The organism is Streptomyces sp. NBC_00557 (assembly GCF_036345995.1).
GTDB lineage: Bacteria > Actinomycetota > Actinomycetes > Streptomycetales > Streptomycetaceae > Streptomyces.
In genome coordinates this window covers 4,001,232-4,910,721 of sequence record NZ_CP107796.1, presented here as the reverse complement: position 1 = coordinate 4,910,721, position 909,490 = coordinate 4,001,232, and the positions used below count along the sequence as shown (strand labels likewise).

At 71.6% G+C, this 909,490-nt stretch carries 821 protein-coding genes, 22 tRNA genes, 3 rRNA genes, 1 other RNA gene, 14 pseudogenes and 3 riboswitches (1 of these 864 running past the window's edge); of the genes and pseudogenes, 379 read left to right on the top strand and 482 right to left on the bottom strand.

Annotated features, from left to right (window positions below; all coding sequences use genetic code 11):
* The first annotated feature begins 427 nt into the window (after positions 1–427).
* The 4 genes from OG956_RS21420 (at position 428) to OG956_RS21405 (ending at position 4,539) form a co-directional block, all read left to right on the top strand.
* Entirely contained in the window at positions 428–922 is a 495-nt protein-coding gene (locus OG956_RS21420) for a cysteine dioxygenase (protein WP_330339602.1), read from the top strand.
* 34 nt (positions 923–956) lie between these two features.
* A complete protein-coding gene (cofD, locus tag OG956_RS21415; protein WP_330339601.1) occupies positions 957–1,916 on the top strand; it encodes a 2-phospho-L-lactate transferase in 960 nt (319 codons plus the stop codon).
* A gap of 185 nt (positions 1,917–2,101) precedes the next feature.
* Complete coding sequence (locus OG956_RS21410) at positions 2,102–3,427, top strand: coenzyme F420-0:L-glutamate ligase (RefSeq protein WP_330342905.1); 1,326 nt, start codon at positions 2,102–2,104, stop codon at positions 3,425–3,427.
* 89 nt (positions 3,428–3,516) lie between these two features.
* Complete coding sequence (locus tag OG956_RS21405) at positions 3,517–4,539, top strand: DNA-3-methyladenine glycosylase family protein (RefSeq protein WP_330339600.1); 1,023 nt, start codon at positions 3,517–3,519, stop codon at positions 4,537–4,539.
* A 311-nt stretch (positions 4,540–4,850) separates the two neighbouring features.
* Here OG956_RS21405 and OG956_RS21400 read toward each other — a convergent pair whose 3' ends face one another.
* Together OG956_RS21400 and OG956_RS21395 are read right to left on the bottom strand one after the other, a co-directional pair.
* The gene (locus OG956_RS21400) at positions 4,851–5,933 is read right to left on the bottom strand and encodes an NDP-sugar synthase (RefSeq protein ID WP_330339599.1); all 1,083 of its coding nucleotides are present in this window, start codon (positions 5,931–5,933) and stop codon (positions 4,851–4,853) included.
* 186 nt (positions 5,934–6,119) lie between these two features.
* A pseudogene (locus OG956_RS21395) lies at positions 6,120–6,808 on the bottom strand (peptidoglycan recognition protein family protein); the annotation flags it as partial.
* Positions 6,809–7,013: 205 nt separating this feature from the next.
* Between OG956_RS21395 and OG956_RS21390 the strand changes: the two are divergent.
* From OG956_RS21390 to OG956_RS21380, 3 genes are all read left to right on the top strand, one after another.
* Positions 7,014–7,769 (top strand): TIGR03089 family protein, encoded by a 756-nt coding sequence (locus OG956_RS21390; RefSeq protein WP_330339598.1) that lies wholly within the window; start codon positions 7,014–7,016, stop codon positions 7,767–7,769.
* Between the two features lie 139 nt (positions 7,770–7,908).
* Positions 7,909–9,096, top strand: coding sequence for an LCP family protein (locus tag OG956_RS21385; protein WP_330339597.1), 1,188 nt, complete (start codon positions 7,909–7,911; stop codon positions 9,094–9,096).
* Positions 9,097–9,326: 230 nt separating this feature from the next.
* Complete coding sequence (locus tag OG956_RS21380) at positions 9,327–11,078, top strand: LCP family protein (RefSeq protein ID WP_330339596.1); 1,752 nt, start codon at positions 9,327–9,329, stop codon at positions 11,076–11,078.
* Between the two features lie 148 nt (positions 11,079–11,226).
* Here OG956_RS21380 and OG956_RS21375 read toward each other — a convergent pair whose 3' ends face one another.
* Positions 11,227–12,855, bottom strand: coding sequence for an LCP family protein (locus tag OG956_RS21375; protein ID WP_330339595.1), 1,629 nt, complete (start codon positions 12,853–12,855; stop codon positions 11,227–11,229).
* A gap of 660 nt (positions 12,856–13,515) precedes the next feature.
* Positions 13,516–14,844, bottom strand: coding sequence for an LCP family protein (locus OG956_RS21370; protein WP_330339594.1), 1,329 nt, complete (start codon positions 14,842–14,844; stop codon positions 13,516–13,518).
* A gap of 119 nt (positions 14,845–14,963) precedes the next feature.
* Between OG956_RS21370 and OG956_RS21365 the strand changes: the two genes are divergently transcribed.
* On the top strand, positions 14,964–15,524 hold the full coding sequence (locus OG956_RS21365; RefSeq protein WP_330339593.1) for an acyl-CoA thioesterase: 561 nt from the start codon (positions 14,964–14,966) through the stop codon (positions 15,522–15,524).
* A gap of 37 nt (positions 15,525–15,561) precedes the next feature.
* Here OG956_RS21365 and OG956_RS21360 read toward each other — a convergent pair whose 3' ends face one another.
* The gene (locus tag OG956_RS21360; protein ID WP_443065586.1) at positions 15,562–17,067 is read right to left on the bottom strand and encodes an LCP family protein; all 1,506 of its coding nucleotides are present in this window, start codon (positions 17,065–17,067) and stop codon (positions 15,562–15,564) included.
* A 128-nt stretch (positions 17,068–17,195) separates the two neighbouring features.
* Here OG956_RS21360 and OG956_RS21355 point away from each other — a divergent pair, with 128 nt between their 5' ends.
* On the top strand, positions 17,196–18,227 hold the full coding sequence (locus OG956_RS21355) for a glycosyltransferase family 2 protein (protein ID WP_330339591.1): 1,032 nt from the start codon (positions 17,196–17,198) through the stop codon (positions 18,225–18,227).
* 177 nt (positions 18,228–18,404) lie between these two features.
* Here OG956_RS21355 and OG956_RS21350 read toward each other — a convergent pair whose 3' ends face one another.
* The gene (locus tag OG956_RS21350) at positions 18,405–18,767 is read right to left on the bottom strand and encodes a four-helix bundle copper-binding protein (protein WP_330339590.1); all 363 of its coding nucleotides are present in this window, start codon (positions 18,765–18,767) and stop codon (positions 18,405–18,407) included.
* A 160-nt stretch (positions 18,768–18,927) separates the two neighbouring features.
* Entirely contained in the window at positions 18,928–20,085 is a 1,158-nt protein-coding gene (locus OG956_RS21345; protein WP_330339589.1) for an acyl-CoA dehydrogenase, read from the bottom strand.
* A gap of 179 nt (positions 20,086–20,264) precedes the next feature.
* Here OG956_RS21345 and OG956_RS21340 point away from each other — a divergent pair, with 179 nt between their 5' ends.
* The gene (locus OG956_RS21340) at positions 20,265–21,608 is read left to right on the top strand and encodes a UDP-glucose dehydrogenase family protein (RefSeq protein WP_330339588.1); all 1,344 of its coding nucleotides are present in this window, start codon (positions 20,265–20,267) and stop codon (positions 21,606–21,608) included.
* A 152-nt stretch (positions 21,609–21,760) separates the two neighbouring features.
* Here the strand turns inward: OG956_RS21340 and OG956_RS21335 are convergent, their stop codons facing one another.
* Positions 21,761–22,267, bottom strand: a complete 507-nt coding sequence (locus OG956_RS21335) for a CGNR zinc finger domain-containing protein (RefSeq protein ID WP_330339587.1) — start codon at positions 22,265–22,267, stop codon at positions 21,761–21,763.
* Positions 22,268–22,350: 83 nt separating this feature from the next.
* Here OG956_RS21335 and OG956_RS21330 point away from each other — a divergent pair, with 83 nt between their 5' ends.
* Together OG956_RS21330 and OG956_RS21325 are read left to right on the top strand one after the other, a co-directional pair.
* Positions 22,351–22,722, top strand: coding sequence for a VOC family protein (locus OG956_RS21330; protein WP_330339586.1), 372 nt, complete (start codon positions 22,351–22,353; stop codon positions 22,720–22,722).
* Between the two features lie 20 nt (positions 22,723–22,742).
* Positions 22,743–23,135 carry a VOC family protein gene (locus OG956_RS21325; RefSeq protein WP_330339585.1) on the top strand — a complete coding sequence of 131 codons (393 nt, stop codon included), beginning with the start codon at positions 22,743–22,745 and terminating at the stop codon, positions 23,133–23,135.
* Positions 23,136–23,144: 9 nt separating this feature from the next.
* On the opposite strand, the gene OG956_RS21320 is transcribed toward OG956_RS21325, so the two are convergent.
* Both OG956_RS21320 and OG956_RS21315 read right to left on the bottom strand, forming a co-directional pair.
* On the bottom strand, positions 23,145–24,257 hold the full coding sequence (locus OG956_RS21320) for a dipeptidase (RefSeq protein WP_330339584.1): 1,113 nt from the start codon (positions 24,255–24,257) through the stop codon (positions 23,145–23,147).
* 126 nt (positions 24,258–24,383) lie between these two features.
* Positions 24,384–24,743: a MerR family transcriptional regulator gene (locus OG956_RS21315; protein WP_330339583.1), complete on the bottom strand. Its 360-nt coding sequence runs from the start codon at positions 24,741–24,743 to the stop codon at positions 24,384–24,386.
* Between the two features lie 60 nt (positions 24,744–24,803).
* Here OG956_RS21315 and OG956_RS21310 point away from each other — a divergent pair, with 60 nt between their 5' ends.
* Complete coding sequence (locus OG956_RS21310) at positions 24,804–25,952, top strand: alkene reductase (RefSeq protein WP_330339582.1); 1,149 nt, start codon at positions 24,804–24,806, stop codon at positions 25,950–25,952.
* Here OG956_RS21310 and OG956_RS21305 read toward each other — a convergent pair.
* From OG956_RS21305 to OG956_RS21295, 3 genes are read right to left on the bottom strand one after another with little or no spacing between them, the layout of a single operon-like run.
* Positions 25,892–27,079: a dipeptidase gene (locus OG956_RS21305; RefSeq protein WP_330339581.1), complete on the bottom strand. Its 1,188-nt coding sequence runs from the start codon at positions 27,077–27,079 to the stop codon at positions 25,892–25,894. The genes OG956_RS21310 and OG956_RS21305 overlap by 61 nt on opposite strands.
* Before the next feature lie 5 nt (positions 27,080–27,084).
* On the bottom strand, positions 27,085–27,606 hold the full coding sequence (gene purE / locus OG956_RS21300) for a 5-(carboxyamino)imidazole ribonucleotide mutase (protein WP_330339580.1): 522 nt from the start codon (positions 27,604–27,606) through the stop codon (positions 27,085–27,087).
* Positions 27,603–28,742: a 5-(carboxyamino)imidazole ribonucleotide synthase gene (locus tag OG956_RS21295; protein WP_330339579.1), complete on the bottom strand. Its 1,140-nt coding sequence runs from the start codon at positions 28,740–28,742 to the stop codon at positions 27,603–27,605. Before OG956_RS21295 ends, purE begins: the two co-directional genes overlap by 4 nt.
* A 182-nt stretch (positions 28,743–28,924) precedes the next feature.
* Between OG956_RS21295 and OG956_RS21290 the strand changes: the two genes are divergently transcribed.
* Complete coding sequence (locus OG956_RS21290) at positions 28,925–29,425, top strand: GtrA family protein (RefSeq protein WP_330339578.1); 501 nt, start codon at positions 28,925–28,927, stop codon at positions 29,423–29,425.
* A gap of 42 nt (positions 29,426–29,467) precedes the next feature.
* Here OG956_RS21290 and OG956_RS21285 read toward each other — a convergent pair whose 3' ends face one another.
* Positions 29,468–30,739, bottom strand: a complete 1,272-nt coding sequence (locus OG956_RS21285) for an ATP-binding protein (protein WP_330339577.1) — start codon at positions 30,737–30,739, stop codon at positions 29,468–29,470.
* 51 nt (positions 30,740–30,790) lie between these two features.
* Positions 30,791–31,468, bottom strand: a complete 678-nt coding sequence (locus OG956_RS21280; RefSeq protein WP_020940464.1) for a response regulator transcription factor — start codon at positions 31,466–31,468, stop codon at positions 30,791–30,793.
* Between the two features lie 537 nt (positions 31,469–32,005).
* Between OG956_RS21280 and OG956_RS21275 the strand changes: the two genes are divergently transcribed.
* Positions 32,006–33,511, top strand: a complete 1,506-nt coding sequence (locus tag OG956_RS21275) for a peptide MFS transporter (protein WP_330339576.1) — start codon at positions 32,006–32,008, stop codon at positions 33,509–33,511.
* Positions 33,512–34,065: 554 nt separating this feature from the next.
* Here OG956_RS21275 and OG956_RS21270 read toward each other — a convergent pair.
* Positions 34,066–34,635, bottom strand: a complete 570-nt coding sequence (locus OG956_RS21270; protein ID WP_330339575.1) for an ATP-binding protein — start codon at positions 34,633–34,635, stop codon at positions 34,066–34,068.
* Positions 34,636–35,206: 571 nt separating this feature from the next.
* Positions 35,207–35,584, bottom strand: a complete 378-nt coding sequence (locus OG956_RS21265) for an STAS domain-containing protein (RefSeq protein ID WP_330339574.1) — start codon at positions 35,582–35,584, stop codon at positions 35,207–35,209.
* A gap of 245 nt (positions 35,585–35,829) precedes the next feature.
* Here OG956_RS21265 and OG956_RS21260 point away from each other — a divergent pair, with 245 nt between their 5' ends.
* Positions 35,830–36,726: an RNA polymerase sigma factor SigF gene (locus tag OG956_RS21260; RefSeq protein WP_330342904.1), complete on the top strand. Its 897-nt coding sequence runs from the start codon at positions 35,830–35,832 to the stop codon at positions 36,724–36,726.
* A gap of 305 nt (positions 36,727–37,031) precedes the next feature.
* Positions 37,032–38,597 carry an RICIN domain-containing protein gene (locus OG956_RS21255; RefSeq protein WP_330339573.1) on the top strand — a complete coding sequence of 522 codons (1,566 nt, stop codon included), beginning with the start codon at positions 37,032–37,034 and terminating at the stop codon, positions 38,595–38,597.
* Between the two features lie 49 nt (positions 38,598–38,646).
* Here OG956_RS21255 and hutI read toward each other — a convergent pair whose 3' ends face one another.
* The 4 genes from hutI to hutU form a co-directional block, all read right to left on the bottom strand.
* Positions 38,647–39,822: an imidazolonepropionase gene (gene hutI / locus OG956_RS21250; protein ID WP_330339572.1), complete on the bottom strand. Its 1,176-nt coding sequence runs from the start codon at positions 39,820–39,822 to the stop codon at positions 38,647–38,649.
* 20 nt (positions 39,823–39,842) lie between these two features.
* Positions 39,843–41,186, bottom strand: a complete 1,344-nt coding sequence (locus OG956_RS21245) for a formimidoylglutamate deiminase (RefSeq protein WP_330342903.1) — start codon at positions 41,184–41,186, stop codon at positions 39,843–39,845.
* Complete coding sequence (locus OG956_RS21240; protein WP_330342902.1) at positions 41,177–42,379, bottom strand: allantoate amidohydrolase; 1,203 nt, start codon at positions 42,377–42,379, stop codon at positions 41,177–41,179. The genes OG956_RS21245 and OG956_RS21240 overlap by 10 nt, the downstream gene beginning before the upstream one ends.
* An 83-nt stretch (positions 42,380–42,462) precedes the next feature.
* The gene (gene hutU, locus OG956_RS21235; RefSeq protein ID WP_330339571.1) at positions 42,463–44,127 is read right to left on the bottom strand and encodes a urocanate hydratase; all 1,665 of its coding nucleotides are present in this window, start codon (positions 44,125–44,127) and stop codon (positions 42,463–42,465) included.
* 106 nt (positions 44,128–44,233) lie between these two features.
* On the opposite strand from hutU, the gene OG956_RS21230 reads away from it, so the two are divergent.
* The 5 genes from OG956_RS21230 to OG956_RS21210 all read left to right on the top strand — a co-directional run bounded on the left by OG956_RS21230 (position 44,234) and on the right by OG956_RS21210 (position 47,922).
* Positions 44,234–45,661, top strand: coding sequence for a diaminopimelate decarboxylase (locus OG956_RS21230; RefSeq protein WP_443065585.1), 1,428 nt, complete (start codon positions 44,234–44,236; stop codon positions 45,659–45,661).
* A 178-nt stretch (positions 45,662–45,839) separates the two neighbouring features.
* On the top strand, positions 45,840–46,223 hold the full coding sequence (locus OG956_RS21225) for a hypothetical protein (RefSeq protein WP_330339569.1): 384 nt from the start codon (positions 45,840–45,842) through the stop codon (positions 46,221–46,223).
* Positions 46,220–47,011 carry a transcriptional regulator gene (locus OG956_RS21220; RefSeq protein ID WP_330339568.1) on the top strand — a complete coding sequence of 264 codons (792 nt, stop codon included), beginning with the start codon at positions 46,220–46,222 and terminating at the stop codon, positions 47,009–47,011. Before OG956_RS21225 ends, OG956_RS21220 begins: the two co-directional genes overlap by 4 nt.
* A 31-nt stretch (positions 47,012–47,042) precedes the next feature.
* Entirely contained in the window at positions 47,043–47,537 is a 495-nt protein-coding gene (locus OG956_RS21215; RefSeq protein ID WP_330339567.1) for a roadblock/LC7 domain-containing protein, read from the top strand.
* 10 nt (positions 47,538–47,547) lie between these two features.
* The gene (locus OG956_RS21210) at positions 47,548–47,922 is read left to right on the top strand and encodes a hypothetical protein (protein WP_330339566.1); all 375 of its coding nucleotides are present in this window, start codon (positions 47,548–47,550) and stop codon (positions 47,920–47,922) included.
* Here OG956_RS21210 and OG956_RS21205 read toward each other — a convergent pair whose 3' ends face one another.
* The 3 genes from OG956_RS21205 to OG956_RS21195 all read right to left on the bottom strand — a co-directional run bounded on the left by OG956_RS21205 (position 47,923) and on the right by OG956_RS21195 (position 50,979).
* Positions 47,923–48,507, bottom strand: a complete 585-nt coding sequence (locus OG956_RS21205; RefSeq protein WP_330339565.1) for a hypothetical protein — start codon at positions 48,505–48,507, stop codon at positions 47,923–47,925.
* A 97-nt stretch (positions 48,508–48,604) separates the two neighbouring features.
* Complete coding sequence (locus tag OG956_RS21200) at positions 48,605–49,474, bottom strand: MurR/RpiR family transcriptional regulator (RefSeq protein WP_330339564.1); 870 nt, start codon at positions 49,472–49,474, stop codon at positions 48,605–48,607.
* Positions 49,471–50,979, bottom strand: coding sequence for an aromatic amino acid ammonia-lyase (locus OG956_RS21195; RefSeq protein WP_330339563.1), 1,509 nt, complete (start codon positions 50,977–50,979; stop codon positions 49,471–49,473). Before OG956_RS21195 ends, OG956_RS21200 begins: the two co-directional genes overlap by 4 nt.
* 141 nt (positions 50,980–51,120) lie before the next feature.
* Between OG956_RS21195 and OG956_RS21190 the strand changes: the two genes are divergently transcribed.
* The 6 genes and pseudogenes from OG956_RS21190 to OG956_RS21165 all read left to right on the top strand — a co-directional run bounded on the left by OG956_RS21190 (position 51,121) and on the right by OG956_RS21165 (position 55,463).
* On the top strand, positions 51,121–52,155 hold the full coding sequence (locus tag OG956_RS21190; protein ID WP_330339562.1) for an ABC transporter ATP-binding protein: 1,035 nt from the start codon (positions 51,121–51,123) through the stop codon (positions 52,153–52,155).
* Entirely contained in the window at positions 52,152–52,793 is a 642-nt protein-coding gene (locus OG956_RS21185) for an ABC transporter permease (protein WP_330339561.1), read from the top strand. The genes OG956_RS21190 and OG956_RS21185 overlap by 4 nt, the downstream gene beginning before the upstream one ends.
* 1 nt (position 52,794) lies before the next feature.
* Positions 52,795–53,457, top strand: coding sequence for an ABC transporter permease (locus tag OG956_RS21180; protein WP_330339560.1), 663 nt, complete (start codon positions 52,795–52,797; stop codon positions 53,455–53,457).
* 16 nt (positions 53,458–53,473) lie between these two features.
* A complete protein-coding gene (locus OG956_RS21175; RefSeq protein WP_330339559.1) occupies positions 53,474–54,406 on the top strand; it encodes an ABC transporter substrate-binding protein in 933 nt (310 codons plus the stop codon).
* Positions 54,407–54,850 (top strand): annotated as a pseudogene (locus OG956_RS21170) (cytosine permease); the annotation flags it as partial.
* A gap of 186 nt (positions 54,851–55,036) precedes the next feature.
* Positions 55,037–55,463: pseudogene (locus OG956_RS21165) on the top strand (hypothetical protein).
* 741 nt (positions 55,464–56,204) lie between these two features.
* Here the strand turns inward: OG956_RS21165 and OG956_RS21155 are convergent.
* A complete protein-coding gene (locus tag OG956_RS21155; protein ID WP_330339558.1) occupies positions 56,205–57,596 on the bottom strand; it encodes a cystathionine beta-synthase in 1,392 nt (463 codons plus the stop codon).
* 161 nt (positions 57,597–57,757) lie between these two features.
* Here OG956_RS21155 and OG956_RS21150 point away from each other — a divergent pair, with 161 nt between their 5' ends.
* From OG956_RS21150 to OG956_RS21140, 3 genes are all read left to right on the top strand, one after another.
* Positions 57,758–58,774 (top strand): SGNH/GDSL hydrolase family protein, encoded by a 1,017-nt coding sequence (locus tag OG956_RS21150; protein ID WP_330339557.1) that lies wholly within the window; start codon positions 57,758–57,760, stop codon positions 58,772–58,774.
* Between the two features lie 136 nt (positions 58,775–58,910).
* The gene (locus OG956_RS21145; RefSeq protein WP_330339556.1) at positions 58,911–60,131 is read left to right on the top strand and encodes an acetyl-CoA C-acetyltransferase; all 1,221 of its coding nucleotides are present in this window, start codon (positions 58,911–58,913) and stop codon (positions 60,129–60,131) included.
* Positions 60,132–60,415: 284 nt separating this feature from the next.
* Positions 60,416–61,198, top strand: a complete 783-nt coding sequence (locus tag OG956_RS21140) for a hypothetical protein (RefSeq protein ID WP_330339555.1) — start codon at positions 60,416–60,418, stop codon at positions 61,196–61,198.
* A gap of 24 nt (positions 61,199–61,222) precedes the next feature.
* Here the strand turns inward: OG956_RS21140 and OG956_RS21135 are convergent, their stop codons facing one another.
* Positions 61,223–61,534, bottom strand: coding sequence for a hypothetical protein (locus OG956_RS21135; RefSeq protein ID WP_330339554.1), 312 nt, complete (start codon positions 61,532–61,534; stop codon positions 61,223–61,225).
* Between the two features lie 99 nt (positions 61,535–61,633).
* Here OG956_RS21135 and OG956_RS21130 point away from each other — a divergent pair, with 99 nt between their 5' ends.
* Positions 61,634–61,864, top strand: a complete 231-nt coding sequence (locus tag OG956_RS21130) for a DUF4287 domain-containing protein (protein ID WP_020940491.1) — start codon at positions 61,634–61,636, stop codon at positions 61,862–61,864.
* Between the two features lie 69 nt (positions 61,865–61,933).
* Here OG956_RS21130 and OG956_RS21125 read toward each other — a convergent pair whose 3' ends face one another.
* From OG956_RS21125 to OG956_RS21100, 6 genes are all read right to left on the bottom strand, one after another.
* Complete coding sequence (locus OG956_RS21125; RefSeq protein ID WP_330339553.1) at positions 61,934–62,794, bottom strand: Bax inhibitor-1/YccA family protein; 861 nt, start codon at positions 62,792–62,794, stop codon at positions 61,934–61,936.
* Between the two features lie 169 nt (positions 62,795–62,963).
* Positions 62,964–64,142: a 4-hydroxybenzoate 3-monooxygenase gene (locus OG956_RS21120; RefSeq protein ID WP_330339552.1), complete on the bottom strand. Its 1,179-nt coding sequence runs from the start codon at positions 64,140–64,142 to the stop codon at positions 62,964–62,966.
* Between the two features lie 200 nt (positions 64,143–64,342).
* Positions 64,343–65,026, bottom strand: a complete 684-nt coding sequence (locus tag OG956_RS21115) for a hypothetical protein (protein WP_330339551.1) — start codon at positions 65,024–65,026, stop codon at positions 64,343–64,345.
* Between the two features lie 61 nt (positions 65,027–65,087).
* Positions 65,088–67,013, bottom strand: coding sequence for a hypothetical protein (locus tag OG956_RS21110; protein ID WP_330339550.1), 1,926 nt, complete (start codon positions 67,011–67,013; stop codon positions 65,088–65,090).
* Positions 67,014–67,147: 134 nt separating this feature from the next.
* Entirely contained in the window at positions 67,148–67,366 is a 219-nt protein-coding gene (locus tag OG956_RS21105) for a hypothetical protein (protein ID WP_330339549.1), read from the bottom strand.
* Positions 67,367–67,409: 43 nt separating this feature from the next.
* A complete protein-coding gene (locus OG956_RS21100; RefSeq protein ID WP_330339548.1) occupies positions 67,410–67,625 on the bottom strand; it encodes a hypothetical protein in 216 nt (71 codons plus the stop codon).
* 232 nt (positions 67,626–67,857) lie between these two features.
* On the opposite strand from OG956_RS21100, the gene OG956_RS21095 reads away from it, so the two are divergent.
* Together OG956_RS21095 and OG956_RS21090 are read left to right on the top strand one after the other, a co-directional pair.
* The gene (locus tag OG956_RS21095; protein WP_330339547.1) at positions 67,858–68,265 is read left to right on the top strand and encodes a helix-turn-helix transcriptional regulator; all 408 of its coding nucleotides are present in this window, start codon (positions 67,858–67,860) and stop codon (positions 68,263–68,265) included.
* Between the two features lie 142 nt (positions 68,266–68,407).
* On the top strand, positions 68,408–68,659 hold the full coding sequence (locus tag OG956_RS21090; protein ID WP_330339546.1) for a hypothetical protein: 252 nt from the start codon (positions 68,408–68,410) through the stop codon (positions 68,657–68,659).
* 1,356 nt (positions 68,660–70,015) lie between these two features.
* Here OG956_RS21090 and OG956_RS21085 read toward each other — a convergent pair.
* Together OG956_RS21085 and OG956_RS21080 are read right to left on the bottom strand one after the other, a co-directional pair.
* A complete protein-coding gene (locus OG956_RS21085) occupies positions 70,016–70,696 on the bottom strand; it encodes a hypothetical protein (protein WP_330339545.1) in 681 nt (226 codons plus the stop codon).
* A 199-nt stretch (positions 70,697–70,895) separates the two neighbouring features.
* A tRNA-Leu gene (locus OG956_RS21080) sits at positions 70,896–70,979 on the bottom strand.
* Between the two features lie 471 nt (positions 70,980–71,450).
* Between OG956_RS21080 and OG956_RS21075 the strand changes: the two genes are divergently transcribed.
* Together OG956_RS21075 and OG956_RS21070 are read left to right on the top strand one after the other, a co-directional pair.
* Entirely contained in the window at positions 71,451–72,251 is an 801-nt protein-coding gene (locus tag OG956_RS21075) for an ABC transporter ATP-binding protein (protein WP_330339544.1), read from the top strand.
* Entirely contained in the window at positions 72,251–74,779 is a 2,529-nt protein-coding gene (locus tag OG956_RS21070) for an ABC transporter permease (RefSeq protein ID WP_330339543.1), read from the top strand. Before OG956_RS21075 ends, OG956_RS21070 begins: the two co-directional genes overlap by 1 nt.
* A gap of 64 nt (positions 74,780–74,843) precedes the next feature.
* Here the strand turns inward: OG956_RS21070 and OG956_RS21065 are convergent, their stop codons facing one another.
* The 15 genes and pseudogenes from OG956_RS21065 to OG956_RS20995 form a co-directional block, all read right to left on the bottom strand.
* Positions 74,844–76,136 carry a cyclopropane-fatty-acyl-phospholipid synthase family protein gene (locus OG956_RS21065; RefSeq protein WP_330339542.1) on the bottom strand — a complete coding sequence of 431 codons (1,293 nt, stop codon included), beginning with the start codon at positions 76,134–76,136 and terminating at the stop codon, positions 74,844–74,846.
* A 200-nt stretch (positions 76,137–76,336) separates the two neighbouring features.
* A complete protein-coding gene (locus OG956_RS21060; protein WP_330339541.1) occupies positions 76,337–77,716 on the bottom strand; it encodes an NAD(P)/FAD-dependent oxidoreductase in 1,380 nt (459 codons plus the stop codon).
* Between the two features lie 444 nt (positions 77,717–78,160).
* A complete protein-coding gene (locus tag OG956_RS21055) occupies positions 78,161–79,117 on the bottom strand; it encodes a Ppx/GppA phosphatase family protein (protein WP_330342901.1) in 957 nt (318 codons plus the stop codon).
* 201 nt (positions 79,118–79,318) lie between these two features.
* Positions 79,319–79,723: pseudogene (locus OG956_RS21050) on the bottom strand (DUF501 domain-containing protein); the annotation flags it as partial.
* Between the two features lie 29 nt (positions 79,724–79,752).
* The gene (locus OG956_RS21045) at positions 79,753–80,229 is read right to left on the bottom strand and encodes an FtsB family cell division protein (protein WP_330339540.1); all 477 of its coding nucleotides are present in this window, start codon (positions 80,227–80,229) and stop codon (positions 79,753–79,755) included.
* Between the two features lie 147 nt (positions 80,230–80,376).
* Positions 80,377–81,666, bottom strand: a complete 1,290-nt coding sequence (gene eno / locus OG956_RS21040) for a phosphopyruvate hydratase (RefSeq protein ID WP_330339539.1) — start codon at positions 81,664–81,666, stop codon at positions 80,377–80,379.
* Between the two features lie 355 nt (positions 81,667–82,021).
* Entirely contained in the window at positions 82,022–82,711 is a 690-nt protein-coding gene (locus OG956_RS21035; protein ID WP_330339538.1) for a transglycosylase family protein, read from the bottom strand.
* Between the two features lie 4 nt (positions 82,712–82,715).
* A riboswitch (cyclic di-AMP (ydaO/yuaA leader) is annotated at positions 82,716–82,888 on the bottom strand.
* 198 nt (positions 82,889–83,086) lie between these two features.
* Positions 83,087–84,130: a transglycosylase family protein gene (locus OG956_RS21030; protein ID WP_330339537.1), complete on the bottom strand. Its 1,044-nt coding sequence runs from the start codon at positions 84,128–84,130 to the stop codon at positions 83,087–83,089.
* 168 nt (positions 84,131–84,298) lie between these two features.
* Positions 84,299–85,591 (bottom strand): cytochrome P450 family protein, encoded by a 1,293-nt coding sequence (locus OG956_RS21025; RefSeq protein ID WP_330339536.1) that lies wholly within the window; start codon positions 85,589–85,591, stop codon positions 84,299–84,301.
* Complete coding sequence (locus OG956_RS21020; protein ID WP_443065584.1) at positions 85,588–86,667, bottom strand: nucleoside triphosphate pyrophosphohydrolase; 1,080 nt, start codon at positions 86,665–86,667, stop codon at positions 85,588–85,590. The genes OG956_RS21025 and OG956_RS21020 overlap by 4 nt, the downstream gene beginning before the upstream one ends.
* 67 nt (positions 86,668–86,734) lie before the next feature.
* Positions 86,735–87,388: a SurA N-terminal domain-containing protein gene (locus OG956_RS21015; RefSeq protein ID WP_330339534.1), complete on the bottom strand. Its 654-nt coding sequence runs from the start codon at positions 87,386–87,388 to the stop codon at positions 86,735–86,737.
* Between the two features lie 136 nt (positions 87,389–87,524).
* Positions 87,525–88,352, bottom strand: a complete 828-nt coding sequence (locus OG956_RS21010; RefSeq protein WP_330339533.1) for a glycoside hydrolase domain-containing protein — start codon at positions 88,350–88,352, stop codon at positions 87,525–87,527.
* Between the two features lie 62 nt (positions 88,353–88,414).
* Positions 88,415–89,908, bottom strand: coding sequence for a serine/threonine-protein kinase (locus OG956_RS21005; RefSeq protein ID WP_330342900.1), 1,494 nt, complete (start codon positions 89,906–89,908; stop codon positions 88,415–88,417).
* 38 nt (positions 89,909–89,946) lie between these two features.
* Complete coding sequence (locus tag OG956_RS21000; protein WP_330339532.1) at positions 89,947–90,591, bottom strand: hypothetical protein; 645 nt, start codon at positions 90,589–90,591, stop codon at positions 89,947–89,949.
* Positions 90,592–90,757: 166 nt separating this feature from the next.
* Entirely contained in the window at positions 90,758–92,908 is a 2,151-nt protein-coding gene (locus tag OG956_RS20995; protein ID WP_330339531.1) for an N-6 DNA methylase, read from the bottom strand.
* 186 nt (positions 92,909–93,094) lie between these two features.
* Between OG956_RS20995 and OG956_RS20990 the strand changes: the two genes are divergently transcribed.
* Both OG956_RS20990 and OG956_RS20985 read left to right on the top strand, forming a co-directional pair.
* Positions 93,095–93,238, top strand: coding sequence for a hypothetical protein (locus tag OG956_RS20990; RefSeq protein ID WP_330339530.1), 144 nt, complete (start codon positions 93,095–93,097; stop codon positions 93,236–93,238).
* 231 nt (positions 93,239–93,469) lie between these two features.
* Positions 93,470–94,189, top strand: a complete 720-nt coding sequence (locus OG956_RS20985) for a hypothetical protein (RefSeq protein ID WP_330339529.1) — start codon at positions 93,470–93,472, stop codon at positions 94,187–94,189.
* 87 nt (positions 94,190–94,276) lie between these two features.
* On the opposite strand, the gene OG956_RS20980 is transcribed toward OG956_RS20985, so the two are convergent.
* The 4 genes from OG956_RS20980 to OG956_RS20965 all read right to left on the bottom strand — a co-directional run bounded on the left by OG956_RS20980 (position 94,277) and on the right by OG956_RS20965 (position 102,487).
* On the bottom strand, positions 94,277–94,993 hold the full coding sequence (locus OG956_RS20980; protein WP_330339528.1) for an HNH endonuclease family protein: 717 nt from the start codon (positions 94,991–94,993) through the stop codon (positions 94,277–94,279).
* Between the two features lie 240 nt (positions 94,994–95,233).
* Positions 95,234–98,779 (bottom strand): transcription-repair coupling factor, encoded by a 3,546-nt coding sequence (gene mfd, locus OG956_RS20975; protein ID WP_330339527.1) that lies wholly within the window; start codon positions 98,777–98,779, stop codon positions 95,234–95,236.
* 289 nt (positions 98,780–99,068) lie between these two features.
* The gene (locus OG956_RS20970) at positions 99,069–101,651 is read right to left on the bottom strand and encodes an ABC transporter permease (protein ID WP_330339526.1); all 2,583 of its coding nucleotides are present in this window, start codon (positions 101,649–101,651) and stop codon (positions 99,069–99,071) included.
* Entirely contained in the window at positions 101,648–102,487 is an 840-nt protein-coding gene (locus tag OG956_RS20965) for an ABC transporter ATP-binding protein (protein ID WP_443065583.1), read from the bottom strand. The genes OG956_RS20970 and OG956_RS20965 overlap by 4 nt, the downstream gene beginning before the upstream one ends.
* 411 nt (positions 102,488–102,898) lie before the next feature.
* Between OG956_RS20965 and OG956_RS20960 the strand changes: the two genes are divergently transcribed.
* From OG956_RS20960 to OG956_RS20950, 3 genes are all read left to right on the top strand, one after another.
* Positions 102,899–104,404, top strand: a complete 1,506-nt coding sequence (locus OG956_RS20960; RefSeq protein ID WP_330339524.1) for an MFS transporter — start codon at positions 102,899–102,901, stop codon at positions 104,402–104,404.
* Between the two features lie 199 nt (positions 104,405–104,603).
* Entirely contained in the window at positions 104,604–105,083 is a 480-nt protein-coding gene (locus OG956_RS20955) for a DUF485 domain-containing protein (protein ID WP_330339523.1), read from the top strand.
* Positions 105,080–106,723, top strand: coding sequence for a sodium/solute symporter (locus OG956_RS20950; protein WP_330339522.1), 1,644 nt, complete (start codon positions 105,080–105,082; stop codon positions 106,721–106,723). Before OG956_RS20955 ends, OG956_RS20950 begins: the two co-directional genes overlap by 4 nt.
* A gap of 13 nt (positions 106,724–106,736) precedes the next feature.
* Here the strand turns inward: OG956_RS20950 and OG956_RS20945 are convergent, their stop codons facing one another.
* From OG956_RS20945 to OG956_RS20935, 3 genes are all read right to left on the bottom strand, one after another.
* Entirely contained in the window at positions 106,737–107,624 is an 888-nt protein-coding gene (locus OG956_RS20945; RefSeq protein ID WP_443065582.1) for a DivIVA domain-containing protein, read from the bottom strand.
* A 333-nt stretch (positions 107,625–107,957) separates the two neighbouring features.
* Complete coding sequence (locus tag OG956_RS20940) at positions 107,958–111,074, bottom strand: SUKH-4 family immunity protein (protein ID WP_330339521.1); 3,117 nt, start codon at positions 111,072–111,074, stop codon at positions 107,958–107,960.
* A gap of 10 nt (positions 111,075–111,084) precedes the next feature.
* Positions 111,085–112,080: an SMI1/KNR4 family protein gene (locus OG956_RS20935; protein ID WP_330339520.1), complete on the bottom strand. Its 996-nt coding sequence runs from the start codon at positions 112,078–112,080 to the stop codon at positions 111,085–111,087.
* A gap of 264 nt (positions 112,081–112,344) precedes the next feature.
* On the opposite strand from OG956_RS20935, the gene OG956_RS20930 reads away from it, so the two are divergent.
* Together OG956_RS20930 and OG956_RS20925 are read left to right on the top strand one after the other, a co-directional pair.
* Entirely contained in the window at positions 112,345–112,860 is a 516-nt protein-coding gene (locus OG956_RS20930; RefSeq protein ID WP_330339519.1) for a YwqJ-related putative deaminase, read from the top strand.
* Positions 112,861–112,930: 70 nt separating this feature from the next.
* Entirely contained in the window at positions 112,931–113,470 is a 540-nt protein-coding gene (locus tag OG956_RS20925) for an SUKH-3 domain-containing protein (protein ID WP_330339518.1), read from the top strand.
* Positions 113,471–113,479: 9 nt separating this feature from the next.
* Here OG956_RS20925 and OG956_RS20920 read toward each other — a convergent pair whose 3' ends face one another.
* Complete coding sequence (locus OG956_RS20920; protein WP_330339517.1) at positions 113,480–114,781, bottom strand: sensor histidine kinase; 1,302 nt, start codon at positions 114,779–114,781, stop codon at positions 113,480–113,482.
* Between the two features lie 166 nt (positions 114,782–114,947).
* Between OG956_RS20920 and OG956_RS20915 the strand changes: the two genes are divergently transcribed.
* The 8 genes from OG956_RS20915 (at position 114,948) to OG956_RS20880 (ending at position 121,493) form a co-directional block, all read left to right on the top strand.
* The gene (locus tag OG956_RS20915) at positions 114,948–115,808 is read left to right on the top strand and encodes a helix-turn-helix domain-containing protein (RefSeq protein WP_330339516.1); all 861 of its coding nucleotides are present in this window, start codon (positions 114,948–114,950) and stop codon (positions 115,806–115,808) included.
* A gap of 15 nt (positions 115,809–115,823) precedes the next feature.
* Positions 115,824–115,896, top strand: a tRNA-Gln gene (locus tag OG956_RS20910).
* A 135-nt stretch (positions 115,897–116,031) separates the two neighbouring features.
* Positions 116,032–117,480, top strand: coding sequence for a bifunctional UDP-N-acetylglucosamine diphosphorylase/glucosamine-1-phosphate N-acetyltransferase GlmU (gene glmU / locus OG956_RS20905; RefSeq protein WP_330339515.1), 1,449 nt, complete (start codon positions 116,032–116,034; stop codon positions 117,478–117,480).
* A 155-nt stretch (positions 117,481–117,635) separates the two neighbouring features.
* On the top strand, positions 117,636–118,616 hold the full coding sequence (locus OG956_RS20900; protein ID WP_330339514.1) for a ribose-phosphate diphosphokinase: 981 nt from the start codon (positions 117,636–117,638) through the stop codon (positions 118,614–118,616).
* Between the two features lie 198 nt (positions 118,617–118,814).
* Positions 118,815–119,411 carry a 50S ribosomal protein L25/general stress protein Ctc gene (locus OG956_RS20895; RefSeq protein ID WP_330339513.1) on the top strand — a complete coding sequence of 199 codons (597 nt, stop codon included), beginning with the start codon at positions 118,815–118,817 and terminating at the stop codon, positions 119,409–119,411.
* A gap of 77 nt (positions 119,412–119,488) precedes the next feature.
* On the top strand, positions 119,489–120,094 hold the full coding sequence (pth, locus tag OG956_RS20890) for an aminoacyl-tRNA hydrolase (RefSeq protein ID WP_330339512.1): 606 nt from the start codon (positions 119,489–119,491) through the stop codon (positions 120,092–120,094).
* A gap of 52 nt (positions 120,095–120,146) precedes the next feature.
* Complete coding sequence (locus tag OG956_RS20885) at positions 120,147–120,662, top strand: hypothetical protein (protein WP_330342898.1); 516 nt, start codon at positions 120,147–120,149, stop codon at positions 120,660–120,662.
* Between the two features lie 126 nt (positions 120,663–120,788).
* Positions 120,789–121,493 carry an LPXTG cell wall anchor domain-containing protein gene (locus tag OG956_RS20880; protein WP_330339511.1) on the top strand — a complete coding sequence of 235 codons (705 nt, stop codon included), beginning with the start codon at positions 120,789–120,791 and terminating at the stop codon, positions 121,491–121,493.
* A 91-nt stretch (positions 121,494–121,584) separates the two neighbouring features.
* Here OG956_RS20880 and ppc read toward each other — a convergent pair whose 3' ends face one another.
* Complete coding sequence (gene ppc / locus OG956_RS20875) at positions 121,585–124,317, bottom strand: phosphoenolpyruvate carboxylase (RefSeq protein WP_330339510.1); 2,733 nt, start codon at positions 124,315–124,317, stop codon at positions 121,585–121,587.
* A gap of 302 nt (positions 124,318–124,619) precedes the next feature.
* On the opposite strand from ppc, the gene OG956_RS20870 reads away from it, so the two are divergent.
* Entirely contained in the window at positions 124,620–125,627 is a 1,008-nt protein-coding gene (locus OG956_RS20870) for an acyl-CoA desaturase (RefSeq protein ID WP_330339509.1), read from the top strand.
* A complete protein-coding gene (locus OG956_RS20865) occupies positions 125,624–126,301 on the top strand; it encodes a TetR/AcrR family transcriptional regulator (RefSeq protein ID WP_330339508.1) in 678 nt (225 codons plus the stop codon). Before OG956_RS20870 ends, OG956_RS20865 begins: the two co-directional genes overlap by 4 nt.
* A gap of 9 nt (positions 126,302–126,310) precedes the next feature.
* Here OG956_RS20865 and OG956_RS20860 read toward each other — a convergent pair whose 3' ends face one another.
* Both OG956_RS20860 and OG956_RS20855 read right to left on the bottom strand, forming a co-directional pair.
* Complete coding sequence (locus tag OG956_RS20860) at positions 126,311–126,673, bottom strand: VOC family protein (RefSeq protein ID WP_330339507.1); 363 nt, start codon at positions 126,671–126,673, stop codon at positions 126,311–126,313.
* The gene (locus OG956_RS20855; RefSeq protein WP_330339506.1) at positions 126,670–127,488 is read right to left on the bottom strand and encodes a trans-aconitate 2-methyltransferase; all 819 of its coding nucleotides are present in this window, start codon (positions 127,486–127,488) and stop codon (positions 126,670–126,672) included. The genes OG956_RS20860 and OG956_RS20855 overlap by 4 nt, the downstream gene beginning before the upstream one ends.
* Positions 127,489–127,577: 89 nt before the next feature.
* Here OG956_RS20855 and tamR point away from each other — a divergent pair, with 89 nt between their 5' ends.
* Positions 127,578–128,075 (top strand): MarR family transcriptional regulator TamR, encoded by a 498-nt coding sequence (gene tamR, locus OG956_RS20850; protein WP_330339505.1) that lies wholly within the window; start codon positions 127,578–127,580, stop codon positions 128,073–128,075.
* On the opposite strand, the gene OG956_RS20845 is transcribed toward tamR, so the two are convergent.
* The 4 genes from OG956_RS20845 to galT form a co-directional block, all read right to left on the bottom strand.
* Entirely contained in the window at positions 128,034–128,801 is a 768-nt protein-coding gene (locus tag OG956_RS20845) for a response regulator transcription factor (RefSeq protein ID WP_330339504.1), read from the bottom strand. The genes tamR and OG956_RS20845 overlap by 42 nt on opposite strands.
* 345 nt (positions 128,802–129,146) lie before the next feature.
* Entirely contained in the window at positions 129,147–130,301 is a 1,155-nt protein-coding gene (gene galK / locus OG956_RS20840; RefSeq protein WP_330339503.1) for a galactokinase, read from the bottom strand.
* Positions 130,301–131,263, bottom strand: a complete 963-nt coding sequence (galE, locus tag OG956_RS20835; RefSeq protein ID WP_330339502.1) for a UDP-glucose 4-epimerase GalE — start codon at positions 131,261–131,263, stop codon at positions 130,301–130,303. The genes galK and galE overlap by 1 nt, the downstream gene beginning before the upstream one ends.
* Positions 131,260–132,321 (bottom strand): galactose-1-phosphate uridylyltransferase, encoded by a 1,062-nt coding sequence (gene galT / locus OG956_RS20830; RefSeq protein ID WP_330339501.1) that lies wholly within the window; start codon positions 132,319–132,321, stop codon positions 131,260–131,262. Before galT ends, galE begins: the two co-directional genes overlap by 4 nt.
* Before the next feature lie 179 nt (positions 132,322–132,500).
* On the opposite strand from galT, the gene OG956_RS20825 reads away from it, so the two are divergent.
* Positions 132,501–134,192: a sodium:solute symporter family protein gene (locus tag OG956_RS20825; RefSeq protein WP_330339500.1), complete on the top strand. Its 1,692-nt coding sequence runs from the start codon at positions 132,501–132,503 to the stop codon at positions 134,190–134,192.
* Between the two features lie 21 nt (positions 134,193–134,213).
* Positions 134,214–134,564: a hypothetical protein gene (locus OG956_RS20820; RefSeq protein ID WP_330339499.1), complete on the top strand. Its 351-nt coding sequence runs from the start codon at positions 134,214–134,216 to the stop codon at positions 134,562–134,564.
* 114 nt (positions 134,565–134,678) lie between these two features.
* Here OG956_RS20820 and OG956_RS20815 read toward each other — a convergent pair whose 3' ends face one another.
* The 4 genes from OG956_RS20815 to OG956_RS20800 all read right to left on the bottom strand — a co-directional run bounded on the left by OG956_RS20815 (position 134,679) and on the right by OG956_RS20800 (position 141,347).
* Positions 134,679–135,362: a helix-turn-helix transcriptional regulator gene (locus OG956_RS20815; RefSeq protein ID WP_330339498.1), complete on the bottom strand. Its 684-nt coding sequence runs from the start codon at positions 135,360–135,362 to the stop codon at positions 134,679–134,681.
* A gap of 232 nt (positions 135,363–135,594) precedes the next feature.
* Positions 135,595–137,391, bottom strand: coding sequence for an outer membrane protein assembly factor BamB family protein (locus OG956_RS20810; protein WP_330339497.1), 1,797 nt, complete (start codon positions 137,389–137,391; stop codon positions 135,595–135,597).
* 81 nt (positions 137,392–137,472) lie between these two features.
* The gene (locus tag OG956_RS20805) at positions 137,473–139,257 is read right to left on the bottom strand and encodes an outer membrane protein assembly factor BamB family protein (RefSeq protein WP_330339496.1); all 1,785 of its coding nucleotides are present in this window, start codon (positions 139,255–139,257) and stop codon (positions 137,473–137,475) included.
* Positions 139,258–139,538: 281 nt separating this feature from the next.
* A complete protein-coding gene (locus tag OG956_RS20800) occupies positions 139,539–141,347 on the bottom strand; it encodes an ABC-F family ATP-binding cassette domain-containing protein (RefSeq protein WP_330339495.1) in 1,809 nt (602 codons plus the stop codon).
* A gap of 181 nt (positions 141,348–141,528) precedes the next feature.
* On the opposite strand from OG956_RS20800, the gene OG956_RS20795 reads away from it, so the two are divergent.
* Entirely contained in the window at positions 141,529–142,122 is a 594-nt protein-coding gene (locus tag OG956_RS20795) for a Uma2 family endonuclease (RefSeq protein ID WP_443065686.1), read from the top strand.
* A 5-nt stretch (positions 142,123–142,127) separates the two neighbouring features.
* Here the strand turns inward: OG956_RS20795 and OG956_RS20790 are convergent, their stop codons facing one another.
* The 6 genes from OG956_RS20790 to rsmI form a co-directional block, all read right to left on the bottom strand.
* Positions 142,128–143,021: a 4-(cytidine 5'-diphospho)-2-C-methyl-D-erythritol kinase gene (locus OG956_RS20790; RefSeq protein ID WP_330339493.1), complete on the bottom strand. Its 894-nt coding sequence runs from the start codon at positions 143,019–143,021 to the stop codon at positions 142,128–142,130.
* The gene (gene rsmA / locus OG956_RS20785; protein ID WP_330339492.1) at positions 143,018–143,887 is read right to left on the bottom strand and encodes a 16S rRNA (adenine(1518)-N(6)/adenine(1519)-N(6))-dimethyltransferase RsmA; all 870 of its coding nucleotides are present in this window, start codon (positions 143,885–143,887) and stop codon (positions 143,018–143,020) included. Before rsmA ends, OG956_RS20790 begins: the two co-directional genes overlap by 4 nt.
* Before the next feature lie 213 nt (positions 143,888–144,100).
* A complete protein-coding gene (locus OG956_RS20780) occupies positions 144,101–145,546 on the bottom strand; it encodes a ubiquitin-like domain-containing protein (protein ID WP_330339491.1) in 1,446 nt (481 codons plus the stop codon).
* 158 nt (positions 145,547–145,704) lie between these two features.
* Positions 145,705–146,601, bottom strand: coding sequence for a TatD family hydrolase (locus OG956_RS20775; RefSeq protein ID WP_330339490.1), 897 nt, complete (start codon positions 146,599–146,601; stop codon positions 145,705–145,707).
* A 47-nt stretch (positions 146,602–146,648) separates the two neighbouring features.
* Positions 146,649–147,050, bottom strand: a complete 402-nt coding sequence (locus tag OG956_RS20770; protein WP_330339489.1) for a hypothetical protein — start codon at positions 147,048–147,050, stop codon at positions 146,649–146,651.
* A 335-nt stretch (positions 147,051–147,385) separates the two neighbouring features.
* Entirely contained in the window at positions 147,386–148,234 is an 849-nt protein-coding gene (rsmI, locus tag OG956_RS20765; protein ID WP_330339488.1) for a 16S rRNA (cytidine(1402)-2'-O)-methyltransferase, read from the bottom strand.
* A 138-nt stretch (positions 148,235–148,372) separates the two neighbouring features.
* Between rsmI and OG956_RS20760 the strand changes: the two genes are divergently transcribed.
* Together OG956_RS20760 and OG956_RS20755 are read left to right on the top strand one after the other, a co-directional pair.
* On the top strand, positions 148,373–150,121 hold the full coding sequence (locus tag OG956_RS20760; RefSeq protein ID WP_330339487.1) for a dolichyl-phosphate-mannose--protein mannosyltransferase: 1,749 nt from the start codon (positions 148,373–148,375) through the stop codon (positions 150,119–150,121).
* Positions 150,122–150,294: 173 nt separating this feature from the next.
* Entirely contained in the window at positions 150,295–151,965 is a 1,671-nt protein-coding gene (locus OG956_RS20755; protein ID WP_330339486.1) for a penicillin-binding transpeptidase domain-containing protein, read from the top strand.
* On the opposite strand, the gene OG956_RS20750 is transcribed toward OG956_RS20755, so the two are convergent.
* Positions 151,966–152,304 (bottom strand): SsgA family sporulation/cell division regulator, encoded by a 339-nt coding sequence (locus OG956_RS20750; protein WP_330339485.1) that lies wholly within the window; start codon positions 152,302–152,304, stop codon positions 151,966–151,968.
* Between the two features lie 249 nt (positions 152,305–152,553).
* Between OG956_RS20750 and OG956_RS20745 the strand changes: the two genes are divergently transcribed.
* The 3 genes from OG956_RS20745 (at position 152,554) to OG956_RS20735 (ending at position 154,850) form a co-directional block, all read left to right on the top strand.
* Positions 152,554–153,018 carry a MarR family winged helix-turn-helix transcriptional regulator gene (locus tag OG956_RS20745; RefSeq protein ID WP_330339484.1) on the top strand — a complete coding sequence of 155 codons (465 nt, stop codon included), beginning with the start codon at positions 152,554–152,556 and terminating at the stop codon, positions 153,016–153,018.
* 134 nt (positions 153,019–153,152) lie between these two features.
* Positions 153,153–153,614: an organic hydroperoxide resistance protein gene (locus OG956_RS20740; RefSeq protein WP_330339483.1), complete on the top strand. Its 462-nt coding sequence runs from the start codon at positions 153,153–153,155 to the stop codon at positions 153,612–153,614.
* 75 nt (positions 153,615–153,689) lie between these two features.
* On the top strand, positions 153,690–154,850 hold the full coding sequence (locus OG956_RS20735; RefSeq protein WP_330339482.1) for a serine hydrolase domain-containing protein: 1,161 nt from the start codon (positions 153,690–153,692) through the stop codon (positions 154,848–154,850).
* A 30-nt stretch (positions 154,851–154,880) separates the two neighbouring features.
* Here the strand turns inward: OG956_RS20735 and OG956_RS20730 are convergent, their stop codons facing one another.
* The 6 genes from OG956_RS20730 to OG956_RS20705 form a co-directional block, all read right to left on the bottom strand.
* Entirely contained in the window at positions 154,881–155,156 is a 276-nt protein-coding gene (locus tag OG956_RS20730; RefSeq protein WP_330339481.1) for a DUF1876 domain-containing protein, read from the bottom strand.
* Between the two features lie 83 nt (positions 155,157–155,239).
* Positions 155,240–156,208: an NAD(P)-dependent oxidoreductase gene (locus OG956_RS20725; RefSeq protein ID WP_330342897.1), complete on the bottom strand. Its 969-nt coding sequence runs from the start codon at positions 156,206–156,208 to the stop codon at positions 155,240–155,242.
* Positions 156,187–157,032 (bottom strand): EamA family transporter, encoded by an 846-nt coding sequence (locus OG956_RS20720; protein ID WP_330339480.1) that lies wholly within the window; start codon positions 157,030–157,032, stop codon positions 156,187–156,189. Before OG956_RS20720 ends, OG956_RS20725 begins: the two co-directional genes overlap by 22 nt.
* Positions 157,029–157,544, bottom strand: coding sequence for a YbaK/EbsC family protein (locus OG956_RS20715; protein ID WP_330339479.1), 516 nt, complete (start codon positions 157,542–157,544; stop codon positions 157,029–157,031). The genes OG956_RS20720 and OG956_RS20715 overlap by 4 nt, the downstream gene beginning before the upstream one ends.
* A gap of 150 nt (positions 157,545–157,694) precedes the next feature.
* Positions 157,695–159,920, bottom strand: a complete 2,226-nt coding sequence (locus tag OG956_RS20710; RefSeq protein ID WP_330339478.1) for an MMPL family transporter — start codon at positions 159,918–159,920, stop codon at positions 157,695–157,697.
* A 134-nt stretch (positions 159,921–160,054) separates the two neighbouring features.
* A complete protein-coding gene (locus OG956_RS20705; RefSeq protein WP_330339477.1) occupies positions 160,055–160,660 on the bottom strand; it encodes a TetR/AcrR family transcriptional regulator in 606 nt (201 codons plus the stop codon).
* A 203-nt stretch (positions 160,661–160,863) separates the two neighbouring features.
* Between OG956_RS20705 and OG956_RS20700 the strand changes: the two genes are divergently transcribed.
* Entirely contained in the window at positions 160,864–164,526 is a 3,663-nt protein-coding gene (locus OG956_RS20700; RefSeq protein WP_330339476.1) for a S41 family peptidase, read from the top strand.
* A gap of 124 nt (positions 164,527–164,650) precedes the next feature.
* Here the strand turns inward: OG956_RS20700 and OG956_RS20695 are convergent, their stop codons facing one another.
* The 4 genes from OG956_RS20695 to OG956_RS20680 all read right to left on the bottom strand — a co-directional run bounded on the left by OG956_RS20695 (position 164,651) and on the right by OG956_RS20680 (position 168,401).
* Entirely contained in the window at positions 164,651–164,866 is a 216-nt protein-coding gene (locus OG956_RS20695) for a hypothetical protein (protein WP_330339475.1), read from the bottom strand.
* Positions 164,867–164,959: 93 nt separating this feature from the next.
* Complete coding sequence (locus OG956_RS20690; protein WP_330339474.1) at positions 164,960–165,844, bottom strand: SDR family oxidoreductase; 885 nt, start codon at positions 165,842–165,844, stop codon at positions 164,960–164,962.
* Entirely contained in the window at positions 165,841–166,809 is a 969-nt protein-coding gene (locus OG956_RS20685) for an alpha/beta fold hydrolase (protein ID WP_330339473.1), read from the bottom strand. Before OG956_RS20685 ends, OG956_RS20690 begins: the two co-directional genes overlap by 4 nt.
* On the bottom strand, positions 166,806–168,401 hold the full coding sequence (locus OG956_RS20680; RefSeq protein WP_330339472.1) for a flavin-containing monooxygenase: 1,596 nt from the start codon (positions 168,399–168,401) through the stop codon (positions 166,806–166,808). The genes OG956_RS20685 and OG956_RS20680 overlap by 4 nt, the downstream gene beginning before the upstream one ends.
* A gap of 188 nt (positions 168,402–168,589) precedes the next feature.
* Here OG956_RS20680 and OG956_RS20675 point away from each other — a divergent pair, with 188 nt between their 5' ends.
* Positions 168,590–169,210, top strand: coding sequence for a MerR family transcriptional regulator (locus tag OG956_RS20675; protein WP_330342896.1), 621 nt, complete (start codon positions 168,590–168,592; stop codon positions 169,208–169,210).
* Between the two features lie 63 nt (positions 169,211–169,273).
* Here the strand turns inward: OG956_RS20675 and OG956_RS20670 are convergent, their stop codons facing one another.
* A complete protein-coding gene (locus OG956_RS20670) occupies positions 169,274–170,077 on the bottom strand; it encodes an exodeoxyribonuclease III (protein WP_330339471.1) in 804 nt (267 codons plus the stop codon).
* A 79-nt stretch (positions 170,078–170,156) separates the two neighbouring features.
* Here OG956_RS20670 and OG956_RS20665 point away from each other — a divergent pair, with 79 nt between their 5' ends.
* Positions 170,157–170,633, top strand: coding sequence for a GNAT family N-acetyltransferase (locus OG956_RS20665; protein ID WP_330339470.1), 477 nt, complete (start codon positions 170,157–170,159; stop codon positions 170,631–170,633).
* Between the two features lie 49 nt (positions 170,634–170,682).
* On the opposite strand, the gene OG956_RS20660 is transcribed toward OG956_RS20665, so the two are convergent.
* From OG956_RS20660 to galU, 7 genes are all read right to left on the bottom strand, one after another.
* Positions 170,683–170,756, bottom strand: a tRNA-Ala gene (locus OG956_RS20660).
* 91 nt (positions 170,757–170,847) lie between these two features.
* Positions 170,848–172,068, bottom strand: coding sequence for a divisome protein SepX/GlpR (gene sepX, locus OG956_RS20655; RefSeq protein WP_330339469.1), 1,221 nt, complete (start codon positions 172,066–172,068; stop codon positions 170,848–170,850).
* A gap of 196 nt (positions 172,069–172,264) precedes the next feature.
* The gene (locus OG956_RS20650; RefSeq protein WP_330339468.1) at positions 172,265–172,897 is read right to left on the bottom strand and encodes a GNAT family N-acetyltransferase; all 633 of its coding nucleotides are present in this window, start codon (positions 172,895–172,897) and stop codon (positions 172,265–172,267) included.
* A 20-nt stretch (positions 172,898–172,917) separates the two neighbouring features.
* Positions 172,918–173,418 (bottom strand): MogA/MoaB family molybdenum cofactor biosynthesis protein, encoded by a 501-nt coding sequence (locus OG956_RS20645; RefSeq protein WP_330339467.1) that lies wholly within the window; start codon positions 173,416–173,418, stop codon positions 172,918–172,920.
* Positions 173,415–173,927 (bottom strand): cyclic pyranopterin monophosphate synthase MoaC, encoded by a 513-nt coding sequence (gene moaC / locus OG956_RS20640; protein WP_330339466.1) that lies wholly within the window; start codon positions 173,925–173,927, stop codon positions 173,415–173,417. Before moaC ends, OG956_RS20645 begins: the two co-directional genes overlap by 4 nt.
* Before the next feature lie 131 nt (positions 173,928–174,058).
* On the bottom strand, positions 174,059–175,381 hold the full coding sequence (gene glp / locus OG956_RS20635; protein WP_330339465.1) for a molybdotransferase-like divisome protein Glp: 1,323 nt from the start codon (positions 175,379–175,381) through the stop codon (positions 174,059–174,061).
* Positions 175,378–176,289, bottom strand: coding sequence for a UTP--glucose-1-phosphate uridylyltransferase GalU (galU, locus tag OG956_RS20630; protein WP_330339464.1), 912 nt, complete (start codon positions 176,287–176,289; stop codon positions 175,378–175,380). The genes glp and galU overlap by 4 nt, the downstream gene beginning before the upstream one ends.
* 94 nt (positions 176,290–176,383) lie before the next feature.
* Between galU and OG956_RS20625 the strand changes: the two genes are divergently transcribed.
* The gene (locus OG956_RS20625; protein WP_330339463.1) at positions 176,384–177,004 is read left to right on the top strand and encodes a 5-formyltetrahydrofolate cyclo-ligase; all 621 of its coding nucleotides are present in this window, start codon (positions 176,384–176,386) and stop codon (positions 177,002–177,004) included.
* A gap of 66 nt (positions 177,005–177,070) precedes the next feature.
* Here OG956_RS20625 and OG956_RS20620 read toward each other — a convergent pair whose 3' ends face one another.
* Complete coding sequence (locus OG956_RS20620) at positions 177,071–179,905, bottom strand: penicillin acylase family protein (protein ID WP_330339462.1); 2,835 nt, start codon at positions 179,903–179,905, stop codon at positions 177,071–177,073.
* Between the two features lie 223 nt (positions 179,906–180,128).
* Between OG956_RS20620 and OG956_RS20615 the strand changes: the two genes are divergently transcribed.
* The 6 genes from OG956_RS20615 (at position 180,129) to mscL (ending at position 186,149) form a co-directional block, all read left to right on the top strand.
* Entirely contained in the window at positions 180,129–181,679 is a 1,551-nt protein-coding gene (locus OG956_RS20615; protein ID WP_330339461.1) for a potassium/proton antiporter, read from the top strand.
* Between the two features lie 288 nt (positions 181,680–181,967).
* Complete coding sequence (locus OG956_RS20610; protein WP_330339460.1) at positions 181,968–183,266, top strand: MFS transporter; 1,299 nt, start codon at positions 181,968–181,970, stop codon at positions 183,264–183,266.
* A gap of 67 nt (positions 183,267–183,333) precedes the next feature.
* A complete protein-coding gene (locus OG956_RS20605) occupies positions 183,334–183,636 on the top strand; it encodes an FmdB family zinc ribbon protein (protein WP_330339459.1) in 303 nt (100 codons plus the stop codon).
* 99 nt (positions 183,637–183,735) lie between these two features.
* Positions 183,736–184,569 (top strand): S-methyl-5'-thioadenosine phosphorylase, encoded by an 834-nt coding sequence (locus OG956_RS20600; RefSeq protein ID WP_330339458.1) that lies wholly within the window; start codon positions 183,736–183,738, stop codon positions 184,567–184,569.
* Between the two features lie 371 nt (positions 184,570–184,940).
* Positions 184,941–185,555 (top strand): hypothetical protein, encoded by a 615-nt coding sequence (locus tag OG956_RS20595; protein WP_443065581.1) that lies wholly within the window; start codon positions 184,941–184,943, stop codon positions 185,553–185,555.
* 138 nt (positions 185,556–185,693) lie between these two features.
* The gene (mscL, locus tag OG956_RS20590) at positions 185,694–186,149 is read left to right on the top strand and encodes a large conductance mechanosensitive channel protein MscL (protein WP_330339457.1); all 456 of its coding nucleotides are present in this window, start codon (positions 185,694–185,696) and stop codon (positions 186,147–186,149) included.
* Positions 186,150–186,168: 19 nt separating this feature from the next.
* On the opposite strand, the gene OG956_RS20585 is transcribed toward mscL, so the two are convergent.
* Positions 186,169–186,345, bottom strand: a complete 177-nt coding sequence (locus tag OG956_RS20585; protein ID WP_330339456.1) for a hypothetical protein — start codon at positions 186,343–186,345, stop codon at positions 186,169–186,171.
* 142 nt (positions 186,346–186,487) lie between these two features.
* Between OG956_RS20585 and OG956_RS20580 the strand changes: the two genes are divergently transcribed.
* The 4 genes from OG956_RS20580 to OG956_RS20565 all read left to right on the top strand — a co-directional run bounded on the left by OG956_RS20580 (position 186,488) and on the right by OG956_RS20565 (position 191,058).
* Positions 186,488–187,726 (top strand): low temperature requirement protein A, encoded by a 1,239-nt coding sequence (locus tag OG956_RS20580; RefSeq protein WP_330339455.1) that lies wholly within the window; start codon positions 186,488–186,490, stop codon positions 187,724–187,726.
* 37 nt (positions 187,727–187,763) lie between these two features.
* Positions 187,764–188,789 carry a P1 family peptidase gene (locus tag OG956_RS20575; protein ID WP_330339454.1) on the top strand — a complete coding sequence of 342 codons (1,026 nt, stop codon included), beginning with the start codon at positions 187,764–187,766 and terminating at the stop codon, positions 188,787–188,789.
* 147 nt (positions 188,790–188,936) lie between these two features.
* Positions 188,937–190,154: a L,D-transpeptidase gene (locus OG956_RS20570; RefSeq protein ID WP_330339453.1), complete on the top strand. Its 1,218-nt coding sequence runs from the start codon at positions 188,937–188,939 to the stop codon at positions 190,152–190,154.
* A 157-nt stretch (positions 190,155–190,311) separates the two neighbouring features.
* Positions 190,312–191,058, top strand: coding sequence for a DUF6227 family protein (locus OG956_RS20565; RefSeq protein ID WP_330339452.1), 747 nt, complete (start codon positions 190,312–190,314; stop codon positions 191,056–191,058).
* 118 nt (positions 191,059–191,176) lie between these two features.
* Here OG956_RS20565 and OG956_RS20560 read toward each other — a convergent pair whose 3' ends face one another.
* The 5 genes from OG956_RS20560 to OG956_RS20540 all read right to left on the bottom strand — a co-directional run bounded on the left by OG956_RS20560 (position 191,177) and on the right by OG956_RS20540 (position 197,470).
* Complete coding sequence (locus tag OG956_RS20560) at positions 191,177–191,431, bottom strand: hypothetical protein (protein WP_330339451.1); 255 nt, start codon at positions 191,429–191,431, stop codon at positions 191,177–191,179.
* A gap of 113 nt (positions 191,432–191,544) precedes the next feature.
* Positions 191,545–193,758, bottom strand: coding sequence for a PTS fructose transporter subunit IIABC (locus tag OG956_RS20555; protein WP_330339450.1), 2,214 nt, complete (start codon positions 193,756–193,758; stop codon positions 191,545–191,547).
* Positions 193,759–194,056: 298 nt separating this feature from the next.
* The gene (gene pfkB / locus OG956_RS20550) at positions 194,057–195,004 is read right to left on the bottom strand and encodes a 1-phosphofructokinase (protein WP_330339449.1); all 948 of its coding nucleotides are present in this window, start codon (positions 195,002–195,004) and stop codon (positions 194,057–194,059) included.
* Entirely contained in the window at positions 195,001–195,762 is a 762-nt protein-coding gene (locus OG956_RS20545; protein ID WP_330339448.1) for a DeoR/GlpR family DNA-binding transcription regulator, read from the bottom strand. The genes pfkB and OG956_RS20545 overlap by 4 nt, the downstream gene beginning before the upstream one ends.
* A 199-nt stretch (positions 195,763–195,961) precedes the next feature.
* Positions 195,962–197,470, bottom strand: coding sequence for an MFS transporter (locus OG956_RS20540; RefSeq protein WP_330339447.1), 1,509 nt, complete (start codon positions 197,468–197,470; stop codon positions 195,962–195,964).
* 62 nt (positions 197,471–197,532) lie between these two features.
* Between OG956_RS20540 and OG956_RS20535 the strand changes: the two genes are divergently transcribed.
* On the top strand, positions 197,533–198,498 hold the full coding sequence (locus tag OG956_RS20535; RefSeq protein WP_330339446.1) for a helix-turn-helix transcriptional regulator: 966 nt from the start codon (positions 197,533–197,535) through the stop codon (positions 198,496–198,498).
* Positions 198,499–198,662: 164 nt separating this feature from the next.
* Here OG956_RS20535 and OG956_RS20530 read toward each other — a convergent pair whose 3' ends face one another.
* The 3 genes from OG956_RS20530 to OG956_RS20520 form a co-directional block, all read right to left on the bottom strand.
* Positions 198,663–199,616, bottom strand: a complete 954-nt coding sequence (locus OG956_RS20530) for an IS481 family transposase (RefSeq protein ID WP_330339445.1) — start codon at positions 199,614–199,616, stop codon at positions 198,663–198,665.
* 117 nt (positions 199,617–199,733) lie between these two features.
* A complete protein-coding gene (locus OG956_RS20525) occupies positions 199,734–200,345 on the bottom strand; it encodes a TetR/AcrR family transcriptional regulator (RefSeq protein ID WP_330342894.1) in 612 nt (203 codons plus the stop codon).
* Between the two features lie 939 nt (positions 200,346–201,284).
* Positions 201,285–202,283, bottom strand: coding sequence for a sigma-70 family RNA polymerase sigma factor (locus tag OG956_RS20520; RefSeq protein WP_330339444.1), 999 nt, complete (start codon positions 202,281–202,283; stop codon positions 201,285–201,287).
* Positions 202,284–202,474: 191 nt separating this feature from the next.
* Between OG956_RS20520 and OG956_RS20515 the strand changes: the two genes are divergently transcribed.
* Positions 202,475–202,993 carry a GNAT family N-acetyltransferase gene (locus OG956_RS20515; protein ID WP_330339443.1) on the top strand — a complete coding sequence of 173 codons (519 nt, stop codon included), beginning with the start codon at positions 202,475–202,477 and terminating at the stop codon, positions 202,991–202,993.
* 141 nt (positions 202,994–203,134) lie between these two features.
* Here the strand turns inward: OG956_RS20515 and OG956_RS20510 are convergent, their stop codons facing one another.
* Positions 203,135–203,923 carry a dioxygenase family protein gene (locus OG956_RS20510; protein ID WP_443065580.1) on the bottom strand — a complete coding sequence of 263 codons (789 nt, stop codon included), beginning with the start codon at positions 203,921–203,923 and terminating at the stop codon, positions 203,135–203,137.
* Positions 203,924–204,031: 108 nt separating this feature from the next.
* On the opposite strand from OG956_RS20510, the gene OG956_RS20505 reads away from it, so the two are divergent.
* On the top strand, positions 204,032–204,541 hold the full coding sequence (locus tag OG956_RS20505; protein WP_330339442.1) for a MarR family winged helix-turn-helix transcriptional regulator: 510 nt from the start codon (positions 204,032–204,034) through the stop codon (positions 204,539–204,541).
* Positions 204,542–204,606: 65 nt separating this feature from the next.
* Here the strand turns inward: OG956_RS20505 and OG956_RS20500 are convergent, their stop codons facing one another.
* Together OG956_RS20500 and OG956_RS20495 are read right to left on the bottom strand one after the other, a co-directional pair.
* Positions 204,607–206,151 carry an MFS transporter gene (locus tag OG956_RS20500; RefSeq protein ID WP_330339441.1) on the bottom strand — a complete coding sequence of 515 codons (1,545 nt, stop codon included), beginning with the start codon at positions 206,149–206,151 and terminating at the stop codon, positions 204,607–204,609.
* A gap of 249 nt (positions 206,152–206,400) precedes the next feature.
* Positions 206,401–207,048 (bottom strand): TetR/AcrR family transcriptional regulator, encoded by a 648-nt coding sequence (locus OG956_RS20495; RefSeq protein ID WP_330339440.1) that lies wholly within the window; start codon positions 207,046–207,048, stop codon positions 206,401–206,403.
* A 313-nt stretch (positions 207,049–207,361) separates the two neighbouring features.
* Between OG956_RS20495 and OG956_RS20490 the strand changes: the two genes are divergently transcribed.
* The 4 genes from OG956_RS20490 (at position 207,362) to OG956_RS20475 (ending at position 211,645) form a co-directional block, all read left to right on the top strand.
* On the top strand, positions 207,362–208,780 hold the full coding sequence (locus OG956_RS20490) for a M6 family metalloprotease domain-containing protein (protein WP_443065579.1): 1,419 nt from the start codon (positions 207,362–207,364) through the stop codon (positions 208,778–208,780).
* A gap of 285 nt (positions 208,781–209,065) precedes the next feature.
* Positions 209,066–210,700: an IclR family transcriptional regulator domain-containing protein gene (locus OG956_RS20485; protein WP_330339439.1), complete on the top strand. Its 1,635-nt coding sequence runs from the start codon at positions 209,066–209,068 to the stop codon at positions 210,698–210,700.
* Positions 210,701–210,780: 80 nt separating this feature from the next.
* Positions 210,781–210,853, top strand: a tRNA-Arg gene (locus OG956_RS20480).
* A 552-nt stretch (positions 210,854–211,405) separates the two neighbouring features.
* On the top strand, positions 211,406–211,645 hold the full coding sequence (locus OG956_RS20475; protein WP_330339438.1) for a helix-turn-helix transcriptional regulator: 240 nt from the start codon (positions 211,406–211,408) through the stop codon (positions 211,643–211,645).
* A 112-nt stretch (positions 211,646–211,757) separates the two neighbouring features.
* Here OG956_RS20475 and OG956_RS20470 read toward each other — a convergent pair whose 3' ends face one another.
* The 3 genes from OG956_RS20470 to OG956_RS20460 form a co-directional block, all read right to left on the bottom strand.
* Positions 211,758–212,441 carry a hypothetical protein gene (locus OG956_RS20470; RefSeq protein WP_330339437.1) on the bottom strand — a complete coding sequence of 228 codons (684 nt, stop codon included), beginning with the start codon at positions 212,439–212,441 and terminating at the stop codon, positions 211,758–211,760.
* Positions 212,429–212,776 (bottom strand): hypothetical protein, encoded by a 348-nt coding sequence (locus OG956_RS20465; RefSeq protein WP_330339436.1) that lies wholly within the window; start codon positions 212,774–212,776, stop codon positions 212,429–212,431. The genes OG956_RS20470 and OG956_RS20465 overlap by 13 nt, the downstream gene beginning before the upstream one ends.
* Positions 212,777–213,011: 235 nt before the next feature.
* Entirely contained in the window at positions 213,012–213,215 is a 204-nt protein-coding gene (locus OG956_RS20460) for a hypothetical protein (RefSeq protein WP_330339435.1), read from the bottom strand.
* A gap of 229 nt (positions 213,216–213,444) precedes the next feature.
* On the opposite strand from OG956_RS20460, the gene OG956_RS20455 reads away from it, so the two are divergent.
* The 4 genes from OG956_RS20455 (at position 213,445) to OG956_RS20440 (ending at position 215,356) form a co-directional block, all read left to right on the top strand.
* Complete coding sequence (locus OG956_RS20455; RefSeq protein ID WP_330339434.1) at positions 213,445–213,699, top strand: hypothetical protein; 255 nt, start codon at positions 213,445–213,447, stop codon at positions 213,697–213,699.
* Positions 213,677–214,207, top strand: coding sequence for a DUF6879 family protein (locus tag OG956_RS20450; RefSeq protein ID WP_330339433.1), 531 nt, complete (start codon positions 213,677–213,679; stop codon positions 214,205–214,207). The genes OG956_RS20455 and OG956_RS20450 overlap by 23 nt, the downstream gene beginning before the upstream one ends.
* A gap of 22 nt (positions 214,208–214,229) precedes the next feature.
* Positions 214,230–215,084, top strand: a complete 855-nt coding sequence (locus OG956_RS20445; protein WP_330339432.1) for a helix-turn-helix domain-containing protein — start codon at positions 214,230–214,232, stop codon at positions 215,082–215,084.
* A 65-nt stretch (positions 215,085–215,149) separates the two neighbouring features.
* Positions 215,150–215,356, top strand: a complete 207-nt coding sequence (locus OG956_RS20440) for a hypothetical protein (protein ID WP_330339431.1) — start codon at positions 215,150–215,152, stop codon at positions 215,354–215,356.
* Between the two features lie 18 nt (positions 215,357–215,374).
* On the opposite strand, the gene OG956_RS20435 is transcribed toward OG956_RS20440, so the two are convergent.
* From OG956_RS20435 to OG956_RS20310, 26 genes are all read right to left on the bottom strand, one after another.
* A complete protein-coding gene (locus tag OG956_RS20435; RefSeq protein WP_330339430.1) occupies positions 215,375–216,067 on the bottom strand; it encodes a collagen-like protein in 693 nt (230 codons plus the stop codon).
* Positions 216,064–216,396 carry a hypothetical protein gene (locus tag OG956_RS20430; protein WP_330339429.1) on the bottom strand — a complete coding sequence of 111 codons (333 nt, stop codon included), beginning with the start codon at positions 216,394–216,396 and terminating at the stop codon, positions 216,064–216,066. The genes OG956_RS20435 and OG956_RS20430 overlap by 4 nt, the downstream gene beginning before the upstream one ends.
* 78 nt (positions 216,397–216,474) lie before the next feature.
* A complete protein-coding gene (locus tag OG956_RS20425) occupies positions 216,475–216,678 on the bottom strand; it encodes a hypothetical protein (protein WP_330339428.1) in 204 nt (67 codons plus the stop codon).
* A 58-nt stretch (positions 216,679–216,736) separates the two neighbouring features.
* Positions 216,737–217,045: a hypothetical protein gene (locus OG956_RS20420; protein ID WP_330339427.1), complete on the bottom strand. Its 309-nt coding sequence runs from the start codon at positions 217,043–217,045 to the stop codon at positions 216,737–216,739.
* Complete coding sequence (locus OG956_RS20415; protein ID WP_330339426.1) at positions 217,042–217,995, bottom strand: glycoside hydrolase family 25 protein; 954 nt, start codon at positions 217,993–217,995, stop codon at positions 217,042–217,044. The genes OG956_RS20420 and OG956_RS20415 overlap by 4 nt, the downstream gene beginning before the upstream one ends.
* Before the next feature lie 68 nt (positions 217,996–218,063).
* On the bottom strand, positions 218,064–218,891 hold the full coding sequence (locus OG956_RS20410) for a hypothetical protein (protein WP_330339425.1): 828 nt from the start codon (positions 218,889–218,891) through the stop codon (positions 218,064–218,066).
* Positions 218,892–218,952: 61 nt separating this feature from the next.
* Positions 218,953–221,508, bottom strand: a complete 2,556-nt coding sequence (locus tag OG956_RS20405; RefSeq protein WP_330339424.1) for a right-handed parallel beta-helix repeat-containing protein — start codon at positions 221,506–221,508, stop codon at positions 218,953–218,955.
* Positions 221,509–221,524: 16 nt separating this feature from the next.
* A complete protein-coding gene (locus OG956_RS20400; protein WP_330339423.1) occupies positions 221,525–222,160 on the bottom strand; it encodes a hypothetical protein in 636 nt (211 codons plus the stop codon).
* Between the two features lie 14 nt (positions 222,161–222,174).
* Entirely contained in the window at positions 222,175–223,110 is a 936-nt protein-coding gene (locus OG956_RS20395) for a hypothetical protein (RefSeq protein ID WP_330339422.1), read from the bottom strand.
* On the bottom strand, positions 223,110–224,264 hold the full coding sequence (locus OG956_RS20390; RefSeq protein WP_330339421.1) for a phage tail protein: 1,155 nt from the start codon (positions 224,262–224,264) through the stop codon (positions 223,110–223,112). Before OG956_RS20390 ends, OG956_RS20395 begins: the two co-directional genes overlap by 1 nt.
* The gene (locus tag OG956_RS20385; RefSeq protein WP_330339420.1) at positions 224,261–225,139 is read right to left on the bottom strand and encodes a hypothetical protein; all 879 of its coding nucleotides are present in this window, start codon (positions 225,137–225,139) and stop codon (positions 224,261–224,263) included. Before OG956_RS20385 ends, OG956_RS20390 begins: the two co-directional genes overlap by 4 nt.
* 20 nt (positions 225,140–225,159) lie before the next feature.
* A complete protein-coding gene (locus OG956_RS20380; RefSeq protein WP_330339419.1) occupies positions 225,160–229,632 on the bottom strand; it encodes a phage tail tape measure protein in 4,473 nt (1,490 codons plus the stop codon).
* 26 nt (positions 229,633–229,658) lie between these two features.
* Positions 229,659–229,919 (bottom strand): hypothetical protein, encoded by a 261-nt coding sequence (locus tag OG956_RS20375; RefSeq protein WP_330339418.1) that lies wholly within the window; start codon positions 229,917–229,919, stop codon positions 229,659–229,661.
* 161 nt (positions 229,920–230,080) lie between these two features.
* Positions 230,081–230,449: a hypothetical protein gene (locus OG956_RS20370; RefSeq protein WP_330339417.1), complete on the bottom strand. Its 369-nt coding sequence runs from the start codon at positions 230,447–230,449 to the stop codon at positions 230,081–230,083.
* A 4-nt stretch (positions 230,450–230,453) separates the two neighbouring features.
* Positions 230,454–230,810, bottom strand: a complete 357-nt coding sequence (locus tag OG956_RS20365; RefSeq protein ID WP_330339416.1) for a hypothetical protein — start codon at positions 230,808–230,810, stop codon at positions 230,454–230,456.
* A 93-nt stretch (positions 230,811–230,903) separates the two neighbouring features.
* Positions 230,904–231,671 (bottom strand): Ig-like domain-containing protein, encoded by a 768-nt coding sequence (locus tag OG956_RS20360; RefSeq protein WP_330339415.1) that lies wholly within the window; start codon positions 231,669–231,671, stop codon positions 230,904–230,906.
* Positions 231,672–231,727: 56 nt separating this feature from the next.
* On the bottom strand, positions 231,728–232,153 hold the full coding sequence (locus OG956_RS20355; protein ID WP_330339414.1) for a hypothetical protein: 426 nt from the start codon (positions 232,151–232,153) through the stop codon (positions 231,728–231,730).
* Entirely contained in the window at positions 232,141–232,422 is a 282-nt protein-coding gene (locus OG956_RS20350; RefSeq protein WP_330339413.1) for a hypothetical protein, read from the bottom strand. Before OG956_RS20350 ends, OG956_RS20355 begins: the two co-directional genes overlap by 13 nt.
* 12 nt (positions 232,423–232,434) lie before the next feature.
* The gene (locus OG956_RS20345) at positions 232,435–232,782 is read right to left on the bottom strand and encodes a hypothetical protein (RefSeq protein WP_330339412.1); all 348 of its coding nucleotides are present in this window, start codon (positions 232,780–232,782) and stop codon (positions 232,435–232,437) included.
* Positions 232,782–233,348 carry a mobile element protein gene (locus tag OG956_RS20340; RefSeq protein WP_330339411.1) on the bottom strand — a complete coding sequence of 189 codons (567 nt, stop codon included), beginning with the start codon at positions 233,346–233,348 and terminating at the stop codon, positions 232,782–232,784. Before OG956_RS20340 ends, OG956_RS20345 begins: the two co-directional genes overlap by 1 nt.
* Positions 233,335–233,760: a hypothetical protein gene (locus tag OG956_RS20335; protein ID WP_330339410.1), complete on the bottom strand. Its 426-nt coding sequence runs from the start codon at positions 233,758–233,760 to the stop codon at positions 233,335–233,337. Before OG956_RS20335 ends, OG956_RS20340 begins: the two co-directional genes overlap by 14 nt.
* A gap of 86 nt (positions 233,761–233,846) precedes the next feature.
* Positions 233,847–234,059, bottom strand: coding sequence for a hypothetical protein (locus OG956_RS20330; protein ID WP_330339409.1), 213 nt, complete (start codon positions 234,057–234,059; stop codon positions 233,847–233,849).
* A gap of 15 nt (positions 234,060–234,074) precedes the next feature.
* Positions 234,075–235,403, bottom strand: coding sequence for a phage major capsid protein (locus tag OG956_RS20325; protein ID WP_330339408.1), 1,329 nt, complete (start codon positions 235,401–235,403; stop codon positions 234,075–234,077).
* Positions 235,404–235,409: 6 nt separating this feature from the next.
* A complete protein-coding gene (locus OG956_RS20320; RefSeq protein ID WP_330339407.1) occupies positions 235,410–236,318 on the bottom strand; it encodes an HK97 family phage prohead protease in 909 nt (302 codons plus the stop codon).
* Between the two features lie 4 nt (positions 236,319–236,322).
* On the bottom strand, positions 236,323–238,281 hold the full coding sequence (locus OG956_RS20315; protein ID WP_330339406.1) for a phage portal protein: 1,959 nt from the start codon (positions 238,279–238,281) through the stop codon (positions 236,323–236,325).
* Positions 238,281–238,502, bottom strand: a complete 222-nt coding sequence (locus OG956_RS20310; RefSeq protein WP_330339405.1) for a hypothetical protein — start codon at positions 238,500–238,502, stop codon at positions 238,281–238,283. The genes OG956_RS20315 and OG956_RS20310 overlap by 1 nt, the downstream gene beginning before the upstream one ends.
* Before the next feature lie 37 nt (positions 238,503–238,539).
* Here OG956_RS20310 and OG956_RS20305 point away from each other — a divergent pair, with 37 nt between their 5' ends.
* Positions 238,540–238,767, top strand: a complete 228-nt coding sequence (locus OG956_RS20305) for a hypothetical protein (RefSeq protein ID WP_330339404.1) — start codon at positions 238,540–238,542, stop codon at positions 238,765–238,767.
* On the opposite strand, the gene OG956_RS20300 is transcribed toward OG956_RS20305, so the two are convergent.
* The 8 genes from OG956_RS20300 to OG956_RS20265 form a co-directional block, all read right to left on the bottom strand.
* Positions 238,764–240,548: a terminase large subunit gene (locus OG956_RS20300; RefSeq protein ID WP_330339403.1), complete on the bottom strand. Its 1,785-nt coding sequence runs from the start codon at positions 240,546–240,548 to the stop codon at positions 238,764–238,766. The two genes, OG956_RS20305 and OG956_RS20300, sit on opposite strands and share 4 nt — an antisense overlap.
* Complete coding sequence (locus OG956_RS20295) at positions 240,517–240,999, bottom strand: phage terminase small subunit P27 family (protein WP_330339402.1); 483 nt, start codon at positions 240,997–240,999, stop codon at positions 240,517–240,519. Before OG956_RS20295 ends, OG956_RS20300 begins: the two co-directional genes overlap by 32 nt.
* Positions 241,000–241,115: 116 nt before the next feature.
* Entirely contained in the window at positions 241,116–241,340 is a 225-nt protein-coding gene (locus tag OG956_RS20290; RefSeq protein WP_330339401.1) for a hypothetical protein, read from the bottom strand.
* Positions 241,341–241,368: 28 nt separating this feature from the next.
* Positions 241,369–241,773: an HNH endonuclease gene (locus OG956_RS20285; protein ID WP_330339400.1), complete on the bottom strand. Its 405-nt coding sequence runs from the start codon at positions 241,771–241,773 to the stop codon at positions 241,369–241,371.
* A 51-nt stretch (positions 241,774–241,824) separates the two neighbouring features.
* Positions 241,825–242,031, bottom strand: a complete 207-nt coding sequence (locus tag OG956_RS20280) for a hypothetical protein (protein WP_330339399.1) — start codon at positions 242,029–242,031, stop codon at positions 241,825–241,827.
* Between the two features lie 13 nt (positions 242,032–242,044).
* Positions 242,045–242,260, bottom strand: a complete 216-nt coding sequence (locus OG956_RS20275) for a hypothetical protein (protein WP_330339398.1) — start codon at positions 242,258–242,260, stop codon at positions 242,045–242,047.
* A 70-nt stretch (positions 242,261–242,330) separates the two neighbouring features.
* The gene (locus OG956_RS20270) at positions 242,331–242,759 is read right to left on the bottom strand and encodes a hypothetical protein (RefSeq protein ID WP_330339397.1); all 429 of its coding nucleotides are present in this window, start codon (positions 242,757–242,759) and stop codon (positions 242,331–242,333) included.
* A 240-nt stretch (positions 242,760–242,999) separates the two neighbouring features.
* A complete protein-coding gene (locus OG956_RS20265) occupies positions 243,000–243,227 on the bottom strand; it encodes a MerR family transcriptional regulator (protein WP_330339396.1) in 228 nt (75 codons plus the stop codon).
* Positions 243,228–243,340: 113 nt separating this feature from the next.
* On the opposite strand from OG956_RS20265, the gene OG956_RS20260 reads away from it, so the two are divergent.
* Complete coding sequence (locus OG956_RS20260) at positions 243,341–243,937, top strand: hypothetical protein (protein ID WP_330339395.1); 597 nt, start codon at positions 243,341–243,343, stop codon at positions 243,935–243,937.
* Between the two features lie 4 nt (positions 243,938–243,941).
* Here the strand turns inward: OG956_RS20260 and OG956_RS20255 are convergent, their stop codons facing one another.
* The 14 genes from OG956_RS20255 to OG956_RS20190 all read right to left on the bottom strand — a co-directional run bounded on the left by OG956_RS20255 (position 243,942) and on the right by OG956_RS20190 (position 250,800).
* Positions 243,942–244,292 carry a hypothetical protein gene (locus OG956_RS20255; protein WP_330339394.1) on the bottom strand — a complete coding sequence of 117 codons (351 nt, stop codon included), beginning with the start codon at positions 244,290–244,292 and terminating at the stop codon, positions 243,942–243,944.
* Positions 244,293–244,391: 99 nt separating this feature from the next.
* Positions 244,392–244,823, bottom strand: coding sequence for a hypothetical protein (locus OG956_RS20250; RefSeq protein ID WP_330339393.1), 432 nt, complete (start codon positions 244,821–244,823; stop codon positions 244,392–244,394).
* Between the two features lie 149 nt (positions 244,824–244,972).
* A complete protein-coding gene (locus OG956_RS20245; protein ID WP_330339392.1) occupies positions 244,973–245,350 on the bottom strand; it encodes a hypothetical protein in 378 nt (125 codons plus the stop codon).
* A gap of 160 nt (positions 245,351–245,510) precedes the next feature.
* Complete coding sequence (locus OG956_RS20240) at positions 245,511–245,726, bottom strand: hypothetical protein (RefSeq protein ID WP_330339391.1); 216 nt, start codon at positions 245,724–245,726, stop codon at positions 245,511–245,513.
* Between the two features lie 12 nt (positions 245,727–245,738).
* Entirely contained in the window at positions 245,739–245,903 is a 165-nt protein-coding gene (locus OG956_RS20235; protein WP_330339390.1) for a hypothetical protein, read from the bottom strand.
* 79 nt (positions 245,904–245,982) lie between these two features.
* Complete coding sequence (locus tag OG956_RS20230) at positions 245,983–246,783, bottom strand: hypothetical protein (protein ID WP_330339389.1); 801 nt, start codon at positions 246,781–246,783, stop codon at positions 245,983–245,985.
* Complete coding sequence (locus OG956_RS20225; RefSeq protein ID WP_330339388.1) at positions 246,780–247,373, bottom strand: hypothetical protein; 594 nt, start codon at positions 247,371–247,373, stop codon at positions 246,780–246,782. Before OG956_RS20225 ends, OG956_RS20230 begins: the two co-directional genes overlap by 4 nt.
* Positions 247,370–247,909 (bottom strand): hypothetical protein, encoded by a 540-nt coding sequence (locus OG956_RS20220; RefSeq protein ID WP_330339387.1) that lies wholly within the window; start codon positions 247,907–247,909, stop codon positions 247,370–247,372. Before OG956_RS20220 ends, OG956_RS20225 begins: the two co-directional genes overlap by 4 nt.
* A complete protein-coding gene (locus OG956_RS20215) occupies positions 247,906–248,202 on the bottom strand; it encodes a hypothetical protein (protein WP_330339386.1) in 297 nt (98 codons plus the stop codon). Before OG956_RS20215 ends, OG956_RS20220 begins: the two co-directional genes overlap by 4 nt.
* 12 nt (positions 248,203–248,214) lie before the next feature.
* The gene (locus OG956_RS20210) at positions 248,215–248,415 is read right to left on the bottom strand and encodes a hypothetical protein (RefSeq protein ID WP_330339385.1); all 201 of its coding nucleotides are present in this window, start codon (positions 248,413–248,415) and stop codon (positions 248,215–248,217) included.
* A complete protein-coding gene (locus OG956_RS20205; RefSeq protein WP_330339384.1) occupies positions 248,412–249,998 on the bottom strand; it encodes a hypothetical protein in 1,587 nt (528 codons plus the stop codon). The genes OG956_RS20210 and OG956_RS20205 overlap by 4 nt, the downstream gene beginning before the upstream one ends.
* A 66-nt stretch (positions 249,999–250,064) precedes the next feature.
* A complete protein-coding gene (locus tag OG956_RS20200) occupies positions 250,065–250,244 on the bottom strand; it encodes a hypothetical protein (protein ID WP_330339383.1) in 180 nt (59 codons plus the stop codon).
* On the bottom strand, positions 250,241–250,498 hold the full coding sequence (locus tag OG956_RS20195; RefSeq protein ID WP_330339382.1) for a hypothetical protein: 258 nt from the start codon (positions 250,496–250,498) through the stop codon (positions 250,241–250,243). The genes OG956_RS20200 and OG956_RS20195 overlap by 4 nt, the downstream gene beginning before the upstream one ends.
* Entirely contained in the window at positions 250,498–250,800 is a 303-nt protein-coding gene (locus OG956_RS20190) for a hypothetical protein (RefSeq protein ID WP_330339381.1), read from the bottom strand. Before OG956_RS20190 ends, OG956_RS20195 begins: the two co-directional genes overlap by 1 nt.
* 123 nt (positions 250,801–250,923) lie before the next feature.
* On the opposite strand from OG956_RS20190, the gene OG956_RS20185 reads away from it, so the two are divergent.
* On the top strand, positions 250,924–251,223 hold the full coding sequence (locus OG956_RS20185) for a hypothetical protein (protein WP_330339380.1): 300 nt from the start codon (positions 250,924–250,926) through the stop codon (positions 251,221–251,223).
* Positions 251,224–251,286: 63 nt separating this feature from the next.
* On the opposite strand, the gene OG956_RS20180 is transcribed toward OG956_RS20185, so the two are convergent.
* The 23 genes from OG956_RS20180 to OG956_RS20070 all read right to left on the bottom strand — a co-directional run bounded on the left by OG956_RS20180 (position 251,287) and on the right by OG956_RS20070 (position 264,286).
* Entirely contained in the window at positions 251,287–251,964 is a 678-nt protein-coding gene (locus OG956_RS20180) for a hypothetical protein (protein ID WP_330339379.1), read from the bottom strand.
* Positions 251,961–252,179: a hypothetical protein gene (locus tag OG956_RS20175; RefSeq protein WP_330339378.1), complete on the bottom strand. Its 219-nt coding sequence runs from the start codon at positions 252,177–252,179 to the stop codon at positions 251,961–251,963. The genes OG956_RS20180 and OG956_RS20175 overlap by 4 nt, the downstream gene beginning before the upstream one ends.
* Positions 252,176–252,394 carry a hypothetical protein gene (locus OG956_RS20170; RefSeq protein ID WP_330339377.1) on the bottom strand — a complete coding sequence of 73 codons (219 nt, stop codon included), beginning with the start codon at positions 252,392–252,394 and terminating at the stop codon, positions 252,176–252,178. The genes OG956_RS20175 and OG956_RS20170 overlap by 4 nt, the downstream gene beginning before the upstream one ends.
* The gene (locus tag OG956_RS20165) at positions 252,391–252,786 is read right to left on the bottom strand and encodes a hypothetical protein (RefSeq protein ID WP_330339376.1); all 396 of its coding nucleotides are present in this window, start codon (positions 252,784–252,786) and stop codon (positions 252,391–252,393) included. Before OG956_RS20165 ends, OG956_RS20170 begins: the two co-directional genes overlap by 4 nt.
* A 3-nt stretch (positions 252,787–252,789) precedes the next feature.
* Positions 252,790–253,422 (bottom strand): hypothetical protein, encoded by a 633-nt coding sequence (locus OG956_RS20160; protein ID WP_330339375.1) that lies wholly within the window; start codon positions 253,420–253,422, stop codon positions 252,790–252,792.
* Between the two features lie 2 nt (positions 253,423–253,424).
* Positions 253,425–254,189 carry a hypothetical protein gene (locus tag OG956_RS20155; RefSeq protein WP_330339374.1) on the bottom strand — a complete coding sequence of 255 codons (765 nt, stop codon included), beginning with the start codon at positions 254,187–254,189 and terminating at the stop codon, positions 253,425–253,427.
* 3 nt (positions 254,190–254,192) lie between these two features.
* Positions 254,193–254,633 (bottom strand): hypothetical protein, encoded by a 441-nt coding sequence (locus tag OG956_RS20150; protein WP_330339373.1) that lies wholly within the window; start codon positions 254,631–254,633, stop codon positions 254,193–254,195.
* Complete coding sequence (locus tag OG956_RS20145) at positions 254,626–255,135, bottom strand: hypothetical protein (RefSeq protein ID WP_330339372.1); 510 nt, start codon at positions 255,133–255,135, stop codon at positions 254,626–254,628. Before OG956_RS20145 ends, OG956_RS20150 begins: the two co-directional genes overlap by 8 nt.
* 373 nt (positions 255,136–255,508) lie before the next feature.
* Positions 255,509–255,934, bottom strand: coding sequence for a hypothetical protein (locus tag OG956_RS20140; protein ID WP_330339371.1), 426 nt, complete (start codon positions 255,932–255,934; stop codon positions 255,509–255,511).
* Positions 255,931–256,521 (bottom strand): hypothetical protein, encoded by a 591-nt coding sequence (locus OG956_RS20135; protein WP_330339370.1) that lies wholly within the window; start codon positions 256,519–256,521, stop codon positions 255,931–255,933. The genes OG956_RS20140 and OG956_RS20135 overlap by 4 nt, the downstream gene beginning before the upstream one ends.
* Positions 256,518–256,835: a hypothetical protein gene (locus tag OG956_RS20130; protein ID WP_330339369.1), complete on the bottom strand. Its 318-nt coding sequence runs from the start codon at positions 256,833–256,835 to the stop codon at positions 256,518–256,520. The genes OG956_RS20135 and OG956_RS20130 overlap by 4 nt, the downstream gene beginning before the upstream one ends.
* The gene (locus OG956_RS20125) at positions 256,825–258,510 is read right to left on the bottom strand and encodes a hypothetical protein (RefSeq protein WP_330339368.1); all 1,686 of its coding nucleotides are present in this window, start codon (positions 258,508–258,510) and stop codon (positions 256,825–256,827) included. The genes OG956_RS20130 and OG956_RS20125 overlap by 11 nt, the downstream gene beginning before the upstream one ends.
* A gap of 26 nt (positions 258,511–258,536) precedes the next feature.
* Complete coding sequence (locus OG956_RS20120; RefSeq protein WP_330339367.1) at positions 258,537–258,926, bottom strand: hypothetical protein; 390 nt, start codon at positions 258,924–258,926, stop codon at positions 258,537–258,539.
* A 73-nt stretch (positions 258,927–258,999) separates the two neighbouring features.
* Positions 259,000–259,518, bottom strand: coding sequence for a hypothetical protein (locus OG956_RS20115; RefSeq protein WP_330339366.1), 519 nt, complete (start codon positions 259,516–259,518; stop codon positions 259,000–259,002).
* Positions 259,519–259,739: 221 nt separating this feature from the next.
* Positions 259,740–260,381: a hypothetical protein gene (locus OG956_RS20110; RefSeq protein WP_330339365.1), complete on the bottom strand. Its 642-nt coding sequence runs from the start codon at positions 260,379–260,381 to the stop codon at positions 259,740–259,742.
* Positions 260,378–260,905, bottom strand: coding sequence for a hypothetical protein (locus OG956_RS20105; RefSeq protein ID WP_330339364.1), 528 nt, complete (start codon positions 260,903–260,905; stop codon positions 260,378–260,380). The genes OG956_RS20110 and OG956_RS20105 overlap by 4 nt, the downstream gene beginning before the upstream one ends.
* Positions 260,905–261,225, bottom strand: coding sequence for a hypothetical protein (locus OG956_RS20100; protein WP_330339363.1), 321 nt, complete (start codon positions 261,223–261,225; stop codon positions 260,905–260,907). The genes OG956_RS20105 and OG956_RS20100 overlap by 1 nt, the downstream gene beginning before the upstream one ends.
* Positions 261,225–261,836 carry a hypothetical protein gene (locus tag OG956_RS20095; RefSeq protein WP_330339362.1) on the bottom strand — a complete coding sequence of 204 codons (612 nt, stop codon included), beginning with the start codon at positions 261,834–261,836 and terminating at the stop codon, positions 261,225–261,227. The genes OG956_RS20100 and OG956_RS20095 overlap by 1 nt, the downstream gene beginning before the upstream one ends.
* Complete coding sequence (locus OG956_RS20090) at positions 261,833–262,111, bottom strand: hypothetical protein (RefSeq protein WP_330339361.1); 279 nt, start codon at positions 262,109–262,111, stop codon at positions 261,833–261,835. Before OG956_RS20090 ends, OG956_RS20095 begins: the two co-directional genes overlap by 4 nt.
* On the bottom strand, positions 262,108–262,971 hold the full coding sequence (locus OG956_RS20085) for a hypothetical protein (protein ID WP_330339360.1): 864 nt from the start codon (positions 262,969–262,971) through the stop codon (positions 262,108–262,110). The genes OG956_RS20090 and OG956_RS20085 overlap by 4 nt, the downstream gene beginning before the upstream one ends.
* Positions 262,968–263,624 carry a hypothetical protein gene (locus tag OG956_RS20080; protein WP_330339359.1) on the bottom strand — a complete coding sequence of 219 codons (657 nt, stop codon included), beginning with the start codon at positions 263,622–263,624 and terminating at the stop codon, positions 262,968–262,970. Before OG956_RS20080 ends, OG956_RS20085 begins: the two co-directional genes overlap by 4 nt.
* Positions 263,625–263,711: 87 nt before the next feature.
* Positions 263,712–264,002 carry a hypothetical protein gene (locus OG956_RS20075; RefSeq protein ID WP_330339358.1) on the bottom strand — a complete coding sequence of 97 codons (291 nt, stop codon included), beginning with the start codon at positions 264,000–264,002 and terminating at the stop codon, positions 263,712–263,714.
* Positions 264,003–264,007: 5 nt separating this feature from the next.
* The gene (locus OG956_RS20070) at positions 264,008–264,286 is read right to left on the bottom strand and encodes a helix-turn-helix domain-containing protein (protein WP_330339357.1); all 279 of its coding nucleotides are present in this window, start codon (positions 264,284–264,286) and stop codon (positions 264,008–264,010) included.
* Between the two features lie 288 nt (positions 264,287–264,574).
* Here OG956_RS20070 and OG956_RS20065 point away from each other — a divergent pair, with 288 nt between their 5' ends.
* Together OG956_RS20065 and OG956_RS20060 are read left to right on the top strand one after the other, a co-directional pair.
* Positions 264,575–264,946 (top strand): helix-turn-helix domain-containing protein, encoded by a 372-nt coding sequence (locus tag OG956_RS20065; RefSeq protein ID WP_330339356.1) that lies wholly within the window; start codon positions 264,575–264,577, stop codon positions 264,944–264,946.
* A gap of 491 nt (positions 264,947–265,437) precedes the next feature.
* Positions 265,438–266,655 carry a tyrosine-type recombinase/integrase gene (locus OG956_RS20060; protein WP_330339355.1) on the top strand — a complete coding sequence of 406 codons (1,218 nt, stop codon included), beginning with the start codon at positions 265,438–265,440 and terminating at the stop codon, positions 266,653–266,655.
* Between the two features lie 1,222 nt (positions 266,656–267,877).
* On the opposite strand, the gene OG956_RS20055 is transcribed toward OG956_RS20060, so the two are convergent.
* On the bottom strand, positions 267,878–269,398 hold the full coding sequence (locus OG956_RS20055; RefSeq protein WP_330339354.1) for a helix-turn-helix domain-containing protein: 1,521 nt from the start codon (positions 269,396–269,398) through the stop codon (positions 267,878–267,880).
* Positions 269,399–270,405: 1,007 nt separating this feature from the next.
* On the opposite strand from OG956_RS20055, the gene OG956_RS20050 reads away from it, so the two are divergent.
* Positions 270,406–270,930 (top strand): hypothetical protein, encoded by a 525-nt coding sequence (locus tag OG956_RS20050; RefSeq protein ID WP_330339353.1) that lies wholly within the window; start codon positions 270,406–270,408, stop codon positions 270,928–270,930.
* A 363-nt stretch (positions 270,931–271,293) separates the two neighbouring features.
* Here the strand turns inward: OG956_RS20050 and OG956_RS20045 are convergent, their stop codons facing one another.
* The 5 genes and pseudogenes from OG956_RS20045 to OG956_RS20025 form a co-directional block, all read right to left on the bottom strand.
* On the bottom strand, positions 271,294–272,553 hold the full coding sequence (locus OG956_RS20045; protein ID WP_330339352.1) for a hypothetical protein: 1,260 nt from the start codon (positions 272,551–272,553) through the stop codon (positions 271,294–271,296).
* A gap of 302 nt (positions 272,554–272,855) precedes the next feature.
* Positions 272,856–273,860, bottom strand: a pseudogene (locus OG956_RS20040) (site-specific integrase); the annotation flags it as partial.
* Positions 273,861–273,966: 106 nt separating this feature from the next.
* On the bottom strand, positions 273,967–276,354 hold the full coding sequence (locus tag OG956_RS20035; RefSeq protein WP_330339351.1) for a bifunctional polysaccharide deacetylase/glycosyltransferase family 2 protein: 2,388 nt from the start codon (positions 276,352–276,354) through the stop codon (positions 273,967–273,969).
* 14 nt (positions 276,355–276,368) lie between these two features.
* Entirely contained in the window at positions 276,369–277,169 is an 801-nt protein-coding gene (locus tag OG956_RS20030; protein ID WP_330339350.1) for a hypothetical protein, read from the bottom strand.
* A gap of 70 nt (positions 277,170–277,239) precedes the next feature.
* Positions 277,240–277,719 (bottom strand): DUF1877 family protein, encoded by a 480-nt coding sequence (locus tag OG956_RS20025; RefSeq protein WP_330339349.1) that lies wholly within the window; start codon positions 277,717–277,719, stop codon positions 277,240–277,242.
* Positions 277,720–278,180: 461 nt separating this feature from the next.
* Here OG956_RS20025 and OG956_RS20020 point away from each other — a divergent pair, with 461 nt between their 5' ends.
* The 10 genes from OG956_RS20020 (at position 278,181) to OG956_RS19975 (ending at position 287,707) form a co-directional block, all read left to right on the top strand.
* Positions 278,181–278,822, top strand: a complete 642-nt coding sequence (locus OG956_RS20020; protein WP_330339348.1) for an RNA polymerase sigma factor — start codon at positions 278,181–278,183, stop codon at positions 278,820–278,822.
* A gap of 84 nt (positions 278,823–278,906) precedes the next feature.
* Positions 278,907–279,719 carry a hypothetical protein gene (locus tag OG956_RS20015; protein WP_330339347.1) on the top strand — a complete coding sequence of 271 codons (813 nt, stop codon included), beginning with the start codon at positions 278,907–278,909 and terminating at the stop codon, positions 279,717–279,719.
* 420 nt (positions 279,720–280,139) lie between these two features.
* The gene (locus OG956_RS20010; protein WP_330339346.1) at positions 280,140–280,691 is read left to right on the top strand and encodes a hypothetical protein; all 552 of its coding nucleotides are present in this window, start codon (positions 280,140–280,142) and stop codon (positions 280,689–280,691) included.
* A gap of 209 nt (positions 280,692–280,900) precedes the next feature.
* The gene (locus OG956_RS20005; RefSeq protein WP_330339345.1) at positions 280,901–281,170 is read left to right on the top strand and encodes a hypothetical protein; all 270 of its coding nucleotides are present in this window, start codon (positions 280,901–280,903) and stop codon (positions 281,168–281,170) included.
* Entirely contained in the window at positions 281,167–281,652 is a 486-nt protein-coding gene (locus tag OG956_RS20000) for a hypothetical protein (protein WP_330339344.1), read from the top strand. The genes OG956_RS20005 and OG956_RS20000 overlap by 4 nt, the downstream gene beginning before the upstream one ends.
* A gap of 1 nt (position 281,653) precedes the next feature.
* Positions 281,654–282,043, top strand: coding sequence for a GntR family transcriptional regulator (locus OG956_RS19995; RefSeq protein ID WP_330339343.1), 390 nt, complete (start codon positions 281,654–281,656; stop codon positions 282,041–282,043).
* Between the two features lie 277 nt (positions 282,044–282,320).
* The gene (locus OG956_RS19990; protein ID WP_330339342.1) at positions 282,321–282,776 is read left to right on the top strand and encodes a hypothetical protein; all 456 of its coding nucleotides are present in this window, start codon (positions 282,321–282,323) and stop codon (positions 282,774–282,776) included.
* Between the two features lie 55 nt (positions 282,777–282,831).
* The gene (locus tag OG956_RS19985; protein ID WP_330339341.1) at positions 282,832–283,197 is read left to right on the top strand and encodes a hypothetical protein; all 366 of its coding nucleotides are present in this window, start codon (positions 282,832–282,834) and stop codon (positions 283,195–283,197) included.
* Entirely contained in the window at positions 283,187–287,458 is a 4,272-nt protein-coding gene (locus OG956_RS19980) for a polymorphic toxin type 17 domain-containing protein (RefSeq protein WP_330339340.1), read from the top strand. Before OG956_RS19985 ends, OG956_RS19980 begins: the two co-directional genes overlap by 11 nt.
* Positions 287,459–287,479: 21 nt before the next feature.
* Complete coding sequence (locus tag OG956_RS19975; RefSeq protein WP_330339339.1) at positions 287,480–287,707, top strand: hypothetical protein; 228 nt, start codon at positions 287,480–287,482, stop codon at positions 287,705–287,707.
* Positions 287,708–287,932: 225 nt separating this feature from the next.
* Here the strand turns inward: OG956_RS19975 and OG956_RS19970 are convergent, their stop codons facing one another.
* Together OG956_RS19970 and OG956_RS19965 are read right to left on the bottom strand one after the other, a co-directional pair.
* Positions 287,933–288,184, bottom strand: coding sequence for a hypothetical protein (locus tag OG956_RS19970; RefSeq protein WP_330339338.1), 252 nt, complete (start codon positions 288,182–288,184; stop codon positions 287,933–287,935).
* Positions 288,185–288,255: 71 nt separating this feature from the next.
* Entirely contained in the window at positions 288,256–288,852 is a 597-nt protein-coding gene (locus tag OG956_RS19965) for a hypothetical protein (protein ID WP_330339337.1), read from the bottom strand.
* A 733-nt stretch (positions 288,853–289,585) separates the two neighbouring features.
* Between OG956_RS19965 and OG956_RS19960 the strand changes: the two genes are divergently transcribed.
* Together OG956_RS19960 and OG956_RS19955 are read left to right on the top strand one after the other, a co-directional pair.
* A complete protein-coding gene (locus OG956_RS19960; RefSeq protein ID WP_330339336.1) occupies positions 289,586–289,810 on the top strand; it encodes a cold-shock protein in 225 nt (74 codons plus the stop codon).
* A gap of 18 nt (positions 289,811–289,828) precedes the next feature.
* Positions 289,829–290,029 (top strand): hypothetical protein, encoded by a 201-nt coding sequence (locus OG956_RS19955; protein ID WP_330339335.1) that lies wholly within the window; start codon positions 289,829–289,831, stop codon positions 290,027–290,029.
* Positions 290,030–290,406: 377 nt separating this feature from the next.
* Here the strand turns inward: OG956_RS19955 and OG956_RS19950 are convergent, their stop codons facing one another.
* Positions 290,407–291,588: an MFS transporter gene (locus OG956_RS19950; protein ID WP_330342891.1), complete on the bottom strand. Its 1,182-nt coding sequence runs from the start codon at positions 291,586–291,588 to the stop codon at positions 290,407–290,409.
* A 400-nt stretch (positions 291,589–291,988) separates the two neighbouring features.
* Positions 291,989–293,962, bottom strand: coding sequence for a heavy metal translocating P-type ATPase (locus OG956_RS19945; protein ID WP_330339334.1), 1,974 nt, complete (start codon positions 293,960–293,962; stop codon positions 291,989–291,991).
* Between the two features lie 114 nt (positions 293,963–294,076).
* Between OG956_RS19945 and OG956_RS19940 the strand changes: the two genes are divergently transcribed.
* Positions 294,077–294,481, top strand: coding sequence for an ArsR/SmtB family transcription factor (locus OG956_RS19940; RefSeq protein ID WP_330339333.1), 405 nt, complete (start codon positions 294,077–294,079; stop codon positions 294,479–294,481).
* A gap of 60 nt (positions 294,482–294,541) precedes the next feature.
* On the opposite strand, the gene OG956_RS19935 is transcribed toward OG956_RS19940, so the two are convergent.
* Positions 294,542–295,054 carry a DUF1877 family protein gene (locus OG956_RS19935; protein ID WP_330339332.1) on the bottom strand — a complete coding sequence of 171 codons (513 nt, stop codon included), beginning with the start codon at positions 295,052–295,054 and terminating at the stop codon, positions 294,542–294,544.
* Between the two features lie 691 nt (positions 295,055–295,745).
* Here OG956_RS19935 and OG956_RS19930 point away from each other — a divergent pair.
* The 3 genes from OG956_RS19930 (at position 295,746) to OG956_RS19920 (ending at position 298,271) form a co-directional block, all read left to right on the top strand.
* A complete protein-coding gene (locus OG956_RS19930; RefSeq protein WP_330339331.1) occupies positions 295,746–296,378 on the top strand; it encodes an RNA polymerase sigma factor in 633 nt (210 codons plus the stop codon).
* A gap of 194 nt (positions 296,379–296,572) precedes the next feature.
* Positions 296,573–297,442: a hypothetical protein gene (locus OG956_RS19925; protein WP_330339330.1), complete on the top strand. Its 870-nt coding sequence runs from the start codon at positions 296,573–296,575 to the stop codon at positions 297,440–297,442.
* A 208-nt stretch (positions 297,443–297,650) separates the two neighbouring features.
* Positions 297,651–298,271 carry a hypothetical protein gene (locus tag OG956_RS19920; protein WP_330339329.1) on the top strand — a complete coding sequence of 207 codons (621 nt, stop codon included), beginning with the start codon at positions 297,651–297,653 and terminating at the stop codon, positions 298,269–298,271.
* Positions 298,272–298,317: 46 nt separating this feature from the next.
* Here OG956_RS19920 and OG956_RS19915 read toward each other — a convergent pair whose 3' ends face one another.
* Together OG956_RS19915 and OG956_RS19910 are read right to left on the bottom strand one after the other, a co-directional pair.
* On the bottom strand, positions 298,318–298,611 hold the full coding sequence (locus OG956_RS19915; protein WP_330339328.1) for a hypothetical protein: 294 nt from the start codon (positions 298,609–298,611) through the stop codon (positions 298,318–298,320).
* A gap of 81 nt (positions 298,612–298,692) precedes the next feature.
* Positions 298,693–299,859, bottom strand: coding sequence for a PP2C family protein-serine/threonine phosphatase (locus tag OG956_RS19910; protein ID WP_330339327.1), 1,167 nt, complete (start codon positions 299,857–299,859; stop codon positions 298,693–298,695).
* Positions 299,860–299,997: 138 nt separating this feature from the next.
* Between OG956_RS19910 and OG956_RS19905 the strand changes: the two are divergent.
* A pseudogene (locus tag OG956_RS19905) lies at positions 299,998–300,522 on the top strand (SPFH domain-containing protein); the annotation flags it as partial.
* 247 nt (positions 300,523–300,769) lie between these two features.
* On the opposite strand, the gene OG956_RS19900 reads toward OG956_RS19905, so the two are convergent.
* Positions 300,770–302,101, bottom strand: a complete 1,332-nt coding sequence (locus OG956_RS19900; RefSeq protein ID WP_330339326.1) for an MFS transporter — start codon at positions 302,099–302,101, stop codon at positions 300,770–300,772.
* A gap of 86 nt (positions 302,102–302,187) precedes the next feature.
* On the opposite strand from OG956_RS19900, the gene OG956_RS19895 reads away from it, so the two are divergent.
* The gene (locus tag OG956_RS19895) at positions 302,188–303,201 is read left to right on the top strand and encodes an ArsR/SmtB family transcription factor (RefSeq protein WP_330339325.1); all 1,014 of its coding nucleotides are present in this window, start codon (positions 302,188–302,190) and stop codon (positions 303,199–303,201) included.
* The gene (locus tag OG956_RS19890; RefSeq protein WP_330339324.1) at positions 303,198–303,686 is read left to right on the top strand and encodes a glutathione peroxidase; all 489 of its coding nucleotides are present in this window, start codon (positions 303,198–303,200) and stop codon (positions 303,684–303,686) included. The genes OG956_RS19895 and OG956_RS19890 overlap by 4 nt, the downstream gene beginning before the upstream one ends.
* Positions 303,687–303,826: 140 nt before the next feature.
* On the opposite strand, the gene OG956_RS19885 is transcribed toward OG956_RS19890, so the two are convergent.
* The 3 genes from OG956_RS19885 to OG956_RS19875 form a co-directional block, all read right to left on the bottom strand.
* On the bottom strand, positions 303,827–304,018 hold the full coding sequence (locus OG956_RS19885; RefSeq protein ID WP_330339323.1) for a DUF397 domain-containing protein: 192 nt from the start codon (positions 304,016–304,018) through the stop codon (positions 303,827–303,829).
* A gap of 189 nt (positions 304,019–304,207) precedes the next feature.
* Positions 304,208–305,065 (bottom strand): helix-turn-helix domain-containing protein, encoded by an 858-nt coding sequence (locus tag OG956_RS19880; protein WP_330339322.1) that lies wholly within the window; start codon positions 305,063–305,065, stop codon positions 304,208–304,210.
* A gap of 262 nt (positions 305,066–305,327) precedes the next feature.
* Positions 305,328–306,083 carry a GOLPH3/VPS74 family protein gene (locus OG956_RS19875; protein WP_330339321.1) on the bottom strand — a complete coding sequence of 252 codons (756 nt, stop codon included), beginning with the start codon at positions 306,081–306,083 and terminating at the stop codon, positions 305,328–305,330.
* 181 nt (positions 306,084–306,264) lie between these two features.
* On the opposite strand from OG956_RS19875, the gene OG956_RS19870 reads away from it, so the two are divergent.
* From OG956_RS19870 to OG956_RS19860, 3 genes are all read left to right on the top strand, one after another.
* On the top strand, positions 306,265–309,201 hold the full coding sequence (locus tag OG956_RS19870) for a D-alanyl-D-alanine carboxypeptidase (protein WP_330339320.1): 2,937 nt from the start codon (positions 306,265–306,267) through the stop codon (positions 309,199–309,201).
* 242 nt (positions 309,202–309,443) lie between these two features.
* Entirely contained in the window at positions 309,444–311,318 is a 1,875-nt protein-coding gene (locus tag OG956_RS19865; RefSeq protein ID WP_330339319.1) for an MFS transporter, read from the top strand.
* Positions 311,319–311,488: 170 nt separating this feature from the next.
* The gene (locus OG956_RS19860) at positions 311,489–313,069 is read left to right on the top strand and encodes a sodium:solute symporter family protein (RefSeq protein WP_330339318.1); all 1,581 of its coding nucleotides are present in this window, start codon (positions 311,489–311,491) and stop codon (positions 313,067–313,069) included.
* Between the two features lie 37 nt (positions 313,070–313,106).
* On the opposite strand, the gene OG956_RS19855 is transcribed toward OG956_RS19860, so the two are convergent.
* On the bottom strand, positions 313,107–314,219 hold the full coding sequence (locus OG956_RS19855; protein ID WP_330339317.1) for an ADP-ribosylglycohydrolase family protein: 1,113 nt from the start codon (positions 314,217–314,219) through the stop codon (positions 313,107–313,109).
* Positions 314,220–314,409: 190 nt separating this feature from the next.
* Positions 314,410–315,690, bottom strand: coding sequence for a tetratricopeptide repeat protein (locus tag OG956_RS19850; protein WP_330339316.1), 1,281 nt, complete (start codon positions 315,688–315,690; stop codon positions 314,410–314,412).
* An 85-nt stretch (positions 315,691–315,775) separates the two neighbouring features.
* Between OG956_RS19850 and OG956_RS19845 the strand changes: the two genes are divergently transcribed.
* Complete coding sequence (locus OG956_RS19845; RefSeq protein ID WP_330339315.1) at positions 315,776–316,282, top strand: DUF2165 domain-containing protein; 507 nt, start codon at positions 315,776–315,778, stop codon at positions 316,280–316,282.
* Here the strand turns inward: OG956_RS19845 and OG956_RS19840 are convergent.
* Together OG956_RS19840 and OG956_RS19835 are read right to left on the bottom strand one after the other, a co-directional pair.
* Positions 316,275–316,838, bottom strand: a complete 564-nt coding sequence (locus tag OG956_RS19840; protein WP_330339314.1) for a hypothetical protein — start codon at positions 316,836–316,838, stop codon at positions 316,275–316,277. The two genes, OG956_RS19845 and OG956_RS19840, sit on opposite strands and share 8 nt — an antisense overlap.
* Positions 316,839–316,903: 65 nt before the next feature.
* Positions 316,904–319,489 (bottom strand): bifunctional FO biosynthesis protein CofGH, encoded by a 2,586-nt coding sequence (locus OG956_RS19835; RefSeq protein ID WP_330339313.1) that lies wholly within the window; start codon positions 319,487–319,489, stop codon positions 316,904–316,906.
* Positions 319,490–319,853: 364 nt separating this feature from the next.
* Here OG956_RS19835 and OG956_RS19825 point away from each other — a divergent pair, with 364 nt between their 5' ends.
* On the top strand, positions 319,854–321,251 hold the full coding sequence (locus tag OG956_RS19825) for a CehA/McbA family metallohydrolase (protein WP_330339312.1): 1,398 nt from the start codon (positions 319,854–319,856) through the stop codon (positions 321,249–321,251).
* Positions 321,252–321,264: 13 nt separating this feature from the next.
* Here the strand turns inward: OG956_RS19825 and OG956_RS19820 are convergent, their stop codons facing one another.
* From OG956_RS19820 to OG956_RS19805, 4 genes are read right to left on the bottom strand one after another with little or no spacing between them, the layout of a single operon-like run.
* Positions 321,265–321,672, bottom strand: coding sequence for a hypothetical protein (locus OG956_RS19820; RefSeq protein WP_330339311.1), 408 nt, complete (start codon positions 321,670–321,672; stop codon positions 321,265–321,267).
* Between the two features lie 35 nt (positions 321,673–321,707).
* Entirely contained in the window at positions 321,708–322,232 is a 525-nt protein-coding gene (locus tag OG956_RS19815) for a protease inhibitor I42 family protein (protein ID WP_330339310.1), read from the bottom strand.
* Positions 322,186–323,751, bottom strand: coding sequence for a peptidoglycan-binding protein (locus tag OG956_RS19810; protein ID WP_330339309.1), 1,566 nt, complete (start codon positions 323,749–323,751; stop codon positions 322,186–322,188). The genes OG956_RS19815 and OG956_RS19810 overlap by 47 nt, the downstream gene beginning before the upstream one ends.
* Before the next feature lie 11 nt (positions 323,752–323,762).
* Positions 323,763–324,140, bottom strand: a complete 378-nt coding sequence (locus OG956_RS19805) for a hypothetical protein (RefSeq protein ID WP_330339308.1) — start codon at positions 324,138–324,140, stop codon at positions 323,763–323,765.
* Positions 324,141–324,281: 141 nt separating this feature from the next.
* Here OG956_RS19805 and OG956_RS19800 point away from each other — a divergent pair, with 141 nt between their 5' ends.
* The 3 genes from OG956_RS19800 to OG956_RS19790 all read left to right on the top strand — a co-directional run bounded on the left by OG956_RS19800 (position 324,282) and on the right by OG956_RS19790 (position 328,239).
* On the top strand, positions 324,282–324,677 hold the full coding sequence (locus tag OG956_RS19800) for a nitroreductase/quinone reductase family protein (protein ID WP_330339307.1): 396 nt from the start codon (positions 324,282–324,284) through the stop codon (positions 324,675–324,677).
* A 207-nt stretch (positions 324,678–324,884) separates the two neighbouring features.
* The gene (locus OG956_RS19795; protein WP_330339306.1) at positions 324,885–327,860 is read left to right on the top strand and encodes an AfsR/SARP family transcriptional regulator; all 2,976 of its coding nucleotides are present in this window, start codon (positions 324,885–324,887) and stop codon (positions 327,858–327,860) included.
* Positions 327,861–328,059: 199 nt separating this feature from the next.
* On the top strand, positions 328,060–328,239 hold the full coding sequence (locus tag OG956_RS19790; protein WP_330339305.1) for a hypothetical protein: 180 nt from the start codon (positions 328,060–328,062) through the stop codon (positions 328,237–328,239).
* A 66-nt stretch (positions 328,240–328,305) separates the two neighbouring features.
* Here OG956_RS19790 and OG956_RS19785 read toward each other — a convergent pair whose 3' ends face one another.
* On the bottom strand, positions 328,306–328,902 hold the full coding sequence (locus tag OG956_RS19785; protein ID WP_330339304.1) for an ATP-binding protein: 597 nt from the start codon (positions 328,900–328,902) through the stop codon (positions 328,306–328,308).
* Between the two features lie 119 nt (positions 328,903–329,021).
* Here OG956_RS19785 and OG956_RS19780 point away from each other — a divergent pair, with 119 nt between their 5' ends.
* Entirely contained in the window at positions 329,022–329,873 is an 852-nt protein-coding gene (locus tag OG956_RS19780) for a helix-turn-helix domain-containing protein (protein WP_330339303.1), read from the top strand.
* Positions 329,854–330,060 carry a DUF397 domain-containing protein gene (locus tag OG956_RS19775; protein ID WP_330339302.1) on the top strand — a complete coding sequence of 69 codons (207 nt, stop codon included), beginning with the start codon at positions 329,854–329,856 and terminating at the stop codon, positions 330,058–330,060. The genes OG956_RS19780 and OG956_RS19775 overlap by 20 nt, the downstream gene beginning before the upstream one ends.
* 142 nt (positions 330,061–330,202) lie before the next feature.
* On the opposite strand, the gene OG956_RS19770 is transcribed toward OG956_RS19775, so the two are convergent.
* Positions 330,203–332,548, bottom strand: coding sequence for a serine/threonine-protein kinase (locus tag OG956_RS19770; RefSeq protein ID WP_330339301.1), 2,346 nt, complete (start codon positions 332,546–332,548; stop codon positions 330,203–330,205).
* 180 nt (positions 332,549–332,728) lie between these two features.
* Positions 332,729–333,481: a VOC family protein gene (locus OG956_RS19765; protein ID WP_330339300.1), complete on the bottom strand. Its 753-nt coding sequence runs from the start codon at positions 333,479–333,481 to the stop codon at positions 332,729–332,731.
* A 134-nt stretch (positions 333,482–333,615) separates the two neighbouring features.
* On the opposite strand from OG956_RS19765, the gene OG956_RS19760 reads away from it, so the two are divergent.
* The gene (locus OG956_RS19760) at positions 333,616–334,251 is read left to right on the top strand and encodes a TetR family transcriptional regulator (RefSeq protein ID WP_330342890.1); all 636 of its coding nucleotides are present in this window, start codon (positions 333,616–333,618) and stop codon (positions 334,249–334,251) included.
* Positions 334,252–334,336: 85 nt separating this feature from the next.
* Here OG956_RS19760 and OG956_RS19755 read toward each other — a convergent pair whose 3' ends face one another.
* Complete coding sequence (locus OG956_RS19755; RefSeq protein WP_330339299.1) at positions 334,337–334,789, bottom strand: Lrp/AsnC family transcriptional regulator; 453 nt, start codon at positions 334,787–334,789, stop codon at positions 334,337–334,339.
* A gap of 82 nt (positions 334,790–334,871) precedes the next feature.
* Between OG956_RS19755 and OG956_RS19750 the strand changes: the two genes are divergently transcribed.
* From OG956_RS19750 to OG956_RS19740, 3 genes are all read left to right on the top strand, one after another.
* Positions 334,872–335,489, top strand: a complete 618-nt coding sequence (locus tag OG956_RS19750) for a LysE family translocator (protein WP_330339298.1) — start codon at positions 334,872–334,874, stop codon at positions 335,487–335,489.
* Positions 335,490–335,695: 206 nt separating this feature from the next.
* The gene (locus OG956_RS19745; RefSeq protein ID WP_330339297.1) at positions 335,696–336,121 is read left to right on the top strand and encodes a pyridoxamine 5'-phosphate oxidase family protein; all 426 of its coding nucleotides are present in this window, start codon (positions 335,696–335,698) and stop codon (positions 336,119–336,121) included.
* Between the two features lie 10 nt (positions 336,122–336,131).
* Positions 336,132–336,797, top strand: coding sequence for a pyridoxine/pyridoxamine 5'-phosphate oxidase (locus tag OG956_RS19740; RefSeq protein WP_330339296.1), 666 nt, complete (start codon positions 336,132–336,134; stop codon positions 336,795–336,797).
* A 40-nt stretch (positions 336,798–336,837) separates the two neighbouring features.
* Here the strand turns inward: OG956_RS19740 and OG956_RS19735 are convergent, their stop codons facing one another.
* On the bottom strand, positions 336,838–337,710 hold the full coding sequence (locus tag OG956_RS19735) for a GNAT family N-acetyltransferase (protein WP_330339295.1): 873 nt from the start codon (positions 337,708–337,710) through the stop codon (positions 336,838–336,840).
* Positions 337,711–337,984: 274 nt separating this feature from the next.
* Here OG956_RS19735 and OG956_RS19730 point away from each other — a divergent pair, with 274 nt between their 5' ends.
* The gene (locus OG956_RS19730; protein ID WP_330339294.1) at positions 337,985–339,172 is read left to right on the top strand and encodes a flavin-containing monooxygenase; all 1,188 of its coding nucleotides are present in this window, start codon (positions 337,985–337,987) and stop codon (positions 339,170–339,172) included.
* A 67-nt stretch (positions 339,173–339,239) separates the two neighbouring features.
* On the opposite strand, the gene OG956_RS19725 is transcribed toward OG956_RS19730, so the two are convergent.
* Positions 339,240–340,547 carry an MFS transporter gene (locus tag OG956_RS19725; protein WP_330339293.1) on the bottom strand — a complete coding sequence of 436 codons (1,308 nt, stop codon included), beginning with the start codon at positions 340,545–340,547 and terminating at the stop codon, positions 339,240–339,242.
* Between the two features lie 71 nt (positions 340,548–340,618).
* Here OG956_RS19725 and OG956_RS19720 point away from each other — a divergent pair, with 71 nt between their 5' ends.
* Complete coding sequence (locus OG956_RS19720) at positions 340,619–341,617, top strand: GlxA family transcriptional regulator (RefSeq protein ID WP_330339292.1); 999 nt, start codon at positions 340,619–340,621, stop codon at positions 341,615–341,617.
* 340 nt (positions 341,618–341,957) lie between these two features.
* Here OG956_RS19720 and OG956_RS19715 read toward each other — a convergent pair whose 3' ends face one another.
* The 3 genes from OG956_RS19715 to OG956_RS19705 form a co-directional block, all read right to left on the bottom strand.
* Positions 341,958–342,476, bottom strand: a complete 519-nt coding sequence (locus tag OG956_RS19715; RefSeq protein WP_330339291.1) for an ATP-binding protein — start codon at positions 342,474–342,476, stop codon at positions 341,958–341,960.
* Positions 342,477–343,146: 670 nt separating this feature from the next.
* Positions 343,147–343,659 carry an EF-hand domain-containing protein gene (locus tag OG956_RS19710; RefSeq protein WP_330339290.1) on the bottom strand — a complete coding sequence of 171 codons (513 nt, stop codon included), beginning with the start codon at positions 343,657–343,659 and terminating at the stop codon, positions 343,147–343,149.
* 261 nt (positions 343,660–343,920) lie between these two features.
* Entirely contained in the window at positions 343,921–344,295 is a 375-nt protein-coding gene (locus OG956_RS19705) for an STAS domain-containing protein (protein ID WP_330339289.1), read from the bottom strand.
* Positions 344,296–344,637: 342 nt separating this feature from the next.
* Between OG956_RS19705 and OG956_RS19700 the strand changes: the two genes are divergently transcribed.
* A complete protein-coding gene (locus OG956_RS19700) occupies positions 344,638–345,207 on the top strand; it encodes a sigma-70 family RNA polymerase sigma factor (RefSeq protein WP_330339288.1) in 570 nt (189 codons plus the stop codon).
* Entirely contained in the window at positions 345,204–346,625 is a 1,422-nt protein-coding gene (locus OG956_RS19695) for a zf-HC2 domain-containing protein (protein ID WP_330339287.1), read from the top strand. Before OG956_RS19700 ends, OG956_RS19695 begins: the two co-directional genes overlap by 4 nt.
* 60 nt (positions 346,626–346,685) lie before the next feature.
* On the opposite strand, the gene purU is transcribed toward OG956_RS19695, so the two are convergent.
* Together purU and OG956_RS19685 are read right to left on the bottom strand one after the other, a co-directional pair.
* Entirely contained in the window at positions 346,686–347,567 is an 882-nt protein-coding gene (gene purU / locus OG956_RS19690; protein WP_330339286.1) for a formyltetrahydrofolate deformylase, read from the bottom strand.
* Between the two features lie 79 nt (positions 347,568–347,646).
* Complete coding sequence (locus tag OG956_RS19685) at positions 347,647–348,147, bottom strand: SCO4402 family protein (RefSeq protein ID WP_330339285.1); 501 nt, start codon at positions 348,145–348,147, stop codon at positions 347,647–347,649.
* A gap of 117 nt (positions 348,148–348,264) precedes the next feature.
* On the opposite strand from OG956_RS19685, the gene OG956_RS19680 reads away from it, so the two are divergent.
* The gene (locus OG956_RS19680; protein WP_330339284.1) at positions 348,265–349,590 is read left to right on the top strand and encodes an ABC transporter substrate-binding protein; all 1,326 of its coding nucleotides are present in this window, start codon (positions 348,265–348,267) and stop codon (positions 349,588–349,590) included.
* Positions 349,591–349,617: 27 nt separating this feature from the next.
* Here OG956_RS19680 and OG956_RS19675 read toward each other — a convergent pair whose 3' ends face one another.
* Together OG956_RS19675 and OG956_RS19670 are read right to left on the bottom strand one after the other, a co-directional pair.
* Complete coding sequence (locus tag OG956_RS19675) at positions 349,618–351,183, bottom strand: hypothetical protein (RefSeq protein ID WP_330339283.1); 1,566 nt, start codon at positions 351,181–351,183, stop codon at positions 349,618–349,620.
* A gap of 281 nt (positions 351,184–351,464) precedes the next feature.
* On the bottom strand, positions 351,465–352,850 hold the full coding sequence (locus OG956_RS19670) for a transcriptional regulator (protein WP_330339282.1): 1,386 nt from the start codon (positions 352,848–352,850) through the stop codon (positions 351,465–351,467).
* A 264-nt stretch (positions 352,851–353,114) separates the two neighbouring features.
* Here OG956_RS19670 and OG956_RS19665 point away from each other — a divergent pair, with 264 nt between their 5' ends.
* Genes OG956_RS19665 through OG956_RS19655 form a run of 3 tightly spaced genes read left to right on the top strand, consistent with a single transcriptional unit; the run spans position 353,115 to position 356,189 of the window.
* A complete protein-coding gene (locus OG956_RS19665; RefSeq protein WP_330339281.1) occupies positions 353,115–353,780 on the top strand; it encodes a bifunctional DNA primase/polymerase in 666 nt (221 codons plus the stop codon).
* Positions 353,781–353,829: 49 nt separating this feature from the next.
* Positions 353,830–354,606 (top strand): ABC transporter ATP-binding protein, encoded by a 777-nt coding sequence (locus tag OG956_RS19660; protein WP_330339280.1) that lies wholly within the window; start codon positions 353,830–353,832, stop codon positions 354,604–354,606.
* On the top strand, positions 354,603–356,189 hold the full coding sequence (locus tag OG956_RS19655) for a transporter (RefSeq protein WP_330339279.1): 1,587 nt from the start codon (positions 354,603–354,605) through the stop codon (positions 356,187–356,189). The genes OG956_RS19660 and OG956_RS19655 overlap by 4 nt, the downstream gene beginning before the upstream one ends.
* Before the next feature lie 23 nt (positions 356,190–356,212).
* Here the strand turns inward: OG956_RS19655 and OG956_RS19650 are convergent, their stop codons facing one another.
* Positions 356,213–357,091 (bottom strand): alpha/beta fold hydrolase, encoded by an 879-nt coding sequence (locus OG956_RS19650; RefSeq protein ID WP_330339278.1) that lies wholly within the window; start codon positions 357,089–357,091, stop codon positions 356,213–356,215.
* A gap of 284 nt (positions 357,092–357,375) precedes the next feature.
* The gene (locus OG956_RS19645; protein WP_330339277.1) at positions 357,376–358,068 is read right to left on the bottom strand and encodes a metal-dependent transcriptional regulator; all 693 of its coding nucleotides are present in this window, start codon (positions 358,066–358,068) and stop codon (positions 357,376–357,378) included.
* A 265-nt stretch (positions 358,069–358,333) separates the two neighbouring features.
* Between OG956_RS19645 and OG956_RS19640 the strand changes: the two genes are divergently transcribed.
* Positions 358,334–359,722 carry a PAS domain-containing protein gene (locus OG956_RS19640; RefSeq protein WP_330339276.1) on the top strand — a complete coding sequence of 463 codons (1,389 nt, stop codon included), beginning with the start codon at positions 358,334–358,336 and terminating at the stop codon, positions 359,720–359,722.
* Positions 359,723–359,747: 25 nt separating this feature from the next.
* Here the strand turns inward: OG956_RS19640 and OG956_RS19635 are convergent, their stop codons facing one another.
* Positions 359,748–360,503, bottom strand: coding sequence for an SIS domain-containing protein (locus tag OG956_RS19635; protein ID WP_330339275.1), 756 nt, complete (start codon positions 360,501–360,503; stop codon positions 359,748–359,750).
* Positions 360,504–360,794: 291 nt separating this feature from the next.
* Between OG956_RS19635 and OG956_RS19630 the strand changes: the two genes are divergently transcribed.
* The gene (locus OG956_RS19630; protein ID WP_330339274.1) at positions 360,795–361,325 is read left to right on the top strand and encodes an RRXRR domain-containing protein; all 531 of its coding nucleotides are present in this window, start codon (positions 360,795–360,797) and stop codon (positions 361,323–361,325) included.
* A 247-nt stretch (positions 361,326–361,572) separates the two neighbouring features.
* Here OG956_RS19630 and pdxH read toward each other — a convergent pair whose 3' ends face one another.
* Positions 361,573–362,259, bottom strand: a complete 687-nt coding sequence (gene pdxH / locus OG956_RS19625; RefSeq protein ID WP_330339273.1) for a pyridoxamine 5'-phosphate oxidase — start codon at positions 362,257–362,259, stop codon at positions 361,573–361,575.
* A gap of 165 nt (positions 362,260–362,424) precedes the next feature.
* Between pdxH and OG956_RS19620 the strand changes: the two genes are divergently transcribed.
* Positions 362,425–363,525 (top strand): citrate synthase 2, encoded by a 1,101-nt coding sequence (locus OG956_RS19620; RefSeq protein ID WP_330339272.1) that lies wholly within the window; start codon positions 362,425–362,427, stop codon positions 363,523–363,525.
* 76 nt (positions 363,526–363,601) lie between these two features.
* On the opposite strand, the gene OG956_RS19615 is transcribed toward OG956_RS19620, so the two are convergent.
* The 15 genes and pseudogenes from OG956_RS19615 to OG956_RS19545 form a co-directional block, all read right to left on the bottom strand.
* Complete coding sequence (locus OG956_RS19615; RefSeq protein WP_330339271.1) at positions 363,602–364,639, bottom strand: isopenicillin N synthase family dioxygenase; 1,038 nt, start codon at positions 364,637–364,639, stop codon at positions 363,602–363,604.
* Positions 364,640–364,885: 246 nt separating this feature from the next.
* The gene (locus OG956_RS19610; RefSeq protein WP_330339270.1) at positions 364,886–365,491 is read right to left on the bottom strand and encodes a TetR/AcrR family transcriptional regulator; all 606 of its coding nucleotides are present in this window, start codon (positions 365,489–365,491) and stop codon (positions 364,886–364,888) included.
* On the bottom strand, positions 365,479–366,213 hold the full coding sequence (locus OG956_RS19605) for an enoyl-CoA hydratase family protein (protein ID WP_330339269.1): 735 nt from the start codon (positions 366,211–366,213) through the stop codon (positions 365,479–365,481). The genes OG956_RS19610 and OG956_RS19605 overlap by 13 nt, the downstream gene beginning before the upstream one ends.
* On the bottom strand, positions 366,210–367,772 hold the full coding sequence (locus OG956_RS19600; protein WP_330339268.1) for a 4-coumarate--CoA ligase family protein: 1,563 nt from the start codon (positions 367,770–367,772) through the stop codon (positions 366,210–366,212). Before OG956_RS19600 ends, OG956_RS19605 begins: the two co-directional genes overlap by 4 nt.
* 21 nt (positions 367,773–367,793) lie before the next feature.
* Complete coding sequence (locus OG956_RS19595; protein WP_330339267.1) at positions 367,794–368,984, bottom strand: acyl-CoA dehydrogenase family protein; 1,191 nt, start codon at positions 368,982–368,984, stop codon at positions 367,794–367,796.
* 7 nt (positions 368,985–368,991) lie between these two features.
* Positions 368,992–370,839 carry an acetyl/propionyl/methylcrotonyl-CoA carboxylase subunit alpha gene (locus tag OG956_RS19590; RefSeq protein ID WP_330339266.1) on the bottom strand — a complete coding sequence of 616 codons (1,848 nt, stop codon included), beginning with the start codon at positions 370,837–370,839 and terminating at the stop codon, positions 368,992–368,994.
* Positions 370,840–370,844: 5 nt separating this feature from the next.
* Positions 370,845–372,443: an acyl-CoA carboxylase subunit beta gene (locus tag OG956_RS19585; protein WP_330339265.1), complete on the bottom strand. Its 1,599-nt coding sequence runs from the start codon at positions 372,441–372,443 to the stop codon at positions 370,845–370,847.
* Positions 372,440–374,116 (bottom strand): acyclic terpene utilization AtuA family protein, encoded by a 1,677-nt coding sequence (locus OG956_RS19580; RefSeq protein WP_330339264.1) that lies wholly within the window; start codon positions 374,114–374,116, stop codon positions 372,440–372,442. The genes OG956_RS19585 and OG956_RS19580 overlap by 4 nt, the downstream gene beginning before the upstream one ends.
* Positions 374,113–374,907 carry a TIGR03084 family metal-binding protein gene (locus OG956_RS19575; RefSeq protein WP_330339263.1) on the bottom strand — a complete coding sequence of 265 codons (795 nt, stop codon included), beginning with the start codon at positions 374,905–374,907 and terminating at the stop codon, positions 374,113–374,115. Before OG956_RS19575 ends, OG956_RS19580 begins: the two co-directional genes overlap by 4 nt.
* Positions 374,908–375,404: 497 nt before the next feature.
* Positions 375,405–376,415, bottom strand: a complete 1,011-nt coding sequence (locus OG956_RS19570) for a hypothetical protein (RefSeq protein ID WP_330339262.1) — start codon at positions 376,413–376,415, stop codon at positions 375,405–375,407.
* A 23-nt stretch (positions 376,416–376,438) separates the two neighbouring features.
* Positions 376,439–381,223 (bottom strand): RHS repeat-associated core domain-containing protein, encoded by a 4,785-nt coding sequence (locus OG956_RS19565; protein WP_330339261.1) that lies wholly within the window; start codon positions 381,221–381,223, stop codon positions 376,439–376,441.
* A 119-nt stretch (positions 381,224–381,342) separates the two neighbouring features.
* A complete protein-coding gene (locus OG956_RS19560; RefSeq protein WP_330339260.1) occupies positions 381,343–382,275 on the bottom strand; it encodes an EamA family transporter in 933 nt (310 codons plus the stop codon).
* Between the two features lie 131 nt (positions 382,276–382,406).
* Positions 382,407–382,735, bottom strand: a pseudogene (locus tag OG956_RS19555) (ABC transporter ATP-binding protein); the annotation flags it as partial.
* Entirely contained in the window at positions 382,736–383,857 is a 1,122-nt protein-coding gene (locus tag OG956_RS19550) for a lipid II:glycine glycyltransferase FemX (protein WP_330339259.1), read from the bottom strand.
* A 268-nt stretch (positions 383,858–384,125) separates the two neighbouring features.
* Positions 384,126–387,047: an FAD-binding and (Fe-S)-binding domain-containing protein gene (locus tag OG956_RS19545; protein ID WP_330339258.1), complete on the bottom strand. Its 2,922-nt coding sequence runs from the start codon at positions 387,045–387,047 to the stop codon at positions 384,126–384,128.
* A gap of 157 nt (positions 387,048–387,204) precedes the next feature.
* On the opposite strand from OG956_RS19545, the gene serC reads away from it, so the two are divergent.
* Complete coding sequence (serC, locus tag OG956_RS19540) at positions 387,205–388,323, top strand: phosphoserine transaminase (protein WP_330339257.1); 1,119 nt, start codon at positions 387,205–387,207, stop codon at positions 388,321–388,323.
* 195 nt (positions 388,324–388,518) lie between these two features.
* Here the strand turns inward: serC and OG956_RS19535 are convergent, their stop codons facing one another.
* Together OG956_RS19535 and OG956_RS19530 are read right to left on the bottom strand one after the other, a co-directional pair.
* Positions 388,519–390,063, bottom strand: a complete 1,545-nt coding sequence (locus tag OG956_RS19535) for a cellulase family glycosylhydrolase (RefSeq protein ID WP_330339256.1) — start codon at positions 390,061–390,063, stop codon at positions 388,519–388,521.
* A 225-nt stretch (positions 390,064–390,288) separates the two neighbouring features.
* Entirely contained in the window at positions 390,289–391,266 is a 978-nt protein-coding gene (locus tag OG956_RS19530) for a WD40 repeat domain-containing protein (RefSeq protein WP_330339255.1), read from the bottom strand.
* Between the two features lie 113 nt (positions 391,267–391,379).
* On the opposite strand from OG956_RS19530, the gene OG956_RS19525 reads away from it, so the two are divergent.
* The gene (locus OG956_RS19525) at positions 391,380–392,063 is read left to right on the top strand and encodes an SGNH/GDSL hydrolase family protein (protein ID WP_330339254.1); all 684 of its coding nucleotides are present in this window, start codon (positions 391,380–391,382) and stop codon (positions 392,061–392,063) included.
* An 89-nt stretch (positions 392,064–392,152) separates the two neighbouring features.
* A complete protein-coding gene (locus tag OG956_RS19520) occupies positions 392,153–392,737 on the top strand; it encodes a Uma2 family endonuclease (RefSeq protein ID WP_330339253.1) in 585 nt (194 codons plus the stop codon).
* A 30-nt stretch (positions 392,738–392,767) separates the two neighbouring features.
* On the opposite strand, the gene OG956_RS19515 is transcribed toward OG956_RS19520, so the two are convergent.
* Entirely contained in the window at positions 392,768–392,947 is a 180-nt protein-coding gene (locus tag OG956_RS19515) for a hypothetical protein (protein ID WP_330339252.1), read from the bottom strand.
* Positions 392,948–393,124: 177 nt separating this feature from the next.
* Between OG956_RS19515 and OG956_RS19510 the strand changes: the two genes are divergently transcribed.
* Positions 393,125–394,120 carry an aldo/keto reductase gene (locus OG956_RS19510; protein ID WP_330339251.1) on the top strand — a complete coding sequence of 332 codons (996 nt, stop codon included), beginning with the start codon at positions 393,125–393,127 and terminating at the stop codon, positions 394,118–394,120.
* 203 nt (positions 394,121–394,323) lie between these two features.
* On the opposite strand, the gene thpR is transcribed toward OG956_RS19510, so the two are convergent.
* Positions 394,324–394,896, bottom strand: a complete 573-nt coding sequence (gene thpR, locus OG956_RS19505) for an RNA 2',3'-cyclic phosphodiesterase (RefSeq protein WP_330339250.1) — start codon at positions 394,894–394,896, stop codon at positions 394,324–394,326.
* A 39-nt stretch (positions 394,897–394,935) separates the two neighbouring features.
* Between thpR and OG956_RS19500 the strand changes: the two genes are divergently transcribed.
* Positions 394,936–395,463, top strand: a complete 528-nt coding sequence (locus OG956_RS19500) for a GNAT family N-acetyltransferase (RefSeq protein ID WP_330339249.1) — start codon at positions 394,936–394,938, stop codon at positions 395,461–395,463.
* Between the two features lie 144 nt (positions 395,464–395,607).
* Here the strand turns inward: OG956_RS19500 and OG956_RS19495 are convergent, their stop codons facing one another.
* Both OG956_RS19495 and OG956_RS19490 read right to left on the bottom strand, forming a co-directional pair.
* Positions 395,608–396,954: an MFS transporter gene (locus OG956_RS19495; protein WP_330339248.1), complete on the bottom strand. Its 1,347-nt coding sequence runs from the start codon at positions 396,952–396,954 to the stop codon at positions 395,608–395,610.
* 150 nt (positions 396,955–397,104) lie between these two features.
* Positions 397,105–397,542 (bottom strand): MarR family winged helix-turn-helix transcriptional regulator, encoded by a 438-nt coding sequence (locus tag OG956_RS19490; protein ID WP_330339247.1) that lies wholly within the window; start codon positions 397,540–397,542, stop codon positions 397,105–397,107.
* Positions 397,543–397,696: 154 nt separating this feature from the next.
* On the opposite strand from OG956_RS19490, the gene OG956_RS19485 reads away from it, so the two are divergent.
* Positions 397,697–397,879 (top strand): ribbon-helix-helix protein, CopG family, encoded by a 183-nt coding sequence (locus OG956_RS19485; protein ID WP_330339246.1) that lies wholly within the window; start codon positions 397,697–397,699, stop codon positions 397,877–397,879.
* A 10-nt stretch (positions 397,880–397,889) separates the two neighbouring features.
* On the opposite strand, the gene OG956_RS19480 is transcribed toward OG956_RS19485, so the two are convergent.
* Positions 397,890–399,341, bottom strand: coding sequence for an NCS2 family permease (locus tag OG956_RS19480; RefSeq protein ID WP_330339245.1), 1,452 nt, complete (start codon positions 399,339–399,341; stop codon positions 397,890–397,892).
* Positions 399,342–399,492: 151 nt separating this feature from the next.
* On the opposite strand from OG956_RS19480, the gene OG956_RS19475 reads away from it, so the two are divergent.
* Positions 399,493–399,759: a DUF2530 domain-containing protein gene (locus OG956_RS19475; protein ID WP_330339244.1), complete on the top strand. Its 267-nt coding sequence runs from the start codon at positions 399,493–399,495 to the stop codon at positions 399,757–399,759.
* Between the two features lie 54 nt (positions 399,760–399,813).
* Positions 399,814–402,210 carry an HAD-IC family P-type ATPase gene (locus OG956_RS19470; RefSeq protein ID WP_330339243.1) on the top strand — a complete coding sequence of 799 codons (2,397 nt, stop codon included), beginning with the start codon at positions 399,814–399,816 and terminating at the stop codon, positions 402,208–402,210.
* A 7-nt stretch (positions 402,211–402,217) separates the two neighbouring features.
* Here OG956_RS19470 and OG956_RS19465 read toward each other — a convergent pair whose 3' ends face one another.
* The 5 genes from OG956_RS19465 to OG956_RS19445 form a co-directional block, all read right to left on the bottom strand.
* Positions 402,218–403,048: a hypothetical protein gene (locus tag OG956_RS19465; RefSeq protein ID WP_330339242.1), complete on the bottom strand. Its 831-nt coding sequence runs from the start codon at positions 403,046–403,048 to the stop codon at positions 402,218–402,220.
* A 129-nt stretch (positions 403,049–403,177) separates the two neighbouring features.
* A complete protein-coding gene (locus OG956_RS19460) occupies positions 403,178–404,107 on the bottom strand; it encodes a hypothetical protein (protein WP_330339241.1) in 930 nt (309 codons plus the stop codon).
* Positions 404,108–404,261: 154 nt separating this feature from the next.
* The gene (locus OG956_RS19455; RefSeq protein WP_330339240.1) at positions 404,262–404,390 is read right to left on the bottom strand and encodes a hypothetical protein; all 129 of its coding nucleotides are present in this window, start codon (positions 404,388–404,390) and stop codon (positions 404,262–404,264) included.
* A gap of 132 nt (positions 404,391–404,522) precedes the next feature.
* Complete coding sequence (locus tag OG956_RS19450) at positions 404,523–407,672, bottom strand: sacsin N-terminal ATP-binding-like domain-containing protein (protein WP_330339239.1); 3,150 nt, start codon at positions 407,670–407,672, stop codon at positions 404,523–404,525.
* A 292-nt stretch (positions 407,673–407,964) separates the two neighbouring features.
* Positions 407,965–408,891 carry a DUF3027 domain-containing protein gene (locus tag OG956_RS19445; protein WP_330339238.1) on the bottom strand — a complete coding sequence of 309 codons (927 nt, stop codon included), beginning with the start codon at positions 408,889–408,891 and terminating at the stop codon, positions 407,965–407,967.
* 275 nt (positions 408,892–409,166) lie between these two features.
* Here OG956_RS19445 and OG956_RS19440 point away from each other — a divergent pair, with 275 nt between their 5' ends.
* From OG956_RS19440 to OG956_RS19425, 4 genes are all read left to right on the top strand, one after another.
* A complete protein-coding gene (locus OG956_RS19440) occupies positions 409,167–410,579 on the top strand; it encodes an MFS transporter (protein ID WP_443065578.1) in 1,413 nt (470 codons plus the stop codon).
* 117 nt (positions 410,580–410,696) lie between these two features.
* The gene (locus OG956_RS19435) at positions 410,697–411,194 is read left to right on the top strand and encodes a DUF2771 domain-containing protein (protein ID WP_330339236.1); all 498 of its coding nucleotides are present in this window, start codon (positions 410,697–410,699) and stop codon (positions 411,192–411,194) included.
* 23 nt (positions 411,195–411,217) lie between these two features.
* A complete protein-coding gene (locus OG956_RS19430; protein ID WP_330342889.1) occupies positions 411,218–411,913 on the top strand; it encodes a futalosine hydrolase in 696 nt (231 codons plus the stop codon).
* Positions 411,903–412,751 carry a 1,4-dihydroxy-6-naphthoate synthase gene (locus OG956_RS19425; protein WP_330339235.1) on the top strand — a complete coding sequence of 283 codons (849 nt, stop codon included), beginning with the start codon at positions 411,903–411,905 and terminating at the stop codon, positions 412,749–412,751. Before OG956_RS19430 ends, OG956_RS19425 begins: the two co-directional genes overlap by 11 nt.
* A gap of 40 nt (positions 412,752–412,791) precedes the next feature.
* Here OG956_RS19425 and OG956_RS19420 read toward each other — a convergent pair whose 3' ends face one another.
* A complete protein-coding gene (locus tag OG956_RS19420; RefSeq protein WP_330339234.1) occupies positions 412,792–413,175 on the bottom strand; it encodes a cold-shock protein in 384 nt (127 codons plus the stop codon).
* A gap of 165 nt (positions 413,176–413,340) precedes the next feature.
* Here OG956_RS19420 and OG956_RS19415 point away from each other — a divergent pair, with 165 nt between their 5' ends.
* A complete protein-coding gene (locus OG956_RS19415) occupies positions 413,341–413,598 on the top strand; it encodes a hypothetical protein (protein ID WP_330339233.1) in 258 nt (85 codons plus the stop codon).
* On the opposite strand, the gene OG956_RS19410 is transcribed toward OG956_RS19415, so the two are convergent.
* Both OG956_RS19410 and OG956_RS19405 read right to left on the bottom strand, forming a co-directional pair.
* Positions 413,568–414,200, bottom strand: a complete 633-nt coding sequence (locus OG956_RS19410; protein WP_330339232.1) for an HAD family hydrolase — start codon at positions 414,198–414,200, stop codon at positions 413,568–413,570. The two genes, OG956_RS19415 and OG956_RS19410, sit on opposite strands and share 31 nt — an antisense overlap.
* 59 nt (positions 414,201–414,259) lie before the next feature.
* Complete coding sequence (locus OG956_RS19405; RefSeq protein ID WP_330339231.1) at positions 414,260–415,321, bottom strand: hypothetical protein; 1,062 nt, start codon at positions 415,319–415,321, stop codon at positions 414,260–414,262.
* Positions 415,322–415,446: 125 nt separating this feature from the next.
* Here OG956_RS19405 and OG956_RS19400 point away from each other — a divergent pair, with 125 nt between their 5' ends.
* Complete coding sequence (locus OG956_RS19400) at positions 415,447–418,098, top strand: helicase-associated domain-containing protein (protein WP_330339230.1); 2,652 nt, start codon at positions 415,447–415,449, stop codon at positions 418,096–418,098.
* A 69-nt stretch (positions 418,099–418,167) separates the two neighbouring features.
* Positions 418,168–419,820 carry a DNA repair helicase XPB gene (locus OG956_RS19395; protein WP_330339229.1) on the top strand — a complete coding sequence of 551 codons (1,653 nt, stop codon included), beginning with the start codon at positions 418,168–418,170 and terminating at the stop codon, positions 419,818–419,820.
* Positions 419,821–419,844: 24 nt separating this feature from the next.
* On the opposite strand, the gene OG956_RS19390 is transcribed toward OG956_RS19395, so the two are convergent.
* Complete coding sequence (locus OG956_RS19390; RefSeq protein ID WP_330339228.1) at positions 419,845–420,027, bottom strand: hypothetical protein; 183 nt, start codon at positions 420,025–420,027, stop codon at positions 419,845–419,847.
* Positions 420,028–420,411: 384 nt separating this feature from the next.
* Between OG956_RS19390 and OG956_RS19385 the strand changes: the two genes are divergently transcribed.
* Together OG956_RS19385 and OG956_RS19380 are read left to right on the top strand one after the other, a co-directional pair.
* A complete protein-coding gene (locus OG956_RS19385; RefSeq protein ID WP_330342888.1) occupies positions 420,412–422,376 on the top strand; it encodes a HelD family protein in 1,965 nt (654 codons plus the stop codon).
* A 233-nt stretch (positions 422,377–422,609) separates the two neighbouring features.
* Entirely contained in the window at positions 422,610–423,281 is a 672-nt protein-coding gene (locus tag OG956_RS19380) for an LppU/SCO3897 family protein (protein ID WP_330339227.1), read from the top strand.
* A 50-nt stretch (positions 423,282–423,331) separates the two neighbouring features.
* Here OG956_RS19380 and OG956_RS19375 read toward each other — a convergent pair whose 3' ends face one another.
* The gene (locus tag OG956_RS19375; RefSeq protein WP_330339226.1) at positions 423,332–424,045 is read right to left on the bottom strand and encodes a copper homeostasis protein CutC; all 714 of its coding nucleotides are present in this window, start codon (positions 424,043–424,045) and stop codon (positions 423,332–423,334) included.
* Between the two features lie 173 nt (positions 424,046–424,218).
* Entirely contained in the window at positions 424,219–424,887 is a 669-nt protein-coding gene (locus OG956_RS19370; protein ID WP_330339225.1) for a maleylpyruvate isomerase family mycothiol-dependent enzyme, read from the bottom strand.
* 49 nt (positions 424,888–424,936) lie between these two features.
* Here OG956_RS19370 and OG956_RS19365 point away from each other — a divergent pair, with 49 nt between their 5' ends.
* Positions 424,937–425,581: an HD domain-containing protein gene (locus tag OG956_RS19365; protein WP_330339224.1), complete on the top strand. Its 645-nt coding sequence runs from the start codon at positions 424,937–424,939 to the stop codon at positions 425,579–425,581.
* A 29-nt stretch (positions 425,582–425,610) separates the two neighbouring features.
* Here the strand turns inward: OG956_RS19365 and OG956_RS19360 are convergent, their stop codons facing one another.
* From OG956_RS19360 to OG956_RS19340, 5 genes are all read right to left on the bottom strand, one after another.
* The gene (locus OG956_RS19360) at positions 425,611–426,786 is read right to left on the bottom strand and encodes a DUF1266 domain-containing protein (protein ID WP_330339223.1); all 1,176 of its coding nucleotides are present in this window, start codon (positions 426,784–426,786) and stop codon (positions 425,611–425,613) included.
* Between the two features lie 492 nt (positions 426,787–427,278).
* Complete coding sequence (locus tag OG956_RS19355; protein WP_330339222.1) at positions 427,279–427,677, bottom strand: hypothetical protein; 399 nt, start codon at positions 427,675–427,677, stop codon at positions 427,279–427,281.
* A gap of 41 nt (positions 427,678–427,718) precedes the next feature.
* Positions 427,719–432,443 (bottom strand): putative T7SS-secreted protein, encoded by a 4,725-nt coding sequence (locus OG956_RS19350; protein ID WP_330339221.1) that lies wholly within the window; start codon positions 432,441–432,443, stop codon positions 427,719–427,721.
* Entirely contained in the window at positions 432,443–433,012 is a 570-nt protein-coding gene (locus tag OG956_RS19345; RefSeq protein ID WP_330339220.1) for a hypothetical protein, read from the bottom strand. The genes OG956_RS19350 and OG956_RS19345 overlap by 1 nt, the downstream gene beginning before the upstream one ends.
* A complete protein-coding gene (locus OG956_RS19340; protein WP_330339219.1) occupies positions 433,009–433,623 on the bottom strand; it encodes a hypothetical protein in 615 nt (204 codons plus the stop codon). The genes OG956_RS19345 and OG956_RS19340 overlap by 4 nt, the downstream gene beginning before the upstream one ends.
* Positions 433,624–433,778: 155 nt before the next feature.
* Between OG956_RS19340 and OG956_RS19335 the strand changes: the two genes are divergently transcribed.
* Positions 433,779–434,846, top strand: a complete 1,068-nt coding sequence (locus tag OG956_RS19335) for a GNAT family N-acetyltransferase (RefSeq protein WP_330339218.1) — start codon at positions 433,779–433,781, stop codon at positions 434,844–434,846.
* Here the strand turns inward: OG956_RS19335 and OG956_RS19330 are convergent.
* Positions 434,828–435,106, bottom strand: a complete 279-nt coding sequence (locus tag OG956_RS19330; RefSeq protein ID WP_330339217.1) for a DUF4031 domain-containing protein — start codon at positions 435,104–435,106, stop codon at positions 434,828–434,830. The two genes, OG956_RS19335 and OG956_RS19330, sit on opposite strands and share 19 nt — an antisense overlap.
* Before the next feature lie 15 nt (positions 435,107–435,121).
* Positions 435,122–435,505: a hypothetical protein gene (locus OG956_RS19325; RefSeq protein WP_330342887.1), complete on the bottom strand. Its 384-nt coding sequence runs from the start codon at positions 435,503–435,505 to the stop codon at positions 435,122–435,124.
* Between the two features lie 65 nt (positions 435,506–435,570).
* Between OG956_RS19325 and OG956_RS19320 the strand changes: the two genes are divergently transcribed.
* The 4 genes from OG956_RS19320 (at position 435,571) to OG956_RS19305 (ending at position 438,870) form a co-directional block, all read left to right on the top strand.
* A complete protein-coding gene (locus tag OG956_RS19320) occupies positions 435,571–436,476 on the top strand; it encodes a MurR/RpiR family transcriptional regulator (RefSeq protein ID WP_330339216.1) in 906 nt (301 codons plus the stop codon).
* Positions 436,477–436,657: 181 nt separating this feature from the next.
* Positions 436,658–437,581: an N-acetylmuramic acid 6-phosphate etherase gene (gene murQ / locus OG956_RS19315; protein ID WP_330339215.1), complete on the top strand. Its 924-nt coding sequence runs from the start codon at positions 436,658–436,660 to the stop codon at positions 437,579–437,581.
* Between the two features lie 274 nt (positions 437,582–437,855).
* Complete coding sequence (locus tag OG956_RS19310; protein WP_330339214.1) at positions 437,856–438,134, top strand: hypothetical protein; 279 nt, start codon at positions 437,856–437,858, stop codon at positions 438,132–438,134.
* Positions 438,135–438,300: 166 nt separating this feature from the next.
* Positions 438,301–438,870 carry a hypothetical protein gene (locus tag OG956_RS19305; RefSeq protein WP_330339213.1) on the top strand — a complete coding sequence of 190 codons (570 nt, stop codon included), beginning with the start codon at positions 438,301–438,303 and terminating at the stop codon, positions 438,868–438,870.
* A 27-nt stretch (positions 438,871–438,897) separates the two neighbouring features.
* Here OG956_RS19305 and OG956_RS19300 read toward each other — a convergent pair whose 3' ends face one another.
* From OG956_RS19300 to OG956_RS19290, 3 genes are all read right to left on the bottom strand, one after another.
* Positions 438,898–440,481: a carboxylesterase/lipase family protein gene (locus OG956_RS19300; protein WP_330339212.1), complete on the bottom strand. Its 1,584-nt coding sequence runs from the start codon at positions 440,479–440,481 to the stop codon at positions 438,898–438,900.
* 87 nt (positions 440,482–440,568) lie between these two features.
* Positions 440,569–441,693: an NADH:flavin oxidoreductase gene (locus tag OG956_RS19295; RefSeq protein ID WP_330339211.1), complete on the bottom strand. Its 1,125-nt coding sequence runs from the start codon at positions 441,691–441,693 to the stop codon at positions 440,569–440,571.
* A gap of 114 nt (positions 441,694–441,807) precedes the next feature.
* Entirely contained in the window at positions 441,808–442,227 is a 420-nt protein-coding gene (locus OG956_RS19290; RefSeq protein ID WP_330339210.1) for a hypothetical protein, read from the bottom strand.
* Between the two features lie 115 nt (positions 442,228–442,342).
* Between OG956_RS19290 and OG956_RS19285 the strand changes: the two genes are divergently transcribed.
* Both OG956_RS19285 and OG956_RS19280 read left to right on the top strand, forming a co-directional pair.
* Positions 442,343–443,182, top strand: a complete 840-nt coding sequence (locus OG956_RS19285; RefSeq protein WP_330339209.1) for a helix-turn-helix domain-containing protein — start codon at positions 442,343–442,345, stop codon at positions 443,180–443,182.
* A complete protein-coding gene (locus OG956_RS19280) occupies positions 443,166–443,378 on the top strand; it encodes a DUF397 domain-containing protein (RefSeq protein WP_330339208.1) in 213 nt (70 codons plus the stop codon). Before OG956_RS19285 ends, OG956_RS19280 begins: the two co-directional genes overlap by 17 nt.
* Here OG956_RS19280 and OG956_RS19275 read toward each other — a convergent pair.
* Both OG956_RS19275 and OG956_RS19270 read right to left on the bottom strand, forming a co-directional pair.
* Positions 443,354–445,057 carry a transglycosylase domain-containing protein gene (locus OG956_RS19275; protein WP_330339207.1) on the bottom strand — a complete coding sequence of 568 codons (1,704 nt, stop codon included), beginning with the start codon at positions 445,055–445,057 and terminating at the stop codon, positions 443,354–443,356. The genes OG956_RS19280 and OG956_RS19275 overlap by 25 nt on opposite strands.
* Entirely contained in the window at positions 445,054–446,136 is a 1,083-nt protein-coding gene (locus OG956_RS19270; protein WP_330339206.1) for a sigma factor-like helix-turn-helix DNA-binding protein, read from the bottom strand. Before OG956_RS19270 ends, OG956_RS19275 begins: the two co-directional genes overlap by 4 nt.
* A 166-nt stretch (positions 446,137–446,302) precedes the next feature.
* Here OG956_RS19270 and OG956_RS19265 point away from each other — a divergent pair, with 166 nt between their 5' ends.
* Both OG956_RS19265 and OG956_RS19260 read left to right on the top strand, forming a co-directional pair.
* Positions 446,303–446,833, top strand: a complete 531-nt coding sequence (locus tag OG956_RS19265) for a SigE family RNA polymerase sigma factor (RefSeq protein WP_330339205.1) — start codon at positions 446,303–446,305, stop codon at positions 446,831–446,833.
* Complete coding sequence (locus OG956_RS19260) at positions 446,808–447,440, top strand: hypothetical protein (protein ID WP_330339204.1); 633 nt, start codon at positions 446,808–446,810, stop codon at positions 447,438–447,440. The genes OG956_RS19265 and OG956_RS19260 overlap by 26 nt, the downstream gene beginning before the upstream one ends.
* Before the next feature lie 89 nt (positions 447,441–447,529).
* Here OG956_RS19260 and groL read toward each other — a convergent pair whose 3' ends face one another.
* From groL to thrC, 4 genes are all read right to left on the bottom strand, one after another.
* Positions 447,530–449,152 carry a chaperonin GroEL gene (gene groL, locus OG956_RS19255; protein ID WP_014673417.1) on the bottom strand — a complete coding sequence of 541 codons (1,623 nt, stop codon included), beginning with the start codon at positions 449,150–449,152 and terminating at the stop codon, positions 447,530–447,532.
* A gap of 322 nt (positions 449,153–449,474) precedes the next feature.
* A complete protein-coding gene (locus OG956_RS19250) occupies positions 449,475–449,678 on the bottom strand; it encodes a cold-shock protein (RefSeq protein WP_004986573.1) in 204 nt (67 codons plus the stop codon).
* 432 nt (positions 449,679–450,110) lie between these two features.
* Positions 450,111–450,386 (bottom strand): ubiquitin-like small modifier protein 1, encoded by a 276-nt coding sequence (locus OG956_RS19245; protein ID WP_330339203.1) that lies wholly within the window; start codon positions 450,384–450,386, stop codon positions 450,111–450,113.
* Between the two features lie 114 nt (positions 450,387–450,500).
* Complete coding sequence (gene thrC, locus OG956_RS19240) at positions 450,501–451,784, bottom strand: threonine synthase (protein ID WP_330339202.1); 1,284 nt, start codon at positions 451,782–451,784, stop codon at positions 450,501–450,503.
* 18 nt (positions 451,785–451,802) lie between these two features.
* Positions 451,803–451,958: riboswitch (SAM riboswitch) on the bottom strand.
* 161 nt (positions 451,959–452,119) lie between these two features.
* Here thrC and OG956_RS19235 point away from each other — a divergent pair.
* The gene (locus OG956_RS19235; RefSeq protein ID WP_330339201.1) at positions 452,120–453,064 is read left to right on the top strand and encodes a glucosyl-3-phosphoglycerate synthase; all 945 of its coding nucleotides are present in this window, start codon (positions 452,120–452,122) and stop codon (positions 453,062–453,064) included.
* 74 nt (positions 453,065–453,138) lie between these two features.
* A complete protein-coding gene (locus OG956_RS19230; RefSeq protein WP_330339200.1) occupies positions 453,139–454,581 on the top strand; it encodes an alpha,alpha-trehalose-phosphate synthase (UDP-forming) in 1,443 nt (480 codons plus the stop codon).
* On the opposite strand, the gene otsB is transcribed toward OG956_RS19230, so the two are convergent.
* The 3 genes from otsB to OG956_RS19215 all read right to left on the bottom strand — a co-directional run bounded on the left by otsB (position 454,569) and on the right by OG956_RS19215 (position 457,070).
* Positions 454,569–455,402, bottom strand: coding sequence for a trehalose-phosphatase (gene otsB / locus OG956_RS19225; RefSeq protein WP_330339199.1), 834 nt, complete (start codon positions 455,400–455,402; stop codon positions 454,569–454,571). The genes OG956_RS19230 and otsB overlap by 13 nt on opposite strands.
* 75 nt (positions 455,403–455,477) lie before the next feature.
* Entirely contained in the window at positions 455,478–455,702 is a 225-nt protein-coding gene (locus OG956_RS19220) for a DUF3263 domain-containing protein (protein WP_330339198.1), read from the bottom strand.
* 36 nt (positions 455,703–455,738) lie between these two features.
* Positions 455,739–457,070 (bottom strand): ABC transporter substrate-binding protein, encoded by a 1,332-nt coding sequence (locus tag OG956_RS19215; protein WP_443065577.1) that lies wholly within the window; start codon positions 457,068–457,070, stop codon positions 455,739–455,741.
* Positions 457,071–457,144: 74 nt separating this feature from the next.
* Here OG956_RS19215 and OG956_RS19210 point away from each other — a divergent pair, with 74 nt between their 5' ends.
* The 3 genes from OG956_RS19210 to OG956_RS19200 all read left to right on the top strand — a co-directional run bounded on the left by OG956_RS19210 (position 457,145) and on the right by OG956_RS19200 (position 460,297).
* Positions 457,145–458,086: an ROK family protein gene (locus OG956_RS19210; protein WP_330342886.1), complete on the top strand. Its 942-nt coding sequence runs from the start codon at positions 457,145–457,147 to the stop codon at positions 458,084–458,086.
* The gene (gene nagA / locus OG956_RS19205) at positions 458,086–459,231 is read left to right on the top strand and encodes an N-acetylglucosamine-6-phosphate deacetylase (protein WP_330339196.1); all 1,146 of its coding nucleotides are present in this window, start codon (positions 458,086–458,088) and stop codon (positions 459,229–459,231) included. The genes OG956_RS19210 and nagA overlap by 1 nt, the downstream gene beginning before the upstream one ends.
* A 136-nt stretch (positions 459,232–459,367) precedes the next feature.
* A complete protein-coding gene (locus tag OG956_RS19200; protein ID WP_330339195.1) occupies positions 459,368–460,297 on the top strand; it encodes a 1-phosphofructokinase family hexose kinase in 930 nt (309 codons plus the stop codon).
* Here the strand turns inward: OG956_RS19200 and OG956_RS19195 are convergent.
* A complete protein-coding gene (locus OG956_RS19195; protein WP_330339194.1) occupies positions 460,294–461,235 on the bottom strand; it encodes a carbohydrate-binding protein in 942 nt (313 codons plus the stop codon). The two genes, OG956_RS19200 and OG956_RS19195, sit on opposite strands and share 4 nt — an antisense overlap.
* Positions 461,236–461,352: 117 nt before the next feature.
* Positions 461,353–463,005, bottom strand: coding sequence for a diguanylate cyclase CdgB (gene cdgB / locus OG956_RS19190; RefSeq protein WP_330339193.1), 1,653 nt, complete (start codon positions 463,003–463,005; stop codon positions 461,353–461,355).
* A gap of 417 nt (positions 463,006–463,422) precedes the next feature.
* Here cdgB and OG956_RS19185 point away from each other — a divergent pair, with 417 nt between their 5' ends.
* The gene (locus OG956_RS19185; protein ID WP_443065685.1) at positions 463,423–463,914 is read left to right on the top strand and encodes a flavin reductase family protein; all 492 of its coding nucleotides are present in this window, start codon (positions 463,423–463,425) and stop codon (positions 463,912–463,914) included.
* Between the two features lie 32 nt (positions 463,915–463,946).
* Here OG956_RS19185 and OG956_RS19180 read toward each other — a convergent pair whose 3' ends face one another.
* Together OG956_RS19180 and arfB are read right to left on the bottom strand one after the other, a co-directional pair.
* Positions 463,947–464,807 carry a sigma-70 family RNA polymerase sigma factor gene (locus OG956_RS19180; RefSeq protein ID WP_330339191.1) on the bottom strand — a complete coding sequence of 287 codons (861 nt, stop codon included), beginning with the start codon at positions 464,805–464,807 and terminating at the stop codon, positions 463,947–463,949.
* Between the two features lie 132 nt (positions 464,808–464,939).
* Positions 464,940–465,368, bottom strand: a complete 429-nt coding sequence (gene arfB, locus OG956_RS19175; protein WP_330339190.1) for an alternative ribosome rescue aminoacyl-tRNA hydrolase ArfB — start codon at positions 465,366–465,368, stop codon at positions 464,940–464,942.
* A gap of 195 nt (positions 465,369–465,563) precedes the next feature.
* On the opposite strand from arfB, the gene OG956_RS19170 reads away from it, so the two are divergent.
* The 3 genes from OG956_RS19170 (at position 465,564) to OG956_RS19160 (ending at position 467,888) form a co-directional block, all read left to right on the top strand.
* On the top strand, positions 465,564–466,139 hold the full coding sequence (locus OG956_RS19170) for a TerD family protein (protein ID WP_180330508.1): 576 nt from the start codon (positions 465,564–465,566) through the stop codon (positions 466,137–466,139).
* 311 nt (positions 466,140–466,450) lie between these two features.
* Positions 466,451–467,407 carry a bifunctional GNAT family N-acetyltransferase/NUDIX hydrolase gene (locus OG956_RS19165; protein WP_330339189.1) on the top strand — a complete coding sequence of 319 codons (957 nt, stop codon included), beginning with the start codon at positions 466,451–466,453 and terminating at the stop codon, positions 467,405–467,407.
* Between the two features lie 7 nt (positions 467,408–467,414).
* Complete coding sequence (locus OG956_RS19160; RefSeq protein ID WP_330339188.1) at positions 467,415–467,888, top strand: hypothetical protein; 474 nt, start codon at positions 467,415–467,417, stop codon at positions 467,886–467,888.
* A 15-nt stretch (positions 467,889–467,903) separates the two neighbouring features.
* Here the strand turns inward: OG956_RS19160 and OG956_RS19155 are convergent, their stop codons facing one another.
* Positions 467,904–469,289: a M1 family metallopeptidase gene (locus tag OG956_RS19155; protein WP_330339187.1), complete on the bottom strand. Its 1,386-nt coding sequence runs from the start codon at positions 469,287–469,289 to the stop codon at positions 467,904–467,906.
* 91 nt (positions 469,290–469,380) lie between these two features.
* Between OG956_RS19155 and OG956_RS19150 the strand changes: the two genes are divergently transcribed.
* On the top strand, positions 469,381–469,881 hold the full coding sequence (locus OG956_RS19150) for a hypothetical protein (RefSeq protein WP_330339186.1): 501 nt from the start codon (positions 469,381–469,383) through the stop codon (positions 469,879–469,881).
* A gap of 6 nt (positions 469,882–469,887) precedes the next feature.
* On the opposite strand, the gene OG956_RS19145 is transcribed toward OG956_RS19150, so the two are convergent.
* The gene (locus OG956_RS19145) at positions 469,888–470,577 is read right to left on the bottom strand and encodes a pentapeptide repeat-containing protein (RefSeq protein WP_330339185.1); all 690 of its coding nucleotides are present in this window, start codon (positions 470,575–470,577) and stop codon (positions 469,888–469,890) included.
* Positions 470,578–470,798: 221 nt separating this feature from the next.
* Here OG956_RS19145 and OG956_RS19140 point away from each other — a divergent pair, with 221 nt between their 5' ends.
* A complete protein-coding gene (locus OG956_RS19140; protein WP_330342885.1) occupies positions 470,799–471,770 on the top strand; it encodes a zinc-binding dehydrogenase in 972 nt (323 codons plus the stop codon).
* Between the two features lie 110 nt (positions 471,771–471,880).
* Positions 471,881–473,407 carry an MFS transporter gene (locus tag OG956_RS19135; RefSeq protein WP_330339184.1) on the top strand — a complete coding sequence of 509 codons (1,527 nt, stop codon included), beginning with the start codon at positions 471,881–471,883 and terminating at the stop codon, positions 473,405–473,407.
* On the opposite strand, the gene OG956_RS19130 is transcribed toward OG956_RS19135, so the two are convergent.
* The 3 genes from OG956_RS19130 to OG956_RS19120 are packed head-to-tail and all read right to left on the bottom strand — an operon-like array spanning position 473,396 to position 475,978.
* A complete protein-coding gene (locus OG956_RS19130) occupies positions 473,396–473,875 on the bottom strand; it encodes a GNAT family N-acetyltransferase (protein ID WP_330339183.1) in 480 nt (159 codons plus the stop codon). The genes OG956_RS19135 and OG956_RS19130 overlap by 12 nt on opposite strands.
* Positions 473,876–473,907: 32 nt before the next feature.
* Positions 473,908–475,314, bottom strand: coding sequence for an NAD(P)/FAD-dependent oxidoreductase (locus OG956_RS19125; RefSeq protein WP_330339182.1), 1,407 nt, complete (start codon positions 475,312–475,314; stop codon positions 473,908–473,910).
* A 10-nt stretch (positions 475,315–475,324) separates the two neighbouring features.
* Entirely contained in the window at positions 475,325–475,978 is a 654-nt protein-coding gene (locus tag OG956_RS19120; protein WP_330342884.1) for a rhomboid-like protein, read from the bottom strand.
* Here OG956_RS19120 and OG956_RS19115 point away from each other — a divergent pair.
* A complete protein-coding gene (locus OG956_RS19115; RefSeq protein WP_330339181.1) occupies positions 475,977–476,897 on the top strand; it encodes an aminoglycoside phosphotransferase family protein in 921 nt (306 codons plus the stop codon). The two genes, OG956_RS19120 and OG956_RS19115, sit on opposite strands and share 2 nt — an antisense overlap.
* A 51-nt stretch (positions 476,898–476,948) precedes the next feature.
* Here the strand turns inward: OG956_RS19115 and OG956_RS19110 are convergent, their stop codons facing one another.
* Positions 476,949–478,190 (bottom strand): SpoIIE family protein phosphatase, encoded by a 1,242-nt coding sequence (locus tag OG956_RS19110; RefSeq protein ID WP_330339180.1) that lies wholly within the window; start codon positions 478,188–478,190, stop codon positions 476,949–476,951.
* Between the two features lie 172 nt (positions 478,191–478,362).
* Positions 478,363–478,436 (bottom strand) — tRNA-Thr (locus OG956_RS19105).
* Between the two features lie 175 nt (positions 478,437–478,611).
* Between OG956_RS19105 and OG956_RS19100 the strand changes: the two genes are divergently transcribed.
* The 4 genes from OG956_RS19100 to OG956_RS19085 all read left to right on the top strand — a co-directional run bounded on the left by OG956_RS19100 (position 478,612) and on the right by OG956_RS19085 (position 482,893).
* Positions 478,612–479,940, top strand: coding sequence for an RNA-guided endonuclease InsQ/TnpB family protein (locus OG956_RS19100; protein ID WP_330339179.1), 1,329 nt, complete (start codon positions 478,612–478,614; stop codon positions 479,938–479,940).
* A 304-nt stretch (positions 479,941–480,244) separates the two neighbouring features.
* Positions 480,245–481,381 (top strand): ABC transporter ATP-binding protein, encoded by a 1,137-nt coding sequence (locus tag OG956_RS19095; RefSeq protein WP_330339178.1) that lies wholly within the window; start codon positions 480,245–480,247, stop codon positions 481,379–481,381.
* Between the two features lie 227 nt (positions 481,382–481,608).
* Positions 481,609–482,070 (top strand): hypothetical protein, encoded by a 462-nt coding sequence (locus OG956_RS19090; protein WP_330339177.1) that lies wholly within the window; start codon positions 481,609–481,611, stop codon positions 482,068–482,070.
* Between the two features lie 91 nt (positions 482,071–482,161).
* Entirely contained in the window at positions 482,162–482,893 is a 732-nt protein-coding gene (locus tag OG956_RS19085) for a nucleotidyltransferase family protein (RefSeq protein ID WP_330339176.1), read from the top strand.
* Positions 482,894–483,024: 131 nt separating this feature from the next.
* Here the strand turns inward: OG956_RS19085 and OG956_RS19080 are convergent, their stop codons facing one another.
* The 7 genes from OG956_RS19080 to OG956_RS19050 all read right to left on the bottom strand — a co-directional run bounded on the left by OG956_RS19080 (position 483,025) and on the right by OG956_RS19050 (position 489,861).
* Positions 483,025–484,692 carry a DoxX family protein gene (locus OG956_RS19080; protein ID WP_330339175.1) on the bottom strand — a complete coding sequence of 556 codons (1,668 nt, stop codon included), beginning with the start codon at positions 484,690–484,692 and terminating at the stop codon, positions 483,025–483,027.
* Between the two features lie 128 nt (positions 484,693–484,820).
* Complete coding sequence (gene rlmB, locus OG956_RS19075; RefSeq protein ID WP_330339174.1) at positions 484,821–485,762, bottom strand: 23S rRNA (guanosine(2251)-2'-O)-methyltransferase RlmB; 942 nt, start codon at positions 485,760–485,762, stop codon at positions 484,821–484,823.
* Between the two features lie 112 nt (positions 485,763–485,874).
* Positions 485,875–487,275: a cysteine--tRNA ligase gene (cysS, locus tag OG956_RS19070; RefSeq protein WP_330339173.1), complete on the bottom strand. Its 1,401-nt coding sequence runs from the start codon at positions 487,273–487,275 to the stop codon at positions 485,875–485,877.
* Between the two features lie 58 nt (positions 487,276–487,333).
* Positions 487,334–487,738: a PPOX class F420-dependent oxidoreductase gene (locus OG956_RS19065; protein ID WP_330339172.1), complete on the bottom strand. Its 405-nt coding sequence runs from the start codon at positions 487,736–487,738 to the stop codon at positions 487,334–487,336.
* An 86-nt stretch (positions 487,739–487,824) separates the two neighbouring features.
* Entirely contained in the window at positions 487,825–488,316 is a 492-nt protein-coding gene (gene ispF / locus OG956_RS19060; RefSeq protein WP_330339171.1) for a 2-C-methyl-D-erythritol 2,4-cyclodiphosphate synthase, read from the bottom strand.
* On the bottom strand, positions 488,306–489,082 hold the full coding sequence (gene ispD, locus OG956_RS19055) for a 2-C-methyl-D-erythritol 4-phosphate cytidylyltransferase (protein WP_330339170.1): 777 nt from the start codon (positions 489,080–489,082) through the stop codon (positions 488,306–488,308). The genes ispF and ispD overlap by 11 nt, the downstream gene beginning before the upstream one ends.
* Before the next feature lie 296 nt (positions 489,083–489,378).
* Positions 489,379–489,861 carry a CarD family transcriptional regulator gene (locus OG956_RS19050; protein ID WP_003953493.1) on the bottom strand — a complete coding sequence of 161 codons (483 nt, stop codon included), beginning with the start codon at positions 489,859–489,861 and terminating at the stop codon, positions 489,379–489,381.
* Between the two features lie 614 nt (positions 489,862–490,475).
* On the opposite strand from OG956_RS19050, the gene OG956_RS19045 reads away from it, so the two are divergent.
* Entirely contained in the window at positions 490,476–491,165 is a 690-nt protein-coding gene (locus tag OG956_RS19045) for a DUF461 domain-containing protein (RefSeq protein WP_330339169.1), read from the top strand.
* Between the two features lie 93 nt (positions 491,166–491,258).
* Here the strand turns inward: OG956_RS19045 and OG956_RS19040 are convergent, their stop codons facing one another.
* Both OG956_RS19040 and OG956_RS19035 read right to left on the bottom strand, forming a co-directional pair.
* Complete coding sequence (locus OG956_RS19040; protein ID WP_030734890.1) at positions 491,259–491,939, bottom strand: response regulator transcription factor; 681 nt, start codon at positions 491,937–491,939, stop codon at positions 491,259–491,261.
* Positions 491,936–493,195: a sensor histidine kinase gene (locus OG956_RS19035; protein ID WP_330339168.1), complete on the bottom strand. Its 1,260-nt coding sequence runs from the start codon at positions 493,193–493,195 to the stop codon at positions 491,936–491,938. Before OG956_RS19035 ends, OG956_RS19040 begins: the two co-directional genes overlap by 4 nt.
* 180 nt (positions 493,196–493,375) lie before the next feature.
* Here OG956_RS19035 and phoU point away from each other — a divergent pair, with 180 nt between their 5' ends.
* A complete protein-coding gene (gene phoU / locus OG956_RS19030; RefSeq protein WP_330339167.1) occupies positions 493,376–494,065 on the top strand; it encodes a phosphate signaling complex protein PhoU in 690 nt (229 codons plus the stop codon).
* A 428-nt stretch (positions 494,066–494,493) separates the two neighbouring features.
* Positions 494,494–494,649 (top strand): hypothetical protein, encoded by a 156-nt coding sequence (locus tag OG956_RS19025; protein ID WP_330339166.1) that lies wholly within the window; start codon positions 494,494–494,496, stop codon positions 494,647–494,649.
* 79 nt (positions 494,650–494,728) lie between these two features.
* Here OG956_RS19025 and OG956_RS19020 read toward each other — a convergent pair whose 3' ends face one another.
* A complete protein-coding gene (locus OG956_RS19020) occupies positions 494,729–496,255 on the bottom strand; it encodes a hypothetical protein (protein ID WP_330339165.1) in 1,527 nt (508 codons plus the stop codon).
* Positions 496,256–496,448: 193 nt separating this feature from the next.
* On the opposite strand from OG956_RS19020, the gene OG956_RS19015 reads away from it, so the two are divergent.
* Positions 496,449–496,790 (top strand): ribosomal protein L7/L12, encoded by a 342-nt coding sequence (locus tag OG956_RS19015; RefSeq protein ID WP_330339164.1) that lies wholly within the window; start codon positions 496,449–496,451, stop codon positions 496,788–496,790.
* Positions 496,791–496,824: 34 nt separating this feature from the next.
* On the opposite strand, the gene OG956_RS19010 is transcribed toward OG956_RS19015, so the two are convergent.
* Complete coding sequence (locus OG956_RS19010; RefSeq protein WP_330339163.1) at positions 496,825–496,998, bottom strand: hypothetical protein; 174 nt, start codon at positions 496,996–496,998, stop codon at positions 496,825–496,827.
* Between the two features lie 676 nt (positions 496,999–497,674).
* Between OG956_RS19010 and OG956_RS19005 the strand changes: the two genes are divergently transcribed.
* Both OG956_RS19005 and OG956_RS19000 read left to right on the top strand, forming a co-directional pair.
* On the top strand, positions 497,675–498,196 hold the full coding sequence (locus tag OG956_RS19005) for a hypothetical protein (protein WP_330339162.1): 522 nt from the start codon (positions 497,675–497,677) through the stop codon (positions 498,194–498,196).
* A gap of 91 nt (positions 498,197–498,287) precedes the next feature.
* Complete coding sequence (locus tag OG956_RS19000; protein ID WP_330339161.1) at positions 498,288–498,680, top strand: hypothetical protein; 393 nt, start codon at positions 498,288–498,290, stop codon at positions 498,678–498,680.
* A gap of 370 nt (positions 498,681–499,050) precedes the next feature.
* Here the strand turns inward: OG956_RS19000 and OG956_RS18995 are convergent, their stop codons facing one another.
* Positions 499,051–499,812: a phosphoglyceromutase gene (locus tag OG956_RS18995; RefSeq protein ID WP_330339160.1), complete on the bottom strand. Its 762-nt coding sequence runs from the start codon at positions 499,810–499,812 to the stop codon at positions 499,051–499,053.
* A gap of 193 nt (positions 499,813–500,005) precedes the next feature.
* Between OG956_RS18995 and OG956_RS18990 the strand changes: the two genes are divergently transcribed.
* Positions 500,006–501,271, top strand: a complete 1,266-nt coding sequence (locus OG956_RS18990; protein WP_330339159.1) for an MDR family MFS transporter — start codon at positions 500,006–500,008, stop codon at positions 501,269–501,271.
* A 310-nt stretch (positions 501,272–501,581) separates the two neighbouring features.
* On the opposite strand, the gene OG956_RS18985 is transcribed toward OG956_RS18990, so the two are convergent.
* Complete coding sequence (locus tag OG956_RS18985) at positions 501,582–501,824, bottom strand: hypothetical protein (RefSeq protein ID WP_330339158.1); 243 nt, start codon at positions 501,822–501,824, stop codon at positions 501,582–501,584.
* 476 nt (positions 501,825–502,300) lie between these two features.
* On the opposite strand from OG956_RS18985, the gene OG956_RS18980 reads away from it, so the two are divergent.
* Positions 502,301–502,774 (top strand): carboxymuconolactone decarboxylase family protein, encoded by a 474-nt coding sequence (locus OG956_RS18980; RefSeq protein ID WP_330339157.1) that lies wholly within the window; start codon positions 502,301–502,303, stop codon positions 502,772–502,774.
* Positions 502,775–502,794: 20 nt separating this feature from the next.
* On the opposite strand, the gene OG956_RS18975 is transcribed toward OG956_RS18980, so the two are convergent.
* Entirely contained in the window at positions 502,795–503,220 is a 426-nt protein-coding gene (locus tag OG956_RS18975) for a DUF2000 domain-containing protein (protein ID WP_330339156.1), read from the bottom strand.
* 49 nt (positions 503,221–503,269) lie between these two features.
* Between OG956_RS18975 and OG956_RS18970 the strand changes: the two genes are divergently transcribed.
* On the top strand, positions 503,270–504,067 hold the full coding sequence (locus tag OG956_RS18970) for an AraC family transcriptional regulator (protein WP_330339155.1): 798 nt from the start codon (positions 503,270–503,272) through the stop codon (positions 504,065–504,067).
* On the opposite strand, the gene OG956_RS18965 is transcribed toward OG956_RS18970, so the two are convergent.
* From OG956_RS18965 to mshA, 3 genes are all read right to left on the bottom strand, one after another.
* Entirely contained in the window at positions 504,046–505,707 is a 1,662-nt protein-coding gene (locus OG956_RS18965; protein WP_330339154.1) for a glycosyl hydrolase family 28-related protein, read from the bottom strand. The genes OG956_RS18970 and OG956_RS18965 overlap by 22 nt on opposite strands.
* A gap of 104 nt (positions 505,708–505,811) precedes the next feature.
* On the bottom strand, positions 505,812–506,312 hold the full coding sequence (locus OG956_RS18960; protein WP_330339153.1) for a YbjN domain-containing protein: 501 nt from the start codon (positions 506,310–506,312) through the stop codon (positions 505,812–505,814).
* Positions 506,305–507,642, bottom strand: a complete 1,338-nt coding sequence (gene mshA / locus OG956_RS18955; protein ID WP_330339152.1) for a D-inositol-3-phosphate glycosyltransferase — start codon at positions 507,640–507,642, stop codon at positions 506,305–506,307. Before mshA ends, OG956_RS18960 begins: the two co-directional genes overlap by 8 nt.
* A 171-nt stretch (positions 507,643–507,813) precedes the next feature.
* Between mshA and OG956_RS18950 the strand changes: the two genes are divergently transcribed.
* The 3 genes from OG956_RS18950 (at position 507,814) to OG956_RS18940 (ending at position 511,508) form a co-directional block, all read left to right on the top strand.
* Positions 507,814–508,626, top strand: coding sequence for a class I SAM-dependent methyltransferase (locus tag OG956_RS18950; protein ID WP_330339151.1), 813 nt, complete (start codon positions 507,814–507,816; stop codon positions 508,624–508,626).
* A 193-nt stretch (positions 508,627–508,819) separates the two neighbouring features.
* Entirely contained in the window at positions 508,820–509,887 is a 1,068-nt protein-coding gene (locus tag OG956_RS18945) for an NlpC/P60 family protein (protein WP_330342883.1), read from the top strand.
* A gap of 319 nt (positions 509,888–510,206) precedes the next feature.
* A complete protein-coding gene (locus OG956_RS18940) occupies positions 510,207–511,508 on the top strand; it encodes a PP2C family protein-serine/threonine phosphatase (RefSeq protein WP_330339150.1) in 1,302 nt (433 codons plus the stop codon).
* 90 nt (positions 511,509–511,598) lie between these two features.
* On the opposite strand, the gene OG956_RS18935 is transcribed toward OG956_RS18940, so the two are convergent.
* The 3 genes from OG956_RS18935 to OG956_RS18925 all read right to left on the bottom strand — a co-directional run bounded on the left by OG956_RS18935 (position 511,599) and on the right by OG956_RS18925 (position 513,176).
* A complete protein-coding gene (locus OG956_RS18935; protein WP_443065576.1) occupies positions 511,599–511,937 on the bottom strand; it encodes a DUF2516 family protein in 339 nt (112 codons plus the stop codon).
* Between the two features lie 106 nt (positions 511,938–512,043).
* Complete coding sequence (locus tag OG956_RS18930) at positions 512,044–512,631, bottom strand: hypothetical protein (RefSeq protein WP_330339149.1); 588 nt, start codon at positions 512,629–512,631, stop codon at positions 512,044–512,046.
* A gap of 77 nt (positions 512,632–512,708) precedes the next feature.
* On the bottom strand, positions 512,709–513,176 hold the full coding sequence (locus OG956_RS18925; RefSeq protein ID WP_330339148.1) for a helix-turn-helix domain-containing protein: 468 nt from the start codon (positions 513,174–513,176) through the stop codon (positions 512,709–512,711).
* A 156-nt stretch (positions 513,177–513,332) separates the two neighbouring features.
* Here OG956_RS18925 and OG956_RS18920 point away from each other — a divergent pair, with 156 nt between their 5' ends.
* A complete protein-coding gene (locus OG956_RS18920; RefSeq protein WP_330339147.1) occupies positions 513,333–514,205 on the top strand; it encodes a GNAT family N-acetyltransferase in 873 nt (290 codons plus the stop codon).
* A gap of 106 nt (positions 514,206–514,311) precedes the next feature.
* Positions 514,312–516,681: an excinuclease ABC subunit UvrA gene (locus OG956_RS18915; protein WP_330339146.1), complete on the top strand. Its 2,370-nt coding sequence runs from the start codon at positions 514,312–514,314 to the stop codon at positions 516,679–516,681.
* 67 nt (positions 516,682–516,748) lie between these two features.
* On the opposite strand, the gene OG956_RS18910 is transcribed toward OG956_RS18915, so the two are convergent.
* The 4 genes from OG956_RS18910 to OG956_RS18895 form a co-directional block, all read right to left on the bottom strand.
* Positions 516,749–518,905: an aminoglycoside phosphotransferase family protein gene (locus OG956_RS18910; RefSeq protein ID WP_330339145.1), complete on the bottom strand. Its 2,157-nt coding sequence runs from the start codon at positions 518,903–518,905 to the stop codon at positions 516,749–516,751.
* A 295-nt stretch (positions 518,906–519,200) separates the two neighbouring features.
* Positions 519,201–520,097 carry a winged helix-turn-helix domain-containing protein gene (locus OG956_RS18905; RefSeq protein WP_330339144.1) on the bottom strand — a complete coding sequence of 299 codons (897 nt, stop codon included), beginning with the start codon at positions 520,095–520,097 and terminating at the stop codon, positions 519,201–519,203.
* Between the two features lie 339 nt (positions 520,098–520,436).
* Positions 520,437–521,237: an HAD family hydrolase gene (locus OG956_RS18900; protein ID WP_330339143.1), complete on the bottom strand. Its 801-nt coding sequence runs from the start codon at positions 521,235–521,237 to the stop codon at positions 520,437–520,439.
* On the bottom strand, positions 521,186–522,070 hold the full coding sequence (locus OG956_RS18895; protein ID WP_330339142.1) for a winged helix-turn-helix domain-containing protein: 885 nt from the start codon (positions 522,068–522,070) through the stop codon (positions 521,186–521,188). Before OG956_RS18895 ends, OG956_RS18900 begins: the two co-directional genes overlap by 52 nt.
* Positions 522,071–522,204: 134 nt before the next feature.
* Between OG956_RS18895 and OG956_RS18890 the strand changes: the two genes are divergently transcribed.
* Positions 522,205–522,372 carry a hypothetical protein gene (locus tag OG956_RS18890; RefSeq protein ID WP_330339141.1) on the top strand — a complete coding sequence of 56 codons (168 nt, stop codon included), beginning with the start codon at positions 522,205–522,207 and terminating at the stop codon, positions 522,370–522,372.
* A gap of 17 nt (positions 522,373–522,389) precedes the next feature.
* Here OG956_RS18890 and OG956_RS18885 read toward each other — a convergent pair whose 3' ends face one another.
* The 3 genes from OG956_RS18885 to OG956_RS18875 all read right to left on the bottom strand — a co-directional run bounded on the left by OG956_RS18885 (position 522,390) and on the right by OG956_RS18875 (position 525,547).
* Positions 522,390–523,304 (bottom strand): winged helix-turn-helix domain-containing protein, encoded by a 915-nt coding sequence (locus tag OG956_RS18885; RefSeq protein WP_330339140.1) that lies wholly within the window; start codon positions 523,302–523,304, stop codon positions 522,390–522,392.
* A gap of 302 nt (positions 523,305–523,606) precedes the next feature.
* Complete coding sequence (locus tag OG956_RS18880; RefSeq protein ID WP_330339139.1) at positions 523,607–524,842, bottom strand: GNAT family N-acetyltransferase; 1,236 nt, start codon at positions 524,840–524,842, stop codon at positions 523,607–523,609.
* A 51-nt stretch (positions 524,843–524,893) separates the two neighbouring features.
* Positions 524,894–525,547 carry an RsiG family protein gene (locus tag OG956_RS18875; RefSeq protein ID WP_330339138.1) on the bottom strand — a complete coding sequence of 218 codons (654 nt, stop codon included), beginning with the start codon at positions 525,545–525,547 and terminating at the stop codon, positions 524,894–524,896.
* Between the two features lie 160 nt (positions 525,548–525,707).
* Here OG956_RS18875 and dtd point away from each other — a divergent pair, with 160 nt between their 5' ends.
* On the top strand, positions 525,708–526,133 hold the full coding sequence (gene dtd / locus OG956_RS18870) for a D-aminoacyl-tRNA deacylase (RefSeq protein WP_330339137.1): 426 nt from the start codon (positions 525,708–525,710) through the stop codon (positions 526,131–526,133).
* 52 nt (positions 526,134–526,185) lie between these two features.
* On the opposite strand, the gene ygfZ is transcribed toward dtd, so the two are convergent.
* From ygfZ to OG956_RS18855, 3 genes are read right to left on the bottom strand one after another with little or no spacing between them, the layout of a single operon-like run.
* The gene (gene ygfZ / locus OG956_RS18865) at positions 526,186–527,151 is read right to left on the bottom strand and encodes a CAF17-like 4Fe-4S cluster assembly/insertion protein YgfZ (RefSeq protein ID WP_330339136.1); all 966 of its coding nucleotides are present in this window, start codon (positions 527,149–527,151) and stop codon (positions 526,186–526,188) included.
* 9 nt (positions 527,152–527,160) lie between these two features.
* Positions 527,161–527,598 carry a Fur family transcriptional regulator gene (locus tag OG956_RS18860; RefSeq protein ID WP_330339135.1) on the bottom strand — a complete coding sequence of 146 codons (438 nt, stop codon included), beginning with the start codon at positions 527,596–527,598 and terminating at the stop codon, positions 527,161–527,163.
* Positions 527,599–527,631: 33 nt separating this feature from the next.
* Positions 527,632–528,207, bottom strand: coding sequence for an FABP family protein (locus OG956_RS18855; protein WP_330339134.1), 576 nt, complete (start codon positions 528,205–528,207; stop codon positions 527,632–527,634).
* 149 nt (positions 528,208–528,356) lie between these two features.
* Between OG956_RS18855 and OG956_RS18850 the strand changes: the two are divergent.
* Positions 528,357–529,487 (top strand): annotated as a pseudogene (locus OG956_RS18850) (helix-turn-helix domain-containing protein); the annotation flags it as partial.
* On the opposite strand, the gene OG956_RS18845 reads toward OG956_RS18850, so the two are convergent.
* Complete coding sequence (locus OG956_RS18845) at positions 529,413–530,720, bottom strand: benzoate/H(+) symporter BenE family transporter (RefSeq protein WP_330339133.1); 1,308 nt, start codon at positions 530,718–530,720, stop codon at positions 529,413–529,415. The pseudogene OG956_RS18850 and the gene OG956_RS18845 overlap by 75 nt on opposite strands.
* A gap of 253 nt (positions 530,721–530,973) precedes the next feature.
* Between OG956_RS18845 and OG956_RS18840 the strand changes: the two genes are divergently transcribed.
* The 4 genes from OG956_RS18840 to OG956_RS18825 all read left to right on the top strand — a co-directional run bounded on the left by OG956_RS18840 (position 530,974) and on the right by OG956_RS18825 (position 534,082).
* Positions 530,974–531,996, top strand: coding sequence for a TauD/TfdA family dioxygenase (locus tag OG956_RS18840; RefSeq protein ID WP_330339132.1), 1,023 nt, complete (start codon positions 530,974–530,976; stop codon positions 531,994–531,996).
* On the top strand, positions 531,989–532,765 hold the full coding sequence (locus tag OG956_RS18835) for a sulfite exporter TauE/SafE family protein (RefSeq protein ID WP_443065575.1): 777 nt from the start codon (positions 531,989–531,991) through the stop codon (positions 532,763–532,765). Before OG956_RS18840 ends, OG956_RS18835 begins: the two co-directional genes overlap by 8 nt.
* A gap of 1 nt (position 532,766) precedes the next feature.
* Positions 532,767–533,465 carry an aspartate/glutamate racemase family protein gene (locus OG956_RS18830; protein ID WP_330339130.1) on the top strand — a complete coding sequence of 233 codons (699 nt, stop codon included), beginning with the start codon at positions 532,767–532,769 and terminating at the stop codon, positions 533,463–533,465.
* Positions 533,466–533,719: 254 nt separating this feature from the next.
* Entirely contained in the window at positions 533,720–534,082 is a 363-nt protein-coding gene (locus OG956_RS18825) for a DsrE family protein (RefSeq protein WP_330339129.1), read from the top strand.
* A gap of 4 nt (positions 534,083–534,086) precedes the next feature.
* Here the strand turns inward: OG956_RS18825 and OG956_RS18820 are convergent, their stop codons facing one another.
* A complete protein-coding gene (locus OG956_RS18820) occupies positions 534,087–534,350 on the bottom strand; it encodes a DUF3099 domain-containing protein (protein ID WP_330339128.1) in 264 nt (87 codons plus the stop codon).
* 119 nt (positions 534,351–534,469) lie between these two features.
* On the opposite strand from OG956_RS18820, the gene OG956_RS18815 reads away from it, so the two are divergent.
* The 6 genes from OG956_RS18815 (at position 534,470) to OG956_RS18795 (ending at position 539,200) form a co-directional block, all read left to right on the top strand.
* Complete coding sequence (locus OG956_RS18815) at positions 534,470–535,213, top strand: LmeA family phospholipid-binding protein (protein ID WP_330339127.1); 744 nt, start codon at positions 534,470–534,472, stop codon at positions 535,211–535,213.
* Positions 535,214–535,410: 197 nt separating this feature from the next.
* On the top strand, positions 535,411–535,491 hold the full coding sequence (locus OG956_RS40245) for an Ms5788A family Cys-rich leader peptide (RefSeq protein WP_350751515.1): 81 nt from the start codon (positions 535,411–535,413) through the stop codon (positions 535,489–535,491).
* 130 nt (positions 535,492–535,621) lie between these two features.
* A complete protein-coding gene (locus OG956_RS18810) occupies positions 535,622–536,467 on the top strand; it encodes a sulfurtransferase (protein ID WP_330339126.1) in 846 nt (281 codons plus the stop codon).
* A gap of 57 nt (positions 536,468–536,524) precedes the next feature.
* Positions 536,525–536,815: a DUF1416 domain-containing protein gene (locus OG956_RS18805; RefSeq protein WP_004000115.1), complete on the top strand. Its 291-nt coding sequence runs from the start codon at positions 536,525–536,527 to the stop codon at positions 536,813–536,815.
* Positions 536,816–537,213: 398 nt separating this feature from the next.
* Positions 537,214–537,843, top strand: a complete 630-nt coding sequence (locus OG956_RS18800) for a hypothetical protein (protein ID WP_330339125.1) — start codon at positions 537,214–537,216, stop codon at positions 537,841–537,843.
* 709 nt (positions 537,844–538,552) lie between these two features.
* Positions 538,553–539,200, top strand: coding sequence for a hypothetical protein (locus tag OG956_RS18795; RefSeq protein ID WP_330339124.1), 648 nt, complete (start codon positions 538,553–538,555; stop codon positions 539,198–539,200).
* 185 nt (positions 539,201–539,385) lie between these two features.
* Here the strand turns inward: OG956_RS18795 and OG956_RS18790 are convergent, their stop codons facing one another.
* The 3 genes from OG956_RS18790 to OG956_RS18780 are packed head-to-tail and all read right to left on the bottom strand — an operon-like array spanning position 539,386 to position 541,682.
* Complete coding sequence (locus OG956_RS18790) at positions 539,386–540,516, bottom strand: hypothetical protein (protein WP_330339123.1); 1,131 nt, start codon at positions 540,514–540,516, stop codon at positions 539,386–539,388.
* A gap of 4 nt (positions 540,517–540,520) precedes the next feature.
* Positions 540,521–540,775, bottom strand: coding sequence for a MoaD/ThiS family protein (locus tag OG956_RS18785; RefSeq protein WP_330339122.1), 255 nt, complete (start codon positions 540,773–540,775; stop codon positions 540,521–540,523).
* A 46-nt stretch (positions 540,776–540,821) separates the two neighbouring features.
* The gene (locus OG956_RS18780) at positions 540,822–541,682 is read right to left on the bottom strand and encodes an alpha/beta hydrolase family protein (protein WP_330339121.1); all 861 of its coding nucleotides are present in this window, start codon (positions 541,680–541,682) and stop codon (positions 540,822–540,824) included.
* Between the two features lie 179 nt (positions 541,683–541,861).
* Here OG956_RS18780 and OG956_RS18775 point away from each other — a divergent pair, with 179 nt between their 5' ends.
* A complete protein-coding gene (locus tag OG956_RS18775) occupies positions 541,862–542,641 on the top strand; it encodes a response regulator transcription factor (RefSeq protein WP_330339120.1) in 780 nt (259 codons plus the stop codon).
* Between the two features lie 22 nt (positions 542,642–542,663).
* Here the strand turns inward: OG956_RS18775 and OG956_RS18770 are convergent, their stop codons facing one another.
* A complete protein-coding gene (locus OG956_RS18770; protein WP_330335877.1) occupies positions 542,664–543,557 on the bottom strand; it encodes an IS982 family transposase in 894 nt (297 codons plus the stop codon).
* 184 nt (positions 543,558–543,741) lie between these two features.
* Between OG956_RS18770 and OG956_RS18765 the strand changes: the two genes are divergently transcribed.
* The 9 genes from OG956_RS18765 (at position 543,742) to OG956_RS18725 (ending at position 553,910) form a co-directional block, all read left to right on the top strand.
* Positions 543,742–544,782: a LacI family DNA-binding transcriptional regulator gene (locus tag OG956_RS18765; protein ID WP_330339119.1), complete on the top strand. Its 1,041-nt coding sequence runs from the start codon at positions 543,742–543,744 to the stop codon at positions 544,780–544,782.
* Between the two features lie 158 nt (positions 544,783–544,940).
* The gene (locus tag OG956_RS18760; RefSeq protein WP_330339118.1) at positions 544,941–545,924 is read left to right on the top strand and encodes a S1C family serine protease; all 984 of its coding nucleotides are present in this window, start codon (positions 544,941–544,943) and stop codon (positions 545,922–545,924) included.
* A gap of 28 nt (positions 545,925–545,952) precedes the next feature.
* Entirely contained in the window at positions 545,953–546,198 is a 246-nt protein-coding gene (locus OG956_RS18755) for a hypothetical protein (protein ID WP_330339117.1), read from the top strand.
* Positions 546,199–546,315: 117 nt separating this feature from the next.
* Positions 546,316–547,050 (top strand): response regulator transcription factor, encoded by a 735-nt coding sequence (locus OG956_RS18750; RefSeq protein WP_330339116.1) that lies wholly within the window; start codon positions 546,316–546,318, stop codon positions 547,048–547,050.
* Positions 547,047–548,528 carry a sensor histidine kinase gene (locus OG956_RS18745; protein WP_330339115.1) on the top strand — a complete coding sequence of 494 codons (1,482 nt, stop codon included), beginning with the start codon at positions 547,047–547,049 and terminating at the stop codon, positions 548,526–548,528. Before OG956_RS18750 ends, OG956_RS18745 begins: the two co-directional genes overlap by 4 nt.
* A gap of 360 nt (positions 548,529–548,888) precedes the next feature.
* On the top strand, positions 548,889–549,815 hold the full coding sequence (gene mshD / locus OG956_RS18740; protein ID WP_330339114.1) for a mycothiol synthase: 927 nt from the start codon (positions 548,889–548,891) through the stop codon (positions 549,813–549,815).
* Positions 549,816–550,013: 198 nt separating this feature from the next.
* Positions 550,014–552,368 carry an RNA degradosome polyphosphate kinase gene (locus tag OG956_RS18735; protein WP_330339113.1) on the top strand — a complete coding sequence of 785 codons (2,355 nt, stop codon included), beginning with the start codon at positions 550,014–550,016 and terminating at the stop codon, positions 552,366–552,368.
* Positions 552,349–553,482: a CHAD domain-containing protein gene (locus OG956_RS18730; RefSeq protein ID WP_330339112.1), complete on the top strand. Its 1,134-nt coding sequence runs from the start codon at positions 552,349–552,351 to the stop codon at positions 553,480–553,482. The genes OG956_RS18735 and OG956_RS18730 overlap by 20 nt, the downstream gene beginning before the upstream one ends.
* 20 nt (positions 553,483–553,502) lie before the next feature.
* The gene (locus OG956_RS18725) at positions 553,503–553,910 is read left to right on the top strand and encodes an NUDIX hydrolase (RefSeq protein WP_330339111.1); all 408 of its coding nucleotides are present in this window, start codon (positions 553,503–553,505) and stop codon (positions 553,908–553,910) included.
* Here the strand turns inward: OG956_RS18725 and OG956_RS18720 are convergent.
* Entirely contained in the window at positions 553,892–554,065 is a 174-nt protein-coding gene (locus OG956_RS18720; protein ID WP_330339110.1) for a hypothetical protein, read from the bottom strand. The genes OG956_RS18725 and OG956_RS18720 overlap by 19 nt on opposite strands.
* 143 nt (positions 554,066–554,208) lie before the next feature.
* On the opposite strand from OG956_RS18720, the gene OG956_RS18715 reads away from it, so the two are divergent.
* Positions 554,209–555,057, top strand: a complete 849-nt coding sequence (locus OG956_RS18715; protein ID WP_330339109.1) for a hypothetical protein — start codon at positions 554,209–554,211, stop codon at positions 555,055–555,057.
* A 92-nt stretch (positions 555,058–555,149) separates the two neighbouring features.
* Complete coding sequence (locus tag OG956_RS18710; protein WP_330339108.1) at positions 555,150–555,338, top strand: hypothetical protein; 189 nt, start codon at positions 555,150–555,152, stop codon at positions 555,336–555,338.
* A 32-nt stretch (positions 555,339–555,370) separates the two neighbouring features.
* Here OG956_RS18710 and OG956_RS18705 read toward each other — a convergent pair whose 3' ends face one another.
* Complete coding sequence (locus OG956_RS18705) at positions 555,371–555,763, bottom strand: metal-sensitive transcriptional regulator (RefSeq protein ID WP_330339107.1); 393 nt, start codon at positions 555,761–555,763, stop codon at positions 555,371–555,373.
* A 218-nt stretch (positions 555,764–555,981) separates the two neighbouring features.
* Here OG956_RS18705 and OG956_RS18700 point away from each other — a divergent pair, with 218 nt between their 5' ends.
* From OG956_RS18700 to OG956_RS18690, 3 genes are all read left to right on the top strand, one after another.
* Complete coding sequence (locus OG956_RS18700) at positions 555,982–556,602, top strand: DUF47 domain-containing protein (RefSeq protein WP_330339106.1); 621 nt, start codon at positions 555,982–555,984, stop codon at positions 556,600–556,602.
* Between the two features lie 7 nt (positions 556,603–556,609).
* Positions 556,610–557,608: an inorganic phosphate transporter gene (locus tag OG956_RS18695; RefSeq protein WP_330339105.1), complete on the top strand. Its 999-nt coding sequence runs from the start codon at positions 556,610–556,612 to the stop codon at positions 557,606–557,608.
* A gap of 185 nt (positions 557,609–557,793) precedes the next feature.
* Positions 557,794–558,162: a hypothetical protein gene (locus tag OG956_RS18690; RefSeq protein WP_443065684.1), complete on the top strand. Its 369-nt coding sequence runs from the start codon at positions 557,794–557,796 to the stop codon at positions 558,160–558,162.
* Between the two features lie 100 nt (positions 558,163–558,262).
* Here the strand turns inward: OG956_RS18690 and pstB are convergent, their stop codons facing one another.
* From pstB to pstS, 4 genes are all read right to left on the bottom strand, one after another.
* Positions 558,263–559,039, bottom strand: coding sequence for a phosphate ABC transporter ATP-binding protein PstB (gene pstB, locus OG956_RS18685; protein ID WP_330339103.1), 777 nt, complete (start codon positions 559,037–559,039; stop codon positions 558,263–558,265).
* 52 nt (positions 559,040–559,091) lie between these two features.
* A complete protein-coding gene (gene pstA, locus OG956_RS18680) occupies positions 559,092–560,153 on the bottom strand; it encodes a phosphate ABC transporter permease PstA (protein WP_330339102.1) in 1,062 nt (353 codons plus the stop codon).
* Positions 560,150–561,157 (bottom strand): phosphate ABC transporter permease subunit PstC, encoded by a 1,008-nt coding sequence (gene pstC, locus OG956_RS18675; protein WP_330339101.1) that lies wholly within the window; start codon positions 561,155–561,157, stop codon positions 560,150–560,152. The genes pstA and pstC overlap by 4 nt, the downstream gene beginning before the upstream one ends.
* Before the next feature lie 114 nt (positions 561,158–561,271).
* Positions 561,272–562,405, bottom strand: a complete 1,134-nt coding sequence (gene pstS / locus OG956_RS18670) for a phosphate ABC transporter substrate-binding protein PstS (RefSeq protein ID WP_330339100.1) — start codon at positions 562,403–562,405, stop codon at positions 561,272–561,274.
* A gap of 350 nt (positions 562,406–562,755) precedes the next feature.
* Between pstS and OG956_RS18665 the strand changes: the two genes are divergently transcribed.
* Positions 562,756–564,312 carry an FAD-binding oxidoreductase gene (locus OG956_RS18665; RefSeq protein WP_330339099.1) on the top strand — a complete coding sequence of 519 codons (1,557 nt, stop codon included), beginning with the start codon at positions 562,756–562,758 and terminating at the stop codon, positions 564,310–564,312.
* Between the two features lie 31 nt (positions 564,313–564,343).
* On the opposite strand, the gene OG956_RS18660 is transcribed toward OG956_RS18665, so the two are convergent.
* The 5 genes from OG956_RS18660 to OG956_RS18640 all read right to left on the bottom strand — a co-directional run bounded on the left by OG956_RS18660 (position 564,344) and on the right by OG956_RS18640 (position 568,639).
* Positions 564,344–565,048: a phosphatase PAP2 family protein gene (locus tag OG956_RS18660; protein ID WP_330339098.1), complete on the bottom strand. Its 705-nt coding sequence runs from the start codon at positions 565,046–565,048 to the stop codon at positions 564,344–564,346.
* Between the two features lie 237 nt (positions 565,049–565,285).
* Complete coding sequence (locus OG956_RS18655) at positions 565,286–566,293, bottom strand: bifunctional lytic transglycosylase/C40 family peptidase (protein WP_330339097.1); 1,008 nt, start codon at positions 566,291–566,293, stop codon at positions 565,286–565,288.
* A gap of 203 nt (positions 566,294–566,496) precedes the next feature.
* Complete coding sequence (locus OG956_RS18650; RefSeq protein ID WP_330339096.1) at positions 566,497–566,700, bottom strand: hypothetical protein; 204 nt, start codon at positions 566,698–566,700, stop codon at positions 566,497–566,499.
* Positions 566,701–566,805: 105 nt separating this feature from the next.
* Complete coding sequence (locus OG956_RS18645; protein WP_330339095.1) at positions 566,806–567,576, bottom strand: trypsin-like peptidase domain-containing protein; 771 nt, start codon at positions 567,574–567,576, stop codon at positions 566,806–566,808.
* A gap of 163 nt (positions 567,577–567,739) precedes the next feature.
* Entirely contained in the window at positions 567,740–568,639 is a 900-nt protein-coding gene (locus OG956_RS18640) for an oxidoreductase (protein WP_330339094.1), read from the bottom strand.
* 63 nt (positions 568,640–568,702) lie between these two features.
* Between OG956_RS18640 and OG956_RS18635 the strand changes: the two genes are divergently transcribed.
* The 7 genes from OG956_RS18635 to OG956_RS18605 all read left to right on the top strand — a co-directional run bounded on the left by OG956_RS18635 (position 568,703) and on the right by OG956_RS18605 (position 577,230).
* A complete protein-coding gene (locus tag OG956_RS18635) occupies positions 568,703–569,308 on the top strand; it encodes a TetR/AcrR family transcriptional regulator (protein ID WP_330339093.1) in 606 nt (201 codons plus the stop codon).
* A gap of 749 nt (positions 569,309–570,057) precedes the next feature.
* On the top strand, positions 570,058–570,366 hold the full coding sequence (locus OG956_RS18630) for a hypothetical protein (protein ID WP_014673544.1): 309 nt from the start codon (positions 570,058–570,060) through the stop codon (positions 570,364–570,366).
* A 107-nt stretch (positions 570,367–570,473) separates the two neighbouring features.
* Positions 570,474–571,304, top strand: coding sequence for a hypothetical protein (locus OG956_RS18625; protein ID WP_330339092.1), 831 nt, complete (start codon positions 570,474–570,476; stop codon positions 571,302–571,304).
* Entirely contained in the window at positions 571,294–572,625 is a 1,332-nt protein-coding gene (locus tag OG956_RS18620) for a hypothetical protein (RefSeq protein WP_330339091.1), read from the top strand. The genes OG956_RS18625 and OG956_RS18620 overlap by 11 nt, the downstream gene beginning before the upstream one ends.
* A complete protein-coding gene (locus OG956_RS18615) occupies positions 572,622–574,181 on the top strand; it encodes an SCO6880 family protein (RefSeq protein ID WP_330339090.1) in 1,560 nt (519 codons plus the stop codon). The genes OG956_RS18620 and OG956_RS18615 overlap by 4 nt, the downstream gene beginning before the upstream one ends.
* A gap of 14 nt (positions 574,182–574,195) precedes the next feature.
* Positions 574,196–575,608 carry an ATP-binding protein gene (locus OG956_RS18610; protein ID WP_330339089.1) on the top strand — a complete coding sequence of 471 codons (1,413 nt, stop codon included), beginning with the start codon at positions 574,196–574,198 and terminating at the stop codon, positions 575,606–575,608.
* A gap of 38 nt (positions 575,609–575,646) precedes the next feature.
* On the top strand, positions 575,647–577,230 hold the full coding sequence (locus OG956_RS18605) for a type VI secretion protein (protein WP_330339088.1): 1,584 nt from the start codon (positions 575,647–575,649) through the stop codon (positions 577,228–577,230).
* Here the strand turns inward: OG956_RS18605 and OG956_RS18600 are convergent.
* A complete protein-coding gene (locus OG956_RS18600) occupies positions 577,227–577,793 on the bottom strand; it encodes a GNAT family N-acetyltransferase (protein WP_330339087.1) in 567 nt (188 codons plus the stop codon). The two genes, OG956_RS18605 and OG956_RS18600, sit on opposite strands and share 4 nt — an antisense overlap.
* 53 nt (positions 577,794–577,846) lie before the next feature.
* On the opposite strand from OG956_RS18600, the gene OG956_RS18595 reads away from it, so the two are divergent.
* On the top strand, positions 577,847–578,398 hold the full coding sequence (locus OG956_RS18595) for a cysteine hydrolase family protein (protein ID WP_330339086.1): 552 nt from the start codon (positions 577,847–577,849) through the stop codon (positions 578,396–578,398).
* A gap of 61 nt (positions 578,399–578,459) precedes the next feature.
* Here the strand turns inward: OG956_RS18595 and rrf are convergent.
* The 4 genes from rrf to OG956_RS18575 all read right to left on the bottom strand — a co-directional run bounded on the left by rrf (position 578,460) and on the right by OG956_RS18575 (position 584,803).
* Positions 578,460–578,576: ribosomal RNA gene (rrf, locus tag OG956_RS18590) — 5S ribosomal RNA — on the bottom strand.
* 86 nt (positions 578,577–578,662) lie between these two features.
* Positions 578,663–581,784 (bottom strand): 23S ribosomal RNA (locus tag OG956_RS18585).
* A gap of 300 nt (positions 581,785–582,084) precedes the next feature.
* A 16S ribosomal RNA gene (locus tag OG956_RS18580) occupies positions 582,085–583,611 on the bottom strand.
* The 16S, 23S and 5S rRNA genes sit together here, the layout of an rRNA operon.
* 643 nt (positions 583,612–584,254) lie before the next feature.
* Positions 584,255–584,803, bottom strand: coding sequence for a MarR family winged helix-turn-helix transcriptional regulator (locus OG956_RS18575; protein WP_330339085.1), 549 nt, complete (start codon positions 584,801–584,803; stop codon positions 584,255–584,257).
* Between the two features lie 134 nt (positions 584,804–584,937).
* On the opposite strand from OG956_RS18575, the gene OG956_RS18570 reads away from it, so the two are divergent.
* Positions 584,938–586,194, top strand: a complete 1,257-nt coding sequence (locus OG956_RS18570; RefSeq protein ID WP_330342881.1) for an MFS transporter — start codon at positions 584,938–584,940, stop codon at positions 586,192–586,194.
* 73 nt (positions 586,195–586,267) lie between these two features.
* Here OG956_RS18570 and OG956_RS18565 read toward each other — a convergent pair whose 3' ends face one another.
* Positions 586,268–587,914, bottom strand: a complete 1,647-nt coding sequence (locus OG956_RS18565) for an ATP-binding SpoIIE family protein phosphatase (protein ID WP_330339084.1) — start codon at positions 587,912–587,914, stop codon at positions 586,268–586,270.
* 131 nt (positions 587,915–588,045) lie between these two features.
* Entirely contained in the window at positions 588,046–589,425 is a 1,380-nt protein-coding gene (locus tag OG956_RS18560) for an NAD(P)/FAD-dependent oxidoreductase (RefSeq protein WP_330339083.1), read from the bottom strand.
* A 376-nt stretch (positions 589,426–589,801) separates the two neighbouring features.
* Between OG956_RS18560 and OG956_RS18555 the strand changes: the two genes are divergently transcribed.
* The gene (locus tag OG956_RS18555) at positions 589,802–590,584 is read left to right on the top strand and encodes a TetR/AcrR family transcriptional regulator (protein ID WP_330339082.1); all 783 of its coding nucleotides are present in this window, start codon (positions 589,802–589,804) and stop codon (positions 590,582–590,584) included.
* A gap of 353 nt (positions 590,585–590,937) precedes the next feature.
* Entirely contained in the window at positions 590,938–593,088 is a 2,151-nt protein-coding gene (locus tag OG956_RS18550) for a sigma-70 family RNA polymerase sigma factor (RefSeq protein ID WP_330339081.1), read from the top strand.
* 1,842 nt (positions 593,089–594,930) lie between these two features.
* Here the strand turns inward: OG956_RS18550 and OG956_RS18545 are convergent.
* A pseudogene (locus tag OG956_RS18545) lies at positions 594,931–596,211 on the bottom strand (BTAD domain-containing putative transcriptional regulator); the annotation flags it as partial.
* Positions 596,212–596,464: 253 nt separating this feature from the next.
* Positions 596,465–598,540, bottom strand: coding sequence for an asparagine synthase-related protein (locus tag OG956_RS18540; protein WP_330339080.1), 2,076 nt, complete (start codon positions 598,538–598,540; stop codon positions 596,465–596,467).
* A gap of 667 nt (positions 598,541–599,207) precedes the next feature.
* On the opposite strand from OG956_RS18540, the gene OG956_RS18535 reads away from it, so the two are divergent.
* The 4 genes from OG956_RS18535 (at position 599,208) to OG956_RS18520 (ending at position 604,173) form a co-directional block, all read left to right on the top strand.
* Positions 599,208–600,632 carry an MFS transporter gene (locus OG956_RS18535; protein ID WP_330339079.1) on the top strand — a complete coding sequence of 475 codons (1,425 nt, stop codon included), beginning with the start codon at positions 599,208–599,210 and terminating at the stop codon, positions 600,630–600,632.
* Positions 600,633–600,694: 62 nt separating this feature from the next.
* Entirely contained in the window at positions 600,695–601,918 is a 1,224-nt protein-coding gene (lhgO, locus tag OG956_RS18530) for an L-2-hydroxyglutarate oxidase (RefSeq protein WP_330339078.1), read from the top strand.
* Between the two features lie 23 nt (positions 601,919–601,941).
* Positions 601,942–602,814 (top strand): tRNA (guanosine(46)-N7)-methyltransferase TrmB, encoded by an 873-nt coding sequence (trmB, locus tag OG956_RS18525; protein ID WP_330339077.1) that lies wholly within the window; start codon positions 601,942–601,944, stop codon positions 602,812–602,814.
* Between the two features lie 42 nt (positions 602,815–602,856).
* Entirely contained in the window at positions 602,857–604,173 is a 1,317-nt protein-coding gene (locus OG956_RS18520) for a PrsW family intramembrane metalloprotease (protein ID WP_330339076.1), read from the top strand.
* 84 nt (positions 604,174–604,257) lie between these two features.
* Here the strand turns inward: OG956_RS18520 and OG956_RS18515 are convergent, their stop codons facing one another.
* Positions 604,258–605,202 (bottom strand): aldo/keto reductase, encoded by a 945-nt coding sequence (locus OG956_RS18515; RefSeq protein ID WP_330339075.1) that lies wholly within the window; start codon positions 605,200–605,202, stop codon positions 604,258–604,260.
* Positions 605,203–605,278: 76 nt separating this feature from the next.
* The gene (locus OG956_RS18510) at positions 605,279–606,304 is read right to left on the bottom strand and encodes a M23 family metallopeptidase (protein WP_330339074.1); all 1,026 of its coding nucleotides are present in this window, start codon (positions 606,302–606,304) and stop codon (positions 605,279–605,281) included.
* A 9-nt stretch (positions 606,305–606,313) separates the two neighbouring features.
* Positions 606,314–606,480: riboswitch (cyclic di-AMP (ydaO/yuaA leader) on the bottom strand.
* Positions 606,481–606,768: 288 nt separating this feature from the next.
* On the opposite strand from OG956_RS18510, the gene OG956_RS18505 reads away from it, so the two are divergent.
* A tRNA-Met gene (locus OG956_RS18505) sits at positions 606,769–606,842 on the top strand.
* An 82-nt stretch (positions 606,843–606,924) separates the two neighbouring features.
* On the opposite strand, the gene OG956_RS18500 is transcribed toward OG956_RS18505, so the two are convergent.
* Complete coding sequence (locus OG956_RS18500) at positions 606,925–608,058, bottom strand: dihydrofolate reductase family protein (protein WP_330339073.1); 1,134 nt, start codon at positions 608,056–608,058, stop codon at positions 606,925–606,927.
* Positions 608,059–608,123: 65 nt separating this feature from the next.
* Here OG956_RS18500 and OG956_RS18495 point away from each other — a divergent pair, with 65 nt between their 5' ends.
* Positions 608,124–608,660, top strand: coding sequence for a MarR family winged helix-turn-helix transcriptional regulator (locus tag OG956_RS18495; protein WP_330339072.1), 537 nt, complete (start codon positions 608,124–608,126; stop codon positions 608,658–608,660).
* Positions 608,661–608,742: 82 nt separating this feature from the next.
* Positions 608,743–609,375, top strand: a complete 633-nt coding sequence (locus tag OG956_RS18490) for a GTP cyclohydrolase II (RefSeq protein WP_330339071.1) — start codon at positions 608,743–608,745, stop codon at positions 609,373–609,375.
* A gap of 354 nt (positions 609,376–609,729) precedes the next feature.
* On the opposite strand, the gene OG956_RS18485 is transcribed toward OG956_RS18490, so the two are convergent.
* The 3 genes from OG956_RS18485 to OG956_RS18475 are packed head-to-tail and all read right to left on the bottom strand — an operon-like array spanning position 609,730 to position 611,332.
* Positions 609,730–610,155: an arsenate reductase ArsC gene (locus OG956_RS18485; RefSeq protein ID WP_330339070.1), complete on the bottom strand. Its 426-nt coding sequence runs from the start codon at positions 610,153–610,155 to the stop codon at positions 609,730–609,732.
* Between the two features lie 29 nt (positions 610,156–610,184).
* Positions 610,185–610,958 (bottom strand): aquaporin, encoded by a 774-nt coding sequence (locus OG956_RS18480; RefSeq protein WP_330339069.1) that lies wholly within the window; start codon positions 610,956–610,958, stop codon positions 610,185–610,187.
* A complete protein-coding gene (locus OG956_RS18475) occupies positions 610,955–611,332 on the bottom strand; it encodes an ArsR/SmtB family transcription factor (RefSeq protein WP_330339068.1) in 378 nt (125 codons plus the stop codon). The genes OG956_RS18480 and OG956_RS18475 overlap by 4 nt, the downstream gene beginning before the upstream one ends.
* A gap of 78 nt (positions 611,333–611,410) precedes the next feature.
* On the opposite strand from OG956_RS18475, the gene arsM reads away from it, so the two are divergent.
* On the top strand, positions 611,411–612,175 hold the full coding sequence (arsM, locus tag OG956_RS18470; RefSeq protein WP_330339067.1) for an arsenite methyltransferase: 765 nt from the start codon (positions 611,411–611,413) through the stop codon (positions 612,173–612,175).
* Positions 612,176–612,236: 61 nt separating this feature from the next.
* Here arsM and OG956_RS18465 read toward each other — a convergent pair whose 3' ends face one another.
* From OG956_RS18465 to OG956_RS18440, 6 genes are all read right to left on the bottom strand, one after another.
* Positions 612,237–613,178, bottom strand: a complete 942-nt coding sequence (locus tag OG956_RS18465) for an LppY/LpqO family protein (RefSeq protein ID WP_330339066.1) — start codon at positions 613,176–613,178, stop codon at positions 612,237–612,239.
* A gap of 218 nt (positions 613,179–613,396) precedes the next feature.
* A tRNA-Lys gene (locus OG956_RS18460) sits at positions 613,397–613,469 on the bottom strand.
* Positions 613,470–613,568: 99 nt separating this feature from the next.
* Positions 613,569–615,077: an amino acid permease gene (locus OG956_RS18455; protein WP_330339065.1), complete on the bottom strand. Its 1,509-nt coding sequence runs from the start codon at positions 615,075–615,077 to the stop codon at positions 613,569–613,571.
* 114 nt (positions 615,078–615,191) lie between these two features.
* Positions 615,192–617,414 carry a DEAD/DEAH box helicase gene (locus OG956_RS18450; RefSeq protein WP_330339064.1) on the bottom strand — a complete coding sequence of 741 codons (2,223 nt, stop codon included), beginning with the start codon at positions 617,412–617,414 and terminating at the stop codon, positions 615,192–615,194.
* Positions 617,415–617,653: 239 nt separating this feature from the next.
* Complete coding sequence (locus OG956_RS18445; RefSeq protein ID WP_330339063.1) at positions 617,654–618,175, bottom strand: hypothetical protein; 522 nt, start codon at positions 618,173–618,175, stop codon at positions 617,654–617,656.
* Between the two features lie 86 nt (positions 618,176–618,261).
* Positions 618,262–618,612 carry a metallopeptidase family protein gene (locus tag OG956_RS18440; protein WP_330339062.1) on the bottom strand — a complete coding sequence of 117 codons (351 nt, stop codon included), beginning with the start codon at positions 618,610–618,612 and terminating at the stop codon, positions 618,262–618,264.
* A gap of 115 nt (positions 618,613–618,727) precedes the next feature.
* Here OG956_RS18440 and OG956_RS18435 point away from each other — a divergent pair, with 115 nt between their 5' ends.
* From OG956_RS18435 to OG956_RS18410, 6 genes are all read left to right on the top strand, one after another.
* Positions 618,728–620,293 carry a metallophosphoesterase family protein gene (locus tag OG956_RS18435; protein WP_330339061.1) on the top strand — a complete coding sequence of 522 codons (1,566 nt, stop codon included), beginning with the start codon at positions 618,728–618,730 and terminating at the stop codon, positions 620,291–620,293.
* An 81-nt stretch (positions 620,294–620,374) separates the two neighbouring features.
* Positions 620,375–620,447: transfer RNA gene (locus OG956_RS18430), tRNA-Glu, on the top strand.
* Between the two features lie 36 nt (positions 620,448–620,483).
* Positions 620,484–620,558 (top strand) — tRNA-Asp (locus OG956_RS18425).
* 24 nt (positions 620,559–620,582) lie between these two features.
* Positions 620,583–620,656: transfer RNA gene (locus OG956_RS18420), tRNA-Phe, on the top strand.
* Positions 620,657–620,859: 203 nt separating this feature from the next.
* Positions 620,860–621,684, top strand: coding sequence for a glycosyltransferase family 2 protein (locus OG956_RS18415; RefSeq protein WP_330339060.1), 825 nt, complete (start codon positions 620,860–620,862; stop codon positions 621,682–621,684).
* Positions 621,685–621,893: 209 nt separating this feature from the next.
* Positions 621,894–622,232 carry a hypothetical protein gene (locus tag OG956_RS18410; RefSeq protein ID WP_330339059.1) on the top strand — a complete coding sequence of 113 codons (339 nt, stop codon included), beginning with the start codon at positions 621,894–621,896 and terminating at the stop codon, positions 622,230–622,232.
* Here OG956_RS18410 and OG956_RS18405 read toward each other — a convergent pair.
* The gene (locus OG956_RS18405; protein WP_330339058.1) at positions 622,229–623,248 is read right to left on the bottom strand and encodes an ABC transporter permease; all 1,020 of its coding nucleotides are present in this window, start codon (positions 623,246–623,248) and stop codon (positions 622,229–622,231) included. The genes OG956_RS18410 and OG956_RS18405 overlap by 4 nt on opposite strands.
* A 90-nt stretch (positions 623,249–623,338) precedes the next feature.
* Between OG956_RS18405 and hrpA the strand changes: the two genes are divergently transcribed.
* The 3 genes from hrpA to OG956_RS18390 all read left to right on the top strand — a co-directional run bounded on the left by hrpA (position 623,339) and on the right by OG956_RS18390 (position 627,991).
* Positions 623,339–627,295: an ATP-dependent RNA helicase HrpA gene (gene hrpA / locus OG956_RS18400; RefSeq protein ID WP_330339057.1), complete on the top strand. Its 3,957-nt coding sequence runs from the start codon at positions 623,339–623,341 to the stop codon at positions 627,293–627,295.
* A 96-nt stretch (positions 627,296–627,391) separates the two neighbouring features.
* Positions 627,392–627,466, top strand: a tRNA-Asp gene (locus OG956_RS18395).
* Between the two features lie 333 nt (positions 627,467–627,799).
* Positions 627,800–627,991 (top strand): DUF6274 family protein, encoded by a 192-nt coding sequence (locus OG956_RS18390; protein WP_330339056.1) that lies wholly within the window; start codon positions 627,800–627,802, stop codon positions 627,989–627,991.
* A 462-nt stretch (positions 627,992–628,453) separates the two neighbouring features.
* Here OG956_RS18390 and bldC read toward each other — a convergent pair whose 3' ends face one another.
* Entirely contained in the window at positions 628,454–628,660 is a 207-nt protein-coding gene (gene bldC, locus OG956_RS18385) for a developmental transcriptional regulator BldC (RefSeq protein ID WP_003949541.1), read from the bottom strand.
* A 539-nt stretch (positions 628,661–629,199) separates the two neighbouring features.
* Positions 629,200–630,042: a hypothetical protein gene (locus tag OG956_RS18380; protein ID WP_330339055.1), complete on the bottom strand. Its 843-nt coding sequence runs from the start codon at positions 630,040–630,042 to the stop codon at positions 629,200–629,202.
* 243 nt (positions 630,043–630,285) lie between these two features.
* Here OG956_RS18380 and OG956_RS18375 point away from each other — a divergent pair, with 243 nt between their 5' ends.
* Both OG956_RS18375 and OG956_RS18370 read left to right on the top strand, forming a co-directional pair.
* On the top strand, positions 630,286–631,392 hold the full coding sequence (locus OG956_RS18375) for a Leu/Phe/Val dehydrogenase (RefSeq protein WP_330339054.1): 1,107 nt from the start codon (positions 630,286–630,288) through the stop codon (positions 631,390–631,392).
* Positions 631,393–631,682: 290 nt separating this feature from the next.
* Complete coding sequence (locus OG956_RS18370) at positions 631,683–631,943, top strand: DUF3073 domain-containing protein (protein WP_330339053.1); 261 nt, start codon at positions 631,683–631,685, stop codon at positions 631,941–631,943.
* A gap of 78 nt (positions 631,944–632,021) precedes the next feature.
* On the opposite strand, the gene purM is transcribed toward OG956_RS18370, so the two are convergent.
* The 4 genes from purM to OG956_RS18350 all read right to left on the bottom strand — a co-directional run bounded on the left by purM (position 632,022) and on the right by OG956_RS18350 (position 636,181).
* Positions 632,022–633,089 carry a phosphoribosylformylglycinamidine cyclo-ligase gene (gene purM / locus OG956_RS18365; RefSeq protein ID WP_330339052.1) on the bottom strand — a complete coding sequence of 356 codons (1,068 nt, stop codon included), beginning with the start codon at positions 633,087–633,089 and terminating at the stop codon, positions 632,022–632,024.
* A gap of 35 nt (positions 633,090–633,124) precedes the next feature.
* Complete coding sequence (gene purF, locus OG956_RS18360; RefSeq protein ID WP_330339051.1) at positions 633,125–634,654, bottom strand: amidophosphoribosyltransferase; 1,530 nt, start codon at positions 634,652–634,654, stop codon at positions 633,125–633,127.
* A gap of 191 nt (positions 634,655–634,845) precedes the next feature.
* Positions 634,846–635,283 (bottom strand): META domain-containing protein, encoded by a 438-nt coding sequence (locus tag OG956_RS18355; protein ID WP_330339050.1) that lies wholly within the window; start codon positions 635,281–635,283, stop codon positions 634,846–634,848.
* Positions 635,284–635,383: 100 nt separating this feature from the next.
* A complete protein-coding gene (locus OG956_RS18350) occupies positions 635,384–636,181 on the bottom strand; it encodes a maleylpyruvate isomerase family mycothiol-dependent enzyme (RefSeq protein WP_330339049.1) in 798 nt (265 codons plus the stop codon).
* 12 nt (positions 636,182–636,193) lie between these two features.
* Between OG956_RS18350 and OG956_RS18345 the strand changes: the two genes are divergently transcribed.
* The gene (locus OG956_RS18345; RefSeq protein WP_443065574.1) at positions 636,194–639,019 is read left to right on the top strand and encodes a SpoIIE family protein phosphatase; all 2,826 of its coding nucleotides are present in this window, start codon (positions 636,194–636,196) and stop codon (positions 639,017–639,019) included.
* Positions 639,020–639,095: 76 nt separating this feature from the next.
* Here the strand turns inward: OG956_RS18345 and purL are convergent, their stop codons facing one another.
* Genes purL through purS form a run of 3 tightly spaced genes read right to left on the bottom strand, consistent with a single transcriptional unit; the run spans position 639,096 to position 642,291 of the window.
* Complete coding sequence (gene purL, locus OG956_RS18340; protein WP_330339047.1) at positions 639,096–641,354, bottom strand: phosphoribosylformylglycinamidine synthase subunit PurL; 2,259 nt, start codon at positions 641,352–641,354, stop codon at positions 639,096–639,098.
* A complete protein-coding gene (gene purQ, locus OG956_RS18335; RefSeq protein ID WP_330339046.1) occupies positions 641,351–642,031 on the bottom strand; it encodes a phosphoribosylformylglycinamidine synthase subunit PurQ in 681 nt (226 codons plus the stop codon). Before purQ ends, purL begins: the two co-directional genes overlap by 4 nt.
* Positions 642,028–642,291 (bottom strand): phosphoribosylformylglycinamidine synthase subunit PurS, encoded by a 264-nt coding sequence (gene purS, locus OG956_RS18330; protein ID WP_015659417.1) that lies wholly within the window; start codon positions 642,289–642,291, stop codon positions 642,028–642,030. The genes purQ and purS overlap by 4 nt, the downstream gene beginning before the upstream one ends.
* Positions 642,292–642,601: 310 nt before the next feature.
* On the opposite strand from purS, the gene OG956_RS18325 reads away from it, so the two are divergent.
* The 8 genes from OG956_RS18325 (at position 642,602) to OG956_RS18290 (ending at position 647,341) form a co-directional block, all read left to right on the top strand.
* A complete protein-coding gene (locus OG956_RS18325; protein ID WP_031164632.1) occupies positions 642,602–642,919 on the top strand; it encodes a histone-like nucleoid-structuring protein Lsr2 in 318 nt (105 codons plus the stop codon).
* Positions 642,920–643,106: 187 nt separating this feature from the next.
* Positions 643,107–643,178, top strand: a tRNA-Gly gene (locus tag OG956_RS18320).
* 82 nt (positions 643,179–643,260) lie between these two features.
* A tRNA-Gly gene (locus OG956_RS18315) sits at positions 643,261–643,333 on the top strand.
* Positions 643,334–643,524: 191 nt separating this feature from the next.
* On the top strand, positions 643,525–644,463 hold the full coding sequence (locus tag OG956_RS18310; protein WP_330339045.1) for an ABC transporter ATP-binding protein: 939 nt from the start codon (positions 643,525–643,527) through the stop codon (positions 644,461–644,463).
* Between the two features lie 152 nt (positions 644,464–644,615).
* A complete protein-coding gene (locus tag OG956_RS18305) occupies positions 644,616–645,359 on the top strand; it encodes an ABC transporter permease (protein WP_330342880.1) in 744 nt (247 codons plus the stop codon).
* A gap of 18 nt (positions 645,360–645,377) precedes the next feature.
* Positions 645,378–646,634 carry a sensor histidine kinase gene (locus OG956_RS18300; RefSeq protein WP_330339044.1) on the top strand — a complete coding sequence of 419 codons (1,257 nt, stop codon included), beginning with the start codon at positions 645,378–645,380 and terminating at the stop codon, positions 646,632–646,634.
* Positions 646,631–647,245 carry a response regulator transcription factor gene (locus OG956_RS18295; RefSeq protein ID WP_330339043.1) on the top strand — a complete coding sequence of 205 codons (615 nt, stop codon included), beginning with the start codon at positions 646,631–646,633 and terminating at the stop codon, positions 647,243–647,245. The genes OG956_RS18300 and OG956_RS18295 overlap by 4 nt, the downstream gene beginning before the upstream one ends.
* Before the next feature lie 23 nt (positions 647,246–647,268).
* A tRNA-Gly gene (locus tag OG956_RS18290) sits at positions 647,269–647,341 on the top strand.
* Between the two features lie 46 nt (positions 647,342–647,387).
* Here OG956_RS18290 and OG956_RS18285 read toward each other — a convergent pair.
* From OG956_RS18285 to ffs, 6 genes are all read right to left on the bottom strand, one after another.
* Entirely contained in the window at positions 647,388–648,287 is a 900-nt protein-coding gene (locus OG956_RS18285) for a phosphoribosylaminoimidazolesuccinocarboxamide synthase (RefSeq protein ID WP_330339042.1), read from the bottom strand.
* 166 nt (positions 648,288–648,453) lie between these two features.
* Positions 648,454–649,944, bottom strand: coding sequence for a N,N-dimethylformamidase beta subunit family domain-containing protein (locus OG956_RS18280; protein ID WP_330339041.1), 1,491 nt, complete (start codon positions 649,942–649,944; stop codon positions 648,454–648,456).
* Positions 649,945–650,349: 405 nt separating this feature from the next.
* Positions 650,350–652,380 (bottom strand): hypothetical protein, encoded by a 2,031-nt coding sequence (locus OG956_RS18275; protein WP_330339040.1) that lies wholly within the window; start codon positions 652,378–652,380, stop codon positions 650,350–650,352.
* A 358-nt stretch (positions 652,381–652,738) separates the two neighbouring features.
* A complete protein-coding gene (gene purD, locus OG956_RS18270) occupies positions 652,739–654,016 on the bottom strand; it encodes a phosphoribosylamine--glycine ligase (RefSeq protein ID WP_330339039.1) in 1,278 nt (425 codons plus the stop codon).
* A 270-nt stretch (positions 654,017–654,286) separates the two neighbouring features.
* Positions 654,287–656,770, bottom strand: coding sequence for a DNA polymerase III subunit gamma and tau (locus tag OG956_RS18265; RefSeq protein WP_330339038.1), 2,484 nt, complete (start codon positions 656,768–656,770; stop codon positions 654,287–654,289).
* Between the two features lie 54 nt (positions 656,771–656,824).
* An RNA gene (gene ffs / locus OG956_RS18260) (signal recognition particle sRNA small type) lies at positions 656,825–656,923 on the bottom strand.
* Positions 656,924–657,019: 96 nt separating this feature from the next.
* Between ffs and OG956_RS18255 the strand changes: the two genes are divergently transcribed.
* Positions 657,020–657,104 (top strand) — tRNA-Ser (locus OG956_RS18255).
* A gap of 65 nt (positions 657,105–657,169) precedes the next feature.
* Here the strand turns inward: OG956_RS18255 and OG956_RS18250 are convergent.
* From OG956_RS18250 to OG956_RS18175, 16 genes are all read right to left on the bottom strand, one after another.
* On the bottom strand, positions 657,170–658,450 hold the full coding sequence (locus OG956_RS18250; protein WP_330339037.1) for a tyrosine-type recombinase/integrase: 1,281 nt from the start codon (positions 658,448–658,450) through the stop codon (positions 657,170–657,172).
* 84 nt (positions 658,451–658,534) lie between these two features.
* Positions 658,535–658,753 carry a helix-turn-helix domain-containing protein gene (locus OG956_RS18245; protein WP_030180517.1) on the bottom strand — a complete coding sequence of 73 codons (219 nt, stop codon included), beginning with the start codon at positions 658,751–658,753 and terminating at the stop codon, positions 658,535–658,537.
* A gap of 176 nt (positions 658,754–658,929) precedes the next feature.
* Positions 658,930–660,186 (bottom strand): DUF3631 domain-containing protein, encoded by a 1,257-nt coding sequence (locus OG956_RS18240; protein ID WP_330339036.1) that lies wholly within the window; start codon positions 660,184–660,186, stop codon positions 658,930–658,932.
* Entirely contained in the window at positions 660,183–660,599 is a 417-nt protein-coding gene (locus OG956_RS18235; RefSeq protein WP_330339035.1) for a hypothetical protein, read from the bottom strand. Before OG956_RS18235 ends, OG956_RS18240 begins: the two co-directional genes overlap by 4 nt.
* The gene (locus OG956_RS18230; RefSeq protein ID WP_330339034.1) at positions 660,596–661,519 is read right to left on the bottom strand and encodes a bifunctional DNA primase/polymerase; all 924 of its coding nucleotides are present in this window, start codon (positions 661,517–661,519) and stop codon (positions 660,596–660,598) included. The genes OG956_RS18235 and OG956_RS18230 overlap by 4 nt, the downstream gene beginning before the upstream one ends.
* Before the next feature lie 90 nt (positions 661,520–661,609).
* Complete coding sequence (locus OG956_RS18225) at positions 661,610–662,869, bottom strand: DNA cytosine methyltransferase (RefSeq protein ID WP_330339033.1); 1,260 nt, start codon at positions 662,867–662,869, stop codon at positions 661,610–661,612.
* Positions 662,870–662,960: 91 nt separating this feature from the next.
* Complete coding sequence (gene ssb / locus OG956_RS18220) at positions 662,961–663,428, bottom strand: single-stranded DNA-binding protein (protein ID WP_330339032.1); 468 nt, start codon at positions 663,426–663,428, stop codon at positions 662,961–662,963.
* A gap of 4 nt (positions 663,429–663,432) precedes the next feature.
* Entirely contained in the window at positions 663,433–663,603 is a 171-nt protein-coding gene (locus OG956_RS18215; protein WP_330339031.1) for a hypothetical protein, read from the bottom strand.
* 19 nt (positions 663,604–663,622) lie between these two features.
* Positions 663,623–664,123, bottom strand: coding sequence for a hypothetical protein (locus OG956_RS18210; protein WP_330339030.1), 501 nt, complete (start codon positions 664,121–664,123; stop codon positions 663,623–663,625).
* Positions 664,124–664,141: 18 nt separating this feature from the next.
* Entirely contained in the window at positions 664,142–664,333 is a 192-nt protein-coding gene (locus OG956_RS18205; RefSeq protein ID WP_330339029.1) for a hypothetical protein, read from the bottom strand.
* Positions 664,334–664,556: 223 nt separating this feature from the next.
* Positions 664,557–666,671 carry a hypothetical protein gene (locus OG956_RS18200; RefSeq protein WP_330339028.1) on the bottom strand — a complete coding sequence of 705 codons (2,115 nt, stop codon included), beginning with the start codon at positions 666,669–666,671 and terminating at the stop codon, positions 664,557–664,559.
* Between the two features lie 2 nt (positions 666,672–666,673).
* A complete protein-coding gene (locus tag OG956_RS18195) occupies positions 666,674–668,269 on the bottom strand; it encodes a hypothetical protein (protein WP_330339027.1) in 1,596 nt (531 codons plus the stop codon).
* A 281-nt stretch (positions 668,270–668,550) separates the two neighbouring features.
* On the bottom strand, positions 668,551–669,615 hold the full coding sequence (locus OG956_RS18190; RefSeq protein WP_330339026.1) for a hypothetical protein: 1,065 nt from the start codon (positions 669,613–669,615) through the stop codon (positions 668,551–668,553).
* Between the two features lie 43 nt (positions 669,616–669,658).
* Positions 669,659–670,036, bottom strand: coding sequence for an RRQRL motif-containing zinc-binding protein (locus tag OG956_RS18185; RefSeq protein ID WP_330339025.1), 378 nt, complete (start codon positions 670,034–670,036; stop codon positions 669,659–669,661).
* Complete coding sequence (locus tag OG956_RS18180; RefSeq protein ID WP_330339024.1) at positions 670,036–670,365, bottom strand: hypothetical protein; 330 nt, start codon at positions 670,363–670,365, stop codon at positions 670,036–670,038. The genes OG956_RS18185 and OG956_RS18180 overlap by 1 nt, the downstream gene beginning before the upstream one ends.
* Entirely contained in the window at positions 670,362–670,655 is a 294-nt protein-coding gene (locus tag OG956_RS18175) for a hypothetical protein (protein ID WP_330339023.1), read from the bottom strand. The genes OG956_RS18180 and OG956_RS18175 overlap by 4 nt, the downstream gene beginning before the upstream one ends.
* 956 nt (positions 670,656–671,611) lie before the next feature.
* Here OG956_RS18175 and OG956_RS18170 point away from each other — a divergent pair.
* Complete coding sequence (locus OG956_RS18170) at positions 671,612–672,994, top strand: hypothetical protein (RefSeq protein WP_330339022.1); 1,383 nt, start codon at positions 671,612–671,614, stop codon at positions 672,992–672,994.
* Here OG956_RS18170 and OG956_RS18165 read toward each other — a convergent pair.
* The 10 genes and pseudogenes from OG956_RS18165 to OG956_RS18120 form a co-directional block, all read right to left on the bottom strand.
* Positions 672,991–673,893, bottom strand: a complete 903-nt coding sequence (locus OG956_RS18165; RefSeq protein WP_330339021.1) for a phosphotransferase enzyme family protein — start codon at positions 673,891–673,893, stop codon at positions 672,991–672,993. The two genes, OG956_RS18170 and OG956_RS18165, sit on opposite strands and share 4 nt — an antisense overlap.
* Positions 673,890–674,342: a GntR family transcriptional regulator gene (locus OG956_RS18160; protein WP_330339020.1), complete on the bottom strand. Its 453-nt coding sequence runs from the start codon at positions 674,340–674,342 to the stop codon at positions 673,890–673,892. Before OG956_RS18160 ends, OG956_RS18165 begins: the two co-directional genes overlap by 4 nt.
* Positions 674,343–674,522: 180 nt before the next feature.
* Positions 674,523–675,044, bottom strand: coding sequence for a hypothetical protein (locus OG956_RS18155; RefSeq protein ID WP_330343059.1), 522 nt, complete (start codon positions 675,042–675,044; stop codon positions 674,523–674,525).
* A 27-nt stretch (positions 675,045–675,071) separates the two neighbouring features.
* A pseudogene (locus OG956_RS18150) lies at positions 675,072–675,386 on the bottom strand (HIT family protein); the annotation flags it as partial.
* Positions 675,380–675,868 carry a TIR domain-containing protein gene (locus OG956_RS18145; protein WP_330339019.1) on the bottom strand — a complete coding sequence of 163 codons (489 nt, stop codon included), beginning with the start codon at positions 675,866–675,868 and terminating at the stop codon, positions 675,380–675,382. The gene OG956_RS18145 and the pseudogene OG956_RS18150, both read right to left, overlap by 7 nt.
* Before the next feature lie 473 nt (positions 675,869–676,341).
* Positions 676,342–677,115, bottom strand: coding sequence for a hypothetical protein (locus OG956_RS18140; protein ID WP_330339018.1), 774 nt, complete (start codon positions 677,113–677,115; stop codon positions 676,342–676,344).
* A 224-nt stretch (positions 677,116–677,339) separates the two neighbouring features.
* Entirely contained in the window at positions 677,340–678,521 is a 1,182-nt protein-coding gene (locus tag OG956_RS18135) for a DNA cytosine methyltransferase (RefSeq protein ID WP_330339017.1), read from the bottom strand.
* 512 nt (positions 678,522–679,033) lie between these two features.
* The gene (locus OG956_RS18130; RefSeq protein ID WP_330339016.1) at positions 679,034–680,902 is read right to left on the bottom strand and encodes a copper resistance CopC/CopD family protein; all 1,869 of its coding nucleotides are present in this window, start codon (positions 680,900–680,902) and stop codon (positions 679,034–679,036) included.
* A 57-nt stretch (positions 680,903–680,959) separates the two neighbouring features.
* Positions 680,960–681,538, bottom strand: a complete 579-nt coding sequence (locus OG956_RS18125) for a GNAT family N-acetyltransferase (RefSeq protein WP_330339015.1) — start codon at positions 681,536–681,538, stop codon at positions 680,960–680,962.
* A complete protein-coding gene (locus OG956_RS18120; RefSeq protein ID WP_330339014.1) occupies positions 681,535–682,830 on the bottom strand; it encodes a penicillin acylase family protein in 1,296 nt (431 codons plus the stop codon). Before OG956_RS18120 ends, OG956_RS18125 begins: the two co-directional genes overlap by 4 nt.
* Positions 682,831–682,943: 113 nt before the next feature.
* On the opposite strand from OG956_RS18120, the gene OG956_RS18115 reads away from it, so the two are divergent.
* The 4 genes from OG956_RS18115 (at position 682,944) to OG956_RS18100 (ending at position 685,714) form a co-directional block, all read left to right on the top strand.
* Positions 682,944–683,546, top strand: a complete 603-nt coding sequence (locus tag OG956_RS18115) for an HhH-GPD-type base excision DNA repair protein (protein ID WP_330339013.1) — start codon at positions 682,944–682,946, stop codon at positions 683,544–683,546.
* A 242-nt stretch (positions 683,547–683,788) separates the two neighbouring features.
* Positions 683,789–684,460 (top strand): HdeD family acid-resistance protein, encoded by a 672-nt coding sequence (locus tag OG956_RS18110; protein ID WP_330339012.1) that lies wholly within the window; start codon positions 683,789–683,791, stop codon positions 684,458–684,460.
* Between the two features lie 212 nt (positions 684,461–684,672).
* Positions 684,673–684,969, top strand: a complete 297-nt coding sequence (locus tag OG956_RS18105; RefSeq protein WP_004943146.1) for a type II toxin-antitoxin system VapB family antitoxin — start codon at positions 684,673–684,675, stop codon at positions 684,967–684,969.
* 112 nt (positions 684,970–685,081) lie between these two features.
* Entirely contained in the window at positions 685,082–685,714 is a 633-nt protein-coding gene (locus OG956_RS18100) for a LytR C-terminal domain-containing protein (protein WP_330339011.1), read from the top strand.
* Between the two features lie 187 nt (positions 685,715–685,901).
* Here OG956_RS18100 and upp read toward each other — a convergent pair whose 3' ends face one another.
* On the bottom strand, positions 685,902–686,537 hold the full coding sequence (upp, locus tag OG956_RS18095) for a uracil phosphoribosyltransferase (protein ID WP_330339010.1): 636 nt from the start codon (positions 686,535–686,537) through the stop codon (positions 685,902–685,904).
* A 104-nt stretch (positions 686,538–686,641) separates the two neighbouring features.
* Here upp and OG956_RS18090 point away from each other — a divergent pair, with 104 nt between their 5' ends.
* The 8 genes from OG956_RS18090 to OG956_RS18055 all read left to right on the top strand — a co-directional run bounded on the left by OG956_RS18090 (position 686,642) and on the right by OG956_RS18055 (position 691,341).
* A complete protein-coding gene (locus tag OG956_RS18090) occupies positions 686,642–686,857 on the top strand; it encodes a hypothetical protein (protein ID WP_443065683.1) in 216 nt (71 codons plus the stop codon).
* A gap of 304 nt (positions 686,858–687,161) precedes the next feature.
* A complete protein-coding gene (locus OG956_RS18085; protein ID WP_330342879.1) occupies positions 687,162–687,701 on the top strand; it encodes a tRNA adenosine deaminase-associated protein in 540 nt (179 codons plus the stop codon).
* A 56-nt stretch (positions 687,702–687,757) separates the two neighbouring features.
* A complete protein-coding gene (gene tadA / locus OG956_RS18080) occupies positions 687,758–688,189 on the top strand; it encodes a tRNA adenosine(34) deaminase TadA (protein ID WP_330342878.1) in 432 nt (143 codons plus the stop codon).
* A 69-nt stretch (positions 688,190–688,258) separates the two neighbouring features.
* Positions 688,259–688,343: transfer RNA gene (locus tag OG956_RS18075), tRNA-Ser, on the top strand.
* Positions 688,344–688,534: 191 nt separating this feature from the next.
* On the top strand, positions 688,535–688,714 hold the full coding sequence (locus OG956_RS18070; protein WP_330339008.1) for a hypothetical protein: 180 nt from the start codon (positions 688,535–688,537) through the stop codon (positions 688,712–688,714).
* A gap of 10 nt (positions 688,715–688,724) precedes the next feature.
* Positions 688,725–689,018 (top strand): Dabb family protein, encoded by a 294-nt coding sequence (locus OG956_RS18065; protein WP_330339007.1) that lies wholly within the window; start codon positions 688,725–688,727, stop codon positions 689,016–689,018.
* Positions 689,019–689,205: 187 nt separating this feature from the next.
* Complete coding sequence (locus OG956_RS18060; RefSeq protein WP_330339006.1) at positions 689,206–690,048, top strand: RNA polymerase sigma factor SigF; 843 nt, start codon at positions 689,206–689,208, stop codon at positions 690,046–690,048.
* Positions 690,049–690,402: 354 nt separating this feature from the next.
* On the top strand, positions 690,403–691,341 hold the full coding sequence (locus tag OG956_RS18055) for an RNA polymerase sigma factor SigF (protein ID WP_330339005.1): 939 nt from the start codon (positions 690,403–690,405) through the stop codon (positions 691,339–691,341).
* On the opposite strand, the gene OG956_RS18050 is transcribed toward OG956_RS18055, so the two are convergent.
* Together OG956_RS18050 and OG956_RS18045 are read right to left on the bottom strand one after the other, a co-directional pair.
* Positions 691,338–691,538, bottom strand: coding sequence for a hypothetical protein (locus OG956_RS18050; protein WP_330339004.1), 201 nt, complete (start codon positions 691,536–691,538; stop codon positions 691,338–691,340). The two genes, OG956_RS18055 and OG956_RS18050, sit on opposite strands and share 4 nt — an antisense overlap.
* Positions 691,539–691,889: 351 nt before the next feature.
* Positions 691,890–692,087 (bottom strand): hypothetical protein, encoded by a 198-nt coding sequence (locus tag OG956_RS18045; protein WP_330339003.1) that lies wholly within the window; start codon positions 692,085–692,087, stop codon positions 691,890–691,892.
* A gap of 203 nt (positions 692,088–692,290) precedes the next feature.
* Between OG956_RS18045 and OG956_RS18040 the strand changes: the two genes are divergently transcribed.
* The 4 genes from OG956_RS18040 (at position 692,291) to OG956_RS18025 (ending at position 696,818) form a co-directional block, all read left to right on the top strand.
* On the top strand, positions 692,291–692,785 hold the full coding sequence (locus OG956_RS18040; RefSeq protein ID WP_330339002.1) for a MarR family winged helix-turn-helix transcriptional regulator: 495 nt from the start codon (positions 692,291–692,293) through the stop codon (positions 692,783–692,785).
* A gap of 13 nt (positions 692,786–692,798) precedes the next feature.
* Entirely contained in the window at positions 692,799–695,348 is a 2,550-nt protein-coding gene (locus OG956_RS18035) for an MFS transporter (RefSeq protein ID WP_330339001.1), read from the top strand.
* 123 nt (positions 695,349–695,471) lie between these two features.
* Positions 695,472–696,293: a YceI family protein gene (locus OG956_RS18030; protein ID WP_330339000.1), complete on the top strand. Its 822-nt coding sequence runs from the start codon at positions 695,472–695,474 to the stop codon at positions 696,291–696,293.
* A 51-nt stretch (positions 696,294–696,344) separates the two neighbouring features.
* Positions 696,345–696,818 (top strand): PPOX class F420-dependent oxidoreductase, encoded by a 474-nt coding sequence (locus OG956_RS18025; protein WP_330338999.1) that lies wholly within the window; start codon positions 696,345–696,347, stop codon positions 696,816–696,818.
* Positions 696,819–696,874: 56 nt separating this feature from the next.
* Here OG956_RS18025 and OG956_RS18020 read toward each other — a convergent pair whose 3' ends face one another.
* The 6 genes from OG956_RS18020 to OG956_RS17995 form a co-directional block, all read right to left on the bottom strand.
* On the bottom strand, positions 696,875–699,067 hold the full coding sequence (locus OG956_RS18020; RefSeq protein WP_330338998.1) for an ArnT family glycosyltransferase: 2,193 nt from the start codon (positions 699,065–699,067) through the stop codon (positions 696,875–696,877).
* Positions 699,064–700,611: a bifunctional glycosyltransferase family 2/GtrA family protein gene (locus OG956_RS18015; RefSeq protein ID WP_330338997.1), complete on the bottom strand. Its 1,548-nt coding sequence runs from the start codon at positions 700,609–700,611 to the stop codon at positions 699,064–699,066. Before OG956_RS18015 ends, OG956_RS18020 begins: the two co-directional genes overlap by 4 nt.
* A 14-nt stretch (positions 700,612–700,625) precedes the next feature.
* Positions 700,626–702,296 (bottom strand): sensor histidine kinase, encoded by a 1,671-nt coding sequence (locus tag OG956_RS18010; RefSeq protein ID WP_330338996.1) that lies wholly within the window; start codon positions 702,294–702,296, stop codon positions 700,626–700,628.
* Positions 702,293–703,033 carry a response regulator transcription factor gene (locus OG956_RS18005; RefSeq protein ID WP_330338995.1) on the bottom strand — a complete coding sequence of 247 codons (741 nt, stop codon included), beginning with the start codon at positions 703,031–703,033 and terminating at the stop codon, positions 702,293–702,295. The genes OG956_RS18010 and OG956_RS18005 overlap by 4 nt, the downstream gene beginning before the upstream one ends.
* A 115-nt stretch (positions 703,034–703,148) precedes the next feature.
* Positions 703,149–704,024, bottom strand: coding sequence for a DUF2797 domain-containing protein (locus tag OG956_RS18000; RefSeq protein WP_330338994.1), 876 nt, complete (start codon positions 704,022–704,024; stop codon positions 703,149–703,151).
* 132 nt (positions 704,025–704,156) lie between these two features.
* Positions 704,157–704,525, bottom strand: a complete 369-nt coding sequence (locus OG956_RS17995; RefSeq protein WP_330338993.1) for an HGxxPAAW family protein — start codon at positions 704,523–704,525, stop codon at positions 704,157–704,159.
* Positions 704,526–704,615: 90 nt separating this feature from the next.
* Between OG956_RS17995 and OG956_RS17990 the strand changes: the two genes are divergently transcribed.
* Positions 704,616–705,107, top strand: a complete 492-nt coding sequence (locus OG956_RS17990; RefSeq protein WP_330338992.1) for a MarR family winged helix-turn-helix transcriptional regulator — start codon at positions 704,616–704,618, stop codon at positions 705,105–705,107.
* A gap of 103 nt (positions 705,108–705,210) precedes the next feature.
* Here the strand turns inward: OG956_RS17990 and OG956_RS17985 are convergent.
* Both OG956_RS17985 and OG956_RS17980 read right to left on the bottom strand, forming a co-directional pair.
* Positions 705,211–705,283 (bottom strand) — tRNA-Arg (locus OG956_RS17985).
* 203 nt (positions 705,284–705,486) lie between these two features.
* Positions 705,487–705,577: transfer RNA gene (locus OG956_RS17980), tRNA-Ser, on the bottom strand.
* A gap of 253 nt (positions 705,578–705,830) precedes the next feature.
* Here OG956_RS17980 and OG956_RS17975 point away from each other — a divergent pair.
* Together OG956_RS17975 and OG956_RS17970 are read left to right on the top strand one after the other, a co-directional pair.
* Positions 705,831–706,409: an SSI family serine proteinase inhibitor gene (locus OG956_RS17975; RefSeq protein ID WP_330338991.1), complete on the top strand. Its 579-nt coding sequence runs from the start codon at positions 705,831–705,833 to the stop codon at positions 706,407–706,409.
* Positions 706,410–706,647: 238 nt separating this feature from the next.
* Positions 706,648–711,531: a hybrid sensor histidine kinase/response regulator gene (locus OG956_RS17970; RefSeq protein ID WP_330338990.1), complete on the top strand. Its 4,884-nt coding sequence runs from the start codon at positions 706,648–706,650 to the stop codon at positions 711,529–711,531.
* A gap of 118 nt (positions 711,532–711,649) precedes the next feature.
* Here the strand turns inward: OG956_RS17970 and OG956_RS17965 are convergent, their stop codons facing one another.
* The 3 genes from OG956_RS17965 to OG956_RS17955 all read right to left on the bottom strand — a co-directional run bounded on the left by OG956_RS17965 (position 711,650) and on the right by OG956_RS17955 (position 714,905).
* Positions 711,650–713,305 carry a long-chain fatty acid--CoA ligase gene (locus OG956_RS17965; RefSeq protein WP_330338989.1) on the bottom strand — a complete coding sequence of 552 codons (1,656 nt, stop codon included), beginning with the start codon at positions 713,303–713,305 and terminating at the stop codon, positions 711,650–711,652.
* 275 nt (positions 713,306–713,580) lie between these two features.
* Positions 713,581–714,174 (bottom strand): SigE family RNA polymerase sigma factor, encoded by a 594-nt coding sequence (locus OG956_RS17960; protein WP_330338988.1) that lies wholly within the window; start codon positions 714,172–714,174, stop codon positions 713,581–713,583.
* A gap of 413 nt (positions 714,175–714,587) precedes the next feature.
* Positions 714,588–714,905 carry a hypothetical protein gene (locus OG956_RS17955; RefSeq protein WP_330338987.1) on the bottom strand — a complete coding sequence of 106 codons (318 nt, stop codon included), beginning with the start codon at positions 714,903–714,905 and terminating at the stop codon, positions 714,588–714,590.
* A 366-nt stretch (positions 714,906–715,271) separates the two neighbouring features.
* On the opposite strand from OG956_RS17955, the gene OG956_RS17950 reads away from it, so the two are divergent.
* Positions 715,272–716,144, top strand: a complete 873-nt coding sequence (locus OG956_RS17950; RefSeq protein WP_330338986.1) for a bifunctional DNA primase/polymerase — start codon at positions 715,272–715,274, stop codon at positions 716,142–716,144.
* Between the two features lie 240 nt (positions 716,145–716,384).
* Here OG956_RS17950 and OG956_RS17945 read toward each other — a convergent pair whose 3' ends face one another.
* The 4 genes from OG956_RS17945 to OG956_RS17930 all read right to left on the bottom strand — a co-directional run bounded on the left by OG956_RS17945 (position 716,385) and on the right by OG956_RS17930 (position 722,416).
* A complete protein-coding gene (locus OG956_RS17945; protein ID WP_330338985.1) occupies positions 716,385–717,551 on the bottom strand; it encodes a hypothetical protein in 1,167 nt (388 codons plus the stop codon).
* A gap of 656 nt (positions 717,552–718,207) precedes the next feature.
* Complete coding sequence (locus tag OG956_RS17940) at positions 718,208–719,008, bottom strand: DUF4389 domain-containing protein (RefSeq protein WP_330338984.1); 801 nt, start codon at positions 719,006–719,008, stop codon at positions 718,208–718,210.
* Between the two features lie 1,577 nt (positions 719,009–720,585).
* Positions 720,586–720,670 (bottom strand) — tRNA-Ser (locus OG956_RS17935).
* 243 nt (positions 720,671–720,913) lie between these two features.
* Complete coding sequence (locus tag OG956_RS17930) at positions 720,914–722,416, bottom strand: S1C family serine protease (protein ID WP_330338983.1); 1,503 nt, start codon at positions 722,414–722,416, stop codon at positions 720,914–720,916.
* Between the two features lie 260 nt (positions 722,417–722,676).
* Here OG956_RS17930 and OG956_RS17925 point away from each other — a divergent pair, with 260 nt between their 5' ends.
* The 3 genes from OG956_RS17925 to OG956_RS17915 all read left to right on the top strand — a co-directional run bounded on the left by OG956_RS17925 (position 722,677) and on the right by OG956_RS17915 (position 725,670).
* Entirely contained in the window at positions 722,677–723,507 is an 831-nt protein-coding gene (locus tag OG956_RS17925) for a glycerophosphodiester phosphodiesterase (RefSeq protein ID WP_330338982.1), read from the top strand.
* Positions 723,508–723,687: 180 nt separating this feature from the next.
* Positions 723,688–724,338, top strand: coding sequence for an ATP-binding protein (locus OG956_RS17920; RefSeq protein WP_330338981.1), 651 nt, complete (start codon positions 723,688–723,690; stop codon positions 724,336–724,338).
* A gap of 366 nt (positions 724,339–724,704) precedes the next feature.
* Positions 724,705–725,670 carry a DUF5926 family protein gene (locus OG956_RS17915; RefSeq protein WP_330338980.1) on the top strand — a complete coding sequence of 322 codons (966 nt, stop codon included), beginning with the start codon at positions 724,705–724,707 and terminating at the stop codon, positions 725,668–725,670.
* Between the two features lie 248 nt (positions 725,671–725,918).
* Here the strand turns inward: OG956_RS17915 and OG956_RS17910 are convergent, their stop codons facing one another.
* Positions 725,919–726,746 carry a hypothetical protein gene (locus tag OG956_RS17910; protein ID WP_330338979.1) on the bottom strand — a complete coding sequence of 276 codons (828 nt, stop codon included), beginning with the start codon at positions 726,744–726,746 and terminating at the stop codon, positions 725,919–725,921.
* A 276-nt stretch (positions 726,747–727,022) separates the two neighbouring features.
* Complete coding sequence (locus OG956_RS17905; protein ID WP_330338978.1) at positions 727,023–727,709, bottom strand: bifunctional DNA primase/polymerase; 687 nt, start codon at positions 727,707–727,709, stop codon at positions 727,023–727,025.
* Positions 727,710–728,319: 610 nt separating this feature from the next.
* Between OG956_RS17905 and OG956_RS17900 the strand changes: the two genes are divergently transcribed.
* The 3 genes from OG956_RS17900 to pdxR all read left to right on the top strand — a co-directional run bounded on the left by OG956_RS17900 (position 728,320) and on the right by pdxR (position 732,827).
* Positions 728,320–729,720: a PP2C family protein-serine/threonine phosphatase gene (locus OG956_RS17900; RefSeq protein ID WP_330338977.1), complete on the top strand. Its 1,401-nt coding sequence runs from the start codon at positions 728,320–728,322 to the stop codon at positions 729,718–729,720.
* Between the two features lie 148 nt (positions 729,721–729,868).
* A complete protein-coding gene (locus OG956_RS17895; protein ID WP_330338976.1) occupies positions 729,869–731,353 on the top strand; it encodes an aminopeptidase P family protein in 1,485 nt (494 codons plus the stop codon).
* A gap of 109 nt (positions 731,354–731,462) precedes the next feature.
* Complete coding sequence (pdxR, locus tag OG956_RS17890) at positions 731,463–732,827, top strand: MocR-like pyridoxine biosynthesis transcription factor PdxR (protein WP_330338975.1); 1,365 nt, start codon at positions 731,463–731,465, stop codon at positions 732,825–732,827.
* 10 nt (positions 732,828–732,837) lie between these two features.
* On the opposite strand, the gene OG956_RS17885 is transcribed toward pdxR, so the two are convergent.
* Positions 732,838–733,287, bottom strand: a complete 450-nt coding sequence (locus OG956_RS17885) for an ATP-binding protein (RefSeq protein WP_330338974.1) — start codon at positions 733,285–733,287, stop codon at positions 732,838–732,840.
* 212 nt (positions 733,288–733,499) lie between these two features.
* Here OG956_RS17885 and OG956_RS17880 point away from each other — a divergent pair, with 212 nt between their 5' ends.
* From OG956_RS17880 to OG956_RS17840, 9 genes are all read left to right on the top strand, one after another.
* Positions 733,500–734,369: a hypothetical protein gene (locus tag OG956_RS17880; protein ID WP_330338973.1), complete on the top strand. Its 870-nt coding sequence runs from the start codon at positions 733,500–733,502 to the stop codon at positions 734,367–734,369.
* A gap of 193 nt (positions 734,370–734,562) precedes the next feature.
* Positions 734,563–735,324 carry a YcnI family copper-binding membrane protein gene (locus OG956_RS17875; RefSeq protein WP_330338972.1) on the top strand — a complete coding sequence of 254 codons (762 nt, stop codon included), beginning with the start codon at positions 734,563–734,565 and terminating at the stop codon, positions 735,322–735,324.
* Positions 735,325–735,431: 107 nt separating this feature from the next.
* The gene (locus OG956_RS17870) at positions 735,432–736,085 is read left to right on the top strand and encodes an SCO family protein (protein ID WP_330338971.1); all 654 of its coding nucleotides are present in this window, start codon (positions 735,432–735,434) and stop codon (positions 736,083–736,085) included.
* On the top strand, positions 736,082–736,576 hold the full coding sequence (locus OG956_RS17865; RefSeq protein WP_330338970.1) for a copper chaperone PCu(A)C: 495 nt from the start codon (positions 736,082–736,084) through the stop codon (positions 736,574–736,576). The genes OG956_RS17870 and OG956_RS17865 overlap by 4 nt, the downstream gene beginning before the upstream one ends.
* A gap of 13 nt (positions 736,577–736,589) precedes the next feature.
* Positions 736,590–738,563: a copper resistance CopC/CopD family protein gene (locus OG956_RS17860; RefSeq protein ID WP_330338969.1), complete on the top strand. Its 1,974-nt coding sequence runs from the start codon at positions 736,590–736,592 to the stop codon at positions 738,561–738,563.
* Positions 738,564–738,572: 9 nt separating this feature from the next.
* Positions 738,573–739,847, top strand: coding sequence for an iron uptake transporter deferrochelatase/peroxidase subunit (gene efeB, locus OG956_RS17855; protein WP_330338968.1), 1,275 nt, complete (start codon positions 738,573–738,575; stop codon positions 739,845–739,847).
* Positions 739,848–739,961: 114 nt separating this feature from the next.
* Entirely contained in the window at positions 739,962–740,897 is a 936-nt protein-coding gene (gene pheA, locus OG956_RS17850; protein ID WP_330338967.1) for a prephenate dehydratase, read from the top strand.
* A 582-nt stretch (positions 740,898–741,479) separates the two neighbouring features.
* A complete protein-coding gene (gene serS, locus OG956_RS17845; protein WP_330338966.1) occupies positions 741,480–742,757 on the top strand; it encodes a serine--tRNA ligase in 1,278 nt (425 codons plus the stop codon).
* Positions 742,754–743,557, top strand: a complete 804-nt coding sequence (locus OG956_RS17840) for an HAD family hydrolase (RefSeq protein WP_330338965.1) — start codon at positions 742,754–742,756, stop codon at positions 743,555–743,557. Before serS ends, OG956_RS17840 begins: the two co-directional genes overlap by 4 nt.
* Before the next feature lie 404 nt (positions 743,558–743,961).
* Here the strand turns inward: OG956_RS17840 and OG956_RS17835 are convergent, their stop codons facing one another.
* The 5 genes from OG956_RS17835 to OG956_RS17815 all read right to left on the bottom strand — a co-directional run bounded on the left by OG956_RS17835 (position 743,962) and on the right by OG956_RS17815 (position 747,793).
* A complete protein-coding gene (locus OG956_RS17835) occupies positions 743,962–744,204 on the bottom strand; it encodes an SGM_3592 family protein (protein ID WP_330338964.1) in 243 nt (80 codons plus the stop codon).
* 78 nt (positions 744,205–744,282) lie between these two features.
* Complete coding sequence (locus tag OG956_RS17830; protein WP_330338963.1) at positions 744,283–745,002, bottom strand: ABC transporter permease; 720 nt, start codon at positions 745,000–745,002, stop codon at positions 744,283–744,285.
* A gap of 10 nt (positions 745,003–745,012) precedes the next feature.
* Positions 745,013–745,924, bottom strand: a complete 912-nt coding sequence (locus OG956_RS17825) for an ABC transporter ATP-binding protein (RefSeq protein WP_330338962.1) — start codon at positions 745,922–745,924, stop codon at positions 745,013–745,015.
* Positions 745,921–746,838 (bottom strand): ABC transporter permease, encoded by a 918-nt coding sequence (locus OG956_RS17820; protein WP_330338961.1) that lies wholly within the window; start codon positions 746,836–746,838, stop codon positions 745,921–745,923. Before OG956_RS17820 ends, OG956_RS17825 begins: the two co-directional genes overlap by 4 nt.
* A complete protein-coding gene (locus tag OG956_RS17815) occupies positions 746,828–747,793 on the bottom strand; it encodes an ABC transporter ATP-binding protein (RefSeq protein ID WP_330342877.1) in 966 nt (321 codons plus the stop codon). Before OG956_RS17815 ends, OG956_RS17820 begins: the two co-directional genes overlap by 11 nt.
* Before the next feature lie 267 nt (positions 747,794–748,060).
* Between OG956_RS17815 and OG956_RS17810 the strand changes: the two are divergent.
* From OG956_RS17810 to OG956_RS17785, 6 genes and pseudogenes are all read left to right on the top strand, one after another.
* Positions 748,061–748,439: pseudogene (locus tag OG956_RS17810) on the top strand (hypothetical protein).
* Positions 748,440–748,471: 32 nt separating this feature from the next.
* On the top strand, positions 748,472–750,226 hold the full coding sequence (locus OG956_RS17805) for an SDR family oxidoreductase (protein WP_330338960.1): 1,755 nt from the start codon (positions 748,472–748,474) through the stop codon (positions 750,224–750,226).
* 265 nt (positions 750,227–750,491) lie between these two features.
* Positions 750,492–751,067, top strand: a complete 576-nt coding sequence (locus tag OG956_RS17800; protein WP_330338959.1) for an RNA 2'-phosphotransferase — start codon at positions 750,492–750,494, stop codon at positions 751,065–751,067.
* 53 nt (positions 751,068–751,120) lie between these two features.
* The gene (locus tag OG956_RS17795) at positions 751,121–751,591 is read left to right on the top strand and encodes a hypothetical protein (RefSeq protein ID WP_330338958.1); all 471 of its coding nucleotides are present in this window, start codon (positions 751,121–751,123) and stop codon (positions 751,589–751,591) included.
* A 42-nt stretch (positions 751,592–751,633) separates the two neighbouring features.
* The gene (locus tag OG956_RS17790) at positions 751,634–752,536 is read left to right on the top strand and encodes an LLM class flavin-dependent oxidoreductase (RefSeq protein ID WP_330338957.1); all 903 of its coding nucleotides are present in this window, start codon (positions 751,634–751,636) and stop codon (positions 752,534–752,536) included.
* A 126-nt stretch (positions 752,537–752,662) separates the two neighbouring features.
* On the top strand, positions 752,663–753,550 hold the full coding sequence (locus tag OG956_RS17785; RefSeq protein WP_330338956.1) for an HAD hydrolase family protein: 888 nt from the start codon (positions 752,663–752,665) through the stop codon (positions 753,548–753,550).
* A gap of 131 nt (positions 753,551–753,681) precedes the next feature.
* Here OG956_RS17785 and cydD read toward each other — a convergent pair whose 3' ends face one another.
* From cydD to OG956_RS17770, 3 genes are read right to left on the bottom strand one after another with little or no spacing between them, the layout of a single operon-like run.
* Complete coding sequence (gene cydD / locus OG956_RS17780; RefSeq protein ID WP_330338955.1) at positions 753,682–757,302, bottom strand: thiol reductant ABC exporter subunit CydD; 3,621 nt, start codon at positions 757,300–757,302, stop codon at positions 753,682–753,684.
* A 60-nt stretch (positions 757,303–757,362) separates the two neighbouring features.
* The gene (gene cydB, locus OG956_RS17775; protein WP_330338954.1) at positions 757,363–758,382 is read right to left on the bottom strand and encodes a cytochrome d ubiquinol oxidase subunit II; all 1,020 of its coding nucleotides are present in this window, start codon (positions 758,380–758,382) and stop codon (positions 757,363–757,365) included.
* 15 nt (positions 758,383–758,397) lie between these two features.
* On the bottom strand, positions 758,398–759,906 hold the full coding sequence (locus OG956_RS17770; protein WP_330338953.1) for a cytochrome ubiquinol oxidase subunit I: 1,509 nt from the start codon (positions 759,904–759,906) through the stop codon (positions 758,398–758,400).
* 207 nt (positions 759,907–760,113) lie between these two features.
* Here OG956_RS17770 and OG956_RS17765 point away from each other — a divergent pair, with 207 nt between their 5' ends.
* Positions 760,114–760,518: a cyclophilin-like fold protein gene (locus tag OG956_RS17765; protein ID WP_330338952.1), complete on the top strand. Its 405-nt coding sequence runs from the start codon at positions 760,114–760,116 to the stop codon at positions 760,516–760,518.
* A 13-nt stretch (positions 760,519–760,531) separates the two neighbouring features.
* On the opposite strand, the gene hisC is transcribed toward OG956_RS17765, so the two are convergent.
* Complete coding sequence (hisC, locus tag OG956_RS17760; protein ID WP_330338951.1) at positions 760,532–761,611, bottom strand: histidinol-phosphate transaminase; 1,080 nt, start codon at positions 761,609–761,611, stop codon at positions 760,532–760,534.
* Between the two features lie 430 nt (positions 761,612–762,041).
* Here hisC and OG956_RS17755 point away from each other — a divergent pair, with 430 nt between their 5' ends.
* The 3 genes from OG956_RS17755 to OG956_RS17745 all read left to right on the top strand — a co-directional run bounded on the left by OG956_RS17755 (position 762,042) and on the right by OG956_RS17745 (position 765,556).
* Positions 762,042–763,154, top strand: a complete 1,113-nt coding sequence (locus OG956_RS17755) for a LacI family DNA-binding transcriptional regulator (protein WP_330338950.1) — start codon at positions 762,042–762,044, stop codon at positions 763,152–763,154.
* 280 nt (positions 763,155–763,434) lie between these two features.
* Complete coding sequence (locus tag OG956_RS17750) at positions 763,435–764,517, top strand: metallophosphoesterase (protein ID WP_330338949.1); 1,083 nt, start codon at positions 763,435–763,437, stop codon at positions 764,515–764,517.
* Between the two features lie 181 nt (positions 764,518–764,698).
* Positions 764,699–765,556 carry a hypothetical protein gene (locus OG956_RS17745; protein ID WP_330338948.1) on the top strand — a complete coding sequence of 286 codons (858 nt, stop codon included), beginning with the start codon at positions 764,699–764,701 and terminating at the stop codon, positions 765,554–765,556.
* Between the two features lie 200 nt (positions 765,557–765,756).
* Here the strand turns inward: OG956_RS17745 and thiC are convergent, their stop codons facing one another.
* Positions 765,757–767,541 (bottom strand): phosphomethylpyrimidine synthase ThiC, encoded by a 1,785-nt coding sequence (thiC, locus tag OG956_RS17740; protein WP_330338947.1) that lies wholly within the window; start codon positions 767,539–767,541, stop codon positions 765,757–765,759.
* 251 nt (positions 767,542–767,792) lie between these two features.
* On the opposite strand from thiC, the gene OG956_RS17735 reads away from it, so the two are divergent.
* The gene (locus OG956_RS17735; RefSeq protein ID WP_443065682.1) at positions 767,793–769,334 is read left to right on the top strand and encodes a YibE/F family protein; all 1,542 of its coding nucleotides are present in this window, start codon (positions 767,793–767,795) and stop codon (positions 769,332–769,334) included.
* A gap of 122 nt (positions 769,335–769,456) precedes the next feature.
* On the opposite strand, the gene OG956_RS17730 is transcribed toward OG956_RS17735, so the two are convergent.
* The 4 genes from OG956_RS17730 to OG956_RS17715 all read right to left on the bottom strand — a co-directional run bounded on the left by OG956_RS17730 (position 769,457) and on the right by OG956_RS17715 (position 771,825).
* Positions 769,457–769,894 (bottom strand): SsgA family sporulation/cell division regulator, encoded by a 438-nt coding sequence (locus OG956_RS17730; protein ID WP_330338945.1) that lies wholly within the window; start codon positions 769,892–769,894, stop codon positions 769,457–769,459.
* Positions 769,895–769,994: 100 nt separating this feature from the next.
* Positions 769,995–770,909 (bottom strand): IclR family transcriptional regulator, encoded by a 915-nt coding sequence (locus tag OG956_RS17725; protein WP_443065573.1) that lies wholly within the window; start codon positions 770,907–770,909, stop codon positions 769,995–769,997.
* A 220-nt stretch (positions 770,910–771,129) separates the two neighbouring features.
* Positions 771,130–771,342 carry a DUF5326 family protein gene (locus OG956_RS17720; RefSeq protein ID WP_330338944.1) on the bottom strand — a complete coding sequence of 71 codons (213 nt, stop codon included), beginning with the start codon at positions 771,340–771,342 and terminating at the stop codon, positions 771,130–771,132.
* 165 nt (positions 771,343–771,507) lie between these two features.
* Positions 771,508–771,825 carry a cupin domain-containing protein gene (locus tag OG956_RS17715; RefSeq protein WP_330338943.1) on the bottom strand — a complete coding sequence of 106 codons (318 nt, stop codon included), beginning with the start codon at positions 771,823–771,825 and terminating at the stop codon, positions 771,508–771,510.
* A 59-nt stretch (positions 771,826–771,884) separates the two neighbouring features.
* Here OG956_RS17715 and OG956_RS17710 point away from each other — a divergent pair, with 59 nt between their 5' ends.
* The 5 genes from OG956_RS17710 (at position 771,885) to OG956_RS17690 (ending at position 775,598) form a co-directional block, all read left to right on the top strand.
* Positions 771,885–772,262, top strand: a complete 378-nt coding sequence (locus tag OG956_RS17710) for a phage holin family protein (protein ID WP_330338942.1) — start codon at positions 771,885–771,887, stop codon at positions 772,260–772,262.
* A gap of 7 nt (positions 772,263–772,269) precedes the next feature.
* Positions 772,270–772,761: a low molecular weight protein-tyrosine-phosphatase gene (locus OG956_RS17705; RefSeq protein ID WP_330338941.1), complete on the top strand. Its 492-nt coding sequence runs from the start codon at positions 772,270–772,272 to the stop codon at positions 772,759–772,761.
* On the top strand, positions 772,758–773,906 hold the full coding sequence (locus OG956_RS17700; protein ID WP_330338940.1) for a cystathionine gamma-lyase: 1,149 nt from the start codon (positions 772,758–772,760) through the stop codon (positions 773,904–773,906). Before OG956_RS17705 ends, OG956_RS17700 begins: the two co-directional genes overlap by 4 nt.
* Before the next feature lie 216 nt (positions 773,907–774,122).
* Positions 774,123–775,028, top strand: a complete 906-nt coding sequence (locus OG956_RS17695; RefSeq protein WP_330338939.1) for a LysR family transcriptional regulator — start codon at positions 774,123–774,125, stop codon at positions 775,026–775,028.
* Between the two features lie 87 nt (positions 775,029–775,115).
* Complete coding sequence (locus tag OG956_RS17690; protein WP_330338938.1) at positions 775,116–775,598, top strand: NUDIX hydrolase; 483 nt, start codon at positions 775,116–775,118, stop codon at positions 775,596–775,598.
* Positions 775,599–775,603: 5 nt separating this feature from the next.
* On the opposite strand, the pseudogene OG956_RS17685 reads toward OG956_RS17690, so the two are convergent.
* Positions 775,604–776,677: pseudogene (locus OG956_RS17685) on the bottom strand (globin domain-containing protein).
* Between the two features lie 296 nt (positions 776,678–776,973).
* Between OG956_RS17685 and OG956_RS17680 the strand changes: the two are divergent.
* Positions 776,974–777,840 (top strand): GNAT family N-acetyltransferase, encoded by an 867-nt coding sequence (locus tag OG956_RS17680; RefSeq protein ID WP_330338937.1) that lies wholly within the window; start codon positions 776,974–776,976, stop codon positions 777,838–777,840.
* A 72-nt stretch (positions 777,841–777,912) separates the two neighbouring features.
* Here the strand turns inward: OG956_RS17680 and OG956_RS17675 are convergent, their stop codons facing one another.
* A complete protein-coding gene (locus tag OG956_RS17675) occupies positions 777,913–778,332 on the bottom strand; it encodes a GlcG/HbpS family heme-binding protein (protein WP_330338936.1) in 420 nt (139 codons plus the stop codon).
* Between the two features lie 113 nt (positions 778,333–778,445).
* Entirely contained in the window at positions 778,446–779,654 is a 1,209-nt protein-coding gene (locus OG956_RS17670) for an MFS transporter (RefSeq protein WP_330338935.1), read from the bottom strand.
* A 143-nt stretch (positions 779,655–779,797) separates the two neighbouring features.
* On the opposite strand from OG956_RS17670, the gene OG956_RS17665 reads away from it, so the two are divergent.
* Together OG956_RS17665 and OG956_RS17660 are read left to right on the top strand one after the other, a co-directional pair.
* On the top strand, positions 779,798–780,256 hold the full coding sequence (locus tag OG956_RS17665; RefSeq protein ID WP_330338934.1) for a MarR family winged helix-turn-helix transcriptional regulator: 459 nt from the start codon (positions 779,798–779,800) through the stop codon (positions 780,254–780,256).
* Between the two features lie 9 nt (positions 780,257–780,265).
* Positions 780,266–780,718 carry a GNAT family N-acetyltransferase gene (locus OG956_RS17660; RefSeq protein WP_330338933.1) on the top strand — a complete coding sequence of 151 codons (453 nt, stop codon included), beginning with the start codon at positions 780,266–780,268 and terminating at the stop codon, positions 780,716–780,718.
* Positions 780,719–780,783: 65 nt separating this feature from the next.
* Here the strand turns inward: OG956_RS17660 and OG956_RS17655 are convergent, their stop codons facing one another.
* The 7 genes from OG956_RS17655 to dnaB form a co-directional block, all read right to left on the bottom strand.
* A complete protein-coding gene (locus tag OG956_RS17655) occupies positions 780,784–782,169 on the bottom strand; it encodes a serine hydrolase domain-containing protein (RefSeq protein ID WP_330338932.1) in 1,386 nt (461 codons plus the stop codon).
* Positions 782,170–782,681: 512 nt separating this feature from the next.
* Positions 782,682–784,610: an ATP-dependent nuclease gene (locus OG956_RS17650; protein ID WP_330338931.1), complete on the bottom strand. Its 1,929-nt coding sequence runs from the start codon at positions 784,608–784,610 to the stop codon at positions 782,682–782,684.
* A 273-nt stretch (positions 784,611–784,883) separates the two neighbouring features.
* Entirely contained in the window at positions 784,884–787,583 is a 2,700-nt protein-coding gene (locus tag OG956_RS17645) for a TniQ family protein (RefSeq protein WP_330342875.1), read from the bottom strand.
* Positions 787,580–788,728, bottom strand: coding sequence for an AAA family ATPase (locus OG956_RS17640; protein ID WP_330338930.1), 1,149 nt, complete (start codon positions 788,726–788,728; stop codon positions 787,580–787,582). The genes OG956_RS17645 and OG956_RS17640 overlap by 4 nt, the downstream gene beginning before the upstream one ends.
* Complete coding sequence (locus tag OG956_RS17635; protein WP_330338929.1) at positions 788,718–790,799, bottom strand: helix-turn-helix domain-containing protein; 2,082 nt, start codon at positions 790,797–790,799, stop codon at positions 788,718–788,720. Before OG956_RS17635 ends, OG956_RS17640 begins: the two co-directional genes overlap by 11 nt.
* Before the next feature lie 65 nt (positions 790,800–790,864).
* Positions 790,865–791,536, bottom strand: a complete 672-nt coding sequence (locus OG956_RS17630) for a TnsA-like heteromeric transposase endonuclease subunit (protein WP_330338928.1) — start codon at positions 791,534–791,536, stop codon at positions 790,865–790,867.
* A gap of 282 nt (positions 791,537–791,818) precedes the next feature.
* Complete coding sequence (dnaB, locus tag OG956_RS17625) at positions 791,819–793,297, bottom strand: replicative DNA helicase (RefSeq protein ID WP_330338927.1); 1,479 nt, start codon at positions 793,295–793,297, stop codon at positions 791,819–791,821.
* A 494-nt stretch (positions 793,298–793,791) separates the two neighbouring features.
* Here dnaB and OG956_RS17620 point away from each other — a divergent pair, with 494 nt between their 5' ends.
* Positions 793,792–795,129 carry an MATE family efflux transporter gene (locus tag OG956_RS17620; RefSeq protein WP_330338926.1) on the top strand — a complete coding sequence of 446 codons (1,338 nt, stop codon included), beginning with the start codon at positions 793,792–793,794 and terminating at the stop codon, positions 795,127–795,129.
* 269 nt (positions 795,130–795,398) lie between these two features.
* Here the strand turns inward: OG956_RS17620 and rplI are convergent, their stop codons facing one another.
* From rplI to rpsF, 4 genes are all read right to left on the bottom strand, one after another.
* Positions 795,399–795,845, bottom strand: coding sequence for a 50S ribosomal protein L9 (gene rplI, locus OG956_RS17615; protein WP_330338925.1), 447 nt, complete (start codon positions 795,843–795,845; stop codon positions 795,399–795,401).
* Between the two features lie 18 nt (positions 795,846–795,863).
* Positions 795,864–796,100, bottom strand: a complete 237-nt coding sequence (rpsR, locus tag OG956_RS17610; protein ID WP_003949403.1) for a 30S ribosomal protein S18 — start codon at positions 796,098–796,100, stop codon at positions 795,864–795,866.
* Between the two features lie 72 nt (positions 796,101–796,172).
* Entirely contained in the window at positions 796,173–796,751 is a 579-nt protein-coding gene (locus tag OG956_RS17605; RefSeq protein ID WP_030640108.1) for a single-stranded DNA-binding protein, read from the bottom strand.
* A 77-nt stretch (positions 796,752–796,828) separates the two neighbouring features.
* Complete coding sequence (rpsF, locus tag OG956_RS17600; RefSeq protein WP_330338924.1) at positions 796,829–797,119, bottom strand: 30S ribosomal protein S6; 291 nt, start codon at positions 797,117–797,119, stop codon at positions 796,829–796,831.
* Positions 797,120–797,392: 273 nt separating this feature from the next.
* Here rpsF and OG956_RS17595 point away from each other — a divergent pair, with 273 nt between their 5' ends.
* From OG956_RS17595 to OG956_RS17585, 3 genes are all read left to right on the top strand, one after another.
* On the top strand, positions 797,393–797,710 hold the full coding sequence (locus OG956_RS17595; RefSeq protein ID WP_330338923.1) for a hypothetical protein: 318 nt from the start codon (positions 797,393–797,395) through the stop codon (positions 797,708–797,710).
* 179 nt (positions 797,711–797,889) lie between these two features.
* Complete coding sequence (gene femX, locus OG956_RS17590) at positions 797,890–799,011, top strand: peptidoglycan bridge formation glycyltransferase FemX (protein WP_330338922.1); 1,122 nt, start codon at positions 797,890–797,892, stop codon at positions 799,009–799,011.
* An 81-nt stretch (positions 799,012–799,092) separates the two neighbouring features.
* Positions 799,093–800,124, top strand: a complete 1,032-nt coding sequence (locus OG956_RS17585; protein WP_330338921.1) for an alanine racemase — start codon at positions 799,093–799,095, stop codon at positions 800,122–800,124.
* Between the two features lie 128 nt (positions 800,125–800,252).
* Here the strand turns inward: OG956_RS17585 and OG956_RS17580 are convergent, their stop codons facing one another.
* Positions 800,253–801,797 (bottom strand): glycosyltransferase family 87 protein, encoded by a 1,545-nt coding sequence (locus OG956_RS17580; RefSeq protein ID WP_330338920.1) that lies wholly within the window; start codon positions 801,795–801,797, stop codon positions 800,253–800,255.
* 130 nt (positions 801,798–801,927) lie between these two features.
* The gene (locus OG956_RS17575; RefSeq protein ID WP_330338919.1) at positions 801,928–804,654 is read right to left on the bottom strand and encodes a transglycosylase domain-containing protein; all 2,727 of its coding nucleotides are present in this window, start codon (positions 804,652–804,654) and stop codon (positions 801,928–801,930) included.
* 396 nt (positions 804,655–805,050) lie between these two features.
* Between OG956_RS17575 and OG956_RS17570 the strand changes: the two genes are divergently transcribed.
* The 3 genes from OG956_RS17570 to OG956_RS17560 all read left to right on the top strand — a co-directional run bounded on the left by OG956_RS17570 (position 805,051) and on the right by OG956_RS17560 (position 808,271).
* Entirely contained in the window at positions 805,051–805,728 is a 678-nt protein-coding gene (locus OG956_RS17570; RefSeq protein ID WP_330338918.1) for a PadR family transcriptional regulator, read from the top strand.
* 43 nt (positions 805,729–805,771) lie between these two features.
* Positions 805,772–806,854, top strand: a complete 1,083-nt coding sequence (locus OG956_RS17565; RefSeq protein WP_330338917.1) for an inositol-3-phosphate synthase — start codon at positions 805,772–805,774, stop codon at positions 806,852–806,854.
* A 127-nt stretch (positions 806,855–806,981) separates the two neighbouring features.
* On the top strand, positions 806,982–808,271 hold the full coding sequence (locus OG956_RS17560) for an MFS transporter (protein WP_330338916.1): 1,290 nt from the start codon (positions 806,982–806,984) through the stop codon (positions 808,269–808,271).
* 113 nt (positions 808,272–808,384) lie between these two features.
* On the opposite strand, the gene OG956_RS17555 is transcribed toward OG956_RS17560, so the two are convergent.
* On the bottom strand, positions 808,385–809,851 hold the full coding sequence (locus OG956_RS17555; protein WP_330338915.1) for a CCA tRNA nucleotidyltransferase: 1,467 nt from the start codon (positions 809,849–809,851) through the stop codon (positions 808,385–808,387).
* Positions 809,852–810,152: 301 nt separating this feature from the next.
* On the opposite strand from OG956_RS17555, the gene OG956_RS17550 reads away from it, so the two are divergent.
* The 7 genes from OG956_RS17550 (at position 810,153) to trxA (ending at position 819,927) form a co-directional block, all read left to right on the top strand.
* Positions 810,153–812,534 carry a DUF6049 family protein gene (locus OG956_RS17550; RefSeq protein ID WP_330338914.1) on the top strand — a complete coding sequence of 794 codons (2,382 nt, stop codon included), beginning with the start codon at positions 810,153–810,155 and terminating at the stop codon, positions 812,532–812,534.
* A 45-nt stretch (positions 812,535–812,579) separates the two neighbouring features.
* Positions 812,580–814,943 (top strand): murein biosynthesis integral membrane protein MurJ, encoded by a 2,364-nt coding sequence (murJ, locus tag OG956_RS17545; RefSeq protein ID WP_330338913.1) that lies wholly within the window; start codon positions 812,580–812,582, stop codon positions 814,941–814,943.
* A gap of 118 nt (positions 814,944–815,061) precedes the next feature.
* Positions 815,062–816,783 (top strand): protein kinase family protein, encoded by a 1,722-nt coding sequence (locus tag OG956_RS17540; RefSeq protein ID WP_330338912.1) that lies wholly within the window; start codon positions 815,062–815,064, stop codon positions 816,781–816,783.
* A 26-nt stretch (positions 816,784–816,809) separates the two neighbouring features.
* Positions 816,810–817,535, top strand: a complete 726-nt coding sequence (sigM, locus tag OG956_RS17535; protein ID WP_330338911.1) for an RNA polymerase sigma factor SigM — start codon at positions 816,810–816,812, stop codon at positions 817,533–817,535.
* Positions 817,532–818,425, top strand: coding sequence for an anti-sigma factor family protein (locus OG956_RS17530; RefSeq protein ID WP_330338910.1), 894 nt, complete (start codon positions 817,532–817,534; stop codon positions 818,423–818,425). Before sigM ends, OG956_RS17530 begins: the two co-directional genes overlap by 4 nt.
* Before the next feature lie 154 nt (positions 818,426–818,579).
* Positions 818,580–819,551, top strand: coding sequence for a thioredoxin-disulfide reductase (trxB, locus tag OG956_RS17525; protein ID WP_330338909.1), 972 nt, complete (start codon positions 818,580–818,582; stop codon positions 819,549–819,551).
* Between the two features lie 46 nt (positions 819,552–819,597).
* A complete protein-coding gene (trxA, locus tag OG956_RS17520) occupies positions 819,598–819,927 on the top strand; it encodes a thioredoxin (protein ID WP_330338908.1) in 330 nt (109 codons plus the stop codon).
* 69 nt (positions 819,928–819,996) lie between these two features.
* Here trxA and OG956_RS17515 read toward each other — a convergent pair whose 3' ends face one another.
* The 9 genes from OG956_RS17515 to rpmH form a co-directional block, all read right to left on the bottom strand.
* Positions 819,997–820,614, bottom strand: a complete 618-nt coding sequence (locus OG956_RS17515) for a GNAT family N-acetyltransferase (protein ID WP_330338907.1) — start codon at positions 820,612–820,614, stop codon at positions 819,997–819,999.
* Positions 820,615–820,934: 320 nt separating this feature from the next.
* Positions 820,935–822,032 carry a ParB/RepB/Spo0J family partition protein gene (locus OG956_RS17510; RefSeq protein WP_330338906.1) on the bottom strand — a complete coding sequence of 366 codons (1,098 nt, stop codon included), beginning with the start codon at positions 822,030–822,032 and terminating at the stop codon, positions 820,935–820,937.
* Entirely contained in the window at positions 822,029–823,102 is a 1,074-nt protein-coding gene (locus OG956_RS17505) for a ParA family protein (protein WP_330342874.1), read from the bottom strand. Before OG956_RS17505 ends, OG956_RS17510 begins: the two co-directional genes overlap by 4 nt.
* 397 nt (positions 823,103–823,499) lie before the next feature.
* On the bottom strand, positions 823,500–824,216 hold the full coding sequence (rsmG, locus tag OG956_RS17500) for a 16S rRNA (guanine(527)-N(7))-methyltransferase RsmG (protein ID WP_330338905.1): 717 nt from the start codon (positions 824,214–824,216) through the stop codon (positions 823,500–823,502).
* A gap of 117 nt (positions 824,217–824,333) precedes the next feature.
* On the bottom strand, positions 824,334–824,846 hold the full coding sequence (locus OG956_RS17495; protein WP_330338904.1) for a Jag family protein: 513 nt from the start codon (positions 824,844–824,846) through the stop codon (positions 824,334–824,336).
* Between the two features lie 15 nt (positions 824,847–824,861).
* Complete coding sequence (gene yidC / locus OG956_RS17490) at positions 824,862–826,160, bottom strand: membrane protein insertase YidC (RefSeq protein ID WP_330338903.1); 1,299 nt, start codon at positions 826,158–826,160, stop codon at positions 824,862–824,864.
* Between the two features lie 3 nt (positions 826,161–826,163).
* Positions 826,164–826,538 (bottom strand): membrane protein insertion efficiency factor YidD, encoded by a 375-nt coding sequence (yidD, locus tag OG956_RS17485; protein WP_330338902.1) that lies wholly within the window; start codon positions 826,536–826,538, stop codon positions 826,164–826,166.
* Complete coding sequence (rnpA, locus tag OG956_RS17480; RefSeq protein ID WP_330338901.1) at positions 826,535–826,906, bottom strand: ribonuclease P protein component; 372 nt, start codon at positions 826,904–826,906, stop codon at positions 826,535–826,537. Before rnpA ends, yidD begins: the two co-directional genes overlap by 4 nt.
* A gap of 21 nt (positions 826,907–826,927) precedes the next feature.
* Entirely contained in the window at positions 826,928–827,065 is a 138-nt protein-coding gene (gene rpmH, locus OG956_RS17475) for a 50S ribosomal protein L34 (RefSeq protein ID WP_003956500.1), read from the bottom strand.
* A 398-nt stretch (positions 827,066–827,463) separates the two neighbouring features.
* Here rpmH and dnaA point away from each other — a divergent pair, with 398 nt between their 5' ends.
* The 9 genes from dnaA to OG956_RS17430 all read left to right on the top strand — a co-directional run bounded on the left by dnaA (position 827,464) and on the right by OG956_RS17430 (position 840,664).
* The gene (dnaA, locus tag OG956_RS17470; RefSeq protein WP_330338900.1) at positions 827,464–829,422 is read left to right on the top strand and encodes a chromosomal replication initiator protein DnaA; all 1,959 of its coding nucleotides are present in this window, start codon (positions 827,464–827,466) and stop codon (positions 829,420–829,422) included.
* Positions 829,423–830,556: 1,134 nt separating this feature from the next.
* The gene (gene dnaN / locus OG956_RS17465; protein WP_330338899.1) at positions 830,557–831,687 is read left to right on the top strand and encodes a DNA polymerase III subunit beta; all 1,131 of its coding nucleotides are present in this window, start codon (positions 830,557–830,559) and stop codon (positions 831,685–831,687) included.
* Between the two features lie 184 nt (positions 831,688–831,871).
* Positions 831,872–832,747: a phosphogluconate dehydrogenase (NAD(+)-dependent, decarboxylating) gene (gene gnd, locus OG956_RS17460; RefSeq protein ID WP_330338898.1), complete on the top strand. Its 876-nt coding sequence runs from the start codon at positions 831,872–831,874 to the stop codon at positions 832,745–832,747.
* 154 nt (positions 832,748–832,901) lie between these two features.
* Entirely contained in the window at positions 832,902–834,023 is a 1,122-nt protein-coding gene (recF, locus tag OG956_RS17455; RefSeq protein ID WP_330338897.1) for a DNA replication/repair protein RecF, read from the top strand.
* Positions 834,020–834,592, top strand: coding sequence for a DUF721 domain-containing protein (locus tag OG956_RS17450; RefSeq protein ID WP_443065572.1), 573 nt, complete (start codon positions 834,020–834,022; stop codon positions 834,590–834,592). Before recF ends, OG956_RS17450 begins: the two co-directional genes overlap by 4 nt.
* A 396-nt stretch (positions 834,593–834,988) precedes the next feature.
* Entirely contained in the window at positions 834,989–837,088 is a 2,100-nt protein-coding gene (gene gyrB, locus OG956_RS17445) for a DNA topoisomerase (ATP-hydrolyzing) subunit B (protein WP_330338896.1), read from the top strand.
* Positions 837,089–837,130: 42 nt separating this feature from the next.
* A complete protein-coding gene (gyrA, locus tag OG956_RS17440; RefSeq protein WP_330338895.1) occupies positions 837,131–839,725 on the top strand; it encodes a DNA gyrase subunit A in 2,595 nt (864 codons plus the stop codon).
* Between the two features lie 18 nt (positions 839,726–839,743).
* Positions 839,744–840,478, top strand: coding sequence for a DUF3566 domain-containing protein (locus OG956_RS17435; RefSeq protein ID WP_330338894.1), 735 nt, complete (start codon positions 839,744–839,746; stop codon positions 840,476–840,478).
* Between the two features lie 112 nt (positions 840,479–840,590).
* Positions 840,591–840,664 (top strand) — tRNA-Ile (locus OG956_RS17430).
* Between the two features lie 267 nt (positions 840,665–840,931).
* Here OG956_RS17430 and OG956_RS17425 read toward each other — a convergent pair.
* The 3 genes from OG956_RS17425 to OG956_RS17415 form a co-directional block, all read right to left on the bottom strand.
* Positions 840,932–844,996 carry a WD40 repeat domain-containing protein gene (locus OG956_RS17425; RefSeq protein WP_330338893.1) on the bottom strand — a complete coding sequence of 1,355 codons (4,065 nt, stop codon included), beginning with the start codon at positions 844,994–844,996 and terminating at the stop codon, positions 840,932–840,934.
* A 696-nt stretch (positions 844,997–845,692) separates the two neighbouring features.
* A complete protein-coding gene (locus OG956_RS17420; RefSeq protein WP_330338892.1) occupies positions 845,693–846,472 on the bottom strand; it encodes a glycosyltransferase family 2 protein in 780 nt (259 codons plus the stop codon).
* 227 nt (positions 846,473–846,699) lie between these two features.
* The gene (locus tag OG956_RS17415) at positions 846,700–847,044 is read right to left on the bottom strand and encodes a DUF6344 domain-containing protein (RefSeq protein ID WP_330338891.1); all 345 of its coding nucleotides are present in this window, start codon (positions 847,042–847,044) and stop codon (positions 846,700–846,702) included.
* A gap of 348 nt (positions 847,045–847,392) precedes the next feature.
* Between OG956_RS17415 and OG956_RS17410 the strand changes: the two genes are divergently transcribed.
* Both OG956_RS17410 and OG956_RS17405 read left to right on the top strand, forming a co-directional pair.
* Positions 847,393–847,521 carry a DLW-39 family protein gene (locus tag OG956_RS17410; RefSeq protein ID WP_003999697.1) on the top strand — a complete coding sequence of 43 codons (129 nt, stop codon included), beginning with the start codon at positions 847,393–847,395 and terminating at the stop codon, positions 847,519–847,521.
* Between the two features lie 215 nt (positions 847,522–847,736).
* A complete protein-coding gene (locus tag OG956_RS17405) occupies positions 847,737–849,098 on the top strand; it encodes a hypothetical protein (protein ID WP_330338890.1) in 1,362 nt (453 codons plus the stop codon).
* Here the strand turns inward: OG956_RS17405 and OG956_RS17400 are convergent.
* Positions 849,062–850,684 carry a serine/threonine-protein kinase gene (locus OG956_RS17400; protein ID WP_330338889.1) on the bottom strand — a complete coding sequence of 541 codons (1,623 nt, stop codon included), beginning with the start codon at positions 850,682–850,684 and terminating at the stop codon, positions 849,062–849,064. The two genes, OG956_RS17405 and OG956_RS17400, sit on opposite strands and share 37 nt — an antisense overlap.
* Before the next feature lie 247 nt (positions 850,685–850,931).
* Positions 850,932–851,480 carry a helix-turn-helix domain-containing protein gene (locus tag OG956_RS17395; RefSeq protein ID WP_142218689.1) on the bottom strand — a complete coding sequence of 183 codons (549 nt, stop codon included), beginning with the start codon at positions 851,478–851,480 and terminating at the stop codon, positions 850,932–850,934.
* A 182-nt stretch (positions 851,481–851,662) separates the two neighbouring features.
* On the opposite strand from OG956_RS17395, the gene OG956_RS17390 reads away from it, so the two are divergent.
* Positions 851,663–851,735 (top strand) — tRNA-Ala (locus OG956_RS17390).
* A gap of 200 nt (positions 851,736–851,935) precedes the next feature.
* Here OG956_RS17390 and OG956_RS17385 read toward each other — a convergent pair.
* Positions 851,936–852,661: a DUF5324 family protein gene (locus OG956_RS17385; protein WP_330338888.1), complete on the bottom strand. Its 726-nt coding sequence runs from the start codon at positions 852,659–852,661 to the stop codon at positions 851,936–851,938.
* Between OG956_RS17385 and OG956_RS40240 the strand changes: the two are divergent.
* The 3 genes and pseudogenes from OG956_RS40240 to OG956_RS17375 form a co-directional block, all read left to right on the top strand.
* Positions 852,602–852,757 (top strand): annotated as a pseudogene (locus tag OG956_RS40240) (hypothetical protein); the annotation flags it as partial. The gene OG956_RS17385 and the pseudogene OG956_RS40240 sit on opposite strands and share 60 nt — an antisense overlap.
* Before the next feature lie 184 nt (positions 852,758–852,941).
* Positions 852,942–853,472: a peptidylprolyl isomerase gene (locus OG956_RS17380; RefSeq protein ID WP_330338887.1), complete on the top strand. Its 531-nt coding sequence runs from the start codon at positions 852,942–852,944 to the stop codon at positions 853,470–853,472.
* A 114-nt stretch (positions 853,473–853,586) separates the two neighbouring features.
* On the top strand, positions 853,587–854,483 hold the full coding sequence (locus OG956_RS17375; RefSeq protein WP_330338886.1) for a rhomboid family intramembrane serine protease: 897 nt from the start codon (positions 853,587–853,589) through the stop codon (positions 854,481–854,483).
* Positions 854,484–854,717: 234 nt separating this feature from the next.
* On the opposite strand, the gene crgA is transcribed toward OG956_RS17375, so the two are convergent.
* Entirely contained in the window at positions 854,718–854,972 is a 255-nt protein-coding gene (crgA, locus tag OG956_RS17370; protein WP_330338885.1) for a cell division protein CrgA, read from the bottom strand.
* 153 nt (positions 854,973–855,125) lie between these two features.
* Between crgA and OG956_RS17365 the strand changes: the two genes are divergently transcribed.
* From OG956_RS17365 to OG956_RS17340, 6 genes and pseudogenes are all read left to right on the top strand, one after another.
* Positions 855,126–855,914, top strand: a complete 789-nt coding sequence (locus tag OG956_RS17365) for a DUF881 domain-containing protein (protein ID WP_330338884.1) — start codon at positions 855,126–855,128, stop codon at positions 855,912–855,914.
* A 55-nt stretch (positions 855,915–855,969) separates the two neighbouring features.
* Positions 855,970–856,116, top strand: a pseudogene (locus OG956_RS17360) (class E sortase); the annotation flags it as partial.
* 62 nt (positions 856,117–856,178) lie between these two features.
* A complete protein-coding gene (locus tag OG956_RS17355; RefSeq protein ID WP_330338883.1) occupies positions 856,179–856,340 on the top strand; it encodes a hypothetical protein in 162 nt (53 codons plus the stop codon).
* Complete coding sequence (locus OG956_RS17350; protein ID WP_330338882.1) at positions 856,337–856,975, top strand: aminodeoxychorismate/anthranilate synthase component II; 639 nt, start codon at positions 856,337–856,339, stop codon at positions 856,973–856,975. The genes OG956_RS17355 and OG956_RS17350 overlap by 4 nt, the downstream gene beginning before the upstream one ends.
* Positions 856,972–858,144, top strand: coding sequence for a class E sortase (locus OG956_RS17345; RefSeq protein ID WP_330338881.1), 1,173 nt, complete (start codon positions 856,972–856,974; stop codon positions 858,142–858,144). Before OG956_RS17350 ends, OG956_RS17345 begins: the two co-directional genes overlap by 4 nt.
* 14 nt (positions 858,145–858,158) lie before the next feature.
* Positions 858,159–858,914: a class E sortase gene (locus OG956_RS17340; protein WP_330338880.1), complete on the top strand. Its 756-nt coding sequence runs from the start codon at positions 858,159–858,161 to the stop codon at positions 858,912–858,914.
* 90 nt (positions 858,915–859,004) lie between these two features.
* Here OG956_RS17340 and pknB read toward each other — a convergent pair whose 3' ends face one another.
* The 6 genes from pknB to OG956_RS17310 form a co-directional block, all read right to left on the bottom strand.
* Positions 859,005–860,996, bottom strand: coding sequence for a Stk1 family PASTA domain-containing Ser/Thr kinase (gene pknB, locus OG956_RS17335; protein ID WP_330338879.1), 1,992 nt, complete (start codon positions 860,994–860,996; stop codon positions 859,005–859,007).
* 190 nt (positions 860,997–861,186) lie between these two features.
* Positions 861,187–862,662 carry a peptidoglycan D,D-transpeptidase FtsI family protein gene (locus tag OG956_RS17330; protein WP_330338878.1) on the bottom strand — a complete coding sequence of 492 codons (1,476 nt, stop codon included), beginning with the start codon at positions 862,660–862,662 and terminating at the stop codon, positions 861,187–861,189.
* Entirely contained in the window at positions 862,659–864,110 is a 1,452-nt protein-coding gene (locus OG956_RS17325) for an FtsW/RodA/SpoVE family cell cycle protein (protein ID WP_330338877.1), read from the bottom strand. Before OG956_RS17325 ends, OG956_RS17330 begins: the two co-directional genes overlap by 4 nt.
* 27 nt (positions 864,111–864,137) lie before the next feature.
* Positions 864,138–865,679, bottom strand: a complete 1,542-nt coding sequence (locus tag OG956_RS17320) for a Stp1/IreP family PP2C-type Ser/Thr phosphatase (RefSeq protein ID WP_330342872.1) — start codon at positions 865,677–865,679, stop codon at positions 864,138–864,140.
* Positions 865,680–865,811: 132 nt separating this feature from the next.
* A complete protein-coding gene (locus OG956_RS17315; RefSeq protein WP_330338876.1) occupies positions 865,812–866,330 on the bottom strand; it encodes an FHA domain-containing protein FhaB/FipA in 519 nt (172 codons plus the stop codon).
* 10 nt (positions 866,331–866,340) lie between these two features.
* On the bottom strand, positions 866,341–867,195 hold the full coding sequence (locus tag OG956_RS17310) for a DUF3662 and FHA domain-containing protein (protein ID WP_330338875.1): 855 nt from the start codon (positions 867,193–867,195) through the stop codon (positions 866,341–866,343).
* Between the two features lie 602 nt (positions 867,196–867,797).
* Between OG956_RS17310 and OG956_RS17305 the strand changes: the two genes are divergently transcribed.
* Positions 867,798–867,881: transfer RNA gene (locus tag OG956_RS17305), tRNA-Leu, on the top strand.
* Between the two features lie 190 nt (positions 867,882–868,071).
* Here OG956_RS17305 and OG956_RS17300 read toward each other — a convergent pair.
* Positions 868,072–868,860, bottom strand: a complete 789-nt coding sequence (locus OG956_RS17300; protein ID WP_330338874.1) for an Fpg/Nei family DNA glycosylase — start codon at positions 868,858–868,860, stop codon at positions 868,072–868,074.
* Positions 868,861–869,178: 318 nt separating this feature from the next.
* Between OG956_RS17300 and OG956_RS17295 the strand changes: the two genes are divergently transcribed.
* From OG956_RS17295 to OG956_RS17285, 3 genes are all read left to right on the top strand, one after another.
* Positions 869,179–870,660 (top strand): DUF2252 domain-containing protein, encoded by a 1,482-nt coding sequence (locus OG956_RS17295; RefSeq protein WP_330338873.1) that lies wholly within the window; start codon positions 869,179–869,181, stop codon positions 870,658–870,660.
* A 315-nt stretch (positions 870,661–870,975) separates the two neighbouring features.
* Positions 870,976–871,782, top strand: coding sequence for a hypothetical protein (locus OG956_RS17290; protein ID WP_330338872.1), 807 nt, complete (start codon positions 870,976–870,978; stop codon positions 871,780–871,782).
* 69 nt (positions 871,783–871,851) lie between these two features.
* Positions 871,852–872,181 (top strand): rhodanese-like domain-containing protein, encoded by a 330-nt coding sequence (locus tag OG956_RS17285; protein ID WP_330342871.1) that lies wholly within the window; start codon positions 871,852–871,854, stop codon positions 872,179–872,181.
* Between the two features lie 175 nt (positions 872,182–872,356).
* On the opposite strand, the gene OG956_RS17280 is transcribed toward OG956_RS17285, so the two are convergent.
* The 5 genes from OG956_RS17280 to paaA are packed head-to-tail and all read right to left on the bottom strand — an operon-like array spanning position 872,357 to position 876,036.
* Positions 872,357–873,421, bottom strand: a complete 1,065-nt coding sequence (locus OG956_RS17280) for a 2Fe-2S iron-sulfur cluster-binding protein (protein WP_330338871.1) — start codon at positions 873,419–873,421, stop codon at positions 872,357–872,359.
* Complete coding sequence (paaD, locus tag OG956_RS17275; protein WP_330338870.1) at positions 873,421–873,993, bottom strand: 1,2-phenylacetyl-CoA epoxidase subunit PaaD; 573 nt, start codon at positions 873,991–873,993, stop codon at positions 873,421–873,423. Before paaD ends, OG956_RS17280 begins: the two co-directional genes overlap by 1 nt.
* Entirely contained in the window at positions 873,987–874,718 is a 732-nt protein-coding gene (gene paaC / locus OG956_RS17270) for a 1,2-phenylacetyl-CoA epoxidase subunit PaaC (RefSeq protein WP_330338869.1), read from the bottom strand. The genes paaD and paaC overlap by 7 nt, the downstream gene beginning before the upstream one ends.
* Complete coding sequence (gene paaB / locus OG956_RS17265) at positions 874,715–875,002, bottom strand: 1,2-phenylacetyl-CoA epoxidase subunit PaaB (protein ID WP_014673816.1); 288 nt, start codon at positions 875,000–875,002, stop codon at positions 874,715–874,717. The genes paaC and paaB overlap by 4 nt, the downstream gene beginning before the upstream one ends.
* Positions 874,999–876,036 carry a 1,2-phenylacetyl-CoA epoxidase subunit PaaA gene (gene paaA, locus OG956_RS17260; RefSeq protein WP_330338868.1) on the bottom strand — a complete coding sequence of 346 codons (1,038 nt, stop codon included), beginning with the start codon at positions 876,034–876,036 and terminating at the stop codon, positions 874,999–875,001. The genes paaB and paaA overlap by 4 nt, the downstream gene beginning before the upstream one ends.
* 363 nt (positions 876,037–876,399) lie before the next feature.
* Between paaA and OG956_RS17255 the strand changes: the two genes are divergently transcribed.
* From OG956_RS17255 to OG956_RS17245, 3 genes are read left to right on the top strand one after another with little or no spacing between them, the layout of a single operon-like run.
* Entirely contained in the window at positions 876,400–877,521 is a 1,122-nt protein-coding gene (locus OG956_RS17255) for a DUF5819 family protein (protein WP_330338867.1), read from the top strand.
* Positions 877,518–878,795 carry an HTTM domain-containing protein gene (locus OG956_RS17250; protein WP_330338866.1) on the top strand — a complete coding sequence of 426 codons (1,278 nt, stop codon included), beginning with the start codon at positions 877,518–877,520 and terminating at the stop codon, positions 878,793–878,795. The genes OG956_RS17255 and OG956_RS17250 overlap by 4 nt, the downstream gene beginning before the upstream one ends.
* A complete protein-coding gene (locus OG956_RS17245) occupies positions 878,792–879,544 on the top strand; it encodes a TrmH family RNA methyltransferase (RefSeq protein WP_330338865.1) in 753 nt (250 codons plus the stop codon). The genes OG956_RS17250 and OG956_RS17245 overlap by 4 nt, the downstream gene beginning before the upstream one ends.
* Here the strand turns inward: OG956_RS17245 and paaN are convergent.
* Positions 879,541–881,235: a phenylacetic acid degradation protein PaaN gene (paaN, locus tag OG956_RS17240; RefSeq protein ID WP_330338864.1), complete on the bottom strand. Its 1,695-nt coding sequence runs from the start codon at positions 881,233–881,235 to the stop codon at positions 879,541–879,543. The genes OG956_RS17245 and paaN overlap by 4 nt on opposite strands.
* Before the next feature lie 211 nt (positions 881,236–881,446).
* On the opposite strand from paaN, the gene OG956_RS17235 reads away from it, so the two are divergent.
* Positions 881,447–882,964: a 3-hydroxyacyl-CoA dehydrogenase gene (locus OG956_RS17235; protein WP_330338863.1), complete on the top strand. Its 1,518-nt coding sequence runs from the start codon at positions 881,447–881,449 to the stop codon at positions 882,962–882,964.
* Positions 882,961–883,548, top strand: coding sequence for a TetR/AcrR family transcriptional regulator (locus OG956_RS17230; protein ID WP_330338862.1), 588 nt, complete (start codon positions 882,961–882,963; stop codon positions 883,546–883,548). Before OG956_RS17235 ends, OG956_RS17230 begins: the two co-directional genes overlap by 4 nt.
* Positions 883,549–883,611: 63 nt before the next feature.
* On the opposite strand, the gene OG956_RS17225 is transcribed toward OG956_RS17230, so the two are convergent.
* Positions 883,612–884,097, bottom strand: a complete 486-nt coding sequence (locus tag OG956_RS17225) for an Lrp/AsnC family transcriptional regulator (protein WP_330342870.1) — start codon at positions 884,095–884,097, stop codon at positions 883,612–883,614.
* Between the two features lie 189 nt (positions 884,098–884,286).
* On the opposite strand from OG956_RS17225, the gene pdhA (OG956_RS17220) reads away from it, so the two are divergent.
* The 6 genes from pdhA (OG956_RS17220) to OG956_RS17195 all read left to right on the top strand — a co-directional run bounded on the left by pdhA (OG956_RS17220) (position 884,287) and on the right by OG956_RS17195 (position 891,281).
* Complete coding sequence (pdhA, locus tag OG956_RS17220; RefSeq protein WP_330338861.1) at positions 884,287–885,441, top strand: pyruvate dehydrogenase (acetyl-transferring) E1 component subunit alpha; 1,155 nt, start codon at positions 884,287–884,289, stop codon at positions 885,439–885,441.
* A complete protein-coding gene (locus tag OG956_RS17215) occupies positions 885,438–886,442 on the top strand; it encodes an alpha-ketoacid dehydrogenase subunit beta (RefSeq protein ID WP_330338860.1) in 1,005 nt (334 codons plus the stop codon). The genes pdhA (OG956_RS17220) and OG956_RS17215 overlap by 4 nt, the downstream gene beginning before the upstream one ends.
* Positions 886,442–887,890, top strand: coding sequence for a dihydrolipoamide acetyltransferase family protein (locus tag OG956_RS17210; protein ID WP_330338859.1), 1,449 nt, complete (start codon positions 886,442–886,444; stop codon positions 887,888–887,890). The genes OG956_RS17215 and OG956_RS17210 overlap by 1 nt, the downstream gene beginning before the upstream one ends.
* A 70-nt stretch (positions 887,891–887,960) precedes the next feature.
* On the top strand, positions 887,961–888,872 hold the full coding sequence (locus OG956_RS17205; RefSeq protein WP_443065571.1) for an NTP transferase domain-containing protein: 912 nt from the start codon (positions 887,961–887,963) through the stop codon (positions 888,870–888,872).
* Positions 888,869–890,221 (top strand): molybdopterin molybdotransferase MoeA, encoded by a 1,353-nt coding sequence (locus OG956_RS17200; RefSeq protein ID WP_330338858.1) that lies wholly within the window; start codon positions 888,869–888,871, stop codon positions 890,219–890,221. The genes OG956_RS17205 and OG956_RS17200 overlap by 4 nt, the downstream gene beginning before the upstream one ends.
* Positions 890,222–890,300: 79 nt before the next feature.
* Entirely contained in the window at positions 890,301–891,281 is a 981-nt protein-coding gene (locus OG956_RS17195) for an NAD(P)H-quinone oxidoreductase (RefSeq protein WP_330338857.1), read from the top strand.
* 59 nt (positions 891,282–891,340) lie between these two features.
* On the opposite strand, the gene OG956_RS17190 is transcribed toward OG956_RS17195, so the two are convergent.
* Complete coding sequence (locus OG956_RS17190; RefSeq protein ID WP_330338856.1) at positions 891,341–892,063, bottom strand: hypothetical protein; 723 nt, start codon at positions 892,061–892,063, stop codon at positions 891,341–891,343.
* Between the two features lie 253 nt (positions 892,064–892,316).
* On the opposite strand from OG956_RS17190, the gene OG956_RS17185 reads away from it, so the two are divergent.
* The gene (locus OG956_RS17185) at positions 892,317–892,862 is read left to right on the top strand and encodes a bacterial proteasome activator family protein (protein ID WP_330338855.1); all 546 of its coding nucleotides are present in this window, start codon (positions 892,317–892,319) and stop codon (positions 892,860–892,862) included.
* Between the two features lie 184 nt (positions 892,863–893,046).
* Here OG956_RS17185 and OG956_RS17180 read toward each other — a convergent pair whose 3' ends face one another.
* Positions 893,047–894,684, bottom strand: coding sequence for a Stk1 family PASTA domain-containing Ser/Thr kinase (locus OG956_RS17180; protein WP_330338854.1), 1,638 nt, complete (start codon positions 894,682–894,684; stop codon positions 893,047–893,049).
* A gap of 344 nt (positions 894,685–895,028) precedes the next feature.
* Between OG956_RS17180 and OG956_RS17175 the strand changes: the two genes are divergently transcribed.
* A complete protein-coding gene (locus OG956_RS17175) occupies positions 895,029–896,687 on the top strand; it encodes a protein kinase domain-containing protein (RefSeq protein ID WP_330338853.1) in 1,659 nt (552 codons plus the stop codon).
* Between the two features lie 52 nt (positions 896,688–896,739).
* Here the strand turns inward: OG956_RS17175 and OG956_RS17170 are convergent, their stop codons facing one another.
* The gene (locus OG956_RS17170) at positions 896,740–897,738 is read right to left on the bottom strand and encodes a phosphotransferase (protein ID WP_330338852.1); all 999 of its coding nucleotides are present in this window, start codon (positions 897,736–897,738) and stop codon (positions 896,740–896,742) included.
* 690 nt (positions 897,739–898,428) lie between these two features.
* Here OG956_RS17170 and pdhA (OG956_RS17165) point away from each other — a divergent pair.
* From pdhA (OG956_RS17165) to OG956_RS17145, 5 genes are all read left to right on the top strand, one after another.
* Positions 898,429–899,661, top strand: coding sequence for a pyruvate dehydrogenase (acetyl-transferring) E1 component subunit alpha (gene pdhA / locus OG956_RS17165; protein ID WP_330338851.1), 1,233 nt, complete (start codon positions 898,429–898,431; stop codon positions 899,659–899,661).
* Position 899,662: 1 nt separating this feature from the next.
* Entirely contained in the window at positions 899,663–900,640 is a 978-nt protein-coding gene (locus OG956_RS17160) for an alpha-ketoacid dehydrogenase subunit beta (protein WP_330338850.1), read from the top strand.
* Positions 900,641–900,651: 11 nt separating this feature from the next.
* Positions 900,652–902,037 (top strand): dihydrolipoamide acetyltransferase family protein, encoded by a 1,386-nt coding sequence (locus OG956_RS17155; RefSeq protein WP_330338849.1) that lies wholly within the window; start codon positions 900,652–900,654, stop codon positions 902,035–902,037.
* A gap of 291 nt (positions 902,038–902,328) precedes the next feature.
* Positions 902,329–903,975, top strand: a complete 1,647-nt coding sequence (gene murJ / locus OG956_RS17150) for a murein biosynthesis integral membrane protein MurJ (protein WP_443065570.1) — start codon at positions 902,329–902,331, stop codon at positions 903,973–903,975.
* Positions 903,976–904,094: 119 nt separating this feature from the next.
* Positions 904,095–904,871, top strand: coding sequence for a hypothetical protein (locus tag OG956_RS17145; RefSeq protein ID WP_330338848.1), 777 nt, complete (start codon positions 904,095–904,097; stop codon positions 904,869–904,871).
* A 173-nt stretch (positions 904,872–905,044) separates the two neighbouring features.
* On the opposite strand, the gene OG956_RS17140 is transcribed toward OG956_RS17145, so the two are convergent.
* A complete protein-coding gene (locus tag OG956_RS17140) occupies positions 905,045–905,956 on the bottom strand; it encodes a D-alanyl-D-alanine carboxypeptidase family protein (protein ID WP_330338847.1) in 912 nt (303 codons plus the stop codon).
* Between the two features lie 213 nt (positions 905,957–906,169).
* On the opposite strand from OG956_RS17140, the gene OG956_RS17135 reads away from it, so the two are divergent.
* Positions 906,170–906,844 (top strand): GntR family transcriptional regulator, encoded by a 675-nt coding sequence (locus OG956_RS17135; protein ID WP_330338846.1) that lies wholly within the window; start codon positions 906,170–906,172, stop codon positions 906,842–906,844.
* Positions 906,841–908,151, top strand: a complete 1,311-nt coding sequence (locus OG956_RS17130) for an MFS transporter (RefSeq protein WP_330338845.1) — start codon at positions 906,841–906,843, stop codon at positions 908,149–908,151. The genes OG956_RS17135 and OG956_RS17130 overlap by 4 nt, the downstream gene beginning before the upstream one ends.
* A gap of 169 nt (positions 908,152–908,320) precedes the next feature.
* Here the strand turns inward: OG956_RS17130 and OG956_RS17125 are convergent, their stop codons facing one another.
* Complete coding sequence (locus OG956_RS17125) at positions 908,321–909,145, bottom strand: maleylpyruvate isomerase family mycothiol-dependent enzyme (protein ID WP_330338844.1); 825 nt, start codon at positions 909,143–909,145, stop codon at positions 908,321–908,323.
* Positions 909,146–909,327: 182 nt separating this feature from the next.
* Here OG956_RS17125 and OG956_RS17120 point away from each other — a divergent pair, with 182 nt between their 5' ends.
* Positions 909,328–909,490, top strand: partial view of a carbon-nitrogen family hydrolase gene (locus OG956_RS17120; protein WP_330338843.1) — the beginning only. It continues 632 nt past the right edge of the window; 163 of the gene's 795 nt are visible here — the first part of the coding sequence; the start codon lies at positions 909,328–909,330; its stop codon lies off the right edge, out of view.

Genomic DNA, 909,490 nt, shown 5'->3' with positions numbered 1-909,490 from the left:
TTGACACGCAGGCGAGGCCCGGGAGGGCGGCCGAACCTCGTACAGACCTCTGTACGAAGAAAGACGTCCCCGCGTTCGATCGCGTTGCAACGAGGCTTGAACGCTCGGTTGTGCGCCATGTGTCCCGGGTTCCCGATGAACAAACCTTTCACCTCCCAGATGAACCGGATGAGGTGAAACCTGTCCCACATGGCGGGCCCGAAGTTGACAGCTCAGGTGTGAACCGATGTCCTAGTGGGCATGCTCGCGCACTCGGCACTCACCTCGACCCGCACCGCCGGGTTCTTCGGTGCTGCCTCGTGCCGCTGTAGCTGTTGTCGCTGTTCCAGCTGTTGAGCCGTACCCGCTCCAGCTGTACGCCGAGCCGTCGCAGGCCCGGCGCCCGTTCCCTCCGACCTTCCTGCCACCGAGGAACCAGGCACCCCCCATGAACAGCGACAACGACCTCCAGATCGCCGGCGACATCCTCGAGGTCCCGCACCTGCTCCAGCCGCCGCGCGAGCACCCGGTGACCGTGGCCGAGTTCGTCGGGCTCGCCCGCTCGATCGCCGCCGACCGCTCCCAGTGGGCCCATCTCGTCCGCTACGACGCGACCACCCGCTGGTACCACCGGCTGCGCACCGGACCCGGATACGAGGTGTGGCTGCTGTCCTGGGTGCCGGGGCAGGGCAGCGGGCTGCACGACCACGGCCGGTCCTCCGGCGTCCTCACCGTCCTGGAGGGCACCCTCACCGAGCGCACCGAACGCGCCACGCGCGCGTTGGCGGCAGGCGCGCAGCGCGTGTTCGCGCCGGGGTACGTCCACGAGGTCGTCAACGACGCCCTGGAACCCGCGGTCAGCCTGCACGTGTACCACCCGGGCCTGACCGCGATGCCGATGCACACCGCCCCGCACTGCGAGGCTCGTCCGGTGACTGCCTGACGCGTTGTCGTACCCGCCTGCAAGACTTGGGGTCATGCGCATTGTGGTTCTGGCAGGCGGCATCGGTGGTGCCCGGTTCCTGCGCGGCCTGAAGCGGGCCGTGCCGGACGCGGACGTCACGGTGATCGGCAACACCGGCGACGACATCCACCTCTTCGGGCTCAAGGTCTGCCCGGACCTGGACACGGTGATGTACACGCTGGGCGGCGGCATCAACGAGGAACAGGGCTGGGGGCGACAGGACGAGACCTTCCATCTGAAGGAGGAGCTGGCGGCCTACGGGGTCGGGCCGGACTGGTTCGGCCTCGGCGACCGGGACTTCGCCACGCACATCGTGCGCACGCAGATGCTCGGCGCGGGCTATCCCCTCAGCGCCGTCACCGAGGCGCTGTGCGACCGCTGGAAGCCGGGCGTGAAGCTGATCCCGATGACCGACGACCGCGTGGAGACGCACGTGGCCGTCGAGATCGACGGCGAGCGCAAGGCGGTCCATTTCCAGGAGTACTGGGTACGGCTGCGGGCCTCCGTCCCCGCCGAGGCCGTGGTCCCGGTGGGCGCCGAGCAGGCCAAGCCGGCGCCCGGCGTGCTGGAGGCCATCGCCGAGGCGGACGTCATCCTCTTCCCGCCGTCCAACCCGGTGGTGTCCATCGGCACCATCCTCGCCGTGCCCGGCATCCGGGAGGCCATCGCGGACGCGGGCGTGCCCGTGATAGGGCTGTCCCCCATCGTCGGGGACGCGCCGGTGCGCGGCATGGCCGACAAGGTGCTCGCCGCGATCGGCGTGGAGTCCACGGCCGCCGCGGTCGCCGAGCACTACGGCTCCGGGCTGCTGGACGGCTGGCTGGTCGACACCGTGGACGCGGCCGCGGTCGAGCGGGTCGAGGCGGACGGCATCCGCTGCCGGGCCGTACCGCTGATGATGACCGACGTCGACGCGGCCGCGCAGATGGCGCGGGAGGCGCTGGCCCTGGCCGAGGAGGTGCGGGGAGCGTGAGCACGGCGGCTTCCGGCACGGACACCGAAGTGGCGGGGTCCGGCGGAACGGGCGCCGGGGGGGTCGACGACGCGTCCGGGCCGGGCGCGGTTCCCGGCGCGGGGACGGCCGGCTCGGGGACGGCCACGGCGGCGGCCGGCCGGGCGGCGCCGGATGTCGCGGGGCCCGGCGCGGGGACGGCCGCCGTGGCGGCGTCCGGGACGGGGCCCGGTGAGGGTGCCGGGTTCCTGGTCTGGGCGGTGGAGGGGATTCCCGAGGTCCGGGCCGGGGACGATCTCGCCAAGCTGATCGCCGCCGCCGAGCCGGGGCTGGCCGACGGGGACGTGCTGCTCGTCACCTCCAAGATCGTCTCCAAGGCGGAGGGGCGGATCGTACGGGCGGCCGACCGGGAGGCGGCGATCGACGCCGAGACCGTCCGGGTCGTGGCCCGGCGCGGTGCGCTGCGCATCGTGGAGAACCGGCAGGGCCTGGTCATGGCCGCCGCCGGGGTCGACGCCTCCAACACCCCCGCCGGGACGGTGCTGTTGCTGCCGGAGGACCCGGACGCGTCCGCGCGCGCGATCCGCGACGGCCTGCGCGCGGCCCTCGGCGTCGACGTGGGCGTGCTCGTCACCGACACCTTCGGACGGCCCTGGCGCGCGGGGCTCACGGACGTGGCGATCGGCGCGGCCGGGGTGCGCGTGCTGGACGACCTGCGCGGCGGCACGGACTCGTACGGCAATCCGCTGAGCGCGACCGTCGTCGCCACGGCGGACGAACTGGCAGCCGCGGGCGACCTGGTGAAGGGCAAGGCGGCCGGGCGGCCCGTCGCCGTGGTGCGCGGTCTTGCGCACGTACTGGCCTCCGAGGACGAAGAGGGCGCGCGGGCGCTGCTGCGGACCGCGCGGGACGACATGTTCCGCCTCGGCACGTCGGAGGCGGTCCGGGAGGCGGTGACCCAGCGGCGCACGGTGCGGGCGTTCACCGACGAGCCCGTGGACCCCGGGGCGATACGGCGCGCGGTGGCCGCGGCGGTCACCGCGCCGGCCCCGCATCACACGACCCCCTGGCGGTTCGTGCTGCTGGAGTCGGCGGAGTCCCGGACACGGCTGCTGGACGCCATGCGGGAGGCGTGGATCGCCGACCTGCGCCGGGACGGCAAGAGCGAGGAGTCCATCGCGAAGCGGGTGCGGCGCGGTGAGGTGCTGCGGCGCGCGCCGTATCTGATCGTGCCGTGCCTGGTCATGGACGGCTCGCACCACTATGGGGACGCGCGGCGGGACGGCGCCGAGCGGGAGATGTTCGTCGTCGCGATGGGCGCCGGCGTGCAGAACCTGCTGGTCGCGCTGGCCGGGGAGCGGCTGGGCTCGGCGTGGGTGTCGTCCACGATGTTCTGCCGGGACGTGGTGCGCGAGGTGCTGGCGCTGCCCGCGGACTGGGATCCCATGGGCGCGGTGGCGGTCGGGCATCCGGCCGAGGAGCCGAGACCGCGGCCGGAGCGGGACGCGGCGGCGTTCGTCGAGGTGCGGTGAGTTCGGCCACCCGCTCCTCCCCGAGCGCCTAGTCTCATAGGGACGGCACCGGCGGCGCCGGCTCCCCCAGGACCCCACAGGACCCTTTCGTGGCAGGACGTTTCGCTCAGCGCCCCACGCGTACGACCGTGCGCGGAGGCCATGTCGGCGTGCCCGCGGGCGCCGCCGCCGGGATACCGCGGCAGGCTTCGGCGCCGGCGCGGGTACGGCGGTGGGTGCCGGACGGGCCGCTCGACCTCGGGCTGGTGCTCGGACCACTGCGGCGCGGGCCCGCCGACCCCACCTTCCGGGCGACCGCCGACGGATCCGTGTGGCGGGCCTGCCGCACGCCCGCCGGGCCGGGCACGCTGCGGGTGCGGGCGTACGGCGGTGAGGTGCTCGGCGAGGCGTGGGGGCCGGGGGCGGAGTGGCTGCTGGACCGGTTGCCCGAGTGGCTCGGCGCGGCCGACGAGCCGGAGGCGTTCGTGCCCCGGCACCGGGTGGTGGCGCTGGCGCGGCATCGGCGGCCGGGGCTGCGGCTGACGCGGACCGGGCTGGTGCTGGAGTCCTTGATCCCGTCGGTGCTGGAGCAGAAGGTCACGACCGACGAGGCGTATCGGGCGTGGCGGTTGCTGGTGCGGCGGTTCGGGGAGCCGGCGCCGGGGCCCGCGGGGGCGTCCGAGCGGCCGATGTTCGTGATGCCGGCGCCGCGGACCTGGGCGCTGATCCCGTCCTGGGAGTGGCATCGGGCCGGGGTCGACGACAAGCGGGCGTCGACGGTTCTGAGGGCCGTACGGGTCGCCGCGCGGCTGGAGCAGGCGGTGGGGATGCCGGCGGCCGAGGCGCGGGCGCGGCTGGAGGCCGTGCCGGGAGTGGGGCCGTGGACGTCGGCGGAGGTCGTGCAGCGCAGTCATGGGGCGGCGGATGCGGTGACGACCGGGGACCTGCATCTGCCGGGGATCGTGGGATGGGCTCTCGCGAGGGACCGGCATGCCGACGACGAGGTGATGCTGCGGTTGCTGGAGCCGTATGCCGGGCAGCGGCACCGGGCGGTCCGGTTGATCCTGTTGAGCGGGCTGGTCCCGGCCCGGCGAGCGCCGAAGATGCCCCGGGTGGACATCGGGTTGCTGTGAACGCGCGGGTGCCGGCCGGCGCTTCGGCTGCGGGTGTTGTCGCTCGCCGGGTGCTGTGCTTACCCCGCACCGTGTTCCGCCGGCCCACGCTCACGGGATGCGCGGTGGTGCCGTGCCCAGGGTGTCTCGCTCACCTCGCTCGCCGGGTGCCTCCCCCACTCTCGGCTTCGCTCGAGCGGGGGGACCTCCATCGCCCCCCGTGCCTTAGGGGCCTGGGGGTCCCCCAGGCCCCTAAGGCACGGGGGGAGGCACGACTGCCCGCAGCGGCGGGCCGCGGCCTCAACGGGGCGGCGTCCCCCCGGCCCCTGCGGCTACTGGTCCGATGAGAAGCGGACGGCGCCGGGTGGGATGCGGGCGTCGCACCAGACGCGGACGCCCTCGCGGAGTTCGTTGTCGGCGCCGACGACCGCGCCGTCGCCGATGACCGTGCCGGTGAGGACGGTGCGTTCGCCGACGCGGGCCCTGGTGCCGATGAGGGAGTCGGTGATGACGGCGCCCGGCTCGATGACCGCGCCCGGCAGGATCGTGGAACCGAAGACCCGCGCGCCCTCGGCCACGAACGCGCCCTCGCCGACCACCGTGCCACCCGTCAGCTTGGCGTCCGGCGCCACCGTCGCCGTGGGCAGGATCAGGCGGTCGCCGCAGCGGCCGGGGACGGCCGGGGACGGGGCGCGGCCCAGCACCAGGTCCGCCGAGCCCCGGACGAAGGCCGCGGGGGTGCCCAGGTCCAGCCAGTACGTGGAGTCGACCATGCCCTGCAGGTGGGCGCCCGCCGAGAGCAGGCCGGGGAACGTCTCGCGTTCCACCGACACCGGCCGGCCCAGCGGGATCGTGTCGATCACGGAGCGGCGGAAGACGTAAGCCCCCGCGTTGATCTGGTCGGTGACGATCTCCTCCGGCGTCTGCGGCTTCTCCAGGAAGGCGAGGACGCGGCCGGTCTCGTCCGTGGGGACCAGTCCGTAGGCACGCGGGTCCGTGACCTTGGTGAGGTGCAGCGACACGTCCGCGCCCACGCGTTCGTGCGTGTCCACCAGCGCCCTGATGTCCAGGCCCGTCAGGATGTCGCCGTTGAAGATCAGCACCGGCTCGTCGGGCCCGGAGTGCAGACGCGAGGCGACGTTGCGGATGGCGCCGCCGGTGCCGAGGGGCTCCTCCTCCGTCACGTACTCGATGTGCAGCCCCAGGGAGGAGCCGTCGCCGAAGTACGGCTCGAACACCTCGGCCAGATAGCTGGTGGCGAGGACGATGTGGTCCACGCCGGCGGCTTTGGCGCGCGCCAGCTGGTGCGTGAGGAACGGCACCCCGGCGGCCGGGACCATGGGCTTGGGCGTGTGCACCGTGAGGGGACGCAGCCGGGTGCCTTTGCCGCCGACCAGGAGGATCGCTTCTGTCACCTGTCGTCTCTGCTTCCTGCCGGGACCGGCCGAACTACTCGTTTCACTCGTTTCGGCCGGTCAGTGTATGCAGACCGTAGCGGCGGCATCCGTGACAGCCACGCGGTTTCCCACGAGATCGGTGAGAGAACGGTGTGAGTGCGGCGAGCCCCCGACGACGGCACCGGACGAGCATCCCCGGCCGGCTCAGCGCACCTGGTAGCGCGCCGCGCCGGAACGGGCCGCACCGAGCCTGGCGTAAAGCGACGCGCCGGGGCAGTCGGTGGCGAACCCGTCCCGATGGCCGGAGATCACGTTCAGTCGCACCTTCTTACCTTTCGGGTAGAGGTTGCCACCGCCCGACGTGAGATATGTCTTGCCGCGCCGGTCGGCGCCGTAGAGCCCGAACTTCCACCCTATGAGCCGGGCGAGGGCCGTCACCGCGGCGCCGGGCGCCTTCACCGCGCCGCAACCGCCGATCACGGCGATACCCATGCTGCTGCTGTTGAAGCCGGCGGTGTGCGCGCCGAGGACCGCCTTCGGCACACCACCGGCCCGGCCCTCGTAGACGGTTCAGCACTTGTCGACGAGGAAGTCGTAGCCGATGTCCCGCCGGCCCATGCTCTTGACGTGGTAGCGCCGGATACTGCGGATGACGGAGGGGGCCTCGGCGCGGGTGCAGTTGTCGCCCGAGGAGGTGTGGTGCACGAAGGCCGCCTCGACCTTCTTCGTGTAGACGAACCCGGGTTCGCGCAGTGACTCGTCGGGCCCCAGCCGAGACGCGTCACGATCGCCGGGCGCGGCCCGATGTACGGCTTCCCCCGCGACGGCCCCTGGAGGCGGGCGAGTTCACGCTCGGTCGCCGCCCTGCCCGGCTCCGGGATCCTGTCCGGGCCCCGGCCGTGGCCGTGAGGGCCGTGGCGCAGGCGGCCCCGATCGAGGACACGGCGAACGCCGGGGCGCCGGAGGTCGACCTCAGGAATCCACGCATGGCGACGATCTTGGACATAACCGCGGCGAACTGACGGAGCGTCGGGAGCCGCTGCGCCGTACCGGTGGTCCCGCCGCGCCCCGCGTCTGTCAGCGCGTACCCTGTCCCGGGTGAACGCCACCGATCGCACCCCCGCCGACCTGCTGGCTTCCGCGCTCGCCGCGGACCCCGGCCGCCCGCTGGTGACCTTCTACGACGACGCCACGGGTGAACGCGTCGAACTGTCCGTGGCCACCTTCGCCAACTGGGTGGCCAAGACCGCGAACCTCCTCCAGGGCGACCTGTCCGCCGGGCCCGGTGACCGGGTGGCGCTGCTGCTGCCCGCGCACTGGCAGACGGCCGTGTGGCTGCTGGCCTGTTCCTCGGTGGGCGCGGTGGCGGACCTCGGCGGGGACCCGGCGGCCGCGGACGTCGTCGTCAGCGGGCCGGACGCGCTGGACGCGGCGCGGGCCTGCCGGGGGGAGCGGGTGGCGCTGGCGCTGCGGCCGCTGGGCGGGCGGTTCCCGCAGCCTCCCGAAGGCTTCGTGGACTACGCCGTGGAGGTGCCGGGGCAGGGGGACCGGTTCGTGCCGTTCGCCCCGGTGGACCCCGAGGAGCCCGCGCTGATCGTCGCCGGCGCCGAGTTCAGCGGGACCGAGGTCGTCGAGCGGGCGCTCGCGGACGCGCCGTCGCTGGATCTGACGGGGCCCGGATCGAGGCTGCTGTCGGGGCTGCCGTACGACACCTGGGAGGGGGTCAGCGCCGGACTGCTGTCGCCGCTGGCCGTCGGGGGGTCCGTGGTGCTCTGCCGGCATCTGGACCGGCTGGGCGAGGAGGCCCTCGCCCAGCGGATCGAGAGCGAGCGGGTCACGTCGGTGCGCCGCTGAAGGGACCTGTTCCCCGGTGTGCCCCGGGCAGGCACGGTTCCCCCGGACGGAGTAGCTGAAGGCGCTGTCGGCCGACTCCCCCGCCATGGTCGTAAGAGCAGGACGCGACGCTCGTACGCCTCAAGGGGGTGCCCCGGCCGTGGCCGACAGCGCAGGCAAGGCCCTCGGCCCCGGTGTGGGGGCCTCGGCCACCGGCGACGGGCTGGTGCGGCGCCGCCGCCGGCGGTGGGCGCACAGGGCGGCGCTCGGGCTGGCCGCGCTGGCCGTGACGGGCGTCGCGGGCGGCTGGGCGGTGTACGCCAGGCTCAGCGACAACATCACCGCCGATGACGCCGCCGCCCGCGAACTGGAGCGGTACGAACGGGAGCGGCCCACCGAGCTGGTGCGGGGCGCGCAGAACATCCTGCTGATCGGGTCGGACACCCGGGCCGGAAGCGGCAACGGCGCGTACGGGCGGGATCTGGGCAGCGAGCGGTCGGACACGACGATCCTGCTGCATCTGGCCGCCAACCGGCGCAGCGCCACCGCCGTGTCCCTGCCGAGGGACCTGATGGTGGACATACCCGGCTGCCTGCAGAAGGACGGCAGCCGCAGCCGGCCGGTGTTCGCCATGTTCAACCACGCCTTCCAGGTGGGCGGTTCGGCGTGCACGATCCGGACCGTCGAGAAGCTGACGGGCATTCGGATCGACCATCACGTGGTCGTGGACTTCAGCGGGTTCAAGGAGATGGTCGACGCCGTCGACGGCGTGCAGGTGTGCCTGAAGGAGCCCATGGACGACAAGGCGGCCCTGCTGAAACTGCCCGCGGGCAAGGTCACGCTCGACGGGGAGCAGGCACTGGGGTACGTGCGGGCCCGCAAGTCGGTCGGCGACGGCAGCGACACCGAGCGGATGGAACGCCAGCAGCGGTTCCTCGCGGCGCTGGTGAACAAGATGCAGAGCAACGACGTGCTGCTGAACCCGGCGAAGCTGTATCCGGTGCTGGACGCGGCGACCTCCTCGCTGACCACCGATCCGGCGCTGGCGAGTCTGCGCGGCATGTACCAACTGGTGCGCGGGCTGCGCGACATCCCCATCGAACGGGTGCAGTTCCTGACCGTGCCGAGGGAGTCGTACGTCTACGACGCCAACCGTGACCAACTGGTGGAGCCGGAGGCCCAGAAGCTGTTCGGCCGGCTGCGCGCGGACCAGCCCGTGGCGGTGGCCCCGCGGGCGCCGAAGCCGGCCGCGGAGACGAACGGGAAGGGCGGCAGCCCGGCCGCCCTCGCCCCCTCCCCCACACCGACGTTCCGCGGGTACACGGCCGCCGAGCACACCTGCACATGATCCGCACGGCGGAACACCGGACGCGCGTCCACGAAAATGAACCGGATTGCCCGGGTGTAGGCATGCGGAATTTGTCACCGGCGTCGCTGGACGCTGAACTGGGCGGATAGTGTGAGCGATCCGGTGCACCTGGCCGCGAGGTCCGTCCTGGGGTCGTGCACTGTTTCACCGAGACCCGAGCGCCTTTGAGGGGGAAGGCGCCGCGTTCCCGACGGAGGATTCGGACAACCGTGGACGCGCAAGGCCGTGGGCGGGCGGACGACATCGACCCCGCAGACCAGTGGGTGCTCAATCCGAACACCGGCGAATACGAACTGCGACTGAGTCCTTCCGCAACGCAGTCACCGGTTCCCGGTCCCCGCAGACCGGCCCCCCGGGCGGGAGCCGGCGCACCGCCCCGCCGTACCGGCACGGCACCCGACGGGGCGCGCCCGGCGCAGGGCGGTGACGTACCCGCGCCGCGGTCGGCCCGGCGCCGGGGCGGCGAGCCGGAGACCCCGCAGGGCAGGCGGGCGGCCCGGCGTCCGGTGAAGAAGAAGTCGAAGGTGAAGAAGGCGCTGGTGTGGACGGCCGGCGGCACGGCGTTCGTGCTGGTCGCCATCGGCGCCGCCGGCTACCTGTACATCAAGCACCTGAACGACAACATCACGTCCGTGTCCGACGACGGCGCGGGCACGGGTGGCTTCCGCAAGGACGAGGCGATCAACATCCTGCTGATCGGCACCGACAAGCGCACCGGCAAGGGCAACGAGGGCTACGGCGACGCGGGCAGCGTCGGGCACGCCGACACCACCATCCTGCTGCACGTCTCCAAGGACCGGTCCAACGCCACCGCGCTGAGCATTCCGCGCGACCTGATCACGAACGTCCCGGACTGCCCGACCAAGCAGGCCGACGGCACCGAGAAGGTCATCTCGGGCACCCAGAACGTGCGCTTCAACACGAGCCTGGGACAGGACGGCCGTACCCCGAGCTGCACCATGCGGACCGTGACCGAACTGACCGGGATCAAACCCGACGACTTCATGGTCGCCGACTTCAACGCGGTCAAGACGCTGACGGACGCGGTGGGGGGCGTCGAGGTCTGCCTCGGCAAGGACATCGACGACCCGGACTCGCATCTGAAACTGTCCAAAGGCGTGCACAAGATCCAGGGCGAGCAGGCGCTGGCGTTCGTGCGGACCCGGCACTCCGTGGGCTTCGGCGGCGATCTGAGCCGGATCGGGCTGCAACAGCAGTTCCTGAGCGCGCTGATGCGCAAACTGAAGGGCAACTCCACCCTCAGCAGCCCGACGAAGATGCTGAACCTCGCGGAGGCGGGCACCAAGGCCCTGACCGTGGACGACAAGCTGGACAGCATCGGGAAGCTGAAGGACCTGGGGCTCGAACTGGGCAAGCTCAACCTCAAGAACCTGACCTTCACGACCGTGCCGGTCAGGGACAACCCGGCGGACGGTGCCGTCCACAAGACGGTGATCCTCGATCCGACGCTGGCCCCGCAGGTCTTCGAGGCGATCAGGAACGACGTCTCCTTCACCGAGGTGAAGAAGAAGCGGAAGGCGGAGAAGGACGCGCAGGCCGCGCGCCTGAAGGGCAGCAGGTCCGCGCCCTCCGACGTGCGGGTGCGGATCCTCAACGGCGGCGCCCAGCCGGGCAGCGCGCAGGAGACCCTCGACTGGCTGCAGAACCAGGAGGGCGTGCTGAAGTCGGAGAACGCGGGCAACGCGCCGGCGCAGCTGAGCAAGACCACGCTGGAGTACGCCCCCGACCAGGCGGCGCAGGCACGGGAGCTGGCCCATCTCATGGGCCTGCCCGGCTCGGCGCTGAAGCCCGGCAAGAGCGTGACCAACTCCCAGGGGCTGCCCGCGATGACGCTGACCCTGGGCAAGGACTTCAAGGGCGCCGGGGTCTCGCTCACTCCGCCGTCGAAGGCGCCGGACGTCGCGAAATCCACGGCGGACAAGGTGAAGTGCGCCTCGTAGGCAACCCGTCTGACGCGCCGGGGCCTCCGTTCGGCGGCCGGCCTGGATCCCGGCGGCCGAGCGGCGCCGCGTAGCACACCATGAGGGCCGCGGCTCCCGGCGGAGTCGCGGCCCTCATGGTGTGCACGGCCCGGTCACCGCGCTCCGCTCACCAGGTGAAGCCCTTCTGGACCTCCATGCACGCGTCCTTCTTGTCGCCGTTGAGCGCGGCCGACGAGGAGGGCGCCTTCGTCGGCTCGGCGGGCGGCTTGTACGCGGTGCCGGTGCGCCAGTCGGAGCCCACGATCAGCGTGACACCGGAGACGTCGGTCGACTTGCGCACCTGCTTCAGCGGGATCCCGAGCGCCTTGGCCACCGCCTGGGCGTCGCCTTCCAGGTCCGCGCTGGGAAACAGGACGGTGGTCCTGGTCTCCGACGCCGCCGTGGTGTCCGCCGCTGCCTCGGTGAACCCCTTGCCCCGGAGCACCTGGACGACCCCGCTCGCCCGCTGCTGCGCCGGAGGCTGTCCGTCCCCGGCGGTGCCGTTGCGCACCTGCACCGCGATCCTGTCGTCCGGGTCCGCGGGGGTCTTCGCCTTCTCCTCGGTCTTGTGCTTCGCGCCGCGTCCGTCCAGCGGCGTGTCGTCGCGGACCATGGAGACGAGCTGGTCGGCGTCCCCGGGCGCGGGCACGAGCCGGTTGTGGTCCTGCGTCCACTGCACGGTCGGCAGCGTCGTCAGCGTGATCCGCTTGGTGGGGACCTTCTTGAACTCCTCGGACAGGTCGTAGAGCTTCGCGATCGTCCCCAGGCCCTCGTCGACCTTCAGGGCCTTCGTCGCCGTCTCCGCCAGGCTGCGCATCGCACCGGGGTTGGTCAGCGTCGCGTTCTTCCGCAACTGGCGCACCATCGCGCTCATGTACATGTGCTGGGCGTGGGTACGGCCGAGGTCGGTGCCGTCCTCGAAGCCGTAGCGGGTACGCAGCCACTGCAGGGCCTGCTGGCCCTTGACGTACGTCGTCCCCGCCTTCAGTTTCAGGCCCGAGCCGTGCCCGTCGGGGGTGTGCGACCAGACGTTCTGCCTGACGCAGACGGGGACGCCGCCGATGGCGTCCGCCATGTCCACCACGCCGGAGAAGTCGACCATCATGAAGTGGTCGATGTGGATCTTGGTGAGCTTCTGCCAGGTGGCGACCGTGCAGCCGGGGCCGCCGCGGGCCAGCGACTCGTTCGCCATGGCCAGGGAGAGTGCCGGGTAGACCTGGCCGCTGTGCGGGTCGGTGCACTTGGGGATCGGGATCATCGTGTCGCGGGGCAGGCTGACGACGGACATGTTGCTGCGGTCGGCCGACACGTGCACCAGCATCTGCACGTCCGCGAGCCCGGCGCGGCCCACCTCCTGCTTGGCTCCGCCGAGGGCGAGGTCCTTCGCGCTGTTCCGGCTGTCCGAGCCGATCAGCAGCACGTTCAGCGGTGTCTGGCCGGCGGCGTTCGGAGTCGCCTTCGGTACGTCCGAGTCGCCGAGGTTCAGCTTGTCCTTCTGGATGTTGGCATTGAGGTGCTCGTAGTACAGGTAACCCGCCCCGGCGGTGCCGAGTATGACGACCGCCAGGGTCAGCGCCGACCAGCGCAGTATCCGGCGCTTGGGCTTCGGCGGCTCCGGCTCCGTGCGGCGTCTGCGACCGCCGCCGCCCCGCCCGCGGTCGTCCCGCCCGCCCCGGGGCTCGCTCTCCGCAACGAGTCCGCCGGCGCGCCGAGCACGCGGCACCGCCCCCTCCTGGTCCACGCTGCTGCGTGCCATCTCCTGCCTTCCCGCCCTCGGCACCCTTACACCGCGGCTTTGTTGCGCACCCCGCCGCCGGTGAGGAGGCGTACGCGCCTTGTCGTTGTCTGCAGGCCGTGCCGCGGTGACCGGGCGCCGGCCGGAGCGCGGGGCCGGCCCCGGTCCGCGCCGGGGCCCGCCGTGCTTCCGCGTTCAGTTAGACGCAGAAGGAAGCCCGTACGTCACAGGGCCCGTATGACGTCGTCGGCCGCCGGCTTCCGGCGTGCCGGTTCGGCGCGTTCGCCGAGGGGGTGAGCGACATGCCTGAGTCCGCTCCGTGCTGACGGCGCCTCACTGATCGGTCCGAGGGGCCGACGCCGTTCCCCCGCCCACGGCCTTGCGTGTTCATGTCGCCTCGTCCTCCGTCGGGGCCGCGCGACGAGTCGCCCCCCAGGCCCTCGGTGCAGTGGGTCGAACGGTGCAGACGCCTCGGCAGTTCCGCACCGGACCGCACACACTATCCGCACAGTTCAGCGCCTGTTCACGGCGATGACAAACCCCACGTTCGCACAACCGGCCGACTGGTGCCGGTATGCGCGGAATGGGCGTCGCGCCTTGATCCGTGCTTTACTCCGCGCTTTACCCTGCCGAGGGGGAGCGGACCCCGGGGACCGGGCCGTGGACGGGACGTCCGGCGGCCTAGGAGCCGGAGACGGTGACCTTCTGGTCGTTGTTCAGCTCGTTCACCAGGGTCTTGACCTTCGTCTTGTCCCAGACCAGGTTGCCGCCGACGGAGCCGGAGATCGGCATGTTCATGGACGTGCCGTCGCCGCCCTGGACGCCCTTCATCGCCCAGAACATCGAGGCCAGGTCCCACAGGGACATGTCCTTGTCGACGATCAGGGAGTCCAGGCCCGCGCCCATGGTCGGGTAGAGCCTGAACGGGTTGAGGACCGTGGACGGGGTGGCCACCTGGTGGGCGAGGGCCGACAGGAACTTCTGCTGGTTCTTGGTGCGCTGCAGGTCGGAGGCGGCGAACGCGTGCCGGGTGCGGACGAAGGCGAGGGCCTGCGCCCCGTTCAGCTTCTGCTTGCCGGCCTTGAAGTCGGCGCCCGAGTAGGAGTCCTTGAAGCCCTTGTCGATGTCGATGGTGACACCGCCGACGGCGTCCACGATGTTGGCGAAGCCCTGGAAGCCGATCTCCACGTAGTGGTCGATGTGCAGCCCGGTGTTGGCCTCGATCGTGCGGACCAGCAGCGTCGGGCCGTCCTCGGCGTAGGTCGCGTTGAGCTTCGTGTGCCGGCCCTGCGCCGGGTAGACCTTCCCGGAGGTCGAGCCCTTGTACGACGGGACGACGACGTCGGAGTCGCGCGGCAGCGATATCAGCGTGTCGCCGTTGTCGCCGACGTGCAGGATCATCATCGAGTCCGTGCGCTTGCCCTCGGCGCCGCCGGTGTGCAGCTTCTTCTCGTCCGCCTTGGACATGCCCTCCCGGCTGTCCGAGCCGACGATCAGGTAGTTCGTGCCGGAGCCGGACGCCGGCCGGTCGATGACCTTGGAGAGGTCGACCTCGCGGCGCAGCTTGGAGTCGGCCCAGAAGTAGGTGGCGACGGAGGTGACGGCCAGCACGGTCGCCAGCGTGATCGCGGTCCACTTGATCCGGCGCCGCCAGTTCGGACGCGGCCGGTACCGGTCCACCTCCGGGTCCGGGTCGTTGTCGTTCGGCACGAAGCCGCCGCCGCGCCGCCCGCCGCCGTACACCTGCCCGGTGTTGTAGCCGCTGTCGTAACCGGCGCCGTCGCCGTAGCCCTGGCCGTCGACGTACGACGGCTGCTGCGGGACGCCGGCGGCCCCGTACGGCGGCGCCGCCGGACCGGGGTCGCCGTAGGAGCGCTGGCCGGGCGGCACCGCCGGGCCGCGCCGCACCTGACGCATGACGCGGGCGCCCTCCGGCTGTGCGCCGGCACTGCCGCGTCCGTAGCGCGGGCCGCGGTTGTCGTCGGACCATCCCTCGGGCCAGTCATTCATGCGCCCCAGTGTGCAGGGCACCGGTGTGAGGCGTACAAGGGCTGTCGGAAAATCACAGCGGCGCTGTTGCGAAGCCGACACAAATTCCGCGATTGCCGCTTCGGCATAAGGTGGAGGGCATGACAGACCAGGCCACGGACGTGGAACGGGACACGGAACCGGACATCCCGGGCAAGCCGACGTCCGCCTCGCGCACCACCCTCAGCCACATCATGACCCACAACGACACCAACCTGCTGGGCACGGTGCACGGCGGCGTGATCATGAAGCTGGTCGACGACGCGGCCGGCGCCGTGGCCGGCCGGCACTCCGGCGGTCCGGCCGTCACCGCGTCCATGGACGAGATGGTCTTTCTCGAGCCGGTGCGCGTCGGTGACCTGGTCCATGTGAAGGCGCAGGTGAACTGGACCGGCCGGACCTCCATGGAGGTCGGCGTGCGGGTCCTGGCCGAGCGCTGGAACGAGTCGACCCCGCCCACCCAGGTCGGCACCGCCTACCTGGTCTTCGCCGCCGTCGACGCGGACGGCAAGCCGCGCCGGGTGCCGCCGGTGATCCCGGAGACCGACCGCGACCGCCGCCGCTACCAGGAGGCCCAGATCCGCCGCACCCACCGCCTGGCCCGCCGCCGCGCCATCCGCGAGCTGCGCGAGAAGCGGGCCGCGGAGGGCTTCGACGACTAGCCGGGTGCGCCTCGACCAGCCGGGTGCGCCTCGTGGACTAGACGCCGGCGCAGGTCACCTCGTTGCCCCGTACGGCCGTCTGCGGGGGCTGGGCGGGATCCTCGAAGCGCACCTTGCGCACGTCCTTGAAGTCGGCGCCGGCGGTCACCTTCAGCAGCGGCCCCTGGCCCGGCACGGCGCGCAGCCGGGCGCCCGGGAGGGCGGTGGCCAGGGCGCGGGCGAAGCGGTCCCAGCGGGGGTCGTAGGAGATCACCGTGTGCGGCACACGGGCGGGGGCGGTCACCGGCCGGCGGGTGGTGGCGAAGCCGGCCGCCGCGAGGGCGGCGTCGACGCGTTTGGCGAGCCCCATCGTGCCGGTGCCGTTCGCCACCTGGACCTGGATCTGCCGCGGGTCCGCCTCGACCGGCGCCGGAGGCTGCGTGCGCCCCTGCGGGGCGTGCGCGGGCGGCGGCGCGGTGAGCGGCTTGTCGTCGCGCAGGGCCGCGAACAGCTGGACCGCCTTGCCCTGGTCCCACTTCACGGTCGAGCCGATGCCCTTGACGGCGTAGTTCATCTGCCCGATGGGCACGGTGGTGAACTCCGAGGAAGACGGCGAGAAGTCCCGCATGGCGCGGCCGAGGTCGAGCAGCTCGTCGGTGCCGAAGCCCTCGTCGGCGCGGACCGAGCCGAGCACCGCCCGGGTCACGTCCCGGAACCGCATCGGGTTCAGCAGCACCCCGGAGGAGGTGGCCCGCTCGATCAGCGCGGCCAGGAACCGCTGCTGCCGCCGCATCCGGCCCAGGTCGCTGGTGGCGTCGACGTGCCGGGCCCGCACGTACTGCAGGGCCTGCCCGCCGTTGAGGGTGTGCCTGCCCGGGGAGAGGTTCAGCCCGCTGTAGGCGTCCTTCAGCGGCGTCGTCGTACAGACGCTCACCCCGCCGAGGACGTCCACGGTCTTCATGAAGCTGGTGAAGTCGACCTCCAGATAGTGGTCGATCTTCAGATGGGTCATGTTCTCGACCGTGCGGACGGTCAGCTGGGGGCCGCCCTCGGAGTAGGCGGCGTTCAGCCTGATGGGGTGCGCCGGGTGCTGCCTGCGGGTGACCGGGTCGGTGCTCGCGGGCACCTCGGCGTAGGAGTCGCGCGGCAGGCTCACCACGGTGGCCCGGTCCCGGTTCTCCGAGACGTGCACGATCATCATCGTGTCGGTGCAGTGGCAGGGCGCCCCGCCCAGCCGGTACCGCCGCCGCTCCTGCTCGGTGATCTTGTCCCGGCCGTCGGTGCCGACCAGCAGGATGTTCATGCCGTGGCCCGCCTGCGGCCGGTTCTTCATCTCCTTGAAGGCGTCGACCCGGGCGATCCCCGCGTCCAGGCTGCTGATCACCGCGTGCCCGATCCCGGCCGAGGCGAGCACCACGACCGACATCGTGCTCGCCGCCCGCATGGCCCACCGTGGCCGCCGGGGCGGCCGTACGGACCGGACCGGCCGCTGGGGCGAACGCGGCACACGGTGGGGCGGCTGCGGTCGGCGCGGACGCGCGGGGGACCGGGGCGGGCTGGCCAAGGGGGACACCTCCGGACGACGCCGTACGTGGGATCCGTGAGCACGGTAGGCCGATACGATCTCCAGCCCGGCCCTTGGCCCCGGCGGCGCGCACCGGTGTCCCCCGTTCGCGGTAACGTGAGCCCCCTATGAACGCCAAGCCCGACGTGCGACACCCCGCAGTTTCCGTGATCATGCCCGTCCTCAACGAGGAGCGGCATCTGCGCGGGGCCGTCCAAGCGATCCTCGCGCAGGAGTACGCCGGCGAGATGGAGGTCGTGATCGCTCTCGGTCCGTCCACGGACCGCACGGACGAGATCGCGGCTCAGCTCGTGGCGGAAGACGCGCGCGTGCACACCGTCCCCAACCCGACCGGCCGGACGCCCGCGGCGCTGAACGCGGCGATCAAGGCCTCCCGGCACCCGATCGTGGTCCGCGTCGACGGCCACGGCATGCTCTCGCCGAACTACATCGCGACCGCCGTGCGGCTGCTGGAGGAGACCGGCGCGCAGAACGTCGGCGGCATCATGCACGCCGAGGGCGAGAACGACTGGGAGCGCGCGGTCGCCGCCGCGATGACCTCGAAGATCGGCGTCGGCAACGCGGCCTTCCACACCGGCGGCGAGGCCGGACCCGCCGAGACGGTCTACCTGGGCGTCTTCCGCCGCGAGGCCCTGGAGCAGCAGGGCGGCTACAACGAGGAGTTCATCCGCGCCCAGGACTGGGAGCTGAACTTCCGGATCAGGGAGGCGGGCGGGCTGATCTGGTTCTCGCCGGAGCTGAAGGTGTCGTACCGGCCCCGGCCGAGCGTGCGGGCGCTCGCCAAGCAGTACAAGGACTACGGCCGCTGGCGGCACGTCGTGGCCCGCTACCACTCGGGCTCCATCAACCTGCGCTACCTCGCCCCGCCGACGGCGGTGTGCGCGATAGCCGCCGGGATCGTGGCCGGCGCGGCGCTCACCCCGTGGGCCTTCCTCGTCCCCGGCGGCTATCTGGCGGCGATCGTCGCGGGCTCGCTCCCGGCGGGCCGGGGCCTGCCGCTGAAGGCCCGGCTGCAGATCCCGGTGGCCCTGGCCACCATGCACATGTCGTGGGGCTGGGGCTTTCTGACCAGCCCGCGGTCGCTGGCGAAGAAGGTCATCGCCTCGCGGCGGCCGGCCGTCGTCACCGCCGGCCGATGACCGGCGGTGGCGTGTCACCCCGCCGGTGACACGCCAGGCTCTTCTTCGGTGTTCCGGCCTCGGACTGCTCAGGCGTGCCCATGAAGCCGGGGGGCACCGGTGCACGGCCGGAGGCGCTGCGGCGGTGACCGCCCGGGGGCACTCGGGCAGCGGGCGTCCCCGGGCGGCTGCCGTGGCTCACATACCGGCCCCCGCCGTCGCCCGGCAGGCCTCCGCGCAGCGGCGACACGCCTCCGCGCAGCGCATCATCTGCTGGTCGTCGGGCATGGTCATACACGCCTCGGCGCACATCTCGCACACCTTGGCGCACATCGTGCACATCTCGGCGGACATGGGCGAGCGCCGCATCATCATGTCGGCGCACATGCGGGTCATCTCGGAGCAGTCCATCAGCGCCCGCATGACCTGCATCTGCTGCTGGCCGCCCTTCTGCATGCAGGAGCTCATGGACTCCTCGCACATGCTGTGGCAGTTCATGCAGGCCTCGATGCAGTCCTGCATCTGCTGGGTCAGGGCCGGCATCATCTGGGACTGGGTCATGGCTCCTCCTGGGAACCCGGGGGCCCGGGGCGGACCCCGTGTGCTTCCGTCCTACGACGACCGGGCCCCGCGCGCATGTGACCGACCGGTCGTAAGGTGCCCCGGAAGAGCGAGAGGGCGCCCGGAGGACGCCCTTTCCCAGCGGTGAACTGCCGTGCCGTTACGGCAGGTTGCGGGCCATGACGATCCGCTGGACCTGGTTGGTGCCTTCGTAGATCTGGGTGATCTTCGCGTCGCGCATCATGCGCTCCACGGGGTAGTCGCGGGTGTAGCCGTAGCCGCCGAGGAGCTGGACGGCGTCCGTGGTGACCTCCATCGCCACGTCGGAGGCGAAGCACTTGGCGGCGGCGCCCAGGTAGGTGAGGTCGGCGTCGCCGCGCTCGGAGGCGGCGGCCGCCTGGTAGGTGAGCGCGCGGGCCGCGGAGATCTTCATCGACATGTCGGCGAGCATGAACTGGATGCCCTGGAAGTCGGCGATCGGCTTGCCGAACTGCTTGCGCTCCCGGACGTAGCCCTTGGCGTAGTCGAAGGCGCCCTGCGCGCAGCCCAGCGCCTGGGCGGCGATGGTGATCCGGGTGTGGTCCAGGGTCTTCATCGCGGTCGCGAAGCCGGTGCCCTCCTCGCCGATCATGCGGTCGGCGGGTATGCGCACGTTGTCGAAGTAGACCTCGCGGGTCGGGGAGCCCTTGATACCGAGCTTCTTCTCCGGGGCGCCGAAGGAGACGCCCTCGTCGGACTTCTCGACCACGAAGGCGGAGATGCCCTTGGTGCGCTTGGCCGGGTCGGTCACCGCCATGACCGTGTAGTACTCGGAGACGCCCGCGTTGGTGATCCAGCGCTTGACGCCGTTGAGGACCCAGTGGTCGCCGTCGCGGACCGCCTTGGTCTTCATGCCGCCCGCGTCGGAGCCCGCCTCCGGCTCGGAGAGGCAGTACGAGAACATCGCGTCGCCCTTGGCCAGCGGGGCCAGGTACTTCTTCTTCAGCTCCTCGGAGCCGGAGAGGATCACCGGGAGCGAGCCGAGCTTGTTCACCGCGGGGATGAGGGAGGAGGAGACGCAGGCGCGGGCCACCTCCTCGATCACGATGACCGTGGCGAGCGCGTCGGCGCCGGCGCCGCCGTACTCCTCGGGGACGTGCACGGCGTGCAGGTCGTTGGCGACGAGGGCGTCGAGGGCCTCCTGCGGGAAGCGGGCCTCCTCGTCCACCGCCGCCGCGTACGGCGCGATCTTCGCCTCGACCAGGGAGCGGACGGCGTCCCGGAGCATGTCGTGCTCCTCGGACGGGCGGTACAGGTCGAAGTCAGCCGATCCGGCCACGGACTCACGCTCCAAAGACGCAGTGATACTGACGCTAATTACCGTTAAGTAATCAAAATTTTAGAGGTCGGCCCGCGGCACGCCTACGTGACCTACACGACAGCGGAGAAATTGCCCGCTGAGCGGCCCGACTATGCTCAGGGGCCGCAGCCCCGACATACCCGAGCTGGAGCACATCCATGAGCCTGAAGATCACTGTGATCGGCACCGGCTACCTCGGCGCCACGCACGCCGCGGCCATGGCCGAGCTCGGCTTCGAGGTGCTGGGACTCGACGTCGTACCCGAGAAGATCGCCATGTTGGAGCGCGGCGAGACCCCGATGTACGAGCCGGGGCTCGAGGAGCTGCTGCGCAGGCATGTGGCGGGCTTCGGGGGGTCGACCGGGCGGCTGCGGTTCACCACCGACTGGGCCGAGGTCGGCGCCTTCGGCGACGTGCACTTCATGTGCGTCAACACCCCGCAGCGGCACGGGGACTACGCGGCCGACATGTCGTACGTCGACTCCGCGATCTCCTTGCTCGCCCCGCATCTGCACGGCCCGGCCCTGGTCGTCGGCAAGTCGACGGTGCCGGTGGGCACGGCGGACCGGCTGGCGGACTACCTCGCCGCGCACGCCCCGGCGGGCGGCGACGCCGAGCTGGCCTGGAACCCGGAGTTCCTGCGCGAGGGCTTCGCCGTGCACGACACCCTGCACCCGGACCGGATCGTGGTGGGCGTGCGCAGCAAGCGCGCCGAGAAGCTGCTGCGGGAGGTGTACGCGACCCCGCTCGGCGAGGGCACCCCGTTCGTCGTCACCGACTTCCCGACCGCCGAGCTGGTGAAGACGGCCGCGAACTCCTTCCTCGCCACGAAGATCTCCTTCATCAACGCGATGGCGGAGGTGTGCGAGGCCGCGGGCGGTGACGTGGCGAAGCTGGCGGAAGCCATCGGGTACGACGACCGGATCGGGAAGAAGTTCCTGCGCGCCGGGATCGGCTTCGGCGGCGGCTGCCTGCCGAAGGACATCCGGGCGTTCATGGCGCGGGCCGGTGAGCTGGGCGCGGACCAGGCGCTGACCTTCCTGCGCGAGATCGACTCCATCAACATGCGCCGGCGCGGCCAGATGGTGGAGATGACCCGCGAGGCGCTCGGCGGGGGCTCCTTCCTCGGCAAGCGGGTCGCGGTGCTCGGCGCCACGTTCAAGCCCGACTCCGACGACGTCCGCGACTCGCCGGCGCTGAACGTGGCCGGGCAGATCCATCTGCAGGGCGGCCAGGTCACGGTGTACGACCCGAAGGGCATGGACAACGCCCGCAGGGTCTTCCCGACGCTCGGGTACGCCGGCTCCGCGCTGGAGGCGGTGCGCTCGGCGGACGTCGTCCTGCACCTGACCGAGTGGCGGGAGTTCCGCGAGCTGGACCCGGCGGCGCTCGGCGAGGTCGCGGCCGCCCGGGTGATCCTGGACGGCCGTAACGCGCTCGACCCGGAGCTGTGGCGCCGGGCGGGCTGGACGTACCGGGCGATGGGCCGTCCGACGGCGTGACGCACGTGCGGGGGCGCGGACGCAGGGCGTAACGGACGTACAGCCGGGGGACTTACGGCATACGGACTCACGGCATTAGGCGACGCCGGTTCGGCCGAGGCTCAGTCGGCCGAACCGGCGTCTGTCCGCATTCTGCACCAAGACCCTGTGGGTCAGGGCCCCTTCGCCCGGTAGCGCCGCATCTTCGCGCGCGCCCCGCACACCTGCATCGAGCACCAGCGGCCCCGCCCGGCGGGGCTGCGGTCGTAGTAGGCCCAGTGGCAGTCGGCGGCCTCGCAGGCCTTCAGCCGCATCCAGGTGCCCTGGGCGACCCCCTCGGCCACGGCGGCGGCGACCCGGTCGAGCAGCGGCGCGTCCGGGGCGGAGGCGAGCGCCGCCGAGCCGTCCTCGGGGTCGACGGTGACGTACAGCGGGGCGCGTGCCAGCAGCTCGCCGAGCGGGGTCACCGCGCGGTGCGGCCGGTGCCCGGCGTGCGCCAGCAGCGCGGCCCGCAGCGACTCGCGCAGGTCCCGCGCCGCGGCCAGCCCGTCCTCGGGGATGCCGAAGTGGGCGCGCCCGCCGGCCGTGTCGAGCATGTCGGCACCGGTCTCCAGGTTCAGGGTGTTGACCAGGGACTCCACCAGCCCGAGCGCTCCGGGGGCGGCCGATCTGTCACTCATGCTTGCGACGTTACCGCCTATACGGGAGCATGCAGTAACCGTTACCGGTTACCCGTCTCTAGCGGTAACCCGAGGAGGTAGTCATGGCTCTCGCCAAGCTCGGTGTCGTGGTGCTGGACTGTCCCGACCCCCGTGCGCTGGCCGGCTTCTACGCCGCGGTGCTGGGCGGCACGGTGGAGGCGAACTCCGACGACAGCGGCGAGTGGGTGGACCTGAAGGTGCCCGGCGGACCGGCGCTGGCCTTCCAGGAGGCGCCGGGGTACGTGCCGCCGCGCTGGCCCGCCGCCGACCACTCGCAGCACTTCCACCTGGACCTGGTGGTGGAGGACCTGGACACGGCCGAGAAGGGGGTGCTGGAGCTGGGCGCGAAGCCGCTGGACGCCGACGACCGCGCGCGCACGTTCCGTGTGTACGCCGACCCTGCCGGGCACCCGTTCTGTCTGTGCGCCTGCTGAGCGTTCCGAAGGAGGATCCCATGGCGTCCGTCGCCCGTATCCGTTCCGTCGTCCTCGACTGCCCCGATCCGCACGCCCTGGCCGGCTTCTACGCCGCGGTGGCCGGGGGCACCCCCCGGTCGGAGGACGACGACTGGGTCGTGCTGGAGGTGCCGGGCGGCCCGCGGCTGGCCTTCCAGCGGGCCGAGGGGCACACCCCGCCGGAGTGGCCGCGCGCCGACCGCAACGGCCAGCAGTTCCACCTGGACTTCGACGCGGGCCCCACCTGGGCCGACGTCGACGCGGCCCATGAGCGGGTGCTCGCCCTCGGCGCCCGGCCGCTGGACCTCGAAGACCGCGAGAAGAAGGACTTCCAGGTGTACGCCGACCCGGCCGGGCATCCGTTCTGCCTGTGCCGGATCGAACACCCCTGACCCGAGGCGTCAGGGGGCGGCGTCCAGTTCCGTGATCCTCGCGGTGGACGTCTCCCGGCGCTGCTGTGCGGCGCGGGCCGCGGAGTCCGCGCTGCGCAGCACCCGCTGGACGTTGCCCCAGGCCAGCAGGGCCAGCTCCGGCTCGGACCAGCCGCGCCGCAGGAGCTCGGCGATCAGGTGGGGGTAGCGGGAGGCGTCGGCGAGGTCGCGGGGGTGGGCGGCGCCGGAGTCGTAGGTGCCGGACAGGCCCACGCACTCGCGGCCGGCCACCTCGCGGACGTGGTCGAGGTGGTCGGCGACGTCGTGGACGGCCGGCCCGGTCTGCCCGGCGGTCAGCGGCACCATGCACAGCCCCCTGGCCGCGCCCAGGGCGGCGAGCAGCTCGTCGGGGAGGTTGGCGGGGTGCGGGCGCAGGGCGTGGGCTGCGGAGCGGGTGCACAGCACCGGGGACTTCGACAGCGCGACGACCCGCTCGGCGGTGGCGGCCGAGGCCCCGGAGACGTCGGCGAGGACGCCGAGCCGGTTCATCTCGCGGACCACCTCCTCGCCGAACCGGGTGAGCCCCTGCTCCCCCGCCCAGGCCGTGCCCGCGAGCGTGAGCACGCGCAGGCCGAGCGCGTGCAGGATGCGCAGGACGCCGAGGGAGTCGTCGAGCGCGGTGGCGTGGGCGGGGCCGAGCAGCACGGCGACCCTGCCGCGGTTGCGGGCGTCGATGATCTGTCCCGCCGTGCGCACCAGGCGCAGCCCCTCCGGGTGGGCCCCGACCACCGAGCGCGCCTGGTCCACCTGCTCCAGGGTCGCGGCCGTCGCCCGGGCGCCGCCGGGGCCCTCGGGCAGGTGCAGCGACCAGAACAGCGCGCCGACGTGTCCCTCGCGCAGCCGGGGAACGTCGGTGTCGACGGCCGCCTCGCCGAGTTCGAGGTCGTACCGGGGCAGATGGCGCAGCGCCCAGGGCAGCCCGCTGTAGCCGTCGGCGACCGGGTGGGCGGCGAGCACGGCATGGGCCCGCTCCAGGCAGGCGCGCCCCTCGTGGTCCCGGTCCCCGGCGAACGGGTCGTCCGGCAGGTCCTCGTCCTCACCGGCCTCGGGCGTGGCGGGGATGTCGTCCTGGCGGTCGGCCATGGCGGGCTCCGTACGTCGTCGTCGCTCACGTCGGTCGTGAGCTGCGTCGTGGTGGGGCGTATCGCCACGGTCGCACGCGGAAGACGCGAACCTCCCGGTGAGTGGGGCGTTCGGGGGTACGGCCGGTCAGGCGTCCCGGGCCGTGCGGATGACCTCGTCCAGGGTCTCCCGGGAGCGGCGCAGATCGGCGATCATGCGGTCGATCCGGTCGCGTTCGGCGGTCAGGTCCTGCACCAGACGCGGGGTGGCGATCGCGGAGGGCCCGCCGTCCCGGTCGCGCATGCAGGGCAGCAGCTGCCGGATCTTCTCGCTGTGCAGTCCGGCGGCGTACAGCTCCTGGATCCGGATGACCCGGTCGACGGCCGTCTCCGGGTAGTCGCGGTGGCCGCCGGGGGTGCGGTCCGCGACGAGCAGCCCCTGGGTCTCGTAGTAGCGCAGCGACCGCTCGCTCACGCCGGTGCGCCGGGCCAGTTCGCCGATCCGCATGTGCGACCTCCCTGAAGAGGGCTTGAACCTCACATCAGTGTCAAGTTCTACCGTGCCCGCATGACGCAGACAACGGACACCACGGACTTTCTGGCCCCCTCCCGGCTGGGCCGGCTCGCCCTTCCGCACCGTCTCGTGATGGCCCCGCTCACGCGCAACCGCGCGGAGACCGACGGCACCCCCACGGACCTCATGGTCACGCACTACGGCCAGCGCGCCTCGGCCGGACTGATCATCGCCGAGGGCACGACACCCAACGCGGTCGGGCAGACGTACCCGAACATCACCGCGATCCACAGCGACCGGCACGTGGCCGGCTGGCGGCGGGTCACCGGCGCGGTCCGGGCGGCCGGCGGACGCATGTTCCTCCAGCTCCAGCACGGCGGCCGGGTCGGCCACCCGGAGACCACCGGCCTCACCCCGGTCGCGCCCTCCCCCGTGCCGCTGCCGGAGACGATCTTCACGCCGCGAGGCCACCTGCGGGCCGCCGTCCCGCGCGAGATGACCGCGGACGACATCCGCGCCACGATCGCCGACTTCGCCGCCGCCGCACGCCGCGCCGTGGACGCGGGCTTCGAGGGCGTGGAGGTGCACTCGGCCAACGGGATGCTGCTGCACCAGTTCCTGGCGGACAACACCAACCTCCGGGACGACGGCTACGGCGGCTCCGTGCGGCGGCGGGTGCGGTTCGCGGCGGAGGTGACCGAGGCGGTGGCCGACGCGATCGGCGCCGACCGGGTGGGCATCCGCATCTCCCCCGCCTCCACCGTCAACGGCGTCCGGGAGGAGGACACCGAGGGCCTCTACGCCGCGCTGCTGGACCGCCTCAGGGGGCTGGACCTCGCCTATCTGCACCTGGTGCGCTCCGGCCCGCGGACCGGCTGGTACCGGAGGATCCGCGCCGGCTGGCCCGGCGTCCTGATCGGCAACCCGGACCTCACCGACCTGACCACCGAGGCCGTCACCCGGGCCGCCCGGGAGATGCTGGCGGCCGGCGCCGACCTGGTGGCGCTCGGCCGGCCGTTCCTCGCCAACCCGGACCTGGTCGCCCGGCTGCGCCTGGGCGCACCGCTGAACCCGGTCCGGGAGCGGTACTTCATGTACGTGGGCGGGGCCGCCGGGTACAACGACTACCCCGCCCTGGACGGTCAGCCGTCCGTGCCGTCCAGCGACTCGATCGTGGCGACGGACGGCGCGCGCGTGGCCTGAAGACCGCGGGCCACGTCCTCGGCCGCGCCCAGCACCCGGACCGCGTTCTGCCAGGTCAGCTTGGCCAGGTCGGCGCGGGACCAGCCGCGGTCGAGGAGCTCGGCGAGCAGGTTGGGGTAGCCGGAGACGTCGCCGAGGCCGTCGGGGGTGAACGCGGTGCCGTCGTAGTCGCCGCCGATGCCCAGGTGGTCGACGCCGGCGACCTCGCGCATGTGGTCCAGGTGGTCGGCGACCGTGGACACCGTGGCGACCGGCCGCGGGTTGCGCTCCTCGAAGGCGCGGTGCAGCTTCATCGCCTCGGGGCTGGTGTCCAGGTGGTGCAGGCCGTGGGCGCGCAGGTTCTCGTCGGCCGCGGCGGTCCAGTCGACGGCCGCCTGCAGCACGAACTTGGGCACGAACGTCACCATCGCGACGCCGCCGTTGGCCGGCAGCCGCTCCAGGACGTCGTCGGGGATGTTGCGCGGATGATCGCAGACCGCGCGGGCGGAGGAGTGGGAGAAGACCACCGGCGCCTCGGACGTGCCGAGCGCGTCGCGCATCGTCGTCGGCGCCACGTGCGAGAGGTCCACCAGCATGCCGAGCCGGTTCATCTCGCGGACGACCTCGCGGCCGAACGCGGTCAGGCCGCCGGCCCTCGGCTCGTCGGTCGCGGAGTCCGCCCAGTCCACGTTGGAGTTGTGGGTGAGCGTCATGTAGCGCACACCGAGGGCGTACAGGCCGCGCAGGATGCCCAGCGAGTTGGCGATGGAGTGGCCGCCCTCGGCGCCCATCAGGGAGGCGATACGGCCGTCGCCGCGGGCCGTCTCCATGTCGGCGGCGGTCAGTGCCGGGGCCAGGTCGGCCGGGTAACGGGCCAGCATCCGCCGGACGCAGTCGATCTGCTCCAGCGTCGCCGCGACAGGCTCCGGCTGCTCGGCCGGCACGTACACCGACCAGTACTGCGCGCCGACCCCGCCCTCGCGCAGCCGCGGGATGTCGGTGTGCAGGTGCGCGTCCTGGTGGCCGGCGATGTCCAGCTTGTCCAGGTCGTAGCCGGCCGCCTTGCGCAGCGCCCAGGGCAGGTCGTTGTGGCCGTCGACGACGGGGAACTCCCGCAGCAGCTCCCGGGCCGCCTCGACGGACGTCATCGCCGTCACTTCCCGAAGCCGAAGCGGCCCTGGCCCTCGACCTTGGAACGCAGCCGCTTGCCCTTCTCGGCGGCCTGGTCGTTCAGCTCCTGCTGGAAGTCGCGCATCCGGTGCAGCAGGTCCTCGTCGTGCGCGGCGAGGATGCGGGCCGCGAGGAGCCCGGCGTTGCGGGCGCCGGCGACGGAGACGGTGGCCACGGGCACACCGGCCGGCATCTGCACGATGGACAGCAGCGAGTCCATGCCGTCGAGGTACTTCAGCGGGACCGGCACGCCGATGACCGGCAGCGGGGTGACGGAGGCCAGCATGCCGGGCAGGTGGGCGGCGCCCCCGGCCCCGGCGATGATCACCTTCAGGCCGCGGTCGGCGGCCTGCTCGCCGTACGTGATCATCTCGCGCGGCATGCGGTGCGCGGAGACGACGTCGACCTCGTAGGCGATCTCGAACTCGTCCAGGGCCTTGGCGGCGGCCTCCATGACGGGCCAGTCGGAGTCCGACCCCATGACGATGCCAACAACAGGGCTCATTCGGTGATGGTGCCTCTCAGGTAGCCGGCTGCGTGGCGGGCGCGCTCCAGCACGTCGTCCAGGTCGTCGCCGTAAGTGTTGACGTGTCCGACCTTGCGGCCGGGCTTCACGTCCTTGCCGTACATATGGATCTTGAGCTTGGGGTCGCGGGCCATGCAGTGCAAGTAGGCGGAGTACATGTCCGGGAAGTCGCCGCCCAGCACGTTCACCATGACGGTCCACTTGGCGCGCGGGCGCGGGTCGCCGAGCGGGAGGTCGAGGACCGCGCGGATGTGGTTGGCGAACTGCGAGGTGATCGCGCCGTCCATGCTCCAGTGCCCGGAGTTGTGCGGGCGCATCGCCAGCTCGTTGACGAGGATGCGGCCGTCCCGGGTCTGGAACAGCTCCACCGCGAGGTGCCCGACGACGCCCAGCTCCTTGGCGATGGTCAGGGCCGTCTGCTCGGCCTCGAGCGCCAGGGACTCCTCCAGGCCGGGGGCCGGGGCTATGACCGTGTCGCACACGCCGTTGACCTGCTGCGACTCCACCACCGGGTAGGCGACGGCCTGGCCGTGCGGGGAGCGCACGACGTTGGCGGCGAGCTCGCGGACGTAGTCGACCTTCTCCTCGGCGAGGACGGGCACGCCGGCCTTGAACGGCTCGGCCGCCTCCTCGGCGCTGTCCACGACCCACACGCCCTTGCCGTCGTAGCCGCCGCGGACGGTCTTCAGGACGACCGGGAAGCCGTCACCTTCCGCCGCGAACCGGGCCACGTCCTCCGGGTCGCTCACGATGCGGTGCCTGGGGCACGGGATGCCGATCGCGTCGAGCTTGGCGCGCATCACGCCCTTGTCCTGGGCGTGCACCAGCGCGTCGGGGCCCGGGCGCACGGGGATGCCGTCCGCCTCCAGGGCCCTGAGGTGCTCGGTGGGCACATGCTCGTGATCGAAGGTGATCACGTCGCAGCCGCGCGCGAACTCGCGCAACGTGTCCAGATCGCGATAGTCGCCGACGACGACATCGTTCACGACCTGCGCCGCAGAGTCCTGAGGGGTGTCACTGAGAAGCTTGAACCTGATGCCCAGCGGGATGCCCGCCTCGTGCGTCATACGCGCGAGCTGGCCCCCGCCGACCATGCCGACTACCGGGAACGTCACACCCCTAGCGTATCGGCCACGCCGACAGCTCCGGACAACGTCCCCCACACGGCCTCTTACCAGTCGCTTTCCCCACTCTTTCCGATCTGTTTCCTGGTATTGGCCTTGTGCGCGGGCGGCGGAGGGTTCGCGTGGATAGCATGGCGGGGCTGACGAAACCTACCGACGGGAGCTGCACAGCCATGGAACCTCGTTCCTCGGGGCTGCAACGGCTCGTACGCGAGGTGGCCAAGTTCGGCACCGTCGGCGTTGCGGGCATCTTCGTCAACCTCGGCGTGTTCAACCTGGTCCGCCACGTCTCCGACCTCCCGGTGGTGCGCGCCAGCATCATCGCGACGGTGGTCGCGATCGCCTTCAACTACGTCGGCTTCCGCTACTGGACGTACCGGGACCGCGACAAGAGCGGGCGCACCAAGGAACTCTCGCTCTTCCTCTTCTTCAGCGCGATCGGCCTGGTCATCGAGAACGGCGTGCTCTACCTGGCGACCTACGGCTTCGGCTGGGACAGCCCGCTGCAGAGCAACGTCTTCAAGTTCGTGGGCATCGGCGTCGCGACCCTGTTCCGCTTCTGGTCGTACCGCACCTGGGTGTTCCGGGTGCAGCCGAGCCACGAGGCGGAGTCGATCCTGGTCGCCGAATCGAAGCGGCCCCACTCCGAGCACAAGTCCCAGCGGGTCCCGTAAACGCCGCGGCCCTCCGGGGCGCCGCCGCCGGACCGGCCCGCCTCAGCGGACCGTGGGCTGCTCCTCCCCGGGCTTGCGGGCCGGCGGAGTGCGCGACAGGAACAGGCCGAACACCGGCGGCTGCGCCTGCAGCAGCTCGAGGCGCCCCCCGTCGGCCTCCGCCAGGTCGCGGGCGACGGCGAGGCCGATCCCCGTGGAGTTGCGGCCGCTGATGGTCCGCTCGAAGATCCGCGCGCCGAGGTCGGCCGGGACGCCGGGGCCCTCGTCGGTGACCTCGACCACGGCCTGGTTGCCGGTGACGCGGGTGCGCAGCGCGACCGTGCCGCCGCCGTGCATGAGCGAGTTCTCGATCAGCGCCGCCAGCACCTGGGCCACCGCCCCGGGCGTGCCGACGGCCTGCAGATGCCGCTTGCCGGAGCTGACGATGGCCCGGCCGGCGCTGCGGTAGGCCGGGCGCCACTCGGCGAGCTGCTGCTGGATGACCTCGTCCAGGTCGAAGGTGACGGCGGAGCCGGTGCGCGGGTCGCGGGAGTTCGTCAGCAGCCGCTCGACCACGTCGGTGAGCCGCTCGACCTGGGTGAGCGCGACGTTCGCCTCTTCCTTCACGATGTCCGGGTCGTCCGTGAGGGTGATCTCCTCCAGGCGCATCGACAGGGCCGTCAGCGGGGTGCGCAGCTGGTGGGAGGCGTCGGCGGCCAGGCGCCGCTCGGCGGTCAGCATGCGGCCGATCCGCTCGGCGGAGGAGTCCAGCACATCGGCGACCCGGTCCAGCTCGGGGACGCCGTAGCGCTTGTGCCGGGGGCGGGGGTCGCCGGAGCCGAGCCGTTCGGCGGTCTCGGCGAGGTCGGTCAGCGGGGAGGCGAGCCGGTTGGCCTGCCGTACGGCGAGCAGGACGGCCGCGACCACCGCGAGCAGCGCCACCAGGCCGATGATCAGCAGGGTGCGGCCGACCTCGCGGGTCACCGCGGAGCGCGGCTCCTGCACGGTGACGGTCTCGCCCTCCTCGCCGCGCTGGGTGGCGTGGATCACGTCGCCGTGCGGCCGGGTGCCGATCTCGATCGGCGGCCTGCCGGGCATGCGGATGACCGCGAACTGGTCCCGGCTGACCGGATTGCGCAGCACGTCCGCGTTGACGTTCTCCGAGGCGAGGATCCTGCTGTCCACGATGCTGGCCAGCCGGATCGCCTCGGAGTCCACCCGCTCCTGGGCGCTGTTGCTGATCGTCCGCGATTCGACGATCACCAGGGAGATGCCGAAGACAGCGATCACCACGAGGACGACGGCGAGGGTGGACTGGATGAGACGTCGGCGCATGTTCCGTTACCTGAGGTGGTCGCTGGGTCCCGGGAGGGTCCCGGGCGGGGCTCAGCTCTTCTCGAAGCGGAAGCCGACCCCGCGCACCGTGGCGATGTAACGGGGGTTCGCCGCGTCGTCGCCGAGCTTCTTGCGCAGCCAGGAGATGTGCATGTCCAGGGTCTTGGTGGACGACCACCACGTGGTGTCCCAGACCTCCCGCATCAGCTGGTCGCGCGTGACGACCCGGCCGGCGTCCCGCACCAGCACCCGCAGCAGGTCGAACTCCTTGGCGGTGAGCTGGAGTTCCTCGTCACCCATCCACGCCCGGTGCGACTCGACGTCGATCCGCACGCCGTGCGTCGCGGGCGGCTGCTGGGGCTCGGCGGCGCCGCGCCTGAGCAGCGCCCGCACCCGGGCGAGCAGTTCGGCGAGCCGGAAGGGCTTGGTGACGTAGTCGTCGGCTCCCGCGTCCAGGCCGACGACGGTGTCCACCTCGTCGGCCCGCGCGGTCAGGATGAGGATCGGCACGGTGTGGCCGTCGGCCCGCAGGCGGCGGGCGACCTCCAGGCCGTCCATGCCCGGCAGGCCCAGGTCCAGTACGACCAGATCGACGCCGCCCTGCATTCCGGCGTCGAGCGCGGTGGGTCCGTCCTCGCGCACCTCGACCTCGTAACCTTCCCGGCGCAGGGCGCGGGCCAGCGGCTCCGAGATGGACGCGTCGTCCTCGGCGAGCAGTACACGGGTCATGAGGTGATGGTAGACCGCCTGCGTACGGTGCTGGGGTGTGATCGGTTTCAGGTTCTCTTACCTTCGCGCGCCGGTGGTGCGCCGCTGGTACGAACCATCGCTCTGGGGATGCGATCGTAGGAAGGACCTTCGATTGCGGTCCTGTGGTTCCTGCGACACCTGTGATCCGTGTCTCAAGTCCTTCCATATCCGGCAGTGTCCTGCCTTACAGTGACCTGAACGCCTGTAGTACACCAGGGGACCTTCGGCGGGCACGTGGGCTGAAGGTCTCTTTTGTGTGCGGGCTGATCACGATCAGTCTTGATAGGAACGACCTCTGGCCGGGCTCCGCAGCGCATCGCCGCGCGACGGGGCGTGGATCCCGGTGGTCGCCGTCCACCGTCTCCGCGATCCGGAGGCGGCCCCCCTCGGGCGTGGGGGCGGGCGGCCGACCCCGCCGGTGCCGGCCGCCCCCCACGGGCACGCACCTCCCCCGACTCTCGGCTCCGCTCGAGCCGGGGGACCCCCACCGCGCGCCCCGACCAGCAAGGAACGACCATGGCGTCCAGCCTGACGAAGGACTCGGTCCGCCCGGGCACCCCCGGAGCCGAGAAGACCTTCTTCGGCCACCCCCGCGGCCTGGCCACTCTCTTCATGACCGAGATGTGGGAGCGCTTCTCCTACTACGGCATGAGGGCTCTGCTCCCGCTGTACCTGGTGGCCCCGGGCGGCCTCCACCTGAGCGCGGGCACCGCGACCGCGATCTACTCGGTGTACGTGTCGCTCGTGTACCTGCTCGCCCTGCCGGGCGGCTGGGTCGCCGACCGCTTCCTCGGCCCCCGCAGGACGGTCGCCGTCTCGGGCCTGATCATCATGCTCGGCCACCTGTGCCTGGCCCTGCCCGTGGCCGCGAGCTTCTTCGTCGGCCTGGGTCTGGTCGCCATCGGTTCGGGCCTGCTGAAGGCCAACATCTCCACGATGGTCGGCCACCTCTACAAGGGTCCGGACGACCCGCGCCGCGACGGTGGCTTCACCCTCTTCTACATCGGCATCAACCTGGGCGCCTTCGCCGCGCCGCTGGTCATCGGCACCGTCGGTGAGAACGTCAACTGGCACCTGGGCTTCGCGCTGGCCGCGCTCGGCATGGCGCTGGGTCTGGCCCAGTACCTGCTCGGCGGCCGCCACCTGAGCCCCGAGAGCAGCGAGGTCCCGACCCCGCTGAGCCCCCGGGAGAAGGCCGCCACCCTGCGCAAGGGCCTGATCTGGCTGGCCGTCGCGGCCGTCTTCTACGGCCTGGTGGGCGGCACCGGTCACTTCACCCTGAACTGGGCGCTGATCCCGCTGACGCTCATCGGCCTCATCGTGCCGATCGTGGTCATCGCGCGGATGCTGCGCGACAAGGACCTGGACGCGACCGAGAAGTCGAAGGTGCGGGCGTACGTCTGGTTCTTCGCCGCCGCCGCCGTGTTCTGGATGATCTACGACCAGGGCGGTTCGACCCTGTCGCTGTTCGCGGACAGCTCGGCCAAGAACTCGATCGCGGGCTGGACGTTCCCGGTCTCCTGGTACCAGTCGGTCAACCCGGTCATGATCATGGCGCTGGCGCCGGTGTTCGCCTGGCTGTGGCTGTGGCTGAACCGCAGGGGCAAGGAGCCGAGCACGATCGTGAAGTTCGCCTCCGGCCTGGTGCTGATCGGTGCGTCCTTCTTCCTCTTCCTCGCCCCGCTGTCGATCGCCGAGGGCGGTCACAAGGCCGCGGCGCTGTGGCTGGTCGCGATCTACTTCGTGCAGACCGTCGGCGAGCTGACGCTGTCGCCGGTGGGTCTGTCCGTGACGACGAAGATGGCGCCGAAGAAGTACGCCTCGCAGATGATGGGCGTCTGGTTCCTCGCGGTCACCGCGGGCGACTCCATCACCGCGCTCATGTCGAACCCGGCCATCGGCGGGGTCAACCTCGACAAGATGGGCTACGTGGCCCTGGAGGCCGTGCTCGCCGTCCTCGCCGGCGCGGCGGTGTGGATGTACCGCAAGAAGGTCAACAAGCTGATGGGCGACGTGCGCTAGCCGCCCGCCCCGGCCTGCGGTCGGCGGCGCGCCCTGCCGGAGTGCGGGGCGGGTGTCCCAGGGTGCGCCTGCCGATCGCCACGGCGGCTGCGTCATGGCGAGTCCTGGCAACAGGACCCACTCCCGCTCAGTTTCCAGGAACGGTGCTCGCGGTGCCACCACGCCTTCGCCGCCGTACGACGGCCTCGTCCGGCCCGATGACGGGGCCAGCGGGGCGTTTCCTCCCCCGCACTCGGGAGTATCAGCACGTCGAGAACCGTCTGTCAGCGCGTCAGACGGGTTTCGGCACGTCAAACGGGCGGCTGCGTGTCAGGGGGGTCGGATGGGTCGGAGCGCGGGCGGCCGCGGCACGGCCGTCGGAGCCGAGCGCAGGCGACCGACTCCGCCGTCGGCGCGGGGTGACCGACTCCGCCGTCGGCGCGGAGTGACCGGCACCGCCACCACCGTGCGGGCGGTCGGCGCCGTGGTCGGCGTACCGCGCCCGGTCGGTGCCTCGTGTGCGAGCCTGCGGGCCGCGTTCCGTGTGTCCGGCGGGGTCGGGGGACCCGATCGGCCTAAGCCGGGGCGCCCAGTTCGGCCCACACCGTCTTTCCCGGCCGGTCGGCGGTGCGGACGACGCCCCAGTCCAGGCAGAGCCGCTGGACGATGAACATGCCGTGGCCGCCGGGACGGCCGGCGCGGTGCGGGGTGCGGGGGGCCGGCTGGCCGGTGCCGCGGTCGGAGACCTCCACCCGGATCACCTTGTTGTCGCAGGCCAGGCGGAGTTCGTCGGGGCCCTCGGCGTGCAGGCAGGCGTTGGTGACGAGTTCGGAGACGACGAGCAGCACGTCCTCGGCGGCGGCCCGCTGGTCGGCGCCGGAGGCGGGCAGCCAGCCCCACGCGTACAGCGCCTGGCGGGTGAAGTCGCGGGCCAGCGGGACGACACCGCTCTCGCCCCGCAGGCTGATTCTGCGGAGTTGTGGGCCCCGGGTCTCGCGCGTACCGCCGGCGGACCCGGACGGCACGGACGGCGCGGCTGCCCCCGTGGGCCCGCCTGCCGTCGGCGCACCCCCCTCGGACCCACCGGAAGCGCCGCTGGGCTCCGGGCCGCGGTCGCCCGGCGAGTAAGGCCGGGTGGTGCTCATCAGCGCTTCACCTCACCGATTCACCAGTTAATGATGGAAAGTCCGGCGCCGGTCCGCGCCGAGCGGCCCGTACGTCGTCGGTCTGTCCGTCTTCTTCCGTCTTCCGTCTGTCCGTCGCCACGTGTCCGTGCCGCACCCGCCGTCCGTGTGTCCCTCGTGCCGCCGCCCGCCGGCGGTCCGTGCTGCCGCGCGCCGTCCGGCCGGTCCCGCCGGTCCGGACGCGGTCCCGCTCGCCGTCCGGCGCGCCGGTTCTGCCGGTCCGGCCGGTCCTGTCCGCCGGGGCCGGTCCTGGCGTCCGGTCCTGCCTGTCCCGTCCGCCCAGGCCGGCCGGCGTACGGTCCGGCCCGTCCGCCGATCGTCCCTGCGGGGTGTCCCGCTCGACGGTCCGTCGCACGCGCCCCGTCCCGTGGTATGGCCGGTCCCGGGGTCCTCCGGGCCGGCGGTCGTCAGGGGGTGTCCCGCCTTCTCCTGCCCTCTCCTGCCCGGACGATCCGGCACGACACCCCTGATTTCGGCGTTACGGGTGCGGTCGCTCACGGCATGCCGGGCGCGGGAGGGCGGGGCCGGGGACTCAGTCGCCGCCTTCGGCCAAGGCCGCCTCCACGGAGTCGTGCACGGTGAAGACCGCTTCCGCCCCGGTGATCTCGAACACGCGGGCGACCACCGGCTGCATCCCGGCCAGGTGGACCCCGCCGCCGGCGGCCTCCGCCTTCAGCCGGGCTCCGAGCAGGACGTTCAGCCCCGTGGAGTCACAGAACTCCAGGCGGGAGCAGTCCACGACAAGGCGCGCGAAGCCCTTGTCCAAGAGGTCGTCGAGGGGCTCACGCAAAAGATCGGCGGTGTGGTGATCGAGCTCACCCGCCGGTGTCACAACGGCGCTGGAGCCCTCTTCCCGCACCTCCACCAGAAGCCGGCCCGACTGTGCGCTGCCGACCGTCCCGTGGTCCATGCCGTCTCTCTCCCGAGGTCGTGGACGCTGACTGCTCTCGAACACTACGCCCTCCAAGCGAACTCCGGCACCCGAAGAACCTCACAGAAACGGACATAACTAGACAGAACGCACTTGCGATCGGTTCGGTCGACCGGGTAGGGCTAGTAAGGACACGTATCCCTACACGCCGGCTTCGGAGGCGCCGCACACCGCACGCAAGCACCGGCTTCGGCAGCCATATGCCGAGAACGATGGAGGACACCATGTCACCCCGGCTCGACGCATCGCATACCCCGATCGCGACGTCGACACCCCCACCGGAACAACTGGATCATCCCATCGACGCCCTCGACCCCGTCGAGGGACTCCCGGAGATCCCCCCGTACGACGAGATCGGCCCGGTCGACGCGCGGGCCCTGTCCAAGACCCTCTTCGAGCGCCTCGAGTCGCTGGAGGAAGGGACGCACGAGTACTCGTACGTCCGCAACACCCTCGTCGAACTCAACCTCGCACTCGTCAAGTTCGCCGCCTCCCGGTTCCGCTCCCGCAGCGAGCCGATGGAGGACATCATCCAGGTCGGCACCATCGGCCTGATCAAGGCGATCGACCGTTTCGAACTCGCCCGCGGAGTGGAGTTCCCCACTTTCGCGATGCCGACCATCATCGGTGAGATCAAGCGGTTCTTCCGTGACACCTCGTGGTCCGTGCGGGTGCCGCGCCGGCTGCAGGAGCTGCGCCTGGACCTGGCCAAGGCCGGGGACGAGCTGGCCCAGCGGCTGGACCGGGCCCCGACCGTCCCGGAGCTGGCCGAGAAGCTCGGCATCTCCAACGACGAGGTCATCGAGGGCATGGCAGCCTCGAACGCCTACACCGCCTCGTCGCTGGACGCCCAGCCCGAGGAGGACGAGACCGAGGGCGCCCTCGCGGACCGCATCGGGTACGAGGACCACGGCCTCGAGGGCATCGAGTACGTCGAGTCGCTCAAGCCGCTCATCGCCGAACTCCCGCCGCGGGACCGGAAGATCCTCTCCCTGCGGTTCGTGGCGAACATGACCCAGTCGGAGATCGGCGAGGAACTCGGCATCTCCCAGATGCACGTCTCCCGTCTGCTGTCGCGCACGCTGGCACGGCTGCGCAAGGGTCTGACGATCGAGGAGTGACCTCCGCGTCCCCGTCGCGGTGACATCCTGCGCAGCGGCCCGGCCCACCATGCCGGGCCGCTGCGCTGTGCCGTGGCCGCCCACCTCTCCGAGTAGCGCGGGTATCCCCGAATCCGCCTGCCATTCCCGGCTCTTGCGCACGGTTCCGGCCAACTCGGCCCGTGATCCCAACCGTTATCTGGTTACCCGCGGAAACCTCTTTTCCCGGCCACGCCCCTCGACCACTATGGCCCCCCGAACCGGCTGGTATGCCGGGCCGGGAACCGCAACGGCGCGGTCACCCGGTGGTGCGAGGAGGCTGAACGATGGCTCAGGGGGACGGAGCCGGCCCGGACGGCGCCGACGCGGGCAGGGAGCAGGCGGGCGCGGAGCTTCAGGACGCGCCGGACGCCCGGCTGACGGAACTGCTGCGCTCCCCCACGGCCACCGCCTACCCCGCCCTGCAGGAGCTGCGCCGCCGGCACCTCCCGGCGGTCCTCGCCTACGCCCGGCTGTGCGCGGCGAGCGAATCCGCCGCCCGCCGGCTGGCGGTCGAGACCGTGACCACGGTGGCCCGCGAGACGGCCCGGGGCGTCGATCCGGCCGTCCCGCTGCGCCACCGGCTCCTGCTGCTGGCCGGACGGACGGCGGCGGCCTGGGCACGCGACGAGCGCTCCGCCGGCCTCGACCCCGCACTGCTGCTCGTCCTGAACACCTCCGGCCTGCCCGAGGGCCCCACCCCGCCGCTCCTGCCCGCCTTCCGCTCGCTGGCCTCCCGCGCGCAGGGCCTGCTCTGGTACGGCGTGCTGGAGCGGGAGCCGGAGGACCGCACCGCCGCCTTCCTCGGCGTGCGCCGCACCGATGTCTCGTTCGGCGTCCCGCAGGCCCTCAAGGCCCTGGCGCAGGCCTGCCTCCGCGAGCGCCTCGCCGCCTCCGACGACGCGCGCTGCGCCGACTTCCGCCGGCTGATCGAGGAGGCGGTACGGCCGGACGGCCCGCGCCGCAGCGCCGACCTGGACGCGCACATGGCCCGCTGTCCGCACTGCACGGCCGCGTTCGAGGATCTGCGGGCCCTGCGGGACGCGCCCCGGCAGACCCTGGCGGAGGGCCTGCTGCCGTGGCGCGGAACGGCGTACGTCCACGCCGAGGAACCCCGGCCCGCCGCCCCCGAACCCCCGGCGGTACGGCAGGTCTGGCCGCCCCGGCGCCGCGTCCTGCTGGCCTCGGCGGCCCTCGGCGTGGCCCTGGCTCCGCTGCTGGTGTTCGTGCTCATCCCGGCGCAGTCCCACGACCAGCAGCCGGCAGCGGCGACGCCGACGCCCCCCTCGGTGACGGTGACGGCGACGATCTCCGTGACCCCGTCCCCGTCGCCCACGAAATCCCCGTCCCCCACGCCCACTTCCGCGTCCCCGTCCCCGTCGCCCACCACGCGGTCGCCGCGGCCCACCCCGAAACCCACTCCGCCGCCGTCGCCTTCCTTCACCCCGCCCGGCTCGTCCTTCGCCGAGGTGGTGAACGTCGCCACGGGCCGCTGCCTGGACATCCGCGACGGCGATCTGGAACAGGGCAACGACGTGGTCACGGCGCGCTGCGACGGCTCCTCGTCCCAGCGCTGGCGCGTGGACAGCGGCCTGGGCGTGCTCCGGTCGGCGGCCGACGAGGACTTCTGCCTGGACAGCCGGGGCGCGACCGACCGGGGCGTGGGCATCTGGACCTGCGGCTCGGTCTACAGCGACAACGGCGACAACCTCCGCTTCACCGTCGACCCCGACGGCACCATCCGCCCGGCCATCGCCACCGGGACGGCGGTGACCCCGGACGGCAGGTACGGGGTGTCCCTGCACTCCCTGGACGGCGGCGACGACCAGCGGTGGCGGGCGGGGGCGCGGTGAGCCGGGGGTGCGGCCGGCTCGGGCGCCGCGCGGTCGCCCGCCGGGGCGCTCAGACCACCCGTACGCCCCTGCGCCACACCCCGCTCACCAGGGGCACGCCCGGACGGTAGGCCAGGTGGACGTGGCTGGGCGCGTCCAGGAGGGTCAGGTCGGCGTAGGCGCCGGGCGTCAGGCGGCCGATGTCGGTGCGGCGCAGGGCCGCGGCGCCGCCCGCGGTGGCCGACCAGACCGCTTCGTCCGGGGTCATCCGCATGTCGCGGACGGCCAGGGCGATGCAGAACGGGACGGACGAGGTGAAGGACGAGCCGGGGTTGCAGTCGGTGGACAGGGCCACCGTGACGCCCGCGTCCAGCAGGCGGCGGGCGTCCGGCCACTCGGCGCGCGTGGAGAACTCCGCGCCGGGCAGCAGCGTGGCCACCGTGCGGCTGTGGGCGAGGGCGTCGACGTCGGCGTCCGTGAGGTGGGTGCAGTGGTCGGCGCTGGCCGCGTCCAGTTCGACGGCGAGCTGGACGCCGGGGCCGTGGGAGAGCTGGTTGGCGTGGATGCGGGGGTGCAGTCCCCTCGCCTTGCCCGCCGTGAGGATCGCGCGGGCCTGGTCGCCGTCGAAGGCGCCCTTCTCGCAGAACACGTCGATCCAGCGGGCGTGCGGCGCGCAGGCGTCCAGCATCTCGCCGGTGACCAGGGCGACATAGGCGGCCGGGTCGCCCGCGTAGTCGGGGGAGACGATGTGCGCGCCGAGGTACGTCACCTCGTCGGTGTGCCGCGCGGCGATGCGCAGGGCGCGGGACTCGTCCTCGACGGTCAGGCCGTAGCCCGACTTCGTCTCGAAGGTGGTGGTGCCCTGGCGCAGGGCCTCCGCCAGGTAGCGGGTCAGGTTGGCCTCCAGCTCCGCGTCGCTCGCGGCGCGGGTGGCGGCGACCGTGGTGCGGATGCCGCCGGCCGTGTAGGAGCGGCCGGACATGCGGGCGTTGAACTCCTGCGTGCGGTCGCCGGCGAAGACCAGGTGCGAGTGGGAGTCCACGAAGCCCGGCAGCACCGCCCGGCCGCCCGCGTCGACCCGGTTGTCAGTGGCGGGTGCTTTGCTGGATTCACCGGTCCACGCGATGCGGTCGCCGTCGATGACGACGGCCGCGTCCTGGATCAGACCGAGGGGGGAGTTGTCGCCGAGGGAGGGGTCGTTGGTGACGAGCGTGGCGATGTTGGTGATGACGGTGCTGCTGCTCATGGTGTCCTCGTGGGTGGTCGTCAGGAGCGGAGGGCTTCGACGGCCCGCGCGAGAGCCTCGGGCACGTCGGGCACGAGGGTGTGCGCCCCGTCGCGTACGACGTGCCGCCCGCCCACGACCGTGTGCCGTACGTCCGCTGCCGTCGCGGCGAATACGGCGGTCTCGGCGCCCAGTCGCGGCAGCGGGCCCGCTGTTCTGACCGAGTCGAGCGCGATCGTCGTGAGGTCGGCGAGCGCTCCGGTCTCGATGGCGCCCGCGTCGTGCCAGCCGAGTGCGGCGTGGCCGTCGGCGGTGGCCGCCCGCAGCAGGGCGGCGGCCGTCCAGTGGCCCCGGGTGCGGGTGCGCAGCCGCTCGTTCAGCTCCATGGCGCGCGCCTCTTCGAGCAGGTCGATGACGGCGTGGCTGTCGGAGCCGAGGGACAGCGGGGAGCCGGCTCGCTGCAGGGCGACGGCGGGGCCGATGCCGTCGGCCAGGTCCCGTTCGGTCGTCGGGCACATGCAGGTGCCGGTGCGCGAGCCGCCCAGCAGGGCGATGTCCTCGTCGGTGAGGTGGGTGTTGTGCACACCGGTGGTGCGCGGGCCGAGGACGCCGTGGTCGGCGAGCAGCCGGGTGGGGGTGCGGCCGTGCGCGGCGAGGCAGGCGTCGTTCTCGGCGGTCTGCTCCGACAGGTGCACGTGCAGCGAGGCCCGCCGCTCCTCGGCCCACCCGGCCACGGTCGCCAACTGCCCGGCGGGCACGGCCCGTACGGAGTGGATCGCCGCTCCGATCCGTGCGTGATCCCGTTCCTTGAGAACTGCACAGCGTTCGGCCCAGGCCTCCGCGCTGCCGTCGGAGAAGCGCAGCTGGTGGGTGTTCGGGGCCTGGCCGAAGCCGGAGGACAGGTAACAGGTGTCGAGGAGGGTGATCCGGATGCCGGCTTCGGCGGCGGCCGCGATCAGCGCCTCCCCCATCGCGTTGGGGTCGGCGTAGGGGGTGCCGCCGGGCGCGTGGTGCACGTAGTGGAACTCCCCGACGCAGGTGATGCCGGCGAGGGCCATCTCCGCGTACACCGCGCGCGCCAGGGCGTGGTAGCTGTCGGGGGTGAGCCGGTCGGCGACGGAGTACATCACCTCGCGCCAGGTCCAGAAGGTTCCGGAGCCGATCTGGACGGTGCCGCGCAGCGCCCGGTGGAAGGCGTGGCTGTGGGCGTTGGCGAGCCCCGGCAGGGTGAGCCCGCGCAGCACCTCGGCGCCGGGCGGCGGGGTGGGCGCCCCGGTGCGCACGGCGCCGATCCGCCCGGCCTCCGTCTCCACGACGACCCCCGGCTCGACACGGTCGCCGAGCCAGGCGTGTTCCAACCAGTAGGTCCGCTTGGTCACCTGCAGGCCAGCCCTTCCAGTACGTCGGCGAGCGCGCGCACCCCGGTCACGCAGTCGTCCTCGGCGGCGAACTCGGCCGGGGAGTGCGAGACACCGGTGGGGTTGCGCACGAACAGCATGGCGGTCGGAACGCTGCCGGAGAGGATTCCGGCGTCGTGTCCGGCGCCGGTGCCGAGGACGGGCACCGTGAGGCCGGTGTCCTTGCCCAGGATGCGGCCGAGTTCGTCGCGCAGGGCGTGGTCGAACTCGACGACCGGGGTGAAGGACTCCCGGACGACGTCCAGGTCGACGCCGTGGGCGTCGGCGTACTCCCGGGCGGCCTTCTGGATGCCCTCGACCACCGTGTCCAGGGTCTCCTGGTCGGCGGCGCGGGAGTCGAGCCAGCCGCGCACCAGCGAGGGGATCGCGTTGACCCCGTTGGGCTCCACCGCGATCTTCCCGAAGGTGGCGACGGCACCGGCGAGTTCGGCCTCGCGGCGGGCGGCGAGCACGGTCTCGGCGTAGGACAGCATCGGATCACGGCGGTCCACCAGCCGGGTGGTGCCGGCGTGGTTGGCCTCGCCCCGGAAGTCGAACCGCCAGCGTCCGTGCGGCCAGATGGCGCTGGCGACGCCCACCGGGTCGCCGGACAGGTCCAGGGCCCGCCCCTGCTCGACGTGCAGTTCGACGAACGCGCCGATCCGGGCGAGCCGTTCCGGGTCGGCCCCGATGCCCTCGGGGTCGTAGCCGGCGGCCTCCATGGCCTGCGGCAGGGTGATCCCGTCCGCGTCGGTGAGCCGGTGCGCCTGCTCGGCGGTCAGCTGCCCGGCGGTGAGCCGCGACCCGACGCAGGCGAGCCCGAACCGGGCCCCTTCCTCGTCGCCGAAGTTGACGACGGCCAGCGGCCTGGTGAACCGCGCTCCCCTCCCGCGCAGTTCATCCAGGGCCGCGAAGGAGGACACGACCCCGAGGGGCCCGTCGAAGGCCCCTCCGTCGGGCACCGAGTCCAGGTGCGACCCGGTGACCACCGCGTCCCCGGCCTCCGGGTCCCCCGCCCACGCCCACTGATTCCCGTTGCGGTCGACCTCGTACGCCAGCCCCCGCGCCTCCGCCTGCTCCTTGAACCAGGCCCGGCAGTCGGCGTCGGCGCCCGTCCAGGCAAAACGCCGGTACCCACCGGAGTCGGGATGCCGCCCGACCGGAAGCAGTTCGCGCCACATCTCGTGGAAAGAGGAGGCACTTCGCACGGTGGAACCACCAGGCTGCGGGCAGTCGTTCCGCACGGCGGAACGGGTTTCCTGGGTCACGCCCCGTCACCCTCACGCATGGGCACCCGCACGCCGCGCTCCTGGGCGACCGACTCCGCGATGTCGTACCCGGCGTCCACATGCCGGATGACGCCCATACCGGGGTCGTTGGTGAGCACGCGACGGATCTTCTCGCCACCGAGCTTGGTGCCGTCGGCCACGGTGACCTGCCCCGCGTGGATGGAACGCCCCATGCCCACGCCGCCGCCGTGGTGGATGGAGACCCAGGACGCACCCGAGGCCACGTTGACCATCGCGTTCAGCAGCGGCCAGTCGGCGATCGCGTTGGATCCGTCGAGCATGGCCTCGGTCTCGCGGTACGGAGAGGCCACGGAGCCGCAGTCCAGGTGGTCGCGGCCGATGGCGAGCGGCGCGGCCAGCTCACCGGAGGCCACCATGTCGTTGAACCGCTCACCGGCCTTGTCGCGCTCGCCGTAGCCGAGCCAGCAGATGCGCGCGGGCAGGCCCTGGAAGTGGACGCGTTCGCCGGCCATCTTGATCCAGCGGGCCAGCGACTCGTTCTCCGGGAACAGCTCCAGGATCGCCTTGTCGGTCTTGGCGATGTCGGCGGGGTCGCCGGACAGGGCCGCCCAGCGGAAGGGGCCCTTGCCCTCGCAGAACAGCGGGCGGATGTAGGCGGGGACGAAGCCGGGGAAGGCGAACGCGCGGTCGTACCCGGCGAGTTGGGCCTCGCCGCGGATGGAGTTGCCGTAGTCGAAGACCTCGGCGCCGGCGTCCATGAAGCCGACCATGGCCTCGACGTGCCGGGCCATGGACTCGCGCGCCCGCGTGGTGAAGCCGGCCGGGTCCTTGGCGGCGGCGTCGGCCATGTCCTCGAAGGCGACGCCCACCGGCAGGTAGGACAGCGGGTCGTGGGCGGAGGTCTGGTCGGTGACGATGTCGATGGGGGCGTTCATCGCGAGGAGCTGCGGGACCAGTTCGGCCGCGTTGCCGAGGACGCCGATGGACAGCGGGCGGCGGGCGTCGCGGGCCTCGACGGCGAGCTGGAGCGCGTGGTCGAGGGAGTCGGCCTTCACGTCGAGGTACCGGTGCTCGATGCGGCGCTCGATGGCACGCGGGTCGCAGTCGATGCAGATCGCGACGCCGTCGTTCATGGTCACGGCGAGCGGCTGGGCGCCGCCCATGCCGCCGAGGCCGGCGGTGAGGGTGATGGTCCCCGCAAGGGTGCCGTCGAACTTCTTCGCGGCGACGGCGGCGAAGGTCTCGTAGGTGCCCTGGAGGATGCCCTGGGTGCCGATGTAGATCCAGGAGCCCGCGGTCATCTGGCCGTACATGGTCAGGCCGAGGGCCTCCAGGCGGCGGAACTCCTCCCAGTTGGCCCAGTCGCCGACGAGGTTGGAGTTGGCGATGAGGACGCGCGGGGCCCACTCGTGGGTCTGCATGACGCCGACCGGGCGGCCGGACTGGACCAGCATGGTCTCGTCCTGCCTGAGGGTCTTCAGGGTGCGGACCATCGCGTCGAAGGAGCGCCAGTCACGGGCGGCCTTGCCGGTGCCGCCGTAGACGACGAGCTTGTCGGGGTGCTCCGCGACCTCCGGGTCGAGGTTGTTCTGCAGCATGCGCAGGGCGGCTTCCTGCTGCCATCCCAGGGCGCTCAGTTCCGTGCCGCGCGGTGCTCGTACGGGGCGGGGTCCCGACATCGTCTGCCTCCTCCTGTTGCTCTGTCTATTCACATCCTGTCTTCCTGAATAGAACTAGTCAATACATCGGGGCGCCCCCGTCCGCGCGCCGCGGGTGTTTGGCTGGATGTGCGCGAGACGGAGACGACCGGGCACGAGGGGAAACACGAGGGGAGAGGCCGTGGAGCGGGACCTCGAAGCAGAGGCGCGGGAGCGCGCCGCGCGGCGGGACGAGGCGGTGCGGGCGGCCGTCGAGCAGGGGCTGCTGGGGCCGGACGCGGCGGTGGTCGGGCTGCTGGACGTGACCGGGATCCGGGAGTCGGCGGCGGCGCTGCGGGCGGCGTTCGACGCGGTCGTGCGGCCGGGCACGCCGGTGCTGCACGCCTTCGCGGTGAAGGCGACCCCGCTGGTGCCGGTGCTGCGGCTGCTGCACGAGGCGGGCATCGGCGCCGAGGTGGCGAGTCCGGGCGAGCTGGCGCTGGCCCGCGCGGCAGGGGTGCCGGCCGGCCGGACCGTGCTGGACTCGCCCGCCAAGACCCCGGCGGAGCTGCGGGAGGCGCTGGCGCTGGGCATCGCGGTGAACGCCGACAACCCGCAGGAGCTGGACCGCCTGGACGCCCTGGTCCGCGCGCAGGCCACCGCCCCGCCGCTCGGGATCCGGGTCAACCCGCAGGTCGGCGGCGGCTCGATCGGGGCCACCTCGACGGCGACGGAGACCTCGAAGTTCGGGGTGGCGTTGCGCGACGAGGGCGCGCGCGAGTGGGTCGTACGGGCGTATCTGGACCGGCCCTGGCTGACCCGGCTGCACGCGCACACCGGCTCGCAGGGCATCCCGCCGGCGCTGCTGGCGCGTGGGGTGGCGGAGACGTACGCGCTCGCGGAGGAGATCAACGAGCGGGCGGGGCGGCGGCAGATCGACACGCTCGACATCGGCGGCGGGCTGCCGGTGAACTTCGCCGCCGAGGCGACGGAGCCCTCATACGCGCAGTACGCCCGGCTGCTGGCGGACCAGGTGCCGGGGCTGTTCGACGGGCGGTACGGGCTGGTGACCGAGTTCGGGCGGTCGCTGCTGGCCAAGCAGGGCACGGTGGTGGCCCGGGTGGAGTACGCCAAGAGCGCGGGCGGGCGGCGGATCGCGGTGACCCACGCGGGCGTGCAGGTCGCGACGCGGACCGTGTACGCGCCGGGGGCGTGGCCGCTCAGGATCGCCGCCTACGACGCCAAGGGACGGCCGAAGCCCGGCCCGGAGGTCGTGCAGGACGTGGCCGGGCCGGCCTGCTTCTCCGGCGACCTGCTGGCCGAGGGCCGTGCGCTGCCCCTGCTGGAACAGGGCGACTACGCGGCGGCGCTGGACACGGGCGCGTACTGCTTCGCGCACCACTACGCCTACAACTCGCTTGCCCGGCCGGGCATCCACGGCTTCGTGCCGGACGGTGCGGGAGGCGTGGAGTTCGCGGTCGTACGGGAGCCGCAGACCATCGCCGAGGTGGTGGCGGAGTCCGGCGGGGCGCACGCGGACGCGCTCACCACCCTCGGGGCGCCCGGAAGCCGTTGACGCGCCCCGGCACCCCTCGCACAAATGGATCAACTCGAGCGCTCCAGGGGTTAGTTGACCCACACTAGTACGCCGGACGCATGTTCCACCGGAAATTGCCAAAGGCCTCACATCCCGCGCGCACCGTGCGTAGTGTCACTGTCACTCAGCCGGAGTCCCAGGCGGGAGGGGAGCCACGGTGCCCGGAATCGACGAGTGCCTGTTGGAAGCGATGCGCCTGCCCGGCGCCCGGGGCGCGGCGCTGGTGGACTGGACCAGCGGCCTCGCCCTCGGCACGGTCGGGGAGGCGCCCGGCGGCGATCACGAGACGACCGCCGCCGAGGCCGCCGAGCTGGCCCGGATGGCCGCCGAGCACGGCGCCTTCGCCGCCCACGGCGACGGGCACCCGCCCATCGAGGACGTGATCGTCAGCAACCGCGACAGCTATCACCTGCTGCGGTTCGTGGACACGTCGTTCGACAGCAGCGTCTTCCTGCATCTGTGGCTCGGCCGCGAGGAGGGCAATCTCGCGCTCGCCCGGATCCGGCTGGGCGAGATGGCGGACCGGCTGGTCCTGGGATGACCGCGGTGCAGACGCCTCCGCCGCCGCTGCCGGTGCGGGACACCTCGCAGCCCCGGGCGCTGTCGCCGATGCTGACCCGGCTCGCCGAGGAGCGGGCCACCGGCGTCCTGGTCCGCGAACACGGCACCCTGTACCTCGCCGAGGGCCGCGTGGTGCATGCCGACAGCCCGCTCGCCCCCGGTCTCGACGTGCTCCTCACAGCCCACGGCACCCTCGCGGCCACCGCCTGGCAGCGGGCCGCCGCCGAGGCCTCCGGCCCGCTGCAGGCCGCCGAACTGCTGCTGGAGTCCGGGCTGCTGCCCACCGGCGCGCTGGAGCTGTGCCACCTGGACGCGCTGTACGACGCCGGGTACTTCGCGCTGGCCCCGAGCAGCGCCCCGGGCCGGTTCCGCTACGACCGCGCGCCCCGGCTCGGCCCGTTGCCCTCGGTGCCGGTCGTCGCCCTGGAACGCGAGACGCTGCGCCGCCGGCTGCTGCTGCACCGGCTGTGGCCCGACCCGGCCGCCGACACCGCCCCGCTGATCCGCGCCGACCCGGTGGCCGCCGCGCCGCTCACGCCCCGGCAGCGAGCGGTCCTGGACCGCGTGGACGGCGTCCGCACGGCCACCGCCATCGCCCGGAACCTGGGTCGGCAGGCCTTCCACACCCTGGTCGACGTGCGCCGGCTCGCGGCGGCCGGCCAGGTCGTCCCGCTGCCGACGGCACCCGCCCCGCCGCCCCCGTTCCCGGTCACCGACCCCGACATCGCGCTGCTGAAGAGGCTCAGGGATGCGCTGGAGGCGCTTTGAACGGCACCGCCCCGCCGAGAGGAGAGAGCTGATGGTGTCCGAGGAAGATCTCCAGGCCGTCCTGGACGAGCTGCACCGGCTGCGCAACCGGGTCCCGCAGCTCACCGGGGCCCTGGCGGCCGGCGTCGACGGGCTCGTCGTCGCCCATGACACCCCGGGGGTCGACCCGGAGGGCCTCTCGGCACTCACCGCCGCCGCGCTCGGCGTCGCCGTCCGGATCACCGACGCCACCGGCAACGGCGGCTTCCGGGAACTGCTGGTGCGCGGCGAGCGCGGCTACGTCGCCACCTACGCGGCCGGCCGCACCGCCGTGCTGACCCTGCTCGCCGAGGGCCGGGTCAACGTGGGCCGGCTGCACCTGGAGGGCCGCCGCTCCGGCGCCCGCATCGGGGAGCTGCTCGACGCCGCCGAGGCCGCCGCCCGCACCGCACGCCAGACCGCCCGCACCACACCACCCGCACGCACCCGCACCACCCGCGCGCCTCGCACCACGGCCGCCGAGGCGCGCACCGCAACCGACAGCTGAGAGGACCACCATGGCCAACACCGAAACCGCGCTGAAGGAAGCCCTCACCTCCATCGAGGGCGCCACCGGCGTCGCACTCGTCGACTACACCAGCGGGATGGCGCTGGGCACGATGGGCGGCAGCAAGAGCTTCGACCTGAACGTGGCCGCAGCGGGCAACACCGACGTGATCCGCGCCAAGATGCGCACGATGGAGATGCTCGGCCTCAAGGGCGAGATCGAGGACATCCTGATCACGCTGTCCGACCAGTACCACCTGATCCGCCTGCTCAGGACCCGCGGCGGCAACGGCCTGTTCCTCTACCTGGTCCTGGACTCCTCGCGGGCCAACCTGGCGATGGCCCGGCACCAGCTGAAGAAGATCGAGGCCGAACTGGAGGTGTAGTCACACCAGTTGAGCGGTACGGCGGCGGGCCCCGCCCGGGGCCGCGTCGCCGGCCGCGATGCCCGTGCCGCGCAGGCCCTTGACGGCCTTGCCCGCCGGGTTCCCGCCGCGCCGGTCGAGCCAGTCGACGCGCACCCACAGCAGCGTCTCCGCGGCGCGCTCGCGCCGCCCGATCCAGGCGGCCTTCAGCCGCAGCCCGGTGCCGAGCCCGGCCAGCAGCATGCCGCCGGCCGCGGGCACCGCGAAGGAGGAGCCGAGCGCCGCGGCGAAGGCCAGCAGCAGCCACCAGCGGTGGCCCCGGCGCCAGTTGCGCACGGTCACCGCCCGGTCCTGCAGCACGTCGTACTTGCCCGCGCGGGCCGCGCCGCGGGCGAGGGCGCCGTACCGGCTCCGCCGCGCCAGCACCACCGCCGCCGCGCCCACGAGGAACAGCACGGCCCCGGCGAGCACCCCGGCCCGGCGCCCGGTGACGCCGGACGGCACCGCGCCGATCCCCGCCGCGAACACTCCGAACCACCACAGCGGTGCGGCTCCCGCCCGTACGACGACGGCCACCCGGGCCAGCCCCTGTCCTCCGCGCGCCACGTCAGCCTCCCGTGTCACGTGTCCACCAAGCGCCTGTGTGCGACAGGCACGGTAGCGGCCGAAGGTGAGACGAATCTGAGAGCGGGGCGCCGGAGCGTCACTCCACGAACAGGCCCCGCGCCGCCGCCTTGGCGTCGAACTCCTCCAGCCGGGCCTGCGCGTCGGGCAGGTCGTCGCAGACCGCCTCCAGCAGCACCCGCCCGAGCAGCATCGGCGCGCACGCGGTGTCGAAGGCGAGCCCGGTGCCGACGGCGGCGGGCAGCAGCAGATCGGAGTGCTTGGCGACCGGCGCGAACGCGGAGTCGGCGACCGTGACGGTCGTCAGGCCGACGTCCTTGGCGTAGGCGAGGGTGTCGACGACCTCGCGCGGATGCCGGGGCAGGGCGAAGCACAGCAGCGCGGAGGCGCCCGCGCGGACGGCGCCGTCGATCCGGTCCTGGATCATCGTGCCGCCCTCGTTGAGCAGCCGGACGTCCGGGTGGACCTTGGCGGCGAAGTAGCAGAAGCCGTACGCCTGGGAGGCGGCGGCGCGCAGGCCGAGCACCGGCAGCGGACGGGAGGCGGCCAGGATCCGGCCGGCCTTCTGCACCGGGCGCGGGTCGGCGAGCAGGTCGGCGAGGTGCCTGAGGTTCTCGATCTCGGCCTCGACGGCCTGCTGGTACTCGTTGAAGGCGCCCGCCTCGGCGGCCGGTTCGGCGGGGACGACCTCGCGCAGGTGCCTGCGCAGCGCCGGGTAGCCGTCGAAGCCCAGCGCCACCGCGAACCGGGTCACCGACGGCTGGCTGACCCCGGCCAGCTCGGCCAGCTCCACGCTGGACAGGAACGGCACGTCGGCGGCCCGCCGGACCATGCTGTGCGCGATCCGGCGCTGGGTCGGGGTGAGCCGGTGCCCCTCGAAGAGGGCCTGCAGCCGGTTCGCGGGGCTGTCGGTCGCACCCGTCGCCTCGGTATCCCTGTCCACGCTCATGACGCGCTCCCCCTCCAGATCTCCGTGAACCGGTCGAGCAGTGCGGCCGCCTGTGTCACGTCGTCCGTGAGCGGCCGGTCGGCCGGGTCGGCGTCCAGGACCGACTCGGCGAGCGCGAACGCCCGGCCGGCCGGCAGCCCCGGGTCGGGCCGCAGATCGCGCTGGCGCAGCGCGCGGACGGCGGCGACCAGTTCGCAGCCGACCACCAGACGATACGCACCGCACGCGCGCAGGGTCTGCCGCGCGGCGAGCGAGGCGAAGCTCGCCTGTTCCTCGACGCCCCGGGAGAGTACAGCGTGGCCCAGCGAGGCGGGCGCGGAAAAGGCGCGCAGTTCGCCGAGGGCCGCCCCGGCCGCGTACTCCAGGATCATCACGCCGGAGGAGGCCGGCTGGTGGTCGGCGAGGAAGGGGCGCAGCCGGGTGTAGGCGGGCTCGTTGAGGGTGGACAGGCGGGAGGTGGACAGCCGGGCGACCTGGGTCAGCGCGAGCCTGAAGTGGTCGAGGGCGAGGGCGAGCTGGGCCTGGTAGAAGCCGCCGTGGTGGTAGGCGGTCAGGTCCTCGGGGGAGATCAGCGGGTTCTCGGCGGCCGCGTTGATCTCCACGGTGAGGACCTGCTCCAGGGCGTCGGCGGCGTCGTGCGCGGGGCCGTGGATCTGGGGCAGGCAGCGGAAGCCGTAGGAGTCCTGGATCCGGCCGAGGGGCGGGGCCGGCCGGTCGGCGGCGCCGATCAGCTCCCGCATCCGCCGGGCCACCTCGGTGCTGCCCCGGTGCGGGCGGGCGGCGTGCACGGGCGCCGCGTACGCCTCGTGGGAGCCGTCGACGGCGAGCAGCGACAGGGCCGCGACGACCTGGGTGGCGCCGATGAGCCCGCGCAGTTCGTGCAGGGCGAGCGCGGACTGGCCGAGGGTGAGGGCGTTGCTGCTGATCAGGGCCAGGGCGTCGTTGTTGTCGAGGGGCTGCGGCGCGGGCGCGCCCGCGCCGCGCCAGGGGTGTTCGCCGACGAGCGCGAGGCCGACCTGGGCCAGGGCCGCGATGTCGCCGGTGCCGACGGAGCCGAACTCGTTGACCACCGGATACGCGCCGCTCTTCAGGGCCTCGCACAGGGCGGTGATCACGCCGGGCCTCAGGCCCGCGCCCCCGGCCAGCAGCTGGTTGGCGCGGACGGCGAGCATGGCGCGCACCTGGCGGGCCGGGAGCTGTTCGCCGATGGCGCCGGCGTGGCTGCGCAGCAGGCGCAGGCCGTGGCCGGCGGCGGCCTCGGTGGGCACGTCCTCGTTCCGGTTGGCGCCCACGCCGGTGGAGCGGCCGTAGACGCGCCCGGTGGCGGCGATCTGCCGGGCGGCGTTCCAGGAGTGCTCCACGCGCCGCATCGCGTCGGCCTCCGGCACCGGGTGCGCGCTGCCGTCGGCGAGCCGTACGACGTCGTCGACGCCGAGCCCGGTGCCGTCGAGGATCACCGCGGCCGACTGCACCGGTGCCGGTGCGTCCACGATGCGAGACACCATCACGCCCAAACTCCCCTCAAGTCGGACATCCCGTCTTGCCACTTGGTCATCCGTTACGGCGGATTAACACCAACCCGTTGACAACCTATTCACACACCAAGAACTCTGCATGACGTTATACAGCCGGGCAAGGGACATCTCATGATCCAGTTCGATGCGGTCCACAAGCGCTTCCCCAACGGCACCACAGCAGTCCACGACCTCACCCTGGAGATGCCGGAGGGCGGTGTCACCGTCCTGGTCGGATCCTCCGGTTGCGGCAAGACGACCACCCTGCGGATGATCAACCGGATGGTCGAGCCGACCTCCGGCACCATCCGCGTCGGCGGCAAGGACGTCACCCGGCAGGACGCGGCCGAGCTGCGCCGCTCCATCGGCTACGTCATCCAGCAGGCCGGCCTCTTCCCGCACCGCACGGTGCTCGACAACATCGCCACCGTCCCGCTCCTGCTCGGCTGGAACCGCAGGAAGGCCCGGGCCCGCGCCGCCGAACTCCTGGAAACCGTGGGCCTGGCCCCCGAGGCCGGCCGGCGTTACCCGCACCAGCTCTCCGGCGGCCAGCAGCAGCGGGTCGGCGTCGCCCGCGCGCTCGCCGCCGACCCGCCGGTGCTGCTCATGGACGAGCCGTTCGGCGCGGTCGACCCGGTCGTCCGCACTCAACTCCAGGGCGAACTGCTCAGGCTCCAGAAGGAGTTGAGCAAGACCATCGTCTTCGTCACGCACGACATCGACGAGGCCGTGCGCCTCGGCGACCGGATCGCCGTGTTCCGCACCGGCGGCCACCTGGTCCAGTGCGCCGCACCCGCCGAACTCCTGGCCCGCCCCGCGGACGAGTTCGTGGCCGGCTTCCTCGGCGCCGAGCGCGGTCTGAAGCTGCTCTCGCTGAAGACGCTCGCCGACGTCCCCCAGGGCCCGGCACCGCAAGGCACCGCCTGGAGCCTGGTCCTCGACGCGCGGAACAAGCCCCTCCACTGGGCCTCGCAGGACGCCCGGATCCCCGTACGCCCCCTGAAGGACACCGACTCCCTGCTCTCCGCGCTGAACGAGTCGGTCGCCTCCCCCACCGGGCTGGTCGCCCGCGTCGACGCCGACGGCGTCCTCACCGGCGTCTCCTCCCGCGACGACATCCACGAGCACGCCGGCCGCGCCCACGCCGAAGTGAGGGTGGCCGCATGACGATCGACTGGTCGTGGATATCGGCCCACACCGACGACCTCACCACCCTCACGCTCTCCCACCTCCAGGCCGCGCTCACGGCCGTCGCCCTCGGCCTGCTGATCTCGCTCCCGCTGGCGGTGGTCGCCCACCGCATCCCCCGGCTGCGCGGCTTCCTGCTCGGCGCGTCCAACGTGCTGTTCACGATCCCGTCGATCGCGATCTTCGTCCTGCTGCTCCCGGTCAGCGGCCTGACCCGCACCACCACCGTCACCGGCCTGACGATCTACACCCTGGTCGTCCTGCTGCGGAACACCGTCGAGGGCCTGGACTCGGTCCCCGTGAAGGTGAAGGAGGCCGCGAAGGCGATGGGCACGCGCCCGCTGCGCACGCTCCTCACCGTCGAGTTCCCGCTCGCCCTCCCCGTGATCATGGCGGGCGTCCGGATCTCCACGGTCATGTCGATCTCCCTCGTCTCCGTCGCGACCTACATCGGCGACGGCGGCCTCGGCCAGCTCTTCACCGACGGCTTCCAGCGCGACTTCCCCACCCCGGTGATCGCCGGAGTGGTCCTCACCCTGCTCCTCGCGGTCGTCGCCGACGCGGCCCTGGTCGCCGTCCAGTACGCCCTCACCCCCTGGACCAGGAGGCGAGCCTGAGATGTACGAACTGTTCAAGAACCTCGGGAGGTGGCTGGTCAGCGGCTCCCAGTGGACCGGCCCCGACGGCATCGCGCACCGCCTCGCCGAGCACCTCCAGTACTCCCTGCTGGCCACGCTCATCGCCGCCGCCATCGGCCTGCCGCTCGGCCTGCTGATCGGGCACACCGGCAAGGGCGCCTTCCTGGCGATCAACCTCGCCTCCTTCGGCCGGGCCCTGCCCACGGTCGGCCTCGTCGTGCTGGTCTTCCTGGCCGGCGGCCTGTCGATGCTGCCGGTGTACGTCGCCCTGGTCGCCCTCGCGGTCCCCGCGATCGTCACCAACACCTACGCCGGCATGACCGCCGTCGACCCGGACGTGAAGGACGCCGCACGCGGCCAGGGCATGCGCGGCCACCAGGTCCTGTTCCAGGTCGAGCTGCCGCTCGCGCTGCCACTGATCATGACGGGCCTGCGCCTGGCCCTGATCCAGGTCGTCGCCACGGCCACCATCGCCGCGTACGTCTCCTTCGGCGGGCTGGGCCGCTACGTCTTCGACGGCCTCGCCCAGCGCGACCTGGTCCAGGTGCTCGGCGGGGCGGTGCTGGTCGCCGTGGTCGCCGTCGTCCTGGACGTGGCCCTCGCCGCCCTCCAGCGCATCCTGTTCCGCCACCGCACCGCCTAACCCCCGGGAATCCCCGATGAACCGACGTACTGTCCTCGGCGGCCTGTTCGCGGTCGCCTCCGTCCCCGCCCTCTCCGCCTGCGCCGGCGGCATCACCTCCCTCAACGGCCAGGGCTCCGCCGCCGGCGGCGCCGGCTCCAGCAAGGGCGGAGTCACCATCGGCACGGCCAACTTCACCGAGAACCAGGTCCTCGGCTACCTCTACGCGGTCGCCCTGCAGGGCGCCGGCGTGAAGACGACCGTCCGCCCCAACCTCGGCACCCGCGAGATCGTCATCCCCGCGCTCAGGGGCGGCGACATCGACCTGCTGCCCGAGTACCAGGGCGCCCTGCTCAACTACCTCGCGCCGAAGGTCACCGCCACCGAGTCGGGCGAGATGCAGAACGCCCTCACCCAGGCCCTCCCGGCGGGCCTCCAGGTGCTGCCGTACGGCATGGCGGAGGACTCCGACGCCTTCGTCGTCACCCGCGAGACGGCGCGGAAGTACGGGCTGGCCTCCCTCGCCGACCTGAAGAAGCAGAACGGCAGGCTGGTCATCGGCGCCGCCCCCGAGGTGAAGAAGCGCCAGGTCGGCGCGGTCGGCCTGAAGGACGTCTACGGCGTGGAGTTCAAGGAGTTCAAGTCGCTCGACTCCGACGGGCCGCTGGTCAAGGGCGCGTTGAAGAAGGGCGACGTGGACGTGGCGAACCTGTTCACCACCGACACCGACATCAAGGCCAACGACTGGGTGGTGCTCACCGACCCCGCGCACCTCATACCCAGCCAGCACATCGTCCCGCTGATCGCCGACCGCAAGGCCGACGACACCGTCCGCAAGGCCCTCGCCCGGCTCGGCAACCTGCTGACCACGGCCCAGCTCACCGAGCTCAACCGGCAGGTGGACAAGGACAAGAAGGACCCCGAGGACGTCGCGAACGCCTACGCCCGGCAGCACGGGCTGGTGAAGTAGATGAGCGGCCTGGTGGAACTGCGCTCCATCGACGTCGTCCCCGACGAGGAGCGGCACGGCACGGCCTTCAGCCAGTTCACGCTCTGGCTGGGCGCCAACCTGCAGATCACGGCGGTCGTCACCGGCGCCCTCGCGGTCGTCTTCGGCGGGGACGTCGTCTGGTCGCTCGCGGGCCTGCTGCTGGGCAACCTGCTCGGCGGCGCGGTGATGGCCCTGCACTCGGCGCAGGGCCCGAGGCGCGGTCTGCCGCAGATGATCCAGTCACGGGCGCAGTTCGGGGTGCGCGGGGCGGTCGTACCGCTGCTGCTGGTGATCGTGATGTACGTCGGCTTCTTCGCGTCCGGCAGCGTGCTCGCCGGGCAGGCGGTGGGCGAGTTGACGCACACGAACGACACCACCGGGATCGTGGTCTTCGCCGCCGTCACGGCGGTCACGGCGGCCGTCTACACCGGCCCGCTGGTGGACCGGCTCGGCGGCGCGGACGTCTCCTGGATCGTGGGCCTCGCCGTACCGGCGCTGCTGTACTGGCTGACCGGGCGGCGGAACGCGGCGTACCCGCCCGGGAACCCCGAGGGGAAGAGGGGGGTTGTCCCCAGTGCGCGGGGCGTGAGCGCTCCCTAACGTGGGGGCATGACCGGAGTGGACGGGCGGAACACGGACCTGAGAAAAGAACTCGACGCCACCCTGCAGACCCGCCGGGAGCTGGGCGAGGAGTACGAGACGGCGCTGGTCGACTCCTTCCTGGAGAAGGTCGAGCAGCGGATCGACGACGCGGTGGACCGCCGGGTGCGCCGTCATCTGGCCGAACAGCAGCTGGCGACCGCGCGCGACGCCCGGCGCCCGAAGAACGCCGACACGTGGTCGGAGCGCTTCGGGCTCGCGATCATCTCGCTGGTCCTGGCGATCCCGCTGACCGCCGTGGCCGGCGGGGTCGCGGGGACGGGGGGGGACGGTGGCCGCGTGGGTCGGCATCGTCGGCGTCAACTTCGCCCAGGCGGTGCGGCTCAACCCGGAGCTGCTCACCGGCCGCCGCAACCGCTCCGGCCGCGAGGACTGAGCCCGGCCCGCGCCGGCCGGACCGGGCGGCAGGCCGGACCGGCCTCGAAGCCGCCGGCCCACCGGCCGCGCCGAGCGCCGCTCCGGGCCTGCCGCGTCGAGCGCCGGTCCCGAACAATGTCGCGCCGAGCGCCGGTTCACACCTGCCGGACGGCCGGGCGGGAAGACCGGCGGTTGACGCCTGCCGGGTCGGCAGGACCATGGTCTGGCGGAGGTTGACGGGCCGGGGCCGGCTGGTGGCGTAGGCGACGACGTCCGCGATCTCCGCAGCGGAGAGCCCGCCGATCGTGCCGAACATCGCCTCCAGCTGCCCGGACAGCCCCTGGCGATCGTGGTGTACACGCCGGAACCGGGTTCGCAGACGGTGGAGCGCCTTGCTCTGCCGGGGAGTTGGGCGTCCAGCACCGCTCGCTGACCCCCTCTGGGAAAGAGTTGCGCGGGGACCGCCGCACCCCCGTCTCCGGGGGGCGGGACGACGGCGGTCCCCGCGAGGGACGCGGGCCGGGTCAGGGCCGGGCTGCGCGTCCATGGCGTCCATGGAGGTCCGGGAGCCGCTCCGGAGGTCCTTGGCGCCGTTCGGCGCCGGCCGGGGCGGGGAGCCGCTCCCGCCCTGCCGACACCCACTAATCTGCCGGACCCGTGTTAAGCGGGTGCTGCGCGCACGTGACACGCTCGTACCACTTCCGCGAACCCCGTCTCCCCGCAAGCCGGCGGGATGAACCCGCAGTTCACCGGGGGTTCCCTACTGCTTTCCGCCCTTCGCGAGGAACGCCAGCAGGTCCTGCCGGCTGACCACGCCGGTGGGCTTGCCCTCGACGAGGACGATCGCCGCGTCCGCCGAGCCGAGCACCGACATCAGGTCGCCGACCGGCTCGCCGGAGCCGACCTGGGGCAGCGGGGCGGACATGTGCTTCTCCAGCGGGTCGTCGAGGGAGGCCCGCTTGTTGAACAGGGCGTCGAGCAGCTCGCGCTCCACCACGGAGCCGACGACCTCGGCGGCCATCACGTCGGGGTGCCCGGCGCCCGGCTTGACGACCGGCATCTGCGAGACGCCGTACTCGCGCAGCACCTCGATGGCCTGGCCGACGGTCTCCTCGGGGTGCATGTGCACCAGGGAGGGGATGGTGCCGCCCGCCTTGTCGCTGAGCACGTCGCCGACGCGGGCGCTCGGGCCCTCGTCCTCCAGGAAGCCGTAGTCGGCCATCCACTCGTCGTTGAAGATCTTGCTGAGGTAGCCGCGGCCGCTGTCCGGCAGGAGCACCACCACGACGTCGTCCGGGCCCAGCCGCTCGGCCACCCGCAGCGCCGCCACGACCGCCATGCCACAGGAGCCGCCGACCAGCAGGCCCTCCTCCTTGGCGAGCCGGCGGGTCATCTGGAAGGAGTCCTTGTCGGAGACGGCGACGATCTCGTCGGCGACGGTCCGGTCGTAGGCGGTCGGCCAGAAGTCCTCGCCGACGCCCTCCACCAGGTACGGCCGCCCGGAGCCGCCGGAGTACACCGAGCCCTCCGGGTCGGCGCCGATGACCTTGACCCGGCCGTCACTCACGTCCTTCAGATAGCGGCCGGTGCCCGAGATGGTGCCGCCGGTGCCCACGCCCGCCACGAAGTGGGTGATCCTGCCCTCGGTCTGCTCCCACAGCTCGGGGCCGGTGGAGTGATAGTGCGAGAGCGGGTTGTTGGGGTTGGAGTACTGGTCGGGCTTCCACGCGCCCGGGGTCTCGCGGACGAGCCGGTCGGAGACGTTGTAGTAGGAGTCCGGGTGCTCGGGCGCGACCGCGGTCGGGCACACGACGACCTCGGCGCCGTAGGCGCGCAGCACGTTGATCTTGTCGGTGGACACCTTGTCGGGGCACACGAAGATGCACTTGTACCCCTTCTGCTGCGCCACGATGGCCAGGCCCACCCCGGTGTTGCCGCTGGTCGGCTCGACGATCGTCCCGCCCGGCTTCAGCTCCCCGCTCTGCTCGGCGGCCTCGATCATGCGCAGGGCGATGCGGTCCTTCACGGAACCGCCCGGGTTGAAGTACTCCACCTTGGCCAGGACGGTCGCCTGGATGCCCTTGGTCACGCTGTTGAGCCTCACCAGCGGGGTGTTGCCGACGAGACTGATCATCGAGTCGTGGAATCGCACCGTTGTCTCCGGTTGCTTGCAAAAAGAAATGGTCGTGGTGGTGCAGCCAGCCTAAGGCCAGGTGCGCGGCCGGCGCGGTCGTTCACTCACCGTTGAGATTGGCGCACGGTCGGTACGGGGCAAGGAGTGGGTGTACGGCTACGAGGAGGTGGCGGCGACGCATGACGCGCATGTCGAGGGCGAGAGTGGCCCGGCGCATCGCGGCCGGGGCGGCGTACGGCGGCGGCGGGGTCGGGCTGGTCGGCGCGGCGGCGGTCGGCCTGCTGCTGGCGGAGGTGCGACTGGCCAGACGCCATGTGGGCAACGGCAGCGGCGGCCGGGTTCCGGTCGCCGACGGTGTGTACGGCCACGGGTACGACATCCCGGGTGAGCCCCCGCTGCGTCTGACGATGCTGGGCGACTCCACGGCGGCCGGGCAGGGCGTGCACCGGGCGGGCCAGACGCCGGGCGCGCTGCTGGCGTCGGGCTTAGCGGCGGTGGCGGAACGCCCGGTGGAACTGCGCAACGTCGCTCTGCCCGGGGCCCAGTCGGACGACCTGGACCGCCAGGTCAGCCTGGTGCTGTCCGCCGGGACTCCCGTCCCGGACATCTGCGTGATCATGATCGGCGCGAACGACGTCACCCACCGGATGCACCCGACCCGCTCGGTGCGCCACCTGTCGGCGGCGGTACGGCGGCTGCGTACGGCCGGCGCGGAGGTGGTGGTCGGCACCTGTCCCGACCTCGGCACGATCGAGCCGGTGCAGCAGCCGCTGCGCTGGCTGGCGCGGCGGGCCTCGCGGCAGCTGGCGGCGGCGCAGACGATCGGGGTCGTGGAGCAGGGGGGACGGACCGTGTCCCTCGGGGACCTGCTGGGCCCGGAGTTCGAGGCGAATCCGCGGGAGCTGTTCGGCCCCGACAACTACCACCCCTCGGCGGAGGGTTATGCGACGGCGGCGATGGCGGTGCTGCCGACGGTGTGCGCGGCGCTGGGCCTGTGGCCGGAGGAGGAGCGGCCGGACGTGACGCGCCGCGAGGGCTTCCTGCCGGTGGCGCGGGCGGCCGCCGAGGCGGCGTCGGAGGCGGGCACCGAGGTCACGGCGGCCATGCCGACGGGGCCGCGCGGCCCGTGGGCGCTGCTGAAACGGCGCCGGCGGCGCCGCGTGCCGGAGGCCGAGCCCGCCCGGCCGGCCCCGTGAACCACGGCCAGGCGCCAAGCAAGCGCTTAGTAAATTGCGGTCAGTGTCACACCGCCACACCGGTGACCTGGCCCATACGTAGCGGTAACTTCCCAACCGGCCCTGCCCGAAAAGCAAACCGTCCACTGGAGCCGTGATGCCCGAAGCCGTCATCGTCTCGACCGCCCGCTCCCCCATCGGCCGCGCCTTCAAGGGCTCCCTCAAGGACCTGCGCCCCGACGACCTGACCGCCACGATCATCCAGGCGGCACTCGCCAAGATCCCCGAGCTGGACCCGAGGGACATCGACGACCTGATGCTCGGCTGCGGCCTGCCCGGCGGCGAGCAGGGCAACAACCTCGGCCGGATCGTCGCCGTGCAGATGGGGATGGACCACCTGCCCGGCTGCACGATCACCCGCTACTGCTCCTCCTCCCTGCAGACCTCCCGTATGGCCCTGCACGCGATCAAGGCCGGCGAGGGCGACGTCTTCATCTCGGCCGGCGTCGAGACGGTCTCCCGGTTCGTGAAGGGCAACTCCGACAGCCTGCCGGACACCCACAACCCCTTCTTCGCCGAGGCCGAGGCCCGCACCGCCGCCGTCGCCGAGCAGGAGGGCACCACCTGGCACGACCCGCGCGAGGACGGCCTGGTGCCGGACGCGTACATCGCGATGGGGCAGACGGCGGAGAACCTGGCCCGCTGGAAGGGCATCACCCGCCAGGAGATGGACGAGTTCGGCGTGCGCTCGCAGAACCTCGCCGAGGAAGCCATCAAGAACGGCTTCTGGGAGCGCGAGATCACCCCGGTGACCCTGCCCGACGGCACCGTCGTGTCCAAGGACGACGGCCCGCGCGCCGGCGTCACCCTGGAGGGCGTCGCCGGCCTCAAGCCGGTCTTCCGCCCGGACGGCCTGGTCACCGCCGGCAACTGCTGCCCGCTCAACGACGGCGCCGCCGCCGTCGTCATCATGAGCGACACCAAGGCCCGCGAGCTGGGCCTGACCCCGCTCGCCCGGATCGTGTCCACCGGCGTCTCCGGTCTGTCCCCCGAGATCATGGGCCTCGGCCCGGTCGAGGCGAGCAAGCAGGCCCTGGCCCGCGCCGGCCTCACCATCGACGACATCGACCTGGTCGAGATCAACGAGGCCTTCGCCGCCCAGGTGATCCCCTCCTACCGCGAACTCGGCATCGACATCGACAAGCTGAACGTCAACGGCGGCGCCATCGCCGTCGGCCACCCCTTCGGCATGACCGGCGCCCGCATCACCGGCACGCTCATCAACTCGCTGCAGTGGCACGACAAGCAGTTCGGCCTGGAGACGATGTGCGTGGGCGGCGGCCAGGGCATGGCGATGGTCATCGAGCGCCTCAGCTGACGCACGGTCGGTAGCGAACCGGACACGTTACGTCGGGGAACGGCCCAGAACCGAGGAGACTCCGGAGTTCTGGGCCTTTCCGTGATCCAATCTCCCCCAGGATGTGACCTATCTGACTCACCGCCCGCATCGGTGCAGGTCAGGGCAGGTCAGCGCAGCACACGACACACCCGGGAAGCCAAAGCCCTGTCCGGTTCGTGACGTTACGCACTGACAGTTGCATAGTCCGCCCTTCAAGCTGAGGTAGGAAGTCGGGGGTCGACTTTGAACCTGGGAGTACGTCAGTGAGCGCCATGCCGATCGCCCTGCTGCTCACCACGGCCGCCACGGGCGCCGTGGGCGTCGCCGTCCTGCGCACCGTTCTGAAGCTGCGCCGCCAGCTGGCGGAGCTCCAGGCCCAGCTCGCCGAGAACCAGGCGGCCGCCCTGGGCGCGCTGCTGCCGAACGCCCGCGGCAGCGCCGACACCGACCGCATACGGGCCGCGGTGGCCGAGGCGCTCGCCGAGGAGCGGGAGCGCGAGCTGGCCGAGGCGCGTGCCTTCTGGGCGGCGCAGGAAGCCCGTGACGCCTCCGACACGCCGACCCTGCTCGGCCTGCCCGAGCACGACGTGTTCCTGCCCCGGCAGGCCGACTTCGCCGGTCTGGAGCCGGTGTCCGAGCCGACCGCCGAGGCCGACGAGTTCGCCGGGGAGTCCCCGGAGCTGGCCGCGGCCCGCCGCCGCCACCCCTCGCACCCCGACTTCGTCCCGGTGCAGTCGCCGGCGGTGAACGACCACGAGCGCACCGTCACCATGCTGGAGCAGCTGTCCGCGCAGCGCGTCGAACTCGCCGACGTCCGTCCGGGCCCGCTCGGCACCCTCGACGTGTACGTCTTCGCCGACGGCACCACCCTGTGCATGACCCCGGGCCACCGCGAGACCGCCGAACGCCTGGCGGCGGCGGTCGAAGCGGGCGAGGCCCCCTATCTCCTGGGCGGCTCCGGCATCTCCGGCGCCTACACCCTGACCTTCGCCTGCGGCGAGGACATGGTCTTCATCCTGGCGGACCGGGTCATCGCGTCGCTGTAAGGGTTCTTCACCGCGGGGCCGGCCTCAGACCCCCGCCCGCTCCCGCGCCTCCTCCACCATGCGCACCGCTTCGGCGACCTCGTCGTCGCTCTGCAGCACCAGCGCCAAGTCGTGGGCGGCCACGAGGATTTGGTCCGCCACGGCGAACATTCCCGCGTCCGGCATCTGACGGGCCTCCGTCCCGGGCTCCTCGACGGCCTGCGCCCACCGTGCCAGTTGCCTGGCCAGCGCCAGCGCCTCGGCGGCGGCGCCGCGCTGGAGCCGGCTCTGCGGCGCCGCGCGCAATCGGTCGGCGAAGTGATCCACGGCTCGGTTCAAGGGCGTCGTATCAACCACGCGCCGAGCGTAACGCGCCGCACTGTTGCCAATACGCGAACGCTCAGGCACCGTGACGTGAAGGACCGGCTTACATCCCCTTTGCGTTCGGAGGCGCCGATGTCCCAGCTCTTCTCGGAGGAGACCCACCGCAATCTGCTCGCCCGCATCCCCCACTGCACCGGTCGCGAAGTCTCCGACTGGCTGCGCACCGTCGAAGAAGGCCCCGCCCTGTTCCGCTTCGAGGAGAAGGTCAGCTGGCTCCGGCACGAGTACGACCTCGCGTACGGCCACGCGAAGGCGATCGTCCACGAGTACGACCTGAGGAGGGCAGCGCGCAAGCTGCTCTAGACGCGGAAAGGGCCCCGGAGCGGAACTCCGGGGCCCTTTTCGCGAGCTGCCTGACGACCGGCGTGTGCGCTAGTCGTTGTTGGTGAAGATCGCCACCAGGCGCAGCATCTCCAGGTAGATCCAGACCAGCGTCACGGTGAGGCCGAACGCGGCCAGCCAGGACTCGTTGCGCGGGGCGCCGTAGGCGATGCCGTCCTCGATCTGCTTGAAGTCGAGGGTCAGGAAGAACGCGCCGAGCACGATGGCGACGATGCCGACGAGCGCGCCCAGCGGGCCGAAGCTGCGCAGGCCGCCGTCCTCGGCGACGCCGAAGGCGACCAGCAGCAGGTTCACCGCCATGACCGCCAGGAAGGCCAGCGCGATGGCCATGCCGACACGGGCGTAGCGGGCGGTGACGCGGATCCAGCCGGCCTTGTAGACCAGCAGGGTCGCGGCCGAGACCGCCATGGTGCCGAGCACCGCCTGGAAGGGGGCGCCGCTCCAGCGGCTGTTGTACATCTCGCTGATGACGCCGAGGAAGACGCCCTCGAAGGCCGCGTACCCGAGGATCAGGGCGGGCGACGGCGTGCGCTTGAAGCTCTGGACCATCGCCAGGACGAACGCGACGATCGCCGAGCCGATGGCCAGGCCGTAGCTGGTGGCCGTGACCGGCAGCAGCGCCCAGGCGAGGACGGCGCCGACGGCGACGGTGCCGAGCGTGATGGCCGAGCGGACGACGACGTCGTCCATCGTCATCCGGTCGGTGGTGACCGGGGCCTGCGGCGGGGCGCCGTGCTGAAGGTCCTGCTGCGCGTACGGGTTCTGGGCGTAGGGGTTCTGCGCGTACGGGTTGCCCTGTGCGTACCCGGCCTGCGGTGCGGTGTGGAAACCGGCGTAGCCGCCGGCGCGGCTGAACCCCCGTCGCGAGAAGACCGGGTTGCTGCTCCTCATTTCACTCCTCCATGGCTGCCGTGCGCAGCCTTGGCTCAAGAGTAATGGATTGGTAAAGGACCGATCGTCGTCCTTCAGGAGGATCTTTCCTTCACCGTGCTGCGCAACACGCTACGTGAGCCGGTGATTCCCGGCCACGGTTGATCGCATTCCCTGACGAACCTGCGACCTAACCGTCGAGGGGGAATCCCGTGTACGCCTCCGCCAGGTCGGTCGCGGCGGCGCGGGAGGTGGCGATCCGGTCCAGCCGGGCCAGTTGGAGGCGGGCGTCGAAGGGGGTGGCGTCCGGGGCCGGATGGAGCATCGTCGTCATGTCGCAGGAGAACCGCTCGGCCTGCCAGACGCGGCGTAGGCAGGTCGCCGAGTAGGCGTCGAGCAGCTCCGCCGAGCCGGTCTCCTTCTCGTGGGCGAGGGCGCGGGCGAGGGTGACGACGTCGCCGACGGCGAGGTTCAGCCCCTTGGCGCCGGTCGGCGGCACGATGTGGGCGGCGTCGCCGGCGAGGAGGAGCCGGCCGTGCCGCATCGGCTCGTGCACGAAGGAGCGCATCGGCGTGACCGACTTCTGGGTGATCGGGCCGCGTTCCAGCCGCCAGTCGTCGTCCGTCTCGAACCGGCGCTCCAGCTCGTCCCAGATCTCCTCCTCGCTCCAGTCGTCCGCCTTCGTGTCGGCGGGCACTTGGAGGTAGAGGCGGGACACGGAGGGCGAGCGCATGGAGAGGAGGGCGAAGCCGCGGTCGTGGCGGGCGTAGACGAGTTCGTCGTGCGAGGGGGCGACGTCGGCGAGGATGCCGAGCCAGGCATAGGGGTACGTCCGTTCGAACGTGCGGGACAGGGCGGCGGGGAAGGCCTTGCGGGTCACGCCCCAGAAGCCGTCGCAGCCGACGGCGTAGTCGCACTCCAGCACGTCCTCGCGGCCCTGGTGGCGGAACCGGACGCGCGGCCGGTCGCCCTCGGCGCCCTCCACGGCCAGCGCCTCGGCCTCGAACAGCAGCGGTCCGCCCTCCTTGAGCTGAAGGGCGATCAGGTCCTTGCAGACCTCGGTCTGGGCGTACACCATCACCGACCGGCCGCCGGTCAGGCCGGGGAAGTCGACGCGGTGCCGGCGCCGGTCGAAGCGCAGCTCGATGCCGTCGTGCCGCAGCCCCTCCCGGTCCATCCGCTCCCCGGCGCCGGCCGCGCGCAGCACATCGACCGTGCCCTGCTCCAGGATTCCGGCGCGCTGCCGATGTTCCACATAGGCACGGTCGCGGCTCTCCAGGACGACCGAGTCGATGCCGGCACGGTGCAGCAGCCGCGCGAGCAGCAGTCCGGCCGGCCCGGCTCCGATGATGCCGACGGTGGTGCGCATCGGTACGTCCCTTCGGGGTCGACTCTACGGCGTTCGTCAGGTGAACTTTTGTTCATTGAGTTCTGCGCGCCGAGTCTGCGCCGGAGGGCATCCGATGTCAATGGGTCCGAGGCGCCTGCGCGGGCGCGCAAACGGCCGCCCGCCGGCTCCTCGAGGGGCGTCTCGGAACCGGCGGACGGCCGTGCGCGGCGGCGGGGCGGTCAGTGCCCGGGCCAGCCGTCCAGGTGGCGGTGGAGGGTGACCGTGGGCTGGGCCTTGGCCTTCGGCGCGTGGGCCACCGCGTCCCGCAGGACCGCGCTCACCTCGCCCGCCAGGCCGTCGACGCGCTGCTTCAGCTCGGCCGCCGGCAGCGTGGAGCGGGTCAGCGCGTCCAGCCGGCGGTGGATGTCGGCGAGCTTCTGCCGGGCGCCGGCGTCCAGGGTGAGCGGGGCCGGGGTGGAGACGACGAACTGGTAGGCGCCGGCGAGGGTCTGGCAGCCGGTGCACTCCTTGTTGGCCGCGTCGCTGAGGTTCACGGCGTTCAGGTGGGTGCGCTCACCGGCGAAGGTGACGATCTGGAAGGACAGCGCGACGGACCGGCAGTGGTCGTCGGCCGAGCAGCCGGTGGAGACGGCGTTGGCCTGGTTGCGCACCCCGGCCGCGTTCACGGTGCCGAACTGGCGGATCGTGAAGGAGTCCTCGGCCCGCGTGTGGTGGGCCCGGTCGGCGTGGCTGAAGACGTGGTCGGACGCGAACGCCGCGTGCGCCGTGCCGGTCAGGGCCTGCGCCGGTACGGCGGTGGCGGCGCCGGCGACTCCGGCGGCTCCGGCCGCGAACAGGCCCATGCGCAGGGCGTGCCGGGCGAAAGGATGGTTGCTGGAGCGTGCCTTGCGGTGGCTGCTCATGGGGTCTCCGTACATGGTTCGGGCGGCCCGCGCGGGCCGGAGAAGTGTGGCTGATGCGGTGTCAGGAGGACGCCGGTGCGGGCGAGGCGTCGCTCGGCGCCGCCGTGGGGCTCCCGGTCGTCGACGCGGGGACGCTCTCCGACGGGGTCGGGGAGGCCGGGGGCCCGGGGTCCTGGCTGGTGGGCGGGGTGGGATCCGCGGTGGCGCCGCCGGAGGACGACTCCGGCCGGTGGGATCCGGATCCGGTCGGCGCGCCCGGCGTCGCCGGCCGCGACGCCGACGACGGGAGCTCCGCCCCGGACGCGCTCGCCGAGGCGCCGGGCGACACCGCGGCCCCCGGCACGGAGGCGGAGGCTCCCGGCACCGCCGACGGCGACACGGAGGCGCCGCCGGTGCCGGGTCCGCCGTGCCCGTCGTGGCCCGGGGTCGAGGCGTCCCTCGGCGAGGGCGCCTCGGTCGGCACCCCGGGCTGCAGGATGGGCGCGATCGGGGGCTTCTTCGGCAGCGGCCTCGGGGTCATGCCGGACACCCAGGCGTAGGAGAGCCCGGTCAGTCCGGCGAGGGCGAGCACGCACAGCGCGAGGCGCAGCCGGGGCCGTCCCGCGGTGGAGCGCTTCGCGGCCCGCAGCAGCCGGCCGCCGATCTTCACGGAGAGATAGACGACACCGGCCATCGGGCACAGCAGCATCACGCTGCCGATCACCCCGACCAGCCCGGCGACGATCTGCCCGTGCGCGAACGCCGCGCCGGTGCCGAGGAGTTGCTCGGTGAGCGAGCGCACCATGGTGGTGAGGATCCGGGGCAGGTTCCACAGCGCGTAGCCCATCTCGCCGGCGATCAGCGGCACCATGGTCAGCACCCAGCCGGCCACGATGGTGCGCGCGGACCGCTTGAGCCCGGCGACCTCCGTGCGCGCCGCCCGGCCCTTGGCGCCGGGCACGAGCGAGAGCAGGATCGGCTTGATCTTGCCGTAGAGATCCGGCACTCCGGCGAGGTCGCCGAGGATGTAGTAGCCGTCCAGGCGGACGGCCGGCATCAGCTGTTCCAGGATCTCGAAGTGCCCGAGGTAGACGGCGGCCAGGAAGAACTGCGCCCCGGTCGCGAAGTAGGCCCCGGCCATGGCGAGCATGAAGACGACGTTGAAGTACACCCCGCCGAGGTCCGTGCGCAGCCGGCCCCCGCGCGAGATCCGGTAGACGTCGGTGACGTCGGTGTACATCGACGGCCAGATGAGGAACAGCCCGCAGCCGATGCAGCCGGGCCGGGCGCCGCCGTACCGGCAGGCGGAGGCGTGGCCGAACTCGTGGAAGACGAGCGAGGCCACGGTGAGCCCGAAGACGATGAGGATCAGCACCGGCTGGTCCAGGACCTCCAGCACCGGCTCGATCGCCCCGAAGAAGCCGAACAGCCAGACGTCCATCGCGAGCGCCGCGAGCAGGACCGCGGCGACCACGGCCGGGCGGTGCAGCCAGGCCAGGGCCCGCGCGATCCGCCCGGTACGGCGCTCGTCGAAGATCACCCGGTGGCCCTTGAGGGCGAGCAGCAGGTCGGAGCGCGGGGCGTCGACCTCGTCGTCCTCCTGGCCCTCGGGCACGGTCACGCCGAGCGGCTGGAGCTTGTTCTCCAGCAGGTAGCGGACGTTCTCGGCGCTGACCTCGCGGCCGTAGCGGGCGCTGACCCGGTGGGCGATCGTCTCGGCGTCGCGGATCCCGTCGACGGACGACGCCACCAGGTACAGCAGCCGCGACAGCTGCACGACCTGCCCGTCCCCCCGACGGGCGATGTACTTCGGCTCGGTGAAGCCGGAGCCCTGGTACTCGCCGTGCAGCCGCAGTCCCGCGCTGAGCCGCGGCGCCGGCCGGACCGGCGCCGCGACGGCCGGCAGACTGCCGGTCGTCACCTGCTCGTACGTCACCGGCCAGCCGCCGGGCCCGGGCACCGGACCGGTGTCGTACAGGGCGTCGGCGCCTTCGTCGAGCACCGTCATCCGTGGTCTCCCCCCACGCTGTTCCCCCCAAGCCCCACGCTGTTCCCCAAGCCCGCGCATGTCCCCCCAAGGCCGCGGGGCGGACGCCCCGCACGCGTGCGATTCGCCCCGCGGCCGTTGGCGCGGTGGTGCCGTTACTGCTTGACGCTGATCGTCTGCTGGGCCGACGACCCGGTGTCCGACCACGAGGAGTGGTCGTTCAGGGCGGCGGACTCGTTGTGCGCGTCGATGTTCGCGACGTGCTTGGTGACGGTGACCGTCTTGCCGAAGCTGAACTTCAGCCGGCCCAGGGCCTCACGGCCCGGCAGCAGCTCCGCGGACTCGCCGTCCAGCTCGCGCATGTCCATGCTCATGGTGGTGTGGTTCCTTTCGTGGTGGTCGGTCGGTGCGCGCGGGCTACTGGCTGACGCTGATGGTCTGGGAGGCGCCGGATTCGGCCACCGAGCACGAGGAGTGGTCGTTCAGGGCGGCGGACTCGTTGTGGGCGTTGATGTTCGCGACGTGCTTGGTGACGGTGACCGTCTTGCCGAAGCTGAACTTCAGCCGGCCCAGGGCCTCACGGCCCGGCAGCAGCTCCGCGGACTCGGCGTCGAGCTCATGGGCGTTCAACATGGTCGATTCCCCCTCGGGAAACAGGCGGTTCCGGTCGGAGAGAGTCAGGTTCCCCCCGGACTCTGTCCAACTTGGTCGGACGGGCTGTCCAACGAGATTGGACACTAGGGCCTCGCGGCACCGTCGCGCAACCCGTTCGGTGAATCACCCTTTCGGCGGCACCGCTACCCGACCGTAGAATCGGCGCGGACAGGGACGGTCAGGTCGAGCGGCGAGCAGGAAGTGGACTTCGGTGGCCAACGCACTGCAGCAGTTGATCCGTGAGCGTCTCGACCGCCAGGGCTGGTCCTACGGCGACGTGGCACGGCGCGGCGGCGTGCCCCGCTCCACCGTCCACCACCTGGCCACCGCCGACCGGGTCGTCCGCATGCCGCAGGCCACCACCCTGGAAGGCCTGGCCAGGGGCCTCGAGCTGCCGCTGGACACCGTGCGCCGGGCCGCGGCCGAGGCCTGCGGCATCCACGTCTACGGCGGACCGTCCGACGAGGACCAAGCCGCCGCGGCCGCCCGCAGCAACGACCCCGAGGTCGAGCTGCTCATCGCCAGCGTGCAGCAGCTGTCGGCCGAGGACCGCCGGCATGTCGCCGCCCTGGTCGAGTCCCTGCTCGGCCGCTCGGCGCGGCCCGCACCGGAGAAGTGACCGGAAGGTCCGCTTCTCGGTCGTGCCCGGAAAAATCATGCAACTACGCCCGAAGGGTGCCACATCCCCCGCTAGTCTCTCGTCTGCCCGAGGAGCGAGAGCCGTACGACCACCCGGGCTCTTTGGGGGGAACGTGTTGTTCGTGCATGGCGGGCCGGCCACCGCGGTGGTCCGGGGCCCCGCCGGTGAATCGGTCGTCCTGCTCTCCGGTGAGCTGCCCCAGGTGCTCACCGAGGACGCGGTGACCGAACTGCTGGATCTGGCCGCCGCGATCCTGGACGCGGACGAGCTGGCGCTGTTCCACGCCTGCCTGCGCACCCTGCGCACGGACGGGCTGCGGGCGGGCCGGCGCATCGAGGTGGACGGCGCGGTGCTGACGGTCTACGAGGGGTGAGGCGCCGCACGATCGAGGCGAGACTCTTCGGGTGAAAAAACCGGCGCAAGGCCGCCTGACTGGCGGTTCGCTGGCGGTCGGGGGTGTCTGCAAACCATACGTTCAGCTGCAGCGCTCACAGCGGCGGCGCTCTCGTGCACAGAGTTCGTTCGCACCTTCCGACAGACCGCAAAGCCGAGAGGAACAGTTATGCGTCTGACCCGCTGCGCCCTCGCTGCTGCAACGGTGGCGGCCTCCGCCTCAGCCGTCGCCCTGCCCTTCTTCTACCCGCACTTCACCTCCCGGAGCTCCGACGTCGCGCAGGTCCGCATGGTCAGCGCCCTGGGCGCCGAGCGCAGCAGAGCCGAGCCGCCCGCCGCAGATCCGTCCCCGCAGACGCCGCCGCCGCCTCCCTGCCGCAGTTACGGCGGCCCCTACTGCGGCTGGGTCCGGGCGTACCGGGGCGGCTGCGACTGGGTGTGGGGTCTGAGCTACGGGATCAAGAACCCCGACTTCCTCTGCCCCCACGACCCCCGCCCGACCCCCTCGGCGGCAGCCAGCTCGTCGGCCGCACCCAGCCCCTCGGGGTCGGCCACCCCCGGAGGCGGGGGTTCCGTCACCGGCGGTACCACCTCGGGCTCGACCGGCACCGGCGGGACCACGAGCGGCGGGACCACGAGCGGCGGGACTACGAGCGGCGGTGGGACCACCAGTGGCGGGACCACAGGCGGCGGCGGTACGTCGGCCGGGATCGGCGGCTTAGCCGGCCCGAAGCACAAGAGCCCGGCCGAGCCCCACCACTCGGTCACCCCCCGCCCCACAGCCACTCCCAGCCCGACAGCCAGTCTCGGCCCCACAGGCACTCCCAGCCCGACAGCCAGTCTCGGCCCCACAGGCACTCCCAGCCCGACGGCCAGTCTTGGCCCGACGGCCAGTCTTGGCCCGACGGCCACTCCCAGCCCCACAGCCAGTCTCGGCCCCACAGCCGGTCTGGGCGCCACAGCCAGCCTCGGCCCGACGGCCACTCCCAGCCCCACAGCCAGTCTTGGCCCGACGGCCAGTCTCGGCCCCACGGTTACCCCCGCCGCCACCGCGGCCCCCGACGCAACGGCCGCACCCACGCCCTCGGCGACCGGCGGCACCGGCAGCAGCGGCAGCAGCGGCAGTGCGTACGCGCCGGCCTCGGCCGAAGCGCAACCGCGGCCGGAAGAAGTCCCCTTCACGGCGCGCCTTCTGCAGGCCGTGCACACCGTTCTGCACGGCTACCTCTTCCCGTTCGCGCAGTGATTCCCCCCGGTGAAAGCCTCTGGCCCCCTGACGCGACCGACGTCAGGGGGCCAGAGGCCTTGAAGGGCTGGTTCCTCGTCCGGCCGGCCGCTACTCCGCGGAACGGCGCCGACGAAGCCAGGCCGCGGCGAGCAGTCCCAGAACCACCAGCAGACCGCCGGCCGCGATCGCGATGTTCCTCACGCTCAGCAGGCTGCCGCTCCAGCCGGCGGCCTCGCTGCCGGGCGCGGAGCTCTTCTCGGGGCCCTTCTGGGGCGCCGTGCCGTTGCCGTCGACGACCGCGCCGTCCTTCGGGAACCCGTCACCCCCGCGGTCGCCGTCGTCCCGGCCGTTGCGGCAGTGGGTGGCCGGGAAGGGGAAGAACCGCTTGTGGACGCCGAAAGCCCGCACCTCCAGGAGCGGATGCAGCCGGAAGAACTCACGGATTGCGAACTGGTACTGGCCGGAGGTCTGGGTGGGATATTCCGCGTTCATGTAGGTCGAGACGGTGAAGGTGTCCCACGGTGCCGCCGGCGACGAGGACGTTGTCGAGCTGCCCTCGATGACGAGAGCCTCCGGCCCACGCGGGCCATTGGTCAGAATCGCCCTCAGGCCCTGGTCGATGAGCACGACGCCGCGGCGGCTGCGGCAGTCGCGGTAGGGATTGTGGTGACGATGGGGCCCGTCCCCTTCGTACGGTACGGCCGCCTGCGCGGTGACGCCGGCCGCCGGAGACACGAGGGCGAGGGCCACACCCGCCAGCGGCGCTGCAACCCAGGGGCGAAAATTCATCGAGGACCTCCATGGGTGGAGGACGCAGGCGGCCACCTGCCGCCGACACATCCGAATCTGTGACGAAACTAAGAGAAATCGGCTCGTCACAGCGTGAACGTCCACGGGGAGCCGTACTACTTGTCACCACTTGTCACTCAACCGCAGCAGCCGCGTGCGGGAGGAGCAGGTCGTGGGCCACGCACGATGCAGGAGCGAGTGCCCGGAGCCGGACTTGAACCGGCACGCCCGCGAAGGGGCAGCGAGGTTTAAGCTCGCCGTGTCTGCATTCCACCATCCGGGCAGGGCATGGGCTCCGCTTCGAGGTCCGAGCCTATCGGGACGCATCCCCCGAACAGCGGAAGGGCGGACCGATGTTGTCTTATTTTATTGACGTCTGAGGGTGCATCAGCCCGCGGAACGGGCCATCCGCACTTGCCAACAGCGTGCCGTGACGGGCGTTCGCGCGTACGTGGAATGACGGAATTTCACCGTCCGAACGAGGGTGTTCCACCCGTTCTCGACGCCGTTCGACCACGGTTCGACGGCGGTCCCTCAGGCCGCTCCCGGGCTGGCCGGGAGGCCGTTCCCGGGCGGTCCCGGTGATGCCGCCTCTCAGGGTCCCCCGTCCTCCCCAGGTATGACACGGCGCCCTCCCGTCCGACCCGAGTCGCCCTCCGGAACCGGAACAGCGACTGACTCCACGCGCCCCTGGCGCCGGGACGATGGAGCGGTCCCCATGGAACACACGTCGTCCCGACAGGAGCACCGTCCCGTGACCACCACACCCACCGCAGGCCGGACCACCGCAGTGGCCGCGCGCGCCACGGAGCTGTCGAAGATCTACGGGCAGGGTGAGACCCGGGTGGTCGCCCTGGACCGGGTCTCCGTCGACTTCCGGCAGGCCGAGTTCACCGCGATCATGGGCCCGTCGGGCTCCGGCAAGTCCACGCTGATGCACTGCGTTGCGGGCCTCGACACGTTCTCCTCCGGGTCCGTGCGGATCGGCGACACCGAGCTGGGCTCGCTGAAGGACCGGCAGCTCACCAAGCTCCGCCGCGACAAGATCGGCTTCATCTTCCAGGCGTTCAACCTGCTGCCGACGCTGACCGCCCTGGAGAACATCACCCTGCCCATGGACATCGCCGGGCGGAAGCCGGACAAGGCCTGGCTCGACCAGGTGATCTCGATGGTCGGCCTGTCGGACCGGCTCGGCCACCGGCCGTCGCAGCTCTCCGGCGGCCAGCAGCAGCGCGTGGCCGTCGCCCGCGCCCTCGCCTCCCGGCCGGAGATCATCTTCGGTGACGAGCCGACCGGAAACCTCGACTCGCGCTCCGGCGCCGAGGTCCTCGGCTTCCTGCGCAACTCCGTGCGCGAACTGGGCCAGACCGTCGTCATGGTGACCCACGACCCGGTGGCCGCCGCCTACGCGGACCGCGTGATCTTCCTCGCCGACGGCCGGATCGTCGACGAGATGTACGGCCCCACCGCCGAGTCCGTTCTCGACACCATGCGCCGATTTCCTGGGGGAAACCCCCAGACCCCCGAGTTCGATGCGAAGGGCCGTACCTCCTGATGTTCCGCACCGCCCTGCGCAACGTCCTCGCGCACAAGGCCCGGCTGCTGATGACCGTCCTCGCCGTGATGCTCGGCGTGGCCTTCGTCTCCGGGACGCTCGTCTTCACCAACACCATCTCCGACGCCTACCAGAAGAGTTCGGCCAAGGGCTTCGACCAGGTCGACGTCGCCGTACAGCCCGAGTACCAGGACTCCAAGGGCAACAGCGTCGGCAGGCTGCCCGACCTGACGCAGGCCACGCTGGACAAGGCCGCCAAGGTCCCCGGCGCCGCCTCCGCGACCGGTGTCGTCAGCGGCTTCACCGCCGTCGCCGACCGGCACGGCAAGCTCGTCGGCGGCGACTGGCAGTCCAACGGCGGCAATTACTGGGGTGCCAGGGACGCCCGCTACCCGCTGGTCGGCGGCCACGCCCCGCACGGCCGCGGCGAGGTGCTGCTCGACTCCAAGACCGCGAAGCGGGCCGGTTACCGGGTCGGCGACACCGTGCGCCTGTCCGTGAACGGCCCGGTCCTCACCCCGAGGCTCGCCGGCGTCTTCACCACCGACGACGGCAACGTCTCCGCCGGCGGCAGCCTCGCCCTGTTCGACACGCCCACCGCGCAGGCGCTGTTCGGCAAGAAGGGCGGCTACGACGAGATCGACGTCAAGGCCGCGCCCGGCACCAGCCAGACCGCGCTGAAGGCCGCGCTCGACAAGGCGCTGCCCGCGCATCTGGTGAAGACCACCACCGGCAAGCAGCTCGCCGACGACCAGGCGAAGCAGATCGCCGACTCGATGAGCAGCCTGAGGCAGGCGCTGCTGGTGTTCGCGGGCATCGCGCTGTTCGTCGGCACGTTCATCATCGCCAACACCTTCACCATGCTGGTGGCCCAGCGCACCCGGGAACTGGCCCTGCTGCGCGCGGTCGGCGCCTCCCGCCGCCAGGTCACCCGCTCGGTGCTCGTCGAGGCGTTCGCGGTCGGCACGGTCGCCGGTGCGGCCGGACTCGCCGCCGGCATCGGCATCGGCGCGGGGCTGCGCTCGCTGCTGGGCTCCTTCGGCGCGAGCGTGCCCGACGGACCGCTGGTGATCACCCCGGGCACGGTGGCGGCCGCGCTCGCGGTCGGCATCCTCGTCACCATGCTGGCCGCCTGGCTGCCCGGCCGGCGCGCCGCGAAGATCCCGCCGGTGGCGGCGATGAGCAGCGTCCACGCCAAGGCCACCACCAAGTCGCTGGTGCTGCGCAACACGCTCGGCGCGCTGTTCGCGGGGGCCGGTGTCGCGGTGGTCCTCGCGGCCACGACGATGGACGCCGACTCCGCCCAGGCCCCGATGGGTCTCGGCGCGGTCCTGCTGATCATCGGCGTGTTCGTCCTGACCCCGCTGCTGTCCCGCCCGCTGATCGCGGCCGCCGCCCCGGTGCTGCGCACCTTCGGGGTGTCGGGCAAGCTGGCCCGGCAGAACTCGGTGCGCAACCCGCGCCATACGGCGGCCACCGCCTCCGCGCTGATGATCGGCCTGACCCTGATCACCGGCATGACGGTGATGGCGGGCAGCCTGCAGACCGCGATCGACAAGATGGCGTCCTCGGCGATCCGCGCGGACTACGTGGTCTCGATGGCCAACCGCTCCCCGCTCTCCCCGGACGTGGCGCAGAAGCTCGCCACCGCCAAGGGCGTCACCGCCAGCAGCCCGCTGCGCAACGCCGAGTCCCGCATCGACGGCAAGACCGAGTTCCTGACCGGGGTCGACGGCTCGTCCATCGGGAAGCTGACGGACCTGAAGGTGGACCAGGGCGCGTTCACGGTGCGCGGCACGCAGGTCGTCGTGGACAAGGACCGGGCGAAGGAGTACGGCTGGACGCCCGGCTCGCGCTTCACCGCGCACTTCGAGGACGGCAGGGCGCGCACCCTGACCGTCGCCGGTGTCTACGAGGGCAACGACCTGATCAACGGCATCATGCTCGACGACGCGGTCCTCACCCCGCACCTGAAGGACCCGGCCGACATGCAGGTCATGGTCAGGACGGCGGGCGGCGCCTCCGGCGCGGCCAAGGACCGGCTGGCCGAGGTCCTCGGCAGGAACCCGGCGATCAAGATCCAGGACAAGCAGGACATCTCCAACAGCATCGCGCAGATGTTCACGACGATGCTGAACATGCTCTACGGCCTGCTCGGCATGGCGGTGATCGTCGCGATCCTCGGTGTCGTCAACACCCTGGCCATGTCGGTGTTCGAACGCGCCCAGGAGATCGGCATGCTCCGCGCGATCGGCCTGGACCGCAAGGCGGTCAAGCGGATGGTGCGCCTGGAGTCCCTGGTGATCTCCCTGTTCGGCGGGGTGCTCGGCATCGGGCTCGGCGTGTTCTTCGGCTGGGCGGCCGGTCAGCTGCTGGGCACGAAGATGCCGACGTACGAACTGGTGCTGCCCTGGGGCCGGATGGCGGTCTTCCTGCTGCTGGCGGGCACGGTCGGCGTCCTGGCCGCCCTGTGGCCGGCCCGGCGCGCGGCCCGGCTGAACATGCTGACGGCGATCAAGGCCGAGTAGCGGTCGGTACGGAGGGGTAAGGGGGGCCCGTGGAGAACGGGCCCCCCTTCTGCCGTGTCCGGGTTCAGGTGTTCCAGGTCCGGGTGCGCAGCGGCAGCCCTGAGGCGCCGGACTCCGGGGTGCGGACGGCAAGGACCTGGTTGACGCCGATCCGGTTGTGCTCGAAGGCGAGCGCGGAGGCGGCCATGTACAGCCGCCACACCCGGGCCCGGCCGGGGCCGGTGAGGCGGACCGCGCGGTCCCAGTCCCCCTCGAGGTTGGTCACCCAGCGGCGCAGGGTGCGGACGTAGTGCTCGCGCAGGGCCTCCACGTCCCGCACCTCGAACCCGGCGCGCTCCAGCAGGGTCACGGTGGTGCCGATGGGGGCGAGTTCACCGTCGGGGAAGACGTAGGCGTCGATGAACCGGTCGACCTCGTACGCCGATTCGTCGCGCTGCGGGCGGCGGCCGATCTGGTGGTTGAGCAGCCGTCCGCCGGGCTTGAGCAGGCCGTACAGCCGCGTGGCGTACTCCAGATAGCGTTCGGCGCCGACGTGTTCGGCCATGCCGATGGAGGAGATGGCGTCGAACGGCCCGTCGGTGACGTCCCGGTAGTCCTGGACGCGGATCTCCACCCGGTCGGTCAGCCCCTCGTCGGCGACGCGCTTGCGGGCGTACGCCGCCTGCTCCTGCGACAGCGTGACCCCGACGACGCTCGCGCCGTGCTCACGGGCGGCGTGGATCGCCATCGAGCCCCAGCCGCAGCCGACGTCCAGCAGCCGCTGCCCCTCCCTCAGGCCCAGCTTGGCGCAGACGAGTTCGAGCTTGTCCCGCTGGGCGGTCTCCAGGGTGCCGCCGTCCTCCCAGTACGCGCAGGAGTACACCATGGACGGCCCGAGGACGATCTCGTAGAAGTCGTTGCCGACGTCGTAGTGGTGGCTGATGGCCCGCCGGTCGGTGCGCCGCGTGTGCAGACGCCGGCGCGGTCTGCGGACCTCCTCGCGCGGCGGCGCGGGCGGGATCGGCGGCCCGGCCAGCTTCAGCAGGTCCCGTACGGCGGCCCGTACGGCGGGGTCGCGCAGGGACTCCACGAGGCCGCGGGCGTCCTCGCCGCGCTCCCAGACCAGCCCTGCCAGGGCGTCCAGCGTGGCGTACAGGTCGCCCTCGATGTCCAGGTCCCCGGAGACCCAGGCGCGGACGAGGCCCAGCTCGCCCGGTTTGAACAGGATGCGGCGCAGGGCCCGGCGGTTGCGCACGACCAGCGCGGGCGCGTCCGGCGGCCCGGCCTGCGAGCCGTCCCAGGCCCGGATCCGCACCGGGAGCGGGGCTCCCAGCACCTGCTCGGCAAGACTCCTGAGCCGCGACGCGGCGTCGGCCATGGCGCACACCTCCAAGACGACGATCCCGGATGCCGGTAACCACGTAAACACCGTCCGCTGTTCCGCGCAGTCCCGCAAAGGAGTTACAACTGAGCAAAACAGTTGCAGTGGCCATGCAGTTGCGGCCGGAACACGCCGAAGGGGCCGCCCGCACCACGGATGGCAGGCGGCCCCTTCGGGGGTGTTTCAGGTGACCGGGGTCAGGAGGCCTTGGCCTTCTCCTCGGTCTTCGCGGCGGCGACCGGGGCCGGCTTGGCGGCCTCGTAGAACTCCTCGCGCGGGTTCTCCATGGCGCCCAGGGAGACGACCTCGCGCTTGAGGAACATGCCGAGCGTCCAGTCGGCGAAGACGCGGATCTTGCGGTTCCAGGTCGGCATCGCCAGACCGTGGTAGCCACGGTGCATGTACCAGGCGAGACGGCCCTTGAGCTTGATCTTCATCTTGCCCATGACGATCATCGCCACGCCCTTGTGCAGGCCGAGACCGGCGACCGCACCCTTGTTGGCGTGCTCGTACTCCTTCTGCGGGAAGCCCCGCATGCCGGAGACCACGTTGTCGCCGAGCACCTTGGCCTGGCGCAGCGCGTGCTGGGCGTTCGGCGGGCACCAGGCGTTCTCGTTGCCCGCCTTGCGGCCGACGAGGTCCGGGACCTGGGCGTTGTCGCCGGCGGCCCAGATGTAGTCCGTGCCCTTGACCTGGAGCGTGGGCTCGCAGTCGACGTGGCCGCGCGGGCCGAGCGGCAGACCGAAGCGGGCGAGGGCCGGGTTCGGCTTGACGCCGGCGGTCCACACGATCGTGTCGGCGTCGACCTCGAGGCCGTTCTTCAGCACCACATGGCCGTCGACGCAGGACTCCATGGAGGTGGAGAGGTAGATCTCCACGCCCCGGCTCTCCAGGTGCTCCTTGCCGTACTGGCCGAGCTTGGGGCCCACCTCGGGGAGGATCTTGTCGGCCGCGTCGACGAGGATGAAGCGCATGTCCTCGCGGGACACGTTCTTGTAGTACTTGGCCGCGTCCCGGGCCATGTCCTCGACCTCGCCGATGGTCTCCGCACCCGCGAAGCCGCCGCCGATGAAGACGAAGGTGAGCGCCTTGCGGCGGATCTCCTCGTCGTTCGTGGAGTCGGCCTTGTCCAGCTGCTCCAGCACGTGGTTGCGCAGGCCGATGGACTCCTCGATGCCCTTCATGCCGATGCCCTGCTCGGCGAGGCCGGGGATCGGGAAGGTGCGGGAGACGGCGCCGAGCGCGATGACGAGGTAGTCGAAGGGCAGCTCGTACGCCTCGCCCACCAGCGGGGCGATCGTGGCGACCTTGCGGTCCTGGTCGATGGTGGTGACCCGGCCGGTGAGGACCTCCGCCTTCGGCAGCACGCGCCGCAGCGGGACGACGACGTGGCGAGGGGAGATGTTGCCGGCGGCGGCTTCGGGGAGGAAGGGCTGGTAGGTCATGTACGACCGGGGGTCGACGACCGTGACGGTCGCCTCGCCGTAGCGCATCTTCTTGAGAATGCGCCGAGCTGCGTACAGGCCTACGTACCCACCGCCTACTACGAGGATCCTGGGACGCTCCGTGGTGCTCATGGCATCGAGTATCCACCCGCTCCGAGGGGGGTGCTCGTGCGCCCCTACACAAGGTATGACAGGCCCTGTGCTACACTCCGCGGCCCGCGTGACGCGGATCATGGCCGGCCAACGGAACCGCAGCCCCCTTTGCACCGTTGTCAATGCCGCGTGAGCTGCCTCTCCGGGCCGGTGGGCCGGCGGTGAGGGTCCCGAGACACGCCCGGAACAACCCCTTCCGCAGTACTCCTGCGCCCTTCATCTGAACATGTTCAAACGGCCTTTGACCCCCCGGAAGGGCCAATCGGCCCCCGTTGGCGGCGCGACCGGGCCGAATTCCTTGTGAAGAACTTCACGAACTTTCCCGGGTGATCGCACCGGAGGGGCCCCGCAGGACCCCCCCATGCCGCTCAAACGTTATCCGGCCTGCTCAGCAGACCGCTACCACTCAGTAACAAAAGAGAGCTACGCCACCGACCACGCGATGCCGTCGAGGATGTCGTGCTCGCTCACCACGACCTCCTCGGCACCGGTCCGCTCCATGATCGCGAGCAGCACCAGGGCGCCCGCGCCGATGACGTCGACCCGGCCCGGGTGCATGGACGGGACCGCCGCGCGCTCGGCGTGGGTGGAGCGCAGCAGCCACTCGGTGATCTCGCGGACGCGGTCGCGGGAGATCCGGGAGTGGTGGATGCGCGCGGAGTCGTACTCGGGCAGGTCCTGGGCGATGGCGGAGACGGTGGTGACGGACCCGGCGAGCCCCACCAGGGTGCGCGCCTCGCGCAGCGGGACCGTCTCCTCGGCGAGGTCCAGGGCGGCCTCGATGTCGGCCCGCATCGCGGCGATCCGCTCCGCGGTCGGCGGGTCGCAGACCGTGCCGTCCTGCACCAGGTGGCGTTCCGTCATCCGCACGCAGCCGACGTCCACCGAGCGCGCGGCGCGCACCCGGTCGTCGCCGACGACGAACTCGGTGGAGCCGCCGCCGATGTCCACCACCAGGTACGGCCTGGCCAGGTCGTCCCGCCCGGTCAGCTCCTTGGTCGCGCCGGTGAAGGAGAACTCGGCCTCCTGGTCGCCGCTGATCACCTCCGGCTCGACCCCGAGAATGTCCAGCACCCCGCGCACGAAGTCGTCCCGGTTCTCGGCGTCGCGGGAGGCGGAGGTGGCGACGAACCGCACCTTGGCGGCGCCGAGTTCGCGGATCACCCCGGCGTACTCCCGGCACGCGGCGAAGGTCCGCTGAAGCGCCTCGGGCGCCAGCCGGCCGGTGCGGTCCACGTCCTGGCCGAGCCGCACGATCGTCATGCGCCGGTCCAGCTCCAGCAGCTCGCCGGTGGCCGGGTTGACGTCGGCGACCAGCAGCCGGATGGAGTTCGTGCCGCAGTCGACGGCGGCGACCCGGGAGAAGCCCTCCGGTACCAGGGGCTTCTCGGCGAAGAAGCCGCTGCGGACCTCGGCGGGGTCGAAGACCGCCCCCTCCTCGCCGGGGTGCTCGTCCGCGGGGTCGGGCGCTTCCAGCGGCTGCACGCACGGCCCCTTGCGCCACCACTCCGGCAGCATCGCGAGCGCCTCGTCGCCGAGCGGGTTCACCCCCGGTCCCGCGGCCAGCGAGTGGGCGACCAGGACGTGCAGGCACTTCACGCGGTCGGGCATACCGCCGGCGCTGGGGAAGCCCTCCAGGACCTCGATGGCGTCCCGGCGCGCGATGTAGTCCTCGTGCGCGGCCCGGTAGGCCGCGGCCAGCTCGGGGTCGCGCTGCAGGCGCTGCGTCATCTCCTTCATGACGCCGTTCGCCTCCAGCGTCCCGATCGCCGAGGCGGCGCGCGGGCACGTCAGGTAGTACGTCGTCGGGAAGGGCGTGCCGTCGGGCAGCCGCGGCGCGGTCTCCACGACGTCCGGCCGGCCGCACGGGCAGCGGTGCGCGATGGCCCGCAGGCCCCGCGGCGGGCGGCCGAGCTGCTGCTTGAAGGCCTCGACGTCCGCGTCGGTGGGCTCGGTGCGCGGGGTGGGCGGCGGGGGCTGTTCCATGACTGGTCTTCGAAAGGCTTTCTGTGGGTTCACTGGTCGGAGGCGTCGGACTTGTCGACTCCGTCCCAGACGTTCGCATACCAGGGGCGCCGGGCTCCCCTGAGGTCGGCGCGGGACTGCTTGGCCAGGCCCGGGTCGATCACCGTGTACCCGGTCTCGCCGGGCATCACATAGTGCAGCCGGAGCCGGATCTGCTGCTCGGCGTAGGAGTCGTCCTGCCAGCGCGCCTTGAGGTCGCGCAGCTGCTCCACCCGCTTGCGGGCCTGCTGCTGCTGGCGCTGGAGGTCGGAGATCTGCGCGCGCTGGGAGACGTACTGCCGCATCGGGTAGGCGAGCGCGACGACCAGCGAGCACAGCACCAGAGCGAGCAGCGCGGCGCGGCCGGTGAGCCGGGAACGGCGGGCCTGCCGCCTGCTCTGCGAGCGGTAGACCCGGGCCGCCGTCTGCTCGCCGAGCAGCCGCAGCCTGGTCGCGGTGGAGAAACGGTCCCGGTCCTTCACGGCCATCTGGCTCCTCCGCTCCCCTTCGCCGGTGTGGCCTCACACGTGCGTACGTCCCCGGACACGGTACGGGACCGGGTCCGGGGACGTACGGACGACTGGCTAAGCCTTACTCCGCGTTGGCTCAGCTCTGGGGCTCAGCCCTTGCTGTGCTTACTGGTTCGCAGAGCGAAACCGCGGGAACGCGCTGCGGCCGGCGTACACCGCGGCGTCGTCGAGGATCTCCTCGATGCGCAGCAGCTGGTTGTACTTGGCGACGCGCTCGGAGCGGGCCGGGGCGCCGGTCTTGATCTGGCCGCAGTTGGTGGCGACGGCGAGGTCGGCGATGGTGACGTCCTCGGTCTCGCCGGAGCGGTGGGACATCATGCACTTGTAGCCGTTGCGCTGGGCCAGCTCGACTGCGTCCAGGGTCTCGGTCAGCGAGCCGATCTGGTTGACCTTGACGAGCAGGGCGTTGGCGGCGCCCTCCTCGATGCCGCGGGCGAGGCGCTCGGGGTTGGTGACGAACAGGTCGTCGCCGACGAGCTGGACCTTGTCGCCGAGCTGGGCGGTGATGGTCTTCCAGCCCTCCCAGTCGTCCTCGAACAGCGGATCCTCGATGGAGACCAGCGGGTAGGCCTCGACCAGCTCGGCGTAGTACTCGGTCATCTCGGCGGCCGAGCGGTTCTTGCCCTCGAAGACGTAGGAGCCGTCCTTGTAGAACTCGGACGCGGCCACGTCCAGGGCGAGGGCGATCTGCTCGCCGGGGGTGTAGCCGGCCTCCTTGATGGCCTCCAGGATGAGGTCCAGGGCCTCGCGGTTGGAGCCGAGGTTCGGGGCGAAGCCGCCCTCGTCGCCGAGGCCGGTGGCCAGGCCCTTGCCCTTCAGGACCTTCTTCAGCGTGTGGTAGACCTCGGCGCCCCAGCGCAGGGCCTCGGAGAAGGACTCCGCGCCGATCGGGGCGATCATGAACTCCTGGATGTCCACGTTGGAGTCCGCGTGCGAGCCGCCGTTGAGGATGTTCATCATCGGCACCGGCAGCAGGTGCGCGTTGGGGCCGCCCAGGTAGCGGAAGAGGGGGAGGTCGGACGCCTCGGAGGCGGCGTGGGCGACGGCGAGGGAGACGCCGAGGATGGCGTTGGCGCCGAGGGAGCCCTTGTTGTCGGTGGCGTCCAGGTCGAACATGGCCTGGTCGATCAGGCGCTGCTCGGTGGCGTCGTAGCCGACCAGCTCCGGGCCGATCTGCTCGATGACGGCGAGGACGGCCTTCTCGACGCCCTTGCCCTGGTAGCGGTTGGGGTCACCGTCGCGCAGCTCGATGGCCTCGAAGGCGCCCGTCGAGGCGCCGGACGGGACGGCGGCACGACCCGTGCTGCCGTCGTCGAGGCCGACCTCGACCTCGACCGTGGGGTTGCCTCGGGAGTCCAGGATTTCCCGGGCTACGACGACGTCGATGGACGGCACGAGCATCTCCTTCTTGGGATGTGACGCTGGAAGTGCGGGGCGTGTGCCTTGCGGCCGCGCCGTGCGACTAGAGCCTAACCGTCCCCGGGGCGCCGGCCACCGACCGACCGTCCCGTGGACGGGAGGGACACGCAGACGGTACCTATTGTTCACCGCCGGAACAAAGGGGGGTGCGAGGGAACACCAGAAGACGGCCGGGCAAAGAAAAGCCCCGCCCCGGCGCGTACGGGGGAACACGCGCCGGGGCGGGGAGCCCGTGGGGACGGGGGGTGGCCCTCACGAGGCCTCCCGTTGGGGGGCGGCGGCTGTGAGGGCGCTGTGGGCCGGATCGGAGCCGGGCGTCAGGCGCCGGCCGTCACTTGAGGTGCAGCTGCTGGCCCGGGTAGATCAGGTCGGCGTTCTTGACGATGTCCTTGTTCAGCTGGAACAGCTTCTGCCAGCCGCCCTGCACGCCGTGCTTCGCGGCGATGGAGCTGAGGGTGTCGCCCTTGACCACCTTGTACTCGCCGTCACCCTTCTTGACCTTGGCGCCGGTCGGGGTGGTGACGGTCTTGCTCGCCGACGGGGCCGTGCGCGTGGTGGAGCGGGTGGCGGCCTGCTTGCCGGTGGAGCGGGTGACGGTGCCGCTCGACGACGACTTCGTGGAGGCGGCGGGGGCGGAGCCGTTGTACGGCGTGCTGCTCAGGCCGGTGCCGCAGACCGGCCAGGCGCCCTTGCCCTGGCCCGCGAGGACCTTCTCGGCGACGGCGATCTGCTGGGCCTTGGTGGCCAGGTCGGCGCGCGGGGCGTAGGCGGTGCCGCCGTAAGCGGCCCAGGTGGAGTTGGTGAACTGCAGGCCGCCGTAGAAGCCGTTGCCCGTGTTGATGGACCAGTTCCCACCGGACTCGCACTGGGCGACGGCGTCCCACTGGGAGGCGGTGGCGGCGGAGGCGTTGCCCGCGGCCATCAGCGGGGCGGCGACGGCGGCGCCGGTGACACCGGCGAGCGCGACGGCACGGACGGCCTTGGACGGGCGGCGGTGCTTGCCCTTGGCGGAAAACAGCATGGATCGATCCCCTCACCGACGCCTGCGAGGTGAGCTGTCGGGTTCGGGCCGGTTGAGTTGCCCGGCCGCACTCCCGCTTGCGCGAGGTGCGGCTTCACCCCTAGCCGGCCGGGCAGCAACTGCTCGGCGCGGCACTTACCTTGGGTCCCCCGCTCCTGCCTACGGCGCTTGACGCGACGACTGTTCCCGGGCAACCGCTGGCAGGATTCGGCGTTGCGACTGCCGGGGCTCGTGGTGACGAGCGGTCCTGACCGTAGACACGCCGTCGGCCGAATTTCAAAGACGATCAGGGCTTCTGAGACTCATCCCACACTTTCTCCAAATCGGACATTGCGTGATCAAGTGGGGCGTCAACTAGCCCTGGCCAGCGCCGTTTTATCCGTCGGTTTTCAGGGTCTGACCGGCGGCGATGTCGTCGGGGTCGGCGCCGATGACCTTCTTGTTGCTCTCATAGAGCGCGCGCCAGCCGCCGTCGACGCCGAGCGAGTCGGCGATGGAGGCGAGGGTGTCGCCCTCGCGGACGGTGTACGTGTCCGGCCCGCGGCCGGCGTGACGGCCGGACGACGAGGACTTCTGACCGTTTGTCACACTTTCGTCCGCACTTGCGCCACGGTGACGTCCGCCACTGCTGAGCGCTCCGGTGTCGACCAGGCTCCAAGAACCGGCACTCTGCTGGTAATTGTCCGGCATGTCGGCACCCGGCGTGTCGCTGGAGGGACCGGCACTCCCCCGCGAACTTCCGGTGTCCTGTGCGCCGGACTCATGAGATTTGTCCGACTTGGGGGTGCCGGCTCCGGTGGAGTCGGCCGTGCCCGGGGTGCCGGTGGCGTCGCCCGGGGCGGGCGTGCTGCTCGCGTCCGGGGAGGGGCTGGAGGTGCCGGAGCCGGAGGAGTCGGAGCCGGACGCCCGGCCCGAACCGGAGCCATTGGAGGACGAATCAGGCAGACCGGACGAACTGGAGCCGTCCGCCGAGCCGGAGGCGCCGTCCGAACCGCCGCTGCCACCGGAGCCGCCGACGCCCGTGTCGACGTCGAGCGAACCGGAGTGGGAGGTCAGCCCGGCGGTCAGCGCGCACATGGCCCACGGCGCGGTGCCCTGGTCGGCGAGGATCTTCTCGGCGACGGCGATCTGCTGGTTGCGGCTGGCCTGGTCGGCGCTCTCCGCGAACTGCGTGCCGCCGTACTTGTCCCAGTCCTCCTGCGAGATCTGCAGACCGCCGTAGTAGCCGTTCCCGGTGTCCGCGCTCCAGGATCCGCCGCTCTCGCACTCGGCGACCCTGTCCCAGGTGGTGCCGTCGGCGGCGTTGGCGCTCGCGGCGCCGAGCAGCGGGATGGCGATGGCCGAGCCGGTCACTCCGGCCGCGACGAGGAGGGCCGGAGCCTGACGGGGGCGACGGTGACGACCGTTCCCGGAGAGCATACGGAAGCCTTTCGTGCGACTGCAGAACCGGCGCGGCGGACGGTGCCGTCGCCACGCTGATGGGTGAACGTATCGTCAGACGATCACTTGTCACAAGTTCATGCCGCGCAGATCACGTGAAGATCACATAGTTGAACGCCGGTCACTTTTTGTCCGTACGGCGCGTGGTCAGGCGGTGGGTGTGAACTCCACGGGCAGCGTGCGCAGTCCCCGCATGATGAGCCCGCCGCGCCAGCGCAGATCGGCGGGATCGGCGGCGAGCCGCAGGTCGGGCAGCCGGGTGAGCAGGGTGGCGAGCGCGGTCTGGCCCTCCAGCCGGGCGAGCGGCGCGCCGAGGCAGTAGTGGATGCCGTGGCCGTAGCCGAGGTGCTGGTTGTCACGGCGGGCGAGGTCCAGCACGTCCGGGTCGGCGAACCGCTCCGGGTCCCGGTCCGCCGCCGCGAGCACCACGAGCACCGGGTCGCCCGGCGCGATGCGCTGTCCGCCGATGGTGAGCGGCTCGGTGGCGAACCGCCAGGTGGCCAGCTCCACCGGCCCGTCGTAGCGCAGCAGTTCCTCCACGCCGGTCTCCAGCAGGTCCCTCTCCCCGCGGGCCAGGGACGCCTGGAGCCGCTCGCGCTGCCCGGGGTGGGTGAGCAGGGCGTAGGTGCCGTTGCCGATCAGGTTCACGGTGGTCTCGAAGCCGGCGAACAGCAGGATGAAGGCCATCGCCGCGGCCTCGTTCTCGGTGAGGTGCTCGCCGTGGTCGGAGGCGCGGATGAGGCCGGAGATGAGGTCCTCGCCGGGCGCGGGCTCGGCGGGCAGCGCCTCGCGCTTCTTGTGGATGAGCTCGGCGAGGTAGCCGCGCATCTTCTTCACGGACCGCGCGACCCCGCCCCGGGGCCCGCCGCCGTGCCGGATCATCATCCCCGCCCAGTCCCGGAAGTCGTCCTGGTCCTCGCGCGGGACGCCGAGCAGGTCGCAGATGGCGTAGATGGGCAGCGGGAAGGCGAACTCGTGGATGAGGTCGGCGGAGCCCCTCCCGGCGAACCGGTCGATGAGACGGTCGGTCAACTCCTGCACGCGCGGCGCGAACTCGGCGACGCGGCGCGGGGTGAACGCCTTGCTGACCAGCCGGCGCAGCCGGGTGTGGTCCGGCGGGTCGATGTTCAGCAGATGCGTCATCAGCTCCGCCTTGCGCTCGCCCGGGATGCCGGTCTTGCCCTTGGCGTGCGCGGGCTCGTCGTGATGCGCCGGGTTCTTGCTCAGCCGCTGGTCGGCGAGGGCCTGCTTCGCGTCGCCGTAGCGCGTGACCAGCCAGGCCTCCACCCCACTGGGCAACCGTGTCCGCCGCACCGGCGCGTGCTCGCGCAGCCAGGCGTAGGCGGGGTAGGGGTCGGTGGCGAACTCCCAGCTGAACAGCGCGGGCACGGGGCCCGGGCCGGCGCCGGGGGCGGGGGTCGGGTGGTGCTGGTCGGTCACGGGTCGACCGTATCCGGGGCCTCGTGGGTCTCCGCGTCGCGGTGACCGGCGGTGGCCCGGCGTATCGCCTCGGGGGCGACTCCCTCCGCCTGACGGATCGCGTCCCGGTACGCGCGTGCCGCCGCGCGCAGGGCCGCCTCCGGGTCCACGCCCTCCGCCTCGGCGCGGGCCGCCAGGGCCAGCAGCTCGTAGCCGATGCCCTCGCCCTGCGGCAGCGGCACGTCCAGGCCCGCCGTCCGCGCGCGGGAGACGAGCTTGGCGGCGAGGGCCAGGCCGGGCTGGCCGAGCGGGACGCCCTCGGTCACCGACGAGCGCCGCTTCTCCTCGGCCTTGGTGCGCAGCCAGTGCTCCTTGACGTCCTCCGGCGTCTCGGCCTTCTCGTCCCCGAAGACATGCGGGTGCCGGTGCACGAGCTTGGCGACGATGCCGCCGGCCACGTCGTCGACGGAGAACGGCGCGTCCGGGTGCTCCTCGGCGATCCGGGAGTGGAAGACGACCTGGAGGAGCACGTCGCCGAGCTCCTCGCGCAGCTCCTCGCGGTCGCCGGCCTCGATCGCCTCGACCAGCTCGTACGCCTCCTCGATGCCGTACTTGGCGAGGCCCTCGTGGGTCTGCCGGGAGGACCAGGGGCACTCGGCGCGGATGCGGTCCATGACCTGCACGAGGTCCAGCAGGCGGGCGCCGGGCAGGTCGTAGGAGGCGGGCAGCAGCTCCAGCTCGGGCATGGCGACCCGGCCGGAGCCGGCCAGCCGGGCCAGGCCGTCGGTGAGCGCGGGCTCCCCCTCGCCGGTGGCCACGACCACGACCGTGCGCCCGCCGGCGCAGGCGTCGACCAGCTCCTGCGCGGTGGGGGACGCCTCCCGGACCGCTATCCCGGCCTCGCGCAGATACGGCAGCTGCGGATGCGCGCCGTCCGCGCACAGCACGGCGTCGGCGGTGCGCAGGGCCTGCCAGGCCGGCCAGGACAGCAGGCCGGGGGCGACGCGGTGGCTGGTGGTGAGCAGGACGACGCGGCCGGGGCCGGCGGCGGGGGCGAGGTCGGAGCTGGATGCGTTCACGGTCCGAACGTAACCCACCCCGACCAGGAGCGGATCCGGTCATCCACAGGGCGGGGACGCTCGTGTGATCGTATGACCGGCCGCGCTATGCGGTCAGCGGCTGCCCGCCGGACGCCGTCGTGACCTCCCGCACCCAGGGCGTCCTCGCGTCCACGCGGCTGCTCTTTCGCACGTCCCAGGTGCCGTAGCGCGGGTTGAGGTCGATGTGCAGCTCCTGGGACGCCTTGGACAGGGCCTTCCAGAAGGCGGGCTGGGTGGTGTCGGTGCCGAGGTGCTGGGCCAGCTTCTGCGCCTCCAGCTGGAGCCGGAGGTTGTCGTCGAGGCGGGCGGGCGCGATGCCGTACTTCTGCAGCCAGGCCGTCTGCAGGCCCTTGGCGCCGCCGGCCTGCTGCTCCAGGCCCGTGCGCATCTGCTGGACCTCCTCGCGGGTCACCGTGATGCCCGCGTCCTCGGCGGCGCGGTGCAGCACCCGGTCGAGGACCATGTTGTGCAGGGTGTCCCGGGTCAGGCTGCTGGTGGAGGCGAGCACCTGCTGGTACTGCGTCTCGTCCGGCACCGCGGCCCGCTGCGCCGCGCGGACCTCGCTGACCCGGCTCTGCAGCTGCGCGACGGTGATCCGCTGCCCGCCGACGACGGCCGCGGCGCCGGGGTGCGCATCCTTTCCGCAGGCGGTCAGCAAGGGTGCCGCGGCGGCGATCGCGGCGGTGAGGACGAGCGCGGTGCGACGGCGGCGGTGCAAGGAGACCTCCTGGGGGAGATTGTGCGACGGTGCACAAAGTCTTGCGGTGATCGATGGTAGGCAGCGCCTCAGCTCAGGCCAACCCATTCGACCAACGATTCACCACGACTTCCGGCACCGCCGCACCCTGGCGCGCTCAGCCCGTGATGGCCACCGGGCCGTCCCAGGCGTCACGGTCCACGGTGATCGTGTAGCCGCCCCGCGTCTCCTTGCTGTTCACGATGTACTGGTGGCCGCGGCTGTGGCCGGTGAACTGCGTGGAGCCCCACGGCCAGTCCGTGGTCGTGGTGTACTGCTTGTCCCACAGCGCGTACCAGAGGTTGCCCGGCAGGTCCGTCTTGTCGGCGGCGGTGGCGATCGCCTTGGCGCTGGAGCTGGTGAAGCCGTAGAAGCCGCTGCGGTACGTCTTGGCGCGCAGCTCCTTGTCGAAGGCCCGGACGTAGGTCAGCACGGCGTTGTTGCACGACGTGTTCGTGATGTCGTACGGCTCCATGTCGAGGAAGACGGGGCTGCCGGCCTTCATGCCGAGCGCCGACGCCTTGGCCACCGCGTCGTCCGCGTCCGTCCTGCCGAGGGAGGCGGCCGTGGTGGCGGTGAGCTTCTCCGGGCTGGAGCCGGACTGGCAGGGCGGCTGGGCGCCGACGTAGATCGGGATGAGCTTCCAGCCGACGGCGCTGACCGACTTCACCCAGGACGCGGTGAGGTTCGGCTGGGAGCAGCCGCGGTTCCTGCCGCCCACGTAGACGGCGGCGGCCCCGTAGAAGCCGGTGTGCCAGGCCTTCATCGCCGGCAGCGAGGGCGCGGCGCAGGTGTCGAAGGCGTGGCCGGTGAAGGTCCTCTGCGCCGGCCACGTCGTGGCGGCCATGGAGGTCTGCGCCGCGATCCCGGCGCCGGCGACGACGGCCGCGCCGGCCACCGCCCACGTGAGGTGTCTGCGCTTCTTCGACTGCCGATGGCCGGCCATGAGTCCCACCCCTGTTGACACGTCACCTGGTTGATCGACGCGCAACGTATCAACCCGTTCCGCTAGCCCCGCACCTGCCCCAGCCACTGCAGGGTGCGCCGGATCTCCAGGGCCATCGGATACCCGGGACCGTGCAGCCGCTCCACGTCCATCAGCAGCCGGGCGAGGGTGTCATGGGCGGAGGGGCGGTCGCCGAGGGCGAGCAGCAGATGGCCGATGCGCCGGCGCACCTCGTGAGCGAGCTGCGGGTCTCCGGAGACGTACTGGTTCTCGTAGTACGGCAGCAGCGCCCGGTACTCGGCGAGCGCCGCCGCCGGCTGGCCCAGCTGCTCCAGGCACTGCGCGGCCTCGTAGCGGTAGCGCAGGGACTGCGGGTCGGCCTGGCCGGCCTCGGCGGCGCGTTCGTCGGCGAGCCGGCGCAGTTCGGGCAGCGCGCGCCGGTACTGGCCGTCGTCCATGAGCGTGGCCGCGTACTGCTTGCGCAGGGTGCGCACGACCGGGGAGTGCTCGCCGTGCTGCTCGGCGGCGGCCGGCAGGATCGCGCCGAGGATGTCCACGGCCTGGGTGATGCGCCCCTCCCCCAGCAGCCGCTTGACCTCCTCGACGGCGGCGGCGACATCGGGCTTCTCGGCCACCGGCGGCGCCGGCGCGACGGGGGCCGGCTGGGGCGCGGGGGTCCGCGCGCGGTCCGGCCAAGGGGCGTGCGGGCGCAGGAAGGGGCGCGTGGGGTCCAAGGGGGCCCCGCTGGGCGTCCCGCGCGCGGGCAGCAGCGCCGCCAGGTCCTCGTACACCTCCTGCGCGGACGCCGGCCGGTGCTGCGGGTCCTTCGCGAGCAGGCGCAGCACCAGCGCCTCGAGCGCCTCGGGGACCTCCGGGCGGATACGGCGCACCGGCAGCGGCGGCTCGTACAGGTGCCGGTGCAGCACGCCGAGCGCCGTGGAACCCGCGAACGGCACGTCTCCGCTGAGCAGTTCGTGCATCAGCACGCCCAGCGCGTACAGGTCCGTGTACGGCCCGACCGCGCCGCCCATCGCCTGCTCCGGCGCCATGTAGGCGGGCGAGCCGATCGGGGAGCCGGTGTGGGTGAGCCGGGTGGTGTCGGTGTCCATGACCGAGGCCACGCCCAGGTCGAGCACCGTGACCGTGCCGTCCTGCTTCACCATCACGTTGCGCGGCTTGAGGTCGCGGTGCACGATCGGCACGGCGTGCACGGCGCTCAGCACGGCGCACAGCTGCGCGGCCACCGCGACCGCCCACGGCCACGGGTACGGGTCGTGCTCGGCGAGATGGTCGGACAGGTCGGCGCCGTCGACGTACTGCATGACGAGGAACAGCTCCTCGCCCTCGCTGCCCGCGTCGTGCACGGTCACCAGGCCGGGGTGGTCCACCTGCGCGGTCACCCGGCACTCGCGCATGAACCGGCGGCGCAGCTCGTCCGCCTCCTGGCCGGCCACCTTGTCGGGGCGCAGCAGCTTCACCGCCACGCGCCGGTCCAGCCGCCGGTCGTACGCCGTCCACACCTGGCCCATGCCGCCCTGCCCGATGAGGGTGGACAGTTCGTACCGGCCGGCGACGACACGTCCTGCCGCCACGCTCACCTTCCGCTCTCGGAGCCGTCGTTGCGGCCGTCGTGCTTGCGCAGGTAGTCGCTCAGCTCGTCCAGTTCGGCGCGCACCTGCTCGATGTGGCTGGGCGCCGGGCGCTGGGGCGGCTGGGGCACGGGCGCGTGCGTCATCGGCGGCGGGGTGTGCGGGGCGAGGGGGGCCTGCGGGAACGGGGTGTCGTGGCCCGCCCGGCCGATCGGCACGGTCGGGACGGGCGTCGCCGGGTACGCGGTCGCCGGGCCCGGATAGGCGTAGCCGCCCTGCGCCGGCCGCTGGGCCGCGTACGCCTGCCGCCGGCGGGCGTAGTGGCGGATCTCCGCGACGAGGTAGTACACGATCGCGCCCGCCAGGGTGCCCAGCAGCAGGAACATGCCGAAATAGCCGACCGGGGTGTGGATGTCGTCGCCGGGTTCGCTGCCTATGAGCACCAGGCTGAGCAGGTCGGCGACCAGGGCGGCGACGAACAGGCACCAGTCCAGCGCCCGCCGCGTGACGGCCGCCAGCCGCAGCAGCATCACCCAGGCCAGCATGCCGATGCTGAAGAACCCGGTCGCCACGAACAGCACACGCAGCAGAACCAGCCACCCGGTGTGCGGCGGCTGCTTCACCGGCTGTCCGTGGCCGAGGCCTTGCATGGCTGCTCCTGATGCCTGAAGTGGGCGTACACATCCGACCGGCGTGCTCCGTCGGGCGGAGAACGCCGGTCGTGCGATTGTCGCTTCGAGCATATGGCCCGGGACCGACAAGGACACGGGCAAGCCTCCCGGATGTACCGAACCGTTGTCCTGCCCGCCCCCGTGGTCAGTCCGGCGCCACCGTGCCGTCGGTCAGGCCGTCGTACATCCCGCGCACGAGCTGCTCCCCGAGCCGGCTCGCGCGGCGCAGCGCCCGCTCGAACTCGTCGAGAGCGCGGAAGCGCGCGCCGTAGCGCCGCTGTTCGTCCAGCGGGAGCCGGGGCAGCTGCAGGCGGCGCACGTCCAGCCGGGTCGCGGTGGAGGCGTAGCTGCTGGCCTGCCGGTTGTTCGCGGTACCGCGCAGGAACCCGGCCAGGAACCACGGGTCGAGCGCCGCGCGGTCCGGGCGCAGCAGCACGAGGTTGCGTCCCAGGGCGGCGCCCGCCGTGGCGTCGTCGATCACGCGCGCCACCGAACCGCCGCCCAGCACCGGTACGACGACATCGCCCGGCTCGGTCAGCACGGGCTCCTCCTCGCTCTCCGGGAGCGTGCCGGAGGGCGCGGTGCCGGCGAGGACGTCGTGGTCGGTGAGCACGGGCACGCGCGCGTGCCCGCCGTTTCCGCCGGTGCGCATCATCAGCGCGCCTCCGCGCGCGAGTTCGCCGATGGTGGTGAGCGGCCAGCGCGCGCCGGGCGCGGGCGCGGCGGGCGGCGGAGCGAGGTCGGCGGTCAGGCGCAGGGTCTCCCCGAGGCGCTCGCGCACCGCCGCGAGCTGCTCCGCGCCGTCGGCCACGACCGGCGGCAGATGGCGGGCGGGAGCGAGGTCCACGTCGTCGCCGAGGAGCTCGATGACCGGCACGGAACGGGCGAGCCCGGGCCGCTCCGCCAGCCGCCCCGCCCGTTCGAAGTCGCGCCAGGCGTCCAGGACGGCCTCGCGCACGGCCGGCCAGTCCGGGCCGCCGCGCCCCTCCCCGGCGAACCTCCCGGTGTCCACGAGCAGCAGCTCGGGCGACGCCGGCGTCCGCTCCGGCCGGCGCAGCACCCACACGTGCAGCGGGATGTTGTACGGCGGCGCCGCCCCGACCGGCAGCGCGACCACGGCCCGCAGCGCGCCCCGGCGCAGCAGATCGGCGCGGATCCGGCGCCCGGAACGGCGGGAGGCGGCGGCCGGCGGCATCAGCAGGACGGCGGCGCCGCCGTCGGCCAGCCGGGCCAGCGCGTGCTGCACCCACGCCAGTTCGGACTCGGTGCGGGCCGGAAAGCCGTACTCCCAGCGGGGGTCGTAGGCGAGTTCGTCGTGGCCCCAGTTGCGCTCGTTGAACGGCGGATGGCACAGCACCGCGTCGGCCCGCAGGCCGGGGAAGGCGTCGGCGCGCAGGGTGTCGCCGGCCGCGCCGCGCACACCGGCCCGGGAGTGCAGCGCGAGCCGCAGTGCGGTGAGCGCGGCCAGCTCGGGGGCGCTGTCCTGGGCGTACAGCTCCTGGTCGGGGCGGGACTCGACGGCCCGCAGCAGCGCGCCGGTGCCGCAGGCGGGGTCCAGGACCCGGCGGGCGGGGCCGGCGAGGTCGGCCATGAGCCCGGCGAGTTCGGCCGGGGTGAGCGTGTACTGGCGGGGGTTGGCGTCCAGATGCCGGCCCAGCAGGAACTCGAACGCCTGCCGCGCTCCGGTCTCGGCGGCCAGCTCGGCCGCACCGCGCAGCAGGGGGACGGAGGGGAGGAGCTGGGGGCCGGTGGGGATGCGGAGGGCGGGGGCGGGGGCGGGGGCCGGGGCGCCGGCGGCCGGGGTGGTGGGGGTGCCCGCGGGGGCGCCTGCGGGGGCGCCTGCGGGGGCGCGGTGAGCGGTGTGAACAGGGCGAGGGGCGGACGGGCTGTGAACGCCGGCTTCGGCGTTCACAGGCGACAGCACCTGTTCCAGCACTCCCGGCAGGATCGCGGCGAGGCGGGCGTCCGAGCCGGCGCTCGCGTCGAGCCAGACCGTGGGCCGCTCGTGGATCAGCAGCAGGGCGCAGCCCGCGTGCACCAGGGCGGTCAGCGGACCCTCGGGGTGGCCGACGAGCTGCTGCCAGACGCGTTCGCGCAGCGGGACCTCGGCGAGTTTGCCCTGCTTGCGCAGCCAGGCCTCGACCTCGGCGAGCGCGAAGGAGGGGCTGGTCTCGGTGCCGCCGACCGGCTTGGGGAAATCGGCGTGCCTGCGGCGCCAGTTGCTGACGGCGGCCCGGCCCACTCCGGCGAGCCGGGCGATGCCCGCTGCGGTCACCTCTGTCGCGTTGTCCTGCACCGGCTTTGTCCCCTCGTCCCGTGTGTGCGCCGAGCATACCGACGTACACAAGACCCACGCATTCACGGCGTGCATTGCTCCAGCACTGTGAACCGTGTTGACTCGGTTCACAAGCTGTGGTCTTATTGACCCAGCGAACAGGCGGCCGCCGGAGGGGGAGGCCGCCGCATTGGGGAGGGATTCGCCATGGACCTGAAAGCCAAGGCGGCTCTGACGGCCGTCGTGAGGGCCGCCGTCATCGGCGCCGCGCCCGCGCATGCCAAGGGCACCGGCCCGGGCGTCTCCTGCCTCACCGCCACCGGCCGCGGCGCCTGGAGGAAGACGGCCTGAGCCGGTCCGCCCGCCTCACGGCCGCTCAGCCGGCGCTCGGCGACACCCGCCTCCCCTCACACACCGCTCACTGCGCCCTGCGCACTGCACACCGCGCACTTCGCACCGCTCAACGAAACGTCCCACCGGCCCCCGCCATCCGGGCTCGATCCCGCGCGGCCAAGCCGGCTGCCGGACGCCGTACGGAACGCCGTACACGCATCCCCGTAACTCAGCACTCGAAGGACTGTCATGCGTCTCGCCCCCCGTGTCGCCACGCTGCTCGCCGTCGCGGCACTTCCGCTGGCCCTCACCGCCTGTTCCTCCGGTTCGTCCTCCGACACCGGCGGGGCGAGCGCCGCGCCGAGCAAGGCGAAGGACCCCAACGCCGGGCTCGCCACCGGTACGCAGCTGAAGAAGGCGCTGGCGCCGGCGTCGGCCTTCCCCGCCGGGTTCGCCCCCGAGGCCGACGGCGCCTCGGACTCCGGCGGCACCTTCCTCGACCCGTCCGGCCCCAGCAAGGCGAAGCCGGACTGCACCCGGCTGGAGGCCACGTCCTGGATCCAGGTGACCGGTTACAAGGGGGGCGTGTCGTTCGCGCAGAACGACTACGTGAACCACGGCAAGACCGAGGAGATCGCCCAGGAGATCGACGCGTTCCAGGGCACCACCGCCACCGCGGTGATGAAGCAGATGCAGGCCGTGGCCGATGAGTGCGCCACCTTCACCGACACCGACGCGCACGCCAAGGTGAAGCTCACCGGGACGTCCACGGCCGGGCTCGGGGACGAGGCCTACACGATGACGCTGACGAGCGGCGCCTGGGAGAACGGCACCACCCTGCTGGCGGTGCGCTCCGGAAACTCGGTGATCACCGTGCTGTCCACGGCGGGCTCCGACAACGGCGCCGCCAGCGCGAAGAAGGTGACGACCCGGATCCTGGACTCCCTGAAGGCCCTCAAGACCGCCTGACGGAAGCGGTCGACGAACGCGGCACCCGCTCACCTCGCAGCGAGTGCCGCGCACTTGTCCCGGCCTCGGCCTGCACGGCGTATCCGCTCAGTGCGCGCGGAAGCGGGCCGGGGCCTTGGTGGGGTTGCCGCCCGTGGGGAGTTTCTGGCCGGGGCAGCCGCTGAGGACCTTCTTCATGGCGGCCTTCTCGGCGGCGGTGACCCACAGGCCGTACTTCTTCTTCACCGCGACCTGCTCGGCGACGTAGGTGCAGCGGTAGACCTTGTTCGGCGGGAGCCAGGTGGCCGCGTCGCCGTCGCCCTTGCCGCGGTTGGTGCTCGCGTCGACGGCGATGAGGTTGAGGGGGTCGTTGGCCAGGGCTATGCGCTTGCTGGCGTCCCAGTACTTGGCGCCCTTCTGCCAGGCGTCGGAGAGGGGGACGACGTGGTCGATGTCGACCTGGCTGCTGCCGCGCCGGTAGGTGATCTCCTTGCCGGAGTACGGGTCGGGCTCGAGCAGTCCGTAGGAGACCTTGCAGGTGCCGCCGGTGAACTTCACGTCCTTCAGGTCCCGTTTGAGGATGTCGTCGCGGGTGTCGCAGGAGTTGGAGTCGGTGTCCGCCCAGGCGGTGCCGAATCGTTCCCGCGCGTAACCGGTCTTGGGCGCTCGGCCTTTGACGGTCAGTGAGTCGACGGCGGCCAGGGCGGCTCCGGTGCCCCCGGTCGGCTCGGACCCGGAGGACCCGCCGGCCTTGTCCGTCCTACAGCCGGCCACGGCGACCAGCACGACCACGGCAGCGACCGCCCCACCCCTCAGACGCGTCACGGTACGTCCCCCTTGCCTGTCCTGGTCCGCCCGTCGGACTCAGGCGGAATCGTTCCGTCCCTTACGGTAACCGCCGTACGGCCGACAGCAGATGGGCACGAAAGCGGCGCTTCGGGGCGGCGGGCGGGGAACGGGGGCACGGCGGTGCCGTGCCGGGGGGCGCGCGGGCCGGTGTGCGCCCGCCCGCGCCCCTCGCACCGTGCCGCCCCGCCTTCTGCGGGCCCGCACCCGTGACGTCTTCTACGACCCCAGGACCGAGGCGAGGAACTCGCCGACCCAGCCCAGCAGTTCGCGGCCGACCAGGGGCTTGCCGCCGACCTTCGCGGTCTTCGGGCGCGGGACCAGCACCTGGTGTGCGGCCGGCTTGATGACCGTGCCCGGGTAGAGCCGCTTGACCCGCAGTTCCTGCGACTCGCGCAGCTCCACGGGCGCGAAGCGGATGTTGGCGCCCTGGAGCACGATCTCGCCGACGCCGCAGGCCCGCGCGAGCATCCTGAGGCCGGCCACCAGCAGCAGGTTCTCCACCGGTTCGGGCAGCTTGCCGTAGCGGTCGGTGAGTTCCTCGCGGACGGCCTTGATGTCCTCTTCGGAGTTGGCGGAGGCGATGGAGCGGTAGGCCTGCAGGCGCAGGCGCTCGCCGGGGGCGTAGTCGTGCGGGACGTGCGCGTCGACGGGCAGCTCGATCTTGACCTCGAGCGGTGCCTCCTCCACACCTCCCGCCGAAGGCCCCCCTGTCTCCAGCTGGCGCCGGTAGTCGGCGACGGCCTCGCCGACCATGCGGACGTACAGGTCGAAGCCGACGCCCGCGATGTGGCCGGACTGCTCGCCGCCGAGGAGGTTGCCGGCGCCGCGGATCTCCAGGTCCTTCATCGCCACGTACATGCCGGCGCCCATCTCGGTGTGCTGGGCGATGGTGGCGAGCCGTTCGTGCGCGGTCTCCGTCAGGGGCTTCTCCGGCGGATACAGGAAGTAGGCGTATCCGCGCTCGCGGCCCCGGCCGACGCGGCCGCGCAGCTGGTGCAGCTGGGACAGGCCGAAGGTGTCGCCGCGCTCCACGATCAGGGTGTTGGCGTTGGAGATGTCGATGCCGGACTCGACGATCGTGGTCGAGACGAGGACGTCGAACTTCTTCTCCCAGAAGTCGACGACGACCTGCTCCAGCGCGGACTCCGACATCTGGCCGTGGGCCGTGGCGATGCGCGCCTCGGGAACGATCTCGCGGAGCCGGGCGGCCGCGCGGTCGATGGACTCGACGCGGTTGTGGATGTAGAAGACCTGGCCCTCGCGCAGCAGTTCGCGGCGGATGGCGGCGCCGATCTGCTTCTCCTCGTACGGCCCGACGAAGGTGAGGACCGGGTGGCGCTCCTCCGGCGGGGTGGTGATGGTCGACATCTCGCGGATGCCGGTCACGGCCATCTCGAGGGTCCGGGGGATCGGCGTCGCGGACATCGTGAGCACGTCGACGTTGGCACGGAGCTTCTTCAGCTGCTCCTTGTGCTCGACGCCGAAGCGCTGCTCCTCGTCGACGATGACCAGGCCCAGGTCCTTGAACTTCGTCTCGGAGGAGAACAGGCGGTGGGTGCCGATGACGACGTCCACCGAGCCGTCTCTGAGGCCCTCGAGGACGGCCTTGGCCTCGGTGTCGGTCTGGAAGCGGGAGAGCGCCTTCACGTTGACCGGGAACTGCGCGTACCGCTCGGAGAACGTCCCGAAGTGCTGCTGCACCAGCAGGGTCGTCGGCACGAGGACGGCGACCTGCTTGCCGTCCTGTACGGCCTTGAAGGCGGCCCGCACCGCGATCTCGGTCTTGCCGTAGCCGACGTCGCCGCAGATCAGGCGGTCCATGGGGACCGACTTCTCCATGTCCTCCTTGACCTCGGCGATGGTGGTGAGCTGGTCGGGGGTCTCGGCGTAGGGGAAGGCGTCCTCCAGTTCGCGCTGCCAGGGCGTGTCGGCGCCGAAGGCGTGGCCGGGGGCGGCCATGCGCGCGCTGTAGAGCTTGATCAGGTCGGCGGCGATCTCCTTGACGGCCTTCTTCGCGCGTGCCTTGGTCTTCGTCCAGTCGGCGCCGCCGAGCCGGTGCAGGGTGGGGGCCTCGCCGCCGACGTACTTGGTGATCTGCTCCAGCTGGTCGGTGGGGATGTAGAGGCGGTCGCCGGGCTGGCCGCGCTTGGCGGGCGCGTACTCGACGACCAGGTACTCGCGGGTGGCGCCCTGGACGGTGCGCTGCACCATCTCGATGTAGCGGCCGACGCCGTGCTGTTCGTGGACGATGTAGTCGCCCGTCTCCAGGGTGAGCGGGTCGATGGTCTTGCGGCGGCGGGCCGGCATGCGGGCGCCGTCGCGGGTGGCGGCGCGCTGGCCGGACAGGTCGGTCTCGGTGAGCACGGCGAGTTTCAGGGCCGGGTCCACCAGGCCGTACTCGATCGAGCCGCAGGAGACGTGCACCACCGAGGGGCTCAGTTCGCCGAGGTCGGCGTCCAGGCGGGCGGCGATGCCCTCGTTGCCGAGCACCTCGACGGTGCGGGCGGCCGGGCCGTGGCCCTCGGTGACGAACACGGTGCGCCAGCCGTCGGCGAGCCAGCCCTTGGTGTCGGCGAGGGCCCGGGCGGTGTCGCCCCGGTAGCTCTCGGGCGCGCGCATGCCGAGCTTGAGGGTGTCCGCGTCCAGCTCCTCGTCGGCGGCGAACGGGGAGACGGACCACCACATCATGCCCAGCTCGCGCGCCCGGTCGCGGACGTCGGCGATGGACCACAGGGAGGCGGCGCCGACGTCGATGGGGGCCTCGCCGCCGCCGGCGGTGGCCGCCCAGGAAGCCTGCAGGAACTCCTGGCTGGTCGCGACGAGGTCGGCGGCCCGCGTGCGGACCCGCTCGGGGTCGCAGACCACCGTCATGGCGCCCGCGGGCAGGACGTCGAGGAGCAGCTCCATGTCGTCGACCAGGACGGGGGCGAGGGACTCCATGCCCTCGACGGCGATGCCCTCGGCGATCTTGCCGAGCAGCTCGCCCAGCTCGGGGTGTTCCTCGGCGAGGGCACGCGCGCGTGCCCGGACGTCGTCGGTGAGCAGCAGCTCGCGGCACGGCGGCGCCCACAGGCCGTGCTCGGCGACTTCGAGGGAGCGCTGGTCGGCGACCTTGAAGTAGCGGATCTCCTCGACGTCGTCGCCCCAGAACTCGATGCGCAGGGGGTGTTCCTCGGTGGGCGGGAAGACGTCCAGGATGCCGCCGCGCACGGCGAACTCGCCCCGCTTCTCCACGAGCTCCACGCGCGCGTAGGCGGCGGCCGCGAGGGCTTCGACGACATCGTCCAGGTCGGCGCTCTGCCCGGTCCTCAGGGACACCGGTTCCAGGTCGCCGAGGCCCTTGACCTGCGGCTGCAGCACGGAGCGCACGGGGGCCACGACGACGGAGACCGGGCCGGTCCCGGGGTCGTGGGGGTTGGGGTGGGCCAGGCGGCGCAGGACGGCGAGGCGGCGGCCGACGGTGTCGCTGCGCGGGCTGAGCCGCTCGTGCGGGAGGGTCTCCCAGGAGGGGTACTCCACGACGCCGGCCTCGGGCAGCAGGGAGCGCAGGGCCGCCGCCAGGTCCTCGGCCTCGCGGCCGGTCGCCGTGACCGCGAGGACCGTACGGCCGGCCTCGCGGGCCAGGGCGGCGACCGTGAAGGGGCGGGCCGCCGGGGGGCCGACGAGGTCGACGTGCATGCGGTTGCCGTCCGCGGCCGCCGAGATCGCTTCCGCGAGGGCGGGGTCCTTGACGACGGCGTCGAGCAGACCGTGCAGGCTCATGGGGGCAGTTTCCGTCCGGGGGTGGGCAACGCAAGCAGCCCGGTGCGGTGGGCATCCGGGGGGTGTCCAGCGTACGACGTCGACAAGGTTGCCGTCGGGCCTGTGGACAACCAGGGGACTCCGCCCCCTGGGCCCCGGCCCAGGCCCACCCGCCACCCGATTCGGCCGGCCGGGAACGGCCGGGAAGCGGACCGGCGAAAACCCGGCGCCGGGAAGTCGTGGTGACTTCCCGGCACCGGGTCTCCCCCGCAACCCCCGTATGCGGTGGTCGTCGGGCCGGCCTGTGCGGCTAGTCCGTCGCGATCGCGTTCAGGACGTTCATCCGGCCGGCCCGGAACGCCGGGATCAGGGCGGCGAAGAGGCCCACGAAGGCCGAGGCGACGAAGACCGTGGTGATCGTCGGCCAGGGGATCTCCAGGATCTTCAGGCCCTGCAGGGCGAGGAGCTTCTGGGCGGTGGCGCCCCAGCCGATGCCCAGGCCGAGGCCGATCATGGCGCCGAAGAGGGCGATCACCACGGACTCCAGGCGGATCATGCGGCGCAGCTGGCGGCGGGAGAGACCGATCGCCCGCATCAGGCCGATCTCCCGGGTCCGCTCGACCACCGACAGTGCCAGGGTGTTCACGACGCCGAGGACGGCGACGATGATCGCGAGGGCGAGCAGGCCGTAGATCATGTTCAGGAGCTGGCCGATCTGGTCCTTCAGCGCCTTCTTGTAGTCGGTCTGGTCGCGCACGGTGAGCTGCGGGTAGTCGTCGTGCAGGGCCGACTTCAGGGACTTGTAGGCCGCGGCCTGCCGTCCGTGCTCGGCGGTGGCGAAGACCAGCTGGTCGAGCGGCATCTTCGCGGCGGGCACGTACCTCGCCAGCGTGCTGATCGACGTGTACATCGCGCCCTGGTCGATCACGTCGTCGCTGCTGGTGATGGCCCGGACCGTCAGGTGGGCGGTGGAGCCCTCCCTGAACGCGACGGTGATCTTCGAGCCGAGGTGGATGCCGTGGGCCTTGGCGAACTTCTCGTGGACGGACATCGAGTCGGGCAGGTAGGCGTCCGTGAGGTTCCCGGCGACGGTCTTCTTGCGCAGGTCGGTCGCGTAGGTCCGGTCGGCCGCGGTGATGTCGGTGTTCTTCAGGGTCCGGCCGTCGGGGGTGGTGAAGTCGGCCAGGGTCGGCTTGTACTCGGTGACCCGGGCGAGGCCGGGGGTGTCCTTGATGAGCCTGACCGCCTGCGGGACGACGCGCTGGCCGTTGTCGCCCTGGATGATGAAGTCGGTGCCGACGGTCTTGTCGAGCTGGTCGGTGGCCGAGGCGACCATGGAGGAGCCGACCACGGACAGGCAGGCCACCAGGGCCAGGCCGATCATCAGGGCCGCGCCGGTGGCGCCGGTGCGGCGCGGGTTGCGCAGCGCGTTGCGCTCGGCCATGCGGCCGACGGGCCCGAACACGCGCAGGACGACCGCGCCGAGGACCCGGACCAGTCCGGCGGCGAGCAGCGGGCCGATGACGACGAAGCCGATCAGCGTGGTCACCACGCCCAGGCCCAGCCAGCCGGAGCCCGTCCTGGCCTTGTCGGCGGTCGCGGCGACGTACAGGCTCCAGCCGCCGGCGGCGGTGAGCAGCAGGCCGATCACGGCGCGGACGGCGCCGGCCTTGGCGTCGGCGGGGGCGCCGGCGTCGCGCAGGGCGGCCATCGGGGAGACCTTGCCGGCGCGGCGGGCGGGCAGGTAGGCGGCGAGGACGGTGACGACGACGCCGAGGAGCAGGCCGACGGCCGGGGTGGTCCAGGCGATGGTCAGGTCGTCGGTGGACAGGTGCATGCCCATCTTGCCCATGAGGTGCATCAGGCCGACGGCGATGCCGACGCCCGCGCCGACCCCGAGCACCGAGCCGATCACGCCGAGCAGCAGCGCCTCGATCAGCACGGAGCGGTTGACCTGCTTGCGGGAGGAGCCGATGGCGCGCATCAGGCCGATCTCGCGGGTGCGCTGGGCGACCAGCATGGAGAAGGTGTTGATGATCAGGAAGATGCCGACGAGGAAGGCGATCCCGGCGAAGCCGAGCATCGCGTACTTCATCACGTTCAGGAAGCTCTCGACGCTCTTCTGGTTGGCGTCGGCGACCTCCTTGGCGGTCTGCACCTTGTAGCCGTGGCCGAGGGCGGCGGTCACGTTCTGCTTCAGCCGCGCGTCGCTGACGCCCTTGGCGGCGGTGACGTTGACGTTGGTGTAGACGCCGGTGCGGCCGACCAGGGTCTGCTGGGCGGTCCTGGTGTCCAGGTAGAAGATGGCCGCGCCGGGGTTGGTCACCTGGAAGGCGGCGATGCCGGACACGCGCGCGTGGTGGGTGCCGACGACCGAGATCATCCCGATGTCGTCGCCCAGCTTCAGGTGGTGCTTGTCGGCGGTGTCCTCGTCGACCATGACCTGGCCGGGGCCCTTGGGCGCCGCACCGGAGACGATCTTCATGGTGCGGGCGTCGTTGCCGTTCCAGCTGCCGACGATGGTCGGCGCGCCGCTGGTGGGCGAGAGCTTGTCCTTCTTGGCGTCGATGACGGTGACCGTGGTGGAGAACACGGTGCCCTCGGCCTTCGCCACGCCCCGGGCGCCGCGGACGGCGCCGACGACGGAGGCCGGCATGACCGGCGGCTTGCCGGTGCGGGAGGTGGTCTCGCCGGTGTCGGAGGAGCCCTTCGCGCTGACCGTCACGTCCGCGGACGTGGCCTGGAAGAGCTTGTCGAAGGTGGTGTTCATGGTGTCGGTGAACACCAGGGTGCCGCACACGAACGCCACCGACAGCAGGACCGCGATCGCCGAGAGCGCCATCCGGCCCTTGTGGGCGAAGAAGTTGCGCAGCGAGGTCTTCAGGACGGTCATGACGTGCGCCCCCGGGCGTCGAAGTCCTTCATGCGGTCCAGGACCTGATCGGCCGTCGGCTGGTACATCTCGTCGACGATCCGGCCGTCGGCGAGGTAGAGCACGCGGTCGGCGTAGGAGGCGGCGACGGGGTCGTGGGTGACCATCACGATCGTCTGGCCGAGTTCGTCCACCGAGCGGCGCAGGAAGCCGAGGACTTCGGCGCCGGCGCGCGAGTCGAGGTTTCCGGTGGGCTCGTCGCCGAAGATGATCTCCGGGCGGGCGGCGAGCGCGCGGGCCACGGCGACGCGCTGCTGCTGGCCGCCGGAGAGCTGGGCCGGCCGGTGCTTGAGGCGTCCGGCGAGTCCGACGGTCTCCACCACGCGGTCCAGCCAGGCCTTGTCCGGCTTGCGGCCCGCGATGTCCATGGGCAGCGTGATGTTCTCGATGGCGTTCAGCGTGGGCAGCAGGTTGAACGCCTGGAAGATGAAGCCGATCCGGTCCCGGCGCAGCCGGGTGAGCTTCTTGTCCTTCAGGCCGGTGATCTCGGTCTCGTCCAGGTAGATCCGGCCGCTCGTCACCGTGTCGAGGCCGGCGAGGCAGTGCATCAGCGTGGACTTGCCGGACCCCGAGGGGCCCATGATGGCGGTGAACTGGCCCCGTGCGATGTCCACGTCGACGTGGTCGAGGGCGACGACACGGGTCTCGCCGGACCCGTACGCCTTCACGACCTGCCGCGCCCGCGCGGCAACGGCCGTACTCCCTCCCGCGACCCGGCCAGCGCCCCTCATCGAGGCGCTTCGCGCCGCACCTTCCGAATCGCCCCCGTGCCCGGGAATGGTCACAGCCGATGTCACGGTATGTCTCCTATGTCGGTCGACAAGTCGGTCAGGTGCGCGCCGGTGTGCCGGAGCGCCGTTCTTGGGTACGCGTCGAGTCTCGCGGCCGGCGGGGTCCTCGCGCGCTGGTGCGAAGCCCCCTCTCTCGCGGGGGAAAACCCCACCCCGCCGGTGCGGTCAGCCGCCCCCCAGCGGCGTAAAGCCAGGTTAAGGACCGCGCTCGCCCCCGCACGTCCTCCGCCGGGACGACCCCTCCCCGAGCCGTGGTACGGAGGGACCCCTAGGGGTCCTCCACCCCCGGGCGGAGATTCGTCTCGGGGTCGCCTCCACCCCTCGGTGCGCAGAGCCTCCACCCTGCCGCCGCGTGAGAGTCAATGGGAAGCTGTCGTACCGGAGATAGGTGCAAGGGGCACGGGGAGGGGTTCCACGGTGGGGAGTACGACACCCGCGATACGCGGCGGCGCCGTCGACGGGCAGGGCACCCGGCGCCGGGGCGCCGTCGTCGCCGCGCTGATGCTGGCGATGGCACTGGCCGCGCTGGACGCCACCGTCGTCTCCACGGCCGTACCGCAGATCGTCGGCGACCTCGGCGGTTTCTCGGTGTTCTCCTGGCTCTTCTCCGGCTATCTGCTCGCCGTGACCGTCACGCTCCCCGTCTACGGCAAGCTGTCGGACACCTTCGGCCGCAAGCCGGTGCTGGTGACGGGCGCGGCCGTGTTCCTGGCCGGCTCGCTGCTGTGCGCGGGCGCCTGGAACATGGCGGCGCTGATCGCGTTCCGGATCGTGCAGGGCCTGGGCGGCGGGGCGTTGCAGGGCACCGTGCAGACGCTGGCCGCCGATCTGTACCCGCTGGCGCAGCGCCCGAAGATCCAGTCCAAGCTGTCCACGGTGTGGGCGGTGTCGGCGGTGGCCGGGCCGGGGCTCGGCGGGCTGCTCGCCGCGTACGCGGGCTGGCGCTGGATCTTCCTGGTCAACCTGCCGATCGGCGCCGCCGCGCTGTGGCTGATCGTCCGTCATCTGCACGAACCGGCGCGGGAGAAGCCGGAGAACGGCCGCCACGCGCGCGTGGACTGGGCCGGCGCGCTCGCGGTGTTCGCCTGCGGCGGGGTGCTGCTGACCGCGCTGGTGCAGGGCGGGGTCGCCTGGCCGTGGCTGTCGGCGCCGTCGCTGACGCTGTTCGGCACGGGACTCGCGCTGGCGGTCGTGGTGGTCGCGGTGGAGCGGTGGGCGGCGCAGCCGATCATCCCCGGCTGGGTGTGGCGGCGGCGTACGATCGCGGCCGTCAACCTGGCGCTGGGCGCGCTGGGGCTGCTGATGGTGGCGCCGAGCGTGTTCCTGCCGACGTACGCGCAGTCGGTGCTCGGACTCGCGCCCGTGGCCGCCGGTTTCGTGCTGTCGGTGTGGACGCTGTCCTGGCCGGTGTCGGCGGCGCTCAGCCAGCACGTCTACCGCCGCATCGGCTTCCGCGACACCGCGCTGCTCGGCATCGGCCTGGCCGCGCTGATCCTGGGCGCGTTCCCGCTCCTGCCGTATCCCGGCTCCTGGTGGCAGCCGACGCTGCTGATGCTGCTGCTGGGCGGCGCGCTCGGGCTGTTCCAGCTGCCGCTGATCGTCGGGGTGCAGTCGACGGTGGGCTGGTCGGAGCGGGGCACCACGACCGCGTCGGTGCTGTTCTGCCGGCAGACCGGACAGACCCTGGGCGCCTCGCTGTTCGGCGCCGTCGCCAACGGCGTGCTGGCCGCGCGGCTGGGCGGGGCGGGCGATCTGGACTCCGTCACGCGCGCGCTGGACGCCGGTACGGCACCGGAGGCGACCCGGCGCGCGATCGCCGACGCCGTGCACGCGGTGTACCTCGGCGCGGCCGCCGCGGCGGCGCTCGCCTTCGTGGTGCTGCTGGCGGTGGCGCCGCGCCGGTTTCCGGTGCGCGACGAGTGAACGGCCCACCGAAAACGGCGGGTTAACGCGGGTAACACCCCAGGTGGGGGCCGCCCTGCGCGTAGTAAGCGCATACCGACCGGCCAGTTCGGTGAAAACGCCGCGCGGCACCCCACCCGCGAGTAGCGTGCGTGGCTCCGCACCCCCCACCTCCCTGCGGTCCGCCGCCACGGACCCGAGCCGCGCAAGGAGCCCCGGGATGTCACAGGACCCGCCGCACCCGTCGTACGACCCGCTCCAGCCGTATCCCGCCCCCTTCCCGCCTGCCCACGACCGGCCCCCCGCCCCCTACGGCCCGCCCCACCTCACCTACCCCTGGCAGCCCGCTCCCCCGCCGCCGCCCCGCCCGGAGCGGCGGGCCGACCGCGAACCCGTCGGCCACCACAGCGACCTGAGGGTGCTGCGCAGCGCCTACCGCTGGCAGCGGCGCACCGCCACCCTCACCGCGCTCGGCTACTTCACCCTGTTCCTGGTCCTGTCCGCCTGCGCGCCCGGCGTGATGACCCGCACGGTCGCCGACGGCATCCCCGCCGGCCTGCTGCTCGCCGTGGCCCAACTGCCGGTCACCTGGCTGGCGATCGCCCTGTACGAGCACACCGCCCGCCGGCACGTCGATCCGCTCGCGGACCGCATCCGCAAGGAAGCCGAACTGAACGCACGCCGAGGAGCGCTCCGATGACCGCCGCAGCCACACCCGCCCCGGGAGGCTTCACCGGGTTCAGCGGCTCCGCCCAGTCGATGTCGCTGGTCGCCTTCTCCACCGTCGCCACCGTCACGCTGCTGCTGTGCGTGATGGCCGGCCCCGACCGCGACGACCTCGACGAGTTCTACACCGGCTACAGCTCCCTGTCCCCGCTGCGCAACGGCCTGGCGATCGCCGGCGACTACATCTCCGCGGCCACCGTCCTCGGCACCGGCGGAGTGATCGCCCTGTGCGGCTACGACGGCGTCGTCCTCGCGCTGAGCACGGCGCTGTCGCTGATGCTGCTGATGTTCCTGCTGGCCGAACCGCTGCGCAACGCGGGCCGGTTCACCATGGGCGACGCGCTCGCCCGCCGGCTGCCCGGCCGCTGCGTGCGCATCACGGCCTGCGCGGTGACCATCGCCGCGCTGCTGCCGCTGATGCTGGTCCAGCTCGCCGGGACCGGGCAGCTGATGGCGTTCATCCTGGGCTTCACCGACGCGTCCCTGAAGACCGCGTGCGTCGTCGGCCTCGGCGCCCTGATGATCGCCTACGCGGCGATCGGCGGCATGAAGGGCACCGCGCTCATCCAGATCCTGAAGATCGTGATGCTGGTCGGCTCGGGCTCCGTGATCGCCCTGCTGGTCCTGCACCGCTTCGACTGGGACCCGGGCGCCCTGTTCACCGCGGCCGCCGGCAACAGCGGCGCCGGGCCGGCCTTCCTGCACTCCGGCCTGGAGTTCGGCACCTCCGGCACGTCCCGTCTCGACATGGTCGCCTCCGAGCTGACCGTGGTCCTCGGCGGCGCCTGCCTGCCGCACATCACCATGCGCATGTACACCGCCTCCAGCGCCCCCCAGGTGCGCCGCTCGATGTCCTGGGCGGTGTCCATCGTCGCCCTGTTCGTGCTCGTCATCACGGTGGTCGGGTTCGGCGCCACGGCGCTGGTCGGCCGCACCGTGATCGCCGGCGCCGACCCGCAGGGCAACACCGCCTACCTGCTCGGCTCGCGGGCGGTGTTCGGCGCCGACGTGTCCACGGCCGAGACGTTCCTGTTCACCATGGTGACGACGGCGCTCTTCCTGACCCTGCTCGCCTCGGTCGCCGGGATGATCCTGGCCTGCGCCAACTCCCTCGCCCACGACGTGTTCGCGGCCCGCGTCGAGGAGATGCCGGCCCGGCGGGAGATGGCCCTCGCCCGCGTCTCGGCGCTCGCCATAGGGGTGCCGACGATCCTGCTCGCCACTCTGGTGCAGCACCACAGCCTGCAGCCCCTGGTGACGCTCTCCTTCTGCCTGGGCGCCTCCGCCATCGCGCCCGCCCTGGTGTACGGGCTCTTCTGGCGCCGCTACACCCGCAGCGGCCTGCTGGCCACGCTGATCGGCGGCAGCCTGACCGTGCTGCTGCTCATGCCGGGCACCAAGCTGGTGTCCGGCTCCCCCGTCTCGGCCTTCCCGCACGCCGACTTCAACTGGTTCCCGTTCACCACCACCGGCATCGTCTCCATCCCGGCCGGCTTCCTCTTCGGCTGGCTCGGCACGGTCGTCTCCGGCCGCGCCAAGGCGGAACAGCAGCGGCGCCAGTACGAGGCGGTGGAGGGCTGGATCCTGGCGGGCGCGGTGCGCAGGGGCGGCTGACCGGCGCGGCGGATCACTCCGGGGCCGCCCGGCTCGTCAGGGCGTGCAGCCTGCTGCGCGCGTGATCCATGTGCGCGCGTACGACGTCCCAGGCCTCGCCGTGCGCGCGCAGCACCTGCTCCGTCTCCAGGGCGATGCGTTCCTCGCGCACGCGCGCCTCGGCGATGATCGCGGCGGCACGCACGGGCGCCTCCTCCTGGCTGCGTCGCGCGTACTCCTCGGCCTCCGCCAGGGCCCGCTCGGCGTCGGACAGTCCGGCCTCGGCGCGGCTGATGCGCTCGTCGAGCCGGGCCTGGAGCGCGGCGGCCCGCCCGGCCGCCTCGCGCTCGGCCCCGGCCCACCGCTCGGCCAGCTCCCGGGACTGCGCGGCGAGCATCCCGGCGGCGCGCTGCCGCGCCCCGCGCACCTCGGCGAGCACCGCCGAGCGACCCTCCCGCACCGCGCGCCGGGTGCCGGTGCGCAGGCCGTCGGCCTCGGCGCGCGCGGCCTCGAGCCGACGGCGGGCGTGTTCGTCGGCCTCCGCGCGGAGCGCGTCCGCCGCCTCCTGCGCCTCCCGCCGTACCCGGTCGGCGTACGCCCGCGCGTCCTCGACGTGCTGGTGCGCTTCCCGCCGCGCGCGCTCGCGCAGGTCCGCCGCCTCCTCCAGCACCCGCTGGAACAGCCGGTGCGCGCCTTCCCCGAGCGACTCGTACGTCTGCGGCGGGAGCCGGTCGACGGTCTCCCGCAGCCGCGCCGCCTCCGCCTCCATGTTCTTGGCGAGCACGGTCAGCCGCGCGGCCCGCTCCCAGGCGGCGTCGCGGTCGTCCGACAGCCGTGCCAGGAAGGCGTCGACCTGCTCGGGGCGGTAGCCGCGTCCCCGGACCGTCACGAAGCCGTGCGGCGACATCGATGCGCTGCCCACCCTGGGAACCCCTCTCCACCGGACGTACACGACAGGATGATTCCGCGCACATCTTGATGGATCGGACATAAGTGTTCATAACGCGACACTCCGCAGTCACGTCACGCTGGGAACACCAGGAATCCCACACACCGGGATCGGCCCGCGCCGGGCACACCGGCGCCCAGCACGCCCGCCTCCGCGGCGGCGACCGGGCAACGGTTCGTCACCGGACCGCTCCCGCACGGCGGACGAGGAGCGGCGACGCCCACCCGTTCGGCCCCACCGACTCCCCGATCGTGCCCTCCACGCGCGCGTGAAGGGCACGATCCGCTCAGCCGCGGCCGGCCCCGGCTACAGCAGCCCGTCCCACATCTGCTCCAGCAGCACCGACCACCAGTTCTCCGGCGAACCCAGCGCCGCCGGGTCCAGCGCGGCCAGCTGCGCCTGGAAGTCGACGGTCCAGCGGCCCGCCTGCTCCTGGTTCAGCCCGAACCTCAGCCGCCACATCCGGCCCAGCAGGGCCAGGCAGCGCGCGAACTCCGGCAGCCCGGTGTTCACGAACTGCGGCGGCACCGGAGCACCGCCCGGCCCCGCCTCCACCGGCACGGCCACGATGCTCGCCGTGCCGTACTGCACACAGATCGCCTTGCCGAAGTCGGTGCCCATCACCAGGTACGAACCCGCGTCAGCCGCCGGCTGCACCCCGCGCTCGGCCGCCAGCTCCGCCAGCGTCGGCACCGGCCGGCCCGGCTGGGCCTGCGCCCAGAAGAACGGGCCCATGTCCACCGGCAGACCGGCCACCACCAGCGTGTGCGCCACGATCGGCGGCACACCCTGCCGCGACACCGCCTGCTGCTCGAACCGGAAGATCCCCGGCCCGAACGCCGCCGCCAGCTCCTGCGCGATGCCCTCCGGCGGCACCGGCGGCGCGGCCTGCACCGGCGGCAGCGGCGCCCGCACCGGCGCGGGCCGCGCAGGCCCGTCCGCCACCTGGTGCAACTCGCCCTGGTGTGCGAGCAGTTGCTGCATGCCCTGCTGCCGGCTCGCGTGATCCGTGCCGTACGGCGCGATGCTCGTGATCCGCGCCTGCGGCCACTGCTCGCGGATCATCCGCGCACAGTACGCGCCCGGCAGCTCGCACGACTCCAGCTCGGTGTGCAGCTCCAGCACCTGGTCCGGCGGCACGTTCATCGCCCGCAGCTCGTGGAAGATCTGCCACTCCGGGTGCGGCGTGCCCGGCGCCGAACGCCGGATCAGCTGCTGCTCCGAACCGTCCTGCGCCCGGTAGCGCAGCACCGCCTGATAGCCGGGGCCCACCGTCGGCTGCCCCTGCTGCGGATACCCGTACGCCGGCGCCTGCCCCGGCGCGGGCGCGCCAGGCGGCGGCATCGCACCCGGCGGCATCGGCTGCGGCCCGCCCGGAACGCCCGGCGGCATGCCGGGGGCGCCCGGCACACCGAGCACGCCGGGGGCGGGCGGCGGCGGGGGCGCGCCGGGGACGGACGGCGGCGGAGGCGCGCCCGGACCGGTCACCGGGGGCCCGGCCAGCACGGTCTCCGCGTGATGCACGGCACCGGCCGGAGCGCCGGGGGCGCCGGGAGCCGCGGGTGCGCCCGGGGGCTGCGGGCCGCGAGGGGCGCCCGGAAGCTGGGGCGCGCCGGGAGTGCCGGGACCGGCGGGGACGCCCGGATGCTGCGGGGCGCCGGGAACCGGAGGAGCACCCGGAGGCTGCGGGGCGCCCGGCGCAGGAGGCATGCCCGGGGCGCCCGGGGCCGCAGGAGCGCCGGGCGGTTGCGGCATGCCCGGGGCGCCCGGAGCACTCTGCGCGCCAGGGCCACTCTGCGCACCCGGCGCACCGGGAACACCCGGCGCACCCACGGCGCCAGGGGCCTGCGGGCCACCACCAAGCCGGCCGGGGTCGGCGAACACCGTCTCGGCATGGTGCACATCACCCGGAGCGGCGGCCGGCGGATGGGGGGCGCCCGCAGCGTTCGGCGCGCCCGGTGCCTGCGAGCCGTCCGCGCCCGGCACGCCCTGCCCCCCGGGGCCCTCCGGCCCGAGCGACGACACGAGCTGCGTCGGCACATACCCGCCGCCAGGCGCACCCGGCGCGGGCGGCGGCGCGCTGCCCGGGCGCACGCCCGGCGTACCAGGGGCCCCCGGCGGCGGAGGCGGCGCACCCACACCACCGCGCGACTTCTTCGGCGGCGGCGCGGCCTTGCTCGTCGCGGCATCCGCGATGTCCCCCGCGTTCGGCGCGAGCCGCCGCCCCGGCCCACCGGCGTCCGCCGGAGGCTGCGGCGCACCGCCCGGCGCCTGCGGATCGCCGTAACCCGGAGCACCCTGCGCGGCACCGGGACCCGGCGGATAGCCGTACGTCGGCACACCCGGGGGCGTGCTGCCCTGCGGCGCACCGGGAGCCACGGGCGGCGGCGTTCCGGGCGCCGACGGGTACGCGGGTACACCCGGCGCAGGCGTACCGGGCACCGCCGGCTGCTGCGGATAGCCGTACGGCGCCGCACCGGGCGGAGGAGTACCGCCCTGCACGGCCCCCGGCGCGCCCGGCGCCTGCGGGGAATCAAGGGCTGGAGCGACCGCCGTCGGCGGCAACTGGCTGCCCCCCGACATCAGCGCCGTCTTGGCGTCCGGCGCACCGGCCGGCGGCCGCGGAGCCTCGTCCGCATCGCTCAGCGGCGGCGCGAACACCGTCGCCGGCAACGGCACCGAACGGTCGTCCTCACCCGCATCCGCGTTGGTGTCCGTACCGGCCCAGGGCGTCGCCCCCACCGGCGTGTCCGCCACCGGAGGCGCGTCCGCGGCAGGAGGCGCATCCGCAGGAACCGGCGCACCCGGCCCACCCTGCGCCCCACCGGAGGCCTGCGGACCGGAAGCGCCGGAAGCACCGGCCCCTGCGGAGGCCCCCACCGGCGCCCCCGCCTGCGTCTGCGCGAGCCCCGCCCCACCGGACGAAGCCCCACCGGCGACACCCGAACCGGCCCCGGACGACCCCGCACCAGCCGAAGACGACCCCGCACCGGACGAATCCGCACCGGCACCGGGATCACCCCCGCCCTGCGCCCCCCGCTCCCCGATGCCCAGCTTGTCCGCCGCCTCCTGCAACCACTCCGGAGGCGTCAGCAGGAACGACGTCTGATTCAGGTCCACCCGGGCCGCCGCCGGCGCCGGAACCGCGTCCTGCGGCTCACCGGCACCGCCGTACTCCTCCTCGTACCGGCGGATCACCTCACCCACCGGCAGAGCGGGCCACAGCGTGGCCTCCCCGCTGTCCCGGGCGATCACCAGCCGCTGCGCACCCGCGTCCGAACGCGGGCCCTCCGCCCGGTCCTCGCCCCACACCACGAAACCCAGCTCGAACTCCCGCACCCGCACCTCACGATGCTGGTACGCCGGCACATCGCCGTTGATCCACTCCTCGGCGCGCTCCTGCGCCTGCGCGTAGGTCACCATCGCCTGAAGCTCACTCCCCCACCGCGCCGGACGACACCGGAACGACCCGCGCGAAACCACCGTCGACCATCAGATGCGCCACCGTCTCCAACTCCGGCGGATTCCCCGCCAGCCGCGACAGAAAGGCGTCGAAATCGTCACCGCACGGCAGCAGCAGACGCTCCACCCGCTCCGCCGGCGACCACGACGGATCCACGTCCCGCACATCGTCGTACGCGCAGAACCACACCGAACCCGGCCGCTCGCCCTTCACCTTCACCGCGAGCAACCCGCCCTGCACGAACGCCACCCCGAGGTAATCCTTCGTCAGATGGTCGCGCAGACACTTGTTCACATACACCAGGTCGTTGACCGCCGCCTCGTCCCGCACCGTGAAGAACGGCTGGTCCAGCAGCAGACCCAGCTCCGCGTCCAGCGCCGTGCCCACCGGCGCACACCCGCCCGCCGCCTTCAGGAACGAGCGATACGCCCCCGGAAGCCGGTAACCCAAGTCCTCCTCGACGCCCTGCACCTGCGCCTCCGACACCGCCACACCCGACTTCGGCAGCCCGAAATGCGCCGGCCGCGTCTCCTGCAACGGCCGCGTGCCCCGCTTGCCGTGGTCCACCGGCGCCGTCGCCACCCCACCGTGATGCCGCAGCAACGCCTTCACCTCGACCGGAACCAGCTCCAGCCGCCGCGTCCCCGCCACGTGATGCCACGTCCAGCCGTGCGGCGTCGCCACATCCGGCACCGTGTCCCACAACTCGTGCCCCGCCGCCGCCAACGCCGCGTTCGCCGACACATAGTCCGTCAGCCGCAACTCGTCGACACCGAAACCCTCCGGCGGCTCGGCGATCTCCACCGCCACACGCGCGTACGGAGAGAAATCCGGGTAACCACGCTCATCGACCCGTACCCCTCTCGGGTGACGCGCCGCCCGCACCGGATCCGGAAAGTGCACGACCTGCCCGGCATAAGCCGCGTTCGGCGGCGCGGCTTGCTGCCCGAGCCGACCTGTCGTCATGGCGGTAGCCCCCTGCGGCGTCATCTCTGGCCTGAACGGCGGTGTCGATCGCGAACGCCGACAGCCTATGCGGTACGCCCACCCCGGTCACCGGCCCACCGCACCCCCGCCGGAACCACCCCTCCGCACACCGTGACCAGCCGTCACCCCACCGTGACCACCACCCCCGACCCGGGCGTGTCGCACCGCCCCAGCTTCCGCACCAGCCACGGCATTTGGCACCCTGTGTCCTTCGGGGGGATGCCCGGGGAGGGAACAACGATCATGAACACCTTGCGAACCGGAGGTACGGACGTGCGGGCCGGCGACCCACGCATCGGCTGGAGCAGCACCGACACACCCCCCGCCCCCACCCTCCGCCACCGCCGCGACGGCATCCTGCCCACCGTCGCCGCCGCCCTCTCCGTCCGCGGCGCCACCCTCACCGGCACCGCCGCCCGCGGCGACCAGCCCCCGGCCCTCCACCCCCTCGTCCAGGATTTCCTCGACACCCTCACCAGCGCCCAACGCGACCGCTTCACCGGCCGCTGCGCCGAAACCATCCTCATCTCCCGCCACCTCACCGCCGCCGACGCCGCCCGCAGCAAACGCGCCGCCCGCAAACCCATGACCAACGGCGAAGCCCGCAAAGCCCTCAAACACGCCAAACTCACCGCCCGCCGCATACGCGAGGACGGCGACCCCCTCCACGGCAGCTTCGCCACCCCCTGCCGCGCCTGCACCGCCCTCAGCGCCCACTTCGGCGTCCGCATCGTCGACCCCACGGCAACCGACGGCTGAAACCCACCGTCACCCGAAAGACCACCCCGCCGACACGGCGTACGACACGGACGAGACGGACGAACGGCAGATGCACCCCGACCGCACCACCACCGCCACACCCCACCCCCAACACGCCGCCGGAACCGGGTCCACCCCACCCCGCTTCCCCGTCCCCGTCGACGCCGCCCTGCGCACCGCCGGCTGGCAACCCGGACGCTGGGACATCAAACAAGCAGAAATCTGGGCCGACACCCTCCGCGACCACACCTCACCCGCCGGACACCGGCACACCGTCTTCCCCGCGGCCGTCGAAGCCTGGGCCGAGTTCGGCGGCCTCACCATCACCCCCCACGGCCCCGGCCGCCAGATCGCCCCCGCCGCCCTCCACCTCGACCCCCTCCACGGCCTCCACCACGCCCGCACCCTCGGCGACCTCGGCCGCGCCCTCGGCACCGAACTCTGCCCCCTCGGCGAAGAGACCGACACCGCCGCCGTCCTCGCCATCGACACCCAAGGCCGCGTCTACACCCTCGACCACACCGGCGACTGGTACGTCGGCCCCGACATCGACCACGCCCTGACCACCCTCATCACCGGCATCCAGCCCGTACGCCTCACCGCCGGCTGACCCCGGCCCCTACGCCGCCGGAATCACCGCCGACACCCGGAAACCCCCCGCATCCGTCGGCCCCGACACGAACACACCGCCCAGCGCCACGACCCGCTCACGCATCCCCACCAGGCCGTTCCCACCCGACGGCAACCCCGCCGCCGACGCCGACGCCGGCTCCGGCGGCGGCTCGTTCTCCACCTGCATCGCGATCTCCGACACCCGGTGCGCCAACCGCACATGCGTCTTCGCACCCGCCGCATGCTTGTGGACGTTCGTCAACGCCTCCTGCACCACCCGGTACGCCGTCTGCTCCACCGCCGCCGCATACGACCGCGCCTCCCCCTCCACCGACAGATCCACGACCATCCCCGCCGCAGCCGACTGCCCGATCAGCTCCTCCAGCTCCGACAACGACGGCCCCTCCTCCTCCCCCGCCCGCGACGCCGCGACCGCAGCCGCCTCCCGCACCGCCGCCAACGGCACCCCCGACCCACGCCGCACCGGATCCTCCCCCGCCCGCAGCACCCCCAGCATCTGCCGCAGCTCCGTCAACGCCTGCCGGCCCATGTCCCCCACCAGCGCGGCATTGCGCACCGCCTTCTCCGGATCCTTCCGCGCCACCGCCTGCAACGCCGCCGCATGCACCACCATCAGACTCACCCGGTGCGCGACCACGTCATGCATCTCCCGAGCGATCCGCGTCCGCTCCTCGTTCCGCGCCCACTCGGCCCGCTCCTCCGCCCGCTCGGCCAGCAACTGAAGCTCCCGCTCCAGACTGTCCGCCCGCTCCCTCAGGCTCTCCATCAACCGCCGCCGCGCCCCCACATACAGCCCCAGCAGCACCGGCGGCGCCGTCAGACCCAGCGCCGTCGTCACCGCCGCGAACGGCACGAACCAGTCCCCCAGCGTCAGATCGCCCCGCGCCATCCCCTGGCGCACCCGCACGAACGTCACCACCGCCGTGCCCACCAGCGACATCCCCGCCAGCGCACCGATGATCCGGCGCGGCACCTCACACGCCGCCAGCGTGTACAGGCCCACGATCCCCAGCAGGAACCCCATCTGCGCCGGCGTGATCGCGATGGCGACCAGCACCACCGCGATCGGCCACTTCCGCCGCACCAGCAGCACGGACCCCGCGACCACCCCGAAGACGATCCCCACCGCCACCGGAATGCCCGCGTCCCGCGCGAACGGCACACCCTCCGCACCGCACTCCACGGCCGACACCAGCGCCAGACACCCGTCCAGCACCGCGCTGCGCCACCTGGTCCACCACCACGGCCCGGTCCCGGCCCTGGCGTGCTCTTCCCCCGTCGTGGTCATACCTCCAGCCTACGGGCGACGCCTGCGCCTTTTCCGGTGACTTTCGCCGACCTCCACACACCGCGACCGGTAACCGAACACCCTCGAAACCCACCAGAATCACTCGAACTGGTGAACCCTTCCCGTTCGACCCCGGAATCGCTCATTCCGGCCGGACGGTATGCCCATGGCACATTCATCCAGCAAATACGCCGACTTCGAGAACCTGCGGGAGCGGGCGGTCGCACTGCGCCGGGCCGGCTACAGCCTCCGGCGGATCCGGGACGAGCTGAAGATCTTCAACAACGACATCCTCAACCAGCTCGTGAAGGGGGAACCGCCGCCGGAGTGGACCAAGCGCCCTAACGCGAAGGACGACCTGCGGGCGAAGGCCCGGGATCTACGGCTCCAAGGCTGGACGTACGACCAGATCGAAGCGGAGCTGGGCTGCTCGAGGAGCTCGGTTTCACTGTGGGTCCGGGACCTTCCGAAGCCCGAGCCCCGGTACACCCCAGAAGAGCAACGCGCGCTCATGCGAGAGGGCCTGGCAAGGCGCCGAGCCGCGGAGAGGGACAAGCGCGAGGAGACGAAGATGGCTGCGCTCCGAGAGATCAGCGAACTCACCGATCGCGAACTCTTCATGGTGGGCATCGCGCTCTACTGGGCAGAAGGCTCGAAGAGCAAGCCATACGACCGCCGCGAACGCGCGATCTTCGTCAACAGCGACCCCGGCGTGATCAAGACCTACCTGGCTTGGCTGGACCTGCTGGGGGTGGATCGCGAGCGCCTGACCTTCCGGCTGCTCATCCACGAGTCGGCGGACGTCGACAGGGCCCACAGCTTCTGGGCGGCTGTAGCCGACATCGACACATCGGTCTTCGCCAAGCCGACCCTGAAGAGGCACAACCCGAAAACAGTCCGCAAGAACACCGGGGACGACTACCACGGGTGCATGGTCATCGGGGTTGCCCGAAGCGCCCACTTGTACAACCGCATCGATGGCTGGTGGAACGGAATCGTGGCCCAGGCTGAGGCACGTCTCGGGTAAGGTCTGAAGCGCTGTTCCCCCGTGGTGTAACTGGCAGCACACTGGTTTTTGGTACCAGCAGGACAAGGTTCGAATCCTTGCGGGGGAGCCCACAGCACCCAAGACCCAGGTTCGGGCCCTGACCGGTGAAACCCCCGTCAGGGCCCGCTCTCATGCCCCCCGAAACTCCCCCCGGTATCCTGCGGCTGTCATCCCCACTCACCCACAGCCGAAGGGCAACCCCGTGAGCGCCATCCGCCCGGCAGCCGTCGTCGTTCTCGCAGCGGGTGAGGGCACCCGTATGAAGTCGGCCACACCGAAGGTCCTGCACGAGATCTGCGGTCGTTCCCTCGTGGGCCACGTGCTGGCCGCAGCCCGTGAGTTGGATCCCCAGAACCTGGTCGTCGTCGTGGGGCACGCCCGTGAGCAGGTCACCGCCCACCTCGCCGAGATCGATCCCGCCACCCGTACCGCCGTGCAGGCGGAGCAGAACGGCACCGGGCACGCCGTGCGCATGGGCCTGGAGGAGCTGGGCGGGTCCGTGGACGGGACCGTGGTGGTGGTGTGCGGGGACACGCCCCTGCTGACCGGCGGGACGCTGAAACAGCTCGCGCAGACCCACGCCGCCGACGGCAACGCGGTGACCGTGCTGACCGCCGAGGTGCCGGACGCCACCGGGTACGGGCGGATCATCCGCGACGAGGCGACGGGTGCCGTGACGGAGATCGTGGAGCACAAGGACGCCTCCGACGCCCAGCGGTCGATCCGGGAGATCAACAGCGGGGTGTTCGCGTTCGACGGGCAGCTGCTGGCGGACGCGCTGAAGAAGGTGCGGACGGACAACAGCCAGGGTGAGGAGTACCTCACCGATGTGCTCGGGATCCTGCGGGAGGCCGGTCACCGGGTGGGGGCCTCGGTGGCGGGCGATCACCGGGAGATCGCGGGGATCAACAACCGGGTGCAGCTGGCGGAGGCGCGCCGGATTCTGAACGAGCGGCTGCTGACGGCTGCGATGCTCGAGGGGGTCACCGTGGTGGATCCCGCGTCCACGTGGGTGGATGTGACGGTCACGTTCGAGCGGGATGTCGTGGTGCATCCGAACACGCTGCTGACGGGGTCGACTCACCTGGGTGAGGGTGCCGAGGTGGGGCCGAACAGCCGGCTGAAGGACACCCGGGTGGGTGCGGGGGCGCGGGTGGACAACACCGTGTCGGACGGGGCGGTGGTGGGCGCCGAGGCGTCCGTGGGGCCGTACGCGTATCTGCGTCCCGGTACGCGTCTGGGTGTGAAGGGCAAGATCGGTACGTACGTCGAGACGAAGAACGCCAGCATCGGCGAGGGCACGAAGGTGCCGCATCTGTCCTATGTGGGTGATGCGACGATCGGTGAGTACACGAACATCGGAGCGGCGAGTGTGTTCGTGAACTATGACGGGGAGCACAAGCATCACACGACGGTGGGCTCGCACTGCAAGACGGGTTCGGACAACATGTTTGTGGCTCCTGTCACGGTCGGGGACGGTGCGTACACCGCCGCCGGGTCTGTGATCACGAAGGATGTGCCGCCCGGTTCGCTGGCCGTGGCCCGTGGTCAGCAGCGGAATATCGAGGGTTGGGTGGCGCGGAAGCGTCCGGGGAGCGCGGCTGCGAAGGCGGCCGAGGCGGCGTCCCGGAGGGGCGGGAACGAGGACTGACCGGAAACGGGTGCGTCAAAGTCGGCGTACCGTGATAAGTGCACATCCGCACGCGTGCATCCGCACCCCCTACCAGCTGATATGGCCTCTCTTGTGCTGTGGCGAGGCTGTGTGAGCAGTCGGCTGGCTGAGACAACCTCTGAGGAGACTGTGCTGTGACCGGGATCAAGACGACCGGCGTGAAGAAGTTGATGTTCTTCTCCGGCCGCGCCCACCCCGAGCTTGCCGAGGAGGTCGCCCAGCAGCTGGGTGTCGGGGTCGTCCCGACGAAGGCCTTCGACTTCGCGAACGGTGAGATCTATGTCCGCTACCAGGAGTCGGCTCGTGGTGCGGACTGTTTCCTGATCCAGAGCCACACGGCTCCGATCAACAAGTGGATCATGGAGCAGTTGATCATGATCGACGCGCTGAAGCGTGCTTCGGCTCGTTCGATCACGGTGATCGTGCCGTTCTACGGTTACGCGCGGCAGGACAAGAAGCACCGGGGGCGTGAACCGATTTCGGCGCGTCTGATCGCGGATCTGATGAAGACGGCGGGTGCGGACCGGATCCTGACGGTGGATCTGCACACGGATCAGATCCAGGGCTTCTTCGACGGGCCGGTGGACCATCTGTTCGCGCTGCCGCTGCTGGCGGACTATGTGGGCGACAAGGTGGACCGGGACAAGCTGACGGTGGTGTCGCCGGACGCGGGCCGGGTGCGGGTGGCGGACCGGTGGTGCGACCGGCTGGGTGCGCCGCTGGCAATCGTGCACAAGCGGCGTGACAAGGACGTGGCGAACCAGGTGACGGTCCACGAGGTCGTGGGTGAGGTCAAGGGCCGGGTGTGTGTCCTGGTCGACGACATGATCGACACCGGTGGCACGATCTGTGCGGCGGCGGACGCGCTGTTCGCGCATGGTGCGGAGGACGTGATCGTCACGGCGACGCACGGTGTGCTGTCGGGTCCGGCGGCGGACCGGCTGAAGAACTCGCGGGTGAGTGAGTTCGTGTTCACGAACACGCTGCCGACGCCGGCGGAGCTGGGCCGGGATCTGGACAAGATCACGGTGTTGTCGATCGCTCCGACGATCGCGAGTGCGGTGCGTGAGGTGTTCGAGGATGGTTCGGTGACGAGCCTGTTCGACGAGCAGTGAGGTTTCTGCACGGGCTGCGCTGACCGCGGCTGAAGATCGTTTTGGGTGCGGCCTCCCCCGCCGGGTAAACTGCTGCAGTTGCTCGGCGAGGGAGGCCGTACTCGTGTACGGCGGTCCGTTATCGACGCGCTCTTCGTAGCAGGCCGTTCGTGGCCGGGTGACCACGTCCGTTCCGAGTTCCTACGAGGAGTGATCATCATGTCCGAGGTGAAGCTCGCCGCCGAGACCCGTACCGAGTTCGGCAAGGGTGCGGCCCGTCGCATCCGCCGTGACAACAAGGTTCCGGTTGTTCTCTACGGCCACGGCACCGACCCGGTGCACCTGACCCTGCCGGGTCACGACCTGCTGCTGGCGCTGCGTACGCCGAACGTCCTGATCTCCCTGGACATCGACGGCAAGACCAGCGAGCTGGCGATCCCGAAGGCCGTGCAGCGCGACCCGCTGAAGGGCTTCCTGGAGCACGTGGACCTGCTGCTGGTCAAGCGTGGCGAGAAGGTCACGGTCGAGGTTCCGGTGCACACCGAGGGCGAGCTAGCCCCGGGCGGCAACCTGCTGGAGCACGTCCTGGACGCGCTGCCGGTCGAGGCCGAGGCGACCCACATCCCCGAGGCCGTGACGGTCTCCATCGAGGGCCTGGAGGCCGGCGCCTCCATCCACGCCAAGGACATCACCCTGCCGCAGGGCGTCACCCTGGCCGTGGACGAGGACGCGGTCGTCCTGCAGGTGCTGCAGGCCCAGGTCGAGGAGACCGAGGGCGAGGCCGCCGAGGAGGGCGAGGAGGCGGCCGAGGCCTGATCCTCGACCGTCGTCGTCATCGGTTCAGCCGCCGCTGCCCCTCGCGGGCAGCGGCGGCTGGCGCGTATCAAGGAGAGATGGACGTGACCACCCCCGCCAGCACTGATCCCTGGCTGATCGTCGGGCTCGGCAATCCCGGGCCGGAGTACGCCATGAACCGGCACAACGTCGGTTTCATGGTGGTGGACCTGCTCGCGGAGCGGATCGGGGGGAAGTTCAAGCGGGCGGGCAAGGCGCAGGCGCAGGTGCTGGAGGGGCGGATCGGTCCGGCGGGGCCGGGGAGCCGGCGGGTGGTCCTGGCGAAGCCGATGTCGTACATGAACCTGTCCGGTGGTCCGGTGAACGCGCTGCGGGACTTCTACAAGGTGCCGGTGGCGCACATCGTGGCGGTGCACGACGAGCTGGACATCGACTACGGGACGCTGCGGCTGAAGCTGGGCGGCGGCGACAACGGGCACAACGGCCTGAAGTCGATGACGAAGGCGATGGGTCCGGGCTACCACCGGGTGCGGTTCGGGATCGGGCGGCCTCCGGGGCGTATGCAGGTGGCGGACTTCGTGCTGAAGGACTTCTCGTCGGCGGAGCGCAAGGAGCTGGACTACTTCGTGGACCGGGCGGCGGATTCGGTGGAGTGCCTGGTGACGGAGGGTCTGGAGCGGGCGCAGAGCGCGTACAACTCCTGACATGTGCGGGTTCGGCGGGCGGGTGAGTTGACCGGTCGTGGCCCTATGGCCAATGATCCCGGCCATGCCTGCCTCAGCCACCACTGCTCGCCAGGCGTCCGTGACCGCGCTGCGGTTCGGGCGGGTCGCGGCGATGGGCGCGGTCGCCGCGCTGATTCTGTTCGCCGGGGTGTGGGGTTCCTGGGGGACCGCGCAGCACGTGATGCTGCCGAAGGGCCGGGAGCAGGGCACGGTGCGGGTGGCCTCGTGTGCGGGGGACACGTGCACGGGTGCGTTCCGGCCGGTGTCGGCGGGGGCGCGGGCACGCGCGCGTGTGGAGCTGGCGAAGTCGGTGGCGGTGCGCAAGGGGCGGACGTACGACGTGGTGCTGAAGCCGGGTACGGCGGTGGCGGTGCGTTCGGGTCCGGCGGGGATTCTGTACGCGTGGGTGCCGTTGGGCGGTGCGCTGCTGCTGGCGTCGGTGGTGGTGGCCGGCGGGTTGCGGCTGACGCGGGTGGCGTGGGTGCTGGCGGGGTGTGGTGTGGCGTTGCTGACGGGCGCGTTCGTGGCGGTGTCCGCCGGTTCGTGAGGCGGCGCGCCGGTGACGGCGTGCAGGTGTTGTCTGTTCGTGATTGACGTTGGGTCAGCGCGGGATGGATGCTGAGCCGCCACCCCCACTTCTTCCCCATCAGCAACACGAAGAGTGGACCGCCTCATGCGTACCCCCACCCGCGTCGGCGCCGTGTGCGCCGTCGCTGCGGCCGCCGTGTTCACGGCGCCTTCCGCTCATGCGACCGCGCCCGGCGACAACGGCACGGTCAAGATCCACGATGCCTCGACCGGCGAGGAGCTGCGCCGGAACGAGCCGCATGTGTGCACGTTCTACCTGGACGCCTTCGGTTTCGACGGTGGCCAGCAGGTGTCCTGGCACATCGATTCCTGGGCGCCGACGGCCGGCGTGAAGGGCGAGACGGTGAAGTCCGGTTCGATCGCTCTGGACGGCGCGGGTCATGGCCGTACGGAGGATCTGTCGCTGCCGGACGGGCACTACAAGCTGTTCTGGAACTTCGCCGGTGAGAAGAGCAAGGCGGCGAAGCACAAGGTGTTCTGGACGGACTGCTCGTCCTCCGAGGGCGGTACGGGGCCGTCGGCGTCCGCGTCCTCGTCGGCCCCGGCGTCCGCGTCGGCGTCGGCCGGGTCGTCCTCGTCGGCCGCTGCGTCGGCTTCGGCGTCGGCCTCCGCCTCCGCCGGTGGCGTCGCGCCGTCGGCGTCCCCCTCGCCGCAGGGCGGTGCGGGCGGGGGCGACCTGGCCGAGACCGGCAACGGTGTCCCGGTGGGTGTGCTGTCGGGTGCCGCGGCGGCGCTGGTCGCGGGCGGCGGTTTCCTGGTGCTGCGGCGCCGGAAGGCGGCCCGGGGCTGAGCCCGGGTCCGACCGGAGCCCCGTGAGACGGGCGGTGCCCCCCGCGCAGCGTGGCTCGGGGGGCACCGTCGTATGGGCCGTTGCCGGCGGGTCAGCCGGTGTTGCGCAGGCCGGCGGCGACGCCGTTGACGGTGAGCAGCAGGGCGCGGGAGAGCAGCGGGTCGGGCTGCTCGCCGGCCGCGACGGCGTCGCGCTGCCGCTTGAGGAGGGCGACCTGGAGGTAGCTGATCGGGTCGAGGTAGGCGTCGCGGATGGCGAAGGTCTGCTTCAGGACGGGCTGGTGGTCCAGGAGCTCCTTCTCACCGGTGACGCGGAGGACCTCGGCGACGGTCAGGTCGTGTTCGGCCTTGATGGTGTCGAAGACGTGCTTGAGGTTGTCGGGGACGAGGGTGTCGACGTAGTGCTGGGCGATGCGCAGGTCGGTCTTCGCGAGGGTCATCTCGACGTTGGAGATGAAGTTGCGGAAGAAGTGCCACTGCTGGTGCATCTCGTCGAGGACGGTGTCGAGTCCGGCCTCGCGCAGGGCCTTCAGGCCGGAGCCGACGCCGAACCAGCCGGGGACGATCTGGCGGGACTGGGTCCAGCCGAACACCCAGGGGATGGCGCGCAGGCCGTCGAGCGAGACGCCGGAGCCGGGGCGGCGGGAGGGCCGGGAGCCCAGGTGCAGCTCGGCGAGCTGGTCCACCGGCGTCGACGCGAGGAAGTACGTCGGCAGGTCGGGGTCCTCGACGAGGCGGCGGTAGGCGGCGTGGGCGGCGTCGGAGACGACGTCCATGGCGGCGTCCCAGCGGGCGAGGGCCTCGGTGGACTGGCGGGGGGCGGTGTGCAGGGCGGAGGCCTGCAGGGTGGCCGCGACGGTCAGTTCCAGGTTCTCCCGGGCGAGGGAGGGGATGAGGTACTTGTCGGAGATGACCTCGCCCTGCTCGGTGACCTTGATCTCGCCTTCGAGGGTGCCCCAGGGCTGGGCGAGGATGGCGTCGTGGGAGGGGCCGCCGCCGCGGCCGACGGTGCCGCCGCGGCCGTGGAAGAGGCGCAGCCGGACGCCGTAGCGGTGCGCCACGTCGCGCAGGCGGCGCTGGGCGCGGTGGATCTCCCACTGGCTGGTGGTGATGCCGCCGAACTTGGAGGAGTCGGAGTAGCCGAGCATGACCTCCTGGACGTCGCCGCGCAGTGCGACCAGGCGCCGGTAGGACGGGTCGGAGAGCATGTCCTCGAGGATGGTGTCGGCGGCGCGCAGCTCGTCGGTGGTCTCCAGCAGCGGCACGATGCCGATCTTGGCCCAGCCGGCGTGCAGGTCGATGAGGCCGGCCTCGCGGGCGAGGACGGCGGCGGCGAAGACGTCGTCGGCGCCCTGGCACATGGAGATGATGTAGGACTCGATGACCTCGGGTCCGAAGACCTCGAGGGCGCGCTTGACGGTCTGGAAGACGCCGAGGGTCTTGGCGCCGGCGGCGTCCACGGGGGCGGGGGTGGGGGCCAGCGGCCTTCTGGAGCGCAGTTCCTTGGCGAGGAGCTTGGCGCGGTACTCGCGGGGCATGTCGGCGTAGCGCCAGGACTCCTCGCCGAGGCGGTCGAAGAGCTGGCCGAGGGCGTGGTGGTGGGCGTCGGCGTGTTCGCGGACGTCCATGGTGGCGAGTTGGAGGCCGAAGGCGGCGAGGGTGCGGATGGTGCGGGCGAGGCGGCCGTCGGCGAGGAGGGCGCCGCGGTGCTCGCGCAGGGAGGTCTGGATGATCCGCAGGTCGGCGAGGAGTTCGCTGGTGCCGAGGTAGTCGCGGCCCGGCTCGTGCGGGGTGCCCTTGGCGAGGCGCTGCTTGGTGTTCTCCAGCTTCTGCCGGATGCAGGTGGCCTTGAGCCGGTAGGGCTCCTCGGCGTTGAGGCGCTTGTAGCGGGGGCTGATCTCGGGCAGCCGCTCCAGGTCGGTCTTGAGGGACTCCAGGAGTTCCTCGGTGGCGCCGGTGTAGCGGATGGAGTTGGAGAGCAGGCCGCGCAGTTCGTCGATCGTCTCCAGGGCGTCGTTGATGCCGTGTTCGTGCTGGAGGATCAGGACGTCCCAGGTGACCTGGGGGGTGACGTTGGGGTTGCCGTCGCGGTCGCCGCCGATCCAGGTGCCGAAGGTGAGGGGGCGGGTGTCGTCGGGGAGCTTGACGCCGACGCGTTCCAGTTCGGCGGTGAGGTCCTCCAGGACGTCGCCGACGGCGTTGGCGTGGAGCTCGTCGAGGTAGTAGATGGCGTTGCGGGCCTCGTCGGCGGGCTCGGGGCGTACGACGCGCAGTTCGTCGGTCTGCCAGACGAGGTCGATGTTCTCGGCGAGGCGGACGTCGTGGCGGCGGCGGTCGGAGCCGTGGACGGGGGCCTCCAGGAGTGCGGCGATGCGCCGGAGCTTGTTGAGGACCGAGCGGCGCGCGGCCTCGGTGGGGTGCGCCGTGAACACCGGGCGGACGTTCAGGTTCTGGACGGTCTGCTTGACGTGCTCGGGGTCGGCGTCCTTGAGCCGGTCCGCCGTACGGGCGAGGAGGCCGCCCTCGGCGGCGCGCCGGGCGCGCAGTTCGCGGCCGCGGTGCACCTGCTCGGTGACGTTGGCGAGGTGGAAGTAGATGGAGAAGGCGCGGACCAGCTTGGCCGCGGTCTCCAGTTCGGTGCCGCGCAGCAGCTCGGCGGCGGCCTCGCCGTCCTCGCGGGTGAGACGGCGGACCTTCTCGACCAGGTCGAGGAGCTCGGGTCCTTCCTGCCGTACGAGGGTCTCGCCGAGGAGATCACCCAGCCGGCGGATGTCGGCGCGCAGCTCGCTGCTGGTCGTGGTGGTCTGGTCGTCGGCACTGCTCACAGGTGCGGCTCCTTGCAGTGTGGAAGCTCGTCTGGAGGGAACCCGGCCGGCTGCCGCGGCGGCGGGTGCCGCATACGGGCCGGAGCGTCCGGGAAGGAAACTTCAGCGGACCGCGCTGTCCGACCGAGTTCAAGGATAGGTGTCGATGGGGACGCGCAGGCTCCGGGGCTCTTGCCGCCGCACGACACGCTGCCATACTTACGACGCCGTAGGTTACGGAACCGTAGGGAAGGGCCGTCCGCTCCTGTGCGGTTCCGGTGACCCGGCGCCTGCCTCGACCCTCGACCCCACAGGGGACGCGCATGACCTCAAGTTCCGACGTGATCGAAGAAGCCCGTAAGGCCACCGACACCTCTCCCCCCTCCGCCACGCTGGGTGGCGAACAGAAGCGTTCGATCGAGCAGATCACGCTGCTTTTGTTCATCACCGTGCCGTTCCTGGCACTCGTGGCGGCCGTGCCGCTGGCCTGGGGCTGGGGGGTGAGCTGGCTCGATCTGGGCCTGCTGGTGTTCTTCTACTTCCTGGGGTGCCACGGCATCACGATCGGTTTCCACCGGTACTTCACCCACGGTTCGTTCAAGGCGAAGCGGCCGCTGCGGATCGCGCTGGCGATCATGGGGTCGCTGGCCGTGGAGGGGCCCCTGGTGCGCTGGGTGGCCGATCACCGCAAGCACCACAAGTTCTCCGACGCGGAGGGCGATCCGCACTCGCCGTGGCGGTTCGGGGAGACGGTTCCGGCGCTGATCAAGGGCCTGTGGTGGGCTCACATCGGCTGGATGTTCGACGAGGAGCAGACTCCGCAGGACAAGTACGCGCCGGATCTGATCAAGGACCCGGCGATCCGGGCGATCTCCCGCCAGTTCGTGCTGTGGACGGCGACGTCCCTGCTGCTGCCGCCGCTGATCGGCGGTCTGGTGACGATGTCCTGGTGGGGCGCGTTCACCGCGTTCTTCTGGGGTTCACTCGTGCGGGTGGCGTTGCTGCACCACGTGACGTGGTCGATCAACTCGATCTGCCACGCGGTGGGCAAGCGGCCGTTCAAGTCGCGGGACCGTTCGGGCAACGTGTGGTGGCTCGCGGTGCTGTCGTGCGGCGAGTCCTGGCACAACCTGCACCACGCCGACCCGACGTCGGCGCGGCACGGTGTGATGCGCGGCCAGATCGACTCCTCCGCACGGTTCATCCGGATCTTCGAGCTGCTCGGCTGGGCGTACGACGTGCGCTGGCCGTCACGCTCGCGTATCGATTCGCGCCGCAACACCGGTGATGACGGTTCCCGGCGCCGGAAGGAGACCGCGAAGGCGGCATGATTGACGCCGTGGCGACCGACTCCAGCAGCACCTCCAGCAACGAAAAGCCGCGGCGGACACGCCGGACCCGTATGACCGGTGCCGAGCGCCGCCAGCAGCTGCTGGAGATCGGTCGCACCCTCTTCGCGGCGAAAGGTTTCGAAGGCACCTCGGTGGAGGAGATCGCGGCGAAGGCCGGGGTGTCCAAGCCGGTGGTGTACGAGCACTTCGGCGGCAAGGAGGGCCTGTACGCGGTGGTCGTGGACCGCGAGATGCGCCGCCTGCTGGACATGGTGACCGGCTCGTTGACGGCCGGGCACCCGCGTGAGCTGTGCGAGCAGGCGGCGTTCGCGCTGCTGGACTACATCGAGGAGTACACGGACGGCTTCCGCATCCTGGTCCGCGACTCCCCCATCCCGCAGTCCACGGGTTCCTTCGCCTCGCTGATCTCGGACATCGCGACGCAGGTGGAGGACATCCTGGGCCGCGAGTTCAAGTCCCGCGGCTTCGACCCGAAGCTGGCCCCGCTGTACGCGCAGGCGCTGGTCGGCATGGTGGCGCTGACCGGCCAGTGGTGGCTGGACGTACGCCGCCCGAAGAAGGCGGAGGTCGCCGCGCACCTGGTGAACCTGGCGTGGCACGGCCTGGACGGGCTGGAACAGAAGCCCCGGCTGATCGGGCACCGCAGGAGCTGACCGGCGGGACTACCCGGCGGGCTCCAGGAACTCCAGCCGGTTGCCCACTGGGTCCTCGGAGTAGAAGCGCAGGTGGCCCGGGAGGTTGTCGTCCCAGGTCACCTTGGCGCCCTTGGCGGCGAGCCGGGCGGCGTACGCCTCGATCCCGGTGACCCGCAGGCCGGGGTGGGCCTTCTTCGCGGGCCGGAAGTCGTCCTCGACGCCCAGGTGGAGCCGGGCGGCGCCCGCCTGGAACCAGCAGCCGCCGCGTGCCGCCAGTGCCGGTGGTTTCGGGATCTCGGTCATGCCCAGGACGCCGGCGTAGTACGCCCGCAGCGCGTCCTCCGATCCGGGCGGGGCCGCCAGTTGCACATGGTCGAGCGCGGTGATCATGTCCGGGCTTCCTTCACGGCGACGGCGAACAGGCGGCGGAAGGGCAGGACGGTGCCGTACGGCGCGCTCGGGTAGGCCTGCCGCAGCAGGTCCCGGTACTCGGCGAGGAACCGCTCCCGGGCCTCGGGGTCGTCGGCGAGGGCGGTCAGCGCGGGCCTGAGTCCGGTGCCCTTCACCCAGTCCAGGACGGGATCCTCGCCCTGGAGGACGTGGAAGTACGTCGTCTGCCACACGTCGGCCGCGCAGCCCAGGCGGGCGAGGCGGTCCAGGTAGGCGCCGGGGGTGTGCACGGAGTCGGTGCGCCGCAGCACGCCGGCGAGGCGCGTCTTCCAGCGGGGGGTGGCGGCGAGCTCCCGCATCAGGGCGTGCAGCGGGGCGTCGATGTTGTCCGGTACCTGGAAGGCGAGGGTGCCGCCGGGTTTCAGGCCGGCGATCCAGTCGGCGAAGCGGTCGGCGTGCCCCGGCACCCACTGCAGCGTCGCGTTGGAGACGATCAGGTCGTGCGGCTCCTCGGGCGCCCAGGTGCGGATGTCGGCGTGGGCGAAGTCGAGCCGTCCGCCGCCGGCCGTGGGGCCCTCGTGCTCGGTGTGGGCCGCGTCGAGCATGGCGGGCGAGTTGTCGTAGCCGGTGACGTGGGCGGCGGGCCAGCGCTCGGTGAGCTGCGCGGTGACGTTGCCCGGGCCGCAGCCGAGGTCGGCGATGCGGGGCGCCGGGGTGGGCGGGTCGGGGACGCGGGCGAGCAGGTCGGCGAAGGGACGGGCCCGGTGACCGGCGTGCCGCAGATACTGCCCGGGGTCCCAGAGGGGGGTCGTCATGGCATCCACTCTCCTCCGCCATTTCTCTCGATGTCAAGAGACTTGAGGTCAAGAGACTTCATGTCGACACAACCACTACACTGATCTCCATGGAGGACGAGGTCGATCGGCTGGTCGCAGCGTGGCGCCGGGAACGTCCGGACCTCGACGTGGAGCCGCTGGAAGTGCTCAGCCGGGTGAGCCGGCTCGCCCGGCATCTGGACCGTGCCCGGCGGCTCGCCTTCGCCGAGCATCAGCTGGAGCCGTGGGAGTTCGACGTGCTGACCGCACTGCGGCGCGCCGGCACGCCGTACCAGCTCTCCCCCGGCCAGCTGCTGACGCAGACCCTGGTCACCTCGGGCACGATGACCAACCGGATCGACCGGCTGGCCAAGAAGGGCCTGGTGGAGCGGCTGCCGGACCCGAGCGACCGGCGCGGCGTGCTGGTCCGGCTGACCGACACCGGCCGGGACCGCGCGGACCAGGCACTGGCCGGCCTGCTGGAGCAGGAGCGGGCGATCCTCGGCGAGCTGTCCAGTGCCCAGCGGGCGGAACTGGCCGGGCTGCTACGCCAGCTGACCGCCCCGTTCGACAACATCCCCGGTTAGGTCGGCCGGTCCGACCCCCGCGCGGCGGGCGAGGGCGACGGCCGCCAGCGTGGAGTGGACGCCCAGCTTGCCGAGGACGTTCTGCATATGGGTGCGCACGGTGTGCGGGGAGAGGAACAGCCGCTCGGCGACGGCCTTGCGGCCCAGCCCCGCGACCATGCAGCGCAGCACCTCCCGCTCGCGCGGGGTGAGGGACTCCACCAGCCGCTCGCTCTCGGTGCGGTGCCGGCGGGCGGCCGTCAGCTCCCTGAGGACGCCGGTGAGCAGCGCGGGCGGCAGATGCGTCTCGTCGCGCAGCACGCCCCGGATCACCGTCAGCAGCCGGGACAGCGAGCAGTCCTTCGCGACCCATCCGGAGGCGCCGGCCTGCAGCGCGAGCGCCGCGCGCCGGGAGTCGTCCTTCTCGGCGAGCACGACGATCCGCACCCCGGGCTGTGCGGCGCGCACGCCCGCGACCAGGGAGATCCCGTCGACGAGGCCCTCCTCGTCGCCGTCCTGCACGGGCACGGCCGGGCGGCCGCCGGGCACGGTGCCGCCGAGGTCGGCGTCGACCAGCAGCACGTCGAAGCGGCGGCCCTCCCCGGCCGCCCGCTCCAGGCAGCGCAGCGCGGCGGGGCCGCTGCCGGCCGCGGACACCTCGACGTCCGGCTCGGCGGCCAGGGCGGCGGCGAGCGACTCGGCGAAGATGCGGTGGTCGTCGACGACCAGGACTCGGATACGAACCACGAAACCCCTCCCGGACCGGGCCTGGTCCTGTGGAGAACGAGACGCCGCGCGGGCACGGCACCCGCGGAACGGACACGGCATCCACGGAAAGAGGCCACGCGCCGCACGGCCGCCGCCGTCGCGGAAACAGATACCCCACCGCGGGCGCCGTACCCGCCCGTCTCGCCCCCTGAACAGCACCGGCCCCCACCGGCGCTGCTCCTCAGAGTACGGATGGCGGCACGCGACGGAAGCGGATTTGCAGAACTGGCAGCCTTCAGGCGTGTGCCGTGAGCCGGGAGTTTCGTAGCGGGACGAAAGTCGACAGAGCCCGACGTGATCTGCCCGGGACAGATCACGCCGGTGTCACACCAGCCGGACCGCCCCCGCCGACGGCACCGCCTCGAACACGCGCGGGGTCCTGAAGCCCGCGGCGGCGAACGCCTCCTCGACGGCCTTGGTGAGGGTGTCCACCTCGGCCGCCTCCGTCAGGACGATCGCCGAGCCGCCGAAGCCGCCGCCGGTCATGCGGGCGCCGAGCGCGCCGTTCGCCAGAGCGGTGTCGACGACCAGGTCCAGCTCCGGGCAGGAGATGCGGAAGTCGTCGCGCAGGGAGGCGTGTCCCTCGGTGAGGACGGGGCCGATGGCGCGGGTGTCGCCGGCGTGGAGCAGGCCGACGACCCGTTCGACCCGCTGGTCCTCGGTCACCACGTGCCGGACCAGGCGGCGCACCTCCTCCTCGTCGCCCAGCCGCCGAAGCGCCGCGTCGAGGCCGTCGTAGGGGATGTCCCGCAGGGCGTCGACGCCGAGCAGGGCCGCGCCCTTCTCGCAGCCGGCCCGGCGCTTGCCGTACTCGCCGCCGCTGTGCGCGTGCTTGACCCGGGTGTCGACGACCAGCAGGCGCAGGCCCTCGGCGGCGAGGTCGAAGGGGATCTGCCGCTGGGACAGGTCGCGGGTGTCGAGGAACAGGGCGTGGCCGGCCTCGCAGCAGGCGGACGCCGTCTGGTCCATGATGCCGGTCGGGGCGCCGACGTAGACGTTCTCGGCGCGCTGGCACAGGCGCGCCAGCCTCCAGCCCGGCAGGCCGAGCTCGTACAGGTCGTTCAGGGCGAGGGCGGTCACCACCTCCAGCGCCGCCGAGGAGGACAGCCCCGCGCCGGTCGGGACGGTCGAGGACAGGTGGACGTCCGCGCCGGTCACCGCGTGGCCCGCCTCGCGCAGCGCCCAGACGACCCCCGCCGGGTACGCCGTCCAGTCGCCGTCGCTCTGCGGGTCCAGGGTGTCCAGCCGCAGCTCCTTCACGCCGCCCTCGATGTCCGCCGAGTGCAGGCGCAGGACGCCGTCGGCGCGCCGGGAGACCGCGGCGACGGTCCGGTGCGGCAGGGCGAACGGCATCACGAAGCCGTCGTTGTAGTCGGTGTGCTCACCGATCAGGTTGACCCGGCCCGGGGCCGCCCAGACGCCGTCCGGCGCGGCCCCGTACAGCTCGGTGAAGCGCTGCGCGACCTGCTGTGCCCCCACTACTGCCCCCTTGCGATGTGCTGAGCGAACCGCCAGGCGTCCGCGACGATGCCCGCGAGATCCGCGCGGGACGGGTTCCAGCCGAGTTTCTCGCGGGCGGCCTCGGCGGAGGCGACCAGGACCGCGGGGTCGCCGCCCCGGCGCGGGGCGACCACCTCGGGGATCGGGTGGCCGGTGACCTGCCGGACCGTCTCGATGACCTGGCGCACGGAGAAGCCCTCGCCGTTGCCGAGGTTACAGATCAGGTGCTCGCCCGGGCGGGCCGCCTCCAGGGCCAGCAGGTGGGCCTCGGCCAGGTCGGCGACGTGGATGTAGTCGCGCACGCAGGTGCCGTCCGGGGTCGGGTAGTCGTCGCCGTAGACGGAGATCGCCTCGCGGCGGCCCTGGGCGACCTGGAGGACCAGCGGGATGAGGTGCGACTCGGGGTCGTGGCGCTCGCCGTAGGCGCCGTAGGCGCCGGCCACGTTGAAGTAGCGCAGGGAGACCGCGGCCAGGCCGTGGGCGTCCGCCTCGCTGGTGATCATGTGGTCGACGGCCAGCTTGGTGGCGCCGTAGGGGTTGGTCGGCCGCGTGGGGGCGCTCTCCACGATCGGGACCTGCTCCGGCTCGCCGTAGGTGGCCGCCGTGGAGGAGAACACCAGCCTGCGCACGCCGGCCTCGCGCATGGCGCCGAGCAGCGCCAGCGAGCCGGCGACGTTGTTGTCCCAGTACTTCTCCGGCTTCACCACCGACTCGCCGACCTGCGAGGACGCGGCGAAGTGCAGCACGCCGTCGTAGGAGGGGTCGAGCCACTTGGCGGCGTCGCGGATGTCGCCCTCGACGAAGGCCGCGCCGGCCGGGACGCCCTCGCGGAAACCGGTGGAGAGGTTGTCCAGGACGGTGACCTCGTGGCCGGCCTCCAGCAGGTGCTGGGCCACGACACTGCCGACGTAACCGGCGCCACCGGTCACCAGGTACTTCATGAACTCGCTACCTCTCGCAGTCGCTCGGCCGCGCGCTCCGGCGGCACGTCGTTGATGAACACGTTCATGCCGGACTCGGAACCCGCGAGGAACTTCAGCTTGCCGGAAGTGCGGCGGATGGTGAAAAGCTCGAGGTGGAGCGCGAAGTCGTCGCGCGTGACGCCGTCGAACTCCTCCAGCGCGCCGAACGGGGCCTGGTGCCAGGCCGCGATGTACGGCGTCGGAGGCTCACCCTCGCCGAAGATCCGGTCGAAGCGCTTCAAGAGTTCCAGATACACCTGGGGGAACTCTGTGCGCGCCGCCTCGTCGAGGGCGAGCAGGTCGGGCACGCGGCGCTTCGGGTACAGGTGGACCTCGTACGGCCAGTGCGCCGCGTACGGCACGAACGCCGTCCAGTGTTCACCCTCGAGGACGACCCGCTCCCCGGCGCGTTCCTGTTCCAGGACGGCGTCGAAGAGGTTCCCGCCGCCGGTCGCCTCCTTGTGCGCGGCGAGCGAGCGGAGCATCAGCGCGGTGCGCGGAGTGGTGAACGGGTAGGCGTAGATCTGTCCGTGCGGGTGACCCAGGGTCACACCGATCTCGGCACCGCGGTTCTCGAAACAGAACACCTGCTCGACGGAGGGCAGATGCGACAGCTCCGACGTCCGGTCCGTCCAGGCGTCCAGCACCAGGCGCGCCTGCTCGACGCTCAGGTCGGCGAAGGAGGCATCGTGGTCGGAGGTGAAGCAGACGACCTCGCAGCGGCCGGAGTCCCCGGTGAGGGAGGGGAAGCGGTTCTCGAAGACGACGACGTCGTACGACGAGTCCGGGATCTCGCTCAGCCGGCCGTCCCGCGTCGGGCACAGGGGGCATTCGTCGGCCGGCGGGTGGTAGGTGCGGCCCTGGCGGTGGGAGGCGACGGCGACCGAGTCGCCGAGCAGCACGTCACGGCGGATCTCGGACGTTGTATGGGTCCGCTCCAGCGGGCGGCGGTCGACGGCGTCCCGCACGGTGTCGTCGCGCAGGTCGTAGTAGATGAGCTCACGACCGTCGGCCAGCCGTGTCGAGGTCTTCTTCAACGCCGGACTCCTCTACGTCCCGCACCCAACCACTCAACACAATCAAACATAACAGACCACACTCGACCACCCCCCGGTTCATCACAATCAAACAAAGAACACCACCAGAAGTGTTCAAATACTGAAGGCGGCGGCGTAGGTTCCGCTCTGGATCAGTTCGCGCAACGAAGCGAGTACCCATGCAAACCCCCACAGACAGCCCCGTGTACCTGGCGGCGCAGCTACGGCTCCCCACCAACTGGCTGGACTACACGATCCTGGCGATCTACTTCGTCGTCGTGCTCGGCATCGGCTTCGCGGCCCGCCGCTCGGTGAAGACCAGCCTCGACTTCTTCCTGTCCGGACGCTCGCTGCCCGCCTGGATCACCGGCCTCGCCTTCATCTCGGCGAACCTGGCGGCCACCGAGATCCTGGGCATGGCGGCGAACAGCGCCCAGTACGGCGCGTACACCGTGCACTGGTACTGGATCGGCGCCATCCCGGCCATGGTCTTCCTGGGCCTGGTGATGATGCCGTTCTACTACGGCAGCAAGGTCCGCTCGGTCCCCGAGTTCCTGCTGCTGCGCTTCGACCGGGCGGCCCATCTGCTCAGTTCGATCCTGTTCGCGTTCGCCGCCATCCTCATCGCGGGCGTCAACCTCTACGCCCTCGCGATCGTCGTGGAGGCCCTGCTGGGCTGGCCGCAGTGGGTGGCCATCGTGGTCGCCGGCGCCTTCGTCCTCGCGTACATCACCCTCGGCGGTCTGTCCTCGGCGATCTACAACGAGGTCCTGCAGTTCTTCGTGATCCTGGCCGCCCTCATCCCGATCACCGCGCTCGGCCTGAAGAAGGCCGGCGGCTGGGACGGCCTGACCCACAAGCTCACCGCGAGCCACGGGGCGAACTTCACCACCGCCTGGGGCGGCACCGGCATCGGCCACGTCAACCCGCTCGGCGCCAACTGGCTGACCATCGTCCTCGGCCTCGGCTTCGTCCTCTCCTTCGGATACTGGACCACCAACTTCGCCGAGGTGCAGCGCGCCCTGTCCGCCAAGAACCTCTCCGCCGGTCAGCGCACCCCGCTGATCGCCGCCTACCCGAAGATCTTCATCGTCTTCCTGGTGATGATCCCGGGCCTGGTCGCCGCCGCGCTCATCCCGAAGTTCGGCACCGCCGGCTCCGGCTACCAGTACAACGACGCCATCCCGTTCCTGATGCAGGAGCTGCTGCCCAACGGCGTGCTCGGCATCGCGGTCACCGGTCTGCTCGCCGCCTTCATGGCCGGCATGGCGGCCAACGTGTCGTCCTTCAACACCGTGTTCACCAACGACATCTGGGCGAAGTACGTGGTGCGGGGCCGCGAGGACGCGTACTACGTCGGGTTCGGCCGCATGATCACCGTCATCGGCGTCCTCGCCTCCATCGGCACGGCGTTCCTGGCGTCCTCGTTCTCCAACATCATGGCCTACCTGCAGACGCTGTTCTCCTTCTTCAACGTGCCGATGTTCGTGGTGTTCATCGTCGGCATGTTCTGGAAGCGGGCGTCCGCCAAGTCCGGCTTCTGGGGCCTGCTCGCCGGCACCGTGACCGCGATGGTCAACTACTTCGTCTTCTACAAGAAGGGGATCATCGCTATCCCCTCCGACCAGGGCGCCAACTTCGTCTCCGCCATCGCGGGCTTCGTCGCTGGCGCGGTCGTGATGGTCGCGGTGTCCCTGTTCACCAGGCCCAAGCCGGCCGAGGAGCTGCAGGGCCTGGTCTACGGCACCCGCTCCCCCGGCATGTCCGAACCGCCCGCGCCCGGGGACGAGGCCTGGTACCGCAGGCCGGCCCTGCTGGGCTGGGGCGCGGTCGTGCTGGCCGCCGTCTGCTACATCCCGTTCTCGTTCTGACGCGGGAGGATCGAGGAAACCATGAGCGACAACGCGCACTCCGACCGCCCGGGCGAGGGCTTCCACTACAGCGAGAAGGACGTCCTGCGGGAGGTCACCGAGCTGCAGGGCAAGTCCGCGACGGCGGCCCGCATCTTCGACCTGCGCCGCATCATCGGCGGCCTGTTCGTGCTGTACGGCGTCATCGTCACCATCACCGGCATCACCGACTCCAAGGCCGCCATCGACAAGGCCCAGGGCGTCAACATCAACCTCTGGACCGGGATCGGCATGCTCCTGCTGGGCATCTTCTTCCTGGTCTGGCTGAGGCTGCGGCCGACGCCTCCGCCGGTTCCCCCGGAGGGGCTGCCGGACCAGGAGCGGGGCGAGTAGCACCGCTTCCGTCTGCGGGTGCGTAGGGGCTGGTCGCGCAGTTCCCCGCGCCCCTTACGGGGCGCTGCCCGCCGCGGTAGCTGCGCCCAACGGGACCGCACCGACGCCGGGCGCCTACTCGGTGCCGGAAGCCAACGGCCCCGCCCGGTCCAGCAGTCCCGTCCGGGCGGCCAGCGCCGCCGCCTCCAGCCGCGACCCCACGCCCAGCTTCATCAGCACCCGCTGGACGTGGGTGCGGGCGGTGCTGGGCGCGATGCCCATGCCGGCGGCGATCACCCGGGTGTCCTCGCCGTCGGCCACCCGGACCAGCACCTCCACCTCCCGGGGCGTCAGCATCGACAGCAGGCGCTGGGCCTCGTCGTCGGGCTGCGCCGCGGGGTTGAGTAGCTCCCCGAACGCCCCCTGCAGCAGCTGCGGGGCGACCGCCGCCTCCCCGGCCCGCGCCTTCATGATCGCCCGCTCGACGCCCTCGATGCGCTCGTCGTGCCGCACGTATCCCGACGCGCCGGCCGCGAACGCCGCCGCGATGCCGCGCGGCGACGGCACCGGCCCGAGCACCAGCACCGCGACCTGCGGCCGCTCCCGCTTGATCTTCGTCACCGGGTCGAAGACGCCCGGTTCGGCCGGCGCCGCCGTACCCAGCAGGCACACCTCCGGCGCCCGCGCGATCACCAGGTCCGCCGCACCCGCGGCCGGCGCCGCCGCGGCGAGCACCCGGTGCCCGCGGAGCTTGAGCGCCGACGCGAGCGCCTCCGCGAGCAGGCGATGGTCGTCGACGACCATGAGCCGCACTCCCATAGAGCAACCCCCCAGTCCCCCCCATGGATGCCCCACTATGGACGCCCACCGGTCCGCAAGGACAGAGGGCCCCCCGGCACCTCCGCCCTCCATATGCCCCCGGAAGCTACACGCTTGTTCGACGTCGCGCTGCCCCTCTTGATGAGAAGTGCCCCGGATCGATGAAATCCGGGGCACTTCTCGGCAAGTCACCCATTCGGGCGAGATCCGCGACGGCGGGCCGATGGGACGGTCAGCCGCTCGTGCCGAACACCAGCACCAGGTCCTGTTCGCCGATCGACGACGTGCCCTTGCGGCGGGCGAAGATCTGCGCCATGTACAGGCGGCCGTCGCGGTAGAGGTACTCATGGCTGTCGGGCAGGAAGTTGCTCTCGGCCTCTCGCGCCTTCTGCTCGGCCGGGTTCACCAGCAGCTTGGTCTCCTTGAAGCTGCCGCCGTCGATGCTGACGACCTGACCGCCGTCCTTGTACGTCGGCGGCTTGTAGGCGAGCAGGTTGCTCCCGTCCATGCGCAGCGGCACGAGCGTGGTGCCGTCGCCCGCGTCGGCGCGCTGGCCCGTCGGCTTCCCGGTGGTGAGGTCGAAGGCGACGATCGAGTTGGTCCGGCCGAGGCCGGAGGAGGAGTCGTGCTCCGCGGTCGGCAGGTACAGCCTGCCGTTGCCGACGACGATCCCGTGGCAGTCCTCGAAGCGGGTGATGCCCTCGCACTTGCCGCCGTAGGCGTCGGCCGGCGCCGAGATGTGCGCGAGCAGCTTCCCCGTCCTGTCGTCGATGGAGAAGTAGTCCATGTTCCGGCTGCCGTCACCCACGACGGCGGCCACCACCAGCGGGTCGGTGGAGACGACGGAGGCCCTGTCGATGCCCTGGTCCATGCGGTACTCGGAGATCACCTTCCCCGTCTTCGGGTCCAGGGTCTGGATGAGCAGCCGCGCGTTGTCGACGTCTCCGCAGCTGCGCACCGCGACCAGCTTGGCGCCGCCGCCGTACCCGGCGTCGTAGCAGTCGTCGCCCGGTTTCGGCAGCCACAGCGGCTTGCCGGAGTCGATGTCGAAGGCGGCCCCGCCCTCGGTGTCGCCGACCGCGACGGTGCGCCGGCCGACCGTCACGTTCTGGTAACTGACCGGGTAGTCACCGGACTTGACCGTCTTCGTCCATAGCTTCTGGCCGGCGTTCAGATCGATCGCGGCGATCTGCGTGCATCCGGCGAAGTGGTCCTTCGTGTCCCACCTCGGCTGGTAGGTGATCGCGGTCCGGCCGTCGGAGGTGACCTGCTTGCTGGCCGCGCAGACCGGGCCGGGCAGTTTGATCGTCCACAGCCTGGTGCCCTTGGCCGGGTCGTAGCCGACGATCTCGGCGACGCCGCTCTTGGCGTACACCTTGCCGGTCAGCCACGAGCCCGCGGTGGTCACCACGTCGTCCGTGGTGGGAAGCGGCACCTTGAACAGCACCTTCGCCGCCGGGTCGGCCGGCACCTTCTCCTTGCCGCCGCCGGTGCCGCCGCTGCCGTTCTTGCCGCCGGTGCCGCCGCTGGAGGAGGCGGTGTCGTGCTTCTTGCCGCCGTCCCCGGAGGAGTTGGCGTACCAGATGCCGCCGGTGATGATCAGGGCGATGGCGACGACCGCCGCGACGACGATGACGAGCGCGGTGGTGTTCCGTCCGCCGCCCTGCCCCGGCTGCGGCGGCATCGGCGCCTGCGGTGACTGGCCCGGATAGCCGTAACCGGGCTGTACGGGCTGGGCGTACGGGTTCTGCGGCCCGGCCCCGTAACCGGCGGGGGGCTGCTGGCCGTAGACGGGAGCCTGCTGACCGTAGGCCGGGGCCTGCTGGCCGTACGGGTTCTGCTGCGGGCCGGGGTAGCCGTAGCCGGGCTGGGGCGGCTGCGGGGGCGGCGCCGGGTGCGGGTATCCGTAGCCGGGCGGCGGCTGAGGGGGCTGCTGCGGGGGCTGGTTCGGGTTCGTGGGGCCGAAGCCGGGCGGCTGCGGGGGCTGGTTCGGCGGTTGGCTCGGCGGCGGAGGGGGCGGCTGGGTCATGACGAGGGTACCTCGGTGAGGCTCGAAGAGCCTGTCGGGGACGGGGAGTTGAGACGATGGGAAGGGATGCCGGGCGGCGGCTCAGTTGCCGAAGGCCATGATCAGCTTCTCCTTCGCCTGGTCGCTGCCGGACAGCCGGCCGGAGGAGATGAAGAACCGCCCGTCGGCCCAGTCCACGACGCTGTCGTAGAAGGTGTCCTCGATCTCGGCGGTGCCCTGCGGGTTCTGCAGCAGCTTGGTGACGCCGTGGGAGGAGCCGGCGGCCGGGATCGACACCACCTGGCCGCCCGCGTCGAACGACGGCTGCACATAGGCGACGAGCTTGCCGCCCTCGGCCTTCACCGGGTACATCGGCTCGTTCGCCGGGGACTTCACCCGCCACTTCGCCTTCCCGTCGGCCAGGCCGATGGCGACGATCTCGTTGGCGCTCGCGGTGGCGTTCGTCGGCAGGTACAGCGTGTCGGCGTCCGCGGCCACGCCCTGGCAGCCCTGCAGATCGCGTTCGAGGATCGCCCAGCCGCAGCGCGGGCCGAACTTCTCGTCGACCTTCACCTCGGAGCGGAACGTGCCGTTCTTGGTGAAGGTGGAGATGTTCCAGGCCTTCTTGTCCTGGTTGGTCAGATAGACCACCAGCGGGTCAACGGAGAAGGCACGGGTGACCTGCCAGCCCTTCTTCACCGGCTGGGACCAGCGCACCTTGCCGGTGGCCGGGTCCAGTTCCTGGATCTCGTCGTGCGCGTTGCTGCCGCCGGCGCCGCAGGAGGACACCTGGATCAGCCGGTCGCTGCCGCCCGCGTAGGCGGCCGGGAAGCAGGCGGCGCCGTACTTCTCCTTGTCGTACAGCTTCTTGCCGCTGTCGATGTCGTACGCCGTGCCCGACTCCGAACGCCCCACCATCAGCGTCCTGCCGCTCACGGTCAGTTCGACGTTGAGCGCGCTGTCGAACAGCCCGCCGTCGGCGACCTTGGCGCTCCAGCCCTTCTCGCCGGTGCCCAGGTCGATCTGCTGCAGCTGGTTGCACTTCGCGTTGTCGCCCGCGCCGCTCATGTAGGCGACGACGACCTTGTCGTCCGCCGACTTCTGCGGGGTGACCGCGCATATCTTCTGCGGGAAGGAGAGCGGGCCCCAGGCGGGCCGGCCGTCGCCGACGCCGTAGGCGAAGACCTGCTTGTACGCCGCCTTCACCACCGCCTTGCCGGTGACCCACATGCCGGGCGCGTCGGCGCCGCCGCCGGGGGCGTCCGGGGCCGGCTTGTACCAGAGCACCTTCGCCTCACCGGCCTTGCGGCCCGCGTTGAGGTCCTCCGGGTCGTCACCGCCGCCGCTCGACGGGCTCGGCGAACCGGAGGAGGAGTGCTGGGAGCCGTCGCTCCGCTGCGCGACCGGCTTCTTCTTGCCGCCGTCGCCACCGCCGCTCGTGACCGCGTACACCGTGCCGCCGATGACGAGCAGGGCGGCCACCGCGGCGCCGATGACCAGCGCGGTCTTCCTCCCGCCGGACGCGGGGGCGGGCGCACCCGGATACGGCGGCTGCTGCGGGTGGCCGAAACCGGGCTGGGGCGCCGCCCCGTAGGGTCCCGGCTGCTGCGGATAGCCGTAGGGGGCGGGGGCGCCGTACGGGCCCGGCTGCTGCGGGTGGCCGTAACCGGGCTGCGGCGGGCCGGCCGGCGGCGGGGGCGCGGCGGGTGCGCCCGGGGCGCCGGGGGCGGACTGGGGCGCGCCCGGAGGGTTCTGCGGGACGCTCGGGGGGCCGAAGCCGCCCTGGGCCGGAGGCGGCTGGGGCGCGCCGAATCCGCCACCCTGCGGTGGCTGGTCCTGTGGCGCTCCGAACCCGCCCTGCGGCGGCTGACTGGGCGGCTGGGTCATCAGCGCTCTTCCCCCTCGTTCACTGATTCTTAGCCACGCCCTGAGGTTCTCGACGGACCCTGGGTCGTTACTCAGACGGTTCTCAGACGGCTCTTTCTATCACCCGGTACCGACAGCGCACGGGCCCGGATCCGCCGCTGTTCCCAAGGGACGACCGCCCTGTGATGCCGCCGTTACGCGCCTTCACGCCCCCTGCACGCGGCGCACGCAACAGCGGCGCGCGCGGCTTGATTCGAGCCGTGCGCGCCGGTTGCCGTCGCGTCCGTCCGCTGGTGGGCCGGCTACGCGTCCTCCGCCAACTCCAGCCAGCGCATCTCCAGTTCCTCGCGCTCGCCCGCGAGGTCGCGCAGCTGGGCGTCCAGGTCGGCGACCTTCGCGAAGTCGGTGGCGTTCTCGGCGATCTGGGCGTGCAGCCTGGACTCCTTCTCGGAGATCTTGTCCAACTGGCGCTCGATCCTCTGGAGTTCCTTCTTCGCGGCGCGCTGGTCGGCGGCGCTCTTCTCCGTGGTGGCCGGCTTGGGCGCCGCGGCGGCGGTCTGCGCGGCGACCGCCTCCTCCATGCGCCGGCGCCGCTCCAGGTACTCGTCGATGCCGCGCGGCAGCATCCGCAGGGTGCCGTCGCCGAGGAGGGCGAAGACGCGGTCCGTGGTGCGCTCGACGAAGAACCGGTCGTGGGAGATGACGATCATCGAGCCGGGCCAGCCGTCGAGGAGGTCCTCGAGCTGGGTGAGGGTCTCGATGTCGAGGTCGTTGGTGGGCTCGTCCAGGAAGAGGACGTTGGGCTCGTCCATCAGCAGGCGCAGCAGCTGCAGCCGCCGCCGCTCACCGCCCGACAGGTCGCCGACCGGCGTCCACTGCTTCTCCTTGTTGAAGCCGAACGTCTCGCACAGCTGCCCGGCGGTCATCTCGCGCCCCTTGCCGAGGTCGACGCGCTCGCGGACCCGCTGCACGGCCTCCAGCACCCGCCAGGTGGGGTCGAGTTCGGCGACCTCCTGGGAGAGGTAGGCGAGCTTGACCGTCCTGCCGACGGCGATACGGCCGCCGGCCGGCTGCTCCTCGCCGTCGGAGTACGCGGCGGCGGCCATGGCCCGCAGCAGCGAGGTCTTCCCCGCGCCGTTCACGCCGACGAGACCGATCCGGTCGCCGGGGCCGAGCTGCCAGGTGACGTGCTTGAGCAGCACCTTGGGTCCGGCCTGCACGGTGACGTCCTCGAGGTCGAAGACGGTCTTGCCGAGCCGCGAGGAGGCGAACTTCATCAGCTCGCCGCTGTCGCGGGGCGGCGGCACGTCCGCGATCAGCTCGTTGGCGGCCTCGACGCGGAACCGCGGCTTGGAGGTGCGCGCGGGCGCGCCGCGCCGCAGCCAGGCCAGCTCCTTGCGGATCAGGTTCTGCCGCTTGGCTTCCTCGGTGGCGGCGATCCGCTCACGCTCGGCGCGCGCGAAGACGTAGTCGGAGTAGCCGCCCTCGTACTCGTACACGTCACCGCGCTGCACGTCCCACATGCGGGTGCAGACCTGGTCGAGGAACCAGCGGTCGTGGGTGACGCACACCAGCGCCGAGCGCCGGTTCTGCAGGTGCTGCGCGAGCCAGGCGATGCCCTCGACGTCGAGGTGGTTGGTGGGCTCGTCGAGGACGATCAGGTCCTGTTCCTCGATGAGGAGCTTGGCGAGCGCGATACGGCGCCGCTCGCCGCCGGAGAGCGGACCGATGACGGTGTCCAGGCCCTTGGGGAACCCGGGCAGGTCCAGCCCGCCGAACAGCCCGGTCAGCACGTCCCTGACCTTCGCGTTGCCGGCCCACTCGTGGTCGGCCATGTCGCCGATCACCTCGTGCCGGACGGTGGCGGCCGGGTCGAGGGAGTCGTGCTGCGTGAGCACGCCGAGCCGCAGCCCGCCGGAGTGCGTGACCCGCCCGGTGTCCGCCTCCTCCAGCTTGGCCAGCATCCGGATGAGGGTGGTCTTGCCGTCGCCGTTGCGTCCGACGACCCCGATGCGGTCCCCTTCGGACACGCCGAGCGAGACGCCGTCCAGCAGGGCACGGGTGCCGTACACCTTGCTGACGTTCTCGACATTGACCAGGTTGACGGCCATTTCACTCCTGTGCGCGGGGCTGTGTCGACGTGCGGCTCCGCCGCGGGGTCAGCCTTCTAGCGTAGGGCCTCGGGGGTGAGGGGCGGGGCGCGAGGGGCTTGTCACTCTTTGTGATGACGTGATCCACAACGGGCCGCTACCGTGGAGGGCAGGCAGCAGGATCCCGTCCATGGGAGGAACCATGGCCGCCGAGTCCGTAAAGCACCGCGTCCAGTGGCCGGTGCCCCCGCAGGACGGCTACACCGTGGACGACCTGTTCACGCTGCCGGATCTCCCGCCGCACACCGAGCTGATCGACGGGAGCCTGGTTTTCGCGAGTCCGCAGCGCTACTTCCACTTCGCCGCGATCGACCTTCTGGTGAACGGGCTGCGCAGCACCGTACCGTCCGGCTTCAAGGTCGCACGCGAGATGACAGTGGTGCTGGACCGACGCAACGGCCCCGAACCGGACATCTCCGTGGTCCGGAAAGAAGCCGTCACCGACCGGCGTCAAACCCACTTCAAGGCCGCCGACGTCCTGCTCGCCGTCGAGGTGGTGTCGCCGGACTCCGAGGCCCGCGACCACAACAGCAAGCCGCTCAAGTACGCGGCAGCAGGCATCCCCCACTTCTGGCTCGTCGAGATGGCGGGCCAGGACGACCACCCCGCGGTCCAGGTGTACGAACTCGCCGAGGCCACCGGCACCTACGCACTGACCGGCATCTATCACGAGCACGTCAAGCTCAGCGTGCCCTACGACATCGCCATCGACCTGACCGCCATCGACAACCTCTGACCCCCTCAGACCACCGTCGCCCCCGGCACCGGCCCCGCCGCCGTCCGCACCGACCTGCACGTCCCGGACGTCCGCAGGGCCTCGGCCACCTTCTCCGCCGCCTCGGCATCCCGGGCGAGGAACGCCGTCGTGGGCCCGGAACCGGAGACCAGCGCGGCGAGCGCGCCCGCCCCGCGCCCCGCGTCCAGCGTGTCCGCCAGCTCGGGGAAGAGCGACAGCGCCGCAGGCTGGAGGTCATTGGCCGCGGCGGCGGCCAGCGCCTCCGCGTCCCCCTTCGCCAGCGCCTGCAGCAGCTCCGGCGAGGCCACCGGCTCCGGGATCTCCCGGCCCTCGGCCAGCCGGTCGAACTCGCGGAACACCGCCGGTGTCGACAGCCCCCGCCCGGCCATCGCGAACACCCAGTGGAAGGTGCCGCCGACCTCCAGGGCGGTCAGCCGCTCGCCCCGGCCGGTGCCCAGAGCGGCCCCGCCGACCAGGCTGAACGGCACGTCGCTGCCCAGGTCGGCGCAGATCGCCAGCAGCTCGGCCCGCGAAGCCGCCGTGCCCCACAGCCGGTCGCAGGCGAGCAGCGCGCCCGCGCCGTCCGCGCTGCCGCCCGCCATGCCGCCGGCGACCGGGATGTCCTTGGCGATGTGGATGTGGACGTCCGGCTCGATCCCGCGCCGCCCGGCGAGGGCGATCGCGGCGCGCGCGGCGAGGTTGGTGCGGTCCAGCGGCACCTGGGCGGCGTCCGGGCCCTCGCAGGTGATCCGGAGTTCCTCCGCGGGGGTCACCGTCACCTCGTCGTAGAGGCCGACGGCGAGGAAGACGTTGGCGAGGTCGTGGAACCCGTCGGGGCGGGCGGCGCCGACCGCGAGCTGGACGTTGACCTTGGCCGGTACCCGTACCGTGACGCTCACGCGCCCGCCTCCCTGTTCTCCGCGATCCGCGCGAACTCCTCCACCGTCAGCGACTCGCCGCGTGCCTGGGGCGAGACGCCGGCCGCGACCAGGGCGGCCTCCGCCGCGGCGGCGGATCCGGCCCAGCCGGCGAGCGCCGCCCGCAGGGTCTTGCGGCGCTGCGCGAACGCCGCGTCGATCACCGCGAAGACCTCCTCCTTGGCGGCCGTGGTCTTCACCGGCTCCGCCCGCCGCACCAGGGACACCAGCCCGCTGTCGACGTTCGGCGCGGGCCAGAAGACGTTGCGGCCGATGGCCCCGGCCCGCTTCACCTCGGCGTACCAGTTGGCCTTCACCGACGGCACGCCGTACACCTTCGAGCCGGGCGGGGCCGAGAGCCGGTCGGCGACCTCGGACTGCACCATGACGAGGGTCCGCTCGATGCTCGGGAAGGTGTCGAGCATGTGCAGCAGCACGGGGACGGCGACGTTGTAGGGGAGGTTCGCCACCAGGGCGGTCGGCGGGGGGCCGGGCAGTTCGGTGACGTGCATCGCGTCGGAGTGGACCAGCGCGAACCGGTCTGCGCGCGCCGGCATGCGCGCCCCGATGGTGGCGGGCAGGGCCGCGGCGAGCACGTCGTCGATCTCGACGGCGGTCACCCGGTCGGCGACCTCCAGCAGCGCGAGCGTGAGGGAGCCGAGCCCCGGCCCGACCTCGACGACCACGTCCTCGGGGCGGACCTCGGCGGTGCGCACGATACGGCGGACCGTGTTGGCGTCGATCACGAAGTTCTGGCCGCGCTGCTTGGTGGGACGGACACCGAGCGCTGCCGCGAGTTCGCGGATGTCGGCCGGTCCGAGAAGGGCGTCGGGGGTGGGGCTGCTCACGGGGACAAGAGTACGGGGACCCGGCCGCCCGGCTCGCCGGCACCGGGCGCGCCCGGCCGCCACCGCCCGCGCCCCGCCACGGACAGCGAGCCCGAGACGCCAGGCCCCCGCACCCTCGAACCCACACCCGGCCACGGACCGGAAGCCCGGCGGCGCCCGGATCCCGCGCCATCGAACCGGCACCCGGCCGCTGACAGCGAGCCCTACAGCGCCTCATCCGTGCAACCGCACCCCGCAGTGCGGCCAGGGCGACGTCCCCCGGCGCTTGTACAGCTTCTTCGCGCGGAAGGTCTGTTCCGCCGCCGGGGCGTCCTGGGGGCGGCCGCTGCCGCCGAGGCTGTGCCAGGTGCGGGTGTCGAACTGGTAGAGCCCGCCGTACGTCCCGGACGAGTCGACCGCGTGCGACCGGCCGCCGGACTCGCAGACGGCCAGACCGCGCCAGTTCAGGCCGTCCGCGCCGCTCACGGTCCTCGGCAGCGCCTTGGTGCCCACCTTCACGATCTGCGTGCGCGGCCCGCGGACCACCTCGGAGGTCACCCGGCGCGCCTTGTCCCGGACGCCGTTGACGGTCCGCAGGAGGTAGGTGTCGCGCCGCAGCCCGGGCCGTCCGGACTGCACGACGACCTCGGCGCCCCGGAACAGGGTGGGGTCCTTGACCCGCTCGACCCTGAACGGGATCACTTCCTCGCGGACCTCCCGGGTGCCGCTGATCCGCAGCACGGTCACCGTCTGCCCGTCGCGCGGGAAGCTGTCGGGCGGGACGGAGGTGGTGTCCTGGCCGTGCAGGGTGATGCCGGCCTCCTCGACGGCCTCGCGGACGGTGGCGGCGTTGGTGCGGATGGCGTGGGAGCGGCCGTCGGCCATGACCGTGACGGTCCGCTCGGTGCGTACGTCGAGGTCGAGTCCGGCGCGTCCGATGGGCCGGCTGCGGGAGGCGGACAGGTAGGCGCCCTCCGCGCGCACCCCCAGCTCGTTCAGCGCGCCTTCCACGGTGTGCGCCGTCGTCCACACCTCGCGCCGCCTGCCGTCGAGGGTGAGCCGGACGGGGCGTCCGTAGCGCACGGCGACCTCGTCGCCGCCGGCGAGGGCCGTGTCGGGGGCGGGCACCACCATGTCGTGCGCCCCGACGCGCACGCCCTCCTCCGCGAGGAGCCCGCGCACGTCGTCGGCGAAGGTGTGCAGGGTGCGCTGATGGCCGTCGACGGTCAGCTCGACCGCCTTGTCCTGGGCGACGAAGGCGGTGGTGCCGCCGGCGAGGAAGGCCACGACCAGCGCCTGCGGCAGCAGACGGCGCACGGCGGACTCCGGGCGTTCCATGCCGCGCGCCCTGCGCCGGCGTGCGGCCCGCCCGCTCACCTCGGCGGCCGGAGCGTCGTCGTGCGCCTCCTCGTCCGGGCCGCCCGGGGCGCGGGTCACGCCCACGCCCCGCCGGGGCCGCTCCGGCTCCTGGACGAGGTGGGCCTGCGCCTCGTAGGCCGGCCGGTAGGTGTCCCGGTACAGCCCGGACGGCAGGGTCTCAGCGGTGTGCAGGCAGGTGCCAGGGCCGTACGGCTCGTACGGCGGCTGGGGCCCGGGCGGCTGGTGGGACGACGCACCGGGCTGCTCGTGCCGCTCCTGCGGCCCATCGGTCCCGAACGTCTCGTACTGCGACTTGCTCACGCCGACACGCTCCAGAGGTGCCAGAGGGGTCCGGAGAGGTCCGGATCGGGCCCACAGAACCTAGCGGAGCGTTCGTCACTCTCCAAAGCGACTCGACTACGCACAGTTGCACGTCGAGCCGTTCGGCCTATTTACGTACTAGCAGACGAGCGGGGGGTTCAGTACCCGAAGGCGCGGGCCGTGTTGGCGGCCAGGGCCGTGGCCAGCGCGTCCTCGTCGATGCCGCGCACGGCGGCCATCGCCCGGACCGTGACCGGGACGAGGTAGGGCGCGTTGGGCCGGCCACGGTACGGCGCCGGGGTGAGGAAGGGCGCGTCGGTCTCCACGAGGACCAGCTCCAGCGGGGCGACGGCGAGGGCGTCCCGCAGGTTCTGGGCGTTCTTGAAGGTGACGTTCCCCGCGAAGGACATGTAGTAGCCCTCGCGGGCGCAGATCCGTGCCATCTCCGCATCGCCCGAGTAGCAGTGGAAGACGGTGCGCTCGGGGGCGCCCTCCTCCTTCAGCACGCGCAGGACGTCCGCGTGCGCCTCCCGGTCGTGGATGACGAGCGCCTTGTCGTGCCGCTTGGCGATCTCGATGTGCGCGCGGAACGACCGCTCCTGGGCCGCCTTGCCCCCGGGGCCCGTGCGGAAGTAGTCGAGCCCGGTCTCGCCGACGCCCTTGACCTGGGGCAGCGCGGCCAGCCGGTCGATCTCGGCGAGGGCCTCGTCCAGCGCGGCGTCCCCGCCGGGCTCGCGGGCGCCCTGCCGGGACCATCCGTCGGGATCGCCGTGCACGATGCGCGGGGCCTCGTTCGGGTGCAGGGCGACGGCGGCGTGGACGCTGTCGTGGGCGGCGGCGGTCTCGGCGGCCCACCGAGAGCCCTTGATGTCGCAGCCGACCTGGACGACGGTCGTCACCCCCACCGACGCGGCCTTCGCGAGGCCCTCCTCGACCGTGCCGGACTGCATGTCGAGATGGGTGTGCGAGTCGGCGACCGGGATCCGCAGCGGCGCCGGGAGCGGCGGTGCGGCGTTCTTGTCGCCCTTGGCGGTCTGGCCGGCGTTCGAAGGCATGCCCCGATCCTACGAAAGGGGCATGCCCGCACCGGCCGGCGATCCGCTCAGCCGGCCTTGCGGTGGAAGGAGTGGAGGAGATCCGACAGATGCCAGTGGTGCCGCTCCTCGGGCCGGTCGGGCACCTGCGGCGCCTCGACCGGGCCCGCCTGCGGCACGACGTGGTGCGGGTCGGCGGCGCCGCGCACCGAGGAGACCTGCCCCGCCCGCATGATCCGTACGACATGACCGTCGCAGTTGTGGCAGCGCGGCCGGCTCAGCGGCGACGGCACGACCCGGCCGTCGGCCACGTACAGCACGAACTCCTGCCCGTCGCCGTCCCTGTGGTGCTCTATCTCGTACGACTGCTCCCAGCCGTGCCCGCATCGCATGCAGGCGAAGGCGTACGACTCGTGGACGACGGCGGTGGGCGTGCCACGGAGGCCGGTCTGCCCTGCGATCTCGCTCATGCCAGCTCCTCTTGTCCGCTGGACAAACGCCCCGGAACGGGGCGTCTCTTCAACCAGTGGACGCCTTCGCCGGCGCGAACGCAGCCGGGCTGTCGAGTGTTGGAGGCGATTTGGGCCTTCCTTGCAGAAAGGGCCCCGATCGGCGGCGTTTCGCTTTGCCATCGGCGACAGCCCTTTGCCGTCTCATGGCCCGCCCGCTCACCCGAGAACAGCCCTGCTCAGAGCGGGTGTGCGCAGCGTCACCCGCGGCGCGCGGGAGCCGCGCGAAACGGGCGCCCGCACACCCGCGGCCGTCGCCGGCGCACGCCCCGGGCCGTCGGCCGACCGAACCGCTGTCACTCACCCGAACGCTTCGCAGCAACCACCGCGTCGAAGACGACCCTCTTGGGCACCCCCGCCTCGACCGCCACCGCGGCGATCGCCTCCTTGCGCCGCTCCCCCGCCTCCTCGCGCGCGCGTACCCGCCGCACCAGCTCCTCCGCGTCCAGGTCCCCGGGGCCGCTCTCCGGCGCGCCCTCGACCACGACGGTGATCTCCCCGCGGACCCCCTCCGCGGCCCACCGCGCCAGCTCGGCCAGCGGACCGCGCCGCACCTCCTCGTACGTCTTGGTCAGCTCGCGGCACACGGCGGCCCGCCGGTCGGCGCCGAAGACCTCGGCCATCGCGGCGAGGGTGTCGTCGAGCCGGTGCGGGGCTTCGAAGTAGACGAGGGTGCGCCGCTCGGCCGCGGCCTCCCGCAGCCGGGACAGCCGCTCACCGGCCTTGCGCGGCAGGAAGCCCTCGAAGCAGAACCGGTCGACGGGCAGCCCCGACAGGGCGAGCGCGGTGAGCACGGCGGACGGCCCCGGCACGGCGGTGACCCGGATGTCCTGCTCCACCGCCGCCGCGACCAGCCGGTAGCCCGGATCGGACACGGACGGCATCCCGGCGTCGGTCACGAGCAGCACGCGCGCGCCGCCGAGCAGCTCATGGACCAGCTCCGGGGTGCGGGCGGACTCGTTGCCCTCGAAGTACGACACCACGCGGCCCTTGGGGGTGACGCCGAGGGCCTGGGTGAGCCGGCGCAGCCGCCGGGTGTCCTCGGCGGCGACCACGTCGGCGCCGGCCAGCTCCTCGGCCAGCCGGGGCGGCGCGTCCGCGATGTCGCCGATGGGGGTTCCTGCCAGGACAAGGGTTCCAGTCACACCCCCATCCTCCCAGGAGCCGCCGACAGCCCGGCCCGCACCGGCGGGCGGCCCGCGGCGGACCGGAAACCGACCCGATTCCGACCACTGCCCCACATGCACGGGACTCGCACAGAACGGTTCCCTACCATGGCGCGGGTGACCAGTACCGCGTCCTCCACGGACCTCCGGCAGGGCCAGGCGCCGCACGACCAGCGGCCGCCGTGGCAGCAGCGGCTGCGCCGATTCGGGTACGTACCGGCCGAGGACGCGCCCTCGGGCGACGTACGCGACCGGCTGGTACCGCCGTACACGCGGCCCGGCCCCCGGCTGTGGCAGGTGCTCGGCGTGCCGCCGGTCCTGGCCGAGCGGATCACGCGCTGGTCGGGCTGGGGCGGTCCGCTGCTGGTGACGCTGATGGCGGGCCTGATGCGGTTCTGGAACCTGGGCAGCCCGCGCGCGGTGATATTCGACGAGACGTACTACGCCAAGGACGCGTGGGCACTCGTCCACCGGGGCTTCGAGGTCAACTGGGACAAGAACGCCAACGACCTGGTGCTGCGGACGCACGGCCACCTCCCGATCCCCACGGACGCGGCGTACGTGGTGCACCCGCCCGTCGGCAAGTACGTCATCGGGCTGGGCGAGCTGATGTTCGGGTTCGACCCGTTCGGCTGGCGGTTCATGACGGCGCTGCTGGGCACGCTGAGCGTGCTGCTGCTGTGCCGGATCGGGCGCCGGATGTTCCGTTCGACGTTCCTCGGCTGCCTGGCGGGCGCGCTGATGGCGGTGGACGGCCTGCACTTCGTGATGAGCCGCACCTCGCTGCTCGACGGCGTGCTGATGTTCTTCGTGCTGGCCGCGTTCGGCTGCCTGGTCATCGACCGGGACCGGTCGCGGGAGCGGCTGGCCGCCGCGCTGCCGGCCGGCCGCGACGGCCGGGTCCGCCCGGACGCGCGCGTGGCCGACACGTTCCGGTTCGGCCTGCGGCCCTGGCGCTGGGCGGCGGGGCTGATGCTGGGCCTGGCCATCGGCACCAAGTGGAACGGCCTGTACATCCTGATCGCGTTCTGCGTGATGGCGGTGCTGTGGGACGTGGGCACCCGCAGGACGGCCGGCGCCCTGCACCCGTACGCGGCGGCCCTGAAGTACGACACGGGCCTCGCCTTCGTGACGACGGTCCCGGTGGCGATCGCCGTCTATCTGCTGTCCTGGCTCGGCTGGATCCTCTCCCCGGCCGACGGCACCGGCGGCTACTTCCGCAACTGGGCGGCCACCGACGGCAAGGGCGGCAGCTGGACGTTCCTGCCGGACTGGCTGCGCAGCCTGTGGCACTACGAGCACGAGGTGTACAAGTTCCACGTCGGCCTGACGTCCCCGCACACCTACCAGTCCAACCCGTGGAGCTGGATCGTGCTGGGCCGCCCGGTGTCGTACTTCTACGAGTCCCCGAACCCCGGCGCCGACGGCTGCCCGGCCGACGCGGGCCAGAAGTGCGCCCGCGAGGTCCTGGCGATCGGCACGCCGCTGCTGTGGTGGGCCGCCTGCTTCGCGATCCTGTACGTGCTGTGGCGGTGGGCGTTCCGCCGCGACTGGCGCGCCGGCGCCATCGCCTGCGGCATCGCGGCGGGCTATCTGCCCTGGTTCCTGTACCAGGAGCGGACGATCTTCCTCTTCTACGCCGTCGTCTTCCTGCCGTTCCTGTGCCTGGCGGTGGCGATGATGATCGGCGCGATCGTCGGCCCACCGGGCTCCTCCGACACCCGCCGCGTGATCGGCGCGACGGCGTCGGGCGTCCTGGTGCTGCTCATCGCCTGGAACTTCATCTACTTCTGGCCCCTGTACACCGGCACCGCGATCCCGATCGACTCGTGGCGGTCGCGGATGTGGCTGGACACCTGGGTCTGATCCGGCTGTTCACGGCGGGCCGGCGGCCTGCCACGCGCGCGTGGATTGTCGCAACCGTGCTACGGATCGGCCGTCGGCGTCACCCTCCGGCGCGGGCACCTTAAGGTGAGTGCCGTCGTTGGGGAGTGTGAGGGCTGCGGGGACCCTGGGGAAGGCACGGAGGAACTGAGGCTGTGGGCAAGAGAAGGCGCGTCGCCGAGCGACGGAGGACGACCGGGCCCGTGCTGGTCGGCGGGGTGATCGCCCTGGTCGTCGTCGGCGCCGGGTTCGCCGGCTACGCGCTGACCGGCGGCGGTGCCGCAGCCGGCGTGCGGAACCCCGCCGCAGCCGGCCACAAGACCGTCAAGACCGGCCCGCTCAGCGCCGCCGAGGTCCGCACGGCCTCCACCCGTTTCCTGACCGCGTGGCAGCAGGGCAGGCTCGCCGAGGCGGCCGCCGCCACCGACGACGCCTCCGCCGCCACCCGGATGCTCAACGGGGTCGCGAAGGACGCCCACTTGAAGGACGTCACGCTCACCCCGGGCGCGGCCAAGGGCGACACGGTGCCGTTCTCCGTCAAGGCGACCGTGTCGTACCAGAAGCTCAGCAAGCCTCTGGCGTACGCCGGTTCGCTGACCGTGGTGCGGCGGGCGAGCGACGGCAAGCCGCTGGTCGACTGGCGCCCCTCGGTCGTCCACCCGGATCTGAAGGACGGCGACACGCTCGTCACCGGCGAGTCGGGCACTCCGCCGATCAAGGCGCTGGACCGTGACGGCGGCGAGCTGACGGCCGCCAAGTACCCGTCGCTGGGCACGGTGCTGGACGGGCTGCGGGACAAGTACGGCAAGACGGCGGGCGGCAGGGCCGGCATCGAGCTGCGCGTGGTGCGCGGCAAGGCGTCGCGGAAGGCCGGGCTGTCCGACAAGACGCTGGTGGAGCTGAGCAAGGGCACGCCGGGCACGGTGAAGACGACGCTGAGCCCCGCCGTCCAGGCGGCGGCCGAGAAGCAGGTGGCCCGGCAGAAGCGGGCGTCCGTGGTGGTGCTGCGGCCCTCGACCGGCGAGATCCTGGCGGTCGCCAACACCGACCACGGCTTCAACGTCGCCTTCCAGGGCTCGCTCGCGCCCGGCTCCACGATGAAGATCGTGACCTCGACCATGCTGTTCGAGAAGAAGCTCATCACCCCGGACGCGTCGCACCCGTGCCCCAAGACGTACAAGCTGGCCGGCTGGACGTTCCACAACGACGACGACTCCGAGATCAAGAAGGGCACGTTCAAGCAGAGCTTCGGGGCCTCCTGCAACAACGCCTTCATCGACTTCGCGCCGAAGCTGTCGAACAGCGACCTGACGAAGGAGGCCCAGCAGGTCTACGGCCTCGGCCTGGACAACTGGGCCATCGGCGTGCCGTCCTTCGACGGTTCGGTGCCGGTGCAGAGCGGCGCGCAGATGGGCGCCTCGCTGATCGGGCAGGGCGGGGTGCGCATGAACCCGCTGAACATGGCGTCGGTGGCGGCCACGGTGGAGGCGGGCTCCTTCCACCAGCCGTACCTGGTCTCCCCCGACGTCGACCACCGCACGCTGGCGAAGGCCGCGCGCACGATGTCGGCGAAGACGCAGTCCCAGCTGAAGGACGTCATGCGGTTCACCGCGGACTACGGCACGGCGGCCAAGGCGATGGCGGGCATGAGCGGGGACTACGGCGCCAAGACGGGCTCCGCCGAGGTCGACGGGCAGAAGAAGCCCAACGGCTGGTTCACCGCCTACAAGGGCGACCTCGCGGCCGCGGGCGTGGTGCAGGCGGGCGGCCACGGCGGCGACACGGCCGGACCGATCGTGGCGGCCCTGCTCAAGATGGGCGGCTGATCAGCTGTGTACGGGTTCGGCGGTGTAGGTGCGGCGCAGGAACCGCAGCAGCGCCTTCGAGTCGAACTGGACCACCTCGACACCGTTGTCGGTGTGGAACTCGACGACGGCCTGCACCCGGCCGCAGGGCCACACCCGTACCTTGCCGCTCTCGGCCGGCGCCCGCAGGCCCCGTTCCAGCAGTGCGCGGGAGAAGGTCCACTCGTGCGGACCGGGCAGGCCGACCCGGACCGACCGTGGATCGGATTCGGGGTCGTACCGCAGCACCACGGCCACGGCCCCCGGGTCCTCCTCGTCCGTGACGATGTGGGCGCGTGCGTACTGCTCGACCACAGGCATCGGACCGCCCTTTCACCTTGAGTGACCTATGCGAAAGCTGTGAACCGCTTTCCGCTTTCTCCCTAATGTCCCATATTTCCCGATTTACGACTCGCGGAGCGGCCGCCGGCGCCTCGCGGTGAGCCTGCGGTCCTCTTCGCCGTACAGGTGTTCACCTTCCCCGGCGTCGCCCGCGCCAAGCGGCTGCGCGCCCCGATGAGGCCCACGTCACCGTGCCGGCGGCGGGGGCGCGTCCGTGACAATGGGCGCGTGACGAACGAGGACCGCGCCGCCGAGGGGTCGCTGCTGCTGGACGACCAGCTGTGCTTCGCGCTGTACGCGGCACAGCGCGCGGTCACCGCCGCCTACCGTCCGCTCCTGGACGACCTCGGGCTCACCTACCCCCAGTACCTCGTGCTGCTGGTCCTCTGGGAGCGCGGCGAGACCAGCGTCAAGGAGCTCGCCCGCGCCCTGCGGCTGGACTACGGCACCGTCTCCCCGCTGCTGAAGCGGCTGGAGGGCGCGGGGCTGGTGCGCCGGGAGCGCTCGGCCGGCGACGAGCGCTCGGTGCTCGTCGCGTGCACGGGGCGCGGGGAGGAACTCCGGGAGCGCGCGGCGCGCATACCCGGCGCACTCCTCACCACGACGGGCCTCGGCGCCGACCAGGTCGCGTCGCTGCGCGAGGCGCTGTGGGACCTGACCCGGCGCGCCGGCGCGGCGGCCGACCGGCGCTGATCCGGCGGACACCGGTCCGGCGTTACCCATGGTCGCCGCCCCCTGGCGCCGCCCACCCACCTACCGGCCGGTACCTTGTGCACGATGCACTTGTGCGCAACCTGTTCGCCGTCCGTTCCCGTGAGAGGCCGGTCATGACCGAGGGCACCGCCGTCGAGGAGACCCCCGTGGACACCCGTCCGACGAAGATCATGTACGTCGCCGAGGCCACCGCCCACGGCGGCCGCGACGGCTATGTCACCAGCCAGGACGGCCAGATCCAGCTGAAGGTCGCGATGCCCCCCGAGCTGGGCGGCGACGGCAGCGGCACCAACCCGGAACAGCTCTTCGCGGCCGGCTACAGCTCGTGCTTCCACAACGCGCTGATCCTCGTCGGCAACCGCGCGGGCTACGACCTGACCGGCTCCACGGTCGCCGCCAAGGTCGGCATCGGCCCGAACCGGCACCGCGGCTACGGCCTCGCAGTCGCCCTCAGCGTCTCCCTGCCGGTGCTCGACCCCGAGGTCGCGGCCCGGCTGGTGGACGCCGCGCACGAGGTGTGCCCGTACTCCAACGCCACCCGCGGCAACATCGACGTAACGATTCTCCTCGGGTAGCGCCACCAAGGAATCCCAGGCCGACAGTGGCTGTTGGACCCACTGTCGAAGGCGAGCCGAAGGGAACGAGCGGACGTGGACGTGAACGGCACAGTGGCCGAGGGCTTCGAGCCGGTCAGGGAGGCGTTCGCGGCGAACTTCGCGCAGCGCGGGGAACGCGGCGCGGCCGTCGCCGTCTACCGCGACGGGCACAAGGTCGCCGACCTGTGGGCCGGCTCCCGGGACGTGGACGGCACGGCCCCCTGGGAGCCCGGCACCGCGCAGATCGTACGCTCCGCGACCAAGGGCGTCGCCGCCGCCGCGCTGCTGCTCCTGCACCAGCGTGGCGAGCTGGACCTCGACGCCCCGGTCGGCGCGTACTGGCCCGAGTACAAGGCGGCGGGCAAGGAGCACACCCTCGTCCGGCACCTGCTCGCCCACCGCGCGGGCGTGCCCGTGCTGGACCGCCCGCTGACCCCCGCCGAGGCCGCCGACCCGGACCTGGGCGCCGCGGCCGTCGCCGCGCAGGCGCCGGTGTGGGAGCCGGGCACGGACCACGGCTACCACGCCCAGACCTACAGCTGGCTCACCGGCGAGCTGATCCGGCGGATCACCGGCCGCCCGGCTGGCGCGTGGATCGCGGACGAGATCGCCCGCCCCGTCGGCGCGGACCTGTGGCTCGGCCTGCCGGAGTCCGAGCACGCGCGCGTGGGCCGCGTCGGGCCCGTCGAGGCGCCGGAGGCCGCGGGCGCCCTGAAGACCCGCCCCAAGCGCGCGGTGGCCGAGGCGTACGCCGACCCCGGCTCGCTCACCCGGCGGGCCTTCGCGGCGATCACCCCGCTGCCCGACGAGAACGACCCCGCCTACCGCGCGGCCGTCCTGCCCGCGTCCAACGGCATCGCCACCGCCGACGGACTGGCCCGCTTCTACGCCTCGCTCATCGGCGAGGTGGACGGCGGCACGCGGCTGTTCACCCCGGAGACGGTCCGGCTCGCCCGCGCCGAGCAGTCCGCCGGCCCCGACCGGGTCCTGGTGGTCGGCACCCGGTTCGGCCTCGGTTACATGCTGCACGGCGCGGCGTCGCCGCTGCTCACCCCCGGCTCGTTCGGCCACCCCGGCCGGGGCGGCGCCCTCGCGTTCGCCGACCCGGACACGGGCATCGCGTTCGGTTATGTCACCAACGGCTTCCGCACGAGCGTGACGGCGGACCCGAGGGCGCAGGCGCTGGTCCGGGCGGTCCGCACGGCGCTCGCGTAGGCCGTCGCACGCACGGCGGGTGCGGCGGCGTCACACGTTGATCGTGTGCGAGGTCCGTCCGGATGCCGCGTCGATCTCGTCGTGTGCCTTGGCCAGCAGTTCCATGGCCAGTTCGTTGAGGGCACGGGCGCCGGCGATCTCCTCGCCGACCCTTGGCTGATTGGCGTCGACGCGGTGCCGGGTGGCGTGGCCGTGCGCCCGCACCTCGCTTCCGTCGGGCAAGCGCACCAGCGCCGCCGCTTTGGTGTGCTGATCGTCCTCCATGAACTCCAGCTCGACATGCCATCCGACAGCGGTGTGCATCATGACGATCTCCTCCGGAAAACAGCTGATTTCCAGCTGTTTCCAGGGTGCTCCCGCGCGCGGGGAACGTCACCTCGGCGGCACGCTCAGCCCTTGTCGCCGGCGGTCTCCTCGAAGCTGGCGAAGTACGCGGCGGCCATGTCCTCGTCCGCGTGCCCCTGGGCGGCGGCGCGGGCCAGCCGCTCCGCGGTCGCGGCGGCCACGTCCAGCCGTACGCCGCCGCGCTCGCCGGCCCGCACGATGAGCCGGGCGTCCTTCTCGGCGGTGGCGACGGCGAACGACGGCGGGGTCAGCTTGCCGTCGAGGACCAGCGCGGCCTTGGCCCGCAGGTATCCCATGTCGAGCGGGCCGCCCTCGATCAGCCCGAAGAACGCCTGCGGATCCACGTCCAGGGCCCGGGCCAGCGCGAGCACCTCACCGGCGGCCGCGGTGGCCGCGAGCACCCAGCTGTTGGCGACCAGCTTCAGCCGGCTGGCGCTGCCCGCGGCGCCGTCGGACCCGGTCCACAGGGTCTTCGCGCCGATCGCCTCGAAGACGGGCGCGACCGTCTCCCGGCCCTCCTCGGGCCCGGCGGCCAGCACGGTCAGCTGCCCGGCCTCGGCGGGCTGCCTGGTGCCGAGGACGGGGGCGTCGTAGAAGACGAGCCCGTGCTCGCGGGCGAACGCCGCGAGGTCGCCGATCAGTTCGGTCCCCGCGGTGGTGCACTGCGCCCACACCGGACCGGGCCGCAGGGCCGGCGCGGCCTCGCGCATGACGTCCAGGACGGTGGCACCGTCGTACAGCATCGTCAGGACCACGTCGGCGCCCTCGACGGCCTCCGCGGGCGTGCCGGCGATCCGCGCGCCGTCGGCGGCGAGCGGCTCGGCCTTCTCCCGTGTCCGGTTCCACGCGCGCACCGGAAGTCCGGCGCGGCACAGGTTCCGGGCCATCGCGGCCCCCATGATCCCCGTGCCCAGAACGCTGACGGTCGGCTTGTCGGTCATTGACGGCTCCCTGTCGTCCGGTTGCTGCCCGGCGGCTCTGCCCTGCCGGGCTACCCGGCGTGCAGCATCAATCCGATGCCGACCACCAGCAACCCGGCCGCCGCGATCCTGGGTGCCCCGAAACGCTCTTTGAAGAACACGGCGCCGATCGCGGCCCCGACGAGGATCGAGGTCTCGCGCAGCGCGGCGACCGGGGCGAGTTCCGCGCGGGTCTGGGCCCACAGCACCAGGGCGTACGCGGTCACGGACAGGGCGGCGCCGAGCAGGCCGAGGGCGGCGTGGGGCCGCAGCAGCCGGACGGTGCCGGCACGCGCGCGTGCGTACGTGTACGCCGGGATGACGACGCCCTGGATCGCCATGAGCCAGGCGATGTACCCGAGCGGCGAGTGCGCGGCGCGCACGCCGAGTCCGTCGATCACCGTGTACGCGGCGATCGTCAGCCCGGTCGCGAGGGCCGCGCCGATCGCCGCCCAGTCGGGCCGGCTGCCGCGCAGCCCCCACAGGCCGACGCCGGTGAGCCCCACGCAGGACACGGCGATCCCGGCCAGCGCCCAGTCGCCGGGCACCTCGTGTGCGAACACGGCGGCCAGCACGGTGACCACGAGCGGGGCGCTGCCGCGTGCGATGGGGTAGGCCTGCCCGAAGTCGCCGAGCCGGAAGGAGGTCATCAGCAGGGCGTAGTAGGCGATGTGGACGACCGCCGACGTCAGCAGGTACGGCCACGCGGCCCTCGCCGGGAGCGCCACGAACGGTGTGATGGCGAGCCCGATCAGCACCCCGCCACCGGAGATCAGGGTGAAGCCGACGAGCTTGTCGGTGATGCGGTGCGCGATGGCGTTCCAGCCGGCGTGGGTCACGGCGGCGAGCAGGACGGCGGCCGTGACGAGCGGGGTCACGCGGTCTGCTCGCGCACGTCCACCAGGTCGGCGCCGGCGTGGGCGACCAGTGCCTTCGGCTCGATCGGGAAGACGGTGTGCGGGGTTCCGGCGGCCGCCCACACCACGTCGTGGGCGAGCAGCGCGCGGTCGGCGAGGACGCGGGTGCGGGTGCGGTGCCCGAAGGGCGGCACGCCCCCGATGGCGTACCCGGTGGTCTCGCGGACGACGCCGGCGTCGGCGCGGCCGACCTCGCCGGCGCCCAGTTCCTCCCGCACCCGCTCGGTGTCCACCCGCGAGGCGCCGTCCATGAGGACCAGCACCGGCGTTCCGTCGGCGGCGAAGACCAGCGACTTGCAGATCTGGCTCAGCTCGCACCCGATGGCCGCGGCGGCCTCGGCGGCGGTGCGGGTGCCCTCCGGGAACCTCCTGGCCCGTGCGAGCACGTCCTGCAACCCGAGCGCGCGCAGCGCCTCCGCGAACCGGGGGTGGGCTCCGAAGTCGTCGGCGTCAGTGGCGGCTGTCGTCGTCATGCAGGGCACGCTACGACATCGCCGTGGCCGCGCTCACCCGGGTTTCACCGGCGTGCACGGATCAACGGCGGGCACGGAGAAGGCCGGTGAGGGTGCAGCCCCGTCCCCACGGGCACCCTCACCGGCCGGTCCACAGCCGGAAGCGGTACGTCAGACCCGTACCAGCTCCCGCTCCTCGTCCGGGTCGGCGTCCCTGCCGTCGGCCGCGGACTGTGTGCGCAGGCCGTCGCCCTCCACGTCCACGTTGGGCAGCGCCCGGTCGAGCCACGTCGGCAGCCACCAGGCACGCCTGCCGAGCAGGGCGAGGACCGCCGGGACGATGGCCATGCGGACGATGAACGCGTCGAAGAAGACGGCGACGGCGAGACCGAAGCCGATCATCTTGACCATCGCCTCGCTGGAGCCGATGAAGCCGGAGAAGACCGCGATCATGATGACGGCGGCGGCGGTGACGACCCGCGCGCCGTACTTGAAGCCGGTGACCACGGCCTGGCCCGGCGTCTCGCCGTGCACGAACGCCTCCCGCATCCGGGTGACCAGGAAGACCTCGTAGTCCATGGCGAGGCCGAAGACGACGCCCACCATGAAGATCGGCATCATCGACATCACCGGGCCGGTCTGCTCGACGTTCATCAGGCCGGACAGCCAGCCCCACTGGAAGACCGCGACGACCGCGCCGAGCGCCGCGAGCACGCTGAGCAGGAAGCCGAGCGCCGCCTTCAGCGGGACGAGGACCGAGCGGAAGACCACGATCAGCAGCAGGAAGGCCAGGCCCACCACCAGCGCCAGGTAGGGCAGGAGGGCGTCGTTCAGCTTCTGCGAGACGTCGATGTTCATCGCCGTCGTGCCGGTGACCAGCACCTTGGAGCCGGTCTGCGCGGTGATGTCCGGGCCCTTGCCGCGGATGGCGTGCACCAGGTCCTCGGTGGTCTGCGACGACGGCTTGGACTTCGGTACGACGGTGATGGTCGCGGTGTCGCCGGCCTTGTTGGCCACGGGCGGGGTGACCGTGACGACGTCCTTCAGGCCCTTGATCTCGTCGCCGACCTCGGTGAACGCCGTCGTGGGGTGCGCGCTGTCCTTGGCGTCGACCACGACCATCAGCGGGCCGTTGAAGCCGGGCCCGAAGCCCTCGGAGAGCAGGTCGTAGGCGCGGCGCTGGGTGGTGGAGACGGGCTGGGAGCCGTCGTCGGGCAGGCCCAGCTGCAGGGAGGCGGCCGGGACCGCGGCCGCGCCGAGGCCGAGCACGCCGAGGAGGAGGACGGCGACCGGGCGGCGTACGACGAAGCTCGCCCAGCGGGTGCCCATGTTCGGGCGGCCCGGCCTGCGGGGCGTACGGCCGCCGCCCAGCAGCCTGCTCTTCTCGCCCGCCGGCTTGACCCTGCGGCCCGCGAAGCCGAGCAGCGCCGGGATCAGCGTCAGCGCGATGAGGACGGCGATGGCGACCGTGCCCGCCGCCGCGATGCCCATCTTGGTCAGCATCGGGATGTTGACGACCGACAGGCCGACCAGGGCGATGACCACGGTGAGACCGGCGAAGACCACCGCCGAGCCCGCCGTGCCGACGGCCCGTCCGGCCGCGTCCTCGCGCTCGCGTCCCTCGGCCAGTTCCGCGCGGTAGCGGGAGACGATGAAGAGGGCGTAGTCGATGCCGACGGCCAGGCCGATCATCGACGCCAGCGTGGAGGTCGTGGAGCCCAGATCCAGGGCGCTCGCGAGCGCGGTGATCGTGGAGACGCCGATGCCGACCCCGATGATCGCGGTGAGCAGCGGGAATCCGGCCGCGAGCAGCGAGCCGAAGGTGATGACGAGGACGACGGCGGCGATCCCGATGCCGATGACCTCGCTGGAACCGGTCTCCGGGGTGGCGTTCAGCGCGTCACCGCCGACCTCGACGGTCAGCCCGGCGTCCCGCGCGTGCTGCGCGGCCTCCTTCAGGGCGTCGCGGGAGGAGTCCTTCAGCTCCATGCCGGAGACCTTGTACTTCACGGAGGCGTACGCGATCGTGCCGCTCCGGCTGACCGCGTGCCCGGTGTAGGGGTCGGTGACGGAGGCGACCTCGGAGCCGCTCTGCAGCTCCTTCACCGTCTTCTCGACGGCCGCCTTGTTGTCGTGGCCGGTCATCTTCTCGCCGGCCGGCGCCTTGAAGACGACCCGCGCGGTGGCGCCGTCGGCGCTCATGCCGGGGAAGCGCTGCTGCAGCAGGTCGAAGGCCTTCTGCGCCTCGGTGCCGGGGACGGAGAAGGACGTGTTGCCGGCGGCCGGTGCGGAGGCGGCGCCCACCCCGGCGAGGGTGAGCAGCGCGACCCACATCAGGGCGACGACGTGCCGTCGCCGGAAGGCGAGTCGGCCGAGTTTGTACAGAAACGTGGCCATTTCTGGCGTACTCCCGGTCAGGTCGTGGGGTTCATCAGGGCAGGGGTGATCAGCCCGACGACGTGAGCGGTGACGTCAGACGGTGGGCTTGCTCGGGGATGGGGAGGGGATCGGGGAAGGCGATCGGGTGGTGATCAGCCGGTGGTGACGCCGAGGGCGGGGAGGACCACGGCGTCGATGTACGACAGCAGGAAGGCCTGCGTCGGCGGCTTCTCGTCGATGAGCGAGCGGGCGGCGAACCCGCCGATCATCATGTGCATCACATAGTCGATCGCCGGGTTGTCCGCGCGGACCTCACCGCGGTCGATCGCCCGTTGCAGCACGCGGCGGAACGCCGCCAGCTCCGGCTCGATGAGATGCTCCTTGAACGCCCGCAGCAGGTCCGGGTTGCCGTGGACGGCCATCGCCAGACCCCGCATCAGCGCGGAGTTCTGTTCCATCTCGCAGTCGTCGGAGCGCAGGGTGAGGGCGTGCAGGTCGCCCCTGAGCGACCCGGTGTCGACCTCGTCGGCGAAACCGCCCGGCTTGTTGTGCCGCACCGCCCTGGCGACCAGCTCGGCCTTGCCGCCCCACTGGCGGTAGAGCGTGGCCTTGCTGGAGCGGGTGCGGGCTGCTACGGCGTCCATGGTCAGGGCGTCGTAGCCGACCTCCCGGAGCAGGTCGAGCACGGCCTCGTACAGCTCGGCCTCGCGCTCGGGCGTGATCCGACTGCGACGTGCCGCCGCGACGGCGTCGGTCATGCCGTCCACCTTCCCACTCCGGAGCCTCCTGCTGGTGTACACCATGAACATACCCTGAGAGCGTGCGAAACGAAACCGTTTCGTACGTGTGTTGGGTCACGGACGTGAGGACCGTATAAACGGCCGGTGCCGGCCCTGCGCAGGTCGCGGGCGCCGGTCGCGCACGAGTTGCTGTGCTCCTTCCGGGGGAAAAGCATGGGAAGGTGAGCTATCTGCGCCATCCCCACCTCAGCGGCGACCTGCTGTGCTTCGTGGCCGAGGACGACCTCTGGCTGGCCCCGCTCGACGCCCCGCGCCGGGCCTGGCGGCTCACGGCGGACCGCACCAAGGCCGGGCACCCCCGCTTCTCGCCGGACGGCAGCCGCATCGCCTACACCAACTGGCACACCCTCGAACCCGAGATCCACCTCGTCGGGGTCGACGGCGGACCGGAGCGGCAGCTGACGTACTGGGGCAGTTCCGACACGCAGGTCTGCGGCTGGACCCCGGAGGGCGACATCCTCGCCGTCGCCTCCCACGGCCAGCCCTTCTCCTACTTCACCTGGGCCTACAAGGTGTCCACCGACGGCGACCCCGGCCGCAAGCTGCCCTGGGGGCCGGTCGCCGACATCCAGGTCGCCGACATCGACGGCGTGCACAAGACGCTGCTGCTCACCGGCACCCCGCCGCACGAACCGGCCTCCTGGAAGCGCTACCGGGGCGGCGCCATGGGCCGCCTCTGGCTGCACGGGCAGCAGCTCGTGCCCGACATCGGCGGCCATCTGGCCTGCCCCATGTTCGTCGCCGGCCGGATCGCCTTCCTCTCCGACCACGAGGGCGTGGGCAATCTCTACTCCTGCGCCCACGACGGCACCGACCTGCGCCGCCACACCGACCACGACGCCTTCTACGCCCGGCACGCCTCCAGCGACGGCACCCGGGTCGTCTACCAGTGCGCGGGCGACCTGTGGCTCGTCGACGACTTCTCCCCCGGCGCCGTACCGCGCAAGCTGGACGTCCGCCTCGCCGGGCCGGCCAACGGGCGCCGCCGCTACCAGGTGCCCGCCGCGCAGAACGTCGACGGCATCTCCGTGGACGAGACCGGCCGGGCCAGCGCCGTCGTCGTCCGCGGCAGCCTGTACTGGCTCACCCACCGCGACGGGCCCGCCCGTACGATCAGCGACACGCCCGGCGTACGGGTACGGCTCCCGGAGATGCTGGGCACGACCGGGCAGGTCGCGTACATCACCGACGCGGAGGGCGAGGACGCCGTCGAGATCGCCCACCTGCCCCGCGCGACCGGCGACCGCGCCCCCCGCCGCCTGGCCTCCGGCCGCCTCGGCCGTGTCCTGGAGATGGTCTCCGACCCCCTGGGCGAACGGCTCGCGGTCGCCTCGCACGACGGCCGGCTGCTGCTGATCGACGTGACGGAGGAGGGAGGCGGGGAGGCGCTGGAGGCGGGGGAGATCGCGGAGGCCGGGGACGTTCCGGGGGAGGCCGGGGAAGCTCTGGGGGAGGCCGTCGAAGTTCCGGTGGCGGCCGGGGAGGGCGGCGCGGGCGGGGGATCCGGAGCCGATACCGGGGAGCAGGGAACCGGTCCGGCGGAGAGCGCCGAACAGCAGGCCGGCGAGCCCACCGGGGCCACCGGAGACGAGGCGGGCGAACAGACGGGGGCCACCGGAGACGAGCCCGGCGAGCAGACGGGGGCCACGGGCGACGAGCCCGGCGAACCCACAGGAACCGCCGAAGCCCAGACCACGGAGCCCGCCGATACCACCACAGCCCAGTCCAGCGCCCCGACCGAAGCCCCCGACGACCAGCCCGCCGCCCCCGCCGGAGCCGCCGCCCCCGCCGGACCCGGTGGAGGCCAGGTCACCGAGTTGATCCGGTCCATCAACGGTCCCGTCCGCGACCTCGCCTTCTCCCCGGACGGGGCCTGGCTCGCCTGGTCCCACCCGGGCATCGGCCGCTCGCTGCGCCAGATCAAACTGGCCCGGATCAAGGACCGGCTGATCGTGGACGTGACCAACGGCCGCTTCGAGGACGAGAACCCGGTCTTCACCCGCGACGGCCGCTATCTCGCCTTCCTCTCCTGGCGCGGCTTCGACCCGGTGTACGACGTCCACACCGGCGACCTGTCGTTCCCGCTCGGCTGCCGCCCGTACCTCGTGCCGCTGAACTCCGCGACCCCCTCCCCCTTCGCGCTGAACCCCGAGGGCCGTCCGGCGGCCGGCGGGCTGGACCCGGTCGAGGACGAGGAGACGGGCGAGGCCGGCACGGTGACCGTGGAGGTGGAGGGCCTGGCCAACCGGGTCACGCCGTTCCCGGTGATCGCCTCCAAGTACTCCGCGCTGCGCCCGGTGGCGGGCGGCGGACTGGTCTGGCTGCGCTGGCCGATCTCCGGCGCGCTCGGCGAGACCTTCGCCAACCCCTCCGACATCAGCGGCCGCCCCACCCTGGAGTACTTCAACATCAGCAAGGCGAAGAAGTCCGAACTGGTCGACCACCTGGACTGGTTCGCGGTCAGCGGCGACGGCACCCGGCTGGTCGTCGTGGACGAGGGCGATCTGCGCGCGGTGCCCGCCACGGAGCTGGGCGACAGCGACACGACCGTCTGGATCGACCTGCGCCGCATCCTGCACGTGGTCGACCCGCCCGCCGAGTGGCGCCAGGCCTTCGACGAGGCCGGCCGGATCATCCGCGCCTACTTCTGGGACCCCGGGATGTGCGGCATCGACTGGGACGGGGTGCTCGACCAGTACCGGCCCCTCGTCGAACGGGTCGCCTCCCCGGACGAGTTCGCGGACCTGCTCCGCGAGGTCCTCGGTGAACTGGGCACCTCGCACGCCTACGTCACCGCCGCCCGCCGCAACGAGGGCCCGCCCCACTACCAGCGCTGGCAGGGCCTGCTCGGCGCCAACTTCGTCCACCGGGACGGCGGTTGGACGATCAAGCGCATTCTGCCGGGCGACTCGTCCGACTCCAGGGCCCGCTCACCGCTGGCCGGCACGGGCATCCGCGAGGGCGCGGTCCTCACCCATGTCGACGGCCGCCCGGTCGACCCGGTGACCGGGCCGTTCCCGCTGCTCGCCGGCTCCGGCGGGACGACCGTGGAGCTGACGTTCGTCCCGCCGGAAGGCGAGCCGGGCCGGGCCCGCCGGGTCGCCGTCGTCCCGCTCGTCGACGAACGCCCGCTGCGCTACCAGGACTGGGTCGCCAAACGCCGGGAGGTCGTACGCGAGCTGAGCGGCGGCAAGTGCGGCTATCTGCACATCCCCGACATGGGCGGCTCCGGCTGGGCCCAGTTCAACCGCGACCTGCGCATGGAGGTGTCCCGGCCCGCCCTGATCGTGGACGTGCGCGGCAACGCGGGCGGCCACATCAGCGAACTCGTCATCGAGAAGCTGACCCGGACGATCCTCGGCTGGGACCTGACCAGGGACGCGCAGCCGGTGTCGTACACCTCGAACGCGCCGCGGGGACCGATCGTCGCCCTCGCCGACGAGGCGACCTCCTCGGACGGCGACATGATCACCGCCGCGTTCAAACTGCTGAAGCTCGGCCCGGTGGTCGGCACGCGCACCTGGGGCGGTGTGGTCGGCATGACCGGCCGGCACCGGCTGGGCGACGGCACGGTCATCACGGTCCCGATGAACGCGGCCTGGTTCGACGCCTACGGCTGGTCCGTGGAGAACCACGGCGTCACCCCCGACTTCGAGATCATGCGCACCCCCCTGGACTGGGCCGAGGGCCGGCACGCCCAGATGGACGACGCGATCCAACTCGCCCTGGAACTCCTGGAGTCCAATCCCGCGGCCATCCCCCCCGACTACAGCGAGGTCCCCGACCGAACCCGCCCCAAGCTCCCGCCCCGGTCGAGCGGATGAGGGGCGCGGGGAACCGCGCGGGCAACAAAAGACGCAGGGCACCCTCCGAGGGCAACAAAAGACGCAGGGCACCCTCCGAGAAGAAGGGCGCCCCACGCCAACCGGCCAAAGCCGAGCGCAGCGACTAGGCGTCGTAGTCCCGGTCGAAGCGGTCTTCCATCTCCGACTCGGTGTCCTCGATGTCGCGCAGGTTCTCGCGGCCGCGCTGCGGCTGCTGACCGCCGCGCTGGGGCTGCTGCTGGCCGCCGCGCTGGGACTGCTGGCCGGCCCGCTCGCGCGCCTCACCGAGCTTCTGCTTGCCCTGTTCCTGCCACTCGTTGGCCTTGTCCTTCATACCCATGTGGGTTCACTCCCGTGGTGGGTGAGGTGGGGAATCGGCCCCTCCGTGGGGCCTCACCCAGATTCACACGGGCGACCACGGAGCGCATGTGGATCAGTCACGGTGCGTAGCGCGGGCTGCCTCGTCGGCCGCCCCACCTGCACCGACGAGCCCCGAGCGCATCCCCTGCAGCCGCGGTGCGAACCGCTTCATCTCACGCTGCCCGACCGTCCCGATGAGCCCCGGAAGACAGCCCCGCACGCCCTGCATGCCGCGCAGCCACCACTGCCCGTACACATGCGCCGAGCGCCGCTCGATCCCGGCGACCAGCCGGTCCACCGCCGGGCCCAGCGGGTAGGTCTTGTTGGACGGCCACGGCAGCCGCTGCCGCAGCTCCCGCATCACGTCGTCCTGGTCGGCGCCGCGCACCATGTCGGTGTCGGTCCAGGACAGGTACGCGACACCCACCCGCACGCCCTGGTGGCCGACCTCGGGGCGCAGGCTGTGGGCGTACGCCTCCACGCCCGACTTGGAGGCGCAGTACGCCGACATCATCGGCGCCGGCGTGATCGCGGCGAGCGAGGCGATCTGCAGCAGGTAGCCCCGGCTCTCCACCAGCACCGGCAGGAAGGCCCGCGCGGTCACCGCCGAACCGATCAGGTTGACCTCGATCACCCGCCGCCAGGCCTGCGGATCGGAGTCGACGAACGGACCGCCCGTCGCCACACCGGCGTTGGCGACCACGATGTCGACCTTCCCGAACCGCGCCTTGACCTCCTGCGCGACCCGGCTCATCGTCTCGTGGTCGGTGACGTCGGCGTACCAGTGGGCGCTCTCGCTGTGCAGCCGCGAGGAGACGTCCTTGAGGGCGTCCTCCTCGAGACCGACCAGCGCGACCTTCGCGCCGCGCGCGGAGAGCTTGCGGGCCAGCAGCTCTCCGACGCCGCGCGCCGCCCCGGTGACGACCGCGACCTGCCCTTCGAGGCTCACCCTGCTCATGCGCCCTCCTTGATCTGTGCGGGACCGGCCCCCGTGGCTTCGGACGTGGTGTGTGCGGTGACGTACGTGGTGACGAGTTCCCGGATCCGGCCGGTCACCAGGCCGGGGGCCTCGATCGGGGTCATGTGGCCGACGCCGGCCAGCTCGGTCAGGCCGACGCAGTGCGGCAGCGCGGCGACCAGCGCGTGGGCGTGCACGGGAGGCGTGAGCCGGTCGGACGCGCCGTGCACGATCGCGGTGGGCGTGTGCAACTCCCGTACGCCGTGGTCGAGATCGAGCGACTCAAGGACGGCGGCCCAGGCGTGGCGTACGGCGCGCGGGCAGGCGTGCACGATCCGGGCGCACGCCTCCACCATGTGCGGGGCCGAACCGGCGCCCATCGTGGCGTACTTGAGGATGCGTTTGGCGACCGGCGTGACCGGCCCGAGGGGGGCGCGCGAGCCGAGGACGCGCCCGGTGATCCAGGTGCGCACCCGCCCGGCGCCCAGCGGCAGCACCCGCGACTCCGCGACCAGCCGCGAGCTGCCGGTGCTGCACAGCAGGACGGCGGCGGCGTGTTCCCGGAAGCGGGGGCGCGCGGCGGCGGCCATGACGGTCATCCCGCCCATGGAGTGGCCGACGATCACCGCCTTCTCGCCGAGCGCGAGCGTCTGCGCGAGCACCGCTTCGAGGTCGTCCGCCAGCGCCTGGGCGGTGCACGCGGGGCTCGCGGGGCTGCGCCCGTGCCCCCGCTGGTCGTACGCGATCACCCGGTGGTCGGTGGCGAGGTCCCGTATCTGCGCGGCCCAGAAGGCGGTCGAGCAGGTCCAGCCGTGGGAGAGGACGACGGGCGGCGCGTCCTCGGGGCCGTGCACCTCGACGTGCAGCGGGGCGCCGTCGGCGGAGACGACGGTGAGTTCGCGGGCGGGAGCGGGCGGGGCGTACGGCCCGGAGGTGACACGGGCGTCGGGGGCGGGCCGGCTCATGCGGCGCCCTCGCTCTGCCCGGCGGCGGCCATCTTCGGCGCGGCCGCGCCGGATCGCTCGGCACTCGGTGCGGCCCCCGGCGACTCGGTGGGGCGCGCCCGGATGACCTCGTACTCGGCCAGGTCCACCCGCCGGGTCGCGCGCCGGAACTCCGACGTCGTACCGGGCCAGATGGTGGTGTTGCGGCCGCTGTCGTCGAGGTACCAGCTGGTGCAGCCGCCGGTGTTCCACACCGTGCGCTTCATCCGCTCCTGGACCTTGCGGTTCCAGTCCTCGACGGCCGCCGGCCGGGCATCGAGGGCCGTACGGCCTCCCCCAGTGCCTTGAGGGCCTGGGGGGACCCCCAGGACGTCCAGTTGCCGCAGATAGTCGGCCATGTAGTTCAGCTGGGACTCGATCATGAGGATCATCGAGGAGTTCCCGAGCCCGGTGTTGGGCCCGATGATCGTCATCCAGTTGGGGAACCCGGCGGCCGCGGCGCCGCGCAGCGCCTGCATGCCGTTCTTCCAGGACTCGGCGAGGGTGATGCCCTCGGCGCCGACCACGCGCTCGGCGATCGGCATGTCCGTGACGTGGAAGCCCGTACCGAAGATGATCGCGTCGACCTCGGCCTCGGTGCCGTCGGCGGCGACGACGGTGGAGCCGCGGATCTCGCCGAGCCCGCTGGCCACGACGTCCACGTTCGGCCGGGCCAGCGCCGGGTAGTACTCGCTGGACAGCAGGATCCGCTTGCAGCCGATCCGGTAGTCGGGGGTCAGCTTGGCGCGCAGGGCCGGGTCCTTGATGGCCCGGGCCATGTTGCGCCTGGCGAGCTGCTCGACCAGGCCTAGTTCCTCGGGGTGCTTGGTGAACGCCTGCACCTGCAGCTCCCGGATGCCCCACAGCAGCCCGCGCCGCAGCTGGGTGGTGAAGGGCAGGGACCGGTGCAGCCAGCGCTCGGCGCCGCTGATGGCGCGGTCCATGCGGGGCATCACCCACGGCGGGGTCCGCTGGAAGAGGGTGAGCCGGCCGACCTTCGGCTGGATGGCGGGCACGATCTGGATGGCGGAGGCACCGGTGCCGACCATGGCGACGCGCTTGCCGCGCAGGTCGTAGTCGTGGTCCCAGCGGGCGGAGTGGAAGACCTTGCCGGGGAAGGTCTCCAGGCCCGGGATCTCGGGGATCTTCGGGTCGGACAGCGGCCCGGTGGCGGAGACGACGACGTCGGCGGTGAGCGTGCCCCGTACGGTCTCGATCTCCCACCACAGCCTCTCGGTGTCCCACCGCATCAGCTTGACCTCGGAGTCGAAGCGGATGTGCGGGCGCAGCCCGAACAGGTCGGTGACGTGCTCCAGATAGGCGCGGATGTGCTGCTGCCCGGAGAAGGTGCGCGGCCAGTCGGGGTTGGGCGCGAAGGAGAAGGAGTACAGGTGGGAGGGCACGTCGCAGGCGCACCCGGGGTAGCTGTTGTCCCGCCAGGTGCCGCCCACGCTGTCCGCCCGCTCCAGGACGACGAAGTCGGTGATCCCTTCGCGGCGCAGCCGCACGGCGGCTCCCAGACCGCCGAACCCGGACCCGATCACCGCCACCCGTACATGCTCGTGCTGGGCCATCCCGAAGCCTCCACGCATCGCATCGGACTCTGCCAGTGAACACTGGCGCAATGGGACTGTAGAGCAGCTCCGTACTCGGCGGTAGGGGTCGGGAAAGGAAAGTTACCGGCGGTACAACATAGGCTTCGGGCGTGGCAGAGGACACGGAGCACCCGGAGGCACGGCCGCCAGGACGGCGCGAGTACCGCATGGAGGAACTGGCGCGGCTCGCCGGCATCACCGTGCGCACGCTGCGCTTCTACCGTGAGCGCAAGCTGATCCCGCCGCCCCGCCGCGAGGGCCGCATCGCCTGGTACGACGACCACCACCTGGCCCGCCTGCGCACCATCGCCGCCCTGCTGGAGCGCGGCCACACCCTCAGCGGCATCGCCGAACTCGCCGAGGCCCTCGACCAGGGCCGCGACGTCGCCGACCTGATCGGCGTCGGCACGCCCACGGAGGAGGAACCGGTCCGCCTCACCCCGGAGGAACTCGCCGCCCGCTTCGAGGGCGAGGTCACCCCGGAGAACCTCGCCGCCGCCATGGAGCTGGGCTACCTCGGCACCGACGGCGACCAGATCGTCCACATCAGCCGCCGCCTGCTGGACGTCTCCTCCGCCCTGGTCCGCGAGGGCATCCCGCTCGCCGAGGTCCTCACGGCCGCCGCCCGCGTCCGCGAACACGCCGACGCCCTGGCCGAACTCTTCACCGACCTGATCCTCCGCCACGCCCCCGAGGAAGACCTCCACCGCCTGCGCCCCCTGGCCCGCAACGTGGTGGAGGCGGAACTGTCCCTGGCCCTGGACCGGCGGATCAGCAAGCGGGACTGAGGATCGGGGGCGACGGCACCACGGGGACCGGGACTACAGGGACCGGGATCACAGGGACCGGGATTACAGGTCGTAGACGACCGTCACCGGCGCATGGTCCGACCAGCGCTCGGCGTGCGTGGCCGCGCGCTCGACGAAGCCCTTGACGGCCTTCCCGGCGATGCCGGGCGTGGCGGCGTGGTAGTCGATGCGCCACCCTGAATCGTTGTCGAACGCCCGCCCCCGGTACGACCACCAGGTGTACGGGCCCTCCGTCCCGGGATGCAGGCTGCGTACGACGTCCACGTAGCCGCCGTCCTCAGCGGCGAACACGCGGCCGAGCCAGGCGCGTTCCTCGGGCAGGAAGCCGGAGTTCCTGGTGTTGCCGCGCCAGTTCTTCAGGTCGGCCTGCTGGTGGGCGATGTTCCAGTCGCCGCAGACGACGACCTCGCGGCCCTCGGCGGCGGCCCGCTCGCGCAGCGCCTTGAGGTGGGCGAGGAACTCGTCCATGAACCGGATCTTCTCGTCCTGCCGTTCGGTGCCGACCTCGCCGGAGGGCAGATAGAGGGAGGCGACCGTGACGCCCGGCAGATCGGCCTCGGCGTAGCGCCCACTGCCGTCGAACTCGGCCGAGCCGAAGCCGATGCGGACGGCGTCGGGTTCGCGCCGGGTGTAGAGGGAGACGCCCGCGCGGCCCTTGGCGGCGGCCGGGGCGTGCAGGACGTGCCAGCCGTCGGGCCGGCGCACCTCCTCGGGCAGCTGGTGCGGCTCGGCACGCACCTCCTGCAGGCAGACGACATCCGCGTCCGTCTGCGCGAGCCACTCCACGAAGCCCTTCCTGGCGGCGGCTCGCAGCCCGTTCACGTTCACCGAGGTCACAGTCAGCACCCGGGCACGATACCGGCACACTGGTCGGAGCCCGCACCAGCCCGGGGCCCACCGACTGCATAGAAGTACGATACCTAGCATGATTATTCGCCGCGCTCGTTTCGATCACCCCGACGCCGTGAAGCTCAACGACGAGGTCCAGGCCGAGTACGCCGAGCGTTACGGCGACGAGGGGGACGCCACCGTCCTCGCCGCGACGGACTTCGACCCGCCGAACGGCGTCTACCTGATCGCGTACGACGAGTTCGACCGCCCCGTGGCCACCGGCGGCTGGCGCAGCCGGGACCGCAACGAGGAGGGCAACGAGGACGGCGACGCCGAGCTGAAGCGCCTGTTCGTCGTCGCCGAGATGCGCGGCCGGGGTCTCGCCCGCCGCATCCTCGCGGCCCTGGAGGAGGACGCCCGCGCGGCCGGGCGTGTCCGGATGGTGCTGGAGACGGGCACCAAGCAGCCGGAGGCCGTCGCGCTGTACACCTCCAGCGGCTACGAACCGTGCGCCAAGTTCGGCTACTACCGCCACCACGCGGACAGCCTCTGCTTCGCCAAGCGGCTGTAGAGACGATGAAGCCCCGGTCGGCTTCCGCCGACCGGGGCTTCATGCTGCGTGGACCTGAGGGGATTTGAACCCCTGGCCCCCTCGATGCGAACGAGGTGCGCTACCGGACTGCGCCACAGGCCCTTGCAACGAGTGAAACTTTAGCATCCCGATCGGGGTGCTTGGAAATCCGTTCCCGGACTGGTCAGCGCGCCTTCCCGACGTGTGGCGGGCGTCACTCGTTGGCCGCGCGCGGGCGGTCGCGGTCCTCGTACTGGTCGAACAGGGGCGTGCGGCCGCGCTCGCGCGACCGGCGCGCGGAGGCGCCGGGGCCTCCGCCGCGGGAGCGGTTGCGGGCCTGGGGCAGCGTGTCTTTGCGGCCGCCGGCCGGCGCGTCCTGGGACGCGGGCGCCTGCTCGCCGGCCTCGGCCCGCGGCGCGTGGTCCGGCTCCTGCTCCGGCGCGACCGAGCTGGAACGCGCCGAGCTCCAGGTGTCCGGCGCCCCCAGATCCACGTCGGAGGTGGCGCGCGGCGCGACCGGCGCGGTCACGTACGTCGGCAGGGGCACCGGCACCGGGTCCCAGCTGTCCCCGCCGGGCCGCCGCTGCCGCTCCCGCTGCTGGTCGACCCACTCGGCGTGGTCCGTCTGCTCGACCAGGGCGCGCCGGTCGGCGGCGAGCGCGGCGAGTCCGGGGTCCGCCGCGGTCTCCGGGACCTCCTCCGTCTCGTCGGTGCCGGGGCCCGCGTCCAGAGGTGCACGGCGGCGCGGCTGGCGCTCCCGCTCGCGCAGCCGCTGGGCGGCGACCTCCGCGCGGCGGCGGTCCATCTGGTAGGCGAAGCGGCGGCGTTCCTGGGAGCGCAGGTAGGCGATGTAGGCGCTGAGCAGCACGGCCGGCACGGCGGGCGCCCACAGGAAGGCGAGTCCGCCGACGGCGGCGACGATCGCGCCCAGGGTGAAGGCGAGGAAGAGCACCACGGTGGTACGTCTGCGGCGCGCGAGAACCTTCGAGCGCCGGGCGCGTGCCGCGGCCGCCTGCGCGGAGGGCGCCGACCGCGCGGACGGGGTCCGTTCCCGCGCGGGCGTGGAAGGGGACTTGGGCGAGGGCGCGGCGGCCTGATCGTGCGCCGGTTCCACCCTCGCGGGTGACTCGGGCTCGATGCCGGCGTCCGTCTGGCGGCGGGCGGGAGGCACGGCGAAGGCCCGGACGTCCACCGAGTCGGTGACGGCGTCCGGTTCGCCGGTGTCCGGCTCCCCCTCCTGGGCGGAGCGTGCCCGCAGGTCCCTGGCGTACCGGCGCTCCATTCCCGCCCGTCCGGACAGCAGCCGGATGGCGGTGCTGAAGCGCTCCGTCGGACGGGCCTCGTTCAGCTCGTCCTGCCTACGGAGCCACATCGGCACCAAGTAGGCGGCCCAGGCCCCGACAATGACTGCGTAGATGAGGCCGCTGCTGCTCACGTCTCACACCGTAGAGGGGTTTACGCGAGGCCATCCGCCAATTGGGCCGGTGTGTCGCACGATCTGGCTGATATTTCCAGCTTTTTTTGCGACCGATGCGATCAGGGGACCACCGCAGACGGGAATTCAATGCCCCGAGACGGTCAACAACCGATCAATTTCGAACACACATTCAATTACGTCCGCCGGTGCGCGGCTAGGCGCGATTCTCCGGCGTGTTCTGCGCATTGCGGCGCTCCGCCTGAGAGCGTGCCCGCTTCCACCGCGCGAGCAAACCGTCGGGCACCTCTTCGGCGGTGAGCGCGAACACCAGGTGGTCGCGCCAGGCGCCGTCGATGTGCAGATAGCGCGGCCGGAGCCCCTCCTCGCGGAATCCGAGTTTCTCCACGACCCGGCGGCTCGGCCGGTTCTCGGGGCGAATGCAGACCTCGACGCGGTGCAGTCCGACCGTGCGGAAGCAGTGGTCCACCACCAGCGCGACCGCCGTCGGCATCACCCCGCGCCCGGCCACCGCCTCGTCCACCCAGTAGCCCACGTGCCCCGAGCACATCGATCCCCAGGTGATCCCGGCGACCGTCAGCTGCCCGACGAGCCGGCCCTGGTACTCGATGACGAACGGCAGCATCCGGCCGGCGCCCGCCTCGGAACGCAGGTGCCGGACCATCTGCCGGTAGGTCGGCCGGTGCGCTATCGGTCCGCTCGGCGTGGGCGGCGGGATGGTCGCCTCCCAGGGGCGCAGCCAGTCGCGGTTGCGCCGGTTCACCTCGCGCCAGGCCCGCTGGTCGCGCAGCCGTATCGGCCGGAGGACGACATCGCCGTCCGCCAGCACGACGGGCCAGGATGGGCTGTTCAGCTCGCACCCCCGCTTCTGGGTCCGGCGTGGTCGCCGCCGCGGATCTGGTCGACGGCGTGCACCAGCAGGGTCTCCAGCACGGCGAGGCCGTCCTTCACGCCGCCCGTGGAACCCGGCAGATTGACGATCAGCGTCCGGCCCGCCACCCCGGCCAGTCCCCGGGAGAGCGCAGCGGTCGGCACCTTCTGCAGTCCGAACGCCCGGATGGCCTCCGCTATGCCCGGCACCTCGCGGTCGATCACCGCGCGGGTCGCCTCCGGCGTGCGGTCGGTCGGCGAGATGCCGGTGCCGCCGGTGGTGACGATCGCGTCGTAGCCGGCGTCGACCCCCGCGCGCAGGGCGGCCTGGACGGGCTCCCCGTCCGGGACGACCCGGGGGCCGTCGACGGCGAACCCGAAGCGCTTCAGGCCTTCGGCGACCAAGGGGCCGCCCCTGTCCTCGTAGACGCCCGCGGCAGCCCTGTTGGACGCGGTGACCACCAGAGCCCGGTAGCTCATGCGCGGCTCCAGTCGCCCGACTTGCCGCCCGTCTTCTCCTCCACGCGCACGTCCGTGATGACCGCCTTCTTGTCGACCGCCTTGACCATGTCGATCACGGTGAGCGCGGCGACCGTCACGGCGGTGAGGGCCTCCATCTCGACGCCCGTACGGTCCGTGGTCTTCACGGTGGCCTGGATCTCCACGGCGTCGTCCGCGACCGACAGGTCCAGTTTCACACCGGACACCGACAACGGGTGGCACAGCGGGATCAGGTCCGGGGTGCGCTTGGCGCCCATGATGCCGGCGATGCGGGCGGTGGCGAGGGCGTCGCCCTTGGGCATCCCCTCCCCGCGCAGCAGCTCGACCACGCGCGGGGAGACGAGGACGCGGCCGCTGGCGCGGGCGGTGCGCGCGGTCACGTCCTTGCCGGACACGTCGACCATGCGGGCCGCGCCCGCCTCGTCGATGTGCGTCAGGCCGTCCTGCACAGGGGGCCCGGGGGTCTCCCCCCGGAAAGACTCAGTCATGCTGTGTGCCGCTCCCGGTCCGGGCCCGGCGCACTGAACTGCGCGGGCCTGTTGTGCGCGACACGCTACCGCCCTGTCCACGCGCGCACCGGCCCAGGACCCCGGCCCGGCGGCACCTGCGCGCGCGTGCCTCAGCCGAGCAGCACGACCTCCACCTCGGCGCCGGGCTCGACGGACTCCACGTCCTCGGGGACGACGATCAGCGCGTCGGCGTGCGCCAGCGCCGCGATCAGGTGCGAGCCGGCGCCGCCGACGGGGGTCACCTCGCCGTCGCGGTACGCGCCGCGCAGGAACTGCCGGCGCCCCTTGGGGGAGCGCAGCGCCTCGCCGGCTCTCAGGGTGGCCCGGGTGCGGGGCCGGTGCACGTCCGGCAGGCCCATCAGGGTGCGGATGGCGGGGCGGACGAACAGCTCGAAGGAGACGTACGAAGACACGGGGTTGCCCGGCAGGGCCAGCAGCGGCGTGTGGTCGGGGCCGATGGTGCCGAAGCCCTGGGGCCTTCCGGGCTGCATGGCGAGCTTGCGGAACTCCACTCCGCCGCCCGCCTCGTCCTCGTCGCCGGCGTGCGACAGCGCCTCCTTGACGACGTCGTACGCCCCGACGCTGACTCCTCCGGTGGTCACCAGCAGGTCGGCGCGGACGAGCTGGTCCTCGATGGTGGAGCGGAGGGTCTCGGCGTCGTCGGCGACGGCGCCGACCCGGTAGGCGATGGCGCCCGCGTCCCGCGCGGCGGCGGTGAGGGCGAAGCTGTTGGAGTCGTAGATCTGGCCGCGGCCCAGTTCCTCGCCGGGCTGGACGAGTTCGCTGCCGGTGGACAGGACGACCACGCGCGGGCGCGGGCGCACGCGTACCGTGCCGCGGCCGATCGCGGCGAGCAGTGCGATCTGCGAGGGGCCGAGGATCGTCCCGGCCTCCAGGGCGCGGTCGCCGGCCTGCACGTCGCTGCCCGCGGCCCGCACGTGCGCGCGCGGGTCGACGGGGCGGTGCACGTGCACCTGCCCCTGGGCGCCCTCGGGCGCCAGGCTGCGCGCCCGCATGCCGCTCACCGGGCCCCCGCCGAGTCCGCCGTCGGTCCACTCCACCGGGACGACGGCCTCGGCACCGGGCGGCAGCGGGGCGCCGGTCATGATGCGGGCGGCCTGGCCGGGACCGACCCGGACCGGGTCGGCCGCGCCCGCCGCGACGTCGCCGACGACCTCCAGGGCGGCCGGGAACTCCTCACTGGAGCCCGCCACGTCCGCGACCCGCACCGCGTACCCGTCCATGGAGCTGTTGTCGAACGGCGGCAGGGACACCGGCACCGTGACGTCGTCGACCAGGACGCAGCCCTGGGCGTCGAGCAGGTGCAGCTCGATGGGTTCCAGGGGGCGGACGGTGGAGAGGACGTCCTCCAGGTGCTCGTCCACCGACCACAGGTGGTCCGGGCCGGCGGGGCGGATCGCGGCGGTGCTCAACGTTGCTGCATCTCCTCGGCTACGTAACGGCGAAGCCAGGTCCGGAAGTCCGGGCCCAGGTCTTCACGTTCGCACGCGAGTCTGACAATGGCACGCAGATAGTCGCCGCGGTCGCCGGTGTCGTAGCGGCGGCCCTTGAAGACGACGCCGTGCACCGGCCCGCCGACCTTCTCGTCCGACGCGAGCTGCTGCAGGGCGTCGGTGAGCTGGATCTCCCCGCCGCGGCCGGGTTCGGTCTTGCGGAGTATGCCGAAGATGTGCGGGTCGAGGACGTACCGGCCGATGATCGCGTAGTTCGACGGGGCGTCCGCCGGGTCCGGCTTCTCGACCAGCCCGGTCACCCGCACCACGTCGCCGTCGGCGGTCGCCTCCACGGCCGCGCAGCCGTAGAGGTGGATCTGCTCGGGCGCGACCTCCATGAGGGCGATCACGCTGCCGCCGTGGTTCTCCTGGACCTCGATCATGCGCTGGAGCAGCGGGTCGCGCGGGTCGATCAGGTCGTCGCCCAGGAGCACCGCGAAGGGCTCGTGGCCGACGTGCGGGGCGGCGCACAGCACCGCGTGGCCGAGGCCCTTGGGGTCGCCCTGGCGGACGTAGTGCATGGTCGCCAGGTCGCTGGACTCCTGCACCTTCGCGAGCCGTTCGGCGTCGCCCTTCTTCTCCAGGGCCGACTCCAGCTCGTAGTTGCGGTCGAAGTGGTCCTCGAGGGGACGCTTGTTGCGTCCGGTGACCATGAGAACATCGTCGAGCCCCGCCGAAACGGCCTCCTCGACCACGTACTGGATCGCGGGCTTGTCGACGACCGGCAGCATCTCCTTGGGAGTGGCCTTGGTGGCCGGCAGGAACCGGGTGCCGAGGCCGGCCGCGGGAATGACAGCCTTGCTGATCCTGGGGTGCGACTGAGTCATGCCCGCAACCTTATCGGGTGCCTTTGTGCGGAATCTGTGGCTCCCCTTGGTTGACCCTTTATGACGGCATTCAAGAAGGGTGCGAGAACGACACGTGGCACACGACGGACGCACGAGCGAGCCTGACAAGCGAACGTTGCGGCGCGCGTTCCTCTCGGTGAGGAACAGGTTGACGGACGATGACGTCGCCGCGACGGCCCGCGCCCTGGCCGAACGCGCCCTGGAGCTGCCCGAGCTGGCGCGGGCGCGAACCGTGGCGGCGTACGTCTCCGTGGGGACCGAGCCCGGCACCCCCGCCCTGCTGGACGCGCTGCGCGCGCGGGGCGCACGGGTGCTGCTGCCCGCGCTCCTGCCCGACAACGACCTCGACTGGGGCGAGTACACCGGCCCGGACTCCCTCGCCCGGATCCGGCACGGCGGGAAGATGGCGCTCCTGGAACCCTCCGGCGCGCGGCTCGGCCCGGACGCCGTGACGGCCGCGGACGTCGTCCTGCTGCCCGGACTCGCGGTCGACGCGCGCGGGATGCGGCTGGGGCGGGGCGGAGGGTCGTACGACCGCGTGCTCGCCCGGCTGGAGCGCGCGGGCGCCCGTCCCCGGCTCGTGGTCCTGCTGTACGACACGGAAGTCGTCGCGCACGTCCCGGCGGAGGCGCACGACAAGCCCGTGCACGCCGTGGTGACCCCTTCCGGTGTGCGCCGCTTCCCGGACGCCTGACGGCCCCTGCGACGAAAACGGCCCTCCACGCGCGCGTGGAGGGCCGTTGTGCGTTCCGTCAGCCGGTCACGGCTTGAGGACGAGGGTGTCGCTGGTGCTGCCGTCGACCGCCTTGGCCGTGAACGACCAGGGCAGCAGCTCGCCCTTGGCCCACAGGCTGGTCTGGTCCGTGTAGTGCGCGCTGAACGCGTGCCCGGAGGCGCCGGTCAGGTTGATCCACTTGGACTTGTCGAGGTCGGCGAGGTTGACGACCATCCGCATGGACGGCACCCACACGACGTTGTAGCCGCCGGCGGCGTTCCAGCCGGTCGCGTTGACCGTGGCCTCGCCGCCGCTGAGCTTCCAGGGGCCGCGGTTGAGGATGTACTGCAGCGCCTTGGGGCCGTCGGTGCCGAGCGTCTGGTTCTTCAGGAACAGGCGGTGCAGCCGGCCCCAGCTCCAGGTGTCGATGTCCTTGCCGAGCTTGGCGGTCAGCTCCCAGCGGGCGTCGATCATGGCGCGCTCGAAGAGCTGGTCCATGTTGTTCGCCGCGGGGCGGGTGCCCGACCGGGGAGTCTTCCACCAGTCGCTGTCCGGCTTGTCCATGAGGTTGCGCACGACCTCGAACCAGCGGTCGCCGCCGTCCGGCTGCGCCTGGTCGGCGTCGCGCCGGCCGCACTCGCGCACCTTGGCGTCGTCGTCGACCGGGCCGGTGCTGTCGATCTTGTCGACCCACAGGCACTGTCCCTTGACGCGCAGCTCCTTGGGGAGCTTGTTGCCGAACGCGAGCTTGAGGATGTTGCGCCAGACCGCGTTGAAGTAGGCGGCCGCCGCGGAGTCGGACTCCTGGGTGTAGTCCCAGCCCTCCAGCAGCTTCTGCGCGTCGCGCACGTCCTTGTCGTCAAGGTTGATCTTCAGCAGCTTCGGCACCAGGAGCCTGGCGATCTCGCTGCTGTTGTCCAGCTGCATCTGCCGCATGTCGTCGGTCGAGATCTTGCCGCCGTCCTTGATCTTGGACTCGATCAGGTCGGTGATGCGCTGGCTGCGGGTGCCGTACCCCCAGTCGGTGGTGAGGGTGTACGGGTACGTGTTTTTGTCGACCACGGCCTGGTTGGCGGTGACGATGTAGCCGCGCTTGGGGTTGTACTCGTAGGGCAGCTCGTCCTGCTTGACGAAGCCGGTCCAGCGGTACTTGGAGTCCCAGCCCGGCGCCGGGATGGAGCCGTCGTCCGCCGAGGAGCGGGTCGGGATCTTCCCGGGCAGGGTGTAGCCGATGTGGTTCTCGGTGTCGGCGTAGACCAGGTTCTGCGAGGGCACGTCGAACAGGGCGGCCGCCTGGCGGAAGTCGTGCCAGTCCGCCGCCTTGTCGAGGGCGAAGACGGCGTCCATGGAGGTGCCCGGGTCGAGCGCGGTCCACCGCAGCGCGATGCCGTAGCCGTCGCCGCGGTCGGGGGCCGCGGCGTTGACGGTGGCCCGCTTGCCGACCTGGACGAGTTCGTCGTCACGGTCGGACAGCAGGGGCATCCCGTCCTGGGTCTGCCGCACGACGATCTTCTTGGCGGAGCCGCCGGCGACCTTGATGGTCTCCTCGCGGGTCCTGAAGGGCCGGACCTTGCCGTCGTACAGGTAGCCGTTCGCGGTCACCTTCTCCAGGTAGAGGTCGGTGACGTCGACGCCGGAGTTCGTCATGCCCCAGGCGATGTTCGCGTTGTGGCCGATGATCACGCCGGGCATGCCGGCGAAGGTGTAGCCGCTCACGTCGTACTGGCAGGTGCTGGAGACGGTGCGGCAGTGCAGGCCCATCTGGTACCAGACGCCCGGCAGGGACGCCTCCAGGTGCGGGTCGTTGGCGAGCAGCGGCTTGCCGGTGATGGTGTACTTCCCGGCCACCACCCAGGAGTTGGAGCCGATGCCCTGGCCGTTCACGCCGACGGCGGTGGGGAGGCCGTCCAGGACGTCGTGGAGGCCCGCCAGCTGGCTCGTGAGCGACGATCCGGTCGTGCCGGAGGCGGAGGAGCCGGTCGTGCCCGTCGCGGTCCCGGAGGCGCCCGTGGCGCCGCCGGCCGTGCCCGTCGTCCCCGCCGTGCCCGTCGTGCTGGCGGTGCCGGTGGCGCCGCCCTGCTCGAAGGACCTGGTCAGCGCGTTGTACTGGCCTTCCTGCACGATCGGCTTGTGGCGGCTGTACGGGTACTCCGGGTACAGGTCGGCGATCTGCTGCGGGCCGAGGCGGCTGGTCATCAGGGCGCGGTCGATCTCGTCCTGCATGTTGCCGCGCAGGTCCCAGGCCATCGCCTTCAGCCAGGCCAGGGAGTCGACCGGGGTCCACGGCTGCGGCTTGTAGTCGTTGGTGAAGCCCAGGGCGGCGTACTCCAGGGAGATGTCCTTGCCGTCCTTGCCCTTCAGGTAGGCGTTGACACCCTTGGCGTACGCCTGGAGGTACTTCTTGGCGGAGGCCGACAGCTTGGTGTCGTACTCCTGCTTCGCGATCCGGTCCCAGCCGAGGGTGCGCAGGAACTCGTCGTTCTTGACCTGGCCCTTGCCGAACATCTCCGACAGGCGCCCGGAGGTCATGTGCCGGCGCACGTCCATCTCCCAGAACCGGTCCTGCGCCTGGACGTAGCCCTGCGCCATGAACAGGTCCGCGTCGGAGGACGCGTAGATCTGCGGGATGCCGTTGCCGTCCCGCTTGACGTCGACCGGCCCCGACAGGCCGGGGAGCGTGATCATCCCCTTGGTCTGCGGGAAGGAGGCACGGACGGTGCTGACCGACCAGTAACCGCCGAAGGCGATGCCGGCGACGACGGCCAGGACCAGCACCAGCACGATCAGTCGGGCTTTGCGCCCCTTCTTCCTGCCGGACTTGGCGGGCGCGGCACCGGCGGTGGCGGTGTCTCCCGTTGTGGCGGTGGTGTTGGGGGGCATCGCTGTCCTTGCTGTCCTAACGCGAGCGGCAGGTCGGGCTGTGACTTTGAATGAGCGCTGGAGCAACCATAGGCGCAGGGCCCTGTGCCGCTTGACGCGGAGTCGGGAACCGGCGCGCACGGGCGTTCGATCTTGCCTCGCCGAGCGTCAAGAAAGCGTCAAGAGTTAGGTAAGGTAACGAAGTACTTGGGTGCGGTGCGCCGCAGCCTCGGGTCTTGTGCACATGAGCTCGCGCCCCCGGTGCGCGAGCCGAGGAAGGGAGTCGCCGCTGACCGTCCACCACCTCAACCAGCTCCTGCTCGTCTGCTCCGTGGTCCTGCTCGTCGCCGTCGCGGCCGTGCGCATCTCCTCCCGCAGCGGGCTCCCCAGCCTGCTCGTCTACCTGGCCATCGGCATCGTCATGGGCCAGGACGGCGTCGGCCACATCCACTTCAACAGCGCCGCGCTGACCCAGGTCATGGGGTACGCGGCCCTGGTCGTGATCCTCGCCGAGGGTGGTCTCGGCACGAAGTGGAAGGAGATCAGGCCGGTCCTGTCGTCCGCCTCCGTCCTCGCGACCCTCGGAGTCGCCGTCAGCGTGGGCGTCACCGCAGCGGGCGCGCACTACCTGGTCGGGCTGGGGTGGCGGCAGGCGCTCATCATCGGCGCGGTGGTGTCGTCGACGGACGCGGCGGCGGTGTTCTCCGTCCTGCGGCGCATTCCGCTCCCCGCGCGCGTGACGGGCACGCTGGAGGCGGAGTCCGGCTTCAACGACGCCCCGGTGGTCATCCTGGTCGTCGCGTTCTCCACGGCCGGGCCGGTCGAGCACTGGTACGTCCTGCTCGGCGAGATCGTCCTGGAACTCGCCATCGGCGCCGCCGTGGGGCTCGCGGTGGGCTGGTTCGGCTCCTGGGGCCTCAAGCACGTGGCCCTGCCCGCGTCCGGCCTGTATCCCATCGCCGTGATGGCGATCGCCGTCACCGCGTACGCCGCCGGCGCGCTGGGGCACGGCAGCGGCTTCCTGGCCGTCTACCTGGCCTCGATGATGCTCGGCAACGCCAGGCTCCCGCACTGGCCGGCCACCCGCGGTTTCGCCGAGGGGCTCGGCTGGATCGCCCAGATCGGCATGTTCGTCCTGCTCGGCCTGCTGGTCACCCCGCACGATCTCGGCGACGACGTCTGGCCCGCCCTGGTCATCGGCCTGGTCCTGACCATGGTGGCCCGCCCGCTGAGCGTGGTCCTCAGCCTGGCGCCGTTCCGGGTGCCGTGGCCGGAGCAGACGCTGATGTCCTGGGCGGGGCTGCGCGGCGCGGTGCCCATCATCCTGGCCACCATCCCGATGGTGAACGGCGTTCCCGGCAGCCGCCGCATCTTCAACATCGTCTTCGTACTGGTCGTCGTCTACACCCTCGTGCAGGGACCGACCCTGCCCTGGCTGGCGCGCACCCTGCGGCTGGGCGAGACGGGCGAGGCAGCCGACCTCGGCATCGAGTCGGCGCCCCTGGAGCGGCTGCGCGGCCACCTGCTGTCCGTGGCGATCCCCGAGGGCTCCCGGATGCACGGCGTGGAGGTGAGCGAGCTGCGCCTGCCGTCCGGGGCCGCCGTCACCCTCGTCGTACGCGAAGGGAAATCGTTCGTTCCGCTGCCCTCGACCGTGCTGCGCCGGGGCGACGAACTGCTCGTCGTCGCCACCGACCCGGTCCGCGACGCGGCGGAACGGCGCCTGCGCGCGGTCGCCCACGGCGGCAAGCTGGCGGGCTGGCTCGGCACGAACGGCACGGGAAGCGGGCGCTGACGGCACCGGTGCGGACGGCACCGGTGCGCTCGCCCGTGGATTGCCAGGCGGCCACGCGCGCGATGCTCGTTTTCACAGCCGTGACAGCAGTTGATCCCTGTACGATGAAGCCGCACCCTGATCGAACCAACTCTGCCTGACGCAGAGCTGGCGCGACCGTATGGCGGCCGGGTCGCCCCCACCCGCAGTGGGCGCCGGTATCTACCGCAGTCCGCGCAAGAGGACAGCTCTCGGCGCCCGGCCCCACACACGGCCCGCGCGCTACCAGGCGGCAGAAAGGCACGGGCCGTGGGATCCACGGTCACCACCACCGCACCGGAGAAGACCTCGCCGGCTCCGTCCCGCCCGGGATACGGGCCGCTGCTGCGCACCCGCGGCGCCTGGACCTTCCTGCTCCCCGGCTTCGCGGCACGCCAGCCGTTCGCGATGCTCACCCTCTCCATCGTGCTGCTCGTCCAGCACACCACCGGCTCGTACGGCGCCGCGGGCGCCACCGCCGCCGTCACCGGTGTCTCCATGGCGCTGTTCGCGCCGTACAGCGGCCGCCTCGCCGACCGCCACGGCCAGCGCGCCGTGCTGATCCCCGGCGTGCTCGTGCACACCCTGGCGGGCCTGTCGCTGACGGCGCTCGCGCTGGCCCACGCCCCTCTGTGGGCGCTGTTCGTGGCGGCCGTGCCCACCGGCGCCTCGGTCCCCCAGGTCGGCCCCATGGTCCGCGCCCGCTGGGGCGTGAAGCTGCAGGGATCGCCGCTGATGGCCACGGCGGCGGCGTTCGAGTCGGTCACCGACGAGCTGACCTTCGTGGTCGGACCGCTGCTCGCGACCGCGCTGTGCACCGCCGTGACACCGGCGGCCGGCCTGGTCACGGAGGGCGCGCTGACCCTCGTCGGCGGGCTGCTGTTCGCCGCCCAGAAGGGCACGCAGCCGCCGGTGCGGCGGGACGGCGGGCACGCGCGCGTGCAGCACGCCTCCGCCCTGCGCGTGCCGGGCGTGCGCGTGCTGATCGTGACCTTCCTCGGCATCGGGTCCGTCTTCGGCGGGATGCAGGTCTCCCTGGCGGCGTTCACCGAGTCGATCGGCGAGCCCGGCCTGAACGGCGTCCTGTACGGCGTCTTCGCCGCCGGCAACATGCTCTCCGGCATCGCCTGCGGCGCCATCGCCTGGAAGGCCGCTCCGCAGCGCCGCCTGGCCGTCGGCTACACGGCGCTCGCCGTCGTCGCGTCCGCCCTGTGGACGGCGCACTCGGTGCTGCTGCTCGCCGGGCTCGGCCTGCTCGTCGGCATGTGCATCGCGCCGGCGCTGATCACCGGCTACACCCTGGTCGAGGCCCTGGTCCCGGCCGGTGCCCGCACGGAGGCCTTCACCTGGCTGACCGGCGCGGTCGCCCTCGGCCAGGCGGCCGCCGTCACCGTCGCCGGTCAGCTGGAGGACCGGCTGTGGGGCGGCGCGGGCTTCCTGGTGCCGATGGCCGGCACGCTGCTCGCCCTGGCGACCCTGCTGGCGCTGCGGTCGCGGCTGGCCCCGAGGCCGCAGAACCGCACCGTCGCACGTGGCGTCCATCACCGCGTGCCGATGACGGTGGACTGATCCGGGGGAATACGTCACTATGGATGGTCGTTAGCACTCATCGAGTGAGAGTGCCAGGAGGAAGACAGTGCCGACCTACCAGTACCAGTGCACCGAGTGCGGCGAGGGCCTCGAGGCGGTGCAGAAGTTCACCGACGACGCCCTGACCGACTGCCCGAGCTGCGGTGGCCGCCTGAAGAAGGTGTTCTCCGCGGTCGGCATCGTCTTCAAGGGCTCCGGCTTCTACCGCAACGACTCCCGCGGCTCCACGTCGAGCAGCAGCCCGGCGTCGAAGTCGTCGAGCACGTCGTCGTCCGACTCGAAGTCGTCGAGCTCCTCGTCCGACTCGGGCTCGTCCGCGGCGAGCTCCGCCAGCAGCTCCGCGGCCTGACCGCTTTCCCACCGGACCCTGCCGTCGTACGACGGCGGGGTCCCCGGCGCCTCCCGGCGCCGCTCCCCCGCGGTCTCGCCGCCCGCTAGTGTGCTGGTCATGGCGAACGCAGAGATCGGCGTAATCGGCGGCTCGGGCTTCTACTCGTTCCTCGACGAGGTGACCGAGGTCCAGGTGGAGACCCCCTACGGTCCGCCCAGCGACTCCCTGTTCCTCGGCGAGGTCGCCGGCCGGCGGGTCGCCTTCCTGCCCCGGCACGGCCGCGGCCACCACCTGCCGCCGCATCGCATCAACTACCGCGCCAACCTGTGGGCGCTGCGCTCCGTCGGCGTCCGCCAGGTGCTCGCCCCCTGCGCGGTGGGCGGTCTGCAGCCCGAGTACGGCCCCGGCACCCTGCTCGTGCCGGACCAGTTCGTGGACCGCACGAAGTCCCGGATGCAGACGTACTTCGACGGGCTGCCGCTGCCGGACGGCACCGTGCCGAACGTCGTGCACGTGTCCATGGCCGACCCCTACTGCCCCACCGGACGTGCCGTCGCCCTGAAGGCGGCCCGGGGCCGGGACTGGGAGGCGGTGGACGGCGGCACGCTGGTCGTGGTCGAGGGACCGCGCTTCTCGACCCGTGCCGAATCGTTGTGGCACCGGGCGCAGGGCTGGTCCGTCGTGGGCATGACCGGTCACCCGGAAGCGGCGCTCGCCCGGGAACTGGAGCTCTGTTACACCTCGCTGACCCTCGTCACCGACCTGGACGCCGGCGCGGAGACCGGCGAGGGCGTCTCGCACGAGGAGGTGCTGCGGGTGTTCGCGGCCAACGTGGACCGACTGCGCGGCGTGCTGTTCGACGCGGTGACGGCACTGCCGGAGACCGCCGACCGCGACTGCCTGTGCGTGAACGCGCTCGGCGGGATGGACCCGGGGTTCGCGCTGCCGTAGGGCCGGGCCGGCTCGGATTGCGGTGCGCCGCCGCGGTTCTTGCGGTGGCGCCGGCTCCGAGGGGGAGCGGGCGGTGGGCGGTGCGATCGGCCTCGGCCGCTGTGGACGACACCGAGGGCGAGCCGGGGGCAGGCCGTGCGGAACTCCCCGTTCGGGTGGCCGGGTTGTCCACAGTCCGCCCGTGATCCACCGGCTCCGGCGGAATCCGGCGCGAGGCCTCATCGTGGCATGGCAAGCCGAACTCCTCGTCGCAGGCGGTGATCTCCGTGCCGTGGCCCTCGTCGTCCCCGAACCCGTCTCCCCGTCCGTCCCCGTCACCCCCGGACGCGTCCCCTCAAGCGTCCTCGTCGTTCACGTCCTCGTCGTTCCCGTTGTCGCCGTTCGCGTCCCCGCCGCTCCCGGACGCGTCCGCCCACCCGTCCTCGCCCGCACCCTCGCCCCCTCTCCCGCCTCCCCTCCGGCTCCCGCGTCCGCTGGGCACGGACGCCCCGGCGACCTGTGAGGTCCCGCAGTTCCCGCCCGTGCGGGTGCGCGGCGGGCGGTACCGGCTGCAGCGGCTCGTACGGCACCGGGGGCGGGCCATCGCGGCAAGCCTCGCGGTGACCGCGGCCGCGCTGGTCGCCGCGGGCCCGCGCACCGGGTCCGCCCCGCACCGCGTGGACCAGGCCCGAGGTCACCCGGTGACGGCGCCCGTACGCCGGCACGCGCGCGTGGACGTGGTGACGGCGCCGGTGCGGATCTCCGACGCGGCCACGGTCCGGCTGCTCCGGCCCGGCGACCGCGTTGATGTCATCGCCGCCGAGGATCCGTCGGCCGGAGGGGGTGCCCGCGTGCTCGCGCGGGGTGTGCGGGTGACCGGGGTGCCCGAGCCGCCGGAGGGCGGCGCCGAGACCGGGGCGCTGGTCGTGCTGTCGGCGCCGCGCGCCACGGCGGCCCGTCTCGTCGGCGCGAGCGCCACGGCGCGCCTGGCGGTGACGCTGTGCTGAACGCCCTGGCACACGTTCCCGGCGGCTCGCCGTCCAGTCCCTCGATCCATGGACGGAATTGGACAGGATGGCCTCACCGTGCCGTAGGTTGCGGAGCGTCCTGTTCCACAGCCTGTGTATGCGAGGAGAGCCACCGAGGTGAGCGAGAAGAGGGAACCGAGCGTCTGGCAGGGCTTCAAGGCCTTCCTGATGCGCGGCAACGTCGTCGATCTGGCAGTCGCGGTGGTCATCGGCGCGGCCTTCACGAACATCGTCAACTCAGTGGTGAAGGGGATCATCAACCCGCTGGTCGGCGCGATCGGGACGCAGAACCTGGACAACTACAGCTCGTGCCTGAGCAGCTCCTGCAAGGGGACGCACGGCATCCGGCTGATGTGGGGCTCCGTCCTCGGGGCCACGCTGACCTTCCTGATCACCGCGACGGTCGTCTACTTCCTGATGGTCCTGCCGATGTCGAAGTACCTGGCACGCCAGGCGGCCCGCAAGGCGGCGCGGGAGGGCGCCAAGGAGGTCGTCGAGGTGAGCGAGCTGGAGGTGCTCAAGGAGATCCGCGACGCGCTGGTCGCGCAGCGCGGCTCGGGGCACGACCGCTAGGGGCGGCCCCGCGGGCGGCTCAGAGATGGTGGGGCGGCTTCTCGTCGAGGAAGCGCCTGAGGTCGGAGGCGCTGTCGCCGTCCGGGCGCTCGCCCCACCCGCGGTCGGTGTCGTCCGAGGTCTGCTGGTCCAGCGGGTCCTCGAAGACCAGCGCGGGCTTCGGGTCGCGGGGCTCGGATGCGGGGGCGGTGCTCATGCCTCAAGGGTACGGCCCGGGTGAACCGCGCTCGACGACGCCGCCGGCGCCGGCGGAGGGCCCCGGCGGGGACCGCACCCCCTCCACAGCTTGTGAACGCATTCACAAGATTTCGGGGCGGTTTTCTGCTGTGCTGGGAGGCATGACGCCGAGTTCCGCTCCGGCGCCCGCCTCTCCGGGCGCGCCCCAGTCCTCGGGACCGCTGCGGCGGCTCACCGCGCGCGGGCGCGACGAGGCGCACCGGGTCTCCTCGCCGCTGGAGCTCTTCTTCGATCTGTGCTTCGTCGTGGCGATCGCGCAGGCCGGCGTCCAACTGGTGCACGCCGTCTCCCAGGGGCATGCGGGCGACGGAATCCTCAACTACGCCATGCAGTTCTTCGCGATCTGGTGGGCGTGGATGAACTTCACCTGGTTCGCCTCGGCGTACGACAACGACGACGTGCTCTACCGGGTCGTCACCCTCGTGCAGATCGCGGGCGTCCTGGTGCTGGCCGCCGGTGTGTCCCGGGCGTTCCGGCATCACGACTACCTGGTGGTCTGGCTCGGCTATCTGATCATGCGGCTGGCGATGGCCGCGCAGTGGCTGAGAGCCGCGAGATCGGCCCCGGCCCCCGAGAGGACCATGGCGGTGCGGTACGCGTGCGGCGTGCTGATGTGCCAGGTCGGCTGGCTCGGACTGCTGCTGCTGCCCGTACCCGCCCGGCCCTGGGTGTTCCTGGTGATGGCCGTGGCGGAGATGTGCGTGCCGCTCTTCGCCGAGAAGGACTGCGAGACCTCCTGGCACCCGCATCACATCGCCGAACGCTATGGCCTGTTCACCATCATCGTGCTCGGCGAGACGATCGCCTCGGCCACGGCCGCCGTGAAGGGAGGCTTCGACGAGCACGACACGCTGGGTGAGCTGCTGCCGATCGCGGCGGGCGGGCTGCTGATCGTCTTCTCCGCGTGGTGGATCTACTTCGTGGTGCCCATCCACGGCCGTCTGCGCGCCAACGGGCAGGCGTTCCTGTGGGGTTACGGCCACTACCTGATCTTCGCCTCCGCCGCCGCGATCGGCGCGGGCCTGGAAGTGGCCCTGGAACAGGCGGTCGGCAGGGCCCACATCTCCACGCTGTCCGCGTCCGCGGCCGTGACGCTGCCCACGGCGCTGTATCTGCTCACCGCCTGGGCGCTGCACTCGCGGCACTTCAAGGTCGGCATCGCCCAGCAGCTGGTGCTTCCGGTCACGGCGCTGCTGGTGATCTGCTGCACCTTCCTCGGCGACCGGGCGGTGCTCGCGGCGGGACTGGTGTGCGCGGCGGCGGTCGCGACCGGGGTGACCCTGACGGCGCGCATGGCCCGCCGGAGACGCACGGCGAGTGCGACCGCGCCGGCCGGCTGACTCCTCGCGGGCGCGGGTCCGGGCCAGACTGGCCCCCATGACAGTTGACGCGATCACGGACGTCGCCGGGCTGCGCGTGGGCCACGCCACCCTCAGCGGGGGCGGCCGGCTCACCGGCACCACGGTCGTCCTCGCTCCGGAGGGCGGCATGGTCGCCGCCGTGGACGTGCGAGGCGGCGGGCCCGGCACCAAGGAGACCGACGCGCTCGATCCGCGCAACGTGGTGCAGCGGGTCGACGCGGTCGTGCTGACCGGTGGCAGCGCCTACGGACTCGACGCGGCGTCCGGGGTGATGGCCTGGCTGGAGGAGCAGCGGCGCGGGGTGCGGGTGGGGCCGGACCCGGCGCATGTCGTGCCGGTCGTGCCCGCCGCGTGCGTCTTCGACCTGGGGCGCGGAGGCGACTTCAGCGCCCGGCCCGACGCGGCGACGGGCCGGGCCGCGGTGGAGGCGGCCGCGGCGAGTCCGCCGGGCGCCCCGGTGCCGCAGGGGTGCGTCGGGGCGGGTACGGGCGCCGTGGCGGGGCGGCTCAAGGGCGGGGTGGGCACGGCGAGCACGGTGCTCGAGTCAGGGATCACCGTGGCCGCGCTGGCGGTCGTGAACGCCGCGGGGTCGGTGATCGAGCCCGGGACCGGCGCGCTGTACGGGGAGTTGTGCCAGGGGCGGGTGACGTACCCGGAGACGCGCGTGCACGAGGCCGCGCGCCGGCGCCTGGACGAGACCGCCGCCAGGAACGCGCCGCCCCCGCTCAACACGACGCTGGCGGTGGTCGCGACCGACGCGGACCTCTCCAGGGCGCAGGCGCAGAAGCTGGCGGGCACGGCGCACGACGGCATCGCACGCGCCGTACGGCCGGTGCACCTCATGAACGACGGGGACACGGTGTTCGCGCTGGCGACCGGCGAGCGGGCCCTTGCCGGGCACCCGATGGAGATGAACGGCGTTCTCGCGGCCGGCGCGGATGTGGTGACCCGCGCGATCGTCCGCGGTGTGCGCGCCGCCGAGTCGGTCGAAGGGGCGGGCGGAGTGTGGCCGTCGTACGGGGAGTTGTACGGGCGGGTGTGAGGCGGGCCGGCCCGTCCGGCCCCGATTGTCGCGGTTCTGTCACGTGACGGTGCCAACGGGAGTCGCCGGGAACCTTCGAGGTCGCCCGGGCACTCCTTCTTCACGCACGGAACGGATCACGCACATCACACGAACTGGGAGCAGCCCGTGACAACGCCGGACATTGCAGCGCGGCGCGTACTGGGGGCCTGTGCCGCCCTGATGGTCGGCAGCCTCACCCTGACCGCTTGCGGTGGCAGCGCGAACGCCACCGACGACGGCAAGGGCGGCAAGGACTCCCCCAAGGCGTCGGCGGCACGGATCGTGATCTCGGCCAAGGACGGTTCGACCGGCGCGTCCATCAACGCGACCGGGGTGAAGGTCAGCGGCGGCAGGCTGACCGACGTGAAGATGACCGTCGCGGGGACCGGGCAGGACGTGGCCGGGGCGATATCGGCGGACGGCCACAGCTGGAAGCCGAAGCAGCAGCTGGAGCGGGGGACCAAGTACGAGATCGACGCGACCGCGAAGGACGCGGACGGACGCGCCACCGTGACCAGGTCGGTCTTCACCACGGTCACGCCGTCGGACAGTTTCATCGGCACATACACCCCGGACAACGGCACCACGGTCGGGGTGGGCATGCCGGTGTCGTTCACCTTCGACAAGTCGATCACCGACAAGAAGGCCGTGCAGTCGCACATCTCGGTCGACTCCAGCAGCGGTCAGCAGGTGGCCGGGCACTGGTTCGGGGACCGGCGGCTGGACTTCCGGCCGCAGCAGTACTGGAAGTCCGGCTCCAGGGTCACCGTGAAGATCGACCTGGACGGCGTCCAGGGCGCGCGGGGCGTCTACGGGGTGCAGAAGAAGACCGTCTCCTTCACCATCGGACGCTCGCAGGTCTCCACGGTCGACGCCGGCACCCAGACCATGACCGTGGTGCGGGACGGCACGACGATCAAGACGGTCCCGATCTCCACCGGCGACCCGCAGCACACCACGTACAACGGGCAGATGGTGATCTCGGAGAAGTTCACGCAGACGCCCATGGACAGCCGGACGGTCGACCTCGGCAACGCCTACAACATCCCGGACGTGCCGCATGCGATGCGCCTGACCAGCTCGGGCACCTTCATCCACGGCAACTACTGGTACAACAAGGGCAATCCGCCCTTCGGCCGCGAGGGCACCAGCCACGGCTGCGTCGGGCTGGCGGACGTACAGGGCGGGCAGGGCGCCACGCCGGCCAAGTGGTTCTTCGACAACTCCCTCATCGGCGACGTGGTGATCGTGAAGAACTCGCCGGACTCGACGGTCGCGCCGGACAACGGGCTCAACGGCTGGAACATGTCGTGGAGCGCCTGGACCGCCGGAAGCGCCCTCTGAGCGGCAGGTTTTGACGTCACGTGGGGCCGCGCGGGAACTTTTCGCGCGGCCCGCGCGTTTTCCCGGCGTACGTTTTCTCGGTTCCCGGACATGATGTCCGACCGAGGGGCTACGGTATGCACCCACAAGGTGACATGCAGCAACGCCGGGAGAAACCTTGAGCGTTCCGTACGAGACGGCAGCGTACGAACCAGCCGAGTCGCCCGAGTCTCCTGAGGAGCATCTCGCGCGGCTCCTCGGCCGTGCCCTGAACTCCTTCGAGCTCCCCGACGAGGTGATACGGCGGCTCGACTGCGCGCTGGCGCACGACAGTTCGCTGCACTCGGCGTACCACAGCGCGGGGCTGCACCGGGAGACGTACCGGCACACCTGGCTGCTCGCCGACGGCTCCGCGCTCACGCTGTGGGAGCTGGTGCACAATCCCACGCCGGGCGCCGCCCCGGAGAGCGAGGTGTACGTCGACGAGGAGGAGCTGCAGGCGGCCGCCGCGCGGCTCGGGGTGCCGCCGCAGACGCCGGAGTTCGAGCTGCCCGCGCTGATGCGCCTGTGGGCGATTCCGGAGCCGAGGCACGTGTTCGCCTCCGAGGACTCGGCGGACCACGCGCGCCGGCTTCTGCGCCGTGCGGAGAACCCGGACCGGCCCGGCGCCGAGACGGCGGCGCTGCTGGCCACGGCCACGGCGCACGAGATCACGCAGGCGTTCGGCCGCCCGGGACGCGCCGGACGCGTGGGACTGAGCTACGCGCTGTACGAGCACGCGTTCCTGCTGCCGGACGGCGGCCAGGTCTCCCTGTGGGAGGTCGAGCACACGGCGACACCCGACGGGCGGCACATGTGCGAGGTGTACATGTCGGAGGACGCGGCCCGCGACGCCATGGAACGGCGCGCGGCACGGCAGGGATAGCACCCGCGAGGACGTCCGCGCGACTCGCGGAACGGCGTGCGCGGCTCGCGGGACGGCGCCGCGCGGCCGGGGGATCGCGGCGCGTGGGACGCCCGAGCGGCCCCGGCGCCCCGCTCCGTCAGCCGCCCGTGAATCGCCGGACCAGGCGCGCGAAGGCGTCCTGTTCGGCGGGCGTCAGCTCGACGGACTCCAGCTCCGGACCCGTGCTCCGCTGCCGCGGCAGGGCCGTGAGGAGCGGCGCGGTGGTGCGGCGGGGCGGGGCCGGGGGGCCCATGCGGCGCAGCAGGCGGATCAGGACGACGGCCCACGCGACGGCTGCCACAGCGAGGACGGCCACGCCGGCCAACTGGAGAGTCGGGACGTGCTCAGGCATGCGTCCCAGTACACACCACGGTCCGGGACTTAAGTCCCGGACCGTGACGTATCTCGCAGGTGCCGTGAACAACTCACAGCACACCAAAGGGACAAGAGGCAGCGGTACGGCGGTCAGGCCGCGACCGGCTGCTTGGACTCCTTCGCCGTGGCGGCCGCGTTCGCGGCGGGGTCGGCGGGGTCGGCGGGCGCGGACTCCGGGGCCTGCTTGCGCATGCCCTTGAGCAGGACGACCAAGGCCGTGGTGGCGCAGACGCCGGCGGCGATGGCGATGAGGTACAGCAGCGGGTTGCCGATCAGCGGGACCACGAAGATGCCGCCGTGCGGGGCGCGCAGTGTGGCGCCGAAGGCCATCGACAGGGCGCCGGTGAGCGCGCCGCCGACCATGGACGACGGGATCACCCGCAGCGGGTCGGCCGCCGCGAACGGGATCGCGCCCTCGGAGATGAAGGAGGCGCCCAGGACCCAGGCGGCCTTGCCGTTCTCGCGCTCGGCCCGGGTGAAGAGCGTGCCGCGCACGGTGGTGGCCAACGCCATCGCCAGCGGCGGGACCATGCCGGCCGCCATCACCGCGGCCATGATCTTCATCGCGGAGTCGCTGGGGTTCGAGACCGCGATGCCGGCGGTGGCGAAGGTGTAGGCGACCTTGTTGACGGGGCCGCCCAGGTCGAAGCACATCATCAGGCCGAGCAGGGCGCCGAGCAGGATCGCGTTGGAGCCGGTGAGGCCGTTCAGCCAGTCGGTGAGGGCGTGTTGGGCGGTGGCGATGGGCTTGCCGATGACGACGAACATCAGGAAACCGACGATCGCCGAGGAGATCAGCGGGATCACCACCACCGGCATGATGCCGCGCAGGGCCGGCGGGATGGTGACCTTCTGGATGGCCATCACCACGCCACCGGCGATCAGGCCGGCCGCCAGGCCGCCGAGGAAGCCGGCGTTGATGGTCAGGGAGATCGCGCCGCCCACGAAGCCGGGGACGAGGCCGGGCCGGTCCGCCATGCCGTAGGCGATGTAGCCGGCCAGGACCGGGACGAGGAAGCCGAAGGCGACGCCGCCGATCTGGAACAGCAGGGCGCCCCAGCTGTCGGCCTGGGTCCATATGAAGTGGTCCATCACCGACGGCGCCTTGTTGATCTTGTAGCCGCCGATCGCGAAGCCCAGGGCGATGAGGAGGCCGCCGGCGGCGACGAACGGGACCATGTAGCTCACGCCGCTCATCAGCCACTTGCGGAGCTTGGTGCCGTACCCCTCGGTGGAGTCGCCGGCCCGCTCGACCGGTGTGCCGGCCGACGCGGACGCCGGCGCGCCGGCCTCGCCGCGCGCCGCCTTCTCGCGCACCTCCGCGATGAGCTGGGCGGGGCGGTTGATGCCCGCCTTCACGCCCACGTCGACGGTGGGCTTGCCCGCGAAGCGGTCCTTGTCGCGGACCGGGACGTCGTGCGCGAAGATCACGGCGTCCGCCGCCGCGATCACCGCCGGGTCCAGCCGGTCGAAGCCGGCCGAGCCCTGCGTCTCGACGACCAGTTCGACGCCCGCCTCGCGGCCCGCGTTCTCCAGGGACTCGGCCGCCATGTAGGTGTGGGCGATGCCGGTAGGGCAGGAGGTGACGGCGACGATACGGAAGGGCCGCTCGGCGGAGTCCCCGCCGGAGCCGGCGCCGACGGGGGCGGCCTGCGCGGGGGCGGCCTGCGCAGGGGCGGATGCGCCCGGCTCCTGCGCGGTGGTGCCCGCCGCGGCGCCGGCGGAGGCCGCCACCGACGCCGCAGCGGTGTCTTCGGAGCCGGTCTTGGCGTCCGCGGCGTCCGCAGCGCCCACGGCAGCCTGCCCGGAGGCGCCCTGAGCAGCGTCCTCCTTGGACGAAGCCGCCTGCGCCGTGCTCGGCGTCTCCTCCCCGCGGATCAGCGCCGCCGCCGTCTCCGCGTCGGTCGCCGCGCGCAGCGCCGAGGTGAACTCGGTGTTCATCAGCTGGCGGGCGAGCGAGGAGAGGATCGTCAGGTGGGCGTCGTCGGCGCCGGCCGGGGCCGCGATCAGGAAGATCAGGTCGGCCGGGCCGTCCGGGGCGCCGAAGTCGATGCCGGCCGTGCTGCGGCCGAAGGCGAGGGTCGGCTCGGTGGCGTGGGCGCTGCGGCAGTGCGGGATGCCGATGCCGCCGTCGAGGCCGGTCGGCATCTGGGCCTCGCGGGCCGCCACGTCGGCGAGGAAGCCCTCCAGGTCGGTCACCCGGCCCTGGGCCGCCATGCGCTCGGCGAGGGCACGCGCCGCCGCTTCCTTGGTGTCGGCGGACAGGTCGAGATCGACCAGGTCCGCGGTGATCATGTCGCTCATCGCGGGCTCCTCTGCACGCGTATCGCCCGGGGAGAGGGGTGGGCGAAGGTGGGGACGGGGGTGCGGTGGGGGGAGACGGTGGGAGTCGGGGCGGTGACCGTGGCGGAGGACGGGGAGTCCCGCCACGGCCGGTGGGGACAGGCGGTGGAAGCCGGAGCGGCGGCCACGGCGAAGGACGGGGAACGCCGCCACGGCCGGTGAGGGGAGGCGGTGGAAGCCGGGGCGGTGACCGTGGCGGAGGACGGGGAGTCCCGCCACGGCCGGTGGGGAGCGGTCGTACGGGGGCGGGCCGGGGCGCTCACGGCACCGGCTCCGTCAGTTCGCGGTCGAGGGGGATCTCGGCCGTGACGGTCACCGCCGACGGGTCCAGGTCGGCGGGAGTCGGCATGACGCTGCCGGGCAGCTGGACGGCGGCGGCGCCGTGGGCGACGGCGGACGCGAGGGCCTCGGGGCCGCTGCCGCCGGCGATCAGGAAACCGGCGAGGGAGGAGTCGCCGGCGCCGACGTTGCTGCGGACGGCGTCCACGCGCGCGGTGGCGTACCAGGCGCCCGTGTCCTCGACGAGGAGCTGCCCGTCGGCGCCCAGGCTCGCGAGCACGGCGCGCGCGCCCATGGCGCGCACCTCCTCGGCCGCCTTCAGCGCGTCGCCCACGGTCGCCAGGGGGCGCCCGACGGCTTCGGCGAGTTCCTCGGCGTTGGGCTTCACCACGTCGGGCCGGGCGCGCAGCGCCTCCAGCAGCGCGCGCCCCGAGGTGTCCAAGGCGATGCGCGCGCCCCCGGCGTGCGCCTCCGTGACGACATCGGCGTACCAGGAGGGCGCGAGCCCCCGGGGCAGGCTGCCGCAGCACGCGATCCAGTCGGCGTCGCGTGAGTGCTCGCGGATGGCGGCCAGCAGCAGGGCCTGCTCGGGCGCCGACAGCTCCGGCCCCGGCGCGTTGATCTTGGTGAGGATCCCGTCGGACTCGGCGAGCGCGATGTTGGAGCGGGTGTCTCCGGCGACCGGGACCGGCGCGACCTCGATGCCCTGCGCGTCGAGCAGGTCGGCGACGAGCGCGCCCGGCGCACCACCCAGGGGCAGCACGGCGACCGTGCGCCGCCCGGCGGCCGCGACGGCGCGCGAGACGTTCACGCCCTTGCCGCCGGGGTCCATGCGCTCGGTCTCGGCACGGACGACCTCGCCGCGCTTGAGGGCCAGGACCTCGTAGGTGCGGTCCAGGGAGGGGTTGGGGGTGACGGTGAGGATCATGCGCGCACTACTTCCGTGCCGCCGCGCTCGATGACGGCGGCGTCTTCAGGGCTCAGTCCGGTGTCGGTGATCAGCAGGTCCACGTCGCCCAGGTCGCCGAACCGGGCGAAGTGCTCCTGGCCGTGCTTGGAGGAGTCGGCCAGCAGGACCACGCGGCGGGCGGCGGCGACCGCGGCCCGCTTGACCGCGGCCTCGGCGAGGTCCGGGGTGGTCAGCCCGTGCTCGGCGGAGAAGCCGTTCGCGGCCACGAACAGCACGTCGGCGCGGATCTCGCCGTACGCGCGCAGCGCCCAGGCGTCCACGGCGGCGCGCGTACGGTGCCGTACGCGCCCCCCGACCAGGTGGAGCTGGATGCCCGGGTGGTCGGCGAGGCGGGCGGCGATCGGCAGGCTGTGCGTGACGACGGTCAGGGCGGCCTCCAGCGGGATCGCGGCGGCGACCCTGGCGACCGTCGTGCCGGCGTCGAGGATCATCGTGCCCTCGGCCGGCAGTTCGGCGAGGGCCGCCTTGGCGATGCGGTCCTTCTCGTCGGCCGCGGTGGACTCGCGCTCGGCGAGGTCCGGTTCGAAGTCGAGCCGGCCGACCGGGATGGCACCGCCGTGCACCCGGCGGACGAGGCCGGCGCGGTCGAGGGCCTTCAGATCGCGGCGAATCGTCTCCGCGGTGACCTGGAACTCCTCCGCGAGCGACAGGACATCCACCCGGCCCCCGTCACGCGCGAGCCGGAGGATCTCCTGCTGCCGTTCCGGTGCGTACATCTCGCTGGCCTCCGACTCGATGTCCGTTCGCTTCTGAGTGATGCCCGAACGTGTGGTTTCAGTCGGGAGGCTACGCCGGGATTTCCGGAAAGTAAACAGGTTCGGGCTTGGATCGGGCATGACCGGGCGTCCGGCCGGACGGAGGGGCACGCGAAGGGCCCGGCACCCCGCGGGTGCCGGGCCCTGGTGGGCGCGGTTCTCAGTGCACCAGTTCCGGCTCCCGCGCCGGCGTCGGGGCGTCCGCTCCCTCCACGTGCTGCGCCGGCCGCTTCGGCAGCGCGGACATCAGCAGGAAGATCGCGGCCATGACGCCGGCGACCCACCACAGCGCGTGCTGGAAGGCGTGCACGAACGCCGGGCCGACCTGGCCCGGGGCGAGCCGGTCGCCGATCTCGCCGAAGAACACCACCGACACCAGGCCCAGGCCGAGCGCGTTGCCCATCTGCTGCACCGTGTTGATCAGCCCGGACGCGGAACCGGCGTGCTCACGCGGCACCTCCGAGAGCACCGCGTCCGTCAGCGGGGCGACGATCAGCCCCATCCCCGCGCCCATCACGACCAGCGGCAGGGCCATCTGCCAGGACGCGATGGCGAGGCCGTACCGGTGCGCCTCCCACAGATAGACCAGGACACCCACGGCCATGGTCAGCGCCCCCGCCTGGAGCACCTTCCGCCCGAACCTGGGGACCAGCTTCTGCACCGACATCCCGGCCGCCGTGGACACCGCCAGCGAGAACGGCACGCCGGTCAGCCCCGCGCGCAGCGGGCTCCAGCCCAGACCGATCTGCATGTACAGCGTCCAGACCAGGAAGAAGATGCCGAGCGCGACACCGAAGACGGTCTGTACGGCGATGCCCGCGGCGAAGCTCTTCACCCGGAAGAGGGACAACTCGACGAGCGGGGAACCGTCCTTGGCCGCCTTCCGTTTTTCGTACGACACCAGCGCGGCGAAGACCACGAGCGCACCGGCCATGCAGAGGTGGCCCCACAGCGGCCAGCCCAGCTCGCGTCCGCGGGTGAGGGGGAACAGCAGCATCAGCAGGCCCAGCGAGACCAGGGCGACACCGACCAGGTCCAGCTTCAGCGCCTTGGGGGCCTTCGATTCGGTGATGAAACGGCGTCCGAGCAGCCAGGCCAGGACGCCCACGGGGAGGTTGATGAGGAAGATGGGCCGCCACTCGAGGCCGAACAGGTTCCACTCCGTCAGCAGCGCGCCCAGCAGCGGCCCGGACACCGCGCCGAGGCCCACGATCGCGCCGAACAGGCCGAAGACCTTGCCGCGTTCGTGCGCCGGGAAGGTGGCGTGCACGATCGACAGCACCTGCGGCACCATCATCGCCGCCATGCCGCCCTGCAGCACGCGCGAGGCGACCAGCATCTCCGGGTTCACGGCGAAGCCGCACAGGGCGGAGGCGAGGGTGAAGCCGCCGACACCGATCAGGAACAGCCGTTTGCGGCCGTGGATGTCGCCGAGACGGCCGCCGGTGATGAGACCCGCGGCGAAGGCCAGCGCATAACCGGCGGTGATCCACTGGATCTGGCTGACCGAGGCGTGGGCGGTCCGCTCGATGGACGGGATGGCGATGTTGACGATCGTGACGTCGACGAGGTCCATGAAGGCGGCGGCCATGACGATCGCCAGCGCGAACCAGCGGCGGCGGTCACCAGGCTCCTGGCGAGCACTGAGGGTCTGTTCCGTGGAGGTCATGCCGTCACGCTAGGACCGCATTAGGTCAGATGATGTCCTAGTGGTACGGCATCCTCGACGGCATGACGACGGACACACCGGCACGGCTGCTGCAGCTCCTCTCACTCCTCCAGACGCCCCGCGAGTGGCCCGGCGGCGAGCTGGCCGAGCGGCTCGGGGTGTCGCGCCGGACCGTGCGGCGGGACATCGACCGGCTGCGGGAGCTGGGCTATCCGGTGCAGGCCACGAAGGGCTCCGACGGCGGGTACCGGCTGGTGGCGGGCAAGGCGCTGCCGCCACTGGTGCTGGACGACGAGGAGGCGGTCGCGATCGCGGTGGGGCTGCGGGCCGGCGCCGGGCATGCCGTGGAGGGGGTGGACGAGGCCTCGGTGCGGGCCCTGGCCAAGCTGGAGCAGGTGCTGCCGTCCCGGCTGCGCCACCGGGTGTCCACACTGCAGGCGGCGACCACGGCGCTGACCAGCGGCGACGGGCCGAGCATCGCGCCGGAGACGCTGACCGTGATGGCCTCGACGGTGGCGGGGCACGAGCGGCTGCGGTTCGCCTACCGCGACAAGGACGGCGGCGAGTCGCGGCGGCTGACCGAGCCGCACCGGCTGGTGTCGACCGGGCGGCGCTGGTATCTCGTCGCCTACGACCTCGACCGCGCCGACTGGCGGACCTTCCGGGTGGACCGGGTGAGCGAGCCGTTCGCGACCGGAGTCCGGTTCACCCCACGGGAGTTGCCGACCGGAAGCGCCGCGGAGTATCTGCGGCAGTCCATCCAGGGCCGGCACGACACCTACGACTTCGCGGTGCGGTTCGCCGCGCCGGCGGAGCAGGTCTCCGCCCGGGTGCCGGCATGGCTCGGAGCGCCGGAGGACGACGGAAAGGGAGGCTGCGTCCTGCGGGGCGCCTTCGGCGGCCCCTTGGAGTGGCTGGCGGTGCGGCTGGCGATGACAGGGTACGAGTTCGCGGTGCAGGGGCCGGACGAACTGGTGGCGTGTGTAAGGGAGTTGGGAGGACGGCTGAGCCGGGCGGTGGCTGGATGACTGGTGCGGCGCTGCGGGAGCTTGACGGAGGGCCGAGCCGGGCGGGGGCCGGATGAACTGGCGCCGCGCTGCGGGAACTTGGCGGAGGGCCGAGCCGGGCGGGGGCTGGATGAACTGGCGCCGCGCTGCGGGAACTTGGCGGAGAGCTGAGTGATGGGTGACGGCTAGTTGTATTGCCCTGAGAGGTTGGGGACGCGGCTGGCGGGTGGGTGGCCCTTGAGTGCGGTGTGTCCGCGGTGGTGATTGTAGGTGTGCAGCCATTGTGGGAAGGCGTCGCGTCGTTCCTGCTCGGAGCGGTAGGGGCGGGCGTAGGCCCATTCGTCGAGCAGGGTGCGGTTGAAGCGTTCGACCTTGCCGTTGGTCTGGGGCCGGTAGGGCCGGGTTCGCTTGTGGGTGATCCCTGCCGCCGTCAGCAGGTCTCGCCAGTCGCGTGAGCGGTAGCAGGCGCCGTTGTCCGTCAGGACTCGTTCGACGGTGACCCCACAGCCGGTGAAGAACGCCTGCGCCCGAGTCCAGAAGCCGGTGGCAGTCTCCTTCTTCTCGTCCGGGTGGATCTCGCTGTAGGCCAGGCGGGAGTGGTCGTCGACGGCGGTGTGCAGGTAGCTGTAGCCGGCGTTGGCGCGGGTCTTGCGGCCCGTTTGTCGGCCGAGGACCTTGTGGCCGCCGCCATCGGGGATGTTGCCGAGCTTCTTGATGTCGACGTGCACCAGTTCACCGGGGCGGTCGCGTTCGTAGCGGCGTATGACACGGCCCGTGGCCCGGTCCAGGTGCGTGAGGCGGGCCAGGCCGTAGCGGGTCAGCACGCGGTGCACCGTCGAGGGAACCAGGCGGAGCAGGTGTGCGATGCGGGCCGGTCCCCACCGGCGCAGCACGCGGACCTTGATGATCCGGCGCTCGGTGCGGGTCGGAGTACGGCGCGGGCTTGTGCGCGGTCGGGAGGAGCGGTCGCTCATACCCGCCTCGCCGAGCTGGCGGTAGCGGTCGGCCCATCGCTGGGCCGTGGTCGGTGAGACCTGGAAACGTTCGGCAGCCCGGCGCAGGGGCCAGCCGTCCTCGACCACACAGCGGGCCAGGCGAAGACGGCCGGTCTCGGTCAGCGGTGCATTACGGTGGGGCAAGAGGGCCTTCTCGGTGCTCGGTGGAGATGTCGCAATCCACACCGAAGCCGGAAGGCCCTCACCCGTTCAAGACCACCCAGCCGTGCCGTCCGTCACCAACCTCCCTGGACAGAACAGCTAGTGCTGTTCGTCAGCCGGCTCGCCGACCCAGCGGAAGCTCCGCAGAGAGGCGAGGTTGCGCAGCGCGAGGGCCGCAGGGCCGTCCGGCCCCGTGGGCGGGGCGGTGGTGGCGGCCCAGGACTCCACGGCCACGCGGACGGCGGCCCCGGCGACGGCGGCGGCGAAGCGGAGGTCGGGGCCGGCCGGCGTCGGGGCATCGCCGTCGGTCGACGCCATGCGGCTCGCGAGGATCTCGGCCAGGGTGCGCTCCGAGGCCTGGCACACCTCGGCCCAGACCTTGCGCAGGGCGGGGCCGGCTTCGGCGAGGCGGATAAGGGTGCGGACCCATTCCCAGGACGCCGTCGAGACGCCGGCGCCGGGGGTGAGGGTGTACCGGACGGCGTGCTCCAGGGCTTCAAGGACGCCGAGGCCGGCCGGGGCCGAGCGGACCGCTTCCGCCCAGCGCTGGGCGCCCGCCGCGTAGAGGGGGGCGACCGCTTCCTCCTTGGTGGCGAAGTAGCGGTAGAACGTGCGCGGTGCGATGCCCGCGGCCTGCGCGATGTCCTCGGCGCGGGTCGCGCGCAGGCCCTGGCGGACGAACAGGGCCGCCGCCGCCCGTGCGATCTCCATCCGGGTCTCGGCCTTCCGGCGTTCGGTCAGCGAGACCGGTGCGGGAGCGGACAGCGGCTGATCGGAGGTGCCTGAGGTGAGGCCGGAGGTGGGGCCGGGGGCGGAACCAGGGGTGGTGCTCATCCCGGCAGGCTATGCCTATGTGGCAGAATCTGCCATCCGGCGGTCCACCCCGGGGTTCAGGTACGGGGTGGGCCGTCGTTCCAGGATGCGGCCGCCTCCGCGCTGCCTCCACATGCGCTGGCCTGATGTGAACGCTCGGGCAGCACCGGGCGGTTGGACTACGGCATGCGGCACGCGATCAGTTTGGCTCAAGTACCGGCCAATGAACGGCAGTTGACGGCGGACACACGATGAAGCCGGGCCTCGGCACCCGGGGGGGGATAGGTGCCGAGGCCCGGCTGGGAAGGTCCCGGCGCCGGGGGGGTGTGCGTCGGGACCTGGCTCTGTGGCCTGGGTGGTGCGGTGCCGGGCGCGTGGGGTCGGCCCAGTCGGCGTGGTGCATGGTGCGTGGGGAGTGCGGTTCCCGGGCCTGGCTGCTGTGGGGCCCGGAAGGGTTGTTCCCGTGGGCCCGGGAGTTGAAGCGAGGGGACAGCGCCATGTTTGCGCCGTCTTCCGCCACCGGCGTGCGCTCCCCCCAGGCACCTTACGCCCAAGAGCAACACCCGCCCCGGGCGGCCGTATCCCAGAGGCACCATGCACCCCGGGCGGCGTACCTCACAGGCACCACCGGCCCCGAGTGCGGTACCCACAGGCGCCCCCGCCCCGGGCGGCGTGCTCCACAGGCGCCACGCACCCCGAGCGGCGTGCCCACAGAGGCACCGCACCCCGAGCGGTGTCCCCCCAGGCATCACGCACCCCAGGTGCCGTACGCCCGCAGGCGTCGGTGCCGGGTCCGCCGGACCGGATGCACCGTGCCGGTGACCGCCCCCTCCCCCGCTACGCCGCCGCGTCGAAGCCGGTCTGGCGGGCCAGCTTCTTCAGTTCCAGGAGGGCGTGCTTCTCGATCTGGCGGATGCGTTCGCGGGTCAGGCCGTGCTCCTTGCCGACCTCGGTCAGAGTGCGCTCGCGCCCGTCCTCGATGCCGTACCGCATCTTGATGATGGAGGCCGTGCGCTGGTCGAGGCGGCCGATCAGGTCGTCCAGCTCCTCGCTGCGCAGGAGCGTGAGGACGGACTGCTCGGGGCTGACCGCGGACGTGTCCTCCAGCAGGTCGCCGAACTGGGTCTCGCCCTCGTCGTCCACCGACATGTTCAGCGAGACGGGGTCGCGGGCCCAGTCCAGGACGTCGATGACGCGCTCCGCCGTCGTGCCCAGCTCCTCGGCGATCTCCGCGGGCTCCGGGTCGCGGCCGTGCTCGCGGTTGAACTCGCGCTGAACGCGGCGGATGCGGCCCAGCTCCTCCACCAGGTGGACGGGGAGCCGGATGGTGCGGGACTGGTCGGCGATGGAGCGGGTGATGGCCTGGCGGATCCACCAGGTGGCGTACGTGGAGAACTTGAAGCCCTTGCGGTAGTCGAACTTCTCCACCGCGCGCACCAGGCCGGCGTTGCCCTCCTGGATCAGGTCGAGCAGGGGCAGGCCGCTGCGCGGATAGCGCCGGGCCACGGCCACGACCAGCCGGAGGTTGGAGCGGATGAAGATGTCCTTGGCCCGCTCACCGGCGGCCACCAGCGCCTCCAGCTCCTCGCGGGAGGCGTCCGTGGCGGACTCCTCCTCGCCGTCGAGGATCTGCTGCGCGAACACACCCGCCTCGATGGTCTGGGACAGCTCGACCTCCTTTGCGGCGTCGAGCAGCGGCGTACGCGCGATCTCGTCGAGGTACATGCCGACCAGGTCGCGGTCCGCGATCTCGCCGCCATGAGCGCGAACACTGCTTGCCGAGTCGACCGTCTCGCCGGTGGCGGACTGACGACGGGCGACGGCACGGGTTGCCATGCGTGCTCCCTTGCGATGGTGGGCTGGCGGGTGGTCCTGATGAACGCTCGGCACCGAGGGGAGGGTCTATGGAACTCTCTCCGAGTGCCCTGCATCCGTGGGAAACAACGACTGGAATCCGGACAGAATTCCCAACCCGCCCCCCAATTTTTCTGATCATGCAGTACCCTGTCCGCCACACGGGAGACGTGATGCCGATGCTTCGTACAGAAGTGCAGGTCAGGCCGGGAGTCGAGGGGGATCTCGACGCCCTCACGGCGATCTACAACCACTATGTACGTGAGACGGCCATCACCTTCGATACCGCGATCTTCACTCCGGAAGAGCGCCGCCCTTGGCTGCTCTCCCACCCGGAAGACGGCCCGCACCGCCTGATGGTTGCCACGGACGCGGAGTCACAGGAGATTCTGGGGTACGCCACATCCAGCCCTTACCGGCCGAAGCCCGCGTACGTCACCTCCGTGGAGACATCGGTGTACGTCGCCCCGGACGCGGGCCGGCGCGGCGTCGGCACGCTGCTCTACGACGCCCTCTTCAAGGCGCTCGCGGACGAGGACGTGCACCGCGCCTACGCCGGGATCGCCCAGCCGAACGAGGCCTCCGAGCGGCTGCACGCCCGCTTCGGCTTCCGGCACGTGGGCACGTACCACGAGGTGGGCCGCAAGTTCGGCCGCTACTGGGACGTGGCCTGGTACGAGAAGGAGCTGTGAGGCCACTCACACCGGGACCGCGAAGGGCCACCGAAACGGCCACCGTCAAGGGCCGGCATGAAGGGCCGGCATGAAGGCCACCGAAACGGCCACCGTGAAGGGCCGGCGGAAGGACCGCCGTGAAACCCCCACGGCCCCGCCTCACCCGAACTGCACGGACCGCTTCGCCATGCCCATCCAGAACCCGTCGATCACGGACTTCTGCGCGTCCAGTCCGCCGCCCGCGTCCGCCGCGCCCATGGTCACGAAGAGCGGGGCGAAGTGCTCGGTGCGCGGGTGGGCGTAACGGCCGGCCGGCGCCTTGTCCAGGAAGTCCAGCAGGGCGTCCCAGTCGCGGGCCTCCAGGGCGCTCCGACCCCAGTCGTCGAACTCGGAGGACCAGCTGGGCACGCCGCCGCCCGTGTGGCGCAGGGCGGCCAGGTTGTGGGTGAAGAAGCCGGAGCCGATGATCAGCACGCCCTCGTCGCGGAGCGGGGCGAGCCTGCGGCCGATCTCCATCAGGCGCACCGGGTCGAGGGTGGGCATGGAGATCTGCAGCACCGGGATGTCGGCGTCGGGGAACATCTCGACGAGGGGGACGTAGGCGCCGTGGTCGAGGCCGCGGTCGGGGATGTCCTGGACGGGGGTGCCGGGGGCGCGCAGCAGCTTGCGCACGGACTCGGCGAGCTCGGGGGCGCCGGGGGCGGGGTACCGGACCCGGTAGTAGTGCTCGGGGAAGCCCCAGAAGTCGTAGACGAGCGGGACGGTCTCCACCGCGCCCAGCGCGAGCGGCGCCTCCTCCCAGTGGGCGGAGACCATGAGGATGGCCTTCGGCCGGGGCAGCCGTGCCGACCAGGCGGCGAGCTGGCCGGGCCAGACGGGGTCGTCCGCGAGCGGCGGGGCGCCGTGGCTGAGGTACAGGGCGGGCATGCGCTCCTTGGCGGTGGTCATGACGGCTCCCCTGCCTCCCGTTCCGTTGCTTTAACTCTCAAGCTCTTACTGTGAGAGTACGCCCCACTTGGTTCAAATTTCAAGGAGCTGCCTCGTACAGTGGAACACATGAACACGGCACCGGACCCCGCCGCACAGCACCGCTGGCTCACCGACGAGGAACAGCGCGTCTGGCGCGCCTATCTGCACGCCACCACGCTGCTGGAGGACCACCTCGACCGGCAGTTGCAGCGGGACGCGGGCATGCCGCACATCTACTACGGCCTGCTCGTCGGCCTCGCCGAGGCGCCCCGGCGCCGGCTGCGGATGACCGAGCTGGCGATGCAGGCGAAGATCACCCGCTCCCGGCTGTCGCACGCCATCGCCCGGCTGGAGAAGAACGGCTGGGTGCGCCGTGAGGACTGCCCGTCCGACAAGCGCGGCCAGTTCGCGGTGCTCACCGACGAGGGCGCCGAGGTGCTGCGGCGCACCGCGCCCGGCCATGTCACCGCCGTGCGCCAGGCGCTGTTCGAGCGGCTGTCCCCGGAACAGCAGAAGGCCCTCGGCGAGATCATGGAGATCATCGCCGAGGGCCTCCAGCCCGATGAAGCGGGTGCGGACCTGCCCTGGCTCCGCTAGGTCCTGTCTGACAGGCCCTGGGCCACCGTACGGCCGGCTACGGCCGCTGGTTCACGTGCGGCCGCTCAGTGGGCCACCACCGGCACCGGAACCTCGTCCTCGACGCCCTCGCCCTGGCCGGAGGCGACCGTGGCGGAGCCCGGACGGCCGGCGTTGACGAAGGTGAAGGCGATCAGGGAGGCGAGGGCGAGGATGCCCACGGCGAACCAGATCGCGGTGCTGTAGCCGTGCACCATGCCCTGGAGCCCGACCAGCTGCTGCTGCGGCTTGGAGGCGGCCTGGGCGATGTGGTCCTTGACGTACGAGGTGGTCGCCGAGGCGGCGATGGTATTCAGCAGGGCGGTGCCGATCGCGCCGCCCACCTGCTGCGAGGTGTTGACCATCGCGGAGGCGACACCGGCGTCCCGGGGCTGGACACCCGCGGTGGCCAGGGACATCGCCGGCATGAAGGCCGTACCCATGCCGAGGCCGAGCAGCACCATCGCGGGCAGCAGCTGGGTGCCGTACGAGGAGTCGATCTTCAGCTGGGTCAGGATCAGCATGCCGAGCGCGGCGACCAGGAAGCCGGGGCCCATCAGGAAGCGGGCCGGGATCCGGGTCATCAGCCGGGTGCCGATCTGGGTGGAACCGGTGATCATGCCGGCCACCATCGGCAGGAACGCGAAGCCGGTCTTGACCGGCGAGTAGCCCTTCACGACCTGCAGGTAGTAGGTCAGGAAGAGGAACAGGCCGAACATGCCGATGATCGCGAGACCGAGGGAGAGGTAGATCCCGCCGCGGTTGCGGTCGGTCACCACGCGCAGCGGCAGCAGCGGGGCCTTGACCCGGGACTCGACGAACGCGAAGGCGCTCAGCAGCACCGCCGACGCCACGAACATCGCGATGGTGACGCCGTCGCCCCAGCCGTCGGACTCGGCGCGGGTGAAGCCGTAGACCAGGGCGATCAGGCCGAGGGAGGACAGGACCACGCCGGGGACGTCGAGCGGGGAGCGGTTGCGGCCGCCCTCGGGCTCACGGATGACGAAGTAGGCGCCGGCCGCGGCGACGACGGCGAACGGGACGTTGACGAAGAAGGTCCAGCGCCAGTTCAGGTACTCGGTGAGGAAACCGCCCAGGATCAGGCCGACGGCGCCGCCGCCGCCGGCGATCGCGCCGTAGATGCCGAACGCCTTGGCGCGCTCCTTGGCGTCGGTGAACATCACCGCCAGCAGCGACAGGGCGGCCGGGGCGAGCAGCGCGCCGAAGACGCCCTGCAGCGCGCGGGCGCCGAACATCATCGGGCCGGTGGTGGCGGCGCCGCCCAGCGCGGAGGCGAGGGCGAAGCCGGCCAGGCCGGTGACGAAGGCGCGCTTGCGGCCCCACTTGTCGGCGATGCGGCCGCCGAAGAGCAGCAGACCGCCGAAGGCGAGGGCGTAGGCGGTGACGACCCACTGCCGGTTGCCGTCGGATATCCCGAGGTCGGTCTGGGCAGAGGGCAGGGCGATGTTCACGATGGTGGCGTCCAGGACGACCATCAGCTGGGCGAGCGCGATGAAGACGAGCGCCTTCCAGCGGTTGGCGTCGCCGCGCGGGGCGACGGCGCCGGGAGCCTTGAGGGCTGTTTCGGACATGGAGGTACCCACTTCGGGACTTCGTGACGGAAAGGTCGGATCGGGATGTGGTGACGGATGGATCGGAGTTGCCGGATAAAACGCAGTAGGCAGACAAAACGGCGGACGAACCGCCGGCGGACGACGGCGGACGAACCGCCTGCGAACGGCGGCAAAGGAGCAGCAGGGCACCGGCTCGGCGGCTCGTCGACGCTGACGGCCGGCGGTCGGGTGCAGTGGTGGACTCGGGTCGGGGGCCGAACTAATCGGTCAGCACGCGCGCAGCTCCTGGACGGTGACGGCCCTGCCCGGCAGGGCGGAGCGGGCGGAGGCCCGCAGGCCGTCGAGGAAGATCTGGAGGTGGCGGTGGACGAAGCGGTCGCCGCGCAGGCAGTCCGTGCCGGCCGGGGGCCGGCTCAGCTGGGCCACGGCGATCAGCAGGTCACCGACGCCCACGTCGGTCCGCAGCTGACCGGCCGCCACGGCCCGGCGCATGACCTCCTCGACGAGCTGCTCCACGCGCCGGCGCGCGGCCTCCAGGTCGGGGTGGTGCTGGTCGAAGGTGCTGGAGATCATCGGGCACAGCGCGCTGATCCGCTCGTCGGCGGCGGTGTGCACGAAGTGCTCCAGCGCGGAGAAGGCGTCCCCGGTCTCCGCGAGGGCGACCTCGGCCGCCTCGGCCGTACGGTCCATCACGGAGCAGACGACCTCGCGGACGAGGGCGTCGCGGTCGGGGAAGTTGCGGTACACCGTGGCGTTGCCGACCCCGGCCCGGCGGGCGATCTCGTCCAGCGGCACGTCCGGGCCGTGCTCGACGAACATCTCCCGGGCGGCGGTGACGATCCGCTCCCGGTTGCGCACGGCGTCGGCACGGGGCCGGGACACCTTGCGCGGTGCGGGGGTGGTCGCGGTCGGCACGTCGTACTCCTCGAGGTGTGGAACCGGGTGTCGGACTGGTCCTGCTGCTTCGACGCCCGGAGGGATCCGGGGAAGCAGTCCCCGTTTCGCTCGGACACAGGTCTAAACGGGGAGAGGGTCCCCGGTTATTTCCCGCCCGGAAAAGAATGCCTGTGACCTGAGACACACTCACCTCCGGCCGATTTCACCCCCCTGCAGGCCCGCATTCCCACGATCGGTCTCCTCCAGCGCGCGACGCGCACACCGCCGACACAGGGTGAGCGCAAGGGTGCAGCCGGAGACCTGCGGCTGCCGTGGAGCGAAGGGTCCATGCATGCCGCCGCAGCCGCCCCGCCGCATATCCCTTCCCGCCGGAGCCCTCAGGGGCGGTTTCCAGCACGCCGCGCGGGACGTGCACGCCGACGGCATGACCGAGGTGGACGGCCCCGCCGAGCGGGACGGCCGGAGCGGAAGGGGCGAGGTGCGCCGGCGCGCACGCCGTCGCATACGCCCGCGCCGGGTGGCCGCCCTGGTCGTGGTGACCGCACTGACCCTCGCGGTCAGCACCTCGGCCGGCACCGGACACCTGATGGCGCCCACCACCGCGGGCCCCGTCGGCTCGGCCCGCTCCGCCCTCGTCCCCTGCGCCGTCCACGGCGCTATCGACGTGCAGATGACCGAGGGCATGCCCACCCCGCACGGCTACGCCCGCTCCACGGGCACGCTCCGCGCCCTGACCCTGATGATCGACTTCTCCGACGCGCCCGGTGAGGGCAGCGCCATGGACCGCTTCCACGAGTTCTTCCCGCAGACCCAGCAGTGGTTCCGGACCGCGTCGTACGGCCGCCTGGACTACCGGCCGCAGACGCCGATCCCCACCTGGCTGCGGATGCCGAGATCCTTCGAGGAGTACGGCATAGAGCGGGGCGCGCCCTTCGACCCCGGTTACCGGCAGCTGGTGCAGGACATCGTGGCCGCCGCCGACCCGATGGTGAACTTCCGCGACTACGACATCCTCAACGTCCTGGTCACCCCGAACGCCGGCCCCTCCGCCCTGGACACGGTCCTGTCCGTCACCTTCGCGGGCAACGGCGACGCCCCGGTCGCCGACGGGGTGCCCGTCGCCAACGCGTCCTTCGTCTACTCCCGGCAGGACGACGGCTCCGGCTCCTACTCCCGCACCGGCTACCGGGTGCTGCCGCACGAGAACGGCCACACCTTCGGCCTGCCCGACCTGTACACCCAGGACGGCGGGGGCGCGGTCGGGCACTGGGACATCATGAGCGAGGACTGGGGGGCCGGCAACGATCTCCTCGGCTGGCACAAGTGGAAGCTGGGCTGGCTGGACGGCTCCCAGGTGGGCTGCGTGGCGGGCCGGGGCACCGTGGAGTACCAGCTGACACCGCTGTACAAGCGGGGCGGCGGCAAGCTGGTCCTCGTACCCCTCGGCTCCCGGAGCACCTACGCCCTCGAGGTACGGGAGCAGGGCGGCAACGACGAAGTGGTCTGCCGGCCGGGCCTGCTCGTCTACAAGGTGGACGGCGGCATCGACACCGGCCGCGGCCCGATCACGGTCTACGACAGCCACCCGCACAGCGCCGGCTGCACCCGCAGCCCCAACGTCCAGACCGAACTCTCCGACGCCACCCTCACCCCGGGCGAGACCTTCAGGGACCCCGCCCACGGGATCACCGTCCAGGTGGTCAGCCGGGAGGAGGCGGGGGGGTATCGGGTGCGGGTTTCTCGGGGATAGGGGCCTGGGCAGGGGTAGGGGTTTGCCGACGGGCCTCCCCGGGACGCTCTCCGGCCCCTGTGCCCTCTCGACGTGGCAGACCTCCCTGCACCCTTTCCGCGAGGCAGGCCCCCCGGGACGTCCTCCGTGAGGCGGGCCCCTCGAGACGCTCTCCAGCGCGGTCGGCCTCCCCGTGTTGGGCCTCCCCGGACGGCTTCGTGATGGGCCTCCCCGGACGGCTTCCGGGGAGGGGGACGCCGGGCGGGGTTTACCGTAGGCGTGCCTGATTGCCGTACCGGAGAGCCGATGCCCGCGAAGAGCGCAGTGGAGACCGACACCCGTGTCGAGGCGGGGGACACGGTCGGGCCGTTGCTGCGCGGGGTCGGGGTGCTGCGGCGGCTGACCGAGGCGGGCGGCACGCTGAGCCCGAGCGCGTTGGAGAGGGCCACCGGACTCGCCCGCTCGACGGTCGACCGGATCACCGCGACCCTGGCCCGCATGGACTACGTCCGCCTCGACGGCCGTGACGTCGTCCTCGCGCCACGGGTGATGGAGCTGGGAAACGCCTACCTGGCCGCACTCCGCCTGCCCGAGCTGCTCGGCGCCCACGCCGACGCCCTCGCCGACGAGCTGGACGAATCGGTCTCGCTCGCGGTCGCCGATCTCGACGGCATCCGCTTCATCCACCAGGCCACCCGCCGCCGCGCGATGTCCGTCAGCTTCCGCATCGGCGACCTGCTCCCGGCCGAACGCACCGCGCCGGGCGCGCTGTTCGCGACCGAGTGGAAGCAGCCGGACTGGGCCCGCTGGCGCACCCGCCGCGCGACGGACCCCACGGACGCGGCCTTCCCCGCCGTACCGCCCCGCCGGCCTCAGGCCGAAGGACCGGCGGACGCCCCACTCCCCGACTCCGCCTTCGTCCAGCGCGTGGAACGGGCGCGCCGGGACGGCTGGGCCGTGGACGACCAGCTGATCGAACCGGGCCTGGTCGCCGTGTCCGTACCGGTACGGGATCCGCACACCGGCCGTCTGGCCTGCGTGGCGAGCGTGGTCAGCCACACCAGCCGGCACTCCGCCGCCGACCTGCGCGGCGGCCTGCTGCCCCGCCTTCGTACGGCGGTGACGGCGATGGAGACCGAGCTGCGCACCGCGCCACCGCCGCGGCCCGGCCCGCCGCCCTCGGGCCTGGCGACCTGGACGACGGCGTCCAAGCACCAGCTGGGCCGGGACTTCGTGGAATCCCTGGCCCGGGGACTGACCGTGCCGACCGCGTTCGGCGAGGGCCGCGCGGCGCTGTCCCTGAGCGACGTGGCACGGGCGACCGGCCTGGCCCGGGCCACGGCCCGCCGCGCCCTGCTCACCCACGAGCACCTCGGCCTGGTACAGGCCCTCCCCGACCGCACCTTCACCCTGACCCCGCGCGTCCTGGACCTCGGCTTCCCGCCGCTGTCCCGCACCACGCTCCCCCGCCTCGCCGAGCCCCACCTGCGGGCGCTGGCCACCCGGTTGCACGAGCCGACGGCACTGGCGGTCCTCACCGCCGACGGCAAGGAGATCCAGTACACGGCCGGGGCGGGCGCGAGCCGCGTCCTGACCGTGCACATCACGGTCGGCGCACGCCTGCCCGCCGCGCAGACCTCTCTTGGCCGAGTCCTCCTGGCGGACGCCGGCGCTCCCCTCCCCCCGGCTCTCGCCGAGGTACGCGCCCAGGGATACGCCCTGGTCGACGAGGAACTGGAGTCGGGCCTGCGATCCATCGCCGTACCGGTACGGGACCGGGCAAGCCGCGCCGTCGCCGCGCTGAACGTCGCCACCCACGCGGCCCGCCGCACCCTCGAGGACTGCCTCCACGACGTCCTCCCCGCCCTGCGCGAAACCGCCGCCCACATCGAGTCCGACCTCCACACGGCCTCCCGCTTCACCCCCATCCCCACCTCCTGACCCATCCCCGCGCCCCACCACCGGACGCGCCCCACCCGCTACACTGTCGACCGGTGACTCCGTCACCACTGCTCAGCACTGCCTTCGTAGCTCAGGGGATAGAGCACCGCTCTCCTAAAGCGGGTGTCGCAGGTTCGAATCCTGCCGGGGGCACCGACCTGGACCGCAGGTCAGAGGCGGTTTCGGCCCCTCGTTCAATTCGAACGGGGGGCCGCTTTCATGATCGAATGCCACATGGATGCCACATCCCCACGCGGCATCGTTCTTATCTCACCCTTACGAGTGACTGGACTAAGTGCTACCAGCACGTAAGGTGACTCTCACGGGACGAGCAGGCGCGTCTCCCCGCGCGCGCTTGAGACGCGCGTCCCGTGGACTGTGCGGTGTCTGGCGGGGAGGCCGGCCCGCACAGGCGAGGGCCCCCGTCGCTGTTGTCGGCGGGGGCCCTTCTGCGTTCCAACGTAAACCGCCCCGGAGCCATCGGCACCCGGGGCGGGACGCCTTGACCGAAGTCCGGCGTCTAACGGCCGGTCAGGCGGAGACGCGCACGCCCTTCCGGCCGCTCCGATCCCGCCCGCACGCCTGATCACAGACATGTGGGCGGCGTCTACTTACCATCATCTTGCCAAGATCATTAAATTTGCCCGACCAGGCAAAGACAACAGGCGATGATCATTACAGCGTGGGCGCGTGCCACTCGACCCGATGCCCGACTGGGTACACGCCCGCTGCCGGGAGATCGGGGAACGCATTCGCGAGGCCCGTCTCGAGGCCGGCCTCTCCCAGGTCCGGTTGGGCGAGCGCATCGGCCGCGACCACCGCACGATCCATCGCTGGGAATACGCCCAGCGCGTGCCCGACCTGCGTGACCTCCTGCTCCTGGCCGACGTCCTGGAGACGTCGCTTCCCGAGCTACTCGGCGAACGGCCGCCCCGACAGGGGTGACGGGGCGGCCGCCCTCTCCAGCGCCGCTCACTCCCCGATTCGCCGTCTGGGGGACGCTGGAGCTCTGGCCCGCTCCTGCCGTCACGGCGTGCGCCAGGAGCGGAAGTCGGTGTCACGGCGCCGGCGCGAGCGCGAGTTCCTCGAGGTCGGTTACACGCTCCACGCCTTCGAGTGTCACGACCAGGCGGCTGGCAAGGATCCAGCGCATGCGCTCGGCATCGAGGAACGAGACGCGGTGCACCCCGCTTCTGCCCGGTGCGGGTACAGCCTCGAGCGTGTCCGGGTCGTACAGCTTGCCGGCCACGCCCCATGACGGTGTGTGCGAGACGAGGGCGGCCGCCCAGCCCTTGCGGAGGAACGGGCAGTGGTCCACCGCCAGCAGTGCACAGGCGGCATGGAGGGGCGGGGACGTGGTCTGCTCTCCGTCCGCGATCGGCTCACCGTCTGCTGAGCCGAGGAGGAAGAGCGTCCGCTCGTCACGCCGTGTCCCGATCGTCGGGCCACCGCACATCTGGCACAGCAGGCGGGTCATCGCCTGCCGTTGCCGAAGCGCGTGGACCATCTCGAACTGGGGGCGGCCCGATCGCGTCGCGGGCATGCGCATCCATAGGGCACCGAGCTGGCGGTCGACGTGACTGTCCTCGTCCTGGAATCCGAGGCCAACACCACCGCGGCCTACGCGCAGGGCGAGGGGCTGGGGTGGGATCCGTTCTCCGGACCAGGCGGCGATGAAGGGGACGGGGATGCCTTCCCAGTACCGCATGGGGCGGACGGCGGCGGCCTCTACGGTCGGCACGTGCGTAGCTCCAGAGCGAGAGAGTGCAGGGCGTGGCGGGTCTCGCAGCGGCTGGCGTCTTCCGCGCACTGCTCGCACGAGCCGGGGTGATTGTTGCGCGCAGCCAGGACGGCGCGCCGCGTACAGGGCCTGCAGGCGCGCGGGAACCAGTGGACGCCGTCGTCCTTGCGCTCGCCGAGGTCGACGGCCGTGGCGGTGGACAGCGGTTCGCCGCCCCACACGCACTCGGCGCCGCGCGCTCGGGCGTCTGGGAGGACCTCGAGCGGTGGCAGCTGGATGAGCGGCAGCAGCGCGGCCGGGATGTCGACCAGCGCTCTGGTCTCGGTGGTCGTCATGCGGAGGCCTCCGTGTCGGGGTGGTGACTGCCGGGGTCGGCGGCAGCGGCGCGCCTCGAGGGGCTGCAGCCGTAGCCGGGCGGGCACTCATAGAGGTCGACGTCCAGGACGTGAGCGCCGACACTGCCGTGCGCTCGCCCGGCCGGGGCACCGCCTCGGTGCAGCGACCGTGCGCACCAGCAGCAGGCCCAGCCGGAGTACTGGGCGTGGGTGAGATCTAGAGGCGAGGGGAGCGTCACATCCGGTCGGCCAGCGGCACGAGGTCGTAGGCCTGGCGGCACGGCAGGCAGGCGAAATGGTTGCCGGCGGAACCGGGGCCGCTGCCCTGCTCGGTGGCCTGGATGAGGCGTACGCCCCGTGCTTGCCCCTGGTGCCAGGAGCAGTAGCCGTAGCTGGTGGGGCTGGTCTCTTGGCTGGCTGACTGCGTAGTCTGCGGCATGTCGACGCTCCTCAGGCGTTGACCGTGCCCCGGGAGGCCCGCCGCCTCGCCGGGGTTTCCTCGTGCCGCTGACGCTACGAGTGTGATGTGCGACACCCCTAGGGGTGTGCAGATTTGTGCAACATCTAGGGCTGTACTCGGCCAAGGGCCGGATCCCTGCCCTTGACGGTGTCCGTCGCCGGCATGACGGTGGTGCACAGTCCTGCACATGCCGTCATAGGAGGCCTCCGTGTCGCTACGGTTCATCGGCATCGACCCGAACACAGGTGACCATGAGTCGCCGACCGTCTGGGTCGACCAGGAGAAGCAAGAACTCGTGCTTCAAGGGTGGAAGCCGAGCCCGGAGTTGGAAGCCGAGTGCGCCGCCTTCGAGGTTCCGGGACACGCCGTCGGCATCCCCGACCACGAGGCCGTGATCCGTGTCCCTGCCCGCATGGTGCCGATGCTCAGGAAGGCCTGCGATGCCCTCGACAACCCCGCCTGACTTCGCTGACCTCCTGGCCGGCGCGGCCCGCTCCGCCGTCCATCTGGAGATGCGGGACGCCTACGCCGTCGACTACGAAAAGGGGCCGTTCGCCGACTGGCGGGCCGGCATCCGGCCCGATCCGGCGGACAGGGCGTCCTGGTGGCGGCCCTGGCTCGACCTGGTACAGCAGGCCGTCGCGCGCGGCGTGGTGATCCGCCGCGCGCGGATCGTCTCGGAGCCGGTCAGCGAGTACACCCGCTTCCTCTACGACGGCACCTTCACCAACGTCGCAGCGGGCGAGCAGGTCCGCTGGCTCCCCCGGCGGCAGGCATCCACCATCGCTCTGCCCGGCAACGACTTCTGGCTGTTCGATGACCAGGTGGTGAGGTGGAACCACTTCACCGGTGAGGGCCAGTCCGCCGGCGGCGAGGTCACAGAGGATCCGGCCGCTGCCAAGCTGTGCAGCGAGGCCTTCGAAGCCGTCTGGGCGCGAGCAGTTCCGCACGACCAGTACAAGATCCGCTAGCACGCACCGGACAGGCCAGCTCATGCCCCTCTCCCCGTCCTCGTCCGCCCAGGCCGCGCGCGAGGTCGTCGCTCACCAGCTGCGTGATCTACGCAAGAGCGCCGGGCTGACGGTCGTTGAGCTGGCCAAGCGGTGCGGCTGGCACCACGCCAAGACGTCCCGGATCGAGAACGCCAAGACCGCGCCGACCGCCACCGACATCCGCCTGTGGTGCGCAGCATGCGGCGTCGGGGACCAGGCCCAGGACCTCATCGCCCGGTCCCTGCACGCCGAGTCGATGTATACCGAGTGGCGCACGCAGGTCCGCGACGGTCTCAAGGCCCTGCAGGGACGCGAACCGCGGCTCTTCCAGGACACCGAGCGTTTCCGGGTCTACTCCTCGTCCCTCGTCCCCGGCCTGCTGCAGACCGAGGGTTACGCCGCGGGCGTCCTCGGCATCAGCGCCCGGTTCCGCGACGTACCGGTAGATGACAGCGCGGACGCTGCCCGGGCCCGGGTCGACCGTAGCCGCATCATCCACGAGCCGGGCCGGCGCTTCGTGTTCGTCATCGAGGAGGCCGTCCTGCGGTACCAGGTGGGCGATGCCGACACCATGGCCGCCCAGCTCGGCTATCTGCTGACGGCCGGCGCTCTGCCTCAGGTCTCCCTCGGCATCATTCCGGAATCCACCGACTCACGGACCCAGTGGCCCCGCGAGACGTTCCACGTCTACGACGACCGCCTGGTCAGCGTCGAACTGGTCTCCGCGCGCGTGCGCATCACCCAGCCGTCCGAACTCGCCTTGTACCTGCGCGCGTTCGAGCAGCTGCGCAGCATGGCCGTGTACGGCAGCGAGGCGCGTGCGCTCATCCTGCGGGCCATCGAGGTCCTGCGCTGAGGCCAAAGCGCCCAACTGCCTCGAGGGCTCGGCTCGTTGTCAGTGCTGTTCCGTACGCTGGCCGCATGCCCTCCGACGCCTGCCCTGGTTCCGTGCGGTCCGCGCACGCCTTGAACAGCGAAATCCGGCAGCTGTGGCGGCGGTCCGGCGGCCGACTCAGCGCGCAGGACCGGTCCCGGTACGAGCAGCTGGTCACCGAGTGGGCCGCAGCTCTGCGCAGGGAGTCAGCCGGCGAGCCCGGGCAGCACGAAACGGCCCTCGCCCTCCCGTAGGAGAGCGAGGGCCGGAGTTCATGCCATGCGGCGTCGTTCCGCTGGCAGGCCGAGCGCCATGGGCGAGGGCGTCGGTGAGGGTGAAGGGCTGCCAGGCTGTCCAGCACCATCCCGCCGGCAGACCAGGGCGTCAGGGTCCCAGTCCGGTGCCTGCAGGGAGTAGCCCGAGGGGCAGTTCTGGCCGTCTTTCCCGTCCTTGCCGTCTTTTCCGTCCACGCCGTCCTTGCCTGGCGGGCCTGCCGGCCCGGACGGGCCAGGTGGCCCCGAGGGCCCGGCCGGCCCGGGCGGTCCGGTCACCGTCGCGCCCGGGGCTCCGGAAGGTCCTGGCGGCCCGCTCGGTCCGGGCGACGGCGTCAGCGTCGGAGCAGCCTTGCCCGGCTCGCCCTTGGGGCCTTGAGGCCCTGCAGGACCGGGCACCGGAACGGGCACCTCGGCGCGCGCCGGCAGGTTACTCACCGCGGCGGTGGGATCGGGTGCTGCTGGCGTGCCGCCCTTGGCTTTGATCTGGGCGCGCAGCACGCGCACGTCACCGGCGAGGGTGGCCACAGCGTCGCCGCGCAAGTTGGCCTCTTGGGCGAGGGCGTCTGCGCGGCGGGACTCGGCATCGATCCGCAGCCAGACGAGGACGACCGCGCCGCACAACACGAGGAGGACAGCCGCGGTGGCTAGGGTTCGCCATCGCTGTGCGAGGGCGGCCTGGGTCGTCGTCACGTGGGTTGCCCTCCTAGCTCAGCGATGCGTTGCCGGAGCCGCTCGTTCTCGGCAGTGAGCACGGTGATCTGGCCCTGCAGGGCGGCCTTGTCTGCGCGCTCGCTGGCGAGTTCGGCGTACGCGGCCGCGAGGAGCCTTTCGTTCTCGGCGAGTTTCACCTGCAGGCCGTTGCGCTCCTCCTGCAGGTTGTCCACGAGCGTCGAATACCCCCCGAGGACGGCGCCTGACTGGCTGGCCGCGTTGGCGCCGCGGTGCCCGATCACTGCGGCGCCGGCGGCTGCGAGCCCGACGACGATGGATCCGACAGCGCCAAGCGTCGCAGCGTCCACGCGGTCCTCCGTTGTGCTGTGGGGGGTGTGAGCGCAGCCCCTGGGCCTGCGTCACCCGTTGCCGGTCTGCCCTGCGATTCAGGCTCCGGTGACGTCCTTGCCGCCGCCAGTGGCGGGCGCGTTCGGCACCACCCAGGTGATGCCGTACGCGCCGAGGACGGACAGGACGATGGTGACGATCTCGGCGGTCGTGATCCGGCCGTCCTGGACGGCGGTGACGGTAGCAGTGGCGCCGGCGGCGAGGCCGGAGACGACTGCCTTGGCAACCTTGGATATCTTCACGGTGATCTCTTCTCAGGCGGGCTGCGCCGGGCGGCGGCAGCCGATGACGATGGCGGGGTCAGGCCGGGATCCAGACGCCGTTGCGTACGAATCCGTGCAGGCCGCAGCACTTCCACAACAGGCTCGGTTCGAGGTGCAGGGGCTCGCGCGAGACCAGAGTGTGCGCGCTCGTGCCAGCTCCCACCCAGCAGCCCTTGTGCACCTTGCGGTCCTCGGGCACGTCCTCGAGGGCCTTGCACCAGTGCCAGAAGAACGGGGTGGACTCGTGCTCCAGCCAGCCGAAGTAGATGTCGTCGGTCAGCCGGGTCATGCCGGCCGTTTCGAAGCCGGGCCAGTTGGCGGGTGGCGTTCTGGGGGCGTGGGTCACGACTGCAGGGCCTCGCCGAGTTTGGCGAGGGCGGCCTGGGCGCCGGCCTCGGCGGCGGCCTTGATCTCCTCGGCGGTCAGGCCTCCGCCGGCGCCGAGGGCGGTGACGAGCTTGTCGATCGTCGCGGCCTGGGCGCCGAGCTGGGCGAGGATCGCGGTGGTCTGCTCGGCGGCCTTACGCGAGTGCGCGTAGCCGGAGGCGAGCGCGGTCTGTACCTGGATCTTGCCGTCCGCCAGGCCCGTGTCCTTGGGCCAGGTGGTCTTGGCCCAGGCGGGGACGGCGATCTCGTCGGTGGGCTGCATGTCGGTCTCCTCGGGGTGCGTGCCGCCGCCGGCCCAGGCGCGGAAGTCGGCCTCGGACAGGTAGGCGATGGAGCGGTCCACGGGCTTGCTGGTGAACTGCCAGATGAGCGGGGCCCGGCCGGAGGGGCGCGGCTGGCTGGCGGCCTCGGCGCGGCTGTAGGCGGCCTCGCCCCACGGGTACGCCGGGTACCACAGCGGAACGTCGGCGGGGGCGCGGCCGGCGGCGATGTCGTCCGCGCTGGTGTAGATGCCGACGCGCTGATTGGGGAAGGCGGCCTGGACCGTGTGAATCCAGGTGGTGGCCCACGCGCGGATCTCGGCGTTGTTGCGGCCGCGGTAGTTCCGGCCGTCGGAGTACCGCTCGAGGTCCAGCCAGTGGGTGTAGCCGGCCTTCGCGTACGGCTTGACCGTGGCGATGTAGTGGGCGGCCTCGGCCTTGGGGTCCTGGGTGGGCCAGCCGAAGTGGTAGCTGCCAGCGACCAGTCCGGCGGCGAGGATGCCCTTGATGTGGGTGGCGAACTTCGGGTCCACGGTGTGCAGGCCCTCGGTCGCCTTGGCGAAGGCGAACGTGAGGCCGCTCCGGCGCAGTGCCGCCCAGTCCTGGGTGCCCTGGTAGGCGGAGACGTCCATGCCGCGGCAGGTGGCCATCGGCACCTCCTGAAATGACGAAGGCCCCGGCCTGGTGGGCGCGGGGCGTGCGGGGGTTGGTGGGGCTGTCAGGCCGCGAGCCGGAACTGGTAGACGTCGACCTCACGGCGCAGCGTCTGATAGGTGGACAGGCGCATCCGGAACCAGCCGTCGATGCCCCACGAGGTGTTCCACGAGTTCGGCAGAGCCACGACGGTGCGGTCCAGGTCCAGGTCGCCGCCGGAGGTCAGCCGGACCGACTCCAGGACAGCCGCGTACACCTCGTGCCCGCCGTCGACCGGGCTGCGCTCCCAGCCTGCGACGTCGATGAACCCGTTGTGGTCGGGCTCGAAGAATGCGCGGTGCCAGGGCAGTCCGAAGAGGAGGCCGCCGCTCTGCAGCGCGGATGCCACGCCGAGCGCCGTGGTGGCGGTGCGGTAGCCGTCGAACCAGCCGCGGGCCTTGCCGTAGCGGGCGACGCCGAGGCCGGAGGAGCCGCAGTCGGTGGCGGGGTATGCGACGTCGCGCCACTGGTCCTCGTGGGTGCCGCCGGAGTACCAGCGGATCGCGAACTGCTCGCCGGCCTTGCTGTCGCTCGTGCTGAGGCCGATCTCCTCGAGCCGGGGCGCGTCCAGCAGGGCCGACAGGGCGTAGGTGGCGCCGTTGCCGGTGCAGGATCCGAGTTCCTTGGCGGGTGGCGCGCCGGGCAGCAGCTGGGTGACGTCGATGCCCTGTGCGTCCAGGTTGGACTGGTCGAGGATCGGCACCTTGGGCAGCCACTCGGCCGGCTTGAGCTTGGCCGGGTCGATCTCCGTCACCGTGTGGTTCAGGGACCGACGGTCCAGGACGAGGTGCCGGCCGCACAGCGGGTGCAGCGGGTACTCGCGGACGCGGGTGATGTACGAGGACTGGGGCATGCGGGACCTTCCGGTGAGCATGAAAAACGCCCCGGTCGGGGCGAGGGTGGAGCGGGGCCGGTCAGCTGACGTAGGCGTAGGCGAGGATCCCGGAGCCTGCGCCGAAGGCTCCCGCGGTGAAGCCGGCCCCGCTGACGGTGGGCGGAGTGCTCAGGCCGGTGTCGGTGCCGCCGAACCCGGGCGATGCGGACGCGATACCGGCGTCGGCGGAGCCCTCGCCGGCCAGGCTGGGCTGTGTCGTGGCCTTGACCATGACGCCCAGGTAGTGCAGGCCGGCGTAGGTCGTCGTGTAGGACGAGGCGGTGCCCGCGGTGGTCTGCGCGATGGCCAAGGTCTTGACCGTGTTCGAGGCCCAGGACGCCGTCAGCTGGTCGGCGGTGCGCGCGAGCATTTTCCGGCCCGAGTCGTGCAGGCTGAACCACCAGTTGGTGGGGCTCGCGGCACCGGTGCCGCCCGACACGAACGTGATGTTCGAGATGGTCAGGCCCTTGGGCAGCCAGATCGGCACCAGGTACAGCGTGCCGCTGGTCGGCGTGGACGCGGTGCCGCACCGCAGCCGCGACGTCGTCTCGTACCGCCCGGCCGGCCGCATGGCCGCCTCGAGGGCGTTCTGCGGGACGAGGTCCTGGTCCACGAGGTTGGAGCCGGGAAGAGCGGTCATGCCGCCGGGGCCGGTGACGGGTCCGGCCGTGGACACGCTCATGGCCGTGGCCGCGGTCCAGCCGTTGCCGGTGAAGTCGTTGTTCAGCACGGTGCAGCCGGTGGCGCTGGCGGCCATGGACAGCGCCGAGGAGGCACCGCCGGCCAGCTTGCGGACGCTGTTGCCGACAACCAGACAGCCGGTGGCGTTGGTGGACAGCCGGATCCCGGACGAGGCCGGCGAGCGGATGACGTTGCCGGAGATCACGGCGTCCGTGGAGTTGGTCGCGCCGTCCGCGCCCTGGCCGACGAAGATGCCGAAGTTGGACCCGGTGCCGTCGACGGTGTTCCCGGCGACGGTCACACCGACGGACCCCGAGGCATTGAGGGCGTTCGAGCCGGCAGCCCGGACGCTGTTGCCGGTGAGGGTGGCGGCGTCGGAGTAGTGGGCGTAGATGCCGGTGGACGTCGTGGTGTCGACCTGGTTGCCGGAGATGTTCGGCGCCGAGCAGTTCTCGCAGTGGATCGCGTTGCCGGTGATGGAGCGGATCACGTTGCCGGTGACGGACACCCCGGCAATCTTCGATGTGGCGTAGCCGAGGACGCGGATGCCGCTGTCGGTGCCGGCCCCTTCGATCGTGTTGCCGCGCACGGTGACCGTGTGCTGGGTGATCGCGGTGGTGGCCGGGTCGGGCTGGGTGACGAAGACACCGGAGTAGCCGGTACCGGTGATGACGTTGTCGGCGATGACCGCGCGGCGCCACCCGTAGCCGTAGATGCCCTCGCGCAGGGTGCCGTCGATCCGGTTGCCGATGACCTGGATGTTGTCGAAGGTCACGCCGGCGGCCACGGTGTGGGAGCCGACCGCGCGGCCGAACACGCCGAGGCGGCTCGAGGGACCGAAGTAGCAGCCCGTCACGAGCACGTTCCGGCTGGGCGTGTTGTCGAAGGCGCCGATGCTGCTGCTGCCGCTCTTGGCGATGTCGATCTGGATGGCCTCACTGAACTGGCGGCTGCTGTTCCCGGAGTTGTCGCGGTAGCCCTCGAAGCGGCAGTTGATCGCCCTCGCGCCGTCGGTGGAGTTGAACTCGAGGGCGTGCGCGCTGCTCACGTTGCGGACGATGACGTCCTTGACCGTGATGTCCGAGCAGTGCAAAAAGTTGATCACATCGGTCTCGGCGGTGACCGTGCCGGTGGTGCCGTCGGAGGCGTTGCCGTCCCAGATGCCGCCGAGGACCTGGATGTGGGAGTGGCCGGAGTAGCCGGAGAACGTCTCGGTGCCCAGGAAGTTCCTCAGGAGGCCGGCGCCGGTGCCGATGGCCTTGAGGGTGGCTCCGTACGCCCAGATCGTCGTGTTGTCGTACACCACGAGGAAGGTGGAGATCCCGTAGGTCCGGCCCGGCGGGATGTAGACGATGCCGCCGCCCGCACTGTGCGCGGCATCCAGCTGTGCCTGGATCTTGGCCCGGTCGTCGGTGGTTCCGTTGCCGACCGCTCCAGTGACGGCAAACCACCTGACGGCGCTCTGGTCGTTCAGATTGGGCGCGGTGATCGGCTGGTCGAACGTGACCGCATCCTCGAAGACAACCGGGCCGGCCACCTCCTGCGGGTCGGTGGTCGCCAGGTCCAGCTTGGTGCCGACAGCGTCCAGCGCCTGCGTGGCCTGTTGCATGGCGCCGGAGGCGACCTCGCGGCCTGCCTGGTACCAGCGCACGGGCTGGCCGCTGGCGTCCAGGTACTCGTACTCGATCTCGGAGACATCCTGCGCCTTGAAGGTGCGGATGGCGCCGGGCGAGCTGCTGCTGGCGGGGTTGGACTTGAGGGTGGCGATCGGGGTGGTGCCGTCCTCTTCGAACAGGGCGGTGACGATCGCGCCGGTGCCGGCGACCCTGACCAGGACGGGGTAGTCGGGGACGACGTTGCCGGCGTCGTCGGTGAGGACGTCGGAGGGCGTCCCGCCGAAGGTGTAGAGCGGCATGCGTGAGGCGCTCCTTTCAGTCGAGCCAGTACGAGCCGGAGATGTCCACCCAGGACACGCCGGGGGCGCCACCGGAGACTTGGGAGCCGTCCTGGCTGTACCAGATGAGCGAGCCGCGGCCGCCGAGTGAGTTGGCGTCCTGGTCGGGGCTGAAAATCTCCACGCGGCCGACGCCGGTCATGGCGTCGCCGGTGAGGCTGGCGCCGCCGGCGAAGGAGGAGATCTGCTTCGGTATGAACGCGTCCGGAACGGTGCCGAGCTTGACGCCGGAGACAGCGATCAGGCCGCCGTCACTGCGCTCGATGCGTCCCCGCAGGTGGACCTGCCCGCGGTCGATGCGGCCCTCGGGCGTGGTCTGCCCGGCCTCGTAGCCGGAGGCGAGGCTGAGGGGCACCCAGTCGGCGACCGGCTCCCACACGGTGACCCAGGTGTTGGTGTCGTTGCTGACCTTGATCCAGGTGGTGCCGTCCAGGGCGACGACGACCGTTTGGGCGGGCGCGGTGGAGTACTTGGTGTCGCGGTCTGCCTGGTCGTTGGCGTGCTGCCACAGGTGCGGGTCGATGGCCTCGGCTAGGTCGGCGAGGTGGCCCGGCATCGTGGGGCCGTCACCGCCGCCTGGTACGGGGAGGTTGGCGTATCCGAAGGTCGCCAAGAGGTGGCCTCCTCTCAGGAGAACGTGATGGTGATCTGTCCGCCGGTGACGGCCATGTAGTCGGATGAGCCGCTGGCGTAGATGGCCAGGCCCTTGGCGGAGCCGGAGGCGAGCGCGGTGACCCAGTTCTTGGGGAGCGTCGCAGTGCCTTTCGCGCCGGCGGACAGCCGCAGCAAGTCCTCGGGGCCGTCACCGAGGTTGAGCTGTCCGGACGGCGGCGAGCCGTAGTTGTGGAGGTACAGGTGCAGCGGCCGCTTGGCGTTCACGCCGGCTCCGGCCTTGCGGGTGAACTGGACCTTCATCCCGGACACGGTCTTGCCCGCGCAGGCGCTTTGGATCGCCGAGCCGTAGAACCAGGCACCCCTGCGATTGCCGCGGCCGGTCCAGTCGCCCTGGACGGGCGTACTCGCGTAGTCGTCCGGGCGGCCGGCGCGCCAGCTCCCGGACGCGGTCGGCGAGACGGTGACCGGTTTGGGCGTGGGGACGCCGGGCGTGGACGGGGAGGGATCGGAGGCGTCGGGGACCTGGAAATAGATCTCGATCTTGTCGTCCACCTTGCGCACGTAGACGGCGGTGGCGGCCTGCCAGCCGGTGCCGCTCGGCGCGCCGGTGCCGTACGTGGCTGCTCGCACGACCTGGACGTCCTGGGCGGCCTGCGTGGCTGCCTTCTGCAGGTCCTCGGCGTCGGTGATGGCGGGGTCGTCGCCGAGCCGCCACAGGACCACAGGGACGCTGGAGAGGCGTACGGCCACCCAGTCGCCGGCAGCCCGGTTGCGGTAGCTGTCGGGGCAGGCGACTTCCATCAGCAGGGAGCCGTCGCCGAGCTGCAGGTTCACGCGGCCGGACTCGGTGACGTCGGCGACCTGCAGGGAGACGACGTCACCGCTCTGCCCGCCGGCGGTGAGAGCGGCGGCGAGCCGCTCGGCCTCGCCGCCCAAGGGGTCGGCCATCACAGCCTCCTGGCGGTCGTGCGGGTCTTGCAGGACATGGAGGCCGCGCCGAGCGTGTAGCTGATCGAGTCGATGAGGTGCCGCTCCCACACCCCGGCGTCCACCTCCACGGCCGTGACGTCGCCCGGTTCGAGGGCCGGGTTGCACACGGCGGTGAGCGACAGAGCGGCCTGAACGCCGAGGGAGTCGGCGAGCTTCGCCCGGGCTACCTGCGCGGCCTGCCCGTAGCTGGTGATCAGCGAGGACGAGTACCGCTGGGTACGCACCCGGACCCCGAACAGGCCCAGTCGCTGCGGCGCGCCCGGGTCGTTGATCGGGTCCGGGCCGGCGTAGGTGATCGAGTTGGGGTCGTCGTCCCATGCGAAGGCGGGGCCGACCGCGGGCGAGCCGTCGCCGCCGTCGCCGCTGACGGCCCACACGTTGGCCAGGCCGTCGCGGGTGGTCTCGGGCTGCGGCTGGACCAGGGCGCCACCCACGCCGCGGGCGATCTCCCAGACGACCGGGTCGTTCAGGGTGGGCACCGGGCCGACGACGATGACGCCCCGGGCGTCCGCCCAGATCTCACCGGCGAGCGCGGCCGCGATCCCGGTGGACGTGCCGGTGGAATCCGAGCCCGAGGAGAGCACCGACCACCGGTCGTCCGCGGCCACAATCTGCGGGACCTGCGTGTCGGGGTCCACGCCGGGCCGCCACGCGACCGGCACCCCGGGCAAGGCCTCGCTCACGAGCTGGGGCACGAGCGTGCGCGCGGGCCCGGGCCCGACCGTGCGCGGCACCGGGAAGGGGTCGCGCAGATCGTCCTCGAGGCCCTCCAGCTCGACGCTGATCCCGTGCAGCGTCCGGCTGGTGTGGCTCACCGAGTACCGGCCAGCCGGAAACCACACCGGGTCGCGGCGCGGCAGCTGCACGCCCTGCCACAGCCGCACGTTGGTCGTGATGGAGTTGATGCCGGTGCGGCCCTCGCCGACGCCGAGGAGCTCGGCCTGCCCGCTGTAGCGGTTCTCCGCGGTACGGTCCGCGGTCACCTGCGCCGAGCCAGCCACCAGGCCGCACCTGGTCCAGGTGGTGCCGCCGTCGTTGGACCACTCGGCGTAGTACGGCCGGCCGATCGCCTGCGGCAGCGCCGCGAGGACCTCCGGGGCGATCGGCATCATCCCAGGACGCCGTTCGTCGCCAGCTGCTGGTACGTGGCGAACGTCGCCGCCACGGCGTCGTACGAGCCGTAGTTGGCGGCGAGGTTGTCCCAGGACCAGCCGGGCATGCGCATGGGCTGGCCGGCGGTGTCCGGGCGGGCGACCTGCCGCACCGAGGCGGTGAACGTCCGTGGCCCGTCCGGAGTGGTGTCCACGGCCTCGGCCGGGTCGCCGAAGAGCACGAACTGGTCCGGGCGTTGGTTGGCCCCGCGGGTCTGGATCAGCCGGACTCCGGGCGTCGTGAGCAGGGTACGCAGCAGCTCGATCTGCTCGCCCTCGGCGTCGATCGTGATGTCCGAGGTGGCGGCCGCGTAGACGTCCTGGCTGGTGGCCGGGAACGGTGACCCTGCGACGTCGGCGGAGTCGATCCGCGCGGACCACTGCAGCTGGGGCCAGGCCGTGACGGTGACCCGGGCGGACAGGCCTGGCTCGTCCAGCGACTTGATCCACACGTCGGCGGGCGGGGTGGGCTCGTCCACCGTGACGGCCAGCGAGGAGGACGGGCCTGTGCTGCCGTCGGCGAGGATCGGGGTGGCGGTGTAGACGACCGCCACCCCGAGCGGCGCCTCGTGGTCGTACGCCGCGCCCACGCCCTCGATGGCCCACGCGGGGTCAGCCGACCGTACTGGCACGGCCTGCTGGCCCGGGTCGGTGCGCAGGATGCGCACCTTGCGGACATCGGTGGCACGCGCGTACGGCGTGGCCGCGCGGTAGTCGACGCCGAGCACCACGCCCGCATATGTGGCATCCACGCTGGCCGTCAACCACCCGTCGGGGCTGACGGCCGGTGTGGGCGGGGTGATGTGCGGCGCGGACGGGTCCACGATCATCGGCATCGCGGGCGCCTCCCTTCCTTCTACTTGGTGCCGGCGCGGACCTTGCGTCGCACCTGGCGCATACCGGCCGCCACACGTCCGTCCGCCCGCTGGTCCACGTAGGCGGGGAACGCCGTACCGTCTTCGAGGACCAGATAGAGCCGCTGCCCGGAGGCGAGCGCACCGCCGTGGGCCTGCGCGGTGGTGGTGTAGGAGGCGGGTGAGACGCTCGGCGCCTCGGGCACGGCGGCGTCCGCGAGGCGCGCGGCGGCCGCCGTGACCTTGGCCGTGGTGTCGTCCATGCCGGCGACCACGCCCAGAGCCGTGTTCGCGCCGACGGGCATGAGGGCCTTGGCCGGGCTGTGGATGCCGAGCTTGTGCTTGATGCTCTTGACCAGGGTGTCGCCCAGCTTGTTCATCTCCGCCTGCAGTTCCTTTTCCTGGGACTGCAGGCCGGTGAGAAATCCCTTGGACGCGTTCTTGCCGGCGTCGAACATGGCGTCGGCCATGGTGTTGCCGTACGACGTCGACAGCTTGGCGCCGGACTTGGCCAGCTGGTTGAGCTGGGCGATCTGGGCCTTGCTCGCGCCGGCCACGACTCCGGCGAGCGCGCTGTCCGGGCCCATCGCCACGAGCTGGCTGATGAGGTCCTGCGATAGGCCCCGCTTGGACAGGCCGGTGATGGTCGACTGGAAGGCTTTCACGGTGGCCTGCCGGTCCTGCAGGCCGGTGATGAGCTGGGCCGCCGAGGTGGCGTCGGTCAGATTGGACAGGCCGAGGAAGTCCGACGCTGTCTTCTTCTGGTCCGTGGCCGCCTGCTTGGCTGCTGCCAGTTTCGACTGCACCGAGTCCCGCTGCTTGGCCAGGCTCTGGAGCTTGGCCGAGGCCTGCGAGGAGGACGTAGCCAGCGCCTTGCCGGCGCCGCCGGCCGCCTTGAGGTCCTTGGTCAGCTCATCGAACGCCTTCTTGATGTCCGCCGCGCTGGCCGTGAGGACCTTGCTCACCGAGGACAGGTCACCGGGCACCTGCTTGCGGGCCGCCGCCGAGGTGCCCTTGGCGTACCCGCCGACATCGCCCATGGAGAGCGCGGCGCGCAGGGAGTCCTGGTGGTCGAGGACGGTCTCCCCGCCGCCGAACAGGACCAGCTCGGGCCCGCGTTCGCCGACCCATGCCCAGCCGCGGCGGGCGCCCTTGGTGCCGGTCGCGTAGCCGTGGCCCTGGCCGAGGGCGGACAGGGACGGGCCGTACCGGTGCTTGGCGTAGTTCAGCGCGGCCAGGAGGTTGTCGTAGCCGTTGAAGATGTCGTCGTGACCAGGGAACTTGTACGCGTTGAACGTCGCCGAGATGGTCTGCATGAGGCCCTTGGCGAGGTCCCCGGTCTTCGTGTTGATGTCGGTGTAGCCGTGCTGCACGGCCTTGGGGTTGCCGCCGGACTCCGTGGCGATCTGCCGGAGCACCTTGGCGACCATGGCCGCCGACGTCGACAGCCCGTTCGCCGCGAGCGCCTTGATCACGTACGGCCGCCACCGGGACACCCCGGAACCGCCGATGTTGGGCAGGCTCTTGGAGACCTGCTTGTCCGCCTCCTTGCTGTAGCCGAAGATCGCGTTGATCGCCCTGTCGGGCAGGCCCTTGACGGCCTTGCCCCAGCCCGTGTTGAGCCCGGGGATGCGGGAGAGCAGCGGGTCCACGACCGCCTTCACGCCCGCGCGCGCGGACGCCTCGAGGCCGTCCTTGATCCACCCGGCGACGTGCTTGACCGCCGACCAGGCCTTGGAGCCGAAGCCCTTGACCGCGGATGCTGCGGACCCTACCCAGCCGAACAGGCCGCCGCCGTCCTTGAAGCCGGGCAGCGGCCCGGACCCGCCGGCCGCCGCCCACTTCCGCAGGGCCATGACCGCGCCGTGCCCGCCGGCACCGCGGACCTCCTTGGCCGTCCAGACGTGCTCGTTCTTGCTGAGCCAGGCCGGGATGTCGTCGGAGGTCTCGGTGCCGGCACCGAACACCGGGCCGCCGCGGGCGAACTTGTAGGTGGACAACTTCGGGGCGCCAAAGGCGGAGGCGACCTTGTTCCAGACCGCGACGATGCCGTGGTTGTAGACGGTGTCGATGATGAACGACACCGGCTTCTTGGCGATCGCAGAGACCTTCGACCAGGCGGTGCCGATGGCGTCCTTCGCTGCGCCGAACGCGTCTCCGGTCTTGCCGATCGCCGAACGCAGGGCGGACAGCACGGGTGCGATCCCGTTGTGGTAGACGCCGGAGATCACCGAGCGGACGCCGTTGATCGCTGGCGTCACGGCGTTCGTCCAGAGCCACTTGGCCCAGCCGCCGACCGTGCGCAGCCCGGTGGTGAACCACCCGAAGATGACCTTGACACCAGTCCACATGAGGCCGAAGCCAGCGACCACCCAGCCGACGACGGGCGAGATGGCGTTCGTCCAGAGCCACGTCGCCCAGCCGCCGACGGTGCGCAGCCCGGTAGTGAACCACCCGAAGATGACGCTGACTCCGGCCCAGAGCAGCAGGAAGCCGGCGGTGATCCACCCGACGACGGGGGAGATCGCGTTCGTCCAGAGCCACGTCGCCCAGCCGCCGACGGTGCGCAGCCCGGTCATGAGCCAGCCGAAGACGATGCTCACCCCGGCCCACAGCAGCAGGGCCCCGGCGGTGATCAAGCCGATCACCGGGGAGATCGCGTTCGTCCAGAGCCAGGAGAAGATCGCTCCGAGTGCTTTGACCGCGAGGACGATCGGCGCGATCACGACGACGACCAGGAACGTCAGGAGGATGCGCGCTGCCGTGCTGATGAACGAGAACACGGGCGAGATCACGGAGGACCAGAGCCACTGGAAGGCGGATCCGATGGCGGACAGCGCCGTCATCAGCCCGGCGAACGTGGGCTTGAGGACCGAGTTCCAGACGTACAGGGCTGCGGTCTGGATGCCGGCCCAGGCGGCCTGGACGATCGCCCGGAACGTTTCGCTGCGCTGGTAGGCGACAACGAGGGCAGCAGCCAGGGCGACGATTGCCGTGATCACGAGGATCACGGGGTTGGCTTCCATTACCGCGTTGAAGGCGGCCTGCGCGATCGTCGCGCCGCGCTGGACGACGGTCCAGGCGAGGATGGCCCCGCGGTAGATGGAGAACACCGCGGTGACGGCTGCGGTGGCGATCTGCTGCGCGAGGATGGCCGCGGTGAAGCCGGCCACGGCGATGCCGATGGGGATGAGCCAGGTGCCCATGTCTCGCAGCCAGTTGACCACCGCGGTGCCGGCGGACCACAGGTCCTTGAGGACGACGATGACCGTGCCGCCGACGACGGTGGCCACGCTCACCAGAGGTGGCAGGACGGTGCGGTTCAGGAGGCTTCCGGCCTTGCCGAGGACGGGCAGGACCTGGCCGCCCAGGATGTTGACGAAGGCCTGCCGCACCGACCGTGTGAAGGTGGTGATCTCGTAGGCGGGGCCGGACCGGATGTCCCGGCCGAGTTGCTTCGCGGAGCCGTCCACCTTGCCCATGGCCGAGACGGCCTTGGACGGATCCAAGCTGAAGAGGGCCTTCCCCAGGTCCTCTGCTTGGGTTCCGAACAGGTCGACCGCAAGCTGGGATTGCTTGACCGGGTCCTTGACCTTGCGGAGGCGGTCCAGGACCGTATCGAGGCCCTTGCGGGCGGAGTCGCCGCCCTTGCCGATCTGCTCGGCCATGCCCTTGGCGGACAGACCCAGGCCCTTGAAACCGGCGATCGTTGTGGCGCTGCCGTCGACGGCCCGGATCGAGAACTCCTTGAGGGCGTCGGCGAGGATGTCCGTGTCTCGGGCGCCGCCCTGGATGCCCTGCCGGAACAGGCCGAGCGTGGTCTTGCTGTCGAGGCCCAGCTTGCGCAGCTGGACCGGGTACTCCTGGAACGTCTCGAGGAGGTCCTCGGCGTTCGGGCCGAGCGTCTGGAAGCCCTTGGCGATGACGTCCAGGGCGGTCTTGGCGTCCGGCGCGAGGTGGTTCTTCAGCTGGGCTGCCACCGCCTGCGACTGCAGGCCCAGGTCCGTGCCGAACGTCTTAGAGACGTCGGCCATCTCGGTGGCGATCTCGCGCAGCTGCGCCTTGGTCGCGTCCGGTGGGACGAGGCCGCCCTGCAGCGTGGCCTTGACCGCCTCTGCGGCGGTCTCCAGGTCATCGGTGACGCCCTTGGCATACAGGGAGCCTGCGACCTGACCGTACCGTGCTGCCTGCTTGGCGGTGGCGCCGAGCTGGGCCTTGAGCTGTCCGGCGATGTTGGACTGCTCCATCGCCTGGTTGAAGGCCTCGGTGAACTGCTCGCCCAACTTCTCGGCGACGGCTTCCACACCGAGCGCGGCGAGGACGCCCTCGAACGCGTCGCGGAAGCCTCCGCCGCTCTGCTCGCCGGCGCGCTGGCCAGCGTCGGCGGCGGGGCCGATGAGCTGGCGGCGCAGCTCATCGGAGATGCCCCGCACCGAGGGGATGACCTGCAGCGTGGCGTAGCCGACATTGGGCACGGGACACCCCCTGTTCAGTTGTTGAGCTAGGTGAGCTCCCCGCGGGCCAGGGCCCGGCGCCGTTCGGCGGCCCGGCCGAGCGCGGCCTTGCGCTTGGCGATCCGCTCGGGGCTGTTCTTGTCGCGGCCGCGGCCCACGCCGGGGCGGACCATCGGTTTGGGCGGCTTGGACTGCTTGCCGGGCTTCACGCCCTCGTTGGCGCGCTGCCAGTTGGCGATGCGCAGTTCGTCAACGGTGAGGGCCTGCAGGTGCTCCTGCAGGCCCCACAGGCCATCCGAGTTGCCCATCGCGATGCGCGTGCGGGCGGTCGGCGGGAACTGGCGGACCAGGACGCCCAGTTCCCGCCACGTCAGCCGGGGCCGGCCGTCCGGCCCCCGGGCGAACAGGTCGCTGAGGCGGACACCGTAGTGCTCGCGCAGGTCGGCCTCTACGGCCTCGCCGTGCTCCCTCAGGAGTCGGACGAGGCCTGCGATTCCCCCTCAGCTGCACCGCAGTGCTCGCGGTAGGCCTTGAACAGCGCCTTGAGCTTGTACTGGGGAAGCCGGGTGGCGCGAAAGGCCTTCCAGTCGTCCTCGCTCATCGCGGCCTGGAACACCCCGGTCATGGCAGAGATGTCGCCGCCCTCGGCGGCCTCCATCAGTTCCCAGACGTCCAGGTCCTGCATGTGCGTCATGGAGAAGCGACGGTTGGGGTCGTCCTTGGTCCTCCACAGGAAGCGGAACGGGGACAGATCGACCTCGGCCTGGACGGCGTTGAGGTTGAAGTCGAACGGCTGGTCGTCCGGCGCGGTGCTCTTGGTCGCGGTTCGGGTGGTCATGGGGTTACTCGCTTTCGCTGTTGCTGGTTGGCGGCTTGAGGACCTGGACGCTGTCGGCGAGGAGCGTGAGCCGGACAGTGCCGGAGCCGTCCACGGCCAGGCCGATCTCCATCGGTGCTCTGGCTACGAGCCACGGGAACGGCTTGCCGTCCACGGTGATCTCGGTGCCGCGTACGGTGATCTCCCTGGCCCGGACGGGCTCGGCCGGCTGCGCTGGCGCCTTGGCGGCGCGGCGCTCCTCGAGGAGTGCCGCGGCCACGCGCGAGCGCTGCTCGCGTGGGAGTTCCTCGCCCTCGGTGATGACGCCGAGCTGCACGGCCTTGGCGTGCAGCTCGCTGTCGCTGAACTGCTGCAGAGGCATGGGCCTCCTTGAGGGTGCGCGGTTCGGTGGGTGGGTGGAGCACCGGGGCGCGGTCCGAACCGCGACGAACGCCCGCGCCCCGGTGGCCTGGGGTCAGCTGACGGTGACCGCGCAGGTGTCCGTCTGGCCCTGATAGGTGGCCGTGACGGTCGCGGTGCCGGCGGCGATGCCGGTAACGAACCCCGCGCTGACGGTGGCCTTGGTGGCGTCCGAGGACGTCCAGGTCGCCTCGGCGGTGACGTCGGCCGTGGACGAGTCGGAGTAGGTGGCGGTCGCGGCCAGGGCCTCGATGTTCCCGGCGGTGACGGCCAGAGTGGCCGGCGTGACAGAGATGGACTGCAGGACCGGAGTCTCCTGCAGATCGAACAGGTCGCCGTCCGAGGTCGGGAAGATCGTGCAGGCGATCGTCGCCGACTCGAGGTCGGTCTCGTTCTCGCCGTGGTCGCCGTCCAGCGCACACTCGGCGTACAGGCTCGTGGCGAGCCGACGCTTCTTGATGCCTTCGCGGGTCTCGAACGCCACCTTGACCCGGGCCGGGCGCGGCACCTTGATCTTGGTGGCGGTGGAGCCGGGCCAGACCAGCTGGCGCGTCACGTCGTTGTCCTCGAGGGCCGTGAAGGACTTGGTGAGCTTGAAGTGCTGGCGGCTGGTCCGCACGAGGATGCCGCCCCAGGCGAACTTGTCGTCGGTGTCCTCGTCGCGGGACTCCGGGAAGCCGTCGTCGCCGTCCAGCAGACCGACCAGCTCCCAGTCGGGCCCGAACGGCTCGTCGGCGTTGGCGGGCAGGGTCGCGTTGAGGTTGAAGGACACGTACACGTCAGCGTCGGTCCACAGGTTTGCCTTTGTCGGGTCGCCGGCCACGGCGCCCTCCTTCCAGGTAGCAGATGCAGGGAGCCGCGGTTCGGGAGGTCCGCGCGTCAGGCCAGCCGGGGCCGGACGTTGGCGAGCACGGTGAACGTGGACAGCGGCCAGCCGGAGACGTCGTCCACGGCAGGGAGCGGCCCGGTGCCCGGGCGTACGCCGCGGATGACGTCGCCGGAGTGGACGATGAGCAGGCCCTGGCAGAGCATCGCCAGGTCGTGCGCCTGGTCGTCGTCCTCGTGCCAGCACGTCACCCGAAGCGTGACGCGCGCGTTGGCCATGGACGGGTGCGGCAGGTCGGCGTCCTTGCGGACCATGACGTACCGCAGCGGCGTCTCGGGGGCGCGGCTGCCGGGCACTCGGGTGCCCACGGTGACGCCGGCCGCGAAGTCTTCCGGCCGCCCGGCCAGCGCGGTGCGCAGGACGTCGGCGGCCGCCGCCTGGGCGTCATCGAAGACAGTCAGCGGCTTCACTGCTGCCACGCCTTGACCTCGAGGCCGACCTCGCCGGCGGCTCGGGTGAGGATGCCGTCGCGGGCCTGCCAGGACATGGCCCGGACGTCTTCGACGGTGACCGAGGCGGCGCCTCGGTCGGTGGTGTAGGCGTGCACGGAGACGACCGTGCCCTGGGGGACGTGCGGCCGGACGTGCGCGGCGATGGCCCCCGCCAGGCCGTTGACGGTGCGGCTGAGTTCCTCGCTCTTGAGGACCTGGCGGACGCCACGGCTGTCCAGTCGGAAGGATTGCAGCATCGGGCTCCCCTCCTATCCGGTGGCGCGGGTCATGGTGAACTCGATGTGGTGCGGCTTGCCGGTGATCGGGTCGGACCACTCGGCTACCTCGCCCTGCACCTCGAGCGTCATGCCGCGCCACTCGAGGCGGTCCGCGGCCGTGATGTCCGGGCGGGTCCCCTCGGCGGACTGCACACGCCAGCCGGTGACGACCGCCGTGCGGGTGGCATCCTGGTTCTCGGTCTGGCTGGCCGGCTGAATGTTCAGCTGGTCGACGGTCAGCCGGTCGACGGCCCCGGCAGACCAGTCCGGTACCGGGTTGCCGCCGCGGTCCGTGCGCGTGCCCGCGCGCACGCGCACGAGGGAGTCGAAGAAGAACATCAGGCCTCTCCGCCCGTGCGGACCTTGTACCGGTTGACGGCGGACACCCAGGCCTCGGTCGCGCCGGACGCGGCCTGCGCGCCGAACGTGACGGACTGCCCGCCGACGGCCTTGGACTGCACGCCCACCGGGATCGTCAGGACAGCCTCAGCGCGCTCGAGGACGGCCTCCTGAATGTCCTCGGGCACGTTGGTCAGTCCGTCCCAGCCGTGGGTGTAGACGACCTGCAGGCAGCGCAGCCGGTCGGGCCAGCGCAGGCAGCCGAGGCGGCGCAGCATGCCCGCCTCTGACCAGCTGTAGTCGCTGCCCTCGGTCAGTGCGGTGCCATCGAGGACCACCTGTGTCACGGCGACGGTGGGCCAGACGGGCAGCAACAGCGACTGCCTGCCGTTGCCGTCCAGCGTGACCGTGTCGTCGGTGACGAGGGTGACCCGGTGCCCGACCTGACCGCGGAAGCGGCGTGTTGCCTGGCGCAGGGCGAACAGCAGCTGCGGGTCGTCCGGAGCGCGGCCGACCTTGGCGGCCAGCTCGGTCGGGTCCGCGAGGTAGTCGTCAGCTGCCACCATCGGCCTTGGTAGCCGCGCTCGTGCGGGCCTTGTTCGCCGACGCCGGGCGCCGCTTGGCCGGCGTCTTCTTGGCCGCGGCCGTGGTGTCGGTCTTCGCGTCCTGTGGGTTCTCGGAGCCTGCGTCGGTCTCCTGGCCGTCGTCCGGGCCCGCGCCCTCCTCGTCCGCGCCCTCCTCGTCCGCGCCCTCCTCGTCCGCGCCCTCCTCGCCCGGGCCGTCCTCGGCGGCCGCCGACTCGGCGGCCTGCACCGGCTCGATGGTCGACGCTCCGTCGACCAGATCGTCCGCGCCGACGCCGAGCCGCTTGGCGTCGTCGTCGGACAGCTTCATCACGGTCTCTACGCCACCGCGCACGACCTTGTACTTCTTCAGCGGACCGCTCACCGCGGCCACCTCCTCGATGAGTTGGTCCACCGGCACGACGTCGGAGGGCCCGCCGCACGCGGCGTTTGCCGCGCCGCATGGGCAGCGCCCTCCGACGTGGCGGTGGATGAACAGGGTCACGGGGCGATCAGGCCGGCCGCGCGGAGCTTGGCCAGGAGACCGTTGATCGTGTTCCGGGCGTTGGTCAGGTCGGTGACGACCTTGTCGAACTCGGCCTTGGTCGGGGTGGCCCCGGCCGCGGCCGTCGTGGTGACCGCGGCCATGTCGGCCTGTGCCGCGGCCTGCTTGCCCTCGCGGGCCGCGCCGGCGGCCGGGTTGAGGTACGCCATGGGTGATGCCTCCGATCAGGCCGCGGTGAGGTCGATCTCGACGAACGCGGACGGCTGCAGGACACCGAAGGCCGCGCGCATCTCGGCGAGGATCGCCACGAGGTTGCGGACGAAGAAGTCCAGGTGAGAGTCCGTGATCTGGATGGTGGCCTGCTCGCGGTCCCACAGGACGGCCTTACGGAAGTCGCCGCAGTAGCCGGTACCCGCGGGGACGGCCTCGGTCTCGATGACCGGGATGCCCCACAGGACCTGGGCGGTGCCGGCTCCGGCAGGGCCGCCGAAATAGAACCTCGCCTCGTTGTCCTGCAGCAGGTCCAGCGCCTCGGTGTCGGCCGGGTTGAGCAGGTAGGCGTTCGGGATGGACCGGCCGACGGTGCGCACCAGGGTCTTGGCCTTGCGGGTCGTCTTGAGGAGGTTGGAGTCCCAGGCCTGCGCCTGGATCCCGCTCACGTTCGACAGTCCCTCGAAATTCTCGCCCGTGCCGTCGCCCTGGACCATCTGGTCTTCCAGCTCCTCCTCCAGGCCGTAGAGGAGGAAGGCATCGATCAGCGTCCTGATCTGCGCGGCGTCGGACAGAGACCGCTTGGTCGCCGGCATCCAGTGGGCGATCGTCTTGACCGCCGTGGTGATCTTCGCGAGGGCCAGGCCCGACTCGGGCTTGTAGCCGCCGCCCGCGTTGTTCACCAGCGGACCGGCACCGCCCGGAGCGGTCGGCGCTGCGGAGGATGTGGCCTCCGGCACAGGGGTGGCGTTGTTGGTCACCGAGGTGACGCGGACGTACTCCACCGTGTCGGAGGTGGTCTGGCCGGGGGTGACGACGTCCCGCAGGCGCAGCGGCCGCTGGAAAACATCCAGGCCGACGGCCAGGCCGCGGTAGTCGGGCTGGACCAGGGCACCGCCGGAGGTGTCGTCGCCTCCGGTGACCAGCGACTTGACGCCGAACATCTCGGACTGAACGCGCTGCTTCGCGCCGAACTGGCCGTTCGGGGCCTGCGCGAGGAGGGCCTTGTACTCGGGGGACTCGGTGAACTGCTCGCCGAGGCTCTTGGCCTTGTCGGGGAGCAGGAACCCGGACGCGGTCTGCCGGCGGCCCTCGTTGTCGGTCTTGGCGTTGAGGGCGATGTCGTCGCCGAGCTCGGCGAGCGTCTTACGCAGCTCCTCGTTGCCCTTGAGCTTCTCGATCTCGGCCTTCGCTGCGGTGGCCTTGGCCATGTGCTCACGCAGCTGGGTCGTCTCCTCCTCGGTGAAGTCCCGGTCCGCTTCCTCGGCGGCCTTGGCGATCGCCTGGGCCTTGAGGAGGTGGTCCTTCATCTCCTCCGAGAGTTCCTTGATGGTCTTGGGCATGTCTCCTCATTCCGTGAGCGATACCTCGAGCTCCAGGAGCGCGAGGTCGGTGCGCAGGCGGTTGGAGACGGCGCCGGCCTTGGCGGCATCCGCGTCGGATGCTTCGCGGGGGTCCGGGGTGGCCTCGTTCTCGGTGCTGCTGGTGGTCGCGGTGTCGGCGGCGTCCTGGGCGGGCGCGGGCTCTGAGGGCTGGGCGGGCGGCTCGGTGCCGCTGGCCGCCGCAGAGCCGGGCTGGCCGGACTCTTCCGACGGGGTGTCGTTCTTGGGGGCCGCGGGCTGCCGTGCCTTCTCCGGCTCGGCGGCGGCCAGGACCTCACCGATCGACTGGTAGGCCGCGGTGAGACGGTCGTAGTTGGCCTGGGACAGCACGCGGCCGGCCTTGGCGCCGGCGGCGATGCTGGCGGCCTTCGCGGCGAGCAACTCGGTCTCGCGGTTCACGCCGAGCAGGCAGGGACCGACCTCGTGCAGGTCGACCTGGCGCAGCTCGTAGTAGCCGCCCCAGGGGTGGGTGTCGTCCTTCACCCAGGCGCCGCCGCCGTTGGGCACGTCGTAGGCGAAGGAGAACTGTGTGACCCTTCTCCCCTTGAGGAGGCGGTAGACCTGGTCGGCGGTGTCGTTCTCGCCGAGGTCATCGATCTGGCCGAGGACCTCCAAGCCCTGGTCGGTCTCCTGGGCTTCCAGGACGTGCCCGATGTGGGCGAACGGGTCGGACCACTGGTGGGACCAGATGACGGGGATGCTGTCGCCCTTGGCCGCCCAGTCCTGCAGGGTCTGGGTGAAGGCGCCCGGGCGGACGACGTCGCCCATGCTGTCCTCGTTGTTGAACACCGAGACGAGGGCGACAAACTGTCCCTCGGCCAGGCCGTCGGCGACGCCCGCCGCCTTGACCTTGGCGGTCACCTCCATGGTGCGCATGGCGTCATTCCTCCTTCGCGTAGTCGAGGGTGCAGTGGCAGTTGACGAGTTCCTCGGTGCGGCCCTTGCCGTCGCCGGGCCAGCGCAGGCCGTTGGAGAACACGTCGTCCAGGGAGACGGTTTCGCCGTCCTGGGCCTTGTGGCTGGGCCTCGGGTTCTTCCCGCCGGTCCGCCAGATCTTCTTGGTCAGGCCGCTCGCGCCGGCGGCGTCGTGGCTGCCGAAGGAGCGCAGCTCGGTGGAGGCGGTGCGGGCCCGTGCAGCGGCCGCGGACCCCCACGATGCCGCGGCCGACTGCAGGGCCTCCCGCCAGCCGTCGCCGCCCTCTTCCTGCACCTTGGCGACGGCCTCCCGCCCGGCGTCCTCGTGCTGCTGCGCATGCGTTTCAGCGGCAGCGAGGATCCAGGCGAGCATCACCTCGGCCGACCAGCCCTCGGCCTCGGGGTTGTAGACGTCCAGCACGTCCCAGGCGCCAACCTGGGCGAGCCGGTAGCCGTGGGTGGACAGAAGCGCCTGCAGCTGCGCGAGGCGGTCCTTGGATCCCTTCGCCCACAGGGCGAGCAGGTCCGGCATCGGCGGACTGTCCCCGCCGCTGTCGTCGGCCTTCGCGCCGGCGGCCGCCAGGAGCGCGTTGGCCTGCCGCTCTGTGAACGCTGTCAACGTGCTCTCGAGGGCGTCCCGTTCGGAGGCGAAGGTGCCGAGCGACGATGGCCTGCCGGAGGCTTTCCTACGCGGCAGGCCGCCAGCTTTTGGGGCGCCGCCCGCGGAGTCAGGGGCGGTGTCCCGCGGGCTGGCGAGGCCGCCCTCGGTGACGTTCATGGGCACGATCAGCTCGTCCCCGCCCTCGATGCGCGGCAGGTTGTTCCGGGCCCGGATCTCGTTGCGGGTCATCCACGGCCCGCCGGCGGCGGTGGAGGCCGCGGCCGCCTGCGACTCGAAGTCGCCGCGGAGCTTGGACTCGATGTTGAACTCGCAGTACACGTCCTGGTTGTCCGGCAGATCCGGCAGCACCTGGGCCACGAGTTCCTGCTGGAACATCACCGTCCACGGGCCGAGCGTGTCTTGGTACAGGTGCTTGTGCTGCTCCTGGATGTTGGAGTAGGTGGCGTGGTCGAGGATCCCGATGAGCGGCGGCGGGATGAAATACGCGGCCGCGCACTCCTCCCGCGTCAGCTTGCGGGCCTCGATGTACTGGGCAGCCTCGGGCGTGAAACCGATGGACTTGTACTCCATGCCGTCCTCGAGGATCGGCGTGCCTCCCTCGGCGCCGCCGCCCTCCGAGAACGTCCGCCACATCTCCCGGAACCGGGCCTTCTCCTTGCTGTTCCACTCGGGCGCATCGGCCGGCCGCACCAGCACGCCGGTCAAACGGGCCCCGTTGCGCCACATCTGGGCCCGCTGCTTGGCGGCCTCGGAGGACTCCAGGATCAGATCGCGTAGCGCCTCGATCGGGCTCTCGCCGTAGGTGAGGTCGGTCGGCGAGTAGCCGTGGATGTGGATCACCTCGTCCGGGCCGAACTGCCGCCCGCCGGGGGTGTCGTAGTACTCCGGGGCGATCCAGTTCCCGCCGTACGGGCGGATCAGGGTGGGCGGCACCGGCAGGATCCGCAGGCGCCCGTCCAGCTTCAGCTTGATCCCGTAGGCGTTGTCGTACAGCGCGGCATCGGAGATCAGCCGTTCCACCCACCGGTACGGGGTCATGCGCGGCAGCGGATCGGCGAGCAGCTGCGCCAGCGGGTGATCCGTCAGCCGCTGCCGGTCGGTGTCGCTGACCCTGCGGAAGACGTGGATGCCGAGCTGGGCGATGTTCCGCGCGATGAACCCGATCACCGTGCGGACCTGCGGCTGGGTACGCCAGATCGCCTCGTACTCCCACGGCTGCGCCCGGAACGTCACGGGCGCGTACGCCGGCAGCACGCCGGCCCCGGTGGTGGCGAGTTCACCGGAGCTGACCACGAACGCCATCAGCTCTCACCGCCCGCCAGGACCTGGATGAACTCCACGCGAGCGCGCTCGATGACGACCTCGCCGTCCACCGGCTGCGGCGCGCGGCCGGCTTCGAGGAGTTCGGCGTCGCGCAGGACCAGGAGCGGGCCGCGCTTGGCCCACAGGATCGCCCGGAATGCCTTGTCGGCCAGGTTGACGACGACTCGCTTACGTACGGCCGTACGGCGCCACGCGAACACGGCTGACCTCCTTCGGTCGGGCCGCTACGGTGGCGGCATGGAGATGAAGTGCAACCAGCCCACCCCCGCCGGTGCGACCTTCGCGGCAAACGCCTTCGACGGACAGATCGGGAAAGAGGTACCGGTGAACATCCCGGGCAAGGACCAGACGACGGGGCGCATCCTGGCGGCCCGTGTCGCAGACGACGGTCAGTCCGTTGAGCTGACGCTGGACGTGGACGTCCAACTCCCGTCGTACGGCGCCGCATCCTTCGGCCTGAGCTAGACGACCATGATTTCGTCCTCGTCCGCGTACCGGGACTTGCGCCGCGGCGGCCGGGCGAGGACCTCGGACATGGCGGTCAACAGGGCGGACACGCCGTCGATCTTGTCGCCGGAGTTGGCCTTGTCCGGCTTGACGTTGCCGGCCGGGTCCATGACGACGGCGAGGTTGTCGACGCACCAGCGGACGATGGGATGGCCTCCGTGCCGCAGCACGGGCGTCTCCGGCGTGCCCCGCTTGATCAGCCGCTGGACCTCTTTGAGGCAGGGCGACATGGTCTGGAAGCCCTGCCGCACCTTCACCATGGGCGCGCGCTCGGACATCAGGTCGTTGGTCAACTGGCTCGCGTTCCAAGGGTCGTAGCCGATGGACCGGACCCGGAACGTGTCGCGGTCCTTTCGGATCTGCTCCTTGATCCAGTCGTAGTCGGCGACGTTGCCCGGGGTGGTGGTGAGCCAGCCCTCGCGTACCCACCGCGATGCGGCCCGCGCCGTCCGCTTGTCGAGCGACGGGAGGTTCTCCTCCGGCGTCCAGAACCGCCACAGTGCGTCCAGGGTGCCGTCGTCGTCGTTCGGGAACAGCCAGCACAGCGCCAGCAGGTCGGACGTCGCGGCGAGGTCCAGACCGCCCCAGGCGTCCCGGCCGCGGAGCGTGGCCTCGAGCACCATGCCCGCGTTGCGGTCCCAGTCCTCGATCCGCAGGAACTTGCTGTCCTGCCGCGTACGGATGCCGAGGTGCAGCCGCTTGAAACAGGCGAGGTCGGTGTCCGATCCCTGCGCCCTGCGTGAGGCCTTGGCCAGGTACGCCCGTGTCGGCGAGACGCCGAAGCCTGGGTTAGCCAGGCGCCAGGTCTCCTCGGCGTGCGGGTCGGCGTCGTCTGGTGCGGCGAAGATGACGCCGTACACGCTCGGGTCGTGCAGCACGCCGCGGGCCAGCTGCTCGATGCGCCGGCGCTTGTTGTCGTACGGCGTCTCACGGCGGCCGGTGTCCGCCGTGGTGATGACGACGTTGAGCGGCTGCCGACGGGAGCCCGTGCCGGTCTCCAGGGCCTCGAGCATGTCCGGGCTCTTGTGGACGTGCAGCTCGTCCAGGATCGAGGCGTGCAGGTTCGCGCCGTGCTGGGCGTCTGCCACGTTGGAGATGACCTGGAAGTAGCTGCCGCTCTTGGGGTGGAGGATCTTGTCCTTGAGCGGCTTGACGTGTCCCTTGAGCGCGGGCGCGGACTCGGCCAGGCGCCGGATCGGGTCGAAGACGAAACGGGCCTGGTCCTTGGTCGTCGCCGCGGCGATGACCTCGGCGCCGGGCTCGCCGTCGGCGGCCGTCATGTAGATCGCGATGCCGCCACACAATGTGCTTTTGCCGTTTTTGCGGGGGACGTCGACGTACAGCTCGGAGATGATCCGCACGTAGTCGTCGGCGGCATCGTCCCAGTGCACCCAGCCGTATACCGGCGCCAGGACGTAGGCGACCTGCCACGGGTCGGGCTTGAGCGGCTGGCCGGCCCACTGCCCCTTGGTGTGCCTCAGCTTGGAGAAAGCGTTGATCACCCGGTCCACGCGCGCAGGATCGAAGATCGCGCCCGGCTCCTGCCGCGGCTCCGGTGTCTTGAACTTCGGCGGGCAGTCCGGCAGCGGGATCCCACGGGCGACCAGGTACCAGGCCACCTCCGGGCTCAGCTTGAGCCGGTCCAGCTCCTCCTGGTCCGGCAGCTGCAGCTGGTCGGTGCGCTTGGCGGCCTTCGGCTTGCCGGGCTTACGCGAACGGGTTGTCGTCCTCGCTGCCATCGTCGGCCCCTCTCGCCAGGGCCTGCTCGGAGCTGGGCGTCAGGCCGAACTGCGCGGCGAACGCCCGCAGCTCGCGGCCGGCGGACCGGGCGATCGTCACGGCAGGGTGCGGCACGGTGCGCGTGGTCTCGCTGCCGGAGGCGCTGACCGTGACGACCTGCGTGGTGATGCCTTCCTTCGTGACCGTGCGGGTGGCCTCCACGAACTGGGACCAGGTCTCGCAGTAGGCGGCGAGCACAGCGCGGTCCTCCTCCTTGAGGAGGTCCAGGCGCTGCAGGCCGGGGGCAACACGGCGCCACTCGGCGGCGGCCTCGCGGCTGAGCCAGGTGGGCGGCTTGGGTGGGATGCGGCGGAAGGCCGGCCCCGGGTTGACGACGCGGCCGCCGGAGTCGCGGCCATTGCCGCGGCCGTGCAGCAGCTTGAGGGCAGCGGGCTGGGCGGTACGCCCCATGGTCATCACCCCTCTGACCTGCACATTTACTCAGCGTGATCGGCCCGGGGGCCCATCGCGCGAAATTTTTTCTGAGACGACGTGCGTCGAGTTGACCGCGCCGGGCCCCGAGACGATCAAGCTGGTGATTTCGACACCCCTACCCCCCGGTCAGCCTCGCTGGCCGGGGCGGCCGACGCGGTCACGGCGCTGGGGAGCGGCCTGGTCTCCAGGCCGGTCGCCCTGATGATCTCGGCCGCGGCGTCGCGCACCAGGGCGTCCGCCACGTCGGGGGCGATGCCTCCGGCGAGCAGCTCGGCGCGGTACTCCAGGAGCTGCTGGGCGGTCGTGGGCGTCGGCATGGTGTCCTCCGTGAGGTCGTGGGGAAGGTCAGCGGGCTTTGCGGCGGCGTGCGTTGGCGCGTGCGGCCTCTGCGCGGCTCTTCTCGTCGTGGCATGCGGTGCAGGCCAGGCCGAGGTTGTCGAGGGAGCGGCGTGCTCCGCCTTCGCTGATGGGGACGATGTGGTCCAGCTCGTGTGGCCAGGTCGACCGGTCGTCGGGGTCGTAGGCCTCGGGGTCGATGGGCTCGGCGCCGCAGATGTAGCAGCAGCCGTTGTCGCGCGCGGTGACCTTGCGCTTGAGGGTGCGCCACTCGCCTGAGCTGATGCCGTAGCGCTCGGCCTTGTCGTCGCGGCCGGCCCATGGTGTGGGCTGGTGGTCGTCGCAGCGGCCGCGCTTGGTGGCCAGCTGGTGGCACTCGGGGTCGGTGCAGCGGGAGGGCGGGGCGTAGGGCACGGCGTACCTCCCCGGGTGGGCGCCCCCGGGTGGGCTGCCCCAGGGGGTGGGTCAGCGGTTCCGGCAGGTTCTGCGGCCGCAGTCGATGAGCCGGGGGTCGGCGTAGGCGTCCACGATGTCGCGGGCGTTGGCCTGGTGTGTGGCCATGGCCTGTGGGTCGATGCCGAGTTCGGTCTCGAGCTGGGCGATGGTGTAGGCCGAGGCGCGATCGTGCACGGGGCAGCGGCCCGCGAGGGCGTAGAGCAGGTCTCGGAGCATCGGGCCCTGTCTCTCAGCCGACGTCCACGGTGTACTCGAAGACGCCGATGGCTCGGGCGCCGCACGCCCTGGCGAAGGCGTTGAGGTCACCGCGCGTCGCCATGCTCCTGAGTGTCTGGGCGTCCTCCTCGGCGACCTGGTCGAGGATGAGGGCGAACGGTGTCCGGTACGCGCCTTCGGCGTCGCTGTCAGGCTCTGAGGGCAGCTCGAGTATCTGCAGGCGCGCCATGGGGGTGTCCTCTCGGCAACGGCTCAGGCCCCGGACGGGCGGGGCCTGAGCCGTCGGGTGATGGTGGTGGCTACTCGGCGTCTGAGTCGTCCGGGGCGGGGTGCTGGCTGTGGACGAGGGCTGCCAGCTTGCGGGCGGCCAGCTCCTTCTTGGCGGGACAGCCGAGGATGATCACGGAGCCGTCGGTGCCCTCGATGGTGATGAAGAGCTGCGTGGTGTCCTTCTTCATCAGCAGGGCGAACGGGCCGGCGAGTGCGACGCGTGTGGCGGTGACGCGTTTGGCGGCTTCGCCTCGGTCCACGGTGATGGTTGCGCCGGCGACGGGGACGTCCATCTGGCCGGGTGCGGTGAAGCGGAGCGGGTCCTTGCGGACCATCATGCCGCCGATGGCGGAGGCCGCCAGGCGTAGGTCGGTTATCGCCTTCGCTGCGGCTTTCTCCTCGGGTGTCTTCTTGCTGCCGAACATCTCGACCCCCTCCTGTGTCGCGGTTGCTCCCATGGTTCCACGGGAGTTGGCGAGGAAACGGAGGGAAGGTGGCACCCGCCCGGGCGCGGCCGGCGGCTGGCCCCAAGCTCAACCGCGTGGACCTCCCCAGGTCTTGGCGGGCGTGCGGGCGGGTGCCGGGCAATGACGAAGGCCCTGGTGTTCAGATCACCAGGGCCTTGATCAATGCCAGTATGTGAGTCCGTTTTCGGACATGGGTGTGCGCCAAGATCGTGGCCCAGGAATCGGCGCACGTCAAGCTGGGTGGACGTTGGCGCGTCGGGTGCGGGCCGAGTTGGGCTTGGCTGCCATCTTGGCGGCGGTGACGTCCTGGACGGTGTAGTAGGGGCGGCGGGGGCTGCCGCCGGCGCGCTGGAGTATGCCGCGGCGTACCCAGTCGCGGATGGTCGCTGGCTCCACGCCAGCGGCCTTGGCGGCGAGACGGGTGGTGAGCAGGCCTGGGGGCAGGGACGCGTACTCCATGCGTCCCATGGTGCGGCAGAGGCCGGTGGCGCGTGAGAAGTGACGTGCGTGGCAGCGTCACGAACTCGTCACTGGGGCGCGGTCCGTGCGGTGAGCGGGTCAGAATCGCGCGTATGAGCGTGATCAACTGGGGTGACGTGCCTACGTGGCTCGGCACGGTTTTCGCCGCGGCGGCGGCCGGCGCGGCGGTGTGGACGTTGAAGAGTCAGCGGGACCAGATCCGCGAACAGCGGGTGTTCATCGCCGAGCAGTCGGCCACGATGGCGCTCGAGCGCGCCGAGTTGCGTGCTGCGGCCGAGGACCGGCGGTGGGCGCAGGCTCGGCGGATCCGCATGACGCAGCGGAAGGCCGGCGCGACGACGGACCAGGGTGAGGCCGTTCCCGACAACCACTGGGTGGTCCTGGTGACGAACGACAGTGACGCACCGGTGAAGGACGTGGAGGTGCGCTTCGGGACGGCGTACACCGCCGCGCAGGCACAGCTGATACGCGCTGCCACCCTGCGGCCGGATCAGCCGGGGGAGTTGCTGACGGTGCCGGTGCATCTGCTGGGCGCCGGGCGTACGGTGCAGTTCCTGTCGCAGCGGTACTCGCCAGCCACCGTGCACAACAACCCGCCGACGCTGTACTTCACAGATGACAGTGGTGTGCGCTGGTCGTTGGACTCACACGGTGACCTGAAGGAGACGGACCAGCAGCCCGGCTCCTAGGGCACTACCCCGTCGTCCGCCACGTTCCGTTCGGGCCCATGCGCATGGGCGCTCCGCAGCGGGCGCAGCGGCCCGTCGGCTCCGGGGTGGCGGAGTGCATCGGCTGGTGCTCGAAGCAGGAGCCGGCGCGGCGCAGGAGCAGGATGGCGGCGGCCGCGGTGCCGGGCTCAGGGCTGATGCCGAGGAGATCGTGTTCCAGAACGGCGATGTGGGTCGGGTTCGGGCGTGGGCGGTACAGCTGCGTCGGCAGGGTGCGCGGGTAGGCGGTGCCGTGCATGAGGACGTCCAGGCCGGCGCGAAACCCGTCAACCGTGGCCTGCCACCAGCTACGCGCGCAGCTGACGATGGTGTGCATGGGCGGTTCCTCCTGTGCGAAGGCCCCGCCGCCTCGGGGGTTGCGTCGGGGCCTTCCTCAGCAGTGTGGCAGGGCAGGGCTGTGCTCGGCAGCTGACGCTCAGGAGTCGCCCGTGTTGGTGCGGCGGTAGCCGCGGCGGCCCTCGAGGGCCTGGGCGACTGTGCGGCCCGTCCAGCGGTTGACGCCTCCCGTGGTGTCGTCGGGCTCGGGCCAGCGGCGGGGGCCGCCGGAGCGGCTGCGGGAGAGGTCGGCGCGGATGGTGGACGCCTTGAGGCCGATGCCGGCGGCCTCGAGCTCGGTGGCGGTGTAGAGGCGCTCGGGCTCGAGGACGGCGGCGGTGCGGTCGATGTGGGCGCGTAGGAAGGCGTCGACCGCGTCTGGGTCGAACTGGCGCCAGCGGCCTCGGCGCTCCTCGAGGGGGGCGGGCCAGGCCGGGTGGCGGGACCAGGTGTTGCGTACGGTGCTGAGCGGTCGTCCGGTGCGGGCGGCGATCTCCTCGAAGGTCTCCGGGGTGCGGTCGGTGTTTACCATGGGGGCCTGTCCTCCTGTTGGGGGATGGATCCGACCGGTGAGGGTTTCGCAACAGCGCTCTGGTGCTGAGGGCTTCGGCCTGGCCCTTGCCGGTCTTTCGCTTTCAGTGGGCAGCCGCCCCCGGCTGGGTGCCGGGGGCGGCTGTCGGATCAGTCTCCGGGCTCGTTGATGATCAGCCAGAGCGCGAGGTTCTTGAGGGCTTCCTCGGCGTAGACGAGGTTGGCGCCCACGGCCTCGGCTCGGGTCTCCACGAACCGTGTGGCACACAGTGCGTAGAGGTCGATGGCGGCCAGGAGGTGGATGCAGCCGGTGAACAGCTGCGCTTCCTGGGTCTCGCCCATCGGCTGGTCCTTGGCGAGTTCGGCCACCCGCTGGATTGCGGGGACTGCGTCTCCTGCCGGGATGTGCTGGTCGGTCGGGAGACCGATCGGCACGGGCAGGTTGGCGCAGACGTCGACCAGGATCGTGTAGACGGTCGAGATCGCGTGGGCCAGGCCCCGCATGATCTCGTCTTCACGGTCAGCCATGTGACTGTCCTTCCACTGTTGAGTTGAGATGGATCCGAGGCTTCGGGGTTCGCAGCCCCTCACCTCTTGATTAGTAGTTTACAGCACTTGATTAGTGGATTGCAACACCTGTCGGCATGGAAAAGCCCCGGCCTCCGCAGGCCGGGGCCTTCCCCTGGGATCAGGCCAGCTGCCAGCCCGACAGCCGCTCATCCGGGCCCACCGCGGCGGTCAGCCGCAGCCCGGGCAGCTGCTCGACACTGACGCCGGCGGCATCGGCGATCTCGGCGGCCGGGTAGCGCTCCGGCTCGCCGCGCTCCTCCGGCGGGACGTCGGCGACGACCTCCGCGTGGTCGCCGAACAGCAGCAGGACCTGGACGTTCACACGCTCGCTCATGGGTGGATCCTCTCAGGACGCGTCCGGCTGGACACCGGCCTGCTCGCGCATCGCTCGGTCGGACTGGTCGGTGTACTGCTGACGCTGCGCGGGGGTCCAGTCGGCTGCCCGCTTGGGCAGCCTGTCCACGGTCTCCTGCAGCTTGGCGGTCTCGCTCTTGCCCTTGCCCAGGCGCATGATGGGGCTCCTGTCTCGTGTTCGGGATGGGTGAACCGGGGCGGCCGGTTAGCTGCCAGGCGGACGGCCGCCCCGGGGCTTATCGGCTGACGGTGCCGCGGCGGCGGTGAGTGTCAGCGAGGTCGTAGATGATCAGTCCGCCGTCGGTGCGCATCACGCGGACCTCCTCTTCGGGCCCCTCTCCAAAGGTGTCGTCGTCGTTGTCGTCGGCGCGCTGACCTGCACCGACGACACTCGGAGAGGGGCCGCCCGGCGGAAGGGAAGGGGCCTCGTCCCAGCGCAGCCCAGCCGACGCGGAGCGGCCCTGCATCCGTACGTCCTTCACCTGCCACCCCATGGCGGCCGCCGCGGCGCGCACCGCATCGGTGCTCACGCCGAGGTGCTCGGCGAGGGGCTTGAGCTGGGCGTGCGGGGTGCCGATGTCACGGACCGCGGCGATGAGGGCGACGGGGGAGACGGGCGGCGGCCCGGCGGGGGCCTGCTCGAGGGCGGGCTCGTCCTGGTCCTCCTCGTCCGCGGCGTCGGCCGGCTCCTCCTCGGTCGGCTCGGCCTTGGCGGTGCGCTGCGAGGGTTCCCAGCCGTCCCGGCCGGCGCGGTAGGCGGCCACGATCCACAGCCCGGCGAGCGTGAACAGCAGGCCGCCCCATGCCCCGGACGCCACGCGTTCGTGGATGCGGTCCCCCAGGCGCGCCAGGACCTGCGGGCCGCGGTAGAGCACGAGCAGTGCGAGGCCGAGCTGTACCCACCAGGGCCAGCTGGTGACGCGGCTGGTGATCGCCCGGACGGTCCAGCCGGCGTAGTGGGCGGTGAGGCGGCCGCTGCCGGTGGAGATGCGGCCGGCAGCTGCTCGGAGCCACTGCCGAGTGGTCGGCGCGCTCACAGCAGGGTCCCGTGGACGAGGCCGTGCAGGGCCCAGTCGCCGAGGTTGTTCGCGCCGGGTACGACGATGTTGCCGATCAGGGCGAAGGTTCCCGTGCCGATGGTGATGAGGGTGCCGGTGAACACGCCCTTCCACCACTTGCCCTTGGTGGCCTTGGGGAAGGCCTTCCGCAGCAGCCACAGGCCGACCACCATGGCGGTCACGACCAGGGCGCCGCCGTCGCCGAGGCCAGGCGCGGAGGCCTGGGCTATAGCGTTGGCGTGGTGGCCGGTCATGGTCGACATGACCATGCCTCCGATGCCGTTGCCGCCCCACCGGAACAGGCCCGCCATGGAGCCCAGGAGGCCTGCGGGGCAGGCGACCATGAGGGTGCCGACGGCGAGGCCGAACCAGTACGGGATGAGGACCTTCGGGTCCCGGGCGGGGCCGGCGGCCGCGCCGGGTGCGCCCTTCGCCGCGCCTCCTCCCCCGCCGCCGCGCCACCAGCGGACGTGTTCCACGGCGAGCAGTCCGACGCCGACGGCGAGGCCGGCGGAGGTGATGGTGCTGGACTGAGCGGCCGAGGGCACAGCTGCAGCCAAGGCGATCATGAGTGAACTCCGGTGATTGCGTAGACGAGGGTGACGATCGGCAGGGCGCGTGCGGTGGCGATGACGGCCGCGTACAGCAGCAGCCGGGCGACGAACGCGCGGATCTGCGGCGCCCACAGGTCGGGGTCGGTGTATCGGGCGCGGATCCGGCAGACGTTGTCCCAGAACGCGACCAGGGCCAGCGGGATCACGGCGATCACCCAGGCGCCGGACAGGCCTGCGCCGTCGCGGGCGTCGGCCAGGACGCGCGCCCAGGGCGTGCTGAGCGGGAACGCGAGGGCGAGCAGCAGCAGCTGGCGGCCCCACCGGATCCGTGCCCACCAGGGCGGGGTGTGGTCCTGCTCGGGCGGCTCGGGCGGGGTGCTGGCGGGCAGGGTGACGTGGACGTGAACGGGCGGCGGAGCCTGCGGCGGCACGGACGGGCCGGTGCCGAGCGGCGGCCACGGAGTGGCTGGCGGTGGCGGGGTCGCAGGCGTGGGAGGCTGCTGGCCGCCCGGGATGACCTTGGTCGGGATGATCGGTCGGCGCTCGATCACCGGAACCACCTCGTGCAGCTGACCGCGAGGACCGTCAGGCCCGCCCAGGCGGTGGCAGACCAGATCCGGCCGCGGTCGTAGGAGCGGAGCGCTGCCAGCGCGGCGGCGAGGCCGACCGCGATGCCGAGCGGCGGGAACAGGACCAGCGAGGCGAGCAGCAGGAACGGCAGAGCCGCCGTGACGCCGACGCCGGCCAGGACAGCGAGCAGCCAGCCGGTATGCCGACGGACCAGCCAGACCGTGGCCAGGCCGGGGGCGAGCCCGGCGAGGCACAGCACGGTGATGAGCAACATGGGGAGAGGTCCTCAGGTCAGTAGGTGGGCGAGCCAGTGCAGCGCGCCGAGGAGGAAGCAGAGGGCGCCGACGGCGAGGCCGGCGGTGACGGCGAGCGCAAATGCCGGGCCGTCGCCGGGCCGCGGCCGCCAGGCCGCGACGGCGAGCGCCAGGCCGGCGCTGACGATGGCGAAGCAGGCGAGCGCGAGGAGGAACCCGGCAGCGCCGATCACCGCTTGGCCTCCTCGGCGAGCGCGTCCCGCACGAGCTGGGCCCGGGCCTGCCCTACCCGCAGCTCGCGCTTGAGGGTCTTGATGGGCGCGGGCCGGCCGTGGGTACGACGGTGAGCGGCGTCTACCTCCCGGGCCTGGGCGAGTAGGCGCTCCCAGTCGCCGGTACCTGCCGCCCCCAGGTCCGCGGGTACGGCCTCGGGTACGGGTAGCGGCGCGGGTACGTCGGCTACCTGGGTAGGGGTCGCGGGCTCCTCGTCTGCGGGGTAGGTGAGGGTGCCGTCGTCGGCGGCCGCGGTGTCCTCGATGCCGCTGGGCGGGTCGGGTACGCGGGCGTGTACCTCGGTGCGGGTAGGTCGGCGGCGGATCGTCTCGGCGGGTACGGCGCACGCTACTTCGGGGCGTACCTGGGGTTCGGTGGCGAGGTAGAGCTGCAGGCCGGTGCCGGAGTAGGAGTGGTCGGCCGGGGCGTGCTCGGTCGGGCTGTCCTGCCGGGTAGGGCCGTCCAGTTGGCGGGGCTCGGGCGAGGCGAACAGCAGCGGTGCAGGCTGCTCGAGCGCGGCCGGGGTGGGCGAGGTACGGCGGTCGGGTACGGCGTGGAGTGCTACCCGTACCTGGGCCTCGGAGACGGGTACGCCGTACTCGGTGCACAGGCTGGCGAGTTCGGCCGGGGATGCCTCCGGGTGCGCGGCGTGGACCCGCAGGACTGCGTCCACGGGGTCCATGCGGCGCAGCTCGGCCCCGGTGACACCCAGCGGCGTACTCGGGTAGGGCTCAGGTAGGGGCTGCTCTACCCATGGCGAGGTGACGGGTACGGTGCGCAGCTCGGCGGCGTTGCGGCGGGCGGCGAGCAGCTGCAGCAGCTGGTGGCGCTGGTCGCCGTCGATGGCAGCGCCAGATCGGGCGACGGAGGCCTTGAGCGCTGCTCTCCCCCACGGCCCCAGGTGCTTGCGCGAGGCCAGGCGCACGGCACGCTGGGTGGCCCGGTCGCGGGAGAGCTGCTCGGCGGAGCGGCCGCGGACGGCCAGGCCGAGGCGGGACAGCAGCCGCTCGCGCAGTTCGTGGCCGATCTGGGCGGGCAGGCCGCTGCTGAGGGCCTCGGGGCGGCTGACGCGGATCTCCAGGCCCATGGCGAGGTGCCAGAGCATGCTGGCCATGACCGGGCCGATGACGGCGCGGACGGTGCCGCCCCAGAAGCCAGACTCGCTGAACGCGGGGATGATCTGGATGCCGGTGATGCCCCAGACGAGGACGCCCGCCACGCCCGGGGTGCCGGCGGCCGTGTCGGTGGCGGTGGCGCGCTTGTTGGCACGGGCCATGATGGCGCAGGCGAGCAGGGCGCCCTCCCCCGCGGCGAACATGACGGCACGTTCGTCCACGTCGGCCATGCCGAGACGGTGCTCGGCGAACCGCCAGCTGGTGTCGGCGGAGTACGCGGTGCAGATGAGGGCGCCGATGCCGGCGGCGAGCACGGCGCCGCTCGTACGGCGCACGATGAGGCCGCAGATGGCCACGAGGACGCCCGCGAGCAGGGCGACGGGCCACAGGTGGCCCGCCGCCCAGGCGATGGGCTGGTCCAGGGACACAGGGAACTCCAGAGGAGGCGTGGAAGGGGCGGGCCCGCGCGTGGTGAGGCGCGGGCCCGCGGTCCGTCAGGGGCGGTGGCTGCCGGGGGCGTCGGCGGACTCGGCGGCGTGCTGGCGGGCGTCGGCGAGCTGGCCGCGGGCGGCCCCCTCGGCGGCGGCCTGCTCGCTGGCGGTACGCCGGTCGGCCTGGCAGGCCTGGACGGTGGCGGGCTCAGCCACGATGCGGTTCTCGGTCCAGCGGCTCATGCGACACCCGCGATCTCGCGCAGCTGCGCGGCGTACTCGCGGCGGACGACCGACCCGGTGATCTCCGGTACCTGCCTGCGCAGCGCGGCGGACAGGATCGGGTCCATCGTGGTCGCCTGGATCAGCGCGATCCGGCCGATCGCGGTGATCGGCTGGTCGGGCCGGTTCTTCTCCAAGCGGTCGGCCATCTCGCCAAGCATCTGCCGTACGACAGCCTCCCGGGTGGACGCGGAGCGTCCGGTGCGGCCGCTCATCACAGGACCTCGGCGGCCGCGCGGAGCCGGAGGGCAGCCTCGCCTCGGGTGACGCCGGCCAGGTCGGGCAGGTGGCTCTCGGCGCGCTCGAGGGCGGTCTCGCGCACGGCCTCGGGCAGGTTGGCCAGGACGGCGTCAATGGCGATGTTCATGGCTCGGCGCAGCGTGGCGTCGTCCATGGCCGCGCTGGCGTCCATCTGCAGCAGGCGCGCGGCGATGGTGAGGAGCTGGGCCGCGTAGCTGGGCTGTTCGATGAGGCGGCGTAGGGCTTCGTCGGTGAGATCGAGCTGGGTACGCTCCATGGCGGACCTCTCCTTGTGATCGCTTCAGGACGGGGTCCACCCCTCGGTCCGGAGTAGCCGCTCCATATGGGCCGAGGGGTTTTCCCGTTGTGCCGAGAACGACCGTAGCGAGAAGTGTGGACAATGTCCACACTTCTCGGAGAGGATGCCCTCATGCCCGATGCCCCCGAGCGGCAGCAGCCGGAGAGGGAGACGATGACCATCCCGAAACTCGCCGAGCGAGCGGGCGTGAGCCGGACATACATCCACCGGTTGGCGACCGATCCAGCGGAGGGATGGCCGGCACCGGTCTTTAGGCCGGGTAGCTCGCGCCCTGAGTACGACGTCGCCTGGTTCGATGAGTACTGGGCCGCACGGCAGGGGCGGATCCGTCAGGGCAAACGGACCGATCTCGAGAAGCCTGAGGAAGACTCCGAAGGCTAAGCAGCTCGCACGTAAGAAGGGCCCGCCGCGTCCGCAGCGCGGCGGGCTCTCTCATGCCGCAGGTCAGGCGGCAACAGGCTCCAGGTGGTGCTCCTCGTCGTCAGCCGTACGGGGCTGCCTGCGCTCGGCCTGGAAGTGACGCAGGGCCAGCCAACTGTCCGGCGGGTACTGGCACAGACACCACTCACACTGGACGGCCTTGCCCATGTCGGCGTACAGGCGCGCCCCACACACGGCGCCGGCGCGGTCGACGGCGATGCAGTAGCCGAGAAACGTGGGTTCGTCGGGGTCCTGGCCGGGGCGCACGACATGGCGGACGCGGTCGACCAGGCGCCGGATGTCCCAGCCGAAGGCCTCGCCGGCGTACCAGCGGGAAATCCAGTCGAGTTGCTCGGCGAGGTCGGCGGCCGCGATAGCGACACGGTGAGCGAGAGATGCCGCGCGGGGCGGCAGCGTCCAGCCGCGGGCCTCGTAGACGGCTTCGCGCCAGTCCTCGAGGACGCCGACGATTCCGCCGGCGGCGCACAGGTCCAGGACCTCGCTGTCGACGGGGAGCGGGGCCTCGGCGCGGCGGACGCGGCCGCCGTACTGGGCGCTGCCGGTGCGGCCCGGGATGAGCCAGGCGTCCAGGGATGCCCACATGCGCGGCAGCCGCTGCAGGCGGTCGCGGGTGGCGGTGATACAGCGGGGGCAGAGGGAGCCGTAGGGGAGTTCGTGGGTTTCACACAGGGTGCAGATCATGTGTGCAGCCCTCCTTGATACGTGGGGTCGTGCTCGGGCCACTCCAGGCGGCCGCCGCCGTATCCGCGGATCAGGTCCGGGAGGCTGGGGGCGGCCGAGGTGAGGCCGTATTCGAGGTCGTCTATGGCGACGGCCCATCCGTCCGGCAGCAGGAAGCCGGGCAGCACCTGGTGGGGCAGGTGCAGCCGGAACGTCACTGCCGGGACGCTGGTCATCGGTGCGAGTCGGGGAAGGGGCACAGGAAGACGTAGCCGGGCTTCTGCTCGGGGTCGGGTACGAGCGGCAGGCCCAGCAGCGGGGCCAGGTCTGCGTTGCCCGGTACGCCCGGCCGTGGTTCGGCCTTGGGCAGGACAGTCGCGAACTGGGCGAGGGTGTCCGGGTGGGCAGTGATCATCTGCACCGGGTCCAAGCGGGCCAGGATCAGCTTCATCGCCGCCGTCCCTTCCGGGGAGGCGGGCCATAGGGCGACTGCCACGCAGGTCGGCCAGCACAGCGGGGCCGGGTGTCCCGGTCAGTGAGGCCTGCACGATTCAGGTGCTCGGCGAGCTGCCGCAGGGTCTCCGCCCATGCCTGGGCGATAGGGCGGGCGGCCTCACGCAGGCGCTGAAACGCGTCAACGAGCGGGGCCAGGGCCTCCTGGGTGAACGCGCGGGCCTCGGCGCGGGCGAGGTCAGCCTGCGGTGAGCGGGTGCCACGTTCGGCGTCCAGGACGGCCTGCAGCGCTGCCTCGGTGGTCATCTCGTGCCGCTCGGTGAGGCGGCGGATGAGCAGGGCCCGGGCGGCGAGACGTGCCCGTTGCTCCTGCAGCGTGGGATCGGCCATCAGTCACTCCTCCCAGGGGAGTTCGCGGTGGCCAGCGGGGAGGGTGGCGAGTCGGCGGGCGCGTTCGAGGCGCTGGGGTGTGGTGCCGTAGGCGCGGTACTTGGTGCAGCGGGCGCAGCGGCCGTAGGTGCCCTGGTCCAGGAGCGCGTCGTGGCACACACAGGTGGAGTGGGCGGTCTGGATGAGAGAACAGTCCTGGTGGAACAGACCGGTTTCGCCCCGCCACCAGTGGCCGCGGGGCCGGTTCCACTGGTGGGAGATGTTGACCGGGTCGGTCTTGGTGTGGCGGCCGCGGCACCAGGTGCAGCGCGTCAACAGACGTCGGCGCAGGTCCTGCAGCGGGCGGATCTGTATGCGCCAGTGGTGGACGTGCCAGCGCCAGCCGCGAGTACGCCTCCACGTCCCGTCGCGGTGCTGGACGCGCTTGCTGCACACGGACAGGCTGTCGCGTCCGCCCGGTTCGCGGTGCCACACGGTGATCAGGCTGGGGAAGTACAGGCCTCTGCCGGCGAGGACCCAGAACGCTCCGCCGGGGCGCCAGCGCGTACCGGTGCGGGCGGCCTGGTCGGTTAGCCATACAGCGGGCTTGGGCCAGGGGGAGCGGATCTCGAATGCGACGGTCATGGGGTCATGCATGGTCAGTTCCTCCCGGCCTGTGCGGAGCCGGTGAGTGCCTCCTCGACGGCGTCCCAGGTCGGGCCGGCTGAGTCGGGGCTCACGGTGCGGGCTTCCTCGCGGAGGGCGCGGACGCGGGTGAGAGCCGATTCGGCTTCACGTAGCTGGGTGGCGAGGGTCGTGCCGTGCGGGCGGATGACGGCGAGGGCAGCCTCCGCCAGCTGGCGGTACCGGTCCTTAATGTCCGGATCCACGGTGCGCCAGGCACCGATGTTGTTGTGGGCGGTGAAGAGTGCCTCGGCGACGTGATCACGCAGCGGTGACTTGTCGTCGGTGAGTGCTTCCTCGGCGAACCTCCGCTTGGCTACCCGCACGACCGCAGCGAGTGCGGTACGTGCTTCCTCTGGGAGGTCACCCGTGCCGCGGACGGTGACCGTTTCGCCATCGATATCGACCGAGCAGCAGACATCAGTAGGAGGTGCAGGCGGCAGGTGCAGGCGGTACGCATTGGGCGGCAGAGTCGCTGCGCGGGGAAGCACGCTGTCGGGTTCGACGGTGAGGCTGCTGTGTGCCCAGTGCGGTGAACCGCCGTGGGTGACCTTGTTCCAGCCGGAGCCGTCCTCGTCATCGAGGTAGAAGGTCTCGGCGCCGTACGTCACTTCGACCGCTTTGCGGCGGGTGCCGACCAGGTGGCGGGCCCAGTAGAGGGGGAAGCTGTCGTTGTCGGCGACGATGGCGGTGATGCGGCGGGCCTGGCAGGGCTCGCCGTTCCATTGGGTTTCGGTCATGGGTCAGTCCTTCGGGGTGTCGATGTCGCGGAAGGGTTCGGTGGGCAGGGGGCGTCCGGTCTGCTTGGCCCACCAGCCGGCGCAGATGAGTTCGCCGAGCGGGACGTCCCGGGTGTGGCCGGGCGGCCGCCAGGAGCCGTAGGGCACGTACGAGCCGCCGTAGCCGCGGGCGGTGCCGTGGTGGCACCAGAACGGGCCGTCGTCCGGGATGCACTGGCCGGCGTCCTCGAGCTCGGGCGAGCCGGGCCGGAACGCGCAGTCGGGGCAGGGCTTGCGCATGACGCCGGGCGGGATCGGTGCCTCGCGGATCATGTGGGCGGGGAAGTGGGCGACGTCGTTGGTGAGGCCACTGCCGCCGCAGTGCAGGCAGCGGCCGGTGGACGGGCCCATGTCGCCCTGGTCGCACAGAGGGCAGAGGTAGCGGTAGACGACCAGGTCAGTCACGTCCCCACTCCAGACGCATGTCGGCGGGCACGCCCTGCTCGTGCATCTGCCGGGTGAGCTCGGCGGCCGCGGCGTCCATGCGATGGGGCAGCAGGGCCGCGAACGCCTCGTCTGCGGCGCGGCGTTCGGCGTCGGCCTGGTCCATCGCGGCGAAGGCCTGCGCTGCAGCCCGGCGGGGCCGCCGCCGGCGCTCGCGCAGTGCGGCCTCGGTGAGGACCAGGACGCCGAGCCCGAACGCGGCGGCGGGCGCGTACAGGTGGTGCAGGCCTGCGGTGGTGCCGGCGGCGGCGAGCAGCAGCGCGCCGAGGACGGCGGCGTGTTGATACCTGCGGGGTCTGCGCATGGTGGTCCTCCGGGTGCGGTGGTGGATGGCTTCGCAGGTGGCGGTGATCAGGAAGGCGAGGAAGCAGAGGGCGCCCGCGGCCGTGCAGGCGAGGCCAGCGATGAGGCACTGGCCGGGCTCGGCCGGCAGGGGGATGGCGGTGGTGGCGGGGGCGGTCACAGGTACTCCCCGGTGATGCGTACGGTCGTCAGGTCGCGGGGTCGGATGCGGCGTCCCTGGCCCCACAGGTCCGCGGTGACGTCCTGCCGAGGACGCTGCCTGCCATCGATGCAGCGGCAGACTCCGGTCGCCGGGAGGAAGTGGCCGCGTGGGCAGCGTGCTCGGCCGTTCACGGGCTGACCCTGATGTCGGCGAGCTGCACGCCTGCGGCCAGCTGCCGGTGTAGCTGCTGCAGGCGGGCCGTGGCCTGCTGGTCGCGGCGTGACAACGCCCGGCGGGCAGGGCCGGGAAGGGTTCCCCAGCAGGTCCAACACAGGTATTTGCCTGGCCCCTTGGGCTGGCGGCAGGACGGGCAGGGTGTCGTAGCCATGCGTCATGCACCCGCCGCCCGCTCAGCGAGGGTGTCAGTACCGCAGCCGGGCTCGGTGCACGTGCTCGCGTCGCCTTCCACCTCGAGGGCGGACAGGGCGAACCAGTCCAGGCCGAGCAGGTTCTGGTCGGGGGCGTGAGCCAGGCAGCGAAGTTGTCGGCCGTCACGCGACCGGTACGCCACCACCTCGGTGCTGCTGTTCTCACTGCTCACGGCTGTCTCCAATTCTGGGAGCGGGAGTTGGGTAGGGGCTGCGGGCCCGGACCGGGCGAGCACGGCGCGGATCCGGGCGACGTCGCGGCGGATCGCGGAGCGCTGGTCGGGGCGGAGCTTGCGCCAGCAGCCGGATCCGATCCGCCGGGCGAGAGCGGCAGCGGACCGGATCGGTCTGTGGCGCAGCAGGCACTCCGCCGGCTCGGGCTCGGTCACGATGGCTTCCTGACTCGGGCATGCCGTAGTGCGGCGTCGGCGAGGTGGGGCCCCGCGATGCAGCGGGCCTCGCCGCAGGTCGGGGTGACGTAGCCGCGCGGCGGGCGCCCGTGGTGCCGCTCGAAGACGACGCGGCGGGCGTTGTAACGGTGGCCCTCGGCGCACAGCTGCAGACAGCGGCCGTGGACCGGGCCGCGCCACAGGACGTGTCCGCCCGGTACGCCCAGCTCGGAGTACAGGGCGAGGACCTCGTCCACGGTCCGCGACGGCGCGACGTAGTCCTGCCCTGGCGTGGGCAGCCCGGACTGCCGGCGGATGGCCACGATGGTTGGCTGGCTCGCGCCGGTCTGCTCGCGGATCGTCCGGTAACTCGCGCCCTGCAGCAGCAGTGTGAGGACCTGCTGCTCCAGCGCGGCCCGCTCCTCCGGGGTACGGCGGCGGCCGTTGCTGGTGATGGGAATCCGGTAGGCCTTGCGGGTGGCCGCGATGACGCCCGGGCAGCAGCCGATCTCGTCCTGCACCTGGCGGTACGAGGCTCCCTGGCGCAGGAGGTCAGCGACGTCCTGGCGCGGCCGGTAGCGGCTCACCGTGCCCACCGCCAGCTGCCGTACGGGACGGCGGCGCGGCGGCCCGGGCGGCTCGAGGTGCGCGCCGGCCGCGGCCGGGGTCTGGTGCAGGTCGCGGCGTGGGGCATGGCCTGCCACTCGCCGCCCTCCAGACGGTCCCGCTCGGCGGTCAGAACGCGGACCTTGAGAGTGCCGGTGTGGTCGGTGCGCGCGGCGAGGTTGCCTTTGGGGTCGGGATCGGCATTGACGGCCTGCCGCCGGCCGTTCACGGTGATCGCCCACCGGATCCGGGCAAGGCAGCCGTCGCACAGGACGACGTCGTGCTCACTGGGCATGGGGTGTCCTCCGGTCAGTACCGGTCTCGTCGGTGACGTTCGGCCTGTCCAGGAGCGGGAGCGTCCTGAGGTGGCCGTAGATGTGCAGGGCCACAGCCGGGCCCAGGTCGGTGATCGCGGCGCGGATCTCCTCGTCGGAGGCGGCCTGACGCTGGCGGTAGGTGGCCTTCGGCGGGAGCGCGGCCGTCCCGGCAGGCGGCCCGGGCCGCGGTTCCTCGCCGGACTGCTGCCGGCGGGCGGCGGCCGCGGTGGCCGGCTCGCGCTGCGCCTGGTCCTCGAGGGCGCGCAGCCTGCGCCGGCGCTCGGCCATGCGCTCCTCGGCGGCGGCCAGCTCGGCATCCCGGCGGGCGCGTGCGGCGGCCGTCTGCCGGTTGACCGCGCACAGTTCGCAGTCCTCGCCGCTGGGCCAGATGACGCCGGTCTCGCACTCGGGCCGTCCGCAGCCGTGCCGGACGAGGCCCGCGCCGAGTAGCCAGCGGCCGATGTCCCGGATCTCCTCGGTGGTGGCGTAGCGGCGGCTGAGCCGGTCGATCAGCCGGTCTTCGCTGCCGCCCGGGGCGTCCAGCTGCTCGCCGATGGTGCGGGCGATGCGCCGCAGCACGAACGGGCGGATCTCGCCGAGGTGGTGCCGTACGGGCTCGAGGACGCGCCAGACACGGGGGGACAGCTGCAGGACGGGGCCGGTGTACGCGGGACGGCCAGCGGCCGGGCCCGGGCCATCGGTTCCGGCATCCGTGCGCAGCACGAGATCGCCCGAGCCGAAGGCGGCCAGAACACGGTTATCCACAGGATCCGCAGCGCACTTACGGTCACCTCGCCTACGGCGGATACCCCCACCCAGCTGCGTCTTCTCAGGTCGGTCAGTTCCCAGGTCTTCCTTAGACGCGAGGGATCCGTCACCAAGATCCGAACCCGATCCGTCTTCAATGACCGGTGCCGCCTCGTCCCACAGGGCGAGCTGCTCGATGGCGGGCGGCTCCTCGGCCGGGGCGGCCGGGACGGTGCGCAGCGGGTGTCGGCGGGTCTCGTACGCGTGGCGGCCCTGCTCGCCCTCGCGGCGGTGCACGGTGAGCCAGCCGGTGGCCTCCAGTTCGTCCACCAGGCGGCGGGCCTGCCGCTCGCCGAGGTGCTCGCCGGCGCGCTTGCCGGTGTGGTGGTGCAGCATCTCGCCCAGCTCGGCGGCCGTGACGGGGATACGGCGGGCGGTGGCGTAGGCGAGGAGCGCGTACAGACGCAGCAGGCGGGGGGTGAGGGCCTCGGCGGCGCGGACGGGTATGCGCACCCACAGCTCATCTTCGGTGAGCTGGCGGGTGACGCGGTGGGCGGAGTCGCCGGTGCCGCCGCGCTTGGTGCGGCGGACGGTGGGGACTTCCGTGATGCCGTCGATGGGGTCCGGCTGGGTGAGCGGGCGCAAGCCGCGCTCCACCGCGCTCTTGGACATGCCCAGGTACTCGGCGAGGGTGGCGACACGGGCAGTGCAGCCCTCCGGGCGGAGGGCGAGGGCTGCCACCTTGACGTAGACGCTCAGGGCCGCATCGGGGTACTGAGCGCCTACGACCAGGCGCAGGGGCACGCGGATGGTGAGTCCGCCGTCGCGCGTGCGCACGCCGGCGGCCGCGGGATGCGGCTGGGCGTGCGGTGCAGCCTCGGGGGCTGCGAGCGCGGCGGCGGACATGAGGATCCTCGGGCGACGGTGGTGGGTCAGGAAGGGGAGTCGGTGGCGGTGCGGCAGGTGTGCTCGCGTCCGCCGCTGCGGGCGCCGGCCTCGCAGCACTGGTCCGGCGGGGCCGACTGGGAGGCAGCCAGCGCCTCAAGGGCCCGCTCCTTGGCCGCGAGCATCTGGTCCACGAACGTCTCGGCGGCCGCGGTGCCGCCGGAGATCTCGATGTGCGCCAGCACCGCACCGAAGAGGTCGGGGGCGAGGCAGGACGGCAGGAGGATCCCGATGTCGTCCGGCGGGAAGTTCTGCTCGTTGAACAGGTGCAGGGACAGCAGCGGACTGCCGTGCGAGCAGGACGCGTTGGATACCAGGCCGGCACCGCCGTTCGTAGCGAGGAAGCGGCGGCTGGGCGTCGATCGGTGAAGGTGCATGGGACCTCGTCTGCTGGGAGGGATGGGGCACTGGGCGGGCGAGTGCGGTCATCGCCCGCCCAGGCGTCGTGGGTCAGGCCGGCCGGGCCTTGCGGGCGCGCAGCTGCTCGAGGACGGCCTGCGGCACGCACAGCTGGTAGACCAGCTCCTTCTTCTGGGCGCCGACGGCCGGCGTGTAGGTGGTGAGCCAGCCGCGCTGGAAGAGGATCTCCAGATGCACCTGGACGCGGGCCTCGTTCAGGCCCGAGGCAGAGGACAGCTCGGCCACCGTGGGCGTGTGCCGCCAGGTGCGACCGGTGCGGTAGTCCGCGTAGCCGAGCAGGACCAGGCCGAGGAGGCGTGACTCGGGGAGCATCTGGCTGAGCCGCATGCCCTGCTGGAACACCTGGCGGAGGATCTCGTTCTTGCGCAGGCGTCCCCGGGCGGTCGGATCGGTGGCCTTCGGCTCCGCGGCCGTGGGCATCGGCTCGGGCGCGGCCTGCTGGACGGGCGGCGCGGTCGGGACGGGGCGCGGCGCGGGCGCCGCCGGCCGCAGGACGGCGGGGGTGCGGCCGGCGAGGTCGCGCGGGGTCGGGATGGCGGGTGCGGTCATGGCGTCGATTCCTCGTGCTCGGTGCTGCCGGTGGGGTCGGCATCGGTGTCCGGTGGGGGCTGACGGTGGATCGGCCAGCCCGGGCCCGGCGGGGCTTCGGGCTGGCCCTTCTCAGCGGCGGGCGTGTGGTTGGCACACCCGCCAGCCGGTCAGGTACTGGCGCGCGTAGGTGAGGGCGTGGGGAAAGGCGAGGGACTCGCACGCCCGCCGGGGGCGGCTTCTCACACCAGCGCGCGGTTGTTCAGCGTGAAGGTGAGCGCCGACTCGGCCTGGACGCCGTAGGCGTAAGCGGCGTCAGGCAGCCCGGCCGCAATGTCCAGGGCGGCGTGCATCGCGCTCGCCTCGTGATCCGCCACGTACTGCTGACGCCCGATGCTCTCGGCCTCGGTGCCGGCGGCGAGGCACCGCTCGTACGCGCGGCGGGCGTCCTCGAGGGCCGCCGCGCCGGCGTACCGGTCCAGCTGCAGCGCGGGCATCCCGCCGAAGTCGCAGCCGCCGTCGACGTCGACCTCGAACAGCACGCGGGCGGGCTGCTCGCCGACCTGCACCTGCCGCACCGCCCAGTTGGCGCCGTGCGCATAGGCCATGGCCGCATCGGTGTAGAGCCGCTCCAGCCGGTGCTTGGTCTCCAGCTGGATGGTGCCGATCCGGCTGAGCGCCGCCAGGTGCGGCTCCTGGTCGATGGTGCGGCCGGGGTAGCGCCGGTCGACCTTGCCGTCCAACAGCTTGATCCGGTCCAGGTCGACGTGACCGCATGCGAGGACGGCGGCCTGGTAGGCGCGCTGGCACTCGCGGGCGGCCGCGCCGAGGGCGTAGACGCTGTCGATGAGGCTGATGTCCCAGGAGGGGTTGCGCAGGGTCATGAGGCTCCGATCGGGCTTGCAGTGGCGGGCAGTTCGGTGCAGGTGTGGCGCTCCCAAAGCGCGGCGAGGCTGTCAGCGGTGCCGTTCGCGGTGGTGCGGCCGAGGACACGGCCGCACTGGCAGGTGCCGACCAGTTCGCAGTCGCCGAACTCGAGGACCAGGGCATGGCCACCGGCGAGGGTCTTCGGGAAGCCGGTGGCCGGCGGGCTCGCGTGGGGCTGGCGGAACGCGCGGGCGAGCAGGTTGGTGGCCTCCTCGGCCTGGTAGCCGACGGCCTGCAGGACGGCGACGATCTCGGCGCGTGCAGTGGACCCGCCCGCCGCGGCCGGTATGCGGCGGCGGGTGTCCTTCTCCAATGCGCTGTCGATCGCCTCGGCGAGTACCTCGGGCGTGGCCGTCCAGGTCGGGTCGGTGGTGCTGGGGCCGAGCAGCTGCACGACCGAGCCGCGCAGCTCGTACGCCAGGGGCTCGCGCACCGGGCGTAGGTGGCGCAGGACAGCGGCGATGACGTCCGCGCGGGACATCAGCGGTCACCGCCCTGGCGCATGGGAACGGCGCGGAGTTCGGCCCGGGCGCGTGCGATCGCCGCGCAGCGGCCGGGGCAGTACCAGTGCGCGGCCGCGCCGTCGGCGGAACCGCGGACCTGGACCATGCCGGCGGCGGGCGGCCGGCCGTGGGCAGCGGCCGGGGAGCCGCAGCCGTCGGCCGTGCACACCTCGAACGGTGTGGACGCGGCGGGCGGGCGGCCCTTCCCGGTCAGGCCCTTGTTCCAGGCGAGCCGGGCCCTGCGCTGGGCCTCGCTGGTCTCCGGCAGACGCGGGCGTGTCCGGTGTGGTGCGGGCATCAGACGGCCACCACCAGCGGGCGCGCGGCGCGCAGTTCGGCGTCGGCGATCCAGGCCGCGGCCCCCTCGAGCGTGGTGAGCCCGTTGGAGGCGTAGCGCCAGCGCAGGGTGGAGACGTGGTGGGCGCCGTTCGGGTCCGGTACGGCTCCGGCGATCCAGAGCGGGGTGCCGGAGGCGTCGCGGTATCGGGTGATGAGTCCGTACAGGGTGGCCTCGGTGACGGTGGCCGGCTGCCGGGTCACCAGGTACTGGTGCGGCTCGCCGCCGGGGATCGCCGGGCGCCCGGGCCACAGCCACACCTCGCCGATCTGGCGCGGGGGCTGGCCCCAACCGGTGGCGGAGGTGTGGGAGATGACCTGGGCGAGGCTCTCGCCGGAGATGGTGTGCACGGTGCCGCAGGTCTTGCACACCAGCCGGAGCTGGACGCGGGTGAAGGTGTCGCCGTGGCTGCAGATGTCGTTGCCGCAGCGGTGGTGCTCGGCTCCGGTGGCGACGGGGCGGCCGCCCTCGGTGTGCAGCACCTGGGCGTCGTCCCAGACGGGGTGGGCGCAGCCGGGCGCGTGGTCCAGGGGGTTCCATCCGAAGTAGACGTGTTCGATCAGCTCGGTCATGCGGCTTCCTTGGTGTGGCGTGCGAGCTGCGGGCGGACCTGCCGGAGGGGCTGTGTCTCGGCGAGTGCCGGCGGGGCGGCGTGCCGGGGCCTGCGCTGGGGAGCGCGGGTGGGCATCGGCGGGACCTGCGGCCGGGGCGGCTTGCGGGTGGCGTGGTAGTCGGGCAGCTCGCCCTGGTCCAGGGCGGCCTTGAGGAGGCCGAGCAGGACGGCGGAGGTGCCGGCGCCGATGCCGCCCGCGGCCAGCCACTGAGCGGCGGTCGCGGGCCCGTTCACGTCGTGGCCGGTGCGATCAGGCCCGCGAGGCGGGCAGCGGCGCGGTCGGTGAGCAGGTCGGGGACGCCCTCGCCGCGCAGCTTGACGACCGCGCCGTCCTTGCTGCCGGTCGCGGTGGCGATGTCACCGGTGATCTCGACCCTGGCCGGGTCGATATTGAGCTGGTGCAGCCACCAGCCCCACTCCATGAGCGAGGTGGCGCGGACGGTGACCTCGAGGGTGAGCGCGTCCACGATCACGGCCGAGGTGACGTCGGGCTGCCGCAGGACCAGGGCGCGGGCGTTGCCGGCCGGGGTGTCGAAGTCCACGTCCAGGCCCGGCCGCATGGCACCGTCCGGGAACAGGGCTGCGGTGTCCTCGCCGCAGAGGTGGACCGCGACGCCGTCCAGTGCGCCGACGGCGTACGCGTGGGTGCCCTGCACAGTGACCGCGTCGTCCGAGATGCCCAGCTTGGCCAGCCACCACTGCCAGGCAGCGAGGGTGCGCGGCCGAATCGTCAGCCCGAGGTAACTCCCTGTGGGGATGTCGGTGGCACGGACGTCGTGATGGCGGCGGAGCTGGGCGGCGAGGGCGGCGGCTGGCGAGTCGTAGTCAACGTCGTCGGCGATGCGCGTGGTGCAGCCGGCGTACTCGGTCGTCGTCACCCCGGTCTGCTCGTCCACCGCGACGGTCGGGGCCGGCATGTAGGCGACCGGGGCGTCCTCGCCGGCCGCTGCGACCGCCTCGGCGATCAGCGCCCGGACGGGGCCGGTGAGTTCGAGGGCGAGGGCCTCAATCTGGCGGGCATCCAGCGGCAGAGCCAGCAGGGCAGCGGCGTCCTGGACACGGCCGTGGAGACGGTGCGGGAGAGTCTCGTTCACCGCGCACCGTCCGCGGCCTCGGCACCGGCCGGGACGTAGGCCATCGCCTGCAGCTCCTCGGTGGTGGCGCAGGCGCTGCACAGGGCGACCATCTGCCGGTTTCGGACCCAGTAGCAGCCGCCCTCACACGCGGCATTCTCGGTGCAGCCGCAGCGCACACAGCGGGGCTCGTCCTCCTCGTCCAGGCGCTCGGTGTTGATCGCCGGTACGGGCGTCACAGCGGGTACCTGAGCGGCGTCGGTGGTGGCGCGAGCAAGCGGCACGATGGTGGCGGCCTCGGCCGGTGCGGTCGTCGTGGTTTCGGGCACCGTGGTGGTGGGCGCGGGCTGGCCCTCGAACTCGGCGGCCTGTTCGGTGGAGACGAGGGCGCTGCCGCGGACCTCGATGCCCTGGACGCGGGCGATTGCGTCCAGGAAGACGCCGAAGGCCGTGTCGGCGCGGGTGATCGGCACGTCCAGGGCTGCGGCCAGCTCGTACAGGCCGACGCCGTTCTCGGCGCGGTACTTGCAGTGCACGCGCCAGCCGGACGGGAAGTCCTGCTCGGTTTCGACGGCGAACGGCCGGACGGCGAGGCCGGTGATGAGGGAGCCGATGACCGCGTGGGCGTGTTCGAAGGAGTCGGCGGCGGGCGTGGTGCCGGTAGCCTGGTCCATGTGGACCTCATTTCAGGTTGGTTGAGGTGAGGTGACGTCTCGAGCGGGGCCGGACGGACCGGGCAGGGTCCGGGCGGCCCCGTTTGTTCATGCGCGGGGCTTGCGACGGCTCGGGATGAACTCGGGGGCCGGCGGGGCCGAGTCGCGGTCGGCGGCCGCGACGCCGGCCTCCTTCGCCATCCAGCTGCGGACGGCGTCGGGGTCGAATCGCCTGCCGCGGAACACGGTGGGCTCCACGGGGCATCCGCGCTGCACCCACTTGTTCACCGTCCAGTTGGAGACGCCGTACCGCGCCATCAGCTCGGCGGTGGTGAGGAGAGGCGAGAGCCCGGTAGGGCGGAGCGTCTCGGAGCGCTCAGCGAGGGTCTGAGTCGCCATGGGATTTACCTTTCCACTGTGTCAGTAGAAACTGAGGGCATGTCGAAGTGCTGCTGCAAGGGTTCGTCCAGCGCCGTGGTGATCAGCCACGCCGTACGCAGCCGGCACACTTTCGCCGCCGTCTTGCCGCGTCCGGTCACCTTGCTGACGGTCGCGACGCTGACCCCTTGTCCGCGGACGTCAACCTCCCGCGTTCGTGCGGCAAGTTCGGCCTGCGTCACCCCGCGGCGCGCCATTGCGTCTCGAAGTGGCTGGCCTTCGCCCTTGCGGATCAGGTCGGTCATGTGGGGCCTCGCGCCTATCGGGGACTGCGTGACGGACTGACCCGTCGTTGACACAGTTCTACTGTGTCAGTGTCAATGAGGTCAAGTGAGCGTCGGTGAGTTTCAGTGAGTGTCAGTGAGTGTTGATGACCGCACGCCGCCTGTGGCATATTTCGAAAGCGTGTTCTAGAGGTGTGGCATATGCCGAGCGCAACGGCGTGTGACGGGGAGGTCGCACGCCGCGGCCGTTATGCGCCACGCTTCTACTTTCGCTTGCAAAAGTAGAAGATCAACAGGCAGTCTTAGTGCGTGGACAAGCCGGAGCGCACAGAGGATCTGGCGCAGCTTCTCGCTCGACTCAAGGACACGTACAGGGTCAGTGACAGCGAGATCGCGCGCCGCATTGGCGTCGCTCCCGCCACGGTGAACAGCTGGGTGCACCGCAAGCGCGGCGGCGGCCGCGGACCGAAGCGGGAGGCACTCCAAGCGCTCGCGCGCGAGTTCCCCAAGTTCACCGAAGAGGAGATCTTCCGCGCCGCCGGCCGTCAGTCCCCAGGCCCTCTCAGCGCTGAGGCCGAGGCCCGCATCCTCGAGTTGTGGCGCGGTCTCACCGAGGACCAGCAGCGCGCGAAGGAAGTTGAGCTGCGCGCCCTGAATGAGATGAACCGCACGGGGCAGTAGGTACAACCCTGCACGTCCTCCGCGAGTCTCCGTATGAACGGAAGCGTTCACTCACTGTGAGTCGTCGTTAACAACATGCTCAACAGTGGTCGATAATTCCACCATCCGGAGGTACGGTCGGACGTGCTGCCGATGTCCTCCCCCGTCGGCGACAGGTCCCTTCTACCTGCGCATTCCGGGGGTACGCATGTGTGTCCGCGTCCACTTCGCTCGGCCTGAGAGCCAGCCGGGTTTCGATGCCGACAAGCGTGTGATCAGGGTCCCGAGCGGGCTTCCCCACGTACACACCGTGACGCTCGTACGCGCCATTCTCCGCGAACTCATCGTGGACCAGCCGGCGTTCGGTGCAGTCTGCTGGTGCGGGGAGCCTGTCGACTTGATCCCCCGCATACCTCACCAGCGAATGACTGAACAGGTGGTGAACCATGGGGCGTAGGGGCTCGAACAACCCCCGCCAGCTGCGCCAGAAGACCTGCGGCTGCCCTCTCTGCATGGAGAAGTACCCGCCCGAGAAGTACGGCCAGCGCAACCGCCGGCGCGACTGCACCGGGTCCTGGCAAGCCCGCTACCGGGACCCGGACGGGAGGCAGAAGCAGAAATGCTTCCCGATCAGCGAGGGCGGCAAGAAGGCCGCCGAGGCGTTCCTCGATGAGGTCCGCACCCGGGTGCGCAAGCGGACGTACGCCGACCCTAAGCGCGGCGAGATCACGCTCTCGCAGTGGTGGGAGCTGTGGTGGCCAGCGCAGCCGAAGAAGGCCGTGACGACGACGAACAGGAAGCTGAGCAACTGGCGGGCCCACATCGAGCCGAAGTGGGGCGGCTGGCGGCTGTGCGATCTGGAGTACATCGAGCTCCAGAAGTGGATCACCAATGAGGTGAAGGGCTACCACACCCGCAAGAAGGTGATGGAGTTGCTCAACCAGATGCTGCGCGCGGCGATCAAGGACGGCAAGCGGATCCCGTTCAACCCGGCCGCCGAGGTCGAGATCGGAGCGGCGCCGAAGAAGGACGCCGAGGACACCCGGCCGCCGACCCGGGAACAGTGCGCGCTCATCCGCCAGCACGTCGCGGTCTGGTACCGGCCCCTCGTCGTGTTCCTCGAGGAGACGGGCATGCGCTGGGGCGAGGCGACCGGTCTGCGGTGGGCTCACGTCGACCTGGAAGCTAAGCACCTCAAGGTGAAGGAAGTGCTCACCGAGGACAAGGGCACCCTCATCCGCAAGGCCGCGCCCAAGTCGGTGGCCGGCTTCCGCACGGTGCCGCTCACCCCCGAGGCCGTTGAGGCCGTCGAGACGATGGCGGCTCGCTTCAAGCCGGTCACCACTGTCTCCCCCATCGGTGACGGGCGGGACCTGCATCCGGAAGAGCTGGTGTTCCGCGGGCCCAACGGCGGCTGCCTGACTCGTCACAACTTCCGCCGGACGTGGATCCCTGCGATCCAGGCCGCTGGCCTGGCACGGAAGGTGAGGAACGAGGAGACGGGCCGGGACGAGTGGTGGCCGCGGGTGCACGACCTGCGCCATGTGTTCGCCACCCGGCTCAAGGACCTCGGCGTCCCCGAGAAGGACGTGCAGACGGTCATGGGCCACGACCGCGGGTCGAAGGTGACGTGGCTGTACCAGCACTCGGCGGAGGACGTGGCGGCCCAGGTCCTCGCCGCGATGGTCCCGGACAAGCCCGAGCCCGAGCGGCTGCTGAAGGCGGTGTGAGGCCGGATGCCACGCGGATGCCACATGGATGCCACAACACCCCCTCACTGATCCTCACCGAGGCTCACTGAAACCTGCTTTTCCAGGTCAGCCCCCTGCATTGCGAGACTCACTGAGGCTCACTCAGCCTCACCGAGACTCATGGACGATGAACGTTTTCTCCTAAAGCGGGTGTCGCAGGTTCGAATCCTGCCGGGGGCACAAGGGAAAACGGCCCGGACCGATTATGGTCCGGGCCGTTTTGACGGCATGATTTGACGGCAGCAGGCATCGTCGCTACTCGTCGGCGCTGTCACGCTGAGGTGGCGCTAGCTCGATGCTCCGTACGCGGCGGAGCCAGCGCGCCAGAGCAAACAGCGATGCACCAGCGACGCCGCAAGGTTCCCAGACCTGGGCCACAAGTGCACTAAGACCACCGTCCCAACGATGTAGATGGCCTGGGTGCCAACGACCGAAGTAAGGAAGGCGTTGGTGCGCGACGAGGTGCCGAGGAGCCAGTCCACCGGCCGCCATGCAGGACGCGCAACATCACTGGCTCGCATTCGGACAGCAGCGAAGAAGAATCCCAGGGCTAGAAGAAGCTGCCGGCGCGTTGTGAAGACGACACCGTCCTCGGGAAACCCGGCGAGTACAGTCGACCACTCCTCGTACAAGTGAGGTCTGCGAGGCCCAGATAGCCAGGCAGCCAGATGCGTCGCCCGTCGCGCCACTGGGGCTGGTGCCGTCTCCACTTGGGCTGCCGTCTGAAACATAGGGTCTTCCATGAATCGAACAGCCGCATGGATACCCTCACGAACGACCGCCTCCCGGTCACCCCTCACGATGCGTACGACGAGGCGCCGGTTGGCATCGGCGTTGACGGCCAGGAACCACAGATCAGGTCCGAGTTTCACCTCGTCCACACGTACTGCCCTACGTCCGGAAGAAATGACGTGCTTCGATGGGCGCAGCCGTCCAGACGCATAACCGACGACACCCGCCCCCAGAAGATCTTGAGCATCGCGGTCGGAGAAGTACCGTACGGACGTCGATCCGCGGTCCCCAGTGCTCTGCATCCGGTATTGCATATGACAGGTGTCATGCCGGAGCCGACACCGAACCTGAGTGGAACCAGGCAGGCGTTCCTGGCCGAAGCGGCAGCAACCGGCCCCTCCAGCGGCATGGGCCTGGGTGACGGGGAACGGTCACATCGCGAAATGGCCCGAGCAGCTCCCACGTTCCCTCAAGAGTCGGTGGGTACCCACTGACGCACACCGTGGTCGTTCGTGCCGTACCAGTAGTGGGGCAGGCCCTTGATGCTGCTGGTGCGGAACGGGTGGCCGTGGTCGTCGATGCGGACCGTGCCGGTGCGGCCCTGGGATGACCAGTCGAGTTCCAGGTACCAGTTGCAGTCGTAGGCCTCGGTCGTCGCGGTGACCTGCAGCACCTCCGGGTCCTCGACGGAGACGCGGTAGGGGAACTGCACCGCGGGGACGGGCCTTCCGCTGTCGTTGCCGGGGCGGGCGTGGGCGATCGGGCGGTCGACGTCCAGGTTCACGGAGAAGTTGCGGGGCGGCAGATCACTGCCGCAGCCCTGGCCCATGGCGTACGCGTTGCCGGTGACCGGGGTGCCGCGGCTGACGATACGGACCCGGAGGGCCGCGAGGACCACGGCCGTGGACGACTTCCCCTGCACCGAGATCTGCACCATCGTCTGCCGCCCAGGTACCGCCTGCTGCGTCGCTGCCCACACTCCGGCGTCCTGCTGTACCGGCGGCGGGGGCACCTGGGCCGGCTCCTTCCCGATGACGTAGTCGTGCCCGCAACCGCCGTCCCAGATCTGCGAGTCGGCGGTCCACGTGAGTGGCACACCGGTTGGCACGGGGGCGTCGCTCTTCGTCTCCGCCGACGATCCGCCCTTCGACTCGGGGCTCCCTGAAGCCCGTACTCCTGTGGAGGGCGAGGCCGAGGAACGGCTGCGGGAGGGGCTGGCCGCAGGGGCCGAGGGGTGGTGTGACGTACCGGTTCCTGTCGTACGGGACTGACCGGGGGCCTTGGCGGAGTTGTCGTGAGACCGGTCGGCCGACAGTGCCGACATACTGCCCAGCGTCACCAGCAGTACGGTCGCCGTGGCTGCGCCGACGACGGTGCGGCGACGGCGGTACCAGGGCCGTCCAGTTGAGCGGACCGCATCTCCCTGGGCCGTCGACTCGCGACTGCCCGGTCCGGGAGCGTCGGGAGCAGCCAGTGCGGCGTCGGGTGCGCCCGCATCGAGTCGCGGTGGTGATCCGCTCGTGCCGCCCCCGTCACCACCGATGCCGTCGGCGCCGCCACCCATACTGCGCGTGCTGCCATCCGCACGCCCCGCCGTCCGGCTGCCCGGACCCGAAGTCCGCTCGTCCCCTGTCGGCTTCAGTGCCCCTTCGGTCTTTGTCGGCTCCGCTGCCTCCTCACCCGCCCTCGGCCGCTGTCGTGCCGTCACCGCGAGCAGCCACAGGCGGTGCAGATCGAGGCGTTCCTCCGGTGTTGCTCCGCAGAAGGCGGCCAACCGCTCCACCGGGGCGTAGTCCTGCGGGACCGTCTCGCCCGCGCAGTAGCGGTGCAGCGTGGAGGTGTTCATGCCGAGACGGCGGGCCAGGGAGCCGTAGCTCCGGTCCGTGCGGTCCTTCAGCCGGCGCAGCAGCGCCGCGAACTGCTCGACGTCGTCCTCGGTCGACACCGCTCCCCCAACCTCCCACGTGTCCCCGCATCTCAGGCGGTCCATATACCTGCACGTCAGATGGGCTGGGATGGTTCCACCCTCGCCGGGCGGGCGTCCGGCGTTGCGCCGAGCCGTCGTGACGGCTGATGCTCTTGGTGTCGCACCGACCAGGACCGGACCGGCCAGTCGGCGGCGGGCGACAAACGACACTCATGCACTCATCCACGGGAGACACCCATGCCCCAGCGCACCCGAGCAGGGCCGCCCCTCGCACTCGCCGTCACGGGCTCGCCCTCGGCCGACGCTCGCCACACTGGCAAAGGTCGCGGCCAGGGCGTCGGCTTCCTCACGGCGGTCCAACTCCCGTCGTATCCAGGCTCGTCCTGAACGGTCGGCAAGGTCACCGCCTGCGTACCGGAGGTGGTGGAACGGACCGCTGTCTATGCATGGCGCTGAGCGGCGACGGCCCGGACCTGGTACCGGGAGCTGCGCACCGAACTCGACAGGAGCGACCGTCCGTCAGGTCAGCGTGCAGTTGTCCAGGACGGCTGTGGTGAAGGGGCGCTTCTCACGGCCGAGCAACGACATCAAGTCCTGTGCGCACGCATCGAGAAGGCGGGCCCGGAGACCGAGGCCACGCTGAAGGACTACGGCACGCTGCCTGCCGAAGAGGGCAGGCACGGATACGGCCTGCACCGGTGACCTCCTGGGGCGTCTTCGACACCCGTCTCGCGACTTCCGGCATGCGCCGGTGAAGGCCTCCAAGAAGACGGCCGTCACGGGCCGTGGACAAGCTCCGCTGACCGCGTGACCGGGGCTGCCCTCCGCCACGGGGGTGGGGAGGGCGGCCAATCGACCACTGACAGGGTCATTCGGCGCGATTCAGCAGGACTTGGTGTCGTCGATCGCGCCCCGAGCCGCGGCAGGGGGGAATGGGTCCGCGAAGCAGCAGATGTTCATGACTCCGGGGCAGCGCCCGCCGGCCCGAAAAGGCGATAGCCACACGACGGCCGCGGCACGAAGACACCGGGCCGTAGCAACCACATATGGACCAGAAAAGGAAGATGCACATGAACAGGAAGTCCCCCGCACACCGCCGTCCGGGCCGCCGCGCGGCCGTCGCCGCCGGCCTCGTCCTGGCTGTCGGACTCGGTGTGTCGACACAGGTGTCGGCACAGGCATCCGTCCATGCCCCCGCAAAGTCGTCCGCCGCCGCACCGCAGTCCGTCAGCGGCACGAGCGGCCAAGTGGTGACCCGGGTCGCCGACTTCTACGGCGCGTACATCGACGCGATCGGCGACTACTCGGACCCGGACGCCACCCTGGAAACGGCGCTCCGCAAGCACTACCTGACGCCCGACTTCGCCAAGCGACTGGCGGACTGGGAGAAGAAGCACGGGGCGGACGGTGTTCTGCGTGCTCAAAACGTCCCGCGGAAGTGGACGGTGACCGACAACGGCGCCGTGGGTAACGGCCATGAGGTCATCGTCACCCTGACCTTCGGCAGCGGGGAGACGACGCAGAAGATCAAGCTTTTCGTGCTGGTGGAGCGGTACAACCACATCATCGACATCGGCACCACGAGCAACCGCTGACAGCGGAGCCGCTCCGCCCGGTCTGTGGCCCCGCGTGGTCCCAACTGAAATCTTTGGGCTGCAGGCGCAGCAGGCCGTCGACGACCTGTTCTCCTCTGCGGTGACGGGCAGTTATTACCGGCCCCTGCCCCGACTGCTCGCAGGCACCTCACACCGTCTGGCCGGGGCAGAACGCCTGACCAGAGTTGCTGATGGCACGGATGGGCGTCGGGGTCTGTCGGCTAAAAAGCGCGAGGCGCTGCTCCAGGGGAGAGCGTCAGCACGCTTCGGCCGATGGAGTACGCACCGGGCTTTCCGGCCGGAATGCGACCGGCTACGGAGTCCCCCACAGGAATCCGTAGCCGGTCTTGTGCGATCAGCCGGTTACAACTGCGGTTGCGGCATCCGCTGCCAGCTGAACGGACCGTAGGTGGTGTCGGTTACGGAGTAGCTGGCGTTCGGGTCGGCTGTCAGTTTCAGCCATTCCAGCGGGGTGGTGCTGCCGTGCACGACGATCCGGTGGAAGTTCGAGACGTTGTAGTAGGGGTGCTCGTTCCACGCGTTGTTGCCCGGGTCGTGGGCGCACACGCTAGCGCCGGTGGCCGGGTCCGTCTCGCCGGTGCACGTCGCCGTCGGCGACAGCGGGTTGTCCGAGCGGTACAGGTGCGAGTCACCGTTGAGCATCAGCACGGGGCGGCCGAACTCGGTCGTTTTCGCTGCGACCTCGCTGATGATCGGCTCGTAGTTCGTGAGGTGGTCCTTGGTCTTGCCGTCGAGGTCCCACATGTCGGCCTGGACCGAGATCACCACGGCCTTGGCGTGACTGGCCCGCGCGTCGGCGAAGGCGGCATCGAGCCAGCGGACGTCGGCCGCGGTCCGGTTGGTCCGCTCGTCGGTCTGCGCCTGAGTCGCGGTCGGCACCTTGTACCAGGGGTCGGCGTCGTTGTTCGAGCCGCCCGGCGCGTTGATGGTCACGAAGGTGATGTCGTTCTGCGTCCACCTCACGTTCTCGACGTACTGCGCGTCGGCCTGGTGGCTCGGGTCGTAGGCGGTGGCCTGGGAGACCACCCTCAGTGTCCCGCTGCCGAGGGTGTGGCCAGGCTGTGCAAAGAAGTCCTGCCGGACTTCGGCGAGGTTGTCGAGTGGGTTGCCACAGTGGTAGCTGACGCAGTCCGCCGGGTTGGTCGACAGGCCGGTTGTGCCGATGTAGTTGATTGCGCCGGAGGTGGAGTCGTAGAAGCCGCCACCCTGGCCGGGCGAGGTGAGGCTTGACGCCTTGTGGCAGTCGGCCCACTCGTTGTCCCCCGGCGTGTACACGAGCGGTTTCGTGAAGCTCTGCCACGCGGACGCGATCGAGGCGTCGTAGTTCTCGGTGCAGAACTCCTTACCAGAGTGAATGTCGCCCACGTGGACGACGTCGCTGACCGTCGGGTCACTGTTGATGGTGCCGATGAACGCCGGAGTCTTCTGGAACTGCGAGGTGTCGGCCGCCTGGCCCGCGGGTGCGTACGCCGACTTGCCGTACGGCGAGTCTCCGAACACGGCGAGCGTCAATGGACCGGTGGCCGCCGATGCCGTGGCGACCGGCACTACGGAAGAGGCAAGGCCAACGGCGACGAGCGTGATGAGCCCGCGCTTCAGCATGCGTCCCAACTTGCGTCCTCTCTCAGGTCCGGTTGCGGGGGGCGCTCCACTGAACTGGATCGCAGCGAGCGCGTCACGGCATCAACGGCGGCCGAGAGATGACGAGCAAGCGAAATTCCGGAGGGGCCCGCATGCCGGTTCCGGCACTCCATGGCGTTTGTAAGTTCGGGACGGCCGTATTCATGAGGGCGCGCAGCAGTGGGTACGCCTTGACCACCGTCGGCTCTTCAACTCCGGACGGATCAGCACCCGTCCGGCATGTTCGCCTCCGCCTCCTCGGCCTCGCCCTGGGCTTCCGGAATGTCGGTCCACTTCTGCCCGCATGCCTCGCCTCGCCGCAGCCCTCGGAGCGCGATCAGGTGGAACAGCACGTACAGGCGGTCCTCCGCGACGTGGTCGAGGAAGAGGCCGGTGTGTTCCGGCGTCCGGACCATCACGGGCGAGGGCTTCTCGCCAGTGCGCTTCCAGTGGAGGATGCGCTCCTCGGTCCACACCAGTGCCTTGGGCCGCTTGCCCGCCTCCAATTCGACGTGAGCCGCTGGGTTGAAGGTGATGAGCTGCTGAGCGATCGCGGCGTTCAGCGCGGCCCGCAGCGTGGAGCGGACCCGCCGGCGGGTAGCCGGGCCCACGATGCGACGGTAGGGCTCCAGTCCCTCGAAGGCGGCTTTCATCACCTTGCGGCGGGCGCGGTGGTCGCGCCCTTTCCACGGGATCTGAGCGAGGTCTTCGAACGCCTTGCGCCGTGCGGCGTTGCCTTCGGCGATCTCGACATTGGCCTCAGCGATGGCCTCGAACATCTCCGACAGGTGGGTGACCCGGAGCCGGTCGAGCCGGTAATGACCGATCCTCGGTTTGAGGTGCACCCGGATATTGCTCTCATCGCGGCTGATGGCACTCTGCCTGCCCTTCTTGCCGGACAGCCATATGTCCAGCCACTCGCCGACGGTGAGGCGGCCCGTCAGGTCCAAGCCGTGGCTGAGGCGCCTGCGCGTCGCCTCCATGTCCGGCAGCGGCGCCTTCTCCTCGGCCACCTTCTCCAGCAGCTCGGCGATCTGGGCCAGGCCCTCGGCGTCGTCGGAGCCGGCGAGGCCGAGCAGGGCGCGGCCGTGGTCGAGGTCGGTCTGGGCGGCCTTGCGGCTGTCGTAGCCGGCGCGGCTGAAGGAGCGGCGGGTGCCGTCTTCGCGGGGCGGTAGCTCCTGGCGTATGGAGTACGAGCCGTGCCTGCGGCTGGAGAGCTCGGGGCACTTCTTGCCGAGCGGCTTGCCGGTGTGGGGGTCACGGCAGTCGATCCAGCGTCTGCGCGACACGGTGCCGCTCGCGCCACGACGACCCGCCGCACGACTGCCGGAGATGGGGCGCTGCGGCGGCCTGCGCCGGGTACCGCTCATGGGCTCGGATCACTCTCCTTTCAGTTCAGTGCCAGTGGGTGGTGTCGTGAGGCGTGGGCTGTGGAGGGCCCTCGTACGGCCATGGCCGCGGTTGAGCCTCGTACGGCCAAGGCTGCGGTTGAGCCTCGTACCGCCGGGGTTCCGGGCGAGACGCGTACGGTCCAGGCTCCGGGACGGCCGCGTACGGTCCGGGGGCGAGGACGGCCTCGTACGGTTCCGGCTGCGCGGGGGCCGCGGTGCGGTGCTCCCCGGAGGACTCCGCCCCCGCCGGCGCCCGCAGACTGCCGTAGCGCTCCATGCGCTGCCAGCGCAGCCGTGAACCGGACACGGCGGTGAAGACGGACTGGATCACCACCAGGTACATGAGCTGGCGGTAGACGAACTGCTGCAGCGGCAGGCTCCACAGCGGGCCGGGGCGTTCTCCGTCCAGGCGGAACGCGTACAGGCCCATGCCGAGTTGCAGCAGCAGGAAGGCCAGCCACAGGGCTGTGATCCGGAGCGGGTCCAGGAAGACCAGGCCGTACACGGCGAAGATGTCGACGACCGGGGCGAGCAGGGGCAGCAGGACCTGGAAGAGGAGGAGGTAGACCAGGCCGCGGCGGCCGAGCTTCCCGGCGGCGCCGCGCTGGACCAGTGCGCCGCGGTGCTTCCACATGGCCTGGAGGGTTCCGTAGCACCAGCGGTACCGCTGGCGCCACAGGGCGTTCAGGGACGCGGGTGCCTCGGTCCAGGCCACCGCGCCCTCCTCGTACACCACGCGCCAGCCGGCCCGGCACAGCGCCATGGTGAGGTCGGTGTCCTCGGCGAGGGTGACGTCGCTGACGCCGCCGAGGTCCAGCAGGGCCCCGCGGCGGAACGCGCCGACGGCGCCGGGCACGGTCGGCATGCACTCGGCGAGGTCGAACAGACGGCGGTCGAGGTTGAAGCCGACGACGTACTCGATGTGCTGCCAACGGCCCAGCAGGCCACCTCGGTTGACGACCTTGGCGTTGCCCGAGACGGCGCCCACGCGGGGGTCGGCGAAGGGCTGCACGATGGTGCGGACGGTGTCCGGTTCGAAGACGGTGTCGCCGTCGACCATGACCACGAGGTCGCAGGAGGCGGCGGCGAGGCCGGTGTTGAGGGCGGCGGGTTTGCCCGCGTTCTCCTGCCGGATCACCCGCGCACCCGGCAGGTGGAGCGACTCCACCAGGTCGGCGGTGCCGTCGGTGGAGCCGTCGTCCACCACGATGATCTCGACCGGATGGTCCGAGGCGAACAGGGAGCGCACGGCCGCCTCGATTCCGGCGCTCTCGTTGTACGCGGGGACGATGACGCTGACCGGTTCGGTCACCGGCGGCCCCCAGGACCCGCCCTGGCCGGCCGCCCCGCGCAGCCGCCGGTGCCGGCGGGCCGCGATCAGTACGGCCACCGCGCGCAGCACGCTGATCGCTCCGGCCGCGTACAACAGCACGCCCAGCAGCCACACGACCCAGTCGCCGGCCTGCAACACGTCGACGAAAGCCATCCCCTGGAGATGATCGCCGAGGCCGGCGGGCTGGATGGGCCCGGCCATGCCGACGGCAGCGCCGACCGTCGCGAACCGGAAGTGCTGTGCCTTGAGCCGGGGGATGAGCAGGTTCAGTGCGGTGACGGTCTGGGAGCGGTCACCGCCGGCGTCGTGCATCAGCAGGATCTGCCCGGTGTGCCCGTGCGGAGTCGCGTTGGCGAGGATGCGGTCCACGCCGGGACGCTGCCAGTCCTCGGCGTCCTGGGTGGAGAGCACCGTGACGTAGCCCGCCGTGTCGGCCTGTTTGAGGACGGACCAGTCGGCGTCGGTCAGCGCGTCGTTCTGCGAGGAGTACGGCGGTCTCAGCAGCGCGGTGGTGACCCCGGCCACGCCGGCCACCGCCAGCTGTGTCTCGTGCAGTTCCAGGGATCGCTGCCACGGGGCGAGGCGGGACAGGTCGGGGTGGGTGAAGGTGTGGATGCCGATCTGATGGCCCTCGGCGACGATCCGGCGGACCAGTTCCGGGTGGGCCACCACCTGGGTTCCGACGACGAAGAAGGTTGCGTGCACGTGGTTGCGGCGCAGCACGTCGAGGATGCGCGGTGTCCAGACGGGGTCAGGGCCGTCGTCGAAGGTGAGGGCGATGGTGCGGTCCCGGGGCCGGGCGGTGCGCACGGCGCCCGCGGCGTTCGCGATCACCGGACCGCCGGCGGTCACCCGGGCGGGCACCGCGTCGCTGCGTCCGCGGGCACCGGTCACGTCGTCCGAGGTGATCCCGAACATGTGGTGGGTGTACCCCTGGAGCAGGAGGGCTGTCGACAGGGTCACCGCGAGCACGCTCAGCAGCAGCCAGTGGGTGCGGGGGGTGATCTGGCGGGTACGGCCGTGGCGGCGGGCGGGAGCGGTACGGCGGCGATCGGTCACGTCAGGGCCTGGGGTCACTTCATGGGCTTGTGGGACGTTCCGAGGGCACGCCCCCGGGGGGAGGAGGTCGGTGTGGGAGTGACGGTGGCCGTCGAGGAAGTGGCCCTGGTGGACGCAGTGGTCGCGGGGGCGGTCGAGGCTGTCGGCCGGACGGGCGGGGAGGTCTGCTGCGCCGTGGGGCGGGAGTCGGCGGCCCCTGCCACGGAGCCGGCACGCCCCGCTGAGTGGCTGGGGCCGGACGGGGAGTCGGAAGCGGTCACGCGGGGCGTCGCCCGGTGCGTGGCGTCCGGCTGCGGGATGAGGGGGGCGCTGACGCCAGGGCCACCCAGCACGGTGCTGATCAGCAGGGCGACATAGCCGCCGGCGGGGATCACCAGCAGCCGGGCGGCGCGCATCACGCGGCGCTGGCGCCGACCCGAGGCATCCACGAAGACCGGCCGCGCCGACTCGCCCTCCGGCGTGTCCGGGGCCGGCTCGGATTCCGATGCCGGCACCGGAACGAAGGGGATGGGCTGTGTGTCGGTCTCCGAGGCGGTCGCGGTGAGGACGTCGCCGTGGCCGGCGTCCCACGCCGGAGCGCCTGCGCCGTCCCACGCCGTCGGGTGAGGCTGCACCCACTGCGCCGGCTGCGCCGGGTCCCAGGTCAGCGTGGCTGTGTCGGCGCCGTACGCCTCCTGGCCGTACCTCTCGTAGCCGTAGCCCCCGCCGCCGTACCCGTTGTGGCCGTACCCCTCGTGGCCGTAGGCATACGTGTACCCGGCGCCGGCGTACGGATCCTCGCCGTACGCTCCGCCGTTTCCGTTCGTCCACTGCACGAGTCGTGTCCCCTGTCCTGGTCGGCCGGCGCGGCCGTCCGCTTGGACAGAGCACGGCGGCCCGAAACTGTTACACCTCGCGCACAACTCGCGCCTCTGACATCCACTTCACCACCGCATCCCCGCACCCGGCCGTGTGCCCGTAGAAGGCCTTCAGTTCCTCGTGCGCCGCCGCGAAGGCGCGCCACGTCTCGGGCTCCGCGAGCACGCCACCGTAGTGCGGCAGCAGTTCGTCCCGGGCGGCATCCCACAGCACCTCGAAGTCGGCCGTCTCAAGGAACCCGGACACCTGGCGGGCCTGGGCCGCCGTCAGCACCAGGAGCGGCGTCTTGCGCCGGTCGGCACGCACCACCGGCCAGCCGCCGAGCACCACCTGGGTCCGGGGCCGGCTCCGGACAGGGGGACGAGGTGAAGCGCCGGTGTAGACGCGCTCCTGGTCCCGGCAGCACCGGACGGTCTCCGCGTCGCCCTCGAAAAGCCGTTCCAGCCATGTCGCGCTGTTGCGCAGTGCCGGGGGCGGCACCGCGCGCAGACGGAGGTACGCACTCATGCCGGAAGGAGCGCACGGAGGCGCCCGGGCGTCACACGGGGCGGACGGAATCGGGGTACGGATCGGACACCGCCGGTCCGATGAGTGGGGTGCAGGGGGCCGGGACCCCGGTACGGGGGTGCGCGGGTCCGGGACCCCGTTCAGTGGTCGGGGCCCCGGCCCCACGCCCCTCCCCGTGCCGCCCACGGGGGGAGACACGAACGGCACGAAGAGGGGTCCGGGGCGGGCTGCGGCACCGGCGGGCAGTCGGCCTCGGCCGACCCGGCACCGCCGCACCCGGCATTCCCCCAGCGCACGGGCCGTACGAAACGTCACCGGAGACACCTGCGGAACCATGAGGGACGCCTGATGCGTGGTGACACTTCCGTGGCGGCGGACGCTGAACACGAGGGGCCGTCGATGCGACCGGAGCGCGGCGGACGAGAGGCACTCGCTATGAACCGGCGTGAACGAGGACGATCTTGGGCCAGGTACGGCAGCCCCGGCGCACGCAGACGCGCGACGGGGAACTGGGCGCGGCGGTCGCACGGGCCCAGGACGGTGACGAGACCGCCTTCGCGATCGCCTACCGGATCGTCCAGCCGGGCCTGCTCGGCTACCTGCGCGGCATCGTCGGCGACGACGCGGAGGACGTGGCGTCCGACGCCTGGCTGGAGATAGCCCGCACCCTCGGGCGCTTCAAGGGCGACGGCGCGGGCTTTCGCGGCTGGACCGCGACCATCGCCCGGCACCGGGCGCTGGACCATCTGCGCCGCCAGCGCGTACGGCCCCGGGCAGGAGGGACCGAACAGGACGTACTGGACCTGGCCGGCCCGCACAGCACCCATGAGCAGGCGCTGGAGTCCCTCTCCACCGAGCGGGCCCTGGAGCTGGTCCGCGGCCTGCCCCGGGACCAGGCCGAGGCCGTGCTCCTGCGGGTCGTCGTCGGCCTGGACGGTCCCGCCGCCGCACGCGTCCTCGGCAAGCGCCCGGGAGCGGTGCGCACCGCCGCCCACAGGGGTCTGAAACGCCTGGCCCGACAGCTCGGGATCGGCGGCGAGGCGGACGAGAGAGTGACGGATGTGACGGATGCGGATTCCCGCACGCTGGGGAAATCGAGATGAACGACGACAGCGGTCCAGCGGACGGGGCATCGGCACATGCCGCGCCGGACGAATCGAACCTGTCGGACAGGAACGGAAGCGGACATGGGTGAACGGCTGAGCGAGGGCGGAGCACCGGGCCGCCACCATGCGCAGCCCGGCAGCGCCGCATCCGGCCCTTGGGATGGGCGTGACGTCGGCGCTCTGGAAACGGTCCTGGCCGCCGCCATACGCCAAGGCGATCCCGATCCCCTGGCCGAACAGCGGGCGGTGGCCGCCTTCCGCGCCGCGGGCCCGCACCGAGCACGCACACGGCGCCGGGACGACTGGCGACCGCCCGAGGAGCGACGTGCCAGGCGCCCGCTGAAGATGACGTTCGGCGTGGCGTTCGCCAGCCTCACCCTGGGCGGTGTCGCGGTCGCGGCCATCGGTTCCGTCGGCTCATCATCAAACGGCTCCGGTGGCGGCCGGGAGACGCCGCACCCGTCGGCGGTCGCTCCGGACCGGCCGGGCGAAACCGCCTCGTCGAAGTCCTCCGACGCGCGGCCGACGGACAGGCCGGCCTCCGCCCAGGACACCGAGGCACACTGCCGCGCCTACGAGCAGGTCCAGGGCCGCGGCAAGGCGCTCGACGCGAAGGTCTGGCAGCAACTCGTCGCGGCGGCCGGCGGCGAGGCCGGGGTGGCCGACTACTGCTCCGTGCAGCTGAGGCGGGCGACGGCGAGCAGCTCTGCCGACACCGGCAAGTCCGGCAAGGATTCGGCAGGCTCCGGCAACGGCGCGACGGGCAGGACCGGCACCTCCTCCGGCAAGGGCACGTCCAACAGCAGCCGTACCTCCGGCAACGGCGCCGGCGGCACGGGTAAGACGGGCGGGGACGGCTGGACAAGCGGCCAGGGCGGCGGGAAGCACAAGTAGCGGCTGCCGTGTGCACAGGGCAGCCGAGCAGCGATCGTCGAAAGCACACACCACGGTGGACGCGGCGACGGGGGTGCTCTGAACTGTCGGTCGCACCACCTGCAACGCCCTCCCAGACAAGGGCTCCATGCGTGCGCGATGCGTGCGCGGACTGCCCGGCACGGGGCAGCATGAGCCGGATCGTGCACGAAGCCGCGTGGTGCTGATCAGGCAGAACAGCACCACGTGGCAGCGTCGGGCACCCCCCGGCAAGGATCCAATCCCACTCCTAAAGCGGGTGTCGCAGGTTCGAATCCTGCCGGAGGCACAGAGAAACACCAGGTCAGGAGCCCTTCCGTCCAGTGGACGGGAGGGCTCCTGCGCTTGCAGCACACATATGGCCCACGTGCCGTGCGCGCGGATGCTGGGGAGCTGTGCAGGATGGCCGTCACGGATGAGCTGGCTCGGCGTCGGTACGAGAAGCTGATCGGCCGGCTCGCATGGATGATGCGGGCGGCTCTTGAGCCGCAGTTCCAGGGCTACCACGGTCAGCTGATCCTGAGCGGCGACGATCTTGCGGGTTGGGCGACCTCAAGGACGTCCGGCATGCAGCTCGGGAAGCGGGACGTCGTCTCGGCTGGAAGACCACCACCCGTCTCGTCGGTGGCCGGATCTTCGTGCTGGACGAGTGGGAGGTACCTGAGGAGATCGAGCGGCTGGCCGGCGACGAGACCGCTGCTGCGATCGACCGAGCCCGGCAGGAGAACCACCGACCGCGAAGTCCGGGTGCTGCTTCTCGATCCTGTCCAGCACCGCCGTCACAGCCTTCCTCTGCTCCGCGGTGCTGTTCTTCTTCCGAAGGGTCGCGACATCGACGAACTTGCCCGAGCGGGCGAACTTGTCTGCCACGGGGCCCTGGGCGAAGGCCAAGCCTTCGAAGAGGAGCCGACCGTCCTTGGTCGCCTCCGCCTTCGAGCGCGGTGCCGAGGTTGAGGATGAAGTGGCGTGGGTCGTGGCCGAGGATGCGGCGGCCAAAAGGGGCCAACGACTTGACGGACCACCCGGCAGAGATCAAGCCAAGCTCGTCAGGGTCCGCATGAGTGCCGTCAGGCTGGGGCAAAGGAAGCATCAGAGCGCGACTATCGTTCTATTTCAATGTGAACAAGCTTCGGTGGCGCGCTTCACAGAAAGGACCTGACGTTGTGTTAGAGAACCGTGCCCCCGCCCTGAGCCGCACCCGTCTGGCGATGGTTTTCTCCATCAAAGCGGCACCCAGGGCGGCCAGGCGGCTGAGGGCATTCTGCTGCGGCCTCGCCGCCGGGACCGCCTACGACCTCATAGCCACGCTGTGGGTCGTCAGCGACTCCAACGGACGCAATGTTCATCTGCCGCCCTACCAGTGGGCCGTCGACGTCCTCGTAGGCGCAGCCGTGGCCTGCGCCGTATGGTTCGCCTCCCGGAGCCGAGCATGAACCACGAGCACGCGCCCCAGCAGGTCACTGTCTGGCACCGCACCTTGATCGCCGGATGGATGCTCGCCACTGGCATCGTCGCAGCGATCGGCTTGATCGTCCTCACCGTTGTAGACGCTCATCACCGATCCTTGACGCTGTGGCTTCTGGTGCTTCCCGCCGCCTTCCTCGTCGTCGGCGCCATCCGCGTCACGGTCTCCCCTCGCGGAGTCACAGCCGGCTCGCTGCTTGTGCCGTTTCTACGGCGGCGCTTCCCTCTCGAACGCATCGAGAGCGCCTCTGCCCGATGGACCAAGCCCACCGAGATCGGAGGCTGGGGCTACCGCTGGAACCCGGGACTCAGCGCCATCTCACTGCGCGAAGGCGATGCCATCTGGCTCACCCTCACAAGCGGCGGCCGGTTCGTCATCACCATCGACGACGCAGGTACAGCCGCCGAGCTGACCAACCACCTGCTCGCACGCGGACACGAAGGTCCCTGACATGTTGGTCACCATCGACCACGCCTCGCCCATGGGCCTCGCCGAGCAGATCGCCGCCTCGGTACGCCGCAGCATGGCGGAGGGGAAGCTCAGAAAAGGCGACCGCCTGCCCTCGGCACGCGCTCTCGCCCGCACTCTGGGCATCAACATGCACACGGTCCTGCGCGGTTACCAGATCCTCAAGGAGGACCGGCTCATCGATCTCCGACCTGGACGCGGAGCGGTCGTTACCGCGGAAGCCGCCAGCCATGCCATGGTCATCGAAGCCTGCCTCCACTTCCTCCAAACCGCTCGCAGATCAGGCATGAGCAGTCAGGAGATCCTGAGTCTCGTCGCCGACCATGTCGAGCCTCCCCCTGGGGCTCCACATAGCCCGGACGACGCTATGTGAGTCGGCCCGCCGTGCCCTTGGGGACCGCGCGGTACTCGTCCGGGCGGGTGCGTCCAGGTCACAGTGCAGCAATAAGCGCTGCGGACCAGTGAGAACTCCCGAGAGCAGTTTTCAGGATCAGCATGCGTTGGGATCCGCGGGGACAGGTGCGAACGGTCGAAGAGCCGGCGCACGAGACTTGGCGGACCCGCACGTACGTGCCGGGTGATCCAGGGCGAGACCGGGCTCGCCGCTGAGGCGGGTCATGAGTCACTGGGCGCCCGCCGAGTCCGGGCCCATGCTGACGACGCCGGTCCTGGCACCTGGCCAGGTCGTAGCGGAGGCCCCCGGACACGTCGCACTCGTGTGGTCGATCTCGTCGTTCGACGGCGCCACCATCAAGACCGGCACCGACTCCTACCGTCTCATGGACGCCTGCGCACGGTGCCGCTGGTCGAAGCCGTTCGTCTTGATCAAAGCGATCCGCGTCGTCGCGTTGTCGCACCCGGAGCGGACGCTGGTTCAGGCTGCGGGCCGGCCTTTGCAGAAGCCGGCTTGCGAGGGCGCGGCTGAGCACGCTCGCGATGGTGGAGCACATTGCATCGCTGACCTGCTGAGCGGTGCCGTCGAACATGACCACCGCGAGGCGAATGCTGGTGCCCGGTCCGCCGATGGCTACGAATTTGATTGCCCGATAGGCGGCGCCACCGCCGACACATTACCTACGCACGCCTTGAATATGACCTTTCCTTGACCCGCCTCCCCTAGGGTCGGAAGCCGCAGTTGCGAACCGGGGGGAGACGACAGCGATGGGTGACGGCAAGGTCCCCGGCAAGGTGCTGGACATCAAGACCGCCGACATCAAGGCGGCGGCACCGGCCTTCCAGAAGGGCGCCACCGATCTGAGCAAGGCGCTGACCACTCTCATCAAGACGCTGGACGGCCTCGGCGAGCCCTGGGGGCATGACGAGCAGGGCAATCAGTTCGGCGGCGTCTACAAGCCGCACCAGAAGTCGATCGAGAGCGCGGCGGGCATCCTGGTGCTCGGGCTGACGAGCATTCACGAGGCCATGGTCGACATGGCCGACGGACACGTGGACAACGACAAGCTCGTCGCGGGCATGTTCAAGGAAGTGAAGACCGACAAGCAGAGCGACGGTGCCGGTGAGCGTTGAGGACAAGGCCCGCCACATCCTTCTCAAGATGGGCCTGTGGTGGCCGGAGGCTGACCCGGACAAGCTGCGGGATGCGGCGAAAGCGTGGCGCGCGTTCGCCGATTCGGTGGATGACGTCCGTTCCCCGGTGCACCGCAGCGCGTCCGGGATCATCCACAACAACACGGGTGAGTCGATCGAGGCGTTCCACAAGTTCTGGGACCGCTATGCCCAGGGCAAGGACGGCGGCTGGCTGAGCGACCTCGCGAAGTCCTCGCGGGACATGGCCAACGGCTTGGACAAGTTCGCCGACGGCATCGATGACGCGATCAACAAGCTCTGGGCGCGGATAGCCATCGACGCGGTTGTGATCGCGGGCGGCATCACGCTGGCCATCATGACCGCGGGCATCGCCTCCGGTGCGGCGGCGGCCGCGGCAGAAGCGGTCATCGAGTTCGGCGCCACGATAGGCGTCGGGGTCTCCGCCGTGGTGGCCGACATCATCGGAGGTGCCTTCGCCGGCGTCGCGTTCGGCGGGGTCGAGTCGGTCACCATCGACGCTGCCGTGGCCCAGCCGCTGCAGATGATGGCCGGTCTGCAGCACGGCTTCAGCCTGGACGAGGTCAACCAGGCCGCCAAGGACGGCATGATCTTCGGCGGCGTGCTCGGAGCGGGCGACGGCCTGCTGACGTCGAGCATGGAAGGCGGCCTTGCCGATACTCCGACGCTGCTGCGCCCACCGTCGCTCCGCCCGGACCTGGTCGATCTGGGTCCGGCGGCCCGCAAAGCCGACGACATGCCGTGTGTGGGCGAGCCGATCGACGTGGCGACCGGCGCGATGCTGATGACGCAGACGGACCTGTCGCTGCCGGGGAGTCTGCCTCTTCAGTTCACCCGCACTCACCTCTCTTCCTACCGGGGCGGCGTCTGCTTCGGCCCGACCTGGATATCCACCCTCGACGAGTGCCTCCAGATCGACGGCGAGGGCGTCGTCTTCGCCGCGGCTGACGGCATGCGCCTGGTGTACCCGGTGCCGGAGCCGGGCGTGCCGACGATGCCGGTGAAGGGCGCCCGCTGGCCGCTGGAGTGGGACGGCAAGCCGGACGGCGCGATGACGGTCACGGACCCGTCGACGGGTGTGATCCGCACCTTCGCCGCACCCGTTCCCTCGCCCACCTTCGGCGTCTTCCACTTGGCCCTCGATTCCTGGAGCGACCGCAACGGCAACCGCATCGACGTCGAACGCGACGACGACGGCATCCCGTTCGGCATCCGCCACTCCGGCGGTTACTACGTCGCCGTCGACACCCAGGGCCCCCGTATCACCGCCTTGCGCCTCCTGGACGAAGCCCCGTCCCGTTACCGCCCAGGCACCGCGCCCGACGAGGGCACGGTCGTCATGCGCTACGGCTACGACCCGTCCGGCAACCTCACGGAGGTCATCAACTCCAGCGGCGAGCCCCTCCGCTTCACGTACGACGCCGAGGGCCGTGTCACCCGCTGGACCGACCGCAACGGCACCTGGTTCTCGTACATCTATGACGAGCGCGGCCGGGTGGTCCGCACTGAGGGCGTCGACGGCATCCTGTCCGGCTCCCTGGAATACGACGACGCCAACCGCACAACCAGGTACAGGGACTCCCAGGGGCATGTCTCGGTCCACCGGTACAACGCTGAGGGCTTGGTGGTAGCGGAGACGGATCCGCTGGGGAATGTCACCCGTACGGAGTGGGATGAGTACGGGGCCCGGCCGCTCGCGGTGACGGACCCGTTGGGACACACGACGCGGTACACGTACGACGACGCCGGAAACCTCACCAGCGTAGTCCTCCCGGACGGCACGCTGGCCCGGGCGGAGTACAACGCCCTTGGCCTGCCGACCGAGGTGGTTGAGCCGGGCGGGGCGGTCTGGCGCCACACCTACGACGACCGTGGCAATGTGAGGGTCACGGTGGACCCAACCGGTGCCGAGACCCGCTATGAGTACAACGGCGGTGGGCAGTTGGCCGCCGTCACAGACGCGCTCGGTCACACACGGAGGATCGTGTCGAACGCGGCTGGCTTGCCGATCAGGCTCAGCGATGAGCTGGGGCACGAGACGACCGTGGGCCGCGACTCATTCGGCCGGATCATCGCAGTGACCGACCCACTCGGTCACACCACACGCATGGGATGGAGCATCGAGGGCAAGCCCAAGTGGCGGGAGTACCCCGACGGCACGCGTGAATCCTGGACGTGGGACGCCGAAGGCAACCTGATCGCGCACACGGATATCGCCGGAAACACAACCGAGCAGACCGCCGCGCCCTTCGACGTCCCGGCAACCCGCACCGACCCGGACGGCACCCGGTACGGGTTCACATACGACACCGAGCTGCGTCTGACTGGCGTCACCAACCCCGAGGGGCGAACCTGGTCGTACCTCTATGACGAGGCTGGCCGGCTGATCGCGGAGACGGATTTCAACGGGCGCACGCTGACGTACGCGTTTGACGCCGCGGGCAGACTGATCGCTCGGACCAACGGCGCCGGCGAGATCCTGCGCTTTACCCGTGATGCGCGCGGCAGGGTCGTGGCCCAGGAAGCCGACAGCGGTGAGATCACGACGTACGCGTACACGCCGGACGGAGACCTCTGCCACGCGGCTAACGCGGACGCCGAGGTGGTCCTGGAACGGGACGCGCTGGGGCGGATCCTCTCGGAGAAGGTCAACGATCGCACGTCGGTCTTCCAGTACGACGCTCTCGGACGTCGCACGCGTCGTGTGGCACCGTCCGGGCTGGCTTCGGACTGGACGTATGACGCGGCCGGTCGACCGGTGAGACTGCGCTCAGCGGCGGGCTCGCTGGACTTTTCGCACGACGCCGCGGGTCGCGAGATCGAGCGCCGGTTCGGGGCGAGAGTGACGCTCACGCAGAGCTGGAGCCCGAACGGGCAGATGACCGCGCAGTCTCTGACCTCTGCTATTGCCGGGACCGTCCCGGACCGCCTCCTTCAGCACCGCACGTACGCATATCGGGTCGACGGCCATCTCGCCGAGATCCGAGAGCTGACTTCGGGCACGCGCCGCTTCGTCCTGGACGACACGGGGCGAGTCACGAAGGTACGGGCGCACGGCTGGACCGAGACGTACGCCTACGACACCACCGGTAAAGTGCAGGAGGTGTCGGCACCCGGCCACGGTTCCCCCGGTGAGCGTGCGTTCGAGGGCACGATCGTTCGCCGGGCGGGACGGACGACGTACGAACACGACGCCCAAGGCCGGCTCATCCGCCGAACGCGCAAACTCCTCAGCGGTAAAACGCATACATGGTCCTACAGCTGGAATGCAGAGGACCGCCTGACCGAGGTGGTAACACCGGATGGCGATCGCTGGAGGTACGCCTACGACCCCCTGGGGCGGCGCATCGCCAAGTACCGCGTGACCGATGACGGATCACCCGCCGACCGTGTCGAATTCTCCTGGGACGACACTCGCCTGGCCGAACAGACACTCTCGGACGGCAAGGTGACCACCTGGGACTACGAACCGGACACGCACCGCCCGGTCACCCAGATCCTTCACACGCCGTCGCATCTCCCCGAGGGAGCCTCCTTCCTCGCGCGACTCGCCGAGGAGACGGGCCCCGAGAACGTCACGCGTTTTCTCGCCGTCATCACCGACAATGCCGGTTCCCCCATGGAACTCGTCGCCGCAGAGGGCGAGGTGGTGTGGCAGCGTCGTAGCACTCTGTGGGGAACCCACGTCCCGGCCGGGACAGACGAGGCCGAATCCGCCACCTGTCCGCTGCGCTTTCCGGGCCAGTACGCCGACGCCGAGTCCGGCCTGAACTACAACTACTTCCGCTACTACGACCCAGAAGTCGCCCGGTACGTCAGCCCCGATCCGCTTGGGCTCGACGCCGCTCCCGATCACCATGCCTACGTCGACGCGCCACTGCTGCTTGTCGACCCGCTGGGTCTGAAGTGCGAAGAGGTAGTTCCCACACCTCGGACCGGGGTCAAGGGGCTGATCAAGGACGCTCAACTCCCCCACAAGGGACGCATCCGTTTCGTCCCGGACAAGAGAGTCTCGGTCAGTACGGGCCTTCCTCGCGGCTCTCGGAAGGGCTATATCGACCGATTCGGTAACGAGTGGATCAAGGGGCCTTCCAGGACCGCCGGGCAGCCGTTCGAGTGGGATGTCCAGCTAAGTAAGCTGGGCAAGGCCAAGCTGGGGTGGCTGAGCAGAGACGGCAGCCACCTCAATGTGTCACTCGACGGCGAGATCACCCACAAGTGACGGCAAAGGACTGACTCCACCATGGCGGACACCCTCCCGTTCTACGCAGAAGTGCGTGTGCTCCGGGCCTCCGACAGACCCCAACTCGAGGGCAGGCTCGGAGGCATCCTCGGCATCACAGAGCCGCCCGACGAAGCGACTCCGCCCGCCTACGCCGTGTTGCTCGACGGAGAAGAGGAGGTATACACATTCCTCCGCGACGAGATTGAGCCCACAGGGAATATGCGAAAGCACGAGGATTACTACTGACGGCCGTCGCGTGTGGATTGGGCTCGCTGTCTGCGTCAAGATGGGTCCGAGATCATCTGTGAGACTCGTCAGAGCGGACTGGGACCAAAATCCTCTTGGGCTGGGTCCCTGCAACATTGCGTCGGTCACGGTCCCGTCACCTCGCTGTCGGCCGACATCGCCATCACCCAGTACGCAAGAAGCCCCTGGGCTCCATCATGGAGCCCAGCCGCACTTCGGAGGACGTCAGGCCGCCACCGACTCCTCCCGCTCCTGCTCGGCCGCCGCTGTCAGCTTGGCCAACTCCGCTTCCGCCTCGGCCAGCTCCGCCTCCGTGGGCTCCAGCTCCGCATCGCCGTCCACGGCCTCCAGCGTCCCCTCGGGAGCCTTGGCCGGCTCGTCCGCCCCGGTCTCCGGCTCCTGCGACGCAACCTCCAGCTCGGGACGCACCTCCATCTGCTTCGCCTCGGACATCGCCTTCGCCTCGGACATCGCCACGGCCCGACTCAAGCGCACCCCAAGCGCTTCTTCATTGATCGACAGATCCGGAAGGTGCCGACCGGGGCGGCCTACGGCGTAGGCTCTGCCTGCCCGTTGGTATCCGGTTGCCGGTTTTGTTGCTGAGTTCTCGAATTGATCGCAGTCACGATATCGTTCGGTGACTGGACAGTAGCGAAAGAAGCCTCGTGCTCTTGGTTGAGGATGGCGAACAAGGCAGCTACAGTCTCTCTTGTCTTGTTCAGTGCATCCATTTTCTTTTCGGTCGCATTGCTGTTGATAATCTCTAGAAGGTTCAGCTCCCAGTCGCTGAGCGTCTCGGCCAGCAGGAGATTTTGGACCCGGAAAATTCCCCAGCTATCCCGCCATCCCCAGAATGAACTCAATGCAGCCGCCATGGAAATCAAGACGCTGACGGTGGCTTGAAGGGCGGTGTTGTTCTGGGTCTGCGGATACAAGAAAAGGAGTGGCAAGACCACTCCCAGGGTGACTTCTACGGCGCCGAATAGTCGAAACCAGAATATGGAGGCTCGCGACAAGAATCGAGATCGCTTCTGATGTGAGACGATGAGCCTTCTGATGATGTCGTCGCAATCAGGGAACTCTTGCTTGATTTGAGGATTCCATTCGAAGCTTCCCCTGTGCCCCGGCCGTGTTCTTCCTGGCATGCGCCCCCCTAGATCGGGGGGATTTTATGGTGAATTGAGATGACGAGGCATCAACTTCCGTCGCTTCGTTGTCACTTCGTGACGATCTGTGCGGTTCGGGATGGGTGATGGCGACGGATCCATCTCGCTGTAACATTGCTGCACTGGTGCATCACCGGTGTGGTCCGGCAGTGGAGATCAAAATAGGCGCCAAGCCCTCGCCCCGGTCCTACAGGCGGCCCGCAGTGTCGCGGGCACAGCAGTAGACCACAGCAACCACCGCGACCGCCGTCGATCACCAATGGTCTTCGATGGCCCTATGACCAGCGTCCTGGATCGTCGTGACCTTGTAGCCGGTAGTTCAGGCTGAAGAGGTCGCGTGCCACAGCCGTGCCAGATGCAGAGGTCAGCCACGGTCAAGACGGGTGGCTAGAGATCTTTAACGGCTGAGGTTACGGCGGTTGGAAGTCGAGCCCGGTCTTGGCGATGAGACCGTCGAGGTCGTCTGGGTCGAACAAGACCTGCCCTCTACACCCTCGCAGGCTCATGCCCTGCCTACCGCAGGCTAGTTCGTGAGAAACAGCGCGAGCGTGACCGCCGGCCATGCATGAGGGGTGGGGTGACATCAGTACCGCTGTCACCCCACCCCTTCCCCGTGCCTGCTGGGCGAGGCCCCGTACGGCAGCAAATGACTGCAGCGTCCCAAGCTGAGGTACCAGGCGCGTCGGCGAAGAGGAAGCCGTAGGGTGCGTCCATGGTGACTGCGACTGTCCGCGAGTGGAACGACGAGGAAGGGTGGGGCGTTCTCGACTCTCCGGATACCCCCGGCGGCTGCTTCGGCCATTACTCCGACATCCAGGCGCCCGGCTTCCGCACGCTGTCGCCCGGACAACAGGTCGACCTCACATGGGAAGCCCCTGGCTTCAAGCAGGACGGGTACGACTACCGCGCGGTAAGCATCGTGCCTCGGTCTGCCTGACTCAAGGAAGGAGCTGACATGAGTGACGTGTATGTGCCTGAGCGAGGAGACCGCTACCACCTCTACAAGGACTGCGCGGACCTGGGCTTCGGGCAACTGGGGAACACCGCCCAGGGACTCGGCACGCACAACGTCGCGCCGATGCCTCTCGACCAGGCGGAAGCGCTGAAAAAGACCCTCTGCCGAACCTGCCGCAAGACCGCTGCGCTACGCCCGTAGCTGCGCGCCACCCGGCTGGCGGCCGCAACTACGAGCTCACAAGCGGTGTTGCGTGGCTCCTGTCGGCCGGACGGCTTGGCTTGGTGTGCAGGGGGCTTGATGTCCAGCTCCTCGGCCTGACCGACCGGATGGTCCTTCGGTCCGTTCTGGTCGTGCCGCGTGCGTGCCACTACTTGGAGGAGTCCTGGGGCGGTTCGGGAACGGTCGTCGGGCCGAAGTGGCCCAGGCGAAAGGTGGTGGGGTGGGTCTGGCGGCGGCAGAGCCTGTCCGTGCGCAGTGCCGTCCAGTTACGGGCGCGCCGCGGAGTGCGGCGCGCCCAGGCCGCCGTTGAGGGGACCGCCGCGCCGCGCCCGTGTCAGCGCCGCGCCGCCCCCGTGTCAGCGCCGCGCCGCGTCCGCGCGTGTGCTCGTCACTGCCAGCAGCAGCACCGCCAGGATCTGGATGGCGACGACCACCTCGATCAGTACGGGGATCGAGTAGCCGTACAGGCCGCCGGTGAGTGCGCCGCCGGCCAGGCTCGCCGCGCCGATGACGCCGGCGAACAGGCCGTACGCGGTGGCCCGGCGGCCGCTGGGCACCAGGTCGGCGACCGTGGCGCGCAGGGTGGACTCCTGGATGCCCATGGCCGCGCCCCACACGAGCGAACCGGCGACCGCGACGGCGAGCGTGCCGGTGAACGCCAGGGCCGCGACGGCCGCCGTCAGCACCGGCAGCGCCACCAGCACGCGCGGGCCGTACCGGTCGTAGAGCCATCCCGTGGCCAGGGCCGCCACGGCGTCCACGGCCATCGCCGCCGCGTACAGCACCGGCACCCACGCGGCGCTGAGCAGGTGCCGTTGGACCAGGTGGTAGGAGAGCACGCCGAAGGTGGCGAAGCCGGTCGTGGTGGCCGCGGTGAAACCGGCGTAGGTCCAGAAGGCCCGCGGCAGCCGCACGTTCCGCGCGGCGGGCGGCGTGCTCGCGGCGGCTTCCGCCTCGCGTTCGTAGGCTTCCGGGTCCGGGACGCGGGCCCGCAGCCAGAACAGCAGGGCGAGTACGGCGATGCCGGGGACGGCGAGCACGCCGAGCGCGGGGCCGTAGTCGTTCCCGGTCAGCGCGAGAACGCCGGCCACGAGCAGGGGGCCGACCAGGGCGCCGATCTGGTCCAGCGCCTCGTGCACGGCGAAGCCGCGGCCCCGGCCGGTGACGGCGGTGGCGTGCGACAGCATCGCGTCCTTGGCCGGGGAGCGCACCGCCTTGCCGACCCGCTCGGCGACCACGAGCGCGCACGCCGCCCACAGCACGCCCACCACGCCCAGCAGCGGCACCGACGCGACCGTCAGCGCGTATCCGGCGATCGCCAGGCCCCAGAAGCGGCGGGTACGGTCCGCCAGCGGGCCGGACACCAGCCGCAGGCCGAACGCCGCCGCCTCCCCGGCGCCGGTGACGACACCGACCACCAGCGCGGACGCGCCCAGCGACGCCAGCAGCGGACCGGTGATCGAGCGGGCGCCCTCGTACACGAAGTCGGCGAGCAGGCTGACGGTCCCGAACCACACCACGAAACGCCACGGGCCCATCCGCACCGGCCGGTCCTCCCCCTGCGGTTCCGACTCCGGCTCCGGCTCGCGGCAAAGAGCCTGCTCCGGCTCCGGCTCGCGGGAAGGCTCCGGCTCCGGCGCCCGCTCTCCCGAAGACTCCGGCTCCCCGCAACGCTCCGGCTCCCCGGGCGAGCCCCGCCTCACGGCCGCACCGGCCCGCGGTGACGGTCGCGACCGTTCTCACCGGCGGAGACCGTCACCCGCAGGGCGCTGCCCGCCAGCCTCGTCACCGCTGCCTCCTGATTCCGGGGATACGCGTGTCGTGAACAACGTCCGCCCGCCCACCAGCTTCCGCGCCGCCTCACAGGTTCACCAGCTTCCGCGCGACCTCACGTGTTGACCAGCCTCCCCGCATCCGCCGCCCACGTCGAGAACGCCGTCAGTCCCGCTCCGGAGCCGACCGCCGCCACGCCGCGTCGGCCAGCAGGCGCAGGCCGTTGAGGCCGACGATGACGGTGGAGCCCTCGTGGCCGGCGACGCCGAGTGGCAGGGGCAGGGTGCCGGTGAGGTCCCAGAGGACGAGGCCGGTGATGAACACCGCGGCGATGACCAGGTTCTGCACGACCAGGCGGCGCGCGCGGCGGGAGAGGCGTACGAGCGTGGGGATGGCGGCCAGTTCGTCGCGGACCACGACCGCGTCGGCGGTCTCCAGGGCGAGGTCGGAGCCGGCGCGGCCCATCGCGACGCCGGTGTGGGCGGCGGCGAGCGCGGGGGCGTCGTTGACGCCGTCGCCGACCACCAGCACCTTGCGTCCGGCGCGCTCCAGCTCCCGTACGGCGGCCACCTTGTCCTGGGGCAGCAGTCCGGCGCGGACGTCGGTGATGCCGGCCTCGGCGGCGAGCCGGGCCGCGGCGCGGGCGTTGTCGCCGGTGACCAGCACCGGGGCCGTGCCGGTCAGCTCGCCGAGGGCGGAGACGGTGGTGACGGCCTCCTCGCGGAGCCGGTCGGCCAGGCCGAGGACTCCGGCCGGTGCGCCGTCGAGGACGACCAGTACGGCCGTACGGCCCTCCCGCTCGAGAGCGGCGGCCACGGCTCCCGCCGGGTGGCCGGTGCGGTCGTGCGGGACGCGGGCGGGGCTGCCGACCGCGACGGTACGGCCCTGCACCGTGGCGCGTACGCCGGCGCCCGGGGTGGCGGCGAAGTCGTCCGCCGGCGGGACGTCCAGGCGCCGGCGGCGGGCGGCGTCCACGATCGCGCGGGCCAGCGGGTGCTCGCTGGGGTGCTCGGCCGCGGCCGCCAACCGCAGCACGTCCTCCTCCGTGAGGCCGGAGCCGGGCAGCGGACGGATGTCGGTCACCCGCGGGGTGCCTTCGGTGAGCGTGCCGGTCTTGTCCAGGGCGACGGCGTCCACCTCCCCCAGGCGCTCCATGACCACCGCCGATTTGACCAGCACGCCGTGGCGGCCGGCGTTGGCGATGGCGGACAGCAGCGGCGGCATGGTGGCCAGCACGACGGCACAGGGCGAGGCGACGATCATGAAGGTCATCGCGCGGAGCAGGGTGGACCGCAGGTCGGCGCCGAGCAGCAGGGGCACGGTGAACAGGAGGACGGTGGCGGCGACCATGCCGAGGCTGTAGCGCTGTTCGACCTTCTCGATGAACAGCTGGGTGGGGGCCTTGGTCTCGGATGCCTCCTCCACGAGGGCCACGATCCGGGCGATCACCGAGTCGGACGGGTCGCGGTCGACCCGCACGCGCAGCGCGCCGGTTCCGTTCAGGGTGCCGGCGAACACCTCGTCGCCGGCCTGCTTGGCCGCGGGCAGCGGTTCGCCGGTGATCGTGGCCTGGTCGACGTCGCTGGTCCCGTCCAGCACCCGGCCGTCGGCGCCGATGCGCTCACCGGGCCGGACCAGGATGACGTCGCCCACCGCGAGTTGCCGGCCGGGGATCGTCTCCTCGGTGCCGTCGTCCGCGATGCGGGTCGCCGTGGCGGGGGCGAGGTCGAGCAGGCCGCGCACGGAGTCGGCGGTGCGGGCGGTGGCGACCGCCTCCAGGGCGCCGGAGGTGGCGAAGATGACGATCAGCAGCGCACCGTCCAGGACCTGCCCGATCGCCGCCGCCCCGAGCGCGGCGACCACCATCAGCAGGTCCACGTCCAGGGTCTTCTCGCGCAGCGCCCGAAGGCCCGCCCAGCCCGGCTCCCAGCCGCCGGTGGCGTAGACGGCCGCGAGGAGCGGACCCCACGTCCAGGCCGGCGCCCCGGCCGACCGCAGCGGCAGCGCGATCAGGAACAGCACCAGTGCCGCGGCGGCCCACCGCGCCTCGGGCAGCGCGAAGACGCGGGTACGGCGCCGGGGCGCCACGGTCTCGCGGGCGGCACGGGGCGGCGCCGGGCGGGTGAGTGTGGATGACATCGGCAGGGGGTCCTTCACCGTGGGCGGACGCGATCAGGTCGGAACCCCACCACCGTAACAGGAACGCTTGAAGAGGCATTCATGTGTTCATACGTGGTGCCGTACGATGGGCGCATGGGTCATGGAGCCGCACCGCCCGCCGGAAGCGTCCCGCGCAGGCGACTGGACGCCGACAGCGCCGCCAAGGTCGCCACGACGCTCCAGGCGCTGGCCACCCCCTCGCGGCTGCTCATCCTCGCCCGCCTGCGCGAAGGGCCCCTGCCCGCGACCGAACTGGCCGCCGAGGTCGGCATGGAACAGTCCGCGTGCTCCCACCAGTTGCGCCTGCTGCGCAACCTCGGACTGGTCGTCGGCACCCGGAAGGGCCGCTCGGTCGTGTACTCGCTGTACGACAACCACGTCGCCGAACTCATCGACCAGGCCATCTACCACGTCGAGCATCTCCGCCTCGGCCTGACCGACGCGACCGCCGTCACCGCCGACACCGAGCCGGAAGAGGCCGCCGTCCCGAGCGCGTGAGCGTGCCGGACGACGATCACCCGCGCCCGCGCACCCGCAGGCGCACCCGCAACTACGACGTCAGCCGGTCCGCCTCGCGTCGGCTGGCAGGCGCTTGACCACCGCGTCACCGCATGCGGCCGCCTGCACGTAGAACGCCCTCAGCTCCTGGTGCGCCGCGGCGAACGCGGCCCAGGTCTCGGGCTCCGCGGGGGCGCCGCCGTAGCGCGGGAGCAGGTCCTCGCGGGCGACGTCCCACAGCGTCTCGAAGTCGGCGGCGCTCAGGAACCCGGCGACCCGGCGGGTCTGGGCGGCCGTCAGCACCAGCAGGCGCGGCTGGTGCCGGTCGCGGGGGAACACGGGCCGGCCGCCGAGCACCACCTGGGTGTGGGGCCGGTCCTCGGTGCGCCGCGGGTGGGTTCCGGCGTAGAGGAGCTCCTGGTCCAGGTAGCGCTCGTCCAGCACCTCCTCGCGGTGCCGGCCGTCCGGGTGCCGGACGGTCCCGCCGCCCTCCTCGAACTGCCGTTCCAGCCAGGTCGCGCTGTTGCGCAGGGCCGGGGGCGGCACCGCGCGCAGACGGAGATAGGCACTCATGCCCAAGGCAGCGCACGGCGGCGGTGAGGCGTCACGCGGTCGTGATCGCCGGAGCGGCCGGAACCCGTGCAGTGGGCGGGTTCCCGGCCGCCCCGTCCCTCGCCGGGCCGCCCACGGGGGAGTCGGCGGCGCGGAGGGGGCCTGTGCAACCGGCGTAGGGCGGGCGCCCGGCTTCGAGCCCGCGCGCCACCCCGTACCGGCACTGGGTCAGCGCACGGCCGTCGGGAAACGTCACCTGGCGGGGTGCGCCGAACCGCACCGGGTCGCGGCGTCGCCGGCCGCGCGGCGGGGCTCGGGTGGTGCCGTGCGCCGGTAACGGACCGCAGAGCCACGCCGGTTCGCTTCGCGTTCGCGACCGGACTGGTCCGGCACACGACACAACCCGAGCGGAGCGTGCGCCGACAAGAGGCCGCCGGACCACGTCAGTTCGCTCGCACGACACGACCCGGGCGGTGCCATGCGCCCGTAACGGACCGCCGGGCCGGGCCGGTTGGCTCGGGCGGCGCCATGAAGGGAGGCCAGTATGGGGCGACGGGCGGGGCGGTTGGCCGGCGTGATGCCGTAAAGGGCGGGCGGGACGTTGTGACACTTCTGTGACGGCAGACGCTGTGCAGCATGGGGGCCGTCGATGCGACCGGAGCGCGGCGGACGGCACGGATCCGCTTTGAACCCGGTGCGAACGAGGACAGTCTTGGGCCAGGTACGACAACCCGGGCGCGTACGTGCGCACGACGGGGAGTTGGGCGCTGCGGTCGCGCGGGCCCAGGACGGGGACGAGGCCGCCTTCGCGGTGGCGTACCGGATCGTGCAGCCCGGCCTGCTCGGCTATCTGCACGGGCTGGTCGGCGACGACGCCGAGGACGTGGCCTCCGACGCCTGGCTGGAGATAGCCCGCGACCTCGGACGCTTCAAGGGGGACGGCGCCGGCTTCCGGGGCTGGACCGCGACCATCGCCCGGCACCGGGCCCTGGACCACCTGCGCCGCCGGCGCGCCCGCCCCCGGCCCGGCGGCACCGAACAGGACGTGCTGCATCTGCCCGCCCCGCAGAACACGTACGACCAGGCCCTGGAGTCCCTCTCCACCGAGCAGGCCCTGGCCCTGGTCCGCGCGCTGCCCCGGGAGCAGGCGGAGGCGGTGCTCCTGCGCGTCGTCGTGGGCCTGGACGGACCCGCCGCCGCACGCGTCCTCGGCAAGCGCCCGGGAGCCGTGCGCACGGCCGCCCACCGGGGCCTCAAACGCCTCGCCCGCCAGCTGGGCGTCGGCGGCGAGGCGGACGCGGGTGTGACGGATGGGACTCCCCGAACGCTGGGGGAGTGGACGTGAACGACGCGGACGGCGGAAGACGGCCGGAAGCCGCCGGGCACGCCGCATCGACGCGTACGAACGCACCGACGCATACGAACGCACCGGAACGCGCGGAAAGCATCGGAACGCATCCGGGCGCATCCGAGCGGATCGGAACGCCTCGAAGCAGATCAGAACGCATGGGAACGGTCGGACAGGGACGGGAAACGGGCATGGGTGAACGACTGAGCGGCGACGGAGCACCGGTCCGTCACCGGCAGGTGCACCCCGGCGGCACCAGGTCCGGCCCGTCGGGCGCGCAGGACGCCGCCGCGCTGGAAACGGTGCTGGGCGCCGCGCTGCGCACGGACCGCCTCGACCCCGAGGCCGAGCAGCGGGCCCTGACCGCGTTCCGTGCCGCCGGCCATCGGGCGGGCGCGCGCCGGGCACGCACCCGGCGCCGGGACGACTGGCGGCCGCGCGAGGAACGGCGGCTGCGGCGCCCGGTCCGGATGACGTTCGGCGTGGTGTTCGCCAGCCTCGCCCTGGGCGGAGTCGCGGTCGCGGCCATCGAGCACGCGGGATCGCCCGGCCACGGCGCGGGTACCGCCACCAAGGCCGCGCACCGTCCGGCGGTGGCCGCCGGCCGGCCGGACGGTACCGCCTCGCCGTCGTCCTCCGGCGGCCCGGGACCGACCGGCCGCCCCTCCCCCGCCCAGGACACCGAAGCCCACTGCCGTGCCTACGAGCAGGTCGCCGGGCGGGGCAAGGCGCTCGCTTCCACGGCCTGGCAGCAGCTCGTCACCGCCGCCGGCGGAGAGGACAAGGTCGCCGCGTACTGCTCCCGGCAGTTGGCGCGCGCGACGGCCAAGCCGGAGAAACCGGCCGGCACGGGCGCCCCCGGCAGGCGCGCCGCGAACTCCACCAGCGGCAACACGGCCAGGAAGCCCGGCGACCCGGGCGGCGGAACCTCCGGCGGCGGAACGGGCGCCGACCCCGGCGGCACCCACGCCACGACCGGAAGCGGGAGCGGCCGAACCAGCGAGGGAGCCGCCCCCAACAGCACCGGCACCGGCGGAAAGAGCAGCGGCAGGCACCGTTAGGCCCGCCGCCGTACCGGCAAACCGCACCCACCCCCGCGGCGCCCGGCGCCACGCGCCCGGTGGCCGACCGCAGACGCCGTGCGGGCAACCTGTTCGGCGCAGGGCGTCACACCTGGGCTGCGTCTGGAATGCCGGTTATAGGGGCTGTCGGTACGTTCGTTGCAGATCGGTCGTCCGGCCGACGTCCGCCGAGACAGAGGTAACTGACATGCCCTCGCGTACTTTCGCCGTGGTCGGCGCCGGAGCCGGCGCGACCGTCCTCGCAGCCGCCGGCCTCACCTACGCCCTGACCGCCGGATCGGCTCCGGCATCCGCGTCCGTCCACCAGGCGGCCGCACCCGCCCACCGTGCGGCGGCCCCGCACGTGCGCCCCGCGGCCAAGCCCGCGCAACCGGTGGCCAAGCCCGTGCAACGGCCCGCTCCCGCCACGGCCCCCCAGGACGGCATGGGTTCCGGCGGGCGGAACGAGGGGCACGACGGCGGCGGACGCGGCCACGGGCACCGTGAATACGGGCGGATCTACTTCAACGAACGCGTCTACCCCGCCGTCGTCGACGGCTGCATCACCGCGGCGAGCGGCTTCGGCGCGAACAGCTTCAGCGTCTTCAACGACAGCCGGCGCACCGTCGAGGTCTTCCGGGGCTTCTCCTGCGACAACGGCGCCCCGGTGGCCGTCGTCGGCCCCCACGGCCGCACCTATGGCGTGGTGCCCCGCACGGACCACGGGGGCGAGTTCGGCGAGGACGGCGGCGTGTTGGCCCGCGCGGGCCTGTTCGACGACGGCGTCGCGGGCAGCTTCCGCGTGGTCGGCGGCCCTTACGACTGGTGACGGCGCCACGCCCGGCCTCGAACAGCGCCGGCCGCGCCCCGCGCCGTCAGTCCCGGTCGAGGCCGGGCTGGATCTCGACCGTGAAGACCGCGTCCTCCGGGCCGGTGCCCTCCTCGTCCTCCCAGACGATGACCCGTACGTGCTTCTGGCCGGCCCCGCGGCGGTCCCACTCGGACACCAGGTCGGTGACGACGAGGGCGGCGACGTACTCGGCGTCCTCGCCCGGGCCGTCGGTGGTGACGGTCCCCCGCCACCGCTGCGGATCGTCGCCGTAGGGCCGCCAGCCCTCGGAGCCGTGCGGCTCCTCCACCCGGTACGCCCAGTCCGTCTCGGTGCTCATGACCCGATCCTGTCACTCCCGGCGAGGGCCCGGTGACCGGCCGGCACCCGCTCGGTGTCCGGACGCACGTCCGGACCGGTGTCAGGAGGCATGGCCGAACCCGCCCGCGTGGACGACGCGCCCGTGCCGGTGGCGCCGGTGGCTGTCGGGCTCGCGGTGGAGGGCGACGAGCGCCGCGTCGTCGTCGAGGCGCCCACGGGTGTGGGCGAGCAGGTCGCGCCTGATGTGGTGCAGCAGCGACTCCGGGCCGGCACTGTCCCAGTGGGCGGCCCGCGCCTCGAAGGGATAGAAGCCGCCCTCGGGATCGCGGGCCTCGATCACGCCGTCCGTGTAGAGCAGCAGGGTGTCGCCGGGCTCGAAGGGCGTCACGTCGATGGTGTACGCCTCCGGTCCCTTCTCCGTGATGCCCAGGGGCGGCGCCGGGGTCAGGCCGGGGACGGTCAGGCCGCTGCCGGGGCTGAGCAGCAGCGGGGGCGGATGGCCGCAGCTGATCATGCGGACGGTGTTGTCGTCGTCGGGGATCTCCAGCAGCAGGGTGGTGGCGAAGCGTTCGCCGGCCTCGGCGGGCGGCTCGAAGTCGGCCAGGTAGCGGATCACGCTCTGCTCCAGAGTGGCGGCCAGATCGGGGAGCGTGGCGTGCCGGTGGGCCGCTTCCCGGAAGGCCCCGAGCAGCAGGGCGGACTCCCCGATGGCGGACAGGCCCTTGCCCCGTACGTCCCCGATCATGATGCGCACGCCCCCGGGGACGCGGGTGGCGGCGTACAGGTCGCCGCCGATCTGCGCCTCGTCCTCGGCGGCCAGGTACAGGCAGGCGATCCGCAGGGTGCCCATCCGCTCCGGCAGCGGCCACAGCAGCCCGTGCTGCGCGGCCTCGGCGACCGAGCGGACCTGGGCCAGCTCGCGCCTGTGCCGCTCGCGGACCAGGCAGAAGAACACGACGAGGGCGGACAGCACCGCGAGGGCGAGGATCTGGACCAGCACGTTGCGCGAGAACAGCACGCCGAAGTGCCAGCCGATGTACGCCTGCGCCGCCACTGTCAGGACGCCGATCAGCGTGGTGAGCCGGGGACCGGCGAAGGAGGCGGTGATCGCGGGGGCGATCACCAGGAGCGGGCCGAGATGGATGTCCGCCGGGACCAGTTGGTCCACCGCCGTGATGACCACGATGAGCACGATCGGGATCAGCAGCAGCGCGTGGCTGGACTGCCGCAGCTGCCGTACATCAGCCAAGCCGTGTCCGGCCTTCACGCCTTCCACAGTGCCACCGCCCGCGACAGCTGACGACCCGGTCGGTTTTTGACGCAACCATGACGCTCGGAGCCGCATCCGTTCGGTCCCCTCCGGTGTCCTTCCCCGTGTCCGTGCCGTTGCGAGGAATGGAGTGCCATGGAAGGCACCGTGGTGGCGGTCGTCGTGCTGGCGCTGTTGGCGCTGCTCGTGCTGAAGAGCGGTATGCGCGTGGTCAACCAGGTGGAGCGCGGTGTCGTGTTCCGGTGGGGCAAGGCCCTGCCGGAGTACCGGCAGCCGGGCATCACCTTCCTGATCCCCTTCGCCGACCGCATGCGCAAGGTGAACGTGCAGGTCGTGACCATGCCGGTGCCCACCCAGGAGGGCATCACCAGGGACAACGTCTCGGTCAAGGTCGACGCGGTGGTCTACTTCCGGGTGACCGATCCGGTGCGCGCGGCCATCGAGGTCCAGGACTACGTCTTCGCCGTCGGGCAGGTCGCCCAGTCCTCGCTGCGGTCGATCATCGGCAAGAGCGATCTGGACGACCTGCTCAGCGACCGGGAGCGGTTGCACGAAGGGCTGGCGCTGATGATCGACAGCCCGGCCGCCGGATGGGGCATCCACATCGACCGGGTCGAGATCAAGGACGTCCAGCTGCCCGAGTCGCTGAAGCGGTCCATGTCCCGGCAGGCCGAGGCCGAGCGGGAGCGCCGGGCCCGGGTCATCACCGCCGACGGCGAGTTCCAGGCCGCGCAGCAGCTCGCCAACGCCTCCAGGATCATGGCCGACACCCCCGAGGCCATGCAGCTCAGGCTCCTGCAGACCGTCGTCGAGGTCGCCGCCGAGAAGAACTCGACCCTCGTGATGCCCTTCCCCGTCGAGCTGCTGCGCTACTTCGACCGTGCCGTGCAGAAGATCGACGCCGGCCTCAGCGCGCCCCGGCCGACTCAGCCGGCCCAGCCGGCCCAGCCGGCCCAGCCGACTCCGGCCCCGGCCCCGGCCCCGGACGCGGCCCAGCCGACTCCGGCCCCGGCTCCGGACGCGGCTCAGCCGGTTCCGGCCCCGGCCGAGCAGGCGCAGCCCCAGCCGCCGCTTCCGGTGCAGGAGAGCGCCGGCCCGCGATAGCCAGCGACAGGGTCACGCAGACCGAGCCCGCCGCCATCACGGTCATCCCGGCGGCGGGCGAGGTGAGCTGGGCCACCGTGCCGGCCAGCGCGGCGCTCACGCCCTGCATGGTCAGCATGCCGGACGAGTGCAGCCCCAGCGCCTGCCCGGCCAGTTCGTCCGGGGTCAGGTCCATCAGGCGCTCCTGCTGGACCAGGCTCGCGCCGAAGCCCGCCGAGGCGACCGTCACGCACACCGCCGCCACCGGCAGCGGCGGGTGCGCGCCGAACGCCAGGTACGGCGTCGCCAGCAGAAGCAGCAGCGGGGTGGCCAGCCGGCGCCGTACCGCGCGCGGCAGCAGCCGGCCCACCGTCACGTCCCCGGCGAACATGCCGAACGCCCCGCAGGCGAACAGGGTGCCGGCCGCGTGCGGAGCGTACGGCACGTACAGCGACTCGCAGCCGACGACCAGGCCGTTGGGCAGCCACAGGCCCAGGTAGGTGAGGCGGCGCGGGCGGGAGGACCACAGCAGGGCGTTGGTGCGCCAGGTCGCCGCGGGGGACGTACGGCCCGCCGTCCTCGGGGGCCGGGCGGACAGGCCGAACCGCAGCGTCAGGGCGGCCAGCAGATACAGCACTGCCGACAGCAGCAGGCAGACGCGCGGGGAGAGCACGCCGAGCAGCGCGCCGCCGGTGGCGGACCCGGCGATCTGCATCAGCCCGCTCATCATGTTGAACAGCGAACGCCCCGGCAGATAGCCGCCCCCGGCGAGGATCTCGTTCAGCAGGCCCCAGCGGACCCCGCCGCCGAGGGAGGCCACGAGCCCGAGGACCAGCAGGACGCCGAAGACCGCGCCGACCGGCAGGCCGGGCAGCGCCTGCACCGCCGTACCGGCCGCGAAGGTCAGCGCGATCGCGGACAGCGCCGTACGCGGGGGCAGCCGGTCGGCGCCCGAGAGCAGGACGGTCGCGCCCAGCACCTGGGCGAGGGAGGGGCCGAACATGCTCACCGCCGACAGCAGCGGCGAGCCGGTCGCCCGGTACACGAGCGTGCCCAGGGCCAGCCCGCCGACGGTCTGCGCGGCGGTCTGCGCGGCCGCGCCGAGGAAGAGCGGGGTGAACTCCGGTGTGCGGAACAGGGATCGGTAGCCGGTCATGCCGGGGAGTCTCGGCCGGGGCCGCCGGGCCCGGTTATTGTTTCGCGGCAGCGCGAAAGGCCGTACGGCCGGGAGGGGGTGCCGGAATGGGCCTGTGGCAGCTCGACGCCGACACGCTCGCCCGCAGCCGGTTCGTCGTCTCGCCGCTCTCCGAGGCGTTCGCCTGCCTGAAGCTGCTGTACGCGCGGGACGCCGCGCACCCCGGCGAGCAGGAGTGGCTGCGCACCCATCTGCCCGCCTACCGCGCCCGGCTGGCTGCGGACCCGGTGACGGCCCGGCTGGTACGGGCCGGGATCGGCCGGAACTGGATCGCCGACTTCCTCACCCCGGCGCCGCGCGACGACGAGACGTTCGCGGACGAGGTCGCCCGGATCCGCTCGACGGCGCCGGACGCGGCCCGCGCCCATCTGCGCACCGCGCTCGCCGGACCGCTCCCCGCCGAGCTGGACCGGGACGACCTGCCCGAGCGGGCGGCCGTCCTGCTGGAGTGGGTGTGGGAGGAGGCGGTACGGCCGTCCTGGGAGCGGCGCCGGCGGGTGCTGGAGGCGGACGTGGTCGCACGGACCGCGCAGGTGAGCCGGGGCGGGTGGGTGAGCGTCCTCGACGCGATCCGCCCCGGACGCACCCGCTGGCTCGGCGAGAACCGGCTCCAGATCAACCTGCATGAGTACCCGCCCCGGGAGATCTCCGGCGCCGAGTTGCTCTTCGTACCGGTGACCGTGCAACGGGCGGGCTGGGTCGCCTGGGACGACGGGGTGCGGTACGCGGCGGTCTACCCCTGCGCGGGCGCCCTCGCCGACGCCGGTGTCCGGACCGCCCCCTCCGCCCTCGGCGCGCTCCTCGGCCAAGCCCGCGCCCACGTCCTGGTGCTGCTCGCCTCCCCCATGAGCACGACCCAGCTGACGGCGGTGACGGGGCAGGGGCTGGGGTCGGTGGGGCGCCATCTGAGGGTGCTGCGGGAGGCGGGGCTGGTGGAGCGGCGGAGGGCGGGGCGGTCGGTGCTGTACGCGAGGACGGCGGCGGGGGACGTGCTGGCGGAGGCACCGGGGCGGGTGCGGGCCGGGGGCGGGGACGCGCGGGCGTCTAGGCTCACCCCATGACCAACGTGCTGAATGTCGAGATCGGTGCCCTCACCGGTGGATCCGCCAACCTGGAGCAGTACGCCGGGAAGGCGGTCCTCGTCGTCAACGTCGCCTCCAAGTGCGGCCTCACCCCCCAGTACACGGGCCTGGAGAAACTTCAGGAGCGGTACGCCGACCGTGGTTTCACCGTGCTGGGCGTGCCCTGCAACCAGTTCCTCGGGCAGGAGCCCGGCACCGCGGAGGAGATCGCGGAGTTCTGCTCGGCGACGTACGGCGTGACCTTCCCGCTCACCGAGAAGGTGGAGGTGAACGGCGCGGGCCGGCACCCGCTGTACCAGCGCCTGGTGGAGTTCCCCGACGCCGAGGGCCACAGCGGCGACATCCGCTGGAACTTCGAGAAGTTCCTCATCGGCCGGGACGGCACGGTCGTCGCCCGCTTCTCCCCGCAGACCGAGCCGGAGTCGGAGGCGATCGTGACGGCCATCGAGGCCCAGCTGGCCTAGCCGGCCGGCTCCGGGGCGCCGCGGGGAACGGCCGAGCCCCCTCGGCAAGGACGGCGACTGGTCGAGAGGGCTCTTCTGGTGGTGCGTGTGAAGTTGTGTTCGTCGGGAGGTCTCTACGGACGAAGGTCAGCGAGGACCTCCTAGGCCTTGACCGAGGCCACGAAGGCGTTCCACGCGTCGGCGGGGAAGGCCAGGACCGGCCCCTCGGCGACCTTGGAGTCACGGACGGCGAGTTCGGCGTCGGCGGGCGACTTGACCTCGACGCAGGCGCCGTTGCCCGCGGAATAGGAGGACTTCGTCCACGTCTCCGTAGCGCCCTGAATCAGTGCCATGTCCACTCCTGTTGCGAGTTGCGATAGTGCGGTTCACGCCAACCTTGTCGTCCTGTTGGCGTGATCGACGCTACCGGGCAACCGCCCCTGCCGGAGGAGTCGTTCACTCAACTGGATGGCATATTCCAGGGGAGCCTTCCACTGGAGCGGATCGACGGTGTACGATCCGGCGCCCTCGGTGCCAGCCGCTCATTCGGCGTAGTCTTTGGCCACCTTTGCAATGAACTGCCGGGATTGCTCCACATTGAGGGACTGTGCCCGCAGATGCTCGTACATCACGGCGTACTTCTGCACGTCCTGGGCCTTCTCCAGGTACAGGTCGCTGGTGACGCCCTCCAGGTACACCACGCTGGAGTCGGCCGCGTCGGCGAACTCCAGGATCGCGTACTGGCCGTTCAGCCCCGGATGCGCGCCCACCTCGAACGGCAGCACCTGCACCGTGACGTGCGGCAGCTGGGACATCTCGATCAGGTGGTCCAGCTGTTCGCGCATCACCAGCTTGCTGCCCACGACCCGGCGCAGCGCGGCCTCGTCGAGCACCACCCACAGCCGGAGCGGGTTGGTCTCGGCGGTGATACGTTCCTGTCGGCGCATGCGCACCTGCACGCGCTTCTCGATCTCGGCCGTCGACGTCTCCGGCAACGCGCCCTGCACCAGGGCCTCCGCGTAGGCGCGGGTCTGCAACAGCCCGGTCACGAGCTGGGGTTCGTACACGCGCAGCGACTCGGCGTCGGTCTCCAGACCGATGTAGACGCTGTACGGGATGTCCCCGAAGGTGTGCCACCACCCCTGCTGCCGGGAGTCCCGGGCCATCTCCATCAGCGAGTCCACGATCCGCTGGTCCTCGACCTCGTACACCCCGCACAGGTCGCGCACATCGCGCTGGCTGATGCTTCTGCGGCCGTTCTCCAGCCGGCTGATCTTCGACTGCGACACGAGCAGTCGCTCGGCCACTTCCTCGGCCGTCATGCCCTTGAGCTCGCGGAGCCTGCGCAGCTCCTGGCCCAGCCGGCGCCTCCTGACGGTGGGATTGACATTGGACGCCACGGGACGTGCACCTCCGGCTGCCTGCCTGTTCCTTGACACTTTCCGTATCTGCTGCTGAGCAGACTGCCACCAAGGTGCTTTCTACCGCTGGGAAATGGTGGATATGCGGCGCGTACGCGTCAGTTCGGCACGGCTCGCCGCCCGACGGGGTGCCGGCCGCCGGGCCCGGAAGCGGCCGAGCGGGGCGGCGAGACACACAGGTCTCACCGTCCCGCTCGGCCAGCGGCTCCCGAACCGGTTCCGTGGGGACCGGGGTTACGGCTCAGTGGGCCACGGCGCGTGCCATGGTGCCGCGGCGCGGCTGCATCGGAACCCCCCGAGCGGGCTCCGCCGCCGACCGGGCGCCGGGCGCGCCCTGCCGCGCGGTGGCGGCCGTACCCCGGCGCGGTTGCGCGACCGCGCCGTTCTGCACGTCCATCACGGCGTGCGCGACGAGGCCGCCCATGGGGTCGTGCCGGATCAGGTCCCGCAGCCGGGACCTGGAGGACCGGCCCTCGTTCCCCGGGTACAGGTGCTTGCCGAGTCCGACGGCGTGCGCCAGGGCGGCGAGCGCCGCGGTCCGCGGGTCCGGCGGCACGCCGGTGCGGATCGCGGAGTCCAGCCGGGCCCTGATCTCCCGGCTGATCTCGTTGTCCGTCGCCTGGTAGCGCGTCGTCGGCAGCACCCCGCACATCTGGCCGGCCACGGCGTGCACCATGCCGCACCGCTCCAGATGCGAGAGGTAGGTCTGACGGAGCCCCAGACGGGGCCCGCCGATCCAGTGAACAGCCCGCACGGGAGCGCCACGCCGTCGCAGCAACTCCAACGCGCAGTCCAAAGTCGGATCTCCAGTCGGCCGTGGCACCACCACGGCGATACGATCCCCGTCTGGGGCTATCCGTCCGGCCAGCGCCAGCTCCACTAGCTGTGCACCGGCCAGACCGAGGTCGAGCGACTGCGGCTGCGCAGTGGTACCCGTGGCCGGGTCCAGTGCCAGCAGCAGAAGCTCCTCCGGAAGTGTTCTGCGGCTCCTGCCCATCCATGCCTCCCCGCGTGGATGAATGACAGGGTGACCCCTCTCACATTGGTCTGTCGAGGGTGCGTGACCGGTTCGTAAGGGAACCGGTAGGTATGTCGTTCTCGTCTAGCGCAGGGGTTAAGCCCTCACACAGGACACTGGTACATGGTTCGGACAGGGCGCGCGTGTGGGCGTGCGGCGCATGGAGGAGGCATCGGTGGCGGGCGAGTCCCCCGACAGGTCGAAGCAGCGCGAGTCGTCGGCGGAACCGACGCCGGGGAGCGCGGCTCCGGTTCCCGAGACACGGGATCCGCGTCTCGCGGTCGCCCGGGAAAAGGATTCCGCGCCGAGCGGTGTGGACACCGCGACGAAGATCCTGTCCATCCCCGACACCACCCCCTCCCCCGAGGACACCGCGCTCCGCAAGGCGGTCTCCTCCTGGGTCCGCAAGGCCAACGCCAAGCCGACGACGGGGGATGAGCCGGAGGGGGGATCGGCCCCGGACACCGGAGCGAGGGCCGCCGGCACGGACGCGGATGCCGGGGCGAGGGCCGCCGGCACGGACGCCGGGGCAGAAGCGGGCGCGGAGGCGGACGCGGGCACGAAGGCCGAGGCGGACGCGGGCACGAAGGCAGAAGCAGGCGCGGGCACGGAGGCCGAGGCGGACGCGGCGACGGGCGCTGACGGGGGCTCGGGTACGGGCGCGGAAGCGGACGGTGGGCGGAAGGCCGGCAACGGCGGGACGCGGACCGACGCCGGCGCGGACAGCGGCGCGGACTCGAAGGCAGTTGCGGGCGTGAAGGAAGAGGCGGACGCCGAGTCTGACGCCGGGGTTGCGTCCCCGGCGCAGGACGGCGCTGACTCCGACACCCATGCCGTGGGTGATGGTCGCGCCGAGGCCGATGTCTCGGCCGACGCCGACCGTGACGGCGCTGAGGCCGACACCGAGACCGACTCGGACGGCGACGCCGTTGCCGACGCGAAGTCCGAGCCGGAGGAGAAGGCTGCATCCGAGGGGGCGGCCGATGCGAAGGCCGAGCCGGAGGGGCAGGACGAGCCTGCGTCGAAGAGGCAGCCGAAGGGGGAGGCGAAGGCCGCCCACAAGACCCAGGCGAACGGCGAGGCGGACGCCGAGTCCACGGCGAAGGCCGACTCCGAAGCGGACGCCGCCCCCAAGGCCCAGGCGAACGCCAATCCCAAGACCCAGGCGGACGCCGCCCCCAAGACCCAGGCGGACCCTGACACTAAGGGCCAGGCGGACGCCGAGCCCAAGACCCAGGAGAAGGCTGACCCCGAGGCCCGGGCGAAGGCTGATTCCGCGACCCCGGCCACGGCCGGCCCCAAGCCCCCCGCCAAGGCTGAGGCCCCTGCCAAGGTCGAGCCGCAGGACGCGGCTGCCGCTGCGGCCGAGGCGCGGCCGGAGCTGGGCGACGGCGAAGCCGAGGACTCGCAGAGCCGTGGCGGAGCCGAAGGCTCGAAGGGCGCTGCCGGAGCCGAGGACGCCCCGCAGGGGGGACCCGCAGCCGACGACGAGAGCCGCACGGGTGGTGACGACGCCGACGGCGAAGCCGAGGCGGAGGCGGACACGGACGCGGGCGACGCCCCCGTCGATCAGCCCACCGCCGTCTTCAAGGCCGTACGGCCCAAGCAGCCGCAGGTCGACCAGCCCACCACCATGCTCAAGCTCGGGGGGAAGCCCAAGGCCCCCGAGTCCGACTCCGAGCGCACCAGCAAGTTCGTCGCGCTCAAGAACGACATGGCTCCGGCCAAGCCGAAGGCCGAGCCGGACGCGAAGCCGGACGCCACCACTCCCGTCCCGCAGGTCGGGCCCGAGCGCACCACTCAGCAGCCGCTTCCCCCGAAGCCCCCGCTGGACCTGCTGGCGGAGCTGACGAACACGCCGCCGCCCCCGGAGACGGCGTTCCGCACGTTCGTGCGCCGGGTCAAGATCTGGACCCCCCTGGTTCTGCTCCTGGCGGTCGTCTTCGCGATCGTGCAGACCCTGCGCCCGCTCCCGGACCCCACCCTCGGCCTCACCGCGAAGGACACGTACACCTTCGCCGGCGGCAAGGTCGGCATCCCGTGGCCGGCCGGCGGCGAGGCCGCGCTGGATGTGCAGGGCATCGGCACGTTCGGTTCCTCCGGCGCCCAGAAGCCCGTGCCCATCGCGAGCGTCGCCAAGGTGATGACCGCGTACATCGTCCTGCGCGACCATCCGCTCAAGAGCGGCGCCGACGGCCCCAAGATCAGGATCGACAAGGCGGCCGAGCAGCAGTCGAACGCGGGCCAGGAGTCCACCGTGCACGTGACCGCCGGTGACTCGATCTCCCAGCGGGAGGCCCTGGAGAGCATCCTCATCGCGTCGGCGAACAACATCGCCCGCCTGCTCGCCCGCTGGGACGCCGGTTCGGAGAAGGCGTTCGTGGCGAGGATGAACGCCACCGCCAAGAGCCTCGGCATGACGAACACGACGTACACCGACCCCTCGGGCCTGACCGACTCCACGGTCAGCACGGCCGTGGACCAGGTGAAGCTGGCGAAGGCCGCGATGACCGAGCCCGCCTTCCGCGAGGTCGCGGCGATGATGTCGTACACCGACTACAAGGGCGTGAACCACTCCAACTGGAACCACCTGGTCGGCAGCAACAACGTCGTCGGCATCAAGACCGGCACCACCACCTCCGCCCTCGGCAACCTGGTCTTCGCGGCGAAGCAGCAGGTCGGCGGCGGCACCCGCACGATCATCGGCGCGGTGCTGCGCCAGCCGGCCGGCGGCCCGGAGAACACGATCCTCAGCGCCGCCCTCGACCACAGCGACCAGCTGATCCGGGCCGCGCAGGGCGCCCTGAAGTCGGTGACGATCCTGAAGAAGGGCGATGTCGTCGGGTACGTCGACGACGGCCTCGGCGGCCGTACCCCGGTCGTGGCGACGAAGGACGTCACGGCGGCCGGCTGGGCGGGGCTGAAGGTGAAGCTGTCCCTCACCTCCGGCACGGTGCCGCACACGGCGAAGGCCGGCACCGAGGTCGGGTCGCTCACCGTGGGCGACGGTTCGGCCGGTGCCGTCAAGGTGCCGGTGGCCCTGGAGAAGGATCTGGCGGAGCCCGGCTTCGGCGCCAAGCTGACCCGGCTGGGCTGAGCCCGCACCCCGGGTCCGCCCGGACGTCACCGGCGCGCCCCCGCTCCTGTGAGCCGAGGGGGCGCGCCGGTGGCGGTCGCGCCCCGGAGGCGAGCCGCGCCCTGACCGCGCGCGCGTGCTAGCGTCACGAAACGGGGCAGGTCGCCGGTCGCGGGACACGGCCGCGAACTGGACGGCAAGCGGCCGGAAACACCGGGGAACACGGCCGAGAACAGAAGACGGGACACGGGGAGTGCCTTCAGGTGGCCACAGCGGAGCCGACACGCGCCGACGACGCCGATCCGGGCCCGGGACCGGGCCCGCGAATACGCCTGTCCGCGGCTGACCGGGAGGGTCCGGCCGACCACCCGGACAGCGCTGCCGGCAGTGAGCGCGCCGCGGTGCGCCCAAGCGGCCTCGCGCGTGTCCTCACCGCGGCCGAGCCCCTCAGGCAGCGGATGCTGAAGCACCCGGTGCTGTCCGTGACGGCCCTCGCCGGGGTCCTGCACATCGTCTGGTTCTTCACGTTCGCGAACAGCGGTGGCGATCTCGCGGCGCAGGACGCCTGGGCGGAGTTCGTCGGCCGGCACCCGGACTCGGCGTACAACCTCGCCTGGTACGGCGGCATGCATCCGGTGTCGTACAGCGTGGTGTCGCCGTATCTGATGGCGGTTCTCGGCGTCCGTACGACGATGATGATCGCCGGGACGGTGTCGGCGGGCCTGCTGACCCTGGTCCTGATCCGCAGCCGGGCGGTCAGGAACCCGCTGTGGGCCTCGCTCGCCGGGGTCGTCGCGCTGCTGTGCAACGCGATCTCGGGCCGGGTGACCTTCGGTCTCGGCACGATGTTCGCGCTCGGCGCGGTGGCGGCCGTCTTCTGCTGGCCGCACAAGTGGCGGTACAAGCGCTGGGCGAAGGCCGCGGTGGCGGCCCCGCTCGCCGGCCTGTCCACCATGGCCTCGCCCGTCTCGGGGCTGTTCGTCGGCCTGGTCGCGGCCGCGCTGTTCCTGCAGAAGCGGCGGCCGGGCGCCTGGGCGCTGGGGATCGCGCCCACGGTGGTGGTCGCGGCCTCCTACTTCCTCTTCCCCTTCTCCGGCACCCAGCCGATGACGATCGGCTCGGTGATCATGCCGCTGCTGTACGGGCTGCTGTGCCTGTTCCTGGTGCCGCGGGAGTGGGTGACGGTCCGGCTGACGGCCGCGGTGTACAGCCTGGGCGTGGTCCTGGTGTGGCTGATCAGCTCGCAGATCGGGTCGAACATCTCCCGGCTGCCGATGCTGTTCGCGGGTGCGACGCTGGTGGCCGCGCTGCCGTTCACCGTGCCGAAGTCGCGGAAGTGGTACACGGCCGTGCTGGCGCTGCTCGGCTTCGCCGGGTGGATCGGCTACAAGTCGGTGGACGACATCATCCACACGACCCCGGCCGCGTCCTGGGCCCGGGAGCTGGCCCCGCTGGTGCACCAGCTGCAGAAGGCCGGCGCCGAGAAGGGCCGCGTCGAGGTGGTCCCGGCGCGCTCGCACCGGGAGGCGTCCGCGCTCGCGCCGTACGTCAACCTGGCGCGCGGCTGGAACCGGCAGGCCGACATGGAGCGCAACCCGCTCTTCTACGACGACACCCTCAACTCGGCGAACTACCACGAGTGGCTGCGGCGCTGGGCCGTGCACTTCGTGGTGCTGCCGAAGGACAACCCGGACGGCGACGGCGGCCAGCGGGAGCGGGAACTGCTGCAGCGGGGGATGCCGTACCTGAGGCAGGTCTGGGGCGACGCCAACTGGCAGCTGTTCCGGGTGACCGATCCGACCCCGCTCGCCGAGCCGGACGCGGTGGTGGACCGCGCCGAGCAGGGCGAGATGACGCTCCAGGTGCGCAGGGCCGGGCGGATCCTGATCCGGATCCCGTACTCGCCGTGGCTGAGCATCGTCGACGAGCACGGCAAGAGCCTGAAGCCGCCGCAGGTGATCTCGCCCTCCGGCACGCCGAAGAAGTACCGGAACGTCAACGGGTGCCTGATGGAGACCCCGCAGGACGCGAACGGCGACAAGTGGACGATGCTGCTCGCTCCGCGGGCCGGCACGTACCGGCTGGCCGCGCCGTACCAGCTGCCCCGCGGCACACCGTGCCCGGACGAGCTCAAGTAGAACCGCGGGGAGAGCCGCGCGAGTTCGGGCGGAGCCGCGCGGTCCGCCCGGGGCCGATCTGAGAACTCGTTCATGTAGATGAACTCAGGTCATCAAGTCGAACTTTTTTACCTCGACTTGACCTTACGCTTGCTTGTCGCGTTCATATCACCGCACCCACGATCGAGTACATGAACAGTCTCGACTGGGCCGTACTCATCGGCTACTTCGGTGTGATGGTCGCGATCGGCGTCTGGTCGCACAAGCGCGTGGACAACGTCTCGGACTTCTTCACGGCCGGCGGCAAGATGCCCTGGTGGCTCTCCGGCATCTCGCACCACATGTCGGGCTACAGCGCGGTCATGTTCACCGGGTACGCGGGCATCGCCTACACCTACGGCGTCACCTCCTTCGTCACCTGGTCCTTCCCCATCGCGCTCGGCATCGCCATCGGGTCGAAGCTGTTCGCGCCCCGCATCAACCGGCTGCGGTCCCGGCTCCATGTGGCCTCCCCGCTGGAGTACCTGAAGAACCGTTACAACCTGTCCACCCAGCAGGCGCTCGCCTGGTCCGGGATGCTGCTGAAGATCGTGGACGTGGGCGCCAAGTGGGCGGCGATCGCCACCCTTCTGTCGGTGTTCACCGGGGTCACCCTGAACCAGGGCATCCTCATCACCGGTGCGATCACGGCCGTGTACTGCACGATCGGCGGCCTGTGGGCGGACGCCCTGACCGAACTCGGCCAGTTCGTCATCCAGTTGCTGGCCGGCATCTCGATGTTCGTGGCGGTCCTGCTGAAGCTGAACGACAAGCACATCGGCTTCCTCGACGCCTGGAACCAGCCGGCGCTGCACGGCCACGGCAAGCCGCTGGTCGGCCCCTACGGCACGGTGTTCCTCCTCGCCTTCCTGTTCATCAAGCTCTTCGAGTACAACGGCGGCATGCTCAACCAGGCCCAGCGGTACATGGCGACGGGCAGCGCGCACCAGGCCGAGCGGTCGGCCCGGCTGTCGTCCGTGCTGTGGCTGGTCTGGCCGGTGGTCCTGTTCTTCCCGATGTGGATGTCCCCCCTGCTGGTCCACGCGCAGAAGCCGGACGGCTCCGACTCCTACGGCCTGATGACCGAACAGCTGCTGCCGCACGGCCTGTTGGGCCTGGTGATCGTCGGCTTCTTCTCCCACACGATGGCCATGTGCTCCTCCGACGCGAACGCCATCGCGGCGGTGTTCACCCGGGACGTGGCGCCGGTGCTGTCCTCCCGGGCGCGGGCGTGGGGCGAGCGGTCGGGACTGATCGCGGCCCGCGTGACGACGCTCGTCTTCCTCGGCCTGTCCATGGCGGTGGCGACGCAGGTCAACTCCCCCACGTTCAAGGACATCATCACCGTCGTCATCAAGTGGGTGGCCGGCCTCATGGGTCCGATCGCGATCCCGATGATGCTGGGCCTGCTGCGCCCCTTCCGCCGCTCCGGCCCCACGGCGGCGCTGACCAGCTGGGCGGCGGGTCTGCTGGCGTTCTGGCTGGTGAACTACCCCATCAACTGGCAGGTCTCGGGCGGGGTTCCGCTCCAGTACCAGGTGTCCGTGCCGCTGGCGGTGTCCCTGGTCCTGTACATCGCCCTCGGCTACCTGAAGCCGGAGGAGACGCCGGAGCGGCTCGCCGTCATCGAGAAGGTGAACACGGACGGGGACGCGGTGGCGGCGGTACCGGTGCCCGCGAGCGCCGGGGACGACGTGCTCGGGGCGCCGGCGGTGGACCAGCCGGGAGGGTGATCGATGACGCGGCAGGCCCGGCCTGGCGCGCAACCCCCTAGCGGGGATACCTCGCCAGCCACCCCGGCGACGATCCCGCCGGGCCGTGCAGTGCCGGGCCCTGGGTCATCTCCATCGCGAAGTCGTCGGCCAGTTCCAGCACCGTCGGACGGCCCTCCAGCTCGGCCACCCAGGCCGGGGGCAGGGCCGTCTCGCCGTGCAGGGCGCCGAGGAGGCCGCCGGTGAGGGCGCCCGCCGCCGCCGACGGGCCGCTCTGGTTCACCGCGAGGCACAGCCCGTGCCGTACGTCCTCGCCGACCAGCGCGCAGTACACCGCCGCGGCCAGCAGCCCGTCCGCCGTGCCGTCGCCGGCCAGTTCCTCCACCCGCGTCGGGCTCGGGATCCCCTGCCGTACCGCGCCGAGGGCATGCTGCAGGGCGTCCGAGACGGGCTGGTGGCCGGGGCGGGCGGCGAGCAGGGCGAGGGCCCGCTGCACGGCGCCGTCCAGGCTCTCGCCCCGGGCCAGCGCATGCACGATCACGGCGTACGCGCCCGCCGACAGATAGGCGAGGGGGTGCCCGTGGCTCTGCGCCGCGCACTCCACCGCGAGCTGCGCGACGAGCTGCGGCTCCCAGCCGACGAGCAGCCCGAAGGGGGCGGACCGGGCCATCGCCTCCGGGCCCAGCTCGCCGGGGTTCTTCGGCGACTCCAGCGTGCCCATGGTGTCGTCGCCGAAGCCGATGAGCAGGGCCCGGGTCGGGTCGCGGCGGGCGTACAGCCACTCCTCGCGCGCGAGCCAGCCGTCGTCCTTGCGACGCTCGTCCGGCCCCCAGTCCCGCTGGGTGGCCGCCCAGCGCCGGTAAGCCCGGTGCAGGTCGGTCGGCGGGTGCCAGGCGCCGGTGTCCCGCCGTACCTGGGCCCTGATCAGCCCGTCCACGCTGAACAGGGTGAGCTGGGTGTGATGGGTGACCGTGCCCCGGCGTCCGTGCCCGAAGGCCAGGTCGAGCAGGCCCTCGGGGCCGTACGCGGCCCGGATCTCCTCCAGGGACAGCGGGTCGGCGGGCCCGCCGAGCGCGTCGCCCACGGCGACCCCCAGCAGGGTGCCGCGCACCCTGCTGCGGAAGTCCTGCTGCTCGGCTCTGCCCCAGACGGCGCCGGACGTCGCACTCATCCAGACCTCCCCACGGCACCGTCCGTCCGTACGACGCTAGGCACTGTAATCGACGGGGAACGATCCGTTCACGGGGGCAAATCGGCCTCCACTGGTCATTCCCGGCCGGCTACGAGCGCTTCGCCCCCGTCGGCGATCCGGTCAGCCGAGGCTGTGGGATCACTGGGCGCCGGCGCTCACCCTTCGCCGCTCACTCCGCGTAGCGTGCCTGGACGGCGTCCCGGGCCGTTACGACCGCCGACAGCCGGGGCGCGACGCGGGCTCGGTCCGCTCCGGGCGCGGACAGCAGCTCGATGAGTACGGCAGCCAGCAGGGCCAGGTCGTCCCAGGCCTGTTCCTCGGCCAGGACGCCGGCGAGTGCCACATCCGCGCCGCCCCACTCACCGAGGGCGCAGCCCAGGACGCACCGGACGAAGGGGTAGCCGTCGTCGGCGGTGTCCGCCAGACGTCCGACCTCCTGCCACAGGGGTACGGCCGGCCGCAGGCCGCGGGATCCGCTCACGGCCAGGGCGAGGTCGAAGGTGCCGGTGAACGGGTCCTCGGAGCGCATCCGCTCGGCCACCCGCTCGGCCGCCGCCCACTGCCGGTCGTGCCGGTAGACCTCTGCCCGCAGCTCGTCCAGGAGCGTGTCGGGGGCTCCCGAGAGGTCCGCTTCCGCCAGCCGTTCGAGGGCTTCCGGCCAGCGACCGCACCGTATGAGCAGCCGTACGGCCTGTGCGCGAGCCCAGGGGGCGTCCGCGTCCAGGGCGATGCACCGGTCCAGGTCGGCCAGGGCGCGCTCCGTGCGGCCGACGTCCAGAGCGGCCAGGCCGCGTCGGCCCAGCGCCCAGCCGTAATCCGGTTCCCGGGACAGCGCTCGGTCCAGGTACCGCGGGGTCAGCGCGCGCTCGGGAGAGAGCACCAGCTGCACATCGTCCTGGCTGCTGAACCGTGCGCTGAGTCCCCGGCGCAACCGGTCGGCGTACTGGGCGACCTGGGCCGGGTCGACCGCTCCCACGAACGGGCCGGCGCCGGGGATCAGCCCCAGTCCCGCCAGCCCCGCCCGGACCGCCGTGGCCGTCACCGGTGACGGGCCGTCCTGCGCCGACGCCAGGCCGGCGGCCACCGCCTCCGCCTCGTGCCGGCGTTCCCGGTACGAGGCCAGCGCGCGCTCGAGTTTCCTGAACTCGCGTCCCTGACCGGTGAACTCGCGGCAGATCGCCGCCATCGCCTCCGGCACGCTCCCGGTGCTCTCGTCGACGTACGCCGTCAGCGCTCCGCGTTCTCGGGCGATCTGCTCCAACTCCCGGGCGAGGAAGGTCTTTCCGACGCCCGCGTGGCCGTGGATGTGGAAGAGGAAGCGGTGGCGTTCGTCCTCGGGCGGAAGGTCCAAGTTGGCCCGGAACGCGGCCCGTTCGTCGCCGCGGCCGATGAATCCCGCCCGTCTGCGCCGTCCGATCAGCTCCTGCATCGACGGCCGTGCCTGCGCCATCCGTCAGCCCCTCCCGCAGCCCGCGCTCTCATTCTGGCGCAATGCCCACGCGCTCACCCGGCCCGTGGCGGTGGAGAATTCAGCCATGACCACCACCCCCACACGCAACTCCGGCCTCACGCTTGCCGCCGGTGTGCTCACCGGCATACTCGCCCTCTACATCGCCCTGGTCGCGCTCGGGAACATCACCGACTTCGGAACGAACCAGCAGTTCGTGCGGCATGTGCTGGCGATGGACACCACCTTCAGGGACCCGGACCTGATGGGGCGGGCCATCACCAGTACCGGGCTGCAGGACACCGCTTATGTCGCGATCATCGTGTGGGAGACCGTGGCGGCCCTCGTGCTGATCGGGGGGACCGTGCTGTGGGCGTGGCGCAAGGACGACCTCGCCCGGCGCATATCCACCTACGGGCTGCTGATGCTGCTGCTCCTCTTCGGCGCCGGGTTCATCGCGATCGGCGGTGAGTGGTTCGCGATGTGGCAGTCGAAGACCTGGAACGGGCTGGACGCCGCGACCCGGGTGTTCCTGCTCAGCGGCGTGGCGTTGATCGTGAATCTGCTGCCCGCGCGGCGGGCGGACGCTATCTGACGACCGTGACGCCGGTGCCCTGATCGCCGAAGGACCACAGGGCGGCGCCGTCTTCCTTGTGGAGGCGGATGCCGCCCAGTTTCTTGCCGTCCGCCGGGGGCGGCGAGGAGCCGTCCAGGGCGTTGGAGAAGGCGATGTTCACGCCCTGCGCCTTGGTGAAGTACATGATGTGCTCGACCTGTACGCCGTCGGAGCCGCGCAGGGACTGGGTGCGCAGGGTGATCGAGTACCGGCCGGGCTGCGGGTTCACCGTGCCCGGCCACACCGTGAACGTGCGGGTCGGCTTGCCCGTGGCGTCGACCAGCCAGACCCGCTTCTCGGAGAGGGAGTACACGATCCGGCGGCCCGTGCCGGAATCGTCCGGCAGGGCGGGCGCGGCCGGTGTCTTCGGCGTCGCGGGCCCGTGGGCGCCGGCCGACGCCGAGGGGCTCGGCTTGGCGACGGCGGCGATCGGACGCGGCCCGTGGTCCGCCTGTACGGCGAGCGCGACCACCACCGCGGTCGCTCCCGCCGTCAGGCCGGTGACCCAGGCCCACGAGGGCAGTCGGGCAGCCACGGGACGCTTCTCCTGACGCTAGGCGTATGGGGCCCCTTCCGGGGTCGGGGGTCGGATCATCGTACTCAGTCCAGGACCGGCAGAAGTTCCGGCAGGTGTCCGTCGGAGGCCTCCGCCGCCCGTCGCCGCTCCTCGGGCACCTCGCCGTAGAGCGTGGTGCGCGGTTTCGCCGGGCGGCCGGCCGTCTCGGCCACGGCGATCAGGTCGCGGACCGACTTGTAGGAGCCGTAGGAGGAGCCGGCCATCCGGGAGATCGTCTCCTCCATCAGCGTGCCGCCCAGGTCGTTCGCGCCGGAGCGGAGCATCTCCGCCGCACCCTCCGTACCCAGTTTGACCCAGCTTGTCTGGATATTGGGGATCCAGGGGTGGAGGAGGAGCCGGGCCATCGCGGTGACCGCCCTGTTGTCCCTGGCCGTCGGGCCCGGCCGGGCGATGCCGGCCAGGTAGACCGGGGCGTTGGTGTGGATGAAGGGCAGGGTGACGAACTCCGTGAAGCCGCCCGTCTCGCGCTGGATCCGGGCCAGCGTGCGCAGATGGCCCAGCCAGTGGCGGGGCTGGTCGACATGGCCGTACATCATCGTCGAGGACGAGCGGATGCCCAGCTCATGGGCCGTGGTGATCACCTCGATCCAGGTGGCCGTCGGCAGCTTGCCCTTGGTCAGCACCCAGCGGACCTCGTCGTCGAGGATCTCCGCCGCCGTCCCCGGGATGGAGTCCAGGCCCGCCTCCTTGGCCGCCGTCAGCCACTCCCGGACGGACATGCCGGTGCGGGTCGCGCCGTTCACCACCTCCATCGGGGAGAAGGCGTGCACGTGCATGCCGGGGACGCGGGACTTCACCGCCTTCGCGATGTCGAAGTACGCCGTGCCGGGCAGGTCCGGGTGGATGCCGCCCTGCATGCACACCTCGACCGCGCCCACGTCCCAGGCCTGCTGGGCGCGGTCGGCGACCTGCTCCAGGGAGAGCGTGTAGGCGTCGGCGTCCGTGCGGCGCTGCGCGAACGCGCAGAAACGGCAGCCGGTGTAGCAGACGTTGGTGAAGTTGATGTTGCGGGTGACGATGTACGTCACGTCGTCGCCGACCGCCGACCTGCGCACGTCGTCGGCCACCCGGCACAACGCGTCCAGCGCCGGGCCGTCCGCGTGCAGCAGGGCCAGCGCCTCGGCGTCGGTGAGCCTCGTCGGGTCGTCGGCCGCCGTCGCCAGCGCCTGCCGTACGTCCGTGTCGATGCGCTCCGGCGCCATGCCGGGGGCGGCCGCCTCGCGCAGCGCCTCCCAGTCGCCGTACACCTCGTCGAAGTCGTCGCGCCGGTCCTTCGTACGGCCCTCGGTGTCGATCGAGGCGTGCAGGTCCGTGCGGCCGGTGGCCGTGAACGCCTCCTCCGGCTCCTGCCAGGGCAGGCCCCGGGGAAGGGCGCCGGGGCGGGCCAGGCCCGTCTCCGGGTCGGCCAGCGCGCTCACGTGCGGGCGCAGCCGCGGGTCCAGCCAGGGCTCGCCGCGGCGCACGAACTCGGGGTAGACGCAGAGGCGTTCGCGCAGTTCGAAGCCGGCGGCGGCCGACCGCGCGGCCAGCTCCTCGATCTGCGGCCAGGGGCGCTCGGGGTTGACGTGGTCGATGGTCAGGGGCGACACCCCGCCCCAGTCGTCGATGCCGGCGCCGATCAGCCGCTCGTACTCGGCGTCGACCAGGTTGGGCGGGGCCTGGAGGCAGGCGGCCGGGCCCATGATGTGCCGGGCGACGGCCACCGTCGCGACCAGCTCGTCCAGTTCGGCGTCCGGCATGCCGCGCATCGCCGTGTCCGGCTTGGCGCGGAAGTTCTGGATGATCAGCTCCTGGATGCCGTGGTAGGCCCGGGAGACCTTGCGCAGGGCGAAGAGGGACTCCGCCCGCTCCTCGTACGTCTCGCCGATGCCGATCAGCAGCCCCGAGGTGAAGGGGACGGAGGAGCGGCCCGCGTCCTCCAGCACCCGCAGCCGCACGGCGGGTTCCTTGTCCGGGGAGCCGTAGTGGGGGCCGCCGGGCTCGGACCACAGGCGGGTCGCGGTCGTCTCCAGCATCATGCCCATGGAGGGGGCCACCGGCTTCAGCCGCTGGAAGTCCGTCCAGGTCATGACGCCCGGGTTGAGGTGGGGCAGCAGGCCCGTCTCCTCCAGGATGCGGATGGAGACGGCGCGGACGTAGGCGATGGTGTCGTCGTAGCCGTGCGCGTCGAGCCATTCGCGCGCTTCCGGCCAGCGGTCCTCCGGCTTGTCGCCGAGGGTGATCAGGGCTTCCTTGCAGCCGAGCGCCGCGCCCTTGCGGGCGATGTCCAGCACCTCGTCCGGGGACATGAACATCCCGTGCCCGGCGCGGCGCAGCTTGCCGGGGACGGTGACGAAGGTGCAGTAGTGGCACTTGTCCCGGCACAGCCGGGTGAGGGGGATGAAGACGCTCTTCGAGTACGTGATGACACCGGGACGGCCCGCCTGTTCGAGACCCGCGTCGCGCACCCGGGCGGCGGACGCGGCGAGGTCGGTCAGATCCTCGCCCCGCGCCTGGAGCAGCACCGCCGCCTCGGCGACGTCGAGGGCGACGCCGTCCCGGGCGCGTTTGAGGGCGCGACGCATGGAGTTCTCGGTCGGTCCGGTTCCGGAGGTCGCGGAAGTCGTCATCCCTCGAGCATACGAGCGTGATCAGGGAACGTACCGCGCGCACTCGTCCGGCGCCCCGCGGCACCAGCGCGGCGGTGTCGCGGCCCACGGCCGCCCCGCCGACGAGCGTGCGCGGGCCCGTGATCCGGCCGCGCGGCCCGCGCACCGGCCCGGGGTACGCGTGCCCGGCCCGGACGCTCGCGAACTCGCCGTCGCAGGACGCCGGTTCCCCGGACCACAGGGCCTGAGTGAGCCGTATCCGGTCCCGGACCTGTTCCCGGCGGGGCACTCGGCCCGGCACCGGCACCACCGTCCTCGCCCAGCACTCCCCCTCGCCTCGGCCACCCACTGTCCGCGCCCCCGAACCGCGCCTACCGTGGAAGCCGTGACGACGTTGCGCGGCACCCTCGCCCCCGGCTCACCGGACTACGTGTACCTGCCCTTCGACGTTCCGCCCGGCACACGGGAAGTACACGTCTCCTACACCTACGACCGGCCCGCCACGCCCGCCGGCACCCCCGGCAACGCCCTCGACATCGGCCTGTTCGACGAGCGCGGCACCGAGGTCGGCGGGCCGGGGTTCCGGGGCTGGTCCGGAGGCGCCCGCACGGAGTTCTTCGTCCGGGCCGACGACGCCACCCCCGGCTACCTCCCCGGCCCGCTGCACCCCGGTACCTGGCACATCGCGCTCGGGCCGTACACCGTGGCCCCGCAGGGGCTGTCGTACGAGGTGACCGTGACGCTGACGCCGGGGGAGCCCGGCGCCGCCCCGCAGCCGGTGTACCCGCCGGAGCGCGCCCGGGGCCGGGGCCGGGACTGGTACCGGGGCGACTGCCATCTGCACTCCTGGCACTCCGACGGGCGCCGCACCCCGGCCGAGATCGCGGCGCTGGCCCGCGCGGCGGGGCTGGACTTCGTGGGCAGCTCCGACCACAACACCCACGCCTCGCACGCCCACTGGGCCGACGCGGCCGGCGACGACCTGCTGGTGCTGCTCGGCGAGGAGGTCACGACCAGGAACGGCCATGTGCTGGCCCTCGGCACCGGCCCCGGCACCTTCGTCGACTGGCGCTACCGGGCCCGGGACCGGCGCTGGCCGCACTTCGCGCGGGTGATCCGCGACGCCGGCGGCCTGGTCGTGCCGGCCCACCCGTACGCGGACTGCGTCGGCTGCGCCTGGAAGTCCGGGTTCGCCGAGGCGGACGCGGTGGAGGTGTGGAACGGGATGTGGACGCCCGACGACGAGGTGGCGCTGGCCGCCTGGGACGGGCTGCTCGTCGCCTCCGTGCGCGAGGAGGGGGCCTGGCTGCCGGCCATGGGCAACAGCGACGCGCACCGGGACCCGGACGTCGTCGGGCACCCGCAGACGGTCGTCCTCGCCGAGGAGCTGAGCCGTCGGGCGATCCTCGCCGGGCTGCGGGCGGGACGGTCGTACGTGGCCGAGTCGCGGACCGTCTCGCTGGACTTCACCGTCAGCGCCGCGAGCGGTGAACGGGCCGGGCTCGGCGAGCGGTTGGCGGTCGGCGCCGATACCCCGGTGACGGCCAGGCTGACGGTCTCGGGCGCCCCGCGCTGCTCGGTCCGCTTCGTCACCGACCAGGGCGTGCTGTTCCGCAGCGGCCCGCTGCCCGTGTCCGGGGCGGAGGTGGTGGAGTGGCGTACGACTCCGGCGTACGCCGCGTACGTGCGCGCCGAACTGCGGCACGAGACGGCGCTCGGGCCGGTCCCCGGGATGATGGCCGCGTTCACCAACCCGGTGTTCCTCGGGACGGCCGGCGCGTGAGGCCCGCGGCAGGTCAGCTCCGTGCGGCCCTCGTCCGCTGCCGCAGCTCGACGACCGTCGCGACGGCACGCAGCCAGCGGGCGGCGGTGTCGTCGGCGTCGACGCCGGCCGCGAGTCCGGCGCCCGCGGTCAGCCAGTCGCAGACGACGGCCGTCGCCTCCGGGCGCGGCAGCGGCTCGGGGAGCCCGGCGGCGTAGGCGAGGCCGCCGGCCCGGACGGTGTCGGCGAGGAAGGCCACCGAGCGCGGCCGGGTGCCGAGGCGGTCGAGCAGCACGGCCGCGCCCACGGCGCCGTCGCCGAACAGGGCGGTGCGCCGGGGGCCGGGCGGTGCGGTGAGGCCGTAGCGGACCAGGGTGGTGATGTCGAGCCGGGCCAGCTCGTCGTCGGTGCGGTCCGGGAGGCGCGGGGCGGGGTTCGGCACGGGGTTCATGTTCCGGTCTCGGGGGGTGGGCCGGCTCAGCGGACGGTGACGGTGTAGGTGACGCGCTGCGGCGCGGACTGCCGGTACGGCGCGGTCGACGCCGGTGCCGGGGTGCCGCCGCCGTCCTCGTCGCAGGTGGTGGCGAACGTGCAGTGGGTCAGCACGATCCGGGTGCTGCCCCTGCCGGTGGCCTCGAAGGTGAAGGTGAGGCTGCTGCCCCCGCCGACCAGGTGTTTGCCGCCGGAGTCCGGGGAGCTGTGCTGCCCGCGCTCGCGGACCACGCCGGTGTCGGGCCGGGGGCCGGACAGGTACCAGTGCTCACGGGTGGAGGCGTTCTGGCGGACGGTGAGCGTGAAGCGCTCCCCGACCTTCGCGGTGATGCGGGATTCGCCGGTGGGGTGCGCGACGGGGGCCTGCTCGCCCGTGCCCGACCCGCAGCCCGTGACGAGCGTCAGCAGCGCGAGGCCCGCGACCGCGCCGCCCGCGGCCCCGCCCCGGCGCCGAGGGCGTCGGCTACTTGGCCGTCGGGAGGTACACGCTGTACGCGTCGTTGAGTCCACTGTCCGCTGCCTTGCCCATGTGTCCGTTGATGAAGTCGTTCTCGCTGACCCAGGTGGTCGTGCCCCAGGGGTTGTAGACCTGCAGCCGGTCGCCGTCCTGGGCGATGATGGTCATCGCGTGGGCGCCGTCCTTGCCCTGGACGTCGACCGGCACCGGGCGGCCGTCCGCGACCGCCTTCTCGACGTCGCTCAGCACCGCCCTGCGGTCGTCGGCGCTCCCGAGGTCGTGGCGCTGGTAGTCGTCGCCGGTGGCGGCGCCGAGGGTGGTGTCGGCGATGTGCTCCTGCCCGTCGGGACCCATGCCCTCCCAGTGGTCGCCGCCGTGCCCCTCCGTGTGCAGCCGGTGCTGCTCGGCCACCAGGCGCCGCTTGAAGGCCTCGGGGTCGTCCTCCTGCCCGCTGGGCCCGCCGGTGATGCCGAGCGCGTAGAGGGGGTCGACCATGGCGCGGGCGGTGACGGTGGACGAGGCCACGCAGGTGCCCTCCGAGCCGTCGCCGCCCTGGATCCAGCGCTGCCCGTCGAACGTGACGTAGTCCTTGTTGTTGTTGGAGCCGTCGGGGGCCAGGCCCTCGTCGTCCATGCTGTCCACGGCGGTGACGACCGGCGTGAGATGCCTGCGCAGCCACTCGGGGTCGTGCCCGTGGATCTTGCCCTGGAACTGCCCGATCTCCGCCACGCTGTGCCCGGCGGCCAGGGCCTTCATCAGATAGGCCCGCTCCTGCGGGCTGTCCGACCCGGCCAGCATCCGGTCCATCGCGGCCCGGTCGGCGGCGCTGAGCCGGTCCATGCGCAGGCCGGCGCGCTCCAGGTCGTGCGCGGTGAGGATCTCGTTGAGCACGGGGTCGCCGTCGACGGCGCTGGTCTCGGCCAGCATCAGCTTGTCGACGGCCGTGAGGTCGCCCGTGCCGAGCTTGCTCATGCGCGCCTCGGAGACCCACTTGTTCAGGTCCCTGGCGACGGCGTGGGCGGCGTCGTCGGCGGCGATCGCGGCCTGGTGCAGGTCCTCGGCGCCCAGGGAGGCGACGGAACGGGCGTTCAGCCGGACGGCCTCCTCGTCGTCGTCCTCGTAGAGGTCGTCGAACCAGCCGTCCTTGCCGCCGAGCATCCGCAGTGCCTCGCGCAGCGTCTCCCGGCCGCCGCTGTCCTGGCTCCGGGCGTCCTTGAGGGCGTCGGCGAAGGTGAGCAGCGCCAGTCCGCCGCCGTACAGGGCCCGGCCCACCGCTCCGGCGGCCACCCCGGCGGCGGCCACCGCGTCCGAGGCCAGCACACTCGTGTTGCCGGCCCAGACGTCCGGCAGGCCCTTCCTGGCCACCCGGTCGATGCGCTTGTGGAGGTCCTCGAGGTCCTGCTTCTGGTACAGCTTGCCGAGGGACTCCAGCGTCGCGGTGTCGCCGACCGGGGCGGAGACGGCGAGCGCGTCGTTGATGGCGTCGATCAGGTCGTTCTTGCTGCCGGCGGAGGCAATGGTCCGGCACAGCCCGGCCAGCCGCTTGCGCCTGTCGCCCGTGGACTCCGTCATCGCCCGCGCCCTCAGTAACCGGCCAGCGCCGACGGCCGGCCGGCCCGGGCGGGCATGGTGCCGACGAGGCGGCCGTCCCCGACGGCCACGCTGTCCGCGCTCGTGCCGACGAGGCTGTCACTGCCGTGGTACGCGCCCTTCGACAGCCGTACCTTGTCGGCCAGTTCGTGCAGCGCCGACTCCAGGGCCTTGGCCTCCGCCTCCCAGGCGGCGGCGTACGCGTTGAACGCGGCGGCGGCATCCGGGCCGCCGAGCGCGTCGTCCATGTAGCACATGCCGGGCTCGATCGCCTGCGCGATCCTGCCCGCGTCGTCACCCGCGGCGTCCAGGTCCTTCGCCTGTCCGGACATCCCGGACCTGACCGTGTAGCCGTCCGAAGACGCGCCCATCAGGCTCCCCCGTTGCATCGATCTCGACCGCGGGGGAGGCTAACACGCGGCAGCCGGCGGGATGTCGGGAGACCACACGCCCCGCACCGAGCCGCCACACCATCCCCGTCCCCTCACCGTCAGACCAGGAGAGCGACCGGCATGCCAGCCCCCGCAGACCGCAAGCACCGCGTGGTGACCGCCTTCCAGCGGCACCTCGCCAACCCCCTGGTCCGGCGGCTGCCGTTCCAGACCCTCCTGGAGACGACCGGCCGCGCCTCCGGCCTGCCCCGGCGGACGCCGGTCGGCGGGCGAAGGATCGGCGACTCCTTCTGGCTGGTCTCCGAGTTCGGCCACAAGTCCCAGTACGTCCGCAACATCCAGGCCGACCCCAGGGTCCGCGTCCGCGTCGCGGGCCGCTGGCACCACGGCACCGCCCATCTCCTCCCGGACGACGACCCGGTGGCCCGCCTGCGCTCCCTGCCCCGCCTCAACAGCACGGCGGTACGGGCCCTGGGCACGGACCTGCTGACGGTCCGGGTGGACCTGACGGACTGACGGCCGGCCCCCGGCATCCGGCGTCGTTCTTCACGCAGTGAGACCGTAGTTGACCGCCCGTCAGCTCTTGTCGGTGTGCGAAGAGGGTGTGAGGGCTTTGTGGACCGAAGCGCGGCGCCCTGTGATCGGCGTCTCCGACGGCTGACGGAACCGGCCCGAACAAGGCAAACTGACGGGGTTGTTCGTGATGCCGAGGGGGACCAACGCATGGACGGTGGGCCGCGAGTGCCTGAGCAGCGGCGTTCCGGCTCCGTGGCCGTCACGGAGCCGGAGGCGCTGCGGTTCGGTGTGCTCGGTCCGGTGCGGGCCTGGCGCGGCGGGGAGCAGATCGGCACGGGTTCGCCCCAGCAGCGCGCCCTGCTGGCCGCCCTGCTGCTGCGCGAGGGCCGTACGGCGACCGCGGCGGAGCTCATCGACGCCCTCTGGGGCGACGAGCCGCCGTCGCAGGCGCTGGCGGCGGTGCGCACGTACGCCTCGCGGCTGCGCAAGGTCCTGCCCCCCGGCGTCCTGGTCAGCGAGTCCGGCGGTTACGCGGTGCGCGGGCTCGGCGAGGGCGCGCTGGACCTGGCGGTCGCCCAGAACCTCGCGGCCCAGGCGGACAAGGCACGGGCCGCCGGCGACCTGTGCCGCGCCCGCGCGCTGCTGAACGAGGCCCTGGCCCTGTGGGACGGCGAGGTGCTGGCCGGCGTTCCCGGCCCCTACGCCGAGACCCAGCGGGTCCGCCTGGAGGAATGGCGCCTCGGCCTGCTCGAATCCCGCCTGGACATGGACCTGGAGCAGGGCTGCCACGCGGAGGCGGTCTCGGAACTCACGGCGCTCACGGCCGCGCACCCCCTGCGGGAGCGGCTGCGCGAACTGCTGATGCTCGCCCTGTACCGCAGCGGCCGCCAGGCGGAGGCCCTGGCCGTCTACGCCGACACCCGCCGCCTGCTGGCCGAGGAGCTGGGCGTCGACCCCCGCCCCGGCCTGCGCGAGCTCCAGCAGCGGATCCTCCAGGCGGACCCGGCCCTGGCCGAACCGTCGTCCCCGGCGGCGGAACCGGCGGCGGTCCCGGTCCGGCCCGCGCAACTCCCCGCCTCCGTGCCCGACTTCACCGGCCGGGCGTCCTTCGTCGCCGAACTGAGCGACGTGCTGGCGTCGGCGTCCGAGGCGCCCGACGCCGGGGGCCGGGTGATGGCGGTGTCGGCGCTTGCCGGCATCGGCGGGGTGGGCAAGACGACCCTGGCGGTCCATGTGGCCCACCGGGCCAGGAGCGCCTTCCCCGACGGCCAGCTCTACGTCGACCTCCAGGGCGCGGGCCCCCGCCCGGCCGAACCGGAGACGGTCCTCGGCTCCTTCCTGCGCGCCCTCGGCACGGCCGACTCGGCGATCCCCGACTCCCTGGACGAACGGGCGGCCCTGTACCGCTCCGTCCTGGACGGCCGCCGGGTCCTGGTCCTGCTGGACAACGCCAAGGACGCGGCCCAGGTACGCCCCCTGCTGCCCGGCACCGAGGGCTGCGCGGCCCTGGTCACCTCCCGCGTCCGCATGGTCGACCTGGCCGGCGCCCACCTGGTCGACCTCGACGTGATGTCCCCGGACGAGGCGCTGGCGCTGTTCACGAAGATCGTGGGCGAGGAACGGGTCGCCGCGGAACGGGAGGCGGCGCTGGACGTGGTGGCGGCCTGCGGGTTCCTGCCGCTGGCGATCCGCATCGCGGCGTCCCGCCTCGCCGCGCGCCGCACCTGGACCGTGTCCGTCCTGGCGGCGAAGCTGGCCGACGAACGCCGCCGCCTGGACGAACTCCAGGCGGGCGACCTGGCGGTGAAGGCCACCTTCGAGCTCGGCTACGGCCAGCTGGAGCCGGCCCAGGCGAGGGCGTTCCGGCTGCTGGGCCTGGCGGACGGCCCGGACATCTCCCTCGCGGCCGCGGCGGCGGTCCTGGACCTGCCGGCGGAGGAGACCGAGGACCTCCTGGAGTCCCTGGTGGACACGTCCCTGCTGGAGTCCGCGGCGCCCGGCCGCTACCGGTTCCACGACCTGGTCCGGCTCTACGCGCGTGCCTGCGCGGAGCGCGACGAGCAGCCGCCCGGGGAACGGGACGCCGCGATGTCGCGCCTGCTGGACTTCTACCTGGCCACGGCGGCCCAGGTCTATGCGATGGAGCGGCCGGGGGACCGGGTCGTGGACCATCTGCAGCCCACCGACTATCCGGGGCTCGGCTTCGCGTCCCGCCGCCAGGCCCAGGACTGGCTGTACGCGGAGGCCGTGTCCCTGCTCGCCTGCGTGCGCCAGTTCACGGGTCCGAGCACGCTGCTGCGCGCCATCGACCTGCTGTGGGCCGCCGTCGACCTGACCGAGTCCGGGGCCAACTCACGGGAGTACGACGCCGCGGCGATCGCACTGCGCGACGCGGCGCGCACCTGCGGGGACCGGCGCGCTCAGGTGCGGGCGGCGGTGGTCCTGGCCAACGCCCACCAGCTGTCGGGGCGGTTCACGGAGGCGGACGAGTCCGCCGAGGACTCCCTGCGCCTGGGCGACTCCTTCAGTGATCCGCTGGCCCGCTGCTGGGCGGCCAACATCCGCGGGGCCATCGCCTTCTACCAGCGCCGCTACGCCGACGCCGAAGCGCACCTCAAGCGGGCGCTCGCGGACTTCCGGGACTGCGAGGACCGGGCCGGCGAGGCCAGCGTGCTGTGCAACCTGTCGCGTATCCACCTGGTGACGGGGCGGCCCCACAGCGCCGTCGAACTGGCCCAGCAGGGCGTCGACATGTACGAGACCCTCGGCCACGCCGTGAAGAGCGCCAACGGGCGGTACGCCTTGGGCATGGCGCTCACGGAGAACGGCCGGCACGTCGAGGCGACCGAGCGGCTGCAGGAGGCGCTCGGCGTCTTCCGCGAGAGCCGCCACCGGCTGTGGGAGGGCATGACGCTGTTCCGGCTCGCGGAACTCGACCTGGCGGCCGGGCGGCCCACACAGGCCTCGACGAACGCGGAGGCCGCGCTGACCGTGCTCCGCGGGATCGGCGGCGAGTGGCGGCGGGGGAACGTGCTCACCGTCCTCGGCCGGGCACTCGACGACATCGGGCAGTCCGGGCGGGCCCGGGTGTGCTGGCAGGAGGCCCTCTCCATCTACCAGTCGCTGCGCTCCCCGGAGGCCGAGACGGTCCGGGCGCTGATGGCGCAGACCGCGGCGGCCTGAGCCGGCCGGCACGTTCATCGTTCGTTTATCGCCCCACGGCACTCTCGTCGTGTCGGGCCGTCGCGTCGGGGGGCACACGGCGGTGAGGTCGCCCGTCCTGACGATCTAAGGTTGGGCGATCCGTTGCTCGTCCGGCCGTCCATCGGGGGAACGGCCGGACGAGCACCCCACGTTCAGCACCAAACGGGAGGGAAGCGCCATGAGCGACGCCAAGAAGGACGGGCAGGCCGTCCAGCCGGACAACGTCCACATCACCGACGCCAAGGACAGCGGCACCGGCACGGTCACGCCGGACAACGTGCACATCACCGACGCCAAGGACAGCGGCACCGGCACGGTCACGCCGGACAACGTCCACATCACGTCCGACCCCAGCTGAGCCACCTCCCACGCGGGGGACCGGCCGCGGCGGCGCCGAGGGGGAGCCGCCGCGGCCGTCGTGTTGTCAGGGCGCGGCGTCCGCCCCCAGCTCGCACCACACCGTCTTGCCCTCCGCCCCCTGCTCCACGCTCCAGCGCAGCGCCACCGCCGCCACCAGGGCGAGACCGCGCCCTTCTTCGGCGTCGGGTGGGGCGGGCAGGGACACGGGCAGCGCCTGCCCGGCCGGGTCCGTGACCTCGACGCGGATGCGCCCGCCGTACGTCCGGGCCACCCGGACACGGACCGGAACCCCCTCCCCCACATGCCGGATCACGTTGGTGACGAGTTCGGTGACGCAGAGCTGGACGTCGGAGCAGGGCGCGCCCAGATAGCGCCGCACGGTGCGGCGAAGGCCCTTGAGCGCCTCCGGCAGGGCGGGCAGCTCCACGTCCAGCGGGGGCCGGCCCGGCACCGTGCCGGCGTCCCGCAGCACCGCCGCCAGCCTGCGCGCCGTAGCCGCGTTGCAGTTGCCCAGCGCGACCAGGCCGGCCGGAGGCCGGTACGCGCCCGCGAAACTCGGCAGGTCCACCCGGAGCGACGGCAGGGTGATGCCGTGGACGGAGAGGGCGTCGCGCAGGTCGTCCACGCAGAGGGTGATGTCGAAGACGGAGTCGGGCGGCACGGTGTCACACGCCTTTCTGTGCTCTCTGTGATGAATCAGTCACACAGTGACGCCTGTCCCGGTACCGTTTGAAGGGCTTTCGGCTACGCAGAGCAACTGGCAAACGGCGGTGATCAGTTGTGCCCCCACGCAAGGACCCCGACGCATCGGCCAACGTCCCCTCCTTCTACGGCGCCGAGTTGCGCTATCGACGGGAACTGGCCGGACTCACCCTGGAGCAGTTGGCCGAGGGGAGCTTCCGGGGCGTGCCCTTTCTGAGCCAGATCGAGCGCGGTGAGCGGCGCATGCCGATGGATCTGGCCCGGCACGTCGACAAGGTGCTGAAGACGGACGGGTTTTTCGAGCGGCGTTGTGAAGACGCCCGCAGGGCACGGCAGTCGGGGCATGCGGAGTACTTCGCGGACGTGGCGGAGATGGAGCGGCACGCGGAGACGATCGATGACTGGGCGCCGATGCTGGTGCCGGGTCTGCTGCAGACGTCGTCCTATGCCCGCGCGATCGTTCGTGCCGCCATGCCTCGGGCCTCTGACAAGGAGGTCGAGGAGAAGGTCAACGCCCGCAGGGAACGGGCCAAGCTGTTCGACTCGGAGAACCCGCCGAAGTTCTGGGCAATCCTGGACGAGTCCCTGATCCGGCGACCCGCCCTTCCCGATGCACTGATGGCCGAACTGCTGGAGCACATCGCGCAGGTGGTCCGGAACACTCACTCCATTCTGCAGATCGTCCCGCAAACCACCGGAGCCCATCCGTTCATGATGGGCACGACCAGGTTCATGACCTTCGCGGACGCACCGCCGGTCGTGTACACCGAGTCCCTGCACAGCGGCCAACTCATCGACTATCCACTGCTCGTGAAGCAGTACCGTGAGTCGTACGATCTGCTCAGGGCCGCCGCACTGCCGCCTGAGGCGTCCCTTGCGATCATCGAGGCTGCGGCAGAGGACTACCGAGATGGCAAGCACCGGGATTGACCTGAACACGGCCGTGTGGCGCAAGAGCAGCTACAGCAACGGCACCGGCGGCGAGTGCGTCGAAGTGGCCGACGCTCACCCCGGCACCGTGATCCCCGTCCGCGACTCGAAGAAGGCCCAGGACGGCCCCGTACTCCTCTTCCGCCCCCTCGCGTGGAGCGTCTTCCTCGACTCCCTCAAGGGCTGACCCCGATACGCTGAGTGACCGTATGGCGCGTCTCGCGTACAGCCGGTAGCGTCAGTCCTGGGACGGCCGCCGTCCGGAACCCTTCCGTGACCCCCGGCACGACGGCCGTCACGCGCCCCTTCCTCGGCATACCGGCCCGCGCTCACGCCGTGCGGGCCGTTCCCGTGCCCTTCTCCGCGTCCAGGGCGTACACGCAGCGGTCCTTGCTGCAGGCGTACACCACGCCGTCTCTGACGACCGGGGAGCCGGTGATCTCGCCGCCGGTGGCCAGTTTCCAGCGGAGGCGGCCGTCGTCCGCCTTCAGCGTGTAGAGCAGGTGATCGGTGGAGCCGAAGTGGATACGGCCCTCCGCCACCGCGGGTGCGCCCACGACGTCGCCGCCTGCCTGGAAGCGCCACTTGGGCGTGCCGGTGACCGCGTCCAGCGTGTACAGGCCCTTGCCGCTGCCCACGTGGACATGGCCGGCCGCGACGAGCACCGGCTCGATGGAGGAGCGGGCCTCCGTGGCGATGCGCCAGCGGTCGCGGCCGTCGGTGGCGTCGAGGGCGTAGACGGTGCCCAGGTAGTCGGCGAGGTAGACGCCGCCGCCGGTGACCGCGGGGCCGGGGGCGAAGGCCGGCGGGCTGAGGAAGACCGCGGGGGCCTCGAAGTGCCAGCGGACCATGCCGCTCGCCGCCTCGACGGCGAGGACGCGGGTGCCGGCGGAGACGTAGACGTAACCGTCGGGAGCCGGGGCGAGGCGGACCGGTACGCCGCCGCAGGAGGCCGCGTCGCCGACCGGGTACGACCAGCGCTCCTCGCCGGTGCGGGCCTCCAGGGCGCGCAGCCGGGCGTCCTGCCAGACGTACACCGTGCCCTCGTGGACGAGGGGCCCGGACTCGGGTGACTCGAAGTCGGTCTGGCAGCCGGCGATCTCCCACAGCTTCTGCCCGTTCGACGCCTCCCAGGCCTGGACGCCGCCGCCCCGGGTCCCGGTGACGACGGTGCCGCGGTCGGCGTTGAGGGAGTACACCCAGGCGTCCGTGGACAGCCGCCACAGGTCGGTGCCCTCGCGGGCGTCCAGGGCGAACAGGGTCGGGCCGTCGGAGGCGTGGATACGGCCGTCCGCCACCGCCATGGACCAGGCGACGTCCCTGGTCTTGAAGCGGCGCCGGCCGGTGGCCACGTCCAGGGCGTGCACCTCGAAGGAGGTGACGTACACCAGGTCGCCGTCGACCGAGGGGGTGCCCCAGACCTCGTTGGACATGCGGAACCGCCAGGGCCGCCAGCCGCTCGCCGTCTCCGGGGGCTGGGGCGGCGCCGCCGGTACGGCAGGATCGGCGCCGGCGACTCCGGGGCGCGGCCGGGACCAGTGGGCGACCAGGCCGGCCTCCGGCGGGGGCGCCTTGACGGCGGCGGCGCGGGCGTCGGCGACGCGCGGGCCGGGGCCGATGGGCACGGCGGCGCCGGCGAGGCGGACCGGGCCGGTGTCGGGGGCGACGGCCGGGGCGGGGACCGGCGGCGGGTCGTAGGGGGGCGGCGGGGGCACGGCCGCGCGGCCGCCGCTGCGGGGGCCGCCGGTGGGGGCCGGGGCGGGCTTGGCGGCGGGGCGGCTGCCGCGGCTGCGGGCCTCGATGAGGGCGACCGCCTTCTCGGGCAGCCAGGCGGAGGCGGTGCCGCTGTCGTCGGAGCCGGAGCCGAAGAGGTGGGGCGCCAGCTGGGCCTGGAGGTCGGCCGGGGTGGGCCGGGCGGAGGCCTCCATCTGCATGCAGGCCTCGATCAGCGGGCGCAGCTCGTCGGGCAGGCCGGTGAGGTCCGGGCCCTCGCGCAGCAGCATGAAGACGGTCTCGACCGGGTTGGCGCCGTGGAAGGGCGGGTGGCCGGTGGCCGCGAAGACGAGGGTGGAGCCGAGGGAGAAGACGTCGCTGGCGCCGGTGACGCTGCGGGAGTCCTTGGCCTGCTCCGGCGACATGTAGGCGGGGGTGCCGACGGCGACGTTCGTCATGGTCAGCCGGGTGTTGGAGACGCCGGAGGCGATGCCGAAGTCGATCACCCGGGGGCCGTCCTCGACCACGAGCACGTTGGACGGCTTCAGGTCGCGGTGGACCAGCCCGGCGCCGTGGATGGACTGGAGGGCTTCCGCGACGCCCGCGGCAAGCCAGCGCACAGCCTGGGCCGGGAGCGGCCCGCAGTCGTTCACTATCTCCTCGAGGGAGGGCGCGGGGACGTACGCGGTCGCGAGCCAGGGCACGGCGGCGCGCGGGTCGGCGTCCACGACGGCCGCCGTGTAGAAGCCGGAGACCGCGCGGGCCGCCTCCACCTCGCGGGTGAAGCGCACCCGGAACAGCTGGTCCTCGGCCAGCTCGGTGCGCACCGTCTTGATCGCCACGCGCCGGCCGGACGCCGAGCGCGCGAGATAGACCAGCCCCATGCCGCCGGCACCCAGCCGGCCCAGCACCTCGAACGGCCCGATCCGCCGCGGATCGTGCTGCGTCAGCTGATCCACCACTTGCCTGCCACCTCCCCGTACGAGCCGCGTCACCCACATATGTACGCGACCGAAGTGCAGCGTCTCACCACCGCACCGCCGTGGCGGCACGCACCCCAGATTCTTCCTGGCCGGGCGGCTGGTTGCGAACCCGGCGACAAGAGGGATGTCTCGCTCTCAATCACCCCAAAGCGGGCGAAATCAGCGCTGCAGCAGTGCGAACGACGCCCCCTGATTGTCGGTGACGACGGCCACTCGTCCGTACGACGTCTCAAAGGGTGGCGCCTGCACCCGGCCGCCGAGCCGCTGGACGGCCCCGAGCGCGTCCTCCAGGTCCGCGGCGCGGAAGTGGGTGAGGAAGTGCGGCGGATACTCGGCCGGGAAGACCTCGGTGACGTCGGCGCGGCCGAAGTCGGGCTCGGCGCCCTCGCCGAAGAGGGCGTCGTGGAAGAGGCCGCCGTAGAAGGCGTTGGCGGCGGCGATGTCCCGGGTGTACAGCTCGGCCCAGACGAAGGTGCCCGGTTCGTGCCGGCGCTCGAAGCCCCGGTGCCGGCCCGGCTGCCACAGCGCGAACACCGCGCCGCCGGGGTCGGTGGCGAGGGCGGCGACGCCGAGGTCGCCGACCGGGAACGGGGCCATGACCACCTGCCCGCCGGCCGCGGTGATCCGCCGGCCGAGGGCCTCGGCGTCCGGGGTGGCGAACGACACCGTCCAGACGGTGGGCATCCGGCCGTCGATCTTGGGCGCGAGGGAGGCGACCCGGTCCCCCTCCAGCAGGGCCCACACCGAGGAGCCGTACGCGTCCTGGAAGGTCCACCCGAAGAGCTCACCGTAGAACCGCTTGCCCGCCTCGACGTCGGCGAGCTGGGCGTCCACCCAGCAGGGCACACCCTCCGCGTACACCTCGGCGGCCTCCTCGGCCTCTTCGTTCCCGGACGCCCTGTTTTCGGCCATGCCGTCAAAGTAACCGGGACGCCCGCACCCCGCAGACCAGGCACACCACTCCCAGAGCACCCGTGCACCCCATTTGCAGTCGGCCGAATCGCGCTCAGATCACCCCTCGGTAAGCTGACGGCATGACAGGACAAGTGCGTACCGTCGACGGCCGCGTGGCCGGCCGGCGTGGGCAGGCGACCCGGCAGAAGCTGCTCGACTGCCTCAGCGAGATGCTCAGCTCCTCCCCCTACCGGGACGTCAAGGTCATCGATGTCGCCCGGAAGGCGGGAACTTCGCCCGCGACCTTCTACCAGTACTTTCCCGACGTCGAAGGCGCCGTCCTGGAGATCGCCGAGCAAATGGCGGCCGAGGGCGCCGGATTGTCCGAGCTGCTCGAGGGACGGTCCTGGGCCGGGAAGTCGGGGTGGCAGACCGCGCAGGAACTCGTGGACGGGTTCCTGGAGTTCTGGCGGAAGAACGACGCCATCCTGCGGGTGGTCGACCTCGGCGCGGCCGAAGGGGATAAACGGTTCTACAAGATCCGCATGAAGATCCTCAATTCGGTGAACGGCCCCCTGTCCGACTCGATCGCCGAGCTGCAGTCCAAGGGCAGGGTCGACAAGGACGTGAACCCGGCCGCGGTGGCCGGCTCCCTGGTCGCCATGCTCGCGGCGGTGGCGGCGCACCAGAAGGGCTTCTCGTCCTGGGGTGTGAAGCCGGCCGAACTCAAGCCGAACCTCGCGCTGTTGGTCCACCTGGGGGTGACCGGAAGGAAGCCGAGCAAGTAGCCCACGCCCGCCGCGCCCTCTGCCTTTGAGCCGAAGTCCTGTCTGGCAGGCGGCAGTTCACCCTGGTGAGCTGCCGCCTGCCGTGTTATGCGGGCAGCGGCCGGTCCCGCACCACGTGTTTCATCACCAGCGTCGAGGTCAGCCGCTGCACACCCGGCAGGGTGGCCAGCCGCTCGTCGTACAGCCGCTGGAAGGCCGCGAGGTCGGCGGTGGCGACCCGGAGCAGGTAGTCGGGCTCGCCGAACAGCCGCTGGGCGTCGAGGACGTGCTCCAGCTCGCCGACCGCCCGCTCGAACTCGGCGACCGTGTCCCGGTCCTCCTGCCGCATCGACACGAAGACCAGCGCCTCGAAGTTCAGCCCGAGCGCCGCCGGGTCCACCACCGCCCGGTATCCCGCGATGGCGCCGGACCGCTCCAGCTCGCGCAGCCGGCGGTGGCAGGGCGAGACGCTCAGGCGCACCCGTGCCGCCAGCTCGGTCACGGTCAGCCGCCCGTCCTGCTGCAGCTCGGCAAGGATTTTCCGGTCCACGTCGTCCATGAGGAAGATTCTCCCCCACATGCGCCAGAGCCCGGCAAACTTCGGGAACACTTTCGGGCCATTCACGCCTAATGTCGCCGGCATGGACTCGGGACTGCTCTTCTCCTTCCTCGCCGTGGACCTGCTGCTGGTGTGCGTACCGGGCGCCGACTGGGCGTACGTCATCACGACCGCCCTGCGCCGTGGCCCGGTACCGCGCGCGGTGGCCGGCCTGGTCTGCGGGTACGCCCTGCACACGGCGCTGGCGGCGGCCGGCCTCGCGGTCCTGGTGGCGGGCTCCCCGAAACTGCTGACGGCCCTGACGGTGGCGGGCGCCGGGTACCTGCTGTGGCTGGGCTGGGGCGTGCTGCGCCGCCCGGCCGTGCCGGGCGCGGCGGAGGACACCGCGGACGCCAAGGGGCTCTTCCTGCGCGGGGCCACGATCAGCGGGCTGAACCCCAAGGGGCTGCTGCTCTACCTCTCCGTGCTCCCCCAGTTCCTCACCCTGCGCGGCGCCCACCTGCCGGTCCCGGTCCAGACGGCGGCGCTCGGGCTGCTCCACATGGGGTGCTGTGCGGTGGTGTACGTCGTGGTCGGCGCGGTGTCGCGTGCGCTGCTGTCGGCGAGGCCGGCCGCGGCCCGGGCGGTCGCGCGGACGTCGGGGGCGGCGATGGTGGGGATCGGCGCGGTGCTGCTGGCGGAGCGGCTCACCACGGTGTAGCTCCGCCGGGCGGGCCCGGGGCGGGCCGCCTGCCCAACACGTGAGGGAACGGGACCTGTTCCCGCCGCCCGGGGTGAGAGGCTGGTTCTGTTCGTCCGGGACGGTGGTGCTCGGCCGGAACCGGTCGGCCGGCCGCCCGCGCGGGAAGACGCCTGCTGTCGGCCGGTGTTGCCCGGCCACGGACGAGCCGCAGGAGGATGAGGGACATGGCGTTGACCCGCGAGGAGCGAGAGGCGTTCCTGGCCGAGGCCCATGTGGCCGCGCTGGCGGTGGACGCGGGGCCGGGGCGGGCGCCGCTGACGGTGCCGATCTGGTACTGGTACGAGCCGGGCGGCGAGGCGTGGATCATGACGGGACTGGAGTCCCGCAAGAACCGCCTGATCGGCGAGGCGGGCCGGTTCTCACTGATGGTCGACCGGCTGGAGCCGACCATCAGGTACGTGTCGGTGGAGGGGCCCGTGGTCAGGACGGCTCCGGCGACGATCGAGGAGCTGCGGCGGATGTCGGCGCGCTATCTGCCGGCCGAGAAGGTGGACGGCTATGTGGACTTCGCCTGGAAGAACCACGGCGAGCAGGTGGTGATCCACATGCGTCCGGAGCGGTGGGTGTCGTCGGATCTCGGCCAGGTGTGACCATGGGGGCATGGGCACTGATCTCCCCGCACTGCTGAGGTCGCTGCGGGTATGGGACCCGGGGACGACCGAGCTGCGCCCCTTCGACCCGGACACCGCCCCGCCGACGCCGCTGGCGCTGTTCACGCACTGGTTCGCGGACGCGGTGGCGGCCGGGCAGCCGGAGCCGCACACGATGTCGCTGGCCACGGTGGACCGGGAGGGGACGCCGGACGTACGGATCGTGATGCTGCACGGCGCCGACGCGGACGGCTGGTCCTTCGCCACGCACGTCTCCAGCCGCAAGGGCCGGGCCCTGAGCGCCCACCCGTACGCGGCCCTGGCCTTCTACTGGCCGGTGCTGGGCCGCCAGGTGCGGCTGCGGGGACCGGTGACGGCGGCGCCGGCAGAGGAGAGCCAGGCCGATCTGCACGCCCGCTCGACGGGCGCGCTGGCCGCGGCGCTCACCGGCCGGCAGAGCGAGGAGCTGGCCTCGCTCGACGAGCTGCGGCGGGCGTCCGACGCGGCCTGGGAACGGGCCCGCGCCCACCCCGACGAACCGTCCCCCACCTGGACGCTGTACCGGCTGCGCCCGAAGACGGTGGAGTTCTTCCAGGGGGACGCGGACAGGCGGCACGTACGGCTGGAGTACCGGAGCACGGAGTTCGGTTGGAGCAGGGCGCTGCTGTGGCCGTGACCGGGCGCACCCGGCGACGGCCTGCGCTCTCCCGCCCGGTTCAGCCGTCCGTCGCGCGCCCGGAGAACCCCCACACCGCGAAGTCCGCCACCGGCCGGTAGCCGATGCGCTGGTACAGCCCGTTGCTCGTCGGGTTGGCGAGGTCGGTGAAGAGGAGGATCTCCCGCACGCCCGCCGCCCGCGCGGCCCGGCTCACCTCGGCCGTGACCGCGCCCGCGTATCCGCGTCCGCGCAGGCCGGCCGGGGTGTAGACCGGGGCGACGCGGACCTGCCCCGCGGTCTCGGGGGTGACTCCGGCCAGGGAGACCGGGGTGCCGTCCGGGGTCTCCCAGAGGGTGGTGCCGCCCTCGGCGATCCGCGCGTCGGCCCACGCGGCCGGGTCCGTGCCGACGCCGTGCCCGGTGTCCGCGTCGAAGGCGTCCTTCCAGCGGATCAGCAGCTCGCGGTCCGCGGTCCCGGCGATCCGCGCCCGACCGGCGGGCGCCGGCTGCGGCACGGTCAACCCGGCCAGCCGGTACAGCCGTTGACGCTGCCGGACGGCGGCCGCCGTACCGGTGCGGCGCTGCCAGGCGGCCGCGAAGGCCTCCGCCGACTCCCGCGGGCCGGACACGCCGGACACCGGCCGGTCCAGCTCCGCGAGCCGGACTGCCAGGGCGTCGGCCTCCGGCGGGGTGAGCGCGGTGACGTGCGGCGGGTGGGGCGGCGTGTGGAGCAGGGCCGCGCGGACCGTGCCGTCGTCCAGGACACCGAAGAGCGGGGGCTCGGCGCCGTAGAAGTCCAGCCCGCGGCGCGCGAGCGCGTCCGTCACCGTCAGCGGCACCGTGTGCAGGGCAGGCCGTGAGCACAGGAAGTCACCCGCGCGGGAGAGGAACTCGTCGAGGTCGTGGGTGAGTTGCCAGTTCTCGGGGCGCATACGGCCATGATCGGCCCCCTGTTCCGGGACGGCACCCGGTTTTCTCCGGCCGCGGGCCCGGTCCGCCGGGCCGCCTCCACCGGCAAGGCCGTCGAGCCGGCAAGCTTCGAGCGGCGCCCGTCTGCGGCCGGGGCGGGGACGATCGCCGTACCGTCACAACCGGCCGCCCTGCGACACCGGTCCCGCCCACTCCTCCCCCACCCGTGATCAATCCGCAACCAATTCCGGTCTTGACCGAGACCCATCAACCGGGTGCGTGATTACGCTCCCGAGCATGGCCGACTCCCGTTCCGCTTCCGCGCAGCTCTCCGCCACCCCCGCAGACCGCCCGGTGTACGTCATCGGCGCCGGTCCGGGCGGCCTGGCCGCCGCCTGTGCACTGCGCGCACGGGGCATACGGGCGGTGGTGCTGGAGAAGGCCGACCGGGTGGGCAACTCCTGGCGCGGCCACTACGACCGGCTCCGTCTGCACACCACCCGGCGGCTGTCCGCCCTGCCCGGCCTGAAGATCCCCCGCAGGTTCGGGCGCTGGGTCTCCCGTGACGATGTCGTGCGCTACCTGGAGAAGTACGCCGAGCACCACCAGCTGGAGATCGTCACCGGCGTGGAGGTCTTCCGCGTCGACCGGGCCGAGGACGGCGCCGGCTGGCTGCTGCACGCCTCCGGCGGGCGCGAGCTGACGGGCAGCGCGGTGGTCGTCGCCACCGGCTACAACCACACCCCGCGCATCCCCGACTGGCCCGGACTGGAGAGTTACGGCGGCGAGTTCCTGCACGCGGGCGCCTACCGCAACGCCGCGCCCTACGCGGGCCGGGACGTCCTGGTCGTCGGCGTCGGCAACACCGGCGCCGAGATCGCCGTGGACCTGGTGGAGGGCGGCGCCGCGCGGGTGCGGCTGGCCGTGCGGACCGTGCCGCACATCGTGCGCCGTTCGACGCTGGGCTGGCCCGCGCAGTACTCGGGCGTGCTGGTACGGCGGCTGCCGGTGCGGTTCGTGGACCGGCTGTCCCGGCTCCAGGCCAGGGCCGCCCTGCCCGACCTGTCCGCCCACGGCCTGCCCCGCCCGGACACCGGGCTGTACAGCAGGGTCAAGGAGGGCGCCATCCCGGTGCAGGACGTCGGCCTGATCGACGCCGTGCGCGGCGGCAGGGTGGAGATCGTGGCCGCCGTCGACTCCTTCGAGGACGGCAAGGTGGTCCTGGCCGACGGCAGCCGGATCGAACCGGACGCGGTGATCGCGGCGACCGGATACACCCGGGCACTGGAGGGCCTGGTCGGGCATCTCGGCGTACTGGACGAGCGCGGCAGGCCGCTCGCCCACGGCGGCCGCACGCCCGCCGGGGCGCCCGGGCTCTACTTCACCGGCTACACCAACCCCATCAGCGGCATGCTCCGCGAACTGGCGCGAGACGCCGGGAAGATCGCGAAGGCGGTGGCGAAGCACCTGCGCACGGCCCGGTGACGTGCCGGGCCACCGCGCTCTGCGTCCTGACGGACCGTCAGCTCCGGGTGGCGCCTGACGGGCACGCTCAGGACACGGCCAAAGCCGGGGGCGCGGGCGCCCGGCGGATCACCAGGGCCATCAGGGCCGCTGCCGCACAGAGGGTGCCGGAGGCGTACCAGACCAGGTCGTAGGAGCCGGACACGTCGCGGGCGAGGCCGCCGAGGTAGGCGACGAGGGCCGCGCCGACCTGGTGGGAGGCGAGGACCCAGCCGAAGACGATGGCGCTGTCGTCACCGTAGTTCTCGCGGCACAGGGCGAGGGTCGGCGGGACGGTGGCGACCCAGTCGAGGCCGTAGAAGACGATGAAGAAGAGCATCGGAGGGTGGACGGCGGGACCCAGCAGCATGGGGAGGAAGACCAGGGAGACGCCGCGCAGGGCGTAGTACACGGCGAGCAGGCGGCGGGGTTCGAAGCGGTCGGTGAACCAGCCGGAGGCGATCGTGCCGGCCACGTCGAACACGCCGATGACCGCCAGCAGCGAGGCCGCCGTGGTGACCGGCATGCCGTGGTCGTGCTCGGCGGGCACGAAGTGGGTCTGGACCAGGCCGTTGGTGGAGGCGCCGCAGATCGCGAAGGTCCCGGCGAGCAGCCAGAACGTGCCCGTGCGGACGGAGGTGGCGAGAACCTTCAGGGTGCGGCGGGCGGCGCCGGTGACCGGGGCCGGCTTGGGCACGAACTCCATCGCGCCGTACGGCCGTTGCCCGATGTCGGCGGGGTGGTCGCGGAGCAGGATCCAGACGAAGGGGACCACGGCGAGCGCGGCCAGGGCCACCGTGACGGCGGCCGGGCGCCAGCCGTGGTGCTCGGTCAGCCAGGACAGCACCGGCAGGAAGATCAGCTGGCCGGAGGCGGACGCGGCGGTCAGGATGCCGCTGACCAGGCCGCGCCGCTCGGTGAACCAGCGGTTGGTGACCGTCGCGGCGAACGCGAGCGCCATCGAGCCGGAGCCGAGGCCGACCAGCAGACCCCAGCACAGCCACAGCTGCCAGGCGGCCGTCATCCACACGGTCAGACCCGAACCGGCCGCGATGACGGTCAGCGCGACGGCGACCACCCGGCGGATGCCGAAGCGGTCCATCAGGGCGGCGGCGAAGGGCGCGGTGAGGCCGTACAGCGCGAGGTTGATGGAGACGGCCGCGCCGATCGTGCCGCGCGACCAGCCGAACTCCTGGTGCAGCGGGTCGATGAGCAGGCCGGGCAGGGAGCGGAAGGCGGCCGCGCCGATGATGGTGACGAAGGTGACGGCGGCGACGGACCAGGCGCGGTGCACGCGGCGGCGCCGGGCGGGCGGGGCGGCCTGGACGGGGGCTGCGGCTGGGCTTGTCTGAGTCACGTCATACAGCGTCCTTTTTCCATGCGCGCACAACGAGTGGCCCGAGGGTCAGTATTCGCTAGGATCGGGCCATGACCGCTGCCGCCGACGGCTTCCGTCCGCACCGGGTCGCCGTCCTCGCCCTCGACGGCCTGCTCCCCTTCGAACTGGGCATCCCGCACCGCATCTTCGGCCGCCCCAAGGACGAGCAGGGGCGGCACCTGTACGAGGTCGTGACCTGCTCGGTGCGGCCGCCCGGCCCGGTGGAGACCGACGCCGACTTCGCCGTGCACGTCCCCAACGGCCCCGAGGCCCTGGCCGGCGCCGACACGGTGATCGTCCCGGCGTCGTACGAACTCGGCCCGGTCTTCGAGGAGGGCCGGCTCACCGACGAGCTGGCCGCCGCCCTCGCCCGCATCCGCCCCGGCACCCGGCTCGCCTCCATCTGCACCGGCGGGTACGTCCTCGCCGCCGCCGGATACCTCGACGGCCGCCCGGCGACCACGCACTGGGCCGACGCCGACCGCTTCCAGCGGCTCTTCCCGCGGGTCAAGGTGGACGCGGACGTGCTGTTCGTCGACGACGGCGACGTGCTCACCTCGGCCGGGGTGGCCGCGGGGATCGACCTGTGCCTGCACATGGTGCGCCGCGACTTCGGCACCGCGGTCGCCAACGACGTCGCCCGGCGCACGGTCGTACCGCCGCACCGCGACGGCGGACAGGCCCAGTACATCGAACGGCCGGTGCCCGACCCGCAGTTGTCGACCACCACCGCCGCCCGCGCCTGGGCGCTGGGCCGCCTGCACGAGCCGATCCAACTGCGGGACATGGCCGAGCAGGAGGCCATGTCGGTGCGCACCTTCACCCGCCGGTTCCGCGAGGAGGTCGGAATCAGCCCCGGCCAGTGGCTCACCCAGCAGCGCGTCGAACGCGCCCGCCATCTGCTGGAGACCACCGACCTGTCCATCGAGCAGGTGGCCCACGCGGCGGGCTTCGGCACGGCCCAGTCGATGCGCCAGCATCTGCAGCAGGCGCTCGGGGTGACGCCGACCGCTTACCGCCGGACGTTCCGGACGGGCGCCCGGGCCTGAGCACGGCCGCGCCACCCGGGCCGGTCTCCGGCGAACCGCGCGGCCGGCTCCGGCAGTCCGAAGAGTTGTCCACAGTCTGTGGAAAGACGGTGCGCGCACCGAAGGGCGGGCGGCGCGCCTCCCCCCACTGCCGTGCGCACGCGCCGCCCACCAGGTGCCGACCCACACTCGGCGAGAGCCGCCGTCGCCAGGCCCTCGCCGTCCCCTCGCGGCGAATCGTCGCCCACAAGCGTGTTCGGCCGGTCACGGGACGTCAACGCCGGTACGGGGATTTGTTACGTACGCCCTGTTCGCGGCGCCCGCGCACGGATGCACCTCCGGCGCACCGCCGCGCCGGGTGCTACACCGCCTCGAAGGCGAAGCCCTCGTATGCGGACAGCCCGCTCCCGTACTCCACCGCTGCGCTCTGTCCGGGCCGCGCGCAGCGGTCCAGTTCGCACCAGATGCTCTTGCCGGCACCCTCCGGGCTCCAGCCCCAGCGATCGGCCAGGCAGTCCACGAGGGCCAGGCCCCGGCCGCCGGTCGCGTCACTGCCGGCGCACCGCGGCACGGGGGCGCGGGAGCTGCCGTCGGCCACCTCCACGCGCACGGTGCCCGCCGCGGGCGCCGCCGGCGGCACGGCGGCCTCGGCCGGCGGCACGGCCGTCGCGCCCGGCAGGGAGAGCCGGAGCACGGCCGCGTGGCCGGTGTGCACCACGGCGTTGGTCACCAGTTCGGAGACGAGCAGGATCAGGGTCTCGGCGAGCGGCTCGTCGGCCGCTATGCCGAGTCCGGCGAGCCGCGAGCGGGCCCACCTCCTCGCCCGTCCCACCTCCGTGGGGTCGGGCCGGATCTCCAGCTGCACTTGAAGCACCTGCACCGCTCACACCATCCGAACCGGCGGACTCGCGACCCCACGCCACCGTGCCGCCGCGAAGCTCCGGGCCGCGGCGGCGATCACGAGGGCCACGATCGTAGCCATTTTCTGCATGGCCAGAACAACGGCCAGAGCAAGGGTCACGGAACGTGACTCCCTTGGACGACAGCATGGTTGACGTACAGTCACCCCAACAAGCGCTTCGGGCATATTCCAGCGCGAAGGAGTACGCGTGCGGCATACTGTGCGACGCTCGTGCGGGGGAGTCGAACGGGCGTCGGCCGAAGCCGTCATCGCCCCGCGAACAGCGCCGCGCACCGCGCGATCCGGCACCGCCCCAGGGGCACCGCCGGACCGGCTCGCGCTCGCCGCCACTCGCATCCCACACAAGGTACCGGAGGGGACGGCCGACTCCGGGATGTGACGAGCCCCGCGAAGGACACAACCCGGTATCGACGCTCCGTGAAACCGGCGTGCCACGATCCGCGACATCTTGGCCAACGGTTTTGGGCGGCGCGGCGCGGTGCGGGCGATCGCGGCACCGGCTTCGCGCCGGTGACGGCACCTCGCGAACTGCGCGCACGTCCGGGCGTCATGGCACGGCCGGCTCCCCCGCACGCACAGGGCGGTGCCCCGTGCTGTCCGGCGCCGGGCGCGGGAAACGGCGGGACCGCTATTCCGCGACCGTGAAGTAGCGCGAGAACGCCGGGATGATGTCCGGCTCGGTGATGGCGCCGTCGCCGTCGGCGTCGAGGGCCGCGGCCACGGTGCCGGCGAGGCCGGCGGGGACGTGCAGGCAGCGCAGGACGCGGGCGGTGTCGGCGACCGTGACGCGGCCGTCGGCGTCCGTGTCCGCCACGGCGAGGGCCGCGTGCAGGAACGGGCGGGCGATCTCGGCGAAGCGCTCGGGGCTGTCGCGCAGCCGCTTGACCGCGCCGGTGACGAACTCCTCGCGGGTGATGCGCTGGTCGCCGTCCCGGTCCGCGATCCCGGCCATGCCCTGCCAGAACGCCTCCGCTCCCGCGTACAGCGCCTGCCCCTTGTCGGAGCGCGCGGTGACGGAGAACTCGGCGAGGAGCGCCTTGGCCGCCGCGTTGAAGTCCTCGCGGTCGATCCAGCCGTTGCCGTCCTGGTCGAACGTGGCGAACCGGGCGGCGATCCTGCGCTCGTACTCGGTGCTGACCATGTCTGTCGGGCCGCCTTACGTGTGCGTCTCGGGCGTGGGGCGGGTGGACGGGCCACCTCGCAGGGAGCGTATGACGCGCATGGCCCCGGGATGGCCGTGACCCGGCGGTTGTGCCAAGACCGGGAGAATTCCGCGACAACAGTGTGGCCATGTCGCAACGGCACCGACGGCGTCGCGGCAGGCCGGGAAAGGCCCAGCGGGAACGCGGACGCCGCGATCAGCGGCGTGGGAACGCGGACGCCGCGATCAGCGGCGCGGGGGTCAGGCCGACAGCGGACCCGCCTCGTCGGTCGTCGCGGACTCGAGGTCGGGGCGGACGTCGAAGAGGCGGCGGACGCCGAGCGCTCCGAGGACCCGGTTGACGTGCGAGCCGTCCTCGGCGCCCCGGTCGGGCAGGATGAGCCGGAGCCGGCCCTGGCAGGAGCGGATCAGCCGGCGGGCCGCGACGAGGACGCCGACGCCGCTGGAGTCGCAGAAGAACACGTCGGAGAGGTCCACGACGAGGCTGTGGTGGCCGTCGGCCACGACGTCGTGCACATGTTGCCGCAGTACCGGCGAGGTCATCAGGTCCAGTTCCCCGGTCACCCGGAGCACGGCCCACTCGCCGCGTTCGACGCCGGTCACCTTGAATGCCACGTCCCTGCCCCTCCGCTCGCCGGAACTTCCGGAACCGCCCGGAAACGGAAGCAGTTCCTACGCTTGCTTCCGCGCGGCTGCCCAGCGGCCGTTCCCTGAAACGTCTGACGGCAAACCAGACGTGATCGACAAGTGGCTTGTTTCGGTCACTATCGATCCCGTTCGATCATAGATACACAGGGGCCGTGTGAAGCTTATGTGAAGAGGGCACTATCACCTGCGGCGCTTCGAGGGGCGCGCATTGACACAAAGGGGCGTGCGCTGTCAGGCGTGCCGACTACATTCGACAGGACAGCGCGGACAGGCTGGACGGGTCGGACACGGGTGAGGGGAGGGGACCGCATGGCCGAGAAGGACGTACCGCCCCGCTGGGACCGCAAGATGCAGCAGCGGCTGGCCCGAGGCGAGGCGGCCGCCCTGGGCGAGCTGTACGACCGCTTCGCCTCGCTGGTGCACGGCCTCGCCCACCGCGTCCTCGCCGACGACAAGGCCGCCGACGCCCTCACCCGCGAGGTCTTCGCCCACCTCTGGGAGCACCCCGAGACCTACGACCCCAGGAAGGGCCCCCTGCGCAGCTGGGTCGCCGCGGTGACCCGGCGGCTCGCCGTGGAGCGGCTGCGCGCCAGCGAGACCGCCGCGCTGCCGGAGGGCGGCGGCTCCCTGGCGGAACTGGAACGCAAGGTGCGCCGCGCCTCGGTCGCCGCCCGCGCCGACTACATCGTCCACTCCATGCCCGCCCCGCTGCGCGCCGCCCTCGACCTGGCCTACTTCCAGCGCCGCGACTACCGCCAGACCGCCACCGACCTCGGTGTCACCGAGGACGAGGCCCGCCGCCGGCTCCGCCTCGGCCTGCAACTCCTGTCCACCGCCCACGACGCAGGCACCCCGCCGGAACACGGGGGCGCGCTGTGAGCGGAGCGGGACGGTTCGAGGCAAGGGACGAGCACGATGAGCACGCCGGACAGGGGCAAGGGCAGGAGCACGGCGAGGAGAAGCGGCGCGAGGGGTACGGCGGAGCCGGCGGGCGGAGTGACACCGGTCACCGCGACGCGGGTGGCGACGGCGGCTCGGGCCACGAGCCGCACGGCGCCGGCGGCTCTGAGCCGGACCGGCCGGCGCGCATACCGACGCCCCGCGCCTCCGTCGAGGACGACGGGCGTCCGCTGCCCGGTCCCGCCGGCGTCGACGACCTCGTGCCCGTGCCGCTCGACCTGCCGCACGACGTCCTGAAATCGCTCCTCGGCGCCTGGGCGCTGGCCGCCTGCTCGGCGGCGGAGACGGCGGCCGTCGAGGAGCATCTGGGCTCCTGCGGAAGCTGCGCCGACGAGGCCCGCCGGCTGCGCGAGGCGGTCGGCCTGCTGCACCAGCCCGAGAGCCTCGACCTGGACCCGGCGCTGCGCAGCCGCGTCCTGGAGAGCTGCCTGGAGCGCCGTCCGCCGCGCATCCCGGTCCCGGGGTGGGCGGTGCCGTACGACGCCGAGACCGCGCGCCTGGACGCGCTGCTGCAGGACTTCGGGCGCGCCGAGTGGCACGCGCCGGTGCGGCTGCGGTGGTTCGAGTCCGACACGGCGCGCAGCCGTCGTACGACCGTGGCCGGGGTGATCGCGCACCTGCTGTCGGTGGACGGGCTGATCGCGGTCGGGCTGGGCCTTCCGGACCCGCTGGCCGAGGTCGGCGAGGTGGCCGAGGGGCGCGCGGTGGGCCCGCAGGAGCGCACCGAGGCGTTCTGGCGGACCTCCCGCTTCCCGCCGAGCCGCTCGGTGCGCGGGCCCTGGCGGGAGCAGAGCCACAGCCTGGTGCGGACGGTGTCGTTCACCGGCGGCCACTCCGGCGGGCTCACGGTGTCGTACGGCGACTTCGAACTGCCGCTGCACGACGCGATGCTGGACCGGGCCTTCGCGTGCTGGGTGCACGCCGAGGACATCGCGGAGGCGGTGGACTACCCCTACGGGCCGCCCGCGCCGCGCCACCTGCACACGATGATCGACCTCGCGGCCCGGATGCTGCCCGCGGCGCTGGCGGAACGCCGGCAGGCGGGGCTGGCCTCGCCCGGCCGCGGGCGCCACCTCAACGTCGCCGGCGAGCCCGGCCGCAGCCTGAGGCTGGAGATCGAGGGCCACGCCGGCGGGGAGTGGCTGATCCCGCTGGACTCACCGGCGGCGGTGGGCTCCGCGGAGCACGAGGTGGCCCATGTGGCGCTGGACGGCGTGGAGTTCTGCCGGCTGGCCGCCGGCCGGATCTCCCCGGAGGACGCGGCGGCCGGCCAGCTGGGCGACCGGGAGGCGATCAGAGACGTCCTGTTCGCCACGGCCGGACTGAGCCGGATGTAGACCACCCCGGAGACACACCGCGCCCGAGGCGCGCCGTGGGCGCGGGAGGGGGCCGAGCTGCTAGGCGAAGACCACGGTCCGGCGGCCGTTGAGGAGGATCCGGCGCTCCGCGTGCCACTTCACCGCCCGCGCCAGCGCCTGGCACTCCACGTCCCGGCCCACGGCGACCAGCTGGTCCGGCGTCACGCCGTGGCCGACGCGCTCGACCTCCTGCTCGATGATCGGCCCCTCGTCCAGGTCGGCGGTCACGTAGTGCGCCGTCGCCCCGATGAGCTTGACCCCCCTGGCGTGCGCCTGGTGGTACGGCTTCGCGCCCTTGAAGCTCGGCAGGAAGGAGTGGTGGATGTTGATGATCCGGCCGCTGAGCTGCTTGCACAGGTCGTCCGAGAGGACCTGCATGTAGCGGGCGAGGACGACCAGTTCGACGTCCTCCTCGCGGACGATCTCCAGCAGCTTCGCCTCGGCGTCCGCCTTCGTGTCCTTCGTCACCGGAATGTGGTGGAAGGGAACGTTGTAGGAGCCCACCAGCTCCTCGAAGTCGGTGTGGTTCGAGACCACGCCCACGATCTCCACCGGCAGCGCCCCGATCCGCGCCCGGAACAGCAGGTCGTTCAGGCAGTGCCCGAACTTGCTGACCATCAGCAGGATCCGCATCTTCTCGTCGGCCCGGTTGATCTGCCAGTCCATGTGGAAGGAGTCGCCGACCGCCGCGAAGCTCGCCCGCAGTTTGTCCACCGTCACCGGCGCCTCGGCCGAGAAGTGGACGCGCATGAAGAACAGGCCCGTGTCGTGGTCGCCGAACTGCTGGCTGTCCTCGATGTTGCAGCCGGTCATGAAGAGGTAGCTCGACACGGCGTGCACGATGCCCTTTTTGTCCGGGCAGGACAGGGTGAGGACGTACTGGTCGGCCGGGGCGGCGGCAGGCGCGGACTGCTCGTTCATGCCCTACAGGTTCTCACGTCGGACGCCCGCCAGGGACGATCGTCCCGCAGGGCGGGACGGCGCGGCGGTACGGCGGCGCCTACGCGGTCCGGGTCAGGATCCGCAGGACTTCCAGGGTCTTCGGCGGCGCGTCCGGGTCCTCGCCGTCGCTCACGGTCATCCGGACATGCGCGTCCCGCGCCGCGCGGACCGCCTCCGGCCAGCCCGGGTGGTCGAGGTAGGCGGAGACCGGCGCGTCCGGGCCGACCTGGTGCATGATCCGCAGCACCCGCAGCACGGCGGTGTCCACCAGGGCCGCCTCCTGCGAGTCCCGGAAGATCGTGCCGACGTACTTCTCGGCGGACCAGTTGTCCAGCCAGGTGTCCTCCACCAGCCGGTAGACGGCGTCGGTGACGTCGCCGTACCCGTCCACGCCGGCCAGCCAGACGTCCCGCTGGAACACCGGGTCGGAGAGCATGTGCAGCGCCGAGCGCACGTTGCTGCGCCAGCGCCACCACGGCATGTCGCTTAGGGGCATGCCGCCCATGGTGGAGGAGCGACGGCCACGACGGGAAGAGTTCTCCGAACCTTGCACGGTCATCGATCGTACGTTCCCTGTCACACCAGCCTCACCGGCCCCTGTAATTCACCTCCCTGTCACCTTCGGTTGACTCTGGGTCACTCACGGGTTCGTCATGTGAGGGAATCGTGCGTGCACATGACCGGCAGGCGACGCGCGATCCGTACTTTCCTCCAGACCTCTCTCCGCCCCGGCAGAGCCACCGCCCTGACGGCGGGAGCACTGGCTCTGTGTGCGTCGCTCACCGCCGGATGCGGGGTCATCCCCGGTGCCACGGGGGGCTCCGGGGATGACCCGATCAAGGTCATGACCTGGGCCCCACAGGACACCGACGCCACCAACAAGCCCGGCATGCCCGCGATGGCCCTCGCCTACGCCAAGTGGATCAACGCGAACGGCGGCATCGACGGCCGCAGGCTGCAGGTCCTCACCTGCAACGACCACAACGACAGCGTGGGCGCCGCCAGGTGCGCCCGGTACGCGGCCGACGAGAACGTGGTCGCGGTCGTCGGCTCCTACAGCCAGTTCACCGACTCCTACTCCGCCCCGCTGGAAGGCGCCGGCATCCCCTACATCGGCGGCTACGGCGTCACCAACGACGAGTTCACCGGGCAGATGTCGTACCCGGTCAACGGCGGCCAGCCCGCCCTGCTCGCCGGTCTCGGCAAGGCCCTCGCGGCGGCCTGCGGCACCATCTCCCTGGTCCGGCCCGACAGCATCGCCGGCGACGAGCTGCCCGTGCTGCTCGACGCCGGGCTGCGGGCCGGCGGACACGCCAAGGCCGGCGACCAGCTCGCCCAGGAGGACGCCACCGAGTACGGCGACAAGGCCGACCAGGCGCTGCGCTTCGCCACCCGGGACCTGGCGAAGAAGGGCTGCGTGGTCCCCGCGCTCGGCGACCGCACCGACACCTTCATGGACTCCTTCCGCCGCGAGCGCGACAACTTCCCCCCGGTGCGGCTCGCGACCGTGCTCGGCAGCGTCGACCAGACCGTGATCAACGCCACCGGCGGGGCGTCGGGGCCGTACGAGGGGGCGTACATCACCGGCTGGTACCCGCCGGCGTCGGACTCGCGCTGGGCCCCGATGAAGAAGGTGATCGACCAGGAGGCGTTCGGCGACAACCGCATCGACCCCGCGGACGCCGGGGTGCAGACGACGTGGATCGCGTACACCGTGCTGAAGGCCGTCCTGGACAAGATCGGCGGCGGCGAGGTGACCGCCGACTCCGTGCGGCGCACCCTCGACGGCGGCCTGCGGGTCTCCACCGGCGGTCTCACCCCGCCCCTGCACTGGTCCTACTCCAGCAAGCTGGCCGCGGTCGGCTTCCCGCGCATGGTCAACGCCGACGTCACCCTTCAGGTGGTGCAGGACGGCCGGCTGGTCGCGGCCCGCAAGGGCATCGGCGGGTTCGACGGCAGCACCGACATGACCTCGGTCCTGGAGAACGCCGACGTGCAGTGACGCCCGCCGACGCGTCCCCTCACGGCGTCACAGCTGGGTCGGCTGGCGCTGGGTCAGGCCGTACTTCCGCGCGATCGCGTTCCACAGCGCCGCCGCCTTCACCTTCTGCGCGCTGGCGGTGCCGCTCGCCCGGTTGCCGGCCTGGGTCTCGCCCGTGACGCGGGCGTGGCCCTTGCGGCAGACCTTGCGGTTCTTGGCCTGGTCGGCCCAGGCGGCGTAGTGGCTGTCTGCGGCGGCGGAGGCCTGCCAGGCCCTGGTCAGCGCCGCGGTGAGGGCCGCGTTGTCCGGGAGCTTGTCCACGGACAGCTTGCCGAGCCGGGTCACCAGGTCGCCGCGCTGCCTGGCCGCGTCGCGCAGGCTGGAGGCGGCCGTGTCGAGGTCGGTGCAGTTCTTGACGTCGGCCACCGACTTGATCACCGTGGCGCGGCTGCTGCCGCTGTCGGCGAGCAGCTTGTCCAGTTCGACCGCCTGCTGCCGGGCCGGGTCGGCGGCGGGCCCGGAACTGTCGCCGGGCGCCGCCGAGGTGGCCGCGACCGTCTTGCCGTCGGTGCCCTGGTCCGTGCCGCCGCCGCTGAGCAGCGCGCCCGCGCCCACCCCGATGACGACGATGCCGACGCCGATCGCGGCGATCAGCGGCACCCGCGAGCGGGTCCGGGGCGGGTCGTCGTCGTGCGCGGAGGCGTACGACGGCTGCGGCGCGCCGTAGGAGGGCTGCTGCGCACCGTACGGCGGGCGGGCCGGGCCGCCGGGGTACGCGTCCGGCTGCTGGACGCGCGGCATCTGCTGGGTGGCCCCGGCCGGGCCGTCACCGCCCGCGGGGCCGCCCCGGAAGAGGTGGTCGAACCCGTCCGGCGACGGCCGGTCCGCGCCCTGCGCCTGGTGCTGCGCCTGCGCGGCGTACGGCGGGATGTACTGGGTGGCCTCGGCGTCGGACGGCGCGGGCGGCTGCTGGGTGGCGCGGCCGAGGTAGCGGGTCTCCTCGCCCTGCGACTCGGGCGGCAGCGCACCGGGGGCCACGGGCGGGAGGTACTGGGTCGCGCCCTCGTCGGCGGGGGCGCCCGGGACCGGTGGCAGGTACTGCGTGGCGCCCTCGTCGGGAGCCGCCTGCACCGGCGGTATGTACTGCGTCGCGCCCTCGTCCGCCGGGGGCAGCGGGGCGGGCGGCTGCGCGTACGACGGCTGCGGCTGATGCTGGTGCTGCTGCTGGTACGGCTCGGGCGCCGCGCCGTATCCGGGCTGCTGCCCGGTGCCGTAGCCGCCGCCCTGACCGTAGCCCGGCTGCCCGTACGACGGGGCCGGAGCGCCCTCGGGCGGCAGCGGGCCGGGGTTCGCGGCCGGCGGCTGCTGGTGCGGGGATTCCGGGGAGTGCCACTGCTGGGCCGCCGCCGGGGGGAGGCCCTGGTCCGGCCGGCGCGGCTGCTGCTCGGGCCCCCAGGATCCGCCCCAGGCCTGTCCGCCTGCCGGGGCGGCCGTGGCGGGGGCGGGCGCGCCGGTCATGCCGGGCAGCAGGGGCTCGCCTCCGTCGGAGGGCAGCACGATGCCTTCGCGCGCGGGCCGCGCCGAGGGCTCCTCGCCCTGTCCACTCTGCGTCACCGGGACTCCTACTAATGGGGGACCTTGTGAATCGGGCTCACGCTACCGGGTCCCCCGAGCCGGGTGCCATGCAGCTCAGGGCGCGATCTTCTTCCCTGTGACGGCGATTACAGAACCGCTCCCGCGGTGTGCTGGTATAGGCCGCTTTGCGCGCCCTTCACGCTCCGGACGCCGTTCGCCGCGCGTTCACGCGGCCACGGCCCCCCGTTCACGCACACCGCGGGGCCGGGTTCACGCGCACCGCGGGGCCGGGTTCATGCGCACCGCGGGGCCGGTGACGCTCACGCGGCCTGCTGGAGGTCGAGGCGCGCCCCGAACTCCCGTACCACCGCCTCCTCCCGGAACGGCTCGAGGCGCTGCTGGAGGTCCTCCAGGTACTCGGCGCCCCGGTTGGAGCGCAGCGTCTCCAGCAGCTCCACCGCCTTCAGGCCGGTGCCGCAGGCCTGTTCGATCTCCCGCTGCTGCACCTGGGCCGTGGCGAGCAGGCACAGACCGATGGCGCGCCGGCGGGCCCGGGACTCCGGGTGCCCGGCCAGCGACTGCTCGGCGTACCGGGCCGCCTGCTCGGGTTCGCCGAGGTCGCGGTGGCAGTGCGCCAACTCGTCGGCGAGGTACGCCTCGTCGAAGTGCCGGATCCACACCGGGTCGTCGCCCGAGGAGCCGTCCGCCCGCTCCATCGCCGTCATCGCGCGCCCGATGGAGGCCTGCGCCGCGCGCGCGTCGCCGAGCAGGGCGTGCCCGCGCGCCTCGGCCGCGTGGAACATCGCCTCCGCGCGCGGGGTCACATGCCCGCGCGCCCCCTCCTGCGCCGCCCGCGCCAACTGGGCGATCTCACGCGGGTTTCCGAGCTGCGCGGCGAGGTGGCTCATGGACGCGGCGAGCACATAGCCGCCGTAGCCGCGGTCCCCGGCGGCCTGCGCGAGGCGCAGCGACTGGATGTAGTACCGCTGGGCCAGGCCCGGTTGTCCGGTGTCGACGGCCATGTATCCCGCGAGCTCCGTCAACCGGGCGACGGCGGCGAACAGTTCGCGTCCGACCGTCTCCCGGTAGGAGCCGGCGAGCAGCCCGGAGACCACGCTGTTCAGGTAGTGCACCACCACCGGGCGCACATGCCCGCTGCCGAACTGGTGGTCCAGGTCGGTCAGCGCCTGCGTCATGGACCGTACGGCCGCCACGTCGGCCTGGCCCACGCGCGGGCCCGCCTGCCGGGCCACCTGGGCGTCCGGCGCCGAGATCAGCCAGTCACGGCTGGGCTCGACCAGCGCGGAGGCGGCGACGGAGGAACCGGACAGGAAGTCCCGGCGCCCCACGTCGCTGCGCCACAGCTCGCAGACCTGCTCGATGGCCCCCAGTACCGTCGGCGAGAACTGGAGACCCACGCCCGAGGCGAGGTTCTTGCCGTTGGCCATGCCGATCTCGTCGATCGTGACCGTACGGCCGAGCTTGCGTCCGAGCGCCTCCGCGATGATCGCCGGCGCCCGGCCCCGCGGCTGCTGCCCGCGCAGCCAGCGGGCCACGGACGTCTTGTCGTAGCGCAGGTCGAGACCGTGCTCGGCGCCGCACATGTTGACCCGCCGGGCCAGCCCGGCGTTCGAACACCCCGCTTCCTGGATGAGAGCCTGCAGCCGTTCGTTCGGCTGCCTCGCCACGAGAGGCCTTGCGGCCATGTGCTACCCCCTGCGTTGCGATCCCCTGGGCCGTGACCGTTTCGGAAAGATCACTGCCCAGTTGACATACCGTCAATGCGTGACATGTGCGGTTTGCCGGGGTAACTACGGTTGCCAACCCCACCCCTGGCTACCCCGCCCACGCCCCGGTTCCTCCCGCGCGCCCCCGCCCGTGCACCCATGCGCCCCGACTGCGGAATCGATGCTCCACCCCCGCGCGCGCTACGGCCGTAACTCCAGGTGGGCGCGGGAGTTGAGAGGAGCGTGGAAGAGACGATCGCGGGCGCCCCGAACACTCAGATGGCCGGTCAGATTCCGCAGCAGCGCGGGGAATCACTGCTGGAGACCGCCGTACGGTACGCAGAGGAGCGGCACTGGGACGTGGTCCCGGGCACCTGGCTGGAAGCGGTCGCCGGCATCCAGCGCTGCTCGTGCGGCGACGCCTCCTGCCCTGCGCCGGGTGCGCACCCCGCGCGCCCCGACTGGCCGGCCCAGGCGACCGGCAGCGCGACCGTGGCGCGCCGGATGTGGCAGAGGCAGCCGACGGCCTCGATCCTGCTGCCGGCGGGGCGGACCTTCGACGCGCTGTCCGTCCCGGAGAGCGCGGGGTTCCTCGCGCTGGCCCGCATGGAGCGGATGGAGCTGACGCTGGGCCCGGTGACGCTCTCCCCGGACCGGCGGATGCACTTCTTCGTGCTGCCCGGGGGCGCCGTGAAGGTGCCGGAGCTGGTGCGGGGGCTCGGCTGGTCGCCCGCGTCGCTGGACCTGGTCGCGCTGGGCGAGGGGGCCTACGTGGCCGCTCCCCCGACGCGGTTCGGGTCCCGGGGGGCCGTGCAGTGGGCTCGCCGGCCCACCCCGGCGAACCGCTGGCTGCCGGACGCCGAGGAGTTGATCTCGCCGCTCGCCTACGCCTGCGGGCGGGACCGGTGAGCACGCTCCCGCGCTCCTGAGGCCGGCAGCGCCGCCGTAACCTTCATGCATGACCGAAGTTGCGGTGCGCGTGCGGGGGCTCTGGAAGCGGTTCGGGCAGCAGGTCGCCGTCGGGGGGATCGATCTGGAGCTGCCTGCCGGGAAGTTCATCGGGCTGGTCGGGCCGAACGGGGCCGGGAAGACCACCACGCTCTCCATGGTGACCGGGCTGCTGCGGCCCGACGACGGCACGGTGGAGGTCGTCGGGCACGACGTGTGGCGCGACCCCGTGGCCGTCAAGTCGCGCATCGGCGTCCTGCCCGAAGGGCTGCGCCTGTTCGAGCGGCTGTCGGGGCGTGAGCTGCTCGGGTACTCCGGACGGCTGCGCGGGCTGCCGGGACCCGAGGTCGACAAGCGGGCAACGCAGCTGCTGGACGTCCTCGACCTGGCCGGCGCCCAGCACAAGCTGGTCGTCGACTACTCGACCGGCATGCGCAAGAAGATCGGGCTCGCCGCCGCGCTCCTGCACAACCCCGAGGTGCTCTTCCTCGACGAGCCGTTCGAGGGCGTCGACCCGGTGTCCGCGCAGACCATCCGGGGCGTCCTGGAGCGGTACACCGCCTCCGGCGCCACCGTCGTCTTCTCCTCCCACGTGATGGAGCTGGTGGAGTCGCTGTGCGACTGGGTCGCCGTCATGGCGGCGGGCCGCATCCGGGCCACGGGCCCGCTGGGCGAGGTGCGCGGGGAACACCCGACGCTGCAGACGGCCTTCCTGGAACTGGTCGGGGCGAGCGGCCGGGACACCGGCTCCGATCTGGACTGGCTGGGCGGCGGGGCCGCCCGATGACAAGCCTCACCTCCACCGTCGTACGACTCAAACTGTCGCTGCTGCGCAACGGGCTGCGGCAGTCCGGCGGCCGGCGGGCCGCGTTCGTCGCCTCGGCGGTCGTCGCCGTCCTGTTCGCGCTGTCCCAGCTGCTCGGGCTGCTCCTGCTGCGCGGGCACGCGCACGCCGACGTGATCGCCGTCCCCGGCACGGCCGTGCTGGCCCTGGGCTGGGCCGTGCTGCCGCTGTTCTTCCCGTCCGGCGACGAGACCCTGGACCCCACCCGGCTGGTGATGCTCCCGCTGCGGCCCCGCCCGCTGGTCCGGGCGCTGCTCGTGGCCTCCCTGGTGGGCACCGGCCCGCTGTTCACGCTGCTGGTGCTGACCGGCTGCGCGCTGTCCGTCGCGCACGGCGGCGCCGCCTACGCCGTCGCGGTGGTCGCCGTCGTCCTCGCGCTGCTGTGCTGTGTGGCGCTGGCGCGGGCCGTCGCCACGGCCAACGTACGGCTGCTGACCAGCCGGAAGGGCCGCGATCTCGCCGTGCTGAGCGGACTGGTGATCGCGATCGGCGCGCAGCTGGTCAACTTCGGGGCGCGCGAGCTGGGCTCGGCCGGGCTCGGGCGGCTGCAGCCGGTCGCGGACGTGCTGTCCTGGGTGCCGCCGGCGTCGGCGGTGGCGGCGGTCCGCTCGGCCGGCGACGGCTCGTACGGCATCGCGGCCGCCCGACTCGCCGTCGCCGCCGCGGGGCTGGCGGTCCTGATCGCGGTGTGGGCGCGGAGCCTGACCCGGCTGATGACCGTGCCCGACGCCTCCACGCTGCAGCCCGCCGACACCGGCGACCGCGGCCGCTCCGGCACCGGACTCGGCCGGCTGCTGCCGCACGGCCGCACGGGCCCGGTCATGGAGCGCAGCCTGCGCTACATCTGGCGGGACCCGAAGACCAAGGCCGCATGGGTGACCTCGCTGGCGATCGGGCTGATCGTGCCCGTGTTCAACGCGATCCAGGGCACCGGGTCCGTGTACTTCGCGTGCTTCGCCGCCGGGATGCTCGGCATCCAGATGTACAACCAGTTCGGGCAGGACACCTCCGCCTTCTGGATGGTGGCCATGACCATCTCCACACCCCGGGACGCCTACGCCGAACTGCGCGGCCGCGCGCTGGCCCTGCTGCTGATCACCCTGCCGTACGCGACCCTCGTCACCACGGTGACCACCGCCCTGCTCGGCTCCTGGTCCCGGCTGCCGGAAGTGCTGGGCCTGTCCTTCGCCCTGCTCGGCGCGATGCTGGCCACCGGCGCCTGGACCTCGGCCCGCTTCCCCTACTCCATCCCCCAGGAAGGCCACAAGAACGTCGCCCCCGGCCAGGCCGGCCTCGCCTGGATCGCCATCTTCGGCGGCATGGTCTCGGCGGCCCTGCTGTGCTCCCCGGTCATCGCCGGGACGATCTGGCTGCACGTCAGCGCGGACGGGGCCGACTGGAGGTGGCTGCTGCTGCCGGTGGGGGCGGCGTACGGCGCCGGGCTGACCCTGCTGGGGCTGCGCCTGGCGGCACCGAGGACGGCGGCACGGCTGCCGGAGATCCTGACGGCTGTCAGCAAGGGGTAGGCCGGCAGGGGGGAGCGGCCTGCTCAGTGCCCGAGCACCCGGTCGATGAACGGCGCCACGGCGGCCCGCCAGGCCGACGGCATGTCGTAGTGCGCGAGATGACCGGCGTCGGCGACCTCGGCGTACTCCCCCGCGGGCAGCACCCGCACCATCTCCTGTGCCTCCGCCCGCCCCAGCTCGCCGTCCACGCCGCGCACCACGAGCGCCGGGCAGCGCACCTGGGCCAGCTCCTCCCAGTGCGCGTCGTACACCCACGTCTCCCGGGACCTGAGCATCTGCTCCGGCTCGAAGACCGGACGCCAGCCGTCGGCGCTCTCGTGCATCACCTCGGCGTAGAACTCCCCGCGCGCCGGGTTCGGCCGCTCCACCCAGGGATCGTCCTCGCCGAACCACTTGCGCACGTCCGCCAGCGTGGCGAAGGGGACGGGCCAGGCCCGGAACCAGTCGGCCCACTCCCGCTGCGAGGCGGCGCCCAGCGCGGAGGCCCGCATGTCGCAGATGACCAGGCCCCGGACCAGGTCGGGGCGTTTCGCGGCGAGCTGCCAGGCGGTCAGCGCGCCCATGGCGTGGCCGACGAGGAGCGCGGGGGCGAGACCGAGCTGTTCGAGCGCGGCCGCGGCGTCCTCGACGTAGGCCTCGCGGGTGTAGGCGGCCTGTGGGGGCTTCTCACTCTGACCGTGCCCGCGCTGGTCGAGGGCCACGGCGCGGTGCCGTGCGGCGAGCCAGCGGGCCGTGGAGGCCCAGTGGGAGGCGCGGCCCATCAGGCCGTGCAGTAACAGCACGCCCGGCGCCGCGCGTGTCCCCCCGTCGCCCGCCTCCGGTCCCGGCTTCGGGGGGTCCGCGAACTCCCAGGCGGCCAGGCGCACGCCGCCCGCTCCCGTCACGTCGATACGTCGTGCCATGGGCCCTGGTACCCCCCAGCTCCGCCTGCCTCGTACCGGTGTACTGCCGTACTCACGAATCTATCGAATACTTATTCGAAAAATCCGTCTCCGCGGACAACACCCCTCATTCGAGTGACACCCCTCAAGGAATGATCGCCGCCACCGAGGGGATCTCTACTGGCGGGAGGGCGGACCGCTCGGGGAAACCGGTCCGAGGGGAATGACCCTGAGAGCTCGGGGCTCCGGGTCAGCACAGGGGAGGACAGGCCCCGGCGCCGCACGGCGCCGGGGCTCGCCTCCGCTCAGCGCTTGGCGACGAACACATGCGAGGCGACGTCCGCCTCCAGCTCGGCCGCCTCACCGCCGCTGCCCACCAGCACACCGCCCGCCGACGCGGTCACGCTCACCACGGAACCGGGCTGCACACCCGCGCGCCGCAGCGTGTACATCAGCTGCGCGTCCGTCTGGATGGGCTCACCGATCCGCCGGACCACGACCGTCTTGCCGTCCGCGCCCGGATCCAGATCGGCCAGCGAGACCATGCCCTCGTCCAGGAACGGGTCGGCGCCGTCCTTCTCGCCCAGCTCCTCCAGGCCCGGAATGGGATTGCCGTACGGCGACTCGGTCGGGTGCCGCAGCAGCTCCAGCACCCGCCGCTCCACGGCCTCGCTCATCACGTGCTCCCAGCGGCACGCCTCCGCGTGCACCTGCTCCCACTCCAGGCCGATCACGTCGACGAGCAGACACTCGGCCAGCCGGTGCTTGCGCATCACGCGCGTGGCGAGCCTGCGGCCCTCGTCGGTCAGCTCCAGATGACGGTCGCTGGCCACGGACACCAGTCCGTCGCGCTCCATGCGCGCCACCGTCTGGCTCACCGTCGGCCCACTCTGGTCCAGCCGCTCCGCGATGCGGGCGCGCATGGGGACGACGCCTTCCTCTTCGAGCTCGAGGATGGTGCGGAGATACATCTCCGTGGTGTCGATCAGTCCGGACATACGTGCCCCTCGATTACCTCTGCCGGCAGCCCGGCGCGTGCGCTGGCCCTGACACCAATTCTGCCGGATCCCACTGACAAGCGGGGGCCACCGGGAAAACGGGGGCCGGCGCGCGCGGCGGACGGGTCGACCCGCCGTCGAGCGGGAACAGATTCCCGGGAAGTTGCGGGAACAGCGTGTGGGCTGTGTCACGTTCCAGTTGAATGAAGGCCAGTGAGCGAACCGAGCGCCGTACCGGCGCCGATGCAGCCTCCAGGGGGTCCAGGTGAGTGCTTCCCGGCGGAGTGGGACCACCGACGAGCTGGGGCCGGACGACCCCGGCGAGTCCGGCGGATCCGATCTGCTCGCCGCACTGCTCGACGGCATGGACGCGGCCCTGTGCGCCTTCGACGCCGACGGGGTCGTCACCCACTGGAACAGAGAGGCCGAGCGGATCCTCGGCTGGACGGCCGCCGAGGCCGTCGGCCGGCAGGGGTTCGCCGGCTGGGCGGTGCGCAGCGCCGACGCCGAAGAGGTGCAGGCCCGGCTGATGTCGGCGATGCACGCACCCGGACGGCAGGTGCACGAGTTCGCCCTGGTCACCAAGGACGGCGGCCGCGTGCTGGTGCGCACCCAGTCCGCCGCCGTACGCGGACCCGACGGCAAGCCCGCCGGCGTCTACTGCGCCTTCAGCGAGGTGCACGCCCAGATCGACCTGGAACGCTCCATCGCACTGAGCGAGGCGCTCTTCGAGGACGCGGCCTGGGGCGTCGTCCTCATCGACGCCGACCTGCGGCCCGCCGTCGTCAACGCGCACGCGGCCCGCGCCCTCGGCATCGGACGCACCTCCGCGCTGGGCCGGCCGCTCGGCGAACTGCTCGCCCAGGGCGTCGAGGAACTGGAGGCCGCGCTCACCCACGTACTGGCCGAGGGCGCGCCGCCCGCGCCCGCCGAGATGTGGGTGACCGTACGCACCCGGGAGGGCGGGAAGCGGCGCTGCTGGCGCAACGGGTTCGTACGGCTTTCCTCGCCGCTCGCGGAGGAACCGGTGCCGCTCGGCGTCGGCTGGCTCTTCCAGGACGTCACCGAGGCCAAGCAGAGCGAACAGGAAGCGTCCCTGCTGCGGTTCCGCACCAACCAGCTGCACCGGGCCGCGCGCGCCGCCGCCGAGTGCGAGGACCCCGCCGAGGCGGCCGTCGTCCACCTCGACTTCGCCCTCGCCGGCTTCGCCGACCACGCGCTGATCGACCGCGTGACCCGGCCCGCGCGCACGGACGGCGAGGAGGGCGCCGTACGGCTGGTACGGCTGGCCGCGACACCCGCCGGAGCGCCGGGACCGAGCCTCCTCACCGGCGCCGCCGGACTGCCCGTGCGCTACGAACCCGGGCACCCGGCGCTGCAGTGCGTCGAGCGGGCCGGCACCGTCCGCGCCGACGCCGGGCCGGTCGACGCGGAAGCGGCCCGGCAGTGGGCGCTGGCCCGGCAGTGGCCCGACGACGCGGTGCACGCCCTGTGCGCGGCGCTGCGCAGCCGCGGGCGGACGCTGGGCGTGGTGACCTTCCTGCGCGGAGCCGGCCGCGCCCGCTTCGAGCGGACCGACACCGGCTACGCGGAGGACGTGGCGGCCCGCATCGCCACGGCGCTGGACCTCGCGAACGCGCTGCGGGAGGCGTGAGAGGGCTACGACCGGCTACGGCCGCTCAGTGCCGGTAGAAGATCCGGTCGCCGTACTCCCGCATCACACGGCCGTTCCACTCGTGCCCGCCGTCGACGTTGCCGGAGCGCAGCAGCGGCGGCTCGATGCCCCGGTCGGCGAGGGCGGCGGCGGCCGTCGCCATCACGGCCTGCATCAGGGCGGTGGTGACGACCGTGGAGGCCGGGGCGAAGGGCGCCGGGATCGTGTCGAGCGTCAGCTCCGCGTCCCCGACGGCGATCTTCGAGTCCAGGACGATGTCGCAGTGGTCCTTCAGGAAGGTGCCGGTGGAGTGCCGCGAGGTGGTCTGCGACGCGTACGCCACCGAGGTGACGCCGATGACCTTCACCCCGAGGGCGCGGGCGTTCAGCGCCATCTCCACGGGCAGCGCGTTGCGCCCCGACAGCGAGATGATCACCAGGGCGTCTCCGGCCCGCACCGGCGAGGTGTCCAGAACGGCGCTCGCCAGCCCGTCGACCCGCTCGAGAGCGGAACCGAGAGTGGCCGGGACGACGTCGACCCCGACGACACCGGGGACGGCGAGCAGGTTCATCAGCGCGAGCCCGCCGGCCCGGTAGACGACGTCCTGCGCGGCCAGCGACGAGTGCCCCGCCCCGAACGCGAACAGCCGCCCACCCTCGGCGACGGTGTCGGCGAGCAGGTTCCCCGCCGCGCCGATCGCCTCGGCCTCCTCCTCCCGCACCCGCCGCAGCAGGCCGATCGCGGCGTCGAAGAACAGGTCGGCAGGCGTGCCGTCGCTCATGCGGTGCCCCTTCGCAACGTCCGTGTCGCGTCCGTGTCGCGGATCACGGTGCGGTCTGGACCAGTGCGGTGTCAATACGAGCGGCTAGCACCGGTACCGGTCGCGCGTTCGGACAATCCGAGAGATTCGCAAGTTCGAGCGACCTACGGCCGAATCTCGAAGCAGCGCGCCCTCGGTTCACTAACGTCACCTCCCACATGAGAAGGGAGGCCACTCGCTCCCCGGGCACAACGCTGCCTGTCGGGTGGCCAGCCCCAGTCATCACGATCGGAAGATCAGGGAGGTGCCCCGATGACTACGTTCCCCGCAGGCGAGCAGACCCACCAGGCTGTGCTTCCTCAGCAGCCTGCTCTGGAACCCGTGAGCGCAGACACCCCCGGGAGCAGGGACGAAACGGCTTACGGACACCCCGCCACCGCGCGGGGCACCGGCGGGAAACATGGGCGAGGGGAGACCGACGGGCACGGCACCGGAACCCGTCGGCGTCACGCCAAGAGCGCCGCCCAGGCGGCGAAGGCGGCAGAGAACGGGAACGGTGACGTTCCCGCCGGAAACGAGCTGTACACGGGCGGGACAGGCGCCGGCAGGGTCTTCGTCCTCTCCAGGGACGGGCACCCGCTCGTGCCCTGCCACCCCGCCCGCGCCCGTGAGCTGCTTGGCAGGAGCAGGGCCGTGGTCGCTCGGCAGGTGCCCTTCACCATCCGGCTGAAAGACCGCACGCGCGCCGACTCCGAAGTCGACGGCGTGCAGTTACGCATCGACCGAGGTCCGGCCGGAATTTCCTCCGCAGGGATCACAGAAAAACAGTTGAACCCTCCCTAAGCGCTTCTTAGGCTGTCCAGCACGACGGGAAGGAGGTGATCCGGTACATGAGTGAAACCCGGACGCGCGAGGTGGCTGCGGGCTAGCGGCTCGCCACCACACCCAGTGCGGTGCCGGACCAGCGTGTGTGAGAAACACGCAGCCGGCCTAATCCAACGCAGTCACCCGACCCGCGGGCTGCCGGTACGTCCGGCCGGCTCCTCCTTGAGGAACCCAGCCCGCGGGTCGTCCGCGTTTTCGGGGCCCGTCACGGAGCCAGGCGTTCGACCTGCCAGGTGCCGTCGGGCCGGGCGGTGTAGCGCAGGCGGTCGTGGAGGCGGTTCACCCGGCCCTGCCAGAACTCGATCGTCTCCGGGGTGACGCGGAAGCCGCCCCAGTGCGGGGGGACCGGGACCTGTTCGTCCTCGGGGTAGCGGGCCTCGAGCTCGGCGTACGCGGTGTCCAGTTCGGCGCGGGAGGCGATCACGGAGGACTGGGCGCTGGCCCAGGCGCCCAGCTGGGAGCCGTGCGGGCGGGTGCGGAAGTAGGCGGCGGTCTCGTCGCGGCCGGTGCGGCGGGCGGTGCCGGTGACGATGACCTGGCGGGCGAGCGGGTGCCAGGGGAAGAGCAGGGCGATGTGCGGGTTCTCGGCGAGGTCGCGGGCCTTGCGGGAGCCGTAGTTGGTGTAGAAGACGAAGCCCTCGGTGTCGAAGTGCTTCATCAGGACCGTGCGCGAACTGGGGCGGCCGGCCGCGTCCGCCGTGGAGACGATCATCGCGTTGGGCTCGTAGATCGTGCCGTGCAGCGCGGCCCGTGCGGCGTCCTCGAACCAGCGGGCGAACTGGTCCATGGGCTGGGTGGCCAGGTCCTGTTCGGCGAGGCCCTCCGCGCGGTACTGCTTGCGCATGGCGGCGGGGTCGAGGGCGGGGTCCAGGAGGGGTTCGCGGTCGGTCACGCGGTCATCTTGCCGTATCGAACGCCACTGGCACTCAGTGTCGTACGGGCTCCCCAAGTCTGGCACGGGGGGTTATCGTGCTGGTCCCTTGCGGTTTGGGTGACCACCGGTCGAACGGGGCATCACCGGGGTGACCGCCGCCGAACCATCTCAAGGAGCCGCCTGATGTCCGATTTCGTACCCGGACTCGAGGGAGTCGTCGCGTTCGAGACGGAGATCGCCGAGCCGGACAAGGAGGGCGGCGCCCTGCGCTACCGGGGCGTCGACATCGAGGACCTGGTCGGTCACGTCTCGTTCGGGAACGTGTGGGGACTGCTGGTCGACGGTGCCTTCAATCCGGGCCTGCCGCCCGCCGAGCCGTTCCCGATCCCGGTCCACTCCGGTGACATCCGGGTGGATGTGCAGTCGGCGCTGGCCATGCTGGCGCCGGTGTGGGGGCTGAAACCGCTGCTCGACATCGACGAGCGGCAGGCGCGGGAGGATCTGGCGCGGGCCGCCGTCATGGCGCTGTCGTACGTCGCCCAGTCCGCGCGCGGGCAGGGTCTGCCGATGGTGCCGCAGCGGGAGATCGACAAGGCGAGGTCGGTGGTGGAGCGGTTCATGATCCGGTGGCGGGGTGAGCCGGATCCGAAGCATGTCGCCGCCGTGGACGCGTACTGGACGTCCGCCGCGGAGCACGGGATGAACGCCTCGACGTTCACCGCGCGGGTCATCGCCTCCACCGGCGCCGATGTCGCGGCCGCGCTGTCGGGGGCCGTGGGCGCCATGTCCGGGCCGCTGCACGGGGGCGCGCCGTCGCGGGTGCTGGGGATGATCGAGGAGATCGAGCGGACGGGGGACGCGGAGGCGTACGTCAAGGGCGCCCTGGACCGGGGCGAGCGGCTGATGGGGTTCGGGCACCGGGTGTACCGGGCGGAGGATCCGCGGGCGCGGGTGCTGCGGCGTACGGCGCGGGAGCTGGGGGCGCCGCGGTTCGAGGTGGCGGAGGCGCTGGAGAAGGCCGCGCTGGAGGAGCTGCACAACCGTCGGCCGGATCGGGTGCTGGCCACCAACGTGGAGTTCTGGGCCGCCATCGTGCTGGACTTCGCCGAGGTGCCGGCGCACATGTTCACGTCGATGTTCACGTGCGCGCGTACGGCCGGGTGGTCGGCGCACATTCTGGAGCAGAAGCGGACGGGGCGGCTGGTGCGGCCTTCGGCCCGGTATGTGGGGCCGGGGCCGCGGCGGCCGGAGGACATCGCCGGGTACGCGGACATCGCCCACTGAGAGGGGTGGCTCGGGGGCGCGGGCGACTGCGGGCCGGTGGTGTCCGGCCGCGCGGTTCGCCGCGCCCCCGGACGGTTCATGCCGCCGGTGCGAGCAGGTTGCCGTGGTGCCGCTGCGCCACCAGCGGGTGCGCCCTGAGCTTGCCCTTGAGTTCGTTGTAGCCGTACTCGGCGTACAGCGGGTTCGCCGGGTCCGTCGTGATGCCCGGGGCCTTGGCGGCGTGGGGGAAGGGCAGGGGTTCGATCCTGGCGTCCAGGCGGGGGTTGTAGAAGAAGGGCACGGAGAAGCGTTCCGTGGCTCCGGGCGGGCTGACCACGCGGTGGTTGGTGGCCAGCAGGTAGCCGTTGGTGGCGACCTCGAGGAGTTCGCCGAGGTTCACGACGAAGGCGCCGTCGATGGGCGGGACGTCGTGGAAGAGGCCGTCCTCGCGCTGCACCTGGAGGCCGCCGACGCTGTCCTGGAGGAGCAGGGTGAGGAAGCCGTAGTCCTTGTGGGCGCCGACGCCCTGGTCGGTGCCGTCGCCCGCGCTGCCGGGGTAGCGGACGAGTTTGAGGTGCGGGTGGGCGTGCTCGCCGAAGACCGGGTCGTAGAAGTCGGCGGGGGCGCCGATGGCGGTGAGGAGTTCGCGCAGGAGGCGGGCGGCGACGGCGCTGAGCCGGTCGATCCAGGCCAGGGCGGCCGTGCGCAGCTCTGGGAGGGCGGCGGGCCACTGGTTGGGGCCCTGCAGCCACCAGTACGCCGGTTCGCCGGGGGCGGGGATCCGGGCGGGGCGTTCGGCGCCGATGTCGAGCTGGTCGCGCCAGTCGCGGGCGCCGGCGGTGCGTTCGTCGCCGGTGCGGGTGTAGCCGCGGAAGTGGGGGGAGTTGATGTTGCCGAGGGCGAGCCGGTCGGCTTCGGGGAGGGCGAAGAAGGCGCGCATGGCGGTGAGGAGCGCGTCGGTCTCGGCCGGGGTGACGCCGTGTCCGACGAGCTGGAAGAAGCCGACGTCGTGGGCGGCGCTGTGCAGCTGGGCGTGGAGCCGGGCGCGGGCCTGGGGGCCGCGGTCGGCTGCCGAGAGGTCGATGACGGGGAGCTGGTGGTACGACGGGGTGGCCGCCTGTGTGTGCGTGGTCATGGGTGCGTCCGTGGGTGTACGGGGCACGGGTGGCCGCCGAGGGGTGTGACGGCCCCCGGGTGCCGGAAGTGACCGGAAAGAGAGAGGGTGCGGGGGCTGGTTCAGGCGGGCAGGCGCCGACAGCCCATGCTCGTGACGCGCACGTAGTCCACGTGGCGGCGGCGGACGAGCATCGGAAACATGGGGCAAGGGTACTTCTCGGTGCCGGATACGGGTGTGGCGCGCCCCACTCGGTCGGCGGCGGTCTCAGCGCAGGGCCTGTTCGAGGAGGGCGGCCCACTGGGCGACGACGCGTTCGCGGCGGGCGGTGTCGTCGGTGAGGAGGTTGGCGAGGCCCAGGCCGCGGGCCATGTCGAGGAGGCCCTGGACGGTTTCGCGGACGCCGGGGCGGGTCTCGTCGGCGCCGAGGAGTTCGACGGCGATGCGGTGGGTGTCGCGGCCGACGCGGGCCTCGAGTTCGGTGACGCGGGTGCGCAGCTGGTCCTCGTTGGAGGCGGCGACCCACAGGTGCAGGGCGGCGCGGAAGAGGGGGCCGGTGAAGAGGTCGACCAGGGCGCTGACGACGGCGTGGCGGTCGGCGGGGCCCTGCGGGAACAGCTCCCTGAGCGCGGTGGAGCGCTGCTCGGCGACGTACTCGACGGCGGCGGTGAACAGGTCCTCGCGGGTGGGGAAGTGGTGCTGGGCGGCGCCGCGGGAGACGCCGGCGCGTTCGGCGACGACGGCGACGGTGGAGCCCGCCCAGCCGTGTTCGGCCAGGCAGGCCACGGCGGCCTCCAGGAGCCGCTGCCGGGTGGCCCGGCTGCGGTCCTGCTTGGGCGCCCGGTCGCGTTCCGCCGTACTCACACCACCCATGCCGCGTCCCGTCTCTCCAGGAAGGCCGTCATCCCCTCCCGGGCCTGGTCGGAGGAGAAGAGCCGGGCCGTCAGGGCGGTGAGGTCCGCCGCGTCCCGGTCGAATGTCTCCAGCACCCTAGCCGTGAGCAGCCGTTTCGTCTCGGCCAGGGCCTGTGGGGAGGAGCGGCGCAGCCCGTCGAGGATGGGGGCGAGGGCTTCGTCCACGTCGTCTGCGGTGGTGGTGAGCAGGCCGAGGCGTACGGCCTCGGCGGGGTCGAAGCGTTCGCCGGTGAGGTAGTAGCGGGCGAGGGCGCGGGGGTCGGTGCGCGGGATGACCGGCAGGGAGATCACGGCGGGCGCGACGCCGATGCGGACCTCGGTGAAGGCGAAGGTGGCCGTGGTGGAGGCGGCGGCGATGTCGCAGGCGGCCAGCAGGCCGAGGCCGCCGGCGCGGACGTGTCCGGTGATCCGGGCGACGACGGGTTTGGGCAGTTCGGTGATCTGCCGGAGCAGGGCGACCAGGGCGGCGGGGTCGGGTGGGTCGCGCAGGTCGGCGCCGGCGCAGAAGGTGGTGCCGGTGTGGGTGAGGACGACGGCGCGTACGTCGGGGTCCTTGCCGCAGTCGGTGAGGGCGTCGGCGAGGCCGGTGACGAGGGCGGCGGAGAGGGCGTTGCGGGTGCCGGCGGCGTCGAGGCTGATGGTCTCGACGGCACGCGCACGGGTGCGGCTGATCGGGGTCACGGGTGCTCCCTCAGTTCCCGGCGGAGGATCTTGCCGGAGGCGGCGCGGGGGACGGTGTCGATGAAGGTGACCTTGCGGATGCGTTTGTAGGGGGCGACGCGTTCGGCGACGTGGAGCATGATCTCGTTCTCGGTGAGCGTGCCGGCGCGGCGGACGACGAAGGCGTGCGGGATCTCGTTGCCGTCGGCGTTGCGGGAGCCGATGACGGCGGCGTCGGCGATGCCGGGGTGGGTGAGCAGCAGGGCCTCGAGTTCGGCGGGGGCCACCTGGAAGCCCTTGTACTTGATGAGTTCCTTGACCCGGTCGACGACGTACAGCCAGCCGTCGGCATCGACGTGCCCGACGTCGCCGGTGTGCAGCCAGCCGTCGGGGTCGATCATGGCGGCGGTGGCGTCGGGGCGGCCGAGGTAGCCCTTCATGACCTGGGGGCCGCGGATGAGGATCTCGCCGGATTCGCCGGTGCCGAGGTCCTTGCCGGGGTCGTCGAGGGAGACGATCCGCATCTCGGTGCCGGCGATGAGCCTGCCGACGGTGCCGGCGGGGGCGTCGTGGAGGCGGTCGAGCGGGACGACGTGGGTGCCCGGGGAGAGTTCCGTCATGCCGTAGGCCTGGCCGATCGGGGGCAGGCCGAGCCGCTCGGAGCAGGCGCGGGCGAGGTGGGCGTCGAGGGGGGCGGCGGCGCTGATGACGTACTTCAGGGAGGACAGGTCGTAGTGGGCGACCGCGGGGTGCTTGGCGAGGGCGAGGACGATCGGCGGGGCGACGTACAGACCGGTGATGCGGTGGCCCTCGATGGCGGCGAGGAAGGTCTCGAGGTCGAAGCGGGGCAGGACGACCACGGTGGCGCCCTTGCGCAGGGGGGCGTTCATGAGGGCGGTGAGGCCGTAGATGTGGAAGAACGGCAGGACGGCGAGGATGCGGTCGCCGGGTCCGGCCGGGACGGCGGGCTCGAGCTGGGCCAGGTTGGTGGCGATCTGCCGGTGGGTGAGCATCACGCCCTTGGGGATGCCGGTGGTGCCGGAGGAGTACGGCAGTGCGGCGATGTCCTCGGCGGGGTCGATGCCGGGCCGCGGTTCGGGGGCGGTGGCGGCGAGCATGTCGGTGAGGGAGCGGTGTCCGGGTGCGCTGTCGCACACGAAGATCTCCCTGATGCCGCCGGCGAGTCCGGCGGCGCGGCGGGCCGTCTCCAGCAGCGGGGAGACGGTGACGATCCAGCGGGCGCCGCTGTCGCCGAGTTGTGTGGCGAACTCCCCGGCGGTGGCGAGGGGGTGGGCCGTGGTGACGGAGGCGCCCGCGCGTGTGGCGGCGTAGAAGGCGGTGGGGAAGGTGATCGTGTTGGGGCTGTGCAGGGCGAGGACGTCGCCCTTGCGGACGCCCGCGTCGGCGAGTCCGGCGGCGATGCGCCGGTGGAACCGGTCCAGCTGCTCGTACGTGAGGGTGGTGCCGTCCGTGCCGTCGACGAGGGCGGGGTGGTCGCCGAAGTCGGCGGCGTGGCCCAGGACGGCTTCGTGGATGGGGAGTTCTACGGGCGGGACGTCTGCGTACTCGCTGCGGAACACGGTTCCTCCAGGCGGCTGGGCTCAGTACGACTTGGGCAGACCGAGGGTCTGGTGGGAGACGTAGTTGAGAATCATCTCCCGGCTCACCGGTGCGATACGAGCCACGCGCGCGGCCGTTATCAGCGAGGCGAGCCCGAACTCGCGGGTGAGCCCGTTGCCGCCGAGGGTGTGCACGGCCTGGTCGACGGCCTTCACGCAGGCTTCCCCGGCCGCGTACTTGGCCATGTTGGCGGCCTCGCCGGCGCCGATGTCGTCGCCGGTGTCGTAGAGGTGGGCCGCCTTCTGCATCATCAGCCGGGCCAGTTCGAGGTCGATGTGGGCCTGCGCCAGCGGGTGGGCGATGGCCTGGTGGGCGCCGATGGGGGTTTTCCAGACGGTGCGGTCGCGGGCGTACTCGATCGCCTTGGCCAGCGCGTAGCGGCCCATGCCGATGGCGAAGGCTGCGGTCATGACGCGCTCGGGGTTGAGTCCGGCGAACAGGTGCAGCAGGCCGGCGTCCTCTCCCCCACTGCCGAAAGCGTGGGAGGGGCCCCCACCGACGAGTGCGTCGGCGGGGAGCCGTACGTCGTCAAGGACCAGCTCGAACTGCTTCTCGGCGGCGCTGAGTTCCATGTCGATGGGCCGCTTCTGGAAGCCGGGCGCGTCGGTGGGGACGATGAACAGGCAGGGCTTGAGCCGGCCGGTCCTGGCGTCCTCGGTGCGGCCGACGATCAGGACGGCGTCGGCGATGTCGACGCCGGAGACGAAGACCTTGCGGCCGGTGAGCAGCCAGTCGGCGCCGTCGCGGCGGGCGGTGGTGGTGATGCGGTGGCTGTTGGAGCCGGCGTCGGGTTCGGTGATGCCGAAGGCCATGAGGCGGGTGCCGTCGGCTATGCCGGGCAGCCAGGCGCGTTTCTGTTCCTCCGTGCCGAAGCGGGAGATCACGGTGCCGCAGATGGCCGGGGAGACGATCAGCATGAGGAGGGGGGAGCCGGTGGCGCCCAGCTCCTCCAGGACGATGGCCAGTTCGGTGATGCCGCCGCCCCCGCCGCCGTGCTCCTCGGGGAGGTTGACGCCGAGGTAGCCGAGTTTGCCCGCTTCGGACCAGAGTTCGGCCGGCGGCTTTCCCTCGGCGACGGCCTGGAGCAGGTAGTCGCGGCCGTAGCGTGTGCCGAGGGCCGCCACGGCGGAGCGGAGGGCTTTGTGCTCTTCGGTTTCGATGACGGGAGACATGGGGCTCCTAGGAAGAGGGTTCCTGCACGACGGCGAGCAGCGTTCCCGGCTCCACCTGCTGACCGGTCTTCGCCTGCAGACTGCTGAGCACACCGGTGACCGGCGCCGAGATCTGGTGCTGCATCTTCATCGCCTCCAGCCAGATCAGGGGCTGGCCCGCCCGGACGGCCGCCCCTTCCTGGAGGCCCTCGGCGACGCGGACGACCGTGCCCGGCATCGGGGCCACCAGGGACCCTGGTGCGAGCTGGGCGGCGGGGTCGGGGAAGCGGGGCAGGGCGGTGAGGCGGGCGGCGCCCACGTGGATCTCGTCGCCGTACGCAGCCACCGTGAACCTGCGCTCCACGCCGTCCACGTCGAGGACGACCAGGCGCGCGTCGGCGTGCACGACCCGCACCCCGTCGGCCGTGAGGCCCTGCCGGGTGTGCCGGTAGCGGACCTCGTGCTCCTGTCCCGCCATCGCGTACCGCTTGACCTGCGGCCCGGAGGGCAGGTTGCGCCAGCCGCCGAAGCGGGAGCGGCCGTGGGCGTCGGCGAGGGCGGCGGCGAGCGGTGCGTGCGGGTCGGGGGCGGGCTCGGTGAGTGCGGTGAGGTGGCGGTCGTAGAAGCCGGTGTCCATGCGGGCCGCGGTGAACTCCTCGTGCCGCAGGGAGCGGACGAGCAGGTCGCGGTTGGTGGCCGGGCCGTGGATCTCCGCGCTCTCGAGTGCTCCGGCGAGCCGGCGGACGGCCTCCGCGCGCGTGGGCGCGTGGGCGATCACCTTGGCGAGCATGGGGTCGTAGTGGACGCCGATGGTGTCGCCGTCGGTGTAGCCGGTGTCCAGGCGGACGCCGGCCGGTACGGCGAGGCGGTGCAGGGTGCCGGTCTGCGGGGCCCAGTCGTGGGCGGGGTCCTCGGCGTACAGGCGGGCCTCGACGGCGTGGCCGCGTGGGCGTGGGGGTTCCTCGTCGAGGGCGTGGCCCTCCGCGACGCGGATCTGCTCGGCGACCAGGTCGAGGCCGAACACCTCTTCCGTGACGGGGTGTTCGACCTGGAGGCGGGTGTTCATCTCCAGGAAGTGGGCGCGGCCGTCGGCGACGAGGAACTCGACGGTGCCGGCGCCCGTGTAGTCGACGGCGCGGGCGGCGCGTACGGCCAGTGTGCGGAGTTCCTCGGTGAGCGCGTCGGAGAGGCCGGGCGCCGGGGCCTCCTCGATCACCTTCTGGTGGCGGCGCTGGAGGGAGCAGTCGCGGGTGCCGAGGGCCCAGACGGTGCCGTGGGTGTCGGCGAGGATCTGCACCTCGACGTGGCGGCCGTGCTCCAGGTAGGGCTCGACGAAGACCTCGCCGTCGCCGAAGGCGCTCGCGGCCTCGGCGCGCGCGGCCTGGAGCGCGGCGCTCAGCTCGTCCAGGCGGCGTACGATCCGCATGCCGCGCCCTCCGCCGCCGGCGGCCGCCTTCACCAGCACCGGCAGGTCGGCCTCGGTGACGTCGGTGAGGGGCTCGAGCCCCATCAGGCGTTTGGCCCGGGTCTTGGACGCCATCGCCTCGATGGCCTCGGGGGACGGGCCGATCCAGGTGAGTCCGGCGTCGAGGACGGCGCGGGCGAAGTCGGCGTTCTCGGAGAGGAAGCCGTAGCCGGGGTGCACGGCGTCCGCGCCGGCGGCGAGGGCGGCCTTCACGATCAGGTCGCCGCGCAGGTAGGTCTCCGCCGGGGCCGCGCCCGGCAGCCGTACCGCCGTGTCGGCCACGCGCGTGTGGAGTGCGTTCTCGTCGGCGTCCGAGTGCACGGCGACCGTGCGGATCCCCGCCGCGCGGCAGGTGCGCACGATCCGGCAGGCGATCTCGCCCCGGTTGGCGACCAGCAGTGTCTGGATCATGTTCCTCACATCCGGAAGACGCCGAAGCCGCCGCGCGCGCCCTCGTAGGGGGCGGTGTGGATCGCGGACAGGCACAGGCCGAGGACGGTGCGGGTGTCGCGGGGGTCGATGACGCCGTCGTCGTACAGCCGCCCGGACAGGAACATCGGCAGCGATTCGGACTCGATCTGCTGCTCCACCATGGCGCGCAGGGCGGCGTCCGCGTCCTCGTCGTACGGCTGCCCCTTGGCCGCCGCCGACTGCCGGGCGACGATGGAGAGCACGCCGGCGAGCTGCTGCGGGCCCATGACGGCGGACTTGGCGCTGGGCCAGGCGAACAGGAAGCGGGGGTCGTAGGCGCGCCCGCACATGCCGTAGTGCCCGGCGCCGTAGGAGGCGCCCATGAGCACGGACAGGTGCGGGACGCGGCTGTTGCTGACCGCGTTGATCATCATCGCGCCGTGCTTGATGATCCCGCCCTGCTCGTAGTCCTTGCCGACCATGTAGCCGGTGGTGTTGTGCAGGAACAGCAGCGGGATGTCGCGCTGGTTGGCGAGCTGGATGAACTGGGCGGCCTTCTGCGACTCCGCGCTGAACAGCACGCCCTGCGCGTTGGCGAGGATGCCGACCGGGTAGCCGTGCAGGGCGGCCCAGCCGGTGACCAGGCTGGTGCCGTACAGCGGCTTGAACTCGTCGAAGTCGGAGGCGTCGACGATCCGGGCGATGACCTCGCGCGGGTCGAAGGGGATCTTGAGGTCGCCGGGGACGATGCCGAGCAGTTCCTCGGGGTCGTACTTGGGTGGCTCGGCCGGGCCCGGATCGGGGTACGCCTTGCGGTGGTTGAGGCGGGCCACGACCCGCCGCGCCTGCCGCAGCGCGTCCGGCTCGTCGACGGCGAAGTAGTCGGCGAGGCCCGACACGCGCGCGTGCATCCCGGCGCCGCCCAGGGACTCGTCGTCGCTCTCCTCGCCGGTGGCCATCTTCACCAGCGGCGGCCCGCCGAGGAAGACCTTCGCCCGCTCCTTGACCATGAGCACGTGGTCGGACATGCCGGGGATGTAGGCGCCGCCGGCGGTGGAGTTGCCGAAGACGACCGCGATCGTCGGGACCCCGGCGGCGGAGAGCCGGGTCAGGTCCCGGAAGATCGCACCCCCGGGGATGAAGATCTCCTTCTGCGACGGCAGGTCGGCGCCGCCCGACTCCACCAGGGAGATGCAGGGCAGCCGGTTGGCGAGCGCGATGTCGTTCGCCCGCAGGGCCTTCTTCAGGCTCCACGGGTTGCTGGCGCCGCCGCGCACGGTCGGGTCGTTGGCGGTGATCAGGCACTCCACGCCCTCGACCACGCCGATGCCGGTGACGAGGGAGGCGCCGACCGTGTAGTCGCTCCCCCAGGCCGCCAGCGGCGACAGCTCCAGGAAGGGGGTGTCCAGGTCGAGCAGCAGCTCGATCCGCTCCCGGGCGAGCAGCTTGCCCCGCTTCCGGTGCCGCTCGACGTACTTCTCCCCGCCGCCCGCGAGGGCCTTGGCGTGCTCGGCGTCGAGTGCGGCGAGCTTGTCGAGCATGGCGTCGCGGTTGGCGCGGTAGTCGGGGCTCGCGGTGTCCAGGGAGGTGTGCAGGACCGTCACAGCAGAACCTCCGGGATGTCCAGGTGGCGCGAGCGCAGCCATTCGCCGAGGGCCTTGGCCTGCGGGTCGAAGCGGGCCTGCGCGGCGACGCCCGCGCCGAGGATGCCCTCGACGACGAAGTTGACCGCGCGCAGGTTCGGCAGCAGATGCCGGGTGACGGGCAGGTCCCGGCTCTCCGGGATCAGCTGCCGGAACCGTTCGGCGGTCAGCTCGTGCGCGAGCCACCGCCACGCCTCGTCGGTGCGGACCCACACGCCGACGTTCGCGTTCCCGCCCTTGTCCCCGCTGCGGGCTCCGGCGACCAGGCCGAGGGGCGCCCGGCGGGCCGGCCCCGGCGGAAGGGGATCCGGGAGGGCGGGTTCCGGTACGGCGTCCAGGGGCCGGGTCTCCTGGGGCGGTGCCACCGGGACACGGCGTCCGTCGTGGAGGACCGCCACATGGTCCACGGCGCCATGGGGGACGTACACATCCTCGAAGACCCCATAAGGGGAGCCCTTTCCCGGTGGGGAGAGCACATGGAAGCCGGGGTAGCTGGCCAGTGCCAGTTCCACGGCGGCCCCACTCAGCGCCCGCCCGACGACCCGTTCGTCGGGGTCCCGTACGACGAGCCGCAGCAGGGCGCTGGCGGTCTCCTCGGTGCCGGCGTCGGCCCGGTCGGTGCGCACCAGTTCCCAGCGCACCTCGGCGGGCGGCGACTTGGCGAGCGCGTCGGACAGCTGCTCCCGCACCAGGCCGGCCTTGGCCTCGATGTCGAGGCCGGTGAGGACGAAGACGACCTCGTTGCGGAAGCCGCCGAGCCGGTTGAGCCCGACCTTCAGCGTCGGCGGCGGCGCCTCGCCCCGCACGCCGCCGATCCGCACCCGGTCCGGCCCGTCCTGGCTGAGCCGTACGGTGTCCAGCCGGGCGGTGACATCGGGCCCGGCGTACCGGCCGCCCGACGTCTCGTACAGCAGCTGCGCGGTGACCGTGCCGGTGTCGACGAACCCGCCGCTGCCGGGGTGCTTGGTGATGACGCTGCCGCCGTCGGCGTGGATCTCGGCGAGCGGGAACCCGGGCCGGCGCACGTCGCCCTCCCGGAAGAACGCGTAGTTGCCGCCGGTGGCCTGGGTCCCGCACTCCAGCACATGTCCGGCGACGACGGCCCCCGCGAGCCGGTCGTACTCCCTGGGCCCCCAGCCGAAGTGGGCGGCGGCGGGCCCGGTGACGAGGGCGGCGTCGGTCACGCGCCCGGTGACGACGATGTCCGCGCCGGCCCGCAGGCACTCCGCGATGCCGAAGCCTCCGAGGTAGGCGTGGGCGGCGAGGGCGCCGGGGTGGGAGGCGGTGAGGTCGTCGCCCTCGACGTGCGCGACCCTGGCCGGAATCCTGAGCCGGCCGGCCAACGCCCTTATGTCCGACGCCAGTCCGGCGGGGTTGAGCCCGCCCGCATTGGTGACGATCCGCACCCCGCGGTCGTGGGCGAGGCCGAGGCAGTCCTCCAGCTGGCGCGGGAAGGTGCGGGCGTAACCGGCGCCGGGGTCCTTCAGCCGGTCGCGGGCGAGGATCAGCATGGTGAGCTCGGCGAGGTAGTCGCCGGTGAGGACGTCGACCTCGCCGCCGGTGAGCATCTCGCGCAGGGCGCCCGCGCGGTCGCCGTAGAAGCCGGAGAAGTTGCCTATGCGCAGGGGGTTCACCGCTCCGCCCCCTTCGGCGGCCGGCCGCCGCCGGGCGGGCCCGCGAAGGCCTGTGCGATGTCCAGCCAGCGGCCGGCGTCCGGGCCGACGGCGGTCAGGGCGAGGTCGGCGCGGTGGGCGCGCTGAGTGACGAGGAGACAGAAGTCGAGGGCGGGTCCGGTGACGCGCTGGTGGGCGCTCTCGGGACCGTAGGCCCACAACTCGCCGGTGGGAGACGTCAGTTCCACCCGGAACTCCTCGGCGGGCGGGGTGAGGCCGTGCACCGTGTACGCGAAGTCGCGTGTCCGCACCCCCAGTCGGGCCACATGCCTGAGCCGGTCGGTGGGTGGGCGGACCACACCGAGGGCCTCGGCGACGTCCAGGCCGTGGGCCCAGGTCTCCATCAGGCGGGCGGTGGCCATGGAGGCGGCCGACATGGGCGGGCCGTACCAGGGGAAACGGGCGCCGGGCGGGGCGCCGCGCAGGGCCCGGTCGAGGGCGGCGCGCCCCTCGCGCCAGGCCCGCAGCAGCTCGGCGGGCGGGCGCCGGGCGCCCTCCTCGGCGCCCTCGTCCACGAACGAGTCGGGGGCGGCGAGAGCCTTTTCGACCAGCGTCTGAAAGGCGTCCGGGTCGGTGACGGCGACCAGGGCCGAGCGGTCGGTCCAGTGCAGATGGGCGATCTGGTGGGCGACGGTCCAGCCGGGAGCGGGGGTGGCGAGGGACCACTGCTCCGGCCTCAACTCCGCTACCAGTCGGTCGAGTTCATCGGTCTCGGCGCACAGGTCGTCGATGACGGGCGTCGGGTCGGCCATGGGGGGAGCATGGCAGGGGCGCGAGAAACAATCAAGCGTGCTTGCATGAATTCCTGTGACGGTTCCGGCGCCCCCTCGTACCGCTTCCCGGCGGACACACGGGCCCCCGGCTCGCCGCGCGCCCTGCCGCCCCGACGACGCCGTCCGGGCCGGCACCGGCGACACCGTCCGCCATCGCGGCGCGGACCACGGCCACGGCGACCGCCTCCGAGGTGCCGCGCAGGGCGCGGACCGGCGGGAGGACCGGCGCGGCCAGCCGGGCCACGTCCGCGTCACCGGCCCGGCAGGCCACCGCTTCCACCACCACACAGGGCCGACCGAACCGCCACTCGCCACGGAAGCGCCGCACCACGCGCGGACCGGTGGGGTGTCGTGGGCGCGGTGCGGCTGGTACGCGGCACCGTGGCGGTTCTCGTCAGCGCGGCGGGCCGGGGCTCACCCGTCCCCGGTTGCTGCGCTCTCGCGACCCAGCTCGGCGAGGCGGGCAGCCGGCGGGTTCACTCCGCGCCGGCCACCCGCCACCGGCGTACCACGTCCCCCTCCGTCGTCAGCCATGTCCCGTCGCCGAGGGCCAGCGGGTCGTAACACGTCGTGCCGGGGTAGTCGACCTCGGCGACTGGCTGGAGGGTGTGGCCGTCCAGAATCAGATGGCGGTTGTCCTCCGAGTCCTCCTCCTCGGCGACGGCGGCCAGGACGCGGTCCTTGTCGAGGAAGCCCGTGCGGTACCCGACGAAGCGGAGGTCGTCCGGGAGCACCTCCTCCGCCTCCGCGAGGACGTCCGGTTGCCCCGGCTCGTATCGGCTCAGCCACTCACCGCCGACGTCCAGCTGAAGGAAAGCGCCTCCCAGACTCAGACCGGCGATCACTTCCGTCGGCAGGCCGACCGGCTCTGCTCGCAGGTGTTCGTCCTGCAGGGTTACGGCGAAGGTGAAGAACGTGTCTCCCTGGAGGGCGTCCAGGAAGACCTGCGAGGGATGAGAGATCGACTGCTTGAACGCATAACCGGCCGAGGCGGACGGCAGCTGTGCCTGCGCGACACGGCGGCCGTCGGCCAGATCGAGGGCGACGCACAGGTCGCCCGGGTAGATGCCACCCGCGCCTTCCGGCCCCGGCACGGTCACGAGCAGCCGCGTCCCTGCCGGATCAGCGATGCAGGAAGGGGAGGCGCTGGTACCGCCCCACGCCTCGGACTCGTGCGTCCAGCGCACCCGGCCATCGGCTCCGTACACGGTCACGAGACCGCCGCCGCATACGGCGAGGCCCCCGTCCGGCAGGGGAGAGGCGTAACACTGCTGCCCGGCAGACGGTGGAAACGGCCACCGGCGGACATCTCCCAGTACAAGGGAGGGGTCGTCGGCGACGCGTCCCACGGCCAGCTCCCCCTCGGCCTCGGTGATCAGCCAGTTGGCGCCGGCGCGGGTCTGAAAGGCGTCGTACCACATGAACCGCTCACCGAACCCGGGAAAGCTCTCCTCGGCCAGGAGCTCAGCGGCAAGGCGAGTGGGCATATCTGCGTACCTCTGTCTCTCGTTCAGCTGGGTGAATGGCGCCCGGGCCAGTAGAACTGCGTCTGCTGTGTGCCGTGGGTCTTCGGATGCATCGGCCCAAACATAGCCCCGCCGCTGCCGCGGATGATCGGCGCGCAGAATTCCTTGCACACGCTCTTCGACGCCGCCCCGTGGGTGGGCAACCAACCGTCCTTCACATCTGTGATGCCCTGTTGTGCGGCTTTCTGCCTGTCTGCCATGTTCCTCCTGTGGAGGAAATGCAGGATGTTTTGTTCGGCATGGCCGCCCTCCTCACCCTTGGGGATCTTCAGATACTGGTCGTTGGGAAGCGGGATCAGCCCCAGTTGCTTGGCCAGTTTCACCTGAGCCGGGTTGAGCTTCTTCTTGCTTGTGCCCGCCACGAAGGTCACGGGACCGTTCGGAGTATGCGCGTGGATGACGGAGACGGTCTGCCTCTCTCGCGCTATGCCCGGCGGCAGGACGTTGTTGATCTGCTGCGCCATGTTCTCCAGTGATTGGAGGCACGGCGCGAGCCCCATCGGGTCGGACATGGTCGCCGGGTTGTCCACGTACCCGGCGGGGTTGGGTGCGGGGTCCAGTCCGAGCGGGTCAGGGGAGAGGTAGCGGCCCGGCTCGGGGTCGTAGTGGCGGAAGTGGTTGTAGTGGAGACCGGTCTCCTGGTCCACGTACTGGCCGGGGAACCGCAGGGGCGTATACGCGGTCGCATCACGGTTCCAGGCGGTGGCGCCCCACAGCTCGGACCGGCTGTGCCAGGCGATCTCGCCGTCCTCGCCGACGAGTTCGGTAGGGGTGCCGATCAGGTCGGTGACGATCGCGAAGAAGCGGGAGTCGATGGCTGCCTGATCGTCGCCCGCCGGCCGTGTCTCGGCCTGCGCCACGGGGTGAACCCCGTCGTACTCCCAGGTCAGTGTCGTCCGCGTGGCGCCGTCGTACTGTTCCGACAGACGGCCGCCGTCCCAGGAGAAGACAGTCTCCTCGACGACCGTCCCGTCCGGTGCGTGGCGCCGCTTGGCCGTGCGGCGTGCGAAGACGTCGTAGGTGTACGTCCACAGCACGCCGTCGGGTGTGGTGCACGAGGTGAGCCGGTCCTCGGCGTCCCAGGTGTAGCGCCAGACCTCCGGCTTGCGGGACAGACGCTTGCGCCGGCGCTCGACGACACGACCGGCGGCGTCGTAGGTGTAGTGGAGGGAGCCGGCCGCGCGCAACCGTGTTCCGTCATAGGTTCGTGGGCCCCGTGCGTCGGGGTACGGCGCCCGGTCCGGCCAGGAGGCCTCGACCTGGTTGCCCTCGCTGTCGTAGAGGTAGCGCTCGGTCCAGTCCCGTGCCTCGACGCCCAGCGGGCGACCGTCGGGGTCGAGCGTGAACCGCCTGTACTCCCCCGTCCGTTGCTCGGTGACCGTGAGGAGCTGGTGGTCGGGGCGGTAGGTGTAGGCCCGGGCACGCAGCGTTCGCCCCTGGCTGTGCACGGTCTGTTCGCTGACTCGGCCGACGACGTCCCAGGAGGTGGCCAGGATGACGGCATTGTCGGGCAGGCCGAAGGTGCGCGTGAGTTCTTGCCCCACGGCGTCGTGTGTGAAGCTCAGCGCTCGGCCGGCGAGTTCCATGCGCGTACGGTTGCCGGCCGCGTCGTAGGCCTGGTGGGTGACCGTGCCGCTGGGGGTGGTACGGCCGATGCGACGGCCCACAGCGTCATAGGCGTAACGGTGGGTACGGCCGTCCACCGTCTCGGCGACGAGCCTGCCCTGCACATCCCATTGCAGTTCCATGACGGAGTGGGGGGACACCGCACGCAGCAGGCGACCCGTCGGGTCGTACTCGAAGGAGGTGACGGTACCGTCGACGTCCTTCGAGACGAGGCGGCCGAGAGCGTCGTAGTGCTGGGTGACCGTCTGCCCCAGCGGATTGGTACGGGCGACTGTGCGGTCGGTCGTATCGTGGGCGTACGTGAGGGTCCGCCCGTCGAAGTCGGTTTCGCGGACCACCCGCCCGGTCGGATCGTAGGCGTAGGACCAGGTCTGCCCGGCCGAATTGCGGACCTCGGTGAGGCGCATCTCGGTGTCGTAGGCGAACTCGTAACGCGCGCCGCCCGCCCGGATGCGGGCTGCGAGCAGACCGAAGTGGGTGTACTCGAAACGGGTCGTGCCGCCGTTTCCATCCGTCTCGGTCAGGCGGTTGCCTTCGCCGTCGTACGTCCACGTCTGCTCGGTGCCGTCGGGTTCGACACGACGCAGCAGGTGACCTTCGGTATCCCATTCCAGACGGGTGACGGCGCCCAGCGGGTCGGTGATCGAGGTGGGCCTGCGGAACGCGTCGCGGGTGAAGGTCCAGGTATGACCGAGGGCGTCGGTACGGGCCATCGGCAGACCGGCCGGGTCGGGCTGGAACGTCTCTGTGGCGCCAAGGGCGTCGGTGATCGCTGTGATGGCACCGCGCTCGTCGTGCGTGTACCGGGTGACCGTGCCGTCGGGGGCGATCATCTCGGTGTGGTTGCCGGCTCGGTCGTATGCGCACCGCCACACGGCCCCGTCGGGCCCGGTCATGACGACTGGCATGCCTCGCTCGTCGTATTCGGCGGTGGTGACCGTGCCATCGGCCTCCCGGACGGCGATGAGATTGCCGTCCTCGTCCCACGTCCATTCAGTGGTGTCGCCCGCCGCGTCCGTACGGCTCAGCAGACGGTCGTAGCGGTCCCAGCGCTGGGTGACGGTGTTCCCGAGCGGGTCCGTGACCGCGACGACCTGCCCGCGCCAGTTGGCGTGGTACACGGTGAGGTGACCGAGAGAGTCCGTGTAGGTGACGGTCGTCGTGCCGTCGGCGTTCGGCTCGCCGTACGCGATCCGGGAGTTGAGGATGCCGTCGCTACCCCGGGTGGCGACGACGCGACCCCGGTCGTCGTACTCGTACGAGAACGTGGTGCCGTGCGAGTCATGCCAGCCGGTGATGCGGTGTGCGACGTCGTATGTGAAACGCACCGGAGTATCCAGGCCGTTGCGCACCTCGCCGAGGTTGACCGCGTCGTCGTAGTCGTAAGCGCGCAGACGAACCGGGCCGTCCTCAGTGAGCAGGTGCAGGGCGGTGACGCGCCGGAGCCCAGGGTCGGCATCGACCCGGATGCGATATCCGCAGGTGTGGGTAACGGCAGTCGGGGTGCCGTCCTCGTCGCGCTCGATGGTGATGGTGTTGTGGTTCCGGTCCTCGATCCCGGTGAGCCACCACACGTCATCGTGTGCGGAGGACCGTTCGAAGGAGCGGCGGAGGCCGGAGTGCGGGTCGTCGACGGTCAGGACATACGTCGCGCCCTCACTGACAAAGGTCAGGGGCAGACGCTCTCCCTCGGCCGGTGGCACCTTGTCGCCGACGAGGTCGGGGAACCGGGGGTAGACGAGGATCGAGCCGTCCTCGCGGTACCACCACACACCGCCCGCCGAACCGCTGTTGTCCTCGAGACGTTCGTCCAGCGTCGAGCACCAGGACGGGCCGAAGAAGCGCCCGGAGAGGTATCCGGTCAGATGGGTGCGGCGCACAGTCAGCGGCAGGACACCAGCCAGGTCGACATCGGTCTGAGCGAGCACCATCTGCCCGCTGGCCATATCGACCGGGTCGCCGCACAACTGCCTGTTGTTCATCGCGCGGGCCTGCTTGGACAGATCCCCCGGGTGGAGTCCCGGACCACCGTCCAGTCCAGGGCGCCCGTGCTTCCCTCCGCCCGTTCCACCGCCCTTGCCGAGGGCGATACCGTCCAGCTTGCTGCCGATATCCAGGTCGTTGTGCTTGTGCAGGCGCGACGCGGCCTTCACCCGGTCCGGGACGGTCTCGGCTATGTGCTTGGCGATCTTGCCGAGGGCTTTTTCGGAGCCGTGCAGGGCGCCTTCCAGGACCGAGTCGAAGGCCTGGGTGAAGGGGTCCCTGCCCTTGGTGCGGCCGAAGGCACCCTTGGCGCGGCCCAGCGGGGAGGAGCCGGCCAGGTGCAGCTCGCTGCCGTGGAAGGAGACCTTGCCGGCGCCGCTCTCGAACGCCTCGTGGTCGATGAACAGGTCACCGCCCCCTGAGCCGCCACCGCCTGCGGAGGCGAGCACGAAGCCGCCGCCCGCGCCGTCCGCCGAGGCCAGTTGCATGCCTCCGTGACCGTGACCGTGGCCGTGCCCGCCGGCGCCGTTTCCACCGCCTCCGTTTCCGCCGCCGCCCCCGACGCCGGTCGGGTCGGGTGGCAGGGAGAAGGCGTCGTTCGCGAGGTTCAGGACCGCGTCCTCGACCATCGCCTCCAGCTTGGCGTTGACCGGCGCGGTGACCCGGGCGAGCAACTCGTCCACGCACCGGTCGGCCGCCTCGTCGATGATGCGCTTCACCAGCTGCCGCATGGCCGTGACCTCCGCCGCGCCGAGCACGGCGGACAGGCCTCCGGTGACGAACGCCATACCGAGCGAAAGGCCCACCGAGCCCGCCATGACGGCGAGTTCGGCCTCGGCCTTCGTCTTCATCCCGAAGATGATGTCCGCCACCACATCACAGGCGTCGGCGAACAGACGGGCCAGCTCCGGGATCTTGTCCAGGTGGCCGGCCTTGACCTGGTTCCAGTGGGTCCGCATCGAGTGGACGGCCCAGCCCCGCGAGGAGGCGAGGATCTGCTCGACCGCCTTGTGCGCGTCGGCCCCGTGCCCCTCGAACTTGTCGGCGAACTCCCGCATGGCGTCCGCCATCTCGCGGTAGTCGTCCTCGTCGACGTTCGGAAAGTTGATGCCTATGTAATCCAGGATCTCGTCGAGCCATCCAGGCAGGACGTAGCCCATCCCCCGTCAACCGCCTTCCCCGTACCAGCCAGGCACGCATCACACGTGCGAATGAATGGTAACGAGATTGCTTGACGAGGCATCAAGTTCGCGCCGCAGCCTGTGACAAGGCTGCGACGTCAGGCCTCCGGGGCCGGTTCCACCCTGGGCTTGCCCCGGCCGACCTGGGTGCGGACCGCGCCGATGCTTGCCGCGATGACCAGGGTGATGGCGGCGGCCTCGGCCAGGGAGAGGGACTGGCCGAGGATCAGGAAGCCGGCGGTGGCCGCTATGGCCGGCTCCAGGCTCATCAGGATGGCGAACGTGGAGGCGGGCAGGCGGCGCAGGGCGAGGAGTTCGAGGGTGTAGGGCAGGACCGAGGAGAGCAGGGCCACCGCCGAGCCGAGGGCGAGGGTGGTGGGGTTCAGGAGGCGGGCGCCCGCCGAGGTGATGCCCAGGGGGAGGAAGAGGAGGGCGGCCACCGCCATGGCCAAGGCCAGGCCGTCCGCCTGGGGGAAGCGGCGGCCCGTACGGGCGCTGAAGAGAATGTAGAGCGCCCACATGGCTCCGGCGCCCAGGGCGAATCCGACACCTGTGGGGTCGAGGTCGCTGAAGCCTCCGCCGCTCAGCAGAAAGACCCCGAACAGGGCCAGGGCCGCCCACAGCGCGTTGATCGCGCGGCGGGAGGTGAGGACCGAGAGGGCCAGCGGGCCCAGGACCTCCAGGGTGACCGCAGGGCCCAGCGGGATGCGGGCGACCGCCTCGTAGAAGAGGCCGTTCATCGCGCCCATGGCGACGCCGAACGCGATCACCGTGCCCCAGTCGGTGCGCGAGTGGCCGCGCAGCCGGGGGCGGCACACCACCAGGAGGACCGCCGCCGCCGCGAGCAGGCGCAGGGTGACGACGCCCGGGGCGCCGGCCCTCGGCATCAGGGTCACCGCGAGCGCGCCGCCGAACTGGACCGAGACGCCGCCGGCCAGGACGAGCCCGACGGGGCCGAACGAGCCGAAGCGGCGCGGCCCTTGGACGGGGGTGACCGGAGTCGGCGTGGCGGTGCTGGGGGTGGCGGTCACGGGCGGTCCTGTGCTTGATCGGGTTCGTTCATCTCGATGTACTACCGAGTCCAGGGTAATGGACTTCGACAGGTGCGTGAACCCTTTGGGGACTGTCCCGGATGCTGGGATTACGGCACGCCGGCTCCCGGTCAGATACCGGAGGAGGGGTGAGGGGGGTAGCCGTAGGGCTGGTGATACGCGGGGGCGTACCCGTACCCCGGCGTCTGCTCGTGCACCGGTGTTTGCTCGTACCCCTGTGTCCGTCCGTGTACCGGCGCCTCCCACAGCGGCATGCGCAGTTCGCCCGTGTCCGTCACCGCGTTGTTCTGTGAGCGGTGCAGCCGGGCGTAGGCGCCGCCCCGGGCGAGGAGTTCGTCGTGGCGGCCGGCCTCCACGATGCGGCCCGGTCGACGACGAGGATGCGGTCGGCGTCGGGGGCGAGGTTGAGGTCGTGGGTGATCATGATCGTCGTACCGCCTCAGCGGCGGGCCATGTAGAGGTCAAGCGCCTTGTGCAGGAGGCGGTTCAGCGGGAAGTCCCACTCCCCCACGTACTCCACGGCCTCGCCGCCCGCGCCCACCTTGAAGCGGAGCAGGCCGAGGAGGTGGTCGGACTCCTCCAGGGTGTCGGTGATGCCGCGGAAGTCGTAGACGTGCGCGCCGAGTTCGTGGGCGTCGCACATCATCCGCCACTGCATCGCGTTGTTGGGCTGCACCTCGCGCCTGCGTGCGGTGGAGGCGCCGTAGGAGTACCAGACGTGCCCGCCGACGACCAGCATGGTGGCCGCGGCGAGGAGGTCGCCGTCGTGGTGGGCGAGGTACAGCCGCATCCGGTCGGGGTCCTCGGCGGTGAGCGCGGTCCACATGCGCTGGAAGTACGGCAGCGGGCGCGCGATGAACCGGTCCCGGCGGGCGGTCTCGGTGTACAGCTCGTAGAAGGCCGGCAGGTCCTCGTAGCCGCCCCGGACGACCTTCACGCCCGCCTTCTCGGCCTTCTTGATGTTGCGCCGCCACTGCTGGTTGAGCCCGCGGTGGATGTCGTCCAACGAACGTCCGGCGAACGGCACCTGGCACACGTACCGGGGCTGTCCCACGGCGAAGCCCTCCTCGCCGCCCGGCTCGGACCGCCGCCAGCCCATCCGGCGCAGCCGGCCGGCCAGGTCCGCGGCGCGCTGCTCGGAGGAGGTCGGCGGCACGTCCCGCAGCCGGTGCGCGCCGGGGTCGGCGATCGCCGCCTTGACCGCCTCGGGACTCCAGCGCCGGGCCACCACGGGCGGGCCCATCTTCACCGAGAACGCCCCCAGGTGCTTGAGGTGCGCGAGCATCGGCTCCAGCCAGCGCTCCAGGTCGGGCGCGTCCCAGTCGATGACCGGCCCCTCCGGGAGATAGGCCAGGTACCGCCTGAGCTTCGGCAGCGGCCGCAGCAGCACCAGTCCGGCCCCGACGAGCCGTCCGTCGCCCTCGAACCAGCCGAGGCTCTCCGCCCGCCAGTCCTGCTTCACCTCCCCCCACGACGGCATCTGCATATGGCTGACGGAGGGACGGCCCGCCACGAAGGCGAGGTGCTCGGCGCGGGTGAGGGTCCGCAGGGTGAGGGTCATGCGCGCTCCTCGGAGATCGCAAGATCGCAGTTCCACTCACCCTACGAAGCAACCCGCCCGTCCCCCGGTTCCCGGACCGCCGGCACCCTCGGCCGGTGCGCACAGCTCAGCCCTACGGCCCTGTGCGAAGCACGGCGATCAGCCCGGCTGACCCGCGCGTTTCCCGGCACCCCGCCGCTCGCTCACCGCTCACCCGGCTGCCCCGCCTCCCGGTGTCTCCTCCTTGCGGCTCCTCGGCAGGCAGCCGCGAGGCGCCGCCGCGGCACCGTCACTCCGCACCCCCGCTCTCCCTGTCCAGGGCCTCCGCCAGCACCTCCGCCAGATGGCGGCCCCGCACTCCGGCCAGTTGCTCCAGCTGGGTGCGGCAGGAGTAGCCGTCGGCCAGGATCACCGTCTGCGCGGGCGCCTCGCGTACCGAGGGCAGGAGCTGTTCCTCCGCGCAGGCCTTCGACACCTCGAAGTGGCCCTTCTCGAAGCCGAAGTTGCCCGCCAGGCCGCAGCAGCCCCCGCTCAGCTCGCCGGTGAGGCCGGCGGCCTCGCGCAGCCGTCGGTCGGGGGTGTCGCCGAGCACCGCGTGCTGGTGGCAGTGGGTCTGGCCGGCGACCGGGCGGTCCACGGCGGGCGGGGTCCAGTGCGGGGCGTGCCGCTCCAGGGCCTCGGCGAAGGTGACGACGGCCGCGGAGAGGCGGGCGGCGCGCGGGTCGTCGTGGAGCAGTTCCGGCAGGTCGGTGCGGAGGGCGGCCGCGCAGCTCGGTTCCAGGACGACGACCGGGGCCCCGGCCCGCAGCACCGGTTCCATCAGGTCGAGGGTGCGTCGCAGGACCGCGCGGGCGCGGTCGAGCTGGCCGGTGGAGACATAGGTGAGGCCGCAGCAGACCCGGGCCCGGCGGGCGGTGAGCAGCGCGAGGGCGGGCCTTCTGCGGCCGGCGCCGATCCCGCCCCCGCGCACCAGCAGCGTCGGCGGCAGGGCCACGCGCAATCCGGCGTCCTCCAGCACCCGCACGGCGGCCCGCCCGACGGACGGCGACAGATGCTCGGTGAAGGTGTCCGGCCACAGCACCACCAGCGTGCGGCTGCCGTCCCCGGCGGGCTTCCGGCGGCGCCACCACCCGGTGAACGTCCGTGTCGCCAGCCGGGGAATCTGCCGTTCCGCCGCGATTCCGCCCAGGCGTTTGCCGGCGGCGGCCAACGGGGCGATGGATGCGAGGGCGTTGAGCAGCGGGGCCGTGCGGGTGGCGGCGGCCCAGCGCAGCCACTGCGGCAGGCGGCCCATGCTGAGGTGGGCGGCGGGGCGGCGGCGGCCGGCGTAGTGGTGGTGCAGGAACTCCGCCTTGTAGGTGGCCATGTCGACGCCGACCGGGCAGTCGGTGCGGCAGCCCTTGCAGGACAGGCACAGGTCGAGGGCGTCGCGCACCTCGGTCGAGCGCCAGCCGCCGGTGATGGGGTCGCCGGCCAGCATCTCGTGCAGCAGCCGGGCCCGGCCGCGCGTGGAGTGCTCCTCCGCTCCGGTGGCCCGGAAGGAGGGGCACATCACGGCCGGGCCGGACACGGTCGTCGTACGGCACTTGGCGACGCCGACGCAGCGGCGGACGGCGGCGCGGAAGTCGCCGCCGTCGGCGGGGTAGCCGAAGGCCACGTCCACCGGCTCGCGGGGCAGCACCGAGAAGCGGAGGTTCTCGTCCAGCCGGGCCGGGCGGACCAGCATGCCGGGGTTCAGGAGGTCGTCCGGGTCCCAGAGCGACTTGGCCCGCTCGAAGAGGGACACCAGGTCCGTGCCGTACATCCGCGGCAGCAGTTCCGCGCGGGCCTGTCCGTCGCCGTGCTCCCCGGACAGGGAGCCGCCGTGCGCCACCACCAGGTCGGCCACTTCCTCGGAGAAGCGGCGGAAGCGGCCGATGCCCGCCTCGGTGAGCAGGTCGAAGTCGATCCGGACGTGGATGCAGCCGTCGCCGAAGTGGCCGTAGGGCGTGCCGCGCAGGCCGTGCGCCGACAGCAGGGCGCGGAACTCCCGCAGATAGGCGCCGAGCCGGGCGGGCGGCACCGCGCAGTCCTCCCAGCCGGGCCAGGCCTCTCCCCCGCTCCCGGCCCCGCCCGAGCGGGAGGTGCCCCCTCCGTCCGGCAACCGCGTGGCCGTGCCGCTCGCGTCCTCGCGGATGCGCCACAGGGCGCGCTGGGCGGCCGGGTCCGTCACCACCAGGGAGTCGACCACGTCGGCCGCGCGGACGATCGCCTCCGCACGCGCGCGTGCCTCGGCCGCCGACTCGCCGCCGGTCTCCACGAACAGCCAGGCGCCGCCCCTGGGCAGCCCGGCCGGCGAGCGCACCAGGTCGGCGGCCATGCCCTCGACGGTCAGCGGCCCGTGGGCGAGCAGGCCGGCCGCGGCCTCGGCGGCGGCGCTCTCGTCGCCGTACCCCAGCACGGCCAGGGCACGCGCGCGGGGGGCCCGGACCAGCCGTACGACCGCCTCGGTGAGGATGCCGAGGGTGCCCTCGGAGCCGCAGAAGGAGCGGGCGACGTCGGCGCCCTTCTCGGGCAGCAGCGCGTCCAGTGCGTACCCGGAGATGCGGCGGGGCAGGTCCGGGAAGCCGGTGCGCAGCCGGGCCAACTCCCCCTCGACCAGGCCGCGCAGCCCCTCCGGCGCCCCGGCCCAGTCCCGCCCGAGCCGCAGCCGGGCGCCCCGGGCGGTCACCACCGACAGCTCGCGCACGCTGTCGGCCGTGGTGCCCCAGGCCACCGAGTGGGCGCCGCAGGCGTTGTTGCCGATCATCCCGCCGAGTGTGCACCTGCTGTGCGTGGACGGGTCGGGGCCGAAGCGCAGGCCGTGCGGGGCGGCGGCCTCCTGGAGCCGGTCGAGGACCAGACCCGGCTGGACGACGGCCGTACGGGTGGCGGGGTCCAGCTCCAGCAGGCCGCTCATGTGCCGGGTGAAGTCGAGCACCACGCCCGTGCCGGTGGCCTGTCCGGCGATCGACGTGCCCCCGCCGCGCGCCACCACCGGCACCCCGCGCGCCCGGCAGACCTCCAGCACCGCGGCCACGTCGTCGGCGTCTCTCGGCGCGACCACACCCAGCGGGACGCGCCGGTAGTTGGACGCGTCCATGGTGACCAGCGCCCGGGAGGCGGCGTCGAAACCGACCTCGCCCCGGACGGCGCCGCGCAGCTCCGCTTCGAGACCCGAGTGATCCGTCATGCGTCCCAGGATGCATCCGCTCACGGACAGTCACCGAAAGTTTTCCACAGCCCCGCACATATCGTCGTACGAATTCACGAGTCCGGCGCCCGGTGATCTCGTCTCATCGGACGGACACGGTTCCGCCCGGTTTCGCCCACCGGATACCCTCCGAGTCGTGGCCGACATCCAGATTCCCGCTGACATCAAGCCCGCCGACGGACGTTTCGGCGCGGGCCCCTCCAAGGTGCGCACCGAGGCGCTCGACGCCCTCGCCGCGACCGGAAGCTCCCTGCTCGGCACCTCCCACCGCCAGGCGCCCGTCAAGAACCTGGTCGGCAAGGTCCGCGAGGGGATCTCCGAACTGTTCTCCCTGCCCGAGGGCTACGAGGTGATCCTCGGCAACGGCGGCTCGACCGCCTTCTGGGACATCGCCACCCACGGCCTGATCGAGAACAAGTCCCAGCACCTGAGCTTCGGCGAGTTCTCCTCCAAGTTCGCCAAGGCCGCCAAGCTCGCCCCGTGGCTGGCCGAGCCCACCGTGATCTCCGCCGACCCCGGCACCCACCCCGAGGCGCGGGCCGAGGCGGGCGTCGACGTCTACGCCTTCACCCACAACGAGACCTCCACCGGTGTCGCCATGCCGATCAAGCGTGTGGCCGGCGCCGACGAGGGCGCGCTCGTCCTCGTGGACGCCACCTCCGGCGCGGGCGGCCTCCCGGTCGACATCGCCGAGACCGACGTCTACTACTTCGCGCCCCAGAAGTCGTTCGCCTCCGACGGCGGCCTGTGGATCGGCGTCTTCTCCCCGGCCGCGATCGAGCGCGCCGAGCGGATCCACGCCTCCGGCCGGCACGTCCCGGAGTTCTTCAGCCTGCCCACGGCGATCGACAACTCCCGCAAGAACCAGACGTACAACACCCCGGCCCTCGCCACCCTCTTCCTGCTGAACCAGCAGCTGGAGTGGCTCAACGGCCAAGGGGGTCTCGCCTGGTCGACGGCCCGCACCAAGGACTCCTCGACCCGGCTGTACTCCTGGGCGGAGGAGTCCAAGTACGCCACCCCGTTCGTCGCCGACCCGGCCAAGCGCTCGCAGGTCATCGGCACGATCGACTTCTCCGACGAGATCGACGCGGCCGCCGTCGCCAAGGTGCTGCGCGCCAACGGCATCGTGGACACCGAGCCGTACCGCAAGCTCGGCCGCAACCAGCTGCGCATCGCGATGTTCCCGGCGGTCGACCCGGCGGACGTCGAGGCGCTGACGAAGTGCGTCGACTACGTGATCGAGCGGCTCTGACCTCCCGGCACGTACGACGCTGAAGGGCGCCCGGTGACCACCACCGGGCGCCCTTCCCTTCGCGGTGCACAGCGCCGTGCGCGTACAGAGGCCCTTTGGGTACGGGGCAACGAAGCGCTTTTTCGCGGTCGCCTGCCCAGTCGCCTGCGGGGGACCCGGGCCCGCGCCCTGGTCACGGCAGGCGGGCGGCGGTCCTCACGCGGGCGTGCACGTCAGCGTCGGCGTCGCCGCGCCGCCCGGCGCCGCTGAGAAGCCGAAGCTCGTCGACGCGCCCGCGGCCAGGCTGCCGTTGTACGCGGCGTTCGTCGCGCTCACGGTCGAACCGCTCTGCGTGTACGCGGCGTTCCACATGGAGGTGACCTTCTGCCCGCCGCTCCACGTCCAGGTGACCTTCCAGGACGACAGCGCGGTGGTCCCGGTGTTCTTCACGGTGACGTCCGCGTTGACCCCGCTGCCCCAGTCGCTGCTGACGGAGTAGGCCGCGGCGCAGGCCGCCGAGGTGCCCCCGCCGCCGCCTCCACCGCCCCCGCCGGACCCGCCGCTGCTCGCGAAGAGCGGCGCCTTGATGCCGGTCAGATAGCCGTCCTTCACGGTGTCCACGGTCTGCCAGTCGTCCTTCAGGATCCCGCCCGTGTCACCGGAGTCGGGGTTCCACGACCAGAACGTCCACTGGAAGGAGTCGGCGCCGTACGTCGACGTGGGCCGCAGGTAACCCACCAGCGCCGCCAGCCACTTCTGGTCCACCGTCGACTGCAGGGTCGTGCCGAACTCGCCGACCCACACCGGGGCGATGTTCTGCTTGAAGAGGTAGCCCCAGTACTTGTCCCAGACGCCGGGCATGTTGTCCGGGAAGGACGGGTCGCTGAACCAGCTCTGCTGGGCCACGCTGGTGGCGTAGTCGTGGGCGGAGTAGACGACCCGGTTCGCCACGTCGAGCCGCACCGGGTACTGCCCGGCCCCCATCAGGTTGCCGCCCCACCAGCCCGACACGCCGTTGTACGTCTGCACGCCCTCGACGAAGATCAGCAGGTTCGGGTTGACGGACAGGACCGCGTCGCCGGCCCGTTCGGCGGCCAGACGCCAGTCGGTGGCCTGGTCGCCGCAGCCCCAGCAGGCCGGGTCGTGCGGCTCGTTGTGCAGGTCGATGCCGACGACCGTGTCCTGGCCCTTGTAGCGGGACGCGAGCGCCTTCAAGTCGGCGATCCAGGTGGACTCGGGGACCGAGGAGGTGTACCAGAGCGCGGACTGGCCGCCGGCGTCCGGGCGGTGCCGGTCCAGGATCACCTTCAGCCCGTCCTGTCCGGCGTACGCCACGATCCTGTCCATGACCTGCAGCGAGGTCAGGCCCTGGAGGTCGGCGTTCTTGCCGCTGGAGAAGTCGATGCTGTTCGGCATGGCGCCGGGCTTGAGGATGTCGTCGCTGTAGGGCAGCCGGATGGTGTTGTAACCGAGCGACCTCATCTGGTCGATCATGCTCTTGTAGTCGCGCGTCCAGAGGCCGTGGACGACCTGGTTGCCGGTCTCGAAGCCGAACCAGTTGACCCCGGCGATGCGCACCGGCTGCCCGGCGGCGTCCAGGATCTGCCGGCCGCTGGTGTGCCAGTAACCGGCGCCGGGCGCGTCGGCCGTGGCCTTCACGTGCGTCCCGGCGGTGGCCGCGTGGACGGTCTGTGCCCCGGCAAGGGGCAGGAGGAGCGCGGCGGCGGCTGCACACAGCGCTCTTCGCAGGCTGCGGAACATGTGCCTTGTCCTCTCGGGAGGCGCGGCTCGTACTGATGGAATGGGAGCGCTCCCATGCGCCGCGCACCCCTTAGAAAACGCGAGCGCCATGCCCACGTCAAGACACTCGGCACGCATCCCTTGCGAGCACACGGAGACGACGCAGACGCCCGGCCTCGGCGGCCAAGGGGCGTTCAGCCACGTCGGCGAGGTGGCGCCGAGCCCGGCACCAGGGGGCGTCGACGCTCAGCCGCGCCGCCGCAGCCGGCTGAACCCGAGGAGGGCGGCGATGCCGGCCACGACCACGACGGCCCCGACCTTCAGGCTCCCGCCGCCGGCACCGGCGTCCCCGCCGCTGTGCGCGGAACTCCCGGCGGCGGACGGCGACTTGGCCGCACCGGTGCCCGGCGCGTCCTTCGCCACCACCTCGCTGCCCGCGCCCTCGCTGCTGTACAGCAGCCGGGTCCCGTCGGCGGAGTAGGTGACGCCCTCGCCCTGCCCCTGCAGGGGCACGTCCAGCCGGCCCTCGCGCTTGATCCGGCCGCCGTTCCAGTCGTAGCGGATCCCGCCGAAGTAACCGCGCACCGCCAACTGCCGTCCGTCCGGGGAGAACGCCGCGTCGGTGGCCCACAGGTCGACGGGGGCGACCGGCCGGAACACGTTCGTGCCGGACGGGGAGAGGGTGGCCGGACCCTCGTACAGGTGCCCGCCGTTCTCCTTCTTGTCGATGATGTAGACCCGCCCGGTCTTCGGATGGACCACCAGCGACTCGGCGTCGCGCGGCCCGTCGGCGTACTTCACGACGTACTGCGTGGCGGTGACCGTCTGGTCCCGCAGCTGCTTCGGCTCGGGCAGCCGGTAGATCCACACGTACGGCCAGGTGCCGCCGAGGTTGTCGCCGATGTCGCCGAGATAGATCTCGTTGTGCGGCCCGATGGAGATGGCCTCGACGTCGCGCGGGGCGCCGATGCCGCGCAGGGTGACGCGGGCGACGGTCTTCCCGGTCCGGCTGTCCACGGCGTAGAGGTACGGCCCGTGGCCGCTGTCGTTGTGCGTCCAGTAGACGCCGGGGTGGAGGCGGGAGGCGGCGAGCCCGCTGGACTCGCTGATGCGCGGGTCCTTGAAGGTGAACCCCTGGTCGCCGTCCCCGCCGGCGGCGGAGGCGGGCAGCGCGCAGGCGCCGGCGAGCAGCAACCCGGCGAGGACGGCGGACGATCGGCGCATGTCCCAAGCCTGCCATCGTCCGCGGTCGTTCACCCTGCGGGGCCCTTCCGGGGGCCGTCGGACGTGGTGGGCCTCACACCCCGCCGGCGCGGAAGATCGTCCATCATGAGCGGATGCTCAGGTTCATGCCCGTAGGTGACTCCATGACGATCGGGAGCGCGGGCGAACACACATGGCGTTACCGTCTGTGGCGGCACCTGCGCGAGACGTACGGCGGCCCGTTCACCTTCGTCGGGCCGCGCGAGGAGCTGTACGACAAGGCCGCCGAGGCTCCGGTGTCGTACGACTACGCCGACCCCGGGTTCCCCCGCCGTCACCTGGCCGGCTGGGGCGAGGGCTGGGTGCACATGGCCCCGCTGATCGGCGAGGCCGTACGGCGGCACCGGGCGGACGTGCTGCTGGTCTCCCTCGGCCTCATCGACCTGGGCTTCTACACCAACGCCGAGCAGACGGCCGAGAACGTACGGGCCTTCATAGCGAGCGCACGCGAGGCCGACCCGCGCGTCCGCATGGTGCTGCTGCCGGTGATCCCGAACATCCGGGCCCAGGTGGACGAGCCGTTCGCCGCGCAGGTGGACCAGTTCAACGACCTGCTGGCGAAGTGCGCGGCCGACCTGGACGAGCACCAGTCCCCGATCCTGCTCGCCCCGCGCCCCGAGGGCTACGACATCCACGCCGACACGTACGACGGCACGCACCCCAACGCGAGCGGCGAGCACCGGATCGCGGCGGCGTTCGCCGGGGCGATGTGGGAGGCGTGGGGAATCGGACAGGCGTACGCGGCCGGAACAAGCTGACCGAATTCCGCCGCTTCCCCGTCACCGTGCGTATCGTTGAACCGCGCGGCTGCACTCGTCCGTTGGGGCAGCCGGGGAGGAGCGCCACGATGACCGTCCTTGAAGACAGGATCGAGATGGCCGAGGAGAGCGGCGAGCTGACTCTGGACGACCTGTTCGAGTCGCTCGAGCGGACCACCCCCGAGGGATACAAGGTCGACATCGTCGAGGGGGCCATCTTCATGTCGCCGCAGCGGGACACCCACTGGGAGATCATCGCCGACATCTACGAGCAGTTGCGCACCAAGTACCCGCGCAGGCGCGTCAAGTCGGACGTCCGGATCGACTACCCCGGCCACCTCAACGGCTTCTGCTCCGACGTCACGCTCGTGGCCGAAGGCGCCGAGAAGACACCCGGGGGCCTGTGGCGCTGTGACGACGTCGAGTTCGTGGCGGAGGTCATCTCCAAGGGCACGGGACACAACGACTACGGCCCCAAGAAGACGGCCTACGCCACCGCCGAGGTCCCGGTCTACCTCATCGCCGACCCCTACCAGGGCAAGTGCCACCTCTACACCCAGCCGAAGGACGGCGACTACGTCAGCGAACTGACGGTCCTCTTCGGAGCGGACGTCGACATGACCACCACCGACCTGGGCCTCACGCTCAAGACCGAGGAGTTCCCTCGCGACTGACGCGCCGGATGCCAGGATGCGGCTCATGACCTACGGCTGCATCGCCTCCATGGAGACCACTCCGGCTCCCGCGACGAGGTCGTCGCCATCCCCCTCGGCGCCGCCGACGGCCTCCGCGCGGCCGGCTGCGACGCGTAGGTCGTGGGCCTCGCCGACGATGACGACGTGACGATCCGGGTGACCGAGGTCTGGCGGAGCAAGGAGCACCACGACGCCTCCCTGGAACTGCCGCAGGCGCGGGAGGCGACCGGGAAGGCCAGCCCCTGCTCACGGGCCAGTTCGCCAAGCGGGAACCGGCGGTCGCGGGCGGCCTCGGCCTCGGAGCCGGTACACCTCCGGTCGAAAGCCCTTGCTTAGAGCGCACTTCAAGCCGTTGGCTAGAGGACCATGAAGTACACGCAGCTTGGACGCACGGGACTCAAGGTCAGTCGGCTCGTCCTCGGGACGATGAACTTCGGACCGCAGACGGACGAGGCCGACAGCCACGCGATCATGGACGCCGCCCTCGACGCGGGCATCAACTTCTTCGACACCGCCAACGTGTACGGCTGGGGTGAGAACAAGGGGCGGACCGAGAGCATCATCGGCAACTGGTTCGCCAAGGGCGGCGAGCGCCGCGACAAGGTCGTCCTCGCCACCAAGGTCTACGGCAACATGGGCACCGACGGGCAGCCGGCCTGGCCCAACCACGACAAGCTCTCCGCGCTGAACATCCGGCGCGCGGTGGACGCCAGCCTCAAGCGGCTGCAGACCGACTACATCGACCTCTACCAGTTCCACCACATCGACCGGGACACCCCGTTCGAGGAGATCTGGCAGGCCATCGACACCCTGGTCCAGCAGGGGAAGGTTCTCTACGTCGGCTCCTCCAACTTCCCCGGCTACAAGATCGCCCAGGCCAACGAGGTCGCCGCGCGCCGCGGCGGCACCATCGGCCTGGTCAGCGAGCAGTGCCTGTACAACCTCGCCGAGCGGCGCGCCGAGATGGAGGTCATCCCGGCCGCGCAGGACTACGGCCTCGGGGTCATCCCGTGGTCGCCGCTGCACGGCGGTCTGCTCGGCGGCGTGATCAAGAAGGAGGTCCAGGGCGGCCGCCGCGCCTCCGGCCGGGCCGCGGACACCCTCAAGGACCCGGCCGCCCGCGCCCAGATCCAGGCGTACGAGGACCTGGTCGACAAGCACGGCCTGGAGCCCGGCGAGGTGGCCCTGGCCTGGCTGCTGACCCGGCCGGGGGTGACCGGTCCCATCGTCGGCCCGCGCACGGCCGAGCAGCTGCAGTCGGCGATCAGGGCGACGGAGCTGGAGCTGAGCGAGGAACTCCTGACCCAGCTCGACGAGGTCTTCCCGGGTCCGGGCCCGTCCCCGGAGGCCTTCGCCTGGTAGTACCGGGTGGGGCGTGCACCCCGTAAGGGGCGCGGGGAACTGCGCGACGGGCCACGACGGCGCCGCAGCCGAGGAACCAGCCGCAGTTCCCCAGCCCAGCCCAGGCCTACCTGACCGCCGCAGCCACGGCGACCACGACGAACATCAAAACAAGCACACCGGCCATGATCCGGTTCCGTGTCTTCGGGTCCACGTCATCGAGCCTAACCGGCCCCGCCCAGGGACCAGCGGGCGACCACCTCGTAGCGCGGCTGCTCGCCCGCCACCCCCGAGCGCGGCAGAAAGCTCCGCACCAGCGCCAGCTCGTTCACCGTCCAGGTCCTGCCGGTGAACTCGCGGAGCAGCTCGACATACGGCCGTACGTCCACCGAGTCCCGGCCCCGCGCCACCGTCAGGTGGGCCTTGTACCGGCGGTGCTCCCCCATCGGCACGCCCGCCCTCCGCGCGGCCGACTCCGCCCGGTCGGCCAGCAGCCGCAGCGCCTCCACCTCGCCGAGGGCGCCGGTCCACAGGGCCTTGCCGCCCCCGAACTGGCCGCCGCCGGAGAGGGCCAGGGCGAAGGGCGCCGTACGGTGGGCCGCCCGGGCCAGGCGGTCCGACAGGTCCGGCACGAGGTCGTCGGCGACCTCGCCGTAGAAGGCGAGGGTGAAGTGCCAGCCCGGCCGGTTGGTCCAGCGCAGCCGCTCCGCGCCGGGCAGCGTCTTCAACCTGGCGACCTCGGCGGCGAGTTCATGGACGACGGGCTCCGGAGGAAGCACCGCGGCGAAGAGTCTCATGCCTTCACCATCGCAGACGGCGGTGGGCATGATGAGTCAATGACGATCACCATCCGCGACGGCGGCCCCGACGACATCCCCGTGATACTCGCCATGCTCGACAGCAGTGTGGAGTGGCTGGTCTCACAGGGCCGCACCGGCCAGTGGGGAAGCAAGCCGCTGTCGGAGAACCCGAGGGTCGCGGAATCGGTCGCCGGGTACATGGACAAGGGCAGCACGTACATCGCCGAGGTCGACGGCGTACCGGCCGCGACGCTCACCCTCAGCGACGCGCCCGGTGCCTGTCTGTCCCACCTCCCGCCGCCCGGCGAGCCCGAGCGGTACATCCACTGGCTCGCCTCCGACCGCCGCTTCAAGGGCCACGGCGCCGGGGCGGCCCTGCTCTCCCATGCGGCCGAGGTGACCCGGCGGGCCGGAATCTCCCTGCTGCGCGTGGACTGCTACGCCGGCGACGACCGCAAGCTGGTCGCCTTCTACGAATCCAACGGCTTCACCCCGACGGAGACCTACACCTCTGGCGAACACAACGACTGGCCGGGCCAGGTACTGGCGAGGCGGGTGCTGTAGGGGCTCGCCCGCCGGCGCAGGCAGGCGAGCCCTCTGGGGGCGCGGGAGCTGTGCCGATATGCGGCTCCGCCGCGCGGGCGCGACCCGCCACGACGCGCCCGCACCCGGCAACGGCCGGCACCCCGCGGCGCCCCCGCCGGAGGCCTACGCCGCCGTCGCCAGTTCCTCCCGCTCCCGCGGGACGAAGCGGACCCGCGGATGCCCGTGGTGCCAGCCCACCGTCAGGCGCAGGCCGCCGACGCGGGCCAGGACCAGGCCGACGACCGCGGCGGCCGCGGCCGAGACGACGCCGCCGAGGGCGAAGCCGATCCGGGCGCCGTAGGTGTCGGTGATCCAGCCGACGACGGGCGCGCCCAGCGGCGTACCGCCCATGAACACCATCATGAACAGGGCCATCACCCGGCCCCGCATGGCCGGGTCGGTGGCCATCTGCACGGCGGTGTTCGCGGTGACGTTGACCGTCAGGCCGCAGACCCCGATCGGCACCATGAGCAGCGCGAACAGCCAGTACGACGGGGCCAGCGCGGCCACAACCTCCAGCGTGCCGAAGGCCAGCGCGGCGGCGGTCAGGACGCGCAGCCGGGCCGTGCCGCGCCGGGCGGCGAGCAGGGCGCCGCACAGGGAGCCGACGGCCATCAGGGTGTTGAAGAGGCTGTAGGAGCCGGCGCCGGAGTGGAAGACGCCGTTCGCGTAGGCCGACAGCCACACCGGGAAGTTGAAGCCGAAGGTGCCGATGAACCCGACGAGGACGATCGGCCAGATCAGCTCGGGCCGCCCGGCCACGTACTGCAGCCCCTCGCGCAGCTGGCCCTTGCCGCGCGGTGCGCGCTCGGCGACGTGCAGCTCGCGGGCGCGCATCAGCAGCAGGCCGGCGATGGGCGCGACGAAGGACAGGCCGTTGGCGAGGAACGCCCAGCCGGTGCCCACACCGGTGATCATCACACCGGCGACGGCCGGGCCGACCAGGCGGGCGGACTGGAAGTTCGCGGAGTTCAGGCTGACCGCGTTCTGCAGCTGCTCGGGGCCCACCATCTCGGAGACGAAGGACTGCCGGGCCGGGTTGTCGACCACCGTGGCGAGGCCCACGGCGAAGGCGGCGACGTAGACGTGCCAGACCTGGACATGGCCGGAGAGCGTGAGGAAGGCGAGCACCAGGCCCGCCACGGCCATGGCGGACTGGGTGACCAGCAGCGCGGGGCGCTTGGGGAGCCGGTCGACCAGGACACCGCCGTACAGGCCGAACAGCAGCATCGGCAGGAACTGCAGGGCCGTGGTGATGCCCACCGCGGCGGAGGAGCCGGTGAGGCTGAGGACGAGCCAGTCCTGGGCGATGCGCTGCATCCAGGTGCCGGTGTTGGAGACGACCTGGCCGAGGAAGAAGAGGCGGTAGTTCCGGATCTTCAGCGAGCTGAACATCGAGGACGTGCGGGCGGTGCGGGTCGTGGGGGTGGTCGGTGCGGGGGCGGAAGGTGTTCCGGATCCCGTACTCAAAAGCGTTCGCCTCCTTGTTTCTGGTCGTTCACCTCCGGGCGCCTTGAGCCGGTGCCGAGAGGCCGATCGCGCTCACCCCCTCGGGCCTCCGCGCGTTCGGCCTCTCGGCACCGGCGCGCCCTGCGGTTCACTCCTCCGACAACAGCGGGCTTACAGGTGTGCGAGCTTCTCCAGCACAGGGGCGGCGGCGCGCAGGGTGGCCCACTCGTCCTCGTCGAGGCCCTCGACCAGGCCGGCCAGGAACGCGTTGCGCTTGCGGCGGCTCTCCTCGAGCATCGCCTCGGCCTGCTCGGTCTGGGTGACGACCTTCTGGCGCCGGTCCTCGGGGTGCGGCTCCAGCCGGACCAGCCCCTTGGCCTCGAGCAGCGCGACGATGCGGGTCATCGACGGCGGCTGCACGTGCTCCTTGCGGGCGAGCTCGCCCGGGGTGGCCGAGCCGCAGCGGGCGAGGGTGCCGAGCACCGACATCTCCGTCGGGCTCAGCGACTCGTCGACCCGCTGGTGCTTGAGCCGACGGGACAGCCGCATCACGGCGGAGCGGAGTGAGTTCACGGCGGCAGCGTCGTCGCCATGGGTGAGGTCCGGCATGTTCTTTAGGGTATCTCATTACCCTGCCTAAGGACTACCGTGACACGCCGGGAGGCCCGTGATACCCGCCACTGAACCCATCGATCACCCGTATGAGTGAGTCGGTTCCGGAAAGTGACGCATCGGGGCCCCGGATGTGGCGACCCTCGTACGCATGGGGACCAGTGTGCTCAGCCTGCGGATAGACGGGGAGCTGCTCGAGAGGCTCCGGCACCATGCGGCGAAAAGAGGAATGAGCGTGCAGGACTATGTGGTCCGCACGCTCATCCGGGACGACTTCGACGAGCGGTTCCAGGCCGCCGTCGAGGAGACGGAGAAGTTCTACGGCGTCGGGTGACGCCCGCCGGTCAGGTGAGCCCCAGGGCCGGCATCAGGTAGTAGAAGGCGAAGACCGCCGACACCACGTACATGGGCACCGGGATCTCGCGGGCCCGGCCGGCCGCCAGGCGCAGCACGGTGAAGGTGATGAAGCCCATGCCGATGCCGTTTGTGATCGAGTAGGTGAACGGCATCATCAGCATCGTCACGAACGCCGGGATCGCGATCGTGTAGTCGGCCCAGTCGATCTCCTTGACCGAGTTCGACAGGATCAGGAAGCCGACCGCGATCAGCGCCGGGGTCGCCGCCTGGGACGGCACCATCGTGGCGACCGGGGTGAGGAAGAGGGCGACGGCGAAGAGGCCGCCCGTGACGACGTTCGCCAGGCCCGTGCGGGCGCCCTCGCCGACACCGGCGGTGGACTCCACGAACGCGGTGGTGGCCGAGGAGGAGCTGGCGCCGCCCGCCGCGACCGCGAGACCGTCGATGAACAGGACCTTGTTGATGCCCGGCATATAGCCCTCGGCGTCCGTCAGCTTCGCCTCGTCGCCGACGCCCATGATCGTGCCCATCGCGTCGAAGAAGCACGACAGCAGGACCGTGAAGACGAACAGGACGCCGGTCAGCACGCCGACCTTGGAGAAACCGCCGAACAGGCTGACGTGACCGACCAGGCCGAAGTCGGGGGTGGCGACCGGGTTGCCCGGCCACTTCGGCACGGTCAGGCCCCAGGACGGGATCGTGGTGACCGCGTTGAGGATCACCGCGAGGACGGTCATGCCGACGATCGAGATGAGGATCGCGCCCGGCGTCCTGCGGACGATCAGCGCGAAGGTGAGCAGCACGCCGAGGATGAAGACCAGCACCGGCCAGCCGTGCAGATGGCCGCCCACGCCCAGCTGGACCGGGACGGTGGTCTGCGCCGCGTCCGGCATGCGCGTGATGAAGCCGGAGTCGACCAGGCCGATCAGCATGATGAACAGGCCGATGCCGATCGAGATCGCCTTGCGCAGCCCGAACGGCACGGCGTTCATCACCCGCTCGCGCAGGCCCGTGGCGACCAGCAGCATCACCACGAAGCCCGCGAGGACGACCATGCCCATGGCGTCCGGCCAGGACATCCGGGGCGCCAGCTGCAGCGCGACGACCGAGTTGACGCCGAGGCCGGCGGCGAGCGCGATCGGCACGTTGCCGATGACACCCATGAGGAGGGTGGTGAACGCGGCTGTCAGCGCGGTCGCCGTCACCAGCTGGCCGTTGTCCAGGTGATGCCCGTACATGTCCTTCGCGCTGCCGAGGATGATCGGGTTCAGCACGATGATGTACGCCATCGCGAAGAAGGTGGCGAAACCGCCGCGGATCTCACGGGCGACGGAGCTGCCGCGCTCGGAGATCCGGAAGTAGCGGTCGAGCGGGCCCTGGGCGGGCGCACCGCCCGGGATTTCGGGGGTGGGGACCTTGGCGGGTGCCGAGGTGGACATGCGTTACCTCATCACCAACGGGGTTCCCCCGAGCCCTGTTGGAGTTTCGTACGAACAGAAGTGGACACAGACAAACGGTTTCAGTATGAACGTATGAGTCGTAGATCGCTATCTCCGCGCGTAGACCTGATCGCCTCGTAAGCTGTGCGGTATGGCCAAGTGGACCCCCAAGCACGAGGCGCCGGAGCCCCTGGAGGGCCCTGTGGTCGCCACCATCACCGGCGGGACGATCGTCTGGTTCGCGCTCTTCCTCGTGCAGCTCCCGTTCTACGGCTGGTTCGAGGACCACGGGCACCTGTGGTGGCTGTGGACCTGCCTGGCCGGGGGCGGGCTGGGGCTGATCGGCATCTGGTACGTCAGGAGGCGGGACGCCGCCATCAGGAAGGCGGCGTCGCTGCGGTCGACGTCGGCTCACTAGCCCGGCCGGCCGGAAGGCGGGCAAAGGGATAAATCGCCACGTACCGTCGATGGCATGAGCCATACCGACGCGGGCGCCGAACTCGACCCCGTGCACCCCGTGGCCCTGCCCGTGAGCCGGCCGGCCGGGCTGACCGCCGCCGAAGTGGCCGAGCGGCGTGCGCGCGGTCAGGTCAACGACGTACCGGTGCGCAGCAGCAGGTCGCTGGGCGAGATCGTCCGGGCCAACGTCTTCACCCGGTTCAACGCGATCATCGGCGTGCTGTGGCTGGTCATGCTCTTCGTCGCGCCCATCCAGGACAGCCTCTTCGGCTTCGTGATCCTCGCCAACACCGGCATCGGCATCGTCCAGGAGTGGCGGGCCAAGCAGACCCTCGACGCGCTCGCGGTGATCGGCGAGGCCCGGCCGACGGTGCGCCGCGACGGCACCGCCCTCCCGGTGGCCGTCCACGAGATCGTGCTCGGCGACCTGATAGAGGTCGGGCCCGGCGACAAGGTCGTCGTCGACGGCGTCTGCGCGGAGGCCGACGGGCTGGAGATCGACGAGTCGCTGCTCACCGGCGAGGCGGACCCCGTGGTCAAACGGGCCGGCGATCCGGTGCTGTCCGGCAGTTTCGTCGTCGCGGGCGGCGGCGCCTTCCAGGCGACCAGGGTCGGCCGCGAGGCCTACGCGGCCCGGCTCGCCGAGGAGGCCTCCCGCTTCACCCTGGTCCACTCCGAACTGCGCACCGGCATCTCCACGATCCTCAAGTACGTCACCTGGATGATGGTCCCGGCCGCGACCGGGCTCGTCGTCACCCAGCTCGTCGTCAAGAACCACGATCCCAGGGACGCGGTGGCCCGCACGGTCGGCGGCATCGTCCCGATGGTCCCCGAGGGACTGGTGCTGCTCACCTCCGTGGCCTTCGCGATCGGCGTCATCCGGCTCGGCCGGAAACAGTGCCTGGTGCAGGAGCTGCCGGCGATCGAAGGGCTGGCCCGCGTCGACACCGTCTGCCTGGACAAGACCGGCACCCTCACCGAGGGCGGCATGGACGTCACCGAGCTGCGGCCGCTGGACGGCGCCGACGAGGCGTACATACGCAAGGTGCTCGGCGCGCTCGGCGAGTCCGACCCGCGGCCCAACGCCTCGCTCCAGGCGATCATCGACGCCTGTCCGGACAGCGAGGACTGGCGCTGCGTGGAGTCGCTGCCGTTCTCCTCGGCCCGCAAGTACAGCGGGGCCGCGTTCAGCGAGTCCGACGGCGAGTCCAGCACCTGGCTGCTGGGCGCCCCCGACGTCCTCCTCCCGCCCGGCGACCCGGCCCTGGCCGAGACCGAGCGCCTCAACGAGCAGGGGCAGCGGGTGCTGCTGCTGACCCGTACGAGCCGCGACCTGGACGACCCCGACCCGGCCCGCGGCGGCCGCCCCACCGCCCTCGTCGTCCTGGCGCAGCGGCTGCGGCCCGACGCCGCCGGCACCCTGCGCTACTTCGCGGAGCAGGACGTCAGCGCCAAGGTCGTCTCCGGCGACAACGCGGTGTCGGTCGGCGCGGTCGCCGGCAAGCTCGGCCTCGCGGGGACGGCCGTGGACGCCCGGCACCTGCCCGCCGACCGGGCCGGGATGGCCGCGGCGCTGGACCGGGCAACGGTGTTCGGGCGGGTCACCCCGCGGCAGAAACGGGACATGGTCGGGGCGCTGCAGTCGCGCGGGCACACGGTCGCGATGACCGGCGACGGCGTGAACGACGTGCTCGCGCTGAAGGACGCCGACATCGGGGTCGCCATGGGCTCCGGCTCCGAGGCGACCCGGGCGGTGGCGCAGATCGTGCTGCTGGACAACAGCTTCGCGACCCTGCCGTCGGTGGTCGCGGAGGGCCGCCGGGTGATCGGCAACATCACCCGGGTGGCGACGCTGTTCCTGGTGAAGACCGTCTACTCGGTGCTGCTGGCGGTCCTGGTGGTCTGCGCACAGGTCGAATACCCCTTCCTGCCCCGGCACCTGACCCTGCTGTCCACGCTCACCATCGGCGTCCCGGCGTTCTTCCTGGCCCTGGCGCCCAACAAGGAGCGGGCGAGACCGCACTTCGTGCGCCGGGTGATGCGGTACGCGCTGCCGGGCGGGGTGGTGGCGGGGGCGGCGACCTTCGTGACGTATCTGATCGCCCGGGGGCTGTACACCGGAGGCGGCCGGCTCGACGCGCAGACCAGCGCGGCGACGCTGACCCTCTTCCTGGTCTCCCTGTGGATCCTGGCGATCATCGCCCGCCCCTACACCTGGTGGCGGCTGACCCTGGTCGCCGCCATGGGAGCGGCGTTCCTGCTGGTGCTGGCCGTGCCCGCGCTGCAGGCCTTCTTCGCGCTGCGGCTGGTGGGGCTCACGATGCCGTGGACCGCCGTCGGCGTCGCGGTGGTGGCGGCGGCCGCCCTGGAGTGGCTCTGGACCTGGGCCGGCCGCCGCTTCGCCGAGTAGGCCGGGGCTACTTCACGCCGACGTACACGCCCGTGGCGCTGACCGCCGGGGTGGTCGTGGTGCCGGCGAAGGAGTAGCGCCAGTAGCCGCTGTAGTTGGCGGTGGCGCTGGTCTTCAGGTTGCCGTAGGAGTCGGTGTACACCGTCTTGACCGTGGTGTACGTGGTGGTGCCGGACTTGCGGAACTGGAGCTTGACCGGCTGGTTGGCGTAGCCGTGGTACAGGTTGTCGTCCCAGTTCGCGCGGGAGAGCTTGCCCGACACGGTGAAGGTCTTGCCCTTGTAGACGGACGTCGAGCTCACGGTGGTCGTCAGCTTGGAGTAGCGCTGCACCAGGGTGGTGCCCAGGCCGCTCTGGTCCTTGTAGCCGACCTTGCTCATGTCGGGGTTCTGCTGGTCCTGGCCGTTGAAGGCGACGGCCTCGACGGCCACGTTCCAGGTGCCCGCGTCCGCGCTCTTCGGGTCGGCGTCGGACGGGTAGATGTCGATGGAGCCCGTGCAGGTGGCGGTGGTCGACGTGACGTCCGTGCAGTCGGCCGGGTTGTCGCCGTACAGCTCGGGGGCCGTGTCGCCGTAGGCGCCGTGGTAGAGGAAGGCGTCGGTGTAGAAGTCGCTCGCGTGGATGTCCACGTCCGAGCCGTGCGTCAGCGTGTACGTGTAGGTGACGCTGACCTTGTTGGTGGTGCCCACCTTGATCGCCTTGGCGACGGACACGCCGGAGAAGCTCACGTTCAGCGTGTAGGGGGAGCCCGAGTCGGTGACGGCCTGCGCGGCCGGGACTGCGAGGGCGGTGAGGGCCAGGGCGCCGGAAGCGGCGGCCGCGATGGCACGTATGCGCATGTGCGTTCCCTTGGAGGGAGAAGTGATCGTGGAGTCGGTCGACTCACGCGATCAGATCCGCGGGGGCTGCCGGCGGTTGTACGACTGGAGCCCCCGCGAACCGGATTTTGTGCCAGGCTTACCGATCCATTACTGCACGTCGACGAAGTCGCCCGTGGCGTTGACCGCCGGGGTGGTCGAGGTGCCCGCGAAGGAGAAGCGCCAGTAGCCGTCGACCGAGGCGGTGGCCGTCGTCTTCAGGTTGCCGTACGAGTCCGACTTGATCGTCTTCAGCGTGGTGTAGGTGCTGGAGCCCTTCTTGCGGAACTGCAGCTTCACGGGCTGGTTGGTGTAGCCGTGGTAGTTGTTGTCCTCCCAGTTGGCCCGGGAGAGCTTGCCGGTGACCGTGATGGTCTTGCCCTTCCGCACCGGCTCGGGGGAGGCGTTGACCGTCAGCTTGGAGTAGCGCTGGACCAGCGTGGTGCCGAGGTCGCCCTGGTCGGCGTAACCGACCTTGGTGATGTCGAAGTCGGGGCTGCTCGGGTCCTGGCCGTTGTACGCGATGGCGAGGGCCCCGCCGTGCCACGTGCCGGCGTCGGAGTTCATCAGCTCGCCCTCGGCCGGGTAGACGTCGATGTCGCCCTTGCAGCTGGCGGTGGTCGACGTGGTGGGCGTGCAGGTGGCCGGGGCGTCGCCGAAGAGCATGTTGTCCGGCGTGTCGAACGCGCCCTTGTAGATGTAGGGGCCGGTGAAGAAGTCGTCGGCGGTGATGTCGACGTCCGCGCCGTGGGTCATCGTGTAGGTGACCGTGGTGGCGACGTGGTTGGTCGTGCCGACCTTGACCGCACTGGCGATCTTGAAGTCGGAGAAGGTGACGTCCATCGCGTACGGCTCGTCGGTGTCGCTCGAGGCGGCGAACGCGGTCTTGCCGGAGGAGGCCTTCTGGGCGGCCTCGCGGATCTTGAGGATGTCGGCCTTGGAGGGCGTCGCGGAGCCGCCGGCGGCCTGCGCGGCAGGCACGACGAGGGCGGAGAGGGCCAGGGCGCCGGAGACGGCGGCCACAGTGGCGCGAATACGCATGGGTTCCCCTGTGTGGAGAAAGTGGACCCGGGGTCCAAAGTGATCAAGGAGTCAGTCGACTCACGGCATCAGACCCGCGAGGGAATCGACTGGTTGTACGACGGAAGCCGGGAGTTTCCGGCGGCTTCACCGAACGGCTGCCGTGCCTTCGGCCTCACGGGCGGCGCTCACCGCCGCGATGGCGGAGGCGCCCGCGCGGGAGAGGCGTGCCGGGGCCGCCGGCCGGCGCGGCCGGGACGGCGAAGGTGCCGTCGGCGACGGCGGCGGTGGCGCGTGGACGCATGTGTTCCCCTGCGTGCGTGGCGATGGCTGAGTCCGGTGACTGCGCTGGGTCAGACTCGGCACGCAGGGGAACGGTTGTACGGAAGTTGAAGAAGTTGTAAGAGATTTCCGGAGGCGGTCCGCCGGGCAGCCGTCAGTCGAACCAGCGGTCCCGGGCCAGCTCCTCCGTCCGGGACGGGTCCTCCAGCAGGGCCGCCACCTCGAAGCGCCGGGGCCACTGTCCCGCCGCCCACGCCAACCCGGCCGCGACCCCCTCCAGGGTGGCCGCGTGCAGCACGCCGTCGTCGGTGAGCCGCCAGTCGATCTCCACGCCGTCCACGACGAGCTCGTCGTGCTCCACGTACGTCTCGGGCGTGCGCGGGCCGAGGAGCACCCGCACCGGCTCCGGCACCTCGTGCTCGGTCCCCTCGGAGTGCACCTCGCCGGTGACGGACTCGCTCAGCCGCCGCACCTGGAACAGCTCCGCCAGCTCGGCCGCGCGGGACGGCCGTACCGGCAGCAGCGGGACGCCCGCCGTGAACGGCAGCAGGTCGGGCGAGTCGACCACGACCGCCTCCGCCGCGTCCACGACCTCCACCCGGCCGTCGACCACGGCCCGCAGCTCCTCCGGCAGGGTCACCTGCTCGGGGTCCATCTCGGCCAGCGCCCCGTACAGGCCGTGCAGTTGGGCGGGCGTCACGGTGCGCGCGGGGTCCGCGAGCCGGTCCAGCAGCTCGGCGGCGCCGCCGGGCTCGTCCAGCAGGGCCGCGACCGAGGTGCGCACGCCCAGGGCGCGCAGCACCTGCTCGTCCTCGAACCCGGTGGCGTCGGCCTCGTCGTACAGCCCGCGCAGCAGCGGGTCCCCGCCGGCGGCGAGCAGCCCGGCCGGGCGGCGCCCGTCGAGGACCGGGTGCCCGCGCAACCACCAGGCGGTGTACGGCCGTACGGTCTCGTGGGTGCCGTCGTGCAGCAGGATGCGGACCGGCTGGGTGAGCGCGTCCCGCAGCGGGGGCTGCGCGAGCAGTGCCAGGGCCTCCGGCCAGCGGTCGTCGTCCACCAGGTCCAGGTCGCGCACGGCGACCAGCTCGGTGGCGACCGGCGGCACCGGGCTGTCCGGGAAGCGGTCGAGGACGTCCTCGCACCACACGTCGACGGCGTCCAGCAGCCCGGCGTCGTCGGGCTCGGCGAAGTCGCCCTCCCTGGGTTCCAGTTCGTCCGGGTCGAGGACCACGTCGGTGGCGCGGACCAGCGCGAAGTTCGCGAGCACACCGCAGGCGGCCAGCGGCTGCTCACCCCACTTGTCGGCCAGCTCCTGGTCCACGGCGGCCAGTTCCCCCTCGCGGATCACCCGGGCGAAAGGGCTGCCGGGGAAGACGAGTTCACCCGCAGGGGCCAGTTCCCCGTCCTCGTCGGGCAGGGCGAGCGCACCCAGCCAGGGCTCGTCGCCGGGCTCGAGGCCCGCGTCCCGGACCAACGCGAGCACGGTGTCGGCCAGTTCCTCCGCGTCCGGGGCGTCCTCCTCCCAGCCCCCGATGCCGCCCTCCTCGTCCAGCGAGGCGGCGACGGCGGCGCGCACCTGCGGAGTGGTGAGCACCGCGCGCGGGGTGGCGGGCAGCGCGCCCAGCTTCTCCAGCAGCGGGTGCGCGGCGTCCTCGTGGGCCACCTTCAGGCCGAGCCGCCCGAGGACGTCCGCGTCGATCCGGGCGGCGTCCGGGGCGGGCAGCAGGACCTGCCGGGGGCCGATGGTGGTCCGCCCGTCGGCAAGGGGCACCGGAAGTCCGGACAGCCGGTCGGGGTCGACCCCGGCGAGGCTGTCGTAGAGCCGCCACCACCAGCCGGGGTCCTTCTCCAGGCCCGCGAGCCGGTCGACGGCGTCGGCGAGCCGCAGCCGGGCCACCCCGAGGGTGCGCAGCTCGACGCGCCGCTCGAGTCCGGCGGGCAGCAGGGTGGGCAGCACCTCGGCGAGGACCCGCACGGTGTCCGCCCCGGCACCCTCCACGACCTCGGCGTCCCGGGGCCGCAGCGCCTGCGGCAGCTCCTGGTCGTCGCCCTGCGCGGAGACGGCCGGGGGCAGGAAGGCGGTGCGCGGCAGCCGCTCCAGCACGGCCTGCCGCAGCGCGCCGTCCAGCTCGCCCTTGCCGAGCGGTCCCGGCACCAGGTCGATGATGCCGTCGGTCACCGGCCGCCAGTCGGCGAGCAGTTCGGTGTAGGCGTCGGCGGCGCGCTGCACCAGGAAGTCGGTGAGCGGGCCGGGAGCGGTGTGCCGGCGGGTGGTGTCGAGCGGGAAGGAGGCGATGAGCAGGGCGGGGACGCCGAGCGGCTCGTCGCTGGGGGTCGGCGCGTGCACGACGGGCGTGGTCCGGGGCCGCACCGGCCGTCCGTCCGCGTCCTCGGGTACGGCCCAGGTCACCGACCAGTGGGGGCGCAGCCGCTCCTCCACGGGCCGGTCGGCCAGCAGGTCGGGGGTGAGCGGGCCGTGCGCGGAGGCGGTGCGCCACCGGGTGGTGCCGGCGCGGGAGTCCTCCACCACGACGACGGCGCCCTCGTCGCGGCGGCGCAGGGTGCGCTCGGCGCCGCCGGCCTCGATGACGACCTCCGTCAGGCCCGGCAGGGCGAGGAGCAGGGCGTCGTCGACGGCGTTCAGCAGCCGTTCGGCGAGATCGGCGGCGGCCGCGTCCCGCAGGGGCAGGATGACGGCGGTGTCGTACGGGTCCGGGGCGGTGCCCTCGGCGGCGAACGGCAGCCGGAGCAGCGGCACATGGCCGTCCCGGCGCCGCACCTCGTCGCCGAGCCCCGGGCTGTGCCGGGCGGTCTCGGCGGCCAGCTCCCGCGCCTCGCCGAGCGACCAGCGGACACCGCCGTGCCGCCCCACGATCGCGGGTTCGTCGGTCACCGCGAGCACGGCCGCGAACCCGACCCCGAACCGCCCGACGGCGCCCTGGGTGACCTCCTCGTCCCGCTTCGCGGAGGCGCGCAGGGTGGACAGCGACTCGACACCGGCCGCGTCCAGCGGGGCGCCGGTGTTGGCGGCGACGAGAACGCCGCCGTGGAGGGTGAGCCGCAGCCGGCCGGGCACCCGCGCCCGGGCGGCGGCGTCGGCGGCGTTCTGGGCCAGCTCGACGACGAGCCGGTCCCGGTAGCCGCCGAGGACCAGGTCCTCCTCGGCGTTGGCGTCCTCCCGGAACCGGGCGGGGCTGGTGGCCCAGGCGTCGAGGACACCACGGCGCAGCCGGGCCGTCCCGAACGGATCGGCACCCTCGGCCGCCGGCCGCACGTACTTGCTGCTCACGTTCACACTCCTCATCACGCGTGAGGACGAAGGTACAGCGCGGCGCGGGCGGACCCGCGGGGGAGCGGGCGGCCCCGGCCCCCGTCGTCGCACTCCCTCCCCCGGCCTTCGGCCAGGAACCTCCGGCGCGCACGCCCACGGCCTGCGTCAGCCGCCCCGCAGCGGGCGGGAGGCCCGCCCGCCGGGCGGACGGCGGGAGTCCGGCGACAGGACCCGGAGCAGCTCCGCCGGTCGGCGGGCGGTCGCCGCCGCGGCCCGGACTGTCACCCGGCCACGCCCACCGGCTTCCGGACGGTGAGAACCCGGGTCAGGAATGCCCCAGTTCCGCCGTGTCCTCGTCGCCCGTCTCCGGGACCGAGCCGGAGTCGCGGGCGGGGCGGAGCGGGAAGGGGTCGACGCGGGTCTCGTCGATGACCGGCGGGGCCGGCTGGGGCGGCTTCGGCATGACGGCCGCCTCGGAGTGGCCGCCGCAGCCGTAGGCCAGGGAGACCACATGGCCGTCGGCGGGCGAGAACTCGTTGGCGCACACGCCGAAGGCCTGGCCCAGGGAGCCGCCGATGGGGGCCAGGAAGCCGCACGTCATGCAGGTCGCGGGGGCCGCCTGGGCCATCGCGGTCTTGGGGCCGTACGACTCCTCCCAGCGGTCGGCGGCGACGTGCAGGCCGTAGCGGGACAGCACCCGGGCCCGGCGCATGCCCAGTTCCTCGGCGACGGCGGCGATCGAGCCCCGGGAGGGGGCCGTGGGCTGGACCGCGGGGGCGCCGGGGGTGACGTCGGCGTCCTCGGCCTCCGCCAGCTCCGCCATCTCCTGGGAGACGGCCGAGTTCGGCGGCGGCTCGTCCTCACCCGTGTAACCGGGCTCCAGACGCAGGTCGTCCTGGTCGGTGGGGAGCAGATCGCCGGGACCGAGGTCGCCGGGCCGCAGCCGCTCGCTCCACGGCACCCACTCGGGGGCGAGCAGGGCGTCCGGGCCGGGCAGGAGCACCACCTCGTCGAGCGTGACGATCTTGGCGCGGGAGGCGCGGGCCACGGTGGCCGCCCAGCGCCAGCCGCGGTAGCCCGGTTCCTTGCACTCGAAGAAGTGCGTGACAACGCGGTCGCCCTCGGAGACGAGGCCCACGTGCTCCCCGACCACGCCGGGAGCGGCGGCCTCCTCGGCGGCGGAGCGGGCGAGATCGACCGCCTCGGCGCACAGACGGTCGGGGGTGCGGCTTCGCGTTGTCGCTGCGCTCACAGGTATCGCTTCTCTCCTACGCCGTCTCGTCGAGGGCGGCTGCCTGAAGGCGGGCCTGCCGACGGAGCGGACCTGGGGACCGCATCGACGTCATGCATCCGCGCGCTCGGGCGCACCTCTGCCATCCATTCTGCGTTATGGCTGAGATACGCACGCTACACCGAACAAGATTCCTCGCCGCCACGCGGGATTCCTTCCCGCCCGCCGCTCGGCCCCGGCCGCCCCTCGGCCTCTTCCGCGCGGTACCGCACTATCCCACCGCTTCTCAGGGCACTATGAACCACGTGGCGACCGCGGACAGGCGTGGTGTTCGAGGTGGCGGTGCGAGCCGGGCCGGTGGCGCCGTCCGCTCCGTCGGGCGTGCCCTGCACGTCCCGGTGACCGGGGCGGCGCGCGGGATCCGCAGAGCCACGCACGCGCACGGGGCGGGTGAGTCCGGCCTCGCCAAGCTGATCGAGCTGCACGCCGTGAACGGCGCGGGCGACGTGATGGTCACCGTGGCGCTCGCGTCCACGGTGTTCTTCTCCGTGCCGACCGACGAGGCGCGCGGCCGGGTCGCCCTGTATCTCGCCATCACCATGGCGCCCTTCACCGTTCTCGCCCCGGTCATCGGCCCGCTCCTCGACCGGCTGCCGCACGGCCGGCGCGCGGCCATGGCCGGGGCGATGCTCGCCCGCGCCCTGCTGGCGCTGGTCGTCTCGGGCGCCGTGGCGAGCGGCAGCCTGGAGCTGTATCCGGCCGCGCTCGGGGTGCTGGTCGCGTCGAAGGCGTACGGCGTGGTGCGCAGCGCGGTCGTGCCGCGGCTGCTGCCGCCCCGGTTCTCGCTGGTCAGGGCCAACTCGCGGGTGACCCTGGCGGGGCTGCTGGCCACCGGTGTGGCCGCGCCGGTCGCGGCCGGGCTGCACCGGGTCGGCGATCCCTGGCCGCTGTACGGCGCCTTCCTGATCTTCGTCGGCGGGACGTTCCTGTCGTTCTCCCTGCCGCCCAAGGTGGACTCCGCCAAGGGCGAGGACGTGGCGCTGCTCGCTGCCGACGAGCAGCATCTGCACGGCACGCAGCGCCGGAAGGACAAGGAGGGCATCAAGCGGCCGGGGCTGCGGACCGTGGGCCCCGCCGTCACGCACGCGCTCGGCGCCAACGCGGCCCTGCGCTGCCTGTCCGGCTTCCTGATCTTCTTCCTCGCCTTCCTGCTGCGCGAGCACCCGCTGACCGGGGAGAGCGCGGCGGTCTCGCTCGGGGTCGTGGGGGTCGCCGCCGGCGCGGGCAACGCGCTGGGCACGGCCGTCGGCTCCTGGCTCAAGTCACGCGCCCCGGAGATCATCATCGTGGCCGTCGGCGCGGTGGTGCTCGGCACGGCGATCGTGGCCGCCCTGTTCTTCGGCGCGTTCCTGGTGGCCTGTCTCGCGGCCGTCGCCGGGTTCGGGCAGGCGCTGGCCAAGCTGGCCCTGGACGCCCTGATCCAGCGGGACGTGCCGGAGCTGGTGCGCACCTCGGCGTTCGCCCGCTCGGAGACGCTGCTGCAGATGGCGTGGGTGTTCGGCGGCGCCGTCGGCATCGTGCTGCCGCTGGACGGCACCGTCGGCCTGCTGATCGGCGCGGTGTTCGTCGCCGCCGGCTGGCTGACCACCCTCAAGGGCCTGCTCGCCTCGGCCCGGCACGGCGGCCGGCCGCACTCCCGGGTCGCCTGACCTGCCGGTGGACGACGAACCGGCGTCCCGCCGGCCAGGGGCACGGCCGGCGTAACGAACCGGGCACGCCGCACCCCACGTGGGCGGACGGATCGGGGCGCCCGATAGCCTTCGGCCATGACCATGCTGCCCCGCGGCGAAGCCGCTGATGTACACCGGGCTGTGCGCCGCCGCCGCGTCGTCGTCGCCGCCGGCCTCGTCTCCGCCGGACTGCTCGCCCTGTCGGCCTGCGAGAAGCCGGCGCCCGTCGCGACGGTCACCGTCGGCGACAGCTCGGTCAATTCCGAGGCCACCTGCTACAACGACGGCAACGCACTGGACGCCAAGTCGCTGGCGAAGTGCGTCAAGAACGTCGGGAACGCCAAGTCGATCAAGGTCGACCAGGACGAGACGGTCCGCATCGGCGTCGACCCGAAGATCGCGGACACCGGCTGGGTGCTCCTGGTCAACGGCCAGCAGTTCACCGACGTCAGCAACAAGACGTACCGCACCATCCCGGGCAGCGCGTTCTTCAACCAGCAGTACGGCACCCAGGGCGACACCAACACCCTCACGGTCCGGATGGGCTCGAAGTCCAACCAGGGCATGTGGTCGTTCAAGCTGAAGAAGGCCTGATCACGGCCTTGGCGCGCATCCTCGTGGCCACCGCGGTTCCCGCCGAGCGGGACGCGGTGGCACGGGCGCTTGCCGGGGAAGCGGCCGAGGTACGGCTCCCCGGCGCGCTGCTGTGCCGCACCGCCGGCGGCTGGGACCTGCTCGCCGCCGGTGTCGGACCGGCCCTCGCCGCCGCCTCCACCGCCGGCGCCCTGACCGCCGCCGCCCTCGACGGCGCCCCGTACGACCTGGTCGTCTGCGCCGGGATCGGCGGCGGCTTCCCGCCCGAGGCGCCCGTCGGCTCGCTCGTCGTCGCCGACGCGATCACCGTGGCCGACCTGGGCGCCGAGACCGCCGAAGGCTTCCTCCCGGTCACCGAGCTGGGCTTCGGCACCGTCACCCACCGGCCGCCACAGGCCGCCGTGCGCCTGGTGTCCGAGGCGACCGGCGCCCGCACCGGCACGGTCCTCACCGTCTCCACCGTCACCGGGACCGCCGCCCGCGCCGCCGCCCTGCGCGCCCGGCACCCGGGCGCGCTCGCCGAGGGCATGGAGGGCTTCGGGGTCGCCGAGGCCGCCGCCGCGCACGGGGTGCCGGTGCTGGAGATCCGCGCCGTGTCCAACCCGGTCGGCCCGCGCGACCGGGCCGCCTGGCGGATCGGCGACGCCCTCACCGCCCTCACCGAGGCGTTCGGGAAGCTCGCCCCCGCACTGGAGAGTTGGAAACCGTATGACCGCTGAGCGCTTGCAGATCGCGTACTCCCCCTGCCCGAACGACACCTTCGTCTTCGACGCCCTCGCCCACGGCCGGGTCCCCGGCGGCCCCGCGCTGGACGTGACCTTCGCCGACATCGACATCACCAACGGCATGGCCGAGCGCGGCGAGTTCGACGTGCTGAAGGTGTCGTACGCCGTCCTGCCGTACGTCCTCGGCGACTACGCCCTGCTGCCGTGCGGCGGGGCGCTGGGCCGGGGCTGCGGGCCGCTGGTGCTCACCCGGGAGGCGGGTGTGGACCTGACGGGCCGTACGGTGGCGGTGCCCAGCGAGAAGTCGACGGCGTACCTGCTCTTCCGCCTCTGGGCGGCGGACACCCTGCCCGGCGGCGTCGGCGAGATCGTCGTCATGCCGTTCCACGAGATCATGCCGGCCGTCCGGGACGGCAAGGTGGACGCCGGGCTCGTCATCCACGAGGCCCGGTTCACCTACCGGAACTACGGTCTGCACAAGCTCGCCGACATGGGCGAGCACTGGGAGCGGACCACCGGGCTGCCGATCCCGCTCGGCGCGATCATCGCCAGGCGCTCGCTGGGCGCGGAGCGGCTCAACCGGCTCGCCGACGCGGTGCGCGCCTCCGTGCGGGCCGCCTGGGACGACCCCGAGGCGTCCCGCCCGTACGTCATGGCGCACGCCCAGGAGATGGACCCGGCCGTGGCCGACCAGCACATCGGGCTGTACGTGAACGAGTTCACCGCCGACCTCGGCGAGGACGGCTACGCGGCCGTGCGCGGGCTGCTCACACGCGCGGCGGCCGAGGGGCTGGTGCCGCCCCTCGGCCCGGATGCGCTCGCTTTTCCGTAGTACGGCCCTGCAGGACGGCCGGCTGTCTCCCGTACGGCGGCTAGACGTCCAGCTGGTCGGCGACCGCGCGGAGCAGGCCGGCGATCTTCTTGCCGGAGGCCTTGTCCGGGTAGCGGCCCTTCTCGAGCATCGGGGTGATGTTCTCGAGGAGGGTCGTCAGGTCCTGCACGATCGAGGCCAGCTCGTCCGGCTTCTTGCGGGTGGCGGCGGCCACCGACGGGGTCGGCTCCAGGACGGTCACCGACAGCGCCTGGTCACCGCGCTGACCGGCCACGACGCCGAACTCCACGCGCTGTCCCGGCTTGAGCGCGTCGACTCCGGCGGGGAGAACAGAGGAATGGACGAAGACGTCACCGCCGTCGTCGCGGGAGAGAAAGCCGAAGCCCTTCTCGCTGTTGAACCATTTGACACGCCCGGTCGGCACCGTCTGTCCTCGTCCTCGTACTAGTTGGGGAAAATGCTTCGAAAGTGCTCTTGATAGCACTAGAGCGGGTCGTCCATGACCCGCCGCTACCAAGGCTAATGGTCTCGGGGCGGGTGACAAGACGTCCCCCGGTTGTTCCCTCGCGCTGGGAACTACCCTGGTCCGGTGCGTGACAAAACCCAAACGAATTCCGCCGCACCCGGTGACGGGCTGATCCGCGCCGGTGCGATCGTCTTCTTCGCCGGGGCGCTGGCCACCGTGGTCACGGTGGTCCCGCTGTTCCTCGGCACGAAGCCTTTTCCCACCTACATGTACGGCCTGAGCATGCTCATGGCCGTCGGTTTCCTCCTCGCGGGCGCGGGCGTCCTGCGGACGGTCGCCGCGGGCCGCCGTCAGGCGCGCGAGGCCTCGGCCTCCCGGTAACCGGCCAGCCACGCGGGGAAGGCGGACAGATCGTCGAGGACGACGTCCGCCCCGGCGGCGCGCAGTTCCCCGGCGGGGCAGGGTCCGGTCGCCACGCCGACCGACAGGGCTCCCGCCGTACGGGCGCCGCGCACGTCCCCGACGTGATCGCCGACGTACACCCCGGCGGCGTACTCCCGCAGCGCCTCCGCCTTCCGCTCGGCCCACAGGTCGCCCACGACGACGTCCGGCTCGATGCCCAGGTGGCTCAGGTGCAGCTTGGCGTTGGGCTCGTACTTCGCCGTGACCACCATCGTGCGGCCGCCGGCCGCCCGCACCGCGGCTATCGCCTCGCGGGCGCCGGCCATCGCGGGGGTCGCGGCGATGGCGTACAGCGGGTACATCTCCCGGTACAGGTCGGCCATCTCCGGCACCCGCTCCGCGGGGAACCAGTTGATCAGCTCCTCGGCGAGCGGCGGCCCCAGCCGCGTCACCGCCAGATCGGCATCGATGAACGTCCCGGTCCGCTCGGCCAGCGCCGTGTAACAGGCGTGGATGCCGGGCCGGGAGTCGATCAGGGTCATGTCGAGGTCGAAACCGACGGTGAATGTCATATGGGTCATTGTGTCAGCGGGGTGCCCGGGCGGACGCCGCCGGTCAGCGGCCCTCTTCGGCCGGTGTCTCAGCGGGTGCGCTGGGAGCGCCAGACCAGGAACAGCGCCGAGGCGATCGCCGCTCCCCGCACCACCCACGGCCACGTCCCGGCGACCGCGTCGTTCATGTGGCCCTGCGCGATCGGGGCGCCCCAGCGGCCGTTGACCCTCCCCCACAGCCAGACCAGCCCGGCGGCGACGGCCGTGCCGGGCAGGACCATCACGGCCACCTTGGTCTCCGCGGGGGTCAGCCGCCGGGAGCCGTAGGCGATCACCCAGCCGAGGAGCAGGGCGAACCAGTTGCCGAGCACCGCCCCGGCGACCAGCGCGGCGGCGGCCAGCAGCAGAAGGGGGTTGGTCCAGCCGGCGGCCGGGCGGGGCGCCGGGCGCCGGCGCCCGGCGGGCCCGGCCTCCGCTTCGGGCTCGGGCTCGGCGGCCTCTTCCGGCTCGGCACGCTCCGCCGGCGCCTTCTCCTTCGGCGGGCGCCGGAGCAGCTCCGGGATCTCCACCCCGCCCACGAACCCCGGCACCGAGTCCGTCTCCGCGGAGACGCCGAACGGATTCCCGCCGAGACGCCACCAGTCGGGCCGTACGGCGCTGTCCCCCAGTTCGTGCGCGGGGGCCAGGTGCGGCGGGGACGGGGCGTCGCGCGGGACGGAGGGCGCGGACGCCGCCTCGGTCGTGGAGGGGCGCGGGCGAGGTACGACCCGGCGCAGCCCCTTGCGGCGCTCCCCGGCTCCGCCCTTGTCACCGTCACCGCCGGCCGGCTCCTGCGGCTGCTTCCGCCGGCGCTCCGGCTCGGCCGGCGCGGGCTGTACGGGCACGGCGGCGGACGTCGGCTGCGGAACCCGGCCGGCGCCGGACCCGCCGCCCGCGGCCGCCACCACCTCGTCCGGGGTGCCCAGCCGGTCCAGGATGCGGCGGACCGCCGCGGGGCTGTCGACCGTCGCCTTGGCCCGGTGCCGTTCGATCTCGCCCCGCAGCTCGGAGACGAGCCGCATCCGCGTGGCCGACGGCAGCTGCCGTTGCTGAGCGATGTCTCCGACACGGCTCAGGTACTCGTAGACGACCTGGTCGCTCTCGATCCCCAACGCAAGCCCCTCCGGGGTGGCGGCGATGAAACCCCCTGAGGACGGTAGCGCAGAGAGGTGTCCGCCGGCCCGTACCGGGTCCCGGGGCGCTCCCCTCGGGGGCGGCAGCCGCTACCGTGGGTCAGATGAGCCAAGCGGCCCACCCAGCACCCCGTTCCCTCGCGGAAGCGCTGCGCGCGCGGGACGACGCCTCCCTGGCCGCGCTGCTGCGCAGCCGCCCCGACCTCATCACGCCCGTCCCCACCGACCTCACCCAGCTGGCCACCCGGGCCGGCACCCGGGCCTCGGTGCTGCGGGCGCTGGAGCGGCTCGACCGGTTCGCGCTGCAGACGGCGGAGGCGCTGGCCGTGGCCCCGGACCCGGCGTCGTACGACACGCTGCTCGGCCTGATGGCCGGGGACGCCGGGGACGAGACGGTCGCCGCCGCGCTGCCGCACGCCCTCGGCACCCTGCGCGAGCAGGCGCTGGTGTGGGGCGACGACGACCGGCTGCGGCTGGTCCGCACCGCCCGCGAACTCCTCGCGCCGTCCCCGCAGCACCCCTCCCCGACCGGGCTCGGGCCCACCGTGCAGGAGGCCACCTCGGGCATGTCGCCGGGCCGGATCCAGGAGATCGTCACGGCGGCCGGGCTGCCCTCGACCCATGACTCGGTGTCCGCCGTGGCCGCGCTCACCGCGCTGTTCTCGGACCGGAAGAAGATGGCGAAGCTGCTCGCCGGCGCTCCCGAGCCCGCCATGGAGGTGCTGTCGCGGCTGGTGTGGGGGCCGCCGTACGGGCAGGTCACCCCGGAGCCGGCCGCGCATCTGCGCTGGCTGCTGGATCGCGGCCTGCTGCTGCCGACCGCGCCCGGCACGGTCGTGCTGCCCCGTGAGGTGGCCCTGCACCTGCGTCAGGGCCGGGCCCACCGCGCCCCCGAGCCGCTGCCGCCCGCCGTCGAACCGGCCGCCACCCACAGCCCGCAGGTGGTGGACACGACGGCGGCCGGGCAGGCGTACACCGCGCTCGCCACGGTCGAGGAACTGCTGAAGGACTGGGACGAGGGCGGCCCGGCGGTCCTGCGGGCCGGTGGCCTCAGCGTCCGCGACCTGAAGCGCACCGCCGTGGCCCTGGACGTGTCCGAGCCGGTCGCCGCGTTCTGGGTGGAACTCGCCTACGCCGCCGGTCTGATCGCCTCCGACGGCGAGGCCGACGAGCGGTACGCGGCCACGCCCGCCTACGACGAGTGGCTGGAGCGGCCCGCCGCCGAACGCTGGGCCCGTCTCGCCGAGGCCTGGCTGGCGGCCACCCGGACGCCGGGCCTGGTCGGCGGCCGGGACGCGAAGGACCGTACCCTCGCCGCGCTCGGCCCGGGTCTGGACCGCTCGGCCGCGCCCGAGGTACGGCACCGGGTGCTGACCCTGCTGGCCGGGCTGCCGGCCGGCGCGGCACCCGACGCCGACGCGGTACTGGCCCGCCTGCGCTGGGAACGCCCCCTGCGCGGACAGCAGCGGGGCGCCGAGGAGGACCTGCGCTCCCGGCTCGCCCGCTGGACCCTGTCCGAGGCGGAACTGCTGGGCATCACCGGCCGCGGCGCCCTGTCGACGCACGGCCGGGCCCTGCTGGGCGCCCCGGCCCCCGGCACGGGCCGACGCACCGGCTCGACCGCCCCGGGCACGCCCCGGTCTGCCGCCGGCACCGCGCCGGACACCACCGGCGCCGCCCGGTCCACCACCGCTGGTTCCTCGGCCGTCGCCGGCACCGGGCCCGCCGAGTCCTCCGGCCCCGGTGACAAACTGCCCGTGCACCATCACCACCGGCCCGCGCCCGTCCTCGCCCCGCTCCCTCCCGCCGAGCAGGCCGTGGCGACGGCCGCCGCCGCCCGGTTGCTCGCGCCGCTGCTCCCCGAGCCGCTGGACCACGTCCTGCTCCAGGCCGACCTGACGGCGGTGGCGCCGGGGCCGCTCCAGCGCCCCCTCGCCGATGTGCTGGACGTGCTCGCGGACGTGGAGTCCAAGGGCGGCGCGACCGTGTACCGCTTCACCCCGGCCTCGGTGCGCCGCGCGCTGGACGCCGGTCACACCGCCGCCGACCTGCACGCCTTCCTCGCCCAGCACTCCCGCACCCCGGTGCCGCAGCCGCTCGCCTATCTGATCGACGACGTGGTCCGCAAACACGGCCACCTCCGGGTCGGCGCGGCCTCGGCGTACGTGCGCTGCGACGACGACAGCCTGCTGAACGAGATCCTGGCCGACAAGCGCGCCGCCGCCCTGCGCCTGCGCCGCCTCGCCCCGACCGTGCTGGCCACCCAGTCCGACCCGGCCGCGCTGCTGGAGGGCCTGCGCGCGATGGGCTACGCACCGGCCGCCGAGTCCGCCGAGGGCGACGTGCTGATCGCCCGCGCCCACGCCCACCGCACCCCGCCGCGCACCGCGCCCGAGCCGGTCCCGGACGGACCGCCGCCGCCCGACGCCACGCTGCTGTCGGCGGCGATCCGCGCGATCCGGGCCGGCGACCTGGCCGCCACCGCCCCGCGCAAGCCGGTCGGCGAGCCCCCGCCGGGCGGTGAACCGCCCCGCTCCTCCTCCGCCGAGACCCTGGCCACCGTGCAGGCCGCCGTGCTGACCGGCGCGTCCCTGTGGATCGGCTACGTCAACGCCGACGGCGCCGCCAGCCAGCGCGTCATCGCCCCGGTCAAGGTGGAGGGCGGCTTCGTCACGGCGTACGACCACACCGCGGACGAGGTCCGCGCCTACCCCCTGCACCGGATCACCGGAGTGGCGGAGCTGGCGGAGGACTGAGGGTGATCGCCGCCGGGTGCGGCACACTGGATGTTTGGCCCCGTCCAGCCGTTCGGAAAGGCAGCCCGCGTGAACGGTCCCCTCATCGTCCAGTCCGACAAGACCCTGCTCCTGGAAGTCGATCACGAGCGGGCCGACGACTGCCGTCGGGCCATCGCGCCGTTCGCCGAGCTGGAGCGGGCCCCCGAGCACATCCACACCTACCGGGTCACCCCGCTCGGGCTGTGGAACGCGCGCGCCGCCGGGCACGACGCCGAGCAGGTCGTGGACGCGCTGGTGCAGTACAGCAGGTACCCGGTGCCGCACGCGCTGCTCGTGGACATCGCCGAGACGATGGACCGCTACGGGCGGCTCACGCTCTCCAAGCACCCCGCGCACGGACTCGTGCTGACCACCACCGACCGGCCGGTGCTGGAGGAGGTGCTGAAGTCCAAGCGGATCATCCCGCTGGTCGGGGCGCGGATCGACCCGGACACGGTCGTCGTGCACCCCTCCGAGCGCGGGCAGATCAAGCAGACGCTGCTGAAGCTGGGCTGGCCGGCCGAGGACCTCGCCGGGTACGTCGACGGCGAGGCGCACCCGATCGAGCTGCTGGAGGACGGCTGGGCGCTCAGGCCGTACCAGAAGCAGGCCGTGGAGAACTTCTGGCACGGCGGCAGCGGTGTCGTCGTGCTGCCCTGCGGCGCCGGCAAGACACTGGTCGGGGCCGGGTCGATGGCGCAGGCCAAGTCCACCACCCTGATCCTGGTCACCAACACCGTCTCCGCCCGGCAGTGGAAGCACGAGCTGGTGAAGCGGACCTCGCTGACCGAGGACGAGATCGGCGAGTACAGCGGCACGAAGAAGGAGATCCGCCCGGTCACCATCGCCACCTACCAGGTGCTGACCACCAAGCGGAAGGGTGTCTACCCCCACCTGGAGCTCTTCGACTCCCGGGACTGGGGTCTGATCGTCTACGACGAGGTGCATCTGCTGCCCGCTCCTGTCTTCAAGTTCACCGCCGATCTGCAGGCACGCCGCCGGCTGGGCCTCACCGCGACGCTGGTGCGGGAGGACGGCCGGGAGTCGGACGTGTTCTCGCTCATCGGGCCGAAGCGGTTCGACGCGCCCTGGAAGGAGATCGAGGCGCAGGGCTACATCGCGCCCGCCGACTGTGTCGAGGTCCGGGTGAACCTCACGGAGTCCGAGCGGCTGGCGTACGCCACGGCCGAGACCGAGGAGAAGTACCGCTTCTGTGCGACGACGGACACCAAGCGGAAGGTGACCGAGGCGATCGTGCGCCGGTTCGCCGGGCAGCAGATCCTGGTCATCGGCCAGTACATCGACCAACTCGACGAGCTGGGCGAGCACTTGAACGCCCCGGTGATCAAGGGCGAGACGTCCAACGCCCAGCGCGAGAAGCTCTTCGACGCCTTCCGTGAGGGCGAGATCAGCGTGCTGGTGGTGTCGAAGGTCGCCAACTTCTCCATCGACCTGCCCGAGGCGACGGTCGCCATCCAGGTGTCCGGCACCTTCGGCTCCCGCCAGGAGGAGGCCCAGCGCCTCGGCCGGGTCCTGCGCCCCAAGGCCGACGGGCACCAGGCGCACTTCTACTCGGTCGTCGCCCGCGACACCATCGACCAGGACTTCGCCGCCCACCGGCAGCGCTTCCTGGCCGAACAGGGCTACGCCTACCGGATCGTGGACGCCGACGAGATCCTGGCGGAGGACAGCACGAGCTGAGCCGGCGGGGAGCCTGTGCCGCCGTCACTGGCGGCGTATGCCCGCTTCCTCGCCGTACTCGCCGAGGATGATCACGCCGAAGGCGGCCTTGGCGAACACCTTGACGGCGCGCAGGGCGTTGCCGAGCCAGTGGTGGTGGGGGCCGTCCACGGCCGTGGCCCCGGACGGCGGCCGGGCGGGGCCTGGAGAGATGGTTGCTGCGCTCATGACTCCATGGTGGATCGCCGGACATATCAGCCGCATCGGTCTCCGGGTCCAATTCCGGACGGCTCCGCGTAGATCTTCGGGTGGAGCCAGGCCCCTACTTCCGGGGCGCGCGTCCCCTAGGCCCGGCGGCCGCAACCGACGCACGCACGCAGCGGACCCGGCCGGAAATTCATTGGCCCCGCCCCCGCGCGCTCCCCTAAAATCTCCGCTCTTGCCCGCCTCCCCTCCGCGGAGTGCCGTCGCCCGGTCGGAAACCGGGCGGCATCGTCGTAGCCACCCAGCAGGTCCACCGGAGGCATCCCCGTGCTCACGTCCACGCCCGACGACGACCCCCTGGCCCGAGAGCGCTCCCACCTCGCCGCCTCCCGCGCCGCGCTGCGCGCCATGCGCGAGGACGTGGAGGCGCTGGACATCCGGGACGTCACCGCTAACTGGGTCAACGCCGAGGTGCTGTCCCGCCAGATCGACGAGCGGATCAAGGCGCTGGCCGACCTCAGCGACACCCCGCTGTTCTTCGGCCGGCTGGACTATCTGCACGCACCGGGCGCCGACCAGGCGGAAGGGGCGTACGGGGAGAGGTTCTACATCGGGCGGCGGCACGTCCACGACGCCGACGGCGACCCCATGGTCATCGACTGGCGCGCCCCGGTCTCGCAGCCGTTCTACCGGGCGTCCAAGAAGGACCCGATGGACATCGCGCTGCGCCGCCGCTTCGGCTACACCGGCGGCGAGCTGACCGCGTACGAGGACGAGCACCTCTCCGACCCGGCCGAGGCGGCCACCGCCAGCAAACTGCTCCAGCAGGAGATCGAGCGGCCGCGCGTCGGCCCCATGCGGGACATCGTCGCCACCATCCAGCCCGAGCAGGACGAGATCGTCCGCGCCGGCCTGTCCGGCACGGTCTGCGTCCAGGGCGGCCCCGGCACCGGAAAGACCGCCGTCGGCCTGCACCGGGTCGCGTATCTGCTGTACGCCCACCGGGAGCGGCTGGCCCGCACCGGCACCCTCGTCATCGGGCCGAACAAGTCCTTCCTGCACTACATCGAGCAGGTCCTGCCCGCACTGGGCGAGCTGACGGTGCAGCAGGCCACCGTGGACGACCTGGTCGCCCACGTCGAGGTGCGCGGCACGGACGACGCCGCGGCGGCCGTGATCAAGGGCGACGCCCGGATGGCCGAGGTGCTGCGCCGGGCCCTGTACTCCCACGTGACGATGCCGACGGAACCGGTCGTGGTGGTGCGCGGCTCGCGGCGCTGGCGGGTTCCGGCGTACGAACTGGAGGAGATCGTCCGGGAGTTGCTGCAGCGGGACATCCGCTACGGCGCCGCCCGCGAGGCCCTGCCGCAGCGGATCGCGCACGCGGTGCTGGTGCAGATGGAGCGGTCCGGGGAGGCGCCGGACGACCGGGTGCAGGACGCGGTGGCCCGCAACAGCGCCGTGAAGGCGGCGGTGAAGACGGTCTGGCCGCAGGTCGATCCCGCGAAACTCGTCCTGCGGCTGCTGACGGACGCGGACTTCCTCGCCGAGCACGCGGCCGGGATCCTGGACGAGGACGAGCAGAAGACGATCCTGTGGGCCAGGCCGGTGCGCAGCGTGAAGTCGGCCAAGTGGTCGCCGGCGGACGCGGTGCTGGTCGACGAGGCGGCCGACCTGATCCAGCGCACGCACTCGCTGGGCCATGTCGTCCTGGACGAGGCGCAGGACCTGTCCCCCATGCAGTACCGGGCCGTCGGCCGCCGCTGCACCACGGGCAGCGCGACCGTCCTCGGCGACCTCGCGCAGGGCACGACCCCGTGGGCGACCCGCAGCTGGGAGGAGGCGCTGGCCCACCTCGGCAAGCCCGCGGGGGTCATCGAGGAGCTGACCGCCGGTTTCCGCGTCCCGACCGACGTCATCGCCTACGCCTCCCGCCTGCTGCCGCACATCGCCCCGGGCCTCACCCCGGTCGCCTCCGTCCGTGAGAACCCCGGCTTCTTCGAGATCCGTGACGCCGGCGGGACGTCCGACGTCGTCGCCGCCTGCGAGGAGTTGCTGCGCAACGAGGGCTCGACCGGCCTGATCGCCGCGGACGCCCGCGTCCCGGCGCTGGCCGAGGCGCTGACGGCCGCGGGGATCACCTGCCTCGCGCCCGGCGAGGAGACCACCCGGGAGACCCGGCTCACCCTGGTTCCGGCCTCCCTCGCCAAGGGCCTGGAGTACGACTACGTGGTCCTGGACGAGCCGCAGGCGGTGGTGGACGGCGAACCGGACGAGCGGACGGGGCTGCGGCGGCTGTACGTGGCGCTCACCCGAGCGGTGTCGGGTCTGATCGTGGCCCACTCGGCGCCGCTGCCGCCGCAGTTGGCCTGACGGCAGACGGCTAGGGTGTCGTGCCGTTCCGGCATGTCCCCACGGAAAGGCCTCCGTTGAGCACTCCACCGCCTCCGCACCCGGCGTACCAGCAGACCCCCGGGCCGTACCAGCCCGGTCCTGGGCCGTACCAGGCGGGTCCCGGGCCCTATCAGGCCGTTCCTGGACCGCACCGGCCGGCTCCGGGGCCGTACGTCCAGGGTCCTGGCGCGTACCCGCCAGCCCTCGCCGCGGTGCCGCAGTACGGTGGCGCGCCGCTGCCGCCGGGTGGGCCGGCCGCCGTGTGCGAGGTCTGCGGGGCGGCGCCCGCCGCGCCGGTGACGGTCCGTGGCCACCAGGGCATGCTGGTCATCATGCGGTTCCTGCGGCGGCGGGGCGTCCTGTGCCACACCTGCGGACTGGCCGTCTTCCGGCAGATGCAGGCCGACACCCTGCTGCTGGGCTGGTGGGGTCCGATGTCGGTGTTCATCACGCCCGTCACCCTGCTGATCAATCTCGGCGCCCGGTCCGCGATACGACGCATCCCCGCCACGGTCACGCCCGGATGGCGGCCGCCACTGGATCCGGGCAAGCCGGTGTTCCAGCGGCCGGCCGGGGTGCTGGCCCTGATCCCGCTGTGCCTGCTCGGCCTGGTGATGCTGGCCGTTCCTGCGCTCATGGTCATCGGACTGGTGGCCGGCCCCAGCGGCAGTGACCACCCGACTCTGACGGTCGGCTCCTGTGCCCGGAACGACGGCGACTGGTCCGACCAGGATCTGCGGCCCGTCGACTGCGGCTCATCGCAGGCCGAGTTCCGGGTCCTCTCCCCCGACAGCGGCTCCTGTCCGGCCGGGGACTATCTCGCCGATCCGGAATACAGCAAGGACGGCGACCTGTCGCTGTGCCTGCAACCGCTGAACGGCTAGCCGGACACCCGAGGCCCCAGGGCCCCACCCGCCGGCGCCCACCCGAGGCGCTAGGGGGCCACCTGCCGGGCGACTCCCCCGTCCAGCACCCTGCGCCACTCGGCCACGGCCTGCTCGGAGACCGCCCCGTCCCACCCCGCGGAGCGCGCCGCGCCGCCGATGTGGAAGGCGTCGATGCCGGCGGCCCGCAGCCGGGGGACGTGCTCCAGGCGCAGGCCGCCGCCGACCAGGAGTTCCTGTCCGTACCCCGGCTCACCGCGCCGCCCCGCCTCCTCGACCAGTGTGGGCAGCCCCTCGTCGACCCCGGCGGGGGACCCGGCGGTGAGGTAGGTGTCGAGGCCGGGAAGGCCGGCGAGCTGCTTGCGCAGGGCGTCGCGGTCGGCGGCGCGGTCGATCGCCCGGTGGAACGTCCACGCGCAGCCGTCCAGCACGTCGGCCAGCCGTTCCACCGCGGCGAGGTCCACCCCGCCGTCCCCGTCGAGAAAGCCGAGCACGAACTGGTCGGCGCCGGCCTCCCGCAGCTCCCCGGCCACGCCCACCAGCCGTGAGACGTCGCCGGCCGCGAACCCGTCCGTGAGGCGGAGCATCACGCGCAGGTCGATGTCGACGGCGGCCCGGATCCCGGCGAAGACGGACGCCGACGGGGTGAGCCCGTCGGCCGCCATGTCGGTGACGAGTTCCAGGCGGTCCGCGCCTCCGGCCTGGGCGGCGACCGCGTCCTCGACGTCGAGGGCGATCACCTCCAGGACTGCACGCTTGCTCATGGCACCCCATTCATCTTCATCGGCGTTCATCGGCTCCGCGGCGGGTACGGCCGACACGACCGACGGCTCTACAGGTCTAGTCCAATTCCAAGACTACGCCTGTGCCCGGCGGGTTCCCGCGCCACCCGAGGGAACCCGTCACCGAGCGAACCCCGTCAGCCGAGGGAACCCGGTCACCCGAAGATGTTGAGGTCCCCCTCCCGGGCGCCGGCCAGCTCGTACCCGTCCCCGTCCACCCGCCGCCCGGCGTACAGCCGTACCAGCGTGGCCGCGTCGCCGATGTACCGGGCGGGCGGCGCCGCGGCCACCGGCGCGCCGAACCGCAGCGGCTCGTCCACGTCGTCCAGGTCGGCGTGGAGCGGCAGGTGATCCCTCTCCCGGGTGATCCGGACGAGCAGCGTCAGGGCGTCCGGCAGCCCGGCCCCCGCGTACGCCCCCGGCGCGCCGAGGACGTCGCGCACGTCACCGGCGTGCACCCACTCCCCCAGCGCGATCATGTCGAGCGCCCCGCCCGCGTCGGCGATCACCGGCCCGGCCTCGGTCATCCCGCGCTCCAGCTCGTCCACGACCTGCGCGTTCGACCACTCGGCCCGTTCGGCGATGTCCCGGTCGTTGGACTCGGGCGAGAACACGCCCCGCTCGAACCGGCCCTCCACCACCCTGATCAACGCGGCCGAGCAGTGCGCCAGCACATCCCGCACCGACCACCCCGGACACGCGGTGGTCGGCAGCGCGAAGTCCGCGTCCGGGCGCGAGCGCAGCAGCGGTATCAGGGCGTCCCGCTCGAGGCTGAGCAGCCGCCCGGGCAGTTCGGGGTCCCGTACTTCCTGTACGTCAGTCATGGGGCCACGCTAGGGGCGCCGACGGCGTGCGTCACGGAACAATGGGCACATGGCCGACCTCGAAGCCCTGCGCCTCCGCTTCGCCCGCGCGCTGGAAGCAGCCCGCGCGCCCGGTGGCGGCCCCGACCCGGCGCCGTACGCCGACAACCTGCTCACCCGCTGGCGGGAGCCGCAGCGTCGCTACCACACCGTGGAACACCTGACGGCGGTCCTGGACCACGTCGACGTCCTGGAGAAGTACGCCGCCGACCCGGACGTCGTACGCCTGGCCGCCTGGTTCCACGACGCCGTCTACCTTCCCGAGCGCTCCGAGAACGAGGAACGCTCGGCCCGGCTGGCCGAGCGCGCCCTGCCGGAAGCGGGTGTTCCCGAGGCGAAGACCGCGGAGGTGGCCCGCCTGGTCCGCCTCACCGTCACCCACGACCCGGCCGACGACGACCGTGACGGCCAGGTCCTGTGCGACGCCGACCTCGCCATCCTGGCCGCGCCCCCGTCGGCGTACGCCGTCTACACCGCCGAGGTCCGCGAGGAGTACCACTTCGTCCCGAACGACGCCTTCCGCGAGGGCCGCGCGGCGATCCTCCGCCAACTCCTCGCCCTCCCCCGCCTTTTCCACACCCCGTACGGCCGGGAGCACTGGGAGGCGACGGCGCGGTACAACCTCACCTCGGAGCTGGAGATGCTGTCGGCCTGAGAAACCCCGGCCCCCAGCCGGCTGTCAGCTCACCGGAACGGAATGGTGAGCCACGGGCTGCCGGGCGCGGACATCAGGAGCCGGTGCACTTCCAGCACGCCCGTGTACCACCCGCCGAACTCCTCCTCGTCGAAGTGCAGGCACCGCCCCAGGATGTAGGCGGCGGAGAAGTCCTGCCAGGACCGGTAGGAGCGTGCAGCGGCCCGGCCGGCCTCCAGGACGGCCGCCTCCGCCTCCGCGAGGTCGCAGTAACGGGAACCCAGACCCCACCGCGCCATGCCGGAGGCCCGTCCCAGGTTCCAGGCATACACGGAGGAGACGAACCCGTTCTCGTCCAGCAGCCCATCGGCCCGGAACCGCGCCTCGTAACGCGCGATCCTGCCGATGAGTTGCTGCACCCCGTTGACCCGCGCCTCGGTCTCGGGACCCGGGGTGGCAGGGGCGGTGGTGACTCCGTCCGGAGTGATGACCACCTCCCCCTCCGCCCGCCGGCGCAGCACACGGGCGGCGGCGTCGCGCCAGTACGCGGTGTCGACGTACCCGCCGAAGTCACGCGCGATGGTGCGACGCAGTTCGAGGGCGAACTCCCACACGGGGTTGACGCCGTCGGGGTCGAGGAGGGTGCGCTGCTGTTCCTGCCAGTCGGCGCGGCTGGTGACACCCCACGACTCCTTCAGCCGCTCGCGTTCCTGGAGGTAACCGTGACCGTGGAACGCCAAGGCGTTCCACGGACGCCCGCAACGTGCCAGCAGCAGAGCCCCGCAGGCCAGCCCGTGGGCGACGGCGCCCTGCAACGGTCCCCCGACCTGGAGCGTGCGCAGCCGCAGACCGCATCCCGGAACGCCGAGCCGCTCACCGTGCCGGCCCCAGACCCCGGAGTGCGGCGGTGCGGAGGGGAGGAAGGCCTCGCAGGGGCTGCCGGGGTTGACCACGATCCACGGCGGATCGGCGGGCGCCCACCCCCGCGCGAACCATCTGAGCGACCTCCGCTCGAACACGCGGTGCGGCTCGGGAACGGGCAGCATGCCCTCGGTGTAGACGGCCCAGATCCGCCCGCCGGCCACCCGGGGATCGTGCCCGAACACGGTATGAAGCTTGGTGGAATCGGCATCCGCCTTGTCGCGCCGTATCTCGAAGTAGAGATGGTGCCGAGCGAGCGTGTCGAAGTACGCAGCCCAGTCCTCACGCGCCTTGGCTTCCCACAACGCCTGCTCGATGTCCGTCGGAGGCGTCCAGGCAGGCGGGGCAGCAGGCCCGAATCCCACAGGCGGCGGACCGAACGACATGCCTTCCCCCGGTTCAATTGTCTGCAACTTGAAGCACGAGTCAGCGACCATGCTACGGCCACGACACCGCTCCCCCGACGCTGGATCCGGCAGCACCGGAGCGTCTGTCTCCGGAAGTGCCGCCGAGATATGCGATGCCCCAATCGACGTGTTCCGCCTTCGCTTCCCCGTTCTCGCAGGAAACGTCGGGTGCGGCGAGACAGTCGTGCGTGTTATCCGACGCGGTGCAGGCCTCTTGAGTGAACGCATCGAGCGGTGCCAGCTGGCGTGCAGCTGCGCTGAAAGGGTCGACCTCGGTCGGATGGGACCACGCCCGGTGTGTCGGCTCGAAGCTCTCTCTTCAGCACCACCACATTCAATCCAGAGCAAGCATCTTGTCGTTCATTCTCATCGCTGACCCCGACTTAACACTCAGGTGGCGAGTGAGGCGGAGAAGAGTCTCTCTTCGTGATCGAGAATGATGATCCTTCCCATTTCTTCTCGGGTATCAATGACCACCAAGTCATCCATGCTTGGGTACCAGAGGTCGTCGATCCGCTCAAGTGCATCCCGATAGGCGGTCCGCGCCGCTACATGGTCAGCGGGCCACGCGATAATCACTTCTTGTCCCACGTCTTCGATCGAGTCGCGAAAAGCGCCCTTCAGTTCATTCGCATCAAAGTCTGTCACATCGACTGAGCGATCTGCGTTTCGAGTGAGATCGGCAAGCCTTTCAAGCGAACCACCGAGCTCATGCAGAAACTGTTCGAAGGTTGCCGCATTCGCTTCGGTCCCTATTGAGCTCAAGATTTCACTTAGACGGGGAGGCATTTCCGGTTCCTTTCGCCCTCAGGATTCCTTATTTCCTTGGTTTAGTTACCTTCGATTATGTTGCCATTGTTGTCCTGCCATGGCGCCCATCCGATGTGCCGAGATCCAGGCGTTGACGGGTCCGCCGGGAACCAGTCGTGGCCGTACGTACCGCCCTTGCCCTTCTTGCCGGTGGACCAATCCCAATAATTTACGTGGCCATCGAGATTATCTATTCGCCACCCACGCTGCTTGTCGGGAGTTTGCTCACCGATCAAGGTTCCAGTGCCCTCTCCCGTCCTGGGGTTGTAGTCGTACATCTTAATTGAATCTGGACCCAAATCGCCGAGGCGTTCCCGTACGGCTGAGAGTGCCTTGTCGTACGTGGACCATGAGTAGTCGTAGCGTCCGATATCCGGTCTGCTGTATCCCCGAGAATCCCCCGGAACATCTCCGCCGGTCGGTAGTTTCTGTTTCCCGTCATCCGGATAGTCCGGCGCCAACCCAAGCGAATCGACCCATATATGAGGGTTGTCGACGTATGCCGCTGGGTTGGCTGCTGGTGCGAGGCCGAGCGGGTCTGGTGTGAGGTATCGGGCCGTTTCCGGGTCGTAATGGCGGAAGTAGTTGTAGTGGAGACCGGTTTCGGGGTCGTAGTACTGGCCTGGGAAGCGTAGGGGGGTGTACGTGGTGCTGTTCGCCGCCCATGCCGTTGTTCCCCAGAGGGTGCTTCGGGTGTGCCAGGCTATCTCGCCCTGTTCGTCTATGAGTTCGTTCGGGGTGCCGACCAGGTCGGTGACGATGACAAAGAAGCGGGAGTCGATCTCTTCTTGGGGTGCGTCGGCCGCGGTGATGCGTTCCGTTTGGGTCAGGGGGCGCAGGCCCTGGTGGTCCCAGGTGAGGGTGACCGGGTTGGGGAGGTCGGCAGAGGTGGTGGTCTGTTCGCAGAGGGTGGTGCCGTCCCAGGTGAAGTCGACCCGTTCCACGACCGTCTCGCCGTCGGCCGCCATGCGGAGTTTTGCGGTGCGGCGGCCGAGGGGGTCGTAGGTGTAGCGCCAGCGGGTGCCGTCCGGGGTCACGACCGAGGTCAGGCGGTCTTCTGCGTCCCATTCGTAGCGCCAGGTGTCCGGCTTGCGGGAGAGGCGGGTTTTCTGGCGGAGGGTGATGCGGCCGAGTGCGTCGTGTTCGTAGCGGACGTTGCCGGCTCGGGTGATGCGGGTGCCCACGTAGGAGCGGGGGCCCGTAGCCTCCTGGCCCGGGTGGTCCGACGGCCAGGACGCCTGGGTCTGGTTGCCTGCCTCGTCGTACGCGTAGCGCTCGGTCCAGTTCGCCGCGTGGACTGCCGTCACCCGGCCCGTTGCGTCGAGGTCGAAGCGGCGGGTGCCGGACAGGTGGTCGTTGATGCCGATCACGTTGCCGTCGGCCCGGTAGGTGTACGACCGGTGCTGGATCAGACCGCCCTCGGCCCCCGTCACCGACTGAGTCGTCAGGCGGCCCAGTGGGTCGAAGCTGTTCTCCAGGGTGATCGTTTCGGCTATGTGGCGGGTCAGTTCGCGGCCCGCCTCGTCGTAGGTGAAGTCGATCGGGCGGCCCGATGCCACCATGCCGGTACGGCGACCTGCCGCGTCGTAGGACCAGGTGGAGACCGCGCCGGTCGGGGTCGTGCGGCCCGTGCGGCGGCCCAGAGTGTCGTAGGTGTACGTCACCGTGCGGCCGCCCACCGTCTCCGAGACGAGACGGCCGTGGCGGTCGCGCAGCAGGGTCAGGGTCGTGCCGTCCGGGCCGACAGCCTGAGCCAGTTGGTCCGTGAAGTCGTACGCGTACGTCGTCACCTGGCCTGCCGAGTCCTTGCGGAGCACCTGGCCCAGTTCGTTGCGCTCGAAGGACGTGACCTGGCCGAGGGCGTTGCGGCGGGAGAGCAGGCGACCTGCGGCGTCGTACTCGTACCTCAGTGCGCGGTCGTCGAAGTCTGTCTCCGCCACCAGGCGGCCTGCAGCGTCGTACTCGTACCTCCAGGTCAGGCCCTGCGGGTTGGTGACCTTCGTCAGGCGGAGTTCCGCGTCGTGGGCGAACTCGTAGCGGACGCCGTCCGGGCCCGTGCGGGCGGTCAGCAGGTCGAAGTGGGTGTACTCGAAGCGGGTGACGCCGCCCAGAGCATCCGTGTGGGTGGTGCAGTTGCCCTCGCCGTCGTAGGTCCACGTCTCCGTCGTGCCGTCGGGAGCCGTGCGGCGGGTCAGGTGGCCCTCGAGCGTCCATTCCAGGCGGGTTGTCGCGCCGGTGGGGTCGGTGATCGTGGTCGGGCGGCCGAGGGCGTCTCGTTCGTAGCGGGTCACCGCGCCCAGGGGGTCGGTCACCTGCACGGGCAGGCCCGCGCGGTCGCAGAGCACCGTGGTCGTGTGGCCCAGCGGGTCCGTGATCGATGTCAGGTGTCCGGCCTCGTCGTACGTGAACCGGGTCGTCTGGCCGGCCAGGTCCGTCACCGAGGTGCGGTTGCCCCGCTCGTCGTACGTCTGGCGGATCACCGTGCCGTCGGGGTTGATCACCTTCACGGGCAGGCCGAGGTCGTTGTACTCCGCTCTCGCTTCGCGGCCGTCCGGGCGGACCAGGCGGGTGAGGTTGCCCGCCTCGTCGTACTCGAAGGTGGTCGTGTGGCCCAGCGGGTTCGTCGTGGAGGTCAGGCGGTGGTGGCGGTCGCGGACGTAGCGGGTCGTCGCCCCGAGGGCGTCCGTCTCCGCGACCACCTGCCAGGTGTCGTTGACCAGGTAGCGGCGGGTGTGGCCCTCGCCGGTCGTGGCCGTCGTGGTGCGCAGGCCTGTCGTGGGGTCCGGGCCCTCGTAGGTCAGGCGCAGGGTCATGTGGCCGGCCGAGCCGCCCTCGGCGATACAGCGGTCCTGCTCGTCGTACTCGTAGCTGTAGCTGCGGTCGTTCGTGTCCGTCCAGGACGTGACGCGGCCACGGTCGTCGTAGGTGAAACGCAGGGGCAGGCCGGAGGAGTTGAAGACCTCGGTGAGGTTGCCGTCCGTGTAGGCGAAGCGTTTCAGTTCCTCGCCCGTTTCGGCCAGGTGGTACGCCGTGATGCGGCCCGCGTCCGTGGTGATGCGGACGCCCTGACCGGAGCCGGCGAACACGCCCACCGGGGTGCCCTCGGCGTCGTACTCGAACGAGATCCAGTTGCCGTTGCGGTCGTCTATCTGTTCCAGGACGGCCAGGCTGTCGCCTCGGTCGGCGAAGTGCCGAACCCGGCCGGTGTGCGGGTCGGTGATGGTGTAGCCGCCGTCCACCCGGTCCAGGGGCAGGCGCGGGCCGTGGCTCGCCACCGTGGGCACGCCAGGCGCCGGGTGCGGGTACGACAGCAGGAGGCCGTCCTCCGTGACGTAGACGACTCCCTCAGCATCGATCTCCAGACGCTGGTCCAGGGTGGAGGACCAGGACGGGCCGAACCAGCGGCCCAGACGGTAGCCGGACTCCACGCGGCGGGTGAGGAGCAGGGGCAGGGCGCCGGGCAGGGTGACGTCCGTCTGCGGCAGGTACATCTTGCCCGTGGCGAGGTTGATCGGATCGGTGCCGCCGTTCTCCGTGCTGTTCTCGTCGTGCGAATGCTGCGGTGGGTCCTCGTTCACCGTCTCCCGGGGGGCCTTCCCGGCCGCGCTCTCCGCGCCTTCCGCGCCTTTCACCCCGTCTTCGGCGACGCGGGCCCCGTCGACCGCGACCTCTTCCGCGCCGGCTTCCGGGATGAGGAACTGGGGGGCGAGTTCGCCGCCGACTCCGCCGGGGTCCTTGAGGAAGGAGTTCCACAGTTTGTCGCCGGTCTCGGTCGGGTGGGTGAGCAGGTGGACCGCGCCGCCCAGCAACTCGACCTTCGACTGGAGGGCTTCGTAGGGGTGGGTGAGGGCGTAGGGGTCGAGGGGGTTGGCGTTGCGCAGCAGGTTGTTCAGGTCGCCGACCCCGCGGACGAAGCCGCCGAAGAACCGCATGTCCTCCGTCTTGGCGGCATCCAGCACATCAGCGCCGTCCAGCTTCAGCTGGTTCAGCGCCGACGGCTCGTGCGGGGCGTGTTCCAGAGCGGCCTTGACCCGCTCGGCGGCCTCCGCGGCGAGCTGGTTGCGCTGGCGCCGGGCGGCGGCCAGGATCTGCTCGGCCGCGTGCCTGGCCGCATCCCCCGGATCCTGCTCCGGCGGCTTGGGGCCAGGGTTCTTGCTGCCTTGGTCCACCGCGTCGGTGTAGGCCTGCACCTGCTTGTGGTGGGCCTCGGAGGCGGCAGTACCCTCGCGGTACTTCGCCACCGCCTCGCGTGCCTGGCCCTGCGCCCACTCCACCGTGTGCGCGAAGTTCTCCAGCGCCGAGGCGGCCTGACCGCACGCATCGGCGGCCTGACGCCACTTGACCTGATGGGCGGCGAACTTCCTGCGGAAGGTATCGGCCGCCTCACCCCGGAAACCGGAGGAGTCCAGCTTCTGCATGCCTGCGGCCACGGCGCCGAAGGCCGCGGCGAAGTTCTTCAGATGCCCCGCCGTCTCGCGCAGCTTCGACGCATCACCGTGGATGAGCTCCTTCGGGTCATCGGTCTCGCCGAGCTGCTGCTCGTCCACGTGCGCGCCCAGCCTGGAGGCGACGTTGTCGCCCCAGTCATCGACCTTGTCCGCCGTCCCGTGCGCACCGACGAAGTCCAGCGCGTCACCCAGGCCGTGAGCGCCTTCGTCGAGGAGGTGGCCGGTCTCCCGCTTCGCATCGTCGTAGCCCGACTTGAGGGAACCCACCACGTGGTTGAACTTGCTGGTGAACGACATCACTGACCACCAGCCACATCACGCACCACCGACGAGAGCGGGTCGCCCGGCACGCCCTCGCTCGTCTCCACGTCGTGCAGCATGCCCGAGCCGGTCTTCTTCACCGACCGCACCAGGTTCTCGCGGTCCTTCTCGCCGTACCCCGTCGTCTGGCCCGCGTGGTTGATCTGGTCCCAGCTCTCCTTGGCCACCTGGTCGTTGGAGGCGAAGGGGTCACCGACGACGGAGTTGTAGGCGACCTTCATCGAACCCTTCACGTACTCGTCCGTCTGATGGAAGGTACCGGCCGCCAGCCCCATCCCCTCCGCCAGCGCGTTGCCCTCCTCCACCAGCGAACGCACCCCCCACTGCCAGCGCTCACAGAATTCGTGCAGCACCGCACCGAGATGGTCGTCCCCGGCGTCCTTGCCGTCCATCTCCAACCCGGTGAAGCCCCGCCCCGCGCCGGCCCAGCCCTTCATCGCACCCAGAGCATCCAGCTCACTCAGAGCCTTGTTGATGCCCTGGGCCATCAAGGCCAGCCCCTGCACCCGCAGGTCCGGCTGCGCGCCCCCGCCCGGCGTCGTCACGACCCTCCCCCTTCCGTCCCCAACTCAGCATCCCTGTGCGGCCAGTCCACGGCGACCGCCTCCGGCACGATCCCCGCCACCGGCGGCAGCACCAGCCCCCGCTGACCGTCACCCGCGTCCACCAGCACCCCGCACGGCAACCCGGTCGCACCGGCCACCGCGGGCACACCGGCGTCCAGCACCGCCGCACCCCACACCATCCGGTACCGCCAGGACCGGTCACCCTCCCCCCGCGCCCTCGCATACCGAGCCAGCGCGGCCTCGTGGGTGAACGCCAGCAGCCACCGCACGCCGTGCATCTCCACCGTCAGGGCCGCGCCGTTGTCCCCGTACGGGACGAGAACGCGACGACGCCGGAACGCGCCCAGCACGGCGGCGAACTCACGCCGCCGCCTGCGAGCGACCTCGTCCGTTTCCGAAAGGGCACCCGAGGCGGCGGCCGGGGCATCGGCGGGAGCAAAGGAAAGTGAATGCTCCGGCAAAGACTGGGTGTTCGGGTCGCTCGGTGCGGGCGCCTGCGTGTCCTCGTGCCCCGCCATGTCCGCGTACTCCGCCAGCCGTGACCTGCGTATATCACCGGCCCGGCCGGCATCACCCCCGTGTTCTGCCATGCGTCGGATCATCACATTCGGGTGTTGTCGAGAGCAACGCGGCAGGGCTTCCGGCCCACGGGTTGGCGGGAACCCGACCCTCGCCCACCGACCGCGTCAGGCCTCGGACGTAATGCTGTCGACCCCACACACCCCCGCCCCCTAGGGTTCGCCCCATGCGACCGATAAACGGGGACGATGTGACCGAGGCCGTGGCGGGTGCCACGGCGGTGCTGCGGGCGGCGGTGGGCCGGGACTGGAAGGCCGTACCGGCGGGGACGCTGGAGTGGGACTGCCACACCACCGCGGTGCATGTCGCCGACGACCTCATCGCCTACGCCGCCAACCTGGCCGGACGCGCGCAGGACGCCTACGTGCCCTTCGAGCTGACCCTCGACGAGGACACCGACAACGCCGGCCTGCTGCACGTCATCGAGACCACCGGCGCGCTGCTCGCCGCCGCCGTCCGCACCGCGCCGCCCGGCGCCCGCGGCTTCCACCCCTACCCGTTCCGCAGCGCCGACGCCGAGGGCTTCGCGGCGATGGGCATCGCCGAGGTGCTGCTGCACACACACGACATGGCGCTGGGCCTGGGTCTGTCCTACGAACCGCCCGCCGAACTCGTCCAATCCCTCCTTGCCTGCCTCTTCCCCCACGTCCAGCCGGGTCCGGCCCCCTGGCCGACCCTGCTGTGGGCCACCGGCCGCGGCGAGCTGCCCGGCCGCGCCCGGGTCACAGAGTGGCGCTGGAACAACAACCTCGTCATCCCCGCCGAGCGCGTCACCCTGACCGGCGTCCGCCCGGCCGCCGCGCGGGACCTGCGCCTCGGCGGCGACGGCGGCTTCGGCTGGCTCGACGGCGGCCCGTACGAGGGCACCCGGGAGGCCGCCGGGATGCTGGTGAAGGCGTACGAAGCGGGCGTGCACCGGCCCGAGTTCGGGGTCTTCGTGCTCGTCCGGCACGAGGACGGGCGCGCGATCGGCGGCATCGGCTTCCACGGCGTCCCGGATGAGGAGGGTCGCGTGGAGATCGGGTACGACCTGGTCGAGGGCGCCCGCGGCCAGGGCTACGCCACCGAGGCCCTGCGCGCGCTCGCGGACTGGGCGCTGGCCCGCGACGACGTCAGCTCCCTGTTCGCGACCGTCGACCGGGACAACACCGCCTCCCAGGCGGTGGTCGGCCGGGCCGGGTTCACACGGGTCAGCGACGAGGGCGAGCAGTTCGCCTACGAACTCCGCCGCTGAGCCGCCCCCTTGCGCCTGCGCAGTCCCGACTCCCGCAGCAGCCGCACCACTTCGCGGCTGCTGACCTCCACGGCGCCGGCCGCGACCGCGTCGGCGTACCGGTGGGACGGCAGGTCGTAGTGGTCGCGTTCGAAGGCGCGCCTCGGCACGCCCAGCGTCTCGGCGAAGGTGTGCAGTTCGTCGTAGGACGTGTCGCTGACCAGGTGCGACCACATACGGCCGTGACCGGGCCAGGCGGGCGGGTCGATGTAGAGGGTCACGGGCGCCTCACCGCGTCACGAGGACGCCGTGCCGCCCGTGGCGGAGCCCAGCGAGCCGACGGCCGCGACCTTCACGCCCGCCTTGTGGCACACCCAGTGCGGGTCGGGGCCCAGTTCGGGCTCCACGTCCAGCGCGTGCGGGTCGCCGGAGACGCACACCGGGCACAGCGGCCAGCGGCCGTACCGCTCCAGCAGCGCGTCCTGGACGTCCTGGGCGACCAGTCCGGCGACGTAGCCCATGCCGTCCGGCCACTGCTCGAGCCACCAGCGGCGCTGGGCCACGGAGTCCTCCACCAGGGAGACCACGTCCGCCTCCGCCACCTCGCGCGCGACCAGGTCCGCGAGGACGAGGGCGCGGGCCGCGTGCAACGCCTGCTCCAGAGGACTCAAGGGACTGATGGGCTCCATACAAGCCATTGTGCGCGCTCTTGACCGGGACGCCGAACCGAAAATATCTTTCATACGTGACCCAGGACCTGAAGGAAATTTTCGGCAGTCCGGGCGGCTCCCTCGCCGCGAAGGTGCGCACCCTGGCCCCGTCCATGACCCGGTCCATGCAGCGCGTCGCCGAGGCGGTCGCGAGCGACCCGGCCGGCTGCGCGGCCCTCACGGTCACCGGCCTCGCCGAGCTCACCGGCACCAGCGAGGCCACGGTCGTCCGCACCGCCCGGCTGCTCGGCTACCCCGGTTACCGCGACCTGCGCCTGGCGCTCGCGGGCCTCGCCGCACAGCAGCAGTCCGGCCGGGCGCCGGCGATCACTACCGACATCGCGGTGGACGACCCCATCGCCGACGTCGTCACCAAACTCGCCTACGAGGAGCAGCAGACCCTCGCCGACACGGCCGCCGGACTGGACACCGTCCAGCTCGGCGCGGCCGTCGCCGCGCTGGCCGCCGCCCGGCGCACCGACGTGTACGGCATAGGAGCCTCCGGGCTCGTCGCCCAGGACCTCACCCAGAAACTGCTCCGCATAGGCCTCATAGCCCACGCCCACAGCGATCCGCATCTCGCCGTGACCAACGCGGTGCAGCTCCGTTCGGGTGACGTGGCGATCGCCATCACCCACTCCGGCTCGACGGGGGACGTCATCGAGCCGCTGCGGGTCGCCTTCGAGCACGGGGCCACCACCGTGGCCATCACCGGCCGGCCGGACTCGCCGGTCACCCAGTACGCCGACCACGTACTGACCACGTCCACCTCACGGGAGAGCGAGCTGCGACCGGCCGCGATGTCCTCGCGGACCAGTCAACTGCTCGTGGTGGACTGCCTGTTCGTGGGAGTGGCGCAGCGCACGTACGAATCGGCCGCGCCTGCTCTGGCCGCGTCGTACGAGGCGCTGGCCCATCGGCACCGTACTTCTTCGCGATAGACCGCAGGGCCGACTGCCTGTGGGCGTCTGCGGGTCGTGTACGGCTGGTTCCCCGAGCCGCGGTTTCCGCCCGGCCCGGGGACACGCCCGGCGCGGCGGTGCCGCGCATGGACACAGCCCCGCGCCCCCAGGGAGGCCACCCGCCCGAACCTGATTGCCACCGGAGAAAGCCGCCCCCCTCATGAACTCGCCCGACCTGCACACCGAACTGGCCTCCCTGACCACCGAGGCCTTCCGTCCCGAGCTGGCCGACATCGACCGTCTGCCCACCCTCGACATCGCCCGCCTGATGAACGGCGAGGACGCCGCCGTGCCCGCCGCCGTCGCGGCGCAGCTTCCCCGGATCGCCGCCGCCATCGACGCCGTGGCCGAACGCATGGAGCGCGGCGGGCGGCTGATCTACGCCGGCGCGGGCACCGCGGGCCGGCTCGGCGTGCTGGACGCCTCGGAGTGCCCGCCCACCTTCAACACCGATCCCGCGCAGGTCGTCGGCCTGATCGCGGGCGGGCCCGAGGCGATGGTCACCTCCGTGGAGGGCGCCGAGGACTCGGAGGAGCTGGCCCGGCGGGACCTGGACGCGCTGCGGCTCACCCCGGACGACACCGTCGTCGGCATCTCCGCCTCCGGCCGCACCCCCTACGCGGTCGGCGCCGTCCGGCACGCCCGTGCGCTGGGCGCGCTGACCATCGGCCTGGCCTGCAACGAGCACAGCGCGCTCGCGGCCGCCGCCGAGCACGGCATCGAGGTGGTGGTCGGTCCCGAGCTGATCACCGGCTCCACCCGGCTGAAGGCGGGCACGGCGCAGAAGCTGGTGCTCAACATGCTGTCGACGATCACGATGATCCGGCTGGGCAAGACCTACGGGAACCTGATGGTCGACGTCCGCGCCTCGAACGACAAACTCCGGGCCCGCTCCCGGCGCATCGTGTCCCTCGCCACGGGTGCGTCCGACGACGAGATCGAGAAGGCCCTCACCGAGTCGGGCGGCGAGGTCAAGAACGCGATCCTCTCCCTCCTCACCGGCGTCGACGCCCCGACAGCCGCGCGCCTCCTTCAGGAGTCCAACGGCCACCTGCGCGCGGCCCTGGAAGAGGCGAGCGGCTGAGCCGGACGCCGGGACACGGGGAGACCGCCGCGACGGCCGTGGTGGGGACGGCGGTGCGGCGCGCCACCGCCGCACGGCTCGATGACACGGCACCGCCCGGCCGACCGCACCGAACGACCACCCCGGCGACTGCCCCCGGCCCACCGCACCGAACGGCCGCCCCCGGTGGCTGCCCCGGCTGCCCGTGGCGCGTGGCCGTCCCCGCGGCCCGTGGCGCGTGGCCGTACCGGCGTGACGCGGGGCGGTGACCGGTCGTTCCCCCGGCATGACGAAGATGAAGAAGCTCCTGGCGACCGCTGCCCTGACGGCCGGTTCCGCCGCCGCCCTCGCCGCGCCCGCACACGCCGGCGGCCTCACCGCTCCCGTGCACCCCGGCACCCTCGCTGCCCGGGGGCACAACGGCGCCCAGGGTCACTGGACCGCCGCCGGCACCGCCGTCTGCGCCGGCGATCTGCTCGTGGTGCCGGTGGTCAAGTCCGTCGCCCCGCTGCCCCTCGGCAAGCCCGCGCCCGCCTGCCCCGCGGACAGCCTGATCCACGGCCGCCACCGCTGAGCCCTCACGGCCGCCGCCGGTGACAGAGCGTCGTAGTCCCCTGCACGCCCGCCAGGGCGGTCCCCGGCTGGCCTACCCTTGAGACTCCCGGTCAGGCCCGGCCCGTCGTCACCGGGCGTCGGGGGGTTACCGGACGTCGAGGAACTCGAGGACTGCGCGGACTGATATGAATCACGGCCAGCTCGCCGCTCTGGGAAGGGCGCTTCGGGTGCTCGGGGAGCACGGGGAGGCGTTGGGTGCCGACACCCCGGATGCGCGGCTGCATGAGATCAAGGCGGATCTGCGGCGGGCGCTCGATCTGCTGGACGAGAGTGTCGCCGGCGGCGCGCCCGCCACCCGGTGCCCGGAGCATCCGCAGGGCCCCGTGGACGAGAGCGCGCCCGACCTGTGTCTGCTGTGCGAGACGCGGCGGCGGGCCGCCCGGCGGTCGGAGTTCCAGGGCCGGCCGGGCGCCGCCGGGCCCGCCCCCGCCGCGCCCTCGCGGTACGGCGTGCGCGGCGACCGGCCGCAGCCGCAGCAGCGCTGGCTGCCGGAGGCGTGGAACGGGCGCGAGTGGCAGCTGTGCGGGACGCCGAGGAGGGACCGGCGGGAGGCCGAGGCCTATCTCGCCGCGCAGCGGCGTTCGTCGCGGCCCGCCATGGCGTACCGGCTCGTGCACGAGTTCACCGACTACGAGGTGCTGCGGGTGTGGGGCACGCCCGTGCACGTCGACATCGAGCCCATGGGCAACCTGTAGGACCCGTCAAGGCCGAGCCAGGTCCCGTCACGCCGGCAGCGGCAGGGGCGGGAAGCCGTGCCCCTCCCAGATGCGTCTGCTGCGCTCCTCCGGGTACGGCGCCACGGACGGCTCGGCGTCGAGGATCTGCACCAGGCGGGTGTGCGGGTCGTGGGCCGGCCAGCCGGGGGCGCCCGTACGGGCGAAGGCCGTCCACGCGTCGCGCATGAAGACGGACAGTCGCTCCGCCTCCGGTGTGGGCCTGCCGCCGGGAAAGAGCAGGCCGCCCAGGTCCGCGCCGTACGTGCCGAAGAGCAGCGGGATGTCCAGGCCGTGGCAGGCGCCCATCAGGCCGCCGCTCTCGGGGGCCCGCCAGGTCAGTTCGCAGACGTGGGCCCGGCCGCCGCCGGTGTGCTGGGCCTCGGCGAGCCGCAGGCTCGGTATCGCGAACAGCCAGTCGGTCTGGACGCGTTCGAAGAGCTGCTCGGCGGAGGCTTCGGGGTAGGCCGCGCGGTAGGCCTTCTCACCGGCCTCGCCGCCCGGGGCGTACAGCCGCAGGGTCGCCGCCGCCAGGTCGTCCGTGATCCTGCCGTAGCGGCCCGACATGATGTGGAACAGGCGGTACTCGTCGCGGTTGTGGCCGACGAGGAGGTCCACCTCGCGTGCCGCGCCCGCCGCCAGCGCCTCCCAGGGGGTGGTGGGGAGGATCTCGCCGTCGACGACCGGGGCGAACGGCACGGTGGTCGGGGCGACCTGGCCCCAGCGGTCGGTGTACTGGGCCATCTTGGCGCCGAGCGCCGCGCCCGCCTCGGTGAGGCGCTGGGGCTCGACCGCCGCCAGATCGGCGGCCGTGGGGCCGCGGCCCGCCTCGGTGGCCAGTGCCGCGGCCAGGTCGCGGGCCAGCTCGGCGGAGAAGAACGTGCCGGGCACGGACTGGGCCACCGCGCGCCGGAACAGGCCCCGCGCTCTCGGCATCGCCAGCAGGGAGGCGATGGAGCCCGCGCCCGCCGACTCGCCGAAGACCGTGACCTGGGCCGGGTCGCCGCCGAAGGCCGTGATGTTCTCCTGGACCCACTCCAGGGCCGCCATCTGGTCCAGCAGGCCGCGGTTGGCCGGGGCGCCGTCCCAGTGGGCGAAACCCTCCATCCCCACCCGGTAGTTGAAGGTGACGACCACCACGTCGCCCTCGTGGACGAGGTGCCGCGGGTCGTAGCCGGGCTGGCCGCCGTGGCCCAGTTTGAAGGCGCCGCCGTAGATCCACACCATCACCGGGCGGGCGGCGGACGGGTCGGGGTCGGGCGTCCACACGTTGACCGTGAGCCAGTCGTCCGCCTGCGGGGCGGGGAGCTGGGCCGTGCGCCCCAGGAAGCCGGTCTCCTGCGGGGGCGGCGGGCCGAACGCGTACGCCTCGCGCACGCCGTCCCAGGGGCGGGGCGGGCGCGGGGCCTGGAAGCGGGCCGCGCCGACCGGCGGAGCGGCGAACGGGATGCCCCGGAACACCGACAACCCCCGCTCCCGCAGGCCGCGCACCGCGCCGGAGGCGGTGCGCACCACGGGGCCGGGGCCGTCGGCGTCCGGGACGCCGCTTCGGGGGGCGCCGCTCTCCGGGGACGGGGACTCGCTCGTCGTCATGCTCGCTCCTCGGTCCTCACTGGTCGTCAGAAGAACGCCCGGCGGCGATCACGAGTGCCCGTCGGAGAGCACCGGAAAGAAGGAGTTTCAGCTGAGCGTCTTCACGGAAGCCGCGTCGTACGGCTTCAGCTCCTCGAAGCGGTCGGCGAGCACCTTGGCCGCCCACTCGGGGTCCTGGAGCAGCGCGCGGCCGACGGCGACCATGTCGAACTCCTCGGCCTCCAGGCGGTCCAGGAGGTTGTCGATGCCCTTGACCGGGGAGCCCTCGCCCTGGAAGGCGTTGATGAAGTCGCCGTCGAGGCCGACCGAGCCGACGGTGATGGTCTGCTTGCCGGTGAGCTTCTTCGTCCAGCCGGCCAGGTTCAGGTCCGAGCCGTCGAACTCCGGCAGCCAGTAACGGCGCGTGGAGGCGTGGAAGACGTCGACGCCGGCCGCGGCCAGCGGGGTGAGGATCGCCTCCAGCTCCTCCGGGGTCTCGGCGAGCCGGGCGGTGTAGTCCTGCTGCTTCCACTGCGAGTAGCGGAAGATGACCGGGAACTCCGGGGAGACCCGCTCGCGGACCGCCGCGACGATCTCCGCGGCGAACCTGGTGCGGGCCACCGGGTCGCCGCCGTAGGCGTCGGCGCGGCGGTTGGTGCCCTCCCACAGGAACTGGTCGACCAGGTAGCCGTGGGCGCCGTGGATCTCCACGCCGTCGAAGCCGATGCGCTCGGCGTCGGCGGCCGCCTGGGCGAACGCGGCGACGACGTCGTCGATGTCCTTCTGCGTCATGGCCTTGCCGGTGGGCTCGGCGCCCGCGGTCACGAGACCGGACGGGCCCATCGCGGGCGCCTCGGGGAACGGCGGCTTGCCCTCCCTGCGGACCATGCCGATGTGCCACAGCTGGGGCACGATCGTGCCGCCCGCCTCGTGCACGGCCTCGGCCACCTTCGCCCAGCCCGCCAGCTGCTCCTCGCCGTGGAACCGCGGCACCCGGTCACTCTCGCCGGCCGAGGGGTGCCCCACGTACGTGCCCTCGGTGACGATCAGGCCGACACCGGCGGCGGCACGGCGGGCGTAGTACGACAGCACGTCCTCGCCCGGGACGCCGCCCGGGGAGAACATACGGGTCATCGGCGCCATCGCGATGCGGTTCGGCACGGTCAGGCCGTTCAGCGTGATCGGACGGGACAGGATCTGGGCCGCGCGTGAGGCGGACGTGGTGACGGTCACGTGGGGGCTCCTGGTGAATGACTCGACTGACCGAATGGTATGTGTGCGCGCATTGTTGCAGCTTCTGAAGTAACCGCCTATGCGCCGGGCCACATTCCCGCCCCCGCCGAGCCCTCAGGTGACGCCGCTCACACTGGCCCGGTTCAACTGCCGCACCCGCTCCCGCAGCACCGCCTCCGGCGGCGCGGGCTCCACCGACTCCGGCGGACAGTCCCACTCCCGCCCGCCGCCGAGGGGCCGCAACTGCACCCGGCCGCCCACGCGCCCCATCACCTCACCGACCCGCCCGCTGCGCGCGTCGACGGCATACTCGCACGCACGGTTCAGAGCGGCCGCCAGCCGGGAGGCCACACCGATGTTGCAGCGCCCCAGGTCGACCAGGGCGTACGGATCCTCTCCCGGGACGCTCAACGGGTCGACCCGGAGGGAGGGCAGGACGACGCCGACCCGGCACAGGGCCGCGCGCAGCCGCTCGACGGCTTCCTCGGCCGTGCGGGCGGGCCTGTCGTCGGCGTTCGTTTCCTTCACTTCCATTGCGCCATTTCCTCCACGCTGAGTGTTCCCTTTCGCCACACAGCGTGGCCGTCGACGCCCTAACCTGGCCAGATACAGCGTCCCAACAACGTTGTCCGTAGGACGAGGAGTTGCCATGCCGGGACCGAAGGACCTCGACCCGTCCTCATCACCACGCGCCCTGCTGGGCGCGGAGTTACGGCACGCCCGCGAGCGGAACGGCCTGAGCCAGGAGCAGCTGGGGCAACGGCTGTTCGTCAGCGGGTCGTTCATCGGGCAACTGGAGGCGGGGACGCGGCGGATCCAGCCGGACCTCGCGCGGATGCTGGATGACGTCCTGGGTACGGACGGGTTCTTCAGGCGGAACTGCAAGGCGGCGGCCAAGTCCAAGTTCCACGAGGACTTCGTGGAGGCGGCGGAGGCCGAGGCTCAAGCCACGGCGATCAGGCAGTACACCCCGCTTCTGATCCCCGGACTGCTCCAGACACGCGGGTACGCACGGGCCGTGAACCGCGCCTACGACCCGATGACGCCCGAGGAGACCGTCGAGGAGTGGGTGCAGGGCCGAATGGAGCGGACCCGTCTGCTCGACCACCCAACAAAGCCGGTGTTGTGGACGGTGCTTGACGAGGCCGCGTTGCGTCGGGCGGTCGGGGACCGGGCGGTGATGACGGAGGCCCTGCGGCACGTCTCCGCACTGATGCGCCGACGCCGGGCCATCGTGCAGGTGCTGCCCTTCAGCGCGGGAGCGCACCCGGCGATGGAGGGCGCCCTGAAGCTCATGGAGTTCGAGGACGCCCCTCCCCTGGTCTACTTCGAGGGAGTGCGCACCGGTCGGCTGGAGGACGACCCGGCCACGGTCGCCCGGCTGAGGTTGGTGTTCGACCTCCTCGTGGCCTCCGCGCTGTCACCAGAGAAGTCCCTGGCTCTGGTCGAGGCGTTGGCGGAGGATTACGCCCATGAGGAACATCCCTGAGTACGACCTGAGCACGGCCGAATGGCACAAGTCGAGCTACAGCGGGGGCGGCGGCAACGACTGCCTGGAAGTCACCCACGACCTTCCCGCCCTCGTCCCCGTCCGCGACTCCAAGAACCCCCACGGCCCGAAGCTCGTGTTCCGGCCCTCGGCCTGGTCCGCGTTCGTCGATCACCTCAAGCGTCCCCAGAGTTGAGTCGCCGTCTGTTCCGTGAACTCCGTCGGTGACGGAGACGTCGGCAGCTGGGCAGGCACCGTCGTGTCCTTCTTCTCGCCCGGCTTGTCGGCGAAGAGGGCGACGGTCAGGGTGAGCCGGTCGTCGTAGGCGACGGTCCACACCGTGCGGCGGGTGATGCCGCCGCCCGCTCCCGCCGTGAACAGGTTCGCCGGAGGGCCGCCGGACGGGGTGGTCCGGACGCCGCCCGGGACCGGCGCGGCCGCAGCGCGGGCCGCCTTCTCGGGCAGGACCCGGTGGCGGTCGGGGTGCGCGGAGTAGACGGTACGGCCGTCGCGGGTGATGCGGGCGACGGTGTACGGCTCGGCGTACATGCCGTCGGCCGCGACCGCCGCGTACGCCGACGTGAGCTTCAGCGGTGTGGGCGCGGCCGTCTTCTGGAACCCGGCGAGCGGCGCCCCGAACGGCCGATCCGCCAGCGGCGTCATGGCCTCACCCGCCTCCACCGCCCCGCTCACCGCGTCGTTGAAGGGTTGCCGGGCGTAGTCCGACCCGCCGTACAGCACCCGCACCGCACCGTCGCCGGGCTCGATGCCGACGACCGCGGTGTGCAGCCGCACACCGCCCTTGGCGGACTTCAGGCCCTTGACCTGTTCCGCGGTGGAGTCCTGCAGGGGGAGGTCGAAGGTGGTGCGCACGGTGTAGCCGCCGCGCGCCAGCTGGTCCTCGCTGATGCCGAGCCGGTGGGCGGCCTCTTTCGCCGCGACGTCGATCAGGTACTGCCGCTGTCCGTCGGTCGCTCCGGGCGGATAGAACCGGAACGCCGGGAAGCGGGCCTCGGCCCGCTGTTTCGCCGTGATGCTCCCGCTCCCCGCCATCGCGTCCAGCACCCACTCCCAGCGGCGTTGGAGCGTCGCCGTGACCTTCGGGTCCGAGCCGGCCTTCTCGTAGTAGGAAGGCAGGTTGATGATGGCGGCCAGGGCGGCGCCCTGGGAGACCGTGAGATCCTTGGTGTCGACGTCGAAGTAGTTGCGCGCGGCCGACTGGATGCCGGCGGCGCCCCGGCCGAAGTACACGGTGTTGAGGTAGCCCTCCAGGATCTCGTCCTTGGAGCGCGTACGGTCCAGCTTGAGCGCGATCAGCGCCTCGCGCGCCTTGCGTGACAGGGTCTGCTCGGGGCTGAGCAGCGCGTTCTTGACGTACTGCTGGGTGATGGTGGAGCCGCCCTGCCGCTCGCCGCCGGTCAGCGCCGCCCCGACGGCACGGACGAGGGCCTTCGGGGAGACGCCGGAGTCGGTCCGGAAGGAACGGTTCTCCGCGGCGATCACCGCGTCCTGGACGTACCGGGGAACCTGCGACAGCGGCACTTCCTGACGGTCCACCGGGCCCCGGCGGCCCAGGTAGGCGCCCTTCCCGTCGAGGAAGACGGTGCTCTGGACGACCGTGTCCGGGTGCGGCTCGGGAATGACGGTGAGCTTGTACGCGACGACGACCGCGCCGACCAGCAGGGCGAGCAGGAGCAGGAAGGCGGCCAGCAGCCGGCGGGCGATACGGCCCCGGTTGCGGCGCAGCCGGACGCGGAGCGGGACGCGTCGCGAACTCGCGGACCTGCGCGCCGCTTTGAACGCCCGCTCGGGCCCCGCCTTCTGGCCCTCCTCCCCGGGCTTCTCCCTGGGCTCCTCCTTGAGCTCCGGGGTCATGCCCACCACCCCCCGCTCCGCAGCCGTGCCACGACGGTGCCCGCGGCGTCGTACACCCTGACGCCCTCGCCGCCCTCACCGCCCCCGGCGCTCCGGGCCTTCTCCATGCCCTCGACGACGAGCGTCTTGGTGTCCTGGGCGGACAGTGCCGTGGTCGCGTACCAGACGCCCCAGCCGGGGCTGCCGGCCAGGGTGAGCACCTTGGCCGGGACCTCGCCGTGGGCGGTGCTCAGCTCGACACGTCCCGGGTCACCGGAGACGCCGTAGTACAGGCCGGACAGGAAGTACCCGCCCTTCACCGGCGCCGCCTGCAGGGACACCCCCGGCTCGTGGCGCGGGTAGGCGTCCAACGCGCGGAACTGGTCGGCCTGTTCCGGCGTCGAGCAGTGGCTGCCGTCCGCGGTCAGCCACATCTCCACGCCGGGCGCCGCCTGCACCCGCTCCCCGGGCGCCACGATCCGTATGGAACCCACCGCCCGGACGGCCACCGCGCCGGAGGAGCCGTCCGGGCCGCTCCCGGCTACCCGGACGGCGGCGAGGAAGCCCCCGGCCGCCAGCACCGCCGCACAGGTTCCGGCGACCACCGCGGCCCGGCGCCGCCGCCACGCCCGTCCGCGCGCGGTCACCTCGTCCAGCGGGAGCGGGCCGGGAGTCACGTCACCGGCCACGGTGGCGTAGGCCTCGCGCAGCCGCCGTTCGTCGCCTCCGGCCGCCTTCGTCCCACGCTTGGCGAGGTGGCGCACGGCGCCCTTGGAGACGCCGAGCAACTGACCGATCTGCGCGTCCGGCAGCCCCTCCCCGTACCGCAGCACCAGCACGGCCCGTTGCCGTGCGGAGCGCCGCACGAGCGGCCACGGACGCCGCAGCCAGCTGCGCACGAGGTGACGCCGTACGTGGAAGTCGATGTCGTTGCGCGGAACGCGGCGCCAGCGCGCGTACGTCCGTATGAGCGTCCTTCTGGCCAGTTCGTCCGCCTCGGGCAGGTTCTCGGTGAGCAACATCGCGGTGACGAGAAGCCGGGGCCAGCAGGTGCGCGCGTAGGCGGCGAAGTCGTCATGGATCCGGGCACCCGTCCGCATCGTCTTCTCCTTGGGTCACGTGTGTTTCGATGTACGCCGCTCACGCGGCCCACGCGACCTGTACGCACGGGCGGGACGGGCGGGTTGCACGGGAGACGGAAACCCAGGAAGACGCGGCACGGCTCAGCAAGACGCGGCATGACGCGGCAAGACTCCGGCGGAGGGCATGACCGAGGACGAGTTCGACGCTTTCTACGCGGCGGCCTTTCCCCGCCTGACCGGGCAGTTGTATGCCTTCACCGGGGACCACGGCGAGGCCCAGGACGTGGTGCAGGAGGCGTTCGTACGCGCCTGGGACCGGCGCAAGTCGTTCCTGGCCGACAGCGCCCCCGAGGCCTGGATCCGCACGGTCGCGGTACGGCTGGCGGTCAGCCGCTGGCGGCGCGCCAGGCGCTGGCTGGAGCTGATGCGCCGGCACACGCCGCCCGAGTCGGTTCCCGGCCCGGGGCCCGAACACACCGCACTGGTGGCCGCGTTGCGCCAATTGCCCCAGGCGCAGCGGTTGGCGATCGTCCTGCACCATCTGTGCGACCTGAGCGTCGAGCAGGTAGCCTCCGAGACCGGCGCGCCCGTGGGCACGGTCAAGGCCCGGCTGTCGCGGGGCCGGGCGGCACTGGCGAAGCAGCTGGGCACGGACGAGGCCGATGAGCCGGTACGGAAGGAGGGCGGCCGTGTCGGACGAGCTCACCACGGATGAACTGACCGCCGTGCTCCGCGGGCTGGCGACGGCGCACGAGACGCACCCGTCCGTCGCCGCCCCCGAGATCCGGCGCCGGGCCGTTCGCCGGGGACGCCGCCGTCGCACGGCCCTCGCCCTCGGCGCGGGCGCCGCGGCCCTCGCCCTGGCGGCGTTCGCGCTGACGCTGGGCTCGGGCGACGCCCCGGCCCGTCGTCAGGCCCCGGCGGCCACCGCTCCCCGGCCACCGGCGTCCCCCACCCCTCTCACGACCCCGGTCACCGGCGTCGTCGACTTCGAGAAGCGGGCCCTGACCGTCGACGGCCGGGTCATGCCCATCACCTCGGGCTTCCCGACCCGCGCCTCCGCCCGCCTGCTGACCGTCGCCGCGAAACTCGACCTCACGCGGGACACCGTCGACGCACTCGCCAGGTCCGCCTGCAAGGTGGCCGAACCGTACGTGGTCGAACTCCGCGGCACCGACGGGTCCAGCCTCTACGCCGGCTCACTGAGCTGCGCCCCCCGGACCGGCACCTGGATCGGCCTCGACGCGAAGAACGCCGTATGGCTCTACAACAGGCTGAAGCCGGGCGACACGCTGTCGGTGGCGGTCACGCCGAGCGCCTAGCCCCGGCACACGCCCGAGGGCGGCACCCCCGGCCGGAAGCCGTGGGTGCCGCCCTCGGTTCATAGGACAGGCGATCAACCAGAGGTCGATCAGAAGTCCATGTCACCGCCCGGCATGCCGCCGCCGGCCGGCGCGGCGGCCTTCTCCGGCTTGTCGGCGATGACGGCCTCGGTGGTGAGGAACAGCGCGGCGATGGAGGCGGCGTTCTGCAGCGCGGAACGGGTCACCTTCGCCGGGTCGATGATGCCCTCGGCGACCAGGTCGACGTACTCGCCGGTCGCGGCGTTCAGGCCGTGGCCCGGGGTCAGGTTGCGGACCTTCTCCACCACGACGCCGCCCTCGAGGCCGGCGTTGACGGCGATCTGCTTCAGCGGGGCCTCGAGCGCGATGCGGACGGCGTTGGCGCCGGTCGCCTCGTCACCCTCGAGCTCCAGCTTCTCGAAGACCTGGGAGGCCTGCAGCAGGGCCACGCCACCACCGGCGACGATGCCCTCCTCGACGGCGGCCTTCGCGTTGCGGACGGCGTCCTCGATGCGGTGCTTGCGCTCCTTGAGCTCCACCTCGGTGGCGGCGCCGGCCTTGATGACCGCGACACCGCCGGCGAGCTTCGCCAGGCGCTCCTGCAGCTTCTCGCGGTCGTAGTCGGAGTCGCTGTTCTCGATCTCGGCGCGGATCTGGTTGACGCGGCCGTTGACCTGCTCGGAGGAGCCGGCGCCGTCGACGATGGTGGTCTCGTCCTTGGTGATGACGACCTTGCGGGCGCGGCCCAGGAGGTCCAGGGTCGCGTTCTCCAGCTTGAGGCCGACCTCCTCGGAGATGACCTCGCCGCCGGTGAGGATGGCGATGTCGCCGAGCATGGCCTTGCGGCGGTCGCCGAAGCCCGGGGCCTTGACGGCGACGGACTTGAAGGTGCCGCGGATCTTGTTGACGACCAGGGTCGACAGGGCCTCGCCCTCGACGTCCTCGGCGATGATCAGCAGCGGCTTGCCCGACTGCATGACCTTCTCCAGCAGCGGGAGCAGGTCCTTGACCGAGGAGATCTTGGAGTTGGCGATGAGGATGTACGGGTCCTCGAGCACCGCCTCCATGCGCTCCATGTCGGTCGCGAAGTAGGCGGAGATGTAGCCCTTGTCGAAGCGCATGCCCTCGGTGAGCTCGAGCTCCAGGCCGAAGGTGTTGCTCTCCTCGACGGTGATGACGCCTTCCTTGCCGACCTTGTCCATGGCCTCGGCGATCAGCTCGCCGATCTGGGTGTCGGCGGCGGAGATGGACGCGGTGGAGGCGATCTGCTCCTTGGTCTCGACGTCCTTCGCCTGCTCCAGCAGGGCGGCGGAGACGGCCTCCACGGCCTTCTCGATACCGCGCTTCAGAGCCATCGGGTTGGCGCCGGCGGCGACGTTGCGCAGGCCCTCCTTGACCAGGGCCTGGGCGAGAACGGTCGCCGTGGTCGTACCGTCACCGGCGACGTCGTCCGTCTTCTTGGCGACTTCCTTGACCAGCTCGGCGCCGATCTTCTCGTACGGGTCCTCGAGCTCGATCTCCTTGGCGATGGAGACACCGTCGTTGGTGATCGTGGGGGCGCCCCACTTCTTCTCGAGGACGACGTTGCGGCCCTTGGGGCCGAGCGTCACCTTCACGGCGTCCGCGAGCTGGTTCATGCCGCGCTCGAGGCCGCGCCGCGCCTCCTCGTCGAACGCGATGATCTTGGCCATGTGAAGTGGTCCCTCCAGGACTGGGGGTGATTCCTTCGGACCGCGCCCGCGCCCGCGACGGACGGCTCGCCGGCCTCGTGGTTCCTTGCCCCACCCAGCCTGCGGGCCTCACCGACCCGGTCCTTCACTGTCACTCTCACCTTCAGAGTGCTAACGCCAATGATTAGCACTCGGGCATGCCGAGTGCAAGCGCCTACAGGGGTACGGCGGCCCTCGTCAGCCGCGCGCGAACACGGGTGACCGCCCCGGCCGGCCCGGCCGGCTCCGGGCACGGCGAAGGGCCCGCACCCTGTGCGAGGTGCGGGCCCTTCGGCGGAAACATTCAGGCGGTGACGCGAACCATGTCGGCCTGCGGGCCCTTCTGGCCCTGCGAGATCTCGAACTCGACCCGCTGGCCCTCTTCCAGGGTGCGGTAGCCGTCCATCTGAATCGCGCTGTAGTGGACGAAGACGTCCGCACCACCGTCGACCGCGATGAAGCCGTACCCCTTCTCCGCGTTGAACCACTTGACGGTGCCCTGAGCCATGCCTAACTCCCCTATTACTGGCCCTTGCACAGATCCACACTTCGCGGACCCGGGTCAGACCTCACCCCCCAACGGTCGGGGGCGTGCGCCGGAACGCGTCGACCGCGGCTGAATGTATCTGTCCAACTGCCGTCTGCAACAGGTCAATCGGACGAGAATTCTGGACGGCGACGGTCCGGAATGTGGTGAGAATTCGCCCGACTTCAGGGCAAGTCGGGCTCCACAAAGCACTACAAAAGCCGCATAAAGCCCGCATAGTTTGGCTACTTCTTGTCGGGCGTGCGGCATGAATGCGGGGTTCCCGACCTGTCCGACCGGGAGCGCGTTCCCCAACTCTACCGCGCTCAATCACACAGAATGGCCCCCTCCGCTTCTCTCACGGAGGGGGCCATTCAACGAACAACGAGTAACAGCCATTACCCAAGGTAATGATCAGCCGCCGGCGACCGCCGGAATGATGGAGACACCGGCGCCGTCCGGCGTGGCCGTCTCGAGGCCCTGCTCGAAGCGGACGTCGTCGTCGTTGACGTAGACGTTGACGAACCGGCGCAGCTTGCCCTGGTCGTCCAGGACGCGCGCGGCGATGCCGGTGTGGTTCTTCTCCAGGTCCTCGATGACCTCGGCGAGGGTGGCGCCCTCGGCGGTCACCTCGGCCTGGCCGCCGGTGTAGGTGCGCAGGATGGTGGGGATGCGAACGGTCACGCTCATGCGGTGGGACCTCCGGTCGGGTTCACAGGTACGGCGGGGCGGCGCCCCAGGGGCGCGAGAGCTTGGGGGCGACCAGCCCCACCGGCCCGCGGACGAAACGATAGGACGAGGCCGCTAGACGAGCCCCGCCTCGCGGAACGAGTCGAGGGTGGGACGAATCGTCGCGGTCAGCCCGGTGCCGGCCACCGCGTCCAGCGTCTTCAGGCCGTCGCCGGTGTTGAGGACCACCGTGGTCTTCGTCGGGTCCAGGACGCCGTCCTTGAGCAGCTTGCGGGTGACGCCGACGGTCACGCCGCCCGCCGTCTCCGCGAAGATGCCCTCGGTGCGGGCCAGCAGCTTGATGGCGTCGACGACTTCCTCGTCCGTGACGTCCTCCACGGCGCCACCGGTGCGGCGCGCGATGTCCAGGACGTACGGCCCGTCGGCCGGGTTGCCGATGGCGAGCGACTTGGCGATGGTGTTCGGCTTCTGGGGCCGTACGACGTCGTGCCCGGCCTTGAAGGCGGTCGACACCGGCGAGCAGCCCTCGGCCTGGGCGCCGAAGATCCGGTACGGCTTGTCCTCGACGAGACCGAGCTTGATCAGCTCCTGCAGCCCCTTGTCGATCTTGGTGAGCTGGGAGCCGGAGGCGATCGGGACGACGATCTGGTCGGGCAGCCGCCAGCCGAGCTGCTCGCAGATCTCGTACGCCAGCGTCTTGGAGCCCTCCGCGTAGTACGGCCGCAGGTTGACGTTGACGAAGCCCCAGCCCTCGCCGGCCGGGTCGCCGATCAGCTCGGAGCAGAAGCGGTTCACGTCGTCGTAGTTGCCCTCGATGCCGACGAGGTCGCCGCCGTAGACCGCGGCCATGACGACCTTGCCCTGCTCCAGGTCGTGCGGGATGAACACGCAGGAGCGGAAGCCGGCGCGGGCGGCGGCGGCGCCGACGGCGCCGGCCAGGTTGCCGGTGGAGGAGCAGGACAGGGTGGTGAAGCTGAAGGCGCGCGCGGCCTCCAGGGCTTGCGCGACCACGCGGTCCTTGAAGGAGTGGGTCGGGTTGCCGGAGTCGTCCTTGACGAACAGGCCGCCGGTGACGCCGAGTTCGGCCGCGAGGTTGTCGGCCTTGACCAGCTTGGTCCAGCCCGGGTTCAGGTTCGGCTTGTCGGCCACGTCCGCCGGGACGGGCAGCAGCGGGGCGTAGCGCCAGATGTTCGCCGGGCCGGACTCGATGCGGCGGCGCAGTTCCTCGGTGTCGTAGGCGGAGAAGTCGTAGGCGATCTCCAGCGGGCCGAAACACTCCTCGCAGGCGAAGACCGGGCCGAGCGGGACGCGGTGACCGCACTCGCGACAGCTCAGGGCCGCGGCGGGGCCGAGATCGACGGTGGAACTGCTGGAGCTTGCAACTGTCTGCACAGCCATGTGAGGCGAGGCCCTTTCTCCTCATCTTCCTCACGACGCATCTCGCCGTGAGACGGATTTGGCACCTTCCCTAGCCGGGAGCCTCGCGGAGCGATCAGCAGTGATCTACGAGAACCGACTGGAGGGTTGCCGGGGCTTCATCGGGCCGTGTCCCTCTGCCCCTCTGGATGAGCGGTATGCGGTTGTCGACGCACGCTGACCCCCGACATGCGATGGTCACCGGCGTTGTTCAAGACTGTAACCGAAGGCCAGGACAGTTGAGATAGTCGTCCGAACCGCGAGATGGATCACACGGTGCAGCCCGTGCGATCACGAACAGTGAGGAGCCGCAGACCGTGCTGGAAGAAGTCGAGCGCTGGCTGGCCACCCGCTCCTGGTCCGTGGCCGATCGCCCGCTCCACCGGATCCTCGCCGCCAAGCAGCGCACGGGCCAGACGATCAGCGTCGTGCTGCCCGCGCTCAACGAGGAGGAGACGGTCGGCGACATCGTCGCGGTCATCCGCCGCGACCTCGTGGAACGGGTCCCGCTCGTCGACGAGATCGTCGTGGTCGACTCCGGCTCCACCGACCGCACCTCCCAGGTCGCCGCCGCCGCGGGCGCCCGGGTCGTTCACCGGGACGAGATCCTGCCGCGCGTTCCGGCCGTCCCCGGCAAGGGTGAGGTGCTGTGGCGCTCCCTGCTGGTGACCAGCGGCGACATCGTCTGCTTCATCGACGCGGATCTCAGGGACTTCTCCGCCGACTTCGTCTCCGGGATCGTCGGCCCGCTGCTCACCGACCCCGGCGTGGACCTGGTCAAGGGCATGTACGACCGCCCGCTCGCCGGAACCGCGGGGCAGGGCGGCCGGGTCACCGAGCTGATGGCCCGCCCGCTGCTGAACATGCACTGGCCGCAGCTCGCCGGTTTCGTGCAGCCGCTGGGCGGCGAGTACGCGGCCCGGCGCAGCCTGCTGGAGCAGCTGCCGTTCCCCGTCGGCTACGGCGTGGAACTGGGCATGCTGGTGGACGCCCTGCACCTGGTCGGCCTCGACGCGCTGGCCCAGGTGGACGTGGGCGTGCGCAAGCACCGCCACCAGGACGGGCAGGCGCTCGGCCGGATGGCAGCCGCGATCTACCGCACCGCCCAGCTCAGGCTGGCGCGCGGCCACCTGGTGCGGCCCTGCCTCACCCAGTTCGAGCGGGGCGAGGACGGCTTCGAACCGCGCACCTACTCCGTGGACACCGAGGAGCGGCCGCCGATGCTGGAGATCGCGGAGTACGCGGAACGCAAGGTGGCGTGAACCGTTCGTATACGGCGGCGCGCCGGGCGCGACCGTACGTTTGAGCGTTTCCGGGCGGGGCTAGGTTGAGGACCATGGCTTCCACGGATGCTGCGGTCAAGAGAGCTCAGGTGCTGGTCGCGTCCAACCGCGGCCCGGTTTCGTACACGGTGGACGAGGGCGGTGCGCTGCGCGCCAGGCGGGGCGGCGGCGGGCTGGTCTCGGGACTGTCGGCCATCGGCTCGGACGCGGACTCGCTGTGGGTGTGCGCGGCGCTCGGCGACGGCGACCGCGAGGCCGTACGGCGGGCCGGCGGCGGGCTGCTGCCGGCCGAGGACAGCGGCGGGCAGCGGGTGCGGATGCTGGACATCGACGCGCGCGTGCACGCGGACGCCTACAACGGCATCGCCAACTCGGTGCTGTGGTTCGTGCATCACATGCTGTACCAGACCCCGCTGGAGCCGGTCTTCGACGCGGAGTTCCGCCGGCAGTGGGCGTCGTACGAGACCTACAACCGCGCGTTCGCCGAGGCGCTGGCCGAGGCGGCGGCCGACGGCGCGGCCGTCCTCGTCCAGGACTACCACCTGTGCCTGGTCCCCGGCATGCTGCGCGAGCTGCGCCCGGACCTGCGGATCGGTCACTTCTCGCACACGCCGTGGGCGCCGCCCGAGTACTTCCGGCTGCTCCCGGACGACATCCGCGAGCAGCTGATGGCGGGCATGCTCGGCGCCGACCGGGTGGCGTTCCTGACACAGCGCTGGGCGGACGCGTTCCGGGACTGCGCGCAGGCGGTCCTGGAGTCCGGGATGCCCGCGGACACGCGGATCGGCGTGCACGGTCTGGGCGCGGACGGGGACTTCCTGCGCAAGCGGGCGCACGAGCCGGACGTCGAGGAGCGGATGGCCGCGCTGCGCGAGGAGATCGGCGAGGGCCGCCGGACCATCGTCCGCGTCGACCGCACCGAGCTGTCCAAGAACATCGTGCGCGGCCTGTTGGCCTACCGGCAGCTGCTGGAGGACCACCCCGAGTGGCGGGAGCGGGTGGTGCACGTCGCGTTCGCCTATCCGTCCCGGCAGGACCTCGCCGTGTACCGGGACTACACAGACGCGGTGCAGCGAGTGGCCGAGGAGATCAACTCCGCGTACGGCACGGTCGGCTGGACCCCGGTGGTGCTGCACGTCAAGGACGACTTCGCGCGCTCGCTGGCCGCCTACCGGCTCGCCGACGTGGCCCTCGTCAACCCCATCCGGGACGGCATGAACCTGGTCGCCAAGGAGGTGCCGGTCGTCTCCGACGAGGGCTGCGCGCTGGTGCTGTCCCGGGAGGCGGGCGCGTACGAGGAGCTGGGCCCGCACGCGTTCGCGGTCAACCCCTACGACGTGCTGGAGACCGCGCGGGCGCTGCACGAGGCGCTGAGCCTGCCGGACGCGGAGCGGGCGGAGCGGTCGAAACGGCTGGCCGACGCGGCCACCGCGCTGCCGCCCGCCCGCTGGTTCCTGGACCAGCTGCGGGCACTCCAGGAACTTCAGCCGAGCTGAGCCGCGAGCGACCGCAGCAGGTGCACGACGCCGGCCGGGCCGTCGACCACCACGTCCGCGCGTTCCGCCAGTTCCGTGACCTCCGTGCTGCCGCTGCACACCAGCAGGCCGGGGACGCCGTCGGAGCGGAGCTTGTCGACGGCGGCGAAGGCGGGCAGGTCGCCGAGGTCGTCGCCGGCGTAGACGACGCACTCGGCGCCGGTCCTGCGGACGTGGTCGGCGAGCGCCACGCCCTTGTCCATGCCCGGCGGGCGCAGCTCCAGGACCATGCGGCCGGGCTCGACGATCAGTCCGTGCCGGGCGGCGAGGTCGGTGAGGGGGCCGCGCAGCGCCTCGAACGCGGCCTGCGGGTCGGCGGCGCGGCGGGTGTGCACCGCGACCGCCCGGCCCTTCTCCTCGATCCAGGTGCCGGGCCAGGCGCCGGCGCGGTCCAGCACGCCCGGCAGCTCGGCGCGGGCCGCCGCGACGCCGGGATGCGGGGCCGGGGCGGTGACCGTGCCGGTGACCGCGTCCCAGCGTTCGGCGCCGTAGTGGCCGAGGACGGTCAGGTGCTCCAGGCCGGGGACGCCGGCGAAGCCGCCGTAGCGGACGGCGACGCCGGCGGGGCGGCCGGTGATCACCGTGACGGAGGCGACCTTCGGGGCGAGGGCCGCGAGTGCGGGTACGGCTTCGGGGTGGGCGCGGGCCTGTTCGGGGTCGGCGACGATGGGGGCCAGCGTGCCGTCGAAGTCCAGGCCGACGAGCGCTGCGCGGGGCCTCGCCAGGAGTGCGGCGAGTCCGTCCCGGCCGGGCTGCGTGGCTGGGGTCGGCATAGGGTCCATACCGCGACAGTATCCAGCGCGGGCCGTCCTCACGCCTGGGGGCTCCGCCCGGCTGTGAAGGCGCCCTGCCAGACCTCAGCGCTCCGCTCTGCGGGACTCCCTCACCCTCCGCAGGCGGTTCACCGTCACCGGGTCCGCCGCCAGGGCTCGCTCGTCGTCCAGCAGGGCGTTGAGGAGCTGGTAGTAGCGGACCGGGGACAGGCCCAGTTGCTCGCGTATCGCGCGCTCCTTCGCGCCGGGGCCGGGGAAGCCGCGGCGCTCCAGGGCGAGGATGGCGTGTTCGCGCGGGCCGAGTTCCATGGCAGCCACCGTAGCGCCGGGCACTGACAGCGGCGGTCAGTTCCCGGCGCCGCTGTCCGCCGCCGTCGCCGTGGCCTGGAGGCGGCTGAGGACGCCGGCGGGATCGCCGCCGGGGGCGACGGCCTGGCCGATGTTCTGCTTCACGGCGGCGCTGACCGTCGCCCAGGAGGTCTTGCCGACGGGGTACAGCTCGGAGGTGGGCAGCTGGTCGAGGAAGGGGCGCAGGGCCTTGTCGGAGGCGGCGTCCGACTCGCTCATCGCCGTCGAGGCGGAGCCGGTGACCGGCAGCAGGCCGTACTCGCGGGAGAAGGCGAGGACGTTCTTGTCGCTGTAGACGAAGTCGAGGAAGTCGCCGATCTGGTCGCGGTGGCCGTTCTGCCGGAAGGCCATCATCCAGTCGGCGACGCCCATGGAGGACCGGGCCGGGCCGGTGCGCCCCGGCGTGGGCACCATGCCGAACTTCACGCCCTTCTTCTCGGCCTGCTGGATCAGCGTGGGGTGTCCGTTGAGCATGCCGACCTGGCCGTCGGCGAACGCGGCGAAGGCGTCCGCGCGGTTCAGCCTGCCGGGTGCGACCGGCCCGGTCAGGCCCTTGCCGACCAGGTCGTCCTTGAGCCAGGTGAAGGTCTGGACGTTCGGCGCGGAGTCGATGGTGTAGGTGCCGATGTCGTCGGTGTAGCCGTTGCCGTCGTTGTCGGAGCCGGCGCCGCTGAGCATCCACTGCATGGTCTCGGCCTGGGCCTCCTCGGGGCCGAGAGGGAGCGCGAAGGGGTACTTCACGCCCTTGTCCTTGAGGGCCCTGGCGTCGGCGGCCAGTTCGTCCCAGGTGGTGGGCGGGGTGATGCCGGCCTTGGCGAACAGGGTCTTGTTGTAGAAGAGCACGCGCGTGGAGGCGGCGAACGGGATGCCGTACTGCGTGTGGTTCCACTGCCCGGCCTCGGAGAGCTGGGAGAGGAAGTCGGCCTGGGTTCGTATGGAGAGCAGGTCGGAGGCCGGGTAGAGCTTGCCGGCGGCGGCGTAGTCGGCGTAGGCGCCGATCTGGGCCAGGTCGGGGGCGTGGCCGGCGGCGACCATGTCCTTCACCTTGGCGTCGACCTCGTTCCAGGAGTAGACGCTGACGTCGATCTTCACGCCGGGGTGCTTGGACTCGTACTCCTTGGCCAGGGCGTCCCAGTACTTCTTGGAGCTGTCGGCCGGGGAGTCGCCGTAGTCGGCGGCGACGAGTCTGAGGGTGACGTCGGAGGAGCCCGTGCTCCCGCAGCCGCCGAGGACCGCCGTCATGCCCAGTGCGGACACCACTGCGATCGTTCCTGCCGTACGCCGACGCACCCTCAAAACCTCAACCTTGCTGTCTGAACCGTTCAACATGTGGACACGTAAGGTCTACACCACGTGAGTGGACTAGACCTCTCCCGGGTGGGAGGGCCACACTAGGGACCGTGGTGAGACATGTCATCGCCCTCGACGTGGGCGGTACCGGGATGAAGGCCGCCCTCGTCGGCGACGACGGCGGGCTGCTCCACCGCGCCCGCCGCGCCACGGGCCGTGAGCGCGGACCGGACGCGGTGGTCGCGGCGATCCTCGACTTCGCCGCCGAGCTGCACGCGTACGGCCTCGCGCACTACGGCGAGGGCGCCGCCGCTGCCGGCATCGCGGTCCCCGGCATCGTGGACGAGGAGCGGGGCGTCGCCTCCTACGCGGCCAACCTCGGCTGGCGGGACGTACCGCTGCGCGCCCTGCTCGGCGAACGGCTCGGCATCCCGGTCGCCCTCGGCCACGACGTGCGCACCGGCGGGCTCGCCGAGGGCCGGATCGGCGCGGGCCGGGGCGCCGACCGGTTCCTGTTCGTGCCGCTCGGCACCGGGATCGCCGGCGCCATCGGCATCGACGGACGGGTGGAGGCGGGCGCGCACGGCTTCGCGGGCGAGATCGGCCACGTCGTCGTACGGCCCGGCGGGCTGCCGTGCCCCTGCGGGCAGCGCGGCTGCCTGGAGCGGTACGCCTCCGCGTCGGCCGTGAGCGAGGCGTGGGCCGCGGCCTGCGGGGACCCGGAGGCGGACGCCGCCGACTGCGCCAAGGCCGTCACGTCCGGCGATCCGAACGCCGTCCGGGTGTGGCAGGAGGCGGTCGACGCGCTCGCCGACGGCCTGGTCACCGCGCTCACCCTGCTGGACCCGCGCACCCTGATCATCGGCGGCGGGCTCGCCGAGGCCGGGGACGTGCTGTTCCGGCCCCTGCGGGACGCCGTACAGCGGCGGGTCACGTTCCAGAGACTCCCGGGCATCGTCCCGGCGGCGCTGGGGGACACGGCCGGCTGCCTCGGCGCGGGTCTGCTGGCCCGCGATCTCCTCGACCCCACCGACCCCTCGGAGGTAACCGCCTGATGGCTCCCAGCTTGGTTCTCGCAGGTGCTCGGGTGGTGCTGCCCAGCGGAGTGGTGGAGGACGGGCGCGTGTCCGTCGAGGGGACGCGGATCGTGGCCCGGGCCGCCGACAGCGCCCCGGTGATCGACGTGTCCGGCCACTGGCTGATCCCCGGTTTCGTCGACATCCACAACCACGGCGGCGGCGGAGCCTCCTTCTCCGGCACCGCCGACGACGTCCTCACGGCCGTCCGCACGCACCGCGCGCACGGCACCACCACGCTGGTCGCCTCCACCGTCACCGACGAGACGGACCTGCTGGCGCGGCAGGCCGGGATGCTGAGCGAACTGGCCGAGCAGGGCGAGATCGCCGGCATCCACTTCGAGGGACCGTTCATCTCGCCGTGCCGCAAGGGTGCGCACTCCGAGGCGCTCCTGCGCGACCCGGACCCGGCGGAGGTCCGCAAGCTGATCGACGCGGCGCGCGGCCGGGCGGTGATGGTCACGCTCGCCACGGAGCTGCCGGGCGGCGTCGACTCGGTACGGCTGCTCGCCGAGCACGGTGTCATCGCGGCGATCGGGCACACGGACGCCACGTACGAGCAGACGGTGCAGGCCATCGACGCGGGCGCGACGGTCGCCACCCACCTGTTCAACGCGATGCCCGCGCTGGGCCACCGCGCCCCCGGGCCCATCGCCGCGCTGCTGGAGGACGAGCGGGTCACGGTCGAGCTGATCAACGACGGCACGCACCTGCACCCGGCCGCGCTCCAGCTGGCCTTCCACCACGCGGGCGCGGACCGGGTCGCGTTCATCACCGACGCCATGGACGCGGCCGGCACCGGCGACGGCCGCTACATGCTCGGCCCGCTCGAGGTCGAGGTCAGCGAGGGCGTGGCCCGGCTGGTTCAGGGCGGCTCGATCGCGGGCTCCACGCTCACCCTGGACCGCGCGTTCAAGCGGGCGGTGACCGTGGACGGGCTGCCGGTGCAGGACGCCGTCACGGCCCTGTCCGTCAACCCGGCCCGCCTGCTGGGCCTGTTCGACCGCATCGGCTCCCTGGAGCCCGGCAAGGACGCCGACCTGCTCCTGGTGGACGCGGACTTCGACCTCAAGGGCGTGATGCGGCGGGGCGAGTGGGTGGTCACCCCGCCCCAACTGGCCTGATCCGCCCGCATTCTCCCCCGGCGGCGGCCTGCTCACGACTGGGCGGGCCGCCGTCTGTTTGGCATGATCGTGGACCCGGAAACCGACGGCAGGCGCGGGTGACGTGCCGCAGGGACTTCGAGGGAGGCCGGCCCGGGTGATCCTCACGGTCACGCTGAACACCGCTCTCGACCTCACCTATCGCGTGCGGTCGCTGCGGCCGCACGCCTCGCACCGGGTGTCGGAGGTCGTCGAGCGGGCCGGCGGCAAGGGAGTGAACGTGGCCCGGGTGCTGGCGGCGCTCGGGCACGAGGTGACGGTCACGGGGTTCGCGGGCGGCGGGACCGGGCGGGAGATACGCGACCGGCTGGCCGGGGTCCCCGGCCTGACCGACGCCCTCGTCCCCGTCTCGGGCCCGACCCGGCGCACGATCGCGATCGTCGACGAACTCTCCGGTGACACCACCCAGTTGAACGAGCCGGGCCCGCAGATAGCGCCCGCCGAGTGGGGCGCCTTCCTCGACCGCTACGACGAACTCCTGCCGTCCGCCTCGGCGGTGGCCCTGTGCGGCAGCCTGCCCCCGGGCGTGCCGGTGGGGGCGTACGCGAACCTGGTCCGGGTCGCCCGCGCCCACCGGGTCCCCGTGCTGCTGGACACCAGCGGCGAACCGCTGCGCCGCGGCGTGGCCGCCCGTCCCGACCTGGTCAAACCCAACGCCGAGGAACTGGCCGAACTCACCGGCTCCCACGAGCCGCTGCGCGCCACCCAGGACGCCCGCCGGCGCGGCGCCCACGCGGTCGTGGCCTCCCTCGGCCCGCAGGGCCTGCTGGCGGTCACCCCGGAGGGCCGCTGGCGCGCCGCCCCGCCGGCCGCGGTGCACGGCAACCCGACCGGCGCGGGCGACTCGGCGGTGGCGGGCCTGCTGTCCGGGCTCGTCCAGCAACTCCCCTGGCCGGACCGCCTGACCCGCGCGGCCGCCCTCTCGGCGGCGACCGTACGAGCACCGGCGGCGGGCGAGTTCGACCGGGCGGCGTACGAGGAACTGCTGGGACGGGTAGCGGTGACCGGGGTGGCCGGCGCGGCCTAGCCGTGCAGCGTGTGCTCGCCCTGCTGGAGCCAGAGCTGGTCGATCAGGGCGTTGCACTGGTCGCCGGGCTGGCAGGAGATGGAGATGGTGTTGGAGCCCTTGTTGAGGGTGGGGTACACGTAGGTCGTCGTCCAGCCGTGGGCGTAGTCGCCGTCCTTGGCGTGGGTGTAGTTCTTCAGCGGCAGTCCGGTGGCGAACGGCTTGCCGTTGATGCTGACCGTCATCTTCTGGTCCGGTCCGGCCACGCTGAAGTGCGTGAACAGGGTGTACTCGCCCTGCGCGGGGACGTCGTCGACGCTCCAGGTGATCGAGGCGCCGACCTGGTTCAGACCGCCCACGTAGGAGCCGTCGGAACTCTGCGCGCCCTTGACGTCCGAGGCCTTCGCCGCGCCGCCCGCCAGCTGGATGCCGTCGGCGGCCGCGTCGGTCTTCAGCTCGTTGTTCGCCGGTGAGTCGTTGTTCGACGGGCTCGGGCTGTGGTTCTGGGACCGGGTGGGGGACGTGCTGGGCCCGGCCTCGTTCTTCTTGTCGTCCGGGTTGCCGTTGAGCATGGCGATGCCGATGCCGATGACGACCGCGGCGACCACCGCGACCGCGCCGATCAGCAGGCCCTTGGTGTTCGGGCCGCGGCGGCCCGGTGCGGGGGGCGCGGAGCGGTGGGTGCTCGGCGGGGCGCCGCCGGGGAGGGTCTCGGGGGCCTGGTAGTAGGCGTTCGGCTGGCCGTAGCCGGCCTGCTGCTGCGGCATCGTCGGCTGGCCGTACGCCGGCTGCTGCTGGCCGTACTGACGCTCGCCCACCGTGCGCACTCTGCTGACCGAGTTCGGGTAGCCGTAACCGCCGGACGGCGGCTGAGCCCCTCTGGCCTGACCGTCGGCGTACAGGTAGCCGAACGGGTCGTCGTCCTCGGGCGTGCTCGGGCCGTTTTCGCCGGGCGTCATCCCTAGGTCTCCTCAGCGGGTGCGGGTGGATGCGGTACAGGTCTGGAAGTGCGAGCCTACCCGCTCTCGCTGCCCCAAACGGGTGACTCGGACCGCATCAGCGCGCTGACCTGGGGCTCACCCGGCGCGTCGGTGCTGTTTGGGACGAGATCGTTTCTCTACGTACATCCGCTCGTCGGCGGACTTCAACACTTCGTCCGCCGTCATGCCGCAGTGCGCCCACCCGATGCCGAAGCTGGCGCCCACCCGGACGGCCCGGCCCTCGGCCCGGATGGGCTGGATGATCTCGTTGCGCAGCCGTACGGCGAGGTCCTGGGCGTCGGCCCGGCCGAGACCGTCGGCGAGGATCACGAACTCGTCGCCGCCGAGCCGGGCGACCGTGTCGCCGTCCCGGACCCCGCGCGACAGCCTGCGCGCGACCTCGATGAGGACCGCGTCACCCGCGTTGTGCCCGAACCGGTCGTTGATCGACTTGAAGCCGTCGAGGTCGCAGAAGAGCACCGCGAGCCCCTTGGTGCCGTCGTCGCGGCCGTCCTCCGGGGCGACGGTGTGCACATGGTGGTCGTACGCGTCGTAGCCGTCCGTGCCCGGCCGGAAGTCGAAGCCGTGCCCCGCGGGCATGTCGAAGGCGGGGTGGCTGTAGGCCGCGTCCAGGGACTCCAACTCGGCGTGGGCCGGGCGCCGGCACAGCCGGGCCGCGAGGCGCGAGCGCAGCTCGGCGGAGTTCGGCAGGCCGGTGAGGGAGTCGTGCGAGGCGCGGTGGGCGAGCTGCAGCTCGCGGCGCTTGCGCTCCTCTATGTCCTCGACGTGGGTCAGCAGGAAGCGGGGGCCGTCGGCGGCGTCCGCGACGACGGAGTTGCGCAGCGACACCCAGACGTACGTGCCGTCCCGGCGGCCCAGGCGCAGCTCGGCGCGGCCGCCCTCCGCCGAGGTCCGCAGCAGGGTGCCGATGTCCTCGGGGTGGACCAGGTCGGAGAAGGAGTAGCGGCGCATCGCGGAGGCGGGGCGGCCCAGCAGGCGGCACAGGGCGTCGTTGGTGCGCAGGATGCGGCCGTGCTGCTCGCCGCCCATCTCGGCGATCGCCATGCCGGAGGGCGCGTACTCGAAGGCCTGCCTGAAGCTTTCCTCACTCGCCCGCAGGGCCTGCTGCTCGCGTTCCAGGCGGACGAGGGCGCGCTGCATGTTGGCGCGCAGCCGCGCGTTGCTGATCGCGATGGCGGCCTGGAAGGCGTACATCTGCAGGGCCTCGCGGCCCCAGGCGCCGGGCCGCCGGCCGTTGCGCGGCCGGTCGACGGATATGACGCCGAGCAGCTCACCGGAGCCGCCGCCCTGCACGCCCGGCGCGTACATGGGGGCGAAGAGGCGGTCGGAGGGGTGCCACTCGTCCTCGAAGCGCGGTGCGGGCCCGTCGGTGAACCACTGCGGTACGTCGTCGTCGTCCAGCACCCATCCCTCGGTGTGCGGGATGAAGACCAGGTCCCCCCAGCGCTCGCCCATGTTCAGCCGCCGCTCCCAGGACTCGCGGGAGCCGACCCGGCCGGTGATCAGGGCCTCGGCGGCGGAGTTCCCGGCGAACGCGGCGACGACGAGGTCGCCGTCGGGACGGACCAGGTTCACGCACGCCATCTCGTACCCGAGGGCGTGTACGGCGCCGTCGGCGACGGTCTGCAGTGTGTCGGCCAGGCTGCGTGCCGTGTTCATGTCGGCCATGACCTGGTGCAGCTGTCGCAGGGACGCAAGACGGACATACGGCTCCGACTCGGTCTCCATGCTCGCCCTCCCCCCGAGACCTCGCAGCGAATCAAGGGTTGTCTTCGGCGCTACTTAAGGGTTGCCTCTTACGGTGCTTTTCAGTTCCCCGCCACTGAATCACAGCGCGCTGCCCACTCGGTACACAGGGTCAACAATTCCTGCTTCTTGTGACTCAAGTCACAGGTGAACGTGAACAATTGAGTGGAGTTTCCGCGTTTTACCCGTGCGTTTTCTGATCGCATGCTTTGGGTGTACGTACACATCATGCACACACGCGTCCGCCGCTGGACCTAGGACCAGCCTCGGGCGGAGGCCCGATGCGGCCCGCGAACGGCGCAGACTAGCGTTTCCGGTGTGCTGAACAGTCCTTCCCCCACCGCCCTCGCCGCTTCCGGGCATGCTGAGGGGGTGAGCAACGACGAGTTCCGGGCCGCGATGTCCCGACTGGCCGCCGGAGTGGTCCTGGTGACCGCCCAGGAGCCGCCGCTGGACCCGGACGACCCGGACGCGCCGGGCACGGAGGACGTCGGCATGACCGCCACCGCCTTCCTGTCCGTCTCCCTGGACCCGCCGCTGGTCCTCGTGAGCCTGCGCACGGGCGCCCGCATGGACGACCTGCTCGACGAGCAGCCCCTGTGGGCGGTGTCGGTCCTCGCCGAGAGCCAGCGGCACATCGCCGGCCGCTTCGCCATGAAGGGCCGCATCAGCGACCGCCTGCTCTTCGAGGACATCCCCTACGTCCGCGGCGAGGTCACCGGCGCCCCGCTGGTGGGCGGGGCGCTGGCCACGCTCGAGTGCCGCACCGAGCAGCGGGTGACGGCCGGCGACCATACCCTCGTCATCGGCCGCGTCCTGACCGCGCGGGTACCGAGCGCGGAGGGCGGCCCGCTGCTGTACTTCCGGGGCCGCTACCGGCAGTTGGGCTGAGCCCCGCGCCCGGCCGGCGCGGGGCGGCCGGGCTACACCGGCTCGACGGTCAGCTCGGCCAGCTCCTCGGGGTCCGTCACCGCGTCGATGGACGTGATGCGGTCGGCGACGAAGGTGAACGTCAGCGCCCGCTCCAGGCGGCCCTGCACGTACACCACGAGCCCCGTCGCGCCGTCGACCAGCGCCGGCTGCGCCACCCGCGTCACGGCGGCGTAGCGCTTGGCGCCGGCGGCGACCTGCGCGGCACCGACGGTCACACCCGCCTCGCCGCGCGCCACCACGTCGGGGTCGAGCACCTCCAGCAGCCCGTCGAAGTCGCCCTCGCGCGCGGCCGCCAGGAAGGCCTCGACCACCTCCCGCTGCCGTACGAGATCGGTTTCGGGCGCGCCCGCGCCCCGCACCCGCCGCCGCGCCCGGCTGGCCAGCTGCCGCGCCGCGGCCGGGCTGCGCCCGAGCTGGTCGGCGATCTCCTCGAACGGCACCCCGAACAGGTCGTGCAGCACGAACGCCAGCCGCTCGGCCGGCGAGAGCGTGTCCAGGACGACCAGGAGGGCCAGCCCGACCGAGTCCGCGAGCACGGCGTCCTGCGCCGGGTCCGGCTCGGCGGAGGGACCCGGCCGCCAGGTGTCCAACGGCTCCTCGCCCCGTGACCGGCGGGAGCGGAGCATGTCGAGGCAGACCCGCCCGACGACCGTCGTCAGCCAGCCGCCGAGGTTGCCGACCTCGCTGGTGTCGGTCCTGCTCAGCCGGAACCACGCCTCCTGCACCGCGTCCTCGGCCTCCGCGGCCGAGCCCAGCATCCGGTAGGCGACGCCCCGCAGATGCGTCCGGTACGCCTCGAACCGCTCGGCGAGAAACGCGTCGTCACGGTGGTGCTGCTCATGCTCACTCATCGGGCTGCCCGGCCTCTTCCGTCCGTCGTCGCGGGTCTTCCACCTCACTGACGAACCGCGGAGCACGGATGTGACGCCGGAGGTGCCTTCCGTGGTGGCGGCCACACCCTGAAGGGCACACCCGGCCGGGGATCACCCCCAGTCGCGGCCCGAGCGGCCGCGCTTGGTCTCCGAGCGCTGCTTCTTCTCCCGCAGCCTGCGTTCGTTGATGCCGCGCGGGATCCGGGTGGGTCTGCGCGGCTTCGGCGGGGGCGCGCTCGCCTCCGCGAGGAGGGCCGCGAGGCGTACGGCGGCGGCCTCGCGGTTGCGCCACTGCGAGCGGTGCTCGGAGGCCCGCACGGACACCACGCCGTCGACGAGCCGGCCCGCCAGCCGCTTCAGCGCCCGCTCCTTCCACACCGGCGGCAGCGCCTCGGTGCGGGCGAGGTCGAAGCGCAGCTCCACGGCCGAGTCGCTGGTGTTGACGTGCTGTCCGCCGGGCCCGGACGACCTGGAGAAACGCCACACCAGCTCGGCCTCGGGGAGCGAGACGGAGCCGCGGATGACGTAAGGACCGGACATGCGTCCCATGTTCCCGGTCCCGGCCTGTCCCCGTCACCTGGATTTCCCGGCCGCGTCCTTCCGCCCGGCGGGAAGGACGCTCGGTAAAAAAGGTAAAGGGATCCGGAACCGCGGGGACCCCCCTCGACGTTCTTCGTGGTGACGGTAGCTTCAACGGCACTGCACCACCCATATCCAAGGGAAGGGACTCCCAACATGGCTGTAAGCCTGTCCAAGGGCGGCAACGTCTCGCTCACCAAGGAGGCTCCGGGCCTGACCGCCGTCACCGTGGGCCTCGGCTGGGACGTCCGCACCACCACCGGCACGGACTTCGACCTGGACGCCTCCGCCATCGCGGTGAACGCCCAGGGCAAGGTCTACTCGGACGCGCACTTCGTGTTCTTCAACAACAAGCAGACCCCGGACAACACCATCGTCCACACCGGCGACAACCGCACGGGCGAGGGCGCGGGCGACGACGAGGCGATCAACGTCAACCTGGCCGCGCTCCCGGCCGACATCGACAAGGTCGTCTTCCCGGTCTCCATCTACGACGCCGAGAACCGCGGCCAGAACTTCGGCCAGGTCCGCAACGCCTACATCCGCATCGTCAACCAGGCCGGCGGCGCCGAGATCGCCCGTTACGACCTCTCCGAGGACGCCGCCACCGAGACGGCCATGGTCTTCGGCGAGCTGTACCGCAACGGCGCGGAGTGGAAGTTCCGCGCGGTGGGCCAGGGTTACGCCTCGGGCCTGGTCGGCATCGCCCAGGACTTCGGCGTCAACGTCTGACGGACGCCGGACCCTGCACCGGGCTCCGGCCGCTTGTGTGAGGGCGCCCGGGCACCGGACGCGGGGCCGAACCCCCTGCCGCGGCGCCTCTGTCGGGGAGCCTCTGTCGCGGCGCCTCTGTATGCGGCCCTTCTCCACCGGGTCTGCGGTGTGGTGCCTCTGGTCGCGGGGAGCGGCGGTCTCCGGCCGCCGTCGGCCGCGGCCGGAGGCCCGGCGCCGCTGTGCGTCCGCCTGCGGGCCGGGACACGCGCGGGTTCCCGGCGGCGGAAAACCGGGAGTGGGCGGCGCCTCGGCGGGGTTAGCGTGCCCGGGTGATCCTGGAACCCCTTCCCGCCGACCGGGAGTTGCCGCCCGCGCTGCTGGCCGAGCTGACCGCGCTCTACGCGTCCAACCGCGAGTTCCACCGGCTCAGCGGCGACTTTCCCGACCCGGACGACATTCGCCCCGAGCAGGTCGCGACCGCGCTGGCCGGGGACCTGGCCGTGCCGGGCGCCGAGGTGCTGCTCGCCCGCACGGAGGACGGACGCCTCGTCGGCCTCGCCTGCACGCTCGCCCACCACCCCGACCCCGCCGACCCGGATCCGTGGATCGGGCTGCTGATGGTGGACGCGGCCGAGCACGGCAAGGGCCACGGCCGGGCCATCGCCGGGCTCGTCGAGGACCGCTTCCGCGCCCAGGGCCGGCGCAGCGCGGTACGGCTCGCCGTGCTCGAGAACAACCCCAAGGCCCTCGCCTTCTGGACCGCCCTCGGTTACGAGGTCGTCGGCCACCGCCCCGACCGCGCCCTCGGCCGCCCCTGCGCCGTGCTGCGCAAGGTGCTGGGCGACCCGCAGCGCACGCCGAGGCAGGCCGCCCGGACCGCCGTGGTGGCCCCGGACGGCACGGTGCTTCTGCTCCGGTACGACAACGTGGAGGTCGGCGTCCACTGGGCGCTGCCCGGCGGTGGCCTGGAGCCCGGCGAGTCCCCGCGCGAGGCCGCCCTGCGGGAGCTGGCCGAGGAGACCGGCTGGACGGACCTGGAGCCGGGCCCGCTGCTGTGCACGTGGGAACACGACTTCACCCACTCGGGCACGCGCGTCCGCCAGCACGAGCACGTCTACGTCGCCCGCGGTCCGCGCCGGGACCCGGCCGGCCCCCACCTCGCCGCCGCGCACACCGCCGACGGCATCCTCACCTGGCGCTGGTGGACCCGGCGCGAACTGGCCGAGCAGCCCGAACCGGTGTGGCCGCCGGGTCTCGCCGGGCTGCTGGACGCGTGGCAGGGCTGAGCGGGCGGTGGACTGGACGACACTGGCCGGCACGGGCCTCGGCGCCGTCGTCGGTGTCGGCGCGACGCTGCTCGCCGACCGGGTGCGGTGGCGGCGCGAGACCGGCGAGCGGGACCGGCGCGAGCGGCGGGACCTCTACGTCACCTGCCTGACCCGGTACCGGCTGGCGTACGAGGACAGGCACACGGCCGCCCTGGCCCACCGGGACGGCCACGCCGGCCGCCCGGACGCCGCCGTACGGGACGCCTTCCGCGCCTCCGGCTGCGACGAGGTCCGCGAGACCGTGCTGCTGTGCGCCCCGCAGGAGACGACGGCCGTCATGGAGGACGTGTACACCACCCTGCGCGAGCTGCTGGAGGTGTTCGCGGCGGGCGATCCGGCGCCGGACACACCGCGGTTCCAGGAGCACCGGCTCCGGCACGCGCAGGCCGTCCGGGCGGCCCGCGCCGCGATGCGGGACGCCCTGGAGCGCGGCGCCTAGAAGACACCGCTCCGGTCACGGACGGGCCGGCCTGCCGTCTCCGTACAGCCAGTCCTTCCAGATCTCGGTGAAGTCCTGGTGCGGGGCCTTCTTCTGCACGTACGCCGTGAAGTCCGCGGTGCTCGCGCTGCCGTGGCGGTGGGCGGCGGCCCAGCCCTGGATGATGTCGTAGAAGGTGTCGTCGCCGACCTTCTGCCGGATCTTCTGCAGGACCATCGCGCCGCGCTGGTAGACGGGGCCGTCGGAGATGTGCGCGGCGCTCGACGGCTTCGCGGGCGGGAAGGCCCAGATGGCCTTGTCCTTCCCGTTGTAGTAGTCCATGAAGGTCTGCTGGCAGCTCTCGCCGCCGTGGTCCTCCCACCACAGCCACTCCGCGTAGGTGGCGAAGCCCTCGTTGAGCCACATGTCCTGCCAGGACTTCGGGGTGACCGAGTCGCCGTACCACTGGTGGGCGAGTTCGTGCACGAGGGTGCCGGTGTCCGGGGCGCCGGGGAAGACGGGCCGGTTCTGGGTCTCCAGGGCGTAGCCGGAGTCGTCGGGTCGGTCGACGATCGCGCCGGTGGAGGAGAAGGGGTACGGGCCGAAGTTGGTCTCCTCCCACTTGACGACCTCGGGGAGCTGCGCGAGCACCTTCTCGCTCGCCTTCGCCTGGGTGGGGTCGACGGCGGTGAGGATCGGCAGCCCGTGCGGGCCGGTGCCGCGGGTGAGGCGGAAGCGGCCGACGGCGACGGTGGCGAGGTAGGTCGCCATGGGCTGGGCGACGTGCCAGTGGAACGCCGTACGGCCGTCCCGGGTGGACTGGTCCGCCAACTCGCCGTTGGACACGGCCTGCAGGCCTTCGGGGACGGTCACCGTGATGTCGTAGGACGCCTTGTCCCCGGGGTGGTCGTCGCTCGGGAACCAGGCCATGGAGCCGACGGGTTCGCCGAGGCCGAGGGCGCCGTCGGCGGTGGGCAGCCAGCCCTCCTGCGAGCCGTCGGGGTCGGTGAGGGTGTGCGGGACGCCCGAGTAGCGCACGGTGGTGCGGAAGGTCTCGCCCTTGCGGAGGTCGTCGTGCGGGCGGACGGTGAGTTCCTGGCCGGCCCGGTTGAAGCGGGCCTTCCGGCCTTCCACGGTGACCGAGTCGACGTGCAGCCCGGCGAGGTCCAGGTCGAAGGCGGACAGGTCCTGGGTGGCGCGGGCGGTGATGACGGCCGTGCCGGTGAGCCGGCGGGTGACGGGGGCGTAGTCGAGAGCGAGGTCGTAGTGCCCGACGTCGTAGCCGCCGTTGCCGGCCTTCGGGAAGTACGGGTCGTGTACGCCGGATCCGCCGGGGGTGCCGCGGACACCGCCGTCGCACGCGGCGGCGGTGAGGGCGAGGAGCGCCGCGACGGCCGGGACAAGGCGTACGGATCTGGACATGTCAGTGATCTTAAGTGCCGTGGTTCCGGGTGATCACCGGGTCTGGTCCTCGGGTCCGGGGCCGCCCCTTGGGCGTGACACCATCTCTTCCGTGCTCGACATCGGCTACGCCCTCTCCAACCGGTTCCCGGACCCCCCGCAGACCGACTACCGCCGCGCGGACGTCCACGCGCTGCGGCACGACCTGTTCTGCGGTGACGTGTACCTCGCGGACACCGAGGCGGACCGGGAGCTGTCCACGGCCTGGGGATGGGTGCCGGTGCTGGACTTCGCGTGGGCGCTGTGCGACATCGTGGAGCGGCTGGACCGGGATCCGATGGGTTCCCGCGCCGCCCGGCCGCAGCGGGCGGAGCTGGACTTCACCGAGTCCACCGACCGGATGCTGTTCGAGCGCCGCTTCGGCTGGGTGGACATCAGCGCCGACTGGGTGCCGGCCGAGGAGTCCCCGCTGAGCTTCTCCCACGCCGAACTGCGCCGCGAGGCCCGCGACTTCCTGCACGACCTGATCGCCGACCTGACCGACCTCCACGAGGACCTCGCGGAGAACCCGGCGATCTGGACCCTCCAGGCCCGCTTCCCCAGGATTCCCTGAGCCCTCCTACTCCACCCGGATCCCCATCTCCGCCGCCAGCACCGGTGCCAGGTCCAGCAGTTGCGCGGTGCTGATCACCGACCCCGACAGCCGGTCCAGGCCCCGGACGATCTCCAGCGGCGCGGCCCCGCGCAGGTCCACGTCCTTCAGCGTCGCGCTGCCGAAGTCGGCCTCTCTCAGCGCGCAGTCGACGAACTCCACCCGCTCCAGGGTGGCGCCCGCGAAGTCCGGCTCCACCAGCACGCACGACTCGAAGACGACGTCCTTCAGGCGGGCCTCGCGCAGATTGGGATAGTCGATCTTGCCGCCGCGGACCACGACCCGCTCCAGGACCGCGCCGTGCAACTGGGCGCCGCCCAGCCGGGCGTCGATCAGCTCGACGTCCCGGAGGGTGGACTCGGCGAGATGCGTGCCCACCCCGCGCAGCCCGCTGAGCACCGAGTCGAGCACTCTGGCCCGGCCCAGCGCCGTACCGTCCACCAGGCAGCCGGTCAGCGCGCAGTCCATGAAGCGGGCGCCCCCGCCGTCCTGCCCCGTCAGGTCGGCGCCCTGGAACTCCAGCCCGTCATAGTCCCCGTCCGGCGCCAGTCCGCCGCCGGACCAGGGCTCCAGCGGCGGCAGCCGCAGCTCCGGCCGGCGCGCGCCCTTCACCCCTGCCCGGCCCGCCGCACGGCCGTCCGTCGCTCTCCTCGCCATGCCCTCATGCTGCACCCCGCCACTGACAATGCCCCTGGCCTGGGCAGGCCCGGGTGATGTCACATTCCGGCCGGGCGAACCGTCGTATGCGTGGAACGAGGTGACGACCCGAGGGGGAGAGTCCGTCCCATGCACCGCAGTACCGGTCCGTGCTTGACCTCAAGCGGACTTGAGGTCGGAGGGTGGGCGCGATGAGCCGGTCGTCCGCCAGGGGGTTCGCCATGCACGCCGTCCGTCTGTACGCCTTCGGGCCCGCCGAGAACCTGACGTACGAGCAGGTCGAGGACCCGGTCCCCGGCCCGGGCCAGGTGCGGATCGCGGTCGCCGCGGCCGGGGTGCACCTGCTCGACGCCGCGCTGCGCGCCGGCCACCGGGGCCCGCTGCCCGAGTTGCCCGCCCTGCCGACCGTGCCCGGCCGGGAGGTCGCCGGAGTGGTGGACGCGCTCGGTGACGGCGCCGACGAGCTGTGGTTCGGCAAGCGGGTCGTCGCCCACCTCGGCTTCGCGCCCGGAGGGTACGCCGAACGGGCCGTCGCCTCCGTCGACCGGGTCCACGAGATCCCGGCGAACCTGGACTTCGCCGCGGCCGTCGCCATGATCGGCACGGGCCGCACGGCGCTCGGGATCGTGGGGTTCGCCGAGCCGGGACCGGACGACGTGGTGGTCGTGCCGGCCGCCGCCGGAGGCATCGGCACCCTGCTCGTCCAGTACGCCCGGAACGCCGGCGCCACCGTGATCGGGCTCGCGGGCGGCCCCGCCAAGACCGCCCGCGTCCGGGCGAACGGCGCCGACCTCGCCGTCGACTACACCGACGGCTCCTGGCCCGCGAAGGTCCGCGCCCACCTCGGGGGCAGGCCGGCCACGCTCGTCTACGACGGCGTCGGCGGCGAGGCGGCCCGGCAGGCCGTCGCCCTGCTCGGACCCGGCGGGCGGCACCTGGTCTTCGGCTGGTCCGCCGAAGGGATCAGTGAGGGCCGGGGGTACGCCGTCGAGGGCCTGTCGGAGTCCGTCCTCGGCCCGGAGATGCTCCGCAGGGCCGGCGGCCTGCGCGCACTCGAACTGCGCGCGCTCGCCGAGGCCGCCCACGGCCGGCTGCGTCCGGCCGTCACCCGCTTCCCGCTCGCGGAGGCGGCCGCCGCGCACCGCGCGCTCGAGAACCGCGGCACGATCGGAAAGGTGGTACTGGAACCATGACGAACAGGCCGATAACCGGCCAATATCCGACAGATAACACTGGACCTGATCAGCACGACAAAACCGCCGACGGGGGTGCACTACGCCCCGATTCGTGGTCTTCTGGCCAGATGAGTACCGGCCGAACGGGCGACGCCGGCGCCCCCGCACACGACGCCGGACACACCCCCGAGGGAACGGATCCGCACCGCTGGTGGGCCCTGGTCGTCATCGCGCTCGCCCAGCTGATGGTCGTCCTCGACGCGACCATCGTGAACATCGCGCTCCCCTCCGCCCAGCACGCCCTGCACATGTCCGACGGCAACCGGCAGTGGGTGATCACCGCCTACACCCTCGCCTTCGGCGGCCTGCTGCTGCTCGGCGGCCGCATCGCCGACCTCGTCGGTCGCAAACGCACCTTCGTCTTCGGGCTCGTCGGCTTCGCCGTCGCCTCCGCCCTCGGCGGCGCCGCCACCAGCTCCGGCATGCTCTTCGGCGCCCGCGCCCTCCAGGGCGTCTTCGCCGCCGTCCTCGCGCCGTCCGCGCTCTCCCTGCTGACCACGACCTTCACCGACCCGCGCGAACGCGGCAAGGCCTTCGGCATCTACGGCGCCCTCGCCGGCAGCGGCTCGGCGATCGGCTTCATCGTCGGCGGACTGCTCACCGAGTACCTGAACTGGCGCTGGTGCCTCTACGTCAACGTGCCCATCGCCGTCCTCGCCGTCGTCGGCGCCTTCGCCCTGCTCCACGACCGCCCGGGCCACCGCGAGGCCCGCCTCGACGTCCCCGGCGCCGCACTCGGCTGCGGCGGCCTGGTCTCCCTCGTCTACGGCTTCAGCGAGGCCCAGCCGCGCGGCTGGAGCGACCCCCTGGTGCTCGCCCTCTTCGCCGCCGGCGTCGCCCTGCTCGCCGCGTTCGTGTGGTGGCAGAACCGCGCCCCGAGCCCCCTGCTGCCGCTGCACATCCTCGAGGACCGCAACCGCGCCGGCTGCTTCCTGACGATGATGCTCGCGACGATCGGCATGTTCGGCCTGTTCCTGTTCATGACCTACTACCTGCAGGTCATCCTCGGCTACTCCCCGGTCAAAACCGGTCTCGCCTATCTGCCGCTGACCGCCGCGATCATCACCGGCTCCACCCAGATCTCCGCCCGGCTGCTGCACCACGTGGCCCCGCGCACGCTCATGGCCCCCGGCATGGCCCTCGCCGCCGGCGGCATGCTGCTCCTCACCCGCATGACGGTCCACTCCTCCTACCCCACCGAGATCCTGCCCGCCCTGCTCCTGATGGGGCTCGGCATGGGCCTGACCTTCATGCCCGTGTTCGCCACCGCCACCGCGGGCGTCGCCCCGCGCGACTCCGGCGTGACCTCCGCGACCGTCAACACCTCGCAGCAGGTGGGCGGTTCCATCGGCACGGCGCTGCTCAACACCATCGCCACCACCAGCAGCACCGCCTACATCACCGCCCATCTGCGCAGCCCCGCCCAGAAGGCCACGGTGATCCCGGCGGGCGTCGTGCACGGCTACACGGTCGCCATCGGCTGGGCGGCCGCCGTCATGCTGCTGGCCGGCCTGGTCGCCGCCGTCATGGTGACGGCCAGGGCGCCGAAGCACGGAACGGCCGCGAAACCGCCGGTCGTGGAGTCAGTGGGCTGAGCCCAGCGCCGCGAGCGCCCCGTCCGTCAGCCGGTACACCGTCCACTCGTCCTGCGGACGGGCGCCCAGCGCCTCGTAGAAGCCGATCGCGGGCCGGTTCCAGTCCAGCACCGACCACTCCAGCCGGCCGTACCCGCGCTCCACGCAGATCCGCGCCAGCTCGGTCAGCAGCGCCCGCCCGTGCCCGCCGCCGCGCGCGGCCGGGCGGACGTACAGATCCTCCAGGTAAATACCGTGCACCCCGCGCCAGGTCGAGAAGTTCAGGAACCACAGCGCGAACCCGACCGGCTCACCGCTCGCGTCGTCCACCGCCACGTGCGCGAACGCCGCCGGCCGCTCGCCGAACAGCGCCTCGGCGAGCTGCTCCTCGCTCGCCCTCGCCTTCTCCGGGGCCTTCTCGTACGCGGCCAGCTCACGGATCATGGCGTGGATGGCGGGGATGTCGTCTGCAGTCGCGGCACGGATCATGCCGGGAGGCTAACCCGGCCCGGCGCGGCCCGTCAGTGCCGTCCCGCCACCCGGTCCGCCGCCCGCGCCAGCCGCGACGACTCCGTGCCCGGCCGCAGCCGTTCCCGCTGGTCGGCCGCGCGATAGGTGGCGTACATGCCGTGCACGCCCAGCCAGCGGAAGGGCTCCGGCTCCCACTTGCGGACCTTGTGGTTCACCCAGGGCAGGTCGGTCAGCTCGGTCCGGCCGCCCTGGCCGGAGTCCCGCTGGACCAGGTCGCGCAGGGTGCGGGCGGCCAGGTTGGCGGTGGCGACACCCGAACCGACATAGCCGCCGGCCCAGCCGAGCCCGGTGGAGCGGTCGAGGGTCACCGTGGCACACCAGTCGCGCGGCACGCCCAGCACTCCCGACCAGGCGTGCGCCACCCGCACACCGGCCAGCGAGGGGAAGAAGCGGGTCAGGATCTCGTGCAGGGCCTCGATCGTCGCCGGCTGCGTGCGGCCGTCGTTGTCGGTGCGGGACCCGAAGCGGTACGGCACACCCCGGCCGCCGAGCGCGATCCGGCCGTCGGCGGTGCGCTGGGCGTACATGTAGGCGTGGGCCATGTCACCGAGGGTCTCGCGGCCCTCCCAGCCGATGGACGCCCACTGCTCCTCGGTCAGCGGCTCGGTGGCGATCATGGAGGAGTTCATGGGCAGCCAGGTCCGCCGCTGCCCCTTCAGGGAAGCGGTGAAGCCCTCCGTGCAGCGCAGGACGTAGGGGGCGCGGACGGTGCCGTACGGGGTGACGGCGTGCTTGGGGCGGATCTCGGTCACCGGAGTCGCTTCGTGGATGGTGACGCCGAGGGCCTCCACGGCCGCCGCCAGGCCCTTGACCAGCTTGGCGGGGTGCAGGCGGGCACCGTGCGGGGTCCAGGTGGAGCCGACCGCGTCCGCGACCCGGATCCGCTCGGCGGTCTCCCGCGCCCCGTACAGCTCCCGGTCCTTCTCGCCGTACGACAGCTCGTGCTCGTGGAAGGCCTTCAGCCGGGCCAACTGGGCCGGAGTGGTGGCCACTTCGAGCACGCCGCCCCGGTGCACGCCGGCGTCGATGCCCTCGGCCTCGGTGACCGCGACGACCTCGGCGACGGTGTCGTTCATCGCCTTCTGCAGCCGTACGGCCGCCTCGCGGCCGTGCAGCCGGGCATAGCGGTCGCGGCCCGCGATGCCGTTGTAGAGCCAGCCGCCGTTGCGGCCGGAGGCGCCGTAGCCGCAGAACTTCTGCTCCAGGACGGTGATGCGCAGGAAGGGGGCGGCCTTCTTCAGGTAGTACGCCGTCCACAGACCGGTGTAGCCGCCGCCGACGATCACGACGTCGGCGGTCGCGTCCCCGGGCAGCGGCTCCCGCACCGCCGGAAGGCCGTCGTCCGCGTACCAGAAGGAGATCCCGCCGTTGACGGCGCCGCTTGCCGAGCTGCTCATGGCCGGGACGTTAACCCCTCAAAGCCTCCAGTGTCTCCTTCGGATTCCATGCTTTTCCGCGGCCTCTCGTCAGCGGATAACAGGCGAGGCCGATCAGCACGGAGACGAAATGACCGAGTTCGGTGAAGGTGCGGCCCTCGGCCAGAGGCAGCGCGAAGACGACCAGGACCACCAGCAGATACACATAGCGCCAGGGCGCCGCGATCCGGTAGGTGAGGACGCCGACGACACCGGCCAGCGCGTAACTCACCCCGATGTCCAGGGTGTTGACCGCCGAGTGCGGGGCCATGCCGTCCCGGATCGCCTTCAGCAGGGCGCCCTCGCTGATCAGCGTGGCGAGCACGTGCGCGCAGGCGCACACACCGAGCCAGCGGGCGGTGCCGAGCCAGCGTTCGGCGGGCGCGTGGAACACCGTGTACAGCAGGACGTACGGCAGCCAGTGCCCGCTGTCGATCCACATCGCGCTGGAGATGAGCACCCGCACCGGGTTGTGGGACAACTCGTGGATGTTGGTGGACCGCTGCCGCAGGAAGTGCTGCTCGAACTCCGGTGACATCTGGTGCAGCGCGACGGTCGTGACGAACAGCACCAGGAGCCACACATAGGTGCCCGGGGCACTGCGGATGTACGCCCATACGCCGCCGAAGTCCCGGTTGATTCCCATGAGCCGATTCACGCATGCCAGTATCGTCCGGCCCGTGATCGACATTCCCGGCGAGCTGGCCCAGGCCCAGGAGAGGTACAACGGCGCGGCGGGGCGGGCGTTCGTCGCGGCCCTGCCGGGTCTCGCGGCCGCCTTCCTGGACCACTGGCGGCTGCGGCTCGACGGGCCGTCGATGAACGGCGTGAGCGCGCTGGTCCTGCCGGTCGTCCGCGCCGACGGCACACCCGCCGTCCTCAAGCTGCAGCTGCCGGACGAGGAGAGCGAGGGCGAACCGGTCGCGCTGCGGGCGTGGGACGGCGACGGCGCCGTACGCCTCCTCGACCACGATCCGGCGACCGGCACCATGTTGCTGGAGCGCCTGGACGCCTCGCGGATGCTGTCCGCCGTGGCCGACACCCGTGCGGCGGTGGTCGTCATCGCACGGCTGCTGGCCCACCTGACGTCCTTCCCGGCGCCGCCCGGGATGCGCCGGCTCGGTGACATCGCCGCGGCCATGCTGGAGCGGACACCGTGGGCGCTCAAGCGCATACCCGACCCGGCGACCCGCCGCACGGTCGCCGACTGCGCGGCCGCCGTGCGCGAGGTCGCAGGCGAGCCCGGCGACCGGCTGCTCCACTGGGATCTGCACTTCGAGAACGTGCTGGCCGCCGACCGCGCCGACTGGCTGGCCATCGACCCCAAGCCGCTCGCGGGCGACCCCGGATTCGAGCTGTGGCCGGCACTGGACAACCGGTTCGAGGCGGCCGAGGTCCGCCGGCGCTTCGACGCGATGACGGAGATCCTCGGCCTGGACCGGGACCGTGCCCTGGCGTGGACGCTGGGCCGGCTGCTGCAGAACGTCCTGTGGGACGTGAAGGACGGCCGGCCCGTCGGGGAACGCGGGCTGGAACTGGCACGCCGCCTCCGCACCGGATGCTGACCAAGCCCTGACCTGCGCAGACTCCCGGATCAGCGGCACTTTTCCCGGGCACTACAGGCGGACGACGATCAGCGCGATGTCGTCGTGCCCGCCGCTGCTGACGCCGAGACGCGAGAGCAGCACGTCGGCCAGGTGGTCGGGGCCGAGCCGCGCGTTGCCGGCGAGGGTGGCGGTGAGCCGGTGCAGGCCGGCGTCGATGTCCTCGTCACGGCGCTCGACGAGCCCGTCGGTGTAGAGGACGAGGGTGTCGCCGGGCGCGTAGGCGACGGCGGCCTGGGGGCGCGGGACGTGGTGCGGGCGGGCGCCCAGCGGCGGGTCGGTGGCCTGGTCGAGCAGGATGAAGGTGCCGTCGGGGCGGACCAGGACGGGCGGCAGGTGACCGGCGCTGCTGTAGGTGATGTGCCGGCCGCGCGGGGAGACGACCGCCTTGACCGCGGTGGTGGCCAGGGCCCCTTGGACCGACCGGGCGTACAGACCCAGCACCTCCATCGCCCTGGCCGGCTCGCACAGGGCGCGCACGGCGGCGGACAGGGCGCTGCGCAGCATGCCCATGGCGGCGGCCGCCTCCAGGCCGTGGCCGACCACGTCACCCACCGCGACCGCGTAGGCGCCGTCGGGCAGGTCCACCACGTCGTACCAGTCACCGCACACGTTCAGCCCCTTGGCCGCGGGCAGGTAGCGGACCGCGATGTTCGGATGCTGCGCCAGGTCCGGCGCCTGCATCATCGCCTCCTGGAGGGTCACGGCCACCTTCCGCTCCCGGGCGTGGGCCTGCCGCAGCTGCTCGTTCACGATCTGCAGCTCCCGCGCCCGCGCGTACAGCTCGGCCTCCATGGCCTCCCGCTCGCTCAGCGCCCGGCCCTCCCGGGAGCGGGCGGTGTGGGACAGCACGAAGTCGGTGACGTCCTCGACCCGGTGGATGATCCAGGCCACCTCGCCGCCGGGCCCGAGCACCGGGGTGTTGGCCGGGGACCACCAGCGCTCCTCGAACTCCCCGGGACGGCCGGGCACCGGGATGTCGTACTTCTGCACCGCCATGGTGTCCGGCTCCTTCGAGCGCAGCACCCGGTGCAGGGAGGTGCTCAGGTTCCGCACCCCGTCGGCGTGCGGATCGGCCGGATTGTCCGGGAACGCATCGAAGAGGTAGCGCCCGATCAGCTCCTCCGCCGTGCGGCCGGTCGCCCGGCAGTAGGCGCCGTTCACGTCGAGGATCACGAGATCGGGGCCCAGGACCAGGTACGGGCTGGGAGTGGCGGCGAACAGCGCGCGGTAGTCGATCGGCGGCGTGGTCACAGGCGCTCTCCCGTCCCTCCGGCGGTGCCCTCTCTCCGGTGTCCCACCATGCGGGAGTGATCACCACACGAGACACGCCGAGAAACCCGCCCACGAAGACGGCCCCGGACGAGAATCCGGGGCCGGGAGAACGTCCCACCGAGAAGAACCCCAGGTGGGAGCGGTTTTTCAGAGCCCCCTGTCGGAGTCGAACCGACGACCTCGAGATTACAAGTCACGCGCTCTAGCCAACTGAGCTAAGGGGGCGCCACGCACTACCACGCCGTACGCGAAGGCGGCACCACTGTACACAGCCCCCTTCCCCCTAGCCACGAACTTCCGGGCTCCGTGCGTCCGAAAAACTGTGCGTAACCAGCCGTGCACCCGTTCGTTGATCGGTCTGACGTGCTGTTCCGAAGGTCGGATCGTCGGGGGAGGGTCCATGGAGAAGGTTGCGGTGAAGCCGGAGCCGATGGCGGAGCGGGGCGGCGATGCCGAGCACATCAAGCGCGAGGTGCTCGGCATCGCCGGCCGCCGCAAGCACCACACGCGCAGGGCGAGCCGGCTGCAGTCGCACGCCAAGGACCCCGAAGCCCATCACCGCCTGTACCGGTTCCGCTTCTATCCGACCGAGGAGCAGGCCGAGCAGTTGGAGCGGACGTTCGGTGCGTGTCGGTGGGTCTACAACGAGGGGTTGGCGCTGCGTTCCGATGCGTGGGAGCGGTATCGGGTGCATGTGGGGTTCGCGGAGACGTGTCGGGCTCTGACGGGGTGGAAGCGGGCGGAAGGGAAGGAGTGGCTCAACGACGTTTCCTCCGTCACGCTTCAACAGTCTCTGCGCCACCTCGACCAGGCCTACCAGCGGTTCTTCAAGGGACGAGCCAAGTATCCGAAACGAGAGAAGAAGGGTCGGGCGCGGGATTCGGCAACATATAGCCGTAGGGGCTTCAGGTGGGTCGAGGATCCGCAGCAGCCCGGCACTGGGTCGATCACGCTGGCCAAGCAGTCGCAGCCATTGGACATTCGCTGGTCGCGGGCGTTGCCTGGAGGTGTGGTTCCGGTGCGGTTGTCGGTGACGCGTGACCGCGCGGGCCGGTATTTCGTGTCGACGCTGGTCGAGGAGCGCATAGCGCCGCTTCCTGCGGTTTTCGCGCCGGGGACGCGGGAGCCGAAGGCGGTGGGGCTGGATGTGGGGCTGGCGTCTTTGGTCACCCTGGACGACGGTACGAAGTTCGATCATCCGCGATTGTTGAGGCGGTATGCGGAGAAGCTGGCGCGGTTGCAGCGGGAGCTGCACCGGAAGGTGAGGGGCTCGAGGAACCGGAACAAGGTCAGGCAGAAGATCGCGCGTCTGTACGTGCTGATCGGTGACGTGCGCAGGGACATGCTCGACCAGCTGACGACCCGCCTCGTGCGCGAGAACCAAGTGCTCGTGGTGGAGGATCTTTCGGTCGCGAACCTGACGCGTGCGGCTCGTGGCAAGGGACGGCGGAGGAAGGCGAGGCTGAACGAGACGATCTTCGATGCCGGCTGGGGTGAGCTGGTACGGCAGCTGCGGTACAAGTGCGAGTGGTACGGGCGGCAGCTGGTGTTCGTGGACAGGTTCTTCCCTTCGACTCGGCGTTGCTCGGCGTGTCGTGCCTTGGGGCCGAAGATGGACGTATCGGTCAGAGAGTGGACGTGCGCCGCATGCGGTGCGCTGCATGACCGGGATGTGAATGCGGCCGTGAACCTCCGGCAGGAGGGGTTGCGGTTGCTGGCCGCCGCGTAGCCGGCTGCGCGTACGGACCGACGGACCGTCGGCCGCAAAGCCTGCGGAGCCCGTGTAAGACCGGTCAGCGCAGCTCAGTAGAGCTGTATGGGCTGGCAGTGGGTGATGAAACAGGAACCGTCACCTGTGAGGGTGACGCGCTCAGAGCAAAGATCGGGCGTAGGTCAAAGTCGCCTAGGTACTGACAGCTCAGGTGTTCGCAAGGTACCGTCCTGACCCAGTTCACCCGTGTGGACTACACCAACCACCTTCCTACAACGGATCGTCCGGCACGTTCCTGCCGGTAGAAGGGGGCCCATTCACCATGGCCACAGTCACGTTCGACAAGGCGACCCGGATCTACCCGGGTTCCACGAAGCCCGCCGTCGACTCGCTCGACATCGCGATCGAGGACGGTGAGTTCCTCGTCCTGGTCGGCCCGTCGGGTTGCGGAAAGTCCACCTCGCTGCGGATGCTCGCGGGCCTGGAGGACGTCAACGCCGGCGCGATCCGCATCGGTGACCGCGACGTCACGCACCTGCCGCCCAAGGACCGGGACATCGCCATGGTGTTCCAGAACTACGCCCTCTACCCGCACATGACGGTCGCCGACAACATGGGCTTCGCGCTCAAGATCGCCGGCGTCAACAAGGCGGAGATCCGGCAGAAGGTCGAGGAGGCCGCGAAGATCCTCGACCTGACCGAGTACCTGGACCGCAAGCCGAAGGCGCTCTCCGGTGGTCAGCGGCAGCGTGTCGCGATGGGCCGCGCGATCGTGCGTGAGCCGCAGGTGTTCCTCATGGACGAGCCGCTGTCCAACCTGGACGCCAAGCTCCGCGTCTCCACCCGTACGCAGATCGCCTCGCTGCAGCGCCGTCTCGGCATCACCACCGTCTACGTCACCCACGACCAGGTCGAGGCCATGACGATGGGCGACCGGGTGGCCGTGCTCAAGGACGGCATCCTGCAGCAGGTGGACTCGCCGCGGAACATGTACGACAGGCCCGCGAACCTCTTCGTCGCCGGCTTCATCGGCTCCCCGGCGATGAACCTGGTCGAGGTCCCGATCACCGACGGCGGTGTGAAGTTCGGCAACAGCGTGGTGCCGGTCAACCGGGACGCGCTGAAGGCCGCCTCCGACAAGGGCGACCGCACGGTCACGGTCGGTGTCCGGCCCGAGCACTTCGACGTGGTCGAGCACAACGGCGGTGCGGCCGCGTCCCTGACGAAGGACAGCGCGGACGCGCCGGCCGGTCTCGCCGTGTCCGTGAACGTCGTCGAGGAGCTGGGCGCCGACGGCTACGTCTACGGCACCGCGGAGGTCGGCGGCGAGGTCAAGGACCTGGTGGTCCGTGTGAACGGCCGCCAGGTCCCGGAGAAGGGCTCCACGCTGCACGTCGTGCCGCGGCCGGGCGAGATCCACGTGTTCTCCACCTCCTCCGGTGAGCGGCTGTCCGACTGACCGCGTTCACGCCACCGAGCTGCCGTTTCGCGGCGAGGTTGACGAAAAGGGGCCCCGCGGAGTGCCGCGGGGCCCCTTTCGCGTCGTACACGCGCGGGAAATACCCCGGCACAGCGATCATTCCGGGCGGAGCGCGTCAACCCCTTACCCAGAAATCAGCGCCTCTTCATCCCCCGAAGGGGTGACTGAATGTCGCCAAATCATTACCGCGCGCTACCCTCACACGCGTGAAGCACTCCACCACCCCTCAGACGCGACGCGGCCACCGGGGCGGCCCTGCCCGCCGGATCGGCCGCACTCTCGCCCTCGTCCTGCCCGTCGTCCTGGTGCTCTCCGGGACCCTCGCGGTCACCCGGGTCAACTGGACGGGCAGCCCCTCCAGCTCGGTGCTGGCCGCCTCCGACGTCTCCTCGGCGGAGGTCGCCACCAAGACGGTCTCCCAGGCCCCGCAGGACGTGCTCCGCGACCGCCTGATGAGCGAGCTGCAGGACCAGAACCCGGGCGTCGTCCTGACCCACCTCCAGCAGGCGGTCAACGGACACCCCTCGCTGGCCCGGCACTGCTCCGCCATCGCCCGCGCCCTGGGCCAGGCCGCCGTGCGCATCTACGGCGCCTCCCGCGCCCAGTCCTACGCCCGCCCGGTGTGCGACACGGCGTTCGCCTCGGGCGTGCTCGCGGCGCACAGCTGACGGCCGCCGACGGCGCTCCTTCGGGTAACGGCACCCCAAGGAGCGCGCCGTTGCCGGCCGGGCCCGGCGGGGCGCCGCGTACAGTGCGGTCATGACCCATCCCAACGCCGCGTCGCGCCCCACCCAGGCCGTGATCCTGGCCGGGGGCCAGGGCTCCCGGCTGCGTCCCTACACCGACGACCGGCCCAAGCCGATGGTCGAGATCCCCGGCACGGGCACCCCGATCATCGGCCACCAGCTGGCCTGGCTCGCCGAGGAAGGCGTGACCGACGTGGTGGTCTCCTGCGGCCACCTCGCCGAGGTCCTGCAGAAGTGGCTGGACTCCGCCGACCTGCCCGTCTCCGTCACCACCGTCGTGGAGACCGAGCCCCTCGGCCGCGGCGGCGGCCTCAAGTACGCCGCCGCGCATCTCCCCCGCCCCGACCGGCCCTGGTACGCCACCAACGGCGACATCTGGACCCGCTTCTCCCTGCGGGACATGGCCGACTTCCACACCGAGCGGGACGCCACGGCGACCCTGGCGCTCGCCCGGCCGCGCATCCCCTGGGGCGCGGTGAAGACCGACGGGTTCGGGCACATCACCGACTTCATCGAGGCCCCGCCGTCCACGTTCGAGATCAACGCGGGCGTGTACGTCTTCGCGCCGGAGTTCGCCTCGCTGCTGCCGGAGCGGGGGGACCACGAACGGACCACGTTCCCCGGGCTGGCCCGGGAGCGGAGGCTGTTCGGCTTCCCCATTCCGCAGGGGGCGTACTGGCGGGCCATCGACACCGCGAAGGACCTGACGGAGGCGGCGAAGGAGCTGGCCGCGCTGGGGCGGTAGCGGGGCGCGGGTGCGCGTTCGCTGCTCGTGCCGTCCTGCGGGCCCCCCGGTTCCCCGCACACCGGACACGGACACACGAAAGGGCCCCGTACTCGAGGAAGTACGGGGCCCCTTTCGTGTGGAGCCGCCGGCTAGCCGAGCAAGCCGCCCACCAGGCCGGGCTGGCCCGAGGACGAGGAGCCGCCGGAGCCGCTCGTGCCGCCCGAGGACGAGGCGCCGCCGGCCGTGCCGCCGGTGCTGGTCGGGCCGGCCGTCGTGCTGGGGACGCCGCCCGTCGGGGAGGACTGGCGCGGCGGGACCTGGCCCGTGGTGCCCTGGGTCTGGGTGGGCGTCGTGGTCGTGCCGCCGGCGCTGCGCGTGGCGCCCGGGGTCGTCGCCGCGCCGGACGGGCTGGCGCCGGCCGTGGCACCGCCCGTGGGCGACGTGGAGGCCGCCGGGCTCTTGCTGTGCCGCTTGCCGGGGTCCTGCGGGAGCGGGGAGCCCGGCAGGTTGTTGCGGGGGGCCTCGCCGGGTCCGGGGACGACGACGCGGCTGGAGTCGCGTACGGCGCCGCCGAGCAGCGAGCCGACGAGCAGGGTGACGCCGACGGTGAGGGCGGTGAGGAGCGCGCCGCGGCGCAGGACGTAGCGGCGCAGGTCCCAGATGTCGGCGCGGGGGCCGAGGCGGCGCCAGGCCCCGGCGGCGAGACGGCCGTCCACGGAGTAGACGGGGGCGCCCGCGATGATCAGCGGCGACCAGGCGGCCAGGTAGATGATGTCGGGGGCGTCGTACGCGGGGACCGTCTTCCAGCTGACGGTGACGATCAGCGCCGCGGACAGGAGCGCGCCGACGACCGCGGCCACGCGCTGCCAGCAGCCGAGGATGGTCAGCACGCCCACCACCACCTGGAGGAAGGCGATGACGAGGCCGGAGCCGACCGGGTGGTGCAGGGCGAACTGGCGCAGCGGCTCGGCGACGTCCCAGGGGTGCAGGGTGTTGAGCCACTTGACCATGGAGCCGCGCTTGCCGCCGTCGAAGTAGACGGGGTCGCACAGCTTGCCCATGCCGGCGTAGATGGAGATGAAGCCGAGGAAGATGCGGAGCGGGAGGAGGACGACGCCGAGGTTCATCCGGCGGCCGGGGTAGTAGGCGTGCCGGGCCGGGTCGTCCGCGTGGCGGCGGGCGGGGCGCGGGGCGCCGGGGTCGGCGGCGTCCGCGTACGGGTCGTAGCCCTCGTATCCGTCGTCCGTGTAGGGGGGTTGGTCGTAGGCGCCGCCGACCGGGTGCGTGGAAGGCAGCAGCCGGGTGCCGTCGGGGGCGGTGCGCTGGTGGCCGACGAGCGGGGTCCCGACGGTCTGTTCCAGTTCGTCGTAGGTGCGGTCGTAGGTGTCGGCGTAGCCGGTCTCCACGCGCGGGATGACCTGGGTGGCGCCGGCCTCGGGCTCCTCGGTGTGGCGGACGCTGCTGCCCCGCACGGCCTGGAGGAGCCGGTGGGCGCCGGTGTCGTCGGGGGCGGACCTGCCGCTCCACACGACGGGGCGGCGGCGGCCGGCGGCGCCCGCCCGGCCCGCCGTGCCCACGACGGGCATCCGGGCGGAGTCCTGGACGGCGCTCGGATACCGGGCGATCCGCGGGGATCGGGTGCGCGTGGCCGACGACGCGCCCAGCTGCACGCGGAAGCTGGCGTGATTGACGATGACCTGCGCCGGATCGCTCGGCACCTTCACCATGCTCAGCGCGGGAGCGTCGTCGGGTCCGGACTGGAATCCCGACGAGCGGTCCCCCGTGGGTGTGCGGGGTGTTCTGGTGTCCACACTCATCTAACCGAGTGACGTGGAGTTAGGACACTGTTCTGACCGGGCGGATGTGTCCGGACCCCGTCAAACTCGGCCCTAGCGCCATATGGACGCCGAAATTACCCCGCACGGGTGAGGTGTCGGACGGGTGTTCAGCTCCGGCGGCGTGCCGCTTCGTAGAGGACGACGCCCGCCGCGACACCGGCGTTGAGGGACTCCGCGCCGCCCGGCATCGGGATGCGCACCCGGAAGTCGCAGGTCTCGCCGACCAGGCGGGACAGGCCCTTGCCCTCGCTGCCGACCACGATGACGACCGGGCCGTCGAGGGCTTCCAGATCGCCGAGTTCGACCTCGCCGTCGGCGGCGAGCCCGACGACCGTGAGTCCGGCCTTCTTGTACGACTCCAGGGCGCGCGTGAGGTTGGTGGCGCGGGCCACCGGGGTGCGGGCGGCGGTGCCGGCGGAGGTCTTCCAGGCGCCGGCGGTCATGCCGGCCGAGCGGCGCTCGGGCACCACGACGCCGTGGCCCCCGAAGGCGGAGACGGAGCGGACGACCGCGCCGAGGTTGCGCGGGTCGGTGACGCCGTCGAGGGCGACGATCAGCGGGTCCTCGCCCTCGTCGGCCGCCGCGTCGAGCAGGTCCTCGGGGTGCGCGTACTCGTACGGCGGGACCTGCAGGACCAGGCCCTGGTGGTTGAGGCCGTTGGTCATGCGGTCCAGCTCGGGGCGCGGGGCCTCCATCAGGTTGATGTTGCCGCGCTCGGCGGCGAGCTGGAGGGCCTCGCGGACCCGCTCGTCGTTGTCGATGAACTGCTGGACGTAGAGCGTGGAGGCGGGGACGCCCTCGCGCAGCGCCTCGACCACCGGGTTGCGGCCGACGACCAGCTCGGAGGCCGACTTGCCGCCGCCCCGGCGCTGCGGCGCGCGGCCCTGGGCGCGGCGGGCCTTGGCCGCGGCGGCGCGCTGCTTGGCGTGGCCCTTGCGCATCTCGGCGGGCGGGGTCGGGCCCTTCCCCTCGAGGCCCCGGCGCCGCTTGCCGCCGCTGCCGACCTGCGCGCCCTTCTTGCCGGACATGCGGCGGTTGTTCGCGGCCATGACCTACCTGTTCTCTACGGAAATCTCTGCGGAAACGAGTGTGCGTACGTCTGTGACGTCTGTGCAGTGTGCCGCCCGGGGGGCCGGGCAGCACAATCGATCAAGGCTCGGGCTACCGGGCCCCGAGGGTCCAGCGGGGGCCCTGCGGGCTGTCCTCGATGACCAGGCCCGACTGGTTGAGCTGGTCGCGGATGGCGTCGGCGGTGGCCCAGTCCTTGCGGGCGCGGGCGGACTCGCGCTGCTCCAGGACGAGCCGGACCAGGCTGTCGACCACGCCGTGCAGGTCCTCGCCCTGCTCCGACTCGCCCGCCCAGTGCTCGTCGAGCGGGTCGAGACCGAGGACGCCGAGCATGGCCCGCACCTCGGCCAGGCGGGCCACGGCGGCCTCCTTGTCGTCGGCGGCCAGCGCGCTGTTGCCCTGCCGGACGGTGGTGTGCACGACCGCGAGGGCCTGCGGCACGCCCAGGTCGTCGTCCATCGCCTCGGCGAACGCGGGCGGCACCTCGGCGGCCGGCTCCACGGTCTTCCCGGCGAGTTCGGTCACGCGCTGCACGAAGCCCTCGATCCGCGCGAACGCCGCCTCGGCCTCGCGCAGCGACTCCTCGCTGTACTCGATCATCGAGCGGTAGTGCGGGGTGCCCAGGTAGTAGCGCAGCACGATGGGCCGCCACTGCTTGACCATCTCGGACACGAGGACGCTGTTGCCGAGCGACTTGGACATCTTGTCGCCGGCCATGGTGACCCAGGCGTTGTGCACCCAGTACCGGGCGAAGTCGTCGCCGTAGGCCTTGGCCTGGGCGATCTCGTTCTCGTGGTGCGGGAAGATCAGGTCCAGGCCGCCGCCGTGGATGTCGAACGCGGAGCCCAGGTACTTGTGCGCCATCGCCGAGCACTCCAGGTGCCAGCCCGGGCGGCCCTCGCCCCACGGCGTCGGCCAGGTCGGCTCACCGGGCTTGGCCGCCTTCCACAGCGCGAAGTCCCGCGGGTCCCGCTTGCCCGTCTCGCCCTCGCCGGAGGGCTGGAGCAGGTTGTCCAGCTCCTGCCGGGAGAGCTGGAGGTACTGCGGGAAGGACCGCACGTCGAAGTACACGTTGCCGTCGGCCGCGTAGGCGTGCCCGCGCTCGATCAGGCGCTGCATCATCTCGACCATCTCGGTGATGTGGCCGGTGGCCCGCGGCTCGTAGGTCGGCGGCAGGCAGCCCAGAGCGGTGTAGCCCTCGTCGAAGGCGCGCTCGTTCGCGTACCCGATGGACCACCACGGGCGGCCCTGCTCGTGGGCCTTCGCGATGATCTTGTCGTCGATGTCGGTGACGTTCCTGATGAACGTCACCTCATAGCCGCGGTACTCGAACCACCGGCGCATGATGTCGAAGTTCAGCCCCGACCGGATGTGCCCGATGTGCGGTGCCGCCTGCACGGTGGCGCCACAGAGGTAGATCGAGACACAGCCCGGCTTGAGCGGGGTGAAGTCACGGATCTGCCGGGCGCTGGTGTCGTACAGGCGAATAGTCACCACTCCAGGGTAGTGGGCGCGACAGGGTGCCTCACGCCTCTTCCCCGCGATGTCGGGCTCAGAGCCGCCCGACGACCTTCCGCGGCTTGATGCGGACGACCACCCGCTGGGCGTCCTTGGCCGCCTCGGGGTTGAACTCCGCGTACTTCTTGCCGGTGTACTTCATGCTCAGTTCGTCGATGAGCTGCGGCCCGCCGTCGGTCGTCAGCTCGGCGGTGCCGCGGATCTCGGCGTACTCGTACGGCTGCTCGGGGTTGAGGACGGCGACGGTGACGCGGGGGTCGCGGTCCAGGTTGAGGTACTTGCGGCGGTCGACCGTGGTGGAGAACAGGAGGTCGTCGCCGTCGCGCTTCACCCAGACCGGGGACAGCTGGGGGCTGCCGTCGGGCTGGACGGTGCCGACGACGATGAACACCTTGCCGTCGAGCACGGACTTGAGCTGGTCGGACAGTACGGCGGACATGGGCACCCTCCGGAGTCCAGGGATCACTGATGGTCGTGAGGGTACCCTCGCACGCCCCCGGCTCACCCGCACCACGGCGGCCGTCCTCAGCCCGTGCGCACCACCAGTGCCGTCGCGATGGCCATCAGCCCCTCCTCGCGGCCCGGGAAGCCGAGGCCGTCCGTGGTGGCGCCGGAGACGGAGACGGGCGCGCCGGCGGCCTCGGAGAGGATCTTCTGGGCCTCCTCCCGGCGCTTGCCGATCCTGGGGCGGGGGCCGACCACCTGGACGGCGATGTTGCCGACGGTGAAGCCGGCCTCGCGGACGATCCGGGCGGCCTCGGTCAGCAGGGTCACCCCGGAGGCGCCGGACCACTCGGGGCGCCCGGTGCCGAAGTGCTGCCCCAGGTCACCGAGCCCGGCGGCGGAGAAGAGGGCGTTGCAGGCGGCGTGGGCGACGACGTCCGCGTCGGAGTGCCCGGCCAGGCCGGGACCCTCGCCCTCCCACTTCAGGCCCGCGCACCACAGCTCGCGGCCCTCTTCGAAGGCGTGGATGTCGGTGCCGATGCCCACCTGCGGCAACAGCGGCTCAGAAGCCATCGTTGAGCCTCCTGCGGGCCAGGACCGCCTCGGCGAGGACCAGGTCGAGGGGGCGGGTGACCTTGAAGGCCTCCTCGTGCCCGGGTACGGCCACGACGGTCAGCCCCAGCTGTTCGACCATGCTCGCGTCGTCCGTGACGTTGCCGGTGACCGTCTCGTGGGCGCGGACCAGGGTGGCCCGGTCGAAGCCCTGCGGTGTCTGGACGGCGCGCAGGCGGGCGCGCTCCGGGGTGGCGACGACCGGTTCGGGGGCGCCGGCCTCGGTGGCGGGCTCCACCTCCTTGACGGTGTCGGCGAGGGGCAGCGCGGGGACGACCGCGGGGGCGCCGTCGCGCACGGCCTCGATGACCGCGTCGACCGTGTCGACCGGGACCAGCGGGCGGGCCGCGTCATGGACGAGGACGACGCCGTACTCGGGGGGCAGGGCGTCGAGGCCGAGCTTCACCGATTCCTGGCGGCTGTCCCCGCCGGGCACGACCAGGAAGTCGGTCCTGCCCAGGCTGCCGCTCGGGCCGCCGCCGGGCAGGGCGTGCGCGTCGAGCAGGGACTTGACCTCGGCGGCGCCGTCCGGCGGGGCCACGACGATCACCAGGGAGACGTGCCGGGACGCGGCGAGCGCGCGGGCGGCGTGGATGAGCATGGGCGTGCCGTTCAGCGCGCGCAGCGCCTTGGGGGCGCCCGGACCGAGGCGGACGCCCCGGCCGGCGGCGGGAATCACGGCGGCGACGGGGGTCTGCGCGGGCGAAGGGCGCGATTCGTCAGACATCGGTTCCTGTCAGGTTTGTGTGCTCGACCTAGGTGGGTATGGCCTTCAGGAGTGCCGGGCGCGACGCCTTGACCGGACCCTTTCCGTGACCCTGGTCGAGCCATCCGCCCGGGCCCGGCACATCAAGTATCGGGGGGCCGGTCCACTGGTTTCACGAGGAACATCACGGGAACACCCGTGTGCGGGCACGGACATGCCGCAGCGCCCGGCGACAGGGTCAGTGTCAGCGGGCACCGCGGCATCTCACTGTGTTCGTACTGAGCTTGACGGAGGCGAAGAGTCGCCGCCGTGACGCGTCAGGAGGCGAGCACCTCGTCGAGCAGGGCCTCGGCCTTGTCCTCGTTCGTGTTCTCCGCGAGAGCGAGCTCGCTCACCAGGATCTGGCGGGCCTTGGCGAGCATGCGCTTCTCACCGGCGGAGAGCCCTCGCTCACGCTCGCGGCGCCACAGGTCACGCACGACCTCCGCGACCTTGATGACATCGCCGGAGGCGAGCTTCTCCAGGTTTGCCTTGTAGCGACGGGACCAGTTCGTGGGCTCCTCGGCGTACGGCGCGCGCAGCACCTCGAAGACCCGGTCCAGCCCGTCCTGACCGACCACATCACGCACGCCCACGAACTCAGCATTGTCCGCTGGCACACGTACCGTCAGGTCACCCTGGGCGACCTTCAGCACCAAGTAGGTCTTGTCCACGCCTTTGATCTGGCGAGTTTCGATGGCCTCGATCAGCGCGGCCCCGTGATGGGGATAGACCACGGTGTCGCCAACCTTGAACGTCATGTGACAGGTACCCCTTCCGTGGCTATCCAGGGTAACACGGATACGCCGTCTTCTGAATGGCGTTTTCGCAGGTCAGGGCATATCTCGGGGCTTGACAACTGCGACAGGAACGTGCTGCGAGGTACCTGGCGAACCGGGAATTCGCAGGTCGGAGGGGCTCTGCGGGCGAGGTGAAACGCGTACGTTACACACTCCGGGAGCCGTCTCCAAGTGGATGAACGTCCCGTTTTGTCCGCTTCCAAGCGTACGACTTCCGCTACTCCGTTCGGGGGCGGGAGGCGGATCCGGGCCGTTTCCGGAATTGATCAACGCCCGCCCGGAACGTGGAGCGTGATCAATATCGGCGGTGACCAGCGAGGGCTCACGCATTCCTTCACGGAAATTTTGCGCCCGGTTATGTGAATGCCGGACAGACGCCCGGCAAAGTGACTGGAGGGTCACTTGTGACCGCAGTGACGCAGGGTTCGCGCTACCCCAGCCGGAGGGTCGGGGGGCGCTCGGGGAGGGTCGGGTGCGGCGGGCCGGGAACGGCTCGGTAACCTAAGGCCGCTGACAGATCCTTAGGGCGGCTTTATAAGGGGAGCCGCCCGCGCGTTCAAGGAGTTGCCGCCGCCGTGAGCAGCAGCCTTCGACGCGGCGCCCTCGCCGCCTCCGCCATCGTCTTCTCGATCGCCTCGCTCGCCGCCTGTGGCGCCGGCACCAACTCGCAGACCCTGGAGATCAAGCCGGACAACGCCGCGACCACGGTCGGCAACATCAAGGTGCAGAACGCCCTGGTCATCACCCAGCCCGACCTGAAGTCGACGGGTCCCGCCGTGATCTCCGCGACCCTCTTCAACACGGGCAGCACGAACGAGACCCTGCAGTCCGTCTCCATCGCCGGCGGCACCGGCACCGTGAAGCTGACCCCGGCCAAGGGCGGCAGCCTGACCGTCCCGGCGCACGGCTCGCTGATCCTCGGCGGCAAGGGGAACGCCTCCGCCGAGCTGCCGGGCGGACGCGAGTCGGTCCAGGACGGCAACGCCCAGAAGATCACCTTCACGTTCAGCAAGACCGGCGCCGTGAGCCTGCGCGCCTTCGTGGTGCCGGCCACCAGCTACTTCGACAAGTGGGGCCCGAGCCAGATCCCGTCCACCCCGGCGACGGCCTCCCCCGCCCCGGGCGCCACCGCCTCCGGCAGCACCAAGCCGGCCAGGCACGGCAAGGGCAAGGCCACCCCGTCGGCGACCGCGAGCGACACCGCGACGGCGGGCGCCGGCGCGACCCCGAGCGACTCCGCGTCCCAGTCGGCCGCCGGCCAGTGAGCGGCGGTACGGCCCGCTGAGCACGCCGTACGCACGAGGGCGGCACCCCACCAGGGGGTGCCGCCCTTCGTCGTACCGCTGTGTCCGGTCGGTTTACGGCTCGAACTTGTATCCCAGCCCCCGGACCGTCACCAGGTAACGCGGCGCGCCCGGGTCGGGCTCGATCTTGGCGCGGAGGCGCTTGACGTGGACGTCCAGGGTCTTGGTGTCGCCCACGTAGTCGGCGCCCCAGACACGGTCGATGAGCTGCATGCGGGTCAGGACGCGGCCGGCGTTGCGCAGGAGCATCTCCAGCAGGTCGAACTCCTTCAGCGGCAGGTCGACCTTGGAGCCGCCGACCGTGACCACGTGGCGGTCGACGTCCATGCGGACCGGACCGGCCTCCAGCGCGGCCGGGGCGACCTCCTCCGGCTCGCCGCGGCGGCGCAGCACGGCGCGGATGCGGGCGACCAGCTCACGCGAGGAGAAGGGCTTGGTGACGTAGTCGTCGGCCCCTATCTCGAGGCCGACGACCTTGTCGATCTCGCTGTCCTTGGCCGTCACCATGATCACGGGGACGTTGGAGCGGCCGCGCAGCTGGCGGCACACCTCCGTGCCGGGCAGGCCCGGCAGCATCAGGTCGAGGAGGACGAGGTCGGCGCCGTTGCGCTCGAACTCGTCGAGTCCGTCGGGGCCCGTGGCCGCCACGGCGACCTCGAAGCCCTCCTTGCGGAGCATGTACGACAGGGCGTCGGAGAAGGACTCCTCGTCCTCGACGACGAGCACTCGGGTCACGGAAGGACCTCCGGGGCGGGAAGCGGTTCGTACGGGGATGGGTCGGGGGCGCCGCCGGCCTCGTCATCGTCGTCGAGGTCGGGGTGCTGCTGTGCGCGGTCGCGGGCCGCACCCGCCTCCGGCAGCCTGAGGGTGAACGTGGAGCCCTGGCCTTCGGCGCTCCAGACCGTGACCTCCCCGCCGTGCGAGGCGACCACGTGCTTGACGATCGCGAGCCCCAGCCCGGTGCCTCCGGTCTGCCGGGAGCGGGCGGGGTCGACGCGGTAGAAGCGCTCGAAGATGCGCTCCTTGTCCTTGTCGGAGATGCCGATGCCCTGGTCCGTCACGGCGAGCTCGATCATGTCGCCGCCGGGTGCACTGACCCTGCGGGCGGCGATGCCGACGCGGGTGCGGGCCGGGGAGTAGTTCACGGCGTTCTCGACCAGGTTGCCGAGGGCGGCGGCGAGCTGGCCGCGGTTGCCCCAGACGTGCAGATCGGCCGTCCCCCCTGCGGCGATGGTGATCTGCTTGGTGCCGGCCTGGTGCCGGCAGCGGTCGATGGCCTCGGCGACCAGCTCGTCCACGCGGACGGGCTCGGCGTCCTCCAGCGGGTCGTCGTTCTGCACCCGGGAGAGGTCGATCAGCTCCTGGACCAGGTTGGTCAGGCGGGTCGCCTCGATCTGCATCCGGCCCGCGAAGCGCTGTACGGCCTCGGGGTCGTCGGAGGCGTCCATGACGGCCTCGGAGAGGAGGGAGAGCGCGCCGACCGGCGTCTTCAGCTCATGGCTGACGTTCGCCACGAAGTCGCGTCGTACGGCCTCGATCCTCCTGGCCTCGGTCAGGTCCTCGACCAGCAGCAGGACCAGGCGGGAGCCGAGCGGGGCCACGCGCGCGGAGACGGCGAGGGCCTCTCCGCGTCCGGTGCCGCGCCGGGGCAGGTCCAGCTCGACCTGCCGTATCTCGCCGTCGCGTCTGGTGTCCCTGGCCATCTGGAGCATGGGCTCGACGGCGAGCTTGCCGCCGCGGACCAGCCCGAGGGCGTAGGCGGCGGAGCTGGCCTTGACGACGGCGTCGGCCTCGTCGAGGACGACGGCCGAGGAACGGAGCACGGACAGCACGGTGTCCACGCCCGGCGGGAGTACGGGGTCGGTGTGCAAGGAAGTCCTGGTCGGTCGCTTCTGGTCGCGTTCGCTCCAACGGAACGCCAGCATGGCGATGACGCCGGTGAGCACCCCGGCGATCGCTGCCGCTGCGGCGACCGCCGCGTTCACGTCCATGCCTCCAGGTTAAGCAGGCCCTGTGACATCCCCCCAGCCTCCGATGCGGGACCTCGGACACTCGTCGCCCAGAGTTCACCTTGGGGCCAGTAATGGTTCATTTGGGGTGGCGGAAACGGACGCGTGCGGGGCAGAACGTGGGAGCGTGGGGACCAAGCACACCTATGAGAGGGAACCCTGATGCGGGACGCGTACCACGAGGAACTGGACTCGATCGGCGACGGTCTGGTGGAGATGGCCCGGCTGGTCGGGTCGGCGATCGGGCGCGCCACCACCGCCATCCTGGACGCCGACCTGAAGCTGGCCGAGAGCGTGATCGAGGCGGACCAGAAGGTCGACGAACTCCAGCACGACCTGGAGGCACGGGCCATAGCCCTGCTCGCCCGGCAGCAGCCGGTGGCGACCGACCTGCGGATCGTCGTCACCTCGCTGCGCATGTCCGCCGACCTGGAGCGGTCCGGCGACCTCGCCCAGCACGTGGCGAAGCTGGCCCGGCTGCGCTTCCCCGAGCGCGCGGTGCCGAACGACCTGCACGCCACGATCCTGGAGATGGGCCAGCTCGCGCAGCGCCTGATGGCCAAGGCCGCCGAGGTGATCATCACCAAGGACGTCGACCTCGCGCTGCAGCTGGAGCAGGACGACGACGAGATGGACCTGCTGCACCGCACGCTGTTCCAGCACCTGATCGACGAGCGCTGGAGGCACGGCATCGAGACGGCGGTGGACGTCACCCTGCTGGGCCGCTACTACGAGCGGTACGCCGACCACGCCGTGGCCGTCGCCAAGCGGGTCGTCTACCTGGTCACGGGCGAGCACGCGGACGATCTCCAGCCGGACATCCAGCCGGTGACGGGCGTCGAGGGCGCGTAAGCCCCTGGGGGCGTGAGCCGGGGGGCGGGGTTCTTGCTGACCCGGGGGCCCTCGGCCGAGGGCGGGCGCCTGCGGCCGAGGGGCCTCTGCCGACGGCGGGGCGTCTGCGGCCGACGGCGCGGCGCCCGTGGCCGGAGCGTCTCCGGCCGAGGGCGCGGCGCCTGCGGCCGGGGGGCTTGTGGCCGAGGCGCCGACGGCCGAGAGCCGACGGCGCGGTGCCCGTGGCTGGGGCGTCTCCGGCCGACGGCAGGGGGCCTGGGCCGGAGCGTCTGCGGCCGAGGGGGGCCGCGGCCGACGGCGGGGGCGGCTCCGTGGTGCGGTGCGTGGGGTGCGGGGCGCGGGGGCGCCTCCGTGCGCCGTTGATGCGCCCAGGGAAACGGGCATGCAATGGGCGAGGGCATCCCTGCCCCAGTGTTTAGGAGGGACCCATGGCCGAATCCCCCGGCACCACGCCCGACCCCACGCGGGAGCGCGAGACCGACCAGCCCGCCGAGACCAGGAGCCTTCCGCTGATAGCCGCCTGCGGCTGCGGCTCGGGCTGCGGGTGCGGGTGCCAGTCGGGCGGCCCCTGCAGGTGCGGCTGAGGGGCGGTACGACCTCGTAGGGCCGGTATGACCTCGTTCACACCGGCCCTGCGTGGATACGCCTACGCCTCACCGCCCGTCAGCTCACGGCGTAGGCGTTGTACACCGTGGTCGTCGAGCTGTCGCCGTGGGTGTCCGTGACCGTGGAGCGCAGACCGACGCGACCCGAGGCCGGGTTGTGGACGGCCATGGTCCACTTGCCGCCGGACAGCTTCACGGCGGCGGCATGCCAGGTCGCGCCGTTGTCGGTGGTGTACCAGGCCTGCACCGACTTCACCGCGTCGGGCAGCTGCTGCACCGTGCTGTCGTCCGTGCCGTTGCGCTGCATGCCGAGGACGACGGTCGTGGTGGAACCGGGGGCCGCCTGGTTCCTGCTGTCGAGCGCGCCGGGCGAGAAGCGGGTGATGTAGTCCCGGATCTGCTGGTTCTTGGCGGGGTCCGCGTAGAAGTGCAGGCTGAGGCTGGACGTGGTCGACAGCGAGCCGGACGGCAGGCTGCGGTGGCCGGTCTGGGTGAGCGTGTACCAGCCGGCACCGGGGATCACGGGGTGCGCGTCGATCTCCTGCGAGGGGCTGTAGGTGTGCGAGTACAGCGTCCTGCCCGCGTGGGTCAGCTTGACGGAACCGCCGGCCAGGATCCCGCCCGCGGGGAGGGTCGGGTCGGCGAACGGGTTGATGGACCCGAAGTACAGCTGCTTGTACCAGGTGTTGGGCAGCCGCCCGCCGGGTCCCCAGACCGCGCGGCCAAGGGGCAGCGAGGTCGTCTTGCCGGCCGCGTAGGTGTGGGCCCCGTCGTAGGCGAAGTCGTGGCCGTGCTGGCCGACGCTCCACTGTCCGGGCGGGAGGTGGGCGCTGAAGGAGTTGGGCAGGTCACGCTGGAACTGCAGCGTGTTCGGGCCCCACGAGCAGCTGTCGCCGTCCGACGAGTAGTCGAACGAGAACATCGCCTGTCCGCTGTCGGGGCCCGAACGGGCGGACACCTTCAGGGTGGTGAGCCCGGACTGCTTGAGCGTCGCGGACACCCCGGACGGCACACCGCCCTTGTGGGTGGCGGACGCCAGCCAGAAGTCGCCCCCGGTGGTCGAGCGGGGCTGGTAGGCGGTGCCGTACGACAGCTCGTACGCCTTGCTGCTGGACGGGATGACGTACAGGTCGCCGGCTTCCGCCGAAATCCCCATGCTGGCGGGTCCGTTGTCGGCGGCGCAGACGTACGCGCTGACCGTGTGGTCGTACCCGCTGCCCGGACCGGGGCTGAGCGAGACGTTGACCGGGCGGCCCTGGCGGGCGTCGAACGTGGTCTTCGTGGCCCCGGAGACCGTCACGCTGTGCCCGCCGACGGTGGCATGCCCGCCCGCGGCGTCGGTGAAGGAGGTGACGAGTTCGTAGCTGCCGTTGGGCAGCGAGGCCGCCTTGTTGCTCTCGATGTAGCGGAAGTCGTTCGTCTTCGTGTTGTAGACGGCCACTTGGGCGTACACCGGCTTGCCGCCGCGGTCCAGCGTCGTGACGGTGAGCGAGCCCTTGCCCGCGGCGGACGCGGCCGGGGCTCCGGCCAGCAGAAGCGGTACGAGTACGGTGACGGCACTCGCCACTGTCGTGGTTCGTCGCATCAAACCCCCCTAGGTGCGCGACACAAGCGAGCCACGGTAGCGCACGGGCGACAGCTTGTTCTGGGCGCTGCCACTGGGCATGCACGAGGTCCGGCACACTGGGTGAGCGCGGGCGGGTCATTCCTGCGGCACACGGCGCCTGCGGCGGCTGGGGCGCGTACGCCCCTGAGCGGACGCGGGGAGGGCAACGGGGATGACGGTCATGGACGTCGCGTTCGTCTGTGCCGAGGTGCCCCGCGACGTGGTGCTCGTCCATCCCGGTGGCCGTCCGCTCGACGTGGTCCGGGTCGTACGCCGGCTGACCGGGCTGAGCCTCTGGCGCAGCAAGGCTCTGGTGGATCAAGCCCCGGTCGTGATCCTGGATCGCCTACCGGAGGAGGCCGCCGAGAGCGCGGTCGCGGCTCTCCGCGAGGCGGGAGGACAGGCGGAGCTGGGGCAGCGGACGCAACCGCACCTGTCCGGTCCTGCCGAGGGACGGCACGACCAAGCAGCTCGCGGAGTCGAACCCAGCCGCAGCACGAAGCCCGGCACCTGACACTGCCGCACGGGGTCGTGTGGGGTGACGTATTTCAGCGCTTGAAGGACCCCTTGGCCTCTTCCTTCGCTCCCCGCATCCTGCCCCGCGCTTCGAGGGCGGCACCCTTGGCCGCGAGATCATCCTTGTGCACCGCGTGAGCAAGCGTTCGCACGGCCTTTCCTACAACCTGCTCGGCTGTCGCTTTGGCCTTTTCTCCGGCACTCATCTCAACACCTCCACGCTCACCGTCCGAGTGCCCTGGAGGAGCAGAATCATGGCGGGCCTTCGAGGAGTGGCAGTGCTGCGCCGGTGCGGCCCTCGCCCGTGAGGCTCAGTCCCCGGAAGAACCGAAGAAGCCGACCTGGGTGGGCCGCCTGTCGGTGCACAGGCCCCCGCCGACGGAGAAACCGATCGCATCGACCTCTCCGATGCGCTTGACGACTCAACCGACGCGGGCGATGTCGTGGGCCGAGACAGCGGTCTTCCTTACTGCAGGTCACAAGAACCGACAGGGTCGACGCTCGAGCAGGGGCCGCTGCGGCGGCCGCTTGACATAGGAGCAAGCGGACGTGACCGAGATGACCGATTACCCGCCTCCCGGCGTTCCCTGCGGTTCCCCGCACGATCTGGCACGGACATGGCACCGGATATCCATGTCGGAAGTGACCACAAGAGCCTGAAGGTGCCGCAACCGGGATCCCCCAAGCGGGACGGAGATGCTGCGCCAGGTAACCCGTGCTCTCGACCGGCGCGAGTGTCGCGAATCCTGCGGCCACATGGAGCATGATCGAAATGCGGTCGGCGTCGCGCACCTCGACGATGGCGCTGAAGGGCGGAGCGCGAGGCCTGTCTTGTGTCAGCTGAGCACTCCGCCGAGTCATGCGTGAAGGAAAGAGGAAACCATGACGGCAGCGACGGAGACTCCCACTCGTGAAAAGGCCGAGGTAGGCCAGGAAGAGATCGGCGAGGAATCCGCCTTCGGCCCGCTTCTGCTGGCAGCCTTGCTGTCCCGGCGTGAGGAGCGCGGTGAGGAGTCGATCATCGAGCACCCGCTTCTCCTCGCCGCACTCGCGCGCCGTCGGCGTGAGGAGCGCGGTGAGGAGTCGATCATCGAGCACCCGCTCCTGCTCGCCGCACTCATGCGCCGTCGCCGCGAGGAGGGTGGCGAGGAGTCGATCATCGAGCACCCGCTTCTCCTCGCCGCACTCATGCGCCGTCGGCGTGAGGAGCGCGGTGAGGAGTCGATCATCGAGCACCCGCTCCTGCTCGCCGCACTCATGCGCCGTCGGCGTGAGGAGCGCGGTGAGGAGTCGATCATCGAGCACCCGCTTCTCCTCGCCGCACTCATGCGCCGTCGCCGCGAGGAGCGCGGTGAGTCTCTGATCCAGCATCCTCTCCTCCTTGCGGCGCTCATGCGTCGCTGACAGGAAAAGCGACACTCTGCCCCCCGATCCCGGCAGTCGTCGGCATCGGGGGGCAGGTCCCGTACGGCAACCGAAGACCTGAGGAAACACAATGGCAGCTGAGTCCGGCGACAAATCCGAACGGGATCCCTTGGGGGCCTTCGTCGACGAAATCTTCGAGGAAATGGTGCGCGATGCCGGAATCCCCCACACCGGCACCGGTGTCAAGCACGGAAAGGACCCACTGGCGGGAGCCCTGATGGAAGCGGCTACGGCGTTGCTTTCCCGGCCGCCTTCCCGTTCCTCGGAACTGGAACGGGTGCTGCTCGCGCAGATGCTCGCGACCGCGTTGGCGGAATCTCTCGCGCCTGCTTTGGCGGATGTGCTGGCCTCGGAGATCATGAAGGTGCTGAACCACCACGCGGCCCCCCAGAGAGGCGGCAGTCACGAATCCGTCGGCGGATCCGGCCGCAGTCCCCGTTCCTCCGGCGGGGGTGAGCGGTAACGGCCTCGTGACGCTCAGGTCGGCGTAGCGGCTTTGGGGTGGCGCTGCCTTGGCGCGAGTGATATGGCCCCGTAAGCTTGCAGCGCGTCGGGCAGGTAGTGGACCTGCCCGGTAAAGCACGACGTTGGGGCCATGATCTTCGAGGCTCGCGCCAAAGCGGCTCCGTAAAGCCGCGGAGCCGACCGCCCCAGCCACGACGCACCCCAGCCTGTGGGCCAACGCGCCCGCCAGGATCGCCATCCCGACGGCCTTGCTGATCATCTTCAACGTCCGCATTCGCCGCTGGCGCCGACGCGCCTGACGGCCCCAGGATGCCGACAAGCCCCTCATCTGCCATGAAACAGCAGGTGGGGGGCTTGTTCGTGTGAGCTTACTTCTTCTTGCCCTGGTTCTTGACCGCCTCGATGGCCGCCGCGGCCGCCTCGGGGTCGAGGTACTTGCCGCCGGGGGTGGTCGGCTTGAAGTCGGCGTCGAGTTCGTAGTAGAGCGGGATGCCGGTCGGGATGTTCAGGCCCGCGATGTCGGCGTCGGAGATGCCGTCCAGGTGCTTGACCAGGGCGCGCAGCGAGTTGCCGTGGGCGGCGATCAGGACGGTGCGGCCGGTCAGGAGGTCCGGGATGATCGCGTCGAACCAGTACGGCAGCATCCGGTGGACGACGTCCTTCAGGCACTCCGTCCTCGGGCGCAGCTCCGGCGGGAGCGTGGCGTAGCGCGGGTCGTCGAACTGGGAGAACTCCGAGTCCTCGGCGAGCGGCGGCGGCGGGGTGTCGTAGGAGCGGCGCCAGAGCATGAACTGCTCCTCGCCGAACTCGGCCAGCGTGGCCGCCTTGTCCTTGCCCTGGAGGGCGCCGTAGTGGCGCTCGTTCAGGCGCCAGCTGCGGTGGACCGGGATCCAGTGGCGGTCCGCGGCCTCGAGGGCCAGCTGGGCCGTGCGGATCGCGCGCTTCTGGAGGGACGTGTGGACCACGTCCGGGAGAAGGTCGGCGTCCTTCAGGAGCTCGCCACCGCGGACCGCCTCCTTCTCGCCCTTCTCGTTCAGGTTGACGTCCACCCAGCCGGTGAACAGGTTCTTCGCGTTCCACTCGCTCTCGCCGTGGCGGAGGAGGATCAGCTTGTACGGTGCGTCGGCCATGGGTCAGAGCGTAATCCACGCGTTCGGGGCGTCGTCCCGGACGACCGGTGGGTGGACCGCCGGCGGCGTCTGTTAATCGGGTGGCCGGCGAACGGCCGCGTATGTAAGGTGTGCTTACCGCTTGAGCCACTTACTGTCCGGCCTGCTTACGGCGCCCGGACCGGGTGTCCGCCGATCCATGGGGGGTCTTGTCATGTCCGCCGTCGCCCGTCTGAGACGTGCCGCCCGGGAGACCGTCTCCGGACTCCCCCGCGAGTTCTGGTGGCTGTGGACCAGCACCCTGATCAACCGGCTCGGCGCCTTCGTGGCCACCTTCATGGCCCTCTACCTCACGCTCGACCGCGGCTACTCGGCGTCGTACGCCGGTCTCGTCGCCTCGCTGCACGGGCTCGGCGGCGTCGTCTCCTCCCTCGCCGGCGGCGTGATGGCCGACCGGCTGGGACGGCGGCCCACGCTGCTCGTCGCCCAGTCGGCCACCGCCGCGTCCGTCGCGCTCCTCGGGTTCATGACCGACCCGGTCGCCATCGCCGCCGTCGCCTTCCTGGTCGGCATGGCCTCCAACGCCTCCCGGCCCGCCGTGCAGGCGATGATGGCCGACATCGTCCGGCCCGAGGACCGCGTCCGCGCCTTCTCCCTCAACTACTGGGCCATCAACCTCGGCTTCGCCGTCTCCTCCATGGCCGCCGGGTTCATCGCCGAGTACAGCTATCTCGCCGGGTTCCTGATCGAGGCCGGGATGACCGCCGTCTGCGCGGTCGTCGTCTTCCTCAGGCTGCCCGAGTCCCGGCCCACCGCCACGGCCCGGCAGGCGGAGGCCGGCATCGGGCTCGGCACCGTGCTGCGCGACGGGCGGTACATGGCCGTCGTCGGGCTGTCGTTCCTGGCCGCGCTGGTCTTCCAGCAAGGCTCCGTGGGGCTGCCGGTGGCCATGGGCCGGGCCGGGTTCTCGCCCGCCGACTACGGCCTCGCCGTCGCCGTCAACGGCATCCTGATCGTCGCCCTGCAGATCCCGGTCACCCGGGTCATCGAGCACCGCGACCCGTGCACCCTGCTGGTCGTCTCCTCGCTGCTCGCCGGGTACGGCTTCGGGCTCACCGCGTTCGCCGGCTCGGTCGGCGTCTTCATGGTCACCGTGTGCGTGTGGACCCTCGCCGAGATCGTCAACGCCCCGACCCAGACCGGCCTCGTCGTCCGGCTCTCCCCGGTCCACGGGCGCGGCCGCTACCAGGGCGTGTACACGCTGTCCTGGTCCGTCGCCGCGCTGGTCGCCCCGCTGATGTCCGGCGCGGTCATCGACCGCTGGGGCGCGCCGTGGCTGTGGGGCATGTGTGCGGCGATCGGGACCATCGCCGGGCTGGGGTACGCGCTGCTCATGCGCGGGCCGGCGAAGGAGACTGCGGCCGCGGCGAGCCCGCGGACGGACACCGAGGGCGCCGAGACCGAGACCAGCACGGCGTGAGGGGCCAGGGCGGGGGCCTGCGGCGCTTAAGCGGGAAGGAGCTCAGGCGGGGGGCTTCCGCCAGGGGGCCGGGGCGGCTCGAGCAGGTCAGGGATGGGGCCTGCGGGCCCGGGTGCGCGAGGGGTCGGAGTACGAGTCCGGGTGCGCGAGGGGTTGGAGCCTGCGGGCTCGGGGCCCGGGAGCTGGGGCTTGCGAGCCTGGGCGCCCGAAAGGCTGGGATGCGGGGGGGGGGAGGGGGCGGGCACCCATCACCCCGTCCACGCACCACCGCCCCCCGCCGGAATCCCGGCGGGGGGCGGTGGTGTCCGGATCAGAACGCGAGGTTGACGCCGATCTGGTGGGGCTGGCTGAGGGCGCCCAGGACCTCGCCCTGGACGGCGCCGAGCTGGGACAGGGCGTCGGCGGTGCTCAGGGTCGTGGAGTCGGCGGTGATGCTGGCCTGGGGGGCCAGGCCGCCGGAGACGGCGTCGAGGTCGGCGTCGGCGATCTCGGCGGTCTGGATCTGGTGAGCGGCGTTCATGAGGAAACTGCCCTTCGCATGGATGGTCCACATGGTCCAAGGGGAAGCGGCCCGCCGGGGACTGACGTTGGGGCCGCGACCGTGGGCACGCGCCGTCCTTTCCGGACACCTGGCGCGATCCCGTCGGTGCGAGCGATCAAACCACGGAGCGTGCCGGGCATCCACCCAACCACCGCTTCCACCGGCCCAGTTGCGGCGCCGGACGACGCATCCGTGCACGTACGGTCACGTGTTGGGGCCAAATCCTCCACACCCCGCGCCGCACAGGCGGCCCACAACTCTTGCCACCGCCGCGCCGACCGGGACAACTCCCCACCAACCGAACCCGCTCACCCCGGGGTTGCGTACGCCCTGTGCAGATTCCGTTCACAGGGCAGTGCGAGGGGCGGTCGCCGCCGGCAGCACAGTGGTCCAGGTCACACACCCGCCCCGTCACATCCGTCCGGAGCGATCCGTCAAGGAGGTGCAGCCATCGGAAAGCACAAGGGAAACCACAAAAGGAGCACACCATGGACGCTCGGCTGAACCTCTTCGGCAACCCGGTCGCCGGCAAGTTCCTCAGGTACGTCAACTCGGCGGGCAAGGTCGTCTCGGACTCCTCCCTGCCGGCCGCGACGCAGGAGCTGGTGAAGATCCGGGCCAGCCAGATCAACGGCTGCGGGTTCTGCACCGACATGCACACCAAGGACGCGGCCGCCGCCGGGGAGACGGCCCAGCGGCTGCACCTGGTCGCCGCCTGGCGGGAGGCCAAGGTGTTCAGCGACGCCGAGCGGGCCGCGCTGGAGCTGACGGAGCAGGGCACCCGGATCGCCGACGCGGCCGGCGGCGTCCCGGACGAGGTGTGGGCGAACGCCGCCAAGCACTACGACGAGGAGCAGCTCGCCGCGCTGGTCGCGCTGATCGCCCTGATCAACGCCTACAACCGCCTCAACGTCATCGTCCAGCAGCCCGCCGGCGACTACCAGCCCGGCATGTTCGACTGAGGCAGAAAGAAACCAGGGCCTCAGGGATGCATCCGCGCCCCCTTCAGCGCCTTGTCCACCCCGCCCCGCGGGCCGTACACCGCGAGACCCACCAGGTCCAGGTCCGCGGTCGGTACGGCCCGCACGGCCGCGCGGTTGGCGCCGTCGTGGCCCGTGGCGAACAGGTCGGCCGTGAACACCGCCCGGGGCAGGGCGCGGCGCAGCACCCGCTCGTGGGCCGCCCTCAGGGTCTCCTTGGAGCCCTCCAGGACCAGCACCGGCTGGCGGAACATGGGCAGGTAGCCGACGCCGTCCGCGTCCTCGTACGGCTCGCCGATCACCTCGGGGACCCGGGTGCCGAGGCCGCTGACCAGGAACGCGGTGACGTTGAGCCGCTGCCAGGGCTCCAGGTCCTCGCGCAGCAGCACGGCGATCTTCGTGTCGAAACGGATGGGTTCAGCGCTCATGGAATGAGACTGCCGGGCGTCGTACGGCCCGGTCTTGTACGTTCTTTGCGTGGCCGCCCGGCAGGAAGTCAGCGCGTGGCGCCCCCGCGTTCCGGGCGTCACGGAGGTCTTCCACGCCCGCTTCACCGAGTACGCCTATCCGATGCACGTCCACGACGCCTGGACGCTGCTGATCGTGGACGACGGCGCCGTACGGTACGACCTGGACCGGCACGAGCACGGCACTCCGCACGACACCGTCACGCTGCTGCCGCCGCATGTGCCGCACAACGGCTCCCCGGCCACCCCGGACGGCTTCCGCAAGCGGGTCGTGTACCTGGACGGCAGCCGGCTCGGCGACGATCTGATCGGGCCCGCCGTCGACACGCCGGATCTGCGGGATCCGGTGCTGCGGCGGCGCGTGGGGCAGCTGCACGCGGCGCTGGCCCGGTCCGGCGACGAGCTGGAGGCGGAGAGCCGGCTGACGCTCGTCGGGGAGCGGCTGCGGGACCATCTGCGGCGCCGCACGGACCCGCCCCGGCACCGTCCGGACCCGGTTCTCGGCCGGCGGCTGCGGGAGCTGCTGGACGCCCGGGTGGTCGAGGGCCTGTCGCTGCAGGAGGCGGCGCGTGTGCTGCACGCCCACCCCGCCCACCTGGTGCGGGCGTTCAGCGGCGCCTACGGCATCGCCCCGCACCAGTACCTGATGTCCCTCAGGGTGGGGCGCGCCCGGCGTCTGCTGCTGGACGGGCTGGCGCCGGGCGAGGTGGCCGCGGCCGCCGGTTTCTACGACCAGGCCCATCTCACCCGGCACTTCAGGAAGCTGGTCGGGGTGACGCCGGGCCGCTATCGGGTCAGTTCCCGCTGAGCCTCGTACAGGTTGCGCGGGCGTACGGCGTCCGTGGTGCCGTACAGCTCCAGCCGGGAGTGCAGGTCCCCGCTGAAGTCGGGGACGTCGGTCTGGTCGAACTCGGTGACCGTGTTGAGGCCGACGGTGGCGGAGCAGGGCGCCAGGGCGTCGATCTTCATCAGGCCGGCGCGGCCGTTGGTGACCCTGATGTTCCAGTGGGTGAAGCGGGCGCCGAAGAGGGGCCCCGCGCTGGCGTCCCCGCCGTGCCGGCCGTTGTTGTTCACGGTGATGTCGGTGCGGATGTTCGCGAAGGGCAGGCCGCGGTGGCTGTCGAAGGTGCCCATCTCCATCCGGCCGCGTGACCACACGTTGTGCGAGGACAGTCCCTCGACGTTGATGCCGTGCAGCTGGGTGCCGGGCGGGGCCGGGACGGTGCGCTGCTCGAGGGTGAAGTCCTCGATCAGGTTGTCGTGGGAGCCCTCGCGGCAGAAGTACGGGTGGTGCGAGCCCCGGCCGGCCACCCGGGTGCGGCGCAGGGTGCAGGCGGAGGCGGCGACCAGGCCGAAGCCGTTGTCCACGTCGGTCACCGTGACGTCGTCCACCCAGCAGTCGTAGGCGCACTGCAGGACGACCCCGTTGTAGCCCTTGTCGAGCAGGTGCGGGGACTGCGGGGTGAGCACCGCCCGCAGGGTGAGGCCCTCGACGCCCGATCCGGTCAGTTCGGGGACGTGGGTGGTGAACCGGGGCTGCCACTCGGGGCGGAGGTCGAGCGGGAGGGGGCGTTCGAGGGTGATCCTGCGGCCCCGGACGCGGGTGATGCGGACCGGCCATTCGTAGGGGACGTACGACAGCAGCTTGGTCTTGTCGTCCCAGGAGTACGACGCCGGGCCCGGGCCGCCGCCCGCCATGTGCTGCAGCAGGGTGTGCGCCTCGTCGTCGGCGAGCCGGAGGAGGACGAGCCGGCCGGGGTGCAGCCCCCCGGGATCGGCGACGGTGACCGTCCACGCTCCCCGGGTGGCGGGTTCCACCGCCGTCAGCGCCGTCCACTCGTCCCGCTTGTTGCCGGTCCAGCCCTCGAAGGGCCAGGCCCGGGACCGGATCGCGGCCACGAGCGCGTCCCAGCGAGCCTTCGGGGCGAGCCATATGAGCCCGCCCGCCCAGGACCAGGACGACTTGTCGCCGCCGTAGCGGGAGCCGTACACGCCGATCAGCTCGGTGAGGTTCCTGGTCGCGTACAGGGTGGTACGGCCGCTGCCGGCGCCGCGCAGGACGACGCCCGAGTCGCCGATGCGGATCAGGTCGTCGATGCGGAAGGTGCCGGGCGGGAGGGTGACCGTGCCCCCGCCGGCCCTTCCGGCGGCGGCGAGGGCACGGTTGATCGCGGGCGCCGAGTCGGTGGTGCCGTCGGGGACGGCGCCGTACTCGGTGGCGTCGGCGAAGTGGCGGGGGCGGGGCAGGCCGGGTGCTCCGCCGCGGCAGCCGGCGCGTCCGACGTAGGGGATCTGCGGGTGGGTGAAGGGCGAGCGGATGAACTCGCCCCAGATCTGCGGTACTTGGGGCCGATCGGCGGCCGCCGCCCTGGCCGTGGTGGTCGCGCCGAGCGCCACGGCCGTGGCCGCGGTCAGCAGGGTCCGTCTCGTGAGGTGTGTGCCGCTCATGTCCACCCGCCTCTTCGTATTCACGAATATGAACGACGTTCAGGAATGCGTTGGCCGTGAGCATGCCACTCCCTACGGGTGGTGGGAAGGGGTCGTGCGATACGTCAGTCGGTCGGGCGCTCGATCAGGTGCTTGAACGCGTCCAGGTTGCGCGTGGACTCCCCCCTGGACACCCGCCAGGCGTACTCCTTGCGGATGGAGGAGGCGAAGCCCAGTTCCAGGAGCGTGTTGAAGGCGCCGTCGGCCGCTTCGAGGACCTGTCCGAGGAGGCGGTCGATCTCGTCGGGGGTGACAGCGGCGAGCGGCAGGCGCGCGGTGACGTAGATGTCGCCGAGGCGGTCGACGGCGTAACTGACGCCGTACAGCTTGAGGTTGCGCTCCAGGAGCCAGCGGTGGACGCCCGCCTCGTTCTCGTCGGGGTGCCGGATGACGAACGCGTTCAGCGACAGGGAGTGGCGGCCGACGAGGAAGGAGACCGTCGTGGACAGCTTGCGGGTGCCGGGCAGCTTGACCACGTAGTTTCCGGGCTCGGGGCTCTCCCACTCCAGCTCGGCGTCCTTCAGGACGCCTTCCAGGACCTGTCCGGCCTTCTCGACATCACCCATGGTGGGAGCGTACGCGACGGCGGTGGGCCTGGGTCGCGGCCGTGTAGACGTCCGCGGTCTCGACGGCGGCCCGGTCCCAGCCGAAGCACTGCGCGTGCCGGGCGGCGGCGCGGCCCATCCGGGCGGCCAGGTCCGGCTCGTCGGCGAAACGGCGCAGCACGCGCGCGTAGTCGGCGGGATCGTGGCCGCGGACGAGGAACCCGGTGTCGCCGTCGCGCACCGCCACCGGCAGGCCGCCGACCGAGGCCGCGAGCACCGGCGTGCCGGTCGCCTGCGCCTCTATCGCCACCAGCCCGAAGGACTCGCTGTAGGACGGCATGACCAGCACGGAAGCGGCCCGGAACCAGTCCGCGAGCTGCTCCTGGCCGACCGGCGGGCGGAACCGTACGACGTCCGCGATGCCCAGCCGTGCGGCGAGCTTCTGCAGTCCCTCGGGTTTGGCGAGCCCGCTGCCGCTCGGGCCGCCGACGACCGGGACGAGGATGCGGGAGCGTAGTTCCGGGCGCTCGTCCAGCAGCACCGCCACCGCCCGCAGCAACACGTCCGGGGCCTTCAGGGGCTGTATGCGGCCCGCGAAGAGCGGGATCAGGGCGTCCTGGGGCAGGCCGAGGCGGGCGCGGGCCGCGGCGCGGCCGTCGGCGGGGCGGAAGCGGTCGAGGTTGACGCCCGGGTGCACGACGGCGACCTTCGCGGGGTCGGCGGCGTAGTGCCGTACCAGCTCGCCGGCCTCCTCGTCCGTGTTGGCGATGAGCCGGTCGGCGGCGGCCACGATCTGGGTCTCGCCGATGACGCGGGCGGCGGGCTCGGGGGTGTCGCCGTCGGCCAGGTTGGCGTTCTTGACCTTGGCCATGGTGTGCATGGCGTGCACCAGGGGGACGCCCCAGCGCTGGGCGGCGAGCCAGCCGACGTGGCCGGAGAGCCAGTAGTGGGAGTGGACGAGGTCGTAGTAGCCGGGGCGGTGGCCGGCCCAGACCTGCATCACGCCGTGCGTGAAGGCGCACAGCTGGGCCGGCAGGTCCTCCTTGGCCAGGCCCTCGTAGGGGCCGGCGTCGACGTGCCGGACCAGCACACCGGGGGCCAGGTCGACGGCGGGGGGCAGTCCGCCGGCCGTGGCACGGGTGAAGATCTCCACCTCGATGCCGTGCGCCGCCAGCCGCTGGGCCAGCTCCACGATGTAGACGTTCATGCCGCCGGCGTCACCGGTGCCGGGCTGGTGGAGCGGGGAGGTGTGCACGGAGAGCATGGCGACTCTGCGGGGCCTGCGGTGCAGCCGGAGCCGTGGCGCGGCCGACGGGGAGCGTCGCCCGAGCCTGCTGACGTACTGGCTCACGTGGCGGTCCTCTCCTTGCTGCGGGCATGCCGGACGGAGGACCGACCTCGCCCTCCGAACAGGTCCAACAGTGCCGGGACCCCGGGCCATTTCCCGATCACGGCGCTTTACCCAATCATTACCGTCGGTCGAGCAACCGTTCGATGCGCCGGGCCGCCTACTCTCGTACGTATGACAGCCCGCGCCTCCCGCCGGCCCGTGGGAACCATCACGCGCGGGACGACCAACCCCAACCGGCTCCGCCGCATGGACCGCTGGATCGCGGCCACCCACGGCGCCGAACTGCGCCGCGCCGCGGCCCCCCTGGCCGTCGACCTCGGCTACGGCGCCGCCCCCTGGACCGCCGTGGAACTGCTCGGCCGGCTGCGGACGGCCGCGCCCCGCACCCGCGTGACCGGCATCGAGATCGAACCGGCGCGGGTCGCGGCGGCGAAGGCGTACGAACGGGAGGGGCTGACCTTCCGGCACGGCGGCTTCGAGGTGCCCGTACCCGGGCGGCCGGTGCTCATCCGGGCCGCCAACGTGCTGCGCCAGTACGACGAGGCCGAGGTCGCCGCCGTGTGGGCGCGGCTGTGCGCGCGGCTCGCCCCGGCCGGCGACGGCTCGCGCGGCGGGCTGCTGGTCGAGGGCACGTGCGACGAGATCGGGCGGCGGCACGTGTGGGTGGCGCTCGGCCCGGAGGGGCCGCGGACCGTCACCTTCGCCACCCGGCTCGGCTCGCTTCAGCGGCCCTCGGACCTCGCCGAGCGGCTGCCGAAGGCGCTGATCCACCGCAACGTCCCCGGCGAGCCGGTGCACGCCTTCCTGCGGGACTTCGACCGCGCCTGGGCCGCCGCCGCGCCCTTCGCCGCCTACGGCGCCCGCCAGCGCTGGATGCGCGCGGTACGGGACCTGACGGCCGACTGGCCGGTGACGGACTCCCCCGCCCGCTGGCGGCAGGGCGAAGTGACCGTGGCGTGGCAGGCGTTGGCGCCCCGGAACTGAATCACCCGTCCGGGGCCGGCGGGAGGGAACGAACCTCGTGCGCCGTTCGTCACATCGGCGGGGAGATCGTCGGACCGGGGCGGCCATCAGGGGGAAGAGCACATCCGACCTCCTGTCGTTTTGCGGCGCGACGTGACACCATCCCCCCGGAGTCGTGAAGTTACTGACGGTAAATCAGTTGGGGGCATGTGCGATGGGCTGGGGCAAGCGCAGCGTTCTCTCGGCCGCCGTGACGGTGGTCTGCGCCGTGACCGTGCTGGGAGCGCCCGGCACGGCCTTCGCCGCCCCGGCGCCCCGCCCCAGCACCTCGCCGACTCCCCCGCCGGGCAAGGACCTCGAGAAGGTCCGCGAGGAGCTCGACCGGCTCTACCACGACGCGGCCGTCGCCACCGACGCCTACAACGCGGCCGAGGAGAAGGCCAAGCAGCAGTCCGCCCGGATCGACGCGCTGGCCGGGAAGATCGAGGAGGGGCAGCGGCGGCTCGCCGGGCTCAAGGACCGGGCGGGCGCGGCCGCCCGCGAGCAGTACCGCACCGGGGGCATCCCGCCCACCGCCCAGTTCCTGCTCAGCGACGACCCCGGGCAGGTCCTGGACGGCGCCGGACTGGTCCTGCAGGGCCAGCGGGCGACGAGGACGCTGATGAGCGAACTGGCCGGCACTCAGAAGCAGTTGCGGTCGTACGCCGCAGACGCCGCCGACCGGTGGAAGAAGCTGGACGCCGAGCGCCGGGCCAAGGCCGCCGCGAAGAAGCGGATCGAGCGGCAGATCTCCGCCGCCGAGAAGCTCGAGTCGCAGCTGGAGAAGAAGGACCGGGAGCGGCTCGCCGAGTTGGAGAAGCAGGCCGCGCTGAAGGCGCAGACGCGCTGGCTGGACACCGGCATCCTCAAGCGGATCCACGGCAGGGCGTCCGCGCAGGGCGAGAAGGCCGTCGCGTTCGCCGCCGCCCAGCTCGGCAAGCCGTACGTCTGGGGCGCCGAGGGCCCGAAGGCCTACGACTGCTCCGGCCTGACCTCCCAGGCCTGGGCGGCGGCCGGCCATCCCATCCCGCGCACCTCGCAGGAGCAGTGGAAGCAGCTCAAGCACATCGGCATCACGGACATGCGCCCCGGCGACCTCATCATCTACTTCGACGACGCCAGCCATGTCGCCCTCTACATCGGCGACGGCACGATCATCCAGGCCCCGCGCCCCGGACGGGACGTGACGATCGCGGGCGCCGGCTCGATGCCGATCCTGGGCGTCGTACGGCCGGACGCGTAGGCCTCGCGGCCGCGCGGCGGAGCCGCATGGCGAACACAGTCCCGCGTCCCTCGGTGCGCCCACGTGACGTACGCCATGTGACCCACCCCACCGCCAAACCCCGCCCAAACCCCGGCCGGACGTGAGCTTCGTCATTCCCGCACCTCCGGCAGCCTGTCCAACTGCGGTACGGAACGCGGCATATGACAACGGCCTGCGCGGGAGCGACGCGGCTCACACCATTCCATCGGGGCGCGACCACCCGCTATGGTCCCCGTCGGCGGCATCGAGACCCTCGGCGCCGCCCGTGCCCTCGGGGGGAGGGAAGGAACCCAAGACGATGCCCGTACCCGTACCGCGGCAGAGAGCGATCCCGGCCGTGGAGAGTGGTCAGGCTGAGGCCGCCTCCGCAGTCGGCGGCCCCCTCAAGGAAGAGGCTCACCGCGACGCCGCGCCCACGAGTGGCGGCGGCGCCACTCTCACCCTGCTGCTGATCGAGGACGATCCGGCCGGCTCGCCGATCGTTCCCGACCTGCTGGACTCGGCCGGCAAGCCGATCCGCGTGCGCACCGCCCGCAACCTCACCGAGGCCGAGCGGCTGCTGACCGACGACGTGCACTGCATCCTGCTCGACCTGGCGCTCCCGGCGCCGGGCCGCGGCGACAGCGACGACGAGCTGGCCGTGCTCAAGCACGTGCTCCGGCTCGCGCCCCGGCACGCCGTGCTCGCCCTGACCGCCTCCGGCGACGCCGAGCGCGGCGCCGAGGCCGTACGCGTCGGCGCGCAGGACTACCTCTTCTGGGACGAGCTGGACGGCCGGCTGCTCAGCCGCGCCATCCGGTACGCGGTGGAGCGGAAGCGTTCCGAGACGGCCGAGCGGCGGCTGGCGGAGGGCCGGCTGCGCGCGCAGGAGAACCGCCGGCTGGAGCGCGGCCTGCTGCCCACGCCCCTGCTGGAGGGCTCCTCGCTGCGCTTCGCCGCCCGCTACCGCCCCGGCCGCTCCCGGGCGCTGCTCGGCGGCGACTTCTACGACGCCGTGCGCACCCCCGACGGCACCGTGCACGCCATGATCGGCGACGTCTGCGGCCACGGCCCGGACGAGGCCGCACTCGGCGTGGAGCTGCGCATCGCCTGGCGGGCGCTGACCCTGGCCGGCCTGTGCGGCGACGAACTGCTCGGCACGCTGCAGCAGGTGCTGGAGCACGAGCGGGCCGACGAGGAGATCTTCGCGACCCTGTGCACGGTGGACATCGCACCCGACGGCCGCCACGCGGGCCTGTGCCTGGCCGGACACCCGGCCCCGCTGCTCGCCCGTCCCGGCCGGCAGGCCCGCCTGCTGCCGTACGACAACAACGGCCCCGCCCTCGGACTGCTGCCCGGCGCCCGCTGGCCGCGGATGCAGGTGGAGCTGGGTTCCGAGTGGAGCCTGATGCTCTACACCGACGGCCTGATCGAGGGCCGGGTCGGCGAGGGCGGGGAGCGGCTGGGCCAGGACGGCATGGTCGCGATGATCCGCCGGCAGCTGGCCGAGGGACTGCGGGGGGAGGAACTGCTGCGGGCCGCGGTGAGCGAGGTGCGCGAGCTCAACGGGGGCGAGCTGACCGACGACGTGGCCGTGGTGCTGCTGGACCGGGCGCCGTGAGCGCAGTCTCGCCGTAGGGGGTGGCTCGTCGTCGCCGGGCGGCCCCGGGGCGGAGGTCTCCGCCCTCGGGCGGCCCAGGCGGGGAAGTCTCTAGCGGCCGCCGTTGTACGGCCCGTACGGACCGTCGCTGCTGCTGCCGCGCCCGCGGCGGCGGAACCCCCTGCCGCCGGACACCTGCTGGAGCGCCGGGCGGACGTCCACGAAGAAGACGATCGTGGCGACCAGGCCCGCGAGCTGCAGGAACAGCATCGGGACGAAGAGGTTCACGGCGACCGCGATGCCCAGGATGATCAGCCAGAAGCCCTTGTTCTGCTTGTCCGCGGCGCGGTACGCGTCCTCGCGGAAGATGGCCGCCATCACGAACGCCACGATGGCGAGCGCCAGCATGGCGGTGAAGATCAGCCACATCACTCCGCCGACTGCCGTCATCAGCACAATGCCCACCACCCGAGTCGAGTCCGTACAGCCACCGTACCCGTACAACGGGCCGGACACCCCCAAGGTGCCCGGCCCGTTGTGACCTCGCCGCCGCCGGTCACTTGTCCGACGGCGTCGTCTTCTTCGGGGTGGTCGTCTTGCGCGGGGCCGGAGCCTTCTTCGCCGCCGGCTTCCTGTCGGCGGAGTCGGCCTCGGCCGGCTTCGGCTCGTGCTTGACCTCGCCCGGCTCGGGCTTGCCCTCGACGGCGACCGCGATGTCCTCGATCTCCTCGGCGGCCTCGCCGCGCCAGTGCTTCACGGCCTGCTCGCCCTGCTCGGCGACCTTCTCGTAGGCCTCACGCGCCTTGACGGCGTACTCGGCCGCGACGCCGACGCCGCGCAGCGCGAGGTCCTGGGCCTGCTCGCCGAGCTTCTTCAGGTCGACGTCGAGGGTGCCGAGGAACTCGTTGACCTTGTTCTGCAGGGTCTCCTGCGCCTCCTTGGCCCGGGCGGCGGCCTTCTCCTGCACGGCCTTGGGGTCGGTGTTGCGCACGGCCTCGATGCGGGCCGGCGCCTCGGCGCGCAGCTGCTCGACCAGGGCGGGCACCTTCCTGGCCTGCTTCAGGGCGAGGTCGGCGGTGCCGGCGGCGAAGTAGAGCGGAGTCGGGTCGCTGAGGGTCTTGCGCAGGTCGTCGGTGATGGCCATGGTGATCAGGTCCTCCCGGATTCGCGTTCGGCTGAGGTGGTGTGGTCCGCGGTGGTACGGCCGGCGCCCTGGTCCGGTTATCCGGCCGTACGCCGCGGGTCCGCGTCGGCATCCGGTCCGTCGGCCGCGCCGGAGTCCACGTCCGTGTCCTGGGCCGGGTCCCCGGCCTCCTCGCCCGCGGCGGGCTCGCCGACCCCGAATCCGTTCTCTTTCCGGAAGGACTCGTAGATCTGGAGCAGCACCTGCTTCTGCCGCTCGTTCAGCGAGGGATCGGCGAGGATGACGGCACGCGTCTCCACCTCGTCCCGGTCCCGCTCGGCGTCGAGGATCCCGGCGCGGACGTACAGCGTCTCGGCGGAGATGCGCAGGGCCTTGGCGACCTGCTGCAGCACCTCCGCGCTCGGCTTGCGCAGCCCGCGCTCGATCTGGCTCAGGTAGGGATTGGACACCCCGGCGGCGTCGGCGAGCTGCCGCAGCGACAGCTGGGCGTTACGCCGCTGCTCGCGCAGGTACTCGCCGAGATTGCCGACGTTCAGTGATGCCATGCCTCCACCTTGCCCCACCGTCGCTAACTTTTGCAAGCACCTGCTTGCAAAAGTCTGCCGCGCACTACGCGACCAGAAAGGCCATGGCTCGGCGCGGGCGGGCTGTCACGGCCCCGACACGGTTCGCCTTCCCGGAGACGGGGCAATCCCTCACCCATGCGCCCCGACGACTGGCACCTCACCGAAGACGTCGACGACTTCCTCGCCCGCGCCGGGGACTTCCTGCGCTCACGGCCCGGTGCGCACGTCATGGCGCTGACCTGGGCAGAGAGGGTGCGCAGGCGGGGGGCGGGGGCGTTCTGCGCCGGGGACCCCGTCTTCGGTGTGCTGGAGCCTGCGGGCGAGGTGTGCGCCGCCTTCTACCGGCTCCCGCCCCGAGGGCTGGGGCTGACGCCGCTCACGTCCGAGCAGGCCGACGCCCTCGCCGCCCGGCTGGCCGGCCTCGGGCACCGGCTGCCCTCCGTCGGCGCGGACCACGACAGCGCCGCCGCGTTCGCCGAGGCCTGGCGGCGGCACACCGGCGCGACGGCGAGCCCGCGCGGCCCGCGGCTGCGGCTGTACCGGCTCGGCACGCTCACCCCGCCGGAGCCGATGCCCGCCGGACGGCCCCGGGTCCTGGGCGAGCAGGACCTCGAAGAAGCCATGTTCTGGTGCGGCGAGTTCGCCAGGGCCGTCGGGGAGGACGTGTCCATCGACGCGGGCACGTGGGCCGGCACCCGCTTCGCGGACAAGCGGTACACCCTCTGGGAGACCCCGGACGGCGTCCCCGTCTCGGTAGCGGGCATGAACCCGCTGATCGGCGGCCAGATCCAGGTCGACGTCGTCTACACCCCGGCCCACCTGCGCGGCCGCGGCTACGCGGGCGCCGTGACGGCGGAGGTGAGCCGCGCCGCGCTGGCCGCGGGCGCGCGGGACGTCGTACTGTTCGCCGACCTGTCCAACCCCGCCAGCAACGCCCTCTACCGGCGCCTCGGCTATCGCACGCTCGCCGACTGGGCGGTGTACGACTTCACCGGCCCGCAGGGCTGACCGGCCGGGCGCGCTCACACCGCCGGCTGCGCGCGGGTGGGACCGCCCGCGAAAACGTCAGAATCGGAGAAGCGCCGGCCGGGCCGCCCCGGTTACCGTGACCGCCATGGACGACGCCATCGCACCGCACGCCGCCGACCGACACGACCTGATCCGGGTGCACGGCGCCCGGGAGAACAACCTCAAGGACGTCAGCGTCGAGATCCCCAAGCGCCGGCTGACCGTGTTCACCGGTGTGTCCGGCTCGGGCAAGAGCTCCCTGGTGTTCGACACCATCGCCGCGGAGTCGCAGCGGCTGATCAACGAGACGTACAGCGCGTTCGTGCAGGGGTTCATGCCGACGCTGAACCGGCCCGAGGTCGACGTGCTCGAGGGGCTGACGACGGCGATCATCGTGGACCAGCAGCGGATGGGCGCCGATCCCCGCTCCACCGTCGGCACCGCCACCGACGCCAACGCGATGCTGCGCATCCTGTTCAGCCGGCTCGGCAGGCCGCACATCGGATCGCCCAAGGCGTTCTCCTTCAACGTGGCCTCGATCAGCGGCGCCGGCGCGGTCACCGTGGAGCGCGGCGGGCAGCAGGTGAAGGAGCGGCGCAGCTTCAGCATCACCGGCGGCATGTGCCCGCGCTGCGAGGGCCGGGGCACGGTCACTGACCTCGACCTCACCCAGCTCTACGACGACTCCCTCTCCCTCAACGAGGGGGCGCTGATGATCCCCGGCTACAAGACGGGCGGCTGGAACTACCGGCTCTACACGGAGTCCGGCCTGTACGACCCGGACAAGCCGATCCGGAAGTTCACCAAGCGGGAGCTGCAGGACTTCCTGTACAAGGAACCGACCCGGATGAAGATCGCGGGCATCAACATGACCTACGAGGGTCTGGTCCCGCGGATCCAGAAGTCGATGCTCGCCAAGGACAGGGAGGGCATGCAGCCGCACATCCGGGCGTTCGTGGACCGTGCGGTCACCTTCACCGTCTGCCCCGACTGCGAGGGCACCCGGCTCACCGCGGCGGCCCGGTCCTCGAAGATCGAGGGCGTGAGCATCGCGGACGCGTGCGCGATGCAGATCAGCGACCTGGCCGAGTGGGTGCGGTCGCTGTCGGAGCCGACGGTCGCGCCGCTCCTGGCGTCCCTGCGGCACACCCTCGACTCGTTCGTGGAGATCGGCCTCGGCTACCTCTCCCTGGACCGCCCGGCGGGCACGCTGTCGGGCGGCGAGGCGCAGCGCGTGAAGATGATCCGGCACCTCGGCTCGTCCCTCACCGACGTCACGTACGTCTTCGACGAGCCGACGATCGGCCTGCACCCGCACGACATCCAGCGGATGAACGAACTCCTGCTGCGGCTGCGCGACAAGGGCAACACCGTGCTGGTCGTGGAGCACAAGCCGGAGGCGATCGCGATCGCCGACCACGTCGTCGACCTCGGTCCGGGCGCCGGTACGGCGGGCGGCACCGTCTGCTTCGAGGGCACCGTCGAGGGCCTGCGGGCGAGCGGCACCCTGACCGGCCGGCACCTCGACGACCGGGCGACGGTGAAGGACACGGTGCGCAAGCCGACGGGCGCCCTGGAGATCCGCGGCGCGACCACGCACAACCTGCGGAACGTCGACGTCGACATCCCGCTGGGCGTGCTCTGCGTGGTCACCGGTGTGGCCGGCTCCGGCAAGAGCTCGCTGGTGCACGGCTCGATGCCGGCGGACGCGGACGTCGTGTCGATCGACCAGACCCCGATCCGCGGCTCGCGGCGCAGCAACCCGGCGACGTACACGGGCCTGCTGGAGCCGATCCGCAAGGCGTTCGCCAAGGCCAACGAGGTCAAGCCGGCGCTGTTCAGCGCGAACTCCGAGGGGGCCTGCCCGAACTGCAACGGCGCCGGGGTCGTCTACACCGACCTGGCGATGATGGCGGGGGTCGCGACGACCTGCGAGGAGTGCGAGGGCAAGCGGTTCCAGGCCTCGGTGCTGGAGTACACCCTGGGCGGTCGGGACATCGCCGAGGTGCTGGGGATGTCGGTGACCGAGGCGGAGGAGTTCTTCGCCACCGGCGAGGCACGGGTCCCGGCGGCCCACAAGATCCTCGAGCGGATGTCCGACGTCGGCCTCGGCTACCTCACCCTGGGCCAGCCGCTCACCACGCTCTCCGGCGGCGAGCGGCAGCGGCTGAAGCTGGCCACGCACATGGCCGACAAGGGCGGTGTCTACGTCCTCGACGAGCCGACGACCGGCCTCCACCTGGCCGACGTCGAACAACTGCTCGCCCTCCTCGACCGCCTGGTCGACTCCGGCAAGTCGGTCATCGTGGTCGAACACCACCAGGCCGTCATGGCCCACGCCGACTGGATCATCGACCTCGGCCCCGGCGCCGGCCACGACGGCGGCCGCGTCGTCTTCGAGGGCACTCCGGCAGACCTGATCGCCGCCCGGTCGACCCTGACGGGGCAGCACCTGGCGGCGTACGTGGGGGCGTGAGGGGGCGGGGCCGAGCGGTCCGGGCGGGGAGCGCACCCCGCCCGGGCCGAACGGCACCCGGCAGGGCCTAGGCCAGGGCGCGGGCCAGATACGGGTTCGCCGTGGGGCGCACGGGCAGGCCCAGGGAGCCCTTGGCCGCGGCCAGGGTCATGGCGTAGGAGTCGACGGCCCGGCGGACGTTGGGGGCGTCCAGGCTGGCGCCGGTGACCAGGCGGTCGAGGTCGACGTAGGCCGAGCGGACGATCTCGATCCACCGGTAGACCCGCCAGTCCTGCTGCCAGTCGCGGGTGTACTCGGGGGGCATCAGGGCCTCCCAGCGGCGGAACATCCGGTCCCGGATCTCCGGCCGGGTCGGCGTCAGATGCATGTGCCGGACCAGGTCGTACAGGGGGTCGCCGACGGTCGCCAGCTCCCAGTCGATGAGGGTGAGCGCGAGTGCGTCGTCGCGGCGTACCAGGTTCCAGGGATTCAGGTCGCCGTGCAGCAGCGTCGGCTTCCGCGGGCTCACGCCGTGCCGGGCCAGCATCTGCCGCAGCCGGTCCGCCTCGGGCAGGCCGAGGAGGCGGGCCAGCTGCTGTGACTCCTTGGGCAGTTTCCGGACCAGCGCGACGAGCTGGTCCGCCAGCCAGCCGTAGAAACCGAAGTCCCGCTCGGCGGCCGCCGGGTCGAGCTTGGTGTAGTCCACGTGCCTCAGTGCGCACAGCTGCTCGACCAGCCGGTCCGCCTCGTGCGGGAGCAGGCCGTGCACCGGGTGCTCGGGCGGCCGGTTCGTGTCGAGCGGGCCCTCGTAGGTGTGGATGGCGAAGCTGTCCTTCCGGAATTTCCCGGGATAACTCTCGCCCAGGGCGAGAACCCGCGGCGCCGCCACCGGAACCCTCGAGTCCTCGATGGCCCGCAGCACCGCGTGCTCGCTGAGAAAGCTCCGCTCGCGCCGGCAGACGTTCGCCACTTTACGGCGCACCACCACGGGAAATTCGATTCCGGGGACCCGGACCACGGAATTGAGGTGAGCGGTTCCCTTGAACACGCGTCCGGCCGGTGCGGCGCCCTCCGCGTGCAGTGCCGCGTGGACCGCCGGGTAGGGAAAGTCCTCGCGTTCGGGCACGCGCTTGTCCGGGTTCCAGGACGGGGCGACGAAGGCGGAGAAGAGACCGTCGCGCGTATTCTCCCGGGAGATGCGCCAGCGGAACAGGATCCGCTCGATCTCCGTCTCGCTGGGCAGACTGCGCAGGTTCAGCGGCTCCTGGGCCGCCTCCAGGGCACGGCGCACCTCCCCCGTGGCATGGTCCAGCCCCTTCTGGTCGAACGCCTCGTCCAGGGAGATCGCGGCGCGCATGACGTCCGGGTACACCGACTGGGCCTGCTCGAAGGCGATGTAGTGCCGCAGGTCCTTGGCCAGACCGTTGACCGCCCCCGGGCGGATCCGCTGCATGGCCTCGGCCCAGGCGTCGATCACCTCCGGCCACTGGTGTCTCGGATACCGCATCCGCACCAGATGGGTCGCCAGGTCGTGCAGGGGATCGCCGTAGGTCGCCAGCTCCCAGTCGACGCAGATCAGGGGAGGGTCCCCGGCGTACGTCATGATCAGGTTGTCGCGGTGCAGGTCGGCGTGGAGCAGGCTGTACGGCCTCCGCGCCATCGGCGGTACCCGCTCGGCCAGGCGGAGCAGCGCGTCCTCCGGGATGCCCAGCGCCGCGAACAGGCCACCGAACGCCTGCCAGTTGGGCCGGCGGATCTGCCGGTCGGCGAGGTGCGCCAGCGTCTGCAGAAAGCCCTGGCTGTCCTGGTCGTTGCTGGGCCAGCCGGCCGGCAGTGGCGGCAGCGCGCCCCGGCGCACCTGGGCCATCTGGGCGAGCAGCCCGGCGAGTGCCTTGATCAGCAGCGTGTCGACGGGCTTGCCGTCGGCGCAGACGCGGGAGAGCGGTACGCCCTCCACATAGCTGTGGATCGCGAACCCGTCGCCCTCGGCCAGGCACTCCGGTACATGCGGCAGGGCGCTCTTGACCGCCCGCAGGATCTCTGCCTCGTTCTGCCAGGTCCTGATCACCACCGGCAGCGCCTTCGCCCGCCGGATCCGTACCGTCACCCAGGTATCGGGGTCCCGCCCGAGGAGGTGCGCCAGGGGGACGGTGAGCGCCGTCCGGTAGTTCTCGTTGTGGTGACCGCTGGTCCGCTCGCCCTGCCGGGTGGCGAGATCGACGAAACTCTCGTACAGCGCCTGCACTGTGCCGGGTCCGGCGCGTTCCCCGCGAATGAGGCGGGGAACGTCAGGTGCGCCCACTGGCCGCTCCGAATTGCTCGCGCTGGTGGAAAGTATGGCAAACGATAAAACGCGGTGTCTTTCCGCACGACCGGAACCGTGGTCGAGTAGCCACAACGGGTGTGTCTGGCGCTCGGTTACGCATCAGGCCGCCTCGGGTCGGCACGATTGCCGTCCCGTACGTACGAACGGGAGCAGTTGCTCATGCGGTGCGCGCATGCTACAGCACAGCGCTCGACGCTCTCTCGAACGGCGTGGCCTACTGCGGCGCGGACTTCGCGGCCTCGTCCGTCAGCAGGTGCCAGGTGGCCTCGAACCACGTCGTCATGCTGTCGACGAAGGTCGTTCCCGGCGAGTCCTTCCGGCCGTCGCGGACGTGGTGCGTGAGGGTCGCGCCGAGTCCGAGGACGTCCACCGCGGCGACCTCCTCGTCGGTGTCGAGCATCACCGGACGGACGATCGGGATGTACAGGCCGTGCAGCACCTCGGAGCGGTTGATGACGTACAGCTTGAACATGGGCGCGATGGGCGCGTGGCGGAACGCGTACTCCACCTCGGGGACGAGCCCCTCGCGCCGCAGTTCGCCGAGGACCTTGCCGAGCGAGGCGACGTGGGTCTCGGCGATGCCCCGCAGCCGTGCTCGCAACCGTGCGTCGTCCGTGCCGTCCACCGCCCGCGGGTAGGGCAGGGCGTCGATCGCGGACGGGAGGATCAGGCGCAGCGCGATCCGCCGGGGGGCGATGATGCCGGCGCGGATGCGTTCGGCCTGCAGATGGATGTGGGTGTCCAGGCTCTCCGACGTCAGGGTGTAGATGTCCATCGTGACTTCGGGCTGCTCGAACGCCTCGGCGATCAGCGGACCGAGGGTCAGCTGGCGCCGGGACCGGCTCGCCCGGGGCGTCGGGGAGTGGACGCGCTGGTTCCTGACCACCCGTGAGCCTTTGCCCTGCCGGGACTCGATCCAGCCCTCGCTGCGCAGCACCCGCAGGGCCCGCTGCACGGTGTCCCGGGAGACCTGGAACTCCTTGGCCAGCATGGACTGGGTGGGCAGATAGCCGTCCACCGGATAGAAGCCGTCGGCCAGCCGCGCCCGCAGTTCCTCCGTGATCTGGAGGAATCTGCGGCCGTCGGTCTCGTCGTGCCGCTCCGCCGCCACAGGGGGTACGTACCTCCGGCGAGTCGGCGGCAAACCCGGCCGGGCAGTCAACCAGACAAGTCAACTGCCCTTGTTACTGGATCTACTTGGCCGGGCATGCTGCCACAAGCAGTCAAGTCAGGCAGTCAACCGCGCAAGGCCGGGCGGTTGACCGGTTGCCGGGACCCGCGGGGGAGGAAGCCGTGACGATACATGTGCTCGGGTTCGACGTGCAGATCGACGACCTGGCTCAGCTCCTCCTCTGGGCCGCGGGAGGGGTGGCGTCGCTTACGGCGTGGATCCGCGGGCGGGCGCGCCGCAGCAGGGCGGCCGAGGCGCCGGACGCCGGGCGCCCGGCGGTCACCGGCTCCACAGCACGCGCAGCAACGGCTCCAGCGAACGGACCACGTGCGCGGCTCCGGCCTCCCGCAAAAGCTTCCCCTTCTCTGCGTTACGCGCGTAGCCGAGAAAGCGCACGCCGGCGCCGCGCGCGGCGGCGAGGTCGGACGGCGAGTCGCCGATCATCAGGGCCGCCGAGGGGGCGGCGCCCATCGCGACGAGCGCGCGGTTGAGGCAGTGCGGGTCGGGCTTGAGCAGCTGCAGATCGGCGGTGCGGCCGTAGATGTGGGGGGCGAAGCAGCCGGTGAGGCCGCGGTCGTCCAGGTAGGCGGTGACCACCTTCGGGGAGTTGTTGGTGGTGATGGCCAGCCGGGCGCCCACCGCGGACCAGGTGCGTATCAGGGGGTCGGCGTAGGCGGTGGGGTGCGCGGAGCCGGCGGCCCGCAGCTCCTCCTGGGTGAGACGTTCCTCCAGCTCGGTCACCAGGTCGCTGCCCGGGTGCCGCAGGTCCACGGCGCGCAGCACCTCGTGCGGGTCCAGCGAGCCGCGTTCGGAGTCGCTGAGCAGATTGTGCAGCCCGCGCCCGGCCAGCCACTCCACCAGCCCGGTCGCCACCCGTTCGGCCTTGTGCCGCGCGAAGAGCCGGCAGATCGGTCCGTCGAAGTCCCACAGCACCACGCGGGCGTTCTCGATCAGATCCCGGAGCATCTCGATCTCGCTCGCGCTCTGTCCGGTCTGCGTCGTCTCAGTCTGCGTCGCATCAGAAGTCACTAGGAGAGTGTCAGGTCCGTCGTGATGGTTTCCCAGAGGGCGTCGAACCACTTCTGCGATTGCTCCACGAACGCCGCGTCCCGCTCGCCGGCCCGCTGCTCGAAGGAGAACAGCAGCGACTCCGAGCCCAGCGTGTCGTACATCTCCAGCGTCTCCCCGCTGTCGGTGGACTCCTCGCGGCGCGTGATCATGTAGTGCGCGAACAGCGCCTCCACCCCGTTGAGCAGGTACAGCTTGACCGGCGGGGTGAACGGCAGCGCGCGGAAGGTGACCTGGACGTCGATGTCATGGGTGGCGCGCAGCGCCTGGAGGTTGTACTGCAGCACCTGGCCCTGGGCGTTGCGCATGGCCAGCCAGCGCTGGTGCACGGCGTCGTCCTCCTCGCTCCCGGCGTCGACCGAGACCGGGAAGGCGAGGTTGATGTCGCGGGACGGCAGCAGGATGCGGGCGTCGATCCGCTCCGGGCGCAGCCGGCCCTCGTGGATCAGGCGCAGCGGCTCGCCGAGGGCGGGGATCAGGCTCTGCGCGGTCAGGCAGACGGCGTCGATGCGCACGTGCGGCGCCGAGAACGCCTCGGTGAGCCGGGGCGCGAGCGCCACCATGGTGGGCTGCGGCTCGCCGCGCGGCGCGGACGACTCGGCGACCCGGGGCGGGCTGCCCTTGCTGACGTCCGCGAGCAGCCCCTCCTCCTGAAGGGCGCGCAGCGCCTGGCGTACGGCGCCCCGCTCGACGCCGAACTCCCCGGCCAGCTCGGCCTGGGTGGGCAGGCGCTCGCCGGGACGCAGTTCCCCGGTGCGGATGCGCCGGCGCAGGGCGTCGGCGATCTCCTGGGGGGTGAGCCTCCTGCTGCCGTTCACTGCCACATGCTCCTGAGTCACGACCAAACGCTACAACTCTGACCCATCTTTGGGGAGTTGCCGGGAAGTTGTTTATGAACCATGACCAAGTGGGGACAACTTAGATGGAGTTGGTTGCCAACTTTTGCAAGTTGGCCAATCTTCGGAATGGGGGAACCGCCGTGCCTGCCCTCGCTCTCCTCGTCGAGCAACTCGTCCAGTGGAAGTTCGGTCTCGCCGGTGCCGCCGGACTGCTCCTGATCTCCGTCGGCCTCGAGACCAGGAGTCACAAGGCCGTCTCGGCCGGCGCCGTCCTGCTCGCCGTGCTCCTGGCGGGCCCGGCGCTGTAACTCCCGCGCACCGCGCCCTAGGTACTGAGCAGCAGCTCCGAACTGATCGTCTCCCACAGCGCCTCGAACCACCGTCGCGACTGCTCCACGAACGCGTCGTCCCGGAGCCCGGCACGCCGCTCGAAGGCGAACAGCATCGAGCGCGTGCCGTCGGCGTCGTACAGCTCCAGATGCTCGTGCTCGATCTCCCGCTCGCGGCGCCGCAGCGTGTAGTACGCGAACAGCGCCTCCGACCCGTTGAGCAGATACAGCTTGACCGGCGGGGTGAACGGCAGCGCGCGGAAGGACACGTGCACGTCGATGCCGTGCGTGGCGGACAGGGCCAGCAGGTTCTGCCGCAGCACCAGGCCCTGCGCGTTGCGCTGCACCAGCCAGCGCCGGTGCAGCAGGCCGTGGTCGTCGGCGGCCACCGGCGCCGGAAAGGCGAGATCGATGTCCCGGCTGGGCAGCAGCACCCGCACATCGATCTTGGCCGGTTTCAGCCGCCCCGCGTGGATCTGCCGCAGTGGCTCGCCGATGGCCAGCGTGAGCGAGACCGAGGTCAGACAGAGCGCGTCGATCCGCACGTGAGGGGCGGCGAAGGCCTCCGCGATCCGGGGAGCGAGACCGACCATGGTGGGCTGCGGCGGCGCCGCGGGGCCGGCCGGCATACGGGCCGGTGCCGGCACGCCCGCCACCGTGGCCGGGCTGCCCTTGGAAACGTTGGTGAGCAGGTGCTCCGACTGCAGGATGCGCAGGGCCTGGCGCACCGCACCGCGCTCGACGCCGAACTCGTCGGCCAGCTCGGCCTGCGTGGGCATGCGCTGGCCCGCCCGCAGCACACCGGTCCTGATCCGGCTGCGCAGTTCGTCGGCGATGTCGCGGTGGGACGGGTGAGGCCGCTGCGACCTCGTCCGTCCACTGGCGGAGGCGTGCTCCGGGTCCACGGACAAACACTACAACTTCCCGCCAAGTTGCGGCAGTTCTGTGATAGCTGGTTATGAGCCGCTTCCCAACGGACATAAGTCAGGTGAAGTTGGCTGCCAACTTGCACAACATGGTCAAGCTTCCCAGTGGTTGGCCGACCGGGCTCCCTTCCGGAGGGGAGCCGGGAGCCCGGACAGGGGACGGCCACCGAAGCGCACAGTCACAACTGAACACGACATCGCACAGCCACAACCGAACAACGCAGCACAGCCACAACTGAACAGCTCGCTACGGATGCACAGTCAGCGCCCCCGGGAGAAGGGAGCTGTCAGAACAGGTCCGGGCACCAGGGTCGCCCGGGCGAGCGGAACAGGGCGTCGGCCTTCCGGGCGGCGCCCTCTCGTTCTTCCCGCACGCGGCCGAGCGCCGTGAGCCGCAGCGCCGACTCGCCGCCGAGCCACAGCGAGGCCAACTCACCGGCGCCCAGCGTGAGATCGGCGCTCTCACCGGTGGGCGCGCAGGAGGCGCCCTCCGGCGCGGCGTCCAGCCGGAACCGCCCCGCGGCCAGGCCGTCGCTGTCCACGACCTCCAGCACCAGCGTCTCCGCCACGTCGTACGTCCGCGCCTCGAGGGCGCGCACGACGTCCAGGACGCGCACCCACAACCAGTCCGCGTGGTCGGTGATCCGGGCCGCGCGCCGGTCGGGGAGGTAGTACGGCAGCAGGTCGTCGGGGCCGCGGGAGCCGCTCTTGACCTTCGTGATCCAGTCGATGGAGCACACGTAGAGCCACAGGGCGCGCTCGGCGGCCGGGGTGGTCGCGATCAGCTCCTGCACGGTGGCGGTCTGCTCCGGCTGCATGCCGTTCCACGTCTCGTCGGACCGGTACGTCACCAGGCCCTGGACCTCGCCGCCGGCCGCGCGGTGGACGGCGTGGAACGGCTCGGTCCAGTCGGCGTGCAGCCGGACGGCCCCGGTGTGGGCCTGCCACCACAGCTCGGTCCGGCTGACCGCGCCCGGCTGCGCCCTGCGGAACCGCTCGTGCAGTTCGGGGCCCAGCTTGCGCACCTCCTCGCCGTCCACGAGGTCGATACGGCCGCCGTCGCCGGGCCCGGACCAGCGCGGGTCGAGACCGGCCCGGGGCACCTCGACGGTCCACTCGCTCGTCCAGGTCGCCGGGCCGAAGCCGTACCGGCCGTAGATCGGGTACTCGGCGGCGATCAGCGTGGCGACCACGTCACCGCGCTCCTTCGCCGCCGCCAGGTCCCGGCTCATCATGCGGGTGAGCAGGCCGCGGCGGCGGTGGGTGGGGCTGACGGTGACACCGGAGATCGCGTCCGCGGGGACGGCCGCGCCGCCGACGGCGGTCACCTCCTGCGCGAAGGAGCGGAAGGTGGCCACGCACCGGCCGCCGTCGAACGCGCCGAGCAGCCGGCCTGGCACGAACTGGGCCCGCCGCGCCTCGAGTTGCTCGGCGGGCATCACGGGCGGCCGCAGGAAACCGGTGCTCAGGGCGCGCTGCCAGTCGTCGAACTCGGCCTCGGTGACGGTGCGGACGTCGGTCATGGGGCCACCGTAGGCGCGCCGCGCGCGCGTGTCGCTTCCTTTTCGCCCCGCTCACATCAGCAGGTCGTCCACCTGCGCCTCACCGTCCCGGTAGCGGCGGGCGATCTCCGCGCTGCACTCGTCGGTAGTGCGCTGCAGGCGGTGCCGGCGGCCGGAGACCTCCTGCTCGTAGCGGATCAGGCGCCCCATGGCCGCGGTCAGCTCCAGATCCGTGCGCGCCTGCAGATCGCTCAGCTCGACCTCGGCGAGCATCTCGGCGGCCAGCTGCCGGTACTCCTCGTTGTGCGGGGTGCCGAGCGTGACATGGCGGGCCGAGGAGCGGTGCCGGGCGGGGGCGTCCTTGAGGATCTCCGGGAGCCGGTCGACCATCGAACCGTCCGCGGGCGCCGGCACGGACGCCCGTCCGCGCCGGCACAGCTCCGCGCGCAGGATGTCGATCCGGCCCTGCAGCAGCCGCCGCACATAGCTCAGGTCGGCCTCGTCGCGCTGGGCGTCGCGGCGCAGGGTTCGCAGCTCGGGCAGGCTCAGCCGGGCCAGCTCCGGCTCGGGCCGCGCGGACGGCGCGAGGCCCGCCGGACGCACGGGGGCTGCCGGGTGCACGGGGTCCGCCGGATGCACGGGGCCCTCCGGCTCGTCGGCGCGCTGGACGGGCGGCCGGTACGTCCCCTGCGCCCCCAGCTGCCCGCTGGTACTCGGTGTGCTCATCGTGCGTGTGACCGTCCCCTCGACCGGCGTGTGACAGCATCGTGCCACCCCAACCGGCCCCTATGTGACCGAGTGCCCCCGAACAGCCCCAGATGGGGGGTAAGGGATCGATATTGGACCCCCTGTGACCGCCCACCGGGCACCCGGCATGATGGTCCGCATGCGTGCGGTGGTGCAGAGAGTGGACGGCGCGAGCGTCGTCGTGGACGGGGAGACGGTCGGCGCGATCGAGGGCGAGGGGCTGTGCGTCCTGGTCGGGGTGACCCACGAGGACACCAAGGAGAAGGCGGCGCAGCTCGCCCGCAAGCTCTGGTCGATCCGGATGCTGCACGACGAGCGGTCGTGCAGCGACGTCGACGCCCCGCTGCTGGTCGTCAGCCAGTTCACCCTGTACGGGGACGCCAGGAAGGGCCGCCGGCCCACGTGGAACGCGGCGGCCCCCGGAGACGTCGCCGAGCCCCTGGTCGACGAGGTGGTGTCCCAGCTCAGGGCGCTGGGCGCGACGGTGGCGACGGGCCGGTTCGGCGCGCAGATGAGGGTGTCCTTGACGAACGACGGGCCGTTCACGGTGCTGCTGGAGATCTAGCCGTGCTGCTGGAGATCCAGCCCGCCGGCCGCGCGCGTCCGCGGCCGTACGGCTACGGCTCGACCACGACCTCCTGCGCGGCCGCGGTCTCTCCGGCCAGGAGCCGCGCGTCGACCGGTACGTTGCGCTTGACCAGGGCCAACGCCACCGGCCCCAGCTCGTGGTGCCGTACCGACGTCGTCACGAAACCGATCTTGCGGCCGTCCGGGCCCTCGTCCGCGAGCCGGATCTCGGTGCCCGGCACCGGCAGGTGCACCTCGCTGCCGTCGAGGTGGAGGAAGACCAGCCGGCGCGGCGGCTTGCCCAGGTTCTGGACGCGGGCGACCGTCTCCTGGCCCCGGTAGCAGCCCTTGTGGAGGTGCACGGCGGTGCCGATCCAGCCCAGCTCGTGCGGGATCGTCCGGTGGTCGGTCTCGAAGCCGAGCCGGGGCCGGTGCTGCTCGACGCGCAGCGCCTCGTAGGCGAGCAGACCGGCGGCCGGCCCGTGCGCGGCGGCGAAGGACTCCAGGTCCTCGCGCGGCAGGAACAGATCACGGCCGTACGGCGTCTCGCGGACGACCACGCCCCGGGGCGCCTCGGCGATGGACCCGGCGGGCAGGTGGACGACCGCGAAGTCGGCCGTGCGGTCGGCGACCTCGACCCGGTAGAAGAACTTCATCGACTCCAGGTACGCGAGCAGCGCGTCCTGGGTGCCGGGCTCGACGTGCGCCCAGACGGTGCTGCCGTCGTCCACCAGGTACAGCGCGTGCTCGATGTGCCCGTGCGCGGAGAGGATCAGCGCCTCGGTGGCCTCACCGGCCGGCAGCTCGCTGACGTGCTGGGTGAGCAGGAGGTGCAGCCAGCTCAGCCGGTCCTCACCGCTGACGGTGACGACACCGCGGTGGGACAGGTCGACGAAACCGGCGCCGTCGGCGAGTGCGCGCTGCTCGCGGAACAGGTCGCCGTAGTGCGCGGCGACGCCTTCGTCCACGCCCTCGGCGGGGACGGCGCCGGGCAGGGACAGCAGGGGGCTCTTCATACCGCCAGCCTACGACGTGGTAGTTGAACTCTTCAGGGAACAGTCCTTGCAGCGGCCGAAGATCGCGAAGTGCTTCATGTCGGTGTCGAACCCGAACTGCTGCCGCAGCTTCGCGGTGAACTCGGCGGCCACGTCCACATCGGCCTCGATCACGTTCTCGCAGTCGCGGCACACCAGGTGCAGATGGTGGTGCCGGTCGGCGAGGTGATAGGTGGGCGCACCGTGCCCGAGGTGGGCGTGGCTGACCAGGCCCAGTTCCTCCAGCAGCTCCAGCGTCCGGTAGACGGTGGAGATGTTGACCCCCGACGCCGTCTTCTTCACTTCCGTGAGGATGTCGTCGGGGGTCGCGTGCTCGAGGGTGTCCACGGCTTCGAGGACAAGCTGCCGCTGCGGCGTCAGCCGATAGCCGCGCTGCCGGAGGTCGCTCTTCCAGTCGGTGCTCACCACACCGGAAAGTCTAGAGCTACGGGGCCGGAAGGCTCACTTGAAGAAGGCGATGCCGTCGTCCGGAAGGTCGTCCGGCAGGGCCTTGGCCCAGCGCTCGACGTCCTCGGGGGTGACGACCTTCTTCAGGTGGGCCGACATGTAGGGGCGGAGCTGGACCTCGGGGGTCTGCTTCTCGCCGACCCACATCAGGTCGCTCTTGACGTAGCCGTACAGGCGCTTGCCGCCGCTGTAGGCGCGCGAGCCGGGCGTGCGGGCCACGGCGTCCGTGACCAGGTCGATCTGCGGCTTCTTGTCGGCCATCTCGCCGTACCAGATCTCGATGACGCCGTCGTCGCGGGTCATCGTCACCTCGACCTTGCGGTCGGCGTCGATCCGCCAGAAGCCGGACTCCGACTCCAGCGGGCGCACCTTGTTGCCGTCCTTGTCCAGCACCCAGGTGTGCGAGTGGTACTCCAGGAAGTCACGGCCGTCGTGGGTGAAGCTGACCTCCTGACCGAAGTTGCACTTCTCGGAGCCGGGGAAGTCGTGCACGCCCGCGCCCGCCCAGTTGCCGAGCAGGAAGGCGAGCGGGACCAGGCTCTTGTGCAGGTCGGACGGGATCTCGATCATGAGTGGCGGGTTTCCTGGATCTTTGCCGGGTACGGGGTCAGCGCTGGCCCTGGTACAGCTTCTTCACGGTCAGGTACGCGAAGGCGAGCACGCCGACGCAGACCAGGACCAGCAGGGTTTCGAAGAAAGTCTCCACGGGTGCTCCTCGGATGAGCGGGCAGTACGCGATACGACAGGGCCGCCCCCAGCTTACGCGTCCCGGACCGGGCGCTCTCGGCCAGGTCAGCCGTCATCGGCCCCGGCGCGTGTCTCCCGTTTCGCGTAGGGTCTCGTGCCGTGTGACAAGGGCCGTCACTCCCCGGCGCGGGAGGGACGGCCCTTTCGCTGCCCCGGGGGGCAGTGCCGACGAGGGGGAACTTTTGACCAGCAGTACGGGGCTGGAGCACAAACTCGCGCAGCGTCTCTACGAGATCGCCGTCCAGGACGCCGCCTGGACACCGGCGGCCGTCTGCCGGCGGCTCGCCTGGAGCAGCGAGGAGTACACGGCGGCCATCCAGGTGCTGTCCGAACTCGGCCTGCTGGTGCGGACCACCGCCACGCCCAGCGGCTGGGCCTGCGTGTCGTCCGAATCGGCGCTTCATCACCTTCTCGCCGCCGACGCCCGCCGCGTCGCCGAGCTGATCGACCAGACCACCCGTACCCGCGAGGCGATGGTGCGGATGCTCACCGACTTCCACCCCATCCACGCCATGCGTCTGTCCGGCACCCAGGCCCAGCTGGTGGAGGGCACGACCAATATCGCGGCCGCCCTGGAGGACGCCGCGCAGCAGGCGTACGAAGAGGTGGTCTCGCTGCACCCGCGCGGGGTGCCCGAGCACATGGTGGAGGAGGGCCTCACGCGCGACCGGCGGGCACTGCGGCGCGGGGTCGCCATGCGCACCGTCCATCTCGCCTCGTCCGCCGCACTGCCCCATATGACCGGCTATCTGCGGGAGGTGCAGAAGGCGGGCGGTCAGGTGCGCACCGCCGTGACGCTGCCGCACCGGCTCATCGTCGTCGACCGGCACCTGGCGATCGTGCCCGCCACGGGCAGCGACGGGCAGCAGGCGGCCGTCGTCGTCTACGACCCCTCGCTGGTGGAGGTGTTCCGCAGCCAGTTCGAGCACGCGTGGGCGCAGGCCGCCGCGTTCGGCACGGGGGTGCGTGCCGTCAGGGACGAGCTTGCGGAGGGCCGGCCCGACCGGCGGCAGCAGGCGGTCCTGCGGTTACTCGCGGAGGGGCTGACCGACGAGGCGGTCGCCCGGCGGCTCGGCGTCTCCGCCCGCACCGTCCGCCGGATGGTCGGCGAGCTGACCTCGGCGCTCGGCGCCGCCAGCCGCTTCCAGGTCGCGGTCCTCGCCGAGCGCGCCGGCTGGCTGGTCCCGGCGGCTCCGGAGCAGGAGGTGCGCGACGACCCCGGCGAGGAGCCCCCAGAAGGGTGAGCCGATGCCGGCGACCGTCACTCCCGAGGCGGTCGCGAGGAAGGTGATCACCGAGGCGTCGCGGTGGCGTTCGTCGGCGACCGTACGGGCCAGACTTCCGCTGAGCGCACCGAGCAGCGCCACCCCGGCCAGCGTCGCCACGAGCGGCTTCGGCAATCCGGTGAACAGGGCGACCAGCGTCGAGCCGAAGCAGCCCACGACCAGGTAGCCGATGCCGCAGCTCACCCCGGCGACCCACCGCCTGCCCGGATCGCGGTGCGCCTCGGGTCCGGTGCAGATGGCGGCGGTGATGGCCGCCGGGTTGATGGCGTGCGAGCCGAAGGGCGCGAGCAGCGTCGACACCGCGCCGGTCGTCGCGCACACCAGGCGCTCGTCGGGCCGGTAGCCGTCCGCGCGCAGCACGGCCATCCCCGGCGCGTACTGGCCGGCGAGCGTGGCCACGAGCAGCGGCACGCCGATGCCGAGCAGGGCCCCGGCCGAGAAGTGCGGCGCCGTCAGGTGCGGCACGGCCAGGCCGGGCCCCGTCAGGTGCAGGGTGAGGCCGCCGTCGGCCGCGGCGACGGCGAGCCCGACCGCGAGCGCGCACATCACCGCGTAGGTCGGCCACAGGCGCTTGGCGAGCAGATAGCCGGCCACCATGCTGCCGGCCAGCAGCGGGGCCGAGCGCAGCGATGTGAAGATCGCCGTGCCGAACGAGAAGAGGATCCCGGCGAGCATCGCCGAGACGACGCCCTCCGGAATCCGGGCGAGAACCCGGGCGAACACCCCTGTCGCGGTCAGCGCCGTGGCCGCCACGCCCGCGCACAGGAAGGCGCCGACGGCCTCGGCGTAGGCGTGCTGTGCGAGGGCCGTGACCAGGATGGCGGCGCCCGGCGTCGAGAACGCCGTGATCACCGGGGTCCGGGTCCACCAGCTGAGTCCCACGCAGGTCAGGCCTGCGCCGATGGAGATCGCCCACACCCACGACGAACGCTGCGCCGCGCTCAGGCCGGCCTTGTCCGCGGCAGCCAGGACGAGGGCGAGCGGCCCCGCGTAGGACACCGCCATCGCCACCACGCCCGCGTTGACCGCCGAGAAGGACACCGACCGCATCGCTCGCACCGGCTCAGCCCCAGATGAAGGAGAACAAAGAGACTTCAGACATCGCGACACCTCCCCCGAAGCGTTTGCCGCGCCGCCCCACATGCTGCCGCACCGCACGCGCCGGGCGGCACGCCCGGGGGCGTCCGGTTCCGGCCGCGTCCCCTACCGGACAGGTCCTGGGTGTGACCGGTGCGGGTCATGGACGTTTCCGGACGGTCAACTTCCCTGGTCGCGACGGTTGTCGGGCCACAGGATCTCCGGCATGACGACTTACGCGGAACCCCGTGCCGAGCTCGCCGCGCTCACCCTGGAGCCGGCCGAGGCCGCCCTTCTCGACGAACTGCTGCGTGAGGTGACCCAGCTGCCGGGCCCCCTGGAACAGATGATCCAGACCGAGGTGTTCGCCTCGTTCGCCGAGCGTCTGCCGGGCCGGCTGCGCGCGGGCATCGAGTCCTTCCGTGACACGCCTCCGGACCACGGCCTGCTCGTGGTGCGCGGACTGCCCGTCGGCGACATCCCGGCGACCCCGGCGGCGTACGGCGCCAACGTCCTCGGCGAGCGGCACGCCTCGAGCCTGCTCGTCGCCCTGGTCGCGCACCCGCTGGGCGGACTGATCGGCTACGAGGACGAGAAGTCCGGGGCACTCGTGCACGACGTCTACCCGGTCGCCGGCGACGCGGCGAAGCCCCTGAACTCGGGCTCCACGCTCTTCGACTTCCACACCGAGAACGTCCACCACCCGGTACGCCCCTCCCACCTGGGCCTGCTGTGCCTGCGGCCCGACCACGACCGGCAGGCGGCCACCATGGTCGCCTCGGTCCGCGAGGCGGAGCCGCTGCTCACCGCCGCCGACCGGGAGCTGCTGCGCACCGACCGCTACCGCAGCCGCTTCCCGCTCTCCTTCACGCGGGGTCTCGCCGAGGACCAGCGGCCGGTGACCGAGCCGCACCCGGTCCTCATGGACGGCCCGGCCGACGCCCCCGGCACCCGGGTCCGGTTCAACATGCACAACACCTTCGGCACGGACCCCGAGGCGCAGGCCGCCCTGGAGCGGCTCAACCACGCCATGCACACGGTGCACCGCGCGGTGCGGGCCGAGCGGGGCGACCTGCTCCTGGTCGACAACCGGATCGTGGTGCACGGCCGCAGCGACTTCACACCGCGCTACGACGGCGACGACCGCTGGCTGCGCCGGTTCTACCCCTACCCCGGCGAGCTGCGCGCCGACGTCCTGGTACGGGCCGGCGGCCGGGTGCTCGGCAAGGACAGCTATGCCCGTGCATGACCTGACCCTGACCGCGGCGGCGCTGCTCTGCATCGCCGCCGCGTTCGCGGGCTGGGTGGACGCGGTGGTCGGCGGCGGCGGGCTCCTGCAGGTGCCCGCCCTGCTGATCGCCTTCCCGCACCTGGCCCCGGCGTACGCCCTGGGCACCAACAAGGCGGTCGGTGTCGTCGGCACCTCGGCGGCCGCGGTGACCTACGCCCGCAGGGCCCCCGTCGACGTCCGGCTCGCGGCCCGCCTCGGTTCCGTGGCGGCCCTCGCGGCGGTGGGCGGGGCGTTCTTCGCCGCCGACGTGAAGAGCGAGGTCCTGCGCCCCGTGATCATGGTGCTGCTGGTCGCCGTCGCCGCCTTCGTCGTCCTCAGACCGCAGTTCGGACAGCGGCCCGGCGCCGCGGTGACCCGGCAGCGGGTCCTGGCCGCCGTGGGACTCGTCGGCGCGGGCATCGGCTTCTACGACGGCCTGCTGGGCCCGGGCACCGGCACCTTCCTGGTGATCGGCCTGGTCGCGGTCCTGTCCATGGACATGGTCACGGCGTCGGCGACCGCCAAGGCCGTCAACGTGGGGACGAACCTGGGCGCCCTCGCGATGTTCGCGTACCAGGGCACGGTGCTGTGGGCCCTCGCTCCCTTCCTGGCGCTGTTCAACCTGGCGGGCGCCTCGGTGGGCGCCCGCATGGCGCTCAAACGCGGCAGCGGCTTCGTACGGGCCGTGCTGCTCGTCGTCGTGTTCGTGCTGGTCGGCAAACTCGCACTCGACCAATGGGGGACCTGAGATGACCATCGGAATCCTGGGCGGAATGGGCCCCTTGGCCACGGTCGACTTCTACCGGAAGGTGATCGACGCGACCCCGGCCGGTGCCGACCAGGATCACCTGCCGGTCGTGGTGTGGGCCGACCCCTCGGTCCCGGACCGCTCCGCGGCGCTCATCGGGGGCGGGCCCGACCCGACACCCTGGCTGGTCCGCGGTGCGCACCGGCTGGAGGCGATGGGGGCACGGGTCATCGCGACCCCCTGCAACACCGCGCACGCCTTCCTCGACCAGGTGCGGGCCAGTGTGCGCGCACCGATGCTCGACATGATCGCGGAGACGGCCGGTGAGATCCGTGCCCACCACCCGGAGGTGAGGTCGGTCGGGCTCCTGGCCACGACCGGCACGGTCCGCGCCGGGCTGTACCAACGCGTCCTGGAGGCGGCGGGGCTGCGGGTCGTGGTGCCGGGCGAACTCTCCCAGGGCGAGGCCGTGACGGGCGCCATCCGCCGGGTCAAGGCGGGCGACACCGGTCCCGCCGCGGTGTGCCTGGTCGAGCGCGCGGCCGAGGAGCTGGCGGCGCGGGGTGCGAACCTGCTGGTGGCGGGCTGCACGGAACTGCCTCTGCTCCTCGGTGAGCTGAGCGCCGGCCTCCCGGTCGTCGACCCCACGGCCGCACTGGCACGCGCGGCGGTACGGGAGGCCCTGGCGCCGGCCGCCTGACCCGGAGCCGGGCGCCCCTGACCGGCGCACACGACCGCACCCCGGGCGCCCGCGCCGATCAGCAGGGGCGCGGGCGGTTCCCTCGCTGTTCGGGCCGGCGGCGAAGGACGGGATGTCCGTCGGCGGTCCCGGCGCAGTGGCCCCCGTCCGCGTCGCCGTGGCCGCCGGCCGGCCGGCCCCCGTCAGCGGCCTGCTCGGCGCCGTCTGCGTGGCATGCTCATCGCGGCGGCCGGGCGCACGGCTACGCTGCCGGTATGACCAAGAAGCTCGTGATCAAGGTGACGGCCGGGGCAGACGCGCCCGAGCGCTGCTCGCAGGCGTTCACCGTGGCGGCGGTGGCCGTGGCCAGCGGGGTGGATGTCTCGCTCTGGCTGACCGGGGAGTCGTCCTGGTTCGCGCTGCCGGGGCGGGCCGCCGAGTTCGAGCTGCCGCACGCCGCCCCGCTGCCGGATCTGATCGAGTCCGTCCTGGCGGCCGGCCGCATCACGCTGTGCACCCAGTGCGCGGCCCGCCGGGAGATCACCGAGAAGGACGTCATCGAGGGCGTACGGATCGCGGGCGCGCAGGTCTTCGTGCAGGAGGCGCTGGCCGACGACACCCAGGCGCTCGTCTACTGACCGCTCAGGCACGCGGGGGCTTCTTGCCGTCCAGCTCGTCCCACCACTCGTCGGACTGGGGATCGCCGGAGGGGTCGTCCCACCAGCGGTCCTCCGGGCCCCGCCGGTTGGCGATCATCGCGGCGACCGGCGGGATGACCATGGCCACGACGCACATGCCGACGGCCGCCGGAACCGACCAGATCCGCACGACTCCCCAGGCCAGGACGAAGAGCCCGATGCAGATCCCCATCATGGCGAAGTAGATGTGACGCCGCCGCGCGTACATGAGTACAGGGTAGGCCGGGTCGTGCCTGTCACAACTGATCGACAATGGCCGCCCGGTCGGCGCCCGCAGGGTTACCGTGACGTAGCCGTAGACCGCTCTCGTCCCCGGGGGAACCCCACATGCGCGCCCTGCGAATCTTCCTGATCCTCGTCGTGATCCTGGGCGGGCTGTTCGTGATCGCGGACCGGGTGGCCGTGCACTTCGCGGAGGGTGAGGCCGCGGACAAGCTGAAGTCGTCGGAGAACCTGGCCTCGACGCCGGATGTGGACATCAAGGGGTTCCCGTTCCTCACCCAGGTCGCGGGCGGGTCGCTCGACGACGTCGAGGTCGGGATCAAGGACTACGAGGCCGCCACCGGCACCGCCGGCAAGACGATCCGGATCGACGATCTGCAGGCCGACATGAAGGGCGTCTCCTTCTCCGGCGACTACAGCTCCGCCACCGCGGCGAGCGCCACCGGCACCGCGACGATCTCCTACGCCGAGCTGCTGAGGACCGCGAAGTCCCAGCCGACCGAGGTGGCCCCGGGGCTCACGGCCAAGGTCGTGGGCCTCTCCGACGGCGGCAACGGCAAGATCAAGGTAGCGGTCCACGTGACGGGCAAGCTCCTGACCGTCCCGGTCGACCGGACGGTGTCCGTGCTCAGCTCCGTGACCGTGGCGAACAACAAGGTCGAGGTGCACGCCGACTCCCTGCCCAAGCTGGCCGCCCTCTCCCTCGCCGAGAGCCGCGTACGCAACATCACCGACTTCCAGCAGGTCATCGACCACCTCCCCGGCGGGATCAAGCTGGACTCGGTGCGGGCGGCCAAGGACGGCGTACAGGTCACCGTGAAGGGTTCCGACGTCCGGCTGGCGGGGTAGGACCAGAGCCGGTGGACGCACAGCGTCCGACTGGCGAGACGATCGGGTCCGTAGCGTAGATGCGCGGGCCTCCCGAGCACCCGGCGGCCGTACGACGGCTGTCGAGGCGCTCCTTGCATCCCGCCATTCGGACGATCGCGTCTCGGCATACGACACACCGGTGACACGCCCGCCCGGACGTCCCTACGATCGTCGGCATGAAGCGACAGGCGGATCTCACGAAGCGGCGGGCAGTGGACCTGTGCCGCGTTGCCGCCATGCTCTGTCGCCCCTTCTGAGCGAAAGTCCCCGACTTCCGCATCTCGGCCCTGCCCTGCTGGAAGGGCACCCGTGCGCCGCCCGGCCTTCTCGGGCGCGCCCCCTGTCTACTCGCACGCCCCGCCGCAACTGCCCCGGAGGAGAAAGAGCATGAGCCGCACCGACGTCCTGGTCGACGCCGACTGGCTGCAGGAGCACCTGGACGACCCGGCCATCGCCATCGTCGAGGTGGACGAGGACACGTCCGCCTACGACAAGAACCACATCAAGAACGCGATCCGCATCGACTGGACCAAGGACCTCCAGGACCCGGTCCGCCGCGACTTCATCGACCAGGAGGGCTTCGAGAAGCTCCTGTCGGAGAAGGGCATCGCCAACGACCACACGGTGGTCCTCTACGGCGGCAACAACAACTGGTTCGCCTCGTACGCCTACTGGTACTTCAAGCTCTACGGCCACGAGAACGTCAAGCTCCTCGACGGCGGCCGCAAGAAGTGGGAGCTGGACGCCCGCGAGCTGGTCCCCGGCGACGAGGTCCCGGAGCGCCCGAAGACCGAGTACAAGGCCAAGCCGCAGGACACCTCGATCCGCGCCTTCCGTGACGACGTGGTCAAGGCCATCGGCTCGCAGAACCTGGTCGACGTGCGCTCGCCCGACGAGTTCTCCGGCAAGCTGCTGGCCCCGGCCCACCTGCCGCAGGAGCAGTCGCAGCGCCCGGGCCACGTCCCGACCGCGAAGAACATCCCGTGGTCGAAGAACGCCAACGACGACGGCACCTTCAAGTCGGACGAGGAGCTCAAGGCCCTCTACGCCGAGGAGAACGTGGACCTCGCCAAGGACACGATCGCCTACTGCCGCATCGGCGAGCGCTCGGCCCTGACCTGGTTCGTGCTGCACGAGCTGCTCGGCGTCGAGAACGTCAAGAACTACGACGGCTCCTGGACCGAGTACGGCTCCCTCGTCGGCGTGCCGATCGAGCTCGGCTCCGGCAAGTAAGGCAACAGGTACCCCATCCCGACCGACCTCCCGGTCCAACCCCTTTCGGAGAACAGCATGTGCGGAGCGAAGGCCGGCGGCCCGGACGCCTCGACGATCAAGCCCGGTGAGACCACGATCCAGGGTCAGGTGACCCGCGACGGCGAGCCGGTGACGGGCTACGTCCGGCTGCTCGACTCGACCGGCGAGTTCACGGCCGAGGTGCCGACCTCGGCGACCGGCCAGTTCCGGTTCTACGCGGCCGAGGGCACGTGGACCGTGCGTGCCCTGGTGCCGGGCGCGACGGCGGACCGTACGGTCGTCGTGGCGGAGAAGGGCGCGCTGGCCGAGGTCGCCATCGCGGTCTGATTGGTCCCGCGCGCAGCAGCGGCACAGTGACGGTCGAAGGGCCGCACCCCTGGGTTGGACGCCGGTGGGGTGCGGCCCTTCGGCATGCCGGCCCATGCCTCGCCGGCCGCCCTTAGCGCGTCTTGGCTCCGTGCGCCAGCATCGACACACTCTCTCGCGGAGTAGCAATTTGTCATAAGATCATCCAAAGGGTCTAGTGATGCGTCAATTGCCCTTTGTGGTTGCCGAGTTGACGGCCCCCCGGTGATCGAGATGTGGGGCGCATAAGCAACAAATCCCTCAATCGGCCTACGAAAACCCAGTCTCACGACTTTCCCGACATGACAGCCGTGGAGATCGCCGAATACGTTCCAAACGACCGGCCAACGTGTCGGTGTCTCAGAGACTGGAGAAGCACCATGAAGATCTCTCGTTCCACCGCCCTGACGGCCGCCGCGGCGGCAGCCGCGGCTCTGGCCGCGACGGGCGTCACCTACGCGTCGGCCGCCTCGGCGCCGGAGGCGGCCCCCGCCGCTCCGGCCGCCGTGGCTCCCGCGCCCGAGGCGGCTCCTGCCGCGCCGATGGGCGGTGCCGGCACGGGCAACAACAACGACAACTACAACAACGGCAAGGGCAACGAGGGCCACGAGGGCCGCGGCGGCGGCCACGAGGGATGGCGCCCCCACTTCGAGGGCCGGATCCAGATCAACGAGCGGTCCTACTCGGCCCACCCGGGCGACTGCATCACCGTGGTCAGCGGGCTCGGCGCCCGGACGCTGAACATCCGCAACGACAGCCACCGGGTCGTCGAGGTGTTCCGCGGGGCGGTCTGCGACAACGGCGCTCCCGTCGCGGTCGTCGGTCCCCACAGCCAGAGCGACGGCGTGCGCGTCCGCTGCACGCCGGGCGTCCGCGTCAGGAACGGCGTCATCGGCAGCTTCCGCGTGGTCGGTGGCCACGGCGGCTGGGGTGGCGGCGGCTGGGGCGGCGGCGACGGCGGCTGGGGCGGCGGCGACGGCGGCTGGGGTGGCGGCGACGACGGGAAGTAACCCTCAGCCCCTTGCGACAACAGTGGAGCCCCGGCCCGCCGGAATAGGGCCGGGGCTCCGGCATGTCCACCGCCGGGCGCAAGGAGCGTCGCCGGACAGGAGGGTGACGCCATGACAGTTCGCCGGCGGCGGGTCCGCGGCCGAGGGCGCGTGAACCGCGCCCTCGGCCCCTTTCGCGTGCCGGTACGGGACTGCCGGGCCGGGGCGGCGGTTCGCGGCGGAGAAGAGCGCACAGGCCCGGCTCAGGCCTTCCTCGCGGCCGACTCGAAGAGCCGCCCAGGAGCCTGCCCAGCAGCCGCCGAGCAGTCGTCCGTCAGCCGCCCAGGACCGTCCAGGACCGTCGAAGGGCCGTACCCCCGGGGCCGGAAGCCCACGGAATACGGCCCTTCGACATTGCCGGATCCACGCCTCGCCGGCCGTTCCTAGCGCGACTCGCCCCGTTGCGGCGGCAACGACACGCTTGCCGCGAGAGTGGCCATTAGTCATAAGATCATCCAAAAGGGCTAGTGCTCCCCAACTCCCTTGTTTCTTGGGTGATTTGACACGACGCCAGCGGGCGATGAACGGCGACCAATCGCAGAATAACGCCCGATTGGCGCACAAAAAACAGATCTCATGACATTTCACGCGTGACAGCGGCGGCGTTCGGTCAATACGTTCCTCACGACCGGCCGACGAGTCGGCGAGTCTCAGAGACTGGAGAAGCACCATGAAGATCTCTCGTTCCACCGCTGTCACCGCCGCTGCGGCGGCTGCCGCGGCTCTGGCCGCGACCGGTGTCACCTACGCTGCGGCCGCGTCCGCGCCCGAGGCGGCCCCGGCCGCTGCTCCGGCCGCTGTCGCCTCCGCGCCTCTCGACGGCGGTGCCAGCAACAACGGGAACAACAACAACGGCAACAACAACGGCAAGGGCAACGAGGGCCACGGGGGCCGGGGCGGCGGCCACGAGGGATGGCGCCCCCACTTCGAGGGCCGGATCGAGATCAACGAGCGGTCCTACTCGGCCCGTCCCGGTGACTGCATCACCGTGGTCAGCGGCCTCGGCGCCCGGACGCTGAACATCCGCAACGACAGCCACCAGACCGTCGAGGTGTTCCGCGGGGCGGTCTGCGACAACGGCGCTCCCGTGGCGACCGTCGGCCCGCACAGCCAGAGCGACGGCGTGCGCATCCGGCAGATCCGCGACCTGAAGGTCAAGGACGGCGTGGTCGGCAGCTTCCGCGTGGTCTGCGACCACGGCTGGGGCGGCTGGGGCGGCTGGGGCGGCGGCCGTGACGGCGGCTGGGGCGGCGACGGCGGCTGGGGCGGCGACGGCGGCTGGGGCGGCGACGGCGGCCGGGGCGGCGACTGGGACTGATCACAGCCCGCTGTATGACAAGGATCCCCGGCCCGCCGGAATCGGGCCGGGGATCCGGCTTGTTTCATTGTCGGGTAAAGACACGCCCGGCGCGCGTCCGGCGGACCCGGGCGCACCGGGGCCACCGTACTCGCCCGGCCTTCCGCCACCCGCCGACCGGGTGAACCCGGCCGCGGACGGCGGCGCTAACCGAGCGCCCGTCCCAGCACCCATACCACCGGGGCCGCCGCCGACAGCGGCAGCGCCACGCCGGCCGTGAAGTGCACGAAGCGGGACGGGTAGTCGTAGCTCGCCACCCGGTGGCCGATCAGGGCGCAGACGCCGGCCGCCGCACCCAGCAGCGCACCCTTCGCGCCCAGCCCTGTCATCCCCCCGGCCGCGATCCCCGCGCCGGCCGCCGCGAGCAGCGACACCCCGACGGACGCGGAGGTCGGCAGGGGCAGGGCCCGGGCCAGGACCGCCACCGCCACCGCCGCCGCGCCCACGGACACCGCGTGCGCGCCGGCGCCCAGATACCCGGTGGCCAGGACCGACAGCGCCGCCGAGACGACCGTCGCCATCAGGCCGTACATCCGCTCGTCCGGCGAGGCGTGCGAGCGCAGTTGCAGGACCAGGGACAGCAGGACCCAGATGCCGAGCGGCCCGAGGATGGCCGCGGGGGCGTGGTCGCGGCCGGCGGCCAGGACCGCGGCGTCGGCGGTCAGCCCGCCGAGGAACGCCAGCGCGATGCCCTGCCGGGCCGGCCACATGCCGTTCAGCCGGAACCAGCCCGCCGCGGTCACGCCCTGGAGCACGACGAGCGGCACGAGGAGCGCGTACGACGCGACGGGCGCCGTCACGGCGAGCAGCAGGCCCAGCGCCGCGGTCAGCAGCGCCGGCTGCATGCCGGGCTCGATGATCGGCGACCGGCCCTCCAGCCGGGCCCGCTGGGCATCGGTGATCCGGGAGTTCCCGGCGAGCGTGGCGGGGCCGTAGGCAGGTTCGGGCTCCGCCACGGCCTGCGGTGCGGGTGCGGGCTGCCCCTCCGGTCCGGCCGGCGTCGCGTACTGCTGCTGGTGCTGCCCCTCGTACGGCTGCTGCTGCACCGCCGACAGGTACGCCGTCTCCGCCGGCACCGGCGTCTGCACCGGCGCGTGCGTCTGCGTCTCCCAGGTCCGGCCCTGCCACTGCTGGGTGTGCTGGGGGTCGTAGGACTGCTGCTGGTGCTCGTACCCGGGCCACTGCGGCTGCTGCGGGTACTGCTGCCGGTGCGGGTCGTAGCCCTCGTACGGGCCGCCCTGGTACGGCTGGCCGCCCTGATACGGCTGGTCGCTCATCGCCTCATCCTCCTGCGAACGGCGGGAGCACCTCGACCGTGCCGCCCTCGGCCAGCCGTACCGTCTCATGCGCGCGGGTCCCGACGGGGTCTGAGTCGACGAGGAAGGAGCAGCGCTGCAGCACGCGCGTGAGTTCACCGGGGTGTCGCGCGCGCACGGCGGCCAGCACGTCGGCGAGCGTGTCCGCCTCGTACGGCTCCTCGGCGACCTCGGCCGCGGCCTTCGCGGCGGCCCAGTAGCGCACCGTGACCTTGGGCATCTCGTTCCTCGATCGACAGCAAGAATGAAATAAGAGTGCTGTCAGGCTAGCCCGCCTTGACCGCCGCCCATTCCCCGATCCGGCTCAGCAGGCCGTCGTCCGCCGCGTTCTCGGCGTGTCCCATGCCCGCCTCCACCCAGAGTTCGCCGTGGTCACCGGCCGCCTCGGCGAGCATCCGGGGGTGGTCGAGGGGGAAGTAGCCGTCCCGGTCGCCGTGCACGATCAGCAGCGGGGTGGGGGCGATCCGCGGCACCGCCTCGGCCGGGGACAGCGGCACCGGGTCCCAGTCCCGGTGGTGGATGCGGGTGCGCAGGCCGTAGCGGCCGACCAGGCGGCCCGCGGGGCGGGTGACCAGCCAGTGCAGCCGTCGCATGGGGGCCGTGCCCCGGTAGTACCAGCGGGCCGGGGCGCTGACCGAGACCACCGCGTCCACCGTGCCGGGGTGCAGGGCCGCGTGCCTGAGGACCACCGAGCCGCCCAAGGAGAAGCCGACGGTCGCCACGCGCGCGTGCCCGAGGCCGCGCGCCCACTCCACCGCTGCGGCGAGGTCCAGGACCTCCTTGTCGCCGACCGTGGACCGGCCGCCGGAGCGCCCGTGTCCGCGGAAGGAGAAGGTGACGACGGCGCCGTGGGCGCGCAGCACGCCCGCCACCCGTCGCACATGCGGCCGGTCCACGTCCCCGGTGAACCCGTGGGCGACGACGAACACCAGGTCACGGGCGGGGGAACGGCCGGCGTCCGGAGGGTTTTCGGCGCTTTCGTACACGACGGCGCCCGGATCGTATACGGAATCGATCGAAACCCCGTCGGCGCTGCACAGGAACGTCCGGATAGGGCCCTGTCTGCCTGTCTCGTCATGCGGACGAACGGTGGAACGTGCCACATGACCTGCCGGACCGTTGCTCATGTGGGCTATTCTGCTGGGCAGAGGACTCGGGCAGCGCAGCCCCCGGGTCCTTTTGTGCTTTCGGAAGCGTTGTATACGAAGCGGGAAACCTCGGGTGACCGCGGGTGTACGGGGCCTTCGGGATCGCAGAGCAGTACCCGTCCGCACTGCCTCGCAGGGACCGAGGAGGAACCAGACGTATGAGTTCTCTGCTGCTCCTGACCAACGCCCTCCAGCCGTCGACGGAGGTGCTGCCCGCCCTCGGCCTGCTCCTGCACAACGTGCGGGTGGCCCCGGCGGAGGGCCCCGCCCTCGTCGACACCCCGGGCGCCGACGTGATCCTCGTCGACGGCCGCCGCGATCTGCCCCAGGTGCGCAGCCTGTGCCAGCTGCTGCGGTCCACCGGCCCCGGCTGTCCGCTGATCCTGGTCGTCACCGAGGGCGGCCTCGCAGCCGTGACCGCCGACTGGGGCATCGACGACGTGCTCCTCGACACCGCCGGACCGGCGGAGGTGGAGGCCCGGCTGCGGCTGGCCATGGGCCGCCAGCAGCTCGTCAGCGACGACTCGCCGATGGAGATCCGCAACGGCGACCTCTCCGTGGACGAGGCGACCTACAGCGCCAAGCTCAAGGGCCGGGTCCTGGACCTGACCTTCAAGGAGTTCGAGCTGCTCAAGTACCTCGCCCAGCACCCGGGCCGGGTCTTCACCCGCGCCCAGCTGCTGCAGGAGGTGTGGGGCTACGACTACTTCGGCGGCACCCGGACGGTCGACGTGCACGTACGGCGGCTGCGCGCCAAACTCGGCCCGGAGCACGAGTCGCTGATCGGCACGGTCCGGAACGTCGGTTATCGATTCGTTACGCCGGAGAAGCCGGACCGGTCCGGCGAGGACGCCAAGGCCAGGGCGGACCGTGCGAAGCAGGAGAACCCGGACACTTCCGTCGCCCGTGACGACGCCGAGGTCCACGCGGAGGCCTAGACGAGTAAGTCCGAAGGGTTGGTCAGTGGTCGTAGGCGATCAGTGAGCGTGTGATGGCTCGGCCTGTGTTGCGGTTGTGCCAGATCGCGGTCGTCATGGCGAGGATCCGTTGTCCGACACGGGCGAGAACGCCGGCGGGGGTTCTCGCGCCGTGACGCTCGAGGTCGAGCTGGCCCTTGAGGGTGTCGTTCACCGACTCGATGAGCTGTCGGATGGGCTTGAGAAGGTGTTCGCCGGGCCGGGGGGTGATGTTGCGGTAGGTCGGCCGCAGCAGGGTCAGGCCGTGCTCGGCCATGAAGGCGTCGAGGTGCCTGGATACGTAGCCCTTGTCGCCGACGATGGTCTGTCCGGGGTGGGTGGCCAGTAGGTCCTGGTCGCCGGTGAGCATGTCGGCCAGCACCTCGCGTTCGTCAACTTTGGGGTTGGCCAGGGCCCAGGCGATCGGGAGGCCGCCGGGGGTGCACACAAGGTGAAGACGCAGGCCCCAGAAGAACCGGGAGTGCGAGGGGCAGTAGCCGTAGCCGGCCCAGCCGGCCAGGTCGGAGCGCTTCGCGGTGGGCCGTGAGCGGGCGCACTCCACGGGGGTGGAGTCCACGATCCACACGTCGTCGTGCCAAAGGTCGCTGTCCCGGGCCAGGGTGCGGATGAACCTGCTGATCAGCGTGTTCGCGGCCCGCAGGCGTTTGTTGTACCCGGACTGCCCGGGCAGGTAGGGGAACTCGGCCGCCAGATGGACGCGGGCGAACCGCAGCCAGCGGGCTTCGGAGACGAACCCGAGCAGGGCCTGCATCACCGCCAGCGTCAACAACTCGGCATCGCTCAGGCTCGGCGGGCGGCCCCATCGACGCGATCCTGCCAGAGAGTCATCGATCTTCACGTACAGTGCAGTCGCGAGGGTTTCGAGGTCTGTCGTCACAAACGGACCAACGAGACCCTCGCTTCATGCACTCGGCCCCTTCGGACTTACTCGTCTAGTTCCCCGGGATTTCCGCGGATTTCCCGGACCAGGCATGGACATCCCCCGGGCGGGGCATTGCTCACGCACATCCAAGCAGTGATACGCCCTGCCCGGACCGGGTCAATCCGCGTAGACTCCGCGCGTGGCCAAGGTGACTCGCGATGACGTGGCACGGCTGGCTGGAACCTCCACCGCCGTCGTCAGTTATGTCATCAACAACGGACCCCGGCCGGTCGCCCCGGCCACGCGCGAGCGTGTCCTCGCCGCGATCAAGGAACTGGGGTACCGCCCCGACCGGGTCGCCCAGGCGATGGCCTCCCGGCGCACCGACCTGATAGGCCTGATCATCCCGGACGCCCGCCAGCCCTTCTTCGGGGAGATGGCGCACGCGGTCGAGCAGGCCGCCTCCGAGCGCGGCAAGATGGTCCTGGTCGGCAACACCGACTACATCGGCGAACGCGAGGTCCACTACCTGCGCGCCTTCCTCGGCATGCGCGTCTCCGGGCTGATCCTCGTCTCCCACGCGCTGAACGACCTCGCCGCCGCCGAGATCGACGCCTGGGACGCCCGGGTGGTGCTGCTGCACGAGCGCCCCGAGGCCATCGACGACGTCGCCGTGGTCACGGACGACCTCGGCGGCGCCCAGCTCGCCGTACGCCACCTGCTGGAGCACGGCTACGACTACGTCGCCTGCATGGGCGGCACCGCCGAGACCCCGGCCGTCGGCGACCCGGTCTCCGACCACGTCGAGGGCTGGAAGCGGGCCATGGCGGAGGCGGGCCTGCCCACCGAGGGCCGGCTGTTCGAGGCGCCGTACAACCGCTACGACGCCTACCGGGTCGCCCTGGACATCCTCTCCGGCCCCAAGCGGCCGCCGGCGATCTTCTGCTCCACCGACGACCAGGCGATCGGCCTGCTGCGGGCCGCCCGCGAGCTGCGCATCGACGTGCCCGGCGAGCTGGCGGTGGCCGGCTTCGACGACATCAAGGAGGCGGCGCTGGCCGACCCGCCGCTGACCACGGTCGCCTCCGACCGCTCGGCGATGGCCCGGGCCGCGGTCGACCTGGTGCTGGACGACGGGCTGCGGGTGGCCGGCTCGCGGCGGGAGCGGCTGAAGACCTTCCCGTCCCGGCTCGTGGTGCGCACGAGCTGCGGCTGCGCGCACGGGCCGGCCGCGCCCTGAGCAGGCTGTGACCGGGCTGTGACCAGGCGTTATGAACGCCGGGTGAGAGCCCGGCCCAGGACGCCGGGCAGCGCCTTCATATCGGGCGAACGAGCTTCTGCCGGGCTTCTCAGCGGGCACTCAGGAAGCTCTCATGGTCGCGGGGGACTCTTATGGGCATGACCGAGAGCCAGGGTGGATACCCCCAGCAGCCCAGCTACTCCGCTCCCGTGAACCCGGAGTGGCCGCCCCCGCCGCCGTACGAGCCGGCCGCGGAGCCCGCCCCGCACGAGAAGCGGCGGAACCGGGGCCCCGTCGCCCTCCTCGCCGCCGTCGCGATCGTCGCGGCCGCGGTCGGCGGCGCCACGGCGTACGGCTTCCAGGAGCTGACCGGCAAGGACACGGTCGCCTCCGCGGGCACGGCCGCCAACGCGGTGCCGTCGAGCAAGCGCGGGAACGTCGCCGCGATCGCCGCGGCCGTCAGCCCCAGCGTGGTCGAGATCAACGCGGCCCTCGGCAACGGCTCCTCCACCGGCTCCGGCGTGATCATCACGTCGAACGGCGAGATCGTCACCAACAACCACGTCGTCTCCGGCGCGCAGTCGATCAAGGTGCGCACCAGCGACGGCAAGAGCTACACCGCCGACGTCGTCGGCACCGACAGCTCCAAGGACCTGGCGCTGATCAAGCTGCGCGGCGCCTCGGGCCTGAAGCCCGCGTCGCTGGGCGACTCCTCGAGCGTGCAGGTCGGTGACTCGGTCGTCGCGATCGGCTCCCCCGAGGGCCTGACCGGCACCGTCACCAGCGGCATCGTCTCCGCCCTCGACCGGGACGTGACCGTCTCCACGGACGAGAACCAGGACCAGGGCGGCGACGGCCAGTGGCCGTTCCAGTTCGGCGGCCGCCAGTTCAACGGCGACACCGGCTCCTCCACGACGACCTACAAGGCCATACAGACCGACGCCTCGCTGAACCCCGGCAACTCCGGCGGCGCGCTGATCGACGCGAGCGGCAACGTCATCGGGATCAACTCCGCGATGTACTCCTCCAGCCGGCAGTCCTCGTCGTCCTCGGACGCCGGCAGCATCGGCCTCGGCTTCGCCATCCCCGTCAACACCGTCAAGTCCGACCTGGCCAAGCTGCGGGCCGGCAACAGCAGCTAACCCACGCACGGTCAGCAGGGAGAACGTCATGATCACCAAGGTTTCGCACCAGATCGCCGACCACGGTCCCGCCGACGTCGTCCTCGCCCTCGCGGTCGCCCTCCACCTGAACGCCACCGTCCCGGCGCCGCGCAAGCCCGAGCCGGTGCGGCGCGCGCCCGAGGTGACCGCCACGCCGGTGCCCGAGCTGATGGGCCTGCGCACCGCCCCCGTGCGCACCCACCGCCGCAAGGTGCCGCTGCTCCGCCTGACCGCGGTCCCGGCCTTCGCCTGACCCTCGGTGGCGCGCCTCGCGGGTCTGTGCCCTCCGGTCCCCCGGCGTGGCACGCTGAGAGGCAGCGGCAAGCCCCCGTACCCCCCCCACCCACCGCATCCCGAGGAACCGCGAGCGATGAGCCCCGCCGAAGGCGACCGTGACCCCCAGCGCATCCTGATCGTCGACGACGAGCCGGCCGTACGCGAGGCGCTCCAGCGCAGTCTCGCCTTCGACGGGTACGACACGGAGGTCGCCGTCGACGGCGCGGACGCGCTGGAGAAGGCCACCGCCTACAAGCCCGACCTGGTCGTCCTGGACATCCAGATGCCGCGCATGGACGGCCTGACGGCGGCCCGCCGCATCCGCGGCGCCGGCGACACGACGCCGATCCTGATGCTGACGGCCCGGGACACGGTCGGCGACCGGGTCACCGGGCTGGACGCCGGAGCGGACGACTACCTGGTCAAGCCCTTCGAGCTGGACGAGCTGTTCGCCCGTATCCGCGCGCTGCTGCGGCGCAGCTCGTACGCGGCCGCGGTGTCGGCCCAGGCCCAGCAGGACGAGGCGCTCACCTTCGCCGACCTGCGCATGGACCTCGCGACCAGGGAGGTCACCCGGGGCGGCCGGCCGGTGGAGCTGACCCGCACGGAGTTCACCCTCCTGGAGATGTTCATGGCGCACCCGCGCCAGGTCCTCACCCGCGAGCAGATCCTCAAGGCCGTCTGGGGCTTCGACTTCGAGCCCTCCTCCAACTCCCTCGACGTCTACGTCATGTACCTGCGGCGCAAGACGGAGGCCGGCGGCGAGCCGCGGCTCGTGCACACCGTGCGGGGCGTGGGGTACGTCCTGCGACAGGGCGGCGCCGAGTGAAGAGGCTGGTACGGCGGTACCGCTCCCTGCCGATCAGGACCCGCCTGGCGATGCTGGTCGCGGCGGCCGTGGCGTTCGCGGTGGCGGCGGTGTCGGTGACGGCCTGGTTCATCGTGCAGGGGAAGCTGTACGACCTGATCGACAAGGACCTGCAGACCTCCTCGCAGCGTCCCGTGCGGGCCGGGCAGGTGGTCGACCTGCTGACGGCGTGCCCGCACAGCCCGACGGACTCCTCCAGCGGGCTGCCGGCCCACAACAACATCTACTCGCAGCTGGTCAAGCCGGACGGCACGGCCTGTGTATCGGCGGACTCGCCGGGCGTGGTGCGGACCACCTCGGCAGACCGGGCGATCGTCGGGCACGACACCAGCCAGGGCGGCATCCTGCGCAACGGCACGGACACCGACGGCAACCCCGTCCGGGTGCTCACCATGCCGCTGGTGATCCTCACGGACACCGGGCCGCAGGTGTATTCGGGCGCCGCCTGGATGACCGCCGTACCGCTGGAGAACACCGAGAAGACCCTCAACGACCTGGCTCTGATCCTGCTCCTGGTGTCCGGCATAGGAGTCGTCGGCGCCGGCGCCGCGGGCCTCGCCGTCGCCCGTGCGGGCCTGCGGCCCGTCGACAAGCTCACCGAGGCCGTGGAGCACGTGGCCCGCACGGAGGACCTGACGATCCGCATCCCCGTGGAGGACGACAGCGAGGACGAGGTGGCCCGGCTGTCCCGCTCCTTCAACTCCATGACCGCCTCGCTGGCCAGCTCCCGCGACCTGCAGCAGCAGCTGATCGCCGACGCCGGGCACGAGCTGCGCACCCCGCTGACCTCCCTGCGCACGAACATCGAGCTCCTCACCCGCAGCGAGGAGACGGGCCGGCCGCTCCCGCCGGAGGACCGCAAGGCGCTGCTCGCCTCGGTGAAGGCGCAGGTGACCGAGCTGGCGGCGCTGATCGGCGACCTGCAGGAGCTGTCCCGCTCGGAGGGCCAGCGCGGTGAGCGCGTCCAGGTGGTCTCCTTCGAGGACACGGTCGAGGCGGCCCTGCGCCGGGCCCGGCTGCGCGGCCCGGAGCTGACGATCACGGCGGACCTGGAGCCCTGGTACGTCCGCGGGGAGCCCTCCGCGCTGGAGCGGGCGGTCGTCAACATCCTGGACAACGCGGTGAAGTTCAGCCCTGAGGGCGGCACGGTCGAGGTGCGGCTGACCGACGGGGTCCTGACCGTCCGCGACCACGGCCCCGGCGTCCCCGAGGACGAACTCCCGTACGTCTTCGACCGCTTCTGGCGCTCCCCCAGCGCGAGGGCCCTGCCGGGCTCGGGCCTCGGCCTGTCCATCGTGGCCCGCACGGTCCAGCAGGCGGGCGGCGAAGTCACCCTGACCCCCGCGCAGGGCGGCGGCACGGTGGCGACGGTACGGCTGCCGGGCGCACCGGTCCCGCCGCCGGAGACCCCGGAGCCCACGGAGACCCTGACGGGCTGAGCGGCGAAGCCGACCCGGGCCCCGACCCGGCGAGCGGCACGGGGCCCGTCAAAACCCCGACCAACTGCAGCAGCGCGGGCCCGGTCGAGGCCATGGCCGGCTGGGCCGCCGGCCGGGACTGGCCCGCCCTGCTGACCGAGCCGGCTCCCGAGGAAGCCCACGCACGAGGCCCCCCGGCCACTGGCTCGGCCCCACCCACGTCCACAGCTGTGGACATCTCCTCGGACACGACGGAGGCGGGGCCCCCGGTGCGGCCACGTGGCACCCGGCGACCCCGCCTCACGAATTCCCGGCCCAGTCGTTCCCGCCGACCGGGTCTTCGGTGTCGTCGGCGCCGATTCCGCCCCTTACTCTCTACGCATGAGCAGCGACGACACCGCACGGGCCTTCCCCGCCCGCTCCATCGAGACCCACTCCGCGCTCACCCCCGACAAGGCCGAGGCGGTGCGGGCCCTGCTCGCCGAGGCCGCCGCGGTCGACGGGCAGCAGCCGGTGTCCGAACAGGGCCGGCTGCAGCTGCGAGGCGAGGCCCGCGAGGGCGTCTCGCACCTGCTGCTGACCATCGACGGCGAACTCGTCGGCTACGCCCAGCTGGAGGACACCGACCCCGTGGAGGCCCCGGCCGCCGAACTCGTCGTCCGCCCCGCGCACCGCGGGCACGGGCACGGGCGGGCGCTCGGTGCGGCGCTGCTCGCCGCCTCCGGCAAGCGGCTGCGGGTGTGGGCGCACGGCGGGCATCCCGCCGCCCGGCACCTCGCCCAGGTGCTCGGCCTGACCCTGTTCCGCGAACTGCGGCAGATGCGGCGGCCGTTGACCGACCTGAAGCTGCCCGAGCCGGTGCTCCCCGAGGGCGTGAGCGTGCGCGCCTTCGTGCCCGGCAAGGACGACGCGGCCTGGCTCGCGGTCAACGCGGCCGCCTTCGCCCACCACCCCGAGCAGGGTTCGCTGACCCAGCGCGACCTCGACGACCGCAAGGCCCAGCCGTGGTTCGACCCGGCCGGGTTCTTCCTCGCCGAGCGGCGCGGTGAGCTGATCGGCTTCCACTGGACCAAGGTGCACGCCGAGGAGGGGCTCGGCGAGGTGTACGTCCTCGGCGTCCGCCCCGGCGAGCAGGGCGGCGGCCTCGGCAAGGCGCTCACCACGATCGGCCTGCGGCACCTGGCGGGGCAGCAGCTGCCGACCGCGATGCTCTACGTCGACGCCGACAACCAGGCGGCGGTGTCGGTGTACGAGCGACTGGGGTTCACGACGTACGAGACGGACCTGATGTACCGCACGGAGACGTGACGTGCCCCGGCGGGCGGCCGGGACCGCCCGCCAGGGCGCCGTGGAGCCTGATCACCATGCGCGGGTGAGGGAAGGCCGCCCCGGCCCCGCGCCGCGTCCGTCGCTTCTGCGACCGCGCCCCCTGTGATCCGCCCCTCGCTATCCCGGACGTCATGTCTCCGTAACCGTTGATTCAGCCTGGCTTGCGACGCTCGGCCAATGACGCCCGCCGTGCCAGAGCCTTCGCCGCCCCCCGAGGGGCCCGCCCAGAACGGGGCCGGGACGCTCCCGCCCGCACGTTCCGATGCGCCCGTGATGCCGGTAGCGCGGAACAATGGGTTCATGAGCCAGCACGACACCCAGGCAGAGGTCCAGCGCATCCAGCCCGACGTGGGCTCCATAGCCGCGCACCGCACGCATGTCGCGCAGGGAGCGGTTTCCGACCTCGAACCCGACCTCGACGCGGACCTCGACGCGTACGAGGAGTCGAGGAGCGACGGCGCTCCGCTGCCGCAGGGCCGTTTCCTGGACCGCGAACGCAGCTGGCTGGCCTTCAACGAACGGGTCCTGGAGCTGGCCGAGGATCCGAACACGCCGCTGCTGGAACGCGCGAACTTCCTCGCGATCTTCGCCAGCAACCTGGACGAGTTCTTCATGGTCCGGGTGGCGGGGCTGAAGCGCCGTATCGCCACCGGCGTGGCCACCCGGTCCGCCTCGGGGCTGCAGCCGCGCGAGGTGCTGGAGATGATCTGGGCCCGCTCGCGCGAGCTCATGGCCCGGCACGCCGCCTGCTACCACGAGGACGTCGCCCCCGCACTCGCGGAGGAGGGCATCCACCTGGTCCGCTGGAACGAGCTGACCGACAAGGAGCAGGCCCGCCTGTTCACGCTGTTCCGGCACCAGATCTTCCCCGTGCTCACGCCGCTGGCCGTCGACCCGGCGCACCCGTTCCCGTACATCTCCGGCCTCTCCCTGAACCTGGCCGTGGTCGTGCGGAACCCGGTCAGCGGCCACAAGCACTTCGCGCGCGTGAAGGTGCCGCCGCTGCTGTCCCGCTTCCTGGAGAGCAGCCCCGGCCGGTACGTCCCCATCGAGGACGTCATCGCCGCGCACCTGGAGGAGCTGTTCCCGGGCATGGAGGTGCTGGAGCACCACACCTTCCGCCTCACCCGCAACGAGGACCTGGAGGTCGAGGAGGACGACGCCGAGAACCTGCTCCAGGCCCTGGAGAAGGAGCTCATGCGGCGCCGCTTCGGCCCGCCGGTGCGCCTGGAGGTCGAGGAGTCCGTCGACCGCGAGGTGCTGGACCTGCTGGTGCGCGAGCTGAAGATCTCCGAGGCGGAGGTGTACCCGCTGCCGGGTCCGCTCGACCTCACCGGCCTGTTCCGGATCCACAGCCTCGACCGGCCCGAGCTGAAGTACCCGAAGTTCGTCGCCGGCACCCACCGCGACCTCGCCGAGGTGGAGTCCGCGTCCCCGCCGGACATCTTCGCCGCCCTGCGCACCCGCGACGTGCTGCTGCACCACCCGTACGACAGCTTCTCCACGTCCGTGCAGGCGTTCCTGGAGCAGGCCGCGGCCGACCCGGACGTCCTCGCGATCAAGCAGACCCTCTACCGCACCTCCGGCGACTCCCCGATAGTCGACGCGCTCATCGACGCCGCCGAGTCCGGCAAGCAGGTCCTCGTCCTGGTCGAGATCAAGGCCCGCTTCGACGAGCACGCCAACATCAAGTGGGCGCGCAAGCTGGAGGAGGCCGGCTGCCACGTCGTCTACGGCCTGGTCGGCCTGAAGACGCACTGCAAGCTGTCCCTCGTCGTCCGCCAGGAGGGCGAGACGCTGCGCCGCTACAGCCACGTCGGCACGGGCAACTACCACCCGAAGACGGCGCGCCTGTACGAGGACCTCGGCCTGCTCACCGCCGACCCGCAGGTCGGCGCCGACCTCTCCGACCTGTTCAACCGGCTGTCGGGCTACTCGCGCCGGGAGACCTACCGCCGGCTGCTGGTGGCTCCGAAGTCGCTGCGCGACGGTCTGATCTCGCGGATAGAGAAGGAGGTCCAGCACCACCGCGCGGGCCGTCCGGCCTTCGTCCGCATCAAGGTCAACTCGATCGTCGACGAGGCGGTCATCGACGCCCTCTACCGCGCGTCCCAGGCGGGCGTGCCGGTGGACGTGTGGGTGCGCGGCATCTGCGCGCTGCGCCCCGGCGTCACCGGCCTGTCGGAGAACATCCGGGTCCGCTCGGTCCTCGGCCGCTTCCTGGAGCACTCCCGGGTGTTCGCCTTCGGCAACGGCGGCGAGCCCGAGGTGTGGATCGGCAGCGCCGACATGATGCACCGCAACCTCGACCGCCGGATAGAAGCCCTGGTGCGGGTCGTCGACCCCGCCCACCGGGCGGCCCTGAACCGGCTGCTCGACACCGGCATGTCCGACGCGACCTCCTCCTGGCACCTCGGCCCGGACGGCGAGTGGACGCGGCACGCGACCGACGCGGACGGACAGCCGCTGCGCAACGTCCAGGAGATGCTCATAGACGCCCGGAGGCGCCGGCGTGGCACAGCAACACCTTGACCCGACGGACCCCGCGGCCGGGGAGGTGACCGGGGACGCCCTCGCGTCGTACCTGCGGGCCCAGGCCACGGAGTTCCTGCGCGCCCTGCGCCTGCAGCGCGAGACCGGCGGGCATACGGCGGGCGGCGCGGAGGAGTCCGTCGACGCGGCCCGGCTGCTGCGCCGCTCGGCCCGCCGCATCAGCGGCAGCCTGCACACCTTCCGCCCGCTCCTCGACGCCGACTGGTCCGAGGAGATGCGCCCCGAGCTGGCGTGGCTGTCCGGCACGCTGGGCCTGGAGCACGCGTACGAGGCCCGGCTGGAACGGCTGCTGCAGGCGCTGCACCGGTTGTCGGGGGCTACGACGTTCCCGGGCCAGGCCGTGGCGGCGGGCGTCGGCGCGGCGGCGAGCACGGGTGATGCGGCAGCCGCCGGGGCGGCGCCCGTACCGCTGAAAGCGGCAGTGGAGAACACCGGCGGCCCGGCCGACGCGACGGCGACGGCAGAGCGCGGCACCCTCACCGTGGGCGCGGCCAAAGCAGGCGCCCTGCTCGAGCGCCAGCTCACCCTCGCCCGGACGAGGGCCCACTCCACAGCGCTGCAGGCGCTGGGATCCAGCCGCTTCCACGCCGTCGCCGACAAGGTCGCCGTACTGGCCAGCGAGGTGCCCCTCACCCCTGCCGCGTCCACCACCGACCTGCGCCCGCTGGCAGCCGCTGCGGAGGAACGGCTGACAGCGGCGATCGCGGCGCTCCCCCTGGTCACGGCGGGCCATCCCTACAACGCGGAGGCCCTGGTGCACGGCCTGTCGCCGGACCCGGCCCCGCACCCCCAGGACGGCCCCTGGCACCAGGTCCGGCTGCTGCTGCGGCTGCACCGGTACGCCCAGGAGGCGCTGCACGGCGGCAACATGCCCGTCGACGTGCGGCTGCTGGCGGCCGGCCGGGCGCTGAACCGGCACCGGGACGCCTCGGAGGCGGCAGCGGCGGCGGCCCAGGCGGCCCGTACGCCCCGGATCGCCCCGGCGACGGCGTACGCGCTCGGCGTGCTCCACGCCGACCAGCGGCACGAGGTGGAGGCCGCCAGGTTCGCCTTCCAGCAGGCCTGGCAGAAGCGGACGGTCAGCACACCCTGAGTTCTGCCGAGGAGGGCGGTGTGGACGACACCCTGGTGCGGGCGGCCGGCTGCGTGCTGTGGCGCCGCTCGCCGGTCTCCGGGGACCTGGAGATCTGTCTGGTCCACCGGCCGAAGTACGACGACTGGTCCCACCCCAAGGGCAAGCTCAAGCGGGGTGAGGACCCGCTCGCGGGCGCCCTGCGCGAGGTCGCGGAGGAGACCGGGTACACCGCCCGGCCCGGGGCCGAGCTGCCGACCGTGCGCTATGTGGCGGGCGGCCGGCTCAAGCAGGTGCGGTACTGGGCGGCCGAGGCGGTCTCCGGCCGCTTCACCCCGAACAGCGAGGTGGACCGGATCCTGTGGCTCTCCCCCGCCGCCGCACGCAGCCGGCTCACCCACATCCGGGACCGCGAGCTGGTCGACGCCCTTCACAGGCCGGCCGTGTGAGCCTCCGCGTCCGTCCGCGCCTGGCTGCGGGCGCGGCGGGCCGGGCCGCGCCAGCCACAGGTGCAGCGGGCCACGCAGAACCGGCCCTGTTCCGTCGTCGAGGTGAGGTGCTCCTGCCCCCGCCGGACGCGCTCCGGCCCCTCCTGCTGCGCCACTCCGACAACGTTACCGGCCCTGCGGTAAAGGGCTCGTAGGGCGCCGTCCACTCCTTTCGCCGCGTGACGGCGCCCCCCTGCCCGTCGTTGACCGGACGAGTAGGGGGCCCGTGACGGACGTACCGGCTGGGGGTAGGCAGGCGATGGAGCGGCGGCAGCACAGAAGCGCGGGCGGTACGGTCCTCGCGGTCGGCATCATGCTCGGCCTCGGGGCGGGCGCCACGGGCTGTTCCGGCAGCGGGGCCGCCGCCGAGGACGTCAAGGGCGGGGGCGATCCGGTCGCCGTGCTGCGCCGGGCGGCCGACACCCTGCGCGGGGCGGGCAGTTCCCGGGCGGCCACTTCCATGGAGATGGCCACGGGCGGCACCCGGGTCACCATCCGCGGCCGGGGCGTCTACGACTACCGGCACCGCCTCGGCCGGCTCACCGTCGTGCTGCCCGAGGATCCGGCGGGCACCTCCGAGCACCAGCCGATCACCGAACTCCTCGCGCCGGGCGCCCTGTTCATGAAGAACCGGGGCGCGGGCGTGCCCGCCGACAAGTGGGTGCGGGTGGACATCGCCACGCTCTCCGACGGCAATCTGGTCACCGGCGGCGCGACCGACCCGTACGCGGCGGCCGAGGTGCTGCGCGGCACCCGCACCGCGGCCTACGTCGGCCGGACCGAGGTCGCCGGCACCCCCGTGCTGCACTACCGGGGCACGGCGGACCTGCGCGGCGCGGCCCGCCTGGCCTCCGCCGGGAACCGGGGACCGCTGGCCGCGGCGGCGAAAGGGTTCGCCACGGCCGAAGTCCCATTCGACGCCTATCTCGACGACCAGGGCCGCATCCGCAAGCTCAGGCAGCGCTTCAGCTTCGTCAACGGCCGGCAGAAGACCCCCGTGGCGGTCGCCTCGACGACCCTGCTGTACGACTTCGGCGCCCCCGCCGACGTACGGCTGCCGCGCTCGGCGGACATCTACGCGGGCCGTATCGCCGAGGACAGCGACTAGTCCCTACCGCCGGTGCGTAAGTAGCCCGTCCGTGCCATGCGCGGTATGTAGACCACTCCCTACTCTAGGAAGCCGGTGACGGCAGAGAGAAGGTGAGGCGGGTGGCTCCGGTCGGCGGTACGGCGGTGCAGGACCACGTGGCCCTCGCCGAGATCGAACTGTGCGGGGAGCTGATCATCGCGGCCTCCGCGGCCGAGGACCGGCTCAGCCTGGAGAGCATCGACGAGGTGCTCCGCGTCGCCGAGGAACGCGAGGCCTGCGGGGCCTACGACCCGGCGTAGGAGCCCGCGCCCTCCGAGTTTGACGACAGGGCCTAGGACCGCAGGAGGCGGCCGATCGCCTTCGTCGCCTCGTCCACCTTGGTGTCGATCTCGTCGCCGCCCTTGAGGGCCGCGTCGGCCACGCAGTGCCGCAGGTGCTCCTCCAGCAGCTGCAGCGCGAAGGACTGCAGCGCCTTGGTGGAGGCGGACACCTGGGTCAGTATGTCGATGCAGTACGTGTCCTCGTCGACCATCCGCTGCAGGCCGCGGATCTGGCCCTCGATCCGGCGCAGCCGCTTGAGGTGCTCGTCCTTCTGCTTGTGGTAGCCGTGCGTGGCGTGCGCGGTGTGCGCCGTCTCACCCGCGGCCGCGCCCGTGGTCTCGCTCACGGTCTCGCCCATGGTCTCGGAGGGTGCCGTTTCGGCGCCGGCCTCGGTCGTCGTCATCGCGGGCCTCCATTTCGGGACGAGCGGCGGGCACAATCGGGGATACATACCCCTACTGGGTATATCGTAACCAACTTTCCGGGGTAGAGAGCCCTTGGCCCGCCCCCGTGCTGATCAACCTGACCGATGGGCGACACTGGGATGCGGCCCGATAGCCGTGGCCGGATGATGCGCCTAGCATCAGCCTGACCGAAACCGAAGCACCTAGAGGAACCCACGTGCGCTTTCGTCTGACCCCCAGGGAGACGAGCTTCTACGACATGTTCGCCGCGTCCGCGGACAACATCGTCACGGGCTCGAAACTCCTGATGGAACTGCTCGGGGCGGACGCTTCCGCCCGGGCCGAGATCGCAGAGCGTATGCGGGCCGCGGAACACGCAGGTGACGACGCCACGCACGCGATCTTCCACCAGCTGAACTCCTCGTTCATCACGCCGTTCGACCGCGAGGACATCTACTCCCTCGCCGGCTCCCTCGACGACATCATGGACTTCATGGAGGAGGCCGTCGACCTGGTCGTCCTCTACAACGTCGAGGAACTGCCGAAGGGCGTCGAGCAGCAGATCGAGGTGCTGGCCCGGGCGGCCGAGCTGACCGCGGAGGCGATGCCGAACCTCCGCACGCTGGACAACCTCACCGAGTACTGGATCGAGGTCAACCGCCTGGAGAACCAGGCGGACCAGATCCACCGCAAGCTGCTGGCCCACCTCTTCAACGGCAAGTACGACGCGATCGAGGTGCTCAAGCTCAAGCAGATCGTGGACGTCCTGGAAGAGGCGGCGGACGCGTTCGAGCACGTGGCGAACACGGTGGAGACCATCGCCGTCAAGGAGTCCTGAGGCGTCGATGGACACCTTCGCCCTGGTCGTGACCATCGCGGTCGCGCTCTTCTTCACGTACACGAACGGCTTCCACGACTCGGCGAACGCGATCGCCACGTCGGTCTCCACGCGGGCACTGACCCCGCGGGCGGCGCTCGCCATGGCGGCGGTCATGAACCTGGCCGGCGCCTTCCTGGGCTCCGGCGTCGCCAAGACCGTCAGCGAGGGCCTGATCGCGACCCCGTCCGGCTCGACCGGCATGGGCATCCTCTTCGCCGCCCTGCTCGGCGCGATCACCTGGAACCTGATCACCTGGTACTTCGGCCTGCCCTCGTCCTCCTCCCACGCCCTGTTCGGCGGCCTGGTGGGCGCGGCCCTGGCGGGCGGTACGGCGGTCCACTGGAACGGCGTGCTGGACAAGATCATCATTCCGATGTTCCTGTCCCCGGTGGTCGGCCTGATCGTCGGCTACGTCGTCATGCTGGCCATCATGTGGCTGTTCCGCCGGGCCAACCCGCACAAGGCCAAGCGCGGCTTCCGCATCGCGCAGACCGTGTCCGCGGCCGGCATGGCCCTCGGCCACGGTCTCCAGGACGCCCAGAAGACCATGGGTGTGGTCGTGATGGCACTGGTGATTTCCGGCCACGAGACCTTCGGCGACCCGATCCCGGTCTGGGTCAAGCTGGTCTCGGCGGTCATGCTCTCGCTCGGCACCTACGCCGGCGGGTGGCGCATCATGCGCACCCTGGGCCGCAAGATCATCGAACTGGACCCGCCGCAGGGCTTCGCCGCGGAGGCGACCGGCGCGTCGATCATGTTCGGCACGGCGTTCCTCTTCAAGGCGCCGATCTCCACGACCCACGTCATCACCTCGGCGATCATGGGCGTCGGCGCGACCAAGCGCCTCAACGCCGTCCGCTGGGGCGTGGCCAAGAACATCGTCCTGGGCTGGTTCATCACGATGCCGGCGGCGGCGCTGGTCGCTGCGCTGGCTTTCGGCCTGGAGAAGCTGACGGTGCTCTAGGGGTCGCTGCGCGCCTACCTGGCCCGGCTCGCCGAGACCCTGCTCACCCCCGCCGAGCGGGCCGAGCAGGCCCGCGCCGCTCTGAGGGAGTGGACCGGCTACGCCCCCACTCCGGCGGAGGAGCGGGACCTCGACAGCGAGCTGGACCGGCGGCTGGCCCGGGCGGCGGCCCTGTGAGCGATGCGATGCACATCCTCCTGGACGCCACCGCCATGGCCGCGGCGGGCCAGGGCAACGTCCTTGCCTCCCGGCTGATCCACCGCGCTCACGTGGAGGCCGGCTGGTACCTGTACGCCCCGGCGTGCGCCCTGGCCGAGGCCGACCGGACGCGTCCCGGCACGGCGGAGCGTCTCGCCGCCCTGCCCGCCATCACCGTCCTGGACCTGGACCTGCCCGCCGCCCTGGCGGTGGCCCGGCACCACACATGGGCCGCGGCGCACTGTCAGTACGCGGCACAGCCCACCCCGGACCGTCCGGACGGCGCGGTCATCGCCACCACCAGCCCGGACGCGTGGATCGGGGAGCCGGTCCGCGTGCTGGACCTCAGTCCGTGACACCGAACGCAACGGGCCCGCCCCCGGGAGCCAGGGGCGGGCCCTTTTGCGTCCTCACGGTGGCACCGCCATGCAGCACCGCGAGGGGATCAGGGGACGATCATCCGAAGCGGCCGGAGATGTAGTCCTCGGTGGCCTGGACGGACGGGTTGGAGAAGATGCGCTCGGTGTCGTCGATCTCGATCAGCCGGCCCGGCTGTCCCACCGCGGCGAGGTTGAAGAACGCCGTACGGTCCGAGACACGCGCCGCCTGCTGCATGTTGTGCGTCACGATGACGATCGTGAAGCGCTCCTTCAGCTCACCGATCAGGTCCTCGATCGCGAGCGTGGAGATCGGGTCCAGCGCGGAGCACGGCTCGTCCATCAGCAGCACCTTCGGCTCGACCGCGATCGCGCGGGCGATGCACAGACGCTGCTGCTGGCCGCCGGAGAGGCCGGAGCCCGGCTTGTTCAGGCGGTCCTTGACCTCGTTCCAGAGGTTCGCGCCCTTGAGCGACTTCTCGACGATGTCGCTCAGCTCCGACTTCTTGTAGTTGCCGTTCAGGCGCAGACCCGCCGCCACGTTGTCGAAGATCGACATCGTGGGGAAGGGGTTCGGGCGCTGGAAGACCATGCCCACCTCGCGGCGGACGGACACCGGGTCGATCCCGGGGCCGTACAGGTCCTCGTCGTCGAGGAGCACCTTGCCCTCGACGCGGCCGCCCGGCGTGACCTCGTGCATCCGGTTGAGCGTGCGCAGGAACGTCGACTTGCCGCAGCCGGAGGGGCCGATGAACGCCGTCACCGAACGCGGCTCGACGGTCATCGAGATGTCCTCGATCGCCTTGTGGGAGCCGTAGTACGCGGTCAGTCCGCTTACGTCGATTCGCTTGGCCATGTCGTCTACTTCACTTCCAGAAAGTTCAAGCTCGGTCGCTGTGTGGCCGCCCTCAGCGACCGGTCTTGGGGGCCTTCCAGCGGGCGATGCCGCGGGCCACCAGGTTGAGGATCATCACGAAGGCGATCAGCGTGAGGGACGCCGCCCATGCGCGGTCGTACGCCGCTCCGGAACCCGCGCTGTTGGCGAACTGCTGGTAGATGTACAGCGGCAGCGACGCCTGCGCGCCCTCGAAGGGGTTGTTGTTGATGAACGGGTTGCCGAAGACCAGCAGCAGCACCGGCGCGGTCTCACCGGCGATACGGGCGACCGCCAGCATGATGCCGGTGGTGATGCCGCCGATGGAGGTCGGCAGGACCACCTTCAGGATGGTGCGCCACTTGGGCACACCGAGCGCCAGCGACGCTTCGCGCAGCTCGTTGGGGACGAGCTTGAGCATCTCCTCGGTGGAGCGGACGACGACCGGCATCATCAGGATGGCCAGGGCCAGCGAACCGGCGAAGCCGAACGGCTGCATCTTGAAGATGAGCATCAGCGACAGGATGAACAGGCCGGCGACGATCGACGGGATGCCCGTCATGACGTCGACGAAGAACGTCACCGCCTTGGCGAGCCGGCCGCGGCCGTACTCCACCAGGTAGATGGCGGTGAGCACGCCGATCGGGGCGCCGATCAGGGTGGCGAGGCCGACCTGCTCCAGGCTGCCGATGATCGCGTGGTAGATGCCGCCGCCGGGCTCGGTGTCGGCGACGACACCCATCGAGTGGGTCAGGAAGTAGACGTCGAGAACCTTCACGCCGCGCACGATGGTCACCCAGATCAGGGAGACCAGCGGGATCACGGCGAGCAGGAAGGCGACCCAGACGAGGCTGGTCGCCACGCGGTCCTTGGCCTGGCGGCGGCCCTCGACGCGCGCGGCGACGCCGTAGGTGCCGAGGACGAACAGGACCGCGGCGATCAGACCCCACTGGATCTTGCTGTGCAGGCCCGCGGCCGCGGAGATGCCGATGCCCAGGGCGAGGGAGCCGGCGGCGAGCGCCCACGGCGTCCACCTGGGCAGGCTCGCGGCCCGCAGGGAGCTCGGGCGCTTGTCGGTCAGGCTTGCGGTGCTCATGCGTTGGCCCCCGAGTACTCCGCACGGCGGGCGATGATCAGCCGGGCCGCGCCGTTGACCAGCAGCGTGATGACGAACAGGACCAGACCGGAGGCGATGAGCGCGTCCCGGCCGAACTCGGTCGCCTCGCTGAACTTGCTGGCGATGTTCTGGGCGAAGGTGCCGCCGCCCGGGTTGAGCAGGCTGGCGTGGATGATGAAGTCGGGGGAGAGCACGGTGGCCACGGCCATCGTCTCACCGAGCGCGCGGCCGAGGCCGAGCATCGACGCGGAGATCACACCGGAGCGGCCGAAGGGCAGCACGGACATGCGGATGACCTCCCAGCGCGTGGCGCCGAGGGCCAGGGCGGCCTCCTCGTGCATGCGCGGGACCTGGCGGAACACCTCGCGGCTCACGTTGGTGATGATCGGCAGGATCATGATCGCGAGCAGGATGCCGACGGTGAGCATGGAGCGCGGCGCGCCCTTGTCCCAGGAGAAGATCCCGGTCCAGCCGAAGAAGTCGTTGAGCCAGCCGTACAGGCCGTTCATGTGCGGCACCAGGACGAGGGCGCCCCACAGGCCGTAGACGATGGACGGCACGGCGGCCAGCAGGTCGATCACGTACGCGACCGGGCCGGACAGGCGGCGGGGTGCGTAGTGCGTGATGAACAGCGCGATCGCGACCGCGACCGGGACCGCGAGGACCATGGCGATGACCGAGGAGACGATCGTGCCGAAGGCCAGCACCGCGATGCCGAAGGTCGGCGGGATGAGGTTGGTGTTCCACTCGGAGGTGGTCAGGAAGTTGCCGTGGTCCTTGCTGATCGCGAGGGAGGCACGGTAGGTGAGGAAGACCGCGATCGCGGCCATGATCACCAGCAGCAGGATGCCCGAGCCGCGGGTCAGGCCGAGGAAGATGCGGTCGCCGGGGCGGGTCGCGCCGCGGGCGTTGCGCTTCTGCTCGGCGAGCGAGGGCTGGGGCGTGGGGGGCGGTGCGTCTGTGGTCTTGGTCGGTATGTCCATCGGGTTCTCCGGTCTGCGGAGCCGGGCGCCCTCACGGGCGGCGGCTCATGGCGGCGGTGCACCGGACGGTGCGGCCCGTGCCCTGTCGGGCGCGGGCCGCACTTTCGGATCAGGTCAGCTCAGGCCCTCGATGGTGGTGCGGACCTTGCTGATGATCTCGTCGGGGACGGGCGCGTAGTCGATCGTGGAGAGGAGCTTCTGACCGTCCTCGCTGGCGATGTAGCGCAGGAAGGCCTTGGTGGCGGGCAGGGTGTCCGCCTTGTTGCCCTTGTCGCAGACGATCTCGTACGTGACCAGGGTGATCGGGTAGGCGCCCTCGGCCTTGGTCTTGTAGTCGAGCTTCAGCGTCAGGTCCTTGCCGGTGCCGACGACCTGGGCGGCCGCGATGTCGGCGGTGGCGGACGCGGTGCTCGGCGCGACCGGCTTGCTGGCGCCGGTGTCGATGGAGACGGCCTTCATGCCGTCCTTGACGTAGGACAGCTCGAAGTAGCCGATGGCGCCGGAGGTCTGCTTGACCTGCTGGGCCACACCGGCGGACTGCGGAGCGGACTGGCCGCCCTTGGCCTGCCAGGCCTTGCCGCCGGAGTACTTCCAGTTGTCCGGGGTGGTGGCGATCAGGTACTTGGTGAAGTTGTCCGTGGTGCCGGACTCGTCCGAGCGGTGGAACGCCTGGATCTTCAGGTCGGGCAGCTTCGCCGACGGGTTCAGCTTCTTGATCGCCGGGTCGTTCCAGTTGGTGATCTTGCTGTCGAAGATCTTGGCGATGGTCGGGGCGTCCAGGACCAGGTTGTCGACACCCGGGACGTTGTAACCGAGGGCGATCGGGCCGCCGACCATCGGCAGGTCGATGCCCTGGCCGCCGTTGCAGACCTTCTTGGAGGCGGCGACCTCTTCGGGCTTCAGCGCGGAGTCGGAACCGGCGAAGGCGAGCTGGCCCTGGGTGAAGGAGGTGACACCGGCACCGGAGCCGCCGCCCTTGTAGTTGATCTGCACGCCGCAGGCCTGGGAGAAGTTCTTGACCCAGGCGTCGATCGCGTTCTTCTGCGCGGAGGAGCCGTCTGCGAGCAGCTGACCCTTGGCGTTGTCGCACTTGATCGAGGAGGCGTTGGTGGCGCCGGACGGGTTGCCCGAGGCCTTGGAACCGCCGCCGTTGTCGTCGGAGCCGCACGCCGTCAGGGCCAGGGCGCCGGTCACGGCGATCGCACCGAGCGACAGGGCGCGCAGCCGGTTCTTGCGCTGAAGCTTCACTTTCGGGAGTTCCTTCCAGGAGCCGCCGCGGTCGGCGGCGTGCGAGGTATGGAGGCAGCGCGGGCGCTTAGGGCCGCGCTCCGCACCGTGCACGGCCGAAATTAGGCAGAACAGGTGAAGCCGCCGATGGCCGGAAGTGAACGAGGGGTGAACCCCTGCCGTCGGCCTGGTTAGGTCACGGAATGCTCACGGGGAGAACACATGGAGGTTCCGGCCGCCGGGTTACGCGGACGCGTCATCGGCGTTCGGTTCCCTGTGGATGAACTGTTACGAACCAACACGTCGAACCGGTCGTCTCACCCCACGACAGGCCACGCGGGCCTGCGGAAGGGTGACACAGGACGATGGGCATGGAACGGCGTACGTTCATCGCGGGCGGCACGGCCGTACTGGCCGCGACCGCACTGACCGGCTGCAGCTCGGGCGCGGGCAGGGCCTCGGCCTCCGCGCACACGGCCACATCCTCGCTCACCCCGTTCAAGACCACCAGCGAGAACGCGGCGGCGAACTGGGCGGCCCTCGCCCGCGACCTGGACGGCACCCTGGTCCGTCCCGGGGACGCGAGCTGGACCACGGCCCACCAGCTGTACAACACCCGCTTCGACGGCCTGAAGCCCGCCGCGGTCGCCTACGCGGCGCACGCCGACGACATCCGCACGATCCTCGCCTACGCCCGGGCGCACGCGGTACGCGTGTCCATACGCAACGGCGGCCACTCCTACGCGGGCTACTCCTCCGGCGACAACCGCCTCGTCCTCGACGTGTCGAAGCTGAACCGCATCCGCGTCTCCGGCGGACAGGCGGTGGTCGGCGCCGGCTCCAAGCTGATCGACGTCTACCGGGCGCTGGCCGCGAAGGGCGTGACCATACCCGCAGGCTCCTGCCCCACCGTCGGCGTCTCCGGCCTCGTCCTCGGCGGCGGCCACGGGGTCGCGTCGCGGGCGTACGGCCTGACCTGCGACAGCCTCACCCGGGCCACCCTGATCACGGCGGACGGCACCCAGGTGACGGCCGACGCGAGCAGCCACACCGACCTGTTCTGGGCGCTGCGCGGCGCCGGCAACGGCAACTTCGGCGTCGTCACCGAGCTGCAGTTCCGGACCCATCCGGCGCCGCAGGCGGTCACGGCGTACCTGACCTGGCCCTGGCCGAAGGCCGCGGCCGTGCTCAAGGCCTGGCAGGAGTGGGGTCCCGGGCAGCCGGACGAGATCTGGTCGTCCCTGCACCTGGAGTGCGCGCCGGGCCGCACTCCCACCGTCTCCGTGGCCTGCTTCTCCCTCGGCACCTACGGCGAGCTGCAGAACGCCGTGGACCGGCTGGCCCACGCGGCCCGCGCGAACGCCTCCTCCGTCAGCCTGCGCCGCCGCGGCTACGAGGAGGCGATGGAGGTCTACGCCGGCTGCTCCTCCTTCGCCACCGACGCGCAGTGCCATCTGCCGGGCCCCACCCCGGGCCGCTCGCCGCAGGGCCGGCTGGGCCGGGAGACGTACGCGGCGCGCTCCGACTTCTTCGACCGCTCGCTGTCGGCGGCGGGCATCCAGACGGTGCTGCGGCAGATCGCCTCCGTGCGGGGCGGCGCGGGCAGCATCGCGTTCACGGCCCTCGGCGGCGCGGTCAACCGCGTCTCCCCCACGGCGACGGCCTTCGTCCACCGCCGCTCCCGGATGCTGGCCCAGTACATCGCGTCCTGGGGCGCGGGGGCCTCCGGGGGGACGGCGCAGTCGTGGCTGGACTCCGCCCACAAGGCGATGGCTCCCTACGCCTCCGGCGCGGCCTACCAGAACTACACGGACCCGACGCTGACGAACTGGAAGAAGGCGTACTACGGGGACGCGGTGAGCCGTCTGGGGAAGGTGAAGCAGAAGTACGACCCGCAGCGGTTCTTCTCGTACGCGCAGGGGTTGTAGGCGCAGGGGTTGCAGGCGGGTCCCCGGCCGGCTAGGCCGCCAGGTCCCGTTCCTCGGACTCCACCGGCTTGCGGGTGCCGCCCAGCACCGCACCCTCACGTGCCCCGCTCACCGCCCTGCGGCGAACGATCCACCCCGCCCGCGGCGAGCGCTCCACCGCGCGCATCAGCGGGGTGAGCAGTGCCATGGCGAGCGGGGACAGCAGGAGGGCGACGGCCGTGCCGAGGGCGAAGCCGCCGACGACGTCCGTCGGATAGTGCACGCCCATGAAGACCCGGCAGAAGCCCTCCAGCAGCGCGAGCCCTATTCCCACGAGGCCGAAGCGGCGGTTGGCGACGAAGAGGCCCACGCCCAGGGCCATGGTGATGGTCGCGTGGTCGCTGACGAAGGAGTAGTCGGTCTTGCCGGAGACCAGGACGTCGAGCCCCTGGTGCTCCACGAAGGGCCGGGGGCGCGCCACGAAGCCCCGGATGGGGACGTTCACCAGCACGGCGAGGCCGGCCGCGAGCGGCGCCCACACCAGCGCGGCGACGGAGGGCGCGGCGTTCTCGCCGCCCCGGCGCCGCACGGTCCACCAGCACCACAGCACGAGCAGGACCATGGCGAGCAGCAGGCCGTACTCGCCGACGAACTCCATGGTCTGGTCGAACCAGTGCGGGGCGTCCTTGGCGAGGCCGTTGATGTCGTAGAGCAGGCCGACGTCGGGGTTCGATCCGGATTCGGCGAGTACAGCCATGGTGCTGCGGCCCCTTCGTCGTCTGCCGGACGCACCTCGTGTGCGCCGCTCCTACCCCCGTGGTTCGTAGATCCGCTTCCGCTGCACTGTCGCAACTGCCCGTACTGACGTCCGCTCGGCTACGTCAACAGGAACGCACGGCCCCCATCAATGCGTTCCACTCTCCACTGAATGATCACGCAGACGTTATCGAAGAGAGACTCATCACCCCAGCTCAGGGGGCGGGTTCACGCTGGGTCACACCTTCGTGGGGAGCGCTTTTGCGCCATCCTCGGTGACGCGGGTGGCGCCGAAGTAGTCGGGGGTGTCGATGGGGTCGAACCGGATCACGGCCCCGGTGCGCGGCGCGTCGATCATGTACCCGCCGCCCACGTAGATCCCCACGTGGTGGATGGCCCGCGAGTCGCCCAGGTCGGTGGAGAAGAACACCAGGTCGCCCGGCAGGAGCTGACCGCGCGAGGGGTGCGGCCCGGCGTTGTACTGGTCGTTGGCGACCCGTGGCAGGGTGATCCCGACCTTCGCGTACGCGGCCTGTGTGAGCCCCGAGCAGTCGAACCGGCCGCCCTGCGAGGCCGATCCCTCACCGCCCCACAGATACGGCGTGCCGAGCTTGCTCTGCGCGAACGCGATGGCTCCGGCGGCCTGTTGGGTGGGGTCGATACGGCGGGCGGGGGCGGCGAAGCTCTGCGCCAGGCTGCGGATGCGCTTGACGTAGTTCTGCGTCTCGCCGATCGGCGGGACGCCGCCGGACCGTATGACGCGGTAGGCGCCGGCGTTGTAGGCGGCGAGCATGTTGTCGGAGACGTTGCCCGGCACGTCCTTCACGTACTTCGCCAGTTCGCAGTCGTAGGAGGCGGCCGACGGGATCGCGTCGGCCGGGTCCCAGATGTCCCGCTTGCCGTCGCCGTTGCCGTCGATGCCGTGCGTGGCCCAGGTGCTGGGGATGAACTGGGCGATGCCGCGGGCGTCGGCGGGGCTGACGACGGTCGGGTTCCAGCCACTCTCCTGGTACAGCTGGGCGGCGAGCAGCGCGGGGGTGAGCGCCGGGCACAGGTTGCCCCACTTCTGCACGAGCGACTTGTAGGCGGCCGGCACGGCGCCCGTCGCGAGCGCCCGGCCGCCGGTGCCGAGTCCGTTGACGAGGTTCCCGGCGACGACGTACACCCCGATGACGAGCAGCATGACGAAGCCCATCCCGGCCCCCACGAGGGCGCCCCCGACGACCCACGCCTTACGCACCGTCAACCGCCCCTCGCCACCGGTCAGTCCACCCGGAGCAGTCTAAGAGCGCGCGGGCCCGCGGCACGAGAACGCAATACGCCGCTCACAGCGGAATCTCACGCACCGCCGCTGGGCATCGGGCCGAAAACCGCGGGGAGTTGTCCGAGCGGACCGCGCGGACAGCCTCGCGGGCCGTGCGGTCGCGCCCGCCCAGGCTTTGGCAGCCGCTATCCGCGCCCGCTCAGCGGAGTCCTGTTCGTCGACGTCGTGCCCAGCGCCGCGTCGGCCCCCTTCTCGCCGGCCGGTGCCGTCCCCGCGGGCGCGCCGGCGCCGAACACCCTGTGTCCGCGCCGGTTCGCCCGGCGGACGGCCGCGGCGGCGACGGCGAAGGCCAGGACCGGGAAGCCGAACGTGGCGACGAAGGACGGCACGACCCGGCCGGTGGCGGCGATCCGCGCCCGGACGGTCAGCGCGCCGGGCCGGCGGCCGCTCGCCGGCGCGCCTGCCGCGCCCGCCGCCCTCCCGTCGCCTGCGCTTCAGGGATCGCCGATGGCGTCCTTGTACAGCTCGGCCGCCTCGGTGCCCAGCACGACGCTGTACGACACGTTGTCGGTCGAGCCGCCCTCCTCGTGCCCCCCGAGGACGCCGACGACCTGGGCGTCACCGTTGATCCAGGGGCTGCCGCTGGTGCCGCCGGCGAAGGACGGGCACGCGATGCGCTGCTGGGTGCGGCTGTGCGCGACGGGCTTGTTGGTGCACCTGATGGGCACCTCGCGGGAGTCGGGATAGCCGATGACGGTCACGGCGGTGGCCCCGGTGGCCGTACCGGTGGTGAAGCGGTTGGCGCCCACGACGTCCTCGAGGCGCCTGCCGTGCAGGTTCTCGACGGTGGCGAAGGCCAGGTCGCTGTCCTCGTCCTGGTCCTTGGCCCACCCGTCGGGCAGGTAGCGCCCGGTCACCTTCCACACCCCGTACGGCGCCTGTCCGTCCCGGTAGCCGGGCACGAACACCAGGTCGTTGTCGGCGCTGTTCACGCAGTGCGCCGCGGTGACGAGGAGGTTGCCCTGCGGGCTGTGCACGACCGACGCCGTGCAGAAGTGACCGCCGGCCAGGTCGTCCGCCCGGTCGGCGCCGAACAGCGCGCCGACCCGTGCCGTGTGCCGCGTGGCGACGGCGTCGGCGGTGACCCCGAAGGGCCCCGGCCCGTCGTCGGCGGCCGCGACGGACGCCGAGGTCAGGGCGAGCATCACCACCGCGCCGAGCAACGTGGGGCGCGAGGTGACCCTGATGCGTGAGGTGCGCTTCATCAGTGCTCACTGTCCCCCACGAACGTGAGAATCGGACCGCGACTTATCTGAGATTTTCCTGTGAAACCTGCCGACGCCGCGAGCCGCGGGCGCCGACGACGCCACCGCTCCGCCTCACCGACGCTCCGGCCACCTACGATTACGCTACGTCACCCCACTGACCTCACGAGCCGGCCGGCTTCAGCCCCCACTCCACCCCCGTCAGCTCCTCCGACAGGGTCCACAGGCGCCGGGCCGCCTCCGGGTCGCTCGCCGCCGGGCTGCGGCCGACCAGGGTGGGGGCGCCGCGCATCTCGCCGAGGCCGGAGGGGCCGACGTAGGAGGCGCCGGGGAGGTCCTGGGTGGCCGCGTAGAGGGTGGGCAGGGCGCCCGCCCTGTCGCTCTGCGCGAACACCCTGTTCCCGACGGACAGGGCGGCCCGGGCCAGGGCGCTGGCGTGGTGGCTCTGGAGGTTGGTGGACGCGTAGCCGGGGTGGGCGGCCAGGGCGCGCACGGGGGAGCCGGCCTCGGCGAGGCGGCGCTGGAGCTCCAGGGTGAACAGGAGATTGGCCAGCTTCGACTGGGAGTAGGCGCGGGTGGGGGTGTAGCGGCCGCGCAGGTTCACGTCCTCGAAGTGGATCCCTTTGTCGCCGTAGCGGTGGTAGGCGGAGGACACCGTCACCACCCGGTCCCGCACATACGGCAACAGCAGGTTGGTCAGCGCGAAGTGCCCCAGGTGGTTGGTGCCGAACTGCATCTCGAAGCCCTGCCTGGTGCGCTGCTCGGGCAGCATCATCACGCCCGCGTTGTTGATCAGCAGGTCCAGCGGGCGGTCCCAGCCGTCCGCGAACTCCCGCACCGAGTCCAGGTCGGCCAGGTCCAGGCGCCGCACCTCGGTGCTGCCGCTCACCTTCGCCGCGGCGGCGCAGCCCCGCGCGAGGTCCCGTACGGCGAACACCACGTGTGCTCCGGCGCGGGCCAGCGCCTCGGCGGTGGCGAGGCCGAGGCCGCTGTTGGCGCCGGTGATCACGGCCGTACGGCCGGTGAGGTCGGGCAGGCGGGTCGCGTTCCAGTTGTCAGCCATGCCCTCCAAAGTAGACACCGACAACAATGCTGTCAATGACAACATCGAGTTACGATGGCGGGCATGCCCCCGTCGTCCGCCAGCCGCCCCTACCACCACGGAGACCTGCGCGCAGCCCTGCTCAAGAGCGCCGAGCGCACCCTGCGCGAGAAGGGCGTCGGCGCGCTCTCCCTGCGCGAGCTGGCACGGGACGTCGGCGTGAGCCACGCGGCCCCCGGCCGGCACTTCAGGGACAAGCAGGCCCTCATGGACGCCCTCGCACTGGAGGGGTACGAGCGGCTGAACCGGGCCCTGGGCACCGCCGCCGCACAGCCCGGACTCACCTTCGAGGGGCGGATGACGGCCCTGGCCCGCGCCTACCTCGGCTTCGCCGTCGACCACCCCGAGCTGCTCGAGCTGATGTTCGCGCGCAAGCACGACCCCGACAGCTCCGACCGGCTCGCCGCGGCCGTCGACCAGTCCTTCGGCTCCCTCACCCGGATGGTGGCGGACGCCCAGGAGCAGGGCGACATCATCGCCGGCGACCCCGAGCGGATCACCATGGCCGTCGCCGCGAGCCTGCACGGCCTCGCCGCCCTCATCGCCGCCTGCGCGCTCGACGCCGAGGAGACCCTGAGCGGCCTGGACGAACACGTCCACCTGCTGCTGCACGGCCTCAAACCCCGCTGAGTCCCGGCCCGGCCCCAGGGTCAAGCCGCGCCCAGCGCAGCCCCAGCACACCGTCATCGACCGGCAATCCGCCAACCGCCCCGAGTAACGCGGAAGTCAGAATTCCGAAAGCCCCTTGTTGTCGCGCGCTCAACAAGGTGAGGGTCGTCGCGGGCCACCGCCCCCTCCGGTCCGGAACGGCACCGAGGGCACCGGATCACTTCTGCACCGCAGGGCCCGGCCACGACGGCCCGGCCGGCCCGGGCACCCCAGCGCGTCTCGGCCTTCACGGCGAGCCGACCGGCCACCCCGTCGGGTCACGGGGAGCCGCCAGGTGAGGGGGACGTGGGGCCCCCTCGGCGGCACGGAAGGAAGACGGGCCACGACAGCCGGCCGCGACCCGTCTTCCCGCCCGGACCCCTCGCACCACCGGCACCCCGGCCGCGGAGGGCCGCCCTGGGGGCTTGGCCAGTTCCGGCGCCCGTCCCATGAGAACATCGTCCCGACGCCTCACCCGACCGGCCGTCAGAAAACGTGCCAGGTCGCGAGGGTGGACAACGACGGAAGCACACGACAGGTTCCGATCGGACCTCGTTGCCCGGCGTGACCTGCCGTGATACACAGAGTGACCGAACGCGCTGTTCGTACGAAACCCGCCAGTCAATGACGTCAAGTCGACATACGCCGGCGGAGTTGTCGGCGACAATGAGGCCTGACCTCTGCACACCGCAGGGGGCCGACGGAACTATCCACCAGGGGCGGTGACTTACATGCTCTTTGCGGCCGACAAGGGAGACATCAACACCATCATCGGCGGAATCGCTCCGGACTGGGGCCCCTTCGGCAGCCTGGGCAACGAGGCCAAGGTGATGATCGAGGTGGTCATGGCCGTGGCCATCCTGCTGTGCCTCGGCATCGCGGTCTGGGGCGCGGCCAAACAGCGCATCGGCGCCACGGCCCTGCGCGACACCTTCAGCGCCGAACAGGGCAAGGGCCTGATCATCGCCGGCCTGACGGGGGTCTTCATCATCGGCTCCCTCGGCACCCTGTTCACGATCGTGTACGGCATGGCGGTCTAAGTCCCCGAAGGTTGCGTCTCCCTGATGTCGAGTCACCAGACCGCGCCCGCGCGGCAACCAGCACGGCTACCGTCGTACGCCTACGAGGGTGAGGGAGCGCGCACGCCATGACCTCCGGAGACGAACAGGCCTACAGCGACTACGACGACACCGGCCACACCCGCACCCGCCTCCCCGAAACCGACCCCTACGGCGGCGCCCCCCGCCGAACCCCCCACCGCTCCTCCTCCCGCTCCCTGGTCACCGTGGTCGGAGTGGTGGTCCTCCTCATCGCAGCGATCGCTTTCGCCAACAGGGGGGACGGGTCGTCGTCCGACGGGTCGACGACGAAGGGCTCCCAGCCGCACACGTCATCCACCGCCGCCACGGGCACCCGCCCGGTGGACACGAAGACCGGCGGCATCCCCTCGGGCTTCGCCCATACGGAGCAGGGGGCGGAGAGTGCGGCGGCGAACTACGCGGTGGTGCTCGTCTCGACCGACATCCTCAAGCCCAGCAGAAGAAGCGAGATCATCAGCCAGGTGTTCGCAGCGGATCAGCAGGCTGCCCTGTCGGACAAGTTCAACAAGGCGTACGACAAGCAGTTCCTGAGCAACATCGGGCTCGACGCGAACGGTGACGCCCCCGCCGGCCACACCTACGTGTCCCGCACGGCACCGCTCGGTACCAAGACGACGAGCTACTCGGACTCCACCGCGTCTGTCGACGTCTGGTGCACCGGCGTGTTCGGCATGGCCGGCAGCGACTCGACCAATCCCGTCACCAGCGACTGGTTCACCCTGACCCTTCAACTGCAGTGGACCAACGGTGACTGGAAGGTCAGGAGCTTTTCCCAGAAGGACGGTCCCGCGCCCGTCCCCGGTGACGACAAGGCATCCAACGCCGACCAGATGGCCAGGGCCGTCGAGGAGTACGGAGGCTTCACCTATGCCCGGTAGCGCGCGCCGCGTACTCAAGATCGCCACTGCCTTCAGTGCCGTTCAGGGTGCCCTCTTTCTGCTGGCCGCACGAGCCGTCGCCGCGCCTTCACCGACCCCGTCGACCGACAAGTGCGACCTCATCGTCGGCCCCGCCAAACAGTTCTGCGAAAAAGACGGCGGATCCAAGAGCGGGCTCACCGGCTCCACCCCCGACAACCCCCTCACCGACACCCTCGACCCCCTCTCCTCCCTCGCCAAGGGCTGTGCCAACGCCGCCTCCTGGACCATCGGCAAACTCAGCAAAGCCGTGAAGGAGACCGCCAACGTCGACTTCACCAACCCCAAGTTCCTGCAGCAGTACGCCATCGTGTTCGCCGCGTCCACGATCCTCACGCTCCTGCTGTGGCTCCTCGCCGTCGCCAAGCGCGCGGTGCGCGGCGTGCCGTTGACCACCGCCATTTCGGAGGCCGTCGGCTTCCTGTGGCTGACGGTGCTGGCGTCCGCCTTCACCCCGCTGATCCTCTACACCGTCGTGTCCGCGACCGACGGAGTGACCGACGTCCTCGCCAAGGCCACCGGCGACCAGGCCGACACGTTCTTCGGCACCTTCTCCGGCGCCCTCGGCAAGGGCACCGACATCGGCGGCGGCCCGATCATGCTGATCGTCGTCTCCCTGGTCAGCATCCTCGCCGCCGGCGTCCTCTGGCTGGAGCTGGTCATCAGGGCCGCGCTCCTCTACGTCGGCGCCCTCCTCGGCACCGTCGTCTACGCGGGCCTGGTGGACAAGAACCTGTGGGGGCACGTACGGCGCTGGGCCGGCATCATGATCGCCGTCATCCTCGTCAAGCCGGTGATCGTGATCGTGCTCGGCCTCGCCGGCGCGCTGTCCAGCGGCAACGGCCCCGACGCCTTCTCCGCCGTCGTCTCCGGCCTCGCCATCATCCTGCTCGCCATCTTCGCCAGCGCGATGATCTACCGCTTCGTCCCCGGCTTCGGCGACGAGATCGCGAACGGCCGCAACAACCGCATCATGCAGGGCGCCGAGTCCAAGGCCGCCGCCGTCATCAGCTCGCCGGCCACCCTCGTCGCCCAGGGCATCAAGACCCACAGCACCCGCGCCGACAGCAACGGCACGGCAGGCGGGCAGAGCAGCACCCCCCGCCCCGCCAACCCCGCCACCGGCGGCGTCGCCGCCCACAGCAGCCGTACCCCCACCGGCGGCGGAGCCGTCCCCTCCGCCGCACCCGCGCCCCGCGCGCCCAGCCCGGCCAGCCCCGCCAACACCCCGCACGCCGGCAACACCCGCAACATCAACCGCACGGGAGGTGAAGGGCGTTGACGACCGAGTCCCACCTGTCCCATCCGGTCACGCCCCGCCGTACGTATCTCATCGGCCGCGCCCGGCCGAACGCGATCATCGGCCGGAACCGCGAGTCCGGCGAGATCGCGCTGATCATCGCGGGCGCGTTCCTCGGCATGATGTGCGGGCTCGTCGTCCCGGTGCTCTCCCTGCGCATCGTGCTGCTGATGGGCTTCCCGCTGCTGGCGCTCGCCGCGGTCTACGTGCCGTACAAGCGCCGCACCTTCTACAAGTGGTTCGAGATCAACCGCAGTTACAAACGCACCGTCAAGCGCGGCCAGGCCGTCTACCGGTCCGGCGCCATGGAGGCCGGCACCCGGCTCGACGGGCGGGAGATCGAGATCGGCCCGCCGCCCGGCATCGGCCGGATCACCTGGCTCGCCGCCCCCTTCGGGCCCGATGAGATCGCCGTACTGCTGCACGCCGACCGCAAGACCGTCACCGCCTGCATCGAGATCGAGGGCCCCGGCGTCGGCCTGCGTGACTCCGAGGACCAGGAAGCCCTCGTCGACCGCTTCGGCACGCTGCTCAAGCACGTCGCCAACGGAGACGGCTTCGTCACCCGCCTGCAGATGCTCGCCCGCACCCTGCCCGCCGACCCCGACGCGCACGCCAAGGACGTCGCCCAGCGCGGCGACCCGCGTTCCCCGGGCTGGCTCCAGCAGTCGTACGACCAGCTGCAGTCCATGGTGTCCACCAGCAGCGAGCAGCACCGCGCCTACCTCGTCGCCTGCATGCACTACAACCGCGAACTGGCCGCCGAGGCACAGGCCATGGCCCGCGCCGTCCGCGCCCGCGGCGGCAAGGTCGACCGGGACGCGGGCCTCGCCGTGGTCATGGCCCGCGAGCTGACCGACATCTGCTCCCGGCTCCAGGAGGCCGACATCCGGGTACGGCAGCCCCTGGGGCAGAGCCGGCTCGCCTCCCTCATCCACTCCATGTACGACCCGGACCACCCCATCGACCACATCCAGGCCATGACCAAGCGCAACGCCTGGCCGGCCGAGCTGGACGCCACGGAGCCCACCTACCTCCAGGCCAAGACCCGCGAGTCCAGCACCCGCGCCCCCTGGTGCCACGCCACCGCCTGGGTGAAGGAGTGGCCGATGACCCCGGTGGGCGTCAACTTCCTCGCCCCCCTCCTCGTCCACACCCCGGACGTCATCCGAACGGTCGCCGTGACGATGGATCTCGAACCCACCGAGGTAGCCATCGAACGCATGCTGACCGAGAAGACCAACGACGAGGCCGAGGCCTCCCGCGCCGCCAAGATGAACCGCACCGTCGACCCGCGCGACGTCGCCGCCCACAACCGCCTCGACCAGCGGGGCGAGGACCTCGCCAGCGGCGCGGCCGGCGTCAACCTCGTCGGCTACATCACCGTCTCCTCCCGCAATCCGGACGCCCTCGCCCGCGACAAGCGGACGATAAGAGCCTCCGCCGGCAAGTCGTACCTCAAGCTGGAGTGGTGCGACCGAGAGCACCACCGCGCCTTCGTGAACACACTTCCGTTCGCCACCGGCATCCGAAGGTAGGGGCTGATTCGCCGATGCGGGATCCGCTGTCCGTCCTCACCGACGCCTTCACCTCCTTCCTCTTCGGGAAGGTCGAGACCACCCGGCTGCCGGTGCGCACCTCCACCGGCCAGGCCCAGGCGGTCTACCTGCCCACGGCCGCGCCCGGCCTCGGCGACTCCGGCGTCATCATCGGCCGCGAGGTGTACTCCGGAAAGGGCTACATCTACGACCCCTTCCAGCTGTACGGCCAGCAGCTCCCGGCGCCGCACTGGCTGGTCCTCGGCGAGTCCGGCAACGGCAAGTCGGCCCTCGAGAAGACCTACGTCCTGCGCCAGCTGCGCTTCAGGGACCGCCAGGTCGTCGTCCTGGACGCCCAGGGCGAGGACGGCGTCGGCGAGTGGAACCTCATCGCCGAGGAGCTGGGGATAACGCCGATCCGGCTGGACCCGACGGCGGCCCTGGACCACGGCATCCGGCTCAACCCCCTCGACCCGGCGATCACCACCACCGGCCAGCTCGCGCTGCTGCGGACCATCATCGAGGTCGCGATGGGGCACGGGCTGGACGAGCGGTCCGGCTTCGCGCTGAAGGTCGCCCACTCCTACGTCAACGAGTCGATCCTGGACCGCCAGCCGGTCCTCTCCGACATCGTCGAGCAGCTACGGCACCCGGAGCCGGAGTCGGCCGAGGCGATGAACGTCGCCATAGACGACGTACGCGCCTGGGGCCTGGACGTCGCTCTCGTCCTGGACCGGCTGGTCGACGGCGACCTGCGGGGCATGTTCGACGGCCCCACGACCGTCGGCATCGACCTGGACGCCCCGCTGATCGTCTTCGACCTCTCCCACATCGACCGCAACTCCATCGCCATGCCCATCCTCATGGCGATCGTCGGCGTGTGGCTGGAGCACACCTGGATCCGCCCCGACCGCAAGAAGCGCATCTTCCTGGTCGAAGAGGCCTGGCACATCATCAACAGCCCGTTCGTGGCGCAGCTGTTCCAGCGGCTGCTGAAGTTCGGCCGCCGGCTGGGTCTGTCGTTCGTCGCCGTCGTCCACCATCTGTCCGACGTGGTCGACGGCGCGGCGGCGAAGGAGGCGGCCGCCATCCTCAAGATGGCGTCCACCCGGACGATCTACGCGCAGAAGGCGGACGAGGCGCGGGCCACCGGCCGGGTGCTGGGTTTGCCGAGGTGGGCCGTGGAAATCATCCCGACACTGACGCCCGGCATCGCCGTATGGGACGTCAACGGCAATGTCCAGGTGGTCAAACACCTGGTCACGGAGACGGAACGCCCGCTGGTCTTCACCGACCGCGCGATGACCGAGTCCTCCAGCGACCTCGTGGCCGACGACGCCCTGCGCGCCGCCGAGCTGGAGGCCGAGCAGCGGGCGGCGGCCTTCGTGGAACAGCATCTGGGCGACTCCGAGTCGACGGTGGCTTGAGGCGCAGGCAGGGACTTCGGGCACGCAGGGAGGAACGGGTGAGACCGGACGCTCGCGACCGCCGCGAGGACCGCCGGGAGGGGCAGGGCGGCATCCCCGACGGGCTCCTGGTCGGCACACTCGCGTTCCTCCTCGGCATGACCGTGCTGGTGTGGACGGCCACCGGCCTCGCGGCCCTCTTCGCCAAGGGCGCCTGGCCGCACGGCGTCTCCTTCACCCGCACCCCCCTGGCCATGCGCCACCTCATCGGCGAACCCCACGACATCACCGGCGCCTGGCCCGGCACCCCGGCGTCCCAGCTCTCCGGCTGGGGCCTGTTCTGGGGTCTGTTCATCGGCCAGCTGATGATCCTGTTCGTCCTCACCGTCTTCGTGATGGGCGTGGTGGCCAGATGGCGGGCGGGCAGAGCGCGAGCACGCGCCCACAACGCGAAGCCGACGGCGCCGGAGCAGCGGCACGAGGTACTGCCGCCGCGTACGGAACCGCAGCCGGCCGAACCCGTCCCGGCACCGCAGCAGCCCAGCACGACCACACCGGAGCCGGCGCCGCAGCCCGCGGTGGCCCAGCCCAGTCCGGTGCCCCAGGCGCCGTTGGCACAGTTGCCGGCGGACGGTGGGCCGGTGACCGGTCCGGTGGGTGGTCCTATGACCGGTGGTCCGGTGACCGGTGACCCGGCGGGCCATGGCCCGGTGCGCAGGTGGGAGAAGATCGTCGTGGCCCCCAGGGAGGCCCGCCTGACGGCCGCTGCGCAGGCCGTGCGCGACGCGGAAGGCCCCGCCCTGGTCGTCACCTCGAACCCCGCCCTCTGGTCCGAGACCAAGGACGCCAGAGCCAAACTGGGGCCCACCCTCCTGTACGACCCCGCCCACCTCTGCGACACCCCGGCCCGCCTCCACTGGTCGCCCACCAGCGGCTGCGAGGACAAGCAGACGGCCGTGCACCGGGCCACCGCCCTGCTCGCCCCGGTGCGGCCCACGGCCAGGATCGACCAGGCGGTCGCCGACACCGCGCTCACCCTCCTGCGCAGCTACCTCCACGCCGCCGCCCTGGAGAACCGCACCATCCGCCACGTGCACCGCTGGTCCCAGGGCAACCAGATCCAGGACGCCGTACGCACCCTGCGCACCCACCCCAAGGCCGCCCCCGGCGCCGCCGGCGAGCTCGAGGCCGCGCTCACCGCCCACCCCGAGCGCCGCGACATCGCCCAGGAGCTGACCAGCCGTGCGCTGTCCGCGCTGTCCACGGTCAACATCCGCGAGGCATGCACCCCAAACCGAACTGATGCGCTCGCCTTGGATTCCTTCGTGCACGAAGGGGGCACGCTTTATGTGGTCGGTGAATCCATCGAGGACCCCAGGAGCAGTCCCGGCGCGATGCCGCTGCTGACGGCCCTCGTCTCGAGCGTGGTCGAGCGCGGCCGGCGCATGGCCGAACGGTCATCCTCCGGTCGGCTCGACCCACCACTCACGCTCGTCCTGGACGACATCGCGGCCGTAGCCCCGCTCCCCCAGCTCCCGGACCTGCTCGCCACCGGCGCCGACCAGGGTCTGCCGGCCCTGGCTCTGCTCCGCTCCCGCGAACAGGCCCGCACCCGCTGGCCGCATCAGGAGCTACCGGTCTAGGACGACCACCGGAGCACGAACTCCACCTCGTTCTGCGACGCGTCCCGCACGAACGGCACGACCACCCCGCTCGGTGCGAACCCCGCCTTGCGGTAGGCGCCCTGGGCCCGCTCGTTGTCCTGGTGCACCAGCAGCCGCATCCGCTCGGCGCCCCGCTCCCGCGCCCACTCCACACCGGCGTCGAGCAAGGCCTTGATCAGCCCGTTCCCGCGGTGCTCGGGCCGGACGTACACACCGACCACATGCCCCTGCCGGCACTCGACGGGATACCCGGCCCAGTCCTTGGTCCCGGGCTCCTCGATGAGCACGGTGACCGTGCCGGCCCAGCTTCCGTCGGGTGTCTCGGCGACGAACTGCCGGGCCGTCGTGGACCCTTCACCGGATCCGGTCGCCCGGTCCTGCCAGAAGACGTCCGCCCGCGCCGCGCCCTCTTCGTACGTCTCCAGGAAGGCGAGGTGCGCCATCGGGTCCCGGAGCGCGTCCAGCCGCAGCTCCTTCACTCGGGGCCAGTCGTCCGGTCGTATGGCGCGGATGACGTAGTCACCGCTGGTCGAGGTGCTCATGAGGGCCACCGTAGTGCGGGCGGTTGTCAGTGGCACCCCATATTGTGGCCGCCATGACAACACTGTCCCGACGTCCGCACACCGCGCTGGTGGTCATCGACGTCCAGAACGGTGTCATGGCACCGAGTTCGCCGCACCGCGACGACGTCATCGCCAACATCCGCGTCCTGGTCGACAAGGCGCGCGCCGCGGGAACGCCGGTGATCTGGGTGCAGCACCAGGACGAGCACCTGGTGCCGGGCACCGAGAGCTGGGAGTACGTCCCCGAGCTGAAGCGCCTCGACTCCGAGCCCCTCATCCCCAAGCGCTATGGGGACTCCTTCGAGGACACCACCCTGGAGGCCGTCCTGGCGGAGCGCGCGGTAGGGCATCTCGTCGTCGCGGGCGCCCAGACCGACTTCTGCATCCGCTCAACCTTGCACGGCGCTCTCACCCGGGGCTACGACGTGACTCTGGTCGCCGACGCGCATACGACGGAGGACCTCACGGAGTACGGAGCGCCGGCCCCGGAGCAGGTCATCGCTCACACGAACCTGTACTGGAGCGGCCAGCATGCGCCGGGCCGTCGCGGCGGAACGGTGAAAACCGCGGAGGTGAGCTTCTGAGCCACCGTCCTGTAAACGCAGAAAGGCCCACGCCGTGCGGCGTGGGCCTTCCCCAAGAATTGTTCGGCGGCGTCCTACTCTCCCACAGGGTCCCCCCTGCAGTACCATCGGCGCTGTAAGGCTTAGCTTCCGGGTTCGGAATGTAACCGGGCGTTTCCCTCACGCTATGACCACCGAAACACTATGAAACTGTGAACGCCGCACCACCCTCACCGGGCGGGGCTGTTCGTGGTTTCAGAACCAACACAGTGGACGCGAGCAACTGAGGACAAGCCCTCGGCCTATTAGTACCGGTCACCTCCACACGTTACCGTGCTTCCAGATCCGGCCTATCAACCCAGTCGTCTACTGGGAGCCTTACCCCATCAAGTGGGTGGGAGTCCTCATCTCGAAGCAGGCTTCCCGCTTAGATGCTTTCAGCGGTTATCCCTCCCGAACGTAGCCAACCAGCCATGCCCTTGGCAGAACAACTGGCACACCAGAGGTTCGTCCGTCCCGGTCCTCTCGTACTAGGGACAGCCCTTCTCAAGACTCCTACGCGCACAGCGGATAGGGACCGAACTGTCTCACGACGTTCTAAACCCAGCTCGCGTACCGCTTTAATGGGCGAACAGCCCAACCCTTGGGACCGACTCCAGCCCCAGGATGCGACGAGCCGACATCGAGGTGCCAAACCATCCCGTCGATATGGACTCTTGGGGAAGATCAGCCTGTTATCCCCGGGGTACCTTTTATCCGTTGAGCGACGGCGCTTCCACAAGCCACCGCCGGATCACTAGTCCCGACTTTCGTCCCTGCTCGACCCGTCGGTCTCACAGTCAAGCTCCCTTGTGCACTTACACTCAACACCTGATTGCCAACCAGGCTGAGGGAACCTTTGGGCGCCTCCGTTACCCTTTAGGAGGCAACCGCCCCAGTTAAACTACCCATCAGACACTGTCCCTGATCCGGATCACGGACCCAGGTTAGACATCCAGCACGACCAGACTGGTATTTCAACGACGACTCCACACACACTGGCGTGCATGCTTCACAGTCTCCCAGCTATCCTACACAAGCCGAACCGAACACCAATATCAAACTGTAGTAAAGGTCCCGGGGTCTTTCCGTCCTGCTGCGCGAAACGAGCATCTTTACTCGTAGTGCAATTTCACCGGGCCTATGGTTGAGACAGTCGAGAAGTCGTTACGCCATTCGTGCAGGTCGGAACTTACCCGACAAGGAATTTCGCTACCTTAGGATGGTTATAGTTACCACCGCCGTTTACTGGCGCTTAAGTTCTCAGCTTCGCCCACCCGAAAGTGAGCTAACCGGTCCCCTTAACGTTCCAGCACCGGGCAGGCGTCAGTCCGTATACATCGCCTTACGGCTTCGCACGGACCTGTGTTTTTAGTAAACAGTCGCTTCTCGCTGGTCTCTGCGGCCACCCCCAGCTCACGGTGCAAGACCGATCACCAGGACTGGCCCCCTTCTCCCGAAGTTACGGGGGCATTTTGCCGAGTTCCTTAACCATAGTTCACCCGAACGCCTCGGTATTCTCTACCTGACCACCTGAGTCGGTTTAGGGTACGGGCCGCCATGAAACTCGCTAGAGGCTTTTCTCGACAGCATAGGATCATCCACTTCACCACAATCGGCTCGGCATCAGGTCTCAGACTACGTGCAGGGCGGATTTGCCTACCCTGCGTCCTACACCCTTACCCCGGGACAACCACCGCCCGGGATGGACTACCTTCCTGCGTCACCCCATCACTCACCTACTACCAGCTCGGGTCACCGGCTCCACCACTCCCACTGACGTCAAAGACGACAGCAGGCGGCTTCACGGGCTTAGCATCACTGGATTCGATGTTTGACGCTTCACAGCGGGTACCGGAATATCAACCGGTTATCCATCGACTACGCCTGTCGGCCTCGCCTTAGGTCCCGACTTACCCTGGGCAGATCAGCTTGACCCAGGAACCCTTAGTCAATCGGCGCAAACGTTTCTCACGTTTGTATCGCTACTCATGCCTGCATTCTCACTCGTCAACCGTCCACAACTACCTTCCGGTGCTGCTTCACCCGGCAGACGACGCTCCCCTACCCATCCGTGCACCCGTTAGGGCTATATGCACGAATGACACGACTTCGGCGGTACGCTTGAGCCCCGCTACATTGTCGGCGCGGAATCACTTGACCAGTGAGCTATTACGCACTCTTTCAAGGGTGGCTGCTTCTAAGCCAACCTCCTGGTTGTCTGTGCGACTCCACATCCTTTCCCACTTAGCGTACGCTTAGGGGCCTTAGTCGATGCTCTGGGCTGTTTCCCTCTCGACCATGGAGCTTATCCCCCACAGTCTCACTGCCGCGCTCTCACTTACCGGCATTCGGAGTTTGGCTAAGGTCAGTAACCCGGTAGGGCCCATCGCCTATCCAGTGCTCTACCTCCGGCAAGAAACACACGACGCTGCACCTAAATGCATTTCGGGGAGAACCAGCTATCACGGAGTTTGATTGGCCTTTCACCCCTAACCACAGGTCATCCCCCAGGTTTTCAACCCTGGTGGGTTCGGTCCTCCACGAAGTCTTACCTCCGCTTCAACCTGCCCATGGCTAGATCACTCCGCTTCGGGTCTTGAGCGTGCTACTACAGCGCCCTGTTCGGACTCGCTTTCGCTACGGCTTCCCCACCCGGGTTAACCTCGCAACACACCGCAAACTCGCAGGCTCATTCTTCAAAAGGCACGCAGTCACGAGAAGCACCGAAGTGCTTCCGACGCTCCCACGGCTTGTAGGCACACGGTTTCAGGTACTATTTCACTCCCCTCCCGGGGTACTTTTCACCATTCCCTCACGGTACTATCCGCTATCGGTCACCAGGGAATATTTAGGCTTAGCGGGTGGTCCCGCCAGATTCACACGGGATTTCTCGGGCCCCGTGCTACTTGGGTGTCTCTCAAACGAGCCGCTGACGTTTCGACTACGGGGGTCTTACCCTCTACGCCGGACCTTTCGCATGTCCTTCGCCTACATCAACGGTTTCTGACTCGTCCCACGGCCGGCAGACCATGGAAGAGAGATCCCACAACCCCGCATACGCAACCCCTGCCGGGTCTCACACGCATACGGTTTGGCCTCATCCGGTTTCGCTCGCCACTACTCCCGGAATCACGGTTGTTTTCTCTTCCTGCGGGTACTGAGATGTTTCACTTCCCCGCGTTCCCTCCACATACCCTATGTGTTCAGGTATGGGTGACAGCCCATGACGACTGCCGGGTTTCCCCATTCGGAAACCCCCGGATCAAAGCCTGGTTGACGACTCCCCGGGGACTATCGCGGCCTCCCACGTCCTTCATCGGTTCCTGGTGCCAAGGCATCCACCGTGCGCCCTTAAAAACTTGGCCACAGATGCTCGCGTCCACTGTGCAGTTCTCAAACAACGACCAGCCACCCACCACCCCGAACCAACCGGTTCGAGTTCACTGGGGCCGGCGACTGAGGAGAAGTTCATTCCCTCAGACACCCAACAGCGTGCCCGACACCCTCGCCTCTTCACCGTTCCGTTCCACGCCGAAGCAGTACTAGGAAGAGAAGCAGACCGAGTGTGCCGAGTAGTCAACGTTCCACCCATGAGCAACCAGCATCAGACGTTCGCTGATGTACTGGCCTCTGACCGAGCGAACCCGGTAAGAAGTGCTCCTTAGAAAGGAGGTGATCCAGCCGCACCTTCCGGTACGGCTACCTTGTTACGACTTCGTCCCAATCGCCAGTCCCACCTTCGACAGCTCCCTCCCACAAGGGGTTGGGCCACCGGCTTCGGGTGTTACCGACTTTCGTGACGTGACGGGCGGTGTGTACAAGGCCCGGGAACGTATTCACCGCAGCAATGCTGATCTGCGATTACTAGCGACTCCGACTTCATGGGGTCGAGTTGCAGACCCCAATCCGAACTGAGACCGGCTTTTTGAGATTCGCTCCACCTCACGGTATCGCAGCTCTTTGTACCGGCCATTGTAGCACGTGTGCAGCCCAAGACATAAGGGGCATGATGACTTGACGTCGTCCCCACCTTCCTCCGAGTTGACCCCGGCGGTCTCCCGTGAGTCCCCAGCACCACAAGGGCCTGCTGGCAACACGGGACAAGGGTTGCGCTCGTTGCGGGACTTAACCCAACATCTCACGACACGAGCTGACGACAGCCATGCACCACCTGTACACCGACCACAAGGGGGACCCTGTCTCCAGGGTTTTCCGGTGTATGTCAAGCCTTGGTAAGGTTCTTCGCGTTGCGTCGAATTAAGCCACATGCTCCGCCGCTTGTGCGGGCCCCCGTCAATTCCTTTGAGTTTTAGCCTTGCGGCCGTACTCCCCAGGCGGGGCACTTAATGCGTTAGCTGCGGCACGGACAACGTGGAATGTTGCCCACACCTAGTGCCCACCGTTTACGGCGTGGACTACCAGGGTATCTAATCCTGTTCGCTCCCCACGCTTTCGCTCCTCAGCGTCAGTATCGGCCCAGAGATCCGCCTTCGCCACCGGTGTTCCTCCTGATATCTGCGCATTTCACCGCTACACCAGGAATTCCGATCTCCCCTACCGAACTCTAGCCTGCCCGTATCGACTGCAGACCCGGGGTTAAGCCCCGGGCTTTCACAACCGACGCGACAAGCCGCCTACGAGCTCTTTACGCCCAATAATTCCGGACAACGCTTGCGCCCTACGTATTACCGCGGCTGCTGGCACGTAGTTAGCCGGCGCTTCTTCTGCAGGTACCGTCACTTTCGCTTCTTCCCTGCTGAAAGAGGTTTACAACCCGAAGGCCGTCATCCCTCACGCGGCGTCGCTGCATCAGGCTTGCGCCCATTGTGCAATATTCCCCACTGCTGCCTCCCGTAGGAGTCTGGGCCGTGTCTCAGTCCCAGTGTGGCCGGTCGCCCTCTCAGGCCGGCTACCCGTCGTCGCCTTGGTGAGCCGTTACCTCACCAACAAGCTGATAGGCCGCGGGCTCATCCTGCACCGCCGGAGCTTTCCAACCCGGGAGATGCCTCCCAGGCTCGTATCCGGTATTAGACCCCGTTTCCAGGGCTTGTCCCAGAGTGCAGGGCAGATTGCCCACGTGTTACTCACCCGTTCGCCACTAATCCCCTCCCGAAGGAGGTTCATCGTTCGACTTGCATGTGTTAAGCACGCCGCCAGCGTTCGTCCTGAGCCAGGATCAAACTCTCCGTGAATGCTTCCCCGTGATCGGGGCGACACATCACGAGAGCGGAACAGTCAGGCGGAATAAGCCCGACCGTTCACAGCGTCCTCGCTGTGTTTTTTTCAAAGGAACCTCGCCACCGGAACAATCCGGTAGACGGGGTATCAACATATCTGGCGTTGACTTTTGGCACGCTGTTGAGTTCTCAAGGAACGGTCGCTTCCTTCGTACTCACCCTCTCGGGCTTTCCTCCGGGCGCTTCCCTTCGGTGTTTCCGACTCTATCAGATCTTTCCGATCCGATTTCCTCGGCGCTTTCCAGGTTCCCGCTCTCGCGGTTTCCTTTCCGGCGGTCCCGACTCTATCAGACCCTTTCGGCGTCTGACTCCCAGTCAGGGGGGCTTGTCCTCCCGGCCGTTGGGCCGTTCCGACGTCTCAAACCTTAGCGGATCCGCTCGGCGATTCCCAAATCGGGCCACCGGGCTTCCATTCGAATCGAATTCGGGCACGCCGAAATCAACCCGTCCGGGAGATCGTGCTTCTGGTGTGAGGGGTGCCGCTCGGGGCGGCCAAGTGCTGCCGGAGAACCGTTACGGCTCCGTGGCAACCCGAAGAACTTTACGGATCACCCCGGGGCGTGTCAACACCCCCCTGTCAAGATTTTTTACGCCGGTCTCAGTCGAGGTCGCTGAGCCGGCCGCCGGCGTCCGGCTGGGCGTGCTCCACCCGGCGCAGGAGCCTGGTCAGCACCTCGCCGAGGACCGCGCGCTCCGCCGGAGTGAGGTCCTGGAGCAGGTCCTCCTCGAACACGGTCGCCAGGCGCATGGCCTCCAGCCACTTCTCTCGCCCCTCCGGGGTCAGCTCGACGATGACTCGGACGCGGTTGGACTCGTCCCGCTTACGGGTGACCAGTCCTTCGGAGACCATGCGGTCGATCCGGTGGGTCATCGCGGCCGGGGTGAGTCCGAGCCGCTTGGCGAGCTCACTCGGGCCCATGCGATAGGGGGCGCCGGAGAGGACGAGCGCCTTGAGCACCTCCCACTCGGCGTTGCTGATGCCGAGGGCGGCGGTCTGACGGCCGTAGGCGACGTTCATCCGGCGGTTGAGCCGGGACAGCGCCGACACGATCTTCTCGACCTGGGGGTCGAGGTCCTGGAACTCGCGCTGGTAGGCGGCGATCTGCTCTTCGAGCGTCGGCTCTGTGACGCCGGGGGTGTCGGCCATGGGCGCAGTATCGCACGCAGGGCCTTTGCGTTGAAGTCCTTCGATGTGTAGTCTTTAGCTTCGAACTTTAGCTTTGAAGTCTTCAGGTTTAACTAGTGAGAGAGGTGAACGTGACCAGGGCGATGGGCGCAGCGATGCGCCGGATCCACGTGGGCAACGCACTCAGCGCGTTCGGGCTCGGCTTCACCGTCCCCTACCTGTACGTCTATGTGGCGCAGGTCCGGGGCCTGGGAGCCATGACGGCGGGTTTCGTGCTCGCCGTCTTCGCCGTGGCCGCACTGATCGTGCTGCCGTTCGCCGGACGGGCGATCGTCCGGCGCGGCCCGCTGCCGGTCCTGCTCGCCGCCCTGGTCGCCGCCGCGCTCGGCGCGCTGAGCCTGGGCCTCGCGGGGAGCACCGACGCCGTACTGCTGTCGGCCGCGGCGCTCGGCGCCGGGCAGGCCGTGATGCAGCCGGCGCTGGCGACGATGATCGTGGACTGCTCCTCCGCGGACACGCGGTCGCGGGCGTTCGCGACGCAGTTCTTCCTGCAGAACCTGGGGCTCGGTATGGGCGGCCTCATCGGCGGCCACCTCGTCGACACCACGCGCGTGTCGTCGTTCACGCTGCTCTTCTCCGTCGAGGCGGCCATCTTCCTGCTGCTGGTCGGCGTGATGGCGACCGTGCGGATGCCGCACTCGCCGCGGATGGAGGACGCGCCCGCGCGGTCGGCGAAGGGCAGCTGGAAGCAGCTGCTCGGGAACCGGGCGATGGTGCAGCTGTGCGTGCTGGGGTTCGTGCTGTTCTTCGCCTGCTACGGCCAGTTCGAGTCCGGGCTGAGCGCGTACGGCGTCGAGGCGGCCGGGATATCCACCTCCGCGCTGGGGACGGCGCTGGCGGCGAACACGCTGATGATCGTGGTCGCTCAGTTCGCGGTGCTGAAGTTCGTGGAGCGCAGCCGGCGCTCCCGGGTCATCGCCGCGGTCGGTCTGATCTGGGCCGTGGCCTGGGTGGCCGCCGGGTACGCGGGGCTGGGGCACGGCAGCCGGGAGATGGCGACGGCCGCGTTCGTGTCGACGTACGCGCTGTTCGGGCTGGGTGAGGCGATGTTGTCGCCGACGGTCGCGCCGCTGGTCGCCGACCTGGCTCCCGAGGGGATGGCGGGGCAGTACAACTCGGCGTTCGCGCTGGTCAAGCAGCTCGCGCTGGCTGTCGGGCCGGCGGTCGGGGGGCCGCTCGGGGCCTCGCTGCCGACTCCGTACGTCGTGACCTTCCTGGCGTTCTCGCTGGGGATCAGCGTGCTGGCCCTGCGGCTGGGCAGGCGGCTCACCCCGGTGCAGGACCGGCCTTGGCTGGCCCGGACCCGGGTGGTCGCCCGGGGTGGGGCACCGGCTCAGTCCCTGACCGCGTAGGCGTAAGGCGCCCGGTGCCGTCGCTGGACATGTCCGGGCGCTGCTCGCCGAGAGGTGCCTGCCCCATGGCGCCCTACCCCTTCGGCAGTGCGAACTCGCACCACACGGCCTTGCCGCCGCCCGGAGTGCGTCTGGAGCCCCAGTTGGACGCGATGGTCGCCACGATGGCGATGCCCCTGCCGGACTCGTCGGCCGGTTCCGCGCGCCGTCGGCGCGGGAGGTGGTCGTCGCCGTCCGTGACCTCGATGATCAGGCGGCGGTCGGTGCGGCGGAGCCGCAGTCGCATGGGCGGCGTGCCGTGCTGGAGGGAGTTGGCGACCAGCTCGCTCGCGGCGAGGACGCCGAGGTCGTGCAGCTCGGCCGGGAAGCGCCAGCTCGTCAGCACGCCCGAGGCGAACGCACGGGCGCGGGGAGCTGCCTCGACGCCGCCGAGGAGTTCCAGGGCGGCGTTGCGGAACAGGTCGCCGTCCGGACCCGTGCGGGCGGGGTGCTGGAGGACGAGGACGGCGACGTCGTCGTCGTGGTCGGCGGTGACGCCGGCCGAGCGGACCAGGCGGTCGCAGATCACCTGCGGGGCGCCGGTCGCGCCGGCGAGGGCTCCTTCCAGCGCCGCGATGCCCTCGTCCAGGTCCTCGTCCCGGCGTTCGACCAGGCCGTCCGTGTAGAGGACGGCCGTGGAGCCCGGACCCAGGGCGATGGAGCCGGAGGAGTGCACCCAGCCGCCGGTGCCGAGCGGCGGGCCGGTGGGCTCGTCGGCGCGGGAGACCGTGCCGTTCTCGTCGCGGACGAGGATCGGCAGGTGGCCGGCGGAGGCGTACACCAGGCGGCCCTCGTTGGGGTCGTGGACGGCGTAGACGCAGGTGGCGATCTGGTTGGCGTCGATCTCGGCGGCGAGGCCGTCCAGCAGCTGGAGCACTTCGTGCGGGGGCAGGTCCAGGCGCGCGTAGGCCCGGACGGCCGTCCGCAGCTGGCCCATGACCGCTGCCGCGCGCACGCCCCGGCCCATCACGTCCCCGATGACGAGGGCCGTGCGGCCGCCGCCGAGGGTGATCACGTCGTACCAGTCGCCGCCGACCGCGGCCTCGGTGCCGCCCGGCTGGTAGGTGGCGGCGATGCGCAGGTCGTCGGGTTCCTCCAGCTCCTGCGGGAGCAGGGAGCGCTGGAGGGTGACGGCGGTTTCGCGCTGGCGGCGTTCGCTGGCGCGCAGCCGCTCGGCGGCCTCGGCGTGGTCGGTGACGTCGGTGGCGAAGACCAGGACGCCCGCGTCGTCGTCGCCGTCCTCCGCGACCGGGGTGCAGGTGAAGGTGTAGGAGCGGCCGTCGACGGCCTTGCGGGACTTCAGGGTGCGGGGCTTGCCGCTGCGCAGCACCTGGTCGAGGAGCGGGAGCAGGCCCAGTTCGGACAGCTCCGGGAGCGCCTCGCGCGCGGGCTCGCCCAGCGGCCGTACGCCGAAGGCCGCCGTATAGGCGTCGTTGACGTACGCGAGGCGGTGGTCGGGGCCGTGCACCAGGGCGACGAGGGCCGGGACGCGGTCGAGGACGTCGCGCGCGGGCAGTTCGTCGACGGCGGGCACCGGGGATGTGCCGTCGGCCGGCTGGCCGGCGCGGGCCGCGGGCACGGAGCCTTCCCCCCGCCGGTCCGGGGAGACCGGGGTCTCGGTCCGCGCGGCGGCGCGGCGCTGCGTTCCGGGGAGCCGGGCGCTCCAGCGCGTGAAGTTCACTTGGGAAGAAGCCTCGTGGGTGCTTAAGGGCGGGCGGGTGCCCGTCCGAGGACGTGGGGCAGTCTGGCAGGGGGCGCGCCGCGGCGACATCCGTCAGACGCCTGGGCGGGCCGGGGAGTTCCTGGGTCCGGTCAGGACGACCCTTTCGGGTCGTCCGAGGGGCTGTGAGGAGGCTTTCCACCGGCGGCGAGTTCGAACTCCGCCCGGGGATGTTCGAGCGAACCGAGCGAGACGATCTCCCTCTTGAAGAGCCCGGCAAGGGTCCATTCGGCGAGGACCCGGGCCTTCCGGTTGAAGGTGGGCACCCTGCTGAGGTGGTAGACGCGGTGCATGAACCAGGCAGGGTAGCCCTTCAGCCTGCGGCCGTAGACCTGGGCGACGCCCTTGTGCAGGCCGAGGGAGGCGACCGAGCCGACGTACTTGTGGGCGTACGTCTCCAGGGGCTCCCCGCGCAGCGCGTGGACGATGTTGTCGCCGAGGGTGCGGGCCTGGCGGACGGCGTGCTGGGCGTTGGGTGCGGTCTCGGTGCCGGGTTCCGCGGCGGTGACGTCGGGAACGGCGGCGGCGTCCCCGGCCGCCCACGCGTGCTCGGTGCCGTCGACGGTCAGCTGGGCGGTGCACTTCAGCCGGCCGCGTCCGGTGAGCGGCAGGTCGGTGGCGGCGAGCAGGGGGCTGGGTTTGACGCCGGCGGTCCACACGACCGTACGGGTCGGGAAGCGCTGGCCGTCGCTGAGGACGGCGACGCGGTCGGCGCAGGACTCCAGGCGGGTTTCGAGCAGGACCTGGATGTTGCGGCGGCGCAGCTGGGTGACGGTGTAGCGGCCCATCTCCTCGCCGACCTCGGGCAGGATCCGGTCGGAGGCCTCCACGAGGATCCACTTCATGTCCTCGGGGCGGACGTTGTGGTAGTAGCGCGCGGCGTAGCGGGCCATGTCCTCCAGTTCGGCGAGCGCCTCCACGCCCGCGTAGCCGCCGCCGACGAAGACGAAGGTGAGGGCGGCGTCGCGGATCGCGGGGTCGCGGGTGGAGGAGGCGATGTCCATCTGCTCGATGACGTGGTTGCGCAGCCCGATGGCCTCTTCGACGGTCTTAAAGCCGATGCCGTACTCGGCGAGGCCGGGGACGGGCAGCGTGCGGGAGACGGAGCCGGGGGCCAGCACCAGTTCGTCGTAGCCGAGGAGTTCGGCCGGTTTTCCCTCCTCGGCGGTGGCGAGGGTGGTGACGGCCGCGGTGCGCACCGCGTGGTCGATGGACGTGACCTCGCCGACGACGACATGGCACCGGTCCAGGACGCGCCGCAGCGGTACGACGACATGGCGAGGCGAAATCGAACCCGCGGCCGCTTCGGGAAGGAACGGCTGGTACGTCATGTAGGGGTCCGGGGTGACGATGGTGATCTCGACCTCACCCCGCCTGAGCTCGCTCTTCAGCTTCCGCTGGAGCCGCAGTGCCGTGTACATCCCGACGTAGCCGCCGCCGACAACCAGAATGCGCGCACGTTCCTTCACCATCCCATGACGCACCCGGCGCAGTTGTTTGTCCACAGCCCCGGCAATTTGTGTGACCGGCGACCGTGTGGGCGCGGGGCCGGGCGCGCCGCCGGAGCGGGACGAAACGGGGCAGGTCAGCGGGGGCGGGCAAGGGTGCGCCAAGGCGATGAAAGGGGATGTAGCGGACCCGTACTCCGATCGGGGGGCGCACTGTGCGGAACCTGCCCCTTCTGAATTGACTTCCTCTCAACTATGTTCGTGTGTCGACGGGGTGTAGGGGATGTGGTCGAACGGGTTCCGCGACGCGGGGACCCGGTCGAGAACGACGTCAGTTCCACGCACTTCGCGACAGAGGCGGGGAGTCTCCGGGGGGAGACGTCATTACCGGGGGAAACACATGCATGTTCGGGATACGCATTGGTCATCCGCAGCCGCGCTCGCACCGGGCGGCGGGGCGATGAACGCGGCGGTGGGCAACGGGCGCGCGGACGGGCCGCGTACGGCTCCGCTGCGGGTGGACGCACAGCGCAATCTGGAGCACGTACTGCGTGCGGCGCGTGAGGTGTTCGGCGAGCTGGGGTACGGCGCGCCGATGGAGGACGTGGCGCGGCGCGCCCGGGTGGGTGTCGGCACGGTGTACCGGCGCTTTCCCAGCAAGGACGTCCTGGTCCGGCGCATAGCCGAGGAGGAGACCGCGCGGCTGACCGAGCAGGCGCGGGCCGCGCTCGGGCAGGAGGACGAGCCGTGGTCGGCGCTGTCCCGGTTCCTGCGGACGTCCGTGGCGTCGGGGGCGGGGCGGCTGCTGCCGCCGCAGGTGCTGCGGGTCGGCTCCGCGCCGGGCTCCGCCACTCCGGCCGGGCCGGGCGCGCCGGCGGGCGCCGCCGAGGAGGCCCGGGTGCCGCAGCAGCGGGTGCAGCCGGGGGGCGGGGAGCTTCGGCTGGTGCCGGAGTCCGCCCAGGGCGCCGAGGACAGCGGGGTCGGGACGCTGCTCGAAGTGGTCGGGCAGCTGGTGGAACGGGCCCGCGCGGCCGGTGAGCTGCGGGCGGACGTGTCGGTGGGGGATGTGCTGCTGGTGATCGCCACGGCGGCGCCGTCCCTGCCGGATGCCGCGCAGCAGGCGGCGGCGTCGGCGCGGTTGCTGGACATCCTGCTGGACGGGCTGCGGTCGCGTCCCGCGTAGCGGCGCCGAGCAGCGAGCGCGTGCAGGAGGCGGAAGGACCCGTGGCCCCCGGGCTGCGGGTCCGTCGCGGCTTGTCGCTGCTTCCTCACGGGCTCGGCTGCGCCCGGCCCCGCACGGACCCCATCGCCTCCGGCACGGGAGCCATCGCCTCCGCACGGACCCCATCGCGCCGGAGCCGCAGATCACGCGCCCCTCAGGGGTGGGGTTCACTCTTTCGAGGAGCAGCCGAAAGTCTGGCGGCCACAGCCCTCGGATGAGTGGATGCCGTGCACATGCGGGCCTTGTCCAGAAGCCGTTGTGGCACCCTGTGCCGGTGACGGATGGGGCTGGTCGGGGGTCGGGGGCTTTCCGCGATGGGCGTTGACGGGTGGGACGAGTCACGCGGTGACGACGCGGGCGCGGAGGCCGCCGGGCCTACGGGGCCGCAGGTGCCGAACCAGGGCGGACCGCCGGTTTCCGCGGGGCGCCGCGACGCGAGCGTGCCCGCCCAGCGTGAAGGCAGCGTCCTGCCGCCGCCCCGGGAGACGCCGCCCGACGACGGCGAGCTGATCGAGCGGATGCGCGGCGGCGACGACTCCGCGTACGAGGAGCTGTACCGGCGGCACGCGGAAGCCGTACGGCGCTATGCGCGCACCTGCTGCCGGGACGGGCACACCGCCGACGACCTGACGGCGGAGGTCTTCGCGCGGATGCTGCAGGCGGTGCGCGGAGGCTCCGGTCCCCAGCACGCCGTTCGCGCCTACCTGCTGACCTCCGTGCGGCGCGTCGCCGCGCACTGGACGAAGTCCGCCCGGCGCGAGCAGCTCGTCGACGACTTCGCCGTCTTCGCCCAGCAGGCCACGCGCGCCTCCGAGGTGTCCGACGACACCGCGTCCATGGGCTCCTTCGGAGCTGGTCTCGACCTGGGCGCCGATGTGCGGGCGATGCACGAGGCGGAGCAGTCCCTGGCCATGCGGGCCTTCCGCTCGCTGCCCGAGCGCTGGCAGGCCGTGCTGTGGCACACCGAGGTGGAGGACGAGTCCCCGAGCGAGGTGGCCGTCCTGTTCGGGCTGGACGCCAACGGCACGCGCGTGCTGGCGAGCCGCGCCCGCGAGGGGCTCAAGCAGGCCTATCTCCAGGCCCATGTCAGCGCCTCCCTCGCCGGGGACGAGGAGTGCGCCCGCTACGCCGACCAGCTCGGCACCTACGCCCGCCGCAAACTGCGCATCCGCGCGGAACGGGGCCTGCGCAAGCACCTGGAGGAATGCGCCAGGTGCCGGCTCGCGGCCGCGCAGATCGAAGAGGTCGCCGGCGGGATCCCCGGCGTCGTCCCGGTCGCGGTCATCGGCTGGTTCGGGGCCGCCGGGTACGCCAAGGCGCTCGGGATCGTCGCGGGCAGCGCCGGCGCCGGCGCGGCGGGTGCGGCCGCGGCGGCCGGGGGGTCGTCCGGCGGGGCCGGTGGCGCGGGCGGCACCGCGGCCTCGGAGGGGCTCGGCGCCCCGGTGAAGGCGGGGATCGCGGCCGGTGTGGTCGCGGTGGCCGCCGCCGCGGTGGCGCTGGTCCTGGTGAACGACAGCCACCCGCCGGCGAAGGAGGCCGCCAAGCCGGCCCCGTCCGCGCCCGCCGTCCAGCCCCCGGGGCCGAAGCCGGCCCCGTCGACGGAGAAGCCCTCGCCCGAGCCGGTGGTGCTCGCCCCCGAGCCGTCTCCCACCCCGACGCCCCCACCCACACCGAAACCCACGCCCCCACCCACTCCGAAACCCACGCCGAAGCCAGCGCCCCGGCCCAGGCCGACGCCCACCCCGACACCGACGCCGACGCCCCCACCGGAACCCACGCCGGCGCCTTCTCCGCCGCCGGCGCTCACCGTGTACCAGGTCAGCGCCCTCGCTTACGACGTCGCGGGCGACGGCACCAAGCCCGAGATCCAGCTCGGCGAGAGCAGCTGGGTGTGGCGGCGCTACGGCTTGTCGGTCGACGGCGAGCAGTACGCGCACGGGGTCACCGTGCACGGCGAGTCCTCCGTCGCCATCGCCCTCAACCGGCAGTGCACCGCGTACGACGCACTGGCCGGCGTGGACGACATGACGCTCGGCCTCGGCAAGGTGTCCTTCTCCGTCTACGCCGACGGGGTACGGCTGTGGCAGTCCGGCATGGTCAAGGGAAACGACCCTGCCGTGCCCGTCCATGTGAACCTGACCGGGCGCAGGACCGTACGGCTCGTGGTGCGACCGCACAGCGAGCTCTTCGACCGGGCGGCCCTCGCGGACTGGGCGGAGTCCCGGTTCACCTGCCGGCAGGCCCCGGCGGTGTCACCGGCCCTGTCCGGCGGGAGCCGCCGCCGCGCCGATGTCGCGCAGGACATCGGCCACGCCCAGGGAGGCGCCCCGGGCGAGCTCGGCCTCGTACCGCTCGGGGGGCAGGGCCGCGCGGGCTTCGGCCAGCACCCGGGCGGCCTGGCCGGCCTCCGGCTCGGGGCGCGGGTTGCCGTCACGCCACCGGTCCGCGGCGGCGAACAGCCGTAGCGCACCGGCCAGATCGCCGCACCGGGCCCGCAGCCCGGCCGCGGTGTCCACCAGCACCGCCGTGATGGCCTCCGAGCACCGCCGGTCCACGGCCTGCCGCAGCGCCTCGGCGAGGATCGGCAGCCCGTGCGCGGGACCCGACTCCTCGGCGGCGAGCAGCGCCTCGACGGTGCGCAGGGCCGCCTCGAACTGCGGGGGCGGGGTGCCGCCGCTCGCCACCGCGCGGGTCTCCTCGTACAGCTCCCGCGCCCGGGCGGTCTGCCCGAAGTGCAGGGCGATGTGGGCGCGCATCAGCAGCACGAAGGCACGCGACTCCGGCACCGCGTACCGGTCGGCGGCCGCGCCCGCCTCGTCCAGCGCGGCCAGCGCGGCCTCGGCGTCGCCGGAGCGGTAGGCGATCTCGGCGAGGCGCGCCTTCAGGAACGGCGACTCGGCGTGGGCCCCCACCTCATGGGCGAGCCGCAGCGCCTCCTCGTACTCGGCGCGGGCCTCGGTGTACCTGCCGCGTGCCATGGCCGCCTCGCCGGCCGCGCTGCACACCTGGGCCCGCATCCAGCGGTCCCCGACACGCCGGCTGAGGATGCGCAGCTCGGCCAGGTCCTCGTCCACGCCCCGCAGGTTGCCCGGAGAGTCGACGACCACATGGGTGCGGTACATCAGGGAGACGCCGACCTCCCAGTCGCCGCCGTAGGCGCGGCAGTTGGCGACGGCCGCGGCCATGTCCGGTCCGAGGTCCGCCACGCCGCCCAGGTAGTAGGCGGTCAGCGGCCAGACGATGCCCGGGAGCCGGGCGGCCTGGGGGCCGCCGCACTCGTAGGCGGCGCGGACGCGCGCCAGGTACTGCGGGGCGCGCGGGTCGGCCACGAGGTCGTCGGCGCCCGACTCCGAGGTCAGGAACAGGTGGAGCATCCGCAGGTCCATCCGCAGCTCCCGAAGCGGATGCCCCGCCTCGCCGTCGGGCTTGGCGAGGAAGGCGCCGACCGGGTCGGCCGACTCGACCAGGGACATCAGGTCCGCCGGGGCGTCCAGTGCGTCCGGGGCGTCCGGGGCCGTGAGGGTGTCCAGGGCCACGCCCAGGCCGAGGACCATGCGGACCCGGGCGACCGCCTCCCGGCGGTGGTTGCGCAGCCACCAGAACCAGCCCATCGCCAGGGCGATCGCGCCCGCCTCCGGCTCGTCGCCGGCGCGCACCGAGCGGTCCAGGGCCGCCCGGATGTTGTCCAGCTCGGTCTCCAGGCGGGAGATCCACACCAGTTGGTCCGCCGACCTGAGGCGGGGGTCGGCCTCCTCCGCCAGCGCCCGCACCCACGCGCGGTGCCGGCGCTCGGCCGCAGCGCGCAGTCCGGGGACCTCCGCCGCGCGCTCGGTGGCGTACTCGTGGATGGTCTCCAGCATGCGGTAGCGCATGCCGCCGGAGCCGTCGGGGCCGCAGGGCGCGGCCACGACGAGGGACTTGTCCACCAGGGCGCCGATCAGGTCGGCCGCCGGTCCGGTGCAGACGGCCTCGGCGGCGGCGAGGTCCCAGCCGCCGGCGAACACGGACACCTCGCGCAGCACCGTGCGCTCGCGCTCGTCCAGCAGGTCCCAGGACCAGTCGACGACCGCGCGCAGGGTCTGCTGGCGGGGCAGGACCGTGCGGCTTCCGGAGGTGAGCAGGCGGAAGCGGTCGTCGAGCCGGTCGGCGATCTGCCGCGGGGTCAGCAGCCTGAGCCGGGCGGCGGCCAGCTCGATGGCGAGCGGCAGCCCGTCCAGGCGGCGGCAGATCTCCGCCACGGCCTCGGTGTCGGCGAGCACCGCATCGGCGTCGGGACGGACGGCCTTGGCGCGCTCGGCGAACAGCCGGTGCGCCTGCTCCGGGACCAGGGGCTCGACCGGGCGCACCGACTCACCGGGGACGCCCAGGGGTTCACGGCTGGTCGCGAGGATCGTGAGCCCCGGGCAGTGGGTGAGGAGGGTCTCGGCGAGGGCGGCTGCCGCGCCGATGACGTGTTCGCAGTTGTCAAGGATCAAGAGCCGGCTGCGCGGGGCGCAGTACTCGATCAGCAGGGCGACGGGGTCGGCCTGCGGGGCCGCCAGCTCGTTGGTCAGCAGCACGGTCTCGCGCAGACCGAGGGCGCTGACCACCGCGCCGGGCACCGCCTCCGGATGGTCGAGCGGGGCCAGCTCGACCATCCACGCCTCCGGAAGCCCTGCGGCGGCCTCCTCGGCGAGGCGGGTCTTTCCCGAGCCGCCCGGTCCGGTGAGCGTGACCAGGCGGGCCCTGTGCAAGTCGGAACGAATGGCCTCGAGTTCCGGTTCCCGCCCGACGAAGGAGGTCAGACGGGGGCGGAGATTGCCGGTGCGCTCGGGGCGTTGGGCCGGCGCTGGCTGCGCCCCCGACGCCTCCGACGGCATCGACGGCTTGGACGGCTGGCATGGCCCGGGCGTCTCCTGCCTCAGCAACGACGCGTGCAGGTCCCTGAGTTCCGGTCCCGGATCGGCGCCGAGGGTGTCGGCGAGGGTGCGGCGGACCGACTCGTACGCGGCGAGGGCGTCGGCGGCACGGCCGGCGTCGCGCAGCGCGCGGATGAGCAGCGCGTGCAGCGGCTCGTCCAGCGGATGGGCCGCGGTCAGCTCCGTCAGCTCCGGTACGACGTCGGGGGCGCGGCCGAGGTCGAGGGCGGCGGCGGCGCGGGCGCGGGCGGCCTCCAGGCGCAGGGCCTCCGGGCGGGTGGCGGCGGTGCGGTCGGGGAGGTCGGCGAGGGCGGGGCCGTGCCAGAGGGCGAGGGCCTCGGTGAGGGCGCGGTGCGCGGTGGCCGGGTCGGCCGCGGCGAGGGCCTTGGTGCCGGCGTGGACGAGGCGCTCGAAGACGAACAGGTCGACGTCGTCCGCGGTCGCCTCCAGGCGGTAGCCGCCCGGGGTGGACGTGACGGCGTGGCGGCCGAGGGCACGGCGGAGCCGGCCGACGAGGGCCTGGAGGGCGGCGGGGGCGTCCTGGGGCGGGTCCTGCGGCCAGATCTCGTCGATCAGGGTGTCGGCGCCGGTGGGGCGGCCGGGGCGGAGGGCCAGGGCGGTGAGCAGCGTGCGGAGGCGCCGGCCGCCGATGGGCAGGGGGGTGCCCTGCTCGTCCGCCGCTTGGGCCACGCCCAGGATTCTGTACCGCACCCGGTCATTGTCCCGGGGCGTCGGGGGTGGGGCGACGGGGTTTCACCGACCGGCGCGGGACCGGTGCCCCGGGCTGTGGCCGAGCGGGTTTCCGGCGCTGCGTCGATATGCGGCTCCGCCGCGTGGGCGCGACCGCCCACGACGGACCCGCACAAGGGCACGGCGGGAACCACCCCCCGCGGGAGCCTGGGGGCGGCAGCCCCCGGTAGGGCAGGGACAGCACCCTCAGCCTTCACGCGCCGGAAGCCAGAGCACCCCGGCGCGGCTGAATCCCCGACGGCACCGCACGCGCGCGTGTCGGTGTCCCCGTCCAGCAGGTGCCCCGCCGGGCCAGGAGGCGGTGGAGCCAGAGTTCCAGGGAGATGAGGTCGGCGAGGCCGTCGAGGGGGAGGGACTCGCCGTCGGCCGCCGAGCGCAGCGCCTTGCGGACGACGCGGGCCTCCACGAGGCCGGCGTCGGCCAGCAGGGGACTGGCGAAGAGGTCCTGGAGCGGTTCGGCGGCCACGCGCAGTCCCGCGCGGGCGGCCGCCGCCGAGGAGGCGTGCGAGGGGGCTCCCCAGCCGGGCGGGAGGCCGGTGACGCCGGCGCCCTCCAGGACCGTACGGAGGATCGAGGCGCGGGCGCCGGGCTGGACGCGCAGGGCCTCCGGGAGGGCGCGGCAGGCGCGGACGACCTGGTTGTCGAGGAAGGGTGCGTGCAGGCGCTGGGAGCGGATCTCGGCGGCCTGTTCCAGGACGCGCAGGTCGGCGGCGTGGCGGGCGAGGGCGGCACGCGCGCGGTACTCGCCGGGACGCTGCACGCCGGTCGCCGAGCGGTCCGCCTCCCCCTGCAGCAGAACCGATACTTCGGCCAGTGCCTCGCCCGTCAGCCAGCGGGCGGCCGGCCCGGGTCTGGCCCAGGTCAGCGCGGCGAGGGAGGCGCCGACCGCTCCGCCGGGCTCGTCGAAGCGGCGCCGCATCAGCCGCTCGGCCAGCACCTCCAGGCCGGCGCGGTAGGGGGTGCGGGCGAGCCGGCGGGCGGCGCCGTACACGCGCGCGGGGACCATCACCGAGCCGTCGGCCTTGGCGAGCGCGGCGACCGGGCGGACCAGATGGCGCCGTTTGCGGTCCATCAGGAGGTCGGCGAGGCGCGCGGGGTGGGCGTCCAGGACCTGCCGGGCGCCGTGGCCGGTGAAGTGGTCGGCGCTGCCTGCGGCGAGCCGGGCACGGTGCCGTGCGGCGGTGACCAGCGAGGGCCCGGGTTCGTCGGTGAGGGGGCCGTCGAGCTCGGCGTACGGCAGGGTCTCCTCGGCGCCGGTGACGACGACGTGGTGCAGGCGCGGGCCCGCGGCGAGGGCGCCGGCGCGCTCCAGTTCCGCCTCCCGGCCGCCGACGGCCAGGTCGTTGAAGGTGACGGCGAGGAGCCGCTCGCCGGCGCCGGTGCCGTGGCCGAGGAGCGTGCCGGGTCTGCCGGGCAGCCCGGCGGCGAGCAGCGCGAGGGTGCCGGAGGCGGGCCCGCCGGAGAGGTCGGCGCCGATGCCGGGCACGGGCATGCCGCGCCGGGCGCGCCGCTCGGCCGGTCCCATGCCGGGCACCGGCCCGGGGTCGAGGTCGGGCACGTGCCGGGGCGCCGACAGACGCGCGCGCACCGCCTCCACGAGGGCGTCCCGGACGGCGTCCACGGCGCTGTCGGGGTCGGCGGGGGGCGCGGCCACGGCGAGGGAGGCGACCGGCTCGTACCCGGCGATCTCGCGCGAGCCCGCGCGCAGCACGAGCGCGTGCCCCGGCGGGACGCGCCGTACCCCCTCGTACGGGGTGGTGTCGCGCAGCGCGGCCGGCACGTCCGGGGCGGCGAGCAGGGCGGCCAGGTGGCCGAAGTCGAGGTTGGCCTCGATGAGGTCGGCCAGCGGCAGCGCGGCGGTGGCGTAGGCGGTGCCGCCGGCCCAGGGGGTGTGGAACACCGGGCGGGCGCCCGCGAGATCGCCGCAGACGGTGATGCGGCGGCCGACCTTGACGACGGCCGTGTAGCTGCCCGGCCAGGCGGTCAGATGGCGCAGGGCGCCGCCGCGCGCGGTGAACAGGCCGCGCCGCAGCTCGTCGTCGGAGGCGCCGCAGATGCCGAGGACGGCGATGCGGTTGTCCGCGTCGGCCTTCACCACGCGCACCTCGTCCGGGCGCCAGTCGCCGACGGCCCACAGCGGATCGGGGTCGCCCCACAGCAGCTGGGAGCCGACCGGGTGCAGGGTCTCGCCGTCATACCCGGTGGCGCCCGCTGAGCCGATGCCGGCGAAGCTCGCGGCGGTGCTGCTCCAACCCACCAACCACCGCATCGACGCCTCCACAGCCTGTGGACAACAGTGCACCGCACGAACCGGACCCCATGCTGCCACGAAGCAAGCGCTGTGGAGGGTCGGCGGCACCGGCTTCGATCGAGGGAACCGCAGGGCGGGAGCCGGAAGAACACGACGTGAATGCGCCCCCTGTACGCTCCCCCAAGACGCCCTTCGCGCCCCGAACTTGCGTGGTCGGAGCGGGAGTTCACCGCGACAGACAGGGGCGATTTTCAGCCAAATCTGCTGAACCAAAAGGAAGATGAGCACGCTCCGTACAGGCCCTCGGAGCGTGCGGCGGCGCGGATACGCGCACAGTCCGGGAGGCGGGCATCGCCTCCCGGACCGGTCCGCCACCCGCGGGGATGAAGGTGGCGGTGTCCCCCAGCCCACTGGATCCAGTACAGCGGGCCGACCCACGCAGGACCCATGGAACCGCTCCCGAGGTGGCCGGAGAAGAGCGCACGGACGGGCGCACGGCCACACGCGCCGGGGCACGCGGCGAACGGCCGTGCACGGTGCGTACAGGACCGCACTTCCGTACGGACCACAATCCCGCCATCCGGAACAATGCCCCTTAACGCTTGGGATGCGGCGAACTACGCTGGGTTTACGAATGCCGCATGGTTATGCCAGCGCGGCAGCCGTCTGTGTCGAGGGGTGGCGCATGTCCAGGGAGCAACGCGGGCCGAACGAAAAACTCGGCGCCGTTCTCGCCCTCGCGGGAATCAGCAACGCCGGACTCGCGCGGCGCGTCAACGACCTCGGCGCCCAACGCGGTCTGACTCTTCGCTACGACAAGACCTCCGTGGCGCGCTGGGTGTCGAAGGGGATGGTGCCGCAGGGAGCGGCGCCGCACCTCATCGCGGCCGCCATCGGCCAGAAGCTCGGCCGCCCGGTGCCGCTCCACGAGATCGGCCTGGCGGACGCGGATCCCGCGCCCGAAGTGGGCCTCGCCTTCCCCAGAGACGTCGGCCAGGCGGTGAAGTCGGCGACGGAGCTGTACCGCCTCGACCTCGCGGGCCGCCGCGCCGGCTCCGGCGGCATCTGGCAGTCGCTCGCCGGATCGTTCGCAGTGAGCGCATACGCAACGCCCGCCTCACGCTGGCTGATAACCCCCGCCGACAGCTCGGTCGCGCGGGAGGCCGGCTCCGCGGACGGCTCCGGCGCACCGATCAAAGTCGGCCACAGCGATGTGCAGAAGCTGCGCGAGGCCGCCGAGGACGCCCGGCGCTGGGACTCCAAGTACGGCGGCGGGGACTGGCGTTCGTCGATGGTGCCGGAGTGCCTGCGGGTGGAGGCGGCGCCGCTGCTGCTCGGCTCCTACTCCGACGAGGTGGGCCGCGCGCTCTTCGGGGCCTCCGCCGAACTGACCCGGCTCGCCGGCTGGATGGCCTTCGACACCGGGCAGCAGGAGGCGGCGCAGCGGTACTACATCCAGGCGCTGCGGCTCGCGCGGGCGGCGGCGGACGTTCCGCTGGGCGGCTATGTGCTGGCCTCCATGTCGCTGCAGGCTACCTACCGCGGCTTCGGCGACGAGGGGGTCGACCTGGCGCAGGCCGCGCTGGAGCGCAACCGCGGGCTGGCCACCGCGCGGACGATGAGTTTCTTCCGGCTGGTGGAGGCGCGGGCACACGCGCGTGCGGGCGACGCACAGGCCGCCGGAGCCGCGCTGAAGGCGGCGGAGGGATGGCTGGAGCGATCACGCGAGGGGGACAACGACCCGTCTTGGCTTGGTTTTTATGGCTATGACCGGTTCGCGGCGGACGCGGCCGAGTGCTACCGCGATCTGAAGGCGCCCCGCCAGGTGCGGCGGTTCACGGAACAGGCGCTGTCGAAGCCGACCGAGGAGTTCGTGCGGTCGCACGGGCTGCGGCTGGTGGTCTCGGCGGTGGCCGAGCTGGAGTCCGGGAATCTGGACGCCGCCTGTGAGCAGGGGGTGCGGGCCGTGGAGGTGGCCGGGCGGATCTCCTCGGCCCGGACGACGGAGTACGTGAAGGACCTGCTGCACCGCCTGGAGCCGTACGGGGACGAACCGAGGGTGGTGGAGCTGCGGGAGCGGGCCCGGCCGCTGCTCATGGCCCCGGCATGACAAGCCTCACCGCCCGTGTTTGAAGGCGTTGTCAGTGGCGCAGTGCACTATCGAGGTGGGAGGTGGTGCAGGTGCCGGTCGGGGCGTACGACTGCGATGTGCTCGTGGTCGGTGGGGGGATCGTCGGGCTGTCCACGGCGTATGCGATCACCCGGGCCGCGCCGGGCACGGCGGTCACCGTGCTGGAGAAGGAGCCGGGTCCGGCCCGGCACCAGACGGGGCGCAACAGCGGCGTGATCCACAGCGGGATCTACTACCGCCCGGGCTCGCTCAAGGCGCGGTACGCGGTGCGGGGCGCCGCCGAGATGGTGAAGTTCTGCGCCGAGTACGGCATCGCCCACGCCGTCACCGGCAAGCTGATCGTCGCCACCGAGCGGGAGGAGCTGCCCCGGCTGCACGCGCTCGTGCAGCGCGGCCGGGAGAACGGCATTCCGGTCCGCGAGCTGGGCGCCGCCCAGATCGGGGAGTACGAGCCCGAGGTCCGCGGCCTCGCCGCCATACACGTCGGCAGCACGGGCGTGTGCGACTTCGCCGGAGTGGCCCGGCAGCTTGCGCAGGCCTCCGGCGCCGAGATCCGCTACGGCGCCCGGGTGGTCCGGATCGACCGCCGCCCGGAGCGCGGCGTGGCCGTCCTCACCGCGGGCGGAGACGTCGTCCGCGCCCGGGTGCTGGTCAACTGCGCCGGGCTGCACTGCGACGAGGTGGCCCGGCTGACCGGGGACGAGCCCGGGGTACGGATCGTGCCGTTCCGCGGGGAGTACTACGAGCTGGCCCGGCCGGAGCTGGTGCGCGCACTGGTCTATCCGGTGCCGGACCCGGCGTTCCCGTTCCTCGGGGTCCATCTGACGAGGGGCATCGACGGCGGCGTGCACATCGGGCCCAACGCGGTGCCGGCCCTGGCCCGGGAGGGGTACGGCTGGGGGGTCGTACGCCCCCGGGAGCTGGCCGGCACCCTGGCGTGGCCCGGGTCGTGGGCGATCGCCCGGCGGCACTGGAGATACGGCGCCGGCGAGCTGCACCGCTCACTGTCCAAGGGGGCGTTCCTGCAGGCGGTGCGCCGGCTGCTGCCCGCGGTCGGGGCGGACGACCTGGTGCGGGCCCCCGCCGGGGTGCGGGCCCAGGCGGTGCTGCGGGACGGCACGCTGGTCGACGACTTCCTCATCCGGGAGGGAGCGCGGGCCGTCCACGTGCTCAACGCGCCGTCCCCGGCGGCCACGGCCTCCCTGCCGATCGGGCGGGAGATCGGGCGCCGGGTGCTGGACATGCTCGGGAAGGCGTCCGCGTAGTGCCCCGTAAAATCGGAAGCACTGTGTCTGACTCCCTGAACGCGCCCGAAGCCCCCACGCCCGCCCCCCGCACCGCCGGTGTGCCCGTCCGGCACACCCGGGCCAAGGGCGAGCCGCGGTTCCCGGACGGTCCCAAGGCCGACCCCGCCGGCTCGCACTTCGAGCGGCGGATCCGCAGCTTCCAGCCGCGGCGCAGCCGGGTCACCGCCGGGCAGGCGGACGCGCTGCAGCGGCTGTGGCCGAAGTGGGGCCTGGACATCGACGGGCAGCGGGTCATCGACCTGGCCGGGCTGTTCGGCAACGACAGACCGGTCGTGCTGGAGATCGGGTTCGGGATGGGCGAGGCCACCGCGCAGATGGCCGCCGCCGACCCGGACACGAACATCCTCGCCGTCGACGTCCACACCCCGGGCCAGGGCAATCTGCTCGCGCTCGCCGACCGCAACGGCCTGACCAACGTCCGGGTGGCCAACGGGGACGCGATCATCCTGCTCAGGGAGATGCTCACCCCCGACTCGCTCGACGGGCTGCGGGTGTACTTCCCGGACCCCTGGCCCAAGAAGCGGCACCACAAGCGGCGGCTCATCCAGCCCGCGTTCCTCGACCTCGCCGCGACCCGGCTCAGGCCCGGCGCGATCGTGCACTGCGCGACCGACTGGGAGCCGTACGCCGAGCAGATGCTCGAGGTGCTCACCGGGCACCCCGACTTCGAGAACACGCAGGCGGACGGCGGTTTCGCGCCGCGCCCCGGGTTCCGGCCGCTGACCCGTTTCGAGGGCCAGGGACTCCAGAAGGGACACGTGGTGAACGATCTGCTCTTCCGCCGCGTACCGCACCGGGACAGCGGTCCCGGCGACCGGCAGGACTGCGATCGGTCCGGTCGGCAGGACCGATAAAGAACTCCAGCCCTTCGTCCCGCCACCGTTAGGGTCGATGCCGTGGCCACCAGTCCTCCCTTCCCGACGTATCCCCCGGGCCCGCACGGCCCCGTGCTGCGCCATCCGCACTGGTGGCAGCGCCAGTGGGTGCGGTACGGAGCGCTGATCACCCTGCTGGCCATGTCCGGTCTGGTCATCCTGGCGCTGGTGCGCCGGCAGACCGGCACCGAGGGGTTTCTCGTCGGGCTCGGCCTCGCCGTGCTGCCCGTGCCCTGGCTCATGGCCGCCTTCCGGTGGCTGGACCGGGTGGAGCCGGGCCCCTGGCGGAACCTGGTGTTCGCCTTCGCCTGGGGAGCGTGCGCGGCGGCGCTGATAGCCATCGTCGCCAACAGCTTCGCGACCAAGTGGATAGCCACCGCCACCGCCGATCCGGCCAGTGCCGACACCCTGGGCGCCACCGTGATAGCGCCCATCGTGGAGGAGTCCGCCAAGGCCGCCGCCGTCCTGCTGGTCTTCCTCTTCCGCAGACGCGACTTCACCGGGATCGTCGACGGGGTGGTGATAGCGGGCATCACCGCCACCGGGTTCGCGTTCACCGAGAACATCCTCTACCTGGGCACGGCCTTCGGGGCCGACCAGGTCAGCGGCGGCAGCGGCATCGCCTCCGTCACCGCCGCCACCTTCTTCGTGCGCATCGTGATGTCGCCGTTCGCGCACCCGCTGTTCACCACCCTCACCGGCCTGGGCTTCGGCATCTCGGCGCTCTCCGCCGAGCGGCAGCGGGCCCGGCGGGTGCTGCTGCCGCTCGGCGGTCTGCTGCTGGCGATGAGCATGCACGCCTTCTGGAACGGCTCCTCCACCTTCGGCGAGTTCGGGTTCTTCGCCGTCTACGGCGGATTCATGGTGCCCGTGTTCGGGCTGCTGACCTGGCTCGCGATCTTCACGCGGCAGCGGGAGCTGCGCACCGTGCGGGAGGAGCTGCCGGCGTATGTGCTGGCCGGATGGCTGGGGCCGGCCGAGCCGTTCGCGCTCGGGTCGATGCGGGCGCGGCGCACGGCCCGGGACTACGCCCGGCACCACGGCGGCCGGCCGGCGGCGCGGGCCGTGGCCCGGTACGAGGCGTACGCCACCTCGCTCGCGTTCCTGCGGCACCGGGGGCGCCGCGGCAAGGCGGGGGCCGACTTCGTCGTACGGGAGCGGGAGCTGCTGGACGAGCTGTGGAAGCGGCGGGATCTGGCCCGGCCGGCGCTGGAGTACGCGGCACGCGTGATCCCGCAGCCCCGGCCGGTGTACACGCCGCCGGCGCCCACGCCCTACTGGCCGGCGTACGGGTATCCGGCGGCGCCCTACTCCGCTTACAACCCGTATCGGTCGTAGCCGATCGGGCTGCAGGGAGCTCGGCACCGCCGGAATGCGCCGTCGTGGCCGAGCGCCGCGGCGGGGCTTGCGGCCGGCGAAGGACTAGGCCGACGCCTCCGTCAGCGTCTGGACCTCCTTCTCCGTCAGCTTCAGGTCGACCACGGCGAGCAGGGCCGGGAGCTGCTCCACCGTGCGGGCCGAGGCGATCGGGGCGGTGACGGTGGGCTGGGCGGCGAGCCAGGCGAGGGCGACCGTGGCGACGGGGGCCTCGTGGGCGGCGGCGATCTCGTCCAGGGCCGCCAGGACCTTCTGACCGCGCTCGGAGTCGGCGTACCCCTGGGCCCGGCCCGCGCGGGCGCTGTCGACCTTGGTGCCGGGCCGGTACTTGCCGGTGAGGAAGCCCGCGGCAAGGGAGAAGTACGGCACCGCGGCCAGGCCCTGCTCGGCGACCAGGTCCTGCAGCGGGCCCTCGTAGGTGTCGCGGGAGACCAGGTTGTAGTGGGGCTGGAGGGCGACGTAGCGGGCCAGGCCCTCGCGGTCGGAGAAGTCCAGCGAGGCCTTCAGGCGCTCGGGGCTGATGTTGGAGGCGGCGATGTGCCGGACCTTGCCCGCCCGGACCAGCTCGTCGAGCGCGCCGATGATCTCCTCGACGGGGATCTCGGGCTTGTCGAAGTGGGTGTAGTAGAGGTCGATGTAGTCGGTGTCCAGGCGGCGCAGGGAGGCGTCGGCGGCGGCCTTGATGTTGGCGGCGGACAGTCCCTGGTACTCGGGGTGCTGGCTGACCTTGGTGGCGACGACGACACGGTCGCGGTTGCCGCGGGACTTGATCCACTTTCCGAGGACCGTCTCGGACTCGCCGCCCTTGTGGCCCTCGATCCAGGCCGTGTAGGAGTCGGCGGTGTCGATGAAGTTGCCGCCGGCCTCCGCGTAGGCGTCGAGGACGGCGAAGGAGGTCTCCTCGTCCGCGGTCCAGCCGAAGACGTTGCCGCCCAGGCAGAGCGGGAAGACCTCGAGGCCGGAGGAACCGAGTGTGCGCAGAGAAGTCATGCTCCAAGTCAACGCCGGCGGTGGATGATCGCATTCCGCCGCCGGCGTGGGAATCCCGCGAGAAGAGCGGTGCGGCTCAGGGGTTGAGGCCCTTGTCGCGCAGCCAGGGCGCCGGGTCGATCCCGGTGGCCTGCCCGTTCGGGTGGACCTCCAGGTGCAGGTGCGGGCCGGTGACGTTGCCGGTGGCGCCGACGCGGCCGATGACCTGGCCGGTGGAGACCTTCTGGCCGACGGAGACGTTGATCGAGGACTGGTGGCAGAACCACAGCTCGGTGCCGTCGTCCAGGGTCAGGACGGTGCGGTAGCCGTAGGCGCCGGCCCAGCCCGCCTCGGTGACCGTGCCGCTGTGGACGGCCTTGATGAGGGTGCCGGTGGGGGCGGCGAAGTCGAGACCGGTGTGGTAGCCGGACGACCACATCGCGCCGGGCTGTCCGAAGGTGCCGGTGATCGTGTACGACACGACCGGCAGCGTGTACTGCTTGGCCAGCTCGGCCAGCCGCTTGGCCTCGGCGGCCTTCTCGGCGTCGGCCTCCGCCTTCTCCTTGGCGGCGGCGGCCTTGGCGGCGGCCTCCTTCTCCGCCTTGGCGGCCGCGTCGGCGGTCTGCTTCTCGGCGGCGGCGAGCGCGGCGGTGGTGGCCTTGCTGTCGGCCTGGCCCCGCTGCTGCTCGGCCTGGGCCATGATCCGGTTGCGCAGCGCCTCGCCCGCGTTGCCGGTCTCGGCGCTGTCGGTGGTGGTGCCGACCTTGCTGAGCCCGGTGGCGGCGGCCTCGGGAGCGGAGGAGGAGTCGCCGAAGATGTGCTCGACGGAGTCCAGGTCCGGCAGGGAGATGGAGACCGGCGGCTTGCCGGTGTTGGCGCTGGCCATGCCGCCCGCGCCGACCGCGGCCATCACGCCGACGCCGAGGACGGTGGAGCTGCGCGCGAAGCCGCCGCGCTGCTTGGCGACCCGGTGCCGGCCCCGGACCGGGGCGACGGAGTCCTCGGTGGGGTTCCACTCCTCCCAGGGGCCCTCCTCGGCGCGGTAGGCGCCGTAGCCGAAGGTCTCCGGCTCGGCCTGCTGGGGCATGAAGGGGGCTTCTGGGGCGGGCCGGTTGGACGCCACTCGGGCGTGCTCCTTTCCTTCCTCCGCCTACCGGGTTAGCTGACGGGTTCGGAGCAGGAAGGTCTCCTACGCGCGTATACCGGTCGTGGACTCTGCGAGTTCACGACGGCATCCGCGTGATTCACCCCAAGGTGGTGGTTCCCCGGTTCCCTCGCGGGATTCGGCGCGTGCGCACGGAGCCGCCTCTTGTGACGGCTGGGACGACCGCGCTGCGTTATCGAACGTTAATAGACCTGACAGGCACTTTCCAAGCCGTTCGGCTTGATCATTAAGGTTTCCGGCCGGGGACTTACCGGCCAAGACTGCGGAAAAAGGGGCGAGTTGGTCAGCGAACAGCAGCATCGGTGTTTTTGATGGTGTCTCAGATGTTATGCGGACGGCGGTCGTCCGGTCACTCTTGGTGAGGGACGGCCGGGGATGGCGTCGGGCGGCCTTCGGACTGGTGTATGCTGGAGTCACAACGACGCGGGGTGGAGCAGCTCGGTAGCTCGCTGGGCTCATAACCCAGAGGTCGCAGGTTCAAATCCTGTCCCCGCTACTGAAGGCTCAGGGCCCGGAAACCAGCTGGTTTCCGGGCCCTGGGTGTTTTCCGGCCCAGGGTGTTCCCCGGCCCGGAGTGTTCACCCCAGCAGGTGGGCGTTCGGCGCCTTGGCGAGGTCCTCCAGCTCCGGCAGGACGACCACCTGCGCGCCCCCGCCGGCCAGCACCCCGGTCCCGTCGGCCCCCGGCACGAACGTGTCCGGCTCCTGCCACGCCGTGACCACCCGCCGTACCCCCGCGCGAAGGATCAGCTCGGCGCAGGGGGCGGGCCGCGAGGCGCGCCGGGCGCAGGGCTCGAGGCTGCTGTAGACGGTGGCGCCGGCCAGGCGCGGGTCGGCCGGATCGACCTTGGCCAGCGCGGCCTCCTCCGCGTGGACCACCGCGTCCCCGCCCTCCCGCGAATGGCCGCGGGCCAGTTCCGTCCCGTCGGCGGCGACCACCAGCGCACCGACGCTGAACGCCGTCTTCGCGGGCGGGCACAGCGCGGCCAGCTCGCAGGCGGTGCGCAGCCAGTGCCGGTCGGCGGCGGTGGGCAGCGGACCGCTGCCGGGGGCCGTGGGCTCGTACCGCATGAGGACCACGTCCTCGATACGGCGGGTCTCGGTGAGCCGCAGCCGGCCGGCCTGGTAGCCGCCGGGCCCGAACAGGCGGGGCGCGGCCGGGTCGCCGACGAAAAGCGGCGCGAGGACCAGCTGCAGTTCGTCGGCGAGGCCCTGCCGCAGCAGCTGGGTGTGGACCGTGCCGCCGCCCTCGACCATCAGCCGCCGCACCCCGCGCACGTCGTGCAGGTGGGACAGCAGCGCCCGCCAGTCGAGGCCGGGGCCGAGCGGGACGACGTCGGCGACGTCGCCGACCCGGCCGGCGGCCCGCTCCGCCCCCTCGTCGGTGGTGTAGACGAGCTTGTCGCCGCCGGTGTGCCAGAACCGCGCGCCGGGGTCGAGGTCGCCGGTGGCGGTGACGGTCACCTTCAGCGGGTACTCCGGTCGGCCCGCCCGGACCCGGGCCGCGCGCCGCTCGGCCGAGTTGACCAGCAGCCTCGGGTTGTCGGCGCGGATCGTGCCGGCGCCGACGAGGATGGCGTCGACGGAGGCCCGGACCGCGTCGACCCGGTCGAAGTCGGCCGGGCTGGACAGCAGCAGCCGGTCGGGGCCGGTGTCGTCCAGGTAGCCGTCGAGGGAGACGGCGGCGGACAGCAGCACGTACGGGTACGACATCGGCGCGGTCTCCCTGCGGGGTGGCGTGACTTGGTTCAAGTTTTAAACAAACTTACACTGGCGGCATGACGACCCGCTGGCTCAGCCCCGAGGAGCTGCGCGCCTGGCGCGCGTATCTCGCCGCGTCGCGCCTCCTGGAGGACGCCGTCGACCGACAGCTCCAGCAGGACGCCGGCATGCCCCATCTGTTCTACTCCGTGCTGGCCAACCTCTCCGAGGCGCCCGACCGGCGGCTGCGGATGACCGATCTCGCCGAGACGCTGAAGATCACGCGCAGCAGGCTGACGTACGCGGTGAGCCGGCTCGAGCGGGACGGGCTGGTGCGCCGGGAGGACTGCCGCTGGGACAGGCGCAGCAGCATCGCCGTGCTGACGGACGAGGGCATGGCCGTACTGGAGCGTACGGCGCCCGGGCACGTCGAGACCGTGCGCGCGACCCTCTTCGACCGGCTCACGCCGGAGCAGGTGGGGCAGCTGGAGGAGATCTGCACGGGGATCGCGCGCGGCCTGCAGGGCGAGGGCGCCGCTCCCCGGACGGAGGAGGTGCCCTGGCGGCGCCGTTCGTCCTGTTCCGGCCCCGATTCCCCGGCCGGCGGAAACTGATTGCTTTAACTTTTAAGCATGCGGTAGGGTCCCTGCGTATAGCTGCTTCAAATCTGAAGCAAAAGCCTCCGGAGGGATCCGCATGCCCGACACTCCCGCCGCCACGCCGCGCGCCCGCGTCCGGGTGCCGCTGCGCTTCCACGACGGCTACGGCGTCGACGCCGAGCTCGTCACCTTCCACGGCCTGACCGACGGGCAGGAGCACGTCGCCGTCGTCCTCGGCGACCCGGCGCCGGGCGCGGTCCCGCTGGTGCGGCTGCACTCCGAGTGCCTGACCGGCGACGTCTTCGGCTCGGCCCGCTGCGACTGCGGACCCCAGCTGCGCGAGGCGGTCGAGCGCATCGCCGGCCGCGGCGGCGTCCTGCTCTACCTCCGCCAGGAGGGCCGCGGCATCGGCCTCTACAACAAGCTCGACGCGTACGCCCTCCAGGACCAGGGCCTCGACACCTACGAGGCGAACGCCGCGCTCGGCCTGCCGGAGGACGCCCGCGACTACACGGCCGCCGCGCAGATGCTGGCCGCGCTCGGCATCGGCGAACTGGACCTGCTGTCCAACAACCCCGACAAGGCCGAGCAGTTGCGCACCCTGGGCGTCACCGTCCGGGACCGGATCCCGACCGGTGTCTTCACCACGCCCCACAACGTCCGCTACCTCCGCGCGAAGGTCCTCCAGACCCGCCACACGCTGCCGCTGACGGAGCTGGGGGTGGGGTGAGGCGGGCGCCCCCGCGCACCCGCCACGACCACTTCCCCGGCGGCAAGGCACAGCCCTTCCAGACCGTGGTGACGTGGACGTCCAGCGAGGTCCGGGACTCCCGGCTCGCCCGCCTGCCCTCGGTGCCGCATCCCGAACGGCCGCCGCACGCCGAGTACCCGGAGCGCGACCTGGCCGCCCTGGCCCGCGGGTTCGCGGGACTCATGACGGACCACCCGGGCCACTTCGCCCTCGTCCGGCACATCCACGCCGAGGCCGGCCATGTGCCGTCCGAGGTCCTGAGAGGAGCAGCCGGGCGAGGGCGGCGATCGTCGGAACCGCCTCCTCGGCGGACGCGTCGGACGCCGGACTGCTCTATCCGGCCTGGGCCGGGATGCCCAGTTCGGTCAGCAGGGCGCGGACGCGCCGGGCGATGGCGTCGCGGATGGGGCGGACCGCCTCGACGCCCTGGCCGGCCGGGTCGTCCAACGGCCAGTCCACGTACCGCTTGCCGGGGAAGACCGGGCAGGCGTCGCCGCAGCCCATCGTGATGACCACGTCCGAGGACCGTACCGCCTCGGTGGTGAGGATCTTCGGCGTCTCGGCGGAGAGGTCGATGCCCACCTCCGCCATGGCCTCGACGACCGCGGGGTTGACCGCGTCGGCGGGGGCGGAGCCGGCCGAGCGGACCTCGACCCGGTCGCCGCCGAGGCGGGCGAGGAAGGCGGCGCCCATCTGGGAACGGCCGGCGTTGTGGACGCAGACGAACAGCACCGAGGGGCGCTGGGCGGCGGAACTCATGCGGGGTGTCCTAGCAGGCGGAGGGTCGGTCAGGAGGAGGCGAGTCCGGCTTCGGCCTCGAGTCCGGGGCCGGGCGCGGGTGCGGATGCGCCGGGGGGTACGGCGGTGCCGTCGGTCCGGTTGGGCGCCTGGCGGCCGTACACGACCGTCACGGCGGCCAACCCCAGCACGGAGCCCAGCAGTTGGGCGCCGACGAAGGGGGCGACGGAGGCGGGGGCGATCCCGGCGAAGGTGTCGGTGAAGGCGCGGCCGACGGTGACGGCGGGGTTCGCGAAGGAGGTGGAGGAGGTGAACCAGTAGGCGGCCCCGATGTACGAGGCGACGGCCACCGGCGCGAGCGCGGCGCGGCCGGCCCGCTCCAGGCCGAGGACGAGCAGGATCAGCCCTCCCGTGGCCACGACCTCGCCCAGCAGCAGATGCCCGGCGGACCGCTCGTGGCCGGAGAACGCGGCCGGCGGCACGCCGAACATGGCGTCGGCCAGTACCGCGCCGCCGATGGCCCCGGCGATCTGCGCGGGCACGTACGCGGCGACCTCGCGCAGGCCCGGCCCGGTGCCGGTGCGGCGGCCGGTGAACCAGACGGCCAGAGTGACGGCGGGGTTGAAGTGCGCGCCGGAGACCGGTCCGAACAGCGTGATCAGCACGCCCAGGCCGAACACGGTGGCCAGCGAGTCGGCCAGCAGTTGCACGCCGACGTCGTGGGACAGCTCGGTCGCCTGGATGCCGGAACCCACGACCACGGCGACCAGCGACCCGGTGCCCAGCGCCTCGGCCGCGACCCGGCGGCCGAGGGACGCGGTCACGCCGTCACCCCGGTGGCCTGTGGCCTGGTCAGGAACCCGGCGAGCTTGTCCAGGACGCCGGGCAGCACCCAGTAGTACACCCACGTCCCCCGGCGCTCGCAGTCGATCAGACCGGCCTGGCGCAGCAGCTTGAGGTGGTGGGAGATCGTCGGCTGGGACAGGTCGAAGGCGGGCGTCATCTCGCAGACGCACACCTCACCGCCCTCCCGCGAGGCGATCATCGACAGCAGCCGCAGCCGTACCGGATCACCCAGTGCCTTGAAGACCCTGACCAACTCCGCGGCGCGTTCGTCGTCCAGCGGTGCGGCGGCCAGGCCCGGGCAGCAGGCGGCGGCACTCTCCTGGCCGATCACCTCGAGCTCTTGTTTCGACATGCTTCTATGTTGACGTTTCTCGATCCAAGGCGCAAGGTTACATCGACGGACTTCAATACAGGCCGTAGGAGTGAAGAGATGAGCGAGCAGTCCACCGATCTGCGGGAGACCGTCCGCCGGCGGTACGCAGCCGCGGCCGTCAAGGTCAGCGAGGGCGGCACCGCCTGCTGCGGCCCCGAACCCGTCGAGGTCGACGAGAACTTCGGCTCCACCCTCTACGCCGCCGAGGAGCGCGACGCTCTGCCCGCCGAGGCCGTCGCCGCCTCCCTGGGCTGCGGCAACCCCACCGCGGTGGCCGAACTCCGCGAAGGGGAGCGGGTGCTGGACCTCGGCTCCGGCGGCGGCATCGACGTGCTGCTCTCGGCGCGCCGCGTGGGGCCGGCGGGGAAGGCGTACGGCTTGGACATGACCGAGGAGATGCTGGCCCTGGCACTGGCCAACGCCGCGAGGGCGGGCGCGACGAACGTGGAGTTCCTCAAAGGCGCCATCGAGGCGATCCCGCTGCCCGCGAACACCGTCGACGTGGTCATCTCCAACTGCGTGATCAACCTGTCCGTCGACAAGCCCGCCGTCTTCGCCGAGACCTTCCGGGTGCTGCGGCCGGGCGGCCGTATCGGCGTCTCGGACGTCGTCGCCGACGACGCCCTCACCCCCGAACAGCGGGCGCTGCGCGGCGACTACGTGGGCTGCATCGCCGGGGCCCTGTCCTTCGCCGAGTACCGGGCGGGCCTGGAGGCCGCCGGCTTCACCGGCATCACCGTCACCCCGACCCACGAGGTCGCCGACGGCATGCACTCGGCGATCGTCCGCGCCGTCAAGCCGCCGGCCGCGGGGCAGCCTTAGCCGAGCCGAGCCGAGCCGCGCCGCCCCGGCCAGGCGCGCGGCGTGTGGATCCGCGCCCCGGTCAGCCGCGCGGGGCGTGGATCCGGTCGAGGCCCGCGCGGAGGCCGTGGGCGAGCGTGGTGGCGTCGCCGGTCTTCCAGAAGTGCAGATAGAACAGGCGCGGCTGCTCGTACAGCAGGTGGTTGTGCAGCTCGATGACGGTCACGCCGTGCGCCCGCAGGGCGCGGACCACGGGGTTGACCTGGCCGGCGGTCATGGTGAAGTCGCCGTTGACCGCCGCCCGGCCGCCGCCCAGCGGCTGGAACATCAGCAGCGTCGAGGCTTCCATGAGGTACGGCAGCGTGGTTCCGGCGCGGGTGTCCGCGACGGGCCGGGAGACCGGGACGTGGTACTGGAGCACGCCGTTCTCGTTCTCGCCCTTCGTGCCGATGACGCGGTCCAGCCCGGCGACGTCAAGGGCGATCGGCCGCTCGGCGCCGGTCTTCCGGCTCAGCGGGATGCCGGTCGTGGCGAGGGCGCCGTGCACGGTGCGGGCGATCCGCACGGCGTCGCCCAGTGCCCAGTAGTGCAGCCACCACAGGCGCGGGGTCTCGCCCTGGAGGTGCTTGTGCAGCGCGGTGACCTCCACCCCGCCCCGCTGGAGGCGGTCGACGACCGTGCCCACCTCGCCGTCGGTGAGGGTGACCTCCCCGATCAGCAGCGTCCGGCCGTCGCCGACCGGATGGAAGGACGCCTCGGCGTTCAGCTCCATGGCCGGGTTCTCGGTCACCCCGGCGTTGACCACGTGCAGGTCGGTGCGCAGCCACTCGGCGGTGTGCACGTCCTGGGCCTCGGTGGTCAGCGGCTGCCCGATCGCACGGCCCACGGCGTTCCAGTCGGTGCCGGGCGGCCGGCCGGAGGCGGAACCCAGGGTGAGCGCGAGGGCGGTGGCGAGAGTCGCGGCTCCGGCGGCGACGGCGGCGACGGTGGTGGCGGGGCGTCGGAACGGCTTCCGGTGCACCATGGCAGGCCTCCTGGTCGTGCATCGGGTCACCCGGGGACGGAGGTCACTCGACGGGGGGACTCCCTTCCCAGAGCACCACGCAGCGGCCCGCGGCGCGCGCCGGAATCCGGTCCCCGTCCCCCGCGCGCGAGGTCCCGCACACACGGCAGCGCCCGGACCGGCCGAAGCCGGCCCGGGCGCTGCCGGGCAGTGAGAGGGCGGCCCCTCTCCCGCGTCCGTAGGCCCTGTGGGACTCGAACCCACAACCAATGGATTAAAAGTCCACTGCTCTGCCAATTGAGCTAAGGGCCCAGGCGATGTTGCCTGTCCGAGCATAGCCGGACGAGGCCGTGTCTCCGATCGGGTATCGGTGACACGGCCGCGTCGGGAGGGGACCAAGGCTCCGGATGGTCACTTTTCGACCAGGTTCGGGGCGGGGGCCCGGTCGGCGGTGAGGAACCAGTGGCGGGCCGAGACCAGCCACCAGGTCGCCGCGAAGCCGAGGACGACCAGGACGGCGACCGGGGCGTAGTTGAAGGTCTTCCAGGTGACCGGGGACACCTGGGGGAGCATGAAGAGGATCGTGATGACGGCGACCCAGGTCACCGAGACGACCCCGATCAGGCCCGACCAGCGGCCCAGGTGCCACGGTCCGCGCTCGAAGGCGGCGCCCTTGCGGACCCGCAGGAAGGTCGGGACGACGTACGCGATGTAGAGGCCGATGACGGCGATCGACGTCACGGCGGCGTACGCCGTCGAGTTGATCAGGTACGGAAAGCCGAGGGCCAGGGCGGCCAGCGCGGCCAGCCAGACCGCCGCCACCGGGGTGCGGGTGCGCGGGCTGACCGTGTGCCAGACACGGGAGAAGGGCAGCGCGCCGTCGCGGGAAAAGGCGTAGATCATGCGGCTGTTGGCGGTCACCGACGCCATGCCGCAGAAGAGCTGGGCGCCGATCACGACCAGGAGCAGCAGCTTGCCCGAGGTCGCTCCCAGCGCGTCCAGGAGGATCTGGGCCGGGGGTGCGCCGGTCGGGGAGGTCAGTTCCTTGTCGTACGACTGGATGGCGAACGTGAAGCCCAGCAGCAGCACGAAGCCGGCGATCCACGACGTCCAGATGGAGCGGACGATGCCCTTCGGGCCCGCCGTGGACGCGTCGTGGGTCTCCTCGGTCATGTGGGCGGAGGCGTCGTAGCCGGTGAACGTGTACTGGGCCATCAGCAGGCCGAGGAGCACGACGTAGGCGCCGCTGTGCCAGCCCGTCTCGTTGACGAACCTGGTGAACACGAACGCCGCCGACTGGTGGCGGTCGGGGACGAAGGCCAGCGCGCCGACGATCACCGCCACGCCGAGCACGTGCCACCACACGCTCACGTCGTTCAGGAACGCGACGATCCGGACGCCGAAGGTGTTCAGCAGGCCGTGCAGGATCAGGATGGCCGCGAAGAGGAGCACCGTGCGGCCCGGGGTCACCTCGAAGCCGAACTGCAGGTTCAGGTACGCGCCGAGGAAGGAGGCCGCGCCGAAGTCGATGCCGGCGGTCACCGCGACCTGGCCCAGCACGTTGAACCAGCCGGTGAACCAGGCCCAGGCCGCCGCCGAGCGCGGAGGCGCCAGGCGGTGGGCCCAGAAGTACAGGCCCGCCGAGGTGGGGTACGCCGAGCAGATTTCGGCCATCGACAGGCCGACGAACAGGGTCATCAGGCCGACCGCCACCCAGCCCCAGGTGATCACTGCCGGGCCGCCGGTGGTCATGCCGAAGAGGTAGAGGGTGAGACAGCCGGACAGCACCGAGATGATCGTGAAGGAGACGGCGTAGTTCGAGAACGCCGACATCCTGCGGGCGAGGACCTGGGTGTAACCGAGCTGGGCCAGCCGTTCCTCGTCCGACAGGCCACTCACTCGCACGTCATCATCTGTCATGCCCCCAGCAATTCCCCTGCCGGTGGCGCGACATGCGTCACGCGGTGGCGAAAAAGGGCCCGTACGACCGGAGTCGCACGGGCCCTTGCCGGGTCACGCGGATGTCACTCGGCGTCAGCCGTTGCGCTTCCAGCGCGGCTTGTCCTCGCGGCGGCCGAAGGAGCCGTTGCCACGGTGGTCGTCACGGCGGCCGTAGGGACGCTCGTGGCCGCCGGTGGGGCTGCCCCCGCTCGACGGACGGCGGGAGTGCGGGAGGAAGCCCGGGCGGTCGTCGCGACGGTCGCGGTTGAACGGCCGGTCGCTGCCCCGGTGACCACCGCGCTCGTCCCGGCGGAAGCCGCCGCGCTCGCCGCGGTCCCGGTCGAAGGAACGGCCACCGCGGTCGTCCCGGCGGTCGCGGTCGAACGGACGGCGCTCGTCCCGGCGCTCGAAGCCACGGTCGCCCCGGTCCTCGCGGCGCTCGAAGGAACGGCCACCGCGGTCGTCGCGGCGGTCGCGGTCGAACGGACGGCGCTCGTCCCGGCGGTCACTCCGGTCGTCGCGGCGCTCGAAGCCGCCGCGCTCGCCACGGTCCCGGTCGAAGGAACGGCCACCCCGGTCGTCGCGGCGGTCACGGTCGAACGGGCGACGGTCGTCACGGCGCTCGAAGCCGCGGCCACCACGCTCGTCGCGACGGTCACCCCGGTCCTCACGGCGCTCGAAACCCCGCTCGCCACGGTCGGCCCGGTCCCGGTCGAAGCCGCGCCGCTCCCGGCGCTCGTACGGCGCCGGGGCCGCCGGACGCTCCTCGCGCGCGGTCTCCCGCTCGGCCGTCTGCTCGGCGGCCGCGAGTTCCTCGGCGGCCGTCGCCTGCGCCTCGGCCACGGCGGCCTCCGGGTCCTCGCCGCGCTCGCGGGCGACCCGGGCGACCAGCCGGTCGGCCTCCTCGCGCAGTTCGGCGGCACGGCGCTGGGCGCGCTCCAGCTGCTTGGTGAGCTGGGCGACCTCGCGCTCGGCCTGCTGGGCGGCGTTCGCGGCGGACTCGGCCTGGACCTCGGTCATGGAGCGGGCGCCGGTGATCTCGGCGACCTCCGGGTCGAAGGCGGCGCCGCCCTGGATGATGTGGCGGGCCGCGTCGACGCCGGCGTCCTCCATCAGGCGGAAGATCTGGCGCCGCTGGTGCGGCAGGGAGAGCGAGACGACGGTGCCGGTGCGGCCCGCACGGGCGGTACGGCCGGCGCGGTGCAGGTAGTCCTTGTGGTCGCCGGCCGGGTCCACGTTCAGGACCAGGTCGATGCCGTCGACGTGGATGCCGCGGGCGGCGACGTCGGTGGCGACCAGGACGTTGACGTACCCGTCCTTGAAGTCGGCCAGGGTGCGGGTGCGGGCGCCCTGGGTCATGCCGCCGTGCAGCGCGTCGGCCTTCACGCCGGCCTCGCGCAGCTGCTCGGCGACGCGGTCGGCGCCCAGCTGGGTGCGGACGAAGATGATCGTGCGGCCCTTGCGGGAGGCGATCGCGGCGGTGACCGGCGCCTTGTCCTTGGGCTTCACGATGAGGATGTGGTGCGACATGGTCGTCACCGCGCCCTGGGCCGCGTCCACCTCGTGCGAGACCGGCTCGTTCAGGTAGCGGTCGACCAGGGTCTTGATCTCGTTCTCCATGGTGGCGGAGAAGAGCATGCGCTGGCCGTCGGCCGGAACCTGGTCGAGCAGCTCGGTGACCTCGGGCAGGAAGCCCAGGTCGGACATCTGGTCGGCCTCGTCGAGCACGGCGATCTGCACGTCCTCGAGCGAGCAGGCGCCGCGGTTGATGATGTCGCGCAGCCGGCCCGGGGTGGCGACGAGGATGTCGACGCCGCGCTCCAGGGCGTAGATCTGGTTGCCCATGGAGGTGCCGCCGCAGACGACCTTCATCTTCAGGCCGAGGACGTCGCCGTACGGCTGGAGGGCGTCGGCGACCTGCATGGCCAGCTCGCGGGTCGGGGTGAGGATGACGGCGCGGGGCCGCTTCTTCTCGGTGCGGCCGCCGGCCAGCCGGGCCAGGGTCGGCAGGCCGAAGGAGAGGGTCTTGCCGGAGCCGGTGCGGCCCCGGCCGAGGATGTCCTTGCCGGCCAGGGCGTCCGGGATGGTCGCGGCCTGGATGGGGAAGGGGGTGGTCACGCCGTTCTGCGCGAGCTTGCGCACGACGCCCTCGGGCAGGCCGAGGTCGGCGAAGGTGGTCTGGGGGGTCTGGTTCTGGGGGGTGTCAGCGGCCTCGGGGGCCTCGGTGATCTCGGACGTCGCGTCGGCGAGGTCGCCCTCGAACTCGGCGAGCTCGTTCTCGGACACGACGAACTGATCAGTACTGGACACGGACATGCGAATGCGAAACCTTCCGGAGTCTCTTCGGCACGCGCCCGTCAACTCCGTGATTCGCTCACGACCGCCTCAATGCGGTCCGCCACGGCAAAGGAGAGTACGCGCCACACGGCGCGCTCTGTGTTGGCGCCGGGCAAATGGGATCAAACGATCTGCCACCATACGCACTCACCACCCCCGAAGGCAAACTGCGCCCGTCCCCGCAGGTCAGGCCCCGCCCCGCACACCGTTCCCCGCGCTCACACCGCCGCCCCCGCCGCGGGCTCCGGTGCCGGTTCGCGCTCGACGAGCTGCGACCCCGGCCCCTCGTGCGCCGAGGAGGACGGCTCGGCCGACGGCGGCGCGGAGGTCACCGGTGGCGGGGTCGAGGCCGGCGGCGCGGGCGGGGCTGAGGTGGCCGGCGGGGTCGGCGGCGCCTTGGTCGGCGCGGGGTCGCCGGGCCGGACGGTCGTGCCCGGCTTCGCCGGTGCCGCGGTCGCGCTCTTCTCGCCGGACGGGGTGGCCGAGGGGGAGGCCGAGTCCCCGTCCCGCTTCGCCTTGCGGTCGTGCCCGTGCTTGTCGTCGCCCGCCTTGCCGTCGTGCCCGCCGAAGCCGCCGGCGCCTTCGACCGGGCCGCCGTCGGGCGCCTCGCCGCCGTGCCGGCCGGCCGAGTGCGCGGGCCTGGCCCGGCCCGCGTCGTCACCCACGTTCACACAGCCGGCGGCCGCGGCGAGGGTCAGCGCCGTGACGGTGAGCCGGACGGGTACGGACAAGGGGCGCACGGCGGCCACCTCCGGAGGCGAGAGGAGAAGTCAACCTCCCCAACTCCCGCCGCCCACAAGAGGACACGCGCCGCGCCGTATCGGGCTCATCCGTAGCCGAGGGAGTGCAGCCGGGCGTCGTCGATGCCGAAGTGGTGGGCGATCTCGTGCACGACGGTCACCTCGGTCTCCGCGACGACGTCCTCCCTGCTGTCGCACATCCGCAAGGTCGGCCCGCGATAGATGGTGATCCGGTCCGGCAGCACCCCCGCGTACCACTCGCCCCGGTCGGTCAGGGGGGTGCCCTCGTACAGGCCGAGCAGCTCGGGATCGTCGGCGGGCGGTTCGTCCTCCACGAACACCGCCACGTTGTCCATGAGCCGCATCAGCTCCGGCGGGATCCGGTCGAGCGCCTCGGCGACCAGTTCCTCGAACTCCTCGCGCGTCATCTCCAGCACATGGTCATTGTCCGGTACCGGGCGCCGTACGAGACCGGTGCGGCACCGCATATCCGCCCCCGCACCCGGGCATACGGCCCCAATGGTCCGCGTCCCCGTCACAGTGTTCCGCAGGATGACGACCCGTCTGCGCCACCTCACGGCGACCCGCCTGCTCCCCGCCTTCCGCCGCACCCACCGCACCCGCCCGCTCCCCGCCCTGGAGCTCGCCGCGCGTCCCCACCCGTGGCTCCGCGCCCTCGGGCTGACGGCGGTCGTGCTGGTCGGCGCCTGGCTGGGGCTGCTGATCGTCGGGAACGTACGGGCCCCGGTCGGTCCCATGAACACGACGATGGCGCTGCGCCCGTCCCTGGCCGGCGGCACGAAGATCAACGTCTCCCCGCTGGGCGCGCTGAGCCTGGACACCCATGTGGCGCCCGTCCGCCTGGACGTGAACGTGGACCAGCTCGACCCGCTGCGCTCCCAGGCCCTGGTCGACCATCCCGAGCGGATCTCCGGCCTCCAGGACGAGATCGCCCAGGACGTCGAGCACGGCACGCTGGACCTGGCGGTGCGCTCCTGTGCCGCGGTGGTCGCCGGAGCCACCGCCCTCGGCCTCGCCGTCTACCGCAGGCCCCGCCGGGCCCTGGCCGCCGGCGGCCTGGCACTGGCCCTGCTGGCCGCGTCGGGGGCGAGCGCGTACGCCACGTGGAACCCGAAGTCGGTGCTGGAGCCGAGGTTCTCCGGGCTGCTCAGCTCGGCGCCGGCGGTGGTCGGCAACGCGCGCAGCATCGTCACCGACTTCGACGTCTACCAGAAGGAGCTGGCCCGCCTGGTGACGAACGTGACGAAGCTCTACGACGTCACCTCCACGCTCCCGGCCTACCAGCCGGACCCCTCCACCATCCGGGTCCTGCACGTCTCCGACATCCACCTCAACCCGGCGAGCTGGAAGATCATCGCCTCGCTGGTGGAGCAGTACAAGGTGAACGTGATCGTCGACTCCGGCGACACGATGGATCACGGTACGGCGGCGGAGAACGGCTTCCTGGACCCGATCCGGGGTCTGGGCGTGCCGTACGTCTGGGTGCGGGGCAATCACGACTCCCGGACCACCCAGCGCTATCTGGAGCGGATGAAGAACGTGCACGTCCTGGACGACGGCCGGGCGGAGACCGTGGCAGGCCTGCGGTTCGCGGGAATCGGCGACCCGCAGTTCACCCCGGACCGCTCGGTGGCGCCCGGCGGGAACGCGGCCGAGCAGCTGGCGGGCGACCGGCTGGCCAGCGCCCTGCGCGACCAGCGGGCGGGCGGCACCCCGGTCGACGTCGCGATCGCCCACGAGCCGTCCGCGGCCCGTGAGACGGACGGCGAGGTGCCGCTGGTGCTGTGCGGCCATCTGCACCACGAAGGGGACGAGATGCTGCGGTACGGCACCCGGCTGCGTATGGAGGGCTCCACGGGCGGCAGCGGACTGCGCGCGGTGGAGCACCAGTACCCCGCTCCCGTCGAGGCCTCGATCCTCTACTTCGACCGCGACAGCCACCGTCTGCAGGCCTGGGACGCGATCAAACTGGGCGGGCTCGGAGAGACGACGGCCGAGGTCAGCCGCCATCTGGCGGACGAGAACCGCCCGAAGGCCGGATCATCCCCGGGCACCCCGTCCCCCTCCTCCCCGACCGCGTCGACCCCCTCGCCCTAAACCGTTTTGGCGATACTCCCCGCCATCCCATATGCTTCTCACGTCCCCGACGCGCTGACGAAGCGCCCAGGCGGGCCGATAGCCCTCATCGTCTAGCGGCCTAGGACGCCGCCCTTTCAAGGCGGTAGCACGGGTTCGAATCCCGTTGGGGGCACGCAATACCGTGTGCGACACTGTTGCATGCACGCTGGGTCCTGTGGAGCAGTTTGGAGTGCTCGCCACCCTGTCAAGGTGGAGGCCGCGGGTTCAAATCCCGTCAGGACCGCTGGTGTTTCACGTGAAACACCGTGGCTGGGTAGCTCAGTTGGTACGAGCGTCCGCCTGAAAAGCGGAAGGTCGCCGGTTCGACCCCGGCCCCAGCCACCGCCGTCCTATCAGGGCGTACGGCCCCACCGAAGATCTTCGGTGGGGCCGTTTCAGTGTCGGTTACGCCAACCGGTACGCCCCGTGCTCCGCGTGAGGAAGGTTTCGTACTCCACCGCCGGTCAGGCTGTCGAGGTGACTGACATACCGCTGCCCGCGGACCGCGTGGAACTCCGTTACGTCACACCTTTGAGGCGATGGTCATGACGCGAATCATCAGTGTGGTAACACCCGTCTACGACGGAGGGGAGGGATACCTGCTCGACGCCTACGAGTCTCTCCAGGCTGAGCGTGACCGTCTCCCCGATGGATGGGACGTTCAGTGGCTCGTCCAGGAAGACGGGACCACGGGCAGGCCACTCAACGCCCTCCCAAACGAGTCCTGGATCTCGCCCGGAACGGGGAGCAAGGGCGGTGCCGGGGCGGCCCGCACGCTGGCCCTGTCGCGAGCAACCGGCGAGCTGGTACGCACACTGGACGCAGACGACTTGATCGCACCCGGGGGCTTGGTCCGGGACATCGCCGCGATGGAAGATCACCCGGAGATGGGATGGTGCGTCTCCGCAGGGCTGGACCTGCTGCCGGACGGCTCCACGGTCGCGGGACCCTATGACCCCCCGGAAGGTCCCCTCACTTACGAGACGCTGCTGGCCGCGTTCGATGAGGACCGCTTTCCCGTCATGGGGCAGCAGCTGACCGCGCGAACGCCGCTGCTGCTTTCGGTCGGGGCGTGGCCGCCGCTCCCCGCTTGGGAGACGGTCGCTGTCGTTCTTCTCTGCGCTGCCGCATCCGACGGGTGGATGATCGAAGCTCCTGGCGGCTTTTATCGCAAGCATGCTGCTCAATCGACCGCGCAACCGGGGTACGTCGGCATCACTGACGCGGATCAGCTCCGAGTCGTCGTCAGAGCGCAGGCGGAAGCCCTGCACGCCACCGGCTGGCGGTGGCCGGCGGGCGGTTCTGTTCCAGGTCAGCCCCGGGCCGTCCCTGGGCCGTCCGGGGACGTCGCATCCGCCAAGGCGTTGTAGTGCAGGTCGTACTCGGGTACGACGGTGTACGTCGACGTGCAGGTGACCGTGGTCCCGGACGTGCACGTGGTCTCGCTGGGCGAGTGGGACGCCTACCACCCGGCACCCCGGCCCCCTATGATCGGGCGACGCCCCGCCGGGACGCGGCCTGAAAAGGTGCGCGGCCTTCGTCGTACGGGGCATGGTCGTACTGGTCTGTGGGGGGATCCGTGGCGGACGACACCGAGGTGGAGAAGACGCGGGCGCGGTACGGACTGCTCGCTGTCATCGTCAGCAATCTCGCGATCGCCGGTGTCGCGATGTTCGGTGTGTGGCGGCTCGACGGGGACGAGTCGGTGATCGTCGGCATCCTGACCGCCGCGTTCACCGCCGTGAGCAGCATGACGACCGCCTATCTGGGCATCAAGGCCGTCGCCAACACGGCGAAGTCGATCGGCCTGAGGGACGCGACGGCCTCTCGCCCCGCCGACCCTGGCTCCCCCGCGGCGCCCGCTCAGCACACCGGCCCGGCTCCCGCCACGGCGCCCGCTCAGCGCACCGGTTCCTAGGACGGCGTGGGCGGCTCCTCCGGGCGGCCGCCGGGGTGGCGGTGCCGCCAGGTCAGGAACACCGTGCAGGAGACGACCGTCCAGCCCGCCAGTACCAGGAAGGGAAAGGCGTGCTGGTGGCCGCGGAAGTACACCGCGGTGTGCTGGGCGTTCACCGAGGCGCCGGGCGGCAGCCAGCGGCCGATGGCGCCGAGCGCGGACGGCAGCAGCGGCCAGGAGACCGCGCCGCCGGACGACGGGTTGCCGAGCAGCACCATCAGCGCCCAGGTCGGCAGCATGGCCCACCGTCCGACCAGGGTGTTGAACATCGTGAACACCATGCCCGCGGTGAGCATCGTCAGGGCGAGGATCGCCCACGACTCCGCGAACGGCAGCTTCAGCGCCCCCAGCCACCAGTCGACCACCGCGGCGATCGTGAACCCGCCGAGCAGGGCGTAGGCGACGATGTAGGCGATGCGCTCCAGGGGGTTCAGCGCCCGGGCGTGCACGCTGAGCTGGATGGCGCCGACGAATCCGACGATCCCGGCGGCGAGCGAGATGTAGAAGATCGCGAGTCCTCTCGGATCGCCCCGCTGCAGTGGCTTGAGGTCGCGGACCAGCACGGTGGTGCCGGTGGCCTTGCCCACCTTCGCCCCGGCCTCCGCGAGCACCTGCGCGACCGTCGCGCCGGACGCGCCGGACACGTCCAGGACGATCGACCGGCCGCCGGCGGGGGCATCGACGACCGCGAACACCTTCTGCTGGTCGACCGCGCCGACGGCGTCCCGCCTGCTGCCGTACGGATGGAGCTTCAGGGAGGCATGCAGGGCCTGCTCCATGCCCCCGATGAAGCGCCGGGCCGCCGGCGCGTCGTAGGCGCCGGTCACCGCCGCGGGGATGCTGTGCGGGGTCGGGTTGGCCATGGCGTAGGTGTACGAGCCCGCGAAGAGGCCCGCCGCGGCGGCGATGAGCAGGAGGAGGACCGTCGCGGGGAGGAAGGGGGACCGTTTGAAGGCCGTCCAGCGCGAATCGGACATACCGGCTACTTTGGCAGCTCGGCAGGCGGCTGGCGCTCCGAGTCAAATGGTTCGCGTGTTTTTCGGCCGGGGTGAGATCCTGGGTCGCGTATGTCTACGCACCCAGCCCCCGCTCTCGGCACCCTCGCCCCCCGTCTGACCGAGCTGTCGCTGCGCGACGCGCACCGGCTCGGCCGGCGGCTCGAGGGCGCGCGCAAGATCCGTAAGCCGGAGGCCCGCGCCGCCGTCCTCGCCGAGATCGAGGCGGAGGTCGGCAAGGCCGAGGCCCGCATGGCCGAGCGGCGCGCCCGCGTGCCCGCCGTCGGCTACCCGGAGCAGCTGCCGGTCAGCCAGAAGAAGGACGAGATCGCGGCCGCCATCCGCGATCACCAGGTCGTCATCGTGGCCGGTGAGACCGGCTCCGGCAAGACCACGCAGATCCCGAAGATCTGTCTGGAGCTGGGCCGCGGCGTGCGCGGCATGATCGGGCACACCCAGCCCCGGCGCATCGCCGCCCGGACCGTCGCCGAGCGCGTGGCGGAGGAGCTGAAGACGCCCCTCGGCGAGGCCGTCGGCTGGAAGGTGCGGTTCACCGACCAGGTGAACCCGGACGCCACCTTCATCAAGCTGATGACGGACGGCATCCTGCTCGCCGAGATCCAGACCGACCGCGAGCTGCGCGCCTACGACACGATCATCATCGACGAGGCCCACGAGCGGTCCCTCAACATCGACTTCCTGCTCGGCTACCTGGCCCAGCTGCTGCCGAAGCGGCCGGACCTGAAGGTCGTCATCACCTCGGCGACCATCGACCCCGAGCGGTTCTCCCGGCACTTCGGCGACGCCCCGATCATCGAGGTCAGCGGCCGGACCTACCCGGTCGAGGTGCGCTACCGGCCGCTGCTGGAGGAGGACTCCGAGGACGCCGACCGCGACCAGATCACCGCGATCTGCGACGCCGTCGAGGAACTCCAGGCCGAAGGCCCCGGCGACATCCTCGTCTTCCTCTCCGGGGAGCGCGAGATCCGGGACACCGCGGATGCCCTGGAGAAGAAGAAGTACCGGTTCACGGAGATCCTTCCGCTGTACGCCCGGCTCTCGCACGCCGAGCAGCACCGGGTGTTCCAGCCGCACACCGGGCGCAGGATCGTGCTGGCCACGAATGTCGCCGAGACGTCCCTGACGGTGCCCGGCATCAAGTACGTCATCGACCCCGGCTTCGCCCGGATCAGCCGCTACAGCCACCGCACCAAGGTCCAGCGGCTGCCCATCGAGCCGATCTCGCAGGCCAGCGCCAACCAGCGCAAGGGCCGCTGCGGCCGTACGAGCGACGGCATCTGCATCCGCCTGTACTCCGAGGAGGACTTCCTCGCCCGCCCGGAGTTCACGGACGCCGAGATCCTGCGGACGAACCTGGCCTCCGTCATCCTGCAGATGACCGCGGCCGGCCTCGGCGACATCGAGAAGTTCCCCTTCATCGACCCGCCGGACCACCGCAACATCCGCGACGGCGTGCAGCTGCTGCAGGAGCTGGGCGCGCTGGACCCGGCGCAGAAGGACCCGCGCAAGCGCCTCACCGAGACCGGCCGCAAGCTGGCCCAGCTGCCCGTCGACCCGCGTCTGGCCCGGATGGTCCTGGAGGCCGACAAGAACGGCTGCGTCCGCGAGGTCATGGTCATCGCGGCGGCCCTGTCCATCCAGGACCCGCGCGAGCGTCCGGCCGACAGGCAGACCCAGGCCGACCAGCAGCACGCCCGCTTCAAGGACGAGACCAGCGACTTCCTCGCCTACCTCAACCTGTGGCGGTACATCCGCGAGCAGCAGAAGGAGCGGGGCTCCAGCTCGTTCCGCCGGATGTGCAAGCAGGAGTACCTGAACTTCCTGCGCATCCGCGAATGGCAGGACATCTACACCCAGCTGCGCACGGTCGCCAAGCAGATGGGCATGCACCTCGAGGAGCCTTCGGCGGGTACTGACGCCCCCGCCGACCGCATCCACGTCTCGCTGCTCGCCGGCCTCCTGTCCCACATCGGGATGAAGGACGTACGCGACGGCAGCAAGAACGAGTACCTGGGCGCCCGCAACGCCAAGTTCGCGATCTTCCCGGGTTCGGCGCTGTTCAAGAAGCAGCCGAAGTTCGTGATGTCGGCCGAGCTGGTGGAGACCTCCCGGCTCTGGGCGCGGGTCAACGCGAAGATCGAGCCGGAGTGGGTCGAACCGCTCGCCGGGCATCTACTGAAGCGGACGTACAGCGAGCCGCACTGGGAGAAGGACCAGGCGGCCGTGATGGCGTACGAGAAGGTCACGCTGTACGGCGTCCCGATCATCGCCCAGCGCAAGGTGAACTACGGCCGGATCGACCCCGAGGTCAGCCGCGAGCTGTTCATCCGCAACGCGCTGGTCGAGGGCGACTGGCGTACGCACCACAAGTTCTTCGCCGACAACCGCAGGCTGCTGAGCGAGGTCGAGGAGCTGGAGCACCGGGCGCGGCGCCGGGACATCGTGGTCGACGACGAGACGCTGTTCGACTTCTACGACCAGCGGGTGCCCGGACACGTCGTGTCCGGCGCGCACTTCGACTCCTGGTGGAAGCGCAAGCGGCAGGAGCAGCCGGACTTCCTGGACTTCGAGCGGGAGATGCTCATCCGGGAGTCGGCGGAGGCGGTCACCAAGGCCGACTACCCGGACACCTGGCGGCAGGGCAACCTGAAGTTCCGGGTCACCTACCAGTTCGAGCCGGGCGCGGACGCCGACGGCGTGACCGTCCACATCCCGCTCCAGGTGCTCAACCAGGTCACGGACGAGGGCTTCGACTGGCAGATCCCGGGCCTGCGCGAGGAGGTCGTGACGGAGCTGATCCGCTCCCTCCCCAAGCCGATCCGCCGCAACTACGTCCCCGCGCCGAACTACGCGAAGGCGTTCCTGGAGAAGGCGGTGCCCCTCCAGGAGCCGCTGACGGTGACGATGGCCCGCGAGCTGAAGCGGATGGTCGGCGTGCCGTTCGAGGCCGACGACTTCGACTGGTCCAAGGTCCCCGACCATCTGAAGATCACCTTCCGGATCGTCGACGAGCGACGCCGGAAGCTGGCCGAGGACAAGGACCTTCAGGCCCTGAAGCTGCGCCTGAAGCCGAAGGCCCGCAAGGCCCTCTCCCAGGCAGCGGCGGCGACCGCGTCCCGCGAGGGCGGCGAGTCCCTGGAGCGCACGGGCCTGACCGACTGGACGATCGGCACGCTCACCCGTGTCTTCGAGACCCGCCGCGCCGGCCAGCCGGTCAAGGCCTACCCGGCCCTGGTCGACGACGGCGACACGGTCTCGGTCCGCCTCTTCGACACGGAGGCCGAGCAGGCCGAGGCGATGTGGAAGGGCACCCGGCGGCTGATCCTGCGCAACATCCCGGTGAACCCGGCGAAGTTCGCGTCCGAGAAGCTGACGAACGCCCAGAAGCTGGCGCTGTCCGCGAACCCGCACGGCTCGATCCAGGCCCTCTTCGACGACTGCGCGATGGCGGCGGCCGACAAGCTGATCGCGGACTTCGGCGGCCCGGCGTGGGACGAGGAGTCGTACCGCAAGCTGTACGACAGGGTGCGCGCGGAGATCGTCGACACGACGGTCCGTACGGTCGCCCAGGTGCAGCAGGTGCTGGCCGCGTGGCAGGCCTGTGAGCGCCGTCTGAAGGCCGTGCAGAGCCCGGCGCTGCTGGCGAACCTGACGGACGTCCGCAAGCAGCTGGACGCCCTGGTGAAGCCGGGGTTCGTCACGTGGGCCGGCATACGGCGCCTCCCCGACCTGATGCGCTACCTGGTGGCGGCGGACCGGCGTCTGCAGCAGATGCCGACGAACGTCCAGCGGGACACCACGCGTATGGAGAAGGTCCACGAGATGCAGGACGAGTACGCCTGGCTCCTGGAGCAGCTCCCCCAGGGCCGTCCGGTGCCGCAGCAGGTCCTGGACATCCGCTGGATGATCGAGGAGCTGAGGGTCAGTTACTTCGCCCACGCCCTCGGCACCGCGTACCCCGTCTCCGACAAGCGGATCGTGAAGGCGATCGACTCGGCAGTGCCGTGACAGCACACGCACAGGGAGTGAGTTCGACCAGGCGGCCTCGCCTCCTGTACAGTCTCTTCTCGCAGCGCAGTGCACAACCAAAGCGCCGCGAAACCTGGTCCTGTGGAGCAGTTTGGAGTGCTCGCCACCCTGTCAAGGTGGAGGCCGCGGGTTCAAATCCCGTCAGGACCGCAGAAACGACTGAGGCCCGCACCCGAAAGGGATGCGGGCCTCAGTCATACACCCATCACCGCCCCGCCTCACCCGGAGGCCGCGCCCGCGGCGAAGCCGCGATCAAGCGCTGCGCGTCCCTTCAGGGCCGCAGAGCGGGCTCGCGGCCGTCAAGGGTGCATGGCCGCCCCACCGGCCCTCGTCGCCCTGCCACGGCGCTCCGGGGCGGTGGAGCCCCCTGAAGCCGCCCTCTCTTCGCCTCCGCCGCAGGCGCTCGGCACCTTGACGGCGTCACATTCCGTCGGTACCCAGAAGACAGGGCCCGTTCCCCTGTGCGGTCCGCGGAGGTGGGGTATGGCGGCATCGGTCAGGCACGAGACGCGGGCGCTGCTCAGGGCGCATCTGTCGGCCGCGTCGTCCTACCGGCATCTCACCCGCCACTGTCCCATCTGCCATCACCTCCTGCGGCTGGCGATGGACGCCGGCTCGCGGGACCTCGAGGCGAGCGACGAGGAAGCCGAGGACGAACGTCCCCGCACCGCCTGACCCCGTCCGAGCCCCAACACCCGTGCAGGCGTGGGACGCTGGCACGGCACCGCTCCTTTAGCGCACTCGTGCCGCCGGCAACAACAGCCGAGCCATGTGACGGGAGTCACCGCATGAGTTTCCGAAAGGGCGGTACTTACCCCGGTCCTACAACGGGTCAATTTAATATGTGCAATTGCACTGCTCTCAGGGCTGCCCCACAGCCGTTCCGACACCCCCGCCCAGACTCCGACAAGGCCGCGCACACGTACGGCACTCGCACCCCGGCCGCGCACAAAAAAGATCGCGCTGGACCCGGCGGAGTCCAGCGCGATCGACGACGCACCCTGTGTCGCTGCCTACAACGTTCTCTTCGGCTTGGGCGAGGGCCCTGTTGGGGCAGGTCCCGCGTCGCTTGGAGCTAGGGTTCCGGGCGCCTCGGCGGGTTGGGGGACCAGCCGTATTGCCCGGTTATGCGGTTGTTCAGGCCTCGCTGCGCTGCTGCGGGATACCCGCGAGCAGAGCGCGGACCTCGGCCTCGCGGTAGCGGCGGTGCCCGCCGAGCGTACGGATGGACGTGAGCTTGCCGGCCTTCGCCCACCGCGTGACCGTCTTGGGGTCGACGCGGAACATCGTGGCGACCTCAGCCGGGGTCAGCAGCGGCTCGGCATCAGGGGTGCGAGCGGTCATGAGCGGCCTCCTCGGGAGAACCGAACCTTCTCGGTTCTTTCCTCTAAATTCTGCACCTTGACCCGCGTTGCCCGAAATGGCGGACGCGAGTCGAGTCGGTTATAGGACGAACGGCTTGTCCTCGGCACTACAACTACACCATCTGTCCAGCCGCGTCGGCCAAACCGATGGAATTGCCCTCCCAGGTGTCCATCAGCGACGGAAGCCGATGGACCATGCCATAGCGGACAGTCACGCCACTGTGACGATCAGTCACAGGACGATCAGGAGTCACGAGACCCCCCAAAGCGTGCAATGCTGAGAATCCGCCCACATTGGAGCACAGTTGGGCGAACGGAGTCCTCCCCGGACTCCTTGTCCTATTTTGGCATGAGGGGCGGCACTTAGGGCAAGGCTCTTGTAAGTGCTGTCCATCACCCTTGAGACAAAAGTCCAGATCGGGACCATCGTCCCGTGAGCGGGTCAAGTGGCCTAGACCGTACGCTGTTCGACGCCGTTCGAGCCGTGACCTACGTCACTCTCGCCGCGATCCGGGAACCTCAGTTCGCCGAGCGCCGGTCCCGCACCGCGCGCCACCGCTCCACGAGCCGCGCGTAGGCCTCCCCGGCCGCCGCCCCGTCGCCCCGGCGCAGCGCGTCGATGCCCTCGGCCACGTCCGCGGCCGAGTGGTCGCCCTCCAGCTCACCGGCCGGCAGCACATGCACCAGGCCGCCGTAGTCCAGCTCCACCAGCGAGCGCGGATGGAACTCCTCCAGCCAGCGCCCGACGTCCACGAGACCGTCGATCAGCGGCCCCTCCTCCACGGTGTCCCGCAGCGTGCGCAGCGCCCGCGCCACCCGGCGCCGGGCCTGCACCATGGGCGTGCGGTAGCGCAGCAGCGGCGGCACGTCGGCGGTGCCCTTCTCGTACTGCCGCTCCCCGTCGGAGACCAGCACGAACCAGTTCAGCGGCACCTGCCAGGTCGCCGTGCGGATCCACGGGCGGGCGTCGGGGTTGCGGGCCAGCCAGCGCTCGTAGTCCTGGGCGGCCTGGCGCCGTACGACCGGGGGCAGCACGGCGTCCAGGACGGGTGCCGGCAGCTCCTCGGCCAGCTCGCCGAGCGCCTGCCAGCCGCGCAGCCGGGTCCGCCAGGGGCACACGCAGACCACGCCGTCGACCTCCGCCACGAAGGCGTCGCTGCTCTCGTGCACGGGCACCGCGACCGGCGGGGTGGGCAGCAAGTCGGCGAGGGAGCGGCGCAGTTCGTCCTGGTAGGTGGGGCGGTCGGGGCGGCGGGCGTAGCGCGCCCAGTGGTCGCGCTCCGGCTCGGGGAAGGCGCCCAGCGGCTCGTACACGCGCAGGTACGCGGCATAGGGGACGACCACGGAGGACACCTTCGGCACGCCTGCTCCCTCCCCATCGGGTCCGCCTCGAAACCACTGCAAATCGTCCCACGGTCATGCGTGCGGAAGCGGCACGGGAGAGTGATCCTGAACACTGCACGGATGGTGGTCGCACCAAGGCTCTACGCTCATGTCTGCGGCCCACCGGCCGCGCATGGCACCCCGCCACCCTCCCCCACCACCAGTGGGGGTGCCCCCAGGGGTCCACCCCACAACGTCGCTCTTTACACAGGAGTCACCACAGTGACCGACGTAATTGGCGCACCTGCCGATGTCCTGCACACCCTGTTCCACTCGGACCAGGGAGGCCACGAGCAGGTCGTGCTCTGCCAGGACCGCGCCACCGGCCTGAAGGCCGTGATCGCCATCCACTCCACCGCCCTGGGCCCGGCCCTCGGCGGCACGCGCTTCTACCCGTACGCGACCGAGGCCGAGGCGGTCGCCGACGCCCTCAACCTCGCGCGCGGCATGTCGTACAAGAACGCCATGGCCGGTCTCGACCACGGCGGCGGCAAGGCCGTGATCATCGGCGACCCGGAGCGCGACAAGACCGAGGAGCTGCTGCTCGCCTACGGCCGCATGGTCGCCTCGCTCGGCGGGCGCTACGTCACCGCCTGCGACGTCGGCACGTACGTCGCCGACATGGACGTCGTGGCCCGCGAGTGCCGCTGGACCACCGGCCGCTCCCCCGAGAACGGCGGCGCCGGCGACTCCTCCGTCCTCACCGCCTTCGGCGTCTACCAGGGCATGCGCGCCTCCGCCCAGCACCTGTGGGGCGACCCCTCGCTGCGCGACCGCAAGGTCGGCATCGCCGGCGTCGGCAAGGTCGGCCGTCACCTGGTCGGGCACCTGCGCGACGAGGGCGCCGAGGTCGTGATCACCGATGTGCGCAAGGACGCCGTCCAGCGGATCCTCGAACAGTACCCCGCGGGCGTGACGGCGGTCGCCGGCACCGAGGACCTGATCCGGCTCGAGGGGCTCGACATCTACGCGCCCTGCGCGCTCGGCGGCGCCCTGAACGACGACTCCGTCCCGGTGCTGACCGCCAGAGTGGTGTGCGGCGCGGCCAACAACCAGCTCGCCCACCCCGGTGTGGAGAAGGACCTCGCCGACCGGGGGATCCTCTACGCGCCGGACTACGTGGTGAACGCGGGCGGTGTCATCCAGGTCGCCGACGAGCTGCACGGGTTCGACTTCGACCGGTGCAGGGCGAAGGCCGCGAAGATCTTCGACACCACGCTCGCAATCTTCGCACGTGCGAAGGATGACGGGATTCCGCCGGCCGCCGCGGCCGACCGGATCGCCGAGCAGCGGATGGCCGAGGCGCGCTCCGGGCACGCTCCGCAGTGATCCGGTCGCACAGGTGAGCGGTACCCGTCGGCGGGAACTTGGAGAGAACTCTCACTTCCACCGGCGGGTCGTTCCCCGATAAGTGGTTAAAATCGCCACTGACCAGCGAGGACAGGGCGCCTCGACGGTCCTGCGCACACGCGCGTGCTGCGGGCGACGTACCGTATGGGCGCGGGCTCAGGTACCGTGGAAGCCCTACGGACCGGCCTCTCCATGGAGAGTCCGTTCCAGATCATGAACGCGTGTCAGACTCTGGGGCCGTCGAGCCCCGTCGTTGAGGGGGTCGAGCCATGGGGCGCGGCCGGGCCAAGGCCAAGCAGACGAAGGTCGCCCGCCAGCTGAAGTACAACAGCGGTGGGACGGACCTCTCACGCCTGGCCGAGGAGCTGGGCGCATCGACGTCGCCGTCGAACCAGTCGCCGAACGGTGACCGCTTCGAGGACGCCGATGAGCATGACGACGACGACCTGTACCGTCGGTACGCCGACCTCTACGAGGACGACGACGAGGATGAGGACGAGAGTCCTCACCAGCACCGTCGCGGCGCTTGACCTTGCATTGACCAGTCCGGTCGGTGGCACTGCCACCGACCGGTTTCTGTGCTGTCGGCACGGTCGCCGGCCGCGGGATCAGGCGGCGTAGTCTCCGACCAGCTCCGCGCCGGTCTCCTTCGCGCCCCGGTCGGTGATCTCGCCGGCCACCCAGGCGTCGACTCCGCGGTCGGCCAGGGTCGCGAGGGCGACGTCGGCGGACTCCGCGGGGACGATCGCCATCATGCCGACGCCCATGTTCAGGGTCTTCTCCAGCTCGAGGCGCTCGACGTTCCCGGTCCTGCCGACCAGGTCGAAGATGGCGCCCGGGGTCCAGGTGGAGCGGTCGACGACGGCGTGCAGCGCGTCGGGGATCACGCGGGCCAGGTTGGCCGCGAGTCCGCCGCCGGTGATGTGGCTGAACGCGTGCACATCGGTGGTGCGGGTCAGCGCCAGGCAGTCCAGCGAGTAGATCTTCGTGGGCTCCAGCAGCTCCTCGCCGAGGGTGCGGCCGAGCTCGGCGACCTCGGACTCCAGGGCCAGGCCGGCCGTGTTCAGCAGGACGTGGCGGACCAGGGAGTACCCGTTGGAGTGAAGCCCGGAGGACGCCATGGCGATCACCGCGTCGCCCGAGCGGATGCGGTCCGCGCCGAGCAGCCGGTCGGCCTCCACGACGCCCGTACCGGCCCCGGCGACGTCGAAGTCGTCCTCGCCCAGCAGACCGGGGTGTTCGGCCGTCTCGCCGCCCACCAGGGCGCATCCGGCGAGCACACAGCCCTCCGCGATGCCCTTCACGATGGCCGCGACGCGCTCGGGATGGACCTTGCCGACGCAGATGTAGTCGGTCATGAACAGCGGCTCGGCGCCGCACACCACGATGTCGTCCATGACCATGGCGACCAGGTCGTGGCCGATCGTGTCGTAGACACCCATGCGGCGCGCGACGTCGACCTTCGTGCCGACGCCGTCGGTGGCGGAGGCGAGCAGCGGGCGCTCGTAGCGCTTGAGGGCGGAGGCGTCGAAGAGTCCGGCGAAGCCGCCGAGACCGCCGAGGACCTCGGGGCGCCGGGTCTTCTTCACCCACTCCTTCATCAGCTCGACCGCGCGGTCGCCCGCCTCGATGTCGACGCCCGCCGCTGCGTAGCTGGCACCAGTTGTCTCAGACATGACTGTGAGAGCTTTCGTGTCGTACTGCAGGGGTGTTACGGGCGACGGATCGCGTCGGCCGCGGCCGTGGCGGCGGGACCGGCCGCCAGCTCGGTCTCCAGCAGCTGCTTGCCGAGCAGCTCCGGGTCCGGCAGCTCCATCGGGTACTCGCCGTCGAAGCAGGCGCGGCACAGGTTCGGCTTGGCGATGGTGGTCGCCTCGATCATGCCGTCGATGGAGATGTAGGCGAGCGAGTCGGCGCCGAGCGAGGTGCCGATCTCCTCGATGGTCATGCCGTTGGCGATCAGTTCCGCGCGGGTGGCGAAGTCGATGCCGAAGAAGCAGGGCCACTTCACGGGCGGCGAGGAGATCCGGATGTGGACCTCGGCGGCGCCGGCCTCGCGCAGCATGCGGACCAGGGCCCGCTGGGTGTTGCCGCGCACGATCGAGTCGTCGACGACGACCAGGCGCTTGCCCTTGATGACTTCCTTCAGCGGGTTCAGCTTCAGGCGGATGCCGAGCTGGCGGATGGTCTGCGAGGGCTGGATGAAGGTCCGGCCGACGTAGGCGTTCTTCACCAGGCCCGCGCCGAAGGGGATGCCGGAGGCCTCCGCGTAGCCGATGGCGGCCGGGGTGCCCGACTCCGGGGTCGCTATGACCAGGTCGGCCTCGACCGGGGCCTCCTTGGCGAGCCGGCGGCCCATCTCCACGCGGGAGAGGTACACGTTCCGGCCGGCGATGTCGGTGTCCGGGCGGGCCAGGTACACGTACTCGAAGACACAGCCCTTGGGCTTCGCTTCCGCGAATCGGGAGCTGCGCAGGCCGTTCTCGTCGATGGCGACGAACTCGCCCGGCTCGATCTCGCGGACGAAACTGGCGCCCACGATGTCCAGGGCGGCGGTCTCGGAGGCGACCACCCAGCCGCGCTCCAGCCGGCCGAGCACCAGCGGGCGGATGCCCTGCGGGTCACGGGCGGTGTAGAGGGTGTGCTCGTCCATGAAGACGAGCGAGAAGGCGCCCCGCACCTTGGGAAGGACCTGGTGGGCCGCCTCCTCGATGGTGAGCGGCTTGCCGTCCTCGTCGACCTGGGCGGCGAGCAGTGCCGTCAGCAGGTCGGTGTCGTTGGTGGCCGCGACCCGGGTGGAGCGGCTGTTGTTGTCGTTCGGCAGGTCGGCGACCATCTCGGCGAGCTGCGCCGTGTTGACCAGGTTGCCGTTGTGGCCGAGCGCGATCGAGCCGTGCGCGGTGGCGCGGAACGTCGGCTGGGCGTTCTCCCACACGGAGGCGCCGGTGGTCGAGTAGCGGGCGTGACCGACCGCGATGTGACCCTGGAGCGAGCCGAGCGAGGTCTCGTCGAAGACCTGGGAGACCAGGCCCATGTCCTTGAAGACGAGGATCTGGGAGCCGTTGCTGACCGCGATTCCCGCGGATTCCTGACCCCGGTGCTGGAGGGCGTAGAGCCCGAAGTACGTGAGCTTTGCGACCTCTTCACCCGGAGCCCAGACACCGAAGACGCCGCAAGCGTCCTGGGGGCCCTTCTCGCCGGGAAGCAGATCGTGATTGAGTCGACCGTCACCACGTGGCACGCCACCGAGTGTAGGCGAGGTCGACCACTGGTCCGAATTGGGGATCCGTGCCGACGACGGCTCGCGCCCGTCGATCACCTTGTGGGTTTCCGCGTTCGCGCTGGTCAGCGAGGTGCTTCAGGCGCAGCCGGTGGACCGGCGGGCGGCGCCGGGCGGGCCGGGCGCCGGGTGCGCACGTGAGGTGTCGCACATCATCCGGGCGCGTTGCCGCTGAGGTGGATGCGGTCGCCGTCGCCGTCCGTGAGCGTGAGTTTCCCGTGGTCCGTCCTGGCGGTGAGCGTGCCGGTGGTGAGGGCGCGCGCGAGGGCGCGTTCGAAGTCCATCCGCTCCGGGCCGCAGGCCATCCTGGTGGTGCGCAGATCGCCGAGGGTGATGCGGTCGCCGTGGACGGTGGCCCGCGCGCTGAACTGGTTGCAGCCGAGGTTGCCGGCCGCCTTGCCGTCCGTGTCGATGCGCAGGCGTGCGGAGGCGGGCGCGTGCCGGGTCGTACCGCCGACGGTGAGGCTGTCGACCCGCCAGTTGATGCCGGTCACGGACTGCTGGACGGTCACCGCACCACTGTCCGCCTTCCCGCTGCCGCACGCCAGCGTGAGCGCGGCGAGCACGGTGGCCGCCGGCGCGAGGATCATGCGTTGCTTGTACCGGTTCATGCTGATTCGACGGCCGACCGGTCCCGCGGGTTCCGCTCAGGCGGTTCCGCGCGGATGCTGCCGCTGGGATGGTTTCCGCTCACGCCATCAGCGGCAGCAGCCCCCCGATGTCCGCGCGCTCCCCGCTCGCGCTCACCTTGGCCTCCTCCAGGGCCTCCTTCCAGCCCAGGCGGCCGGTGGCGAGCCGGATCCAGGTCAGCGGGTCGGTCTCCACGACGTTCGGCGGGGTTCCCCGGGTGTGCCGGGGCCCCTCGACGCACTGCACCACCGCGTACGGCGGCACCCGCACCTCGGTGGAGCCGCCGGGCGCCTTCACGGCGAGCGCGTCGGCGAGCAGCCGGGTGGCGGCGGCCAGGGCCTGGCGGTCGTACGGCACCTCGAGGCCCGGGACGGCGGCGTTCAGGTCGTCGGTGTGGACGACCAGCTCGACGGTACGGGTGACCAGGTAGTCGTCCAGGGACATGGAACCGGCACTCGTCCCGAGAATCCGGCTGCCGGGGTGCTCGTCGAGGAGGGCACGCAGGGACTGCCCGACGTCCGCGAGATAGGCGTCGAGGTCGGCGTGCTCGGCGGCGAGGCGCCGGGTGAACTCGTCGATGGCGGCGGAGTTGGCCGCGGTGGCGAAGGGCCAGTCGAGCAGCACGGCGTCCGCCTTCGGCGGCTCCGGCAGATCGAGCGCCCGGTGAATCGCGGTCAGCGCCATGCCGATGTGCACGACGAGGTCGCGTACGGTCCACCCGCCGAGCCGCGTGGTCCGGGCGAGCTGCTCGGGACCGAGACGCCGCACGGCCTCTCGCACGTTCAGGAACTGGGCGAAGACGGCTGCCCGGGTTCTGGCGGGGTCGTAGCTGCGGGCGCGCTTGGTGGCCGGTGGCATGGGGGTGAGCCTATGCCTCCGCGGCACGGTCCTTCAGGCCCTTTTCGAGCACGGCCAGCCGGGCGGTGCCGAAAGTGTTATGAAGGGTACGTGGAGGTGCCTTTCGGGCGCTCTCGTCAGCTCCCTCGCCTGATCAACCCTCGCAGCTCGGCCGGGCAGGTGTTCCTTCTCCAGGTCCTGATCGTGCTGCTCCTCGTCTCCGCCGCGGTGGCGGGGCTGGTGACGCAGGCAGCGAACGACGCCTTGCGGGAGGGCCGCCGGGCGTCGGTGGTCGCGGCCGAGTCGTTCGCGAACGCCCCGGGCACGGCCCCGGCACTGCGCAGCCGGCACCCCACGGCGGTGCTGCAGCCGCGGGCCGAGGCGGCGCGCAAGCGGGCGGGCGTGGACTTCGTCGTCGTCATGAACACCCAGGGGATCCGCTACACCTACCCCTATCCCCGGGAGATCGGGAAGAAGTTCGTCGGCACCCTCGCACCGGCGCTGCACGGCCACACCGTGGTGGAGCAGGCCGGCGGGCCGCCCCTGCCGGCCGGCAAGGGGACGGACGTACAGGCGGTGGTGCCGGTCACCGACGCGCACGGCACGGTCGTCGGACTGGTCTCCGCCGGCCTGACGGTGAAGAACGTGGCTCACCTGTGGCTGCCGCAGCTGCTGATGGCCCTCGGCGCCGGCCTGGCCGCGCTGGTGCTGGCCGGGACGGGCACGACGCTGGTGGCCCGGCGGCTGCTGCGGCAGACGGGTGGCCTGGCCCCGGCAGAGCTGGCGGGGATGTACGCGCACCATGACGCGGTCCTGCACGCCGTACGGGAAGGAGTGCTGATCACCGACGCCGGCGGGCGGCTGGTCGTCGCCAACGACGAGGCCCGGCGCCTGCTGGGCCTGTCCGTGGGAGCACCGGGCGCCTCGGTGCTGGACCTGGGCCTGCCGGAGGCGCTCACGGCCCTGCTCACCTCGCCGGACGAGGTCACCGACGAGGTGTGTCCCGTGCGGGACCGGCTGCTCGCGGTGAACAAGCGGCCCACGTTCCCGGGCGACCGCCGGAGCGGCAGCGTCGTCACCCTGCGCGACACCACCGAGCTGGCGACGGTGTCGGGCCGGGCCGAGGTGGCGCGGGAGCGGCTGCGGCTGCTGTACGAGGCCGGAATGCGGGTCGGGACGACGCTGGACGTGCGGCGCACGGCGCAGGAGCTGGCCGACGCGGCGGTGCCCCGGTTCGCCGACCTCGTCACGGTGGATCTGCTCGAACCGGTGCTGCACGGATGGGAACCGACGGCGGAGGGCTGGCGCTGTCTGCGGCGCACGGCGATCGGCGGCGCGCAGGAGCTGATGCCGGTGTATCCGCTGGACGACGTCATCGCGCTGTCGTCCGGCACTCCGCAGATGCTGGCGCTGCAGCGGGGCACCGGCGTGCTGGAGCCGGACCTGTGGCGGGCGCACGGCTGGCGGGAGCAAGCTCCCGAGCGCACGCGCACGGCCCTGGAGCGGGGGATGCTCTCCCTGGTGGCCGTGCCGCTGCGGGCGCGGAACGTCACCCTGGGCGTGGCGAACTTCTACCGGACCCGCCGGTCCCCGGCGTTCGAGCCGGAGGATCTGTCCTTCGCGGAGGAGCTGACGGCGCGCGCGGCGGTGGCCATCGACAACGCCCGGAGGTTCACCCGGGAGCACGCGACGGCCGTGACGCTGCAGCACAGCCTGCTGCCGCGCGGGCAGCCCGAGCAGGACGCGCTGGAGGTGGCCTGGCGGTACCTGCCGGCCGAGGCCGGGGTGGGCGGCGACTGGTTCGACGTCATCCCGCTGCCGGGCGCACGGGCGGCGCTGGCGATGGGCGACGTCGTCGGTCACGGGCTGCACGCGGCGGCCACGATGGGGCGGCTGCGCACCGCGGTGCACAACTTCTCCTCCCTGGACCTCCCGGTGGACGAGGTACTGGGGAAGCTGGACGACCTGGTCGTCCGCATGGACAACGAGGACTCCACCGGCGACGGCCGCGAGGGAGAGGGCGTGACGGGGGCGACCTGCCTGTACGCGATCTACGACTCGGTGACGGGGACCTGCACCATCGCCCGTGCGGGGCACCCCGTCCCGGTGGTCGTCGCTCCGGACGGGACGGTGCTCTGCCCGGAGGTGCCGGTCTCCGCGCCGCTCGGTCTGGGCGGCTACCCCTTCGAGACCGCCGAGCTGCACCTGCCGGAAGGCGCACGGCTGGTGATGTACACCAACGGCCTGGTGGAGGACCGTGCGCGCGACCTCGACGCCGGGCTGGACGCACTGCGCCGGACGCTGGCCACGGCCACGGGGTGCACTCCGGACGAGACCTGCCAGGCGGTGATCGACGCCCTGAAACCCGCGCACCGCCGCGACGACGTCGCGCTCCTGGTGGCACGCACCCGGCTGGTCCCGCGCTCCCGCCTCGCCGAGTGGGACGTGCCGCCCGACCCGGCGGTCGTGCCCTCGGTGCGGGCCCGGTGCAGGGAGAAGCTGGAGCAGTGGGGGCTGGAGGAGGACGCCTACACCACGGAACTGATCGTCAGTGAGCTGGTCACCAACGCCATCCGGTACGGCGCCCCGCCGGTCACCCTGCGGCTGCTGCGCGGGCGCTGCCTGATGTGCGAGGTCTCGGACGCCAGCAGCACCTCTCCGCGCCTGCGGCGGGCGGCGACCATGGACGAAGGCGGGCGGGGTCTGTTCCTGGTCGCGCAGTTCGCCCAGCGGTGGGGGACGCGGTACACCCCGCGCGGCAAGGTCATCTGGGCGGAACGGATGCTCCACGACGGCGCGGCGCCCGCTGCGGCCCACACCCCGGTCGACGTCCTCCTGGAGCAGTTCGGCGACCTGTGAGCCCGGCCCCGGGCGGACACGGCGGCGGCCCGCGCCACCCGTCGGGGTGGTGCGGGCCGCCGCCGACGCGGGCGGGTCAGGCCAGCAGCGCCGGGATGGTCTCCTCGTGGGCCTTCCGCAGCTCCTCCAGCGTGAGCGTGAACGCGCCCTGGACCTCCACCGTGTCTCCGTCCACGACACCGATCCGGGTGGCCGGCAGGCCCCGCGCACCGCACATGTCGTTGAAGCGGACCTCCTCCGAGCGCGGCACCGCGACGATCGCGCGGCCGGCCGACTCGGAGAACAGGAAGGTGAAGGCGTCCAGGCCGTCCGGTACGACCAGACGGGCGCCCTTGCCGCCGAGCAGCGCGGACTCCACCACGGCCTGGATCAGACCGCCGTCGGAGAGGTCGTGCGCGGAGTCGATCATGCCGTCGCGGGAGGCGGAGATCAGGATCTCGGCCAGCAGCCGCTCCCGCTCCAGGTCGACCTTCGGGGGCAGGCCGCCGAGGTGGTCGTGGATCACCTGGGACCAGGCCGAGCCGCCGAACTCCTCGCGGGTGTCGCCGAGGAGGTAGATCAGCTGGCCCTCCTCCTGGAAGGCGACCGGAGTGCGGCGGGCGACGTCGTCGATCACGCCCAGGACCGCGACCACCGGCGTCGGGTGGATCGCCGCCTCGCCGGTCTGGTTGTAGAGCGAGACGTTGCCGCCGGTCACCGGCGTGCCGAGCTGCTGACAGGCGTCGGCCAGACCGCGCACGGCCTCGGCGAACTGCCACATCACGGCCGGGTCCTCGGGCGAGCCGAAGTTCAGGCAGTCGGAGACCGCGAGCGGCTTCGCGCCCGTCGTCGCCACGTTCCGGTACGCCTCGGCCAGCGCCAGCTGCGCGCCCGTGTACGGGTCGAGCTTGGCGTAGCGGCCGTTGCCGTCCGTGGCGATGGCGACGCCGAGGCCGGTCTCCTCGTCCACACGGATCATGCCGGAGTCCTCCGGCTGGGCGAGGACGGTGTTGCCCTGCACGAGGTGGTCGTACTGCTGGGTGATCCACTTCTTGGAGGCCTGGTTCGGGGAGGCGACCAGCTTCAGGACCTGGTCCTTCAGCTCCTCGCCGGTCTCCGGCCGGGGCAGCTTGTTCGCGTCGTCGGCCTGGAGGGCGTCCTGCCAGTCCGGGCGGGCGTACGGCCGCTCGTAGGTCGGGCCCTCGTGGGCGACCGTGCGCGGGTCGACGTCCACGATCTTCTCGCCGTGCCAGAAGATCTCCAGCCGGTCGCCGTCGGTCACCTCGCCGATGACGGTGGCGATGACGTCCCACTTCTCGCAGATCTGCAGGAAGCGCTCGACCTTCTCCGGCTCCACGACCGCGCACATGCGTTCCTGCGACTCGCTCATGAGGATTTCCTCGGGAGACAGGGTCGAGTCACGCAGGGGCACGTCGTCCAGGGTGACGCGCATGCCGCCGGAGCCGTTGGAGGCCAGCTCGGACGTGGCGCAGGACAGGCCCGCCGCACCCAGGTCCTGGATGCCGACGACCAGCTTCTCCTTGAAGGCCTCCAGGGTGCACTCGATGAGCAGCTTCTCCTGGAAGGGGTCGCCGACCTGGACCGCGGGGCGCTTCGACGGCTTGGCGTCGTCGAAGGTCTCCGACGCCAGGATCGAGGCGCCGCCGATGCCGTCGCCGCCGGTCCGGGCGCCGTACAGGATGACCTTGTTGCCGGCGCCGGAGGCCTTGGCGAGATGGATGTCCTCGTGCCGCATCACACCGATGGCGCCGGCGTTGACCAGCGGGTTGCCCTGGTAGCAGGCGTCGAAGACGACCTCGCCGCCGATGTTGGGCAGGCCCAGGCAGTTGCCGTAGCCGCCGATGCCGGCGACGACGCCGGGCAGGACGCGCTTGGTGTCGGGGTGGTCGGCCGCGCCGAAGCGCAGCGGGTCCACCACGGCCACCGGGCGGGCGCCCATCGCGATGATGTCGCGGACGATGCCGCCGACACCCGTGGCCGCGCCCTGATAGGGCTCGACGTACGACGGGTGGTTGTGCGACTCGACCTTGAAGGTCACGGCGTAACCCTGGCCGACGTCCACCACGCCCGCGTTCTCGCCGATGCCGACGAGCAGCGCGTCGCTCTGCGGCGCCTTCTCGCCGAACTGGCGCAGATGGACCTTGGAGGACTTGTACGAGCAGTGCTCGGACCACATGACCGAGTACATGGCGAGTTCGGCGCCGGTCGGGCGGCGGCCGAGGATCTCCACCACCCGCTCGTACTCGTCCTTCTTCAGGCCCAGTTCGGCCCAGGGCAGCTCGACGTCGGGGGTCGCGGCCGCGTGCTCGACCGTGTCCAGAGGCGTCCGGCTCATGCGTTGACCAGCTTCTTGAGGATCGAGGTGAAGAACGGGAGCCCGTCGGTACGGCCCGTGCCGACCAGCGGCTCGACGGCGTGCTCGGGGTGCGGCATGAGGCCGACGACGTTCCCGGCCTCGTTGGTGATGCCGGCGATGTCCCGCAGCGAGCCGTTCGGGTTGAAGTCGAGGTACCGGAAGACCACGCGGCCCTCCGCCTCCAGCTTGTCGAGGGTGTACTCGTCGGCGACGTACCGGCCGTCCATGTTCTTCAGCGGGATGTGGATCTCCTGGCCGGCGCGGTAGTCGCTGGTCCAGGCGGTCTCCGCGTTCTCCACCCGCAGCTTCTGGTCGCGGCAGATGAAGTGGAGGTGGTCGTTGCCGAGCATGCCGCCCGGGAGGAGGTGGGCCTCGGTGAGGATCTGGAAGCCGTTGCAGATGCCGAGGACCGGAAGTCCTGCCTTCGCCTGCTCGATGACGGTCTCCATCACCGGCGAGAACCGGGAGATGGCACCGGCCCGCAGATAGTCGCCGTAGGAGAAACCGCCGGGCAGGACGACGGCGTCGACCTGCTTGAGGTCCTTGTCCTTGTGCCACAGGGCGACCGGCTCGGCGCCCGCGAGACGGATCGCGCGCTGGGCATCCTGATCGTCGAGGCTGCCCGGGAAAGTGACGACGCCAATACGAGCGGTCACTTCGCCGCCTCCGCCACTTCTTCGACCTTGACGGTGAAGTCCTCGATCACGGTGTTCGCGAGGAAGGATTCCGCAAGATCGTGGATGCGGGCGAGCGCGGCCTCGTCGACCGGCCCGTCAACCTCCAGTTCGAAACGCTTTCCCTGACGGACGTCCGAGATCCCTTCGAAACCCAGGCGCGGCAGCGCACGCTGGACCGCCTGGCCCTGGGGGTCGAGGATCTCCGGCTTGAGCATGACGTCGACTACGACGCGTGCCACTGGCACTCCCGGTGTGTGGTGCTGAGCAGGTCCCTTCAGACTACCCGCACAAAATTTCTACGCGAGTAGAGTTGTAGGAAACTACGTGAGGCGCATCACGATCGGGTGTCGGAGCCGCGCGCCCGCGAAAAGTTCTGGGAAAGTTCCACAGTCCGCCCCGTTCACCTATTGTCTTCGGACACGCGGACGGATTTAGTCGGGCTTCACTTTGCAATGCCGGGCACTGTACAAATGAATTGGCAATAGCCGATACTCGGCACGTCATCGCCGTTGAGCTGTATCGACGTGCCGCACGAAGGGACCGATATTCGTGGCGCAAAAGGTCGTGGTCACGCTCTTTGACGACATCGACGGCTCGGAAGCGGCGGAAACGATCGCCTTCGGACTCGACGGCAAGTCGTACGAGATCGACCTGAACGAAACCAACGCCAAGAAACTGCGCAAGGCGCTCGCGCCCTACGTCGAGGCCGGCCGCAAGCGGTCGCGCTCCGGCAAGGCGTACAAGCAGACGGAGGTCGCGCCCGACCCGGCGGCCGTCCGCGCCTGGGCCCAGGCCAACAAGATGGACGTCCCGGCCCGTGGACGCATCCCCAAGAAGGTCTACGAGGCGTTCAGCGCCGCGCAGTGAACCCCGCCCCGGGGTGGCGAAGCCCGCGAAGGGGCAGTCCTCAGGGTCCGTCAGCGAGCCCTGAGGGCCGCGCACTTGGGCATACCGGGCAGCAGGGGGAGCCGACTTGCGCGACCCCCCTGTTGATCAGCTAATGTCTGGGACACGCCGAGGGGCGAGGCCGGAAAGGCGAAACCCCGAGGAGCGTGCGGGTGTAGTTCAGTAGTAGAACATCCCCCTTCCAGGGGGAAGGCGCAGTGTGCGATTCCTGTCACCCGCTCCGGCACCGCTTGTCACGACCACTCCTGTGGATCAGGTAGGCTGGTGCTCGCACCGATCGGTGGGAGCCGGTCGGGAGCAGTGCGGACGTAGCTCAGTTGGTAGAGCGCAACCTTGCCAAGGTTGAGGTCGCGAGTTCGAGCCTCGTCGTCCGCTCGGGAGAAAGACCCCGGTCCAGTGGACCGGGGTCTTTTCGTTGCCCCGACGCCCCGACGCCCCGACGCCCCGATGCCCCCGGTCCTCGATCCCCGGATCCGCGCGATCCCGGTCCCCCTTCTGACATTTGTCATGCCGGGCGATGACACCGCGCACTGCCGATCCGGCCCGCCCGCCGGAACGCTGAGGGCATGGACATCGACGAACACGAGCACGTGATCGAGGTCAGCGGCCTCCGGCGTGTGTACGGGGGCGGGTTCGAGGCCGTGCGCGGCATCAGCTTCTCGGTGGCCCGCGGGGAGATCTTCGCGCTGCTGGGCACCAACGGGGCGGGCAAGACGTCCACGGTCGAACTGCTGGAAGGACTCGCGGAGCCGGCGGACGGCCGGGTCCGGGTCCTCGGCCACGATCCCTACCGCGAGCGGGCCGCCGTACGCCCGCGCACCGGCGTCATGCTCCAGGAGGGCGGCTTCCCCTCCGAGCTGACCGTCGCCGAGACCGCCCGCATGTGGGCGGGCTGTACGAGCGGGGCCCGGCCGGCGGAGGAGACGCTGGCCCTGGTGGGCCTCGCCGGGAAGGCCGGCGTCCGGGTCAAGCAGCTGTCCGGGGGCGAGCGGCGGCGCCTGGACCTGGCACTCGCGCTGCTCGGCGAACCCGAGGTGCTGTTCCTCGACGAGCCGACGACCGGGCTCGACGCCGAGGGGCGCCGCGACACCTGGCAACTGGTCCGCGCACTGCGCGAGTCCGGGACGACCGTACTGCTCACCACGCACTACCTGGAGGAGGCGGAGGGCCTCGCCGACCGGCTCGCGATCCTGCACCAGGGGCGCATCGCCGCCTCGGGGACCCCGGCCGAGGTCACCGCGGGCCGCCCGGCGCGGATCTCGTTCGAGCTGCCCGAGGGCTACTTCCTCGGCGACCTGCCCCCGCTCGCCGGCCTCGGCGTCAGCCGGCACGAGACGGCCGGGAGAGTCGTACGGCTGCACACGGCACATCTGCAGCGGACCGCCACCGCACTGCTGACCTGGGCCGAGCGGACCGGACTCGAACTGCGGGACCTCGACATGCGGTCGGCCTCACTGGAGGAGGCGTTCCTGGAGATCGCGCGGGAGCGGGAGGTGGCGCGGTGAACGGCGTGAGTCGGGCGACAGCAGAGAACGGGGTGGGTCAGGTGGACGACGTGAACGCAGCAGCCGCCGGCCCCGGGGGAAGCGGCGTGCGCGCGGTCCGGGCGGGCAGCCGTGGCGGCAGCGGAGTCGCGCGGGCTGCCGCCGGGCGGCGGATGCGGGCGTTGGGGCGGGCCGAACTGGCCCTGCTCGGACGCAACCGCAGCGCCGTCTTCACCGCGCTCGTCATGCCGCTCGCCGTGCCGTTCAGCATGCGGCCGGCCCTCGACCAGCTGGACCTGAAGAAGGAGGGACTGAACATCGGGGTGGTGCTGACGACCACCGCGATCGGGTTCTCCTTCCTCTTCGCCGTCTACACGTCCCTGGTCAGCGCCTACGTCGCCCGCCGGGAGGAACTCGTCCTCAAACGGCTGCGCACCGGTGAACTCTCCGACGCCGAGATCCTCACCGGCACGGCCCTGCCCGCCGTCGGTCTCGGCCTCGCCCAGGCGGTGCTGCTGTGCACCGGCTGCGCCGTGCTGCTGCACACCGGCGCGCCCAGGGCGCCGTACCTGACCCTCCTGGGGCTGGCGGCGGGGCTCGTGCTGAGCGCCGCGCTCGCCGCGCTCACCGCGTCCTTCACCCGGAGCGTGGAGAGCGCACAGGTCACCGCGCTGCCCCTGGTGGTCGTCTCCATGATCGGCTCCGGCATCACGATCCCCACCGAGGTCCTGCCCGACCGGCTCGCCTCGGTCTGCGAACTGCTTCCGCTGTCCCCGGCGGTCCGGCTCGTCCGTGCGGGCTGGACCGGCCAGTCGAGCATCCACGAGACACTGGTCACGGCGGCGACCGCGGTGGCGTGGCTCATCGTGGCGATGTGTGCGGTACGGCGGTGGTTCCGGTGGGACCCACGCCGCTGAGGAAAGGGGGGCGCGCGGATGGTGGGGCGCATACGGCGCTGGCAGCAGCGGCACTGGGGTGAGCGCAGCAAGGCCGAGCGGGTCGAGCTGTTCAGCGTCCTCACCTGGTACTGCACGGTCTGGTTCATCATGGCCTGCTGGGTGCTGCTGCCGCTGGTCGGCGGCGGTCTCGCCCACCGGCCCGCGGCGTCCGTCCTCGGCGCCCTCCTCGCCCTGCTGGCGGTGCTGCAGTGCGTGCTGTCGAACCGGCTCACCCGGCCCGCGCTCGACCACTACCTGGGCCGCACCGAGCTGCCGGCCGGCGCGCACCGCGCGCCGGCCGTCCTGCTGGGGCTGGCGTGCGCGCTGCTCGTGGCGCTCGCCGCACTGCACGCGGCCCAGGCGATGACGGTCCGGTTCGCGATCGGTGGCCTGGTGCTGCCGTACGCGCTGCTGTACGGACTCACGGTCCCCACCGGTGTGTTCCTGCGCCGGGCGGCGCTGTTCACGGTCCTGCTCACGGCTGCCGTCGGGCTCGCCGACCACGACGGCGTCGGTCTGGTGGCGACCGCTGCGATGAGCATCTTCCAGGTGATCTTCGCGCTGCTCGCCGGCCGCTGCGGAGCCTGGACCCTCGCCGTGCTGTGGGAGGCGGAACGGGCCCGGGAGGTCGAGGCCCGGCTCGCCGTCGCCGAGGAACGGCTGCGGTTCGGCCGGGATCTGCACGACGTGCTGGGGCGGAACCTGTCGGTGATCTCGCTCAAGAGCGAGCTGGCCGTCCAACTGGCCCGGCGTGGGCGGCCGGAGGCCGTGGAACAGATGATCGAGGTGCAGCGGATCGCGCAGGAGTCCCACCGGGAGGTGCGGGCCGTCGTACGCGGCTACCGGGAGGCCGACCTCGGGGCCGAACTCGCCGGCGCGCAGGGCGTCCTGGCGGCCGCCGGCATCGACTGCGAGGTCCGGGCGGAACCCGCAGGGCTGCCCGCCGACGTGCAGTCCGCCCTCGGCTGGGTGGTGCGCGAGGCGACCACCAACGTGCTGCGGCACGGGGACGCCGGGCGATGCGTGCTGTGTCTGCGGGTGTCGCAGGAGTGCGTGGTGCTGACGGTGGAGAACGACGGGCTGGCCGGAACCCCCGACGGGGGTGGGGGTTCCGGGCTCGCCGGACTGCGGGAGCGGCTCGCGGTCGTCGGCGGGACCCTGGAGGCCGGGCCGGTCGACGGCGGCCGCTTCCGGGTGACGGCAGAGGTGCCGCTGAGGGATGTCGGGCAGAAAGTGAGCGAAGTCATCTCATGAGCACTCCGGTACGGCTGTTGCTCGCCGACGACGAGCATCTGATCCGGGGCGCGCTGGCCGCGCTGCTGTCCCTGGAGGACGATCTCCTGGTCGTCGCGGAGGCGGCCAGCGGCCCCGAGGCGCTGGCGATGGCGCGGGCCCACGCACCCGATGTGGCGGTGCTGGACCTTCAGATGCCGGGCGCCGACGGTGTGAAGGTCGCCACATCCCTGCGCACCGAACTGCCCGGCTGCCAGGTACTGATCGTCACCGGGCACGGGCGGCCCGGCCACCTGAAACGGGCCCTCGCGGCCGGTGTGCGCGGGTTCGTCCCCAAGACGGTCAGCGCCCAGCGGCTCGCCGAGATCATCCGGACCGTGCACTCCGGAAGCCGCTATGTGGACCCGGAGTTGGCCGCCGACGCGATCTCCGCCGGGGACTCCCCGCTCACCTCGCGGGAGACCGAGGTGCTGGAGCTGGCCGCCGACGGCGCGCCGGTCGCGGAGATCGCCGAGCGGGCCGCGCTGTCCCCCGGGACCGTACGGAACTACCTCTCCTCGGCCGTCACGAAGCTCGGCGCCGAGAACCGTCATGCGGCAGTGCGTCTCGCCCGGGAGCGAGGTTGGGTATAGTTGCTCTCGCGCCACGGCGCAAGGCGGACGTAGCTCAGTTGGTAGAGCGCAACCTTGCCAAGGTTGAGGTCGCGAGTTCGAGCCTCGTCGTCCGCTCCGGAGAAAGACCCCGGTCCACTGGACCGGGGTCTTTTCGTTGACCTTAGCTCCAGGTCATGCCCGTGAGCCGCTCGTAGGCCTCGATGTACTTCTGCCGGGTCGCCTCCACGACCTGCGGCGGCAGCGGCGGCGGGGGCTGCTCGCTGCGGCGGTCCCAGCCGGACTCGGCGGAGGTGAGCCAGTCCCGGACGAACTGCTTGTCGTACGACGGCTGGGCGCGGCCCGGCTGCCACTGGTCGGCCGGCCAGAACCGGGAGGAGTCGGGGGTGAGGACCTCGTCGGCGAGGACGAGCGTGTCGCCGTCGAATCCGAACTCGAACTTGGTGTCCGCCAGGATGATCCCCCGGTCCCGGGCGATGTCCCGGGCACGGGAGTACACGGCGAGCGTCATCTGGCGCAGCTGGGCGGCGGTGTCGGCGCCGACCTGGCGGGCCGCCTCCTCGTAGGAGACGTTCTCGTCGTGCTCGCCGACCTCGGCCTTGGTGGCCGGGGTGAAGATCGGGGCGGGGAGTTCCGAGCCGTCGACGAGGCCTTCGGGGAGGGCGAGGCCGCAGACCGTACGGGACTCGTTGTACTCCAGCAGGCCCGAGCCGGTCAGGTAGCCGCGGGCCACGCACTCGACCGGGACCATCCGCAGCGACTTGCAGACCAGCGTGCGGCCCGCCCAGTCGGCGGGGGCGCCCTCGGGCAGCTCGGTGCTGATCACGTGGTTGGGGGCCAGGTCGCGCAGCTGGTCGAACCACCACAGGGAGAGCTGGGTGAGGACACGGCCCTTGTCGGGGATCTCCGTGGGCAGCACCCAGTCGTACGCGGACATGCGGTCGCTGGCGACCATCACGAGGTCGCCCGCCTCGTTCTGGTACAGCTCGCGCACCTTTCCGGTGTGCAGGTGCACCAGGCCCGGAACCTGGATCGGCTCGGGCTTTTCTACGAATCCGGACACGGTTCCTCCCCGTGGTTCTGTCCAAGTGCCTCGATTCTCCCTTATGGGGGCGATGGGTCCCGGCCAGGGGTCTCGCGACGGCCGGTCGGGGGATCGGGACGGTCGGCGAGAGGGATCGGGATGGCCGGTCGGGGTGACCGGTCGGGGTGACCGATGGCGGCGGCTGTCAGTCGCGTTTGCAGATGCGGTCCAGGAGGTTCGCCGTGGCGCGCTGGACACGGGTGTCCACATGGCCGGGGCGGTCCAGGGCCGGGGACCAGGCGAAGGTGCCGGAGGCGAAGACCCAGGCGCCGGAAGGGGCGCGGTACAGGGAGGTCTCCTGGTGGCGCAGGACGCCTTCGCTGTCGGTGTAGGGGGAGTGGGCGAGCAGGACGCGCTCCTCGTGCACGGGCAGCGGGGTGCGCGGGAAGTACCGGTCGGCCTCGCCCGCGACCAGGCCGGGGATCTCGTCGCCCTCGCGCGCGCCGGTCGCCTCCCACAGCCAGTGGTCGGCGTTGCGGACGATCAGCGGATGCGGCTCGGGCACCCGGCCCGCGTACTGGATGCCGATCAGCTGCTGCTCGGGCCGGTCGATCTCGCGCCACAGCACCGGCTTTCCGGGGCCCTTGCGCTTGCGGCACGTCAGCAGCCGGTCCGGGACACCGGACGGGGACGGCCCCAGCTCCACCTGCCAGTACATGGTGTTCGCGGAGAGGAACACCAGCGAGGTGCCCCGGTCGCGGGCCTCCTCCACGGCCCGGCGCATCGGCACCGACCAGTACTCGTCGTGCCCGGGGAAGACCAGGCCCCGGTAGCGGCCGGGATCGACACGGCCGGCGTGCAGATCGCGGGCCTCGGCGTAGGCGAGGTCGTAGCCGTAGCGCTCGGCCCAGCGGATGAAGTCGTAGGCGTGCCCGACGTGCAGCGGCAGGCCCGCGCCCGCGTACGGGCGGTCGAAGGAGACCGTCGTCGCCGCGTCGGCCTCGCCGAGGAGGCAGCCCTCCTCGTCCCAGGCGTGGTACAGGCTGGCGCCCGTACGGCCGTCCTCCGGGTACAGGTTGTACGCCTGCCAGGTGATGTCCGGCAGCAGCAGGAGCAGGTCGGCCGGGTGGTCGTCGCGGATCGTGAAGGGCACGTGGGAGCGGTAGCCGTCGGCGGTGGTCAGGACGGCCACATAGGCGCCGATGGGCCAGTGCGAGGGCACCTGGAGGCGCCAGGACAGCCACCAGTGGTGGCAGGAGACCGTGCGGTCGGCGGTCAGCGGCGGAGGCTGGACGATGCCGGACAGCCGCGGGCTGGTGGTGATCTTCGCGGCGCCGTCGCCGCCGTAGTGGCCGATCCGGTAGATGTCGACGCTGAACTCCTGCGGCGGGTCGACCGTGACGTGGAAGTCGATCGCCTCGCCGGGCGCGACCGCGCCGGTGGAGGTGAAGCCCTTGATCTGGCGGTGCACGTCGTCGGCCGAGCGGGGGCCGGGTACGCGCGGGGCGGGACGGGCGGGGCCGACGCCGGTGAGCGGCTGCGGGCTCGGGTCGACGTACCAGGGCACGACGTGGCCGGTGTCGTCGAAGTAGGTCTCGCTGCCGCGCAGCCAGGGCACCGGGCCCTGGCCGAAGGGGTCCGTGACGGCGTGCGCGAGTGCTCCGGACTCCCAGCGGCGGATGTGGTCCGAGGCCATGATCGCTCCCCTCCCTCGTCCCCCGTGTGGTCCTGTCTCGGTGGTGGTCGCCGTGCTCGCCGTGCTCGGTGGTGCGCACATTGCTCGGACGTGCTGTCGTATGTCGCTCGCTCTTGCCAAGTGCGTGGTCGCTCCCAGCACATCACATAACGCACGGGCTCGGTCACTAGTCGTTGCGAATTGACCTGAAGTGGAAGACGGGGATCCCCTTCTACGGTGCTCGCGTGAGTGCGGGAGGCCTGTCGCGTCGGCCGGTTTCGAGCACCTCCGGGGTGCCTCCGCCTCCTCGACATCCTCGGAGTCTCAGAGCTCCGGGGACTCAGGTCTTGGGGCCTCGCGGGGCCTCCAGGGGCTCCATGGGCCCAGGGGCCTCAGGGCCTTCAGGGGCTCCGGGGGCTCCGGGCTTCAGACGAGCCGTACGGGCTTCTCGGGGCGTATTCCGGACGCGGCCAGCCAGTCGCGCAGCGGGCCCGGATCTCCCTCCTCGATCAGGCTGAGCACCTTGGGCGTGAGGTCGGCGGCCCGCTCGCCGCCGACCAGCAGGGAGGGGCCGTCCAGCCAGTCCAGCGCGGGGACCGCGCCGGCGGTGTCGACGGCCGCGCAGCACACCATCGCGGTGACGTGCTCGGTGAGCAACTCGCGTGCGGTGCGCGGGGGTTGCAGCGGGAAGAGCGGCAGGCCGCCGTCGTCCCACAGGGCGCGCTCGGTGCTCTGGCCGGCGGCGGCCGCACCGCTTCCGGCCACGCCGGCCTCCTCCCGGGCCAGCTCGGCGGTCAGCCCGGCGGCGAGGGTGGCGCTGCGCTCGGTACCGGTGGGTTCGTCGGCCACCGGGTCCGCTTCGGCCTCTGGGGGTGCCTCGGGGAGTCCGGCGCAGGTGGCGTCGGGCTCACGGTCGCCGGGTGCCTGCGCGGGTCCGGTGGGGGCGGAGTCCGGCTCGAGGTCGCCGGGTGCCCGCCGGGGTTCCGCGTGGGCGGAGTCCGGCTCGAGGTCGCCGGGTGCGTGCGGCAGTCCGGCGTGGGCGGCGTCCGGCAGGGGGTCGCCCGGTGCCTGCCGGAGGTCCGCGTGGGCGGCGTGCTGGGGACGAGACTGCGCGGGGCTCGTCCGGGGGGCGTGCGGGGTGGGGGCCGGGGGGTTCGGTATCGCCGTGTCCTTGGCCGGCTCGGTCAGGTGGTCCAGGACGCGGGCCAGGGTGGGGCCGCCGGGGTCGGGGGCGGTGGGGTCGAAGGAGGGACGGACGCCGAGGGAGTCCAGGACGCGGTGCAGGCGGGCCGCGTTCGCACGCCACGTGCGGTCCACGACCTCCTCCGGATACGTCTGCCAGTCCACCGGCGCCCAGTCGGGGCCGGGCTCCGCCGGGCCGCCGTGGAAGAGGCGGGCGGCCAGCAGGGACGCGGCTTCGTCCACCACGCCCGGCTCCTCCAGCAGGTCGCACGCGGGACGTTCGCCGAGCCGGGAGGTGAAGCCCTCGGCCAGGCGGTCGCGCCGGGACAGCTCGGTGAGCGCCGCCACCACGCCCGCGTCCAGCCCTGACGGCCAGCGGCCCATCCGCCAGGCGGGCAGCGCCACCCGGGTCAGCAGCCGGTCCCAGCCGGCGTAGGCCAGGCCGACCTGCTCCTGGGCGACGATCCGCAGGCCGTAGTCGACGGCCTGGGCGCGCTCGGCCGCCGCCGCGGCGACCCCCCGCTCCATCTGCGCCGCGTGCTCCCGGCAGCCGCGCAGCAGCAGCCGGGCCACCCACCCGAGGGCCGCGCAGAGGCCGCGGGTCAGCGGGCAGCGGCCCGGCGTCGCGGCGACCGCGACCGCCGCGTCCAGACCGCGCACGAAGCGCCGGGCGGCCGCTATGTCGGGGTGCGCCGACGGGCCCGTACCGGCGATGACCGGGGCGAGGACCGCGCGCAGCTCGCCGACCCGCATCCACCACAGGAACGGGGAGCCGATGACCAGCACGGGGGCGGCCGGGGCCCGGCGGCGGCCCGGGCCCACCGCCTCGTCCTCGTCGGACGCGGGGCGCGTGGGCGGGCCGTGAGCCGAGTGCGTACGGTCCTCCAGCCAGCTGTCGCAGTCCGGGGTGAGCGCTATGGCCGAGGGGGCCGGCACGTCCAGCCGGTCGGCCAGGTCGCGCACCATCCGGTACAGGTCCGGGGCGGACTCCTCCGGGATCGGCACCGTCGGGCTGACGGCGGGGCGGGCCCGGGCCACGACCAGGGCGAAACCGGCGGCGGCCAGCAGCACCAGCACGGCGAGGACGCTCACGACCAGGCGGGCCGTGTCCCAGCCCCGGCCGACGAGGCGGCCGGTGGCTCCGCCCGCCAGCAGGATCACCGCGACGGCTGCGGGCAGCACGGCCACGGCCAGCGCCCGGCCACGGACCCGCAGGACGGCCAGGGCCCTGGAACGCGCGGCCTGCGCGCCCATCTCCGCACCGATTCCGGTCACGACCGGCCCTCACCCCCTCGCTGCCGATGCCGTGCTCTCCTGGTGATGCTCACTCCCCCACTGTGGCACCCGCCACTGACATCGCAATGCCGGTGGGCCAAGTGCCGGAAAGCTTGCGCGGCACCCTAGTTGGGGCCCCGGCCCCCGTCATCCGTATGGGCGACCGCTCACTCGATGGAATGGCTTTGGTCAGAGGTGCGTGACAGAAAGCAAAGATCAGGCCCCGGATCGGGGATCCGGGGCCTGGGTACGGCTGTCGCGCGGACAACCGGCGCGGCAAGCGCAGGTCAGACGGCCAGGCGCCTGCCCGCGGCACGCGCCGGTCAGGTCGTCGGCGCCTGGTCGCGGCACGCGCGGGTCAGGCCGTCCGCGCCTGGTCCGCCTGGGCGGCCTGGGCCGCCTTCGCGGCGATGTCGGTGCGGTGCTGGGAGCCGTCCAGACGGATCCGGCCCACCGCCCGGTACGCCCGCTCGCGGGCCTCGGTCAGGTCCGCGCCGGTGGCGGTGACGGACAGCACGCGGCCGCCCGCGCTGACGACGCGGTCGCCGTCCCGCTTGGTGCCGGCGTGCAGCACGTACGCGTGCGGGGCGTCCTCGGCGGCCACTTCGTCCAGGCCGGTGATCGGGTCGCCGGTGCGGGGGGTGCCGGGGTAGTTGTGCGAGGCGACGACGACCGTGACGGCCGCGTCCTCGCTCCAGCGCAGCGGCTCCAGGTCGGCGAGGTGGCCGGTGGCGGCGGCCATCAGCAGGCCGGCCAGCGGGGTCTTCAGCCGGGCCAGCACGACCTGGGTCTCCGGGTCGCCGAAGCGGGCGTTGAACTCGATCACCCGGACACCGCGGCTGGTGATGGCCAGGCCCGCGTAGAGCAGACCGGAGAAGGGGGTGCCGCGGCGGTGCAGTTCGTCGACGGTCGGCTGCAGGACCGTCTGGAGCACCTCGTCGACGAGCTTCGGGTCCGCCCAGGGCAGCGGGGAGTACGCGCCCATGCCGCCGGTGTTCGGGCCCTGGTCGCCGTCGAGGGCGCGCTTGAAGTCCTGGGCGGGCTGGAGCGGCACGACCGTCTCGCCGTCGGTGACCGCGAAGAGGGACACCTCGGGGCCGTCGAGGAACTCCTCGATGACGACCCGGTCGCATGCGGCGGCGTGCGCCTTGGCGGCGTCCAGGTCGTCGGTGACGACTACGCCCTTGCCGGCGGCGAGGCCGTCGTCCTTGACGACGTAGGGGGCGCCGAAGGCGTCGAGGGCCTCGGCGACCTCTTCGGCGGTGGTGCAGACGTACGACCGCGCGGTCGGCACTCCGGCCGCCGCCATGACGTCCTTGGCGAAGGCCTTGGAGCCCTCCAGCTGCGCGGCCTCCTTCGAGGGGCCGAACACCGGGATGCCCGCCGCGCGCACGGCGTCGGCCACGCCGGCGACCAGCGGGGCCTCCGGGCCGACGACGACCAGGTCGGCGCCGAGGCCTGCGGCCAGCTCGGCGACCGCCTTGCCGTCGAGCGCGTCGACGGGGTGCAGCTCGGCCACCTCCGCGATGCCGGCGTTGCCGGGGGCGCAGTGCAGCGCGGTGACGTCGGGGTCGAGGGACAGGGAGCGGCACAGGGCGTGTTCGCGGGCGCCGCCGCCGATGACGAGGACCTTCACGGGGTCAGCCTAATGGCAAGGTTGCCGAAGGCCGGGGGCCGGGTTTGTTGGGCTTTCCTCCAAAGCGGCCCGGTGCCCGACCGCCCGTCGGCGTACCCGCCCGCTCGACTCGGCCGGCTGAAGGGGTGCCGTCCGGGGTGGGCAGGGCGGGGGTGACACGGGAAGGCAGGCTCGATCGACGCGAGCGTGCGCGGCTCGGAGCTGGACCCCGCCGAGTGACAGGGTGCTGTACGGCGGGCCTTGACGGCCGTCGACCGATCGGCTGCTCGTTTACTCGTTCGAGAACTCCTCCACCACCGTCGCCCCCAGCTCGCGGACGATCAGTTCGTGGCCGGAGAGGGCCGACTCGTCCAGGTCGGGGTCGTCGTCCTCGGGGATGTCGTCCTCGGGGGCGACCGGCGGGGGTTCGGGGGCGGGGGCCGGTGCCGGAGGGGCGCTCGGGGGGCCGGGCTGCGGGGGCGTGGGCGCCTGCGGTGCCGGCTGGGGAGCGGCCTGGCGGGGTGCGGCCGGGGCGCCGTAGCCCCCGGGGCCTCCGGCGGGCGCGCCGCCGTAGCCGCCTCCGCCGCCGGAGCCCGGGCCGCCCGTGGCCGGAGGTGCGGAACCGCCGCCGGACGGGTCGACGATCGCCTCGATCTTCCACTGCACGTTGAACTGTTCCGCCAGCGCCGCCCGCAGCACGTCCTCGCTGCCGCTGCCGGCGAAGTTGTCACGCGCGCCGGCGTTCACGAAGCCGAGCTGGAGGGTGGCGCCGTCGAATCCGGCCACCTGGGCGTTCTGGCTGAGCAGGATCCAGGTGAAGCGGCGGCGGTTCTTGACGGCCTCCAGGATGTTCGGCCACAGCACGCGGGGGTCGAGGCCACCGGCGGGGGCTGCGGCGGGCGCGGCCGGGGATGCCGGGCCGGCACTGGGCGCCGAGGGCTGCTGGGGGGTTGCCTGGGCGCGGCCCGGTGCCTGGCCCTGCGGCGCGCCGCCCGCGGGTGCCGCGGCCGTGGGCCAGCCACCGGGGCGCCGGCCGCTTCCGGCGGCAGCCGGCGTCGGCCACGCGCCCGGAGCGGGAGCACCGCCGGTCGCCGCCGATGCCGGTGCCTGGGCGCCGGAGGCGGGGGCAGCGGCCGCGGGGCTGGACGGGGCGGCCGCCGTCGACGACTGGGCCGGAGCCGGCACCGGCGCCGCGGGACCCGTGGGCACGGGACCGGCCGGAGCCGGACCACCGGCACCCGGACCACCGACAGCAGGGCCACCGACACCCGGACCACCGGCAGCAGGACCTCCGCCACCCGGACCAGCCACGCCAGGACCGCCCATGCCGGGACCACCGGCGCCAGGACTGCCCGCCCCGGGGCCCCCGGCGCCGAAACCACCCGCACCCCGACCGCCGGCAGCAGGACCACCCGCACCCGGACCACCGGCGCCAGGACCACCGGCGCCGGGTCCCGCGCCTCCGGGACCGCCCCCGGGTCCGCCGGCCGCTCGTACTGCCGCGCGGGCCGCCGCGGGGCCGGTGCCGGGGGGTACGGAGGGCATGCCGGTGCCGCCGTGGGCGTCCGGGCCGGGGACGTAGCCCATGGCGGGCGCGCCGGTGCCGGACGAGAAGTGGACGCCGCGTTCGAGGCGGTCGAGGCGGGCCATCACCGAGCGCTCGTCGCCGTAGGCGGCGGGGAGCAGCACGCGGGCGCAGATCAGCTCCAGCTGGAGGCGGGGCGAGGTGGCGCCGCGCATCTCGGTCAGGCCCGCGTTGACGAGGTCGGCGGCGCGGCTCAGCTCGGCGGCGCCGAACGTGGATGCCTGGGCCTGCATGCGCTCCAGGACGTCGGCCGGTGCGTCCAGCAGCCCCTTCTCCGCGGCGTCCGGCACGGCGGCGAGGATCACGAGGTCGCGGAGCCGCTCGAGCAGGTCGGCGACGAAGCGGCGCGGGTCGTTGCCGCCTTCGATGACACGGTCGACGACCTCGAAGGCGGCGGCGCCGTCACCGGTGGCGAAGGCCTCGACGACGGAGTCGAGGAGGGAGCCGTCGGTGTAGCCGAGGAGGGAGGTGGCCATGGCATACGTCACACCTTCCTCACCGGCGCCGGCGAGGAGCTGGTCCATGACGGACATGGAGTCACGCACGGACCCGGCGCCCGCGCGCACGACCAGCGGCAGGACGCCGTCCTCGACCGGGATGTTCTCCTTCTGGCACACCTCGGCGAGGTAGTCCCGCAGGGTGCCCGGCGGGACGAGCCGGAAGGGGTAGTGATGCGTACGCGACCGGATCGTGCCGATGACCTTCTCGGGCTCGGTGGTCGCGAAGATGAACTTCAGATGCTCCGGCGGCTCCTCGACGACCTTCAGCAGCGCGTTGAAGCCGGCCGACGTGACCATGTGGGCCTCGTCGATGATGTAGATCTTGTACCGGCTGCTCGCGGGGCCGAAGAACGCCTTCTCGCGCAGCTCACGGGCGTCGTCCACACCACCGTGAGAGGCCGCGTCGATCTCGATGACGTCGATCGAGCCGGGTCCGTTGCGCGCGAGGTCGCGGCAGGACTGGCACTCGCCGCAGGGGGTCGGGGTGGGACCCTTCTCACAGTTCAGGCAGCGGGCGAGGATCCGAGCGCTGGTCGTCTTGCCGCAGCCGCGCGGCCCGCTGAACAGGTACGCGTGATTGACCCGGTTGTTCCGCAGCGCCTGCTGCAGCGGGTCGGTGACATGCTCCTGCCCGATGACCTCGGCAAAGGTCTCCGGGCGATAGCGGCGGTACAGCGCGAGAGACGACACGCATACGAGGTTATAGGCGGCCACTGACAACCGGTCCCGGCCACCGGCCCCGGGAACGCGAGCGCCCCCCACGCACCCGCCAGAGCCAACCTACCCTTGCTGCCTTCCGGCCCTGGGGGAGTTCAGTCAGATAGCGCCGCGTGAGGGGCTGCGCCCAGAGTACCCGATCGCGGCCTGCGGACCGCAATCGACGGGGGCCTGCGGGAACGGGTTCGCAAGCACTCCCCTCGGTCATGTAATGTTTCCGGCGGAGGATTCGCCTAGAGGCCTAGGGCGCACGCTTGGAAAGCGTGTTGGGGGCAACCCCTCACGAGTTCGAATCTCGTATCCTCCGCAGCCGCCTGAACAGGCGAAACGAAGCGGCCCCGCTGATCACAGCGGGGCCGCTTCGTTGTTCACTCAGCCGTCGTTGTCCTGGTTTTTGTCCACAGACGGTGTTTCCGGTGCTCCCCAGATGGCGCGCTCGATTTTCCGGGCCGCCTCCTTCAGCATGGGGTCGGTCACATGCAGGTACCGCGCCCGCATCCTGGCGGCGCCTCCCGGCTCCCATCCCATGATCTGGTCGATCACCCGGTCCGGGACCCCGAGCAGCATCAGGACCGTGCCGGCCGTGTGGCGGGCGTCGTGCAGTCGACCGTCACGGACCCCGGCGTCCTCCAGCAGTTTCTTCCAGTCGTGATAGTCCGTGTTCGGGCTGAGCGGACCACCCAGCCGCTTGGTGAACACGTACTCCGACTCCACCCACAGGTTTCCGGCAGTCTCGCGCTCTCGCTCCTGTGCTTCCTTGTGAGCGCGGAGCATCACGACCAACGGGCCAGGGAGAGGCACCGCGCGGCGCCCGGCGCGGGACTTGGTGTTCTTGGTCTCGCGCCGTACCTGCACCCGGTCCGGGCAGTAGCCGGCCTTCCGGCCGCAGGGGGTCGCGTCGCCGCAACCGTGCTCGTACTTCGGCCGCAGCCGGTTTCGGCGCAGCTTCAGGTACTCGTTGTCCAGGTCGACGTCAGACCATCGCAGCCCAAGCGTCTCCCCCTGCCGCAGTCCGAGAGCCAGGGCGAGCATCCAGCGGGCGCTGTTCCGGCGCTTGTTGACTTCGAGCAGCAGGCTTTGCACCTCGTCCACCGAGTAGGGCTCAACCTCGGTTTCGTCCTCCTCCATGCGCGGCGGCTTTGCCAGGGCGGCAGCGTTCTTGGCTGCGTAGCCGCGCCGTACCGCCTCCCCCAGGGCGGTGCGGGCCGTCCTGTGGGCCTGGTGAGCAGTGCCCGGCTTGCTGCCGGAGTTCTGCATCCGGCGGTACAGGCTCTCCAGATGCTCCGGTTCCAGGCGGTCAAGTCGGTGCTTGCCGATGCCGGGAACCAGGTGCACCCGTACGGCCACCTCGTAGCCGGCGTACGTGTTCTCGCTGATGACGGGCCGGGCGATGTTCTCCACCCAGTGCTCAAGCCACTTTGCGACGGTCCACGGCTTGCCGGGCTGCCGCGCCGAACCCTCGTCGCGCTGCTTCTCCAGCTTGCGAACCTCGTCGACCAACTCTTTGCGCGTCGGGCGCGTCAGGTGTCGGCGGTACGGCGTGCCGTCGTCTTTGTAGCCCATCGGCACTCGCGCGTGCCAACGGCCGTCCTTCCCGAAGTAGATGGCGGATTCGCCGTTGGCGCGGCGGGTGCGCTTCTTCTCTTCTGCCACAGGCAGACTCCTGCTTTCTCCCTGTCGGGGCGGAAACCGAGACGGCGGGCAGTCCCAGAGGACTGCCCGCCGTCTCGAACGTCGTCAAGCGGCTCGTCGGGCCGCGCGTCGGCGAGCGAGGTACGCGGCCGGCGCGTCAGCGGGGACGCGGCGCAGGCGGCCGATGTCGATGGACTCCAGCTCTCCGGAGCGAATGAGCGCGTAGCACGTGGTCCGGCCGATGCGGAGTCGGCGGGCGGCCTCTTCGACGGTCAGAAGGACAAGGGTGTGGTCGATGGAGTCGGCGAGTTGGGCCGTGTCCATGCGGCGGATCTCCTTCGTCTCGCGACGGTGAGGGCGGCGGGCCCTTGCTGGGAATCCGCAACATCCGCCACGCCGCAACATTGCAGGTCAGCGGCTTGGATTTGTGGCGGATGGCGGTTGTGTTGCGGATAGGTGCCGCCGCGCGGTGGCGCGGCGGCACCGTGGGAGCGGGGGTGTCAGCCGACGGCGCGCAGCGGGCGTGTGCCGGTTTCCGCGAGCATGTGGCGGCTTCCGTCGGGGTCTTCCGCCACGGATTCACCCCCGTTGACCTGCGGTGTTGCGGCTGTTGCGGCTGTTGCGGACTTCTCGGGGGGCGGGGGGCAGTAGCGTGCCCAGGCGTCGGTCAGATCCTCGGCGTAGTAGCCCTTGGGGGTTCCGCTGCCGACCCGGATGCCGCGGGGCCGGATGGGGGTGTTGTCGGGGCGGACGTACTGGCTGAGCAGCTTGGACAGCCCACGTGCGGTGAGGGGCTTGCCGTCGTCGTTCAGGTCGGCCCAGGGGGCGTCATCGAGTCCGTGGAGGACTTCGAGGATGGCTGCGGTGGGCATGCGGTCGGCGCCGCAGAACACCTTGTCGCGCAGGTCGGTCAGCAGGCGGACCCCGAGTGAGGCTTCGTTCCCCTCGCCCGCTGCCTTGATGAGTTCGACGCAGGCGGCGCGGGCGCGCTCGGGCCAGTGGCCACCGGCCGCGTCGGCGACGGCGAGCAGGGGTTCCCACACGTCGGCGGGCCGGTCGGAGACGCCCTCGGGCATCTCGGGCCAGGCTTCGGCGACCTGGTCGTGCACGGTGGTGGCCCACTCGGCGAGCCGGTCACGCAGGGCGTGGCCCTGCTTCTCGTGGACGCGCCGGCGGTACGGTTCGGCCTTCTCGTTGGGGGCCTTCTTGCGCATCCGGATGATGACCGAGCGGGTCAGGATCGTGTCCGGCAGAGAGCCGAGTCCGGCCATGGCGACGGCGCAGAACGAGGAGAACCACTCGGTGGACTGGTTCGAGCCGTCCCCGACGCAGCGCAGGGACTTCGCCCCGCGCCGGTAGCCGGAGTTCAGGAACCCGCGGACCTCTTCGTTGCCCCCGGCCTTGGGCCCGAACACGGTGTCGATCTCATCGAAAAGCAGCGTCGGGGTTCCCCCGTCGGCCTCCACCAGCCGGAACAGGGCGTTGGCGGAGGCGTTGACCGTGGTGACCGCACGGGGGGTGAGCGTCTCCACGATCTCCAGCGCGCGAGACTTGCCCGACCCTGGCTCGGGCGAGAGGAACGCGAGGCGGGCGGTGCCGTCGAAGGCGTCGATCAGGTGCGCGTGCGCGTCCCACAGCGTCACGGCCACGTACGCGGACTCGGTGGGGAAGATGTTGAAGCGGCGGTGGAACGCTTCGACCTCATCGAGCAGGGCGGCGCCGTCGATGGATGGGGCGGAGGCGTTGGTGTTGGTCATGCGGCGTTCCTCCTTTCGTGGTGCTGGGCGGGCGTGCCGGTGCAGAAGTGCTTGTGAGCGGCGTAGTCGGCGACCAGGGCGGCCACGTCGTCCCGCCCGCGCGCGGTGTCGGTGTGGCCGCAGGGGCAGGCGTAGGCGGCGGTGGGGGTGTCGCCGTAGCGCTTGGACCAGCGCGCGCCGTCGTAGTGGTGGCGGTAGACGGGCGGGGCGTAGATGCGGATCCCCGGCCGGTCCGGCGTCGGCTCGTCGGCGTCGTGGCGGGCGTGGCCGGTCGGGTGCGGGTCAGAACGAAGAGCTGAAAGGACGGCCTGTCGGCCGTCACTCTTCGTGCCACGGCCCCGGTCGGCGCCGCGACCAGCCGGGCGCGAGCGCTCGGACTTGGGCGGGGTGGGCTTTTCAGGGCGGGGGGTCATGCGGCGTCCCTGGGCCGGCAGGTGCGAATCGACCAGTCAAGGGCGCTGCGGATGGTGGCCCGGCACTCGGCCGGGGCCAGTCCGGCCGCCTCACCGGCCGCCTGAAAAGCCTCCTCCACCACGTCCCGGGCGATCTCGCCCCATGCGACGAACCGCCCCAGGGCGCGGGCGCCCTCCAGCAGCCGGTTGTTCCGGCCGCCCTCCCCGGTGCCCCGAACGGCAGCGGTCTCGCGTTCCAGGGCAACCGTGGCCCGACGGGTGGCCGCACCGGGGACGATGAGCGGCGCCATGGCCACGGGGGCGGGGGCGGGCCGCTGAAGCTCCCGCATCAGCCACGCGGGCAGCTCGGCCACCGGGCACCGGTTGACAGCGTCGTAGACGCCCTGGGGGGTGATGCTGCCCGCCGCTACGACGTTGCCGCCCCATGCGCGGGTGTCGACGTACGGGGCGAGGGTGCGCGCGCTGTTGTGCAGCTCGATGCCGGGCCCCACCGAGAAGTACAGGTGCATGCCGCCGCTGGGCGTCCGCACCGTGTAGGTCGTCGGCCATGACTGTCCGGCGCGCTCGCAGAGCGCCGAAAAGAATGTCGCGCCGCAAGGCGCGTCCGAACTGCCCTTGTACTTTTCCTCCTTGGGCACGTCCAGGTCGATGACCACCAAGCCGGACGGGCCGGTGGCGATGCCGACGTTATAGGGGCCCGTCGTCCAGGCGGCGCGGATGCGGTCGGGGTCGGTGGTGGCGCGCTGCTCCCACTTCACGTGGCCGCTGGCGCACGGGCCACTGTGCGGGCAGGCGTGCTCGCCATGCAGCGCGGGCGCCTTGCCGCCAGGTCGGAGCGGGTGGACGTGCCAGCCGCGACCGGCGGCGGCCAGAGCGGCGGCGAGCAGGTCTGCTCGCCGCGCGTCGGTGCGATGGGTCATGCTGGATGCCTCCAACAGGTCTGTTGTGGACTGGTTGGGCCGGGGCGACCGCGTGTCTTTGGCGAGATCGGGCGGTCGCCCCGGGCGTCTCTAGGCGATATCCAGGGCGAGCTGGGCAGGGGCCGCGAGGGTGGCGAGCAGCGCGCGGTAGGCGTGAACGGCCTGGTGGATGACGACGCCGTTGCCGAGGATCTTGAGCTGGTCCGAGCGCGACAGGCCCAGGTCCGCACCCGTCACCCAGCCGGGATCGGCGCCCATCATCCATTCCACGAACGCCGGGGACAGCCGGCGGTTGCCCTTGGTACCCGGTTCGGTCGGCTCCGGTGCGGGCCGTCCGAGAACGGCTTCCCAGCGGCGGATGGCGGGCCCGTAGTCGGTGCCGTTGGTGGCCACCCACCGGTCATCCAGTCGGACCGCCTGGCCGGGGAGGTAGTAGTTCCCGGCCCGGTCGCGTTGGTTCGGGCCGCCGTGCGGCCCGTCCGACGCCTTCGGCGTGGGCAGCAGGTTGACCACCACTTCGTTCAGCGGCCGGGAGTTCGTCTCCAGCAGGCTGGAGGCGCCGGACTTCCAGTCGCGCGCGGCAGGGGTGGGCAGCAGCGTGACGGCGGTGCGCAGGTTCATGCCGCCCTTGCGCTTCGGAGAGGTGCCGGGGCCACCGGTGCCGTCGGCGGCGGCCGGGGTGGGCAGCAGCGTCATGCGTCCGTCGGGGGCAGCAAGAAGACCACTTCGTCCTCCAGCGTGGGCCCGTGCCCGCCGGCGCGGCGCTTGTCCGGGTGCTGGGGTCCGCCGTTGCGTCCCAACTGCGACGTGGGGGTTTTCAGCAGCGGGATAGGCGACTGCGAACCAGCGGTCCCGGCGGTGGCAGGCGCCGATTTCGGGATCTGAAGCTCGTAGGCACATCCACCGCGCGTCATACCCGCACGCGGCCAGGTCCGCGGCGACGACGTCGAGTCCCCGGCTTCGCAGGGCGGCGACGTTTTCCAGGAAGACGAGTCGGGGTCGAAGGTGGCGAATGGCACAGGCGACGGTTTTCCACAGTCCCGAGCGGTCACCGGCGATCCCTCCCCGAGGTCCGGCGTTGGAGATGTCCTGGCAGGGGAAACCGGCGGTCAGCGCCGCCGGGCGCGGCATCGAGGCGGCCAGTGCGGCCCAGTCGACGGCCTTGATGTCGCCCACGTTGCGGGCGTTGGGCATGCGAGCGGCCAGCAGCCGCGATGCGGCCGGGTCCTTCTCGCCGACCAGGAAAGTGGGCAGGCCGGTGACGGCTTCCACGGCCAGGTCCAGCGCACCGGATCCGGTGCACAGGCTGACGTTGCCGCCCTCCGGCGGCACGGCGGAGTGAAGGGTCATGCTGGATGTGCCTCCAACAGGTCAGTTGTGGACTGGTTGGACCGGGGCGACCGCGTGTCTTTGGCGAGATCGGACGGTCGCCCCGGGCCTTCTAGAACGGCGGTTCGGCGCCTTCCGCCGCGCTGGCGCCGCCGGTGGCAGGGGCGTTGGTCGCGGCCCACGGGTCGTCGCCAGCCTGGCCCTTCTGGGCGGGGCGCTTGCCGTTGATCTGGACGGTGGTGAAGCGGACGGACGCGCCGATGTCGTCGACCTCGACGGCGAGCATCGAGCGCTTCTCGCCGGTATCGGTCGTCCAGTCGTGCTGCCGCATCCGGCCCATGGCGACGACACGCGAGCCCTTGCCCAGGGAATCCGCGACGTGTTCGGCGAGGGTGCGCCAAGCGGCGCAGCGGTAGAACGCGGTGGTGCCGTCCTTCCACTGGTTGCTGTTGCGGTCAAAGCTTCGCGGGGTGACGGCGATCGTGAACTTCGCGAGCGCGGCGCCACCCTCGGTGAACTTCAGCTCGGGGTCGTCGGTCAGGTTGCCGACGAGGGTGATCGGGGTCTCTCCGAACGACATGAGGTCACTCGCTTTCGGGTGTGATGGTGCGGTGGTCGGCCGTGAAGTAGAGACGGGTGCGCTTGCCGTCCCGGGTGGGGTACTGGCGTGCCAGGCCGATGTCGAACGATTCGGCCAAGGTGTGGCCGATGCGGTCGGCGTCGTCCGGCTCGCAGATCACGCGGATCTCGAACACGGTTCCTCTCTTGCTCTGGTCAGCGGTTGAGTTCATTGCGATTGCGGGCGATCAGCCCGTACGCGGGCGCGGTGATGGTGTTGGTCTCCTGCCGGACCGGTCCGGCGTAGTGGTGGTGGGTCTCGGTGTGCGTGGCCTTGAGTGACCGAAGGGCGGCGCCGATGGCGGCGGCGACCGCGGCCACGGCGGCGATCGGGAGGGTGACGAACAGGACGCTGGTCAGGGTCACGGCGGCGAAGCCCTGGCAGGCGAGCCAGATGCCGCAGCCGACACCGACGCAGGTGGCGCCGACGCCGATACCGGCGACCGCAGTACCGGCGGCCCACGCGGGCACGATCCGGCGGTCCGGCTGCGGGACCGGCGGCGTGGGGCCGTAGGCGGGCAGCGGGGTCGTGTCGCGGTAGGCGGTCGGCATCTGCGGCACGGGCCGGTAGGCGTCTTCGATGATCCGGCGGGCCTCGGCTGCGGCTTCCGTGTCGGTCATGCGCGGCTGCCAGGCCGCAGAGTCGTGGTCGGGCATGGTGGGCTCCAGCCGGGTTCAGGTGAGGTGGCGGGCAGCGTCGGCGAGCGCGCGGCATATGGCGCGGACGGGGCCGGCGGCTCCGGTGCCGGCGGTGAAGAAGCCGAACAGGAAGAGCACGAGGGCGCTGAACGGGCCGACGTAGCGGCCCCGCAGCAGAACGAAGGCCAGCACCCCGAAGAGGGCGACGGCGGAGAGGGTCAGGATCACGAGCGGCCTCCCGGGAAACGTGACGGGCAGCGCCCCGGGGCGGGGTGCTGCCCGTGCCTTGTCTTGTCGTGTCGCTTGTCGTGTGGCTTGTCGTGTGGCTTGTCGTCTCGCTTGTCGCTTGTCTTGTCTTGTCGCTTGTCGCCTTGCAGGTCACAAGCCGTTTCCGGGCGTCCAGACCCTCCCCGGGCGGCTTTGTCTTTCGCGGGCGACAGGCGACAAGCGATCAGCTCTCGTCGGGCTGTTCGGGGGCGTGCTTGCGGTGGACGTAGCGGGCTTTGGTGCCCTCTCCGACGCGGACCGCGATGCCGTCCTCCACCCACGCCTTGAGCCAGCCGACGACGGTCTGACGGGTCGTGCCGTACTCGTCGCCGAGCGCGCGGGCGATCGCTGATGCCCCGGTACCCGCCGGGCCAGCGGCGAGAAGCGCGGCGAGCGCGGCCTGTTGTGCGGGGTTGTCCTGCTCGCCCCGCAGCGCCGACAGGTTCAGCCCGCCGGTGGCGGGCGGCGCGTCGTCGGCGGCGGGGGCGTGCGGGTCGGGCGCCGTGGCGAACTGGGCATCGATCTGGGCCCGGAACTGCCGCAGCATCTCGTCTTCCGGCGAGCCCTGCTCGGTCGGCCGCTCGCTGCGCAGGGCGGACAGGTTCAGCCCCTCACAGGACGGCCCGGCGCCCGGGGCGTCATCGGTGGGGGTGTGATCGCGCATCCATGCGGTGCGCTCGGCATCCCAACGGCGGGCGTAGGCAGGCCCGGCCGCCTTGGCAGAGATGTCGTCCAGCACGGGATGCCGGTCGGAGGTGGCGGCGATGATCTCCCGGATCTGGTTCGGCAGGATCCGCCACGCCTTGAACAGCGCGGCCGGGGACTCGGGAGTGCCCATGAACCCGGCGCCCTTGTACGGCGCCTGTTCCACGCGCAGGCCGCGAGAGCCGGGGAACATCTTGGACAGGTCCATGCCCTCGGTCTCGCCGCCGGTCAGGGCGACACGGACCTTGGCCTCCCGCCGGATCATCAGGTTGCCCAGCACGCTGCCGGTTGCCCCGAGGGCAGTGAGCACGGTGCGGATGCCCATGGCGCGGGCAATCCGGATCACTTCCAGGATCTTTTCCGCGAGCTTGCGCATCTGCCGGTCCGGGCTCGCCAGGATCTCCGCACCCTCATCGATCACCAGCATGATCTGCGGAATCTTCGCGCTGATGGGCAGCAGATCGGTGTTGTGACGGGCGAGCAGATCCTGATAGCCCATCTTGCGCTGCTTGGCCACCCGCACGGCGGTGTCCAGCATCGTCATGGCCTCATCGAACGTCCCGGCCAACCAGTCGACCCCGGGCCGCACCGGCTTGCCGCCCTCGGCCTTGATCTCGCCGTTCAGAGCGGGCAGGACCCAGGGCAGGCCGGCCGACCCGGCGTTGAGGTCGATGACCCAGGTCAGCATGTCCTCGGCACGGGCGAACCCGGCCAGGATCAGATGAACCAGGTTCGTCTTACCCGAACCGGTCGGGCCGACAACCAGCGCGCACTGCTCGCGCAGGTAGGCCCGGATCTCTTCTGCGTTGGTGCGGTACCCCCACGGGATGCCGGTGTGTACGGACAGCGGCCCGTACTCGGCCGGGTAGGTCCGCTCCTGCTCCAGCACGTTGACCGTTGTCACGTCGATGATGACGCGGCCCTGGTGGATGCCGGGGGAAGCGGTGGCGGTGCAGCCGTGCGGCAGCCGCGCATCCGCCGACAGACGCGCCGACTCGGCGGCAATCTTGCTCCACGTGGCGCCGCCCGGCGGGAGTTCGGCGTCGATGGAGTACCCGGTGCCGGTCTCCCACTTCTCCACCCCGACGACGCGGACGGTGATGGAGCACACCCGCTGGATGCGGTCGATCCACTCGGCGGCAATCGCCCGGCGTTCGGCGGACAGCTCGGCGGCGATCTGCCGCTGCTCCGCGGCGATCGCCTCTTCCTCGCGGGCCTCCTCGTACAGGGCGACCGAGCGGGCGGCGGCGCCGATGCCGACGCCGATGGTGGCCAGTGATCCGAGGGCTGCCCAGGTCAGGGGGCCGTGGGTCATGGCCCAGGTGGTCCATCCGGCGCCGACGAGCCAGCTGGCGGCGCGGGTGGCCAGGGTGCGGCCGGCATTGCGCAGGCGCAGCCCGACGACGGTGTGTCCGAGTGCGCCGGCCGCGCCGACGGCGAGCGCCCAACCCGGGGGCATGCCGGTCGCGGCGCCGGTGGTGGCGACGGCGAAGGCTCCGGTGGTGGCGGACAGGGCGCCGGTCACGGGTCCGTGACCGGCGCTCCAGTCCAGCACCGGGCCACTCGGCTGCTGCTTGGTGGCGGTGGTGGCCATGGTCAGACGTTCCAGCCCTTCTCGGCCTCGTGGCCGTTGCGGGGGTCCTCGTGCCGGGCGATGTCCTGCTCGTGGACCTGCCGGAACAGCGGGCCCATGTCCTCGGCGACCGCGACGGCGCTCATCAGGGCACCGAAGATGTCGTTGAAGCCGTCCGCGATCTCCTTCTCCAGCGGGAACTCACTGTCGGAGCGCTCGGCGAGGATCTTCATCACGTTCGCCACGCTGGTCAGCGCGGCCGGGAGCCCTTCGACCATGGCCAGGATCTCCATGGCGTTCTCGGGGTCGTACTGGCCAGCGGCCTGCTCCATCTCGGCCGCAGCCTCTTCGAACCGGAAACCGGACACGTGCTCTCCTTCACTCACCTCGGATGTGCTGCTGCTGGTGGGGACCGTGGTCGCGGGCCGCTCAACGCCGTCCGCGATGCCGTCCGTGCCGTCCTCGGCGGCCTGCGCGTCGGCGGCGGCCTCCTGCTCGGCCAGCTCCTCGCGGATCGCCGCATCGCGGGCAGCGCGCTGCTCGGCCGCCACACCGGCCAGCCGCCGATACAGCCGTCGGCCGGGGTGGATCAGCCACGGGATGTTGAGCTTCCGGCCGATCGGGCTGGTGATGAGCCCGAGCAGACCGAGCGGCAGGGCGAGCAGGGCGGCGAGCAGGCGGCGGCCGTGGAAACGGGCCGCCGACCGGCGCAGCGCCCTGCGGGCCGCCTTCCGAGCCGGTGCCTTGCGCACCTGGGCACGCTGTGTGGCCACCGTTCCGGCCGCCTTCTTGTCGCGCAGCGCACGCTGCTTGGCGACCGCCGCATCCCGCACCGCGCGAGCCTTGCGGGCAGCGGCGCCCATCAGGCGACCTGCGCGATTGCCGTGCTTGCCCGACCGGTTGAGTCCCGCTGCGGCCTTGGCGTTGCGGCGTGCGTCGGCCACTGCGCGCCGTGCGGCCGTGGTCTGCGCCCGCCTGTCGGCGCGGGAGGCGCCCGCAGCCTTCTGCGCGGCGCGCAGGGCCCTTATCTGCCCGGCCCGGCTCGCGGCCTTACCCGCCGTTCCGGTCAGGCGCCGGGCCGCGCCGGGGCTCGTCTTCCCGCTTGCCTTGCCACTGGTGGCGGTGCCATGGCGTGCGGCCGGGCCGGTGCTGCGCCGGTGCTGGCCAGGCACACCACCCGAGCGGCTACCGGTGCGACCGTGGCCGGTGCCCGCGGAACGGCCGCCACTGCCGCGACCGCCCGTTGCCGCTCCCGAGCCGCTTCGGCGCAGGCCCGCGCTGCGGGCAACCGTACGCCCGGCCGTACGAGCCGCGGCCCGGCGAGCGTCGCGGCGGGAGTTGGGCTTGTGGGAGCGGGCGGCGGCGAAGGTGCCCAGCACGACGACGCCGGTTGCGGCGACCATGGCGGCGATCGGGCCGCCGGCCAGAGAGGCGGCGGCGACCGCTCCGACGGTGCTGTTCGCGCCGGTCAGGGCGAGGGGGACGACCGGCCAGCCGCCGGGCGTGTGCTCCACCTCCGCCGCACCCGGAGCCGAAGTGGCGGGCGGGGCGTCGGGCGGCGGGGGCGGTGTGGTCGGGGCAGCCTCGACGGCTACCGGCTCGGTGCTGAGTTCCGTCATGCTGAGAGCACTCCTTTTGGGGAGTAGGGCCCGGCCGGGGCTGTGGAAGGTTGCGGCCGGGCCTGCTGAATGAGCGGTAAGCGCCGCCGCCCGCCTGCGGTGCGGGTGGTGGGCGGGATGGCGGGACAAGCTCGCCGGGTCTGCGCGCCGGGTCTGCGAGGGTGCCGCTCGCCGGGGCTCACCGGGTCTGCTTCACTGGTGCTCGACTGCTTCCGGCAGTCGCAACGACGGCCAGCCCACTTTCCCTGGGCTGGCCGTCATTGGTGGTGCCGGACGCCGGGTTAGGCGTCGGATTCCTCGTGGGACATCAGCGAGCCCCACGCCTTGCGCACGCGCTGCTCACCACCGACGAACCCGCCCTCGCGGAAGCCGGTCACGGCCTGGCGGTAGGACAGCGGCGGGTCGTCGCTGTAGCGCAGGTGCCGCAGTACGACGACCAGTTGCTCATCCGTCAGCGGCTCCCCGGGCTGCGGGGTCGGAACGCCGGCCACGGCCGCGATCTCCTCCAGCGTCACGGGGGGTGTGACGGGAGGCGTCACGGGGGTGACGGCCCCGGCCGGAACCGGCTCGAACTCGGCCGTGACCTGCGTGTCTTCCTCCGTGACGGCAGGCGTGACGCCCGTGACGCCTCCCTCGCCCGCAGCCTCGACGGCGGCCAGTTCGGGAGCGGCCGTCACGCCCGTGACGGGGGCCGTGACGGGCAGAGCGAACATGCCCGCGAGCGCGGCATCCGCGCCCGCCGTCATCCGCTCGCGCTGCACGTCGACCAGGTGCGCCCCGAGCAGAGCGTCACCCGCACCGACCTTCTTCGCGAGCCTCCACGACTTCAGCTCCGAGTCCTTGCGCGCGCCCTCGTCGGGGTGGTTCGCGGCACGGGCCCGGTGGTAGGCGAGCTTCTGCACGACCGCGGCGTTGCGGCGCTGCGCTTCGGCGTCCACCCCGGTGCGGTAGACCACGATCCGGCGGGCCAGCAGGCCCATCCCCTCCGCGGCCACGCACATGGCCATCGGGGTGAAGGCGAACACCACCGACTCCGTACCCGTCGGCGCGACCGCAGCGCCGGTGGCGGAGGCCACCGCCGGCAGCGTCCACAGACCGACCCGCACGGCCGCCGGGGAGGACTGGCCCAGCATGGTCAGACCCACCAGGGTCAGCGCCAGGACCAGCGTGGCGCCCTCACCCGCGGCGACCACACCGAGCGCGGTGGCGGAGCGGTGGAACACGGATGTGATGTTGCTGTAGGTGCCCCACGCGCCCAGGCCGCCGAAGCCGACCATGGGCAGCGCGGCGGCGCCCAGTACGAGTGTCTGGCCCCAGCTCAGGGACTTCTCCGGGGGATGCTTCACTGCTTGCCTCCTTGTCGGGAGGATGACCGCTTGGCCGGTCCGGTCAGGCGGCGCGATGGTCGTCGGGGTAGGCGCAGGGGACGCAGACCCCGAGGGATGCGGGGATGACGTAGCCGGCGTCCGTGCGGCACCGCGGGCAGGTCCGGCGGGCGCGCATCGCGCACTCCAGTGCCCGGCGCTTCGCCTCCGTCATCGGCCGGACCGGCTTGGCCTGCTCGAGCCGGTAGAGGTAGGCGACCAGCGGCCCACGTCGGCGGCGGAGGCGGAGGATCTGCGCGGCGACCGGCTGACCGCCGGGGCGCAGGCCACGGGCCCGTAACTGCCGCCGGGTGGCCAGCCCGTCCGGCGCGCAGCGCCACGGGTAGGTGGGAATGCCGTGCCGGGCGCCGGTGGGGTCGAAGCACTCGGCCAGCGTCGGCATCAGGCCGCTGCTCCCGCCAACGCTGGGGCGGCCATGTCGGCGTAAGCGACCAGCTTCACCGTGGCGCCCGCGTACTGGCCATACGCGAGCAGGACACGCGTCCGGCCACCGCTCTGCGTCCGGTGCTCCACTGCGTCCGGGGCGATCCCCAGTGCATCGCGCCACGCCTCGAAGTCGGCCAGGTCGCCGTGGAACGAGAACTCCAGCCGGTCAGGCCAGATGGTGGTCACCGCGACAGTCGGGGCTGCGAGGTGCCCGAAGTCCGCAGCGAGCAGGCGCAGCGCCCGCAGCGGCACGGCCAAGTCGTCCAACCTCAGGCCCTCGTTCATGCCGCGACCCCCTTGCGCGCCGTGCGGCGACGGATGGGGCGGACCAGCGGAACCACGTTGAACAGGTCCGGGTTCTCCTCGACGACTCGCGCGGCCAGGCGGATCAGGTCGTCGGGCAGGTCACTGAACTGGGGGTCGGAGAGGATGTCGCGCGCCGCGTCCAGGCGGGCCGCGCGTTCCTCGTCGCTCTCGCCGTCGACCCCGAGCCACAGCTCAAGGGGGGTGCCCAGCGCCAGTTCCGCGAAATCAGCGTGGGTGACGGCCTCATGACCAGCAACGATGTACTTCATGGGATGGACTCCAGTGAGACGGGAACGGCCCGAACAACAGCGGCTCCGGTGCGTCAACACCGGAGCCGCGAGCCGTTGAAGCGGGTAAATCCGGCTCCCCACGCCCCGCCCGTACGACCGCCGCACCAAGTGCGGGACCGGACGGGCGAGGGAGGCAACCAGCCGCAGCGCTAGCCGCTGCGATGGCAGGAAGAGAGCGGACCGGATTGGCCGTGAGCGTGCGTTCCGCGCTCACGAAACCGGATGGCGTACTGGCGTCCGCCGGCCGGTCCATCACGGCGGCGCCCACAGTCTTCGTCGGTGCATGAGACCTCCCATCGGCTGAGGTCAACGAAGGTGAAGGCCGCGTGAGCGCTCGAAGCGGCGGCCGTGGTCTTCCTGCGACATCGTCCGTTTCGGCTCTCACGCGCAACGTGAGGGAGTGCCTAGTCCGTCCGTGGCAACACTCGGAAGCTGTGTCGCCGCGGTCCTATCCACCGACCGGTCATCGCGGGGAGTCTCCCTCGCTCGGGATTCGGTGTCTCAGTGCCAATGCACTCACGAGCCTGCGGAGTTCGGTTCTGCGCTCGTGGACCGCTGTCCAGGTTGTTCGCACCGGGTCTGACAGCCGACGGGCTGTGTCTGCCACTCCCCTCCGACCTGTTGGTCGGCGAGTGGTGCTGCCTGCCTGCGGCAGGCGTGTCTCGGCTCCACACACCCTGAAGCGTGGTGTGTATTACCTACCACTCACGTTGGCAGAAGGATTCCGCGCCGTCAACCCGTGGCTTTCGACTCGGATCCGCCGGCCTGTCCCGTGCGGTGGTGATTCAACTGTCGCCATCCGGCGCCCGGTTCGGGAGCGAGTACTTGGGGGTGCACTCGTGCACTCGCAGGTGCGAACCCTCTACACCCCGGGCCTGACCTGCGTAGAGTGACGATGAGTCAAGCTGGTACTACGGCCGCACTCTGGGGGTCCCATGGCAGACCGGAATGCCAGACTGGCCGCGCTCATGCAGGAAGGCGACTTCTCACACAAGTCCCTTGCTCGCGCGGTGGTCGCCGCTGCCGCTCGGTCGGGTGAAGACATCACCTGCGATCACACGTACGTCTCGCGGTGGCTCAAGGGGGCGATCCCCCGCGGCAATATGCCGCAGTACATCGCGGATGCCGTCGGGCAGAAGGTTGGTCGCCGGCTCACCTTGGACGACATCGGCATGGGGGACGCGGCAGTGTCCTCCATACGGCCTGACCTCGGACTTGAGTTCGCGGACAGGCCCGAGGCGACGGCCAAGACCGTCGCAGACCTCTGGCGTGCCGACCTTGCTGAGGCTGAGGTACTGGTCAGGGCGCAGCCGGACTCGGCCGCCTGGAACGCGGCTTCCCTGCGTTGGATCGTCGCGCCGCCGGACGGGGAGCTGACGCGCGCTGGTAACCGCGCGATTGGCACGGTGGACGTAGAGATGATCCGCTCCACTGCCGACGCGTTCAGCATGCTCGACGGCAAGTTCGGCGGTGGCCACGCTCGACGCGCGCTGATCCAGTACCTGCACACGGACGTCCGGCCGATGCTGGACGGCAAGTACTCCGACGACGTGGGCAAACAGCTCTACTCGGCCGTGGCGGAAGCGCTCTTGCTCGCCGGGTGGATGTCGTACGACAGCGGGCTTCACGGCATCGCTCAGCGGTACTTCATCCAGGCGCTGCGCATGACCCAAGCGGCAGGTGACCGGCTTCTTGGCGGCAGCATCCTTTCCGCGATGAGCCACCAAGCCACGTTCCTCGGGCGCTACCAGGACGCGGCCACCCTTGCTCGGGCGGCCTACACAGGACCGGCCGGCGTACTGGGCCCCACGATGTCCGCACAGTTCCACGCCATGGAGGCACGTGCCCTGGCCCGTCTCGGCGACGAACGAGGATGCGACCTGGCCCTGGTGGAGGCAGAGCGCAAACTCAGTCAGCGGACTCCGGACAGCGATCCGCCGTACATCGCGTATTTCGACGAGGTGGAACTTGCAGCCGAGATTGGCCATTGTTTCCGCGATTTGGGACGGTCTGCGGAAGCGGCAGAACGGGGCGCCGGTTCAATCTTCGGCGACGGCCTGAACAATCGAAGCGACTTCTTCGCGACGATGGTGCAGGCCGAAGCCTATATCAACCAAGGAGAGATCGGGCGCGGCTGCGAAATCGCCAAGACCGCGCTACAACTCGGCGAGGGACTAAAGTCAGCGCGCTGCGTTCAGTACGTCCGGGAATTCCGTGAACGTATTTCGCCCACCATGCGAGGCGCTATGGAATTTCGTACCTTTGCGGAAGAAGCACGCACCTTCCGCCTGTGGCAGCAATGCGGCTTGACACCCTAGAAGGGGGCCCAGTCTCGACGTGATCCACCTGACCGGAGAGTCGCTACCCGCTTCTCAACCTCGTCAGCGGCCCGAGGGTTCGCCCCCGCGTTCTGCGAGAGCCACGTGACCATCAGCAGTTCTCGCACACTCCTGAGTACGGCGTATCCGCCCCATTCACGCACGTCGAAGCCGTAGCCAGCTACGAAATCCGAATACTCCGCTTCTGTGTGCCACCCAAAGCTGTCGTAGTACATGGCTGTCTGCATCAGGTCCCACTCGCGGGGGCCCGTAGCGAACCCATCCAGGTCAATCACGCGCGGATTGCCTGCCGTGTCACGCAGCACGTTACCCACGTTGAAGTCACCGTGCAGATGACCCGATGAAAGCGAGAATTCGAGGCGCCCATACTCGGCCTCCAAATCCCTCGCCATCGAGCGAAGGAATGCACGGGTCTTCTCCGGGATGGTGGCACACTCCAGGCGGCTCGCGACCTTGTCGAACGGCTGGAGTGTCGGCAGCGAAAAAGGCGGCGGCTCCAGTTCGTGAAGCCGCCGCAGTAGCACGCCCATTTCCGCCGTACTCGCGTACGTGTCGCCGTCTGCGAGCCCTTCCCAGAAGGTGACCGGGTGGTCTTCGATCACGATCGGCTGTTCGGCGTCCGTGACGAGACGAGCGGCCGGGTACCCCTGGTCAGCGAGCCACCGGGCCACCGCTACTTCTCGCCGTACCGAGGCAAGCCGGTCGGCTCCCCGCCCCACCCGCGAGACGATCCGGCCGCCGTCGACACGGAACACGGCATGGTCGCCTAGCCGAACAATCTCGATGCCGTCCGGCTCCAGGTCGGCGACCGCGCATGCCCGGCGCAGGATGGCCTCTGCCGCGTCCGCGTCGAACTCCGTGCGTTCCGTCGTCGTCATGCCGTCTGTGCCTCCCGTCCGGTCGGCAGGGTGAGGACTTCCCTCCCCCTCCCTGCTCCCTTGCCGATCAACCCTCGCCCTTCCATCTGCGCGATGGCGGAACGCACGGCGGTCCGGGACGCGCCGAACCGCTCGCACAGCTCCTTCTCGGTGGGGAAGCGGTCGCCTACCTTCACCTCACCGCCGCGCAACAGGTCGGTCACCCGCTCGACCAACGGCCGGCGGTCGCCGGTCCCCGCCACGAACCATCCGGCGCCCTGTACCGACTCGATCACACCATCGGCCTTGAGCGCGGCAAGCGCCCGCTCGATGGTGCTGCGGCTCACGCCGTACTCGCCCACAAGTGCCGACTGAGACGGCAGCGCTTCAGTGATCTCGCCGTCCCTGATCTTCTCGCGGAGGGATTCCGAGACCTCCAGGTACGTACCTCGCGGACTGCCCTGCGGCACGTGGGCTCCCCTCCCTCGACCTCGACGGTGGCCCAGTGGGCACCTAACGGAAACAAGGTTGCCATGCCCCGCGCCACCGACCGATGGGGTTCGCCTTCCCTCCGTCGCTCGACACCGCTCATGTCCTCGTCTTTGGAAGACCGGCGCGCCCTCTCAGTAGATGGCTGCTCGCCAGCCGTCTCAGCGGCAGAGTAGCCAGCCTGCTACACCCTGCCCGGCCAGCAGCAAGGGCCCATAGACGGGAGCGACGGCCCACGAGCGCACATCTGGCCAATCTGGCCAGTAGTTCACGCGGGTGCCCGCTGGTGACGCCAGAGCCGGGTTCATGGAAAATGCCGGAATGGGGCGACCTGCCGCTACCTCGTCGTAGAGCTTACGAAAGGCCCGCTCCTGTTTGAGGTAATTAGCATCGAGAACGCCGAATACAAGTACTGCCAGGCAGCCGAGAAGCGCTACGAAGAAGGATTTGCTAGTGATCGCGTATCCATAAGTCACGGTTACTATCGGAAGCAGCCACGACTTGGAAGCGGACGACGCCTGCGACATACGGGTAACAACGGCCTGGATAAATGACAGATGCTGCCGACGGTCTTCGGCCTTGACAGTGCTTTGCTCGCCCAGAAGGGCAGCCTGAATCGCGGCCAGGGTCCGGGTCTGAGCTTGGTCGTCTTCAGCCGCACCCGTGGGCCAGTGAAGTGTCATGCGATCCCCGGGCCAACGAGGCACCAGGTGAAAGTGAACGTGGGGCACGGTTTGGGTAGCAGCCGCCCCGGTGGACTGAATCACGTTCAATCCATCCGGCGCGAGAGCTGAACGGATCGCACGCGCTGTCTTGAGGACCGCTTCACCCAAGTCACGAGCCTCAGCAGCGCTTAGATCGGCGAGGTCCGCAACATGACGGTTTGGCACAACTAGAGTGTGACCACGGGTGGCTGGCTCCAAAGGAAAAAATGCTGTCACCTCTTGGCTGCGGTACACCAGCCTCGCGCTGGCATCGTCCCCTGCGATAATTGCACAGAACGGGCATGCGGCGGGATTTACCACGATCGCCTGGTCACCCCTTGGCTCGACCAAGTCTCCAGGTTATCGCGCAGTTTGTTATAGGTGGCCTTACTATCGATCTTCCCCGACCAATCCCGAATCGTAGGGTCAAAGATCGGTACCGAGCCCACACCCTCAGCTTTCGCGAAGGGGTCGGGACCCGCGGTATCAACACTTCCCAGCGACGAGAGCCCATGGATGCGGATTCCCAGAAGTGGTTTCTTATCAGCCCACGCCTTCTCAATCTCATAGATAACCCATGGCCGACTTGCCGTGCACTTGCCGATCAGGACTATGACGGCCTTCTTGTACGCCATCTGGTCGTGGATCCAGTTTTTGATCGCCTGATCCCCGCGCCTGCGCACCTGCTCCCATTCCTGGGAGTTCAGCAGCGGTTGCCCCTCAAGCGCGTTGATGTTGCGAACCAGCTGTACGCGGTGAACGTCTTGTTCGTAGTGGAAGCTGTAGAAGACTGTCTTGGCCATGTGATCGCCGATCCGAGAGTGCCGACGTGGGTGGCCACGACTCTAGCTGTGATCTCCGACATCTTGGGCGAGATCGCAGGAGACCCCGGGCCGGGGGCTCGCGCCGTTCGGCGCAACGTCGGCGGCTAGGGGACACCGCGGCGCCGGAGGCACGGTCCGCGTCCCGTGCTGGAGCCGCTGGGAGACTATTTGCGTCAACCACCCGATCGCGAACCTTGTCCAAGCCGCCCTCCGCCTGCATCTTGTCCAGTTCACCGACGGCCGCCACTGTTCACCGCCGTACGCGCACCCCGTCCGACCTGCCGCATGAACTCCCACGGAGCCCCCGCACGGTCATGCGGACAGTTGGTGGGCGAGTAGGCCGACCGACGCAAGGGGTTGAGCAGCCTGTACCGCGATCTGCCTTTGAGTAGATCGCACCCCAAACGGGGCCGTGTCATCAGCCTGCCGACGACCCGGCTCTGCTCGATGCGTCAAATCATGGAGAAGCGGGTGTCGTACTCGTGGGCCATGCGCTGCACCATCGAGTCGTAATGCAGGACATCGTCCTCCGCAGGAGCCGGGGGAGCCGTGACCAGCCTGCAGGGGCTGAATCCGTCGTTGACCATGTCGACCACCACGATCCCCAGCCCGTCAAAGCCTTGGGAGCTGTGATGACTACGACGAGGAAGGTCAGCGACCTGCGCAACAGCTCTCTGCAGTGCGTGGGGCTGCCTGTGCTTGTTTGGGCCCGGATTCCCCGTGTTCGTCGGGCTGTAGAACTCTTCGGCCGCATTGACCATAAAGAAGCCGATCGAGAGGGCCTGGCTCGAGTGGCCGTGCACGATCTGATGGCTTGAGTTCAGCTCGTCGTAGAGTCGCGGAAGCGCCTTGATGTGCTCGGTCATGCAAGCCTTGGCCTCCAGCGCCACGAGGACGCTGCCGACCGGCCCTTCTGCGATCACAGGCAAGCTCTCCAACAGCCTTTGCTGTCTCGGGGTGAGCTCGATGCCGTGCTTGTCCACAAGTGTGCGCAGGGTCTGGGGCCTCCTCGGGACCGCGGCGCCGGCCTTCGGACGGCACAGCACCAAGTCAAGGCGCTTTTTCTTCTCCGGTGAGAAGCTCCTCAACGTGTGATTGATGCCGAAGACCACCTTGCCTGTCTCCACGTGCCAGCGCAGCAAGTCGCTTGTCAGCATCAGGTCGAAGAGGATCCCCCAGCAGATGAGCTGGCCATGCCGGTCGCTGCGACCGTGGTACTGGAGCATCTGGCCATTGATGGGAACGGCCCTACTGAGGCTCCTTGTGAGAATGTCAACGGCTTCCAAGACCCACCCCTTTCGGGGGCACCCTATCGCTCCCTCCAGCCTGCTACTGATGCCGCATCAGTGGACCTGTTGGTCTCACCGGCTGGCCCTCCAGCAGCCACTCACCCCACCGTCCGTACGAAGGACGGCGGGGTGAGAGACGAGTTTTCGTGCGAGCAGCTCCACTAGGCAGGCACACAGATGGACATCTGCTCCGCATGCAGCTTGAGCGCGTCCGAGAAGGCCTGCGGGTAGCGGAGCCGACTCTTGAGCAGTCGGCCGTGGAAACCCGCCGTCGCGCGAAGGCTCAAGGGGGCAGCCTTGTCCACGTCGATCAAGTCCAAGAGGTGCTGGTACTTATGCCTTTCGGGCCACAAGCTCACTGGGACGGACCAGCGCTGGCTCGCACTACCCCAAGCAGCCGTGGGCCAGCGCATCCCCTTCACGAGCGGTTCCTGGTTCGACTCGTCATACGTGCCGGGGTCGACTAGCCGACGCCCCAGCCACTCAGAGACACCGACGGTGACGGCGTTGCCTACCAGCTTCCATCTGACGCCGGGCTTTGCCTTCTCAAGAGCCGGCTCAGTCCAACCTCGAGGGAAGCCTTGCAGAGCTTCGGCGTCCTCAATCCTCGGCGTCAGAATGGCCCGTCCCGGCTCGGCTCCGCGTACCCACATGGCCGGCGCCGATGGGATGCCGAGTGCCGAGCCACCCTTCAGGGTCGGCAGAGCATCCTGCGCCCAGCCTAGGCCGGTGTTGCCTTCCGTCCAGTAGAAGCCATAAGCGTCCTCTCGGTAGTCACTCTCAGAACGTTCGCCTGCGTCGTCCGCGAAGAGCACTGAGCAGGGGTTCTCCGTACGAGAAGCGACGAAGATCACTCGCTGGCGTCGCTGCGGCACGCCTGTGAAGCGAGAGTCCACGAGTCGGTACGCCCACGTGTAGCCGAGCCGCTCGAACTCACCGACCAGGTACTCCATGGCAGTGCCGCGGTCCAGCGCGAGCATGTTCCGTACGTTCTCGATGACCACCCACTGCGGGGAAGCATCGCCCAACAGCTTGATGAGGTGCTTGACCATCCCGGACGCTTCCCCGTGGATGCCGGCCGTCCGTCCCGCTTGGGACAGGTCCGTGCAGGGGAAACCGGCCGTCACGACATCTACGTCAGGAAGCGTTGGCAGGGTCTGGATGTCGTCGTGCAGCGGGATGCCCGGGAATCGCTGCTGAAGCACGGCCTGAGCGGGCTCCCACCACTCGCAGAGCAGCTCGGTCTGCATGCCTGCCGCCTCAAGCCCGAGCTCGACTCCGCCAATGCCAGCGAATAGCCCAGCAACGGTCAGTGTTCGAGTGGCGGCGTCCGGGTTTGGCATGGTGACGATGATCCCACGTCCCTTCTTGTGCGAGCACAGTTTCTCCTGTGCACCCCGGTGACGAGCCATGGAGGTAGGTGCACGGCACCGGTCCTTGTCCTGGTCCTGGTCTTTGTCCAGTGCGCTGACGGCCGCCACGGTTCGCCGCCGTCCGTACACCGCCTCTGACCTGCCGCGCGAACCCCCGCGAACGCCCCCGGACGACCACGCGGACAGTTGGAAAGCGTGTTGGGGGCAACCCCTCACGAGTTCGAATCTCGTATCCTCCGCCGGTTCAGCGGGCCGGGCCACGACAGTGGCCCGGCCCTCTGGCGTTCGCCCGCCCTGGTTTCCGTCCCGGTCGGCGTCTCGGCTCACTCGGGGAGGCCCCGAAGCCGGCTCACTCCAGGCGGCTCCACAGGCCGTCTCCGGCTTGCCGGGCGACCTTCGTGAGGATGACTCCCGTCACATGCATGTGGCGAGCGCGCGCCGCACCCTGCCATCCGCGCCGGTGCCGAGGCCCCGGCCCCCGCCTACCGCGTCACCCGCACCGGTGCCGACACCGTCACCTGGTCCAGTTCGGACAGCCGGACCGTGACCTTCAGTGTCCAGGTGCCCGGGAGGGGGAGGTCGAAGGAGTCGGCGCCCCAGTAGCCGCCTCGGTCGGTGACCCTGGTGTCGAGGGGGCCGATCCGCTGGGCGGCGAGGGTGAGGGTGACGCGGAGTTCGGGGACCGTGGACAGGCCGCCGTCGGGTCCGTAGACCACCGCCTGGACGGAGGTGCGGCCGACCCGGCCCGGGTCCAGGGTGACCTGGACGCTGCCGTGGCCGCCGGCGCCCGCGTCGAAGGGGATCGTGGTGACGGAGGCCGCCGGGATGCCGGCCGCCGAGGTGCCGGCCGCGGGGGTCGGGGCCGCCGCGGTCTCCTCGGCCACCCTGCCGGGGGCCGTGCTGGTCAGGAGGGTCGTCAGGGCCAGGACCACCGCCGCGACGGCCGCCTCCGCCAGCACCGAGCGGCGCAGGATGTGGAAGGCCGGCGGCGGGGGCGGGGCAGGGGGTCCCGGGGGGAGCGGGGGGCCAGTGGCCGGTTCGGGGACGCGGACCGCGGCGGATCGGGGCTCGCGAACCGCGGCGGCTTGCGGTTCACGGACCGCGGCGGGCTGGGGTTCACGGACCGCGGTGGCTTGGGGTTCGTGGACCTCGGCGGTTCGCGATTCGCGGGCCACGCGGGTCGTCCAGGCCCGGGAGCAGGCCGCCGCCAGGAGGAGCGCGGTGACCGCCGCCAGCTTGGCCAGCAGGGTCCGGCCGTACGTCGTGCCGCTGAGCGCCTGCCAGGAACCGAGGCCCCGCCACGACTGGTAGACGCCGGTCACGACCAGGACCGTCACCGAGGCGAAGGCCAGGCGGGAGAAACGGGCCACCGTGGCGAGGGAGGTGCGCCGCAGGGTGCGCAGGACGGCCGCCAGACCGCCCACCCAGGCCGCCATGGCCAGCAGATGGAGGGTGGCGGAGGCGATGGCCAGGGGAACCTGGACGCCCGCCGAGGCGTGGTCGGCAGCCGTCCAGGTCAGGGCGAGCGGGACGGACACGGCGGCGGCCACGGCGAGCGTCGTACGGCGCGGGAGCCTTCTGCGGCGGGCCCGCAGGAACGCGATGACGGTCCCGGCCAGGATCAGCAGCGCCAGGCGGATGAGCAGGAGCGCGCCGGGGCGGGTGGTGGCCGTGTGGCTGAGCGCGCCGAGGGAGACCGCGGGCGGGGCGCCCTCCTCGTACGGGGCGCGCAGGAGGTACAGCGCGGTCGTCGTGCCGAGCAGGGTCCAGGCGGCGGCCAGCACGGGGGTGCGCAGCGGGGCCGCCGTCGGCGGGCGGCAGTACCCCACGAACGCCGCCGTGCCGAGGAGGACGGCCACGGCGAGGTAGGCGAGGTAGCGGGCGATGTTGTACAAGGCCGCGGTGGCGGGGTTCTCGGTGCGGTCGGGGACCGGGCTCGCGGTGGTCGCCGTGCGCTTGCCGACCGAGAAGGTGAACGCGCCGGACACCGGGTGGCTGTCCGCCGACACCACCCGCCAGGCCACCGTGTACGTGCCGCCGGCGAGCCGGGCGGGCAGGGCGACGCGGGCCGTGTCCGAGCCGCCGGCGTGCTCGGCGGGGCCCGTGCGCAGACGGTGGTTGGCGGGGTCGTAGACGCGCACGGAGTCGGTGAGCAGGCCGACCGACTCGGTGAAGGTCAGGGTGATGTGCCGGGGGGCCGTGCGCAGGACGGTTCCGTCGGCCGGGTCGGTCGTCCGCAGGGCCGCGTGGGCGGACGCGGGGGCCGCCGTACCGATGAGGAGGAGCAAGAGGCCCGTACAGAGCAGGGTGAACCGTCGTGCCCATCGCCGGTGCCGGTCGTGCAGCCGCACGTCGTCGCCTCCTTCGCCGCGTGCCTCGTATGAGTACGCAGAGACCGGCCGGAGTGCTCAGAGTGCCGTCCGCTCCAGGAAGGCCAGTTGAGCGTGCTTCTCCGGCAGGTACACGTCCGGGAGGTCCACCTCGGGCAGGACGACCTCCGGACCGCGTCCGAAGCCCTGGCGTTCGAAGCGGGCGATCGCTCTGGTGTTGCGTACGTCCGGGTCGGCCACGAGCCTGCGCCGGTCGAGGACGCGCAGCGCGTACGCCGTCAGCACCGTCAGCAGTGCCGAAGTCCAGCCGGGGCGCGGGCCGTCGGGGCCGGGCGGGGCGAGCAGGACGTGGACGCCGAGGTCGCCGGGGAGGACGTCGTAGCACGCGCCGACCCGGTCGGCGGCCGGCTCGTACGTCTGGAACAGGGCCGCCGGTACGCCGTCCTTGGTGACGAGGTGGGCGTGGTGGGTGTCGAGGCCGGCCATGTGGGCGTAGATCTCGGCGACCTGGTCCCGGGTGAGGCCGTTCATGCCCCAGAAGACGGCGCGTTCCTCGCTCACCCAGGCGTGGACGACGTCCGCGTCGGAGGCCGGGTCGAGGGGGCGGATGCGGACGGTGCCGAAACCGTCGACGTGCTGTTCGTGCGGGGCGGTCATCGGGTCCCCTCGGTGTCGGAGTCGGTGGCGGTGGCGGTGTCGGTGTCGTAGTCGGTGGCGGTTTGGGAGTCGGTGGCTGTGTCGGAGTCGGTGTCGGAGTCGCGGGTGAGCAGGGTCCAGTCGGTGCCGACGGGGACCAGTTCTCCCCTGAGCCACAAGGGGAGTTGGTCGTGGTGGTGCGGGCTGCCGGGGACGCCGTCCGCGCCGAAGGGGACGATCCAGCGGCTGGCCGCGCGGTCGGCGAGGTCCCAGACGTAACGGGCGGCGGGACCGCGGGCGGCGCGGTCGGTGAGGCCGGGGACGGCGGAGGTGCACAGCACGCAGTCGTGGTCGCCCGCGAGACCGGGCTCCCGGTCGTCCCCCGCTGCGTCCGGGAGCGCCCGCCAGGGGGTGAGGCGGTGCGTGTCGGCCCACGTGCCGGTCGGCGGCCCGGCGGCCACCTCCTCGAGGGCCGCGCGGACCGCGGCCAGGCGGTCGATGCCGTACAACTCCTCCGCGCGCAGCAGGTGTTCCAGGGCGTGGCCGATGCGTGGTACGAGCGCCAGCCAGGGGAGGAGGACCTCCGGGTAGGCCGGGGGCTCGGCGACGGTGCCGGTGTGGCCGAAGTGGGCGATGCCGGGGACGCCGGGTACGGCGAGGCCGATGACGTCGAACTCGGGGCAGGAGAGGCGGATCTGCTGGTAGACGCCGGGGTCCTCGATGAAGCGGTGCGGGTCGCCGGCGATCAGGGCGTGGCCGGTGGCGGTACGCGCGCCGGTGACGAGCCAGCCGTTGCTGCCCGCGGTGCCGCGGCCGTCGGCGGCGAACAGGGCGACGGCGCCGCGGCCGAGGTGCCGTATCGCCTGTTCGCGCCAGAGCTTGGCCGGGAACCCCGCGAACAGCAGATGCGTGGCGAGCCAGACGCCGAGCGGGGTCCAGGGCCGCCAGGGCCCGGGGGTGAGGCCGGTGCGGGCGAACTCGGGCGCCCGGTCGGCGCCGGCGGGCAGGCCCTCGTTGACGCCGTCGGCGTAACAGCGCACCCAGTCGGCCGTCTCGGGATCCCGGTGTTCCAGCGCGGCGAAGCAGCGGCGGGCGGTGTCGTCGAGGCGGGCCCGGCGGGCGAGGACGTCCCAGGAGAGGGCGTCGGCGCCGAGGAAGGCGGCCGAGGTGCCCTGCGCGCGGTGCCGTTCGACCTCCAGCTGCCAGGCTCGGTCCCGTGCGGTCACCCGGCCCTGGGCGCGGGCGAGTTCGCGGGCGCTGGAGGCCCGTAGATGGGGGATGCCCCAGGCGTCGCGGTACGTCTCGATGGCCACCGGGAGCCCTTCCGAGGTTTATTAGGTAAGCCTTCCCTAACTCTTCTGTGAAGGGATCGTACGCGACCACGGTCCGACGCGCGCCGCCGCCTCGCGCGCGGGATCATCGGCGCATGGACGTCACCCTGCATCTCGCCCAGGAACCGGAGGCCGACGCGCTGCTCGGACGGTCCCCGCTGGCCGCGCTCACCGGGATGCTGCTGGACCAGCAGGTACCGATGGAGTGGGCGTTCAAGGGCCCCCGGACCATCGCCGACCGGCTCGGCGTCGGACCCTCCGGAGACCTCGACGCGCACGACATCGCCGCGATGGACCCGGAGGCCTTCGCCGCGCTGCTCGCCGAGAAGCCGGCCGTGCACCGCTACCCGGGCTCGATGGCCAAACGCATCCAGCAGCTGTGCCAGTACCTCGTGGAGCACTACGACGGGGACGCGGAGGCGGTCTGGCGGGACGTGCGCAGCGGCTCCGAGCTGCTGAAGCGGCTGGAGGACCTGCCCGGGTTCGGCAAGCAGAAGGCACAGATCTTCCTCGCCCTGCTGGGCAAGCAGCTCGGCGTCACCCCCGAGGGCTGGCGGGAGGCGGCCGGGGCGTACGGCGAGCGCGGGTCCTTCCGGTCGGTGGCCGACATCACCGGGCCGGAGTCACTGGCCAAGGTCAGGGCGCACAAGCAGGAGATGAAGGCGGCGGCCAAGGCAGCGAAGGCCTCCGGCGGTTAGGCGGTTGGGGCGGTGAAGGCCCACGGCGGGTAGACCGTTGGGACGGTGAAGGCCCACAGCGGGTAGAGCGAGGCCGGTCGACGAAGGCCTGCCGCGGGTAGGCAGGGCAGCCACGCTCCCCCTTCCCCTCGCGAGCAGGAGCGCCCATGTCGGCGGGGCCTTCGGCGGATCCGCCGGCCGGTGTTCACCCGATCGGCCCGCCCCCGATAGCAGGGCCGCTCGCACCGGTCACAGCATGAACCATGACCGAGGCACCGAACAGCGGTCCGAACTGGGGCCGTGAGTACGACGACCGGAACGTCCACGCCGCCGCACCGCCGGCCGGCGAACGCCGGGAGCCCGAGCCGCCGTTCGAGGGGTCCCTGCACGCCCTGTCCCGGGCCGCCTGGCAGGTGGTCCTGGTCACCGGGATCGCCTCGCTGATCCTCGGCGTCCTGATCCTCGTCTGGCCCGGCCCCTCCCTCCTCGCCGCCGGCGTCCTCTTCGGCGTCTATCTCGTCGTCAGCGGCATCTTCCAGCTGGCCTCCGCCTTCGGTACGCACATGACGACCTCGCTGCGCGTCCTCGCGTTCATCAGCGGCGCCCTGTCGATCCTCCTGGGCCTGTTCTGCTTCCGCGGGCCCATGCAGTCGATCCTGCTGCTCGCCCTGTGGATCGGCATCGGCTGGCTGATCCGCGGCATCACCCAGACGCTGGCTGCCCTGCACGACTCCCGGATGCCGGGCCGTGGCTGGCAGATCTTCCTCGGCGTCATCACCTTCATCGCCGGGATCGTGCTCATCGACTCGCCGTTCCACTCGGTCGCCGTGCTCACCCTCGTCGCCGGGATCTGGCTGGTCGTCGTGGGGATCGGGGAGATCGTCACCGCGTTCGGCATCCGCGGCCGCGCCAAGGCCGTACCGCGCACGGTGTGACCCCCGGGCCGAACCGCCGGCTCACGGTCCACAGCCTGTGCACAACACTCCCGTGCACCGAGCCGGCGACTCGCCCGGGCTTCCCCGGGCCCCGGCATCCGGCCCAGCAACTCCCGGTAGTAACCCGTTTGCGCGATTCGCTCCATCTTTTCAATCGCCGCACTCCGCCGCCATGGCTGCGCCCGGAAGGTCTTGACCGGTAGGCTTTCCGTGTGATCTTCAAGCGCATCGGAAACGGCCGGCCGTACCCCGACCACGGCCGGGAAAGCACCCGGCAGTGGGCGGACGTCGCGCCGCGCCCGGTCCGCCTCGATCAGCTCGTGACCACCAAGCAGCAGCTCGACCTGGAGACCCTGCTGGCGGAGGACTCGACGTTCTACGGCGATCTCTTCGCCCACGTCGTCAAGTGGCAGGGCGACCTCTACCTGGAGGACGGCCTGCACCGCGCGGTCCGCGCCGCCCTCCAGCAGCGCCAGGTGCTGCACGCGCGCGTGCTCGAACTCGACTGACCCGGCGCGACACGGCCATCGGCCCATGGCCCTTGACCCTTTCGGGTTCCGCTGAGCGGCATCGACTGATCATCTAATAGGCAGCGCCGCTCGGGCGCACTACGCTGCGCTCATGAGCATGCTCACACCCCCCGGCATGGGCGGTCAGTACCGGATCACGGGGGACAAATACCCTCGGATGCGCCCGCCGCGCCGACGCGCCCGGCTGGTGGCCGCCGTGGTGGCGTCCGTGTGCGCGCTCAGCCTGATCGGCTGGGGCACCCTGCAGCTCATCGACGTCTTCACCGGCGGCGGCAAGAAGAGCGCGGCGGCCGGCTCGAAGGCCCGCTGCCATCCCCGGACCGATACAGCCGCACAGGTGAAATCCCTGCCCAAGCCTGCCGACATCACCGTGAACGTCTACAACGCCACCGACCGCACCGGGCTGGCCAAGGACACCGCGGACGCGCTCAAGAAGCGCGGCTTCAAGATCGGCGACGTGGGCAACGCGAGCAAGCAGTTCGACAAGAAGGTCAAGAGCGCCGGGATCCTGCTCGGCCCCGCCTCGGCCCGGAACTCCTCGCTGCCGGTGCTCGGCACCCAGCTGGCCGGCGCCGAGCAGCGCACGGACGGCCGCAAGGGGACCGACCTCGACCTGGTCATCGGCGACGGCTTCAAGGGCCTGGCCCAGCCGGCGGCGGCACAGCAGGCGCTGACGGCCCTGACCGCCCCGAAGCCGGCGGCCACCGCGAAGAAGAGCTGCTGACCGGCGGCACGTCAGGGGCGCGGGGCCGGTGCGCGGCTGCGGCCGGACCGCGCGGGAACGGGGAGACCCGATCGCCCCCGCCCCCGCGGGCGAGGGGCGCCCGTCCACCACGATGCGGATGATGCTCGGCCTGGACCCGTCCTCGCGCCCGCGAGGGGCCCCACCGGCCCCTGTCAGGCCCGGAAACCTACTCCGCCGCCCCGTAGAGCCGGTCCCCCGCGTCCCCCAGTCCCGGCACGATGTAGCCGTGCTCGTTGAGGTGGTCGTCCACGGCGGCCGTGACGACCGTGACCGGCGTCCCCGCGAGGTCCCGTTCCATCACGGCGACGCCCTCGGGAGCGGCGAGGAGGACGACCGCGGTGACGTCGTCGGCGCCCCGCTTGATCAGCTCCTGGATCGCCGCGACCAGGGTGCCGCCCGTGGCCAGCATCGGGTCCAGGACGTACACCTGGCGGCCCGACAGGTCCTCCGGCATGCGCGTGGCGTACGTGGAGGCCTGCAGCGTCTCCTCGTTGCGGATCATGCCCAGGAAGCCCACCTCGGCGGTCGGCAGCAGCCGCATCATGCCGTCCAGCATGCCGAGGCCGGCCCGCAGGATCGGCACGACCAGCGGGCGGGGCCGGGCGAGCTTGACGCCCGTCGTCTGCGCGACCGGCGTCCGGATGCCGACGGCCTCGGTGCGCACGTCCCGCGTGGCCTCGTAGGCGAGCAGGGTGACCAGCTCGTCGGCCAGCCGGCGGAAGGTCGCGGAGTCGGTGCGCTGGTCGCGCAGCGTGGTGAGCTTGTGGGCGACCAGGGGGTGGTCGACGACATGGAGACGCATGCCCCTAACGGTACCTGCGAACGAAAGCCCGCCGGCCCTGGCGTCGAAGCGGCCGTACGGGGGAAAGTGGGAGGGACGGACTGGGGTGGTGAGACGTGCCTGACCTGCCTGACCTTCCTGACGGCGCGCCGGGGGACGCCGGTGGGCCCGCGACACGCGGCGGTTCCGTCCCCGAGACGGACGCGGAGCGCCGGCGCCGCCGCGCCCAGTTCCTGCGCGACCTCGCCGAGGCCCGTGAGCTGCGCGCCCGGGTCCAGCCCCGGCGCGCCAAGGCCGCCCGGTTGCGCCACGCGATGCGCATGCGGACGTTCCGCTGGTAGACCGAATGCAGGGAGGAACACGCTTGGGAATCCTCTTGTGCAAGAACCGGTAAGGAAGTTCTGGGACAAGGAAGATCCGCGCCCGCGCTGGGCGTTTGCGAGTCGGGCGTGCGTGTGTGCCCGGAAAAGCCGCGTACGATCCGCAGGTGGCTGCAAGACACAGGGCGCCGAAGACGTCCCCTGAACGCCTTGTTTCTGCCACGATTCCGAGTGGGTGGGGCTCGGAGCCCAGGCTCTCTCCGCCCAAGTACCTCCGCCGGGGGGACCCCCAACCGGCACGCCTATGACCAGTGGGAGAGTCACGGTGTACTTCGCCGCACTGCTCGCGCGCACCGAAGACGGGTGGGAAGCGAGCGACACAGAGCTCGACGATGTGGAGACCCTGTCGGATCTCGCCGACCTGGCCCGGGAAGCCTCTCCCGACGAGGACACGGTGCTCGTGCTGATCGAGCAGGAGGACGCCTGGTTCGGCGTCGTCCGCGTGGACGGCGAGGACGACCCTCGTATCTACGTCTCGGACGCAGCCGCCGCCCAGCGCAGCGCGTACGGCGAGCTGCTGCTCACCGACGAGCTGCTCGGCCGGGAGCCGGGCGCCGACGACGGCCCGGACCTGGACTCCCTGGACCTCGACGGCACCGAGGACGGCGAGTCCGAGTCCGACGAGGACGACGAGGAGCCGGGCGCCGCCGCCGACGCGGTCCCGCACAGCCCCGTCGGCGACAGCCAGATCCTCGACGACCTCGGCATCAGCGAGAAGGAGCTGCGCTCGCTGGACGCCGACGACGCGCTCGGCACGATCGCCGAGGCCCTTGGCGCCTCGGAGGTGCTGGAGACCGTCCGCTGACCGCCGGCACGCCGGCCGCCGTGCCGGATCCGGTGCGCGACCGCTGGCGGCCCGCGATGCGACTCGCCCTGGCCGAGGCCGAACGGGCCGTGCAGGGCGGGGACGTCCCCGTCGGCGCCGTCGTGCTGTCCGCGGACGGTGCGACGGTGCTCGCCGCCGGGCACAACGAGCGCGAGGCCACGGGCGATCCCACGGCCCACGCGGAGGTCCTCGCGATCCGGCGGGCGGCCGCCCTGCTCGGCGAGTGGCGGCTGACCGGATGCACGCTCGTGGTCACCCTGGAGCCGTGCACGATGTGCGCGGGCGCGATCGTCCAGTCCCGCCTCGACCGGGTCGTCTACGGCGCCCGGGACGACAAGGCGGGCGCGGCGGGCTCGCTGTGGGACGTGATACGCGACCGCCGGCTCAATCACCGTCCGGAGGTCGTCGAGGGCGTGCTCGCGGCGGAGTGCGCCCAGGTCCTCACGGACTTCTTCCGGGGCCGCTGACAGGACCGGCCGCCGGGGCTCCGGAATCCGATTTCAGGGCACGCGCCACCTTGCTGTAAGGTCTCCCTCGGTAGCGTGTCCGAGCGGCCGAAGGAGCTCGCCTCGAAAGCGAGTGTGGCGCAAGTCACCGAGGGTTCAAATCCCTCCGCTACCGCTCGCAGAAGGGCCCCGTCGAAAGACGGGGCCCTTTCTCGTCGCGCTTTTCGTCGTACTTCTCCTCTTACGGGGACGCTCGCGCACAGGCCGGGGCAAACGATCCCGGGCGGCGGACCGTTGGCCCCGGGAAAAGGGCTGAAGGTTACACTCGCCGCCGGCAACAGGGGCGCACGGACAGGGGAGGCCGCGGTGGCGGTGAACGCCAAGAAGATCGCCGTATACGTGCTCGTGGTCTTCGCGCTGTATGTGATCATCACGGACCCGGCCAAGGCGGCGGACTACGTCCAGATAGGCTTCGAGGGCATATCGGACGCGGCCAAGGCCATCGGCCAGTTCATGACCTGGGTCGTCAACGGAGGAAAGAGCTGAGGTACGCCCCATGATCCGCCACCTGGTCCTCTTCAGGCTCAACGAGGGCGTCGAGCGCGACGATCCGCGGGTCGTGGCGGGAGTGGAGGCCTTCCGGGCCCTCGGCGGGCAGATCGAGGAGCTGCGCTTCTGGGAGTGCGGCTGGAACATCAGCGACCGGCCGATCGCCTACGACTTCGCGATCAACTCGGCCGTCGAGGACGCCGACGCCCTCAAGCGCTATCTGGAGCACCCGGCCCATCAGGCGGGCGTCGCGATGTGGCGCGAGTTCGCCACGTGGGTGATCGCCGACTACGAGTTCTGAGCCCGACGCACGCGAAGCCCCCCGCTGGAAAGGCGGGGGGCTTTCGCGTGTCCGGGGCCCCCTCGTACAGCCCCAACTTGTCGAAATTTGAACACAACACGACGTGAGGGGGTGCTTGCACAGCGTGCACATGTCTTGTGATGCTATGACCGCTTTTGACCGATGATTGAGTGATGAAGAGGTGGCGTTGACCGTGTCGGCCAGTACTGCGCCGCCCCAGGAGGAGGCCCCCGCTCCTGCCCCGGACCCCGCGCCCCCCGAGAAACGGCGCGGGGCCGACACCCGAGCCCTCACCCAGGTCCTCTTCGCCGAGCTGAAGGAGCTGACCCCGGGCACGCCGGAGCACAACCGGGTGCGGGGAGCGCTGATCGAGGCGAACCTCCCGCTCGTGCGCTACGCCGCCGCCCGCTTCCGCTCCCGCAACGAGCCCATGGAGGACGTGGTCCAGGTCGGCACCATCGGCCTGATCAACGCCATCGACCGGTTCGACCCCGACCGGGGCGTGCAGTTCCCGACGTTCGCGATGCCGACCGTCGTCGGCGAGATCAAGCGGTACTTCCGGGACAACGTCCGCACCGTGCACGTACCGCGCCGGCTGCACGAGCTGTGGGTCCAGGTGAACAGCGCCACCGAGGACCTCACCACCCTCCACGGCCGGTCCCCCTCCACCGCCGAGATCGCCGACCGGCTCAGGATCAGCGAGGAGGAGGTGCTCAGCTGCATCGAGGCGGGGCGGTCGTATCACGCCACCTCGCTGGAGGCCGCACAGGAGGGCGACGGGCTGCCCGGCCTGCTGGACCGCATCGGCTACGAGGACCCGGCCCTGGACGGTGTGGAACACCGCGACCTGGTCCGGCATCTGCTCGTCCAACTGCCCGAACGCGAACAGCGGATCCTTCTCCTGCGCTACTACAGCAATCTCACCCAGTCGCAGATCAGCGCGGAACTCGGCGTGTCCCAGATGCATGTCTCGCGCCTCCTCGCCCGCAGCTTCCAGCGGCTGCGCTCGGCGAATCGCATCGACGCATAGAACGGCACGGGACGCACAGGACGCACCGAAGGAATCGGGGTGGAGCACAGCGGGCGCACGGAAGCACGTCCGGGATCACCCCCTGCATCGCAAACCCGCTCGAGCGCTCACCGCCGCGAGCGAATCGCTCACCAGCACAGATGCCGACAGTTTCCACCCGACAAAGCGTCAGACCCCCTCTTTCCAGGGCCGATTCGCATCTCGCATGTCGACATGTCACTACAGCGCGTTGCCGACATGTGACATTCTGCGGGAGACGCGTTTGCCGGGCCTTCCGCGCCGGTATTCAGGTGAAGGCTGCGTTGTCCGAAAGACAGCGCCGCCCCGACCGTCCCGCGACCCAAAGGGGGTGGCATGTCCGCAGACCAGGGCAGCTCGAAGGTGCTGACGCCCGCGAACAGCGAGGCAGCGCCCAAGGAGCTCGACGCGCTCGACGTCCTCGACGGCATCGAGGGCGTCACGGCCCTCGACGCCGTGCCGGCCCCGCCCGCCCCGGCGGCCGCCGATCTCCCGGCCCCGCCGGCCTCCGGGGACATCGACACCCGGACCCTGTCCCGCTCCCTGTTCCTGCGGCTGGCCGCACTCGACGAGAACAGCCCCGAACGGGCCTACGTCCGCGACACCCTGATCGAGCTCAACCTGCCGCTGGTCCGCTACGCGGCCGCGCGCTTCCGCTCCCGCAACGAGCCGATGGAGGACATCGTCCAGGTCGGCACCATCGGCCTGATCAAGGCGATCGACCGCTTCGACTGCGAACGGGGCGTGGAGTTCCCGACGTTCGCGATGCCGACCGTGGTCGGCGAGATCAAGCGCTTCTTCCGCGACACGTCGTGGTCGGTGCGCGTCCCGCGCCGCCTGCAGGAGCTGCGCCTGGCCCTCACCAAGGCCAGCGACGAGCTGTCGCAGAAGCTGGACCGCTCCCCGACGGTCACCGAGCTGGCCGCCGTGCTCGGCGTCTCCGAGGAGGACGTGGTCGACGGCCTCGCGGTCGGCAACGCCTACACCGCCTCCTCCCTCGACTCCCCGGCCCCCGAGGACGACGGCGGCGAGGGCTCCCTGGCCGACCGGCTCGGCTACGAGGACGCGGCGCTGGAGGGCGTGGAGTACCGCGAGTCGCTCAAGCCGCTGCTGGCCAAGCTGCCGCCCCGGGAGCGCCGGATCATCATGCTGCGCTTCTTCGCCAACATGACCCAGTCCCAGATCGGCGAGGAGGTCGGCATCTCCCAGATGCACGTCTCCCGGCTGCTGACCCGCACGCTGGCGCAGCTGCGGGAGGGCCTGATCTCCGACTAGCCCGCTGCCGAGGGCGCCACCGCAGGGCCGTCCGGCGGCTGCGGCTCCCCGCCGCGGCCGGCGGCGCGCACGCCGGAGCCGTACCTGGCCGCCACGGCGTCGTCGCGGCCGCGTCGGTGGCCCTCGTCGTCCTGGGCGGGGTCCTCGGCGCTTGGGCCGACGGCGCCGGGCCGGGCGGCGGTCACCGCGGTCGGCACCGCAGAGCACGGGACGGCCGCCGTCACCCCGACCGGCTCGCTATCACCGGCGCCGCTCGAGGGAGGGAGCGGAAACAGGGACGACTCCGGTACCGGCACGCCCTGTTCACCCGAACGGGAGGCGCACCGGCCGCCGCTTCCGGCGGCCCGGCGCGGAGCGCACCCCCACACACCGTCCTGCGGGCCCCGTAGCGAGTACGGCACGCGGCGCACAGCCGGTCGCATGACACCGGCGCCCCGGCCGCCGCCTCACCCGCACCGGGCTCCGGGCATGCACACCGGGACGCGGGACGTACCCCTCCCGTCGGAGGCGCCGGCGGCCCCGTCGCGCAGACCGCCCGGCGGTGCGTGCTACTTCAGCGCCAGCCAGGCGACGCCGGCCACCACCGCGATGGCCACGATGACGCCGATGATCAGGCCGATGCGGGGGCCGGAGGAGGTGGCCGCCTGCTGCTGCCGGCCCTGGGGAGCCTCTTCGACGAACGCGCGGAACATCTGGGTGCTGCCGGCGGGGTCGTAATTGCCCTGAGGGCCCTGGGTGTTAGCCATGGCCCGAGACACTAGCGAATCCAGGTGACCGACCCAAGTGCGGGGCCACCCGGACAGACAGGGGCACCTCACCCGCACCCACCAGGGTGTTTACGATCGCAATACTTGCCTTTGCCAAGTTTTTGCGCCACTGGATCCCGTTTTATTTGCCTGCAGCAACCAATCGGATTATGGTTGCCCTAAGCAACAAATCGGGAGGTGTGATGGCCGAGCAGGCGCAGTTCGAAGAGCTGGCGCGTCAGCTCAGTGCCGTCGGAGCCGTGAAACGGGACATGGGGCGGATCCTGCCCCCCGACTGCCCGGCCGGCTCGGCCGCCGTGCTGACTCTGCTCGGCCGCCACGGAGACATGCGCATGAGCAAGCTCGCCGAGCTGCTCGCCGTGGACATGTCGGTCACCAGCCGGCATGTCGCGCACGTCGCCGCGCGCGGCTGGATCGAGCGGCACCCGGACCCGGCGGACAAGCGCTCGCGCATCCTGCGGCTGACGCCCGCGGGCCTGGAGCAACTGCACGAGCTGTCCCGGCGGACCACGCGTCTGCTCGCCGAGCGGCTCGCCGACTGGACCGACGACGAGGTGGCCCAGCTGATCCGGCTGATGGCCCGCCTGCGCGCGTCCTTCGGCGACTGCCGGGCCACCGCGTTCCGGCTCCCCGCTCCCGCACTCGAAGAGACCACCCGTACACCCGCAAGCACGTAAGAGAAGGAAGCCCATGGCAACGACCACACCAGCCGGTGTGCGGGCTCACGCCAAGCACGGGGGAGGCTCCCACGGCGACGCCCCGATGACGCACCGGCAGATCATGGAGGCCCTGTCCGGGCTGCTGCTCGGCATGTTCGTGGCGATCCTGTCGTCCACGATCGTCTCCAACGCCCTGCCGCACATCATCGGGGACCTCGGCGGCGGCCAGTCCGCCTACACCTGGGTGGTCACCGCCGCCCTGCTGTCGATGACCGCGGCCACTCCCCTGTGGGGCAAGCTCGCCGACCTGTACAGCAAGAAGGCCCTCGTCCAGATAGCCCTGATCATCTATGTGGTCGCCTCGATGGCGGCCGGCCTGTCGCAGAACCCCGGCATGCTGATCGCCTGCCGTGTAGTGCAGGGCATCGGCGTCGGCGGTCTGTCCGCGCTGGCGCAGATCGTCATGGCGGCGATGATCTCCCCGCGTGAGCGCGGCCGTTACTCCGGCTACCTCGGCGCCACCTTCGCCGTCGCCACCGTCGGCGGCCCGCTGCTCGGCGGTGTCATCACCGACACCTCCTGGCTGGGCTGGCGCTGGTGCTTCTACGTCGGCGTCCCCTTCGCGATCATCGCGCTGATCGTGCTGCAGAAGACCCTGCACCTGCCCGTGGTCAAGCGGGAGGTCAAGGTCGACTGGGGCGGCGCGTTCTTCATCTCCGCCGCCGTCTCCCTGCTGCTGATCTGGGTCACCTTCGCCGGTGACAAGTACGACTGGATCTCCTGGCAGACCTACGCGATGGTCGGCGGTTCGATCGTCCTCGGCGCGGTCTTCGTGCTCGTCGAGGCCAAGGCGAGCGAGCCGATCATCCCGCTGCGCCTGTTCAGGAACCGCACCATCACGCTGGCGTCGCTGGCCTCGCTGTTCGTCGGTGTCGCGATGTTCACCGGCACCGTGTTCTTCAGCCAGTACTTCCAGCTGGCACGCGACAAGTCCCCGACGATGTCCGGCGTCATGACCATCCCGATGATCGGCGGTCTGTTCGTCTCCTCCACCGTCTCGGGTCAGTTCATCACCCGCACCGGCCGCTGGAAGGCCTGGCTGGTCAGCGGTGGCGTGCTGGTCACGGCCGGACTGGTGCTGCTCGGCGGCATCCGGTACGACACCGACTACTGGAAGATGGCCGTCTTCATGGCGCTGCTGGGTCTCGGCATCGGCATGATGATGCAGAACCTGGTGCTCGCCACGCAGAACCAGGTGGCGCCCTCCGACCTCGGCTCGGCCAGCTCCACGGTCACCTTCTTCCGCTCCCTCGGTGGTGCGGTCGGCGTCTCCGCGCTGGGTGCCGTGATGTCCCGACGGATCACGCACTACGTCCACGACGGCGTCGCCGCGCTCAGCCCCAGGTACCGGGCGGCCCTCGCGGGCAGCTCGGGCTCGACCGACAGCATCCCGGACATGAACAAGCTCCCGGCGCCCATCCGGACGCTGCTGGAGAGCGCCTACGGCCACGGCATCGCGGACGTCTTCTTCATCGCCGGCTGCCTCGCCGCCGCCGCGTTCCTGATCACGCTGTTCATCAAGGAGGTCCCGCTGAAGACCAAGGGCGCGCTCGCGCAGGCCGCCGCAGGGGACGCTCCGGCCGAGGTGCCGGCCGAGGCCGCCCCCGCCGTGGAGGCTGCCGCCGAGGCTCCGGCCCGGGAGCGGGTGCCCGGCTGGGCCGCCCCCGCCGTGCCGGACACCTCCGGGGCCACGGCCACGGCCGCCCAGCCGGCGGCGACCGCCATCGCCACGCTCGCCGAGCCCGGCGCGGGCACGGGCGGCGGCACCCCGGTGCACGGCTTCGTCCGCGGCGCCGAGAGCGCCCCGGTCCCGCAGGCCGCGGTCACCCTGATCTCGCTGTCCGGCCGCCAGCTGGGCCGCGCGGTCGCCCAGGCCGACGGCTCCTACTCCGTCGACGCCCCGGGCGCCGGGTCGTACGTCCTGATCGCCTCCGCCGACGGCTACCAGCCGCAGGCCTCCACCGTCGTGGTGGGCGAGGAGCCGCTGTCGTACGACATCCTGCTCAGCGGCACCAGCGGGCTGACCGGTGTGGTCCGGGCCGCCGGGAGCGCGCTGCCGGTCAAGGACGCCATGGTGATCGTCACCGACGTCCGCGGCGACCTGCTGGCCACCGCCGCCACCGGCGAGCAGGGCGACTTCGCCCTGACCGACCTGGTGCCGGGCACGGTGACCCTGGCGGTCAACGCGAGCGGCTTCCGGCCGCGCGCGCTGCCGGTCGAGATCGGCGCCACCGGGCTCACCCGGATCGAGATCGACCTGGACGCCGGCGCCCGACTCCAGGGCGTCGTCCGGGCCCCGCACGGTCCGCTGGCCGACGCGCGGGTGACGCTCCTCGACCAGGCGGGCAACGTGGTCGGCACCGCCACCACCGGGGCCGACGGGGCGTACGCCTTCGCCGACCTGGACAGCGGCGAGTACACCGTCATCGCGACGGGCTACCCGCCGGTGGCGACGGCCCTGACCGTCGCCGGCAGCGGTGTCGACGGCCACGACATCGAACTCGCCCACCCGGGCGAGTAGTTCCGCCGCGGCCCGTGGCGCGCACACGACCTGCCGGTTTCCGGCGCGCGCCACGGGCCGGTGTGCCAAGACCGATTGAGCAAGGCTTCGAGGGCCTTCACAGGCTTGCAGGGAGAAAACGGGATGGGACTGACCGCGAAGATCCGTACGCGGGACGGGTGGGCCGTGTCGCACGCGGTCGTCACGGTGACCGACATGACCGGTACGCAGGTGCTGCGCGCCGAGGCGGACGCCGAGGGAGCCGTACGGGACACCACCGAGCTGGCGCCGGGGGCGTACACCGTGATCGTGACGGCCGTCGGCTACGCGCCCGTGGCCTCCTCGGCGATCGTGACCGCGAGCGGCCGGGCCGAGATCGGCACGGTCACGCTGGCCCGGCAGGGCGGTGCCGAACTGCCGCCGCCCGGCCCCTGGACCATCGACCCGGTGCACTCCTCCGTCGCCGCCGTCGCCCAGCACCTGGGGATCTCCAGCGTGCACGGCCGGTTCACCGACTTCGGCGGCACCATCGAGATCGCGCCGGACGACGTCACCAAGTCCCGAGTGGAGGCGGTGATCAAGGCCGCGTCGATCGACACGGGCAACGGCATGCGCGACACCCACCTGAAGTCCGCGGACTTCCTGGACGTCGAGCAGCACCCGGAGATCACGTACCGCTCCACGGGTCTGACCGCCGCGGGCTCCGACCGCTGGACGGTGCACGGCGAGCTGTCCATGCACGGCGTCGTACGACCGGTGGACCTCGACCTCGCCTACCTCGGCACCGGCGCCGACCCGTGGGGCGGCACGCGCGCCGCGTTCCGCGCGACGGCCGAGCTGCACCGCGAGGACTTCGCCATGAACTACAACCAGGTCCTGCAGGCCGGCATCGCCGCGATCGGCACGACGCTGAAGGTGGAGCTGGACATCCAGGCGGTGCAGGGCGACTCGCTGCCGCAGGCGTAGGCACAGCAGGGTCAGCCACGGGGGCGGGTTCTCCCCCTAGGCTGCCGTGCCATGGCACCGAACATCGCTACCAACACCCGTGTATCGCTGGACGAGCTGCTGGACTTCGTACGGCCCCGGCACCGCGCCCTGCTGATCACCCGCCGCGCCGACGGCGGGCCGCAGGCGTCCCCGCTGACCTGCGGCGTCGACGACTCCGGACGGATCGTCGTCTCCACCTACCCGGAGCGGGCCAAGACCCGCAACGCCAAGCGCGACCCGCGGGTCAGCCTGGTCGTGCTCAGCGACGAGTGGAACGGCCCCTGGGTGCAGATCGACGGCACGGCCGAGGTCGTCGACGCGCCGGACTCGGTGGAGCCGCTGGTGGAGTACTACCGGAACATCGCCGGTGAGCATCCCGACTGGGACGAGTACCGGCAGGCGATGCTCAAGCAGGGCAAGTCCATCATCCGGGTGACCCCGGAGCGGTGGGGGCCGGTGGCGACGGGAGGCTTCCCGGCGCGGCTGGTGTCCGACGGGGAGTGACCGGCCGGGGCCGCGAGGAGGTGTTCCGCCTCCGCGCGGCCCCGTCGGCCACCCGGCTAACCCGCCTTGCGCGTGAGGTCGTAGAAGGTGGCCGAACCGGCCGTGACCTTCTTGAAGGTGCTCTGCACCCACGAGCTGATCTGCGCGGCGCTGCCGCTGCCACTGCCGCCCATGCCGCCGCCCATGCCTCCGCCGGCGATGAAGTAGTGGATCCTTCCTTCCGCCACGTACTTCTTGAACCGGGCCAGTGTCGGGGACGGGTCGGTGCCGTTGAAGCCACCGATCGCCATCACCGGGTCACCGGTGGCGAGCTGGTAACTCGCCGCGTTCTGCGAACCGATGGACGCGGCCACCCAGGTGTACGTCGCGGCGTCCTGCTCCAGCAGCTTCTTGGCGGCCGAGGACACGTTCGCGCCGTTCAGCAGGCCGCCGGCCCCGCCCATACCGCCGCCGTCGCCCGTCCGGCCGGGGAAGCCGCCGCCGGTTCGTCCCTGTCCCTGCGCGTTCCCGTTGCCGTTCTGCCGGTTCTGGCCCGGCATGCCTCCGCCGGGGAAGCCGCCGGTGCCGCCGCCGGGGAAGCCGCCGCCGTTCTGCTGCCCCTGCCCGCCCTGGCCCGGCTGACCGGGCGTGCCCGCGCCGCCGAAGCCGCCGCGCATGCCGCCGGTGCCGCCGCCGGGACCCCGGCCGCCGCCGAAGCCCATCGTGCTCGCGCCCGCCGGACCCGCCGTCGGAATGGAGCCGGTGTGCGCGGAGTCCACCGTGCTGAGCGTGTACGCGGTCGGACCGGCGAGCGCGGCCGCCAGGCCCACCGCCGCCGCCCCGAGGGCCAACGGGCGGGAGATCCGGCCGGCGAAGACCAGCCCCAGCGCGGCCGCCAGGCCGCCGGTCAGCACCAGCCACTTCAGCCAGGGCAGATAGCCGGAGGTGCGGTTGAGCAGGGCGTAGCCCCACGCGGCCGCCGCGACCACGGAGGCGGCCAGGGTGACCGACGCCCACAGCTCCCGCCGCTTCTCCCACAGCAGCCCGGCGCCCATGCCGACGACGGCCGCGAGGTAGGGCGCGAGGGCCACCGTGTAGTACTGGTGGAAGATGCCCGCCATGTAGCTGAAGACCGCCGCGGTCATCAGCAGCGAGCAGCCCCAGACGAGGAACGAGGCGCGCGTGACGGACGTGCGGCCCCGCTTCCGCGTCGCCCACAGGCCCGCGACCAGCAGGATCAGCGCGGCCGGGAGCAGCCAGGAGATCTGGCCGCCGATCTCGGAGTCGAACATCCGGTCCCACCCGGTGGCGCCCCAGCGGCCGGAGCCGCCCGCGCCGCCCCCGCCGCCGACGCTGCCGGTCTCGTCGCCGTTGATGCGGCCGAGGCCGTTGTAGCCGAAGGTCAGCTCCAGGAAGCTGTTGTTCTGCGAACCGCCGATGTAGGGGCGGGAGGAGGCCGGCCACAGCTCGACGATCGCGACCCACCAGCCGCCGGAGACGACCAGCGCGAGGGTGGCGAGCGCCAGTTGACCCAGCCGCCTGCGCAGCCGCACCGGCCCGCAGACCGCGTACACGAGCGCCAGCGGCGGAAGGATCAGGAAGGCCTGGAGCGTCTTGGCGAGAAAGGCGAAGCCGATCGCGGTGCCCGCCCGCACCAGCCACCCGGTCCGCCCGTCCTCCACGGCCCGTACGACGAAGTAGCAGGCCAGCGCCATCAGCAGGGCCAGCATCGCGTCCGGGTTGTCGAACCGGAACATCAGCGCGGCGACCGGGGTGAGCGCGAGCACCGCGCCCGCGATCAGACCGGCGGCCGGGCTGAAGCGGCGGCGCACGGCCGCGTACACGACCGCCACCGTGCCGACGCCCATCAGCACCTGGGGCGTGAGGATCGCCCAGGAGTTCAGCCCGAAGACCCGCACCGACAGCTCCATCGGCCACAGGAAGGCCGACGGCTTGTCGACGGTGATGGCGTTGCCCGCGTCCAGCGAGCCGAAGAAGAACGCCTTCCACGACCTGCTGCCGGCCTGCACGGCGGCCGAGTAGAAGGAGTTGGCGTAGCCGGAGGCGCTGAGGTTGCAGAGGTAGAGCAGGAGGGTGGCGGCCAGCAGACCGAGGAAGGCGGGGCGCGCCCAGCGCGGGTCCTCGGGCCGGCCGCACCACAGTCTGCGGGCGACCGGCTGCTTGGGCGCACCGGCCTCGGGGGCGCGCGGCGGGGCGGTCGGCGGCGGCCCCCAGACGGGCGTACGGCTGTCTTCCTGGTGGACGGTCATCGGGACTCCCCCGGATCGGTGTCGTGCGGGCGCACCGGCTGCAGTCGCATGGTGACGTCCCTCCAGCGGCCGCCCGCGGCTTCACCCGCGCGGACCTGGGCGGTTTGGGGCGGCTGCCCGTACGGCTGCGGGTACGGCGTCGGCCGCTGGGGCAGCGGGGCGTACGGCACGGCCGTCGTGCCGTACGGCGGGGTGGACCCGTGCGGTGGGGTGGACCCGTGCGGCGGGGCCGGAAGCGGGCTCGTGCCGTAGGTGGGCGAGGAGACGGAGTGGGCTGCGGCGGCCGGGGAGCCGGTGCCGGGCTCGCCGCGGTCCGGGAAGACCCAGGCGCGGAAGAGCAGGAACCGCAGCACGGTCGCGGCGAGGTTGGCGGCGATGAGCACCGCCAGCTCGGTGGAGTGCGCCGGGTGGCCGCCGGCCGCGTTCAGGGCGGCGAGAGAACCGCTGGTCAGGACCAGTCCGATACCGAAGACGACCAGGCCCTGCGCCTGGTGCCGTACCGCGCCGCCCCGGCCGCGCACCCCGAAGGTGAGCCGGCGGTTGGCGGCCGTGTTGGCGACCGCCGAGACCAGCAGCGCGAGCGCGTTGGCGACCTGGGCGCCGGAGAACTGCCGGAAGACGCTGTACAGCAGGAGATAGAACAGGGTGGACAGGCCGCCCACGACGCAGAACCCGACGAGCTGCCGGGCGAGTCCCCTGGGGACGTTGGTCAGTTCGCGGTCGCGCGGGTCGTCGCCGAAGGGCCGGGCGAGCCGGTCCAGCGGCAGCGAGCCGGTGGCCAGCGCCTTGCCGACCCGCCAGACGCCCTTGAGGTCGTCGGTCGCGGTCCGCACGATGTGCACGGTGGAGTCCGGGTTGTCGACCCAGTCGACCGGCACCTCGTGGATCCTGAGCCCCGCGCGCTCGGCGAGCACCAGCATCTCGGTGTCGAAGAACCAGCCGGTGTCCTCCACCAGCGGCAGCAGCACCTGCGCCACGTCGCGCCGGATCGCCTTGAAGCCGCACTGCGCGTCGGAGAAGCGGGTCTGGAGCGAGCCGCGCAGGATCAGGTTGTACGCCCGGCTGATGAACTCCCGCTTGGGGCCGCGCACGACCCGGGAGGTGCGGGCGAGCCGGGAGCCGATCGCGAGGTCCGAGTGGCCGGAGATCAGCGGTGCCACCAGCGGCAGCAGGGCGTTGAGGTCGGTGGACAGGTCGACGTCCATGTAGGCGAGGATCGGCGCCTCGGAGGCTGACCACACGGTCCGCAGGGCCCGGCCCCGCCCCTTCTGCTCCAGGCGGAAGGTGACGACCTCGGGGATCTCCGCCTCCAGCCGCGCCGCCACCTGGGGGGTGGTGTCCGTGGACGCGTTGTCCGCGACGGTGATGCGGAAGGCGTACGGGAAGGTGCGCGTGAGGTGCTCGTGCAGTCTGCGGACGCACGGCCTGAGGTCCTTCTCCTCGTTGTGGACGGGGATCACTACGTCCAGGACAGGCGTACCGGCGTCTCCGGCCGGGAGGTGCTCCCGCGCCGGCAGGGTGCCGGGAGAAGAGTCGGTTCGCATGGAACCGACTCAACTCAGGCCCCCTGTCGCACCCATGTGGTGGCACTGTGCTGTGCCTGTGAGTGCGACTGCCAGTCCGCTTCGGGCGCCGGCCGGGGAACGGCCGGGGCGAGCGCGGGCAGATGGACGGTGAACACCGTCCGGCCCGGAACGCTGTCGACGGTCACCGCGCCGCCGTGCGCGGCGGCGACGGCCTGCACGATGGCGAGCCCGAGCCCGGTGGACCCGGTGGCCCTGGACCGCGCGGAGTCCCCCCGGGCGAACCGCTCGAAGACGTGCGGCAGCAGCTCCGGCGGAATCCCCGGCCCGTTGTCCTCGACGTCCACGCACATCCACGCCCCGCGCCGATGCACCCGCGCGATGACGGTCGTATCCGGCGGCGTGTGCTTGCGGGCGTTGCCGAGCAGGTTGACCAGCACCTGCTGGATGCGTGCCGCGTCGGCGGACACGAGGGCGGGTTCGTCGGGCAGGTCGAGCCGCCAGTTGTGGTCCATGCCGGCCGCGCGGGAGTCGCTGACCGTGTCCACCACGAGCGGGACGAGGTCGGTCTGCTCGAACTGCAGCGGTCGTCCGGCGTCGAGCCGGGCGAGGAGAAGGAGATCCTCGACCAGCAGCGTCATCCGGCCGGCCTCGGACTCGATACGGCCCAGGGCGTGCCGGGTGTCGGGGCCGACCTGTTCGCGGCCGCGTCGGGTGAGTTCCGCGTACCCGCGTATGGAGGCCAGCGGGGTCCGCAGCTCATGGCTGGCGTCGGCCACGAACTGCCGTACCCGCATCTCGCTCTGCTGCCGGGCGTGCAGGGCGCCGTGCACGTGGTCGAGCATCCGGTTCAGCGCGGCGCCGACCTGCCCGACCTCGGTGTGCGGATCGCACTCGGACTCCGGCACCCGCTCGCTGAGGTTCACCTCCCCGGTGTGCAGGGGGAGTTCGGACACCCGGGTGGCGGTGGCGGCGACTTTGCGGAGGGGGCGGGTGGCCACGCCGACGATGACGAATCCGGCGAGGGTGGCGGCGATGAGGCCGGCGGCGGTGACGCTGATCTCGACGAGGATGAGGGTGTTGATGGTCCCGTCCACCTCGGCGGTGGGGAGAGCGACGTAGTAGGTCCCGTTGTTGCCGTCGACGTACAGCACCTGGTAGTCGCCGAGGCCGGGGATCTCGACGCTGTGGATCCCGCCGTCCTTGGGCACCGAGCCGAGCACCTTGGTCTGGGCCGTGTTCAGCGGCTTGGGGTCCATCTGCGGGACGTTGTTGTCGTCCTTCGCCTTGGTGCCGACCTGGGCGTCGGTGATCACGCCGTTCTCGACCTTCGCCGCGATGGTGCCGCCGGGCTGCGGGCCCCGCGCGACGAACTGGGCGGGGTCCGTCTTCTTCTCGGGAAGGGCGCGCCTGTCCTGCTGGCCCCTCTGACCGTCCGGCAGGGTGGCGCCGTTCCTGAGCTCGCTCGGCACCGGCCCGAAACCGCCTGCCGCACGTAGCGACGCCTCGCGAAGCTGCCCGTTCAGCTGCTCGTACAGATGCGAGCGCAGCGCCACCGTCGTCACCGTGCCGATCACCGCGCACACCACGGCGATCAGCACCACCGACGCGACGACGAGCCGGGTCCGCAGGGTGCGCGGCTGCCCCGGCCGCCACCGCTGCCGCTTCCGCCGTTGCCGCGGACCCGGCCGCCGCCGTCCGCTCATGACGCGGCGGGCTTGATCAGGTAACCGGCCCCGCGCCGGGTGTGGATCATCGGCTCGCGCCCGGCGTCTATCTTCCGCCGCAGGTACGAGATGTACAGCTCGACGACGTTGGCCTGCCCGCCGAAGTCGTACGACCACACCCGGTCCAGGATCTGCGCCTTGCTGAGCACGCGCCGCGGATTGCGCATGAGGAAGCGCAGCAGCTCGAACTCGGTGGCGGTGAGGTGGATGGACTCGCCGCCCCGCGACACCTCGTGGCTGTCCTCGTCCAGCGTGAGGTCGCCGACGACGAGCACGGAGTCCGACCGCCGGTCGGCCGCGCCGGACCTGCGAATGAGCCCGCGCAGCCGCGCCACGACCTCCTCCAGGCTGAACGGCTTGGTGACGTAGTCGTCGCCGCCCGCGGTCAGCCCGGCGATACGGTCCTCGACGGCGTCCTTGGCGGTGAGGAAGAGGACGGGCACCTCGGGCAGTTCCCGCCGCAGCCGGCCGAGGACGGTCAGCCCGTCCATGTCGGGCAGCATCATGTCGAGCACGACGGCGTCGGGCCGGAACTCACGGGCGGCCTGGATCGCGCCGTGCCCATCCCCCGCACTCCTGATCTGCCAGCCCTCGTAACGAAGAGCCATGCTCAGCAGTTCGGTGATCGACAGCTCGTCGTCCACCACAAGCACTCGGACGGGGCTCCCGTCCGGCCTCAGCAGTTCGGTGCGCCCCTGGGGCGAGGTCGTGGTCATGGTGCACACCTTGTCGGGATCCTCTGAGAAGAGGCTTTCCTCGATCTGTGAATTGCCTGAGAAACACACAGGCGAATCTCAGGCAGCGCACCGGATCAGGGTCTGTGCCCCCGCCTCAGAACAGCCCCTCCTGCGGGCGGTCGAACTCCCGCACCGGAAAGGTGAGTCCACCGGCACCGGCGGTGGCCGTCGGCACCAGCTCCCACCCGCTCATCAGACGCGTGTCGAGCACGACCGCCCCGCGTCCGCCGACGGCCAGATGAAGATCGGGCCCCGCGACCGCGACCAGCTCACCGCTCACACCACCGCCGGGGACGAGTTCCACCACTTCCCCGAGGGCGGACGGCGCACCGGCGAGCCCGAACACCTCGAAGTGATCGACGACTTCGCAGGGCTCGGGGGCCAGCGACTCCGGCCACCCGCGGAGCGCCACGGCTCGCGCGTGCAGCTCCCGCACCTGGGCCGCGCGCTCCGCCTCGGCCCGCGGCAACGCCGATCGCACGGCCCGCTTCCCGGCGTACGGAATCCGGTCCGGCACCTGGAGCGCGGCCCGCAGCAGCTCCTCGGTGCGCCGGGCGGCCATCAGCGGGCCGGTGCCCAGCCAGCTGAAGCAGACGGCGCCCTGCTCCAGCAGCCGGGCGGAGCCCCGCTCGACCGCGGTGATCCCGACCTTCACCATCCCGGGCCCGAACCACGCCAGATACACCCGGTACGGCCGCGGGTCGTCGGCAAGCGTGTCGGCGGCCACGGAGTGCGCCCGGTCCAGCCGTGCGCACTCCTCGCACCGGGCCCCCGTACTCCGCGCCGGCACCACCGCCCGCACCGGGCAGTCATGGCCCCGCGCCCCCACGCACGTCCGCGCACCCCCTGCCGGCACGGCGAAACCGACCCGCTTCCCCCGGGGCAGCGCACTGGACCGCCCCCCGCCCCACAGCAGCACGGGCCCGCCCGCCGGCCAGCGGAGCCCCGAACACTTCCACACCCGTCCCATCACGTGTGAGGGTAAGGGCGGGGTCTGACAGTGAGGATGCGCATGGCACCCGCTCGGCTCCCCCGGCGAAGACCCCCACTCCACGCGGGTGCCAGGCACGCCGGGCCCGGCCTCCTCTCCTCGCGTGCGCCTTCACTCGGCAGGAGAAAGAGGCATCGGCTCGGCAGCCGTCGGCGTCCCCACCACCCCGGCCGGCTCCGAGGCCCGGCGCCCCCGCCCCGCCAGCCGGCAGCTGACGCAGCCGGGATGGCCATCCCGCGCCTGTGCGTCCCGGACCCGCATCCCCCAGCGCCCCCGCGGCCGCACCCCCGGCGGCTTGCCCCAGCCGGCCAGGTGCAGGACCCACGTCACCAGGACGCTCACGGCGACCACGGCAAGCCCGGCGACGACCACCGGCAGGGAGGCCGTGCACACCCCCGCCCCCACCACAGCGCTTCCCACCGTGGCGATGCCGAAGCCGGTCCAGCCGGCGATCGTGTGACCCTCGTCGTACAGACTCATACAGCTGTCTCCAGTCACCCGGGGAGAATTCCCTCACCAACTAAGAAATCCGCTCGCCCGAATATCTCACGAACTAAGGGATCCCGAAAGATGCACGGCACGCCGCGACCGCCCGCCACTCCGGACCAGGCGCTGTCGGAGATGGACCACCTCATCGCCGCCCACCTGATCGGACAGCAGGAACTGGCCCGGCGGCTGGGCCTCAACGTCACCGACCTGACGTGTTTCGCCTTCGTCCTGGAGGCGGGCGACGACCTGCTGACGGCCGGCGACCTCGCCGCCCGCGCGCACGTGACCACCGGCGCGGTGACCGGCATCCTCAACCGCCTCGAACGCGCCGGTTACGTCACCCGCCGCCCCGACCCCGCGGACCGCCGCAGGGTCCGGGTGGCCGCCGTACCGGACGCCGTCACGCGCGTGGAGGCGGTGTACGCGGGCCACTACAAACGCCTGACGGCGCTGTTCTCCGACTACACCCCCGAGGAGCTGTCGATCATCACGGACTGGCTCACGAGAGCGACGGCACTGGCCCACGAGTACCTGGAGAAGCTGAACCGGAACGACCCCGACGAGGAGTGCTGAGCCACCCTCCTCGGCTCCTTTGAGCCACCCTCCTCGGCTCCTTCCGGCACCGGCCGCCGGAAACACCAGAGGCCCCGGATCACTCCGGGGCCTCTGGTCTGTGCGCACTCGGCAGGATTCGAACCTGCAACCTTCTGATCCGTAGTCAGATGCTCTATCCGTTAAGCTACGAGTGCTTGTTCTCTTGTTCTTGTCTCCGCTTCGGTCCTTTCGGCCCGTCCCGGCGACAGGAAGAACATTACATGACTGCCGCCGCCATGTGAAATCCGATTCGCACACCCCTTGTGACCTGCGGAAACGCCCGCAGGTGGGTCGAGGGGGCAGGAAGGGGCGGAACGCCGAAGCCCCGGTCCTGAGGACCGGGGCTTCGGGATCGGTGCGGAGGCGGAGGGATTTGAACCCTCGATGGGCTTTAAGGCCCAAACCGCATTAGCAGTGCGGCGCCATAGACCGGACTAGGCGACGCCTCCAGCACAACCGCTCACGCGAGCGCGCGAGTGGTGCGTGCAGATGATGACACAGCCGAGCGGCCTGTCACCAATCGCCCCCCACGGTACTAGGCAGTCGGGCCGCAGGGCAAAGGCCTTCCCGCTCGGCGAGGCGCGGACGCAACGTCCGGGGGGCTCGCGCGTTGGGCACGGCATGGTCTTTCTTCGTGAGTGGGGTCCCGGGCGGGCCGGCGCGTGGCGGGGTCCCGGGCGGGTGGTCCCTCGGCGGGGTCGCGTGCGCGGCCGCCGCACGCCCGTCCTCGCCGCCGTGTCGGGCCTGGTCGGGCTCGCCGCCGCCCCTGCCGTCGCCTCGCCTGCCGTCGCCGTACCCGCCGCCGGAGCCGCCCGCGCCGTACCCGCCGTCGCCGTGCCCGGCATGCCGCCGCCCGTGCGGCCCGAGGACCGGGCCGGTGATCACCTCACCGTGGTCGTGCGGCACGCCGGGGCCGGGCGGGACGGGACGTACGAGCTGTTCTGTCACCCGGCCGGCGGAACCCACCCGGACGCGGTGGAGGCGTGCCGGGTGCTCGACGCGCAGACGAACTGGGGGCGGGATCTGTTCGCCCCCGTCGCGCCCGGCACCGCCTGCACCATGCTCTACGGCGGCCCGGCCACCGCCCACGTGACCGGCACCTGGGCCGGGCGCAGGGTCGACGCCGCGTACGACCGCAGCAACGGATGCGAGACCGGCCGGTGGGACCGGATGGTGCCCCTCCTGCCGAAGGCCGGCGCGGCGGAGAGAGAGGAGTGGGGGAGGAGAGGAAGCAGGGGACCAGAGGGGTGGCGCAGGGGCCGGGCGGCCGGGGAGCCGTGAGCTTTTCCTGACGGAAACACCGGTGCCGTAAAGGTCCCGCGAAAGTCTCAGGGAGTCGCGGGGTGTGGCCGGCGGGCAGGTGGCCGGTTCGGTGTCACTTCGTCGTGGGACCTCCCTCTCATCCGGCGTCGCGAGCGCAACGTGTGCGCTTAGACTCCCTCGCGTGACACGTCGCGGGCCGGTTGGCAAGATGGCCCGAGCGGTCGGCAAGGTGCGGTAACAGGGAGGAAGGCGTCTCGTGAGCAGCAGGCCATCCCGAGGCGCTGCTCGCCTCGCAGCCATACTCGACGCTCTGCCGGACGCGTTGGTCCTGGTCAACGCCAACGGAACCGTCGTCAACGCGAACACCATCGCGCTGGAGGCCTTCGAGGCGCCCGGCACCGCGCTCGTCGGACGCGGGTTGCTCGATCTGCTGCCCGAGTTCGACTCGCGGCTCATCCCCGGATCGATGCGGCGGCCCGATCACATGGATCCGCGGGGGCGCACCAAGCCCACGCGGATGGTCGCGCGGCGGACCGACGGGAGCGAGTTCCCGGTCGAGGTCACGAGCGCGAATCTGGAGAACGGGCAGCAGGCGTACGACGGTTACGGATACACGGGCGACGAGCTGCTCATGCTCGTCGTGCGGGACCTGTCCGGGACCGTCGACACCGAGGCCGAGCTGGCGCGCTCCCAGCGGCAGACCGAGATGATCCTGCGGGCCGCGGCGGAGGGCGTCGTCGGCACCGACACCGACGGGCGGATCGTGCTCGTCAATCCGGCCGCCGCCCAGATACTGGGGTACCGGGCCGGTGAGCTGGGCGGCAAGGAGCTGCACACGCTGGTGCTGCACTCGCGGGCCGACGGCTCCCCCTTCCCGTACGAGGAGTCTCCGCTCGCCGACACCCTGCGCTCCGGGCGCAAGCACCGGGTGCGCGGGCAGGTGCTGTGGTCCAAGGGGGACGAGAAGGTCTCCGTCGATCTGACCACCGCGCCGGTGCGCGACGGGGACCAGCTCGTCGGCGCCGTGATGACCTTCACCGACCGGCGCCCCCTCGACGCCCTCGTCGAGGAGAAGGCCGCGCTGGAGAAGGCGCACGCGGAGGAACTCGAGCGGCTCTCCGAGGAGCACGCCTCCGACCTGACCGCGCTGCGCCAGCAGCACGTCACCGAGCTCGAGGAGCTGCGCGAGAAGCACGCGGAGGAGGTCGCGGCCGGCGAGGAGCGGTACGCCGCGCTCGCCGAGCGGGAGAAGGACCGGTACGAGGCCCTCGCCGGCCGGCACGAGCAGCTGCTGACGCTGCTCGGGCGCTCGCTGCGCGGGCCCCTGGAGGAGCTGCGGCGCGAGCTGGCGGCCCTGGCCGCCGACGACGCCGGGCAGCTGTGGCCCGAGGCCAACCAGGTGCTGCACCACCTGAGCGCCGGGTATTCCAGGATCACCACTCTCATCGACAACGTCCTCGGCTACCAGCGGCTGGACGCGGGCGCCGAGGACATCACGCGCACGAAGGTGATGCTGGACGCCGTCGTCGCCGCCGGTGTGGAGGGCGCCGTCGAGCTGATCGGTCCGGGGCGGGTGCAGTTCGCCGTGCACGCGCCGCCCATCGAGGCCGAGGTCGACCCGCAGCGGCTCGCCACCGCGCTGGCGCACCTGGTGGCGGACGTCGCCGGTGTCGACGCGACCGGCAACTCGCCCGTGTCCGCGGGCGGTTATCTGGACAACACCGTCGTCGTCGCGGCCGCGCAGCGCGGTGAGGTCGCCCGCATCGAGGTGCGCGGGCCGTACGCCGGCGGGGACGCGGTGCACGTGCCGATCGTGCGCGGGATCGTACGGGCCCACGGCGGCGTGCTGCAGACGCACGAGGTGCCGGGCATGAGCGGCAGCGCCTATGTGCTGGAGGTGCCGCTGGGCGGCGGCGCCGGGACGGTCGACTCGGCGGCCGGTGGGCAGACGGCGCCCGCCGGGGAGCTGCCGGCCGTGCAGGGCGCACCGGACGCGAGCGGGCATGCCCCGGGCGGGCAGCTGGAGGCCGTACCGGCGTCGGCCGGGCAGGTCGCCGGTGCCGGTGAGGTGGCTTTGGCCGCGGGCGGCGAGCAGACCGCCGGCGGCGGGCGGCGGCGGGCCCGGCGGGCCTCCACCGACGCCTTCCTGGAGAGTGAGGTGCCCGGCGCCGGCCAGCCCGGCGAGGCCGGGTCGCCCGCGCCGACCGGGCGCCGCCGCAGGCGTGCCGCGCCGCCCGCCGAAGAGACGGGCGCGGTCCCGGCCGCGGCCGCGGAGACCCCGTCCGGCGGTACCGGGCGGCGCCGTGGCCGGCCCGCCGAGGCCGGCGCCGGTGACGGCGCGGCGGTGAGCGAGGGCGCGGTGGTGACCGCGGCCGAGCATGCCGCCGGGGCCGCCGCCTCCGGTACGGGACTCGGCGCGGCCGTTCCCCCGCAGGGCGTGCCAGCCCGGCCCGACTCCGGCGGGGCGCAGGCCGCCCTGCCGCCCGCGCTGCCGGCGGCGGACGGCGAGCAGACACCGGGTGCGCAGCCCGTGCCGGCCGAGGGTGCGCAGCCGACCGGGCGGCGCCGCCGTGCGCTGGCCGCCGCGGCGGAACGGGCCGCGGCCCAGGAGGCGGACGGCCCTCGTACGGTCTTCGCCCTCCCGCCCGCCGAGGCCGACCGCTCGCCCCAGTCCCCGGACGCGGCGAACGGGGTGGGCACGGTCCCGCCCGGGGGCGCGCCGGGCGACGGCGTGCCTGCCGGTACGGGAACGGGTGTGCCCGTCGGCCCGGGTGCGGGTGTGCCGGTGGGTGGTCCCGGCACGGGTGTGCCCGTCGGTCCGGGTACGGGTGTACCGGCGGGGGGTCCCGGCACTCCGGGCGTCGTCGAGGGGCAGCCGCAGTTCGTGGGGCAGGGGCCCGGGCAGGTGCAGGTGCCCGCTCAGCCGCCGCTGGCCGTCGGGGGCGTGCCCGGAGACGCGGGCCGCCACGACGCCGTACCCCTCGACCAGGCCGCGGACCACACTCCGCCGCAGCCGCATCCGACCAGCGCGCCGACCGGCCGGCGCCGCCGTGCCGTGGCCCAGCCCGCGGAAGCCGCTCATCCGGTGGCACCGGCGCAGGGCAGCGCGCCCGGCGCCGCACCACCGGCCTCGGCGCCGATGCCTCCGGCCGTTCCCGCCCCGGGCCCCCCGGCCGCTCCGGGACAGGCCACCCCTGTACACCCCGGCCAGGCAGCCTCTGTCCAGACGGCTCCGGCGCAGACGTCCGCTGCCCCGGCCGCACCCGCCCAGGGCACGCCGGCCCAGGGTGTTCCGGCCCAGGGTGTTCCGGGTCAGGTGACTCCGCCTCAGGGTGTTCCGGTGGCTCCCGGGCAGGCCGGGACGCATCCGGCTGTGCCGCCGACTCCCGGTCAGGGCACGCCGGTTCACGGTGTTCCGGCGCAGGGTGCGGCCGGACAGGGCCTCCCCGTCCAGAACGGTCCCGCGGCCCAGGCAGTGCCCGGAGTCCCCGCGTCCGGTCAGCAGCCGGTGACTCCTGCGGGTCCGGCGGCTCCGGCCGCCTCCGGTCAGGCCGCGCCGGGCCGGCAGCCCGCCCCCGCGGCCGCCGCGACGCCGCCCGGCGGTACGCCGAGCGCCCAGCCGCTGCCCGCGGAGGCCGGTGCCGGACCGGTGCCGACGGCCGCCCGGACGCCCGGCGCGCCCCAGCAGTGGCCGGGCACCGACGACACCCCCGGCGCGGGCACCCCCGTGCCCCCGGCCGGTGCCGGACCGGCCCCAGCCCAGGCGCCCGGCGCACCTCAGCAGTGGCCGGGCACCGACGACACCCCCGGCGCGGGCACGCCCATGCCGCAGACCGGGGTGGCATCGCCGCCGGCCCCCGCCCAGGCGCCCGGTGTGCCGCAGACCGGTACGCCCGCCGCCGGTACCCCGCGGGCCGCGCAGCCGTTGCCGGCCGCCGGTGCAGCGCTCGACCCGAACTCGACGCAGGGGCGGGCGATCAGCGTCCGCACGCTCGGTCAGGGTGTGCCGTTCTCCCGGCAGGCCGCACAGGTGCAGCAGCCGACGGCGACCCCGCCGCCGCACGCGCCGGGCGGTTCCGGGCGTCGGCGCAAGCTGGGCACGCGCCCCGACGCGGAGCAGCAGCCGGAGCAGCCGGCCCGGCCCCATCCGCCGGCCGGCCAGGCTCCCGCGCCTCCGTCGCCGGCCGAACAGGCGCCCGCGCATCCGTCCCTGGCCGGACAGACGCCCGCCCACGCTCCCTCCCTGGCCGGGCAGCCCCGGCTCGCTCCGGGCACCGAGGGTGGCGGACGGTCGTACGCCATCGGTGCGCCGGACGCCGACGCCGCCGAGGGGCCGGAGCCGCTGGACGGCCCCGGTGGCGCCGTGGAGGTCGCGGACACCCCGCGTCCGCAGCCGCTCGACGACGAGCTGCCGCCGGAGCCACTGGACAACCCGCGCCGGCTGCTGGTGTGGCCCGCGCCGGACGCGACGACCCAGCAGGCGCTGAGCGACCGCGGCTACCGGCCGGTGATCGTGCACTCGCGTGAGGAGGTCGACGCGCAGATCGCGGCGTTCCCGGCCGCCCTGTTCGTGGACCCGCTGACCGGGCCCATCACGCGGACCGCGCTGCAGTCGCTGCGCCAGGCCGCCGTGGCCGCCGAGGTGCCGGTGCTGGTGACGGCCGGGCTCGGGCAGGCGACGCGCGAGGCGGCGTACGGCGCCGATCCGGCCGTACTGCTGAAGGCGCTGGCGCCGCGCGACAGCGAGCAGCATCCGCCGCGGGTGCTGCTCATCGAGGAGCACGCGGAGATCGCGCTGGCGCTGACCTCGACGCTGGAGCGGCGCGGGATGCAGGTGGCGCGGGCCGCGAGCGACGCCGACGCGGTGACGCTGGCGGGGCAGTTCCGGCCGAACCTGGTGGTGATGGACCTGATGCAGGTGCAGCGGCGGCAGGCGGGCCACACCGGGATCATCGACTGGCTGCGTGCCAACGGGCAGCTCAACCGGACCCCGCTGGTCGTCTACACCGCCGCGGTCGACCAGGCCGACCTGCCCCGGCTGGCCTCGGGCGAGACGGTCCTGTTCCTCGCGGAACGCTCCACGAGCCCGGAGGTGCAGAGCCGGATCGTGGACCTGCTGGCGAGGATCGGCACCAACTAGCACACGCGCCGACCGGGCCTCGTGCCCCCCTCGGCGCGCTGCGGTGGTCTCACAGGCGGGCGAACCGGGCGGGCGAACCGGGCGGCAGGCACGCCCGCCCGGTCGCCGGCCCGTCGCCTCACAGCCGGGTGACGTCCAGCAGCCCGTCCGCGTACTGCCTGCGCAGGACCTTCTTGTCGAACTTGCCCACGCTCGTCTTCGGCACCGACTCGACGATCGTCCACCGTTCGGGCAGCTGCCACCTGGCGATCTTCCCCTCCTCGGCGAGGAAGGCGCGCAGGGCCTCGAAGTCGGCGGTGGCTCCCTGGCGCAGGACGACCGTGGCCAGCGGGCGCTCGCCCCACTTCTCGTCGGGTACGGCGACCACCGCGGCCTCGGCGACGTCCGGGTGGGACATCAGCGCGTTCTCCAGCTCGACGGAGGAGATCCACTCGCCGCCGGACTTGATGACGTCCTTGGCGCGGTCGGTGAGGGTGAGGTAGCCGTCGGGGGAGATGGTGCCGACGTCACCGGTCTTCAGCCAGCCGTCCTCGCTGAACTTGTCGGCGGGGCGCAGCGGTTCGGCGCCGGGCCCGTTGTAGTAGGCGCCCGCGATCCACGGGCCGCGCACCTCCAGCTCGCCCGCCGACTCGCCGTCCCAGGGGAGGCGTTCGCCGTCGGGGCCGGTGAGGCGCGCCTCCACGCCGGACGGGAAGCGGCCCTGGGTGAGGCGGTAGGCGAGCTCCTCGTCCGTGCCGACCACATGAGCCGGCGGCCGGGCCACCGTGCCCAGCGGCGAGGTCTCCGTCATGCCCCAGGCGTGGCAGACGCGCATGCCGAGCTTGTCGAAGGCCTCCATGAGGGAGGGCGGACACGCGGAGCCGCCGATGGTGACCTGGGTGAGGGAGGAGACCTCGCGGGGCCGGGCGTTCAGCTCGGCGAGCAGGCCCTGCCAGATGGTCGGTACGGCCGCCGCGTGGGTCGGCTTCTCCTGCTCGATCATCTCGGCGAGCGGCGCGGGCTGCAGGAAGCGGTCCGGCATCAGCATGTTGACGCCGGTCATGAAGGTGGCGTGCGGCAGGCCCCAGGCGTTGACGTGGAACTGGGGGACGACGACCAGCGAGGTGTCCTGGTCGGTCAGGCCCATGGACTGCGCCATGTTGACCTGCATGGAGTGCAGGTAGATCGAACGGTGGCTGTACACCACGCCCTTGGGATCGCCCGTCGTGCCGGAGGTGTAGCACATGGCGGCGGCCTGGCGTTCGTCCAGCTCCGGCCAGTCGTAGGCGGTCGGCCGGTCGGCGATCAGCTCCTCGTACTCGTGGACCCGGGCGTGCGCGCCCTGCAGCGGGGTGCGGTCGCCGGGGCCGGAGACGACGATGTGCTCGACCGTCGGCAGCTTGGGCAGCAGCGGGGCGAACAGCGGGATCAGGGAGCCGTTGACGATGACGACCTTGTCGGCCGCGTGGTTGACGATCCACACCAACTGCTCGGCGGGCAGCCGGAGATTGAGCGTGTGCAGCACCGCGCCCATGGAGGGGATCGCGAAGTAGGCCTCGACGTGCTCGGCGTTGTTCCACATCAGGGTGGCCACCCGGTCGTCGCCGGTCACGCCCAGCTCGTCCCGCAACGCGTGCGCCAGCTGGGCGGCGCGGGCGCCGGCCTCGGCGAAGGTGCGCCGGTGCGGCCCGGCCTCGCCGGTCCAGGTGGTCACCCGCGACGATCCGTGGACCGTGGACCCGTGGGTCAGAATCCTCGAGATCAGCAGCGGTACGTCCTGCATGGTGCTCAGCACGGAGTCCTCCCGGGGCGGCGTTGCCTACGCGGTGGTAGAGGTGTGCGCTGATTCTGCGCACATACCGCGCGGTATGTCACTAGGGGGTGTGTCACTCGGGAGGAAAATCAGGGCCGGCGGACGACGGGGGGCGGCGGTGAGGGGGGCGGCGGACAACCGAGGCCGACGGTGAAGGGGGCGGCGGACAACCGGGGCCGACGATGAAGCGGGCCTGCTGACAACCGAGGCCGGCGGAAAAGCCGGTCGACGGACAACCGGGGCGCGGACGACCGGGGTCAGCGGACCAGACCCAGCTCGGGGTCCTCCCGCAGCTTGCCGAGCGCACGCGACACCGCCGACTTCACCGTCCCCACCGACACCCCGAGCACCTCGGCGGTCTGGGCCTCGCTGAGGTCCTCGTAGTAGCGCAGGACGACCATCGCCCGCTGCCGCGCGGGGAGCTTCATGATCGCGCGCCACATGGCGTCGTGCAGCGCCTGCCGTTCGGCCGGGTCGCCGTCGCCCGGCACCGGCTCGGGCTCGGGCAGTTCGTCGCAGCTGAACTCGTCCACCCTGCGCTTGCGCCACTGCGAGGTCCGGGTGTTCAGCAGCGCGCGGCGCACATAGCCGTCCAGCGCCCGCTGGTCCTCGATCCGCTCCCAGGCCACGTACGTCTTCGCCAGCGCGGTCTGCAGCAGGTCCTCGGCGTCGCTCGGGTTCGCGGTGAGCGAGCGGGCGGTACGCAGCAGGACCGGCTGACGGGCCCGCACATACGACGCGAACGTCGGGTACGTGGGAGCCTCCCCGCTCGGCGGCCGCCGGGGGTGGGGGAGGGCCTGCCGCCTTGGTGCTGCGGCGGCCGAGGCACTGGTGCAGACGGGTGTGGTCATGGCTCCACGCTAGGAGCGGCGCACCCTCCGGCGGATCGCCCGCAGGTCCCGAAGCGGAGTCCCCCTCAGGTTGTAGGGGTGGGGCCTGCCGCACCTCCTGAAGGTGGACGGCGGGATGACGCCTCCTACGGGTTCGACCCTGACTCCCTACGGCGGACAGCCCCGCCGGCTCGGCGGCCGGCCGTCGGGACGAGGCCGGCTGACTGCCCGTCACCCGCCCCGCCGGTGCCGGGCCCGGCCCCCGACGCCACGCCCTGCCCGCTGCCTTCCGCCCCCCCCCGCACTGCCCTGCGCCCTGCGCCCTGCGCCGGAAAACGTCTGCGCGGCGGTACCGAAGCACCGCCGCGCAGACGCGTTACGACCCCGAAGCACACCCCACGAGGACCCTCACCGAGAGGGGCCTCGCCCCAGGCTCACCACAGGCGGGTGAAGTGGATGGCCACGTTCTCGTTGCCCTGCTGGATCGCCGTCCAGGCAGAGCCGTTGACCTGAGCGGTGTTGCTCTGGTTCGAGGCGCCGTTGCCGACCGCGTTCTGCTGCGTGGTGGACGAGTTGCCGTTGTTGTTGTGGCCGACTCCGCTGCCGATGACCCCCGCCACACCGACGTTGGCGCTCGATCCGTTGTCCGCGACGGCGCCGTTGTCGGCGGCCGCCACGCCGCCGAAGAGGGCGGCTGCGAGCGGGAGCGCGACGACAGCGGCGAGAACGCGGGCGGTACGGATGCTTGCCATGTGTTCCTCCAGAACCAAGCACTCGGGCCCTAGGGCCGGGAGTACGCGAACTACGGCTTGTGTCAGGGCGGTTGGCCGACCGCTCTGACTGTCGTGGACGACGTCGCGAGATCAGGGTTGCCCACCGAATCCCCGGCGAACCACCCCGGAAGGTCCGATTCGCACGCAAGCGTGATGACATGTCGATAAACCCCTATCGCCGTCTTTCGTCACGTCGCTCCCGTAAGCAGCCAGGCCGAACTTCCCCTCCCTCAAGCGACACAAGGGATGAATCGTTCCGCCGCATATCCCCCCATACCTCCCGCATCCGGCGCGCCGCATCCACCCCCTCTTCCCTTTTTCGAACGTACGTACGACCATGGATCCATGGCCACCACCGACCGGCAGGCCACGACGCTGGCCCTCGCGCACGCGCTGTCAGCCGCCGAACGCGGCCTGGCCGTCATCCCCCTGTCCAGGACGAAGCTCCCGGCCCTGCGCTCCCCCCACCGCGACGACCCCGACCCGGCCGGAGCGCGCTGCCACGGCGAGTGCGGCCGCTTCGGACACGGCGTGTACGACGCCTCCACCGACCCGGTCCGCATCCGCGAGCTGTTCGCCGCCGCGCCCTGGGCCACCGGCTACGGCATCGCCTGCGGGCTGCCGCCGTACCACCTGATCGGCGTCGACCTGGACACCAAGTCCGGCACGAACTCCTCGACCGCGCTGCGCGAACTCGCCCTGCGGCATCTGTTCACGATTCCGGAGACGGTCGTCGTCCGCACCCCGAGCGGCGGGCGGCACCTGTGGCTCACCGGCCCGCCGGACGTCGTCGTCCCGAACTCCGCCGGCCGGCTCGCGCCCGGCATCGACATCCGCGGCGCCGGCGGCTACCTCGTGGGCCCCGGCTCCCGCACCGACCACGGCGTGTACACGACCGCGCCCGGCACCGCGCACCTGACACCCGCGGCCTGCCCGCCGTCCCTGCTGCGCCTGCTCGCACCCCCGCCCCGGCCCGCGCACCCGGCCCCGCCCACCCCCGGTGACCACGGCCGGGGTCTGGTCCAGTTCGTGCTCTCCGCGCACGAGGGCCAGCGCAACACCCGCCTCTTCTGGGCGGCCTGCCGCGCCTACGAGAACGGCATCGGCCCCGCCCTCGCCGACCCCCTCACCGAGGCCGCCCTGGACACCGGCCTCACCGAACGCGAGGCCCGCGCGACGATCGCCTCGGCAGCACGCATGACGGGGCACCGCCCCTGACGGCGCGATCCCCGCCTGACCACACGCAAGGGGCGCCACCTGGGAGGCGCTCCTGCACAACATCCGCGGTGGGTGTGGGACCTGAACCGACGAACGAACGTGAAAGCGGCACTCCCCTGGTCCAGGGCTCCGCATGACTCTGGGTCGGGCCGCCCCTGGGCCGGCGTTTGTCACGCCCATCGAGACCGCGCGAGCTCCAGCGCAACCCCGTTGTTGAACGGCCAGTGCCCAGAATGCCGCTCAGAAGCCGGCCCCCGGTTGGTATCGCGGGGTCAGGGGCCCGGCCGTGGCTTCGAGGTCCGAGCGCAGCATAGGGCGCGTTTCCTCTGTGAAGGAGGGCACGTACGGCCACATGACTGTTTGTCGGGCCCATGTCACGGGGGTCACGGCCCATACGACATCGTTCCGGTCTGTGACCTGCGGCCAGGCGTACGAGTGACACTGGACCACATTCGCGCGCAGGCGTGCTACGAGGTCGCCGGGGATCGGGGTGATCCGAGGACGCGGTGGGGTCCAGCCTGGAAGCGGTCCCCGGAAGCCGACCCCCTGCCGGCGGCGGAGCAGGATCACCTCGATCACGGCTGTGACGGTGACGCCGACGGGGCCGGCGAACAGGGCCACGAAATAGGCCGGGTGCGGGTCGGCGTGGGGGTAGGCGTAGGCGAAGTCGATGAAGAGGGCGTGGCCCACGGCGGTCAGCCAGGCGAGCGGGACGCAGGCAAGGGGGCGGACGAGGGGGTGGCCGCCCACGCTGAAGGTGTTGCGGTGGATCAGGTAGAGGACCGAGCCGAAAAACACCACGAGCCAAGGACCGAGGATCAGTGAGACGAGCAGTGCGGTGACCGACCGCGGATGGTAGTTGGCCCCGCCGTGACTGGCCCAGTACACGAAGAGGCCGCAGAGCCCGGCCGTGATGAGCGCGGTCACCAGCGGGCGAGTGGCCAGCCGGGCGACCGTCCATCTCGTGCCGGGGCGGGCCAGGGCGACGAGCGGCACACAGGCCAGGAGCAGCGACACCGGTCCGGTACCCAGCATCAGGAGACTGTCACCGAATGCCTCGTCGATCAGGTCGTTCATGCCGGTGCCGGTTGCCAGCCGGAGGACGAACACGAGGAGGCCGAGACCCAGCAGTGCGCGCGGCAGTAGCAGCCGCTCGATGACAGGATCGATTGCACGCTCGGCGATGGCCGTCGCGACCGGCTGAGCGTACCTCCCGGACAGGGCTCCCGCTCCGGTGAGACCCACGACGTCGGCGGCGGTGAACCCGAACAGACGGAACGGCCCGTAGATGCGACGGGCCAGCCGCCAGGGGAGGAAGGCGTCGAGCACCCAGGCGGCAGGTCCACCTGCCTGCCGCGGTCCGGCGGTGCGGTACGGCGGCCGGTCATAGACGTCGGCAGCTGTCATGATGGCGTCTCCCGGATCTTGACCGCAATGGCGCCATGATGGCATGTCACTGCCAACTTCCTGGCGGAACAAGGAGTTGGCGTGGAGCGGGCGTAGTTCATGGCGTCCAGGCGGAGCGCGCCACTGTACGAACGACCTGGACGCCATGAACCACGTCTGCTCGGCTCTGCCTGGGTCGATGGTGTGCGGGATGGGAGCCCCCGCATCCGCCACGATGAACCCGCGGGCGGCGACGGCGCCCCCTCCATCCCGGTGCCGGCCGATCCCCCGCCGGAGGCACTGTTCTGACCGCCGCGCAATGGTGATCGGCTCATGGCCACCGGCCCTATCCACCAGTGGGCGCGCGTCGGCGCAGCGCGCGCGGAGCGGGCCGGAGGCAGGAGCGCAGCGCGCAGCGGAGCCGGGAGCGCGCCCGGCGGAGCGGAGCGCAGCCGGGTGCCTTGAGCCCGTGGAGAAAGTGCGACTCAGCGGCTCGCGCACTACCGGCCGCCGCCTGTGAGGCGCACACGAAGGGTTCGCCGCCCCGAAGACCTTCCGCTTTTCAGGCCGCGTCCAGGTGGGGCGCGGCCTGATCACAGAGGCTGTTGAGGGATGGCCGACAGCCGTGGTTGTGCGCTGCTGCTGGCGTACGGGTCGGCGTACGCCAAGTCGTGTCATCACTCCTTCGCTGGGGCCGGCCGGGAAGCGGCTGAAGACGACTGTGAGGTGGTGCTGGTGTTGTTGGTGGCACTGATGAACTCCTCGAAGATCAAGAGCGCGGCCCCGAGGACGAGGAACAGGACGACCAGGGCTTTGCCCGCGCCGCTGAGCAGCAGCGGGCGGGTAGCTGAGCGGGGTTGCTCGCCAGGGGCGGGGGCGTCGCCGAACAGCCGCTTGGGGTAGGCCGCGGTGAGCATCATCACGTAGGCAGACAGACGCATGTTGTAGCGGGCGGTGGCGGCGGTCGCCTCGAACAGCGTGCGCGGCATCCGGCCGCGGATCAGCACCATGAGCCAGAAGATGGGGCAGATCACGTACCAGCCGAGCGTGAGCAGTTCCACTACGACGGTGGCGGGGATGAGCAGAATGATGCGGAACAAGACGGCGAGGCGGTTGAGCTTCCCGGGATGGACCTCGACCTGGACGGGGTGGTCCGGCGCCAGAAAGGCGAACGGCGGGTAGGCGTCGGCCAACAGCATCGCGTAGGCGGTGACGCGGGTCGAGTAGACGAGGTAGCCGGTCAGGAACGAGGCGATCGGTTCGGGCAGCCGCCCGGTGATCAGGGCGGCGAACCAGCCGACGACCATGACGACGGTCGCGGCGATCCACAAGAAGAGCAGGGCGATGTATTGGGGGATCAGCAGGAGCCAGCGCAGCAGCACGGTCCAGCGGCGCTGCCGGCCGGGCTCGGGGAGATCCAACTCCGGGAGTACCTCCGGCGGGGGAGCGGGGGGCGGCGCCCACGTATGGTCTGCCATAGCCAGCTCCTGTCAGGGCTGCGACTGTCGCTCGGCTCAGAGCTTCAGGATCACGCCGGGCGGCCCGGTGCACGCGCCGTGAGGACCAACCGGGTGACTGGCTTGACGCCACAAGCCGAAGATCGCGACCATGGCGATCGCCACATTGCTGACGACGACCGCGAGCAGCCCGTACCGCGCCCGGGTCTTCTCCAGCTCGCGTCCCCCACCGCTGCCTCCCCCAGGCCCTGAGACGACGAAGGCCCCGTTCGCTGAACGGGACCTTCTGGCTGTGGCTGGGGCCGGGGTCGGACCGGCGGCCTTCCGCACTCCACGGCCGACCGTCAACGGTCCCGCCGCCCGGTCCGCCCACGGCTCCTGCCCTCCAGGGCCTCTCGAACGACCACCCACACGAACGACAGTGAAGCGGCCATCCACAGGACGTCGTGCCACGACTGTCCCAGCCAGAAGTGCGCGACAACAGCGGCGGCGCCGAAGCCAAGCACCACCAAACCGGACCTCACCCAGCGGCGCGCCTCCGGAGACCGCAACCGCCCGGTCGTCCGCTGTCCATCCGACATGCCCAACATGTACCACGAAGGGACAGTCTGTTATCGAGACCCGCGTCATCTGCGACGCCGTCGACACCGACCATGTCGTCGCCGCCCTGGACGACGCCTTCAAGGCCGGAACCATCACGATCCTGCCCACCCGCGTTGGTAAGCAGAACCGCCTCTACCCCTACGCAGACCACGAGCAGGCCCCGGAAGAGAACGCCGCTGAGTGGGCCAGATACGAGGCGTACGCCATCGCACCGGACGTGAAGGCACTCCGGAAGCTGGGCGACACCCTCTCCTGAGAGCGGTTGGCCCAGGCGACATGACAGAGCCCCTCTCCAGTGAAGGTGAAGAGGGGCTCATGCCCTGGTCAGGGCGGTTGTGGCTGGGGCGGGGGTCGCACCGGCGACCTCCGCTTTTCAGGCCGAGTTCAGGTGGGGCGCGGCCTGATCACAGAGGTTGCCGGTGACGGCCGACAGCCGTGGGTGTGCGCTGCTGTTGGCGCAGGTTGGTTCCGCCGGGACAGACGACGGCAAGCCGTACGAGGAGCGGCAGTTGAAGCATCGGGCCCGGCGAGCGATCCGGCCTGTGCCGATCCCGCCCGTCCTGGTGGCCATACTGCGGGATCACCTCGACGCCTTCGGCGCCACGGCGGACGGCCGGTTGTTCAGCGCCGTACGCGGGGGCCCGGTCCGTTCGCAGGAGTACGGCGCGGTGTGGAAGGAAGCCCGGCGGAAGGCCCTCACCCCTGCCCAGGTGGCCTCTCCGCTCGCGCGGATCCCGTACGACCTGCGCCACGCGTGCGCGCTACCACGCCAAGGTGCTGGACGGCGAGGAAGCCAAGATGAACGCTCTGATCGAGCGAGGGTTGCCCGAACTCGAGGGCGAGGCTGAGAGGATGTGATTCTTGGCCGCAGGTTGGCCGCACGCGCTGGTCAACGGTGGGACAGTGCCGGGACAAGGTGAGACAGGATCACGCGGAAGGGGTGCCGCTCGAGAGAGCTGCACCCCTTCTGATCTGCAAGTCTCTGACCTGCTACGCGGTGGGTGTGGGATTTGAACCCACGGTGGCTTGCGCCACGACGGTTTTCAAGACCGTTCCCTTAGGCCGCTCGGGCAACCCACCTCGCTTCCGCCCACCTGGGGCGGAGCGGGTACAGCGTACCGGGATCGAGGGTCCGGCGGGCGGAGTGGTCCGCACCGGGCCGCTCCCCGGAGCCGGGACGGGACGAGCCGGCGTCCGTCGTCCGGCGGGGGCACCCGGCGCGGAAGGCGTGGGCGCCCCGCTGCAGCCTCCCGGTCCGGGGCCCCCGGTGCCGTGCCTCGGCGCCCCGGTGGGAGGCGTCCGTACGCGTGCGTGCCGGGCGGGTCAGTTGTCGCCGACTCGTGAGCCCAGGGTCAGTTCGGTGGTGTGCTCCTGGCCGCCGCGCTTGTAGGTGATCGTGACCTTGTCGCCGGGCTTGTGGGTCCAGATCTCGCCGATCAGGGTGGGGCCGCTGTCGATCACCATGTCGTCCAGCTTGGTGATGACGTCGCCGGGCTTGAGGCCCGCCTTGTCGGCCGGGCCGCCCGGCTCGACCGCGGAGGAACCCGCCGCTCCCTGGTCGGTGATCTTCGCGCCGGCGCTGGACTCCTCCAGCGAGACGGAGGCGCCGATCTTGGCGTACACCGGCTTGCCGGTCTTGATCAGCTGCTGGGCGACGTACTTGGCCTGGTTGATCGGGATGGCGAAGCCCAGGCCGATCGAACCGGACTGGCCGGAGCCGAAACCGCCGCTGCTGGTCGACTGGATCGCGGAGTTGATGCCGATGACCGCGCCGGAGGCGTCCAGCAGCGGGCCGCCGGAGTTGCCCGGGTTGATCGAGGCGTCGGTCTGCAGGGCGCTCATGTAGGACGCCTTGCTGGTGGCGCTGCCGTCACTCGAGGCCACCGGACGGTTCTTGGCGCTGATGATGCCGGTCGTCACCGTGTTGGACAGGCCGAAGGGGGCGCCGATGGCGATCGTCTCGTCGCCGACCGCCACCTTGTCGGAGTCGCCGAGCGGCAGCGGCTTGAGGTCGGAGGGCGGGTTCTTGAGCTTGATGACCGCGACGTCGTACCCCTGGGCGTGGCCGACGACCTGGGCGTCGTACTTGCGGCCGTCGGGGAACGTGGCCGTCAGCTTGCCGCCGTCGAGGGCGTCGGCGACGACGTGGTTGTTGGTGATGATGTGGCCCTGGGTGTCGAAGACGAAGCCCGTGCCGGTGCCGCCGTCGCCGTTGGTGCCCTCGGCCTCGATGGTGACCGTGCTGGGCAGCGCCTTGGCGGCCACGTGCGCGATCGTGCCCGGCGCGCGCTTGACCTGGGTGGCGCCGCTGTCGGAGGCGGAGACGGTGGTGGAGCCGTTGTTGTCGTTGTCCTTGGCCAGGGTGTAGCCGAGGCCTCCGCCCAGGCCGCCCGCGACCAGCGCGGCCACCAGGACCGCGGCGACCAGACCGCCGCGCCCGTTGCGCGGCTTGGGCGCGGGCTGCTGGTACGACGCTCCCCAGCCGCCGGCGCCGCCCGCACCGTCCGCGCCGAAACCACCGGGGGCGCCGGCCGGACCGGCGCCGTAGGCCTGGCCCTCGCCGTACGGCGGGTTGGCGGGCGGCGGGGGCGGCCAGGAGCCGTCAGGGGCGGAGCCGGGCGCCTGCGGAGCGGAGGCGTGCGCAGCAGGGCCGCCCGGGTGGGGCCCGGTGGCGTTCGGAGCGTTCTGCGGTACGGGCGGGAGAGGCGCCGTCGGCTCGGTTCCCCCGGCGGTGGGGCCCTGCGAAGAGGCGGCGGGAGAGTCCACCGGCACGGGAGGTGCGGACGGGGCCTTGGGTACCTCGTTGCCCTCGTTCTCGGTGCTCACAGCTCTTCTCCTCGGTCCACGGCTGTTGTTCTCGGTCGCACTCGGTCACGCTCGGCAGCTGTGCATGGTGCAGCGGTCGGTCGTCACTGTTCCATGTGTATGCAGTCAGCTTTTCCCACGGGCCGTCAGAGCACCATAAGCGGTTGCTGTGGGTCCATGGCCATTCTTTACATAGGGCTTTTTCCACAAAAGTTACATATACGGCCACTCGGTGCGCCGGAGCCGCTCCGCGCACCCCCGGACGGTGGCACCATGACGCGGTGACCCACGCATCACTGCGCTCCATTCAGGTGGTCGCTCACCGGGGTGCCTCCGAAGACGCGCCCGAGCACACCCTGGCCGCCTACAAGAAGGCCATCGAGGACGGCGCCGACGCCCTCGAGTGCGACGTACGGCTGACTGCCGACGGCCATCTGGTCTGCGTCCACGACCGGCGGGTGAACCGTACCTCCAACGGCCGCGGCGCCGTCTCCGCCCTGGAGCTGGCCGATCTCGCCGCCCTGGACTTCGGCTCCTGGAAGACGCGCGAGAGCTGGCGCGGCCGCGACGAGGAGCCGGACTGGGTGGCCCGGCCGGAGGACCCGGCGGACACCTCCGTCCTCACCCTGGAGCGGCTGCTGGAGCTGGTCGCGGACGCCGGACGGCGGGTCGAGCTGGCCATCGAGACCAAGCACCCCACGCGCTGGGCCGGCCAGGTCGAGGAGCGGCTGCTGGCGCTGCTGAAGCGGTTCGGGCTGGACGCGCCCGCCTCCGCCGCCGAGTCCCAGGTACGGATCATGAGCTTCTCCGCGCGTTCCCTGCACCGCGTGCGTGCCGCGGCGCCGACGCTGCCGACGGTCTACCTGGTGCAGTTCCTCACCCCGCGGCTGCGCGACGGCCGGCTGCCAGCGGGGGTCCGGATCGCGGGACCCTCGATCCGCATCCTGCGCAACCAGCCGGCCTATGTGGAACGGCTGAAACGCTCCGGTCACCAGGTGCACGTGTGGACCGTGAACGAGCCCGAGGACGTCGATCTGTGCGTCCGCCTCGGCGTCGACGCCATCATCACCAACCGCCCGCGCGCGGTGCTGGGGCAGCTGGGACGGCTGTGACCCGCCGTGTGATCTCAAGAGGGCGGTAAAGAAGCTCTGCGCGGGCCTTGACCCGGCTGTGCGGCTGCTGAATCCTCCACCTCGGCCACACCACTGAAATCCAGCCATACGACGACCAGACGAAAAGGCTCCATCACAGGGAGTGCTCCGGCGCGTTCGCTCCGTACAGGACCGTGTCGAATGCGTCACCGGAAGGGGATTGGCCGGTTTCCGGTACAGGCCAATGGGGCATCCACACCGTGGCGTGGGGCAAAGGAGGTCTCGGGGGTGGCGTTGGTGGTGGCACAGGAGGTGCCCACGTCGTCGAGCATGGCCGTTCCCCATGGCCCTGCGGGCGTGGGGATGGCGAGGCGCCGCATGCGTGCGCAGTTGCGCAGCGGGGGCGTGTCCGAATCGGTCATCGACGATGCCGTACTGATCCTTTCCGAGCTGCTGAGCAACGCCTGCAAGCACGGGCGGCCCCTGGGCGACGCGATGGCCGGCGACGGCGACGTGCGCGCCGCGTGGCGGGTCGACGCGCGCGGCCGGCTCATCGTCGAGGTGACGGATGGTGGCGGCCCCACCCGCCCGGCGCCGGCCACGCCGTCGGTGACCGCGCACGGCGGCCGGGGACTGAACATCGTCACCGCTCTCGCCGACGACTGGGGCGTCCGGGACGACGTACACGGTGAGGTGACGGTCTGGGTGGTCGTCCACGAGGACGTCCACGATCCCGACGCGGCGTGCCGGCGGAACGGTTTCCCCGCCCGCGTCCCCTCCCCCGCGCTCCCGGACATGTCCGGCCTCGACTTCGCGGACGCCTTCGAGGAACTGGACCGGCCCGCGGGCTGAGGAACACGGCGGTGACCGGACCGGCCCGCAGGCACAGAGACACGGCGGTGACCGGACCGGCCCGCAGGCACAGAGACACGACGGTGACCGACCGCCCCCACAGGCCGAGAGACACGGCGGTGACCGGCCCGCAGGCCGAGAGACCCCGCGACGGGCCCCCGCAGGCCGAGAGACACGTGCCCGGACCGCGGCAGGCCGAGGGGCACGGCAGGGACCGGACGCGGGCCGGATGCCGACCGGAAGTTTCCACAGGTTCACACCGACGGAGTCGAGCGGGCGTGCGTTGTCCACAGGTTCCCGACGGTCAAGGTCTGAACGGCTAGGCTCCCGCCCGTACAGGAAAAGCCCTAACCGGGAGACCCCACGATGGCCAAGAAGCGACCCCAGACGAAGGCCGAGCGGCCGCAGCTCAGCGATGCGGAGATCCCGGTGGTCGGCGCCCGCGAGCCCTGCCCCTGCGGCAGCGGCCGGCGCTACAAGGCGTGCCACGGCCGGGCCGCGGCGCACGCGGTCACCGAGCTGGTGCCCCGCCCGTTCGAGGGCCTGCCCGGTGAGTGCGACTGGGTGGCGCTGCGCGAGCTGGTGCCGGCCGCGACGGCCGAGCTGACCCTGAAGGACGGCCTGCCCGCGGACGTCCCCTCGGTCACGCTCGCCACGGTGCTGCCGATGGCCTGGCCCGCGCTGCGCCGCGACGACGGCTCGGTCCTGCTCGGCCTGCAGAACGACACGGCGTCCGGCGACCTCAGCCGCGACCTCGCCGACACCCTCCAGCGCGCCCTGAAGGCCGAGCCCGGCACCCCGGTGCAGGGCCGCCGCGCCCCCGCCGACGGTCCGCGGCTGCAGGATCTGCTCGACCTCTCCGCACCGCTCGAGCCGGTCGTGCACAGCGGATTCGAGTTCTGGGTGCCGGACGCGGAGAACGCCGCGCCCGAGGTGACCGCGTCCCTGGAGCGGGCCAACGCCGCCGCCATCCCGACGGCGCGGCTGACGGGGGTGGACGCCGCGTACTGGTGCGAGACCCCGGAGAAGAACCACCTGCGCTGGGTGATGCCGCACCCGGAGGAGCAGCTTCTGGACGCTCTCGCCCGGCTGCACGCGGCGGGCCGTTCCCACCTGGGCGAGGGCACCCGGCTGGTGGGCTCCTTCCGTGCGCACGGCGTCATCGTGCCGGTCTGGGACCTGCCGAGCGGGGTCACGGCGGACGACGTGGAGAAGCCGGCCGCCGAGTTCGCCGAGCGCCTCGCCGCCGCCCTGGCCGTCACCGATCCGCTCACGGTGGACGAGCGCCGGGCCCGCGGTGGACTCACCAACCGGCAGGTCACGCTCAGCTGACGCCGCGGCGCGCGCCCGGCGGCCGAGCGGCCGGTGAGGCGCGCGCGGCCCCGCAACGGGTGAATCCCGTCACAACTCCCCTTGGTGACAGGGAAATCGGTGGCCGAATGACCGACGCGGAATTTGCGAACCGCCGATCTCTTGTTACCGTTCCAGTAGCCCGGTTGCTGGTGCATCCCCCGTCGCCAGCAACCGGGTCTTTCCATGTCCGCGCCCGGTGCACGGCGCGCGGCCGACCGCCAACTCGCCTACGCCGTGCCGGAGTTGCCGTCTCCGTCGGCCGTGTTGCTGCCCGAGCGCAGCAGCAGCGCGCCGTCCTTGCCGTGTGCGGAGAACTCGGTGACGGCCGTGTAGGCGTCCATGCCGCCCCGGCTGCGCTCGCGGGGCGTCTCGCAGGTGGCGGGCTCGTCGTCGGCGCCCGTGACACAGCGCGTCTGCACGCTGCCGTCGCCCGGCCCCATCAGGCTGAGCGAGGAGTCCAGCGACTCGCCGGTGGAGTTGCGGTAGTAGGTGCGGGCCCAGGTGTCGGTGCCCTGGGTCAGCACACAGGTCTGCGCCTCGATGCCGTCGGGTGAGGTGAGCTGCGGGCCGCAGCGCGCGGCGATGTCCAGACCGGTCCCGAGCAGCCCGGGGCCGCGGCCGTGCGAGGGCGCCTGGGCGTCCCCGGCGCCCCGGGAGCCGACGGCGCTCCCGGACCCGCCGTCACCCTCGGAACCAGGGCCGCCGTCGCTTCCGGAAACGCCGGACCGCCCCGACGCCCGTACGGCGTCCCCCGTCTTGCCGCCCCCCGCCTTGCCGCCCCCCGCCCTGCCGTTCCCCGCCCTGCCGTTCCCCGCCCTGCCGTTCCCCGCCCCGCCGTTCCCCGCCCCGCCGTTCCCCGCCCTGCCGTCCACCGCCTGCCGGGCCGCCTTGCCCACCGGGCCCGCGGAGGCCACGGCCAGCGGCAGCACGACCGCGGCCGTCACGGCGGCCGCGAGCGCGATCAGCCGCAGCTTCCGGGGGTCCCGCCCGCCCGGCAGCGCCGGCCACCACGGCGACGGCCATACCGTCGACGGCCGCGCCCCTGTCGCCCGCATCCCTGTCGCCCGCATCCCCGTGGCGCGCGCCGCGTGCCGCGGCGTCCGGCGGCCATGCCGGCCGGCGGCCCGACGGACGCGACGGCGGAGCGGCGGCTCATCCGATCCGCCGCACCCGTCTGCCGGGGAAACCCACCAGGGGAACCCGCGGCCGTACCTCCCGGGAGGGCTCCCGGACTTCCGACGGCCGTGTCCCCCGCGTCCCCCAGACATTCGCAGCATGTGCGGAAGATAACGAGCGAGCGGGGCTCGCCCGCCCCGCCCGCGCCGACACCCCTACAACTCGGGCGCGCTCACACCCGTACGAGTGAGGGCGTCGACCACGGCGTCCACCACGGCCTCCACGTCGGGCACCCAGGGCGCGGCCGAGCCGGGCAGCGGGGCCCGCTCCCAGCGGACGGCGCCCTGACCGGTCTCGGAGGGGGGCAGGGCGAGGTAGCCGCCCTCGCCGTGGAAGCGCAGGGAGCCGGGGACGAAGTCCTTGGCGTAGAGAAGTTCGCCCAACTCCTCCATGGAGTACGGCCGTACGAGCAGGGCCCAGCGGGCCGGGGAGGCGATCACCGGGCCGAGGCGCATGCCGCGCCGGTCGAGCAGGGCGAGCGCGCGGGAGGCGGCGAGCGCCGGCAGGCTGACCGCGCAGGGCGCCTTGCCCCCGGTGGCCAGGATGATCGGCGCGCTGGGCCGGTTGGTCCACCACCAGCGCACCATGCGGGCGTCCGTCGTGGCCGCGAGGAGGCCGGGATCGAAGGGGTGCGCACCGGGCACCGTGCACTCGGGGTCGGGGCAGCCGCACCGTGCCCGGCCCTGCGGGTCCGGGGCCACGCCCGGGAGCACGGGCCACTGCCACTCGGTCGCGAAGGTGAGGGCCGCGCCGATCAGCTCGGCCTTCCCGTCGTTCCGTCCGGGCTTCCCGTCGTTCCGCCTGGACAGGAGCCTGCGTCGCCTTCCGAGGATCTCGCGCATGAGCGCTCGTTCCTTTCCGTTGCACCGCTGGCAACACCGTGGTCCACATCACACCATGTGTCGATCACTTCACTGTGCGTACCTGTTGGCGCATCACACCCCTGCGCACGACAGGGGGAACCCCAAGGGGTCGAGCATGGGCCGCGTCCGCCTCCGTGGGCGTCTATTACAAGCACGGTTGCGGCGCGGGGGTGGCGAAGTATGGCGTTTTGCCGTCGCGCGTGGTTCTCTCCGCCTCCGCCAGGGAGGATGGGGCTCGGCCGTCGGTGGCTATGACGCCCGGGTCCGTCGCCAGGTTCCGGGTGGCCCCCAACCACCCCTGGCCTTCTCCGAGTACGTACCCATCACGACCGCTGTGACGCTCCGTGGAGCAAGGCCAGTCGACCGCAATGGACCGATACCTGGTGCAGTTTTCAGCCAACTTGGCAGTAAGGCAAGGGGTTCGGAGAGAAACCTCGTCAGACTCATGGACACCAGGAATCCCCGCAGGACAATGCTGGACATCCCCTCACGAGTGCGTGTACATGTGGAGACACTGCTAGCGGCGCAGAATGACATGGGGGTTTGCGATGCTTTTCAGCAATACGCACCGGTCTGAAGGCCGGACACCATGAACGCCCCGCACCCTCCGAAAGTGGCTGGAATCGATCCAGCGGTTCCCCCGCCCGCACACACTGTCGCGCCGACTCCCCCCGCCGCCGGCCCCGGTCCCTCCCCCGACCCCGCGCTCGTCCCGGCCCCGAACACCCCCGCCCCCGGCGCCGTCCTCCAGGACCGGCTGGCCGGCTGGGTCTCGGACCTCACCACCCTCCACGAACTCACCGAGCGCCTTTCCCGCACGAACGCCCTGGACGCCGCCCTCCACGAGTTGCTGCGCGCCGGAGCCGCCCTGGTCGGAGCCCGCCGCGGCCTCGTCGTCCTGGAGCCCGGCGACGGACTCGGCCCCCGCACCACCCTCGGTCTGGGGCTCGGCCGCGCCGATCTCGGCCACATCGAGACCGTCCCGCGCCGTGCGCTGCCCTACGACGCCGGCGCGGCCTGCGAGGTCGTCCACCCCGATCTGCGCGCCGAGGACGGCCTCGACCCCCGGCACCGGGAGGTGGCCGCCCGCCTCGGCTACGCCGCCAGCTACGCCCTCCCCCTCGCCGGCGACTTCGCCGGCCGCCTCGGCTCCGCCGTCTGGCTCTACGACGAGCCGGCCGAGCCGGACGAGCGGCAGCGCCACCTCGCCGGCCTCTACGTCCGGCACGCCACCGAGCACCTCGCCCGGCTGGTGGAAGTGGAGCGCACGCGCGCGTGCATGGCGACCATCACCGAGGAGCTGCTGCCCACCCGGCTGCCCCGCGTGCCCGGCGTCCAGCTCGCCGCCCGGCACCGCACCGGGCCGCGCGGCGGCGGCGACTGGTACGACGCGCTGCCGCTGCCGGACGCCGCGCTCGGCCTCTCCGTGGGCTCGGTCACCGGCTCGGGCCCGAGCGCCGTGGCCGCGATGGGCCGGCTGCGCGCCTCCCTGCGGGCGTACGCCGTGATGGAGGGCGAGGACCCGGTCGCCGTCCTGTCCGACCTGGAGCTGCTGCTGCGGCTGACCGAGCCCGCCCGCTCGGCCACCGCGCTGTTCGCCTACTGCGAGCCGGCCCTGCGCAAGGTCACGCTGGCCGGCGCCGGGCACAGTCCGCCGCTGCTGATCGGCGAGCGGCGCACCGAGTTCGCCGAGACCTCCGTCTCCGCGCCGCTCGGCATGCTCGCCTGCTGGGAGGCGCCCAGCGTGGAGGTCCAGGCCGAGGCCGGGGACACGGTGCTGCTCTACACCGACGGGCTGCTGCACCGTACCGGCGAGGCCATGGACCGCGCCTTCGCCCGGCTGCACACGGCCGCCGCGAGCATTCCGCGACCGCTGCGCCGGGATCCCGGCGCCGTCGCCGACCACGTCCTGCGCACGGTCCTGCCGGACGGGCTGGACGCGGCCGACAGCGAGGAGGACGTGGTGCTGCTGGCGGCCCGCTTCGACTGAGCGCCCGGCTCGCACGCGGGGGCGCAGCGGGGCGTCCTGCCCCGGTCCCGCCCTGGTACGACCGTACGATGATGGAGGTCCCCGCTCGGCCACAAGCAGGAGCGTCGCGGGCCCGGGGGAGATCAGATGGCGTATCGAGGAGGATCACGTGTCCGACGAGCTCAACCCGGCTGTGCCCGACTCCGCTACCGCGGAGGGCCCGGAGGCCGAGGCCGAGGAGCCGATCAAGCAGCGGAAGAACGGCCTGTACCCGGGCGTCTCCGACGAGCTGGCCGAGAACATGAAGTCCGGCTGGGCCGACACGGAGCTGCGTGATCTGCGGCCGATTCCGCAGGCCGCCGAGACCGCCCGCCGCCGCGCCGCCCTCTCCGCCCGCTTCCCCGGCGAGCGCCTGGTGATCCCGGCGGGCAACCTGAAGACCCGCTCGAACGACACCGAGTACCCCTTCCGCTCCTCCGTCGAGTACGCGTACCTCACCGGCAACCAGACCGAGGACGGCGTCCTGGTCCTGGAGCCCAAGGACGACGGCCACGAGGAGACGATCTACCTCCTGCCCCGCTCCAACCGCGAGAACGGCGAGTTCTGGCTCTCCGGCCAGGGCGAGCTGTGGGTGGGCCGCCGCCACTCCCTCGCCGAGTCCGAGGCGCTGTACGGCATCCCGGCCGCCGACGTGCGCGAGCTGGCCGGCAAGCTGCGCGAGGCCACCGGCCCGGTCCGGGTGGTGCGCGGCTACGACGCCGGCATCGAGGCCGCGCTGACCGACAAGGTCACCGCCGAACGCGACGAGGAGCTGCGCGTCTTCCTCTCCGAGATGCGGCTCGTCAAGGACGAGTTCGAGATCGGCGAGCTGCAGAAGGCCGTCGACTCCACGGTCCGCGGCTTCGAGGACGTCGTGAAGGTCCTCGACAAGGCCGAGGCGACCAGCGAGCGCTACATCGAGGGCACGTTCTTCCTCCGCGCGCGCGTGGAGGGCAACGACGTCGGCTACGGCTCCATCTGCGCCGCCGGCCCGCACGCCTGCACCCTGCACTGGGTGCGCAACGACGGCCCGGTCCGCTCCGGCGACCTGCTCCTGCTGGACGCGGGCGTGGAGACCCACACGCTGTACACCGCCGACGTCACGCGCACGCTGCCGGTCAACGGCACGTACAGCGAGATCCAGAGGAAGATCTACGACGCCGTGTACGAGGCGCAGGAGGCCGGGATCGCGGCCGTGAAGCCGGGCGCCAAGTACCGCGACTTCCATGACGCCGCCCAGCGCGTGCTGGCCGGGAAGCTCGTCGAGTGGGGCCTGGTCGAGGGCCCGGTGGAGCGGGTCCTGGAGCTGGGCCTGCAGCGCCGCTGGACCCTGCACGGCACCGGCCACATGCTCGGCATGGACGTCCACGACTGCGCCGCCGCGCGCACCGAGACGTACGTGGACGGCACGCTGGAGCCCGGCATGGTGCTCACCGTCGAGCCGGGGCTGTACTTCCAGGCGGACGACCTGACCGTGCCGGAGGAGTACCGCGGCATCGGCGTCCGGATCGAGGACGACATCCTGGTCACCGAGGACGGCAACCGAAACCTTTCGGCCGGTCTGCCGCGCCGCTCCGACGAGGTCGAGGCCTGGATGGCGTCGCTGAAGGGCTGAGTCGGACACTGATGGCCGGGCACCCGGGACCGTGCCCGGCCATCGGCGTGTGCGACAGCGTGAGGAATGCACGCACCGAGGGATTCACGTACCTAGGGGGAGGGTGTTCGTGGACGACTTCTGGACCGGTGTGGGCGTGGACCTGCACCTCGAACCCGACGCGGCGGACGGCCGCCGCAGCGGGCTGGAGCGGGCCCTCAGGGACGCCATCCGGGAGGGGCGGCTCGCGCCCGGGACCCGGCTGCCCGCCACCCGGCGGCTCGCCGCCGACCTCGGCGTCTCCCGGGGCACGACGAAGGCGGCGTACGACCAGCTGGTGGCCGAAGGCTATCTGACGGCCCGTCAGGGATCGGGTACCCGGGTCGCCCCGCTGCCGCCCTCCCCGGACGCCGGCACCCCGCAGGTCCACGCCCGCACGCGTGCCCCGCGTTTCGATCTGCGCCCGGGCAGCCCGGACGTCGGCGCGTTCCCGGCGGCGGCCTGGCTGCGCGCGCTGCGCCGGGCCATCGCGACGGCGCCCTCACTGGCGTACGACTACGGCGACCCGCGCGGCCGCATCGAACTGCGCACGGCCCTGTCGGGCTACCTGGGCCGCGCCCGCGGGGTCCTGGCGCCCCCCGAGCGGATCGTCGTCACCTCCGGGTACGTCCAGGGCCTCGCGCTGCTCACGCGCGTGCTGGACGGCGCCGCCGTCGCCATGGAGGACCCCGGGCTGCCGTTCCACCGGGAGGTCGTACGGCGCAACGGCGGAACGGTCCTGCCGGTGCCGGTCGACGCGCGCGGGGTGCGCCCCGAGGAGCTGGGCGAGGCCGCGGCCGTGGTGGTCACCCCGGCGCACCAGTACCCGACCGGGGTGACCCTGCACCCGGAGCGGCGGCGTGCGCTCGGCGACTGGGCACGCGCGCGTGGCGGGCTGATCGTCGAGGACGACTACGACGGGGAGTTCCGCTACGACCGCCAGCCGGTCGGCGCGCTCCAGGGCATGGCGCCGGGCCAGGTGGTCTATCTGGGCACCGCCTCCAAGACCCTCGGACCCGCCCTCCGCCTCGGCTGGATGGTGCTGCCGGCGCACCTGGTCGACGCGGTCGCCGACGCCAAGCTGCACAGCGACCACCACACCGAGACCATCGGCCAGCTGGCGCTCGCCGAACTGATCGACAGCCACGCCTACGACCGGCACGTGCGCGCGTGCCGGCTGCGCTACCGGCGACGCCGGGACCAGTTGCTGGACCGGCTGGGCGCGGGCCGGAGCGTGCGCGGGATCGCGGCGGGGCTGCACGCGCTGATCGACGTGCCCGACGAGGCGGAGGTGCTGGCGCGGGCGGAGGCGGAGGGGCTCGCCGTCGGCGCCCTGGGCACCCACTGGCACGGCCCCGCCGAGGGCCGTCCGCAGGGCCTGGTCGTCGGCTACGGCACTCCGCGGGAGCGGGTGTACCCGGAGGCGCTGGAGGTGCTGGCGAAGGTGCTGGGCTGACGAAGCCGCCTCAGGAGGCCGTCAGCAGTGAAGGGTCCTTGGTCCACTTGAGGATCTTGTCGAAGCTGACCACGGTGCCGCGGCCGGACTTGGCGCCGATGTGCACGTGATCGGCGAGTTCCCGGATGAGACAGAGCCCGCGGCCGTGCTCGGCGTCGGGACGGGCGGGCCGGATCTCCTGGGTGCGCGGGAACCCCGGCCCGGAATCGGTCACTTCGATCCGGCACTTCTCTCCGTCGAGGTACGCCGTCACCCGGTACGCCTCCGAGGAACCGTCGTGCGCCGTGTCCCCGCCGCCGTGCTCGACGGCGTTCGCGCAGGCCTCGGTGAGGGCGACGGACAGGTCGTAGGAGATCTCGGGGTCGACCCCCGCCGTCTCCATGGTGCCGATCAGCAGCCGCCGGGCGAGCGGCACGCTCGCGGCCTCGCGGCGCAGATGGAGTGACCACCAGATGCTCATGCTCCAGCCTCCTGGCCGCGGCTCGACATACCGATACGTATTGCCGCCCGTAGGCGGACGTAAGCGCACCGTCGGCGTGACTCCGCCCATACGGCCGATGCGCCGAGGGGAGGAATGGGTGTATGAGGGGACGTTCCGCCGGCCCCGCGGACGCCGCGTCACCACGCCCTGCCGTACGACGCCGGTCGGCGCAGTGCGATGATGAGGCCGCCATGACTGCCCCCCACGCGCGCACGGCGCCTCCCGGCACCGGGCTCCGGATCCTGCGGGCCGCGGTGTTCGCCGCGGTCTGCGTCGTGCTGGCCGCGTGCGGGCACACCCTCGCCTCCTGCGCGAGCGTGCCGCTGTGGACGCTGGGCGCGGGCTTCCTCGGCTGTCTGGTGCTCGTGGTGCCGCTCGCCGGGCGGACCCGCTCGCTGCCGGGCATCACCGCGCTCCTCGCGCTCGGCCAGACCGCGCTGCACACGCTGTTCGGGCTGGGCCAGCACGGTACGGCCATGGCATCCGGCGGCCTGGCGAGTGGCCTGACGAGCGGTACGGCGACGGGGGCGGCGGGCGCCCGCGGCTCCGCGCTGAGCGACACCGCGCTGGTCGAGCAGGCAGCGCGGCTCCTGTGCGGGGCACACCCTTCGGCCCTCACCCCCGGGCGCGCCTTCCACCTGCTGCTCGCCGCCCGCCTCATCGACCGCTCGGGCCGGCCCGCGGCCGCCATGGGCGGCATGCACCACGCCTCCGACGCCACCGGCTCCGCCACCGCGCTGCTGCCCTCGCTGCCGATGCTGCTCGGCCACGTGCTCGCGGCCGTCGCCGCGGGCTGGCTCCTGCGCCGTGGCGATCTGGCGCTGCTGCGGCTGATCGAGCTGTCGGCGCACGGAGTCGCGGAGGGGGCGCTCGTACGGTCCCTGCGCGCGGCGCTCGCCCTGGTGTGCGCCCTGTGCGCCGGCCTGCTGCCCGCCTCCGCACCCCTCCCGCGCGGCCGTCGTACCGCCCGGGACGCGGTGCCCGGCCCGCACACCACCGCACTCCAGCACACGGTGATCCGGCGCGGCCCGCCCGCCGGCCGCTTCCGTTTCGCCGCCTGACGCGACGCGCGCCACCACTCCACCGAGCCGGCACACCGAGCCGGCGGGAGAGGGCTGCCGCCGTCGCGCGGCACGCGCGCGTGCGTGCACCCGCCGCAACGGCACGGCCACGCCCGCGTACCCCTCGTCACCGGAACCCGCGAACTCGCAGAACGCAGAACTCGCGGAACTCTCAGAGTGGAGTGCTCCTGCCATGCAGGTTTCCCGTATCGCCCCTCGCCGCGCCGTCTCCCGGCGCGCCCTCGCCCGTGTTACAGCCGCCGGCGCCGTCACGGGCACGGCCGTACTGGCGCTGTCCGTCCCCGCCTTCGCGCACGTCACCGTGCAGCCGGAGGGCGCCGCGGCCAAGGGCGGCTACGCCGTCGTCGACTTCAAGGTGCCCAACGAGCGCGACACCGCCTCGACCACCAAGGTCGAGGTGAACTTCCCGGCCGACCACCCGCTCGCCTCGGTCATGCCCGAGCCCGTCGCCGGCTGGGACGTGAAGGTCGTCAAGGCCAGGCTGGACAAGCCCCTGACCCTGCACGGCGAGAAGATCGACCAGACCGTCACCAAGGTCACCTGGACCGCCTCCGACGGCAAGGGCATCCGGCCCGGCTACTTCCAGAAGTTCCCGCTCTCCCTCGGCGCGCTGCCCGAGAACACCGACCAGCTCGTCTTCAAGGCGATCCAGACGTACTCCAACAAGGAGGTCGTGCGCTGGATCGAGGCGCCGCAGGCCGGCCAGGACGAGCCGGAGAACCCGGCGCCGGTGCTGCAGCTGTCCGCCGCGGCCGGCGACCACCACGGCACGGCGGCCGCCCAGGACACCGCCGACAGGACCGGGAACGCGTCCGCCGCCACCGGCTCCCACGACACCGACACCACCGCGCGCGTGCTCGCCGTGGCCGGCATCGTCGTCGGGGCCGCGGGCGTCGCCTACGGCGTCCTCGCCGGCCGCCGCCGGACCGTCTGAGCCGTTTCCCGACCGCGCCCGGGGGCCGTACGGCGCGTGCGACGCTGTCCTGGCCGTCGTACGACCCCCGGTGCGCGCCGGAGTACTCACATCTGGGACATTTTTCTATGCACAAGAAGACGTTCGCCGCGGCCGCGCTGCTCGCCGCCGCCACCCTGACCCTCTCCGCCTGCGGCAGCGGGGACGACGGCAAGTCGCCGGTCTCCGCGGTCTCGGTGGAGTCCGACTCGGGCAAGGCCGCCACCGTCCTCGACCAGCCCTTCGCCAAGCCGGACCTCGTCCTCACCGACACGCACGGCAAGAAGTACGACCTCCGCAGGGAGACCCAGGGCCACCCGACCCTGCTGTACTTCGGCTACACCCACTGCCCCGACATCTGCCCGACGACGATGAGCAACATCGCCGTGGCGAAGAAGTCGCTGCCCAAGGCCGAGCAGAACGACCTCAGGGTCGTGTTCGTCACCACCGACCCCGGCCGCGACACCCCCGCCGAGCTGGGCAAGTGGCTCAAGGGCATCGACCCGCAGTTCATCGGCCTGACCGGCGACTTCGCCACCATCCAGGCCGGCGCCCGGTCCGTCGGCATCTCCGTGGAGCCGACGACCAAGGACAAGAACGGCAAACTCGTCTCCGTCCACGGCACCCAGGTCATCGCCTTCTCCCCGAAGACGAACGGCGGCTACGTCCTCTACGGCGAGGACGCCACGGTCGACGACTACACCAAGGACCTGCCCAAGCTGGTCAAGGGGGCGAAGCCGTGAGGCGACCCGACCGGCGGCCTGCCCGGCACCGCCCCGCCGCCCTGACCGCTGCCGCGGCACTCGCCGGCGCGCTGGCCCTCGCGGGCTGCTCCGGCTCGGGGTCCGGCGCCGGCGCGAAGGCCGACCTGTCGGTGAGCGGTCCGTACATGCCGCAACCCGTCGCCGCCGACATGGCCGCCGGCTTTCTGACGATCACCAACAAGGGCGGCGCCGCGGACGAGCTGACCGGAGTGACCAGCACCGACGCCGGCCAGGTCACCATGCACAGCACGACGGGCGGCGCCATGCGGGAGCAGAGCTCCTTCGCCATACCCGCGCACGGTCAACTCGTGTTCAAAAGCGGGGGCAACCACCTGATGTTCGAGAAGCTGAAGCGCCGGCCGAGGCAGGGCCAGACGGTCACCGTGAAGCTCACCTTCGCCAAGTCCGGGCCCCTCACCGTCGAGATGCCGGTGAAGTCCGCCACGTACAACCCGACGACCGGCCACTGAGGGAGGGACCACTGTGACGCGGACCGCCACCCTGCGCCTGCGCACCTGGGTGCTGCTGCTTCTCGCCGTCACCGGCGCGCTGCTCGCGAGCGCCGGACCGGCTTCGGCACACGCGGCGCTGACCGGCAGCGACCCGGCGCAGGGGGTGGTGGTCAAGCAGGCGCCCAGCCAGGTGTCGCTCACCTTCTCCGAGAAGGTGGCGATGAACGACGAGTCCCTGCGCGTCCTCGACCCCCGGGGCAAGCCGGTCCAGACCGGCGGCCCGGCCAACCTCAGCGGCACGACGTACGCCGTGAAGCTCAAGGGCGGCCTGGGCAAGGGCACCTACACGGTCACCTACCAGGTCGTCTCGGCCGACAGTCACCCCGTCTCCGGCGCCTACACCTTCTCCATCGGGGCGCCCTCGCAGACCGTGGTCTCCGCCAGCGGACCGGTCGCGGGCGGCGGAGCCGTCGGCGGGCTCTACGCCTTCGGGCGGTACGCGTCGTACGCGGGCTTCATCGTGCTCGTCGGCGGCGCGGCCTTCGTGCTCGCCTGCTGGCAGCGCGGCGCGGGCGTACGGCCGCTGCAGCGGCTGGTCGTCGGGGGCTGGCTCACGCTCACCGCGGCCACCCTGTGGCTGCTGCTCCTGCGCGGCTCGTACACCACCTCCGGGAAGGCCGCCGACGTCTTCGACCTCGGCCTGCTCGGCCAGGTGCTGCAGACCAAAACCGGCGCGGCCCTGGTCTCCCGGCTGCTGCTGCTCGCCGCCGCCGCGCTGTTCGTCGCCGTCCTCTTCGGCACCTATACCAAGCGGGAGGAGGGCCAGGAGAAGCGGGACCTGACCTTCGGGCTCGCCATCGGCGGTGTGGTCGTCGCGGCCGGGCTCGCCACCAGCTGGGCCATGGCCGAGCACGCCTCGGTCGGGCTCCAGCCGGGCATCGCCATGCCCGTCGACGTCGTCCATCTGCTGGCCGTCGCCGCCTGGCTGGGCGGGCTCACCGCCCTGCTGGTCGCCCTGTACCGGGCGCCCGCCGAGACACCGGTGGAGGCCGGCGCGGTGCGCCGCTTCTCGCGGGTCGCGTTCGGCTCCGTCGTCGCGCTCGTCGCGACCGGCACCTACCAGTCCTGGCGCCAGCTGGGCTCCTGGTCGGCGTTCACCGACACCCGGTACGGGCAGCTGCTGCTGGTGAAGATCGGGCTCGTGGCGCTGCTGGTCGGCATCGCGTCCGTCTCCCGCCGCTGGACGGCCCGGCTCACCGACGGCACCGGTACGGCCGCGGCGGAGCCCGAGAAGGAGCGCGTCAGCGCGGCCAAGACAGGCACGGCCAAAGCGGGCGCGGCCAAGGCAGGCACGGCCCAGGCGGGTGCGACCAAGGCGGGTGCCGCCAAGGCCGCCGACGAGGACACCGGTTGCGGCGACTCCCGGCGTGCCGCGCAGCTGGCCCGGCAGCGGGCCGCGATGGCCGCCGCCCGGCAGAAGCGGCTGCGCGACGGAGACCGGAACCGCTTCGGCCTGCGCCGCTCGGTGCTCGCCGAGGCGGGCGTCGCGGTCGTGCTGCTCGCCGTCACCACCTGGCTCACCCAGACCGAGCCCGGCCGCACCGAACTGGAGGCCAAGGCCGCCTCCTCGTCCTCCGCCGGGTCGGCCACGGCGCCCTCGAACGGCGCGCTGACTCTCGACATGCCCTTCGACACCGGCGGCGCCCACGGCAAGGGCATCGTCAGCGTCGACCTCGACCCCGCGCGCGTGGGCGGCAACGAGATGCACGTGTACGTCCAGCGACCGGGCGGCCGGCCCTTCGACATCCCCGAGGTGAAGGTCGCCTTCACCCTGGAGACGAAGAAGATCGGCCCGCTTCCCGTGACCCCCGAGCACATCACGACCGGCCACTGGTCGGCGAGCGGCGTGCAGATCCCCATGGCCGGCGACTGGAAGATCGCCGTGACCGTGCGGACCTCCGACATCGACCAGGTGACCGTCTCCAAGAACGCGCAGATCGGCTGAACGACAACCATGCCCGACCAGTCCATCCCCGAGGCCCGCACGTCCACCGAGGTGTCTCAGGCCTCCCCGCCCAGCGGCCTGTCCCGCCGCGCGCTGCTCGGCACCGCGGGCGCCACCGGGCTCGTGCTCGGCGCCGCCGGCGGGGCCGTGGGCTACGCCGCCGCCCCCGCGCCGGCCACCCCGCTGACGTCCGTGGGGTCCGACCGGGCGATGTTTCACGGGAAACATCAGCCCGGCATCACCGAGGGACTGCAGGCATGCGGTCATCTGGTCGCCTTCGACCTGGTGGCGGGCGCCGGCCGCAAGGAGGCCGCGGCCCTGCTGCGCCGCTGGTCGACCACGGCCGAGCGCCTGATGGCGGGCGAGCCGGCGCCGCACGACGACACGGATGTGGCCCGCGACGCCGGGCCGTCCTCGCTGACGATCACCTTCGGCTTCGGTCACTCCTTCTTCGGCAGGACCGGACTGGAGAAGCAGCGGCCGGCCGCGCTGGACCCGCTGCCGGACTTCTCCTCCGACCACCTCGACAAGGCACGCAGCGACGGCGACCTGTGGGTGCAGATCGGCGCCAACGACGGCCTGGTCGCCTTCCACGCCCTGCGCGCGATCCAGAAGGACGCCGGCTCCGCGGCCCGCGTCCGCTGGCAGATGAACGGCTTCAACCGCACCCCGGGCGCCACCGCGCACCCCATGACCGCCCGCAACCTCATGGGGCAGCTCGACGGCACCCGCAACCCGAAGCCGACCGACGCCGACTTCGACCAGCGGATCTTCGTCCCCGCCTCGGGCGAGCCCGCCTGGATGGCGAACGGCTCCTACGCCGTCGTACGCCGTATCCGCATGCTTCTGGACGACTGGGAGAAGCTGTCGGTGCCGGCTCAGGAGGCGGTCATCGGCCGCCGGAAGTCCAACGGGGCGCCGCTGTCCGGCGGTGACGAGACGACCCCGATGGACCTGGAGAAGACCGACGCCAAGGGCGACTACGTCGTCCCCCTCAACGCCCACGCCCGCATCACCCGGCCCGACAAGAACGGCGGCGCGGCCATGCTGCGGCGCCCCTTCTCCTACCACGACGGCTTCGACGCCGACGGCACCCCCGACGCCGGCCTGCTCTTCATCTGCTGGCAGGCGGACCCGCTGCGCGGCTTCGTGCCGGTGCAGCGCAAGCTCGACCGCGGCGACGCCCTGTCCGCGTTCATCCGGCACGAGGCGAGCGGGCTGTTCGCCGTGCCGGGCGGGGCGGCGAAGGGCGAGTACGTGGGGCAGCGGCTCCTGGAGGGCTGATCCGGGCACGACCGGGTGACGTGCTTTGCCGGTTTCCCGTGTTCAAACCACCCGGTCGAGTGGCTTTCGTAAGACGCGGACGACGGGTCCAGCCGCGGCCATTAGGGTGAGGACATGCCAGCGAGCTATGCGTATCTCGGCCCCGAGGGCACCTTCACCGAGGTGGCCCTGCGGACGCTCCCCGAGGCGGCCACCCGGGAGCTCGTCCCGTATGTGTCGGTGCAGTCCGCGCTGGACGCGGTGCGGGCCGGCGAGGCCGAGGCGGCGTTCGTGCCGATCGAGAACTCCGTCGAGGGCGGCATCACCACCACCCTGGACGAGCTGGTCGCGGGCGAACCGCTGATGATCTACCGCGAGGTGCTGCTGTCGATCACCTTCGCGCTGCTGGTCCGGCCCGGCACGAAACTGTCGGACATCAAGACCGTCTCCGCCCACCCGGCGGCCCAGTCCCAGGTGCGGAACTGGCTGCGCGCCCACCTCCCCGACGCCGACTGGGAGTCCGCCGCCTCGAACGCGGACGCCGCCCGCCTGGTGCAGGAGGGCCGCTACGACGCCGCGTTCGCCGGTGAGTTCGCCGCCGCCCGCTACGGCCTGGAGGCCCTGGAGACCGGGATCCACGACTTCCCGGAGACCGCGCAGACGCGGTTCGTGCTGGTCGGCCGCCCGGCCCGGCCCGCCGCGCCGACCGGCGCCGACAAGACCTCGGTGGTGCTGTGGCAGCGCGACGACCACCCCGGCGGACTGCGCGACCTGCTCGGTGAGTTCGCCTCGCGCGGGATCAACCTCATGCTGCTGCAGTCCCGGCCGACCGGTGCGGGCATCGGCAACTACTGCTTCTGCATCGACGCCGAGGGCCACATCTCCGACCGGCGGATGGCGGAGGCGCTGATGGGGCTGAAGCGGATCTGTCTCCAGGTGCGTTACCTCGGTTCCTATCCGCGCGCGGACATCACCCCGGCCGAGGCCCCGGCGACCCGGCAGGGGACGTCGGACGAGGAGTTCATGGCGGCCGCGGACTGGGTGGCGCGCTGCCAGGACGGTCGGTTCTGACGCGGTCGTAGACTGCTTCCAGTCGGTACGACCTGCATATCTTCGTTATCCACAGAAGTTATCCACAGGTCCGCTTCTCGACCTGGGGACAAGTCGACAACGACGTGCGACCCAGTCGACAAATCGCCCTGGAAGTCCCTGTTGCGGCCACCGCCCGGCAGATCACCCTTCGTCCACCCGTTTCCTTTGGTTCATCTTTTGGAGCGACCTTTTTCCACTCGAAGGTGGGTGTCGTCCCTGTTTGAACGGGGAATTCCACGGTTCTGCGACAACTTCCGGAGTGATCAATTCCGTAGTCCACAGATCTTCCACACAGCCTGTGGATAACTTCCCGGAGGGTGTGGATTCCTGTGGACAGCCGGCTGGTGAAGTCTCGGTCTCCGCAAGGGAATCCGGTCAAGGCAGTGGCCGGACCGTGCGCCGCCCCGGGGAGTGGGACACTTTTCCTTGACGCACTGCGACACGTTCGGCAATTCGCACATAACGGAACGTAAGCGACAAACACCGGCGAATCCGAACTTCACGGAACTCCATGGAATAGGGATTCGTGAGCGGCGAGCCCGCACCGGTAGCCTTGGCCTCGTGATTGACCTTCGTCTGCTCCGTGAGGACCCCGACCGTGTGCGCGCGTCCCAGCGCGCCCGTGGAGAGGACGTCGCGCTCGTCGACGCTCTCCTGTCTGCCGACGAGCGACGCAGGTCCTCCGGCGTCCGCTTCGACGAGCTGCGCGCCGAGCAGAAGCAGCTCGGCAAGCTCATCCCCAAGGCCACCGGCGACGAGAAGGCCGAGCTGCTGAAGCGGGCGAGCCAGCTCGCCGCCGACGTCAAGGCTGCCGACGCCGAGCGCGACGCGGCCGACGCCGAGACCCAGGAGCTGCTGCTCCAGCTCGGCAACCTCGTCCACCCCGACGTGCCCGTCGGCGGCGAGGAGGACTTCGTCACGCTGGAGACGCACGGCACGATCCGCGACTTCGGCGCCGAGGGCTTCGAGCCCAAGGACCACCTGGAGCTCGGCCAGCTGCTCGGCGCGATCGACGTCGAGCGCGGCGCCAAGGTCTCCGGCTCCCGCTTCTACTTCCTCACCGGCGTCGGCGCCCTGCTGGAGCTGGCCCTGGTGAACGCGGCGATGGCCCAGGCGACGGCCGCGGGCTTCACTCCGATGCTCACCCCCGCGCTGGTCCGCCCCCAGTCGATGGCGGGCACCGGCTTCCTCGGCCAGGCGGCCCAGGACGTCTACCACCTCGACAAGGACGACCTGTACCTGGTCGGCACCTCCGAGGTCCCGCTCGCGGCCTACCACATGGACGAGATCCTCGACGCCGACAAGCTGCCGCTGCGGTACGCGGGCTTCTCGCCCTGCTTCCGCCGCGAGGCCGGCTCGCACGGCAAGGACACCCGCGGCATCTTCCGGGTGCACCAGTTCGACAAGGTCGAGATGTTCTCGTACGTCGCCCCCGAGGACTCCCAGGCCGAGCACCAGCGGCTGCTGGAGTGGGAGAAGCAGTGGCTGACCTCGCTGGAGCTGCCGTTCCGCGTCATCGACGTCGCCTCCGGTGACCTCGGCGCCTCGGCCGCCCGCAAGTTCGACTGCGAGGCGTGGATCCCGACCCAGGGCAAGTACCGCGAGCTGACCTCGACCTCGGACTGCACCGAGTTCCAGTCCCGCCGGCTGTCGATCCGCGTCCGCGACGGCAAGCAGGTCAAGCCGCTCGCCACCCTCAACGGCACGCTGTGCGCCGTACCGCGCACCATCGTGGCGATCCTGGAGAACCACCAGCAGGCCGACGGCTCCGTCCGGGTCCCCGAGGTGCTGCGCCCGTACCTGGGCGGCCGCGAGGTCCTGGAACCGGTCGCCAAGTGAGCGCCGGATTCCCGTACCGGCTCATCGCCACCGACCTCGACGGCACGCTGCTGCGCTCCGACGAATCGGTTTCGCAGCGCACCCGTGACGCGCTCGCCGCGGCCACCGCGGCGGGCGCGGCCCACATCGTCGTCACCGGACGCGCGGTGCCCTGGACCCGGCACATCCTGGACGACCTCGGTTACGACGGCCTCGCCGTCTGCGGCCAGGGCGCGCAGGTCTACGACGCCGGGGCGCACCGCCTGCTGACGTCGGTCACCCTGGACCGGCAGCTGGCGGGCGTGGCGCTGGCCAAGATCGAGGCGGAGGTGGGCCCGCTGCATCTCGCGGCCAGCCGGGACGGTCTCGACGGCGAGGTGCTGGTGGGCCCCGGGTACGCGGTGACCGGCCGCCTCCCGGCGACGCCGTTCACGGACGTGTCCGACCTCTGGGCCGCCCCGCTGAACAAGATCTACATACAGCATCCGGCGCTGGGCGACGACGAGCTCGCGGAGGCCGCCCGGCAGGCGGCCGGCGGTTTCGTCACGGTCGCCATGGCCGGCGAGGGCATCGTGGAACTCCTCCCGCTGGGCCTGTCCAAGGCCACGGGGCTCTCTCTCGCCGCCCGGCGCCTCGGCCTGAAGGCCGCGGACACGATCGCCTTCGGCGACATGCCGAACGACATCCCGATGTTCGCGTGGGCCTCCCGGGGCGTGGCGATGGCCAACGCCCACGAGGAGCTCCGCGCGGTGGCCGACGAGGTGACGTCCTCCAACGAGGAGGACGGGATCGCGGTGGTGCTGGAAAGGCTGCTGGCGTAACTCGGCGGCTGCGGGCAGTCGTGCTGCTGGGGCGGCACGGGTGTGCGGTGGAGGTCCCCCCGCTCGAGCGAAGTCGAGAGTGGGGGAGGCACCTTGACGGCGCCGGGTTGCGCAACGCATCCGGCCGCCCCAGCGCGGGTGCCCCCTGGCAACAGAGGGCCACAGGGAAGGCGGCCCACGCAAGCGCAGCGCTCACGTGCTCGAAGCGGCCGCCCCGGGCTGCCCCTCGGGGCTCGACGGTGGGGTAACTACACCGGAGCCGGCCTCGGGCCGCCCTGTCGGGAGCTGGGCGTACTGCCGTGCATGGACATCGCCCACCTCCACTCCCGGAACACGGCGCCGGGACGATCCCGGCGGATGGGGCACCACCACTCTGCCCCGCCACCGAGTTGGACGCCACCGAATTACCGGCGGCGCCACCTTCGGCGCCGCGCCTTGCTGAAGAACCAGCCCGCCGGCGGCTCGTCGGAGCGCCACGGCTGCGGCTCCGGCTTCTCTGCCCGCCAGCGGGCGGCGAGCATCCGGGCCCGGGCCGACGGCTCGGACGTGGCGGCGGCCCGTACGAACTCCTCGTCCAGGACCAGCCCGTCCCAGACGTCGGCCTCGGACCGCCCGCGCTCGTCGTTTCGCGGTGTCTCCTCTGCCATCACCGGCCTCCCAGCCACGCATCCGGTGTGCCCAGTGTGCCCGGCACGAGGTGAAGCCCCGGTCAGGGCGCCGCGGGCCTACTCCTCGCCCGCCAGCTTCAGCGTCCGCAGCTTCTGCCCGGCGTACCAGGTGGCCAGCACGGTCACCGCCACCAGCAGCACGGTGGCCGTCGGCAGGCCCACGTCCGAGGTCACCAGGTCCCCGCCGGCGACCTTGTGGGCGACGGCCAGCGACCACTGCTGGACGCTGAGCGTGCGCGCACCGGGCACCAGGGAGCCGAACAGCGCCTCCCAGACCAGCGCGTACACAAGCCCGAAGACCACCGCGTGCCGGGAGACGGTGCCGAGCAGCAGGAAGAGGGCCGAGTAGGCGATGGAGGAGACCAGCGCCGCGACCGTGTAGGCGACGGCGACCTGCTGGCCGTTGCCGTTGAGGATCAGGCCGGCGATCAGGGTCGGCACCGCCGAGAAGACCATGGTCACGGCGATGGCGACGATCAGCTTGGTGAAGATGATCGCGGGCCGCTTCAGCGGCTTGGACAGCAGGTAGACGACGGAGCCGTCGTCGATCTCCGGGCCGATCGCGCCGGTGCCCGCGATGACGCCGATGATCGGCACCATGGTGGCGATCGCGAAGCCGCCGAGCACGTCCGAGGCGGTCTGGTCGTCGGCTCCGGTCAGGCCGCGCACGGCCACGGAGATCACGATCAGCAGCAGCGGCAGCGCGCCCAGGATGAGGGCCCGGCGCCGGCCGAGCAGGGCCCGGTAGGTGAGCCGGGCGACAGTGGGGTCGTACATCTTCGGCCTCCTACGCCGCGACCAGATACGAGAAGACGGACTCCAGGGACTCGTCCGACGGCGAGACCGTGAGCAGCCGGATGCCGTGGTCCCGGGCGACCTTGGGCAGCAGGGCGGTGAAGCGGCCGAAGTCGACGGCCTGGACGCGCAGCGCGCCCTCGGTCGTGTCGACCTCGATGCCGGCCGTCGAGGGGTCGGCGATCAGCGCCGCCGCGAGGGCCCGGTCGTCGCTGGAGCGGACCAGGTAGCGGTGCGGTCGGTCGGTCATCAGCCGGCGGATCTTCCGGAAGTCGCCGCTGGCGGCGTGCCTGCCCGCGACGACGACCTCGATGTGCCGGGCGAGCTGCTCGACCTCTTCGAGGATGTGCGAGGAGAACAGCACGGTGCGGCCCTCGTCGCCCATCTTCCGCAGCAGGTCCATCAGTTGCATGCGCTGGCGCGGGTCCATGCCGTTGAACGGCTCGTCCAGCAGGAGCAGCGAGGGGTCGTGGACGAGCGCGCTCGCCATCTTCACGCGCTGCCGCATGCCCTTGGAGTACGTGGAGATCTTCCGGTCCTGGGCGTACTCCATCTCCACGGTGGCGAGGGCCTTTTGGGCCGCCTTGGCGCCGAGGCCGTGCATCTCGGCGTTGGCGACGACGAACTCGCGGCCGGTGAGGAAGTCGTACATCGCCTCGCGTTCGGGGACGATGCCGATGTGCCGGTAGATCTGCTCGTTGCGCCACACCGGCTGTCCGTCGAGGGTGACCGTGCCGGTGGAGGGGGCGAGGAAGCCGCCCATCATGTTGATCAGGGTGGACTTTCCGGCGCCGTTGGGTCCGAGCAGGCCGGTGACGCCGGGGCCGATGGTCATGGTGATGTCGTTGACGGCGACCACGTTGCCGAACCAGCGGGAGACGTGGTCGATGCTGAGGGTCGTCACAGTCCCACCTTCTTGTAGCGGCGCATCAGCAGGCCGTAGCTGCCGGCGATCAGGGCGACCACGACGAGGACGTAGACCACGCCCTGTCCGGTCGACGGGTTCACCGCGCCGGGGTTGCGGGCGGTCGCGCCGAGGAACGCCGACTGGACGCCGTCGATGAGCGTGACGGGCGAGAACAGGCCGATCCACGGGATGGCGGAGGAGTGGTCCTGCACATGGGCGATGGCCTGCAGCGTGCTGACCGCGCCGTAGGAGATGATCATCACGGCGATCACGGCGGCGATGCCGAAGCCGCGGCGCGGGGTGACGGCCGCGATGACCAGGCCGATGCCGGCGAAGAGCAGGGAGAGCAGGGCCACGGAGACGAGTCCCTCGGCGAATTCCTTCGTCTGGTGGGCGAAGCCCAGCTTGGACAGCAGCGCGCCCAGGTACATCACGAGCAGCGGGGCCGCGGTCAGGATGAAGATCGCCGAGGCGAGCGCGGCGAACTTGGCGCGGACGTAGTCGGCGGTCTCGATGGGCCGCGAGAAGTACAGCGGTACGGTCTTGAAGCGCAGGTCGCGGGAGACGGCCTGCGGCGCCTGGGAGGCGACGTAGAGGCTGATCACGGCCTGCAGCATGATCGCGTAGCGGGTGTAGGCCACCGGCAGCTCGTGCGCCTTGGTGAAGACGGCGACGGCCACCATGATGGCCGCGGGCACGCACATCACCGCGAACAGCAGCATGGGCAGCACCTTGGACTTGGCCGAGCGGCCGAGGCCGTAGGCGCCGCGCAGCGACTGCGCGTACAGGGAGCGGCGGGCGTAGGCGCGGCCGAGGCGGGGGCCGTCGTAACCGCGGTAGCCGATGTCGTGGATGCGGGTCTGGTCGCCGGCCGGTGTGGCCGGTGTGGGCAGGGGCTGCTCAACCGCCATGTCCGACGGCCTCCTTCCGCTCCTCGTCGCTGCTGGTGAACACCTCGGAGATGTGGTGCCGGCGCTGCTCCATGCGCACCAGGCCGAGGCCGAGGTCGGCGACGACGTCCCGGATCAGGTCGTACGTCTCCTCGCCCTGGGCCCTCAGCAGCAGGATGTGCCCGGCGCCGGGCAGGCCGTGGCCCTCGCTCTCGGTGTTCACCCCGCGCGCGTGGAGCGCGTCGCGGACCGCGCGGGTGCCGTCGGGGTGGGCGTCGCTGTCGGTGACCTCGATCGCCAGGGTGGTCGTGGTCTGGGTGAAGTCGGTGGTGGAGCTGGAGCGCAGCAGCTTGCCGCCGTCGATGACGACGACGTGGTCGCAGGTGCGCTCCAGCTCGCCGAGGAGGTGGGAGGTGACCAGGACCGAGATGCCGAACTCGGTGTGGATGCGGCGGATCAGGCCGAGCATCTCGTCCCGGCCGACCGGGTCGAGGCCGTTGGTCGGCTCGTCCAGGAACACCAGCTTCGGGTCGTGCACCAGCGCCTGCGCGAGCTTGACCCGCTGCTTCATGCCGGTCGAGTAGCCGCCGATGGGGCGGTAGCGCTCCTCGTACAGGCCGACGTGGCGCAGGGTGTCCGCGGTCCGCTCGCGGGCGGCGGTGGGCGGCAGGCCGGACATGCGCGCCATGTGGACGACGAACTCGGTGGCCGAGACGTCCGGCGGCAGGCAGTCGTGCTCCGGCATGTACCCCACGCGCTCGCGGATGGCGCCGCCCTGGGTGGCGACGTCGAGGCCGAGCACCGCGGCGCGGCCCTCGGTGGCGGGGGACAGACCCAGCAGGATCTTGATCAGGGTGGACTTGCCGGCGCCGTTGGCTCCGACGAGTCCGGTCACACCGGGCCCGATGTCCACGGACAGCCGGTCGAGCGCGGTCACCCGGGGGAACCGCTTGCTCAGGCTTTCGGTCGCGATCACAGTCACGCCTACGACGGTAGTGATCCGGGCCACGCCAGTCGTCAGACCTCAGAGCCGTCTTCGCGTCAGACCCAGGTATTACGGCGCCCTAGGGGACGCCCCCACCCAAGGGTCACCCCCGGTTTTCCACAGCCCGCCATCCCGCTATTGACGCCCCCTCTAACAACTGCCACATTCACGAGGGTCACGTTACGGACGAGTACGGCGGTCCGCAGACGAGTCGGCGGGCCGGCGGGACGCGTCGGCGCCACGACGGGACGGGGCGGCATGACGACGGCAGTGAGCAGCGGACTCCCCGTGGAGTTGCGGGAGTTCAGGCGGGTGCAGCGCCTCGCCTACGAGTGCGCGGAGGCGGTCGCGGCGCGACGGGAGCCGGGCGTGACCGAGCGCGAGGCGGCGCGGATGCAGCGCGCGTGGCTGCGCGAGCGCGGCGTACGGGACTGGTTCCACCTGCCCTTCTATGCCAACCGGCATCGCGCGTACCCCTTCGGGGTGATCGCCCACAAGGTGGACCGAGTGAAACAACGCCGCTGGTGCGAAGTTCGAGGAGATCCTCGTGGTCACCGACTCCAAGGACCCCGGGCAGAGCGCTTTCTGGCTGGACGACGATCTGCCGCACGTGCGGCGCTGGGCGGAGGAGAAGTGACGGCGGGCGTTTCGCGAGGAGTGACGGCCGGCATGCCGCTGAAGGGTGCGCGGGAGCGCCGGGTGGCGACCGGCGGGGTCGAGCTGTGCGTGGCCGAGCTGGGCGATCCGGACCGGCCCACGGTGCTGCTGGTGCACGGCTACCCGGACAGCAAGGAGGTCTGGTCCGAGGTCGCCGTCCGCCTCGCCGACCGTTTCCACGTGGTCCTGTACGACGTCCGGGGCCACGGCCGCTCGACGGCGCCCAAACCGCTGCGCGGCGGGTTCACCCTGCCCAAGCTCACCGACGACTTCCTGGCCGTGGCCGACGCGGTCAGCCCGGACCGCCCGGTCCACCTGGTCGGCCACGACTGGGGCTCGGTGCAGTCCTGGGAGTTCGTCACCGTGGAGCACACCAAGGGCCGTATCGCCTCCTTCACCTCGATCTCCGGGCCGTCCCTCGACCACTTCGGGCACTGGATCAACGCGCGCGTGAAGCGTCCGACGCCCCGCCGGGTGGGCCAGCTCCTCGGCCAGGGCGCCAAGTCCTGGTACGTGTACCTGCTGCACACCCCGGCCCTGCCGGAACTGGCCTGGCGCGGCCCGCTCGGCCGGATCTGGCCGAAGATCCTCCAGCGCATGGAGAAGGTCCCCGGCGGCGGCTATCCGACCGCCTCCCTCCCCTCCGACGCGGCGCACGGCGCCTGGCTGTACCGGGACAACGTCCGTGCCCGGCTGCGTCACCCGCGCCCCGACGCGTACGCGCACGCGCCCGTGCAGCTCATCACGCCCCAGGAGGACGCGTTCCTCTCGGAGCGGCTGTACGACGACCTGGAGCAGTGGGTGCCCCGGCTGACCCGCCGCACGCTCCCGGCCAAGCACTGGGTCCCGCGCAGCCGCCCCGACCAACTCGTCTCCTGGGTCGAGGACTTCGTCATGTCGGTGGACGCGGGACGCGCCGAGCCCCAGGCCACCGGCCGCCATGCCGACCGGTTCGGCGGCCAGTTGGTACTGATCACCGGGGCCGGCAGCGGCATCGGCCGGGCCACGGCGTTCGCGTTCGCGGAAGCCGGCGCGCGCGTGGTGGCCGTCGACCTCGACGCCGAATCGGCCGCCCGCACCGCCGAGTTGTGCCGCCTGATCGGCGCGCCCGACGCCTGGGCGGAGACGGCCGACGTCTCCGACGAGCAGGCGATGGAGAAGCTCGCGGAGAAGGTGCACCGCGAACACGGCGTGCTGGACGTGCTGGTGAACAACGCGGGCATCGGTCTGTCCGGCTCCTTCTTCGCCACGTCGTCCGACGACTGGCGCAAGGTCCTGGACGTCAATCTCTGGGGCGTGATCCACGGCTGCCGGCTCTTCGGCGCGCGGATGGCCGAGCGCGGCCAGGGCGGCCACATCGTCAACACCGCGTCCGCCGCGGCCTTCCAGCCTTCCCGTGTCCTGTCCGCCTACAGCACCTCCAAGGCCGCGGTGCTGATGCTCTCCGAGTGCCTGCGCGCCGAACTCGCCGACCAGGGCATCGGAGTGAGCGCGATCTGTCCCGGCATCGTCAACACCAACATCACATCCACGGCCCGTTTCGCGGGAGTTGACGAGGCCGAGGAACGCCGCCTCCAGAAGAACTCGGCCCGCCTGTACGGCCTGCGCAACTACCCGCCGGAGAAGGTGGCCCAGGCGATCCTGGACGCCGTGGTCCACAACAGGGCGGTGGTACCGGTGACTCCGGAGGCGAAGGGCGCGCATCTGCTGTCGCGGCTGCTGCCGGGGGCGCTGCGGCGACTGGCGCGGGTGGAGCCGAAGTTGTGAGAGGTGCTTGCTGATCGTGCCGGGTCGGCCGGTGGGTTGAGGGAGGCCATGGATCGGATGGTCGAACCATCGCTCGATCCTTGGGAGTTGGGGTTGGCCTTCCTCATTACGTCTTTGCGTAAGGGTGGTTGGCCAATTCAGCTGGTATGTAGGTCAGTTGTCCACAGATTGGCCAACGTGCCTGTGCATAACCACAGTTGGTTGTGGATCAAACCTCCGAGCGAAAAAACCTGCGTGATCCGCGTCTCTCCCGCACGCTGGACGCATGAACGAAGGGCAAGACGCAGGACACATCGACGACAGACGCCTGGTGAAGGTGTCGAAGTATCTCTCCAGACACCTGCGCCACCAGCCGGAACGCATCGGGCTCAGCCTCGGTCCGGGCGGCTGGGTGGAGATCGACACGCTGATCGCCGCGGCCGCCGCGCACGGCTTCCGCTTCACGCGCGAGGAACTCGACGACGTGGTGGCCCGCAACGACAAACAGCGCTTCGCGATCGAGGGGAGCCGCATCCGCGCCAGCCAGGGCCACAGCGTCGAGGTCGACCTCGGCCTGCCCGCGGCGGTCCCGCCGCCGTATCTGTACCACGGGACCGTCGCCCGCAACCTCGACGCGATCCGGGCGGAGGGGCTGCGGCCCATGAACCGGCACGACGTCCACCTCTCCGCCGACCGCGAGACCGCCACCCGGGTCGGCGCGCGCCGCGGGCGGCCCGTGGTGCTCACCGTCGACGCCGGCGCCATGCACCACGACGGCCACGTGTTCCACGTCAGCGCCAACGGCGTCTGGCTGACCAAGGCCGTACCACCGCGCTACCTGCGCTTTCCCGGCCCACGCTGAACCAGCGACCCCGCTGCCCCACCCCCGCCGGCACGGGACGCCACCCTCCCGTCATGATCGACGGCATGGAGCATGCGCCCGGACATCTGCCGACCACCGAGGCCGCGGTCACCGCGCTGCGGGCCCTCGCCGCCCACTACGCGCGCGAGATGGAGGTCACCCACGACATCGGCGCCGACCAGACCTCTCGTCGCAGTGCCGCGGGCATCGGCGTGACCACGGACCCCGACGGCTCCCTGCCGCACGAGGCGTACGTCGAATTCGGCGGCGTACCCCGGGTCAGCGTGCGGCTCTACCCGGACGACGACGCGCTGATCACCGTCGAGGGCGTCGAGTGCCCCGACATCCCGCGCGACGACGTGCCCGCCTTCCTCCGCTCCGTCTTCGACGGCCTCGCCCACGTCAGGGCGCGCCGCTTCCCGCCCGGCTACCGGCTCGTCGTGCCACTGCCCGGCGACCGCGCACACACGGAGCACGTCCCGATGGCCCTGCTCACTCCGTGGCTGAGCCGCAGCGTACGGTGACGGTCGGCCGGGTTGTCGGTGGCTCCGCTTACCCTCGGACGCATGAGTCTGCGTCTGAGCACCGTGATCCTGCCCTACCGCCGCTGGAGCGAGGGCGGCCGTTCGGCCTGGGTGCGGGCCGAACAGCTCGGCTTCCACACCGCGTACACCTACGACCACCTGTCCTGGCGCAGCTTCCGCGACGGCCCGTGGTTCGGTGCGATACCGACGCTGACCGCCGCCGCTGCCGCCACCGAGCGGCTGCGTCTCGGCACGCTGGTGACCTCGCCGAACTTCCGGCACCCGGTGACCCTCGCCAAGGAGCTGATCTCCCTCGACGACATCTCCGGCGGCCGGATCACGCTCGGCATCGGCGCCGGCGGCACCGGCTTCGACGCGACGGCGCTGGGCCAGGAGCCGTGGAGCCCGCGGGAGCGCGCCGACCGGTTCGCCGAGTTCGTGCCGCTGCTGGACCGCCTGCTCAGCGAGGACGCGGTGACGCAGGAGGGCCGGTTCTACTCGGCGCACGAGGCGCGGAACATCCCGGGCTGTGTGCAGCGTCCCCGCCTGCCGTTCGCGGTGGCGGCCACCGGCCCGCGCGGCCTGAGGCTCGCCGCCCGGCACGGCCAGGCCTGGGTGACCACGGGCGACCCGAAGCTGTACGAGAACGGCACCCCGGAGCAGTCCGTGGAGGCACTGCGCGGGCAGATCGCCAAGCTGTCCGAGACCTGCGCGGAGGCGGGGCGGGATGTGGCGGACCTGGAGAAGGTCCTGCTCACGGGCTTCACTCCGGACCGCTCCCGGCCGCTTCAGTCGCTGGACGCCTTCGTGGACTTCGCCGGCCGTCACCGTGAGCTGGGCTTCACCGAGATCGTGATCCACTGGCCCATCCCGGACTCCGACTTCGCCGCCGACGAGAAGGTGTTCGAGCAGATCGCCCTGGAGGCCGTCGCCCAGCTGGACTGACCGTCCCGCGACGGGTCCGGTCCGCCCGGTGACGCCGGCCACGCGCTCAGCGTGCCGCTGCCGAGGAGCGCGTGGGGCGTCATCTGTGTCTCATCTGTGCGGAGTTCCGCACGTGCGTGCTGGCATATGCGTGAGAATGGCCCGGTGACCTCAGCGACCAGACAGCCCGGGACCCCGTCCGCCGCCGTACGGCCGCGGCTGATCGCCACCGACCTCGACGGCACACTGCTGCGCGACGACAAGTCGGTCTCCCCGCGCACGGTCGCCGCGCTGGCCGCCGCCGAGGAGGCGGGCATCGAGGTCTTCTTCGTCACCGGCCGCCCGGCCCGCTGGATGGGAGTCGTCAGCGACCACGTCCACGGCCACGGCCTGGCGATCTGCGGCAACGGCGCCGCCGTGGTCGACCTGCACGGCGGCCCCGGCGCCCACCGCTTCGTCAAGGTGCGCGAACTGGCCCGCGACAACGCCCTGGACGCCGTACAGCGGCTGCGCGAGGCGGCGCCCGGCACGGTGTTCGCGGTGGAGCAGACGTACGGCTTCCACCAGGAACCGGACTATCCCAAGCTGCACATGGAGATACCGGACAACCTCCTGCCCGCCGAGCGGCTCCTCGCCCCCGACGGTCCCGACGCCGACCAGCCCGTCCTCAAGATCCTCGCCTACCACCCCGACCTCGACCCGGACGCCTTCCTCACCCTGGCCCGGACCGCGATCGGCGACCGGGCCAACGTCACCCGCTCCAGCCCCAGCGCCCTGCTGGAACTGAGCGGACCCGACGTCTCCAAGGCCAGCACCCTCGCCCTGTGCTGTGCCGAGCGCGGCATCTCGCACGAGGAGGTCGTGGCCTTCGGCGACATGCCCAACGACCTCGAGATGCTGACCTGGGCCGGCCAGTCGTACGCGATGGGCAACGCCCACCCGGACGTCCTCGCCGCCGCGTCGGGCCGTACGGTCGCCAACAACGAGGACGGCGTCGCGGTCGTGATCGAGCAACTGCTGACGGACCGGTTCTGAGCCACCGTCCCGCACGGCCACCGCTCTGTGGGTGGCCGCGTGGGCGGCTGCGCTGAGCGGTCGGGAGCCGGTGGCCGCGTCCCCCGGACCGGCACCCGCCCAGCATCCGCTCGGTGCCTGCCCTGTGCCCGTCAGCGTGCGGCCACCAGCGACTCCGCCTCCGCCTCGCGGCGCGCCAGCGCCCGCAGCGGTCCGTCCACCGCGAGCAGCTCCGCATACGTGCCCCGCTGCACCACCCGGCCCGCGCCGAGCACGATCACCTCGTCCACCGCCTCCAGGCCCGCCAGCCGGTGGGTGATCAGCAGCGTCGTACGGCCCTCCGTGGCAGCCAGCAGGTCGGCGGTCAGCGCGTCGGCCGTCGGCAGGTCGAGATGCTCGGCCGGCTCGTCCAGGACCAGGACGGGGAAGTCGGCCAGCAGGGCGCGCGCCAGCGCCAGCCGCTGCCGCTGGCCGCCCGACAGCCGTGCACCATGCTCGCCGACCAGCGTGTCCAGGCCCTCGGGCAGCCCGTCCACCCAGTCCAGCAGCCGTGCCCGGCCCAGCGCCCGGCGCAGCTCGGCCTCCGTGGCGTCCTTCCTGGCGAGCAGCAGGTTCTCCCGCACCGAGCTGTCGAAGAGGTGCGCGTCCTGCGCGCACAGTCCGACGAGCCGCCGTACGTCGTCCCCGTCCAGCGCGTACGCGTCCACACCGGCGAACGTGTACGAGCCCTGCTGCGGGTCGAGGAAGCGCAGCAGCACCTGGGCAAGAGTCGTCTTGCCTGAGCCGGACGCCCCCACGACCGCGACCCGCCGCCCTTCCCGCAGGGTGAGGTCGAACCCGGCCAGCGCTTCCCGCTGCCGGCCCTCGTAGCGTGCGGCCAGCCCCTTGACCACCACGGGGAACGGCGAGGCGGGCGCCTGCCGGGGCCGCTCGGGCTCCCGCACGGGCTCGGGGGCGTCGAGCACTTCGTAGACGCGCTCAGCGCTGCGCCGGGCCCGCTGCCGGTGCCGTACGGCGAGCGGCAGCCCCAGTACGGCCTCGAAGGCGGCCAGGGGAGTGAGGACGACGACGGCCATCGCCACGCCGCCCAGCCGGCCCGTGGCCACCGCCTGGGCGCCGAACAGCGCGGTGGCCGTGACGGTCAGGCCGGTGATCAGTGCGGTGAGCCCGTCGCCGAGCGCGGTCACCGCGGCGGCGCGCGAGGCGATCCGGGTGAGGGTGCCGTCGGCGCGCCGGGCCGCCTCCGCACGGGCGGGGAGCGCGCCGGCGACGGCCAGCTCGGCGGTGCCGGTGAGCAGGTCGGTGACCCGGGTGGCGAGAGCGCCGCGGGCAGGGGCCAGCCGTCGCTCGGTCCGCTGGGCCGCGGTCGCGGTGACGAGCGGGACACCGACGCCGGCCGCCACCAGGCCTGCCGCGAGGGCGGCGCCGGCCTCGGGCAGCAGCCAGGCCGTGAAGCCGACGGAGGCGGCGGAGACGGTGACGGCGACCGACGCGGGCAGCAGCCAGCGCAGCCAGTAGTCCTGGAGATCGTCGACGTCCGCGACCAGCCGGGTGAGCAGATCACCGCGCCGGGCGGTCCGCAGTCCGGCGGGCGCGAGCCGCTCCAGCCGCCGGTAGACAGCGACCCGGGTGTCGGCCAGCATCCGCAGCACGGCGTCGTGGGACACCAGCCGCTCGGCGTACCGGAACACGGCCCGCCCGATGCCGAAAGCCCGCGTCGCGGTGACCGCCACCATCAGATACAGCACCGGAGGCTGTTGCGAGGCCCGCGAGATGAGCCACCCCGAGGTCGCCATCAGCCCGATCGCACTGCCCAACGCGAGACTGCCGAGCAGCAAGGCCAGCAGCACCCGCCCCCGCCACGGTCCTGCGAGCCTCCGCACCCGCGCAAGCACCCGCCGCGACCGCACCGAGGAGCCGCCCGAGGAGCCGCCCGAGGAGCCGCTGCCCAGCCCAGCGGTCCGGCGGCCGGGCGTTCCGTCGTCCGGCCCACCGGGCCGGCCGTCCGGGGCTTCGCCGTCCAGCCCACCCAGTCGGTTCTCGGCAGGGCGGGGCCGGGCACCCATCCCACGGAGCCCGCCGGAGCGCTCGCCGTCGGCCCGGTCGGTCGTCAGCCCCGCACCCTCCCGCCGCACCGCCCGGTCCGCAGCCTCCAGCCGCACCACCCGGTCCGCAACCTCCAGCAGCGCCGGCCGGTGCACCACCAGCAGCACCGTTCGGCCCACCGCGAGCCGCCGGACCGCCGCCACGACCTCCGCCTCGGTCTCGCCGTCGAGCCCCGCCGTCGGCTCATCCAGCAGCAGCACGGGCCGGTCGGCGAGAAAGGCCCGCGCAAGAGCCAGCCGCTGCCGCTGACCCGCCGACAACCCGGCCCCGTCCTCCCCGAGCACCGTCTCGGCGCCCTCGGGCAACGCGTCCACGAACTCCAGCGCCCCCGCGTCGCGCAGCGCCTGCCGCACGGCGCTGTCGTCCGCGTCGGGCCGGGCCAGCCGTACGTTCTCCGCGACGGTTCCGGCGTACAGATGCGGCCGCTGCGGCACCCAGGCGATCCGCGACCGCCACTCCGTCATATCGAGGTCCGCGAGATCGGCTCCCCCGACCCGCACCCGGCCCTGTGCCGGCCGGACGAAGCCCAGCAGCACGTTCAGCAGCGTCGACTTGCCCGCCCCGCTCGTTCCCACCAAGGCCACCGTCTCACCGGGTTCTACGGCGAACGAGACGTCCGTCACGGCATCAACGGAACGGCCGGAGTAGCGCACGGTGACCCCGTCGAAGACCACCGCACCGGAAGGCACCGCACCGGTACCCGGCTCCGGGGCCGGTGTCTGCAGCACCGTGAAGATCTCCTCCGCCGCGGCAAGCCCCTCGGCCGCCGCGTGGTACTGGGCGCCGACCTGCCGCAGCGGAAGGTACGCCTCGGGCGCCAGCACCAGGATCACCAGACCGATGGACAGATCCATGTCGCCGTGCACCAGCCGCATACCGATGGTCACGGCGACCAGCGCGACCGAGAGGGTGGCGAGCAGCTCCAGCGCGAAGGAGGAGAGAAAGGCGATCCGCAGGGTCCGCATCGTGGCCTGGCGGTATTCACCGGTGATCCGGCGAATGGACTCCGCCTGGGCCTTGGCCCGGCCGAACACCTTCAGCGTGGGCAGTCCGGCGACGACGTCCAGGAAGTGCCCGGACAGCCGGGAGAGCAACCGCCACTGACGGTCCATCCGGGACTGGGTGGCCCAGCCGATCAGCATCATGAACAGCGGGATGAGAGGCAGAGTGCCGACGATGATCGCCGCCGACACCCAGTCCTCGGTGACGATCCGCGCCAGCACCGCCACCGGCACGACCACCGCAAGCCCCAACTGGGGCAGGTAACGCGCGAAGTAGTCGTCGAGAGCGTCGACTCCGCGCGTCGCGAGTGTGACCAGCGAACCGGTGCGCTGCCCGGCCAGCCACTCGGGACCGAGAGCTGCCGCACGGTCCAGGAGCCGCCCTCGCAGTTCGGACTTCACCGCCGCGCTCGCCCGGTGGGCGGCGAGTTCGGTGAGCCATGCGACGACCGACCGTCCCACGGCCACGGCCGCCAACAGCAGCAGCGGCGTGCGCAGTTCGGCGACGGACTGCCCGTGCTGGAACGCTCCGACGACGACCTCGGCGATGAGCATCGCCTGGGCGATCACCAGCCCCGCACCGACGACCCCCAGGCCGACGACCGCCACCAGGAAGAGGCGGGTGGCACGGGCGTACTTCAGCAGACGTGGATCGATCGGTTTCACGTGAAACGTGCCCTTCGGTCCAGAGGGTGTGTTTCACGTGAAACACACCCCTCGGCGGACTCAGTGCGCGGCGCCGGCCGCAGCATCGGGAGCGATGTGCTGCGTACCGATCCGCTTGCGGAAGACCCAGTAGGTCCAGCCCTGATAGAGCAGCACGAGAGGCGTGGCGATGGCCGCCAGCCAGGTCATGATCTTCAGGGTGTAGGGGCTCGACGAGGCGTTGGTGACCGTCAGGCTCCAGTCACCGTTGAGCGTGGACGGCATGACGTTCGGGAAGAGCGACAGGAAGAGCATCGCCACGGCGGCCACGATGGTGACGCCGGACAGCGTGAACGCCCATCCCTCACGCCCGAACTGGTTGGCCACCAGCGCGGCCACCAGCGCGGCGACCGCCACGACCAGGGCCACCAGGCTCTTGCCGTCGCCGTGGTCGGCCTGCGTCCACAGCAGGAAGCCGAGCGCCACGACAGCCGTGACGAGGCCGACCCGCAGGGCCAGCTGCCGTGCCCGCCCTCGGATGTCCCCCACGGTCTTGAGTGCAGTGAAGACCGCTCCGTGGAAGGTGAACAGCGTGAGCGTCACCACACCGCCGAGCAGCGCGTACGGGTTGAGCAGGTCCCAGACGCTGCCGACGTACTCGAAGTGCTGGTCGATCTTCACGCCCCGCACGATGTTTCCGAAGGCCACGCCCCACAGGAACGCCGGGATCAGCGAGGTCCAGAAGATAGCCGTCTCCCAGTTGCGCTGCCAGGTCTCCTCGGGTCGCTTCGCCCGGTACTCGAACGCGACGCCCCGGACGATCAGGCAGACCAGGATGATCAGCAGCGGCAGGTAGAAGCCGGAGAACAGGGTGGCGTACCACTCGGGGAACGCGGCGAAGGTCGCGCCGCCCGCGGTGAGCAGCCAGACCTCGTTGCCGTCCCAGACGGGTCCGATCGTGTTGATCAGCACCCGCCGCTCCACGCGGTTGCGTGCCAGCAGCTTGGTGAGGATGCCGACCCCGAAGTCGAACCCCTCCAGGAAGAAGTAGCCGGTCCACAGGACGGCGATGAGAACGAACCAGACGTCGTGAAGGTGCATGACTGTTCCCCCGGCCTAGTACGAGAAGGCCATCGGCTTGTCGGCGTCACGGGTCTCGCCGCCGATCTTCGTGGGTGGGTTGAGGTCGTCCTCGGTCAGCTCGGGCGGGCCGGCCTTGACGTACTTCACGAGCAGCTTGACCTCGACCACGGCGAGGATCGCGTACAGCGCCGTGAAAGTGATCACCGAGGTGAGGACCTCGCCCTGGGAGACACCGGGGGAGACCGCGTCGCGGGTGCGCAGGACGCCGTACACCACCCAGGGCTGGCGGCCCGTCTCGGTGAAGATCCAGCCCCAGGAGTTGGCGATCAGCGGGAAGGCCAGGGTCCAGGTCGCGATGCGCCAGTACCAGGGCGTGAGCTTCGAGCCGAGCGCCTTGTTCTTGAACAGCACCAGGTGCGGCACCTCGTCCTCACCGACCCGCAGATGCTGCGGGAGCATGAACCTCTTGCGGGTCAGCCACAGTCCCGCCAGACCGATGGCGAAGGAGGCCATGCCGAAGCCGATCATCCAGCGGAAGCCCCAGAAGGCGACCGGGATGTTGGGCCGGTAGTCCCCCGGGCCGAACTTCTGCTGCTCGGCCTTGTTGACGTCGTTGATGCCGGGGACGTACGAGGTGAAGTCGTCGTCGGCCAGGAAGGAGAGCAGGCCCGGTATCTCGACCGCGACGGTGTTGTGGCCCTTCTCCACATCGCCGTAGGCGAAGATTGAGAAGGGCGCCGGCTTCTGGCCGTCCCAGAGCGCCTCGGCAGCCGCCATCTTCATCGGCTGCTGCTTGAACATGACCTTGCCGAGGGTGTCGCCGCTGACCGCGGTGAGCAGGCCGGCGATGACCAGGGTGACCAGGCCCAGTCGCAGCGAGGTCTTCATCTCACGGATGTGCTTCTTGCGGGCCAGGTGGTAGGCGGCGATGCCCACCATGAAGGCGCCGCCGGTCAGGAAGGCCGCGGACAGGGTGTGGAAGGCCTGGCTGAGGGCGGTGTTCTGGGTGAGTACGGCCCAGAAGTCGGTCAGTTCCGCCCGGTTCTTCGCCTTGTCGATCTTGTAGCCGACCGGGTGCTGCATCCAGGAGTTGGCCGCGAGGATGAAGTAGGCCGAAAGGATCGTGCCGAGGGAGACCATCCAGATGCAGGCCAGGTGGATCTTCTTGGGCAGCTTGTCCCAGCCGAAGATCCACAGGCCGATGAAGGTCGACTCGAAGAAGAACGCGATCAGCGCCTCGAAGGCGAGCGGCGCACCGAAGATGTCACCGACGAACCGCGAGTAGGCGGACCAGTTCATGCCGAACTGGAACTCCTGCACGATGCCCGTGACCACGCCCATCGCGATGTTGATCAGGAAGAGCTTGCCCCAGAACTTCGTCGCCCTGAGGTACTTCTCCTTCTCCGTGCGCACCCAGGCCGTCTGGAGCCCGGCTGTGAGGGCGGCCAGGGAGATGGTCAGCGGAACGAACAGGAAGTGGTAGACGGTGGTGATGCCGAACTGCCAGCGCGCCAGTGTCTCCGGCGCCAGAGCCAGGTCCACGTCGTCACTCTCCTTACTACGCCGTGGTACAGCGGCGGTTTGCCCCGTTTGTCACGCACATACGAGGCAATCGGGACGCGCTTGTGAACGCGTTCACATTCACAAGCTATTATGACGCACTGATTTTCGGCAAGGGACGGGGGGTCCCCCTTCGCCTCCGCGTCAAGACCTTGGCAGCGACTTCAACATCTTGTTGAATTGCGCGCCATGCAGATCCGCATCTCCTGGCCCGCGGGCAACATCACCGCGACCCTCGACGCAGACAGCCCGACCGCTCAAGCCCTCGCCAAGGCACTGCCACTCACCTCCAGCGCCTGCACATGGGGCGAGGAGGTCTATTTCGACACAGGAGTCTCTGTTTCACGTGAAACGGACGCCCAGCAGGTCGTGGAGCCGGGCACCGTGGCCTTCTGGACGGACGGCGACGCGCTCGCCCTCCCCTATGGGCCGACGCCGATCTCGCGAGGCTGGGACTCTCCCCGAACGGAGTTTGAGGGAGAGTGCCGCCTCGCGAGCCCGTGCAACGTCCTCGGAAGCCTGGACGGGGACGCCCGCGCGCTGGCGACCGTACGAGACGGCGACCCCATCCGAGTGGAACTGATCGACGAGTAGGGCCCACCCCGGGCTACAGCTCCTTGCGGAAGGCCTCCGCCACCTTCAGGAAGATGTCGTTCGCCTCGGTCTCGCCGACCGTCACCCGCACACCCTCGCCCGGGAACGGCCGGACCACCACACCGTGCTGCTCACAGGCCTGAGCGAACGCGAGCGTGCTCTCCCCCAGCCGCAGCCACACGAAGTTCGCCTGCGTCTCGGGCACCGTCCAGCCCTGGGCGCGCAGCGCGTCGACCACGCGCGTGCGCTCGCACACCAGCGAACCGACGCGGCCGAGCAGCTCGTCCTCGGCCCGCAGCGAGGCGATCGCCGCTTCCTGGGCGAGCTGGCTGACACCGAACGGCACCGCCGTCTTGCGCAGTGCCGCCGCGACCGGCTCATGGGCGATCGCGAATCCGACGCGCAGCCCGGCGAGCCCGTAGGCCTTGGAGAACGTACGCAGGACGCAGACGTTGCGCCGGTTGCGGTAGAGCTCCACGCCGTCGGGCACCTCGGGGTCGCGGATGAACTCACGGTAGGCCTCGTCCAGCACCACCAGGACGTCGCCGGGCACCCGGTCGAGGAAACGCTCCAGCTCGGCCCGCCGCACCACCGTGCCGGTCGGGTTGTTGGGGTTGCAGACGAAGATCAGACGCGTCCGGTCGGTGATCGCGTCCCCCATGGCGTCCAGGTCGTGCACATCGCCGGACGTGAGCGGCACCTGCACCGACCGGGCGCCGCTGATCTGCGTGATGATCGGGTACGCCTCGAAGGACCGCCAGGCGTAGATCACCTCGTCGCCGGGACCGCTGGTGGCCTGGAGGAGCTGCTGGGCGACGCCCACCGAGCCGGTGCCGGTGGCCAGGTGGGAGACGGGGACGCCGAAGCGATCCGACAGCTCCTCCATCAGCCCGGTGCACGCCATGTCCGGGTAACGGTTGAAGTTGCAGGCCGCCGCGGTCACGGTCTCCATGACGCCGGGCAGCGGCGGATAGGGGTTCTCGTTGGAGGACAGCTTGTAGGCGACCGGTCCGCCGGCCGCGGCCGGCTTGCCCGGCTTGTAGGTGGGGATACCCTCCAGCTCGGCGCGCAGCTTGGGGCTCGTCTCGCTCACCGCAGTCCTCCTCGCGACCACCGGCGGACCGTCGACGCCGCCGGCTTCCAATACTCCTCACCTTATGAGGATTCGGCCCCGGTGCGTACAGGTCGCCGGCCTCCGATGCGCGACCCGGCCCGGTCCCGGCCCATCCCGGGGCATCGCCGTACGAAGGCGTACGTTTCAGGGGGCGCGCCGTACATATATCTACGCGCCGGTGGCTCGCGCCGTAGCGCGCATCCCTCGTGCAGGTGAGTTGAGACCTCTTCGAAACATCGGGCACTTGGCAGGTCCATACGCGCCACCACGACACGTCTTGCCGAAGGATCGTTCAACTGGCTTTGTTTCTAAGGTAGTTAGCGCCTCGCGACCTTGCAGAAACGTGCCTGTCAACGCGTGCATATGCGTCCGCACTACCCCACCGCATGAGCCCTACTATCGGCTCGCCATGACAGCAGCAGGGAAGCACCAGGTGAGCCGCGCGGAAACCTCACGTCGAGGCAGCCGGCCGGGCCGGGCGGGCATCAGAGACGTGGCCGCCGCCGCCGGAGTCTCCATCACGACCGTCTCCGACGCCCTCAACGGCAAGGGCCGGCTCCCGGATGCCACCCGGCGCCACGTCCGTGAGGTCGCCGACCGGCTGGGATACCGCCCCTCGGCGGCCGCCCGCACCCTCCGTACCGGCAAGTCGGGTCTGATCGGCCTGACCGTGACGACGTACGGGGATGAACCTTTCACCTTCACGGAGTTCGCGTACTTCGCCGAGATGGCACGCGCCGCCACCTCGGCCGCGCTCGCCCGCGGCTACGCCCTGGTGATCCTGCCCGCGACCTCCCGCCACGACGTGTGGTCCAACGTCGCGCTCGACGGCACCGTCGTCATCGACCCCTCCGACCACGACCCCGTGGTGACCGAGCTCGTCCGGCAGGGCCTGCCCGTCGTCTCCGACGGCCGCCCGGCCGGCACCCTGCCGGTCACCGCCTGGGTCGACAACGACCACGAGGCCGCCGTCCTCGGCATCCTCGACCACCTCGCCGACGCCGGCGCCCGCCGTATCGGCCTGCTCACCGGCACCACGACGGACACGTACACCCACCTGTCCACCACCGCCTACCTGCACTGGTGCGAGCGGGTCGGCCAGGACCCGGTCTACGAGGCCTACCCGGCCCACGACCCGTGCGCGGGCGCCGTCGCCGCCGACCGGCTGCTCGCCCGCCCCGACCGGCCCGACGCGGTCTACGGGCTGTTCGACCCCAACGGCACCGACCTGCTGGCCGCCGCCCGCCGCTACGGCCTGCGCGTCCCCGAGGACCTGCTGCTCGTCTGCTGCAGCGAGTCCATGGTGTACGCCAGCACCGAGCCGCCCATCACGACGCTCTCCCTCAAGCCGCGCCGGATCGGCACCGCGGTGGTCCAGCTCCTCATCGACGCCATCGAGGGCGTGGAGTCGGACCAGCCGGTCGAGCAGGTGATACCGACGGAACTGATCGTGCGCACCTCCTCGCAGCGCCGTCCGCCGCGCACGACGGTCAGTCCGCCGCGGACGCCGGACGACAGATAGCGCGGAAAGCGGGGCGCTCGCCCCGGGCCCACGCCGGCCGAGCAAGGGGGCTCGGCGGGCCGGCGGCGCACGGGCCGGGTGTCCGGCCGGCTCCGAGCCGGCCGAACATCTGCCCAAACGGGGCGAAAGCCGCGGTGAACTGGAGTCTTGTTCCGATTCACCACCCCTGGGTCATCACACGGCGCGACGCGCATTCCTATGATGGGCCCACGACACCGCGGACCGCTGCGACCAGGCAGTCCGAAGGGGTGCAGATGCGGCGCGATGGTGGAGGGGTCTGATGACTCAGGGGGCCGGTCAGGGACCCGAAGTGGAGCGGACGACGACGCTGCGCGACTTCCGGGTACCTGCGTACGTCCACGAGACCGGTCCGTACGTCCACACCGCCCACCCGGGCGACACCGCACCGCCCACCGACGAGGCGTACCCCGACGGCTACACGCCCACCCAGCGCGACCTGCCCGTCATCAACCGGGCGGAGCCCCGCCCGGTCACCACCGCCGAGACGGCCCCTGCCGCCCCGGCCCCGCAGCCCGCGACCGGCCCCGGCCCCCTGTACGTCGTCGGAGACGTCCACGGCTACCTCGACGAACTGGTGGCCGCACTGCAGGAGCAGGGGCTGATCGACGCCTCCGGCCAGTGGTGCGCCGGCACCACCCGGCTGTGGTTCCTCGGCGACTTCACCGACCGCGGCCCCGACGGGATCGGCGTCATCGACCTCGTGATGCGGCTGTCCGCCGAGGCCGCGGCGGCCGGCGGCTACTGCAAGGCCCTCATGGGCAACCACGAGCTGCTGCTGCTCGGCGCGAAGCGGTTCGGCGACACGCCCGTCAACTCCGGTGCGGGCACCGCCACCTTCCAGGCGGCCTGGCTGCTCAACGGCGGCCAGAAGACCGACATGGACCGCCTGCAGGACCACCACCTGCAGTGGATGGCCCGCCTCGACGCCCTCGAGGAGGTCGACGGCTATCTGCTGGTGCACTCGGACACCACCGCCTACCTCGACTACGGCGACTCCATCGAGGCCGTCAACGACACCGTCCGCGAGACCCTCACCCGCAACGACGCGGACGAGTGCTGGGATCTGTTCCGCAAGTTCACCAAGCGGTTCTCCTTCCGCGACGAAGGCGGCGCCGACGCCGTGCGCTCCCTCCTCGATACGTACGGCGGCACCCGCATCGTTCACGGCCACAGCCCCATTCCCTACCTGCTCGGCGAGGTCGGCTCCGAGGACGGCGAGGAGGGCAGCGGCCCGGTCGTGGAGGAACCGCACGTCTACGCCGACGGGCTCGCCATCGCGATGGACGGCGGCGTGACCATGGCCGGAAAGCTTCTGGTGCGGCAACTTCCGCTGGCCACCTGACCGTTCGGCCGAGCGGCCGCCCCGGCCGCGCGTCCACGGGCCGGTGGGGCAATTTCCGGCAACCCCCTGTCTCCGTGTGCCGTCACGGCTCTACCATCGGCTTATCCGTAGCAGGCTCCCCTCCGTTTCTGCCCGACGGCTCGCCGGCGTGCGAGCCCCAAGCCCTACGGAGCATCGGGGGATGCACATGAACAGCGTTCCGCAGCACCTGCAGAACGAGGACCGCCAGGAATTCGAGCGGCTCCTCGATGAGGCGCTGCGCTCCGCCCCGCAGCGGCCGGAACTGGCCGCTGTCGGACAGCGGCTCAATGCCGAGCAACTGCGCACCATGGCGCTCAACGCCACCGCCCTGATAACGGCCGCCGCGGCGGCCGAATACGAGCACTATGTGAAGATCCGCCAGGAACTTCGCCAGCCCGCGATGGCCCCCGCGGCCGCCGGTGATTCCCCTGCCACCGACGGAAGTCCGGCCACGGCCGGGGTCGTCACCCCCCTCGGCGAGACGGCCGAGAGCACCGGCGCGGGCGCCGTCGCGGTCATCGCCGTACTGACTCCCGTCCTCTCCGGTACCGCTGCAGCGATCTTCCTTCTCGTCGGCTACATCCTGAAGACACTGAGCCCGGGCCAGGCCTTCGCCGGGACCATGCTCACCGCCGGCTGGGTGTTCGGCGCGGTGACCGCGGCCGCGATCCTCGTGGCCGCGGTCGGACTGCTCCTGACCGCCCTGCGCAACGGCAGCTCGGACCAGGCCCGGGCGCTCGAGGCGGCGCACCGCGAGCTGGACAGCGCCAGAGAGGCCTGGCGTCGGGCCCTGCTGGAGCGCGGCATCGTGCCGTTCCTGACGGAGGCGCTCGCCGAGCCCGGACCGGTCACGCACCACACGGCCCCGCCCGCACCCCGCGGGCGCATGCCCCGCCTGGGATACGACCGCCCCGGCTTCAGCAGTCCCGACGACGGCACCGCGTCCGGCCGGCCCAGCTTCACCAGCCCCGACTACACGAGCCCGGACTTCGGCGGGCCGGAGCACCAGCCCGAGTGAACCCGCAGCAACACCCGGACGGCCCCGGCACGCCCCCTGAACGCCCTGGAACCTGAACGGCATGGACCCGGTCGGGCGGCGAGCCGAGCGGCCAACCGGTGTGGCGCCACCACCCCGGTCAGCCGCCGTCCCCGCAGATCCTCGAGCGCACCGCCCGCCTCAACGGACGTCCAGGCCCGGCGCGTTCGCTTTCGTCCCGCTCAGTCGGCGATCGGCAGATACACCCTGTTGCCGCTCGCCGCGAACTCCTTCGACTTCTGCGCCATGCCCTCCTCGATCTCGGTCCGGCTGGTGCCGTGCTCGCGGCGGATGTCCTGCGAGATCTTCATGCTGCAGAACTTCGGGCCGCACATGGAGCAGAAGTGGGCCGTCTTGGCGGGCTCGGCCGGCAGGGTCTCGTCGTGGAACTCACGGGCCGTGTCCGGGTCCAGGGCGAGATTGAACTGGTCCTCCCACCGGAACTCGAAGCGGGCGTCGGACAGTGCGTCGTCCCACTCCTGGGCGCCCGGGTGCCCCTTGGCGAGATCAGCCGCGTGTGCGGCGATCTTGTACGTGATGACGCCGGTCTTGACGTCGTCACGGTTGGGCAGGCCCAAGTGCTCCTTGGGCGTGACGTAGCAGAGCATCGCCGTGCCCCACCAGGCGATCATCGCGGCGCCGATGCCGGAGGTGATGTGGTCGTACGCCGGCGCGATGTCCGTGGTCAGCGGGCCGAGCGTATAGAACGGAGCTTCATCGCAGATCTCCTGCTGAAGGTCGATGTTCTCCTTGATCTTGTGCATCGGGACGTGTCCCGGGCCCTCGATCATGGTCTGTACGTTGAAACGCCTGGCGATCCGGTTGAGTTCCCCAAGAGTTCGCAATTCCGCGAACTGAGCCTCGTCGTTGGCGTCCGCGATCGAACCCGGCCTGAGGCCGTCACCCAGCGAGTACGTGACGTCGTAGGCGGCGAGGATCTCGCAGAGTTCCTCGAAGTTCTCGTACAGGAACGATTCCTTGTGGTGCGCCAGGCACCAGGCGGCCATGATCGAGCCACCACGCGAGACGATGCCCGTCTTGCGGTTGGCGGTCAGCGGCACGAACGGCAGCCGGACGCCCGCGTGGACCGTCATGTAGTCCACACCCTGCTCGGCCTGCTCGATGACCGTGTCCTTGTAGATCTCCCAGGTCAGCTCCTCGGCCTTGCCGTCGACCTTCTCCAGGGCCTGGTAGAGGGGCACCGTGCCGATGGGGACGGGGGAGTTGCGCAGCACCCACTCGCGGGTGGTGTGGATGTTGCGGCCGGTGGACAGGTCCATGACCGTGTCGGCGCCCCACCGGGTCGCCCAGGTCATCTTCTCCACCTCCTCCTCGATGGAGGAGGTCACCGCGGAGTTGCCGATGTTGGCGTTGACCTTCACCAGGAACCGCTTGCCGATGATCATCGGCTCGATCTCGGGGTGGTTGACGTTGGCGGGCAGTACGGCCCGGCCTGCCGCGATCTCCTCGCGGACCACCTCGGGAGAGACGTTTTCCCGGATGGCCACGAACTCCATCTCCGGTGTGATCTCACCCCGGCGGGCGTACGCGAGCTGCGTCACCGCCTCACCGCCCCGGCCCCGGCGCGGCTGGCGCGGCCGTCCGGGGAAGACGGCGTCCAGGTTGCGGAGCCCACCGCGCGGCGCGGTGTGCTTGATCCCGTCGTCCTCGGGACGGACGGGACGGCCCGCGTACTCCTCGGTGTCGCCGCGGGCGATGATCCAGTTCTCGCGCAGCGGCGGCAGGCCCCTGCGCACATCGGTGTCGACGAGTGGATCGGTGTACGGGCCCGACGTGTCGTACAGCGTGACCGACTGCCCGTTGGTGAGGTGCACCTGACGGACCGGCACGCGCAGGTCGGGGCGCGAACCCTCGACATACGCCTTGTGCCAGCCGATGGACTTCCGGGCCTCCTGGGACGTCTCGTCCTGAACGGAGGCAGGCGTGCGTGCGTCCTTGTTGGTCATGAGACCTACTCCCTACGCCGGCATTACCCGGTAACAGGTTCGGCGGTCGACGCAGCGGTTTCCGTCTGCCGGTGTTTCCTGAGGAACATGGCATGTTCCACGTGAAACATCGCGTGTACGGAGGTCAGCGCCCTCTCAGCCCGGTGCTCCGAGCTCCCGCGTGTGCAAAGGTGCCTCCACGCTAGCGTCATCTGTGGCGCGATGAACAGTGGGCCCCCTGCCGTTCTTGCAATGATCGGGCGGTGACCAGCATGGAGCAGTACCCGTACCGACCGCCCGAGCCACCGCGCCCAGGCGGTCCAGGACGGCACGAGGACCACATGCCCGACGGCCACGTACCCGACGGCCATGGGTACGGCGGCCATGAGTACGACGGCCGTACCGCCGGCACCGGGAACTCCAGCGCTGACCAGGTGCCCGGCCATCGCCAGGGTCACGCGCACCGTGTCGAGCACGGAAGCGGGCATGGCCAGGAACAGGGGCACGCTCACGGGCACGGGCACAGTCACAGCCATGGGCCCGCCGCCCCCGTCTCCCAGCACCTGCGCAAGGTCATCGCCGCGATCCTGATCCCGTTCACAGCGGCGGTCGCGGTCGGCGTGCTGGTGCTCTGGCCCGGGGGTGCCCCACCGCACAAGCGCACCGGCGTCGGCTTCGACCGCGAGACACAACAGGCCACGGTCACCAGGGTCGTCGAGGTGAGCTGCCGATCGGTCAACGCCTCCGGGGACACCCCGACGGGAGACACCTCCACGGCCGAGGGCACCTCGGCGCAGCAACAGGCGAAGGGCATCTGCAAGAAGGCGACCGTCCGGGTCGACACCGGCAAGGACAAGGGCCGTACGTTCACCGAGATCGTCCAGCCGGACCAGACCCGCCAGCTGCATCAGGGCGAGAAGGTGGTGGTCGCCTACGAGCCCTCGGCACCGAGAGACCTGCAGTACTCGGTGGCGGATGTGAACCGGCAGTTCCCCATGACTCTGCTCGCCGCGATCTTCGCCCTCGCCGTCGTGGTCGTCGGCAGGCTGCGCGGGGTGATGGCGCTCGTCGCGCTGGCCGTGAGCTTCCTGGTGCTGACCCTGTTCATCCTGCCCGCGATCCTCCAGGGCTCGAACCCGCTGCTCGTGGCGGTGGTCGGGGCGAGCGCCATCATGCTGATCGCCCTGTACATGTGCCACGGCCTGTCGGCCCGGACGTCCGTCGCGGTGCTCGGCACGCTGGTCTCCCTGTCGCTGATCGGCGTGCTCGGCTCCCTGTTCATCGGCTGGGCCGCGCTGACCGGCAACACGGACGACAACACCGGCCTGATCCACGGTCTGTATCCGTCGATCGACATGAGCGGTCTGCTGCTGGCCGGCGTCATCATCGGTTCGCTCGGTGTGCTGGACGACGTCACCGTGACCCAGACGTCGGCCGTATGGGAACTGCACGAGGCCAACCCCTCGATGGGCTGGCGCGGGCTGTACCGGGCGGGCATCCGCATCGGCCGCGACCACATCGCGTCCGTGGTCAACACCCTCGTCCTCGCCTACGCCGGTGCCGCGCTGCCGTTGCTGCTGCTGTTCTCGATCGCGCAGAGCAGCGTCGGAACGGTGGCCGACAGCGAGCTGGTGGCCGAGGAGATCGTGCGCACGCTGGTGGGCTCCATCGGCCTGGTCGCGTCGGTCCCGGTCACCACCGCGCTGGCCGCCCTGGTGGTCGCGGCCGACCGTCCCGGCCCGGACACCCCGGCACCGGCCGGGGTGTCGCCCGTTCCCGCGCGGGGAGGGCGGGGACGACGCCGGAAGCGGTGAGGAGGTGACTCCGCGTTGGGTGCCTCCTTGTCGGCCAAGGCCGCGCCACAGCCGCGCAGAAGCGTTCCTGCACTGTCCCATGCGGCATGGCGTGGCACTCCGGCCTCCGCCGCCGTAACGCTTCAGCCGGCGCTTTGCTCCTCGGCCAGGATGCGGTCCAGGGCCTCTTCCAGATGGGCGTCGAAGTCGGCCAGCGCACCCTCCTGACCGAGCGGCACGAGCTTGTCGGTGCGGTCCAGGAAGGCCACGAGCGGCGGCGCCGAGGAGCGGAACAGGGCCTGGTCGCCCCCCACCTGAAGCCGGATCAGCACTTCGCCCAGCACCTCGGCGTCGGCCGGAGCGATGTGCACATCCCCTTCCCCACAGGGCCTGCCGACGCCGTCGATCAGCAGCTCGCGCCCGAAGGCCCAGGTCACCGGGGCATCGCCGGGCAGATGGAAGGTGAGCCGCACGGCGTAGGGATCACAGGTCTCGTAGCGCAACTCCACCGGAATGCGGAAGGAGAGCTCCTCCGACACGAGAAAGCTCATCATGACTTCTGCCTGTACGGAATCGCGCATCGTCTACCCCGTCGTATGGACATCGACTGGCCGGGTTTGATTCCTCCGACCGTGGTCAAATCTTGCTGAACGTGCACAGCAGATCACAAGGAGTAAGTTTTCAGATACTGATAGAGAGCGTGAGCGTCCCCAGATGCCGCCCGATCTCCGTCTGCAGCCGACGAGCCGCGGGCAACAGCCGGTCGGCCTGGTGGGAGGGAAGCGACATCGCCATCGTGGCCACGGTCGCACCGACCGTGATGGGGACCGCCGCGCAGATCGTCCCGAGCGCGTACTCCTGGCGCTCCACCACCGGCTCCATGCGGGGCGTCCGGGCCAGCAGCCGCAACAGGGCGTCGTTGTCGCGCACGGTGTACGGCGTGATGGACGTCACGGGATAACGGGAGAGGTGATCGCGGCGGGCGTCCTCGTCCAGCTGGGAGAGCAGGCACTTCCCGATGGCGTGCGCATGGCCGGTCTCACGGAAGTCGGCCCATTCCTCGACCGCCGGCGCCTCGGGGGAGTCGGAGACGCACATGACGTCGATCTCGCCGTCCCGGTACATCGCGTAGTACACGGGCACACCGATCGAATCTCGCCAGTGCGCAAGCGTGTCCGCCACCGCGCTGCGACGTTTCTGCTGTGCCCCGCTGCTGCCCAGCCGTTCGGCCGCCTCACCGAGGAAGAAGAGCCCCTTCTCGCGGCGCAGATAGCCCTCGTGCACCAGCGTGCGCAGAAGGTGGTACGTCGTCGGGAGGGCGAGGCCGGTCTCGCGGGCGAGTTGTTTGGCAGGGGCACCGTACGTGTGCGCGGCGACGGTCTCCAGCAGGCGCATGGCGCGCTGGACGGATCCGATGAGCGTCGCGGTGGGCGGAGGGCCGGAGTCGGCGTCGGGGTGCGGCGGCCCTGAGACGTCCGGGGGGTGCGGCTGTTCGGGGACCGCGACGGACGGCGACCGCTGGGCGGGGGGTGCGCAGGGGCGCGACGGAGTGGAGGGTGCGTGCGGTTCCGCCAGTGCGGTGTCGACCGTGGCCAAGGATCACTCCCGGGAGCGCGAGGGGGCAGCCCGTGCGGGGAAGGAGCACGGAGGGGATCTGCGCCGCCCGCAGGGCCGGACCCCGCGGGGTTCCGGACTCTAATCGTCCGCCGCCGCACCCGGACGGCCTCCGCGGGAAACTTCCCTCGCCCGAGGGAAACCGGTGTTCAGCTTGCCGGGACCGGTGGTGCCGTGGCCAGGCCACCGGTGCCCGGTGCCGTCACCAGTCGCTGCGTGACGAGGAGTTCGACATGAACTTCCGTACGACGTAGATGAGTCCGGCGACCAGGGCGACGAACACCAGCGCCTTGAACAACAGGCCGATCACGATGCCGAGCACTGTCATTATCAGGCTGCCGAACACGACCAGGGCGATGACCGGCACCGCGACCCACTTCACCCACCACGGCAGTCCCGCGAAGATCTCTCGCATCGCCCTCGTCCTTTGCCTTCTCGTATGTCCGCGTGCCGCACGTCCTGTTTCCCTGTACGGCTTCGATGTTCTGCACTCGATGCTAGGGCCGGCAGGGGTCCCGCGGTGGCCTCGCGCCCCTTGTCCTCCCCTGATCCGTCCCCTAGGGAATCCCGGGGTCCAGGCTCACGCCTCGGGCGGAGAGAAGACGACGAGAACCCTCAGGTCCTCGCTGATGTGGTGGAACCTGTGGGCGACGCCGGCCGGCACGTACACCACGCTGCCGCGCGCGACCTCGGTCGTCTCCGGTCCCACCGTGATCGACGCCCGGCCGCTGACGACGAAGTACACCTCGTCCTGGTTGTGCGGCTTCTGCGGGTCGCGCTCGCCCGCGTTCAGGGCGTACAGGCCGACGGACATGTTCCGCTCGCGCAGGAACTGAAGGTAGGCACCCTCGTTGGCGGCGCGCTCCGCCTCCAGTTCGTCCAGCCGGAATGCCTTCATCGCCGCTGCCGACCTCGTCTCACTGCTCGGTTCCGATCAGGTCTGCCACGATCAGACACATGAAGAATTTCGTAGTCAAGACGATCGCCAACGCGGGCGCCCTGGCGGTCGCCGTGTGGCTGCTGGACAAGATCACTCTCACGGGTGACAGCACCGCCAGGAAGGCGGGCACACTGATCGTCGTCGCGCTGGTCTTCGGGCTGGTGAACTGGCTGGTCAAGCCGATCGTGAAGGTGCTCACCTTCCCGTTGTTCGTCCTGACCCTGGGCCTGATCACCCTGGTCGTCAACGCGCTGATGCTGCTGCTGACGTCCTGGGTGTGCGGCAAGCTCGACCTGAGTTTCCACGTGCAGGGCTTCTGGACGGCCGTCCTCGGCGGCCTGATCGTCTCCGTGGTCTCCTGGGCGCTGCACGTCGTCCTGCCCGACGAGGACTGAGGCAGCCATGGCCTACCGTGTCTGTTTCGTGTGCACCGGCAACATCTGCCGCTCCCCGATGGCCGAGATCGTCTTCCGCGCGCGCGTGGCCGAGGCCGGACTCGAGGACCGGGTGGTGGTCGACAGCGCCGGAACCGGCGGCTGGCACGAGGGCGAGCCGGCCGACCCGCGGACCGTGTCGATCCTCCAGGAGCACGGCTACACCTGCGAGCACATCGCGCGGCAGTTCCAGCCGTCGTGGTTCTCCCGGCTCGACCTCGTGGTCGCCCTCGACACCGGTCATCTCAAGGCCCTGCGCCGACTCGCGCCCACCGAGGAGGACGCGCGCAAGGTCCGGCTGCTGCGCTCCTACGACCCCGCCGCCGGTGACGACCTGGAGGTGCCGGATCCGTACTACGGCCACCGGGACGGCTTCGAGGAGTGTCTTGAGATGGTGGAAGCGGCGAGCACCGGTCTGCTCGCCGCCGTACGCGAGCAGCTGGAAGGAAGAGCGGCATGAGCGACGCCACCCGGGCCGGGAGTCGTACCGGCGACGGCACGCGCGCGGTGCGCGCCGGACTGCCCGAACCGGTCAAGCACGAGCCGACCCTGCCCGGACCGGTGTTCGCGGCGCACTTCCACCTGCCCGGCGAGGCGACGGGACCGTACCTGTACGGCCGGGACGAGAACCCGACCTGGACGCTGCTGGAACGGGCGATCGGCGAGCTGGAGGCGCCCGGGCGGGACGACGTCGAGACGCTGGTCTTCGCCTCGGGCATGGCCGCGATCTCCTCCGTGCTGTTCTCCCAGCTGCGTGCCGGGGACGCGGTCGTGCTGCCCTCCGACGGCTATCAGGTGCTGCCGCTGGTCCGCGCCCAGCTGGAGGCGTACGGCGTCGAGGTGCGCACCGCCCCCACCGCGGGCGATGCCCAGCTCGACGTCCTCGACGGCGCCCGGCTGCTGTGGATCGAGTCCCCGTCGAACCCGGGGCTCGACGTGTGCGACATCCGGCGGCTGGCGGCGGCGGCCCATGCGCAGGGCGCCCTGGTGGCCGTCGACAACACGCTCGCCACCCCGCTCGGGCAGCGCCCGCTGGAGCTGGGCGCCGACTTCTCCGTGGCCAGCGGCACCAAGCAGCTCACCGGCCACGGTGACGTGCTGCTGGGCTATGTCGCCGGCCGCGATGCCGAGGCGATGGCCGCCGTACGGCGCTGGCGGAAGATCGTCGGGGCGATCGCGGGGCCCATGGAGGCCTGGCTGGCGCACCGCTCCATCGCCACGCTCCAGTTGCGCGTCGACCGGCAGAACGCCACCGCCCTCGCGGTGGCCGAGGCCCTCAAGCAGCGGCCGGAGGTGTCCGGCCTGCGCTATCCCGGGCTGTCCGACGACCCCTCGCACAAGATCGCCTCACAGCAGATGCGCCGCTACGGCTGCGTGGTCTCCTTCACGCTGCCCACACGCGCGCGTGCCGAGCGTTTTCTGCAGGCGCTGCGTCTGGTGGAGGACGCGACGAGCTTCGGCGGGGTGCGGTCCACGGCCGAGCGGCGCCGACGCTGGGGTGGGGACGCGGTCCCAGAAGGCTTCATCCGCATGTCCGTCGGCGCCGAGGACCCCGAGGACCTGATCGCCGACCTGTTGCGGGCCTTGGACGAGTCCGCCGAGTGAGCACATGGCCGTCCGGCCGACGACGCGCACGACGGTCCGAGCCTCCCCCCTCGTGGCTCGGACCGTCTTCGGCTCCTGCGCGCGAAGAACCGTGCGACCAAGGCTAGTTGACTCTCAGTCAGTGTCCAATCACGCTAGCGACAGAGACCTATCGACATATTTATAGTTGAGGCCTGCCTGGGCCGGAGGAGGGCAGGGATAGGGGAGGGGCACGCCATGGACCTGGCCTTGCTGCGCACCTTCGTCACTGTGCACCGGGCCGGCTCCTTCACCCGCGCCGCCGCCCTGCTCGGCCTCTCCCAGCCGGCCGTCACCTCGCAGATCCGCACACTGGAGCGGCAGCTGGGCAAGCCCCTCTTCCTGCGTCAGGCGCGCGGGGTCACGCCGACGACCATCGGCGACGAACTCGCACACAAGGCCGCGCCCCATCTCGACGCCCTGGTGGAGATAGCCGAGAGCGGTCTGGACGACGAGTCCTCGCTCAGGACCCTGCACCTCGCCGGCCCGCCCGAGTTCACTGCCGAACGTGCCCTGCCCGCTCTGACGGAGCTGACCGGAGACGACGGCCAGCCCTTCGCTCTGCGCGCCTCCTTCGGCACGGCGGAGGAGACGCTGGAGGGACTGGCCGCCGGACATCACGATCTGGCCATCAGCACGGCGCGTCCGCGCGGCGCTCTGCTCACCGCGACTCCGCTCTGCGACGAGGAACACGTGCTGGTCGCCGCACCGCGCTGGGTGGACCGGATCGGGGCGGAGGCGCTGCGTCTGAAGGGAGCGCCCGCGCTGGAGGATCTACCGGTCGTCGAGGTCCATGAGTCGCTGCCCTTCGTCTCGCGCTACTGGGCCTCCGTCTTCGATTCCCGTCCGGCGACCTCGGGCACGATCATCGTTCCGGATCTACGCGCGGTGCTCGCCTGCACGATCGCGGGCGCCGGGATCGCGGTGCTGCCCCGCTATCTGTGCGCCGCGGCCCTCGATGACGGCACGGTGACGACGCTGCACGATCCGCCAGTGCCGCCGCTGCGCACGTACTTCCTGGTGGTACGCACCGGCACCCTTGCCATGCCTCATATAGCGCGGGCCCACGAATGGCTTCAGCAGGCTGCCGCGGGCTGGTGCTGAGACCTGACGAGACGGCCTGCACATGCGGCAACCCCTGGTGACCCAGTGCGATGTTTCACGTGGAACCAGCCGGGCCACATTTCTCCCATGACCGTCCGACCCGTGGTCAAGCGCACCGCCCGTGCCATTCTCCTCGACGGTGACGACCTGATCTTGATCAAGCGCACCAAGCCGGGCGTCGATCCCTACTGGGTCACTCCCGGTGGCGGAGTCGAACCCGAGGACTCAACCGTTGTGGACGCCCTGCACCGGGAGGTGTCCGAAGAACTCGGCGCCAAGATCACCGATGTGGTTCCGTGCTTCGTGGACACCGTCGAGCACATCGGTGAGGACGGCGGTGCCACCGGTGTGAAAGTGCAGCACTTCTTCGTCTGCCGGCTGGAGTCCATGGACCCGGCCCGGCGGCACGGCCCCGAGGTGGACGAGCCCGCCGGTGAGTACGAGATCGTCCGCGTACCCTTCACCCGCGTCGGCATCGCCTCCGTCCATCTGGTCCCGCTGTCGCTGCGCCACTACCTGGACGGCAACATCGAGGGAGTACGTGCCATGCACGCCCCCGACCTCGGTTAGCGCATTCAGGTCCCGAGCAGTTCCTCCACGGCGTCGTGCCGTATGCGGCTCGGCGGAATGCCGATGTCCCGGAGCGCGTGGATGCCGCTGCGGATCATTCCGGGCGGGCCCGAGAGATAGGCATCGTGCTCCTTCCAAGGCCCACAGGCCCGCAGTGCGTCAGGGAGCTGGATGCGGGCCTGCTCGTCGACGACCGTGTGGACCGACAGCCAGGGGTGGCTCTGCTGGAGCCGAAGCATGGTGTCGATGTCGTAGAGGTCGTGCTGAGTGCGTGCGCCGTAGAACACCTCGACAGGCCTGCGCACCCCGCGCTGGGCGACGTCCTCGACCAGGGCCTTGACAGGCGCGATGCCGGTGCCGCCACCCAGGTCGGTTGTGTGGTCGACCGTCATGGAACCGGTCGGCGGTCCGAGGCGTATGACGTCTCCGGGGCGGGCGCGGTGCACCAGCGCGTTGGACACCCACCCGGCCGGTACGGCCTTCACGTGGAACGTCAGCAGGCCGTCCGAGCGGGGCGGCGAAGCGAAGGAGTAGTGCCGTCACACGCGCGGCCACCAGGGTGTCTCCACGCTCGTGTACTGCCCGGCGAGGAAGGGGTAGGGCTGGTCCGGGCGCACGGTGAGCACGGCGACATCGGGAGTCCTGAGGTCGTGCGCGACGATCTCCGCATGCCACCACGCCGGGGACCGCAGTTCCTCCGCCGCCGCTGCGTCGATCATGACCTGGGACATCGTCCGGTACGCCCGCACCCAGGCCGCTTCCGTCGCCGGGCTCCAGACGGTGGCTGCATACGTGCTCAGCGCGTCGATCAGGCATTCACCAAGAACCGGGTAGTGCTCGGCCTGCGTCCCGTACTTGCGGTGTCCGCGGCCCAGGTTCTGCAGGTAGTCGACGAGAACCGGGGTGTTGTCCAGGTGCTCTGCCGTGGTGAGAAGCGCCTTCAGCAGGCGCTCCCGCTGCAGATCCATCGCGGGCGGGAACAGCGCCCGCAGTTCGGGATGGCGGACGAAGAGCAGCGCGTAGAAGTACGAGGTGACCTGGTCGGCGATCGGGCTGATCTCGGCCAAGGTGCGGCGTATGAGCCGGTCGCATACCCGGAAACGCCGCTCGCACGCTCTGCGTCCCGCTGGCTGCCTGCCCTGCTAGCGGCCCGCGCGGGACCTGTGCACCACCGTCCCGGACGTGAACCGGAGTCGACCCTGCCGGCGGAGGTCGCGCACACCCGTCCCTCGCCAGGCCGACGGCAGCCGAAGTTTCACGTGAAACACGTACTGCTGTCCACGAGCTGTGCAGAGGACCACGGCATGACCAAAAGACGGTGTGTCTGCAGGGAAACCGCTGGACGTCGCGGCGCCGGTCAGACAGCCTGACCTGCGTGTCGACTCCTTCCCTCGCTGCTCTGCCCATCCGCCGACTGACGCTTCGCGATCTCACCGCATGCGCCGACTTGTCCGAGAACCGGGGGTGGCAGCGCGAGGAACACAAGTGGGGTTTCCTCCTCACTGCCGGGAAGGGATACGGGATCGACGATCCTTCGGGCGGTCTCGTGGCCGCATGCGTGGTCACGGAGTACGGTCCACCGGAGCGCCCGGATCTCGGTGCCGTCGGCATGGTTCTGGTAGCCGAACGCCATGCTCGTCAGGGTGTCGGCCGCCGCTTGATGCGCCATGTCGTGGCCACCATGGGGACCACTCCCCTCACCCTGCACGCGACATCGAACGGCCGGCCTCTGTACGAGGAGCTGGGTTTCAAGGTGACGGGCCGGGCGGAGATGCTGGTGGGCCATTTCACTCCGGGCGGCCCGGAGTCCGGCGTATCCACCCGCGCCGCCACCGCGGAGGATCTCCCCGCGATCCTGCGTCTCGACGAGGAGGTCTTCGGCGCGGACCGCACTCCCCTGATCACCCGGCTTCCTGCCTTCGCCGACCAGTTGCGGGTGGCCGAGGAGGACGGCCGCATCACCGGCTACACGGCGGCATGGCCCAACATGGACACCCATGTCATCGGCCCGCTGGTCGCCCAGGACACGGAAACGGCGAAGGCACTGATCGGCTCGCTGGCGGCGGGCACGGACCGCCCCCTGCGCACCGACATCGACGTGCGCCATGAGGAGCTGCTGGCCTGGGCGAAGGCGCGAGGACTCGCCTCCGTGGCCTTCAACGCCGTCATGACATACGGGATCACACAACTCCCGGGGGACTGGACCCGCCGCTTCGCACCCCTCACCGTGGCCGCGGGCTGAGTCCCCGCACGACGAACGCCGGCCCCGCCGCTTGGTGCGGCGGGGCCGGCGTCGTGTCCGTGGGCTCGTGGCTCAGGCGAGCGCCTGGACGGCCGTGACGGCGAAGCCGTGGTCCTGCTCCGGAGCACCGCCGCCGACGCCGACCGCGCCGATCAGCCGGCCGTCCCGGTGGACGGGCACCCCGCCGGCGATGAACAGCAGCGGCCGGTCGAGGGCCGTGGGCAGCGTGTGGAACAGCCCGCCCGGCTGCACCGCCTCGACCAGGTCGGCGGTGGGAGCGTTCAGCTGGAGGGCCGTGTACGCCTTACGGGTGCTGGTCTCGCCGGAGATCAGCACGGCCCGGTCGTCCCGGCGGAAGGCCAGCAGATGGCCGCCGGCGTCCAGGACGGTGACGCTGACGGCGACCCCGGCGTCCTCCGCCGCGCGGCGGGCTGTGGCGACGAGCAGTTCGGCGTCCTCGATGGACAGCGGGGCGACGACGGTGGTGCTCATGGAGGTTTGCTCCTCGGGTGTTCATGAGAGGGGGGTGTTCGCCGTACCGGGGATGATCCCCGGCACGGAGGTCTGTGAGAGGTGCCCGGTCAGGCGCTCGATGCTGCGACGGCTCAGTGGTGGACCGGCGTCTGCTGCCCGGTGGGTGTGGCGGAGGCGATCACGGTGCTGCGGGCGCCGTCGCGGCGTTCGAGTGCCGCCGACAGAAAGGCGAGGACCAGGGCGGCCGCCGCGAGGGCGGCACCCACCCAGTTGGGCGCCGTGTAGCCGAAGCCGGCCGCGATCACGATGCCGCCGAGCCAGGCGGACAGGGCATTGCCGAGGTTGAAGGCGCCGATGTTCACGGCCGACGCGAGCGTCGGGGCGCCGTGCGCCTGGTCGAGCACGCGCTTCTGCAGCGGCGGTACGGTCGCGAAGCCCAGGGCGCCGATCAGGGCGATGGTGACGGCCGCCGCGATCTTGCTGTGGGCGGTGAGTGTGAAGAGCGCCAGGACAAGGGCCAGAGCGCCCAGGGATACGTACAGCATCGGCATCAGGGCGCGGTCGGCGAACCGGCCGCCGACGAGGTTGCCGCCGACCATGCCGAGGCCGAACAGGACCAGGAGCCAGGTCACCGAGCCGTCGGCGAAGCCCGCGATGTGGGTCATCATCGGCGCGATGTAGGTGATGGCCGCAAAGACGCCGCCGAAGCCGAGGACGGTCATCGCCATGGCGAGCAGGACCTGGGCGTTCTTGAAGGCGGCCAGCTCGTGCCGCAGGTGCACTCCCTCGGGCCTCGGCATCTCGGGCACCAGCTTGGCGATGCCGGTGAGGCCGACGACCCCGAGGGCAGCCACGATCCCGAAGGTGACGCGCCAGCCGACGTGCTGGCCGATGAGCGTGCCCAGCGGGACGCCGACGACATTGGCGACGGTCAGGCCGGTGAACATCATGGCGATGGCGCCGGCCTTCTTGTGCGGTGCCACCAGTTCGGCCGCGACGACCGACCCGATACCGAAGAAGGCTCCGTGCGCGAGGGAGGCGATCACGCGTCCGATCAGCATGATCGCGAAAACGGGGGCCACCGCGGAGAGCAGGTTGCCGGCGATGAACAGTCCCATCAGCAGCATCAGCATGCGCTTGCGGGAGACCTTGGTGCCGAGCACGGTCATCAGCGGGGCGCCGACGACCACACCGAGCGCGTAGCCCGTCACCAGCAGGCCCGCCGTGGGGATGGAGACCCCGAAGTCGCCCGCGACCTGAGGCAGCAAGCCCATGATCACGAACTCGGTCGTTCCAATTCCGAAGGCCCCGATCGCGAGGGCCAGGAGCGCGAGAGGCATGGAGGGGTACACCTTCCCAGACGATTGCATGTGCGCTTTTCGTGCGTTCACAATAGTTGCAGACGCGGGATATATGCAAGCGCGGGCAATTGCGGCACTGCTCTACCCTTGATGCAGCCGCTCCGGGACGGAGGAGAACACCAATGACGGCGACGGATCCCGCGCTCACCGCCCTCGCACAGGGCTGGTGCGCCCTGTCTGCGCTGCACGGGAGGATCGAGGCGCACATCGAGCGCGCCCTGCAGGCGAAGCACGACCTGAGCGTGCGCGAGTACTCACTGCTGGATGTACTGAGCCGCCAGCACGACGGCGAGGGCGGGCATCTCCAGATGAAGCAGGTCGCCGACGCGGTCGTCCTCAGTCAGAGCGCCACCACCCGCCTGGTGACCCGACTGGAGGACCGCGGCCTGCTGGAGCGCTATCTGTGCCCCACCGACCGGCGCGGCATCTACACCAATGTCACCGAGGCGGGGCTGCGGCTCCTCGAGGAGGCGCGGCCCACCAATGACGCCGCCCTGCGCGAGGCCTTGGACGAGGCCTCCCGGAACCCCGAACTGGCCCCGCTGGTACGGGTGGTGGAGTCGCTGAACGCACCGGCATAGGGTGCGCCCATGGGAGATCTTGAAATACGGCGTGCGACCGGCGACGACCTTCCGGCGATCGTCGCGATGCTCGCCGACGACCCGCTCGGCGCCAAGCGCGAGTCCCCCGACGACATGACTCCGTACCGGGCCGCGCTGGAACGCCTGGAAGCCGATCCGAACCAGCATCTCGTCGTCGCCGTCCGCGACGGCCGTGTGATCGGAACTCTCCAGCTCACGATCGTTCCGGGCCTCTCGCACCGGGGTGCCACCCGCGCCCTCATCGAGGCCGTGCGCATCCACGCGGACGAGCGGGGCAGCGGGCTGGGGGCTCAGCTGATCGAGTGGGCGATCGAGACCTCGCGCCGGCTCGAATGCCGGATGGTGCAGCTCACGTCCGACAAGACGCGCACCGACGCCCACCGCTTCTACGAACGGCTTGGCTTCAGCGCCTCACACGAGGGCTTCAAGCTGCGGCTCTGACGGCACCGGCGAACCCGAAAGCGCAGGGGTGTGTTTCACGTGAAACCCCCCTGCGCCAGGAATGCCTAGCCGATTCCCCGCCAGCCCTGCGGGTCCACTCCACCGGGCACGGCTGCCTCAGGGTCGTACGGCTGCCGCGTGAACACAAACGAGCCGAGGTCGAGATGGCTCAGGGACCCGTCCTGGCGCCGTACCGGCCGCAGCAGCTCTCCGGCGTAGTACCCCTCCAGTCCCGTCCAGGTGCCGTCACCATGGGAACGGAAGCGGGAGCGCCGACCGCTGCCGGTCAGCGGGGCGAGGGCGAGAAGGCCGTCGGCGGTCACCCGAAGACCGAAGGCGCTGGTTCCCCAGTACCACTGCCCCGTCAGCTCCAGAACCGTTGGATCGATCTCGCGCAGGGGCCGCCAGGGCTCCGGGATCCGTGGTTCCGCCTCGGCCACGATCCGTACCAGGTCGGCGCCCACCGCGCCCAGCAGAGGTCCGCTGGTGCAGTTGGCGAGCACCACCGCGGCCACGTCGTCCTCCACGCTGAGGGTGAGGTTCGCCAGGAAGCCCGGCAGCGAGCCGGAGTGCCCCACCAGGAGCCGGCCGTCGCGCCGCTGGATCTGCAGGCCGAGGCCGTACGTGGACCCGTCCAGTACGTCCGCCGCCTCCGCGGGAGCGGCCGGCGTGCGCATCTCACGTACCGACTCCGCGCTCAGCACCCGGTCGTCACCCGCGGCCAGAAACGCGGCGAACAGCGCCAGATCCCCCGTGGTCGACCACAGCTGGCCGGCCGGCGCCATCCTGCCCAGGTCCTCCAGCGGTTCCGGCAGCATCGCGTCCGCCCACGGATGCACGGCCCAGCCACCGGCATGCGGGGCCTGCGGCTGCGTGCTCGTACGGTGCAGGCCGAGCGGCTCGAGGATCTCGTTGCGCAGCACCTCTTCCCAGGGAGCGCCCCGCACCTGCTCCACCAGAGCGCCGAGCACGGTGTATCCGGGGTTGGAGTAGTGGTGCCGTCGGCCGACAGGGTGCAGAAGGGGCTGCTCGCCGAGCACATCGCCCAGCTCCGGGCGCAGGGTGCCCGGGGTCCGCTCCCACCAGGGTGCCGGGGACTCCGCAGCCAGCCCGGCGGTGTGGGCGAGGAGTTGGGCGATGGTCGCCTCACCCGCGCCAGTGCCGGGCAGATGCTTCTCCAGCGGGTCCCCCAGGTCCAGCAGGCCCTCGTCGCGCAGCCGCATCACCAGGACGGCAGTGAAGGTCTTGGTGATGGACCCGATCCGGTACTGCACGTTCTCGTCCGGTCCGTGACCGTCCACCGAGGTCCGGGCCCCGTGCCAGACGGCTCTGCCGCCCCGCACCACGGAGGCGACCAGCGAGGGCGCCCGGCCCTCGGCCTGGGCGACGGCGATCCGGTGCAGCAGGGCGCGGCGCGTCCCGGGGAGCAGGTCTTCCTGAGATGACGTCATGAGCCCAGTCCATCTGGTGCCACGGCGGACGTCGAGCCCATTTCCCCGGCCGGAAGGTGTTGTTCCGGCCGGGGTGTAGGTTCCGACGGCCGGTGTCATCTGCCGCGTCGCTGACCTGCCAACTCTCTCGATGTCTCAGGCCGTGTCCAGCCGCTCATTCTCACAACCATGTCCAAATCCTCAGAAGCGACAGGAAAAGAGGTTCGTGGCTCCTCCTCTGAGGCATGCCTCGTTGCCCACTACGCCATGTACTACGACCGAGTTCGATGTTGCTCATTGGCAAGCAGAGTCATATGCCCACTAGGCCGAGCGCGACCAGTCGTTCGGACCGGTGGGCAGTGCACTGAGGGGCCGCGCGCATAAAGTCGGCGGCGGTGGGGCAAGTGCCCCACCGCCGCCGAAGCCAGCCCCTTTGTACTCACTCCTAGGGCTTCCGTGTCTCACCCGTGCGCATCAGAACTGTCCTATTTGCTGAGGAGAGACAGCCGGGAGCGTGTCATTCCCTGGTCCCCTCAGCGCTTGGGGAGGAGAGCGTTCATTCGGGTGAAGAGCCGGTTGGCGCGGGCGATCGTGGCGGCGTCGATCTTCGAGATGAGTTCGTTCTGCTCACGGAGGAGGACAGCGGCTGGCCTGTAGTGGTTGAACCGCGTATCGATCTTCCGCTTCTTGAAGACCGACTCAATCTGCCGGACGACGCGGGGGTCCTTGGCGTTGAGATCCGCAGCGGTGATGGGCGTGGCCAACTCGGCGGCATAGGCGCGGTTCACGAGTTCGACGTAGAAGTCACGGTCGAACAGGTCCTCGACATCCGCGTCACCGGCGTCGGTGAACTCGCTGATCTCGACGAGCCCGTTCTTGGAGAGCTGGTCGTTGTCGCGGAGTCGCTGGACGGCACCGACGTCCTTGGTGCTGGAGTCGATGAGGACGGCAACGTTCAGCTTGTTCGCGCCGAGGAGGGTCACGAAGGTGGACAGCTTGCCGGAGCCGCCAATGGGGGTCTTCACCCAGCGCGGGTCGAGCCCGGTGGAGCCGTTCGCCTCGGCAAGATCCGTGAGAACGTCCAGATAGATCAGATCGCTGGGGCCTTCGAGGAGCAGGATGTGCTCTCCCACGAACAGCGTCTGAGTCATCTCGATGCCCATCGCGGTCAGCAGGGGGAAGGCGGTGTCCTCGTCGGCCTTGAAGATCTCAGAGGAGACCTTGGCGCCGCCTCGCTCCATGTCGATCACGGTTCGGACGCGGTTGAGGTGGTCGGGATCGACCATGAAGGGCGAGTGCGTCGTGTAGAGGACCTGGTGCTTCGGCGCGAGGCGGTCGTCGACCAGACGAAGGAAGTCCTCCTGGGCGCGTCCGTGGAGAGAAAGGCCGGGTTCGTCGAGCAGAAGGATCAGGTCGGTGGTTCCGGCTGCCTCCAGCTCGTTGAAGTAGGCGAGGAAGGAGAAGAACCAGACGAATCCGCGGGACCGCTCATCGAAGGGCACGGATGCGCGGTGGCGGCGGTTGAAGACCCGGACCTGCAGGATCGGGCCCTGGTCGAAGGGGGCCAGGGCGCCCGGTTCCGGCGCGAGGGTCTTCAGTTGGACTTCCAGCTCCGTGTTCTGCGACCAGTACTCGAAGACCTCGTCGGAGATGACGTTGCCCGAGTTCTCCAACTCGCGGATGAGCCGTTCGTGCTGGTCGGAGTCGTTGAACTCCTCGGGAGATACGCCGGCCATGTCGAGAAGGCTTAGCAGTGCCCGCTCCCCTCGCGTGACATCGCCGGCATCGCTGCGTCGGATCAAGTCTGGGAGCGAGACCTTGCCGGGCATGGAGTCGTAGTCGTCGAAGTAGACGAACGTCGGCATCCACTTACTCGCGTAGGCGTCGATCAGGTGCAGCACCACGCTGCTGTCGCGCCATTCGCGGATGCGCTCGGCCAGAGCGCTGGCGTCCGAGGAGCTCTCGTCCAGTTCGTCCAGGGCGTCGAGCAGATCCTTGACCGTCTTCGCGCCGCTGAGCGCCTTGGCCGCCGCTGCGGGCAGGTCGAGAGCCGAGCGCAGGTGGTCGACGATGGCCGCTTCGTTGTAGGGGAGCGTGAACCGCTTGATGGGGTCGCGGTAGCCGATGGTGACCTGGAACTCCGGGCTGCGCAAGGCCTTCGGTCCCAGTTCGTCCACGATCTGCTTCATCTCCGCCTCATTGAAGCGGAAGGTTGCGCGGACCACGGGAATCTGCTTCCCGTCGGGGAGCCGCTTGCGCTCCCGGGTCTTGCGGGCCGGGAAGTCGATCACCTCGTCGAACTTCACGTCCTCGACCGGCTTGAGCCGGTAGAGGGCCTGCAGCAGCGTGGTCTTGCCTGACTCGTTCTTGCCGACCAGACAGGTGACGTCGTCTTCGATGTCGAAGGTCTCGGAGTCCTCGATGGACCGGTAGTCGGTGACGCGGGCCTTTATCAGGTGCACGTTCTGGGGTCCTTCCTCGTGTTTCGCGAGGAGGCCCGGTGTGCCGTGATCGGCGAGGCAATGATCACAAACTCCGGCACTGAGTGCCTTCGGCGTTGTGTTCGAGGTAGGTTCCAAATGCCAGTAAGGAAGAGACCCCGGTGCCCGTCGACCTCGACGCCACCGGGGTCCTCTTTGAGCTAGATCTGAGGGTACCGTCCCCCACTGACAGTCCTTCACTATTTGTCTTCCCGCGGGCTGTAACCCCAAGCTGAGGAGAGAATTGCCCCCTGATCAGCTTCCGTCTGTTCTCCGAAGCGGGGTGTTGCTGGCAGCCTGGTCTGGAAAGGCTTTGTTGATCACTCTCTTCGCTCGCCTTCCCAGTGCTGTGAGCCGCATGGGACGTCCGCGGACCGCTCGTTCCAGTAGCGGCCCGCCAAGATCTCGCTCCAGTCGGTTGATCTGCCCGACGAGAGTGAACCGCTTGACGTTCAGAGCGTCTGCTGCGGCGCCGAGGGTGGGGTAGGAGGCCGCGGCGGCAAAGTTGCGGAGGTGTTCACGACCGCCCCGGCGTTCGAGTGCCAGCCGAAGTAAGGGTGGTGCGGTAGCGCCGTCGGCGAGGGCTCGGAGGGCTGGGTTGTGGCCGGCTCCGCCGCGGCGGGTCGGGATCTGGTGGTGTCTCGCCCAGCGAGCCATCGATGTGGGACTCATGCCGGTCTCGCGGGCGAGGTCCGCGAGAGGTCGACGGTGAACCGTGTACTGCTCGTGGAGCCATTCCCTGGTGATGGGCTTCGCCCGGCTTGTTCTGCCCGTAGGACGCAGGGCGATGTCGTACTCACAGGTGAGAGCGGTGACCACACTGATGCTGATACCTGTTGCCTGGGAGATGCGGCGGATGGACAGCCGTTCATCGATGTAGAGACGCCGCAGTTCAGACTCCGGTAGCTGTGCCCGGGCCACTGCACTGATGTGACCTGTCGCCCAGGCCTTACCGGGGGTGATGGGTCGCGGTGGCGGCGGATGCTCGGCGAGGAGATGCTTGACCGCATCGTTGCTTGTGCCGAGGAGGTTGGCCGCTTGCGTGACGGTCATGCGAGGCCGGCCGATGAGCTCGTGCAGGGTCGCGACGCTGACAGCGTCGGGGTTGGTTCCTGGGAGCTCGAGTCCTTTCAGGAGCGTGGTGTCTGGCTGCCAGGTGAGTGGCTCGTCGTGGATGCGGTGACGGTCGAGGAAGGATTTGGCTGTGTGGTCGAGCTCGGTTGCCAGGTCCGAGGTCAGATGAGTGGTGAACTCGCTGATCCACTTGCGGGTCTCGGCTTCCGTCACGATCGTCTCAGCTGGCATGAGCTCGGCCGGGAGTCCGCTGATGCGTTCGAAGAGGTGGCTGCGGGCAGCGTGGATTCGCCGCTCACGACCGCGGAATTGCGCTGTGCGTCGGCAGATGTCATCCCACTCTTGAGGGGGCAGGAGGCCGCTGTAGTCAAGGTGGCGTCGGCGTTCGTAGTCGATGGGTGCCGGTTGTGCGTCGAGTTGCTCGGCCAGCAGGGTCATGACGTTCTGCATGACCGTCCACCACGGGGTGCGTCGCAGATACTGCATGACTCTGGAGGCAGCGAGCCCGCTGGTTGCGCTTCCCAGGCGGCTCGAGATCTCTTCCATGTCCAGACGACTGCCGGTGAGGCCGAGCATGCAGGACAGGGCGGGCCTCAGGATGCGCTGATAGTGGCCTGCTGGAGGTGCAATCAGTAGCGACAGCGCTGGCCAGAACACCGCAGGGATCGAGTGAAGTCGACGGTGGGAGTCATGGACGCTGTCCGGGTAGCGGGGCCGGTTTGACGCCGTTCGGTAGCGGAGCTGGTCAGTGCACCTGAGATCGGGGCCGATCGACGCAAGCTGGACGGCCAGCAGTCGCGGGCTTGTGTACTTGCCCCAGGCGGCCATCGTGGTCGGGGTTGCCGGTGTGGTGCTCCTCGGATGGTGTCCGGTGAGCCGGCGAAGCTCGGTGCCCGCCAGCTGGACGTGCTGGCCTCCCAAGATGTGCAGGGCCGCGATGACGCCGGCTGCGGTGCCGGCGGCCGTGGGAGGGGCCATGAACCCGGGCCGGACGGTGGGATTGGTCAGAGAGCGAGGCCCTGACCGCGGTGTTCCGGCTGTGTTGTGGGCATCGAGTACGTCGGATGGGACCAGGGTCGCGAGGAGGTCGCTTCTGGAGGCGGCCAGGATTCGGGAGGCGATCGCTCGGAGGTCGGCCAAGGCATTCAACGAAGGGACCTCGGAACGTTCATAGATGCCGAAGTCTGCGGTCCCCGAGGTGATCGTTTCGCTCACGATCCGTTGTGCAGCCAGGGCCGGGTGTTCGTGCGGAAGCGTCAGCGTGGGCATTTGCGCAAGATCAGCTCGGCAGCGGGGCGACTCCGGGCCGGTGGACCGGTTGGTCGCGGGGTTCGCGCAGTGCCCTGGCTGTGGAATGCCGGCGACGGGGTAGGGGTAGCTTCTCTGCAGGCAGCCGCAGTGCGGACAGGTGTCTGCCAGAAGCCTGTGGTGTTGGAGGCAGGCGAAGGACCAACCGAGCCGCCATTCCAGCTGCCATCGTCCGCCGGAAGCTGCCAGGCAGTCGGGGCAGTAGCGGGAGCCGCTGCCTCGGCCCCAGAGGACCCAGCGTTTGACCTGTCGGGTGCGGTGATCAAGTAGCAGAGCTCGCTGGTCGTAGTGGGCCAGGGTTGCTGCGATGACCTGCTCGGGATCGATGCCGCAGGTATACGCAATGTCGTTGACCTCCGCGGGTCGGAGGAGCTGGACCCAGTCGCGCGGAATGTCGGCTTCTGATTCCGTCTTTCGTCTTGCTCTGGCATGACGGGCCAGCCCCAGCTGGGGCAACAGTTCGCCCATGGGTGTGTGGAGCCTGTGGGCCATCGCCTCGAACCACGAGTCGAGTGCCTCTCCTGGAAGAGGCACGACCCTGATGGAGAATGTGCGCAAAGCGGGACGGCTCATGATGCTGTGCAACGCTGGAGTTTCGGGAGGCTGGTCAGTTTGTTCTTCTCAAAGGCCAGTTGAAGCTCTTGGCGGGCCTCCTCGGAGGCTGCGTCGTTCTTCACCCGGTCCAGCAGTTCCCTGTCCAGGTGTTCCGTACCGGTGCGTACGGCTCTCTGGCAGCCGCGATTGATCAACGTCATGAGTGAACCGATGTGTCCGGTGCTGCGGGCGAAGAGGTAGTCGGACAGGTCGTCCGCGATCATGCCGGGGTGTTTGTTCGCGAGGAGTACGCGTTCCTCGATCGCGAGGAGGGTGTCGCGCCATCCGCAGCGTCCCTGCTCGGTCCTGATGTCGAATGGGTCCATGTCCAGCCGGGTCGTGCGGCGTCCGGTCTGGGCGAGGACCCCGTCCTCATAGGTTGCTCCCTCGCTGAACAGGCCCCGTTTCTCCAGCCCGACTCCGACCAACAAGAGGGTCACCGGGAACTCGTTAGCGATGTATTTGAAGTGGTTGCTGACCTCGATCCCGCTCTTGTTCCTCCACTTCAGAAAGTGCAGATCGTCCACGATCAGCAGCTTCGTTTCCGCGGACAGCACGGAGTCGAGAGCGCGATAGCCGAAGTCAGCCGTGGTGCCGCGGAAGCGGCCGGGGTGCGCGAAGTACTCCAGAATGGCCCGGTTGAAGTCGCGCATCCCGGTGTTACTGGTCAGGCCAACCCGGCAGACGGGCCAGCGTTCATGTCCGTCGTCGGTGTATTTGCCTTCCTCCTTGATGATGCGGCGGTGGAGCTTGCGCGCGAAGGCAAGCACGGCCGTGGTCTTGCCTAGCCCGGGAAAGGCGTCGAGGGCGATCCCGCCCTTGACCTTGTCGCTGTCCTGGTCGTTGCTGTCGAAGATGTCCCAGAGGTCTTCGTGCAGGGCTTTCATCTGCGGAGTTCCGAGCGGGCCGAGGTTCGCGTGCCATTTGCGGCGAGCGCGGTTGTACTCGGCCAGGGCTTCCTCACCCAGCTTCTTCAGCTGCCGGTGGGGCAAGAGATCCGGACGGGTCCGGCGCGGGGCGTCCGCGAGGCGGGCGAAGCCTTCCTTGCGGGACAGCGTGAGGTGATCCAGCCGGGAGCGCAGATCGGCTTCCTCGGCCCGGGCGCGGGTCGGCTTACTCGTCATCGTCGATGTCCTTCAAGGCCGTGGCGTAGAAGTCAAGTTCCTCTTCCACCTCCTCCAGACCGTCGGCATCGTCATCGCCCGCCTCCGCCTCCTGGACGGCCTCGATCGCCGGAGGCGCCGGTTGCTCGGGAAGGGACAGCACGCGGGCGACCGACGGCAGCGAAGTGACGTCGCCGGCCTGCTGCACGGGAAGATCAATGACGACCTGTTCGCGGGAGAGCCTCAGCGCCATCCGCCGTTCGACCAGAGAAGTGCCAAGGCCGAGGTTCCACCGCTTCAGCAGCAGGGCGATGGCGAGCCGGTCGTCGGGATAGGTGTACTCCTTCGCCGCCAGACGCCGGGCGAACTGCAGCGCTTCATCGCTCAGCGGCATGTCGAGGCTGGGCGCGTGTTCCCACTGAAGCGTGTGCCAGACGCGCTTGTGGTCTCGGAAATGGATCCGGGTGACATCGTCGGGGTCCGCGAAGAACTCCAGCCGCCGCTTGTCCAGGTCGATGTTGGAGCTGGCCATGTCCCGCAGCCCGTCGAGGCAGCTGCCGTTGTAGCGGCGGCCGTTGATCTCGACGCCGTAGTGCTGGACCGTGCGCATCGTGACGTCGAGGAACTCCAAGGCCAGATTCGGGTCGCGGGGCACCTCGATGTAGCCCGCCCGCGCGAGCCCGTGCTCGAACATCACCGCCGGGGACAACTCCACCTTCGGCAGGTGCGGATCGACGAGACCCTCGTGTGGCCTGCGGTGATATGTCACCGCGGTCCACTCCCGGATGATCGCCTCCAACTCGTGGTGGAAGAAGAAGGCGTCCTTCTCCGGGTTCAGCCCGCGCGAGTGAATGTCCGGCCCCTTGTAGCCGGGCAACCGCTGAAGCAGGTCTTCCCGCAGGGTTCGGAAATACCGTTCCACCGGCCCCTTGTCCCGGCCCGTGCGCAGCCTTGCCGGCTGCACTGAGATCCCCATCCGGCGGCAGACGCTGGTCAGATGCGCCGACAGGTAGATCTTGCCGTGGTCGACGATCAACGTCTCGGGCGCCACTTTCGGGCCCCAGACCCCGGTGGCGGGCCCGTGGATGGCCTCGGCCTCTACCAGCACCCCGCGCGGAATGCCGTGTTCGGGCCAGGCCGCATCCCTCGGCCAGCTCTCCGGAACCGGCTGAGGACGGTAGGCCTGATAAAGGACTGCCGCCGCGTCGATCGCCTTCGTCGACACCGGAGTCACCCGCAGGCCGATGATGCAGCGGGTGTACCAGTCCATCGCGATCGTCAATTCCGCCTGCATCCACCGCAGCGTCACCGGGTCCAGCGCGAACACGTCCAGCCGCGTGGTGTCCATCAACACGTACTCGCCCGGCCTCGTGGGCCGCAGCTTCCCGTAGACCCCCTTCGGGCGATCGGCGATGTCACGGTTGCGCTGCATGCTCAGCCGGAATGTCGGATGACGCCGCTCCAGCTCCTGCATCCACCGGTAGGCCGTCGTCCGTGGCGGCACCGGCACCTTGACCAGCTTGAACTTGGCCTTGACGCGGGCCTCGACTTCCTCCAGCACCACCTTCACCGAGGGCCGTGACTCCTCCTTGTACTCCTTCAGCACTTCCTCCGCAGCCTCGACCCAGCGTGGATCGGCGTTGCCCAGCCCGCTGTCCGCCCGCGCAGTCTTCAGCACCAGCCCGGCCTCGCCCAGCTCCCGGAAGGCCCGCGCCCACCGGCGCACTGTCCGCTCGGTCACCCCTAGTTCCGCCGCTTTGGCCTCATACCGAGCTCGCAGGGGCAGGTCAGGGACGTACTGCGGGCGCGGCTCATCCGGCCGTGGGAGGTCCTCGCTGCCGGAGCGGTAGCCCGTCAGCATCTCCCGGACATGCTCGGCTCGCTCCAGGACGTCCTTCTTCTCGTCCTTGGTCAGCCGGTTCAGCACCACCGCCGCGAGGTCCTCGTCATCGGTGGAAGACGGGCCCGCACTGTCGTGGATCAGCTCGGCGCGGTCCGAGGTCAGTAGCTCACGCAGCGACATGCGAGCCAGCCTGTCGCGCCCGTCCTTAAGGACGACCTGCATGCCCGTGGCCAGGCTGGCGAACTCCACGACCTCGACCGTCTCGCCGTCCAGCCGGAAGTGCGTCCCGACCCCGAGCCTGGTCCCGGCCCCGTTCATGCGGCCGTCCGCAGCATGTGCGCCGAGCTCAGCGGCCGGTCCAGCGCGGTCGTCACATGCCCAGACCACAGCAGGTGCAGTACTGCCGACTTCACCAGCGGCCGAGGACACTGCGGGAGCAGCCGGAAAGCATCGCCCAGCGACATCCCATCCAGATCCGCAGCCCGCAGCGCGGACACCAGATCCGGGTCGAACAGCCAGGCGCGGCGGTAGCCGGCGAGGAAACGGACGTTCTCCAGCACGAACGGATCCGGTTCACTCCACACCTCGTACTGCCACCCGCGCGAAGTGACCGCCTCCCGCGTCCAGGCGAACGTGAACGCGATCTCCGGCTTCTCAAGCCGGTAGCGCGGCTTGACGTCCACGACCACCGGCCCGTCATCCTTCACCAGCAGATAGTCCGGGATGTGCTTGCGAACCTTGCCGTCCACGTCGGCCTTGAGCATGAACGGCTGGGCGATGATGTGCCGCACCTCCGGGGCAAAGTCGGCGAACAGCAGCCGCCCCAGCTCCAGCCGCGACTCGTAGATCACGTGGTCGCCCACTGTCGCCGACCAGTACGTGCCCGAATAGTGCTGCTGCCCCTTGTACCAGCGGAACATCCGCCACGGCCGGGCCTCCCGCAGCAGCCCGAGTGGCACCGACGGCCACTCCAGGTCCTCCACCACGGACTCGTCACCACACCGGACACTCAGCCATACCGGCGCGGCCGCCGCTGTACCCATCGGACCACCAACCCCGCGTTTCCCGAGGCGGCCCCTCTGGCCGCGTAACGCCGGGGTCCTGCCCCGGCCACGCGCACAGACGCTGACCGGAGCGGTCCTGTACACAAAGAGGGGAACTACTCGCTCCCGGGGCATGAATCCCATCCCCCCTGTCCTTTTGGCCACGCGGTGGACATCGCCGGTGGGAAAAGGACACGGGATCTGGGATCCCACACGGGGCCGGGATCAGGTCTGGGCCATGTCCACGAACCGGGAGTAGTGGCCCTGGAAGGCGACCGTGATGGTGGCCGTGGGGCCGTTGCGGTGCTTGGCCACGATCAGGTCGGCCTCGCCCGCGCGCGGGGACTCCTTCTCGTAGGCGTCCTCGCGGTGCAGCAGGATGACCATGTCGGCGTCCTGCTCGATGGAGCCCGACTCACGCAGGTCCGAGACCATGGGCTTCTTGTCGGTGCGCTGCTCGGGGCCACGGTTGAGCTGGGAGAGCGCGATGACCGGGATCTCCAGCTCCTTGGCGAGGAGCTTGAGGTTACGGGACATGTCCGAGACCTCCTGCTGGCGGCTCTCGGCGCGCTTGGAGCCGCCGGACTGCATCAGCTGGAGGTAGTCGATGACGACCAGCTTCAGGTCGTTGCGCTGCTTCAGTCGCCGGCACTTGGCGCGGATCTCCATCATCGACAGGTTGGGAGAGTCGTCGATGTACAGGGGGGCGGCCGAGACGTCCGGCATGCGGCGGGCGAGCCGTGTCCAGTCCTCGTCGGTCATCGTGCCGGACCGCATGTGGTGCAGGGCGACCCGGGCCTCGGCGGACAGCAGACGCATGGCGATCTCGTTGCGGCCCATCTCGAGGGAGAAGATGACGCTCGGCAGGTTGTGCTTGATCGAGGCGGCCCGCGCGAAATCCAGTGCGAGCGTCGACTTGCCCATGGCGGGCCGGGCGGCGATGACGATCATCTGACCGGGGTGCAGGCCGTTGGTCAGCGAGTCGAAGTCGGTGAAGCCGGTCGGCACACCGGTCATCTCGCCGCTGCGCGAGCCGATCGCCTCGATCTCGTCGAGGGCGCCCTCCATGATGTCGCCGAGCGGCAGATAGTCCTCGCTGGTGCGCTGCTCGGTGACGGCGTAGATCTCGGCCTGGGCGCGGTTGACGATCTCGTCCACGTCGCCGTCGGCCGCGTATCCCATCTGTGTGATGCGCGTACCGGCTTCGACCAGGCGGCGCAGGACCGCCCGCTCGTGGACGATCTCCGCGTAGTACTCGGCGTTGGCCGCCGTCGGCACGGTCTGGACGAGGCTGTGCAGATACGCGGCACCGCCGACCTTGTTGATCTCACCGCGCTTGGTGAGCTCGGCGGCGATGGTGATCGGGTCGGCCGGCTCGCCCTTGGCGTAGACGTCCAGGATCGCCTGGAAGATCGTCTCGTGCGCGGGCTTGTAGAAGTCGTGGCCCTTGAGGATCTCGACGACGTCGGCGATGGCGTCCTTGGACAGCAGCATGCCGCCCAGCACCGACTGCTCGGCGTCCAGGTCCTGCGGCGGCACCCGCTCGAAGGAGGAGCCACCGCCGTCCCAGGAGCCGTTCTCCCGGCCCCGGTCGTGCTGTTCGTCACGACCCCGGCCGCCGTCACCGCGTCGACGGGAGGCCGGCAGGCGATCACTGGGTCCGGCGTCGGCCCACGGATCGTCCAAGGGCTCGGAAATGCTCACCGAGCCACCTCCTCCCGTCCGCGCGGCGGACCTCGCCGTGTCCTCTTTTGTACGGCACGACACTGACAACTGAGAGGCCCAACTCCGGTTCCGACGCGTCGGTTTTGTGTGGATTCCAGGGCCGAGGAAAGGGTGCCTTCGAAGGACGCTCTCCGGGCCTCGGGAAGGAGCGGGCGCCGGACAACGGTAGGCCCGTCGGCACCGTCAGCCAATCTGGTTATCCACAGGCCATGTGGACGACGGCCCGGATGCTGTGGAGAACTCGCCGAAACCTGTGCACGACCCGGTGGACAGCCCTGTGAACAAGACCTCGCTCCCACCCATAACCCGCCCTTGACCTGCAGCTTTACCGTCCACCGGCTGTGCAGAAGAAAAACTTCCCCCGTCGGGCCGAGATTGCTTCGAACGGTGCCCGAATCGACACGCCGCGATCGAAAAAGTAAGGGGTGATAGCCAGTTGCATCGCTTACCTGTGGACGATTAGATTAGTGCTCATGACACAGGCTCCCGCGATGCCCGAGGCCACCCGCCGGCGCCACGATCGAGAGATCGTGGCGTTGGCCGTCCCTGCCTTCGGCGCGCTCGTCGCGGAGCCCCTCTTCGTCATGGCGGACAGTGCCATCGTCGGACATCTCGGGACCGCCCAGCTCGCCGGTCTCGGTGTCGCCTCGGCCCTGCTCACCACCGCGGTGAGCGTCTTCGTCTTCCTGGCTTACGCCACCACCGCGGCCGTGGCCCGGCGCGTCGGCGCCGGAGATCTGCAGGCCGCCATCCGCCAGGGCATGGATGGCATCTGGCTGGCGCTGCTCCTCGGCATCGCCGTCATCGCCGTCGTCCTCCCCCTGGCGCCGGGCATCGTGGACCTCTTCGGCGCCTCGGCGACCGCCGCTCCCTATGCCACGACCTATCTGCGCATCTCCTCGCTGGGCATCCCGGCGATGCTGATCGTCCTCGCCGCCACCGGAGTCCTCCGCGGGCTGCAGAACACCAGGACCCCGCTCTATGTCGCCGTCGCGGGCTTCCTCGCCAACGGCGCGCTCAACGCCGGGCTCGTGTACGGCGCGGGACTCGGCATCGCCGGTTCGGCCTGGGGAACCGTCGTCGCCCAGTGCGGCATGGCCGCCGTCTATCTCTCCGTGGTCGTGCGCGGGGCACGTCGGCACGGGGCTTCCCTCCGCCCCGACGTGCCCGGCATCAGGGCCTCGGCTCAGGCAGGCGTTCCGCTCCTGGTCCGTACGTTGTCGCTGCGGGCGATCCTCGTGATTGCCACGGCGGTCGCGGCGCATCTGGGCGACGCCGACATAGCCGCCCACCAGATCACCCTGTCCCTGTGGAACCTGCTGGCCTTCGCTCTCGACGCGATTGCGATCGCAGGACAGGCCATCATCGGCCGCTACCTCGGAGCGAACGACGCCCGAGGGGCCCGTGAGGCCTGCCGTCGCATGGTCCAGTGGGGCATCGCCACCGGTGTGGTCCTCGGCCTTCTCGTAGTGTCGGCCCGTCCGCTCTTCCTGCCGTTGTTCACGAGTGACCCCGTGGTCAAGGACGCCGCCCTGCCCGCACTGCTGATGGTGGCGCTCTCGCAGCCGATCTGCGGGATCGTCTTCGTGCTGGACGGCGTCCTGATGGGCGCCGGCGACGGGCCGTACCTGGCCGGAGCCATGGTCGTCACCCTCGCCGTGTTCGCCCCGGCCGCCCTGCTGGTCCCCGCCCTCGGCGGAGGTCTCACTGCACTGTGGGCCGCGATGACCCTCATGATGACCACCCGCTTGCTGACGTTGTGGCTGCGTACGCGGTCGGGGCGCTGGATCGTGACCGGCGCGACCCGATGACCGTACCGGCGTAACGGACCCGCTGGTTTCGACCCCACGGCCCGCCCCCGTTTCGGCCTGATGGCACCTGCCCCGGCCTCGGGGCGTAGCGCCCGACCCGGCTTCGCCGTGTAGCACCGGCCCCGGTTTCACGTGAAACATCCCACGCCTCGCGCGCAGTGTCTCCGAGGCACGGACACGCGCGCAGTGTCTCCGGCCCACGGACATGCAAAAGGGGGCCGCCCCGCAAGGGACGGCCCCCTTCTCAGCCGTTCAAGCCGAGCGCAGCGTCAGGCCGCGACGACCTCGATGTTGACCTTGGCGGCAACCTCGGGGTGCAGACGCACGGACGTCTCGTGGGCGCCCAGGGTCTTGATCGGCGCGCCGAGCTCGATGCGGCGCTTGTCGACCTCGGGGCCACCGGAAGCCTTGATCGCGGACGCGATGTCGGCCGGGGTGACGGAACCGAAGAGACGGCCGGACTCGCCGGAGCGGACGGCCAGGCGAACCTTGACGCCCTCGAGCTGGGCCTTCACCTGGTTGGCCTGCTCGATGGTCTGGATCTCGTGGATCTTGCGGGCGCGGCGGATCTGCTCGACGTCCTTCTCGCCACCCTTGGTCCAGCGGATAGCGAACTTCCGCGGGATCAGGTAGTTGCGAGCGTAACCGTCCTTGACGTCGACGACGTCGCCCGCGGCACCGAGGCCGGTGACCTCGTGGGTGAGGATGATCTTCATGAGTCGGTCACCCTTCCCTTAGCGCGCGGTGGACGTGTAGGGCAGCAGCGCCATCTCACGGCTGTTCTTCACGGCCGTGGCGACGTCACGCTGGTGCTGCGTGCAGTTGCCGGTCACGCGGCGGGCACGGATCTTGCCGCGGTCGGAAATGAACTTCCGCAGCATGTTCGTGTCCTTGTAGTCCACGTACGTGACCTTGTCCTTGCAGAATGCGCAGACCTTCTTCTTCGGCTTGCGCACAGGCGGCTTCGCCATGGTGTTTCTCCTGTGTGATCAAGAAGTGTGGGTACGGCCCGTCCTTGGCCCGAGGACCTGTGGTCCGAGGACCTAGAAGGGGGGCTCGTCCGAGTAGCCGCCACCGCCGCCGGAGCCTCCGCCCCAGCCGCCGCCACCCTGCTGGCCGCCGGCGGGAGCGCCGGTCGCCCAGGGGTCGTCGGCCGGAGCGCCGCCGCCCTGCTGGCCGCCACCGGGGCCTCCGCCCCAGCCGCCGCCACCCTGGCCGCCACCGCCGCCGTAACCGCCCTGGCCACCGCGGGCGCCACCGGCGGTCTTGGTGACCTTGGCCGTGGCGTTGCGCAGGCTGGGGCCGACTTCCTCGACGTCCAGCTCGTAGACCGTGCGCTTGACGCCCTCACGGTCCTCGTAGGACCGCTGCTTCAGCCGGCCCTGCACGATGACGCGCATGCCTCGCTGGAGCGACTCGGCGACGTTCTCCGCCGCCTGACGCCAGACCGAGCAGGTCAGGAACAGGCTCTCGCCGTCCTTCCACTCGTTCGTCTGGCGGTCGAAGGTGCGGGGGGTGGACGCGACACGGAACTTCGCGACCGCCGCACCGGACGGGGTGAAGCGCAGCTCGGGGTCGTCGACAAGATTGCCGATGACCGTGATGACGGTCTCGCCTGCCATGGGGGAACCTCTCGGCGGGTTTGCTGCTCTGGCTGCTTGCTGGCTACTCGAATCCCGAGATCAGCTGAGCGAAGGGCTCAGTGGGTCTCGGGGCGGAGGACCTTGGTCCGGAGGACCGACTCGTTCAGGTTCATCTGGCGGTCGAGCTCCTTGACGACCGCAGGCTCGGCCTGCAGGTCGATGACCGAGTAGATGCCCTCGGGCTTCTTCTTGATCTCGTAGGCGAGACGACGACGGCCCCAGGTGTCGACCTTCTCAACCTTGCCGCCGCCGTTACGGACGACGGACAGGAAGTTCTCGATCAGCGGGGAGACAGCGCGCTCCTCGAGATCGGGGTCGAGGATGACCATCACCTCGTAGTGACGCATGTGGAACCCACCTCCTTTGGACTCAGCGGCCACGGTCGTTCCGTGGCAGGAGGGTTGTGATGCGTACGCAACGGTATCGGCCGCCACTGACAATCGGGGGCCTGTGAGGGGATCCCGCAGTGTTACCTGGGCAGGCGTGGGCAGACACCGGTGCAGACGGTACAGACTACCCGCACACCCGCTTCCGGTTGAAATCCGGCCCTGAACACCGTCACCCTGTACACGTCGGGTGTGTAGGGCGCTACTATGCGCCGCCTTCCGCAGGAGGTGCCCATGGCACAGGCATTGCATCCCAACGTCGCCGGTTCCCTCTTCGCCACGGACGGCAAGCGCCGCCCGCTTCAGGACACCCTGATGGTGGTGACGTTCGTCCTCGGGTTCCTGTCCTTCATCACATCCTTCTTCCACGGCCTCCACCTGCTGTCCTCGTGGACCGGGCTGGTGGGACTCGGCACCGGCATCTACGGGCAGTGGATCTCCGTGACCACCCGGGAGCGCTTCGTTCTGATCCTGGGTCTCGGCGCCGCGGGGGTCGGTTTCCTGATCAGCATGGCGCACGGGGGGCTGTTCGGCGGCCTCGTCAGCGGCTGACGGCCGGACGACGTCCGCCCGACGTCCTTTTTCACCGCACGGGCCCGCCCCGGCCACGTATCCGGCCGGGGTGGAGGCCCGTACGCCCAGTCGGGGCGCTCGCGGGGCGCAGTAGGCTTCGGCGCGAGAGCCGGAGCCCCTGACCCATGGGGACACACCAGCCCGAGGAGCGCCCCGACATGAGCCTGACCCTGAGGACCATCAGCCGCGAGCAACATCTGGCCTACATCCAGAGCCTGCCGTCGGCGAGCCACATGCAGGTTCCGGCCTGGGCCGATGTGAAGGCGGAGTGGCGCTCGGAGAACCTCGGCTGGTTCGACGACCGCACCGGCGAGCTGGTCGGCGCCGGCCTGGTCCTCTACCGCCAGCTGCCCAAGATCAAGCGCTATCTCGCCTATCTGCCGGAAGGCCCGGTCATCAACTGGTTCGCGCCGAACCTGGACGACTGGATCCAGCCGATGCTGGCGCACCTGAAGCAGCAGGGCGCCTTCTCGGTGAAGATGGGGCCGCCCGTGATCATCCGGCGCTGGAACGCCGACACGATCAAGAGGGGTATCCAGGACCAGGACGTCAAGCGCCTGCGCGACCTGGAGGCCGACTTCATCGAGCCGCGCGCCTTCGAGGTGGCGGACAAGCTGCGCCGTATGGGCTGGCAGCAGGGCGAGGACGGCGGCGCCGGCTTCGGTGACGTACAGCCGCGCTACGTCTTCCAGGTGCCGCTGGCCAACCGCTCCCTGGAAGAGGTCCACAAGAACTTCAACCAGCTGTGGCGGCGTAACATCAAGAAGGCCGAGAAGGCCGGCGTCGAGGTCGTCCAGGGCGGCTACCAGGACCTGCCCGAGTGGCAGCGGCTGTACGAGATCACCGCGGTGCGCGACCACTTCCGGCCCCGCCCGCTGTCGTACTTCCAGCGCATGTGGACGGCCCTCAACACCGAGGACCCCAACCGGATGCGCCTGTACTTCGCCCGCCACAACGGCGTGAACCTGTCCGCGGCGACGATGCTGATCGTCGGCGGGCACGTCTGGTACTCCTACGGCGCCTCGGACAACATCGGCCGTGAGGTGCGGCCCTCGAACGCGATGCAGTGGCGGATGCTGCGCGACGCCTATGCGCTCGGCGCCACCGTCTACGACCTGCGCGGCATCTCCGACTCCCTGGACGAGACGGACCACCTGTTCGGTCTGATCCAGTTCAAGGTCGGCACCGGCGGTCAGGCGGCCGAGTACCTGGGCGAGTGGGACTTCCCGCTGAACAAGCTGCTCCACAAGGCACTCGACATCTACATGTCGCGCCGCTGACCCGCGGCCGTTTGGTTCCATAGGGTCACAGCTTCCACACCTCTGATACACCGCAGCCACGAGAAAGGTTCCGGTCCGGCCATGGCGCTCACGCTCTACGTCGACACCGCGCGCTGGCGGGCGCACCACAAGCACGTGCAGGAGCAGTTCCCGGGTCTCGTCCCGGTCTGCAAGGGCAACGGCTACGGCTTCGGGCACGAGCGGCTGGCGGAGGAGGCCACGCGACTGGGCGCGGACCTGCTCGCCGTCGGCACCACCTACGAGGCCGCGCGCATCAAGGACTTCTTCGGCGGTGACCTGCTGGTGCTGACGCCGTACCGGCGCGGCGAGGAGCCCGTGCCGCTGCCCGACCGGGTGGTGCGCTCGGTGTCGTCGGTCGACGGCGTGTACGGCCTCGTCGGCGCGCGTGTCGTCATCGAGGTGATGTCCTCGATGAAGCGCCACGGCATCAGCGAGCAGGACCTGCCCCAGCTGCACCAGGCCATAGAGAACGTCCGGCTGGAGGGCTTCGCCATCCACCTGCCGCTGGACCGCACCGACGGGTCCGACGCCGTCGAGGAGGTCATCGGCTGGATGGACCGGCTGCGCGCGGCCCGGCTGCCGCTGCACACGATGTTCGTCAGCCACCTCAAGGCCGACGAACTCGCCCGGCTCCAGCAGCAGTTCCCGCAGACCCGGTTCCGCGCCCGCATCGGCACGCGGCTGTGGCTGGGGGACCACGAGGCCACCGAGTACCGCGGCGCCGTCCTGGACGTCACACGCGTGGCCAAGGGCGACCGGTTCGGCTACCGGCAGCAGAAGGCGGCCTCCGACGGCTACCTGGTGGTCGTCGCGGGCGGTACGTCGCACGGGGTGGGCCTGGAGGCCCCGAAGGCCCTGCACGGCGTCATGCCGCGCGCCAAGGGCGTCGCACGGGCCGGCCTCGCCACGGTCAACCGGAACCTTTCTCCGTTCGTCTGGGGTGGCAAGCAGCGCTGGTTCGCCGAGCCCCCGCACATGCAGGTCTCGATCCTGTTCGTCCCCGCGGACGCTCCGGAACCGAAGGTCGGCGACGAGCTGGTGGCCCATCTGCGGCACACCACCACGCAGTTCGACCGGCTCGTGGACCGCTGAGCCCCGCCCCCGCTCAACCGGGAAGCCCTGCGCAATCAGCGAAAAGGCCGCTGTACACGACAGCGAGAAGGCCGTACGCGCATCCCGCGTGTACGGCCTTCTTCATTTCTGTCCGACAGTATGTTCGCTCAGAGCGAACCATCCTCCATGGAGGCGGACGCCGGCCTGCCCCAGTCCACCTGGGCCCCTTCGAAGTGCGCGGCGTGCCGCGGCGGGTGAGCTGCGGCGCCGAGCACGAAGACGTCCTCCGCGCCGTCGAGCACCCCACCCGAGGGGTCGTCGTCGCCCGAGCGGCGCACGACGTCCCGCTCCGGCATGAGGATGTCCCGTACGACGACGGCGCACAGGTACAGCGTGCCCACCAGGTGCAGCACGATCGCCCAGTGATAGCCGTGCGTCGGCAGCCCCTTGTGGGCGTCACCGCTGGTCGTGTACGCGAGGTACATCCAGATGCCGAGGAAGTACGCCACCTCGCACGCCTGCCAGATCAGGAAGTCACGCCACTTGGGCCGTGCGAGGACCGCCAGCGGCACCAGCCACAGGACGTACTGCGGCGAGTAGACCTTGTTGGTGACGATGAAGGCCGCCACGATCAGGAAGGCCAGCTGGGCGAAGCGCGGCCGGCGCGGCGCGGTGAAGGCCAGCGCGGCGATGCCGAGGAAGGACAGCACCACCAGCACCATCGCGGCGGCGTTCACAAAGCCGGTGCTCGGCGGGTTGCTGGAGTTCTGGGCCCAGATCAGCCAGAACGAACCGAAGTCGACGCCCCGCTCCTGGCTGAACGTGTAGAACTTCGACCACCCCGGGAACGCGGACAGCATCACCGGCAGGTTCACCGCGAGCCAGGCGATCACCGCGCCGCCCACAGCCTGTGCGTACTCCCGCCATTTGCCGGCGCGCCAGCACAGCAGGAGCAGGGGGCCCAGCAGGAACACGGGATAGAGCTTGGCGGCCGTGGCGAGGCCCAGGAGGACGCCGAAGGCGACAGGACGGCTCCGGGACCACATCAGCATCGCGGCGGCCGTGAGCGCCACCGCCAGAAGGTCCCAGTTGATGGTCGCGGTGAGCATGAAGGCGGGCGCCAGGGCGACCAGCAGGCCGTCCCAGGGGCGGCGGTGGTGGGTGCGGGCCACGCAGACGGCGATGACGGCCGCGCACACCATCAGCATCCCGGCATTGACGAACCAGTACCACTGCTCCTGGTGCTGGATGCCGCCGCTGTGGGGGGTGAGCCAGGACGCCACCTCCATGAACAGGCCGGTCAGCACCGGGTACTCGAGGTAGCCCATGCCTCCGGACATGTCGTCCGGCAGCTTGTCGTAGTACGGCACGAGATGGTCGGCGAATCCGCGGCCCTGGTAGAGGTGCGGAATGTCGGAGTAGCAGGCCTTCGTGTACTGGCTGCTCGCGCCGAAGAACCAGGCGCTGTGATAGCAGGGCGCCTTCTGGACCAGGCCGAGGGCGAACATGCCGATCGCCACGAGCGCCACCACCCGTACGGGGGTCCACCAGGAGGTCCCGAGCAGCGCGCGCCGCCCCAGAGGACCGCCGATCAGCTCGCTGCCGGCCCGGGCGATCTCGTCCTCACTGGTCGGACGCACCGGTTCTGCCGTGGCGGGCCGCACGGGCTCGGGCTCGTACCTGCTCGCAGGCGTCATCTCTGCACTGGGCATGGGGCACATCCTGCCGTACCTGTCTAGGAAAACGTCGTGGGCCGCCGCACCTGGTGAAGTGCGGCGGCCCATGTTTCACGTGAAACACCCGTGGCGGTCGAAATGCTCGCCAACCGGTCAGGCGTGGCGGCTAACCGGTCTTACCGCCGAAGAGGCCCCCATTGCCATTGCCCCGGGTGTTGCCTCCGGCCCCAGTCGTGTCCGTGACGCTCGGCGACGGATCGGTGCCTCCTGTGGTGCCACCCGTGTCCGTACCGCCGTTGGCACCGCCGTTGGCGCCACCGTTGCCGTTGCAGTTGTTGGTCCAGCTCCACTGGCAGGTGTTGCTCGCCGACGGGGACGGAGCCGAGGACGACACGCTGGGCGACGGGGACGGCGACGGGCTCGCCGTCCGGCTCTGGCTGACCGAGGGGGTCGGTGCCGGACTCGGCTCGGCGTTGAGCACCTTACCGATGGGCTCCGGAGTCGGGAACTTCATGACCGGCTCGTTCGCCAGCGCCTGGGCCATGTAGTCGTGCCAGATCTCGGCCGGGAACGAGGCACCGTGGATCTTCTCCTGGCCACCCGTTCCGTACATCTCCAGGAACGTCCGGTTCTTGTTCTTCGCGTTGTCGTCCAGCCGGAACATGCTGATCGCGGTCGACAGCTGAGGGGTGTAGCCGACGAACCACGCGGACTTGTTGCCGTCCGTGGTACCGGTCTTACCGGCGACCTCGCGACCGGGGAGCTGCGCGTGGGTACCGGTGCCCTTTTCCACCACGGTCCTCAGCACGTCGGTCACGTTGTCGGCGACCTGCGGGGTGAAAGCCTCCGTGGACTTGTCCCGGTGCTGGAAGACCACACCGTCCTTGTCGCTCACCTTCACGACGGAGTAGGGGTCACGCTGCTGACCGCTGGCCGCGAAAGTGCCGTACGCGGAGGCCATGCGAATGGCGCTCGGGTCCGACGTACCGATCGAGAAGGAGGGGTAGTTTGAGCTGGCGAGGCTGCTCTCGAGAATGCCGGCGTCCATGGCACTCTCCTTGACCTTGTCCAGTCCCACGTCCATGCCGAGCTGGACGTAGGCGGAGTTGACCGAGTACTGCATCGCCTCGCGGAGGTCGATCTTGTAGTTCGGCGGGTCTCCGACGGACTCACCGCCGTCGTTGGTCTGCAGCCACTCCTTGCCGTCCTTGTCGGTCCAGACCGTCCCGTCGTAGTTCTTGATCTTGAGCTTGTTCTTGCCGCTGTACAGGCTCTTGGGGGAGACGACCGTACGAGCGTCCTGCGGCTGCGACTCCGGACCGTGCGGGTTGCGCACACCCCACTTCATGGCCGCCGCCAGGACGAACGGCTTGAACGTCGAACCCACCTGGGCACCGGTCGAGTCCGCGTTGTCGGTGAAGTGCTTGGTCGCGTCCTCGCCGCCGTAGATGGCCTTGATGGCGCCCGTGGCCGGGTCCACGGAAGCCCCACCGAACTGGACGTGGGTGTCCGTGTCGGGGCGCTGCTTCGGTTTGATGTTCGCCTTCTGGACCTTCTTCACAGCGGCTTCCAGCTGGTTGACCTTCTTCTTGTCGAAGGTCGTGTAGATCTGGTAGCCGCCCTTCTGCAGATCGTCCGCGGTGATGTGCGTGGCCGGGTTGTTGACCAGGTACGCCTTGGCGAGGTCGACGAGATAGCCGATCTGGCCTCCCAGCTGGCCGTTCGACCGGGGGTTCTGGATCTTGGGGAGGGTTGTGTACTTGGCGCGCTCCGCAGGGCTCAGGTGGCCGTATTTGACCATCTTGTCGAGGGTGTCCTGCATCTGGGCCAGGGCACGCTTGCTGTTGGCCTCCGGGGTCGCCGCGGGATCGAGGGACGTCGCGCCCGCCGGGTCGTAGTACGTGGCGCCCTTGACCATCGCCGCGAGGAAGGCGCACTCGCCCGCGTTCAGCTTCGTGGCGTCCTTGTTGAAGTAGGCCCGGGACGCGGCCTGGAGGCCGTAGGCCCCGCGGCCGAAGTACGTCGTGTTGAGGTAGCCCTCCATGATCTGGTCCTTGGGGACCTGGGCTCCCACCTTGATCGCGACGAAGATCTCCTTGAACTTCCTGGACAGCGTCTGTGCCTGGTCGTTCAGCATCGCGTTCTTGACGTACTGCTGGGTGATGGTCGAGCCACCCTGGGTCTGGCCGCCGCGGGCCATGTTCAGGACAGCACGGGCGATGCCCTTCGGGTCGATGCCGCTGTCCGTCTCGAAGGTCTTGTTCTCCTGCGAGATGACGGCGTAGCGCATGTCCTTCGGGATGCTGGCGAAGTTCATGTTCTGGCGGTTGACCTCACCGCCGGTCGCGACCATCACCGAGCCGTCGGACCAGTAGAAGACGTTGTTCTGCGCCTTGGCGACCGCTGCCTCGTTGGGAACCGTCACCATCGCGTACGCGATGCCCGCCACCGCCACCAGACTTCCGACGAAGCCGATGAACAGCCCGGAGACGAGCTTCCAGGAGGGCACCCAGCGGCGCCAGCCGTACCGGTCGGCCCTGGGGTAGTCGATGATCCGCTTCCTGCCGGGGGCCGTCGCCGCCCGGCCTCTGCCGCGCCCGGGACCGGTCGGGCCGCCGCGCCGGCCGCCCGGACCCGCGTTGTCGGCGCCTCTGCGGCGACTGCCTCTCTGCGCCGCCCGGCGGGCCTCGGCACGGCTGCCGTAGGGGCGCTCCTCACTTCCCGGTCCGCTGCGACCCGACCCATAGGAACTGGACCCATAGGAGTCGGCTGGAGATCCGGTGGCGCCTCGCGGTGCCGCGCGGCGGCCGGAGGACGAGCCGGGCTGGCCGCGTCGGGCCGCGGCACGTCCGCCTCCCTGCGGCTGCGGCGGTTTGCGACGGTGCTCGCTCATCGAACGATTACTCCTCGGGCAGGCGCACCCGTGCGCGCCTGGAACGGCGGCTGGTTTCCGGTCCCCCCGAAGTACGGATGTGGTCGGTTCTGCATTCACCCGTACTGCACCGGGGACGACGACGCTCCCCAGGTGTCACGTGGTTCCCGGTGCTGTGCATGCCGCACAGACTACGCACCGCCAAAACCCGCCGAGCCGTGAAGTTCACCCCAAATCAGGCAACTTGCCTCAGGTGAACCGGTGATGTGATCCCGTTCACCACCGTCCCTCTTGTCGCCTGCGGAAGGCCGTTCTATCGTCGTGATGTATCGAGTCGATACATCAGCGCGAGATAAAGGCGCTGAGAGGCACGGCGAGACCCGCGTGAGCGATCAGCGGGACCGAGAGGAGGCGACGATGAGCCGACGTTCCGGCATCCTCGAGTTCGCCGTGCTCGGCCTGCTCCGCGAGTCCCCGATGCACGGCTATGAGCTGCGCAAACGACTCAACACGTCCCTGGGTGTGTTCCGTGCGTTCAGCTACGGGACGCTGTACCCCTGCCTCAAGACGCTGGTCGCCAACGGCTGGTTGATCGAGGAACCGGGCAGCACCCACGAGGACGCCGCTCCGCTCGCCGGACGCCGGGCGAAGATCGTGTACCGATTGACGGCAGAAGGTAAGGAGCACTTCGAGCAGCTGCTCGCGCAGACCGGCCCCGACGCGTACGAGGACGAGCACTTCGCCGCACGCTTCGCCTTCTTCGGGCAGACGTCGCGCGATGTGCGCATGCGCGTGCTCGAGGGCCGGCGCAGCCGCCTGGAGGAGCGTCTGGAGAAGATGCGCGCCTCCCTGGCGCGCACCCGGGAGCGCCTCGACGACTACACACTCGAGCTCCAGCGCCACGGGATGGAGTCCGTGGAGCGCGAAGTGCGCTGGCTGAACGAGCTCATCGAGAGCGAGCGGGCCGGACGGGACCTGAAGGGTGCCGCATCCGGGGGGCCCGCTCAGCAGGACACCACCAATGGATCGACGGGCGGCCTGCCCCGTCGCGGGGACACCCCCCGGACGGATACGCCCGACGACACCGCCACGTGAGACCCACTCAGGGCCTCACTCGTACACACAGGGAGCAACCGGAATGGGTTCGGTTCGCGTAGCCATCGTCGGCGTGGGCAACTGCGCCGCGTCGCTGGTGCAGGGAGTCGAGTACTACAAGGACGCCGACCCGGCGTCCAAGGTCCCCGGCCTGATGCACGTGCAGTTCGGTGACTACCACGTGCGCGACATCGAGTTCGTCGCCGCGTTCGACGTCGACGCCAAGAAGGTCGGCCTCGACCTCGCGGACGCGATCGGCGCCTCCGAGAACAACACCATCAAGATCTGCGACGTGCCCAGCACCGGTGTCACCGTCCAGCGCGGCCACACCCTCGACGGCCTCGGCAAGTACTACCGCGCCACCATCGAGGAGTCCGCCGAGGAGCCGGTCGACGTCGTCCAGGTCCTGAAGGACAAGCAGGTCGACGTCCTGGTCTGCTACCTGCCGGTCGGCTCTGAGGACGCGGCGAAGTTCTACGCCCAGTGCGCCATCGACGCCAAGGTCGCCTTCGTCAACGCCCTCCCGGTCTTCATCGCCGGCACCAAGGAGTGGGCGGACAAGTTCACCGAGGCCGGTGTGCCGATCGTCGGTGACGACATCAAGTCCCAGGTCGGCGCGACCATCACGCACCGCGTCATGGCGAAGCTGTTCGAGGACCGCGGTGTCATCCTCGACCGCACGATGCAGCTGAACGTCGGCGGCAACATGGACTTCAAGAACATGCTCGAGCGCGAGCGCCTGGAGTCCAAGAAGATCTCCAAGACGCAGGCCGTCACCTCCCAGATCCCCGACCGGGACCTCGGCGAGAAGAACGTCCACATCGGCCCGTCCGACTACGTGGCCTGGCTGGACGACCGCAAGTGGGCCTACGTCCGCCTCGAGGGCCGCGCCTTCGGTGACGTCCCGCTGAACCTGGAGTACAAGCTCGAGGTCTGGGACTCCCCGAACTCCGCGGGTGTCATCATCGACGCCCTGCGCGCCGCGAAGATCGCCAAGGACCGCGGCATCGGCGGCCCGATCCTGTCGGCGTCGAGCTACTTCATGAAGTCCCCGCCGGTCCAGTACTTCGACGACGAGGCCCGCGAGAACGTCGAGAAGTTCATCCGCGGCGAGGTCGAGCGATAGTCCGACCCGGCACGGCGCGCCAGGGTGCCTGACGGCGCCCGCTCGCCCGAGAACGCTCCTGCCAGGGCTGTGAAGGTCCCCGGGTTCCCTGACCCGGGGACCTTCCGCATATGTGAGGCTGTGCCCCATGCCCGTCGTCCGTGACCTGCGCGTCCTGTTGCGCCTGCGGTACTTCCGGCGCCTGCTCTCCATTCGCCTGCTGTCGCAGGGCGCCGACGGCGTCTATCAGGTCGCGCTCGCCGCGTATGTGGTCTTCTCCCCGGAGAAACAGACCTCGGCCACCGCCATCGCCGAGGCGATGGCGGTCCTGCTGCTCCCCTACTCGCTGGTCGGCCCGTTCGCGGGCGTCCTGCTGGACCGCTGGCGGCGCCGGCAGGTCTTCGTGTACGGCAATCTGCTCCGCGCCCTGCTGGCCGCGGCCACCGCGGTGCTGATGGTCAGCCATGTCCCGGACTGGCTCTTCTACGCCTCGGCGCTGTGGGTCACGGCCGTCAACCGCTTCGTCCTCGCCGGGCTGTCCGCCTCGCTGCCGCGCGTGGTGGACACCGAGCGCCTGGTGCTCGCAAACTCCCTGAGCCCGACGGCCGGCACGCTCGCCGCGGCCGCGGGCGGCGGCCTCGCCTTCGCCGTACGGCTCATGGCATCCGGCTCCGACGCCGCCGTGGTCCTCCTCGGCGCCTTCCTCTATCTGTGCGCCGGCCTGGCCTCCCTGACCGTTCCTCCCGGGCTCCTCGGCCCGGACCGGCGGCCGGCACGGCCGCGCATGGCCACTGCCCTCGCCGAGACGGCACGGGAGCTCATAGCGGCCGTCCGCCATCTGGCCGCTCCCCGCCGCAGGGCAGCCGCATGGGCGCTGGCCGCGATGACGCTGATGCGCTTCTGCTACGGCGCGCTTCTCGTCCTTCTGCTGATGCTGTGCCGGTACGCCCTGTCGGCAAGCCCCGAGAGCGGACTCCGGCTGCTCGGCCTCGCACTGGCACTGTCGGGAGCCGGGTTCTTCGCGGCAGCCGCAGTGACACCGTGGTCGGCGGGACGCCTCGGCCCTGGCCGCTGGATCGTGGTGTGCTCCGGTGCCGCCACGCTCCTCGAGCCGGCCCTCGGCCTCCCGTTCGCCACCGGCCCCCTCCTGGCCGCGGCCTTTGTCCTGGGCCTCACCACTCAGGGGGCGAAGATCGCCACGGACACGATCGTCCAGTCCTCCGTCGACGACGGCTTCCGCGGCCGGATCTTCTCCGTGTACGACGTGCTCTTCAACGTGGCCTTCGTGGGGGCCGCCGCAGTGGCGGCCCTGATGCTGCCGCCGGACGGCCGCTCGGCTCTTCTGGTGATCCTGGTCGCCTTGATCTACGGCGGAGTGACCGCGGCCATGGCCCATTCCGAGCGACGCCGAGACGGCATTCCTGAGGGGAGCGGGTGACGCACAGACGAAGAGGGGCGATGTTTCACGTGAAACACCGCCCCTCGCTCGCTCACGGCCCTGCTGCATGTTTCACGTGAAACATCGCCGCCCGGGCTGGCGCCCGCCACAGATCAGCTCTGCTCGGCCCACCAGTCCTTGAGAGCCGCTACCGCCGCGTCGTGCTCCATCGGGCCATTCTCCAGGCGCAGCTCCAGCATGTGCTTGTACGCCTTGCCGACGACCGGGCCCGGGCCGACGCCCAGGATTTCCATGATCTGGTTGCCGTCGAGATCCGGGCGGATCGCGTCCAGCTCCTCCTGCTCCTTGAGCTGGGCGATGCGCTCCTCCAGGCCGTCGTAGGCCCGTGACAGCGCGGCTGCCTTGCGTTTGTTGCGGGTGGTGCAGTCCGAGCGGGTCAGCTTGTGCAGACGGTCCAGCAGCGGGCCCGCGTCACGGACGTAACGGCGCACCGCCGAGTCCGTCCACTCTCCGGTGCCGTACCCGTGGAAGCGCAGGTGGAGCTCGACCAGCCGTGAAACGTCCTTCACCAGCTCATTGGAGTACTTCAGGGCGGTCATGCGCTTCTTGGTCATCTTGGCGCCGACCACCTCGTGGTGGTGGAAGGAGACCCGGCCGTCCTTCTCGAAGCGGCGGGTGCGCGGCTTGCCGATGTCGTGCAGCAGCGCGGCCAGCCGCAGGGTGAGGTCGGGGCCGTTCTCCTCCAGGGCGATCGCCTGCTCCAGGACGATCAGCGTGTGGTCGTAGACGTCCTTGTGCCGGTGGTGCTCGTCCCTCTCCAGACGCAGGGCAGGCAGCTCCGGCAGCACATGGTCGGCGAGCCCCGTGTCCACGAGCAGGCTCAGCCCCTTGCGCGGGTGCGCGGAGAGGATCAGCTTGTTCAGCTCGTCCCTGACCCGCTCGGCCGAGACGATCTCGATGCGTCCGGCCATCTCCGTCATCGCGGTGACGACCTCGGGGGCGACCGTGAAATCGAGCTGGGCGGCGAACCGGGCGGCCCGCATCATCCGCAGCGGGTCGTCCGAGAACGACTCCTCGGGCGTGCCCGGCGTCCGCAGCACGCGTGCCGCGAGGTCCTCCAGGCCACCGTGCGGGTCGATGAACTCCTTCTCCGGCAGGGCCACGGCCATGGCGTTGACCGTGAAGTCCCGGCGGACCAGATCCTCCTCGATGGAGTCGCCGTACGACACCTCCGGCTTGCGGGAGGTGCGGTCGTAGGCCTCCGACCGGTACGTCGTGATCTCGATCTGGAAGTTCCAGTCGGTGTCCGCGACGCGGGCGCTCTTCTGCGCGCCGACGGTGCCGAAGGCGATGCCGACCTCCCAGACCGCGTCCGCCCACGGCCGGACGATCTTCAGTACGTCCTCGGGACGGGCATCGGTCGTGAAGTCCAGGTCGTTGCCGAGCCGGCCGAGCAGCGCGTCGCGTACCGATCCGCCGACCAGGGCGAGGGAGAACCCCGCCTCCTGGAAACGGCGGGCGAGATCGTCGGCGACGGGCGCCACCCGCAGCAGCTCGGCGACCGCGCGCTGCTGCGCCTGGCTCAGGGCAGAGGGAGTGTCTTCGTTCGGGTTCGGCACAACAGAAGAGGGTACGTGCCCCGGCGACCAGGAGCTGCCTTCATTTCATCCACGGGCGGCCCGGTGAAGATCGCGGAACGGCCCGGTGAAAGAGGCGGTGGACACCTGGCGCCATACCCGTGCAAGCGCTGCTCTTACGGCGTACAAAAGGTCTTCCCTCGATACTGGATATAGAGGACAGGTCGCCGGTGTTTCCCGATCTTGTGATGGAGACCGCGGCACTTCCACTCAGCGCGCATCGTTACCATGCGTGGACGCACATTCCGACGACCACTGACGACGACGAGGGACGGGCGAGCGCGTGGCCGAGGCGGCTGACATCCAGGGGACCCCTGCCTCACCTGCCCGCCGGTGGCTACGACGCACCGGCGCGCTGCTCGCCGGTGCGCCTTTGCTGGCCGGGCTGCTCCAGCTGCCCGCCGCCGCACCCGCCCAGGCCGCCTCCTCGGGCACGGTGGCCGTCGACCTGGACTCGCTGACCCCCAGCGCGCCCACGGACGGCGACACGCTGACCGTGTCGGGCACGGTGACCAACCACGGCAAGCAGACCGTCACCGGCGCGCACGTGGACCTGCGGGTGGGCCCCCTGCTGGACACCCGCTCGGAGATCGACTCGCTCGCCCAGCACTCCGACGACCTGCAGGGCGGAACCGGCTCCGAGGTCGGCGGCAAGTACACGGAGAAGTTCGCCAAGCTGTCCCCGGGTGTCGCGGAGCACTTCAGCATCTCCGTCCCCGTGTCCAAGCTCGATCTCGGTGACGACGGCGTCTACGCGTTCGGTGTCTCCCTCTCCGGACAGACCGCGGCCCAGCCCTGGGACCAGATGCTCGGCATCCAGCGGACGTTCCTGCCGTGGCAGCCGTCCGAGGCAGACATCAAGACCAAGACGACGTACCTGTGGCCGCTGATCTCCACGGTCCACATGACGGCCAAGACGGGAGCCGGTGAGCTTCAGACACCGGTGTTCCGCAACGACGACCTGGCCAAGGAACTCGCACCGGGCGGCCGGCTGGCCCAGATGGTGGAACTGGGCAGGGACCTCGACGTCACCTGGGTGATCGACCCGGACCTGCTGGCCTCGGTGGACGCGATGGCGACCGGCAACTACCGGCTGCCCGGCGCCGGCGGCACCACCACACCGGGCCCCAAGGATCACCAGGCGCTCGCCAAGCAGTGGCTGGCGCACCTGCAGGACGCGGTGGCGGGCAAGGAGGTCGTCGCGCTGCCCTTCGCCGACCCGGACCTGGCGTCCCTCGCGCACAACGGCACCAGCGTCACCGGTTCGCTCAGCCACCTCAAGGACGCCACCGACGTCGCCGCCACCACCGTCAGGACCGTGCTCCACATCACGCCGAGCACCGACTTCGCCTGGCCGGTGGAGGGCGCCGTCGACCCCGCGATCATGAAGGTCGCGACCTCCGCCGGAGCCGACCGCGTGATCGCCCGCAGCGACAGCCTCCAGGAGAACGCCGGACTGCCGTACACGCCTTCCGCGGCCCGCCCGGTCGGCTCGGGCACCACGGCCGTGGTCGCCGACGCCCGGTTGTCCACGGCCTTCGAGGGCGACCTGACGAAGGCGGACTCGGCCACACTCGCCGTGCAGGAGTTCCTGGCGCAGAGCCTCGAGGTGAACGCGCAGACGGACAAGCAGCGCAGCATCGTCGTCGCCCCCCAGCGCATGCCCACCGCGAGCCAGGCACAGGCGATGGCCGCGGCGTTGAAGGCGCTCCAGGACGGGAACTGGTCCCAGTCCCAGAACCTCTCCGCGGCGGCCAAGGACAAGCCGGACCCGAACGCCACCACGCGCATCCCGCCGACGTCGGCCTACCCCTCCTCGCTGCGTTGGCACGAACTGCCCCGCTCCGCCTTCGAGCAGATCGCGCGCACCCAGGACAAGCTCGACAGCTTCCAGGTGATCCTGTCCGACCAGTCCCGCGTCGTCACGCCGTTCGGCCGGGCCATAAACCGTGAGATGTCCACGTCCTGGCGCGGCAGGAGCGGTGAGGCCGAGAGTTACCGGGACGGCGTGGAGCAGTGGCTGGACGAGCTGGCCGACCAGGTCAAGCTGATCGACAAGTCGGAGACCAAGCTCTCCGGCCGCAGCGCGACCATCCCGGTGACCGTCCAGAACAATCTCGTCCAGCCGGTCGGCCATCTGGTGCTGCGGCTCACCTCGACCATGCCGACCCGTCTGAAGATCGGCGGCAAGGCCTACTACGAGCAGCCGGTGGAGATCTCCGGCGGCCACAGCCAGTCCGTGAAGTTCACCACCTCGGCCAACGCCAACGGCCGGGCGACGGTGATCGCCCAGCTGTACACCGAGGACGGCCAGAAGTACGGCGCCCCCGTCAGCTTCGACGTGAAGGTCACCGAGATCACGCCGACGGTGATGCTGGTCATCGGCGGCGGTGTCCTTCTTCTCGTCCTCGCCGGTTTCCGTATGTACACCCAGCGCAAGCGCGCGTCGGCCGGCCAGACGGAGGAGGGCGGCCCCGACGCTGCAGAGCAGGCCGGCGAGGAGTCCCGGAACCCCGACGCGCCCGCCGACCGTCTCCCCCAGGAGCCGGAGGATTCCGTCTCCTCCTCCGGGGCAGACGACCCGGAGCACCCGAGTGACCCTGCGCCGGACACCGCACCGGAACGCACCGACCCGTCCGGGACGGGTGAGAGAGTGGACCGTTGAGCGAGGTCATGGCCAGTGGGCCAGGGACGATGAGGTGGGGTAAGCATGAACGCGCCGTACGACGGTGACCGCGGCCAGGGCGCGGCCGGCTCGGGCTACCCCGAGACGCCGCCGGAGCCCGGCCAGGTACCGCCGCAGCACGCGGCGGACATGTACCCCCAGGACGCCTACGACCAGGACCCCTACCGGCCGCAGGACCCCACCGCTCAGGACCCGCGCGGTGCAGCGCGGTACGACCGCGCCGCCCATCCGCCGCCCGCTCCGGGCGGCTACCAGCAGCAGCCGTACGGCCGGCCCGCCGAGCAGCCGTACGCCCCTGACCCGCGTGGCTGGGGGCAGACACCGGCGCAGGAGCCGGAGGGTCCCGCCGCGTACGGGCCCTACGGCGACGATTCGCGTACCCACCAGTTCGTGGGCGTGGACGACCCGGTCACGCACTCGGCCGAGGGGTACCACGAGCCTGACGCGTTCGCCCACCTCTTCAAGGATCAGCAGCACAGTGGCGGGCAGGCACCCATGGATCCGCCGGCCTACGCGCGGCCGGCCGCCGCTCCGGGCGGCGGTTACGGCCCGGCGGGCCAGTACCCGCCGGCGCACGGACAGGGCCCCCAGCAGGGCAGCCCGTACGCCGAGGCCGCCTACCCGGCCGCCCCAGGAGCCCCGGGAGCCCCGGCGCAGCCGCCGGTGCCCGCCCCGGCCGCGGCCCCGGATCCCGCCGCTCCGCACGGCGCCGCGCAGCCCGAGGCGGCGGCTCCCGCGGACGCGCCCGCGAAGAAGGGCGGCAAGGCCGCCGGGCTGCTGAAGTCCAGCGCCGTGATGGCGGCGGGCACGATGGTCTCCCGCCTCACCGGTTTCATCCGCTCCGCCCTGATCGTCTCGGCGCTCGGCCTCGGCTTCCTCGGCGACTCCTTCCAGGTGGCCTACCAGCTGCCGACGATGATCTACATCCTCACGGTCGGCGGTGGCCTGAACTCCGTCTTCGTGCCGCAGCTGGTGCGGGCGATGAAGGAGGACGAGGACGGCGGCGAGGCCTTCGCCAACCGGCTGCTGACCCTGGTGATGGTGGCCCTGGCCGCGCTGACCGGCCTCGCGATGTTCGCGGCGCCGCTGCTGGTGCGCATGCTGTCCAACCCGGTCGCCTCCAACCCGGCGGCCAACGACGTGGCCGTCACCTTCACCCGCTACTTCCTGCCCTCGATCTTCTTCATGGGCATCCATGTGGTGATGGGTCAGATCCTCAACGCGCGCGGGAAGTTCGGCGCGATGATGTGGACCCCGGTGCTGAACAACATCGTCATCATCGTGACGCTGGGCATGTTCATCTGGGTCTACGGCACCGCCGCCCACTCCCACATGACGGTCACGAACATCCCGCCGGAGGGCCAGCGCCTGCTCGGCGTCGGTGTGCTGCTCGGCCTGGTCGTCCAGGCGCTGGCGATGATCCCGTACCTGCGCGAGACCGGCTTCCGGATCCGGCTGCGGTTCGACTGGCGGGGCCACGGCCTGGGCAAGGCCGCGATGCTCGCCAAGTGGACGGTCCTGTTCGTGCTCGCGAACCAGGCCGGCGCCATGATCGTCACCCAGCTGTCCACGGCGGCCGGCAAGGACTCCGGCACCGTCGGCACCGGTTTCGCCGCCTACGCCAACGCCCAGCTGATCTGGGGCCTGCCGCAGGCCATCATCACGGTGTCCCTGATGGCGGCCCTGCTGCCGCGTATCTCGCGCTCGGCCGCCGAGGGCGACGGCGGCGCGGTCCGTGACGACATCTCCCAGGGCCTGCGGACCACGGCCGTCGCCATCGTCCCGATCGCCTTCGGCTTCCTCTCGCTCGGCATCCCGATGTGCACGCTGATCTTCGGCTCGTCGGGCACCGGCGAGGCCACGAACATGGGCTACATGCTGATGGCCTTCGGCCTCGGCCTGATCCCGTACTCGGTGCAGTACGTCGTCCTGCGGGCCTTCTACGCCTACGAAGACACCCGGACGCCCTTCTACAACACCGTCATCGTGGCCGCCGTCAACGCGGGCGCCTCGGCACTGTGCTACTTCCTGCTTCCCGCCCGCTGGGCGGTGGCCGGTATGGCGGCCGCCTACGGTCTCGCCTACGCGATCGGTGTGGGCGTCGCCTGGCGGCGGCTGCGCAAGCGGCTCGGCGGCGACCTGGACGGCACCCGCGTCATGCGGACGTACGCGCGCCTGTGCATCGCCTCGGTGCCGGCGGCCCTGCTCAGCGGCGCGGCCTGCTACGGCATCGGGCACACCCTCGGCCAGGGCGTCATGGGCTCCTTCGCCGCGCTGCTCGCCGGTGGTGCCGTGCTGCTCGGGGTCTTCTTCGTCGCCGCCCGCCGGATGCGCATCGAGGAACTGAACTCGCTCGTGGGCATGGTCCGCGGGCGTCTGGGCCGCTGAGGCGGGGGTAGGCGCACAACCATCGTCCGCCGCCGTGTGTCGTGCATAGCGGCGGACTGTGGGCACAATTGGTTTCGGCGTCGGACAGCGCGCAACGGATGGGGAGGCAGGGACGACGGTGGCGGAACGGAGCACGGCTGCCGTCGACGTGGCAGACAACAGCGGTGAGCAGCCGCTGACCGCCAAGGCGGACCAGTCCACGGCCGACGGGGTGGCCAAGAACCCGGAGCGGGACACGGACAGCGATCAGGCACAGGGGAGCGGCGGGCCCGAGGGTTCCGGAAAGAAGGCTTCGCCTCCTGAACTGCACAGCGGTCACAAGCTCGCCAGACGCTACCGGCTGGAGGAGTGCGTCACCCGTCTGGACGGATTCAGCAGTTGGCGTGCGGTCGACGAGAAACTCCGTCGGGCCGTCGGCGTCCACATCCTTCCCTCGGATCACACGCGGGCCCGTTCCGTGCTCGCCGCCGCCCGTGCCTCCGCGCTGCTCGGCGACCCCCGTTTCGTCCAGGTCCTCGACGCCGTCGAGGAGAACGACCTCGTCTATGTCGTGCACGAGTGGCTGCCCGACGCCACCGAGCTGACCACGCTCCTCACGGCAGGCCCGCTGGAGCCGCACGACGCCTACCAGATGGTCAGTCAGATCGCCTCCGCCATGGCCGCCGCCCACCGCGAGGGCCTCGCCCACCTCCGGCTCAACCCCAACGCCGTCCTGCGCACCTCCACCGGCCAGTGGCGCATCCGGGGCCTCGCCGTGAACGCCGCGCTGCGCGGCATCAGCTCCGACACCCCGCAGCGCACCGACACCGAGTCGATCGGCGCCCTGCTGTACGCCGCCCTGACCCAGCGCTGGCCGTACGAGAACGATGCGTACGGTCTGTCCGGGCTGCCCAAGGACGTCGGCCTCATCGCACCGGACCAGGTGCGGGCCGGTGTTCACCGGGGTCTGTCCGAACTGGCCATGCGTGCCCTCGCCAACGACGGCGCCACCGCCTCCCGCCATGAGGCTCCGTGCACCACGCCGGAGGAGCTGGTGAAGGCGATCGGCGAGATGCCGCGCATCCGCCCGCCGGAGCCGGCGTTCACGGCCCCGCCGGAGTACCAGCGCACGACCTACCAGCAGGGCACCTACGGCCGTCCGGGGCCGCTCCCCGGCGCCACCCAGCCCATCACCACCCCGCCGCCCCCGCTGCAGAGCCGTACCGGCAAGGCGCTGAAGTGGGCGGTCTCCGCCCTTCTCATCGCCGCTCTCGGCCTGGGCAGCTGGCAGTTGGCGGACGCGCTGATGGACCAGAGCGGCAAGTCCGACGACACCAACAAGAGCCAGCAGACCGACGACGGGGACAAGGGCGCCGCGCAGCCCAAGCCGACGCCGATAAGCATCAAGGGCAGTCAGGAATTCGTCGCCGAGGGAGACGCACAGCACCCCGGTGACGTGGCCAAGACGTACGACGGGAACCCGTCGACCTACTGGCGCACCAAGACCTTCAACGAAGGTCCGACCATCGCTCCCTACAAGCCGGGCGTCGGCATCGTCTACGACCTCGGCTCGGCGAAGTCCCTCAGCACGGCCACCATCAGCCTGCGCTACCCCGGCGACCACACCACGGTCGAGCTGTACTCGGCCGACTCGCTGACACCCCCGTCCCTGGACTCGATGCACCAGATCGGCAAGGTCACGACCAGCGGCACCACCGCGACGGTCAAGGTCAGCAAGCCGGCGAAGACGCAGTACGTCCTCGTGTGGCTGACGGCCGTGCCGTACTCGGGTGCGGACCCGAGCGCGTATGCCGGCGCCGGCTACAAGCAGGCCATCGGCGAAGTGAAGTTCACGGGCTGACGTCTCACCCGGACCGGAGGGGGCAGATGGCGGAGGGCGCCGGATACGACGGAGTGAGCGACAAGGAGCTGCTCGCTCGCCACGTGGAAGGCGACTCCGGTGCCTTCGGTGAGATCGTGCGGCGGCATCGGGACCGGCTCTGGGCGGTCGCGCTGCGAACGCTGGGGGACCGTGAGGAGGCCGCCGACGCGGTGCAGGACGCCCTGGTGTCGGCGTACCGGGCTGCCCATACCTTCCGGGGCCAGTCGGCCGTCACGACGTGGCTGCACCGGATCACGGTGAACGCCTGCCTGGACCGTGCCCGCAAGATGGCCTCGCGGAAGACCTCGCCGGTCGACGACACCGAGCGGCTGGAGCAGCTCCTGGAGCCGCACGAGTCGGCCTCGGCGCCCGCCGAACGCAACGACGTCCACCGCCAGCTCCTGGAAGCTCTCGGCACACTCCCGCACGACCAGCGTGCCGCCCTGGTCCTCGTCGACATGCAGGGGTACCCCGTGGCCGAAGCCGCCCGGATCCTCGATGTGCCGACGGGCACGGTGAAGAGCCGGTGCGCCCGGGGCAGAGCCCGGCTGCTGCCCTTGCTCACCCATCTACGGCCCGAGGGTTCCGGAAGCGGAAAAGAACCCGGCCCGGGACGGAACCGGGTGCAGGGGACATCCGTCCCACCGGCAACGGGGTCTCCCGGGGAGAGCCCGGAGGACCCAGGACCGAGCGATTCAGCCGTAGTGAAGGGCGGAGGTGGGCGAGCGTGACTTCCACGACAGACGCGGCCGGGCACCCGGACGTCGCGGAGATCTCCGACCTCACCGAAGGCCTGCTTCCTCCGGACCGCGGCGCGGACATACAGCGCCATCTGGAGGCCTGCGAGCTGTGCGCGGACGTCCAGGCCTCCCTGGAGGAGATCCGGGGACTGCTGGGATCCGCGCCGGATGCGGAGCTCATGCCTGCCGACGTGGCCACGCGGATCGATGCCGCTCTCGCCGCCGAGGCCTTGCCCAGCGGCTCGCGGGACACCACCGAAGACCATGTTTCACGTGAAACATCGATCCCGCTTGATCGCCCCGCCGATCGCCCCTCCGGGCGCCCACAGGCTACGACCGGACCGGGACGGAAGAAGAGCGGGCGCGGTCGACGACGCAGGGCCGTTCTGGGCACGGTACTCACCGCTGCCGTCCTGGGGGTCGGCTCTCTGGTCTTCCAGTCACTCTCCGGCGGCACGTCCGACACGACGGCGCACGGCACGCCCAGCCCGTCCGTGAGTGCGTTCTCCGGAACCAGCGTCGAGAACCAGGTCCGCGATCTACTCTCCACGAAGAAGGCACAGCGGGGCAACAGCAGCCAGCATCCGCGGTCCGGGCTCACCGGCGGTGAGAACACCCCGCAGGGCACCGAGAGCGCCAATACGCTGCTTCAGACGGAGATCCCCGTCCCCGACTGCGTCCGCCGGGCCATCCCGCGGGGTGATCAGGCCCTGGCCGCCAAGACCGGTACCTACGCCGGGAAGAGCGCCTACCTCGTCGTTCTGCCGGACCGCGACGACAGCACACGCGTCACCGTCTATATCGTCGATGCGGCATGCATAGGCCGCCAGAACGGCGCCGCCGGCACCGTGCTTCTGAAGCACTCTTTCGCCCGGCCCTGAGTCTGTTGGAGGCTGCGTCAGTCATCCCGCCCGGCATGCGTGTGCCCTGACACAGTGGGAATGCGCGCCCCGTAGGATCCGTTGGGTGGGGTGAGAGTCCTGAAAGGGGCTCCCGCCGGTCGACTGACGCAGACCAGAGACGAGGAATCAAGCCGTGAGCGACGTCCGTAACGTGATCATCATCGGCTCCGGGCCCGCAGGCTACACGGCGGCGCTCTACACCGCCCGTGCGTCGCTGAAGCCCCTGGTGTTCGAGGGCGCCGTCACCGCCGGTGGCGCGCTGATGAACACCACCGAGGTCGAGAACTTCCCGGGCTTCCGCGACGGCATCATGGGCCCCGACCTCATGGACAACATGCGGGCGCAGGCCGAGCGCTTCGGCGCCGAGCTCGTTCCGGACGACATCGTCTCCGTCGACCTCACCGGTGAGATCAAGACCGTCACGGACACCGCCGGCACGGTCCACCAGGCGAAGGCCGTCATCGTCGCCACCGGCTCGCAGCACCGCAAGCTGGGCCTGCCGAACGAGGACGCCCTCTCCGGCCGTGGTGTCTCCTGGTGCGCGACCTGTGACGGGTTCTTCTTCAAGGACCAGGACATCGCCGTGATCGGTGGTGGTGACACCGCGATGGAGGAGGCCACCTTCCTCTCGCGGTTCGCCAAGTCCGTAACGATCGTCCACCGGCGGGATACCCTGCGTGCCTCCAAGGCCATGCAGGAGCGCGCCTTCGGCGACCCGAAGATCAAGTTCGTCTGGGACAGCGAGGTCGCCGAGATCCAGGGTGAGCAGAAGCTGTCCGGTCTCAAGCTGCGCAACGTCAAGACGGGCGAGCTGTCCGAGCTGCCGGTGACCGGTCTGTTCATTGCGATCGGCCACGACCCGCGCACCGAGCTCTTCAAGGGCCAGCTGGACCTGGACGAGGAGGGCTACCTGAAGGTGGCTTCCCCGTCCACCCGCACCAATGTGACCGGTGTCTTCGCCGCCGGTGACGTGGTCGACCACACGTACCGCCAGGCGATCACCGCCGCCGGCACCGGCTGCTCCGCCGCTCTGGACGCCGAGCGCTTCCTCGCTGCCCTCGCGGACGAGGACAAGGCCGAGCCCGAGAAGACCGCCGCCGTCTGACCTTCCCTTCCCCGCCCCACCGCACGATCAAGTTGAGGAGCCCGCTGTGGCCGACCTGAAGAACGTGACCGACGCTTCCTTCGACGAGGACGTCCTGAAGAGCGACAAGCCCGTCCTGGTGGACTTCTGGGCCGCCTGGTGCGGTCCCTGCCGCCAGATCGCCCCGTCTCTCGAGGCGATCGCCAAGGAGCACGGCGACAAGATCGAGGTCGTCAAGCTGAACATCGACGAGAACCCGGGTACGGCCGCCAAGTATGGCGTCATGTCCATCCCGACCCTGAACGTCTACCAGGGTGGCGAGGTCGTCAAGACCATCGTCGGCGCCAAGCCGAAGGCGGCGATCGAGCGGGACCTCGCCGACTTCATCGCCGAGTGACGTTTCACGTGAAACACGAATGGGCCAACCCCGACGGGTTGGCCCATTCGCTTGCGTCGGCGCGCTGAGCTACAGCGGCCTGAGCGCCGGTTCCTTCTGGACTGCTCCGAGGAGCCTGTCGAGCGCCATCTCCACGTCTTCCTTCCAGGAGAGCGTCGAGCGCAGCTCCAGTCGCAGCCGGGGATGCGTGGGATGCTGCCGGACGGTCTTGAACCCCACGGCCAGCAGATGGTCCGCTGGAAGGAGACAGGCGGGCTCCTCCCACCGGGCGTCACCGAAGGCCTCGATCGCCTTGAAGCCCCGGCGCAGCAGATCCTTGGCGACCGTCTGCACCAGTACCCGCCCCAGTCCCTGGCCCTGGTACCCGGGCATGACGAACGCCGTCATCAGCTGCACGGCGTCCGGTGAGACAGGGCTGGTGGGGAAGGCCGTCGAGCGCGGGACATAAGCCGGAGGGGCATAGAGAACGAAACCCACCGGCACGTCGTCGACGTACACCACCCGGCCGCACGAGCCCCAGTCCAGCAGGACAGCGGAGATCCAGGCCTCCTTCTCCAGTGCCGCGGTGCCCGCCTTTACCGCCGCTTCTCCGCTGACGGGGTCGAGCTCCCAGAAGACGCACGATCGGCAGCGGTGGGGGAGGTCCTGAAGGTTGTCCAGCGTGAGCGGCACGAGCCGACGCCCCATGAAGGCTGTTCCTCGCTTCCTTCGCCCGCCGCCTCTCGAGCGGCTGTCAGAGCACTGCGTTCCCTGAGCAGGCTGCCGACGAATCCGCCGACCGCTCCCAGGCTCAGGGCCGCGCTCACCAGTCCTGTGCGGCTCATCGATCGCATGGCCCCGACTCCCCACTCAGAGGTGCAGATGCTGTCCGGTGGATGCGCCATACCCGTTCGCATCGTATCCACGATGTGATTCGCTCGATACTGCCTCAAAGCAAAGAGCGGGCCGTGTTCCGGTACACACCGGACACGGCCCGCCTGCTTCATACCCGAGGGGGCAGCCGAAGATCAGTCGTCCTGTTCCTCGGTCGCGCTCTGCAGCTCCTGCTGCAGCACCGGTCCCTCGTCCGGAGCCAGGGTGCTCAGAATCCGCTGGAGATCGTCCACCGAGGCGAACTCCACGGTGATCTTGCCCTTCTTCTGGCCGAGGTCTACCTTCACCCGAGTCTCGAAGCGGTCCGACAGCCGGGTCGCCAGCTCGTTCAGCGCCGGGGAGAGCCGGGAGCCGGCCCGCGGTCCCTTCGGGCGCTGAGGCTTCTGGGGCCGCGAGCCCATGAGGGTCACGATCTCCTCGACGGCACGCACCGACAGCCCCTCGGCCACGATGCGGTGGGCCAGCCGGTCCTGCTCCTCCGAGTCCTCGATGGACAGCAGGGCCCTGGCATGCCCGGCGGAGAGAACACCGGCGGCCACCCGCTTCTGGACAGCCGGAGAGAGCTTCAGCAGACGCAGCGTGTTGGAGACCTGGGGCCGGGAGCGCCCGATCCGGTCGGCCAGCTGGTCGTGCGTGCAGTTGAAGTCCTTCAGCAGCTGGTCGTAGGCAGCAGCCTCTTCCAGCGGGTTCAGCTGCGCGCGGTGCAGGTTCTCCAGGAGCGCGTCCAGGAGGAGCTTCTCGTCCTCCGTGGCCCGGACGATCGCCGGGATGGCCTCCAGGCCGGCCTCACGGCAGGCCCGCCACCGGCGCTCGCCCATGATCAGCTCATAGCGGGCGGGCCCCAGCTGCCGTACGACGACGGGCTGCAGGAGACCGACCTCCTTGATGGAGGTGACCAGCTCCTGAAGCGCGTCCTCGTCGAAGACATCACGGGGCTGGCGCGGGTTGGGCGAGATGGCGTCAAGAGGGATCTCGGCGAAGTGCGCGCCCATCGGAGGCGCCGGCACCTCCGCAGCGGCGCTCGCCGGAGACTCCTCGGTTTCCTGTGAAACAGGCGACAGGGCGGCCACCTTCGCCGCGGCCACCCCCCGGTCGGTCGTCAGCACCGGGACGGCCGCGGCAGAGGCGGAGGCTCCGCCACCCAGACCGGCCGGAGCCGGGTTCTTCTCGGTCGGGGCAGCCGGGATCAGTGCGCCGAGTCCACGGCCCAGCCCCCTCCGTCGCTCACTCACTGGATCCCCTCCACCATGCTTGGATCGTTCTGGGCGCCGATGTGGGCCTGGCCGGCGTCATAGCTGATGCCGATGCCCTTCAGCGCGATTTCTCGGGCCGCCTCGAGGTACGAGAGGGCACCGCTCGAACCAGGATCGTAAGTCAGCACCGTCTGTCCGTAGCTCGGCGCCTCGGAAATACGGACCGAGCGGGGAATGCTCGTCCGCAGCACCTCGTCGCCGAAGTGGGTGCGCACCTCTTCCGCGACCTGGGAGGCGAGCCGCGTCCGGCCGTCGTACATGGTGAGCAGGATGGTCGACACATGCAGCGTGGGGTTGAGGTGCCCCCGCACCAGGTCGACGTTGCGCAGCAGTTGACCCAGACCCTCGAGTGCGTAGTACTCGCACTGGATCGGGATGAGGACTTCCTGGCCGGCCACCAGCGCGTTGACCGTCAACAGGCCGAGCGAGGGCGGGCAGTCGATGAGGATGTAGTCCAACGGCTGCTCGTAGGCCTGGATGGCCCGCTGCAGCCGGCTCTCACGGGCCACCAGCGACACCAGCTCGATCTCCGCACCGGCGAGATCGATGGTGGCGGGGGCGCAGAAGAGGCCTTCCACATCCGGGACCGGCTGGACGACCTCGGCGAGAGGCTTGCTTTCCACCAACACGTCGTAGATGGAAGGAACTTCGGCGTGGTGGTCGATCCCGAGGGCGGTGGACGCGTTGCCCTGCGGGTCGAGGTCGATCACCAGGACACGGCCGCCGTGCAGAGCCAGCGAAGCGGCAAGGTTGACGGTGGTCGTCGTCTTGCCCACGCCGCCCTTCTGGTTGGCGACCACGATGACTCTGGTCTGCTCAGGCCGTGGCAGACCTTCGCCGGCGCGGCCCAGAGCCTCTACCGCCAGTTGGGCCGCACGACCGATCGGAGTGTCGTCCATCGGAGGTGGTGTTTCACGTGAAACATCCGCCCCCATCGACTCGGTACGGGGACCGGGGACCGGATCGGTCATCGGTCCCGCGATGTTGGCGTCGGACCGCAAGGATTCACTCTCCTCGACTTCAGGCTCGCAATGAACAGAGCCTCCCATGCCTTCGGGGTCGTGAACCAGTGAGGCCTGGCGTTCTGTGGAGAAATCCACCTCTGTGGACAACTCCGTGCCCCGGGAGAGGGACTCATTGCCCCGAGGGAGAGGCGGGGCTTCCCGGGAGAGAGGCGAAGGCCCCTGGGAGGCAGGCTCCTCTCCCAGGGAACCGAGGGGCTTGCGGTCGCGAGGTTCGGCCGCAGCGCGGCCGCGACTGATGATCCCGTGCAGCAGTGAGCGACGTTTCACGTGAAACACGATGCACAGCGGCGGCGACCTGACCTCTGCGACACTCCGGCCTGCGTAGGTTTGGCACCTTGTGTGGAGTACGTCTCCTCGTCAGAAGGGGGTGGGGAACGCCTCCGCTTCTGATCAACGGCGGCGACGCGTTCTCCGCTCCTGATCAACGGCGGCGACGCGTCCGGCCCGTCCTGGCGGCCTTGGCACGCTTGGCCGCGAACCGCACACCGCCCGGGCTCTCCCCGACCTCGACCCGCACCACAGTGGACATCGGGTCCACGATGCCCTCACCCACATGCAGGATCGACGTCTCGACCGCACCGAGCCTGCTCAGCGCGGTGGCCGCGGCCTTCAGCTCCTCCTCCGCGGTGTCTCCCTTCAGCGCCAGCATCTCGCCGTAAGGACGCAGCAGCGGAATGCCCCAGGCCGCCAGCCGGTCCAGCGGAGCCACGGCCCGGGCGGTCACCACGTGCACCGGCGGCAGCTTGCCCAGGACCTCCTCGGCACGGCCCCGCACCACGGTGACATGGTCCAGGCCGAGCAGCTCGACGACCTCGGTGAGGAAGTTGGTGCGTCGCAGCAGCGGCTCCAGCAGGGTGATGTTCAGGTCGTCCCGGACCAGGGCCAAGGGGATACCCGGCAGTCCGGCACCGGAGCCGACATCGCAGACCGTCACTCCCTCGGGGACGGCCTCGGAGAGCACCGCGCAGTTCAGCAGATGCCGCTCCCACAGGCGGGGCACTTCCCGCGGTCCGATCAGACCACGCTGCACGCCCGCCTCGGCGAGCAGCTCCGCATAGCGGACCGCATCGGCGAAGCGATCACCAAACACTTCCCGCGCCTGCTCGGGCGCGGGGGGAAGCTCCGCTGCCTCCGTCACGGGGACCGTCCTTCCGTACAGCGCCGGCGCTTCGCGCACCGGCCACCAGAACTACCAGGCTGACAAAGTTCGGCCCCGTCTGCTGAACAGACGGGGCCGGTGAAACGTGGGGGCCGATCAGGCCGGCAGCACGACGACGAACCGCTGCGGCTCCTCGCCCTCGGACTCGCTGCGCAGTCCTGCGGCCTTGACCGCGTCGTGTACGACCTTGCGCTCGAACGGGGTCATCGGCTTGAGCTTGACGGGCTCGCCCGTGTTCTTCGCCTCGGCAGCCGCCTTGGCACCGATCTCGGACAGCTCGGCCCGCTTCCTGGCCCGGTAACCCGCGATGTCCAGCATCAGCCGGCTGCGGTCACCGGTCTCCCGGTGCACCGCCAGGCGCGTCAGCTCCTGCAGCGCCTCCAGCACCTCGCCGTCCCGGCCGACCAGCTTCTGCAGGTCACGGCTGCCGGTGTCGCTGATGATCGACACGGAGGCGCGGTCGGCCTCGACGTCCATGTCGATGTCGCCGTCGAGGTCGGCGATGTCCAGCAGACCCTCCAGGTAGTCCGCCGCGATCTCACCCTCCTGCTCCAGGCGGGTCAGGGCGTCTGCACCGTCGGCAGCGGCGGAGGTGGTGCCTTCCGTCACGGGATGGGCTCCTTCTTACTTCTTGGACGGGGACTTGGGCCGCTGCGGACCACCCTTGCGCTGGCCGGACTGGGCCTTGCTGCGGGTGCCGGAGCCGGGCTTCGGGGCCTGCTGGGCCGCGGCGGGCTTGCTGTCCTGCGGCTCGTCGGACTTCTCCAGCGAGGTGGACGAGGTGGACCCGCCCGCCTGCTTGGCCGCGCCGGACTGGCGCTGGGCCTTGGACTGGCGCTTGGGCTGCTGGCGCCGGGCAGCGGCGGATCCCGCTCCGGCGCCGGTGGCCGAGGTGGCCTCCGCACCGTCCACGGTCTCTGCCGCGGCCTGCGCCGTGCTCTTCACCACGCTGCCGTCGGCCTGCGCGGCGAGGCCGGCCTTGTTCAGCGCGTTGATGAACTTGCGCTCGAACTCGTTGCGGTCGCGGCCCTTGGCGACGATCGCCTTGACGATGGCCTTCTCGCTGCGCCGGCGGACCTTGCCGTGGTGCGTGACGTGCTTGGTCAGACGCTCCAGGTAGGCGGCCTGGGCCTTGGAACCCGGGGTCGGGTTGTTGTGGATGACGTACATCTGCTGGCCCATGGTCCACACGTTGGTGGTCAGCCAGTAGACGAGGACACCGACCGGGAAGTTGATGCCGAACACGGCGAACATGACCGGGAAGACGTACATCAGCATCTTCTGCTGCTGCATGAACGGCGTCTTCACCGTCGTGTCGACGTTCTTCGTCATCAGCTGGCGCTGCGTGTAGAACTGCGAGAACGACATCAGGACGATCATGACCGCGGTCACGACCCGGACGTCGGTCAGCGTGGCGCCCAGCGCCGCGACCTTGTCCGAGCTGTCCATGAACTTCGCGGCGAGCGGGGCGCCGAAGATGTGCGCCTTACGGGCGCTGGCGAGCAGCGGCTCGTTGATGGCGCCGATCTTGCTGCCCGTCGCGATGCCGTTGAGCACGTGGTACAGGGCGAAGAAGAACGGGGACTGCGCCAGGATGGGAAGGCACGAGGAGAGCGGGTTGGTACCCGACTCCTTGTACAGCTTCATCATCTCTTCCGACTGGCGCTGCCGGTCGTTCTTGTAGCGCTCCTGGATCTTCTTCATCTCCGGCTGGAGCGTCTGCATCGCGCGCGTCGCCTTGATCTGCTTCACGAAGAGCGGAACCAGGCAGATGCGGATGAGGATCACCAGGGACACGATGGACAGGCCCCAGGCCCACCCGGTGTCAGGTCCGAAGATCGCCCCGTACACCTTGTGGAACTGGACGATGACCCAGGAGACGGGCCAGGTGATGAAACTGAAAAGGCTGGCAATCGTGTCCACTAATCATGCTCCTTGGGCATGGGACGAGGTCTCTGCGGCCGGGCTCGGGGGGAGCTCGGAAGCAGGGCTTCCGGACTCCGTTCCGGTGGCCGGTTCGGCGGCGGAGGGCCCCGCCTTGCGTGCGCGCCAAGCGTTGCGCAGCATTTCGTGCCACCGCGGACGCTTGCGCGGCGGGACGTGGTCCACACCACCGAGCGACCACGGATTGCACCGGAGGATGCGCCAGGCGGTGAGTGCCGTTCCCTTGATGGCACCGTGCCGGTCGATGGCCGTGTAGCCGTAGTGGGAGCACGACGGGTAGTACTTGCACACCGGCCCCAGCAGTGGACTGATCGTCCACTGGTACAACTTGATCAGAGCCAGCAGCGGGTACTTCATCGCGCGCCCCCTCCCAGCAGCCGCTGTAGGGCGGCATCCAGGTCTCGGGCCAGCTGTGCGTGGTCCGCGCCGCCCGCCTCGGGCAGCGCTCGTACGACTACCAGGCTACCGGGGGGAAACAGGGCTACTCGGTCACGCATCAGATGACGCAGTCTGCGCTTCACTTTGTTGCGCACGACCGCGCCACCCACGGCCTTGCTCACGACGAAACCCGCACGCGTCGGGGGAGCGCTCTCCCCAGGCGCGTGCGGGTCCGTGGCACCGCTACGAAGGTGGACGACGAGAGTCGGGCGGCCTGCCCGGCGTCCTCGTCGAACCGCGGTCGCGAAGTCCTCGCGCCGCCTCAGCCGGTTCTCGGTGGGCAGCACGACGTCATGACCTGATCGGGATCAGGCGGACAGACGGGCGCGACCCTTGCTGCGGCGGGACGCGAGAATCGCGCGGCCGGCACGGGTGCGCATACGCAGCCGGAAGCCGTGGGTCTTCGCGCGACGACGGTTGTTCGGCTGGAAGGTGCGCTTGCTCACTCGGGGGCTCCAGAAAGAAATCGGTAGTTGCGGGGTGCCGTCTTGGCTGTCACCGTGCGCCCACGAGTAGCTCGCGTCACGCCCGAGTGCACCGCTTCCCGATCACCTGACGTGACCTGTGCCCATCGGAGGCAGGCGGCAGCAGCCATCGACAACTCGACCTGGTTACGGTACGCGGGGCTGCGCCATCCGGTCAAACCGGGGGTCACGGAGAGACACTATCCACAGGCTGGGGACAACAACTTGAACCGTACCCGCCGCGCTGACTACCGTGGCTGAACTCCGATTCGTTCTTTTGTCCCCCGCCCCGGCGGGTTTGACCCACCGACCACCCGAAGTACCCCCCCCGACCCGTCCCGCGATCACACGTTCGTGGGACCTGTGAGAGAGCGTGCCCTGTGGCTGACGTACCCGCCGATCTTGCCGCAGTGTGGCCGCGAGTACTGGAGCAGCTCCTCGGAGAAGGCCGCGGACAGGGTGTCGAGGCGAAGGACGAGCACTGGATCCGGCGCTGCCAGCCGCTCGCGCTGGTCGCGGACACCGCCCTGCTCGCCGTACCGAACGAATTCGCGAAGGGCGTACTGGAGGGCCGTCTCGCGCCGATCGTCAGCGAGACGCTGAGCCGCGAGTGCGGCCGCCCCATCCGGATCGCGATCACCGTGGACGACTCCGCGGGCGAGCCGCCGGCACCCGCGGCGCCGGTGCAGCAGCCGCCCAAGCCGCGCTACGAAGAGCCGGAGCTGCCGTCCGGCCCGTCCTACGAGGAGCGGTCGTACGACGGGTACGGCCGCCACCGCGCCGCCGACCCCTCGCCGGCCGAGCAGCAGTCCCGCGACCAGCTCCCCGTCGTGCGCCCGGCGTACCCCTCCGAGTACCAGCGCCGCGAGCCCGGCGCCTGGCCGCGGCCCACGCAGGACGAGTACAGCTGGCAGCAGCCGCGGCTCGGCTTCCCCGAGCGCGACCCGTACGCGTCGCCGTCGTCCCAGGACGCCTACGGCTCCGGCCCCGACGGCTACGGCCCGCCGTCCCCGGACTACCGCTCACCGGGCATGGACCGGCCGTCGTACGAGCAGCAGCGCGGTGAGTACGACGCCCCGCGCGCGGACTACGACGCGGGGCGCGGGGACTACGACTCCGCGCGCCCCGAGTACGAGCCCCCACGGGCCGAGTACGACCAGCGCGACCCCGTCCGCCGCGAGCTGCCCGAGCAGCCTGCCGGCGGCCCCGTCCACCGGGGGGGTCCCGGTCGGCCGGACCTGCCCGCCACCGGCGCGCCCGGCCCGCTGGCCGCACAGCCCGCGCCGGCGGGCGGGCCCGGTGAGCCCACCGCACGGCTGAACCCGAAGTACCTGTTCGACACGTTCGTCATCGGCGCCTCCAACCGGTTCGCGCACGCCGCCGCGGTGGCCGTCGCCGAGGCGCCGGCGAAGGCGTACAACCCCCTGTTCATCTACGGGGAGTCCGGGCTCGGCAAGACGCATCTGCTGCACGCCATCGGGCACTACGCGCGCAGCCTGTACCCCGGCACGCGCGTGCGGTACGTCAGCTCCGAGGAGTTCACCAACGAGTTCATCAACTCCATCCGCGACGGCAAGGGCGACAGCTTCCGCAAGCGCTACCGCGAGATGGACATCCTGCTCGTCGACGACATCCAGTTCCTCGCGGACAAGGAGTCGACGCAGGAGGAGTTCTTCCACACCTTCAACACCCTTCACAACGCCAACAAGCAGATCGTGCTGTCCTCCGACCGGCCGCCCAAGCAGCTGGTCACGCTGGAGGACCGGCTGCGGAACCGTTTCGAGTGGGGGCTGATCACCGACGTCCAGCCGCCCGAGCTGGAGACGCGCATCGCGATCCTGCGCAAGAAGGCGGTGCAGGAGCAGCTCAACGCCCCGCCGGAGGTGCTGGAGTTCATCGCCTCGCGGATCTCGCGGAACATCCGTGAGCTGGAGGGCGCGCTGATCCGGGTGACGGCGTTCGCCTCCCTCAACCGGCAGCCGGTGGACCTCGGGCTGACCGAGATCGTCCTGAAGGACCTGATCCCCGGCGGCGAGGACTCGGCACCCGAGATCACGGCCACCGCGATCATGGCGGCCACCGCCGACTACTTCGGGCTGACGGTGGAGGACCTGTGCGGCACCTCGCGGGGGCGCGCGCTGGTCACCGCGCGGCAGATCGCCATGTATCTGTGCCGCGAGCTGACCGATCTGTCGCTGCCGAAGATCGGGGCGCAGTTCGGGGGGCGGGATCACACGACTGTCATGCACGCCGATCGCAAGATCCGTGCGCTGATGGCCGAGCGTCGGTCGATCTACAACCAGGTGACCGAGCTGACGAACCGGATCAAGAACGGCTGACCGGCGGCTGCCGCCGGCCTCGCCGACGGGTGAGGGCGCCTTCGGGACGCGTGTCCCGGGGGCGCCCTTTGCCATGCCCGGCGGTCCACAGTGGGCGGCGCCCTTGTGGGCGCCCGGCGCCGCGACCGGTCATGGGCGGTCTCCCTGGTCCGCGCCGGCACCGATGGCCGCGCGCCCACCTGTGCGCCCACCAGTGCGTCCACCGGTGCCGCCCGGGGGCCCCGGCTCTTGAGGCGCTGGGGGAGGCACGACTGCGCGCCGGGACGGGCACGGCGGCCGGGCCGCGGCGGCTGACTGCCGCAGCCGCGCCGGGCACGGTCGCGGTCGCGGTCGCGGTCGCGGTCGCGGGGAGCGTTGTCCGGGCGTTGCCAGGTGTTCGAATTCCTGCCGGGTTACGGCCATCCTCCACAGATTCGGTGACTTTCTTCCGTCCACACGCTGGGGACTGCCGAGTTGTCCCGAGCGGCGTCCACAGGGAGGCTGTTCATAGGGGATCCGCCCAGGTCAGACCCCTGTGGAATCGTGGACGAATGATCTCCACAGACTGTGGACAGAGCGGAGATCCACAGGCTGTGCACGAGGTTTTCCACCGGCGGCCCACAGGCCGGGACCGGTTGTCCCCAGTGATCTCCGGCTTCTCCACATGGCTGTCCACTGTTCGGCAACGCGACGCCCCCTCTCACCGCGTCGAGTGAAAGCCGTCACACCAAGGTGCCGGATTGGGGTGTGGGAAACCTGGGTAAACCTGGGGACGCAGCTGGGGAGAACCACCCTCGGGCTGTGGGCGGTGTGTGCAGAACTTTCCGTTCTCCACAGACGCCCCTGGTTGTCCACCGGCGCCGCCCACAGGACCCGTGGATAAAATCTCGGCTCTGAACTGGGCAAACGCGGTTATCCACGGTATCCACAGCCCCTACTACTACTCCCGACTAGAGATAGCTCGGCATTCGTTTCGAAGCGGGGGCTGTGCACAACTCGCCGTCTCGTGCCCGGCTGCCTCTTGGAGCGACTTGACCCCGACGGGCACCTACTGTCAGTGCGGTGCGTCAGACTGGTCCCCGGTGTCCTTCCCTTCGCAGTGGGCGGCGACACCGAGTCGGAGGACTCAGTAGCAACAGCAGGAGGCGGCTTACGGTGAAGATCCGGGTGGAACGCGACGTACTCGCGGAGGCAGTGGCGTGGGCGGCACGCAGCCTCCCGGCCCGTCCGCCGGCGCCTGTCCTCGCCGGCCTCCTCCTCAGGGCCGAGGACGGCCAGCTGAGCCTGTCGAGCTTCGACTACGAGGTCTCCGCGCGCGTATCCGTGGAAGCCGAGGTCGAGGAGGAGGGCACCGTCCTCGTCTCCGGCCGGCTGCTCGCGGACATCTCCCGCGCCCTCCCCAACCGCCCGGTGGAGATTTCCACAGACGGTGTACGGGCGACCGTGGTCTGCGGGTCCTCCCGGTTCACCCTGCACACCCTGCCTGTGGAGGAGTACCCGGCGCTGCCGCAGATGCCGAACGCCACGGGCACCGTCCCCGGCGAGGTCTTCGCGGCCGCCGTCTCCCAGGTCGCCATCGCCGCCGGACGTGACGACACGCTGCCCGTCCTCACCGGTGTGCGCATCGAGATCGAGGGCGACACGGTCACGCTGGCCTCCACCGACCGCTACCGCTTCGCCGTCCGCGAGTTCCTGTGGAAGCCGGAGAACCCGGACGCCTCCGCGGTCGCCCTGGTCCCGGCCAAGACGCTGCTGGACACCGCCAAGTCGCTCGGCGCAGGGGACAGCGTCACCCTGGCGCTGTCCGGCTCGGGCGCCGGTGAGGGCCTGATCGGTTTCGAGGGCGCCGGGCGTCGTACGACCACGCGGCTGCTCGAGGGCGACCTGCCGAAGTACCGCACGCTGTTCCCGACCGAGTTCAACTCCGTCGCCGTGATCGAGACGGCGCCCTTCGTGGAGGCCGTCAAGCGTGTGGCGCTGGTGGCCGAGCGGAACACCCCGGTGCGGCTGAGCTTCGAGCAGGGCGTGCTGATCCTCGAGGCCGGGTCCAGCGACGACGCACAGGCTGTGGAAAGGGTCGACGCCCAGCTGGACGGCGACGACATCTCCATCGCCTTCAACCCGACGTTCCTGCTGGACGGCCTGAGCGCGATCGACTCCCCGGTGGCCCAGCTGTCGTTCACGACGTCCACCAAGCCGGCGCTGCTCAGCGGCAAGCCCGCGGTGGACGCCGAGGCCGACGACGCCTACAAGTACCTGATCATGCCGGTGCGGCTGAGCGGCTGACCGTTTTCCACAGCTGTGCACAGCGCCGGGCGCCCGCTGTGGACGCCCGGCGCCTGTGTCGGCCGGTGCTGGTTTCCGCAGGTGAGCGCGTATGCCCACAGCTGTGCACGAAGGGTCGCGATTAGGCTCGGCACGGCACGAAGGTGCCTCACACGCCACACAGCGACCTTAAGGAACACAACTGATGGAGCTCGGTCTCGTCGGCCTCGGCAAGATGGGCGGCAACATGCGCGAGCGGATCCGCCGCGCGGGCCACACCGTCATCGGATACGACCACAACGCGGATCTCGCGGATGTCCACAGCCTGGAAGAGCTTGTGGGCAAGCTCAGCGGCCCGCGCGTGGTCTGGGTGATGGTGCCGGCCGGCGAGCCCACCCAGTCGACCATCGACCGGCTCGCCGAGCTGCTGGAGCCCGGCGACGTGGTCGTGGACGGCGGCAACTCCCGCTGGACGGACGACGAGAAGCACGCCGAGGAGCTGGCGGCCAAGGGCATAGGCTTCGTCGACTGCGGCGTCTCCGGCGGCGTCTGGGGCCTGGAGAACGGCTACGCGCTGATGTACGGCGGTGACGCGGAGAACGTCGCCAAGGTGCAGCCGATCTTCGACGCGCTGAAGCCGGAGGGCGACTTCGGTTCGGTGCACGCGGGCAAGGTCGGCGCGGGCCACTTCGCGAAGATGGTCCACAACGGCATCGAGTACGCGATGATGCAGGCCTACGCCGAGGGCTGGGAGCTGCTGGAGAAGGTCGACTCCGTGGAGAACGTCCGCGAGGTCTTCCGCTCCTGGCAGGAGGGCACCGTCATCCGCTCCTGGCTGCTCGACCTCGCGGTCAACGCGCTGGACGACGACGAGCACCTGGAGGGCCTGCGCGGTTATGCACAGGACTCCGGTGAGGGACGCTGGACTGTGGAGGCCGCGATCGACAACGCGGTGCCGCTGCCGGCGATCACCGCGTCGCTGTTCGCGCGGTTCTCCTCCCGCCAGGAGGACTCGCCGCAGATGAAGATGATCGCCGCGCTGCGCAACCAGTTCGGCGGCCACGCCGTGGCGAAGAAGTGATCCACAGGGATCCGCACAGTCCCTAGGGATCCACAGAACACAGAGGAATCCACAGAAGCCGTGGGAATCCACAGGGCTCGCTCCGCGGGCCCGTGATTCCCAGCCCGTCGATCCACAGCCCGTCAGCACTCCGAGGAAGGCCGGCGAAACGACCATGCACGTCACGCATCTTTCGCTGGCCGACTTCCGCTCGTACGCCCGGGCCGAGGTCCCGCTCGACCCGGGCGTCACCGCGTTCGTCGGCCCCAACGGGCAGGGCAAGACGAATCTGGTCGAAGCGGTCGGATACCTGGCCACGCTCGGCAGCCACCGGGTCGCCTCGGACGCTCCGCTCGTCCGCATGGGCGCCGAGCGCGCCGTCATCCGGGCGCAGGTCCGGCAGGGCGACCGGCAGCAGCTGGTCGAGCTGGAGCTGAACCCGGGCAAGGCCAACCGCGCCCGTATCAACCGGTCCTCGCAGGTCAGGCCCAGGGACGTGCTGGGGATCGTACGGACCGTGCTGTTCGCGCCCGAGGATCTCGCCCTGGTCAAGGGCGATCCCGGCGAACGGCGGCGGTTCCTCGACGAGTTGATCACCGCTCGGTCGCCGCGCATGGCCGGGGTGCGCTCCGACTACGAGCGCGTCCTCAAGCAGCGCAACACCCTGCTCAAGACCGCCGCCCTGGCGCGCCGGCACGGCGGGCGGTCCATGGACTTGTCCACACTCGACGTGTGGGACCAGCATCTCGCGCGCGCGGGCGCCGAGTTGCTCGCCCAGCGCCTCGACCTGATCGCCGCGCTGCAGCCGCTGGCCGACAAGGCGTACGAGCAACTGGCTCCTGGCGGCGGCCCGCTGGCGCTGGAGTACAAGCCGTCCGCGCTCGGTGAGGCCCAAGCGCGCGAGGATCTCTACGCCCAGCTGATGGCGGCGCTGGCCCAGGCCCGCAAGCAGGAGATCGAACGCGGGGTCACCCTGGTGGGCCCGCACCGCGACGACCTGGTCCTCAAACTGGGTCAGCTGCCCGCCAAGGGGTACGCCTCGCACGGCGAGTCCTGGTCCTACGCGCTCGCCCTGCGCCTGGCCTCCTACGACCTGCTGCGGGCCGAGGGCAACGAGCCGGTGCTGGTCCTGGACGACGTCTTCGCCGAGCTGGACGCGCGGCGCCGGGACCGGCTGGCCGAGCTGGTCGCGCCCGGCGAGCAGGTGCTGGTCACCGCCGCCGTGGAAGACGACGTACCGCGGATGCTGGCCGGGGCGCGGTACACCGTGTCCGGAGGGACGGTGGAGCGCGTATGAGCACCGACGAACCCACCCCGAAGGCCGACGGAGCCACCCCCAGGAAGATGCCGGACAAGAAGGTGCCCGAACCCTCCGGTGTCGACCTCGCGCGCGTGGCGCTGCGCGCGGCGAAGGAGCAGGCACGCGCGCGTGGGGACGCGGCGCGGCAGAAGAAGCAGGCCCGGCGCGGCGGCGGGCTGCGCTCCGGGGCGCGTGCGGACGGCCGCGACCCGATGGCGCTGGGCGCGGCGATCAACCGGCTGCTGACCGAGCGCGGCTGGGAGACGCCCGCGGCGGTGGGCGGCGTGATGGGCCGCTGGCCGCAGATCGTCGGCGAGGACCTGGCCAAGCACTGCGTGCCGCAGCGGTACGACGAGGACGAGCGCGTGCTGGTCGTGCAGTGCGACTCGACGGCCTGGGCGACCCAGCTGCGCCATCTCGCGCCCGCGCTGGTCGCCCGGCTCAACGAGGACCTGGGGCACGGCACGGTACGGATGATCAAGGTGCTGAACCCGGGCGGTCCGGCCCGGCGCTACGGCCCGCTGCGGGCCCCGGGAAGCTCCGGACCCGGCGATACGTACGGCTGACGTACGGGCCGACGTAAGGGTGACGTACATCACGTCATAGAGGTGACCATGCTGTCGGCGCGGCACCCCGTCGCCGGTGCGGACGGGGTCCGCGGCACGGCCGGACCGCCATCTGACCCCCCAGTAGCCAAGGGTTGACGGCTCGAAGCGCTGAGTGCCGCTGTGAGCCCCTTGGAGCCCCCATCCGTATATCGGGACCCGATCGAGGCCGGTTCAGGGCGGCACATGGGGACTCAGGTACCGGCAAACCCCCATCGATGTCAGACCTACCGGTAGACTGGAAGACAATCCCGCCCCAACGTGGGGACCGCCCGGGAAAAGCTGAGCAACGCTGATCAAGGCTTACCACCGCAACATGCCGCAGCCGCTCCGGCAACCTGCCGACGAGCCCGGCTCGTGCTGTGCCAGAAAGGGCGCTTCGTGGCCGATTCCGGCAACCCCAACGAGAACATCCCGTCCACCGACGCCGGCGTGAACGCCGAGGCCGCCACCGAGGCCTCCGCCCGCAGCGAGGCCACCGCCTCGACGTCGTACGACGCCAGCGCCATCACCGTGCTCGAAGGGCTGGACGCGGTCCGCAAGCGGCCCGGCATGTACATCGGTTCCACGGGCGAGCGCGGTCTGCACCACCTGGTGTACGAGGTCGTCGACAACTCGGTCGACGAGGCGCTGGCCGGGTACGCGGACACGATCGACGTCACGATCCTCGCCGACGGCGGCGTCCGGGTCGTCGACAACGGCCGTGGCATCCCGGTGGGCATCGTGCCCTCCGAGGGCAAGCCGGCCGTGGAGGTCGTGCTGACCGTGCTCCACGCGGGCGGCAAGTTCGGAGGCGGCGGGTACGCCGTCTCCGGCGGTCTGCACGGTGTGGGCGTGTCCGTCGTGAACGCGCTGTCCACGAAGGTCGCCGTCGAGGTGAAGACCGACGGGTACCGGTGGACGCAGGACTACAAGATGGGCGTTCCCACCGCCCCGCTGGCCAAGCACGAGGCGACCGAGGAGACCGGCACGTCGGTCACCTTCTGGGCCGACCCGGAGATCTTCGAGACCACCGAGTACTCCTTCGAGACGCTGTCGCGGCGTTTCCAGGAGATGGCGTTCCTCAACAAGGGCCTGACGATCAGGCTCACCGACGAGCGCGAGTCGGCGAAGGCCACCAGCGGCGCCGACGAGGCGGGTGCGGACGAGAAGGCCGAGGTCAAGACCGTCACGTACTACTACGAGGGCGGCATCGTCGACTTCGTGAAGTACCTCAACTCCCGCAAGGGAGAGGTCGTGCACCCCACCGTCATCGACCTGGAGGCGGAGGACAAGGACAAGAGCCTGTCCCTCGAGGTCGCGATGCAGTGGAACAGCGGCTACAGCGAGGGTGTGTACTCGTTCGCGAACATCATCCACACCCACGAGGGCGGTACGCACGAAGAGGGCTTCCGCGCCGCGCTGACCTCGCTGATCAACAAGTACGCGCGCGACAAGAAGCTGCTGCGCGAGAAGGACGACAACCTCACCGGTGACGACATCCGCGAGGGCCTGACCGCGATCATCTCGGTCAAGCTGAGCGAGCCGCAGTTCGAGGGCCAGACGAAGACCAAGCTGGGCAACACGGAGGCCAAGACCTTCGTGCAGAAGGCGGTCTACGAACACCTCAACGACTGGCTGGACCGCAACCCGGTCGAGGCCGCGGACATCGTCCGCAAGGGCATCCAGGCGGCCACCGCGCGCGTGGCGGCCCGCAAGGCCCGCGACCTGACCCGGCGCAAGGGCCTGCTGGAGTCGGCGTCGCTGCCGGGCAAGCTGGCCGACTGCCAGTCCAACGACCCCACCAAGTGCGAGATCTTCATCGTCGAGGGCGACTCCGCCGGCGGCTCGGCCAAGTCCGGCCGGAACCCGCAGTACCAGGCGATCCTCCCGATCCGCGGCAAGATCCTCAACGTGGAGAAGGCCAGGATCGACAAGATCCTGCAGAACCAGGAGATCCAGGCGCTGATCTCCGCCTTCGGCACGGGCGTGCACGAGGACTTCGACATCGAGAAGCTCCGCTACCACAAGATCATCCTGATGGCGGACGCCGACGTCGACGGCCAGCACATCAGCACCCTGCTGCTGACCTTCCTGTTCCGCTTCATGCGGCCGCTGGTCGAGGCCGGGCACGTGTACCTGTCCCGCCCCCCGCTGTACAAGATCAAGTGGGGCCGGGACGACGTGGAGTACGCCTACTCGGACCGTGAGCGCGACGCACTGATCGAGATGGGCCGCCAGCGCGGCAAGCGCGTCCGCGAGGACTCGATCCAGCGCTTCAAGGGCCTCGGCGAGATGAACGCCGAGGAGCTGCGTGTGACCACGATGGACCAGGAGCACCGGGTCCTCGGCCAGGTCACCCTGGACGACGCCGCCCAGGCCGACGACCTGTTCTCGGTCCTGATGGGCGAGGACGTCGAGGCCCGCCGCCAGTTCATCCAGCGCAACGCCAAGGACGTCCGCTTCCTCGACATCTGAGTCGGTCTCAGCTGACCGCACCAGGAAGGATCTTCACCAGCAATGGCCGACGAGAACACCCCAGAGACTCCTGAGACCGAGGGCGGCGAACTCGCCATGCGCGTCGAGCCCGTCGGGCTCGAGACGGAGATGCAGCGCTCGTACCTGGACTACGCGATGTCCGTCATCGTGTCCCGTGCGCTGCCCGACGTCCGGGACGGCCTGAAGCCCGTCCACCGGCGCGTGCTGTACGCGATGTACGACGGCGGCTACCGCCCCGACCGCGGCTTCTACAAGTGCGCCCGTGTCGTCGGCGACGTCATGGGCAACTACCACCCGCACGGCGACAGTTCGATCTACGACGCGCTGGTGCGGCTCGCCCAGCCGTGGTCGATGCGGATGCCGCTGGTGGACTCCAACGGCAACTTCGGCTCCCCGGGCAACGACCCGGCGGCCGCCATGCGGTACACCGAGTGCAAGATGGCGCCGCTGTCGATGGAGATGGTCCGCGACATCGACGAGGAGACCGTCGACTTCACGGACAACTACGACGGCCGCTCCCAGGAGCCGACCGTCCTGCCCGCCCGCTTCCCGAACCTGCTGATCAACGGCTCGGCCGGTATCGCGGTCGGCATGGCCACCAACATCCCGCCGCACAACCTGCGCGAGGTCGCGGCCGGCGCCCAGTGGTACCTGGAGAACCCGGACGTCAGCCACGAGGAGCTGCTGGACGCGCTCATGGAGCGCATCAAGGGCCCCGACTTTCCGACCGGCGCCCTGGTGGTGGGCCGCAAGGGCATCGAGGAGGCGTACCGCACCGGGCGCGGCTCCATCACGATGCGCGCGGTGGTCGAGGTCGAGGAGATCCAGGGCCGGCAGTGCCTGGTCGTGACCGAACTGCCGTACCAGGTCAACCCGGACAACCTGGCGCAGAAGATTGCCGACCTGGTCAAGGACGGCAAGATCGGCGGCATCGCCGACGTCCGCGACGAGACGTCGTCCCGTACGGGCCAGCGCCTGGTCATCGTGCTCAAGCGCGACGCGGTCGCCAAGGTCGTCCTGAACAACCTGTACAAGCACACCGACCTGCAGACCAACTTCGGCGCCAACATGCTGGCGCTGGTCGACGGCGTGCCGCGCACGCTGTCCCTGGACGCGTTCATCCGGCACTGGGTGGCGCACCAGATCGAGGTCATCGTCCGCCGTACCCGCTTCCGGCTGCGCAAGGCCGAGGAGCGCGCGCACATCCTGCGCGGTCTGCTGAAGGCCCTGGACGCCATCGACGAGGTCATCGCGCTGATCCGGCGCAGCGAGACCGTCGACATCGCGCGCAGCGGCCTGATGGACCTGCTGGAGATCGACGAGCTCCAGGCCAACGCGATCCTCGAGATGCAGCTGCGGCGCCTGGCGGCCCTGGAGCGGCAGAAGATCGTCCAAGAGCACGACGAACTCCAGGCGAAGATCAACGAGTACAACGAGATCCTCGCCTCCCCGGTCCGCCAGCGCGGCATCGTCAGCGAGGAACTGGCCGCCATCGTCGAGAAGTACGGCGACGACCGCCAGACCAAGCTGATCCCGTACGAGGGCGACATGTCCATCGAGGACCTGATCGCCGAGGAGGACATCGTCGTCACGGTCACCCGCGGCGGCTATGTCAAGCGGACCAAGACGGACGACTACCGGGCGCAGAAGCGCGGCGGCAAGGGCGTGCGGGGCACGAAGCTGAAGGAAGACGACATCGTCGACCACTTCTTCGTCTCCACCACGCACCACTGGCTGCTGTTCTTCACCAACAAGGGCCGGGTGTACCGGGCGAAGGCGTACGAGCTGCCCGAGGCCGGCCGGGACGCGCGCGGCCAGCACGTGGCGAACCTGCTCGCCTTCCAGCCGGACGAGGCGATCGCCGAGATCCTCGCCATCCGCGACTACGAGGCGGCGCCGTACCTGGTCCTCGCGACCAAGTCCGGTCTGGTCAAGAAGACGCCTCTGAAGGATTACGATTCGCCCCGCTCCGGCGGCGTGATCGCGATCAATCTGCGGGAGCGCGAGGACGGCACGGGCGACGAGCTGATCGGCGCCGAGCTGGTCTCGGCGGACGACGATCTGCTGCTGATCAGCAAGAAGGCGCAGTCGATCCGGTTCACCGCCTCCGACGAGTCCCTGCGTCCGATGGGCCGCGCCACCTCCGGCGTGAAGGGCATGAGTTTCCGCGAAGGCGATGAACTTCTGTCGATGAATGTTGTTCGGCCGGGTACGTTCGTGTTCACTGCCACCGACGGCGGGTACGCGAAGCGGACCGCCGTCGACGAGTACCGCGTCCAGGGCCGCGGCGGCCTCGGCATCAAGGCCGCCAAGATCGTGGAGGACCGCGGTTCGCTCGTCGGAGCGCTGGTCGTCGAGGAGACCGACGAGATCCTCGCGATCACGCTCTCCGGCGGCGTGATCCGTACACGGGTCAATGAGATCAGGGAGACGGGCCGTGACACCATGGGCGTCCAACTGATCAACCTGGGCAAGCGCGATGCCGTGGTCGGCATCGCACGCAACGCCGAGGCGGGGCGCGAGGCGGAGGAGGTCGACGGCGAGGAAGCCGCCGACACCGCCGAGGGTGTCCAGGCCGGCGGCACGGACGAGGGTGAGGCGCCCTCGGCCGAGTAGCACGAGGAGTGAGTCATCGTGAGCGGAGCCACGGGCGCCGGATCGGCCGGTACCCCCACGGGTACGGAGACGGACGGCGGCGGCCGTGGCTCCGCCGCGCACAGGGCGGGTGCGGGGAGCGCGGCCGACCCGCACACGACCAACCTGAAGCCGGTGAAGGCGTCCGGACAGGACTCCGCCGGCACGTCTGGATCCCAGGGGGGAACTGTGACGGACACCCGAGGACCGGCCGTGGCCGGGGAGGCGCAGTCGCCGTCTCCGCTCCCCCAGGAGCGGAGCCAGGAGCAGCCCGCCGGGCCCTATCACCCGCCGCAGGCCTATCCGGCCCAGCCGCCCGCCGGCGCCGTACGGCGGCCTCGCACGGGTGCGCGTACGGCACCACGCACCCGTAAGGCGCGGCTTCGGGTGGCCAAGGCCGACCCGTGGTCGGTGATGAAGGTGAGCTTCCTGCTCTCCATCGCGCTCGGCATCTGCACGATCGTCGCGTCGGCGCTGCTGTGGATGGTCATGGACGCGATGGGCGTGTTCTCGACGGTGGGCGGCACGATCTCGGAGGCGACCGGCTCGAACGAGGGGAACGGCTTCGACCTCCAGGCGTTCCTGTCGCTCCCCCACGTCCTGATGTTCACGTCGGTCATCGCGGTCATCGACGTGGTCCTGGCCACGGCGCTCGCGACGCTCGGCGCGTTCATCTACAACCTGTCCGCGGGCTTCGTGGGCGGTATCGAGCTGACCCTGGCCGAGGACGAGTGACCGGCTGTCCAGCGCGCCGGTGACGGTCCCCCGACAACCGATTTTGGGACTGACGTGGTCGTGCGCTAATCTTCAGGAGTCAGCGCGCGGGACACACACCGCAGAGCGCGGCGGGGCTATAGCTCAGTTGGTTAGAGCGCATCCCTGATAAGGATGAGGCCACAGGTTCAAATCCTGTTAGCCCCACAGCATGAAGACCCCCCGGATCATCGGTCCGGGGGTCTTTCGGTATGTGCGGTGGGGGTTCTGCGCAGCTGGCGGACGTCCACGAAGTCGCCGGTCGCCACCGGTCGACGGCGGACTCCGGCACCGGTGCGTGTGAGGAGGCCGTATGAAAAGGGCCCGATCGCTGGCGACGGGGGATGCACCAGCGATCGGGCTGTGGCCAAGGGTAACAAGCCCCGGGGCCTTGTGGGGCCCAGTCGGTCGTTAATAAGTCAGCTTGGCGGCCGGTCAATGACCGCACGGCGGGTCGTAGGAGAGCCGGGGCAGGTACTCGTGCCACTTCTGCGGAGTCATCACGCCCCGGGTGACCGCGCAGATGTGCGCGATCGCCGCGTCGGCGTCCAGGCTCCACACGCGCACCGTGTCGGTGCCGCTGGAGACCCCGAGGACACGGCTCGAGGGGCTGAAGGACAGGAACGTGCCGGACTTCGCGTTCGGGCTCATCGACTGCCCGATGGGGCTTGCCGAGGCGGGGTGGGCGACGTTCCACAGCCGGACCGTGTTGTCGTTGCCGCCGCTGGCCAGAACGCGTCCGTCCGAGCTGAACGTGAGCGTCTTGACCGCCTCCGTGTGGCCGATGAGCGGTGAGCCGAGCGCGGTCGCGGAGGCGGGCTGGGCGACGTTCCACAGCCGGACCGTGTCGTCGTCGCTGCCGCTGGCCAGAACCTGTCCGTCGGGGCTGAAGGCGATCACGTTGACCGGACCGGTGTGCTCGGTGAGCCGGGCGATGCCGGTCGGATGCGCGGGATCGGTGACGTTCCAGAGGCGGATCGTGCTGTCCGCGCTGCCGCTCGCCAGGGTGTGCCCGTCGGGGCTGAAGGCGATGGCGTTGAGGAAACCCCGGTGCCCGAAGAGCGGTCTGCCGAGCACGGTGGGGCGCCCGGGGTCGGCGATGTTCCACAGCTGAACGGTGCGGTCGTCGTAGGGGGTGGCCAGGGTGCGGCTGTCGGGGCTGAAGGCGAGCGTGTCGGGTCCCGCGAACCGGGTCCGCAGGTGGATGGGGAGACCGGCGGCGACCGGGCGGGACGGATCGCTCACGTTCCACAGGTGCACCGCATGGTTGTTGGTGAGGACGGCGAGGATCCGGCCGTCGGGGGAGAACACCGGTGCCCGGTGGCCGCCGTCCGCCTGCATGAACGGCTCACTCAACTGCACGGGCCGCCCGGGCCGTGTCACGTTCCACAGCCGGATCCTGCCGTCCCGGGCCGCCGTGGCCAGCACCCGGCCGTCCGGCCGGAACGCGCCGGTGCGGCCGACGATGTCCGAGGCCGGCAGCGACCACAGGCGCGCCCTGCCGTCGCCGCTGCCGGTGGCCAGGGTCCGCCCGTCCGGGCTGAACTGCAGGGCGTACATCTCCCCGCTGCTGCCCGCGAGCGGCTCCCCGACCTGCGAGGGGGACGAGGGGTCGCGTACGTTCCACAGGCTCGCCGTGCTGTCGGCGCTGGCGGCCGCCAGCCGCCCGCCGTCCTGGCTGAAGGCCACCGACCAGATCGGGCCGGTGTGGCCGGCCAGCGGTGAGCCGAGTGCGGACGGGCGGGCGGGGTGGGTGACGTCCCACAGCCGGATCGTGTCGTCCGCGCTGCCGGAGGCGAGGGTGTGCCCGTCCGGGCTGAACGCCACCGAGTGCACGAGGTCGGTGTGGCCCTTGAGCGCGCTGCCGTACCGCCGGGTGTGGTGCGGGTCGGCCACGTTCCACAGCAGGATCGTGTCGTCGTCACCGCCCGCCGCGACGGTACGGCCGTCGGGGCTGAACGCGACGCTGCGCACCGCGGCGGTGTGACCGCGCAGGGCCCCGGTCTCACGCGGCCGGCGCGGGTCGGCCACGTTCCACAGCCGTACCGTGCGGTCCTCCCCGGCGCTCGCCAGCATCCGCCCGTCCGGGCTGAAGGCGACCAGGTAGGTCGTGCCCTGGTGGCCGGTGAGCGGCTTGCCCAGAGGCACGGGGCGGGCGCGGTCGGTGACGTCCCACAGCCGGATCGTCCCGTCGTCGCCGGCGCTGGCGAGGGTGTGCCCGTCCGGGCTGAAGACGGCGCTGCTCACCCAGCTGGTGTGGCCGGTCAGCGGCTTGCCGAGCGGTTGGGGGCGGCGCGGGTCGGCCACGTTCCACAGCCGTACCGTGCGGTCGTAGCTGGCTGTGGCGAGGGTTCTGCCGTCGGGGCTGAAGGAGGTCAGGTAGACGGCGCCCGTGTGGCCGGTGAGGGGGGTGGCCAGCGGCGCGTTCACGATCGAGATCAGCCTGCTGTACGTCCCCTCGTCGTCCGGGCGCAGATGATGGGCGACCAGGTCGAGCTGGGCGGCCAGGGACGGGTCCGTGTGCTGGACCCGGTCGGCCTCGGCGACCACCTGGGCGAACACGGCGTCGTCCCGCTGCTGCCAGGCGATCACCGCCGAACCCCCTGCGAGCAGGGCCAGCACCACCAGCGCCGCCACCGCGGCCCGGCTGATCCACACCGTCCGCCTGCGCAGCCGTACCGCCGCGGCCACGAACTCCACCGCGCTGCGGGTCAGATACGGGTCGCCGGCCGAGCGCGCCCAGCTGCGGGCCTGCTCCAGCCGGGAGCCACGGTAGAGCAGCGCGCTGTCCCGGCCGGAGTCCTCCCAGGCCCGGCCGTCCTCCTCGAGCCGCTGGCGCAGCAGCTGTCCGCTCCGGTCGTCTTCGATCCAGTGCCGCAGCCGGGGCCAGGCGTGCAGCAGCGCCTCGTGGGTGATCTCCACCGTGTCCGCGTCCAGCGTCACCAGCCGGGCCCGCACCAGGGCCTCCAGGGACTCTTCGGTCTTGCCCGGGTCCGCGGACTCCTCCGCCAACTGGCGCCGGGTGCCGCGCCGGCGCGTGGCCTGTGTGTCCTCGCCCAGCCGGACCAGCCGGAGCAGGAGCAGCCGGGCCGCGGTACGGGCCGCGGGGTCCAGCCTCGACCAGGCGCGTTCGGCGGTCGCCGCGACGGCCCCCTGGATCCCGCCGGCCGCGCGATAGCCGGCCAGGGTCAGCCGCCCGCCCTTGCGGCGCTGCCAGGTCGCCAGCAGGGCGTGCGAGAGCAGCGGGAGCACGCCGGCGTCGTGGGCTCCGCGCGGTCCGTCGGCGCTCACCTCGCGGATGATCAGTTCGGCGAGCCCCGGCTCCAGCTCCAGACCGACCGCCTTGGCCGGGCCGGTCACAGCCTCGCGCAGTTCGGCGGCGGTCAGCGGCCCGAGCACCATGTGCCGGTGCTGCAGCGCGTCGGCCAGTTCCGGATAGCCGAGGCACTGCTCGTAGAAGTCGGCGCGGATGCCGAGGACGACGAGCACCGGTGCGGGCTCGTCGGAGTCGGCGGACGGGGTGCAGGCGGCGTGCAGCAGCTGGATGAACGTGCGCCGGTCGGCCTCGGCGGCGCAGAGGGTGAAGGTCTCCTCGAACTGGTCCACGACGATGACCGGCCGGCTCTCGCCGGGCGCCTCCCGCCGCACCCACGCCGACACGGCCTCGCGCGCCGCGCGGGCGATCTTGGGGGAGTCGGAGCCGGGGACGGCCGGGTCCTCCGTGGCCTCCTGCTCGGCCTGACGCGCGTCGGCGGCGACCGTGGCGAGATCCGGGATACGGCCGACCAGCTCGGCGAGGGGGTCCGCGCCCGGGACGAGGTGCAGGACCCACCCGGCGGCGGTTTCCGGGGACGCCGTGGCGCTCGGGTTCGAGGTACCGCGTCCAGCGCGCAGCGCGCCGCCGCGGAGGGCGGGGACCAGGCCGGCGTTCAGCAGGGACGACTTTCCGGCGCCCGAGGCGCCCACCAGCATCACCAGGCCGCCGGTCCGCTCGGCGGCGCGCAGCTGGGCGACGAGCGCGCTCGTGCTCCGCTCCCGGCCGAAGAACCATCGGGCGTCCTCCTGCCGGTAGGGCGCGAGTCCCCGGTAGGGGCAGACGCCTCCGGCGGGCGGAGCCTGGGCCTCAGGCCGCCGGTTTTCCTCAGCGGGTGGCGCGGGCCGGTCACCGACCGGGTCGGCCAGCGCCCGCTCCCAGAGCCGCTGCCAGTGCGCGAGGTCGTACAGGCCCGGGGACACCGGTGTGGGCCGCAGCCGGCGTGCCTCCGGAATCAGGATGTGCAGCACCGCTGCGAGCGCCGTGAACTGCGCCGGCACGTTCTTGGCCCGGCGCCAGTCACTGATCCGCTGGGCGGAGACCCGCACGGGCCGCCCCCGCTCGTCGATCCGCTGCAGCCGTACGACTGCCTCGGCGACGCTCTTGAGGGGAGGGTTTCCGGCCTCCTTGTACAGCAGCGCGAGGCGCTCGGCGAAGGCTGTGCGTGCCCCTGAGTCGGAACTCAAGGTCCCACCCCTTTACTTGCCGCCGCATCTGCACGTCCGGACCGGAAAACCCACCTTATATGTCTGACCTGCGGTTAAGCACTGCAGCGAAGGTCGTCCCCTCCTCCTCGCGGACCTCAAATGGCAGGATCCGGACCCGGTAGCGGACCGCTCACACACCGTCCGGACAGGCCACGGCCCTGCGCCTGGAGAGGCAGCCCCGAGCATCGAAGGATCTCGGCCAACTTCACCGGAGACATGCGAGCGGACCCCGCCGACACCGATTGAGCGGATGCGACCGAAGGCAGGGAGCGGCGACCGGACCGTTCCCTGAGCCCGTGGGCCGTGAGCCTCCAGGCGGCTCCCTTCTGCAGTCCGTGCCCAGCCGACGTGGCACGGATTGACGCCCCCGCACCGCCCGGTACCGGTCCCCACGAGGGGAGGGACCGGCACCGGGCGGGCAGGGGCCTTGCCGCACCGGCAGGCGCGGCGCCGGGACGGGGCGGGTGACGTTTCACGTGAAACGCCCGCCGTATGGGTGTTTCACGTGAAACACCCATACGGCTTCGAGTGCTCGGCCACTGTCCATCAGTCCTCCCCTCACAGCCCGGTCCGGTTCAGCGGGTGCTCCCCCGGGCAGTGACGTCCGGGAAGTGCCCCTCCCAGGCCATCGTGCTCACGGAGTAGGGCGGCGGGAGAAGGCCGGCACGGCGTGGCTCATCTGGTGGCCGCCGGGTCTGCCGGAGCGGCCGGGTAGGTCCACCGGGAGGCCGCCAGGGCGCGAGCCCGGGCCTCGGCGACCGTCATGCGGGCCGCTCGTTCGACCGGGTCGACGTGGGACGCCTGGCCGGTGACCTGGCCCTGCCACTTGCGATGGAGCAGGCCGGCCTCCGCCGAGAACCAGCCGTGGCCGACCGCGTCCAGCGCCAGCAGCAGCCCGGTGTCCTCGGACGCCGGCAGCGCCATCCAGCCGCCGAGCGCCATGAGCAGCTCGCGCCGGACACACAGGGTCGCCGGATGGACGGGGGCCCGGAAGTCGTTCCGCTTCCAGTGGTCGAGTACGGCACCGCGTTCGAGCGGGCCGTCGTCAGGGTTGCCGGGAAAACCGGCCGTCGTGCCGTCCGGCAGCAGGTCGAGGGCCTGGGAGGTGGTCCAGCTTACGGTCGGGTCTGCCTCCAGCACGGCCACGTCGCGGGCCAGCGCGCCTGGCGTGAGCCGGTCGTCGGCGTCCAGGACCTTCACGTACGCGCCCTTGGCGCGGGCCAGTGCGATCGTGCGGGCCACCCCGGGACCGCCCGGCCGGCCCTGGCCGAAGCTCACACGCGCGTCGTCCGGGACGTACGGGCGGACCTCGTCCGTCGTACCGTCCTGCTGGATCAGCCACTCCCAGTCCCAGCCACCGGGAAGCCGCTGCTCGCACAGGGAGGCGTACGCGTCCGGAAGGAAACGCGCGGAGGGGCCGTGGACAGCGGTGACAACGGTGACGCGCCGGGTCACGGCGGCACTCACCCCTTTCCGGAGAGCCTCGGACGCGCGGGACGCGCCCGGGGTGTGTCGGCCGCGGTCGCGTCGGCCGCGGTTCCTTGGGCCACGGTCGATCGTCCCGGGAGCCGGAACAGCGCGAGACCCCCGGCCGAACCCGGCCGGGGGTCTTTCCGTGTCGACTGTTGCGTACGCAAGTCGCCGTGTGGTCGAGACGTTGCGGTACTGCGTGGGGTGCGAGGTCAGCAGTCGAGCCTGGCCGTCGAGGACTCTCCGGTGATCAGGTCCTCCGTCTCGGTCTCGGCGAGGGGACGGTGCCGGCAACGGGGCGACTTGCCGTGGGCCTCGGCCCGGATGCGCTGTTTCATCGTGGGGGGCAGAGCCGTGGTGCGGGGCCAGGACCAGTGGCGTTGGGCCGGGATCGCCGGGATGGTCTTCAACGCGGTACCGGTGCGGGGGCCCTCGGTGCTGGGGGCGGCCGCCGCGGTCGTGGCGGTCGTGGCGGTGACGATTCCGAGCGCGGTGCACAGTGCGAAGAAGGCGGTGACGATGGCGGTCCACAGCGTCATGACCTTGTTCTTGGTCATGGCCCCTCACTTTCGGGTTGGGCGATTTGCGTACTTTGCTCATGATGTGTATGTGGGCCGCGAAGTGGTGGACCGACGCTCGTGGCGCGTCGATGTTCCGATGAACACCACCCGGATGGCGGCAAGAGGCCTGGAAAGCCCCCAAAACCTGCTCAGCTGAGCGAAGAGGGAGCAAAGTAACCGTCCGTGGGGGTGTGATCACCCTCCGATCGGAACGGCGTCGGACCTGGCCTATTGCGCTGCCGGAGGCGGGAGTTGGGCTCCGGCGCAGGTCACCGATCGATATCGGCCGGTGTGTATAGTCGGGCGCCAGAGGTCCCCTACGTCAAGGAAAGACGAGGTCGCGCGGTGAAGAAGCTGCTCCTGGTCGCACTGGCCGCCATCGGCGGGCTCCTCGTGTACCGCCAGATCCAGGCGGATCGCGCCGAGCAGGATCTGTGGACGGAGGCGACTGACTCCGTGCCCACGGGTTCGTGAGTGCCGATTCCAGAATCTGAAGCAGGCCCCGACCGCCCCTCGCGGTCGGGGCTTTGTGTTGCGCAGGCCCACCGGGCGTTGCGGGGCGATTCGGACGGCCGCAGGCATTGCCCGGATGGCGCGCGGGTGCACGCGGCAGGATGGAGCGCGGTCCGGTACGGCGCTGGCGCGGCGGACACGCCGGTCGGGGAGCGGCGACAGGGGGAGGGCGGCACGTGCGGGAACGAGGACAGGGCGGGGCCCGGCGGTGGCGCCCCGGACGCCGGGCGGTCTCCGGCGCCGTACGGGCGGCTCTGCTGACGGGGCTGTGCGCGCTGCTCGTCCTGCCGGCCGGTACGACGTCCGCGCGCGCAATCGCGGCCGCCGCCGAGGACGGCTCGCCGGAGCCGTACGCCTTCGCGCCCGGCGCCGCTGCCGTCGCGGGGGCGCCGGGCACCGCCACGGCACCCCGGCTGGAGGCGGGCCGCACCTACCGCAGCTCCCTGGCGAGCAACGGCGAGCTCTACTACCGCATCGAACTCCGGGCCACCGACACGGCGTACGTCCCCGTCACCGCCGTACCCCCCGCGGACGCCACCGTCTCCGCCGCCGACGGCATCGCCGTGTCGCTCCAGGACGCCCACGGCACCCGCTGCTCCTACGCCAACGCCCGCTTCGGCGCCGGGCTCAGCCCCCGGCCGCTCACCGCGCTCGCCCGGCGGGAGCCCGGCAATGCGCTGTGCCAGGGCTCCGGAACGTACTACGTGGTCGTCCAGCGCCTCGACGCCGGAGGAACCGGCGCGTCGGCACAGCGCTGGGACCTGGAGATCGCGCCTGCCACGGAACCGCGTACGGCACGGGCCGGAGCCACCTCGGCGCCGCAGGCCTGGGACTCCGCCACGCCCGAACCGCTCGACGGCGAGCCCCACGACCGCCCTGGCGGCGCCGGATTCGCCTCCGCGAGCACCCTCGGCCAAGGGGTCTGGCGTACGTCGCTCGTGCCCGGCGAGACCCGGTTCTACAAGGTGCCGGTCGACTGGGGACGGCAGCTGCACGCCTCTGCCGAACTGGGCAACGCCGCTGGTCACGGCTATGTCGGCGGTGCCCTCGACCTTTCCCTCTACAACCCCGTCCGCGGTTACGTCGAGGACGCCGCCCTCGGCTACACCGGCACACAGAAGCCCGCCGTACTCGCCCCGGTGCCGCCGGTGGAGTACGCCAACCGCTACGCCGTACCCGTCGGCGTCACCTCTGTCCGCTTCGCGGGCGACTACTACCTCGTCCTGCACCTCAGCGAGCGGATGACCGGTACGTTCGGACGCGGTCCGTTCGCGGTGACGCTGCGGGTCCGGGTGACCGGGCGGGCGCACGCGGGACCGGAGTACGCCGGGCATCCCGTACCGGACGACGTGTTCACCCCCACGCGGCAGGGCCGGGAGGCGGCCCTCACCAGTACTGCGGGAGGCGGCTCAGCGATGCTGCTGGTCGCGATCGGCGGGATCGGCCTCGGGACCGTGCTCCTGCTGGTGCTCGCCGGCTGGACGGTGACGGCACGGCGCGCTCAGACGCGGGTCAACGCCCAGAAACCCACGGCATAGCAGGCCAGCGCCAGCAACAGCAGCGGGATCGCGACCCCGGCCGGCGGCCCGGTCCGTCGCCTGCGGGCGGCCCGGCGGCGCGCCCCGCGGCCTTGCACGGGCACGTTCTGGGCTGTGTAGGAAGCGGTGGGGGCATCGACCGGAGGGTCCATCACCGGATGGGCGGACGGTACGGCGCTCCAGGGAGTGCGGTGTGTGCGGGCGGCGTGGGTCTGGGGCGTGATGTACGGCTGGTAGGACGGGAGGTGAGGAGGGAAGGAACCGGAGGCCGGCGGCTGCTGGGCGGCGGCGGGGGATTCCTGCGCGTAGGTGAGGGGTTCCCGGAGCGGGGGCGGGGATGCCTGGGGTGGCGGCAGACGGAAACTGCCGGTGTCGGAGAGGGAGCCGGTACCCGTGCCGACACCGGAATCCGGCTCTGCACCGAAACCCGTGCCCGCGCCGACACCTGAAGACGGTCCCCTGTCCGCGCCGGCACCCGACGACGGTCCCGTATTCGCGGCTGTCCTTACGCCCGAGACCGCCCCCGTGTCCGTCGTGTTCGCGCTTGTCCCCGCGCCCGAGACCGGCCCCGTATCCGTCCTGTCCGCGCCCGTCCCCGCGCCCGAAAGCGGCCCCGTATCCGTCCTGTCCGCGCCCGTCCCCGCGCCGGAAGACGACCCCGTATCCGTGCTCTCCGCCAGGTCCGACGCCACCCCGGGTGCCCGCTTGAGCGGACCGTCCGGTCCGAATCCGGGTGGCAGCGGGCCGAGTTGGTCGAAGATCTCGATCAGCTCGTCGTCCGGCTCGGGCTCCGGCAGGAGTTCCGCTGCGGAGGCCAGCGCCTTGCGCGCACCCGTGGCGGTGCGGAAACGCGCGGCCGGGTCGGGCTGCAGCAAGGTGGAGACGACCTGCCACAGCGGTTCCGGAACTCCCTTGGGCGGCCCGGGAGTTCCGTTGTCCAGGAAGTACTGCACGAGCGCCTTGGCGTCAGGCTTGGCGCCCTCCAGCAGATACAGCGCGACGAGCCCCACGGCGAACAGGTCGGCGGGGAAGTCTGGCTCGGCGCCGAGCAGTTGCTCGGGGGCCAGATAACCGGGCGTTCCCACCACGAGGTTGGTCTCCGTCAGGCGGGGTTCGCCGAGCCGCATGGCGATGCCGAAGTCGGACAGCCGCAGCCGGGGCCGTCCCGTTCCGGTCGCTTCGAGGAGGACGTTGGCGGGTTTGACGTCCCGGTGGATGACCCCCTCGGCGTGCACGGCCGCGAGACCGGAAAGGAGCTGGTCCAGCAGGGTGCACACGAACGCCGGGGGCAGCGGGCCGTAGTCGCCGACCAGGTGGACCAGGGAGCCGCCGGCCACCAGGTCCATGGTGAAGAGCACCTTGTCGTCGTCGGCGGCCCAGCTCGCCGGCGCCAGGACATGGGGATGGTCGATCCGCAGGGCCTGCTCCCGCACGAATCGCAGGAGCGAGTGCGCGTCGCGCTGCTGGAGCACCTTGGCGGCCACATAGCGCCGCCGGCGATGGTCCCAGGCGCGCCATACGGCGCCCACGCCCCCGCGCCCGATCGGATCGGCCAGTTCGTACCGGCCGGCGAACACCTCACCCATGGCAGCCCATCGCTCCTCCCCCGGAACCCGCGCCGGTTCCCCCGCCCCCCTTGTTCCCCGCCTTTGTTCCCTGGTCCCTTGTTTCCCCGCTTCCCCGCGCTTGCGCCCTGCTCCCCTGTGACGAGCGATACGGGCCGCCCCCGCTCGAGGACCGGTCCGCCACCACAGACCGACTCCCGTGCCCAGCCGCCCTCACCGGAAGGCGATCCCGGTCCCCGTACCCCCTCCGTGGACCGGACCGCGAGTCCTAATTCTGGTGGGACTGGTAGTGCGCGACAGCGTCGGAGGTCCGGCCGGCGCCGTAGACGCGCAGGAACTCCGCCAGTTCGGGGTGGGTCGGGGCAAGGCTGTCCGCGGCGTCGATGATGTCGCCCGCGGCGGCCACCGAGCGCAGCAGCGACTGGATCTCGCGGACCACCCGCTTGACCGTGGGCGCCCCGGAACCGCTCGTGGTCTGGGTGGTGTTGTTGAGCACGGAACCCCCCTGGGACTTCTTGATCTCGTCCATGCGCTCGGTCGCCTCGGCCGCGCTCACACTGCCGTCCGCGACCTGCGCCGCCAGCTCCTGCAGCAGTTGCACCCGCTGCACCACGGCAGGATTGCCGATCTTCGCCCGCTGGCCGCTCATCAGCTGCGAGAGCATCGGGGCGGACAGACCCAGGACCGCCGCGAGACGGGCCTGATTGAGCCCGAGATCGTCGATGAGCTTACGGAAGAGCGCCCCCAGTGGCTCCCCGTACCAGTTCCGCTGCAGCTCCCGCGCTCTCGCGGTGGCTTCCTGCTGTGCGGCGTCCATTGCGTCTCCCCATCGCTACCCCTGAAAACCGCGGTTCGCTGTAGCGAACCACGTCGAGCATCTTACGGAGCGTGGTCATTCACGGGGACCCCCAATCTTTTTGCGGGATACCCGGGGTGACCCGGTACTCTGGTCTGCGGCGCCCACCGGAACGCGACTTTTCCGGCCGGACGCTGCTTCCCGGGGCCTTAGCTCAGTTGGTAGAGCGCCGTCTTTGCATGGCGGATGTCAGGGGTTCGACTCCCCTAGGCTCCACCCAGAAAAGCCTCCCGACCTGCGGAAACGCAGATCGGGAGGCTTTCTCCGTTCATGCACCGGCGTCCGCGTTCACGATGCCGGGCCATGACCCAGGGGAGGCTGCGGCGGGGTGGTTTCACGTGAAACGGGCCGTGGGTCCGGCGAGCTTCAACTCGCCTGATCCACGGCCCCTTTCACGCACGAACCGGCCCGCCGGTCTACTCGTCGTCCTCGTGCTTCGCGGCATCCTCCTCGGCCTGCTTCGCCTGGACCTCGGGGTCCAGGACCGAGGTACCGCTGCCGTCCACCGAACTCAGCCGGCCGCCGGACTCGGGCACCTCCGTCGCGGCGGGCGGCTCGACCAGCCAGTCCGGATTGGCCTGCTTGTCCCACCACTTCCAGGCGGCGAAAGCCCCACCGGCCAGCAAGGTCAGCAGCGCCAGCGCCTTCACGGTGCGGCCCGTCCTGGACCGGCGCGCATTCCGGCGGGCCAGCTTCTGGATCTCCTTCGCCGAGACCTGACCGCGCAACGCGGCCAGCGCCGCCGCGCCCCGCGCGGCAGCTTCCTCACGGACCGGGGCCGCGGCGGCCACGGCCTGCTCGATCCTCGGACGCGAGTACTCGGCGGCCTGGCGCGAATACTCGGCCGCCTGCCGGGCGGCCTTGCGGGCGCGCACGGCGGCCTCCTGCGCCGCCAGGTCGACCTTCGGCGGCACATGCGCACGAGCCTGTTCCAGACGCGGGGCGAGCCGGGCGTCGTACTGCACGCGGGCCTGTTCGGCGGCCTGCGACATCACGGGCGCCAGTCGTACGCGTGCCTCCTGCGCGTAGAGCGCGGCACGCTCCTTGGCCGTGTCGGCGTAGGGCGCCACCACTTCCGCGGCGTGCAGCACGCTGTCCTTCGCCGAGCCGGTCGCGGCGCGCACGCTGTCGATGCGGGTCACGGGTTCCTCCTCCTCGGTGGCGTACGGTGTTCGACTTTCCACCCTTTTACGGATCATGCCTGCCAACGGTCCGCACGGCATGCGTGGGCGGGCATATGGGTGCCTACCGCTCCCTTCGGCTCCATCCCGGAAATTCCCGGGCAACCCGATCCTGTCCTCGACACTGCCACGAATCGCCGCCGAGCGCTGCCTTCCGGGCGGAACTCGTGGCTGCCGGGCGACGCACGGGCCTCGCCGTGCGAGGATCGGGGAGTCACAGGAAGACAACGGAAGGCAGATCGTGGCCGAGCAGCTTTACGCCACCCTGAAGACCAACCACGGCGACATCGTGGTCAAGCTTTTCCCGAACCACGCGCCGGAGACGGTCAAGAACTTCGTCGAGCTGGCACAGGGCGAGCGCGAGTGGACGCACCCCGGCACGGGTGAGAAGAGCAAGAAGCCGCTCTACAACGGCACGATCTTCCACCGTGTCATCAGCGGCTTCATGATCCAGGGCGGCGACCCGCTCGGCTCCGGTATCGGCGGCCCGGGCTACAAGTTCAAGGACGAGTTCCACCCCGACCTGTCCTTCAACAAGCCCTACCTGCTGGCCATGGCCAACGCCGGCCCGGGTACCAACGGCTCGCAGTTCTTCATCACCGTCTCCCCGACGACGTGGCTGAACCGCAAGCACACCATCTTCGGCGAGGTCACCGACACCGCCAGCCAGAAGGTCGTCGACGCCATCGCCGCGGTCCCCACCGGCCGTAACGACCGTCCGGTCGACGACGTCGTGATCAACGAGGTCGTCGTCGAGAAGCGCGAGGGCTGAGCCCACCGCTCCGCGCACCCCAGGGAACCAAACGCCCCGCTCGTCCGTACCAAGGATGAGCGGGGCGAGGTACTGCCAGGGGCACCCCAGTCCCACGTCGAGCAAGGGGAACAGATGGACCAGGCCGCAGCAGGCATGCAGGGAGCCCACCGCGCGCCCGTGTGCTACCGGCACCCGGACCGCGAGACCGGCGTGCGCTGCACCCGCTGCGAACGCCCCATCTGCCCCGAGTGCATGGTCAGCGCCTCCGTCGGCTTCCAGTGCCCCGCCTGCGTACGCGGCGGCAGCGACACCGGTCCGGCACCCGCCGCCTCCCGGCCCCGCACCATCGCCGGCGGCACGGTCACGGCCGACCCACGCCTGCTCACCAAGGTCCTCATCGGCGTCAACCTGGCCGTGTTCCTCGCCCAGCTCGCCGTGGGCAGCAGCCTCACCGACCGGTTCGAACTGATCGGCCAGGCCCAGTTCTCCCTGTTCAGCCCGGTCCAGGGCGTCGCCGAGGGGCAGTACTACCGCCTGCTGACCGCGATGTTCCTGCACTCGCCGACCAACTACACCCACATCCTGTTCAACATGCTCAGCCTGTGGTGGATCGGCGGCCCCCTCGAGGCAGCCCTCGGCCGCGCCCGCTACCTCGCCCTGTACTTCGTCTCCGGCCTGGCCGGCAGCGCCCTCACCTACATGGTCGCCGACCCGCGCCTGCCCTCTCTGGGCGCCTCTGGTGCGATCTTCGGTCTCTTCGGCGCGACCGGCGTGCTGATGCGCCGGCTCAACTACGACCTGCGCCCGCTCGTCGCCCTTCTGGTGATCAACCTGATCATTACGTTCACCCCGGGCTTCAACATCTCCTGGGAGGCCCACATCGGTGGCCTCGTCGCCGGTGTCGCCGTGGGCTATGCGATGGTCCACGCCCCGCGGGAGAGGCGGACGGTGATCCAGTACGGCGCCTGTGCGGTCGTACTCGCCGTCGTGGTGGTGCTCACGCTGGTCAGGACCGCTCAGCTCACCTGAGAGCGAACGGTTGTCCACAGGCTGTGGCGGATCTTGTGCACCGTGTGCGGGCACAGCTGTGCCCCCTGTCGCTCGGATGTTTTTCCGCAGGTCAGACAGGAGGCGAACAGGTGTATGGGCGTTGGTAGGGCAGTCACACCGGCGTCAACCCCCGATGAGTTATCCACAGATCGTCTTTCTTTTCCCCATGTGGACAACGGCTGTGGATAACTCGGTGGACAGCTCTGGGCAGAGCTATTTCCACTGCGTGGAGACACCGAAGCCGGCGGCGATGAAGCCGAAGCCGACCACGATGTTCCAGTTGTCGAGCGCGTCGATGGGCAGCGAGCCGTCGGTCACATAGAAGACGACGATCCACGCCAGGCCGATGACGAACATCGCCAGCATGACAGGTGCGACCCAGGCGCGACTGTTCAGCTTGATCGCCTGCGCCTGCTTCACGGGCGGCGGCGTGTAGTCGGCCTTCTTGCGGATACGTGACTTCGGCACGAGGGTCTCTCCTGTCGATGCGCTGCGTGGCCGCGCAGGTAACCGGTACGGGGCTCGGGGCAGCGTACAAGGGGTCCACATGACGACTCTGTGTGCTCCCCCGGGCGTCCGTTAGCGTAGTGCTTCCGTGGCGCCTAAGGAGATAAGGGTACGTTGAGCAATTCTGCCGACTCCCCCGGGACGCATTCAACGGGCTCCGGCCCTGGCCGCCGTCTGCGTGTCCGCCCCGTGCGGATCCTCACGGCGGCCGTCTTCGCGCTCGCGGGGCTGATCTTCTTCACCAGCTTCGACACGGCCAAGGGCACCGACATCCGGCAGGACGGCTCTCTGCTGAAGCTGTCCGACCTGATCCAGCAGCGCAGCCGCAAGAACAAGGAGCTGGACGAGTCCAACGCGGCGCTGCGCGGGCGCGTGGAGTCCTTCGCGGAGAGCGACGACGGCAGCAGCAAGGCGCAGGACCGCGAGCTCAGCGGGCTGGAGAAGAGCGCCGGCACACAGAAGCTCACCGGTCACGCCATCACCGTCACGCTCAATGACGCTCCGCCGAACGCCACGGCCAAGCTCCCCGGCTATCCGGAACCGCAGCCCGACTACCTGGTGATCCACCAGCAGGATCTGCAGGCGGTGGTGAACGCCCTGTGGCAGGGCGGCGCCAAGGGCATCAAGGTCATGGACCAGCGGCTGATCTCCACCAGCGCGGTGCGCTGTGTGGGCAACACGCTGATCCTCCAGGGCCGCGTCTACTCGCCGCCGTACAAGATCACGGCGGTCGGGGATCCGGAGAAGCTGCAGCAGGCGCTGGCGGCGAGCAAGGCGATCCAGACCTACATGGTGTACGTGAACGTCTACGGTCTCGGCTGGAGGGTCACCGACGACGGGACGGTGACGCTGCCCGGTTACTCCGGCACGGTGGATCTGCACTACGCGCAGCCCGTGCAGTAGGCGGTCGCCCGTCATGCCATGAGTGATCGACTCGTCCCGCGGCTCGGTTTCACGTGGAACAAGCTGGTTTCGGATCGACAAAGGGCCCTACAAAACCGTGCCGCCGGACGTTGAGGTGATCGACCCTGTGCCACGTAAGTCCGGGTGTACACGCTCCGCACAGTCTGTGGAGGCAGGCGAACCGGAGGCGCCGCGCCGTTAGTCTGGTGACGTACGGCGTGGGTCTGATGCCGTAGGGATACGGAAGGGACGGCAAGGGACGGCATGTACGGCTGGATCTGGCGGCATCTGCCGGGAAACGCTTGGGCGAAGGCGCTGATCTCGCTCGTTCTGGTGCTGGCCGTGGTCTATGTGCTGTTCCAGTACGTCTTTCCCTGGGCCGAGCCGCTGCTGCCCTTCAACGATGTGACGGTGGACAACCAGTGAGTGCGCGGATTCTCGTCGTCGACAACTACGACAGCTTCGTCTTCAACCTCGTGCAGTACCTGTACCAGCTGGGTGCGGAGTGCGAGGTGGTGCGCAACGACGAGGTGTCGACGGCGCACGCCCAGGACGGGTTCGACGGCGTGCTGCTCTCGCCCGGGCCGGGGACGCCGGAGGAGGCGGGCGTGTGCGTGGACATGGTCCGGCACTGCGCCTCGACCGGGGTGCCGGTGTTCGGGGTCTGCCTCGGCATGCAGTCGATGCAGGTGGCGTACGGCGGTGTGGTGGACCGGGCGCCGGAGCTGCTGCACGGCAAGACCTCGCTGGTGGAGCACGAGGGCAAGGGCGTCTTCACGGGTCTGCCGTCTCCGTTCACGGCGACCCGCTACCACTCGCTGGCAGCGGAGCCGGCGACGGTCCCGGCCGAGCTGGAGGTGACCGCCCGCACGCACGACGGCATCATCATGGGCCTGCGCCACCGTGAACTCCGGGTCGAGGGCGTGCAGTTCCATCCCGAGTCGGTGCTGACCGAGCACGGGCACCGGATGCTGGCCAACTGGCTGGTGGAGTGCGGTGACGAGGGTGCCGTGGCGAGGTCGACGGGGCTGGCCCCGGTGGTGGGCAGGGCCACGGCGTGACCGCGCTGCGCCCGGAGCGCGAGACCGATGCCTCGTACGGGGATCAGTCGTACGGGGCTTCCGGTGCGCTTGGGGAGTGGCACGCGGAAGGAGCGCGAGGCCCCTACGGGGAGCCGGGATTCACGGAGCCGGGGTACGCCGAGCCCGGATACGACGGGTACCAGAAGCCCGCATACGACGAGCCTGGGTACGCCGAGCCCGGATACGAGGAGCCGCCCCGCGGCCCCCTCGACGACGAGACGATGGCGCTGCGCGTCCCCGCTGCGGCCGGAGACGCCGAGAACGGCGCCACAGCGGCCTCTCCGGCCTCTTCAGGCTCCTCTGCCACCGGAGTGGCGCGGGGAGGCCGTGCGGCGCGCAGAAAGGCCGCCAAGCGGCGTGGCGGGCGGCACGGCGGTGGCCGGGAGACCGCGTCCGCCGGAACGGCACCTCCTGGGGCGGACTCCGGTCGGCCGCTGTCCCGGGTGGAGGCGCGGCGCCAGGCCCGGTTGCGCAAGCCGAGCCCGGCGGTCGTCGCCAGCCGGGTGATCGGCGAGGTGTTCATCACCACCGGCGTGCTCATGCTCCTGTTCGTCACCTACCAGCTGTGGTGGACCAACGTCCGGGCCCACGCCCAGGCGGGCAGCGAGACGCACCAGCTGCAGAACGACTGGGCCAGCGGCAAGCGGAACCCGGGTGTCTTCGAGCCGGGGCAGGGCTTCGCCATCCTGCACATCCCCAAGCTGGACGTCGTCGCACCGATCGCGGAGGGCGTCAGCAACGCGAAGGTGCTCGACAAGGGCATGATCGGGCATTACGGCGAGCCTCCGCTGAAGACGGCGATGCCCGGTGCCAGGACGGGCAACTTCGGGCTCGCCGCGCACCGCAACACGCATGGCGAGCCGTTCCGGTACATCAACAAGCTCAAGGCCGGCGACGCGGTCGTGGTCGAGACGCAGGACACGTACTACGTGTACAAGGTGACCTCGATGCTGCCGGTGACCTCGCCGTCCAACACGAGTGTGCTGGACCCGATCCCCAAGGGTTCGGGCTTCACCAGGCCCGGCCGCTACATCACCCTCACCACCTGCACGCCGGAGTTCACGAGCAAGTACCGGCTGATCGTCTGGGGCAAGATGGTCGAGGAACGCCCGCGCAGCAAGGGCAAACCGGACGCGCTCATCGAGTAGGGGCAGAGGGAACTGTGGCAGCGACCGCCGACGACACCGAAGAACACACGGACGCGTCCGATCCGGGTTCCGCCCCGCGCGGCCGGCGCCCCGGCCGTATCGCGACGGCGGTGAGTGTCTTCGGTGAACTCCTCATCACCGCAGGCCTGTTGCTGGCGCTCTTCGTCGTCTACTCGCTGTGGTGGACGAACGTGATAGCGGACCGCAAGGCGGACCAGCAGGCCGAGAAGGTCCGCCGGCACTGGGCGCAGGCCACGGACTCCGGGCCGGGTGCGCTGAACACCAAGGACGGCATCGGCTTCCTGCACGTGCCGGCGATGAAGAACGGTGTGGTCCTGGTCGAGAAGGGCACGGGCACGAACGTCCTCAACGACGGCGTGGCCGGCTACTACACGGATCCGGTCAAGGCGACGCTGCCGATGTCCGGCAAGACCGGCAACTTCACCCTCGCGGCCCACCGGGACGGGCACGGCGCGAAGTTCCACAACATCGACAAGCTGAAGAAGGGCGACCCGGTCGTCTTCGAGACGCGGGACGACTGGTACGTCTACAAGGTCTACTCGATCCTCCCCGAGACCTCGAAGTACAACGTCAAGGTCATCGACCAGGTCCCGAGGGAGTCCGGCAGGAAGAAGCCGGGCCACTACATCACCCTGACGACCTGCACGCCCGTGTACACCTCGGAGTACCGGTACGTGGTGTGGGGAGAACTGGTCCGGGTGGAGAAGGTGGACAGCGACCGGACGCCGCCCAAGGAACTGCGCGGCTGACCACGTCCTTCGAGAACCTCTGGCCTTCAGCACGACCGCGGGGCGGTCCCCTTGGTGGGGACCGCCCCGCGGTGCTGCCGGGCCGGTGGCTCAGCCGTTGATGCCCCCGAAGAGGCCGCCGCCGTTGTTGCCGCCGTTGTCACCGCCGCCGACGTCCGCGGTGTTCAGGACGATCTGGGTGTTGTTCGGGTCGGCCTGGGTGCCCTGGGCCGGGCTCTGCTGGACGACCCGGGCCTTGTCGTCGTTGGGTCCGTTGACGGTGATGTTGTTGAAGCCCTGCTGCTTCAGGGCCTGTACGGCGTCCTTCAGGGTCTGCAGGGTGACGTTCGGCACCTGCGTCTGCTGGTTCTGCTGGAACACGCCGACCGTGAGGCTGATGGGCGTGTTCTTCTTGACCTGCTGGCCGGGCTGCGGGTTGGTCTGGGTGACCTTGCCGTTGTCGTCCGGGTTCGTGGTGGGCTGGTTGGTGCAGGTCGGGGCCAGGCCCAGCTGGGTCAGCTCCGCCTTCGCGTCGTCGCAGGACTTGCCGATGACGTCGTTGGGAATCGTGACCTGCTCCTCGGCCTTGGCGACCGTGAGGGTGATCGTGCTGCCCTTCTGCCGGTTGGTGCCGCCCTTCGGGTCCTGGTCGATGACCACGTTCGGCGTCTGGGAGGACACCTGGGTCTTCTTCTCGACCTTGAAGCCCTTTTCCGTCAGCCGGGACTCGGCCTCGTCGAACTGGATGCCGCGCACGTCCGGCACCTCGACCTTGGGCGCGCCCGTGGAGATCACCAGGCTGACGGTGCTGCCCTTGTCGACCTTGGTGCCCCTGTCGGGGTTCTGATCGCAGACGCTGCCCTTGGGCTGGTCGTCGCAGGGCTTGCCGGAGGTGGTGATCTTCAGATCGACGTTCTCGGCCATCTTCTTGGCCGAGGACTGGGTCTGGCCGATGAAGTTCGGCACCGGCACCTTGCCGTCGCCGTTGTTGCCTCCGCTCGCCACCCACTTGCCGATCAGGATCGCGCCGATCAGGACCAGGATGCCCGCGACGACGAGGAGGATCGTGGAGGTGTTGTTCTTCTTCGGGCGGCTGCGCCGGTCGGGGCGGTCGTCGTAGCCGTAGCCGCCGTCGTCGGGGTTCATCGGCGGGAGCATGGAGGTCGCCGCCGCGCCGGAGTCCTGGCGCAGGGCCGTCGTCGGCTGGTCGTCGGGGTAGCCGCCGTAGCCGGCCGCTCCCATCGCGGCCGTCGCCGCGACCGGCTGGCCGTCCAGGCACGCCTCGATGTCGGCGCGCATCTCATCAGCCGACTGGTACCGGTAGTTCGGGTCCTTGACCAGCGCCTTCAGGACGATCGCGTCCATCTCGGGGGTGATCTCGGGGTCGAAGACCGACGGCGGCTGCGGGTCCTCGCGGACGTGCTGGTAGGCCACGGCGACCGGGGAGTCGCCGACGAAGGGCGGCCGTACCGTCAGCAGCTCGTAGAGGAGACAGCCCGTCGAGTAAAGGTCCGAGCGGGCGTCGACCTGCTCGCCCTTGGCCTGCTCCGGGGAGAGGTACTGGGCCGTGCCGATGACCGCCGCCGTCTGGGTCATGGTCATTCCGGCGTCGCCCATGGCGCGGGCGATGCCGAAGTCCATCACCTTGACCTGGCCGTTGCGGGTCAGCATGACGTTGGCCGGCTTGATGTCGCGGTGGACGATGCCGTTGCGGTGGGCGTACTCCAGGCCCTGCAGGATGCCGATGGTCATCTCCATCGCGCGTTCCGGCAGCAGCTTCCGGCCGCTGTGCAGAAGCTCACGCAGGGTGGAGCCGTCGACGTACTCCATCACGATGTACGGGATGGAGACGCCGTCGATGTAGTCCTCGCCCGTGTCGTAGACCGCGACGATCGCGGGGTGGTTGAGCGAGGCGGCCGACTGGGCCTCCCGGCGGAACCGGGCCTGGAAGGAAGGGTCGCGTGCCAGGTCGGCGCGCAGGGTCTTCACTGCCACGGTGCGGCCGAGGCGGGTGTCATGCGCGAGGTAGACCTCGGCCATGCCACCACGGCCGAGCACCTGGCCCAGCTCGTACCGGCCGCCGAGGCGACGCGGCTCTTCCATAGCTACCTACCAGCCCTCTCCGTCGGTCTCGGCCGCACACCCTCGTGCACGGCCGGAGGCTGCCGTCCGGGCCTACCGTACCCGGCTCGCTTTGTATGACCTGGCCAAGCCCGGAACCCGATACAGGACCGGTATCGCAACGTGCGGCGATGTGGAGGAGACGTGAGCGGCGTCACTTCCTGGGGCAAGGTCACTTCTTGGCGTTGATGACCGCCTCCATGACGTTCTTCGCGATCGGCGCGGCCAGGCCGCCACCGGAGATGTCGTCACGGTTGGCGCTCTCGTCCTCGATGACCACGGCGACGGCCACCGGCGAGCTGCCGTCGGGCATCTTGGCGAAGGAGATGAACCAGGCGTACGGGTTGGCGCTGTTCGCCACACCGTGCTGCGCGGTACCGGTCTTGCCGCCCACGGTGACGCCGCTGATCTTCGCGTTCGTACCGGTGCCCTTCTCGACCACCGTCTGCATCATCGACTGCAGGATCTGGGCGTTCGCCGGCGACAGCGGCCGGCTCAGCTCCTCCGGCTGGGTCTTCGCGACCGGGTCCAGGTTGGAGGACTGCAGCTCGTCCACCATGTACGGCTTCATCAGCTTGCCGTCGTTGGCGACGGCCGAGGCGACCATCGCCATCTGCAGCGGGGTGGCGGCGGTGTTGTACTGGCCGATGGAGGACAGCGCGGTCTGCGACGGGTTCATGTGGTCGGAGAACACCGACGCGTTGGAGCGGACCGGGGTGAACTGCTCCGAGTCGAAGCCGAACTTCTTCGCCTCGGCGAGCATCTTGTCGTTGCCGAGGTCGGAACCGATCTTGCCGAAGACCGAGTTGCAGGAGTACTGCAGGGCGACCCGCAGGGTGGCGTTCTCGCAGGGGATGTTGCCCTCGTTCTTCAGCGGGGTCGTGGTGCCCGGCATGATCCACGGCAGCGGCGAGTTCGTCTTCTCGTCGGCCGACTTGTACAGACCGTTCTCCAGCGCCGCCGCCGCGGTGACCACCTTGAAGGTGGAGCCCGGCGGATAGGTCTCGCGCAGCGCCCGGTTCAGCATCGGGTCGGCCGGGTTGTTCTTCTTCTGCAGCTTGTTCCAGGCCTTGGCGTCGCTGTCGGAGTAGCCCGCGAAGGACGAGGGGTCGTACGACGGGTAGGAGGCCAGCGCCAGGATCTTGCCGGTGGACGGCTCCAGGGCGACGACCGCGCCCTTGCCGCCCCGCTGGGCCAGTCCGTTGTACGCCGCCTTCTGCGCGGCCGCGTTCAGCGTGGTGACGACGTTGCCGCCCTGCTGCGGCTTACCGGTGATCATGTCGAGCGTCTTGCGGAAGAAGAGCCGGTCGTCGTTGCCGGTCAGGATGCCGTCGTCGATCTTCTCCAGCTGGCTGCCGTCGAAGGCCTGCGAGGAGTAGCCGGTCACCGGGGCCCACATGGGCCCGTTCTTGTAGGTGCGCTTGTACTTGAAGTCGCCGCTCTTGGACACGACGGAACCCGTTATCGGGTTGCCGTCGACGATGATGTCGCCGCGCGGGTGCGCATAGCGCTCGATGGCGACCCGGCGGTTGTCCTTGTCGCTCGCCAGCTGGTCGGCCTTGACGTACTGGAGGTAGTTGTCGCGGATCAGGAGGGCCAGCACGAGCAGGCCGCAGAAGATCGCGATCCGGCGCAGGGGCTTGTTCATGACGGGCGGACCACCTGGGTCATCTCGGCGTCGGGGTTCGTGGCGGGGGTGGGCGCCGGGCGGCGGGCGGTGTCGCTGATGCGGATGAGGATGGCGATCAGCGCCCAGTTGGCCAGCACCGAGGAACCGCCGGAGGCCAGGAACGGCATGGTCATACCGGTCAGCGGGATGAGGCCCATGACACCGCCGGCCACCACGAAGACCTGCAGGGCGAAGGCGCCGGACAGGCCGACGGCGAGCAGCTTGCCGAACGGGTCCCGGGCGGCGAGGGCGGTGCGCAGGCCGCGCTCCGCGATCAGGCCGTAGATCAGCAGGATCGCCATGATGCCCGCGAGACCGAGCTCCTCGCCGAAGGTGGCGAGGACGAAGTCGGAGTTGGCGGCGAACTTGATCAGGTCCGAGTGGCCCTGGCCCCAGCCGGTGCCGAGGGTGCCGCCGGAGCCGAACGCCCACAGGGACTGCTGCAGCTGGTCGGAGTGGAGGATGCCGTCGTGGGTGATCTGGCGGCTGAGCTGGTACTCGCGCATCGGGTTGAGCCAGGCCTGCACACGGGTCTGGATGTGCGGCTCGAAGCTCGCCACGCCGACCGCGCCGGCCGCGGACATCAGCAGACCGAACACGATCCAGCTGGTCCGCTCGGTGGCGACGTACAGCATGATCACGAACATGCCGAAGAACAGCAGCGAGGTGCCGAGGTCGGTCTCGAAGACGAGGATGAGGATCGAGATCGCCCAGACGACCAGGATCGGACCGAGGTCGCGGCCGCGCGGCAGGTACAGGCCCATGAAGCGGCGGCTGGCGAGGGCCAGCGCGTCCCGCTTGACCATCAGGTAACCGGCGAAGAACACCGCGAGCACGATCTTCGCGAACTCACCGGGCTGCAGGGAGCCGAGGCCCGGGATGCGGATCCAGATCTTCGCGCCGTAGATGTTGGCCCCGAGGCCCGGCACCAGCGGCAGGATGAGCAGCACCAGGGCGCAGAACATCGAGATGTAGGTGTAGCGCTGCAGGACCCGGTGGTCCTTCAGGAAGATCAGCACCGCGGCGAACAGGGCGATGCCCATCGCGCTGTACAGCAGCTGACGGGGCGCTGCGGGGGAGAAGCCTCTGAGCGACTGCAGCAGCTTCGACTGGTCCAGCCGCCAGATCACCACGAGCCCGAGCCCGTTGAGCAGCGTGGCCAGCGGCAGCAGCAGCGGGTCGGCGTACGGCGCGAACTTCCGTACGGCGAGATGGGCGACGCCGGCCAGCAGCCCGAGGCCGAGGCCGTACTCCAGCAGCCCGGCGGGGACGTGGTTGCTGATGGCCAGGCCCACGTTGGCGTAGGCGAACACCGGGACGGCCACGGCGAAGACCAGCAGGGCCAGCTCGGTGTTGCGGCGGCTCGGCGCGCCGATCGCGCCGATCGTGGACGTGTGGTGCGTCGGCGGATTAGTCGTACTGCTCATCGTGTGACAGGGCCTCTCGCGGCTCGGCTACTGCTTGCCGCACTGATCGACGACCTTCTGCTCATCCTCGGAGAGGCTCGGGCCGGGGTTCGGAGTGGCGGTCGCGGACGGGGACTTCGAAGGGTTCTTCGTAGCGGGCGCCGTCGTGGATGGGTGCGGAGTCGGGGACGCCTTGGACGTGAGGGCGCTGCGGGTGGTTCCCGTGGTCCCTCCGGCCTGACCCTGGACCGGCTTCCCGTTCTGCTGCGACTCGGCCGTCTGGCGCTCCGCCTGCTTCCGGCACGCGGAGGCCTGGACCGACAGGGCCTCGATCTTGGCCTGCGCCTGCTGCAGACCGCCCGCCGCGATCGTGTTCTTGACCTGCTTCTGCTGGTAGGGCGGCAGGTACTTGAGTTCGATCTCGGGGTGGTCCTTCTCCACCTTCGACAGCGACACCCAGGCCAGGTTCTGGCTGATGCCGCGGTACAGCGCCACGTGCTCGCCCTTGGCGCCGACGTAGTACTGCGTCTGCGTCCACCGGTAGCCGCCGTAGAGGCCGCCGCCGACGACGGCGAGGGCGAGCGCGCCGTAGAGGGATCTCTTCAGCCACCTGCGCTGCCCGCGCGGCTTGGTGAAGTCGCCGTCGGCGTAGTCGCCGAAGCTGCCCGCCGGGATGTAGCCGGTGTCGCCCGAGCCGGGCGGGCCGAACTCGCCGCCGCCGTGGCCGGACTGCCGGCGGCCCAGGTGGGAGGCGCGGCCGGCCGGGGTCTGCATGATGCCGTTGTCGTGCAGATGGTGCTGGTTCTCGGCGACGGCGCCGACCACGACCGGCTGGTCGGACAGCTGCCCGGCGAGGGTGTCGCCGGTGTCCAGGTCGAGGACGTCGGCGACGATGACGGTGATGTTGTCGGGGCCGCCGCCGCGCAGCGCGAGCTGGATCAGCTCCTGCACGGTCTCCTGCGGGCCCTGGTAGCTGGCGAGGGTCTCCTCCAGCGTCTGGTGGGAGACGACGCCGGACAGGCCGTCGGAGCAGATCAGATAGCGGTCGCCGGCCCGGACCTCGCGGATGGACAGGTCGGGCTCGACGTGGTCGCCGCTGCCGAGGGCGCGCATCAGCAGGGAGCGCTGCGGATGCGTGGTGGCCTCTTCCTCGGTGATCCGGCCCTCGTCGACGAGCCGCTGCACCCAGGTGTGGTCCTGGGTGATCTGGGTGAGGACGCCGTCGCGCAGCAGGTACGCGCGCGAGTCGCCGACGTGCACGAGCCCGAGCCGCTGCCCGGTCCACAGCAGCGCGGTCAGCGTGGTGCCCATGCCCTCGAGCTGGGGGTCCTCCTCGACCATGGCGCGCAGCTGGTCGTTGGCGCGCTGCACGGCCGTGCCGAGGGAGGTGAGGATGTCGGAGCCGGGTACGTCGTCGTCGAGCGTGACCAGGGTGGAGATCACTTCGGACGAGGCGACCTCGCCGGCCGCCTGGCCGCCCATGCCGTCGGCGATGGCGAGCAGCCGGGGGCCTGCGTAACCGGAGTCCTCGTTGCCCTCGCGGATCATGCCCTTGTGCGATCCGGCGGCAAAGCGCAGTGACAGACTCATGCCCACCTCGCCCATCGGCTCCGGGTACAGCCGGTCGTGTCGAGCCACACTGCCCACCCTCCGGTCGGGAGCGCGCCGGGGACCGGGGTGCGGCCTGCCGCTGCGTGCTCGCTCCGCTCGCTCATTGTCGTACTACTTCCGCAGCTCGATGACGGTCTTGCCGATGCGGATCGGCGCGCCCAGCGGGATCGGCGTGGGGGTCGTCAGCCGGGACCGGTCCAGGTAGGTGCCGTTGGTGGAACCGAGGTCCTCGACGATCCACTGACCGTCGCGGTCCGGGTAGATCCTGGCATGGCGGCTGGAGGCGTAGTCGTCGTCCAGCACGATCGTGGAGTCGTGCGCCCGGCCCAGCGTGATCGTCTGGCCCTGGAGCGCGACCGTGGTGCCGGTCAGCGTGCCCTCCGTGACGACCAGCTTCGTGGGGGCGTTCCGGCCGCGCCGGCCGCCGCCCTGCTGGCCGCGCTGCGGTGGGGGCGCGGCGGCCTGCTGCCGGGGCGCCTGCTGCTGGCGCCCGGCGTCCCTACGCGATCCGCGCTGGGTGACGCGCGTACCGAACAGGTCGCTCCGGATGACCTGCACGGCCACGATCACGAACAGCCACAGTACGGCCAGGAAACCCAGCCGCATGACCGTGAGGGTCAGCTCTGACATTGCCCCCGCTTCACCCTTCGGCTTGCCTATAGATAACGGTGGTGCTGCCCACGACGATCCGCGAGCCGTCGCGGAGCGTAGCGCGGGTGGTGTGCTGCCCGTCCACCACGATGCCGTTGGTGGACCCGAGATCCTGGATCGTCGAGGGCGTTCCGGTCCGGATCTCGCAGTGCCGGCGGGACACGCCGGGGTCGTCGATCCGTACGTCGGCGTCGGTGCTGCGGCCCAGCACGAGCGTCGGGCGGGAGATCTGGTGGCGGGTGCCGTTGATCTCGATCCAGTAGCGGGTGCGCCCGCCGCTCACCGGGGCGGCCGCGGGCCGCTGCGTGGCGGGCTGGGGATAGCCGTAGCCACCGGGCCGGGCGCCGGGCGGCGGCGCCGACGGCATCGGAGGCACGCCGGCGGGCGCGGCGGGCGGGTAGCCGTAGCCGCCCGGGGCGCCCGGCGCCGGACGGCCGGGGGCCGGGGCCGCGGGGGCCTGCTGGCTGCTGGAGGAGGCGAGGGTGCGGCTGCGCACCCGGTACAGACCGGTGTCCAGGTCGTCGGCCTTCTCCAGGTTGACCTTGATCGGCCCCATGAACGTGTAGCGCTGCTGCTTGGCGTAGTCGCGCACCATGCCGGCCAGCTCGTCGCCGAGCTGCCCGGAGTAGGGGCTGAGACGCTCGTAGTCCGGCGCGCTCAGCTCCACGATGAAGTCGTTGGGTACGACGGTCCGGTCGCGGTTCCAGATCGTGGCGTTGTTGTCGCACTCGCGCTGGAGCGCGCCGGCGATCTCCACAGGCTGGACCTCGGACTTGAAGACCTTGGCGAAGGTGCCGTTCACCAGACCTTCGAGACGCTGCTCGAACTTCTTCAGGACTCCCATGGGGCACCTCCTCCGTCCCTGCCGTCTGCCTTGCCCTGCTCTGTACTGCGTACTGCCGCTGCTACCGCGTCCTGCTCACTGATCGTATCTACGCGCCCGGCGATCAGCCGGTTCCTGCCATGGATCGTAGAGGCGGCCGCAGACCAGTGTCCCGCACCCCGCTGTGCACCCGGACCGCCTCCTGGGCAGACGGCCGGTACCGGTACGAGGTTGATACGTGAACCGGGTCTCGTTGAAACGTGCAAGGCGGGTGGAGTGGGTAGGGGACGTTGGTTTGGGGAGGGGCGGTGGCCGGGGGACGGGGATGGGGATGGGCGGAGAGACGGGTGGAGGGATCGGTGGAGAGGGGTGGGGAGAGGTTTGGGGAGAGGGAGGGGGCGCAGGGCGGTGGGGCCGGATCCGGGCGGCGCCGCGTGCGGCGCGGGTACCCCCGGGGGCGGGCGGGGTCGGGCGGGGCGGACCCCGGGGGTACCCGCGGCGTCGGGCGGGGCGGGCCCCGGGGCGGCGGGAAGGGATGTGAATCCACCCCGTACGGCGTGCTAATGTTCTGCGTGTCGGAAGGGGCCAGCCCGAAAGGGCCGGGACTGGAAGACACACCCAATGCGCGGGTGGCGGAATAGGCAGACGCGCTGGATTCAGGTTCCAGTGCCCGCAAGGGCGTGGGGGTTCAACTCCCCCCTCGCGCACAGAGACGAGACGGGTCTCTGCCGGTGACGGAAGTCACGGCAGGGGCCCGTTTCGCGTTGCGGTCCACGATTGTGAGGGATCGCACAGAGGCGGTGACCGGTGGCCGGTGACCGGTGGCCGGCTTCGCCGGTGAGCTATCTCACGGAAGAGAGTGTCCGCGGGACGCCCGTGTCCCGTGCGCTCGACCCCTCAGGCCGCGTCCGGCTGGCAGCGCGGGCACCACACCGTGCCGCGGCCCGCCATGCGGGTACGGCGTAGATGGGCACCGCAGCGTGGGCAGACCGGATCGGGGTCGTCGCGGCGGCCGGTCAGCCATGCGTCGCGTGGCGGGACACAGCCCGCGTCGACCGCGGAACGCAGCGTGCGGCGCATGTGCCTGTACAAGCACCGGCGCTCGGCCTCCGTGAGATCACCCGCCCGTCTGCCGGGGTGCAGCCCGGCACGCCACAGGATCTCGTCGGCGAGCAGATTGCCGAGACCGGCCAGCACGGACTGGTCGGTCAGCGTCGTCTTGATGTGCCCGCGGCGCCCGCAGAGCACGTCCTCGAAGCCGGCACGGTCCACCGCGAGCGCGTCGGGCCCCTGGCGCTCCAGCATCCGTGCCACACCGGAGTCGTCCTGGGCCAGCCAGAGACCCTGGAGCTTGCGCTGGTCGCGGTAGTGGAGCCGGTGTCCGCCGCTCAGCTCGAACAGGACGCGGTCGTGCGGCTCCACGGGGTCCTCCGGACGGGCGCAGAGCAGCCGCCCCGTCATGCCGAAGTGCAGCAGGAGGGTGGGGCCGTCGGTGCGGGCGAGCAGCCACTTGCCGTGCCGTTCCGGCTCGGTGAACCGCCGCCCCTCCAGTGCCTCGCCCAGCCGCCGCGCGCCCAGCCCGTGCAGGACGCCCGCGTCGCGCACGTCCACCCGGCGGATGACCCTGCCCTGCGCGCAGGAGATGAGCACCCTGCGGAAACCTTCGACATCGGGAAGCTCGGGCATGGCGGGTCCCTTGGGCGGCCGGTGGTGGCGGTGCAGGGGGGCGGGGATGCGGTGCAGGCGGGTGTGGGGATGCGGTGGAGCAGGCGGAGGCTCCTGAGCCTGTGGCCTCCTGCCTCCTGTGACCTCCTCGCCCCTGTGCGTCCGGTGCCTCCTGCCGACAGGTTTCCCCCAGCCTCCGCCCATCCTCTCCTCGTTCCTCCGCCGGACGGCCTACGGCCTCACCGCTGAGCGCCTGTGAGGAAGTTCTCTCCGGGCCGCCCGTCGGCCGTCGCGGGCCTGACGTGTTTGCGTCACCCGCTGTACGGTCTGCACGAGTTGATGTTCGTGTCGGATCTCAGCCGACGGTGCTCGGGGGAGGCGGTCGCGGTGACCGGAACCGGTGGGGAAACGCTGGCGGACGCGGTGGGCCGGGAGACGCGCCGGCTGCCGAGGGTGCGCGGGTTCGCCCAGTGGCCGCGGCAGGGCTCGCCCAAGGAGGAGGGCAAGGCGCTGCGGTCGAGCGTTCCGCGCAGCGCGCACCGCGCGCTCGACCTCGACGCCGCCCGACCCGACGCCGTGACCGCGGTCGCCGAGTCCAACGCCGGCCGTATCGAGGAGCTGACCCCCATCCGCGTCGGACGGATGGCGGCGACACCGTTCGCCTTCCTGCGCGGCGCGGCCGGGCTCATGGCGTACGACCTGGCCCGCACCCCGATGACCAGGATCGGCGCCCAGATCTGCGGAGACGCGCACGCGGCCAACTTCGGTCTGTACGGCGACGCCCGCGGTGACCTCGTCATCGACCTCAACGACTTCGACGAGACCGTGCACGGCCCCTGGGAGTGGGATCTGAAGCGGCTCGCCGCCTCGCTGGTGCTCGCCGGGCGGGAGGCCGGCGCGGACGAGGACACGTGCCGCGCCGCCGCGCGGGACGCCGTCGGCGCCTACCGCCGCACCATGCGTCTGCTGGCCAAGCTGCCGGTGCTGGACGCGTGGAACGCGATCGCCGACGAGGAACTGGTCTCCCACACCGACGCCCACGACCTGCTCGGCACCCTGCAGCGGGTCTCGGAGAAGGCCCGCGCCAACACCAGCGGCCGGTTCGCGGCGAAGTCCACGGAGCCGCACGAGGACGGTGGGCGGCGCTTCGTCGACGCGGCGCCGGTGCTGCGCCGGATCCCGGACGCCGAGGCCGCGGCGGTCGCGGCGTCCCTGGAGGAGTACCTGACGACCCTGCCGGAGGACCGGCACCCGCTGCTCGCCCGGCACGCGGTGCACGACGTGGCCTTCCGGGTGGTCGGCACCGGCAGCGTCGGCACCCGCTCCTACGTCGTACTCCTCCTCGACCACCGCGAACAGCCGCTGGTCCTGCAGGTCAAGGAGGCCCGCCCCTCCGCGCTCCTCCCCCACCTGGCCACCGCCGGCTTCGAGGCGCCGCCGGTGGAGCACGAGGGCCGCCGGGTCGTCCTCGGCCAGAAGCGGATGCAGGTGGTCAGCGACATCCTGCTCGGCTGGACGACCGTCGAGGGGCGCCCCTTCCAGGTGCGGCAGTTCCGCAACCGCAAGGGCAGCGTCGACCCCGCCGCCCTCCCGGCCGACCAGATCGACGACTACGCCCGCATGACCGGCGCCCTGCTCGCCCGCGCGCACTCCCACAGCGCCGACCCTCGCCTGATCGCCGGCTACTGCGGCAAGAACGAGGAACTGGACGAGGCGATAGCCGCCTTCGCCGTCACCTACGCCGACCGCACGGAGGCCGACCACGCCGACCTGGTGGCCGGCATCAGAACGGGCCGGATCGCCGCCGAACTGGGCGTGTGACCGGCGCGGAGCTTCTGGGGCACCGCGCAGTGGCCGTCTCGGGTAGCGGGCAGTGACCTTCCCAGGCACCGGGCAGCAACCTTCCCGGGCACCGCGCAGTGACCTTCCCGGGTACCGCACAGCGTGGAACGGCGGTGCCCGCGAGGGGGGCCTGCTCCGCCACCGGCATACGGCTGCGCAGCGCCGAGGCGGCTCGGTCCCCCGGATGCGGTCCGCCGCCTGCGCGCTCGCACCAACGCGGACCCGCACCCGGCGGACGAGGCCACCGGCGGCCCTACGGCGTCCCGTCCCGCCCGGACCGCCTACCCTGTTCGCGTGACGACCCCGGATGCCGAACAGTCCCCGCGCCCCGAGGAGCGGCTCGAGCGGGCCGTACGGGCCGCCGAGCAGGCGCTGATCGAGTACGAGATCGCCGTGGAGACGTTCCGCGTCGAGGTCGAGAACTTCTCCCGGCTGCACGAACAGCGGCTCGGCCCGCTCTACGCCCGTATCGAGGTGCTGGACGCCGAGATCGCCGAGGCGAAGGCCGCCCGCACCGGTGATCCGGAGGACATCCGGCGCGCCGAGGAGGCCCGAGCCCGGGTCCTGCCGATCCCCGGTGTGGAGGAGCTGCTGCACGGCTGGATGGACGGCGACGGCCTGTTCCCGGAGGCCGCCGCCATGCTGACCGACCAGGCCGTGCGGCCCCCGGAGCGGGTGCGGCCCAGCGAGGAGGCCCGCAAGCTCTACCGCGAGCTGGCCCGCAAGGCCCACCCCGACCTCGTACAGGAGGAAGAGGAACGGCAGCGGCGTGAGGAGTTCCTCACCCGCGTCAACGCCGCCTACGCCCGTGGAGACGAGGCCCTGCTGAAGGAGCTGGCGGAGGAGTGGGCGGCCGGCCCGGTGCCGCCCGAGCGGCGTCCGAGCCCCGCCGAGGAGCTGTACGCCCGCCTCGAATGGCTCGCCCAGCGCAAGGAACTGCTCACCCTCGTCGCCCGGGAACTGGAGGAGGGCGCGATCGCCGGCATGCTCCGGCTCGCCCCGGACGACCCCGACGGGCTGATCGAGGAGATCGCCGGCAAGCTGCGCTCGGACATCGCCCAGCGGGAGGCGGAGCTCGCGGCGCTGCTGGGGCAGGCCTGAGCCGCGGCTCGGTTCGGCCGGACCCCGGGTCCTTCGGGTAGCGTCGGGGGCATGAACTTCGGAGCTGGTGTGCCCACGGTCGAGGTCACGGACCTCAAGGACGGCGACTTCCTGCTGGACGTCCGCGAGGACGACGAGTGGCAGGCGGGCCACGCCGAGGGAGCGCTGCACATCCCCCTCAGCGAGTTCGTGGCCCGCTACGGCGAGCTGACCGAGGCCGCCCCGCAGGATGGCCGTGTGCACGTCATCTGCCGTTCCGGCGGCCGCTCGGCGCAGGTCACCATGTACCTGGTCCAGCAGGGCATCGACGCGGTGAACGTCGACGGCGGCATGCAGGTCTGGGAGGCGAAGGGCCGCCCGGTGATCACGGACGACGGCCGGCCGGGCTTCGTCCTGTAGCTCACCCCTGCTGTCTCATCCCTGCTGTCCGGGCCGCGCGGTGATCTGCGGCACCCGCCCGCCCGCCCGGCCTCGCGGAGCCGGCTCACGCCGAGGCGGCGTACGCGCGTCTCGGCCGTCGCGCACGTGAGCGGTCGCACGTCTCGGCGGTCGCCCGTCTCGGCGGTCGCCCGTCTCAGCGGTCGAAGTCCAGCTCCACCTGTTCCGTCAGCGGATGCGACTGGCAGGCCAGGACGTACCCGGCTTCCGTCTCCTCCTTCTCCAAGGCGAAGTTGCGGTCCATGCGGACCTCGCCGGAGACCAGGAAGGCGCGGCACGTCCCGCAGACACCGCCCTTGCAGGCGTAAGGCGCGTCGGGGCGGTTGCGCAGGACCGTCTCCAGCAGCGTCTCGCCGTCGCGCACCGGCCAGGTGCCGCCGCGCCCGTCGAGGCGGGCGGTGACCGCGCTGTGCACGGGAGCCTGGGCGCTGGGGGCCGGGGGCGCGCCCGCGTCCACATGGAAGATCTCCTGGTGGATGCGGGACCGGTCCACGCCCAGCTCGCGCAGCGCCTGCTCGGCGCCCTGCACCAGCCCGTACGGCCCGCACAGGAACCAGCCCGCGACCTCGCCGACCGGCAGCAGCGCGGGCAGCAGCCCGGTGAGCCGCTCGCGGTCCAGCCGTCCGGACGGCAGGCCCGCCTGCTGCTCCTCGCGGGAGAGCACCGTCACCAGCTGGAGCCGCTCCGGGTAGCGGTCCTTCAGGTCGGCGACCTCCTCCAGGAACATCGTCGAGGCCGCCGTGCGGTCGCTGCGTATCAGGCAGAACCGGGCCGCCGGCTCGCGTGCCAGCAGCGTGGAGACGATGGACAGCACGGGGGTGATGCCGCTGCCGCCGACCACCGCCGCGTACAGCCCCGGCGCCGGGTCCAGCGTGAAGCGGCCGGCCGGGGTCATCACCTCCAGGACGTCGCCGACGTTGATCTCCTTCAGCGCGTAGGCGGAGAAGGCGCCGCCCTCCACCATCCGCACGCCCACCCGCAGGGTGTCGGGGCCCGGACCGGACGGGTCGGGGGCGGGGGAGCAGATCGAGTAGGTGCGCCGTATCTCGGTGCCGTCGACCCGGCGGCGCAGCGCCAGATGCTGGCCGGGTGCGTGCCGGTACTCCTCGCGCAGCTCGGGCGGGACGGTGAAGGTGAGGGCGACGGAGTCGTCGGTGATCCGGTCGACCGCGGCCACCGGGAGCGGGTGGAAGCGCGCCATCACAACTCCTTGAAGTGGTCGAACGGTTCACGGCAGGCGAGGCAGCGGCGCAGGGCCTTGCACGCGGTGGAGGAGAACCTGCTCAGCAGCTCGGTGTCGGCGGAGCCGCAGTGCGGGCAGCGGACGGGCTCGGCGAGTGCGGCGTCGGTGGCCCCGTTCCCGGCGGCCCCGTTCCCGGCGGACGCTTCCTCGGTGCGGGTCGGGCCGAGCGTCAGCGGCACCGGTCCGGAGGCGGCGCGCACCCGCGGGGGAGCTATGCCGAACTCCCGGAGTTTGCGCCGCCCTTCGGGGCTGATGTCGTCGGTCGTCCAGGCGGGGCTGAGCACCGTGCGGACCGTGACCTCGCGCATGCCGTGGGAGCGCAGCACCCGCTCGATGTCCACGCTCATCGCCTCGATGGCGGGGCAGCCGGTGTACGTCGGGGTCAGCTCGACCTCGACCGTGTCGGGGCCGTGGAGGTGCACCGCGCGCACCACGCCCAGCTCCTGGAGGGTGAGCACCGGCAGTTCGGGGTCGGGTACCGAGCCGGCCAGTTCCAGCAGCTCCGCCTCCAGGGAGGTGGTGGTCACCATGTCGCCCCCGGGTGGCTGCGGTGCAGATGCTGCATCTCGGCGAGCATCCGCCCGAACGGCTCGGTGTGCAGGCCCTGTCGGCCGGCGCCGGCCGACCAGGCGCCGGTGCGCGGACCCTCGGGGAGCGGGAGCGTGGCACGGCGGAGCACGTCCTGGACGGACTCCTGCCAGCGTGCGTCCAGGCCCGCCCAGTCGGCGTCGAGGCCCTCCACCGGCTGGAACATCTCGCCGGTGAACCTCCACAGCGCCGTGCAGGCACGGCGCATCCGCTCGTGGCTGGTCTCGGTGCCGTCGCCGAGGCGGAGCGTCCACTGCTCGGCGTGGTCGCGGTGGTAGGCGACCTCCTTCACCGCCTTCGCGGCGAGGGACGCGAAGGGGCCGTCGCCCGCGGCCAGTTCGGTGTAGAGCAGGTGCTGGTAGGTGGAGAAGTACAGCTGGCGGGCGATGGTGTGGGCGAAGTCGCCGTTCGGCTGCTCGACCAGCTGGAGGTTGGTGAAGGACCGTTCCTCGCGCAGATAGGCCAGTTCGTCCTCGTCGCCGGCCATGGACAGCAGTATCCGGGCCTGGCCGAGCAGGTCGAGGGCGATGTTGGCGAGGGCGACCTCCTCCTCCAGGACGGGGGCGTGTCCGGCCCACTCGCCCAGCCGGTGGGAGAGCACCAGGGCGTCGTCGCCGAGGGCGAGGGCGGCGGTCACCGGGACGGTGGCGGGGCCGGTGGCGGTCACAGGTGCTTCACCCCTTCCGGGATCTCGTAGAAGGTCGGGTGCCGGTAGGGCTTGTCGGCGGCCGGCTCGAAGAACGGGTCCTTCTCGTCCGGCGAGGACGCGGTGATCGCGGCGGCCGGGACGACCCAGATCGACACGCCCTCACCGCGGCGGGTGTACAGGTCGCGGGCGTTGCGCAGGGCGAGCTCGGCGTCCGGGGCGTGCAGGCTGCCGGCGTGGGTGTGGGAGAGGCCGCGCCGGGAGCGCACGAAGACCTCCCACAGAGGCCAGTCGGTGGTGCTCATGCTCGCTCCGCTCCTGTCTCGTGTCCTGCCTGACCGGTGCGGCCGCTGCCGCCGGAGTGCTTGGCGGCGTAGGCGGCGGCCGCTTCCCGTACCCACGCTCCCTCGTCGTGGGCGCGCCTGCGCTGGGTGATCCGCTGTTCGTTGCACGGGCCGTTGCCCTTGAGGACCTCCCAGAACTCCGTCCAGTCGATCGGCCCGAAGTCGTAGTGCCCGCGCTCCTCGTTCCACTGGATGTCCGGGTCCGGGAGGGTGAGGCCCAGGGACTCGGCCTGGGGGACGCAGATGTCGACGAAGCGCTGGCGCAGCTCGTCGTTGGAGTGGCGCTTGATCTTCCACGCCATCGACTGCGCGGAGTGCTGGGACTCGTCGTCGGGCGGGCCGAACATCATCAGCGAGGGCCACCACCAGCGGTTCACCGCATCCTGGGCCATCGCGTGCTGCTCGGGTGTGCCCTTGCTCAGGGCCAGCAGCAGTTCGTAGCCCTGGCGCTGGTGGAAGGACTCCTCCTTGCAGATCCGCACCATCGCCCGCGCGTACGGTCCGTAGGAGCAGCGGCACAGCGGGACCTGGTTGGTGATCGCGGCGCCGTCCACCAGCCAGCCGATCGCACCGACGTCGGCCCAGGTCAGCGTCGGGTAGTTGAAGATCGAGGAGTACTTCTGGCGGCCGCTGTGCAGCTTGTCGAGCAGCTCGTCACGGCTGGCGCCCAGGGTCTCGGCCGCGCTGTACAGATACAGGCCGTGGCCGGCCTCGTCCTGCACCTTGGCCATCAGGATCGCCTTGCGGCGCAGGGAGGGTGCGCGGGTGATCCAGTTGGCCTCCGGCTGCATGCCGATGATCTCGGAGTGCGCGTGCTGGGCGATCTGCCGGATCAGGGTGGCGCGGTAGGCGTCCGGCATCCAGTCGCGCGGTTCGATGCGCTCGTCGGCGGCCACGGCCGCGTCGAAGGCCTGCTGGAAGGCCGCCGTGTCGACGGTGTCCGGCGCGCCGTCCGCCGCTGTGCGGGCCGTGCGCTGCGGGGCTGCTGTGGCCATGCGGTCCCCCTGACCTCGGGCTCTGCGGTGACATCTGTCCCGACCGATCGTTCGGTCCGTGCGCATCAATGGTGTGCCGGGCCGCCGTGGGGTGTCAACCGCTGTGGAAAACTCCGCCGCCCGGCCTGTGGACAGACAGCGCGAGGCCAGGTGAGACCAGGTCGGGCCGGGGCGGCGCCGTCCCCGCGTGGCGCGGACCACGGCCGTGGGCCGTACCCGGGGCTGCGCCGGGTGGCCTGGGCTGAGTACCGTTCCGTGCTGACGCCGAGTGGCGTACGTGAAAGACGGGGCGCTCGTTGCGGCGCCGGATCACTGAGCGGACCACCGAGCCGCACGACGAGCCGAAACGGGGGACGGGGCGGAATGGACGCGTACGACGAGGACCCGGGGGCCCGGCAGGACCCCGGCGGGCCGGCCGGGGCGCGTCTGTCGGAAAGCCCCCCGGACGGCTTGCATGCCCTGACCGGCCGGGATTCCACGGCCGGCGGGCATTCCCCGGCCGGCAGGGACTCCCAGAGCGGGGTGGACCTCGTGGCCGGCGGGGATTCCCAGACCGAGGTGGACCTCGTGGCCGGCACGGATTCCCCGGCGGCACCCGGTTCCGCGGGCGGTGAGGGCGCTGCGGCGGGCAAGGGAGCGGAGGACGCCGATGGCGTGGGCGGCGGTGTGACCGGCGCGGAGCCCTCCGGGGCGACCTCCTCGGCCGGGCCCGGCCAGCCGGGCGAGTCTGCCGAGCCCGGAGCGTCTGCTCATCCGACCGTCTCTCCCCAGCCGGACGGGGCCGTCCAGCCGGTCAGCGCCGCCGGGTCCGGTGCTTCCGCGCCGCCCCCCGCCCCCCGTACCGGCGTGGCCGCCCTCTCTCCCCGGTACCAGGTCGCCGCGGCGCTGGCGCTCGCGCTGGTCGCCGTCGCCGCCTGTGTGCACCTGCTGATGGTGTTCCTCAGCCTCGCCCCGGCCAACACGGTGACCAAGCAGCACGGCAAGGCCGTCGAGGAGTGGGTGTTCCCGGAGTTCGAGCAGAACTGGAAGCTGTTCGCGCCGAACCCGCTGCAGCAGAACATCGCCGTCCAGGTGCGCGCCGTCGTACGCACGAAGGACGGCGGGCTGCGCACCACCGGCTGGACGGACCTCTCCGCCCAGGACGGCGCCGCGATCGACGGCAACCCGGTGCCGAGCCACACCCAGCAGAACGAGTTGCGCCGGGCCTGGGACTTCTTCACCGCCACGCACAGCGCCGACAACCGCCCCGTCGGCATGCGCGGCTCCCTCTCCGAGCAGTACCTGCGCCGGATCGTGGTCATGCGCCTGTACCGGACGTATCCGGCCGGCCGTGACGGGATCATCCAGCGGGTGCAGATCCGTTCGAGCACCACCAATGTGCAACCGCCGGCGTGGAGCGGTGAGCGCGTGTCCGACAAGCCCGTCTACCGTGTGCTGCCCTGGTGGACCGTGACGGCCGACGAGGCAGCGGGAGGTGTGCGGTGAACCGGCTCTCCCTGACCCTCTCGCGCGGCATCGCCAACGTCACCGGGTCGGCTCTCGGGCCGTACCAGAGCGCCGTGATACGCATCGGCTTCGCCGGGACCTGGCTGCTCTTCCTGCTCCGTGAGTTCCCGCACCGCGAGGAGCTGTACGGCCCGGCCGGCCCCTGGGGCTGGAACCTGGCCAAGGAGCTGACCGACGACAACCACGCCTTCACGGCGCTGCTGTGGTCGCACGGCCAGCTGTGGTTCGAGTGCTGCTACGCGCTGGCGATCGCCGCCGCCGCGGCGCTGCTGCTCGGCTGGCGCACCCGGACGGCGTCCGTGCTGTTCATGGTGGGCGTGCTGTCGCTGCAGAACCGCAGCGTCTTCATGGGCGACGGCGGTGACAACGTCCTGCACCTGATGTCGTTCTACCTCGTGTTCACGCGCTGCGGGCAGGTGTGGTCCCTGGACGCGCGGCGGACGGCACGCGACGAGGCGGCACGCGCGCGTGGCGAGCGGGTGCCCGCCGACCGGGTCGGCCCCGCCCTGTGGTCGGTGTTCGGCCTGACGCTCCTCGTCGCGACGTTCACCGGCCGGTTCGGCAACGGCTGGCTGATTCCCGCGCTGCTGTGGACGGCCTGGGCGGTGCAGGGCCTGTGGTGGGCCGTCGGCCGCCGGGCGGTGTCACAGCAGCCGCGCATCCTGCTGGACGTCGTCGCCAACGTCCTGCACAACGGCGGCCTGCTCGTGATCATGGCGGAGGCGTGCCTGATCTACGCGACGGCCGGCTGGTACAAGATCCAGGGCTCGCGCTGGCAGGACGGCACCGCCGTCTACTACCCACTCCACCTGGACTACTTCTCGCCGTGGCCCGGACTCGCCGACCTGATGTCCTCCAGCGGCACGATCATGCTGGCCGTCGCCTACGGCACGGTCGCGGTGCAGGTCGCCTTTCCGTTCACCCTGTTCAACCGGCGGGTCAAGAACGTCCTGCTGGCGCTGATGATGACCGAGCACGCGGTGATCGCGGTCGTGCTCGGCCTGCCGTTCTTCTCGCTGGCGATGATCGCCGCGGACGCGGTCTTCCTGCCGACGTCGTTCCTGCGCCGGCTGGGCGCACTGGCCGCACGCGCGCGTGGACGGCTCGTCCGGCACGAGCATGACGGCCGCGGGGTGCCCGTACCGCGCTCTTCCGGCGACGGCCCCGGCGTCGCCTCCGAGGACGGCGCGCACGGCCGATGGGGGTCCCCTCGCGCGAGCGCAGCCGAGCGTGGGGGAGGGTTCACCGCATGACCGACCCGCTGATCCGTTGGCGTGAGCATGCCGGTGACGCCGTGCTGCTGGACGGCTTCCACGCCCTCAAGCACGCGCTGCGTTTCGGCGCCGAGGTCCCGGTGGCGGTCGCCACGGACCGGCGGGCCGCGCTCGCCCTCGCCGAGGACCTGGCAGGGGACGTACGGGACGCGCTCGACGCGCTGCTCACCGAGGTGCCCGCGGAGGCGTACGCCTCGCTCGTCCCACGGCGGCACCCCACCGGGGTGGCCGCGCTCGCCGTACGACCTTCACGCGAGGCGAATCTGCGCAGGCTCGCCCACCTGCCCCGCACCGCGCCCGTCGTGGTCCTGGACAACCCGCGCAACCTGGGCAACGCGGGTGCCGTGATCCGGCTGGCCGCCGGTTTCGGGGCGACCGGCGTGGTCACCACGGGCACGCTCGACCCCTGGCATCCCACGGTGGTGCGCGGCGGCGCGGGCCTGCACTTCGCGACCGCCGTGGAGCGGCTGGACGTCGACGAGCTGCCCCCCGGGCCGGTGTTCGCGCTGGACCCCGAGGGCGACGACATCCGGGGCGTGCGGCTCCCGGACGACGCCGTCCTCGCCTTCGGCTCCGAGCGCAGCGGACTGTCGGCGGAACTGCGCGCGCGTGCCGGCCACTTGCTGTCCCTGCCGATGCGCCCCCAGGTCTCCAGCTACAACCTGGCCACGAGCGTGGCGATGACGCTCTACCACTGGAGCGCAGGGGGCGCGCTCACGCCTTCCTAGGCCTCGCGGCGGACCTCCACGACCCGGAACCGGTTGGCCACGAACGCCCCGTCGCACAGCGCGGCGTTGGCCGCCGGGTTGCCGCCCGAGCCGTGGAAGTCGGAGAACGCGGCGGTCTGGTTCACGTACACCCCGCCGGTCAGGTTGAGCGACAGCTGGGCCGCCTCCTCCAGGCACACTTCCTCGACGGCCTGCTCCACCTCGCTGTCGGTGGTGTAGGCGCCGACCGTCATCGCGCCCTTCTCGCGGACCGTGCGGCGCAGCAGCTCCACCGCGTCGTGCGCGGAGTCGACGGCGACGGCGAAGGAGACGGGGCCGAAGCACTCGCTCATGTAGGCGGCCTCGGCATCCGGCTTGGCGCCGTCCAGCTTGACGATGACGGGCGTGCGGACCACCGCGCCGGGGAAGTCCGGGTTGGTGATCTCCCGCGAGGCGAGGGCGACTTCGCCGAGGCCGGCGGCGGCCTCCAGGCGCGCCTTGACGTCCGGGTTGACGATCGCGCCCAGCAGGGCGTTGGCGCGGGCGTCGTCGCCGAGGAGGCCGTCGACCGCGCGGGCGAGGTCGGCGGTGACCTCGTCGAAGGTCTTGGGGCCCTCGTCGGTGCGGATGCCGTCCCGGGGGATCAGCAGGTTCTGCGGGGTGGTGCACATCTGGCCGCTGTAGAGGGACAGCGAGAAGGCCAGGTTGGACAGCATCCCCTTGTAGTCGTCGGTGGAGTGCACGATCACCGTGTTGACGCCGGCCTTCTCGGTGTAGACCTGCGCCTGGCGGGCGTTGGCCTCCAGCCAGTCACCGAAGGACGTGGACCCGGTGTAGTCGATGATCTTGATCTCGGGGCGGGTGGCGAGGGTCTTGGCGATGCCCTCGCCGGGGCGCTCGGCGGCCAGCGCCACCAGGTTCGGGTCGAAGCCGGTCTCGGTGAGCACCTGACGCGCGATCTGCACGGTGAGCGCGAGCGGCAGCACCGCGCGCGGGTGGGGCTTGACCAGGACCGCGTTGCCGGTGGCGAGGGAGGCGAACAGGCCCGGGTAGCCGTTCCAGGTCGGGAAGGTGTTGCAGCCGATGAGCAGGGCGAGGCCGCGCGGGACCGGCGTGAACTGCTTGGTGAGGGCCAGCGGGTCGCGCTTGCCCTGGGGCTTGGTCCACTCGGCCGTCTCGGGCGTGCGGATCTGCTCCGCGTACGCGTACGCCACCGCCTCCAGGCCGCGGTCCTGGGCGTGCGGGCCGCCCGCCTGGAACGCCATCATGAAGGCCTGGCCGGAGGTGTGCATGACCGCGTGCGCGAACTGGTGCGTGCGGTCGCTGATGCGCTTCAGGATCTCCAGGCAGACCATGGCCCGGATCTCCGGTCCCGCCTCCCGCCAGGCGCGCTGCCCGGCCTTCATCGCGGGCAGCAGCACGTCGATGTCGGGGTGCGGGTAGGTCACGCCCAGCTCGATGCCGTACGGGGACACCTCGCCGCCCACCCAGTCGTCCGTGCCGGGCTGGTCGGTGAGGTCGAGGCGGTTGCCCAGCAGGGCGTCGAAGGCGGCCTTGCCCGCCGCGGCGTCCAGGCTGCCGTTCTCGCCGTAGGCCTTGGGGTGCTCGGGGTGCGGGGACCAGTACGCGCGCGTGCGGATCGCTTCCAGCGCCTGGTCGAGCGTGGGCCGGTGCTTGGCGATCAGCTCGTGGGCGGTCAGTTCGGCGGCCATACGGGACCAACTCCTCGTCTGGAGAACTCTTCTTCGAGTCCATGACCTGGGCGGAAACCTGGCAGGAATCGGCAGGTGCGGCGCGAAGCGCCTCGTTCTTGTCGGTGGCGGGTGACGGGCGGGACGGTCAGGGCTAGAGTAACCGAACGATCGGTCGGGACAAGGGGGCCTGCCGCATCTGTGGAAAACGTCGTGCGGGAGGATCGCGCACATGACAGCACTCGACCTCAGCAGCCCCGTCGCGGTCGTCGGCACCGGCACCATGGGCCAGGGCATCGCCCAGGTCGCGCTGGTCGCCGGCCACCCCGTGCGGCTGTACGACGCCGTCGCCGGGCGTGCCCGGGACGCGGCCGCGGCGATCGGCGCCCGTCTGGACCGGCTCGTGGAGAAGGGCAGGCTTGACGCCGCCGACCGGGATACGGCCCGCGCCCGCCTCACGCCCGTGGAGAGCCTCGCGGACCTGGCGGACTGCGCGCTGGTCGTCGAGGCCGTCCTGGAGCGGCTGGACGTCAAGCAGGAGCTCTTCGGCGAGCTGGAGAAGATCGTCGCCGAGGACTGTCTGCTCGCCACCAACACCTCCTCGCTGTCGGTGACGGCCATCGGCGGCGCCCTGCGCCATCCGGGCCGCTTCGTGGGCCTGCACTTCTTCAACCCGGCCCCGCTCATGCCGCTGGTCGAGGTGGTCTCCGGGTTCGCCACCGACGTCACGTCGGCCACGCGCGCGTACGAGACGGCCCGCGCCTGGGGCAAGAACCCGGTGGCCTGCGCCGACACCCCGGGTTTCATCGTCAACCGGATCGCCCGGCCGTTCTACGCCGAGGCCTTCGCGGTCTACGAGGCGCAGGCCGCCGACCCGGCCACCATCGACGCCGTCCTGCGCGAGTCGGGCGGGTTCAAGATGGGCGCCTTCGAGCTGACCGACCTGATCGGCCAGGACGTCAACGAGTCCGTGACCCGCTCCGTGTGGCAGTCCTTCTTCCAGGACGTGCGCTTCACCCCGTCCCTGGCGCAGCGCCGGCTGGTGGAGTCCGGCCGCCTCGGCCGCAAGACCGGGCACGGCTGGTACGACCACACCGAAGGCGCCGAGCGGCCCGAGCCGCACACCGCCGACAAGGAGCAGCCGCCCGCGTACGTCGTCGCCGAGGGCGGCCTCGGCCCGGCGGCCGAGCTGCTCACGCTGATCCGCGAGGCGGGCATCCAGGTCCGCGAGGAGGACGAGGACAACGGCACCCGGCTGGTCCTGCCCAGCGGTGGCCAGCTGGTCCTCGCCGACGGCCAGACCTCCGTGGAGTTCCGTGACGTCGTCTACTTCGACCTCGCCCTCGACTACCGCACCGCCACCCGCATCGCCCTGTCCGCCTCGCAGGACACCTCGCCGCAGACCCTCGCCGAGGCCACCGGCCTGTTCCAGGCCCTCGGCAAGGACGTCAGCGTCATCGGCGACGTCCCCGGCATGATCGTCGCGCGCACGGTCGCCCGGATCATCGACCTCGCCCACGACGCCGTCGCCAAGGGCGTCGCCACCGAGGAGGACATCGACACGGCGATGCGCCTCGGGGTGAACTACCCCCTCGGCCCGTTCGAGTGGGACCGCAGGCTCGGCCGCACGTTCGCCTTCGACGTCCTGGACGAGATGCACGAGCGCGACCCCTCCGGACGCTACGCGCCCTCCCTCGCGCTCTACCGCCATGCGTACGCCGTCGAGGACAAGCGGGAGGGCACGTCATGACCACGGCCAAGCGCGACACCTACACGCCCGAGACGCTGCTCTCCGTCGCCGTCCAGGTCTTCATCGAGCGCGGTTACGACGGCACCTCCATGGAGCACCTGTCGAAGGCGGCCGGCATCTCCAAGTCGTCGATATACCACCACGTCAGCGGCAAGGAGGAGCTGCTGCGGCGGGCCGTCAGCCGTGCCCTGGACGGCCTGTTCGCGATCCTGGACGAGGAGCACGCGCGCGTGGGGCGGCCCGTCGACCGCCTCGAGCACGTGGTACGGCGCATGGTCGAGGTGCTCATCCGCGAGCTGCCGTACGTGACGCTGCTGCTGCGCGTGCGCGGCAACACCGCGACCGAGCGGTGGGCGCTGGAGCGGCGGCGCGACTTCGACCACCGGGTCGCGCAGCTGCTGAAGGCGGCGGCGGCGGACGGGGACGTGCGCGGCGACGTGGAGTTCCGGCTGGCCACCCGGCTGGTCTTCGGGATGATCAACTCGATCGTGGAGTGGTACCGGCCGGACCCGCGGGGCGCCGGTGAACGCGAGGTCGCCGACGCGGTCGTACGGCTGGCCTTCGCGGGCCTGAAGCAGAGCTGACACGGAGCTTGAAGCAGAGCCGGCACCGGGCCTGAAGCAGAGCCGGCACCGGCCGCCCCGGATTCACGCCTCCGGCTCCACGTCCTCCTCCTCGAACACCAGCAGCGTGCGGGTGCTGAGCACCTCGGGGATGGCCTGGAGCCGGGTCAGCACCAGTTCGCGCAGCGCCCTGTTGTCGGGCGTGTGCACCAGCAGCAGCACGTCGAAGTCGCCGCCCACGAGCGCGATGTGGGAGGCGCCGGGCAGCTGTCTGAGCTGCTCGCGGACCGTGCGCCAGGTGTTCTGGACGATCTTCAGCGTGATGTACGCCGAGGTGCCGTGCCCCGCCCGCTCGTGGTCCACGCGCGCGCTGAACCCGCGGATGACGCCGTCCTCGACCAGCCGGTTGATGCGCGCGTAGGCGTTGGCGCGCGATACGTGGACCCGTTCGGCGACCGACCGTATGGAGGCGCGGCCGTCCGCCTGCAGCATCTTCAGGATGTCCTGGTCGATCGCGTCCAGCGGGCGCGGCGGCGGCAGCGCGGCACCGTTCTGCGGTCCGTCGGCCATTTGTTCAGCTGCCATTGCCCCCCGCTCCCTCGCCGTGGACGTCCTGCGTTCATTGCAGGCTGTGGAGAACCGTTTGTCCACAGCCTGGAGCCGCCTGTAGCCAAAATGTGCCGGCGACCGAACAATCGGTTGGTGAGGCGCCTCACAGCCGATGCGCCTTCGTAGCCGCTCCCACGAGGAGGTGCCGTCATGACGGTTCTGGAGCAGCGGGGCGCGTACCGGCCATCGCCGCCGCCCGCCTGGCAGCCCCGTACGGACCCCGCGCCGCTGCTGCCCGACGCCGAGCCCTACCGCGTCCTCGGCACCGAGGCGGTCGCCAAGGCCGACCCCGACCTGCTGCGCCGGCTCCACGCCCAGCTGGTGCGCGGCCGCCGCTACAACACGCAGGCCACCGCGCTCACCAAGCAGGGCCGCCTCGCCGTCTACCCCTCCAGCACCGGCCAGGAGGCCTGCGAGGTCGCCGCCGCCCTGGCCCTCGAAGAGCGCGACTGGCTCTTCCCCAGCTACCGCGACACCCTCGCCGTCGTCGCCCGCGGTGTGGACCCCGTGGAGGCCCTCACCCTGCTGCGCGGCGACTGGCACAGCGGCTACGACCCCTACGAACACCGCGTCGCCCCCCTGTCCACCCCGCTGGCCACACAGCTGCCGCACGCCGTGGGCCTCGCGCACGCCGCCCGCCTCAAGGGCGACGACGTCGTCGCCCTCGCCATGGTCGGCGACGGCGGCACCAGCGAGGGCGACTTCCACGAGGCGCTGAACTTCGCCGCCGTCTGGCAGGCCCCGGTCGTCTTCCTCGTGCAGAACAACGGCTTCGCGATCTCCGTCCCGCTCGCCAAGCAGACCGCCGCCCCCTCCCTGGCCCACAAGGCCGTCGGGTACGGCATGCCGGGCCGGCTGGTCGACGGAAACGACGCCGCGGCCGTGCATGAGGTCCTCAGCGACGCCGTACGGCGGGCGCGTGCGGGCGGCGGACCGACCCTGGTGGAGGCGGTGACCTACCGGATCGACGCCCACACCAACGCCGACGACGCCACCCGCTACCGCGGCGACGCCGAGGTCGAGGCGTGGCGCGCCCACGACCCGATCGAGCTGCTGGAGGCGGAGCTGACCGAGCGCGGACTGCTTGACGAGGCCGGCATCGAGGCCGCCCGCCAGGACGCCGAGGCGATGGCCGCCTCCCTGCGTGAACGCATGAACCGCGATCCCGAGCTGGACCCGATGGCCCTCTTCGACCACGTCTACGCCGAGACCACCGCCCAGCTGCGCGAACAGCGCGCCCTGCTCAGGGCCGAGCTGGAGGCCGAGCAGGAGCAGCACGGCGCGCAGGAAGGCGGCGCCCGATGACCACCGTCGCCGTCAAGCCCGCCACCATGGCGCAGGCCCTCACGCGCGCGCTGCGCGACGCGATGGCCGCCGACCCCGCCGTGCACGTCATGGGCGAGGACGTCGGCACCCTCGGCGGTGTCTTCCGGATCACCGACGGCCTCGCCAAGGAGTTCGGCGAGGACCGCTGCACCGACACCCCGCTCGCCGAGGCCGGCATCCTCGGCACCGCCGTCGGCATGGCCATGTACGGCCTCAGGCCGGTGGTGGAGATGCAGTTCGACGCGTTCGCCTACCCGGCGTTCGAGCAGCTCGTCAGCCATGTCTCCCGGATGCGCAACCGCACGCGCGGCAGGATGCCCCTGCCGATCACCGTGCGCGTCCCCTACGGCGGCGGCATCGGCGGCGTCGAGCACCACAGCGACTCCTCCGAGGCCTACTACATGGCCACGCCGGGCCTGCACGTCGTCACGCCCGCGACGGTCGCCGACGCCTACGGACTGCTGCGCCAGGCCATCGCCTCCGACGACCCGGTCGTCTTCCTGGAGCCCAAGCGCCTGTACTGGTCGAAGGACTCCTGGAACCCCGAGCACCCCACGGACGTGGAGCCCATCGGACGGGCGGTCGTCCGCCGCCCGGGCAGCAGCGCCACGCTGATCACCTACGGTCCCTCCCTGCCGGTCTGCCTGGAGGCCGCCGAGGCCGCGCAGGCCGAGGGCTGGGACCTGGAAGTGATCGACCTGCGCTCGCTGGTGCCGTTCGACGACGAGACGGTCTGCGCGGCCGTACGGCGCACCGGACGCGCGGTCGTCGTCCACGAGTCCACCGGGTTCGGCGGGCCGGGCGGCGAGATCGCGGCCCGGATCACCGAGCGCTGCTTCCATCACCTGGAGGCGCCGGTGCTGCGCGTGGCCGGCTTCGACATCCCCTACCCGCCGCCCATGCTGGAGCGGCACCATCTGCCCGGCGTCGACCGCATTCTGGACGCCGTGGCCCGGCTGCAGTGGGAGGCCGAGGGCTGATGGCACAGGTGCTGGAGTTCAAGCTCCCCGACCTCGGCGAGGGCCTCACCGAGGCGGAGATCGTCCGCTGGCTGGTCCGGGTCGGCGACGTCGTCGACGTCGACCAGCCGGTCGTCGAGGTGGAGACGGCCAAGGCGATGGTCGAGGTGCCCTGTCCGTACGGCGGCGTGGTCACCGCCCTCCTCGGCGAGGAGGGCACCGAACTGCCGGTCGGCGCACCGCTGCTGACGGTGGCCGTGGGCCCGCAGGCCCCCTCCGGGGACGGCGAGGGATCCGGCAACGTCCTGGTCGGATACGGCACGTCACAGGCCCCGGCCCGGCGCCGCAGGGTGCGGCCGGCGCCGACGGGTCCGGCCGCCGCGAACGGCAGTACCGGGACGGGCCGTACCGCGAGCGCGCCCCGGGGGACGCGCCCGGACGGAGGGCACAGCCCGGACGCGGCCGCCGGGGCAGCCCGGGCGGACGCTCCGGCGCCTGCCGCGCCGACGGGTACGGCAGCCGGCGGGACCGCCCACGCGCGCGTGGGCGCACCCCATGCCGAGGGCCCGGTGCCCGTGATCTCCCCCCTGGTCCGCCGGCTCGCCCGGGAGGGCGGTGTGGACCTGCGGCAGCTGGCCGGTTCGGGCCCTGACGGGCTGATCCTGCGCGCGGACGTCGAGAACGCGCTGCGGGCCAAGGCCGCCGCGGCACCCGCGGCACAGGACGCCCACGCGGCCCCCGCCCGGCAGGCGCCCGCCGCCGCTCCCGGTGCGCGCGCCGCAGGCACCCGCGTCCCGCTCAAGGGCGTCCGCGGCGCCGTCGCCGACAAGCTCTCCCGCAGCCGCCGGGAGATCCCGGACGCCACCTGCTGGGTCGACGCCGACGCGACCGAGCTCATGCGCGCGCGTGCCGCCATGAACGCGGCGGGCGGGCCGAAGATCTCCCTCATCGCGCTGCTCGCCCGCATCTGCACGGCCGCCCTCGCCCGGTTCCCCGAGCTGAACTCCTTCGTCGACACCGAGGCCCGCGAGGTCGTCCAGCTCGACCATGTGCACCTCGGGTTCGCCGCACAGACCGACCGCGGGCTCGTCGTGCCGGTGGTCCGGGACGCTCACGCGCGCGATGCCGAGGCGCTGACCGCCGAATTCGCCCGGCTCACCGAGGCCGCGCGCGCCGGGACGCTGACACCCGGCGAGCTCACCGGCGGGACCTTCACGTTGAACAACTACGGGGTCTTCGGCGTCGACGGCTCCACCCCGATCATCAACCACCCCGAGGCCGCGATGCTCGGCGTCGGCCGGATCGTCCCCAAACCCTGGGTGCACGAGGGCGAGCTCGCCGTGCGCCAGGTCGTCCAGCTCTCGCTGACCTTCGACCACCGGGTGTGCGACGGCGGCACGGCCGGCGGCTTCCTGCGGTATGTGGCGGACTGCGTGGAGCAGCCCGCGGTGCTCCTGCGCACGCTGTGACACTCGCGGGGCCTGCGGGCAAGGCCCCGCGGGAGATACAAAGCGGCGCCTCCCGGGACATACTCGGGGGGTGACCGACAACGCCCCCGCCGCGCCGGCGACGCCCATGCCGTACGACGCCGTCGTGCTGGCCGGAGGCGCCGCCCGACGGCTCGGCGGGGCCGACAAGCCCGGTCTGCGAGTTGGGGGCCGGCCACTGCTCGACCGGGTCCTGGCCGCCTGCGCGGACGCCGGGACGACCGTGGTGGTGGCCGACCGACGGCCCACCGCGCGGCCGGTGCTGTGGGCGCGCGAGGAGCCGCCCGGGGCCGGACCGGTCGCCGCGCTGGAGGCCGGACTGCGGCTCGCCGAGGCCGAGCACGCCGTCGTCCTCTCCGCCGACCTGCCGTTCCTCCGGCCGGCCACGCTGCGGCGCCTGCTGGCCGCTCTCGGCGACACCGGGGCCGACGGTGCGCTGCTCACCGACGCCGACGGCCGCGACCAGCCGCTCGTGGCCGCCTACCGCACCGCCGTGCTCCGCCGCGAGCTGGCCGACCTCGCGGCCGGGCCCGACGGCCTGAGCGGACTGCCCCTGCGCCGGCTGACCGGCGCCCTCAAGCTCACCCGCGTCCCGGACCCGCTCGCGTCCTTCGACTGCGACACCTGGGACGACCTCGTCAACGCCAGGGCACGCATCAGGGAGCATGGGCACGTGTTGGATGAATGGATTTCCGCAGTCAAGGACGAGCTGGGCATCGACCTCGACGTCGACACCGGCGTCCTGCTCGACCTGGCCCGTGACGCCGCGCACGGCGTGGCCCGGCCCGCAGCCCCGCTGACCACCTTCCTCGTCGGCTACGCCGCCGCGCAGGGCAAGGGCGGCCCCGAGACCGTCGCCGAAGCCGCCCGCAAGGCCGCCGCGCTCGCGCTGCGCTGGGAGGAAGAGAACGCCGGGGGCAAGGAAGCGAGCAGCGGGGGCCCGAGCGCCCCGGACGCCGGATGACCGCCCCGGGAACGCGCGCCGCGGCGCCCGCCGAGGACGGCGACGACCTCGACGTCGAGGAGGCGCTGGCCCTCGTGAGGGAAGCCAAGGACGGCCACACGGACCGGCCCCCCGCCCCGGGGTCCGAGACGCCCGGCGACCACCGGCACCGGGCCGCCCCCTGGCACCGGGCCCGCGAGATCGCCGCCCGCGCCGCACGAGCCGGGACGCGCCGCGCCCCCGTCTCCGTGCCGCTCGGCGACGCCCTCGGCCTGGTGCTGGCCGCCCCGCTCGACGCGCTCACCGACCTGCCCTCCTTCGACACCTCCGCGATGGACGGCTGGGCCGTCGCCGGACCCGGCCCCTGGGAGGTGCGCGACGAGGGAGTGCTCGCCGGGCACGCCCAGCCCGAACCGCTCACCGACGGCGAGGCGGTCCGCATCGCCACCGGCGCCCGCATCCCCGCCGACACCACCGCCGTCCTGCGCAGCGAGCACGGACGGACCGACGCGCAGGGGCGACTGCACGCCACGCGGGAGATCGAGCACGGGCAGGACATCCGCCCGCGTGGCCAGGAGTGCCGCAGCGGCGACCAGTTGCTGCCCATCGGCACCCGGGTCACCCCGGCCGTCCTGGGCCTCGCCGCGGCGGCCGGATACGACACCGTCACCGCCGTACCGCGACCGCGTGCCGAAGTCCTCGTGCTCGGCGACGAACTGCTGACCGAGGGGCTGCCCCACGACGGGCTGATCCGGGACGCGCTCGGCCCGATGCTGCCGCCGTGGCTGCGCGCCCTCGGCGCCGAGGTGATCTCCGTACGCCGGATCGGCGACGACGCCGAGGCCCTGCGCAAGGCCGTCGGCGGCTCCGCGGCCGACCTGATCGTCACCACGGGTGGTACGGCAGGCGGTCCCGTCGACCACGTCCACCCCATCCTGGAGCGCCTCGGCGCCGAACTCCTCGTCGACGGCGTGAAGGTGCGCCCCGGCCACCCCATGCTGCTGGCCCGCACCAAGGACGCCCAGTACCTCGTCGGTCTGCCCGGCAACCCGCTCGCGGCCGTGTCCGGCCTGCTGACGCTCGCCGAGCCGCTGGTGCGCACCCTGGCCGCCCACCCGGCCCCCGAGCCGTACACGCTGCCGCTCAGCGACGCCGTTCAGGGGCATCCGTACGACACCCGGCTGATTCCCGTGGTGCTGCGCGGCGACCATGCCGTACCGCTGCACTACAACGGGCCGGCCATGCTCCGCGGTATCGCCGCCGCCGACGCGCTGGCCGTCGTACCGCCCGGTGGCGCCCGGCAGGGCGAGGAGACCGAGCTGCTCGAACTGCCGTGGGCGACCGCGGGAATCGAGGTGTGTTTCACGTGAAACGTCCGGAACCCACGCCATAGACGCCGGCGAGCGGGTCTGCCTCGGGGGCGCAGTCGTGGGGAGTAGCGTCACGGGCATGCATGCGATCACGATTCCCGAACCTGGTGGTCCCGAGGCGCTGGTGTGGGCAGAGGTGCCCGACCCGGCGCCCGGTGAGGGCGAGGTGCTGGTCGAGGTGGTGGCCAGCGCCGTCAACCGTGCGGACATCCTGCAGCGGCAGGGCTTCTACAACCCGCCGCCCGGGGCCTCCCCCTACCCCGGCCTGGAGTGCTCCGGCAGGATCGCCGCGCTCGGTCCCGGCGTGTCCGGCTGGGCCGTCGGCGACGAGGTGTGCGCGCTGCTCGCGGGCGGCGGTTACGCCGAGAAGGTCGTCGTACCGGCCGGGCAGCTGCTGCCCGTGCCCGAGGGTGTCGGCCTCAGTCAGGCCGCGGCCCTGCCCGAGGTGGTCTGCACCGTCTGGTCCAACGTGTTCATGATCGCCCATCTGCGGCCCGGCGAGACGCTGCTGGTGCACGGTGGGTCCAGCGGCATCGGCACCATGGCGATCCAGCTCGCCAAGGCCGTCGGGGCGAAGGTCGCGGTGACCGCCGGCACCAAGGAGAAGCTGGAGCGGTGTGCCGAGCTGGGCGCGGACATCCTGATCAACTACCGGGAGCAGGACTTCGTCGCCGAGATCGAGCGGGCCACCGATGGCGCGGGGGCCGATGTGATCCTCGACAACATGGGGGCCAAGTACCTGGACCGCAATGTGCGGGCGCTCGCCGTCAACGGACGGCTCGCGATCATCGGCCTGCAGGGCGGGGTCAAGGGTGAGCTGAACATCGGCACGCTGCTCAACAAGCGGGCCGCGATCAGCGCGACCTCGCTGCGGGCCCGGCCGCTGAGCGAGAAGGCGGCGATCGTGGCGGCGGTGCGGGAGCACGTGTGGCCGTTGGTCGCCGGCGGGCATGTCCGTCCGGTCGTGGACCGCGAGGTGCCGATGGCGGAGGCGGCCGAGGGGCACCGGGTGGTGGAGGAGAGCGGACACGTGGGGAAAGTGCTGCTGGTGACGTCGTAACGCCGGGAGACGGCTGACGGGACGGTGGTCCCGCGAGGGGTGTTTTCCGGGGCTGGTGGTCAGTCTCTGCGGAGTCTGAGGCCCAGCAGGGCCAGGGCCAGCCCCAGGCCTATGAGGACCAGGCCGCTGCCCAGCGGGAGTGTCTGCAGGACCGGCTGGTCGGTCTCGCCCTGGGGGGCGGCGTTCTGGGGCGGGGGCCGGTGGAGGCCGGCCGAACCGGGGGTGTTCGAGGGGGTCGGGGTGGCGGTCGGAAGGTCCGCGGTCTCGGGTTCCTCCGCCTGGTGGCTGCTGGGGGTGGCGGTGGGTATGGGGTCGTCGCCCTCGACCTCGGCCGCCGGACCGTCCGGCCGTCCGGGCCGCATCCGCCCTTCGCCGGGCCGGCTGCCCGCGCGGGTCGGCTCGACGGTCGTCGGACGGTACGAGGCGGAGGCGGAGTCCGAGGGTATGGGGGGTATCGGCGTGCGGCCGGGCACGGGCAACCCGAAGTGATCGGGGCCGGGACTCATCGAACCGGCGCCGCCCTCCGACGGCTCTGAGTCGCCGCGGTCCGCTCGCCCCGCGTGCTTCCCGTGCTCTGCCCGCTCCGGGCGGGCCGGAGGGGCCTGGGCCGTGTCGTGCGGGGCGGGCCGGTGCGGGGAATCGGGGGATGTCCTCGGACCGGGGTGGGCGGCGTACGCGGGCGTGGTGTGGGCGGTGACGGTGCCGTACGCCGGCGGGGACACGGCGAGGACGAGCGGCAGCAGCCGTACGCAGCGGAGTGATGTGCGCAGCCATGGAGTCACGTCGGTGACCTCCTGGAGCCCGATGGCGGGAGCGATGGGCGGATGGACAAGGGGGGCAAGGGGAGGGGGCTGGGAATGGAAGCCGGGTCGATGGGGCAGGTGGAGGGGCGGACGGCCGGATGACCGACGGATCCAGCCTCACATTCAATGGCGAGCCGGACATTTCAGGATGGGCCGTCGGGTCTAAACGGTGGATCACCCCCACGAGGGGGCACCACGGTGATGAGGTGTACGGGTGCGAGAGAATGGCGGCATGGAGATGCCGAGGAACGAACGGTCGCCGGAGAATCCCCAGATCCTCGTCGTGGGCCAGGACGGGATGGCGCTCGGCGGCGGCAACGGGGACGACGAGTCCCGTGAGACCCCGGTCACGGAGCAGGTGGAACAGCCGGCCAAGGTCATGCGGATCGGCAGCATGATCAAGCAGCTCCTGGAGGAGGTGCGCGCCGCTCCCCTGGACGAGGCGAGCCGGGTGCGGCTCAAGGAGATCCACGCCAGCTCGGTGAAGGAGCTGGAGGACGGCCTGGCCCCGGAGCTGGTGGAGGAACTGGAGCGGCTCTCGCTCCCGTTCACCGACGACGTCACCCCGAGCGACGCGGAACTGCGGATCGCCCAGGCGCAGTTGGTGGGCTGGCTGGAGGGCCTCTTCCACGGGATCCAGACCACGCTGTTCGCCCAGCAGATGGCCGCGCGGGCCCAGCTGGAGCAGATGCGCCGCGCGCTGCCGCCGGGCATGACCGGACATGAGGGCGGCGACGACCACCGCACCGCGGGCCGCTCGGGCGGTCCCTACCTGTAAGCGGACGTACCTGCCGTACCCGTGAGCGGTGCGCACCGGCAAGCGGCGCGTACCCGTAAGAGGACGTACGGGCGGGCGGGACGCGCCCGCGGAGCCGTACACGGCCAAGGGCCCGGCGCATCGGCGCCGGGCCCTTCGCCGTCCCTTGCGGCCCCGTCCCGCGGAGCCTTCGGAGCCGTGTCTTCTAGGCCGGCCTGCCCGTCGAGACGGTCAGTTCGATGGTGCCCGGGTTCTTAGGGTCGACCTCCGTGTTGGGGGCGGGGAACTGGTCCAGGACGGTGCCGTCTTCCCACGTGTTGTCGTCCTGGCGGGTGGTCTTGTACTTCCAGTGCCCGGCCTGGAGGCACTTCTTCACGGAGTTGATGTCCTTGTAGCGGAAGTCCGGCAGCAGGACCTTCGTCTCGTCGTTGTAGGACTCCGTCGGATCCGTGCACTTGGCCGGGTCGATCACCCGGGTCCTGTCCGGCGCGCGGTAGCCCGACGGGTGGGAGGACGCCGAGGCGCTCGCGCCGCCGCTGCCGCCCTTGTCGTCACTGCCGTTGTTGTTCAGCGTGAGCGCCACGACCAGGGCGACGACCGCGACGAGCGACACCACGACCGAGCCGATGATCACGGGCTTGTTGCTCTTGCCCCCGCCGGAGCCCGGGACGGACGGCTGCCCCGAGATGACGTACGGCGGCGGGGTCGACGCGGCCTGCGGGGCCTGCGGGCCGTAGCCCACGGGCGGCGGCGTCTGGTAGCCGCTCTGCGGGCCCTGCTGCGGGTAGCCGTACCCCGCCACCGGTGTCTGCGGTGCGCCGTACGGGCCCGGCTGGTACGGCGTCTGCACCGGGCCGGGGGCCGCCTGGGCGCTGCGGTCGACCGGCGGGAACACCGCGGAGCCGACGCCCGCGCCGCTCTGCGTCGGCCCGGCGCCGGGCACGATGCTCGGCGCGGCCGCCTGGAGGGACGCGGCGACGCGCAGGCACTCGTCGCGCATGGCCTCCGCGCTCGGGAACCGCTCGTTCGGGTTCTTCTTCAGCGCGCGGGCGACGAGCGCGTCCACCGCGGGCGGCAGCGCGCGGTTGATCGAGGAGGGGGCGACCGGTTCCTCCTGCACGTGCGCGTACGCGATCGCCAGCGGCGAGTCCGCGTCGAACGGCAGCCGCCCGGTGACCAGCTGGAACAGCATGATGCCGACCGAGTACAGATCGGAACGGGCGTCGACGGCGCGGCCGAGGGCCTGCTCGGGCGAGAGGTACTGCGGGGTGCCGACGACCATGCCGGTCTGTGTCATCGACGTCACACCGGACTGCATGGCGCGGGCGATGCCGAAGTCCATGACCTTGACCACGCCGCGCTTGGTCACCATCACGTTGCCCGGCTTGATGTCGCGGTGGACCAGCCCCATCTCGTGGCTGATCTCCAGTGCGGCCAGCACGTCCGCGGTGACCTTCAGCGCCTTGTCGGCGGGCATCGCGCCGTACTGCCGGATGTCCTCCGCGAGGACCGAGCCCAGCGGGCGGCCCTCGATGTACTCCATGACGATGTACGGCGTCGTCATGCCGCCCAGATCGTCCTCGCCGGTGTCGAAGACGGAGACGATGTTGGTGTGCGTGAGCTTGGCCACGGCCTGGGCCTCGCGGCGGAAGCGCTCGCGGAACGCCTGTTCCCGGCCGAGTTCCGTGTGCAGCGTCTTGATCGCCACCTGGCGGTCGAGCACGGCGTCGTAGGCCAGGTGCACCGAGGCCATGCCGCCCTCGCCGAGCAGGTCCCGCAGCTGGTAGCGGCCGCCGGCCAGGGCCCGTCCCGCGTACCGGCCGTGTGCGCCGTCCTGGCTCATCTCTCCGCGTCCCCCATCGGCCGTCCGGCGCCTTCGCTCTTCGCACGGGCCTTGATCGAATGTGTCATTCCCGGCCAAGTCTGCCCGAGGGTCCTGGCACGTCAAGCGCGGTGCCCGTTCCGTGACCGTACGCGCAAGAAGCGTCGCGCAAGCGTTACAGGGGACGTACGGCCGGCACACGGAATTTGCACGACAGCGCGTGCTACAGGTTTGATGGCCGGTCCGGCTTGGGCCGGTCCCGGTACCGGTTCCGGACCGGTGGTTCGCGCGGAGGCTGTAGCGTGGGCGGACGGAGACCGTGACAACACCGCGCGCACCGCGGGCAGAAACGACGGCGAGGACTGATGGCACAGACGCAGCGCGCCCAGGGCCCGTCCGACCCCGAGGCGAGTGGCGGCGGCATGTCGGACGCGCCGGAGACATGGGGCAACGGAGGGCTCGTCGGCGACGGCCGGTACCGGCTGACCCACCGGCTGGGCCGGGGCGGCATGGCCGAGGTGTTCGCGGCCGAGGACGTCCGTCTCGGCCGTACCGTCGCGGTGAAGCTGCTCCGTGCGGACCTCGCCGAGGACCCGGTCTCCAAGGCCCGCTTCACGCGCGAGGCGCAGTCCGTGGCCGGCCTCAACCACCACGCGATCGTCGCCGTGTACGACTCCGGTGAGGACGTCGTCGGCGGCCAGTCCGTGCCGTACATCGTGATGGAGCTGGTCGAGGGCCGGACGATCCGCGACCTGCTGATGAACGCGGAGGCGCCCGGCCCCGAGCAGGCGCTGATCATCGTCTCCGGGGTGCTGGACGCGCTCGCCTACTCGCACCAGCACGGCATCGTGCACCGCGACATCAAGCCCGCCAACGTGATCATCACGAACAGCGGCGCCGTGAAGGTGATGGACTTCGGCATCGCGCGCGCCCTGCACGGCGCGTCGACGACGATGACGCAGACCGGCATGGTCATGGGCACGCCGCAGTACCTCTCCCCGGAGCAGGCGCTCGGCAAGGCCGTGGACCACCGCTCCGACCTGTACGCGACCGGCTGCCTGCTGTACGAACTGCTCGCGCTGCGGCCCCCGTTCACCGGCGAGACCCCGCTGTCGGTGGTCTACCAGCACGTCCAGGACATCCCGACCCCGCCCTCGGAGGTCTCCGAGGGCTGCCCGCCGGAGCTGGACGGCCTGGTGATGCGCTCGCTCGCCAAGGAGCCGGACGACCGGTTCCAGACGGCCGAGGAGATGCGCGGTCTGGTCCAGTACGGCCTGCAGATGCTGTACGAGCAGGGCGGGCACACCGGCACCTGGAACACCGGCCCGGTGGAGGCGCACGACGGCCGGCACACCCCGGCGGGCGGTTTCGCGCGGACGACCGCGATGCAGCACCCGGGCGACTTCGGCTCCGGCACCGCGCAGATCCCGCAGCCGATCCTGCCGCAGGGCTACGGAAGCGGCGACGACGGCGGCTTCGAGGGGCACGGCAACAAGGGCGGCGGCCGCGGCAAGCTGTGGCTGCTGGCCGTCCTCGCGGTCGTCGCGATCACGGCGGGTGTCGCACTGGCGCTGAAGCACAACACCGGCGGCCAGGGCACCGGCACCCACACGAAGCCGCCCGCGACGCACTCGCAGGCCCCGAAGGACCACTCGCACACCCCGTCCCCGACGGACGACACCACCGACCAGCCCACGGGCACCACCACCGACGACGGCTCCGGCTCGACCTCGGGCGGGTCCGGCTACACGCCGTCGGATCCGCAGACGTCCCAGTCGCAGTCCACGGGCCCGACCGACGAGCCCACGGACCCGCAGACCTCCCCGTCGCAGTCCACGAGCGGCAGCACCACGAACGGCGGCACGGACACGGGTACGACCAACGGCGGCACGGACACGGGTACGACCAACGGCGGCACGGACACGGGTACGACCAACGGCGGCACGGACAGCGGTACGACCAACGGCGCCACCGACGGCGGAACCACGGCGGACGGCGGCGCGGACACCGGCACGACCGGTTGAGGCGCGCCCGCCGGTGCGGCCACCGGGGCCGCCCCGCGGAGGCGGGCCGGGGTCAGCCGGTGAACGCCTGGCACACCGCCTCGTACTCGCGCGTCCACCACACGGCGAGCGCGGACGCGGCCGGGAACTGGCAGTCCGCGCGCGTGTCGCCCTTTTCGTAGTGCCAGCGCAGCATCCAGAAGTCGTTCAGCCGCTCCCACCACACCCGGTGCACGGCCGCCGCCAGCTCCGAGGGCGTGGCGTCGGCCGCACGCCGGTACGCGCGCGCGTAGGCGCGCACTTTCGGCAGATCGAGGGTGCCCGCGGGCCGTACGAAGAAGATCGCGGCGGCGCGTACGGCCTCCTCGGCGCGGGGCTGCACACCGAGCCGGTCCCAGTCGACGATGGCCGCCGGGGTGTCGTCCTTGTAGAGCACGTTGAACGGGTGGAAGTCGCCGTGCACCCAGCCCACCGAGCCGCCGGGCGGCGGGCGGCGGTCCGCGTGCTGCTCCAGGAGCGCGCGGCGTTCCAGCAGCCGGTGCCGGGCCAGCTCGTCGAAGGCGTCGGCGGGGCGGTGCCGGCGCACATGGGCGAGCAGGTCGTCGATGAGCGCGTAGGTGTCGGCGGGGTCGGCGCTCTCCACGGGGTGCGGGCTGGTGGCGGGGCGCGTGCGCCCCTTGGGCGGCATCACCCGCTCCAGACAGGCGTGCACGGCGCCCAGGACCGCGCCCAGGCGCGCGCTCTCCCCGCGCGTGAGCTGTCCGCCGTGGCGGTGCCTGCCGTCGATCCAGGGGTGCAGCGCGTAGGCGTGGCCGCCGACGACGGCGACCGTGCGGCCCTCGCGGTGCGCGAGGGGTACGGCGACCGGGACGCCGAGGTCGGCCAGCCGCTGGGTGGCGCGGTGCCGGCGCTCGATGGCGGCGGGGTCGGCGGTGTCGGGGTCGAAGTGGTGCTTGAGGAAGTAGCGGCCGCGCGTGGTGCACAGCCGGTAGCCGCGGTTCAGCAGCCCCTGGTCGACCGGCTCGCACGTGAGGGCCGTACCGGCGGCGTAGAGGCGCAGCAAGGTGCCCAAAGGGGGCGCGTGGGGTACGGGGGGTGGTACACATGAGCGCGGCACGCCGCAGATCGTAGGGCACGAAAAGAGGCTGTGAGCTGGGCGTTGTCACAGGAAGTCGCCGTCGATCGCATTCGGTCACGCCATGGTCCGGGGCGTGCGTTCCTCGCGCATTCTGATCATGATTCCCTCTCCGGAGGCGGCGCGTTGTTCGAAAATCCCCGACGAGTTCCCGCCTGCCGCAAAGGGCTCCGTGATTTTCCGTCCCCATCAAGGGCGCGACGAGCGGCTGCCGGCGAGCGGCGCCCTGTCCCGTCCCGTGCGCCGCAGCGGTCACCCTCACGGCCGTCGCGGGAGAACGCCCGGACATGTCCTGCCTTGTGTGCGCGATCGGTCTCACACACAGCTCTTCCCGTGACCTGGGTCAGCGATATAACGTGCGCTTTGCTCCGGCCTTTCGCAAGGCTGTGACCAGCGCGCTTCCACACCTCCTCGATTTACTTGGAAATCCAAGCAAAATCGCAGGTCAGGTGGGGTTTCACAGAAATGTGGAGCTGTGGGTAACGTGATGGTTGCAGGGCGCTCGCCGGGGCACCTGTCACGCCTGTTCCCGGCCGAGTGGCACCCACCCCGTGCCCGGTGGTCGAAACAGGTGAGCCGCACTGGCCTACCGGCAACCCCGGGGGCCGGAACGACGGAGGAGCACACGTGACCGTGGACAGCAGTGCCACGCGCAAGCCGCGCCGCAGCGCCGCAGGCAAAGCCGGCACCACCGGCAGCAAGACCGGCACGACCGGTACCAAGTCCGGAGCCACCGGCACCAAGCGCACCCCCCGCGCCACCGCCGCGCAGAGCACCGAGCCCGAGCTCGTACAGCTGCTGACGCCCGAGGGCGAGCGGGTCGAGAACGCCGAGTACGACGCCTACGTCGCCGGCATCACCCCCGAAGACCTGCGCGGCCTGTACCGCGACATGGTGCTCACCCGCCGCTTCGACGCCGAGGCCACCGCCCTGCAGCGCCAGGGCGAGCTGGGCCTGTGGGCCTCCCTGCTGGGCCAGGAGGCCGCCCAGATCGGCTCCGGTCGGGCGCTGCGCGACGACGACTACGTCTTCCCGACCTACCGGGAGCACGGCGTCGCCTGGTGCCGCGGGGTCGACCCGACCAACCTGCTCGGTATGTTCCGCGGCGTGAACAACGGCGGCTGGGACCCGAACAGCAACAACTTCCACCTGTACACGATCGTCATCGGCTCCCAGACGCTGCACGCCACCGGCTACGCGATGGGCGTCGCCAAGGACGGCGCGGACAGCGCGGTGATCGCCTACTTCGGCGACGGCGCGAGCAGCCAGGGCGACGTGGCCGAATCGTTCACCTTCTCCGCGGTCTACAACGCCCCCGTGGTGTTCTTCTGCCAGAACAACCAGTGGGCGATCTCCGAGCCGACCGAGAAGCAGAGCCGGGTGCCGCTCTACCAGCGCGCCCAGGGCTTCGGCTTCCCCGGCGTGCGCGTGGACGGCAACGACGTGCTGGCCTGCCTCGCGGTCACCAAGTGGGCGCTGGAGCGCGCCCGCAGCGGCGAGGGCCCCACCCTCGTCGAGGCGTACACCTACCGCATGGGCGCCCACACCACCTCCGACGACCCCACCCGCTACCGCGGCGACGACGAGCGCCTCGCCTGGGAGGCGAAGGATCCGCTCCTGCGCCTTCGCCGGTATCTGGAGGCCTCAAACCACGCGGACGAGGGATTCTTCGCGGAACTCGAGCACGAGTCCGAGGCGTTGGGCAAGCGAGTGCGCGAAGCGGTCCGCGCCATGCCCGACCCGGACCACTTCGCCATCTTCGAGAACGTGTACGCGGACGGGCACGCGCTCGTCGACGAGGAGCGAGCGCAGTTCGCCGCCTACCAGGCGTCGTTCGCGGACGCAGAAGGGGGTCACTGAGATGGCCGAGAAGATGGCGATGGCCAAGGCCATCAACGAGTCGCTGCGCCGCGCCCTGGAGACCGACCCCAAGGTTCTGATCATGGGTGAGGACGTCGGCAAGCTCGGCGGCGTGTTCCGCGTGACGGACGGCCTGCAGAAGGACTTCGGCGACAGCCGCGTCATCGACACCCCGCTGGCGGAGTCCGGCATCGTCGGCACCGCGATCGGCCTCGCCCTGCGCGGCTACCGCCCGGTGGTGGAGATCCAGTTCGACGGCTTCGTCTTCCCGGCCTACGACCAGATCGTCACCCAGCTCGCGAAGATGCACGCGCGCTCGCTGGGCAAGGTGAAGCTGCCGGTCGTCGTCCGCATCCCCTACGGCGGCGGCATCGGCGCGGTCGAGCACCACTCGGAGTCCCCCGAGGCCCTGTTCGCGCACGTGGCGGGCCTGAAGATCGTCTCGCCGTCGAACGCGTCGGACGCGTACTGGATGATGCAGCAGGCCATCCAGAGCGACGACCCGGTGATCTACTTCGAGCCGAAGCGCCGGTACTGGGACAAGGCCGAGGTGGACGCCGAGGCGATCCCCGCCCCGCTGCACAAGGCGCAGGTCGTCCGCGAGGGCACCGACCTCACCCTGGCGGCGTACGGCCCCATGGTGAAGCTGTGCCAGGAGGTGGCCGACGCGGCCGCCGAGGAGGGCCGGTCCCTGGAGGTCCTGGACCTGCGCTCGGTGTCCCCGCTGGACTTCGACACCGTCCAGGGCTCCGTCGAGAAGACCCGCCGCCTGGTCGTGGTCCACGAGGCCCCGGTGTTCTTCGGCTCCGGCGCGGAGATCGCCGCCCGGATCACCGAGCGCTGCTTCTACCACCTGGAGGCACCGGTCCTGCGGGTGGGCGGTTACCACGCCCCCTACCCGCCGGCCCGCCTGGAGGAGGAGTACCTGCCGGACCTGGACCGCGTGCTCGACGCCGTCGACCGCTCGCTGGCGTACTGAGGGAGAAGGTCGTGACGACGATGACGGAAGCGTCCGTACGCGAGTTCAAGATGCCGGACGTCGGCGAGGGACTCACCGAGGCCGAGATCCTCAAGTGGTACGTCCAGCCGGGTGACACCGTCACCGACGGCCAGGTGGTGTGCGAGGTGGAGACCGCCAAGGCGGCGGTGGAACTGCCCATCCCCTACGACGGCGTGGTCCGCGCCCTCCACTTCCCCGAGGGCACCACGGTCGACGTGGGCACGCCCATCATCGCGGTGGACGTGACGGGCGGTACGGCGGCCGAGGCGCCGGTGCAGCAGCCGCAGCCCGCCGCCGAGGAGGCCGAGCCCAAGCCGGAGGGCCGCCAGCCGGTGCTCGTCGGCTACGGCGTGTCGACCTCCGCCACCAAGCGGCGCCCCCGCAAGGGTCCCGAGGTGAGCGTCCCGGCGCCGGCCCAGGCGATCCAGGCCGAGCTGAACGGCCACCCGCCGGTCGCCGAGAAGCCCCGCCCGCTGGCCAAGCCGCCGGTGCGCAAGCTGGCCAAGGACCTCGGCGTCGACCTGGCGACGGTCACCCCGTCCGGCCCGGACGGCATCATCACGCGCGAGGACGTCCACGCGGCGGCGGCACCACGGCCCGCCGAGCAGCCGGTCCCCGCCGCAGCGGCCCCGGCCGCACCGGTGACTCCGGCGCCGGCAGCGTCCTACGACGGCGCGCGCGAGACCCGCATCCCGGTCAAGGGCGTCCGCAAGGCGACGGCGGCGGCGATGGTCGGCTCGGCGTTCACGGCTCCGCACGTCACGGAGTTCGTGACGGTCGACGTCACCCGCACGATGAAGCTGGTCGAGGAGCTGAAGCAGGACAAGGAGATGCAGGGTCTGCGGGTCAACCCGCTGCTGCTGATCGCCAAGGCCCTGCTGGTCGCGATCAAGCGCAACCCGGAGATCAACGCGTCCTGGGACGAGGCCAACCAGGAGATCGTCCAGAAGCACTACGTCAACCTGGGCATCGCTGCGGCCACTCCGCGCGGCCTGATCGTGCCGAACATCAAGGACGCGCACGAAAAGACGCTCCCGCAGCTGGCCGCCGCCCTCGGCGAGCTGGTGACGACGGCCCGCGAGGGCAAGACGTCCCCCGCCGCGATGCAGGGCGGCACGGTGACCATCACCAACGTCGGCGTCTTCGGCGTCGACACCGGCACGCCGATCCTCAACCCCGGCGAGTCGGCGATCCTCGCGGTCGGCGCGATCAAGCTCCAGCCGTGGGTCCACAAGGGCAAGGTCAAGCCGCGCCAGGTCACCACATTGGCGCTGAGCTTCGACCACCGCCTGGTGGACGGCGAACTGGGCTCGAAGGTGCTGGCGGACGTGGCGGCGATTCTGGAACAGCCGAAGAGGCTGATCACCTGGGCGTGACGGCCAGGACAGCCTGGAAGCGCGAGCGGCCGCACACGCGACGTGCGGCCGCCCCCTTCTGCTTTCCGGCTCGCTCAGGACTGTTTCGGCACATACACCGGCGCGCCGTCCTCGGCTCCGCCGCGGGAGCGGATGAAGGCGGCCAATGGCCCTCGGGGCTCCGGCCGGCAGATGGCGGCCCGTGCCCCGGGCCCGGATGTGCGGCGGCTGTACGGAACGCGGCGACCGGCTGACCGGCCGTTTCGCCAGGCATCTGGCCGGGACTGATCACAACTGCCGTAATGTGACGGCATGGTGACGGGGGAGAAGGCCGCCGGGCGGCCTGTGAAGCCGCGGGCGGCGGGTGGTGCCGGGCGGGCCTCGGTGCTCATGGCCGGTGGGACCGTCGTGTCGCGGGCCAGTGGGCTGGTCCGGCAGGTGCTGCAAGGGGCCGCGCTCGGGACGGGACTGCTCGCGAGCACGTACAACACGGCCAACACCGTGCCGACCAGCCTGTACACCCTGCTGATCGGCGGCGCGCTGAACGCCGTGCTGGTTCCGCAGCTGGTACGCGCGCGTGCCTCGCACGCCGATGGCGGGCGGGCGTACGAGCAGCGGCTCGTCACCCTCGTCGTCAGTGTGCTGGCCGTCGGTACCGCGCTCGCCGTGTGGGCGGCGCCGGAGATCGTGAGCCTGTACATACGGGACACGCCCAAGGAGCACGCGGCGTACCGGCTGACGGTCGTCTTCGCACGGTTCCTGCTTCCGCAGATCTTCTTCTACGGGCTCTTCGCCATCTACGGCCAAGTGCTCAACGCCCGCGAGAGGTTCGGCGCCATGATGTGGACGCCGGTGCTCAACAACGTCGTGCTCGTGGCGATGTTCGGCGTGTATCTCGGGATGATGACCGTGCCCCGCTCCGTCACCGACGTCACCGATGCCCAGGTGCGATGGCTCGGCGTCGGGACGACCCTCGGCATCGCCGTACAGGCCCTCGCGCTCATCCCGTTCGCGCGTGCCGCAGGCTTCCGGTTCCGGCCCCGGTTCGACTGGCGCGGAGCCGGACTCGGTTCCGGGATCCACGCGGCCAAGTGGACGCTGCTGTTCGTGCTGACCAACCTGGTCGCGCTCACCGTCGTCACCAACTACGCCAACGCCGCCGACCAGCAGCTGCCGAAGGCGGGCGTCGGCTACACGGCGTACAGCTACGCGCAGACCATCTGGATGCTGCCGCAGTCCATCGTGACCGTCTCGCTCGTCACCGCCCTGCTGCCGCGTATGAGCAGGGCTGCCGCGGAGGGGCGGATCGCCGATCTGCGCGCCGACCTGTCCCGGGCGCTGCGGGTCAGCGGGGTGGTGATCGTGCCGGCCGCCTTCCTCTTCACCGCGCTCGGGCCGGACATCGCCGTCCTCCTTTTCGCGCACGGCGCCGCCGATCCCGCCACGGCCCAGCCCCTGGGACACATGCTCCAGGCCTTCGGGCTCGGGCTGATCCCGTTCTCCGCGCAGTACCTGCTGCTGCGCGGCTTCTACGCGTTCGAGGACACCCGCACGCCGTTCTTCATGGCCGTGTGGATCGGGGTCGTCAACGTCGCGCTCGCCACCGCCTGCCATCTGCTGCTGCCCGCGCGCTGGGCGGTCACCGGGATGGCCGGCGCCTACACCGTCTCCTACGCCGCCGGGCTCCTCCTGACCGCCCGCCTGCTGGCCCGCCGCACCGGCGGCCGGCTCGACGACGGCACCCTGCGCGGCACCTACGCCAGGCTGCTGGGCGCCGGAGGGGTCGCGGCGGTGGCGGCCTGGGCGGCGGCGCGGACCTGTGCCCGGGTGGCGGGGCACGGCACGGTGAGCGCCGCGCTGACGACCGTCTCCGGCTCGCTCGCACTCGGGCTCGTCTACGTCGTGGTCGGCAGAGCGCTGGGGATCGGGGAGCTTCGACGGCTTCCGGGGTTGCGCTGACCTGGGACGTCCCGCACACCGCGGAGGGACCGGCCCTGACGTCGTGTCAGGGACCGGTCGGGGTGGTGTCAGGGACGTCACGGATGGTGAGGGGGTGGCTACGGCGGCACGCTGGTGCCATGACGAAATCCGTTGCCGGTCGCCCCGGTTCCCCCCGAGTACGTCCGGGTTCCTCCTCCGTCCACCGTGTCGCCGCCGTCGCGGGCGCCGCCGTCCTCGCCGGTACGGCGGCGGTGGGAGTGCCGGGCGCCGCCCATGCCGCGCCGCGCCTCCCGACTGCGGCCGCGACCGTCTTCGGTGACTGCCCGCCGCTGCCCGACGGCGTCGACCCGGCGCGGTGGAGATGCGAAGTGCACACGGCCGCCCCGCGGTTGACCCTGGGCGACGTCACGGGCGGCCTCGCCCCGATCACCATGACCCACGCCGAGGGCCCGATGCCGGACGGCGGCAAGGGCCAGGTGTGGGGCGCGATGCACAGCTCCCCCACCGCCATACCGGGGGGCCTGACGGGCATCCCGGCCGGGGACCGCGCGACCGCGGGGCTGGCGATACAGCCGGAGTACGGCGGCCGGTCCGACTTCTACACCGGGCAGCTCAGCCTGCGGTTCCGGCTCACCGGCCCGCTGCTGCCGCACAGTTGCGCCATCGGGGCGGACGCACCGGTCGACTTCCGGCTGAAGCGCTCCGGTCCCTCGACGTGGGTCTCCCAGGACCCTCCGGTGATCGAGTTCTCGGCCTACGACGACACGTTCACCGTCCCGGCCGCCGAACACTGCGGGCCGCTCACCGGGCTCCTGGACCGACGCCTCGGTCTGCCGGCGACCGAAGGCAACCTGCTGTCCTACGACGCCTCATACACCTTCAAGACCTACGACCAGCTGCCCCCGCGGGGGTGACGACCGGACCCGGAAGGGAGGGAGCTGCGCACTGACGCCGAGTGGGACCACCGGGCGGACCGGCTGCCGTCCCAATGCCTCCGGCTGCGGCACACTGCCGCAGACGCGGACGAGTCCGCACATGCGAACGGGCCCGCCGTTTGCGCGGCGAGCCCGTCAGTGCCTCAGGTGTGTCAGCCGAGCGTGGCGAAGCCGTAGTTCATGATCTTCTTCGCGTCCGACTCCCGGTTCGGGATGGAGGTGGAGGCGAGGACGGTGCCGATGACGGTCTTGCCGTTGCGGGTGGCGGCGAAGACCAGGCAGTAGCCGGCCTCCGGGCCGGAGCCGGTCTTCACGCCGATGGTGCCGCTGTAGCTGCTGAGCAGCCCGTTGGTGTTGGTCCACGGGGCCATCGTGCGGGTGCTGCCGGTCTTGGTGATCGTCTTCGCGGTGTACGACTTCGTCTTGACGATCGCGCGGAACGTGGCGTTCTTCATCGCGCTGCTGGCGATCTTCGTCAGGTCGCGCGGGGTCGAGTAGTTGCTGCCGTTGCCGATGCCGTCGAACGAGTCGAAGTGGGTGTTCGTGAGGTTGAGGCTCTTGGCGGCGGCGTTCATCTTGCCGATGAAGTTGCTCACGCGCGCGGCGCGGGTGGAGCCGGAACCGTAGGTGTCGGCGAGCGCGTAGGCGGCGTCGCAGCCGGACGGGAGCATCAGGCCGTACAGCAGCTGGCGGACGGTGACCTTGTCGCCGACGATCAGGTGGGCCTGGGAGGCGTTGTTCTTGACGACGTAGTCGCTGTACGCCTTCTGGATCGTCACCTGCTTGTCGAGGTTGAGGTTCGACTGCGCGAGCACGACCTTGGCGGTCATGATCTTGGTGGTGGAACCGGTTGAGCGACGGGTGTCCGCCGCCTTCTTGAACAGCGTCGTACCGCTCGCGTTGTTCATCGCGTAGCCGCCCTTGGCGATGATCGAGGGCGTGGTGACGGCCTGAGCGGGAGCTGCGGTGAGGGCGCCGGTCGCGAGCAGCGCGCCGGAGGTGACGGCGACGGCGGCGGCTCTGCGGATGCTGGTGCTGCGGGTGCCCTTAATGCCGGTAATCAAAGTGATGTACCCCGATAGTCGTGAATGCCCCTGTAGTGCGGCCGAGTTGAGGTGGCGAGAGCAAGAGGCCGCAAGTGTGAGACACGTAAGTAGCACAGAAGGTTGCACGGATGCTGCAGGAGATCTTCGTCGCACGGGGCGCCGGGCTCGACGTCCCGTCCGGATGGTGGACGCCGCTGCACCTTGCGTACGTGTTGTATCTATGCTGTGGCCATGAAGACGGCCGTACAGCAGCCGGCCCGCCGGCACGACAAGCCCCCGCCCGCCGCCGACCGCGTGTACGCCCATGTCAAGCAGGGCGTGCTCGACCGTCGCTACGAGGGCGGCACCCTCCTCACGGAGGGCGAGCTGGCCGAGGCCGTCGGGGTCTCCCGCACGCCCGTGCGCGAGGCGCTGCTGCGGCTGGAGGTCGAGGGCCTGATCCGGCTGTATCCGAAGAAGGGCGCCCTGGTCCTGCCGGTCTCCGCGCAGGAGATCGCCGACGTGGTGGAGACCCGCCAGCTGGTCGAGGAGCACGCCGCGCGCAAGGCCGTACCCGCCCCGCCCGCGCTGCTCGAGCGGCTCGCCGAGCTGCTGGAGCAGCAGAAGGCGCAGGCCGCCGCCGGTGACCTGGCCGGGGCCGCGGTGACCGACCGCTGCTTCCACGCCGAGATCGTGCGCAGCGGCGGCAACGAGATCCTGTCCCGGCTCTACGACCAGCTGCGCGACCGGCAGCTGCGGATGGGAGTCGCCGTCATGCACTCCCACCCCGACCGGATCGCCAAGACGCTCGCCGAGCACGAGGAGATCCTGCGGGCGCTGAGCGCCGGGGACGCGGAGGCGGCCGTCGAGGTCGTGCACCGGCATGTGACCTGGTTCGAGCACCTCGCGCGGGGTGAGGTCCGATGAGCACCCCGGCACGGAACCCCACCCTCCCGGGTGATCCGCCGGGCGGCCGACGCGCCGTCACCGTGTGGTGCACGGGCGTCGCCGTCTACTTCGTCGCCGTCATCTTCCGTACGTCACTGGGGGTGGCGGGACTGGACGCGGCGGACCGCTTCCATGTGAACGCCTCCGCCCTGTCGACGTTCTCCATCCTCCAGCTGCTGGTCTACGCCGGCATGCAGATACCCGTCGGCCTGCTCGTCGACCGGCTCGGCACCAAGAAGGTGCTGAGCATCGGGGCGGTGCTGTTCACGGCCGGGCAGCTGGGCTTCGCCTTCTCCCCGTCCTACGGCACCGCGCTCGCCTCGCGTGCGCTGCTGGGCTGCGGCGACGCGATGACCTTCATCAGCGTGCTGCGGCTCGGCACCCGCTGGTTCCCGGCCCGGCGCGGACCGCTGGTCGCGCAGCTCGCGGGGCTCGTCGGCATGGCGGGCAACCTGGTCTCCACACTGGTCATCGCCCGGCTGCTGCACGGCATCGGCTGGACCGCGGCGTTCGCCGGCAGCGCGCTCGCGGGCGTCGTCGTCCTCGTGCTGACGCTGCTGTTCCTCAAGGACCACCCCGAGGGGTACGAGCCGGAGCCCGTCGCGCACCAGGGCGCGGCGTACGTGCGCCGGCAGATCGCGGCGGCCTGGCGGGAGCCGGGGACGCGGCTCGGGCTGTGGGTGCACTTCACCACGCAGTTCCCGGCCATGGTGTTCCTGCTGCTGTGGGGGATGCCGTTCCTGGTGCAGGCGCAGGGGCTCAGCCGGGCCACGGCCGGTGACCTGCTCACGCTGGTCGTGCTGTCCAACATGGTGATCGGTCTGGTCTACGGCCAGATCGTCGCCCGGCACCATGCGGCCCGGCTGCCGCTGGCGCTGGGGACGGTGGGAGCGACGGCGACGCTGTGGGCTGCGACGCTGGCGTATCCCGGGGCGCACGCGCCGATGTGGCTGCTGGTCGTGCTGTGCACGGTGCTGGGCGCGTGCGGGCCGGCCTCGATGATCGGGTTCGACTTCGCCCGGCCGGCGAATCCGCCGGAGCGGCAGGGGACGGCGTCGGGGATCACCAACATGGGTGGTTTCGTCGCCTCGATGACGACGCTGTTCGCGATCGGGGTGCTGCTGGACGCCACGGGGGACCACTACGGCGTCGCGTTCTCGGCGGTGTTCGTGCTGCAGGCGCTCGGGGTCTCGCAGATCCTGCGGCTGCGGGGGCGGGCGGCTCGGCGTGAGCGTGAGCGGCTGGTGGCGAGCCGGGTGGAGACGGTGCACGTGCCTGCGGCCTAGCTCCGACGCCGACGCTCTCCCGCGCCGACGCTCTCCCACCCACGCGCCACCCGTTTCCAGTCGCTCGAGAAGCCGCCCGACGTCGCTCGAGGAGCCGCCCAGCCTTCCCGGCTCCGCGCCGTCGGCGGCTCTCCGTCACCACCGCCGCTCGCGCCCTGCGGGGCACCCCCTACGGCGTCACCGTGAAGTTCGCCAGGATCGCTGCCGTCAGGGCCGGGTCGCCCTCGGTCTTGACCCGGTCGGCGACCGCCTCGGGGGTGACGCGGCCGCAGGCGAGGCGGACGTAGGTCTCCCAGTCGAGGGTGAGGGTGGCGGCCGGGCCGAGGGCCGGGGTGGCTTCCAGGGTGCCGCGGCCCTGGATGTCGACGCGGACCGTGCGCAGGAACTCCACCGGGCCGTGCACGTCGAAGACGATGGCCGAACTGCGCGGCGCGTCCGCGTCCTTCGCGACGACCTTGGGGAGCGCGTCCAGGAGGACGTCGCGGGTCACGTACGCACCCGGGGAGTCCAGGTTGCCGGGGCGGCCGAGGGCCGTACGCAGGTCCTGTTCGTGCACCCACACGTCGAAGGCGCGCATGCGGTAGGCCTGTTCCAGCGTGATCTCCTTGCCCAGCGGGCCGCGCACCATGGTGCCGGGGTCACGGGACTCGTTGCGCAGCTGCCGGTTGCGGCGGATGACCGTGTACTCCAGCTCGGCCGTCATCTCCGGCGCCGTGTGGTGGCGGCGGACGTCGACCTGCATCTCCATGTACCGCTGGTGCTCGGTGGTGACATGGAACAGGTCGCGGGGCAGGGAGTGGATCGGGCGCGGGTCGCCGAGCATCTCGCACTCCATGCCGATGACGTGCGACACGATGTCCCGAACCGACCAGCCCGGGCAGGGGGTCCGCCGGTTCCACTCGCCCTCGACGAGCGGCTGCACCATCTCGGATATCGCTTCGATGGAGTGCGTCCAGGCATCGGCGTAGGGCTGGAGGGTGGGATGCAGACTCACGGAACGGGACCCCTCGGCGGTCGGTACACGGGCAGGTTGTGGCGGCGGTGCCAGCGGGCGGTGGCTGCACTTCGGCGGGTGTCTGGGAGGCTAAGTTACGCTCCCCGCAGGCACCCCGGCAGTGCTTTCGTGTGACGATCGTAGGCCGGTGTGGACGACTCGAATGCCAGGACGGTGGTAGTGTGCGCGCCTCGCTGATCCAGATCGCTGTGAACGAGGACGAATCGGTCGAGTCCCGGCGGCAGCGGGTGGCCGCACTGGTCCGGGAACAGGCCGGTGCCGACCTCGTCGTCCTGCCCGAGCTGTGGACCACCGGCGCCTTCGCCTACGAGGAGTTCGGCCGCG

Excerpts from the sequence above, each read along its gene's own strand:
- OG956_RS21420 (WP_330339602.1), top strand. The coding sequence starts at position 428 with ATGAACAGCGACAACGACCTCCAGATCGCCGGCGACATCCTCGAGGTC.
- cofD (WP_330339601.1), top strand. The coding sequence starts at position 957 with ATGCGCATTGTGGTTCTGGCAGGCGGCATCGGTGGTGCCCGGTTCCTG.
- OG956_RS21375 (WP_330339595.1), bottom strand. The coding sequence starts at position 12,855 with ATGGCACGCAGCAGCGTGGACCAGGAGGGGGCGGTGCCGCGTGCTCGG.
- OG956_RS21370 (WP_330339594.1), bottom strand. The coding sequence starts at position 14,844 with ATGAATGACTGGCCCGAGGGATGGTCCGACGACAACCGCGGCCCGCGC.
- OG956_RS21365 (WP_330339593.1), top strand. The coding sequence starts at position 14,964 with ATGACAGACCAGGCCACGGACGTGGAACGGGACACGGAACCGGACATC.
- OG956_RS21355 (WP_330339591.1), top strand. The coding sequence starts at position 17,196 with ATGAACGCCAAGCCCGACGTGCGACACCCCGCAGTTTCCGTGATCATG.
- OG956_RS21350 (WP_330339590.1), bottom strand. The coding sequence starts at position 18,767 with ATGACCCAGTCCCAGATGATGCCGGCCCTGACCCAGCAGATGCAGGAC.
- OG956_RS21340 (WP_330339588.1), top strand. The coding sequence starts at position 20,265 with ATGAGCCTGAAGATCACTGTGATCGGCACCGGCTACCTCGGCGCCACG.
- OG956_RS21335 (WP_330339587.1), bottom strand. The coding sequence starts at position 22,267 with ATGAGTGACAGATCGGCCGCCCCCGGAGCGCTCGGGCTGGTGGAGTCC.
- OG956_RS21330 (WP_330339586.1), top strand. The coding sequence starts at position 22,351 with ATGGCTCTCGCCAAGCTCGGTGTCGTGGTGCTGGACTGTCCCGACCCC.
- OG956_RS21325 (WP_330339585.1), top strand. The coding sequence starts at position 22,743 with ATGGCGTCCGTCGCCCGTATCCGTTCCGTCGTCCTCGACTGCCCCGAT.
- OG956_RS21320 (WP_330339584.1), bottom strand. The coding sequence starts at position 24,257 with ATGGCCGACCGCCAGGACGACATCCCCGCCACGCCCGAGGCCGGTGAG.
- OG956_RS21315 (WP_330339583.1), bottom strand. The coding sequence starts at position 24,743 with ATGCGGATCGGCGAACTGGCCCGGCGCACCGGCGTGAGCGAGCGGTCG.
- OG956_RS21310 (WP_330339582.1), top strand. The coding sequence starts at position 24,804 with ATGACGCAGACAACGGACACCACGGACTTTCTGGCCCCCTCCCGGCTG.
- OG956_RS21305 (WP_330339581.1), bottom strand. The coding sequence starts at position 27,079 with ATGACGTCCGTCGAGGCGGCCCGGGAGCTGCTGCGGGAGTTCCCCGTC.
- purE (WP_330339580.1), bottom strand. The coding sequence starts at position 27,606 with ATGAGCCCTGTTGTTGGCATCGTCATGGGGTCGGACTCCGACTGGCCC.
- OG956_RS21290 (WP_330339578.1), top strand. The coding sequence starts at position 28,925 with ATGGAACCTCGTTCCTCGGGGCTGCAACGGCTCGTACGCGAGGTGGCC.
- OG956_RS21285 (WP_330339577.1), bottom strand. The coding sequence starts at position 30,739 with ATGCGCCGACGTCTCATCCAGTCCACCCTCGCCGTCGTCCTCGTGGTG.
- OG956_RS21280 (WP_020940464.1), bottom strand. The coding sequence starts at position 31,468 with ATGACCCGTGTACTGCTCGCCGAGGACGACGCGTCCATCTCGGAGCCG.
- OG956_RS21275 (WP_330339576.1), top strand. The coding sequence starts at position 32,006 with ATGGCGTCCAGCCTGACGAAGGACTCGGTCCGCCCGGGCACCCCCGGA.
- OG956_RS21270 (WP_330339575.1), bottom strand. The coding sequence starts at position 34,635 with ATGAGCACCACCCGGCCTTACTCGCCGGGCGACCGCGGCCCGGAGCCC.
- OG956_RS21265 (WP_330339574.1), bottom strand. The coding sequence starts at position 35,584 with ATGGACCACGGGACGGTCGGCAGCGCACAGTCGGGCCGGCTTCTGGTG.
- OG956_RS21260 (WP_330342904.1), top strand. The coding sequence starts at position 35,830 with ATGTCACCCCGGCTCGACGCATCGCATACCCCGATCGCGACGTCGACA.
- OG956_RS21255 (WP_330339573.1), top strand. The coding sequence starts at position 37,032 with ATGGCTCAGGGGGACGGAGCCGGCCCGGACGGCGCCGACGCGGGCAGG.
- hutI (WP_330339572.1), bottom strand. The coding sequence starts at position 39,822 with ATGAGCAGCAGCACCGTCATCACCAACATCGCCACGCTCGTCACCAAC.
- OG956_RS21240 (WP_330342902.1), bottom strand. The coding sequence starts at position 42,379 with ATGTGGCGCGAACTGCTTCCGGTCGGGCGGCATCCCGACTCCGGTGGG.
- hutU (WP_330339571.1), bottom strand. The coding sequence starts at position 44,127 with ATGTCGGGACCCCGCCCCGTACGAGCACCGCGCGGCACGGAACTGAGC.
- OG956_RS21230 (WP_443065585.1), top strand. The coding sequence starts at position 44,234 with ATGTGCGCGAGACGGAGACGACCGGGCACGAGGGGAAACACGAGGGGA.
- OG956_RS21220 (WP_330339568.1), top strand. The coding sequence starts at position 46,220 with ATGACCGCGGTGCAGACGCCTCCGCCGCCGCTGCCGGTGCGGGACACC.
- OG956_RS21215 (WP_330339567.1), top strand. The coding sequence starts at position 47,043 with ATGGTGTCCGAGGAAGATCTCCAGGCCGTCCTGGACGAGCTGCACCGG.
- OG956_RS21210 (WP_330339566.1), top strand. The coding sequence starts at position 47,548 with ATGGCCAACACCGAAACCGCGCTGAAGGAAGCCCTCACCTCCATCGAG.
- OG956_RS21200 (WP_330339564.1), bottom strand. The coding sequence starts at position 49,474 with ATGAGCGTGGACAGGGATACCGAGGCGACGGGTGCGACCGACAGCCCC.
- OG956_RS21195 (WP_330339563.1), bottom strand. The coding sequence starts at position 50,979 with ATGGTGTCTCGCATCGTGGACGCACCGGCACCGGTGCAGTCGGCCGCG.
- OG956_RS21190 (WP_330339562.1), top strand. The coding sequence starts at position 51,121 with ATGATCCAGTTCGATGCGGTCCACAAGCGCTTCCCCAACGGCACCACA.
- OG956_RS21185 (WP_330339561.1), top strand. The coding sequence starts at position 52,152 with ATGACGATCGACTGGTCGTGGATATCGGCCCACACCGACGACCTCACC.
- OG956_RS21180 (WP_330339560.1), top strand. The coding sequence starts at position 52,795 with ATGTACGAACTGTTCAAGAACCTCGGGAGGTGGCTGGTCAGCGGCTCC.
- OG956_RS21175 (WP_330339559.1), top strand. The coding sequence starts at position 53,474 with ATGAACCGACGTACTGTCCTCGGCGGCCTGTTCGCGGTCGCCTCCGTC.
- OG956_RS21150 (WP_330339557.1), top strand. The coding sequence starts at position 57,758 with ATGACGCGCATGTCGAGGGCGAGAGTGGCCCGGCGCATCGCGGCCGGG.
- OG956_RS21145 (WP_330339556.1), top strand. The coding sequence starts at position 58,911 with ATGCCCGAAGCCGTCATCGTCTCGACCGCCCGCTCCCCCATCGGCCGC.
- OG956_RS21130 (WP_020940491.1), top strand. The coding sequence starts at position 61,634 with ATGTCCCAGCTCTTCTCGGAGGAGACCCACCGCAATCTGCTCGCCCGC.
- OG956_RS21125 (WP_330339553.1), bottom strand. The coding sequence starts at position 62,794 with ATGAGGAGCAGCAACCCGGTCTTCTCGCGACGGGGGTTCAGCCGCGCC.
- OG956_RS21120 (WP_330339552.1), bottom strand. The coding sequence starts at position 64,142 with ATGCGCACCACCGTCGGCATCATCGGAGCCGGGCCGGCCGGACTGCTG.
- OG956_RS21115 (WP_330339551.1), bottom strand. The coding sequence starts at position 65,026 with ATGAGCAGCCACCGCAAGGCACGCTCCAGCAACCATCCTTTCGCCCGG.
- OG956_RS21110 (WP_330339550.1), bottom strand. The coding sequence starts at position 67,013 with ATGACGGTGCTCGACGAAGGCGCCGACGCCCTGTACGACACCGGTCCG.
- OG956_RS21105 (WP_330339549.1), bottom strand. The coding sequence starts at position 67,366 with ATGAGCATGGACATGCGCGAGCTGGACGGCGAGTCCGCGGAGCTGCTG.
- OG956_RS21100 (WP_330339548.1), bottom strand. The coding sequence starts at position 67,625 with ATGTTGAACGCCCATGAGCTCGACGCCGAGTCCGCGGAGCTGCTGCCG.
- OG956_RS21085 (WP_330339545.1), bottom strand. The coding sequence starts at position 70,696 with ATGAATTTTCGCCCCTGGGTTGCAGCGCCGCTGGCGGGTGTGGCCCTC.
- OG956_RS21070 (WP_330339543.1), top strand. The coding sequence starts at position 72,251 with ATGTTCCGCACCGCCCTGCGCAACGTCCTCGCGCACAAGGCCCGGCTG.
- OG956_RS21065 (WP_330339542.1), bottom strand. The coding sequence starts at position 76,136 with ATGGCCGACGCCGCGTCGCGGCTCAGGAGTCTTGCCGAGCAGGTGCTG.
- OG956_RS21060 (WP_330339541.1), bottom strand. The coding sequence starts at position 77,716 with ATGAGCACCACGGAGCGTCCCAGGATCCTCGTAGTAGGCGGTGGGTAC.
- OG956_RS21045 (WP_330339540.1), bottom strand. The coding sequence starts at position 80,229 with ATGGCCGTGAAGGACCGGGACCGTTTCTCCACCGCGACCAGGCTGCGG.
- OG956_RS21035 (WP_330339538.1), bottom strand. The coding sequence starts at position 82,711 with ATGCTGTTTTCCGCCAAGGGCAAGCACCGCCGCCCGTCCAAGGCCGTC.
- OG956_RS21030 (WP_330339537.1), bottom strand. The coding sequence starts at position 84,130 with ATGCTCTCCGGGAACGGTCGTCACCGTCGCCCCCGTCAGGCTCCGGCC.
- OG956_RS21010 (WP_330339533.1), bottom strand. The coding sequence starts at position 88,352 with ATGGCCGGCCATCGGCAGTCGAAGAAGCGCAGACACCTCACGTGGGCG.
- OG956_RS21000 (WP_330339532.1), bottom strand. The coding sequence starts at position 90,591 with ATGCAAGGCCTCGGCCACGGACAGCCGGTGAAGCAGCCGCCGCACACC.
- OG956_RS20990 (WP_330339530.1), top strand. The coding sequence starts at position 93,095 with ATGGACCTGAAAGCCAAGGCGGCTCTGACGGCCGTCGTGAGGGCCGCC.
- OG956_RS20985 (WP_330339529.1), top strand. The coding sequence starts at position 93,470 with ATGCGTCTCGCCCCCCGTGTCGCCACGCTGCTCGCCGTCGCGGCACTT.
- mfd (WP_330339527.1), bottom strand. The coding sequence starts at position 98,779 with ATGAGCCTGCACGGTCTGCTCGACGCCGTCGTCAAGGACCCCGCCCTC.
- OG956_RS20970 (WP_330339526.1), bottom strand. The coding sequence starts at position 101,651 with ATGACCGTCCTGAAGACCTCGCTGCGCAACTTCTTCGCCCACAAGGGC.
- OG956_RS20955 (WP_330339523.1), top strand. The coding sequence starts at position 104,604 with ATGTCACAGGACCCGCCGCACCCGTCGTACGACCCGCTCCAGCCGTAT.
- OG956_RS20950 (WP_330339522.1), top strand. The coding sequence starts at position 105,080 with ATGACCGCCGCAGCCACACCCGCCCCGGGAGGCTTCACCGGGTTCAGC.
- OG956_RS20940 (WP_330339521.1), bottom strand. The coding sequence starts at position 111,074 with ATGGTGACCTACGCGCAGGCGCAGGAGCGCGCCGAGGAGTGGATCAAC.
- OG956_RS20935 (WP_330339520.1), bottom strand. The coding sequence starts at position 112,080 with ATGACGACAGGTCGGCTCGGGCAGCAAGCCGCGCCGCCGAACGCGGCT.
- OG956_RS20930 (WP_330339519.1), top strand. The coding sequence starts at position 112,345 with ATGAACACCTTGCGAACCGGAGGTACGGACGTGCGGGCCGGCGACCCA.
- OG956_RS20925 (WP_330339518.1), top strand. The coding sequence starts at position 112,931 with ATGCACCCCGACCGCACCACCACCGCCACACCCCACCCCCAACACGCC.
- OG956_RS20920 (WP_330339517.1), bottom strand. The coding sequence starts at position 114,781 with ATGACCACGACGGGGGAAGAGCACGCCAGGGCCGGGACCGGGCCGTGG.
- OG956_RS20915 (WP_330339516.1), top strand. The coding sequence starts at position 114,948 with ATGGCACATTCATCCAGCAAATACGCCGACTTCGAGAACCTGCGGGAG.
- OG956_RS20895 (WP_330339513.1), top strand. The coding sequence starts at position 118,815 with ATGTCCGAGGTGAAGCTCGCCGCCGAGACCCGTACCGAGTTCGGCAAG.
- pth (WP_330339512.1), top strand. The coding sequence starts at position 119,489 with ATGGACGTGACCACCCCCGCCAGCACTGATCCCTGGCTGATCGTCGGG.
- OG956_RS20885 (WP_330342898.1), top strand. The coding sequence starts at position 120,147 with ATGATCCCGGCCATGCCTGCCTCAGCCACCACTGCTCGCCAGGCGTCC.
- OG956_RS20880 (WP_330339511.1), top strand. The coding sequence starts at position 120,789 with ATGCGTACCCCCACCCGCGTCGGCGCCGTGTGCGCCGTCGCTGCGGCC.
- OG956_RS20870 (WP_330339509.1), top strand. The coding sequence starts at position 124,620 with ATGACCTCAAGTTCCGACGTGATCGAAGAAGCCCGTAAGGCCACCGAC.
- OG956_RS20865 (WP_330339508.1), top strand. The coding sequence starts at position 125,624 with ATGATTGACGCCGTGGCGACCGACTCCAGCAGCACCTCCAGCAACGAA.
- OG956_RS20860 (WP_330339507.1), bottom strand. The coding sequence starts at position 126,673 with ATGATCACCGCGCTCGACCATGTGCAACTGGCGGCCCCGCCCGGATCG.
- OG956_RS20855 (WP_330339506.1), bottom strand. The coding sequence starts at position 127,488 with ATGACGACCCCCCTCTGGGACCCCGGGCAGTATCTGCGGCACGCCGGT.
- tamR (WP_330339505.1), top strand. The coding sequence starts at position 127,578 with ATGGAGGACGAGGTCGATCGGCTGGTCGCAGCGTGGCGCCGGGAACGT.
- galE (WP_330339502.1), bottom strand. The coding sequence starts at position 131,263 with ATGAAGTACCTGGTGACCGGTGGCGCCGGTTACGTCGGCAGTGTCGTG.
- OG956_RS20825 (WP_330339500.1), top strand. The coding sequence starts at position 132,501 with ATGCAAACCCCCACAGACAGCCCCGTGTACCTGGCGGCGCAGCTACGG.
- OG956_RS20820 (WP_330339499.1), top strand. The coding sequence starts at position 134,214 with ATGAGCGACAACGCGCACTCCGACCGCCCGGGCGAGGGCTTCCACTAC.
- OG956_RS20815 (WP_330339498.1), bottom strand. The coding sequence starts at position 135,362 with ATGGGAGTGCGGCTCATGGTCGTCGACGACCATCGCCTGCTCGCGGAG.
- OG956_RS20810 (WP_330339497.1), bottom strand. The coding sequence starts at position 137,391 with ATGACCCAGCCGCCCCCTCCGCCGCCGAGCCAACCGCCGAACCAGCCC.
- OG956_RS20805 (WP_330339496.1), bottom strand. The coding sequence starts at position 139,257 with ATGACCCAGCCGCCCAGTCAGCCGCCGCAGGGCGGGTTCGGAGCGCCA.
- OG956_RS20800 (WP_330339495.1), bottom strand. The coding sequence starts at position 141,347 with ATGGCCGTCAACCTGGTCAATGTCGAGAACGTCAGCAAGGTGTACGGC.
- OG956_RS20795 (WP_443065686.1), top strand. The coding sequence starts at position 141,529 with ATGGCCGCCGAGTCCGTAAAGCACCGCGTCCAGTGGCCGGTGCCCCCG.
- OG956_RS20775 (WP_330339490.1), bottom strand. The coding sequence starts at position 146,601 with ATGCCTTCGAACGCCGGCCAGACCGCCAAGGGCGACAAGAACGCCGCA.
- OG956_RS20770 (WP_330339489.1), bottom strand. The coding sequence starts at position 147,050 with ATGAGCGAGATCGCAGGGCAGACCGGCCTCCGTGGCACGCCCACCGCC.
- OG956_RS20750 (WP_330339485.1), bottom strand. The coding sequence starts at position 152,304 with ATGCCTGTGGTCGAGCAGTACGCACGCGCCCACATCGTCACGGACGAG.
- OG956_RS20740 (WP_330339483.1), top strand. The coding sequence starts at position 153,153 with ATGACCGAGGGCACCGCCGTCGAGGAGACCCCCGTGGACACCCGTCCG.
- OG956_RS20730 (WP_330339481.1), bottom strand. The coding sequence starts at position 155,156 with ATGATGCACACCGCTGTCGGATGGCATGTCGAGCTGGAGTTCATGGAG.
- OG956_RS20715 (WP_330339479.1), bottom strand. The coding sequence starts at position 157,544 with ATGACGACGACAGCCGCCACTGACGCCGACGACTTCGGAGCCCACCCC.
- OG956_RS20710 (WP_330339478.1), bottom strand. The coding sequence starts at position 159,920 with ATGGCCACGTTTCTGTACAAACTCGGCCGACTCGCCTTCCGGCGACGG.
- OG956_RS20705 (WP_330339477.1), bottom strand. The coding sequence starts at position 160,660 with ATGACCGACGCCGTCGCGGCGGCACGTCGCAGTCGGATCACGCCCGAG.
- OG956_RS20695 (WP_330339475.1), bottom strand. The coding sequence starts at position 164,866 with ATGGGTATGAAGGACAAGGCCAACGAGTGGCAGGAACAGGGCAAGCAG.
- OG956_RS20690 (WP_330339474.1), bottom strand. The coding sequence starts at position 165,844 with ATGAGCAGGGTGAGCCTCGAAGGGCAGGTCGCGGTCGTCACCGGGGCG.
- OG956_RS20685 (WP_330339473.1), bottom strand. The coding sequence starts at position 166,809 with ATGAGCCGGCCCGCCCCCGACGCCCGTGTCACCTCCGGGCCGTACGCC.
- OG956_RS20680 (WP_330339472.1), bottom strand. The coding sequence starts at position 168,401 with ATGGCCCAGCACGAGCATGTACGGGTGGCGGTGATCGGGTCCGGGTTC.
- OG956_RS20675 (WP_330342896.1), top strand. The coding sequence starts at position 168,590 with ATGGAGGAACTGGCGCGGCTCGCCGGCATCACCGTGCGCACGCTGCGC.
- OG956_RS20665 (WP_330339470.1), top strand. The coding sequence starts at position 170,157 with ATGATTATTCGCCGCGCTCGTTTCGATCACCCCGACGCCGTGAAGCTC.
- OG956_RS20645 (WP_330339467.1), bottom strand. The coding sequence starts at position 173,418 with ATGAGCTACCGGGCTCTGGTGGTCACCGCGTCCAACAGGGCTGCCGCG.
- moaC (WP_330339466.1), bottom strand. The coding sequence starts at position 173,927 with ATGACTGAGTCTTTCCGGGGGGAGACCCCCGGGCCCCCTGTGCAGGAC.
- galU (WP_330339464.1), bottom strand. The coding sequence starts at position 176,289 with ATGACTCAGTCGCACCCCAGGATCAGCAAGGCTGTCATTCCCGCGGCC.
- OG956_RS20620 (WP_330339462.1), bottom strand. The coding sequence starts at position 179,905 with ATGCCCCCCAACACCACCGCCACAACGGGAGACACCGCCACCGCCGGT.
- OG956_RS20615 (WP_330339461.1), top strand. The coding sequence starts at position 180,129 with ATGAGCTCGCGCCCCCGGTGCGCGAGCCGAGGAAGGGAGTCGCCGCTG.
- OG956_RS20600 (WP_330339458.1), top strand. The coding sequence starts at position 183,736 with ATGGCGAACGCAGAGATCGGCGTAATCGGCGGCTCGGGCTTCTACTCG.
- OG956_RS20585 (WP_330339456.1), bottom strand. The coding sequence starts at position 186,345 with ATGAGCACCGCCCCCGCATCCGAGCCCCGCGACCCGAAGCCCGCGCTG.
- OG956_RS20580 (WP_330339455.1), top strand. The coding sequence starts at position 186,488 with ATGACGCCGAGTTCCGCTCCGGCGCCCGCCTCTCCGGGCGCGCCCCAG.
- OG956_RS20575 (WP_330339454.1), top strand. The coding sequence starts at position 187,764 with ATGACAGTTGACGCGATCACGGACGTCGCCGGGCTGCGCGTGGGCCAC.
- OG956_RS20560 (WP_330339451.1), bottom strand. The coding sequence starts at position 191,431 with ATGCCTGAGCACGTCCCGACTCTCCAGTTGGCCGGCGTGGCCGTCCTC.
- OG956_RS20555 (WP_330339450.1), bottom strand. The coding sequence starts at position 193,758 with ATGAGCGACATGATCACCGCGGACCTGGTCGATCTCGACCTGTCCGCC.
- pfkB (WP_330339449.1), bottom strand. The coding sequence starts at position 195,004 with ATGATCCTCACCGTCACCCCCAACCCCTCCCTGGACCGCACCTACGAG.
- OG956_RS20545 (WP_330339448.1), bottom strand. The coding sequence starts at position 195,762 with ATGTACGCACCGGAACGGCAGCAGGAGATCCTCCGGCTCGCGCGTGAC.
- OG956_RS20540 (WP_330339447.1), bottom strand. The coding sequence starts at position 197,470 with ATGACCTCCACGGAACAGACCCTCAGTGCTCGCCAGGAGCCTGGTGAC.
- OG956_RS20535 (WP_330339446.1), top strand. The coding sequence starts at position 197,533 with ATGACGACGGACACACCGGCACGGCTGCTGCAGCTCCTCTCACTCCTC.
- OG956_RS20525 (WP_330342894.1), bottom strand. The coding sequence starts at position 200,345 with ATGGAGATCGCACGGGCGGCGGCGGCCCTGTTCGTCCGCCAGGGCCTG.
- OG956_RS20520 (WP_330339444.1), bottom strand. The coding sequence starts at position 202,283 with ATGGCAACCCGTGCCGTCGCCCGTCGTCAGTCCGCCACCGGCGAGACG.
- OG956_RS20515 (WP_330339443.1), top strand. The coding sequence starts at position 202,475 with ATGCCGATGCTTCGTACAGAAGTGCAGGTCAGGCCGGGAGTCGAGGGG.
- OG956_RS20510 (WP_443065580.1), bottom strand. The coding sequence starts at position 203,923 with ATGACCACCGCCAAGGAGCGCATGCCCGCCCTGTACCTCAGCCACGGC.
- OG956_RS20505 (WP_330339442.1), top strand. The coding sequence starts at position 204,032 with ATGAACACGGCACCGGACCCCGCCGCACAGCACCGCTGGCTCACCGAC.
- OG956_RS20500 (WP_330339441.1), bottom strand. The coding sequence starts at position 206,151 with ATGTCCGAAACAGCCCTCAAGGCTCCCGGCGCCGTCGCCCCGCGCGGC.
- OG956_RS20490 (WP_443065579.1), top strand. The coding sequence starts at position 207,362 with ATGCCGCCGCAGCCGCCCCGCCGCATATCCCTTCCCGCCGGAGCCCTC.
- OG956_RS20485 (WP_330339439.1), top strand. The coding sequence starts at position 209,066 with ATGCCCGCGAAGAGCGCAGTGGAGACCGACACCCGTGTCGAGGCGGGG.
- OG956_RS20475 (WP_330339438.1), top strand. The coding sequence starts at position 211,406 with ATGCCCGACTGGGTACACGCCCGCTGCCGGGAGATCGGGGAACGCATT.
- OG956_RS20465 (WP_330339436.1), bottom strand. The coding sequence starts at position 212,776 with ATGACGACCACCGAGACCAGAGCGCTGGTCGACATCCCGGCCGCGCTG.
- OG956_RS20460 (WP_330339435.1), bottom strand. The coding sequence starts at position 213,215 with ATGCCGCAGACTACGCAGTCAGCCAGCCAAGAGACCAGCCCCACCAGC.
- OG956_RS20450 (WP_330339433.1), top strand. The coding sequence starts at position 213,677 with ATGCCCTCGACAACCCCGCCTGACTTCGCTGACCTCCTGGCCGGCGCG.
- OG956_RS20445 (WP_330339432.1), top strand. The coding sequence starts at position 214,230 with ATGCCCCTCTCCCCGTCCTCGTCCGCCCAGGCCGCGCGCGAGGTCGTC.
- OG956_RS20440 (WP_330339431.1), top strand. The coding sequence starts at position 215,150 with ATGCCCTCCGACGCCTGCCCTGGTTCCGTGCGGTCCGCGCACGCCTTG.
- OG956_RS20415 (WP_330339426.1), bottom strand. The coding sequence starts at position 217,995 with ATGGCCACCTGCCGCGGCATGGACGTCTCCGCCTACCAGGGCACCCAG.
- OG956_RS20410 (WP_330339425.1), bottom strand. The coding sequence starts at position 218,891 with ATGCCCCAGTCCTCGTACATCACCCGCGTCCGCGAGTACCCGCTGCAC.
- OG956_RS20405 (WP_330339424.1), bottom strand. The coding sequence starts at position 221,508 with ATGCCGCTCTACACCTTCGGCGGGACGCCCTCCGACGTCCTCACCGAC.
- OG956_RS20395 (WP_330339422.1), bottom strand. The coding sequence starts at position 223,110 with ATGGCCGACCCCTTGGGCGGCGAGGCCGAGCGGCTCGCCGCCGCTCTC.
- OG956_RS20390 (WP_330339421.1), bottom strand. The coding sequence starts at position 224,264 with ATGATGCCGATCGCCCCGGAGGTCCTCGCGGCGCTGCCGCAGGCGATC.
- OG956_RS20385 (WP_330339420.1), bottom strand. The coding sequence starts at position 225,139 with ATGCCGATGATCGTGGACCCGTCCGCGCCGCACATCACCCCGCCCACA.
- OG956_RS20375 (WP_330339418.1), bottom strand. The coding sequence starts at position 229,919 with ATGGGCAACTCGGATGGCCTGTGGGGCCTGCAGGAGCACCTGCAGGCC.
- OG956_RS20370 (WP_330339417.1), bottom strand. The coding sequence starts at position 230,449 with ATGACCACCCGAACCGCGACCAAGAGCACCGCGCCGGACGACCAGCCG.
- OG956_RS20365 (WP_330339416.1), bottom strand. The coding sequence starts at position 230,810 with ATGCCTCTGCAGCAGTTCAGCGACAGCGAGCTGCACGCCAAGGCCGTG.
- OG956_RS20350 (WP_330339413.1), bottom strand. The coding sequence starts at position 232,422 with ATGCTGCAATCCTTCCGACTGGACAGCCGTGGCGTCCGCCAGGTCCTC.
- OG956_RS20345 (WP_330339412.1), bottom strand. The coding sequence starts at position 232,782 with ATGTTCTTCTTCGACTCCCTCGTGCGCGTGCGCGCGGGCACGCGCACG.
- OG956_RS20340 (WP_330339411.1), bottom strand. The coding sequence starts at position 233,348 with ATGGTGGCAGCTGACGACTACCTCGCGGACCCGACCGAGCTGGCCGCC.
- OG956_RS20330 (WP_330339409.1), bottom strand. The coding sequence starts at position 234,059 with ATGGCGTACCTCAACCCGGCCGCCGGCGCGGCCCGCGAGGGCAAGCAG.
- OG956_RS20325 (WP_330339408.1), bottom strand. The coding sequence starts at position 235,403 with ATGCCCAAGACCATCAAGGAACTCTCGGAGGAGATGAAGGACCACCTC.
- OG956_RS20320 (WP_330339407.1), bottom strand. The coding sequence starts at position 236,318 with ATGCGCACCATGGAGGTGACCGCCAAGGTCAAGGCGGCGGGCGTCGCC.
- OG956_RS20315 (WP_330339406.1), bottom strand. The coding sequence starts at position 238,281 with ATGGCGTTCGTGGTCAGCTCCGGTGAACTCGCCACCACCGGGGCCGGC.
- OG956_RS20305 (WP_330339404.1), top strand. The coding sequence starts at position 238,540 with ATGGAGATGAAGTGCAACCAGCCCACCCCCGCCGGTGCGACCTTCGCG.
- OG956_RS20300 (WP_330339403.1), bottom strand. The coding sequence starts at position 240,548 with ATGGCAGCGAGGACGACAACCCGTTCGCGTAAGCCCGGCAAGCCGAAG.
- OG956_RS20295 (WP_330339402.1), bottom strand. The coding sequence starts at position 240,999 with ATGGGGCGTACCGCCCAGCCCGCTGCCCTCAAGCTGCTGCACGGCCGC.
- OG956_RS20290 (WP_330339401.1), bottom strand. The coding sequence starts at position 241,340 with ATGCCGACGCCCACGACCGCCCAGCAGCTCCTGGAGTACCGCGCCGAG.
- OG956_RS20280 (WP_330339399.1), bottom strand. The coding sequence starts at position 242,031 with ATGCTCCGAGACCTGCTCTACGCCCTCGCGGGCCGCTGCCCCGTGCAC.
- OG956_RS20275 (WP_330339398.1), bottom strand. The coding sequence starts at position 242,260 with ATGGCGCGCCTGCAGATACTCGAGCTGCCCTCAGAGCCTGACAGCGAC.
- OG956_RS20270 (WP_330339397.1), bottom strand. The coding sequence starts at position 242,759 with ATGGGAGCAACCGCGACACAGGAGGGGGTCGAGATGTTCGGCAGCAAG.
- OG956_RS20265 (WP_330339396.1), bottom strand. The coding sequence starts at position 243,227 with ATGGAGTACGCGTCCCTGCCCCCAGGCCTGCTCACCACCCGTCTCGCC.
- OG956_RS20260 (WP_330339395.1), top strand. The coding sequence starts at position 243,341 with ATGAGCGTGATCAACTGGGGTGACGTGCCTACGTGGCTCGGCACGGTT.
- OG956_RS20255 (WP_330339394.1), bottom strand. The coding sequence starts at position 244,292 with ATGCACACCATCGTCAGCTGCGCGCGTAGCTGGTGGCAGGCCACGGTT.
- OG956_RS20250 (WP_330339393.1), bottom strand. The coding sequence starts at position 244,823 with ATGGTAAACACCGACCGCACCCCGGAGACCTTCGAGGAGATCGCCGCC.
- OG956_RS20245 (WP_330339392.1), bottom strand. The coding sequence starts at position 245,350 with ATGGCTGACCGTGAAGACGAGATCATGCGGGGCCTGGCCCACGCGATC.
- OG956_RS20240 (WP_330339391.1), bottom strand. The coding sequence starts at position 245,726 with ATGAGCGAGCGTGTGAACGTCCAGGTCCTGCTGCTGTTCGGCGACCAC.
- OG956_RS20235 (WP_330339390.1), bottom strand. The coding sequence starts at position 245,903 with ATGCGCCTGGGCAAGGGCAAGAGCGAGACCGCCAAGCTGCAGGAGACC.
- OG956_RS20225 (WP_330339388.1), bottom strand. The coding sequence starts at position 247,373 with ATGATCGCCTTGGCTGCAGCTGTGCCCTCGGCCGCTCAGTCCAGCACC.
- OG956_RS20215 (WP_330339386.1), bottom strand. The coding sequence starts at position 248,202 with ATGTTGCTCATCACCGTGCTGTGCCTCGCCGGGCTCGCCCCCGGCCTG.
- OG956_RS20200 (WP_330339383.1), bottom strand. The coding sequence starts at position 250,244 with ATGAGCCGCTGGACCGAGAACCGCATCGTGGCTGAGCCCGCCACCGTC.
- OG956_RS20195 (WP_330339382.1), bottom strand. The coding sequence starts at position 250,498 with ATGAGCGGCCGCACCGGACGCTCCGCGTCCACCCGGGAGGCTGTCGTA.
- OG956_RS20190 (WP_330339381.1), bottom strand. The coding sequence starts at position 250,800 with ATGGAGCGTACCCAGCTCGATCTCACCGACGAAGCCCTACGCCGCCTC.
- OG956_RS20185 (WP_330339380.1), top strand. The coding sequence starts at position 250,924 with ATGTCCACACTTCTCGGAGAGGATGCCCTCATGCCCGATGCCCCCGAG.
- OG956_RS20180 (WP_330339379.1), bottom strand. The coding sequence starts at position 251,964 with ATGATCTGCACCCTGTGTGAAACCCACGAACTCCCCTACGGCTCCCTC.
- OG956_RS20175 (WP_330339378.1), bottom strand. The coding sequence starts at position 252,179 with ATGACCAGCGTCCCGGCAGTGACGTTCCGGCTGCACCTGCCCCACCAG.
- OG956_RS20170 (WP_330339377.1), bottom strand. The coding sequence starts at position 252,394 with ATGAAGCTGATCCTGGCCCGCTTGGACCCGGTGCAGATGATCACTGCC.
- OG956_RS20165 (WP_330339376.1), bottom strand. The coding sequence starts at position 252,786 with ATGGCCGATCCCACGCTGCAGGAGCAACGGGCACGTCTCGCCGCCCGG.
- OG956_RS20160 (WP_330339375.1), bottom strand. The coding sequence starts at position 253,422 with ATGCATGACCCCATGACCGTCGCATTCGAGATCCGCTCCCCCTGGCCC.
- OG956_RS20155 (WP_330339374.1), bottom strand. The coding sequence starts at position 254,189 with ATGACCGAAACCCAATGGAACGGCGAGCCCTGCCAGGCCCGCCGCATC.
- OG956_RS20130 (WP_330339369.1), bottom strand. The coding sequence starts at position 256,835 with ATGCCCAGTGAGCACGACGTCGTCCTGTGCGACGGCTGCCTTGCCCGG.
- OG956_RS20125 (WP_330339368.1), bottom strand. The coding sequence starts at position 258,510 with ATGTCCGCCGCCGCGCTCGCAGCCCCCGAGGCTGCACCGCACGCCCAG.
- OG956_RS20120 (WP_330339367.1), bottom strand. The coding sequence starts at position 258,926 with ATGCACCTTCACCGATCGACGCCCAGCCGCCGCTTCCTCGCTACGAAC.
- OG956_RS20115 (WP_330339366.1), bottom strand. The coding sequence starts at position 259,518 with ATGACCGCACCCGCCATCCCGACCCCGCGCGACCTCGCCGGCCGCACC.
- OG956_RS20110 (WP_330339365.1), bottom strand. The coding sequence starts at position 260,381 with ATGACCCTGCGCAACCCCTCCTGGGACATCAGCCTCATCGACAGCGTC.
- OG956_RS20105 (WP_330339364.1), bottom strand. The coding sequence starts at position 260,905 with ATGTCCCGCGCGGACGTCATCGCCGCTGTCCTGCGCCACCTACGCCCG.
- OG956_RS20100 (WP_330339363.1), bottom strand. The coding sequence starts at position 261,225 with ATGCCCGCACCACACCGGACACGCCCGCGTCTGCCGGAGACCAGCGAG.
- OG956_RS20095 (WP_330339362.1), bottom strand. The coding sequence starts at position 261,836 with ATGACCGAGCTGATCGAACACGTCTACTTCGGATGGAACCCCCTGGAC.
- OG956_RS20080 (WP_330339359.1), bottom strand. The coding sequence starts at position 263,624 with ATGGACCAGGCTACCGGCACCACGCCCGCCGCCGACTCCTTCGAACAC.
- OG956_RS20075 (WP_330339358.1), bottom strand. The coding sequence starts at position 264,002 with ATGGCGACTCAGACCCTCGCTGAGCGCTCCGAGACGCTCCGCCCTACC.
- OG956_RS20070 (WP_330339357.1), bottom strand. The coding sequence starts at position 264,286 with ATGACCGACCTGATCCGCAAGGGCGAAGGCCAGCCACTTCGAGACGCA.
- OG956_RS20060 (WP_330339355.1), top strand. The coding sequence starts at position 265,438 with ATGGAGAAGTACCCGCCCGAGAAGTACGGCCAGCGCAACCGCCGGCGC.
- OG956_RS20055 (WP_330339354.1), bottom strand. The coding sequence starts at position 269,398 with ATGGACCGCCTGAGATGCGGGGACACGTGGGAGGTTGGGGGAGCGGTG.
- OG956_RS20050 (WP_330339353.1), top strand. The coding sequence starts at position 270,406 with ATGAACAGGAAGTCCCCCGCACACCGCCGTCCGGGCCGCCGCGCGGCC.
- OG956_RS20045 (WP_330339352.1), bottom strand. The coding sequence starts at position 272,553 with ATGCTGAAGCGCGGGCTCATCACGCTCGTCGCCGTTGGCCTTGCCTCT.
- OG956_RS20025 (WP_330339349.1), bottom strand. The coding sequence starts at position 277,719 with ATGAGTGCGTACCTCCGTCTGCGCGCGGTGCCGCCCCCGGCACTGCGC.
- OG956_RS20015 (WP_330339347.1), top strand. The coding sequence starts at position 278,907 with ATGGGTGAACGGCTGAGCGAGGGCGGAGCACCGGGCCGCCACCATGCG.
- OG956_RS20010 (WP_330339346.1), top strand. The coding sequence starts at position 280,140 with ATGGCCGTCACGGATGAGCTGGCTCGGCGTCGGTACGAGAAGCTGATC.
- OG956_RS20000 (WP_330339344.1), top strand. The coding sequence starts at position 281,167 with ATGAACCACGAGCACGCGCCCCAGCAGGTCACTGTCTGGCACCGCACC.
- OG956_RS19995 (WP_330339343.1), top strand. The coding sequence starts at position 281,654 with ATGTTGGTCACCATCGACCACGCCTCGCCCATGGGCCTCGCCGAGCAG.
- OG956_RS19990 (WP_330339342.1), top strand. The coding sequence starts at position 282,321 with ATGCTGACGACGCCGGTCCTGGCACCTGGCCAGGTCGTAGCGGAGGCC.
- OG956_RS19985 (WP_330339341.1), top strand. The coding sequence starts at position 282,832 with ATGGGTGACGGCAAGGTCCCCGGCAAGGTGCTGGACATCAAGACCGCC.
- OG956_RS19975 (WP_330339339.1), top strand. The coding sequence starts at position 287,480 with ATGGCGGACACCCTCCCGTTCTACGCAGAAGTGCGTGTGCTCCGGGCC.
- OG956_RS19965 (WP_330339337.1), bottom strand. The coding sequence starts at position 288,852 with ATGCCAGGAAGAACACGGCCGGGGCACAGGGGAAGCTTCGAATGGAAT.
- OG956_RS19960 (WP_330339336.1), top strand. The coding sequence starts at position 289,586 with ATGGTGACTGCGACTGTCCGCGAGTGGAACGACGAGGAAGGGTGGGGC.
- OG956_RS19955 (WP_330339335.1), top strand. The coding sequence starts at position 289,829 with ATGAGTGACGTGTATGTGCCTGAGCGAGGAGACCGCTACCACCTCTAC.
- OG956_RS19950 (WP_330342891.1), bottom strand. The coding sequence starts at position 291,588 with ATGGGCCCGTGGCGTTTCGTGGTGTGGTTCGGGACCGTCAGCCTGCTC.
- OG956_RS19945 (WP_330339334.1), bottom strand. The coding sequence starts at position 293,962 with ATGTCATCCACACTCACCCGCCCGGCGCCGCCCCGTGCCGCCCGCGAG.
- OG956_RS19940 (WP_330339333.1), top strand. The coding sequence starts at position 294,077 with ATGGGTCATGGAGCCGCACCGCCCGCCGGAAGCGTCCCGCGCAGGCGA.
- OG956_RS19935 (WP_330339332.1), bottom strand. The coding sequence starts at position 295,054 with ATGAGTGCCTATCTCCGTCTGCGCGCGGTGCCGCCCCCGGCCCTGCGC.
- OG956_RS19925 (WP_330339330.1), top strand. The coding sequence starts at position 296,573 with ATGGGTGAACGACTGAGCGGCGACGGAGCACCGGTCCGTCACCGGCAG.
- OG956_RS19920 (WP_330339329.1), top strand. The coding sequence starts at position 297,651 with ATGCCCTCGCGTACTTTCGCCGTGGTCGGCGCCGGAGCCGGCGCGACC.
- OG956_RS19915 (WP_330339328.1), bottom strand. The coding sequence starts at position 298,611 with ATGAGCACCGAGACGGACTGGGCGTACCGGGTGGAGGAGCCGCACGGC.
- OG956_RS19900 (WP_330339326.1), bottom strand. The coding sequence starts at position 302,101 with ATGACCGGCTACCGATCCCTGTTCCGCACACCGGAGTTCACCCCGCTC.
- OG956_RS19895 (WP_330339325.1), top strand. The coding sequence starts at position 302,188 with ATGGGCCTGTGGCAGCTCGACGCCGACACGCTCGCCCGCAGCCGGTTC.
- OG956_RS19890 (WP_330339324.1), top strand. The coding sequence starts at position 303,198 with ATGACCAACGTGCTGAATGTCGAGATCGGTGCCCTCACCGGTGGATCC.
- OG956_RS19885 (WP_330339323.1), bottom strand. The coding sequence starts at position 304,018 with ATGGCACTGATTCAGGGCGCTACGGAGACGTGGACGAAGTCCTCCTAT.
- OG956_RS19875 (WP_330339321.1), bottom strand. The coding sequence starts at position 306,083 with ATGGGCAGGAGCCGCAGAACACTTCCGGAGGAGCTTCTGCTGCTGGCA.
- OG956_RS19870 (WP_330339320.1), top strand. The coding sequence starts at position 306,265 with ATGGAGGAGGCATCGGTGGCGGGCGAGTCCCCCGACAGGTCGAAGCAG.
- OG956_RS19860 (WP_330339318.1), top strand. The coding sequence starts at position 311,489 with ATGAACAGTCTCGACTGGGCCGTACTCATCGGCTACTTCGGTGTGATG.
- OG956_RS19855 (WP_330339317.1), bottom strand. The coding sequence starts at position 314,219 with ATGAGTGCGACGTCCGGCGCCGTCTGGGGCAGAGCCGAGCAGCAGGAC.
- OG956_RS19850 (WP_330339316.1), bottom strand. The coding sequence starts at position 315,690 with ATGGCGCAGGCACGGCCGTCGATGCAGGAGCTGATCGGACGGCGCAGA.
- OG956_RS19845 (WP_330339315.1), top strand. The coding sequence starts at position 315,776 with ATGACCACCACCCCCACACGCAACTCCGGCCTCACGCTTGCCGCCGGT.
- OG956_RS19835 (WP_330339313.1), bottom strand. The coding sequence starts at position 319,489 with ATGACGACTTCCGCGACCTCCGGAACCGGACCGACCGAGAACTCCATG.
- OG956_RS19810 (WP_330339309.1), bottom strand. The coding sequence starts at position 323,751 with ATGACGGAGTCCACGGGCGACAGGCGCAAGCGGCTGGCCGGGCTGTGC.
- OG956_RS19805 (WP_330339308.1), bottom strand. The coding sequence starts at position 324,140 with ATGGGCGCGTCTTCGGACGGCTACACGGTCAGGTCCGGGATGTCCGGA.
- OG956_RS19800 (WP_330339307.1), top strand. The coding sequence starts at position 324,282 with ATGCCAGCCCCCGCAGACCGCAAGCACCGCGTGGTGACCGCCTTCCAG.
- OG956_RS19795 (WP_330339306.1), top strand. The coding sequence starts at position 324,885 with ATGGACGGTGGGCCGCGAGTGCCTGAGCAGCGGCGTTCCGGCTCCGTG.
- OG956_RS19790 (WP_330339305.1), top strand. The coding sequence starts at position 328,060 with ATGAGCGACGCCAAGAAGGACGGGCAGGCCGTCCAGCCGGACAACGTC.
- OG956_RS19775 (WP_330339302.1), top strand. The coding sequence starts at position 329,854 with ATGGCAAGCACCGGGATTGACCTGAACACGGCCGTGTGGCGCAAGAGC.
- OG956_RS19765 (WP_330339300.1), bottom strand. The coding sequence starts at position 333,481 with ATGGCCGAAAACAGGGCGTCCGGGAACGAAGAGGCCGAGGAGGCCGCC.
- OG956_RS19755 (WP_330339299.1), bottom strand. The coding sequence starts at position 334,789 with ATGGACGACGTGGACCGGAAAATCCTTGCCGAGCTGCAGCAGGACGGG.
- OG956_RS19750 (WP_330339298.1), top strand. The coding sequence starts at position 334,872 with ATGGACTCGGGACTGCTCTTCTCCTTCCTCGCCGTGGACCTGCTGCTG.
- OG956_RS19745 (WP_330339297.1), top strand. The coding sequence starts at position 335,696 with ATGGCGTTGACCCGCGAGGAGCGAGAGGCGTTCCTGGCCGAGGCCCAT.
- OG956_RS19740 (WP_330339296.1), top strand. The coding sequence starts at position 336,132 with ATGGGCACTGATCTCCCCGCACTGCTGAGGTCGCTGCGGGTATGGGAC.
- OG956_RS19735 (WP_330339295.1), bottom strand. The coding sequence starts at position 337,710 with ATGCGCCCCGAGAACTGGCAACTCACCCACGACCTCGACGAGTTCCTC.
- OG956_RS19730 (WP_330339294.1), top strand. The coding sequence starts at position 337,985 with ATGGCCGACTCCCGTTCCGCTTCCGCGCAGCTCTCCGCCACCCCCGCA.
- OG956_RS19720 (WP_330339292.1), top strand. The coding sequence starts at position 340,619 with ATGACCGCTGCCGCCGACGGCTTCCGTCCGCACCGGGTCGCCGTCCTC.
- OG956_RS19710 (WP_330339290.1), bottom strand. The coding sequence starts at position 343,659 with ATGGTCAGCACCGAGTACGAGCGCAGGATCGCCGCCCGGTTCGCCACG.
- OG956_RS19700 (WP_330339288.1), top strand. The coding sequence starts at position 344,638 with ATGGCCGAGAAGGACGTACCGCCCCGCTGGGACCGCAAGATGCAGCAG.
- purU (WP_330339286.1), bottom strand. The coding sequence starts at position 347,567 with ATGAACGAGCAGTCCGCGCCTGCCGCCGCCCCGGCCGACCAGTACGTC.
- OG956_RS19685 (WP_330339285.1), bottom strand. The coding sequence starts at position 348,147 with ATGACCGTGCAAGGTTCGGAGAACTCTTCCCGTCGTGGCCGTCGCTCC.
- OG956_RS19680 (WP_330339284.1), top strand. The coding sequence starts at position 348,265 with ATGACCGGCAGGCGACGCGCGATCCGTACTTTCCTCCAGACCTCTCTC.
- OG956_RS19670 (WP_330339282.1), bottom strand. The coding sequence starts at position 352,850 with ATGGCCGCAAGGCCTCTCGTGGCGAGGCAGCCGAACGAACGGCTGCAG.
- OG956_RS19660 (WP_330339280.1), top strand. The coding sequence starts at position 353,830 with ATGACCGAAGTTGCGGTGCGCGTGCGGGGGCTCTGGAAGCGGTTCGGG.
- OG956_RS19655 (WP_330339279.1), top strand. The coding sequence starts at position 354,603 with ATGACAAGCCTCACCTCCACCGTCGTACGACTCAAACTGTCGCTGCTG.
- OG956_RS19650 (WP_330339278.1), bottom strand. The coding sequence starts at position 357,091 with ATGGCACGACGTATCGACGTGACGGGAGCGGGCGGCGTGCGCCTGGCC.
- OG956_RS19645 (WP_330339277.1), bottom strand. The coding sequence starts at position 358,068 with ATGTCCGGACTGATCGACACCACGGAGATGTATCTCCGCACCATCCTC.
- OG956_RS19635 (WP_330339275.1), bottom strand. The coding sequence starts at position 360,503 with ATGAGCGACGGCACGCCTGCCGACCTGTTCTTCGACGCCGCGATCGGC.
- OG956_RS19630 (WP_330339274.1), top strand. The coding sequence starts at position 360,795 with ATGACTACGTTCCCCGCAGGCGAGCAGACCCACCAGGCTGTGCTTCCT.
- OG956_RS19620 (WP_330339272.1), top strand. The coding sequence starts at position 362,425 with ATGTCCGATTTCGTACCCGGACTCGAGGGAGTCGTCGCGTTCGAGACG.
- OG956_RS19615 (WP_330339271.1), bottom strand. The coding sequence starts at position 364,639 with ATGACCACGCACACACAGGCGGCCACCCCGTCGTACCACCAGCTCCCC.
- OG956_RS19610 (WP_330339270.1), bottom strand. The coding sequence starts at position 365,491 with ATGGGTGGTGTGAGTACGGCGGAACGCGACCGGGCGCCCAAGCAGGAC.
- OG956_RS19595 (WP_330339267.1), bottom strand. The coding sequence starts at position 368,984 with ATGTCTCCCGTCATCGAAACCGAAGAGCACAAAGCCCTCCGCTCCGCC.
- OG956_RS19590 (WP_330339266.1), bottom strand. The coding sequence starts at position 370,839 with ATGATCCAGACACTGCTGGTCGCCAACCGGGGCGAGATCGCCTGCCGG.
- OG956_RS19575 (WP_330339263.1), bottom strand. The coding sequence starts at position 374,907 with ATGGCCGACCCGACGCCCGTCATCGACGACCTGTGCGCCGAGACCGAT.
- OG956_RS19570 (WP_330339262.1), bottom strand. The coding sequence starts at position 376,415 with ATGCCCACTCGCCTTGCCGCTGAGCTCCTGGCCGAGGAGAGCTTTCCC.
- OG956_RS19565 (WP_330339261.1), bottom strand. The coding sequence starts at position 381,223 with ATGGGCTACGTCCTGCCTGGATGGCTCGACGAGATCCTGGATTACATA.
- OG956_RS19550 (WP_330339259.1), bottom strand. The coding sequence starts at position 383,857 with ATGACCCTCACCCTGCGGACCCTCACCCGCGCCGAGCACCTCGCCTTC.
- OG956_RS19545 (WP_330339258.1), bottom strand. The coding sequence starts at position 387,047 with ATGACGGATCACTCGGGTCTCGAAGCGGAGCTGCGCGGCGCCGTCCGG.
- OG956_RS19535 (WP_330339256.1), bottom strand. The coding sequence starts at position 390,063 with ATGTTCCGCAGCCTGCGAAGAGCGCTGTGTGCAGCCGCCGCCGCGCTC.
- OG956_RS19530 (WP_330339255.1), bottom strand. The coding sequence starts at position 391,266 with ATGCGCCGATCGTCCGCCGTCCTCGCCGGGTTGCTGCTCGCCGGCGCC.
- OG956_RS19525 (WP_330339254.1), top strand. The coding sequence starts at position 391,380 with ATGCTCAGGTTCATGCCCGTAGGTGACTCCATGACGATCGGGAGCGCG.
- OG956_RS19520 (WP_330339253.1), top strand. The coding sequence starts at position 392,153 with ATGACCGTCCTTGAAGACAGGATCGAGATGGCCGAGGAGAGCGGCGAG.
- OG956_RS19510 (WP_330339251.1), top strand. The coding sequence starts at position 393,125 with ATGAAGTACACGCAGCTTGGACGCACGGGACTCAAGGTCAGTCGGCTC.
- thpR (WP_330339250.1), bottom strand. The coding sequence starts at position 394,896 with ATGAGACTCTTCGCCGCGGTGCTTCCTCCGGAGCCCGTCGTCCATGAA.
- OG956_RS19500 (WP_330339249.1), top strand. The coding sequence starts at position 394,936 with ATGACGATCACCATCCGCGACGGCGGCCCCGACGACATCCCCGTGATA.
- OG956_RS19490 (WP_330339247.1), bottom strand. The coding sequence starts at position 397,542 with ATGCCGGACCTCACCCATGGCGACGACGCTGCCGCCGTGAACTCACTC.
- OG956_RS19485 (WP_330339246.1), top strand. The coding sequence starts at position 397,697 with ATGGGGACCAGTGTGCTCAGCCTGCGGATAGACGGGGAGCTGCTCGAG.
- OG956_RS19480 (WP_330339245.1), bottom strand. The coding sequence starts at position 399,341 with ATGTCCACCTCGGCACCCGCCAAGGTCCCCACCCCCGAAATCCCGGGC.
- OG956_RS19475 (WP_330339244.1), top strand. The coding sequence starts at position 399,493 with ATGGCCAAGTGGACCCCCAAGCACGAGGCGCCGGAGCCCCTGGAGGGC.
- OG956_RS19470 (WP_330339243.1), top strand. The coding sequence starts at position 399,814 with ATGAGCCATACCGACGCGGGCGCCGAACTCGACCCCGTGCACCCCGTG.
- OG956_RS19465 (WP_330339242.1), bottom strand. The coding sequence starts at position 403,048 with ATGCGCATACGTGCCATCGCGGCCGCCGCTTCCGGCGCCCTGGCCCTC.
- OG956_RS19460 (WP_330339241.1), bottom strand. The coding sequence starts at position 404,107 with ATGCGTATTCGCGCCACTGTGGCCGCCGTCTCCGGCGCCCTGGCCCTC.
- OG956_RS19455 (WP_330339240.1), bottom strand. The coding sequence starts at position 404,390 with ATGCGTCCACGCGCCACCGCCGCCGTCGCCGACGGCACCTTCGCCGTC.
- OG956_RS19450 (WP_330339239.1), bottom strand. The coding sequence starts at position 407,672 with ATGAGGAGTGTGAACGTGAGCAGCAAGTACGTGCGGCCGGCGGCCGAG.
- OG956_RS19440 (WP_443065578.1), top strand. The coding sequence starts at position 409,167 with ATGAACCACGTGGCGACCGCGGACAGGCGTGGTGTTCGAGGTGGCGGT.
- OG956_RS19435 (WP_330339236.1), top strand. The coding sequence starts at position 410,697 with ATGACCATGCTGCCCCGCGGCGAAGCCGCTGATGTACACCGGGCTGTG.
- OG956_RS19425 (WP_330339235.1), top strand. The coding sequence starts at position 411,903 with ATGACCGCTGAGCGCTTGCAGATCGCGTACTCCCCCTGCCCGAACGAC.
- OG956_RS19410 (WP_330339232.1), bottom strand. The coding sequence starts at position 414,200 with ATGACCCATATGACATTCACCGTCGGTTTCGACCTCGACATGACCCTG.
- OG956_RS19400 (WP_330339230.1), top strand. The coding sequence starts at position 415,447 with ATGAGCCAAGCGGCCCACCCAGCACCCCGTTCCCTCGCGGAAGCGCTG.
- OG956_RS19390 (WP_330339228.1), bottom strand. The coding sequence starts at position 420,027 with ATGAGCGCAGCAACCATCTCTCCAGGCCCCGCCCGGCCGCCGTCCGGG.
- OG956_RS19385 (WP_330342888.1), top strand. The coding sequence starts at position 420,412 with ATGCGCGAGGACGTGGAGGCGCTGGACATCCGGGACGTCACCGCTAAC.
- OG956_RS19375 (WP_330339226.1), bottom strand. The coding sequence starts at position 424,045 with ATGAGCAAGCGTGCAGTCCTGGAGGTGATCGCCCTCGACGTCGAGGAC.
- OG956_RS19370 (WP_330339225.1), bottom strand. The coding sequence starts at position 424,887 with ATGACTGACGTACAGGAAGTACGGGACCCCGAACTGCCCGGGCGGCTG.
- OG956_RS19365 (WP_330339224.1), top strand. The coding sequence starts at position 424,937 with ATGGCCGACCTCGAAGCCCTGCGCCTCCGCTTCGCCCGCGCGCTGGAA.
- OG956_RS19355 (WP_330339222.1), bottom strand. The coding sequence starts at position 427,677 with ATGCCTCCCCGTCTAAGTGAAATCTTGAGCTCAATAGGGACCGAAGCG.
- OG956_RS19350 (WP_330339221.1), bottom strand. The coding sequence starts at position 432,443 with ATGTCGTTCACCAGCAAGTTCAACCACGTGGTGGGTTCCCTCAAGTCG.
- OG956_RS19340 (WP_330339219.1), bottom strand. The coding sequence starts at position 433,623 with ATGGCAGAACACGGGGGTGATGCCGGCCGGGCCGGTGATATACGCAGG.
- OG956_RS19335 (WP_330339218.1), top strand. The coding sequence starts at position 433,779 with ATGCGACCGATAAACGGGGACGATGTGACCGAGGCCGTGGCGGGTGCC.
- murQ (WP_330339215.1), top strand. The coding sequence starts at position 436,658 with ATGAACTCGCCCGACCTGCACACCGAACTGGCCTCCCTGACCACCGAG.
- OG956_RS19310 (WP_330339214.1), top strand. The coding sequence starts at position 437,856 with ATGAAGAAGCTCCTGGCGACCGCTGCCCTGACGGCCGGTTCCGCCGCC.
- OG956_RS19305 (WP_330339213.1), top strand. The coding sequence starts at position 438,301 with ATGAATCACGGCCAGCTCGCCGCTCTGGGAAGGGCGCTTCGGGTGCTC.
- OG956_RS19300 (WP_330339212.1), bottom strand. The coding sequence starts at position 440,481 with ATGACGACGAGCGAGTCCCCGTCCCCGGAGAGCGGCGCCCCCCGAAGC.
- OG956_RS19290 (WP_330339210.1), bottom strand. The coding sequence starts at position 442,227 with ATGGAAGTGAAGGAAACGAACGCCGACGACAGGCCCGCCCGCACGGCC.
- OG956_RS19285 (WP_330339209.1), top strand. The coding sequence starts at position 442,343 with ATGCCGGGACCGAAGGACCTCGACCCGTCCTCATCACCACGCGCCCTG.
- OG956_RS19280 (WP_330339208.1), top strand. The coding sequence starts at position 443,166 with ATGAGGAACATCCCTGAGTACGACCTGAGCACGGCCGAATGGCACAAG.
- OG956_RS19275 (WP_330339207.1), bottom strand. The coding sequence starts at position 445,057 with ATGACCCCGGAGCTCAAGGAGGAGCCCAGGGAGAAGCCCGGGGAGGAG.
- OG956_RS19270 (WP_330339206.1), bottom strand. The coding sequence starts at position 446,136 with ATGCGGACGGGTGCCCGGATCCATGACGACTTCGCCGCCTACGCGCGC.
- OG956_RS19265 (WP_330339205.1), top strand. The coding sequence starts at position 446,303 with ATGACCGAGGACGAGTTCGACGCTTTCTACGCGGCGGCCTTTCCCCGC.
- groL (WP_014673417.1), bottom strand. The coding sequence starts at position 449,152 with ATGGCCAAGATCATCGCGTTCGACGAGGAGGCGCGGCGCGGCCTCGAG.
- OG956_RS19250 (WP_004986573.1), bottom strand. The coding sequence starts at position 449,678 with ATGGCTCAGGGCACCGTCAAGTGGTTCAACGCGGAGAAGGGGTACGGC.
- OG956_RS19245 (WP_330339203.1), bottom strand. The coding sequence starts at position 450,386 with ATGAGCGTGACCGTTCGCATCCCCACCATCCTGCGCACCTACACCGGC.
- thrC (WP_330339202.1), bottom strand. The coding sequence starts at position 451,784 with ATGGCTGTGCAGACAGTTGCAAGCTCCAGCAGTTCCACCGTCGATCTC.
- OG956_RS19230 (WP_330339200.1), top strand. The coding sequence starts at position 453,139 with ATGGCTTCCACGGATGCTGCGGTCAAGAGAGCTCAGGTGCTGGTCGCG.
- otsB (WP_330339199.1), bottom strand. The coding sequence starts at position 455,402 with ATGGACCCTATGCCGACCCCAGCCACGCAGCCCGGCCGGGACGGACTC.
- OG956_RS19220 (WP_330339198.1), bottom strand. The coding sequence starts at position 455,702 with ATGGAACTCGGCCCGCGCGAACACGCCATCCTCGCCCTGGAGCGCCGC.
- OG956_RS19215 (WP_443065577.1), bottom strand. The coding sequence starts at position 457,070 with ATGTTGAACGGTTCAGACAGCAAGGTTGAGGTTTTGAGGGTGCGTCGG.
- nagA (WP_330339196.1), top strand. The coding sequence starts at position 458,086 with ATGGCTCCCAGCTTGGTTCTCGCAGGTGCTCGGGTGGTGCTGCCCAGC.
- OG956_RS19195 (WP_330339194.1), bottom strand. The coding sequence starts at position 461,235 with ATGACGCCCGGCGAAAACGGCCCGAGCACGCCCGAGGACGACGACCCG.
- cdgB (WP_330339193.1), bottom strand. The coding sequence starts at position 463,005 with ATGGAGACCGAGTCGGAGCCGTATGTCCGTCTTGCGTCCCTGCGACAG.
- OG956_RS19185 (WP_443065685.1), top strand. The coding sequence starts at position 463,423 with ATGTCCCGACTGGCCGCCGGAGTGGTCCTGGTGACCGCCCAGGAGCCG.
- OG956_RS19180 (WP_330339191.1), bottom strand. The coding sequence starts at position 464,807 with ATGAGTGAGCATGAGCAGCACCACCGTGACGACGCGTTTCTCGCCGAG.
- arfB (WP_330339190.1), bottom strand. The coding sequence starts at position 465,368 with ATGTCCGGTCCTTACGTCATCCGCGGCTCCGTCTCGCTCCCCGAGGCC.
- OG956_RS19170 (WP_180330508.1), top strand. The coding sequence starts at position 465,564 with ATGGCTGTAAGCCTGTCCAAGGGCGGCAACGTCTCGCTCACCAAGGAG.
- OG956_RS19155 (WP_330339187.1), bottom strand. The coding sequence starts at position 469,289 with ATGTCCAGATCCGTACGCCTTGTCCCGGCCGTCGCGGCGCTCCTCGCC.
- OG956_RS19145 (WP_330339185.1), bottom strand. The coding sequence starts at position 470,577 with ATGGCGAGGAGAGCGACGGACGGCCGTGCGGCGGGCCGGGCAGGGGTG.
- OG956_RS19140 (WP_330342885.1), top strand. The coding sequence starts at position 470,799 with ATGCACGCCGTCCGTCTGTACGCCTTCGGGCCCGCCGAGAACCTGACG.
- OG956_RS19135 (WP_330339184.1), top strand. The coding sequence starts at position 471,881 with ATGAGTACCGGCCGAACGGGCGACGCCGGCGCCCCCGCACACGACGCC.
- OG956_RS19130 (WP_330339183.1), bottom strand. The coding sequence starts at position 473,875 with ATGATCCGTGCCGCGACTGCAGACGACATCCCCGCCATCCACGCCATG.
- OG956_RS19125 (WP_330339182.1), bottom strand. The coding sequence starts at position 475,314 with ATGAGCAGCTCGGCAAGCGGCGCCGTCAACGGCGGGATCTCCTTCTGG.
- OG956_RS19115 (WP_330339181.1), top strand. The coding sequence starts at position 475,977 with ATGAGCCGATTCACGCATGCCAGTATCGTCCGGCCCGTGATCGACATT.
- OG956_RS19120 (WP_330342884.1), bottom strand. The coding sequence starts at position 475,978 with ATGGGAATCAACCGGGACTTCGGCGGCGTATGGGCGTACATCCGCAGT.
- OG956_RS19100 (WP_330339179.1), top strand. The coding sequence starts at position 478,612 with ATGGAGAAGGTTGCGGTGAAGCCGGAGCCGATGGCGGAGCGGGGCGGC.
- OG956_RS19095 (WP_330339178.1), top strand. The coding sequence starts at position 480,245 with ATGGCCACAGTCACGTTCGACAAGGCGACCCGGATCTACCCGGGTTCC.
- OG956_RS19085 (WP_330339176.1), top strand. The coding sequence starts at position 482,162 with ATGACCCATCCCAACGCCGCGTCGCGCCCCACCCAGGCCGTGATCCTG.
- OG956_RS19080 (WP_330339175.1), bottom strand. The coding sequence starts at position 484,692 with ATGAGTGTGGACACCAGAACACCCCGCACACCCACGGGGGACCGCTCG.
- rlmB (WP_330339174.1), bottom strand. The coding sequence starts at position 485,762 with ATGGCCGCGAACAACCGCCGCATGTCCGGCAAGAAGGGCGCGCAGGTC.
- OG956_RS19065 (WP_330339172.1), bottom strand. The coding sequence starts at position 487,738 with ATGTCCGCCGTACTGTCCGACCAGCTCAAGTCCGTGCTCGACGGCAAG.
- ispF (WP_330339171.1), bottom strand. The coding sequence starts at position 488,316 with ATGGCTTCTGAGCCGCTGTTGCCGCAGGTGGGCATCGGCACCGACATC.
- ispD (WP_330339170.1), bottom strand. The coding sequence starts at position 489,082 with ATGTCTGACGAATCGCGCCCTTCGCCCGCGCAGACCCCCGTCGCCGCC.
- OG956_RS19050 (WP_003953493.1), bottom strand. The coding sequence starts at position 489,861 with ATGACGTTCAAGGTTGGCGACACCGTGGTCTATCCCCATCACGGGGCC.
- OG956_RS19035 (WP_330339168.1), bottom strand. The coding sequence starts at position 493,195 with ATGGACGTGAACGCGGCGGTCGCCGCAGCGGCAGCGATCGCCGGGGTG.
- phoU (WP_330339167.1), top strand. The coding sequence starts at position 493,376 with ATGCGGGACGCGTACCACGAGGAACTGGACTCGATCGGCGACGGTCTG.
- OG956_RS19025 (WP_330339166.1), top strand. The coding sequence starts at position 494,494 with ATGGCCGAATCCCCCGGCACCACGCCCGACCCCACGCGGGAGCGCGAG.
- OG956_RS19020 (WP_330339165.1), bottom strand. The coding sequence starts at position 496,255 with ATGCGACGAACCACGACAGTGGCGAGTGCCGTCACCGTACTCGTACCG.
- OG956_RS19015 (WP_330339164.1), top strand. The coding sequence starts at position 496,449 with ATGACGGTCATGGACGTCGCGTTCGTCTGTGCCGAGGTGCCCCGCGAC.
- OG956_RS19010 (WP_330339163.1), bottom strand. The coding sequence starts at position 496,998 with ATGAGTGCCGGAGAAAAGGCCAAAGCGACAGCCGAGCAGGTTGTAGGA.
- OG956_RS19005 (WP_330339162.1), top strand. The coding sequence starts at position 497,675 with ATGACGGCAGCGACGGAGACTCCCACTCGTGAAAAGGCCGAGGTAGGC.
- OG956_RS19000 (WP_330339161.1), top strand. The coding sequence starts at position 498,288 with ATGGCAGCTGAGTCCGGCGACAAATCCGAACGGGATCCCTTGGGGGCC.
- OG956_RS18995 (WP_330339160.1), bottom strand. The coding sequence starts at position 499,812 with ATGGCCGACGCACCGTACAAGCTGATCCTCCTCCGCCACGGCGAGAGC.
- OG956_RS18990 (WP_330339159.1), top strand. The coding sequence starts at position 500,006 with ATGTCCGCCGTCGCCCGTCTGAGACGTGCCGCCCGGGAGACCGTCTCC.
- OG956_RS18985 (WP_330339158.1), bottom strand. The coding sequence starts at position 501,824 with ATGTGGACCATCCATGCGAAGGGCAGTTTCCTCATGAACGCCGCTCAC.
- OG956_RS18980 (WP_330339157.1), top strand. The coding sequence starts at position 502,301 with ATGGACGCTCGGCTGAACCTCTTCGGCAACCCGGTCGCCGGCAAGTTC.
- OG956_RS18975 (WP_330339156.1), bottom strand. The coding sequence starts at position 503,220 with ATGAGCGCTGAACCCATCCGTTTCGACACGAAGATCGCCGTGCTGCTG.
- OG956_RS18965 (WP_330339154.1), bottom strand. The coding sequence starts at position 505,707 with ATGAGCGGCACACACCTCACGAGACGGACCCTGCTGACCGCGGCCACG.
- OG956_RS18960 (WP_330339153.1), bottom strand. The coding sequence starts at position 506,312 with ATGGGTGATGTCGAGAAGGCCGGACAGGTCCTGGAAGGCGTCCTGAAG.
- OG956_RS18950 (WP_330339151.1), top strand. The coding sequence starts at position 507,814 with ATGACAGCCCGCGCCTCCCGCCGGCCCGTGGGAACCATCACGCGCGGG.
- OG956_RS18945 (WP_330342883.1), top strand. The coding sequence starts at position 508,820 with ATGGGCTGGGGCAAGCGCAGCGTTCTCTCGGCCGCCGTGACGGTGGTC.
- OG956_RS18940 (WP_330339150.1), top strand. The coding sequence starts at position 510,207 with ATGCCCGTACCCGTACCGCGGCAGAGAGCGATCCCGGCCGTGGAGAGT.
- OG956_RS18935 (WP_443065576.1), bottom strand. The coding sequence starts at position 511,937 with ATGACGGCAGTCGGCGGAGTGATGTGGCTGATCTTCACCGCCATGCTG.
- OG956_RS18930 (WP_330339149.1), bottom strand. The coding sequence starts at position 512,631 with ATGGCCATCACCGACGACCTGCGCAAGACCCTCAGCGACCCGACTCCG.
- OG956_RS18925 (WP_330339148.1), bottom strand. The coding sequence starts at position 513,176 with ATGGCATCACTGAACGTCGGCAATCTCGGCGAGTACCTGCGCGAGCAG.
- OG956_RS18920 (WP_330339147.1), top strand. The coding sequence starts at position 513,333 with ATGCGCCCCGACGACTGGCACCTCACCGAAGACGTCGACGACTTCCTC.
- OG956_RS18915 (WP_330339146.1), top strand. The coding sequence starts at position 514,312 with ATGGACGACGCCATCGCACCGCACGCCGCCGACCGACACGACCTGATC.
- OG956_RS18880 (WP_330339139.1), bottom strand. The coding sequence starts at position 524,842 with ATGACCGACGTCCGCACCGTCACCGAGGCCGAGTTCGACGACTGGCAG.
- OG956_RS18875 (WP_330339138.1), bottom strand. The coding sequence starts at position 525,547 with ATGAGCACACCGAGTACCAGCGGGCAGCTGGGGGCGCAGGGGACGTAC.
- dtd (WP_330339137.1), top strand. The coding sequence starts at position 525,708 with ATGCGTGCGGTGGTGCAGAGAGTGGACGGCGCGAGCGTCGTCGTGGAC.
- ygfZ (WP_330339136.1), bottom strand. The coding sequence starts at position 527,151 with ATGAAGAGCCCCCTGCTGTCCCTGCCCGGCGCCGTCCCCGCCGAGGGC.
- OG956_RS18855 (WP_330339134.1), bottom strand. The coding sequence starts at position 528,207 with ATGATCGAGATCCCGTCCGACCTGCACAAGAGCCTGGTCCCGCTCGCC.
- OG956_RS18845 (WP_330339133.1), bottom strand. The coding sequence starts at position 530,720 with ATGCGGTCGGTGTCCTTCTCGGCGGTCAACGCGGGCGTGGTGGCGATG.
- OG956_RS18840 (WP_330339132.1), top strand. The coding sequence starts at position 530,974 with ATGACGACTTACGCGGAACCCCGTGCCGAGCTCGCCGCGCTCACCCTG.
- OG956_RS18830 (WP_330339130.1), top strand. The coding sequence starts at position 532,767 with ATGACCATCGGAATCCTGGGCGGAATGGGCCCCTTGGCCACGGTCGAC.
- OG956_RS18825 (WP_330339129.1), top strand. The coding sequence starts at position 533,720 with ATGACCAAGAAGCTCGTGATCAAGGTGACGGCCGGGGCAGACGCGCCC.
- OG956_RS18820 (WP_330339128.1), bottom strand. The coding sequence starts at position 534,350 with ATGTACGCGCGGCGGCGTCACATCTACTTCGCCATGATGGGGATCTGC.
- OG956_RS18815 (WP_330339127.1), top strand. The coding sequence starts at position 534,470 with ATGCGCGCCCTGCGAATCTTCCTGATCCTCGTCGTGATCCTGGGCGGG.
- OG956_RS40245 (WP_350751515.1), top strand. The coding sequence starts at position 535,411 with ATGAAGCGACAGGCGGATCTCACGAAGCGGCGGGCAGTGGACCTGTGC.
- OG956_RS18810 (WP_330339126.1), top strand. The coding sequence starts at position 535,622 with ATGAGCCGCACCGACGTCCTGGTCGACGCCGACTGGCTGCAGGAGCAC.
- OG956_RS18805 (WP_004000115.1), top strand. The coding sequence starts at position 536,525 with ATGTGCGGAGCGAAGGCCGGCGGCCCGGACGCCTCGACGATCAAGCCC.
- OG956_RS18800 (WP_330339125.1), top strand. The coding sequence starts at position 537,214 with ATGAAGATCTCTCGTTCCACCGCCCTGACGGCCGCCGCGGCGGCAGCC.
- OG956_RS18795 (WP_330339124.1), top strand. The coding sequence starts at position 538,553 with ATGAAGATCTCTCGTTCCACCGCTGTCACCGCCGCTGCGGCGGCTGCC.
- OG956_RS18790 (WP_330339123.1), bottom strand. The coding sequence starts at position 540,516 with ATGAGCGACCAGCCGTATCAGGGCGGCCAGCCGTACCAGGGCGGCCCG.
- OG956_RS18785 (WP_330339122.1), bottom strand. The coding sequence starts at position 540,775 with ATGCCCAAGGTCACGGTGCGCTACTGGGCCGCCGCGAAGGCCGCGGCC.
- OG956_RS18780 (WP_330339121.1), bottom strand. The coding sequence starts at position 541,682 with ATGAGCAACGGTCCGGCAGGTCATGTGGCACGTTCCACCGTTCGTCCG.
- OG956_RS18775 (WP_330339120.1), top strand. The coding sequence starts at position 541,862 with ATGAGTTCTCTGCTGCTCCTGACCAACGCCCTCCAGCCGTCGACGGAG.
- OG956_RS18760 (WP_330339118.1), top strand. The coding sequence starts at position 544,941 with ATGACCGAGAGCCAGGGTGGATACCCCCAGCAGCCCAGCTACTCCGCT.
- OG956_RS18755 (WP_330339117.1), top strand. The coding sequence starts at position 545,953 with ATGATCACCAAGGTTTCGCACCAGATCGCCGACCACGGTCCCGCCGAC.
- OG956_RS18750 (WP_330339116.1), top strand. The coding sequence starts at position 546,316 with ATGAGCCCCGCCGAAGGCGACCGTGACCCCCAGCGCATCCTGATCGTC.
- mshD (WP_330339114.1), top strand. The coding sequence starts at position 548,889 with ATGAGCAGCGACGACACCGCACGGGCCTTCCCCGCCCGCTCCATCGAG.
- OG956_RS18735 (WP_330339113.1), top strand. The coding sequence starts at position 550,014 with ATGACGCCCGCCGTGCCAGAGCCTTCGCCGCCCCCCGAGGGGCCCGCC.
- OG956_RS18715 (WP_330339109.1), top strand. The coding sequence starts at position 554,209 with ATGGAGCGGCGGCAGCACAGAAGCGCGGGCGGTACGGTCCTCGCGGTC.
- OG956_RS18705 (WP_330339107.1), bottom strand. The coding sequence starts at position 555,763 with ATGACGACGACCGAGGCCGGCGCCGAAACGGCACCCTCCGAGACCATG.
- OG956_RS18695 (WP_330339105.1), top strand. The coding sequence starts at position 556,610 with ATGGACACCTTCGCCCTGGTCGTGACCATCGCGGTCGCGCTCTTCTTC.
- OG956_RS18690 (WP_443065684.1), top strand. The coding sequence starts at position 557,794 with ATGCACATCCTCCTGGACGCCACCGCCATGGCCGCGGCGGGCCAGGGC.
- pstB (WP_330339103.1), bottom strand. The coding sequence starts at position 559,039 with ATGGCCAAGCGAATCGACGTAAGCGGACTGACCGCGTACTACGGCTCC.
- pstA (WP_330339102.1), bottom strand. The coding sequence starts at position 560,153 with ATGAGCACCGCAAGCCTGACCGACAAGCGCCCGAGCTCCCTGCGGGCC.
- pstC (WP_330339101.1), bottom strand. The coding sequence starts at position 561,157 with ATGGACATACCGACCAAGACCACAGACGCACCGCCCCCCACGCCCCAG.
- OG956_RS18665 (WP_330339099.1), top strand. The coding sequence starts at position 562,756 with ATGGAACGGCGTACGTTCATCGCGGGCGGCACGGCCGTACTGGCCGCG.
- OG956_RS18660 (WP_330339098.1), bottom strand. The coding sequence starts at position 565,048 with ATGGCTGTACTCGCCGAATCCGGATCGAACCCCGACGTCGGCCTGCTC.
- OG956_RS18645 (WP_330339095.1), bottom strand. The coding sequence starts at position 567,576 with ATGAAGCGCACCTCACGCATCAGGGTCACCTCGCGCCCCACGTTGCTC.
- OG956_RS18640 (WP_330339094.1), bottom strand. The coding sequence starts at position 568,639 with ATGGCTGACAACTGGAACGCGACCCGCCTGCCCGACCTCACCGGCCGT.
- OG956_RS18635 (WP_330339093.1), top strand. The coding sequence starts at position 568,703 with ATGCCCCCGTCGTCCGCCAGCCGCCCCTACCACCACGGAGACCTGCGC.
- OG956_RS18630 (WP_014673544.1), top strand. The coding sequence starts at position 570,058 with ATGCTCTTTGCGGCCGACAAGGGAGACATCAACACCATCATCGGCGGA.
- OG956_RS18625 (WP_330339092.1), top strand. The coding sequence starts at position 570,474 with ATGACCTCCGGAGACGAACAGGCCTACAGCGACTACGACGACACCGGC.
- OG956_RS18620 (WP_330339091.1), top strand. The coding sequence starts at position 571,294 with ATGCCCGGTAGCGCGCGCCGCGTACTCAAGATCGCCACTGCCTTCAGT.
- OG956_RS18610 (WP_330339089.1), top strand. The coding sequence starts at position 574,196 with ATGCGGGATCCGCTGTCCGTCCTCACCGACGCCTTCACCTCCTTCCTC.
- OG956_RS18600 (WP_330339087.1), bottom strand. The coding sequence starts at position 577,793 with ATGAGCACCTCGACCAGCGGTGACTACGTCATCCGCGCCATACGACCG.
- OG956_RS18595 (WP_330339086.1), top strand. The coding sequence starts at position 577,847 with ATGACAACACTGTCCCGACGTCCGCACACCGCGCTGGTGGTCATCGAC.
- OG956_RS18575 (WP_330339085.1), bottom strand. The coding sequence starts at position 584,803 with ATGGCCGACACCCCCGGCGTCACAGAGCCGACGCTCGAAGAGCAGATC.
- OG956_RS18570 (WP_330342881.1), top strand. The coding sequence starts at position 584,938 with ATGCGCCGGATCCACGTGGGCAACGCACTCAGCGCGTTCGGGCTCGGC.
- OG956_RS18560 (WP_330339083.1), bottom strand. The coding sequence starts at position 589,425 with ATGGTGAAGGAACGTGCGCGCATTCTGGTTGTCGGCGGCGGCTACGTC.
- OG956_RS18555 (WP_330339082.1), top strand. The coding sequence starts at position 589,802 with ATGCATGTTCGGGATACGCATTGGTCATCCGCAGCCGCGCTCGCACCG.
- OG956_RS18550 (WP_330339081.1), top strand. The coding sequence starts at position 590,938 with ATGGGCGTTGACGGGTGGGACGAGTCACGCGGTGACGACGCGGGCGCG.
- OG956_RS18540 (WP_330339080.1), bottom strand. The coding sequence starts at position 598,540 with ATGCGGTGGTTGGTGGGTTGGAGCAGCACCGCCGCGAGCTTCGCCGGC.
- OG956_RS18535 (WP_330339079.1), top strand. The coding sequence starts at position 599,208 with ATGTCCAGGGAGCAACGCGGGCCGAACGAAAAACTCGGCGCCGTTCTC.
- OG956_RS18515 (WP_330339075.1), bottom strand. The coding sequence starts at position 605,202 with ATGACTTCTCTGCGCACACTCGGTTCCTCCGGCCTCGAGGTCTTCCCG.
- OG956_RS18500 (WP_330339073.1), bottom strand. The coding sequence starts at position 608,058 with ATGTCGTACCCGTACGTGCTGCTGTCCGCCGCCGTCTCCCTCGACGGC.
- OG956_RS18495 (WP_330339072.1), top strand. The coding sequence starts at position 608,124 with ATGACGACCCGCTGGCTCAGCCCCGAGGAGCTGCGCGCCTGGCGCGCG.
- OG956_RS18490 (WP_330339071.1), top strand. The coding sequence starts at position 608,743 with ATGCCCGACACTCCCGCCGCCACGCCGCGCGCCCGCGTCCGGGTGCCG.
- OG956_RS18485 (WP_330339070.1), bottom strand. The coding sequence starts at position 610,155 with ATGAGTTCCGCCGCCCAGCGCCCCTCGGTGCTGTTCGTCTGCGTCCAC.
- OG956_RS18475 (WP_330339068.1), bottom strand. The coding sequence starts at position 611,332 with ATGTCGAAACAAGAGCTCGAGGTGATCGGCCAGGAGAGTGCCGCCGCC.
- arsM (WP_330339067.1), top strand. The coding sequence starts at position 611,411 with ATGAGCGAGCAGTCCACCGATCTGCGGGAGACCGTCCGCCGGCGGTAC.
- OG956_RS18465 (WP_330339066.1), bottom strand. The coding sequence starts at position 613,178 with ATGGTGCACCGGAAGCCGTTCCGACGCCCCGCCACCACCGTCGCCGCC.
- OG956_RS18455 (WP_330339065.1), bottom strand. The coding sequence starts at position 615,077 with ATGACAGATGATGACGTGCGAGTGAGTGGCCTGTCGGACGAGGAACGG.
- OG956_RS18450 (WP_330339064.1), bottom strand. The coding sequence starts at position 617,414 with ATGTCCGTGTCCAGTACTGATCAGTTCGTCGTGTCCGAGAACGAGCTC.
- OG956_RS18435 (WP_330339061.1), top strand. The coding sequence starts at position 618,728 with ATGACGACCCGTCTGCGCCACCTCACGGCGACCCGCCTGCTCCCCGCC.
- OG956_RS18415 (WP_330339060.1), top strand. The coding sequence starts at position 620,860 with ATGACGCGAATCATCAGTGTGGTAACACCCGTCTACGACGGAGGGGAG.
- OG956_RS18405 (WP_330339058.1), bottom strand. The coding sequence starts at position 623,248 with ATGTCCGATTCGCGCTGGACGGCCTTCAAACGGTCCCCCTTCCTCCCC.
- hrpA (WP_330339057.1), top strand. The coding sequence starts at position 623,339 with ATGTCTACGCACCCAGCCCCCGCTCTCGGCACCCTCGCCCCCCGTCTG.
- OG956_RS18390 (WP_330339056.1), top strand. The coding sequence starts at position 627,800 with ATGGCGGCATCGGTCAGGCACGAGACGCGGGCGCTGCTCAGGGCGCAT.
- bldC (WP_003949541.1), bottom strand. The coding sequence starts at position 628,660 with ATGACCGCTCGCACCCCTGATGCCGAGCCGCTGCTGACCCCGGCTGAG.
- OG956_RS18370 (WP_330339053.1), top strand. The coding sequence starts at position 631,683 with ATGGGGCGCGGCCGGGCCAAGGCCAAGCAGACGAAGGTCGCCCGCCAG.
- purM (WP_330339052.1), bottom strand. The coding sequence starts at position 633,089 with ATGTCTGAGACAACTGGTGCCAGCTACGCAGCGGCGGGCGTCGACATC.
- OG956_RS18355 (WP_330339050.1), bottom strand. The coding sequence starts at position 635,283 with ATGATCCTCGCGCCGGCGGCCACCGTGCTCGCCGCGCTCACGCTGGCG.
- OG956_RS18350 (WP_330339049.1), bottom strand. The coding sequence starts at position 636,181 with ATGCCACCGGCCACCAAGCGCGCCCGCAGCTACGACCCCGCCAGAACC.
- OG956_RS18345 (WP_443065574.1), top strand. The coding sequence starts at position 636,194 with ATGCCTCCGCGGCACGGTCCTTCAGGCCCTTTTCGAGCACGGCCAGCC.
- purL (WP_330339047.1), bottom strand. The coding sequence starts at position 641,354 with ATGAGCCGGACGCCTCTGGACACGGTCGAGCACGCGGCCGCGACCCCC.
- OG956_RS18310 (WP_330339045.1), top strand. The coding sequence starts at position 643,525 with ATGGACATCGACGAACACGAGCACGTGATCGAGGTCAGCGGCCTCCGG.
- OG956_RS18305 (WP_330342880.1), top strand. The coding sequence starts at position 644,616 with ATGCGGGCGTTGGGGCGGGCCGAACTGGCCCTGCTCGGACGCAACCGC.
- OG956_RS18300 (WP_330339044.1), top strand. The coding sequence starts at position 645,378 with ATGGTGGGGCGCATACGGCGCTGGCAGCAGCGGCACTGGGGTGAGCGC.
- OG956_RS18295 (WP_330339043.1), top strand. The coding sequence starts at position 646,631 with ATGAGCACTCCGGTACGGCTGTTGCTCGCCGACGACGAGCATCTGATC.
- OG956_RS18280 (WP_330339041.1), bottom strand. The coding sequence starts at position 649,944 with ATGGCCTCGGACCACATCCGCCGCTGGGAGTCCGGAGCACTCGCGCAC.
- OG956_RS18245 (WP_030180517.1), bottom strand. The coding sequence starts at position 658,753 with ATGGACACGGCCCAACTCGCCGACTCCATCGACCACACCCTTGTCCTT.
- OG956_RS18240 (WP_330339036.1), bottom strand. The coding sequence starts at position 660,186 with ATGACCAACACCAACGCCTCCGCCCCATCCATCGACGGCGCCGCCCTG.
- OG956_RS18235 (WP_330339035.1), bottom strand. The coding sequence starts at position 660,599 with ATGACCCCCCGCCCTGAAAAGCCCACCCCGCCCAAGTCCGAGCGCTCG.
- OG956_RS18230 (WP_330339034.1), bottom strand. The coding sequence starts at position 661,519 with ATGACCCATCGCACCGACGCGCGGCGAGCAGACCTGCTCGCCGCCGCT.
- OG956_RS18225 (WP_330339033.1), bottom strand. The coding sequence starts at position 662,869 with ATGACCCTTCACTCCGCCGTGCCGCCGGAGGGCGGCAACGTCAGCCTG.
- ssb (WP_330339032.1), bottom strand. The coding sequence starts at position 663,428 with ATGTCGTTCGGAGAGACCCCGATCACCCTCGTCGGCAACCTGACCGAC.
- OG956_RS18210 (WP_330339030.1), bottom strand. The coding sequence starts at position 664,123 with ATGCCCGACCACGACTCTGCGGCCTGGCAGCCGCGCATGACCGACACG.
- OG956_RS18200 (WP_330339028.1), bottom strand. The coding sequence starts at position 666,671 with ATGGCCACCACCGCCACCAAGCAGCAGCCGAGTGGCCCGGTGCTGGAC.
- OG956_RS18195 (WP_330339027.1), bottom strand. The coding sequence starts at position 668,269 with ATGACGGAACTCAGCACCGAGCCGGTAGCCGTCGAGGCTGCCCCGACC.
- OG956_RS18185 (WP_330339025.1), bottom strand. The coding sequence starts at position 670,036 with ATGCCGACGCTGGCCGAGTGCTTCGACCCCACCGGCGCCCGGCACGGC.
- OG956_RS18180 (WP_330339024.1), bottom strand. The coding sequence starts at position 670,365 with ATGAACGAGGGCCTGAGGTTGGACGACTTGGCCGTGCCGCTGCGGGCG.
- OG956_RS18175 (WP_330339023.1), bottom strand. The coding sequence starts at position 670,655 with ATGAAGTACATCGTTGCTGGTCATGAGGCCGTCACCCACGCTGATTTC.
- OG956_RS18170 (WP_330339022.1), top strand. The coding sequence starts at position 671,612 with ATGGCAGACCGGAATGCCAGACTGGCCGCGCTCATGCAGGAAGGCGAC.
- OG956_RS18165 (WP_330339021.1), bottom strand. The coding sequence starts at position 673,893 with ATGACGACGACGGAACGCACGGAGTTCGACGCGGACGCGGCAGAGGCC.
- OG956_RS18155 (WP_330343059.1), bottom strand. The coding sequence starts at position 675,044 with ATGACACTTCACTGGCCCACGGGTGCGGCTGAAGACGACCAAGCTCAG.
- OG956_RS18145 (WP_330339019.1), bottom strand. The coding sequence starts at position 675,868 with ATGGCCAAGACAGTCTTCTACAGCTTCCACTACGAACAAGACGTTCAC.
- OG956_RS18140 (WP_330339018.1), bottom strand. The coding sequence starts at position 677,115 with ATGCTCCAGTACCACGGTCGCAGCGACCGGCATGGCCAGCTCATCTGC.
- OG956_RS18135 (WP_330339017.1), bottom strand. The coding sequence starts at position 678,521 with ATGCCAAACCCGGACGCCGCCACTCGAACACTGACCGTTGCTGGGCTA.
- OG956_RS18125 (WP_330339015.1), bottom strand. The coding sequence starts at position 681,538 with ATGACCGCCCCGCACGAACAGCACGTCGACGGTTTCGGCACCGTCCGC.
- OG956_RS18115 (WP_330339013.1), top strand. The coding sequence starts at position 682,944 with ATGGACGTCACCCTGCATCTCGCCCAGGAACCGGAGGCCGACGCGCTG.
- OG956_RS18110 (WP_330339012.1), top strand. The coding sequence starts at position 683,789 with ATGACCGAGGCACCGAACAGCGGTCCGAACTGGGGCCGTGAGTACGAC.
- OG956_RS18100 (WP_330339011.1), top strand. The coding sequence starts at position 685,082 with ATGAGCATGCTCACACCCCCCGGCATGGGCGGTCAGTACCGGATCACG.
- upp (WP_330339010.1), bottom strand. The coding sequence starts at position 686,537 with ATGCGTCTCCATGTCGTCGACCACCCCCTGGTCGCCCACAAGCTCACC.
- tadA (WP_330342878.1), top strand. The coding sequence starts at position 687,758 with ATGCGACTCGCCCTGGCCGAGGCCGAACGGGCCGTGCAGGGCGGGGAC.
- OG956_RS18065 (WP_330339007.1), top strand. The coding sequence starts at position 688,725 with ATGATCCGCCACCTGGTCCTCTTCAGGCTCAACGAGGGCGTCGAGCGC.
- OG956_RS18055 (WP_330339005.1), top strand. The coding sequence starts at position 690,403 with ATGTCCGCAGACCAGGGCAGCTCGAAGGTGCTGACGCCCGCGAACAGC.
- OG956_RS18045 (WP_330339003.1), bottom strand. The coding sequence starts at position 692,087 with ATGGCTAACACCCAGGGCCCTCAGGGCAATTACGACCCCGCCGGCAGC.
- OG956_RS18040 (WP_330339002.1), top strand. The coding sequence starts at position 692,291 with ATGGCCGAGCAGGCGCAGTTCGAAGAGCTGGCGCGTCAGCTCAGTGCC.
- OG956_RS18035 (WP_330339001.1), top strand. The coding sequence starts at position 692,799 with ATGGCAACGACCACACCAGCCGGTGTGCGGGCTCACGCCAAGCACGGG.
- OG956_RS18030 (WP_330339000.1), top strand. The coding sequence starts at position 695,472 with ATGGGACTGACCGCGAAGATCCGTACGCGGGACGGGTGGGCCGTGTCG.
- OG956_RS18025 (WP_330338999.1), top strand. The coding sequence starts at position 696,345 with ATGGCACCGAACATCGCTACCAACACCCGTGTATCGCTGGACGAGCTG.
- OG956_RS18020 (WP_330338998.1), bottom strand. The coding sequence starts at position 699,067 with ATGACCGTCCACCAGGAAGACAGCCGTACGCCCGTCTGGGGGCCGCCG.
- OG956_RS18015 (WP_330338997.1), bottom strand. The coding sequence starts at position 700,611 with ATGCGAACCGACTCTTCTCCCGGCACCCTGCCGGCGCGGGAGCACCTC.
- OG956_RS18010 (WP_330338996.1), bottom strand. The coding sequence starts at position 702,296 with ATGAGCGGACGGCGGCGGCCGGGTCCGCGGCAACGGCGGAAGCGGCAG.
- OG956_RS18005 (WP_330338995.1), bottom strand. The coding sequence starts at position 703,033 with ATGACCACGACCTCGCCCCAGGGGCGCACCGAACTGCTGAGGCCGGAC.
- OG956_RS18000 (WP_330338994.1), bottom strand. The coding sequence starts at position 704,024 with ATGGGACGGGTGTGGAAGTGTTCGGGGCTCCGCTGGCCGGCGGGCGGG.
- OG956_RS17995 (WP_330338993.1), bottom strand. The coding sequence starts at position 704,525 with ATGAGTCTGTACGACGAGGGTCACACGATCGCCGGCTGGACCGGCTTC.
- OG956_RS17990 (WP_330338992.1), top strand. The coding sequence starts at position 704,616 with ATGCACGGCACGCCGCGACCGCCCGCCACTCCGGACCAGGCGCTGTCG.
- OG956_RS17960 (WP_330338988.1), bottom strand. The coding sequence starts at position 714,174 with ATGACCACACCCGTCTGCACCAGTGCCTCGGCCGCCGCAGCACCAAGG.
- OG956_RS17955 (WP_330338987.1), bottom strand. The coding sequence starts at position 714,905 with ATGGCAAGCATCCGTACCGCCCGCGTTCTCGCCGCTGTCGTCGCGCTC.
- OG956_RS17950 (WP_330338986.1), top strand. The coding sequence starts at position 715,272 with ATGGCCACCACCGACCGGCAGGCCACGACGCTGGCCCTCGCGCACGCG.
- OG956_RS17945 (WP_330338985.1), bottom strand. The coding sequence starts at position 717,551 with ATGACAGCTGCCGACGTCTATGACCGGCCGCCGTACCGCACCGCCGGA.
- OG956_RS17940 (WP_330338984.1), bottom strand. The coding sequence starts at position 719,008 with ATGGCAGACCATACGTGGGCGCCGCCCCCCGCTCCCCCGCCGGAGGTA.
- OG956_RS17920 (WP_330338981.1), top strand. The coding sequence starts at position 723,688 with ATGCGTCACCGGAAGGGGATTGGCCGGTTTCCGGTACAGGCCAATGGG.
- OG956_RS17915 (WP_330338980.1), top strand. The coding sequence starts at position 724,705 with ATGGCCAAGAAGCGACCCCAGACGAAGGCCGAGCGGCCGCAGCTCAGC.
- OG956_RS17910 (WP_330338979.1), bottom strand. The coding sequence starts at position 726,746 with ATGCGGGCGACAGGGGCGCGGCCGTCGACGGTATGGCCGTCGCCGTGG.
- OG956_RS17905 (WP_330338978.1), bottom strand. The coding sequence starts at position 727,709 with ATGCGCGAGATCCTCGGAAGGCGACGCAGGCTCCTGTCCAGGCGGAAC.
- OG956_RS17900 (WP_330338977.1), top strand. The coding sequence starts at position 728,320 with ATGAACGCCCCGCACCCTCCGAAAGTGGCTGGAATCGATCCAGCGGTT.
- OG956_RS17885 (WP_330338974.1), bottom strand. The coding sequence starts at position 733,287 with ATGAGCATCTGGTGGTCACTCCATCTGCGCCGCGAGGCCGCGAGCGTG.
- OG956_RS17880 (WP_330338973.1), top strand. The coding sequence starts at position 733,500 with ATGACTGCCCCCCACGCGCGCACGGCGCCTCCCGGCACCGGGCTCCGG.
- OG956_RS17875 (WP_330338972.1), top strand. The coding sequence starts at position 734,563 with ATGCAGGTTTCCCGTATCGCCCCTCGCCGCGCCGTCTCCCGGCGCGCC.
- OG956_RS17870 (WP_330338971.1), top strand. The coding sequence starts at position 735,432 with ATGCACAAGAAGACGTTCGCCGCGGCCGCGCTGCTCGCCGCCGCCACC.
- efeB (WP_330338968.1), top strand. The coding sequence starts at position 738,573 with ATGCCCGACCAGTCCATCCCCGAGGCCCGCACGTCCACCGAGGTGTCT.
- pheA (WP_330338967.1), top strand. The coding sequence starts at position 739,962 with ATGCCAGCGAGCTATGCGTATCTCGGCCCCGAGGGCACCTTCACCGAG.
- OG956_RS17835 (WP_330338964.1), bottom strand. The coding sequence starts at position 744,204 with ATGGCAGAGGAGACACCGCGAAACGACGAGCGCGGGCGGTCCGAGGCC.
- OG956_RS17830 (WP_330338963.1), bottom strand. The coding sequence starts at position 745,002 with ATGTACGACCCCACTGTCGCCCGGCTCACCTACCGGGCCCTGCTCGGC.
- OG956_RS17820 (WP_330338961.1), bottom strand. The coding sequence starts at position 746,838 with ATGGCGGTTGAGCAGCCCCTGCCCACACCGGCCACACCGGCCGGCGAC.
- OG956_RS17805 (WP_330338960.1), top strand. The coding sequence starts at position 748,472 with ATGCCGCTGAAGGGTGCGCGGGAGCGCCGGGTGGCGACCGGCGGGGTC.
- OG956_RS17800 (WP_330338959.1), top strand. The coding sequence starts at position 750,492 with ATGAACGAAGGGCAAGACGCAGGACACATCGACGACAGACGCCTGGTG.
- OG956_RS17795 (WP_330338958.1), top strand. The coding sequence starts at position 751,121 with ATGATCGACGGCATGGAGCATGCGCCCGGACATCTGCCGACCACCGAG.
- OG956_RS17790 (WP_330338957.1), top strand. The coding sequence starts at position 751,634 with ATGAGTCTGCGTCTGAGCACCGTGATCCTGCCCTACCGCCGCTGGAGC.
- OG956_RS17785 (WP_330338956.1), top strand. The coding sequence starts at position 752,663 with ATGCGTGAGAATGGCCCGGTGACCTCAGCGACCAGACAGCCCGGGACC.
- cydB (WP_330338954.1), bottom strand. The coding sequence starts at position 758,382 with ATGCACCTTCACGACGTCTGGTTCGTTCTCATCGCCGTCCTGTGGACC.
- OG956_RS17765 (WP_330338952.1), top strand. The coding sequence starts at position 760,114 with ATGCAGATCCGCATCTCCTGGCCCGCGGGCAACATCACCGCGACCCTC.
- OG956_RS17755 (WP_330338950.1), top strand. The coding sequence starts at position 762,042 with ATGACAGCAGCAGGGAAGCACCAGGTGAGCCGCGCGGAAACCTCACGT.
- OG956_RS17750 (WP_330338949.1), top strand. The coding sequence starts at position 763,435 with ATGACTCAGGGGGCCGGTCAGGGACCCGAAGTGGAGCGGACGACGACG.
- OG956_RS17745 (WP_330338948.1), top strand. The coding sequence starts at position 764,699 with ATGCACATGAACAGCGTTCCGCAGCACCTGCAGAACGAGGACCGCCAG.
- thiC (WP_330338947.1), bottom strand. The coding sequence starts at position 767,541 with ATGACCAACAAGGACGCACGCACGCCTGCCTCCGTTCAGGACGAGACG.
- OG956_RS17735 (WP_443065682.1), top strand. The coding sequence starts at position 767,793 with ATGGAGCAGTACCCGTACCGACCGCCCGAGCCACCGCGCCCAGGCGGT.
- OG956_RS17730 (WP_330338945.1), bottom strand. The coding sequence starts at position 769,894 with ATGCGCGATTCCGTACAGGCAGAAGTCATGATGAGCTTTCTCGTGTCG.
- OG956_RS17720 (WP_330338944.1), bottom strand. The coding sequence starts at position 771,342 with ATGCGAGAGATCTTCGCGGGACTGCCGTGGTGGGTGAAGTGGGTCGCG.
- OG956_RS17715 (WP_330338943.1), bottom strand. The coding sequence starts at position 771,825 with ATGAAGGCATTCCGGCTGGACGAACTGGAGGCGGAGCGCGCCGCCAAC.
- OG956_RS17710 (WP_330338942.1), top strand. The coding sequence starts at position 771,885 with ATGAAGAATTTCGTAGTCAAGACGATCGCCAACGCGGGCGCCCTGGCG.
- OG956_RS17705 (WP_330338941.1), top strand. The coding sequence starts at position 772,270 with ATGGCCTACCGTGTCTGTTTCGTGTGCACCGGCAACATCTGCCGCTCC.
- OG956_RS17700 (WP_330338940.1), top strand. The coding sequence starts at position 772,758 with ATGAGCGACGCCACCCGGGCCGGGAGTCGTACCGGCGACGGCACGCGC.
- OG956_RS17695 (WP_330338939.1), top strand. The coding sequence starts at position 774,123 with ATGGACCTGGCCTTGCTGCGCACCTTCGTCACTGTGCACCGGGCCGGC.
- OG956_RS17690 (WP_330338938.1), top strand. The coding sequence starts at position 775,116 with ATGACCGTCCGACCCGTGGTCAAGCGCACCGCCCGTGCCATTCTCCTC.
- OG956_RS17675 (WP_330338936.1), bottom strand. The coding sequence starts at position 778,332 with ATGAGCACCACCGTCGTCGCCCCGCTGTCCATCGAGGACGCCGAACTG.
- OG956_RS17670 (WP_330338935.1), bottom strand. The coding sequence starts at position 779,654 with ATGCCTCTCGCGCTCCTGGCCCTCGCGATCGGGGCCTTCGGAATTGGA.
- OG956_RS17665 (WP_330338934.1), top strand. The coding sequence starts at position 779,798 with ATGACGGCGACGGATCCCGCGCTCACCGCCCTCGCACAGGGCTGGTGC.
- OG956_RS17660 (WP_330338933.1), top strand. The coding sequence starts at position 780,266 with ATGGGAGATCTTGAAATACGGCGTGCGACCGGCGACGACCTTCCGGCG.
- OG956_RS17655 (WP_330338932.1), bottom strand. The coding sequence starts at position 782,169 with ATGACGTCATCTCAGGAAGACCTGCTCCCCGGGACGCGCCGCGCCCTG.
- OG956_RS17645 (WP_330342875.1), bottom strand. The coding sequence starts at position 787,583 with ATGAGCCGTCCCGCTTTGCGCACATTCTCCATCAGGGTCGTGCCTCTT.
- OG956_RS17640 (WP_330338930.1), bottom strand. The coding sequence starts at position 788,728 with ATGACGAGTAAGCCGACCCGCGCCCGGGCCGAGGAAGCCGATCTGCGC.
- OG956_RS17620 (WP_330338926.1), top strand. The coding sequence starts at position 793,792 with ATGACACAGGCTCCCGCGATGCCCGAGGCCACCCGCCGGCGCCACGAT.
- rplI (WP_330338925.1), bottom strand. The coding sequence starts at position 795,845 with ATGAAGATCATCCTCACCCACGAGGTCACCGGCCTCGGTGCCGCGGGC.
- rpsR (WP_003949403.1), bottom strand. The coding sequence starts at position 796,100 with ATGGCGAAGCCGCCTGTGCGCAAGCCGAAGAAGAAGGTCTGCGCATTC.
- OG956_RS17605 (WP_030640108.1), bottom strand. The coding sequence starts at position 796,751 with ATGGCAGGCGAGACCGTCATCACGGTCATCGGCAATCTTGTCGACGAC.
- rpsF (WP_330338924.1), bottom strand. The coding sequence starts at position 797,119 with ATGCGTCACTACGAGGTGATGGTCATCCTCGACCCCGATCTCGAGGAG.
- OG956_RS17595 (WP_330338923.1), top strand. The coding sequence starts at position 797,393 with ATGGCACAGGCATTGCATCCCAACGTCGCCGGTTCCCTCTTCGCCACG.
- femX (WP_330338922.1), top strand. The coding sequence starts at position 797,890 with ATGAGCCTGACCCTGAGGACCATCAGCCGCGAGCAACATCTGGCCTAC.
- OG956_RS17585 (WP_330338921.1), top strand. The coding sequence starts at position 799,093 with ATGGCGCTCACGCTCTACGTCGACACCGCGCGCTGGCGGGCGCACCAC.
- OG956_RS17580 (WP_330338920.1), bottom strand. The coding sequence starts at position 801,797 with ATGCCCAGTGCAGAGATGACGCCTGCGAGCAGGTACGAGCCCGAGCCC.
- OG956_RS17575 (WP_330338919.1), bottom strand. The coding sequence starts at position 804,654 with ATGAGCGAGCACCGTCGCAAACCGCCGCAGCCGCAGGGAGGCGGACGT.
- OG956_RS17570 (WP_330338918.1), top strand. The coding sequence starts at position 805,051 with ATGAGCCGACGTTCCGGCATCCTCGAGTTCGCCGTGCTCGGCCTGCTC.
- OG956_RS17565 (WP_330338917.1), top strand. The coding sequence starts at position 805,772 with ATGGGTTCGGTTCGCGTAGCCATCGTCGGCGTGGGCAACTGCGCCGCG.
- OG956_RS17560 (WP_330338916.1), top strand. The coding sequence starts at position 806,982 with ATGCCCGTCGTCCGTGACCTGCGCGTCCTGTTGCGCCTGCGGTACTTC.
- murJ (WP_330338913.1), top strand. The coding sequence starts at position 812,580 with ATGAACGCGCCGTACGACGGTGACCGCGGCCAGGGCGCGGCCGGCTCG.
- sigM (WP_330338911.1), top strand. The coding sequence starts at position 816,810 with ATGGCGGAGGGCGCCGGATACGACGGAGTGAGCGACAAGGAGCTGCTC.
- OG956_RS17515 (WP_330338907.1), bottom strand. The coding sequence starts at position 820,614 with ATGGGGCGTCGGCTCGTGCCGCTCACGCTGGACAACCTTCAGGACCTC.
- OG956_RS17505 (WP_330342874.1), bottom strand. The coding sequence starts at position 823,102 with ATGGGAGGCTCTGTTCATTGCGAGCCTGAAGTCGAGGAGAGTGAATCC.
- yidD (WP_330338902.1), bottom strand. The coding sequence starts at position 826,538 with ATGAAGTACCCGCTGCTGGCTCTGATCAAGTTGTACCAGTGGACGATC.
- gnd (WP_330338898.1), top strand. The coding sequence starts at position 831,872 with ATGGAGCTCGGTCTCGTCGGCCTCGGCAAGATGGGCGGCAACATGCGC.
- recF (WP_330338897.1), top strand. The coding sequence starts at position 832,902 with ATGCACGTCACGCATCTTTCGCTGGCCGACTTCCGCTCGTACGCCCGG.
- OG956_RS17450 (WP_443065572.1), top strand. The coding sequence starts at position 834,020 with ATGAGCACCGACGAACCCACCCCGAAGGCCGACGGAGCCACCCCCAGG.
- gyrA (WP_330338895.1), top strand. The coding sequence starts at position 837,131 with ATGGCCGACGAGAACACCCCAGAGACTCCTGAGACCGAGGGCGGCGAA.
- OG956_RS17415 (WP_330338891.1), bottom strand. The coding sequence starts at position 847,044 with ATGACCAAGAACAAGGTCATGACGCTGTGGACCGCCATCGTCACCGCC.
- OG956_RS17400 (WP_330338889.1), bottom strand. The coding sequence starts at position 850,684 with ATGGGTGAGGTGTTCGCCGGCCGGTACGAACTGGCCGATCCGATCGGG.
- OG956_RS17395 (WP_142218689.1), bottom strand. The coding sequence starts at position 851,480 with ATGGACGCCGCACAGCAGGAAGCCACCGCGAGAGCGCGGGAGCTGCAG.
- OG956_RS17375 (WP_330338886.1), top strand. The coding sequence starts at position 853,587 with ATGGACCAGGCCGCAGCAGGCATGCAGGGAGCCCACCGCGCGCCCGTG.
- OG956_RS17355 (WP_330338883.1), top strand. The coding sequence starts at position 856,179 with ATGTACGGCTGGATCTGGCGGCATCTGCCGGGAAACGCTTGGGCGAAG.
- pknB (WP_330338879.1), bottom strand. The coding sequence starts at position 860,996 with ATGGAAGAGCCGCGTCGCCTCGGCGGCCGGTACGAGCTGGGCCAGGTG.
- OG956_RS17330 (WP_330338878.1), bottom strand. The coding sequence starts at position 862,662 with ATGAACAAGCCCCTGCGCCGGATCGCGATCTTCTGCGGCCTGCTCGTG.
- OG956_RS17325 (WP_330338877.1), bottom strand. The coding sequence starts at position 864,110 with ATGAGCAGTACGACTAATCCGCCGACGCACCACACGTCCACGATCGGC.
- OG956_RS17320 (WP_330342872.1), bottom strand. The coding sequence starts at position 865,679 with ATGAGTCTGTCACTGCGCTTTGCCGCCGGATCGCACAAGGGCATGATC.
- OG956_RS17315 (WP_330338876.1), bottom strand. The coding sequence starts at position 866,330 with ATGTCAGAGCTGACCCTCACGGTCATGCGGCTGGGTTTCCTGGCCGTA.
- OG956_RS17310 (WP_330338875.1), bottom strand. The coding sequence starts at position 867,195 with ATGGGAGTCCTGAAGAAGTTCGAGCAGCGTCTCGAAGGTCTGGTGAAC.
- OG956_RS17300 (WP_330338874.1), bottom strand. The coding sequence starts at position 868,860 with ATGCCCGAGCTTCCCGATGTCGAAGGTTTCCGCAGGGTGCTCATCTCC.
- OG956_RS17295 (WP_330338873.1), top strand. The coding sequence starts at position 869,179 with ATGTTCGTGTCGGATCTCAGCCGACGGTGCTCGGGGGAGGCGGTCGCG.
- OG956_RS17280 (WP_330338871.1), bottom strand. The coding sequence starts at position 873,421 with ATGGCGCGCTTCCACCCGCTCCCGGTGGCCGCGGTCGACCGGATCACC.
- paaD (WP_330338870.1), bottom strand. The coding sequence starts at position 873,993 with ATGGTGACCACCACCTCCCTGGAGGCGGAGCTGCTGGAACTGGCCGGC.
- paaB (WP_014673816.1), bottom strand. The coding sequence starts at position 875,002 with ATGAGCACCACCGACTGGCCTCTGTGGGAGGTCTTCGTGCGCTCCCGG.
- paaA (WP_330338868.1), bottom strand. The coding sequence starts at position 876,036 with ATGGCCACAGCAGCCCCGCAGCGCACGGCCCGCACAGCGGCGGACGGC.
- OG956_RS17255 (WP_330338867.1), top strand. The coding sequence starts at position 876,400 with ATGGACGCGTACGACGAGGACCCGGGGGCCCGGCAGGACCCCGGCGGG.
- OG956_RS17245 (WP_330338865.1), top strand. The coding sequence starts at position 878,792 with ATGACCGACCCGCTGATCCGTTGGCGTGAGCATGCCGGTGACGCCGTG.
- paaN (WP_330338864.1), bottom strand. The coding sequence starts at position 881,235 with ATGGCCGCCGAACTGACCGCCCACGAGCTGATCGCCAAGCACCGGCCC.
- OG956_RS17235 (WP_330338863.1), top strand. The coding sequence starts at position 881,447 with ATGACAGCACTCGACCTCAGCAGCCCCGTCGCGGTCGTCGGCACCGGC.
- OG956_RS17230 (WP_330338862.1), top strand. The coding sequence starts at position 882,961 with ATGACCACGGCCAAGCGCGACACCTACACGCCCGAGACGCTGCTCTCC.
- OG956_RS17225 (WP_330342870.1), bottom strand. The coding sequence starts at position 884,097 with ATGGCCGACGGACCGCAGAACGGTGCCGCGCTGCCGCCGCCGCGCCCG.
- pdhA (WP_330338861.1), top strand. The coding sequence starts at position 884,287 with ATGACGGTTCTGGAGCAGCGGGGCGCGTACCGGCCATCGCCGCCGCCC.
- OG956_RS17215 (WP_330338860.1), top strand. The coding sequence starts at position 885,438 with ATGACCACCGTCGCCGTCAAGCCCGCCACCATGGCGCAGGCCCTCACG.
- OG956_RS17210 (WP_330338859.1), top strand. The coding sequence starts at position 886,442 with ATGGCACAGGTGCTGGAGTTCAAGCTCCCCGACCTCGGCGAGGGCCTC.
- OG956_RS17200 (WP_330338858.1), top strand. The coding sequence starts at position 888,869 with ATGACCGCCCCGGGAACGCGCGCCGCGGCGCCCGCCGAGGACGGCGAC.
- OG956_RS17195 (WP_330338857.1), top strand. The coding sequence starts at position 890,301 with ATGCATGCGATCACGATTCCCGAACCTGGTGGTCCCGAGGCGCTGGTG.
- OG956_RS17185 (WP_330338855.1), top strand. The coding sequence starts at position 892,317 with ATGGAGATGCCGAGGAACGAACGGTCGCCGGAGAATCCCCAGATCCTC.
- OG956_RS17180 (WP_330338854.1), bottom strand. The coding sequence starts at position 894,684 with ATGAGCCAGGACGGCGCACACGGCCGGTACGCGGGACGGGCCCTGGCC.
- OG956_RS17175 (WP_330338853.1), top strand. The coding sequence starts at position 895,029 with ATGGCACAGACGCAGCGCGCCCAGGGCCCGTCCGACCCCGAGGCGAGT.
- OG956_RS17160 (WP_330338850.1), top strand. The coding sequence starts at position 899,663 with ATGGCCGAGAAGATGGCGATGGCCAAGGCCATCAACGAGTCGCTGCGC.
- murJ (WP_443065570.1), top strand. The coding sequence starts at position 902,329 with ATGGTGACGGGGGAGAAGGCCGCCGGGCGGCCTGTGAAGCCGCGGGCG.
- OG956_RS17145 (WP_330338848.1), top strand. The coding sequence starts at position 904,095 with ATGACGAAATCCGTTGCCGGTCGCCCCGGTTCCCCCCGAGTACGTCCG.
- OG956_RS17135 (WP_330338846.1), top strand. The coding sequence starts at position 906,170 with ATGAAGACGGCCGTACAGCAGCCGGCCCGCCGGCACGACAAGCCCCCG.
- OG956_RS17130 (WP_330338845.1), top strand. The coding sequence starts at position 906,841 with ATGAGCACCCCGGCACGGAACCCCACCCTCCCGGGTGATCCGCCGGGC.